We start from the raw sequence: 922,746 nt of genomic DNA on the forward strand, positions 1-922,746 counted from the left end.
CTCGGCGGTGACCTTCAAGGGCACGCAGCCGATGATGTCGATCTCGGTCGCGCATTCCGGCTTCAACGCCGGCGTGACCGTGGCCGACATCGATCTCGATTTTCTCGAAGACTTCATGACCGAGGCGCAGGTCGGCAAGGTCGGCATCGCCTATGTTGTCGATCCGCGCGGCCAGGTGCTCGCGAGCTCGGCGAAGGGGCCCGGTGTCGGCCAGGATCTCGCCAAGCTGCCGCAGGTCGCCGCGGTGATCGCCCCCGACGGCCAGCCGCTGGCATCCGGCACCGACGGCGAGGGCCACGCCGTGCTGTCGGCTGCCGCGACCTTGCCCAAGCTCGGCTGGGCCGTGTTCTTCGAGCAGTCCACGGCGCACGCTTTGGCGCCGATCCGCGACCAGCTGTTGCGCGGCGCGCTGCTGATCGCGCTTGGTCTTGCCGTCGCGACGCTTGCCGGATCGTTGCTGGCGCGCCGCATGCTCGTGCCGATCACGGCGTTGCGCGCCGGCGCGCACCGGCTCGGTGCCGGTGATTTCGGTCAGCGGATCGAGGTGAAGACGCATGACGAGCTGGAAGAGCTGGCCGATCAGTTCAACAGCATGGCGGGCCAGCTCGCGCAGTCCTATGCCGTGCTGGAGGCGAAGGTCGAGGAGCGGACGCGGGATCTGGCGCAGTCGATCAACGAGCTGAAGGTGCTGGAGGAGGTCGGACGTGCGGTGGCGTCCTCGCTCGATCTCAACGCGGTGCTGCCGACGGTGGCGGCGCGCGCGCTCGAGATTACGCATGCCGATGCGGTGCTGATCTATTCCTACGATGCGGCCGAACGTCGCTTCAGGCTGGTGGAAGCCAAGGGCGTCGAGGCGACGCAAGACGGCGCCCACACCATGCTCGACGAGCAGACGAGCCTGCTGTCCGACTCCGTGCGCAGCGGCGAGCCGATCGCGATCGCCGAGCTCGAAAGCGCGCCGGATCATCCGCTGCGTGACGTCGCGGTTGCAGCCGGCTTCCATGCCGTGCTGTTCACGCCGCTGGTGGATCAGCAGGGCGTGCTCGGCGCGCTCGTGGTGCTCAGGCGGTCAGCCGGTGCGTTCTCGCCGAACCTGATCGGTTTGATGCGCACCTTTGCCCACCAGGCCGTGCTCGCCATGCGCAATGCGCGGCTGTTCACCGAGGTCGACCAGAAGGGGCGGGAGCTCGCATTGACCCACGCGACGGTGCAGCAGCAGGCCGCCAAGCTCACCGAGCAGACCGAGCAGCTGCGCGAGTGGAACAAGTCGCTCGAGGATCGGGTCGAGAAGCAGCTCGGCGAGATCGAGCGGATCAGGCGGCTGGAGCGCTTTCTCGCGCCGCAGGTGGCGCAGATCATCGCCTCCTCGGACGGTCACGATGCGCTGCTGGAGAGCCACCGCCGCGAGGTCACGGTCGTGTTCTGCGATCTGCGCGGCTTCACGTCGTTCACCGAGACGACAGAGCCCGAAGAGGCCATGAACGTGCTGCGCGAATATCACGCGGCGCTCGGCAAGCTGATCTTCAAATACGAAGGCACGCTCGACCGTTATGCCGGCGACGGCGTGATGATCCTGTTCAACGCGCCGATCCCGTTCGAGGACCACGCCATGCGGGCGGTCAAGATGGCGCTGGAAATGCGCGAGGAGATCGGCCTCCTGACTGAGCGCTGGAAAAATCGCGGCCACAGTCTGGGGTTCGGCGTCGGCATCGCGCTCGGCTACGCCACGCTCGGCCAGGTCGGCTTCGAGCATCGGCTGGAATACGCCGCGATCGGCAGCGTCACCAACCTCGCCTCGCGGCTGTGCGACGAGGCCAAGGCGGGACAGGTGATCGTATCCCGCCGTGTCTTCGGCGTGGTCGAGCAGTCTGTCGATGCGAGACCGATCGACGATTTGCATCTGAAGGGCTTCAATCACCCGGTGCTGGCGATGGAGATTTTGCGCTGGCGTGGCGAGAGCGCCGAGGTGGTCGAAGTCGAAGAGCGGCGGCGTTCGTCGGCAACTAACAAGTAGGGTGGGCAAAGGCGCCCGGGTGGTGCCCGTTGCCGGCCGCAGTCTCGCGCGCCGTGCCCACCGCCGCAGTTTGGCGAAGAACGGTGGGCACGCGCCGCCGTCGGCGGCGCTTTGCCCACCCTACGCAGCCCGGCTCAATACGCCTGCTTCGCGTCCGCCTCCTCGCTGGTCTGGATCAGGTCGAGGCTCGCTTCGATCTTGCCGATCAGGCGATCGAAGGTCTTGCGCTCCTCGGTGGACAAACACGCCATGATGTCGCGCTCGCGTTGCTGCAGACGCGGGATCAGTTCCTCGTACAGCGTCTTGCCCTTGCGCGTCAGCCGCAGCCGAAACTCACGTCGGTCCTCGGCATTCTCTACGCGCTCGATCAACCGCCGCTCCAGCAGCGACGTCACGGCGCGGCTGATGGTCGATTTGTGGGTGCGGGTGCACGCCGCGACATACTGCGCGCTGCAGGCCTCGCGGCGGAAGCCGAGCGTCGCCAGCACGCGCCATTCCGGAATGTCGAGGCCATAGCGCTCGCGATATTCGCTGGCGAGCGCCGCGCTGACCTCGGCGGCCAGGCGATTCAGCCGGAACGGCGCGAACTTGAACAGATCGAGCCGCGCGGCGTCGTGCTGCGTTGCGGCATCGTCCGTGCGTTCGCCGGGCTTAGCCTGCTTCCTGTGTTCGCCGGCTGACGGGTTCGCCACCACGCGCTCCAATTTTTTTGAGTTGACGCGGCCGAGGCCGTGATGTGTAAGATAGTTGCAGGTGAGACTATCTTGCAAGCTCTCATGCGATCGAGCAGCGACAGGTTCTCACCGCGGGAAACGCCGGCAACAAGCAAGACGCAACAAGCAAGACATTCGTCAACGAGCAGGGCAACGAGCCATGGCGCAGGCCGATCCGGGGCAGAGCACGACCCAGGCGAAGGTTCAGTTCGGCTATCGTCGCAACGGCGATCAGGATCGAGCCACCCCGGCCGAACACCCGGTCGTCGTCGTGGGCGCCGGCCCGGTAGGCCTGTCCTTTGCGATCGATCTCGCCCAGCGCGGCCACGCCGTCGTGGTGCTCGATGACGCCGATCGTATCGGCGAGGGCTCGCGCGCGATCTGCTTCTCGAAGCGCTCGCTGGAATATTGGGACCGGCTCGGCGTTGGCGACCGCATGGTCGACAAGGGCGTCGTCTGGAACGTCGGCCGCATCTTCCACGGTCCGTCCGAACTCTATCAGTTCAATCTGCTGCCGGAGCCGGGGCACAAGCGGCCGGCCTTCATCAACCTGCAGCAGTTCTATGCGGAAGCCTATCTGGTCGATCGCGTCAACGCGCTGCCGGGGATCTCGCTGCGCTGGCGCAACAAGGTCGCCGCGCTCGAACAGCGCAATGATCATGTCGTGCTGACGATCGAAACGCCTGATGGACCCTATCGGCTGTCGGCGCAGTACGTGATCGCCTGCGACGGCGCGCGCTCGTCGCTGCGCCAGATGGTCGGTGCGGGCTTCTCCGGCAAGGTGTTCGAGGATCAGTTCCTGATCGCCGACGTCAGGATGACGGCCGAATTCCCGACCGAGCGCTGGTTCTGGTTCGATCCGCCGTTCCATGCCGGGCGTTCGGCGCTGTTGCACCGGCAGCCGGACAATGTCTGGCGCATCGACCTGCAGCTCAGCCGCTACGCCGATCCCACCGTCGAGAAGCAGCCGGAGAATGTGCGGCCGCGGATTGCGCGCATGCTCGGCCACGATCAGTTCGAATTCGAATGGATCTCGCTCTACAAATTCCAGTGCCGGCGCATGGAGCGCTTCATCCATGGCCGCGTGATCTTTGCCGGCGACTCCGCCCATCAGGTCTCGCCGTTCGGCGCGCGCGGGGCCAATTCGGGACTGGAGGATGCAGAGAATCTGGCCTGGAAGCTCGATCGCGTGCTGCACGGATCCTCGCCCGCGACGCTGCTCGAAACCTATCACCTGGAGCGCAGCGCGGCGGCCGACGAAAACATTCGCGAGTCCACGCGGGCGACGGATTTCATGGCGCCGAATTCGCACCAGGAGGCGCGGCTGCGCAAGGTGGTACTCGCGCTCGCCAGGGAGACCGAGTTCGGCAAGCGCATGGTCAATGGCGGTCGGCTGTCGGTGCCTTCGGTCTACGAGACGCCGCTGTCGACCGAAGACGACGAGGCCTGGCACAGTGGTCCTCGTCCGGGGACGTCGATGCCGGATGCGCCGCTGGAGGCCGCGGACGGACGGCAGCTTCATCTCACCGACGCGTTCAATGCCCAGGGCCGGCGCTTCACGCTGCTGTCCTTCGCCAATGGCGAGGCGATCGATGCACCCGACGACGTCGGTGTTGTCCGTATCGGCGGTCCGGATGGACTTGCCGATGGTGAGGGCTTCGCCGGCAAACGTTACGGCGCCGAGCCCGGCACATCCTATCTGCTGCGCCCGGACGGCTATGTCGCTGCGCGCTTCCGGCACCCGAGCCGTGCCGCGATCGCGGCGGCGGTCGCGCGTGCCTCCGGCCTGAACTGAGGACGCCGCAACGATGACGCTCTCGACCGCTTCACATTTTGCCAAGCCCGACGATGCCTTTCGCGCCATCGTCGAGGCGCATCGAGGCCTCTCGGACCTCGAAAGCGCCGATCTCGATGCGGCATTGGTCCTCATCCTCGCCAATCACATCGGCGACATCGGTGTGCTGCACGAGGCGATCAAGCTCGCGAAACGCAGCATGGCCAATACCAGTCAACAGCAACAACAGCAGCAATAGGCTGCTGCGCACACAGGGAATGAACTGATGGCGAAGGGTTTCGCATCCACCACCGACATGGCCGAGAAGAAGGTCACCTTCTCCGAGATCGGCCCGGATCTCTATGCGTTCACTGCAGAGGGCGATCCGAACTCGGCGGTGATCGTCGGCGACGATGGCTGCATCGTGTTCGATGCGCAGGCGACGCCGGCAATGGCCAACAAGGTGATCGAGCGCGTCAAGACCGTCACCGACAAGCCGATCAAATATGTCGTGCTGTCGCACTATCACGCCGTGCGCGTGCTCGGCGCCTCGGCCTATCACGCGCAGGGCATCGTCGCCTCGCAGGAAACCCATCGCCTGATCGTCGAGCGTGGCCAGCAGGACTGGGACTCCGAATATGGCCGATTCCCGCGGTTGTTCCAGGACGCCGAGAGCATTCCCGGCCTGACCTGGCCGACGCTGACCTTCGAAGGCGAGATGACGATCCATCTCGGCAAGCGCGAGGTGCAGCTGATCCAGATCGGCGCCGGGCATACTTCGGGCGACATCGTCGCCTGGGTGCCGGATGCCGAGGTGATGTTCTCCGGCGATCTCATCGAATATCACTCGGCCTGCTATTGCGGCGACGCGTATTTGCGCGAATGGCCGTCGACGCTCAACGAGATCCGCGACTTCAATCCCAAGGCGATCGCGCCGGGCCGCGGCGATGCGCTGAAGGGCGAGGCCACCGTGCGCGAGGCGATCGCGATGACGCGCGACTTCGTCTCTTCGCTGTATGGCGCCGCCGAGATGTCGGTGGCCAAGGGACGCAGCCTCAAGGAGTCGATGGCGGCGACGCGCGAGGTCATGGACCCGAAATTCGCGAGCTTCGCCATCTACGAGCATTGCCTGCCGTTCAACGTGTCGCGCGCCTATGACGAGGCCGGCGGCATCGACGATCCCGTGATCTGGACCGCCGAGCGCGACCGCGAGATGTGGGCCCGCCTGCAAGGAGAAGGATGATGAACGTCAACACATCGCCTGACCAGCTTCACCGTGCGTCGGGGCAGGTCACGCCAGACTACATGTCTGGCTTCGGCAATTCGTTCGAGACCGAGGCGCTGCCCGGCGCGCTGCCGATCGGCCGTAACTCACCGCAGCGCTGCGCCTATGGGCTTTACGCCGAGCAGTTGTCCGGCTCGCCGTTCACGGCGCCGCGCGGCTCCAACGAGCGCTCCTGGCTGTACCGCATCCGTCCCTCGGTGAAACACTCCGGGCGTTTCACGAAGGTCGATGCGGGCCTGTGGCGCACCGCGCCCTGCCACGAGCAGGAGATCACGGTGCAGCAGCTGCGCTGGGATCCGATGCCGATGCCGTCGGGTGAGGTGACGTTCCTGCAGGGCGTGCACACCATGACGACGGCCGGCGATGCCGCGACGCAGGCCGGCATGGCGACGCATGTCTACGTCATCACCAAATCCATGGTCGACCAGCATTTCTACGATGCCGACGGCGAGCTGATGTTCGTGCTGCAGCAGGGGCGGCTCAAGTTCGTCACCGAGTTCGGCCGCATCGATGCCGAGCCCGGCGAGATCGTCGTGATCCCCCGCGGCGTCAAGTTTCGGGTGGAGATTCCGGCTGGACCCGCGCGCGGCTATCTCTGTGAAAATTACGGTGGCGCCTTCACCTTGCCGGAGCGCGGCCCGATCGGCGCCAACTGCCTTGCCAATGCGCGCGACTTCCTGACGCCGGTGGCGTCATATGAGGACAAGGACACGCCCACCGAGCTCTACGTGAAGTGGGGCGGCGCGCTGTTCAAGACCGAGCTTGCGCATTCGCCGATCGACGTCGTCGCCTGGCACGGCAACTACGCGCCGTACAAATACGACCTGCGCACCTTCTCGCCGGTCGGCGCCATCGGCTTCGATCATCCCGATCCGTCGATCTTCACGGTGCTGACCTCGCCGTCGGAGACCGCCGGCACCGCCAATATCGACTTCGTCATCTTCCCCGAGCGCTGGATGGTCGCCGACAACACCTTCCGACCGCCGTGGTATCACATGAACATCATGTCGGAGTTCATGGGCCTGATCTACGGCGTCTACGACGCCAAACCGCAGGGCTTCGTGCCGGGCGGCATGTCCTTGCACAATTGCATGCTGCCGCACGGCCCGGATCGCGAGGCGTTCGATCACGCCAGCAATGGCGAGTTGAAGCCAGTCAAGCTCACGGGCACCATGGCCTTCATGTTCGAGACGCGCTTCCCGCAGCGGATCACGAAGCACGCGGCGGAGTCCGGCACATTGCAGCCGGACTACGCGGATTGCTGGAACGGGCTGGAGAAGCGCTTCGATCCGAACCGGCCATAGCAACGACTCTCGCCGTCATTCCGGGGCGCCGCGAAGCGGCGAGCCCGGAATCCATAGTCACGAGAGGTCGTGTGGATGGAAAGCCGAGCCACAGACAACTCGCCTCACACATCTTCCTGTGGCTATGGATTCCGGGCTCGCGCTTTGCCCGCCCCGAATGACGCGCGGAGAGAGTGTTCGAAACCCAGGAATACACTGTGACCCACTCCAACGCCCCCTCACTCCGCTCCTTCATTCAGATCGATCCGGCCTCGGACTTCCCGATCCAGAACCTGCCCTACGGCGTGTTCTCGGCCGCTGATTCGCCGAAGCCGCGGGTCGGCGTCGCCATCGGCGACTTCGTGCTCGATCTCGCGGTGCTCGAAGACGAAGGCTTGCTCGACCTGTCGCCGGCCTACGAGGTGTTCGCGCAACCTTCGCTCAACCCCTTCATGGCGCTTGGCCCCGTCGTGTGGTCGAAGGTCCGAGCGGCGATCAGCGCGCTCTTGCGCGACGACAATCCGCGGCTGCGCGACGACAAGCCGCTGCGCAGCCGCGCGCTGCGGCCGCGCAACGAGGTCACGCTGCATCTGCCGTTCCACGTCGCCGGCTACACGGACTTTTATTCATCCAAGGAGCACGCCACCAATGTCGGCGTCATGTTCCGCGGCAAGGACAATGCGCTGCAGCCGAACTGGCTGCACATGCCGATCGGCTACAATGGCCGCGCCTCGACCGTGGTCGTGTCGGGCACGAGGGTGCGCCGGCCGCGCGGTCAGCTGAAGCCGCCGAGCGCTGACGTGCCGAGCTTCGGGCCGTGCAAGCGGCTGGATTTCGAGCTCGAGATGGGCGTCGTCATCGGCCAGCCCTCGTCGCTCGGTGAGATGCTGACCGAGACGCAGGCGGAGGCGATGATCTTCGGCTTCGTGCTGCTCAACGACTGGAGCGCGCGTGACATCCAGCAATGGGAATATGTCCCGCTGGGGCCGTTCCAGTCCAAGGCGTTCGCGACCTCGATCAGCCCATGGGTGGTGACGCGGGAGGCGCTGGAGCCATTCCGTGTTGCCGGGCCAGCGCAGGATCCGACGCCGCTGCCCTATCTGCAGCAGGTGTCCGCGCAGAACTACGATCTCGCGCTGGACGTGGCCCTGCAAGCAGCCGGCAGTAACGCAGTGCAGAACATCTCGCAGACCAATTTCAAATACATGTACTGGTCGAGCGTGCAGCAGCTGATGCACCATGCCTCTTCCGGCTGCGCCATGAGCGTCGGTGACCTCCTGGGAAGCGGCACCATCTCCGGTCCCGAGAAGCATCAGCGCGGCAGCTTGCTGGAGATCAGCTGGAACGGCACCGAGCCTGTCGAGCTTGCTGGTGGCGTGAAGCGTACGTTCCTGGAAGACGGCGATTCCCTCGTCATGCGCGGCTGGTGCCAGGGCAACGGCTACCGTGTCGGCTTCGGCGAGGTCGAAGGCACGATCGTCGCGGCCGATTAGTCGCCCCATCCACCGTCGTCATTCCGGGCTCGCGCTACGCGCGCCCCGGAATGACGCGGGGAGAGCTCAGCGCTCCGCTGGCGGCACGTCCCTGACGCCCGCTACGAAGGCCGTGACATCCTCGGCCGCATATTTCAGATGAACGCGCTTGTCCGACGGCACTTGTTTCACCGTGCAGACGCCCGGCCGCCATTCGTGTCCGGGCCGGATCGGCCGCGGCGCGAAGCCGCCGCCACAGTTCGGGCAGACGTTGAACAGCCTGGTCGCGACGCAGTCGGCGCAGAAGGTGCATTCATAGGAGCAGATGCGCGCGTCCTGCGCTGATGGCGGCAGGTCCTTGTCGCAATATTCGCAGTTGGGCCGAAGCTGCAGCGCCATGGTCGTCTCGCAAGGTCAGGGAATATCGTAACTGTCGCAAAAGTGCTGGTGATATTGAAGGGCGCATTTCCCTCGATTTGCGCCGCGTGAGCTCATCCAGTCGACAACGAACCCAGCGGCAGCTTGGCGCTCTCCTTGAGGCGGTCGAGCACGATCGAGGAGCGGACATGCGCCACGCTCTGGTGCGGCATCAGCACGTTGTTGACGATGTCGGACAGGCTCTTGAGATCGCGCAGCACGACCTTGAGCAGATAGTCGGAATCCCCCGTCAGCGCGTACGCCTCCTGGATGTCGTCGACGCGGTTGACCAGCGCGCGAAACTTCTGCGCGTTGTCGGGCGAATGCGTCGCCAGGGTGATCTGGATGAAGGCGATCAGCTCGAAGCCCAGCGCCTGGCTGGCGAGCTGCGCCCGATAGCCCGCGATGACGCCGTCCTCCTCCAGCCGCATCCGCCGCCGCGAGCATTGCGACGCCGAGAGGCCGGCGAGATCGGCCAGCTCCTGGTTGGTGAGCCGGCCGTCGTCCTGCAGCGCGGCCAGGATGCGGAGATCGAAGCTGTCGACAGAAGTCATGCGTCATTACCTTAAATCGTGCACAGATCATGCATGATCCAGGGAAATTGACAATGGTTTGCATACTCCGTGCGCGGATTTCGGGAGATCATGGGCCAAGCCTGCCAAAGGAGCTGCCGCCATGGGTCCGTTTCCGCACGATGCGCCGCCTGCCACCGTCTCCGCCGACAACCCGATGGGCACCGACGGCTTCGAGTTCGTCGAATATGCCCACCCCGACGCGCATGAACTGCATGCCCTGTTCAAGCTGATGGGTTTCGCCGTGGTGGCGCGCCACAAGACCAAGGCGATCACGCTGTATCGCCAGGGCGACATCAACTATCTCGTCAACGAGGAGCCCGGCACTCACGGGCACGACTTCGTCGCCGCGCACGGCCCCTGCGCGCCGTCGATGGCGTTCCGTGTCGTCGATGCAAAGGTGGCCTATGCGCGGGCGATTGCGCTCGGCGCCGAACCAGCCGACCTGCCGGCATCGCAGAAGACGCTGGACGTGCCTGTCATCAAGGGCATCGGCGGCAGCCTGCTGTATCTCGTCGATCGCTATGGCGCCAAGGGCTCGGCCTACGATCTCGAATTCGAGTGGACCGGCGAGCGCAATCCGCGCCCAACCGGCTCCGGCCTCTATTACATCGATCACCTGACCCACAACGTGCATCGCGGCCGCATGGACGTCTGGACCGGCTTCTACGAAAAACTGTTCAACTTCCGCCAGATCCGCTTCTTCGATATCGAAGGCCGCGCCTCCGGCCTGTTCTCGCGCGCGCTGACCAGCCCCGACGGCAAGATCCGCATTCCCATCAATGAGGATGCCGGCGATTCCGGGCAGATCGAGGAGTATCTCAAGATTTATCGCGGCGAGGGCATCCAGCACATCGCCTGCGGCGCCCGCGACATCTACTTGACCGTCGAAGGCCTGCGCAGCGCCGGCCTGCCGTTCATGCCGTCGCCGCCGGACACCTATTTCGAGCGCATCGATGGAAGGCTGCCCAAGCATGGCGAGGACCTCGACCGCCTGAAGAGAAACGGCATCCTGATCGATGGCGAAGGAGTCGTCGCGGGCGGCCACACCAAGGTGCTGCTGCAGATCTTCTCGGCCAATGCGATCGGCCCGATCTTCTTCGAATTCATCCAGCGCAAGGGCGATGACGGTTTTGGCGAGGGCAACTTCAAGGCGCTGTTCGAATCGATCGAAGAGGACCAGATCCGCCGTGGCGTGCTGAAGGTGGAAGCGGCTGAGTAGGGCTCGTCACTGCGAGGAGCGCAGCGACAAAGCAATCCAGATTCCCGTCGGCATCCTGGATCGCGTCGCTTCGCTCGCGATGACGGCTTGATTGGAGGCAGGAATTCGCCAAACAACCAGTGTCGTCCCGGGCAAGCCCGGCGACGCGCCAGCGGCGTCGGGCGCCGACCCGGGACCCATACCGCGTGATGCATCGATGAGGCACGGCGGCAGATAGTCTTCGTCTCAGGACGGCTGGTGGTTATGGGTCCCCGCGTTCGCGGGGACGACACTGAGATTGAGGCGACGGCGTAGCCAACTCATTGAAATCGCAACAGTCGAGCAGCGCTCGATCGGCGCGGCTGCAGCGATCGAGCTTTACCGCCCTACCTGCCACGCACTCACGACAGCCCCAATCTCCACCACCTCCGGCTCCCGTATCGTCGACGGCGTGCGCGAAAACCGTGGTGCAGGCGCCGGTTGCGTCACGCCGTGACGCTCGACGAACACGCCGCGCGCGGCCATGTGGGCGTGCTGCGGGGCTTCGGACATGGTCAGCACCGGCGCGAAGCAGATGTCGGTGCCTTCCATGATCGCGCACCATTCCTCGCGCGTCTTGCTCTTGAACACGCTGACCAGCTTCTCCCTCAGCGCCGGCCATGCGCGCGGGTCCATCTGCGCGTCGAAGGCGGGATCGGAGAGGTCGGCGTGCTGGCGCAGCAGCGCGTAGAACTGCGGCTCGATCGAGCCGATCGAGATGAAGTTGCCGCAGGCACATTCGTAGACGCCATAGAAATGCGCGCCGCCGTCGAGGAAGTTGCGCTCGCGTCCCTCGGTCCAGCGGCCCATCGCCGTGAGGTCGAAGAACATCGCAAGCAGCGAGGCCGCGCCGTCGCACATCGCGGTGTCCACCACCTGGCCCTTGCCCGACTTCGACGCTTCGAGCAGCGCGGCGAGCACGCCGACGACGAGATAGAGCGCGCCGCCGCCGAAATCGCCGACCAGATTGAGCGGCGGCACCGGGCGCTCCTTCGGCCCGATCGCGGCCAGCGCGCCGGTGATCGAGATGTAGTTGATGTCGTGGCCGGCCGCCTGCGCCAGCGGTCCCTCCTGGCCCCAGCCGGTCATGCGGCCATAGACCAGTCTTGGATTGCGTGCGAGCACGACATCAGGGCCGAGGCCGAGCCGCTCCATCACGCCGGGACGGAAACCTTCGATCAGCGCGTCGGCGCCAGCGAGCAACTCAAGAACCTCAGCGATGACCTTCTTGTCCTTGAGATCGAGCTCGATGACCTTGCGGCCGCGGCCGGCGACCGATTTCATCGTCTTGCGTGCACCGACGCGATCGAGCGTGACGACCTCCGCGCCCATGTCCGCCAGCAGCATGCAGGCGAACGGTCCCGGTCCGATGCCGGCGAACTCGACGATGCGGAAGCCGGCGAGCGGTCCGGTGGCGCGGGTCTGAGTGTCTGGTGCGGGCTTGTCGAGCACGTCGTCATGTCCTTGATTCACGCGTCTTGTCGTATCGGCGTTTCCTGATGCGTGCGATTGTCCCGCTTGCATCAGGCCAACGCAAGCGCGCCGTATGCCGCAAAGCAAAACGGCGCGCATCGCTGCGCGCCGTTTGGAATTTGTTGTGCCGCTCCGCGGAATGATCCGCGTCGTGCACGCTAGCCGGCGGCTGCGACCGCGCGCTGCGCCATCACCTTCACCAGGTTGGCGCGGTAATCGGCAGAGCCGTGAATGTCGCTCAGCAGGCCGCTCGCGGAGACGCTGACGCCGTCGATCGCCGAGGCTGACCAGTTCGCCTTCAGTGCCGCTTCGATGGCCGAGACACGCATCACGCCGCTCTGCGACGCGCCGGTGGCGGCGACGCGGACATCGCCGCCCTTGGTCTTGGTGACGAACACGCCGGTCAGCGCGAAGCGCGACGCCGGGTGGCGCATCTTGGCGTAGCCGGCCTTATCGGGAACCGGGAACGCCACCTCGGTGATGATCTCGCCGTCCTCGAGCGCCGTCGTGAACAGGCCCTTGAAGAAATCATCGGCTGCAATCGACCGCTTGTTGGTCTTCACGGTGGCGCCGAGCGAGATCAGCGCCGCCGGGAAATCCGCGGCCGGATCGTTATTGGCGATCGAGCCGCCGATGGTGCCGCGGTGACGCACGGCAGGATCGCCGAGCACCGAGGTGAGATAGGAGATCGCGGGGATCGCCTTCTTCACGTCGGCATTGGTCATGATGTCGTAATAGGTCGTCGCCGCCTTGATCACGAGCGTATCGCCCGAAAGCTGCACGCCGATCAGGTCCTTGATCTTGCCGATGTCGATGACGTCAGACGGGCTGGCGAGGCGCTGCTTCATGACCGGAAGCAAGGTGTGGCCGCCGGCGAGGAACTTGGCTTCGCTGCCTTTGGCGAACAGCGCCGCCGCTTCGTCGACCGAGGAGGCGCGATGGTAGGTCGTCTCGTACATGAGAATCTCCCTGAATTTTTTATCGAGATCATTCCGGGGCCGCGCTCGCGCGCGCCCCGGAGCGATGATCAACCGTGGATCGCATGCCAGACGCGGTCAGGCGTCGCCGGCATTTCGAGCTTGTTGTTGCCGATCGCATCCGTGATCGCGTTGATCACGGCGGCGGATGCGCCGATCGCGCCGGCCTCGCCGCAGCCCTTCACGCCGAGCGGATTGCCCGGGCACAGGGTCGTGGTGTGGCTGAGCTTGAACGACGGCACGTCGTCGGCGCGCGGCATCGCGTAGTCCATGAAGGACGCGGTGATCGGCTGGCCGTTGCTGTCGTACATCGCGTGCTCGAGCAGCGCCTGGCCGATGCCCTGGACCAGACCGCCATGGACCTGGCCTTCGACGATCATCGGGTTGATCAGCCGGCCGAAATCGTCCGCCGCGACGAAGTTGACGAACGACGTCTTGCCGGTGGCCTCATCGACCTCGAGCTCGCAGATATAGGTGCCGGCCGGGAAGGTGAAGTTGGTCGGATCGTAGAAGGCGGTCTCCTTCAATCCGGGCTCCATGCCGTCCGGCAGGTTGTGCGCGGTGTAGGCGGCGAGCGCGACCATCGGCAGCGCGATCGACTTGTCGGTGCCGGTCACCTTGAACTCGCCGTTCTCGATGACGATGTCGCCTTCGGAGGCCTCGAGCGCATGGGCCGCGATCTTCTTGGCCTTGGCCTCGACCTTCTCCATCGCCTTCAGGATCGCGGTGAGACCGACGGCGGCCGAGCGCGAGCCGTAGGTGCCCATGCCGAACTGCACCTTGTCGGTGTCGCCATGGACGATCGAGACCTGGCTGATCGGCACGCCGAGGCGTTCGGCGATCAGCTGGCAGAAGGTGGTCTCGTGGCCCTGGCCGTGGCTGTGCGAACCCGTGAGCACCTCGATGGTGCCGACCGGATTGACGCGGATCTCAGCCGATTCCCACAGGCCGACGCCGGCCCCTAAGCTGCCCACCGCCTTCGACGGCGCGATGCCGCAGGCTTCGATGTAGCAGGAGAGGCCGAGGCCGCGCAGCTTGCCCTGCGCCTTGGCGGCCGCCTTGCGCGCCGGGAAGCCGGCATAGTCGATCGCCTTCATCGCCGAATCCAGCGAAGCGTTGAAGTCACCGGTGTCGTAGGCCATGATCACCGGGGTCTGGTGCGGGAACTGGGTGATGAAGTTCTTCCGCCTGAGATCGGCCGAATCCACCTTGAACTGGCGTGCCGCCGTCTCGATCAGCCGCTCGAGCAGATAGCTCGCTTCGGGTCGCCCCGCGCCTCTGTAGGCGTCGACCGGCGTGGTGTTGGTGTAGACGCCCATCACCTCGGCGTAGATCGCCGGGATATTGTACTGGCCCGACAGCAGGGTCGCGTACAGATAGGTCGGGACCGACGACGAGAACAGCGACATGTAGGCGCCGAAATTGGCGTGGGTCTTGACCCGCAGGCCAAGGATCTTGTGGTCGGCATCGAACGCCATCTCGGCCTTGGAAATGTGGTCGCGGCCGTGCGCGTCGGTCAGGAACGCCTCGGTGCGGTCGCCGGTCCATTTCACCGGACGGCCGACCTTCTTGGAGGCCCACAGCGCCACCATCTCCTCGGGATAGATGAAGATCTTGGAGCCGAAGCCGCCGCCGACGTCAGGCGCGATCACGCGCAGCTTATGCTCCGGGGCGATGTTGTAGAACGCCGACAGCACCAGGCGGGCGACGTGCGGGTTCTGCGAGGTCGTGTAGAGCGTGAAGTGCTCTTCGGCGGCGTCGTAATCGGCAACCGCCGCACGCGGCTCCATCGCGTTGGGGGCCAGCCGGTTGTTGGTGAGCTCGAGGCTCACGACATTGGCGGCCTTGGAGAAGGCGGCATTGACCGCGGCTTCGTCACCGATCGACCAGTCATAGACGACGTTGCCGGGGGCTTCCGGGTGCAGCTGTGGCGCGCCGGACTTCAGCGCGGAGGGCATGTCGGCGACCGCCGGCAACTCCTCATATTCGACCACGACCGCTTCGGCCGCGTCACGGGCGATGTTCTTGCTCTCGGCGATCACGACCGCGACGGCCTGGCCGACGAAGCGCACGGTCTCCGGCGCCATCGCCGGCCATGCGCCCATCTTCATCGGCGAGCCGTCCTTCGAGGTGATGGCCCAGCCGCAGATCAGATTGCCGACCTTGTCGTCGACGATCTGCTTGCCGGTCAAAACCGCGACCACGCCCGGCATCGCCTCGGCGGCCGAAGAGTCGATGCTCCTGACCTTGGCGTGCGCGTGCGGGCTGCGGACGAAATGGGCATGGGTCATGCCCAGCAGCTTGATGTCGTCGACGTAGCGGCCCTTGCCGGTGATGAAACGCTTGTCTTCCTTGCGGACGACGCTCGCGCCAATGCCTTCCATGCCCATGCGATCTCTCCCCTACCGGAGTTTTTGCTGTCCCGCCGCGGCCATCGCGCGTGGCGGTCTTGGTCTCGGTATGTGTTGAACTGGTAGCTGCGGCGGCCTTATTCGGCAGCCTGAGCGACCTTCATGCGTCCGGCGGCATCGAGAACGGCCTTGACGATGTTGTGATAGCCGGTGCAGCGGCAGATGTTGCCTTCCAGCTCCTCACGCACGGTGGCCTCGTCGAGCTCGCCTCCGTGGCGGTGCACAATATCGATGGCCGACATGATCATGCCCGGCGTGCAATAGCCGCATTGCAGGCCGTGATTGTCGCGAAACGCCGCCTGCATCGGGTGCAGTTCGTCGCCCTTGGCAATGCCTTCGATGGTGGTGACGTTGGCGCCGGCGGCCTGGGCGGCCAGCACGGTGCAGGATTTCACGGAGCGGCCGTCGATGTGGACGACGCAGGCGCCGCATTGGCTGGTATCACAGCCGACATGGGTGCCGGTAAGATTCAGATGATCCCGCAGGAGGTGAACGAGCAGGGTGCGATCCTCGACCTCAGCCGAGACCGCCTTGCCGTTCACCGTCAGTTTGACTGTCGACACGAGTAACCTCCCGATGAATTGTTCTTATTCTGATTAGAAACAGCGCCCCCAGGACTTTGCAACTCGAATTTTCGTCTCCGATGTCATTGCGACGTCTTGGCGAGGTCTTGCGCCGGGGCATCGGCGATTCGGTCGCATGTGGCGCCGGCGCGTGCGGGGCATGGTCGGCGTGTCGAAGTCGGACTGTATGCCGATGCTGCCCATTTACTGGCTCTTAGCCATTGTGACGTAGTTTTGATCACGCTCTGGTGCTTTGCATCCGGGCTGGACGGCTCTGGTCATATCAAGAATGGCGTGTCGGGGGTGGGAATGTCTGCGCATTTGGCGCCGCAGTCGCGGCGTGGCAATTTTCTGACCCTGCGCTTCCGCGCCAAAATCTTTCTCGGCTTTGCCGTGGTGCTGGCGATTTCCGCCGCCAGCATCGGCTTCGCCTATGTCGGTTTCGAGCAGGTGGCGGCCGCCGTCGCATCCTATCGGGTCAGCGTCGCGGAGGCCGACACGGCCCGCAATATCGACCGCGAGCTCGTCTCCTATCAGGCGCTCGCCCGCTATTTTGCGCTCACCGGAAAACCCGAGGACGAGGCGGCCGCGACGGCGGCGCAACAGTCGCTGCAGGCGGCGATCGACAAATCGCTGGCGGCGACCCGCGCGCCGGAGCGACGGGCGCAGCTCGGCAAGCTGCAGGCGCAGTTTCAGACCTTCGCCAAGATCTTTTCCGACGTCGTCGGCCTGACCCGCGACAATACGAAGCTGGCGACCGACCAGATCGGCATCATCGGCAACAAGATCCGCTACAAGTTCGACGACCTGGCCGACACGGCGGCGCTGGCGGGGCTGTCCAGCGTGCAAACCACGGCCAAGGATCTGACCGGCCAGTATCTGACCGCCTCGGCCCTGATCGGCACCTTCATTGCGAAGCCTGATCCGAAGACCGCGGACGGCGCGATTGCCAGGACGCGTTTCCTGGAGACGTCGCTGGTCACGATCTACGCCAATGACGAGAAGGTGACGCAGCGCGTCGCTGAGCTGGGCGACCTCATCAAGCAGTACCGTGCCGCCTTCATCAAGTTTTCGGACAATTCCAAGGCGCTGGCGAAGCTGGTGCAGGACATGGGCACCGCCGCGACCGAGATCCTCGGCCTGTCGAACGGGCTGAGGTCCGACCTCGCGGCGGATCAGCAGCGCATCGAAGCCTCCAGCAATGCCACCATCGCCGAGATCGAACGGCTGATCGCGATCCTCGCCGTCGGCGGCCTCGCGCTCGGTGCCGCGCTGGCGCTGATGCTCGGCAACGGTATTTCCAAGCCGATGATCACGATGTGCAAGGCGATGCGCGAGCTCGCTTCCGGCAATTTCGATGTCCGGCTGCCGGGTCTCGGGCGTGCCGATGAGATCGGCGAGATGGCGGCCGCCGTCGAGGAGTTCAAGGTGCAGGCGGTGGCCAAGGCGGAGCGCGACGCCGCGACGCAGGACGCCCAGAACAAGGCCGCCGTGGCGTCGCGCCGGGCCGAGTTGATCCGTTTCGCCGACGAGTTCGAGACCGCCGTCGGCTCGATCGTGTCCAACGTCTCGACCTCGGCCGAGCAGCTCGAGCAGGCCGCCTCGACGCTGACCCGCACCGCGGAGACCACGCAGTCACTGGCGAGCCGCGTCAGCGGCACCTCCGACCAGGCCACGAGCCGCATCCACTCGGTGGCGAGCGCGACCGACGAGCTGTCGGCCTCGGTGAACGAGATCGGCCGTCAGGTCCGCGAGTCCAACCGCATCGCCGAATCGGCTGTCGCCCAGGCCGAGGAGACCGATGGCCGCATCGGCAAGCTGTCGCGCGCGGCGCAGGAGATCGGCGACGTCGTCAAACTGATCACCGCCATCGCCGAGCAGACCAACCTGCTGGCGCTGAACGCCACCATCGAGGCGGCGCGTGCCGGCGATGCCGGCCGCGGCTTCGCGGTGGTGGCTTCCGAGGTCAAGTCGCTGGCCGAGCAGACCGCCAAGGCGACCGACGACATCTCCAACCACATCTCCGGCATGCAGGCGGCGACCCAGGAATCGGTGACCGCGATCAAGCAGATCGGCGGCACCATTGGCCAGATCTCGGCCATCGCCTCGTCGATCGCCACTGCCGTCGAGCAGCAGGGCGGCGCGACCCAGGAGATCGCCAGGAACGTGCAGAGCGTCGCCGCGGGCACGCAGGAGGCCGCTTCCGACCTCACGCAGGTCAATCGCGGCGCGACCCAGACCGGCCAGGCCTCGGAGGAGGTGCTGCGCTCGGCCAAGTCGCTGTCCTCGGAGAGCGGCCGGCTGCGCGAAGAACTCAACCGCTTCATGGCCAACATTCGCGCGGCGTAGGGTTCGCGCAGGCTCGCTGCTCACGATCTATTCTGGCCGATGTTGGGCGAGCGGCAGGGTCATACGCCACTGTCATCCCCGCGTACGCGGGGATCCATACGCCGCGGCGGTCGTGTGGCGGGCGGTAGCAATCGCGTGCCCCGATCGCGCATCACGCGGTATGGATCCCGGGTCGCGCTCGCTTGCCCGGGACGACACCCGAGATTCTGGCGCCAACCCGGGAAAACGAGCTCTCTATGCACCGGGCGTTGCGTGGCGAAGTTTCGCCGCCCCGCTGCGGGAACCCCCCGCCTGACGGGACGTTGAGTCGCAGCGGCAGGACATCGCTGCCGCATTTGCTCCAACCTTCTCGGTCTAGCATGCGGTGCGACCCGCGCCGTCGCAGTGGGATTCCATGGCACCCCGGCAGGCATCCTTTCCTCATCTCCGCGTCATCACCTCCGCGGCACATTCCGGCGAGCCGGCGCAGGAGACTGGCGACCGGGACCGCATCATCGAAACCAACATTCCCGCCCGGCTCGACGATCTCCGCTGGAGTGCCTTCCACACCCGCGTCGTGCTTGCGCTCGGCATCACCTGGGTGCTCGACGGGCTCGAGGTGACACTCGCCGGCGCCCTGTCCGGCGCGCTGAAGCAGAGCCCGGCGCTGCACTTCTCCAACCTCGACATCGGCCTTGCCAACAGCGCCTATCTCGCCGGCGCCGTGATCGGCGCGCTCGGCTTCGGCTGGCTGACCGACCGCATCGGCCGCAGAAAGCTGTTCTTCATCACGCTCGCGCTCTACCTGTCCGCCACCGCCGCGACCGCGCTGTCCTGGAACATCGCGACCTACGCGCTGTTTCGCTTTCTCACCGGCGCCGGCATCGGCGGCGAATACACCGCGATCAACTCGACGATTCAGGAGCTGGTGCCCGCGCGCTATCGCGGCTGGACCGATCTCCTGATCAACGGCAGCTTCTGGCTCGGCGCCGCACTCGGCGCCGCCGGCGCCATCGTGCTGCTCGATCCGGACGTCACCGGCCCCGATGTCGGCTGGCGGCTGGCTTACGGGATCGGCGCCTGTCTCGGCCTCGTCGTGCTGGTTATGCGGATGTGGATTCCAGAAAGTCCTCGTTGGCTGATGATTCACGGCCACCCCGAAGAGGCGCATCGGATCGTCACCGAGATCGAACGCGACGTCACCGGCCACGACCGCGCGGCGCGCGCGAAGGAGTTGCCGACTATGCGGCTACGGATGCGTAGCCACACGCCGTTACGAGAGGTCGCGCACACGCTGTTCTCGGTCTATCGCCAGCGCTCGCTCGTCGGGCTGACACTGATGACCGCGCAGGCGTTCTTCTATAACGCGATCTTCTTTACCTTCGCGCTGGTGCTGACCGATTTCTACGGCATCAAGTCCGATCATGTCGGCTGGTACATCCTGCCGTTCGCCGCCGGCAACGTGTTGGGCCCGCTGCTGCTGGGACGGCTGTTCGATACGCTCGGCCGCCGCGCGATGATCACCTTCACCTATGGCGTCTCCGGCGTGCTGCTCGCGCTGACCGGCTATCTTTTTTCGATCGGCGTGCTCAGCGTGGAGACGCAGACCGCGGCCTGGATGGTGATCTTCTTCTTCGCATCGCCGGCCGCGAGCGCGGCCTATCTCACGGTGTCGGAGAATTTTCCGCTCGAAGTGCGCGCGCTCGCGATCGCGCTGTTCTATGCTATCGGCACTGGCATCGGCGGCGTCGCCGGACCTGCGCTGTTCGGCGCGCTGCTCGACAGCGGCGCGCGCGGTGCCGTGTTCGGCGGCTATCTGTTCGGCGCGGCGCTGATGGTGGTGGCCGCGCTCGTCGCCTGGCGTTATGCCGTCGCGGCCGAGCGCAAATCGCTCGAAGACGTGGCGCGTCCGCTCGCCGTCATGGAGTAGGCTATGATGTCTGACAATTCACAACTGATAGCGACGCGCATGACCACGTCACCCGATCAGCCTCCCGAGATCGTTCCCGCGCCCGCGAGCCTGGTGCCGCATTTGCGCGAGGTCGCGATCCTGCTCGACATCGACGGCACCTTGCTCGATCTCGCGCCGACGCCGCGCGAAGTGTGGGTGCCGCCGGGGCTGGCCGAGACGTTGAATGCCCTGCTGCAACGAACCTCCGGCGCGCTGGCGCTGGTGTCCGGCCGCTCGCTCAACGACATCGACCTCATCTTCGCGCCGGAGGTCTATCCCGCCGTCGGCGGTCATGGCGCGGAGATGCGGCTTGCCGGGGGCAGCGAAGCCGATGCCATCCAGGCGCCGCCGATGGACAAGGAGCTCAAGCGCAGGCTTGCGGCGATCGCGAAGCTCAGCCCGGGTATTCTGCTCGAAGACAAAGGCTATTCGCTGGCGTTGCATTATCGCCTCGCGCCGCAGGCCGAGAAGGCGATCTACGAAGAAGTGTCGCGCATTCGCGCTGAGCTGCCTGGCGCGCCGATCGAGGTGCTGCCCGGCAAATGCGTCTGCGAGATCAAGCATGCCGGCTTCACCAAGGCGAGCGGCGTGCGCGAGCTGATGCGGCATGCGCCGTTCCAGGGACGCAAGCCGTTCTTCATCGGCGATGACGTCACGGATGAGTCGGTGTTTGCCATCATGCCCGATTTCGCCGGCCTGTCGTTCTCCGTCGGCCGCCGCGCGCTCGGTGTCGACGGGCATTTCGACGCACCAGACGACGTGCGCGCGTTCCTGGCGCGTCTCGCGGACGGCGGAACTAATTCAGCGTCGTCGCGCTGATGCTTGTCTTTCCTGTGTAGTTCCAATTGCTAGTTCCATGTGGAACGCATTCTCACCTTTCGCGCTACCTTCTCCTTAGAAATGCTCTGAGATGATCGGCGCTGTGATTACATCGCGCCGCCGCCTGAATTTGGTTTCAATTGGTTGAAAGGGTGGCCGGGAACCATATTGATGAACAGCTGTTAACTGGCATGACCAACAGGAGGGGAGCTGTGAACCTCGTCGTGGTTTCGAATCGGGTGGCACGTGGCAAGGCCAACGAGCCAATGACCGGCGGACTTGCGGCAGCTCTGCTGCCCGTTGTGGAAAATTCTGGGGCAGTTTGGGTGGGTTCCTCGGGCCGTTTGCGTGATGGCGCGCAGATGGAACCGATAGCACAGATCGAACAGATCGGCGCCGGAGCGCTGGCGCTGTTGGATTTGCCGGCCGCACATTATGCCGGCTACTATGAAGGCTTCGCCAACTCCGCGCTGTGGCCGGCGCTGCATTCGCGCAGCGACCTGATTCGCGTCTCACACGACGACTACAACTCCTATCGTGAGGTCAACGCGTTCGTCGCGCGCGCGCTGCTGCGCTTCCAGAAGCCTGATACGCTGTTCTGGGTTCAAGACTATCACTTCCTATCGCTCGGCGCGGAGCTGCGGACGCTCGGCGTGAAGAGCCCGATCGGCTTCTTCCTGCACACGCCATGGCCCGCGCGCAGCGTCATCGACAGCGTGCCGAATCATCGTGATCTCGTGAATGCGATGCTCGCCTACGATCTGATCGGCTTTCAGACCGAGGACGATCGCGAGAACTTCAGCGCCTGCATCCGCGCCGATCTCTGCCTCCAGGTGCGCGACGGCATCGTCAAATCGCGCCATGGCCGCACGCGTCTCGCGGTCTTTCCGATCGGCATCGATGCCGACAAGTTCGCAGCATCCGCGGCGAAGGCGGCATCGCATCCGGACGTGTCGCGGCTGCGCCGCAGCCTGCATGGCGAGAAGCTCGCCATCGGCGTCGACCGGCTCGATTATTCCAAGGGCCTGGTCAACCGCATCAATGCCTTCGATCGCATGTGGACGATGCATCCGACGCTGTTGCGCGCTGCGTCGCTGTTGCAGATCGCGACGCCGTCACGCGAATCGATCGAGGCCTATGGCAACCTGCAGAGCGAGGTCGCGCGTCTCGTCAGCGACGTCAATGGCCGCCATGGCGAGGCCGACTGGACGCCGATCCGCTATCTCAACAAGGGTTACGGCCAGGGCGTGTTGGCCGGTCTCTATCGCAGCGCGCAGGTCGGCGTCGTCACGCCGCTGCACGACGGCATGAACCTGGTCGCAAAGGAATATGTCGCCGCGCAGAACCCGGTCGATCCCGGCGTGCTGGTGCTGTCGAAATTCGCCGGCGCCGCCAACGAGCTCGATTCCGCGCTGATCGTCAATCCACACGACATCGACCGTATGGCACGCACCATCGCGACGGCCCTGTCGATGCCGCTGAACGAGCGTCGCATGCGCTATGAGATCATGATGGCGAAGCTGCGCCGTCATTCGATCCAGCAATGGTTCGCGGACTTTATCGAGGTGCTGCAGGACAACGAGGCTCAGGAGGCCGGCGAGAGCGAACCTCTGCCGGCGGCGCCGGCGGGATTCCACACCAGCCGTCTTGTGACATCGAGCTTCCGTTATCACTGACGCCTGTCGAGTTGCCGGAGGCGCAGCAGTTCCTCAGTGGCAGTAGGAGACGCCCTCGAGCACGGCGCAGCGCAGCTTGTTCGGTGAGCTCGGATTGTCCATCGGCACCATGCCCTTGCCCTGGCCGACGAACACGCCGGGCCCGACCACCACGGACGCCTTGTTGCCAACGATGACGGAGGGATGCGGCTTCAGGCTGGATTTGGTCCCGTCCGGCCACAGGATCGCGTCACCCTGCCAGATCCCCTTGCGGCCGTCGTCGCAGGTCACGTCGACGCCCTGCTTGGTGCATTGATCCGCCCGCGCCCCCACGGTGGCCGCAATGCTGAACACCGCCGTCAACAGCATGGCGAGACGGGCAGGGGTCAATGACGGCATGGCTGGGTCCTCCTGGGCAGCCCGGACCGGGAGGCTGCAAATCAGTGGTCGTGCCATCCGCCCAGCCGGTTCACGGCGGGCCAGCCGGGCGGCGGCGGCCCCCGATCGAGCCCGTAACCAGGGCGGATTGATGATTTTTATCAGCGATTTGGGGGAAATTTGCCGCCGAAGCCCCCGCTCGGCTTGCAAAACGCCGCCGACCCCGCCAAGAGAGGGCCTCCGGAGAGATGGCCGAGTGGCTTAAGGCGCACGCTTGGAAAGCGTGTGTGCGGGAAACCGTACCGTGGGTTCGAATCCCACTCTCTCCGCCATCCCAGCGTTCGCATCTGTTCGCTGCCGTCCGCCAACCCCCTGAAAAATCGCCGCAATTTTCGTGCTTGATGCCTTTCGGCGTCCGCGTCGGTTCGCCCCAGAACGTGGGTAAACGCGTGCAGGACGTGGGTAGCATCGTGGGTAAGGCTGCGAGGCAAAGATGGCGCATCTGGTGGGCCGCCTGACGGCACTGAAGGTGACGAAGGTCAAGAAGCCTGGCATGTACGCCGATGGCGCTGGCCTCTATCTGCAGGTCACAGGCGACGGCGAAAAAACGCCCGCCAAATCCTGGATCTTCCGCTTCACCCTTCGCGGCCGCTCCCGCGAAATGGGCCTTGGCTCCTTCTCGATCTTTGGGTTGGGCGAAGCGCGGGCGAAGGCGGCCGAGTATCGACGGCAGGTCTACGAAGGCATCGATCCGATCGAGGCGCGACGAGCGCAGCGCGCCCAAGCTGCGCTGAAGGCCGCCGCCGCGCTAACCTTCAAGGAGTGTACCAAGCAGTATCTCGCGGCTCACAGCGCGGGATGGCGCAACGCCAAGCACGCGGCGCAATGGAGCTCGACGCTGAAGACATATGCCGAGCCGGTCATTGGTTCGCTCTCGGTCCACAGCATCGACACCGCGCTGGTGATGAAAATCATCGAGCCGTTGTGGTCGAAGAAGCCGGAAACAGCTTCGCGGCTACGAGGCCGGATTGAAGCCGTGCTTGATTGGGCGACAGTGCGCGGCTTTCGGCGGGGCGAAAATCCGGCTCGTTGGCGCGGCCATCTCGACAAGCTGCTGCCCGCACGTGCCAAGGTGCGCAAGGTCAAGCACCACGCCGCCTTGCCCTACGATGAACTGCCAGCATTAATGGCGGCCTTGCGCGCGCAAGAGGGCGTCGCGGCGCGCGCGCTCGAGTTTTTGATCCTTACGGCGGCCCGTACCGGCGAGGTGATCGGTGCGCGACAGGACGAAATCAGGGACAAGGTCTGGACGGTGCCGGCGGGACGCATGAAAGCCTCCAAGGAGCATCGCGTTCCGCTGTCGGCAGCTGCGCTCGCTGTCATCGACGCGCTGCGGAAGGAGCCGGGCGGGGCATATACGTTTCCAGGGGCCAAGCACGACAAGCCGCTCAGCAATATGGCCATGCTAGCTTTGCTCGACCGTATGGGACGATCGGATCTAACGGCGCACGGCTTTCGCTCGACGTTCCGGGACTGGGCCGCCGAGTGCACTGACTATCCGAATGAAGTGGTCGAGATGGCACTCGCCCACACGATCAGTAGCAAGGTGGAAGCCGCTTACAGGCGAGGCGATCTATTCGAGAAGCGTAGAGCGCTGATGTCCGATTGGGCGACGTTCTGCGCGTCGAGCGGAGTCGCGGATCAAAAGATGTTCTCGATCCGCGCATGAACTTTCCAATCGCCTGCCTAGCTGCGCAACCTTCGTCCTCGACGACACTACCGTGGCCTAGACCAGCAGGGCGGATATCCATTTTAGCGGCCCGATGCACGGGACTCCTGGCGCGGCGCCTTTATGCGACGCGCTTAAGCTCGCCCTTAGAAGCTTCAATTAGCTCCAGTCGTAGGGGCCTGCAGCTGCCCCGATCGCATTCGCCGGCGTTAGACTATGACTATGACAATTGCCGCGCGCGTAGATTACCGGCTACGGAGCGCCTTTGATCGACCGCGAGGCGGGAGCTCGCAGACCAGTAAGGCACCCTAAGCTTCTTGAGAAATTGGCAATCGCACGCCGGCAACATTGCAGATTGCATCGATCAGGAGCCGAACTGCTCGGGCATCCCACTCCAGGTGCTCGATAGGCACATCCCAATACTCTGACACTACGTAGGCTGTATGGCGGGCCTTTATGCCTAGACCTACGATCGTCAGCGCCGGTGCAGCCATGATAGCTCGCTCAATAGGCGCCAAGCGAGCCAGGATCGCTTCGACCTTCTGCGTTCGGCTGGCCTCGTCCGAGCGGGCGTGCTCCGCGTCTCGGGGCTCCCGATTATCAACGTGCTGGGACTCTAACGCGGAGATCTCTGACAGCAGCGTGACGAAGGTCGTGTCTAACTGGACAAGGGCAAAATCGGGCTCAAGCTGTTCAGCTGGGTCCGTTGGATCTGCTGGAAGCTCACTACGTAGCTCCAACTCCTTCGCTCTCAGAGCGGCCGTTGGATCCATCAACTGCCCCGACGGTACGTTGCCCATTTGCCCTCGGTCCTGATTCAATGAAGTTGCATTTTCCCTTCACGGTGTGCGCCGGAGGCGGCGCCGCAGCCACGCAGCGCGGGAAGATCGGCACTCCCACTGAGAATGGTGAAAAGGAAATAGGGTCGAGCCCGTAGAATACCGAATTTATAGGTATCTGAAAAGTCGTTTTATGTCTCTGGCCCCCCTCGGGAGCCCGGGATGCCAAAATCGGTGACATCACCACTGCAGAAAAAGCTTGCCGCCATGCTGGTCGAGCACAGAAAGGCTGCAGGGTTGAGACAGGTCGATCTCGCTGAAAAGATGGGTGTCTATCAGTCCTGGGTGACCCACATGGAATCTGGCCAGCGTCGGATTGACGTCGTCGAGCTAATCGAGCTGGGGAAGATCCTGGGGTTCGACCCGGTTGACGTCGTCAGGAAATTGAGCCGCAAGTAGGCTCTACACGCCCAGTCGCGCTCCTGAGCGCCAAACGTTCGAATCATTCCGGGCGCGCCATTTAATTCAAGCACTTGGCCAGAATCGCCGTTGCTACCCACTTAGCCCCGATGAATTTAGGTCCGGCCCGTCGTCGAAACCCGCGCAAAGCCTTTTCACAATCGTCAGAACTTGTTGCGTTTTAATTTTCTAAATTGTAACTTGCATTGTATGCAACTCTAGAGATTGGTGGCGAAAGTGGCTATTAGCCCGCTCGAGAAACCCCTGGACTGCGATGCTATTCTCGCGACGCCGAGGGATATTACTGTTGATAATTGGAGTTGGCGAGAAACACTTGCTTGGTTGCAAACACTGGACGAGAAGAATTGGGAGGAGAGTGGCAAGAGCGGAGCTGGAACGCTCGACTTCTTAGGTGGATCGTATTCTGAGTTTGATAAGAAGCGCCGCGCTCTACTATCGACGAATAACTACAATTATGATGCAACTGCTACCAGGCAGTTGCTGATTCAGAAAACAAATCCTCAGGTGTTTGAACAGTGGGGCAACTGTGTCCAAGCACAGCTTAGCCAAGGTGGCATCATCTGCTATCTGGAAGATATTAGGGAGAAAGCCGGCACGCTTGTAGTTCAGTGGAGAACTGCTCCAGGTTTGAAAGAACTGCGAGACGTCCAGGTCATCTGTGATGGCGGCCAGATTGAACGCTCTTTCAAACAGGGCGCCTCGATTGACGGCACCAAGCGTCTGCTTATCACTCGTGAATCGTCTAAAGATCTCAGGGGTATAGTAAATGGCGTCGCCGGAAACTCAGGAGATTATTCCGCCTCCTTTTTCTTCCCCGCAGTTGATAAGACCACGACCAAGTTGATATCCGAATCGAAAGGTAAGTACTCTGATCGAGTTCACGTTAACGTAGGCCCCTACGATAAACCGTCTACAATTGCAGTTCGAGTAGATGGCCGTTCCGAGTACGAGAGTCCGGGCGATCCATGGTTTAGAGTCGACTTAATCGCACCGGGGCGTTCCATTGTCGGACCAACATATAAGTTCAAGGCACGGGAGGAAAGTTCCCAATCGCATTCCATGTTCTATTTTCTGCCGGCCGGCGCAATCGCCGAGTTTAGTGGCGAAATGCACAATGAGCACGCGGTGTCGTTAGGGATGTCAATTGAAGCAAGAGTCACCTTAACCAACTAAGCTGGACATTGTTCTTACGGCGGAATCAGTGCCGCCACGAAATTGTCCGGAGCTGTTTCGCGACGCCTGCCTGCCGCATCGATTTTTAAGGGCTCCGTCCCCAAGGAACGAATACGTCCCGATCAGCGTCGCGACGGGCTTCGAGATCCCGTATAAGGCACGCTTAATCTTCGCACTCGCGTTCGAAACGATCTACGCTTCAGGAGATGATCGTGGGCCCTCACCTGATGGCCCCAATCAAAATGGGAGCTTGCATGCGGATAACCAGAGGCCTTTTCCGTTTGTGGGTGGTCGCTTCGGTGCTGTGGATCGCTTCTGTCGCGTTCATCACGTGGCAGAGGTGGCCCATTGATGACTGGACCGTCGTGAAAGTGGAGCCGTTTGACCCTGATGAGTATCTGAAGAATACGGCTAAGCCTCGGCCTGAAAGCACGCCTATGCCTAGCTGGTCAATTGAGAGCGAAATGCCGTCTGCGAAGACGCGATTCAACTCCTCGAAGCTGTTCGGTGTTGAGAAGCAGGCGTACTCTTCCAAGGCAGCCCTTGAGGCAGAGCGGCATGACGCTCTTAGGACGGGAGCCGCAGTCGGCATCACGCCCCCGGTGGCCGTGCTCATGCTAGGAATGTCTCTGATATGAGTCATCCGAGGTTTCCGATCTGAAGCGACTTGAGGAGAACTTGACTGATCCATTCCACCCCGAGCACCCGCGAACGCCAGCGCAAGCGTCATCGGCGTTCGGGGGGGCGCGACGCACGCCTGCGGCTGCGGCAGCCTTGATCCTAATCTCATTGGTGGTTCTAGCGCAGCCTTGTACGTGCCATTGATCTCGCGTTATTAATCAATCTGGAGGGGCGTCGCCCTCTTGCACGCCGGGGTAAAGCGCCGGCAGAGCGCCGGTGCCGATGGGAGTGCGACAGCTCCCGCAATATATCCTTGTCTCCTTGGGAAGCAGGAGCCGAGGCGGTGGTTCCGCAGTCAGGACCGAAGCGGCGGAGCCGGGCGCGACAGCACCCGCCTTTTCGGTCCGAGGCCGGGCCGGTTCACTGCCATCGCAGCAAGAGGACATGCGGCCTGACGTCCTGGCCGAAGCTGGGCAATCACCGACTTCGCCAGGCTTCATCTAGCTCGCCCTTCGAAGGCCATCCGGCTGGATCTGCGATCCAGCGGTTGATGTCCGATTCATGCCAGCCGCTCCCGTTGGTGCTGATCCTGAGCTGAGCCGGAAACGTGCCCTCGGCGATCTTGCGGTAGATGGTGGAACGGGACAGCCCGGTCCTGGCGAGGACGGTTTTCAGACGGATGATACGATCTGGTTCGTGCACGGTCGCGGTGCCTCCTGCTGGCTGTTTCTGACAGCTGCTGAGCAGAGGGGCAGGCATCTGCCGGGCGTGCAATTGGGTTTTCGACTTGTCGTTGCTTGGCGTCCAAACGGCGGCAGACAGGCGGTATCAACGTTCAAGCCCTCGGTCTCTTCCAAAGCCGATACCGCGGGTGAAGGCCAACTCCTGACCGAGCCGGCGGCCTGATTCGAACGAGATACCGAGCTCCCGCTTGCGATTGGCGAGGATGGATTCTAGTTGCGGATCGCGTTCAAGGCTTTTGGCCATGTCGCCCATCGCCGAACGTGTGGCCTTGTAGCCGGACATGTCACCGGCCTGATACTGGCGCTGGCTGGTGTGATCGAGCTTCTGCCAGCGTTCCACGAAGTGATCGGCGCGGCGGCTCGGATCGGTGCTAAGTTCGGTCTCGAGCTGGAGCGCGCGGACGGCGCGGCTGACCTGGCCGCCAGCCGCTTCGCGTGCCAGTTCCGGGTTCTTCCTGTAGGCGGCTTCGGCATCACGCGGACCAAAGGGCCGCACTTCTTCGAAGGCTTGGCGAGCCGTCTGTAGTTCTTTCACTTGCGCAGGATTGGTCGCGCCGCCCTTCTCCTGCGCTGTGAGGATGGTATCCACGGCGCGGGCATGGCGGACGAGTGCTCGCGTGCGCAGGCGACGCAATTCCTCGCGCGGGTCCTTCGCCGCCTGCCTTTCCGGTGCCTCGATGTCGCGCCGGTCGGCTCCCGTACGCCCCGTTTCCCTTTCCGGCGATGCTTGCTCCGGCCTGCGTCCACTATCCGGCCCGGGGGCATCTGTAGGCGAACGCAGGCCATCAAACATCTCGCGCAGCTTCTGCGGCACGATCTTGCGCACGATCTCGGCAACGCGCTCGCGGAACGTGATCCCGCGCCGTTCGGCATAGCTCTGGACCGCATCGGATAAGTCGTACTCCGAGGCCATGTCCTTGGCGCGATCGCGCGACAGGGTACGGGCGAGCCGGTCCGCATTGGCAAAATCGTCGCGGCCATAATGCAGGTCCACCCCATCGCGGTGCCGCGACAGGGCGACATAGCTGCTGTGGGCGTCCATGCCGGGCGTCACCAGGACATGGACGCGGTCGACAGTCATACCCTGCGCCTTGTGGATTGTCGCGGCATAGCCATGGTCGATCCGGTTGTAATCCTTGAGGTCGAAACGCACGGATCGGCCATCGTCGGTCTGCACGGCCATGGATTGCGCGCTGACCTGCGCGATGGTTCCGAGCGTGCCGTTCTTGACGCCAAGACCGCGCTCGTTCTGCAGGAACATGACGCGATCTCCGCTGGCGAAGGCTCTCGCGCCGCGCTCGACCGTCACCCCCACCTCATCGCCCAGATCACCTACAGCCCGCATCCGCTCGCGTGCTACCTCGTTGAGGTCCCGAACTTGGTCGTTGGTGTGGGTGAGAATGATCCGGCTGCGATCGGGCGAGGCCTGCCGGTCGCGGTCCCAGCGCTCGATCAGATCGCCGCGCGCCCGTTCGCGGCTCGGGGCCTCGTGCACCATGCCGTGGGTGCGGTAAGCTCCGAGCGCCTGGCCCACTTTGCCGGTTGCCAGATCGCGCGTGGCCTCGCGCTGCCAGTCCTGGCGCTGGCGGCGCACCTCTCCGATTTCCGCGCCGCCGTGGCGCTCATGGATGGAGCGGAACGCCGCGCCCGCCTCGATGGCCTGTAATTGTTGCGGATCGCCGACCAGCACCACCTTCGCGCCGGCCTCGGCAGCATGCGACAGCACGCGCTCAAGCTGGCGCGTGCCGACCATGCCCGCCTCGTCGATCACCAGCACATCACTGGATCTGAGCTGATCACGGCCTTGTTCCCAGCCATGCTCCAGGCTGGCGATCGTGCGCGACGCAATGCCCGATCCGCCTCCGAGGTTTTCTGCGGCAATGCCGGACAGCGCCGCGCCCCGAACCTCGAAGCCGGCTGCCTCCCAGGCGTCCCGCGCTACCCCCAGCATCGCGCTCTTTCCCGTCCCGGCATGGCCGAGAACGACGCTGAGACCGCGTCCGTTCGTGACATGCGCCAGCGCCCCGGCCTGCTCGGACGACAGCAACAGGCCGCGCGCTTCCGCTCGCGCCAAAGCGGCCTGGCAATCCGCGTCGCGGACCTCATGGCGCTCGCGGTCCGCCATCAATTCAGCGGCACGGTGCAGGCGCCGTTCTGCCTCGACCATGCCGCGGGTGGTGAACCGATCCTCGCCGCGGGCGTCCTTGCCGAGTTCGACCAGATCTGGCGCTCCCCGCATCGCGCCCATGACCTCGTTGAACTGGTCGAGCCCGTCACTGTGCCGATGCGCGAACTTTGCCAGGTCTCGGCGCGTGAAGGTCGATTGCTGCTGGGTGATAGCGTCCAGGCCGATAGAGGGATCGGCGATGATCCGCGCGCCGTTGTTGCGCGCTATCTCGCGGTGCATCTCGGCCCGGTCGGCCTCAGCCCCTTCGCCTGCGGCGTCCCGACCCTCGATGCGTTTCGCCGGTGCGCCGATCTGGCTTTGCGGCTCGAGCGCAATACCCTGGTCTTTCAGGCTGCGATGATCGATCCGCGCGTCGATGTCGAGTTCGGCCAGACGCTCATTGGCGAGCTCCGCCCAGCGTTTGCGCCATCGCTCGACCATCTCGGTGCGATTCCAATCCCGGACCTTCTGGCCAAACCCGTTCTCGTCGACCGCGCGCATCGTCAGCATGACATGGGCATGGGGCTTGGGCATGCCGTCCTCGGTCCTGTCCCAATGCACATTGAGGTCGGCGATCATGCCGAGACCCACGAACTCGCCGCGAACGAAGTCGCGGGCCAGCTCGATCCCCTGTGTCTCGGTCAGTTCTCGCGGAAGCGCGAACTCGACCTCACGGGCCAGCTGGGCATCTTTTCGGACTTCGAATGACTCGACAGCATTCCACAGCCGCTCGCGGTCGCGCCAGGCTTCCGGCGCGTTCTCCGGCAGCATCACCTCGCAATGGACGACGCCGCGCTTGGCGGAAAAATCCTGCTCCCGGCCGAGCCGCTCGTCGCGCAGCCGCGAGCCCGAGCGGTAGGCCGCCGATGCCACCGCACTGCTCCCAGCCTTCCGGCCAATGACCTTGACGTGAAGATGATAGATCGCCATCGCGACCAGAGCATCTACACAGCGAAGCGTGCGTCGGCACGACGTATAAGCGCGCCCTCTCTCGAAAAAATCTCGTGAGGGATCGCACCGTCCCAGCCTGTCCTGATGACCCTACAGCAATGCGCCGGTAGCCAAGCTATCATTTCTCCACCAACACTCATGGAGACCACGATGCGCAAACCAAGAGACTTTGATGCGGACCTGAAGGCACTCGAAGACAAGGCCCGCGGGCTGAAAACTCGCAAGGTCTGCCAGCTCGGTGAACTGGTTGTCGCGACTGGAGCAGACGCTCTCACCGCCGAAGAACTGGCGGGCGCGCTGCTTGTCTTGGCCGAGACGAAAGAGGCCGGAAAGAGGGAGGCATGGGCCAAGCGCGGGGCCGCTTTCTTTCAAAGCCGGACGCGGCGAATTACGCCAGCAGCTGATCACAACACGGACGGCGCTCCTGCGCGACCGAGCGGCGTTCAACCGGCATCAAGCCGCAAGAGCTTGGCATGACATGCGCGCGTGGCAGGTCGAGCGCCGCAAGCGCACGCGGCATCTCATCGAACTGGGAGGCCTAATCGTCAAAGCCCGTATCGTCGAACTGACCAGCGATGATCGGGTTACGATCTACGGTGCGCTGCTCTGGATAGCTGACAAGCTCCAAAGCGATCAAGGCGGGCACGCCCGCAAGCTGTGGGCCGCGAAAGGGAAGCAAGCGTTCGAGGCGGATCCGGAAACGCATGGCCCTACAGGTCAGAAAACTTAGGCAGATCATCGGTGATGGACGACAATGGCGGCCGGCGCGAAGACTGCCTTCACGAAGGATTCGTTTAGTATGCGATGAGCCTCAAAAGCCGCGATCCGGCAAACGTGCTTTTGGCCCCGAGGATTGATCCAATAGGTGCAGAGTTTACCGAACATCAGACGTCACTCGGCCCAACTCCATGTCAATATACGAAGACCGCCTATCGATACGGGACCTCTTGCAAGGCCGTTGCGTGTATATCGTCTCTGTCCTTGTCAATCGTCTTCACAATGGTCAACGCCAGAAGCAAATGGATCGCGCTTGCGCCAGCGGTCGGTGAGAAAATCTGCGAATGCCCGGGTCTTCGTGGAAGGTAAGCGAGACGGCTGAAACACAAGGTTGAGTGGGGTCGGCGCGGGCTCGTGACTGCGAAGGATCCGTCGTAAACCTCCCTCCGCAAGATCTGCCTCAACTTGCCAGGAGGGCACTCTCACGATGCCAGCGCCCTGCTTCGCCGCGGTGACGAGCGCATCGAGACTGTTGGCCCAAATCCTCCCGGTGATGCGGATCCGGCATTCGGTTGCCTGATCTGGCCCGAAGCGCCATACCGCGGCACCAGGTGTGCTCGAGAACACCAGACATTCATGCTGCTGTAGCTCAGCTGGTGATTGCGGGGTTCCGCGACGTTCCAAGTAGGCCAATGAAGCGCATACGATCATCTGCAGATTGGCAATCTTTCGCGCGACCAATTGCGAATCAACCAAGTGTCCAACACGCAACGAGAGATGAATATCTTCCTCGACCATGTCGACGGGGCGGTCGACTAGAAGTAAGTCGACAGAAAGCGACGGGAAGCGCTGCAAGAATTCGTCCAGCAGTGGTGCGATCAGCAGTCGACCGATTAGACTGGGGACGCTGACGCGCAGACGCCCCGACGGCTGTCGATCCCGGCGCGACAGTGCCGCTTCGATCTCTTTGAACTCCGCTAGGATCGACTTCGCTCGCTCATAGAGAACTCGTCCATCTTCGGTAAGAGCCAAGCGTCGGGTGGTCCGTAACAATAGCTGTGTTCCGTAGTGTTGCTCCAACTCGGAAATTTGCCGACTCACGGAGGTGAGCGAGCTCGGGAGTGACCTCGCCGCAGCGGACAAGCTTCCCGCCTCTACCACCCGGACGAAAGTCTCCAACGCAGCGAATTGGTCCATCGCAATCCTTCCGCGCTGGGGAAGACAGCTTGCCAAAAATCACAGATACCGCCGAATTTTGAGAGGGTCTAGCCTACGCTCGGATTGAACAGCCATTAGGATGCGGAGATGTCTAGCAATATCGTCTTGAGGCCGCCTTCTCACCCCTTAGAAACCTGGGGTCTATCCGGAGCCGACGCGGTGCTGGGTTTTGCAGCTATGCTCGCGTTTTCCTTCATAGGAATGATATTGGATTTGCTCGCACTTATCGGCCTAAACGGCGGCGCATGCGCGGCGTTTTTGTCTTTTTGTTTGATTGCATTCGCGCCAGCACTTGCGGCGGTTGGCGCTTTGGGCATCGCGCGCACAAGGCCGATGTGCCGGCCTGAAGATCGACCGCAATCGTTGTAAGTGAATCCCTCGGGTGAGGACGACACCAAGCGAAGGCTCTATCAATGCTTCTGGCAATTGAGCAAGGAAACACGAACAGCCTTTTTGCGGTCCACGATGGAAGCCATTGGGTTGCCCAATGGAGATCGGCAACAGAGCCAAGTCGTACGGCAGATGAATACGCAGTTTGGCTGTCGCAGTTGATGAAAATGCACAAGCTTGAACTGGGACTCATAGATGCATGTGTGATATCAAGCGTAGTCCCGCAATCAATCTTCAACCTGCGAAATTTGTCTCGCCGTTATCTGAGCGTCGAGCCCCTGATCATTGGTGAAAATGCAAAGCCAGGCATTCCAATCCGAACGAGAACTCCCGCGGAGGTTGGATCCGATCGACTAGTCAATGCCCTCGGCGCCGCTGGTCTGTATCGGGGCCCATTGATTATCGTAGACAGCGGCACTGCTATCACCTTGGATGTGATCGGAAGTGATGGCGGCTTCGAGGGAGGCGTGATTGCGCCAGGCGTCCACCTGTCGATGGAGGCACTGCATGCCGCCGCCGCGAAGCTTCCTAGAATCGCTCTGCAAAGGCCGGGCCGGATTGTCGGCGATGACACGGTCAGCGCCATGCAGTCCGGTATATTCTGGGGGCACGTTGCGCTTATCGAAGGGATGATCGCACGTATCAAGGCGGAACGGAAACAAGCAATGACAGTCGTTGCAACCGGCGGTGTCGCATCATTGTTTCACGGTGCTACCGACGCGATAGATCACTTCGATCCAGACCTCACTATTCGCGGGCTGCTAGCTATATACCGTCTTAACTCAGGGGCTTCAAAATAGGTTCACGGCCTCCTAGGTGAGCGCACGTCTAGCGGCTCCGCTCCGAGCGTCGCTTTGGAAGGATAGGCTGCTGGTCTTATCGCAAATGGCTCGGGTGGAGACACGGTTTGACGGCAATCCGCTGAGGGTTTCGGCGCTTCCTGTGTCGAGAGAAATCGGCGCTCCAATCCCGGGTCGCGTCTATAATAGACCGCAATTGTCCGTCGGCTTTCGCTCCAATCCGCCACGATGACGAGGGTGACGCCGTGGGAATGCGGGCACAAAATTGAGCTAAATATATGCAATTTATGGACAAATTGGCCGATTTTCGCGGACACTCTCTCCGCCAGTCAGTATGCCCCGTTCCCGGGCCGAACAGCTCGCCGGATCTGCGGCGCCGTGGTGCAGCCGTGTCTGTGCAGCTGGTCTGCTGCTGCCGGTCCGTCTTAGGCGGAGACCGCGTTCCAATCGCCCGGCCAGGGACACACCCAGCTTCCATGGCCGCCGGGCCTTGATTTAACGAAAGGCGGGAATCCTTTCATTGGGCGGCGCCCCAATTAAAGGTTGGGGAACATGAGCGAAACGAGATGCGGCGTTTGGCCCGGGAGAGGGGGGCGGTCGCCGGCAAAATCGACGTCTTCCAATCGCGAAGGACGGCAATCGCGTTCGAATGTCACGCCGTTTCCGTAGGCTACGGCCTGGTTTCGTCGTGGAGATGCCTGGGGTGGTCGCGGAAAGAAAGGTCCTGACAGCGCTCGCCGTGCTGGCTGTCACGCAATTGATCGGATGGGGCACGCTCAGCCTGCCGGCCGTGCTCGGTCGCGACATGGCGGCGGATCTGGGCATGACTCTGGCCGCGGTCTTTGCCGGCAATGCGACCCTCTATATGGTGATGGGACTGTGCTCGCCGCTGCTGGCGCGATGGTTCGTGCACCATGGTGGCAGGCGAATGATGATCGCGGGCACGCTGCTCGCCGCGCCGGGTTACGGCTTGCTGTCCGCCGCGCAGGGACCGATCATCTACTATATGGCCTGGCTGCTCCTTGGCATTGCCGGCAGCGCGACGCTCTCGACGGCCGCCTACATCGTTCTGAACGAGATCGCCGGGCCGCGCGCGCGGAGCGCCATCGGTGCCCTGATGCTGGTGACCGGACTGTCGAGCAGCATCTTCTGGCCGCTCAGCTCCGTCATGGGCGCTCATATCGGCTGGCGCGGCACTTGTCTGATGTATGTCGGGCTGCTTCTGCTCATCACGCTACCTCTCCTTGTGTTCGTCCTACCGAAGCGCCCCCGGGATCATCTGGCCCTCGCCTCGGACATACAAGCAGCGAGCGTCCAATCAGCTCTCGCGCGAAGTACGTTCTATCTGCTGGTCGCAGCCATCGGCCTCAATGCCTTCGTGTCGATGGGGCTGAGCGCCATCTTCATCGAGTTGCTAAGGGTTGAAGGACTCACGAGCGCGGAAGCGGTCGGCTTCGGGTCGATGTTGGGTGTGGTCCAGATCAGTGCCCGCGCCGTTGATTTCCTGGGCGGGGGCCGTTGGGACGGCATCACCACGGCGCTCACCGCGGGGCTTGCGTTACCACTGGCGATGCTGCTGCTGATCGTGGCTGGTGGCTCCTACGCGACGGTGGCGGTCTTCATTCTGATTTATGGCCTCGGCAGCGGCGCACTGGCGGTGGCACGGGCGACCATGCCGCTCGTGTTCTACGACAAGGCGGCGTTTGCGAGAGCGTCGGCGCAGATCGCGCTGCCGCTCAATCTGTTATCTGCCGTCTCGGCGCCTGTCCTGGCTGCGCTGCTCACCGGTTATGGCAGCAACGCGTTGCTGGGGGTGACCTTCGCCTGCTCCTCCGCTGCCCTGCTCATGCTGTTGCTGCTTCGCCGGCGGCGACCGGCGCGCGTCATGGCCGGCACATAGCCCGAGCACCCTCATCCACGGTGGGGCGCAATTCCAAAACAGCGGGGCTCGTGCGGCGCGAATGCTCTAGAACCAGCATTGTGGCGCATGTCGCGCGTCCTCTCCCCTGCAATGCCCTCGCCCCGAAATGCCGCCCGTCATCGCTGATCCCTCCCTGCTGCGCGTCCTGATCGTGCTCGCCATTACCCAGCTGATTGGCTGGGGCACGCTCAGCCTGCCGGCGGTGATCGGCCGGGCCATGGCGGCGGATCTGGAGATGGACCTGACCGCGATCTTCGCCAGCACCTCGGTGCTGTACATGTCGATGGGCCTGTGCTCGCCGCTGCTGGCCCGGCCGTTCGTCAAGCATGGCGGGCGTCGGGTGATGATCGCGGGCACGCTACTGGCGGCGCCCGGCTATGCGCTGCTGGCGGCGGCGCAGGGGCCGCTGTCCTATTATGCGGCGTGGCTGCTGCTCGGCGTCGCCGGCAGCGCGACCCTGTCGACGGCGTCCTACATCGTGCTCAACGAGGTCGCCGGCTTGCGCGCGCGCAGCGCCATCGGCGCCCTGATGCTGGTCACGGGATTGTCGAGCAGCATCTTCTGGCCGCTCACCGCGGCGCTGTCGGCGCAGATCGGCTGGCGCAGCACCTGTCTGGTCTATGCCGGCCTGCTGCTGCTGGTGTCGCTGCCGCTGTTCGTGTTCCTGCTGCCGCGGCGCGTCCATGATCATTTGCCGGCGACCTCGGCCGCGGCGGCGTCCGTGCCGATGTCGGCGCCGGCCCGCAGCACCTTCTATCTGCTGGTCGGCGCCTCCGGACTCAACGCCTTCGTCGCGTTCGGGATGGGCGCCGTGCTGGTCGAGCTCCTGAAGGCCGAGGGCTTGTCGGCGGCGGAGGCCGTCGGCTTCGGGTCGATGCTGGGCGTGATCCAGATCAGCGCCCGCGCGATCGACTTTCTCGGCGGCGGCCGCTGGGACGGCATCACCACCGCGATCGTCGCCGGGCTGGCGCTGCCGGCGGCGATGCTGCTGTTGATGCTGAGCGACGGCTCGCATGCCGCGATCGCCGCCTTCATCCTGATCTATGGCCTCGGCAGCGGCGCGCTTGCCGTGGCCCGCGCCACCATGCCGCTGGTGTTCTACGACAAGGCGGCGTTCGCCAAGGCCTCCGCCCAGATCGGGCTGCCGCTCAATCTGCTGTCGGCGGTGTCGGCGCCGATCCTGGTCGAGCTGCTCACCCGCTATGGCAGCAACGCGCCGCTGGCGCTGAGCCTGGTTTGCTCCTGTGCCGCCGTCGTCATTCTGCTGCTGTTGCGGCGGCGCCGGCCGGCGCAGGCGGTGGCTGCGTCATGACGCTCGATTCGCCCGACGGGTTCTGACCGCGCGATATCTCCGCGAGCACCTGTGTTCGGACCAGCGGAAGAGTCCGAATCCGTCTGCGCCAGACCACGAAGTTTGTTCTCGGGATCAGGCACATCAGCACCGCCACGCGTCCCTGCTCACGCCGAGGCAACTCGGGCGCAAATGGCTTCCCAGCAATCGCCACCTGACCAATCCGGCCCATGCTGGCGGGCGCGGTGCCCCCCCCGCCAGCTACACCACGCAACGGGACACGATCGGCGTAGGGCTTAGACTGAACGTCGCGCGCTTCAAAATGCAGATTTACGTCTCGATTCACAGGCGAATCGTGACCATGCAGCCATCAGCTGTCGTATAAGTTGTATGATCACCAAGAGAAACAAGCGGACACAATGGCTTACTTCAGAACCCGATTCCCCGGTGCAACCAGGGGGCGTCATTTACAGAAAGACATCCGCCCATAATAGTCCTTGATCGACCGAAGCCAGACCTCAGGCGCACGAATGAACCTTGTCCTCGATTATGAAAGTTCTGCTCTTGCAGCTCCTCAGAGCTTCAGGGACGCCATGCAAGCTGCTGCCAACATTCTGGACGCAGAAATCCTCGACAACATTACAGTTACCATTCTTGTCGGGTACGGCGATTGGAACAACGGTGCGTTCAAAACCAAAGCTGGACAGGCGCTGGGCGGGTCTTTGGACAACCTTTTCGTCAATTACTCGGATTTGAGGTCCGCGCTCGCAGCCCACGAGACCTCGGTCGTCGATCAGTCGGTCGTGAACTCGTTGCCGAATACATCGATCGTCGACAATAATTATGCGTTTGGCGTAAGTTCCGCAGTCGCGAAAGCCTTGGGCCTGATGTCGCCAACGGCCTCGGTCATAGACGGAGCCGTTGGCTTTGACCCCTCAATTCCGACCAATCTTTTGGTCGGCGCCGCCCTGCACGAACTGACACATGCGATGGGACGGGAGCCCGCGTCCGGCGCATCTGGTTCTGGCGCCGCAATCGCTGCGGGCACTTTTGATTTTGTACGCTACACGAGTGCGGGCAACCACCTGTATTCTACAGGCGACACGGCGGTCCCGGCCTATTTCTCGGTTGATGGCGGAAACACGAAACTGGCCGACTTCGGCCAGACGTCGGATTCCAGCGATTTTCTAAATGGCGGCGTTCAGGGACCGAACGATCCCTTCAACGAGTTTGGCAGCCCGACAACGATCCAGTCGCTCACTGCGGTCGATAGGGAAATGCTCGATGCAATCGGCTTCAATACGACGCCTGTCATCCTTCAGACCGATGGATCAACGAGTCTTGCTCAAGGAGCAAACCACTACCTGCTGATTAATGCCAGCACCGGAGCCGAGTCCGCGCTCATGTACGGTGGCGCGCTCGTAACCGTGGGCGAGTTCGGCAGCATCAGCCCGATCGGTGCGGTTCAGGCCGGGAACGGCTACGACATCGTTTGGCAGGTTGCAGGCGCCGACCAGTTCACATTCACGACCGCCGACAGCAACGGCAACTACACGTCGAACCTTTCCGGCATGGTCTCGGGACATAGCCTGTTTGCCGAACAAATGGAGACGACTTTCGGTCAGGACTTCAACCATGACGGCACTGTCGGTGTGACGGCGTCGCTCGTGCATGCCAACGGCAACACCAGTCTGCTGCAGATTGCCGACGAGTATTTCATGTATGTGAACGGATCGGGTCCGTCGATCAAGATCGGCGGTGCTCCGCTTGTCGTCGGCCAGCTTGGCAGCACCGCGCCCATTGCCGCAATCCAGAATGGCACGGGTTTTGAGATCGCCTGGCAGGACTCGAGCTCTGGCCAATTTACTTTCACGTTCGCCGACAACAACGGCAACTACCAGTCAAACCTTTCCGGAATGGTCTCGGGAACCAGCCTGACTGCTGAATTGCAAGAGGCGGTCTTTAAGCAGGATTTCAATCATGACGGTACCGTCGGGGTGACGGCATCGCTCGTTCATTCCAACGGCAACACCAACCTGCTCCACATCGCCGATCAGTATTTCATGTATGTCAACGGCTCGGGTCCATCGATCAAGATCGGCGGCGCCCCCTTTGTCGATGGCCAGCTTGGTAATACCAATCCGATTGCAGCGATCCAGACCGCCTCGGGGTTCGACATCGCGTGGAAGGACTCGAGCACTGGCCAATTTACTTTCACGGCCGCAGACAGCAACGGCAACTACACCTCAAATCTCAGCGGATGGGCGCCAGGCACGAGTGCAACCGTCGAAAACATGGAGACGACATTTTCTCAAGATTTCAATAACGACGGTGTGATCGGGATCCCAAGTCAGGCCACAGCTGATCTGCTCGGCCATCTCTCGGGCTTTCATCTCATCTGACTCATTGCTCAGCCGATCTCGGTGCGGGGGCGGTGCTGGAGCTGCCACTGCCGGCTCAGTGCTCTCTCGTGGCCTTGCCCCTCAGGCTCAATCCGGTTTGAAGTTCGCTCTCGCCCCCCGTGAGGACCAGAGCGTGAAGCGTAGCCGCTTTACGGAAGAGCAGATCATCGGGATTTTGAAGGAGCACGGCCGCCACCATCGCCTTCCGGTTGGTCTTCGTCATGCCGGGCTTGTCCCGCCTGTGCGGTCGAAAGCCGCTTCGAGGCGGGGATGCGGTGGCCCTGTCGGTCGGAGGTGCTTTGTCGCGCCGACGAACGATCCGATGCGGACGGTCAAGTCGCGTGGTCCTGGCTTCCCGATGCTGAGGTCAAGCCGGACGGCGGTGCGGAAGCGCATCGCGCCGACGATGGGGGCAAGACAGCCGGTCCCCAGGGAGATCGCGGAGCAGCTGTGAAAACCGTCGTGCAGGGCCCGCCGGGGGCTGTCCGGCTGAGCCTGTGGTTCCTGCCCGGTGCATTCCTTTCGCACGGGGGGCGCAGGAATCAGCCGATGCCTGGTCTCCCCTGCATCCTCGATTCCCCCAGGGGCTTCGCTGCACAAAGCCCGGGCGCCGATGCGCCGCGGGGGGGGAGGCGATCGGATGGGATGCCCCTTCGAGGCCCGGTTCCATGGGAACCGGTTTGGCGGGATCCCCGCCCTCGCCAAACGGCACTTTGGTTGTTTCCCGCCAGGACTTCACGCGAACGGATGGGGTATTGACCCAAAGACTAATTAGTCGGGCCGGGATCGGTCGGCAAAGATAGCAAACCATTAATGTGAGCTTGGTATCGTGCATACAGCCCATGTACGAGAATGAGAAAAATGCGACACCTGACTGTCTATCAGCGTCTGGCGGCGATCATTGCCGTGATGTCGATCGCACTGTTCGCCGTCTCCGCCATGCAGATCCTGATGATGCGCGGAACCGTCATCGAGGAACGGCAGACCATGGTCCGCAACCTCGTGGACTCCGCCGTCAAGATCCTGAGCTCCTATGACGCCGCGGCGACGGCCGGGAAGATGCCGCCGGAGCAGGCCCGCCAGCAGGCCTTCGCGGCGATCGGCGCGATGCGCTGGGGCCAATACAACGACTATCTCGGCGTCTACGGCACCGGGATGTCCGACGCGGGCGTCACGTACGTCCACGCCAATCCGAAATACATCAACGTCAATCGCTGGGACTTCAAGGATTCCACCGGGAAGCTGCTGATCCAGGACATCGTGCGCACGGCGCGCGCCGGCGGCGGCTTCGTCGAATACAAGGTGCCGCGTGCCGGAGGGACCGCCGAGCTTCCGAAGATGTCCTATGTCGGCGCCTATGGCAGCGGCGACAAGATGCTGGCGATCCAGGCCGGCGTCTATGTCGACGACATCGATGCGGTCGTCTACCAGCGGGCGCTGTGGGCCAGCATGGGCGGCCTCGCCGGTCTCATCGTGGCGGCTCTGGTCGCCTTCTGGCTCGGTCGCGGCATCGTCGCGCCGCTCGACCGGACCTGCGCTGTGATGGACGAACTGACCAAGGGCAATCTGGCGTTCGACGTGCCCTACACCGGACGCAGGAACGAGATCGGCCGCATGGCGCGCAGTCTGCAGATCTTCAAGGAGCATCTCGCCGAGAGCGAGCGCGCCAGGGCCGAGCAGGAGCAGTCCAAGCAGCAGGCCGCGGAGGAGCGCCGTGTGGTGCTGGCGCGCATCGCCGACGAATTCGAGCGCTCGATCGGCGGCGTGATCCAGACCACGGCGAGCGCAGCGGGCGAATTGCAGTCGTCGGCGCAATCGATGTCGAGCATCGTCTCCGGCACCAGCGATCAGAGTTCGAAGGTGGCCGCGGCCGCCGAGCAGACCGCGAAGAACGTGCAGATGGTGTCGGCTTCGGCCGAGCAGCTGTCGTCGTCGATCCAGGAGATCGCCAAGCAGGTGACGCAGTCGTCCTCGATCGCCCAGAACGCGGTCGGGCAGGCGACGCGGACGGAGGCGATGGTCGACAGGCTGGTCCACGCGTCGCAGAAGATCGGCGAGGTCATGGCGTTGATCCAGACCATCGCGGGCCAGACCAATCTGCTGGCGCTGAACGCGACGATCGAATCGGCGCGGGCCGGCGAGGCCGGCAAGGGCTTCGCGGTCGTCGCCAACGAGGTCAAGGCGCTGTCGGCGCAGACCGCCAAGGCGACCGAGGAGATCACCAGCCAGATCGAGGCGATCCGCGACGCCACGACCTCGACCGTCACCGCGATCCGCGACATCGGCACCACGATCGGCCAGATGAACTCGATCACCGAGACCATCGCCGCCGCGGTCGAGGAGCAGGGCGCCGCGACCAAGGAAATCGCCCGCAGCGTGCAGCAGGCGGCACAGGGCACCCAGGGCGTCATGCAGCACATCGTCGGCGTCCGCGAGGCCTCCGGCCAGGTCGGTGCCGCGGCGGCGCAGGTGCTGAGCGCGGCGGCCCAGCTCGGCAGTCAGTCGGATCAGCTGAAGAGCCAGACCGGGCACTTCCTCGGCAGCGTCCGCGCGGCGTGAGGCGGGCCGGCGGATGGTGAAGGCTCACCCTCCGCCGATCTTCGCGAGACGATCGACCAGACGATCGAGCAGGGCGGCCTGGGCGGAATTGATCCGGCGCCGGGCCTCGGCGAGGTCGAACCATGCCGCGCGGTCCACTTCGGGAAAGCGTTGCCTGCGGCCGCTGCGCGGCGGCCATTCGAGCTCGAAATCATTGCTGACGATGGCGTCGGCATCGAGATCGGTCTCGGCGGCGAACGCCTCGACCACCTTGCCGCCGCGCTGCTTGATCTCACCGAGTGGCAGCAGCGCTGCCGTCAACGCGGTGCCGAGCTCCTCGGCGAATTCGCGCCGCGCCACCGCCTCGGCCGCTTCGCCGGCGCCGAACTCGCCCTTCGGGATCGACCAGGCGCCGAGATCCTTGTTGCGCCAGAACGGCCCGCCCGGGTGCACCAGCAGCACCTCGAGCGCGCCATCGCGATGGCGAAAGGCGAGCACGCCCGCGCTGCGCGCCGGCACGATGTCACGCCTCGCCGGTGCGCTGAATGAGATCGCGCTCCCAGCCGAACACCGATCGCCCGTCGAGATCCGGCGAAGCGGCCCGCTCGGTGGCGATGAAGGCGTCGAGCGAGGGACCAGTCGCGCTGCGTTCGAGCTGCCGGGCCTGGTCGTCGAGCCGCTTCAGCGCCGCCAGCGCCTCGTCACGGCCGAGCTTCGCATGGCCGACCGCCGATTTGAGCACGCGGATGGTCTCGTCATAGACCTTGATCGGCACCGGATAGGGATGACGATCCTTGCCGCCATGCGCCAGCGAGAACCGCGCCGGATCCGTGAACCGGTACGGCGCGCCGTGCACGACCTCGGCGACCATGGCGAGCGAGCGCACCGTGCGGGCGCCGACGCCCGGCGTCAGCAGCAGCTCGGGGAAATCGACCGGACCGCGTTCGGCGGCGGCCGCGAGTGTGCCGTGCAGACGGCGCGCGAACACGTCCTTCGGCCTGACGTCGTGATGCGCGGGCATGACCAGATGCGGCAGCATTCCCTGCGCCGGCTCCGGCGTGCTCAGCCGTTCGAATTCGGTGACGACGCGGTCGGGGCCGAGGTCGGTGAGCAGCTCGAGCTGGGCGCTGCGCGACGGTGCCGCGCGGCGATCGGTGAGGTTGACGATCTCGCCCTGCGCCGGCCCGTCGATGGCGCTGTGCGGGGCGTCGACGAAGCTCGCCAGCTGTTGCGAGTGCCAGTGATAGCGGCGGGCCTGGCGCGCCTCGCCATTCATGCCCTGCTGCACGACGGTCCATTTGCCGTCGGCGGTGACGAAGAAGCCGTGCAGATAGAGGTCGAAGCCGTCCTGCACCGCGGCGCTGTCGACCTTGGCGACCAGCCTGCTGGTGCGCACCAGGTCCTCGCCGTCGAGGCCGAGCCGGTCGCTGAGCAAACGGAGCTCGTCCGGCGTCCTGCGCGAATGCTCGCCGCGGCCGCCGCAGACATAGATTCCGAGCTCGCCGGACAGCGGCTTGAGCCCGCGCTTCAGCGCGCCGATCACGCTGGTGGTGATCCCCGAGGAATGCCAGTCCATCCCCATCACGGCGCCGAACGACTGGAACCAGAACGGATGCGACATCCGCGCGAGGAATTCGTCGCGGCCGTAATGATGCACGATCGCCTGGGTGACGATGGCGCCGAGCGAGGCCATGCGCGTGCCGAGCCAGGCCGGGACGCGCCCGGAATGGAGCGGGAGATCGGCGCTGCCGGTGCGTCGGGCCATGGAATCCTTGCGCAATGGAACTGCAACGCCAATCTAACAGACACAGCGAGGGCCACAAAGCTTGGCGGCATGCGGCGTGCAGGGACACGCCGCTCGCCATCCGGTTCCGGAGAGCTGAGCACGGGTTGAACTGCCGGAGGCCGCCGCGTGGATAAGATCTCTTCTGCCGCACCGGTCTTCTCGCCGCCTTACGCCGAGGATGATGTCGCAATCGCCGACCGCCTGCTCCGCGCTCAAAATGGCGCTGATCTGCCGGCGGTGAAGGCTACCGCGCGGCGGCTGATCGAGGGCATCCGCGCCAAGGCGCCACGATTCGGCGGCATCGACGACTTCCTGCAGGAATATTCGCTCTCGACCAATGAAGGCCTGGCCTTGATGGTCCTGGCCGAGGCGCTGCTGCGCGTGCCCGGCGACGACACCGCCGACCGGCTGATCGAGGACAAGCTCGGCCGCAGCGATTTTCTGCATCACGAGGTCAGGTCGCACACGCCGCTGGTCACGGCGTCCGCCTGGGCGCTCGGCCTCGCCGCGCGCGTGATCGCGCCGGGCGAAACGCCGGAGGGCGTGGTGGCCGGCCTCGCGCGCCGGCTCGGATTGCCGACCGTCCGCACCGCGGCGCGTCAGGCGATGAAGCTGCTCGGCAGCCATTTCGTGCTCGGTGAGACCATCGGCGCGGCGCTCGATCGCGCCAATTCGGGCAGCGGCCGGCTGTTTCGCTATTCCTTCGACATGCTCGGCGAAGGCGCCCGCACCGCCGTCGCCGCCGCGCGCTACCGGCAGTCTTATGCTGAGGCGATCGATGCGATCGGGCGCGCCGCGGGCAACGCGAGGTTGCCGGATCGTCCCGGCATTTCGGTGAAACTGTCGGCGCTGCATCCGCGCTATGAGGAGATCAGCCGCGAAGTCGTGCTGCGCGAGCTCGTCCCGGTCGTGATCGCGCTGGCGCGGCAGGCCAGGTCGTACGATCTGAACTTCACCATCGATGCGGAGGAGGCCGACCGGCTTGATCTCTCGATGGCGGTGATCGCACGCGTCGTCGCCGACCCAGCGCTCGCCGGCTGGGACGGTTTTGGCCTCGCGATCCAGGCCTATCAGAAGCGCGCCGAAAGCGTCATTTCCTTCATCGCCGATCTCGCCGAGGCGCATGCGCGTCGCTTCATGGTGCGGCTGGTCAAGGGCGCCTATTGGGACACCGAGATCAAGCGCGCGCAGGAGCGCGGTCTCGACGACTATCCGGTGTTCACGCGCAAGGTGATGACCGATCTGAACTACCTCGCCTGCGCCCGGCAGCTGCTGGCGCGGCGAGCCTGCATCTTTCCGCAATTCGCGACCCACAACGCCATGACGGTCGCACACATCGTCCACGAAGCCGGCGGCTCGGATGGCTACGAATTCCAGCGCCTGCACGGCATGGGCGAGGCGCTCTATGCATCCTTGCGCGAGCTCCACCCCGACATTGCCTGCCGGACCTATGCGCCGGTCGGCCAGCATCGCGATCTCCTCGCTTATCTCGTTCGGCGGCTGTTGGAGAACGGCGCCAATTCATCGTTCGTCTCGGTCGCAGCCGATCCGAACGTTCCGATTGAGCAACTCGTGACCAGCGAGGCCGAGATCGTAGGCCAAGCGGACGCGGCGCGCCATCCGCACATTCCGCGCCCGCGCGATCTCTACGGCACGGCACGGCCTAACTCGCGAGGCGTCGAGCTTGGTCATCACGCGTCGCTGACGGCCTTACGGACCGAAATCGCACGAGCGGGCGCCGTGTCCGCCGTGGCGGCGCCCATCATTGATGGCAAGGCCCAGGATGGCCCATCACGTCAGCTGGCAAGTCCGTCCGATCCCGGCGTTGTCGCGGGTACGGCGGTCGAGGCCGATGTCGCGACTGCCGACCGAGCGGTGGCCGCCGCTGCGGCCGGATTTGCGACGTGGTGTCTGGCATCAGCAGCACAGCGTGCCAAGGCGCTGCGGCGCGCGGCCGACCTGATCGAGGCGCGGCGCGCCCGCCTGATCCATCTCCTGGCGGTCGAGGCCGGCAAGACCATCGACGATGCGATCGCCGAGATTCGCGAGGCCGTCGATTTCTGCCGCTACTACGCGGCCGAAGGGGAAGCGCTGTTCGGTGCCGAGCTCCGCCTGCCCGGACCGACCGGCGAGTCCAACGCGCTGCGCCTGCGGCCGCGCGGCGTCTTCGTCGCGATCTCGCCGTGGAATTTTCCGCTCGCCATCTTCATCGGACAGATTGCGGCTGCATTGATGGCGGGCAATACGGTCGTTGCCAAACCGGCTGAGCAGACGCCGTTGATCGCGGCCGAGACGGTCAGGGTTCTGCACGAGTCCGGCGTTCCGGATTCGGCCCTGCAACTCGTTCCCGGTGACGGCGCGATCGGCGCACGGCTCGTCAACCATCCAGCCATTGCGAGCGTCGTCTTCACCGGCTCGTATGATACAGCGCGTGCCATCAACATTGCGCTGGCCAATCGTCCCGGAGCAATCCTGCCGCTGATCGCAGAGACCGGCGGCATCAATGCGATGCTCGCCGATTCGACGGCGCTGGCCGAGCAGGTCACCGACGACGTCGTGACCTCGGCCTTCCGTTCGGCCGGGCAACGCTGCTCGGCGCTGCGGCTGCTGTGCCTGCAGGACGACGTGGCCGACGACATCATCGCGATGATCGTCGGCGCAGCGCGGGAGCTGAGGATCGGCGACCCGCGCGACGTGTCGATCCATCTGGGCCCGGTGATCGATCACGAGGCCAAGGCGCGGCTCGATGAGCACATCGCGCGCATGAAGGCCAGCACGCGTGTGCACTACGCCGGAACTGCACCGGATGTCGGCCATTTCGTGGCGCCCCACGTGTTCGAACTGCAGCAGCCTGCGGACCTCGGCCAGGAAGTGTTCGGCCCGGTGCTGCACGTGGTGCGCTATCGCGCCGACGATCTCGACGCCACGCTGCAGGCGATCGCCGCATCCGGCTACGGACTGACGTTCGGACTGCATTCGCGCATCAGCCAGCTGGTCGACACCGTCGCTGGGCTGCCGATCGGCAATATCTACGTCAACCGCAACATGATCGGCGCCGTCGTCGGCGTGCAGCCGTTCGGCGGCTGTGGCCTGTCGGGAACGGGTCCGAAGGCCGGCGGGCCGCATTATCTGGCGCGCTTTGCCACCGAGCAGACGCTGACCATCAACACCGCAGCCGCGGGCGGCAACGCAGCGCTGGCCTCGCTCGGCGAGCGCGGATGAGATGTGGATGGTGTAGCGGCTATTCCTGCCTCGCCAGGAAACTGATCCAGTTCTTGAACAACAGGTCGGCAGCGTCACCGGCTGCAAGATCCGGCCGGAGTGTCAGCCCAGGAAGCTCGGCGGCGATCGTCGGATCGCGCTTCACCTTGGCGCGCGCCTCGAACGCGTTCAGCACCGCCTCGGTCTCCGCGCTGAAATAGGATTTTGGCAGCCGCGGATAGTCGTCGCGTTGCCCCGCCAGAAAGCGGGCGATGTCGCGCATGTATTCCCGCTGCAGCGACAGCGCGTCGTATTCCGGGTGGCCCTGGAAGAACACGAACCGGCTCGGCATCGAGCGCGCGAAGGTGTCGACCCCGACGTCGTCCGATCGCGTCAGAATCTCGTAGCCGCGCGACGCCAGCAGCGGCTCGTTGACGGCGTTGAGGCGCGAGTGCGGCACCTCGAGCGAGGAGCCGATGCCGTCCGTCAACCAGTCGTCCTGAACCTTTACGCAGCCATAGACGCCGGAACATTTGGCCGCGAGGCGCTGCCGTTCGACGCCGTCCAGATGCAGCACGGCCGCATGCGCCGCAAGACACGACCAGATCGTCGAACGCGTGTTGGTCTTCGCCCAGTCGATGATCGGGGTCAGCTCCGGCCAATAGGGTTCATCACGCAGGTCCGAGGCAATGGGTTCCGCTCCGGTTACGATCAGGCCGTCGATGCCGAGGCCGTCGAGTTCGCCGATATCGGTGTAGGCCTGGGCGACGTGGTTCTGGGCGGCTTGCGCGCGTGCGATCGAGGGCAGCGAGAAGCAGTGCAGGCGAATCCGGACATGTCGCGGCGCTGCGTTCTGCAGCAGCCGCGCCAGCTGATGGTCGGTCGCCTTCAGCGCGCTGTCCGGCATGTTGTTGACGAGGCCGATCGTGAGCTCGATCGGGCGCCGTGCGCGACCGTCGAGATCGGCGGGTGCGAGAGCAGGGCTCGCGATCCTGCGATGGCGGTCGAACAGCAGGGTCATCGGCTGACAGCTCTACTCCGCCGCATCCAGCCGACGCGAGCGCGCGCAGGCCTGTGCGAGCGCCTGGTCGAGATCCTCGATGATGTCGCTGACGTGCTCAATGCCGATCGAGAGACGGATGGTCTCGGGCAGCACGCCGGCCTTGCGCTGGTGGTCCGGCGGCATCTGACGGTGCGTCGTCGACGCCGGGTGGCAGGCCAGCGACTTGGCGTCGCCGATATTGACCAGGCGCGTGACGAGCTTCAGCGCATCGTAGAAGGCCTTCCCGGCTTCCATGCCGCCCTTGATCCCGAACGTGAACAGCGAGGACGCGTGGCCGTCGAGATATTTCTGGACCAGCGGGTAATAGGGGCTGTCGCCGAAGCCGGCATAGTTGACCCATTCCACCCGCGGATCGTTGCGGAGGAATTCGGCGACCTTGCGCGCGTTCTCGACGTGACGCTCCATGCGCAGCGCCACCGTCTCGATGCCCTGCAGCAGCAGGAACGCATTGAACGGCGACAGCACCGCGCCCATGGTCCGCTGATAGACGCTGCGGGCGCGCTGGATGTAGGCGCTACGGCCGAAATGGTCGGCATAGACCATGCCGTGATACGATGCGTCGGGCTGGGTGAAGGCTGGGAAGCGATCGGCATGATCCTTCCAAGGGAAGTTGCCGCTGTCGACCAGCATGCCGCCCAGCGTCGTGCCGTGGCCGCCGAGGAATTTGGTCAGCGAATGCACGGCGATGTCGGCGCCGTAATCGAACGGCCGCAGCAGAATGGGGGTCGCGACGGTGTTGTCGACGATCAGCGGCACGCCGTTGCGATGCGCGACCTTCGCCAGCGCCTCGATGTCGCAGACATTGCCGGCGGGGTTGCCGATCGTCTCGGCAAACACGGCCTTGGTGTTGTCGTCGATGAGGCGCTCGATGGCGTCGGGCGCGTCGCTTTCTGCGAAGCGTCCACTGATGCCCTGGCGCGGCAGGATGTGGCCGAGCAGCGTGTGCGTCGTGCCATAGAGCTGCGGCACAGAGACGATGTTGCCGCCGCCGTCGGCGATGTTGACGAACGCGAAATGGAGCGCAGCCTGGCCGGTAGCGACCGCGAGCGCGCCGACGCCGCCTTCGAGCTCGGCGACGCGTTTTTCGAGCACGGCCGTGGTGGGGTTGGAGATCCGGCTGTAGCGATAGCCCTCGGCTTCGAGGTTGAACAGTGCGGCGCCATGGTCGGCGCTGTCGAAGGCATAGGCGGCGGTCTGATAGATCGGAACGGCAACGGCCTTGGTGGTCGCCTCCGGCTCGTAGCCGGCGTGGATTGCAATCGTCTCGTTGCGCATCGGCGATCTCCACGCTCGCTTCGACTGAAGAAGCGAGCTGCACGTAATCCGCGAGTGGTGTCGTTGTAGGTGCGCAGGCGTAAAGCGGGCAATAATTCGCGACAAGAACGACGAAATAACCCTAACGAGATGTGGCTGATAAACTTCGAATTAACCCGGTGCCCGGGCTTGCAGAAGAGACCGGATCTGTTGCCCGATCAATTCAAATGCCGTCTTGGCCTGCGGCAAGATCGCGCCGAGCGCGTGAAAATTATGGATCATGCCGTCGTGACAGACATGCGTGACCGTGACGCCGGCGTCCACGAGCCGCGCCGCATAAGCATTGCCTTCGTCGCGCATTGGATCGAACTCGGCCGTATGGATGATGGCGGGCGCCAATCCTGCAAGATCAGCGCTGCAAAATGGCGATATCCGCGGATCGTCAGTGGCGATCCCCTCCGGCAGGTAGTCGGCCAGGTCGGCCTGCCACGTCGCCTTGTCGAGCAGATAACCGGTGCCGAACAGCTCGCGCGAAGGCCAGGGATGGGAAAAGTCGAGCACGGGACAGATCAGGCATTGCGCGGCAATCTTCAGATCGGTGACCGCTGCCGCGTATTGGCAAACGTAGGCCGCGAGCGTGGCGCCGGCGGAATCGCCGCCGACCACGATCTGGTCGCTGTCGATGCCGAGCGCTGCTCCGTGACTGCGGACGAATTCGACCGCCACCAGCGCATCATCGATGGCTGCGGGAAATCTGTGTTCCGGCGCGAGGCGGTAGTCGATCGACAGCAGCCGGCAGCTGGACGCCGCCGCGAGCGCCGCTGCGACCCTGTCATGGGTCTCGATGCAGCCGGCCACAAGGCCGCCGCCATGAAAGAACACGAATCCGGGAAGACGCGCGTGGGTGGTGTCCGGGTCGGTGACGGCAGGCGTATAAAGCCGATACGGCAAGGCGCCCGCATGCCCGGTAATCTGGCCGTCCTGCGCCGTCACCGCGCCGCAGTCGTTGCGCGCGAACTGCATCAGCTTCTTGAGGGACAGCCGCCGCTGCTCAGGAGTCGGACGATCCTTGTTTTCCGGCGCAGCCGCGGCCACCATCGAGAGCAGGCGCTGGGCGCGGGAGTCGAGCGGCATGGCGGTTCCAGTTAACCAAGGCGTCCGCCATTGTGCCGATCAAGCGTGAATCGATCATGAGTGGCAGGGGGGCGAGGACATCCTTAAAATATTCACGACAGAAGTGCAGAAGCGATCGATGCCGAACGGGAGCGCCGCCATGACCCACATCGTCAAGCCTGTCAGCTACTCGCAGACCTGGACGTTCTTCGACGGCGAATGGCGGGAAGGCAATGCGCCGATCATGGGCGTGCGGACGCACGCGACCTGGCTTGCCTCGACCGTGTTCGATGGCGCGCGTGCGTTCGAGGGCGTAGCGCCGGATCTCGACCGCCATTGCGCGCGGGTCAATCAGTCGGCGATCAATTTCCGGCTCAAGCCGGTGGTGGACCTCGACACCTGGATCGGGCTGGCGCGCGAGGGCATCGCGCGGTTCGGCGCGCGGGCCGAGCTCTACATTCGCCCGATGTACTGGGCGCAGCACGGCGCCGGTGGCGGCGTGCTGTTCGATCCCGAGACGACGAACTGGTGCCTGTGCATTTACGAGGCGCCGATGCCGCAGCCCACGGGGAATGCGATCACGCTGTCGCCCTTCCGCAGACCGACGGCCGAATGCGCGCCGGTCGACGCCAAGGCGGCCTGCCTCTATCCAAACAATTCCCGCGCCCTGATCGAGGCGGCGTCGCGCGGCTTCAACAACTGCCTGATGCTGGACATGCTCGGCAACGTCGCCGAATTCGGCAACGCCAACGTCTTCATGGTCAAGGACGGCGTCGTGTTCACGCCGGTGCCCAATGGCACGTTCCTCAACGGAATCACCCGTCAGCGCGTGATCGAGCTGCTGCGAGGCGACGGCGTGAGCGTCGTCGAGACGACACTCCGCTACGAGGACTTTGTGAACGCCGACGAGATATTCTCGTCAGGCAACTTCGCCAAGGTCGCCCCGGTCATCCGCATCGATGATCGGACGCTGCCGATCGGCGCGGTGTTCACCCGGGCGCGCAGGCTGTACTGGGATTATGCGCATGCCGTGAGAGCGGCTGCCTGACTCAGGGGCCGTAGAGCGGAAGCTCGGTGTCGCTGAGATTTCCGAGCCGTGCCTGCTGCGGCCCCTTTGCGTATTTCCGGCCCCGGCGGTCGGTGTAGAAGCCGACGAGTCCGGGTATCGGTCCGTTGGCATCGGTGATGACGGACACACGGCCGCGTCGAAGCAGGAAGCGGCCGATTGCACCGGCGCATGCGACATAGTCGGAGACGTCGCGGCAGTAGATCAGTTGCATTGCCGGGAGTGCGACCCGTCCTTGCCGGATGCGCACAGGCTGCAGAACCAGAGGAATCGGACGCTCTTCCGACCTGATGACGACGCTGAGGCAGCCATTGCGGGCATGGCGGATCAGCAGGTCGGCTTCATCGGATGGAATGCCCTGCACGGCTTGCGCATCCGCCGTGACGTGCTCGATCCACGCGCCCAGGCCGGCGAACGAGAGCGACGGTACGGAAACAAAGATGCCCTCGCAATAGGCCCGGAAGCCCTGCGCTTCCACGATCGGCCAGGTCTGACGCGCCGCGCTGATGTTGACGTAGGTCACCTCGGGCAATCGCTGCGCGATCTTTGTCAGCATCGTCGCATAGTTGCGAAATTCCGGTGCGACATACCAGCTCGACAGGTTGCACCAGATCTCGGGCTGCAACGTGGTGCCGCGATCGCTGTAGATCAGAAGCAGCACGCCGACCGGGTTGCCGTCGTGCTCGAGCAGATAGCCGTAACGGGGATAGCCGTGAGGGACGGCGCGCGTGGCCTGTCGGTGCAGTCCGCCCGACCAGTAGCCGCGGGATCGCCGGGGAAAGCCACGCGTGAGCAGCTCAGCGACCGCGTTCAGATCGGGGTCTCCGATCTCGCGACACCGGATCAGCGGCTTGAGCGCGGTCATGAGATTCTCTGCCGATCCCCTGTCAGCGCCTGCGCGACGTCAGCCGATGGCGCTTGCGTGCTGTTCGAATTGCAGTGCGTCGCGTACGCGCGAAGGCCAGCGTGCGAAATCAACGCCATGGGTGTGGAACAGCGCGACCGCGAGCCGGTCCATGCCGAACGCGACACAGCCGGTGTGTGCCGGCGTGCCGTCGGAATCGGTGATGCCCCAGGTCGTGCCGAAATGTTCGCGATGATAGTTGAAGCTCATGCAGGCGGTCGGCTGATCCTCCGAACGCAGCGGCACCAGCAGCTCGAACTTCAGCGCCTGCTGCTTCTGGCTGACCGCCTTCATCTGGCCGACGCGGCCGAAGAACGGGTCACTGGCGTGGTCGACCCGGAACGACAGGCCGAGATCGCATGCGATCGCCTGCGCCTTCACCATCCAGCGGTCGCGGAAGGCGGAGACGTCATCGGGCGTGCCGATGCAGACATATTCGCGCATCCGGAACGACTGCAGCCGGTCGAGATGGCGGGACGGCTCGCGACGGAAGCAATCCGCCGCAACGTCGAAGCGCAGGCCGCCGACCGGCAGCGCCCCGCGGCTCGCCGCGATCGGATAGACGGGATAGCAAGCAGCCGGCGACAGCACGAGGTCAGCTGGCGACAGCGACGTGGTCCAGTCGCCGCCCTTGTCGAAGCGCGCCACGGCCTCGTGGATGTCACGCTCGGTGCCATGCAGGCCGCACACGCAGCCGAGCAGATTGGGAAAGCTCTTGAGGTAGCCGGATTTCTCCAGCTGCGCGCGGCTCATGACCGGAGGAAAGCGCATGACTTCCGTGCCCGGCTCGCGATGCCTGGTGATGAGCGCGGCGAGCCGCTCCACCACGCCTTCATACAGCGCGGTGCGGGCGTAGACGCCATCCGCGCCCATGCGATGGAACAGGGTATCAGTCAGATGATCCAGGGCGTCGGCCGGCTGGGGAGCAATCTCGGGCGACTGCGAGAGAACGGGAATGGTCATTCGGCAAATCCTGGGTGGAGGCAATGGCGGCAATCGAACAGATCATTCGTAGAGCGAGGCGGGCACTGCGCTCATTAGATTCGCGGTGGCGATGTTGGTCAGAATGCGGTCGTTGTTGATCATGATCGGCGCCGACAGCACGTCGCGGAGGTGGCGGCTGATCGAGAACTCACCGTCGTTGCGATAGCCGGACAGGCCGCAGGCGCGCATCGCATGCATCACGGTCTCGACCGCCAACTCGGAAGCCTGCACCTTCAGCAGCGTGATCGACGATTGGAAGTCGAGCGAGGACAGCGCCCGCTCGTCATATTCGTGGGCGGCGAATGCGTCCATGTTGGTGACGATCATGGCGCGCAGCCGCGCCAGCGCCATCTTGGCCGCGGTGTAATGCGAGGCGGCCGGCGGCATCTGGCCGCCGGCGCTGCGTGCGGCTTTGCGCAGAAAGCGTTGAGTGCGCTCGACGGCTGCAGCCGCGATGCCGGCCCAGGCCGACGACCAGCACAGATGCGCGAACGGGGTCATGGTCTGGCCGTGGATGCGGTCATAGGATTCGGAGAACATCCGGTCGGACGGACAGCTCACTTCCAGCGCGAAGCCGGTCGAGCAGGTGCCGCGCATGCCGAGCGTCTCCCAGCCTTGCGTGCGGGCGATGGTGTAGTCATCCGTGGTCAGCGCCAGCAGCACCTGGTCGGAGGCCGCAGCGCCATCGGCGCGTCGTGCGATGGTCACGAGCCCGTCGGCCTCCGCGCCATAGGAGATCACGGTGGCGTCCCGCTTGAGAGTGATGTGATCACCCTCGTGGCCGACCGCTGCGGCGCTGGCGCGGATGTTGCCGCCATTCTGGCCCTCGGTGGTGGACGAAGCCATCAGCAGCTGCTCGGAGGCAATCCGGCGCATCAGCGATTCCATGTAAGCATTGCCGCGGCCGTGGCGCACCAGGCAGGCGACCTTGGTCTGGTGCATGGCGAAGATCATGGCACTCGAGGCGCAGGCGCGGCCGAGCGCGTAGCAGACGTCGGCGACGTCGTGAACCGAGGCACCGAAGCCGCCGAACTCGACCGGGATCTGCATGCCGAGCAGCTTGTGCTCGCGGGCCGCATCGATCGCAGCCGTGGGGAAGCGCCCCTCGCGATCGACCTCGTCGGCCTCCGCCGCTGCCTGTGCGGCAACGACGCTGGTGCGCTGGACAAACAGTGAGCTACGATCGAGCAGGAGGCTGTCGCCGTCATCGGACGTCGGATTGCGAAGCGCGGTTCTCTGGACAGTCATGACCGATCATTGCTCCGGATTTTGCCGTGTTGAGAGATCGGCGCGCGCGTCCCGTCGCGTTGCGCCGATACCCTGTGCCTTCCCTGGGCTGCGACGCAGGGTATGGATTTGATTCAAATGCGTCGACGAAATTCAGGGTAAACGCCGCGCATTCGACCGGTGGGGGTTAATTCCGAGTTGTTTCGACCGAGAGAATTCTCACCATCGTGTTAGTGTTAAAGCGAATTCATCGACGGAACGGGATCGGAGCGTAACCCTTTCGGCGGCGGTCCTGCGTTATGTCTTGCCGATCGATCTGCGGAAGGTCCGCAGATCCTTGTGCCGTTGCAAAGACAGAGAGTGGGCATGCCAGGTTTCGAAGCCGATCTCAGCAACCGGATCGTCACGCTCGTGCGCGACATCCTTGCGCAGAATTCGATCCCGACCGAGGTGACGACGGATGCCAAGCTGGTCGATGTCGGTCTGACCTCGATGGACATGGTCAACCTGATGCTGGCGATCGAAGCCGAGTTCGACTTCACCATCCCGCAGGAGCTGATCACGCCGGAGAACTTCCAGTCGGTCGCGACGCTGCAGCGCCTGGTCGCCGGACAACTGGCGGCGGCCAAGGCCGCCTAGCGCTGCCGTCGGCTGGTTCCTGCGTCGCTGTTTTCAATTCGTCTCAAAGCTGGCATTCTCGTCTTCCTTGGAGATGGGGACGTCATGACGAAGGCTGTGCTTGGCATTATCGGCGGCTCGGGCATCTATGATCTGCCGGGATTGGAAGATGCCCGCGAAGAGGCGATTGCGAGCCCCTGGGGAGAGCCGTCGGCGCCGTTGCGCCGCGGAACCATCGCCGGGTTGCCGATCGTGTTCCTGCCGCGCCACGACAGGGGACACCGACTGTCGCCGTCCGACATCAATTATCGCGCCAACATCGATGTGTTGAAGCGTGCCGGGGTCACCGACCTCGTGTCGCTGTCGGCCTGCGGTTCGTTCAAGGAAGAACTGCCTCCGGGCACATTCGTGCTGGTCGACCAGTTCGTCGATCGCACCTACAAGCGCGAGAGCTCGTTCTTCGGCCGAGGATGCGTCGCCCATGTCTCGATGGCGCATCCGGTGTCGCCGCGGCTGCGGATTCATCTGGCTGCGGCGGCCGAGGCCGAGGGCATCGCGATCGCGCGCGGCGGCACCTATGTCTGCATGGAAGGGCCGCAATTCTCGACCTATGCCGAAAGCATGACCTACAAGTCATCAGGCTATTCGGTCATCGGCATGACCAACATGCCGGAGGCCAAGCTCGCCCGCGAAGCCGAGATCTGCTACGCGACCGTCGCGATGGTGACCGACTTCGACTGCTGGCATCCGGATCATGACGCCGTCACGGTGCAGGACATCATCCGCGTGCTCACCACCAACGCCGACAAGGCCAAGGGGCTGGTGGCGCGGCTCGCCCGCGAGTTTCCGCGCGAGCACGAGGCGTGCCCGATCGGCTCCGATCGCGCCCTCGACACCGCATTGATCACCGCGCCCGAAGCGCGCGATCCCGAACTCCTGAAGAAGCTCGATGCGGTCGCGGGCCGCATTCTGCACAGCTGAATTGGGAGCAGGCGATGAAGGTCGACGGCAAGCATTATCGCAGCATCTGGCTCGGCTCCGACGGCTGGTCGGTCTGTGCGATTGATCAGCGGCGGTTGCCGCATGAGTTCGTGGTGGCGAAGATCACGACCTGCGAGGAGGCGGCGGATGCGATCCGAGGCATGCTGGTCCGTGGTGCGCCGCTGATCGGCGCCACGGCCGCGTTCGGCATGGCGCTCGGCATGCGTGACGACCGCTCCGATCCGGGCATCGACCGGGCCTATGAGATGCTGATTGCGACGCGGCCGACCGCGATCAACCTGAAATGGGCGCTCGACACGATGAGCACGATGCTGCGCCGGCTGGCGCCGTCCGAGCGGCGCGATGCGGCCTATGCGCGTGCGGTCGACATCGCCGGCGAGGACGTCACGATCAACCGGGGCATTGCGAGCCATGGTCTTGCGCTGATCGAGGCAGCCGCCGCGCGCAAGAAGCCGGGCGAAGCGGTGAACGTGCTCACGCATTGCAATGCCGGCTGGCTCGCCACGGTCGATTGGGGCACCGCGACGGCGCCGATCTATCTCGCGCATGACAGCGGCATTCCGATCCATGTCTGGGTCGACGAGACGCGGCCGCGCAACCAGGGCGCCTCGCTCACGGCCTGGGAGCTCGGCCATCATGGCGTGGCGCACACCGTGATCCCGGACAACACCGGCGGTCATCTGATGCAGCACGGCATGGTCGACCTCGCCATCGTCGGCACCGACCGCGTTGCCGCCAATGGCGACGTCTGCAACAAGATCGGCACCTATCTGAAGGCGCTCGCGGCGCATGACAACGGCGTGCCATTCTATGTCGCGCTGCCGTCGCCGACCATCGACTTTGCGGTTGCGGAGGGTCGGCAGATCCCGATCGAGCAGCGCAGTGCGCAGGAGGTCACGGAGATGACCGGCCGCACGTCGGATGGCCGCATTGAGACCGTGCGGATCGTGCCGCCGGGATCACCGGTGGCGAATTACGGCTTCGACGTCACGCCGGCGCGGCTGGTCACCGGGCTGATCACCGAGCGCGGCGTGCTGCAGGCCGATGGCGCGGCGCTGGCGGCGGCATTTCCGGAACGGGCGAGGCCGACGAATTATTAGTTGCTTCAGCGTCATTGCGAGCGAAGCGAAGCAACCCAGAATCATGCGAAGGATCTGGATTGCTCCGGCGCAAGAGCGCCTCGCAATGACGGTCAGCGCAAGGTTAGTCCCGTCGCAGCTTCCAGCTCCGTGATTGCCTGTGATGCGGAGACAACCTTGATCGTGGTCATGCCCATTTCGCGTGCCGGCTTCAGATTGACGCCGAGATCGTCGAGATAGACGCAGTCTAACGGATTCACGCCGAGCGTCTCGGTCATCATCTGGTAGATCCGCGGGTCGGGCTTGCGCAGGCCGATCTTGGCGGACTCGATCACATGATCGAACAGCGCCATGACCTCCGCGACGTAGAACGAGCGCCCGCCCTGGCTGCCGATCGCATTGGCCGGCAGATTGTTGGTGATGCAGCCGGTCTTGCATTCCGCCTTGATGCGCCTGAGTGCCTCGACCATGTCGGGGCGGAGGTCGCCGGCGAGCAGCGGCAGGACCTCGCGTCCGCGGACCTCGGCGCCGCCCAGCGCTCGCGATTCCTCGGCGAACAGCCGGTCGAACGTATCGACGTCGATCTCGGCGCGCTCGAATTTCGCCCAGGCGTTTTCCAGGTGATTGGCGGCGTTGGTGTTGCGGATGATGTCCACGGGATAGCCGCGCTCCGTCTCGAACCGCGCGAAGGCCTCGAAGGGAGACGTCGTCATCACGCCGCCGAAATCAAAAATCACCGCCTCGACCATGCCAGTCCCATCCTCGCTCGATCCTTGGATGATCGCTAGCATGGGACGCCGCACTTGGCGATATCGGCGCCAACCGCTATTGCTGCGGCAATGAAGCTCCTTCCTGCGATCGCTGCTGCGACGGGCCTGGTGATCTCGTCGCCGGTCTCTGCCGTCGTCGGCAATGCGCCGGCGCTGAATGATGGTGTCGGCCGCTCCGTCGTCACCATCGTCGGCTCGCGCGGCAATTTCTGCAGCGGGGCCCTGATTGCCCCGAAGCTGGTGCTGACCGCCGGACACTGTGTGCAGCCCGGGGTCGATTACCGCATCGTGGAATACGATCGCGACCACAAGCCGGTTCTGAAGCCGGTACGACGCGTGGCCGTGCATCCCAGCTTCAGCGTGCAGGCAATCCTCGCGCATCGCGCCACCGCCGATGTCGCGCTGCTGGAAATGGAGGCGCCTGCGAAGGAGCGCGTCCCAGTGGCGCTCGGCGTGCCGCAATCGCCGCTGGCCGCCGGCAACGCCTTCACGGTCGCGGGGATCGGCGTCGCCATTCCTGGCGACGGCAAGAGCGGCGGCGTGGTGCGCGCCGCGCCGCTGGTCGCGACCGGCAAGCCGGGCACATTGCAGATCCGGCTCGTCGATCCGGCGACGCAGGGCGCACGGCCCGGGCTTGGCGGCTGCACCGGCGATTCCGGCGGGCCTGCATTCGAGACGCAGGCGCAAGGGCAGGTGTTGATCGGCGTCATCTCGTGGTCGACCGGGCCGAACCTCGGCGATGGCTGCGGCGGCATGACCGGCGTCACGCCGCTCACGCTGTATCGCGATTGGGTCGTCCAGATCGCGCGGCAATGGGGCATGCCGCTCGGCGGAAATTGATGGGATCGCGTTCATGAGGCCGCGCGCCGCGATGGGTTGACCGTCGCTGTGATCAGGTTCAGCCTGTCACGCGAGGAAACAACTTCAAGATCAAAGCCCAGGGACAACAATGAACGTCATCGCGCCCATCCGGGAGGCTGCGTCTTCCCATGCCACCGAACATGTCGACGTGCTGATCGTCGGCGCCGGTATCTCCGGCATCGGCAGCGCCTATCAGTTGACGAAGCAGATGCCCGACACTCGCTTCGTGATTCTGGAGAGCCAGGACAGCTTTGGCGGCACGTGGCGCACGCATCGCTATCCCGGCATTCGCTCCGACAGCGACCTGCACACCTTCGGCTACAGCTTCAAGCCATGGGTCGGGCCGCCGATCGCGACCGCGGAAGAGATCCTCAACTACATGGGCGACGTGATCGAGGACAACGATCTAGGCCGTCACATCCGCTACAGCCACCGTATCGTGTCGGCAAGCTGGTCGAGTGCGACCGATCTCTGGACGGTCCATGCCGTCAAGGGCAAGAACGAAGAGCCGGTCGCCTTCACCGCGAATTTTCTCTGGATGTGCCAGGGCTATTACCGCCATTCCAAGGGCTACACGCCGGAGTGGCCGGATATGGCCAAGTTCAAGGGCCGCATCGTGCATCCGCAACTCTGGCCCGAGGATCTCGATCTCACCGACAAGCAGGTCGTCGTCATCGGCTCCGGTGCGACGGCCGCGACCATCCTGCCGTCGATCGCAGGCAAGTGCGCGCACGTGACCATGCTGCAGCGCTCGCCGACCTATTTCCGCATCGGCCGCAATGCAATCGAGCTGGCTGAGGAGCTGCGCCGGCTTGATGTCAAGGAAGAATGGATCCACGAGATCGTCCGGCGCAAGATCCTGTTCGAACAGGATTGGTTCACGAAGCGCTGCCTGTCGGAGCCCGACCAGGTCAAGAAGGAGCTGATCGGGCAGATCAGCGCCATTCTCGGTCCGGACTACACGGCGAAGCATTTCACGCCGAGCTATCGCCCCTGGCGGCAGCGCATCGCCTTCGTGCCCGATGCCGATCTGTTCGAGGGCATCAAGAGCGGCAAGGCGTCGGTCGTGACCGACGAGATCGAGCGCTTCACGGAAGATGGCATCCAGCTCAAATCGGGGGGCGCGCTCCAGGCCGACATCATCATCACCGCGACCGGGTTCGATCTCTGCGTGCTCGGCGACATCGCATTCTCGATCGACGGCAAGCCGCTCGACTTCGCCGACACCGTGACCTATCGCGGCATGATGTTCACGGGCGTGCCGAACATGGCCTGGGTGTTCGGCTATTTTCGCGCCAGCTGGACGTTGCGAACCGATCTCGTTGCCGATTTCGTCTGCCGGCTGCTGCAGCACATGAAGGAGAAGGGCGTCAGCAAGGTTACTCCCGCGCTCCGCCCGGAAGATCACAACATGCCGCTGCTGCCGTGGATCGATCCGGAGAACTTCAATCCCGGCTACATGATGCGCAACATGCATCTGCTGCCCAAGCGCGGCGACAAGCCGGAATGGCAGCACAGCCAGGATTATTGGGCGGAGAAGGATCAGATTCCGGCGATCAATCTGGATGATCCGGCATTCGTGTATGGGTGAGCGTTGAGCTTGCAAGGCTCGCCGGCGCTACAATCTCCGCTGTCGTCCCCGCGAAAGCGGGGACCCATAGCCACAGGCCGGAGTTGGTTGGCGAGAAGGTCAACGCGCAGCCTGCCTCAAGATGGATCACGCGGTATGGGTCCCGGGTCGGCGCCCGCTGACGCTCTGCGTCACCGGGCTTGCCCGGGACGACAGCCGAAGTTGTCGCGCGTGCAGCTTTCGCCTCAACTCTCCCGCCGCGTCACGCCGGTCGCGATCGCCGCGGCCGCGGTGCGGTTTTCGACGCCGAGCTTGGCGTAGACCTGCTCCAGGTGCTTGTCGACCGTGCGCGGGCTCAGCCCCAGGATCTGCGCGATGTCGCGATTGGTCTTGCCCTTCGACAGCCAGGATAGCACCTCGCCTTCGCGCACGGTGAGGCCGAACTCGCTGGAAAATTCCTTGGGCAATTCGCCCGACGTTTCCTTGGCCAGCCGCAGCAGGAACTCGTTCGGCCCGGCGCTTCCCATGTAGTACAGGCGCAGCTCGGGATGATCCGGGATCGCGGCGGCAGTCTTCGCGCCGCCCTTGCCGATCTGAACCTGATCGAGCCATTGCCGCAGCGCTTCCGGCAGGATCAGCTCCTCGCTCGTGCCGAGGCTGTCGGACAACAGCTTCTGCGCCTGCGGCGTCGCCCACATCAGCCGTCCCTCGCGGTTGACCGCGAGCAGGAAACGGCCGGAGACGTCGAGCGCGGCGCGCGCGCTCTGTGTCATCCTGGCGTTGGCGAGATGCACGCGAATCCGCGCCAGCATCTCCTCGACCGCGATCGGCTTGGTGACATAGTCGACGCCGCCGGCGTCGAGCCCTTGCACGATGTGCTCGGTGTCGGCGAGCCCGGTCATGAAGATGACGGGGACGTTGGAGAGCCCTGCCTCGCGCTTGAGCTTGCGGCAGGTCTCGAAGCCGTTCATGCCCGGCATGACGGCATCGAGCAGGATGATGTCGGGTGTGATCTGGTCGACGATGCGCATCGCGGCCGCGCCGTCGAGCGCGACCATCACGGTCATGCCTGCGCCGTCCAGCGCGTCGGTCAGCAGCCGGAGCGTCTCCGGCGAGTCGTCGACCACGAGCGCGACGTCACGCTTCTTGCTGTCAGTGCTCATAAGCATGCAGTGTCTTCAGAGTGGCCATGTACTGATCGAGGTCGAAGCGATCGATCAGCGTGCGCATCTGGGCGACGAAATCGGCATGTTCCGGGTGCGCGCTGCCGATCTCGTCGAGCTTGAGCTGAATGGCCCTGATGTAACCGATCTGGCCGAGGCCCATCAGCTCTTCGACATACTTCAAAGGCGGCCGCGATCCGGTGTCAGGGCGCCAGTGCGGCTCCACCATTGGTTGATCGGTCTGATAGCTCCATTCGAGTTTGAGCAATTGACGTATCGCCTCCAGCAGCCGCGGAATGTCGATCGGCTTCATCAGATAACTGTCATGGAACGGCTGCGCCAGCGGTCTTCCATGCGCTTCGAGCGCGCTCGCCGACGTCATCAGGATGCGCGCGTGATGATGGCCGCTGCCGCGCAAGGTCTCGGCCACCGTCCAGCCATCCATGCCCGGCATCGAGATGTCGAGAATGAAGAGATCCGGCTGACAATGTTGTGCGAGCGCGAGGCAGGCGGGACCGTCGGGCGCGCTCAGCAAAATGAAGCCGAGCGGCGTCAGCACCTCGCGCAGCAGGTCGCGATGCACCGGATCGTCGTCGGTAATGAGGATCGTCTTGCGCGGGCCGAGATAGCCCGCCACCGGCGCCTTCACCGGCGCGTGCCGCGTCGGGTTGGTCACTTCAGAGAGCAGGATCTTCACCTTGAACGTGCTGCCGGTGCCGACCTTGCTCTCGACCTTGATATCGCCGCCCATCACCCCGGCGAGCAGGCGGCTGATCGTCAAGCCCAGTCCCGTGCCGGTCTGCGGCTGCGCGGCGCCGAGCGCACCGCGCTCGAACGGCGCGAAGATCCGCTCGAGGTCGTCGGGCTGGATGCCGGGACCCGTGTCGATCACTTCGAACTCAGCCACCGGGCTGCGGTAGTGCACGACGAACCGGACGCTCCCTTCCTGGGTGAATTTGATCGCATTCGACAGCAGATTGATCAGGATCTGGCGCAGCCGCTTCTCGTCGGCATAGACGACGAGCGGCAGCACGGCGGGCCGCTTGAACACGAAGTCGACGCCCTTCGCGGCCGCCTGCAGCCGGAACATGCCGACGAGCTGGTCGAGGAATTCGCTCAGCCGCACCTCGTCGCGCGACAGATACAACCTTCCCGCCTCGATCTTGGAGATGTCGAGAATGCCGTCGATCAGGCCCGACAGATGGTCGGCGCTGCGGCGCACGACGCGGACCTGGTCGCGGGGCTTCGGCGGCAGGCTCGTGTCCTGCTCGAGCAACTGGGCATAGCCGGAGATCGCGTTCAGCGGCGAGCGCAGCTCGTGGCTCAGGCCGACCACGTAGCGGCTCTTGGCGAGATTGGCCGACTCCGCGACTTCCTTGGCGCGCTGCAATTCGGCATCGGTGCGCTTGTGGGCCTCGATCTCCTGGATGAGAAGGTGGGTCTGGCGCCGCGTCTCGGCCTCGGCGGCGCGGCGGCTCTGCTGGGCCAGCACGAACAGCCAGGTCACGACGCCGATGATGATGGAGAGCGCGAAGAACACCTTCCATAGCACATCGGAGATGATCCCCTTGAAGCCCGGCAGCGCTGCCGACGTCTCCAGATAGATCATCCCGAGCGTCAGCGCGACCAGCCCGGCTGATGTCAGGAACACGCCGACGTAATGCCCGAACTGCGAGTTGATCTTCGCCAGCACGGATTGCGGCAGCATGCCGCTGAGCGCCGCCGAGACCTGGGCCTGTGCCCGCGCATGCGGCTTGCACAGATCGTGGCAGCGCGCATCGAGCGAGCAGCACAGCGAGCAGATCGGGCCGGAATAAGCGGGGCAGGCAGCGGTGTCCTCGGGCTCGAAATGGTGCTCACAGATGCAGCACTGGATCTGCTCGATGTTCTGCCAGCTCCGCTTCGGCTTACGCGCCAGATAGTATTTGCCGCCGGTGAGATAGGCGATCGCCGGCGCGGTGACGAGCGCGACGCCCAACGCGACGAAGGTCGAGAGCGCCTTGCCGGTCGGTCCGAACAGGCCATAGAAGGCGCTAATCGAGACGATCGTGGCGATCGTCATGGCGCCGACGCCAACCGGGTTGATGTCGTAGAGATGGGCGCGCTTGAACTCCATCTGCGGCGGCCGCAATCCGAGCGGCTTGTTGATCACGAGGTCGGCGACCAGAGCGCCGACCCAGGAGATCGCGATGTTGGAGTACAGCGCCAGCGTCTGCTCCAGCGCCTTGTAGACGCCGATCTCCATCAAGAGCAGCGCGACGACGACGTTGAACACCAGCCAGACCACGCGGCCGGGATGGCTGTGCGTCAGGCGCGAGAAGAAGTTCGACCAGGCGATCGAGCCGGCATAGGCATTGGTGACATTGATCTTGATCTGAGACACGATCACGAAGGTGCCGGTCAGCGCGAGTGCCAGGTCCGGCCGGGCCAGTACATAGCGGAACGCCTCCAGATACATGTGTGCCGGTTCGGCGGCGTGGTCGGCCGAGACGCCGTGGCTGAGCGCGAAGAAGGCGAGGAACGAGCCGGCCAGCAGCTTCAGTGCGCCGAGCACGATCCAGCCGGGGCCGGCCGACAGCAGCGCGATCCACCACGACCGTTTCGACGTGCGCCGGTCGCGCGGCAGGAAGCGAAGGAAATCGACCTGCTCGCCGATCTGGGCCACCAGCGAGAACACCACGGCGGCAGCCGTGCCGAACAGCGCCAGATCGAGATGGCCCATGGGATCGCCATGCTCGCCGGGAAATTGCTGCCATTCCGCGAACGAGTGCGGGCTCGCATAGGCGATCGCCGCAAAGGGGAGGATGTGCAGCACCACCCAGAGCGGCTGCGTCCACAGCTGGAAGCGGCTGATCAGCGTGATGCCGTAGGTGACGAGCGGGATGATGACGACGGCGCTGATGAGGTAGCCGATCGGCCTGGGAATGCCGAAGCACATCTCCAGCGCGGACGCCAGGATGACGGCCTCGATCGCGAAGAAGATGAAGGTGAAGGACGCGTAGATCAGCGACGTCACGGTCGAGCCGATATAGCCAAAGCCCGCGCCACGCGTCAGCAGATCGATGTCGATGCCGCATTTGGCCGCGTGATAGGCGATCGGCAGGCCACAGCAGAAGATGATGACGCTGGCGACCAGGATCGCCGCGGTCGCGTTGGTCACGCCGTAGTTCAGCGTGATGGTGCCGCCGATCGCCTCCAGGGCCAGGAACGAGATCGCGCCCAGGGCCGTGTTGGCGACGCGGGCGGCCGACCAGCGCCGGGCGCTCTTGGCCGTGAAACGGAGTGCGTAGTCCTCCAACGTCTGGTTGGCGACCCACTGGTTGTATTGGCGCCTGACGCGGTCGATCCGCTGCCGCCCTGCCACTCTTCGACTCCTTACGCGCAGCGGTTCATCCGCACGCCTTGTCCTGCCCCTCGCGAGACCTGCGTAGAGCCTACGTCGCGCTTTTGCGGTGCAGTATACGCAATCTTGCGTATCCGTGCGCTGCACAAAGCGCGCCATCCTTCGTCCGAGCCAAAGCGTGTCCTCGAACCAATGAATGGGGTGCTCATGTCAGACGAAACCAAAAAAGGCCTGAAGTCGCCGCTTCGGCGGCAATTGCTGATGGGAATGGCCGCCATTCCGGCGCTCGCGATGATGCCGAGGCCGTCCTTTGGCGCCGGTCCTGCAACCTCTGCTGTCAATACGACCGGACTTGCAGTCACCGATAGCGAAGTGACGGTCGGCATTCTGCATTCGGTCACCGGCACGATGGCGATCTCGGAGACCGGCTCGGTGCAGGCCGAGAAGCTCGCGATCGAGCAGATCAACGCCTCCGGCGGCGTGCTCGGCCGCAAGATCAAATACATCCAGGAAGACGGCGCCTCCGACTGGCCGACCTTCGCCGAAAAGGCCAAGAAGCTCCTGGTCAACGACAAATGCGCCGCCGTGATGGGCTGCTGGACCTCGGCCTCGCGCAAGGCCGTGCTGCCGGTGTTCGAACAGTACAACGGCATGCTCTATTATCCGACCTTCTACGAAGGCCTCGAGCAGTCCAAGAACGTCATCTATACCGGCCAGGAAGCCACGCAGCAGATCATCGCCGGCCTCGACTGGGTCAACAAGACCAAGGGCGCGAAGACCTTCTACCTGCTCGGCTCCGACTACATCTGGCCGCGCACCTCGAACAAGATCGCGCGCAAGCACATCGAGGGCCATCTCCAGGGCGCCAAGGTCGTCGGCGAAGAGTACTTCCCGCTCGGCCACACCCAGTTCAACTCGGTGATCAACAAGATCAAGCTCACCAAGCCCGACGTGATCTACGCCATCATCGTCGGCGGCTCCAACGTCGCCTTCTACAAGCAGCTCAAGGCGGCCGGCATCGACATGTCGAAGCAGACGCTGCTGACCATCTCCGTCACCGAGGACGAGATCGACGGCATCGGCGGTGAGAACATCGCGGGCGCGTACGCCTGCATGAAGTACTTCCAGTCGCTCGACAACGCCAACAACAAGGCCTTCGTCGCCGACTTCAAGAAGATGTGGGGCGAGAAGACCGTGATCGGTGACGTCACGCAGGCTGCCTATCTCGGCCCGTGGCTGTGGAAGTTGACGGTCGAGAAGGCCGGCAGCTTCGACATCGACAAGATCGCGGCGGCCTCGCCCGGCATCGAGTTCAAGGGCGCGCCGGAGGGCTATGTGCGGATCCACGAGAACCACCACCTCTGGTCCAAGACCCGCGTCGGCCGCGCCAAGGCTGACGGTCAGTACGAGCTGATCTACGAGACCGCCGATCTGGTCGAGCCCGATCCGTTCCCGAAGGGCTATCAGTAAGCCTGGCGTCTCAATCCTCGTCGCAGTGAGCAGGCGATGCCGCTGCCGCACATGAGGTGCGCTCCCTCCCCCCTTGTGGGGGAGGGGGGTAACCCCACCCACAGCGCGGCTTGGAGGCCCCCTCCCTAGCCCTCCCCCACAAGGGGGGAGGGAACGACCTCAGCTGCGGCACTCCCTCCGCAAACCATTGCGCGTTCAGAACGAGCATCACGCACGAGAGGACGGATCATGTTCGGTGACTATTCCATCGGCGACCTCGGGGCCATCTTCGCGATGCAGGGCTTCGCGGGCCTCATCCTGTTTTCGGTCTACGTGCTGATGGCGCTGGGGCTTGCCATCATCTTCGGCCAGATGGGCGTCATCAACATGGCGCATGGCGAGTTCATGATCCTCGGCGCCTACGTCACCTGGATGACCTCGAACGCCTTCCAGCATTTTCTCCCCGCTCTGTTCCCCGGCTACTTCTTTGTCGCCATGGCGCTTGCCTTCATCGCCTCCGGCTCGCTCGGGATGCTGGTCGAATGGGCCATGATACGCCGGCTGTACAAGCGGCCTCTCGACACGCTGCTCGCCACCTGGGGACTCAGCCTGATCCTGCAGCAGGCCTATCGCTCGGTGTTCGGCGCGCGCGAGGTCGGCGTCGAGCTGCCGGACTGGATGATGGGCTCCTGGCAGGTGACCGACGCCATCCAGATCCCGATCAACGGCATGTTCGTGATGTGCCTGACCATCCTGATCACGATCGTGGTTGCCTATGTCCTCTTCCTGTCGCGCTGGGGCAAGCAGGTCCGCGCCGTCGTGCAGAACCGCGTGATGGCCGGTGCCGTTGGCATTAATACCGAGAAGGTCGACCGCTACACGTTCGGTCTCGGCTGCGGTATCGCCGGCGTCGCCGGCTCCGCTTTCACCATGATCGGCTCGACTGGTCCGACCGCCGGCCAGCTCTACATCGTCGACACCTTCCTGGTCGTTGTGTTTGGCGGCGCGGCCAGCCTGCTCGGCACCATCGCTTCGGCCTTCACCATCTCCCAGGCGCAGTCGACCATGGAGTTCTTCCTGTCCGGCTCGATGGCCAAGGTGCTCACGCTGCTTGCGATCGTCGCGATCCTGATGCTGCGCCCCCAGGGACTGTTTGCCCTCAAGGTCCGCAAGTGAGCCAGCTCCGATAGTCAAACAAGAAAGCATGGCCATGATCAACTCGCGCTTCTTCAACCGATCGGAGCTCATCGGCTTCGTCTCCTTGCTGCTCTTGCTGGTCGTCATCCTGCCGCTGGCGCTCGACATCTTCCGCCTCAACCTGGTCGCGAAGTATCTGACGTACTCCTTTGTCGCCATCGGCTTGGTGCTGTGCTGGGGTTATGGCGGCATTCTCAGCCTCGGGCAGGGCGTGTTCTTCGGCCTCGGCGGCTACTGCATGGCGATGTTCCTGAAGCTGGAAGCCTCCAGCGTTGCGAATACCAAGATCCAGTCGACGCCGGGCATTCCCGACTTCATGGATTGGAATCAGCTGACCCAGCTGCCCTTCTTCTGGAAGCCGTTCCAGAGCTTCCCGTTTGCGCTCGCCGCGATCATCCTGGTGCCCGCGGTCTTCGCCTTCATCATCGGCGCCGCGATGTTCAAGCGCCGCGTCGGCGGCGTCTATTTCGCCATCATCACCCAGGCGATCGCGGCGATCATGACCATCCTGATCGTCGGTCAGCAGGGCTACACCGGCGGCATCAACGGCATCACCGACCTGCGCACTTTGCACGGCTGGGACATCCGCACCGATCACGCCAAGTACATCCTCTATTTCGTCGAGGTGCTCTTCCTGTTCGCTGCGATCCTGGTGGCGCAGTTCATTCGCCTGACCAAGCTCGGCCGCATCCTGGTGGCGATGCGTGAGCAGGAGGACCGGGTGCGTTTCTCGGGCTACAGCGTCGCCAACTTCAAGATCTTCGCCTTCTGCGCAGCCGCGGTCTTCGCAGCTGTCGGCGGCGCGCTGTTCACGCTCGAGGTTGGCTTCATGTCGCCGTCCTTCGTCGGCATCGTGCCGTCGATCGAAATGGTGATCTACACCGCGGTCGGCGGCCGGCTCTCCATTTTCGGCGCGGTCTACGGCACGATCCTCGTCAACTTCGCCAAGACCAGCCTGTCGGAGACGTTCCCACAGCTCTGGCTGTTCGGCCTGGGGGCGCTGTTCATCGCCGTCGTGCTCGCCTTCCCGAACGGCCTTGCCGGCATCTGGGGCGACTATGTGCAGCCGCGCATCGATCGGCTGCTGGCCTCGCGTACCAAGAAACCGAGCAATGGCGGCCTGGTCGCCGACGGCGCCCCCGCAGAGTGAGGACACAGCGATGCTCATCGGTCATCAGCCCAAGGAATTCCTGCTCGCGGTCGAAGCGCTCACCGTCTCCTTCGACGGCTTCAAGGCAGTCAACGATCTCTCCTTCTACGTCGAGGAGAACGAGATCCGCGTCATCATCGGCCCCAACGGCGCCGGCAAGACCACCGTGCTCGACCTGATCTGCGGCAAGACCAAAGCGACCTCCGGCTCGATCCAGTTCCGCGGCAAGGAGCTGACCAGGCTGCGCGAGAACGAGATCGTCAAGGCGGGTGTGGGGCGCAAATTCCAGACGCCGTCGGTGTTCGAGGATCTCAGCGTTTTCGAGAATCTCGAGATCTCGTTCCCGCGCGGCCGCACCGTGTTCGGCTCGCTGACCTTCAAGCGCGACGCTGTCGTCAAGGACCGCGTCGAGGAGGTCGCCGAAATGATCTTCCTCAAGGATCGCCTCAAGACCTCGGCGGCCGAGCTCAGCCACGGCCAGAAGCAGTGGCTCGAGATCGGCATGCTGCTGATCCAGAACCCGGACCTCCTGATGCTCGACGAGCCCGTCGCCGGCATGAGCGTCAGCGAGCGCGCCAAGACCGCCGAGCTGCTCAACCGCATCATCAAGGACCGCTCGGTGCTGGTGATCGAGCACGACATGAAGTTCGTCGAGGACATCGCCCACAAGGTCACCGTGCTGCACCAGGGACAGATCCTCTCCGAAGGCACGATGGAGCGGGTCAAGAACGACCCCAAGGTCGTTGAAGTCTATCTGGGGCATTGAGCAGGAGCAGAATCGATGTTGGCAATCTCCGATCTCCATGTCGCCTATGGCCAGAGCGAGGTGCTGCATGGCCTCAACGTCAAGGTCGCGCCCAACGAGATCGTTGCGATCATGGGGCGCAACGGCATGGGCAAGACCACGCTGATGAAGTCGCTGATGGGCATCCTGCCGTCAAAGAGCGGCTCCATCGATATGAACGGCACCGAGTTGTCGGGCCTGAAGAGCTACGAGCGTGTCGCCAAGGGCCTCGCCTATGTCCCGCAGGGCCGCATGATCTTCTCGACCATGACGGTCAAGGAGAACATCGAGACCGGCCTCGTCGTCTCCGGCGAGTCCGAGGTGCCCGGCGACATCTATGAGCTGTTCCCGGTGCTGCTGGAGATGAAGGGCCGCCGCGGCGGCAACCTCTCTGGCGGCCAGCAGCAGCAGCTCGCGATCGCGCGCGCGCTTGCGACCAAGCCGAAGGTGCTGCTGCTCGACGAGCCGACCGAGGGCATTCAGCCCTCGATCATCAAGGACATGGCGCGCACGCTGAAGCGCATCCGCGACGAGAAGGGGCTGTCGATCGTCGTCTCCGAGCAGGTGCTGAGCTTTGCGCTCGACATCGCCGACCGCGTGCTGGTGATCGAGAACGGCGAGATCGTCCGCGACGATCCGCGCGATCAGGTCGATGCGGCGCAGGTGTCCAAATATCTGTCGGTCTAACCACTCCGCCCAAGCAAGGAAAAAGGGGAGCTTCTGATGCCTGACACACTGATCAAGGTCGATCTCACGAAATCGGCCTACGAGAACGACAAGGTGCACAACCGCTGGCACCCGGACATTCCGATGGTGGAGTGGGTCAATCCCGGCGATGATTTCATCATCGAGACCTATGATTGGACCGGCGGCTTCATCAAGAACAACGACTCCGCCGACGATGTGCGCGACATCGATCTGTCGATCGTGCACTTCCTGTCCGGCCCGATCGGCGTCAAGGGCGCGGAGCCCGGCGACCTGCTGGTGGTCGACCTGCTCGACGTCGGTCCGCTCAAGGAGAGCCTGTGGGGCTTCAACGGCTTCTTCTCCAAGCAGAATGGCGGCGGCTTCCTGACCGACCATTTCCCGCTGGCGCAGAAGTCGATCTGGGACATCAAGGGCCTCTACACCTCGTCGCGTCACGTTCCCGGCGTCAACTTCGCAGGCCTGATCCATCCCGGCCTGATCGGCTGTCTGCCGGATCCGAAGCTGCTCGCGACCTGGAACGAGCGCGAGACGGCGCTGATCGCGACCAACCCGACCCGCGTGCCGGGTCTCGCCAATCCGCCGTTCGCGCCGACCGCGCATGCCGGCCAGGCCAAGGGCGACGTCAAGGCCAAGATCGGCGCCGAGGGCGCCCGCACCGTGCCGCCGCGCGAGCATGGCGGCAATTGCGACATCAAGGACCTGTCGCGCGGCTCGAAGATCTACTTCCCGGTCTACGTGCCCGGCGGCGGCCTCTCGATGGGCGATCTGCACTTCAGCCAGGGCGACGGCGAGATCACCTTCTGCGGCGCCATCGAGATGGCCGGCTGGCTGCACATCAAGGTCGACATCATCAAGGACGGCGTGGCCAAATACGGCATCAAGAACCCGATCTTCAAGCCGTCGCCGATCACGCCGAACTATCGCGACTACCTGATCTTCGAGGGCATCTCGGTCGACGAGGCCGGCAAGCAGCATTATCTCGACGTCCACATCGCCTATCGCCAGGCCTGCCTCAACGCCATCGAGTATCTGAAGAAGTTCGGCTACTCCGGCGCCCAGGCCTATTCGATCCTCGGCACCGCGCCGGTGCAGGGCCACATCTCCGGCGTGGTCGACGTGCCCAATGCCTGCGCCACCTTGTGGCTGCCGACCGAGATCTTCGACTTCGACGTGATGCCGTCGTCGGCAGGCCCGATCAAGCACATCACGGGCGACATCCAGATGCCGATCTCGCCGGACAAATAACCCCTCTCCCTGCGCGACGGGATGCGGGACGGTGGCGTATCGGCCGCCCCGCATCCGCCGCGCGGACGGGAGACCATTGTTGCGCAGGAGACGACCATGCCGGTCTATGAATATCTCTGTGATGCTTGCGGTCCGTTCACTGACTTCAGGCCGATGGCCGAATGTGATGATCCGCAGGTCTGTCCGCAATGCGCTGAGATGGCGCCGCGGGTGATCCTCACCGCGCCCGCCTTCGCCTGCATGCCGGCGGAGCGGCGCACGGCGCACGCCACCAACGAGCGCAGCCGCCACGCGCCGCAGACGGTGGCCGAGTACAAGGCCAAGCATGCTGCGGGCTGCGGCTGCTGCTCGCCGAAGAAATCGCCGCGGCTGATGACCAAGAGTAAGAGCGGCGCCAAGGGCTTTCCGACGGCGCGACCGTGGATGATCAGCCACTGAACGAACGCGAGGGGGCGGTGAGCCCGCCCTCAGCGCGATGCCGGCACGCGGCGTGGTCCGGGTCCTGCCGGCGGGCCGCCGAACTTCGCGGTCATCGCATTGGCGCCGTCGCTGATGTCGACCAGCGTCTTGCGGCTGTCGTCGATCACCTTGGCGGATTTGCGCCTGAAGCTGTCGACGAGCTCGCGCATCGACTTGATCTGATCGAACAGCTGTCCGGGATTGCCGTCCGCGAATCCGGGAATGGCGCCGTCGATCTTGGTCACGAGGCTGTCGAAGCCCTTGAAGATGTCCTCGGCCTTCTCGATCGCCGCGTCGACCGCCGCCGTCTTGTCCTTCAGCGAGGCCGTCTCGGCCTCGAAGCTCTGCAGCGCGTCTTTGATCGCCGGCGCATTGCTGACGACGTATTTGTCGATGTTGTGGACCGTCTCGACCATCGTCTCCTGGTCCTTCAGGTCCGCTGTCAGCACCGGAACGCCATCGCGATCGAGCGGCACCGGCGGCGCTGTCGGTGCGCCGCCGACCAGCGAGATCGCGGCAATGCCGGTGAGGCCCTGGAACTCGATGCCGGCCGTGGTGTCCTTGCGGATCGGGGCGGAATTGTCGAGCGTGATCATGGCGACGATCTTGCGCGGACTTTCGAGATTGATCGACAGGATCTGCCCGGCCTGCACGCCGTCGAAATTGACCGGACCGCCCTTGCGCAGGCCCGCCGCCGAGCCGCCGTCGAACACCACGCGCATCGTGCTGCGCTGCTGGGCGATACGGCTTTTCTGCTTGATCAGCAGGGTACTGATCCCGGCCGCAACGGCCGCGATCGTCAGGGTTCCCACAATGAGATTGATCGCGCGCATTCGGTGTCCGCCGCTGCCTCCGCTCGAATTTAGCCGTTATGCGCCGCGGTTGAAAGGTCAGCGCGCCAGCCCTGGCCGGGACGGTGCGGCGAGGCCCGCCAGCAGCACCGCGAGAATGCCGGTCAGGAAGATACCGTCGAAGGTTCCTGCACCGCCGATCGAGGCCACGGGTGCGCCGAGGCTGCCGATCTTGTCGAGGTTCATCAGGTCGGCGCCGACCAGCGTCCCCATCGAGCCGCCGATATAGGCCAGCGGCGCGGCGTATTCGCGTGACAGCAGGAAAGCGAGAATTGCAGTGACGACGATCGGCGCGAACACCGGCACGGCGATGCCGACACCCTGCACTGGTGTCGCCATCGCGTGGATGATCACGGCAATCACCAGCACGGCGATCGCCGCGCGCAGCCACAGCTGATAGCGCAGCACGAGATAGGTCGACATGATCGTCGGGATGATCGCGCCGCCGACATTCACCGCCAGCACGGTGCCGGGCCATTGATGCACCAGCGGCACGACATATTGCATGCCGAAAAAGTCGATGATCTCGCCGGAGCGCGCGACCTGTCCGGGCAGCACCGTGATCGGAATGTTGAAATAGCTGCCGATCAGCGAGCCGAACAGCAGCAGCATCGCGGTGCCCGAGCTGACGCCGAGCTTCATGTAGGCGTAGCGCAGGATGCCGAGCTGAATCAGGACGATCAGGACGCCGAACGCCAGCACCAGGATGGCGAAGAAAACCGGCGTGATCGGCAGATATTGAACCTGGGAATGCATGTCGAAAGCGCTTCAGTGATGGACCGTGCCGCCCGCGTGGGATCATCTCACGCGGGCAACAGGGTGACAAATGGTCATTCGACGCCTGGTTCCCAAGGGCGGCCATGGTCTGCGCCTCGTTCATGGGGCGGGGATCAGCGTGGCATGCAGCACGTAGCGCTCCGGGCCCTCGGTCAGCGCATCGAACGGCCAGCAGGTCGACAGCACCAGCTCGGCGCGGTCGGTCGCGGGATCGATGCCAGAGGCATCGAAGCGGACGACCCGTGCGGCATCGGCCCGGTAGCGGAAGGCCTTGCCGTCGCGCCTGACGATGTCGATCGCATCGCCGATCCTGACGTCGCGCAGGAAGCGGAAATGCGTGTCGCGATGCGCCGAGTAGACGGCGATGCCCGGCTCGCCAGGCTCGGCGCTGCCTTCGACATGGCCTGCGCCAAAGGCGAGCGCCTGGCCGCTGGAGCCGGCCAGCGCGATGGTGGAGATGCCGAGGCGCTCCACCTCGATGCGCGCCACCGGAACGGTGTCGGCCCAGGACCATGGCTTGACCGGATGTCCCGTAGCGATGGTCTGAGAGAAGGCACGATCGAGCAGCAGCTGCGCGACCATCGCCTTGGCGTGGATCAGAGCGCCGTGTCCGAGCAGGGTGAGGCCGACCAAGGCGATCGAAAGGGGGATGGGGACGCGGGGCATTGTCTCTCCTCTCGTCATTGCGAGCGAAGCGAAGCAATCCAGAGCCGTCGTGTGGTCCCTGGATTGCTTTGTCGCTTCGCTCCTCGCAATGACTGCGTTGGTTAGTTGGCAGCCCGTCGCCTGATCGCGACGAGCCAGATCAGTTCGAGCATCAGCACGCCAAGTCCGAGCAGCATGCTGAGCTCCGCATCGGTCGCCGTCTTCGGCAAGGTGATGGTCGCGGGCGCCGCCGGCACCACCGGGCGCTTCAGCGCGGCAAGTTGCACCTCGTCGTCCGCGCCGGCGCGCCGCTCCTTCTGCACCGCCGGCAGACGGCCACGCTCGCCGAACACCTTCTCGAAGTCCCAGCCGGCGGGCAGGTTGATCGGCAGCTCGGCGAGCTTGAGCGGCTCGCCGTCGGGACGTCGCGGCGTCTTGTCGACGGCGACGAGGCTGGTCAGGCGCGTCACCAGTCGATGCTCCAGGGCCAGCTTGAGAATGGCGCCGTCGGATTCCTCCGGCGTCATCTGCCGCATTGTCTTCGCCACCTCTGCATCGCCGATCTTGCGCCGCGCCCACAGTTTTGAAAGGCCCTTGCCTTCGGCGGCGCCGGCCAGCGGCAGCGTGATGGTCCACGGCTGATCGCCGATCCGGCCCTTGAGCTGCAGCGATCCCGCGAGACGATCGAGCTTCGCCGCCAGCACCAGCGGCTCGTTGCGATAGACGTCCGGCAGCACGGCGGGCGTGAGATCCACTGAGGCTTCCGAGAAGCTCGCGCTGAGCCCGGTGACGACCGGATTTTCCAGCTTGGCGAACAGGTCGCGCATGCGCTCCTCGACCTGCTCGACCGAGCCGATATGGGTGAAGGCGCCGCGTCCGAGCTCTGAGGCGCGCGTCATCAGATAGGTGTTCGGCGCCGAGCCGATGCCGACCATGAAGATGCGCGAGCGGCCGCGCATCGCCGTGATGGTCTCGAACAGCTGCTGCTCGTTGCCGATGGCGCCGTCGGTCAGGAACACCACCTGGCGCACGCGGTCCGAGTCGCTGCCGTCATCGGTCAGCGCCGCGCGCATCGCCGGCACCATCTCGGTGCCGCCACGTGCCTCGAGCGAACTGACGAAGCTGGTCGCGCTGCCGACATGCTCGACATCGGCCGGCACCGAGGATGGAAACAGCACGGTCATGGTGTCGTCAAAGCGGATCACGTTGAAGCGGTCATTGGGCTGCAGTCGTCCCAGCGCATAGAGCAGGCTGGCCTTGGCTTGCCGGATCGAGGTGCCGCCCATCGAGCCGGAATTGTCGATCACGAAGATGACGTCGCGCGGCTGCGGCCGCTGCGCTGTCGGCGCCACCGCGGGCGGTGTGACGAAGGCGAGCAGATAGTCGGCATCGCCGACCTGCTCGTGGAACAGCCCGACCGACGGCATCGCCGCAGCCGCAGGCTTCCAGGTCAGCTCGAAATCGCGATCGGCCGGCACTACGCCTTCGGCGAGGGTCACGACGCGCGTCTTTGCGTCGGGGCTGTCGATCGTGACCTGGTGATGATGGCTCTTGACCTCGCCGAGCGCAAAGCCGGCCTGCAGCCGCACCGTGATCCTGGTCGGATTGATCGGATCAGTCTTGGCCGGATCGAGCACCTCAGGCGAGATGCGATCGCGGTCCGGTACGGGATCATTGCTCGCCGCGCCCCAGCCATTGCTGTCAGGGCGCAGATCGACGCTCTGCACGAGCGGCGCCGGATTGTAGCGCGGTGCGACCACCAGCGGCACCCGCAGCGAGAATTCGCCGGCCGCCTGGGCCACCGGCTGCTGATACTCGATCTGCACCACCACGGTCTCGCCGGGGCCGATATTGGCGAGCGAGTTGGTGAAGATGTTCGGCCGCTCCTGCTCGGTCAGCGCGGCCGTCCTGCCCTCGCGCTTGGCCTGCTCGTAGATCACCTTGGCCTGCTGGCGCGGCTTGATGTCGCCGACCACGACGCGGTCGCCGACGATCATCTTCAGCGTATCGACCGCGCTGTCCGGCGGCAGCGGATAGACATAGACCGCCTCCATCCATTGCGAGGTCGTGTTCCTGAACAGCTGCGTCACGCGCGCCCGCGCCGTCGGGCCGGAGACGACGATGTCGACATCGATGCCGAGCCGCGGCGCCTCGCTAAAGCCCGCGTCGGTCTTGAACAGCAGCGCGCCGGACCGGGCCTCGCTCGGCTTGGTCAGTGGTGCCAGCGGGCCTTCCGCCGACCAGCCCGGCGTGAGGCTGAGAAACAGCGCCGTGAAGCCGACCAGCAGCACGGCGGCGGCCTGCAGCAGCAGGAACAGCAGCATGGTCACGATCCAGGACCGGACCGGATGGGCGCTGCTGCGAATATCATAGTCGATCGTGTCGCTCATCAGGGACTCCGCAACGAAGAATTTCGGCCTGCCGAGACTGGGCGCGGTGAGCCGATGTCGCGAGCGGAATGCTCGGTCTTGTTCGGCCGCGGTCCGCCCTGGTGCGTCCGCTGGCCACCCGGCGCGGACGCTGCTGTGCGGGTTTGTGCTGATTTGTCCGTCTGCTAAAAGGACGCGGCGCCACAGGGCAGGGGACAGGATGTCGATACCTGACAACGAGCTTTCCGACGAGCAGAGCCGGCAGGTCGCGGAGACGATCCGCGAGGAGATCGCCCGGCGGCGAATGTCGCGACAGACGCTGGCGGAGCAGGCCAAGCTCAGCCTGTCGACCCTCGAAAAGGCGCTCGGCGGCCGCCGTCCGTTCACGCTCGCCACCATCGTCCGGCTGGAGCAGGCGCTCGGCATGTCCCTGCGCAAGCCGGCGGGCACCCCGGCCGCGCCGCAGGCGCCGAGCGGCGGCATCGCGCCCGACAGTCTCGGCTCCTATTCGCGGCGCGCGGTGGAGTGGATCGAGGGCACCTATGTCACCTTGCGCCCTTCGTTCGGGGACAGGGAGGCGATCTACGCCTATCGCACCGACATCGTCTGGGACGATGCCGCCTCGTCCTTGGTGTTTCGCGAGGGCGCGCGGCTCGATGCCGCGTTCACGCAGTTCGGCGAGGTCGCGGTGCCCAACCAGTCCGGCTTCGTCTACCTCGTCACCAACCGCCACGGCCAGCACCGGCTGATCACGGTGTCGCGTCCCACCATCACCGGCGAGATGTACGGCATCATCACGACGCTCCTCGCCGGCCGCGGCTCGCTGCTGACCCCGATCGCCGCACCGATCGCGCTGCTGCCGTTGCGCAATGTGGATGAGCCAAGCTTCGGGAGGCTTGGTGCGGATGATCGGCACTATGCGTCGTATCGCGAGCATCTGCGCAAGACGGTGGAGGAGCCGTTCGCCCTGTTCGCGCAAGGCGTGCCGTGACTTGTTGGACACACAACTAACCACCGTCATTGCGAGGAGCGAAGCGACGAAGCAATCCAGAGTCGCACGCTGAGCCCTGGATTGCTTCGCTTCGCTCGCAATGACGGAGTCTATGGGAGGCGGCATCGCCTCGACACCACCGCTGTCATCCCGGCGAACGCCGGGATCCATGACCACAGGGAGCAGTGCGGGGCAGGCTGATCATGAGCAGCTCGCGCCTCATGTCCGCCGCAGCGTATGGGTCCCGGATCGGCGCCGTGCCGCGCTGGCGCGCGTCGCGGCTTGTCCGGGACGACAACGGAGTCACGAATGAGCTGCGTAGGGTGGGCAAAGGCGCGCCCGTACTGCTCGCGTTGCAAGCTCCGCTCTATCGCGCGCCGTGCCCACCATTCGCTCCGAGTGCACCGAAAGACGGTGGGCACGGGACCGCCCTGCGGAGCGGCTGCTTTGCCCAAACTACGCGACGAGGCGGAGGTGAGATCGGATTCACATCTCAAACAGCATGGACGCGAAAGCGCGTTCTCGCGGCGAAACTCGCCCGAGGTCTGCGATCATCGCGTCCCTCTGAAGGTGCAGAGGGCGCAGGGAATGCCGGGTGAAGGCCTCACCCATGGCCCGCCTGCGAAAAAAATGCAGGCGGCAGGTACCACAGGTGGTGCCGATCATCCGGCATTCCCTGCGCGACGGTCTTCACGCTTATACGCAGTCTCCCTGGTGCGCCGGGCTTGTTGGCCACCATCCCCACGCGAAGCGAAGCTTCATCGTGAGTTGATACCAGCGTCGGGGTATCAGGACGCTGCGACTTCACGTCCACGGTCAAACCGTTCGTCGGCGCGCCCGAAGACACGCTGCGGCAGACCGCGGCCATCGCATCCCCACCTCGCGTGTCGTGACGATCGCGCGCTACGCCCCTCTGCGGTGAGGCGGGATGGGCGGAGATGATCATGGATTCGGAAAAATAGCAAGATAATTATTTTTATCGAAAGTCGAGCCGCGACGTCGGTCGACTCCCCTCCCCCTTGCGGCGAGGGGTCGGGGGTGGGGGTCCGCGAGTCGTGTCCGGAGTGATGGGGGTAACATCGAGAGCGTGCTAGCCTGGTCGAGATGGTCTGGCGCGCTCCACCTCGTTCGGAGTGCGGAGACCCCCACCCCCAACCCCTCCCCGCAAGGGGGAGGGGAGCCGGCTGTCGTCGTCGCGAGAGATGGAGCTTCAATGATCGGCGTGGTCACGCCGCATGCGAAGCCTGACGCGCAGCGCTATCGCCTTTCCGTCTACCCCCCGACATCAGCGCTGATGATGTCGCCGAACAGGTCCCACTTGCCGCCCTTGAACTGCATCATCTTGAGCTGCTCGATCGGGGCGAAATCATTGGGACCGGTGTTGACCTTGATGCCGGGGATCAGCGTATCAGGCGCATAGTCCTTCAGGCTGGCGGCCTGCTTCATGACGTTGTCGCGGGTCAGATTGTCGCCGCACTGGGTCAGGGTCTGCACCAAGGTCTGCGCCGCCGCATAGCCGTACGCCAGGTTGGCGTCGGAGATGTTGGCGCCCGGCATGTACTTCTCGATGAAGGCCATGAACTTCTTCATGCCCTCGTCGTCCTTCCACTGCGGATCCGACGGATCCTTGAGATAGCCGGCGGACAGCACGCCTTCGGAGGCTTCGAGTCCGGCGGGCTTCATCACGGCGCCGATCGAGATCGAGACGTCGGTCATGACGTGCATCGGCTTCCATTCCAGCTCGGCGATCTTCTTGATCGCCTGCGCGGCGAATTTCGGCGTCGAGATGTTGACGAACACGTCGGCGCCGGTGCCCTTGAGCTTCACGATGTGGGAGTCGATCGACGGCTCGGTGGTCTCGTAGCTCTCCTCGGCGACGATCATGGTCTTGGCCTTGTCGCCGAGCACCTCCTTGATGCCGAGGACGTAGTCCTTGCCGAAATCGTCGTTGGCATAGAAGATCGCGATCTTCGCGTTCGGCTTCTCTTTCAGGATGTACTTGGCGAAGATCCGCGCCTCGACGCGGTAGCTGGGCTGGAAGCCCATGGTCCACGGGAATTCCTTCGGATCGTTCCACTTGCTGGCGCCGGTGGCGAGGAACAGCTGCGGCACCCTCTTGGCGTTGTGATATTTCTGCACAGCGGTCTGGGTCGGCGTGCCCAGCGCGTTGAACACCAGGAACACTTCGTCGCTCTCGATCAGCTTGCGCACCTGCTCGACCGTCTTCGGCGGGCTGTAGCCGTCGTCATAGGAAATGAAGTTGATCCTGCGGCCGTTGATGCCGCCCTGGTCGTTGATCATCTTGAAATAGGCTTCCTCGGTCTTGCCGATGATGCCGTAGGCCGATGCCGGGCCGCTATAGGCCTCGACGTTGCCGATCCTGATCTCGGTATCGGTGGCGCCGGTGTCGTATTTCTTCTGTGCAAGCGCGCCGTGGCTCGCGAGGACGGAGAGGGCGGCGGCGGCCGCAAATGACAGCAGAGTCCTGGTCGTGATCGGCGACATTCCCTGGGCTTCCTCTGGGTTGATTTTTGTGATTGCCGTTTCTTGTCGTTGGTCTGCTTCTTGGCCTTGTGGCAGCGGCGACCTTGCACGGTCGCTCATCGGAACCGAGTGGGCAGATGTGTGCAATGCACTGTCTTGCGTCCAGGCGCTGGCCCCGGGAAGCCGCGGGGACCATCAGCCGAGCCGGCAGTTGATTTTGCTGGCCAGCCACTCGACGCAAGTTGATACCGTCGCATCCGGCGCATCTTCTCGCGCGCACGAAGCAGGATGATGCCGGCACCGCCATGACGAAAAGCCCGTTCTACACGGCCGAGCACGAGGCCTTCCGCGACGTCGTCAGGCGCTTCGTCGACAAGGAGATCGCGCCATTCGCGAGCGCGTGGGACGAAGCCGGCGAGTTTCCGCGCGCGCTCTACGTCAAGGCGGCGGAGATCGGCCTGCTGGGCTTGGGCTTCGCGGAAGAATTCGGCGGCGTGGCCGCCGACCAGTTCATGAAGATCGTGTCATCGCAGGAATTGGCGCGGGCGGGTGCCGGCGGCGTCAGCGCCAGCCTGATGAGCCATTCGATCGGAGCACCGCCGATCGCGCGCGCCGCGAAGCCGGAGGTGAGAGCGCGGGTGCTGCCGGAGATTCTGTCGGGACGGAAGATTTCGGCGCTCGCGATCACCGAGCCGAGCGGCGGCTCGGATGTCGCCAATCTCCGCACCAAGGCGATCCGCGACGGTGATCACTACGTCGTCAGCGGCGAGAAGACGTTCATCACCTCAGGCATGCGCGCCGACTACATCACCGTCGCCGTGCGCACCGGCGGACCCGGTCCGGCCGGTGTCAGCCTGCTGCTCGTGCCCGGGGATACGCCGGGACTGACCCGCACCAAGCTCGACAAGATGGGCTGGTGGGCGTCGGATACCGCGACCTTGCACTTCGACGGTTGCCGCGTTCCCGCGGAGAACCTGATCGGCGAAGAAGGGCAGGGCTTCAAGCTGATCATGCACAATTTCAACAGCGAGCGCATGGGCATGGCGGCGAGCTGCACGGCGTTCGCCCGCGTCTGCCTCGACGATGCGATTGCCTACGCGAAGGAGCGGCAGACCTTCGGCAAGCCGCTGGCGCAGCATCAGGTGATCAGGCACAAGCTGGTCGACATGGCGCAGCGCGTGGCGGCGTCGCAGGCGATGCTGGAAATGCTGGCGTGGCGGCTCGAACAGGGCGACAATCCCGTCGCCGAGATCTGCATGATGAAGAATCAGGCGACGCAGACCATGGCCCATTGCGCCTCCGAGGCCGTGCAGATCTTCGGCGGCGCCGGCTTCATGCGCGGCGTTCGCGTTGAGCGGATCTATCGCGAGGTCAAGGTCAACGCGATCGGCGGCGGCACCGAGGAGATCATGAAGGATCTGGCCAGCCGGCAGATGGGATTGTGACAGTCTTGCACCAGTCGCCTACGGAGTTAGTTGCGCCGATTGTGGCTGTCCTTCGAGACGCCCGCCTTCGGCGGGCTCCTCAGGACGAGGATGTTTTTGTAGCGAGCAGCAGACCCTCATGGTGAGGAGCGCCCCTTGGCGCGTCTCGAACCATGAGGCCCCGGATGCATCCTGAGGTCTGCCGGCCTCACTCCGGAATGACGAGAGGAATGAAATGCTCTTCACCGCCGACCACGACGAACCGCGCCGCATCCTGCAGAAGTTCATTGCTGCCGAGATCAATCCCCATGTCGACGAATGGGAGGAGGCCGGCATCTTTCCGGCGCATGAGCTGTTCAAGAAGCTCGGCAGCCTCGGCTTTCTCGGTCTCAACAAGCCGGTCGAATATGGCGGTCAGGGGCTGGATTATTCCTACGCGCTGATGATGGCCGAAGAACTCGGCGCCATCAATTGCGGCGCGATCCCGATGGCGATCGGGGTGCAGACCGACATGGCGACGCCTGCGCTGGCGCGGTTCGGCTCCGACGATGTACGCAAGGAATTCCTGGCGCCGGCGATCTCCGGCGACTACGTCGCCTGCATCGGCGTCTCCGAGCCGGGTGCTGGCTCCGACGTCGCCTCGATCAAGACCCAGGCGCGTGCCGACGGCGACGACTACGTCATCAATGGCGGCAAGATGTGGATCACCAACGGCACGCAGGCGGATTTCATCTGCCTGCTCGCCAACACCAGCGATGGCCCGGTTCATCGCAACAAGTCGCTGATCTGCGTTCCCATGAAGAGCAAAGGCGTGCAGGTCGCGCGCAAGCTCGACAAGATGGGCATGCGCTCGTCCGACACCGCGCAGATCTTCTTCGACAATGTCCGGGTGCCCAAGCGCAACCGCGTCGGCGAGGAAGGGCAGGGCTTCACCTACCAGATGATGCAGTTCCAGGAGGAGCGGCTGTGGGCCGGTGCGGCCTGCCTGAAGGCGCATGAGAGCATCATCAATGCGACCATCGAGTACACCCGCAACCGCAAGGCGTTCGGCCGCTCGATCCTCGACAACCAGGTCGTCCACTTCAAGCTCGCGGAGATGCAGACCGAGGTCGAGCTGCTGCGCGCGCTGACCTATCAGGCCGCCGAGGCGATGATCGCGGGCGAGGACGTGACGCGGCTCGCGACCATGGTGAAGCTCAAGACCGGCCGGCTCGGGCGCGAGCTGACCGATGCCTGCCTGCAATATTGGGGCGGCATGGGCTTCATGAACGAGACGCCGGTCAGCCGCGCCTATCGCGATTCGCGCCTCAGCTCGATCGGCGGCGGCGCGGATGAAGTGATGCTGACCATCCTGTGCAAGATGATGGGCACGTTGCCGGGCACCGGCAAAGCGGGGAACGCCTGATGATCACGCTGTATCATTGCGACGGTGCCCGCTCGTTCCGCCCGCTGTGGATGCTGGAGGAGCTTGGGGCTGACTACGAGTTGAAGATGCTGCCGTTCCCGCCGCGGGTGCTGGCCAAGGAGTATCTCGCGATCAATCCGCTCGGCACCATCCCGTTCATGGTCGACGGCGCGACGAAGATGACGGAGTCCTCCGGCATCTGCCACTATCTCGGCGTGAAGCACGGCCCGACGCCGCTGATGGTCGGACCTGAGGAGGCCGACTACGGTGCGTTCCTGAACTGGATGTATTTCTCCGATGCGACGCTGACGTTTCCGCAGACGCTGGTATTGCGATACACTCAGCTCGAGCCGGAGGAGCGGCGCTCGGCGCAGGTGGCGACCGACTATGCCAAATGGTTCCTGGGCCGGCTGCGTGCGGTGGAGGCAGCCACTGCCAATGCCGCGTTCTTGAGCGGCGGCCGATTCACGGCGGCGGACATTGTGATCGGCTATGCGCTGCGACTCGCCGACACGCTCGGGCTCGTCAGGGATTTCGGGCCGAATGTAGCGGCCTATTGGGCGCGATTGCAGCAGCGCGAGGGCTATCAGCGGGCGCGCACCGCCGAGCAGCGCGCCGGCGAGGAGCAGGGCATCAAGCCGCGCGTCAGGCCCTAACTGTTTGCTCCGTCGTTCCGGGGCGATGCGCAGCATCGAACTATGGTGCGCAATTGCGGATGTGAGGTCTGGTCCTTCGGACCGTTCCGGAATGACAAGCTCATCCCAATAGTATGATGATTAACCGCGACAAAAATCGGCAGTGACAGCCGATGACAGCGGCGCGAATTGCGTTATGGTTCTCCTCCAAAGAAGCGGCCGACAGAGCCGCGCCTCAGGAGGACGACCATGGATGTGACCCGCCGGGATTCCGGCCATCTCATGCTGATCACGCCCGAGCGCGTCTTCTACGCCGGGCTGCTCGGCCGACCGCGCCAGCGCTGCTCGGGTGCGTTGCATGTCTATGTCGCGCTCACCGGTGGCCTGCGGCTGATGGCCGACGGGGCCGAGGAGCGCCGCGGCGAGCTGCTGGTGGTGCCGCCCAACAAGCAGCACACCATCGAGAGCGATTATCGCACCGTCATCGTCGTGACCATCGAGCCGGAGAGCGTGCCGCTCGGCACGCTGGAGCGCTTTGCGAGCAAGGTCACGCGCGAGGCGGAGGCCTTTGCCTGCCGCATCCGCGCCGCCTATGAGGAGCTGGTGCAGCGGCCGCTCAGCGGCGATGTCACAAGCGCGATCTTCGACCGGCTTTGCTTCGGCGAGGTGCTGCCGCAGCGAACGCTGGACCCGCGCGTCGTCAAGGCGATCGGCCTGATCAACCGCTTCTCCGGCGAGCCCGCGACCGCCGAGAGCTGCGCCGCAGCAGTCGGCCTGTCGACGTCGCGTTTCCTGCATCTGTTCAAGGAGGAGACCGACATCTCCTTCCGTTCGTTTCGCGCCTGGAAGCGCGCGCGGCATCTGCTCAACTACGCCAACCAGGATCTCAACCTCGCGCATCTCGCGCAGGACATCGGCTATCCCGACTCGACCCATTTCAGCCATTCGATCCGCCGCTTCTACGGCCTGAAGCCGCGCGCGATCTTCTCCGGCTCGCGCGATCTCGCGATCTATCGCGCCGGCGAGGCGGTCTTGACCTGATCCGGCTTCGCTACGTGCCGCGTAAGGGCGGCGCGCAGCGGAAACTTCGACAGTTCGAGCACGATCAGCGTCGTGATCGCGGCGGCCGCGGTCACGCCGAGATCGTCGGCGTGCAACGGCCCGAACTTGAACAGCGCCGCGGCGGCAGGCAGGATCAGGCTGGTCGCGAGCACGGCAATGACGAAGCCGATCACCAGCAGCAGCATCCGGTTCGGCCGCAGCAGCGCCTCGCGCAACGAGCTCGAGAACGAGCGGTTGACGAAGATGAGACTGACGATCACGAACACCAATGTGAAGAACACCAGCGCGCGCAGCTCGTCGGCGGGCATGCCGTTGCGGTGCGCCAGCAGCAGCACGCCTCCGGTGGCGAGCATGGCCAGAATGCCCTGCAGTGCGCCCCACAGCACCAGCGGCCGCGGCAGCAGTGGCTCCAAGGGATCACGCGGCGGCCGCTTCATGATGTCGCTTTCCTCGGTCTCGGCCTCGAACACCAGCGAACAGACGGGGTCGATGATCATCTCGAGAAAGGCGATGTGGATCGGGCCGAGCAGCAGCGGCAGGCCGGTGACGAGCGGCAGCAAAGCGAGACCTGCGATCGGGAAGTGCACCGCGAGGATGAAGCTCATCGCCTTGCGCAGATTGTCGTAGATCCGCCGGCCCAGCCGGACCGCCTTCACGATCGAGCCGAAATCATCGTCGAGCAGCACGATCGCTGCGGCCTCGCGCGCGACGTCGGTGCCGCGGCCGCCCATCGCGATGCCGATATGCGCAGCCTTCAGCGACGGCGCATCGTTGACGCCGTCGCCGGTCATCGCGACGATCTCGCCATCGGCCTTGAGCGCCGAGACGATGCGCAGCTTCTGCTCCGGCATGATGCGCGCGAACGCGGTCGGCGTGCGCGCCGCCAGCGCCAGGGCGTCGTCGTCGAGATCTGCAAGCTCGGTGCCCGCGATGACGCGTTCGGGATCGATCCCGGCCTGACGCGCGATCGCGGCGGCTGTGGCCGGATAGTCGCCGGTGATCATGATCACCCGGATGCCGGCGGAACGGCATTCTGCGACCGCATCCTTGACCTCCGGCCGCAGCGGATCCGCGAAGCCGACCAGGCCGCGGAAGTTGTACGCGAAGCCTCGCTGCGTGTCGGGGAGTTCCTCGCCGCTCCAACTCGCCTCGGCGACGCCGAGCACGCGCAGGCCTTCGGCCGCGAGCGTTTCGATCCGCGCTTGCAGCGCCGCCAGCTCGGCATCGCCGAGGCCGCAGAGCGATGCGATCGCTTCCGGCGCGCCCTTGGCCGCGACGACGCTGGCGCCATCGCCCGACCAGACGTTGCTCATTGCGAGCAGATCGGGACGCAGGCCATAGCGCCGCTGCAACGTGGCGCCTGTGGCGGCGTCTGCGCCGAGCGCCTGCAGCGCCTTCTCCATCGGGTCGTGCGACTGTGGGTCGCAGGCCAGTACGGCTGTCGTGACGAGGTCGCGAAATGCCGGCGTCACCGCATCCGGCGTTGCCGCGGCCGGCTTCAACACCGTGCCGTCCGGCAGCACCAGCCGCGCCACCATCATGCGGTTCTGCGTCAGGGTGCCGGTCTTGTCGGTGCACAGCACGGTGGCGGCGCCGAGCGATTCGATCGCCGCGGCGCGCCGCGTCAGCACACGGGCTTGCGAGATCCGCCAGGCGCCCATCGCGAGAAACACCGTCAGCACGACCGGGAATTCCTCGGGGAGCATCGACATGCCGAGCGCGATGCCGGCAAGGATGCCCTCCAGCCAGCCGCCGCGATACAGCGCATAGAGCACGACGGTGATCGCCACGACGATGGCGCCGCCGATCGCGAACGCCATCACCAGCCGCCGCGTCTGCTGCCGCAGCCGTGGCGTCTCCGTCTCCAGCGCGGTTACCGACTGGCCGATCTTGCCGATCGCGGTGCGCGGGCCTGTCGCCATCACCTCGGCGATGCCGCCGCCGCGCACGACCAGGCTGCCGGAGAACACGAACGGCTGGTCGTCGCCGCCGGCCACGGTGGCCGCGTCCATCACCTCGCCTGCGGCCGGCCGCTTGCGCACCGGCACGGATTCCCCGGTCAGGAGGGATTCATCGGTCAGCAGATCGTCGCAGTCGCGCAGCACCGCATCGGCGGCGATACGATCACCTTCCGCCAGCACGATCAGGTCGCCGCACACCACCTCGCGCCCGGCGATGCGCACCCGCTCGCCGTCGCGGATCACCAGCGCGCGCGGGCTGGAAAGATCGCGCAGCGACTCCAGCACGCGCTCGGTGCGCGCCTCCTGCACGATCGTGATGAAGACGGACGCGGAGGCGAACACGCCGAGCAGCATCGCCTCGGCCATATCGCCCAGCGCGAGATAGATGCCGGCGCCCGCCAGCAGCAGAAGCAGCATCGGTTCCTTCAGCACGTCGGCGACGAGGCGGAGGATCGAACGTGTGCCGGTCTGCGGCAGCTCGTTGAAGCCGTCCGCCTGCAGGCGCCGCGCCGCTTCCGTTGCGCTCAAGCCATTGGAAGAGATCGGCGCCGGTTGTGTGTCTGTCGGCATTGCACGCCCTGTGAGGAAGAGGATCAGGAACCGGTTAGCGTCGATCCCCGGCCGTAGGCTTGACGCAAAGCAATAACGGCTCGTGCTGCTCGTCACCAGCGAGTCAACGCAAGCAGATTCCGGCTGGCCGCCGTCATATACGGGTGGGATCAGCCCAGCGCTGCCAGCGCCAAGCCCATCGAACGAGTGCCATGAGCGACAAAGCCGTCATTACCTGCGCGCTGAACGGCGTGCTCACCGATCCCAGGCAGCATCACGTGCCGGTCACCCCGGAGGAGATGGCGCGCGAGGCGCGGCGCGCCTACGATGCCGGTGCGGCGATCATGCACATCCATCTGCGGCAGCAGGCGCCGGGCAAGGGGCATCTGCCGTCCTGGGAGGTCGAGGTCTCGCGCGAGATCCAGCAGGCGATCCGCGAGGCCTGTCCCGGCGTCATCATCAATCACACCTCGGGCGTGTCCGGGCCGAACTATCAAGGCGCACTCGACTGCATTCGGCAGACCCGGCCGGAGATCGCGGCCTGCAATGCAGGCTCGCTGAACTATCTGAAGGTCAAGGCCGACAACAACTGGGCCTGGCCGCCGATGATGTTCGACAATTCGGTCGAGAAGATCTCGGACTATCTCGCCGCGATGAAAGACGCCGGCACGATCCCGGAGTTCGAATGCTTCGACGTCGGCATCGTGCGCTGTGTCGGCATGTATCGCCAGACCGGGATGTATAGCGGTCCGCTGGAGTATAATTTCGTGATGGGCGTCGCCTCGGGCATGCCGGCGGACCCGGAACTGCTGCCGATCCTGCTCAAGCTGAAGCTCGCGGAAGCGCACTGGCAGGTCACGGCAATCGGCCGCGCCGAGATCTGGCCGCTGCACCAGCGCTGCGCCGAGCTCGGCGGCCATCTGCGGACGGGGCTCGAGGACACGTTCTATCTCGGCGACGGCGTCAAGGTGACCTCGAACGGCCAGTTGATCGAGGCGATCGCCGCCTGCGCGCGGCGTGCGGGGCGCGAGATCGCGAGCCCGGCTGAGGCGCGGCAGATGTTTGGCACAATCAACTGACGCAACATGCACCGTCATTGCGAGGAGCGAAGCGACGAAGCAATCCAGAGTCGCGCACTCGGCCCTGGATTGCTTCGTCGCCTTCGGCTCCTCGCAATGACGCGGATGGGGAAGGAGTCAATCAATGACCAATCTCGACGCCACCGGCGGCGTATCCGGCCCCGGCCGCATCGGCAGGGTCGCCATCGGCGATCTCTTGAAGCGCGCCGCGCGGCGCTTTCCGGAGCGTGTCGCGATCACCGATGGCTCCCGCCAGGTCACCTTCATTGAGCTGGAGCGCGATGCCAACCGGTTCGCGAACACTCTCGTCGCCAAGGGGCTGAAGCCGGGCGAGAAGATCTCGACCGTCTGCAACAATTCGATCGAGTTCGTCAAAGCGCTGTTCGGTATCCACCGTGCCGGCCTGGTCTGGGTTCCGATCAACACCATGCTCGGCCCGGTCGACATGGACTACATCCTCGGCCATGCCGAGGTCCGCTTCGCCATCATCGATGACAATCTGTACGGTCAGCCCGAGCGGCGTGCGGCGCTGGAGCAGCGCGGCGTCGAGCTGATCGCGGTCGATCTCGCCGGCACGGCGAAGGCGGCGGGGCTCGCCAGCTTTAACGACCTGATCCAGGGCCAATCAGAGATCGAACCCGAGATCGAGATCAACGATCGCGATCTCGCGATGATCATCTACACCTCCGGCACCACGTCGCGGCCGAAGGGCGCGATGCATTGCCATCTCGCGGTCGTCATGGCCGTGATGAGCAACTGCATCGAGATGCAGCTGTCGCGCGACGACGGCATCACCGGGCAGTTCCCGCTGTTCCACTGCGCCGGCCACGTGCTGCTGCTCAGCTATCTCTCGGTCGGCGGTCGCATGGCGCTGATGCGCGGCTTCGATCCGGTCGCCTGCATGGCCGCGATCGTGCGCGACCGGCTCACCGTGTTCGTCGGCCTGCCGCTGATGTACCAGGCGATCCTCGATCACCCGCGCCGCAAGGAGTTCGACCTTTCCCACTTGCGCGCCTGTCTCTATACGATGGCGCCGATGGGCCGGCCGCTGCTGGAGCGGGCCATCAAGGAGCTGTGCCCGAACTTCGTGCTGACCAGCGGCCAGACCGAGATGTATCCGGCAACGACGATGTCGCGTCCCGAGGTGCAGCTGAATCGCTTTGGCAATTACTGGGGTGAGTCGCTGTTCGTCAACGAGACCGCGATCATGGACGATGCCGGCAACCTTCTGCCGCCGGGCGAGATTGGTGAGCTGGTGCATCGCGGTCCGAACGTGATGATGGGCTACTACAAGGATCCGAAGTCGACGGAGGACGCGCGAAAATTCGGCTGGCATCACACCGGCGATCTCGCGGTCATCGACAAGGGCGAGGTGCTGTTTCTCGACCGCAAGAAGGACATGATCAAGTCCGGCGGCGAGAACGTCGCCTCGGTCAAGATCGAGGAGACCCTGCTGGCGCATCCGGCGGTGCAGAACGCCGCCGTGGTCGGCCTGCCGCATCCGCAATGGGGCGAGGCGGTCTCGGCCTTCGTCAAGCTCAAGCCGGGCGCGCAGGCCAGTGAGACCGAGCTGCTCGAACATTGCCGCAAGTCGCTCGGCGGCTTCCAGGTGCCGAAGCTGGTGCGCGTGCTCGAGGAGATGCCGATGACCGCCACCGGCAAGCTGCGCAAGGTCGAGCTGCGCCAGGCCTATGGCGAGCATTTCGCGAAGAGCGCGTGAGCTGTATCAACGACTTCCGCCGTCATTCCGGGATGGCCCGAAGGGCCAGGCCCGGAATCCATAACCACCATCGGGAGTATGGATTCCGGGCTCGCGCTCCGCGCGCCCCGGAATGACGACCAAAAGAGAGAACTCGTTTCGTGGCTGTGATCGACAACACCATCTCTCCCACCGGCGCCGCCTTTCAGGCTAATCGCGACGGCATGCTCGGGCTGATCGCGCGGATGCGCGATCTCGAGGCGCGGACGCGCAATGCCTCGGCCGCTGCGAAGGACCGCTTTCATCAGCGCGGCCAGCTGCTGCCGCGCGAGCGCGTGGCGCTGGTGCTCGATCCCGGGGCGCCGTTCCTGGAGCTGTCGACGCTTGCCGGTTACATGTTCGATTCGCCGGACCCTGCGAAGAGCGTGCCGGGCGGCGGCGTGGTGGCAGGTATCGGCTTCGTCGCCGGCGTACGCTGCATGGTGTCGGCCAATGATTCCGGCATCGATGCCGGCGCGCTGCAGCCTTACGGCCTCGACAAGACCCTGCGCGTGCAGGAGCTGGCGCTGGAGAACAAGCTGCCTTACGTGCAGCTGGTCGAGAGCGCCGGCGCCAATCTCTTGCGCTACCGCGTCGAGGATTTCGTGCGCGGCGGCAACATCTTTCGCAATCTGGCGCGGCTGTCGGCGGCGGGCCTTCCTGTCGTGACGGTCACGCACGGCTCGTCGACTGCGGGCGGTGCCTATCAGACCGGCCTGTCCGACTACATCGTCATGGTGCGCGGCCGCACCCGTGCGTTCCTCGCCGGGCCGCCGCTGCTCAAGGCCGCGACCGGTGAGATCGCCACCGAGGAGGAGCTCGGGGGCGCCGAGATGCACACAGCGATCTCCGGGCTCGGTGACTATCTCGCCGAGGACGATCGCGATGCGTTGCGCATCGCGCGCGAGATCATGGGCAAGCTGAACTGGGACCGGGCGTCGCACGACGTATCACCGGCGAAGCCGCCGCGCTACGACTAGGAGGAACTGCTCGGCATCATGCCGCTCGACCACAAGCGCCCGGTCGACATGCGTCAGGTGATCGCGCGCATCGTCGACGACAGCGACTTCGTCGAGATGTCGCCGAACTATGGCCCGGCCACATTGTGCGGCCATGCCCGCATCGACGGCCAGGCGATCGGCATCGTCACCAACAATGGCCCGCTCGATCCGGCGGGCGCCAACAAGGCGACGCATTTCATCCAGGCCTGCTGCCAGACGCGGACGCCGATCCTCTATCTCAACAATACCACCGGCTACATGGTCGGCCGCGCCTATGAGGAGGCCGGCATGATCAAGCACGGCTCCAAGATGATCCAGGCGGTGACCTCGGCAACGGTGCCGCAGATCACGATCTATTGCGGCGCCTCGTTCGGCGCCGGCAATTACGGCATGTGCGGCCGCGGCTTCCATCCGCGCTTCTGCTTCTCCTGGCCCAACGCCAAGACGGCCGTCATGGGCGGCGAGCAGGCCGCCGAGACGATGGCGATCGTGACCGAGGCGGCGGCCGCGCGCCGCGGCAAGCCGGTCGAGCGCGACAAGCTTGAGGCGATGAAGGCGCAGATCATCGGCGTGTTCGACGGCCAGATGGACGTGTTCGCGACCTCGGCGCGCGTGCTCGACGACGGCGTGATCGATCCGCGCGACACCCGCGCGGTGCTGTCGGAGGTGCTGGCCATCTGCCGCGAGGCGGAGGCGCGGCAGCCGCAGCGCATGCAATTCTCGGTGGCCCGGCCATGAGCGGAGGGAGCGAGAAGATGCCGCGCAGGCCGTTCCACAAGGTGCTGATCGCCAACCGTGGCGAGATCGCGCTGCGGGTCATGCGTACCGCGCGTCGGCTCGGCCATGGCGTAGTCGCGGTCTATTCGGATGCCGATCACGATGCGCCGCATGTGCGGTTGGCCGATCAGGCCGTCCGCATCGGCGCGCCGCCGCCGGCGCAATCCTACCTGAACATCGCAGCGATCCTCGCCGCGGCAAAGGCGACCGACGCCGATGCCGTGCATCCCGGCTACGGCTTTCTCGCCGAGAACGGGGATTTCGCCGCCGCCTGCAAGGAGGCGGGACTGGTGTTCGTTGGACCATCGCCTGATGCGATCGCGGCGATGGGCAACAAGGCCGGCGCCAAGGCGATCATGCAGCGCGCCGGCGTGCCCTGCGTGCCCGGCTATCAAGGTGACGACCAAAGCGACGAGGCGATGCTGCGCGAGGCCAGGCGCATCGGCTTCCCCGTGATGATCAAGGCAGTCGCCGGTGGCGGTGGCCGCGGCATGCGGCTGGTGAGCGATGCGGACGCCTTTCCCGATCTGCTGCGCAGCGCGCGCTCGGAAGCAGCGGCGGCATTCGGCGACGGCACCGTCATCCTGGAGAAGGCGATCGCCAATCCGCGCCATATCGAGATCCAGGTGTTCGGCGATGCCTTCGGCAACGCGGTTCATCTCGGCGAGCGCGACTGCTCGGTGCAGCGGCGGCATCAGAAGCTGATCGAGGAGGCGCCGTCACCGGCGGTCGGGCCGGAGCTGCGCGCGCGCATGGGCGAGGTGGCGGTGCAGGCCGTAAAGGCGCTCGGCTATGAGGGCGCCGGCACGCTGGAGTTCCTGCTCGATGCCGACGGCCAGTTCTACTTCATGGAGATGAACACGCGGCTGCAGGTCGAGCATCCGGTCACCGAGGCGCTCACCGGTCTCGACCTCGTCGAGTGGCAATTGCGCGTGGCTGCCGGTGAGCCGCTGCCGCTCATTCAGGAGCAGATCAACTTCTCCGGCCATGCCATCGAGGTGCGGCTGTGCTCGGAGGATGCCGCGCACGACTTCATGCCGCAGTCTGGGCGGATGGCGCTGTGGCAGATGCCGGAGACGATCCGCGTCGAGCATGCGCTGGAATCCGGTGCGGAGATTCCTCCCTACTACGATTCGATGATTGCCAAGCTGATCAGCCACGGTGCGACCCGTGAGGAGGCGCGGACAAAACTGATCGCCGGACTCGAGCAGGCCGCGGCGCTGGGCGTTGCGACCAACCAGTCCTTCCTGATCTCCTGTCTGCGCCATCCGGCTTTCGCTGCGGGCAAGGCGACCACCGCTTTCATTGCGGCATATCGTGACGAGCTGCGTGCGCCGGCCGTCGATGCGGCCGACCTTGAGCTCGCCGCGTTGTTGCTCTCCGTCAGCCATCCGCACGCGCATCCCGTTCGCAGCGGCCGTTCGCTGGCGGCAGCCTTTGCGACGCCGCTCCGGTTCGAGATCGGCGGCGAGGTCCGGGAGTGCGAGCTCTGGCGCGAGCGCGACGGGCTCTACCGCGTGACGCAGGATGGCGCCGAGCATCGCTATGAGATCGTTTCGCTCGTCAATGACGCGATCCGCTTTCGTCGCGCCGACATCGTCGACGGCGCGCGCTTCGTCCGTGACGGCGATCGGCTGTTCGTGCAGCATCGCAGCCAGACGCTGGCAGTGCATGATCTGACGCTGGCGAGGCCGCAATCCTCGGCCGCTGCCGGCGGTGATGGCAAGGTACGCGCGGCGTTGAACGGCCGCGTTGTCGCGGTGCTGGTGAAGCCGGGTGATCGCGTCGAACTGGGGCAGCCGGTGGTGACGCTCGAGGCGATGAAGATGGAGCACGTTCATACGGCCGGGATTGCCGGGACGGTGGCCGCGATCGAGGTGGCCGAGGGTGATCAGGTGACGACGGGGCGGATTGTGGTGGAGATTGCGGGGTGATAGTTGGGCCGGGGAGCTGAGTTGCGGGGAGATCTGCGACGAAGCCGATGCTGCCAGGACGCCGCAGCGAGCTTCGCTGGCGTCCCTCCTCGTGGCGCGTGCGAGCTGACATCTTGCGGCTTGCTCGGTGCACCTCGCCCCGCTTGCGGGGAGAGGTCGGATTGCATCGAAGATGCAATCCGGGTGAGGGGGTACAGGTCTCACCATGCGCACTTCCCGCGGCTGCCCCTCACCCCAACCCTCTCCCCGTAAGAACGGGGAGAGGGAGTTTACCGTCCGAGCCGCGATGGCCCGCTTCTCGTCCTTGCCTGTTTCTCGTCTCTCGCCGTCTACAAACTAATTTGCCGCCTGGAACAGCGACGAGCGAGACGCGCGCTCTTATGGCCGCGCCATCACTCATGCAACTGCCGCCTCAGCGCGGCCACCAGGCGCGATGTCTGGAATGGCTTCGACAGCAGCGGGGCCCTGGCGAATTCTTCCGGGCATTGGTCGACGGAATAGCCGGTGACGGCGACGAAGGGCACCCCGGCGGCGACCAAAGCGCGTGCGATGGGCGCCGAGGTTTCCTGTCCGAGATTGACGTCGAGCACGGCAAGGTCGCAATGATGCCGCTCCAGCAGAGAGAGCGCTTTGTCCACGGTCGGGGCAACGCCAACCACCGTGAATCCGGCGGCTTCGAGTTCGACCGCAAGGTCGAAGCCGATCATCGGATCGTCCTCGACGATCAGGACATGAGTCGGTTCATCGGCGCGCATGGTGACCGCCGCGGCTGAGACGTTGCAGTGGGCAGCTCAGGTGCCAGCGCAATCCGGTCGGCAGGAACTGAACCTCGACCATTCCATCGAGGCCGGCCCGCACCATGTCCGAAATCACGCGGCTGCCGAATCCGACGTGCTCCGGCGGGGCGACCTCCGGGCCGCCGCTTTCGACCCACGTCATATCGAAGCTGCCGTCGGTGCACGTCCAGCCGACGGCGATCCGTCCACCGTCGTTCGACAGCGCACCATATTTGGCCGCGTTGGTCGCGAGCTCGTGGACGGCCATGCCGATGGACTGCGCTGCCTCAGGCGTCAGTTCGATCTGCGGGCCGTCGATCGCGATGCGGTTGCCGATCAGATCGCTGAATGCGCCAAGCTGCGAGCGGACGAGGCCGCCGAGCGGGATGAAGCGCCAGTCGTTCTGTATCAGGAGATCCTGATTGCTCGCGATCGCCTGCAGGCGCTCCAGGAAGCGGTTGAGGTCGAGTTGCCGGCCATGGCGGGTCATCTGCCGCGCGATCGCCTGCACCAGGGACAGCAGGTTCTTGCTGCGGTGGTTCACCTCGGCGAGCAAAGTGCGCAGCTGTTCCCGGGTCTGGCGCTTGTCGGTGATGTCGCGCACGATCTTGGACGCGCCGATGATGCGGCCGGCGGAATCGCGAACCGGCGAGACCGTGACCGAGACGTCGATCAGCGCGCCATCCTTGCGCAGCCGGACGGTCTCGAAATTGTCGATCATCGCGCCGGACACGACGGTGGCGAGGATACGGTCCTCCTCGGCCTGACGCTCCTGCGGGATGATCGTGCGGATCGAGCGGTTGATCATCTCGTCTTCGGTAAAGCCGAAGATGCGCTCGGCGCTCTTGTTCCAGCTGGTGATGGTGCCGTCCAGCGTCTTGCTGACGACGCCGTCGGAGGACGAGGCGACGATGGCCGCGAGCATCGCGGCGCCGCGCTCGGCCTTCTTTGTCAAGGTGACGTCGCGGATGATGGCCGAGATCGCGACGATCGCACCTTGCGGGTCGCGAACCGGTGAGAACGTGATCGAGACCTCGATCGGACGGCCCTGCTTGGTAAGCCGCATCGTTTCGAAGCTCTCGATGGATTCGCCCATGCTGACCCGGGCGCGAATGGCGCGTGCGCCTTCCGACAGATCGGGAGGAATGATGTCGTACACCGACCGCCCGATCATTTCGGCCGCGGTGAAACCCAGCATCCGTTCGCAGGCGGCATTCCAGCTGCGGATCGCACCGTCGGTGGTCGTGCTCAGGATGGCGTCGGCAGACGAGTCCACGATGGCGGCCAGATAGGCCGTATCGTCGTCGGTCGGACGTGAGGCGGGGGAGGCGCCGGGCATTCCGTGCACGTCGCAGGCTCCTTGCTAGCAGGTCGACGGAGAAGACGCCGCGCGCCCGATTACCAACTTGTTCGTGTACGAATGCAAGGGCTATCTCGTTCGCTGCTTGTTGTTGGTTTTCCGGGCAACGAGGACGGCGAGCTTTGCCGTCAGCAGACCACCTCGGGTCATGCGACGTGTTCCAGCTCACGACGGCGAATACATGGAACGCCCAATTGACAGTTTTGTTCCAGGGGATCCGGCTGAAAAGCCGGTGAGGTCTCCGCGCTGCGGGCCGCACCGCTGCAGTTCCGGCCGCCGGGACCGCCTGCCCGGTCCGCCTACACTCGGCACACCGCCGGATGCGACGGAAGACTATTTCCTGAGGCTGAGGATATAGCCTGCCAGATCGGCCGCATCGGTTGCACTGAGCGGGTTGTTGGCCATGGTCGCGTGGGGAAGCAGGAGGAACTTGACCAGCATCTCCTTGGTCACGCTCTCCCTGGATGCAATCGCGACGAAGGGCCGGGCGCGGCGAAACTTGGTTGGCTCCGTGGCGACGGCGTGGCACGCGGCGCACCAGCGCTCGGCGAGCTGGCGTCCGTGGGCGAGATCGTCCGCTGCCACCGGGGCCGAGAGCAGGATCAGCAGCGGCATCGATAGCGCGGTTGCACGGCGCACGGAGGCGCTCCTCACAGCGGCTGGTCGTCGTCGGTCGACGGCTGGTCCTGCAGCGAGACGATGTCGCCGCCGCCGAACTCGTCCTCCGGAGGCGGGTAGACCCACATGTGGTCGCGCACGTCCCTGACGCCCTCCACGCTCTTGGCCGCGGTCATCGCCGTGGTCCGCTCCTTCTCGTGGCGCACCGCGCCGGTGAGGTGCGCGATGCCGTTGCGGACAACGACGTTGAAGCGGCAATGCTTGCAGGCGGCCTGATCGAGAGCATTGAGAATGGCGCTGCGCAGCCCGTCATCGTCGGGGGTGGGGCCCGGGACGGCGGTCGCGAGATCGGCCACGGTCTGCACGAAATCGGTATGCGTCACCATGCCGGCCAGCCGGTCGCCGCTCACGACCGGCAGACGCTTGATGTTGCGCTTCTCCATCGCTTCCGCAATCTCAGCCAAGCTGGCATCGGTGCTGACGGTGACGGGAGGCCGGCTCATGATGTCGCCGACGGTGCGGCCGTGGGAATGGACGAAGTCGGCGCCGATATGGCCGCGTCCGACCAGGAGATCGAGCCAGCGGCCCTGCCTGCGTTCGGTGCCGAGTTCGGCGCGGCGCAGGAAGTCGCCGTCCGTGACGATGCCGACGAGCCGGCCGGAGGCGTCGACCACCGGCAGGCCGCCGATATGGTTGCGCAGCATGATCCGCGCCGCCTCGGCCACCGGGGTTCCCGGCGTCACCGTGATCACCGATCTCGTCATGATTTGATGAGCGCGCATGTCATCGTCTCGCAAAATCGCTGCGGCCGCAATCAACGAAGAATAGCCCCGTCGCCCAGCCTGCGCTTGATAAGGATCAACGCCTGGCCACGCTCTCGGCGCCTACACGATTCGCGAGGTCTTGTTGCCCCAATAGCGGTCGCGCAGCAGGCGCTTGTAGAGCTTGCCGGTCGGCAGCCGCGGCAGCTCCTTTTCGAAATCAATCGAGCGCGGCACCTTCTGCCGCGACAGCGATTGCCGGCAGAACGCGATCAGCTCCTCCTCCAGCGCAGGTCCCGGCATGATGCCCGGCATCGGCTGGATCACTGCTTTCACCTCCTCGCCGAGATCGGGATTGGGTACGCCGAACACGGCGGCGTCGGCGACCTTCGGGTGGGTGATCAGGAGGTTCTCGCATTCCTGTGGATAGATGTTCACGCCGCCGGAGATGATCATGAAGGTGGCGCGGTCGGTGAGGTAGAGATAGCCGTCGGCATCGACATAGCCGACGTCGCCGACCGTGCTCATCGTGCCGTCGGCCGAGCGCGCCTCCTTGGTGCGATCGGGATCGTTGAAATATTCGAACGGCGAGCCCGTCTTGAACCACACCGTGCCGGCGGTTCCGACCGGGCACGGCTGCATGGTGTCATCGAGGATGTGCAGGTCGCCGAACAGCACCTTGCCGACGGTGCCGCGATGCGCGAGCCATTGCTCGCTGTCGCAGGCAGTGAAGCCGAGACCTTCGGTGGCGCCATAATATTCGTGGATGATCGGCCCCCACCATCTGATCATGTCCTCCTTGACCTGTGCGGGGCAGGGCGCGGCGGCATGAATCGCGACCTCGAGCGAGGAGAGGTCGTAGCGGGTGCGGACCTCCTCGGGCAGCTTCAGCATGCGCGAGAACATTGTCGGCACCAGCTGGCTGTGGGTGATGCCCCATTGCTCGACGAGCTGGAGATAGCGCTCGGGATCGAAGGTCTCCATGATGATGACGGTGCCGCCGGAGCGAATGGCGAGGTTGACGGCGGCCTGCGGCGCCGAGTGATACAGCGGCGCCGGCGACAGATAGATCATGCCCTCGCGACAGCGCCACAGTCTCTCCAGGAAATCGAAGATCGGAAGCTGCTGCACCGGCGGCTGCTCCGGCAGCGGCCGCAGGATGCCCTTCGGCCGGCCCGTGGTGCCGGAGGAATACAGCATCGCGGTGCCGACGCTCTCGTCGGCGATCGGCGTCGCCGGCAGGTTGGCGGTCACCTCGGCAAGGCCGACGATCCGCTCGCTCTCGCCTGCGCCATCGGCGACGATGCACAGCTCGATATTGGGCGCCTGCTTCAGCGCCTCGCGCGCGATGTCGAGCTTGGCGACCGAGGTGATCAGCAGCCGCGACTGGCTGTTGTTGAGGATGTAGGCGAGCTCGCCGGAGGTCAGATAGGAGTTCACGCAGGTGAAATAGAGCCCGGAGCGCTCGCCGGCGCCGCACGCCTCGAGGTAGCGGCTGTTGTTCTCCATGAAGATCGAATAGTGGTCGAGCCGCTTCAAGCCGTGCCGGCGAAACAAATGGGCCAACCGGTTGCTGCGCGCCTCGAGCTCGCGATAGGTCACGGCCTCGCCGGTCGAGGCCATGATAAAGGCGGGCTGCAGCGGGCGCAGCCGGGCGTGCTTGCCGGTGTACATGGCTGGTCCAATCTCCTACGCGACCGATCGAGGGATTGCGGGAAAAACCTCGGTCCCGGCCAGCCTGGCAAGCACGCAGCCGCGTGTCGCGTCGAATACGCCACGCCCTCTTTGCACGCTTGGTCCCTCCCGGACGGACCTGGTCCGCACGATTTGGTCTGTATTTGTTTGAGGTCGAATGTAACGGAGCAAATCGGGGCCGTCATGTCCGAAATTCTCAGCCGTACGGGCGGCCGTCGCGCTTTTCTGCAGCGCAAAATCGGCGCGTCCCGCTGCGCCATTGCGCTGGCGAGGCATGACATGCGTCATCCTCTGACCTCCAGCTCCTCCCTGGCCGGATGACCGAGATGATCCGGCCGCTGCCGAATTTGCCGGCAGTCGGCACGATTGTTTGTCTGTCACAACCTCGGCATGTGTGAGATGGTAATAGCGTGCCGGTAGTCGCCATCCGCATTTGAATGATGGCACACCGATCTCACCGACTGATGTGTTCGCATGCCTGTAGCCGATCGCCGCAAATCGTGGCCTGGTGCAAAGGAGACGACCTTGAGCGTGACCGATCCCGCAGCTTCTTCACGTCTCGCTTCGGATCTCGACATCCTCCCTGCGCGCGCGATCGGGGCCCTGCTCGCGCTGGCCTTGTCCAGCTGCAGCGAGAAGCCGCAGCAGGCTGCGGCACCGGCCGCTCCGCCGGTCACGGTGGCGCAGCCGACCAGGCGCACGGTCACCGATTGGGACGAGTACACCGGGCGCTTCGAGGCGGTCGAGGAAGTCCAGGTGCGCGCCCGGGTCGGGGGCTACGTCAACAGCGTCGAGTTCCGCGACGGCGCCATGGTCAAGACGGGCGACCTGCTCTATGTCATCGATCCCCGTCCGTTCGAGGCCGTTGCGACGCAGGCCGACGGCCAGCTGGCCGATGCCCGCGCGAAGGTCGAGCTGGCCAAGCGCGAGCTCGACCGCGCGTTGACCTTGACCTTGAACCAGACCGTCACCGAAGCCGTCGTCGACCAGCGCCGCCAGGCGCTGCAGGCGGCGCATGCGGCCGAGACGCAGGCCGACGGTGCATTGAAGGCGGCTCAGCTCAATGTCGAGTTCACGCACGTGGTGGCGCCGATCACGGGCCGTGTCAGCCGTCACCTCGTGACGCCCGGCAACCTCGTGCAAGGCAGCGACGCCGGCACATCGACGCTGCTCACCACGATCGTCTCGGTCGATCCCATCTACATCTATTTCGACGTCGACGAGGCGACCTATCTCAAGAACAACAGGCTGTGGTTCGAGGGCAAGCGGCCGAGCTCGCGGGACACGCCGAACCCGGTCGAGGTGGCGCTCTCGGGCGAGACCAAGCCGTCGCATGACGGCAAGATGGACTTCCTCGACAACAGGCTTGATCTCTCCACCGGCACGCTGCGCAGCCGCGCCGTGATTCCCAACAAGGATCTGTCGATCCTGCCCGGGCAGTTCGGTCGCGTGCGCCTGATCGGCAGCGCACCGTATGAGGCCCTGCTGCTGCCGGATACGGCCGTTGCCACCGACCAATCGCGCAAGATCGTGTTCGTGGTCAAGGAGGACGACACCGTCGAGGGCAGGCCTGTCGTGCTCGGTCCTCTCGACGACGGCCTGCGCGTGATCCGCGAAGGCCTCAAGGCCGAAGACCGGGTCATCGTCGACGGGCTGCAGCGCGCCCGTGTCGGCGCCAAGGTCAGTCCGCATCCCGCTGCCGCGCCGTCGGGCGGCAAGGCCGGTGACAAGCCCGGTGACAAGCCATGAATCTCGGCCGCCTCTCCATCAATCAGCCCATCCTGGCGATGGTGCTGTCGATCGTACTGCTGATCGTGGGCGCACTCGCCTATACGACCTTGCCGGTCTCGGAATATCCGCAAGTGGTGCCGCCGACGGTCGTCGTCACCACGCAATATCCCGGCGCCTCGGCGCAGACCGTCTCCGACACGGTCGCCGCTCCCATCGAGCAGGAGATCAACGGCGTCGACGACATGCTGTATCTCTACAGCCAGGCGACGTCGAACGGCCAGTTGAACATCACGGTGACCTTCAAGCTCGGTACCGATCTCGACAAGGCCCAGGTGCTGGTGCAGAACCGCGTCGCGATCGCGCAGCCGCGCCTGCCGGAAGAGGTGCAGCGCACCGGCGTCGTCACCCGCAAGAACAGCCCCGACCTGATGATGGTCGTATTCATGCTGTCGCCGGATGACACCTTTGATCAGACCTACATCTCGAACTACGCGCTGCTGCAGGTCCGCGACCAGCTGCTGCGGCTCGACGGGGTCGGCGACATCACGATCTTCGGCGCGCGCGACTATTCGATGCGGCTGTGGCTCGATCCCGACAAGATCGCCAATCTCGGCATGACCGCGGGCGACGTGCTGGCGGCGATCCGCTCCCAGAACCTCCAGATCACCGGCGGCCAGATCGCCGCGCCGCCGATCGCCGACCGCGCCTTCCAGCCCAACCTGACCTTCACCGGCCGGCTCAAGGATCCGCAGCAGTTCGAGGACATCATCGTCAAGGCCGGCAGCGACGGCCGGACCGTGCGGCTGCGCGACGTCGCCCGGATCGAGCTCGGTGCGCTGGACTTCTCCACCAACGGCTTCCTGCTCAGGAAGTCCGCGGTTGCGCTGCTGGTGTTCCAGCGTCCCGGCTCGAACGCGCTCGCCACCGCCAAGCGCATCTCCGATACCATGGCCGGCCTCAAGGCCAATTTCCCCAAGGGGCTCGACTACAATATCGGCTACAACCCGACCGAGTTCATCGCCCAGTCCGTCAGCGAGCTGGTGAAGACGATCTACGAGGCGATGGTGCTGGTCGTCATCGTGGTGCTGGTGTTTCTGCAGGGCTGGCGTCCGGCGATCATTCCCATCATCGCGATTCCAGTCTCGCTGGTCGGCACCTTCGCGGTGATGGCCGCGCTCGGCTTCTCGATCAACAATCTCACGCTGTTCGGCCTGGTGCTCGCGGTCGGCATCGTGGTCGACGACGCCATCGTCGTGGTCGAGAATGTCGAGCGGCATCTGGAGCACGGCCTGTCGCGGCGCGACGCCGCGCTCAAGACCATGGAAGAGGTCGGCGGCGCGCTGGTCTCGATCGCGCTGGTGCTGTGCGCCGTGTTCGTGCCGACGGCGTTCCTCGGCGGCATTTCCGGACAGTTCTTCCAGCAGTTCGCCGTCACCATCGCGGTTGCGACCGCGATCTCCTGCTTCTGTTCATTGACGCTGTCGCCGGCCCTGGCGTCGCAGCTGCTGCAGCCGCATCACGAAAGGCGGCCGCCGGCACGCTGGAATCTGCTCGCACGGGGGTGGGACGCATTCACCGGCGTGTTCAACCGGGTGTTCGATCGGCTGTCGCATGGCTATGCGCGTGCGGCGGGCTTCGTGATCCACCACGCGGCGCTGATGCTGCTAGTCTACGCCGTGTTGATCGGCAGCGCCGGCTGGCTGCTCTACACCACGCCGCAAGGCTTCATTCCGGCGCAGGACCGCGGCTACGTCATCGTCGCCGTGCAGCTGCCGGGCGCGGCGTCGCTGGCACGCACCACCGAGGTCGTGCGCAAGATCGAGAACATCGCGCTGGCGACGCCCGGCGTCGTGCGCGTGCCGGCGCTGGCGGGCCTGTCAGGCGCAACGCGTACGCAGTCCAGCAATTCCGCGGCGCTGTTCCCGGTGTTCGACGAGCCTGACGTCCGCGCCAGGAAAGGGCTGACGGCCAACGCCATCACCGCGGAGTTGCGCAAGCGGCTGGCCGTCATCGAGGAGGCCTTCATCATCGTGATCCCGCCACCGGCGGTCCCGGGGATCGGCACGGGCGGCGGCTTCACGATTCGGATCCAGGATCGCCAGGGCCGCGGCAGCGGTCTGCTGGCGGCCGCCACCGATGAACTGGTGGCAGCCGCGCGCAGGGCGCCGGGACTGACCGCAGTGTTTTCGCCCTACAGCGCCAATACGCCGCAGGTGTTCGTCGATATCGATCGGGTCAAGGCGCAGAAGCTCGGCGTTCCCATCGCCAACATCACCGAGACGATCGAAACCTATTTCGGCTCGGCCTATGTCAACGACTTCAACCTGTTCGGCCGCACCTACCACGTCACGGCGCAGGCCGACCTGCCGTTCCGCAAGGAGACGGCGGATCTCGCGCGCCTGCGCACGCGCAACGCTGCCGGGGACATGGTGCAGCTCGGCAGCGTGGTCGGGTTCAAGGATATCGCCGGACCCGATCGTGTCGCGCGCTACAATCTCTATCCCGCGTCGGAATTGCAGGGCGACACCTTGCCGGGGACCAGCTCGGCGACCGCGATCGACACCATGAAGCGGCTCGCGGACGAGACATTGCCGAGCGGTTTCGCCTATGAATGGACCGACCTGTCCTATCAGCAGGTGACCGGCGGCAACTCCGGGCTGTATGTCTTCCCGATCTGCGTGCTGTTCGTGTTCCTGGTGCTATCAGCGCAATATGGCAGCTGGAGCCTGCCTTTCGCCGTTCTCCTGATCGTGCCGATGTGCCTGCTCGCCGCGACGATCGGCGTGCGTCTCATGGGGCAGGACGTCAACATCCTGACCCAGATCGGCTTCGTGGTGCTGGTCGGGCTGGCGGCCAAGAATGCGATTCTGATCGTGGAATTCGCCCGCGACATCGAACGCGAGGGGCGCACGCGGCTCGATGCCGTGATCGAGGCCTGCCGCCTGCGGCTGCGGCCGATTCTGATGACGTCGTTCGCGTTCATCCTGGGTGTGTTGCCGCTGGTGGTCTCCACCGGCTCGGGCTCCGAGATGCGGCAAGCCGTCGGTGTCGCGGTGTTCTTCGGCATGCTCGGCGTGACATTGTTCGGCCTGATCTTCACGCCGATCTTCTACGTCGTGGTCCGCAACCTCGCCGACGGATCGAGACGGAACAAGCCGGCGCCCTAGCGTAGACGAGGAGGGACGCCGCGCTTTGCTCGGACCCGGCCCCTTAGCAAACATCGGCCGTCGGGAACCCTCGCGGGAAGGGATGGGCGCGGCCGGGGTTCTGGCATAACATGACCAGGCATTCCAAACCGAATGCCCCTCAAAACGAAGAAACTCTGGGAGACATCATATGAAATCGGGCTTGCTGGCTTTTGCAGCGGTTGGTGCGCTGCTGGTGGCTGCGCCGGCGTCGGCACAGGTCAAGATCGGCATCCTCAACGACCAGTCCGGCGTCTATGCCGACTACGGCGGCAAATATTCGGTCGAAGCCGCCAAGATGGCGATCGAGGATTTCGGCGGCGAGGTGCTGGGACAGAAGGTCGAAATGGTCACCGCCGACCATCAGAACAAGCCGGATCTCGCCTCGTCGATCGCGCGGCGCTGGTACGACACCGAGGGTGTCGACATGATCACCGAGCTGACGACCTCCTCGGTCGCGCTCGCGATCCAGGATCTGTCGAAGGAAAAGAAGAAGATCGACATCGTCGTCGGCGCCGCGACCTCGCGCATATCAGGCGATGCCTGCACGCCCTATGGCTTCCACTGGGCCTATGACACCCGCGCGCTCGCGGTGGGCACCGGCGGCGCGCTGGTCGAATCCGGCGGCGACACCTGGTTCTTCATGACCGCCGACTACGCCTTCGGCTACGCGCTTGAGAAGGACACCAGCGACATCGTGACGTCCAAGGGCGGCAAGGTGCTGGGCTCGGTGCGCATTCCGCTGAATTCGTCGGACTTCTCGTCCTTCCTGCTGCAGGCGCAGAGCTCCAAGGCCAAGGTCATCGGGCTCGCCAATGCCGGTCTCGACACCACCAACTCGATCAAGCAGGCGGCCGAGTTCGGCATCGTCAAGGGCGGCCAGAAGCTCGCCGGCCTGCTGATGACGCTGTCGGAGGTTCATGGCCTCGGCCTCGAAGCCGCGCAGGGTCTGATCCTGACCGAAGGCTTCTACTGGGATCACGACGACAAGGCCCGCGCCTTCAGCGAGCGCTTCATGAAGCGCACGGGACGCATGCCCAGCATGATCCACGCCGGCACCTATTCGGCGACGTTGTCCTATCTGAAGGCGGTCAAGGCCGCTGGCAGCAAGGATTCGGATGCCGTGGCGGCCAAGCTCAAGGAGCTGCCGGTCGACGACGCCTTCGCGCAAGGCAAGGTGCTCGCCAACGGCCGCATGGTCCACGACATGTATCTGTTCGAGGTCAAGAAGCCGTCGGAATCGAAGAAGCCGTGGGACTATTACAAGCAGCTCGCCACGGTGCCCGGCGACAAGGCGTTCTTCTCCGCCAAGGACAGCGGCTGCCCGCTGACGAAGTGATCGCGCCAAGATCGCTGTCGTCCCGGCGAGCGCCGGGACGACAGCGCGGGATGACGCTGGCGGCGAGGAATAACGCTGCCGAGAAAACACTGCTGTCGTCCCGGGCAAGCCCGGTGACGCAAAGCGTCAGCGGGCGCCGACCCGGGACCCATACCGCGTGATCTGTCTTGAGGCAGGCTGCGTCTTGAACTCTCGCGCAATCAACACAGGTCGATGATTATGGGTCTCGACTCAAGCCCGGGACGACAGCGGAGGGCGGAGCGGTCTAGCCGTGCAGCATCCGCCACAGGATCGCAACCAGCGCGCCGACCAGCAGGGCGGAGGCCGCCAGCGCCTGTACGCCGAAGCCGGGCCCGCGCTTTGCCGCGGCCTGGGCGTAGGACACCATGTACATGGCGCGGCCCACGATCCAGACCAGGCCGATCAGCGCCGCAATCGCATCGCTGACATAGATCGCGAACAGCCACAGCGCGGGCAGGAAGATCGGCATCCATTCCAGCGTGTTCATCTGGACGCGGAAGATGCGCTCGAAATCGGCGTTGCCGGTGATCGCCGGCGCCTTGACGCCGAACTTGCCGCGCGCCTGCGAGACGCGCACGGCCATGTAGAAATAGAGCATCAGTGCGAGCACGGTGACCAGTGCCGTGAAGTGATACATGCGCGGTTTCCCCCTGTGAGCCCTTCTAATATCCCGTCAGCTCGAGATAGCCCACCCCCGTGTGGCTGCCCTTGAAGCTGATCGGCCCTTCCCAATAGGGCACCCGGGTGCCCATCCAGGCCCGAGGGTTGAGCGGCGCGGAGTCGATGGCGATGCCGAGCGCTGATATTTCGATATGCCAGCTGACCGGCAGCTTGCGCTCGCCGATTGCGACCGTCTCTTTCGGCGTCATCACGATGCCCTCAGGGCCGAGCGGGCGGGAAGTGCCGTCCGCCGTGATCCAGGTGCCGGACGTGTAGTTGCCGTCGCCCTGCCGCATCCGATACAGCATCAGCTTCTCGCCGCCGGAGAAATGCAGCGCGAACCAGTCCCAGCCGCTCTGGTCGGAGGCCAGCGGCTGGCTGCTCCATTCACGGTCGAGCCACGCCATCCCTGTGACCTCGACCGGCTGATCGTCGAAGCTGATGCGGCCGCGGGCGCGGTAGAATGGCTGGCTGTAGTAATACGAAGCCTGACCGCGCTCGGATTTGCGGCTGTAGCCATTGATACCCTGCAGCACCATGGGATGGTCGGCCTCGAGATGCAGCGCATAGGAGAAATCGCTTGCCGTCGCGCTCATGTCGAGCGGCGCCAGCGATTGATCGTCTGTCGCATCAGTGCCGCGCAACTGCCAGCCGTCGATCCAGGCCTGGAACGGCTTGGCCTCGACGCCGGCCTGCCCGACACCACCGCGCGCATACTTCTCGGTCGAGCGGTGGCTTTCGGCGCGCGTCACCGCGGCATGCGCCATCCAGAGCTGCTGATTGTCGAAGCCTTCGCCTTGCGGTCCCGGCCGCGCCGCCGAGCGGAACAGCGTCCATTGCAGGCCATAGGCCGTGCCGCTGCCGTCCGTGAGGTTCGCGGTGACGTACCACCATTCGATGCGGAAATCGTCGTGCGGTCCGTGATCGGCCGGGAAGCTGAACGCTTTCCCCGGCGTCACCGGCGCAAAGCCGTCGGCGTTGTCGCTCAGGCCCGCGAAACCTTGCGCGCGGGCAAGGCGCGGCAGCGCCAGCAGGCCGAGCCCGCCGACCAGGCCGCGTCGCGTGAGGGTGGCTCTAGCGCTCAATGGTGAAGGTCCTGACCAGATCGGCCGGCTGCATCCGCGCCAGCCGCAGCACCGGCAGCAGCGAGGCGATCAGCGCCGCCGCCAGCGTTACGACGAGCAGCCGGATCAGCTGCAGTGGGAATACGTCGAACGGCAGCCGCCAGCCGAACGCCTTGACGTTGACGATCGCGATCAGGCACCACGCCACCAGCAGACCCAGCGGCAGCGCCAGCAGCGCGGTGAGTCCTGCGAGCGACAGCGTCTTCAACAACTCGACCTCGGCGAGCCGCCGCCGCGTCAGTCCGATCGCCCAGAGCGGCGCGAGCTGCGGAAGGCGTGAGTTTGCCAGCGTCAGCAGGCTGGTCAGCAGCGCGATCGCGGCGACGCCGAGCGTGAAGGTGTTGAGCGCGCCGGTGACCGCGAAGGTCCGGTTGAAGATCTGCTTCGATTCCTGCTTCACCGTCGCCTGGTCGACGACATTCCGGCCGTCGAGGCCGAACTTGTCGGTGAGGGCCGTGACCAGCCCCGGCACATCGGCCGGCGCCGCGCGCACAGCCATCCGTGTGATCGGCGTCGCCGGAAAGCGGCGCGTCAGCGCGGCGATGTTGACCGTCACCTGTCCCTTCGGATTGCCGTAGTCGGCATAGATGCCGGCGATCGTGATGCGCCAATCGCCACCGGGGGCGGGGAGGTCGATGCTGTCGCCGACGGAGAGATTGAGCCGCCGCGCCAGCTGCTCGCTGACGAAGCCGGCATCGCCGCGCACCAGTTGCTTCCAGGCGTCGTCGCCGGCCTGCAGCAGCGGCCAGTGCGCGCGATAGGTGTCGTGATCGGGCAGGCCGAGAATGTCGATTGCCGCGCCCGCCAGCTGCGCCTCGGCGCGGCCCCCCGGCAGCACCGCCTGCACCTCGGGCCGCGCGCGCAGCCAGGCCTGGATGTCGCGCGCCTGCGCTTCGTCGGCGGCGCTGATATAGACGTCGGCGGTGAGCCTTCCGTCGAGCCAGACCAGGAAGGTGCGGCTGAAGGTCTCCACCATGGTCGCGACGCCGACATTGACGGCGAGCGCGAGCAGCAGCGCCATCAGCGCCAGCGACAGGCCCGAGATCTGCTGGCGGCTGTCGGCCCAGAACCATTGCGCCAGTGCCGCCCGCGCGCCGCGCTCGCCGAGCCGCAGAGCGAGCTCGAGCACGGCGGGCAGCAGCAGTGCGGCGCCGAGCATCATGGCCGCGAGCACGCCGAAGCCTGCGAGCAAGGATTGGCCGAACCACAGCAGCAGGCCGGCGCCCGCGAAGAACGTGAGCGCCACCGCGCTCTGCAGCCGCAGCCAGCGCCGCTGCGCTTCCTGCCAGGCGTAAGGCTGCGCGGTGGAGAGGATCGGCAGCCGCATCGATTTGATCAGGCTGGTGGTGGCCGCCGCGAGCGCCCCGGCGATGCTGATCACGATTCCCGCCAGCCACCATTCCGTGCGCAGGCTCAGCTCGCCCGGCACCTGCGCGCCATAGAGGCCGCGCAGCGACGCCGCGACGTTCGGCAGCAGCGCCGCGGCGATGATGTAGCCGCACACGAGCCCGACCAGACCCGCCACCAAGGCAAAGGCGATGAGCTCGCCGATCAGCACGCTGTTGAGCTGCCGCGCCGACACGCCGCAGGCGCGCAAGGTGCGCAGCACCGGCAGCCGCTGCTCGAAGGCGAGACCGATGGCGGAATTGACGATGAACAGGCCGACGACGAAGGACAGCAGACCGAACGCGGTGAGGTTGAGATGGAAGCTGTCGGTCAGCCGCTCCAGGTCGGTCTCGGCCTCGGGCTCGACCTGCTGCAGCCGGCCGCCGGCGATCTCCTGCAAGGGCTGCCGCTTGCCCGCCGCCTTGCCGACCAGCAGCCGCGAGATCTGGCCGGGCTTGTCGAGCAGCCGCTGCGCATCGCCGATGTCGACCACGAGGATGCCGGGCGCGAGCTGCTGCTGCGCCATCAGCGGCGGCAGCAGCGCGTCGTTGCTGAGCCGCGACGTCGCGCCGTCCTTCAAGCCAAGATCAGCCAGCGTGTCCGGCGAGATCAGTGTCCGATGCGGCGGCGTCAGAAACGCCTCGAGCTCGCTGCGCCCGACCGTCGGCGCATCGCCGACCTCACGGGGGATGCTGAAGGGCTCGATGCCGAGCAGCCGCATCGAATGGCCGTCGATCTGCACCCGGCCTTCGAGCACCGGCGACACCGGCCAGCCGGCGCGGCGCAGCTCGGCGAACACGCTCTGCGGCAGCATCTTGCCGTCGGTCGCGACCAGCATCGGCGTCCGCGCACCGCCGAAGATCGCGGCCGCGCGGTCATAGGAGCTGCGCGCCTGCTGGTTCAGCGCCTGCACGCCGCTCCACAGCGCGGTGGCTGAGATCAGTCCGATCAGCAGGGTCGCGAGCTGCATCGGATGCCGGCGCCAGTGGCTGAGCAGCACGGCGAGGATCCACAGCGCGCGTCTCATGCGACGCGTCCGGCATGCAGATGGACGTGGCGGTCGAGCATCGCCGCGAGCCGCGCGCTGTGCGTCACCATCAGGAAGCCGCAGCCGGTGCGCGTGACAAGGTCGCGCGTCAGCGCCATCACCTCGTCGGCGGTGTCCTCGTCGAGATTGCCGGTCGGCTCGTCCGCCAGCAGCAGGACCGGCTTGACGGCCAGCGCGCGGCCGATCGCGACGCGCTGCTGCTGGCCGCCGGATAATTGCTCGGGATAACGTTTCAACAGCGTCTTGAGTCCGAGCCGCTCGACCAACTCCGTATGCCACGCCGGATCGTGCCGTCCGGCCAGCCGCGCCTGGAAACTGAGATTGTCGGCGACCGACAGGCTCGGCACCAGATTGAACTGCTGAAACACGAGGCCGAGGCGCTCGCGCCGGACCGCAGCGCGTCCGGCATCGTCGAGCGCGCCGATCGAGGCGCCATCGAGCAGGATGTCGCCGCCGTCCGATGCGTCGAGCCCGGCAATCAGATGCAGCAGCGTGCTCTTGCCCGAGCCGGATTCACCGGTCAGCGCGACGCGCTCGCCGGAGCTGACATCGAGGTCGACGCCACGGAGCACATTGATCGGCTCGCCGCCGGATCGATAGGATTTGGTGAGTTGACGAACGCTGAGCACGAGCATGATCGAGGTTGTTGCGTCACAACATATCAGCAGCTGACGCGAACATCACCTTTCGCGTTCCTCCAAGGCAGCCCTGCGACGACGTTCGTGGTCAGGTTGCGCTGGCTTTGCCGCGCAGCCCTGGGCGGCGAATCCCCGCGTTGCAGCAATAACTTAGCGTGCGTGCTGGTTGCTTCCGGAACCGCTTCGTGGGTAGCATCGTCGAAACGCTCCGACGACAGGGGCGGATCACGCCAATGATGGGGAAGGAACATGGCCGTACCAGCGACGCAGGAGGGCTCATCCCGCGCGAGCGCGACGCCCACGCCGAAGGGTGCCTGGAAAATCACCTTCCTGCTCTTTTTGTTCATGCTCGTGAACTTTGCCGACAAGATCGTGGTCGGCCTTGCCGGCGTGCCGATCATGACCGAGCTCAACCTGAACGCGGAGCAGTTCGGCCTGCTCGGCTCGTCCTTCTTCCTGCTGTTCTCAGTGGCCGCCATCGTGGTCGGCTTCGTCGTCAACCGCGTCCCGACGCGCTGGGTGCTGCTGGTGCTGGCGCTGATCTGGGCGCTGGCGCAGTTCCCGATGGTCGGCACCATCGGTTTCACCACACTGCTGGTCTGCCGCATCATTCTCGGGGCCGGCGAAGGGCCGGCGGCGTCCGTCGCCGTCCACGCCGTCTACAAATGGTTTCCCGATGAGAAGCGGGCGATGCCGACCGCGATCCTGTCGCAGGGGTCTGCTTTCGGCGTCATCCTCGCGGTGCCCGCGCTGAACTGGGTGATCGTGAATCACGGTTGGCACTATGCATTCGGCGCGCTCGGCATTGTCGGGCTGATGTGGAGCGCGGCCTGGCTGTGGCTCGGCCGGGAAGGCCCGCTGGCGGAGGTCGAACTGGCCGCATCGCGCGAGCAGCGCGTGCCGTATCTGCAGCTCCTGACATCACGCACCTTCGTCGGCTGCGTGGCCGCGACGTTCGGCGCCTATTGGGCGCTGTCGCTCGGGCTGACCTGGTTCACGCCTTTCCTGGTGAAAGGTCTCGGCTTCTCGCAGCAGGAGGCCGGCTTCATCTCGATCCTGCCCTGGATCTTCGGTGCGTGCGTTGTGCTGACCACGGGGTTCGTGTCGCAACTGCTGATGGCTCGCGGCGTCTCGACACGAATGGCGCGCGGCGTGCTCGGCGCCACGCCGTTGATCGTCGGCGGCATCCTGATGGCAACCACGCCGCATGTCGACGGGGCCGGGGCCAAGATCGCGCTGCTCGTGGTCGGTTCGGGGCTGTGCGGATCGATCTACGTGGTCTGCCCGCCGATGATCGGCGAATTCACTCCGGTGGCGCAGCGCGGCGCTGCCATGGCGATCTACGGTGCGCTCTATACGCTGGCCGGCATCGTCGCGCCTGTGGTGATGGGCAAGATGATCCAGTCCTCCGCCAGCCTGCTCGAAGGCTACATGTCGGGCTACACCATCAATGCGGTGATCATGGTCATCTCCGGCCTGCTCGGCCTGGCGCTGCTCTGGCCCAACACCGAACGCGCGCGCCTGCGGGCGCACCAGGCCGTCGCGCCGGAATTTGCGTGAACCGAGACACTCTGATTGCTGCTTTGGGCAACGCTGGTCGCTGTCACCACGACCGTCGTCCCCCGGCTTGACTGGGGGACCCAGTATTCCAGAGGCGCTTATGCGTGAGCCGATAAGCCGGCGGACGCTCGGTCGCCTTACGAGCGTGCCAGGCCGGCCACGAGAGGCCTGCGTACCTTGCACCAATGCTGGCCTCGCCGCCGGTGTCGTCCCGGGCAAGTCCGGCAACGTGTCGCGTTGGCAGACGCCGACCCGGGATCCATACGCTGCGGCCGACGTGGCTGGGCGAGACGGGGCGGCCGTCGTGCCCCGTCCAACTTCCTGGGGTTATGGATCCCGGATCGGCGCGCGCGTGCCGCGCGCTTGTCCGGGACGACAGCGAGGCTCTCATTGGCCGCGTGGCTGCAGCCAAACGACGAACTCGCTGTCATTGCGCGCCGGCGCGCGCGCCCCGCACCAAGCGCCCCGGCCGCGCACCCGTGGCCTCGCCGTGCCGACGCGTCACCACGCCGGAGACGATGGTCGCGTCATAGCCGTCGACCTCCTGCATCAGGCGGCGGCCGCCGACAGGGAGATCGTAGTGCACCTTGGGCGGATGCAGATGCAGCCGGTCATAGTCGATCACGTTGACATCCGCCTTGTAGCCGGGTGCGATCAGCCCGCGATCGTCGAGGCCGACGGAGAGTGCGGTCTTGCGCGACTGCGCGGCGACGACGAAGGGAATCGACAGCTTGTCGCCGCGTTTGCGGTCGCGGGTCCAGTGCGTCAGCAGATAGGTCGGGAAGCTGGCATCGCAGATGATGCCGCAATGCGCGCCGCCGTCGCTGAGGCCCGGCACGCTGCGCGGGTCACGCAGCATCTCGTAGGTGGCATCGAGATTGCCGTCGGCATAATTGAGGAACGGCACGTAGAGCATGCCACGTCCGCCATCCGTGAGCATCGCGTCATAGGCCATCTCCTCGGGACGACAGCCGCGCGCACGGGCCTGGGCGCCGAGCGACTGCTCAGGCGGCTGCTCATAATCCGGCGGATCGCCGAGCAGGTACATCTTGTCGTAGTTTGGCTTGAAGAACAGCGGATCGTCGGTCGCGCTGGCCTGCTCGCCCAGGATCGCCGCACGAACCAGCGGATCGCGCATCCGGGCGACGCGCTCGGCCAGCGGCAGGTGCGCGATCGCCTGATAGCTCGGATGCGTCTGCAGCGGGTTGCGCGACAATTCGAGCCCGAGCAGCAGGCCCACCGGCCGCGCCGCGATCTGCGCCGTCACGGACAGGCCGCGCGCGGCGGCGGCGTTGATCTCGGCCATCGTCTGCCGCCAGCGTTGTGGGGCGCGGTCATTCTGCGTCACCGAGAACGAGATCGGACATTTCGTCTGGTCCGCGATGCGCAGCATCATCGGCAGGTCTTCGTGGATGGTCGAGATGTCGAGCACGAATTGCAGCACGCTGCGGCCAGCGCCGTGCATCGCGCCGGCGATCGTCGTCAGCTCGTCTTCGCCGGCCTTCAAGGTCGGGGTGTAGTCCCCGGTCGAGGTGCGATGGTTGAGCGTGCGCGAGGTGGAGAAGCCGAGCGCGCCGGCTTTGACGGCGTCGCGTGCCAGTGCCGCCATGGCACGGTTGTCATCGGCGGTGGCAGGATCGCGCCGGGCGCCGCGCTCCCCCATCACATAGACGCGCAGCGCCGCATGTGGCAATTGCGCGCCGATGTCGAGATCGAATTCACGCTTGCCCAGCCACTCCATGTAGTCCGGAAAGCTCTCCCATTCCCAGGGAATGCCGGCTTCGAGCACCGGCTCGGGAATGTCCTCGACGCCTTCCATCAGCTGGATCAGCCGCTGATGATCGGCGGGGCGGCATGGCGCGAAGCCGACGCCGCAATTGCCCATGATCGCGGTGGTGACGCCGTTCTGCGACGATGGTGAGATGTCGTGGCTCCAGGTGACCTGGCCGTCGTAATGGGTGTGAACGTCGACGAAGCCCGGCGTCACCAGCCTGCCGCGCGCGTCGATCTCCTCGCGGCCGGAGGCGCTGACCTTGCCAACCTCGATGATGCGGCCGTCAGCAATCGCGACATCCGCCTCATACAGCTCACCGCCCGAGCCATCGGCAATGGTTCCACCGCGGATCACGAGATCTGGCTGCGTCATGGCGTGTCTTCCCCGGGTGTTGTTGTTATGCGGTTATCATCGGCTGGAAGGCGATGATGTCAACACGTCGGAAAAGACAGCAGCATTGCGCCGGCGCAGCAGATGGAAACCGCAGCGACGGTGCGCTCCCTCGCCCCGCCCTAGCGAAGCTTCGCTTCGCTAGGGCGGGGCGAGGTTCACCGAGCATGCCCGCGAGATATCGGGCTTCATGCGAAAGGTTAGTCCGCAGGGTGGGCAAAGCGACGCCGCAAGGCGGCGCGTGCCCACCGTTGGCAGCTGTGGTGTCGGAGAATGGTGGGCACGCTTCGCTTTGCCCACCCTACGAAGACAGCTAGGCCTTCACCTTCTTCGGCTCGGTGAAGAACGCCAGCACGATGGTCAGCAGCATGAACACGACCGAGGCGCCGAACACCCAGCGTGGCGCGTTCATGTCCATGATCCAGCCGAACAGCAGCGGGCTGACCACGCCGGCGAAGTTGAAGCCGGTCGAGACGATGCCGAAGGCGCGGCCGGCCGCGCCCGGAGGAGCGGCATTGCGCACCAGCATGTCGCGCGACGGCGCGATCACGCCGCTCATGAAGCCGGCGACCAGCATGATCGCGGTGAGCAGCACGACCGGCAGATTGACGAAGGTGATGATCAGCACCAGCACGGCGTTGATGGCGTAGGCGACGGCGGCGACCAGGTTGTGATGGCGGATGCGGTCGGCGAGCTGGCCGCCGGCGAGCACGCCGATGGCGCTGGCGCCGAGGAACGCGGTCAGGGCGATGTTGGCGGTCGAGAACGAGATGCCATAGCCGTTCATGAAGGCGACCACGCCGAAGCTGGCGATGCCGGCGTTGGACAGGCTCAGCAGCATGAAGAACACGGTCAGCAGCATCAGCATCGGGGTCAGCAGGCTCGGCTGCTTGACTTTGCTGCCGTCGGCCGCGGTGTGATGCGGATGCGGCGGCACCTCTGGCACGTTGCCGACGAGCAGCAGCAGTGCGGCGAGCGGGCCGACCAGCCCGGCCGCGATCAGCGCGCCGGAGCCGCCGACGGTGGTGACCAGCGCCGCCATCACGGCCGGCGCGACCGCGCCGCCGAGATAGCCGGCAAAGGTGTGCACGCCGAAGGCGCGGCCCATCCGCTTCTCGTCCATGTGCGCGGCCAGCAGCGCGTAGTCCGAAGGGTGATAGACCGCGTTGGCGAGGCCGAGCAGCACCGCTGAGACCACGAGGCTGGCATAGCTCAGGTAGATGCCGAGCATCGCCAGTGACAGGCCGCCAAGCGTGAGGCCCAGCAGCAGGATGCGGCGGGCACCGGCGCGGTCGACCAGATAGCCGACCGGAGCCTGGGTCAGCGCCGACACCACTGCGAACACGGTGAGCGGAAAGCCAAGCTCGATATAGCCGACGCCGAGCTTCTCCTTCAGGTAGGGAAACAGCATCGGCAGCACCAGCATGTGCAGGTGGCTGACCCAATGCGCCAGCGAGATCAGCGCCAGCGTGCGCAGCGGGGACGCGACCCGTACCGAGGTGCCGGTCTGTTGCGGTGCGGCGAGAACGTCAGCCATGGTCGATCCGTTGGCTCCCGGCGTCAGCGATGGAAACTGGAGAGCGCGTTGCCGGCAAACCGCCGAGGCTCCCGAAATCAGGGCGCGCGACACAACGCCACACTATCGGATCGCGGTTCATTGTCCATGAACGCGGGTGCATGGCACCTGCGCGCGTGGGCCGGCATTTGCGAGAGGGCGCGGGCGGCCGGTCATCCGCCGTCATTTCGTGGGTGGAAGGCACGTCGCTTCTTCCAAGTGGAAGGCACAGCGCGTCTCCAACACAGCTGTCGTCCCGGCGAACGCCGGGATCCATAACCACCAGCGGACGTTTGTTGCGCGACTCGTGCAACGTACAGCCTGCCTCAAGACAGATCACGCGGTATGGGTCCCGGGTCTGCGCCCGTTGACGCTTCGCGTCATCGGGCTTGCCCGGGACGACAGCGGAATGTGGGGGGACGCTGAGGGCTGCCGAAAGTCAGTGAGTAACGACGGCCTGCTACTGCACCACCGGTCCGCCCGCCTTCTTCCACGCGTCCAGGCCGCCCTCGATATGCGCCGTGTTGGCCAGCCCCGCCGCTTGCGCCGTCTGCACCGCCATCGCCGACCGCTCGCCGTAGGCGCAGAAGAACACGATGCGGCGGCCGGTGGCGGCGGCGACTTCGCGCAGCATGCCGCCCGGTTCGAGATTGTCGCCGATCCCAGGATAGGGGGCGTGAAGTGCGCCGGACAGCGTGCCGTGCTTGGCGCGTTCGGAGGTCTCGCGCAAATCGACCAGCAGCACGTCGGGGCGTCCCAGGCATTCGATCGCCTCGCGTGCCGACAGCGACAAGCCCTGCTTCGCCAGCTCCTCCTGATGCAGCCCGACGCGCATGTTGGCCGGTACCGCGACATCCATCATCTTCGGATTCGGCAGCTTCAGACTGGCCATCAGCGCGACGTAGTCGTCGACCGATCCGACTTGAAGCCGCGGATTGTAGCGGCGCTCCTCGCCGATGGTGGAGACGGTGTCGCCCTTGTAGTCGTGCGCGGGATAGACCAGCGTGTCGTCCGGGAGACGCAGCAGCCTGTTGAAGATGGACTCGTACTGTTGCCGCGCGTCGCCATTCTGGAAGTCGGTGCGGCCGGTCCCCCGGATCAGCAGCGTGTCGCCGGTGAAGACGCGGTCGCCCATCAGGAAGCTGTAAGAATCGTCGGTATGGCCGGGCGTGTACATCACCTCCAGGCCGATGCCTTCGATGGCGATCTTGTCGCCCTCGCCGACCCGCATCGCCACCACGTCGGCCTTGGTCTGCTCGCCCATGATGGTGACGCAATGGGTACGGTCGCGCAGAGCGCCCAGGCCGGTGACGTGATCGGCATGCAGGTGGGTGTCGACGGCCTTCACCAGGCGCAAATCGAGCTCGCGCAGCAGCTGGCAGTAGCGGTCGACCTTCTCCAGCACGGGATCGATGATGACAGCCTCGCCGCCGCTGCGGCTGGCGAGGATGTAGCTGTAGGTGCCGGAGACGCTGTCGAACAATTGGCGGAAGATCATCGGCGCCTCCTTCCCATCCGGGATCGTCGCGGGATTAGCACGATCGGCCCGATGTCACCAATGCGGTGTTTCGCATCGCATCGCGCCATGCTCCGTCACGACTGCGACGCAAACCCGGGATTGCCGTCGACGCCCGACAGTGTGACCTTGTTAGTTCCGACCAGCACCAGCTGACCGTTGCGCAAGTGGCTGGCGACCACGTCCCACACCGGCTTGCCGTCCTGCGCGTTCATCGACGCCCAGCCGGCGACCTTGTAGTGCTTGCGGGCGTCGAGCGGGCGTCCATCGTCGAGGGTGAGATCCGAGATGCGGCTGCCGATCGCCTCCGACGGGGCGCAGCGATAGGACAGCCCGCCCGTGCGCACCATGTCGCCACCCTGCTGCAGATACGGATCGGCGTTGAACAGATTGTCGCAGACGTCCTCGAGCACGTCCTTGATCTCTGCGCCGGTCATCCGCTGCACATAGGTCTCGGGATAGGTGATGGCGGTCTGCGCCAGCACGTCCTCCATCAGGACGGACTGCCCCGCGAGCAACGTCGGACCCCAGCGGAATCCCGGCGACAGCGCGATCTCGGCGTCGAGCTCGCGGCGCAGTGCCGCGCAGATCAGGTCGTCCGTCGCGCCTTCGAAATTGCCGCGCCGGTACAGCAGCCGGTCCGACGTCGCGAGCTTCTCGCTCCAGGTCGCGACCTGCGGCTGCTGCGTCTGGTCGATCAGCGCCTGCATCGCGGGATCAGGTTTCAGCAGCTCGGAATAGACCGGCAGCAGCCGATAGCGCACATCGGCGACACGGCCCTTGCCGACGTCGAGATCGAGCACGGCGAGGAATTTGCCGTTCGAGCCCGCATTGGTGACGAGCGTCGCGCCCTTGGCGTTGCTCACCGGCACCGGCTGCGGAACCGCGTCATGGGTGTGGCCGCCGAGGATGACGTCGATGCCGGTGACACGGCTCGCCAGCTTGAGATCGACATCCATGCCGTTATGCGACAGCAGGATCACCGCGTCGGCCTTCTCAGCGCTGCGCAGGCCGTCGACCAGCTTCTGCAACTCCTCCTCGCGGATACCGAAGGTCCAGTCCGGCGTGAACCGGCGGGGATGGGCGATGGGCACGTAAGGGAAGGCCTGGCCGATCACGGCGATGCGCGCGCCGCCGATCTCCTTGATCGTGGCGGCCTTGAAGACGCGCCCCGACCCCGGATCGAACGCCTTGGCGTCGTTGAACGCGGCCTCCTCGGTCAGGAACACGTTCTGCGCCAGGAACTCGCCCTTGAAGCGCGCGAGGTTGGCGCGCAGCGCCTCCTCGCCATAGGTGAACTCCCAATGCCCGGTCATGGCGTCGATGCCGAGCAGATTGGCCGCGCTCACCATGTCGGCGCCACGCATCGCGTTGGCAAGCCCGCTGCCTTGCCACAGATCGCCGCCATCGAGCAGCAGCGAGCGGCGGTCGCCGGCGTCGGTGCGCAGCTTGTCGATCAAGGTCTTCAGATGCGCGAAGCCGCCCATCCGGCCGAAGCGGACGGCGTACTTCTCGAACTCGAACGAGGTGAAGGCATAAGCCTCGGCGCTGTCGGGGCGGATGCCGTAGCGGTCGAGGAAGGCGCGCTCGACCAGATGCGGCGGCCGTCCCCACATCTCGCCGATGCCGAGATTGACGCTGGGCTCGCGGAAATGCACCGGCCGCAACTGCGCATGCGTATCCGTCATGTGCAGGATGCGCGCATTGCCGAATTTTTCGATGTCGTAGAGGCTGACGGTATCGACGGCGGCAGCGCTGCGCAGCAACGCCGGCGCGGCGAGTGCCGCGGCACCTGATGCTTTGAGAAAATCCCGGCGCCGCATCGTCATGGCCAGCGTCCTAGATCATGATGCGATTCCGCAGAATCGCATCATGATCTATTCCCTTTGTTTGAGCATGATCTTTCGGAAAACCGGCCTCCACTTTTCCGGATCATGCTCAGCGGATCTCCAAGTCCTTCCAGCGCTGCTTCTCGCTGGTGGCCTGAGCGATCGAGGCCTTGGCGAGCGCCTCGGCCTCCTGTGCCGATGTCAGCGCAGAATCGAAATTGCCGGAATCCGCCGCCTTCTTCGCAGCAGTGAGTGCGGCCTGGGTTACGGTCCATTGGTTGCGCAGACGTCCGGCTTCCTTGTTGGCGCTCTCGGCCGCCGCGAAGGCCGCGACATAATCGGCTTCCGACGCGGCCCGCGCGGAGCCGGCGCCGACCGCTGATACCATCATGGCGAACACGATCTTTTTCATGACGTTTGTTGTCGTGACGTTTGTCATGGCCGCGCTCCCGGTCCTGAAACCGGCAGGCCGTTCGACACGTATGACAGATAATATTCGAGGTTGCGGTATTCGTCCGACTGCGGTTCCAGCGGCACGGCGCGCGTCTGGCTGTTGCAGGTGACGAAGCGGCGGCTGATCGTGCCCATGCCGCTCCATTCGGAGCGGTAGATCGGCATCGCGTTGAGGATGCCGAGCGCCGGTGCCAGGATCTCGGCGCGGATGCGCTCGCCCGGGCTTTGCACGTGGCAGCTCGCGCAGGAGAAGTTCAGCTGGCCGCGGCGGGTGTAGAAATATTCCTTGCCCTTCTCATAGGCGTCGAGCGCGCGCGGATCGTCGGGGATCTTGATGTCGAAGCGCTTGCCGCGCGAGGTGTACGCCATGTAGGCGGTCAACGAGGCCATCTCGTCCTTGACGTAGGAGTAGGGCTGCTCGCCATTCGCCTCGCGGCATCTGTTCAGCGCCAGCTCGAGGGTGACGACCTTGCCGTCCTTGTCGTCGAAATAAGGATAGGTCTGGCGGATGCCGATGCCGCCGTTCGGGAAGCAGTCGGCGTAGGTCTTGCCGTTCTTGAACGGCTTGGAAAACATCTCCTTGCCGGCCTCGAGCGCGAACTCATAAGGCGGGAACTGCTCCTTCTCCTCCCACTGCCGGCGCATGTCCTCGTTCATCGAATACGGCCCGTTGACGAAATCGTCGAACGCCACTTTCGGGAATTTGTTGACGAAGAACTTCTGGAACGCCTTGGCATCAGTGACCGGGTCGGGCTTGTCCGCCGCTGCGACGCCGGACGCGCCGAGACCGAGCGCGATGGAGAGACACAGCGCGAGGCGCAACGCGCTCATTGGATCGTCGCCGTCAGGCTGTCGGTGGCGCCCTTGTTGTCGAGCCAGCTCACCTTCAGCTCGTCGCCCTTGGCCGCACCCTTGAAGGCGAATTTGACGTAGGGGTCCTTGGAGACCGCGGTGCCCCAGTCGGCGAAGAACACGGTCTTGTCCTTGTGCGTGAAAGTGAGCTGCTGGATGTAGTGCGCCGGGATCAATTCGCCCTTGGCGTCCTTGACCAGACCCGTATCCATCGGATGCTGGATCAGGGTCTGGACCTCGGCTGTGTCGCCGTTCAGGATTGCGCGGACGCGGATGCTCGCTGCCATGATCGATCTCCTCGTTAGCCGCCGCAGCCACCGACGGTGACCTTGACCTCCTTGGTCGCGCTGTAGAGCTTGCCGCCGGATTCGACGAGCGCGATCACGTTGGAGGTCTTGGCCATCTTCAGCCGGTTCGCCACTGCGGGCACGGTGCCCTCAGGGATCTTGTAGGATGCCGCCAGCGCGTTTGGATTCTCGGCGACGATGAAGGCGATCGAGGTGACGTTCGGCAGGCTCGTGCTCACCGCGATCGGCACCACGCCGCCGTTCTCGGCGATCTCCGGCGCATCGAGCTTGATCTTGTCGGACGGCTCGTGGTCGCGGCCATACAGCGCCTTGATCGCGTCGCCGGCGTTCTTCTGCTTGAAGGCATCGTCCGGATATTTGTTGTCGTTGGTCGCGGAAAACGCGGGCGTGGCGTGCAGCACGGCGTTGCCGAGGCCGATCAGCGCGACGAGGCCGGCGCCTTTCAGGAACAGGCGGCGGTGGGCCAGCGGGCCGGACGAGGCAGTCATGGCAGGGGTCTCCAAACGAAATCAGAGGGTCTGCAGGAAATCGACGATGGCGCTGATTTCCTGCTCGGTCAGGATGCGGTTGCGGCCGAACGGCGGCATCACCGTCAGCGGGTTGCGTGCGGTCTCGTCGTTGAGGATCGCGGTCAGCCCGGCACGGTCGTATCTCGCCTTGAGATTCTCCAGCTTCGGGCCGATCGAGCCGGGAAGGTCGCCGCCCTTGATCTCGTGGCAGGTCAGGCAGTTGCCCTTGCCGCGGTCGAAGGCGAGCTTTTGGCCGTCGGCGGCGCCGGACTGGGCATGGGCAGCCGTGGACACGACGAGCGAGAGCCCCAACGCCAGGGCGGTACGCATGACTGTTGTGATCAAGGTGAAGTTCCGAAGCTCGGTGATGTCAGCAATATAGGGGCTGAAAAGCATAAAGGCCATCGGCTGACAATGCGGGTATGGTGCCCGCCGCAACGCGGTTAATGAGCGCCGTTCAGGTGACGGCCGGGAGTCTGGCAATGGCGGAGTATGTCGTTGAGTTCGGCCGGGATGGCCGGCGGGTGGAACCGGACGGGCGGCTGGATGCGGCCGCATTCCATCGGAACCACCAGCCGATCTGGGCGGTGCTGGCGCGGCTGCTCGAGGGCCAGACGGGCGACGTGCTGGAGGCCGGCAGCGGCACCGGCCAGCATGTCGTGCATTTTGCCTCCCAGCGCCCTGATCTCGTGTGGTGGCCGAGCGACCTCAACGACAACCACCTCGCGAGCATCGCGGCCTGGCGCCGGCATGCCGGCCTCTCCAACATCCGCGACGCCCAGCGCATCGACCTGTCCGATCCCGGCTGGGTCGCCGCGTTCCAGGCCGCCGGCGGTCCAAAGCGCCTCGCCGCGATCTTCTGCGCCAACGTCATCCACATCGCGCCGTGGTCGGTGGCGGAGGGATTGTTCGCCGGCGCCGGCAAGGCGCTGTCGCCGGACGGCCTGCTCGCGCTCTATGGCCCGTTCAAGCGCGACGGCAGGCACAGCGCGGTCAGCAACGCCGTGTTCGACACCTCGCTGCGCGAGGGCAATCCGGAGTGGGGCGTGCGCGACATCGCCGATCTCGAAGCGCTCGCGGCGCGCAATGGGCTTGCTCTGCGCGAGACCGTGGAGATGCCGGCCAACAACATGATCCTGGTGTTCGCGCGCCGCGCGTGAGTTGGCGACGGCGGCGCACCGACCTCCGTCATTGCGAGCGCAGCGAGGCAATCCAGGGTCGGATTGGGACTCTGGATTGCTTCGTCGCCTTCGGCTCCTCGCAATGACGGCGGAGGCAGCTGTTCACTCCATCTCCAACCCGACATGCCGCGCCAGAAACCGCGTGCCGAGGGTGATGAAGCTGGCGCGCTCGCGGTTGTCGGTGCCGTAGCCGTGGCCGCCGGCGGCGGGCTCGTAGAACCAGGTGTCGTAGCCCATCGCCTGCAGCTTGGCGGTCATCTTGCGGGCGTGGCCCGGATGCACGCGGTCGTCGCGCCGCGTGGTCGCGATCAGGATCGGCGGATAGGGCTGTCCCGGCTCGGCCGTGTGATAGGCCGAATAGGTCTGCAGCCAGCCCCAATCCTCGTCCCTGTCGGGATCGCCATATTCGGCGATCCAGCTTGCGCCGGCGAGCAGCCTGGTGTAGCGGCGCATGTCGATCAGCGGGATGGTGCAGAACAGCGCGCCGAACCGCTCGGGATAGCGCACCAGCATGTTGGTGATCAGGATGCCGCCATTCGAGCCGCCCTGGGCGGCGATGCGCTTCGGCACCGTGACGCCGCGGCGGACCAGGTCGGCCGCCACCGCGGCGAAATCATCATGCGCGAGCCGCTTGCCGGCGTAGCGGCCGGCATCGTGCCAGGCGGTGCCGAACTCGCCGCCGCCGCGGATGTTGGCCTCGACCAGGGTGCCGCCGCGCTCCAGCCACAGCTTGCCCAGCGCCGCATTGTACGCCGGCCGGATGCTGTAGCCGAAGCCGCCATACGCGCTCATGTAGACCGGCGCCTCGCCGGTGAGCTCCGATGGTCCGGTCTGGGTGTAAGGAATACGCGCGCCGTCCACCGAGATCGCCTCGTGCCGCGTGACGACGTGCCGGTCAGCGCTGAAGGTGCGCGGCGCCTGCTTCAGAATGGTCGGCGCGCCAAAGCCTTCGATCAGCTGCAGCGATGGCGGCGTCAGCGGATCCTGCACGTTGGCGAGCAGGTCGCCATTGCTCTCCGCCTCGTCGGTATCGAGCGGCCAGACGTCGACCGTCGCAATCTCGGGCAGCCCCGGCAGCTGCTGATAGCTCCAGCCCTGCAGCGACGGCGTCCACAGCTCGAACCGTGGCCGGAGCTCGTCGAGGATCGACAGCACCAGCCGGCCACCCGCCCAATACAGGCCCTGCAGCGCGCGGCGCGGGCCCGGCTCGAACAGGCGGACGAAATCCCGGCTCCCGGCAAGAAACGCCGACAGCCGGATGCCCAGCACGACATCGGCGGCATGCGTGGTCCCGCCGACGGTCCAGGGCTGGCGCAGCTTGATCGCCAGCCAGTCGCCATGCGGCGTCGCCCAGCTGTCGATCGGCAGGTCCAGCCGCGTGCGCGCACCGGTCTCGTCGCCGAGCCAGACATGATGGTTGAAGAAGTCGAGGCCCTCCGAGAACCACACCCGCGCCGGCGTCACGCTGCGATCGATACCGGACCGCACCCAGACCGACGCGCTGTTCTCGGCGGCAAAGATCACTTGCGCTTCCGCGATCGACTGGCCGCGCTGCCAGCGCCGTACCGTGCGGGCATAGCCCGACGGCGTCGCCATGCCGTCGCCATAGGCGCTCGACAGCAGCAGCGTATCGGCATCGAGCCAATCGACGCTGCCCTTGGCCTCGGCCAGCGTGAAGCCGCCGTCGACGAAGCGTTTCGTTACCAGATCGAACTCGCGCAGCACGACCGCGTCGCTGCCGCCGCGCGACAGCGACAGGATCGCGCGCTCATGCGCCGTCGGCAGCGTCGAGACCCAGTTCAGCGCCCAGTCCTCGGCTTCGTCCGCGGCGAGGCGGTCGATGTCGAGCAGGATCTCCCATTGCGGCTCCGGCTTGCGGAACTCGTCCAGTGTCGTGCGCCGCCACAGTCCTCGCGGATGCCCCGCGTCCTTCCATAGATTGTACAAGAGCCCGCCGCGCCGGCTCACGGATGGGATGTTGTCGGGCCGGTCGAAGATCGCGGCGAGCGTATCGCGGTCGCGTGCGAAGCCGGCACCGCCGAACGCGGCGAGCGTGCGCTGGTTCTGCGCCGCGACGAAGGCGAGCGCGCGCTCGTCCTCGATCTCCTCGAGCCAGAGATGGGGATCGTCATCGGGCGCGGCGACTGTCGGACGATCGTCGATTGACATGGCTCAAGCTCCGCAGCCGCCTTTGACGCGAGAATACCTTTCCGCTTGATTAGCGGTGCCGCCGAGGGCTGTCGAATCACCTTCGGCGCATGGCTCGTGTCTGTTCGCGGCCGTTGCCTCGGGCGTGCGTGTCCCGCAATAGTGCCGCCACCTCCAAGGACAAGCGGGAGCGCGATTGCGCATCCGGACATTGCGATGATCGATGTGACCGTGAGCGAAGACACCACTGACGACGCCCGCGCCCGCCGCAACGTGGCGCGGCTCGCGGCCGCGCAGGCGCTGACCGGCGCCAACTCGGCCGTGATCTTCGCGACCGGGGCCATCGTCGGTGTCACCATCGCGCCGAGCATCGGGCTCGCGACCGTGCCGATCTCGATGTACGTCGTCGGCCTCGCCGCCGGCACTTTGCCGACCGGCGCGATCTCGCGCCGCTATGGCCGCCGCGCCGCCTTCCTGATCGGCACCGGCTGCGGCGCGATCACCGGCGTGCTCGGTTGCATCGCGATTCTGCGCGGCTCGTTCGCGCTGTTCTGCCTCGCGACCTTCCTCGGCGGCCTCTATGGCGCGGTCGCACAATCCTACCGCTTCGCGGCAGCCGATGGCGCCAGCGCCGCGTTCCGGCCCAAGGCGGTGTCCTGGGTGATGGCCGGCGGCATCTTCGCCGGCCTGCTCGGTCCGCAGCTCGTGCAATGGACCATGGACGTCTGGCAGCCTTATCTGTTCGCCTTCAGCTATCTGGTGCAGGCGGCGGTCGCGTTGATCGCGATGGGCATCGTCGCCGGCGTCGATCTGCCGAAGCCCGCGGCGGCCGACCTGCATGGCGGCCGGCCGCTGTCCGAGATCGTGCGCCAGCCGCGCTTCATCGCCGCGGCGCTGTGCGGCACCATCGCCTATCCCGTCATGAACCTGGTGATGACCTCGGCGCCGCTGGCGATGCAGATGTGCGGGCTCACGGTGTCGGATTCCAATTTCGGCCTGCAATGGCACATCGTCGCGATGTACGGCCCGAGCTTCTTCACGGGCTCGCTGATCGCGCGCTTCGGCGCCCCGGCCATCGTCGCGCTCGGTCTGGGGCTCGAAGCAGTCGCGGCCGTCATCGGCCTGTCGGGCCTGACCGCGATGCACTTCTGGGCCACCCTGGTCATGCTCGGCATCGGCTGGAATTTCGGCTTCGTCGGCGCCTCCGCTTTGGTGCTGGAGACGCATACGTCCGCCGAGCGCAACAAGGTGCAGGCCTTCAACGATTTCCTGATCTTCGGTCTGATGGCGCTGGGCTCGTTCTCCTCCGGCCAGCTGCTCGCCCATTTCGGCTGGTCGGCGGTCAACCTGGTGGTGTTTCCGCCGGTGCTGCTGGGGCTGTGCGTGCTGGCCCTGGTGTGGTCGTCGAAGCGGCGGGTGGCGACGGCGGATGTGGCGGAGCGGGGTTAGAGGCGTCGAACTCGGTGCGCTCCCCTCCCCCTTGCGGGCAGGGGTCGGGGGGGGCCACGAGTCGTGCTCTCTCCGTCGACAAAGATCGGAGTCTCTCAAAAATGCCAGTCGTGGATGCTCGGCCTCCATACAATAACTGCCTAGACCAACACGAGCGCGCCTAACTTAGTTCAGCGCCCGGAGACCCACACCCCCAACCCCTCCCCGCAAGGGGGAGGGGAGTGCACCGGTGTTGCCGCGATAGCGGTGCCTGAAGATCACTGGTCACTTCAACTCCGACACCTCGCCCTCCGGCAGATCGAACTCGAACGCATTCAGCGTCATCGACACCATCGTGTAGTAGCCGCACAGGCCGATGATCTCGACCATGCCGCGCTCGCCGAGCAGCGTGATCGCATCAGCATACAGCGCGTCCGTCAGGCCGTGGCCCTCGTGCAGCGACTTGGCGACGTCGTAGATCATCTTCGCCTTGGGATCCGAAAACTCCGGCGTGCGGCGGTCGCGTATATCCTCGATGATCTTGATATCGAGGCCGCCGGCAAGCGCGAGGCGCTTGTGCGCGGACCATTCGTAATGCGCGGTCCAGTGCCGCGCCGTGACCAAAATCGCGATCTCGGACAGCGCCGCCGGAAACATCGTGTCGTAGCGCAGGACGGCGCCGAGCCGGGTGGCGTGCCGCGCCATCTCCGGGCTGTTGAGCCAGGCCATCATCGGCGGCGGCGGCGAGCCGCGCTTGCTGGCGATCGACTCGTCATAGGTCTGGCGCTGGTCGGCGCTCATTTCGCCAGGCGAAAGAAGTTTCAGGCGCATGGTCGTTTCCTCGCATTTCACGCGGCGGCATCATGACCATAGATCGCCTGTCAAGGCGAGGGCACAGCCTGATGCGGCGACATCGATGTTGAATTCCGGGAAGCGCTGAGGTTAGGTCTGTCCAACGACAGCAATCATGGAAACGCGCGAGGACTTGGCATGGCCGATCTCGATACATTCCGCCGCGAAACCAGGGCCTGGCTGGAGGCCAATTGTCCGCCGGAGATGCGCCGGCCGATGACCTCCGAGGAGGACACGTTCTGGGGCGGCCGCAACGCAAAATTCTCCTCCGAGCCGCAGCGCATCTGGTTCGAGCGCATGCGCGACAAGGGCTGGACCGTGCCGCATTGGCCCAAGGAATATGGCGGCGGCGGCCTCGACGGCGAGGAGGCCAAGATCGTGCGCCAGGAGATGGCCGCGATTGGCGCCCGCGCCCCGATCACCTCGTTCGGCATCTCGATGCTCGGGCCCGCGCTGCTGAAATACGGCACTGACGAACAGAAGCGCGAGCATCTGCCGAAGATCACCGCAGGCCTCATCCGCTGGTGCCAGGGCTATTCCGAGCCGAATGCCGGCTCCGACCTCGCCTCGCTGCAGACCCGCGCGGAAAGCGACGGCGACGACTACGTCATCAACGGCCAGAAGATCTGGACGTCCTACGCCAACTACGCCGACTGGATCTTCTGCCTGGTGCGCACCGATCCCACGGCGAAGAAGCATGACGGCATCAGCTTCATCCTGTTCGACATGACCTCGAAGGGCGTCTCGACCAAGCCGATCCTGCTGATCTCCGGCCGCTCGCCGTTCTGCGAAACCTTCTTCGACAATGTCCGCGTGCCCAAGGCCAATGTGCTGGGCACCGTCAACCGCGGCTGGGATGTCGCGAAATATCTGTTGCAGCATGAGCGGGCGATGATCTCCGGCATGGGCGAGCGCGGCGGCAGCCGCCCGCTCGGCCAGGTCGCCGCCGACTCCATCGGCAGCGACGGGCAGGGCCGTCTCGATGATGCGCTGCTGCGCGCCGACATCGCGACCTTCGATGTCGACGAGGCGGCGCTCGCCGCGGCGGCCGAACGCATGGTCGATCTCGCCAAGGCTGGCCAGGGCCATCCGGCGTTTTCGTCGGCGATGAAGTACTACGGCACCGAGCTCAACAAGCGCCGCCACGAGTTGCTGATGTCGGCTGGCGGCATCAATGCGCTGGAATGGGAAAGCGACCGCTCCGGCGAAGGCGCCCGCCCGCGCGCCTGGCTGCGCACCAAGGCCAACTCGATCGAAGGCGGCACCTCCGAGGTCATGCTCGGCATCGTCGCCAAGCGCATCCTCGATCTGCCGGGGGCGTAGTCACCCCACACACTCCGTCATTCCGGGGCGCCGCGAAGCGGCGAGCCCGGAATCCATAACCACGATCGTGAGTATGGATTCCGGGCCTGGCCCTTCGGGCCATTCCGGAATGACGGGACCCAAATTGATTGCCATCGTTGCAACGGGATTGCCCATGCCTCTCCTCCTCACCGAAGAACAATCCATGCTGCGCGACAGCGCGCGCGGTCTGATCAGTGACCACGCATCGGTTTCTCACTTGCGCCAGTTGCGCGATACGCGTGACGACACCGGCTTCTCCAGGCAGCTCTGGGCTACCTTCGCCGAGATGGGCTTTGCCGGCCTGCTGGTGCCGGAGGAGCATGGCGGCTCCGGCCTCGGCGCCGTGGAGGCCGGTGTGATCATGGAGGAGATCGGCCGCACCTTGATGCCGTCGCCGTTCCTCGCCACCGCGGTGCTGTCGGCCTCCGCACTGGCGCGCGCCGGATCGGCCGGGCAGAAGTCGGAGTACCTGCCGAAGATCGCAAGCGGTGCGCTGTTGTCGGCGCTCGCGCTCGATGAAGGCGCCAAGCACCGGCCGTTGCACACGGCGCTCCAAGCGGTGCGCTCGGGCAACGGCTTCAGGCTCAGCGGCGCCAAGGCGATGGTGGTCGACGGCCACGTCGCCGATCTCTTGCTCGTCGTCGCCCGCAGCGCCGGCACGCCGGGCGAGCGCGACGGCCTCACGCTGTTCCTGGTCGATCCCAAGGCCAAGGGCGTGGCGATCGAGCGCACCATCATGGTCGATGCCCACAACGCCGCGCGCATCCGCTTCGACGATGTCGAGGTCACGGCGGATCACGTGCTGGGCGAGGTCGACGGTGGGGCCGCCGTGCTGAGCAGCGTGCTCGACCTTGGCCGCGGCGCAGTCGCCTCCGAAATGGTGGGCCTGAGCGAAGAGGTGTTCGGCCGCACGGTTGCGTATCTCAAGGAGCGCAAGCAGTTCGGCAAGGCGATCGGTGAATTCCAGGCGCTGCAGCACCGCGCCGCGCATCTCTACATCGAGATCGAGATCACCCGCGCCGCGGTACTGAAAGCACTGCAGGCGATCGATGCCGATCCCGCCAAGGCTGCTGCAGCGGTCGCGGTCGCCAAGGCGCGCGCCGGCACGACGGCGACGCTCGCCGTCCAGGAAGGCGTGCAGATGCATGGCGGCATGGGCATGACCGACCAGTTCGACATCGGCTTCTTCATGAAGCGCGCAAGGGTGTGCGAGGAACTGCTCGGGGATGCGAACTATCACGCGGCGCAACTGGCGCAGCTGAGAGGGTATTGAGCGGTAGAGTCAGTGTTTATGCCGCGATGCATCGCCGACCTCAACTGTCATCATCCGCGAAGGCGGACGATCCAGTACGCCGAGACAGCCGTGATGGACCGAGAAGCCGCGGCGTACTGCGGTACCCCGCCTTCGCGGGGTACGACAGTCTTTGTAGATCGCGGCTTTGCGAGCCGCGACACGGAGCCCGCCATCACCGACGGCGCGCTCTCGTCGCATCAATGATGCATCGGCGCCTTGGCCGGCGGCAGCAGCACCTTGTCGATGACGTGGATGACGCCGTTCGAGGCCATGATGTCGGCCTGCACCACATGCGCGTCGTTGACCTGCACGCCGAACATGGTGCCGTCGACATCGACCTTCTGGCCCTGCGCGGTCTTCACGCTGAGCTTCTTGCCGGCGACGTCGCCGGCCTTCACCGCGCCTGGAATCACGTGATACTTCAGGATCGCGGCGAGCTTGGCCTTGTTCTTCGGCTTGAGCAGATCTTCGACCGTGCCGGGCGGCAGCGCAGCGAAGGCTGCATCGGTCGGCGCGAACACTGTGAAGGGGCCTTTGCTCTTCAGCACCGGCACGACACCGGCGGCCTTGGCGGCTGCGACCAGCGTCTTGAACTGGCCGGCGCCGACGGCGGTATCGACGATGTCGGCGGCGCGTGCCGCGGTTGCGGAGACGGAGAGCGCGCCCAGCATGATCGCGCCAGCCACGAACGAACGAAATCCCAGCGTCATTCGACTTTTCCCTGTGACAAGAACTAATGAGTTGGCCGATGCGCAAAGCGGACGTACGGCCTTGTTCGCCCCGTGCTCCAGGCGCGCATCGCCTGACCGGATTGGTCGAGCTTGGTACGCTCGGTGTGATCGGATGGATTTGAATGCGGGTTCACGAACTCGTGAGTGGGAGTTTCGGTGCCGGATGCGGCGGCGGGCATCCTCGTGAATCCGCTGAACTAATCGGCTGATAGCAGCAGGCGCCTTGCCCGTCGGGCCAATTTGTCGCAACCCGACGGGTGTTGTGTCGTCGGGCAAATCACCGGCACATTCCGCGCGTCTTGGCCCACAAGAGGGACGCTTCGCGGTCGTCACGAGTGTCGGGCTGATGATGCGATGGCCGCATCGGATCGCAGCGTGAGCTTCTTGCGCCGACGAACGATTGCGATGCGGACGTGAAAGTGCGTGGTCCTGGCGCCCCGATGCTGGCGTCAAGTCGACGGGGGATGATCCCGGAAGACGACGGTGGCTAAAAGCCGGACACCGAGGAGAGCGCGCCATAAGCGTTAAAACCATCGCGCAGGGAAGGCCGGGTTGTCCCGGCTGAGCCTGTGGTTCTGCCGCCTGCATTTTTTTCGCAGGCGGACCGCAGGTGCCAGTCGGCACCTGGCCTTCCCTGCGCCCTCGATTTCGAGAGGGCGGAGAACTTGGCAAAGCTCGGGCGCGGAGGCGTCGCGAGGACGCTATTGCACATGTTGAGATCGAGGTTTCGCCGCGGGGGCAGCGCGCTCCCTCGCCCCGTTCTTATGGGGAGAGGGTTGGGGTGAGGGGCAGCCGCACGGGAAGTGTGAATGGTGAGACCTGTACCCCCTCACTCGGATTGCATCTGTCGATGCAATCCGAGCTCTCAGCGCGAGCGAAGCTCGTCGCGCCCCCGCAAGCGGGGCGAGGTACACCGAGCCAGCCGCTTATGATGCGGAATCACGTCCATGATCTCAGAAAATGCCGTAGTCCGTCACCTGATCGGCGGTGCGTACTGGATCCCGCCGGCGTTCCACAGCTGGTTCATGCCGCGGGGGATCTTCAGCTTGGATTCGCTGCCGACGTTGCGCTCATAGACCTCGCCGTAATTGCCGACGTGACGGATGACGCGCGCCGCCCAGTCCTTCGACAGGCCGAGGTCCTGGCCGTAGCTGCCCTCGTTGCCGACCAGCCGCATCACGTCGGGCTTCTTCGACTTCAGCGCCTCGTCGATGTTCTTGGAGGTGACGCCCAGCTCCTCGGCGTTGATCATCGCATAGAGCGTCCATTTCACGATCATCATCCAGTCGTCGTCGCGCTGGCGCACCACCGGAGCCAGCGGCTCCTTGGAGATCAGGTCCGGCAGGATGTCGTGATCGCCAGGCTTCGACAGGATCAGGCGCAGCGCGTAGAGCTGCGAGACGTCGGCGGTGAAGGTGTCGCATTTGCCGCCGTCATAGGCTTTGATGACGTCGTCGAGCTTGGGGAGCTTGATCTCCTCGTACTTCATGTTGTTGGTGCGGAAGTAGTCGGACACGTTGAGCGCGTTGGTCGTCGCATCCTGCACGCAGACCTTGCTGCCGTTGAGGTCCAGCGCGGTCTCGAGCTTGCGCGCGCGCGGCACCATGAAGCCCTGACCGTCGTAATAAGCCACCGCCGGGAAATACAGGTCGTAGTTCTGCTCGCGCGCCATCGACCAGGTGGTGTTGCGCGAGAGGATGTCGACCTTGCGGCTCTGCAGCTCCTTGAAGCGCTCATTGGCGTCGAGCGGGACGAACCTCGCCTTGGTCGGATCGTCGAAGATGGCGGCGGCGACCGCGCGGCAGAAATCGACGTCGAAGCCGGTCCAGTTGCCCTTGTCGTCGGGAATCGAGAAGCCGGGCAGGCCGGCATTGACGCCGCACAGCACCTCGCCGCGGCGGACGGTCCGCTTCAAGGTACGGGTGTCGTACATCTCATAGGTGACGGCGAGCGCCGCAACGAGGACGGCGACGGCGAGCCCGATCAGCAGGCCGCCTCGGAAAGTGCGCATGGTCAATCTCTTTCGAAAAATGTCAGGACAAAGCGATGGCTGGATATCCGGCGGCCGCCGTCACAGTTCCGGCTTCTGCTTCACGACGACCTTGGTGCCGACCGGCACGCGATCGAACAGGTCGGCGACGTCGGCATTCACGAGGCGGAAGCAGCCGGAGGAAATCTTGGTGCCGATGGTCCAGGGCTGGTTGGTGCCGTGGATACGATACACGGTGGTGCCCAGATACATCGCGCGCGCGCCGAGCGGATTGCCGGGGCCGCCGGCCATGAAGCGCGGCAGATAAGGCTGGCGCTGGATCATCTCCGGTGGCGGCGTCCAGTCCGGCCACTCGGCCTTCTTGGTGATCGCGAGCAGCCCCTGCCACTGGAAGCCGTCACGGCCGACGCCGATGCCGTAGCGAATGGCGCGGCCGCCCGGCTGCACCAGATAGAGGTGGCGCTCGGAGGTGGAGACGATGATCGTGCCCGGCGGCTCGGTGGTGCGGAAATAGACCACCTGCTTGCGCCATTCGGGATCGAGCTCGTAGCCGTCATCGGCGACGAGGCCGGGCTGGTCGCCCGGGTCCTCGGACTGGGCGAAACTATGCGATGCGGACAGCACCAGCGCAATGGCGGCGCTGGTGGCGCAAAGCAGGCGACGGAAACTCGGCATTCAAAGCTCTCCTCAACGGACCCCTGCGAAGCTCGCCCGATTAAAATCACCCGCCAAATTTCAGGGGCATATTCGCCGCAAAGTCAAGGTGAGCGGAGCGGCCCGGATGTCATCCGAGCTTCATCCAGAGGCGCAGCAGAAAGGCTGTGGTGCCGACCGTCGCCACGCCGGCGAGCCACAGGCCTGCGAACCAGGCGAGGCGCTTGGCGAGCGGCGCGGGCGCAGGGGCGGGCATCAATGATAGCCCGCGTCGTGCCCGACCTTGCCGCGAAACACCCAATACGCCCAGCCGGTGTAGCCGAGGATCAGCGGCACCAGCACCAGCACGCCCGGCAGCATGAGCAATTGGCTGCGCTCGGGCGCCGCCGCCTGCCAGATCGTGACGCTCTGCGGCACGACATAGGGATAAATGCTGATGCCGAGTCCGGCATAGGACAGAAAGAACAGTGCCAGCGCGAGAACAAACGGCCAGACATCGTGCTTCTGGGCGAGGTTCTTCATCATGAGCACCGTAACGCCGACGACGGCGAGCGGCACCGGCGCTGCGAAGATCACTGTCGGCAAGCGGAACCAGCGATGCGCGTATTGATTGGTCAGCAGCGGCGTCGCCAGGCTGACGGCGGCAATGGCGAGCAGCATCGCGAACAGCAGAACCCAGCTGATGCGGTATGCCCTGTCGCGCAGATCGCCTTCGGTCTTCAGGATCAGCCAGGTCGCGCCGAGCAGCGCATAGCCGACGACGAGCGAGACGCCGGTGAGGAGGCTGAACGGCGTCAGCCAGTCCCACCAGCCGCCGGCATAGTGGCGTCCTTCGACATGCACGCCCTGCAGGATGGCGCCGAGCGCGATGCCCTGAGCCAATGCTGCGACCCAGGAGCCGCCGGTGAAGGCGATGTCCCACAGATTGCGTTGTGCGCGGGTACGCCAGCGGAATTCGAAGGCGACGCCGCGGAAGATCAGCCCGACCAGCATCGCGATCAGTGGCGCATACAGTGCGGGCATCAGGATGGAATAGGCCAGCGGGAAGGCGGCCATCAGCCCGCCGCCGCCGAGCACCAGCCAGGTTTCGTTGCCATCCCACACCGGCGCGACGGTGTTGGTGATGACGTCGCGGTCTTGCTTGCCCGGGAATAGCGGGAAGAGGATGCCGAGGCCAAGATCGAAACCGTCCATCACGACATAGATGAACACGGCGAGCGCGATGATGAAGGCCCAGAGGGTGGCGAGATCGACGGCGACGCTCATGATCCGACCGCTCCCTGCACGACGCCGGCGGCCGGCGTGATGCCGGCGGTGCGGACCGGCTGCGCGCTGCTCGGTCCCGGCTCGCCGGCATGCGGCGGCTCGGCCATCAGGCGCAGGATGTACAGCACCCCCGCGGCGAAAATGATGAAATAGACGATGATGAAGGCGAGCAGCGACGCGCCGACGGCGGGCGCAGCGAGCGGCGACACGGAATCGGCGGTGCGCAGCAGCCCGTATACGGTGAAGGGCTGGCGGCCGGTCTCGGTGGTGATCCAGCCGGCCATCACGGCGATGAAGCCGGCCGGTCCCATCGCAATCGCAAAGCGGTGCAGGCCGCGATTGATGTACAGCCGGCCGCGCCAGCGCTCCCACAGGCTGAACAGGCCGAGCGCCAGCATGAGCATGCCTAGGCCGACCATGATGCGGAACGACCAGAAGGTGATCGGCACCGGTGGCCAATCTTTCCGCGGGATGGTGTCGAGCCCGGCCATCGGCGCGTCGATCTGGTGTTTCAGGATCAGCGAGCCGAATTTGGGAATCCCGAGCGCCCATTTCAGCTTGCCCTCGGCCTGGTCTGGCCAGCCGAACAGATACAGCGGCGCGCCATCCTTGTGGCTCTCGAAATGGCCCTCCATGGCCATGATCTTCACCGGCTGGTGCTCCAGCGTGTTGAGGCCGTGCTGGTCGCCGGCCAGGATCTGGAGCGGCGCCACCAGCGCGGCCATCCACATCGCCATCGAGAACATCACGCGCGGCCCCGGCAGATGCGGATTGCGCAGCAGGTGCCAGGCGCCGACTGCGCCGACCACCAGCGAGGTGGTGAGATAGGCCGCCAGCACCATGTGCACGAGGCGGTAGGGGAAGGACGGATTGAAGATCACCTTGAGCCAGTCGACCGAGACGAACTGGCCCTCGGCGTTGACGGCATATCCGGCCGGCGTCTGCATCCAGGAATTGGCGGACAGGATCCAGAACGCCGAGATGAGCGTGCCGATCGCGACCATCAGGGTGGCCAGGAAGTGCAGCTTCGGGCCGACGCGCTTGAGGCCGAACAGCATGACGCCGAGAAAGCCGGCCTCGAGGAAGAACGCGGTCAGGACCTCATAGGCCATCAGCGGTCCGATCACCGGGCCGACCTTGTCGGAATAGACTGACCAGTTTGTGCCGAACTGGTAGGACATCACGATGCCGGAGACGACGCCCATGCCGAAGGCGATGGCGAAGATCTTGAGCCAGTAATTGAAGACGTTGAGATAGACGTCGCGTCCGGTCCACAGCCACAGCGCCTCGAGCACCGCGAGATAGGACGCGAGCCCGATCGAGAAGGCGGGGAAGATGATGTGGAAGGTGACCGTGAAGGCGAACTGCGCGCGCGCCAGCTCAACCGCATCCAAACCGAACATCCGCACCGTCCGTCGTCACTGCGGGGCGCGCGGCCCCTTCGGGCGGAAGATTGCACCTCGAACGGTGGATATCAAATGGTCAAATCGCCCTACACGGGTGCGAGCATCCCGCAAAAGACAAAGACCCGGCGGGGGGGCATCCGCCGGGTCTTCGGAGCAACAGGGAAGGTGGAGGTATCCTCGAATTTGCTCGCTCAAGACCGAGGTCAGCTGGGGGACTGAGGCTCGGTCGATGGATAACGTTCTAGCGGCCGAAATTTTCCAGGTGATTTCGCCGATCGTTTCAATTGTTTCGTTCGGCGATTTTCTTGATGTCGTCGGAACCCGCCGGGCCTCAGCCCCGACGGTGATGAATTGAGATCAGGCGGCCAGGCTATGAACGCCGGCGCCGCGCAGCAGTTCCGCGAGGTGCTTGCGGGCATAGAACATGCGCGTCTTCACCGTGGACTGCGGGATGCCGATGATCTGGCCGACCTCTTCCACCGACTTCTCATGGTAGTAGATCAGGGTGATGATCTCGCGATGGGCCGGCGACAGCTTGGCGACGCAGGCGCGCAGGATGGCGCTGGTGGTGGAGCGCTCGAGCGAGGTTTCCGGCGTGTCGGAGTCGTCGGCGATCTCGCGCACCTCGTCCTGGTCGATGTCCTCGAAGCGGCGCTGGCGCAGCGCGGTCAGCGCCTTGAAGCGGGCGATCGACAGCAGCCAGGTCGAGACCTGCGAGCGGCCCTCGAACTGCTTGGCGGTCCGCCAGACATCCAGGAACACCTGGCTGACGAGGTCCTCGGCGATCGTGGTGTCGCGGACGATGCGCAGGATGAAGCGATAGACCCGCACATTATGGCGCGCATAAAGCGTGTGCATCGCGGTGCGATCGCCATCGGAAATGCTCTCCAGGAGCATGTCGTCCGTGGTCGCCTGGGCCGCGATGATGCCCTGGCTGGCTGCGGAATTGATGGCAACGACGTTCTGCATGGCACTCTCCCGTTCCGCCGCCCCCTTGCGGCGTTTCGACGGGTCGGATTGTTACGGAGTGCCTGTTTCGGGACGTCTGCACGAAAATGGGAAAATGGTTTCGTGCGCCTGCAGAAGTGTTTCGTCGCACCGCACATCGCGAAACAGTCGTGGCGGAATTGTGCCTTATTTCAAAATGCGGAACGGAATGCAGGTGGCGCGATCGGCTTCGCCGTCGCGAGCCAGCTTCCGTCAGGCTTTCTCGCCCGCCGGCGAAAACAGATAGCCGCCACCGCGAATCGTCCGGATCACGGCCGGTTTGGTCGGATCAGGCTCGATTTTGCGCCGGATGCGCATGATTCTGAGGTCGACGGCGCGGTCGAAGGCCTCGGCATCCCGAGCATTGGCCAGCTCGAGCAGCCGTTCGCGCGACAGAACCCGCTTGGGGTTGGCGGCGAACACCTTGAGCAGGCCGAATTCGGATGCCGTCAGCGGATGCTCGTTGCCTTCGTCGTCGCGCAGCGCCTGGGCGTCGAGATCGAGCCATTTGGTGCCGAACCGCACCAGTTGCGGATCCTTGGCCTTGGCTGCCTCGGGCTCCGGAACGGCAGCCGCCGCCGCTTTGGCGGGCGCACTGCGGCGCAATACGGAGCGGATCCGGGCCATCAGCTCGCGCAATTCGCACGGCTTGGCGACGTAGTCGTCGGCGCCGAGCTCGAGACCCACCACGCGGTCGATCGGGCTGGCGGTCGCCGTCAGCATGATGACGGGGATGTTCGTCCGGCCCTTGAGGTCACGGATGATCGACAATCCGTCCTCTTCGGGCATGTTGAGGTCGAGCACGACCAGATCGGCGGGCCCGGTCTCGATGGCGCTGCGCAGGCTTTTGCCGCCGTCGCACAGCGTCACCGTGAAGCCGTGCATCTTGAGGTAATCACCCACCATCTCGCGGGCAGGGGCCTCGTCGTCGACGATGATGATGTGCTGGCTCTGACTCATGACAATTCGGCCGCAGGCAGTGTGATGGAGAAGGTTGACCCCAAGCCCGGCCCATCGCTCTTGGCCGTCACCTCCCCACCATGCATGTCGACGATGCGTTTGACAATCGACAGGCCGAGCCCGGTCGAGCTCTCGCCGGCGGTCGGTTTGGCCGACAGCCGCTGGAACCGGCCGAACAGCCGGCCGAGATCCTCCGGCGACAGCCCGGCGCCCTGGTCGGTGACGCCGATGATGGTGTTGTCGCCATCATCAGTGGCATTGACGATGATCTTGCCGCCGATCGGGCTGTACTTGATCGCGTTGCTCAGCAGGTTGTCGATCGCCTCGCGGATCCGGTCGATGTCGCACATGGTCGACAGATGCGGCGGTGCTGACACGGCAATGACCTGCTGCTTGTTGAGCGCCAGTGGCTGGTTGGCCTCGACGACCTCGTGGACGAGGGCTGCGATGTCGACCGGCTCACGGCGGATGGTGATGTCGAACGCATCGGCCATCGCGTCGGAGATCAGGTGGTCGACCATCGAGGTCAGCCGCTTGGCGGCGTCGCGGATGTGTCCCACCTGGCTGGTGACGCCATCCGCGGATGCGCCGGTCGCGATCAGCTCGGTCAGCATCTCCGTGCGGCCGAGGATGACGCCGAGCGGATTCTTCAGGTCGTGGGCGACCGTGCCCAGGATCTCGTTCTTGAAGCCGTTGGCGCGCTGCAGCCGCAGCCACTGCGCCGACAGTCGCCGGTTCGCCTGCATCAGCGCGCGGGTGCGCTGCGCGACACGGTCCTCGAGCTGGGTGTTGGCCTCGTGCAGCTGCTGATAGAGGATCACATTGTCGAAGGCGATCGACAGCCGGCTGGAGAAGATCTCGACCAGCGAGCGGTCGGTCTCGGACAGCGGCCGCTCCGCCTGCAGCAGCACCACGACCTCGCGGCCGGACCCCGTTCGGACATAGAGCACCGTGCGGTGGTCTGCGAATTCGTTGCTGCGCTGCCTGAAGGCGGCCTCGACCATGTCGCGCAGATCGGGGTCGAGCGACCGCGAGGTGGCGGAGCCGGAGAAGCGGCTGTAGCAGCCGGAGCCGGCCAGCACGGAAAAGTCTTCGGTCTGGCTGCCGTCGTCGCGCAGCACCAGGATCCCCGCGCAATCGACGTTGAGCAGGGACGCGATCTGGGTCAGCACGCCCTCGGCCAGCCGCTGCATCGACTTGAAATCGTACAGCGTCGAGGCCGCGTCGATGATGATCTCCAGGCCACGCCGGGTCTGCACCATGCGCTCGAGCTGCTGATAGCTGCGCAGCGCCGCCGTCAGCGAGGTGAACAGCTTGTCGGCGGTGAGCTCGGTCTTGGCCTTGTAGTCGTTGATGTCGTACTGGACGATGACCCGCCGCTCCGGCGCCTGGCCGGGCTGCCCGGTGCGCAGGATGATGCGGACGGTCTCGTTCTTGATCTCGTTGCGGATGTATTCGACGAGCTCGAGGCCGGCAACGTCGGTCTCCATGATGACGTCGAGCAGCACGGCCGCGATGTCGGTGTGCTCCCGCATCAGGGTGCGGCCCTCGGCTGCCGAATAGGCCGAGAGGATTTCGAGGCCCTGGCCGTTGAGGCTGTAGTCCGACAGCGCAAAGCGCGTGCCTTCATGCACGGCATGGTCGTCGTCGATGACGGCGATCTTCCATTTCCGGGCCGATTGGTCGTCCTCCGCGAATCCGGTGTCGTCGATCAGGTGGAGGACATCGTCCTGTTCGGCCATTGCGTCGTTCCGTCACCCATTGTTGTCTCGGTGCCGCCCTTGGCGACCCGGGGCATGATTATCCGAAAGGTGGTGCCTTGTCCCTCGCGGGATTCCAGCATCATGCGGCCGCCGAGCTGCTGCGTCACGAGATTGTAGACGATATGCAGCCCAAGACCTGTCCCACCTTCATTCCTGCGCGTCGTGAAGAACGGATCGAACGCCTGGCGCTGGACATCGGGCGTCATGCCGGCCCCGTTATCGGCGAAAATGATCTCGATGTCATCCGCGCCGCGGGGCCGCGCCGTGATTGAGATCGTCCCGGAGCGGCCGTCGGCAAAGGCATGGTTGACGGCGTTGAGGAACAGGTTGGTCAGGATCTGGCCGTAGAAGCCGGGATAACCGTCGATGAACAGCCCCTCCGGGACATCGACGGCGAGCGTGATCGGAGCGCGCTTGAGCACCGGCTTCAGGCTGGTAATGATCTGATCGGTCGCCTCGCTCAGGATGAAGGTCCGCCGCTCGGCATGCGAGCGGTCGACGGCCACCTGCTTGAACGACTGGATCAGCTCGCCGGCGCGCTGCAGGTTGGCGACCAGCTGCTCGGACGCATCGCGCGAGGAGCGCACGAATTCCTCCAGCTGCGACCGGCGCAGGCCGCCTTCCGGCGACCGCAGCGCCGCTTCGAACATCTCGACGCGGCGCGCGAAGCTGGAGGCCACCGTCAGGCTGATGCCGATCGGGTTGTTCACCTCATGCGCGACGCCTGCGACGAGTCCGCCGAGCGCCGCGAGCCGCTCGGCATCGATCAGGTTCCGCTGGGCGGCATTGAGCTCCAGCAACGCGCTCTCAGCCTTTTCCTTGGCGGTGCGCAGTTCGTCCTCGGTCTTGCGCTTGGCGATCGCGTTCTCCCGGAAGATCTCGACGGCACGGGCCATCGCACCGACCTCGTCGCGCGCTTCCGTGCCCTGGACCTTGCGGTCGTAGTCGCCGAGCGTGATCGCCCGCATCGAAGCCATGATCTGCCGCAGCGGCAGCCGGATCGACAAGGCGATCAGCACCCCGGCGGAGAGGATGATGCCGAGGAAGATCACAGCGATCGAGAGGACACGGCGGGAAATGTCGCGCAGCGTCTTGTCGAAGGTCGCCTGCGCCTTCTGCTCGTGCTGACGCATCTTCACCGACAGGCCGTCGATGGCGGCGATGGTCTCGGCCTGACTCGCATCGATGGTGTTGCGCAGCAGCTCGGTACGGTTGGTCAGATGCTCCGTGAGCTTGGAAAATCCCGCGCGCAGGGCCGCGGTCCGTGCCGACAGGCGCTGCAGCGCCAGTCGCTGCAGGTCATTGTCGGCAAGGCCCGACATCACCGGAATGGTCTTCTCGATCGTCTCGATGTTGCGGCGCGCGTCATCCGCGGAAGCGGGGGCGAGCGACAGATAATAGGAGTTGGCCGCCACCAGCATTGCCGTGAAGGCTTCGCGCGACTTGCCGAGCGACGGCCAGATCTGCGCATCGCGATGGCCGGTCGCGCCCTCGATCACCGAATAAAGGCCTGCGATGTCGCGGGCGGGACCGAGCACTTCCTCCTCATAGCTCTTGGAGATCGTCGCCTGCAGAGCGCGCAGCTCGCCGAAGCCGTCCAGGAAGCGGACGGTCACGCGCTCCAGCTCTTCGACCGATCCCGACAGCATCGGGTCGGTCGAGGCGCGCGTCGTCAGCGTGCCCAGCACGGCTTCACGCAGCAGCAGAATCTCGGCGAACAGCTCCGGGCTCGGCTGATTGATGTAGCGGTGGATCAGGTTCTGCAGCCGGCTGGTCTCGCTTTCGAGCAGGGCCAGCACCTTGTCGGACTCGCGGACCTGGCGGACGTCGTCCCAGGCGGTGCCCAGCACCTGCGCGCCGTTCCAGATCAATGCGGCGAGAACGATCACGACGGCCGAATTCAAGGCGGCGATGGACAGGATGCGCCAGCGGATCGGCACCGCCCGGAGCACACGGACGATCCGGGCCCGGCCCAGCACCGCCAGACCGAGCGGCCGCCTGACGGATCCCCATTGCCTGGATCGCCCCACGATCGCTACCTCGGGAACCGCTGTGCGCGGGATCGCCCGCGCGCGTTCCGGTCGGCATGTTGCGCCGCAACTAATCGCGCGGCGCCCCAGGGAAGCTGCGACAGGAGCTGCAAAAACAGCAAACGGCCCCGGGCGCCCGCCACAGTCCGCGTCAGCACCGGCGAGACGTCCACTCTCGAGATCGACGAAAGACGGGCGCGGTACACAGGCAACACTTTCCCCTTGATGATGAGGTCGGCCTGGAGACGAAAAGGTTCAATGCCTTCCCGGGCAGGTGCTATAAGGGCATTCTGACGCCAAAGCGATACGCGTCAATGGTTTGCCTAAAAGTTGTTGCAATCCTTGGTTGCTGGATCTCAAAATTGGTCTGATTGCGATTTTAGCTTGGACGAATTTATTTCATCGAATTTGGAGATGGCCTCCGGTGACGGTCTTTTTGCGTTGTCTTTCAATCGGACTCTTTCTCTGCGCGGCGTTTTGCGCTGCGACGGCCCGTGCCGCGACCGAGATCATGTGGTGGCATGCGATGTCGGGCGAGCTCGGCAAGCAGGTCGACAGGCTCGCGGCGGAGTTCAACGCGTCGCAACCCGACTATCGCATCGTGCCGAGCTACAAGGGCAGCTACACGGAGACCGTGACCGCGGCGATCTTCGCGTTCCGCTCACGCAGCCAGCCGGCGATCGTCCAGGTCAACGAGATCGCAACGGCGACGATGACCGCGGCCAAGGGAGCGATCTATCCCGTCTACGAGCTGATGCACGACCAGCGGGAAAACTTTTCGCCCGCGGCCTATCTGCCGGCCGTGACCGGCTCATACGCCGATGCGGAAGGCAATCTGCTGTCGTTTCCGTTCAATGCGTCGACGCCCATCCTCTACTACAACAAGGATCAGTTTCGCTCGGCGGGTCTCGATCCTGAGCGGCCGCCAAAGACCTGGCCGGAGCTTGGACAAGCAGCCAGGCGGCTGCGCGACAATGGTGTCGCCTGCGGCTTCACGACCTCCTGGCCTGCCTGGATCAACATCGAGAACTTCTCCGCCTTCCACAATCTGCCGATCGCCACCCGGGCCAATGGCTTTGCCGGGCTCGACGCCGTCCTGACCTTCAACAATCCGCAGGTCACGCGCCACATCACGCAGCTTGCGGAATGGCAGAAGACCAGGCTGTTCGACTATGGCGGCCGCGGGCAGGCTGCCGAGCCGCGCTTTCAGAAGGGCGAGTGCGGCATCTTCATCGGCTCGTCGGCGACGCGCGCCGACATCAAGGCGAATTCGAAGTTCGAGGTGGGTTACGGCATGATGCCGTATTGGCCTGACGTCGCGGGGGCGCCGCAGAACTCGATCATCGGCGGCGCGACGCTGTGGGTGCTGCGCGACCGGCCGGCCGCCGAGTACAGGGGGGTCGCCAGGTTCTTCGCCTATCTGTCGCGGCCGGACATCCAGGCCGCCTGGCACCAGAATACGGGCTATCTGCCGATCACGCGCGCGGCGTTTGATCTGACGCGCGCGCAGGGCTTCTACGATCGCAACCCGGGAGCGGTCATCTCGATCGAGCAGGTGACGCTGAATCCGCCGACCGAGAATTCACGGGGGCTCCGGCTTGGCTCGTTCGTGCTGATTCGTGACGCGATCGAGGATGAGATGGAGCAGGCGTTCAGCGGCCGCAAACCAGCGCGGGCAGCGCTCGATGCGGCCGTCGAACGCGGCAACCGGCTGCTGCGCCAATTCGAGCGCGCGAGCCCGGACCGCTGATGACGGCGCTGCCTCTGGTCGCGAACGGAGCGCAGCTCCGGCAACTCCGTGCCGACGAGACGCGCTGGCTGCCGGCCGCGCGCGATATCGTGCGCGCTCACGGTTACGGCGACGCGCGGCTGGTGCCGTTCGCGGCGGGGACCAATCTGGTCCTCGCGCTGAACGACGGGCTGATCCTGAAAATCTTCCCGCCGTTTTATCGCGGCAAGTTTCAGTCTGAACGGGCGACGCTGCGCGTGTTGGCCCGGCGCCTCGCTGATATCGCGACGCCCGAACTGCTGCATGAAGGAGAGCACGGCGGCTGGTCCTATCTGATCATGACGCGGCTCGACGGCATTCCTGCATCCGATGTCTGGCCGCAACTGCCCGAGCCGGACAAGGAGCGCCTGCTCCGGCAGGTCGGCCAGGTGATCGCCAGCGTGCAGCGGGTCCCTCTCGGAGAACTGCTCACGCTCGGCCCGCGCTGGTCCGACTTTCTGCGAGAACAACTCGCCGGGTGCTATGCGCGCCATCAACGGCTGGGCTTGCCGCCGGCGCTGCTCGCTCAGCTCGGCGGCTTCCTGCAGGACGCGGCTGGCATGCTGCCTGCGAATCCGCAGCCCGTGATTCTCACCGGCGAATACATCCCGGAAAACTTCCTGGTCGCACGCGACGGAGAGGGCTGGCGCGTGCGCGGGCTGTTCGACTTCGGCGACGTCATGGTCGGCTTCGATGAGTATGACCTGCTCGGGCCGAGCGCGTTCATGGCTGCCGGCCATCCCGGACGCGTGCGCGCTCTCTTCGAAGGATATGGCTTCGCTCGAGACGATATGACCTGGCAGCTGAAACGACGGCTGCTCGCCTTGATGCTGCTGCACCAGGCGAGCGATCCCGTCCGTCATATCTGCATTCCTGATTGGCCGGCCAAGGTCCGCGACTTCGATGAGCTCCAGGCGCTGATCTGGCCGGAGTGATTCGTAAATTGCCCGGCTCGCTGTTGGCTGGGTAAATCTGTCGCATGTATCCTGGTCAGCTCAAAGAATAAGCAGATCTGCAGCTTTGTATGCAATTTCTTGGGAGGGCGCGCAGCCGTTGAGGGATGTGTTTCGCTAATTCAATAACTTAGCTACCTCCCGGGATTGGCACGAAGCTTGCGATCCATGTTCCCGCCGGTTGTTGTCCTCGGGAGCATTTGATGAAGCGTCGCGATTTTCTGAAATCCGTGTCGGGTCTGGCTGCAGGCGCGGCGCTGCCGATGGCGCCGGCGGTGATCCCCTCCGCAAAGGCGGATGCCCGCTCCGAGACGCTGCTGATCGTGTCCGAGGGCGGCCCCAACAATCTCGACATTCATGGCGTCGGCACCAACGTGCCCGGCTATGAGGTCTCATGGAATTGCTACGACCGCCTGATCAGTCACGAGATGAAGAGTGGCCCCGGTGGCGTGCCGTACTACGATCGCGACAAGTTCAAGCTCGAGCTTGCCGAGGACATGACCATCGGTGACATGTCGGTCGCCTTCAAGCTGCGCAAGAACGCCAAATTCCATGATGGCGCGCCGGTGACGGCCAAGGACGTGAAATGGTCGCTCGACCGCGCCGTCAGCGTCGGCGGCTTCCCGACCTTCCAGATGAGCGCTGGCTCGCTGACCAAGCCGGAGCAGTTCGTCATCGTCGACGACCACACCGTGCGCGTCGATTTTCTCAAGAAGGACCGGCTGACGATCCCCGATCTCGCCGTCATCGTCCCGTGCGTCGTCAACTCCGAGCTGGTGAAGAAGAACGCCACCGACAAGGACCCCTGGGGCCTCGAATTCACCAAGCAGCAGACCGCGGGCTCCGGCGCCTACAAGGTGACGAAGTGGACCGCCGGCACCGAAGTGATCATGGAGCGCAACGACGATTGGGTGTGCGGGCCGCTGCCGAAGATCAAGCGCGTGATCTGGCGCATGGTCCCGCAGGCCGGCAACCGCCGCGCGCTGCTGGAGCGGGGCGATGCCGACATCTCCTATGAGCTGCCGAACAAGGACTTCCAGGAGATGAAGTCGAACGGCAAGCACACGGTGATCTCGCTGCCGATCTCGAACGGCATCCAGTATATCGGCATGAACGTGACCAAGCCGCCGTTCGATAATCCCAAGGTGCGGCAGGCGCTCGCCTATGCGATGCCGTATCAGAAGATCATCGACGCCGTGATGTTCGGGCTCGCCAATCCGATGTTCGGCGCCGCGGCCGACAAGGCGACCGAGGTGGCGTGGCCGCAGCCGACCAAATACGCAACCGACATGGACAAGGCCAAGGCGCTACTGGCCGAGGCCGGCTATGCGAACGGCTTCGAGACCACGATCTCCTTCGATCTCAATTTCGCGCAGGTCAACGAGCCCTTGTGCGTGCTGGTGCAGGAGAGCCTCGCCCAGCTCGGCATCAAGACCACGATCAACAAGGTGCCCGGCGCCAATTGGCGCACCGAGCTGAACAAGAAGGAGATGCCGCTGTTCACCAACATCTTCTCGGGCTGGCTCGATTATCCCGAATACTTCTTCTACTGGTGCTATCACGGCAACAATTCCGTGTTCAACACGATGAGCTACAAGTCGCCTGCGATGGACAAGCTCATCGATGGCGCGCGCGACGCGGCCGCGACCGGTGACAAGGCGACCTACGATGCGGACGTGAAGGGCTTCGTCGATCTCGCCTTCGCCGAGGTGCCGCGCATTCCGCTGTACCAGCCGTTCGTCAACGTCGCGATGCAGAAGAACATCTCCGGCTATCAGTACTGGTTCCACCGCCGGCTGGACTATCGCGCCCTGGTGAAGGGGTGAGCGGCGTGCACGGGCTTTGTCATGTGGGCCGAGCTCTCTCGCTCCCTCCCCCCTTGTGGGGGAGGGGCGGGGAGGGGGGTAGCCACGGACACCGCCGTCGCGGCTCACCCCTCTCCCCAGCCCTCCCTCACAAGGGGGGAGGGAGCCGATTGCGCCGTGCTGCGAAATCCTGCCTCGTTCTGACGAGGCTGTATCCATGCTGAGCCTCGTCGCCAAGCGTCTCGCCTTCGCGATCCCCTCGCTGATCGGCGTCGTGATCGTCACCTTCCTGCTCACCCGCGCGCTGCCCGGCGATCCCGCCGCTTATTTCGCAGGTCCCGCCGCCACCAAGGAAGCGGTGGAGCAGATCCGAAAGAAGCTCGGCCTCGACAAGCCGCTGGTCGAGCAGTTCTTCCGCTACACCGCCGATCTTGCCCATGGTGATCTCGGCAGCTCGCTGACGACAGGACAGCCGGTGGCGAGCGAGATCCGTAACCGCCTGCCGGCCTCCGCCGAGCTGACCTTGCTCGGCCTGCTGGTCTCGGTCGCCATCGCGCTGCCGCTCGGCGTGCTTGCGGCAACGCGGCCGGGGTCATGGATCGATCACGCCTGTCGTATCGTGACCACGGCGGGCGTGTCGCTGCCGGTGTTCTTCACCGGGCTGGTGCTGGTTTACGTGTTCTATTTCCAGCTCGGCTGGTCGCCGGCGCCGCTCGGCCGGCTCGACGTGTTCTACAGCGCCCCGCCCAACGTGACCGGCTTCTTCCTGATCGATACGCTGATCGCTGGAGATGGCGAGGCATTCCGCTCGGCGCTGAGCCAGCTGCTGCTGCCGGCCGCCACCTTGGCGATCTTCTCGCTGGCGCCGATCGCGCGCATGACGCGCGCGTCCATGCTTTCGGTGCTGTCATCGGAGTTCGTGCGAACGGCCCGCGCCTCCGGCCTGTCGCCCTCCACGGTCACCGTGACCTACGCGTTCCGCAACGCCATGCTGCCGGTGATCACGACGCTGTCGATGGTGTTCTCGTTCCTGCTCGGCGCCAATGTGCTGGTGGAGAAGGTGTTCGCCTGGCCGGGCATCGGCTCCTATGCGGTCGAGGCGCTGATCGCATCGGACTTCGCGCCAGTCCAGGGCTTCGTGCTGACGATGGCCGTCATGTACGTCGTCCTCAACCTCGTCATCGACATTCTCTATGGCGTCATCGATCCCCGTGTGAGGCTTGAAGGATGAGCACCGTCGCGCCGACCCTCGACCCCGCCGCCGGTCCGGCGAGGACGTCGGGAATATCAGCCCTGATTGGCCACACGCGTTATGTGCTGGCCGAGAACAGGGTCACGGGCTTTGCCTTCGGCCTGCTGGTCGTGATCCTGTTCGCGGCCCTGTTCGGGCCATGGATCGTGCCCTACGATCCGCTCGCCAGCGATACGGCGTCAGCGCTGAAGCCGCCGTCGGCCGCGCACTGGTTCGGCACCGATCAGCTCGGCCGCGACATCTTCAGCCGCGTCGTGGTCGCGGCCCGGCTCGATACGTTCATCGCGGTGGCCTCGGTCGTGCTGGTGTTCCTGATGGGCGGCCTCGCCGGCGTCGCCGCCGGCTTCTTTGGCGGTTGGACCGATCGCGTCGTCGGCCGCATCGCCGACACCATCATGGCGTTTCCGCTGTTCGTGCTGGCGATGGGCATCGTCGCCGCACTCGGCAACACCGTGCAGAACATCATCATCGCCACCGCGATCGTGAACTTCCCGCTCTATGCCCGCGTCGCGCGCGCCGAGGCCAATGTCCGCCGCAACGCCGGCTTCGTGCAGGCGGCGCGGCTGTCGGGCAACAGCGAGATGCGCATCCTGCTCGGCCACATCCTGCCCAACATCATGCCGATCATGATCGTGCAGATGTCGCTGACCATGGGCTACGCGATCCTCAATGCCGCCGGCCTCTCCTTCATCGGCCTCGGCGTCCGGCCGCCGACGGCCGAATGGGGCATCATGGTCGCCGAGGGCGCGTCCTTCATGGTGTCGGGCGAATGGTGGATCGCGCTGTTTCCCGGCCTCGCGCTGATGATCGCGGTGTTCTGCTTCAACCTGCTCGGCGACGGCCTGCGCGACATCGTCGACCCGCAGCGCAGGACGTAAGGCGATGAAGGCGCAACAAAGCCACGCTGTCATTGCCGGACTTGACCCGGCAATCCATCTCTTCAAGGAAGCCTTCGTTGGTATGATGGATGCGCGGGCCTTCGCCGCGCCGAAGGGGCTCCGGCCCCGCAGGCGGGTCAAGCCCGCGCATGACGATCGGAATAAGCGGAGCCATCCATGACCGCACAGCCGCTGCTCGACGTCCGCGATCTCACCGTCGAATTCTCCACCCGGCGCGGCATCGTCAAGGCGGTGCAACATGTCGACATCTCCGTCGCGAAGGGCGAGACCTTGGCGATCGTCGGCGAATCCGGCTCGGGAAAATCCGTGACGTCCTACGCGGTCATGCGCATTCTCGACCGGGCCGGGCGCATCGCCGAGGGCTCGGTGATGTTCTCCGGAGTCGACGTCAAGGCGGCAGACGAGAGCGCCATGCGTGATCTGCGCGGGCGCGAGATCTCGATGATCTTCCAGAACCCGCGCGCGGCGCTGAACCCGATCCGCAAAGTGGGCCAGCAGATCGAGGATGTGCTGAAGCAGCATGCCCAGGCGGCGGCCAGCGACCGCGCCGAGAAGGCGATCGCAGCCCTCGAACAGGTCAAGATCGCGCGCCCGCGTGAGCGCTATCACGCCTATCCGTTCGAGCTGTCGGGCGGCATGTGTCAGCGCGTCGTCATCGCGCTGGCGCTGGCCTGCAATCCGCAGCTGCTGATCGCGGACGAGCCGACGACGGGTCTCGATGTCACCACGCAGAAGGCGGTGATGGACCTCGTCGTCGAGCTGACCAAGAGCCGCGGCATGTCGACGATCCTGATCACGCATGATCTGGGTCTCGCTGCCGCGTATTGCGATCGCGTCGTGGTGATGGAGAAGGGCCGTGTGGTCGAGACCGCCAAGGCCGCCGACATCTTCGCCAATCCGCAGCATCCGTATACACGCAAGCTGATGCGCGCGACGCCGCGGCTCGGCGTGTCCTTGCGCGATCTGCTGCCGGAGGAGGAGGCATTGCCAAAACCACAGCCCGCCATCGCCGGGCTTGACCCGGCGATCCATCCCTCTTCGGAAGACTCGCTTGAGGGGATGGACCCCCGGGTCAAGCCCGGGGGTGACGAGCGGAATGAGGAGGGCGAGCGGAGCGTGAGCAGCACCAAGCCGCTCCTCCTGGTCGACAAGCTGGTCAAGGAATATCCGCGCCAGGGCGCAACCGCGACGCTGTCAAAACTGTTCGGCCGCAAGCCGGCGATCGAGCCCGAGGTGTTTCGCGCCGTCGACGGCATCAGCTTCACGGTCGGTCACGGCGAGAGCGTCGGCCTGGTCGGCGAATCCGGCTGCGGCAAGTCGACGACGTCGATGATGGTGATGCGGTTGCTCGACCAGACCTCGGGCCGCATCAGCTTCGACGGCGAGGAGATCGGCAACATCCTGCCGCAGGCGTTCGCGCGGCTGCCGCTGCGCAGCCGCATCCAGATGGTGTTCCAGGATCCGACCGACAGCCTCAATCCGCGCTTCACGGCCGTGCGCGCCATCGCCGATCCGATCCTGCAGCTCGGCGACATCAAGGGACGCAATGCCATTCGTGCGCGCTGCGAGGAGCTCGCGACCATGGTCGGCCTGCCGCTCAACCTGCTCGACCGCTTCCCGCATCAGCTCTCGGGCGGCCAGAAGGCGCGCGTCGGCATTGCGCGCGCCATTGCGCTGCACCCCAAGCTCGTCATCCTCGACGAGCCGACCGCGGCGCTCGACGTCTCCGTGCAGGCCGTCGTGCTCAATCTGCTGCAGGACCTCAAGCAGCAATTGGGCATGAGCTATCTGTTCGTCTCCCATGATTTGAATGTGGTGCGCCTGCTGTGCGATCGTGTGATCGTGATGCGGTCGGGCCGAATCGTCGAGGAAGGCACGTCGGAACGTGTGCTAGGTGATCCGCAGGATGCCTATACGCGTGAGCTGCTGACGGCGATTCCACACCCGCCGCTGCCGGCGCATTAAGCGCGAGCTTGAGGGAGAGGCTGATGGCTGAGCCATGGGACGACTACATCGATGCGGTCGGACGCGCGTTGAGCCTGCCGATCGAGGACGCCTGGCGTCCCGCGATCCGTGCCAATCTCGAGGTCTCGCTGAAGATGGCGAAACTGGTCGACGAATTCTTCCTGCCTGATGAAATCGAGCCTGCCAGTGTCTTCACCGCTTGATACGCCTGACATGACAGCCAGCGCCATCGCCGCCGCGGTGGCTGCACGCAAACTCACCGCCGTGGAGGCCACCGACGCCGCGCTCGCGCGGATTGCCGCGCGCGATGGCGTGCTCAATGCCTTCACCGATGTGACGGCGGATCGCGCACGCGCGAAGGCCCGTGCAGTCGACGCGGCCATCGCTGCCGGCCAGAGCGTCGGCCCGCTCGCCGGCGTGCCGTTCGCGGTGAAGAACCTGTTCGACGTCGAGGGCCTGCCGACCCGTGCCGGCTCCAAGATCAACCGTGATCGCCCGCCGGCTGCGCGCGATGCGACGCTGATCGCGCGCATGGAGACGGCGGGCGCCGTGCTCGTCGGCGCGCTCAACATGGGCGAATACGCCTACGACTTCACCGGCGAGAACGTTCATGACGGTCCGTCGCGCAATCCGCATGATCCGACGCGGATGAGCGGTGGCTCGTCGGGCGGTTCGGGCAGCGCGGTCGGCGGCGGCCTGGTGCCGCTCGCGCTTGGCTCCGACACCAACGGCTCGATCCGCGTGCCGTCGTCGTTCTGCGGCATCTTCGGCCTGAAGCCGACCTATGGCCGGCTGTCGCGCGCGCGCTCATTTCCGTTCGTCGCGAGCCTGGACCATCTCGGACCGTTTGCGCGCTCGGTCGAGGATCTCGCGCTCGCCTATGATGCAATGCAGGGACCCGACCCCGACGATGGCGCATGCACGACGCGTGCGCCGGAGCCGGTCTCGGGCCTGCTGTCGCAGGGGCTCGATGGACTGCGCATCGCCGTCGCCGGGGGGCACTTCCAGAAGCACCTCTTCCCTGAAGCTGCCGAAGCCGTCACTCGTGTGGCGACGGCGCTGAGGGCGACCGAGGTGGTCGAAGTGCCCGAAGCCGCGCGCGCCCGCGCCGCAGCCTATGTCATCAGCACGACCGAAGGCGCTTCGCTGCATCTTGATCGGCTGCGAACGCGTCCCAACGATTTCGATCCCGCGGTGCGCGATCGCCTGATCGCGGGTGCGATGATTCCAGCGCCCATGGTCGACCGTGCGCAGAAGTTTCGCCGCTGGTATCGCGCCCAGGTGCTCGAGCTCTTCAAGTCCGTCGACGTGCTGATCGCACCGGCGACGCCGTGCGTTGCGCCCAAGCTGGGGCAAGCCACCTTCGTGCTCGACGGTGTCGAGCTTCCGGTGCGCGCCAACATCGGCATTCACACGCAGCCGATCTCGTTCATCGGCCTCCCCGTTGTTGCGGTTCCGATTCCCCTAGCGCCGATGCCCATTGGCGTGCAGATCATCGCGGCGCCCTGGTGCGAACATGTCGCATTGCGTGTGGCCCACGCCTTGCAACAGCTTGGCGTCGCCGCTGCGCCGGCCCCGAGAGGAGTTCTGGAGAATGGAAGTCGATCTGCCTGACGTCGTCGCCGAGGTCACAGCGCAGTTCCAGCGCTATGAACAGGCGCTGGTCAGCAACGATGTCGGCGTGCTCGACGAGCTGTTCCGGAAGGATGCGCGTACCTTGCGCTACGGCATCGGCGAGAACCTCTATGGCTATGGCGAGATATCGGCGTTTCGCGCTGCACGCTCGCCAGCGGGATTGGCGCGGCGTACCGCGCGGACCGTCATCACGACCTATGGCCGCGACACTGCGGTCGCCTCGACCCTGTTCTATCGCGACACTGTGCCCGGCAAGGTCGGACGTCAGATGCAGACCTGGATCCGCTGTCCCGAGGGCTGGAGAATCGTCGCCGCCCATGTCAGCATCATCGACGAAGCAAAAGGCGGCTGAGGCATGAGCCTGGACGATCTTCCGCCGCGGACGCGCGCGCGGGTCATCCTTGAATCCGATGCGCCGCGCAGCGACCGCGCGCCCCCTGCCGTGGCCAAGATCACGCGTGCCGAGGAACTGCGGCTGCAGCTCGCCGACGACATCGTGCGCGGTGCGCTGGCGCCGGGTGCGCCGCTCGACGAGACCGAGATCGCCAAGCGTTTCAACGTGTCGCGCACGCCGGTGCGCGAGGCGCTGCGGCAGCTCGCGACCTCGGGCCTGATCGAGGCACGCGCGCATCGCGGTGCGGTGGTTGCGCGGCCGTCGGTCGACCGGCTGACCGGAATGTTCGAGGCGATGGCCGAGCTGGAAGGGTTGTGCGCCGGGCTCGCCGCGCAGCGCATGACCCCGGTGGAGCGGCAGCGGCTGGAAGCCATTCACGAGGAGTTGCGCAATCTCAGCCACGCCGGCAATCCCGAGCGCTTCCACGAGGTCAACGAGCGCTTCCACAACGCGATCTACGCCGGCGCGCACAACGCCTACATCGCCGAGATCACCTTGGCGACGCGGGTGCGCGTGCAGCCGTTCCGCCGCGCCCAGTTCCGCAATCTCGGCCGCCTCGCCAAGTCGCATGCCGAGCACGACCGCGTCGTCGTCGCCATTCTCCGCGGCGACAAGGCCGGAGCGGCGAGTGCGATGAAAGCGCATATCGAGCTGGTGCGCGGCGAGTACGAGATCTACGCGGTATCGGTGTAGATCGTCGTTTGAGCGGTAGGGTGGGCAAAGGCGCGTGGCGGACTATCCTCGTTCGTGATCGACGTGGCGCCGTGCCCACCATTCCAACTGATGAGTTCGTTGTTGGCCGGTGGGCACGCTGCCGCACCCGGCGGCCGCTTTGCTCACCCTACGGCTCCGCTCGCCATGATGACGAGCAAAACCGATCAGCTCTTCTGCGCCATGTACGCCCGCCAGCCCCCGAACTCCGAGATGTCGCGGGCGCCGTCGAGGGCGGCGGGCTCGACGAGAAAACCCTTGGCGTTGCGGCCGTCGGCGAGTCGGATCGTGCCGATCGACAATGGCGGCGGAATCAGGTTGACGAACTTGCCGAAGCTCGCCGCCGACAGGGCCCAGAGCTCGACGGCCATCGTGGTGCCTTGGCCCGGCTCGATCCGCAGCATGCCCGGCTTGGGCGGCGTGGTCGACAGCGCGTACAGCTTGTAGTCCGGCGCGGTCGCTGTCGCCTCGAGCAGCCGGCCGCCGAGACTTGTCAGCTCGTGGTTCAGCGCCATGCCCGACAGATGCGCTCCGACCACGACGATGGCGATCTCATCGCCATGCAGTGATGCGGACGGCGCGGCGAGCGGCGGCTGGGGGATCGACTTCGCCCCGAGCGGCAGTGCCGTGTCGGCATGGAACGCGCGGCCGAGGCTGGCGAGGGCCGCGTCGCGCCCGGCTGGCGCCAGCAGTGTGATGCCGAATGGAATGCCGTCGCTGCGCATCGCGGCCGGCACGGCCAGTCCGCAGAGGTCGAGCAGGTTGACGAAGTTGGTGTAGGTACCGAGCCGGCTGTTGAGCAGGATCGGATCGGCGAGCACCTCCGCGGTCGTGTAGGCGGTCGGCGCCGTCGGCAGCAGCAGCGCATCGACCGCGGCGAAGGTGCGTTCCGCCACCTTGCGCAGCGCCTGCAGGCGATACAATGCGGCGAACGTGTCGGCCGCGGTGCCGCGCGCGCCGCCGATGGTGATCTCGCGCGTCACCGGATGAATCGCGTCGGGATCGGAGGCCAGGAGATCGCGGATGACGAGGTAGCGCTCGGCGACCCACGGACCTTCATAGAGCAGCCGCGCGGTCTCGTAGAACGGCTCGAGGTCGAACTCGACGAGCTCGGCGCCGAGCTTGACGAAGCGCGCCGCTGCGGCCCCGTATGCGGCCTCTGCCGCCTTGTCGCCGAAGAAGATCAGCTGACCGGGGCGAGGAATGCCGAGCTTCACGCCCGTCGGAAAGGCCGTCACGGCCGCCAGCGGCCGGTCGCGCGAAAACGGATCGAGCGGATCGGGCGCGGCGACCACCGAGAGCGCCGTGGCGGCGTCGTCGACCGTGAGCGCGAACACCGAGATGCAGTCGAGCGTGCGACAGGCCGGCACGAGACCCGACGTCGAGATCATGCCGAGGCTGGGCTTCAGCCCGACGATGTTGTTGAGCATCGCCGGGACGCGGCCGGAGCCGGCCGTATCCGTTCCGAGCGACAGGGGCACGAGACCGGCTGAGACCGCGACCGCCGAGCCGGAGCTCGATCCGCCCGGCACGAGATCGCCGTGAACGGGATTTTTTGGAATGCCGTAGGGCGAGCGCACGCCGACGAGGCCGGTGGCAAACTGGTCGAGATTGGTCTTGCCGATGATGATGGCGCCGGCCGCTCGCAGCCGCGCCACTGCGGTGGAATCGCGCGCCGGCGTATAGGCGAAGGCCGGGCAGGCGGCCGTGGTCGGCAGGCCCGCCACGTCGATGTTGTCCTTGATCGCGACCGGCACGCCGTAGAGCGGCAGCGTCGCCGTATCCTTGGCCGCAAGGCCCTCGGCCTCGGCGACGGCATCCGCCTCGTCGCGCAGGCTGATGAAGATGGCGGGATCATTGTGGGCGCGGATGCGCGCGTAGCTCCGCGCGACGGTCTCCCTGGGCGTCATCAGGCCGGCGCGGTGGCCGGCGACGATCTCGGCAATGGTTTCGGTCACGCGACGCCCCGCGTCTCATCCGAACCCGCTCTTTGATTGGCCATGTCCTTGCGCTCCGCGTCGCCGATCCTGCTGCGAACGTAGCAAGCCATGTGCCATTGTGTACACGGCGCCGACGCCGTGATTGCGACGAAAAATCCGATATATCAGAGGGTTGGAGAAGCCGCCGACGAGTTGAGCGGCTTGGCGGCCGGCATGGTCTCAGCGTTTTGCCTAATTAAGCAGCAGCCTGAGCGCCAGACAGGGGCCGCCTACCACCCGCGCCGGCCGGCGTCACCGCTGGTGATCCGCGCAAGCCGCGCCTCGGTGGCCGAGCCCGCGCTGCGGGCGCTCCGGACCGTGGCCGACGGCGCGCGGCTCGCTCCGCCGGACGACGGTGCGTCGTCGGCGCTGCTCGGAAAGAACAAGAGCGCGACGCAGAGGCCGAGATTGATCAGCGCGCCGACCCAGGTGCCGGAATGCGCGGCCGTCGCCGCGTATTCCGGAAACCGCGTGGCAATGACGTAATCCAGGACCATGATCGCGATCCAGGCGGGGATCACGCAGACCGGATCCCAGCCGATGTCGCGGAAGCGCATCGCCTGCAGCATCAGGTTCGCCAGCAGGCACAGGCCGATCACCACCATGATCGGCACGCTGATCGCGAGCGCCGAGTTTTGCGGAGCGATGGCGGCCAGACCCACGGCGACGACGACAGCCAGAATCCCCGTGACGACGGCGAGACCGATCGAGGCCAGGAAATATTGCAGGCGGCCGAGGCGCGCATTGAATCCGAAAATGAACCCCAACATTCGCCTCTCCCCGCAGGCCGCGCCGCAAGAGGGGCGCCGTGCCGACACGGCATAGCAGGGCGAAATTGCTGCGCGCCTTCGCCGATGCCTAAAATTGGAAACATCAGCGCGGCAGCCTTTTCGCGCTGCGACAAATGGAGCGATCCAAATCTATCGTTGCCAAAGCAACTAATTCGTGGAACGATCGACTCGTTGAATGATGGAGGCGCGGGATGATCTGCGTCTCGAAGAGGGGACGGAAACGCCATGCGCAGCCTGCTCGCCGCAGGCGCGGCCGCTTGCGTGCGCGCTGATGGACCACCCCAGCGGACAGGTCAGCCGTTTAACGGCTCATATCCGACTGGCTCAGCTCGCGCCCGTGACGGCGTCGAGATTGTCGTGGATGCGGCGCAGCAGCGTGATCAGCACTTCCTGCTCATTCTTGTCGAGACAGGCCAACAGGCGCCGCTCGCGCTCCAGCGCGGCGATGATGACCTTGTCATGCGTCGCGCGCCCCTTCGCCGTCAGCGAGATCGAATGGCTGCGGCCGTCCTGCGGGTCGTTGCGGATCGCGATCAGGCCACGGCTTTTCATCAGCGCCAGGGTGCGGCTGACCGGGCCCTTGTCGAAGCCGATCACGCTGCAGATCCGCGAGGCCGGAATTCCCGGCTCGATCGCCAGCAGCGACATGATTCGCCATTCCGTGACGTTGACGCCGAAATTGCGCTGGTAGAACGCGGTGGCGCTGTTCGACAGCTTGTTGGCGATGAAGGTGATGAAGGCCGGCACATAGCGATCGAGATCGAGCGTGAGGCCTTGCCCCTCTGCCTGGCGCGGCTGCGCTTTGCGCGGCGTTCCGGATTTCTCGCTCATGACCCCCAGCGTCCATGCATTGCCACTCATAGGGACACGAAAAGCCGCATGACAAGGCCAAACTTCGGGAGGTCAGCATGAACCCAACAGGTCTTTCCGCCAGCCCAGCCGGTGCGCCGGCGATTCCGCATCTCGCCATCGATCCGTTTTCTTATGGCTTCTTCGACGATCCCTATCCGGCACATCACGAGATGCGCGAGGCCGGGCCTGTGGTCTATCTCGACACATGGAACGTCTACGGCGTTGCCCGCTATGCCGAGGTTTATGCGGTCTTCAACGATCCCCAGACCTTCTGCTCCAGCCGCGGCGTGGGCCTCAGCGATTTCACCAAGGAGAAGCCGTGGCGGCCGGCGAGCCTGATCCTGGAGGCCGATCCGCCGGCGCATACGCGCACCCGTGCGGTGCTGAGCAAGGTGCTGTCGCCGGCCGTCATGAAGCGGCTGCGCGACGGCTTCATGGCCGCGGCCGAAGCCAAGGTCGATGAGCTCGTGGCGCGCGGCGCGTTCGATGCGATCCCCGATCTCGCCGAGGCTTATCCGCTGTCGGTGTTTCCCGATGCGCTCGGGCTCCAGCCCGAGGGACGTGAGCATCTCATTCCCTATGCGAGCCTGGTGTTCAATGCGTTCGGGCCGCCGAACGAATTGCGCCAGCAGGCGATCGAGCGCTCGGCGCCGCACCAGGCCTATGTCACGGCGCAGTGTCAGCGCGACAACCTCACGCCCGGCGGCTTCGGCGCCTGCATTCATGCCTTCTCCGACACCGGCGAGATCACGCCGGCCGAGGCGCCGCTGCTGGTGCGTTCGCTGCTGTCGGCCGGGCTCGACACGACGGTCTATGGCGTCGGTGCCGCGGTATATTGCCTCGCCCGCTTTCCCGACCAGTGGGCTCGGCTGCGCGCCGATCCCTCGCTGGCGCGCAACGCGTTCGAGGAGGCCGTGCGGTTCGAGAGCCCGGTGCAGACCTTCTTCCGCACCACGACACGTGATGTCGAGCTCGGCGGCGTCGTCATTCCGGAAGGCGAAAAGGTGCTGATGTTCCTGGGCGCCGCCAACCGCGATCCGCGCCGCTGGGAGCAGCCGGACAGCTACGACATCACCCGCAAAGTTTCCGGCCATGTCGGCTTCGGCTCCGGCATCCACATGTGCGTCGGTCAGCTCGTCGCGCGGCTCGAAGGCGAGGCGGTGCTGACCGCGCTGGCGCGCAAGGTGGGAAGCATCACGATGAGCGCTGAGCCGGTGCGCCGCTACAACAACACGCTGCGCGGGCTTGCCAGCCTGCCGGTCACCTTCACTCCAGCCTGAGCGATGCCATGACGACGATCACCTTCATTCATGCCGACAACCGCAGCGAGCGCGTGGAGGCCGTGGACGGCGACAGCCTCATGATGGCGGCGCTGACCCATGGCGTCGACGGCATCGTCGCCGAATGCGGCGGCAACGCCGTCTGCGCGACGTGTCACGTCTATGTCGATGAGGCCTGGGCGTCGAAGCTGGATCCGGTGTCCGACGACGAGGACGCCCTGCTCGACGGCACCGCGGCTGAGCGGCGGCCGAACAGCCGGCTGTCCTGCCAGATCAAGGTTCAGCCGGGGCTCGCCGGGCTCGTGATCCGCATTCCGGACCGGCAGAGCTGACTCTTCTGCGTCCGGACGCGATGTCCGGATGCAGCGACAACAATCAAAACAAGCAACACACGGGGAGGGACTTTGATGAAACAGTTCAATTCTTGCGCGCTGGCGCTGGCCGCATCGGTCGGCCTTGCGGCCACGGCGTGGGCTGGAGAGATCTCGGACAATGTCGTGCGCGTCGGCGTGCTCAACGACATCTCCGGCATCTTCCAGGACACCAACGGCATGGGCTCGGTCGAGGCCGCCCGCATGGCAGCGGAGGATTTCAACGGCGGCGGCAAAGGTATCAAGGTCGAGATCGTCTATGCCGACCACCAGAACAAGGCCGATGTCGGCTCGGCGATCACGCGCAAATGGCTCGATGTCGACAAGGTCGATGCCGTCGTCGACGTGCCCAACTCGGCCGTCGGCCTCACCGTGAACGAGCTGCTGCGCAACAGCCGCATGACCTTCCTGGCCTCGTCGACCGCAAGCTCCGATCTCACCGGCAAGGCGTGCTCGCCGAACACCATCCAGTGGGTCAACGACGCCTGGGCGACGGGAAACACCACGGCAGCCGCGATGATGGGGCGCGGCGGCAAGGACTGGTACTTCATCACGGTCAACTACGCGCTTGGCCAGGGCATCGAGGCGGAAGCCACCAACTACATCGAGAAGCATGGCGGCAAGGTGCTGGGCTCGGCCAAGCATCCGCTGGGCACCACGGATTTTGCCTCGTTCCTGCTGCAGGCGCAGGGCTCGAAGGCGAAGGTGATCGGGCTTGCCAATGCCGGCGGCGACACCATCAACGCCGTCAAGCAGGCGTCCGAGTTCGGCATCCAGCAGGGCGGGCAGTCGCTGGTCGCCTTCCTGCTGTTCATCAACGACGTCCACGGCATGGGCCTGAAGGCGGCGCAGGGCCTGCAGCTGCTCGAAGCGTTCTATTGGGACATGGACGACGACACCCGCGCCTTCGCCAATCGCTTCGCCGCACGTCCGGGCATGAACGGCAAGATGCCGAGCGGCAACCAGGCCGGCGTCTATGCCTCGACGCTCGCCTATCTCAACGCGGTCGCGGCCACCGGCAGCGACGATGCCAAGGACGTGGTGCCGCAGATGAAGACGGTGAAGGGCAAGGACAAGCTGTTCGGCGACGTGACCATCCGCGCCGATGGCCGCGTGGTGCACCCGATGTATCTGTTCGAGGTCAAGAAGCCGGACGAGTCGAAATATCCTTACGACTACTATCGCCTGGTCTCGACGATCCCGGCCGAGCAGGCGTTCCGGCCGATCGCCGACGGTGGTTGCGCGCTGGTGAAGTGACGGTCGATAGGCGGGAGATGAACAGCATCGCAGCCGGCCGTGTCATGCTGACGCGGCCGGCTTTTGCTGTGCCGCAGTATCCTTAACAAGCACTATAGTTCTTGCCTTTGCCCATTTCCGGGAATTATGGTGCATGGATCGGTGGCGCGCGGCGCGAAGGCCGCGTAACGGGACGCTGCGGCGAAACGCCGCCGTTCGCCGTGCTGCTGCGTGCCGGTGACGAAACAACGATAAGAACGATCTGTTTGAGGGGAGGGAAGACCATGAAGACGAGCTTCTGGCTGGCGAGTGCTGCGGCGCTCATCGTTTCGAATGCCGCTTTTGCCGGCGACACCATCAAGATTGGCTTCGTCTCGACGTTCAGCGGTCCGACCGCCGTGATCGGCAACGACATGCGCAATTCGTTCGAGCTCGCGCTCGACCATCTCGGCCGCAAGATCGACGGCAAGCCGGTCGAGGTGATCTACGAGGACGACCAGCAGAAGCCTGACGTCGGCAAGCAGAAGACCGAGAAGCTGGTGCAGTCCGACAAGGTCGATTTCATCGTCGGCTACATCTGGTCGAACGTGCTGCTGGCATCGCTGAAGACGGCTGTGGATTCCCAGACCATCCTGATCTCGGCCAATGCCGGCCCCTCGCAGCTCGCCGGCGAATTGTGCTCGCCCTACGTATTCTCGACCTCCTGGCAGAACGACCAGACGCCTGCCGCGATGGGCCTCTACATGAACCAGAAGGGCGTCAAGTCGGTGTTCCTGATCGGACCCAACTATGCGGCCGGCAAGGACATGCTGGCGGGCCTGAAGAGCACCTTCAAGGGCCAGGTCGTCGGCGAGGAATATACGGTGTGGCCGAGCCAGCTCGACTTCTCGGCCGAGCTCTCCAAGGCCCGCGCCTCCGGCGCCGAGTCGATCTTCGTGTTCTATCCGGGCGCAGCCGGCGTGCAGTTCCTCAATCAATATTCGCAGGCCGGCCTCAAGGAGAAGATGCCGCTCTACACCGCCTTCACGGTCGATGAATTGTCGCTGCCGCTGCAGAAGGATAATGCGATCGGCGTGCCCGGCGCGCAGGAATGGGTCAACGACCTGCCGAACGAGCAGAACAAGAAGTTCGTCGAGGACTACCGCAAGAAATATACCGGCCTGCGACCGACCTATTACGGCGCCCAGGCCTATGACGCGGCGCAACTGATCAACAGCGCGGTGGTTGCGGTCAAGGGCGACACGTCCAAGAAGGACGCGATGAAGGCCGAGATGGAGAAGGCCAACTTCAAGTCGCTGCGCGGCGCGTTCAAATACGGCAACAACCACATCCCGATCCAGAGCTTCTACCTGCAGGACGTGGTGAAGGATGCCGACGGCCAGCTCTCGCTGAAGACGGTCGCCACCATCGTCGAGAACGACCAGGACCGCTTCCACGACAAGTGCCCGATGAAATGAGCGAAAAGAATCCGGGTCTGGCCCAAACAGGCCTGGAATTTGCTTGAAGCTTAAAACATCTCCGGCCTAAGATCGGGGCGGACATGGCGGCAGCGCCTGCAACGGTTCTGCCGCCGTCTTTTTGAGCGTGAAGTGAGGGGCATGCTTCTCGTCGTCGAACAATTCCTGAACGGGCTGCAGTTCGGACTGCTGCTGTTCCTGCTGGCTGCCGGTCTGACGCTGGTGTTCGGCATCATGGACCTCGTCAACCTCGCCCATGGCTCGCTCTACATGATGGGCGCCTATTTCGCGGCGACCTTCGTGGCCTGGACCGGCAGCTTCGTTCTCGGGGCCATCCTGGCGCTCGGCGCCACGCTTCTGCTCGGCATCGTGCTCGAATTTACGGCACTGCGCCATCTCTATGGGCGCGACCACCTCGATCATGTGCTGGCGACATTCGGCCTGATCCTGTTCTTCAACGAGGCCGTCCGGTTGATCTGGGGCCCGGCGGGACTGGCGCTGCCGCTGCCGTCCTGGCTCGCCTTCCCGGTCACGATCCTGCCCGGCATCCAATATCCGGCCTATCGCCTCGCCATCATCGTGGTGGCGCTGCTGGTGGCGCTGCTCCTCTATCTCGGCGTCATGCGCACGCGCATCGGCATGCTGATCCGCGCCGGCGCCTCCAACCGCGAGATGATCGGCGCGCTGGGTATCAATATCAAGCTGCTCTACACGCTGGTGTTCGGCCTCGGCGCCGCGCTCGCCGGCCTCGCCGGGCTGATGCAGGCGCCGATCCTCACGGTGCAGATCGGCATGGGCGAGAACATCCTGATCCTCGCCTTCGTCGTGATCGTGATCGGCGGCATCGGCTCGATCCGCGGCGCGTTCATCGCCGCGATCATGATCGGCCTGATCGATACGATGGGGCGCGCCTTCCTGCCCAACCTGCTGCGCCAGGTGCTGAATTCGGCAGCGGCCTCCACCGCGGCGCCGGCGCTGTCGTCGATGCTGATCTATCTCCTGATGGCGATCGTGCTGGTGGCGCGGCCTGAAGGTCTGTTTCCGGCCAACCGCAGATGAAATCGCAACTCAACGTCCAGAACGTGTTCGCCGCGCTGGTGGTCGCCGGCCTCGTGCTGCTGCCGGTCTATTCGAACCTCTCCGGCAACATCTTCATCCTCACGCTGTTCACGCGTATCGTGATCCTGGCGCTGTCGGCGGTCAGCCTGAACCTGATCATGGGCTATGGCGGCATGATGAGTTTTGGCCATGCCGCCTATCTCGGCATCGGCGGCTACGCCGTCGGCATCCTCGCGCAGGAAGGCATCGGCTCCGGCTGGGCCCAGTTCGCCGTGGCGATCGCGGTATCGGCGCTCTATGCGCTGGTGATCGGCGCGCTGTCGTTGCGCACCCGCGGCGTCTATTTCATCATGATCACGCTGGCCTTCGCGCAGATGGCCTATTACGTCGCTTCGGGCCTCGCCCGCTATGGCGGCGATGACGGGCTCACGGTCTACAAGCGCAGCGATTTCGGTGGCCTGATCAATCTCGGCAACCGCGTGCAGTTCTACTATCTGTGCCTCGGCTGCCTGCTGGCCATCGTCGTGCTGGTCTGGCGCATCGTCAATTCGCGCTTCGGCCTGGTGCTGCAGGGCCTGCGCTCCAACGAGCAGCGCATGCAGGCGATCGGCTTTCCGTCGAAACGCTACAAGCTTGCCTGCTTCGTCATCGCCGGCATGCTGTGCGGGCTATCAGGCGCGCTGCTTGCCAACAACACCGATTTCGTCAGCCCCGCCGTGATGTACTGGACCCGCTCCGGCGACCTGATGGTGATGGTGATCCTGGGCGGCATGGGCACCCTGATGGGGCCGGTCGTCGGCTCGGTCGTGTTCCTGGTGCTGGAAGAGGTGCTGTCGCAACTCACTGAGTATTGGGCGCTGATCATGGGCCCGCTGCTGCTCCTGATCGTGCTGTTCGGGCGCGGCGGCATCATGGGCATGCTCGGGAGGTTGAACCGTGGCTGAACCCCTGCTTCGCGTCGACAATCTCGTGCGCCGCTTCGGCGGCATCATCGCCACCGATCACGTCTGCCTCGACGTCGCCAAGGGCGAGATCCACGCCATCATCGGTCCGAACGGCGCCGGCAAGACCACCTTGATCAGCCAGCTCACTGGCCATCTTGCGCCGCACGGCGGACGCATCTTCCTCGGCGGGCGCGACATCTCGCATTTCCCTGCCTACAAGCGCAGCGCGCTCGGGCTGGCGCGCTCGTTCCAGATCACCTCGCTGCTGACCGACTTCACCGCGGCCGACAATGTCGCGCTGGCGGCGCAGGCCCATGACGGCAAGCATTCGTTCCGTTTCTTCGCGGCTGCCCGCAAGGACAAGCCGCTGCGCGCCGCCGCGCACGCGGCGCTGGAGCGCGTCGGTCTCGGCCATCGCGCCGACGTGCTGGTGTCCCGGCTCAGCCATGGCGAGCAGCGCGAGCTGGAGCTCGCGGTCGCGCTGGCAACCAAGCCGCAACTGCTGTTGCTCGATGAGCCCATGGCCGGTCTCGGGGTGACCGAGTCGCAGCGCATGGTGAAGCTGTTGTTGGAGCTGCGCCGCGAGGTGTCAATCGTGCTGGTCGAACACGACATGGAGGCGGTGTTCGCGCTGGCCGACCGCATTTCGGTGCTGGTCTATGGCCGCATCATTGCGTCGGGCATGCCGGATGAGATCCGGCAGAACGAAGAGGTCAAGCGCGCCTATCTCGGCGATCAGCACGTGGTGGTCGGCCATGGTTGATCACAAGACGAACGGCATGCTGCTCGAGGTCGACGGCATCGAGACCTGCTACGGCCTGAGCCAGGTCCTGTTCGGACTGTCCCTGGCCATTCGGCCCGGCGAGATGGTCTCGCTAATGGGCCGCAACGGCATGGGCAAGACCACGACCATCCGCTCGATCATGGGCCTGACTCAGGCGCGCGCGGGCACCATCCGTTTCAGCGGCCAGGAGACACGGCGGCTGCCATCCTACCGGATCGCCCAGCTTGGCATCGGCCTGGTGCCGGAGGGGCGGCAGATCTTCCCGAACCTCACCGTCACCGAAAACCTTGTCGCGGCCTCCACCAACCGGCTCGGCGCGTCCGATCCATGGACGCTCGATAAGATCCACGCGCTGTTTCCGCGGCTAGCCGAGCGCGGCGGCAACATGGGCAATCAGCTCTCCGGCGGCGAGCAGCAGATGCTGGCGATCGGCCGGGCACTGATGACCAATCCGAAGCTGCTGATCCTCGACGAGGCGACCGAAGGCCTGGCGCCGCTGATCCGCGAGGAGATCTGGAACTGCCTGTCGCTGCTGAAGTCGCGCGGGCAGTCGATCCTCGTCATCGACAAGAACGTCGGACATCTGACCCGCATCTGCGACCGCCATTACATCATCGAGCGCGGCCGCACGGTCTGGAGCGGCACCTCGGACCAGCTCATGGCCGAGCCCGACCTGCAGCATCGGTATCTCGGGATTTGAGAACGGCGCGATCCCGCCGAGACGACATGGAAGCGGATTGACTCACATCAAGATCATGTCGCGCGCGGGTGCGTAGATTTTAGCAGCCGTGCTGTCATGCGCTGATTTTTCGCATTGAGGCGCGGCTTGGACGGGGCTATTCTCTCAGGTGGTACTTTGTTTTGCCTTTTATCAAAGGTTGAGCAGATGCGTGCGCCTCATCTCCGAATGGAAGCACCGAAAAAAGCCGTGGCCGGTCTGCGCGGCTTCTGGTCGGATCACGCCGACCTTGAGACGGTGCTGTGCATCGCTTTCATGCTGATCGTCGGAATCATCGTCAAGCTGACGCCGCCAACCTAGGCGCTTGCAAGCAGCGATCTCCCGAACGGGATATACTTCTGGTACTCCTTCGGCACGCGGCTGCGGTAGCGCGAGGGCACCTTGCCGCTACGCAACGACTCCTCGACTTCCTTTCGCGTGCTGACCTTGGTCCGCTTCCTCTTCGGCGCGGCCGCATCGCTCGCAGGCTTGATGTCGCCGGCCTTGTCGGTCGATGCGGCGGGTGCAGGCTCAGGAGTCGCTGTTGCGGCGGGGGCGGGGCTTGCGGCGGGAGCGGGTTGGGCTGGCGTATCCTGGGCCGGTGCGCTCTGCGCGACGGCTGCTCCGGCGCTGACACAAAGAGCCAGCACGCTTGCGACTGCCACCCGGGACAAGTTGATCATTAACGAGACTCCAAACCAAGGCGGCTGATGTGCTGGCCTGATGAGTCGTCCGTGCGCGCCGACCGGTTCATGCTTCCTCGGTATGGCTGTCGCCCCGCCGATGAGCCTCATCGCCCAAGATCAATTCGTGGTGCCATTTTTTTGAGCACAGGCTGCAGTGCGTTGCGTTGAATCGCAAGCACTTTTCTCTGGCACGCGGATTGCTCCTCCAATTGCTTAGAGTTGGCAGCTAGGGTTCCGGTTCTCGTCGAGAGAATGCTGGTCCGAGAGCAGCCGCCAGGGGAGAGCCCTGGTGCACGGCGGGATAAAAACCCGGGAGACCTCAGTGGCCGCGCTTGGCAGGCACGAGGTTCTTCATGCCAGTCCGCAGGTCGCACAACCTATGAGGGACTGGACATGTTCAACGCGCGAAATCTGTTTGTTGCACTGCTCGCTGCATCCACGCTGGCGACCGCATCGCTGTCGCCGGCCTTGGCTGAAAAGAAGAAAGAGTTCAATATCGCCTGGACGATCTATGTCGGCTGGATGCCGTGGCCCTATGCGGCCGAGTCCGGCATCGTCAAGAAGTGGGCCGACAAATACGGCATCTCGATCAAGGTCACCCAGATCAACGACTACGTCGAGTCGATCAATCAATACACGGCCGGCAAGTTCGACGGCGTCACCGTCACCAACATGGATGCGCTGACCATCCCTGCTGCCGGCGGCGTCGACACCTCGGCCATCATCATGGGCGACTACTCCAACGGCAATGACGGCGTGGTGCTGAAGAAGGGCAAGACGCTGGCCGACATCAAGGGCCAGAAGGTCAACCTCGTCGAGCTCTCGGTGTCGCATTATCTGCTGGCGCGCGGGCTCGAAACTGCGAAGCTGTCCGAGAAGAACATCAAGACCGTCAACACATCCGACGCCGACATCGTCGCTGCCGCGAAATCGCCGGACACCACCGCAGTCGTGACCTGGAATCCGCAACTGCTGGAAGTGAAGGCCGAGCCGGGCGCGACGCTGGTGTTCGATTCCAGCAAGATCCCGGGCGAGATCGAGGATCTCCTGGTCGTCAACAGCGCGACGCTGAAGGACAATCCGGAGCTTGGCAAGGCGCTGGTCGGCATCTGGTACGAGACCATCGCGCTGATGAAGGACCAGAGCGAGAAGGGCAAGGCCGCGCGCGAGGCGATGGCCAAGCTGTCGGGCACCGATCTCGCCGGCTTCGAGACCCAGCTCAAGACCACGTTCATGTATTACGAGCCGAAAGATGCGCTCGCCTTCATGACCGGGGCGGAGTTGCCGAAGATCATGGATCACGTCCGCACCTTCTGCTTCGATCACAATCTGCTCGGCGAGAACGTGAAGTCGAAGGATGCGGTCGGCATCTCCACGCCGACGAAGGCGCTGGGCTCCACGACCAACGTGAAGCTGCGCTTCGATCCGACCTATATGAAGATGGCCGCCGACGGAAAGCTCTGAGCCGTCTGCGCAACCGGTCTCACCCCTCATCCTGAGGAGCTCGCGTCAGCGAGCGTCTCGAAGGATGAGGTCCGGACTGGGGCCTCATGGTTCGAGACGGCGCTTGCGCGCCTCCTCACCATGAGGGCGGATCGTAGCCCGGATGAGCGGAAGCCGAAGTCTGGAGGGCGAAGGTGGACGCGACATCCGGGGTCTCATCAGGTGCCACGTGCGAACCCGGATGTCGCTTCGCTCATCTGGGCTACGCTGGCCCAGCTCGGAAGCTGGCGCTGCATGCAGACCGTGAACCGCGTGTTCATGGAGAGGATTGAGGGAGTCTCCTGATGCCGCGTGCGATGAACGTCGTTCCGAACCGGGGCAGCCGGCTGCTGCTGGCCTTGCTGCCGTTCCTGCTGATCGCGTTGATCTACGTCGTCGGATCGGCGCAGCGGCGGGCCGACAATCCGGACGACAAGCTGCTGCCGCCGGTCTCGGAGATGGTCGCCACGTCGAAGCGGCTCGCAACCGAGCCGGATCGCCGCTCCGGCGACTACGTGCTGTGGGCTGACACGGCAGCGAGCCTGCAACGCCTTGCGTTCGGACTGGGCATCGCTGCCGCTGTCGGCCTCACGCTCGGCCTCGCCATTGGCCTGCTGCCGGTCGCCGGCGCCGGCTTCGGCACCCTGGTCGCTGTGCTGTCGATGATCCCGCCGATGGCGGTGCTGCCGGTGCTGTTCATCGTGTTCGGGCTCGGCGAGTTGTCCAAGGTGGTGCTGATCGTCATCGGCGTCACGCCGACGCTGGTGCGGGACTTGTCGCTGGAAGTGCAGAACATGCCGCGCGAGCAGCTGATCAAGGCGCAGACGCTTGGGGCGTCGACCTGGCAGGTCGCGATCCGCGTGGTGCTGCCGCAGATCATGCCGCGGCTGATTCAGGGCCTGCGGCTGATGATCGGGCCTGCGTTTCTGTTCCTGATCTCGGCGGAGGCGATCGCGTCCGACGTCGGGCTCGGCTACCGCATCTTCCTGGTCCGGCGTTATCTGTCGATGGATGTGATCCTGCCCTACGTCGTGTGGATCACCTTGCTCGCCTACGTGTTCGACTACGCGCTGGTCTGGTTCGGTCGGCGCGCCTTTCCCTGGGCCTATGCGCGAGCGAGCCACTGATGAGCACGCTGTCCTTTCGCAACGTCTGGGTCGAATACGGCAATCAGGTCGTGCTCGAGCGCATCAATCTCGAGATTGCCTCGGGCACGTTCCTGTCGATCGTCGGTCCCTCCGGCGCCGGCAAGAGCACCTTCCTGCGCCTGATCCTTGGCCAGGAACGGCCGACGCAAGGCTCCGTGCTGCTCGACGGCCGGCCGTTCCCGGCCGAGCCCGGTCCCGATCGCGGCATCGTGTTCCAGCGCTACTCGGTCTTTCCGCATCTGACCGTGCTCGGCAACGTGCTGCTCGGCTACGAACTTGCGAGTAGCCCGTTGACCGCGCGACTGCTCGGCACCGCGCGCAAGGCGGCGGTGGAGAAGAGCCTCGCGCTGATCGAGGCCGTCGGCTTGGCCGAGCATTGCGACAAATATCCAAGCGCGCTGTCCGGCGGCATGCAGCAGCGCCTCGCGATCGCGCAGGCGCTGGCGAAGCAGCCGCGCGTGCTGCTGCTCGATGAGCCCTTCGGCGCGCTCGATCCTGGCACAAGGGCGCAGATGCATGCGCTGATCAAGCCGCTGTGGCGCGAGCACAAGATGACCATCGTGATGGTCACCCACGACATCAAGGAGGCGTTCGGCCTCGCCACGCGGCTGATCGCGCTCGACCGGCCGCGCAAGGATCCGCAGGCGCCCGAAAGATTCGGCGCGCGCATCACCTACGACCTCGATCTCACCCGCGACAGCGCCGTGCCCGTGCTCGGATTCATCCGCGCCAGCCTGCAGGCGGCGCAATAATCAGTCCAAGAAACGTCGAAAGAAACGAAGGAGAGTCTTCATGTCATTCCCATCCATGCGCCGTTCGCGCCGCGCCGGCCTGCAGCTGCAGCGTCACGCCATGCGCCGTCACCATCCGGACTTCGACAAGATGTCCACGCAAGGCTGGCAGGCCCTCGAGGCCGAGGGCAAGCTGCCGAGCAACGGCTGGCGCAGGGAGAAGCAATGGGCGCTCGACATGGGTCTGCCCGGCGCCGACACGCTGACGGATCGCGAGATCCCGACGTTCGCGCGCGGCGAGCTGCCGCATTTCGCCGGGATCAACACCTTCATGAAGGCGCCCTATGTCGAGAACGTCCGCGACGTCGGTCGATACGATGCGGCGGTGATCGGCATCCCCTTCGATTCCGGCACCACCTATCGGCCCGGCACCCGCTTCGGGCCGCAGGGCATCCGCCGCATTTCCGCACTCTACACGCCCTACAACTACGAACTCGGCGTCGATCTGCGTGAGCAGATGACCTTGTGCGATGCCGGTGACGTCTTCACCATTCCCGCCAACCTCGAAAAGAGCTTCGACCAGATCAGCCGCGGCGTCGCGCATGTGTTCTCGTCCGGCGCACTGCCGATCATGCTCGGCGGCGACCATTCGATCGGCTTCCCCTGCGTGCGCGGCATCGCTGAATGCACCGACAAGCGCATCGGCATCATCCATTTCGACCGCCACATCGACATCCAGGAGAAGGATCTCGACGAGCGCATGCACACCACGCCCTGGTACTGGGCGACCAACCTGCCCAACGTGTCGCCGACCAACCTGGTGCAGCTCGGCATCGGCGGCTGGCAGGTGCCGCGCGAGGGCGTCGAGGTCGCGCGCAAGCGCAACACCAACGTGCTGACCATCGCCGACATCGAGAAGATCGGCCTGGAGAAGACCGCCGAGATCGCGCTGGAGCTGGCGTGGAAGGATGCCGACGCCGTCTACATCTCGTTCGACGTCGATTCCATCGATTGCGGCTTCGTGCCCGGCACCGGCTGGCCCGAGCCGGGCGGCTTCCTGCCGCGCGAGGCGCTGAAGCTGCTCGGCCTCGTCGCGGCCGAGGGCCTGTGCGGGCTCGAAGTCGTCGAGGTCTCGCCGCCCTACGACACCTCGGACATCACCGCTTTGATCGGCGTCCGCGTCGTGGTCGAAGCGCTCGGCTCCATGGTCGCGCATGGCAAGCTCGGCAGCCACAAGCACATCATCAACAAGCCGGTGAGCTATTGAGGTCCGCGATGCGCCATCATCACCACCATCACGGCTATGATCACCACGACCATGGCCATGCGCACGATCACGACCACCATCATGATCACGATCATCCGCCGCATGGTCCGGGGCACAACCATCCGCATGGCCGTTCCCCGGTGCAATGGCAGACGCCGCATCAGCCGGAGGGCGCCAAGCCCGCGCCTGTCGTCGAGCCCGATCTCGACAAGGTCGAGACCGCTTTCGTCGAGGGCTTCTTCGCCGCCGCCGATCCGACCAGCTTCCTGCGCCTTGCGCGGATCCCGTTCGAGATCGCGCAGGGCGGGAGCAGTCTCAAGCTGCTGCGCGTCGAGATCGACGCGCTGACCGATGTCGGCAGCCTGACGCCGCATCTCGGCGGCGGCACCTTCCGCTACGATCCGCTGCCGTCGAACTTCACCTCCCGCCGCCGGCGTCTGCGCTTCATCTATTTCGACGGCGCGGGCCTGACGCCATTGAGCTACGCGGAGCTGCGGGAGATCGGGTAAGCCAGCGACAACTTACGGCAGTGGCGTTCGCTTGAGCGCCGCTGCCAGCGCCTCGAAGCGGCCGACGACCTCTGGCAGCACATATGCACGCACGGTCGAGGCGGCGGCGATGCCGATCAGCAGCACGACCACATATTGAGCGGCGAGAAGGAGGGCGACGCGGCGCATCCAGCGTGAGCGGGGGCGTTCGGCCGCGCGCGTCGACCCCGGCGGCGCATCGGACACTGCTAGCAGCAGCTCCTCGTGCTCTCGTGAGACCTCCGACATGCTCAGTATTCCGAGAGCATCTGTTCGAGGCGCGCTTTGAGCCGCCTGTTGGTGCGCTCGCGTTCACGCAGGGTGCGCGCCCATTCCAGCGAAATCACCTCGCCGTCTTCGTCGAAGACGAGGCCGGCGCCCGCACCATCACGCCATACCATCCGCGCCTGTCGTGACCATCCGCGGCGCGCGATGGTGACGTCGACGCGATCTGGCAGCAGCACGCTGCCGTCGAGCTCGATCCTGACGCCGCGGTGGTTGAAGTTGCGCACGACGCAGGCGAGCGTCGAGCAGCCGGCATTGAAGGCCAGAACGCCGCCATAATAGACGCGTTGGCGAGCCTCGCGACGACGGTTGTCCATTGCAGGTCCTCCAACTACTTAACGATCTATTAAGCAATCGGAGGGGGTGTGGCCACCATCGGTGGTACTGAAATGACGTCAGTGGTTAACGCGCCGGCTTCGGCCCTTCCGCCACGATCATCGTCGCGCGAGCGATCTCACCCCCGCGCGAACATCCTGGCTTCGTTGGCGATAATCGGCTTCACCGCTTCGCCCAGCCGCACCGCTGCCGCATCCACCGACAATCCCGCGGTGTCCACCACCGCATTGGCGCGCGCGTAGAGCGGCTCGCGGCTTGCCAGGATGTTGCGCAGCTCGGCCATGGCCGAGCGGTCGTCGGCCATCGGGCGCAGATCGCCCTGGCCGCGCACGCGCGCCATGTGCTCCTCCGGCTCGGCCTTCAGCCAGATCGTGTAGAACGCGTTGAGGATCAGGTCGAAGGTCACGGGCTCGGAGACGATGCCGCCGCCGGTCGCCAGCACCATCAGTTCGTTCCGCGCGAGCAGCGCCAACAGCGCGGCCTGCTCCAAGCGGCGAAAACCTTCCTGGCCATAGAGCGCGATGATCTCGGCGACCGAGAGCCCGTTCTGCCGCTCGATCTCCTTGTTGAGCTCGACGAAGCTCCAGCCGATCCGTTCGGCGAGCATGCGGCCAAGCGTCGACTTGCCGGCACCGCGCAATCCGATCAAGGCAATGCCCGAGAACGAGCGCCGCAGCGGCGCCGATGCGCCGCTTGCGAGCAGCTCCTTGACCTCGGCGATCTGGCTCGCGCTCGCCTTCTTCAGCAGATCACGGATGACTGGCCAATCCGGCGACGGCTCGCCGCCGGGAATGATGTCGTCGAGCGGCGCGTTGATGGCATTGGCGATGCGACGCAGCAGCACGATCGAAACGTTGCCCTTGCCGCTTTCAAGCTGGGCGATGTAGCGCTCGGAAATCCCGGACACCTCGGCCAGCACCTTGCGCGACATGCCGGCGAGGCCGCGCATCCGGCGCACGCGCTGGCCCAGTCGGTCGAGGAAGTCGGTCTCGGCCGCGGATTGGCCGTCGTCGCGCGGGGCGTCGCTGTGTGGCGTCATATCCCTGAGGTACTCTTTTGAGCAGGAAACATAATGCCGGGAAGGATTGACAGCAAGCGCCGTTGGTGGCCTTCTATGCATTATAATTCAAAAATCCGGGGGAGAATGCCGTGAAGTCGTACAATGCGGTGTCGTGGTTGCTTGACCGCAATGTCGAGGCGGGACGTGGCGACAAGCTCGCCTACACGGACACGGTCTTCGAGCTGACCTATCGCGGACTGCAGCAGCAGTCCTGCCGCGTCGCCAACATGCTGCGCCGCCTCGGCGTCCGCCGCGAGGAGCGCGTGGCGATGATCATGCTCGACACGGTGGATTTTCCCGCCGTCTTTCTCGGCGCCATGCGCGCCGGCATCGTCCCGGTGCCGCTGAATACGCTGCTGACGTCTGAGCAGTACGCCTATGTGCTGGCAGACTGCCGCGCCCGCGTGCTGTTCGTCTCCGAGGCGCTGTATCCGGTCGTCAAGGATATCGTCGGGCGGATGCCTGACCTCGACTGCGTCGTCGTTTCCGGCGCCAACGCCTTCGGCCACAAGCTGCTTGCGGACGAGCTCGCGCGCGAGAGCGATCAGTTCGAAACTGTCGCGACCCATGAGGATGAGCCGGCGTTCTGGCTGTATTCGTCCGGCTCGACCGGCATGCCCAAGGGCGTGCGCCACCTGCATGGCAATCTCGCCGCGACCGCCGAGACCTATGCCAGCCAGGTGCTCGGCATTCGCGAGGACGACATCTGTCTGTCGGCTGCCAAGCTGTTCTTCGCCTACGGGCTCGGCAATGCCCTGACGTTTCCGCTGTCGGTCGGCGCCACCACGATTCTCAATTCCGAGCGGCCGACCCCGGCTTTGATGTTCAAGCTGCTCAATCGCTACAACCCGACCATCTTCTACGGCGTGCCGACCCTGTTCGCGGCCATGCTGCACGACGAGTCGCTGCGCCATGAGAAGGCCGGCAGCGCCTTGCGCATCTGTACCTCCGCCGGCGAGGCGCTTCCGGAATCGGTCGGCAATGCCTGGAAGGCGCGCTTCGGCGTCGACATTCTCGATGGCGTCGGCTCGACCGAGCTGCTGCACATTTTCCTGTCGAATGTGCCCGGCGACATCAAATACGGCTCCTCCGGCCGGCCGGTGCCGGGCTATCAGGTGCGGCTCGTCAACGAGGCCGGGCAGGATGTGCCGGACGGCGAGGTCGGCGAGATGCTGGTGCATGCGCCCTCCGCCGGCGAGGGCTACTGGAATCAGCGCCACAAGAGCCGCTCGACCTTCGAAGGCTATTGGACGCGCACAGGCGACAAATACGTTCGCGACGGCGAGGGGCGCTACACCTTCTGCGGCCGCTCCGACGACATGTTCAAGGTCTCCGGCATCTGGGTGTCGCCGTTCGAGGTCGAGAGCGCGCTGATCACGCATCCCTCGGTGCTGGAGGCGGCCGTGGTGCCGGAGGCTGATCCGGAAGGATTGCTGAAGCCGAAAGCCTACGTCGTGCTGCGTCCGAGCGTCGACCGCTCGACGCTTCACGAGGCGCTCAAGGAGCATGTCAAGCAGAAGATCGGTCCGTGGAAATATCCGCGCTGGATCGAGGTCGTGGACAGCCTGCCGAAGACCGCCACCGGCAAGATCCAGCGCTTCAAGCTGCGCGAGGGAGCGAGTCAGTAATCGGCCGCCTCTTAGTTGGTCAAACCTTTAGCCGTCGGTCCAACTCGCAGTTGTCGCCGGGCTTGACCCGGCCATCCATCACGCTGCGAGAAACAAAGACCTGGATGCCCGGGCCTTCGCCCCGCCGAAGCGGCTTCGGCCGCGCAGGCGGGTCAAGCCCGGGCATGACGAAGGAGAGAACAGCGCATGACGCTCGAAGCGAACGGCTTCCTCACCATCGACGCCGCCCAGCTCGAATACCGCCTGATCGGTCCGCAGCCCTCCGATGCTCCATGCATCGTGCTGCTGCATGAAGGTCTCGGCTCCGTCGGACTGTGGGGCGACTTTCCCGACAAGCTCCAAGCCGCCACCGGCGCCTCCGTATTCACCTATTCGCGCGCGGGCTACGGCGCCTCCAGCCCGGTGCCCCTGCCGCGGCCGCTCGACTACATGCAGCGCGAGGCGTGCGACGTCTTGCCGAAGCTGCTCGATGCGATCGGCTTCCAGCGCGGTCTGCTCGTCGGCCACTCCGACGGCGCCTCGATCGCGGCAATCTACGCCGGCAGTTGTGCCGACCACCGCCTCGACGGCATCGTGCTGATCGCGCCGCATGTCGTCGTCGAGGATGTCTCGGTCTCCTCGATTGCCGCGATCAAGACCGCCTACGAGACCACCGAGCTTCGCACCAAGCTGTCGCGCTGGCACAAGGACGTCGACAACGCGTTCCATGGCTGGAACGGCGCCTGGCTGGATCCGGCGTTTCGGAGCTGGGACATCACGGCTGACCTCGCCTACATCCGCGTTCCCGCGGCCGTGATCCAGGGCGTCGACGACCAGTACGGCACTGTCCGCCAGGTCGAGATCATCCAGGAGGAGTGCTACTGCCCGGTCGAGGTGACGATGCTCCCCCAGACCGGCCATTCCCCGCATCGCGAGGCGCCCCAGGCCACGTTGCGGGTCATTGCCGAGTTCGCCGCGGCAACCCTGCCGGTCACGGCATCACGAGCATGAAACAAAGTGCATGTTTTGGTTTTTTGCCGTAGACGCCAGCCGAAACATGAATTATTGTGCATCTCAACGATAAGCACTCCAACGTAAGGGTGACTCATGGCCGGGGAAGACCGCGTGCTCGCGGGAGGCAAGACGTTCATCGATTTTCAGACCGATCCCTCCCGCTACAAGCATTGGAAGCTCTCGATCGACGGCGACGTGGCGACGCTCGCCATGGACGTCGACGAGAATGGCGGCCTGTTCGAGGGCTACCAGCTCAAGCTCAATTCCTATGATCTCGGCGTCGACATCGAGCTGGCGGATGCCGTGCAGCGGCTGCGCTTCGAGCAGCCCGAGGTGAAGGTCGTGGTGCTGCGCTCGGCGAAGCCGCGCGTGTTCTGCGCCGGCGCCAACATCCGCATGCTCGCGGGCGCCACCCATGCCCACAAGGTGAACTTCTGCAAATTCACCAACGAGACCCGCAACGGCTTCGAGGATTCCTCCGAGAACTCGGGCCAGCGCTTCATCACCGTGGTGAACGGCACGGCTGCCGGCGGCGGCTATGAGCTTGCGCTCGCCACGGACCACATCATCCTCGCCGACGACGGCTCGTCGTCGGTGTCGCTGCCGGAGGTGCCGCTGCTCGCGGTGCTGCCGGGCACCGGCGGCCTCACGCGCGTCGTCGACAAGCGCAAGGTGCGCCGCGACCGCGCGGATGCGTTCTGCACCACGGAAGAGGGCGTCAAGGGCAAGCGCGCCGTGCAATGGCGCCTCGTCGACGAGATCGCGCCGAACTCCAAGGTCGATGCCAAGGTCGCCGAGCGCGCCAAGGAGTTCGCAGCCGCCTCGAAGCGCAACGGCAGCGGCAAGGGCGTTGCGCTCACACCGCTGAAGCGCGTGATCGATGCGTCGAGCGTGCGCTACGGCTTCGTCAATGTCGACATCGACCGAACCGCCCGCATCGCCACCATCACGATCTCGGCGCCCGAGGCCGCACCACCGGCCGATATCGACGGCATGATCGCGCAGGGCGCATCGTTCTGGCCGCTGCAGGTCGCGCGCGAGCTCGACGACGCCATCCTGCATTTGCGGATCAACGAGCTCGGCATCGCCATGCTCGTGTTCAAGTCGCATGGCGACCGTGCGCAAGTGCTCGCCCATGACGCTTTCCTCGAAGTCAACAAGGCGCATTGGCTTGCCAACGAGATCCGGCACTACTGGAAGCGCGTGCTCAAGCGCATCGACGTCACGTCACGCACCTTGGTGACGCTGGTCGAGCCCGGCTCCTGCTTTGCCGGCACCTTGGCCGAGCTCGTGTTCGCCTCCGACCGCTCCTACATGCTGATCGGCACCATCCAGGGCGACAACCGTCCGGCGCCGGCGATCGAACTGTCGGCGATGAATTTCGGTCCCTATCCGATGAGCCACGGCCTGACCCGGCTGGAATCACGCTTCCTCACTGATCCCCGCGATCTCGAGCGCGTGCGCGAGCAGGTCGGCAAGCCGCTCGAAGCAGATGAAGCCGAGGAGCTCGGCCTCGTGACCTTCGCGCTGGATGACATCGATTGGGAAGACGAGATCCGCGTCTTTCTCGAGGAGCGCGCCAGCTTCTCGCCGGACAGCCTCACCGGTCTCGAAGCCAATCTGCGCTTCGCCGGCCCGGAGACGATGGAATCGAAGATCTTCGCTCGCCTCACCGCCTGGCAGAACTGGATCTTCCAGCGCCCCAACGCGGTCGGCGAGGAGGGCGCACTCCGGCGCTACGGCACCGGCGAGCGGCCGCAATACGACATGACGCGCGTCTGAGCGAACAGAAGAGAGCCACCCGGGAGGTCTCCATGAACATGAACATCATGAACGTCGACTACTCGACCAAGATTCCGAACAACGTGAATCTCGCCGAGGACCGCCAGGTCCTGAAGGCGCTGGAAGGCTGGCATCCCGGCTACGTCGACTGGTGGAACGACATGGGCCCCGAGGGCTTCCAGCAGTCGCTGGTGTATCTGCGCACGGCCTATTCGGTCGATCCGCGCGGCTGGGCCAAATTCGACTACGTCAAGATGCCCGACTATCGCTGGGGCATCCTGCTGGCTCCGCAGGAAGAAGACCGCAAGATCCCGTTCGGCGAGCATTATGGCGAGCCCGCTTGGCAGGAGGTCCCCGGCGAATACCGCGCGCTGATGCGCCGCCTGATCGTGATCCAGGGCGATACCGAGCCGGCCTCGGTGGAGCAGCAGCGCCATCTCGGCAAGACCGCGCCGTCGCTGTACGACATGCGCAATCTGTTCCAGGTCAACGTCGAGGAAGGGCGTCACCTATGGGCGATGGTCTATCTGCTGCAGAAATATTTCGGCCGCGATGGCCGCGAGGAGGCCGACGATCTGCTGCGCCGCCGCTCGGGTGATGCGGACAGCCCACGCATGCTCGGCGCGTTCAACGAGAAGACGCCGGACTGGCTGTCGTTCTTCATGTTCACCTACTTCACGGATCGCGACGGCAAGATGCAGCTGCACTCGCTGGCGCAGTCCGGCTTCGATCCGCTGTCGCGCACCTGCCGCTTCATGCTGACCGAGGAAGCGCATCACATGTTCGTCGGCGAGACCGGCGTCGGCCGCGTCATCCAGCGCACGGTCGATGCGATGCGCGCCGCCGGCATCGATGATCCCACTGATATCGCCAAGGTGCGTGCGCTCGGCGTCATCGACCTGCCGACAATCCAGAAGAAGCTGAACCTGCACTACACGCTGTCGCTGGACCTGTTCGGCTCGGAGGTCTCGACCAACGCCGCCAACGCGTTCAATTCCGGCATCAAGGGCCGCTATCACGAGACCCAGATCCAGGACGACCACCAGCTCAAGAATTCAACCTATCCGGTGCTGAAATTGGTCGACGGCGAGATCAAGCGGGTCGACGAGCCGGCGCTGACCGCGCTCAACATGCGGCTCCGCGACGACTACTCGCAGGACTGCATCAAAGGCCTGCTGCGCTGGAACAAGATCATCACCACGGCGGGCTATGACTTCCAGCTCAAGCTGCCGCACACGGCCTTCCACCGCGCCATCGGCGAGTTCAAGGACGTCCACGCGACGCCCGACGGCATCCTGATCGACGAGGGCACGTGGGCCAAGCGCAAGGGCGACTGGCTGCCGTCGACCGACGACGGCGCCTACATCGCTTCACTGATGAAGCCCGTCACCGAGCTCGGCGAATACGCCTCCTGGATCGCGCCTCCCAAGGTCGGCATCGACAACAAGCCGGGTGACTTCGAGTACGTGAAGATCGAGACTTGAGCGCAGGCAACGGTGTAGCCCCGGCCTTGCGCCAGGACTACACCGCGTGATGTCGGCAGAACGTGTGGCACCGGCGTTGCGTCAAACTCCGCCGTCGTCCCTGCGCACGCAGGGACCCATAGCCACCGGCCTCTGTGAGGCGGCGACTGGCAGCTATGTCTTACCGATAAATTCCGCGGTATGGGTCCCTGCGTGCGCAGGGACGACACCGGTTTTGCCGTTACAGCTTGGCCTCAGCTATCCCATCCCGCGCCCGGAATGCCCGGGTTGGCGTAGACGATGCCCCCATCCACGGCGATGGTGTTGCCCACCACGTAGTCGCCCGCACGCGACGCCAAGAAGATCGCCGTCCCCGCCATGTCCTCATCGGTGCCGACGCGTCCGGCCGGCACGCGCGCGGCGACTTCGTCGGCATTGTCGCGGGCGGCCTTGTTCATGTCGGACTTGAACGGACCCGGCGCGATCGCTGTCACCACGATGTGGTCCTTGATCAGCTTGGCGGCCATCCGGCGCGTCAGGTGGATCAGACCGGATTTGCTCGCCGCATAGGAATAGGTCTCGAGCGGGTTGACGAAGATGCCGTCGATCGAGGCGATGTTGATCACCTTGGCCGGCCGATCGGTACTGGCCGCCGCGCGCAACGGAGCCGCCAGGGCCTTGGTCAGGAAGAACGGCGTCTTGAGGTTCAGATTCATCACCTTGTCCCAGCCGCTTTCCGGGAATTCGTCGAAATCCGCGCCCCAGGCGGCGCCGGCATTGTTGACGAGGATGTCGAGCTTGGGCTCGCGCTTCTTGATCTCGGTAGCCAGCATGTCGATGCCCGCCATCGTCGAGATGTCGATCGGCAGCGCGATGCATTCGCCGCCATATTCCGCGGCCAATGCCTTGGCGGTCTCCTCGCACGGTCCGGCCTTGCGCGCGGTGATGTAGACCCGCGCCGCGCCGTGGGCGAGCAGGCCGGATGCGATCATCTTGCCGATGCCGCGCGAGCCGCCGGTAACGAGCGCGATACGCCCTTCGAGTGAGAACAGGTTCCTGAGCATGGTGCCTCCCTTTATCGTTGTCGATTGCGCTTGTGAGCGGGGGGCGCCAGCCCTGTCAAGTGAGACGCAGTCGCACGGATTGGCCGTGATCGAGGTGGAGAGCGACGTCGCGGAGCCCCGGGGCTCACGCCGCATCGATGCGACGGAAGCCATTCCACATTGCGGTGGCGGCGCCCGAAGTCAGCACCGGCAGCACGCGGGCATCCTGATAGTGGCCGTTCAACGAGACGCGCGACAATGCGGTCAGGTGATCGGCGCTTTCGGCGAAGATCATGCCCGGGCGGGTCGTCACGGCGGTCTTGTAGCCGCTCGCGGCGGCCAGCACGAATTCGCGCTGCGAGGCGGCGGCGCGGTCGCCATAGGGGTAGGCCATGTGCAGCACCGGGCGCTGCAACTCGTTCTCGATCCGCGCGCGGCTTTCGGCGATCTCGATGCGCGCCGTCTCTTCGGTCTGCTTGGCGAGATTGCAATGGCTGATCGAGTGCGCGCCGATCGAGACCAGCGGCTCGGCTGACAGCTCCCGCAACTCATCCCACGACATGCACAGCTCGCGGCAGATCGACGCCTCGTCGATGCCGTGTCGGGCGCACAGCGCGGTGATCTCGCGCCGGATGTCGTGCTCGCCGGGCAGCGTGCGCAGCCAGTCGTGCAGGCGCTGAAACGCTACGCATTTGGCGGTCGGCGTCGAGGCATCGAGCCGCAGCGCGAGTCCGCCGATTTCGATATCGATCTGCTGCGCCCTGGCGACCAGGCGCTCGAGCGCGACCCACCACAGCCGCCCGTCGCCGGACGCGAAATCGCTGGTCACATAGATCGTGAACGGCGCATCGAACTCGCGCATGACCGGCAGGGCGAAATCGCGATTGTCGCGATAGCCGTCGTCGAAGGTGAAGCAGGCGAAGCGGCGCGAGAAGTCCTTTGCCACCAGTCGGCTGTGCAGCTCGTCGAGGGTGATGATCTCGATGTCATGGCCGCGCAGATGCGACAGCATTTCACGCAGGAAGTCGGGCGTGACTTCGAGATGGCAATTGGGCTGGAAATCGGCGTCGCGGTGCGGCCGCACGTGGTGCAGCGTATAGATCGCACCCACGCCCGAGAAAATTGGTCGCAGCCAGACATGTGCGCCGCTCAGATACAGCGCTTCCAGGCCGGCACGGATAAAGGTTTTGCGAAATCGCCTCATCTGAAATATGCGGCCCGGTGGGTTGTCGGGACAAGGTTACCGACGAATGATTGAAGAAAACCTTAGCCCGGACGTCGCATCGTACCGTGCGACGCGCTTCATTTCCGGTTTGACAGGCATGCAAGGGTTTGTTTTCTCTCTGCTTCCTCGATGCGACGGATGACGAATGCGCGGACTTTTCAGGTGGAGCGGCAAATGGTGGCCCGGCGTCATCCCGTTGATCGTGCTTTGGGGCTTTGCAGCCTGGACCAGCACCGTTCCGCTCGAAAATGATCTCGCCGGCCGCAGTTCGGCTGCCCTCAAGGGCGCCGTCCTCGACCGCACCAACGTCACCGTTGACGGCCGCGACGTCTCTCTGCGCGCCGATGCTTTTTCCGAGGCCGGACGCCGTGACGCCGTCGCCGCCGTCGACTCGGTCGCCGGCGTGCGTCTGGTCAACGATCAGACCCGGCTGGTGCCGGAAGCCAAACCGTTCGTGTGGTCGGCCGAGCGCGACGTCGTCCGGGTGACGCTCGGCGGCAATGCGCCGCTGCCCGCGCTCAAGGGCCGGCTGGCCGAGGCGACGCGCGCGGCGCTGCCCGGCGTCGAGGTGGCGGACCAGATGGGCCTGGCGCGCGGCGCGCCGGCGCGCTTCGAGGATGCGGCGCTGCTGCTGATCGGGCAGATCGGCAAGCTCAAGGACGGCAAGTTCACGATCTCCGACGGCGACGTCGCGCTGACCGGCATGGCGCGCGAGCTGGGTGGCCGCGAAGCCCTCGCCGCGGCACTCGCCAAGCTGCCCGACGGCTTCAAGGTTGCCAGCAACGAGGTCAAGGCGCCGCCCTACATCTTCCAGGCCTACAAGGATCCCGTGGCGGTCACCGTGACCCTGTCCGGCAATGTCCCCGACGAGAACATCCATGCCGTGGTCGTCGGCTCCTCATCGCGCAAATTCTTCAACGAGAAGGTCGTCGACAACCTCAAGAACAGTATCGGCGCGCCGACGAATTTCGTGAACGCGGTGGTGCCGGCGCTGGGCGCGTTGTCGCGGCTGTCGACCGGCACGCTGGTGGTGTCCGACCGTGACATCAAGATTTCCGGCGATGCCCTCTACGACGCCGCCGCCGCCCAGATCCGGACCGGGCTCGCCAAGGATGTCCCGCAGGGCTGGCAGGTGAAGGTCGATATCACCGTGAAGCCGGCGGCCGCCCCGGTCGATCCCACGGTGTGCCAGCAGCTGTTCTCGGACCTGCTCGGCAAGGCGAAGATCCGCTTCGAGACCGACCGCAGCGACCTCGACCGGGATTCTACCGGTCTGCTCGATCGCCTGGTCGAGATCGCCTTCCGCTGCCCCACCGCCAATGTCGAGATCATCGGCCACACCGATGCCGAGGGCGACGCGGCGGCCAATCAGGTGCTGTCTCAGAAGCGCGCCCAGGCCGTGGTCGACTATCTGGTCAAGGCCGGACTGCCGGCCGATCGCTTCAGCGCGATCGGTTATGGCAGCACCCAGCCGATCGCGTCCAACGACACCGGCGAGGGCCGGGCGCAGAACCGGCGCATTGAATTCGTGGTGAGGTGACATGGCCTATCTCGTCGCATTTCACTGGGGCTGGTTGGCCGGCGCGTTCGCCATCGGGCTCGCCATGGGCTGGGTCGCCGTGGTGCATCGGGCGCCGGGCGTGTCACGGCTGCTGACCTGGCTGCTGGCGGCGCTGGCGGTGATCCTGGTGGCGGCCGCCATCGCCTGTCTGGTCCCTGGCCGTGCCGGCTATTGGCTGGAGCTGCTGCTGCTGCTGTTCGTGCCCTACCTCGCCGGCTGCGCGCTGGGCACCTGGCTGCGGGCGCTGGTGGTGACGCGGAGCATGCGGCAGCGATCGGCGGTGTGACCCCGGCCGGGGCTGCTGCGACCTCGTCGCAATCCGGAACATGTGTTCGCGTTCCACCACAGCCCGCACGCGCGAACCTTGGACGCGCTTGCCGCGGCCGCGAGACACGAAGGTTTGACGACGCCCGAGCCTGTCAAAGCGACTTCCGACCATTATCGTCTAGCGATGCGCCACGCCCGTCCCGGTCGACCCCCTGCAATCCCGGAGGTCGCAGCTCCTCACCGAAGTTTAACCCGGGGAGGCGCAGGCTGAATCGGCCACCAGTCTGCCCCATGTGCGGCAAAACGGTGCATCGCATTTCCGCGAAGCCTGCTAAGTATATCCATGCGTACGCTTTTGTTCACACGCCCCGTGTTCCCCAATGCGTCGAAACGCGCTACGAGGGCGTTGTATGCGCACATGACGGGGCGCCCTCCAGGGCGCCCAGTCCCCGGCCGTCGTGATCGGATCACGGTGAGAGGTGTAGATGCTTGAAGCCATACGCAGAGCGGTCACGTTCCTGCGCGAGAAGCAAGTGCTGCACAAGCTTGGCGTGCTGATCAGCATCGCGGTGATCGCGATTGCCTGTTACGTCCTCTACCACATGCTGCGCGGCATCGACACCTACGAGGTGCTCGAGGCCATCAAGAGCACGGAGCCGCACCAGATCGCGCTCGCGGCGCTGTTCGTCGCGGCAGGTTATTTCACGCTGACGTTCTACGATCTGTTCGCGGTGCGCGCGATCGGGCAGGACCACGTGCCCTACCGCATCAACGCCCTGGCGGCCTTCACCAGCTACTCGATCGGCCACAATGTCGGCGCCAGCGTCTTCACCGGCGGCGCGGTGCGCTACCGCATCTATTCGGCCTATGGGCTGAGCGCGATCGACGTCGCCAAGATCTGCTTTCTCGCCGGCCTGACGTTCTGGCTCGGCAACGCCGCCGTGCTCGGGCTCGGCATCAGCTATCATCCGGAGGCGGCGGCCGCGATCGACCAGCTGCCGCCCTCGGTCAACCGCATGGCCGCGATCGCGATCCTCGTCGGGCTGATGGGCTATGTCGCCTGGGTCTGGACCAGGCCGCGCGTGGTCGGCCGCGGGCCCTGGACCGTGGTGCTGCCGGGCGGCCCGCTGACCCTGCTGCAGATCGCGATCGGCATCGTCGATCTCGGCTTCTGCGCGCTCGCGATGTACGTGCTGGTGCCGGACGAGCCCAATCTCGGCTTCGTCGTTGTCGCCGTCATCTTCGTCTCGGCCACCTTGCTCGGCTTCGCCAGCCATTCCCCCGGCGGGCTCGGCGTGTTCGATGCCGCGATGCTGGTGGGGCTCTGGCAGATGGACCGCGAGGAGCTGCTGGCCGGAATGCTGCTGTTCCGGATGCTGTATTATTTGGCGCCCTTCCTCATTTCTGTAATCTTGCTGACGTTTCGCGAGGTTATCCTCAGCGCCAGATCGAAGCGGCTGCGCCAGGCCGCGCTCAGTCTCGATCCGAGCCCCCCGCCTGAAGCGGCTTATGTGAGGAAACGCAGCGATTCCGGCGCCTGACGCGACAATGTGAGAAGAGTAGGACTCGATGGCCCTCGACGCTCCCTCCCACTCTCCTCCGACGATCTTCACCCCCTGGCCGGACCGGCTGCGCCACTCGGCAATCATCCTGCTGGCGGCCGGGCTGGCGCTGGCTGGGCTGGTGCTGCTCGACGAATTGCTGCCGTTCCGGGCGCTGGCGGTATTCTTATGCATCGCCGGGGCGGCTCTGGTGCCGTGGCGGCTGCACGGCGCCGTTGCCAAGCGCGAGGAGGAGCGCCACGCCAACCCGGTCGAGGCGCCCGCGGTCAGTGCCGTGGTCGACGGCATCCCCGATCCCGCCGTGCTGCTCGATCGCGCCGGCCGCGTCATCCACCTCAATGCGGCCGCGGCGCAGCTCGCGCCGGCGCTGCGCAAGGGCGAGCTCGCGCAATTTGCCCTGCGCTCGCCCGAGATCATCAATGCGCTGCGCGAGGCGATCGCCAGCACCGAGACGCGGCGCGCCACCTATCACGACCACGTGCCGGTGGATCGCTGGATGGAGCTGATCATCACGCCGGTCCCGGTTCCCACCGCCTTTGGCGGTGCCGACAAGTGCATGCTGATGACGTTCCACGATCTGACGCCGCTGCGCCGGGTCGAGGAGATGCGCGCCGATTTCGTCGCCAATGCCAGCCACGAGCTGCGCACGCCGCTCGCGGCGCTCTCCGGCTTCATCGATACGCTGCAGGGTCCCGCCAAGGACGATCCCAAGGCGCGCGAGCGTTTCCTCGGCATCATGCACATCCAGGCGACGCGCATGGCGCGGCTGATCGACGATCTGCTGTCGCTGTCGCGGGTCGAGCTGTCGGCGCATGTCCAGCCCCACACCATGGTCGATGTCACCGCCATCATCCGCCAGGTCACAGATGGGCTAGAGTCGCTGGCCAGGGAGCGCCAGGTGGTGATCGAAACCAGCCTGCCGGAGGCGCCGGTGACCATCGCGGGCGACCGCGAGGAGCTGCTGCGCGTGTTCGAGAACCTGATCGAGAATGCGCTGAAATACGGCGCCTCGGGCGGCCGCGTGATCGTGTCGCTGGAGCAGGCCGTCTCCGCCGACAACGCGCCGGAGATCCGGGTCAAGGTGCGCGATTTCGGTCCGGGCATCGCGCCCGAGCACCTGCCGCGCCTGACCGAGCGCTTCTATCGCGTCGATGTCGGCGACAGCCGCGCGCAAGGCGGCACCGGGCTCGGCCTGTCCCTGGTGAAGCACATCCTCAACCGCCATCGCGGCCGGCTCCTGATCGAGAGCGTGCCGCGCAACGGCGCCGCGTTCACGGCGTGCTTTCCGCAGTCGAAACCGGGGCGGGGGACGTAACCGGCGGAGCCATCGGCTGCCCGGCACGAGGCCGGGCTCATTGCCGTCACGGGTTGTTAGTTGAAGCCCGGGCCGGTTGACGCTCGAAAGCTAGGCGATGCGGACCGTCCTCATCGCCCATCGCCGCCCGGCGCTCAGCGCGGGCTCGACTTCGCCGGCTGACGGCGGCGGTCGGCCGCGGGCTGATAGGCGACGCGCGAATGCTGCGCGCAATAGGGCAGGCCCGAGAGTGCCTTGCCGCCGCAGAAGAAGAAATCCGGGCTCGAGGGATCGCCGACCGGCCAATGGCAGGTCGCCTCGTTGAGCTCCAGCAGCGACAGCCGCTGGTTCATCGGCACGACGTTGTCGAATGCAACCGGATCGGGCTCCGCCTCGACCTCGAAAACCTGTGCGAGCGCGGTGTTGCCGCGCGCGACCGGACGGGTCACCCGCATCATCGGTTGGGCCGGACGGGCCGCCTTGCGCTGGCGCGGTGCCGCGGTGGCCGGGCTCTTGGCGCGGCCGGACAGGCCCAGCCGGTGCACCTTGCCGATCACGGCGTTGCGGGTCACGTTTCCGAGTTCCGCGGCGATCTGGCTGGCCGATAGTCCGGCCTCCCAGAGTTTTTTCAGCTGCTCGACGCGATCGTCGGACCAGGTCAATACCGTCATCGAACCTTTCCCTTCGCGTTGCGCCGGCCAATTCTGGGACGGCGCTGCGATATCTGTCTCAAGAAATTCCCTGACGGCAGAATCCCTTATCCCTCGCCGGGCGCGCACGAAGCACCCGGACGTTACGCGAACAAAGAAACTCCTAGAGGGATCAGTACTGCCGCACGAGATGTCGTACTCGACGTTGAAAACGCTACAATATGGCGTGACTCTCGCGCAAGAGTCGGTGGCCACAGTCCACACATTCCGTGGTTCCATTTGGCGCGTCTCGAGACGTGTCATGCGCCCGCAATCTCACGGGCCTGTGCCTGCGCCGATCAGCTGGCGCGTAGTTGACTCCAAGCGCTGCCCGCATACAATAGGTGCACGTGCCGCCTTGAAAAGGCGGCACATTTTGTTTTCCAGGGTGGGGTCCCTGATGCGCGATGACGCCGCATGGCGCGTGTCTCGGCCAGCCCGTCAGCTCATGTGATCCGCCATGACAAGTGTTGCTGCTACGCATCTCCTCCCCGTATTCGCCCGGGTCGATCTTTCTTTCGAGCGCGGCGAAGGCGCGTGGCTGATCGCAACCAATGGCGATCGCTATCTCGACTTCACCTCCGGCGTCGCCGTCAATTCGCTCGGCCATGCCCATCCGCATCTGGTTCAGGCGCTGCAGGAGCAGGCGACCAAGCTCTGGCACATGTCGAACCTGTTCAAGAGCCCGGATGGCGAACGGCTCGCAACGCGGCTCTGCGAGCAGAGCTTCGCCGACTACGTCTTCTTCGCCAATTCCGGCGCCGAGGCGATGGAAGGCGCGATCAAGATCACGCGCAAATATCACGCCGCCAAAGGCCATCCCGAACGCTACCGTATCATTACCTTTGAAGGCGCGTTCCACGGCCGCACGCTGGCGACGCTCGCCGCGACAGGTTCCGCCAAGTATCTCGATGGCTTCGGTCCGCCGATGGACGGCTTCGACCAGGTTCCGTTCGGCGACATCGAAGCGGTGAAGAAGGCAATCGGTCCGCACACCGCCGGCATCCTGGTCGAGCCGGTGCAGGGCGAGGGCGGGGTGCGTACCGCGCCGCTGCCGTTCTACAAGGCGCTGCGCCAGCTCTGCGACGACAACGGACTCTTGCTCGTCATCGACGAGGTCCAGACCGGCATGGGCCGCACCGGCGATCTGTTCGCGCATCGCTGGCTCGGTGTGACGCCGGACGTGATGTCGCTGGCCAAGGCGCTCGGCGGCGGCTTTCCCATCGGCGCCGTGCTCGCGACGGCCGAGGCGGCGTCCGGCATGACGCCGGGCACGCACGGCTCGACCTTCGGCGGCAATCCGCTGGCGGTGGCCGCGGCCAATGCCGTGCTCGACGTGATGCTGGCGCCGGGCTTCTTCGATCACGTCCGCAAGATGTCGCTGCTGCTCAAGCAGAAGCTCGCGTCCGTCGTCGATCGTCATCCCGACATCATCTCCGAGATCCGCGGCGAGGGGCTGCTGGTCGGCATCAAGGCCGTGGTGCCGTCGGGCGATCTGGTCGCGGCGCTGCGTGACCAGAAGCTGCTGACGGTCGGCGCCGGCGACAACGTCGTGCGCTTCCTGCCGCCGCTGATCGTCAATGAATCCGAAATCGAACAATCGGTCGAGATGCTCGATCGCGCCTGTACGGCGCTGTCGGGCGGCCATGGGAAGCAGGCGGTCGCATCATGAGCAGGACCATGGGCAATACGCCGCGTCATTTCCTCGATCTCACCGAGATGCCGGTCGAGGAGCTGCGCAACGTGCTGGCGCTGTCCAGCGCGATGAAGAAGAACTTGAAGGCGCGCGAGCCAGCGAAGAAGCCGCTCGACGGCAAGGTGCTGGCGATGATCTTCGACAAGCCGTCGACGCGCACCCGCGTGTCGTTCGACGTCGGCATGCGCCAGCTCGGCGGCGAGGCGATCATGCTGACCGGCACCGAGATGCAGCTCGGCCGCGGCGAGACCATCGCCGACACCGCGCGCGTGCTGTCGCGCTATGTCGACGCCATCATGATCCGCATCCTCAGCCACGAGGCGCTGCTCGAGCTCGCCGCGCACGCCACCGTGCCCGTGATCAACGGCCTGACACGGCGCTCGCATCCCTGCCAGGTGATGGCCGACGTGATGACGTTCGAGGAGCATCGCGGCTCGATCGAGGGCCGCACCGTGGCCTGGACCGGCGACGACAACAACGTGCTGGCCTCCTGGGCGCATGCCGCCGAGCGCTTCAAGTTCCGCCTCAACGTCGCCACCCCGCCGCAGCTGTCGCCCGGCAAGCCGATGAAGGATTTCATCCGCGCCACCAGGGCCGACATCAAGCTCGGTCATGATCCGGAGGAGGCGGTGACCGGCGCCGACTGCGTCGTCACCGACACCTGGGTGTCGATGGGCGACAAGGACGGCGAGCATCGCCACAATCTGCTCAAGCCCTATCAGGTCAACGCCCAGCTGATGGCGCGCGCCAAGCCCGAGGCGCTGTTCATGCACTGCCTGCCGGCCCATCGTGGCGAGGAGGTCACCGACGAGGTGATCGACGGCCCGCAATCGGTGGTCTTCGACGAAGCCGAGAACCGCCTGCACGCCCAGAAGGGCATCCTGGCGTGGTGCTTCGGCGAGCGGGCGTAGGGTCTGATAGCGCCACACCACCGGTGTCGTCCCGGACAACCGAGCGCAGCGAGGGCAGATCCGGGATCCATACCGCTTGATCGTAGTGATTTGCACCGGTGGTCGTTGCTCTGCGTAGTTGGCGTCTTCGCCGTTCGCAGGTCAGGGCTTTGCGTCAGTCGACGGTCGGGCGAGCCAGTGGGCTTGCCGACATTCCACCGTCGTCCCGGCTTTGAGCCGGGACCTATACACCGCCGTCCCATGAGACGATCCACTCCTACCGCCGTCCCTCGATAGCATCCGCGGTATGGGTCCCGGCGTTCGCGGGGACGACAGCCGGAGAATGCCCTTCCATTCGTGCCAATAAACCCCAAATAGGCGCCATGACAGGTTCTTCCCCCGACACCAACATCAATCTCGACACCAGCCGCATGCCCTCGGCCGTGCCGGTCGATGACGCCGTGCTGCCGTTCGAGGTTGCCGCGCTCGACCTGCGCGGCCGGCTCACCCGCATGGGGCCGGCGCTCGACGACATTCTCACCAAGCACGCCTATCCCGCTCCCGTGGGCAAGCTGCTCGGCGAAGCCATCGTGCTGACGACCTTGCTAGGCACGTCCCTGAAATTCGACGGCCGCTTCATCCTGCAGACCCAGACCGACGGCCCGGTGTCGTTCCTGGTGGTCGACTTCCAGGCGCCCGACCGTCTCCGCGCCTATGCGCGCTACGACGAGGCGAGGCTGGCGGAGGCCAAAGATTCCGGCGGCCTGCTCGGCAAGGGCCATCTGGCGATGACCATCGACCAGGGCGCGGACATGAGCCGCTATCAGGGTCTCGTCGCGCTCACCGGCGGCAGCCTGGAGGAGGCCGCGCACGAATACTTCCTGCGCTCGGAGCAGATCCCGACCCGCGTGCGCCTCGCCGTCGGCGAGGAGTGGAGCGGCGGCAAGCACCGCTGGCGCGCCGGTGGTCTGCTGACGCAGTTTCTGCCGAAGGCGCCCGAGCGCCTGCGTCAGGCCGACCTGCATCCGGGCGATGCGCCCGAGGGCACCGAGCTGCATGCGGTCGAGGAGGACGAGGCCTGGGTCGAGGGGCAGTCGCTGGTCGCGACCGTCGAGGACGTCGAGCTGATCGATCCGGCGCTCTCAGGCGAGCGGTTGCTGTACCGCCTGTTCCACGAACGCGGCGTCCGCGTGTTCGATCTGGTACCGCTGCAGGCACGCTGCTCCTGCTCGCGCGACGCGGTCGCCAACATGCTGAAGAGCTTCTCGGCCCAGGACCGCGCCGACATGGTGAAGGACGACAAGGTCGTCGTCACCTGCGAGTTCTGCTCCTCGGTCTATCAGTTCACCCCACACGAAGCCGGCGTGACGGAGAACTAGGCCGTCGATTCACGATGTGTCGGCGCGGCCGGAGTGATCGGCCGGCCGGCGATGCGCCAGCAAGCGGTGCCGCAAGGCCCGATGCGCCTCAGGTGCCTTCCGCTGACGCGAGCTGTCGATGCGATAAGATGGAATCGCATCACCCACCCGTTTTCACGAACCTCGCGACGAGCGCATCCAGCAGTATGTCACTCGACCGCTTGATCTCGGCGGCCGGTACGTCCTGCAAGAACAGACTCTGAATGCCGTTCGAGGCTGCCCAGATGGTTCGTGCCGCCGTATCCACGTCAGTCGTCAAACGCCCTCGGGCTTCAAGCCGCTCGACCACCGCCCGCATGAGTCCGAAAGCCTCTTTGGACGCGCCTGGGTCCGAGCGGGTGTAGTCGATCATCATGCGGAACAGTTTTGGCCGTTCGAGTGCGAAGGCGATCCAGCCGTTCCAGCCCCGCTTCAGATCGGCCAGGGCGTCGGCGGTCTGACGGTTGGTCCGCTTCTGTGCCATGAACGTTTCGACCCCCCGCATGACCACGGCACGTAGCAATCCGCGCTTGTCGCCGAAGTGGTGATAGAGCGTTGGCGCGGTGACGCTCGCCGCTTGGCACACGGCCCGCGTCGTCACGGCTTCGGGTCCCTGTTGTTCCAGGATTTCGGAGGCAGCTGACAGAATTTGATCTTCGGTCGACATCGACATTCTCAGAAGGGGCTTGCATGAGACTATAGCGATGCTATATGCGGTATATAGCAACGCTATAGAGGTAGCATGAAAAACGTCTTTGTCACAGGCGGCTCTGGCTTCGTCGGCAAGCGCCTCATTGCGCGGTTGCGGGATATGAATGCACATGTGGTCGCGCTGGTTCGTACGGACAAGGCGGCGGCCGTCGAGGCTCTGGGCGTTTCGGCCTGTCGGGGCGATCTTCAGGACGAGACCGCGCTGACAAAGAGCATGCAGGGATGCGACACGGTCTTTCACATAGCCGGGCACTTGAGCGAGTGGGATCCTCATGCGTTGTTTCGCGAGGTCAACGTCGCCGGCACGCGCACGATGCTGGCCGCCGCCAAGGCGGCTCGCGCATCGACCTTCATCGCCGCGGGAGCTGCCGCGGTGGTGATGGGACGTCCGAAGCCGATGAGGGACGTCACGGAGGATGCGACGCTGCAAGGGCCGTCCTGGGCACCCTACATCGCGACCAAGGCGGAAGCCGACGAGATGGTGCGTCAGGCAAACACGGCGGCGTTTCGCACTATCGTGGTCCGGCCGCCGCTGATCTGGGGCGAAGGGATGCCGATGCTCGATGCCATGGTCGAGACCGCGAAGGCGGGTCATTTCGCGCTGCCCGACGGCGGCGGTCAGGTCATGTCCACCAGCCACGTGGATAATGTCGTCGCATGCCTGCTGTTGGCAGCCGAAAAAGGCCGGGGCGGGCAGGCCTACCATGTGTCCGACGGGCAGGCCGGCACGCTCCAGCAGGTCATCGCCGATCTGCTCGGCACGCGGGGCGTTCCACCGGTCCAAAGGTCCGCACCGTTCGGCATCGCCTGGCGTATGGCGGCCGTCATGGAGACCGTCTGGCGCCTGTTTCGTCTGCGCTCCAAGCCGCCGATCACGCGCCAGACACTGCGCCTGATCGGCCAGGATTTCACGCTCGATATCAGCAAGGCGCGAAACGACCTCGGTTACACCCCGGTCGTGACCTGGGCCGAAGGCATCGCACGCATGCGAGGATGATCGAGGGGCGTTGCGCTGGATGCGGCACCGTAGCCGCGATGGCGTCGCCGAGCGTATTGGACGACTCGATCGAGCGGATCGCAGAAAGTTCTGCGCTACGATGCGGCGCGACTTGTCGTTCGCCAGTGCGTAAGGTGGGCAAGGCGATGCCGTGCGCCCGCCGGACGCAGGTGATCGCGTGCCCACGAATCGCGAGCAGTGGTCGCGGGCGGTGGGCACGGCGCCGTGCACCTGTGCCTCTATCGTCGATCTTACGAGAGCCTTTGCCCGCCCTACGGTTCGGTGCTTCGTCGCTATGAGTTCATCTTGGATCGCGCCGGCCGCTTTGCCCGTCGCGCTACTCTGTCGCAGCAACAAACAGCTTGTGCCGTCGGGCAAATCACTGGCACATTTCCGCGCGTCCTGTTGCCGCATGAGGGGCGTTTCGCGACCGTCACGGACCGTTGGCAGTGGGATGCGATGGGCGTGCGTCGTTGCAGCGTGGATCAGTCTGCGCGGACGAACGGCGATGCACGTACGGTCAAGTCGCGCGGTCCTGATATCCCGACGCTGATATCAACTCACGTTGAGGCTTCGCTTCGCGTGGGGATGGTGGCCAACAAGCCCGGCGCACCAGGGAGAACGCGAAGCAGCCGTTAAAGCCGTTGCGCAGGGAGGGCCGGGTCTGTCCGGCTGAACCTGTGGTACCTGCCGCCTGCATTTTTTCGCAGGCGGGCCACGGGCCTCAGCCGAGGCCCGGCCTTCCCTGCGCCCTCTATTTGCAGAGGGCGGACGAATGGACAAAGCTCGGGCGCGGAGTGCGTCGCGAGAACGCGATGGGATGACTGCGAGTGAGAGGCTGTAGCGTCGCGCCTCGTTCCGCCGTCCTGCCCCGCGCAAGCGGGGCATCCAGTACGCCGAGGCCACTCGGTCGATCACTGCTGTCTCGGAATACTGGATCGCCCGGTCAAGCCGGGCGATGACACCGGAGGATCTGGCGAAATGGCCCACTTGGCTGATCGAACGAGACGCCGCCGCTGCTAGTTCAACACCCGCTTGCCCTCGGGGCTGTCCAGCGAGAACGCGGGCACCGCAATGTCGAACTGCTCGCCGCTGTCGCTCTCCATCTGGTAGGAGCCGGACATGAAGCCGGAGGCGGTGGTGAGCGGGACGCCGGAGGTGTATTCGAAGCGCTCGCCGGGGGCGAGCACCGGCTGCTCGCCGACCACGCCTTCGCCGCGGACCTCCTGCTGCCGGCCGACGCCGTCGGTGATGATCCAATGCCGGCTGCGCAGCCGCACGGTCTCCTCGCCGGTGTTGGTGATGACGACGGTATACGACCAGAACCAGCGGCCATCCGCGACCGACGATTTCTCGGGCAGGAAGTTCGGTTCGACGGTCACTTCGATGTGGCGAGTCACGGCGCGGTACATGGGTGCATTGTAGCGGAAACTTGTCTGCGAACCAATCGTGACGCCATCGTGCTTTCAACACAGTTCCGGATTATGGCACCAGAATCGCGGACTCCGCTCTCCGCATGCATGATCCCGCTTGGCTGCGCCGGACGGGGCCGCACGGGCGCCGACGCATGCAAGTGGTGAATGACGAGAGTTGTGCGTTACGCAATTGCCACCGGCCCTTGGACCGCTTCCCGGGGCGGCGGCGTGTTGGGACCGGCGTCGAAAAACTGGGCACCGCCCAGCTGATAAGTCCTTCATCGCTTGCGCAGAAATTGCGCAGCCCTACATTCCCTCTGCCGGGCCCCTCGGGCTGGCAGCCTTGACGTGGTGCCTGATGACGTCGATTGCCGATCGCCTTGCCGGACCGTCCGTTCCCGGAGCCGCTGCCGCGCCTGCGCAGGCCGCGGAGACTCCCGCGGCTGCGAGCACGGCTGCGCCGGCCACCACGGCTGCGCCGGCGATCACCTTTCCCGCCGTCGGCGAGCGCGAGCTGCGGCTCGATCTGTTCCGCGGGCTGGCTTTGTGGCTGATCTTCATCGATCATTTGCCGCCGAACCTGCTGACCTGGTTCACGATCCGGAATTACGGATTTTCCGACGCGACCGAAATCTTCATCTTCATCTCCGGCTACACCGCGGCGTTCGTCTATGGGCGGGCGATGCAGGACGCCGGCTTCATCGTCGCGACCGCGCGCATCCTGCGCCGGGTCTGGCAGATCTACGTCGCGCACGTCTTCCTGTTCACGATCTTCCTCGCCGAAATCTCCTACGTGGCGACCAGCTTCGAGAACCCGCTCTACACCGAAGAGATGGGGATCATGGACTTCCTGAAGCAGCCGGACGTGACCATCGTCCAGGCGCTGATCCTGCGCTTTCGGCCGGTCAACATGGACGTGCTGCCGCTCTACATCGTGCTGATGCTGTTCCTGCCGCTGATCCTGTGGCTGATGCGCTGGCGCCCCGACGTGACGCTCGCGCTGTCCGTCGTGCTCTATGCGGTCACCTGGGAATTCGATCTCTATCTGACGGCGTATCCGAACGGCTTCTGGGCGTTCAATCCGTTTGCCTGGCAGCTGTTGTTCGTATTCGGCGCCTGGTGTGCGCTCGGCGGCGCCAGGCGCATGTCGCGCATCCTCAATTCACCGATCACGCTCGGCATCTGCGTCGTCTATCTGGTCGCGGCGTTCTGCGTGACCCTGACCTGGTACATTCCGCAGCTCGGTCACCTGATGCCGCGGCGAATCGAGCAATGGATGTATCCGATCGACAAGACCGACCTTGACGTGTTGCGCTTCGCGCATTTTCTCGCACTCGCAGCACTCACCGTGCACTATCTGCCCAAGGATTGGCCGCTGCTGAAGTCGCGCTGGCTGCGTCCGCTGATTGTTTGCGGGCAACACTCGCTGGAGATCTTCTGTCTCGGCGTGTTTCTGGCGTTTGCGGGCCACTTCGTCCTTGCCGAAGTGTCCGGGGGCGCCATGATGCACGCGATGATCAGCCTTTGCGGCATCCTCGCCATGTGGGGAGTTGCCTCGCTGATTTCGTGGTACAAGCGTGAGGCCGACAAGGGTGCAGCGCGAAAGACGGTGCGCACCAACGCCGATATGGCGGGAGGGGGCTGATGAAGTCCGTCTCGTGGTTAAGGTTTGGTATCGTGGCGCTGGCGGTCTCGCTGGCAGCGTCCGCGCGCGCCGAAGATGCGCCGCCGAGCTGCGAGGTGCCGGCCTACCTGCTGACCACCGAGAGCCCGCTCCCAAGGGTTGCAGAGGCCGTCAAGAGCGGCCGTACGCTCGACATTCTGGTCGTCGGAAGCCGCTCCTCGGCGATCGTCAGTGCGTCCGATGCCAATGCCTACCCCGCCCGGTTGCAGGCAGCGCTGAAGGACAAGCTGCCTGCGGTCACCGTCAACCTCAGCGTCGAGCTGCAGCCGAAGAAGACGGCAGAGGAAATCGCCGGCAATCTCGTTAAACTGGTGGAAGGAAAACGGCCTAATTTGGTCATCTGGCAAACCGGCACGGTCGACGCCATGCGGTCCATCGATCCTGATGAGTTCCGTCAGGCGGTGAACGACGGTGTCGCCACGCTGCAGAACGCGGGGGCTGACGTCATCTTGATGAACCTGCAATACAGCCCGCGGACGGAGACCTTGATTTCCGTGCCGCCCTATATCGACAACATGCGGGTTGTGGCGCAGCAGCGCGACATTCCGCTGTTCGATCGCTTTGCCATCATGCGGCAATGGAACGAGCAGGGCGATTTCGACCTGTTCAATCCGACGCATGGGATCGAGCTGGCCAAGCAGGTTCATGACTGTCTCGGCCGGGCGCTGTCGAAGTTCATCATCGACGCAGCGCATGTCGGGCCGGCTCAGCAGAACTAGGATTTGTTGTGTTCATGACGTTCAAGTGTCGTCGCGTATCTGGGACATGGGAGAGGCTCTCGGCAGTTGCTGCAATGGCGCTCGCTCTCTCGGTGAGCCCGTACATCGTCCATGCAGAGAGCGCGATGGAGGCGGTCGCCTCCCCTCATGCCGACGCTTCGCCGATCAGTGAGCTCCGGCCGACCATCGGCCACATCGCGGTGGCCCAGGCAGGCAATCAGCAGGGGGCCGGACAGGTCGCAGCCGTGCGTTCGACGCCGACGACCACTCAGCCTTCGGCGGCGATGACGCAGGCGACGCCGACGCCTGCCGCGACCAATGCGCCGCCTGCGGCCGCGCAGTCCATCGCCGCCGCGCCTCCGCAGTCGCGGAGCATCACCGAGCGCGCGATCGACAAGGTCAAGCAGGTCGCCAAGTCCGCGTCCGACATCTTCAACCGGGTGCCGTGCCTGCCGCCGAAGGGCGTCGCGAAGAAGAACTTCATCTCGCTGCCGCATGTCGCCAACAAGCTCGCTTCCGGCCTGCCGGTCGTCATCGTCGCGTTCGGCTCGTCATCGACGCAGGGCTATGGCTCGAGCGGACCGGACTACACCTACCCGAACCGGCTCGCCGCGCAGCTGCGCCGGCAATATCCGATGGCCGACATCAGCGTCATCAATGCCGGCGTCGGCGGCGAGGACGCGCCCGAGATGATGAAGCGGCTGGAGACCGCGGTGATCGACCGTCACCCGGATCTTGTGATCTGGCAGGTCGGCACCAATGCCGTGCTGCGCGATCTCGATCCCGCCGAGACCGCCAAGCTGGTCGACGACGGCGTCGCCAAGATCCAGGCGGCGGCCTCCGACGTCGTGCTGGTCGACCTGCAATATTCGCCGCGCGTCAATGAGCGGTCGGAGAACGCCAGCCGCATGAACAAGCTGCTCGGCCACATCGCCGAGCTGCATCACGCCGGCATCTTCCCGCGCTTCGAGGTGATGCGCGACTGGCACGAACGGCAGGCGATCCCGATAAACGAGTTCGTCATCGCCGACGGCCTGCACATGAGCGATTGGGGCTACGCCTGCTTCGCCCAGCTGCTGGGCGACGACATCATCCGGTCGGTCGGCCAGGTCAAGCTCGGCATCAACGGACCGGCCGACGTGCTGACCTATCGGCCGATGTGACGAGGGCGAATGGCGAGGTGGGAATAGCGAATAGGGATGGGATCTCCTACTCGCTACTCGCTACTCGCTATTCGCCATCCGCTACGCCGCCGCCAGGGCGGCGTCGAGATCCGCGATCAGATCATCTGGATGCTCCAGGCCCGCCGAGAAGCGGATGAAGCCTTCGCTGATGCCGAGTTCGGCGCGGGCCTCCGGCGACAGCCGCTGATGCGTCGTCGTCGCGGGATGCGTGACCAGCGTCTTGGCGTCGCCGAGATTGTTGGAGATGCGCGCGAGCCTCAAACCGTTGAGCGTGCGGAACGCGCCGGCCTTGCCGCCCTTGACCTCGAAGCCGACCAGCGTCGAGCCGGCACGCATCTGCTTGCGCACGGTCGCCGCCTGCGGATGGTCCTCGCGGCCGGGATAGATCAGCCGCGAGACCTTCGGATGCGCGGCGAGGAAGTCCGCGACCTTGCCCGCCGTCTCGGTCTGCGCGCGCACCCGCACCGCCAGCGTCTCCAGGCCCTTGAGCAGGACCCAGGCGTTGAACGGCGAGATCGACGGGCCCGTCTGGCGCATGAAGTTGTGGATGTGCTCGGCGATGAACGCCTCCGACGACAGGATCACGCCGCCAAGGCAACGGCCCTGGCCGTCGATGTGCTTGGTCGCGGAATACACCACGACGTCAGCGCCGAGCGCGAGCGGACTCTGCCAGATCGGCGTCGCGAACACGTTGTCGACGATCAGCCGCGCGCCATGGGCGTGGGCAATCTCGGCGATCGCGGGAATGTCCAGCACGTCGAGCGTCGGGTTGGTCGGGCTCTCGAGGAAGAACGACTTGGTGTTCGGCCTGACGGCCTTCTGCCACTGGTCGAGATCCAGCCCGTCGATCAGCGTCGACTCGATGCCGTAGCGCGGCAACAGGTCCTCGACCACGTAGCGGCAGGAGCCGAACAGCGCCTTGGCCGCAACGACGTGATCGCCGGCCCGCAAGGGAGCCAGGATCGCGGTGGTGACGGCCGCCATGCCGGTCGCCGCCGAGCGGCAGGCCTCGGCGCCTTCGAGTTCGATCATGCGGCGCTCGAACATCGCCGTGGTCGGGTTGGAGAAGCGCGAATAGATGAAGCCGGGATCCTCGCCCTTGAACCGGGCCTCGCATTCCTCGGCGGTGGCGTAGACGAACCCTTGCGTCAGGTAGAGCGCCTCGGCGGTCTCGCCGAATTCGGAACGCAAGGTGCCGGAATGCACCAGCCGGGTTTCAGGACGGTAGTGGGCGAACGACGCCGGGGCCTTCGCGGGGGACTTCGACATGTGACCTCCATCGTGACCACCGCCTCTGGCGATGGGCACAAAAAAACCGGCCTGGGATTACTCCTCACAGCCGGGATCACATTCGTCCCCGGCCTGTTTAGCGACTTATTTAACGTGGCTGCAAGCCGGCCGGCTCAAATCACCACGGGATAAGTGGTGCTCATAGTCGCAACCGGCCTTTCCGTCAAGCCAGCCATCGGATAACCGGTCAAAAGACCCTATATAGGCTCGCATAGCCGGCATTCCGGCGCCTGCAAAGGATCAGGTCTTGCCGTTTTCGCTTCCCGCCGACGCCCATGGCATCCTGCCCGACCGCATGATCGTGGCGATGGCGGAGGCCGGCCTGATCATTCCTGCATATGATTTCGTCGAGAGCCAGATCCAGCCGGCGAGTCTCGACCTGCGGCTCGGCGACGTCGCCTACCGCGTGCGCGCGAGCTTTCTGCCGGGGCCGGGATCGACGGTCGCCGAGCGTATCGACGAATTGAAGCTGCACGAGATCGCGCTCGCCGACGGCGCGGTGCTGGAGACCAACTGCGTCTACATCGTGCCGCTGCTGGAGAGTCTGGCGCTGCCGAAGGATATCATTGCGGCCGCCAATCCGAAGAGCTCGACCGGTCGGCTCGACGTGTTTACGCGCGTGATCGCTGACGGAACGCGGCGCTTCGACATGATCGGCGCCGGCTATCATGGCCCGCTCTATGCCGAGATCAGCCCGAAGACCTTTCCGGTCCTGTTGCGCGAAGGCTCACGCCTGTCCCAGGTCCGCTTCCGCTATCGTGATGCTGTCCTGTCCGAGGACGAGCTGATCGCGCTCCACGCGGCCGAGCGGCTCGTGGATCGCGACGACGCCGATCTCGCCGGCGGTGTCGCGCTGTCGGTGGATCTGTCCGGCGCCAATGCCAACGGCTATGTCGGCTATCGCGCCAAGCGCCACACCGGCGTGGTCGATGTCGATCGCCGCGCCGGCTATCCGGTCGAGGAGTTCTGGGAGCCCATCAAGGCGCGCCCCGACGGCAGCCTCATTCTCGACCCCGGCGAGTTCTACATCCTGGCCTCCAAGGAGGCCGTGCAGGTGCCGCCGGACTACGCCGCGGAGATGGTGCCGTTCGATCCCCTGGTCGGCGAATTCCGCGTACACTATGCCGGCTTCTTCGATCCCGGCTTCGGCTATGCCGGCGCCGGCGGGCAGGGCTCGCGCGCCGTGCTCGAGGTGCGCTCGCGCGAGGTGCCGTTCATCCTCGAGCATGGCCAGATCGTCGGCCGTCTCGTCTATGAGAAGATGCTGGCCCGGCCGAACGCGATGTATGGCAGCCGCATCGGATCCAACTACCAGGCCCAGGGCCTGAAGCTCTCCAAGCACTTTCGCCTCTAGTCCGCTGCGCGTTGGAAGCGCACCCGCAATGCGCCCGCCGCACGGGGCGCCGCGTGGTGATGTGCTAGGAAGAACGGTCGAACGATGAACGAGGCCGCGACGATGAGCGCGGCCGGCGGGGGAAGCGAGCATGTCCGAGATCGGCTTGGCCGATGGTCCGGTCGATGACGGGCGATCGCTGCCGGATGTCGCGAGGCCGGTGCGCAATGCGCTGGTCGACGGACCGATCCTGCGCACTCTGCTCTCCTTGGCCTGGCCCAACATCATCGCGAACTCGGCCGGTATCTGCGTCGTGATCGCCGAGACCTCCTATATCGGCCGCCTCGGCATCGAGGCGCTGGCGGCGATGGCGCTGGTGTTCCCGCTGGTGGTCCTGACGATGACGATGTCCGGCGGCGCCATGGGCGGCGGTGTGGCTTCCGCCATTGCGCGGGCGCTGGGCGCCGGTGACACCGAGCGCGCCTCGACGCTTGCGTCGCACGCTTTGCTGATCGCGCTGCTGTTCGGCGCGACGTTCATGATCGGTATGCTCGTGTTCGGCCCGCATCTGCTCGAAACGCTCGGCGGCCGCGGCGCAGTATTGAGCCACGCGGTCGACTATGTGCAGATCTTCTTCGGCGGCGCCATCCTGCCCTGGCTGATGAACTCGATGGCCGGCATCCTGCGCGGCACCGGCAACATGAAGCTGCCGTCGTTGATGATCCTCAGCTCGGCGCTGCTGCAGATCGTGCTCGGCGGTACGCTCAGCCTGGTCCTCGGGTTCGGCATGCGCGGCGTCGCCGCCGGCGCATTGCTGGCGTTCTGCGTCAGTATCTCGGTGATGGGCTGGTACCTGTTCTCCGGCCGCGCCCGCGTGCGGCCGAAGCTGCGGGGCTTGCAGATCAGCCGTGCGATGTTCGCCGATATTCTCAAGGTCGGCGCCATCGCCTGCTTCTCGCCGCTGCAATCGGTGCTGTCGATTGCCATCTTCACCCACATGCTTGCGGGCTTCGGTACGGCCGTGCTCGCCGGCTACGGCATCGGCGCGCGGCTGGAGTTCATGATGACCACGGTCGCATTCTCGATCGGCATGGCTTCGGTGCCGATGGTCGGCATGGCGATCGGCGCCGAAAGGATTGCGCGCGCCCGCCGCATCGCCTGGGTCGCCGGCATGGTCTCATTCGTCTCGGTGGGTGCGCTCTCGACGGGGATCGCGATCTTCCCGCAGCTGTGGGTCGACATCTTCACGCAGGACGAGAGCGCACGTAGCGCGGGCCGGCACTATCTGCAGATCGCCGCGCCGATGTATGCGTTCATCGGCCTGGCGATCTCGATGTATTTCTCTTCGCAGGGAGCAGCGAGGGTGATCGGACCTGTCCTCGCGCAGACGGTGCGGCTGATCTTCATCGCCGCGGGCGGAAGCTATTTGTTGCGCCAGGCCGCGACCGAGAGCGACTTCTTCATGCTGGCGTCGTCGTCCATGGTCCTGCTCGGCGTGCTGACGCTGGCGAGCGTCATGCTCACCCGCTGGGGTACGAAGCCGGCCGCGTTGCAGCTGCGCCCGGCCGTGCTGGCGGCCGGCCGCAGCTCTGGTTCGCAGCCACCGCCGCGGGTTGGCTGAGCCGCTACGCGTGCGGCCTGCCCAGCGTGTCCTGCATCGCGCGCGCGCCGAGCTCCATCTGCTGCTCGATATAGGGCGCGATCTCGTGCGGCAGCACGTCGGTCGTCCAGATCACCCGGCAGCGTTCCTCGCCCTCGGAGACGATCTGGAACGAGGCGCTGTGCTGGGTGATACGCTCGTTCTTGATGGCATAGACGAGGCGCCGGCGTTCATCGTTGCAGTCGACCAATTGCTCGCGCACCACGCTGCCGTTGGCGAAGCTGACGATGCGGATGTCGCCATCGAGCTTGGTGTCGGTCACGAAGCCGCGCGCCACCCTGGTATGAACCGCGCCGAAATCGCGCACTGCGTCCCACACGGCAGCCGCCGGGGCCGCGATCGGAATGTCCTTCTGAATTGATGCCATGGCGCTGATCTCACGGACACACGGCTTCGACGTTGTTGCCGTCCGGATCGATCAGGAAGGCGGCGTAGTAGGTCGGGCTGTAGTCTGCGCGCGGACCGGCGCCGCCATTGTCGCTGCCGCCGGCCCTCAGTCCCTCGCTATGGAATCTGGTAACGGCGGCATGGTCGGCGGCGCGGAACGCGACATGCGCAGCGGCGCTCTTCGCTCCCTTGTTCAGATAGAGCCACAGCGCCGGCTCACCCTTGGGGCCGATCCCCGCCGAGGTCTCGTCCTTGGAGCAGAGGACATGGCCGAGCGGCGCCAGCGCCGCCGCATAGAAGCGGACGCTGGCGTCGAGATTGCCGACCTTGAGGCCGATATGATCGTACATCGATGATCTCCCATGCTTCGCGTGCGGCTGCCGCACGCGCTGGGATCATCCAATCAATGCCGGCTCAGTCGTTCTTGGAGAATCTTGCGCTCGCCGCGCGAGGCCTTGCGAAACTTCAGCGGCGACACGCCGGCGGCGCGCGTGAAGGTGCGGGTGAAATTCGACAGGTCGGCAAAGCCGGTGTCATAGGCGATGTCGGTGACCGGCGTATCCTCCTCGCTCAGTCGCCGGGCGGCGCGCCGCAACCGCGCGCGGATCAGATATTGATGCGGCGTCACGCCGATCGTGGCCGCGAACAGCCGCAGGAAGTGGAACGGGCTGGCGCCGGCCGTCTGCGCCGCAGCCGCAAGATCGATGTCGTCATGCGCATTGTCGTCGATCCACAACGCGCTTTCGACCGCGCGCCGGCGATCCCGCAGGCTCGGCTTCGCTGGCCGTTCCGGCTGGCCACTCGCGGTCGCGACGAAGCGGCCGGCCAGGAGATGACCGATCTCGTCGAGACCCAGATGATGGTCGCGTGCGGCAACGCCCTGTGCGAGCTCGCCGAGCACCATCAGCTCCGGCAGCGGCGGCATCGCGCCCGTCCGCCAGGCCTGCTTGCTGCGAGCCTGGCTGCTGCCGGCGATCTCATCGATGACGTCGTCATCGAAGAAGAACGACAGGCATTCGTCGCCGCAGACGTGGTCATGCGTGCACATGAACTCGTCGCCGGGATGTCCGACCAGCAGCGCGCCGGTGACCAGCTCGAAGAATCGGCCGCGGTGATGGCAACCGAAGCTGCCTTTGCGCACATAGGACAGCGAGTAGCCGGAAAATTGCTCGGCATAGGGCCGCTCACCCGGAGCCGCCGTGCAGCGGAACTCGGATACGGTGACGGCACGGCTCTCGAACAGGATGGTTGCACTCATCCAGTAAATCTAAGCCATTGCCGATGAAAGAGGAGGGGCTACGTGTGAGATAATCGCGCGACTTACGACGCGCGCGGCCGATCGACGGCGAGAAACGCGTCGAACAAGGTCAGGCCCGCATGCGGCCGTGCACCTTCGAGCGACAGCAGCCGACGCTTGGAGATGATGCCGCTGTTCGGCGACGGCTTGTCGAGCCCGTTGCCGATGTCGCGGACGCGATGGCAGGGGACGATCAGGACGAGCGCATTCCTGGTCAGGGCCTGCGCGATCGAGTTCAGCGCCTTGGGGACGTGCAACTCGTCCGCGATGTCGTCGGCGCTGCGCGTCTCCCCGCGCGGAATGGCGCGGACGCAGTCGTAGAGTCGCTGGTTGAAGGGCGGGACGCCGCCGAGGTCGAGCACGACGTCGGAGAAGTCGACATCCTGACCGCGCAGCATGGCGGTGATGCCTTCGATCGCCAGTTCAGTATTCGAACACGGGCGTTGCTCCCGTGCTTCAGGAAATTGCCGATACAACCGCCGCCGGGTCTCGATTTCCCGCACTTCCGGCAGCTGCACGCCGGTGATCCCGGCATCGCTCCACGCAATGCCACAACGGCCGAGGGCCGTATCAAAGATCGTATACCCCATGACGCCACCCCAACCCCACGCCAGATCATATCACTGTCACAATCGCCCGCATCAACTTTGTTTACAAAGTGTTAACAGCGCGGCGCGACCGGGGCGGGTTTGCCCTGATTTGGGTCATGGTTGTCAAGTGCGCTGATATGATCTCCTCGATCGGTATCGCGATGGTGAGACGCGACGCAGCAATCGCGTGCAAGCGGCACGAGAATGCGCCGCGCGAGCTTCATTTCAAGAAAGGCCAGACTTCGCGCCGTTCTCGCCGGCGAAATCCGGATCATGCGCAAGCCACAATTCGAGCAAGCTCAGGAACGTGACGACGATGCCGATCGCGATGCTGACATGCATCGCGGAGGTGTGAACGAAGCCGAGCAGCCACGGCGCTGCGATCAGCCACAGGCCGAGCGCAACCTTCAGCCATTCTTCCCAGTCCGCGAACGCCGCGAGGCCGGCCATCGACAACGCCATCACGGCCACACCGACGATCTCCGAATCGATCCTGCCGGCGGTGCGGGCGAAGCCGAACAGCGAGGGCGCGCAGACGAGGAATGCGCCGCATGCGAGCGTGTAGAGATCGAGGGCCGAAGGGCGCGCCATGACCAGGCGGGCCCTGGACGCGGTGGACGAGAGAGATGCGGGGCTGTGGCTCTGCATGATTTCGGCTCCTGGAGCTGGGCCGGTCGCGCTGGAGCAAGCACAGGCGCCGGCTTCAACTTGCAGAAGCGCGATCCTGCCAATCCGTTCCGACGCCGGTCGCCTGCGCCGATCACGATCGGGCGACCGGGGATCGCGGCGCCGGGGCGCCAGCGAGTGTCCCGTGGCAACAAGCCGCTTGGCGAAACGCATCGTCTCGGCTAAGCATTGGCCAGCGCGGGCGTAGTTCAATGGTAGAACGGCAGCTTCCCAAGCTGCATACGAGGGTTCGATTCCCTTCGCCCGCTCCAATGGTCCGCAGGCCACCGCTGCTTCGTCAGCTTCTGGTCATGGTCGCTGATGACGCGACTACTCCCACCCGCTTCGCATAGATCGCCTCGATCTGCTTTGCAAAAGTTCGCTCGATCGCGGGACGCTTGTTTTTCAGGGTCGGCGTGATCAGGCCTTCCTGCACGGTCCATGGCTCCAGTGTCCAATACACGGCCTTCGGTGTCGCGTAGGAGGGATAGGCCTTCACGGCGCGGGCGATGTGCCGCAACAGGGATGCCGCCTCGGCCTCGGGGCCGCGCTGGTCGTGCGTCGCGAGCCTTGCCTGCTGCTCGGCCCAGCCCTTGGCATTGAGCACGACGATCGCGGCCAGGAATGGCCGGTTCTCGCCGATCACGATCGCCTGCTCGAACAGCGGATCGGTCAGGATCGCGGTTTCCAGATCGGCGGGCGCGATCTTCTCGCCGGTCGAGGTGACGAGAATGTCCTTGATCCGTCCGGTGATGGTGATGCGCCCCTGGTCGATGCGGGCCTGGTCGCCGGTGTGCAGCCAGCCGTCGGCTTCCTTGACGCGCGCGGTCTCCTCCGGCCTGTGCCAATAGGCGAGCATCACGTTCGCGCCGCGCACCATCAGTTCGTCATTGGCGCCGATGCGGACCTCGATGCCGGGCAAGGCGCGGCCGACCGTGCGCGGGTCGTTGTCGTCGGGCGTGTTGACGCTGACCACCGGCGAGGTCTCGGTCATCCCGTAGCCCTGCAGCACTTCGAGGCCCAGCGCCAGGAACAGCCGCACCACCGGTTCGGCGATCGGCGCGCCGCCGCTGACGGCGACCTGCAGCCGTCCGCCGAACCGGTTCAGCACCTTGTCGGCGACGAGGCGCTTCAGCAGCGGCCATGCGGCGCGGTCGAGGAGCGAGAGCCGGGTGCCACGTCCATGCTGCGCATCGAAGCGACGGCCGCCGATGGCGATCGTCAGATCGAGCAGCGCGCGTTCGATCGCGTTGGCGACCGCGCGGTGATGCATCACCACCGAATAGATTCGCTCATAGATGCGCGGCACGGAAATGAGAATGGTCGGGCGCACCTCCATGAGATCGTCCGACAGCTGTTTCACCGAGCGCGCATAGGCGACGCTGGCGCCGATCGCGACCGGGTAGTAGTAGCCGGCCGTCCGCTCGAACGTGTGCGACAGCGGCAGGAACGACAGGAACACGTCGTCGCCATCAGCCACGAGCCGCTGATGGATCGCCTTGAGGTTGGATACGACATTGTCGTGGGACAGCATCACGCCTTTCGGACGTCCGGTGGTGCCCGAGGTGTAGACGATGGCCGCGAGGTCTTCAGGCGCGATGCTGATCTCGTTGCTGGGAGACGCGGCGTTGCCGGGAGCGTTCAACCACGCGTCCATCTCGACCAGCCGCGCATCACCGGCGGGCGCGCGAGCCGTTCGCATGTCGGCACAGATGATCCGCTTGAGGTCGGGGAGGGCCTGGCCGACGGCGGCGATCTCCTCCCATCGTTCGTCGGAGTCGACGAGCAGCAGCCGCGCGCCGGAATCGGCGAGGATGTAGGCGATGCTGTCGGCATTATCGACCGCATGCATCGGCACCGGGACCAGGCCGCGCGACAGCGCCGCCTGGTCCATGGCGAGATGCGCGATGCCGTTCGGCATCAGGATGGCGACCCGTTCGCCCTGGCCAAATCCCTCGGCCGCGAGCGCGCGCCGCCAGCGATCGACGACGCCGTCGATCTCGCGCCAGGAGAAGCTCGCCCATTTGGTCTCGCCTGCATCGAAGTGGCGATAGGCCTCCTTGTCCGGGCTCTGCCGGATTCGCCAGCGCCATAGCTCTGGCAGGGTCGTGATGGCGGCGAGCCGCCCGGTCGCCGCCGCGTGATCTTCAAGGGGAGTTGATTGCTGCACGCCCGTCTCCGGCGATCCTGAATTCCGTCGCGATGAGAGCGTCTTGCAGCGGCGGCTCGGAGCCGACGTTGACGTAGCGCAATCACCGGAGGGCTGCCCATGCGCCTGGGCATGGGAGCCCGGCAATCGCGGGCGGCTGGAGCATGCCGGGCAGCACAGCTTCCTGACCGGAGCGCTGCGCGTGCCGGCCGTCAGGCGCCGTCCGGGACCCGGTCGAGAAAGCCGGTGACGTGCCGGATCCGGCCGTCCGCGAGCTCCACGAAATCCGTGCCCTGGATCGGCCCGTCCGCATTCTCCGGACCGAGCTGCCAGGAAAACCGGACATAGTCGCCATGGCCGTTGGCGGCGCCGAGCAGGCGGAATTGAAAGTCGGGAAAGCGTTGCTGCACGCCGGCGACCAGGGCTTCGATGGCGTCGTGCCCTTCGCCGCGCATCAGCGGATCGACGTAAGTGGCGTCGGTCGTCCATCGACGCGCGAGCAGGGCGCGCCGCTGCGTGGCGTTCCGTTCATTCCACAGCGCGATGTAGCTCTCGGCAATCGGGGTCACGTCGGTCATCGATGCTCTCCATGTTGTGAACGATGAGAAGCCGATGATCGCGCCCGGCGCGCAGCGAATCGATTACCTCGAACGTCATCTCATTTGGCATGACCAAACTGTAAGTTGCCGGCCTCCTGCGCGACCATTATCCAGCGCGCGGAGACGGTGCGGGGGAATGCGTCGCATGTTGTCCGACACTTGGAAGTTGATCGCAGTTGCCATCTGTCTCGTGCTGTTCACGGCGGATACCGTGCTCAAGCCGCAGGACAAGCCCAATCGGATGGTCTTCTTCGAGCTGCATCGGGGCCAGAGCCCGACGATGATCGGCGTCATGCGCGACGATCTGATCAAGCTGCCGGGACGCGGTGCTGCGCGAATCCGCGATGCGCTGATGCGCGGCGAGACGTTAACGGTCTGGCAATATGAGTTAAGAAAAACTGAAGACGGCAGCTATCAGGAAGTGCCCGAGCGGCAGATCGAGCTCGTTGCCGCCGATGCGCCTCTCGTCACGTTCGGCGCGCGGGTTCGTCTGCCGGACGATTAGATCATGATGCGATTCCACGGAATCGAATCATGATCTCATTTTCTGTTCGAGGAGGATCTCTGCGCTTCGGCGTTGGTCGCGGGGGAAACCGGTTTTCACTTTTGCGGACCATGCTCTCGTCCTAACGCGTCACGATCACCATCATCCGGGGCCAGGCCGCAGGCTTTGAACCGGGAATCCCGATGTCTTGAGTCCCGACAATTTCCTGGTTCAACATCAATGCGCAGCCGCGATGGCGGCATGGACGCGGGGGCGTATTCCCGAAACGATACACTCTCCTCGATGTGGCTTTGCTCCCGCTTGGCACGCCAGCCGGAGCTGATCCTCCGCCGGACGACGCCGCGATCAGGGGACGGTGTCCAAACCGGTCGACGCCGGTGTCACGCTCAGCGAATCCCTCCGCTCGCCAGGTCGTCATTCACGAACGCGAGCGTGACGGAATGCGGCGGCCTCCATCGGAACCTCGAGACCGAGTCCCGGGATTTCACGGGGTTTTTTGCGTCGCGTGGTGCAGCGGTCACGGGCTCAGGCGAATCATGCCGAGCTGTCGCCGCGCTCGTGGCGTCACCGCCATGCTCGGAACCAAGTGAGGTGATTTTTTCGCGGCAGCAACCGGGTGGTGCAGCGAGCTTGCAACACTTGCCCTGAATTTGGTTCTCGTCGCCGCACCGTCCTAGACAAAAACACGATCTCGCAACACGCTGCACCTGCGATTTGGATTTGGCTTTCGCGTTCCGGTTCTGGGGAGGGCTCGTGATTGCCAAGGTCCGCCGCAGTCCAAGCATCACAAGAAGCGCATCACACGAAGCGCAATACAGTCGGTCAGATCGGTTTCGCCGGGTTGAACTGGGGCTCGACATGAAATTCTGGACGGGGTTGCTCGCGGTTGTTCTGTTGCTGTCCGGGGTGGGGGCGAGCCAGGCCGTGGTCCGAATCGCCGACGACCGCGGCGGCCGGATCGGCACCTATGTCGACAAATACCAGGGCCTGCGATCGTCCGGTGAGTATGTGATCATCGACGGGCTCTGCGCGTCGGCCTGCACCATCGTGCTGGGCGCCGTCCCCCACGACAAGATCTGCGTCACCTCGCACGCCAATCTCGGCTTCCACGCCGCCTGGGATTTCGGCGCCAATGGCCGGGCCGTCACCAATCCCGAGGCGACCCAGATGCTGTACTCGATGTACCCGTCGCCGATTCGCCGCTGGATCTCCCAACGTGGCGGGCTCACGCCGCGGATGATCTTCCTGAAGGGTCGGGAGCTGCAGGCGCTGTACAAGCCCTGCTACATGGACGCCCAGGCGTCGTCCCCGTCGTCGTCGCAGGTCACGCCCAACGCTCCGGCGATCTCGCCGGCCGCCGCCAAGGCCTCGGCCTCGCACTGAGGTCGTCGAAACGTCTCCGTGCCTGGGCATGACCGGCGCGGGGACGAGGGCGCCCCGCATCGCTTGTCTGGATCGTTCCGGAGGCTTATCTGAGCGGGTAGGAGGTGGGATTGGCGCCAGGCCGTCACCCGCCAATGTGAGTCCGTCATCATGCAGCCTCTTTCAGCGCCGCAAGAGATACCGTCCGTTTCCGCAGGCGGCCGCTTGGCGACCGGCCCGGCGATCGCGGTTGGAGGCGCGGCGGTCGCGCTGGTTGTCGGCGCCGTCACCCTTTGGGTGCAGTATGGGACCGCGGTGTTCTTCGAGACCATCGCTGCGGGCTTCCAAGCCTGCTTCTGAGACGAGCTGCTTCTGAGACCAAGTTCTGAGACCAAGTGAAGGAACCCGGCATGCCCGCCAATGCCACCCGCCCGCTGGTGATCATCGGAGCCTTTGCCGCCAGCTTGGTGGTCGGGCTGTCGCTGATGTTCCTCATCATGGGGGGCGGGCGCAACATCGCGGCGCCCGCCGCGATCGGCGGGCCATTCCAGTTGACTGACCAAACCGGCGCCGCGGTCACCGAGCAAAGCCTGCAGGGCCGTCCTACCCTGATTTTCTTCGGCTTCACCCATTGCCCGGACGTCTGCCCGACCTCGCTGTTCGAGATTTCCGAGGTGCTGCGCGCGATGGGCAAGGATGCCGACGCCGTGAACGCCTACTTCATCTCGGTCGATCCCGAGCGCGACAATACGGCCGCGATGAAGGACTACCTCTCCAGCTTCGATCCGCATTTGAAGGGGCTGACCGGGGACCCCGAGGTGCTGGCCAAGGTGCTCACCGAATACCGGGTCTACGCCAAGAAGGTTCCCCTGAAGGACGGCGACTACACCATGGACCATACGGCCCTGGTCTATCTCATGGACCGCAACGGCCGGTTCGTCGCGCCTTTCAACCTGAAACGGACGCCTGAGGAAGCGGCTGCGGACCTCAAGAAATACCTCTGAATGCGTTAACGCTCGGGGGCAAGCGGGCGACTGCGGACCGAATCCAGCCTCGAATTCGCGCTGGGATGGTCTATAAGGCGCGCTGACCATCGGGACCGCAGATGCCGACCGTCTTGTCATCACATGTCCAGCCCATGCGTTCGGCCCGCGCCGCCGTCGCGGCGATCGTGCTTTGTCTCGGTATCGCCGCAGCCGGCCCGGAGGCGCGGGCCCAGGCTCCGGTCAGGCCGGCCGTCGAGGCAGCCCCGCAAGCCGTCCCCGGATTCTGGGATCCGCGGCGCCGGCCCGAGCGGCCCGATCTGTCGCGCATCACCGTGATTCGCTTCCTGACCGAAACCGACTACCCGCCGTTCAATTTCACCGGGCCGGACGGCAACCCGGCCGGCTTCAACGTCGATCTTGCCAGGGCGATCTGTGACGAGATCAAGGTCACCTGCACGGTCCAGATGCGCCGCTTCGAGACGCTGCTGGACGCGCTGTCCTCCAACCGGGGCGACGCGATCATCGCGTCGATGGCGGTGACGCCGCAGATGCGGGCGCGGCTCGATTTCTCCGATCCCTACTACCGGGCGCCGGCGCGCTTCGTTTCGCGCCGCGACGCCGTCATGACCGAGATTCGCCCCGAATTTCTCGAGGGCAAGAAGATCGGCGCCGTCGCGGGGACCGCCCACGAGGCCTACCTCAAGGCGATGTTCACCGACGCCGAGATCAAGGCCTATCCGAACGACGACGCGCTGCGGCAGGCGCTGCGCCGCGCCGAGGTCGATCTGATCTTCGGTGACGGCATCTCGCTGGCGTTCTGGGTCAACGGCACCGATTCCGCCGATTGCTGCGCCTTTTCCGGTGGACCTTTCGTCGAAAGCCGCTATTTCGGCGAGGGCGTCGGGATCGGGGTGCGCAAGGGCAACGATTTGCTGCGCCAGGCGCTGAACTGGGCGCTGTTCCGGGTCTGGGAAAAAGGCCGCTACACCGACCTGTGGCTGCGCTATTTCTCGATCAGCCCGTTCTAGAGTTTCACCTGCCGGTGGACATGGCGCATCGCGCCGGACCCACCATCGCTGCGCATCCACCGTCATTGCGAGGAGCGGAGCGACGAAGCAATCCAGAGCCGCGCGTGAGACTCTGGATCGCTTCGCTTCGCTCGCGATGACGCCTTGTGTTAATTCTGCTGCTTTGAACCGGTACTGTCAGATGTCCACGATCGATCTCGTCCCGACCAGCCCGAGCGACCTGCGTGCGCTTGCCGAAAACTCCAATGCCTGGCCGTTCGAGCAGGCGAAGGCGATCGTCAACCGGCTGAAGAAGACTCCGAAGGACGAGGTGCTGTTCGAGACCGGCTACGGCCCATCCGGGCTGCCGCATATCGGCACCTTCGGCGAGGTCGCGCGCACCACGATGGTGCGCCACGCCTTCCGCGTGCTGACCGAGGACAAGATCAAGACCCGCCTCCTGGCGTTCTCCGACGACATGGACGGCCTGCGCAAGGTGCCGGACAACGTGCCGAACAAGGAGATGCTGGCGAGCCATCTCGGCAAGCCGCTGTCGCGCATCCCCGATCCGTTCTCGAACGAATATCCGTCGTTCGCCGCGCACAACAATGCGCGGTTGCGCGCCTTCCTCGACCGGTTCGGCTTCGACTACGAGTTCGCCTCCTCGACCGAGTACTACACCGCCGGGAAGTTCGACGCCGCGCTGCTGCGCATGCTGGAGCGGCTCGAGAAGGTGATGGCGATCATGCTGCCCAGCTTGCGCGAGGAGCGCGCGGCGAGCTACTCCCCGTTCCTCCCGATCTGTCCGCGCACCGGTCTCGTGCTGTACGTGCCGATCGTCGCGCACGACGCCAAGGCCGGCACGATCTCCTATGACGATCCCGAGACCAAGGAGCGCATGACCGTCCCGGTCACCGGCGGCCATTGCAAGCTGCAATGGAAGCCGGACTGGGCGATGCGCTGGCATGCGCTCGGCGTCGACTACGAAATGGCCGGCAAGGACCTGATCGACTCGGTAAAGCTGTCGGGCAAGATCTGCGCGGCGCTCGGCGGCACCCCGCCGGAGGGCTTCAACTACGAGCTGTTCCTGGACGAGCAGGGCCAGAAGATCTCGAAGTCGAAGGGCAACGGGCTCACGATCGACGAGTGGCTGCGCTACGCCTCGCCGGAATCCTTGTCGCTGTTCATGTACCGCGAGCCGAAGGCGGCGAAGCGGCTGTACTTCGACGTCATCCCGCGCAACGTCGACGACTATCAGCAATTCCTCGAGGGCTTCCCGAAGCAGGACCCGAAGCAGCAGCTCGGCAACCCGGTCTGGCACATCCACTCCGGCCGGCCGCCGAAGGCCGACATGCCGGTGACGTTCCAGCTGCTGCTGACCCTGGTGTCGTCGTCGAACGCCGAAAATGCCGAGACGCTATGGGGCTTCATCGGCCGCTACCGGCCGGGCGTGACGCCGCAGACCCATCCCAAGCTCGACGCCATGGTCGGCTACGCCATCAACTATTATCGCGACTTCGTCGCGCCGACCAAGACCTTCCGCGAGCCGACCGAGGTCGAGCGCGTGGCGCTGCAGGACCTCCGCGACGCGCTGTCGAACCTGCCTGCCGATGCTTCCGCTGAGGATATCCAGAACGTGGTCTACGAGATCGGCCGCCGCGAGCCGTTCCTCGACCACGCCAAGAAGGGCAAGGATGGCCGCCCCGGCGTGTCGCTGGACTGGTTCAACATGCTCTACCAGGTGCTGCTCGGCCAGGAGAAAGGCCCGCGCTTCGGCTCGTTCGTCGCGGTCTACGGCGTCAACAATGCGGTGGCGATGATCGACGGGGCGCTGGCGCGTAGCAGCTCAAGGAAATTGACCGTTCCATCTTCGATTGAGGAGATTATTCAGCGAGCCGATGCGATCGAAGGCTCTGTTTCAGAACTGATGATTTCGGAAGAGATAAACAAAGCTAGGATCGCGCTTAAGAGCCCAAGCGAAGCCGAAAACCTCGGTGGGTGGGCGGAAGCACTCGGCTTCGCGCTATTTCCTAGCAAGTCAAACACTAGTCCTTGGAGTACCTATTTTGGGCCGATGGCGACTTCGGTCGACGCTGAAGGCAATAGTCACTACCATCCCGATATTGGCGGCACTCCGGCAGAGGTGCTTGACCATTGGGCCATGCGCGCAACTTCTTTGAAGCATCCGGTGCTCCGTGCCCGTTATGCTGATCTCGCCTGGGACCTTGCTTACGCTATCGGAAGACGTCGGCGTGATTTAATTGCGGCGCGAACAGCAATAGATAATTATTTGGAAAGCGCCAGCGAGCGCTTTCGAAGCGAGCGGTATCATCAGTATGACGCTGTCGATCGAGCGCTCGATCTTGCAATACAAATCAAGGATGAGGGCCGGATAGACGCTGCTCGTGTGGCTTACATGACGCTACACCGACAGGACATGCAGCAGGGTGGCAATCTGTGGTGGCGCGCTGTTGATCGATTGCTGGACGAGAAGAAGGCGAATCTGACTGAGGACGAGCAAGAAGAGTTGATTAGGGATCTCGAAGCGCTTGTTAATCAAAGCAGCGACCCATCGGCGACAAAGTTCGATCCCTATGTGACCGAAAATGCCGCCCGGCGCCTGATAAAGGTCTACTCTCGCGGGCATCGGTCGGCTGATGTGAGGCGTTTACATGAGGCGGTTGCCAAGGCGTACGAACGCTTCGCTGATGCACATCCTCCGATGCTTGCTGCGGCCCTTCTGCAGACGTCTATGGACGCTTACGAGCGGGCTGGATTGACGGAAGATAGCAAGCGCGTACGCGTCGAGATGCAGAGACAAATTGGCGAATCAAAGAGTGACATGAAGCCAATTACATCTGAGATTCTCATTCAGAACGATGACCTGGAAAAATTCCTGACAGGCGTCATCGACGAAGATCTTGGCTCTACTTTTGCGAAGCTGGCGATTGAGTTTTTGCCAAAGCGGAAAATTCTTGAAGCTGACGTAAAGGAGACGGCCAAGGAGGCGCCTCTAATGGCTCATATCTCCCAAAAGATCATGTCCGATGATCGCGTAGCTGCGATTATTGGTTCGGTGAAAGATGATCTCTTCGGTCGGCTTTTCCAGCAAGCCAAATTCAGCTTCAGCTTTTCTCACATCTGGCTGCTTGCCGCATTTCAGCGGCTCGCCGAGCGCCATGACGTGCTGCCTGAGCACTTTGTAGGATGGGCCAATCGGCATGGCATCTTTGAAGACATGGGGTTGTTACTTCAGGGTGTTCGCGCTTGGTTCGAGGGTGATTATGTCAAGGCGGTTCACGTGTTGGTACCTCAAATTGAAGGCGGCGTGAGAAGCATCGCAGGCCAGCTCGGCAAGCCTGTAACCAAGGCACATCCGAAAATTAAGGGGGCCAGTGTTGCCATCAATATGGGCGACATCCTTTATTCAGACGAGATTGTGAAGAAGCTCGGCGATGATGTGGCCTTTTACCTACTCGCGCTCTATGCTGATCCACGCGGTTTAAATCTTCGAAATCAACTGGCCCATGGTCAGCTTCGTTTGACATCGATAAACGATCATACAGCGAGACTTCTTATCCACACACTCCTGGTGCTAGGTCTATGGAAGGAGTTCGCTGAGAGCTTCGCCCAAACTCAAGCTCAGAGCGTGGAGGAAAAGTTGTAAATGTATTTGGGCGTAGCGATGTGCTGCCCGATTTCCAGGGCAGCGCCTATGACTAGACGTCCAGAACGTGGTCTACGAGATCGGCCGCCGCGAGCCGTTCCTCGACCACGCCAAGAAGGGCAAGGATGGCCGCCCCGGCGTGTCGCTGGACTGGTTCAACATGCTCTACCAGGTGCTGCTCGGCCAGGAGAAAGGCCCGCGCTTCGGCTCGTTCGTGGCGGTCTACGGCGTCAACAATGCGGTGGCGATGATCGACGGGGCATTGGCGCGCAGCGCGTGAGCGCTACGCTGCTCATCACACAAATGGCGTCGTCCCGGCCTTGAGCCGGGACCCATAACCACCGGCCGTCATTTGGCGGAGGATCTCCGCCACCTTCCAAAACAATCAAGATTCCGCGGTATGGGTCCCGGCTCAAGGCCGGGACGACAGCGGAATGCTGGGCGACCGCCTCAGCTCGAAGCCGCCCGAGGCGCGAGTCCTACACCCCCTGCAGCACGAAGCGGCGGTCGAGCTTCTGCACCGGGCGGGCGTTCATCGGATAGAGCTTTGCGAATTTCGCCACGTCGGCTTCCGCGACCGAGACCGGCTCGCTCAGCAGCAGCCATTCGACCACCTCCGAGCAGGGCGGCGTCGTCAGCGAGCCGGCGTAGCGATAATAGGTGCGGCGCGCCGGCAGCATCATGTTGGGATTGATGCGCGCATCGGCCTTGACCGCGGGGCCCTCCTTGTCCGGCATCGTCGCGACGATCTGCGCGAAGGCGGGGTTGGGACGGCCGGTGGTCATGAGCACGCCGACCACGGCGAGCCCGCCCGAGGCGGCGCGGTGAACGAAATGCGCCTCCATCGGATAGTTCTTGCCGCCGATCTGATGCTCGCTCGGGCGATGGAAATGCACCTGCAGCAGCTTGTAGGTGGTGCCGTCGAGCTTCAGGGTGCTGCTGCCGTCGGCGAAGTTGAGCTGGATGGTATGGCCGTTGTTGACGATGGTGTCGGCGGTCCTGGCCCAGTTCAGCCTGAAGTCCGGCAATTGAGCCCGGGTCGGATGCTCGATGTCGACTGGCGATTGCTGAGTGCCGACGCCGCACACCTTGTTGGCCGCATCGAGGTCACCCCATTTGGCGGGGCCGGTCTCGCCCTCGTAGCTCCAATGCGGCGCACCTTCCGCGGCGAAGCCCGGATTGGCGCAGACCGGGCAGAGAGCGAGTCCCGCGAGGGCCTTCAATACGTGGCGGCGGTTCATGGAAATCTCCAAACGTAAGTTGTGATGCATGCAATCAGTGCGGCGCGCCGGCGCCGAAGCGGCGGCCGAGGCGAATCGCAGGGCTCAAGAGAAGCCCAATCCGGTTAATCCTTGCTGAGGATTCGTGGCAGCCGGGCGATGCGCGCCGACGAGGGACAATCTGTGCGGGTCGTTGTCGGCGTCCCCCGGACAATCCATGCTTGAGTTCGCCGTCCCCTGCCGATACGGTCGATCGTTCGGCGAAAACACCAGCAAACTCAAGATCAAGCCAGGACCGCGCGACGTGCCCAAAATCTACAAAATCTGCTCAGCTTCGGCCTGGCGCGAGGCGGAGCGGCTGGGTGTCTATCACGGCAGCGCCGATGATGTGCGCGACGGCTTCATCCATTTTTCGACCGCGCCCCAGGTGCCGGAGACCGCCCGGAAGCACTTTTTCGGCCAGAGCGCGTTGTTCCTGGTCGAGGTCGAGGCGGACGCGCTGGGCGAGCGGCTGCGCTGGGAGCGCTCGCGCAACGATGACCTGTTCCCGCACCTCTATGGCGAGCTCGATCTCGGCGCCGTGACCGCCGTTCACCAGATGCACAGCCGTGCCGATGGCGGCCACGACCTTCCGGGACTCGTGCCGTGATCCGCGCGTTTGACCAGCTCTCGCTGCCGCTGCTGCGCTGGCTCGATGCCGAGGACGCGCATCGGCTCGCCATCCAAGGCCTGAAGATTCTGCCGGCGATCAAGCCGCGGCCGGATGATGCCAAGCTCGCGGTGCGCGCCTTCGGCCTCAATTTCCCGAATCCGGTCGGCATGGCGGCGGGCTTCGACAAGAACGCCGAGGTGCCCGACGCGCTGCTGCGGCTCGGCTTCGGCTTCGTCGAGATCGGCTCGGTGACTCCCCGTCCGCAGAGCGGCAATCCGCGGCCGCGGCTGTTTCGCCTGGAGCGCGACGAAGCCGTCATCAACCGCATGGGCTTCAACAATGACGGCGCCGAGCAGGTGCTGCGGCGGCTCGCCGGGCGCGCCCATCTCGGCGGCATCGTCGGCGTGAATGTCGGGGCCAACAAGGATTCCGCCGATCGCGTCGCCGACTATGTCCGGCTGATCGAGACGTTCGCGCCGGTCGCGAGCTATTTCACCGTCAACATCTCCTCGCCCAACACGCCCGGCCTGCGCAACCTGCAGCAGGCGGCGCAGCTCGATGATCTCCTGGCCAAGGTGCTGGAGGCGCGCGACCGCGTGCGCCGCAAGTCCGGCGACACCCCGGTGCTGCTCAAGATCGCGCCCGATCTCAGCCTCGCCGAGCTCGACGACGCCGTCCACGTCGCGCGCTCGCGCGGCGTCGACGGCATGATCGTCTCCAATACGACCCTCGCCCGCCCGAACACATTGCGTGAGCAGATGCGCGCCAAGGAGCAGGGCGGCCTGTCCGGGCGGCCGCTGTTCCGGCTGTCGACCCGCATGGTGGCGGAGACCTTCGTGCGTGTCGAAGGCGCGTTTCCGCTGATCGGCGTCGGCGGCATCGACTCCGGCGGCGCCGCGCTGACGAAAATCCGCGCCGGCGCCAGCCTGATCCAGCTCTATTCCTCGCTGGTCTACAAGGGCCTCGGCCTGGTCGAAAGCATCAAGGCCGACCTGACCTCGACATTGCTGCGCACGGGGCGCGATTCGCTGTCGGAGATCGTCGGCGCCGATGCCGCGACCATCACCGCCGAGGACTGGCCGGTTTAGCCGCGCTGCATTGTCGACAAAGAATGCAGGGTGGGCAAAGCGGAGCGTGCCCACCATTTGCGCGGCAGCAAGGCGGTGGGCACGCTTCGCTTTGCCTGCCCTACGAACCCTCATGATGTCCCGAACGACGCCTTGAGCAGCGCCGGATAGCGCGCCGCCTGGAAGCCGCCGCGGGCGGCGTAGAAGCCGAGCAGCGCGATCCACAGTCCTGTGTTGCCGAAGCCGCGCAGCGCCAGCCAGATGCCGAGGAAGACGACCAGCGCCGCCACCATCAGGTTGCGCATGTCGCGCGCCCAGGTGGCGCCGATATAGACGCCGTCGAACGCGAAGGCGAACACCGACAGCAGCGGCGAGGCCACCACGAACGGCAGATAGGCGCGCGCGGCGCTGCGCACGTCGGCGCTCGCGCTCATCACATTGATCAGCATCGGCCCGAACAGCGCGAAGATCACGGCCACCACCAGCGCGAAGCCGAAACCCCAGGCGATCACCAGCCGCGTGGCGCCGGCGAAGGCGTCCCGGTCGCGGGCGCCAAACGCGTAGCCGCAGAGCTGCTCGGCGGCATTGGCGAGCCCGTCGAGAAAGAACGCGGCCACCAGCAGGAAATTGTTCAGTACTGCGTTGGCGGCGAGCGTGGTGTCGCCGGCGCGCGCGCCCTGCGAGGTGAAGAACAGGAACGCCACGATCATCGCCGCGGTGCGGATCATGATGTCGCGGTTCACCGCCATCATGTGCATCAGCTTGGCGCGATCGAACAGCGCGGGACGCGATATCCCGGCGCCCGGCTTGACCAGCCGGCGCGCCAGCACCAGGCCGATCGCGACGCCGACGGTCTCCGCTATCACGGCGGCGATCGCCGCACCGACGATGCCGGTCTCCAGCACCTGCACCAGCAGAATGGTCGCGGCCATGTTGATCACATTGATCGCGACCTGGATCGCCAGGGCTAATCTCGCGCGGGCAAGCCCGACCAGCCAGCCGAGCAGTACGTAGTTGGCGAGCGCCAGCGGCGCCGACCAGATCCGCACCATGAAATAGCTGCGGGCCGCATCGAGCACGGCTTCGCTGCCGCCCATGACGTCGAAGATGATGGCGGCGAGCGGCAGCTGCAGCACGATCAGCCCGATGCCGATCAGCGCCGCCAGCGCAAGGCCGCGGATCAGCACCATCAGGATCTCACTGGTCTCGCCGGCGCCGAGCGACTGCGCGGTGAAGGCGAGCGTGCTGGCGCGCAGGAACGCGAACAGCCAGAACAGGCAGTCGAAGATCACCGAGGCCATGGCGACGCCGCCGAGCATGGCCGCCTCGCCGAGCCGGCCGATCGCCGTGGTCGAGACGATGCCGATCAGCGGCGTGGTGAGGTTGGCGATCATCGCGGGACCCGCGATGTCGAACACCTGCGCCGTGGTGATGGCCGGCCTCTTGAGTCCGGGTGAATGCAACGGAATGCTCGCTCGACTTGCCGGCCCGCCATGCGCCGCGCCGGTGCGGCGGCTCTCTCAGCCGGGGTCAGGACCCAGTCTAGCCTTTGTTCCGGGTATGAGGCTAGAGATCAATCGTCATACCGTCATGCGCCGCTGCATGAGGCAGGGTCTCCAGCCGGGCCAGCATGTCGTCGCTCATATGCGTCAGCACCAGACGCTTCGGCCTGATCTCGCCGAGATGCGCCGCGAGCGTGGTCAGGCTGAGATGGTTCTTGACGGGCCTTTCAAACGTATAGGCCTCGGCGATCAACAGGTCGGCGTCACGTCCGAGCGGGACCAGGCTCTCCGTCCATTCCGTATCGGCCGTATAGGCGACCACGCGTCCTTCGGCCTCGATGCGGTAGCCGAGAAAGGGACCGCCTGAGTTGCCATGCACGACCGTGTAGGGCGTCACGCAGAGCTCGCCGAAGCGCACCTGCCGCTCCGGCTCCAATGCGATCACCGACAGCTCGAATTTGCGCGGCGTGGTCGAGGAGTGCTCGAACAGCGCCTCCATGACTTGCGTCAGACGCGTCTCAATGCCCGTCGGCCCGGCAATCACGAGCGGCCGCGTCCGCCGCGCGAACTGCGCATCGAGCAACAGGAACGGCAGGCCCGCGAAATGATCGCCATGGAAATGCGTGATCAGAATAAGGTCGACATCGTTGCAGGCGATGCCGAGCCGCTTCAGCGCCGGCAGCGACGAGGCGCCGCAATCGATCAGCAGGTTGGTGTGCGCGCCGGCCAGATGGAAGCAGGTGTTGGACCTGCCGCCCGAGCCGAACGCATCACCGCAGCCGACGAAACGGAGCTGCATCGGCTCGCGCCGCTATCTGCCGCGCGGGGCGAACAGCCGCGACAGCAACCAGAGCGGGATCACGATGACGGCGCCGAGCAGGAAATAGCGCCACAGCCAGTTGAAGGCGTCGAAGCCGAGCTCGTAGAGCCGGACGAACAACAGCCGGATGCTGTGGATGATGTTGAGCGGGTCGAATCCGATCGCCGACAGCACCACGCCGACCAGGATCGACAGCAGCACCAGCCGGAACGCCACCGACAGCGGCGAACCGCCGAGAAAGCGATACAGGCCATCCGAGCTGCGGGCGCGGGCCGGATAATCCCTGACGTCGTTCGACATGTCATCGTCTCCAGGCGGATTCGTATTCCGAGTATAGAGCACGGCAGGGCAGGTGGGGAACCCGCATCACGGCCGCAAGCTGGTTACTGCCATTTAATGTTCCGGCGCACGCGCCTACTTTCTGCTGGTGCACGCGCTCTTCATTTTCGTCATGGCCGGGCTCGACCGGCCATCCATCCCTCCTGAACCGATGGAGGCCCGGGCCTTCGCCGCGCCGAAGCGGCTTCGGCCGCGCAGGCGGGTCAAGCCCGGGCATCACGAGCCATAAATTGTTACGCCCATTTGTGTCGAGAACTGAGAGACATCCTCACCCCGCCGTCTCGCTCTTCAGCATCCGCTCCAGCGTCTCCAGCCGGTCGGCGTCGCGCGGCGGCTTGTCCCAGCGCAGCCGGCTGATGCGCGGGAAGCGCATCGCGATACCGGATTTGTGCCGCGGCGATCTTTGCAGCCCCTCGAATGCGACCTCCAGCACCAGCCCCTGCGCGGGCTCATGCACGACATGGCGCACGGGGCCGAACTTCTCGGTGGTGTTGCGGCGGACGAAGCGGTCGATCTGTAAGAGCTCCTCGTCGGTGAAGCCGAAATAGGCCTTGCCGACGGGCACGAGCTGGTCGCCGGCCTCACCTGTAGTCCAGACACCGAACGTGTAGTCCGAGTAATAGGACGAGCGCTTGCCATGGCCGCGCTGCGCATACATCAGCACGGCGTCGATGATGTGCGGATCGTGCTTCCACTTCCACCACTGTCCCTTGGGACGGCCCGGCAGATACAGCGCATCGCGCCGCTTCAGCATCACGCCTTCGACCGCCTCGGCGTCTTCTCCCGCGCCGGCCGAGGCCGGGTCGGCGCGTGCGGCTTTCAACTCGTCCCAGGTGGAGAAGGAGATCGTCGGCGACAGGTCGACCCTGGCATCGTCCAGGCGCTTGATGAACGCTTCCAGCCGCTCGCGGCGCTCGGCGAACGGCAGCTCGCGCAGATCATTGTCCTCGTCGCCGAGCAGGTCGTAGGCGCGCAGGTGGATCGGATACTCCTTCATCAGCTTCGGCGACACCGTCTTGCGGTTCAGCCGCTGCTGCAGCACGTTGAAGCTCTGCACGCGCCCCTCACGGACGACCAGCAGCTCGCCGTCGAGCGCGCCCGGCAGATGCAGTGACGGCAAAAGGTCCGGGAAGCTTCCTGTGATGTCCTCGCCGCTGCGCGAATACAGCCGCGTGACGATGTGGCCTTCGGGATCGCGGCCACTCACCGCCTGCACGCGAATGCCGTCCCACTTCCACTCGGCGACGTAGTCGGCTGCGTTCATGCTGGCGAAGTCGTCGTCCTCCACGGCATGCGCCAGCATGACGGGACGAAACGGCGCCGGGTCTCGGTTCACCGGCTTGTCGCCGCGGCCCTCCAGCCAGGCGAACAGATCGAGATAGGGCGGCGACAAACCGGGCCAGATCAGCTCGACCTCATGCGGGTCTTTGTCGCCGAGCGCAGCGGCCGCGGTCTTGGCGAGGCGTGCGGAGATGCCGATGCGCAGAGCGCCGGTGACGAGCTTCAGCAACGCCCAGCGCCCGGTCTCGTCGAGCTCGTCCAGCCATTTCGCGAGCCGTCGCGGCATCTCGGTCTTGCCGAGCGTGCGCAAGGTCGTGACGACCTCGGTGAGCGTCGGTGGCGGTGGATTGTTGTGGCCGGGCTCTCTCGTGAGACCGCCCGTGGGATACCCCCCTCCCTGACCCTCCCCCACAAGGGGGGAGGGAATGGAGAGAGCGGTGTTCGGAAGGACGAGAACACTCATCGAGCTCGCGGTCGATGTCGACTGAGGTGCCAACTCCGAGCGCAACTCGGCTCCCTCCCCCCTTGTGGGGGAGGGCTGGGGAGGGGGATACCCCACGACGCGCTGCTGCTGATGAGCACCGCCCTTCGGCCACATCAGCGCGACCGTTTCGGAGAGATCGCCGACATGATCATATGACAGCGCGAACAGCACCGGATCGGTGCGCGCGGCGATGAGGTCGCGGATCAGGGCCGGCTTGGCGTGCTTGAACGACAGCGCGCCGGTCAGCGCACCCAGCGCGTAGCCGCGATCGGGATCTTCGACCTCGCGGAAATACGCCGTCAGCAGCCGCAGCTTGTTGTTGCGGCCGGGCTCATAGGCGAGGCGGTCGAGCAGCTCGGCGAAGCGGTTCATGCCTCCGCCTCTTCCGTCGTCACCACCTCGCTCTCCTCCTCGTCGCCATAGCCGACGAGATCGAGCGGCCGCGCGGCGAGCCCGCGCTGTCGGCACCAATGCACCAGCGCGTCCTCCTGGCCATGCGTGACCCACACTTCGCCGGCGCCGGTCGCCGCGATGGTCGCGGTCAGCCCGTCCCAGTCGGCGTGATCCGAGATCACCAGCGGCAGCTCGATGCCGCGCTGCCGCGCGCGGGCACGCACCCGCATCCAGCCCGAGGCGAAGGCGGTGACCGGATCGGGGAAACGGCGCGTCCACAGATCGGAAGTCGCGCTCGGCGGCGCGAGCGTGATGGTGCCGGCGAGATCGGCCTTCTTCACGCCTTTCACCGGCCGGAGCTCGCCGAGCGCGATGCCCTTGTCCTGGTAGTAGCGCGTGATCTTGTCCATCGCACCATGCAGGTAGATCGGCTGCTCGTAGCCGGCCTCGCGGATCAGCGCGATCACGCGCTGTGCCTTGCCCAGGGAATACGCGCCGACCAGATGCGCGCGCTCGGGAAACAGCGCCACCGAGGCCAGCAGCTTGTTGACTTCAAGTGTCGCGTCGCCGTGACGGAAAACAGGCAAGCCAAACGTCGCCTCGGTGATGAAGACATCGCATTGCACCAGCTCGAACGGCGCACAGGTCGGATCGCGCGCATCCTTGTAGTCGCCGGACGCGACGATGCAGGTGCCGCCACAGGACACCTTGATCTGCGCCGAGCCCAGCACGTGCCCCGCGGGGTGAAAGCTCACGTCGACGTCGCCGAGCCTGATCTGCTCGCCATAGCCGATCGCCTGTGTGGAGCCCGCAAAATTCTCGCCATAGCGCAGCCGCATGATGTCGAGCGTCTCCTGCGTCGCGAGCACGGCGCCGTGGCCGGCGCGGGCGTGGTCGGAATGGCCGTGGGTGATCAGCGCCCGCTCGACCGGGCGCACGGGATCGATGTGGAAGCCGCCGGCCTTGCAGCACAGGCCGGAGGGAACGGGCAGCAGGATGTCTTGCGGGCGCATCTCGATCATATAGGTGTCATCAGGCGAATTTCAGCTCGTCCCACTCTCGGCCCGTCCTGGACGCCTCAGCTGGTCCCACTCTCCGTTCGTCATGCGCGGGCTTGACCCGCGCATCCATCTCCTTGATGAGAAGCCCGTATCGACGACCATGGTTCCCATGCCTCACCGCCTGTTCCTGTCCTCCGGCGACCTGATCGCCGACCGCCGCTATGAGTTCGCCCGCGACCTGCAGCTCAAGGGCGATCTCGCCGCCGCTGCCGAGGTGATGGAGCAGGCCATCGAGGTCGCGCCCGGTTTCGCCTCGGCCTGGTTCGAGCTCGGCACGATCCGCCTCGCGCTCGGCGAAACCGACCAGGCGATCGCCGCGTTCCAGAACGCCCGCGCCGCCGATCCGGATGACCGCCACGGCGCCGGCGTGCGGCTGATGCAGCTCGGCGCCGCGCCGCTGGCCGACATGCCGAAGGCCTATGTGCAGTCGCTGTTCGATCAGTACGCGCCGCGGTTCGAAGCCGAGCTGATCGAGCGGCTCAACTACCGGGCGCCGGCCATCCTGTTCAAGGCGGTGCTTGCGGTGCGCGCCAGCGAAAGGAAGCCGGCCTATTTCAATCGCGCCATCGATCTCGGCTGCGGCACGGGCCTCGGCGCGGCCGCCTTCGCCAAGAACGTCGACAGCTTCATCGGCATCGACCTGTCCGCCGGCATGATCGCGGAGGCGCGCGCGACCGGGCTCTATGCCGAACTCGAGGTCGACGACATGACGGCGGGCTTGCAGCGGCAGCCGGACGCGTCCGCGGATCTTGTCCTCGCCGCGGATGCGATCGTCTATGTCGGCGATCTCGCTCCGGTGCTGCGCGAGATCGAGCGTGTGCTCAGACCTGACGGGCTGCTGGCCTTTACCGTCGAGACACATGACGGCGACGGCGTGATCATGGGCAAGGGTCTGCGCTATGCCCATGCTGCGGAATATGTTCGCGGCATGATCGCGGCCGCCGGATTGCAATTGGCACATCTCGCGCCGGCATCGCCGCGCACCGAGGATCAGGTGCCTGTGCGCGGGCTGGCCGTGCTGGCCGGCAAACTTGAGTCTACACGCTAGGACAGCCCGGGCATCGCAATGCACTGCGCCGGTTCGTCGCAACTTGGCTCTTGCGTGGTTCCTCCGATCCCAGAAAGATGGGGGTCCAGGGAGAGACAACAAATGAAAAACAATCTGACCCGGCGCGATTTCTGCGCCACCGCGCTCGTGACCATCGGCGCTTCGACCATTGCTTCGCCTCACGTCTGGGCGGCCGACAAGAAGTACGACGCCGGCGCCAGCGACACCGAGATCAAGCTCGGTCAGACCATTCCGCATTCCGGACCCGGCTCGCTGTATGGCGTGCTCGGCCGCGTCGGCGAAGCCTATTTCCAGATGCTGAACGAGCAGGGCGGGATCAACGGCCGCAAGATCAAGTTCCTGACGATGGACGACGCCTACAGCGCGCCGAAATGCGTCGAGGCGACGCGCCGGCTGGTCGAGCAGGACGAGGTGCTGGCGTTGTACGGCTCGCTTGGCACCGCGCCGCAGACCGCCGTGCATAAATACCTCAACTCCAAGGGCGTGCCGCAGCTGCTGCTCAACACCGGCGCCTCGAAGTGGAACGATCCCAAGAACAACAAATGGACCATGGCCGGGCTGCCGCTCTATCCAACGGAAGCGCGCATCCTCGCCAAGCACGTGCTGAGCGTGAAGCCGGAAGCGAAGATCGGCATCCTCTATCAGAACGATGATTTCGGCCGCGACTTCCTGGGACCGTTCAAGAAGACGCTGGCCGACGCCGGCGGCAAGGCGCAGGTGATCATGGAGCAGACCTATGATCTCACCGAGCCGACGGTCGATTCGCAGCTGATCAACCTGTCGAAGTCGGGCGCCGACGTGTTCTACAACATCTCCACCGGCAAGGCGACGTCGCAGTCGATCCGCAAGGTCGCCGAGCTCGGCTGGAAGCCGCTGCAGCTGCTGTCGGCCGGCTCGACCGGACGTTCGATCCTCTCGGCCGCGGGTCTCGAGAACGCCAAGGACATCGTTGCTATCCGCTACTCCAAGGATGCTGGGGTGCCGCAGTGGAAAGACGATCCGGACGTCAAGGGTTTCGAGGCGCTGCGCGCCAAGTACCTGCCCAACATCGATCCCGACAACACCATCGCCTATGCCGGCTACGGCCAGGCCGTCTCGATGGGCGAGATCCTGCGCCGTTGCGGCGACACGCTGACCCGCGAGAACGTGCTCAAGCACGCCACCACGCTGGCCGGCTTCCACTCGCCCTTCTTCCTCGACGGCGTCAACTTCTCCTACACGCCGGACGACTACACGCCGATGAAGACGCTCTACATCTCGATCTTCGACGGCAAGGACTGGAACATCTCCGACAAGCCGATGACGGAGTAGGAGGGCGAGCGCTTTCGTCGTTGCGAGCGAAGCAATCCAGAGTCCCTTCGCAGACACAGCCTGGATTGCTTCGTCGCCTCGCTCCTCGCAATGACCGTGTGGCGCGGGCTGTTGCTCCAATGCCGCTGTCGTCCCTGCGAACGCAGGGACCCATACCGCGGAATCCATCGGTGAGGCACAACTGTCAGTCATCGTCCCTCTGGGGCCGGTGGTTATGGGTCCCTGCGTTCGCAGGGACGACAGTGGAGCATGGCGGGGCGCCGGTCGCCTTGAGCTGGGTGTCTTCCGAAAAAAATAAAAAGCTTGCGCTTTTTCGGAAATCATGATCTTATCTCCCCATCCCGCCCCAAGCCGAGGGGCGTTGCGCGCGATCGTCACGACACGCGGGGCGGGGAGCGGTGGCCGCGAGGATTCGCAGCAGGCTCGCGAGAGCATGCGGACGAACGAATGCTGGCGGACGTGAAGTCGCAGCGTCCTGACACCCCGATGCTGGTGTTACGTTCGCGACGGCGCTGACGCGCCGCGCGGACAATGGTGGCCAACAAGCCCGGCGCACCAGGGAGACTGCGTATAAGCGTGAAGACCATCGCGCAGGGAAGGCCGGGCGTTCTCGGCTGCACCTGTGGTACCTGCCGCCTGCATTTTTTTAGCAGGCGGGCCGCAGGCGTCAGCCGACGCCTGGCCTTCCCTGCGCCCTCTGCATTCTGGAGGGCGAGATGCTGCAGCACAACTCGGGCAAGAGATGCCGCGAGACAGCGAACCTGTGTTCTCTCCTACAAGATGTAGGTCTTGGAGTGCGAGATGTCGCCCCAACGTCATTGCGAGCGCAGCGAAGCAATCCAGAGTCTCTCCTGGGAAAGATCCTGGATTGCTTCGCTGCGCTCGCAATGACGAGGAGAGACGCTACGTTCCTCTCGAAGTTCGTTCGCCAGGATATATTCGTAGCGTCGTGCAAGACCCGCTCTCGACGCTCTGGATGCTCGCCGGACATCCGTTGTCGTCCCGGGCAAGCCGCGCGGCGCGACAGCGCCGTCGTCGCGCCGACCCGAGACCCATATTTCGTGGCGGACGTGATGTGTGAGATACAACGACACGTCTGCCTCCAACCGCGCCTTGGCGTGGTTCTCCTCATGGTGAGGAGCGCGGCAGCGCGTCTCGAACCATGAGGCCCGGATCGTGGCCTCACCCTTCGAGACGCCTGCCAAGCGGCGGGCTCCTCAAGGTGAGTGGAATGGCCTGGATCGACTGCACCATGGCAACCACTCCAACCCTCGACGAAGCGCTGATGACTGCCTACCTTCTCCCAGTGCCGCCCCGCGTCTCACCAGTCCCGCCCGACGACAGCGCCGCGCTGCCGGACCGTTTCGTCAGATGGTTCGCGGCGCGCGGCTGGGCGCCGCGTGCGCATCAGCTGGCGCTGTTGGACAAGGCGCGCGCGAACCGCTCGGCGCTGCTGATCGCCCCGACCGGCGCCGGCAAGACGCTTGCCGGGTTCCTGCCGACCTTGGTCGAGTTGGGCTCGATGAGCACGAAACCTCATGGATCTCCTGCAGCCAAGCAGCGTGCTCTCTCCACTCCCTCCCCCCTTGTTGGGGAGGGGCGGGGAGAGGGGCCTCCGGGGGAGGTGCCGGTGCCGTCCTCGCCCTCCCGACGGTCTGCCTCGGATGAACGCGGCGAATTCGCTGTCTCCCACCCCACGACTTCGCCTTCCAGTGCGACAGGAACGAGCCCGGCAGCTGCGGCGAAGGTGATCTCCACCGGGCGATCCGTCATCCGCTCCTCCGGCCTGCACACGCTCTACATCTCGCCGCTGAAGGCGCTCGCGGTCGACATCGCGCGTAATCTGGAAGCGCCGATCTCGGAAATGGGCCTGCCGATCAAGGTCGAGACCCGCACCGGCGACACGCCGGTATCGCGCCGGCAGCGGCAGCGCCGCTATCCGCCGGACATCCTGCTGACGACGCCCGAGCAGATGGCGCTGCTGCTGTCGTCCGACGACGCGCCGTTCCTGTTTTCCTCGTTGAAGCGCGTCGTGCTCGACGAGCTGCACGCGCTCGTCACCTCCAAGCGCGGCGATCTGTTGTCGCTCGCGTTGGCGCGGCTGTGGCGGCTCGCGCCCGAAATGCGCATGATCGGCCTGTCGGCGACGGTCGCAGAGCCCGAGCAGATCGCGCGCTTCCTGGTGCCGCAGCCGAGCGGCGGCATCGCTGCGGCCGATGTCGTCGTCGCCGGCGGCGCCGCGCCGCCGGTCGTCGAGATGCTGGATACCCAGGAGCGGCTGCCATGGGCGGGCCACAGCGCGCGGCATGCGCTGGCCGAGATGTACGAGCTGATCAAGCAGAACAAGACCACGCTCGTATTCGTCAACACCCGCAGCCAGGCCGAGATGCTGTTCCAGGAATTCTGGCGCATCAATGACGACAATCTCGCCATCGCCCTGCATCACGGTTCGCTCGACGTCGCGCAGCGCCGCAAGGTCGAGGATGCGATGTCGGCGGGCAGGCTGCGCGGCGTCGTCTGCACCTCCTCGCTCGATCTCGGGGTCGACTGGGGCGACGTCGATCTCGTCATCAATGTCGGCGCGCCCAAAGGCTGCTCGCGGCTGATGCAGCGGATCGGCCGCGCCAATCACCGGCTCGACGAGGCCTCACGCGCGGTGCTGGTGCCCGCCAACCGCTTCGAGGTGCTGGAATGCTCGGTCGCGATCGACGCCATCGCCGACAATGCGCAGGACACGCCGCCTTTGCGCACCGGCGCGCTCGACGTGCTGGCGCAGCACGTGCTCGGCTGCGCCTGCGCCGAGCCGTTCCTCAGTGACGAGCTCTATGCCGAGGTGATCACCGCCGCGCCCTATGCGTCGCTGTCTCCAGCCGATTTCGACGACGTCGTCGACTTCGTCGCTACCGGCGGCTATGCGCTGAAGACCTATGAGCGCTTCGCCCGCATCAAGCAGGATGCGAAGGGACGCTGGCGCGTCACCAATCCCAAGGTGCGGCAGAGCTATCGGATGAATGTCGGCACCATCGTCGAGGAGGCGATGCTGAAGGTGCGGCTGGTGCGCTCGCGCGGCGGCGGCAAGACGGGCACCACCGGCGCGATCGCGCGCGGCGGCCGGCTGCTCGGCGAGATCGAGGAGGCGTTCATCGAAGGGCTCACGCTCGGCGATACCTTCGTGTTCAGCGGCGAGATCGTGCGCTACGAGGCGCTCGCCGAGGATCAGGTCTATGTCAGCAGAGCCAACGATGCCGATCCGAAAGTGCCGTCCTACATGGGCGGCAAGTTTCCGCTGTCCACCTATCTCGCCGAGCGCGTGCGCGGCCTGCTCGACGATCGCGCGGCGTGGAGCGTGTTGCCGGAGCAGGTGCGCGACTGGCTCGCTTTGCAGAAGGATGTCTCGCGCGTGCCCGCGCGCCGCGAGCTGCTGGTCGAAACCTTCCCGCGCTCCAACAAGCATTACCTCGTCTGCTATCCGTTCGAGGGCCGGCTCGCGCACCAGACGCTCGGCATGCTGCTGACGCGCCGGCTGGAGCGCGCGCGCGTCCGGCCGCTCGGCTTCGTCGCCAACGAATACGCGCTCGCGGTGTGGGGGCTCGGCGACATGTCGCTGATGGTCAAGCAGGGCCGGCTCGATCTCGCCGCTCTGTTCGATCCGGACATGCTGGGTGACGACCTCGAAGCGTGGCTCGCCGAATCCGCGCTGATGAAGCGCACGTTCCGCTCGTGCGCGATCATCTCCGGCCTGATCGCGCGGCGCTCGACCACCGAGGAGAAAACGCGCCGCCAGGTGCTGTTCTCGACCGATCTGGTCTACGACGTGCTGCGCCGGCACCAGCCCGATCACATGCTGTTGCGCGCCGCGCGCGCCGATGCCGCCACCGGTCTGCTCGATCTGAAGCGGCTCGGTGATATGCTCAAGCGCATCGAGGGACGAATCACCCATCGGGAACTCGATCGCGTCTCGCCGCTCGCGGTGCCGGTGATGCTGGAAATCGGCCGCGAATCCGTCTATGGCGAGGCCGCCGACGAGCTCCTGGCAGAGGCCGCCGAGGAGCTGGTCAAGGAAGCGATGGGGTAGGCTCGAGCTGCGAGGCGGACGTGCGGGGGACGACATTCTCATCATCGGGCACGATGGAGATCGCCGGCCTCGCGCTGCGCGTCGATCTTTCCGGTGCGCTGGTGTGGGATGAGGAGCGCCTGCTCGTCGTCTCCGACCTGCATCTGGAGAAAGGCTCGAGCTACGCGTCGCGCGGCACCCTGCTTCCGCCATTCGATACCATGGCGACCTTGCGCCGGCTCGCCGCCGTGGTCGCGCACTATAACCCGCGCACGGTCGTCGCGCTCGGCGACAGTTTCCACGATCGTGACGCGCATACGCGCCTGTCGGGCGACGACCGCGCCTGCATCGCCAATCTGCAGGTCGGGCGCGACTGGATCTGGATCACGGGCAACCACGATCCCGCGCCGCGTGGCGTCGGCGGTGAGGTTGCGGACGAGATCACGTTGGGTGCGGTGACCTTCCGCCACGAGCCCACTGGCGCGCGCGGCGAGATCGCCGGCCATCTGCATCCCAAGGCGCGGGTGGCGACGCGGGCGCGCACTTTGGAGCGGCGCTGCTTCGTTTCCGACGGCGAGCGCGCTGTCATGCCCGCCTTCGGCGCCTATGCCGGCGGCCTCAGCGTGCGCGACGCGGCCTTTGCCAAGCTGTTCCCGAAGCGCGCCTTCATCGCCCACGTCCTCGGCGACCGCCAGCTGCACAGCATCGCCGCGGCGAGGTGTTATTAGTTCTGATAAAGGAAATTTATGAGTTGAGCGGGTCACCAGCGTTGGATGAATTCGTAGTTGGACTGATCATACCCGCGACGAGCTCCGCTGCGCCCTCTCCCCCGCTTGCGGCGGAGAGTTGGAGAGGGGGTGCCACGCGCACCGCTGCTGGAGCTGCCCCCTCCCTAACCCTCCCCCGCAAGCGGGAGAGGGAACGCACCGTCCTCGCGGCGGCAGCTACGCCGCCTTCGCCTGCACCTTCTCGCAGAACTCGGCCAGCCGATCGGCCAGGCGCAAGGTTGCCGGGCTGGCATCGGGCGAGGCGACCAGCGCGACCTCGGTGCGGTCGATCGGCGCAAAGCCCTCGCGCGCGGTGAGGACGCGGTGTTCGGCCTGGACCGACATGTCGGACAGGATGCTCAGGCCCATCCCGGCCGCGACGGCGGCCTGGATGCCGGCAAGGCTCGACGACGTGTAGGCCATGTGCCAGGCGCGCCCCTCGCTCTCCAGCGCATGGATGGCGCGGGTGCGATAGAGGCAGCCCGGCGGAAAGCCGATCAGCGGCAGCGAGCGGCCGTCGAGATTGATCGGATGGCTCTTGCTGGTGACCCAATAGACCTGCTCCGGCCAGGCCGCGATCGCCGCCCTGGTGTCGTCGACGCCGCGCTTGAGCAGCGCGAGGTCGAGATCGCCGCGCTCGATGTCGCGCTTCAGATTGAGGCTCTGGTCGGCGCGGACGTCGAGCCGCAGCGCGGGATGCGCGCGCGAGAACGCAGCCAGCAGCTTGGCGAGGCGGTAGGCGGCAAAGTCCTCTGGGATGCCGAGCCTGACCGCGCCGTCGGGTCCCGGCCGCGCCACCACGTCACGCGCCTCCTCGGCGAGCGCGAGCAGGCGGCGGGCATAGGACAACAGCCGCTCGCCGGCCTCGGTCGGCGTCACCTCGCGGCCGTCGCGGTTGAGCAGCGTCTGGCCGAGGTCCTCCTCGAGGCGGCGGATCTGCTGGCTGACGGTCGATTGCGTGCGGTGGACGCGCTCGCCGGCGCGGGTGAAGCCACCGGCCTCGACCACCGAGACGAAGCTGCGCAACAGGTCCAGATCGAGCATCGGGGACCTCCATTCGAAAATCCACTGACCTCCAGTCTATCATTTAATTTCCAAATGGAAAGGATCGCCCTTACATCGAACGGCGAAGGAGACCTGCGATGTCGTCCGTATCCTCCGTTGCCGTGACCCCCGTGAAATCCAACCTGCTGCCAGTCGAAATCGGCCTGTTCTGCCTGCTCTGGAGCTTCGCCTTCGTCGCCGGCAAGATCGGGGTGACCTATTGTCCGCCGCTGCTGCTGTTGGCAGCGCGGTTTTCGCTCGCGGGCATTCTCATCCTGATTGTTCCGATCATCAGGGGTGAGCTGCGCATGACGTGGCGCGATGGCGCGGTGTTTGCGATCATCGGCGTCGCCAACAATGCGCTTTATCTCGGCCTCGGCTACACCGGCCTGCAGACGGTCTCCGCCGGGCTGGGCGGCCTGATCGTCTCGGCCAATCCGGTGTTCACGGCGGTGTTCGCCGCGCTGCTGCTCGGCGAGCCGCTGACGCTTCGCAAGATGGCGGGCCTCGCGCTCGGCACGATCGGCGTCGCCATGATCGTCTGGCACCGCATGTCCGTGGGCACAGACCAGCTCGAAGGCATTCTCTACACGCTGGCGGCGCTGGCCTCGATGGTCACCGGCACTATCCTGTTCAAGCAGCTCGCGCCGAAGGGCAGCCTGTGGGTCGGCAACGGCATCCAGAACCTCTCCGCGGGCCTCGTGCTGTGGCCGTTCGCGCTGAGCCTCTCCAGCACAGACGCGATCGTACTGAATCCACAACTGATCGGCGCGTTCGCGTTCCTGGTGCTCGGAGGTTCGATCCTGGCCTATGTGCTCTGGTTTCATCTCCTGAAAGTGTGTGGCGCCACCGCAGCCAGCGCCTATCACTTCGTGATGCCGCCGCTGGCGATGATCTTCGCCTTCCTGGTGCTCGGCGAGCACGTCGCGCTGCAGGATCTGTTCGGCGTCGTTCCCGTCGCGATCGGGATCTATCTGGTGACGCGGGCGCCGGCCCGCACGGTGGGAGTACAATCATGAGCGTTGCGATCACCCTGATCGGCGGCCCGACCGTCTTGATCGAAATCGACGGTTTCCGCCTGCTGACCGACCCGACCTTCGACGATCCCGGCACCTATCAGCTCCCGCATGTCACCCTGGAGAAGCTCTCTCGACCGGCCCTGACGGCCGATGCGATCGGCGATGTCGATGCGGTGCTGCTCAGCCATGACCAGCATGCCGATAATCTCGATCATGGTGGACGGGCCTTCCTGAGCCGCGCTCCGCGTGTGCTGACCACCGAAATCGGCGCAACGCGACTCGGTGCGCCTACCGAAGGTCTCGCGCCCTGGCGCGCAACCGAGCTGACGAAGGAGGGCAGGTCGCTGACGATCACGGCGACGCCAGCGCGCCATGGCCCGGCCGGCATCGAGCCGTTCGCAGGCGACGTCATCGGCTTCGTGCTGCAGCCGGAAGAAGCTGCGCCGATCTATATCAGCGGCGACACCGTGTTCTACGACGGCGTCGCCGAGGTGGCGCGGCGCTTCCCTGCGAAAATCGTACTGCCGTTTGCCGGCGCCGCGCAGACCCGCGGACCGTTTCATCTGACCATGGACACCAACGACACGATCGAGACCGCGCGGATGTTTCCCGACGCGCTGATCGTCCCCGTTCATACCGATGGCTGGGCGCACTTCCGCCAGGGCGCGCAGGACCTGCGAATGACCTTCGATGCGCTCGGCTTCGGCGCGCGGCTGAAGCTGCTGGAGCCGGGGGTGCGAACGATGATCGAAGCTTGATCGCGATGACGGCGGCGCAGCTAATCCCTTCGGAATACGATGGAGGCCATCCATCCCGTCATCAGCGCCATCGCGGCGGTGACGAGGCCATAGACGAAGCCGCTCTGCCGCGCCGTGTTCGCGACGAACTGCTCGAAGCCGACCTTGACGATCTCGAACGCCGTCTCGGTCTTGGTGACGAGCGCGCCGTCGGCGAGCAGCTTGATCTCGATCTCGTAGGTGCCGATCGGCACCGCCGCGGGCAGGGGAATGCCGGTACGGAACAGCGTCGGCGTCAAAAACGTCACCGCGGACGTGTCCTCGCGGTAGAGCCCGTGCTGCGACTGCAGCCGCACGAAGGCACTGCGGAATGCGTCGTTTGGCACCACATCGGCATAGTCGGGGCCGACGCGCTGGGTCAGCAGCACGTTGGTCAGGCCGAGCTGTTGTCGCCGCTGCACCTCGGAGGAGGCCATTGCATCGAACGGGCGGTTGGCGAACAGCGCGAGATAGCCCGGAACTTTCAGGAACTGGCGCGAATCGGTGTTGATCCAGATGCCGAATCTGCGCTCCTTGCGCCGCGTCACCATGTCGGCGCGCGGCCCGCGCACGGTCACGACCAGGTCATAGGCCGCGCGGCCCGGCGGCGCCTGCGCTTCCCTTTCGACCGAGCCGAACAGCACCAGCTCCTCGCCGGAATAGTTCGGCGTCACCGTCACGCGGTGATTGGAAACGGAGACGATCAGGCGCTCCGCGCGCGCCGATGCCGCCCCTGCAAGCAGCAGCATCAGCGTCATGGCGGCGATGCGGAGCGGCGTCATTGGCTCATCTCGGTCTCGCGGATCGTGAACAGGTCGGCCGGCCGGATCACCAGCTCGACCGCGAAGCGGATGCCGACGGCAAGAATCAACAGGCCGAGCAGCAGCCGCAGCTGCTCGCCGCGGATCATCTGGCCGGCGCGGGCGCCGAACTGCGCGCCGGTGACACCGCCGACCATCAGGATGAGCGCCAGCACGGCGTCGACCAGATGGTTGCTCACCGCGTGCAGCATGGTCGCGATCATCATGGTCGCGAGCGTCAGCACCATCGAGGTTCCGATCACGGTCGAGGTCGGCACGCGCAGCAGATAGATCAGCAGCGGCACCAGGATGAAGCCGCCACCGATGCCCATGACGGCGCCCAGAAACCCGATGAGGAGTCCGATGCCGATCACCGGAATCACCGAGACGTAGATCTTCGAGCGCTTGAAGCGCATCTTCAGCGGCAGGCCGTGAATCCAGACATGGCTGCCCGGACGTCGCACGGTGGCCACCGCGCCCTGGCGCGCCCGCATCATCGCGCGCAGTCCCTCCCAGAACATCACGCCCCCGACGCTCGAAAGCAGCACGACGTAGGACAGCGCGATCATCAAATCGAGCTGTCCGAGCGAGCGCAGCAGGGTGAAGGTGGACACCCCGAGCGCGGTGCCGAGCGTGCCGCCGATCATCAGCACCAAAGCGAGCGAGGGATCGATCGCGCGCCGCCGCCAATAGGACAGCGCGCCGGAGAACGAGGACGCGGCGATGTGGCTGGAGACCGAGGCGACCGCGACCGCGGGCGTGATGCCGACGAAGATCAGCAGCGGCGTCATCAGGAAGCCGCCGCCGATGCCGAACATGCCCGAGACGAAGCCGACCGCGGCGCCCATTGCCAGCAGCAGGAAGATGTTGACCGGAAGGTCGGCGATCGGGAGGTAAATCTGCATCCGCGCGGCCCTGCGAACGTTCAACCGGAGCATTCTGCGCATGCGAGCAGGCGCTTTGGTCCCTGCATAACCGAAAACACCGACGAAGGTATCAAGGATTCCGGACCGAAGTCACGGAGATGGGAAGAAGGAGGCAAACGAGCAGCTGTGGCCCGGGATGCCGCGATCTCAAAGAGGCTTGAGCGGAGCCGTGACGAGGTTCATCGCTTCGGCCTCTCGCGGCTCCAGCCAGCGGATGTCGCGGGTCTGCGACATGGCCTCGATGATCTGCGACGAGATGCCCATGCGGGTCATGAAGCCGAGGATGGCGCCGGTCACGCGCTGGGTGTCGGCAACGGCGTCCTCGCCCTGGGCCGCCGAGGTGAACCGGTGCACGCCGAGCGCCGATCCGTCGAGGCCATAGCGGGGCTGGCCGCCCGCGAAGGCGAACACGCAGGCGCTGGCGCAGAAGCCGGCCCGAACCCGGCCGCCATTGTCGGCCACGCCGACGGCGGTGGACAGGCCCTGGGCGCGGATGATCTCGCCCATCAGCACGCCCTGCTCGAGATTGCCGCCGGGCGAGGACAACAGAACCACGTCGCCCGGCTTCAGATGCGACTCTTTGATCCGCTCGCGCAGCCAGATCGCAGCGGCGGGCCCGATGCGGCCGCTGACTGCGAGCACGGCCCGGTCGCCGCCAACAGCGGCATTTGTCACCAGTGTGGAGGACAAGCTCGGCGAGACGTACTGATCCTTCCAGAACGACCAGGCGTCCGGCGTCGACAGGTCGCGATAGGCGCGGATACCGGCGCTCAGCAGCAGTATTGTGAAGAAGACGACCGAGCCCAGCCGGCCCCATCGAAATCCCGGCCGCTGTGCGCCAACTCCTCGATGCACATGCCGAGGCGGCGGGGCAGGGGTGAAGCCTGGCTGGGGCCGGGGCGCCACCCGAGGGCCAGTCGGCGAGTGCCGGAAGCCCATGCCATCATGCTGCTCGTTCCCGCCCGACACCCGACTGCACTCCTCCGCGGCATCCGAATGACACCAGCGAGATACCTATAACGTTCAGCGGTGCCACACTATGGCGTGCGGGCGCGCGTCGTCCGGGATTTTGCGTCGATGGTTGTGGCTCGTGCCAAGAGGGTGCCACGACCGTGACGCCCTTTCTGTCGACCCTTGTCGGGCCTGAGCGGAAGGGGCGGATCAGCGCGGTGCTGTCGCAGCCGCGCGCTTCGCCAGCGCCGCCTTGGCCGCCGCGGCCTTGGCGATCGCCTGCGTGCCGTCCCAGCCGCCGGCCGGTGCCGGGACATTGATCGCGTCGTCGGGCTGCGGTTCGACCGTAAACGTCTGGATCGCGAGCTTGGCAGCCGCCAGCGACTGCGCATCGAGCCGCTTGGCCACGTCTTCGCGCTTGCGCCCGGCGTCGGCATCGCCCTGGGCGGCGGCGAGGCTGAACCATTTGTAGGATTCGGCGAGGTTCTGCTCGACGCCGATGCCGCGGGCATAGAGGATGCCGAGGTTGAATTGGCTGTCGGCCACGCCCCGCTCGGCCGCCTTGCGGAACCATTGCGAGGCGCTCTTGTAGTTGGCGCCCTTGCCGCCGCCATCCGCGTCCAGCACAGCGAGATTGTGCATCGCCTTGGCGCTGCCGCGCTCGGCGGCCACGACATAATAACGGCGCGCGATGTCGGCGTCCTTCTTCACGCCGAGACCCTTCTCGTAGAACGTGCCGAGACGGAACACGGCCGGGATAAGTCCCGCTTGTGCCGCGCGGTCATACCATTTCGCGGCTTCCTCGTAGTTGGCGGCGATGCCCTTGCCCTCGGCAAAGCGGACGCCGACCTCGTAGGCCGCGGTCGGATCGCCCCTGAGGGCGGCATTGCGCAGCGCCATCCCGCCGACGGCATCGGGCAGTTTTTCGGACGCCGGCACCTGCACGAGGCCGAGCCTCTGGCCGTTGGCAGCGGTCGGAATCGTGCCGGTGATGTCGCTTGCCGCAGCGGCGGCCGGTTTCTCCGCCTCCTGCGGGATCGCGAGCATTGCGATCGTCTCCGCCTCCGTCGGCATGGCCCTGTTGTAGGACTGACGATCGATCGGGGTGGGGGAGGTCAGGGACGGCACGCTCTGGTCCGGCGTCGCCGGTCGCGGCGACAGGCTGGGCGTCGCCGACGGCATCTGCGCGCGCGGCGCCTCGCCCTGGGTCTCCATCGGGGAGACAGGCGGTGGCGTGCTGCCGGAGTCGAGCAGCGACATGGCAAATTTGAAGGTGCCCAGCACGATCACGACGACGCTGGCGCCGACCAGAAGCGAACGGATCTTCGATCCGATGGTCGAGACCTCCTCGTCACCCTCGGCCGTGAGGGCAATCGTCGGCTTGTCCTTGGTCTTGGTCTTCGCAGGCTCCTTGGGCGCTTCCTTGAAAACCTCCTTGGGAGTTTCCCTGGCGACGTCCTTGGCCGGCTCCTTGGCCTTCTCCTTCGGCTTGTCCTTCTTCGTCTTCTTGGCGTCGACGGGCTGCGAGGCGGCCGCGGCCTGTGCGGCGCGCCGGGCGGCGGCGATGAAGCTCGAAGTGGACACCGGCTCGCGCTTGCCCGCCGGAAGCTCGCTCAGGGCATCCTCGGATGCTGCGATCCGTTCGGCAGGAGAAGCGGTCCGGCCGGGCGGGCGGGTGCCAGGTTCGAGCGAATGATCCGGTGGCAACTCAGGGACCAGCGCCGCAGGGCGCGCCGCCTGGACCGCCTGAGCCGCATGGGGCTCCAGGATGTCCGCGATGGCTTTGGGCGGGATCGGCGGCGGCACAGGGGCTGCCGGTGCCGTCGCGACGTGGAAGTCACGCGGCGCCGCGGCGAAGGCGGATGGGCTTGCGGCCGCATTGACGATGTGGGCGGCCGGCTGCGCGGCTGCAGGATTCGGCAGTTCCGGCCGGTAGGCTGGCTCGGCCTTGACTGGCTCCACATAGGCCTGTGGCGCCGGCGCGCGGGCGGCCGGCATCGGCGCTTCGATCGGGGGGGCCAGGGGCGGCAGGACAGCCGGCTGGGTGGTCGTCGCGCGCACGTTGCGCAGGTCGCCCTCGATCATGGCGAGGCGGTCGACGACATGGCCGAGCGTGTTGTGAACCGCTTCCAACGAATCCTGGGTGTTGCGGTCGGTCTCGGTCTGGCTGAAGCGGATGTCGGACAACTCGCGCTTGACCATGTCGACCAGGCCGGTGTCGTGCGACGCGTCGCGCTGCGACCGGCTCTCGGACAGAGCGGCGAACGTCGCCTGCTGCCGCTCGAGATAGCGCAGGATGTCCTGCAGGCCGTCCTCGACCCGGGACATGTTGCCGCCGCGCGGATCATTGGCGGCTTCCAGCCGCTCCAGCAGATAGCTGATCCGCTGCTCGAGATGCGTGATCGCGGACGAGCCGTCATTGCCGACCTGCAAGCGGTCGATGCGGTCGGAGAGGCCGCGCAGCGCGTCCTCGATCTGGGCGGTGTTGTCGGGCGCGTGAGCCGGCTGCTCGCGGCTCTCCAGGGTCGAGGTCAGCGCCGCGATGCGCTGCTCGAGCGCCGCGAAGGAATCGTGGAAGGCGTCGTGATTGTCGCGCGCCTGCGTGACCTGATCGACCTTCGACGACAGCTGCCGAAGATCGTCCGACAGCCGTTCCAGCGCATCGTTGGAGGCGACGTTGGCGACGATGGCGCGCAACGCGGCGATCGCGCTCTCCAACTGCTGCACCGTGCCGGGATCGTCATTGGTGCGCAGGATGAGGTCGAGCTTGGCACCGAGATTGCGGATCGCCTCGTCATAGACGGCCAGCTGCTCGGCGGGCTTGAGCGTCCCCACGACCTCGCGGATGTCGGTCAGCGCGCGTTCGATGCCGGCCAGTGCCTGGCCATCGACTCCGCTCTGGCGGTTCTCGTCGATGCGGTGCGACAGCGAGCGAATCTCGTTCTCGATCGATTCGATCGCCCGCCGCGGCATCGCCTCGGTGATCGCAAGGCGGATTTCGGCGAGTTCGGTGCGAAAGCCCGCGATCGACTGCTCGATACCGTCCTCAGGCCGGTGCAGGGCCTCGATCTGGCTCGTGATCTTGAGCAGGTGCCGTTCGAGCAGCGAGAAATCCGGGCCGGGTGCTGGCTGCGGGGCCACCTGCGGCGCGCTGATCGGTGTCATCAGCGGCGCTGCGGCGGGCGCCATGGCAGGCGCCGTCGGCGGCGCCTGATGCGGCGGCAGTGTGCGCGCATTGTCGAGCTCGCTCTGCCGGGCGCTGATCTCGGCCACGGCCACATCGAACGAACCGGCGCTGAGCGGCTGCGCGGGACGATAAAGCTGCGCGGCGGCGCGCTCGACGCCATCGGGACCACGATAGCGCTCGTCGGGAGCCGATTTGCGCATCGGCGTCGAGATCTGCGACAGCCGGGCATCGAGCCGTGAGATGGCGTCGTTGAGCTGGCGCGCTACGCCTTGCTCATCGCGTGGAGCGTCCTTGCGTGCTCCGGGGCGCGACATGTGCTCGATCTGGCGGGCAATCGAATCGAGTCGCTGATGGATGTCGGCGACCTCGCGGGTATCGCGATTGACCGGCGGCGTGCTGCGCGGCGCGGGGCTGCCGCGGAAGTCGGGCGGCGCAGTTGCGCCGAGCGTGGAGTTGATCCAGTCGTTCAGCGTCATGCCGGCGCGTTGCGCCGCAGCCTCGGCCCTTTCGCGGACGGACGGGTCGATGCCTTCATTACTCCACGGTACGCGCGAATTCATGTCTCGTCCGGTTCCGCTTCCAGCGCTCCACCAAGCGCCTCCAGCCTCCCCACGCGCCCCGGACATGAACATGAACGGGTCCGCGCAGATCGTCTGCTCCAGGTCCCGACTTTTGACTTTTACGGTAAATAACGCGTTAAGTTTACCGCTGGCGCGGTCAGAAGTTTTGCTGTCGCATGGCGCGTATCAGCCGGCATTTTCGCGCGATGATGCATCGAGCGGCCGCACGCTGCTGCTGCTACTCGTGATGGCCGACAAAGCAGTGATGGCTTCCTCGCACCATTCCGCCACCATCCGCTCGTGGCGCAGCCCGAGGCGAAGGTTGAGCAGCTTGCCGAGGTCGGCCGGCGCGGCGCTGCCGTCGGGAAAGCGCTTCTGCAGGATGCGGTCGTAGCGGTCGGCGCGATCGCGATGATGTTCGAGCCGCGCCATCAGGTCGGCACGCAGCGGCGCAATGTCGGTGGCACCCAGCGCGTAGAGGCGGACCAGGAGATCGTCCTTGGTCGAGGCCGGCACGCTGGGCCGCGCGGCCCAGTTCCGGAAGGCGGCGCGGCCTTCCGGCGTCAGGGTGTAGACGAGCTTGTTCGGCTTGCCGGTCTGTACCACCTCGCGGCCCTGGATGTAGCCGCGGTCGCGCAGCCGCGACAGCTCGCGATAGATCTGCTGGTGGTCGGTCTTCCAGAAGAACCCGATCGAGGAGTCGAACGTCTTGGCGAGCTCGTAGCCCGTCATCGGATGTTCAGTGAGGCAGGCGAGGATCGCGTCGCCAAGGGCCATGGCCGGAAAATGCTCCCGTTTTTCTGATCGTGTTCTGCCCCGCTCCACGCTTGACATTATGCACACTGGCGCATATGCGTCAATGTGCATATGGGGTGGATGTGGTGCTGGCCTGTTCCGCCCCGAGGAGACGCCCAATGACAATGACCGGCCTCGATGGATGGTACGGCTATATGAGGTCTCACGATCTCGGCGCGCTGTGGGAGCTGCTGCACCCCGACGCCGTGTTCGAAAGTCCCGTCGTGCACACGCCGCAGCGCGGCCGCGACATCACCTTCAAATATCTCGCGAGTGCTGAGAAAGTCCTAGGCGGTCCGGGATTCAAGTATGTCGGCGAATGGCGCAGCGCCACGGGCGCGGTGCTCGAATTCGAGAACGAGATCGAAGGCATCAGGCTCAACGGCGTCGATATCATCACATTCGACGACGCCGGTCGGATTACTCACTTCAAGGTGATGGTCCGCCCGCTCAAGGCGATCAATTTGCTGCACCGCCTCATGGGCGAACAACTGGCCGCGATGAGCAAGCCGTCCTGACGTGACCACCAGCCGCAATGTGACGGCTGCCGCAAACCCGCAGAAATCCGCTACAGTCCGCGGCCTGCATTGCCTGCCGCGTCCGTGAATTTCCCGTCTGAAACTTCAGCCTTCCTGCCGGAGACGCCAATGCCGATCTACAAAGCCCCCGTGGAAGATGTGACCTTCCTGCTCAACGACGTGTTCCAGATCGACCGCTACGACAATCTGCCGGGCTTCTCCGATGCCTCGGCCGACGTCCGCGAGGCGATCATTGGCGAGGCGGCCAAGCTCGCCGAAGAGGTGCTGCAGCCGCTCAATCGCGTCGGCGATCTCGAAGGCTGCAAGCGTCACGACGACAGCAGCGTGACTACGCCGAAGGGCTTCAAGGAAGCCTACAAGCAGATCGTCGAGGGCGGCTGGCTCGGCCTGTCGGCGCCGACGGAATATGGCGGGCAGGGCCTGCCGGTGACGCTCAGCCAGACCGTCAACGAATTCCAGTGCTCGGCCAACATGGCGTTCGCGATGTATGGCGGCCTCACCATGGGCGCGACCGCGGCGCTCATCGTGCATGGCAGCGAAGAGCAGAAGAAGACCTATGTGCCGAAGATGGTCGCCGGCGAGTGGACCGGCACCATGAACCTGACCGAGCCGCATTGCGGCACCGATCTAGGTCTCTTGCGCACCAAGGCGGTGCGCCAGGCCGACGGCAGCTTCAAGATCTCCGGCACCAAGATATTCATCTCGGCAGGCGAGCATGATCTGGCCCCCAACATCATCCATCTCGTGCTCGCCCGCATCGAGGGCGCGCCCGCCGGCATCAAGGGCGTGTCGCTGTTCGTCGTGCCGAAATTCATGGTCAATCCGGACGGCACCGTCGGCGCGCGCAACGGCGTCGCCTGCGGCTCGATCGAGCACAAGATGGGCATCCACGGCAACTCGACCTGTGTGATGAACTACGACAACGCCACCGGCTGGTTGATCGGCGAAGAGAACAAGGGCATGCAGGGCATGTTCGTGATGATGAACGAGGCCCGGCTCGGCGTTGCCGTGCAGGGTCTCGCGCAGTCCGAGGTCGCCTATCAGAACGCGGTCGCCTATGCGCGCGAGCGCATCCAGGGCCGCTCGCTGACCGGGCCTAAGGCGCCGGACAAGGCCGCCGATCCGATCATCGTGCATCCCGACGTGCGCCGCACCCTGCTGTCGATCCGCGCCTTCAACGAGGCGGCGCGCGCGATGGTGGTGTGGACCTCGCTGAAGAGCGACGTCGCGCACCGCTCGCAGGATCCCAAGGACCGTCAGGCCGCCGACGACCACATGGGCCTGATGACCCCGGTCATGAAAGGCTACATGACCGACATGGGCTTCGCCAACGCGGTGCAGGCGCAGCAGATGTATGGCGGCCATGGCTACATCGCCGAGTGGGGCATGGAGCAGTTCGTGCGCGATGCGCGCATCGCCATGATCTACGAGGGCGCCAACGGCATCCAGGCGTTGGACCTCGTTGGCCGCAAGCTGCCGCGCGACGGCGGCCGCGCGGTGATGGCGTTCTTCGCCGAGGTCGGCTCGTTCGCCAAGGAGCAGGGCAGCAACGACGCGATGAAGCCGTTCGTGACACCACTCTCGACCGCGCTCGGCCACCTGCAGCAGGCCACGACGTGGCTGATGCAGAACGCGATGGCCAAGCCGGACAATGCTGGCGCCGCCGCAACCGACTACATGCATCTCTTCGCGCTGGTCACCTTCGGCTACATGTGGGCGAAGATGGCCAAGGTGGCGCAGGACAAGATTGCGGCCGGTGACAGCTCGACCTATCTCACCACCAAGCTGGTGACGGGCCGCTTCTTCATGGAGCGCGTGATCCCTGAGACGGCCGCGCATCTCGCCCGCCTGCAGGCCGGCTGTGCGACCGTGATGGAGCTGCCGGCGGAAGCCTTCTGAGAACGAGACCAGAGAGCCGGTGCGCCAAGCGCGCCGGCTTTCGCCGACAACAACAACGAATCTGACCAGATGAGGAGGGCGTGATGCCTGAGGCCTTTATCTACGACCACGTGCGTACTCCCCGCGGCCGCGGCAAAGCGGACGGTTCACTGCATGAGGTGACCGCGCTCGCGCTCGCCACCGTGCCGCTGAAGGCGCTCAAGGATCGCAACAACATCCCTGCGGACGTGGTCGATGACGTCGTGCTCGGCGTCGTCGATCCCGTCGGCGAGGCCGGCTCCGACATCGCCCGCTTCGCCGCGCTGAATGCAGGTCTCGGCGAGGCCGTCCCCGGCATCCAGATCAGCCGCTTCTGCGCCTCCGGCCTCGATGCCGTGAACTTCGCGGCCGCGCAGATCATGAGCGGCCAGCACGAGCTCGTGATCGGCGGCGGCGCGGAATCGATGAGCCGCGTCGGCATCGGCGCCTCCGGCGGTGCCTGGCCGATGGATCCGTCGATGGCGGTGCCGTCCTACTTCATGCCGCAAGGCGTCTCGGCCGACCTGATCGCGACCAAATACGGCTTCTCGCGCGACGACGTCGACGCCTACGCGGTGCAGAGCCAGCAGCGCGCCGCCAAGTCCTGGGAAGAGGGCCGCTTCAACAAGTCGGTGGTGCCGGTCAAGGACATCAACGGCCTGACCATCCTCGCCAAGGACGAGCACATGCGCCCCAGCACGACGATGCAGTCGCTGGCGCAGCTGCAGCCGTCCTTCGTGCAGATGGCGCAGATGGGCGGCTTCGACGCGGTCGCGATCCAGTCGCATCCCGAGATCGAGCGCGTCAACTACGTGCATCACGCCGGCAACTCGTCGGGCATCGTCGACGGCGCCGGTGCGGTGCTGCTCGGCAGCAAGGAAGCCGGCGCGAAATACGGCATGAAGGCGCGCGCGAAAATCCGCGCCTTCGCCAATATCGGCTCGGAGCCGGCGATGATGCTGACCGGCCCGGTCGACGTCACCGAGAAGCTGTTCGAGCGCTCCGGCATGAAGAAGTCTGACATCGATCTGTTCGAGCTCAACGAGGCCTTCGCCTCGGTCGTGCTGCGCTACATGCAGGCATTCGAGATCGACAAGGACAAGATCAACGTCAATGGCGGCGCCATCGCGCTCGGCCATCCGCTCGGCGCGACCGGCGCGATGATCCTCGGCACCGTGCTCGACGAGCTCGAGCGCACCGGCAAGGCAACCGCCCTGGTCACGCTGTGCATCGGCGGCGGCATGGGCACCGCGACCATCATCGAGCGGGTTTGACGGCGGTCATTGCGAGCGAAGCGAAGCAATCCAGGGCGACACGAACAGTCTGGATTGCTTCGTCGCTTCGCTCCTCGCAATGACGAACTCATAGCAGGAATGCAGGACAACGCCGCGCCGACCGGCTGCTGGCATCGAGGGAGCACCACATGGCCTTCAAGAACTTCAAACTCGAAACTGACTCCGACGGCATTGCGCTGATCACCTGGGACATTCCGGGACGTTCGATGAACGTGCTGGACGAGACCTCGGCGATCGAGCTCGAGACCATCGTCAAGGAGACCACCGCCGACGCCGCGATCAAGGGCGTCGTCATCACCTCGGCCAAGGAGGCGTTCTGCGCCGGTGCCGACCTCTCCATGCTCGAGGGCATGAACCGCATCTATCTCGACACCCTGAAGAGCAAGGGCGAGGAAGCCGCCAACCAGATGCTGTTCGACAACAGCCGGCGCTTCTCGCAGATCTATCGATCGATGGAGACCTCGGGCAAGCCGTGGGTCGCCGCCATCAACGGGCTCGCGCTCGGCGGCGGTTTCGAGCTGACCCTGGCCTGCCATCACCGCGTGGCGGCCGAGAACCCGAAGACGCGTCTCGGCCTGCCCGAGATCAAGGTCGGCCTGTTCCCCGGCGCCGGCGGCACCCAGCGCGTGCCGCGCATCGTGCAGCCGCAGGACGCGATGAACCTGCTCTTGAAGGGCGAGGCGCTCACGCTCGACAAGGCCAAGGCCATGAAGCTGGTCGACGCCGTCGTGCCGGCCGCGGACCTGATCAAGGCCGCCAAGGACTGGATCAAGGCCGGCGGCAAGGCGGTCGCGCCCTGGGACGAGAAGGGCTTCAAGCTGCCCGGCGGCCCGGTGTTCTCGAAGAACGGCATGATGATGTTCCCGGCGGGCAACGCCATCTACCGCCGCGAGACCTACGACAACTATCCGGCCGCGCGCGCCATCATGAGCTGCGTGTATGAAGGCCTGCAGCTGCCGATCGACGCGGCGCTGCGCGTCGAATCGCGCTACTTCGCACACATCCTGCGCTCGAAGGAAGCCGCGGCCATGATCCGCAGTCTGTTCCTGTCGATGCAGGAATTGAACAAGGGCGCGCGCCGCCCCGCGAACGTGCCGGCGACCAAGCTGAAGAAGATCGCCGTGATCGGCGCCGGCTTCATGGGCGCCAGCGTCGGCTACGTGTCGGCGCGTGGCGGGCTCGAGGTCGTGCTGATCGACCGGGACCAGGAGAGCGCCGACAAGGGCCGCGCGCATGCGCAGAGCGTGATCGACGGCCTGGCCAAGAAGGGCCGCACCAAGCCGGGCGAGGCCGAGGCGATCATGGGCCGCATCACCGCGACCGCCGACTATGCCGTGCTCAAGGATTGCGACCTCGTCATCGAAGCCGTGTTCGAGGACCGCAAGGTCAAGGCCGAGACCTACGCCAAGGCGCAACCCTATCTGAAGGACGGCGCGATCTTCGCCTCCAACACCTCGACCCTGCCGATCACCTCGCTGGCCGAGGAGTTCAAGGACCAGGGCCGTTTCGTCGGCATCCACTTCTTCTCTCCGGTCGAGAAGATGATGCTGGTCGAGATCATCATGGGCAAGAACACCGGCGACGTCGCGCTCGCGACCGCGCTCGACTATGTCCGCACCATCGGCAAGACGCCGATCGTGGTCAACGACTCCCGCGGCTTCTTCGCCAACCGCTGCGTGATGCGCTACATCGCCGAGGGCAACGAGATGTTCCTCGAAGGCGTGCCGCCGGCGATGATCGAGAACGCGGCCAAGATGGCCGGCATGCCGGTCGGTCCGTTGTCGCTGTCGGACGAGGTCGCGCTCGATCTCGGCCTCAAGATCATGAAGGCCACCGAGCACGACCTCGGGCCGAACGCGATCAACCAGGACCACAAGAAGCTGATGGTCGAGCTGGTCGAGAAGCAGGGCCGCTTCGGCCGCAAGAATGCCAAGGGTTTTTACGACTATCCCGAGAAGGGCAAGGGTCAGAAGAGCCTGTGGCCGGAGCTGGCTTCGCTGCAGCCGAAGCATCTCGATCCCGATACGCTCGATGTCGAGGAGCTGAAGCAGCGCTTCCTGGTGGTGCAGGCGGTGGAAGCCGCGCGCACCGTCGAGGACCACGTCATCACCGACGTGCGCGAGGCCGATGTCGGCTCCATCCTCGGCTTCGGCTTCGCGCCGTTCACCGGCGGCACGCTGTCCTACATCGACTTCATGGGCACGAAAAAGTTCGTCGAGCTGTGCCACGAGTTCACGGCAAAGTACGGCTCGCGCTTCGCCCCGCCGAAGCTCCTGGAGGAGATGGCCGCCAAGGGCGAAACCTTCTACGGCCGCTTCCCGCCGAAGAAGGCGGCGGCTTAGCAAAGGTCGTAGGCTGTTCCTGAGGAAAGCCCGATGGCGCAGCGCTGACGGTGCGCCCCCCTCCCCCTTGCGGGGAGGGGTCGGGGGTGGGGGTGGGGGTCCCGGGAAAAGGTCTCAATGGCTCGAAGAAACCGCTCGCCTCAACGTCTGAGCCCGAGCTTAACTGATAAGGTCGCGCTCCATATCCTGCCACGGCACGGCGTCTTGTGCGCCAGTATCGAAGCTAGCCAAGCGACGGGCTAACTCGGCTTCTTGAGCCGAGGTCAATCGCACGTCTTCAGGTGCCAGGCTGTCCCACAACCGGCCAATGAGGTTGAGCCGTTCCTTCGTGGTCAGCTGAGAGATGTCGAATGGGAAGGACATCACGTCATCATAATCCCTGGCGGAATCAGGTCCATGGACTCAGCTAGAGTTATCGTGTGGACCCCCACCCCCGACCCCTCCCCGCAAGGGGGAGGGGAGCTCACCGGCTTCGTGGCGTTGCAATCGCTTCATAAGAAGCAAGCCCTCACCCCGCCTTCATCAGTCCTTCCTTGGTCAGCGCCTCCTGCACCTTCGGCCGGGCTGCGACGCGGGCCTTGTAGGCGAGCAGGTTCGGCAGCGCCGAGAGGTCGAATTTCATCCGCTCCGCCCATGACAGCATCGTGAACAAATAGCCGTCGGCGACGCTGAATGCCTTGCCGAGCAGATAGTCGCGGCCCGCCAGCTGGCCGTCGATATATTTGAACTTGCCCATCAGCCGCTCCTTGAAGAAGCCCTTGGTCTCGTCGGTGAGGGCCGGCTGGAACATCGGGCTGAAATTCTTGTGCAGCTCCGACGTGATGAAATTCAGCCACTCCAGGAGCTTGTAGCGCTCGCCGCTGTCGCGCGGCGGGGCGAGGTTCTTGTCCGCGGCCTGGTCGGCGATCATCTGCACGATCACCGGGCCCTCCGTCACGATTTCGCCGCTCGGCAGCCCTAGCGCCGGCACTTGGCCCTTCGGATTGACCTTGAGATAATCGTCGCCATTTTCCAGAGTCTTGGCACGCAGATCGACCTTGACCAGGTCATAGGGCAGCCCGGCTTCGAGCAGGGCGATGTGGGGTGAGAGCGAGCAGGCGCCGGGTGAATAATAAAGCTTCATCGGGTATTCCCTCCGTGAGACCGTGGTTGTTGGTGGAACCGATCGGGGCGTCACGCGCGGCCCTTACATGCAGATGCATGGAATAGTCAAGATTGATGCAGCTGCATCGAATGCGCTAGAACGACGATCTCAAGGATACGAGCCGGCTCATGAAACGCAAACCATCGACCGAGGCGACCGCCGCCTGGATCCGCCTGATGCGGGTCCAGAGCCGGGTGCTGGACGCGGTCGAGCAGGAGCTGAAGAAGGCCGGTTTCCCGCCGCTCGCCTGGTATGATGCGCTGCTTGAGCTGTCGCGGGCGGCCGCCGGCGAGCTGCGTCCGGTCGAGCTCGAGCGGCAGATGCTGATCCCACAATATTCTACCTCCCGGCTGATCGACCGGCTGGTCGACGAAGGTCTGGTCATCAGGCGCGAATGCAAGATGGACAAGCGCGGCCAGTTCGTGGAGATCACCGAGGCGGGGCGCGAGCTGCAGAAGCGGATGTGGTCGGCCTATTCGGCCGCCATCGAGAAGCATGTCGGCTCCAAGCTGTCGGACACCGACGCCGCCAAGCTGTGCACGCTGCTTGACCGTCTCGGCTGTTCCTGCGGTCAGGCCGCCCCATTGTCTGCCGGAGAAGGCGCTTCGCCCCGATGACCCATCCGTCTTCATTCACAGCCGCGGTCCCGCCGGGTCCGCGGACATCCCTCGCACCCTGCGCGACCATCGTAGCGCTCTTCCTCCGGACCTCCCATGGCGCGTGACCAGATCGATATGACCCCGCTGCAGTCGCGCGACGAGCTCGTGGCGTGGCTGGCGGACGGCGTGAAGCCGGCATCCGCTTTCCGCATCGGGACCGAGCACGAGAAGACGCCGTTCACGCTCGAAGGTCACCGCCCTGTGCCTTACGAAGGCGCACGCGGCATCGGCGCGCTGCTCGAAGGCATGAAGCTGCTGCTCGGCTGGGAGCCGATCATGGAGCGCGGCAACATCATCGGGCTCTATGACGTCACCGGCGGCGGCGCCATCTCGCTGGAGCCGGGCGGCCAGTTCGAATTGTCCGGTGCGCCGGTCGAGACCGTGCATCAGACGCATGCGGAGCTGATGGCGCATCTGGCGCAGGTGCGCGAAATCGCGACCCCGCTCGGGATCGGCTTTCTCGGGCTCGGCATGACGCCGTCATGGTCGCGCGAAGAAATTCCCGTGATGCCCAAGGGCCGCTACAAGATCATGACCGGCTACATGCCGAAGGTCGGCCGATACGGGCTCGACATGATGTACCGGACCTGCACGGTGCAGACCAATCTCGACTTCTCCTCGGAAGCCGACATGGTCAAGAAGCTCCGGGTCTCGGTGGCGCTGCAGCCGATCGCGACCGCTCTGTTCGCCAACTCGCCGTTCACCGAAGGCAAGCCGAACGGCTATCTCTCCTTCCGCTCAGAGATCTGGCGCGACACCGACAATCAGCGTTCGGGCATGATCCCCTGGGCGTTCGAGGACGGCATGGGCTTCGAGCGCTGGGTCGACTACGCGCTCGACGTGCCCATGTACTTCGTCAAGCGCGAGGAGACCTATATCGACGTCTCCGGCACCTCGTTCCGCGACTTCTTCGAAGGAAAAAATCCGGCGATGCCGGGCGAGCGTCCGACGCTGTCGGACTGGGCCAATCACCTCTCGACGATCTTCCCGGAGGTGCGGCTGAAGCGCTATCTCGAGATGCGCGGCGCCGACGGCGTGCCGTGGGGACGGCTGCCGGCGCTGCCGGCGTTCTGGGTCGGCCTGCTCTATGACGATGCGAGCCTCGACGCCGCCTGGGACCTGGTCAAGGACTGGACCGCGTTCGAGCGCCAGAACCTGCGCGACGACGTGCCGCGTCTTGGCTTCAAGACGCGCATCCGCAATCGCTACGTGTTCGAGGTCGCCAAGGAGTGCCTCGCTTTGGCGCATCACGGCCTGCGCCGGCGCAACCGCGTCGATCATTTCGGCCGCGACGAAAGCCGGCATCTGGAGCCGCTCGATGCCATCATCGCTTCAGGCCGCTCGCCGGCCGAGGAGATGCTGGAGAAGTTCAATGGTCCCTGGCGGGGCTCGGTCGAGCCGGCCTATGAGGAATATGCATTCTGAGCCGCAACGGCGGGCCTGAACAGGCCTGTTGGGCCGAACCTCGCTCGCGCCGGGCGGCATCTCGCTTCATCGATCCCGGCGACCGCGCCGGATCGGCTTCAATTGATTTTGTTTCCGTTTGTTTCCCTCATATTCGAGCTGCGTCGCATTCCCGCGGATATCCGGACGTGCCAAGCCCGTTCATCCGCCATACAGGTTCGTGGCGATCAAATGACCGCCCAAGAACACTGAAGAAAACTCAAGCGTTAACAATGGGTCGGATGTTTCAGCGGCGGCGCGCGGGGCGCTTCATCGGGGCATGGCTGTGGGCGCTGGCGTGCCTGATCGCGGCTGCGCGTCTGACGCCGGCCGATGCGCAGAGCTATTCGGACCGCCCGGGTGGCGACTACATGAGCGCGCCGATCGCCTCGGGCGATCCGGCCGATTGTGCCCTGCTGTGCGAGCACGACCGGCGCTGCCGCGCCTGGAGCTTCAACTATCCGACCGTCATGGAAGCCGGCGCCGTGTGCTGGCTGAAGAACAGCGTGCCGGCGCGTGTTCCCGACAATTGCTGCGTCTCCGGCGTGCGCGGCGCCGGCGTCGTCGAGATCCGCAACGACGCGGTGGAAACCTCGATCGATCGTCCCGGCGGCGACTATCGCAGCTTCGACATCAAGACCACCGACCTGAAGGCCAGCGACAAGGCCGAGAAGGCAGCCGACAAAGCCGGTGACAAGAGTGCCGACAAGGCGGCGGACAAGAACGCCGAAAAGGCCGCCGACGCCGAGGACATCTGCAAGGCTGCCTGCACCGGCGACAACAAGTGCCGCGCCTGGACCTTCGCGCGGCCCGGCTATGCCGGCAAGGAAGCGCACTGCTTCCTGAAGAAGGAAATCAAGCCGCCGCGGCGCCGCGCCGGCTTTACGTCAGGCGTCGTGCGGTAGCGCGGCCCGCACTCCGGACGCGGGAATTCTTTCTCCATGGTTGCGTAACGTTTCATCGGCCCGCTCGTATGGAGTTGTGGCGCCGGGCCGCTGTCGCGGTCGGCTGCCGGTCAGAACGCAGAGATCGGGGTTTGCCATGACGTTTTCGCGCAGATTTTTTACCGCCGCAGGGGTTGCGGCCACGTTGGCTTTCGCAGGGCTGGGAACGGCATCGGCGATCGAGACCGCAGCCTATTCGGACGCTGCCTTCAAGGCCGCGCAGGCGGCGGGGCAGCCGATCCTGATCGAGATCCATGCCGGCTGGTGCCCGACCTGCAAGGCGCAGAAGCCGATCATCGACAAGCTCGCGGCAGAACCGAAATTCAAGGATCTGAAGATCTTCCGCGTCGACTTCGACGACATGAAGCCGGTGGTCAAAGCGTTCGGCGCGCAGATGCAGTCGACCCTGATCACCTTCAAGGGCACGACCGAGACCGGCCGGTCCGTCGGTGACACCAAGGAAGCCTCGATCGCGGCGCTGCTCGACAAGAGCCTGTAACGCGCCATGGCCGCGTTGCTGCTGGCCTTCGTGGCCGGCCTGCTTTCGATCCTGTCGCCCTGCGTGTTGCCGCTGGTGCCGATCGTGCTGGGCGCGGCGGCTGCCGCGCATCCGCGCGGCGCGCTGGCGCTCGCGGCCGGGCTGGCGCTGTCGTTCGCCGGCCTCGGCCTGTTCATTGCGGTCGCAGGCAGCAGCCTCGGCCTCGATGCGAGTGCGTTCCGCTTCGTCGCGGCGGTCATCATGCTGGCGATCGGCATCGTGCTGCTGATGCCGTCCTGGCAGGCGCAGCTCGCGGTCGCCGGCGGCCCGGTGCAGCGCTGGGCCGACCGGCACTCGCAAGGCTTGGCGGCCTCGGGGGCGGGAGGTCAGTTCATGATCGGCCTGCTGCTCGGCGCTGTCTGGTCGCCCTGTGTTGGGCCGACATTGGGCGCGGCGTCGCTGCTGGCCTCGCAGGGGCGCGACCTCGCTCGCGTGACCTTGACGATGCTGGCGTTCGGGCTCGGAGCCGGCCTGCCTCTGGTCGTGCTCGGGCTGGTGTCGCGGACGACCATGATGCGGCTCCGCGAGCGGCTGCTGTCCGCCGGCAAGCTCGGCAAGATGCTGATGGGAGTGGCCTTCGTCCTCGTCGCGGTCGCGATCCTCAGCGGTGCGGACAAGCAGCTGGAGGCGTGGCTGGTCGAGCACTCGCCGGCATGGTTGACCGAGCTGACGACGTCGATCTGACGAGCGTGGCGCAATGGTCGCGCACCACACCCGGTGTCATTCCGGGGCGGGCCGCGTAGCGACACGAGCCCGGAATCCATAACCACGATCGGGAGTATGGATTCCGGGCTCGCGCTCCGCGCGCCCCGGAATGACGAGCGGAGAGAGTGTGCTTCTCGTGTTACTGCTCAGGGGCGATGACCGTGATCTCCGGCCACAGCGCTTTCCAGCGCGCCACCTTGGCCGCGTAGTTTACCGCCGAAAAATTGGCCGTGTAGTTCGGCCTCACGATCATCTGCGCGATGTCGCCGAGGCCCTTCGGCGCATAGATCTCGTGCCCATCGCCGACCGGGCGGAGGCCGACCTGCGTGTTGACAGTGAGGAAGCGATCGATGCCGTCGGTGGAACGTGTCGCAGCAGGGTAGGGGCGGCCGTGCTTGGTCGGATACCAAAGATGCACGCGCGCCTGGTTGCGTACTTCAACCTTGGCATCAACGGCATCGAGACAGGATGCGATACGCCGGATGACGGCATCCTCCGCGTCCCATGAGGTGTCGGGATCGAAGTAGAAGATGTCGTAGTCGTTGATGCCATGATCGACCGGACGTCCGGTTTGGATGTTCCAGACCGTCTGCGTCAGGCAGCCAGCGACGACCCACGCGTCAGGCAATGCTGTCGCGCGCAGCACGTCCATCAGCTCGGCGTTGACGGGATTGCGGAGCGCTGACGTGACGAAGTCATCCTCGGTCATGGCGACCGATAGCATGCCACGATGATCCGATCATGCCGATGTTGCGCGCCATGCTCAGGCAGGAGCGAGGCGCCCGGGATCAGCCGAGACCCTCGGCGGCGAGCGCCTTCTTCGACGCCAATGCCCGCCATTGCCGGCGCAGCAGCGGTTCGACATCTGCGCGCCGCGCCTGCGAGAGGCGCAGCAGCACGATCGGATAGTCGCGATAATGATCGGTGAAATAGAACAGCCGCGGCCGGGATTGGACCAGCATGTCGCGTTCGTCCGGCGGCACGCCGGGCAGAACGAGGCTGTCCCCGTCCTCTTTCAGCCGCGCCAGCATCTTCTTGCGCACCTTCAGCGCCGATGTGCCGTAGGACGTGCCGTCCTCGACCTCCGGCCATGCCAGCGCAAGCGCCCTGACATCGTCGAAGGTCACGCGACGCCCGCCTGTTCAGCGTACCGCGGTGAAGAAGCGATCGAGCCGGAAGCCCGACAGCCAGGCCCAGACCGGCTGGTTCTTGAAACCGAGATCCCACGAGCCGACCACCGCATCGGCGCGGCCGACGAGATTGTCGATCGGCAGCAAGCCCACGCCGCCATCGCGCAAGGACACGCGGCTGTCGGCGGAGTTGTCGCGGTTGTCGCCGAGCACGAACAGCTTGCCGGGCGGCACCGTCACCTCCGGCGTGTTGTCCAGCCGGCCGTTGTCGCGCATCTTGAAGATCAGATGCGACACGCCGTTCGGCAGCGTCTCGACGTAGCGATAGGCCGGTTCGTTGCGGCCGGAATCGTCCTCGGCATCGCCGACGCCGTCCGGCTTCAGCGCAGCCGCCTGGCCATTGATATAGAGCTGGCCCTGGCGCATCTGGATGCGGTCACCGGGCAGGCCGACGACGCGCTTGACCCAGGCCTGCGAGTTGTCGCCCGGCCAGCGGAACACGACCACGTCGCCGCGCTTCGGCGTCTCGCCGAACAGCCGTCCCGTCTCCGGCAGCGTGATCTGCATCGGCAGCGACGAGGTGCCGTAGCCATAGGGAAACTTCGACGCCAGCAGCGCGTCGCCGATCAGCAAGGTCGGCTCCATCGAGCCCGACGGCACGTAGAATGGCTCGGCGATCGCGCCTTTGGCGACGAACACGACCAGGACGACGGCGACGAGCTGCGCGAGCTGGCCACCCCAGGTGCTTTCCTTGCGGATGGCGCCCGTGCGCGGGGCCTTGGTGCTGGTCTTGTCCGTGGACATCTTCTCGAGGCTCATCGGCCCGTGCCTCCGACCGTAATGCGATCCATGCGCAGCGTCGGCTGACCGACGCCGACCGGCACGCCCTGGCCGTTCTTGCCGCAGGTGCCGATGCCGGTGTCGAGCGACAGATCGTTGCCGATCATGCTGATGCGGTTCAAATCCGTCGGGCCGTTGCCGATCAGCATCGCGCCCTTCACCGGCGCGCCGACCTTGCCGTTCTCGATCTTGTAGGCCTCGGTGCATTGGAAGACGTATTTGCCCGAGGTGATGTCGACCTGGCCGCCGCCGAAATTGACCGCGTAGATGCCGTTCTTGACCGAGGCGATGATCTCGGCCGGATCGCGCTCGCCGGCCAGCATGTAGGTGTTGGTCATGCGTGGCATCGGCACATGCGCATAGCCCTGCCTGCGGCCGTTGCCGGTCGGCGCCATGTTCATCAGCCGGGCGTTCTGACGGTCCTGCATGTAGCCGACCAGGATGCCGTCCTCGATCAGCACGGTGCGGCTGGTTGGCGTGCCCTCGTCGTCGATCGACAGGGAGCCGCGGCGTGAGGCCATGGTGCCGTCATCGACCACGGTGACGCCCTTGGCGGCGACCGGCTTGCCCAGCAGCCCGGCAAAGGCCGAGGTCTTCTTGCGGTTGAAGTCGCCTTCGAGGCCGTGGCCGACGGCTTCGTGCAGCATCACGCCGGGCCAGCCGGCCCCGAGCACGACGTCCATCTCGCCGGCGGGGGCGGGCACCGAGTCCAGATTGACCAGCGCCTCGCGCAGCGCGCCGTCGGCGGCCTCGCGCCAGGCCTTGGTCTCGATGAAGCGGGCATAGGCCTCGCGGCCGCCATAGCCCTTGCTGCCGCTCTCCTGGCGGTCGCCCTGACCTGCGACGACGGAGACGTTGACGCGCACCAGCGGGCGGATGTCGCGATAGCTCTCGCCATCCGGCCGCAGGATTTCCACCACCTGCCAGGTCGCGCCGAGGGACACCGTCACCTGGCGCACGCGCGGATCCTTGTCGCGCAGATAGGCGTCGATCTCGCCGAGCAGCTTGACCTTGCTCTCGAAGCCCGGTGCGTCGAGCGGATTGTCGTCGCCATAGAGCCGGACATTGGTGTGCGGCGGTGCGCTCGCGAAGGTGCCGGAATAGCCGCCCCTGACGGCGCTGACCGCATCCGCCGCGCGCATCAGGGCCGGCAGCGACACGTCCGAGGAGTGCGCATAGCCGACCGCATCGTCCTTGACGGCGCGCAGGCCAAAACCCTGGCTGGTGTCATAGGTCGCCTGCTTGAGCCGGCCGTTGTCGAAGGTCAGCGCCTCGGTCTGGCTGTATTCGAAGAACAATTCGCCGTCATCGGCGCCGGCCAGGCCCCGCCCGACCTCGCTCCGGACCGCATCACGGTCCAGATTGGCGCGCTCGAGCAGGGAAGTGGTGGGAGCAGTCATGGGTCAATCCGTTGTCGGAGCGTTCATTCCAAGATAGTTGTTTTGACGCCGGGGCGCGAGGGGCAGGATGATTACCGAACTGACATGGTTGAGATCGTTCCCATCACGTCCGCTCATATCGAGAGCTTTCACCGCACGCTCGATTACGTCGCGCGCGAACGGCGGTACCTGTCCTTCGTGCAGGCGCCGCCGCTGGAATCGACGCGCGCCTTCATTCTGAACAACATCCACGAGGGATATCCGCAATTCGTCGCTCTCTCGGCCGGGGAGGTGGTGGGCTGGTGCGATGTGACGCCCAAATCGGGGCCGATCGATGCTCGAATTGGGGTGCTTGGCATGGGTCTTTTGCCGCAGTTCCGACATCAGGGCACGGGCACGCGTCTGATGGCCGCAGCCCTCGAGGCGGCGCAGCTGGCCGGCTTCTCGCGCGTCGAGCTGACCGTCTATCGCGGCAACACCAATGCGATCAGGCTGTACCAGAAGCGGGGATTCCTGCTCAAGGCGGTGCAGCCGCGCGAGGCCGGCAATGATGGCTTCGACAAGACCCTGCTAGTGATGGCGCTGACGCTGGACGGGCCACGCTGAGCGAGCGGCGAAGCCGGCCCCGTTCACGCCAATGTGTCGAACAGTCTCGTCAATCGCTCGTGACGTCAGGGCAGCTTGTCGAAGCCATCGGCGAGGCCGTTCAGGCTGAGCGGGAAACCGATACCTTCCTCGGGCGTCTCGAAGATGATGAAGGTCGCGGTCTTCGCGGTCTTGAGCTGGCCGAGCAGCTTGTCCTCCAGCACCACTTCGGCGACGCAGCCATTGGGCAGGCAGCGCACGAAGCCGGCGCGGCCGACGTCCTGATTGTCGAGCTTCAGGCCGAGGCCTGACGGCAGGAGCACGCCGAGTGGCGCAACCACGCGCATCAGCCGGCTCTTCTGGTCGGCGGTCTTGAGCATGATCACGGTCAGTCCCGCATTGGAGCGGTCTTCCGCCACCACGCTCTGGATCAGGGCGCACTGCTCAGCCTGGGCGCCGGGCGGCGTGTCGCAGCGGATCTGCCAATCGCCATGCACCGAGCGCACCGCGCCCTGCGCCAACGCCGACTGAGGCGCGCCGATGATCGTCGCCATCGTCACCGCGAGCGCAGTCGAAATGGCGGCCAAGCGGGTGGTGAGTCGCGTGCGCACCGCGCTGAATCGGCACAAACGGCGCGAGTCATTCGCAGCTGGTGTCGGCATGTCAGCTGTCCTGTCCGTTGAAACCCTGCTCCGGGTCGGTGCCATGACAATTTCCTGTGGGTGATCTGCGCGTCTGACGCCATGATATGGCAATGATGGCGTCATGAGGACAGCGTCACCAGCGTACGGCACGAAACAATACGAAATATGGCCGCACCTCGTGTGCACGACCACTGCGCCTCGCCGAATCAGCCGCGCAAACGGCCGTGGCCCGTTGCCTACATCGCGCCGCACGCCTGTCAAGCGCCCGTTGTCCGCGAAATCGCAGCATGCGGCAATTTCCCGGAAAATACGCTGACTGCGACGAGCCGCATTGCGCGGAATATCCGGCGTAAGACTGCATTGCGATAGATCAAGAATTATGGTTTGAGAAGAAAGATTTCGTCATTCCAGTGAACTGGCCCAGGTGCTTTTCTATGCATCCGCCCGAAGGCCATTTGTCAGGAGAGCGGATCGAACGGCGCGCCGCATCATCGGGCGGTGCGTCGAGGGGGAAAGTTCTAGAGGGAGCGCGACGGCATGAAGATGTCGAGAGGCCAATTGAGCGGCTGCTTGCTGGGGTTGGCCGTAGCGGGCATGACGCTCGTGTCGGGTGAACAGGCGTTTGCTGAAACGGGGCAGCCGGCGCCATGGGAATACAAGCTGCAAGAGGCCGCCACGCCGGTGATGGAGAACATCACCTGGTTCCACGGGCTGCTGTTGACGATCATCACCATCATCACGCTGTTCGTGCTGGCGCTGCTGGTCGCCGTGGTGGTCAAGTTCAACGCGCGCGCCAATCCGGTGCCGTCGCGGACCACGCACAACACGCTGATCGAAGTGGCGTGGACGCTGATCCCGGTGCTGATCCTGGTCATGATCGCGGTGCCGTCGTTCCGGCTCTTGTTCCTCGAGCTGGACGTGCCGAACGCCGATATCACCATCAAGGCCACCGGCAAGCAGTGGTATTGGAGCTACGCCTATCCGGACAACGGCAAGTTCGAGTTCGACTCGCTGCTGGCGCAGGACAAGCAGCCGCGCCTGCTCGCCGTCGACAACGAGATGGTCGTGCCGGTCAACAAGGTGATTCGCGTCCAGACCACCGGTGCCGACGTCATCCACTCCTGGGCAATCCCGTCGTTCGGCGTCAAGATCGACGCCATTCCGGGCCGCCTCAACGAGACCTGGTTCAAGGCGACCAAGGTCGGCATGTATTACGGCCAGTGCTCCGAGCTCTGCGGCAAGGATCACGCCTACATGCCGATCGCGGTGCGCGTCGTGAGCGATCAGGAATTCACCGCCTGGGTCGAGGACGCCAAGAAGAAATACGCCAGCGCGCCCACGAGCACCTACGCGTCCGCTGCGGGCGTGTCGCAGTAAGCGCGGGGACGAACGCTAAGATTGAGGGCCGCCTCGGCGGTCCACGGGGACACTGAGGATTGGACAATGGCGACGAACGTAGCGACCCATGCAGGCCATGACGATCACGCGCACGACCATCCGACCGGATGGCGGCGCTGGATCTATTCGACCAACCACAAAGACATCGGCACGATGTATCTGATCTTCGCGGTGTGCGCCGGCATCATCGGCGCCGCCATGTCGGTCGCGATCCGCATCGAGCTGATGTATCCGGGCGTCCAGCTCTTCCACGAGAACCACACTTACAACGTGTTCGTGACCTCGCACGGCCTGATCATGATCTTCTTCATGGTCATGCCGGCGATGATCGGCGGCTTCGGCAACTGGATGGTGCCGCTGATGATCGGCGCGCCGGACATGGCGTTCCCGCGCATGAACAACATCTCGTTCTGGCTGCTGCCCGCCTCGTTCGCGCTGCTGTTGACCTCGACCTTCGTCGAGGGCGAGCCCGGCGCCAACGGCGTCGGCGCCGGCTGGACCATGTATGTGCCGCTGTCGACCTCGGGCCATCCGGGGCCCGCGGTGGATTTCGCGATCCTGTCGCTGCACCTTGCCGGTGCGTCGTCGATCCTCGGCTCGATCAACTTCATCACCACGATCTTCAACATGCGCGCGCCGGGCATGACCCTGCACAAGATGCCGCTGTTCGTGTGGTCGATCCTGGTGACGGTGTTCCTGCTGCTGCTGTCGCTGCCGGTGCTCGCTGGCGCCATCACCATGATGCTGACCGACCGCAATTTCGGCACCACCTTCTTCGATCCGGCCGGCGGCGGTGACCCGGTGCTGTTCCAGCATCTGTTCTGGTTCTTCGGTCACCCCGAAGTGTACATCCTGATCCTGCCCGGCTTCGGCATGATCAGCCAGATCGTGTCGACCTTCTCGCGCAAGCCCGTGTTCGGCTATCTCGGCATGGCCTACGCCATGGTCGCGATCGGCGGCATCGGCTTCGTGGTGTGGGCGCACCACATGTACACGGTCGGCATGTCCTCGGCGACGCAGGCCTATTTCGTCGCTGCCACCATGGTGATCGCGGTGCCCACCGGCGTGAAGATCTTCTCCTGGATCGCCACGATGTGGGGCGGCTCGATCGAATTCCGCGCGCCGATGCTGTGGGCCGTGGGCTTCATCTTCCTGTTCACGGTCGGCGGCGTCACCGGTGTGGTGCTGGCAAATGCCGGCGTCGACCGCGTGCTGCAGGACACCTACTACGTCGTCGCGCACTTCCACTATGTGCTGTCGCTCGGCGCCGTGTTCGCGATCTTCGCCGGCTGGTACTACTGGTTCCCGAAGATGTTCGGCTACATGTACTCGGAGACGATCGCGAAGGCGCATTTCTGGGTCACCTTCGTCGGCGTCAACCTGGTGTTCTTCCCGCAGCACTTCCTCGGCCTGTCGGGCATGCCGCGCCGCTACATCGACTATCCCGATGCCTATGCCGGCTGGAACCTGGTCTCCTCGATCGGCTCCTACATCTCGGCCTTCGGCGTGCTGATCTTCATCTACGGGGTGGTCGACGCCTTCATGCGCAAGCAGCAGGCGGCGAACAATCCGTGGGGACCGGGCGCAACGACCTTGGAATGGACCCTGTCGTCGCCGCCGCCGTTCCACCAGTTCGAAGTGCTGCCGAAGGTGCAGTGAGCTGATCTCGACGACGCGGCGCCGCTCCGGTGCCGCGTCGATATCTGCGGGCAGCGCGCCTGGCGGCGCGCCGCCTGGATCCTTGAAGCGAGGTTCTGACGCGAAATGCTTCAGGGCCGTTTGAATTGAAGTCTGGATTCGTCGTGTCTGTCATTGATCAGAACGCCATTGCCGTCGGCCCGCGGATTTCCGAGGCCGATGTCGGCGACTACCTCGCGCTCCTGAAGCCGCGGGTGATGTCGCTCGTGATCTTCACGGCACTGATCGGCCTCTTGATCGCCCCGGGCCATTTCCACCCGGTGCTCGCCATCACCTCCTTGCTGTGCATCGCCGTCGGCGCCGGCGCTTCCGGGGCGCTGAACATGGCGCTGGAAGGCGACATCGATTCGCTGATGTCGCGCACCGCCAACCGTCCGATCCCGCGCGGCCGCATCACCCGCCAGGAGGCGCTGGCCTTCGGCATCACGCTGTCGTTCTTCTCGGTGCTGACGCTCGGCATCCTCGTCAACTGGTTCGCCGGCGCGCTGCTCGCCTTCACCATCTTCTTCTATGTCGTGATCTACACGCTGTGGCTGAAGCGCTGGACCGCGCAGAACATCGTCATCGGCGGCGCCGCCGGTGCGCTGCCACCGGTCGTGGCCTGGGTCGCCGCCACCGGATCGATCGCGCCGGAGCCGCTCTGGCTGTTCCTGATCATCTTCTTCTGGACCCCGCCGCATTTCTGGGCGCTGGCGCTGTTCCGCAGCGACGACTATGCCCGCGCCGGCGTTCCGATGCTCCCCGTCGTCGCAGGCCCGGACGCGACGCGGCTGCAGATCCTGCTCTACACCATCGTCCTGGTGGCGATCGCATTGGCGCCGTGGCCGCTCGGCTATTTCGATGCCGTCTACGGCGTCGTGTCGCTCGCCCTCGGTGGTGGCATGCTGTGGCTCGCGATCGAGGTGTTCCGCAAGCGCGAGCGCAGCGCGTCGCTGCGCGCCAACCGCAAGCTGTTCGCGTTCTCGATCCTGTACCTGTTCGCGCTGTTCGCGACGCTCGGGCTCGAAGCCGTCGCGCGCATGATCGCGCCGCTGATCTGGTAAGGGACGTCGGGCAGAAAGCTGATGGCAACCGCGATGGTCGATCCGAACGAGCCCGAGGGCGTCGTCCTCACCGAGGCGCAATTGCGCAGCCGCCGCCGGCGTTCGATCGCGATTGCGCTCGCGCTGGGCGTGCTGGTGGTGCTGTTCTTCGCGGTGACCATGGTCAAGGGTCCCGCGGTGTTGAAGCGGCCGATGTAGTTCGAGATGCAGGACGGTGTGAAGCAGACCGCGATGGACAGACCAGACCAGACCCTTCCGGCGGGCGCACAGGCCGTGCCGGCCGCCAAGCGAGGCGGCTCCGGCCGCGATGCGCTGGTCGGCGGCATCTGCGGCGCCGTCGTGGTACTGATGGTCGGCGCGTCCTATGCGGCCGTGCCGTTCTACAACTGGTTCTGTCGCGCCACCGGCTTCAACGGCACCACCCAGGTTGCCACGGCCGCGCCGTCCTCGGCGCCGCTGGCGCGCCGGATCGCGGTGCGCTTCGACTCCAACGTCGCCGGCGGGCTGCCCTGGAAATTCGAGCCGGAGAAGACCGAGATCGAGGTCGCGATCGGCGAGGTGGTCACGGTCTACTACACCGTCACCAACCAGTCGGCGCGCACCACCATGGCGCAGGCGGCCTACAACGTGTCGCCACTGACATCGGGCGCCTACTTCCAGAAGATCAACTGCTTCTGCTTCACCGAGCAGACCATGGCGCCGGGCGAGACCCGGGAGATGCCGGTCGTGTTCTACGTCGATCCGGCGATAACGGCCGATCACGAGAACGACAGTCTGAAGACCATCACGCTGTCCTACACCTTCTATCCCGTCCGCGACGCACCGAAGCCGGTCGCTGCGGGCGAGCCGGACAAACCGCGGGGCAGCCTATGACCGCGCGGACGTCCGATATCCGGGGACCATCGCTGTTGAATGACGACGTGCCGGCGCGACCGGCATCGATCTGGGGAGAGACTTGCCATGGCTGAGGCGCACGCCAAGCATCACGACTACCATCTGGTTGATCCGAGCCCGTGGCCGTTCGTCGGCTCGGTCTCTGCCTTCATCATGGCGTTCGGCGCGATCGGCTGGATGCACAAGATGTTCGGCGCCGCGCCGATCGTGTTCGGCATCGGCACCATCGGCGTGCTCTACACCATGGCGAGCTGGTGGGGCGACGTCATCAAGGAAGCCCAGTACAAGGGCGACCACACCCGCGTGGTGCAGCTGCATCACCGCTATGGCATGATCCTGTTCATCGCCTCCGAGGTGATGTTCTTCGTCGCCTGGTTCTGGGCCTATTTCAACGCCGCGCTGTTCCCGGCCTACGAGGTGCAGGCGACGCGCGACGCGCTGTTCGGCGGCGTCTGGCCGCCCAAGGGCATCGAGACCTTCGATCCCTGGCATCTGCCGTTGCTGAACACGCTGATCCTGCTGACCTCGGGCACCACCGTCACCTGGGCCCATCACGCACTGCTCGAGGGCGACCGCAAGGGCCTGAAATACGGCCTGATCCTCACCGTTCTGCTGGGCGCCACCTTCACCTGCGTGCAGGCCTATGAGTACAGCCACGCGACGTTCTCGTTCGCCGGCCACGTCTACGGCTCGACCTTCTTCATGGCGACCGGTTTCCACGGCTTCCACGTCCTGGTCGGCACGATCTTCCTGATCGTCTGCCTGGCGCGCGCCTATGCCGGCCATTTCACGCCCAAGCAGCATCTCGGCTTCGAGTTTGCCGCCTGGTACTGGCACTTCGTCGACGTGGTGTGGCTGTTCCTGTTCATCTGCATCTACGTCTGGGGCCACGGCGCCGAGTCCATGGCTCACGGCGCGCACTGAACGCCGCGCGCACCGGTTCCGTCGAACGTGTTAAGAAGGGGCGGCCGTCGGGCCGCCCTTTCTCGTTGGCAGCGGCGCCCGGCGGTTGATCGAAATGTGATCCGCTCTCGTCGTCTCCGGTTGTATCACCAGGAGGCGTCGCCCGGCCGCCCAGGGGGCAAGACACCATGACCACCCATCCGCCCGTCACTTTGGCCCAGACCGTCCTGCGCGGGCTTGCCTGCCGCTGCCCGCGCTGCGGCCAGGGCAAGCTGTTCGACGGCTTCCTCAACCTTCGCAAGCGTTGCGAGGCCTGCGACCTCGATTACGCCTTCATCGACACCGGCGATGGTCCGGCGATCTTCATCATGATGCTGGCCGGCGCCATCGTCGTCGGCGCCGCTTTGATCGTCGAGGTGAAGTATCAGCCGCCATTCTGGGTCCACGCCGCGCTGTGGGGCCCATTGATCCTGATCACCACGCTGCTGCCGCTGCGCGCCATGAAATCGCTGCTGATCGCCCTGCAGTTCCACCACAAGGCCGCCCCCGGCCGCCTGGTGGACAAGGCGCCGAGATGAGCCGTGGCAATTGTGCCGGGCGGCCTGCTCTCGGGACAAGCTTCGCCTGCGACGACGCAATGGCCTGCGCTTGAAAGAGTTGAGAGCAGGACAGAGGTGTTCGTGGGACCGCAAGCTATCAGCGGTGCGCACGGTGCGCCCCCCTCGCCCGGTTCTTGCGGGGAGAGGGTCGGGGTGAGGGGCAGCCGCACGGGAAGTGTGTGCGGTGAGACCTGTACCCCCTCACCCGGATTGCATCTTCGATGCAATCCGACCTCTCAGCGCAAGCGAAGCTCGTCGCGCCCCCGCAAGCGGGGGCGAGGTGCACCGAGCCTGGCGCGCCATTTGTCTCTCGTCAAAACCAAATACACGGCGCGATTTGATGGGCCCAGCCGAGCGATGACCAGTTCCTTCCCGTCCACTTCATCCCGTGCCTTCGCGGCCTTCACCCTCGTCATGGTGGCGTTGTTCGTCGGCCTCGGCGTCTGGCAGTTGCAGCGCCGCGCCGCGAAGCATGCGCTGATCGCAGCGCTCACCGATCGCGTCGCGGCAGCGCCCGCTCCGCTGCCGCCGCAAGGCGAATGGCGCAGCTTGACGCCGGAGCGCGACGAATTCCGTCGCGTCAGCTTCACCGCCGCTTACGAGAAGCTGCCGGACGCGATGGTCTACAGCGCCGGCTCCGCCGTGCGCGAGGACGTCTCGGGTCCCGGCACCTGGGCATTTCTTCCGGCGCGCCTGCCCTCTGGGGAGATCGTCGTGATCGACGCCGGCTTCGTCGCCAACACGATGCAGGAGCGCCCCGTGCAGGATCGCCAGGTCGCCAAGCTCGTCACCGGCGAGCCGGTCACCCTGACCGGCTATCTGCGCTTTCCTGAAGCCGCGGGCCTGCTCACTGCGGCCGAGAACCGCGACAAGCGTCTCTGGTTCACGCGCGATCATCTCGCGATGGCCAAGACGCTGGGCTGGGGCGAGGTCGCACCATTCTACATCGACCTTGAAACACCGGTGCCGGACAACGGCATCCCAAAGCCCGGCCCGCTGTCGCCGCATCTGCGCGACGAGCACATGCAATACGCGCTGACGTGGTTCTCGCTGGCGGCGGCGCTGATCGTCGCCTTCGCGGTGTGGGCGCGGGGCCGACGCACCAATCGATAGTTCCGTCGCCCGCGAAACAGCGCTTGACTTAGAGCGCGCTCGAACCGGTAGCCTGCCCGGCGTCGTGAATGGAGAAGGGCGCGCATGAAGATCGGCGAACTGGCCAGGCAGTCGGGGCTGACGCCCCATACCATCCGCTACTACGAGCGGATCGGGCTGCTGCCCCGGGCCGACCGCGATCGTCAGCGCCAGCGGGACTACGACGCATCGATCCTGACCTGGATCGAATTCCTCGGCCGTCTCAAGGCCACGGGAATGCCGATCCGGGACATGCTGCGTTATGCCAAGCTGCGGACGCGCGGCGCGGCCACCGAGCCGGAGCGGCGCCAACTGCTGGAGCGGCATCGCGAGGCGGTCCGGGCGCGGGTCGTCACGTTGCAGGATTGCCTTCTCGTTCTCGACGGCAAGATCGCCGGCTATGCCGGCAGCAGCGAGAGGACCAACGATGATGACGCAATCAACGCCCAGCCAATCGACGACGACGAGCCCGAAGCCGGGCGGCGCGCCATCCGGCGCCAACACCGCTCAGGATCGGCTGGCGCGCGGCCGGCGCGCGCTCGATAGCATCGACGGCGAGGCCGGCCACAATGTGATCGCGGCGCTCGCCGACATCGCGCCGGATTTTGCGACCTATGTGATCGAGTTTCCGTTTGGCGACATCTATTCACGCCCCGGCCTCGATCTGCGCAGCCGCGAGATCGCGACCATCGCGGCCCTGACGGCGCTCGGCAATGCCAGCCCGCAGCTGAAGGTTCACATCCATGCGGGCCTCAACGTCGGCCTCAGCCGTACGGAGATCACCGAGGTGATCATGCAGATGGCGGTCTATGCCGGCTTCCCCGCCGCGCTCAACGGCCTGTTCGCGGCCAAGGAAGTGTTCGCCGAAGCCGATGCGAAGGCCGGTGAGGCCGTATCGGTCTGAGCGGCCGCGAGGGAGCTCGTAGCCCGCATGAGCGCAAGCGACATGCGGGACCGGTGCCGAGCCCGCATGTCGCTGTCGCTCATGCGGGCTACAGGCTACGCCTCGATCGACCGCACGCTGCCCGACACTTTCACCGGCGCGCCGACCGGCCCGTGGAGATCAACCTGCAGGCAACACGGCACGCCCATGTCTTCACCCTGGCGGATCACGATCGGTTCCTCGGCCGGCCACGCGAGCTCGCGCAGATAGCCCGCGAGCGCCGCGGCCGCGGCGCCCGTCGCCGGATCCTCGTAGACGCCGCCGAACGGAAACGGGTTGCGCGCGTGAAACAGCTGCGGCGTCTCGGCGTGAACCAGCGCGAAGGTGCAGAAGCGTTCGCGTTGCGCCAACTCCTGGCCTTGGCCGAAGTCGTAACTGATGGCGGCGAGGCGGGCGCGCTCGCGCAGCGCGATCACCGGATGATCCATGCCGGCATGCGCGACGACTGGCGGGATTCGCCCATCGAGGTCGCCGCGCGCCAGCCCGAACAGTGCGAGGATCTCGTCGAGCGCCGCAGCCGGAAGGGCGCGGGTCTGCGTCGGTGGCGATCGGAATGCCGCGCTCCACTCTGCTTCCGAACTCATTCCATCGACCGTGATCTCGGCCCTGTTGAGCCGCAACGCAAAGGTGCCCGAGCGTTCGTGCCGGGCCAGCGCGGCGCCGAGCGCAATGGTCGCATGCCCGCAGAAATCCACCTCGGCCTCCGGCGCGAAATAGCGCACCCGCCATTTGCCATCGACAGGCGCCGCGAACGCCGTCTCCGAATAGCCGATCTCCGCCGCCATCGCCTGCATCGTCGCGGCATCGGGCAGCGCCTCGCAGATGACGACACCCGCCGGGTTGCCGCCGCGTGCTCCATCGGTGAAGGCTGCGATGTGCTGGATGATCATGGGGAGCTCACGCTGAATCTCTGTCCTGTAATGCTAGGCTTCAAGCGCCCGCAAGTGAAGATGCGCAAGCGGACCAGTCGACACGCGGCTACGTTTCTGTCGTCACTTGTCGCCTCTCGATGACGATGTGGTGTGAGATGGGGCTACCCACACCGGTGTCGTCCCTGCGAACGCAGGGACCCATAACCGCCGGCTTCGTTGGGACGATGGCTAGAAGTCATGTCTCACCGAGAGATTCCGCGGTATGGGTCCCTGCGTTCGCAGGGACGACAGCAGAATGCGACGCGACGTCCTTCGGTCCACATTCGCATCGGAGGCAAGCGGGCAACGATGGTCGGCTGACTTCTTTATCCCTCGTTCGACCGCCGTCTACACGGACCTGCTCGCCCGCACATACGCCCGCTCGCCGGTCTTGGGATCGAACCACACGTCGAGCGTCTCGCCGCTGGTGGGATCGACGAAGCGCTCCTCGGTCTTGACCCAGTCCGGCCCGGGAGGTGCCGAGAGCGCATCGCGCTTGTAGCCGCCCTGGCGGAAGAAGAACCACACCAGCACGACGGCGGTGATAACTGCGAGCCAGAGCACGAGGCCGATCACGGCGCGGGTTCAATGACGGCGGCGGTGCCATAGGCGACGATCTCGCTCATGGTCTGACCGATTTCGGCGCTGTCGAAGCGCATCATCAGGATCGCGTTGGCGCCCATCGACGTCGCGTTGTGAACGAGGCGGTCGAGCGCATGGCGCCGTGCTTCCTCCAGCATCTGGGTGTATTCGTGGATCTCGCCACCGACAATCGAGCGCAGGCTCGCCACCAGATTGCCGCCGAGCCCGCGGCTGCGCACCACCACGCCAAAACACTGCCCCAGCATCCGCACCGTGCGGTGCCCGGTCACGTTTTCCGTTGTCACGACGATCATGGAACGCTCCTGTTGTGGTTCCATTTAGTCGATCGAGACCTCACGAGGTTCGAAGTGAGCAGGGCGGGCAACGGTCGGCTGGTTCTATCGGCGCTTCAATCCGCCGCGCGGATACACCTTCTATCTGGGCCAGGATTCGGATGATTGATGGGTCGTAGCCCGCATGAGCGGTGCGATATGCGGGTTCATCTCGACGATCTCGTTTGTCCCCGCATGTCGCTGCGCTCATGCGGGCTACGCACCGAGTCTCGCCACCGCGATCGTCGCGACCCTGACCCGAGTCGCCCGACGGGCCGCCGGCTGTGGGATGTGCGTGCGTCGGATCGCAACGATTCGGCTGCGTCGAAAGACTAATTTCGTGAGCAGGCTCAACGCGCTGCTGGCTGCAGCATCGACCGGCGGCAATTTTTCGCTTTCATTTTTTCCGAAATCGTGGTTGTCTGTCCCGGTCCTGCCTCAGTTAGCGAGGGGCGTACGCGTCGTCACGGACGTTGGGGTGGGATGCGATGGACGTGAAGGCTGCAACTGACGAGTGCGGCCGGCACGGACGGCGAAGTCGCGTGGTCCTGACACCCCGACGCTGGTGTCCAGCGCAATGCGCGCAAGCGCATTGTCGCGATACGGTGGCCAAAAAGCCCGGTGCACCGAGGAGAGCGCGTATAAGTCGTAAGCTATCGCGCAGGGAGGGCCGGGTCATCCGGCTGAACCTGTGGTTCCTGCCCCGTGCATTCTTGTTCGCACGGGGGCCACGGGCCTCAGTCGAGGTCCGGTCTTCCCTGCGCCCTCCGTTCATGGAGGGAGGAAATTCCGCAAAGCTCGGGCGCCGATCGCGTCGCGAGAGGGTGAAGCTGCGCGATAAGACGGTCCCGCGGACGGGCTATCCGAGAAGTCGTCGGCTCTCTCCACGTCATTGCGAGGAGCGCAGCGACGAAGCAATCCAGAGTCCCGCCCACCACCCTGGATTGCTACGCTGCGCTCGCAATGACGGAGGAACGAGTGGTGCTTTCGAAGAGCAGTCTCGAATGGGAGCCCGGCTGGTTGCGACATCCACCGTAGTCATCCCCGCGAAGGCGGCGATCCAGTACGCCGCGGCGGCGCGGTTGACCACAGCCGCCGCGGCGTACTGGATCGCCCGGTTGAACCGGGCGATGACAGCGGAGCCAGTTGGATGGACCGGTGCACCGACCGGCGCTGCCCATCCAGCGCCGTTCGCGCTAACCCCGCCGTAACCCGTCTCCTTGACCATCCATGCGGCAACAACCGGTTTCGCGGGCGGGCCAAAACCATTATGGTGCCGGACCATGTTGCCGCCAGGCAGTTTCGATTTCGAATTCAATCAACGGGTTACGGCCTGGTGACGCAGGTCTGGAGAGCGGTTTGACGCGCTATGTTTCGACCCGCGGGGAAGCCCCCGCGCTCACCTTCTGCGATGTGATGCTGACCGGGCTCGCCCGCGACGGCGGCCTTTACGTGCCCGAGACCTGGCCGCAGCTGACGCCCGAGACCATCGCCGGCTTCTTCGGCCGGCCCTACTGGGAAGTCGCCGTCGAGGTCATCAAGCCGTTCGTGGCCGGCGAAATCTCCGACGCCGAGCTCGGCCGCATGGCCAACGAGGCCTATGCGACGTTCCGCCACCCCGCGGTGGTGCCGCTCGACCAGAGCGCGCCGCACCAGTTCGTGCTGGAGCTGTTCCACGGGCCGACCTTGGCGTTCAAGGACGTCGCGATGCAGCTGATCTCGCGGCTGATGGACCACGTGCTGGCCAAGCGCGGCGAGCGCACCACGATCGTGGTCGCGACGTCGGGCGACACCGGTGGCGCCGCCGTGGACGCCTTCGCCGGCCGCGACAATGCCGATCTCATCGTGCTGTTCCCGCACGGCCGCATCTCCGAGGTGCAGCGGCGGATGATGACCACGTCGGGCGCGGCCAATGTGCATGCGCTGGCGATCGAGGGGCATTTCGACGACTGCCAGGCGCTGGTGAAGGGCCTGTTCAACCATCACGCCTTCCGCGATTCGGTGGCGCTGTCCGGCGTCAACTCGATCAACTGGGCGCGCGTCGTCGCCCAGGTCGTCTACTACTTCACGTCGGCGGTCGCAGTCGGCGCGCCGCATCGCGCGGTCGACTTCACGGTGCCGACAGGGAATTTCGGCGACATCTTCGCCGGCTATGTCGCCAAGCGCATGGGCCTGCCGGTGCGCACTCTGCGCGTCGCGACCAACGTCAACGACATCCTCGCCCGCACCCTGACCACAGGCATCTACGAGGTGCGCGAGGTGCACGCGACCGCCTCGCCGTCGATGGACATCCAGGTGTCGTCGAATTTCGAGCGGCTGCTGTTCGAAGCCGGCGGCCGGGACGCGGCCGTAGTGCGGCGGCTGATGGAGGGCCTCAAGCAGTCCGGCCGCTTCGTGCTGCCCGACGCGATGCTGGCTGCGATCCGCGCCGATTTCGATGCCGGCCGCGCCGATGAGACCGAAACCGCGGCGGCGATTCGCGCCGCTTTCCGCGAGGCCGGCGATCTCGTCGACCCGCATACGGCCGTCGCGCTCGCGGTGGCGGATCGCGACGGCACCGACACGGCGGTGCCGAACATCGTGCTGTCGACCGCGCATCCTGCCAAATTCCCCGATGCGGTCGAGGCCGCCTGCGGAATGCGGCCGCAGCTGCCGGTGTGGCTCGAAGGGCTGATGAGCAAGCGCGAGGATGTCAGGATCATGCGGAACGACCAGGCCGAGGTGGAGACATTCATCCGTTCGGTCAGCCGGGCCGCCAAGCAGGGAATTGCATGATGGGCGTGGAAGTCACCAAGCTGCCGACGGGGCTGACGGTCGTCACCGACACGATGCCGCATCTGGAGACCGCGGCGCTCGGCGTCTGGGCCGGGGTCGGCGGCCGCGACGAGAAGGCGGACGAGCACGGCATCTCGCATCTCCTTGAGCACATGGCGTTCAAGGGGACGACGACGCGCAGCGCGCGCGAGATCGTCGAGTCGATCGAGGCCGTGGGCGGTGATCTCAATGCCGGCACCTCGACCGAAACCACGGCCTATTACGCGCGCGTGCTGAAGGCCGACGTCCCGCTGGCGCTCGACGTGCTCGCCGACATCCTCGCCAATCCCTCGTTCGTGCCTGAGGAGCTGGAGCGCGAGAAGAACGTCATCGTGCAGGAGATCGGCGCGGCGCAGGACACGCCCGACGACGTCGTGTTCGAGCACCTCAACGAGCTCTGCTTTCCGGACCAGCCGATGGGCCGCTCGCTGCTCGGCACCGCCAAGACGCTCGAGGCGTTCGACCGCGACAAGCTGCACGGCTATCTCTCGACGCATTATCGCGGACCCGACATGGTCGTGGCCGCCGCCGGCGCCGTCGACCACCAGCGGGTGGTCGAGGACGTGACCAAGCGATTCGCGAGCTTCAATGGCGGGCCGGCGCCGAAGCCGCTGCCGGCTGCGTTCGGCAAGGGCGGCTCGCGGGTCGTGCATCGCGACCTCGAGCAGGCGCATCTGACCTTGGCGCTGGAAGGCGTGCCGCAGGCTGATCCGTCGCTGTTCTCGCTGCAGGTGTTCACCAACATCCTCGGCGGCGGCATGTCGTCCCGGCTGTTCCAGGAGGTGCGCGAGAACCGGGGGCTCTGCTACTCCGTCTACACGTTCCATGCACCCTACAGCGACACCGGCTTCTTCGGGCTCTACACCGGGACGGATCCGGCCGACGCGCCCGAGATGATGGAGGTCGTGGTCGACATCATCGGCAACGCCGTGGAAACACTCGGCGAGGCGGAGGTGGCGCGCGCGAGGGCGCAGATGAAGGCCGGGCTTCTGATGGCGCTGGAGAGCTGCAGCGCCCGCGCCGAGCAGCTCGCGCGTCACATCCTGGCCTATGGCCGGCCGCAGACCTTGCAGGAGATGATCGACAAGATCGAAGCCGTCAGCGTCGAGAGCACGCGCGATGCGGCGCGCGCGCTGCTGGCACGCAGCAAGCCTGCAGTGGTCGCGCTCGGCAGCGGCAGGGGTCTGGACACGGCGGTGACTTTCGCCGAAGGTCTGACCGGGCCGAAGTCGAAGGCCCAGCTGCATTGAGCACGGGTCCGGACATTCCGAGCGTCGTGCGGGTCTCCGCCGCCGGGCGGGCCGGCCCCGGTTTCGGGTGCTGAAGAGCAGGGGGGAGCATCACCGATGGCCCTGTTTCGCTTGCCGTCCAGCGGACCGGCCGCGCTCGCCCCGCGCGGCAACGGCCTGCTGCTCCGCGCGCCGCAAATGGCCGACTATGCGCAGTGGGCCAGTCTGCGCGACATCAGCCGCGACTACCTGACGCCGTGGGAGCCGATCTGGCCGTCCGACGACCTGACGCGCTCGGGATTCCGCCGGCGGCTGCGGCGCTATGCCGAGGACATTTCGGCCGACCGCTCCTATCCGTTCATCGTCTTCCGCGAGCAGGACGGCGCCATGCTCGGCGGCATCACCTTGGCCAATGTCCGCCGCGGCATCGTCCAGGCCGGCACCATCGGCTACTGGATGGGCCAGCCTCACGCTCATCACGGCTACATGACGGCGGCGCTGCGGCTGCTGCTGCCGACCTTGTTCGGCGAGCTCAATCTGCACCGGGTCGAGGCGGCCTGCATCCCGACCAATACACCGTCGATTCGCGTGCTGGAGAAGTGCGGCTTCACCCGGGAGGGGTTGGCGCGGCGCTATCTCTGCATCAACGGAGTCTGGCAGGACCATTACCTCTATGGCCTTCTGCATGAGGATTTCAGGGGCTAGGATTTGTGATCCGGCTTGGGTAAGCGGGCCCTTCGGGGCTGGTTCGGCCTGCCGAAAGGGGTATAGGACGCCGTGGCTGGGCGACCGACATGCCAGGGACATCAGACGATGCGACAGACGAATGTGATCAGGGTTGGGACCGTGGCGGCCGTGCTGCTGGCTTTGGGAGCCGCGGGCGCCGCGCCGCCGGCATCGGCGCAATCGCTCACCGACCGGTTCAAGAGCCTGTTCGGCGGCGGTTCCGACGACAAGGGGCAACAGAACCTGCCGGCCAATGGCGGTCCGCCGGTCGATCCGACCGACGGCCTGAGCTGTCCGCCGGTCAATATCCGGGCTGGCGCCTCGACCTATGCGGTGGCGGCCCCCGGCAAGCAGGCCGTCGGCAACGACGTCCGGTACCAGGCCTCGATTACCAAGACCGCGCGGGAATGTTCGCTGAACGGCGCCGAGATCACGGGGAAGATCGGCATCCAAGGCCGGGTGGTGGTTGGGCCGGCCGGCGCGCCGGCGACGATCGATATCCCCATGCGCATCGCCGTGGTCCAGGGTGGCATCGGCGAGAAGGTGATCGCGACCAAGGCGTATCGGACCACGGTGCAAATGACCGAGGAGGGCAGCGTGCCGTTCACGATCGTCGCCGAGGACATGGTCTACCCGGTGCCGGCGCCCGGCGCCAACGCCGACAATTACGTGTTCTATATCGGCTTCGATCCGCAGGCCCTGACCCCGGAACGGCCGCACGGCAAGAAGCGGAAGTGAGGCTGCGGTTCTTGGAAGACGCGGATGCTGCCGGTGCTGATCGCGTCGTCAGGCGAGCCTCGGACGAACGTTGACAAGCAAAAGGCCGGCGCGTGGCACCGGCCTTTTGGAAGATGGTGGATCGACGAAGAGCTGCGCCTCAGTTCAGCTTGCGGCCGACTTCCGCAATCCCCTTGGCGACCAGGTCTTCGCCGACGCTGCCCTTGACCGACTGCGACAGCACGGTCGCGGCGGCCTGGACGGCAGCGTCTGCCGCGGCGGCCCTGACATCGGCGAGCGCCTGGGCCTCGGCGAGGGCGATCTTGCTCTCGGCGGACTTGGTGCGACGGGAGACGAAGTCTTCCATCTTGGCCTTGGCCTCCGCCGCGATGCGCTCGGCTTCCGCCTTCGCGCTGGTGACGATCTCCTCGGCCTCGCGTTCGGCGCTGGCGCGGCGGGTCTTGTAATCGGCGAGCACCTTGGCCGCCTCTTCCTTGAGCCGCTTGGCCTCCGCCAGCTCGGATCTGATGCGCTCGCTGCGATTGTCGAGCGCCTTCAGGAGCATGCGGTGGACACCGAGATAGGCGAACAGGCCCATCAGGATCACGAAGGCAATCGCAACCCAGGTTTCCGGATCAGCGAGCAAATGCATCAGGCTGTTCCCTTCAACGATGCATCGACCGCAGCCTGGACCGTCTTGGCCGTGGGGGCCTTGCCGGTGAGCTGCTGCACGATCGCGCTGGCCGCATCCGCAGCGATGCCGCGGACATTGCTCATTGCGGTCGCCCGCGTGGTGGCGATGGACTTCTCGGCGGCGGCCAGCTTGGCCGCGAGGCTGTCTTCCAGCGCCTTGCGTTCGGCGTCCGAACTTGCCGCGAGCTTCTCGCGGGTCTCGGCCCCGATCGCCTGGGCGCGGGAGCGGGCCGTCGCCAGCTCGCTCTCATAGGCCTTCATCGCGGCTTCGGATTCATCCTTCAGCCGCTGCGCTTCAGCCAGGTCGCCGTCGATCGACTTCTGGCGGGCGTCGATGACGCCTCCGACCTTTGGCAGCGCCACACGCGAGACGATCACGTACAGCGCCACGAAGGCGATCACCAGCGAGACGATCTGGGAGGGAAAGGTTTCCTTCGAGAAGGGAGGAAACCCATGCCCGCCATCGGCCTCCGTATGGGCGCTTGCGGTGCCCTTGGCCTCGCCGCCCTTGGTTTCGCCAACCTTGGCACCACCATGACTTTCAGCCACGGGCTTCTCCTCTCCGGCTCAGGCCGTCTTAGACGGCGTACAGCAGGAGCAGCGCGATCAGCAGCGAGAAGATGCCGAGCGCTTCGGTCACGGCGAAGCCGAAAATCAGGTTGCCGAACTGGCCCTGAGCGGCGGACGGATTACGCAGAGCGGCCGACAGGTAGTTGCCGAAGATGATGCCGATGCCGGCACCCGCGCCACCCATGCCGATGCAGGCAATGCCCGCGCCAATGTACTTCGCTGCAACCGGATCCATGAGACGACTCCTTTGAGAGGTTTGGTAGAGAGGGCCGGATCAGTGGCCCGGATGGATAGCATCGTTGAGGTAGATGCAGGTGAGGATCGTGAAGACGTAGGCCTGAAGGAACGCGACCATCAGTTCGAGGCCGGTCAGGGCAACCGTGAGGCCGAGCGGCAGCAGCGCGCCGACCTTGCCGACGAAGCCGAGCGCGCCGAGCATGGTTACGAAGCTCGCGAACACCTTCAAGGTGACGTGGCCGGCCAGCATGTTGGCGAAGAGACGGACGCTGTGCGAGATCGGGCGCGAGAAGAAGGAGATGATTTCGATCACGACCACCAGCGGCAGGATCACCGCGGGGATGCCGGAAGGCACGAACAGCTTAAAGAACTTCAGGCCGTTCTTGTAGAAGCCGTAGATGATGACCGTCAGGAACACCAGGAGCGCCAGCGCGAAGGTGACGATGATGTGGCTGGAGACGGTGAAGGTGTAGGGAATGATGCCGACGATGTTCGAGACGAAGATGAACATGAACAGCGAGAACACCAGCGGAAAGAACGTCATGCCGTGCGAGCCGGCGCTGGTTCTGATGGTGTTGGCGACGAATTCGTAGGACAGCTCGACCACCGACTGGAACCGGCCCGGCACGAGCGCGCGCCCGGCGGCCATCATCATGACGGCGATGAGCACGACCGCGAGCAGCATGTACGCGGACGAGTTGGTGAAGACGATCTCCTGATTGCCGATGTGGCCGATCGTGAAGATCTTGTTGAGGTGGAATTGGTGGATCGGATCGATCATCCGCGTGGCGTCTCATGGTTGACCGGCCACGCCGGCGCTTTGCAATTCACTCGATGGCTTTCCGCGCGAGTCTCATCGGCCGGACCGGTCTGGAGCGACGCCTGCGGATCTCACCACGTTCAACACCCCGGCGACGAAGCCGAGCAGGAAAAACACGATGAAGCCAAAGGGCGATGTCGACAGCAAGCGGTCGAAGCCCCAGCCAAGCAACGCACCGACGAGGACACCGGCGATCAACTCGGAGGACAGTCGCAGTCCACGCGCCATGGCCGAAGCCCTGGCTGCAGTGTCACCGCTGCCGTTTCCAGGTTGATCAGCCCCGATCTTTCGGCCGTCACGAAATTCGGACAACCGCTGGTCGAGACTTCCGAGCCTTGCGGAAAGCGCAACCTCATCGGGCGACTTGTCGCGATCTCCGTGTCCGCCGCTGTCGTTCGTGCCGTCCGCCATGTGCCATCTGCCACGTGTGGAGACCCGACGCGTTGCCGCGAGTTACAGGAAATAGCGCCCCATCGCCCTTTAAAGCCGCGCGGACCATACTGACCGCATCCCCCCAAGTCAAGATTGCGTGTTGAACTGTTAGATGCCTGAATTCGCTCGCTTTCTCGGCTTTTTCCTCAGATCGGCCGCGCGTGTCACTGCGACGCATCAACAGCGTTTGACGCAGTTGCAATCTTGCACCCCGGCAGACCGTCTGATCCGATGTCATTGAACGCCAACCAGCCCGGGAACCCGCATGTCGCGCCAGATCGACTATTATTTCTCGCTGCAGTCGCCATGGGCCTATATCGGGCATCGCCTGTTCCACGACATCGCCGCGAGTCACGGTATCTCCGTGAACCTCAAGCCGGTGATGCTGCTCGATCTGTTCGCCGAGACCGGCGGCCTGCCGCTCGCCAAGCGCCACCCGGCGCGGCAGCGCTACCGGATCGTCGAGCTCAAGCGCTGGCGCGACAAGCGCGGTCTCGATTTCCACCTGCAGCCGCAGAACTGGCCGTTCAACGCCCGGCTGGCCGACGGCGTCGTCATTGCGGCGTTGCAGGCGGGGCTCGACCCGGAGCCGTATCTGCAGCGCGCATTCCCGGCGATCTGGGAGCAGCAGCAGAACCTTGCGGATGCCGCGGTCATCGCCGGCCTCGCCGATGCGGCGGGACTGCCGGGCGGTGATCTCGTGGCGCAGGCCGCGACCGACGTTGTTGGTGCGGTCTACGAGCAAAACCGGCAGGACGCGATCGCGGCCGACGTGTTCGGCTCGCCGGCCTATGTGCTGGATGGCGAGATCTTCTGGGGCCAGGACCGTCTCGAACTGCTGGCCGACGCGTTGAAATCGGGCCGCTCCGCCTATACGTGCGAGACATAGGTGCGCCCTGTGGCAGGGGACCGCACCAGAGGAAACGTCATGGCCGCGACACAATGTGAGCGTGCATGACGGCCGTTGCGAAGGCGCCTTGGAGAGCCAGCCATGAGTCTCACGAAGCCATACCGGCCGCCCCTCGTCGCGCTGCTGGCGTTGAGCTGCCTGGGCGGAGAGGCGTTCGCGGTCGAGGACACCGCGCCCGATAGCGACAAGGGGCGCTACACGATGTCGACGACGCCGGACGGCGTGATCCGGCTCGATACGAGGAACGGCGCCGTCTCGATGTGCAACAACAGCGGTGGCTCGGGCTTTGCCTGTTACGCCGTGCCGGATGAGCGCGCGGCGCTGGATGCTGAGATCGGCCGGCTTCAGGCGGAGAATGAAAGGCTCAAGGGCCAGCTCGCTTCGCGCGACCAGAGCATTTCCGGCAAGATCGATGAGCCGCTGCCGAAGGACCAGGCGCTGCCCAAATCCGATCAGTTGAAGAAGGCCGAGCCCAAGTCGGGTGACAAGTCCGGTGAATCCAGATCCTCCGACGGCACGCGCAAGCTCGAGATTCCGCTGCCCAGCGATCAGGACATGGACCGCATGATGGGCTTCCTCGAGCAGGCCTGGCGCCGGCTGATCGACATGGCGACGCGGGTGCAGAAGGACGTCTCGGGCAAGATCTGAGATCGGCGCGAGGAGGCTGTATCCATGCCGGCACGATCGACCTCGCGCACAGCGCCCTCGGCCGTCGCGATCAACACAGTCGTCACGTCGATCCTGACGGTGCAGACCGCGGGCCGCGGCTTCACCGATCTCACCCGCGAGGTCGACGCGTTCCTGCGCGGGGTCTCGGCCAGAGAAGGCGCGGTGACCGTCTTCATCCGCCACACCTCGGCGTCGCTGACGATCCAGGAGAATGCCGATCCGACTGTGCTGCGCGATCTCACCACGGCGCTGGCGCGGCTGGCGCCCGAGGATGCCGGCTGGGTGCACGACCCCGAGGGGCCGGACGACATGCCGGCCCACATCAAGACCATGCTGAGTGCGGTCTCGCTGCAGGTGCCGGTGCAGGACGGCCGCATGATGCTCGGCACCTGGCAGGCGATCTACCTGATCGAGCATCGCGCGCGTCCGCACGCCCGCGAGGTGGTGGTGCAGTTCGTCGGCGCGGCGTGACGCCATAAAGAGAAAACTCCTCGGCTAAAATGCGGAACGGCCGCGGAGTGATCCGCGGCCGTTCGTCGAGAGAGATGGAAGCGAGCGGGGTCGCCGCTCGCATCGTGATCAGGTCGACTGGATGTCGACGTCCTTGGTTTCCGGCAGGAACAGGAAGCCGACGATCGCGGTGATGACTGCGAACGTGATCGGGTACCACAGGCCGGCATAGATATCGCCGGTCGAGGCCACGATCGCGAAGGCGGTCGCCGGCAGCAGGCCGCCGAACCAGCCGTTGCCGATGTGGTAGGGCAGCGACATCGAGGTGTAGCGGATCTTGGTCGGGAACAGCTCGACCAGCATCGCTGCGATCGGGCCGTAGACCATGGTCACGAAGATCACCAGGATGAACAGCAGTCCGACGATCGCCGCGACCTGCGGACGGAAGATGTCGAACGGATGCGCCATCTTCACGATCGTCGGGTCGCCCGCCTTCGGATAGCCGGCCTCGCCGATCGCCGCCGTCAGCGCCGGGTTGCTGGTCTTGGCGTCGGTGTAGGGCACTTCCTTGCCGTTGAAGGTGACCTTCACGCCCGAGCCGGCCGGGCCAGGCACGGTCGAATAACGGACCGAGGACGAGGCCAGGAAGGCGCGTGCGGTGTCGCAAGGCGCGGTGAACACGCGGGTGCCGACCGGGTTGAACAGGTCGCCGCAGCCGGCGGGATCAGCCACCACTTCCACCTTCGTCGCCTCGATCGCCTTTTCCAGCGCCGGGTTGGCGTTGGTGGTGATCATCTTGAAGATCGGGAAGAAGGTCAGCGCCGCGATCAGGCAGCCGCCCAGGATGATCGGCTTGCGGCCGATCTTGTCGGAGAGGATGCCGAACACGATGAAGAAACCGGTGCCGAGCAGCAACGACCACGCGATCAGGAGGTTGGCGGTGTAGCCGTCGACCTTCAGGATCGATTGCAGGAAGAACAGCGCGTAGAACTGGCCGGTGTACCAGACCACGCCCTGGCCCATGGTGGCGCCGATCAGCGCCAGCAGCACGATCTTGCCGTTGCTCCAGTTCGCGAAAGCCTCCGTCAGCGGCGCCTTCGAGCTCTTGCCCTCGTCCTTCATCTTCTGGAACACCGGCGACTCGTTGAGGCGCAGACGGATCCAGACGGAGACGCCGAGCAGCAGCACGGATACCAGGAACGGCACGCGCCAGCCCCATTTGGCGAAGTCGGCCTCGCCGATGATGGTGCGGGTGAACAGGATCACCAGCAGCGACAGGAACAGGCCCATCGTCGCTGTCGTCTGGATGAAGGAGGTGTAGTAGCCGCGCTTGCCCATCGGGGCGTGCTCGGCGACATAGGTGGCCGCGCCGCCATACTCACCGCCGAGCGCGAGGCCCTGCAAGAGTCGCAGACCGATCAGGATCACCGGCGCCGCGAAGCCGATGGTCTCGGCGTTCGGCAGGATGCCGACGATGAAGGTCGACAGACCCATGATCAGGATCGTGACCAGGAAGGTGTATTTGCGGCCGACGATATCGCCGATGCGGCCGAACACGATGGCGCCGAACGGGCGGACCAGGAAGCCGGCGGCGAAGGCGAGCAGCGCGAAGATGTCGCGGGTGGCCGGCGGATAGGCCGAGAAGAACTGCGCGCCGATGATAGAGGCCAGGGACCCGTAGAGATAGAAGTCGTACCACTCGAAGACGGTGCCGAGCGAGGAAGCCAGAATGACGAAGCGTTCGTCCTTCGTCATGCCTCCCGATCTCGCTTGTGTGGCTACCATTGTTGACATTGGCATTCGCTCCCCAAGATCGTTGTGACGATGGTTTCGCCTCCGCATGCCGGACTTGGACGGCTGATGTCGCGGAGACCTTGGGGCCTTAAGTAACATTGCAGTGAAACTCGTCCCAATACGACTTTCGGCCCTGCCGGTCCGCGCTCGCGCGAAAGATGGGGACATTGCGGCGGATCAAGTTCGGTGAATGGCCGTCGCGCTACCGATGTTGCGTCGCACAAGGCGTCGATTAACCGCTCTCCCCGCAAGTGGAATTGTATGCTTGCATGCAACCAGTCGCCGGGCGAGTATTTCCTGAAAGCCGGGCCGCGCGCAGGTGACGCGCGTTGCCGGCGTCGCAAGGTCAAGTCAGAATTTATGGCGGCTGCCAGCACCCATCTCGTCATTGCCGATGATCATCCGCTGTTCCGCAATGCGCTGCGGCAGGCGGTTGCCAGCGTGCTCGCAGAAGCCGTCGTCGACGAGGCCGGCTCATTCGAGGACCTCACGGCGCTCTTGGAAAAGGACTCCGACGTCGATCTCGTGCTGCTCGACCTCACCATGCCCGGCATCTCCGGCTTTTCCGGCCTGATCTATCTGCGCGCGCAATACCCTGCGATCCCGGTCGTGATCGTGTCGGCGAGCGATGACGGCGCGACCATCCGCCGCTCGCTCGATTTCGGTGCCTCCGGCTTCATCCCGAAGCGGTTCGGCGTCGACACCCTGCGCGACGCCATCAAGCAGGTGATGGATGGTGACGTCTGGGTCCCGCCCGACACGGACCTGGCCGCCGGCGCCGATCCGGAAATGACCAGGCTGCGCGACCGCCTGGTGACGCTGACCCCGCAGCAGGTCCGCGTGCTGATGATGCTGTCGCAGGGCCTGCTCAACAAGCAGATCGCCTACGAGCTCGGCGTCTCCGAGGCGACCATCAAGGCGCATGTCTCGGCCATCCTGCAGAAGCTCGGCGTCGAGAGCCGGACCCAGGCGGTGATCGCTGCGGCGAAGATCGCAGGCTCGGCCTGGCGGCAGGACGCGCCGACGGGGAAGTGACGGGCCGATCTTCTCTAGGAGCACGTTGCGTATGACCAATCTGCGGTGCCGCCCTCCGCGCTAAATCCTCATGGTGAGGAGCGCCGCGCCGCACGCAGCCTGATCGAAGGCGAGACGGTCGCGGGCGCGGCGCGTCTCGAACCATGAGGCCACCGAAGGTCCGGGCCTCGCCCTTCGAGACGCGCGCCTGAGCGGCGCGCTCCTCAGGGTGAGGAGCGGCATCTTCGGCGCGTGAGCCAGGGATCGGTTCAGCGGGAAGCCCAAAGTCATTTGGTAGATCCATCGCGACACACCTTCTCAGTCTCGCGGCGCATATTGCGTCCGAGCTTTGCCATCATCGGCCCTCTTCAAGAACAGAGGGCGCAGGGAAGGCCGGGCGCTGGCCGCGCCCGTGGCCCGCCTGCAGAAAAAATGCAGGCGGCAGGTACCACAGGTCTGGCCGAACACGCCCGGCCCTCCCTGCGCGATGGTTTTGACGGCTGCTCCGAGCTCTCCCCGGGGACCGGCGTTCTTGCCCCCGTCATCCGCAACATCGTCGTCACGGACTTGGCATCAGCGTCGGGATGCCAGGACCACACGGCTTGACCGTGCGCGCCGGATCGTTCGTCCGCAGGACAAAGCCCGCTGCGACCCGACGCGCCCACCGCATCCCGCACTCCACGTTCGTGACGACCGCGAAGCGCCCCTCATGACGAGCACGGGACGACTCAACGGGTAGCACGATTTCGGGGAAAAAGAAATGGAAATTTTGAACGCTTCGGAATGTGCCGACCCTGACGCCCATCGTTTCGGCAAAAGTGTCTGAGACGCTGAGCTCGTAGTGAATCTATGGGTGGCCCCGGCTCTGGAATATCCATTGGGAAAGGGCGGGTCGTTGCGGTACGACGGCCACGGCCAATGATGGTGACCTAATTCTTGAAGATCTCGCTGCAATCGCAGATTTGACGACGGGCCCGCTGGGAGAGCTTTGCACGGGATTTGTCTCTGAGGATCTGTTCCCTCGCAAGGGACTTATCACGCCGCTGCCCGGCAACTTAAGTTGGAAGACAAAGCTGATTGCGTCATGGATGGCCACGACCGGATTTTCTCTCCGGCGCCACACAACCATTGTTGAATTGCGCCCCAATTCAACAAAGGCTCAAGTTACCACCTTAGGATGGAAAATGTACGAAGGTAGTTTGATCGTGCCAGCTTGAGGACTATTCGCGGAAGACATTCGGATCAGGTTGACGTGCCGTTTGTCCGCTCGATCTCATCGACGCAACGACGTTGATGACCGTCACTGATGCGCTGTGCCTAACCGGGCTGCACGTGTCGGCAGTTTCTTCACGGCGTCGCCAATCTCCTGCTGAGCTAGCCGCAGCTCATAGATCTTTTGCAGGTTGAGCCAGAAATCAGGGCTCGTCCCAAACCAGTGACCGAGGCGCAGCGCCGTATCGGCGGTGATGCTGCGCTGGCCGTTGATGATCGCGGTGATCCTGTTGACGGGCACGTCGAGCTGGCGCGCCAGCTCTGCCGCCGACATCCCGAGCTCATCGAGCTCTTCGGCGAGTTGAACGCCCGGGTGAATGGGACTGCGTGCCATGATGTGCCTCCTAATGATAGTCGACGATCTCGACGTTGACAGGACCGGGCGAGCCGGGCGGCCATTCGAAACAAATCCGCCACTGATCGTTGATGCGGATGCTGTACTGACCTTGTCGATTGCCCTTGAGCGCCTCTAGCCGATTTCCGGGCAGGGCGCCGAGATCCTTCAAGCTCGTTGCGGCTTCCAGTCGGTCGAGCCGAATTCCCGCCTGGCGGGCGAAACCAGAGAATTCCCTGACGACTTCGCCATTTGCAAAGCGCTCGGTTCTCCTGTCCCGGTAGCCGACGATCATGACGAGCACTTAGCACGAATTACGAGTTACGTAAAGCGTAAGGGAAGCTTCATCGGTGCCCGACTTGGCCGATTGCCGCCGATCTCCGCCCAGCGCGCGTGCGTGTGTTCGTGGACTATCTCGTCGAGTGGATGGGGGCAAGCAACGAGCCGTAAGTGCTCGCTCTCTCCGAGCCCGTCCCTGAAATCGCAGAGCAGTGAGACGGCCGGGTTTGCGCCCGGCCGCCGGTTCGACGAAGCCCGCGTGTCAGCCCACCGGCTGCAAGGCCAGCCCCACCTTCGGGAAGTCGATGTCGGTGTGCGCCGCGTTGTTGATGTAGTTGGTCAGGACGTTGATCGCGACGTTGGCGATGATCTCGACCAGCCGGCCATCGTCGAGACCGGCGGCACGCGCGGTGGCGAGGTCGGCGTCGGCGACTTGCCCCTTGGTCTCGACGACGCGACGCGCGAGGCGGGCGACGGCGGCGTCGGTAGCGTTGTCGGCAGTGCCCTCGCGGGCCTTGCGGAGGCCGTCCGGGCTGAGGCCCGCGCCCTTACCCATCAGTGAGTGCGCGGACAGGCAGTATTCGCAGCCATTGGCCTGGGCGACCGCGAGCGCGATGATCTCGCGCTGTCTGGCGCTGAGCGCGCCCTTGGCGAGCGCATCGGAGAAGGCGAGATATCCGTTCAGCGTGGCGCCCGACTGCGCCAGCGTCGAGAACAGGTTTGGCGTCATGCCGATCTTGGCCTTGACGGCGGACAGCGCGGCGACGACGCCGGCATCGGCGCGGGTGGTGTCGACGAGAGCAATGCGGGGCATGGGAAACATCCTTGGCTTGAGGTGCGGGCTTGCACTCCCCCTCTATGCAGGACTATGTGAGACGTGAGGTGCCAGAAACATTGCAGATCGTCCCATGGATCCCTTTGCAGGGCTGTTCGCTCATGTCACGCCCCGAGCCCGGACCTTCTTCTCCGGCAACCTCTGCAACACCGTGGAGTTCGGGCCGGAGGGCCATCTGCACCTGTTCAAGGCCGGCGTGCTGACCCTGGCCCAGCCGGGCGCCGATGATGTGGAGCTGCACGAGCCGACGCTGCTGTTCTTTCCCCGCGGGCGGACGCACCGCTTCATCGTCGATCCCTCCCGTGGCGCCGACCTCGTCTGCGCGACCGTCGAGCTCGGCGGTGCCGAGGGCAATCCGATCGGTGAGGGACTGCCCGAGCTGGTGGTGATGCCGATCGCCGGACATCCGACGCTCGCGCCGGTCTGCGACCTGCTGGTCGCCGAGGGTTTTGCCGATGGCGGCGGCCGGCAGGCGGCGCTCGACCGGCTGTTCGACTATCTGCTGATCCTGATCGTCCGCCACGTCGTCGCCAGCGGCGGCGTCGAGAGCGGCGTGCTCGCCGGGCTCGCCGAGCCGCGCCTCGCCAAGGCGCTGACCGCGATCCACGACGCGCCGGGCCGGCCGTGGACACTCGAGGATCTGGCCGAGCTCGCCGGGATGTCGCGCACGCGCTTCGCCGATTTGTTCCGGACGCGGGTCGGCCGGACGCCGATCGACTACCTGACGGCCTGGCGCATGACGCTGGCGCGCCAGCTTCTAGCCAGGGGCAAGTCGGTCAAGAGCGTTGCCGCCCAGGTCGGCTACGACAGCGCCGCCGCGTTCTCACGTGTGTTCAGCCGGACGTCGGGCCGCCCGCCACGCGAGGTGCGATAGCCGGGCGGCCGTGTCGACATCATCAGCGATCATAGTGGCTGTGATGATGGTGGTGATGATGGTGATGGCCCCGTCCGATGCTGACGCCGCCGACTCCGGGAATGCCGATGACCGTGCGGTGATGGTGATGGTGATGATGATGATGGTGGTAGTGCCGGTGGCCTCTCCTGATGATCACCGTTTCCGCCAGCTTGACCTCGTCCGCTTTGGTCTGGGCGCGTGCGGCGTCATCGGCCTGCAGCAGCGAGAGAGCATTTGGAATTGGCGCAAGCAATTCGGCGTAAGACGATGCCTGGGGGATGGGGGACGCGTTCGCACTCGGCAATGTATTGGCCTGTGCGCTACCGGCGGTGATCGCCGCGGCTGCGGCTCCGAGCAGTGCGGCTGTCTTCTTGTCCATATCGACGTTCTCCGGGGGACTGGATCTCGACGCCGCTTTACGACGCATGGAAGCTCGAACGCAGATCCGGCTGCCTTTGTTCCTTTGGGAGGCGCTGCGGACGAGCTCATCGTCACAAAGGCCGGTCACCGCGCCGCCGCTCGCCAGCCGCGCTAGACAAAGCGCTGCACGAACTTCAACGCCGTCTCGGCCACCTCGCGCCAGCCGCTGTCGATGGTCAGCGAGTGGCCACGCTGCGGGAATTGGGCGAACTCGGTGACGGCGTGTGGATTGCGCTTGTGCCGCTCATAGGCTGCGCGGGCGACCGAGGGCGGCACGGTGTGGTCGTGCTCTCCCGAGATGATCAGCAAAGGGCCGCGCTCAGCGGCCTCGTTGTCGACGCGGGCTTCGGTCCATGGATTGAGATTGGCGGCTGCGGCCTGGAAGATCGGCCTGCCCGGGGCCGGCGCCTGATAGGCGTCGTAGAGGTCGGCGCTCTCGGTCTCAGGCACCGCGTTGGCGAAGGCGTAGCGGAACTGGTCTGGCGTGAGACTGACGTTGCGGGTCGCGTTGGCCGGGTTGTGCAGCACCGGCCAGGCGGAGCGCAGGGCGGAGACCGGCAGCGGCAGCACGCCGCGGAACGGCGCCGGATCGATCGCAACCGTCGCGGCCGAGAGCCCTCGGCCGGCGAGGATCTGCGCGATCAGGCCGCCGAAGGAATGGCCGATGAGGGCCGGCCGCCGGTCGAGCGCCGCGGCGATGCGTGAGAAATGCGCCACGACCTCGCCGATGGTTTCAGGCGCCGCGGCGCCGCCGATCTCCGCCGGCCAGCCGGGCGCTAGCGCGGCGTAGCCGGCGGCATTGAACAGCTCGACCCACCGATCCCACGAGCTGGGCTTCAGCCACAGGCCGTGGATGAAGACGACCGCGGGCCTTTGCGACGCGTTGGCCTCTCCGGTCGCATCATCAAGTGTGTGGCTCGACATGCTCGGCGCCCTTCTGCCGCGTTGGCCCCGTGCGTGGCGGTCAGCGCGACGACGGCGTGCTGGCCGAGCTTCCATTGAGGAAGGCGTCGATCGCCGCCACCGTCGCGGCCGGCTGCTCCTCCATCAGCCAGTGGCCGGAGCCGGGGATGACCCGCTCCTGCACGTTGCTCGCGCCGGCTCGTGTCACCGCAGCCATGGTCGCGCCGAAAGATGAGCCGCCGCCGATCGCCAGCACCGGCATCGGCAGCTTGCCGTGCGCCGCGAGCCAGGCGCGGTTGTCGATGGCATCCTGGTCGAAGGCGGCGAACTGGCTGAAGCCGGCGTGCATCCGGCCTGGCCCGGCGTAGAGCTGGGCATAGTGGACGCGCGCGGCCTCGGGGAAATGCTTTGGATCGGCCGAGAACTCGTTCCAGAAGCGGTCGAGATAGATGCGCTCGCGCCCCTCGACGAGGCGCTCCATGTCGGGGCCGCCGAACCGGAAGTGCCACAGCAGCGGGTTCTTCAGGATCTCCTCCCAGGGCCCGATGCCCGGCACCGGCGCATCCATCAGCACCAGCTTGGTGACGCGGTCGGAATGCCGCGCCGCCAGCGCATAGGCGACCATGTTGCCGATGTCGTGCGCCACGACCTCGGCGGTGCGGGCGCCGAGCGCGTCCATCACGCCGGTGATGTCCTCCGCCTGGTTCGCCTTCTCGAAACCCTTGTCGGCGCGGGCGGAGAGCCCGAGCCCGCGCAGGTCGGGCACGATCACCGTGTGGTTCTCGGCAAGCTTGGCGGCGAGCGGCACCCACATGTCGCCGGTGTCGCCATAGCCATGCAGCAGCACGACGGCCGGTCCAGTGCCGCCGACGCGGACGTGGAGCGTGGTGCCGTTGGTCGGGATCTCCTGGGTGCGGAAGGTTTTTGGGAAATTCCCGGGCGCCTCGGTCGCGTCGGCCAGCGCGGCGCTGGTGAGGACAGTAAGCGCGGTGGCGGCCAGGGCGGTGTTTCGCAGCAGGCGGGACAGGGTCATGACAATCTCCTCGGTGGCCTTGTTGATGCACGCAAAGCTAGACGAGGGCCGCCCGCGGTATTAGAGGGTATCGAAGCCAAGGATTTTTGAGCTGGACGCAAAGATGGTGATGGCCAGCGCGGACCGCGCCCGGGATCTCGAGGTGTTCTGCGCCGTCGCCGACAGCGGCAGCTTCTCGGCCGCAGGCCGCGGTCTGGGTCTGACGCCGTCGGCCGTCAGCCGCACGCTCGATCGCATCGAGGCGCGGCTCGGTGCACGGCTGCTGTTGCGGTCCACGCGGGCGCTCACGCTGTCCGCCGAGGGTCAGGCCTATCTCGCCGCCGCCCGTCGCATCCTCGCCGACCTCGACGAGGCCGAGCAGGCGATCGCCGACCAGGGCGCGCCGCGCGGGCGCATCCGGGTCAGCGCCGCGCTCTCGCACGGCCGCATCTGCATCGTCCCGCTGCTCGGCGAGTTCGTGCGGCGCTATCCGAACATCCTGGTCGACATCAATCTCAGCGACAGGCTCGTCGACGTCGCGGCGGGGCAGGCGGACGTCGCGATTCGCGGCGGTCCGCTGCCGGACAGCGCGCTCACCGCGCGGCGCCTCGGCGACAATGGCCGCACCATCGTCGCCTCGCCCGACTACCTCGCCCGCTGGGGCGTGCCGGAGGCGCCGGAAGACCTCCACAACCACAATTGCCTGAACTTCAGCTTCCGTCGCGCCGAGCCGGTGTGGCCGTTCCGCCGCGACGGCGTCGACTACGCGCTGAAAGTGCGCGGCGCCATCGAAGCCAACAGCGGCGACACGCTCAGCCAGCTCGCGCTCGATGGCGTCGGCATCGCCCGCGTCGGCGATTTCAGCCTCGGCAACGCGGTCGCCGAGGGGCGGCTGGTGCCGCTGCTCGAAGCGTTCAATCCCGGCGACCGGGAAGTCTTCCACGCCGTGTTCGTCGGCGGCCCGAACATGCCGGCACGCGTGCGCGTGTTCGTGGACTATCTCGTCGAGCGGATGGCTGACAGTCCTGCAAAGGCGACGACGCGGCGGGGGTCGTGACCCGGCTGTTGCCAGAACCTACTCCGCCGCCACCATCTGCTGGATCCGCCATTGTCCCAACAACGCCCGCAGTGACGCCGGCTTCAGCGGCTTGTTGAGCACGGCGATGTTGTCGTCGCGGGCGGCGGCGCGGACGTGGGGGCTGCGGTCGGCGGTGATCAGGATCGCGGGCAGCGCCTCGTTGAAGCGGCGGCGGATGTCGCGGATGGCGGCGATGCCGTTGCCGCGGTCGAGATGATAGTCGACCAGGAGACCGGTGACGGCGCCGTCGCGCGCCGCGATGGCCTCCATTGCGGATTCCGGGTCTGATACGGCGATCACCTCGGCGTCCCACGCGGTCAGCAATGTCTTCATGCCGTCGAGAATGGCCGGGTCGTTCTCGATGCAGACGATCAGCGCGCCTGCGATCGGCGTCGTCGCCAACGGCGTGGCGCTGGTCACGGCGGCAGTGTGGTTGATCGCCTGGGCGATCGGCACGGTCACGGAGAAGGCCGAGCCGCGGCCGGGCAGGGAGTCCAGCGCGATGCCGTGGTTGAGCACGCGCGCGATGCGCTCGACGATCGAGAGCCCCAGGCCGAGGCCGCGCGCGATCCGCGCGCCCTGTTCGAGGCGGTGGAATTCCTTGAAGATCTCGCCGCGCTTCACCGGGGGAATGCCGACGCCGGTGTCGTAGACGCCGATCCGCAGCGTCTGGCCGCGGCGGCGGCAGCCGACCAGCACGCGGCCGTTGGGTGTGTATTTGATCGCGTTGGAGATGAAGTTCTGCAGCAGCCGCCGCAGCAGCAGGCGGTCGGATTCGACCGGGAGCGACGACGGCACGAAGATCAGCTCGAGACCTTTCGCGCGCGCCGCCGGCGCGAATTCGATTTCGAGCGAGCGCATCAGGTCCGCCATCTTGAAGCTCGACACCTGTGGCGTCATCGCGCCGGGAGATGTCGAGCAGGGCGCCGAGGATCTCCTCGATCGCTTCGAGCGAGTCGTCGATGTTCTCGACCAGCCGCGAGTCTTCGCCGGCCGTCTGCCGCTCGACCAGGCTGGTGACGTAGAGCCGCGCCGCATTCAAGGGCTGCAGGATGTCGTGGCTGGCCGCCGCGAGGAAGCGCGTCTTGGAGATGTTGGCATCCTCGGCGGCGCTCTTGGCCACCGCCAACTCCGAGTTCAGCCGGGTCAGCTCCTCGGTGCGGTCGCGCACGCGCTTTTCCAGCGTGGCATTGGCGCGCTCCAGCGCCTCGGCGGCCTCGAACGACGGCGTCACGTCGGTGAAGGTGATGACGAGGCCGCCATCCGGCATGCGGTTGGTGCGGACCTCGATCACCATGTGGCGGTCGGCGAGGCGTTCGAGATAGGGCTCGCCCTCTCTGGTGTAGGCGGCGAGCCGGCGCGCGAGCAGTGCCTCGCTGTCCTCGTAGGTGGGCGCGCCGATCGTGCCCATGAATTCGAGAATTTCCTTCAAGGGGCTGCCGATCTGCACCAGATGCGGCGGCAGGCCGAGCAGGTCGACGAACTGGCCGTTGGAGCAGATCAGCTGCAGATCGGTGTCGAACACCGCGATGCCCTGGCGCACATGGTTCAGCGCGGTCTGCAGGATCTCGCGGTTGAAATGCAGCGCGGCGTGTGAATCATCCAGCAGCTTCAGCGCGGCCTTGGCCGACACCGTGCGCTTGCGCAGCAACAGCGACATCACGAGGCGCGACGACGCCGCGCCGATCGACGACGCAATCAGGTGCTCGGCATGGCGCAGCAGCTCGAAATCGGCCGGCGCCGCCGGATCGAGCGGGAGGTTGCGCTGGGCGGCGAAGGTCTCGAACGAGGCGCGGGCGCGGTCGGGCCCGAGATATTGCGCCACCGTGCTCTGGATGTCCTGCACCGTCACGGTGGAGCGCCAGCGCCGGAAGCTCGGCGCGCTCGGCGTCAGCTCGGCGGGGACGAACAGATCGGCCTGCAGCAGCTCGATCGACGACGGCTGCCGCGCCAGCGACAGCACGACGTAGGTGAGCAGATTGAGCGACAGGCTCCACAGCACGCCATGCAGCAGCGGCGGCAGATCGGTGCCGAGCAGCGCCTGCGGTCTGAGCGCCTCGAGCCCGAACGGGCCGTGTTGCAGAAACAGGATGCCCGTGGTGGAGGTGTCGAGGAAGCTGGGGATGAACAGCGTGTAGAGCCAGACGCCGAAGCCGACCAGCATGCCGCCGATTGCGCCGCGGGCGGTGGCGCGCCGCCAGAACAGGCCGCCGAAGAAACTCGGTGCCAGCTGGGCGATCGCGGCAAAGGACAACAGGCCGATCGCCGCAAGCTGGGTGTTGCCGAGTGCGCGATAGTAGAAATACGCCATCACCATGATGGCGAAGATCGCGATCCGGCGGGTGCCGAGCAGGAATCCCGCAAAGTCGCGGCCGATCTCGCGCTGCTCCTGGCGCTGCAGCACCAGCGGCACGACGATGTCGTTGCAGACCATGATCGACAGCGCCACGCATTCGACGATCACCATCGCGGTCGCAGCCGACAGGCCACCGACGAAGACGAGCACCGACAGCCATTGCGAGTTCGCCTCGATCGGCAGCGCCAGCACATACATGTCGCTGTCGACGGCGCCGAATGGGAAGGTGACGAGGCCGGCGAGCGCGATCGGGATCACGAACAGGTTGATCGCGACCAGATACAGCGGGAACAGCCAGCGCGCCCGCGACACCTCGGCGTCGTCGGCATTCTCGACCACGCTGACATGGAACTGGCGCGGCAGCAGCATCGCCGCGCAGAACGACAGCAAGGTCATCGTGAGGAAGCTGCCGATGCCCGGCACATATTCCAGCGCGCGCTCGGCCTCCGGCGATTTCATCGCCCGCTCGATCAGCTCGACCGGCGAGAACATCACGAAGGTGACGAAGGCGCCGGCGGCGATGAACGCGACCAGCTTGATGATCGACTCCGTCGCGACCGCCAGCATCAGGCCATGCTGGTGCTCGGTGGCGTCGGTCTGGCGGGTGCCGAACAGCACCGCGAATATCGCCATCGCCAGCGTGACCATCAGCGCCATGTCGCCGACGATCGGGATGTGCGCGAAGGCGCGGTCGTCCACCATGATGGTTTCGAGCGACGACGCCACCGCCTTGAGCTGCAGCGCGATATAGGGCACCGAGCCGATGATCGCGATCAGCGCCACCGTCGCCGCCACCGCCTGGCTCTTGCCGTAGCGGGCGCCGATCAGGTCGGCGACGGAGGTGATGTTCTGCGACTTGGCGAGCCGGATCACCCGGCGCAGCAGCGGCGTGCAGGCGCCGACCATCAGGATCGGCCCGAGATAGATCGCAAGGAAGTCGACGCTGTTGCGCGAGGCGAAGCCGACCGAGCCGAAGAAGGTCCAGGAGGTGCAGTAGATCGCGAGCGACAGCGGGTAGATCAGCCCCGACAGCCGGCCGCTGCTCTCCGCCGGCCGCCGCTGACCAGCCCGGTTGCCCCGGCTCGCGACCAGGAACAGGAAGCCGATATAGCCAAACGCGGCGGCGATCACGCCCCAGTCATGCAGCATGGCCTTACGCGAGCTCCTCGATCGCTCCGCCCCTTGAATTGGGCTGCGAACTTAGCGCTTTGCAGGAGGCGCGGCGATAGGGATGTCGCGGGGTGGAAGCGGGAATGATGGGGCGTCGTTAAGGGCAGCGCGATCCCGCTTGCTCATCGGCCACGGTGGCGGTGTCGGACGTACGAGCAGCGGCGATGGGAGCGGATTCTCTCACGGCGCGGCCAGTAGGCTCCCCTCCCCCTTGCGGGGAGGGGTTGGGGGTGGGGGTCTCCGGGCGCTGAACTTAGCTCGAGTGCGCCTCGGGCTTATCCGAACCTGACCTTTGCAGGTGGACTCGTCGCTCCTCTGGAGAGCTCAGGCTTTCATGGAGAGCGGGACTCGTGGACCCCCACCCCCGACCCCTCCCCGCAAAAGGGGGAGGGGAGCGCATCGCGCCCTGGGCGACGGCTTCGCAAACTCAGCTGCGGGAGCGTAGCCCGGATGAGCGCAGCGATATCCGGGGTCTCACGAGCTGTTGCGGCGATCCCGGGTGTCGCTGCGCTCACCCGGGCTACGAAAGCGGCTACTCCGCCGCCAGGGGCTTCTTGTGCAGCGCCAGGCCCAGCCGTTCCCAGACCTGCAGCAGGGCTTCGGCGAGGCGGTCGATCAGGCCGTCGTCGTGATAGGGCGAGGGCGTGATGCGCAGGCGCTCGGTGCCCTTGGCGACCGTGGGATAATTGATCGGCTGGATGTAGATGCCGTGCTCCTCGAGCAGGAGGTCGCAGGCCTGCTTGCACTTCTCGGGATCGCCGACGAACAGCGGCACGATGTGGGTGTCGTTCTCCATCACCGGCAGGCCGGCGGCGGTGAGGATGGCCTTGACCCGGGCCGCGCGGTCCTGGTGGCGCTCGCGCTCCCAGCTCGATGATTTCAGGTGCTTGATCGCAGCGGTCGCAGCCGAGCAGATCGGCGGCGGCAGCGCGGTCGTGAAGATGAAGCCCGGTGCGTAGGAGCGCACGGCGTCGATGATCTCGCCTTTGCCGGCGATGTAGCCGCCGAGGCAGCCGAACGCCTTGGCCAAGGTGCCTTCGAGGATGTCGATGCGGTGCATGACGCCGTCGCGCTCGGCGATGCCGCCGCCGCGCGGGCCGTACATGCCGACCGCGTGGACCTCGTCGACATAGGTCATCGCGTTGTAGCGCTCGGCGAGATCGCAGATCGCGGCCAGCGGCGCGACGTCGCCATCCATCGAATACAGGCTCTCGCACGCGATCAGCTTGGGCCTGGAGGGGCCGGCGGCGATCAGCAGCTGCTCGAGATGGGCGAGATCGTTGTGGCGCCAGATCTGGCGCTCGGCGCCGGACTGGCGCACGCCCTCGATCATCGAATTGTGGTTCAGCGCGTCCGACAGGATCAGGCAGTCCGGGATGAGCTTGGCGAGGGTGGCGATGCCGGTCTGGTTGGAGACGTAGCCGGACGTGAACAGCAGCGCCGCCTCCTTGCCGTGGAGGTCGGCGAGCTCGGCTTCGAGCTGCACCAGGGGGTGATGGGTTCCGGCGATGTTGCGGGTGCCGCCGGCGCCGGTCCCAACGCGAGTCGCGGTCTCAACCATGGCACCGACCACCTTCGGGTGCTGGCCCATGCCGAGATAGTCGTTCGAGCACCAGATCACGACGTTGCGGGGACCGCCCGGCGAATGCCACGTCGCATGCGGGAACCGGCCCGCGATGCGTTCGAGATCGGCGAAAACGCGATAGCGGCGTTCATCATGCAGACGACCGAGGGCGGCACTGAAGTACTGGCTGTAGTCCATCACGAAACCTGACGTGGCGTGCCGCAGTGCAGCAACTGGAACGGACCCTCTAAGCAACGGGGGCTTGAGGCCTTCTTAGAGTGTTTCCAGAGCGGCTGTCGAGCCGGAATCCCGCGGCAGGAGTTGGGCGTTTTGTCCAGGGATCGCCCGATCTGGACCTATCCGTGCTCGCATTGCGGCGGACCCGCGGCAGCTTCAGGTGGTGCGATAATGCAGCACGCCGTCGATGTCCTGGCTGGTCAGGCGGCCCTCGACCAGCATGTAGTTGACGTGGGCGATCAGCTCACCGGCGGCGAAGCCCATCTGGTGCGGGTCGAGCACGTGCTTGTGGAACACCACCGGCACAAGCTGGGCCGACGTCCTGGTCTCGTCGCGGCAGGCGTCCGCGATCATGCGGCAGCGCTCCTCGTGGTGGTCGGCGAGCTGCTTGATGCGGGTCTTCAGGCCATAGAAAGGAACACCATGGCCGGGCAGCACCAGCACGTCATAGGGCAGGGTGGTGGTCAGGCTCGCCAGCGAGGCCAGATATTCGCCGAGCGAGTTCTGGTCGGGCTCGACCGCCCAGACGCTGACATTGGGCGAGATCTTGCTCAGCACCTGGTCGGCGGACAGGAACAGCTTGTCGGCAGCGCAATACAGCATCACCTGATCGAGCGCGTGGCCGCCGCCGGTGATGACCTTGAAGCGCCGGCTGCCGATCTGGATCTCGTCGCCATGAGAGATGCGGCGGTAGGACGCCGGCAGCACCGAGACGCGCTGCAGGTATTCCTGGCCGCGGCCGAGCAGCTTGTCGGTCAGGGTCTCGTCCATGCCGTGGCGGCGGAAGAACAGCCGCTGCGCATTGCGCCGCTCCTCGGTGCCGCGGTTCTGGTGATACACCGACTGCAGGTATTCGACCTGCGACATCACCAGCGGGCAGTCGAAGCGCTCGACGATCCAGCCGGCGAGGCCGACATGGTCGGGATGCGAATGCGTCACGATCAGCCGGCTGATCTTCACATGCTTGAGCGGGCCGTCGAGCAGTCGTGTCCAGGCGGCGATCGATTCCTCGTTGCCGAAGCCGGAATCGATCGCGGCCCAGCCATCGCCGTCGGCGAGCAGATAGATGTTCACATGGTTGAGCCGGAACGGCAGCTTCAGGCGCAGCCACAGCACGCCGGGCGCGACCTCGACGACCTGGTCCTCGCCGGGATGCTGCTCCCAGGGATATCGCAGGGCTTCGGCGGAGGACGTGGCGGTGTCTGTCTTGGTCATGGCCTCATCGATTAACGGCCGCCGCGCGCGAGCGCCAGCCGAAAAAGACAGCGAACGCGGCATGGCTGCCTGTCATTCCGGGGTGCGGCAGGCAGGGCCTCATGGTTCTCAAGGCGATGCAAGAGCATCGCCTGAACGCGCCGCAAGGGCGGCGCTCCTCACCATGAGGGTCAGGCGACGGAGCGACCGCTGCACACGGGACCATGAACACGCTGACGGCGTGTTCATGGAGAAGGGCGAGAGTTTGCGCTTCGATCCATAGCTCTGTTGGCCGCAGGGCGACCTTTACCTCCTCACCCTGAGGGCCCGCCTTGGGCGGGCGTCTCGAACGGCGAGGCCGGGAAAAGGCAACTACGCCGCCCTGATGTTGGTCAGGAACGCATCGACCTCGGCGCGCAGCGTCTCGGCTTCGCGGCGAAGCGCCTCCGAGGCGCTCAGCACCTCGTTGGCGGAGGTGCCGGCCTGGGCCGAGGCGCTGGAGACACCGGTGATGTTGTTGGAGACCTCGGTGGTGCCGGAGGCCGCCTGCTGGATGTTGCGGGCGATCTCGTGCGTCGCGGTGCCCTGCTGCTCGACGGCGGCGGCGATCGCGGTGGTGACGTTGTCGATCTCCGCGATAGTCCCGCCGATATTGCGGATCGCCGACACGGCCGTGGATGCGACCTGCTGCATCCCGGCGATCTGGGTGCGAATCTCGTCGGTGGCCTTGGCGGTCTGGCTGGCGAGGCTCTTCACCTCCTGAGCCACCACCGCGAAGCCGCGGCCGGCTTCGCCCGCGCGCGCCGCCTCGATGGTGGCATTGAGGGCCAGCAGGTTGGTCTGCGAGGCGATTGCCTGGATCAGGTCGACGACGACGCTGACGCGGCTCGCATTGTCGGCGAGGCCCTGCATGGTGGCGTCGGTGGCTCCGGCTTCCTCGACCGCCTTCTTGGCGATCTGCGCCGAGGTCACGACCTGGCGGCCGATCTCCGCGATCGACGACGACAGCTGCTCGGTGCCGGCCGACACGGTCTGGACGTTGACCGAGGTCTCTTCGGCCGCGGCAGCAACGGCGTTGACCAGCGAGTTGGACTGATCGGCGGTTTGCGACATGCTCTGGGCCGTCGTCTGCATGGCGGTGGCGGAGCTCTGCAGAGTGGCGAGCGCGCTGCCCACCGTCGCCTCGAACTCGGCGATCCGGGCCTCCATGCGCGAGGCGCGCTCGGCCTTGGCGGCATTCTCGCGATCCTGTTCGGCGGCCAAGGTGCGGGCGTGGACCATGTTGTCGCGGAACACCTGCAAGGTGTCGACCATCGCGCCGATCTCGTCGCGCTGCTTCGACGCCGCAATCTCGGTGTCGAGATCGCCGCTCGACAGCGTCTGCATCGCCTGCTGCAGCCGCTTGATCCGGCGCAGGATGTTGCCGCCGACATAGAGCCAGACGAACAGCACCGAGCCGAGCAGGGTCGCTGCGCCGGCACCGATCATGCCGAGCGTCGCCAGCTCGATGTCGCGCCCGGCCGTGCTGGTGGCGCCTTCGGTGGACTTGCGCACGCCCTCGACCAGCTGCTGCACGCTGATGTCGAGGCCGACATTGAGCTTGCGCGTTTCCTCCAGCACCGTCTGTCCGTAATCGTTGGCGTCGAGCTCTTTCTCGCGGGTCTTGAACACGCGGGCCTTGCCCTCGCCGAGCGCGGCGAGCTTCAGCGCGGCGTCGTGGATCCCCTTGGTGCTGCGGCCGCTCGGCAGCAATTCGAGATTGGATTTCAGCTGCGCCAGCGCGTCCTTGAACTGCCGCTCGATCGTATCGAGCGTATCGCTGTCATTGGCCGAGAGCGCTGCGGCCATCTGCGCCACCAGCAGGTTGCCCGACGCGATCACGTTGCCGAGTTGCTCGACGAAGCGCGCCGCCGCCGTGGCGTCATCCGCCGAGACTTCGGCGGCACCGAGCACGGCGTTGAGCTGGGTCTGCGCGTCCAGCATCGGCTCGTTTGCCGCGGTGGTGAACTCCGCCTGCGCCTTGCGCAGCGCATCATACTGCTGGTTGTGCGTGGCCGCGACGGTCAGGCGCTCGCGCGCCGCCGACACCAGGCTCTGATTGGCTTCATTGATGTTCTTGATGGTCTCGGCGAGCGGCGCGACCACGCTCTTCTCGGCGCCGAGCGCGCTGATTTCGGCCAGCCGCTGCTGGGTGACCTTCTGGATCTCCTGCATTTTCTTGAGGCGATCGTTGAGCCCATCCTCGCTCTGCGAGCCGAGCAGCGCCGGACCGAGGCTGGCGAGGCTCGAGCTCTGCGCCAGCAGTTGCAGGCTGGAGGTCAGGCGCGGGATGTCGCGGCCGGAGAGCTCGACCATGGTGCCGCCGATATGACGCAGCATCAGGCCCGCAGCGACGCTGATCGCGATCGCCATGCAGGCGATCACCGCGAAGGCTGCAAACAGACTGCCGCGGACGCCCCATCTGGGCCGCAGGACTCCGAGCACCCTGCTGAAGCTGAACCGAATCGCCATCCTTGTTCCCCCGAACGCACGCTACTTAGAGCTGAAGCTTGCGGGCAGTATCGCGGGAGGCGGTTAACAAATGCGGGGAATTACCTGGTCGGTGTCGAATTTTCGCGCATTTCCGCATTTCATGCTGCGGGAATTAACGAAGCCGTGACGATTGTCGATTCCGCACCGTGAAACGCTGCAAACAAAAAGGCCGGCATTGCTGCCGGCCTTTCCGTCGTTTGTTGTTATTTGACGCCTGCGGATCAGTAGCGGGCCGCGACCGGCGCGCCCCAGTTGAAGCGATAGTTCACGCCAGCCTTGAACGTATGGTCGTCGGTGGTGAAGCTGCCGGTCGGCACCAGCGCGGCAGGTGCCGTGAAGGTGGCGTTGCCGAAATTGTAGTACTGATATTCGGCCTTGGCCGACCAGCTCGGCGCAAACATGTATTCGAGGCCCGCACCGACGGTCCAGCCGTTGCGGTGATCGCCATTGGTGCCGAAGCCGACCGGCGTGCCGGCCAGCGTCACCTTCTCGTTGTTGTCGGAATAGGCGTAGCCGCCCTTCACGTAGAGCAGGCCCGGACCCCAGGTGTAGCCGAAGCGGCCGGTGATCGAGCCGAGGCCGCGCTGGCTGTTGGTGTAGGCGTAGCCGCCGGGGAATGCTGCTCCGACGCTGCCGCTCAGCCAGCTGTACTGGCCTTCCGCGCCGATCACCCAGGTGGGGGCGAACTGCCAGTCGGCGCCGACCTGCAAGCCGCCGAGGAAGCGGCCGTTGGAATTGTTGCCGGTGCCGAGGCCGGAGAAGTTGTTGTTGCTGGAGAACGCGCCGCCGAGATGCGCACCGAGGTAGAAGCCGGTCCAGTTGTAGATCGGGGCGGCGTAGACCGGCGCCTTGGTGGCGTAGGGATAGGTGCGGGCGCCGAGATCGGCGGCAAGAGCGGACTGGGCCGAGGCAAGGGCGACGATTGCAGCGGTTGCGAACAGGATCTTCTTCATGGCGGGTCTCCAACACTAACTAACAAGGCTCGCGCATCGCGCGCCGTCGATGGATTGGAGATAGATCGCTTTCGAATAAAATGCTGTCACTCCGGCAGCACAGTGGTCTCGAACCCAACCTGTTCGAGGGCAAACGTTTTCGCGTAGTTAGCAGAGCCCTAACGAAGCTTGAAGCAGGAGTTAATCGACGGTTCCGCTGTGCCGCGGCGGTACAACTGGTTAATGCGCGTTAAGAGCCTGGTGCAGCTCGGCGACGGCGTCGCGCAGCTGCTCGCGATGAGCGATGTCGTCGTCCGGAATCGAGGCGATGCTGGCGGCGATCTCGTGAAGGATTGCGGCGAGCAGCCCAAAGTTCAGATGCATGTGGATCGACTTGCGGACGTCCTCGGGCCCGGGCCGCTCCAGGGTCAACGACAACCCGGACGGTTCGAGGTGGGCTTCGAAGCGCGAGGAATGCGCAAACGTGCCGGCATAGAACTTGTCGGGATATTCGAGCGCGATCTCGGCCTTGTCCGGAATGGGTTTCGACATGGTAGTTCCTGAGCTGTGGCCCCTGAGGTGACGACGCGCGGATGTTCGCAGATCCGCTCTATTGCCGCCTTGCGCCAAGTCAGACTTGCGCCAAGTCAGGCCTGCGCCAAGTCAGAGGGCGCGGAGCGTCGGGATCTCCGAAGGACCGCTCCGGACCGCATTTCTACGGATGCCGAAATTTACCTTCCTTGAGAAAAGGTTGTGCACGTTAATCAAATTAGCAGATCGATGCCGGGCGTTCCGGACGGACCACCTCCAAACAAGCGAGTGGAGATGGCTCCAGCGGAGCGACGGCGGGTGCAGTCCACCCTCCAACGAATGTGCCGTCCGATATGAAGATGCGCCTCTCCATTTCCGCGTTCATTGCAGCCTTTGGGCTTCTGCTCGCACTTGGCTTCGCTGCAGTCGTGTTGACCAGCGCTTACGCGCTGCGCGAACTGAAGGTTGGCGGGCCGCTCTATGACAAGATCAAGCTCGGCAATGACCTGGTCGCCGACATCCTGCCACCGCCGGAATATGTCCTCGAAGCCTATCTCGAGGCGACGCTGGCGCTGCGCGATGCCAGGAACGTGGATGCGCATGTCCAGAAGCTGGCGCAGCTGAAGAAAGATTACGAGGATCGCAAGACGTTCTGGATCGGCTCGGCGCTGCAGCCCGACCTGAAATCGCTCTTGGTCGAGCGGTCGGACGGCGAGGTCGGCAAATTCTGGCAGGCCCTGGAAGCTGAGTTGATCCCGGCGCTGCGCGCAGGCGAACAGGCGAAGGCCGATGCCGCCTACGCCCGGGTGAGCGAGGCCTATGTCGCCCACCGCGCGGTGATCGATGCGCTCGTCGAAAAGGCAAACAAGCTGAATTCGGACATGGAGGCCACGGCGGCGGCCCAGGACCGCAGCATCTCTGCAGTCGTCTGGACCGTCACCGGCATCGTTCTGGCCATGGTCGTCGCCGGTCTTCTCGGGCTCGTGATGGGCGTGGTTCGTCCGCTGACGCGCATGACCGGCGTGATGCGCCTGATCGCGCAGGGTGAGCTTTCCGCCGACATCCCATATTCCGGGCGCGGCGACGAGATCGGAGCGATGGCGGGCGCGCTCGGCATCTTCAAGACCAATGCGTTGGAGAACAACAATCTGCGCGACAGGCAGGACCGCGATCGCACCGAGGCCGAACACACGAAGAAGCGCGCCATGCTCAACATGGCCGACGTGATCGAGCGCGAGACCGGCACGTCGGTAGAGGCTGCGGCGAGCGCGTCGCGTCAGGTGGAAGCCGTCGCGAGTAGTCTGTCCGACCTGGCCCACGAACTGTCTGCGGATGCGCAATCCGTGGCGGCCGCCTCTGAGCAGTCGCTCGCCAACGCCCAGACGGTTTCGGCGGCGGCGGAGCAGTTGAGCTCGGCGATCCGCGAGATCTCGAGCCAGGTCGCACGCGCCAGCACCATCACCAAGTCGGCGGTGACCGGGCGCGAGAAGGCCAAGGGCACCATGCTGTCGCTGGCGAAGGCCGTGGACAAGATCGCCGAGGTCTCCAACCTGATCGGCGGCATCGCCGAGCAGACCAATCTGCTGGCGCTCAATGCCACGATCGAGGCCGCGCGCGCCGGCGATGCCGGTCGCGGCTTCGCCGTGGTCGCAGCGGAGGTCAAGTCGCTGTCGGACCAGACCGCCAAGTCGACCGAAGAGATCTCGCGCCTGATCGGCGAGGTGCAGGCCACGACGCAGGCGACCGTCGACGTTGTCGAAGGCATCGGCAGCCAGATCTCCGAAATTGACGAGGTGGCGGGCTCGATCGCCGCAGCAATGGAGGAGCAGCACGCGGCGACCCAGGAGATCAGCCGCTCCGTGCAGTCGTCGGCGAGTGCCGCCCGCGACGTCTCGGCCAAGATCGTCAATGTTGGCAAGGATGCCGGCATGGTCAACGATCGCGCCGCCGAGGTGCGCAGCGCCATCGGCAGCGTGGCATCCAGCCTGACGGCGCTGCGGGTGACGCTGGTGAAGGTGGTCAGGACCACGACCATCGAGGCGGACCGCCGTCAATCGCCCCGGCTCAAATCAAACCTGCCGATCAAGGTCATCGACGACGGCAAGGGAGCCGTGAAGGCCGAGCTGCTGGATATCTCCGAGGGCGGCGCCTGGTTTCGTTTCGATCCCGAGCCCGGCATCGGCGATCGCGGCAAGATGGAGTTCAGCGGCTTCGACGGCAGCGTCGCCTACCGTGTGCGCGCACGGGACAGGGACGCCCTGCATGTCGAGTTCGATTCAGGCAAGAACCGCGAGGCGTTCCTGGCGTGGTTCAAGCGGAGCTTCGCGCGGCAGGCGGCGTAATCCTCTCGTTAGCTCCGGCCCGTCTGAAACCGGACGCCAAGTCAAGTCGCTCAGGATGTCGTCTCCGCGTCGCACTGCGTCGGGGCGGCTTCGCCTTCCGCGGCGCAGAAGCGCGAGATGGCACGGCCTCGATGATAGAGCGTGCCGATGTAGAGGTGGCCGAGAATTGAACCGACGAAGACGAACGGCTCGTCCTGCTGCCGCAGGGTCATGCCCGCGCCATCCCGCGTCCACTGTCCCGAGAGCGTGAGCTGGACTGCCACTCCGGTCACGGCGTTGCGGCCGTCCTCGCGATAGGAGCCGTCCGCCAGCAGATGCCAGACATAGACATTTCGGGGGAAGGCGTCTGGAATGATCGCGGTCCAGACTGCGCCCTCCTGAGGGACTTCGGCGCCTGCCGCCGGCGAGGTCGACAGTCCGGGCCAGAGAAGGACGCACCCGAAGAGGATGAACGAGATCGCGCGTCGCATCGAGCACCGGTGTAGGCCGCCAACACATGTTGGTTGGCAGCATACACCGATGACCCTCGTTGTCGAAACGCCCGATCAGCTCTGGGAGCGGCCGACGAGGTCGCTGATCCGCACCGGAAACCGCCTGATGCGGACGCCCGTCGCATGCGCCACCGCATTGGCGACTGCGCCCGCCGAGCCGGTGATGCCGATCTCGCCGACGCCCTTGATGCCGAGCGGATTGACGAACGGATCGTGCTCCTCGACCGTGAACGCCTCGATCGCGGGGACGTCGGCATTCACCGGCACATGATACTCGCCGAGATTGGCGTTCATGATGCGGCCGCTGCGGCGATCGGTGATCGCCTCCTCGTGCAGTGCCAGCGAGATGCCCCAGATCATGCCGCCGATGAGCTGGCTCTTCACCAGCTTCGGATTGATGATCCGCCCGGCCGCGAACGCGCCGATCATCCGCGTCACGCGCACCTGGCCGAGATCTGGATCGACCTTCACCTCCGCAAACACAGCGCCATGCGAGCTCATCGCGTACTGCTCGTTGGCGGCGGGATCGGGCATGCCTGCGCCTGAGCCCTCGACCTCGGTAAGACCTGCACGGGCGAGGATGTCGGCATAGCTCTCGCCGCGGCCCTCGTCGTCGCGCCGCAGCAGCCGTCCGTTGCGGGCGATCACGCCGGCATTGCCGGCGCCGAACAGCGGCGAGCGCTGATCGGTCGTCGCAAGCTCGGCAAGCTTGGCGATGACCGCGGCTCCCGCATTGTGGATCGCGGTGCCGACGGTCGCCGTGTGCGCCGAGCCGCCGGCGATGCCGGCATCCGGCAGGTCCGAGGTGCCGGCCTTGAACGTGACCCGGTCGAGCTCGAGCGCCAGCGAATCGGCCGCGATCTGCGCGAACGCAGTCCACGCGCCCTGGCCCATGTCGTGGGCGCCGCTCTCCACCACGCCGCTGCCATCGCGCCGGATCACCGCGCGCGCCTGCCCCGCAAACATCAGCGCATGGAACGTCGCCGTGCCCATGCCCCAGCCGACCAGGAAGCCATCCTTGTCGCGCATCGTGCGCGGCTTCAGCGGCCGCTCCCACCAGCCGAAGCGCTCGGCGCCCTGCGTGTAGCACTCGCGCAGCGCCTTGGATGAGAACGGCTTGCCGGTCGCCGGCTCGACCTCGGCGTAGTTCTTGACGCGGAAGGCGAGCGGATCGAGGCCACAGGCCTCGGCCATCTCGTCGACGGCGCTTTCCAGCGCGATCGAACCCGGCGCGATGCCGGGCGCGCGCACGAACAGCGGCGTGCCGCTGTCCATGCGCACCGCGTCGTAGGTGGTCGCGATCGCCGGCGCGGCATACAGCGTGTGCGTCACATGCGCCGCCGCCTCGTAGAAATCCTCGAAGCTCGAGGTCGCGATGCGGGCGTGATGATGGATCGCCGACAATTGCCCCGCAGCACTCGCACCGAGCTGCAGCGTCTGCCGTGTCGGCGAGCGATGGCCGAACGGACCATAGAGCTGCTCGCGGCGCACCACGAGCTTCACCGGACGTCCGACCAGCTTGGCGGCGAGGATGCCGAGGATCTGCGGCCCGGCGATCAAGCCCTTGCCGCCGAAGCCGCCGCCGAGATAGGGGCTGCGGATCAGGATGTTCTCAGGCGCAATGCCGAACAGCTCGGCCAGGCGCCCGCGCATCATCACGAGTCCCTGGGTCGGCGTGTCGATGACGAGCTTGTCGCCGTGCCATTCGGCGACGATCGCGTGCGGCTCCATCGCGTTGTGATAGTGCGCCGGGGTCTCGTAGGTCGCGGTGATCTGCCTGTCGCTGCCTGCCAGCGCGGCCTCGACGTCGCCGTGGTAGCTCTCGGCGGGAAAGCCCATGCCGACCACAGGCGGCACGTAGGCGTCACCGGCGTCGAGCCCGATGCGGGCGGGCTCGGCTTCGTAGCGCGGCGACAGCAGCGCGGCGCCTTCGGTCGCGGCTTCCAGGCTCTCGGCGACGACGAGTGCGATCGGCTGGTTGGCGTAGCGCACGCGGTCGTTCTGCAGCGCCTCGAACCGGAACGCGAAGGGATTGGGCTTGCCGTCGGGGTCACCGGCCAGAGGCGGCCGGTTCGCCGATGTCATGACCTCGACGACGCCCGGATGCGCCTTGGCAGCGTCGACGTCGAGAGAGACGACGCGACCACGCGCGATGCTGCTCACGGCCAGCACGGCATAGAGCAGGCCGGGCGGATTGTTGTCGGCGGCATAGCGCGCGCGGCCTGTGACCTTGGCGAGACCGTCCACGCGCGACAGCGGCTGGCCGATGTTCGAGCCGTGGCGGAGATGGGCGGGATCGCGGGAGAGATTGAGCTCAGGCGTCATGGAGTGCTCCTGGAACGGAGGAGAAGGGAGAGGCCGGCAGCGCCGGCATGCGCGACGGCGTGCCCTCGGCTGCGGCGGCAAGCGCGCGCACGATCAGACCGCGCGCGAGCGGGATCTTGTAGGCGTTGTCGCCGGAGGGCTTTGCCGTGTTGAGCGCAACGTCGGCGGCCTGCTGGAATGCACTGGTCTGCGCCTTCTGGCCCGCAAGCAGCGCCTCGGCATCAACGGCACGCCATGGCTTGGCGGCAACACCGCCGAGCGCGAGGCGTGCGCTGCTGATCGTGCCGTTGTCGATGACGAGACCGGCTGCGGCGGAGACGACGGCGAACGCGTAGGAATTGCGCTCGCGGACCTTCAAATAGCGCGCATGCCTTGCGAAGGCGCGCGCGGCTGCCGGCAGCCGGATCGCGACGATCATTTCGCCGGGGGCGAGCACGGTCTCGCGCTCCGGCGTGCTGGCGGGCAACAGATGCAGTGCCTCCAGCGCGACCTCGCGCCGGCCCGCTGCGCCCTCGATCTCCACCACCGCATCGAACGCCGCCAGCGGCACGCAGAAGTCGGAGGGGTTGGTGGCGATGCAGGCCTCGCTCCAGCCGAGCACGGCGTGCTGGTGGTTGTCGCCGCCACGGGCGTTGCAGCCGGCGCCGGGCTTGCGCTTGTTGCAGGCGGAGGCCGGATCGTAGAAATAGGCGCACCGCGTCCGCTGTAGCAGATTGCCGCCGACGGTGGCGGCATTGCGCAGCTGCGCCGAAGCGCCGGACAGCAGCGCTTCCGCTACCGCCGGGAAATCGCGCGCGAAGCTTGTGTCATGGGCGAGATCGGCGTTGCGCACCAAAGCGCCAATTCTGACGTCGCCATTGCCTGAAGTCTCGATGCGCGTCAGTTCGGCGAGCTGCGAGATGTCGACCAGCCGCGATGGCCTGACGACGTTGCCCTTCATCAGGTCGAGCAGATTGGTGCCGGAGGCCAGATAGGCGGCGCCGGGCGCGCTGGCGGCGGCGATCGCGTCCGCGACCGTCGACGGCTTCACGTAGTCGAACTGGTTCATGCCGCGCGCTCCGTCTTGTCGGTAAGCGTCGCCTGCGCGTCGAGCACCGCCTCGACGATCCCCACATAGGCGCTGCAGCGGCACAGATTGCCGCTCATGCCTTCGCGCACGCGCTCGGGATCAGCGCCGGCCTGGCCTTCATTGATCAGGCCGACCGCGCTCATGATCTGGCCCGGCGTGCAGAAGCCGCATTGCAGGGCGTCGTGGGCGATGAACGCCTCCTGCACCGGGTGCAGCTGGTCGCCCTGGGCAAGTCCTTCGATGGTGGTGACCGCAGCGCCGTCCAGGCTTACGGCAAGCGTCAGGCAGGAGTTGATGCGGCGGCCGTCGACGAGCACGGTGCAGGCGCCGCACTGGCCGCGATCGCAGCCTTTCTTGGTGCCGGTGAGGTGGAGGCGCTCGCGCAGCAGGTCGAGCAGGGTGACCCTGGGGTCGTCGAGCGCAAGCGTTCGCGGCTCACCGTTGATGGTGAGTCTGACAGTCCAATTCATGCGTTGTTCCGATCGAAGCGATGGCCTAATCGGATCGCAGCGGGCACCGCCTTACGGGCGATGGTCCGTCCAGATCCAGCGACCGCGGGATGCGACAGGAAAAGTTGGCAGTCCCGGGGTGGCAGGTCTATTTATACGGAGGACTCCTCCGTTTAGCAAGAGGACGTGGCGAGCCCGTCATCAAGAGCTGGTGAGATGGAGACGAAACCACAAGAGCGGCTGCGCAAGCCGCGCGCCGATGCGCAGCGAAACCGCGAGCGCGTGCTGGAGGCGGCCAAGGCGGTGTTCAGCGTCGGCGGCGCCGAAGCGAGCCTGGAAGCGGTCGCCCGACAGGCGGGCGTCGGCATCGGCACGCTCTATCGCCATTTCCCGACCCGCGAGGATCTGTTCGAGGCGGTGTATCGCCGCGAGGTCGAGCAGCTCGCCGAGCTGGCCGAGGAGCTGAAGAGCGAGCCGTCCCCGGTCGAGGCGCTCCGGCGCTGGCTGCGCTCGACGGTGCAGTTCGTCGCGACCAAGAAGGGCATGATGGCCGCGCTCGCGATCGTCATGACCGCGAACTCCGAGCTTGCGGCGTATTCGCACGGCCATCTCACCCGCTCCATCGGCGCGCTGCTCGCCCGCGCCGTCGAGGCCGGCGAGATCCGCAACGACATCAGCGCCGACGACGTCCTGCGCGCGCTGATCGGCATGTGCTACATGCACGACCAGACCGGCTGGCAGCAGAGCGTGCTGCGGCTGCTGGATGTGTTCGTCGATGGGTTGAGGGTGGGGAAGGGGCGGGAGTGAGATTGTTTCGCGCGGCGTGAGCTGCGTAGTGGCTTGTCTGAGCTACCCGCTTTCGACGGCGCTCTCGTCTGGGTGCTGCGTCAATCCGGCTGCTCCCTCCATCGTCATTCCGGGGCGCGCGAAGCGCGAGCCCGGAATCCATAAGCACGATACTCGCTGGGGTTCGCGGTGCCTGCACACGGCGCTCTCGCTCCGAAATTGCGGCCTGTGAGTATGGATTCCGGGCTCATTCGCTGCGCGAATGCCCCGGAATGACGAAGGTGGGCGTACGGTAATGCTTAGGCTACCGGCGTCCCGCACGCAGCGCAGAGCTTCGCGCGCGGTGTTCTCAACGGCTTCCCACACGATGTGCAGGACGGACCGAAGTCGCTTCGTCGATGGTGCCAGATCGCAAGGGCGTTCGTCTCGTCAAAGCCGGTCAGTTCACGGTAGCGCTGCAGCGCGCCTGTTTTGCTATCGACCGCGGCGGTGGGCTTGCCCGAGTGTGCATTCGTTCGCCCGCCGATACCCTTCGATGTCGTCCATTCGTTTCCTAAGAAGAGGCTCGATCTCGGCCCACTCCTGCTCGTCGAGCATTGGCACTTCGATGCCACAACGCCAGCAATAGACTGTGATGGCCATCTCACCCCCTGAGCCACTCCATCATGGCCTGCGCCGTTTCCTCCGGCTGCTCGGGCTGCGGCAGGTGGCCGCAATTCTCCAGCACGACCAGCCAGCTGCCGTCGATGCCGTCGGCCATCTCCTTGGACAGGGTGTTCGGAATGGTGTTGTCCGTGTCGCCGGTCAGCACCAGGGTCGGGCAGCGGATCGCGGTCAGCGTCGGCCGCGAGTCCGGGCGCGACATGATCGCCGTCAGCTGCCGGATGAAGCCGATGACGCCGACCTCCTCGGCCATGTCGTGGACCAGCTGGAGCAGCCGCGGATCATCCTGGCGCGACGGATGGACGAAGCCCGAGAACAGCTCGTCGACCACGCCGTGATAGTCGCCGTCCTTCGCGCGCGTGATCATGGTGCGGCGCCGCGCGCTCGCCTCTGGCGTATCGGCCCGCGCCTGGGTGTTGATCAGCGCCAGCCGCGCCACCCGCTCCGGCGCCTGTCGCATGATCTCGAAGGCGATGTAGCCGCCCATCGAATGTCCCGCGAGCGCGAAGCGCGGCGGCGCCTCGGAGAGGATCCGGCGTGCGATCGCTGCCATGCTGTCGTCGCGGACATGGTTGGCGACCATCACGGGTCCGAGCCGCCACAGTGCGGGGATCACGGGCGCATAGATGCGGGGCGACGAGATCAGTCCGGGCACCAGCACGAGCGGCAGCGCATCAGTCATGGCTTTCCCCCTGGAACGGCTTTCCGCTGTAGGATCGGTGTTCTCCGCCCGCCCACCATTTACCTGCGAGACGCCGCCGATGTCCAACGAAGTCCTCGCGTTCGAGTTGTGCCGGCAGAGCGAGGGCCTCGTCTATCGCTTTGCCCGCATGACCCGTCCGGACGGCAGCGTCGGCTTCAAGCGCGCCGACGGGGATTATTGGATCGTGTGGAAGCCGGATTGGGCCGGGTGACCTGGGACGAGCTCTCGCAATCCTGCATGGGCCGGCCTTGGAGCGTGCCTTGGAACGTGCTGCCCGGGGATCAAGGCGCGGCGCCGCCGCAGGGCGAATGGGTGAGCCGAAAGGGCATGAAGTCCTACGGCTACAGCCTGGTCCATCTCCGCTGAGGACGCGGCCTGTCGGCCTGCGCTCCCACGTCGTGCGCTCCGGCAGATGCTCTCAATGATTGAGCATGATCGTCGATCCCGCGCAATTGCCGATGGCTGTAGCGGCACTCGCGGCTTTGTCGTGGCATCGAGGATGTTCGCGTGAGAGAGTGCGCATCCGACTACTCCCGATGCGCACGCACTCCCGGCGCGAGCAGCGCGATGTTACCAGCCGATCACGGTCAATCATGGCGGTGGGGACCTGGCGTCACGACAATATCACGTCCGTGGCACGCGTCGCCGGAGACGGCAGATGCAGCTCGGAGTTTATTAGTTGTGGCCATCGGATGGCCGTCGCCAGAATTCGACCACGTGTCTCTCTGCAACTAATAGATAGCGCGTGATGGGCCGAGCTACTTCAAGCTTTGCGGCGTAGGTGATCCCGCTGTGCATGATCTTACCGCCACATGCAGTTCGCTCGATGGTGCAGGCCGCGATCCCGCTCTTGCAATGGTGTGCATGCGGCACGTCCGGCGCAGGTGCCGCCTCGCAGCAAGCGAAGGGATGAGAGGTGTCGCTGCACCACGACGAGGTGCCTCTCTGACGCGCTCGGGGGCAGACGTCGACGGGGGACCGATGCATCGCCGATCCCGTCCGTCGTCATGCGCGCAGAAGAGTTACAGTGCCAGTGATGGCTTCTTCGGATGTGATCGCCGTCCCATGCTCGTGCGCATGAGTTCGGGCGCGCCACATCGGCTCGATGCTGCGCGGCTTCATGCGAGCCGGCGCCTGTCGATGGGGTCACACCAGAAGCGGCTGGACCGTAGCTGCCAGCTTCTGCAGCAGCGGCAGGAAGCGCTCCTTCATCTCGTCGACCCCGATGCGATCGACATGGCCGCCGATATTGGCGGCGGCGACGATGCCGCCATCGTAGCGGCGGATCGGCACGGAGATCGAGCGGAAGCCGTGCTCGGCTTCGCCGTCGACCAGCGAATATCCGTCACTGCGCGCCGCGATGATCGTTTCGAGCAGTGCCTGCTTGTCCGTCACCGTAGTCGACGTCATCGCGGTCACGGACATGCGCGCGATGGCCTCGCCCAGCTGATCGTCAGGCATCCGGCTCAGCAGTGCCCGCCCGACGGAGGTGCAGAACGCCGGCAGCCGGTAGCCGATCTCGAGCCCGGTGGAGAACATCCGCGTCGGCGTGGCCCGCGCGATGAAGACGACCTCGTCGCCGTCCAGGACCGCCAGTGAGCAGACCTCGCGGGCCTCGGTGGCCGTCGCGTCCATCAGGGGCTGCATCACGCTGTTGATCTGGTTCGAGGCCAGGTAGCTGGAAGCGAGCAGCAGGACGCGCGGCGTCAGCGAGAACAGCCGGTCGTCGCCGTGGACCAGGCCGGACGCTTTCAGCGTCAGCAGGATGCGGCGCACGGTGGCGCGGGCAAGGCCGGTGAGTTCGGCGGCCTTGCTCAGCGTCATTGGCCGACCCTCGCGGCTGAAGGCTTGTATCACCCTCAAGCCGCGATCGAGCGCTTCGACGAACTCAGGACCGTCGCCCCGAGCCTGCTTCTTCTCCTCATCAGTCCGCTTTAGTTTCGGCATCGGCCTGACACGTTCCATTGTTGTTGTTTTCGGCCGCAGTGAAGCTGCTGTCCGTTTGCCCCTGGGCTTCGGTTGTAGCTTTTTCACTTGCGCTTCTCCCCACTTAAAGCGAATCTAATCTTGTCGAACATGTGTTCGGCTAGCGAACATTATTGGATGATCACGTGACGCTCAACGCCCGACTTGCGACGGAACAGGAGAGACGGCCATCATGATGAGCCAGGAGCAGAATGACCTGATCACGCGCATCGGACCCACCGCACCTGCCGGTAAACTAATGAGGATGTACTGGCAGCCGGCGGCGCTGGCCGATGAGCTCGTGGGCGAACGGCCGGTTCGCGCGGTCAAGCTGCTTGGCCAGCACTTCGTTCTCTTCAAGGATGAGCAGGGGCGCTACGGACTACTTGACCGCGACTGTCCGCATCGCGGCGCCGATCTCGCCTTCGGGCGCCTCGAACAGGGAGGTCTGCGCTGCTCGTTTCATGGGTGGCTGTTCGATGTCGAGGGACAGTGCCTCGAGACACCGGCCGAGCCGCCGGGCTCTCCGCTCTGCAAGAACATCCGGCAGCGCTCTTATCCCGTGGTCGAGAAGGGTGGCATCCTCTGGGCCTGGCTCGGCGACGGCGCAGCGCCGGCGTTCCCGGATCTCGACTGCTTCACCGCGCCCGACACCTACACCTTCGCCTTCAAGGGCCTGATCGAGTGCAACTGGCTGCAGGCGCTGGAGGTCGGCATCGATCCCGCGCATGCCTCGTTCCTGCATCGCTTCTTCGAGGACGAGGACACGTCGACGGCCTATGGCAAGCAGTTCCGCGGCGCTTCCGCCGACAGCGAGCTTCCGATGACCAAGGTGCTGCGCGAATATGATCGCCCGATCATCAATGTCGAGCGCACCGAATACGGCCTGCGCATCATCGCGCTACGCGAGATCGATGCCGAGCGCACCCATGTGCGCGTCACCAATCAGCTATTCCCGCACGCCTTCGTGATCCCGATGAGCACGGAGATGACGATCACGCAGTGGCACGTGCCCGTCGATGACGAGACCTGCTACTGGTACGCGATCTTCACCAGCTACGGCGCGCCCGTCGACCGGGCCAAGATGCGGGAGCAGCGGCTCGAGCTCTATGAACTGCCCGAATATCGCTCGCGCAAGAACAAGAGCAACGATTACGGCTTCGATCCGCGGGAGCAGGCGACGGCGACCTACACCGGCATGGGCAACGACATCAACGTGCACGACCAGTGGGCGGTGGAATCGATGGGCCGGATCCAGGACCGCACCCGCGAACATCTCGGGCAATCGGACAAGGCCATCATCCAATATCGCCGGCTGCTGCGCGAGCAGATCGAGAAGGTCGCAGGCGGCGAGCCGCCGATGCTGTTCCTCGATCCGGCCGAGGCGCGCAGCGTGCAGGGCCCGGCGACGATGGACGGCATCGGCCCGACGCGCGGCTGGGAGACCTATTGGATGGAAGTCGACGTCCGCCGCCGTCGCAACGCCCCCTGGGCAGCACCGGTGCCAGCAGATATCGTGCGCCTGGCGCCGCATCTGAGCGCTGCGGAGTGAAGGTGGGCGTGAGCGCGCATTTGTCCTTTGGTGTAGTTGGCGAGCTCTTGCCCCGAGCGCCGTGTGCCCCCTCTCCCCCTTCTTCACGGGGAGAGGGTCGGGGTGAGGGGCAGCCGCGCGGGAAGTGCGAACGGTCAGACCTGTACCCTCTCACCCGGGTCGCATCTTCGATGCAATCCGACCTCTCAGTGCGAGCGAAGCTCGTGCCCCCGCGAGCGGGGAGAGGCGAGGACCGAGCCCGCCGCACGGCCGCGGACTCGATCGCGCGATCAGCCATCCTACCCGGGAGCAATCGTTGAGTTTCGTCGACAAGCATCAGCTGTGGACCGCCGAACAGGCCGAGGCCGCAGTCCGCATGCGCCGCCTTGCCGAGGAGCACGGCCTCACCACCATCCGCTTTTCGTTTCCGGACCAGCACGGCATCCTGCGCGGCAAGACGCTGACCGTCGACGCCGCCTTGTCGTCGCTGGAGGACGGCTGCTCGATCACGACGACCTTGCTCGCCAAGGATACCTCGCACCGCACCGTGTTTCCGGTGTTCACCGCGGGTGGCGGCTTCGGCATGGCCGAGATGCAGGGCGGCAGCGATGCGCTGATGGTCGCCGATCCCACCACGTTTCGCGTGCTGCCATGGGCGCCAGGCACCGGCTGGGTGCTGTGCGATCTGTATTTCGCCAACGGCGTGCCGGTCCCATTCGCCACGCGCAATCTCTACCGCTCGGCATTGGCGACGCTCGATCAGCGCGGCTATCAGTTCATGGCCGGCCTCGAAGTCGAATGCCACATCTTCAAGGTCGAGGATCCCAGGCTCGCGCCTGGTGACGCCGGCATGCCCGGGCAGCCCGGCGTGCCGCCCACGGTCAGCCTGCTGACCCAGGGCTATCAGTATCTCACCGAGCAGCGCTTCGATCAGATGGAGCCGGCGCTCGAGATCATCAGGGCGAACCTCGTCGCGCTGGGTCTGCCGCTGCGCTCGATCGAGCTCGAATATGGGCCGAGCCAGTGCGAGTTCGTGCTGCAGCCGGCGCTCGGGCTGGCGCCCGCCGATACGATGGTGCTGTTTCGCAGCGCCGTGAAGCAGATCGCGCAGCGGCACGGTTATCATGCCACCTTCATGTGCCGCCCACGCATCCCGAACGCGATGTCGTCCGGCTGGCATCTGCATCAGTCGCTGGTCGCGCGCGACGGCAGTAACGCCTTCATGACGGACGACGCCGAAGGTCTGTCAGCGCTCGGCCGCCACTACATGGCGGGCCTGCTCGCGCATGCGCGCGCCGCCGCGGTGTTCTCGACCCCGACCATCAACGGCTACCGGCGCTACCGCGCCTACTCGCTGGCGCCGGACCGCGCGATCTGGGGCCGCGACAACCGCGGCGTCATGATCCGCGTGCTCGGCGGTCCCGGCGATCGCGCCACGCGTTTGGAGAACCGCATCGGCGAGCCCGCCGCCAATCCCTATCTCTACATGGCCTCGCAGATCGCAGCCGGCCTCGACGGCGTCGACCGCAAGCTCGATCCCGGCCCGTCGGCCGACGTGCCCTATGAGACCAAGGCGAGTCTGCTGCCGAAATCGCTCAGCGAGGCGGTCGATGCGCTGAAGCAGGACGCGTTCTTCCGCGAAGCCTTCGGCGCCACCTTCATCGACTACTACACCTTCCTCAAGACAGCCGAGATCGAACGCTTCCAGGCGGAAGTCTCCGACTGGGAGCAGCGCGAATATTTCGAGATGTTTTGAGTTGGATGCTATCGCAGAATCGTAGCCCGGATGAGCGGAAGCCGAAGCCCGAAGGGCGGAGGCGTCAGCGACATCCGGGTTCTCACGAGGTGCCGCCGGTGAACCCGGATGTCGCTAACGCCTCCGCCGAAGAGGCGTCGGCTGGCGCTCATCCGGGCTACAACAAGCGCCGCGCCTCACACGCTCCGCGTCAGCCCGCCGTCCACGCGGATGTTCTGGCCGGTGATGTAGGCTGCGCCGTCGGAGGCGAGGAAGGCGATGGTGGCGGCGATCTCCTCGGACTTGCCGTAGCGGCCCATCGGCACCGTGCTGCGGCGCTCCTCGGTCGCCGGCAGGCTGTCGATCCAGCCCGGCAGCACGTTGTTCATGCGGATGTTGTCGGCCGCGTAGGTGTCGGCGAAGATCTTGGTAAAGGACGCGAGCCCGGCGCGGAACACCGCCGAGGTCGGAAACATTGCCGTCGGCTCGAAGGTCCAGGCCGTGGAGATGTTGATGATCGTGCCGCTCTTCTGTGCCTGCATCACCGGCGCGACGAGGCGTGTCGGGCGGATGACGTTGAGCAGATAGGTGTCGAGCCCGGTGTGCCACTGCTCGTCGGTCAGTTCCAGGATCGGCGCGCGCGGGCCATGGCCGGCGCTGTTGACGAGCACGTCGATGCGGCCCCAGCGGCTGACCGCGCCGTCGACGAGGCGCTTGAGATCGTCGTTGGACTTGTTCGATCCGGTGACGCCGAGGCCGCCGAGCTCAGCGGCTAGCGCTTCGCCCTTGCCCGACGACGACAGGATCGCGACCTGGAATCCGTCCGCGGCGAGGCGCCGCGCCGCCGCCGCGCCCATGCCGCTGCCGCCGGCGGTGACCAGCGCGACCTTTTGTCCTGTCATGACGACGACTCCTGCTCAGTTTCGAATGACCGAAGCGAGGATGTAGCGCGTTTCCGCCCGCAGCGTCGAGCGCTGGCGGACCTTTGCACTCAGCTCGGTCTCTCCCGGCACAGCGTACCCGAATATCCTCGACATTCGTTCCACCCCGGTCCGTCGCATTGTCGTGAGCAGTTCGTGACTCCCTCTCACGCAAAGGCTGCCTACGGGAACCCGATCACACCGAGCGGCATATCGAAGGGGCGCTGCACCGGCGAGCGCCGGGCGCCGGCGGGACCGTGCGTGTCACGGAGATGGAAAGGCGGAGCAGGGGAGCATGTCAGAACACAAGCCGCAGCGCGATCGCGCGGTCGTCGACAGCGGCGATGCGTCCGATCTGTCGTCGGAGCACCACGACATCTTCTTTGCCGCGGTCGAGACGACGCGGATGCCGATGATCGTCACCGATCCGCGCCAGAACGACAATCCGATTCTGTTTGCCAACCGCGCATTCATCGAGATGACCGGCTATGACCTGGCCGAGATCGTCGGGACCAATTGCCGCTTCCTGCAGGGGCCCGATACCGACCGCGAGACCGTCGCCGCGATCCGCAGCGCGATCGCCAATCGCCAGGACGTCGCGGTCGAGATCCTCAATTATCGCAAGAATGGCGCTGCGTTCTGGAATGCGCTGTTCATCAGCCCGGTCTACAATCGCGACGGCGAGCTCGTCTACTTCTTCGCCTCGCAACTCGACGTGTCGCGCCGGCGCGACGCTGAGAGCGCGCTGATCCAGTCGCAGAAGATGGAGGCGATCGGCCAGCTCACCGGTGGCATCGCCCACGACTTCAACAATATTCTTCAGGTGATCATCGGCTACACCGAGACGCTGCAAGGCGCCGTCAGCGAGCTCGCCCCGCGGCACCGCCGCGCCGTCGACAACATCCGCGCAGCCGCCAATCGGGCCGCGACCTTGACGCAGCAGCTGCTGTCGTTCGCGCGCAAGCAGCGGCTCGACAGCCGGCCGATCAACCTCAACAACATGATCGAGACCATGGTGCAGATGGCGCGCCACACGCTCGGCGAAAGCGTGCGCATCGTCGTCAAGGCACAGCCGGGCCTCTGGAACAGCCGCGTCGACCAGACCCAGGCGGAGGTCGCGCTGCTCAATCTGTTCGTCAATGCGCGCGATGCGATGCCGCATGGCGGCACGCTGACCATCCGCACCGAGAACAAGGAGATCGCGGACGAGGACGTCGTGCAGTTCGGCGTGCCCAAGGGCGGGCGCTATGTTGCGCTGAAAGTGTCCGACGACGGCGTCGGCATTCCGCACCACATCCTCGCCCGGGTCGCCGAGCCGTTCTTCACCACCAAGGACGAGGGCAAGGGCACCGGTCTTGGTCTCGCAATGGTCTATGGCTTCACCCGGCAGTCCGGCGGCAGCACCTACCTCTACAGCGAGGTCGGCCTCGGCACGACGGTGCAGCTGTTGTTTCCGGCCACCGCGCAGGCGATCGCCGCGCCGTCGGTGCGCCCGCAGATGGTGATGGACCGCACCGGCAGCGAGCGCATCCTGATCGTCGAGGATCGCCAGGAGGTGGCCGAGCTGGCGCGCTCGATCCTGGAGGATTTCGGCTATCGCACCGAGGTCGCCGCCAACGCGCATGCCGCGCTGGAGCTGCTGGATTCCTCCGTGCGCTTCGATCTCCTGTTCACCGATCTCGTGATGCCCGGCGGCATGAACGGCACCGTGCTGGCGCGCGAGGCGCGCAAGCGCCAGCCAAAGTTGAAAGTGCTGCTGACGACCGGCTATTCCGACGCCGCGGTCGAGCGCGCCGATGCCAATATCGGCGAGTTCGAGATCATCAACAAGCCGTACCGGCGCACCGATCTTGTCCGCCGCGTTCGGCAGCTGCTCGACGGCCCGACCGGCGTCACCTGATGCGGCGCTTGACCAGGAGAGTCCTCGCGCGGAAAGTCGGTCCGCAGAGCGGAGAGTCCACCATGCGTCAGGTGACGATGCAGACAGCGGCCGATGCGCCGGCCCTTCAGCCTCGCAGTGAGCCGCGCGAGCCCGGCGTGGTCGCGGCCGGCGTCTACGCCAATGGCCGCCGCGTCGCCGACATTCCGATCGAGGACGCCGGTGCCTGGAGCAAGCGGCCGGACCACGTGGTGTGGCTCGGGCTGCACGAGCCGGATGCGGCGCTGTTGCGGCGCGTCGCCGATCAGTTCGGCCTGCACGAGCTCGCGATCGAGGACGCGTCGAAGGCGCATCAGCAGCCCAAGGTCGAGCGTTATGGCGATGCGCTGTTCGTCGTGGCCCGCACCGCACAGCTCGTCGACGGACACATCGTGTTCGGCGAGACGCATATCTTCGTCGGCCCGGGCTTCGTCGTCTCGGTGCGCCACGGCGCCTCGACGTCCTATGGCGCGGTGCGCGAGCGCTGCGAGAGTTGCCCGGGCTCGCTCGCCAAGGGCGAGGACTACATCCTCTATGCGATCCTCGATTTCATCGTCGACAATTATCGCCCGGTGACCGAGAGCATCATGGCCGAGGTCGAGACGCTGGAGGAGGTCGTGCTGCAGCGTCCGCTGGCGCGCCACGAGGTCGACCGGCTGTATCGCCTCAGGCGCGACCTGCTGCGGCTGCGCCGCGCCGTCGGTCCGGTGGTCGACGTCTGCAAGCGGCTCGAACATGTCGACAATGTCGCCATCGATGCCGAGATGGCGCCGTTGTTCCGCGACGTGCTCGACCACGCCAAGCGCGCCGAGGAGGACGCGGATTCGCTGCGCGAGATCCTGGCCTTCGTGTTCGAGGCCAGCATGATGGCCGGCCAGGCGCAACAGACCGAGATCGCCCGCCGCCTGGCAGCGTGGGCCGCCATCCTCGCGGTGCCCACTGCCGTCGCCGGCATCTACGGCATGAACTTCGAGCACATGCCGGAGCTGAAATGGCAATACGGCTACTATGTCGTGCTGGGCTTCATCGTCACCGTCTGCACGGTCCTCTATACGCAGTTCCGGCGACGTGGGTGGCTGTGAACCCTTTGCCTCTTCCGCTTGCGCGGTCTGCCTTACCTCTCCCCGCCTGCGGGGAGAGGTCGGATCGCATCGCCAGATGCGATCCGGGTGAGAGGGTACAGGTCTCTCCACGACAATCCCCGTGCGTCTGCCCTCACCCCGACCCTCTCAGCGCGAGCGAAGCTCGTCGCGGCCCCGTAAGAACGGGGAGACGGAGCGCAGCCAGTCCGCGGCGGCGGATCCGACTCCATCAACGAACACCTACCCCTTCGCGAACTGCCGATAATCCGGCTCGCGGTGAAACCAGAACTCATAGCCGCTGACAGCCTTCTGCATTGCGACGTCATGGATCGGCTGGTTGAGCGGCACCACCGGGACCTCGCGCATGCACAGCGCGATGAACGCCTTCACCGTCGCCTCGTATTCCGCCGCATCCTCGGTGAAGCGGGCCTTGTCGATCAGCGCGTCCATCTCCCTGCTCTGGTAGGACGAGATGTTGAAGATCGAGTTGCGGCCGTGGAAATTCCAATAGAAGTAGTATTCGGGATAATCGAGCCAGCCGCTGAATCGGTTCAGCGCCATCGGCAGCTCCTTCTTGTTCAGCGTGGTGCGCCAGTTGGCGCCGGGGATCTTGTCGATGCCGGCCTTGATGCCGATCCTGGCGAGGTTCTCCTGGATCAGGATCGCGGTGGGCTCGCCGACCGTCGCGGTGCCGGCATCGAGCGACAAGGTCGTCTCGAAGCCCTGCGCGAAGCCAGCCTCCTTCATCAGCGCCTTGGCCTTATCGAGATCAGTCACGTAAGGGAACGGCTGCGGCCACACCGGCTTGGTCACTTCGCTCGCGCCGCCATGCATCGGCACCGCGCGGCCGAAGAACGCGCTCGACTGGATCTGCTCATAGGGCATCGCCCAGGCAATCGCCTGGCGCAGCTTCACATTGTCGAACGGCGGCTTTGCCGTATTCAGCGCGAGATACCACAGCGCGTTTGGAATCGGCACGCCCGTGACCTTCACCTTGTCCTCCTTGATCAACTGATCGAAATCGCGCGGCGCGAAGCCGCTGGAGAGATCGGCATCGCCGCGCTCGAGCATGGCGCGGCGGGTGCCGGCGGAGGGAATGTCGCGCGCGATCACGCGCTTGATCTTCGGCAGCGGCCCGCATGTCCAGTTGTCGAACCGGCTCAACACGGTCTCGGTGCCCGGCTTCCAGCTCACGACCTTGTAGGCGCCGCCGCCAGCCTCGTTGGCCTTCAGCCAGGCCAGTGCCCATGGGTCCTCGGCCGTCGCATTCTTCCTGGCGAGCTCCGAATTGATGATGAACGGCACGACCACTGCGACATTGAACAGCAGCATCTTGTCCTTGCGGATGTAGTCGATGCGGAAGGTGTGGTCGTCGACGGCCGTGAACTGCTCCGGCTTCTCCAGCGATCCCGCCGACATCTGGAAGGTGGGAAAGCCGCCGACGGAGACCGCGCGGTCGAACGACCATTTGACGTCCTTCGCCGTCACCGGCGTGCCGTCGTGGAAGGTCGCATCCTTGCGCAGCTTGAAGGTGCACGACATCCCGTCGGCGGCGACCTCCCAGCTCTCGGCCAGCTCCGGCGCCAGCGCCGCGCGATCATAGGAGGTCGTCCCGTCCGGCAAGGTCTTCGCTGCGTAGCCGAGCAACCGGTCGTAGCAATTCCAGGCGAGCCCGTTGACGGTCTGGTTCGAGCCCACGCCCTGCATGTCCAGCGAGTTCGGCCCGAGCTCCTGCACCACCAGCAGCGTCTCGGCACGGCCTTGCGACCACGCGACACGAGGCGCCAGCGCGCTGAGCCCGGCGGCGCCGAGACCGCCGAGAACGACGCGGCGGCGCGTGACATCGAAATGCGAGCTGCTCATTGGGACCCCCCTGCGGCATCGTGCGATTGCCGTTGACGAGGCAAGGCGCGTGCCATGACGCGGGGGTCACGCCGCGGCGGATCGCCCCTGATGTGCCGACCACCAGCCCGCGATGGCGTCCGTCAGCTCGTCCCAGATCGCGGTCGGCAGGTCGGGCACGGCGACACGCACGCTGTAGCGGTCCGTGGTGGCGTCGTGGAACCATTCGGTCGCCGCGAAATCGAAGCCGAAGCTGCCGGCATGGCGGATCGGCAGGCCGGCGCGCCGGAGATCGTCGCTCATCGCCGTTGCGGCCTGCCGCGCGGTGACCTCGTCCAGCGGCGCGTGGCTCGCGAGCGTGACATAGAGGCCGTGCGCGAAGTCGAGCTCCGCCGTCAGGCCGCGCAGCGTCGTTGCAAACAGCCGCCGCGCGCGACGGCTGTTGCGCAGGATGGCGGCGACACGCCGCGCGGTCAGTGCGCGATAGGCTGATATTCCGACGTAAGGCGGGAAATGCGCCGGCAGCGCCGCGCCGCCGAGCAGCCGGACGGCGTTGCGCGTTTCCTCCGGCAGCGCCGCGAGCGCAAGCCGCTTTGTGGAGCTGGCGGTCGCCCAATCGACGTACGCCACCGATCCGAGCCGGCCATATTCCGCGCCGAGCGAATCGAGCTTGGTGTGGCTGCGCACCATCACCACCGGCACGTCCCAGCGCCGCGCCCAGGCCAGCACGCGGCGGATGCGGCCGGAGCCGTTGGCAAAGCAGGTGGTGTCGAAGATCAGGAGATCGATCGCCGGGCGATCGCAACTCAGCACGGCTTCGAAGCGCGACGTGGTCGCGCTGGAATCGATCAGCAGCAGCCGCGGCGCGGGCGAGGGCTGCGCCAGCGCATTGGCAAGATCGCGGGTCAACGTCACCGGGTGCAGATGACGGGCGTGCGCCGCGATGAGCTCCTGCGTTTCGCCATAGGATCCCGGCAGCATCAGCAGGTCGGCGGTGCCGAGAGCGGGCCGCATCGCCAGCAGCAGCGCCGCGATCGCCGCCATGCCGGAGATGGTGTAGACGGTGTCATGACGGCTCCCGCCGGCCGCATAGAACGACGGCCCGCGCACGTCGAGATCGGCGCGCTGATAGTCGTAGCTGAAGGCAAACGGGCCGGCGCGATGATCGTCGGCATCCGCCCAGGCCGTCTCCGTCGCGGTCCAGTCGTTGAGCGCGTGCTCGGCCTTCAGCGCGGCCGTGAACTGAAACTTGTGCCGGACGACCTCCATCACCGAGCGCGGCGCCGGCACCGCATGCGGCCTCCGCAGGCAGGCGTTCAGCAGCTGCAACTCCTGATGCTTGCGGGCGAGATAGGCTTCGATCGTCTCCATCGGGCTCTTCATTGCGTGCGACGAGGATGCAACGCGCCGGCATTGCGATGGGTCCAACGAGGTGCAGCAGCGCTGCGCGAATTGCGCTAGGCTGCGCTCCCGGGAGGAAAGCGTGATGACCAGGGAACTCGAAGGCAAGGTGGCGGCGGTCACCGGCGCGGCGTCGGGCATCGGCCTCGCCAGCAGCGCGGCAATGCTGGCCGCCGGCGCGCGGGTCGTGATGATCGATCGCGATGCTTCGGCGCTGGCGGGCCTGCGCGGGCAGTATGGCGACGCCGTGAGTCCCGTGGTGATCGACCTGCTCGATCCCACTGATTGTGCCACCCTGCTGCCGCGCGTGCTGGACGCGGCCGGCCGGCTCGACATCCTCCACGCCAATGCCGGCAGCTATCTCGGCGGCGACCTCGTCGACGCCAGGACCGACGCGATCGACCGCATGCTGAACCTGAACGTCAACGTCGTCATGAAGAACGTGCGCGACGTGCTGCCGCACATGATCGAACGCGGCGCGGGCGACATCATCGTCACCAGCTCGCTGGCCGCGCATTACCCGACGCCGTGGGAGCCGGTCTACGCGTCGTCGAAATGGGCGATCGATTGCTTCGTGCAGACGGTGCGCCGCCAGGTCTTCAAGCACGGCATCCGCGTCGGCGCGATCTCGCCGGGCCCGGTCGTCACCGCGCTGATCGCGGACTGGCCGGCCGAGAAGCTGAAGGAGGCGCGCGAGTCCGGCAGCCTGCTGGAGCCGGCGGAAGTGGCCGACGTCATCATGTTCATGCTGACCCGCCCGCGCGGCATGACGATCCGCGACGTCGTGATGCTGCCGACGAACTTCGATCTGTAGAGCAGACGGAAGGCGGATGCTGAAGCTCGACCACCTCACGGTCATCGCCCCGAACCTTGCCGAGGGCGTCGCGCATGTGCGCGACTGCCTTGGTCTCGATGTCCCGTTCGGGCAACGCCATGACTATATGGGCACCCACAATCATCTGCTGCAGCTCGGTGATAGCGTCTATCTGGAGATCGTCGCGCTCGATCCCAAGGCGACGCCGCCCGATCACCCGCGATGGTTCGGCCTGGATGATGAGGACGGCGTGAGGGCCGATTGGGATGAGGGGCAGCGTTTGCGCGGCTGGGTCGCGCGCACGGATGCGATCGATACGGTCTTGGCCGGGCATCCAAACCTGTTCGGCGCGAAGGTGGCGCTGCCACCGGTCAATCCGTCCTTCGACTTCGCCATTCCGGCGAATGGAGCGTTGCCGCTCGATGGCGCCGCCCCCTCGATCATCGACAGGCGCGGCAGACCACGGGCGATGGCGGCCATTGCCGATCTCGGTGCGCGCTTGAGGTCCTTCACACTCGAACATCCCGACCCCGCCGCGTTGCAGGCGCGCTACCGTACGTTAAGGGTGGACCGTCCTCCCGAAATCCGGCACGGGCAGAAGCTGCGCTATCGTGCATTGATCGAAACGCCAGCGGGGCCGAAGGAGCTGACGTGATTTCGGCGTCGCGAACGCCACCGCCGTGCCCCGACGATGCCGATCGAAGTGGTAGCTCGCATGAGCGCAAGCGACATGCCGGGCCAACTCCGGCGATCCCCGGTGTTGCTGACGCTCACCCGCGGCTACGGGATCCTCATCGCGGTGAGCGCTGGCCCCGCCGATGGGCAGCGAAGGCGACGCGCCGATCGGGCTGCGCCGCCTTTTCAATCCGGCACAGGCACGTCGAAGGTGTTGAGGGTAACCGACACCATGCAATAGACGCCGATCAGATAGGACAGCTCGGCGGCGCCATGCGCGCCGAACTGCGCGACAGCGGCCTTGTAGGTCAGCTCCGGCAGCACCCCGCCATTGACCAGCGCCGAGGCAAAATCATAGGCGACGGCTTCCTGCCGGGTGAGATCGGCCGGCCGCTGGCCGGCGACGATGGTGGCGAGCTTCTCGTCGGACAGGCCGCGCTGCTCGGCGACCAGCACATGCGCATACAGCTCATAGGCGGAGCGGAAGTGCGCGCCGGTGACCAGGATCGCGACCTCGCGCACGGTCGGCGGCAGCGACGGCTTGTCGACCATCGCCTTCACCAGCTCCCACACCGGCTTGCCGAATTTCGGCTCGCGCAGCCACGGATTCCACGGCCCCAGCAGCGCGCCATCATCACGGATGTTGATGAAACCCTTGAAGCTCGCCTGAATGCCCTGCTTCATGTCGGCGTAGAGCGGCTTCTGCTCGTCGCTCAACGCGTCCGGGCTGACGATGGGGAGGCGCATGATGATCTCCTGTTGTGACGCCCCAGGCTATTGCAGTGGCGCAGCGGAGCAAGTGACGTTCGGGTGACGATCCGGTGTCATGGCGACCGTCCTGATGAAGATGCAGGCAGAGCAGGCTTGGCGCGCTCGTTTGCACGTCACGGCAGCGAGAGAGCCGGCATCGTGCGAGAGGACTGTTGCCGATGAAGGGCCGTTACCTACGCGATCCGGCCCTGAGGCCAGCTCTCGCTTCCGTCATGGCCGGGCTTGACCCGGCCATCCACGAAGCCGCGCGAATGAAAGACGTGGATGGCCTGGTCTTCGCCGCGCCGAAGCGGCTTCAGCGGCGCAGGCGGGACAAGCCCAGCCATGACGGAGGAGAGGAGCCGCCGCCGTTGCATTCGGAGCGCAATTCGAGCTTCAGCGCGCTGAGCTTTCGTCCGCTTCGGAATTGCGCTGCTCGGCGATCGCCCTGATCGCGCGCAGCGTACGCCGGCGAATGAGCCCGCTGGCGGGACGGATCAGCAGCCAGTAGGGCAGGAACATCAAGTAGGACATGCGGTCGGGACAATAGACCCGCGTCTCGGTGACGAGCCGCGTCAGCTCGCCCTCGGACTCGGCCATGAAGCCGAGCACGAGCTTCGGCGTGCGCGGGGCGTTGAAGGCGATGAACGCCTCCGGACTCGCAATGTGGACGAGGCCGAAATCGTTGCGCCAGAACTGCCCGATCAGCCCGCCGACCATGGCGCGGTCGCCGTCGCGGCCGAGCGGCGTGAAGCTCTTCAGGCTGAACGGCTGCGGCGCACGATGGCGTTCCGGCGACAGCCTGTGCATCAGCCGCGCCGGCGTCTGGCGCAGGGTCATCGCGAATTCGGTGAAGCGATCGCGCGGTGGCTCCCAGCCCTGGATGAGGTCGAGCAGCGCGCCGGGCGGGCAGCGCACCAGCGTCGCATGACGCTCAGAGAATTGGTAGTCCGGCAGGAATCGGTCGATCAGGGACATGGATTTGACTTACAGCGCGTCGCGCGCATGATCGCAAGCGATATGCGGGGTCGGCAATCTCGGTTGCCGCTGACGCTTGCCCGAGGCTACATGGTTAGTTTCGGCTATGATCGTTTCAGGACCGAAGAACGTCCAGACCGGCCCTTTCTTGCGCGTACTCACCGGGCGTCCTATTCATAGCGTCAAATCAGTGGGAGATGAACTGATGCCTCGCCTCTGGATTGTTCGAGCTGGGAAGCGCGGCGAGCGCGAGCTTGCAGCGATAGAACAGAATGCACTTCTGCCGGGGTTTCTTGAAGTCGGCGACCTTGCCGACCGGCGAGGTCGCGACGCAATCCTCGTCCATCTGCAGGAGGTTCTTCCCGGCTTTGCTCAGAACACGCTCAAGAACTTCGCCGCACAGCTCAATCAATTCGCGCATACGATCCAGATTGGCGATCTCGCTGTGATGCCGCGGAAGGTGACGAACGGCGTCGCTATTGGCAGAGTTACGGGCAAGTACGCCTACGACGCCGATAACCCATATCGCCATTCTCGCTCGGTGGAATGGCTAAAGCCTGCCGTCCCGCGGGATACGTTCAAGCAAGACTTACGTCATTCCTTCGGCGCGTTCATGACAATCTGTGAAATCAAACGCAACGGCGCATTTGAACGGGTGCGTGCTGTACTCGAGAGCGGTGTGGATCCGGGGGCGTTGCTCGGCAGCCAGGGGATGGTCCCAGTGCGGATATCCGAGGACGAACCCGACGCGGCAGACTACGCGACCGATATCGAGGAGATCGCCAATCAGCAAATCATATCTATAATAAAGTCAGAGTTCGCAGGCCATGCGCTGGCCCATCTGGTGGCAGAAATCCTGCGCGTTGAGGGTTACACCACGAGAGTGTCTCCGCCCGGCCCCGACGGTGGTGTCGACATCCTCGCAGCAGGCGGCACATTCGGCCTTGGCCAAGACCGAATGTGCGTTCAGGTGAAGTCGGGGGATGGGGCGGCAAATCATGATGTGGTGCTGCGCCTGATTGGTTCTATGTCGAATGTCCAGGCCAGCACTGGACTGTTGGTTAGCATCGGTGGTGTAAACGTCCCGGCACAGAGGGAGCTCGACCACCATTTCTTCAAGCTCCGCCTTTGGCAGATGCCTGACTTGCTGAAGGCGCTTTTTCGAGCCTATGAGGATCTTTCGGACGAGACGAAAGCCAAGTTACCATTAAAGCAAATCTGGGCGCCGATAGCGGGGGATGAGGCGTAATTAGTCCAATTCGTCGGCGCCGCGATCTTATGATGGGCCTTCGCATGCCCGCCATGCTCAAACTGCCCGTCGTGCCAGTTTGCCGCAACAATTCAGCTTGCGCCGTCGGGCAAATCACCTGCACATTTCCGCCCGTCCCGCGCTCATCGAAGAGGGGCGCTTCGCGAGTCGTCACGAGCGTTGTGTGTGGGATGCGATGGCCGGATCGGAGTTGCAGCGCGCATTCGCGGGCGGACGAACGATTTCGATGCGGACGGCGAAATCGTGTGGTCCTGGCCTCCCGACGCTGAGGCCAAGCTCGCTGGTGTGCTTCACGCGCATCGCGGGTGATGGGGGCAAGAAAGCCCGGTCCCCAGGGAGAGCGCGTATAAGTCGTAAATCCATCGCGCAGGGAGGGCCGGGATGTCCCAGCCGAACCTGTGGTACCTGCCGCCTGCATTTTCTTTCTGCAGGCGGGCCATGGGGGCGGCAGGCTCCCGGCCTTCCCTGCGCCCTCTATCGAAGAGGGCGGTGGAGCCGCAAAGCTCGGACGCAAAGCGCGCCGCGAGGCCGCCGGCTCATGACCTCAGCCTTTCGTGCACCCTGATCCGAGGCCTCTGCGCGATCGCGTGGGAACCTTCGGCGGCGCGGGATTTTGATTCGGTCGCGACCACCCGGCGCGGGTAACAACGTATCAAAGCCTCATCCGATACGTTCCCGGCGCCTCCTAACGTCAAAGGATCATCCGCTCATGGCCACCATTGCAGACCAGATCGTCGAGACGCTCGAGGTTGCCGGCGTCAAGCGCATCTACGGCGTCGTCGGCGACAGCCTCAACGGGCTGACCGAGTCGCTGCGCGTCCGCAAGACGATCGACTGGGTGCATGTCCGCCATGAGGAGGTCGCGGCCTTCGCGGCCTCCGGCGAAGCGCAGATCACCGGCGGGCTCGCGGTCTGCGCCGGCTCGTGCGGTCCGGGCAATCTGCATCTCATCAACGGTCTCTACGACGCGCAGCGCAGCCGCACGCCGGTGCTGGCGATCGCGGCACACATCCCGTCGAGCGAGATCGGCGGCGGCTACTTCCAGGAGACCCATCCACAGAACCTGTTCCGCGAATGCAGCGTCTATTGCGAGCTGATCTCCGATCCCTCGCAGATGCCGTTCGTGCTCGACAATGCGATCCGCGCCGCGCTCGGCGAGCGCGGCGTCGCCGTGATCGTCATCCCCGGCGACGTCGCGCTGAAGCCGGCGCCGAAGCGCACGCTGCCGCCGGCGATCGGCTTGGTGCCGCCGAAGCCCGTGATGCGGCCGGCCGAGCCCGAGCTCGACGCGCTGGCCGCGCTGCTCAACGGTGCGGAGCGCGTGACGCTGTTCTGCGGCCGCGGCTGTGCGGGCGCCCAGGCCGAGCTGATGCAGCTCGCGGCGACCTTGCAGAGCCCGATCGTGCATGCGCTCGGCGGCAAGGAGCATGTCGAATACGACAACCCGTTCGACGTCGGGCTGACCGGCTTCATCGGCTTCTCCTCCGGCTATCACGCGATGCACAGCTGCGACACGCTGGTGATGCTCGGCACTGATTTTCCGTACAAGCAGTTCATTCCCTCCGACGTCAAAATCGCGCAGGTCGACATCCGGCCGGGCCAGCTCGGCCGCCGTGCGCGGCTCGATGTCGGCGTGGTCGGCGACGTCGGCGAGACTCTCCGCGCGCTGCTGCCGAAGCTCGATGCGAAGTCCGATCGCAGCCATCTCGACGACAGTCTGAAGCGCTATGCCGCGGCGCGCAAAGGGCTTGATGATCTCGCGGTGGGCACGCCGGGCCGCCTCCCGATCCATCCGCAATATCTGACGCGGCTCATCAGCGAGCAGGCCTCCGGCGATGCGGTCTTCACCTTCGACGTCGGCACGCCGACGATCTGGGCCGCGCGCTACATCGCCATGAACGGCCGCCGCCGGCTGGTCGGCTCGCTGGTGCACGGCTCGATGGCCAATGCGATGTCGCAGGCGATCGGCATCCAGGCTGCGCAGGCCGGGCGGCAGGTGATCTCGCTGTCGGGCGATGGCGGCTTCGCGATGCTGATGGGCGATCTCATCACGCTCAAGCAGATGAAGCTGCCGGTAAAGGTCGTGATCTACAACAACGGCACGCTCGGCTTCGTCGCGCTGGAGATGAAGGCGTCGGGCTTCGTCGAGCACGGCACCGACCTGGAGAATCCGGATTTCGGCGCCATGGCGCGTGCGATGGGCATTCACGGCCGCCGTGTCGAGGATCCCGGCGAGCTGCCCGGCGCGGTCGCCGACTGGCTCGCGCATGATGGTCCCGCGGTGCTCGACGTCGTCACGGCCAAGCAGGAGCTGTCGATGCCGCCGACCATCGGTCTCGAACAGGTCAAGGGCTTCAGCGTCTGGCTGGTCCGCGCCGTCATGAGCGGTCGCGGCGACGAGGTGATCGATCTGGCGAAGGAGAATTTGCTGCCGCGATGAGGTGCGCGCGGGTGGCAATGCTGCTCGTATCCCATCCTTCGAGACACCCGCCTTCGGCGGGTTCCTCAAGATGAGGGCGGATTCGTGGTGAGTTCTTCGACTTGTGCCGTCGCCCCTCGTGGTGAGGAGCGCCGCGCCCGAGTCGAGGCGGCTGTTCGCGGTGTCAAACGCGGCGCGTCTCGAACCATGAGGCCAAGACGATGCGGCGAGGAAGCGGGGGAAACGAAATGGTGCTGCCGGACAGGATTGAACTGTCGACCTCTCCCTTACCAAGGGAGTGCTCTACCACTGAGCTACGGCAGCAACGGGACTCGCGGTTACAGGCCCGAAGGCCGCGACCAAGCGCGGGCGGTTCTTGCCACAAGGTCCCCGCCTGCGCAAGCGCGGCTCGCCCGGTTTTCGGGGAAAGACGTCGGCCCGCCCGGCAGGAATGGCAGAAAAAGTCTCCGAATCGGGTCGGAATCGGCCGACTGGACGGGCAATTGTCGCACAATGCCGCCGTCAGCGCTGGAACGACCGCGACGATCGCTCCAACTCCCCATCCGGGCAGGCGACGTCCGGGGAGGCGGAACCTACCGTCTGCGTCGCCTTGCCCCTTGGCATTCGCGTCCGCGGCATCAATTGTGCTCATGGTAAGGGGTGACCGGGGGCGGAGATGACGGATCAGACCGGCAAGGGAGCGGGCAGGCCAGGGCCAAAGAAGGGATCGCGCGACGAGCGGCTGAAGCAGGCGCTGCGTGAGAACCTGAAACGGCGCAAGGCGCAGAGCCGCGAGCGCAGTCAGGCGACGGTGGCCGAGGATGGCGACGTGGACGCGGCCGCCCGCGGCGGCCCTGACGATGTGACGCGTTGAACAGATTGGAAGCGGGGACGGTGATGACGGCAGATGATGGGATCGGCACGGATGCGACGGCACAACGGGCGGAGCTCGCGAAGACGCTGCCGCGCTTCGACCAGACTTTTCCGGAGCTGACGCCGCCGGAGATTGCGCGCCTGCGCGGCTTCGGCGAGATCCAGACCTATCGCGACGGCGAGCGGCTGTTCGAGACCGGCAAGCCCGGTCCCGGCATGTTCGTGATTCTCAAAGGCCATGTCGCGATCACCCAGCGCGACGGCCTCGGCCACGTCACGCCGGTCATCGATCAGGGGCCGGGCCAGTTCCTGGCCGAGATCGCGCAGCTCTCGGGCCGCGTCGCGCTGGTCGATGGCCACGCCGAGGGCGATGTCGAGGTCATCCTGATTCGTCCCGAAAAGCTGCGGGCGCTCTTGATTGCCGAGGCCGAGCTTGGCGAGCGCATCATGCGGGCGCTGATCCTGCGCCGGGTCAATCTGATCCAGGGCGGCGCCGGTGGCCCTGTCATGATCGGCCCGCCGCAATCGGCAGCGATCGCGCGGCTGCAGAGTTTTCTCACCCGCAACGGCTTCCCGCACCACCTGCTCGATCCCGCCGTGGATCACGACGCGGCCGAGCTGATTGCGCGCTACTCGCCGACGCCGGCCGAACTGCCGCTGGTCGTCGTGTCCGACGGCAGCGTGCTGCGCAATCCCAGCGAGACCGAGCTGGCGCGTGCCGTCGGCATGATCGGCGGGCCGCGCGGCGAGAAGATCTACGACGTCGCCGTCGTCGGCTGCGGACCGGCCGGTCTTGCGACGGCAGTGTATGGCGCGTCCGAGGGACTGTCCGTCGCCGTGCTGGATTCGCGCGCCTTCGGCGGCCAGGCCGGCGCCAGCGCCCGCATCGAGAACTACTTTGGCTTTCCGACCGGCATCACCGGGCTGGCGCTGACTGCGCGTGCCTTCAACCAGGCGCAGAAATTCGGTGCCGAGATCATGATCCCGGTGTCGGTCAATGCACTCGACTGCGAGCGCAAGAACGGTGCCTTCGTGCTGGCGCTGGAGGGCGGCGACGAGGTGCGGGCGCGCGCGATCGTGGTCGCGAGCGGCGCGCGCTATCGGCGTCCCGGTCTCGACCGGCTCAAGGAGTTCGAGGGCCGCGGCGTCTGGTACTGGGCCTCGCCGATCGAGGCGCGGCTGTGCGCCGGGCAGGAGGTCGCCCTCGTCGGCGGCGGCAATTCCGCCGGCCAGGCCGCGGTGTTCTTGTCCGGCCACGTCAAGAAGGTGCGGATGATCATCCGCGGCGGCGGGCTCGCCGCCTCGATGTCGCGCTATCTGATCGAGCGCATCGAGGCGACGCCGAACATCGAGCTGTTGTTCAACACCGAGGTGGTTGCGCTCGACGGCGGAGCCGATACCGGGCTCGAACGCATCACCTTGAAGAGCCGGCTGTCGGGCGAGCAGGCGCCTGCCGAGATCCGCAATCTGTTTCTGTTCGTCGGCGCCGATCCGGCCACCGGCTGGCTCGGCGATTGCGGCGTCACACTCGACCGTGCCGGCTTCGTCGTCACCGGCGCGCAGTCGGAGCAGAATGCCGGGCGGATGGTGTCGCCGCTGGAGACCTCGGTGCCCGGCGTCTTCGCGGTCGGCGACGTGCGTTCCGGCTCGGTCAAGCGCGTCGGCGGCGCGATCGGCGAGGGCGCCCAGGTGGTCGCCGCGCTGCATGGGTTTCTCGCCGATGCGCTGGTGCCGCCGGTCTGATTCGTCGCGGTGGCCGCAGCGCCGGGGGATGAATTCCCCGGAGGATGCGACCTGCCGTTGCGGTCTCATCAAATCGCCGTAATGTCGGTCCTGTTGCGCCGACCTTAGCCCCATTTCCCGGCCAGCCCAGCAGGACCAGCATGGATCGCATTCGCATCGTCGGCGGCAACCCGCTTCACGGCACCATCCCGATTTCGGGCGCGAAGAACGCCGCGCTGCCGCTGATGATCGCGGGCCTCCTGACGCCGGAGACGCTGATCCTGGACAACGTCCCTCGCCTCGCCGACGTCGCGCAGCTGCAGCGCATTCTCGGCAATCATGGCGTGGACATCATGTCGGTCGGGAAGCGTCCCGGCGACGGCCAGTACCAGGGCCAGACCCTGCAGATCTCCGCGGCCGACATCATCGACACGACCGCCCCCTATGAGCTGGTGTCGCGGATGCGGGCGAGCTTCTGGGTGATCGCGCCGCTGCTCGCGCGCATGCACGAGGCGCGGGTGTCCTTGCCCGGCGGCTGCGCCATCGGCACGCGGCCGGTCGATCTGCTAATCATGGCGCTGGAGAAGCTCGGCGCCAGCATCGACATCGACGCCGGCTATGTCGTCGCCAAGGCGCCGGGTGGCCTGCGCGGCGGCACGATCGATTTCCCCAAGGTCACCGTCGGCGGCACCCATGTCGCGGTCATGGCGGCGGCGCTCGCCAAGGGCACGACCGTGATCACCAATGCCGCCTGCGAGCCGGAGATCTCCGATCTCGCCGACTGTCTCAACAAGATGGGCGCGCGCATCTCCGGCGCCGGCACGCCCCGCATCGAGATCGAGGGCGTGGCGTCGCTGCATGGCGCGCGGCATACCGTGCTGCCCGATCGCATCGAGGCCGGCACCTATGCGATCGCGACCGCCATGACCGGCGGCGATGTCCGCCTCGCCGGCGCGCGGCCGGAGCTGTTGCAATCGGCGCTCGACGTGCTGACCGAGGCGGGCGCTGAAATCAGCAGCGATGCCGAGGGCATCCGCGTCGTCAGAAACGGCCATGGCATCCGCCCGGTGCAGGTGACGACCGCGCCGTTCCCCGGTTTTCCGACCGACCTGCAGGCACAGCTGATGGCGCTGATGGTGCGCGCGCAGGGCGCTTCGGCGATCACCGAGACCATCTTCGAGAACCGTTTCATGCATGTCCAGGAACTGGCGCGGTTCGGCGCGCGTATCAGTCTCGACGGCGAGACCGCGCGGATCGAGGGCACGTCGAACCTGCGCGGCGCGCCGGTGATGGCGACCGATCTGCGCGCCTCGGTGTCGCTGGTCATTGCCGGGCTTGCTGCGGAAGGCGAAACCATGATCAATCGCGTCTACCATCTCGATCGCGGCTTCGAGCGGCTGGAGGACAAGCTCAAGGCCTGCGGCGCCACGATCGAGCGCATTCGCGAGTGAGAGCCGCGCCGCCAAGGGGATGATGCCGTGACCGACCGGCTCAAACTGATCGCGCTCGACGCCGACGATCTCGCCGTGATCTCCGCCCATGTGCAGGACGCGCGGGTGCAGGCGGCCGACATCATCTGGCGCCAGGCCGAGAAGCGGCTGGTGATCGGCATGAACCGGCTCGACTGGGACCAGGCGCTGCATGGCGAGGCCGAGCCGCGCCGTCTGCTGGCCGCGCTGCGCTTCGACCGGGTGCTGGCCTGCAAGTCGCGCCGCATCGATCTTGCCGCGCCCGAGGCCGCGTTGGAGCTGATCGGCATCGAATTCCATGCTGGCGCTGAGCCGCCGGCCGGCAGCGCGCTGCTGCTGTTTTCCCATGGCGGCGCATTGCGGCTGGATGTCGAATGCCTGGAATGCGAGCTGACTGATCTCGGCCAGGATGACCTCGGCGTCGGCGACCTCGACGACGTCCCGCCGCTGACGGGGTGAGGGCCGGTTCAAAGGGTTGACGGCCCCGCGCTGCCGCGCCATTGAGCAGGAGGTCGGGGGCAGCCACCCCTTCGGAAAGTGCCAGAGATGCCCATTCGCCTGTCCCGCGCCAGCACCGATTTCGACACCCAGTTTCGGCAGTTTCTCGCCGCCAAGCGCGAGACCTCCGCCGACGTCGAAGCCGCCGCCCGCGCCATCGTCGACGATGTCGCCAAACGCGGTGATGCGGCGCTGCTCGAGGCGACGCGCAAGTTCGACCGGCTGGAGCTGACTGCGTCGTCGCTGCGCGTCACGCCCGCCGAGATCGAGGCCGCCGTGAAGGTCTGCGACGCCGCAACGGTCGATGCGCTGAAATTCGCCCGCGACCGCATCGAGGCGTTTCATCTCAGGCAGCTGCCGCAGGACCAGCGCTTCACCGACGAAGCCGGCGTCGAGCTCGGTTGGCGCTGGAGCGCGATCGAGTCGGCCGGCCTCTATGTGCCCGGCGGCACCGCGGCCTATCCGTCGTCGGTGCTGATGAATGCCATCCCCGCCAAGGTCGCGGGCGTCGGGCGTCTGGTGATGGTGGTGCCGTCGCCGGACGGCAGGCTCAACCCGCTGGTGCTGGCCGCCGCCCATCTCGGCGGCGTCTCCGAGATCTACCGCGTCGGCGGCGCCCAGGCCGTAGCGGCGCTGGCGCATGGCACCGCGACGATCGCGCCGGTCGCCAAGATCGTCGGGCCCGGAAATGCCTATGTCGCCGCCGCCAAGCGGCTGGTGTTCGGCAAGGTCGGCATCGACATGATCGCCGGCCCCTCCGAGGTGCTGGTCATCGCCGACGACAGCGGCAATGCCGACTGGATCGCGGCCGACCTCCTGGCCCAGGCCGAGCATGACGCCAGCGCCCAGTCGATCCTGATCACCGACAGCCGCCGCCTGGCGGACGACGTCGCCCGCGCCGTCGAGGGCCAGCTCAAGACCTTGCCGCGCGCCGGGATCGCCGGCGCCTCCTGGGCCGATTTCGGCGCCATCATCGAAGTCGACCGCCTCGACCAGGCCGTGCCGCTGGCGGACGCCATCGCGGCCGAGCATCTGGAGATCATGACTGCCGATCCCGACGCGTTCGCGGCCCGGGTGCGCAATGCGGGCGCCATCTTCCTGGGCGCGCACACGCCGGAGGCGATCGGCGACTATGTCGGCGGCTCCAATCACGTGCTGCCGACCGCGCGCTCGGCGCGGTTCTCCTCGGGGCTCGGCGTGCTCGACTTCATGAAGCGCACGTCGCTGTTGAAATGCGGTCCGGACCAGTTGCGCGCGCTGGGTCCAGCGGCGATGACTCTGGGGCGGGCCGAGGGCCTCGAGGCCCATTCGCGCTCCGTGGGAATACGCCTCAACCTGCCATGACCCAGCACCCGCCAGGCGACGACCGGACCAATCGCATCGTGGCGGTGACGCTCGACGAGGAGTCGATCGGCCGCTCCGGTCCGGACATCGAGCATGAGCGGGCGATCGCGATCTACGACCTCGTCGAGGAGAATCTGTTCGCGCCCGAAGGCGCCGACGGCGCCGGTCCCTTCACTTTGCATCTCGGCATCACCGCCAACCGGCTGATGTTCGACATCCGCCGCGAGGACGGCACCCCGGTCGTGACGCATCTGCTGTCGCTGTCGCCGTTCCGGCGGATCGTGAAGGACTATTTCATGATCTGCGACAGCTACTACCAGGCGATCCGCACCGCCACGCCGGACAAGATCGAGGCCATCGACATGGGCCGCCGCGGCATCCATGACGAGGGCTCGCGCACCCTGCAGGAGCGGCTCAAGGGCAAGGTGCGGGTCGATTTCGAGACCTCGCGCCGGCTGTTCACCTTGATCACGGTGCTGCACTGGAAGGGCGAGGGCCAGTGATGCCGCCGGCTGCCAACAGCACGTCCAAGCTTTCGACCGAGGGCGCGTAGGCGCATGGCCGAGGGGCCGCCGCGCGCGCGCCAGCCGCAGGCGGTGCTGTTCGCCTGTGGCCAGAACAGCGTCCGCTCGCCGATGGCCGAGAGCCTGCTGCGGCAGATGTTTCCGAAAGGCCTGTATGTCCGCTCCGCCGGCGTCAAGAAGGGTGAGCTCGATCCGTTCGCCGTGTCCGTGATGGCCGAGCTCGGCCAGGACATCTCGCAGCACAAGCCGACCACCTTCGAGGAGCTCGAGGACTGGGAGGGGCTGAACTTCGACCTCATCATCACCCTCTCTCCGGAAGCGCATCACAAGGCCCTCGAGCTGACCCGCACCGTCGCCGCCGACGTCGAATACTGGCCGACGCCCGATCCGACCGGCACCGACGGCAATCGCGAGCAGAAGCTTGCAGCGTATCGCGAGGTCTGCGACGGCCTGTTCACGCGGATCCGCAAGCGCTTCGCCAAGCCGGGCCCTGCGGGCTTGTGAGTTCCGGAGGCCGGTTCCCGAGCCGGTGTCATCGAACCGAAATACCAACGTCGTCCGCCGCTCAAACTGAGCCCGTAGAGCAGGCCTGTCGCAGCCTTGTCGCAGCGTTGTAGCGCCTTGGCGGGTTGTGGAATGACAGCCCTTCCGATAGGTTCCGCGCGCCCGCCCCACAGCTTTCGAATCCCCTAGCGAAATCAGCATGCTCGGCCGTCCCAAAATCGTTCTCGCATCCGGTTCGCCGAGGCGTCTGGCGCTGCTCAATCAGGCCGGCATCGAGCCCGATGCGCTGCGCCCCGCCGATGTCGACGAGACGCCGAAGCGCGGCGAGCTGCCGCGCGCCTGCGCCAATCGTCTGGCCCGCGCCAAGGCCGACGCGGCGCTGAAATCGGTCCAGCTCGACGACGAGCTGCGCGGCGCCTTCATCATCTCCGCCGACACCGTGGTCGCGGTCGGCCGCCGCATCCTCCCGAAGGCCAACCTGGTCGACGAGGCCTCGCAGTGCCTGCGCCTGCTCTCCGGCCGCAACCACCGCGTCTACACCGCGATCACCCTGGTGACGCCGAAGGAGGCGTTCCGCCAACGCCTGGTCGAGACCCGCGTCCGCTTCAAGCGGCTCAGCGAGGACGACATCCAGGCCTATATCGGCTCCGGCGAATGGCGGGGGAAGGCCGGCGGCTACGCGGTGCAGGGCATCGCCGGCTCGTTCGTGGTCAAGATGGTTGGCTCCTACACCAATGTCGTCGGCCTGCCGCTGTACGAGACCACGACCCTGCTCGCCGGCGAGGGCTTTCCGATCCGCTTCGGCTGGCTCAACACGGTCGGTGTCTGAGGCATCTCTTGTTTGAGCATGATCTTTTCGGAAAACCGGTGCCCACTTTTCCGGATCATGCTCGCGGGGGTGCATCGATCCGTCCGGCCTCCTAAATAGCGACCGATGACAGACGAATCGCCCAAGCCCGCCACCGCCCCATCCGCCAGGCCCGCCGGCCGCTGCCCGATCTGCCGCCGGCCCTCGACCGAGGCGGTGCGCCCGTTCTGCTCGCCACGCTGCCGCGACGTCGACCTGCATCGCTGGCTCAGCGGCTCCTATGTCATCCCGGCCGTCGAAGGCGACGAGGACGACGTCGAATAAGGCCGTGGTTTCATGGCCTTGCACCGGCGGCGCCGGCCGTCCCGGGGCCTTCCGTGCAACGGCGAAAGGAATGTGAAAACTTCCCCTCTCGGCGGTAGACAGCACCGTCCGGTCCCACTATAACCCGCCGGCTCGCCGGGCTTTTTTGCCCCTCACGAGACCTGCCCAGGTAGCTCAGTTGGTAGAGCATGCGACTGAAAATCGCAGTGTCGGTGGTTCGATCCCGCCCCTGGGCACCATCCCCCTTTCCGGCCTCGTCCTTTTTCGTCCCCGCTGGTTCGCGACACGACGAAAACCGTCATAAAATCAGGCTTTTCGTGCTATAATACCGCTTGAAACGGTTCGCGACCGTTCGGGAGCATCCGGCGTTTTCGGGTACACTGTGGGTACACTGGGAAGGCCGGGTACACTGGCGTGTCGCTCGATCGCGGAGGGCCTTCCCATGGATGAGCTGAGCGACACGAAGATCCGCAATGCCGCGCCCGCGGCCAAGGAATACGCGCTTGCTGACGGCCAGGGTCTCAGCCTCGTTGTCCGGCCCAACGGAACCAAGCTCTGGCTCTACCGCTACCGCTTCGCAGGTAAGCGCAAGAACCTGTCGTTCGGGACCTTTCCCGGCGTCGGCCTAAAGGCTGCGCGCGACAAGCGCCATGACGCCGAAAAGCTGCTCGACCAGGGGCAGGATCCTGTCGTCGTGCGCGAGGCCAAGCGGCGGGAAGACGAAAAGCTCAGGCACACGTTCCGAGCCGTCGGCGAAGAGTGGGTAACCACGAAGCTCGAGAAGGAGAACAAGGCCGAGGCTACGATCAAGCGCGAGCGATGGAATCTCGATCAGCTCTATCGCGAGATCGGGGACCGGCCGCTCTGTGAGATTGCCCCGCCGGAGTTGCTGACGGCATTGCGCCGCGTCGAGGCGCGGGGTCGGTTCTACACCGTTGGGCGGTTGCGATCGACAGCCTCACGGGTCTTTCAGTTTGGCGTCGGTGCCGCCTATTGCGACAGCGATCCTACCCGCGACTTGAAGCATGCCTTGACGAGGGCGCCCAAAGGCAGCCCGCGCCCAGCGCTGACCGACCCAGACGATGTCGGCGATCTGATGCGACGGATTGAGGTCTACGACGCCAAGAACGGCGGATTGGTGCGTTACGCGCTCAAGCTGATCGCCTTGACCATGGTTCGGCCTGGAGAGCTAAGGCTGGCGGAATGGAGCGAGTTCAACGAGGCGAACTGCATATGGCTCATCCCGGCTGCGAAAATGAAGATGCGGGATGATCATGAGGTGCCGCTCTCCCGACAGGCGCTCGCCGTGCTCGCCGAGCTGCGGCCCTTGACCGGCCGCGGCCGCTATCTGTTCTCGCATGACGATAATGTGCCGATGTCGGACAACACGATCAACAAGGCGTTGCGGATCATGGGCTATGACACCGGCCCCGGTGGCGACCACTGCGCGCATGGCTTTCGCTCGAGCGCCTCGACCCTGCTCAATGAAGAAGGTGTGTTCGACGGTGACGTGGTGGAAGCCCAGCTTGCCCACGAAACGGAGGAGAAGAAAAGACGGCGCCGGGACGAGGTGGTGCGGCGTCAGCTTGCTAAGGGAGATAAGAACAAGATCCGCGGCATCTATAATCGGGCGGCCTATTGGAACGAACGAGTCCGGCTTATGCAGCATTGGGCCGATCGTCTCGATCGTCTCCGCGAGCGACAGGGCGAGCCGCTGCGCAAATCTGCTTAGATTGCAGCGCGGGATTCGACCCGCGGCAGAGAGGCGTGATAGTCATCGATGCTATCGAGATCGATGAGCGTCTTTCCTCCCATTTTGTAGGCCCTGATTCGCTGCCGCGCGATCAGCTCGTATGCTTTCGTTTTGCCGAATTTTCCGTAGCGGCAACCGTCCTTGAACTCGACGAGACGGCGCTGCTTGACGTTATTGCTATCAGTTTTGCCCATTGAGGTGTCTTGATCGAATGGGTTCGGCACTTGAACAGGAAAATTGGTGTTGACCACGTTGCAAATACTCCACTGATCAAAAGGCTTTGCGCGATATCAATGTGAGTTGTCCGACACGCGCGGCTCAGGCAGGGGCGAGCAAATTCGTGAGTTCTTGGAGTTCACAGCGCCTTCAGCCTTGCCGAATATAGTCAATTTGCCGCAGTTCGAAGTTGGAAGGGCGCCAATGCTTCGGTGTGTGTTTCGGATATAGTGGCGTAGAAATAGGCCGGTGGGCCTTTTGCAACCATCTCGACTACAAGCAAGCTGGCGAGTTGACTTGCAGGGCGCGTCCGGACACGATGGTGTTTCATTATTGCGTTGCTAGGGCGCGCGTGAAAAGCAGAAGCGGTCAGCCTAATGAGCGGTACGGCGTCGCTCGCCGGAGGCCCTCGCGATAGGGGCTGCCGCTTCGCGACATCGCTATCGCTGCCCCCAACGCGGGGGCCTTGTTAACCGGTCTCGTGACTGCACTCGGTCCCGGGTCCCGCAGCTGGTGCAGCGGCCGCTATGCTGACCCTCCTACGGGTGCCTTCTCTGCCTTCACCTCCGCTCCGGCTGATACTTAGAGCGATGCGTCCGATCCTCGATCCTGACCTGCTGCAGATCCTCAGGAGCTTGGCTGTGGACGCTTGGCCCGAAGAACACCGCACAAGAGCTCATCACTTTGTCGGATTCCGACAAAGTGAAGGGTCGAGGAAGGGGTTGCCCTCGCGGACATAGGGCCGCTTGGCTCCTGCATGATCCGCAGCTATCGCTCGCCGTCGGGGTCCCATCGGCAGCAAGGGGTACGGTCGCGACCGGCCGTCAAGTTTCCGCCGCTGGCAGAATTGCGCTGGGACGCACGGTTGAAGTCCGGCTCTGGCCCATTTCGAAGTTTCCGATCCGGGCTGAGGACGTCCGCTTGCGGAGCGGAACTGGAGGAGGATCGGCCATGGTTGTTGCGATGCAGAGCGCTTGGACATAAAACTATCGCGGCAAGCTCGTATGCAGCGCCAACGGCGGCACGCTCTTCCCCAGCATCCGGTACCTGCCGCATGACCAAAGCGCGCGCCGTCCCCATGCCCAGCAACAGCGTGCTTGCGCCGCTCTACGCGGGCGCGGACCTTTTGGACGCCTTTGCAATCCAACTGCCGCCGGCGGCCAGCGATGATCTCGAGGTGCTGGCACGCGCCGCGCTCGAGCGACAGGCATGGTGGATTCGCGCGCTCACTCGTATCCGTGATGTGGTGATGGCAACAGTCGGCATCAAATCGTCGCACGCTGTTGGTCTTGCCGCAGCGGCGCGTGGGCCGGTCATCGGCTTCTTCCCGGTACTGTCAAAGAGCGCGACGGAGTTGGTCGTGGGCGCGGATGACCGGCATCTCGACTTCCGCGTCACCATCCAACTTCTCGCCGGCGCGGCGAATGGGCGCGAGCTGGTCGCGGGTACCGTGGTACATTGCCACAACCCGCTGGGGCGCATCTATCTTACAGCGATAGCACCGTTTCATCGTGTGATTGTGCGGGCCAGTCTAGAACAGGCGGCAAGAGCAACGAAGATTTAAGCGCCCTTTGCTGGTCGCGACTGGCCTTACCTGGCGACGAACGAGTCCGCTTCTGACCCGCAGCGGACAGTCCGCCCGCCTAGACCGACCGCACGACCCCCTGACGTAATTTGCACGTCAAGATCAAGAGTGCGGCAAAACGGCGCAATCCTGGGTAGACATTTTGACGCAGGTACGGTAATCCGTTAAGAAATCGACATTCTGATACCGACTTAATGCATTGAGGAATGCTTAGTGATTGACCGGCGGGATGAGTTGGAAGCTCTGCTGAAGCATGAGCGCCTCCAAAAGGTCCAAAATTATACTGCTCGAGGAAGACGGTTCCAGCTTTTGCCCGACACCGATTTGGTGAACTTCTGGGTGCTGACGATGAACCTTTGGGCGAATGGTTCAGGTGAATTCAAGTCGCAAGACCTGGATGATTGCCAATCTGAGATGATGCTGAGACGGATCGACCCACCTTTCGATCGCGTGAGCCATGTATGGGAACGTGTCGCTCAGAGAGCTGAGTTCCATCTCAACCTAATTGATAATGATCCGAAAGCTCGGGCTGTTGCGGAAGCATTGTTGGAAGAACAGCTGAAGAGTCTCCGCCAGCAAGTTGGCCGCCCAAAGCATTAGCGAGCGGAACGCCTGTTGCCGCGCTTCTTCGTACTGCGGGAAAACACTCTTACGGCGACGTCGCTTGTTGGCCCATGGCTGCCGACCCTCTATGTCCGCGCTGACGGTCGCAACCAGAGGTAACCCGGACATAGTGATCCAGCTCTATTCGATCGTGAATACCAGCAGCCCTCCACGTCCGTAATGGGCCACAAGCTGACCTCGCCTAGTCAGCTCAAGAGCTGGCTTTTGGTCAGAAGGAGGCACTTGAGGTGTCAGACCGGCCGGAAAATGCTAGATGCTTGTGAGCAATAATTTGAGGCGAATCCGGATCAACGGCGATGACATCGAACCGTGAGGACCTAATTTCAAAGTTAGGGGTCGGAGATATGTTTCATGCATCGTTTCCAAACGAAGCAAAGCGAATATGTATCGTGACATCGTTGAGCCATAGGACGTTGAGCGCAAGAGCGATCACGACCCAGGAGAATTTTGATTTCGATCGAATTTCGGGGCAAGCCAAGTCACTAGAGGGGGCAATTTGCACAATAGACTCGGTTTATTGCCTTTCTGCGGAGACGCAAGGTGTTTTACTAGAGATTGATCGACGCTATGGCGGGGAGCAAGGCTCCGACGGCATTCCGCTTAGCAGTATCGAGCGACGAGCGCTAATCGATGCGGGCGCAGCGTTTTCGTCGAATCCGTTACCTTCATAAACAACTCCACCGGCCTTCCCGCCCGGAAGAAAGCGGCAACTTGTAAAGGCACCATTGCGATGTTGGCTTGGAGTCTTGGCTGTGTGAAAACGCCAAGACGCTTGGGTGCAATAGAACAAGTGGTCCGTCCAGGGCCGATCTACGGCTCATGCACGCAAGCGATTTCAACTTAGACGGCCAACTGAAGAACGCGATTCTACCCGTCGTTCGTCTCCTCGCGTTCTTACACAGCCAGGGTCAAAAGCAGCCATTCGGTCCCGTCGTGGGTTACTTCCGGTTGATCCCCGGGAGCGGACATCGCCCACGCGACCGGAAGGTCCGAGATGGTCTTTTCACACGGCCTTGGTCAAAAAGCAGCCGTTTGGGCCTCGAACGACCGCTTCCGGTTGAGGTCCGCAAGCGGACATCTCGGCGCCCATCGGAATGTCCGGAACGGGCCAATAGGAGACATCGCGCGCCTGCGCCGATATAAGCGCGCTCCTCGGAACCACATGTCAGATCCGGTCAGCACGATCTTCGAGAAGGCCTCGGTCAAGCAGGGAACTGAAATGACAGAAGCGATTTTGAGCATAGATGCGTTCATAGAAGGCAACAATCAACGGGCGCCTCTGCAGATCATAGTATTTGCTCCCGAGCGGACAGATCAGTCAGAATACGCCTGCCTGGTTCGTGCACCGTCACTCCTTGGGCCAGACAAATTGATTTACGGGATCGATCAAGAACAGGCCAAGTCTCTGGCTATCGGGTTCGTGAAGCGCTTACTGAAGGACAAGCGGCTTGTTGATGGCAGCGGAAAAGCCCTGAAATTCTGACAGCCCAAGGCTATTTCGAAACCAAAAGTAAACGCAAGGCTTAGGGCCGCTGTGGGTCAAAATGCGAAAATCCGACCTGAGCAATTCTGGCCCGTTGACCACCCCAGAGCGGACCTCGACGCGACCGCTCGCCACTTCGCTGATGGGGAAGAAGCAGCCGTCGATGCACCCCACCCGGAAGGTCGGCTATGGGCGAATTGCGGACGTGGCGGGGTCGCCCAACCGTGCCGTGAATGGGCCTGGAGCCTGCCGACTTGCGGCGCTGCATCAAGTCGGCAACTATCGCAGGTACACCGGCCGTGACGCTAGCTCGTTCGGGAAAGCAGCTCGTGACCCAGAGCGGACCTCCACCAAGCGCCAGCCGCCCGCTCTTTGGGCGTCAAGGCGTGGGCTTGGTCGCGGATCGCTTTCGGCACAGTAGGTCTACTCGATGGCCCATATTTGCGGCGACAGCAGCTCGGCCGGCGGCTTGATCTCGTCGATCGTGATGGGATGCCGCGTAATGTGGATCGCGGTCCACTCCGAGGTAAGGGAGTTGTCGCAGAAATGCCTCTCCTTTAGCGCGATGCCATCTTTCGTAAGGCATGAAGAGGTACGGCCACCAGCCATTGCGGGCATCAAGTCAAACCAGCGACAGTTCTCGCCGAGCACTGTATCGGTCCGGTCCGGGATCAGTGGTCGAGGAAGCGCTGCCCAAAAATGTGCGTCAATTCTTTCCTGCTCGGCGGGGGTGCGCACCCTTATGTCTATCCACAGACTCTGTCGCGCGCCGGAGTCATCAGTCTCATAGGTGGACCTTACTTGCCCGAAATCGTGTATGACATGGATCGTTCGCAGCTTGCCGGTGGTTTCCTCGGTGAACTCCCACGGGCCATGTCGGCGCACGGTGCGAATGACCTCTCTCCCGGGCGGCGACATGGTCTGCTCCATGACGAGTTCGTAGTCCGACTTTTCCGGCGCGATTAGCGGCAGCGTATCGCGGTCGTCGGGCCAATTCAGTGCAAAGACAGATCTCGGTGGACGTGCGTCTTCCGTCGACACCGGCCGTCGCTCGATCTGCGTCGCCTCGGCTGATGAAGTAACTTCGCGCGTGCTCGACTTCAGCGACTTCTGCCAAAGCTCGATGCCGTCGTCGCTGACGCAGCTCAAATGTACGGGTATGTCCCCCGTGGTCCGCGATACCTCCCAGACCGTGCAGCTTTCGCCGAGATGGATCTGTCGTTCGCCGGTGTTACGCGGCGCATATTCGGTGTCGGACGAGCGATACGGCCCACGCAAGAACGATCGGCCGTAAGCGTCGACCAATATCGTTCCAACGTTGGTCAAGTAATATGCCACTGCCCCATACGACCAGTTCGCCGATAAATCCGCGGTCACGGCAGCCCGGGTCCAGTCGCCGTGATGGAGTATGATCTTGCTGCCCTTGCGGTACGATTCATGGGTCGCCATCGTCATAGCGTAGTCGGGGGGATCACGCCGGGTGGCGTGAACGGCCCTTGAGCGGCAGCTGTGGTGGCGAGGAGGCAGAAGATTGCTGGCAACAGTAACCGCAAGGCGTGCTCCCTCATGCATTGTAGCTACTCTACTTGTAGCGCGAATCGGCTTCGTAGCCGCAATGAAATCTTGGTTTGTCAGCGTTTCATTACAGTACAGTTCACTGAACTGCTGGTGTTCGTGTTAATGCTTTCCCGGCCGGAGCGTTGAGTCCCGCTGCCCCCAAGCATAAATCGGCTCGGCCGAAGCGGCTGACTCTACTTTCCGTTGACGGTTGCGGCTTCAGGCCAGTCTTCGCAGCAAGTAGAGCTTTGCGCCTTTCCTCGACGTATCGGGTGGCCGCTTTTGGCCCATGGCTGCCGACTTGCGGCACTGCGGCAAGTCGGCAGTTATCTGGGATACACCGACCGTGGCGCCGACCCGTTTCGGAAGGACAACCCATGGCCCGGCAGAGAGAGCCGTCAGGGCCGTGCCATGTCGGTTATTCGAGGTTGTGCAGAAGAACTTTGCTCGGCATGAGATTTTCAGTCTTTGACCCATTGCTGACCTTGAGAAGTCTTGGCATCGTGTCGCGATTACTACCGATCAGGGTGCGAATATGCGTACATTGAAGATCACGGGACTCGGCGCGCTTTACTTGATTGCTGGTTGTCTTTTATTCGACCGGGCAGAGGCCTGCGCGGTGGCGGGCGCACAGACTGGCGTGCTCTTTGACCATATTCCTGAGGAAGTCGATGCGCCCGTCAGCGTAGAGGTGACGATCGTCGGCATTGAGGCCGATATCAGTTCTCAGAAATACGGCCGGTTGGCTGTGATGGATGCTCGGGTCGAAAGGGTTGTCAAGGGAACACTCGATCTTCACGCGTTGAAGGTTGTTACGTCCATCAGCACCTGTACCCGAATTGGCGTCGGACACGGTTTCGTTGCCGGTGCGATTGATCACGATGCCCGGATCGGCCTTGAGCTGATTGCAATACAGCGACCCTCTCAAACCCTACTGCAAAGGCGATGAACTCGACCCGGCTTATCAAAATGTGCTTCGGTGAGGTAGAGCGGGCCGCAGGTTGCAATGCGCAATGTCAGCAATTGGCCCGATGGCGAAGTCCGGGTTGGCTCAGATATGGTCAGTGATCGGGGCACACCGGAAGTGACAGGGCGCCTTTCAAACCGGCGCTTCTGACCCGCAACGGGCATCAATGGCCTTGACCCGGTGCGGCATACCTTTGGTTTGATAGTGTTCTCTCAGGGGCGCGTCGTTTGCGTCCAGCAACGACCTCGGGCGGTCGATCCGGCGCGAGGCTGAAATGGTGACGGTCCTATTGGAACTCCCCCCTTCGTGATAGGCAAGGCATCAGGCAACAAAGGAGAGGACCGAGCCGTATGATCAGCCTAATAAATGTCTTCACGGTAGATCCAGCCAACCAGAACCGGCTCCTCGATTTGCTTGCGCGCGCGACCGATGAATTCGTTAGCCGGGCACCTGGCTTTGTTTCCTCGACCCTTCATCGGAGCCTCGACGGCACGAAGGTGACCATGTATGCGCAGTGGCGCAGCGTGGAAGACTATGAGTCCATGCGCCAGGATCCTGGACCGCTACCCTTTCTCGAAGAGGCGCTCACGATCGCGAAATTTGAGCCGGGCATGTACGAGGTCGTGCGCACATTCTCGCCCATTGATAGGTAGGCCTCGCCCCCGCGCGCGAATCGAACTTCCGCTGTTGGCCCATCTCGGACCTTCCGGTCAGCGCGGGTGGTGTCCGATCCCGAGGTCAAATGGCGGGGTAAGCATTAGCGGGGACGAAAGGCCGCTTTTGACACGAAGCCGAAGAGCGACGCGTCCGCTTCTAGCTCAACATTCCTGCTCACCAGCAGAAAAGTGGTGAAACGGATCGTCTTTTTTTGAGCCAAGATGGACAGGTTGTCAGTGAATGTCCAATCAGCGGAAAATTGCCAGCCTGACGCACTGCAGATCCTGAGGACATTGGCTGTAGACGCTCGGCCTAAAGAGTGAACACCTCACGTTACGCGATGATGCCGCCCGGTGACACATCCAACCTCGAGTTTGATGCCGCAATGCTAATCCAGATCTTGGGGTGCCCTTGATCGAACGAATCCGCTAGTCGTCGTCAGATGCGCCGGCTTTCCTCCCGGCGGCCTCAATAACACGCGAGCCGATATCTTTGCCCTCTGCCCTTCGTACGTCCCGCAGCTCGGTGCAGCGGAAAGCGACTTCACCAAAGCAATCTGCCGCACCAAAGAAGCTGGCTCCGCGCAAGAAGATGTTGGGCGCGCCTAAGAAGGCAGCGGTCGCGAGGTTTGCCGTGTCCTCCGCATCGCCTCTAGGACTCTTGGCGCTGCATCTCGTGGTGCAGTGGCAAGAATCCGGTCGAGGCGGTCTCGTGTTTCTCGCCGAGAATGAGCGTAGGGCCGAGCGCTTGGCCTCCATCATTCAGGCTCTCAAGCCGACTTGCGATGTGCTCGTCTATCCTCGACTGAACACCCTGCCATTCGATGTGCTCGAGCCGTCACGTGACATTGCTGGCAGGCGGAGTTCCGCGTTGAGGCGCCTTGCGGTTGCGAAGAAGTCGATTCTGCTCATCACCACGGCAGAAGCGATGATGGAACGGTTGCCCCTCACGGCTCATTGGCCGCGTGTTGGCATGTTGCTTAGGATCGGCGACGCCTATTCCGAACAGCATCTTGAGGCTCGCTTTGAGAGCCTTGGTTACGACCTGGACGACAGCCCAGACTATCCGGGCGGGGCGCTGTTTCACGGCAACACCTTCGAGATCTTTCCGGCCGGTGCGCTTGCTCCGTATAGGGTCGAGCACGCCGGAGCCAGGATACGGCGGATCGCAAGCTTCAAACCCCAGGATCAGGAAGTGATCTCCGAGGTGAAGGAGCTTCAGATTGATCCTATGTCCGAGCGGCTTGCGTTAAAGGAACGGGCTCGGAACAGGTCCGATCTTTTTGAGTACTGCGCGCGGGCGAAGTGGATCGCAGATGCCGACGTGCCCAAGCATGCGGACACATGGCTGAGCACGATCGAGGATGCGGCTCCCCGCGCCGAGCGTGATCGTGCGTATGTGAGCCGTCGCGAATGGGACCAGGCGGCGAAGCGGATCGCTCTGCTGTCGCCGACGGCGCCATACCGGTCGACGCCGGAGTTCTTCAAGGAGGCCACGCCGCGAAAGGCGCTGCGCGCCTTCATCGAGGAAGCCCGGCGCGGTGATGCGCGCCTCGTGTTTGCCGCAGCGGTCGAGTCGGATCTGCGGCTCATGGCCGCAATGAGCGGTGTCAAAGCCGAACCTGCCGACGATTGGGCGCAGGCAATCGCGAGAGGAAGGCGGGACGCCGCCTTGCTGGCCGGCTTCGACGCCGGCTTCGTCATTCCCGGACGGAAGCCAATTGTTGTCATCACCGCGTCCGACGTTCTCGGCAGCAGGGCACATCAGCCGCAGCCGGCGAACTGGGCCTGGTCGCCGGGCTTCGATGCCGTCGATCTTCCCGAGCTTGGATCGGTGGTCGTTCATCTGCAGCGTGGATTGGCCCGGCTTGGCGGATTGCGGTCAATGGGCACAGCCGGTGTCTCCGCGCGGGAAATGGTTCGGCTGGTGTTCGCCGGCAATGACGCGGTCCTCGTGCCTCTTGCGGAATTGGCCCTGACCTGGCCGTACGCGGCTGAACTCGGCGACACCTCGCTCGACAAGGCCGATGGCAGCTCATGGCGGCCACGGCGGGCCGCCGCCGAGACCGAGATCCATGTCGTCGCCAAGGAGCTCGCCAAGCAGAGGAGCCAGCGCCGGCGGCGGCCGGCCCCGAAGCTCGTGCCGCGGCCGGCGAGCTACGAGCAATTCGTCGCGCGCTTTCCGTATTTCACCACCCCGGACCAGGCGCAGGCCATCCGTGAGGTTCTGGACGATCTTGCATCTGGGCACCCGATGGACCGCATCGTCTGCGGTGACGTCGGCTTCGGCAAGACCGAGGTGGCGTTGCGCGCCGCCGCGGCCACTGTTCTGGCGGGAAAGCAGGTCGCGATCGTCGTCCCGACGACGGTGCTGGCACGACAGCATGTCGAGACGTTCCGCAAGCGCTTTGCGGCGCTCGGCATCGAGGTCGGAAATCTGTCGCGGGTCGCGTCGACGGCCGAGGCGCGCAAGGTGCGAGACGGCTTGAAGAGCGGGGAGCTCAAGGTCGTCGTTGGGACGCTTTCGCTGGCATCGAAGGAGATCAAGTTTGCCGATCTGGGGCTCGTCATCGTCGACGAAGAGCAGCATTTCGGGGCAGCTGACAAAACCATGCTGTCGGGCCTCAACAAGAACGGTCATCGGCTCTGGATGAGTGCGACGCCGATTCCGCGTACCCTTGCGGCCGGCTTGACGGGCTTGCGGGATCTCAGCGTCATTGCAACGCCTCCGGTTCATCGTGTTCCGGTCGTGACAAAAGTGGCGCCGCTGTCGGACATCGCGATTGCGGCTGCCCTGGTCCGCGAGCACCGACGAAATGGCCAGAGCTTTGTAGTCTGCCCGAGGATTCAGGATCTGGATCCCATGCTCACTCGAATTCACACGCAGGCGCCTGAACTGCGGATCATTTCGCTTCACGGCAAGCTGTCCGCCGAGGAGATCGACGAAAGGCTGATGGCCTTCGTCGAAGGCGAAGCGGACGTCTTGCTCGCGACCAACATCGTGGAAAGCGGTCTCGACATCCCGCGAGCCAACACCATCGTCGTGTGCTGGCCGGAAAGATTTGGCCTCGCGCAATTGCATCAGCTCCGCGGCCGGGTTGGGCGTGGCGGCATTCGTGCATTTGCGCATTTTTTGACGGACGGCAGCTCCGGCCGGTCGGAAAAGCGCCTGTCTGTTCTGGAGGAGCTGAACCGTCCCGGCGCAGGCTTTGCGATCAGCGCCCGCGATCTCGATCTCCGCGGCGGCGGAGACATGCTCTCGGATCGTCAGTCCGGTCATGTTCAGGTGTTCGGCCCGACTCTCTACGGCCATCTTTTGACCCTGGCTCTCGAGGGCGATCGAGACGGGATGTCCGCTCTCTGGATTCCGGAGCTGAACCTGCCGATCTCGGAGCTTCTTCCCTCGGATTACGTGCAGTCCGAGGCAGTCAGGCTTGAGATCTACGCTCGCGCCGCTCGATGCCGGACCGGTGATGAGCTGGAGGAGCTGGAGGACGAAACGCAGCGCCGCTTCGGTACGCTGCCGCCGGCGGCCAGCAACTTTTTCGCAATTGCCAAGCTCAGGACGAGTTCCAGGGAGCGCGGGATCATGCGTCTCGACGTGGGGCCGGAAGCGATTGCGGCAATGCTGCTGCCGGGACGGATCCGGAGGTCGTGCTCACGGTTGTTGCAGCGCGATGGTAATCGCGTCACCTATGCCGAGCGGAGCAGCGCGCCTGCCTTGCAAAGAATCGAACAGTTTTTGGATCTGTTGGACCAATAGCGGGTGGCACTAGGGCAACTTTCTGATGTTCGGCATTGAAGCAAAACGTGCCCGACGCTCGTCTCGTCACCAGACGGAACCATGCCGGGCGAACACCGCCGCAAGCGCTGTTCCGAGCACTGAAAGAAACCCCCACCAGCGAACAGGGCGCTGACCGGCGACGTCGATAGAACGAAGATAAAGATACGCCCCGAGCAGCGGTCCGTAGTTTCGCCGGAAGTCGCCGTTCAGTTTCGAAATATGAACAAGGTCGGACTTCGGACCTGTGCGTTCAGCCATTGCTGTCTCCCTGAGTTGAGTCAGCACCCTATGAACCACTGATTTGCCCGACGGCGCAAGACAAAATTCGGCTTTTTCGAAATCGACCCGGCGCGGGCAGAGGGGTAGGGGCGCCGTTTCAGGCAGGAGGGACGGGCCTTGGTATGGAGGTCGTCAGCTATGTCCGATACGCGAGATTGGAGAAATCGTCCCCGTGCGGGCGCTCTTGCGTGGCAGTGGTCTTAGTTCGAGACCGGGCGGGAGTGGGATGGCTCGGCTCTCATCGCTTGGGCAGAATGAGAATGACGCCAGCGCTTGCGCTATGGCTTGGCTTCTCTGGCGGGCTTTTTTGTTCTGCCGTCGCCACGAGGTGCGGCGTATCGTATGCATGACGGACCGCGATCAAAGGGGGGCTCGCTATGGACGGGCCCGCAGAGCAGCGCGGATTGTCGGAAACCTCCGGTAACATGATGACATGAACGGTAACCTCAGATAATTTGGTATCTGGGGGTGGTTCATGCGTCAGGTGTTGTCTCGCGTAACGATCGCGGTCGCGTTGGGTTGCTGTGCAGCGTTTCCGGCTTTGGCGACAGATCTTTGGCAGTTCGATTTTACGTCCTCGCGCGGCGGCGGACAATTTCTGGTCAATCCGGCCAATTTCGTCATTCCGGTATCCGCTCGCTCGCCGTCCACGTTCAACGTGGTCGGGGCGAATATCACGATCAATGCCGGAGGCGTGCTAGGTACCGCCCAGTACACCTTGGGGAGCCTGTCTGGGACGAACTGTACGCCGGCGGAATGCCGGGTGAATTTTTCCGTTCCGGACGTGGTTCCCGGGTTTGGCACTTACGACGTGTTGTTGCAGCTCAACTTCGAGCGGATTTGGGTGAATTGGTCGACGCCCAGTCAGCAACAGGTTTAGATGTGGCTGAGCACCAATCCTACGGCATCGTTCAACTGGAATGATGTCGCTACGGCCACTCGGACGGTGGTTTCCGTCGCGCCCGGATGGCTTGCCACGCCGACTAACTCCGATTTGAACACGGCAGCGAATTGGACTGTCGGATCGGTACCCCTTGCGACAGAAGTCGCCCGGTTCGGCGCCTCGACCGCGACCGCCATCGACATCACGCAGTCAACGCAGGTGGCCGGCTTGAGCTTTCTGAGCGGCGCGCCGGGTTACATATTCAATGTGACCGCTAACTCCGGCGGTGCCGCTTCGCTGGTGATCAGTGGTACGGGAATTGACGATCAGTCCGGCAATCGCCCGAGCTTCATGGTGTCCGGTGTCACCGGCAATCTCGGTACGCTCCAGTTTGCCAACTCGGCGACGGCGGGTGACGCGGTCATCACCACGGGCGCCTTTGGAGTCACGCGCTTTACCGACACCAGCAGTGGCGGCACCGCTCAGCTCGTGACCAATCTCGGCGGCTCTGTCGACATCTCTGGGCTGACATCCAGCGGGATAAGTGTTGGATCGATTGCTGGCGCCGGCAACTTTGTTCTCGGCTCGAAAACCCTCACCGCCGGACTGTCGAATACCGACACCGAGGTTTCGGGTGTCATATCGGGGGCCGGTGGCAGTCTGACGAAGGTTGGAAGCGGCGCGCTGATCCTGTCGGGCAACAACACCTATTCAGGAGGGACCCAGCTGAACGCCGGCTCTTTGGTCATTGCCAACAACAACGCCTTGGGCAGCGGCACGCTCAATATGGCGAACGGAACGAGCCTCTCTTTCGCGAACGCGGCCGACTTTGCAATCGGCAATGCGATTCAGCTCACAGGGAGCGGACATTTTGCGGCGCCGGCAGGCACGACGCAGACCATCCAGGGGGCGATCTCGGATGGAGGTTCTGCTGGAACGGTGGTGTTCGACGGCGTCGGAACGATGGTGCTGGCTGCTGCCAACGCCTACACCGGGGGAACGGTTGTCAACGCGGGGACCTTGCGGCTTTCGGGCAGCGGTACGCTCGGTGCGGCTAGTGGATCAACGACGGTCGCAGGCGGAATCCTCGACCTTGGCGGAACCACTCAGACGCAAAATGGAGGTGTCTTCCTGACGGGTGGGGCGGTCAGAAATGGTGTGATCGCATCCAATACAGACTTTGTTGTTCAATCCGGCATTGCAAACCTCGATCTCAGCGGTGCCGGCGGTCTCACGAAAACGGGCTCGGGTACGTTCGTCCTCGCAGGGACGGCCGGCTACACCGGAGCAACGAATATCAACGGCGGCGTTTTCCAGGTGGACGGCGCGCTCACCGGGACGTCGGCAGTCAACCTGAATTCCGGGATGATAACCGGCACCGGGACAATTGATCCCCTGACGGTCAGCATCAATAGTGGCACCGTCCTCGCGCCCGGAAACGGTACAGCCGGGAGTTCGATGGCGATCGCGGGGAATCTCGCATTTCAATCTGGCGCGATCTATCTCATTCAGCTCAATCCGACAGCCTCGAGTTTCGCCAGTATCAGCGGCACGATGACGGCGGTCGAGGCAATCTTTGCTGCGGGCAGCTACGTCGCCAAGCGCTATACGATCTTGACCGCCGGTGGCGGCGTCAGCGGGACGTTTGCCTCCTTGGCGAATACCAATCTCCCGGCTGGTTTCAAATCCGCCCTCAGCTATGACGCAAATGCTGCTTATCTCGACCTATCGCTTGATTTCGTTCCGGCAAGCGCGCCGAACTACGGTGGCGGCCTGTCCGCGAACCAGCGGAATGTTGCCAACGCACTGACGCGGTTCTTCGATACGACCGGCAGTATTCCGCTCGTGTTTGGCACACTTTCGCCTTCGGGACTGACCCAAGTATCGGGAGAGCTCGCGTCAGCTCCGCAGCAGGCGACGTTCAATGCGATGGGGCAGTTTGTCAGCCTGCTCGGGGATCACGGTCAGGCCGGGCGCGACGGCGTTGGCGAAGTTGCCCCGCTGGCCTATGCCGAGGCTGGCAGGACACCGAGCCGGCCGGCGGGGAACGCGTTTGCGTCGATGAGCAGGCAGCCAGAATCGCTCGAGCCGCGCTGGAGTGTTTGGATTGACGGATTTGGCGGGTCGCAGTCGACGGATGGAAGCGCCGGAGCCGGTTCAACTCACTCCACCAGCCGCATCTACGGCACTGCGGTCGGGGCAGACTATTTGTTGACGCCGGCCACGGTCGCGGGATTTGCTCTCGCGGGTGGCGGCACAGGTTTTAGTGTCAACGCTCTCGGAACAGGGAGATCTGATCTGTTTCAGGCGGGCGCCTATGTTCGACACGTCCAAGGGCCGGCCTATCTGAGCGCAGCCTTGGCTTACGGTTGGCAGGATGTAACGACAGATCGCACCATAGCCGGTGTCGATCGGTTGAAGGCGTCGTTCAAAGCGAACGCCTATTCCGGACGCGTTGAAGCCGACTATCGCCTGTCGGTGCCCTTGATCCGCAATTTCAGTCTGACGCCCTATGCAGCAGGCCAGGCCGCCCATCTTGATCTGCCCGAATACGCAGAGCAGTCGGTCGCTGGCGCCTCGGTATTCGCCCTGAGCTATTCCGCCAAGAGGGTGACAGATTATCGGGCCGAAATAGGACTTCGGACCGGCTTGTCCTTGGGGGACAAGGATGGCGTGCTCAACTGGCGAGGCCGTATCGCGTGGGCTCATGATTTCAACTCGGACCACAGCATCGCTGCAACTTTCCAATCTCTGCCAGGGGCAAGCTTTACCGTCAGCGGCGCGCAGCCGGCGCCGGACGCTGCGTTGACCACTCTGAGTCTCGAACGACATTGGAGCGATGGCTGGTCCGCGGCTGCCACCCTCGATGGAGAGTTTTCGAGCACCACACGTTCCTATTCCGGTAGAGCCTCCATGCGCTATGTCTGGTGACCGCGATATCGCAAGAATCGATGAGAATCATCACGAGCGGCGAGATCATCGGGAACGAGTGGGACAGATTTATAGTCCCTGCGGAAGCTCACGATCCTTCGATAGAGGTGGTGTATGGCTCGCCTCGGGATGAAGATCCGGCGCGCCTTGAAACCATTCCAACGCAGACCCGCAATGAGTCCAGCGATCAGGAGGAAGGCTCATTGGCGATGACGCCGAATGGCTCAAGCGGGCACTCACTTGACAAATCGGGGTAGAAAAGAACAAAAATAGAACGGGGTGGCGGTAACGTCAAGAGAGCCCAATGCTCCACCTTCGGAAAGAAGGCTCAAGGGCCGCACCTCGCTACGCTGCGCAACAGAAGGCATGAAAAGAGCGCCCCGGATGAAGCCGCAAGTCCTTCCTGTCTATTACTATCTCGATCATTTCACGGAGATGCTCAGCTTCGTGAAGAAGACTTACGGTGCTGTCCTGACCCCGGAGCACCATGTCTTCATCGAGCAATTTGATGGTCTTCCCAGGGATGCACAATGCCTTCTTGTCCGCATGGTCAATCGGCGGGGAGCGATCTTCAATCGCACGCTCTTCAAATATCCAGAGATTGCAGATGTTGAAGCCGCGGCTCAGCATCTGCTTGCGAGCGCCCATGCTCGTGTTCTGCAGGTCGACGATTACGCCGCTTTCGTAACATGCTTGCCCAAAGACACCCTTGTGACGGCGGCGCATGCATCTGGAAGGTCCGATATTCGTAAATCCTGGTCGAAGCCCAAGCTCGTCGAATACTTCCTCGCCAATGTTCCTTTCGAGGTTGCCGTCCAGCATTGTGGCGGGAAAAACTTCATCGCGCTTCGCAACACGCGGCCCATCGAATTTCTGCTCTATCTCTATTTTGGCAAGACCGAACGGGACCTTAAGACGTTTGCGCTGCGCGATCTCGGCATCATGCGCACCAACAATGAGACCTCTTTCAGTGCGCGCTTTGCGGATCGCGATGAAGCCCTTGCCTGTTTTCACTATAGTAGTCTGCTCGACCGACTCGAAGCCAAGGCTGAGGGGATCTATCGCCAGGGGTTGGTCGACCTGCTCGGGGGACCGCCAGGCCCGACAGATTACGCTCAGAACCTGAGAAGCCGCGCGGCCTTCAAGCTCGGCCAGTTCTTCGAGAAGGCAGCGGGTGATACTGCGCTCGCACTTCAACTTTATCGCGCCGGTTCGTCCCCCGAATGCCGCGAGCGCCTCGTGCGCCTTCAGTACGGCCTCGGCGCGATAGGTGAATCTGAAGTGCTCCTGCGCCAGATCATTGATGATCCCGCAAGCGACGAAGAGCATCTTTTTGCGGTTGACTTCTATGCGCGCAAGTTTGGCGGTCAACGAACGGGGCTTTGCACCGAACTCCTGCGCTCGGGGCGCGTCGTCGCGGTCGACGACACGCATCGGGGCAATCCAGAAGCCGGTGTCGCTGGGGTCATGCGCCGTCAAGGCGCTCAGGTGTACTTTGCCGAGAACACGTTGTGGCACACCCTGTTCGGCCTTCTGTTCTGGGATGAGCTGTTCGAATCCAGCCAAATGCACAGCGGCTTCGACTGGGTTCCGCAATGTCTCAAGGATCGCACGTTCATCCGGATGTTCAAGGCCCAGGTTGACGTGAAGCTCAAGGCCGTCCGATCGGGTGATGCCCTTCCGCTGATCTTGCGTGCACTTGCTGCGCGCTGGGGGCGGCCCAATGGCATCTTCGCCTGGGATCGCTTTCAGATCGAGGCTGTCCGTACACTTCTCGAATACGCCAGCCTTCAGGGCATTGCCGCGATCTTGCACGCGATGTGCGAGGATTTTCGCGCGATGCGCGACGGATTCCCTGATCTCATGCTGCTTCGCGATGGTGTGGTCTCATTCATGGAGATCAAGGCTGAGGGTGACGTCATCCGGCGCAACCAGCTCACACGCCTGCGGCAACTGCAAGCAGCCGGGCTCCAGGCCGGGATCTGCAGGGTCGAGTTTTGCTTCGACCCGGGGCAGGATTACATCGTTGTCGATATCGAGACGACCGGGAGCTGGGCTTCCCGCGACCGCATTACAGAGATCGGCGCGGTCAAGATCCGCAATCATCAGGTCGTCGACGAGTGGCACTCGCTGCTCAATCCGCAACGTCCAATTCCGGCAAATATCATGCGGCTCACAGGCATCACGAACGAGATGGTTCGCGACGCGCCGGTTTTCGCGTCTGTTGCAGACAGCTTTCTCGAATTCATGGGTGACGGCATTTTCGTCGCCCACAACGTCAATTTCGACTACGGCTTCATCGGTTACGAGTTCAGTCGCCTCGACCGAAAGTTCCGCTACCCGAAGCTTTGCACCTGCGCCGGAATGCGGCGGCGCTATCCCGGCCATAAGTCGTATGGGCTCGGAAATCTGTGCCAGATCTATAACATCGAACTCGAGAGCCATCATCGCGCACTCTGCGATGCGAAGGCTGCCGGCCAGCTGCTCAATCTGATCAACAGGAAGCGAGAAAGTGAGGGCCCGCTGGCGGAGGAAGAGGCCGCTTGAGAAGCGGTGTTATCCGCGACGGAGCAGTACACGCGTACGGCTCATCATTCGGGTAGACCTCAAGCGGCGGCGTCCTCTCCGGAACAGCTTCGGAGCGAGTTCATGAGCCGTACGCTCCGGACGGGCGTGAAGCTCGTTGAGAGCAAGAGTGCAGGCCTGTTCGGCCGTGACGGGTTGAAAGCGGTGAGAGAGTTCCGCCGCACCCGCCGCGGAGATGCGCGATGCAGAGGCGGAGAGATGGTGCGCGCGCCGGCGATGGCCGGGCGAGCCTCTATGAGGAGATCACGAGCAGAATCATTGGAGAGCTGGAGGCCGGCCGCGTGCCTTGGGTTCAGCCATGGGGGACGCAAGCGGCGAAAGCTCAGCTCGCCTTACCTTGGAATGCAGCAACCAGGCGGCCGTATTCCGGGATCAACGTCCTCATCCTCTGGGACGCCGTGATCGAGCGGAGTTTTGCCGGCCAGGCTTGGTTGACATTCCGGCAGGCGCTGTCGCTTGGCGGCCATGTGCGCAAGGGTGAGCGCGGCACTACGGTCGTGTACGCCGATCGCTTCGTGCCATCGGATGAGTGGCAGCGAGCGCGCGAGACAGACGATGAGGCGCAGGCGATTCCGTTCTTGAAGCGGTTTACCGTTTTCAACACGGACCAGTGCGATGGCTTGCCGGAGGACGTCGCGACACCGGCGCCAGCGCCGGCCAGGGATGCCGTTGAACCCGTCGTCGACGCTCTGATTGCGGCCAGTGGTGTCGACTTCAGGGTCGGCGGTGACCGGGCGTTCTATGCTCCGGTAGAGGACTTCGTGCAGGTGCCGCCTCCTGCGGCCTTCTTCGAGCCGATCAACTGGCACCGCACGGCCTTGCACGAGCTCGCCCATGCGAGTGGTCATCCGTCGCGGCTGAACCGCGATCTCTCAGGTCGGTTCGGGAGCCGCAAATACGCATTCGAGGAGCTGATCGCAGAGGTCGCATCCGCCTTCAGCTGCGCCGCGCTCCGCATCGCGCCAACCGTGCGCCACGCAGACTATATCGGCTTGTGGCTCGATGTCCTGCGCGAGGACAGTCGCGCCATCGTCCGGGCGGCGAGCCAGGCAAGCCGCGTGGCGGACTACCTCTTCGGCTTTGCGCCGGACGTTGTTGGTGTTGCCCGGCCGACCGCGCCGGGTCGCGCCGCCGCCCCAGCACAATGTGCTCAAGCAAACAGAGGAGAGGAAGAGGGCGAGAGGTGCTCTGCGATGGGGTGAAGGCCTGAGAGAGAGGCTCCGGGCCGCCCGTCGTGGAGAAGCAAGGCATGACCAAGTCCGGCCAGAAGATCACGCTGTCGCCGTCACGCGACATTCCCTTCAACAAGCTGGTGCTCAGCCAGTCGAACGTACGCCGCGTCAAGGGCGGCGTTTCGATCGAGCAACTGGCGGAGAGCATCGCTGAACGCACGCTGTTGCAGAGCCTGAACGTTCGGGCAGTCCTCGATCTCGAGGGCAGGGAGACCGGAATGTTCGAGGTGCCGGCGGGCGGCAGGCGCTACCGGGCGCTCGAGCTCCTGGTGAAGCAGAAGCGGATGGCGAAGACGCAACCTGTGCCTTGCGTGGTGCGCGATTCCGGTTCTGCTCTGGACGATTCGCTCGCCGAGAACGACCAGCGTGTTGGCCTGCATCCTCTGGATCAATTCCGGGCCTTCCAGGCCCTGCGCGACAGCGGCATGGGTGAAGAGGAGATCGCGGCACGGCATTTCGTGGCAGTCGCGATCGTCAAGCAGCGGCTGCGGCTTGCCACGGTCTCGGAGGCGCTGCTCGATATCTACGCAAGCGACGGCATGACGCTCGAGCAGCTGATGGCGTTTACGGTCGTGACGGATCACGCACGCCAACAGGAGCTCTGGGACAAGGTCAGCCGCTCCGGCTGCGATGCGCCTTACCAGATCCGCCGGCAGCTCACCGAGCAGACGGTGCGCGCGTTCGATCGCAGGGCTCGGTTCGTCGGTCTCGCCTCCTATGAGGCAGCAGGCGGCGTCGTGCTGCGTGATCTGTTCGAGCCCGATGACGGCGGTTGGCTGCAGGATGTTGCGCTGCTCGACCGCCTCGTCACTGAGAGGCTGAAAGCCGAAGCGCAACGGGTCGGCGCCGAGGGCTGGAAGTGGATCGCAGCCGCCGTCGACTTCCCGTTCGGGCATACCCATGGCTTGCGCGAGCTTCCCGGAGAGCCGGCAGAGTTCACCGCCGACGAGCAGGCGGCTATCGAAGCGCTGCGGGCCGAGCAGGGCAGGCTCGAGGCCGAATGCAGTCAAGCCGATGAACTGCCGGACGATATCGATCAGCGCCTCGGTGAGATTGAGGCGGCGCTGCAGTCCTTTGACGAACGGCCGATGATCTTCGACGCAGCCGAGATGGCGCGCGCCGGCGCCTTCGTTTGCATCGACTCGGAAGGCCGGCTTCGTGTCGCCCGCGGCTTCGTCCGCCCCGAGGATGAGGTCGCGGTGACCAGCGACGAGCAGGATATCGAAGCCGGTCACGACGGCGATCATGGGCCCGGCATTCCGGATATGGAAGGCAGGGTACCAGCGCCGAAGATCATCATCGGTTACCGCGAGCAGGAAGGGCCCGATGAAGATGGCGAGGATGTCGAGCGGCCGCTGCCCGACCGGTTGATCAGCGAGCTCTCTGCCTATCGTACGCTTGCCCTGAGCGATGCGCTCGGCCGAGAGCCGTCCATCGCCTTCCAGGCGGTGCTGCACAGCTTCGTTCTGGCGACCTTCTATCCGTTTGGCTCAACGCTCACCTGCCTGGAGATCTCGCTGCGCGCACCGAGCTTCCCGGCGCAGCCACCCGGCCTGCAGGACAGCATTCCGGCAAAGGCCATCGCCGCCCGTCATGCATCCTGGAAGGCGAAACTGCCGGTCAGCGACAAGGATCTCTGGGCGACGTTGACGGCGATGGACGGGACAGCGCAGGCGGAGCTGTTCGCGCATTGCGCCGCGCAGGCGGTGAACGCGATCTTCGAACCGGCCAACCGGGTGCATCAAGGTCGCCTGTCAGCACAGGGCGTTCGCGGCCGCCTCGAACAGGCTGACCGTCTGTCGCGTGCCATCGGGCTCGATGTGGTCAACGCCGGCTGGAAGCCCACCTGCGACAACTATCTCGGTCGCGTCACCAAGCACCGCATCTTGCAGGCGGTGCGCGAAGCGAAGGGTGAAGCCTCAGTTCAGCTCATCGAGCATCTGAAGAAGCCGGATATGGCGCGCGAAGCCGAGCGGCTGCTCGAAGGCAGCGGCTGGTTGCCGGAGCCGCTGCGTGGCGCGGAGACCGAGGTGACGCAGGGAGCCGAGGGCATCGATGCCGAGAGCCTGCCGGCCTTCCTCAGCGAGGATGAGGAGGCGACGGAAGGCCCCGATGAAGTCGAGGAGATCGTTGCCGCGGAATGAACCGCAGTCCCGCGCGGCTGATCGTCCGAGCCTGAAGAGACTGATGATGGAAGCCCGGCCAGATCGGCCGGGCTCTTTCTCATTGAGGCCACCGTCTCCTTGAGCGGCTCGAGAGTGAGAGAGGCGGAGCAGTGCGGGTGAGGCCGCTCGACCAGAGAGAGCGTCGGCGGTGCTCTTCCGCTTTCCGCTCTCCTTGAAGGTTCTTCAACATGAACACCGAGACGAGCTGCTCCATGGCCTCCTTTGCGCTGCTTGCGCGCGCCAAGGCCATCCGTCGTGCAGCTGAGCTGTTGCTGCCAAGCCTTACCCGTGGCGAGCGCGTCGATGCCAGGTGCCTCCGCCTGATCATGCAGGGCGTCTTTGGCGCCAGTGACGCCGATGGCTGCTGGGATTGGAAGATGGCGTACGAGGCCTGTGAGATCGCCACCGTCCTGTTCCTCGCCAAGTATGGTCCAGCAATGATCAAGGCCAGCAACGGCATGCCATCTGCCATGTTGCCGATGGTCGCAAAGATCGCAGCGCTTCTGCCGAGCCATACCAGGCGGTCGCTGCAGAGCCAGAGCTTTCAGCAATTCTCGACGCCGCTGCCTTTGGCGTTCGCCGCGGCTGCCGCGGCGCAGGTGACGCCGGCCGATCTTGTGCTTGAGCCATCGGCAGGGACAGGGAGTCTGGCCGTCTTTGCGGAGCTTGCCGGCGGCTCGCTGCTGCTCAATGAGCTCGCTGCAAGCCGCGTCGCCCTGCTCGATCTGGTGTTCGGGGGCTTGACCGTGACCCGCTTCGACGCCGCGCAGATCGACGATCATCTCGGTGCGGCCTGCGTCCCGAGCGTGGTCCTGATGAATCCACCTTTCTCGGCGGCCGCGAATGTGGATCGCCCGCTGGCCGATACGACCTTGCGCCATGTGACGTCAGCTCTCGCACGGCTCGCAGATGGGGGGCGCTTGGTCGCAATCACAGCCGCCGGCTTTGCGCCGGACAATCCGATCTGGACCGACGCCTTCGTGCAGATGCAGGAGCGAGGCCGTCTCGTGTTCTCTGCTGCGATCGATGGCGCGGTCTACGCACGGCAGGGGACGACGACCGCGACACGGATGCTCGTCATGGATAAAAGCCCAGCGCCGGAACCTCGTGTGTTTCCGCAGCCGGCCGGGACGGCACCTGACGTCAGGACCTTGCTCGGGTGGATCACGGCGCACGTGCCGCCGCGGCTGGCAGTTGCTGAACGGTTTGTGGCTCAGCTGCCCGAGCGGGCCAATTCTCGAGCGAGAGAACGGCGCGCAGTCGCGTCTGCTTGCGCCGCTCCCTTGCCGACGTCGCGCGAACCTGTGAGCCGCGAGCTGGACTATGAGCATGTTGACGATGTGTCTGAGAAGGGGTCTCGTCCGACTGAGGCTCTTTATGAGACGTATCAGTTGCAATCGATCCGGATTCCGGGCGCGCAGCCTCATCCGACGAAGCTCGTACAATCGGCCGCGATGGCCTCTGTCGTCCCGCCCAAGCCGGTCTATCGACCACATCTCCCGAGCAGGATCGTCTCCGACGGCACCCTGTCTGACGTGCAACTGGAGAGCATCGTTTACGCCGGTGAGGCCCATGGTGGATTTCTGGCTGGCTTTTGGATCGTCGATGAGACCTTTGATCAGGTTCGCGCGGTCAGTGAGGGCGCAGAGGGGGCGGTACGCTTCCGACGCGGCTGGTTCCTGGGAGATGGCACCGGCGCGGGCAAGGGCCGCCAGGTCGCGGGGATCCTGCTCGACAATTGGCTGAAAGGTCGCCGCCGGGCGATCTGGGTCAGCAAATCCGACAAGCTGATAGAGGATGCCCAGCGCGACTGGGCGGCACTCGGCATGGAGCGGCTGCAGGTCACGCCGTTGTCGCGCTTCCGCCAGGGCACGTCGATCCGGCTCGGTGAAGCCATCCTCTTTACGACCTATGCCACGCTACGGACCGACGAGAAGGGCGCGAAGCTTTCGCGCGTGAGCCAGATCGTCGACTGGGTGGGGCGGGATTTCGACGGCATCATCATCTTCGACGAGAGCCATGCGATGCAGAACGCCGCTGGCAACAAAGGCGATCGGGGCGAGCAGGCCGCCTCGCAGCAGGGCCGCGCCGGATTGAGGCTGCAGCACGCGCTGCCCAATGCTCGCATCGTCTATGTCTCGGCGACAGGAGCGACCACAGTCCACAATCTCGCTTATGCTCAGAGGCTCGGACTGTGGGGCAGCGCGGACTTCCCGTTTGCGACGCGGGCGGATTTCGTGGCGGCGATCGAGGAAGGCGGCGTCGCGGCCATGGAGGTGATGGCCAGGGATCTCAAGGCTCTCGGTCTCTATGCGGCGCGGTCCCTGTCCTTCGAGGGCGTCGAATACGAGCCTATCGAGCACCGGCTCACGGACGAGCAGGTCAGGATCTACGACGCCTATGCCGGGGCATTCGCGGTCATTCACAATAATCTCGAGGCCGCGATGCGGGCGGCCAACATCACCGGCGCAACCGGCACGTTGAACGCCCAGGCCAAGTCGGCGGCGCGCTCGGCGTTCGAATCCGCCAAGCAGCGCTTCTTCGGGCACCTGTTGACCTCGATGAAGACACCGACACTGATCGATGCGATCAAGCGCGATCTCGACGCCGGCCATGCGGCGGTCATTCAGATCGTCTCCACAGGCGAAGCCCTGATGGAGCGCCGGCTGGCCGAGATCCCGACCGAGGATTGGGGCGACGTCCAGGTCGATATCACGCCGCGCGAATACGTCCTCGACTATCTCACCCATTCCTTCCCGGTCCAGCTCCATGAGCCGTTCACTGACGGCGAGGGCAATCTGCTGTCCCGTCCGGTTTATCGCGACGGTCAGCCGGTCGAAAGCCGCGAGGCGGTTGCGCGCCGAGATCGGATGATCGAGCATCTCGCTGCTCTCTCGCCGGTGCCGGGTGCACTCGACCAGATCGTTCAGCGCTTCGGCACGGACATGGTCGCCGAGGTCACCGGCCGGTCGAGACGGATCGTTCGTATCCGTGATCGGATGGCGGTCGAGACCAGGGCGGCTTCTGTCAACCTCACTGAGGTCGCGGCCTTCATGGATGACCAGAAGCGCATCCTGGTGTTCTCGGACGCCGGTGGCACCGGCCGCAGCTACCACGCCGAGCTCGCGGCCAAGAACAAGCGGCTGCGCGTGCACTATCTGCTGGAGCCGGGCTGGAAGGCGGATGCTGCGATCCAGGGGCTCGGGCGGACCAACCGCACGAACCAGGCGCAGCCACCGCTGTTTCGCCCGATCGCTTCGGACGTGAAAGCCGAGAAGCGCTTCCTGTCGACCATTGCGCGCCGGCTCGACACGTTGGGCGCGATCACCCGTGGTCAGCGCCAGACCGGCGGGCAGGGGCTGTTTCGTCCCGAGGACAATCTCGAGAGCCCGCACGCCCGTGATGCCCTGCGTCAGCTCTATGGGCTTCTGGTTCGCGGCCAGGTCGGGAGCTGCTCGCTGCAGCGGTTCGAGCAGGCGACGGCATTGAAGCTCACCGACGAGAATGGTCTGCGCGACGAGCTGCCGCCGATCACGACGTTCCTCAACCGGCTGCTCGCGCTGACGATCGAGCTGCAGAACATCCTGTTCACGGTGTTCGAGCAGTTGCTCGCCGCGCGCATCGAGGGCGCAATCGCATCCGGGACCTATGATGCCGGTCTGGAGACGCTGCGTGCAGAAAGCTTCGTGGTCAAGGAGCGACGCACCATCTATACCCATCCGGCGACGGGCGCCGAGACGCATCTCGTCACGATCACCCAGCGTGACCGTAACCGGCCGATGCCGCTGGACGAGGCCTTGGAGCGGCTCCTGCAGCGCCGCGCCGTTCCCCTGCGCAATGTCCACTCGGGGCGGGCGGCGATCCAGGTACCGGCGCCGAGCTGGCTGCTCGACGATGGCGAGGTCGAGCTACGCGTCCATCTGATCGGACCAATGGGGCGCCAAACGCTACCGCTCTCCAAGCTAGCCGAGCTGGATTGGATCGAAGCAGATCGGGAGCAGCTCAAGATCGCCTGGAGCGCCGAGTTCGCTTCCGTCCCCGAATTCGCGACCAGCACGGTCTACCTCGTCACAGGCCTCCTGTTGCCGATCTGGAAGCGCATGCCTCGCGAGTCCACGCGGGTGTACCGGCTTCAGACCGATGCGGGCGAGCGCATCATCGGCCGGAAGGTCCCGCTCAGTTGGGCGACCGCAGTGTCGACGGAGGGGCCGGCGCTTGCTCCCGAGGATGCGTTCACGGCCCTGCTACGCGACGGTGACGTGCTCGAACTCAATGAGGGTCTGCAACTGCGGAGGGTGCGCGTCATGGGCGCCAGTCGGATCGAGCTGTCGGGCTTCTCTGACGAACTGAGAGACTGTCTCAGGGCCTATGGGCTGTTCGGCGAGATCATCTCGTGGAAGCTGCGGATGTTCGTGCCGTCCGATGCACGCGGCGCAGCGATCCTGGCGAAGGTTCTGGAGCGGTTTCCGATTGCTGAGGTCCGCGGGCGGGAGCGGCCGTGATGAGAGGCGAAGCATCCGAGCTGGCGCGCCGCCTCGCGCGTGAGGCCGAGGCGGTCTGCCGTCATTATCTCTCCAGCGGCCGGCGCGAGGGACGCTACTGGCTGGTTGGCGATGTCAACAACACGCCCGGCCGCTCACTGTTCGTGCGGTTGCACGCGTCATCGAGGGGACCGGCCGGCAAATGGACGGATGCTGCGACCGGCGAGCATGGCGATTTGCTCGACGTCATCGGGCGCACGTGTCGACTGCGCAGCTTCCGCGAGATTGCCGAGGAAGCACGGCGCTTCCTGAACCTGCCGGATTGGGTGCGTGAGCTTCCGGTCGCCTCTGTGGCCGTGCGGCATCCCCGCAACTCCACCAGAGCGGCTCGCCGGCTGTTTGCGATGGCGCAGACACTGTCTGGTACGCTCGGCGAATCCTATCTTGCCAATCGAGATATCGATCCGCGCGTGGGCAGTGACGCTCTGCGCTTTCATCCGAACTGCTTCTATCGGCCCGATCATGCCGCGGCTGTCGAGACATGGCCCGCTCTGATTGCGGCTGTGACGGACCTGAACGCTCGCATCACTGGCGTCCATCGCACTTGGCTGGATCCTGACGGCTTTGACGATCGCCGGCTTGGCAAGGCGCCGATCGACACGCCGCGGCGGGCGATGGGCGATCTGCTCGGGAATGCCGTTCGTTTCGGGATTGCTGACGACGTGCTGGCAGCCGGGGAAGGTATCGAGACCATGCTGTCGCTGCGCACTGTGCTGCCGACCTTGCCGGTCGCCGCTGCGCTTTCGGCCAACCATCTCGCGACGCTGCTCTGGCCAGCCACGCTGCGCCGGCTCTATGTCGCTGTCGACGCTGATGCTGCCGGCGTCAATGCGGCGGGAGCGTTGACCACACGCGCGCTGGACGCTGGCATCGAGGCGATCGTACTGTGTCCTCGCCTGGAGGACTTCAACGAAGACCTGCGCGCCTTCGGATGGGCCAAGCTTCGGGACATGCTGCGCGATCAATTGCTGCCCGAAGACGTCGCGCTTTTCATCGGCGCGATCGCGGCCTAGACGTCAGACCTCCGCTGGAAGGGGGCTCTGCACTCGCGACGCATGGGCCAGCCCGGAAGATCTCATCTTGTGCTTTCGAGCGCCGCGCCGAGGCCTTCTGAGAGGCGATCGGACGTCAGCCGGTCCGGTCCGGCAATGGCGGAGCGCGGCTATTTTCCGCCGGCCCGCACGCGGGCCTTTGCATCGCGAGGCAAAATAGCCGCGCATCGCCATCCTCCGCTGTCGCTCTGGCCCGCTGCTTGAAGGAAGCCGCGGGTTCTGGTCCGGGCCGCCCGCCGTCTGGGAGATCGCTATGGAAGGCCGCGATGGCGCGGTCAGTAATCACAGACGAAGGTCCCCATGTCCGACCAGCACGACGAGATGCGTGAGCCCCGCGGCGACCAATCGGCGACCGACGACGCCCTGACCGAACTCCAGCTGTACGGCTATCGCGCCTTCGACGACGAGCCTGATCCGCGGCCACTGCCCGAGGGCAAGGTGATCGCCGGCGCTGTCGCCGACATTTTCGATGCCCTGGTGGCGACGCTTTCAGACACGCGCCTCGAGCCGGAGCTGAAGGATCTGCTCTGGTCGACGGTCAACCTGTTTCACCGCGCTACGACGCGCATCGAGCGCGAACTCGACGACAACGAGCAGGCGCAGCGCTCCAGCCAGCGGGAGCAGAACGGCTCGGAAGTCCGCTCCGTCGAGTTGGAGCGCCTGATTTCGGAAGGGCTGTCGCTGGTCGAGCGCCGCAACGCTCTGGAGATGTTCCGCGACCTCGCCGCCGAGGCATTCGAGCTCGATACGAAATCAGCGTGGCGGCCGCGCTCGGGATCGCAGGTCAACCATCGCACGCTGACGGCGGCCATGATCGACTCCCGCGATTTCCTCGCGGCCAAGCGCCGCGCCGAGGCTGCGGTGATGCTCCCGCAGGGTCCGAAAATTGCACTCACCGGCGGACCGGACTTCAACGACGTGGCACTGATCTGGGATCGGCTCGACCGGGTTTACGCCAAGCATCCAGACATGGTTCTCCTGCATGGTGGCTCACCGAAAGGCGCCGAGTTGATCGCTTCGAAGTGGGCGGCCAACCGCAAGGTGCCGCAGATCGCATTCAAGCCGGATTGGACCAGGCACAACAAGGCTGCGCCCTTCAAGCGCAACGACGCCATGCTGGAGACGCTCCCGATCGGCGTCATGGTCTTTCCCGGCTCTGGGATCCAAGGCAACCTCGCCGACAAGGCCCGCAGGCTTGGCATACCTGTGTGGACTTTTGGGCAAGGCGGCGCGTGAGCGCCGTCGACCCTTGACTGGTGAAGCGGCCCGCGCCGCCGCTTTAGGCGAATCTCTGCACCCGTCATCCAGATGCATGTCTGCTTGGACCAGGTTGTATCTGGTGGTGCAGGACGACGTCGTAGTCGTTTTGCGCTCTGACGGCCACGGAGATGCCTGCCATCGGCAACGATCCCTTCTCGGCCTGGTCGGAAACTGCTGGTCAGTACGCCGCCTTGTACCGGCTGCTCGTCCATGAACTGTCCCGCCAGTCTCGCTCCAAGCGTGATCACGATCAGCCTTTCCGTTCAGCGCAGCCGCGACCCGAGCAACATATCGCCTTCGCTGCCTTCATCATTGAACAGGTGGTGGAGTAGATCGGGCGGTTGAACGAGGCTCGTCGAACTTGTGCGAGAGACAGCCGCGCTCCTCCTCGAACCGGCGGGACCGGACGGCTCTGATCTCGACGGCCCCAGCATTCAGCCGGGGGTGACGACGGTGGCAGGGCGAGGGTACGACATCGGCGCACGCTTTTCTTCTCGGCGGCCTCTGATCCTACGCCTGGTCATCCTGATCTCTTGTGCAGCCTCGGTGCACCATGTCTCTCCTGTGAGCTGATCAGGCGGTGACGCACCTTGCCTCGTGATGGCTTGATCTGACCGAAGGTCGGCTTCGCCTCGATCGCCTATGCGCAACGCCGCCTGCCAACTTTCTTCCCCTGGGCTTCGCCCATTCCTCGCGGGACAACAAAGTCGGCCGGCGGCGTCTTCCACTATCGCTGCAGCCCTCGCGGGTGCGCCGTCGCTCGCCTTCCGTCGAGATGTGCCATCGAGGCCGCGGTGGTCGCGGCCCGAACAGCCAAGGAGAGACAACATGGCTTCCATCGGTTCCTTCAAGAAGGTCGGCGACGATTTCCAGGGCGAGATCATTACCCTGAACCTCAAAGCGAAAGGCGTGCGCATCGTCCCCGAGGTCAATCGCTCCAGCGAGAACGCTCCCAGCCACCGGGTCTACACTGGTCGCGTCGAAATCGGAGCCGCCTGGGCCCGCCGGTCCGAGGAAGGGCGCGACTATCTCTCGCTCAAGCTCGACGATCCCTCCTTCAACGCCCCGATCTACGCCAACCTGTTCGAAGACGAGGGCGGCGAGGGCTACACGCTCCTCTGGTCGCGGCCACGGAAGGTGGCAGAGTGAGGAGCTGATCATCCCCCGCCCGAATCAATCGGGCGGGGCTCGCTCCACCGGGGCAGGGGATGAGAGTAACTTCCGCAGGTCTCATCTCGATCCGAGCCGCGTCAGCCGTCAGGACGCCCCCGGATGACGGCCATCTCACATTCTGCCCGACGAGACGGTCCACGACGAGAAGGTCGATCTCATCACCCATCAGGGTTATTTCCTGTCGGGCACCATCGGGCTCACCATCGATCCTCGACGGGACTGCGATGCATGCCAACGCCCCTGGCTGCGTCGGCTGCCGATGACGCCTCACGCGCTGACGCGCGCCGCAAAGTCCGTTGCGTCGGCAGCGCTATCTCTCGACCGGAATGTCTTCGAACGGCTTTCCGGTGTAGAGATGGTCCACTACCTGGAGGCTGATCAGCGTCTGCTCGTTGCGCTGGCCCGATGTGCCTAGCTTTGGCAGCACAACTGCTCGAAGGTCGAGCTGTCGAGCCAGTGGCTCGATGTATGATGGTGGTCTGGGCGGCGAGGACGTGCCGGAGCTCGGCGGAGTGCCTCATGAGCCGCTCGGCCGGTGAGCATCGGACTATCGTCGGCGTAGCTCGGAGGGGCTATGCCCGAACTTCCGCCGGAACACGGTGCTGAAGTGTGACGAGCTGCTGAATCCCAGCTGGTAGGCGACCTCAGTCACCGACAACGCGCGCTGCTCAAGTCGTGTCAGCATATCGTAGGACCGTTGCAGGCGCCGGTCGAGAATCCACTCGGACACCGACATGTCCGTGAGTCGAAAAAGATAGTGCAGGTGTCTGAGCGAGACCCCGTTGTTCCGTGCGATCTTCTCGAGCGAAAGGTCGTGGTCGGTGAGATGCTCCTCGACCCAGGCTTTGACAGAGCGCAGGCGGGCTTTCTGAGCCGTGGCGTCCTCGGAAAATTGGTCCTTGTCGCCCATGTCCAGGGCGAGAGCCAAAACATCCATCAGCTCGTCGCCGAGCCGAGACCTCGCCGCTTCATCGACCGACGATGCTTCCGATGCCAACGTCGAGCAGAATTCGGCGGCGATCCGGCCAAGACCGCGTCCGGTCGCAATAGTCATCGCAACCGGAATCCGGTTCTCGCTGAACCGCGACGAGAATTCCTTGCGCGGAATCTCGAGGTAGAGGGATCTAACCTTCCCGACGCACTCCAGATCGTAGGCTTCGGCCGCGGAGAAGATTGCACCTACGTGGGGATTCGTATTCAGCGTCTGGCCTGCCTGCAGGACGTTGATCTTGCCCTGTTGAACGAATTCGACGTAGTAGCAATCCTTGTCGAGCCTGGCGATGTGCCGCTCCCGTCGTGATATCCGCTGCTCCGACAGCAATACGTCGGTCATCGTCAGCACGCCAAATCGTGCTTCCCGGATGAAGCCCTGATAGTCGGACCGTTGCTCGGCCTCGACGTCGACATGGACATAGACGTCGCAAATGGCGCCTTGCCAGGCAGCGTAGCGCTTGGAAGGCTCAAGGCTTTCCGTTGTGAACACGAGCTCCATCGGTCATCCATCGCGAGCAGCCCAAGCTGCATTTTGCATCGCACAAGGACCGTTCCGCAATTCTAGTTGCCCAGCGGCTCTACGCAAGCCAACTTTGCGCGGCCATGCAAAAGCTTTGCGCTCCGAGGCAAGCGTCACTCGGGGCGGCAAGCTAAGAGAACAAAAACGGGAGGAAGCAGTCGCGGATGCCGATGCGGGCGTGCGTGATTTGCCGTGCCAGGGACTGCAGCAATGGGGGGAGGCCTGCCTTCACCGATGACGACGAGGTTCACGCGCCCTGTCGGCTCCATTGCTGACATCGTGGCGCTGGAGCGGCTGCCATATGACGCCCTCGTACCTGCGCGAAATCTGTATCACCTGTTCGAGGCGACCGCCCGATTGCATCCGGGTCGGCAGGCACTGACCGTTCTGACACCTCGCGAATCCCGCGAAATCAGCCTCACTCACCGTCAATTGCTTGCCGACATATCCCGCGCGGCGAACTTGTTCAGGGCGTCCGGCATCAGACCGGATGGACCGACCGTTGCATTCCTCTGCCCGAGCCTGCCGCAGGTCTTTCCGGCCTTGCTCGGCGCCCAGGTCGCCGGCGTCGCGAGCTCGATCAACTATCTGCTGAACGAGGACGCAATCGTCGATCTCCTCGAGGCGCAGAATGCAGCGTTGCTTGTGATCCCATCGGAGGCCGACGATCCGGCGCTCTGGCACAAGGCGAACAAGGTCGCCGCACGGGTCGGATCTCTGCAGAGGATCCTCGTTCTAGGCGAGAGCCGCGACGCGAACCGCCGAATGGCCGTCTTTGACGAAGCCGCTTCGCCGCACCGAGATGCGCTCGATTTCGAACCGTCAAATGATCGGCGGTCGGTGTGCGCGCTCTTCCACACGGGAGGGACGACCGGACGTCCAAAGCTCGTCCGCCTGACACATGGCAACCAGATCCACGCCGCATGGGGTTTCGCCCAGGTTCACGGGCTCGACGAGCTGGACATCGCGCTGAACGGGTTTCCGCTGTTTCATGTCGGCGGCACCATGACTGCAGGTCTGTCGATTCTCGCCGCTGGCGGCCACGTGATCATTCCGTCACCCTACGGTCTGCGAGTCCCGGAGGTCATCCGCGACTATTGGTACACCGTCGAACGACATCGCGTGACGATCGTGAGCGGCGTGCCGACCTCCATTGCGGCTTTGGCGGAGGTGCCGATCGGGTCCTGCGATATCAGCTCGGTCCGGATGGCGCTGACTGGAGGTGCGGTGCTTCCAAAGGCGGTTGGTGACCGTTTCCAGGCCAGGACGGGAGTGAGGTTGTTCGAGACTTACGGGATGACGGAGACCGCGGCGGCGATCGCGTTCAACCCGGGTCGCGGCGAGCCGCTTCAGGGCAGCGTCGGATTCAGGGCGCCGTTCTCGCGAACGAAGATCGTGGCACTGGGCGACCCGGAGCTGAGGAAGGAGTGTCCTCCGCTCACGAGCGGGCTGGTGCTCGCCAAGGGCCTGCAGGTATTCCCCGGATACGTCGATCCCACGCACAATGTCGGCGTCCTGACCGACGATGATTGGATCGTGACCGGCGATATCGGCTACCTCACCGCAGACGAGCGGCTGGTTCTCACAGGTCGGGAGAAGGACCTCATTGTTCGCAGCGGCCACAACATCGATCCCGCCGCCATCGAAGATGTCGCCAATGCATATCCTGGCGTGCAAATGAGCTCTGCCGTCGGCATGCCGGACGCCTACGCTGGCGAGGTGCCGATTCTCTTCGTTGTGCCGTCGCCTCAGCAGACGATCGAGCTCGCGCGGCTCTGCGACTACCTCGAGCAGAATGTCCACGAGCCCCCCGCGCGCCCGAAGCGCGTGGTGGTGCTTGACGCGCTTCCGGTCACCGCCGTGGGCAAGATCTTCAAGCCGACGCTTCGCGATCTCGCCGTTCGAGAGAAGGTCAGGACGGAAGTCGATCGGATATTCGGTCCTGAAACCGCGGCAGACATCCAGGTCAACAAGGACGACAAGCTCAACACGGTCGTCTGCATTTCGGTCGAAACGATCGACGAGGTCGCGCTGGGTCGGCTTGCAGAGAGCCTGTCGGCGTTGCCGCAGACCTATCGCGTTGAAGCGACATCGCCACGCGGGCGGGCGTAGTTGGGAATTGGTGAGAGCAAACGATGAAGCACTTTCGGCTTGGTCAACAGGAGATCGTGTTCGCCGTCTTCGCGGCGCTCTTCCTGGCCTTCTCGATCTTCCTCAAAGGTTTCCTCACCGCCGACAACATGCTGACCCTGCTGCAGAACGTCGCCGTTCTCGGCATTCTCGGCCTGGCGATGGCCGTTGTCGTCATCGGGCGCGGCATCGATCTGTCCCTGATCGCAGCCCTCGCGGTCCCCGGCGGGCTCGTCCTGCAGATGGTGCAGAACGGTCATTCGTTGCCGGCCTCCTTGCTCGCCGCCGGCCTCCTGGCCGTCGCCATCGGTCTCGTCAATGGCTGGCTGATCGCCTATGCGGAGGTGCCGCCGCTGTTTGCAACGCTCGCGACCGGGCTGTTTGTTGCAGGACTTGGGCAAGCGGCGCTGTTCCAGCTCGACGTCGTCCAATGGAGCGACGGCATGGCGGGATTCGAGCGGCTCGGGCAGGGCAGCATCCTTGGCATCCCGACGTCGATCGTGATGTTTGCGATCGCCGCAATCGCGGTGTTCGTTCTGCTGCGTCAGACCCGGTGGGGGGCCTTTATCTATGCGGTTGGTGACAATCCATTCGCCGCACGGGTGACCGGCATTCCCTCGCGCCCGATTGTCGTGCTGCAATATGTGCTTGCGGCGGTGATCGGCTGCTTTGCCGGTCTCGTGATGGCGGCATCCGTCAACTCGATGCCCACCCGGATCTTCAACTCGACCATGATCTATGACGTGATCCTCGTCGTCGTGCTCGGGGGCATCGGATTGTCCGGCGGCCGCGGCGGCGTCGTGAACGTCATCATCGGCACGCTGCTGATCGGGACCATGCTGAACGGTATGACGATTCTGGATATTCCCTATGCCGGACAGAACCTGATCAAGGGTGTCGTCCTGCTGATCGCGGTGATCACCGATACGATCTTGAATCCGCGAAATGAAGAAACAGCCCAGCAAGGCGACATCTAGCTCAGTCCGAAAAATGAAAACATCAAACGGGAGAAAAAGACGATGCGCACGCATAGCTTAGCACTTGGAAGTCTGGTGGCGGTGACGCTCGCGGCGGCTGCGGCGCCGGCGCTCGCGCAGCAGGGGCTTGACGAGCCCTTTCAGAAGACCTTTCGCGAGGCGCTTGCCGGCAAGACGGTCGCCTACGTGCCGGTCGCCATGAATTTCGATCTGACGGAGGGCTGGTACGCGGGCCTGAAGAAGGAGCTCGAACCCTACGGCGTCAAGTTCGAGATTCGCGATCCCAACTGGAACACCAACGCGGGGGCGCAGGCTGTCACCTCGCTGATCTCTGAGAAGCCGGCGGTCATGGTGATCCACAATCCCGACGTCCAGACCTATGCCAAGCTGTTGCAGCGCGCCGAAAACGAAGGGATCTACGTCATCCAGATCAACATGGGATCAGCCTATCGCAGCTCCGCGTTCGTCGGCGCGAACTGGATCGAGATCGGCGAACGCCAGACCGAGGGGGTGGTGAAGGCCTGCCAGGGCAAGTCGAACAAGATCGCGATCATTCAGGGGGCGCTGTCCGCGGCCGCCAGTGCCTACACACTCAAGGGCGTCGAGAACGTTCTCGCCAAGCATCCTGAAATCAAGGTGGTGTCGAGCCAGGCGGCCGATTGGGATGCGGCGAAAGCCAAGGCCATCACGCAGACCGTCCTGAAGCAGAATCCCGACCTGTGCGGCATCGTGGGCTTCTGGGATGGCATGGATATCGGCACTGCCGCTGCGATCAAGGAGGCCGGGCTCACCGGCAAGGTCTTCCTGGCAACATCGGGCGGTGGAGAGCGCAAGGGCGCCTGCGAACTCGTGAAGAACGGCTCGTTCGATCTGAACATGAGCTACGACGTGCCGACGCAGGCGGCGCAGATGGCCGGAACGATCAAGTGGCTGCTGTCCTCGGGGGTGAAGGCGGGCTCGGTCAAGGGCTTCGAATACAGCACGCTCATTCCGATCACCAAGGAGAACGCAGACTCCCAGACGTCGTGCTGGAACCTCTCCGATCTCAAGAAGTGACGACACTCCGCGGCGCGCGTTCCGGCTCGGCCGGGACGCGCATCAAGACGATTGCATAGGCAGTACCCATGGAAGGCAGATGCGCGAGACATTGACTCGGCTGCGATATCGCTACTGGCCCGACCATCTCCTCGGCGAGATCTTGTCCAAGAGGTGGACCGAAACCGCCGTTCCTGTGCTTCTGCTCCTGATCGTCGGCTTCGCATTGAGCCGGGTCCTGGAGCACTTTCTGTCCCCCGCGAGTCTCGCCGACACTGCGCGCCAGGCCGGAGAGATCGGTTTCATCGGTCTCGGAATGGGGCTTGTGGTCATCGTCGGCGGCATCGACCTGTCGGTCGGGTCGATGTTTGCCCTGACGGATTTCTGCGCGCTCTATCTCCTGGACGTTCTCAATTGGCCCGTTCCGGCAGTGGTCGTCGCGACCATGGTCGTCGGCGGGCTGCTTGGCGCCGTGAACGGGGTCTTGATCGGATATCTGAGACTTCGCGCCTTCATCGCCACGCTGATCACACTGATCATCTATCGCTCGGCGTTCGATCTGCTGATTCAACGCTATTCGAATGCCATCGCGTCATCGCTTCCAGATATCCCCTCGTGGGATTTCATTGGCGGCGGGGATGTTCTGGGAATCCCGAGCGTCGCGCTGCTCTATGTCATCGTCGCCATCGTCGGCCATGTCTTTCTGACGCGGCTGCGGCCCGGCTGGCACATCACGGCGATCGGCGGATCGCGCCGCTCGGCCTACAATTCCGGCATTCCGGTGCGGCGGACCATCGCGCTCTGCTACGTCGCGAGCGGTGTTCTGACCAGCATCGGTGCGTTGTTCTTTGCCGCCCGCCTCGGAACCGTGGGCGGCGACATCGGCGTCGGCCTCGAGGTGATCGTCCTGACTGCGACCGTCCTCGGCGGGATCACGCTCGGCGGTGGCAAGGGTTCGGTCGTCAAGTCGCTGGTCGGTGTGCTCATCGTCCTCCTGATGACCAACGGCTTGACCGCGATGAACGCGCGCGGCGGCGTCAACCGCATGGCACTCGCGACAATCCTCCTGGCGGCCGCCATGGTCGATATCCGCTGGCAGAAGAACCGCAACCGGATCATCAGCAAGGTCTACGTTGCCCCGACCTATCATGCGCTGCCGCCGCCACCCCCGACCGAGATCGGCAAGGGCGGCCCGTTCGAGCAGAACGACAAGCTTCGCGATGTGTCTCTCATCGGGCTCGGACGGATCGAGGCGCCGGAGGATGTCATTCTCGACCGCAACGACGTGCTCTATGCCGGCTCCCGTCACGGTGACATCATCCGGTTCTTTCCGCCGGACTATGAGCGGATGGAGGTGTTCGCCCATATCGGCGGCCAGCCGCTCGGAATGGCGTTCGACCGCCAGGACAATCTGTATGTCTGCATCGGCGGCATGGGTCTCTACCGCATCACGCCCGATGGAACCGTGGAGAAGGCCACCGACGAGACCAACCGCAGCCTGTATTCGGTGAATGACGACAGCCGTCTGCGGCTCGCCGACGACCTCGACATCACCGATGACGGACTGATCTTCTTCTCCGAGGCGACCGTTCGCTACGAGATGGATGAGTGGCCGGTCGACGGGCTGGAGGCCCGCGGCAACGGTCGCATCATCTGCTACGACACGAAGAGCGGAACGACCCACACCGTGCTGCGCGGACTTAAGTTTCCGAACGGCGTCGCTGTTGCCAGCGACGGTCAGTCGATCTTGTTCGCGGAGACCTTCGGCTGCTCGATCAAGCGATACTGGTTCGCTGGTCCGAAGAAAGGCGCGGTCGAGACCGTCATGGACAACCTGCCGGGCTATCCCGACAACATCAATCTGGCGTCGGATGGCAACTATTGGCTGGCGCTGGTCGGCATGCGCAGCCCATCGCTCGACTTGGCGTGGCAGATGCCGGGCTTCCGGCGGCGCATGGCCAAGCGGGTGCCGATCGACGAATGGCTGTTTCCGAACATCAACACCGGATGCGTCGTCAAGTTCAACGAGCAGGGCCAGATCCTGGAATCCCTCTGGGACCTCAAGGGCGTCAATCACCCGATGATTACCTCGATGCGGGAACACCGCGGTTATCTCTATCTCGGCGGCATCGCCAACAACAGGATCGGGCGCTTCAAGCTGGAGAACGCCGATCCCGACTTCGTACACTACGATACGCGCTGGAGGAGGCATTCGTGATCGCCGCCATCCGTGAATTCGCAAACCGCTTGCTCGGCCGCGGCGATGCGACCATCACCGTTCCGTCGTTCGACGGGGCGCTGAAGGCCAATCAAGTGCTGGAGGCAGCCGAAACGCTCCTCGAATGTGAAGCACCGGAGGATATTGCGTCCGACGGCCGTTCCCTTCTCATCGCCGATGGCGCGCGACTCCTGCGTTGGGCTGGATCGTCGCCTACGGAGATCCGCAGGTTCGCGCGGCCGATCTCTGCGTTGGCGATGCTTCCGTCCGGCGGTCTGGCCGTTGCCATTGGCGGCACTGAGGTTCATATCTATGATACCATCACCACCAAGACGCCGGTCTCGACATTTACCGGTGAGTTGCGCGCCGTCAACGCGCTTGCGCCTGCAGGCGACGGCGCCCTGATCGCAACCGATGGTTCGTCATCGTATGAGGTCGGCGATTGGGCGCGCGACCTGATGGAGCTCGGTGAGACCGGCCGTGTCTTCAGGCTCGATCCGCGGACGCAGACGATGCAGCAGCTTGCGGGCGGGCTTCGCTACGCCTTCGGTGCCGTCGCAAACGGCAACGACGTGCTCGTCAGTGAAAGCTGGCGGCACCGTCTGATTTCGATTGCACCCGGCGGCACGCGCACGGTCGCGCTCGGTCACCTGCCGGTCTATCCCTCCCGGCTTGCACCGGCGCATGGCGGCGGCTTCTGGCTGACCGCCTTTGTCGCCCGCACGCAATTGGTCGAGTTCGTGCTTCGCGAACCGGCCTACCGGCGCCGCATGATTGCTGAGATTGAGCCTGACTATTGGGTGGCGCCACGGCTCAGGTCCGGCCAGTCCTTCAAGGAGCCGCTGCAGGGAGCGCACATCAAGACCATGGGGGTCATGAAGCCGTGGGCTCCCCCAAGGTCGTACGGACTCGTCATCCGGCTCGGTGCCGACGGACTGCCGCGTTATTCGCTTCATAGCCGCGCTGATGGCGTCAATCACGGCATCGTCGCCGCCGTCGAGTTCGGCGGCGACCTCGTCATGATCGCAAAGGGGCCGGGCAGGGTGCTCAGGCTGCCGCTTGCAACCCTTGGCCAGGAGGTCCTTCCATGAGCGAGGTCATCCTGTCCCTGTCGAAGGCAACCAAGCTCTATGCCGGCGTGCCGGCGATCGAGGGCGTCGATTTCGAGCTGCGGCGGGGCGAGATCCACGCGTTGGTCGGCGAAAACGGCGCAGGCAAGTCGACGCTGACCAAGGTCATGGCTGGCGTCGTGGCCTTGACGTCGGGCGCCATGACGGTTGATGGCGTCGCGGTGTCTCCCAGAACGCCGCTGGAGGCGCGGCATCTTGGCATCGCAATGGTGTTTCAGGAAAACAGTCTGGTGCCGACGATGACCGTGGCGCAAAACCTGTTTCTCGGTCAGGAGAGATTTTACAATCGGCTGCGCGGCATCTACATCGCGGCTCAGCAGTTCCTCCAATCTCTCAATTTCGACGTCGCGCCGACGGCGACCGTCGGCGGCCTGGGCGCGGCCAAGAAGCAGATGGTCGAAATCGCCCGCGCCGTGCTGCACAAGGCGAAAGTCATCATCTTTGACGAACCCACGGCGACGCTTACGCCGGAGGAGAAGAAGTATTTCTTCGATTTGGTGCGGGATTTGAAGAGGCGCGGTGTTTCGATTGTCTTCATCTCGCACGCGCTCGAAGAAGCCTTGCTGTTGGCCGATCGCATTACTGTCCTGCGGGACGGCAAGCACGTCGTCACCGACGACGCCTCGGGATTCGATCGAGCGCGCATCGTTCAGGCCATGGTCGGACGAAACCTCTCAAATACGCTCTACGGTGTGCGGAAGGACAAAGTGCGCCCGGCCGGCAGGCGCGTGTTGACAATACAGAATCTCAAAATGGCGCCGATGGTCAGGAACAACTCATTGTCGGTGTTCGCGGGCCAGATCACGGGCGTGTTCGGACTGGTCGGCTCGGGCCGAACCGAGACTTTCAAGATCGTCTCGGGTATTCTGAAGCGTGATTTCTTTCACGGTGGAGAAATTCTGCTCAACGACAAGCCTGTGCGATATCGCGTGCCCGCGCCGGCCGTGAAAGCCGGAATCGCCTACGTCACCGAAGACCGCAAAGTGGAGGGCTTTTTCGAGACGGCCTCGATCGCGCGCAACATCTATTTGGGTCTGCTTGCCAAGTTTCCGGAAGGGCGAGCCTGGTTGTCACGTCGTGAAAGAAATGAGGTCGGCAAGACCTGGATCGAACGTCTCAAGGTTCGCGCAATCGGCGACGAAGTCAAGGTTGTCGAACTTTCCGGCGGAAATCAGCAGAAGGTCGTCATCGCCAAATCCCTGATTCAAGATCCGGAGCTGATCATCTTCGACGAGCCGACGCGCGGGGTCGACGTCGGGGCCATCGTCGAAATTCACGAGTTGATCAACAGGCTCGCCGATGAAGGCAGAGCTGTGGTCGTGATATCATCCTATCTGCCGGAAATTATAGCGCTATCCGATCGGATCTTGGTATCAAGGCAAGGCAAGGTCGTCGAAGAATTCTCGGCGATCGAAGCGACCGAAGAGAAGATCATGTATGCCGCCATCCACTGAACTGCGCGCGGCCTCCAATCGATCAGATCCCTTCAAGCGCACCGACGCCATACCGGAGACACTCCCGATCGGTGTCACGGTTTTCTCCCGGCTCTGGGGATCCGGGGCAACCTCGCCGACAAGGCGCGCAGGCTTGGCATTCCGGTGTGGGCTCCTGGCCAAGGCGGCGCGTGAGCGCCGTCAACTCTGCAGGTCCTTTGCCTTGCTAAAGCGGCCCGCGCCTATATCCCAGGCGACTCTCTGCACTCGTCATCGAGACGCATGCCTGCTTGAATCACGTTGCACGCGGTGGCGCCGGAGCGGTCGTGATCGTCTGAAGCGCTAACCGCGTGACGATACCTGCAATCGGCAACAATTGCTTCTCGTCACGGCCTCTTGAACTGGTCTTGCTTGTCGGCCTTTAGGGCGTGGTGCGAGCGCGCCTGGTCGGAACATCCCTGGTTCGTGCTGCCGCTTTGCACCGGCTTCTCGTCTGCGAACCGTCCCGCCAGTCTCGCTGCAAGACGTGACCGCCGCCATTGAAGGAATGTCAGCGGCTCAAGCTGCTATGTCATATGTCTTGGGCCGGAGCCAGGTGTCGGCCTGCATCTTTGGAACGACAAGGCTGGCCAACCTCCGCGAGATCGCAGCAGCACCCGACAGGCCGCTGTCCGGAGAGCACGCAAATTTGGTACATTCGGCGTTCCTGAAGCAGGAAGCTTCTAAGAGCGCCAAATCCGGCATATCAGGCTTCCTTGAGCGAAGGACCTGACGGGTTGATGGCCACCGCTGAACCGCGTGCGGATGCTGATCGGGTGGGCGACGATGCTGGAGAGGAGACATGTCCTGCCGTCTTGCGCTTGATCACGGTCCCGCGATCCGGCAGCGCAGCCAAGGCCTGCCGCACAGCATGGCGGTTCACACCGAAGGCGGCGGCCAGTTCATCTCTGACGGCAATCGCTTGTTGGATGCGTCACGGACGATCTGCTCGAACAACGTTTTTTCGATCCGCTGAGCTCCCAATGCGAACGTGACAGAACTTGAAAAATGCTTCCAGATGGGCATTCCTTCCTGCTCGCAAGCTAGACAATCCAGAGTCTCTTCGTTCGCTCCGAATGGCCTTTGGTGGTCTCGCCCTTGCCGATGATGCCGAACTACTGCGTCGCCGCTTCGCGCAGAAATGCCTGATAGGCGAGCCCGACTCCCACTTCCAGGGGAGTCGTCGCGCGCCAGCCAAGCTCCATCAGGCGGGAGACGTCGAGGAGCTTGCGTGGTGTGCCATCCGGCCGTGACCGGTCAAAGCTGATGCTGCCCTTGAAGCCTACTACGGCGGCAACCACCCGGGCGAAGTCGGCAATGGTGATATCCTCGCCAGTGCCGATGTTGACCAGCGCGGTGTCCGAATAGGTCTTCATCAGGTGCACGCAGGCATCCGCCATGTCGTCGACATAGAGGAACTCGCGCCGCGGCGTGCCGGTGCCCCAGACCACGACCTCCGGCGCATCTGCGAGCTTGGCCTCATGGAAGCGGCGGATCAGCGCCGCGACGACGTGGCTGTATTCGGGATGATAGTTATCGCCCGGACCATAGAGATTGGTCGGCATGACGTTGATGAAGTCGGCGCCATATTGGCTGCGATAGGCCTCGACCATCTTGATGCCGGCGATCTTGGCGATCGCATAAGGCTCGTTGGTCTGCTCCAGTGGCCCTGTCAGCATCGCGTTCTCGCGCAGCGGCTGAGGAGCAAGCTTTGGATAGATGCAGGATGAGCCCAGAAACATCAGCTTCTCGGCGCCGTTCACGTGGGCAGCGTGAATGACATTGATGGCGATGGCGATGTTGTCGTAGATGAACTCCGCACGCAGCGTGTTGTTGGCGACGATGCCGCCGACCTTGGCGGCCGCCAGGACCACGACTTGGGGCTTCGCGCGTGCGAACCATGCGAACACCGCGGCTTGATCGCGCAGATCGAGTTCTCGGTGCGCCACCGTCAGAAGCTCGACGCCCTCGGACGACAAGCGGCGTATCAATGCGCTGCCAGCCATGCCGCGGTGACCTGCGACAAAAACGCGTTTTCCAGAAAGATGAAAGCGGTAGGACACGAGTTACCCTCTGACATGCAGCATCAAAATCGTCTTCGGTCTGATTTTATGGCATAGCAGCACCGGCGATCCAGGTCGATGACGGTGACCGCCCACACATTCCCATTGTGCGGAGCCTGCCTTCGCGTTGCCATGTCTCCAGGCTCGGGCAGGGCGTTCTGCTGCACGGGTCCAACAGCGTGGCCAGACTCCGGCTGACGATTTCCGGACTCCGGGTTGTGTTCGAATGGTGGTTCGGAGCACATGGCGCAACGATGCTGCCCGACGAGCCTCGCCGCCGCGTCCGGCGCCCGGCTAACGGAACCGAAGCCGTCAACTACGGAGCGCTGATCTCCGAGGCAGTAATGCAGCACGAGATTGCGGCACGCATGACGAACTCTGTGAAGCGTTTTTGCCTGCATGATCGGCCAAATGGGCGAAGTTGAGAAGTATGCCGGTAGCAAGCAGCGATCTGAATTCTCCGCTCCTCTGAATTCTCGGCTCCAACGGGTTGCAACGACGGCGCTGTCGTCACGAACCGTCAGACGCCATTGGCGTTTGGGGGGCACGACAACCCCCGCGACGCAATCTTCGAGCAGCCGGTGACATTGCGACAATCCGCATCCCAACCCTCTTCTCGCGCGAAGATCGCTTGATCGTCAACGGCTGAATCCGCGTCACTAGATGGTCCGGATCAAGATCGTGGTAGCAGATCTATCGCAAGGCTGCCGGCATCGATGATGTGGGTGAGACACTGTTCCAACGCAATCGATATCGGCTCACGGAGCTCTCTCGCTCCGTCCGACCGGGCGCCTTGTCCCGACATGGGCAGGGCCGTGTGGACGGCCAGCAACGTTGCGGTTGGCCAGTTGGCAGTTCTTGCGGGGCCGGGTTCAACAGCTGAAGCTGTCTCCGCCATTCGGCCGGCGGGTTTAGAACGCGACCGTTGCGGGGTGATACACGTTGATCGAGACCCTTCAGTCCATTCCGATGATCGAGTTCGTCGAGGCGGCGGCTCGAACAGGCGTTGGCGAGAATCCGCCTTAGCGAGGACGAGAAGGCTAGCTACCAGTAGGAAGTCGGATCCCATCTCAGGCCGAGCTTGTGGAAGCCCAAAACCAGAACAATGTCGATCAGGACTCACCCAAGCTGAGAACCGCAGGGATGATCGGAGCCGTGACTCCAAGCTTGGAGGCTGCATGCACCGAGAAGTTGCAGCGCCCCAATCTGCGAGCCGATTTGGCCTGAGACAGGTTAAGTGTCCTGCTGTACTTGATCGGAGGTGCCATTTCCCGGAGGGGATAAATTTGCACCGCTCTCAACGATGCTATAGCCACACTCACTGAGCCAATCGAGTACCCGGTCGGCCGTATTGTAGTCCCAACCAGGGTACGACCTCGCGATGATGTCTCTCGGAGAAAGTCGGCGGAGGGCCAACGACGGTTTCGTAGAGTTTCCGACCATTACAAACACCATACTAAATTTGTCTCATCATTACGCAATTCGTGCATTTCTTAACTAGTGAAAAAAATCAACAGTTGAGTCGAAACTGGCATCGGCTCAGGGCTGCTCCCTCGAAATGCTGGAGGTACAAGTCCGAGCGTCGCGCTGCGTTGCCCGCAAAAGTTGTTTGCAGTTTGTGTGCTCTGGTGTTGACCTCACGAACTTGTTCAAGCGCGTCGACCATGAAGGTGACAAAGTTCGTCCTGCGGGTGCGGAGGCGAGGGGATGCATGGCCTTGCTGCGCAAGCGGATTGGCCCGGTGCGTGCGTTGATCAGGCTGGAGGCCGCCCATTGGGGCATTCTGAGCCCAACTGTTCGCTGCCGAGGCGGCGCAGGACCAATATCCGCCATGAGACCTTCAAGGTTCGGCGGCCGGAGCACGTACCTGTCGACATCGAGGTGGTTGAATGGATGACTTCCAGTGTGGAATTGCGTCAGATCGGAGAGTTGTGGCCGCGCAGTCAAAAGCATCGAAATGCAGCAGGTCGCTGATCGAGCAACGCTGCTGCTTCCAGCGTCAGCGCAAAGGTCAAAGCAATTTGGGCCCGTGCCGCCACCAAAGGATCAACGTTCGGACTCTTCATCCACCTCTGCACGAGGATCCATACCCTGCCTTTCGGGATTTCTAGCTGGCGTCCCGATCATCAGTGGGGGCGAGAGTCAAACGACTGCTCAGGAGCCGGACGCCCCTTGCAAATCTGTCGCGAGATGATCACTGCGATCGGCCTGATCGCGCCAGAAGCCGTTAGCTCCCCTGTCTTCGCCAGATGCACAGCTCATTCCCGCGCGCTCCGCTGGGGGAGAGAGCTGCTCTTTCAAGTCATACAGATCTTTCGAGTCATAATAAGCGTCGCTATCAAGCAGTCGTACGGCGTACAACAGAATCGAAATCCCGACTATCGCCGCCAAAGCAACAAGCGCCCATACCATTCCGGCCCAACCATAAACCGATGAAATATGGCGAAATAATACCCGTTCACGTATGCGAAATCAATCCCAGCGTGAGGATTAAACGTAAGTCTACCAGACCGATTCCGAGGCAAGCAGAAGAAATACAACCACAGGTCAACCGTGGGCGCGCAATCTTGCGCAGCAGCAGCCCGGCACAAAACGGAGTCCCGATGCCCGGCTCGCCCTTCGCGCGTGATCTGCGCATCGAACCACTCCCGATCCGCGTCCCATTGAGTGGTTTCGCTGGCATGGCGAGGCGCCGGGCTGATCAGCCTGCCACACCATGGGATCATCGCTTAAAGGCGCGATGGTTCCATCGTCATGTAAGGGACGCGCTGGACGGCCCACGCGTCGTTCTGCTCGAGCAGGATCTCGCCGACGAGACGAACGATGGCGTCCTCGCTTGGGAAGATGCCCACGACCTCGGTGTGCGCTTGATCTCGCCGTTGACCCTCTCGATTGGATTGGGAGAGTGCAGCTTGGCGCGGTGCTGCGCCGAGCGGCTCATACAGGCGAGCCCCGCCTCATCCATGACGGTTGCGAGCTTGGGCACCTTGGGATTGAGCTGATCGGCGACCTTGCGCCATTGCGCGCTGGCCATCGGGCCACTATCCGGCCCGATATGATGGACTGTTGAAAGTCCGAAAGAACGAAAATTTCAAATGTGACAGGGCGAGCCTCATCGTCCGGGGTCAAGACGTTTTATCCAGAAACTACTTGGTAAGCTCAGCAAAGGTGTTGAGGTCGACTTGGTGTGCTCGGGTATCGCGGCCTTGAAGCTCGGCATGGTCGGAAATACCGTAAGTGAAAAAGCTTACCTTTCTAAATCCGATGTGCTCAGCGACAAGTCGGAGCTCTTCCTTTGCATAGAAGTGAATTTGGTCCCAAAACGCATAGGCCTCGAACTCACCTTCGCGAATCCTCGTCTCGGTCGCTGGCGAGTAGTGGCGGTGTAGAACTCCCTCCAGCCCAGGAAAGCTGAAGCGCATCACGCCTCCAGGCTTTAGTGTCCGATAGATCTCAGCTACTACGAAGATCGAGGCGGCTTGGGGGAGGTGCTCAAGCATATCCTCCGAATAGCCGAATCGAACAGTGTTGTCGGCAAACGGGTGTTTGTCCAGCAAGTTGACCTGATAGTAGGCTGGGTGGTCGTGCTCAAACAGGTCAATGTTGATCCAGTCGTCGAGGATCGTGCTGCCGCAACCGTAGTTCACCTTCAGATCGCTTCCCTCGATTATCTTCCGGGGGGCAGCGCGAGATCCCGCCTTGGTCCAGGCTCCGGAGTCCGGCTCATAAGTATACTGTTTGTAGGTCCGGATCTTGTCTTCCCAATAAGGAATTTGCGACAGCCGGTCCAGAAGACCCTGTTGCGAAACGATCGCTGATTCAGCTACCGGCTTGCGGCTCCGTGCTGCAACGTTGACGAGTCTCGGCGCGATGAGGCGCTTCAGGTATCGTGTCGCGCGTCTTAGCATTGGTTCCTCTTGAGCCGCACCGAGACGGATGGACGTAGGAATCGTGATAGCCAAGTAACGAGGGAACGGCGTTCAATCGAATGACATATTTACAACTGCGGCGCAACGATCGGCTCGGCCCGAGCGCCAAGCGATACTCCGACGTGGGTAAGCACTCCCGCAACCTAGTCTTACGGCGATCCTCGCACGCGCAACTGTCCCTGGATGTCAGCCAACAGTAGCGTTCCGAGGGCAATCTGAGCATCGAAATGACCGCCGATGATCATGTCCAGGAGTTCTGACGGACTTGCCAGCAGCGTCTCGACGCCTCGCTCCGGCGCGAATCCTGGGGTCCGGGCGTCGGTCTCAATAAAGAAGGAGTGTACGCGATTGCTGAGACGACCTGCATCGGTTTTGTTCACTCCGAGCAAATGGACGGCCCTGCTCGGAAATCCAGTTTCCCTCAAGCAGTTCTCGAACCGCTGAGCTCGCAGCTTGCTCCAGGATCGATCAGGCCCGCTGGAAGCTCCAGAGTGAAGGCCTCAACCGCCGGCCGGAATTGCCGAACCAGCGGCACCAGACCCTCGGGGGATATGGCGAGAACGACAACGTAGTCGAACGTTTCGACTGAATGGTACGTTTCGCTCGCAGTTCCTGGAGAAAACTCGACTTCGCGAGCCGTCAAAGTCACCCATGGCGAGATCCTGCTCTTGGATGTGCGTGTTATTCTTGGCCACGACTCAGGACGGTTCATTGTCGCTCCTTGCAACGGCGAGGCATCAATGAATCTGGATGCCAAGACGGGTCGAGAAAGTCTGGGAGCCTCGATGGAGGTGTTAGCCCGTAGCTGTTGAAGTGACGCGGCATATCGGTAGCTCGCCTGCAATATGGGGGTGGCTGCCGGCGTCAGATCACCCAGCCTCGCTCGTCGTCTCGCGCCCCATCACCGTCACCATTCCTACTTCAACATGTCGAGCGACAGTCGAGGCGACGGTCGCGCTCGCCTCCGCAAAGGTCTCGTAGCCGTTCAATAATTCAACGATTGCCTGGGCGATTGCAGGCGGGGATGGAGTTGCTTCGAGCGCGTTGCATCCCACGTTCCAGCCGGAAAGCGAACTGCCACTCAGGAACACGAAGGGCTTCGAGCTCGAAATCGCGTCACAAACGATGCCCGACCCTCGTATCGCATAGACAGCAGGATCATGCAGCAGAAGTGCTGCGTGGGCTTGCTTCCAGCTCAATACGTATTCGTCCGGATCCAGATGGAGTGGCAATGCTTCTATTCGAACCTTTCCCGCCCTGCCGCTTGGATGGCCCTGAACACGCAGGACGACGTCTGGGTCGTGCGCCTTGAGCTTTGCTGCGAGCGCCTGCGCCGTCGCGTTCAATAGTCTAGCTCCCTTGTCCGAGCGAGCGTGACCCGCCATGTAGAGAATGAACCTGCCATTCACTGCGGGAGGTTGCTGGGCCGGCAGGTCAGTGGGGTGAGGGAGCAACTCGACAGACTTAGGCCAGATTTCGCGTATGGCGCGTGCGAAGGCGGGCGTCTCTGCGAGTAGATCCACGTGCTCAACGGCCCCCGGGGACTCCTGGAGACGCTTTAAGGCTGATCGCCACGTCGGATCGCTTGGATGGCATCCCACATCATCATACATCAGCCGCACGACAAAACGAGCCTGACCGCGATGCGCCTCAAATTGCTCGGCGGTTGCGATAAGAAGCTCAGCGTCGGCAGACGGCAAGAATACGGTGTCTTGGAGCTTGGGCTCAAAGTTACGGAGAAACTCGCCAAGCTCAAGTCCAATGATGGAGCGGAGTTTGCTCGCATCTGCGCTCGCGACGGTCGAAGCAGGCGTTTCAGTAGCATGAGCGCGTACGCGACCCCTGATGAAGGTTGCTATGGGCATGATCGCGCCTGCGCCGAGCGAAAACGCGGTCGTGACCGTGGGCCCGTAACGGCGAGATCGTGATACGGTATCGCGATTATGTTTGAATACTCGCAAGATATCGCCGCCGCCGAGATGCTGCGATCCGTTCCATCCCTTCCCAGCGGCTATCAGCGGGCGTGTGTCGCCCATGAGGGTTGCAAACCTGGACGTGGCAAACGCGTGGTGACCACGTTCGTTGATCAAGTTTGGTTCGATTATGATGATCCGTCCTGTCACGGTCCCTAATCTCCCGGCAATATCGAGACCTCACGCCCAAGCGGCGCTACGGCTGCTCTTCCGTTTTGCCGCTCCCCTGCAACCAGGGTGTATTCAACGCATTTTTGCAGGAAGCGGGCCATGGAGCGGTCCGCTCTCGTGGCCTCGATCCTGCGACAGATTGCATCAAAGAGGTTCGGATCGAGCACGATACGCTTGATAGCATCAGACAGCGCAGCAGCGTCGACGCGCGCCGCGAGTATGCCGTTAACGCCATCTTGTATCTGCTCGATCAGTCCGCCGACCGGCGTCGCGATGACGGGGATCCCGGCCCCCAAGCTGGTGGCGGCGACACCGGATTGGCTGGCTTCGATGTGGGAAAGAACAACGGCGTGATAACGCGACAATATCGCTGCGATTTCCTGCTCTGTAAGCCAGCGGTTTATCACTTCAGCGCCGAGCGCAGCGAGACGCCGCCTGTTGTCACCAAGTGCGCCCTCGCCGAAAACGCCTAGTTCGACCTGAAAGCCTTCTCTGCGTAAGGCCTCGACGGAATCGAGAAGCAGGGTTAGCCCTTTGTAGGGCATGATGCGACCTAGGAAGGCAAGCCTGATCGGCTTGCCTTCGGTGAGACTGATCGTCCTCCGCCGCGCGCCATAGTCGAGATCTGGATGAAACAGCGTGAACAATTTGTGCTCAGGTACCCGTCGGGCCGTCAGGAGCCTCTTCGCTACTGCGTCGCTCAGGGTGAGGACTGCATCAGCTTGCGCAATCGTCCGATCGAGTAGAAGGCCTATGAGCGCCGACCTGTAGTCGCCCGGGTGGATTTCCGCATCGTGAATGATTGAAGAATAGAGGACTCCATGCGGCTTCAAAACGGAGAATACGACGGACGACCAGACGTGCGGCATGAATTCAATCACGGCCTCAATCTTCCGATTGACAATCTCGCGCGTGATGCGGCTCCGCAGCATCGGAATGCGCCAGGCTTGGCCGATAGCGCCAAGATCATTGGAAAAGGTGTCCACGGCGACCAGCCGGTCTTCAAACTCCGAAAAAGCCGCAAAGCTCTCATTTTGGCGAGATACGGATATCGTGGCCTCGATTGAAGGACATGAGGTCGCTACGGTCGCCGCTTCCTGCACGAAGCGGGATAATCCGCGCCGCCCCCAATAGACCAGCATGATGCGAGCTCTATCAGACCTCTCCAACATGGCTAGCTGTCGCCTTGAGAACGTGACCGAGGCCCACGTGATGCGTGTTGAGCGCCGGGCCCACCAGAGCTCGGAGAGCAGCCTGTGGCTTTGACCGGATCCAGCCACGTCATGCGAGAGCACCGCGTGCCCATAGTTCGGCAAGTGTGAGCTTGTATTGAAAGTCGATAGGGAAGCTTCGTTCCTCTCGGCGCAAACGATCACCATCAATGGCGCCGTGCGACACGAGCATGCTTTCGTTTCTCCAAAGCGGTCCGTGTCGTTCGATCAGCTTCATCATCCATTGTTGGACTGGAGGTGTGAAGCCCTGCTTGGGTCGCTGGCTTACTTCATCTGGCAGCAGATGACCAAAGGATGACAGCAAGAGCCATTTGTGCGGCTTCTCGAAATCCTCAAGGCCGCCATGACGCATAGCGGATACCGCGTTGATGAGGTCGATGTCCAGGAACGGCACGCGCATTTCGATGGAGTGGGCCATGCTCATACGGTCGAGCAGCGTGAGGCAGTTGCAGAGGAGCCAGGTCCTCGAAAGCGCCTCCGTCACGGCTGGACCGCTGGGATATCCTTCAATCGGCCGAGTGCGTGCGAGCCAATGATTGGGTTCGACCGAAGCAGGATCGGCGAGAAGTGAGCGTGATAGCGCGGCTGACCGGCCGATTTCCTTCAATGGAGCCAGAATGGAGGTTTCCCGAGGGACGCCATGTCCGAACGTCCGGCGTGCCCATGCTTTGATTCCTCCATTGTCGCCCTTCTTACGATGCTCCACAGCTGCATTGCGGACCCACTCGTACCCCCAAAAAAACTCGTCTCCGCCCATGCCCGAAAGCAGAACCGGCACCTTTGCGGCTCGGGCTGCGCGGCAGACCTCGAAGTACCCATATGCTGCTATGTCGGCGATCGGGGTGTCCATCGCTTGCACCAGCTGCGGGAATTGCTCGACCATTTGGTCGACATCAATTTCCACTTCCGTGAATTCGATGCCGAGAGAGCGCGCGAAGCGCTGAGCGATCAGCCGTTCGTCCGTGGGCGGTCGTCCCCTATAGCCGATCGTGAAAGCATGAATCTGGCCGGGATAGTGTTTCGCCGAAATGGCGGCGACCAGGGACGAGTCGATCCCACCCGAAAGTGCAACGCCTACCGGAACATCGGCGCTCCCCATCCGCCGGCATGCCGCATCCAGCAGGTCTCTCACCTGCGCAACGGGATCTGGACAGTGAATAGCCTCGACGTCGAGCATACTCCAATAGCGGCGCGGTTCCGCAGAGAGCTGCTTTGGCGAAAGGGTTATCAGATGACCTGGTGGCAACTGATGAATTCCCTCTATCAGGGAGTTCGGCTCCAAGCAGTACTGAAAGGTCAGAAACTCGTGCAGTGCCACTGGGGAGATGCGCCGTTGCGCTGCTGGCACGAGCCGTAGCAGCGGCTTCAGCTCGCTGCACCACCAGACTCGCTCGGCACCGTCGTCTCGCCGGTCTCGCAACATGTAGAGCGGCTTTTCGCCTAGGCGGTCGCGCCCGAGCACGAGCCGCCCCTTGCGATCATCCCAGATGGCAAAAGCAAACATACCCCGCAAATCTGCGATGCAGTCCTCACCTTTGTCCTCGTAGCCGTGAACAATCGTTTCCACGTCTGAGTGGGTTCTCAGATCGTGGCCGCGAGCCTGAAGCGCGCCGCGTAACTCGTGGTGATTGTAGATTTCGCCGTTGCAAACCATCGCAACCGACCGGTCCTCGTTATAAAGCGGCTGTCCTCCTCCTGCCAGATCAATAATCGACAGGCGTCGCATGGCCATCGCCACGTGGGTCGATGCGAACAGTCCATCGGAGTCCGGGCCGCGATGATACAGGGCTCCATTGATCTCGCTTAGTAGAGCGAGCTCGCTTTGCCGAAGTGGAGCACTGCAGATCACGCCGCTGATGCCGCACATGAGTTTAGTCCCCCATTTCCGCCGTCCGAGGATCGTTCGCTTCAGACGTGGTTGTCTCGCCAGCGCTCCGCGCGGCCAGTAAAAAGTTCACGCAGTGATCGCGGGCTTGCCGCGTGTCACGCCGGCCTTCCCTTCGATCGCAACAGCTCGTTCGACAAGGTCCACAAAGGATCGTGCAGCAGAGAGCCGCTGCCGGAGGTTTCGCTCCTGAGCACGTCGTTCCGAAGCAGGATCGGGACCGTCCGGGAGTTCGCGCCAGGCGCTCGAAAGCGTTTCCGCCAGAATTGCGTCGTCGTCAGGTGGAAAGAACCTGACCGGCAGACCCTGCTCGCTCTCGAGCTGCTCACGGTGCACGGGAATATCAGAAGCGATGATTGGTCGTCCCAGCGTCTTTGCATCTTCAACGACAGTACTCCAGCCCTCGAAGAGGGATGGTTGAAGAACCAGGGTAGCGTGGCGGAAAATCTCGATCTGGTCAGCTCGAGGAACCAGTCCCAATCGCAGTATCCTGTCTTGAAGCTCGGATTTGGCGATGAACTCGAGTAATTCAGGTACATATTCCTTGTCGCGATAGTCGTCTTCCCGGCCCGTGCAGACGAGTACCAGATCCGGGTGCGTTGCCTTCAAGCGACGCAGCGCCTCGAATGCAACTCGGTGGTTCTTGTGGGCCCAGAATTGATTTGCGATGTAGGCGTAGCGCCGGGGCAGGCCGTATTGCATGTGTGGATTGCGACCGCCCCGCTCATGATCCGTGATGACAGAGCAGAAGCGCCAGACATGTGGCTCGACCTCAGGATTCGGGCAGAGATTGAGAAAGTCCCTCTTGGCCACTTCACTGCTCAGGACCAGGACGCCAGGCTCGGAGGCGATCAAAGCGATGCCACGGTCGCGCGCATCGCGCTCATCCTCAGTAAAGAAATGAGGCAGCTGCACATGTTGAAAATCAGGTATCCATCGGATCGCCGGAACGCCCTGCACCTTGCCGCCAATTGTAGGATAGGTGGCATCCAGCTTCTGCCAAGCCGGATCTGGAGGAATGTAGGTTTGCAGAAACTTCCTATGGACACGGCGCCAGAAATGGGCGATCGCGCCATGCCTGCGCGGGCGCCGGTTCCGGTCGACGAACGGAAAAGAGCGCAGTTCAACGGCGAGCGGCATCGCATCGTCCGGTACGCCGAGCAGCCTGACCTCCGGTCTCTCCGCTTCTGGCAGGCTTTCAAGACAGTAGACGAGATTGCGAATATAGATAATGCCGCCCATCCACTTGGGATCGGTGATCACGTCGAGCCCGATCACCCGGGTGGGGCGCTTGCCGCTGCTTTGGCCAATCATTCAATTCCTCGGTGCGGTAATGGGCAATTACTTTGATCGCCGGGCAACGCGCCACCGTCGTATCCCGCCGAGCCAGCTCCCGCCAGCGGAAGGCGAGGAAACCACCTGGCTTGGCCCAAGAAATTCCGAGTAGACCTTTTCACGTGTCGCAATCTGTTCCGGCGTCCCTTCATGCTGTCCCTCCGTGCAAGTCGCGCACGGCGAAAGCTTGGGACCATAGCGAAGCAGTTCCTTTCGCCATTCCGCCATCGCCTGGCTGGCATAAGCCGCAAAAATCGTTGGAAAATCTGTCAATTTTCCAATTGCATAGCGTTGGGTATGCTCTGCAAAGTCGACGAACATCTGGCAGCAAGGGAATAGCGTGCCGTCGTAGGAAACCGTAAAGTCATTGAAGGGACGGGAGCACGGCGCGGACCGGCTGAACGCGCCGGAGCTCAGTCCGACGGATTCCGCCCGGTTCGATCCCAGCGTGTAGTAGTTCGTAGCAAAGACATGGATCGGCAACTTTTCGATATTGACATGACCCTGCATCGTCTCTCCGGGACGGAGGATGTCGATCTTTATGGCCTTCTGCAAACGTCGGGAAAGGTCGTTGAAGCGCGTCGCTGCATAGGCGTCGTCGTACGGCTTGCCGGCCGGGGCATGGATGGAAATGTAAAGTTCGGACAGGCCGGCTGAGATCAGTTCGCGAACATAGTCGCGATCCAAATAGTCTCCGTTGCTACTGAAGTATATGCGGGCCGCCGGCAACAGCTCTCGAGCGCGCCTGATGCGATTGAGCAGCAGCGACTTGTCTGAAGTTGGCTCGTTATACAGGTTTAAGCACAAGCCCTCGTCATAGGAGATTTCTGCGAGGTCGCGCAGGATAAGTTCATAGGTATCGTGAGGCAGCAGTTTGTTGGTCGAGGCACGATCGACCTTCGACACGGGGCAGTAGGAGCATGCCCGATTGCAATGTGATGAAATCTCGACAACGACGTTGCGTACTGACCTTCGAAACAGCTCTCGCGCCGCTTCAGCGCTCGTCGGTGCGAAAAAGTGGTCCCGCGCGAAATGGTCCAACGCTTCGTTCATGAGCTGACCTGGTCAAGATGAAAATCTGCATCGAAGTGAACGACGGCATTCGGGTCCGAGTAGAGGAACTTGTCGCTTGGATTGAGGACGACGACGTTTCCACACTTGAGCGCGAGAAAGAGATGAAGTCCTGCATGGCGCGTGATCGCGGCGATGTTCAAATCGTAACTTCCCGGCCGCAGATTTTGCGCTGGAACGGAAATCCTCAGACTATAGCGACCTGGCATCACGCGTCCGACCAGAAGACCTTGCTCGTGACTGTCGATAGTGCAGATATTTCTATAATGTGCCGCATCGAGCACGGCGCGGATGACGAGGTCATCGATAGCTGAATGAACCGTCACATCCATGACGATGTCGAACGGCTCCTTGAAGTGCAGCTCCTTCTTGGCCGCATTGCCGTCCTTTGCGACGATCTTGATATTGTCGCAGACAACGTCGCCGGTGCCGGAGATCAGCTCGCTCGCGCCACCCGGACCAGGAAGCGCACTCTCCCGAGTACGGGCGGCGTTGCGAGCGTTCTGATCGTCATAGGCGCGGATCACCCTCTCGATTTCGCCGAGGACCTTCACCTCGCCCTTGTCCATGAACAGTCCGCGATCGCAAACCGCCCAAATCGCTCCAATGGAATGCGAAACCAGGACGATCGACGTGCCCTTGCGCTTCAATCCAAAGAGGTAATCATAGCACTTCTTCTGGAAGTTCAAGTCACCCACAGCGAGCACTTCATCGACCAGCAGCACCTCCGGCTCGCTCACGGCAGCCACCGCGAAACCGAGGCGCACCTGCATGCCGCTCGAATAATGCTTGACGGGCATGTCGATGAATTGTTCGAGCTCAGAGAATGCAACGATCTCATCCATGTGGGAGCGGATCTCCCGCGGAGAGAGTCCGAGGAGGGCGGCGTTTATGTAGATGTTTTCGCGGCCGGTGAGCATCGGTGAGAAGCCAGCGCCGGCCGCAATCAATGCGCCAACACGTCCGCGCAGCATGACGCGACCGGCATCCGGCTTGTAGATGCCAGTCAGGATGCGCAGAAGGGTCGTCTTTCCACAGCCGTTGACCCCCATGATGCCAAGGCTCTGGCCGCGTTCGAGGGTGAAGCTGATGTCCTTGACGGCCCAGAACTCCCCGTCACGCAACAGGCTCGAATCGCTGCCGGCGCCAACAAGCCGACCGAGGCCGTCACGAAGGCCGTGTGCCATCGATCGGCGCAGCGACAGGCCGAACTTCTTGGAGACGCTCTCGGCGCGAACTGTCCAGTCCTTATCGCTCACAACTGTCTGCTAACCTTTGGTGGTAAGGATGCGGGTGTACACTGCCGGAGGGAGGCATAAAAGCGAAATGCAAAAAGGGCAGCCGGCCGACCGGTCTGCGGAGCCGACCAGTTCGGCAGCCCCTCACTTGATGTTCGCGCCTTTGTTGCCCGTCCGCCACCATGCGGCATAGGCGGCAAGCCCATCTCTCAAGCTCCAACGATGCTCGAAGCCCAGGCTTCTTGACCGTGTGGCCGAGGCCTGCAGGTGGTTCGGATCGCCAACGCGCGAATTTCCATTGAATCGGATCCGACAATCGACTCCCAATGCGCGGGCAAGCTCACTGGCAATGGATTCAACACTGGATGCGACGCCAGTTCCGCCATTGACGATGAGGCACTGCGACGTTGCGTGCTGGGCCGCGATGAACCCGAGTTCGGCTGCGTCCTCCACGTACAGCATGTCCCTGGTCTCAGCCCCCGTCCCAAAGAGGGTAATTTCGTCGGACGCCTGCGAGAGTTTTCCTGCGACGTCCCATAGCAGCTGCTTCTGCAAGCCGGGACCGTACAGAGAGAAATAGCGAATCACGGCCGTTTTCAAGCCGAATGAGTGTGACGCCGATCGACATAGCCATTCGGCACAGAGCTTGTGTGCGCCATAGGGCGATACAGGAGCCAGCGAAGCGTCTTCGGCGATCGGTCCCGGCGCGGCGCTGCCATACACGGCCGCGCTGGAGGGAAGCACGAACACCGCTTCCGGCGCTGACCTGCGCAACGTATCAAGCAGCAGCGCGGTGCTGTCTACCGAGAGACGGAAGTCTCGGTAAGGGTCCGCAAGCGATGCGCCGATTGCGCCGCTGCCTGCGGCATGGAATACGACGTCGGGGGGGCCGACAAGCTTCAGGAGCTCCTTGATCGCTTCGTTGTCGATGATCTTCTCGATCCAAGCAGCCCTGCCTGAGACTTTGGCGAGAGGGAGTGTCGCGATATCGACATCGGCAGCGCCGCCAAGCCCAATGCCAGCAATATCCCAGCCCCCCGCCGCAAAACGCGCGGCCACATGTCGGCCCAGGAAGCCACGGGCGCCGGTTATCCAAACGAGTGCCATACGTCAGAATTGCTCTTAGAGGTTCCGAAAAGGGATCGTCTCTATCGAATTGATCGCCACGGTTAAGACGAGAGGGCGCGCGCCCCTGGGCGCAGGGTCAGCTCGGACGCTTGTGTGACGGCGAAACCCGTGGACGCGGAGGGCATTTTCTACTTTCACGTGTGGATGCGCCAACTTGCAAACATGCCGGTCGTGGAGGTATACACCGTCTGAGGATTGTTTCCAACGATATCCATGCCTTCAGGCCGATTGCGGAGGAGGACAGCTGGTGAGTTCCTTCAAGGTGCCTGTGAGCGGGGTAGTGGAGCGCTTGATCGGATCTGAAGATGCGTGCGGCGGCACTGACAATCCGGTTTCGATCGATCATGCAACCAAAGGGTGCGTTCATGTCGTTATTCCCGTCTTTAATCGTTGGCAGTTCACGCAGCAGTGCGTCGAAGATCTGCGCCGTCAGACCTATCGACATTTGACGATCAACGTATCGGACGGCGGATCGACCGACGGCACGCGAGACAAGCTCGCTCGACTCTATCCGGACGTGGAGGTGATCTACGATGGGAAGGAGCGTTGGTGGGCCGGCTCTTGTGCGCTGGCCATTGAGCGGATACTGGCCAAAGCTGCGACGGATGACTTCGTTCTTTTGCTGAACAATGACACGAGAGTCCCTGAAAACTACATCGAAACGCTGGTTGCCTGGTCGCGGACCCATGACGCGGCCGTTGGCGCAAAGGTCGTTGACAGTCGCGATCCGACGAGGGTCCTCGATGCCGGCGAGATGATTGATTGGGAGCGCTACGATTTCCCCATCAAAACAGAGATCGCCTCAGGCGAGCGGCATTGTGAAGACGTCGACACGCTTCCGGGCCGAGGTACCTTGATTCCGATCAAGATGATAAGAGCGGTCGGCAACATCGACGATCGGACCTTTCCACATTATATTTCAGATTACGACTTCTTTTGCCGGATCAAGTCTGCTGGTTTCAAGCTGCTTGTGTGTTACGACACGATGATTCTGGCTCATATCGAGGAGACCGGTATCGTACCGCAAGCCCAGTTGACCTTGCGGCAAGCCTGGCGCGAAATCTTCGACCGCAGGTCGATGACCAATCTCGGCGATCATTGGCGCTTCGTCTCCCGACATGCGCCCGCGCCGCTGCGCCCGCGGTTGCATCGCCTTTTGGTGGCGCAGGCGGCCGCAAAATTGCTTTTGCGCACGGAACTCGGCATTTTTTTTCTACCGCCGTATAAGGGCGCGCGTCTCGTCAGGAGAGTCATACGAGCCGTTGTACGCTTGATTAACGAGCCGGATGCTGCGCTCGAGTTCGCGCACTGGCCGCATGCGGTGAAGCTCGTTGCGCTGATGACGTTTGCTCCACGCCCCTTCCAAAGCGATGAGGCCGCCGCCAAAGGGTTGGATGTGTCGCGGCTTGTGCGCGATGGCGTATTGATCCTGCGGTTGCCGCCTGACTGGTATTGCTTCGGCACGCTGCAATGGGCAGGCCGGTCAGATGCTGCGCAACTGAACGATCTGCTGCGCGCGTGCCGAGGGCCGAGCCTGTTGCAATATAGGGCCCTTGTTTCCTACAAGAGGGCACGCCAAGCGCATATACGGCTGGGTGATGATAGCGCGGCAGACCCAGGGCAAGCATCATGCAATCATTGAAACAGTACATCAAAGGGCGCCTCAAGGCGCCGCTCGCGGAATCAAATTACAAACGATTTCTCGCGGACGGAAACCCACCTTGGAAGCCGGGTTACGATACGCATAAGATCAAGTCGGTAACCGCCGCAATCAACGATCCCGCCTACGATCCCTACAAACTCCCGGACGGTTTTGGTTGGCGCCTCGATGAACGTATCGTCGAGTATCCATGGTTCATGGCGCGCCTTCCAGCCGGAAAGGGGCGGTTGCTCGACGCGGGGTCTACCCTCAACCACGCGCATGTGCTCGGTCATCCGAAGCTGCGCGAAAAGACCTGCACCGTCTCGACTTTGGCGCCGGAGCAGTGGTCGGCGTGGCAGTGGGGCGTGTCCTACGTTTACGAAGATCTTCGCGAAAGCTGTTTTCGGGACGCGTATTTCGATTGGATTGCCTGCATCTCGACGATCGAGCACGTTGGCCTGGACAACACGATGCTCTACACGAGCGACGGCACAAAGAACGAGACGGATACCGATGGCTACGTCTCTTGTCTGATGGAATTGCGCCGAATGTTGAAGCCAGGTGGGGTGCTCTTTCTGAGCATGCCATTCGGCCGACGAGCCAACCACGGTTGGTTCCAGATTTTTGACGCCGAGATGGTCGACCGGCTCGTCGAGCGATTCGCGCCGCAATCGGGCATCGAGACCATCTATCGTTACAAGGCGGAAGGATGGACCGTTGGCGACCGGGAGAGCGCAAAGGACGCAACGTATTTCGACATACATAAGCAAAACACTTATGATGATGATTACGCGGCGGCCTCCCGGGCTGTCGTGTGTCTTGAGCTGACGAAGTAGCGCCTTCCGTGACGCGCCGTGTTCGTGCATTTGCCGAAGGACTACTTGCTCGGCTCGTTCGGCCGCGGCATTTGCCGTCGGCGGACGGAAGGATTGATCGCGCTCTGGCAGATATCGACCAGACCGCCGTTTTCTATCCGACGGCCAGTCTGCATACGCACGGGCACCCGCCAGAGGCGCTGCGGATTGGCGCTCACACGCACGTCCGTGGCGAGTTGTTGTTGTTCGGACACGGCGGACGTATTCGCCTTGGCGAGTATTGTTATGTTGGCGAGCAGACCAGAATCTGGTCCGCGAGCGAGATCAGCATCGGCAACCGCGTTCTGATCTCGCATATGTGCACAATTATGGATAATCTGACCCACCCGTTGGATGCGAGCGAGCGGCATCAGCAGTTCCGCGATATCATTACCGCTGGTCATCCACGCAAAATCGACCTAGACGAGCAACCTGTCATCATTGAGGACGATGCGTTGATCAGTTGCCATTGCGTGGTGCTGCGAGGCGTGCGAATCGGCCGGGGCGCCGTCATTGGAGCGGGCAGCGTCGTCACCAAGAACGTTCCGCCGATGGTGATTGCGGCGGGCAATCCGGCCAAGGTCATTCGCGAACTCGATATGGAAGCAGTAAAATGACCGATGGCGCGATGAGCTGGGAGCAGGCGGTCTCCTGGTTGCGCAACCAGCCTGACCAGGCCAGTCTTGTGAAGGCGTGTTTCTTCGATGACCCGCTGTTGGCGGCTGCGCAGCGATTTCACGCCAGCTCCGAGTGGATTGCGACGCGATCATTGCTGACGAGCCCACCAGGGCGCGCCTTGGATGTCGGGGCGGGCAGGGGCATCGCGAGCTACGCGCTCGCGGCTGATGGCTGGCAAGTGACGGCGTTGGAGCCTGACCCGAGCGCGCTGGTGGGGGGCGGGGCGATCCGGGCGCTCGCGGGCGAGAGTGGATTGCCGATCGACGTTGTGCAGGAGTGGGGTGAGACCCTGCCATTCGATAGCAGTAGCTTCGATGTCGTACTCTGCCGTCAGGTGCTGCACCATGCGCGTGACCTGGGGCAGCTCTGTGCCGAGATTAGTCGAGTTCTGAAGCCGGGTGGAATTTTACTTGCCACGCGCGAGCACGTGATCTCACGACGAGAGGATCTGCCGGCATTCTTGGCGTCGCATCCGCTTCACAAGCATTATGGCGGTGAGCACGCCTATTTGCTTGCGGATTATCACGCCGCGATTACCGAGGCAGGCCTTGCTCTCGAGCAATCGTTGAATCCACTTCAGTCGGATATCAATCTGTTTCCAATGACCTTGAGTGACCACCGGAAACTTGTCGCCAAGCGGCTCAGATTGCCATCGGTGCTTGTTCGTCCTTGGCTGATGTCATGGTACGGTAACCAGCTTGACGATCCAGGGCGTCTTTACACATTCAGAGCGCGCAAGCCTGCAAGCTGATGCCAGGGCATGAATTGTGAAGAGATCATTGTCGAACATTTGCAGAAAGCTCTCTCCGCAACGGATACGGAGAGTCGCGGGCGTGGATGATTCAACCAGCCTATTCCGGGTCTGCCCGTCGCGCAGCAGGTCGTGGTGTCGTGATCGCGAGGTCCTCTCGTGACTGACCGCGTGCCGCTTGCCCTTTTCACGTACAACCGCCCGCTGCACACGCGACGCGCGCTCGATGCGCTGCTTCGGAATGCGCGCTTAGAGGACGTCAAGATCATCATCTATTCGGACGCCCCGAAGCGGCCTGAGCACGCCGATGCGGTCGAGGCGACGCGTCGGTTAGTTGCAGACTGGGCCGTGACGAACGGCGCCGAGATCGTCGTGCGCCCAGAGAACTTCGGTCTTGCTCGCTCGATAGCCGGTGCGGTCGACGAGCTCACGCGCGCTTACGGCCGGGTGATTGTCCTTGAGGACGACCTCGTTGCAGCTCCCGATTTTGTCCGCTTCATGCTCGAAGGGCTGGACCGTTATGCTGATGCCTCCGGTGTTGCGCAGATCTCCGGTTGCCACCTCAAAGGTACGGCCCAAGTAGCCGGAGATGCCTTCTTCATGCCGCTGACGACGACTTGGGGGTGGGCGACATGGGCGCGGGCATGGTCGCTATTTGATTGGCAGACGGACGGTATGCTCGATGAACTTGCCCGCGATGCCGGGTTCCGCAGCCGCTTCAGCCTCAATGGTGCAGCGGATTATGAAGCGATGCTGTCCGATCGCATTGCCGGCAAAAATGACTCTTGGGGCATTCTGTGGTGGTATGCCGTCGCCAAGGCGGGCGCGCAGGTTCTCTACCCGCGTACGAGCCTGATATGGAACGGCGGATTCGATAATTCCGGCGTTCATTGTGCGGGTAACCTCCCCTTCCAGCTCGAGGCTCCAGCTCAATTCAGTCGGGCCATCTTGCCGGCGACGCTGCGAATGCCCGATCGGGTTGAGCCGGACATGGCAGCATTCAACGAGGTCTGTCTTTGGCTGCGGGCAGGTGTCTCTCCAGCCGTTGATCGTGGCGGCCTCGCAACGCGACTGCGAGGGGCTTTGAAGCGTTGGGCCGGCCGCCGCTGATCAGGAGAAATCTGCGCCTGCGCGAGCCAGGATGACCGAATTGAAGAGCCGAAACCGAACTTCGTAATTCCTAGCGAGAAGATATCTGAGAGCGGGATCCTGGTGCATTTCGGCGAACGGTGTCGACAGCGCTTCGATGATGATCACGGCGGGCGCGTAAACGTCCCAATTGCCCGAACGCAAGACGGCCAGTTCTGCGCCCTCCACATCGACGCTGAGGAGATCGACGTTGATTCCGGGAGGCACGAACTCGTCCATGATACTTGCGAGCGTCTTCGGGCGAAGCTCGATTTCGCCAGTCTTGTCCCATCCAGCCGCGACGTAGCTGTCGGCGAGCTCTGCGTTGGTCGTGTTGAGGGCGCCCTCGCGAAAGAGGTGCATCCGCAGGGGGTCTGTTTGGTCCGACACCGCGAGTTCGAGGTTGACGTCTCGGGGCCGGAGCAGGCCGAACGAGCTCATGCTCCCGGGTGTTGCGTCGACATTGATGCCGCGCCATCCACGACGGTAGAGCGCAAACGTATTGGAGAACCTGGTGGCGTGATGAGCGCCGATGTCGACATAGAAGCCGGAGCGACGATCACCGAACAGCCGCTTGAGCAGGATATCCTCTCCCTCCTGGCTATAGTGGTGGCTGCTTCCGCCGAGTGCAGAGAAATGCTCGAGCAGAGCGTCAGGAATGTCGGCCGGGTCCAGGCCCGCACAGGCCCGCGTCAATAATTGCTTCCTCAAATCGAGCGGCAAGTGGTCGGCATCAGCAGCAGAAAAAGCCGCCGAAAGCAGCCGCCCGAGCTGGCTCGCATCAAGCTTCTGTTCGCTGAGTGCTTTTTCGAGGATTTGTAAGCAGGAGTCGATATCCATATGAGCGCCGATCCTGGCGAGCTGGACCGCCAATCTGGCGCGGTGCTCGGGGGCTATTCGGCGTCCGACGAACTGAATCAGCGATCGCGCGATGCTCGACAATCGAAAGCTAAGCGCCGTCACCAGTTGCTGCCCCTGCATGCTTCAATGCCTCCGACTGGTCGCGGATGATTGAGCCGGCCGTTGAGAATACTATCCGATCGCACCAGCAGCGATGTTGTCCAGCAATAGATGTTGATTGGGCCAAATCCGCTGAAATCCACCTGAAGGAAACCTTCACCACGAAAGAACTCTGCTACGTCGGTGTACCAGTCTGAATTGTCGAGCACGATGCAGCCGCCCGCACCCAGGTGAGGCAAGGCTGCCCGCGCGCATTGATTGCGCCAGACCCCGTCGATGATGATGACATCAAATTCTCCTCCGATTTCGGATATGGCCCCAGCATATTCCGTGACCCCCTCCCGGAGAATGAGCTTTTCCAGTCGACTTGACCGATGCAGCATCTTCTCAAACCAGGCCGGATCATGCTCGACGGCGGTCACCTTGGCTCCCTTATTCGCCCAAAACAGGGACGAGTGGCCGCAACCAAACTCGAAGATTCGTAATCCTCTGGCGTCGAGCTGCTCGAAGTATTCCAGTGCGGGATATGTGTACCAGGGAACAGGTTTCCCATCCACGGCGACCGGCAGTTTCAGCTCGAGCGTTCGTCCATAGCCGTACTTGTTCACGAGGATGTCGAGAGCAGGCTCGAATGCCTTCGGCTCAGGCTTGGGGGTGGCATGCGCCAATGCGTTCGCGACCGTCCTCTGGACATAGGCGTTGATCCGATCTTTGAGCCATCTCATCTCGAGCATACTCCTGCGAGCTGGCCGGCGTCCGCCAAGCGAGTTGCTCGGTGGATGGGCTCGCACGTGAATTGGGACTCGGGCCGCAACATTGCCTAACGGGAGGTCTTGTTCTGTTCAATTTGCTGTCGCTGCCTGTCGTCGGCTCAGCTACAGCCGCTCCGCTACGAGGTCCTCGAGCAGGTAGAAGATCTTCAGCCCAACGATGACCAGAATCACGGTCGCGACGATCACGACCAAAAACACCGGAATGTCGTTGGCTTGGTCGAGGCAGATCAGCGCACGAGGAACATCGATGAGGTATGTCAACGGATTGCACTTGATCAGAAACTGTATGGTTGGGCTCTCGATGCTCGAGTGCAAGTATACTGCAGGCGTCAAGTACATCAGCAGAGAGAGCCCTTGCGTGGCGAGCGGCGTAAGGTCGCGCGCAATTGTGCCGAGCACTGCGAGCATCAAGCCAATAGCCGTCCCGAGCAGTACCATGGGCAGAACCAGCAATGGATAGGCGAGTATCCAGAGGCTGGGCCACCGACCCATGATCAAGAATACCGCCATCATCGTGATCATGCTGATGGCGATGGAATAGAAAACGCCTGCCAGCGAGCTCATGGCCAGTGCCAGCTTTGGAATCTTGGTTCGCAGAATGAGATCAGCCTGCGACTGTAGCCCACTGCTGACCGCTCCCATTGCGCCCGGTAGACATGCCCAGATGGTGGTGCCGACGAGAACATAAAGAGGGTATGGGATCTCTCCTTGGCCTGGCTTGAGAACGCCAATGGAATAAAGAAACAGGAAGCTGACGATCCCCAGGATCGGATTGAGAAGAGCCCAGAAATACCCGAGAATTTTCTGTCGGAATTGAGCGATGAAGTCGCGCCAGAAAAGGCGAGTTATCACGTGGCGAGAGTTCGATAGATCGAAGTAGGCTTGGCGCAGGCTCGACGTTAGTCCACCGCTCCGCTGTGTTGCCTCATAAATTGTAATTATGTCCTGGCGGTCAGACTTGATCATCGCCACCTCGCGGGCTTCTCTCGTGTGGTCAAATTGTGATTCGCTGGCTGCCTCGTCGTCGATTTACGAGAGGCGGAATTCGCTGAGATCCCGCGCTATCGATCGAGGCTTCCTGTGCATGCGGGTGTAAAGCCGGACGTGCCTTCTGAAACGCTGTCCTCCACGTCAGTGGATCTTTGAAGGTTTTCTCGACATCGCGACAATTGCCCCACCACCGCGATAGCCAGCCGACGGCGCTGAGCGCCGCACCTTTGGGTCCGTGTCACACACGAGGACGCTTTGAGCAAGTGGAATTCGCAATCACTCCCTGAGGCACGGCCGGGTCGATGCAGCAGCAGCCCGGTGCGCTATCGGGCCCTTTGAGGCGGGCTTCGCGTCTCCAGCCTTTATGGGGCGTCGCCGCGCCTGGAGATACCCCATGGGCCAACGGGCGAGCGGTTTGCGGCGAGATTGGCTGGACGCCGCCGTTGGATACATGAATGACGTCTGGTGCAGCGCAGCCCGAGGGCAACAGCTTCGGGTCGTACGGTCGACCTTATCGAAATACCGGCTAGAACGCTAGGTCGTCCATCCCGCATTTGCAATTGGAGATTTTGATTTCCCGGAGAGTAAGCTCTTGATTGAGGGGGGCTGCGGCGGCACCACGAAGCGCTAGTCACGTACACCACCTTAGCGCCGCGCAGAACGCTCCCGCTCTTCCAGTTACCGCTGGCATGGTGGTGATTCCGACTGGTTGCATTGTCGTAAACGGGCAAATTGCTGCGATCTACCATGGACCTCGGCGCACGGAGCCGACCGATCCGGGCGGCATGACGGTGCGACATGGTGAGTTGATCCTTCGCCTGCCGAGTTGGTTCGAGCAGCCGAGAGTCTGCGAGGAGCAGACCAGGGGTGAATGCGGCATGGCAGGGGGCGGCGGCTTGGTGACATGCCCAGTCCCTGCAGAAATTGATTTCAGCTGGTCGCAGAGCAAGCGGGAGCGTCAAGTGGCCGGCAGCGCCGCGCAGAGGGTGTTCAGACCTTCGTCTCCCGGCAGGCGGCCATTAACCTGCAGGAAACGCTGATGACTGATAGCTAGATTCGCGGTTTCGGGGCTGCTCGAGCTTGGAATCGTGCGCTGGGATTTGAATGGCTGGGAGCTTAGCCAATGGCCGGATCGCCCAATTTGCAAGGCTCCGACGTAGTCCAGGCCTCCGGCCCGGCAATCGATCCGCCTCCGTCAGACCCGGTCGAGCTCCCAGACGAGGCGGTGGAAGCTCAGCTCGCGCAAGGCGATTTCGGCGGGGTTGGTGCGGTGACGGCCGTGAGCGCCGGTGGGCTCACCATCAACCTTCTGTTCGATGCGGCCGCAATGGCCGCTCCAGCCAGCTTCCGGACCGGGATTCAGCAGGCCGCCGCGATCCTGACCTCCATGATCTCCGACCGAATCACGGTCAACATCAAGATCGACTACAGCGGAACCGGCGGAGGCGCTGCTGCAGGTCCTGATGGTGGCCAGTGGATGACCTACTCGAGCGTTCGGTCCAACCTCGTTGGGAACGCTAGCCCCGGCGACACGACCTTCAACGCGTTACCGGCTGTATCGAGCATCCAAGGGCAATCCTATGTTGCCGTCTGGAATTCGCAGCTGAAGCTCTGGGGAGGACTTGGCGCCAACGATACCACGACCGACGATGGCAGCGCGACGTTCGCGACCGACATCAATTCAGGCCTGCTCGTCGGGGTGGCCCTTCATGAGCTTACGCACGCATTCGGCCGCGTGCCCTACGGCCCGCAGCCTGACGTGTTCGATCTCTTCCGGTTCTCAACCCCAGGCGTCCGTCTCATGACGGGCGGCGCGACGGCGTCGACAGCCTACTTCTCAATTGATGGGGGGCAAACGAAGCTTGCCGACTACGGCCAGTCCTCCGATCCGAGCGACTTCCTGAACAGTGGCGTTCAGGGCGCCAACGATCCGTTTAACGAATTCTACACTTTCAACACACTTCAGACGCTGACGTCCGTCGACCTCAAGCAAATGGATGCTCTCGGCTTTCATCTCGTCTCCGCAACGCCTGTAACTATAGAGGCGTTGGGAACGACCAGCCTGGTGCAGCTGGGATCAAGCTATTTCCTCAATCCAGCTGGTGGGGGATTTGGCCCCCAACTCAAGCTAAACGGCGCCACGGTTCAGCCTGGGCAAATTGGTGGCTGGACGCCAATCGGTGCAGAAGCCGTGGGCGCGGGTTATGAGCTTGCCTGGAAGTTGGCCGGATCCGACCTTTACGCAGTGTGGACCCTCGACAGCAGCGGAAATTACGCAAGTAGCGCGATCGGAGGTGTCTCTGGACGGTCAGCCTCGTTCGAAACATTCGAGAATGTTTTTCATCAGGATCTCAACGGCGACGGTACGATCGGTATTCCGACCATAGTCATCGAGGGGCTGGGATCGACCAGTCTGGTCCAGGCCGGCGATGGATATCTTTTGAATCCAGTCGGTGGCGGCACGGGCCCGCAAGTGAAGCTTGGCGGTGCCAACCTCGTCGCCGGTCAACTCGGCAGCTGGATGCCGATTGGCGCAGAAGCCGTGGGTAGCGGCTATGAGATCGCCTGGAAGGTGGCTGGAGCCGATCTTTACGCGGTGTGGGATCTCGACAGCAACGGAAACTATACGAGCAGCGCGGTCGGAGGTGTCTCTGGAAGCTCGGTCTCGCTGGAAGCGTTCGAGAGCGTGTTTCACCAGGATCTCAATGGTGACGGCATGATCGGCATTCCGGCGACGGTCATCGAGGCACTGGGATCAACCAGTCTCGTTCAGGCCGGCAACGGATATATCCTGAATCCAGTTGGTGGCGGCACGGGCCCGCAAGTGAAGCTTGGCGGTGCCAACCTCGTGGCCGGCCAACTCGGCAGCTGGATGCCGATTGGCGCAGAAGCCGTGGGCGGTGGCTATGAGATCGCCTGGAAGGTGGCGGGAGCCGATCTTTACGCAGTGTGGAATCTTGACAGCAACGGAAACTACACGAGCATTGCGATCGGAGGTGTTTCTGGGAGCTCCGCTTCGTTCGAGGCAATCGAGACCATCTTTCACCAAGATCTCAATGGTGACGGTACGATCGGGATTCCCACGATAGTCATCGAGGGGCTAGGATCGACGAGTCTCACCCAGGTCGGCAATGGATATTTTATGAATCCGGTCGGCGGCGGCGCGGGTCCGCAAGTGAAGCTTGGCGGCGCCAATGTTGTGGTCGGACAACTCGGCAGCTGGATGCCAATCGGCGCAGAAGCCGTGGGTAGCGGCTACGAGGTCGCCTGGAAGGTCGCGGGAGCTGATGTTTATGCAGTTTGGAGCCTGGACAGCGGCGGCAACTACACAGGCAGCGCGATTGGAGGTGTTTCGGGAATCTCGGCCTCATTCGAGGCGTTCGAAACCACTTTCCATCAAGACCTCAACGGAGACGGTACGATCGGTGTAACCGCCCAAGTTTCAGCGGGCTACCCGCAAGGCAATCTCAGCGTCGCAAATGGTGTCCTCTCTTCGGGAAAAACCGCACATCAAGCAGCGACTTACCCCTCCGACCTGTTCAGCCAGGACGGATTCCATTTCGCTGAAGGCGCCCAAGGACAGATGATCATCTCCAGTCCCCAGCCATTGCTTGGTGGCCCACAGCAGACGCCATTGTGGGCACCGCATGACGTTTTCGCATTCAACCAAGAGCTTGGGCAGAGTATCGCCGCCAACTTCGCATCGGAGGCAGACATGGTTTGGCTCAGTCACAATCGCGCTGCCACGCAAGCGGCGATCTTCTCGGCAAGTCACGACAATACGCCTGGAAACATTGTTGTTTCTGATTCAGCACAGGACGTGCTTACGACACATCAATCCATCACGGAGGCAGTTCTGAGCCATCTTGCCGGCTTTCATCTTGTCTAGTTCAATGCTCCGACCGGATTGGCAGAATCTTGGATGCGGGCGGGCTAGTGCATCGCGTCGCACTTTCAACGTCACCTCTCTGCACGGTACGGAGATCGACGGAGATGATTGCTGGGGCCGCCAACAATCGTGGCGGCATCGGCGAACTCCGGCATCGAAACCTCCGCGCTAATCCTTGAGCGATGTCGAGGCCCTTCTGGGTGTCGAATGCGACATGCTCCTTCCGCTTGGGCCGAAGACTGTATCCGAGTCCACGAGCGCTGCTCGTGGATGACGTTGCGGTTTGCTGGCAGCAGTTGATTTTGCCGCAAGACCGATGATCTACTAGCTGGAAAGGTAGATCGTCGCCTGACCGCCTTTAAAGCCGTGGCCCCGAACTTGCTCCCGTCCAGATCCGGGCATGCAGAAAAGCAAGCGCATCAAAGCCGCTGATCTTGCATTCAATCTGGGGGGCGACTGAGTGGTCGACCGTCAAGGTGACCGTGGCATGCAGGATGTCCTCCTCGCGCAGTTGTCCCTTCGCCTGAGAAGGGCAGCCGGTGTGAAAGAGCTAAACGTTACCGGTCGAGCTGCTGCCGGATTTCGCGCGACGATTTTGTCAGAGTTCCGTCCCGAAGCGGCTCGTGCCGGTTCTCTTGCGAATGGACACCCTGGCGTCCCCCCTTAAGTGTCAGCGGAGTTTGGATCGGTCAGGTTGGCGTCCATAGGGCCGGCCATTAGACTTTAGCGATCGCAAATGGTATCGCGTAGCGCAAGCTGGAATGGCTGTGCACGTGTATGACCAGAACACGAGGACAATTGTCATCCAGGGCGGGGTTTCTGGACTCCCCTTAATCGTTGAAAAATTGCCGAGCGCCCACGGTTGCGGCGGTGTCGAGTGGAGAAAATGGTGGATCAAGATCGTAAACGACGTGTGGCGCTCATTACTGGTGTGACTGGCCAGGACGGTGCCTACCTGGCTGAGTATCTGCTCGGACTCGGCTACACGGTCCATGGAATCAAACGGCGTTCGTCCTCCTTCAACACTGCTCGTGTGGATCATCTCTACCAGGATCCTCACGTCGGAGACGTCCCGTTCCTGATGCACTATGGCGACATGACGGACTCGACCAATCTTATCCGTTTGGTCCAGCAGATCAGGCCCACCGAGATATACAACCTCGCAGCTCAAAGTCATGTCGCCGTGAGCTTTGAGAGCCCGGAATACACCGCCAATGCGGACGCAGTAGGGGTCTTGCGGCTGTTGGAGGCTATTCGCATTCTCGGCTTGGAGAAGGACACGCGATTTTATCAGGCTTCGACCTCGGAGCTGTACGGTTTGGTGCAGGAGGTTCCGCAACGGGAGACGACGCCGTTCTATCCGCGGTCTCCATATGCAGTCGCAAAGCTATATGGCTATTGGATCACGGTAAACTACCGTGAGGCATATGGCATGTTTGCTTCCAATGGCATCTTGTTCAACCATGAAAGCCCCATACGCGGAGAGACTTTCGTAACTCGCAAGATTACGCGGGGGGTTGCAAGAATAGAAGTCGGTCTGGAGGACGCGATCTATCTTGGTAACCTCGAAGCAAAGCGCGATTGGGGGCACGCGCGGGACTACGTCAGGGGAATGCACGCAATCCTGCAGGCGGACAAACCGGATGATTTTGTGCTTGCAACGGGAGAGACGCGCTCGGTGCGCGAATTCGTTGAGCTTGCCTTTGGTGAAGTTGGTCGTCGCGTCGAGTGGCAAGGCGAGGGCGTCGACGAGGTGGGGCGCGATGTGGCTTCGGGCAAGATCGTCGTGCGCATCGACCCGGCCTATTTCCGCCCGACCGAGGTCGATCTCCTGATCGGAGATGCGACAAAGGCACGGCAGAAGCTCGGTTGGACGGCGCAAACGAGCTTTCGGGATCTGGTGAAGGAAATGGTCGCCAGCGATCTGGCTGATGCTCGTCGTGATGTGAGCGGCAGCAGGGGCGTTTAGCGGCTGTAACCTTGATAAACATCGACCGCGGCAGAATTCACCAACACTGAGGAGAACGTCATCGAGGCGTGCGGACTCTGAAGCCGCAACCGAATCTTGGTGGGCGGGTGAGTTTGCTTCCAAACGTCACCCCTGCCGACGGTTGATGAGGGGGGCAATCTCAGGTTGGTGGCGGGAGCTTCCGTGTACGTGTCGGAATCTGGCAGATGAGATATCGGCCAGGACATGGGTTCGAGCTCAGCCAGCTGGCCAGACGACGACCAACCCGACAGCGTCCACTCGTGAGGGGATAGCACCTGGATGCGTTGCATGGTCAGCTCTTGGCCGAAAACCAGGCGCGATCCCTGGATGGGGACGAGCTTGAGGCCTCGGCCGGATGGGGCTCTGGCAATGCTCCACATGTGATCCATTAGGGGGACGGGACTCTCTCATCTGTGAAATCTGAAGCGCTGTGGCCAGGAGCCACGGGCGTGGAGGTCGTGTGCAAAGCCAATCACTCCAGCGAGACGCTCAATCGTCCATGCTCGACCTTGGGCAGGCGTCGCCGTGCTGCGAGATTGGCAGTTGCAAACCAGGGGTAGGCAAATTGAGCCGCGTGCATTAACAGAACAGCATGACCGTCTGTCAGAGGGCCGAGAGTTGAGTGGTCGCGATATTTCAGCACCCGAGAGCAAGAACATTCCTCACGTCCCTGCGCTCGACGAGCTGCGGGGGATTGCTGCCCTGATGGTGCTGTTCGCGCATCTCACCCATAATTTGACGAGAGGTGTCGACCCGAGCATTGGTGCATGGCTATACCCCTCCAATCCGTTCTTTGCCGTGCTTGCCGAAGGGCATGCGGGCGTATCGCTGTTCCTTGTTCTGAGTGGCTTTCTGTTTTCTTACGGCGCGCATAACCGCCAAGTTTCGTATCGAGGCTTTGTTCGCAATAGAATCCTGCGTATTTTTCCTATGTACGTGCTACTGCTGTTTCTGGAAGCCTATACATATCCAGCTCAGTTCTCATTTAGCGCATTCGCGTCCAGCTTGTTCTTGATGGGGAATACTCCCGCCGGTCTCGCGGGGGGAGCGTTCACAATCCTGTTGTGGACCATATGTGTCGAATTTCAATTCTATCTGGTCTTCCCTTTTCTGAATTCTTTCAAACTGAAATACGGGGTTAAGTACCTGGTTCACCTGCTGGGGCTTGCAATCCTGCTTCGCATTCTTTGTGTTGGTCTGGGTGCCTCTCCTCGCAACCTTTCTTACTTTACAATTGTAGGGCGCATCGATCAGTTTCTCATCGGGATGATTGCTGCTCATCTTTACCGAGAGGGTGTGTTGGCAACCAGGAGATCCGGAATTCTCCTCGTCGGCGTATCCTGCCTCATTGTGTTGTCGCTTTTTGCGTTCAACAGGCTTGGCGGGTGGGAGCGAGACGCCAACTGGAAGGCTCTGTGGCACACCTATGAAGGCTTCCTGTTCGCTTCTTTGATCGTGATATATGTTCAAGCGCACGGATCGTTTCATGATTACTATACGACCTTGCTCAGGAAAATCGGACTGGTGAGCTATTCACTTTACCTGATCCATATGCCCATCCTTCTCATGTTTCAAAAGCACAATTGGTATTTGACGTTGACCGGAAGCCCGTATGTCAATGCGCTACTATCGGGAGTCTATCTCGTTCCTGTTGCGGTCTTGGTGGCTACAGCCACTTATTGGCTTATTGAGCGGCCATTCATCGATCTTAGGGGGGAGTACCTTAAGCCAGTTTCAGCTCCTGCTCGGTTGGCCAAAGCGGAATAGAGGCATGAAGTGGTTACTGAGAGCGATATTGGCTTCGAACCTTGTGAGTTTGTGCTCCAATCAAGCAAGCGCGTTTGATTGGGATTACAAGGACGCCAGGTTTGACCTGAGCGCCTCGGCGATCTTGGGAGATCGAGCTGCTTTCGAGTCCTGGAGAAATGAGCCCCTCAATTACATCAAGGAGCAATTCGAGGGTGCAATCAACGTCGCGCCGGAGGTGGTCGGTGTTCATGATCCGATAAAGAAGGCTGGTTTTGCGATCGAGCAGATCGATCTGCTGTTCTCCCATGTGGCTCAAGACGGAGCTGATCTTCGATATACCGTTGCCGTGGCGCGACCGGACAAGCCAAATCCTGATCTGCCGACGATCGTGGCAATCAATGGTCACGGCGAGGTGGGGGGCGAAGGGAGCGGTCAGGCGCCCACAACGTTGTTCGACGATGATGGACATGGCGCGTATTTGGCTAGAGGCGGGTTTACGGTGGTTGCCTTTCCGAACACGATCCATGCGCCGTTTGCGGACCTTTCGAGGCGCGTGGACTATTCGATCATCTGGGCGAGGCTTGCGGATCTAGCGCTGACGCGGATAAAGCCTTTGCTGAATTCGAATCCCGACTACATTGGGCTGGGAAACGCGGCTGGCGGACTAACGAGCCTTATGTTGGCGATCGTTCGGCCGGATATCAAGGCAATGGCTGCGAATGGCGCGTTCTTCTCGCTTGAGCATACGCGGCGGGAGTATCGGATCTTCACGCATCCATTTTGCCATGACTTTCGTGCGTTCTTTTCGTATTCCGCTCTCTATGCATTGCTCGCGCCGAAACCGCTACTGATCGAAGAAGGTCGGCGCGATGGTCTTTGGTTGGGTTATGGAGCGTCGCACCCTGAGTCCTGGTTTAGTGGCACGAAGCGGGGCGCAATTAGTGATGAGACGATCGGAGCGTACCTCGAGCTGAAACAGATCTGGGTGAAGTTTGGCTCGCTTATCGAGCTGGATATTCACGATAAGGGGCACGAAGATGTGGATACGTCAGCATTCGTTGGTTTTGTGCAACGAGTTCGTGCGGCGCCGCCTTAAAGACAGTCGGACGATCGATGCTTAGAAGTCTGATCTACTGTCTCTTCGTAGCCGTTGCGGCCGCAGCTTGCAGTATTGGAGTGCTCTATTCTGCGGGATGGCGTTCTCGCTCGCAGATCTCGGACGTGACTGCGAAGGCGCAGGCGGAGAGTCTTGTTCCATACTGCTTGGAGTCCGCCAAGGCTGATCCGTGGCGCTATTACTATCTTGGGAAGATGAAGAGCGCCTCGGTGGAAATTAGGATCCAGGTAGTCAGGGCGGCCGGCTGGGCTACACCTCTCGGGCAGGATCAGCCGAATGGCTGGCTCGCCGAAGCATGTTTGCGCGAGCTTGATGTCAGATAGTACCTTTGCGACGGCAGCGGCTTGACTTCGGGCTGGTTCAGCAGCTTCGCTACTAACTTGGCGAACCTTGCCGTTCTCCAGCTGGGTATGGTTCTTCGTGAATGTCGTCGGGTCCCATACCGAATCGTCGGGCGCCGACCCCGCGAACCAGCGGTAGAGCAGATTGTCGTCAAACTGCTCCATGAGCTGACGTTAGGGGGATGCCATAGAATGCCTCGAGCAGCAGACGCTCAGGAACTGCTCGGGGTGACCTCCCTTCGAGCAGCCCGACACGCCCACCGCAACCCGCCTCAAAGTCCGTGACGACGCCCACGCCCCTCTCGCGAGGCGGGACGGGCCTAGACAATCGTGTTTTGTATCGCGCCGGCGAGGGCCGCCTTGTTGAGCTTGGGCGTGGGCTTCAGGATCGTAAGCGTAGTGCTACGGCCCTCCTGATCGACGCTTGACGTCTACTTGAGCCGCGTGACGCGACGCCGCGGCTTCCAGCTTTCGGACAAGGCGTTGACAGCTGCCTCGAGCGCCTTCCGGTCGATGGTGTTGGGATCGAACGGCTCGGGGCCCCAAAGGCGCATGTGTTCGTGCTCCGGATGGGACGAGTCGCCGATGGCATCGAGGTATTCGGCATAGCCTGGCGGGCCGCCGACGTCTTCCGGCGGACAACGACCGGCGGCTTCGAGCAGGAGAGGAAGTCCCTCGGTCGATGTATCGTCGAACCATTTTTCGAGCTTGATCACATGGTCCCCAGCCGTCGCCGAAGTCATAGAGATAGTGGATCGTCTTGGTGCCTGTCTCACGAATGATATCGACGAGCCGCGCCTTGCGGGCATCGATGGGCTGGGGACCAAAATCGCCATCGGGATCAGGGATGCCCCAGCGCCCTTCGCCAGCCAGGAACTCGAAGAGGTGACTGTTCGTCCAGCCAAACGCCGTTTGAAGCGTCAGATGCAGCCGATCGAGGCGCAGGGCGACAGGGACGACGAGACGACGCATTGCCTCCGGCCTGACCGCCTTGAGGGTCACCTTGATCCGGACGGCGGTCGTGTTCAGGCTCATGCCGCCAGCCTCGGATCCTGGGCCCCCATCGTGTAGGTCGACGCCCATGGCAGCAGTTCGTCCAGTCGCGCCGCCGGCCAGCCATTGACGAGCTTGGCGAGGACGTCGGCAAGCCAAGACTCGGCACTGACGCCGTTGAGCTTGCACGTCTCGATGAGCGAAGCCAGCAAGGCCCAATTCTCGGCACCTTCGTCGCACCCGGCGAACAGGGCGTTCTTGGCATTCAGCTTGATCGGCCGCATCGCACGCTCGACCGCGTTGGTGTTCATCTCGATGCGCCCGTCATCGAGGTAGAGCGTCAGGCTGTCCCAATGGCGCAGCGCATAGCGCAAAGCCTTTGCCGTCACACTCTTCTGCGCGAGGTGACCGAGCTTTGCCTCGAACCACTGCTTCACGGCTGCGGCCAGCGGCTGGGCATGCGCCTGCCGGCCTGCACGGCGCTCGGAATCAGATCGGCCGCGGAAGGCTTTCTCGATCGCGTACAGCTGAGCAATACGCTCGAGGGCCTCGCGGGCAACCGGAGCCGGTGCCGGCGAATCCTCGTGGTCGATCTTCACAAATTGACGCCGCAGATGCGACCAGCAGAAGGCGAGCGTGCCGGACAGCGCGTCCGCACGCGTCTCCCGGGTCATGGTCTTGTAGGTCTCAAAACCATCGCAGTGGATGGTGCCGCGATAGCCTCCGAGCAGTCTCAAGCCATGAACCGCGCCGCGGCCCGGTGCATAGGCATAAACCACCCGGGGCGGATCAGGTCCGGCCCAAGGCTGTAGCCCGTCTTGGTCCGGCCGCGCCCGGAAGGTGATCGAGACGGTGCGGGAAGAAGTTCTCCTGCCGAGATTGCGAGAAGATCAGCCAGGCGCTGGCGCCGTTCCACGCCGTGGCGCGCGGATGGGCCGGCCCGAGCCTGCTGGCGATGATCATGTTCGAGAAGTTCGGCCAGCATCAGCCGCTGAACCGCCAGGCCGAACGTTACGCCCTGGAGGGCATGCCGATCGTGCTCTCGACCACGGCGGATGCCGTGGGTTCGGTCTGTGCGTCGCTGGAACCGCTGCTGCGTCTGGTCGAGGCGCACGTCATGGCGGCCGAGCCGCTTCTTGCCGCTGATACGACCGTGCTGGTGTTGGCCAAGGGGAAGACCGATACGGGGCGGTTCTGGATCTATGTCCGGGACGACCGGCCGTTTTCTGACTTCTCCTGGATCGTCGGGTCGATGAACAAGAAAGGCCAAGCAGGTAGCGATTATTCCATATAAACAAGTCGATACACGCGCAGCGCGCATTTCCTGTCCCCACTAGCACTCCAAATCGGATGCCACGGAGTAGAAGTAGATGCCATAACCAGCAACCTGAGGTAGTGTTGCGAAATTCCGACGTAGTGTGGCCGGCGCGCTGTGTGCGGTGGATATGGAGAAAAGCGTCGTCTGTCTGAGCTCTCCAGCGCGAGATGTTCTGTCGACGTACAAACCATCGCCCAGTGGCGGCTGGTCAGAGGCATCGCGGTGAAAGAATCGTGACACGGCCTCCGCGTGAGCCTCTGTCCGGTGTGGACGCTCTGCGATTGAGTGGCCTGTTCGTGCAGTATGCGGACAATCTCTGCTCGCGACCATGGAAGTTTGTTCCGAATAAACATATGGGTTGTATTTGTAGTCCACCGCCGCTTGCATGTTGTGAATAAGTTCCAATGCTCGTTGATCGTCAGATGCGAATGACGTCTGTTGTGTGTCGGAATTGTACAGATACTGCGGGGGCAGGGGTGTCGGAAAATTTGGCGTTCAGCGCTCAGCGTCGTCTTGCGCGGAGGACACTGAACATCGCGCTCGGGTGCGCGGTGAGTTTTTTTTGTATCACAAATTCAACTTTAAGTCGTTCAGAGACTATGTCTCTACCTGGGAAGATTTCGGTCGGCCAGAGTGGATCGGCAAACTATTCGATACCGCTCGCGCTGCCACCGGGATCGGCGGGCGTCGCTCCGTCCCTGTCGCTCGACTACAACAGTCACGGCGGGAATGGAATTCTCGGAGTCGGCTGGTCTCTCGGCGGCTTGCCCTCCATCGGCCGCTGTGGCCGTACGGTTGCTCAGGATGGTGCAATGGGGGGCGTCAATTTCGACGTCAATGATCGGTTCTGTCTCGACGGACAGCGGCTGATTGCGGTGAACGGCGCCTATGGCGGCGACGGCACGGAGTATAGGACCGAGGTCGACTCCTTCTCTAAAGTGGTCTCGCACGGCGTCGCTGGCACCGGCCCGGCGTGGTTCGAGGTGCGCACGAAAGCCGGTCAGATCATGGAATTCGGCCATACCGCCGATTCGCAGATCCTGGCCGTCGGCAAAGCCACCGCGAGAGCCTGGGCGCTCAACAAGCTGAGCGACACCAAGACGAATTATTTATCAGTTACTTACGTCAACGACGCAACGACGGGTCAGTCGGTCCCGAGCTGGATCGTCTATGCCGGCAATACGACCGCGGGGACCGCTCCGTACAACTCGGTGGGTTTCGTCTATGCGTCCCGACCGGACGCCATTCGGCAATATCAGGCTGGGTCGCCGGTCAACACGTCCGTTCGTCTGACCAATGTGAAGACGTATGAAGGTGCAAATCTCGTTTCGGACTACCGGCTATCCTACCAGCAGAGCAGCACGAGTAACAACTCCGAGCTAACCTCAGTCACGGCCTGTGGCGCGTCAGGCAACTGTCTTCCGGCGACGACGTTCCAGTGGGCCAACGGTGGCGGCAACTCGTTCTCGCCCTATGTCGCGACGAATCCGAACAACCTCGTGGCATCGTCTTACGTGCGAATGCAGTACTGGACGCCGGTGCTGATGGACCTGAATGGCGACGGAAAGACGGACTTCGTCCTGGCGAAGAACAGCTCGATCTACTCATATTTGAGCAACGGCGACGGCACGTTTACGACAGTGAACTCAACTCAGAACGTGCATGATTTTGGCGGCTATCCGGCTGGGCTCTATGTGACGTTCGTTGGCGACTTCGATGGCGACGGCAAGAGTGACTTCGCTTTCGTCAACTCTTCGCAAATATATCCGTTTTTGGGCAATGGTGATGGCACCTTCCGGGTTGGCGTCATTCAGACGCCGATCAACTGGCCTTTATTGGATCAGGGCTCATTCGCTCCGATCGCCGGCGACTTCAACGGTGACGGAAAGACCGACTTCCTCCTGGTCAGCCAGGATTATCTTTACGAGTGCATGAGCGCGGGGGGCGGTGCGTTCAGCTGCACCTCGATCTGGATCAACAATGGATGGAATTTCGGCAACCCGAACGCCCGGTACGTGCCGATCACCGGTGACTTCAACGGTGATGGCAAGGTTGACTTCATCATGCTGGGAGGGACAACCCTCTACGAGGCGTTCGGCAATGGTGATGGCACCTTCAGCTATCGTCAGGTGGATCTCACCAACGGCTGGAGATTTGGCTGGCCCGACGACGGAATACCTCCGTCCGACTACATGCCTGTGGTGGGTGACTTCAATGGCGACGGGAAGACCGACTGGCTGATGCTGAAGGGGTCGACGATCTACCTGTTCCAGAGCAGGGGTAATGGCGATTTCGACTACGTGCAGATTTCAATCCCTAGTCCAACCCCCGGATGGAATTTTGGCACGCCGCCGACCACTTCTTTCGACGTCGTCGCCGGCGACTTCAACCTCGATGGCCGGTCGGATTTCGTCCTGATCGGAGGCAATGGGCCGTATATCTACCAATTTCTCAGCAGGGGTGACGGAACGTTCGCCTACAATACGCTTCCGATGCCCAACAATTGGAATTTCGGGGCGCCGCCCGACGCCAACTACTTCGTGTTCGGCGGTGACTTCAACGGCGACGGACGGTCCGATTTCGCGCTCATGGACAACGGCTATATCTACACCGTGGCGGCGAATGGCGGTTCGGGCGACCTCGTCAGCCAGGTGACCAGCGGGCTCGGCGTAACTGCGACGATCACCTACGCGCCGTTGACCAGCGGATCGGTCTATTCCAGGGACGCGAATGCCAGCTATCCGATCCAGGACATGCAGATGGCATTGTACGTGACGTCGAGGCTCGACCTGTCGAATGGCGTCGGTGGGACGTATAGCTCGAGCTACAACTACGCAGGCGCCAAGCTCGATACGAGTGGTCGCGGGTTCCTGGGATTCCGTCAGATGACCGTAAGGGACCTCGCGACCGGCATTGCCGACACGACGACCTTTCGCCAGGACTTTCCGTTCGTCGGAATGGTGTCCTCGGCGACCCGTACGCTTGGTGCGCAGACGCTCGGACAATCGGCCAACAGCTACCTCTGTCTGAATGCGAGTGGCGGAACCGGCATCAGCCAGTCCAGTGCGCCGTATCGCGTGTTTCTGACTCAGAACACGTCGAGCGGTACGGATCTGGATGGCTCGGTGCTGCCGACGGTTACGACGACAAATCAGTACGATGATTTCGGCAATGCGACGCAGGTCGTCGTGGCGACGCCCGACGGGAACAGCAAGACCACGGTCAACGTCTACGCCAATGATACGTCCAACTGGTATCTCGGCAGATTGACGCGGGCGACTGTCACGAGTCGCAGACCGCAATAGCACCCCAAAATCCCATTCATATCGATATCGAGCTCACGCAGGCCGTTGCAGGCTGAGGAATTGACCATGTTCAAGGCCGTGTCATTTCGTGTGTCGCGTTCAAGTCGTTTCGCTGGTTTGAGGGGGCTGGCGCTCGCTCTGTTGATGGGCTCCGCCGTCCCGTCGGGCGCCGGCGCTGCGCAGATTTTCCTCACCAGCGGATCGACCTGGACGGTCCCGAGTGATTGGAACAGCGCGAACAACACCATCGAGGTCATTGGCGGCGGCGCGGGTGGTGCGGGTTCGAACGCGTCGACCGAAGGTGCCGGTGGCGGCGGCGGTGGCGGCTATTCGAAGATATCGAATCTGCCGCTGCAGCCGGGCGCCTCGATCACCTACCGGGTGGGGGCCGGCGGTGCGGGCGGCGGCGCAGCGAGTGCCGGTGCCGGTGGTGGTGACACCTACTTCAACGGGTCTGGAACGACCTGCCAGGCGCAGTCGGTCTGTGCCAAGGGCGGCAGCGCGGGCCTGAACAGCAGCGGGTTGAATGCCGCGGCCGGCGGACAAGGCGGCGCGTTGGCCAACGGCATCGGTTCTGTCAGATATTCAGGCGGCGCGGGTGGCAACTCGGGCGCCAGCAGCAACGGCGGCGGCGGCGGCGGCGGCGCCGCAGGTCCGTTGGGTCATGGCGGCAATGGCGGCTCCTCCGGCCAGAACGGCTCGGGCGGCGGCGGCGGCGGCAATGGCGGCGGCACGAGCGGTGTCGGCGCCGGCGCCGGCGGCAACAACAACTCCGGCGTCGGTGGAGGATCTGCAGGCTCCGCCGGCGTTCCGGGAGGCAATGGCAATCGCGGTGGTGGCGGCGGCGCCGGCTACTGGAACGCCAGCGCCTGGGTCAACAATGCCGGCGGCAGCGGCAGCACCGGAACGGAGTGGGACGCCTCCCATGGCTCCGGAGGCGGTGGCGGCAGTGGGGCGGGTGGCGGCGGTGGCGCCGGTGCCGCGAACGGCGCAGCCGCGCTTTATGGCGCGGGCGGCCCCGGCGGCTCGGGCAACAACACCGCCGGCATGCCCGGTGCGTCCGGCATCATCGTCATCAACTACACGCCCGTCCCGCCGCCGCCCTCGTCGGCAACGCGGATCTATCTGACTAGTGGCTCGACCTGGACGGTTCCGAGCGACTGGAATAGTTCGAGCAACACAGTCGAGGTGATCGGCGGTGGCGGCGGTGGCGCTGGCTCGAATTCCTCGACGGAAGGTGCCGGCGGCGGTGGCGGCGGCGGCTATTCGAAGACCGTCAACCTGTCGCTGCAACCTGGCTCGAGCGTCAGCTATCGGATCGGACTTGGTGGCGGTGGCGGTGGCGCGGCCAATGCGGGCGCGGGCGGTGGTGACACGTATTTCAATGGCACCGGCACCACATGTCTGTGGCAGTCGGTCTGTGCCAAGGGCGGCAGCTCCGGGCAGGGCAGCAGCGGCCTCAACGCTGCCGGTGGCGGTGCCGGCGGCACCGCAGGCAGCGGCGTCGGCACGGTCAGATATTCGGGCGGTGCTGGCGGCAACTCCGGTGCGAACAGCAATGGCGGCGGCGGCGGCGGTGGCGCTGCCGGACCGAACGGCAATGGCGGCAATGGCGGCACCAGCGGACAGAACGGCTCCGGCGCAGGCGGTGGCGGACATGGCGGAGGGACGAACGGCGCCGGCGCGGGCGTGGGCGGCAACAACTACGTGGGAACGGGAGGCGGCAGTGCGGGCGTGGCCGGAGTTCCCGGCGGCGTCGGCAGCAATGGCGGTGGCGGTGGCGCCGGTTATTGGAGTGGTGTCAACAACGCAGGTGGTAGCGGCAGCACGGGCTCCGAGTGGGATGCGACCCATGGCTCCGGTGGTGGCGGCGGCAGCGGCGCCGGTGGCGGTGGCGGACCAGGCGCGGCGAACGGGGCCGCAGGTCTCTACGGCGCCGGCGGTCCGGGCGGCTCCGGCAATAGCATGGCCGGAACGGCGGGCGCGCAGGGCATCATCGTCATCACCTACACGCCGGCGACCGGTTCAGGCTCGGGGTCGACGCCGGTCGCCGACATCTACACGATCACGCGCACGTCGTCGTTCTCCTACGACGCTGCCTCGGGATTGCTGACCCAGGAAGTCGTTGAGCCGGATACCCCGGCGGCGCGGCTGCAGACCGACTATGTCTACGACGCCTTCGGCCACAAGCAGTCGGTGACGGTCGGCGGCGCCGACATCGTCAGCCGCTCCAGCACGAGCACCTACGACGCGCGCGGACAGTTCGGGACCTCGAACACCAATGCGCTCGGGCAGAGCGAAAGCTTCCAATATGATTTGCGCTTTGGCCAGCCGACCAGCCAGACCGGGCCGAACGGGCTGACCACGACGTTCAGCTATGACGAGTTCGGTCGCAAGATCCAGGTGGTGTCGCCGGACGGCACCCAGACCCGCTGGTCCTACCAGTTCTGCAGCGGCGTCAATGGCGGCACCGCGAGTTGCATGTCCGGCGCGAGCTATCTGGTGCAGCAGACGTCCTTTGCGGTCGATGGGTCGACGGTGATCGCACCGCCGGCGACCGTGTTCTTCGACGCGCTGGAGCGCGAGATCGGCCGGCAGACCCAGGGCTTCGACGGTAGCATCGTCCAGGCCACCAAGAGTTATGATGCGCTGGGGCGGGTGACGCAGACCAGCCGGCCTTACTTCCAGAACGGCGGCACGCCGCGTTACACCACCCTCACCTACGACACGCTCGGGCGCGTGGTCACCACGACGCAACCGGACGGCAGCATCTCGCAGGCCGCCTATCATGGCCTCACGACCACCGAGACCAACGCGCTCAACCAGACGCGCACGACGGTCAAGAACAGCCAGGGCCAGGTGGTCTCCGTCACCGACGCGCTCGGCCAGACGCTGACCGCCGCCTATGACGCGGTCGGCAACATGGTGCAGACCACGGATCCGGTCGGCAATGTCGTCACTGCGAGCTACGACATCAGGGGCCGCAAGATATCGAGCTCCGATCCGGATCTCGGTATCTGGAGCTACACCTACAATACGCTCGGGCAACTGACGACGCAGACCGACGCCAAGGGGCAGGTCGTCAGCGTGAGCTACGACAAGCTGGGCCGAACGGTGCAGCGGGTCGAGCCGGACATGACCTCGGTGTGGGTCTACGACACCGCGGCCAACGGTATCGGCAAGCTGGCCTCGACCGGCATCACCTCGGGCTCCGGCAACGGCTTTGCCCGCAGCGTCAGCTATGACAGCCTCGGCCGTCCGCTGCAGGTTGCGACCACCGTCGATGGCGCAACCTATACGATGGGCGCGACCTATGACGCCAACAGCCGGCTGACCAAGGTCAGCTATCCCTCCGGCTTCACCGCGCGCTACGGCTACAACAGCCTCGGCTTCGCCAACCAGCTCCAGGACGACGCCACCAGCCAGTCCTATTGGACGGCCTACGCGATGGACGCCGAAGGGCACATCACCCAGCAGGCTGCCGGCAACGGCCTCGTCACGACCCGCGGCTTCGATCCGCTGACCGGGTCGCTGCTCAGCGTCGTCACCGGCGTCAACAATGCGGTTCAGAACCAGACCTTCGGCTATGACCGGCTTGGCAATCTGACTTCGCGCGGCGACGGCAATACCAATGTCAGCGAGAGCTTCGCCTATGACGCGCTGAGCCGGCTGACGACGTCGACCACCAATGTCAACACCGCGCCGCTGGTCAAGACGTTCGCCTACAGCCCGATCGGCAATATCCTGTCGAAGTCGGATGTCGGCACCTACACCTATCCCGCCGCCGGGCAGCCGCGGCCGCATGCGGTCACGGCCGTCTCGGGCGGCACGATCAGCGCCACCTTCATTTATGACGCCAACGGCAACCAGACCTCCGGTCTCGGCCGCAGCATCGTCTACACCTCCTACAACAAGCCGGCGAGCATCACGCAGGGGACGCGGACGATCTCCTTCGTCGACGACACCGACCACCAGCGCTTCAAACAGGTGACGCCGGAGGGCACGACGCTCTACATCGCCGCGTTCGGGGTGGCCGCCGAGGTGCAGAACCCCGGCACGGTGACGCAGAAATGGACCGATTATCTTCTGGTCGGCAACGCCCGGGTCGGCATGCGGGTGGCGCAGACATCGGGTGGCAGCACGACCATCACGACGCGCTACTTCCACACTGATCATCTCGGCTCGATCTCGGCGATCTCCGACCAGAACGGCCTTCTGGTCGAGCGTCTCAGCTACGACGCCTGGGGCAAGCGCCGCAACGCCGACGGCAGCGACGACACCACCGGCAGCATCACCAGCCAGACCACCCGCGGCTTCACCGACCACGAACAGCTGTCGGTCGGCGGCCTCATCCATATGAATGGGCGTGTCTACGATCCGCTGCTGGCGCGCTTCACCAGCGCCGACACCATGACGGAAAGCCCGTTCAGCACCCAGGGCTGGAACCGCTATTCCTATGTCGGTAATGATCCGCTCACGTTCACCGATCCGTCCGGCCACTGCTTCCTCGGCTGCTTCTGGAACGCTATCGGCAAGGCGTTCAGCAGCGCGTGGCGAGCGGTCACGCACTTTTTCCAGACCAATGCAATTGCACGGTCGATCCTGCAGATCGCGCTGACGATCGGCATGGGAGGAAGTCCGATCGCGGCCGGTCTGGCGGCCGCGATCGTGACGGGACTGTCCGGGGGCAGTCTGGGCGATGTCATAAAATCCGGGCTCATAGCCGGCTTCAGCGCCTTTGCGTTCAGTCAGATCCCGGTGATGTCGCTAGCGCAGATTGCGGCTGCCCCGATGCGCTTCGTGGGAGCTGTCGCTGCCAACGCGGTCGTTGGCTGCGCCTCCTCGGCCATCTCCGGCGGCTCATGCCAATCTGGAGCAGCATCTGCAGCCGCGGGTGCGCTGTTGTCGCCTATCACCGGGGAATTGTTCCCTGACGCGAAGACTAATATCGCTCAGCGTATTGGCGGCACGATTGTGCAGGCTACCGCAGGTGGTATCGCCTCCGTAGCTGGCGGCGGAAAGTTCGCCAACGGTGCAGTCAGCGGCGCGCTCCAATACCTCGCGAGCTTTAGTCCTGAAAATGGTGCAACGGATGGTGCAACGGGAGGAGGAGGAGCGCCAGCTTGGCGGTTTACCCGTGATCAAAACGGCAACCTTGTTTATGTCGAAAACAACTGGGCGTTTAGCACATGTGACGAGTGCCTATACATGACGGATGCGTACGGGGCTCCAAGGGGCAACGGAACTCTACACCCAGGCTTAGATTTTTCTACACGTGGTTTGACCGGCATCGATGCCTTAAGCATCGTGGATGGAAAGGTCATACAGATCGGATCGAACGGTTTTGGCCCGTATTCCGTCACGATCCAGGCTAATGACGGACTATTTTACACGTACGGTCATCTGAACAATAACTACGTTAAAGAGGGGCAGCGTGTGGAATGGGGAACGCCTCTTGGTGAGATCGGAAATCTAGGCTTTTCCACCGGAATCCATCTACATATACAAGCCTCGGCTGTGGCACCTTTTGGCGTCACTAGTCGTATGATTGGGATCAAGTGTTCTCAAAGCCTAATTCGCGGGTGCTAGAATGAAATGTCCTTCAAAAAAATGGAGTCTAGTCGTCTGCAGCTTCCTGATGCTGGTGAACGCCGCTCGTTCCGCGCAGGCAAATTCAAGCGACGAGGACAAAATGTTGGGAGATGCTCGCGTTGCTAGTGAGGAATCCTCATCAAGTTTGAGGGTAATGGAGCCTAGAGCGCTCGCAAAAGGTGAAGCGCAGCGAATAGGAGGTCGGCTGATCGTTACCCTGCGCTCGGGTAAAACGAAAGTATATTCAGACCGTCTTGCATGCAGTAGACCTGCGGAGGAAACAAAATGCATTCGATATAGCTTGGTTGTTCATGCCAAGACGCGCTCTTCGTATATAATAGCGAAGCAGTACTACGAGGGACTAGAGGCGATTGTAGTGAATGAAGTGTCTGGCGTGGAGACGATAGTAAGAGGAATTCCAAGCTATTCCTCCGACGGCAGGTCGTTAGTTGTCTTTCTGGAAAATGATCCAGAAGTAGGGTTTGCAGTTGAGGTTTGGCAAAAAAATGGAGATCGGTTCGCTAAGGTCTGGACAGGATCTCCGAACTCAGATGGGATTTACGTCTCATATCGGCTCATCCGATGGATATCCGAAGATGCGTTTCTGATTGAGACTAAGACGAAATATGGAGGAAAAAAACCGGACGCGTTGCAGGAGGTATTAATAGTGCGTGATGCAAGCGGATGGAAGATAGCTCCGCGATAGAGTCGCCGGGGGTTACCGGGGGTTACCGGGGGTTATGGTGACAGTGCATATAATTAGCCAGTGAGCTTCAAGCTCAGGTGCCCCGCATGAGGTGAACCTCGCGAGCGTCCCGTGTCGTGCGGAAGCGACGGGCGGAGTCGAAATGCCGGAAACTACGGCGGCGCGGCGCAAGACGGTTGCATCGTTGTGGACATCGCTCCCGATCCGGCTGGCTGCTTCACAGGAAGCTTCGTTGAGGTTCAGAAAATTCATGACGAGACCCACCTTCCGATAGTTCGGTGCGGTGCACGTAAAAATTGTAGATTGTCCGCTGTCGCCAAGTGTTGCATCAAAGGGTGTGTATGACTCGTCGGGACGTTGCGCAATCAATATCTCTCGCGGTCAAAACCTCCTAAACTGCAGTTGTTAGTTGTTCTGCAGCTCAACTGCGTGGGGTCGGGGTGATTGCGTTGCGCGACGGGGGTCGCAGAATTTGGTTGATGGCGCTTCCCGTGGCGCTGGCGCTGGCGTTGTCGGCGTGCCAGACCATGGAGGAGGGCACGTCGTCGTTCGCTTGGAGCGCAAGCAGTCCAGAGGCCGGATCAGCTGTTCAGGCGCAGGCGGCGATGCGGTCGTCGGCGGGGAGCGTGCGTGCGGGCAAGTTGTCTGGCTCGCCATTGCTCGACGACAACAAAGGCGGGCCGGTGACCATGGTGGAAGGCACCGGGCGCTTCGTCGGCGAGCCGCCAACCGGGGCGGTGTCGCGCGCATCCGAGGATGCCGCCGACGGCGTCACCATCAATCTCGTCGGCGTGCCGGCGCCGCAGGCGGCGAAGACCGTGCTGGGGGATATTCTCGGGGTCAAGTACACGGTTGATCCGGGGATCGAGGGGCGGATCACAATCCAGACGCCGAAGCCGGTGGCGCGGTCGGCTGTGATTGATCTGTTCCAGGCGGCGCTGCGGGCCAACAATGCGGCTGTCGTCAACAATCGTGGCATCTATCGCATCGTGGCGGCGGACCAGACGGCGGTGTCGTCGGCGTATCGCACGGACGACGTGGCTGATGGCGGCGAGATGGTCGGCAACGGGCTGCAGGTGGTGCAGCTGAAATATGTCTCGGCCTCCGAGATCCGGCGCGTCGTCGAGCCGATCGCGCCGCGGGGCGGGGTGGTGCGGGTCGATGATGCGCGCAATTTGATCACGCTGTCCGGCAATCGCCAGGAGATCGCGGCGATGATGGATGCGATCGCGCTGTTCGACGTCGACACCATGAAGGGCATGTCGTTCGCGCTGATCCCGGTCAAGACCTCGGCGCCCGACGCGATCGCAACCGAACTGAAAAGCGTGTTCGCCTCCGATCGCGACGGGCCGATGGCCGGCATGGTGCAGTTCGTCCCCAACAAGCGGCTGCGCTCGATCCTGGTGATCTCGCCGCAGGTCCAGTATCTGCGCCGCGCGGAGAGCTGGATCCGCAAGCTCGACGCGCAGGCGCAAGGGTCCGAGAAGCAGCTCTTCACCTACGCCGTGCAGAACCGGCGCGCCCAGGAACTGGTCGACGTGCTGCAGTCGATGTTCCCGACGGACACCCAGACAGCGACATCCGGGCGGCGCACGGTGGCGCCGAACTATCAGGAGGCGGCGGTGCAGTCGCAGCCGGCATCGTCGGGCGGCGGGTTCTCCGGGTCATCGTCATCGGGATTCACCGGAGGCCTCGGCTCCTCCGGCGGCGGCATGGGGGGAATGCGGACCCCGGCGCCGACCACGTCCGCGCCCAGCGTCACGCCGGCGGCGGCAGCGCCCGCGCCCTCCGGCCGCGAGGGCGATGCCGACGGGCCGCGGCTCCGGATCGTCGCCGACGAGGCCAAGAACGCGATCCTGATCGAGGCAGCCAACGCCGACTACAAGCGCGTGCTGCAGGTGATCGAGCGGCTCGACCAGATGCCGAACCAGGTGCTGATCGAGGCGACCATCGCCGAGGTCACGTTGAACGACGATCTGCGTTTCGGCGTGCAATGGTACATGCAGAAGCACAGCTCGAAATTCACCCTGACGGAAGCCGCCTCCGGCGCCGTCAGCTCGGTCTTTCCCGGCTTCTCCTATGCGTTGACCGCGGCCAATATCGCCGCCACGATCGACACGCTGAACCAGATCACCAACGTCAACATCGTCTCCTCGCCGTCGCTGGCGGTCATGGACAACAAGGCGGCGGTGCTGCAGATCGGCGACCAGGTTCCGATCACGACACAGTCGGCGACCTCGACCCTGACCACGGGCGCGCCGATCGTCAATTCGGTGAGCTACAAGGACACCGGCGTGATCCTGTCGATCACGCCGCGCATCAACGAGAGCGGACGCGTGCTGCTCGACATCGAGCAGGAGGTGTCGAGCGTGGCGCCGACCACGTCCTCGAACATCGATTCGCCGACCATCCGGCAGCGCAAGATCAGGACCTCGGTGGTCGTCAACGACAGCGATGCGCTGGTGCTGGGCGGGCTGATCCAGGAGGGCCGCACCACCGGCCGCAGCCAGCTGCCGATCATTGGCGACATCCCATTTATCGGCAATTTCGCCGGTAGTCGCGACAACGTCATCGGCAAGACCGAGCTGATCATCCTGATCCGGCCGCACGTGATGCGCAGCCTCGACGAGGCGCGCAGCGTGACCGAGGAGTACCGCCACTTCATGGCGATCGAGGGTCCGCATCGCCGGCAGCCGGCGCGGCGGCGGGTCGAGGACACCGGACGCAGGATTCTCGACTGATGCCGCGCTTCCGCTACCGCGCCTACGGCACCGACGGCTCCTTCGCGGAGGGGACGATCGAGGCTGCGTCCGCGGATGCGGCGAGCGCGACTCTGTGGGCGCAGGGGTTGTCGCCGTTCCAGATGCAGGCCGCCGATAGCGCCGGCACGGCATGGTGGAACCGCGAGATAACGCTCGGCAACGGCGCGGCGCGCGCGGACCTTTTGGCCTTCACGCGCGAGTTCGCCACGCTCTGCGCGGCCGACATTCCAATGGACGACGCCTTGCGCATCGTGCAGACACAGGCCTCGGCAGCACGGCTGCGCGCCCTGGTCGAGGCACTGCTCGCCGATGTCCTCAATGGCCGCCCGTTGTCGGAGGCGATGCAGGCGCAGCCGCGCATCTTCCCGGCCGACTATGTCGCTGTCGTGCGCGCCGGCGAGAGCGGCGGGCGGCTGGCGCAGGTGCTGACCGAGCTTGCCGAGCTCCTGGAGCGGCGGGCGGAGATCCGTGCGCGCATCCAGTCGGCGCTGATCTATCCCGCGATGCTGATCGTGCTGAGCCTCGCAACGCTCGCGATCATCGTTGGCGGCGTGATCCCGTCGATGGCCCCGATCTTCACCCAGAGCGGCAAGCCGCTGCCATTGACCATCCAGCTGATGCTGGCCTTGAAGGCGCATTGGCTCGAGATCGTGGTCGGCGGCGTTGCCACCATCGTGGCTGGGGGGACGGTCGTCGCATTCGTGCTGGCCGATCCCGGCCGCCGCCGGCGTCTCGACCGGCTCGCGCTGCGGCTGCCGCTGCTCGGCGGCTTCCTTCTGCAGCAGGACACCGCGCGCTTCGCCCGCACGCTCGGTACGATGCTGATGGCCGGCGTGCCGTTGATCGCGGCGACGAAATCGGCGAGCGACGTCGTCGACAACCGTCATCTCCGCGCCGGCATGGAACAGGCGATCGAGCGGATCCAGCAGGGCACAGCGTTGCACCGCGCGCTACGCAACGAGGTCGCCTTGCCGGCCGTGGCGCTGCAGATGATCGCGGTCGGCGAGGAGGCTGGCAAGCTCGACCGCATGCTGCTGCGCGTGGCGCAGATGCTGGAGAAGCAGCTGCAGACCAGCGTCGATCGCTTCATGGCGGCGTTGACGCCGGCGATGACAGTCGGCATCGCATTGATCATCGGTGCGCTGATCATGCCGGTGATGAACGCCGTCCTCAGCATCAATGATCTGGTGGGGCGATGAGCGCGCGGGCGGCAGTGGGGCGGGACGAGGCGAGCGCCGGCTTCACGCTGGTCGAGATGCTTGCCGTGCTCGTCATCCTGGCGCTGACGGTATCCGCCGCTGTCCCTTTGCTATCCCGCGGCGCCGGCACGGTGAGCCTCGATGCGGCGACAGGCGAGATTGCGTCGGCGCTGCGCGCGACGCGCTCGGCTGCGATCGTACAGAACCGCGTGATGACCTTGACCATCGACGTCGACCGCCGGACCTTCAGCTCGGACGTCGTCCGGCCGCGCACCTTCGCGCCGGACATCCAGGCGAAGCTGACCTATGCCGCCGCGACGCGCGTGGGCGCTGCCGTGGGCGGTTTCCGGTTCTTTCCGGACGGCTCGTCGACCGGCGGCGATCTGAGCCTGGAGTTGAACGGGCATCATGTCAGGCTCTGTGTCGAATGGCTGACAGGGACGGTGCGGACCGCCGCGACGTGTTGAGGGGAGGGGACGATCATGCTGGGATGGATGGAATGTCTTGATGTCGTGAAGCTGCGCGTGGCCGCGTGGCGCGGGCAATTCCGGCTTCGTTTACGCAGAGGCCGCGATGGCGAGGCAGGCTTCACCTTGGTCGAGATGCTGGTCGTCATCACCATCATCGGCCTGATCATGGGTCTCGTCGGCCCGCGCGTGCTGAGCTATCTCTCCGACTCCAAGCTCAAGACGGCGCGGATCCAGATCCGCAGCCTGTCCTCGGCGCTCGACCTCTATCACCTTGACAACGGCCGCTACCCGACCGCAGCCGAAGGGCTCGGTGCGCTGGTGCAGAAGCCGGCCACCGCGACCACCTGGAACGGACCCTATCTCAGCGGCACCCTGGTCCCGAACGATCCGTGGGGACGGCCTTATGTCTACAGATTCCCGGGGCAGCACGGCACCTACGACATCGTCTCGCTCGGGCCCGAGGGACGTGAGGACGAGACCTCGGCCACGGCCAATGTGACGAGCTGGCAGCCGTGACTCCCGCCACGGCAGAGGTGAAGCACGCGGACGGCGACGACGCCGGCTTCACGCTGGTGGAGATCCTCGTCGCACTGGCCATGCTGTCGGTCGGCCTCGCTTTGGTGATGAGCCTGTTCTCGACCGGACTGTCACGAACGGGCATGGCCGAACGCGTGGCTGGTGCCGTTGCGCTGGCGCAGTCGCTCATGGCCCAGGTCGGCAATTCGATTCCGCTGCGCACCGAGACGCGCGATGGTGCCGAGGCGAACGGCTATCGGTGGCGCCTTGCGATGCAGCCCTATCGGCCGGCGCCAAACAGCGATGCACGCCCGGTCGAGCTGTATCAGATCTCGGTCCAGGTCGGCTGGCTGGAAGGGCAGGACCCGCGCTCCTATGCGCTCTCGACGCTTCGCCTCGGGCCCAGAGTCTCCAAGTCGCAGTGAGCCAGACCGATGACGTCGCCGAAAGCAAGCGGGATGGATGATCGCGACGCAGGCTTCACCCTGGTCGAGGTTCTCGTTGCGCTGGCGTTGTTCAGCCTGCTCGCCGTTCTGCTGTTCGACAATCTCAAATTCGGCGTGCAGGCCTGGCGCAGCGGCAGCGCCCGCGCGGAGTCGTTCCAGCGCGAGCTCGCGGCGCAGGACGTACTGCGGCGGCTGATCGGCAATCTCTATCCGATGATGCTGGGCGAAGGCGCGGCGCAGCGGCGCATCGATATCGACGGCCAGTCCGAGAGCCTCGAGTTCCTCAGCGACGCGCCGGCCGTGTCCGGTGGGGCCGGCCGCTTCCGCTTCAAGCTGTTCGCCGACCGCAGGCGTGACGGGGTCGATCTCGTTCTGCAGTCCCGACCCGAACTGGCGGCGAAGCAGGACACCGAGCGGACGCTGCTGGTGTCCGACATCGATCGGATCGAGCTCAGCTATGCGGCAAGAGCAACGGGAGACGCCAATGCGGCCTGGAGCACAAGCTGGAAGGATCAGAGCGAGGCTCCCGGCCTGATCCGGCTGCGGGTCCTGATGCGTCCCGACGATGCCCGTCACTGGCCGGAGCTCGTAATCGCGCCGCGGGTGCAGGCCGATGTGGCCTGCGTCTACGACGCGCTCACGATGCGCTGTCGCGGGCGATAGGGGGCGACATGCCGGTGCTGTCGGTTCTCTGGGGGGTGGCGCTACTGACGGCGATTGCACTGTCGCTGTCATGGTCGAGCAGCGTGTCCTATGGCCTTGCCCGTAACGGCGTCGATCAGGCCGCTCTCGGTGCGCTCGTCGAGGCCGGCGTGAACGCCGCCATCGACGGTCTGCTCGATGCCAGGGCGGACCGCCGCTGGCGCGCCGACGGCCGTCTCTACACGCTCGATTTCAACGGGACGCGGATCGGCATCAGGATTCAGGACGAGCTCGGACGGGTCGACCTCAACCAGACCGATGAGGCAATGCTGAACAGCCTGCTGCTATCAGCAGGGCTGGACGCGCGGGCCGCCGCTGACCTGACCGACAAGATCGTGGATTGGCGAACCGCAACGTCCCTGAAGCACCTGAACGGCGCCAAGGACCGGGACTACACGTCGCGCAACGCCGCCTATCATCCGCGTAACGGTCCGTTCCAGAGCGTCGATGAGCTGCTCCTGGTCATGGACATGACACCTTCGATCTTTGCCCGGATCGCGCCGGCGCTCACGGTCCATTCGGGCCGGCAGTTCGTCGATCCGCAACTGGCGCCGCGCGAGGTGCTGCGCGCGCTGCCCGGCGTGACCGCGCAGAGTGCCGAAGCGACGGTGGCCGCGCGCGACGGCGCCAGATCTGGCCTCGCCGAAGGCAACCCGATGACGGTGCTGCGTGGCCGCGCCTTCACGATCCGGACCGAGTTTGCCTACGCGTCACGCGTGGTCGCAGGCGAGGTCGCGGTGCGCCTGACGGAGAATCCGCAGCAGCCCTATTGGGTGCTGAGCTGGGGGACGCGATGACGGGACACGCAATTCCTGCAATGCAGCGGGACGAGGCCTTCGTCGCAGACATCGAGCAGCCGCGCGCGCTGCCGCACCGGTCCATGCAAGACATGGACAGGACCGCGCTGTTGCAGAGTTTTGGCGACTTCCTGCGCGAGGAAGGCATTGTCGATCGTATGAGCCTCGACCGTGCCGGACGCGCGGCGCAAACCACCGGAGACAGGCTCGACACCGTGCTGACCAAGCTCGGTCTGGTGTCGGAGGCCGGTCTGGTCGCGGCGTTGGCGAAATTCCTGGCACTCGATCTGGTGCGTCCGGATCAGATTCCGATCGACCCTGTGTTGCCCGAACTGGTCGAAGCGGAGTTCGTGCGTCACAATCATGTGCTGCCGCTCGGCTGCAGCGATGGCCGGCTTGCCGTCGGCGTGACCGATCCGTTCAACCACGATCCGATCCGGGCCCTTGCATTCCTCACGGGTCTTTCGGTCGACATGCGGCTGTTCACGGCGGCGGATTTCGACAAGGCCTGCGCGGGGCTCTATCCCGCCATGTCGCGCAGCGACGAGACCCGCGCCACCGGCGGCGCCGAGGCCAACGAAGCCGACGTGCAGCGGCTGCGCGATCTTGCGAGCGAGGCGCCGATCATCCGCCTCGTCAACCAGATCATTACCAGTGCCGTCGAGGCGAGGGCGTCGGACATCCATATCGAGCCCAATGTGGACCAGGTGCTCGTCCGCTATCGCATCGACGGCGCCTTGCGCTCGGTCCAGGTGCTCGCGGCGGACCTGCGTGCCGCGATCACCTCCCGCGTGAAGATCATGTCGAAGCTCGACATTGCGGAGCGGCGCCTGCCGCAGGACGGGCGCATCAAGATCGCGGTCCGCGGCATCGACATCGACTTCCGCGTCTCCACGATCCCCACGGCCTTCGGCGAAAGCGTCGTGCTGCGCGTGCTCGACCGCAATCGCATCAGCCTCGATTTTGTCGAGCTCGGATTTTCCAGTGAGCATATCGCGATGCTCCAGGCCCTGCTGCAGCAGCCCAATGGGATCATCCTGGTCACAGGACCGACCGGCAGCGGCAAGACCACGACGCTGTATACGGCGCTGAAGACGCTCAACAGCACCGAGCGCAAGATCTTCTCGGTGGAGGACCCGATCGAATATCAGATGCCGGGGATCAATCAGGTGCAGGTCCAGTCGGAGATCGGGCTGACGTTTCCTCACGCGCTGCGCTCGATGCTCCGGCAGGATCCGGATATCATCATGATCGGTGAAATCCGCGATCTCGAGACGGCGCGCATCGCCATCCAGGCCTCGCTGACCGGTCACCTCGTGCTCTCGACGCTCCACACCAACGATGCGGCGTCTGCGATCACGCGGCTGATCGACATCGGCGTCGAGAACTATCTGCTGGCCTCGACGCTGAAGGGCGTGATTGCGCAGCGTTTGGTACGCAGGCTCTGTTCCCGTTGTTCCCATGGTCATCCGCAGGCGAGCTATTGGGCGGAGAGCTTCGAGCGGTCCGTGACCGGACTCCGTGCGTTGGGGCAGCCAGACATTCGCCAGCCGCAAGGCTGCTCCGATTGCGGCAATGCCGGCTTCTCCGGACGTTCGACCATCGCGGAGATGCTGGTCGTCGACGAGGCATGTCAGAGTCTGATCCTGGCCAAGGCGTCGGACACTGCGATCGAGCGCGCCGCCCGCGAGCAGGGCATGCAGAGCATGTACGAGACCGGAGTCCGGAAGGTCTGGCGCGGCGAGACCACGATCGACGAAGTTCTGCGCGCGACGCGCATGGGATAGGGCGGCGGGACGGGCGATGCATGAGAGCAAGGATAGAGGCGCGTTGCTGGCCACGGTTCGTGCGGCGCGTCCGCGCGACTGGGCGCAATCGGCGGCCGCCTGGTGGTGCAGGGAAGCGGTCGATCTGCTGCCGCAACGGTTCGTGGCCGCGCTGGCGCCGGCCGGCCGGCCGAGACTTCTGGTCGATCGCGACGACACGGGGATCCGGCTTCAGTTGAACGATCCCCGATCGGGAGTGCAGGCTGGTGAAACGACCCATGCAGGTGAGGTGACGGCGGCGATCGCATCCATCCTGCAGCGTCATGGTCTGGATCGGCGCGACGTGGATCTGGGCTTGCGTCTGCCGGAAGAGAGTGTTTTTCGCCGCGAGCTCATGCTTCCACCCGAGGCGAAGGGCGCGATCGATACGATCGTGCCGCAGAACCTGTTGCGCCGGACGCCGTTCAAGGCGGAGGACATCTATTGCGACCACTTGACCGCCACATCGCCTGACGGTCGGATCGCGGTTCGGCAATGGGTCACGCGGCGCCATCACGTGCAGCAGGCCGCAGATCAGCTCGGGCTTGCCGTCGCGCACATCGACTTTGTCGTGTTCGGCGACGATCAAACCTCGCCGTCGATCCGACTGGCGCGTCCTGCGGCTGCCCGCAAGACCTCCACCGTTGCGATCGCAGTGCTCGGCGCGCTCGCCGTGCTTCTTGGGTCCAGCATCGCGGTCCTGACCTTCGCCCGGCAACAGGCCACGCTCGCTCGGCTCGATGCCGAGATCGTTGTGGCCCGCAAGGGCGCCGAGCGCGTTCGCGTCCTGGTGGATCAATTGCGGGAGCGGCGGACGGCGCTGTCGCGCCTTCGTCTGCAGCGCAGCGAAGTGCCGGGATTGATCGACGTCTGGGATGAAGCCTCGCGCATTCTGCCGAAGCATTCCTGGCTGACCGAATTGCGGCTCGTGGAGGGAGCGAACCCGCGGAGCGCAACGGTCACGATGACCGGATTCTCGGCCGCGGCGCCGAGCCTGATCAACACGCTCGGTGGCTCGAGACTGTTCGTGGACGCTGCCCTGACGTCGCCGGTCGCGATGGATACGATCGAGAACCGGGAACGCTTTTCATTGCAGGCCAGGATTCGTGTGCCCGATGCCATCAAGGAGGTGGCGCCATGAGCGAATGGACGAAGCGCAGGGATGCGCTCGGACGCCGCGGCCTTTTCATCGTCGTCAACCTCGCGCTTCTTGCGCTGCTGTTCTGGGGCTTCGTGGCGCCGATCGCGGCGATGTTCGCCGAGCGGGAGGCACGGATCCAGCAACAGCAGGCGCTGCTGGCACGGTTGAGCGCGATCGCAGCCCAGGCATCGCCCATCGAGGGCCTTGCCTCCGAAACCGAGTCGCAGCTCCAGAACGGGGAGTTTCTGACGGGTGCGAATGAGAACGTGATCGCCGCCGACCTACAGACGAAGCTGAAGACGATCATGGGCAATGCCGGCGCCCAGTCCCGCGCGATTCAATCGCTGCCGGGCCGGACCGTCGATCAGATCAAGTACAGCGGCGCGCGGATCGATCTGTCCGGGCCGTTGTCCGCCGTCATGCGTGCGGTCCACGCGGTCGAAAGCGCGAGGCCATATTTGTTCATTGCCAATGCGGTGCTGAAGAGCGCGCCTGCGATGCGCCCGGGAACGGCCGAGGAGCCAGTGCTTCAGGCGCAGCTCGACATCTACGGTGCGGTGCAATGAGGAGCCTCGTGCGATGGCGGGTGACGCCGCTTGCCGGAGTTCTGGCGCTCCTGGCGGGTCTTGATCTAGTGCTCGGCGCCTGGCTCGCGACGTCGGTCGGAGGCGGAGAAGCGCCCGGCGCCCGCCGCGCGGCTTGGGAAGCGCCGGTGCCCCGGACCATGGCGGGCGTGGCTGGACGGCAGCCGCTGCAGACATATGCCGAGATCCTGGCCCATCCGGTGTTCCAGAAGTCGCGCGAGCCGTTCGTTCCGCCCCCACCCGCGCCGCCACCGCCGATGCCGGTGGCCGCTCCGCCCCCGGTGGCCACTGACCCGGGCCTCCTGGTCGGCGGTGTCATGATCAACGGCGGCACGAGCAAGGCCTATCTGCTCAGCAAGGTTGGCGGGGGCGCAGGCTCCTGGATCAACGAAAACGAGACCTTTCAGGGCTGGCGGGTGACGTCGATCGACGCGTCAGGTGTTCGGATCGAGCAGGCGGGGCGCGCGATCGAATTGCAGCTCTACCCCAAGAATTGAAGAATACAGGCCGCGCTGCGGCCCCTTGAGCCGGAGTAGAATAGCCTTGTTCGCACAGACGAAAGATCAAGGGCCAATCCGCAGACAGCCGCTCGTAGAGGAGGAGCGCGAATTGTTCGTTCCTGCTTGGCTCGGCTTCTCGGTGCTCTCATATGAGCTAGGTCTCTTACATGTCTTCTCGAAACCGTCGTCCGCCGAGCGATCTTCGGACCATGGCAGTCCCAGAGATCAGAAATGCCAGTCATAGCGGTCCTGTGGATCCGAGGATTATTGACAACGTTGTCACTGTCGCTGCTCTGGGGCAGCGAGGTGTCGTACCGCCTCGCCCGCAACGATTGTGAACTTGCGATTCTGAGTGCGACTGCAGACGGGGCGCTGGACTACGCCGTGTCGGGATTGTTTGATCAAAAATCTGACCGCCTCTTGCGGCCAGGTGTAGGCGAGATTCACCTGCTCCACTTTGGCGAAGCCGAGATCCGGATCGTGATCCAGGACGAGCTCGGCAAGATCGACATCAACCAGGCCGACCCTGCCTTGCTTGCCAGTTTGCTGCGGTCGGTGGGGCTAAACGCCGATGCGGCAAGTGGGCTTGCAGACAAGATCGTGGACTGGCGAACCGCGAGCGAATTGAAGCATCTTAATGACGCCAAGGAGTTCAACTATCGCGCGGCGAATAGTCCCCACCTGCCGCGCAACGGTCCGTTTCAGAGCGTCGACGAGCTTCTTCTCGTAATGGACATGACGCCTGCTCTCTTCCAGCGGATCGAACCAGCCGTGACCGTGTATTCCGGAAGCCAGTTCGTTGACCCACGACGTGCCGCACCTGAAGCTCTGGCGGCGATGCCCGAGATGATCAGTAAGCAGGGGACAGCCTCGGATCGCCCGCCTCCATTCCCGATCGGCGCAAACGAAGAGCCAACGTCATCCTTGCGCGGTCGCGCCTTCATGATCCGTATCGAAGTCGCAAAGTCAGGCCAGGTTTCTCGATATCGAGCTGTTATTCGAATGACGGACAATCCGGTACATCCCTATTTTCTTCTCAGCTGGAAGATGACGTAAGCTCGCGACCAGCGCTCTGTCAGAGACGTAGAGTCTGTGGAACACCCTCCTGGCGGCGAGCTTGGCGAGGACGTCAACTGTCGACCGGAAGACGCTCGACGCAGCTGTCAACGCCTTGTGCGAAAGCGGGACGCCGCGGCGTCGTACCCCGCGGACCAAATAGGCGTCAAGCGCCAGTCAGTAGGGCCGCAGAGCCGCGCTTACATTTGAGCGACGAAGACGAGGCCCGCAAATGTCACGGAGACATCGGGCGGCTCAGTCCGCGTGGTGGCAAGGTGCTACGTATTGTTGCCGCAGCAAATGTTCGATTAGGACCGGCTATCGAGAGATGCGGCTGGCAACCGGGAGGCTAGCTAGCCACGGTGGCGCAGGCACTTCACGGATAGGCCACGCTTTCTCGTGAAGTGCGCCGCGTCTTGTCGCAGAACGGGGTGCTCGCCGTTATCAAAAACAACCGTCGGACGGAGGAGTGTGAGGCTCTCATGGCAGCCGAGCACTTCATCGAGGCCGAGAATCCGGATTATTCGCGGCACTATTGGGGTCTTGACATCGTTGCTGAGATCGAGGCTTACGGCAGCTTCAACGAGATCCAGCGCCGAATGGCCTTTGGTGGTCTCGCCTTGCCAATAGTGACTAACGACTGCGTCGTCGCTTCGCGCAGAATGCCTGATAGGCGAGCCCGACTCCTACTTCCAGGGAAGTCGTCGCGCGCCAGCCAAGCTCCGTCAGGCGGGAGACTTCGAGAAGCTTGCGTGGTGTGCCATCCGGCCGTGACCGCTCAAAGCTGATGCTACCCTTGAAGCCTACTACGGTGGCAACCACGCGGGCGAAGTCGGCAATGGTGATATCCTCGCCAGTGCCGATGTTGACCAGCGCGGTGTCCGAATAGGTCTTCATTAGGTGCACGCAGGCATCCGCCATGTCGTCGGCATAGAGGAACTCGCGCCGCGGCGTGCCGGTGCCCCAGACCACGACCTCCGGCGCATCCGCGAGCTTGGCCTCATGGAAGCGGCGGGTCAGCGCCGCGTTTGCGCCGATGGATGGGGTCGGCTAAATCCCATGATCTGCGATCGCCGTAAATCTCGGCTGGAAGCTCCCGGGCGTTGTCAGGGACATTAGATCGATGGCGCTGCTCGACACGTACGAGGCGAAGCGCCTACGGACGTCGCTCAACACCGACCATCCTTGACGCTCTACGGATTTGCTCGGCCTTTTCGCTGCGATGCTCAAGACCAAAGACGCAACGGGGGAGCTGGCGACGAGTCTCGTCGTGTTGCCGACGGCCGTCTCGACCTTTACGCGTGCGTCTAGTTCAACTTTGCCGGTATCGGGTAACCCACTGTTGGTTCGCCAGCCTTCGTCTCGGATTGCACAACCTTGCCGCCCGATGCTTTGACGGCGTTCGCTCTGCCGCGTACTTTGTGTAGATCTCTAGGCGGTCTCACACTGATCCGTCCTGATTAGATCCTGCGGCATCGCCAAAGGTGCTCGGCTCGCTGGACGGCGCGTTGATGCAGGCATTGGACCATGGTCGCGGCTAGCCTCCCACGCATCTTACGTGCGGACCACAAGTTCCACTGACGAACACCTCCTCGATTTCGGGCATCAAGGTCACTGCCTCATCGACAGTCGCTTCGATATCCGCCTCCGTTGGCGCCGAACCCAACCACCTCCGCGCATCGAACCAGTGCCGGAAGAATGGGCGGCGATACACCTGGAAGTATTGTTCGAGATACTGGACCCATACGTCCTCCGCAGGAATGCGTCCTGACGCATGGACAATCCCCTCTTGAGGGACGACGCCAAGGTTGAGGCGAAACGCGGGGCGGCCGCGCTTGTCGAGCTGAATTTCGACGATCTGAAATCCTCGCATGCCTTCGCGCCGGAGTCTCCCAAATGGGAATGCGGAACGAATCTCCCGGCTCCGCGCATCACTGCCCGTAAGCGGGATCGTCCGGAATCCTCGCTGCTCAAACGCTGAGACTAGTCTCAATTGAATGACCCGTCTCAGCGCACGTCTAGCATTCTCCGTCATGAGCTATCGATCTAGCCGCTAAGCAGTATCAACATCATCGGCATGAGCAGGTTCCTCCGTTGGCCTGCATCCCAGCAGCGCTGCCGGCTAAGCCGCCAGGATAGGCTCCCATCCGTTCAAAAAATCCATAGTCCCACCGTTCGACCCGGTAAGCATCTCCAAGCGCCCGCGCTGCGGTCCGGTGAGACCAGAGGTTCCAAATTTCGATTCGACATAGTAGCGTCTGCCGAAAAACGAGTCCCACGTGCTATCGACAACCGTTGTAAGATTTTGGCGCCCGGCGATTCTAGACTGGGTATCCACGAGTCTGCTTCCACGAAGCCGGTTCTCGATAACTGATAACGTCTCCCCTATATCACGCTTTGTACTGTTCGACAGACTCCGGAGGTAAGAAGTCAGGCCGCGGCCCCCGAGTCCGCCACCGAGTGCGCCAAGAGCTGTAGAAGCCAATAGTTGTGTCTTGTCGATGCAACGGAGGTTGAACCCATTGGTTGAGAGCTGCATTGCCAAATCGAAGCTAAAGCCGATCGCCGCGCCGATGCACCACGGGCACTCGCCTGTCGGGTTTGTGTATCCGACCGGATTTCCGCCTGCGTAAACATAGAGGCTCGGCCCGGCGACGAGCCCAAGCGGATCTGCCTGCGACCAAAGCGCCATGCAGCAAGCACTCCACTGCTCCAGTGGCGGGCGCACGATCGACCTTCAGCTCTATTCCCGAAACTGACGACGATCTAAGCTTGATCGTCCAAACGCCCTGGATGGCAGAATTCTGCCGCGGGCTGCCCGGATGTATACAACTCAAACGAGCCATCCACTTTCCTGCGCAGCAAGGCTGACGAGCAGCCCAAAAGCTAGAAATGGTCCAAACGGGAGCGCGCTCCCCGTGTGACGGAGTAGCCAGCCGCATGTAGGGTGGCGACTACCGCAAGCCCCGATAGTGAGGCGGGCACAACTGGAGCGGGATTCCGTCCATACCAATCCAAAAAGTCGACGCTGTCAGTAGCTTCACATCGCCTGGTCCCAGGCCCTGCTGCCTTCGGATGACGAAATAGAGCCCGCGTAGGAGCCAGACGGCAGTAGCGACGATCACTGCCTGGAGAAGTGTTTCGACGACGGCAGGCAATCCGCCCAGGGCAGCTGCCCGTAGCGCCCCAATCAGGGCGATCATAGCAATCAGCGCGTTGAGTATTGTTCTGCGCCTGAAATCGATCCAAGCCAGCAAAAATCAAAAAGGCCTGGTGGCAAGAGCAGACAAGCCGTAGCTACCCCAAGTCTAGTCATCGCGTACTGATGAGCTGCGCGCGGGGATAGTGCTGGATGCGGTCGAATCCGAATCCCCACAGTGCACATTTGATTTCGAAAAGCGCCGTCTCGCCCCGCGCATGAGACAAGCGATTGATATTGCCAACAAAATCTCCGCGTTCGAGTGCTCTATAACCCTGAGTAAACACTCAAGCTATTACCTCATTTCAAGTGTCAATGCGGGAAGTCACGACTTCGCTTCTGGCCGATGTTTTGGTCGTGTTCTCCGCCAGAGTCGGGAGGCAGGCCAGCGGCTTGCCGAACATCGCCCCTACCTCGGCTCGCGTGATTCGCGGCGAGACCCCGCCCTACTCGCGGCGGTAATCGTCTTCGATGCGGATGATGTCGTCCTCGCCGAGATAGGACCCGGTCTGGACCTCGATCAGTTCCAAGAGGATCTTGCCCGGGTTCTCCAGCCGGTGCACCGCACCCATCGGAATGTAGATCGATTCGTTCTCGTGCACGGTCTGGACCGTCTCGTTCACCGTGACGCGCGCCGCGCCGCGCACCACGATCCAGTGCTCGGAGCGGTGATAGTGCTTCTGCAGCGACAGCCGCTGGCCGGGCTTGACGATGATGCGCTTGACCTGGTGACGCTCGCCGTTGTCGACCGACTGATAGCTGCCCCAGGGCCGATGCACCTTGATGTGCGCCTCGGTCACTTCGGGCGCGACGATCTTGAGCTTGGCGACCAGCCGCTTCAAGCCGTTGGCATCGCGCTGACGCGAGACCAGCACGGCATCCTGCGCCGCCACCACGACGAGATCCTCGACGCCTTCGAGCGCGACCAGCGCCTTGTCGGTGACTACATTGCAGTTGCGGGAGTCCTCGAACACGGCGGTGCCGCGCGCGGCATTGCCCTGCCCGTCCTTGTCGGACAATTCCCAGACCGCATGCCAGGAGCCGACGTCGGACCAGCCGCACGACACTGGGGCCACGGCCGCCCGCTCGGTCTTCTCCATCACGGCATAGTCGATCGAGATCGGCTTTGCCGCGGCGAAGGCATCGGAGTCCAGGATGATGAAGCCGAGGTCGCGGCCGGCCTTGGAGACAGCGTCGATCACCGTCTGTACGCTGCCCGCATCGAACTTGCGGTATTCATCGAGCAGGACCGACGCGCGGAACATGAAGTTGCCGCTGTTCCAGAGATAGCCGTCGCGAATGTAGCGCTCGGCGGTCGGCTGATCCGGCTTCTCGACGAATTTGGCGACGCCCCGGACCTCCCCGGAGACCTGCACGCCAGGGTTGATATAGCCGTACTCTGTCGCCGCACGCTCCGGATTGACGCCGAAGGTGACGATGCGGCCGGCCTCCGCGGCGGCGAGCCCGGCCCGGCACGCCGCGAGAAAGGCCGCGGTCTCACGCACGACGTGGTCGGCCGCGAGCGCCAGCACGACGGCGTCGGTATCGCGCGACTGGGCGAAGGCGGCTCCGGCGGCGATGGCCGGGCCTGAATCACGCCGCATGGGCTCCAGCAGGACGTCAGCCTCGATGCCGATCTCGGCCAGTTGCTCCTGCACCATGAAGCGATAGGCCAGATTGGTGATGATGATCGGCCGCTCGAAGAGATCGGCATCGGAGACGCGCAGCAGCGTGTCCTGGAACGTGGAACGGGCGCCGAACAGCGGCAGGAACTGCTTCGGCCTGACCTCGCGCGAGGCTGGCCAGAGCCGAGTCCCGGTGCCGCCGCACATGATGAGGGGAATGATGCGTCCGGTCATGAAATCAACCCGTCAAATCCGATGGTAGTCGCGGTACCATTTTGCAAAATGTCCTTTGTCGTCGGCGATCGAGGTCGCCGGCCGGAAGCCGATGTCGCGCTCGAGATCGCTGACATCAGCATAGTTCGTCTCGTCTCCGGCTGCATCGGCAACATCTTCATGATGGGCGGACGGCCGAACTCCTTCTCAAGCACCTTCCCGAGGGTACGCGTGGCCGGGAGCATCGAGCCCAGATCGGCTTGGTGGGCACTGTCGATCGGAACGGTGACGAAGACGCCGCGGCCGTCTCGCTCGGATCGCTGGTGAAGTGCAAGTCCGGCCGATTCAGAGTGGCCGACGGGAACTCATAGCTGCTGTCCCTGCCGTCTTCTAGCTTTGCCATTTGGACGACCTCGATGTCAAATCCGATCGCCGGATGGCCGGCTTGCACGAACGCTGCCGCGACCGGCAAGCCGGCATAAGCACCGTCCATCGCTGCGATCATCAGTCCATGGGACATAAACTGGTGTTCCGGTTGTTTGCGAGGCCATTGACGCCCACCCCGCGGCTGTTTAGCCACTGGGGTGTCAGTACCGCAAGGGGGCGGTCTCCGCCTCGGCATCGCCTAAAGTCCGGCCCGCTAGGAGGGGAGTTGCGCGTCGCGCACTCGACTTCGGAACCTTAAGAGCCAAAGTCGCCCTCGTATAAGTGCATTTTGACTCCCCTCTTTGGGTCGTGGCTCGCTCGCGTCCTTTTGGGCCAATGAGCTCGAATTCGCAGGACGCATCATGACCAGCGCCGAGAACATTCTCTCGGCGCGCACTGGCAGGCGCCTTCATCGATCAGCCAGCGGAGATTTTCCATGTAGCTCAGGCCAGAGCGGGGGGGGGGAAACTGCGGCGGAGGAGAGATGATCGTCGGGTACACTGGCAGGTACATGATGCCCGCAGCATCAACCGCGCACGAAGATACGTGACTCAGCCCTAAGTCCCGCGCTTGATCGGCATCACCTTCTTGGGATCGAGCCAGTGGTCGATACGATCAGCCCAATGCTGCATCAGCTTCGCGCGCGAGCCGATCAGCGCGAGCGGTCCGTGCTTTTTGTAGAGCCCTTCCACGGTCGAACTATCGAGATGCGCGAGCTGCAGCTCGACGACATCGCCATCCCACGCCTTGGCCTCCTTGATCTCTTCGTGGTGAGACAGGGTCGAGAAGGTGGTCCGGAATCCGTGGGCGCAATGATCAGTCTTGGTGTCAATGCCAAGCAGCCGCAAGCGCTTGTTGAGCGTGTTGTGGTGCTGGCGCCATTCGTCGAAATCTTGCTGTGACCGATTCGATAGGAAGACGTTCCATGCTGTCTGGAACGCGTCGCGCGCCTGCTCATAGGTGTTGGCGCGGCCGAGCTGTTGCTCGCCCGGATGACTGCCTGGATAGAAGCCGCAGAACCACTGCCAGACGGGCGAACCGGAGGGGCCTTCGGGGCGCTCTGCAATCGTTCCTGCCTCGACGTCTCCGAAGTAAATGCGCCAGGTCTCGTTTGGCGAGTGCGGATCGCGGCGACGGGTGAGTGTAGGCATGCCGCATTGATTCCAGTCCCGCGGCTGAAAGTGAAGCCGCTACGCCTTGGGTGCAACTACATCGCCGTCCTCAATCTCTGGGCCGGGCGGGTTCGGGAACCTGAACGGGAGCGCTTGGTCTTGAGCTCGATTGAGAGCTGGATTGCACAGCGCTGTGCGCTCCTGTTTAGCGGCGAGAGGTCGGGGCCACTCTGCCGCTCCCGGAACTCCATTTGGATGGACGGTTCTCAGATACCGATCGCTAGCCCTTCCCCCCGCGCGGGAATTCCGAGCGGTCGCCCGCGCTTTGGCAACATCGGCCGTGAGTATTATTCTCAAGATGAAATGTGGACGTGCGTCGGCTACACGAACGCAGGCTACGAGCCAAGCGTGAGCGAGCGCTTGCAGCAAAACGCCTTGGATTAGACGCAAGCGCTTCATGGTGGCGGCAAAGACGCGTCGAATTGTCTTCTCAAAACAGCTCCGGCTTTGCTGGCATTTCAACACGGACATCTTTCTCACACGCGGGAGCGACAGCTGAAGACGTTTGGAAGGCGGTCTCGTGCCCTGGAGCTCGACGGGGTCCGTGCTGCTTTTTCAGATCGACAGGTTGTGTTCGCTCCGAACAGGTTCTGACCAATGCCCATTCCGCCGCTCGATCCCGCTGTCGCCGACCTCGCGCCGACTGATTCCGTTCTGACAGCCTATGATGAAGAACATGCTGTGACCTATCTCCGCCTTCTGGATGCAGCATCCGAGGGCGCGGATTGGGAGGAGGTTGCCCGGCTCGTCTTGCACATCGATCCGATCAACGAACCCCAGCGTGCCCGCCGCGCCTTCGATAGCCATCTGGCGCGGGCGAGGTGGATGTCTGAGAAGGGTTATCATCAGTTGCTACGCGGATCGGATCAGACGTAGCTCTGAGCTCCTGAGGCTGCGGCAGGCCCGCTTGGATTGGAAAACAAGCCGCGGTCCGTCGCGAGCATGGATTGAACGGGCTCGCGAGATCATACGCAGGCAACCGAACTCAAGTTGCGGTAGAAGCGATCGAACGCATGCGGCGCAGCTTCAGCCAGCTTCGAAGCCGCCTTGCGGCATGAGCCGCGATCCACGGTCTTGGCCGGCACTCAGATCCTTCTCCAGGCGACTGAGGGCGTGGACAAGAAATCAGGGCGGAAGCCGCACGCGGAGCGTCCCTGGGTCGCGCCTGAGGCATCATCTGGCTGCCGCTCGCGCTTGATCCTGCCGGTGGGTCTGCGAACTCACCCAATGACAGCGGGCGGGCGATCGCTATCCGAGGATTTTCGGAACTGCCCTTGAGCGCGGCATTCAGCATGCCACTGATCGGCCTCCTATGCTCAGCCGCACCGGTCACTGGTGAAAAGACGGCTCGTGGCCGATAGGGGCTGTCACCAAGGCTGTGCCCGCCGCGGCAAAGACGAGTCGCTTCCTTGAGGCGAGGGGGGTGCCGAAACCGCGCCCCTCGATCTCCGGCATCCCCCCTCGCTGCCCTGCGCGTCGATCATGTCCGTCGACGCGCCGGACGACCCGTGAGGGCGCGAACCTGTCCCGGAGGATGCTCGATGCCCGATCAGATAGCCGGTCCCCCGCCGCGCTTTCTTCGTACACCCGAAGCTGCGCGCTATCTTGGTCTGTCCGGCCGCACCCTGGAAAAGCACCGCACCTACGGCACCGGCCCCTTATATCGCAAGATCGGCGGCCGCGTCGTGTATGCGCTCGACGATCTGAAAGCCTGGGCCGATCGCGGCACCAAGACGTCGACGGCTGATCCCGGCCAGGGCACCGTTCTGCCGGCGAAGCGACATCCAGGTCTCATTCCCTATGCAGGGCAGGAGCGTCGTGCGTCGCGGGCTGGGCGGGCTTGAACGTGCGAGGTTTGCGCAAATCCGAGCGCGATCAGCTCGATCTGTTTCACGCGCTGCCTGGCGATCTCGCGCCGCGCGATGCGCAGGATCTGATGGCCTATCCGTTCTTCTCGCTGGCCAAGAGCAAGCGCGTCGTGCCGATCGACTTCCGCGCGGGGCCTGTCGCCATTCGGGTCGAGGCCGTCCCCGAACATGGCATGGCGACGATCTGGGATGCGGATGTTCTGATCTGGGCGGCGTCACAGATCGTCGAGGCTCGCGACGCCGGACTGAAGACGTCGCGCCTGATGGCCGCCACGCCGTATGAGATCCTGACGTTTGTCGGCCGCGGCACCGGCGTGCGTGACTACGACCGTCTGAAGGCAGGACTTGACCGGCTGCAGTCGACGACCGTGCTCACCTCGATTCGTCAGCCGGCCGAGCGGCGGCGGCACCGGTTCTCCTGGATCAACGAGTGGAAGGAGACGGCGGATGCTAATGGCAGGCCGTCCGGATTGCAGCTGATCCTGCCGGACTGGTTCTATTCGGGCGTCATCGATGACGCGCTCGTGCTGACCATTGATCGGGCCTATTTCGCGCTGACGGGCGGGCTGGAGCGCTGGCTTTATCGTCTCGTGCGCAAGCATGGCGGCCGTCAGGATGGCGGCTGGAGCTTCGATCTCGGCTATCTGCATGCCAAGTCCGGCAGCCTCTCGCCGCTGAAGCATTTCGCCTACGATCTTCGCGAGATCGTCCGCCGTCAGCGCCTGCCGGGCTACCAGCTCGTCCTGACCCGCGATCCAAACGGCACCGAACGGCTGAACTTCGCCGCTGCGGTCACGGACCCGGTCGCACGGCGTTTCGCCAGGCATCGTTCCTCGGGCGCGGCGGGGGACAAGCTGTGAATCGTCTCGTGCTATCGGGGACCGGAGGACTCGTGCCATCGAGGACCGGATCATCGTGCCATCGGGGACCAAAATCGGGCTTAAGCCTTTGGTCCGGCGCGTGCTTCCCGCCGTCTAACTTACCTAACCGCAAAATCCTTCGGATTTTGTCTAACGGGCCCGCGCTTTCGGGCGCCGATGCACGCTGGTGTCTTCTGTTGCCAAGGGCGGAGGCCGCTCGAGAAGCCAGGGCCGTTCTCATTGCCGGCCCGCAGCGCCGTCCAGATGTCATCAACCTCAGAGTTTGCGAATGAGCGAGCTGACGCACGTCCAATTGCTATGGCTGCAGGGAAAGATCGAAAACCGCATACGTTTCGGTCGAACCGTGCAGGAGCTCCGTCTCGACCACTATCGCCGCGAGGTTGCGTTCGCGCCGGGCAGCGTCTTCGCATTCGTGCGCTGGTCGTCGAACGATTACGGCACGGTGCTGTCCCGGATCAGCGTTCTGCAAGCCGTTGGCCCCGGCGAGGCCTGTGCGACCGTGCCCTTCGTCGCTCCAGGCGCAGCGATCCTGCTGCAGGTGGTTGGTTGGCCGAAGGTCGAGCGGGTGCTGCAGCAGATCGACGCGATCGAGGCGCTCGGCATCGATCCGGCGGATGTCGCACCGGATCATTGGTGGCACGTTCAGAACCGCATGGCCGCTGGCCAACGGCCGCGCCCCTACACGATTCTTCGGCATCGGGCCTGGCTGCATCGCCGGAGTGTCATGCCATGAGGAGGGGCCCGTGCATTGTCGTCGCGATGCTCGCCGTCGCGTCGCTGTTGATGGAGGCTGGACTACCGGCGCGACACCCGGTGCTGATCTGGAATGCCTCCGACAGCGTTCCAATCGGCTTGTATCTGGTTCAGCCGGTCCAGCGATGGGTGACCAGCGAGATCGTCGTTGTCCTTCCCCAAGGCGTGCTGGCTGGATGGCTCGCGGACGCCGGCTACCTGCCCAACGGCGTGCCGATGCTGAAGCGCATTCTTGCTCTTCCCGGCCAATCCGTTTGTCGTCGCGAGCACGTCATCCTGATCGATGGGGTCGAAGCCGGCGTCGCGCAAGAGAGCGACAGACACGGCCGTCCGCTCCCGGATTGGCAGGGCTGTCGCACCATCGGCGATGACGAGCTCTTTCTGATGAACCGGCAGTCGGACAGCTCGCTGGATGGAAGATATTTCGGTCTGACCGCGACATCGGAGGTCATCGGGCGTGCCATTCCCGTGTGGACGAGGGATCCGTCATGATGCCTGCGATCCGCGCTCGGGCTGCGAATGTCCTGCCCTCCTCGATGCACAAAGGCCGTGGCCGGAGACGATCGCCATCAAAGCTGGGACGAGAGGCTTTGACCTGCGGATGCTTCAGCAGCGGAATGCCTCTTATCGGTTCGGCACGGTGTGGTGCTTCAACTTCGATGTTACCTGTCCGTCGACCGCGTCACGGCCGGCGAAGCTTCGCGGTGGTGTCCGACGGGCCGGCGCGGGCCATCAGCCTGAGAGCTGGGGCAGGGGGCGACATCCAATCAAAATTTGCCGACGTAGGCATCCGGCCGCTGCACATGGCCTCAGGTCTTGACATGATCAGCCAGCTTCCAGGTCCACGGCAGCAACTCGTCGGGGCGGTTGACGGGATCGGGCTGCATGTCGGGTGGTGGTCAAACACGCTGATCTATAGAAGAATCGCAACTCAGTTCAGCAATCGGTATCGCGAGTTGAGCTGGTGCGAGTGCGATCGAACCGTCATAGCCCGCCATCACTGGCCACACGAAGCCACCCTGGTCGATGCGTTTGGTGTTTCCGTCCCAGAACAGGACCTTCAGGATCGATGCCTTCTTGCGGCGGAACGCAAAGAGGTGGCCGGAGCACGGGTCCATCTTCAGCGCCTCCTGGACCAGCATTGCAAGGCCGTCCATGTTCTTGCGCATGTCGGTGTAGCCGAGCGCCAGGTGCGCCTTCACGCCTGCAGGAACGAACATCATTGCGCTGCATCTCCGCTCTCGCTCTGCGCTCGCACCGCATCCGGATCGCTGTCGGCGGGAGCGAAGACAGGCCGTGCATCATGGAGCTCGACGGCCAGCATGGCCTCCGGGGGACGTCCGAGATCGCGCAGGGCGCGCGCAACGGGCATGTCGTCGGGCAGCACGATGCGGGCGGGCTTGGAGCGCTTCCCTTGCGCGATGCCGAACTGCGCGCGCCAGCGGAACAGCAGCCCGGTGACGATCCCGTGCTTGCGCGCGACGGCAGAGACCTTGGCGCCTGGTAGCTCGGTTTGCCTGGAAATCGCGAGCCTCTCTTTGTCACTGAAGAAGCGGCGAGCCGGCGTTTTGGCCGCGGCCGGATCGCCGATTTCGGCGGCTGTCAAGCGGCGTTCGGGCTGTGAGTTTCTAGCACTAGTGCTAACGGGCGGACGGGCTGAGGGATGAAGATGGGCGCGCCAGTCGATCGTGACCTCGCCGGCGGCCAGTCGGTCGCGCCATTTGCGCAGCGAATGCGGCGACAGCTGCATCGCCGCAGCGTAGGCACGGAGCTCCATTCCGCTCCAGCTCAGCGCCTCGACATGCATCGCCCAGAACGCCTGCGAGGGCCGATTGCGCACATCCGAAGTGACCGTGAACCTACGCTGCTTCTGCTTTCGAAGCGCCTTTTCCCGCTCTTCCCGGGCGCGCTCGCGGCGCAATTCCGCCTGATATTTCTTAAGCTTAAGCGCAGTCTCATTGTGGGCCGGCCGCCTCAGCCAACGCCGCAGAGTGTTCTCGGTCAGACGTTGTTGCTGGCAGAATTTGCGGATTCGGAGACCGCTCCGACGCCACGCTTCGATGTGCAGCGGCCACCATTCGCGGCGCGCTCTGTTCTCGAACTGTCTGGATCCCACAGGAGATACTCCACGGCAGCAGAGAACCCGAAATGGAACGACAACACACGAGGGGGAAGGTGTGCAGAGACCGGACGGTTACGGGGCGACGTTTTAGGGCAAGATAAAAGCGGCTCGCCGGTTGATCAGCAAGCCATTGACATGGCTCGCGTTCAACCGTGCCGGCCGGTCGGAGCGCGAGCCGCGCGCATTGTCTTCGTCAGCAGGATCAATGCTGTTTCCGGCACTTCAGCGTCAGCCTGTGCTGCGAGGCGCCGCACATGAGCAGCGGCGAGCGCGAATTCCGCATCCGCCCGGGCCGCATCCGTCATGGACGTGAGCGGAAGGCCAAGAGCTTCATCAATCGAGTCCTGCGCGCCGCGAACGCCGCAGGCCACGTCAGCCCGCTGACGGCGATCGATGGACGCCGGACGGTTCGCGCCCATTCGACCTTCGGCCGCGGCCGTCTCAGCTTCAGTCGCGAGCGCCTCTTTGTCCCGGTTCGCCGTGTCATGGTGAAGGCCCGCATCGCAAGGCACAAGGGCCGCGCGTTTCGGTCAGCGCCGCTGTCGATGCATCTGACCTATCTCAAACGGGAGGGGGTCACCCGTGATGGCGATCCGGCAAGGATGTTCGACGCGCAAGGTGATCACTCCGACGAGGCTGCCTTCGAGGAGCGGAGCAGCAACGACCGGCATCATTTCCGGTTCATCGTCTCGCCGGAGGACGCGGCCGACATGGTGGACCTCAGAGCCTTCACCCGAGATCTGATGCGGCAGATGGAGGCCGATCTGTCGACGCGTCTTGAGTGGATCGCGGTTGATCATTGGAACACGGATCATCCGCACGTTCATGTGCTCGTCCGCGGCGTCGATGAGACGGACGCAGATCTGGTGATTGCCCGCGACTATATCGGCAGGGGCCTGCGCTCCCGGGCCGAGGAGCTGGTCGCGCTCGAGCTCGGTCCGAAGCCGGAGCATGATATCCGCAACGCCCTCGAACGAGAGATCACGGCAGATCGCTGGACGCGGCTCGATCGCGAAATCCGCATGGCGTCCGATGAGCTGGGTGCCATCGATCTCCGTCAGCACGTGGCAGGTCGTCCAGATCCCGAGGTTCTCCGCCTGATGCGAGGGCGCCTGCAATATCTGGAGCGTATGGGGCTGGCCGCGGCAGCCGGGCCCAACGAGTGGATGGTTGAGCTCGGTGCAGAGCGGCAGCTCCGCGAGCTCGGCACGCGCGATGACATCATCAGGACGATGCATCAGGCATTCGCCCGCGGCGGCGAGGAGCGGAGCGCCGCGGACTACGTCATCAATGGCGTCGATACCTCATCCCCCATCGTGGGCCGGTTGGTCGATCGTGGACTGCATGACGAGCTGACCGGCGAAGCCTATGCGGTGGTCGACGGCATCGACGGCCGCGCCCATCACGTCCGCTTCCGCGGGATCGAGGCGTTTGCGCAGGCGCCTCAGCTTGGCGGCATCGTCGAGATCAGGCGCTTTGGCGCGCCGGACGAGGCGCGGCCGACCCTGGTCCTGGCGACGCGCTCGGATCTTGCCCTGGCTGATCAGATCAAGGCCGAGGGTGCGACCTGGCTCGATCATCGGCTGGTCGAGCGCGAGCCCGTCTCTGTCGCCTCCAGTGGATTTGGCGCGGAGGTGAGGGGCGCGCTGCGCAGCCGGGCAGAGCAGCTCGTCGAACGGGGACTGGCGCAGAGACACGGCCAGCAGATCGTCCCGCAACGGGATCTTCTGAAGACGCTGCGCCGGCAGGAGCTCGAATCCGTAGGCGCGCGGCTGTCGGTGACCAACAGCTTGCCGCAGCTGCCGGTGGCTGCTGGCGAACAGATCTCGGGAATCTATCGCCAGCGACTTGTCCTCGCCTCCGGCCGCTTCGCCCTGATCGACAATGGTCTCGGCTTCTACCTCGTGCCGTGGTCCCGCGACATCGATCACCGGCTCGGTCAGAAGGTCACAGGCCTTGCCAAGACCGGCGGCATCGAATGGCAGCTTGGCCGCAAGCGCAATCTCAGTCTTTAGCAGTCGGGAGACACCACATGCCTGCGACCCGAATCCAATGGGCACAGTTGCTCACCGTCTTGCTGATCAACCTGCTTGCGATCTGGACGGCGACCGAGTGGACGGCCTGGCGGCTTGCCTTCCAACCGCGATTGGGGGCGCCGTGGTTCATCCTGGCCAGCTGGCCTGTCTATTTCCCTCCGACCTTCTTCTGGTGGTGGTTCATCTACGATGCCTATGCGCCCTCCATCTTTACCGAAGGTGCGGCTATCGCGGTCAGTGGCAGTCTTGCGTCGATTGCGGTTGCGATCGGCATGTCGCTCTGGCGGTCACGGGAGGCGAAAGCCGCAGCCACCTACGGGTCGGCGCGTTGGGCCGAACCGGGCGAGGTGCGCAAGGCGGGACTGCTCGGTGAAGACGGCGTGGTCCTGGGACGGTTGGGAGCGCGCTACCTGCGCCATGATGGACCGGAGCATGTGCTCTGTTTTGCACCGACGCGGTCTGGCAAGGGCGTTGGTCTCGTGGTGCCGTCTCTTCTGACGTGGCCGGGATCGGCGATCGTTCACGATATCAAGGGCGAGAATTGGCAGCTGACGGCAGGATTTCGCGCGCGGCACGGCCAGGTATTCCTGTTCGACCCGACCAATCCGAATGCCTCAGCCTACAATCCACTTCTCGAGGTCAGGCGAGGGCCCTCCGAGGTGCGTGACGTGCAGAATGTTGCCGACGTGCTGGTGGATCCCGAGGGATCTCTCGACAAGCGCAATCATTGGGAAAAGACCAGCCATTCGCTTCTGGTCGGTGCCATCCTGCACGTTCTCTATGCCGAGCCCGACAAGACCTTGGCCGGTGTTGCCGCGTTCCTCTCCGACCCCCGGCGCACGATCGAGGCGACGTTGATGGCGATGATGGCGACGCATCATCTGGGCGCAGCCGGGCCGCACCCGGTGGTGGCATCGACAGCGCGCGAGCTTCTGAACAAATCGGAGAATGAGCGCTCGGGCGTCCTTTCAACGGCGATGTCATTCCTCGGTCTTTACCGGGATCCGGTGGTGGCTGCTGTCACGGGGAGATGTGATTGGCACATTTCTGATCTGGTTGCAGGGGAGGAGCCCGCGACGCTGTATCTCGTCGTGCCGCCATCCGACATCTCACGCACCAAGCCGCTCATTCGTCTGGTTCTGAACCAGATCGGCCGGCGTTTGACCGAGGATCTCAAGGCAAAGCAGAGCCGTCATCGCGTCCTGATGATGCTGGACGAGTTTCCGGCATTGGGCCGGCTCGACTTCTTCGAATCCGCTCTCGCCTTCATGGCTGGGTACGGCATCAAGAGCTTCCTGATTGCGCAATCGCTCAATCAGATCGAGAAGGCCTATGGGCAGAACAATGCCATTCTGGACAACTGCCATGTCCGCGTCAGCTTCGCGACCAATGACGAGCGAACCGCCAAGCGCGTCTCGGACGCGCTCGGCACCGCAACCGAAATGCGGGCCGTGAAGAATTATGCCGGGCATCGCCTGGCGCCATGGTTGGGTCACCTGATGGTGTCGCGCCAGGAGACGCCGCGTCCGCTCCTGACGCCGGGCGAGGTGATGCAGTTGCCGGCGGCCGATGAGATCGTGATGGTCGCCGGCGCTCCACCGATCCGCGCCAGGAAGGTGCGCTATTTCGAGGACCACAGACTGGTCTTGCGTATCCTGCCGCCGCCGGACGTCGCCAGGACCAGAGTGTCTGCGGGTGCGGATGACTGGTCATCGCTTGCGCCCCTCACGCCCGTGCTCGACGGATCAAAGCGGACAGTGCCCACCGAGACAAGGGACGAGGACGCCAATGGCGGCTTGCGGCGCGAGCCGGAGCTGTCGCAGCACGAAGCGATCGCGATCGAAGCAAAAAGCCCAGATCCGGCGGACGAGTTTTCTGTCGTGTTCGATGACGATGATGGGATGACGCAGCAGGGCCGCTCGCGCGATGTGAGCACGACGCGAATTGCGCGTCAGGCCGCGCTCGACCCGCGTGATGACATGGGCTTGTGAGGACGAAACGATGCGGGACCGAATGAACGTCTACTTCCCGCCGGAACTGCTGCGGCAGATCGTAGAGCTCGCCGATCGCAGGAAGCTTTCGCGCTCGGCGATCGTCGAGGCGGCGGTTCAGTCGTTCCTGTCGCCCGATGCGGCTGATCGGCGCGAGGCGGCGCTCACACGCCGGCTCGACCGGCTGTCGCGGCAGATGCAGCGGCTCGAGCGCGATGTCGGCATCCTCGCCGAGACGCACGCGCTGTTCGTTCGTTTCTGGCTGACCGTGACGCCCCCGCTGCCGTCCGAAGCGCAGGCCGCAGCGCAGATCAAGGGACGCGAGCGGTTCGAAGGCTTTGTCGAGGCGCTGGGTCGCCGGCTGCAGAAAGGACAGAGCTTCCTGCGCGAAATCCCTGAGGATTTCGTCAGACCGCCGTCGAGCGAGCCCGGCTCCTGAAGCAGAGGAAGCGTCGATCGAGACCGTCCAGCGCCCGGGGGGGAGCTTGGAATCTACGCCAGAGTTTCTTTTCGCGCGCTGCGCTGCGAACGATCGAACCTTGCGCGTGCCAGGCCAGGGAAGCTGACCTAATCGACGGACCAGATGAGGTCCGAACGATGAAGAACAAAGTCACTTTCCAGCTCTCCAGCGAAATTCTCGCCCGCCTCGCCGGCGCAGCCGAGGAAAGATGTGTGAACCGCGCGATCGTCGTGGAAAAGGCGCTCGAACGGTTTCTAGCCCAGCCGCTGGACGGACCAATCCCTGCGCATGATCGCCTGCAGAATCTGGAGCAGCAGCTGCAGGCCATCCAGCGCGATATCGAGGTCCTCAATGAGACGGTCGCCCTTCATGCACGCTACCATTTGGCGGTGACGTCGCTGGCGGATCAGGAGAGCGCGGGCGCGGCAGGAGACGGCGATCGTGATTTCGACCAGGCGATGCGGATTGGCGCGATCCAGCAGCTGCAGCGTCACTTGTCGGAAAGGCCGCGAGAGACGCGGCCCGATGGCGGTGCGCGAGCCAGTCAGGTGAGCCCGCCATTTCCGGCTCAACTTCGCCGTGCCGAGCCTTCGATTGCCCAGGTGTCCTGGGGCGTGCCCGCCGCCGGGGAGGGCGGCGAGGATCCCTTTCGCCTCCCGCCTCAAGCAAGCCGTTGAGCGATCTTACGACCACGCAGATCACGGCACTCCGTTGTCGGCCTACACCTTCGGCCGCAAGGGCATCGAAGCCGGAGACCAAGGCCAGCGCGAGATCACGGGCTGGCGGCTCGCCGCCCTGGTGTTTCTGCCCTTCGCGATGGGCTACTTCCTGTCCTATCTGTTTCGCACCATCAATGGACTCGTCTCTGCCAGTCTTGCCTCAGAGCTCGGGTTGAACGCGGCCGATCTTGGTCTGATCACGGCGGCCTACTTCCTGGTCCTTGCGGCTGCCCAGATCCCGGTCGGCATGATGCTCGATCGCTATGGCCCGCGGCGGGTTCAGAGCGCGCTTCTTGTCGTCGCGGCCTTGGGCGCGGAAGCCTTCGCAAGGTCGTCGGGGCCGCTCTCGCTGCTCCTCTCACGCGCCCTGATCGGGCTCGGGGTCGCTGCGGCTCTGACCGCGGGCCTGAAAGCCATCGTTCTATGGTTTCCGCGCGAGCGGGTGGCGTTGGTCAATGGGTACATGGTCATGCTCGGAGCGCTTGGCGCCGTCAGCGCGACGGTCCCTGCGGAAGCCATCCTGGTGAAGACGGGATGGCGCGGCCTGTTTGACATCCTGGCGGTCGCGACAGCTGCAGCGGCGATCCTGATCTATTGCCTGGTGCCGGAGCGCGAAACGCAGGCGTCGTCCGCGTCGGAAGCAGGTGGCTTGCGGAGCATTCTTCGCGACGTCCGGTTCTGGAGGGTCGCGCCGCTATCCGGAGCCTGCATCGGATCGGCGTGGTCGCTCCAGGGCTTATGGGCCTCCGCGTGGCTGGCCGACGTGGAGGGCATGACCCGCGCCCAGGTCGTGACGGCGCTGTGCGTGACGGCCCTCATGCTCAGCCTCGGCGCGTGGATGCTCGGCGCGCTCGCCAACTGGACGCGTCGCAGGGGAGTAGGCCCAGAGCGCTTGCTGGCCTTGATCGCAGTGGTCTTCATGGCGGCTCAGCTGGCGCTGGTGTGGCGGTTGCCATTGCCGGCGATCGCGCCATGGCTGATCATCGCGGTCGTCGGCGCCGCTACCGTACTCAGCTTTGCGATCATATCGGACTATTTCCCGAAGGAGATGGCCGGCCGCGCCAACGGGGCGTTGAACGTGGTGCATTTCGGGTGGGGGTTTCTTGCTCAGTACGGGATCGGTGTATTGCTGACGCAATGGCCGCAATCCAATGGGCACTATCCTGTCATTGCCTATCAGGTTGCCTTCGGGGTGAACCTGGCGCTGCAGGCAGCAGCACTGATCTGGTTTGCCGCTCCGCGAGAACAGAGACCGCGGTCGGCGCAGGCGAGCAGCGGGACCGAGATTGTCATGACTGACCTCGTCGCGGCCTCGGGCGAGCGTCGGGCTCTCGCTCGCGAGTCGGTCAGGCGTGCCAGCTGGTGAGCCCACGCTGCAGCGCGGGTCCTCATCATGAGCCGCGATATAACAACGACCTCCTTTCCGTGGCTGTGAGATGAGCGCCTTCAGCGGCCTTTGATCGGAGCGGAGAAAGCTGCGTGCTCATCCATCGGTTCGCTCGTGTCCCCAGCCGATGCAATCGTGTGGCGTCTACGCTTTCCTTCGCCGCGCTACGCGCGAGACGCTGTTGGTCTTGCCCCTGCAACAGGTCTGCATCTTTGATCACCCCAGGCGACGCAGATGATCGCGCAATGATCGGAGGTGAGAGTGACCGGCTTCATCCAGACACAGCGCATCGCTCGTAGCGCCCGCATGCTGCGGACGGCATTGGGGCCTGCCATCGCGCGTCATCTCGACGATCAATCCGTCGTGGAGATCATGCTCAATCCGGATGGCCGGCTCTGGATCGATCGGCTCGCGTCTGGCTTGGCCGATACCGGTGAGAGCCTCGCTGCCGGTGATGGCGAGCGCGTCGTCCGGCTGGTCGCGCACCACGTCGGACTCGAGGTCCATGCCGGCTCTCCGCGCGTGTCGGCGGAGCTGCCGACGACGGGCGAACGTTTTGAAGGCCTGCTGCCGCCGCTCGTTGCAGCTCCGACATTCGCCATCCGCAAGCCCGCGATCGCCGTCTTCGCGCTCGACGACTACGTGGCTTGCGGGATTGCGACCGCAGACCAGGCCGGCGCGTTGCGGCGGGCGGTTGCCAACCGCTGCAACATTCTGGTGGCCGGCGGCACCTCGACCGGCAAGACCACGCTGGTCAATGCCTTGTTGGCTGAGGTGGCGATGACCGGCGATCGCATCGTGCTGATCGAGGATACGCTCGAGCTGCAATGCTCGGCGCCTAACCTCGTGACGCTTCGAACCAAGCAGGGTGTGGCGTCGCTTTCGGATCTGGTGCGCGCCGCGCTTCGGCTGCGCCCGGATCGCATTCCGATCGGCGAGGTCCGCGGGCCCGAGGCGCTCGATCTCGTCAAGGCCTGGGGCACCGGCCATCCCGGCGGCATCGGCACCATTCATGCCGGGTCCGCGCTCGGCACCCTCCGGCGGCTGGAGCAGCTGATTCAGGAGGCCGTCGTGACCGTCCCACGTGCTCTGATTGCCGAGACGATCAACGTGATTGCCGTTCTCGCCGGGCGCGGCTCGCAGCGGCGGCTCGGCGAGCTCGTGCGTGTCGAGGGGCTCTCACCTTGCGGAGACTACATCCTCGTTCCTTTGGGAGATCAGCGATGAGGGCGCGACTGTCCTGCTGGTCCATCGCCACGATGGCGATTGCTGCTGCCGCAGTGCTCGTGGCGGTGGCGCCGGTGCATGCGGCGGGCTCGAACATGCCTTGGGAGCAGCCGCTCAACAAGATCCTGCTTTCGGTCGAGGGACCGGTCGCCAAGATCATCGCCGTGATCATCATCATCACGACAGGTCTGTCGCTGGGTTTTGGCGAAACCTCCGGTGGCTTCCGGCGGCTCATCCAGATCGTCTTCGGTCTCTCCATCGCCTTTGCCGCCTCGAGCTTCTTCCTGTCGTTCTTCTCCTTCGGCGGCGGCGTGGTGTTCTGATGGATGATGAGATCAAGGGCTTCAGCGCGCCAGTGCATCGCTCGTTGACCGAGCCCATTCTGCTCGGGGGCGCGCCGCGATCGGTCGCGATTGTCAACGGCACCGTGTCGGCGGCGCTGGGCCTCGGTTTGCGGCTCTGGTTCTTCGGCCTGCTGCTCTGGTTCGTCTGCCACATGGTCGCGGTCTGGGCGACACGGCGCGATCCATCCTTTGTCGAGGTCGTGCGCCGCCACCTGCGGATTCCCAATCATCTCAGCCAGTGAGGCTCTCATGTTCAATTTGGCCGAATACCGCCGCACCAACATCCGGCTTGCGGACTTCCTGCCCTGGGCGGCGCTGGTGGACGAGGGCGTCGTCCTCAACAAGGACGGCTCGCTGCAGCGCACGGCGCGTTTTCGCGGGCCCGACCTGGAGAGCTCGGTCGCATCCGAACTTGTCGTCGTCGCTTCCCGTCTCAACAATGCTTTGCGGCGCTTAGGCTCGGGCTGGGCGATCTTCGTCGAGGCGCAGCGGCATTCGGCCGGAGCCTACCCAACTTGCGTGTTTCCGGATGCCGCGTCCGCCCTGGTCGATGCCGAGAGAAAGGCCCAGTTCGAGGAGCAGGCGGCGCACTACGAGTCGAGCTACTATCTGACGTTTCTGTACCTGCCGCCGCGAGAAGACGTCGCCCGTTCCGAACGCGTGCTCTATGAAGGCGCGCCGCAGCCGGAGGGCTCGCGCGGCCGCGACATCCTGCGCAGCTTCGTCGATCGCACCGACCGCATCCTGCAGCTCGTGGGCGGCTTCATGCCGGAATGCGGCTGGCTCGGCGACGACGCCGTGCTGAGCTATCTGCACTCGACCGTCTCCACCAAGCGCCAGCGGGTCCGTATCCCTGAAGTTCCCATGCATCTGGATGGGCTGCTCGCCGACCAGCCGCTGACCTGCGGCCTCGCGCCGATGCTGGGGGCGGTCAATCTCCGCGTGCTCACCATCATCGGCTTTCCCTCTGCAACCACGCCAGGACTGCTGGACGAATTGAACGGGCTTGCCTTCGCCTACCGCTGGTCGACCCGCGCCATCATGCTCGACAAGCAGGATGCCGTGAAGCTCGTGACACGAATCCGCCGGCAGTGGTTCGCCAAGCGCAAATCTCTGGCGGCGATCCTCAAGGAGGTCGTGACCAACGAGGCGGCAAGCCTCGTTGACAGCGACGCCCACAACAAGACCGCTGACGCCGATGCGGCGCTGCAGGATCTCGGCTCCGATGAGATCGGCCAGGCCTATGTCACCGCGACCGTGACGGTGTGGGATCCTGATCCGGCGAGAGCTGACGAGAAGCTGCGCCTGGTGGAGAAGGTGATCCAAGGGCGCGATTTCACCTGCATGACCGAGACTGTGAATGCGGTCGAGGCCTGGCTCGGCAGCCTTCCGGGGCACGTCTATGCCAATGTGCGCCAGCCGCCGCTGTCGACGCTGAACCTTGCGCATCTCGTTCCGCTCTCGGCGGTCTGGGCAGGTGAGGTGCGTGACCATCATTTGAGGGCGCCTGCGCTGCTGTTCGGCCGCACCGAGGGCGCGACGCCATTCCGGTTCTCGCTTCATGTCGGCGATGTCGGTCACACGCTGGTGGTCGGACCGACTGGTGCCGGCAAATCGGTGCTGCTGGCGCTGATGGCTCTTCAGTTCCGCCGCTATCCCAATGCGCAGATCCTTGCGTTCGATTTCGGCGGCTCCCTGCGGGCCGCCGCGCTCGCCATGGCAGGTGACTGGCATGATCTCGGTGGGACGCTGCCGGCCGATAGCGAGACCTCGATCGCGCTGCAGCCGCTGGCAGGCGTCGATGATGTGATGGAGCGCGCCTGGGCGGCGGAGTGGATCGCCGGCCTGCTGGCCCGCGAGAAGATCGTGGTGACGCCGGAAGCCAAGGAGCATCTGTGGTCGGCGCTGACCTCGCTGGCTTCCGCGCCACCTTCTGAGCGGACCCTGACCGGCCTGTCGGTGTTGTTGCAGTCGAACAGCCTGAAGCGGGCCCTCAAGCCGTATTGCCTCGATGGTGCTCACGGACGACTGCTGGATGCCGATCATGAGCTCGTGGGCGACCGGCCGGTCCAGGTGTTTGAGACCGAGGGGCTGATCGGAGCCGCCGCAGCTCCTGCTGTCCTGGCGTATCTGTTCCACAGGATCGCGCGGCAGCTCGACGGCCGCCCGACACTTCTGATCATCGATGAAGGGTGGCTGGCGCTGGACGACGCAGAGTTCGCGGGCCAGCTCAGGGAGTGGCTGAAGACCCTGCGCAAGAAGAACGCCTCCGTCGTTTTCGCGACCCAGTCGCTGTCCGACATCGACGGCTCACCGATCGCGCCCGCCATCATTGAGAGCTGCCCAACCCGAATCCTGCTGCCCAATGAGCGCGCGCTCGAGCCGCAGATCAGGGGGATCTATCGTCGCTTCGGCCTCAATGATCGTCAGCTTGAGCTCGTCAGCCGCGCGGTGCCCAAGCGCGACTATTACTGCCAGTCGCGGCGGGGCAACCGCATGTTCGAGCTCGGTCTTGGCGAGGTCGCGCTCGCCTTTGCCGCGGTGTCGTCCAAGGCCGATCAGGCCGCGATCTCGGAAGTTCTCAAATCCGCCGGCAGGCCCGGCTTTGCGGCGGCGTGGTTGCGGCACCTCAAGCTTGGCTGGGCAGCCGACCTCATCCCGCGCCTCGAAAATCTGGAGACGCCGCGATGATCTCTGGCAAGCGATGGGCAGCGTCGTTGGCGCTGCTGGTTCTGAGCTCGGCGGGACCGGTGCGGGCCCAGCTCGTCGTCTTCGACCCCAACAACTATGCTCAGAACGTGCTGACCGCGGCGCGTGAGCTGCAGCAGATCAACAATCAGATCCTGGCCCTGCAGAACCAGGCCCAGATGCTGATCAATCAGTCACGCAACCTCGTCAATCTGCCGTATTCGTCGCTCTTGCAGCTGCAGCAATCGATCCAGCGGACCCAGGATCTGCTCAAGCAGGCTCAGCGCCTGGCCTACGACGTGCAGCAGATCGAGCAGGCGTTCAAGACGATCTACGCGCCGGCAGCCGCCGGCACCAGCGCGGCCGACCTCGCAGACAATGCGCGCTCACGCTGGCAGACGTCGGTGGCCGCGCTGCAGGATGCGCTCAAGCTTCAGGCAGGCGTGGTCGGCAATCTCGACGCGATCAAGAGCCAGTCCGCAGCGCTGGTTGCCGCGAGCCAAGGTGCCGCCGGCGCCTTGGCTGTTACGCAAGCGGGCAACCAGATCCTGGCGATGCAGGCGCAACAGCTCGCGGATCTGACGGCGGTCGTGGCCGCCCAGGGACGGGCGCAGAGCCTCACCATGGCCGAGCGCGCGGCGGCAAAGGACCAGGCACGCGAACAGCTCCGCCGCTTCCTGACACAGGGGCAGGGCGACCAGTCCTCCAACGTACGAATGTTTCACTGATGATGACGAGCGTTGTGGACCAAACCGGCGGATCCTTCGCTGCGGCTGCGCGGCAGCTCATCGTTGAGATGGCCCGATGACAGGAACGGGGATCATCGATCAGTTCCTGGAGACCTTTACCCGGACCATCGACAGCGGCTTCGGTCTCTTGGGCGGTGAGGTCGGATATCTCGCAACCACGCTCGTCGCCATAGATGTCACGCTGGCTGCGCTGTTCTGGGCGTTCGGCGGCGAGGACGATGTCATCGCCCGGCTCGTGAGGAAGACCTTGTTTGTCGGCGTGTTCGCCTATCTGATCGGCAATTGGAACAGCCTCGCCCGCGTCGTCTTCGAGAGCTTCGCAGCACTTGGCCTCAAGGCCGCCGGCTCGGCGCTGTCGGCGGCGGACTTCCTGCGCCCGGGCAGGATCGCGCAAGTCGGTCTCGATACCGGGCGGCCGCTGCTTCAGGCGATCTCGGGTCTCCTCGGCTATGTGAGCTTCTTCGAAAACTTTCTGCAGATTGCGGTCCTGTTGTTTGCGTGGCTGGTCGTGCTGCTCGCCTTCTTCATTCTGGCTATCCAGCTCTTCGTCACCCTGATCGAGTTCAAGCTCACGACGCTTGCCGGATTTGTTCTCATTCCGTTTGGTCTGTTCGGCAAGACCGCGTTCGCAGCCGAACGTGTGCTCGGCAATGTCATCTCCTCCGGTGTGAAGGTTCTGCTGCTTGCCCTGATCTCAGGGACCGGCTCGACCCTGTTCGGTCAGTTGACCCTGGTGACGGGCAGCGATCCTCCAACGGTGGAGAGTGCCATGGCCCTGGTCCTGGCGTCCCTGTCGCTGCTCAGCCTTGGATTGTTCGGGCCCGGGATCGCCAATGGTCTTGTCGGTGGCGGACCGCAGCTCGGAGCAGGGAGCGCGGTCGGGGCGTCGCTTGCAGCGGGAGGTCTCGTCGTAGCCGGCGCCGGCATGGCCGCTGGTGCAGCGGGGCTCGCAGGCGGCGCGATCTCTGGTGCAAGCCGTGCTGTCGCGCCGCTTGGTGCGGCGGCGTCCGGCGGAGGGCGCGTCAGCGGCGTTGCCGCCGAGGCGGCAGGAGCGAACGCGAGTCCTCTGCGCCAGATGGCGAATGTCGAGGCCGGCGGCTCGCATCAGCCGGGTCAGGCCGACGGCTCGGGCTCGCCGATGTGGGCGCAGCGCATGAAGGCAGTGCGCGCCGTGCATCAGGGCGCATCTACCACGGCGCAGGCCGTTCGCCATGCCGAGCACGGCGGTCAGGGAAGCGCGGTCGATCTCTCCGAGGGGAAATCCTGACATGTTCAAGCGATCATTCGTTCATTACGGCCATACGCCCGAGCCGGTGACGCCCTATCAGAAGGCAGCCCAGATCTGGGACGAGCGCATCGGCTCTGCGCGCGTGCAGGCCAAGAACTGGCGGCTGATGGCGTTCGGCTGCCTCAGCCTCGCCGCAGGCTTCGCGTCCGCCCTGATCTGGCAGTCGACCCGCGGCACGGTGACGCCCTGGGTGGTCGAGATTGGCCATCTCGGCGAGGTCCAGCGAGTGGCGCCCGCGGTGGCTGACTACATGCCGACCGATCCGCAGGTCGCCTTCCATCTCGCCCGCTTCATCGAGGATGTGAGAGGTCTGCCGGCCGACGGCATCGTGCTGCGCCAGAACTGGCTGCGCGCCTACGAGTTCACGACCGATCGCGGCGCGGCTGCCCTGAATGATTATGCCCGCTCCAATGACCCCTTTACCAAGCTCGGGAGGATCCAGGTCTCGATCGAGGTCTCCAGTGTGATCCGCGCCTCGCCGGACAGCTTCCGGATCGCCTGGGTCGAGCGTCGCTACGAGAACGGCGCGTCGGTTGCGACCGAGCGCTGGAGCGCGATACTCACCATCGTGCTTGCCATGCCAGACGATGCTGACCGCCTGCGCAAGAACCCGCTCGGCGTCTACGTCCAAGCCATCAATTGGTCGAAGGAGCTGTCGCAATGAGCAAGTCAATGGTCCGGATATCTGGAGGGACAATGATGACGGGGGCCGCCGTTCTGGTTCTGCTCTGCAGCTGCACGACGACCAGTCCGCCGAAGATCAGCTATGATAGCGAAGCGCCATCATTGCCGGCACCGCCTGCCGTCCTTGATGGGAAGGCTCAGCCGCTTCGTCTTCCGCCGCCCTGGAAAGTGTCCCTTGGCGGCAAGGCGGGAGCCCAGGAAGAAGCGGAGCCGCTCGACCGCGTCGAGACGGCCAATAGCGCGGCGCGGGTCGAACCGCGCAAGAAGGGCTACTTCAACGCGACGCAGATCTATGCCTATAGTCCCGGCGCGCTCTATCAGGTCTATGCGGCGCCCGGGCAGATCACCGACATCATGCTCGAGGAAGGTGAACAGCTGGCAGCGTCGGGGCCCGTGTCGGCCGGCGACACCGTGCGCTGGGTCATCGGCGATACCGAGAGCGGGGCGGGCGAACGCCGCCGCGTCCACATCCTGGTCAAGCCCACGCGTGCCGCGATCGAAACCAATCTCGTCGTGAACACCGACCGGCGGACCTATCTGCTCGAGCTTCGCGCTCGCGACAAGCCGTATATGCCCGCCGTGGCCTGGTACTATCCGCAGAATGCCGAGACGAGAGCGCGCCAGCTCGTCTTGAGGCCGGAGCTGCCCAATCCGGCGCTGCGGCGCTTCCGCTATCGCATCGAGGGTGATGATCCGCCATGGAGGCCGGTCTATGCCTATGACGATGGCCGCAAGGTCTATATCGAGTTCGCCCCCGGCATTGTGCAGGGTGAATTGCCGCCCTTGTTCATTATCGGGAGCGATGGTGCACCCGAGATCGTCAATTACCGTGCCTTCCGCAACACAATGATCGTCGATCGGCTGTTTGCCGCAGCCGAGTTGCGCCTTGGTGGCGATCAGCAGCGCACGGTCAGGATCGTCAGAACCGACGGAGCCTCGCTGTGACAAGCGAGGAGGTCGAACCCTCACTGTCGCAGGCGGCATTTGCAGCCGACAAGGCCGAACGACGCACCAGGATCTTGCGCCTGAACGGAGATCTTCCACCGGTTACACGGCTGTCGCGCAATGTCCTGGCCGGCGGCAGTGCCGTGGCGCTGCTGGTGATGGGAGGCGCCGTCGTCTGGACATTGCAGAGCAACAAGCCCGGCAAATCGGCCGCGGCCGAGCTCTACAGCACTGATCATCACGACCTCGCCGATGGGCTTTCGGCCCTGCCGCGTGACTACGCCAATCTTCCCAAGAATCTCCCGGCAGACGTCCCAGCGATCGGACCGCCGCTGCCCGGGGATCTCGGCAAGGCGATTGTCGCCGCGCAAGGCCAGGCACTTGCGGCAACGCCCGATCAGGAGCAGCTCCGCCATGAGCAGGAGCGGGACGCCGCTCGCTCGAGCCGCCTTTTTGCGACGGTCAATGTTCGTGGCACCGAGGCAGCGGCGAGTGCGGCTCAGACCAGCGACCGCCCGGGCGCGATGTCCAGTCCCGATGACGCGTTCGCCCAGAATGGCCAGGACCGCAAGCTCGCCTTCGTCAATGCTTCGGTCGATCGCCGGACCACGAGTCCCGACCGTGTCAGCCAGCCGGCGTCCCCCTATGTGGTTCAGGCCGGGACCGTCATTGCGGGAGCCCTGATCACGGGCATTCGCTCCGACCTGCCGGGGCAGATCACCGCACAAGTTACGGAGAACGTGTTCGATTCCCCGTCAGGCCGTTTCCTGCTTGTGCCGCAGGGGGCACGGTTGATCGGCACATACGATAGCCAGGTGACGGCGGGGCAATCGCGCGTGCTCCTGGTCTGGACCAGGCTGATCATGCCCAATGGCCGTTCGATCGTTCTGGAACGGCAGCCGGGCGCCGACGCTGCCGGCTATTCGGGTCTGTCAGACGAGGTCGACAACCATTTCAGGCAACTGGTTGGCGCAGCTTTGCTCTCGACGCTGCTCTCGATGGGGAGCGAGGTCAACGCGGGCACGAACCAGAATACGAACAACGCCGCGATCATCCAGGCGCTCCGCCAGGGCTTCGGCAACGCCATGAGCCGCACAGGTCAGCAGCTCGTCGGCCAACAGATGAACATCCAGCCGACTCTGACAGTGAGGCCGGGCTTTCCGGTCCGCGTGATCGTCAATCGCGATCTCGTGCTCGAGCCGTATCAGGGGTAGCAGTCATGGCGAAGCTGAAGATCTCGGAACTTCCCGACGAGAAGCCCGTCAAGATCACGGTCGAACTGCCAGCGAACGTGTTTCGCGATCTGCAGACCTATGCCGAAGCTGTTGGCCGCCATTCTGACCGGCCGGCCAATGATCTCGGTCGCCTGGCTTCGGCAATGGTGGCACGTTTCATGGCGACTGATCGGGCGTTTGCCAAGTCGAAGCGGACACCAGCCCTCAAGGCCAAATAGACCCGGAGCCGCGCCTCGCGTTGGCTTGCTCCGCAAAGCATACAAACTGGGACAGCCCGGCGCTCAACCTCGGAATTAGCCTTTTGGCCGTTGAGGAACGGCAAGGTTCAGCCCGGAGCTGTGTCGGGCGCGATAAAGTCCGGGAAAAAGGCCTCCGCAGTTGGCGGTTGAACCATGTGCACGTGATTGCGGCATGGGACAGGCTCAACAGGAGCGAGCGGGGTGCTCTCATGCAGCGCCTTCGGTGCCTGTATGCCGGCGAACCGATTTCAGGATCGCTGATGCGAGACCGAATTCCTGACAGGCCTGGATGAGCTGCCCGATCACTCGGCGCCGTCCGCCGGCGCTCAGTGCGCGATCGCAGCCGAAGCGCGATGCTTCCCAGACTGCATCCGAATGCGGCAGCAAGCCTTCAACCAGGTCAGGCCACAAGGACTTGACCATGTAGGGGCGTGTGGTCGGAATCAGCCGTGCAGTTCCCGGGGCCCGATCGTGCTCGTCGACGACCAGAATGTAGGTAGCTGCCGGCGTGTCGAACTCATCATATTCCAGGCCCTGATAATGAGGCACGGACCACCCCTGGCGCTCGACGAACATCCGGTACCGCAACCGATGATGCGAGATCCACGCCTCGCCATATCGATGGACGGTTTCCCACCTGATTGAAAGGGTACGCATGAGCATCTTCCAATGTGCCGCGTGAAGGAAGGTGCAGACTAATCGGCGCAGCGTCAGCGAGGGAGCTACCCAGTCGAGTAGCTCGCGGGCCTGTCGAGCGGCCGCCGTCTCATTGGCTGCTCAGAGGACGGCAGCAGTCAGGCCTCGCCCCAATATCACCTATAATTAGACGCAATTCTGAGTTGTGTTGTGGTGGGGTTCTTGGCTTTTGCAAGGCTGTTGTGGCAGGTGCGAACGGGTTCAGCGTGGGAGAGCCATGAGGCCTGACTTGCGGGTGCGGCGTGCCGGGATGAATGCCTCTCGCGCCCATGATCCGCTCGAAAGCTTATACCAGCAAGATAGTGCATGCTGACAGAAGTGCCGAAGAGAGCCTATCCAGCAGGCACTTTGCTGCGCGATGTCGTCGACCGAGTTGGCAAGATCGTCTCGGCTGCCGACTCCGGAGGCGGGCAATGGTGATGCCATCGAGGCTTCCGAATGATTAAGCGAATGTGATCGTCAATTGCACGACGTGGCGTATCATGGTACAGTCTACCTGAGGTTGGGTTGAAGTTTTGACAGGCAAGTGCCCGCTTCTCGCCTTAGTCGAGGCGCACGAGGGGGCAAGAACGAACCGTTGGCGGTCGGGGCGCTGAGACGGATTCGCTTTCACGATCACATCTGGGCGGAAGTCTGCGCAGCTTTGTCTGCCGTGAGGTGGCAATGGACCTCTTCAGCTTCATAGATTGTGCAAACCGCACGCAGTCGTTGTCCGACCTCTTCGATCTTCTCGTCGGTTCTGCAGCCGATGAGGGTTTCGGTCAGGTAGCCTATGGCGCGTTGAACTACGAAGAGACGGTACGGCTGCCAGATCATCCGATGCCGGCCATCGCTCTCAACTTTCCGCTCGATTGGCGGAAGCACTATTTCGAGCGCAAGTATCACGAGATCGATCCGGTCGTCAGGAGAACGGCGTTTCACAGCAGGCCATTCCTGTGGGATCAGCTGCTCGAGCGGCGGCAGCTGCAGGACGGCGAGCGATTGGTCCTTCATGAGGGCCGCGAAGCCGGTCTCAAGCACGGGGTGAGCGTGCCGCTGTTTGGCCCGTCGGGACGTATCTCCGTTCTATCCTTTGCATCCCGCTTCGAGGATGCGGACCCGGTCCGGCATCTCAAGCATCTTCACGCTATGGCGTGTCAGTTCCATGTCGCTTTTGGCGAGCTTGCCCGGCCAGCGGCGGGCAAGAAGGCGATCGAGCTTTCGCAGCGCGAACGCGAATGTCTGAAGTGGACCGCGGAGGGCAAATCCTCCTGGGACATCGGAATAATCCTCAAGATCAGTGAAAACACGATCAACTTCCACATCAAGAAGGCGATGAGAAAGCTTGGCACGAACAGCCGGACGGTCGCGGTCGTGAGGGCGATAAGGCTTGGTCTGATCGAGATTCCTGGACTAGCCGGCCGATCCATGTCGGCGTGGATCGACACACCACCGACTGAAACCGACGCCACCTAACCGTTGCCGCGCTGACATTCGCCTCCACCCTTTCCGGGTTGAGCAGCCACATTGCCGGACCGTGGTGACGACCTCGCCCGCCGCCATGGTTTGACGCGCCGCATGGCCGAGCAGCTCACGGCATCCAGAGCGATGACTGTTGCGAATAGCCTGTCGTGCGCGCAGTATCGTGGCCGCACCCGGTTTCGCGGGCTGTCTGTGGCGGAGTGCTGGAAGAAAGGCTGTTCGCGAGCCCAAATGACGCGCCGTCAATCGAGCGGTTTGAGGTCGCCTCATAGGCCGCGAGAGGCAAGAGACGGCGGCGAAAAATGCGTTCTGCCAACGTACCACTGCGTAGACTGTATTGTCCCATCCGATGAGCACGGCGAAAACCGGCGATCGGGCTCAAGCGGGTCCGTTCTGAAGTGTTCAACCGTGCTGCGACCATGAGATCTCACCGGGCCGTTTGCAAAGGGCCTCGTCAACTCACCGGCCGCGGCATTCCTGACCGGTGCAACACTCGATTTCACCGAGGGTGAATTTGCCGCTTGACGTGACGATCACGTCGCGGGCTCGACCAGCTCCGGCCGGTCGAGAGTGCCATCGTAGAGGGACAGTGGCGGGTGCGCATCAGCTGCGCAGATCACGTCGATCAACCAGGGTCGCCGCGCTGTGAGTGCGGTGCCGAGCGCAGCTGCGAGCTCGCCGGGGGCGGTGACCTGAATTGCGGCGCACCCGCAGGCCTGCGCGATCTCAGCATGCGAGACTGGGCCAAGGCGGCAAGCGGTGGTGAACCGGCCGAACTTCGCGGTCTCGGCATCCTTTTGATAGCCAAGGACGCTGTTGTTCAGGACGATGACGACCACTGCGATGTCGCTACGAACCATTGTCTCGAGTTCGGCCCAGCTATGCGCAAATCCGCCGTCGCCTACCACTGCGACGACAGGATGGTGAGGCTTGGCAAGTTTGGCGCCGATCGCCAGAGGCAGCCCCCAGCCCAGTCCGGCAAGACCACGCGGCGTGATGAAGCGCATCCCCGCCCGTAAGCCACGCAATTGGCCGAGGATCCACATGGAGGCATAGCTTGCGTCTGCGACGACGACGGTCTCGGACGTCAGATGGCTCTGGAGCTCCTTCATGATCCGCTCGGGACGGATGGGCGACATGTTCGCTTCCCTGACCGAGCAACGGTCGATTTCGAACTGATGCCATGCTGCCGCGATGCGGCTCTCGAGTTCGCCCCGTTGTCGCCGCCGCATGCGGAGATCGCGGACTTGTACCGCCGAGCACAGCAGGTCTAGCGTTGTTTCGGCATCGCCTACCAGACGAAGCGCCTGGTAGTTGCGCCCGATCTCCTGCGGATCGATGTCGATATGAATGAGCATGGCGCTCGGGGGGATCAGTCGCCAGCTGTCGGTTCCGTTCTGGTTAGTGCGGGAGCCCACCAGGAGCACGGTGTCGGCCTCGCCGAGCAGCCGGCGCGTATGCCGTCCCAGCGAGCCTGGCCCGTTCAAGGCACCCAGAACTCCGCACGACAACGGGTGGTGCTCGTCGACGCTACCTTTGCCCATGTTGGTCGTGAAGATAGGCAGATGAGCGAGGTCCTGCAGCCGGGCCAAGGCTCCGGCTGCACCTTTGGATGTGGCGCCGCCACCTGCGATGACCGCAGGCGCACGCGCTGAGGCGATCAGGTCGGCTGCTGCTTCAATGAGGTCTCTCGACGGGCAGGTGCGGTCGATCGGCCAATGGCCGTAGCTGGCACTCCGCTGCAGTCGCGGTGTGATGGCGCGTTCGCGCAGGAGATCGGCGGGAAGGAGCAGAACGGCCGGTCCCGGACGTCCGCTTCCTGCGGCAACAAAGGCTGCATCGACATAATCGTCGACGCGATCTGCGGTAAGCATGCGACGCACCGATTTGGCGCAGGCGGAGAACAACGCCATATGGTCGAGCTCCTGAAAGGCGTTGCGATCGATCTGCGGACGTTCCACCTCCTGAACCAGGGCCACCAGCGGAATACTGGCCTTGTAAGCTTCGGCCAGCGGTGGCACGAGTAGCGTCGCCGCGGGGCCATTTTGCGCCGCCACGACGGCGATGCGGCCGGACACACGGGCATGTCCATCCGCCATGGCGCCTCCCATGTTTTCCTGGCGGTAGGTGACCTGCCTGATGCCGATCGCTTCCGCGGCAAGAATGACGGCGGATGGCAGGCTTTGCGCAAAGATGAGCTCCGTGCCGTGCCGTTTCAGTGCCAGCGCAATTCGTTCGGCGACCGTTATGTTCTCATCCTGCTTCACGGTTGACCCCATTCCATGCGCTGTGCGCGATCCGACAGAAAATGCTCGAAGACCTGCACGATGAGATCGATTTCAGTCTCTCCCATCGGCGTCGAAAGACAAGCGGCCGCGCCATTCGGAAGAACGATGCCTTCTGCTGTGAAGAAGCGGGTGAGTTCTGTCATGACAGCGGCTTCGCTCTTCGACCAGAAGGCCTCGCGGAAGTCCCGCGGCGGGAGCCGCTTTGGATGAATGCGAAACAGTGATGCCGCACCGGTGACGGAGAAGGCGACCTGACGGCGTTCGATCGCATGCATGAGCCGGCTCCTGAGCAGATCTCCGATCTGCTCCAGCCGGGCGAAGGCCGCTTCGTCCAAGTGCTGCATGGCCACCAGCCCCGCCGTCATGGACATTGGATTGGCCGAAAACGTGCCCCCTTGCGGGACCGCAGGCCTGGTCTGACCGGCGTCGAATGCGGCCATCACGGATGCTCGGCCGCCGATCGCGCCGATAGGCAGCCCTCCGCCGATGATCTTTCCGAGTGTGTAGAGGTCGGGCTCCAGGCCGAACCGTGCAGCCGCTCCGGCATACCCCTGGCGAAAATTCAACACCTCGTCGCTGATGATGAGAATGCCGTGACGGCGAGCCGCCGCCTGGATCGCGCTGACGAACTCCGGATCCGGAGCGATCAATCCGGCTCTGCTCGGCATGGGATCGATCACGATGGCGGCAAGAAGATCCGCAGACCGCCCGATCAGCTCGGTCGCCCGTTGCGGGTCGTTGAAGCGCAACGGCACCACGTCAAACAAGACCGAGTCGGGCATGCCCCTATAGAAGGTCACCGCGTTGGGGTCGTCGCGCGATCCCCAGTTCGCGGGGGTGCTAGACTGGCTGACTTCCACCCAGTCATATGCGCCGTGATAGGCGCCCTCGATCTTGGCGATGCCCGGCCGTCCGGTCCACGCGCGCGCCGCCTTGATGGCGAACATCACCGCTTCCGTGCCGGTGTTGCAGAAGCGGATTCGCTCGATGGCAGGGACCCTCTCACAGATCAGAGCCGCCAGGTCGATCTCCTTCTCGGTGGGATTCGCAAAGCAGGTGCCATCACGCAGTTGTTGTTCCAGCGCGCTTACAACAGGCGCGAAAGCATGCCCATGGATCAGCGTGGTGAAGTTGGCGTTCAGATCTAGAAACCGGCGGCCGTCGGCATCGAAAACATACGCACCGGCGCCGTGGCTGACATAACGGGGGGTTGGATCTCGCTCGATCGTGACCCGGGTTGTGCCGTCGGGGAACACATCTCTCGCACGGCGGAACGCCTCGCTGGAGCGCGGCCCCACCCGGGCCCCACTGGTTTTCTCGATCGCTGAGCAAGGCAGAGCTGATTGACCCGTCATTCTGGAATCTCATTTAACCGTCCGATTAGCGAGAGCATTAAGCCAGTTTGATATTTGATGCAACAAATATCAGGGTTGATACTCATGACACCTCTCGAAGGGCATCGAACCGTAGGCCAGGCAATCGTTGGAGCATCCGATCATCGCGGCGCGGCCAGCAAGATTGAGTCGAGAGGATCGTTCCAAACAGCCGGCCACGAAGGACGCAGAAAAGCGAGATCGTCGTTTCAGAACTTCAGGGTTTGCGGAATCCTGGGCCTGGTTGAACCGGGCGCGCTTATTGGCTTCCGAACCGCGTTGCACCGATGCAGGGCTTGCCGTTCTGCTGATAGTTCTCAGCATATGTATATTTGCGATGGCAGATGCGCGCGTCGGAACCGCGCGCCTTCTTAAGACCAGCAGCAGCCGTGGTCGTCGTCGGCTGACGACGAGCGGCGCGCTGTAAATCGGCGTGTCAGCTGGCTCGTGTCGAAGTCTGCGCGTCCGGCTGAATCTGGAAAGCTGATCCTACCATGAATATTGCGACGCTGGCCGGTGTGGTCTCCACAGTCAGTGCGGTGTGCCCATTCTCACTTCAGCATCCAGGCATTCCAGGCCTCGAGTATTCTGGCTTGATTGTCGTTGATCCAAGCAGGATCGTGTTTGATGATCTTCTTGAACGCTTCGGATGAGGTTGGAATCTTTGCCCGTCCTTCGTCGCTCATCAGCTTGATTGCGTCTTGGCTGACCGGGGTCACGCCGAACTTCTCCGCGAATTTAGCCTGCACCGCCGGCGTCTCCAGATAGAACTTCAACAGCGCTTGTGCGCCCTCCCCATTTGGCGAGTTCTTGAGGATCTGCATCGTGTCCGCAAGCATGAAGGCTTGGTCATATGACTGCTGTACCGGCTGGCCTTCTGCTTTCAATGCGCTGACGCGGGTGCCCCAGATCATTCCCATGACATAGTCACCGCCACGAAATCCCTGCTGGCTTTGATCGCCGGTCTTCCACCAGAGCGACACCTGCGGCTTGATCTGGTCAAGTTTCTTGAAGGCCCGGTCGAGATCAAGCGGAAACAGCTGGTCCGTGGCAACGCCGTCGGCGAGGAGCGCGGCAGCCAGCACGCGCCAGGGATCGCCGAAGTTCGGCAGCGCTCGTGGTCCAGGAAAGTCTTTGACGTTCCAGAAGTCAGCCCAGGTCTGCGGGGGGAGGCCTTTGAACTTGTCGGCGTTGAAGGCCAGCAGCGTCGCGTTATAGGTGATCTTCACGCCGCTGGCGTTGCAGGTGTCGTTCGCCAGGTCCCTGCGTTCAGCGAACTGCTTGCAGAACTCCGTCAGATCCTCGGTGAAAGCGCGGTTCTGGGCGGACGCGGCCAGAATATCCACATTGTTGATCATATCCCACGCGACATCCTTCGCTTCGAACATCGCCTGAGCTTTGCTGCGCATTTGCGCGTCCGTTGCGACAACGGTCTTGACCTTGATGCCAGTCTGTTTGGTGAACGGCTCGAACCAGATTTCGGAGATGGCTTGGTTGAAGACGCCACCGGTGGTCGCGACCACCACCTCCTTCTGTTCCGCGAAGGCTGCACCTGCGGTGAGGCCGCAGAACGTTGCGACGAGGAGAAGCCGCTTCATTGCCGAGTATCCAGTTTTTGCGCCTGTCTCGTTCAAGTGTTGCCGTGACATATAAACTTTCCTTCTGACCGGCTGACTGCCTCGCCGACAGGTGGTCGATGGGAGGGCGTCACAAAAGTAGTTGAAAGTTTTTGTTGCATCAAGTATCAAATCGGGAAGCGGCGTAAAGTTTGAGGGTGCATACCGGTCGTGAGAAAAGCCATCGCACTGCAACCGGCGGATCATACGATGAGAGTTGCGCCTGGCCGGCGCGGGCCACCCAGCTTCGGTCAGGAAGTCGAAATCCGTGGAGTGTCGAAATTCTACGGCGATATGCGAGCAGTGGACGCTGTGTCGCTCAAAGTCGCTCCCGGCGAGTTTCTATCACTCTTGGGTCCTTCCGGGTCCGGCAAGACGAGCTTGCTGATGATGATCGCGGGGTTCGAGACGGCGGACCAAGGCACGATCAGCGTTGGAACGCGCGATCTGACCTATGTCGCGCCCAACGAGCGCGGGATCGGCATGGTGTTTCAGAAATATGCTCTCTTCCCTCACATGACGGTGGCCCAAAACATTGCCTTTCCGTTGAAGATGCGAAAGTTTCCAGCCGACGACATCAGGCGAAAGGTTCAGGAGACGCTGGCATTGGTGCGGCTCGAGGATTACGGCGAGCGCATGCCAAGCCAATTGTCCGGCGGCCAGCAGCAGCGGATCGCCGTTGCGAGGGCCATCGTCTTCGAGCCGCCAGTCCTGTTGATGGATGAGCCGCTCGGCGCGCTTGATAAGAAGCTGCGCGAGCAATTGCAGATCGAGATCAAGCAGTTGCAGCAGCGTCTCGGCATCACGGTGATCTACGTGACGCACGATCAGGAAGAGGCGCTGACGATGTCGGATCGAGTCGCGGTGATGTGCCATGGTCGACTCGAACAAATCGGCACGCCGGTAGAACTCTATGAGCGCCCCGGCAGCGCCCTCGTTGCCGATTTCATCGGCAAGATGAACTTCATCGACGGCGAGTGGGTCGGATTGGGCGGTGCCGCCGGCATCGTTCGGGTCAAAAATTGCGGTTCGCTTGCGGCGCACGGCAATCCCCGCGGTTCCGATGCGGTGCTGGCTGCGCGCCAGCCAGTTCGCATGGCGATCCGTCCCGAACAATGGAGGATCTCAAAGCAGGGGCAGGGGGGCGAGTACGTACTCGACGGCGTAATTCAGAACGCCATCTTCGTCGGATCCTATCGTGTATTCCTCGTGCGTCTAGCGGACGAAGGCGTCGTCCAGGTCCAATTGCCCGCGGGCCAGGCGTCGCAGCATCTGGCTGAAGGCGAAAGTGTCGAGCTTAGTTGTGAGCCCGAGGCAATTCATCTGTTCCCTGCGCGGATCGCTGGATGAGCGCAATGATCAAGCCAAAAGGGCATATGCGACTTTTCGCGACGACATCGGTCCGACAATATTCTCCAAGTTTCTCTCTGGCGTTGATCGCGCCGCTGATCTTGCTGTTAGTCTTCAGCTTCGTCTATCCGGTTGGTCGCCTGCTATGGACGAGCGTGGCGACACCTAACGGTGTCACAGCCGAGCACTATCTGCGAATCTGGTATCAACCGCTCTATCTCACTATTCTAGGGCGAACGATCCAGCTTGCCTTCGTTGTAACGGTCACGGCATTCCTATTGGCGTTTCCCGTTGCCTACGCGATGACGCTCGTCAAAAAGCGCTGGGTCGCAGTGATGACGATTTGCGTCCTGATCCCGCTATGGACTTCTGTGCTGGTGCGGTCCTACTCGTGGATCGTGTTGCTGCAGCGAAACGGCATCGTCAACAATCTTCTGCGTGAGATCGGCGTCGTCACTGATCCTCTTCGCATGATCTACACCGAAGGCTCGGTGATGGTTGCGATGACGCATGGCCTGCTGCCATTCATGATCTTGCCGATTTATTCTGCGCTCGACACCATTCCGCCGGAACTGGCCAAGGCGGCACGAAATCTCGGCGCAGGTCCCGTTCAGGCCTTCTTACGGATTACGCTGCCCCTTAGCCTTCCCGGCATCTATGCCGGATCGCTCATGACTTTCATCTTGGCGCTAGGGTTCTACATTACCCCGGCGCTGGTTGGTGGGCCGCAGACATTGATGATGGCGACGCTGATCGGCCAGCAAACAACGGATCTTTTGAATTGGCCGTTTGCCGCCGCTCTGTCGGGAGTCCTTCTCGCGGCGACATTGCTGCTGGTCGCCGTCTTCCGGAAAGCTCTCGCGCTCAACAAAGGGGGCCAGTTTGGCTAGTCTTCCCTTGGCAGCCTTGCTCTCCCGTCGACGCTCGAGATCGTTCTCCGTTGAATCGACACTCGGGCCGCTGCTGTTTGCCGGCGTGGTCGGACTGGTCCTGTTCTTCCTCGTACTGCCAACTCTCATCGTTGTTCCAATGTCGGTCGGCACGGCGTCTTACATCGAATTTCCTCCGCGTGGTCTGACGCTCAAATGGTATGCCGATTATTTCGCGGACCCTGATTGGAGGGCCGCGACTTGGTTCAGCCTGAAGATTGCTTTCGCCACCACCATCACGTCGACGGTTATTGGCACTCTGGCCTCGATTGCCCTTGTGCGCGGCAAGTTGCCAGGCAAAGCACTCATTCAAGCTCTGACCCTGAGCCCTATGGTTGTGCCGCACATCGTCATTGCCGTAGCGATCTATCTTGTGTTCGCGCCAATTGGCCTGACAGGAAACTTCACAGGCTTTCTGATCGCGCATACCATGTTATCAGTGCCCTACATCATCATCACCGTGAGCGCGGTACTTCAGCGCTTTGACGTGACGCTCGAGCTTGCCGCATTGAACTGCGGGGCCAGCCGCTCCCAGGCTTTCTGGCACATCGTATTGCCCAATATCATGCCCGGTGTCGCGGCTGGTGCCGTGTTCGCTTTTCTCGCTTCGTTCGACGAAGCAACGGTTGCCTTCTTCATTTCCGGCATTCATGGGACAACGATCACGCGCAAGATGTTCGAGGATATCGACTTCAACCTCACACCCATTATCGCGGCAGTATCGACCGTCCTTGTGGTTTTCACCTTGCTGCTGATGGGGGGAGTGCAACTGCTGCAATCCAGTAGGAGGAGCTGACCGGAGCAGGGGTTGTGAACTTCAGAATACAGCGATCCCCCTTTTTCTAGTCTGCCCGCGTGACAAGCCGTCGGTACCCGTCCCTGATATCCTTCTCGATTGCGGCCTGAACCCGCGCCTGATCGGCCGATTCCAGCCCCGCAATGGCCTCCATGTGATTGCTGACGCCGACTCGAGAGGTAGCAAACTCGGGATAGAGGTCATTGAGCGAGGGGCCAATGCGTACCCACAGCGACTCGATCATGGCGGTGAGCCGGGGCATCTGCGCGGTATCATAGATCGCGAAATGGAACGCCTTGTTTGCCTTTAGGACCGCTGAATAGTTGCGGTTATCCAGCTCCGCGTTGATCTGCATCTGCAGCGCCTTGAGTTGTTCCACCAGTTGCCTTGGCGCCTTTTCTGCCGCGATCCGGGCAGCCAATCCCTCCAGAACCAGCCGGATCGAAGTGACTTCGTCGAGAGCTGCCTTGGTGAGGGGTGGAACGATGACTGTCTTGGGACCAGCATTCACCAGCGCACCTTCGCCGATGAGGCGCATGATGGCATCGCGCGCCGGCGTCGTGCTGACCTCAAGCGCCTGGGCGACCGCGCGCACTGTCAGCTTCTGTCCGGCCGAAAATTCACCCCGCACGATCGCCTCTTTCAACGAGGTGTAAGCAAGCTCGCCAAGGCTCGTCTGGCGATCGATCGGGGCCAGCGGCATCTCGGCCAGCGATTTGAGGGCGGGTTCGGTGGGCTCTGACAACATGGGCGCACTCTGAGTTCCGAAGCGACAGATTTCAAGCATCTGCAGCCGTTTGGTGCATCATTTTTGAAGTGAACGGGAATTCTCCCCAGTTTCACGCCTGCGACGCCAGGTAGCAGGATATTGACAAACGATATTTGATGTCTGATACATCAAAAGGAGGTGGAAAATGGACCAGGATCTGCAGGGCACGTTCCGCATCGGAGTCGATATCGGCGGAACTTTTACCGACGTGAGCATCGTCGAACAAGCCGGTCATGTGCATGCAATCAAGTCGCCGACCATGCCGTCTGATCCGGCCAAAAGTGTAGTTGCAGCGCTCGAGCGTGCGGCCTCCGAGCTTGGCATGACGCTTCAGCTGTTATTGTCCCGGACCAACCTATTCGTTCACGGTTCGACAATCGCGACCAATACCTTGCTCGAGAGAACGGGAGCGATCGTCGGTCTCCTCGGCACCGAGGGGTTTCGCGACACGATCGAGATCAGGAGGGGCTGGCGAGACAATCCCTGGGACCATCGTTCTCCCTGGCCAGATCCCATTGTGCCGCGGCACCGGAGATTGTCCGTGGTCGGGCGGATGGACGCGGAAGGGGGGACGGTCATTCCTCTGGATCCGGCGTCCGTCCGCCGCGCGCTCGACCGCATGCTCTCGTTCGGTGTCGAGTCTGTCGCCGTCTGCCTGCTCCACAGCTATCGCAATTCCGACCATGAGCAGCGTTGCCGTGACATCATTGCCGAGCATGCCCCCGAGCTGTGGGTGACGCTGTCCAGCGAGCTGGCGCCGGTTGTCGGTGAGTACGAGCGGGCATCAACGTCTGTCATCAATGCCTATGTGGCGCCGCGCGTCGTGCCTTATCTCAACGGCCTCGAACGTGATCTCCGAGCGATGGGCCTGCGCGCACTGTTGGTCGTTCAAAGTAATGGCGGCGTTGTCTCGGTGGCTCAGATTGCCAGGCATCCGGTGGCCATGCTGCTGTCAGGTCCCGCTGCAGCCGCCGGCGCCCTCACGCAATTTCAGACCGAGGCCGGCACCGATCATCTGATCTCGCTCGAAGTCGGGGGGACGAGCTGCGACGTGATGATGGTCAATGCAGGCGAGATTGGCATGACCGATCTTCTCGATATCGAACGTTTGCGCGTCGCGGTGCCGTCGGTCGAAATTACGACCGTGAGTGCCGGCGGTGGCTCGATCGCCAGCGTGGACGAAGGAGGGCTGCTCTGCGTCGGCCCGCGCGGAGCGGGATCCAATCCGGGGCCGGCCTGCTACGAGCGTGGCGGCATGCATCCGACCCTGACCGATGCTCAGTTGCTGCTCGGCAGGTTACGGCCTGGACCGCAGGGCGGCGGCGCGATCATTCTCAATCGGTGGCTTGCGGAGGAGGCGATCCGGACGCAGATTGCCGAGCCGCTCGGTCTTCAGCCCTTTGAGGCGGCCGTTGGCATCATTCGGCTGGCCGAGCAGACGATGCTGCATGCCGTCGAGAACGTCAGCATCGAGAAGGGTCTGGATCCGCGCCGCTTTACTCTTGTTGCTGGAGGCGGAGCAGGCGCGCTGCATGCGAGCAGCATTGCGCGTCTGGCGCGCTGCCACAACGTCTTTGTGCCTCGTCTGGCGGGAATATTGTGTGCGTTCGGAATGTGCAACACCGACCTGCGCTGCGATCTGCAGCGGAGTATTCCGATCGCCCTTGAGCAGCAATATCGTGGCATCATCGACCGGCTGACGGCGACTCTGATCGGGCAGGCAATAGCTCTCCTGGAGGCGGAAGGCTTCCCACCGGAGCGCCGGCGATTCCTTACGCAGTGGTACCTGCGTTATTTCGGTCAGCAGTCAACGATCCCAATCACCCTTCAGGACAACGAGCCGATTGCCGCGATCATCGAGCGGTTTGAAACCGAACACCTGCGCATGTTCGGTCATACTCAGCCGGATGGTCGCCATCAGGTCGTCTCCGTCAAGGTCAGCGGCTTCGGCCTTCTGTCGCGGCCGCAGAACTCAGGATTAAAGTTCGCTGGAAGGCGTGTGGCGGGTCCTGATGAGCGACGCAAAATCTGGGTCGATGCCGAGCATGAATGGCAAGAGGTCCCGGTCTTAAAAGGGAGTGCGCTAGCGCCCCACAGGCTGGTCGATGGCCCTGCCATTGTCGAGGAAAGCACCACCACAATTCTCGTAGGCGCGCGTGATCGGCTCCGTGTGACCTCCGGCGGTAACTACATCATCGAGCTCCAATAGGGGAACACCATGGATCCCGTCTTGCTCGCCCTGACGCAGAAACAGCTCGATCATATCACCCGGCAGATGGGATGGGTGATGATGAAGACCGCGCGCAGTCCCATCTTCTCGCAGTCTCACGACTTTTCCTGCTTCATAGGGGACGCGGATGGGGCCGTGGTGGCGCAGGCTGACGGCATCCCCATTCATACCGGGAGCGGCGGCTTCGCGCTACGCGCTCTGAAGCAGGCCTTTGGCGGAGATATCGCCGACGGCGATGTCTTCCTGTCCAATGATCCTTATTTGGCGGGCAACAATCATCTGGCGGACTGGACGATGATGCGGCCCGTCTTCGTCGAAGGTATGTTGTTTGGTTTTTCGTGCAATCGCGCACATCAGTCTGACATCGGGGGAGGTGTCGCGGGTACCTACAACGCGGCCGCGCGAGAGATCTTCCATGAAGGCGTTCGCATCCCGCCATTGCGGATCGCCCAAAAGGAAGTCGTCCGCGAGGATATTCTGCGGCTGCTGCTCGCCAACACGCGCTGTCCCGACCTGCTCGTCGGCGATCTGCACGCCATGCTTGGATCGACTCGGATCGGTGCCGAAAGGCTCGCGTCGCTGGCCCGCGATCTCGGCAGCAAACAAGCGCAAAGGCTGTTTCCAAACCTGCTCGACTATGCAGAGCGTCGGATGCAGTTTGAGATCGAGCAGTTGCGGCCTGGTCGATACAGCGGCGTCGACGTCAGCGATCATGATTGCTTTGCGGCGGCCAACATCCGGATCGAGGTCTCCCTGACTGTCGAGCGCGAACGGCTGGTGTTCGACTTTTCCGGTTGTTCGCCGCAGATTGCGGGCTTCAAGAACAGTCCCTTGGCCAACACCTCATCGGCCGTCTATCTCGCGGTAGCGACCTTTCTGGACCAGTCACTGCCCCGGAACGAGGGCGCCTACCGGGCGATCCAGATCATCGCTCCTGAAGGCACCATCGTGAACGCAAGGTCGCCGGCGCCCGTCGGGTTTACGACCACGCATCCGGCGCACGAGATCATTACCGCCTGCTGGCAGGCCTTGTCGGGCGCCGCGCCCGATCGCAGCTGCGCAGGGTGGGGCAAGTCGCTACACCCCGTATCGGCCGGTTCGACGCGACAGGGCAATATCTTCGTTCTCTATCATTGGCTGGGCTATCCCGCCGCCGGTGCGGTCGCAGAACGCGATGGCTTCAACGTGCTCGGCACGGTCAACACCCTCGGTGGGCTCGTGTTGCCGAATGTCGAGGACCTCGAGCTGGCCTACCCGGTCGAGATCCGCCGCCAGGAGTTCCGAACCGATGGAGGAGGTCCTGGCCGGATGCGTGGCGGGACCGGAATTCACTACGAGGCCCGGCAGCTGGTGCCCACCGAGACCACGTTTCGTGACGAGGCGAGCAGGCGGCCCTCCGGGTCCGGGGTGATGGGCGGACAGGCCGGAGCCGTTGCTTCGATCCGCTGCTGCGCCGCAGACGGCACCCTCGTTCAAACACCGGCCTACGGCACGTTGCGCTGTGGGCCCATGGACATTTCGATCGAGTCGGCGGGCGGTGGCGGATGGGGCGATCCGGGCGAGCGGAATCCGGAAGCGGTGCGCCGCGATGTCATCGACGAGCTCGTCAGCATGGATGCCGCCCGGACCATCTATCAGGTCGTGCTGTCATCGGACATGTCGAATGTCGACTATGAGGCGACGCATCGCGAGCGGAGCAAGAGACGTTTCACCACGACCACCCTTGAGGAGATCGCCCAATGGGAGCTTTCACGGCAAGAGCCTACGCCTGCAAACGACGAGCGATCCTCGTGGCGGCCGTCGCCGTTCAGGTCGCATTAGGTTTTTCACCGGTCTGGGGCCAGAGCCGTAACGAAACCGCGCGAGTGGTCTGGCCGTTCGAGACCTCTTCGCTGGATCCTGCGGGCGCCGGCGTGCAGCGATCGACCTGGGGCGTGTCCTGGCACGTCTACGATCGGCTGGTCACGTTCGCGCTGGATCAACCGCGTGACAATGTCCAGCAATACAGGCTGGATGAACCGCGCGGCGACATCGCTGAACGCTGGGACATCTCCGAGGACGGCAAGGTCTACAGATTTCATCTTCGCAGCTCCGCAGTCTTCCATGACGGATCGCAAGTGACCGCCGAGGACGTCAAATGGTCGCTGCGACGTGCGATCAGCCTGCCGACCACGCGTTTCGTCCTCAATCTGGGAGGTCTTGCCAGCGAAGACCAGATCAAGGCGATCGACGCAAAGACCGTGGAGATTGCGCTCGCCAAGCCAAATCGCTATCTGCTGCTTTCGCTCAGCACTCCGTTCGCACCCATTATCAATGCGAACCAGGTCAAGGCTCATGTCACCCCCAACGATCCCTGGGGCACCGAGTGGCTGAAGGCCAACGAGGCGGGGAGCGGCGCCTATCAGGTTATGACCTTCCGGCCCGATCAGGTCGTCCTGCAGCGTAACGACAAATGGTATGGCACGCCGCAACCGGCCATGCGGTGGGCCGTGTTCCAAACCGTGCCCGAAGATACGACACGCGTGGCGCTGGTCGAGCGGCGTGCGGCCGATGTCGCCGTCGGTCTGACGCCGAATGCCATCGAAGGCGTCGAACGGCGCGCACAGGCCAGGCTGTTACTGATTCCCATGCCGAACCAGTTCGAGTTTCTGGTCATGAACACGCAGACCAAGCCATTCGACGATGTACGAGTCCGTCAGGCGATCGCCCACGCCATCCCGCAAGAGGATATCTTCCGGAGTGTGTTCCTCGATCGGGGCAAACGACTGTTCGGCCCGCCTGAGCAGGCGCAAGGTGCCAGCTTTCCACAACCACAGTCGTTCGCCTATGATCCGGAGTTGGCGCGCAAGCTGTTGGCGGAGGCAGGATACCCGAACGGCTTTGATACCACCTTGTCGCTATGCACCTGCAAGGCCGAATACTTCGAAAATCTCGCGGTGGCACTCAAGGATCATCTCGCCCGGGCTGGCATCCGTGTGACGATCGAGAAGCTGCCGGGGGCGCGTTTCGGCGAGCTGCAGACAGCAAAGCAAATGCCGGTCTATCTGGAAAACCAGGTGGCGTGGCTCAATCTTCCCGACTACTGGATCCGGATCTTCTATCGCGGAAATACACGTTCGAATTTCTCTGGCTACAACAATCCCGCGCTTGATGGGCTGCTGGCAAAGGCGGACGACGCCGGCAGCGACGCCGATTATGATGCGGCGATGCGTGAGATGATCGCGATCGTGAACCGCGATGTTCCGCTCCTGATGTTTCGTCAGGCGGCTCTGGAGGTCGTCATAGGCAAGGACATTGGCAATTACGCGTACTGGTTTCATACGCTTCCAGATGTGCGGTCGATGATCAGGAACTGACACCCGCCAAGCGGCTCCTCGTCACCCTCGACGAGGACCGGATGCTTCGCCATCCTACGCCGTCTGCGGGTCCCGCGGTCGCCTTTGATTGTTCTCGCCGAAGAGCGTTGTTGAAGAGCTTGGAGTCCCGCGATGCTGACCTTCTTCGTGCGCCGCCTGCTTGCGGCGGTGCCCGCGATCTGCACCCTGGTCGTGGCGACGTTCCTCATCATGCGCGTTCTCCCCGGCGATCCGGCGGCTTTCTTCGCCTCGGGTCCCGTACCGACCGCGGATGAGATGGCCTATGTCCGACAAAAGCTCGGCCTCGATCGGTCCGTCCCCGAGCAGCTCCTGATCTATGTGAAGGATATCGGCCGAGCTGATCTCGGCATGTCATTCACAACCGGGCGTCCGGTCCTGACGGAACTGCGCGAGCGCCTGCCAGCCTCACTTGAGCTGGCGGTCGTGGCGCTGCTGCTGGCGCTTGCCATATCCATTCCTCTAGGCGTCATGGCAGCGATATGGCGCGGCTCGCCGGTGGATCACGTAGCGCGCGTCATCAGCAGTATCGGCGTGTCGATGCCGACCTTCGTCACGGGCCTGCTCCTGACCTACGTGTTCTTTCTCTGGCTTGGCATCGCGCCGGAACCCGTCGATCGAATCGACATGTTTATCGCCGCGCCGCCGCGTCTGACAGGCTTTCTCCTGATCGACAGCAGCGTCAGCGGGCGCTGGGATGCGCTGCAGTCAGCTGCTGGCAGGCTTGTGCTGCCGAGCATCACAATGGCGATCTTCGTGCTGTCGCCGCTGACGCGCATGACGCGATCCGCCATGCTGGGGGTGCTGAGTTCCGATTTCGTGCGTACGGCGCGCGCGATGGGGCTCAGCGACGTCACCGTCTACATCCGCTACGCGCTGCGCAACGCGCTGCTGCCAGTGTTGACGACGATGGGGATCGTTTTCTCGACGATGCTTGGTTCTAATGTTCTGGTCGAACGGGTCTTCGGCTGGCCCGGCATCGGCAGCTTCGCGCTCAATGCGCTGCTCGCATCCGACTATGCGCCCGTGCAGGGGTTCGTTCTGTTGATGGGATTGCTTCTCGTTACCGTCAATCTGGCAATCGATCTCGCCTATGGCCTTGCTGATCCGCGCGCACGCAGGGGGGTATGATGCAGTCTTCATCTTCGATCGTCTCACATGCGGCGCGGATCGTCACGCTGAACTGGTTGTCGGTTGCGGCCGTCGCGACCGTCACAATCATGCTGCTCTTGGCTTTGTTCGGACCGATGCTGGCACCGTTCGATCCCTATGCGACCGATCTCGGCCATGTGCTTCTGCCGCCAGGCCCGACGCATTGGTTCGGCACCGACCAGCTTGGGCGGGACGTTTTGAGCAGAGTGATTGTGTCGGCACGCCTTGATCTATTCATCGCGGTCTGCGCGGTGACGGCGTCCTTCACCATAGGCGTCAGCATCGGCGGACTATCTGGCTATCTGGGCGGTGCCTTCGATCTCTGGACCAGCCGCATCGCCGAGATGCTCCAGGTCTTTCCGCTGTTCGTCCTGGCCATGGCGCTGGTTGCCGCTCTTGGCAACGATCTGCGTAACGTGATCCTTGCGACCGCGATCGTGAATCTCCCGTTCTATGTGCGGCTGGCGCGCGTGGAGATTGGCGTGTTGAGCAGCCAGCTGTTTGTCGAGGCAGCGCGCGTCGCCGGCAATGGCGACGGGCGGATCATAGCGCGCGTTCTGCTCCCGAATGTGATGCCCAACCTTATGATTCAGTTGTCCGTAAATCTCGGCTGGGCGATCCTCAATGCCGCAAGCCTGTCCTTCATCGGCCTCGGCATTCGGCCGCCGACGGCGGAATGGGGGATCATGGTCGCTGATGGCGCCGCTCAGGCGATGGCTGGCAATTGGTGGCTTGTCGTCTTTCCAGGCGCAGCGCTCGCCTTGGCAGTGTTCGCCTTCAATCTGCTGGGTGATGCCTTGAGGGACATCCTCGACGTTCGTAGCCGATAGAAGTCCTGGTGAGCAGGTCATGTTGAAGAGATCCGATCCCCCGCTGCTGAGCATTGATGGCTTGGCTGTCGAGTTCGATACCCCGCATGGACGCGTGCGGGCGCTCGATCACGTGTCGTTCGACATCGAAGCGGGCGAGATCGTTGGCATCGTCGGAGAAAGCGGGTCCGGGAAATCTGTCACGGCCTACTCGATCCTGGGGCTGCTTCCGCGCCAGGCTCGGGTTCAGTCGGGTTCGATCTCCTATCTCGGCCGGTCATTGCTCGGCCTGCGGGAGTCGGAGCTGAAGGCCATTCGCGGAAGTGAGATATCGATGGTGTTTCAGAGCCCGCAAACGGCTCTCAATCCGATCCGGCCGGTCGGAGCACAGATCAGCGACGTGCTGAGGGCGCACAGCTCGCTGAGGGGCAGTGACGCTGACAAGAGGGCTATCGAAGCCCTCCATGCGGTTCACATTCAAGCCCCGGAGCGTCGTGTCCACGCCTATCCGTTCGAGATGTCGGGCGGAATGTGTCAGCGCAGCGTGATTGCCATGGCGCTTGCGTGTACGCCACGGCTGCTGCTGGCTGACGAGCCGACCACCGGCTTGGACGTCACCACCCAGAAGGCCATTATGGAACTGCTGGTGGAGTTGAATCGCTCTCGCGGCATGTCCACCATGTTCATCACCCATGATCTCGGTCTGGCGGCGCAATATTGTAACCGCGTCATCATCATGGAGCGGGGACGGGTCGTCGAGCACGGTCCGACCGCGCAGATCTTCAGTCGTCCGCAACACATCTACACGCGGAAGCTGATGAGCGCGACACCGCAGGGTCATGACAAGCTGACGGACCTGATACCTGCCTCCGAGCCGCAGGTCTTCGGGCCGATCCGGCAGCTCTCGGAGGCGGCTCATACGCCAGATATTGCGAAGGAGCCCGTTCTCAGCGTCCAAGGCCTGACGCACGACTACGTGCTGCAGAATTCACCGCGCATCTTCTCGAAGTTCAAGGCGCCTTGGCGCAGCCGCCCCGAGGCCGCGCCATCGTCATTTCGGGCGGTCGATGATCTCAGCTTCGAGGTGTACCAGGGCGAATGTGTCGGACTCGTCGGCGAGTCGGGGTCGGGCAAGACGACGACGTCGCGGCTGATTGCCAAGCTGGTCAAGCCCTCGGCGGGATCGATCAGGCTTCATGGTGAAGAGATCGCCGATGCCGACCCGCGGTCCTTTGCAAGGTCGGCCAAGCGGCGGCTGATTCAGATCGTGTTTCAGGATCCCGCCTCCAGCCTGGATCCGCGGCGGACTGCATTCGAGGCGGTTGCCGATCCGCTGCTTCGCCTCGAACGGCTGAAAAGATCGGATGACCTCGAACGGCGCATCCACAGCATCTGCGATCTTGTCGAGTTTCCGAAGGCGCTGCTCAGCAGGTACCCACATCAACTCTCGGGCGGTCAAAAGGCCCGCGTCGGCATTGGCCGGGCGATTTCGGTCAACCCGGCGTTGGTCGTGCTCGATGAGCCTACCTCGGCCTTGGACGTCTCCGTGCAGGCCGTCGTGCTCAACCAGCTGGACAAGCTGAAGCGAGCGCTCGGCCTGTCCTATTTGTTCGTCAGTCATGATCTCAACATCGTCAGGCTGATGTGCGATCGCGTCATGGTCATGAGGGGCGGGCGCATTGTCGAGCAGGCCACGGTCGCAGACCTGTTCAGCAGACCGCAGCACGCATATACCAAGGCGCTTCTCGACGCGATCCCCCGAATCGAATTCGGCGGCGAGTCAGCACCAATCTCCGGGATTGAGAGAAGCCGCTTGAGTGTGGGCGCGGTCCCTCGAAGCTGAAGCCATGGCCGCCATGCGTCACGCCCGGCTCTCGGCGGACGGTTCGGCCCGGTAGACGAAGTAGATCCCCGGCAAGGATGAGGCCGGTTCCAGTGGGGAGTTGAGGCGACACGGTCTCAGCCAACGGATCGCGCCGGCGGCGGCCGCCGAGATCGGTGCCGTTCTGATGAAAATCGCAATCCTGGCCGCCGAAGCGTCACAGACGTTGAACAGTGCCAACAACACGGTTGCGACCGGATCACCACGATGGATGGTCACTGGCGTGCCCGCAACGAGCTGCCCGGGCAATCCGACGGCAACTCCAATAGGCCCGCAGCAACAGCCCGCGAGCCGGCGTGAGGAGCATTTTTCCTGTCCGAGCAAGGCGGCGAATGTCAGGGTCAGCAGAGGGCTGGTGCAGATCACAAGCGCTCCCGGCGAGGCGGCGGTGTTTTGCATGGCAATTGTCAGACGCCACGGGCAAAGCCTGCGGCCACACTACCAAGAGCGAGAGTGGCCGCACAATCCGGGCCGGCGGACATTGCGGTCGCCCGAGAAGCGGTGCAAGGCACGCAGCCGCAATCGCGCAGCGAAGAAAAGGTAACGGTTAGCGAACCATGCTGCCAAACGATCAGGCCCGTCGTGGCGAGTTGAGCGCCGTTGGCGCGGATCGCGACCGTGGCGACAACTGATACGACTGCGGATGTGGTACGAAGGTTCAGCCTCCAGAGGTCCGTTCGTCCGAGATGATCTTGCATCCGCAATCTCCTGGTTCCGCACCTCAAGCGGCGTGCCGAAGCGCGTGACGTGCGGGGCTGTGACAAGTGCGGGGTGTTGCGAGCTACAATCTGGCGTCAGCCGACCAGCAGACGGACGGGCTCCGCCGCCATAGGACCTCTGCTCAGCCGACTGGCATGTCACTCGGAACAGCGGGGGGCCGATCAGCTTTCGTTGCCATGCGGAGCCGATGGTCATCCTAATATGAAGATCACGATGAGGCTCAGCTATCCGGAAAGGTAGCGGTTTTGGACCCAGTCGCATGTCTGTCACGATCACGGGAAATTCTTCCGCTCGGCTGGAACGCTACGGACGCCACGAGATGCGTTTGTCAAACGTGCGTGAGCACCATTCGAGAGAGTTCGCGCGAGCATTGAGCGGAAGCAACCGTGACATGGTCGCGCGACTGGCAGCAGCGCGGCCGCATCGTAGCTACCGAGAATCGAGCGATTTGAATGAAACCGAACGTCCCTGAAATACTCAAAATCCACTGTGTTGCGCTCGATCGGTGTCAACTGCGTAGATTGATAGCCCCCGTGCCGGATCCCTCGTTGCTAGCCTCCGCAACCGTTGGTGAGCGAGCTGCAATGGCAGGGACGAGTGTGGAATGAGTGAGTTCAACTGGCGGTCGTCCGAGTCTTACAAGAAGCTAGAGACAGCCGATGCGGCCGACTTTGCCTGGGAATGTCTACGTCGCAATCCAGACTATCGGCGAGACTACAGCGATCTGCTTGCGCAAGACAAAGACGGCCCGACCGATCCTGAATTTAGGCGGCGATGGGGGCTTTCTTTTCGCGGCTGACCCAATGCGGCGGTTTGATGCTCAGGCCATATTCTGGGCACCGGAAGTGCTGCCGACTGTGCTTCGGGTTGTTCCGACCTCGCAAGGCTCGCTTGCGCCATTCTCTCATCTCGACCTTCGCGGATCGCCCGACGCCGAGCTGAGACGGGCGTCCGATGGCTGGTACGCGGTGCTGCAGCTGGGCGGCGCCACGCACCGGCTGATGCTCTCCCGGCTTCCGGCGAAGAGGATGGCCGTGGCCGTCGAACTGCCGCTCGACCGAGATTTCGATTTGCAGACCCGCGCGGCCTATCGGCTTTGGACGGCGCTGAGACGAGGTCTGATCACGCTTTCGGCTCACCCCGGGCCTGTTCAGCAGCGCCGGCGCCTCGTTCTGGCGCTGCGCGCCTTGGATGGCCGTGTCGAGGGCCAGAACTATCGGGCGATCGCCACGGTTCTGTTCGGGTCCGAGCGAGTTGAAGATCGGGGATGGAAAACGCACGACCTGCGCAGCCGGACCATCCGGCTGGTTCAAACAGGTCAGACGCTGATCCGAGGCGGCTATCGAAATCTGCTGCGTAGCCAACGGCGATCAGCATGATCGGCCCGCCGGCCCGCCTCGCAGCCGCCGCGGAAGCCGACCATCGGCGCAAGGACCGGCTGAGCACGCCGGGCGCTAAAACTCAGTCATCCGGCTTGGCTGATGTCCTTGAGCGCACTACTCGTCGTCGCGCGAGCTGAGAAGCTCGGCCATCTGCAGTACCTTTCGGCGAAGCCGCTCGTCGGATATACCGAAATAGAGCTCGAGCAGTTGGCGGGATTCGCGTTTGGTCACAAGCTCACTGAACTCCGCCGTCTGCTCATGGGACGCCTTTGGCGCAGCGGCGCGCGGCTTGGCGTCAATCTCGTCAAAGAACCACGTGATCGGAACAGCCAGCTGGTTTGCGATTTCGTAGAGCCTTGATGCGCTGATCCGGGTCTCGCCAGCTTCATACTTCTGAATGAGTTGAGCTGTGAGGCCGAGCCGTCTTGCCAGGTCATCCTGGCTGAGATCGAGCAGGTTCCGTCGCAGGCGCAACCGCATTCCCACATGTTGATCGACATGATTGGGCTTCTTGGATGACCTCCTGAGCCGCTTGCCTGGGTTTCGGGACGCAGCGGGGCGGCCGTCAGGGAGCTGTTTGGAAATAGCCACTCCGATTACCTCATGCCCTGTCGAAGATGTTTGCCCATGAAGCATCAATCTAAGCTTGAAACAATCAACCAGAATTATGTCATTCGCGCTACAACTCCAGAGGATAGATAAAATGCGATCGTCGCCAGCCACGGTTTGATGTCCGCGACGTAGCAAAGGACAAGGAATGTCGATCCAGGATTGCTGTCCTCAATCTGGCCGCGTGCCTTCCAATCTGAGGATCGATCATGGTCCGGTCAGCCTCCTGGGACGCTTCTTCCTCGCCGCTGACACAGCCGCCCAAGGGCGCGGCATAAGCATATATTTCGGGAGCCTACAGGATTTGCTCGACATCAACAGCGCAAATTCCGACAGCTGGCGGCCGTTGGTTCCGATTTTCCAGCCCGATCTCGGTGGCGCGACGGCTGAGAACACCTTCGTCATGGTCGGGAAGGACAAGGACGGAGAGGTCGTCGCGACACAGGCGGGTCGGTACTACGACTGGACAGACACGACGCTGCGCGAGGAAGCCATCTCGCTTCGAATGTTCTACGCAGATCCGGCAGCCGCGTTGGCGCGCGGAGACGGTTGCACGATTGCGACCCCGGTGGGGTCGACGATTTCGGGCAGGGTCGTGTTTTCCGGCGCCGGCTGGTACCGGCGCGATTTCCGCGGCAGAGGGTTGGCGCGAATCCTGCCCCGGATTTCGCGTGCCTATGCTCATGCGCGCTGGAATACGGATTTCACGATCAGCATGATGGCCGACGCGGTGATTGCCGGCGGAATGGCGGACCGCACCGGCTACACCCGGATCGAGCGGTCGAGCGTCGAACTGGTCGTATCTCCGCTCGGATCGATGCGCTGTGGTCTTGTCTGGATGCCGGTGCAGGAGATGCTGGCCGATCTGGAGGTCGCCATGGGCGTGAGCTGGAGCGAGGAATCGGATCCGCGCGCAGCGGCAGTGTAAGCGGAGCCGGCTCTCAATGGTGGGGGGGAGCATGCAGGGACCGTTGGATGATCGGGATGCCGAAGCATATGTCCGACACCTGTTCGCGTGTATCGACGCTCACGACTGGGCTGGCTTGTCCAGCCTGCTGGACGACGGTGCCGTCTATGAGCGTCCAGGATATGAGCCCTTTATCGGCAAATTGGCCATCATGCAGTTCTATCGCCACGAGCGCATCGTGGCCTCGGGAGAGCACCTGCTTGAGCAGGTGCTGAGCAATGGCGAACAGATCGCCTGCTGGGGCAGCTTTACGGGCCAGGACAAGAATGGACGTCCCTTGAAGGTCAGATTTGCCGATGTCTATCATCTCAGCAGTGGTCGCATCGGCCTGCGGCGGACATTCTTCGACAGCCCGGCGCTCTGATCAGCGCAGCGGCCACGTTCTCTCGGCACCGGTGAACAGACAGCTCTCCCAAGGGGGCGTCGACAGGGTGCTGCGGCGCAGCCGGCAGGTAGCAGGCATCGGCCGGAGCAGATGCGACGATCATTGCCGGTGCTTGATGGTGTTGGCCCAAAATGGTTTGGGCCAATGCGCAGCGCGGGCGTCAGGCCGTCATGGCGCGCGGCTCAGAACGCCAGGCTGCCGCCTGCAAGGCCTCGCCGTCCATTCCTGTGCAGGCCAGCCCGAGATGGGACAGCACCGTCGGCGCGATGTCGATGACGCGCGCGGGCGACTTGCGGATCCGACCCGGACTGAAGCCTTGGCCGCATGCCATCAGGAACGGAGCCTGCTCGTAGGTCCCGAGCCCTCCATGCTGTCCGCATCCGAGTCGGTCGGGCTTGCCAAGGGCAGGCTTGGCCGCGAGGCTCGAACCGCGGATTCCGAAGCGGTTGGGGACGTCGCTGGACCGCATGGAAACAGCAAAAGCGAGGCCGCCGGTGTGAGCTTGTCCAACGCGGTCGAGCTCGTCCGGCCCGAAGACCTGCCCGGCCCAATCACTGCGTTCCAGAAACGATCGCACGCTTTGCAGCGGGGGGCCGCGCTGGGAGTCGACATAGATCAAGGCCGAGGTCCCGTTCGAGATGGCCAGAATCTCGTCGGACAAATGATCGGCTTTGAGACCGGCGGTGATCAGCGCCGCATCGATGTCAACGATGTCCTCGACCGTTTGATGGCCGTGATCCGATCCGATCAGAAGGAGGATGTCATCGCCCCGGTCGCGCTGTCTTGCCACGGCTGCAATCACCTCCGCCGCCCGACGATCCGCCTCCGCCAGAACGGCAAGATGGTCCGGAGAACCGAGCGGCGCGTTGTGTTGTATATGGTCCGGTTCGCCCAGCCACAAAACGCCCACCGCGGGGCGACGTTGGACCAGAACGTCGTCGATGAAGCGCGCCGTCATTCTGGCGTCCCCACGGCTGTCCAGCGTGACGTCCAATCGCTCGCCGGCCGCGACTTCGATGCGGCCAGGTCCGAACGAGCCGGCCCGGTGATAGACAAATCCGTGCCCGTCGGGATCATGGGCATAGGCAGCCCCCGGGGACACATTGCTGAAGACGATCTGGCCACCCACCGTCTTGACGCGTTCCGCCAGGGTCGGCACTTGCAGTGATGATCCAGTGACCCGGCGCTTGTGTTGCAGAAACTGCGGATCTCCGGCGTCGCGCAGCACCAACCTGCCGGATTCGATCAGGGCAACGGAGTTGCCTTGCAGTCCATGCCTTGCTGGAATGCATCCGGTTGCAACACTCGCCGACACGACGCGTGTGCACGAAGGAAAGACCGTCCGGTAGTCCTCGAACCATTCCGCGCGCGCGGCGAAATCTGCGAGATGGGGCGTAGTCGCAGGCGAAACCAGGTCCCGTCGAAGTCCGTCGAGGATCATGATGACAACACGCTTCATGGTCAAAGGTCCACCTCATTGAGCGCGACACTGAAAATATCGAAATTGCGTAAAGTGCGCTCGTCGGGCGCGCCCTGGCTCGCGCGAAGCCGATGAGACAGGATAAAGGGGACGCGCTGCTCGGCGAGGCCGCCATGCGAGCGCAGCCTTGCGCCCGCCAGGTTGGAGAGCTCGTGGTCGCACGCTCGGGCGCCCAGGGCGATTCCCTTTGCTGCGATCACGCAGACGTCGCCCTCGCGGTCGGGCGGCAGCTCGAAGCGGGCGGCCGCGTCATCTCCGGTCAAGGCGAGACCGACGCCGGGAAGCCCGGCGAGAAACGAAACGACGTCTGACGCCAGCAACACTGGATCCAGGAGGTGAACCCGGACGAAGCCGCCGAGCGCGCCGTGATGGCGGACGAACGGATCGGTGATGGGGCAGATCACCCGCGTTCGCCCGAGGCCGAAGACCGCGTCGAGCTGATCGCCGAGATACAAGACATTGGGCGAACCATCGGCGTGCGCCATATCACTCATACCGTGATCGGCGACGATCCCGACAAGCGTGCCCTCGGCAAGCAGTGCGCCGAGCCTCTGATCCACCTCGGCCATGAACGCCAGGGCTTCCGGCTCGTGCGGCGCGTAGGCGTGCTGGACATAGTCGGACAGCGACAAATAGATCAGATCAGGACGATAATCCGCCAACAGCTTGAGACCGGCGTCCAGGACGAACAGTGACAGGTCCGCCGAATACTGATGAGGAACGGAGCGGCCGATCCGCGCGGGCACGTCTGCAATGCCATTCTCGGCTTCGCTGCAGCAATCCGCCTTCTCGGCAGAGAACACGATTCCCTTGAGGTCCTTGCCAAGCGCCTTGCGGAGCTTGTCCTTGGCCGTCACGGCTGCCACCTTGGCTCCCGCACGGGAGAAGGCGGAAAGGATCGTCGGTGCTCGCACCGGCGATGCGTCCACCATCATCACCTCCTGTCCGCTCGTCCGGTCGATGTAGAAGTTGCCCGACACACCGTGGTGCGCGGGTGCGACCCCGGTGACGATCGAAACGTTGTTTGGATTGGTGAAGGTCGGCATCGCCGCGAGCGCCGTGGTCGCAAAGCCGTCGCGTCTCATGCGATCGAGGGCAGGGACGATGCCCGCGCTGCTCGCCGCTGCGATATAGTCGGGGTCGCAGCCGTCGAAGCAGATGATGACAGTGGGAACGCGCGGCCAATTGTAGACCCGTCCGTTGACTTCGATCTGCGCGTCGGAACCCGTTGTCGGCTGGGTGACGGAGGAATATTGCATCAATGGTCAACCCGTGTTGGCAGGCGGCAGGTGTGAGCAACCCAGGCGGCGTTCTGAAGCAGCTCACGGTCAGAGCCATGGCGTCCAATGAGCTGGAGACCGATCGGCAAGCCGTGGGCGCCGCAGAGCAGCGGCAGTGAGACGACAGGCAGACCGCACAGGCTCCAGGGCATGGCGAGACTCCCCGAGCCGGGACCTTCATCGAGCCTTGTCGCCTCGCCCGGCGCCGAAAGGGTCACAAGCACATCGTGCCGCGCGAACAGCTGCGACGTCAGTCTGATCAAGCGATCGGCCAACGCGTTCAACTCGATGTAACGTTTCGCGCTGAGCGCAATGCCGGCGGCAATTCCATCCTGCAGCGGTGGACACAGCTTGGCAGACAGATGCCGGGGCAGATCGCCGAAGCGAGCCGCCAGATGCGCGTTCAAGAGGCCAAGAGCCACCTCGATCGCATGGCCGAACTCGCTCGGAAGATCCAGTTCGTCGGCTGCTACCGGCAACGCACCGATGCAGGCCGTCAAAGCCTCGTCCACCTCCGGAGCGACCTGCTCGAATCCCGGTCCGCGCACCACGGCGAGCCTCGGGGGGCGGCCGATCCGATCGGCGGCGCCGTCGACAACAGGATCAAATGCGCCGGCAAACAAGCAGAGATCCTGGACGGATCTCGCGAGATAGCCGATCTGCGCAAGCCGCGGCACCAGGATGTTGGAGCCTTCCATGCTTGCAAACCCGAACGACGGCTTGAAGGCATACGCTCCGCAGAATGATGCCGGCAGCACCGTCGAGGCGGTGTGCTGAGTCCCGAGTGCAAGAGGCACCATTCGGTCGACCACGGCTGCGGCTGAACCGGCCGAAGACACACCAGGTGATCGCCCAAGATCATTGGGATTGCGGGCAGCGCTCGGGTGATACATGCCGAACTCCGACGTCGTCGTCTTGCCGATGATGATGGCGCCGGCCCGCCTGAGGATCGCGACCGCCGCGGCGTCCGCTGCCGGGCGACGGTCGCGCAGCAGGCTGCTGCCATATTCCGATGGCATGTCGATCGTGTCGAAGACGTCCTTGACGCCGATGGGCAGGCCGTGGAGCGGTCCGGCGAGCCGGCCTTCCGATTGCGCCTTGTCGGCGAGGAACGCCTGCTCCCGCCCCGTGTCCACCGCGAGATGACTGAAGGCGTGGACCTCGCCGTCGCGTGCCGCGATGCGAGCGAGGCAGGCCTCGAGCAGTGCGGTCGCGGACAGGCGCAGTTCGCGTATGGCCGAAGCTGCAGCCGTGGCTGTCAGCTGCGAAGGATCGCCATCCATCTGGCAAAGCTGATGCCGACTGTGTGGGATCGCGCTGGTCATGATCGGCCCGTCTCCTCGAAGGTCTCGGCAGGTGCGAATGAGGTGGCGCTGGCCCCGCGCAGCCGTGAAGGCCAGGCGAACGCGTGTCGAGGCATCATCCCGTCACGAAAGGTCAGGACGCATGTTGCGAAGACGACGCCCTGGATCACCTGCACCCAGGCACCATAGGGAGCGAGAAAGTGCTGCATCGTGACCAGGACCGCAGCGCCGGCCAAGGGTCCGCCCAATGTGCCGAGGCCGCCTATGAGGCACATCAGAACAGCCTCTCCGGAGAGGTGCCAGTGTGCGCCGGACAAGGTCGCGAGCTGAAAGGCAACTGCACTCAGTGACCCCGCGAGGCCGGCGCAGCCGGCGGCGATCGCAAAGGCGAACAGCTTCAGGCCCCAGGCGTTCTGACCAAGGGACAGGGCGCGCCGCTCGTCGTCGCGGACTGCGACAAGCATCATCCCAAGCTGAGACGACAGCAGCCGCTTGATGCCGAAATGGACGGAGCAGAAGGCGATGACCGCAAGCGCATAGACGGCGAGGTCGTTGCGCAGATCGATCAGACCGAACAGGACACCGCGCGGCACCGCCTGGAGCCCGTCTTCGCCATGCGTGAAGCTCGACTGGACGAACACGAAATAGACCATCTGGGCAACGGCGAGCGTGATCATGGCTTGATAGATGCCACGCCGCCGGATCGCCAGCGCTCCCATGACGACGCCGAGCAGGATAGCGGCAGTGATTCCGGCCAGCATCGCGAGCTCTGGGGACATCGCCCATTCCTTCATGGCATGCGCCGTCACATAGGCGGCTGTCCCGTAGAGAGCCGCCTGGCCGAACGACATGACGCCGGCAAAACCGAGCAGGAAGTTGAATGACGCGGCAAGGATCGCAAAGCAGAAGATCTTGACCAGGAATATCGGATAGAGCAGGGCCGGCAGCAGAGCGAGCACGGCGGCGGCCATCGCCATGATCAGGATGCGTTCGAAATTCTGGCTTGGCAGTGAATCGCGTGTGGCGGTGACCGGCGGCGGGATTCCCGCAAAGGAATGCTGTCGCAACACCTCGATGCCGAACAGCCCCTGCGGCCGGACCGACAGGACGATGCACATGAAAGCGAAGATCATGACATTGGCCGCTTGCGGGAACACCGCCAGTGTCGCGCTCTCGAGCAATGCCAGGCAGTAGGCCGCCAGGATTGTTCCTCCGAGGGAGCCCATCCCACCGATCACGATGATGGCGAAGACAACAAGCAGGACGTCCGCCCCCATCAGCGGGCTGACCTGATAGATCGGCGCCGCAAGAGCGCCGGCGAGGCCCGCAAGAGCCGCGCCCAGCCCGAAGGTGGCCGTCATCACCGCAGGAATCGGAACGCCCAGCGCTTCGGCCATCATGGCATTCTCGGAAGCCGCCCGTAGCGTCGCTCCAGCCTTGGTTCGTGCGATCGCGATCCACACCCCGAGGCAAACGGCAAGGGCAACCATGACGACCCACAGCCGGTAGACGGGGAACACCGCATAGCCGAGATCGACCACGTCCGACAGCCAGGCGGGCGTCGAAAAAGGCAGTCCCGTGGAGCCGAAGATGACCTGAAATCCGCCCTGGATCGCGGTTGCGAGCCCGAAGCTCAGCATGAACCCATAGAGCGGATCGAGATTGTAGGTCCGCCGCAGCAAGAGCCGCTCCAGCACCATCCCGGCCGATCCAACCAGAACGGCAGCCGCACACAGGCCCGCGAGGTAGGGAAGACCAAGGCGTGCAACGGCCGCCCAGGCGGCAAATGCGCCCATCATGTAGAGCGCGCCGTGAGCCATGTTGAGGATGTTCAGGAGCCCGAAGATCAATGCGAGGCCGAGGCAGAGCAGGGCATAGAACGATCCATTGACCAGACCGATCGTGAGATAGGAGAGAACGAGGTTTGACATACGGATTCACACGGCAATGTATTTGGAGAGGCGCGCTTCGATGCGCTCGGCCTCGCTGGTCGGGCAATTGTCGACAACCAATCCGTTCTCGATTGCAACAACCCGGTCAGCGACGCCCAGCACGAAAGCAAGGTTCTGTTCGACGAGCAGGATGGTGTAGCCGCGCTGCTTGAGCGCCGTGATCGCCTGTTCGATCTGGCGGATGATGATGGGTGCGAGCCCCTCCGTCGGCTCGTCCAGCAGCAGAGTTCGGGCACCGGATCGCAGAATCCGCCCGATCGCCAGCATCTGTTGCTCGCCGCCGCTCAGCTGCCCGCCGAGATGGCGGGTCCGCGACCGCAGGTTCGGAAACAGTTCGAAGATCTCATCATCGCTCATGCCGGAGCCGCCCAACCTGGGCGACAGCGCCATGTTCTCGGCCACGGTGAGGCTGGCGAAGATCCCTCGCTCCTCCGGACAGTAACCGAGGCCAAGATGCGCGCGCTCAGATGGACGCAGCGAACGCACCTCTCTCCCCTGTAGCAGCACTTGCCCCGACTGCCGCTGCAACAGGCCCATGATGACGCGCAGGATGGTGCTCTTGCCCGCGCCGTTGCGGCCCAGCAACACGACGACCTCGCCTTCCGACACGGTGAAGTCGATCCCGAACAGCGCCTGGACCTCGCCATACCAGGCCTTGAGGTTGGATATCGCAAGGGGGAGGCTTGCTTGTCTTCGTTCCGGATCAAGCATCAGCGGCTGCACCGAGATAGGCGGCGCGGACGCGGTGGTCGCGCGCGACGTCTTGATAGGATCCGTCGCTCAGAACGGCTCCGTTCGCCAGGACGGTGACGTGGTCCGCGAGCCGTTCGACGACCTTGAGGTTGTGTTCCACCAGCAGGACGCAGCAATCCTGCGCTGCGTCCGCAATCATCTCGACGACTGGACCGATGTCTTCCCGGCCGAGCCCCGACGTCGGCTCGTCGAGAAGCAGGAGGCGAGGTTTGAGGGCGAGGGTGGTAGCAATTTCGAGCAGGCGCCGCCGCCCATAGGAGAGTTCACGCGCCTGCCTGCGTCGGTCGGAGGTCAGGCCAACTCGTGCCAGTAGAGTCTCGTTATGGGGGGCGAGATCGCCGCTGAGGCGACGGCGCAGCAGCCGGAGTGGCGGGCTGGCATGGGCCTGCGCCACCAGCATGTTCTCCTCGACCGACAATTCGGGAAATATGGCGCAGATCTGGAACGATCGTGCCAGCCCGAGCCTGGCCAGCCGATTGGCAGGCCAGGCAGTGACGTCGCGTCCAAACAATTCGATCTGGCCGCGCGTCGGCTTGACGAAGCCGCTGATCGCGTTGAACAGGGTCGACTTGCCTGCTCCATTGGGGCCGATCACCGCGTGAATGCAGCCATCCCGAAGGTCGAGCGACACCTCGTTCAAGGCGACGAAATCCTTGAACTGAACCGTCAGAGCACGAACCTTCAGCACGGGATCGGTCAGCAGCGGGGCAGAGACAGCCCTCGGATGTTCGAAAGCCTGGAGCGAGGCGCGGGCTACCATGTCTATTGCGCCTTGGCCGCCTGCGAGCTGCAGCCGGAGGCCGATGCGGGACGGAACGCCGCGCTCGGAGGAACCGTGGCTGTGCGGACGTAGAAGTCCCAGGGTTCTTTGCTCTCGGCAGGCGCTTTCACACGATAGACGCCGATCTCATAGGTTACCCGTCCATTCGCCTGAATGTGCGCTTCGCTGCCGAAGCGGTCGACCGGCAGCTGCCGCATCTGGTCGTTGACAGAAGCGGCATCGTCGCTGTGCGCGGCCCGCGCGGCCTTCAAATAGTGCAGCACGCTGACATAGACGCCGGCCTGTTCACGTGTTGGCATCCGTCCGTGGGTGGCAAAGAACCGCCGGGCGAATGTGCGCGTCGCATCATTGTCGTTCCAGTAGAAGCCGGTGCTGATGATCAGGTTCTGCGCCGTCTCCGGGCCGATACTGTTGATATCCGTCACGAAGGCATGCAGCGCGGCCAGCTTCTGCCCGCCCCGCGCGATCCCGAACTGGCCGGCTTGCTTGATGGCGTTGACCGTGTCGGCCCCGGCGCTGGCAAGCGCGATCACCTCGGCGGAGGAGCTGCGTGCCCTCACCAGGAGTGTGGAGAAGTCGGCGGTGCCGAGCGGATGGCGAGCGCTGCCGATGACCCTGCCGCCGCGCTCGTCCACGACCTGTTGGGCAACTCCCTCCAGATCGTGGCCGAAGGAATAATCCGCGGTGAGGAAGAACCAGGACTTCAGGCCCTGGTCGAGCAGCGACGCCGCCGTGCCGCGCGCCAGCGCATAGGTATCGTCGGTCCAGTGCGTGACATAGGGCGAGCAATAGCGGCCTGTGATGTCGGTGGAAGCTGCGCCGGATATCAGGAGCGAGCGCTTTTTGTCGGTCGCGAGCGGGATCAATCCGAAAACCACACCCGAATGCGGCAGATCGACGATCGCGTCGACGCCGCGCCGGTCAAACCATTCGCGCGCGATGCTGGAGGCGATGTCCGGCTTGTTCTGATGATCTGCCGTGACGATCTCGATCGGCGTGCCATCGACGGTTCCCCCGAAATCGGCAACGGCCATCCGGGCCGCGAGGATCGAGCCAGGACCACCAACGTCGGCGACCACGCCGCTCTGATCCCCCATGACACCGATCACGACCTTGCCGTCCGAGAATTCCGCCAGTGCGGCGTTCATCGAGACGGATAGAAATGCAACCGACAGCAGAATGCTTCGCATGGTCAGCCCCCTATCATTATTGGCAGGGGGGGCTTAGCCGGCTTCGCTGACACATTTGTGACGGATTGGGTACAATTGAGCCATCCGGGATGGTAGTTGTCGTGGCGACCGCCACGGGGCACAGATGGGTCCTCACTCAAACCGACTCAGGCTGTGACGTGACCACCTCAAACCTGAAACTGCGCGACGGCGAGGCCGACAACGCCGATACGATCCTGGAAGATCGAGTCCTGGTTGCCAGAATATGCTGGTACTACTTCAAGGAAGGGCAGACGCAGGAAGCGATATCGCAGCGGCTGAACATGACGCGGAAGCGCGTCAACCGAATCCTCGGGCTCGCGCGGGAAAGCGGCTTCGTTCAGATCACGATCACCGATCCCGCCGGTCAGCGAACGAAACTCGAGGCGGAGCTCGCTGCCCGATACGGCCTGATGCAAGCTATCGTGGTCCCGACCCCCATGAGTGATCCGGACGTAAGGTCCTTCCTCGGAGCGGCAGCTGCCAACTACGTCGCTGAACAGCTTCCCGCGGACGGCTCGATTGGGATCACCTGGGGAGGGACGATCAACGCAGCCGCCCAGAACCTGAGGCCGCGTCAGGGGCAGAACACCAAGGTTGTCCTGCTCTGCGGCGGATTGGCGGAAAGCGCGCCGATCAATCCTTACGACAACGCTGCGATGATCGCACGCGCACTCGGAGCCCGCTGTTATTATCTCACCGCGCCCATGTTCGTCGACGACGCGGCCTTTCGAGACCTCATCGTGGACAGCGAGCCGGTTCGCTCCGTGTTGGCCATGGTGCCAAGTCTGGACATGGCGCTCTTGAGCGCGATCGACCTTTCCGAGCAGTCAAAGGTGCTCGAATACAACGTCATCTCACGCAAGACCTGGACGTCGCTGCGAACGGCGGGCGCGGTCGGAGACATTTGCGGCCACTACCTCGATCGCAACGGCAAGCGGGTGGATCATCCGCTGTCGCGGCGGACCATCAACCCGCCTTGGGACCACATTCATCGGATCAAGCACCGGGTTCTGGCAGCCGGGGGACTGCAGAAGGTCGCGATCATTCGCGCCGCGCTGCTGGCCGGGCTATGTCATGTTCTGGTGACTGACGAAGCTGCGGCGGAGAAGCTGCTGATCGACTAGGTGCGTATTACCAGCGCAGCCGCCGCTCGTGGCGCGGCGGCTCGATCGCTGGTGATTTGGCGCTCCGTGGCCAACCGGCGATGCAGGTCGCGGGCCCTAGACCGGCCACGGCAGAGAGTAGGTCTTCACCTGCGTGAAGCTGCGCATCGCCTCCAGTATCCCCTCCTTGTGACCCAGCCCGGATTGCTTGATGCCGCCGAATGGAGTGAGCTCGGTGCGATAACCGGGAACTTCCCAGACGTTGACGGAGCCGACCGCGAGCCCCTCGATCAGTCTCGTGACGTGATCCAGGCGGTTGGAGCAGATGGCGGCGGAAAGTCCAAACTTGGTCGCGTTCGCCATCATGACGATCTCGTCGACATCGTTGTTGCACCGGATGATCGGCAGAACAGGGCCGAACGTCTCCTCGGCAACGAGCTCACAAGCGGGCGAGACATGATCGAGCAGGGTTGGAGGACAAAACGCGCCGCGAGGCTCACCGCCGAGCAGAAGCCTGGCACCTGCCGCGACCGCGCCGGCAACGCGTCTGGCAATCAGCTGGGCTGCGTCTTCGCTGATGACGGTGCCGAGATCAACGGAAGGGTCGCTGGGGTCGCCCGTTGAGAGCTGCCGCATGTGGTGCAGGGCCCGCTCGGCGAAATGATCCGCAAGCTCCTCCACGACCAGCGCCCGCTTCACGGCCGTACAGCGTTGACCGGAATGTCTGACCGCACCCTGCACGGCCAAGTGCGCGGCCCGATCGACGTCGGCATCCGCGAGGACGATGAAGGGATCGTTCCCACCGAGTTCGAGGACGAGCCGCCGGTAACCCGCCCGTTCCGCGATCTGGTGCCCGACGCGAACCGACCCCGTGAATGTCACGAGCTCGGCGTCCTCATCGGTGAATACGCAATCTCCAAGATCGTGCGGCGTTCCGGTCACGATCGAGAGCATGCCCTCTGGCAAGCCTTGTTCGCGGAGGATCCGGCCCAGAGCAAGTGCCGTCAGGGGCGTCTGCTCCGATGGCTTGAGCACCACGCGGTTGTTGGTCGCAATTGCCGGCGCCAGCTTGTGGCTGACCAGATTCAGCGGATGATTGAAGGGGGTGATGGCCGCGATGACCCCGGCGAGCGGCGTGCGCATTGAAAAAATGCGCCGCTGATGAGGGTTTCCGCCGATGTCTCCAGGGTAAATCTCGCCATCATTCTGAATCAGCGCATGGGCGGCAAACGACCAGACGTCACAGGCGCGCCGGGTTTCATGCAGGGAGTCCCTCAGGCAGAGACCGGTCTCGGCAGTTATGAGCTGTGCGAGCCGGTCTTGATCGCTTGCGATCGCACGCGCAGTCCCGAGCAGGATATCCGACCTTTCGCGGCGGCTCAGCTTCGGGCGGAAGCGTGCGGCTGCTTTGAATGCCGCCCGTATTTGACGTGGCTCTGCCTGGGGTACCGTCCCGACGAGCGCGCCGGAGAACGGATTCCTGACTTCGATGACGCGATCTGCGTCGGCTGGTGCTCCAGCCAGAAGCATCGGCTGGTAGATTGGCTCAAGTGCGCGCATGTGTCGGCCTCAACTCAAAGCCCGCTTCGGTTGACGCTTGGCTCGAGGCTCGTGAGCCTCGTCGATTTGGCTGAATGACGCACTGACCGCTCTGTTGCGCAAAGGTTGCTCTTCGCGTTGCCAGATCACGATCGTGACGCCCATGATGATCAGCAGGCAGGCAAGCACCGTCTGCAGCGCGAGCTCCTCACCTTGCAGGATGAGAGCTGACATCAGTGCCACGACCGGAATGAGAACGAGGCTCTGAGATGCGATCCGCGCTGGAATTGAGGCCAGCGCATAGTACCAGGCAACGAATGCGAGGCCGGTCGCGACGATACAGTTAAACGCGATCGGGAAGGCGAGAGCTGAAAGATGCTTGACGTCGAAGTGCGGCTCGAGGACGGCTGAGGCCATCATGACTGCCGTCCCCGACGTGGCGAGCTGGAATGTAGTCCGGCTCCAGACGTCGATATCGCTGCGAGTTCGGTCGGCGAGCCAGGTTCCCAAGGCCCAGCAGATGGCAGCAATCAGCAGCAGCGCAACCCCTTCGGCGTTGTTGAAAGTCATCGGCGCAGCCGTCGGCCCGAGACCATCGGCGCTCAGCAACATGATGCCGCCAAGCCCGCTACCGATCGCCGCAAGTTCGAAGCCGGTCTGGCGCCTGCCGTCAAAGACCCATTCAATGATCGCAAGCCAGAGCGGCATTGTATAGAAAATGAGCGCACTTCGACCGATGTCGAGATATTGCAGCCCAATCAGGCTCAGGCCCAGCCCGCAGGCCATCTGCAGCAAGCCGACGGCAAACAGGTTCAGCCGTCCGCGATCGCCGAGGCGGAGCTGATGCCCCAAGGCAAGGCGCGCCACGGCGATCGCCACCGCCCCGCCAAGAAGCCGCAGTCCTGTAAAGAACAGCGGCGGTGCGACGCGCAGCGCATCCTTTATGACGAGCCAGTTCATACCCCAGATCAGGATCACGAAGGTCAGGCAGAGGGCTGCCGAGGTCGACGTCTTGCGGACTATCACATCATTCCCCTTTTAGCCGACAGCTGAGGGTTCAAGAACATTGCGCTCCATGGCGTCCTGGAATCGACGCTTGTTCCCGACCGGCGTATGGCGGGTGGTCACGCGCGGAAGCGTTGCGGGATGGAAGCGATTGATCTTGCACAGCAGGAAATGCGGGCCCGGGGTGCTGGCACAGTGCTTCATGGCTGTCATGATGTGCTCGGCTTCGACGCAGCGCACCGACGAGCGATAGCCGCAGGCGGATGCCACAAGGTCCAGGGATGAGCTTCGTGACGTCGACGCCTGTCCACCGGTGGACGCATAACTTTCGTTGTCGAGCACGACATGGATGAGGTTCTGCGGCTTGGCGTGGCCAATGGTGGACATGACGCCCATGTGCATCAGCGCGCCGCCATCGCCATCCAGTGCGAGGACTGGTCGCTCAGGCCTGGCGATGGCGAGACCTGCCGCCAATGCGCTGCAGTGGCCGAGCGAGCCCTGCATGTAGAAATTCTCGGCACGATCGTTGACCCGGAACAGCTCTCTCGTGATGAATCCTGTCGTCGAGACGATCGGCGTGGCCGGATCGAGCCGCTGGCAGATCAGTTCGATCGCCTCTCCCGCGCTGAGCGGGTAATCGAGCGGTGCGTCAGGGGCAGGCCCTGCGGGACTCTGCGTCAACTGGCCCTTTCGCAACAGCACAGCAAAAGGTGCCTCCTGCCGATGCGCTTCAGCCGCGCGGATGAGAAGCTGATCCAGTCCGCCCGTCGTTCCATCGAACTCGTACCAGTCGATGGCGAGCTGATCGAGGATCGCCTTGGTCGCGGCGCCCATGAAGATGTGCTGCGGCTCATCTGCGCTCTCGTCGGGATGCCCTCGCACCGAGATCAGCAAGAAAACCGGGATCCTGTTGACCATCAACAACGATGTGAGTGGATTGACGACGTGACCAAGACCGGAGTTTTGCAGCGCGACAACGGCTCGCTGGCCAGACAGCGCGGCGCCGGCGGCGAGCGCCACCGCGCTGCCCTCGTTGGCCGCGGGCACGTCGATCAACGCGCTTTCGGCCGCCCTCTCAAAGAGGTCAGCGAAGTGCGAGCAGGGAACGCCTGAAAAGAAGGTGTAGCCTGCTGCACTCAATCTGGATAGGAGAACGCTCGTCGGCACGGACATGGCTCTGCTCCCTGCACAAGACATCGGGAACGGCTGAATCCGTTCCCGATGGGATCGACGTCACGTGACCTCAGCTGGGCTTCTTCGCCACGATGAGGCTGCGATTGCAGAGTGATTTGTGGTACTCGACATCACCAAAGCCGGCCTGTTCGAGCATTTCTCGCATGTCTTCGAAGCTGTAGCAGCAGCCTTCGTAGCCCGTGGTCAGGAGCACCGAATATTCTGCTTCGGCGGCTGGAGCCGGGACCCCGCCCCGATCGTCGGGATGGCAGCTGTAGACAGCGATGCGGCCGCCCGGCTGAAGGCTGCCGTGGGACTTGCGCATCAGCAGGCGGACCTTGTCAGGTCCCCAATTGTGAAGTACGTGGGAATACAGATGAAGGCTTGCATCGCGTGGCAGCGGGTCAACAAACATGTCGCCAGCGACGATACGGACGCGGTCGGGATAGAGACCGCGCGTGAGCAGACAGGATCGCGCAAGCTCGTCGACAGGGGGGCGCTCAAAGATGATTGCGGACAGCCCAGGATAGCGCATCAGCAGATGCGCGGAATAGACGCCGGAGCCGCCGCCGATGTCGAGCACGGTCGTGTCACCGCTGCAATCGAGCAGGGTAGCGAGATGCGGGGCAAAGATCCGGCCGCGCTCCTCCATGCCGCGTGTGTTGAGGTCCGCGAACTCATCGGTCTGCATCAGATCGTCCCAGCTGGTCGTGTCGCCGCGCGCGACATGCCAGGTGTCGGAGCCGTCGTTCCGCAGCACGTCGTACAGCTCGCGAACGGACGACTTGTACTTCATCGTGGCGATGTAGGAGGCGACGTTCTCGTCGGATCGGCTGCTGAGATATCGGACCGCTTCGATGGTGGCGTGAAGTTTTCCGCCCTTGCGGGCAATCAGGCCCCAGGATTCGAAGAGCCTGATCATTGTACGTGTCGGCCGGTCACGAAGCGAGAAATGCTCTCGCAATTCGTCTTCCGAGACGGGATGATCGTCCAGATAGGTGAACAGGTCGAGCCAGGACACCGCTGCAATGTAGAGGTCGGCGGCGTATGAGCTGTCCCGCCACTTGATGATCTGGGCAATGTCGGGGCGGTCGACGTATGAGGCATCGGTCAGCGTGTCGATGCGAGATGCGAGTGCAGTCGGGGTCATGGGTCTGATCCTTTCAGAGAACGGCGTGAGTTGTTCGGTTACTCTGCCTGGCCTGGCGCGGCATTCGCGGGCAGGTATCTTGCCTCGGCAAGCGCCAGCTCGTCGTAGTGAAACAGCGAGAAAACATCCTCGAGAGTCGCGACCTCAGCCTCGATTCCGGCGATGCCCTGCTCGGTGATGATGCGCTCGCAGACATTGCGCATCGCGCTTGTCGCGGCGCGCATCGAATGATTGGCCCAGATCACGGTCGAGATGCCGGCAGCACGAAAGGCGGACGCCGGCGTCCGGTAGTATTTGGTCGGAACGATCACGACAGGCAGGCGGTTCTGCCAGCCATTGGTGAAGGCGAAGATCTCGTCCGCCGTGCTCTTCCGGGAATGAATGAGAATGGCGTCAGCGCCGGCATCCGCATAGGCGTGAGCGCGGTGAAGAGCCTCGTCGAGGCCATGGCCGGCGATCAGGGCCTCGATGCGGGCGACGAGGACGAGTTCGTCTCCGACGGCATCCTTTACGGCACGCAGACGACCGGAGAATTCATTGGCATCGGCCAGCGGATGACGATCGCCGACGAACGAATTCATCTTCGGAAACTGCTTGTCTTCCAAGGCCACACCGGCGGCGCCCCTCTGACGTAGCTTATGGGCCAGAATGCGCGCGTTGTTGAAATTGCCGAAGCCGCTGTCGCCGTCGACGAGAACCGGCAGATCAGTCGAATCGACCATGCGTTCGACCACGTCGATGAGCTGGGTCCAGGAGGCCTCGCTTGCATCGCGATAGCCGAGAGAGCACGCGATCGATAGACCGGATGCCCATAGGCCCTTGAAGCCGGCGCGCTCAGCGACGGCGCTTGAGAGCCCATCATGGGCCTCCATCAGAAAGCTCAGATCTCGATTGCTGCAGATCTGCTCGCGGAGCGCTGCGGCGCGAGTGGCGAGTTCCGGACGATGATCTGCTGCATGACGGATCGATTGCGGTCGCGTGAGCATGCAAGTTCTCCCTTCCCAGTGCGGGCCTGTTATCAACTAGCAGTTGACAGTTTTGCGATACCGGGATCAATTACTAACTCTGGTAGTCACACCAGCGCATAGGGTCTTGCGGGTGAGGCGAGGGGAGGCGATCCCGCCGCGGGCGAGCACTGCGGGCGAGCAGGCCTGGTTCGTGCAGGCAAGGGACCGCGGCCCTGCCGCCGCTTGCGGCGCCGGATGAAGTGGTGTGCCCTGGAGGGAGGATGATGGCAGACGGCTACCAAAGCTTGTAGTAGCGGCGCCGATCGACATGCGTTCAACTGCTTGCTTCGTTCGGCATCCGGGTCAGCCGCTTGGCGGATCTGATCCGATGATCGATACATCAATGGGCGCTAGGGACGCTGGCGCACTGCCGCGTTCGTATTCGAGATGGCGTGGATCCGAATGACAACCATCCTTCTGGACGATCATGGGCGGGCTTGGGATGCTCATTCGCCTGTTTTGCGGAGATTCCTGCAATGCCCGGCGTCAGATTTTGATTTCCCGTCCTACGTGGTCGACAACCTGGGATTTGTCGCTGTCACCATGATCGACAGCCGGTCGGCCCGGATCCGGCTCAGGCCGAGGACCGCCTGCGGGATCAGCATCGCTTCGGCGCTATACTTCATCGCCGATAGGGCCGTGGAGCGGATCATCGTCGTGAAAGCAGGAGATGAAGTTGTCGAGCGGATGTTCTCGAGGGTCAGCCAGGCGATGGCCTATATCGGGGATGAGGTCGCGCGGGCCCGCCTGCAACTGTCGCCGGTGTTCAGAAGCCGTGAGTTGCCCATCACTGCGATTGCCAAAGAGGCAGAGCCTCTTGCGGTCCTATTCACGCGATGGCTGGAATGTGATCAAGGCCGCGACAATACCGAACTGAAGGGCCTCCTCGATCTACACTCGCTGCAGCGCTTCGTCATCATCGAGCCTGTCGACGGCCGGCTTATCTTCGCAGACATCGGTTCAGGGTTTGAAAGCTTCGGCAGAACCTGGCAACAGCAGGCGCCGGGATTGCCGCTCGAGGAGCAGCCGGACTATCATTACGGCCAATGGGTCCGTGGCGTTTACGACCATGTGCTTCGTACAGGCCAGCCGCTCTTCGACGACGTTGATGCAGTCATCCGGCGCCCGCATCGAAATGACAGGTTGCGGGTGCACTATAGGCGCCTCATCCTTCCCTGCGGTTCGATCGGATCCAAGCCAGCCCGGCTTGTCGGTGCGTCGCTCGTCGATAACGTTGCATCGACCCCCTGATAGCTGCGCGATGCAGCGCAAGGATGGTTGATAGAACCCTCAAGGCGATTGGTTGAGTGCCATCTTGCGAGCTGTCCGGGGGGGGAGCCGGCTTGCAATGCGTCAATTGCCTCGCAACTGGCAATTCGTTGCTTTGGTCCGCGGCAACGCGGCACGGCCTCCTTGCTACCACCATTGCGCAATTCAGGCGCGACATGTTGCAGCCGCCGGCTCAGCCGGAGCCTTTGATTGCGCCGTGCCATGATATGGCGCTGATGAGACGGGACGGACGGCGCACAGCGCCCCCGAATGACCAATCTGACACCGGCACGAATGAAAGATTGGCCGTTCGCGCCGCAGCGTGCATTCTGACGCGCGGGCGTCGAGACTGACGTTGGGTGGGCTCGCGAGACATCTCGACCCATGATCTGGTGATTGGGTGGGATCGAGGTTCACTCCGGAGGGCGGACCGATTGAATCCCTGTATCGGCTTCCAGGCGTGCGTTCGGGTCAAGACGGAGGCGTCGAGTGCTGTGCCAAAGCGAGGCGAACAGGCGGCGCTACTCGCGTAAGACGGGTAGTGATGACGATGCCATGCGGCAATAGACCGCGCTGCGGACGCCGGACGAGCTTTCTAGCCAGTGACTCCGCCGCCAGTGTAGGACCACCAACTTCGGTAGCTCGCCAAGCTCAAGCTTGCGTGGCATGGTCAAGCTGGCCGAGCAAAACGTCTTTCGTCTCGGCACATCGCGTGAAATGAGTCGGCGTCAAAGACGACGCCGTTTCCTGCGTCGCCATGTGAGCTCTCCGCGTTGAGACGTGACGAGACTCTGTCAGTATGGGACCTATTGATTACGGCCTGAAACAGATATTGTATTGATGTTGATACGACTGGGCGATATCGTCTCACATCGAGAAGGAGAGGCGACGGGCCTGCTGGGTGCACGTCGATTGCCTGCAACCGACCGGCTGTCGGCGACCTTCCACCGACCGTTTTCGGCCTGGAGTTCGGTGATGTCTCTTGATGAAACCTTGCGGATTTTGGCGACCGTCGAGCCAGGTGGTCTGACCCTCGATGAGCAAGTGATCGAAAACAATCCCGACGCCGTGCTGGTTGCCCTCGGCCGCAGCTTTGAAGCGCTTTCCGCAGAACTCGCAACTCTCCAGCAGCAGGATGCGCAATCAGCTGCCGCCGCCTGCGATGCAAAATCGCAGGTGGCCGCCGTGGTGGCGCCATGCGTAGAGCGCCTCGAAGCGGTCTTGAGCTCGCTTGACCCGATCGAGCGCGCCATCATGGCCATTCCAGCCAGAACGGTCGTCGGTCTGGGCGTAAAGGCGCGACATGCTGCACATGTGCTCTCAAATTACTGGACGGACGTTCCCGAGAGGCTCGACTGGGATGCCCGGACAGTACGGCATCTCATCGAATCCGCTTGTTCAGTTGCTGGTGTGGAGTTGAGCTAGAGTGTTTGCTGCGGGCCGTGTTCGTCATGGAGCGGTGCGATGACCTTTGGCGGCTGGCGTGTGCCGGCGCTCTCACCCCCTGTTGGGCAGCCAAGTAGATCGATTTGGCAGCGAAGCTTGTGAGTGTCAGCGGCGTTGCGCAATGAGGACTTGCGATTCAATGACCTCTACGACGCCACCGGCGGTTGCGAATGGCGACATCTCCATCGTCAATTCCTGCGCGAGCTGATCCGAGAGTGCCCCCAGCTGTTCAGGCGAGGAGGTCGACATCGATAGTGCCCGATCGATCAGTCGAACGACAGGTACGTGACGCTGCTCAATGATACCAATTCTGGTGAGCTGACTGAAGCGCGACGCCAGCAGGATCGTTTCGTGACGTAGGCGCTCCGGTGCAAAGCCGACACTCCTGTTGGTGAAGCGATCGACGACCTCCGCGTAACGCTTGTACCAGGCGTTCTGCGGGACATCGGGACGTCCGTCATTGAACAGCATGACTGCGCCGTCCTCCTCGATCAATGGGTCGAGCTTTCGCAGCGTATCGGCACGATCCATCCAATGAAAGGCGCGTCCAATCGCCACGGCGCGGAAGCGGCCGAGCTGCGGACCGAGGTCGAACGAGCTGCCTTGGATCAGTTCGATCTCAACGGCCGCCGCGTTGGCGATCGCCTGAGCAGCCTCTAGCATGGCAGGCTCCGGATCTATTCCGATGACCTCACCGACGAGCGGCGCAAATGCGATGCCGAGCCACCCTGGTCCACAGCCAAGATCCATCAATCGGTGGTCCTTGGTCAGACGAAGGTGTTCCGCCACGGCTTGGATGAGCGCGGGTGCGTAATTCGGTCGCCCCGCCACGTAGTGAGGGACCGTCGATTGAAAGCGAGGGAATGAAGGAGAAACTTGTTCGGACGTCATCTGTGTCGTTCGGCCGCCGTGCAGAGGCTGGTTCTTGTGACGTGTCCCGGTGCGGGCCGGTCCGCCCACGGCGGGGGCCCCATGAGATCGAGAGCGTTTCTCCTTCGCGCACCGAAATGTCGGTTTGGACGGGATGTGCTTGGGAGTTGGCGCGCTTGCAGGCAGGCTAGAAGTCTTTCAATGGCATACGAAGCTCGTAGGTTGCAGGTGGAGCCAGCAGCTCGAAGTGCTGAATCGGACGGCCGCCGCTGTCGAAATGGATGCGCACCACCTTCAAGAGCGGTGCGCCTATCGCGACATTGAGGCGTGCTGCGACAATGGGGTCGGCTGCAGCCGCCGTCACAACCTGCTCGCCAGAGGCGAATGTGATGCCGAAGCGCTGCAGAATCGCATAGAGCGATCCCCCTTCGAGGTCTTCAGGACCAAATTGCCGTCCGATCGCTTCCGGAATGTAGGTCGTAACCTGCATGATTGGCCAGTCATTCATGTAACGGATGCGAACTGTTCGCTGGAAAAGGTCGTCTGGCTGGGCTTGGAAGTGCTCGCGAACGTGACGAGGGGCCACCTTGAACTCGAACTCGACCACGTGAGCTCGCGTCGTGCGCACAATCTCCCTGTTTCGGGCAGCGAGGTCCATCATCGGCACGGTGAGAGGCTCTGGCTTCGAGAGCTCCCGCACGAACGTGCCGATGCCCTGGCGGCGTTCAATCAGTCCGAGCTCATCGAGAGTGTCCAAAGCTGCCCGGATCGTCACGCGCGAGACGCCGAAGAGCCCAGCCAGAACCGCCTCCGCCGGCAATACTTCTCCTGGTGCATAGCGGCGTTCTGCAATTTCATCCTGCAGAACCAAGAACACCTGATGATGAAGCGGGATGTCGCGCCGACGTCTTGCAAGGATCGCGGGCCGTCTTTTAGGGCGCTTGGGCTCATCTGTCGGACGCGTTTTCCGCGCCGTCTTCTTGACGACAGAAGCAGAAGCGTCCGAATGCTGCGGAACTCGGGGCGCCACCACCTAGCCTCGATCCCTCAGTGCCGCGGGCGTGTTCATCGACTTGAGCTCTCCGCGGTGCTATTTCGATGCTAGCGTCTGGAGAGCCTTTTCGACGAATCTGTTCGTAAATGTCTCGGCGAGATCGACCTTCACGCCACGCAATTGTGGGTCGACGGTCGACAACACCTGAAATGCAATGCCCGCGCCCTCGGCGCTGAACCGGCCATCGGGGGAAAACATGTCTCGTGTGCCCCGGATGGAGGCAAGAAATATGTTTCGATCGGGCTTGGCCCATTCCTCCGGGAGCGCATCAGCAATCTCATCGACGGATGCGCGATCAATCCACTGAAGGGTGCGCACCATCGCGAGAGCAAAAGCCTGGAGTGTATCGGGATTGCGTTCGATGAAGTCCGACCGTGCGTAAATCGTCCCTGACGGATAGAGGCCACCGAAAATGCCGATTGTGCCTTCGTTGGTGCGAGTGTCGGCGACCAGTTTGACGTCACCTGTGGCTGTCAGTGTCGTCAGCGCCGGCTCTCCCGTCACGACGGCATCAACGGCGCCGTTGCGGATCGCTGCCACGGCGCCTGTTCCACCTCCAACACTGACGAAGGAAATGTCGGTTGGGGAGACGCCGGCTCGCAAAGCCATGTACTCCACCATGAACTGTGTTTGGGATCCCAACGCCGTGACCCCAATCTTCATGCCTCTCAGGCTGCTTGGGTCGCGATATTCCGCAGCCCTCTCCTTTCGCAGAGCCAATGCGAATGTCGGATGCCTGCCAAACAGCACAACCCCAACGATCTTTTGTCCTTTTGCATGCATCTGAATCGTGTGGTCGAAAGCGCCGGCGGTGAGTTCAGCGCTTCCCGCCACGAGAGCCTGGAGCGCCTTGGATCCGCCGCTCACGTCAAGAAGCTCCGGGTCGAGGCCCGCGTCCTTGAAAAAGCCAAGGCGCTCGGCAAGGGTCACCGGTGCGTATTGTAGGAAAGCCTTGCCGCCGATCGTCACTCTGACTCTGGACGTCTCGACGGAGTTGCCGGCCCAGGCCAAGTTTGCCGAGCCACACAACGCCAATAGCGGAAGCCCGAGAAAACTACGTCGCTGTAACACTGGCCGGTTCTCGCGAGCGTTGCTAAGGGAGGTGTGCCGGTAGTGAACTTTTCTCACGATCCGATCACATTGGAATCATACGAACGATCATCCGCACGAGCAAGGCAAAAGCTCGTCGAGGTTGCACAAGTCGAGTGCACGCAAGGCAATAATCATTTTAAACTGCGACTAAAAATAGTCGGAGTAGTTGATGAGCATCAATTGTTGCGGGCGGGGTCGGCCGCGGGATTATTCTGAATCAGTTCGACGCGCTGAGAATGAGCTGGCAACGCTCGCGACTTGCAAAGCACACGTGTCAAATATGCAATCCGCGCAGATGCGCAGTTGCGCGGAGCGAAGCACGGAGGGAGTGTCAGCAGACAACGCGGGCGCTGCGACAATCGAAGGGGCATTTCTGGAAGATCCCGGTCGGGTCTCCGCGGTGCATTCACGACCACGAGCCCTGCGGCCACCGCTCGACGATCAACCCACGATTGAATTGCAGGCTCGTGTTCGCGGACCGCAAACGGAGGAGGCGTGGAGCCGTCCTGAAACAACGCCGTTGAAATCGCCGTGTATGGATCTCTTCACAGGGAAATTTGAGGAGCGTTGCCCGCAATGCAGGACCATACGCGAAAGTTTGACGGTCTCGCCGACCTATACGACGCCAGCCGGCCGACTTATCCGCCTGACGTTCTCACGGCCGTCGCCCAAGCTGTCGCAGCAGGCGATGCTCCGGCGCGCTGTCTCGATGTCGGCGCAGGTACCGGAATTTCGACGCGAGCACTCATAGATGCTCTTCCGGACTGGACCGTGCAGGCCGTCGAGCCCAACCTCGACATGGCTGCACGTGCGGGTGCAGCGGGACTCGAAGTCATAATCGCGCCCGCTGAGGCTCTGCCGATCGAGCCAGACTCCCGAGGCCTGGTCACGGTGGCGCAGGCATTTCACTGGTTCGACAGGCCGCGCTTTCTCCGTGAAGCACGCCGCGTCTTGTCGCAGCACGGGGTGCTCGCCGTCATCAACAACAACCGGCGGACAGAGGAGTTCGAGGCGCTCTTGGCAGTCGAGGACTTTATCGAGGCCGAGAACCCGGACTATTCGCGACACTACCGGGATCTTGATATCGCCGCTGAGATCGAAGCTTCCGGCAGTTTCGGCGAGATCCAGCGCTTCGGCTTCCCCTGGGCGCTACCGGCAACCTCCGAAAGCTTGGCTCGGTATTTCCTGTCGCGCTCGTCTTCCACTCCGATCGTAGCCCGGCTCGGGAAGGCGATGGTCATGAGACGGATTGTCGCGGTCATCGACCGGCACGTAGCTACGCCGACCTTCGACGTCCCCATGATGTGCGATCTGGTTCTGGCGCGTTGCCGGTGACGTCGTGGCCGCCTGGTCAGAAGTCGCCGAGAGTGAATTGGACACGCTCACCCGAGAAGCGGTTCACATGGAACGTTATCGGCCGGCCACGCAAATCGCTATCGATGCTCTCGATAGCAAGGACCGGCGAGTGCCGCCCTTGTTGCAGCATCCGTGAGTCAAGATCCGTGGGTAGCACGGCCATCACCCTTGTCAGGGCGCGCCGGTAATCGTTCACTTTGAAACGTCCAAAGGCCTTCGTCATCGAAAGCTCTTCACGGTAGACCTCCAGGAAACCAGGAAAGCGCTCGAAGGGGATGTAGTGCTGGCCAACGCAAATAGGGATGCCGTCGGCCTCACCGATGGTGGTCATCGAGCTGACGGGATCGCCAGGCGCCAGTCCGAGAGCAAGAGCAACATGCTGCTCGGCCGCCACGACCTCGGGGTCGACGAGCTTGTGGCCAGGTTGGCGGTGCTGCAGCAAGAGATTGGCGCTGAACCGCGTGCGGGCTCCGATCGCGTAGTCTATGAGTCCGGAGACGAGATATGTCCCGCCGCCCTTGCGTTTGATGACCACCCCACGATCCACGAGCGCGGCCAGGGCTTGGCGCACCGTGTGGCGATTCACGTCGAAAATCGCTGCCAGTTCATGCTCGGAAGGCAATCTGTCGCGCCCGCGGAACGCGCCGCGCACGATCTGGTCGAGCAATGCCTGCTCGACCTGCTGCCAGCGTGGCCCGGCGGCATCCCGCATCGGTTTTCGCCCCTGCTGAGCATTCATCTGCTGCCTCTGCCAGCTTCGCAACAACCAGCCAAGCGAAGCATGTCATCGCTCGGTCACTGAATCTGTCTAGACAGGTTGCATGAGTGTGGCTAGCACGCAAGGCGAACAACATGCGAGTGATCAGCCGTCGAACTGCGCTCCTCGGATCGCTGGCTGCAACGCTTCCGGCTCCGGCTGTTCGTGCTCGCGAGGATCTCACCCTTGATGTGATGTTCCCGTTTCCAGTGGGCAACAACCGGGAAATCCATTCCGGGCTGGCAGAGCGCTTCATGCGCGCCAATCCGGATATGAAGATCAAGTTCCGCAACCCCGCGCAGAACTACGAAGAGATGTCCCAGCAGATCCTGCGGGCGGCATTGATCGGTCAGCTGCCAGATCTGAGCTTTCACGGATTGAATTTGCTGCGCCTGCTGGTCGAGCGAGACCTCGCTCAACCCCTGGCGGGACGAATCTCGGCAGCTGGCGGCGCCGACTTGCTGGGTTATGCCCCTGCGGTGCTCGACATCGTTCGCCAGCGCGGCGACATCTACGGCATTCCGTTTTTCATCTCGACTCCCGTTCTCTACGTCAACGAGACTCTGGTGCACGATGTGGGTGGGGACCCCTCGCTGCTGCCGGTTGACTGGCCGGGCCTCGTCGCGCTCGGCCAGAAGATCAATGCGACCAGCGCCACTCGCACCGGCTTCTACTTTCAATGGGATGTCACGGGAAACTGGATGTGGCAGGCCCTGCTCTTCAGCCGTGGCGGTCGCATCCTGTCCGATGACGAGAAGACGGCTGCCTTCGACAGTCCTGAAGGGCTCTGGGCACTGGAGCAGCTCGAGGCCTTCGCCCGGAGCGGCATGCCGAACCTCAAATCCGCACAGGCCCGGCCGGCACTTGCTGCGGGAACCATCGGCATCTTGGCCGATTCAAGTTCGAACATCGCCTATGCCGAGCAGCAGATCGCCGGCAGATTTCCTTTGCGTGTCGCGACGTTTCCGCTCGCGAGCCCGAACGGCAAGGTCCCTGCCGGCGGCGCGCTCGGCGTGATTCATGCGCAGGATCCGCGCCGAGCGGACGCTGCCTGGAAGTATCTCCAGTTCTGCACCAGTCCGGAAAGCCAGGCGTTCATGGCCCGTCTCACCGGTTACATGCCGAGCAACAGCAAGTCGATCACGGACCCATCTCTGCTTGGCGCCTACTACCAGGAGGCGCGCAATCAGAAGGTCAGCGTCGACCAGCTTCCGGTCATGACCAACTGGTATGCATTCCCAGGCGCCAACGCCGTGCGCATCATCGACACCATCCGCAATCACCTCGAATCCGTCGTGACGGGACGCCAGGGCGCCAGCCAGACGCTGAAGCAGATGGCAGCCGACGTGAACCGTCTGATCGGGGCTGCATGATGGATGCCGCCGCGGGCAACGACAAGGGCGAGCGAGCCTTCACGCTCATTCAGATTTCGGACCTGCATCTGAGCAAGAGTCGTCCCTTCTTCCAGCACAACTTCGAAGCCCTCTGCGGTGTCCTCGCGGCGAGTGCCGCCGACTGTATTCTGTGCACCGGGGACATGTCACTCGACGGGGCCCAGCATCCGGACGAGCTATCGTTTGCACGGCGGCAGCTCGAACGCATCGGTCGAGAGATCCTGTTTGTGCCCGGCAATCATGACATCGGAAACAGCCTGCCGGATGTGCGCGGCGGCGAGATCACGATCTCGGCCGAACGCGCCTCCGCATTTCGCGCCCAGTTCGGTTCCGATTATTGGATGAAGGACATCGGCGCTATCAGGCTGCTGGGGCTCAATTCCATGCTGCCGGGGAGCAGGCTGCACGAGGAAGCGGAACAAGAGGCTCTGCTGGCGCACGCGATCGATACACTTGGACAGCGTCGATTGATCGTCGCGGCACACAAGCCGCTCTATCTGGCCGCGCCCGAAGAGACCGATCGGACGCAGAGCGCGATGTTTCCCGAGCATCGGCATAGCTGGGCCGAACGGTTCCATGCGGTGCGCGGGGTGACCTACCTCTCCGGCCATTTGCACGAATTGAAAGAGCTGCAATGGCGCGATCTGCGCCAGGTGTGGGCGCCGTCGACCGCCTTCGTCATGGACGCCGCCAATCGCTTCGCTCGTAACGACCGGCCCAATCGAGAGCCGGGTATCAAACGGCCCGGATTTTTGAGGCATACGTTCAGGGAGGTCGAGCACGTCGTCGAGTTCGTCGAGCCAACCGCATTTCTCATCATCGATCTCGGAAATTGGTACACGGATCCCCGCGGCTTTCATGCGCGCTATGCGGACGAGCCCTGGCGCGGGGTCTCTTCGGGGCAGCTGGCGTGAGCATGGGGGCTGCAACCGAATGGCCTGCCTCTACGGCATCTAACCTTGAGCCGAACTAAAGGGCGACGCAATGGCCTCACTCGCTCTCGACAATATCAGCAAGTCCTTCGGTGCAACCGATATCCTCAAGCACATCTCGCTCGAGATCCGCGACGGGGAGTTCCTGACACTCGTCGGCCCCTCAGGCTGTGGAAAATCGACGCTGCTGCGCATTATCGCCGGCCTTGAGCTGCAGGACGAAGGGACGGTGCGTATCGGAGCGCGCGCCGTCGATGCTCTGCCGCCAAAGGCGCGGAACATCGCCATGGTGTTCCAGTCCTATGCGCTATACCCACATATGACAGTCGAGCGTAACATGGCCGTACCGCTCGTCATGAGCAGGTTGAGCGCCACACAGCGGCTGCCTCTGCTCGGACATTTCGTTCCAGGAACCAAGACTAAGCGCGCCGGCATTGCCGCAGAGGTGCGCAATGTTGCTGCCGCTCTCGGGATCGAACAGCTGCTCGCGCGCAAGCCCGGCCAGCTTTCGGGAGGACAGCGCCAGCGTGTCGCCCTCGGCCGCGCCATGGTCCGGCAGCCTTCGGTGTTCTTGATGGATGAACCACTGTCGAACCTGGACGCGAAGCTGCGCGTCACCATGCGAGCCGAGATCAAGGAATTGCACGCCCGGCTCGGCGTCACCTTCGTCTATGTCACGCATGATCAGGCGGAAGCCATGACCATGTCGGACAGGGTCGCCTTGATGATGGGTGGCGAACTGATCCAGATTGCTCCACCCCAGGTCCTTTACGACGACCCCAACAATGTCGGCGTTGCGGCATTCGTCGGCTCGCCGTCAATCAATCTTGTCCCCGCCGATGCATTGGGCGAGCGCATCGAAGCCGTGGTCCGGTGTCACGTCGATGGTGGAAGTCTTGATGGCATTACCGTCGGACTCCGTCCCGAGGCTCTTTCCGCCCGCGCCGAATGGACCCCCGGTGCGATCGCGGGCCGCGTGAGGTTTGTCGAGCATCTCGGCGCTGATCTGTACGTCCACGTCGACATCGCCAGCGCCCAACGTCCTCTTATCATCCGGGCGCACCCCAAAGACGGGCCCAATCTGGCGCCGGGCGCGAGCGTCGCACTGCAGGCAGAGCTCAAGGATCTGCTTGTCTTCGATGGCGCCGGGCGAAGGTTACGTAGGCGACCGCCCGATGTGGTCGAACTGGTAAGCGCGAGGAGCGGTGCATGACGATCGCGCTGCCCGGACGCTCTCCAGCTCACGATGCCGCTGCGATCAGACAGAGGCGAGTCCAGGAGTGGCGGACGGCCGCATTGCTGGCGGCACCGGGCTTTCTGCTCCTCTTGATCCTATTCATTCTGCCTGCGATCGCCGTGTTTGCCATGGCAGCAACCGATTGGCAGCTCGGGGCGCAAAGCTTCAATTTTGTCGGCCCAAGGAATTTTCGAGTTCTTTGGAATGATGTCGATTTCTGGCATTCGCTGCTCAATACGCTCACCTTCGTATCAATCTGCGTTCCCATGACGGTCGGCCTCGGGCTTGCGGTGGCGTTGCTGATCGAGGCTGGCACGAGTCTTCGGGCTCTCTATCGTGCAGTGCATTTTCTTCCTTTCATGGCGACGATGGCTGCAGCCGCACTCGCATGGGAGTCTCTGCTTCACCCCACGATAGGCCTCCTGAACCAGGTCCTGAGATCGTTCGGGATTCACGGTGCTAACTGGTTGCGTGATGAGAGCACAGTGCTTCCGGTCCTGGGCGCGATTTTCGTGTGGAAGAACATCGGCTACGCGATGCTGCTGTTCCTTGCGGGGTTGAAAACGATTCCTTCTGACCTCTATGACGCGGCCGACGTCGATGGCGCCGACGGCCCTTGGTCACGTCTTTCGACCGTCACCCTGCCTTTGCTCGGTCCAACCGCAATGTTTGCACTTGTCGTGGTTGCATTGAGAGCGTTCGAAGTCTTTGATATCATCAAGGTTCTCACCCAAGGCGGCCCGGGTAAGACGTCGGAGATGCTGCTCTACACTCTGTATGTGGAGAGCTTCGAGTACCTTCGCACTGGCTATGGGGCGGCGGTGTCCGTCGTGTTCCTGTCGATCGTCATGTGTCTGACGATGCTCCAGGTGTTCGTGCTCGACAAGCGGGTTCACTATCAATGAGAGCGGGGCGTCCACCATGGCCGGCGGTCGTCGCCCGGCATGTGCTGCTCATCAGCACCGCTGCGCTGTTGCTCGCGCCCGTGGTGTGGATGGTATCGCTCTCCCTAAAGCCCCCGGGCGAGATTTTTCGTGCCTCGTTCACTCTGTTGCCCGAGCATTGGTATGCCATTGAGAACTATACGAGGGCGCTCACGACGGCACCATTGCCGCGCTTCCTGGTCAACGGGATTGTCGTGTGCTTGACAATATTGCTATGCCAGATCGTGGTCTGTGCGCCGATCGCCTATACATTGGCGAAGCTGCGCTTCTGGGGACGAGATGCGACCTTTTGGCTCGTTCTCGCAGGCCTCTTGTTGCCGCATCAGGTCCTGGCTTTGCCGCTGTTCATCCTGTGCTGGAAGGTCGGTATCCTGGATAGTTACGTCGCGCTGATCTTGCCCTTCGTCGTATCACCGTTCGGTATTTTTCTCTTCCGGCAGTTCTTCAAATCGATATCTGATGATCTGATTCATGCGGCGCGGCTGGACGGCTATTCGGAGCTCGGCATTGTCTTCCACATCATGCTTCCGCTAGCCCGGCCGGCGGTGATAGCCTTCAGCATTCTGTCTATCAGTAGCCATTGGAACGATCTGTTCTGGCCCTTGATCGCGGTTCGCACGGAAGAGCTGATGCCGCCAGCTCTCGGCGTGATCACCTTCCGCAACGAGGAGGCGGGGTCTGACTATGGGCCTCTCATGGCCGGCGCGGCAATCATCATCGCACCGCTCATTATCGCCTTTCTTGTCGCCCAGCGTTGGTTCGTCGATGGGCTGATGCTGGGCAGCATGAAATAGGGCGTAACCACTGTGCGCATTGAGTTTGCCAGAAAGTCCGAGGCCTGAGCCGCTCCCACGGTTGCCGACGGGGGCGCGACGCTCGCGTCGAACAATTAGTACGGTCGGTCTCCAGCTTGGCGATCTGGTCTTCGTGGGCTTCGCCTTCGATTTCGCACCCGCAACCCATCTCGTCAGTATCGTCAAGAGTTTTTCGGCGTACGAAGTTTGGACGTCATAGCCGAACGAGGAACGGCGCAGACACGCGCCAATGGCCGCACCGCTCGAAACTGGCACTACGTCGACCTGTCGAGGAAAGCCGACGTCCGTTTGTCCCCGTTCAGTTCGCCGGTTTAACCGGCGGCATTCTTGCATTTTGGCGCACCGCCGCAAGGATGAAACCCCGAACGATTAAATTTAGGCCTGTCGTTCAGGAAAGCGCAAACCCTTACGTCAGTCTACTGCCTCCGGGATCGCGGGTTCTGCTAACGTCCGTGCAAACGGTGGATGGAGCAGGCGAATGGCATCGGGAAAGCACGCCGTCGCCCCGGCAGACTGTCGAGCAGCCGCGCAATATCTTCGCGTCTCAACTGAATCGCAGAAGTACTCGATCGAGAACCAAGCGGCGGCGATCGCAGCCTATGCCGCGCGCCGAGGCATTGAAATTGTCGAAACCTATGCCGACCGCGGCCGCAGCGGTGTTAGCGTAGCAGGTCGGGATGCACTGAAGCGGCTCATCGCCGAGGTAGAGCTGGGCCGTTCGGATTATCAATGCATTCTCGTCTACGATGTCAGTCGCTGGGGGCGATTTCAGGATGTCGACGAGAGTGCCTACTACGAGTTCATCTGCAAGCGTGCTGGGATCAAAATCCAATACTGCGCCGATGAATTCGAAAATGATGGAAGCATGGCGTCCGCCGTTCTCAAGAACATCAAGCGGCTTGCAGCGGCTGACTACAGCCGCCAACTGTCAAAAAAGGTCTTTCTCGGACACAGCCGGATCGCCAGTCAGGGCTATTGGCGCGGAGGCCCCGCCCCCTACGGATTGCGACGACAGTTGGTTGACGAGCGGGGCCGCTCCAAGGGTATCCTCCAGAGCGGTGATCGCAAGAGTCTCAAAACCGACCGGACGCTGCTAGTGCCGGGTCCTAAGCGGGAGATTAGGATAGTCGAGCGCGTCTTCGAGTTATTTGTCAACGGCAACAGAAGTCGAACGGAGATTGCAGCCGATCTGAATGCGAAGGGTGTTCGCAATGCCCGGGGTAGGCGTTGGAGCATGCTGACGATCAACAACGTCCTTAACAACGAGGCCTATCTCGGCCATATCGTATTCAACCGCCGGTCCGCCAAGCTCGGTGAACGAGCGGTCCACAACCCTCCCGAGATGTGGATCAGGCACAAGGATGCCCTAGCACCGATTATCAGGCCACACCTGTTCGAGCGAGCGAAGAAGAAGCTCCGAGAGCTCGAGTGCGGCCGGACGCGTACCGACAAGGAGTTGCTTGATATTCTGAAGGATCTCCTGCGGCGCGAAGGCCGCCTCACCATGAAGTGTATCATAATGGCGAAGGGGGTGCCGAATTGCTCGGTCTACGCTCGGCGTTTCGGCTCCCTGGACGAGGCCTACCGACGGATCGGCTATCGACCCCATGTCCGGTATAGGTTCAAGGAGGTACAGGCACATATCCAGAATATCATTCACACGCTGGCCGAGCAGATCAGTGCGGATCTTGAGGGGCGGGGGCGGCGGGTCGCCTTCATGCCAGAATTATGTCTATTGACGCTGAATGGTGATGTCACTGTCAGTCTGGCGGTTGCGCGCGCCGTGAAGGACGGCAGTAACGGCGCACGGGCGGCACGTCGGTGGGAGCTGCGTAAGATGCACTTCACGAGGTCTAATTTTACGATCGTGGCGCGTATGGATGCCCGCAATACGGCGGTAGTGGATTATTTTCTTCTTCCCACCGCCAATTTGCCGGTAAGCAAGAAGGATCATCGAACTCGAATATCAGAGCGCTTCTTCGGCGAGTTTCGCTGCGCAGACCTTCAGGAATTGATGGTTCGTCTTGTGAGCCGTATCCCGAAAGTAGCGGATCATCGGGTGTCTGCAGGTCGCAGGAGGAGTTCGGGGTCTCCGGCCTGATCGGCATGCCTTGCAAGCCTGCGATCCTACGTCAATGAACGATCATTTGAACCCGCCTGACGGGTGCGAAGGATGCCGATTGGTCTGTGCAACACGACTGGATGGGGCCGCAGCGTGTAAGGCGCGACGGCTGGTACTTGGAAGCGATATTGCCAGCCGAACGTCGATCTCGGTTGTCCAAGACTGGACAGAGCGTCGGCGGGGCATTGATCTCTGGTTCGGCGACGCGGCAGCTCCCACCGGTTTCAATTGCGATGCGCGGTCCGTAAGGATGGTAGCGAGCTCAGGCGGTCCCTATTTGCGGTCGAAGTGATTCAGAGTTCGACGTATGCGCTTGGGTATTCGGCGTTCAAGCAGGCTCTGACTGGGCCCCTCTCACTCCTGGTTGGGTTCTCTCATTCATGCCTTCTAGATGACTGTGCTGACCACATCGCGCAATAGCGGCCACCTAGCGCGAGCAAAGAGGTGTGCGTTCCTCTTTCGATAATTCGCCCGTGATCGAGTACGAGAATTTCATCGGCATGACACACGCTCGAAAGTCGGTGTGCGATGATCAAGGTGCTTGCTCCCGCAGAAACGTCCGACAAACTCTTCTCGACCGCCTTTTCGGTCTCGGAGTCAAGCGACGACGTCGCCTCGTCGAAGACAAAAAGTCTCGGCCGCCGCAAGACCGCTCGCGCTATGGCTACGCGCTGTCTCTCGCCACCCGAAAGTCGGATGCCTCGCTCTCCCACTTTGGTGTCCCAGCCGTTTGGTAGCCGTGCGATAAGCGGCTCAAGTCCGGCGAGCGTGCCCGCCTCCGCAACTTCAATGGTCGAAGACAGAGGAGAGGCCACGAGTATATTGTTTGCAATAGTATCGTTGTAGAGGAAGCAGTCCTGCGGCACTACCGCAACGGCACTCCTGAGAGCGGTCAGATCCATTTGATCCGAGGGAATGCCGCCGATCAATATTCGGCCCGCATGTGGATCAAACAAGCGACAGATGAGGCGCCAGATCGTCGATTTTCCCGAGCCGCTGAGGCCGACGATTGCAATCGTCTCTCCGGGCCTAATCTCGAAACTCAAGTCGTGGACGACCTGGCGCCGGGGTTCGTAGCCGAATGAAACCTTTTCGAGTTGAACCGTGAAGTGGTTGTCCTTGAGTGAAAGGTCCCGATTATCGATCGAAAGTGCCTCTTTTTCGTGATCCAGCAGTTCTGCCAACCTCGTGAGATTGCCTATCCCCTGGATTAAATCACGGGAAGCGAAGCTCAGGCGTTCAATCGGGCTGACGATTTGCAAGATGTATGCATGTGCCAGAACGAAGTCGCCGGTCGTAAGTGCGCCGGTAGACACTCGATAGGCGACCAACAAAAGGTAAAGGCCCGTTGTTGCAGCGAAAAGAAACACCAGTTGCTGATGATTGGTGTGCTGAGAGCGAAAGAAGGCCAGCCAGCTCTTTTCGCCTTTTGCAAGGACATCATCGACTTTTTTGCCGATCAGGTCGCTGGTCCCAAACAGTCGCGAAATCTCCTGGCCTATGAGGGCGTCTGTCACAATGCCGACAGCTTCTGCGTCAGCCTCCACGGCCTTACGTTGAATGGCGACCCGGCTCTCTAGCCCTCGACGGAAAAGCAGGCCATAGCTAATTCCGAAAACAAGCAGAAGTAGGAGCAGGTCGAGCCGCTCCAAGACAATAAGGACGACCAGGATGGAGAGTCCTTGGAGGACGGCAGGAGCGATTCCGAACGTGAGGGCCCCCAGAACTGAGCGCAAGCCGTTCAGTCCTTCCGAAACAGTTTGTATCGTTTCTCCGGTCTTATGCGAAAGATAGAACCGAGACGGCAGGTTCAGCAGGTGGTCATATGTCTCGTTCGCGATGCTCCGTCGCAAGGCGCGCCAAAGCTGACCGAAATTCAGAGTCTGCGCGGCGGTCGCACCGCGGCTCAGCTCCACCGCGCATACGTATAGCCCGATCGCCCATGCAGCAGTCGTAAAGTCCTTTGTTACGAGCTCATTCACCGCTTCTCTAATGGCAAGCGGGCTGATTGCAGGAACAACCGAGGCGAGAATGATCCAGGTCGCGCCCTGTAGCAATCCATTGCGTAGCTGAGCTGATTCAAGTTTGCGCAATGATCTCCAGGTCAGTTTTAGCTCTTTCGCATGGCGCATCTGCTATAGCGTTCTTGCTTTGGCGAATTGAGGTCGTATGGCATCAACATTGGCTGTGGAGCACAAGTTTCTGCAGTGAAGCTCGTCAAAGTGACAGCTGGTACAGGAGCGTCGACCCGGATCAATGTCTTTGGAGTAGCCAACGACTATTCGGCCCGAAGCTTCGTCGCGAGTATCTTTCCGATCTGGGCCATTGGTGCTGGATCTGTCATTCGGCCATGAACACAGGCGATTTCGTGCGTTTCGATCTCGCCGCTGACGTATGGTCGCCAAACATCCGGGGATGGAAGCGACGGTGTCTCAGCGGCAACAAACAGCATGAGGCTCCCGTCGAGTTTGGAGGGAACGTATTTCTTCTGCAGTGCGACATTGTATCTCGTGACCTCCAGCAGACGAGTGACGTCTGGGGCGGTGAGTGTGGATAGGGCGGTTTCACGGCTTGGAGACGGCTGCGGGCGGTCGGTTGGTTGATCGGAGTACGCGGCGCGTTCTTGCCGATGCAAGGCTTGTTGGGAGATGGCCGCACTCGCCGGATAGGTATCCAGCAAAGAGAGTGTGGCGACACTGCCGCTTTGAGCGGCGACAAGTTGCGCAATTTCATAGGCGACATAGCCTCCAAATGACCATCCGAGGAGATGGTAGGGGCCGGTCGGGCAGACCCTGCGGATTTGCTCGAAGTAGTCGGACGCCATCTCCTCAATGGAACGCGGCATGCGTGTCAGATCGGAAAAGCCGCGCGCCTGAAGGCCGTATATCGGGTGGCGCTTGTCGATGTGCCTGATCAGAGCGGAATAACCCCAGCTTAGTCCACCTCCCGGGTGAATACAAAACAATGGCGCTGATGTTCCGGTCGGACGAATAGGGATCAGGGTTTCGAAGGAGTCGGCTTGCAAGCCGAGATCCAACCGGTCCGCGAGTTCGGCCACGGTCGGGGCCTCGAACAGGGTGCGGATGGCGAGCTCGACGCCGAGGGTGGAGCGGATGCGGCTTATCAGCCTGGTGGCGAGCAACGAGTGTCCGCCGAGATCGAAGAAGTTGTCGTCGATGCCGATTTTAGCGAGGCCGAGGATCTCGGCAAAGAGCTCGACGAGGATTGCTTCGCGTGGCGTCCGCGGAGCGCGAGTGTGTTGTGGTGCGAATTCTGGCGGGGGAAGCGCTTTGCGGTTGAGCTTGCCATTAGGTGTGAGTGGCAAGGTGTCCAGCAGAACGATTGCTGCCGGTATCATATGTTCGGGCAGTTGCTCGGCCAGCGCGCGTCGCAGCGCCACGGGAGCGACGGCTTGTCCGGACTGGGTCACGACATAGCCGACGAGCTGCCTGTGGCCTGCCTGGTCCTCGCGGGCGATGACGGCGGCCTGGGCGACGCCGGGCAGCCTGGTGAGGGCGGCCTCGATCTCGCCGGGCTCGATGCGGAAGCCGCGGATCTTGACCTGCTGGTCGACGCGGCCGAGGAAGTCGAGGACGCCGTCGGCGCGCCAGCGCGCCAGGTCGCCGGTGCGGTACATGCGGCTGCCGGCGGGCCCGAACGGATTGGCGACGAAGCGCTCGGCCGTGAGGCCGGGCCGGTTGAGATAGCCACGCGCAAGGCCAGTGCCGGCGAGGTAGAGCTCGCCGGCAACGCCGACCGGAACAGGGCGCAGTGAGCGGTCAAGAACATAGGTTTGGGTGTTCCAAATCGGACGGCCGATCGGAACCGCTGTCCCTACCTCCTGAGCGGAGCAGGACCAGGCTGTTACATCGATTGCCGCTTCGGTGGGGCCGTACAGATTGTTGAGCCCCGCAGGGAGCTTGCCAAAGAATTGCCTGACGGTTTCAATCTGCAAGGCTTCGCCGCTGCAGATAACGTCCCTGAGCGGTGTGCTCTGGCCGTCGGGCATTTGATGAAGAAAGGCCTGCAACATCGAAGGAACAAAATGAGCGATCGTTACACGCTGTTCCCGAATGGTGGCGATGAGATATTCAGGATCCTTGTGTCCCTCCGGTCGCGCAACGACCAGAGCTGAGCCAACGATCAGCGGCCAAAAGAACTCCCAAACCGAGACGTCAAAACTCGATGGTGTTTTTTGTAGAACGCGATCTTCGCTCGTCGAGTTGTAGGCCGACTGCATCCACTCCAGTCGATTGACTATGGCATTTTGAGCGATCATCACGCCCTTCGGCCTGCCGGTGGAGCCTGATGTGTAGATGACGTAGGCGGGGTTGTGGGGCGAGAGCGGCGCGCGGCGGTCGTGGTCATCCGGATCGGTGTCGGGACAGCCGGCGAGCGCGGCGGCGAGATCGGGATCGTCGAGGCAGAGCAGCGGCAGGGTGCCGGGCAGCTGGGCCGCGGTCGGGGTGTCCGTGAGCATGCAGACGGGACCGGCGTCGTCGAGCATGAAGGCGATGCGGTCGCGGGGATAGTCGACGTCGAGCGGCAGGTAGGCGGCGCCGGCCTTGAGGATGGCGAGCAGGCCGACCAGCATCTCGATCGAGCGCGGCAAAGCGAGAGCGACGATGCGCTCGGGTCCGACGCCGCGGCGGATCAGATGATGAGCGAGGCGGTTGGCGCGGGCGTTGAGTTCGGCATAGCTGAGTGCGGTGTCCTCGAAGATCAGCGCCGTGGCACCGGGCGAGCGTGCGACCTGCTGCTCGAACAGCTCGGGCAGGGTGGCCTCGGCCACCGGACGGAAGGTGTCGTTCCAGTCGTGCAGGAGCTGTTGGCGCTCACCAGCATCGAGGATCTCGATCTGCCCGATCGGCTGTGAGGGATCGGCCGCGACCGTGCTCAGCAATTGCTTCAAACGGCTGACGATCTGCTCGACAGTCGCGCGGTCGAACAGGTCGGTTGCGAACTCGACGTGCCCGGTCAGGCCATCGGGCTTGCCGTCGGCCGTACGCCGCTCCCAAAGGTGCAGGGAGAGATCGAGCTTTGCGGACTGGGTGCCGACAGGCTGCGATGCGACCTCCAGCCCGGACAGCCTGAAGCTGGCTCTGGCAATATTCTGGACTGCGAGTTCGACCTGGAACAGCGGATGGCGCCCCATGGAGCGGGCGGGATTGAGCACCTCGACGAGGCGCTCGAACGGCAGGTCCTGATGAGCGTAGGCGGCGAGGCAGGCGTTGCGGACGCGGCCGAGCAGATCGCGGAAGGAGGGATTGCCGGAGGTGTCGGTGCGCAGCACCAGGGTGTTGACGAAGAAGCCGACGAGGTCGTCGAGGGCATCGTCGGTGCGTCCGGCGATCGGGCTGCCGAGCGCGATGTCGGTGCCGGCGCCGAGCCGTGTGAGCAGGGTGGCGAGGGCAGCCTGCAGCACCATGAACAGGCTGGCCTGGTGATCGCGGGCCAGGGCCTGGAGCTTGTGGTGCAGCTCGGGATCGAGCTGGAAGGCGATGCTGTCGCCGCGATAGCTGGCGACCGCGGGCCGCGGACGGTCGGCCGGCAGCTCGAGCTGCTCGGGCAGGTCGGCGAGGGTCTGCTTCCAATAGGCGAGCTGTCGTGCGATGGCGCTGCCGGGATCGGTCTCGTCGCCGAGCAGCTGATGCTGCCAGAGCGTGTAGTCGGCATACTGCACCGGCAGCGGGGCCCAGCCGGGAGCCTCGCCGTGGCAACGGGCGGCGTAGGCGGCCGCCAGATCGCGGGCGAGCGGCGCGATGGACCAGCCGTCGGCTGCGATGTGATGGCACAGCAGCAGCAGCACGTGGCGGTCGTCGGCGAGCCGGAACAGGGCGGCGCGGAACGGGATCTCGCGCTCGAGGTGGAAGCCGTGTCCTGCGGCCTCGGTGAGCTGCCGTGGCAGGGTGTCGTCGGTTGCCTGTTCGATCTGCAGGATGGGTCTTGCGGTCTCCGGCTCGAGGATCAGCTGCCGGGGATCGCCGTCCTGCGGATCGGGGAAGATGGTGCGCAGGCTCTCATGGCGGGCCACCAGATCGAACAGCGCGAGCTGCAGCGCCTCGCTGTCGAGCCTGCCGTGCAGGCGCAGGCCGAGCGGGATGTTGTAGGTCGGGCTGGGCCCGTCCATCCGGTACAGGAACCAGAGCCGGCGCTGCGCAAAGGACAGCGGGATGGCGCCTTGGCCGGGATCTTGGTGGAGGTCCTGGCGCAGTGCAGGCCGCAAGGTGGGACGTGCCTTGGCGGCGCTGTCCAGCTGTGCGGCGAGCTGGGCGACGGTCGGAGCTTCGAACAGGGTGCGGATGGCGAGCTCGACGCCGAGGGTGGAGCGGATGCGGCTGATCAGCTTGGTGGCGAGCAAAGAGTGTCCGCCGAGATCGAAGAAGTTGTCGTCGATGCCGAGCTGGGCGAGGCCGAGGATCTCGGCAAAGAGAGTGACGAGGATCTCTTCCTGCGGCGTGCGCGGCGGGCGGATGCTGACCGGGCTGAAGTTCGGCGCCGGCAAGGCCTTGCGGTCGAGCTTGCCGCTCGGGGTCAGCGGCAACGCTTCGACCGGGACGATGGCGGCCGGGACCATATAGTCGGGGAGCTGGTCGGCGAGCGCGCGTCGCAGCGCCACGGGAGCGACGGCCTGTCCGGACTGGGTGACGACATAGCCGACGAGCTGCCTGTGGCCGGGCTGGTCCTCGCGGGCGATGACGGCGGCCTGGGCGACGCCGGGCAACCTGGTGAGGGCGGCCTCGATCTCGCCGGGCTCGATGCGGAAGCCGCGGATCTTGACCTGCTGGTCGACGCGGCCGAGGAAGTCGAGGACGCCGTCGGCGCGCCAGCGCGCCAGGTCGCCGGTGCGGTACATGCGGCTGCCGGCGGGCCCGAACGGATTGGCGACGAAGCGCTCGGCCGTGAGCCCGGGGCGGTTGAGATAGCCGCGCGCAAGGCCCGCGCCGGCGATGTAGAGCTCGCCCGCAACGCCGACCGGAACAGGGCGCAGCGAAGCATCGAGAACATAGATCTGCGTGTTCGAGATCGGCCGGCCGATCGGAGGAGCCTCAAGATCACAATCGTGGATCTCAGCGGTGACCGACCAGATCGTCGTCTCAGTTGGTCCGTAGAGGTTTGTGCACGATCGTTTACTGGAAACCAGATCCTGCCCGAGAGCCGTTGTGAGAGCCTCGCCGCCGACAAGAATCCGGAGGCGTTCGGGAAGGTGAGCCGTCGAGACGAGATTAGCCCAGAGTGTAGGCGTGGCCTGCATGAGGGTTGCTTGCGAGGCAAACAAAAGCGCCTCGAGCAGTGACGGTGTCTGGACGGTCGTCTTAGGTGCGACAACCACGCGGCTTCCGGAGATGAGGGGGAGAAGAAGCTCAAGGATGGAGATGTCGAAGCTGATGGTCGTGACTGCGAGCAGGCAATCCTCTGCCGTCAGAGAGAGTCCTGCTCGCATCGCAAGCATGAAGTTCGACAGGTTGGAAAGTGTGACGACGACGCCCTTCGGCCTGCCGGTGGAGCCTGATGTGTAGATGACGTAGGCGGGGTTGTGGGGCGAGAGCGGTGCGCGGCGGTCGTGGTCATCCGGATCGGTGTCGGGACAGCCGGCGAGCGCGGCGGCGAGATCGGGATCGTCGAGGCGGAGCAGCGGCAGGGTGCCGGGCAGCTGGGCCGCGGTCGGGGTGTCCGTGAGCATGCAGACGGGACCGGCGTCGTCGAGCATGAAGGCGATGCGGTCGCGGGGATAGTCGACGTCGAGCGGCAGGTAGGCGGCGCCGGCCTTGAGGATGGCGAGCAGGCCGACCAGCATCTCGATCGAGCGCGGCAAAGCGAGAGCGACGATGCGCTCGGGTCCGACGCCGCGGCGGATCAGATGATGAGCGAGGCGGTTGGCACGGGCGTTGAGTTCGGCATAGCTGAGTGCGGTGTCCTCGAAGATCAGCGCCGTGGCACCGGGCGAGCGTGCGACCTGCTGCTCGAACAGCTCGGGCAGGGTGGCCTCGGCCACCGGACGGAAGGTGTCGTTCCAGTCGTGCAGGAGCTGCCGGCGCTCGCCAGCGTCGAGGATCTCGATCTGCCCGATCGGCTGTGAGGGATCGGCCGCGACCGTGCTCAGCAATTGCTTCAAACGGCTGACGATCTGCTCGACCGTGGTTTTGTCGAACAGGTCGGCCGCGAACTCGACCCGGCCGACAATGCCTTCCGCGGAGCCATCGCTGCCGCGCAGTTCCAAGCAATTGAAGGACAGGTCGAACTTCGAGGACTGGGTGCCGACGGGCTGAGATGCGACCTCCAGCCCGGACAGCCTGAAGCTGGCTCTGGCAATATTCTGGACTGCGAGTTCGACCTGGAACAGCGGATGGCGCCCCATGGAGCGGGCGGGATTGAGCACCTCGACGAGGCGCTCGAACGGCAGGTCCTGATGGGCGTAGGCGGCGAGGCAGGTGTTGCGGACGCGGCCGAGCAGATCGCGGAAGGAGGGATTGCCGGAGGTGTCGGTGCGCAGCACCAGGGTGTTGACGAAGAAGCCGACGAGGTCGTCGAGGGCATCGTCGGTGCGTCCGGCGATCGGGCTGCCGAGCGCGATGTCGGTGCCGGCGCCGAGCCGTGTGAGCAGGGTGGCGAGGGCAGCCTGCAGCACCATGAACAGGCTGGCCTGGTGATCGCGGGCCAGCGCCTGGAGCTTGTGGTGCAGCTCGGGATCGAGCTGGAAGGCGATGCTGTCGCCGCGATAGCTGGCGACCGCGGGCCGCGGACGGTCGGCCGGCAGCTCGAGCTGCTCGGGCAGGTCGGCGAGGGTCTGCTTCCAATAGGCGAGCTGTCGTGCGATGGCGCTGCCGGGATCGGTCTCGTCGCCGAGCAGCTGATGCTGCCAGAGCGTGTAGTCGGCATACTGCACCGGCAGCGGGGCCCAGCCGGGAGCCTCGCCGTGGCAACGGGCGGCGTAGGCGGCCGCCAGATCGCGGGCGAGCGGCGCGATGGACCAGCCGTCGGCTGCGATGTGATGGCACAGCAGCAGCAGCACGTGGCGGTCGTCGGCGAGCTGGAACAGGGCGGCGCGGAACGGGATCTCGCGCTCGAGGTGGAAGCCGTGTCCGGCGGCGTCGGTGAGCTGCCGTGGCAGGGTGTCGTCGGTGGCCTGTTCGATCTGCAGGATGGGTCTTGCGGTCTCCGGCTCGAGGATCAGCTGCCGGGGATCGCCGTCCTGCGGATCGGGGAAGATGGTGCGCAGGCTCTCATGGCGGGCCACCAGATCGAACAGCGCGAGCTGCAGCGCCTCGCTGTCGAGCCTGCCGTGCAGGCGCAGGCCGAGCGGGATGTTGTAGGTCGGGCTGGGTCCGTCCATCCGGTACAGGAACCAGAGCCGGCGCTGGGCAAAGGACAGCGGGAGCCGCTCGGGCCGCGCCGCCGGGTGCAAGGCGAGGCGGATGGTTTGAGCACCGTTGAGCCTCTTGGCGAGTTCAGCCACGGTGGGGGCCTCGAACAGGGTGCGGATGGCGAGCTCGACGCCGAGGGTGGAACGGATGCGGCTGATCAGCCTGGTGGCGAGCAAAGAGTGTCCACCGAGATCGAAGAAGTTGTCGTCGATGCCGAGCTGGGCGAGGCCGAGGATCTCGGCAAAGAGACCGGTTAGGACCTCCTCTTGAGGCGTACGCGGCGAGCGGATGCTGACCGGGCTGAAGTTCGGCGCCGGCAGTGCCTTACGGTCGAGCTTGCCATTTGGCGTGAGTGGCAAGGCGTCCAGCAGAACTAATGCTGCCGGCACCATGTAGTCGGGCAGTTGCTCGGTCAACGCGCGACGCAGCGCCACGGGAGCGACGGCTTGTCCGGACTGGGTCACGACATAGCCGACGAGCTGCCTGTGGCCGGGCTGGTCCTCGCGGGCGATGACGGCGGCCTGGGCGACGCCGGGCAGCCTGGTGAGGGCGGCCTCGATCTCGCCGGGCTCGATGCGGAAGCCGCGGATCTTGACCTGCTGGTCGACGCGGCCGAGGAAGTCGAGGACGCCGTCGGCGCGCCAGCGCGCCAGGTCGCCGGTGCGGTACATGCGGCTGCCGGCGGGCCCGAACGGATTGGCGACGAAGCGCTCGGCCGTGAGCCCGGGGCGGTAGAGATAGCCGCGCGCAAGGCCCGCGCCGGCGATGTAGAGCTCGCCCGCAACGCCCACCGGAACAGGACGCAAGAGATCATCGAGCACGTAGACTTGCGTGTTGTCGATCGGCCGGCCGATCGCAACATCGTCGTCGGTACACCTGGCAAAGAGGCTGTCGCCGGCGGCTTCCGACGAGCCGTAGAAGTTCAACAGCTCGGCCTGCGGGAAGGCGTCTGCGAAGCGGGCGGACTGCTCCCGGGTGAAGGCTTCACCGCTGACGATCCAGAGCCTGCAGGAGCTCGCGCTGTGATGCTGCGGATGCTCGACCAGGCTGTCGAGCAGGCTCGGCACCAGCGTCATGCGGTGGATGCTGTGCTGCTCGATCAGGGCAAGCAGGGCGTCCGGGCTCTTGGCCGCCTGGGCGCTGGCCATGACGACGGGGGCTCCGAACAGCAGCGCTCCGAGCGCCTCCGTCGAGCCGTCCAAAAAGGCAATCGAGCTCTTGGCGATTACCGGCCGGTCGTGCCGACAGGGATGGAGCTGGTTGAGCCAGCGCAAGCGGTTGACGACGCCCGCATGCGGCCCGCTGACGCCCTTCGGCCTGCCGGTGGAGCCTGATGTGTAGATGACGTAGGCGGGGTTGTGGGGCGAGAGCGGCGCGCGGCGGTCGTGGTCATCCGGATCGGTGTCGGGACAGCCGGCGAGCGCGGCGGCGAGATCGGGATCGTCGAGGCAGAGCAGCGGCAGGGTGCCGGGCAGCCGGGCCGCGGTCGGGGTGTCCGTGAGCATGCAGACGGGACCGGCGTCGTCGAGCATGAAGGCGATGCGGTCGCGGGGATAGTCGACGTCGAGCGGCAGGTAGGCGGCGCCGGCCTTGAGGATGGCGAGCAGGCCGACCAGCATCTCGATCGAGCGCGGCAAAGCGAGAGCGACGATGCGCTCGGGTCCGACGCCGCGGCGGATCAGATGATGAGCGAGGCGGTTGGCGCGGGCGTTGAGTTCGGCATAGCTGAGTGCGGTGTCCTCGAAGATCAGCGCCGTGGCACCGGGCGAGCGTGCGACCTGCTGCTCGAACAGCTCGGGCAGGGTGGCCTCGGCCACCGGACGGAAGGTGTCGTTCCAGTCGTGCAGGAGCTGTTGGCGCTCACCAGCATCGAGGATCTCGATCTGCCCGATCGGCTGTGAGGGATCGGCCGCGACCGTGCTCAGCAATTGCTTCAAACGGCTGACGATCTGCTCGACAGTCGCGCGGTCGAACAGGTCGGTTGCGAACTCGACGTGCCCGGTCAGGCCATCGGGCTTGCCGTCGGCCGTACGCCGCTCCCAAAGGTGCAGGGAGAGATCGAGCTTTGCGGACTGGGTGCCGACAGGCTGCGATGCGACCTCCAGCCCGGACAGCCTGAAGCTGGCTCTGGCAATATTCTGGACTGCGAGTTCGACCTGGAACAGCGGATGGCGCCCCATGGAGCGGGCGGGATTGAGCACCTCGACGAGGCGCTCGAACGGCAGGTCCTGATGAGCGTAGGCGGCGAGGCAGGCGTTGCGGACGCGGCCGAGCAGATCGCGGAAGGAGGGATTGCCGGAGGTGTCGGTGCGCAGCACCAGGGTGTTGACGAAGAAGCCGACGAGGTCGTCGAGGGCATCGTCGGTGCGTCCGGCGATCGGGCTGCCGAGCGCGATGTCGGTGCCGGCGCCGAGCCGTGTGAGCAGGGTGGCGAGGGCAGCCTGCAGCACCATGAACAGGCTGGCCTGGTGATCGCGGGCCAGGGCCTGGAGCTTGTGGTGCAGCTCGGGATCGAGCTGGAAGGCGATGCTGTCGCCGCGATAGCTGGCGACCGCGGGCCGCGGACGGTCGGCCGGCAGCTCGAGCTGCTCGGGCAGGTCGGCGAGGGTCTGCTTCCAATAGGCGAGCTGTCGTGCGATGGCGCTGCCGGGATCGGTCTCGTCGCCGAGCAGCTGATGCTGCCAGAGCGTGTAGTCGGCATACTGCACCGGCAGCGGGGCCCAGCCGGGAGCCTCGCCGTGGCAACGGGCGGCGTAGGCGGCCGCCAGATCGCGGGCGAGCGGCGCGATGGACCAGCCGTCGGCTGCGATGTGATGGCACAGCAGCAGCAGCACGTGGCGGTCGTCGGCGAGCCGGAACAGGGCGGCGCGGAACGGGATCTCGCGCTCGAGGTGGAAGCCGTGTCCTGCGGCCTCGGTGAGCTGCCGTGGCAGGGTGTCGTCGGTTGCCTGTTCGATCTGCAGGATGGGTCTTGCGGTCTCCGGCTCGAGGATCAGCTGCCGGGGATCGCCGTCCTGCGGATCGGGGAAGATGGTGCGCAGGCTCTCATGGCGGGCCACCAGATCGAACAGCGCGAGCTGCAGCGCCTCGCTGTCGAGCCTGCCGTGCAGGCGCAGGCCGAGCGGGATGTTGTAGGTCGGGCTGGGCCCGTCCATCCGGTACAGGAACCAGAGCCGGCGCTGCGCAAAGGACAGCGGGATGGCGCCTTGGCCGGGATCTTGGTGGAGGTCCTGGCGCAGTGCAGGCCGCAAGGTGGGACGTGCCTTGGCGGCGCTGTCCAGCTGTGCGGCGAGCTGGGCGACGGTCGGAGCTTCGAACAGGGTGCGGATGGCGAGCTCGACGCCGAGGGTGGAGCGGATGCGGCTGATCAGCTTGGTGGCGAGCAAAGAGTGTCCGCCGAGATCGAAGAAGTTGTCGTCGATGCCGAGCTGGGCGAGGCCGAGGATCTCGGCAAAGAGAGTGACGAGGATCTCTTCCTGCGGCGTGCGCGGCGGGCGGATGCTGACCGGGCTGAAGTTCGGCGCCGGCAAGGCCTTGCGGTCGAGCTTGCCGCTCGGGGTCAGCGGCAACGCTTCGACCGGGACGATGGCGGCCGGGACCATATAGTCGGGGAGCTGGTCGGCGAGCGCGCGTCGCAGCGCCACGGGAGCGACGGCCTGTCCGGACTGGGTGACGACATAGCCGACGAGCTGCCTGTGGCCGGGCTGGTCCTCGCGGGCGATGACGGCGGCCTGGGCGACGCCGGGCAACCTGGTGAGGGCGGCCTCGATCTCGCCGGGCTCGATGCGGAAGCCGCGGATCTTGACCTGCTGGTCGACGCGGCCGAGGAAGTCGAGGACGCCGTCGGCGCGCCAGCGCGCCAGGTCGCCGGTGCGGTACATGCGGCTGCCGGCGGGCCCGAACGGATTGGCGACGAAGCGCTCGGCCGTGAGCCCGGGGCGGTTGAGATAGCCGCGCGCAAGGCCCGCGCCGGCGATGTAGAGCTCGCCCGCAACGCCGACCGGAACAGGGCGCAGCGAAGCATCGAGAACATAGATCTGCGTGTTCGAGATCGGCCGGCCGATCGGAGGAGCCTCAAGATCACAATCGTGGATCTCAGCGGTGACCGACCAGATCGTCGTCTCAGTTGGTCCGTAGAGGTTTGTGCACGATCGTTTACTGGAAACCAGATCCTGCCCGAGAGCCGTTGTGAGAGCCTCGCCGCCGACAAGAATCCGGAGGCGTTCGGGAAGGTGAGCCGTCGAGACGAGATTAGCCCAGAGTGTAGGCGTGGCCTGCATGAGGGTTGCTTGCGAGGCAAACAAAAGCGCCTCGAGCAGTGACGGTGTCTGGACGGTCGTCTTAGGTGCGACAACCACGCGGCTTCCGGAGATGAGGGGGAGAAGAAGCTCAAGGATGGAGATGTCGAAGCTGATGGTCGTGACTGCGAGCAGGCAATCCTCTGCCGTCAGAGAGAGTCCTGCTCGCATCGCAAGCATGAAGTTCGACAGGTTGGAAAGTGTGACGACGACGCCCTTCGGCCTGCCGGTGGAGCCTGATGTGTAGATGACGTAGGCGGGGTTGTGGGGCGAGAGCGGTGCGCGGCGGTCGTGGTCGTCCGGATCGGTGTCGGGACAGCCGGCGAGCGCGGCGGCGAGATCGGGATCGTCGAGGCGGAGCAGCGGCAGGGTGCCGGGCAGCTGGGCCGCGGTCGGGGTGTCCGTGAGCATGCAGACGGGACCGGCGTCGTCGAGCATGAAGGCGATGCGGTCGCGGGGATAGTCGACGTCGAGCGGCAGGTAGGCGGCGCCGGCCTTGAGGATGGCGAGCAGGCCGACCAGCATCTCGATCGAGCGCGGCAAAGCGAGAGCGACGATGCGCTCGGGTCCGACGCCGCGGCGGATCAGATGATGAGCGAGGCGGTTGGCGCGGGCGTTGAGTTCGGCATAGCTGAGTGCGGTGTCCTCGAAGATCAGCGCCGTGGCACCGGGCGAGCGTGCGACCTGCTGCTCGAACAGCTCGGGCAGGGTGGCCTCGGCCACCGGACGGAAGGTGTCGTTCCAGTCGTGCAGGAGCTGCCGGCGCTCGCCAGCGTCGAGGATCTCGATCTGCCCGATCGGCTGTGAGGGATCGGCCGCGACCGTGCTCAGCAATTGCTTCAAACGGCTGACGATCTGCTCGACAGTCGCGCGGTCGAACAGGTCGGTTGCGAACTCGACCCGGCCGGTCAGGCCATCGGGCTTGCCGTCGGCCGTACGCCGCTCCCAAAGGTGCAGGGAGAGATCGAGCTTTGCGGACTGGGTGCTGACAGGATGTGGTGCGACCTCCAGCCCGGACAGCCTGAAGCTGGCGCGGGTGTTGTTCTGCAGGATCAGGGAGACCTGGAACAGCGGATGGCTCGCCATGGAGCGGGCGGGATTGAGCACCTCGACGAGGCGCTCGAACGGCAGATCCTGATGAGCGTAGGCGGCGAGGCAGGTGTTGCGGACGCGGCCGAGCAGATCGCGGAAGGAGGGATTGCCGGAGGTGTCGGTGCGCAGCACCAGGGTGTTGACGAAGAAGCCGACGAGGTCGTCGAGGGCATCGTCGGTGCGTCCGGCGATCGGGCTGCCGAGCGCGATGTCGGTGCCGGCGCCGAGCCGTGTGAGCAGGGTGGCGAGGGCAGCCTGCAGCACCATGAACAGGCTGGCCTGGTGATCGCGGGCCAGCGCCTGGAGCTTGTGGTGCAGCTCGGGATCGAGCTGGAAGGCGATGCTGTCGCCGCGATAGCTGGCGACCGCGGGCCGCGGACGGTCGGCCGGCAGCTCGAGCTGCTCGGGCAGGTCGGCGAGGGTCTGCTTCCAATAGGCGAGCTGTCGTGCGATGGCGCTGCCGGGATCGGTCTCGTCGCCGAGCAGCTGATGCTGCCAGAGCGTGTAGTCGGCATACTGCACCGGCAGCGGGGCCCAGCCGGGAGCCTCGCCGTGGCAACGGGCGGCGTAGGCGGCCGCCAGATCGCGGGCGAGCGGCGCGATGGACCAGCCGTCGGCTGCGATGTGATGGCACAGCAGCAGCAGCACGTGGCGGTCGTCGGCGAGCCGGAACAGGGCGGCGCGGAACGGGATCTCGCGCTCGAGGTGGAAGCCGTGTCCTGCGGCCTCGGTGAGCTGCCGTGGCAGGGTGTCGTCGGTTGCCTGTTCGATCTGCAGGATGGGTCTTGCGGTCTCCGGCTCGAGGATCAGCTGCCGGGGATCGCCGTCCTGCGGATCGGGGAAGATGGTGCGCAGGCTCTCATGGCGGGCCACCAGATCGAACAGCGCGAGCTGCAGCGCCTCGCTGTCGAGCCTGCCGTGCAGGCGCAGGCCGAGCGGGATGTTGTAGGTCGGGCTGGGCCCGTCCATCCGGTACAGGAACCAGAGCCGGCGCTGCGCAAAGGACAGCGGGATGGCGCCTTGGCCGGGATCTTGGTGGAGGTCCTGGCGCAGTGCAGGCCGCAAGGTGGGACGTGCCTTGGCGGCGCTGTCCAGCTGTGCGGCGAGCTGGGCGACGGTCGGAGCTTCGAACAGGGTGCGGATGGCGAGCTCGACGCCGAGGGTGGAGCGGATGCGGCTGATCAGCTTGGTGGCGAGCAAAGAGTGTCCGCCGAGATCGAAGAAGTTGTCGTCGATGCCGAGCTGGGCGAGGCCGAGGATCTCGGCAAAGAGAGTGACGAGGATCTCTTCCTGCGGCGTGCGCGGCGGGCGGATGCTGACCGGGCTGAAGTTCGGCGCCGGCAAGGCCTTGCGGTCGAGCTTGCCGCTCGGGGTCAGCGGCAACGCTTCGACCGGGACGATGGCGGCCGGGACCATATAGTCGGGGAGCTGGTCGGCGAGCGCGCGTCGCAGCGCCACGGGAGCGACGGCCTGTCCGGACTGGGTGACGACATAGCCGACGAGCTGCTTGTGGCCGGGCTGGTCCTCGCGGGCGATGACGGCGGCCTGGGCGACGCCGGGCAACCTGGTGAGGGCGGCCTCGATCTCGCCGGGCTCGATGCGGAAGCCGCGGATCTTGACCTGCTGGTCGACGCGGCCGAGGAAGTCGAGGACGCCGTCGGCGCGCCAGCGCGCCAGGTCGCCGGTGCGGTACATGCGGCTGCCGGCGGGCCCGAACGGATTGGCGACGAAGCGCTCGGCCGTGAGCCCGGGGCGGTTGAGATAGCCGCGCGCAAGGCCCGCGCCGGCGATGTAGAGCTCGCCCGCAACGCCGACCGGGACAGGGCGCAGCGAAGCATCGAGCACGTAGACCTGCGTGTTCGAGATCGGCCGGCCGATCGGAGGAGCCTCAAGATCACAATCGTGGATCTCAGCGGTGACCGACCAGATCGTCGTCTCAGTTGGTCCGTAGAGGTTTGTGCACGATCGTTTACTGGAAACCAGATCCTGCCCGAGAGCCGTTGTGAGAGCCTCGCCGCCGACAAGAATCCGGAGGCGTTCGGGAAGGTGAGCCGTCGAGACGAGATTAGCCCAGAGTGTAGGCGTGGCCTGCATGAGGGTTGCTTGCGAGGCAAACAAAAGCGCCTCGAGCAGTGACGGTGTCTGGACGGTCGTCTTAGGTGCGACAACCACGCGGCTTCCGGAGATGAGGGGGAGAAGAAGCTCAAGGATGGAGATGTCGAAGCTGATGGTCGTGACTGCGAGCAGGCAATCCTCTGCCGTCAGAGAGAGTCCTGCTCGCATCGCAAGCATGAAGTTCGACAGGTTGGAAAGTGTGACGACGACGCCCTTCGGCCTGCCGGTGGAGCCTGATGTGTAGATGACGTAGGCGGGGTTGTGGGGCGAGAGCGGTGCGCGGCGGTCGTGGTCATCCGGATCGGTGTCGGGACAGCCGGCGAGCGCGGCGGCGAGATCGGGATCGTCGAGGCGGAGCAGCGGCAGGGTGCCGGGCAGCTGGGCCGCGGTCGGGGTGTCCGTGAGCATGCAGACGGGACCGGCGTCGTCGAGCATGAAGGCGATGCGGTCGCGGGGATAGTCGACGTCGAGCGGCAGGTAGGCGGCGCCGGCCTTGAGGATGGCGAGCAGGCCGACCAGCATCTCGATCGAGCGCGGCAAAGCGAGAGCGACGATGCGCTCGGGTCCGACGCCGCGGCGGATCAGATGATGAGCGAGGCGGTTGGCGCGGGCGTTGAGTTCGGCATAGCTGAGTGCGGTGTCCTCGAAGATCAGCGCCGTGGCACCGGGCGAGCGTGCGACCTGCTGCTCGAACAGCTCGGGCAGGGTGGCCTCGGCCACCGGACGGAAGGTGTCGTTCCAGTCGTGCAGGAGCTGCCGGCGCTCGCCAGCGTCGAGGATCTCGATCTGCCCGATCGGCTGTGAGGGATCGGCCGCGACCGTGCTCAGCAATTGCTTCAAACGGCTGACGATCTGCTCGACAGTCGCGCGGTCGAACAGGTCGGTTGCGAACTCGACCCGGCCGGTCAGGCCATCGGGCTTGCCGTCGGCCGTACGCCGCTCCCAAAGGTGCAGGGAGAGATCGAGCTTTGCGGACTGGGTGCTGACAGGATGTGGTGCGACCTCCAGCCCGGACAGCCTGAAGCTGGCGCGGGTGTTGTTCTGCAGGATCAGGGAGACCTGGAACAGCGGATGGCGCCCCATGGAGCGGGCGGGATTGAGCACCTCGACGAGGCGCTCGAACGGCAGGTCCTGATGAGCGTAGGCGGCGAGGCAGGTGTTGCGGACGCGGCCGAGCAGATCGCGGAAGGAGGGATTGCCGGAGGTGTCGGTGCGCAGCACCAGGGTGTTGACGAAGAAGCCGACGAGGTCGTCGAGGGCATCGTCGGTGCGTCCGGCGATCGGGCTGCCGAGCGCGATGTCGGTGCCGGCGCCGAGCCGTGTGAGCAGGGTGGCGAGGGCAGCCTGCAGCACCATGAACAGGCTGGCCTGGTGATCGCGGGCCAGCGCCTGGAGCTTGTGGTGCAGCTCGGGATCGAGCTGGAAGGCGATGCTGTCGCCGCGATAGCTGGCGACCGCGGGCCGCGGACGGTCGGCCGGCAGCTCGAGCTGCTCGGGCAGGTCGGCGAGGGTCTGCTTCCAATAGGCGAGCTGTTGTGCGATGGCGCTGCCGGGATCGGTCTCGTCGCCGAGCAGCTGATGCTGCCAGAGCGTGTAGTCGGCATACTGCACCGGCAGCGGGGCCCAGCCGGGAGCCTCGCCGTGGCAACGGGCGGCGTAGGCGGCCGCCAGATCGCGGGCGAGCGGCGCGATGGACCAGCCGTCGGCTGCGATGTGATGGCACAGCAGCAGCAGCACGTGGTGGTCGTCGGCGAGCCGGAACAGGGCGGTGCGGAACGGGATCTCGCGCTCGAGGTGGAAGCCGTGTCCGGCGGCCTCGGTGAGCTGCCGTGGCAGGGTGTCGTCGGTGGCCTGTTCGATCTGCAGGATGGGTCTTGCGGTCTCCGGCTCGAGGATCAGCTGCCGGGGATCGCCGTCCTGCGGATCGGGGAAGATGGTGCGCAGGCTCTCATGGCGGGCCACCAGATCGAACAGCGCGAGCTGCAGCGCCTCGCTGTCGAGCCTGCCGTGCAGGCGCAGGCCGAGCGGGATGTTGTAGGTCGGGCTGGGTCCGTCCATCCGGTACAGGAACCAGAGCCGGCGCTGGGCAAAGGACAGCGGGATGGCGCCTTGGCCGGGATCTTGGTGGAGGTCCTGGCGCAGTGCAGGCCGCAAGGTGGGACGTGCCTTGGCGGCGCTGTCCAGCTGTGCGGCGAGCTGGGCGACGGTCGGGGCTTCGAACAGGGTGCGGATGGCGAGCTCGACGCCGAGGGTGGAGCGGATGCGGCTGATCAGCTTGGTGGCGAGCAAAGAGTGTCCGCCGAGATCGAAGAAGTTGTCGTCGATGCCGAGCTGGGCAAGGCCGAGGATCTCGGCGAACAGGTCGACGAGGATCTCTTCCTGCGGCGTGCGAGGCGCGCTGATACTGAGCGGCGTGAAGTCGGGAGCGGGCAGTGCCTTGCGGTCAAGCTTGCCGTTTGGCGTCAGAGGAAGCGCATCCAGCACGACAATCGCGGCCGGGACCATGTAGTCGGGGAGCTGGTCGGCTAGCGAACGTCGCAGGGCCGCAGTAGAGAATCCAGTTTTGAGTCTCGGTTGGTTGACATAGAGAGAGGGCGATGCACCCGTTAAGTTGCCGAACGGCATGTACACATCTGTCGATGAAAGCCCCCTCAACACATTCCAGTCAACAAAGACGATGTCCAGACAAGTGCTATCTTTGCCGGCCCACGTTATGAGGGTCTTGTACCCAAGTACTTCGCCAAGTGAATAGAACGCCTCGGGGTCTACTTGAATTGGCGCGTCGTTAAGCTCGGACGGTTCTGTCTCAAGCAGGCTGACTGACTTGATAGCCAATGCAAGCCGTCGATTGGGGACAGCGCTAACGCGAACGCTGGTGGGCCGCTCGGCCCTGATGTATTCAGAAAGCGAGTCTATACTCTGGATCTCTGTGCCCCAGTAAAGGATTGGAGAATGGGCGCACGAGAATGCGCTCCTGGGCGTTTTGTGAACAGTGGCGTCGTAGCGGTAGCCGGAAAGTTCGTTGTCGTATCGGCTGCGTTTGATTTGTATGTCGATCCCTGAAAGATCAGGCCAGGAGATCTGGAGTGTGGCAAAGAATCTCGGATCGACCAGAAGCTCCTGCTCGAGCATCATGTCGCGCTCGATCCGGCTCTTCAAAGCTAGGGCGCCGGTCGATCCATGTGACCGTCTCGATTGAACGTCGGCATAGAAGTGTCGAAGAAGACTCAGATTCCTGATGTCTCCTACAAATAATGATCCGTTCGGCGCCAAAAGCTCGACGGCATTTCGCAATGTTTGAACGAGATAATCGACATTGGGGAAATACTGAACGACCGAGTTGATGATGATAGTATCGAAGAAGCCACGAGGCAAATTGCTCACGTCATTGGCCGCCTGATGGCGGAGCTCGATCCGCCTTGCGAGGTCTGGACGAGAGGCAAGTTGCCTTTTGAGTTCTTGAATGGTCGTCTGGGAAAAGTCCGTTCCATAATAACTAGTGCAGTGTTTCGCCAATTTTGCGAGCAGTAATCCGCTGCCAACCCCGATCTCCAACACGTTCGATGGCTTCAGCGATAGGATGCGCTTGACGGTCTCGTCTCGCCACTCCCTCATTTGCTCTAGCGGAATGGGAAGATCATCATAGCTGCTGTTCCAACCAAAAAAGTTCTCACCAAACTCGTGTGCTTGGGGTGCGGTCTGATACAAGCTATCGAAAACTGTCTTCCATTCAGAAAGTTGTTGATTTTCGTTTATCTCCTCAAATTCCCGTCGTGCCACGACGTAGCCGACGAGCTGCTTGTGGCCCGGCTGATCCTCGCGGGCGATGACGGCGGCCTGGGCGACGCCGGGCAGCCTGGTGAGGGCGGCCTCGATCTCGCCGGGCTCGATGCGGAAGCCGCGGATCTTGACCTGCTGGTCGACGCGGCCGAGGAAGTCGAGGACACCGTCGGCGCGCCAGCGCGCCAGGTCGCCGGTGCGGTACATCCGGCTGCCGGCGGGCCCGAACGGATTGGCGACGAAGCGCTCGGCCGTGAGCCCGGGCCGGTTGAGATAGCCGCGTGCCAGTCCGGCGCCGGCAATGTAGAGCTCGCCCGCAACGCCAACAGGAACCGGCTGCAGCTGTCCGTCAAGGACGTAGACTTTCAGATCCGGTATTCCGCGGCCGATGAGGCTGTTGGCTTCTGTTTGGGCAAGTTGGCTTGTGAGTGCGATGAAGCTGACATGGACGGTCGTTTCGGTGATGCCGTACATGTTGACGAGACGCGGCGCGTCGTCAGCATGTCTGTCGTACCAATCTTGCAGCCGTCTTAGCTCTAATGCCTCGCCGCCAAATATGATGCATCGAAGAGATAGATTAGAGACTGGGCCGGGCTGTTCACGGTCTGCCTGAATGAGTTGATAAAAGGCAGAAGGGGTCTGGTTGAGGATGGTCACCTTCTCGCGTGCAAGCAGGTCCAGAAACTCCGAAGGTGACCGGCTGAGCAATGTTGGGATGACGACAAGACGTCCGCCACGGAGAAGTGCGCCCCAAATCTCCCATACCGAGAAGTCGAACGCATGCGAATGGAACATCGTCCAAACATCGTCCGAACTGAAGTTGAACCAGTGTTCGGTATTCACCAAGAGGCGGTTGACGTTGTGATGAGCGACGACGACGCCCTTGGGCGTGCCGGTCGAGCCCGAGGTGTAGATGACGTAGGCCGGGTTGTGGGGCGAGAGCGGTGCGAGGCGGTCGTGGTCGTCCGGGTTGGTGTCGGGACAGCCGGCGAGCGCGGCGGCGAGATCGGGATCGTCGAGGCGGAGCAGCGGCAAGGTGCCGGGCAGCTGGGCCGCGGTCGGGACGTCCGTGATCATGCAGACGGGGCCGGCGTCGTCGAGCATGAAGGCGATGCGGTCCTTGGGATAGTCGACGTCGAGCGGCAGATAGGCGGCGCCGGCCTTGAGGATGGCGAGCAGGCCGACCAGCATCTCGATCGAGCGCGGCAGCGCGAGGGCGACGATGCGCTCGGGTCCGACGCCGCGGCGGATCAGATGATGGGCGAGGCGGTTGGCGCGGGCGTTGAGTTCGGCATAGCCGAGTGCGGTGTCCTCGAAGATCAGCGCCGTGGCATCGGGCGAGCGTGCGACCTGCTGCTCGAACAGCTCAGGCAGGGTGGCCTCGGCCACCGGACGGAAGGTGTCGTTCCAGTCGTGCAGGATCTGCCGGCGCTCACCAGCATCGAGGATCTCGATCTGACCGATCCGACGCGACGGATCCTCCGCAACTGCGGTCAGTACCAGCTCAAGCCGCCGGATGATACGTTCCACCGTTGTCCGGTCGAATAGCTCAGTGGCGTATTCGACCGCCCCGGCGATGCCCTGCGGTGAACCATCCGTGGCGCGCTGTTCCCAGAGATGGAAGGACAGGTCGAACTTGGCCGTTTGTGTTCCGACCGGCTGCGGCGCCATCTCCAGTCCAGCAAGCGTGACGGCGCTGCGGGTATTGTTCTGCAGGGCAAGCAAGACCTGGAACAGCGGTTGATGGGCCATCGAGCGAACGGGGTTGAGCACCTCGACGAGGCGTTCGAACGGCAGGTCCTGATGGGCGTAGGCGGCGAGGCAGGTGTTGCGGACGCGGCCGAGCAGGTCGCGGAAGGAGGGATTGCCGGAGGTGTCGGTGCGCAGCACCAGGGTGTTGACGAAGAAGCCGACGAGGTCGTCGAGGGCATCGTCGGTGCGGCCGGCGATCGGGCTGCCGAGCGCGATGTCGGTGCCGGCGCCGAGCCGTGTGAGCAGGGTGGCGAGAGCGGCCTGCAGCACCATGAACAGGCTGGCCTGATGATCGCGAGCCAAGGTCTGAAGCTTTTGGTGCAGGCCGGGGGTGAACTGGAAGACGATGGTCTCGCCGTGATGACTGGCGACAGCCGGCCGCGGCCGATCGGTCGGCAGCTCGAGCTGCTCGGGCAGATCGGCAAGGGTCTGCTTCCAGTAGGCGAGCTGTTGTGCGATGGCGCTGTCGGGATCGGCCTCGTCGCCGAGCACTTGGCGCTGCCAAAGCGTGTAGTCGGCATACTGCACCGGCAGTGGAGCCCAGTGGGGGGCGTGGCCCTGGCACCGGGCGGCATAGGCTAACGAGAGGTCGCGGGCCAGCGGCGCCTTTGACCAGCCGTCGGCTGCGATGTGATGGCATAGCAGCAGCAGCACGTGGCGCTCTTGATCGAGCTGGAACAGCCAGGCGCGGAACGGGATCTCGTTCTCCAATCGGAAGCAATGAGTTGCTGAACGGGCGAGCCGCTCGGCCAGCGTGGCTTCGCTCACGTCTTCCACTCGCAGGATGAGCCCGGCCGTCTCCGGCTCGAGGATTAGCTGCTGGGGGAAACCATCCTTCGGATCAGGGAAGATCGTGCGCAGACTCTCGTGGCGCGCCACTAGATCGGCCAATGCAAGATCAAGTGCTTCGCGATCGAGCTCGCCTTGCATTCGCAAAGCCAGCGGGATGTTATAGATCGGACTTGGTCCATCCAACCGGTACAGGAACCAGAGCCGCCGCTGTGCAAAGGAAAGCGGGATCGCCGCTTGGCGGAGCGTTGCTCGCAGGGCCGGGCGCGCCGCGACGCTGTCACTCAGATGCCCAGCGAGCTGGGCGACGGTGGGGGCTTCGAACAGGGTGCGGATGGCGAGCTCGACGCCGAGGGTGGAGCGGATGCGGCTGATCAGCTTGGTGGCGAGCAAAGAGTGTCCGCCGAGATCGAAGAAATTGTCGTCGATGCCGAGCTCGGCCAAACCGAGGATCTCGGCGAAGAGGCCGGTCAGGACCTCCTCCTGGGGTGTACGCGGCGCGCGCGTGCTGACCGGGGTAAAGTTCGGGACCGGCAGTGCCTTGCGGTCGAGCTTGCCGTTGATTGTCAGCGGCAGTGCATCAAGTGCGAGGATCGCCGCGGGCACCATGTAGTCGGGCAAATGGCTGGCCAACGCGCGCCGCAACGCCGAAGGATCGGTGGTCCCTCCAGATTGTGCCACAACATAGCCGACGAGCTGCTTGTGGCCGGGCTGGTCCTCGCGGGCGATGACGGCGGCCTGGGCGACGCCGGGCAGCCTGGTGAGGGCGGCCTCGATCTCGCCGGGCTCGACGCGGAAGCCGCGGATCTTGACCTGCTGATCGGCACGGGCGAGGAAGACGAGCGTGCCGTCGGCGCGCCAGCGCGCCAGGTCGCCGGTGCGGTACATGCGGCTGCCGGCGGGCCCGAACGGATTGGCGACGAAGCGCTCGGCCGTAAGCCCGGGCCGGTTGAGATAATCACGGGCAATATACTCGCTACAAATCGCGACCTCTCCAAACAAGTCGGTCGGTTCGCCGTCCGGGTTGAGCAGAACCACCTGAGTTGCCTCGACCGGATAGCCTATCGGCAGTCGCGCGCCGCTCACAAGGCTCTTGGAATCCGCAAAAAACTGCGTCGCGATAGTTGATTCCGTCGGCCCATAGCCATTCACGAGCAGACATTCCGGATCGAAATTCTTTCGGAGGAGATCCAGATCCGCCGGCGAAGCTTCTTCGCCGCCGAGGACGACCATGCGGACCGGCCCGGTCCCGGATCTATCGAGACCGGAAGCTGCGAGCCGAAACACCGTCGGAGTAGAATGCCAGATCGTCACGGATTGCTTGATCAGCCACTCATGCAAATCTGATAGTGAGGACCGTTTAAGGTCGAAGACGTGTAGAGAAGCTCCATTCAAGAGGGCTCCGTAGATGTCCATGACGGACGCATCAAAACCATAGGAACTGAAGAGCGTCAGCCGATCTTCCGAGTTCAGGTGCAATGCGTTGGTATATACAGATATAAAATGGAGAACATTGCGATCGGTCTGGACGACGCCCTTTGGCTGGCCCGTCGTGCCCGAAGTGTAAAGAACATACGTGTCTGCACTTTTGTGCCGGGTTGTTGGAAAGTCGTCGCAGGGCGCAATGGCGGAATGATCTAAGATGGGAATACACAGGTCAGCGCAGGCCGCAGTTGCGAGTGGCATCAGATGCTGATCACATATGATCGCATCTGCATTCGCATCGCCGATGATGAACTTCAGTCGCTCCACCGGTTGAAGGGGGTCGAGTGGCACGTAGGCCTTCGATGCCTTTATGACTCCAAGCATTGCCGCGATCATGTCGGCACCATGATCGAAAAGAAGCGCAACGCGTCGAGAGTTGACGCCAAGAATACGACCGAGTTGCTTGGCGACGCCATTTGCCCGACGGTCTAGATCTTCATAGCTCCAGCATATGTCTCCGCAGGTGACGGCTGGCGACGTCGAGTGGCGTTTTGCCTGTGCTTCAAAGCGCGCAGCAAGGGACTGCTCGATCTCTTCCCGGTCGAAGCTTGCAAACGTGTTCGTCGGTCCCACGTGGCTTCGGCTTCTGGCAGTCGAACTCGCATCTACCGTTAGGCGGATTTGATCGATGCGCATTTCCGGGGTGGTGACAATGCCTTTGAGTAAGGCCTCGAAGAGTCTGAGCACCCATTCTATGGTTGCGCGGTCGAACAGATCGGTTGCAAACTCGACGTGGCCGATGAGCCCGCCAGGTTTGCTGTCAGCGGTCATCTGCTCCCAAAGATGCATTGAGAGATCAAACTTGGCGGTGCCGGTGACGACCGGAAGACGCGCTGTGGTCAGACCGGCCATATCGAAGCCGGCTCTGGCATTGTTCTGTATTGCCAGTTCGACCTGGAACAGCGGATGGCTCGCCATGGAGCGGGCGGGATTGAGCACCTCGACGAGGCGCTCGAACGGCAGATCCTGATGAGCGTAGGCGGCGAGGCAGGTGTTGCGGACGCGGCCGAGCAGATCGCGGAAGGAGGGATTGCCGGAGGTGTCGGTGCGCAGCACCAGGGTGTTGACGAAGAAGCCGACGAGGTCGTCGAGGGCATCGTCGGTGCGTCCGGCGATCGGGCTGCCGAGCGCGATGTCGGTGCCGGCGCCGAGCCGTGTGAGCAGGGTGGCGAGGGCAGCCTGCAGCACCATGAACAGGCTGGCCTGGTGATCGCGGGCCAGCGCCTGGAGCTTGTGGTGCAGCTCGGGATCGAGCTGGAAGGCGATGCTGTCGCCGCGATAGCTGGCGACCGCGGGCCGCGGACGGTCGGCCGGCAGCTCGAGCTGCTCGGGCAGGTCGGCGAGGGTCTGCTTCCAATAGGCGAGCTGTCGTGCGATGGCGCTGCCGGGATCGGTCTCGTCGCCGAGCAGCTGATGCTGCCAGAGCGTGTAGTCGGCATACTGCACCGGCAGCGGGGCCCAGCCGGGAGCCTCGCCGTGGCAACGGGCGGCGTAGGCGGCCGCCAGATCGCGGGCGAGCGGCGCGATGGACCAGCCGTCGGCTGCGATGTGATGGCACAGCAGCAGCAGCACGTGGCGGTCGTCGGCGAGCTGGAACAGGGCGGCGCGGAACGGGATCTCGCGCTCGAGGTGGAAGCCGTGTCCGGCGGCCTCGGTGAGCTGCCGTGGCAGGGTGTCGTCGGTGGCCTGTTCGATCTGCAGGATGGGTCTTGCGGTCTCCGGCTCGAGGATCAGCTGCCGGGGATCGCCGTCCTGCGGATCGGGGAAGATGGTGCGCAGGCTCTCATGGCGGGCCACCAGATCGAACAGCGCGAGCTGCAGCTCCTCGCTGTCGAGCCTGCCGTGCAGGCGCAGGCCGAGCGGGATGTTGTAGGTCGGGCTGGGTCCGTCCATCCGGTACAGGAACCAGAGCCGGCGCTGGGCAAAGGACAGCGGGATGGCGCCTTGGCCGGGATCTTGGTGGAGGTCCTGGCGCAGTGCAGGCCGCAAGGTGGGACGTGCCTTGGCGGCGCTGTCGAGCTGGGCTGCGAGCTGGGCGACGGTCGGAGCTTCGAACAGGGTGCGGATGGCGAGCTCGACGCCGAGGGTGGAGCGGATGCGGCTGATCAGCCTGGTGGCGAGCAACGAGTGTCCGCCGAGATCGAAGAAGTTGTCGTCGATGCCGAGCTGGGCGAGGCCGAGGATCTCGGCGAAGAGAGTGACGAGGATCTCTTCCTGCGGCGTGCGCGGCGGGCGGATGCTGACCGGGCTGAAGTTCGGCGCCGGCAAGGCCTTGCGGTCGAGCTTGCCGCTCGGGGTCAGCGGCAATGCTTCGACCGGGACGATGGCGGCCGGGACCATGTAGTCGGGGAGCTGGTCGGCGAGCGAGCGTCGCAGCGCCACGGGAGCGACGGCCTGTCCGGACTGGGTCACGACATAGCCGACGAGCTGCTTGTGGCCTGACTGGTCCTCGCGGGCGATGACGGCGGCCTGGGCGACGCCGGGCAGCCTGGTGAGGGCGGCCTCGATCTCGCCGGGCTCGATGCGGAAGCCGCGGATCTTGACCTGCTGGTCGACGCGGCCGAGGAAGTCGAGGACGCCGTCGGCGCGCCAGCGCGCCAGGTCGCCGGTGCGGTACATGCGGCTGCCGGCGGGCCCGAACGGATTGGCGACGAAGCGCTCGGCCGTGAGCCCGGGGCGGTAGAGATAGCCGCGCGCAAGGCCCGCGCCGGCGATGTAGAGCTCGCCCGCAACGCCGACCGGGACAGGGCGCAGCGAAGCATCGAGAACATAGATCTTTGTATTGGCGATCGGCCGTCCGATTGGCACGACACCCGCGACAAAATCTGCAGGGCGGCGCCATGCCGTGGCACAGACCGTCGCCTCCGTTGGACCATAGGCGTTTAAGACGGTGACGTGGTGCGGCAGTGCCTCCATCAGCTCTGCCCGCGGTAGTTCGCCGGCAAGCACGAGCACCTCAAGCTCGGCAAGGCGCGCCAGATCCGTACGCCCCTGCAGCAGCGCTGGCGGGAGCGTCGCATGCGTCACGTGGTGATCTGTGAAATAGTCCAGAAGCGCCGTAGCGTCGCGGTGTTCGCCGTTGCCGAGCAGATGCAATTCCGCTCCCGAGCACAACGTCATGACGATCTCCGACGCGCTGGCATCGAAACTCAGCGAAGCGAATTGTACGATTCGGCTGTGCTGGTGGGTCTCGAACACGTCGATCTGGGCACGCGTAAGATTCACAAACCCGCGATGCTCGATCATCACGCCCTTCGGCCTGCCGGTGGAGCCTGATGTGTAGATGACGTAGGCGGGGTTGTGGGGCGAGAGCGGTGCGCGGCGGTCGTGGTCGTCCGGATTGGTGTCGGGACAGCCGGCGAGCGCGGCGGCGAGATCGGGATCGTCGAGGCGGAGCAGCGGCAGGGTGCCGGGCAGCTGGGCCGCGGTCGGGGTGTCCGTGAGCATGCAGACGGGACCGGCGTCGTCGAGCATGAAGGCGATGCGGTCGCGGGGATAGTCGACGTCGAGCGGCAGGTAGGCGGCGCCGGCCTTGAGGATGGCGAGCAGGCCGACCAGCATCTCGATCGAGCGCGGCAAAGCGAGAGCGACGATGCGCTCGGGTCCGACGCCGCGGCGGATCAGATGATGAGCGAGGCGGTTGGCACGGGCGTTGAGTTCGGCATAGCTGAGTGCGGTGTCCTCGAAGATCAGCGCCGTGGCACCGGGCGAGCGTGCGACCTGCTGCTCGAACAGCTCGGGCAGGGTGGCCTCGGCCACCGGACGGAAGGTGTCGTTCCAGTCGTGCAGGAGCTGCCGGCGCTCGCCAGCGTCGAGGATCTCGATCTGCCCGATCGGCTGTGAGGGATCGGCCGCGACCGTGCTCAGCAATTGCTTCAAACGGCTGACGATCTGCTCGACAGTCGCGCGGTCGAACAGGTCGGTTGCGAACTCGACGTGCCCGGTCAGGCCATCGGGCTTGCCGTCGGCCGCACGCCGCTCCCATAGATGGAAGGTGAGATCGAGCTTGGCGCTGCTGGTGCCAACGGGATGTGGTGCGACCTCCAGGTTGGAGAGCCTGAAGCTGGCGCGGGTGTTGTTCTGCAGGATCAGGGAGACCTGGAACAGCGGATGGCTCGCCATGGAGCGGGCGGGATTGAGCACCTCGACGAGGCGCTCGAACGGCAGATCCTGATGAGCGTAGGCGGCGAGGCAGGTGTTGCGGACGCGGCCGAGCAGATCGCGGAAGGAGGGATTGCCGGAGGTGTCGGTGCGCAGCACCAGGGTGTTGACGAAGAAGCCGACGAGGTCGTCGAGGGCATCGTCGGTGCGTCCGGCGATCGGGCTGCCGAGCGCGATGTCGGTGCCGGCGCCGAGCCGTGTGAGCAGGGTGGCGAGGGCAGCCTGCAGCACCATGAACAGGCTGGCCTGGTGATCGCGGGCCAGCGCCTGGAGCTTGTGGTGCAGCTCGGGATCGAGCTGGAAGGCGATGCTGTCGCCGCGATAGCTGGCGACCGCGGGCCGCGGACGGTCGGCCGGCAGCTCGAGCTGCTCGGGCAGGTCGGCGAGGGTCTGCTTCCAATAGGCGAGCTGTTGTGCGATGGCGCTGCCGGGATCGGTCTCGTCGCCGAGCAGCTGATGCTGCCAGAGCGTGTAGTCGGCATACTGCACCGGCAGCGGGGCCCAGCCGGGAGCCTCGCCGTGGCAACGGGCGGCGTAGGCGGCCGCCAGATCGCGGGCGAGCGGCGCGATGGACCAGCCGTCGGCTGCGATGTGATGGCACAGCAGCAGCAGCACGTGGCGGTCGTCGGCGAGCTGGAACAGGGCGGCGCGGAACGGGATCTCGCGCTCGAGGTGGAAGCCGTGTCCGGCGGCCTCGGTGAGCTGCCGTGGCAGGGTGTCGTCGGTGGCCTGTTCGATCTGCAGGATGGGTCTTGCGGTCTCCGGCTCGAGGATCAGCTGCCGGGGATCGCCGTCCTGCGGATCGGGGAAGATGGTGCGCAGGCTCTCATGGCGGGCCACCAGATCGAACAGCGCGAGCTGCAGCTCCTCGCTGTCGAGCCTGCCGTGCAGGCGCAGGCCGAGCGGGATGTTGTAGGTCGGGCTGGGTCCGTCCATCCGGTACAGGAACCAGAGCCGGCGCTGGGCAAAGGACAGCGGGATGGCGCCTTGGCCGGGATCTTGGTGGAGGTCCTGGCGCAGTGCAGGCCGCAAGGTGGGACGTGCCTTGGCGGCGCTGTCGAGCTGGGCTGCGAGCTGGGCGACGGTCGGAGCTTCGAACAGGGTGCGGATGGCGAGCTCGACGCCGAGGGTGGAGCGGATGCGGCTGATCAGCTTGGTGGCGAGCAAAGAGTGTCCGCCGAGATCAAAGAAGTTGTCGTCGATGCCGAGCTGGGCGAGGCCGAGGATCTCGGCGAAGAGAGTGACGAGGATCTCTTCCTGCGGCGTGCGCGGCGGGCGGATGCTGACCGGGCTGAAGTTCGGCGCCGGCAAGGCCTTGCGGTCGAGCTTGCCGCTCGGGGTCAGCGGCAATGCTTCGACCGGGACGATGGCGGCCGGGACCATGTAGTCGGGGAGCTGGTCGGCGAGCGAGCGTCGCAGCGCCACGGGAGCGACGGCCTGTCCGGACTGGGTCACGACATAGCCGACGAGCTGCTTGTGGCCTGACTGGTCCTCGCGGGCGATGACGGCGGCCTGGGCGACGCCGGGCAACCTGGTGAGGGCGGCCTCGATCTCGCCGGGCTCGATGCGGAAGCCGCGGATCTTGACCTGCTGGTCGACGCGGCCGAGGAAGTCGAGGACGCCGTCGGCGCGCCAGCGCGCCAGGTCGCCGGTGCGGTACATGCGGCTGCCGGCGGGCCCGAACGGATTGGCGACGAAGCGCTCGGCCGTGAGCCCGGGGCGGTAGAGATAGCCGCGCGCAAGGCCCGCGCCGGCGATGTAGAGCTCGCCCGCAACGCCCACCGGAACAGGACGCAAGAGATCATCGAGCACGTAGACTTGCGTGTTGTCGATCGGCCGGCCGATCGCAACATCGTCGTCGGTACACCTGGCAAAGAGGCTGTCGCCGGCGGCTTCCGACGAGCCGTAGAAGTTCAACAGCTCGGCCTGCGGGAAGGCGTCTGCGAAGCGGGCGGACTGCTCCCGGGTGAAGGCTTCACCGCTGACGATCCAGAGCCTGCAGGAGCTCGCGCTGTGATGCTGCGGATGCTCGACCAGGCTGTCGAGCAGGCTCGGCACCAGCGTCATGCGGTGGATGCTGTGCTGCTCGATCAGGGCAAGCAGGGCGTCCGGGCTCTTGGCCGCCTGGGCGCTGGCCATGACGACGGGGGCTCCGAACAGCAGCGCTCCGAGCGCCTCCGTCGAGCCGTCCAAAAAGGCAATCGAGCTCTTGGCGATTACCGGCCGGTCGTGCCGACAGGGATGGAGCTGGTTGAGCCAGCGCAAGCGGTTGACGACGCCCGCATGCGGCCCGCTGACGCCCTTCGGCCTGCCGGTGGAGCCTGATGTGTAGATGACGTAGGCGGGGTTGTGGGGCGAGAGCGGTGCGCGGCGGTCGTGGTCGTCCGGATTGGTGTCGGGACAGCCGGCGAGCGCGGCGGCGAGATCGGGATCGTCGAGGCGGAGCAGCGGCAGGGTGCCGGGCAGCTGGGCCGCGGTCGGGGTGTCCGTGATCATGCAGACGGGACCGGCGTCGTCGAGCATGAAGGCGATGCGGTCGCGGGGATAGTCGACGTCGAGCGGCAGGTAGGCGGCGCCGGCCTTGAGGATGGCGAGCAGGCCGACCAGCATCTCGATCGAGCGCGGCAAAGCGAGAGCGACGATGCGCTCGGGTCCGACGCCGCGGCGGATCAGATGATGAGCGAGGCGGTTGGCACGGGCGTTGAGTTCGGCATAGCTGAGTGCGGTGTCCTCGAAGATCAGCGCCGTGGCACCGGGCGAGCGTGCGACCTGCTGCTCGAACAGCTCGGGCAGGGTGGCCTCGGCCACCGGACGGAAGGTGTCGTTCCAGTCGTGCAGGAGCTGCCGGCGCTCGCCAGCGTCGAGGATCTCGATCTGCCCGATCGGCTGTGAGGGATCGGCCGCGACCGTGCTCAGCAATTGCTTCAAACGGCTGACGATCTGCTCGACAGTCGCGCGGTCGAACAGGTCGGTTGCGAACTCGACGTGCCCGGTCAGGCCATCGGGCTTGCCGTCGGCCGCACGCCGCTCCCATAGATGGAAGGTGAGATCGAGCTTGGCGCTGCTGGTGCCAACGGGATGTGGTGCGACCTCCAGGTTGGAGAGCCTGAAGCTGGCGCGGGTGTTGTTCTGCAGGATCAGGGAGACCTGGAACAGCGGATGGCTCGCCATGGAGCGGGCGGGATTGAGCACCTCGACGAGGCGCTCGAACGGCAGATCCTGATGAGCGTAGGCGGCGAGGCAGGTGTTGCGGACGCGGCCGAGCAGATCGCGGAAGGAGGGATTGCCGGAGGTGTCGGTGCGCAGCACCAGGGTGTTGACGAAGAAGCCGACGAGGTCGTCGAGGGCATCGTCGGTGCGTCCGGCGATCGGGCTGCCGAGCGCGATGTCGGTGCCGGCGCCGAGCCGTGTGAGCAGGGTGGCGAGGGCAGCCTGCAGCACCATGAACAGGCTGGCCTGGTGATCGCGGGCCAGCGCCTGGAGCTTGTGGTGCAGCTCGGGATCGAGCTGGAAGGCGATGCTGTCGCCGCGATAGCTGGCGACCGCGGGCCGCGGACGGTCGGCCGGCAGCTCGAGCTGCTCGGGCAGGTCGGCGAGGGTCTGCTTCCAATAGGCGAGCTGTTGTGCGATGGCGCTGCCGGGATCGGTCTCGTCGCCGAGCAGCTGATGCTGCCAGAGCGTGTAGTCGGCATACTGCACCGGCAGCGGGGCCCAGCCGGGAGCCTCGCCGTGGCAACGGGCGGCGTAGGCGGCCGCCAGATCGCGGGCGAGCGGCGCGATGGACCAGCCGTCGGCTGCGATGTGATGGCACAGCAGCAGCAGCACGTGGCGGTCGTCGGCGAGCTGGAACAGGGCGGCGCGGAACGGGATCTCGCGCTCGAGGTGGAAGCCGTGTCCGGCGGCCTCGGTGAGCTGCCGTGGCAGGGTGTCGTCGGTGGCCTGTTCGATCTGCAGGATGGGTCTTGCGGTCTCCGGCTCGAGGATCAGCTGCCGGGGATCGCCGTCCTGCGGATCGGGGAAGATGGTGCGCAGGCTCTCATGGCGGGCCACCAGATCGAACAGCGCGAGCTGCAGCTCCTCGCTGTCGAGCCTGCCGTGCAGGCGCAGGCCGAGCGGGATGTTGTAGGTCGGGCTGGGTCCGTCCATCCGGTACAGGAACCAGAGCCGGCGCTGGGCAAAGGACAGCGGGATGGCGCCTTGGCCGGGATCTTGGTGGAGGTCCTGGCGCAGTGCAGGCCGCAAGGTGGGACGTGCCTTGGCGGCGCTGTCGAGCTGGGCTGCGAGCTGGGCGACGGTCGGAGCTTCGAACAGGGTGCGGATGGCGAGCTCGACGCCGAGGGTGGAGCGGATGCGGCTGATCAGCTTGGTGGCGAGCAAAGAGTGTCCGCCGAGATCAAAGAAGTTGTCGTCGATGCCGAGCTGGGCGAGGCCGAGGATCTCGGCGAAGAGAGTGACGAGGATCTCTTCCTGCGGCGTGCGCGGCGGGCGGATGCTGACCGGGCTGAAGTTCGGCGCCGGCAAGGCCTTGCGGTCGAGCTTGCCGCTCGGGGTCAGCGGCAATGCTTCGACCGGGACGATGGCGGCCGGGACCATGTAGTCGGGGAGCTGGTCGGCGAGCGAGCGTCGCAGCGCCACGGGAGCGACGGCCTGTCCGGACTGGGTCACGACATAGCCGACGAGCTGCTTGTGGCCTGACTGGTCCTCGCGGGCGATGACGGCGGCCTGGGCGACGCCGGGCAACCTGGTGAGGGCGGCCTCGATCTCGCCGGGCTCGATGCGGAAGCCGCGGATCTTGACCTGCTGGTCGACGCGGCCGAGGAAGTCGAGGACGCCGTCGGCGCGCCAGCGCGCCAGGTCGCCGGTGCGGTACATGCGGCTGCCGGCGGGCCCGAACGGATTGGCGACGAAGCGCTCGGCCGTGAGCCCGGGGCGGTAGAGATAGCCGCGCGCAAGGCCCGCGCCGGCGATGTAGAGCTCGCCCGCAACGCCCACCGGAACAGGACGCAAGAGATCATCGAGCACGTAGACTTGCGTGTTGTCGATCGGCCGGCCGATCGCAACATCGTCGTCGGTACACCTGGCAAAGAGGCTGTCGCCGGCGGCTTCCGACGAGCCGTAGAAGTTCAACAGCTCGGCCTGCGGGAAGGCGTCTGCGAAGCGGGCGGACTGCTCCCGGGTGAAGGCTTCACCGCTGACGATCCAGAGCCTGCAGGAGCTCGCGCTGTGATGCTGCGGATGCTCGACCAGGCTGTCGAGCAGGCTCGGCACCAGCGTCATGCGGTGGATGCTGTGCTGCTCGATCAGGGCAAGCAGGGCGTCCGGGCTCTTGGCCGCCTGGGCGCTGGCCATGACGACGGGGGCTCCGAACAGCAGCGCTCCGAGCGCCTCCGTCGAGCCGTCCAAAAAGGCAATCGAGCTCTTGGCGATTACCGGCCGGTCGTGCCGACAGGGATGGAGCTGGTTGAGCCAGCGCAAGCGGTTGACGACGCCCGCATGCGGCCCGCTGACGCCCTTCGGCCTGCCGGTGGAGCCTGATGTGTAGATGACGTAGGCGGGGTTGTGGGGCGAGAGCGGTGCGCGGCGGTCGTGGTCATCCGGATCGGTGTCGGGACAGCCGGCGAGCGCGGCGGCGAGATCGGGATCGTCGAGGCGGAGCAGCGGCAGGGTGCCGGGCAGCTGGGCCGCGGTCGGGGTGTCCGTGAGCATGCAGACGGGACCGGCGTCGTCGAGCATGAAGGCGATGCGGTCGCGGGGATAGTCGACGTCGAGCGGCAGGTAGGCGGCGCCGGCCTTGAGGATGGCGAGCAGGCCGACCAGCATCTCGATCGAGCGCGGCAAAGCGAGAGCGACGATGCGCTCGGGTCCGACGCCGCGGCGGATCAGATGATGAGCGAGGCGGTTGGCGCGGGCGTTGAGCCCGGCATAGCTGAGTGCGGTGTCCTCGAAGATCAGCGCCGTGGCACCGGGCGAGCGTGCGACCTGCTGCTCGAACAGCTCGGGCAGGGTGGCCTCGGCCACCGGACGGAAGGTGTCGTTCCAGTCGTGCAGGAGCTGCCGGCGCTCGCCAGCGTCGAGGATCTCGATCTGCCCGATCGGCTGTGAGGGATCGGCCGCGACCGTGCTCAGCAATTGCTTCAAACGGCTGACGATCTGCTCGACAGTCGCGCGGTCGAACAGGTCGGTTGCGAACTCGACGTGCCCGGTCAGGCCATCGGGCTTGCCGTCGGCCGCACGCCGCTCCCATAGATGGAAGGTGAGATCGAGCTTGGCGCTGCTGGTGCCAACGGGATGTGGTGCGACCTCCAGGTTGGAGAGCCTGAAGCTGGCGCGGGTGTTGTTCTGCAGGATCAGGGAGACCTGGAACAGCGGATGGCTCGCCATGGAGCGGGCGGGATTGAGCACCTCGACGAGGCGCTCGAACGGCAGATCCTGATGAGCGTAGGCGGCGAGGCAGGTGTTGCGGACGCGGCCGAGCAGATCGCGGAAGGAGGGATTGCCGGAGGTGTCGGTGCGCAGCACCAGGGTGTTGACGAAGAAGCCGACGAGGTCGTCGAGGGCATCGTCGGTGCGTCCGGCGATCGGGCTGCCGAGCGCGATGTCGGTGCCGGCGCCGAGCCGTGTGAGCAGGGTGGCGAGGGCAGCCTGCAGCACCATGAACAGGCTGGCCTGGTGATCGCGGGCCAGCGCCTGGAGCTTGTGGTGCAGCTCGGGATCGAGCTGGAAGGCGATGCTGTCGCCGCGATAGCTGGCGACCGCGGGCCGCGGACGGTCGGCCGGCAGCTCGAGCTGCTCGGGCAGGTCGGCGAGGGTCTGCTTCCAATAGGCGAGCTGTTGTGCGATGGCGCTGCCGGGATCGGTCTCGTCGCCGAGCAGCTGATGCTGCCAGAGCGTGTAGTCGGCATACTGCACCGGCAGCGGGGCCCAGCCGGGAGCCTCGCCGTGGCAACGGGCGGCGTAGGCGGCCGCCAGATCGCGGGCGAGCGGCGCGATGGACCAGCCGTCGGCTGCGATGTGATGGCACAGCAGCAGCAGCACGTGGCGGTCGTCGGCGAGCCGGAACAGGGCGGCGCGGAACGGGATCTCGCGCTCGAGGTGGAAGCCGTGTCCGGCGGCCTCGGTGAGCTGCCGTGGCAGGGTGTCGTCGGTGGCCTGTTCGATCTGCAGGATGGGTCTTGCGGTCTCCGGCTCGAGGATCAGCTGCCGGGGATCGCCGTCCTGCGGATCGGGGAAGATGGTGCGCAGGCTCTCATGGCGGGCCACCAGATCGAACAGCGCGAGCTGCAGCTCCTCGCTGTCGAGCCTGCCGTGCAGGCGCAGGCCGAGCGGGATGTTGTAGGTCGGGCTGGGTCCGTCCATCCGGTACAGGAACCAGAGCCGGCGCTGGGCAAAGGACAGCGGGATGGCGCCTTGGCCGGGATCTTGGTGGAGGTCCTGGCGCAGTGCAGGCCGCAAGGTGGGACGTGCCTTGGCGGCGCTGTCGAGCTGGGCTGCGAACTGGGCGACGGTCGGAGCTTCGAACAGGGTGCGGATGGCGAGCTCGACGCCGAGGGTGGAGCGGATGCGGCTGATCAGCTTGGTGGCGAGCAAAGAGTGTCCGCCGAGATCGAAGAAGTTGTCGTCGATGCCGAGCTGGGCGAGGCCGAGGATCTCGGCGAAGAGAGTGACGAGGATCTCTTCCTGCGGCGTGCGCGGCGGGCGGATGCTGACCGGGCTGAAGTTCGGCGCCGGCAAGGCCTTGCGGTCGAGCTTGCCGCTCGGGGTCAGCGGCAATGCTTCGACCGGGACGATGGCGGCCGGGACCATGTAGTCGGGGAGCTGGTCGGCGAGCGAGCGTCGCAGCGCCACGGGAGCGACGGCCTGTCCGGACTGGGTCACGACATAGCCGACGAGCTGCTTGTGGCCTGACTGGTCCTCGCGGGCGATGACGGCGGCCTGGGCGACGCCGGGCAACCTGGTGAGGGCGGCCTCGATCTCGCCGGGCTCGATGCGGAAGCCGCGGATCTTGACCTGCTGGTCGACGCGGCCGAGGAAGTCGAGGACGCCGTCGGCGCGCCAGCGCGCCAGGTCGCCGGTGCGGTACATGCGGCTGCCGGCGGGCCCGAACGGATTGGCGACGAAGCGCTCGGCCGTGAGCCCGGGGCGGTAGAGATAGCCGCGCGCAAGGCCCGCGCCGGCGATGTAGAGCTCGCCCGCAACGCCCACCGGAACAGGACGCAAGAGATCATCGAGCACGTAGACTTGCGTGTTGTCGATCGGCCGGCCGATCGCAACATCGTCGTCGGTACACCTGGCAAAGAGGCTGTCGCCGGCGGCTTCCGACGAGCCGTAGAAGTTCAACAGCTCGGCCTGCGGGAAGGCGTCTGCGAAGCGGGCGGACTGCTCCCGGGTGAAGGCTTCACCGCTGACGATCCAGAGCCTGCAGGAGCTCGCGCTGTGATGCTGCGGATGCTCGACCAGGCTGTCGAGCAGGCTCGGCACCAGCGTCATGCGGTGGATGCTGTGCTGCTCGATCAGGGCAAGCAGGGCGTCCGGGCTCTTGGCCGCCTGGGCGCTGGCCATGACGACGGGGGCTCCGAACAGCAGCGCTCCGAGCGCCTCCGTCGAGCCGTCCAAAAAGGCAATCGAGCTCTTGGCGATTACCGGCCGGTCGTGCCGACAGGGATGGAGCTGGTTGAGCCAGCGCAAGCGGTTGACGACGCCCGCATGCGGCCCGCTGACGCCCTTCGGCCTGCCGGTGGAGCCTGATGTGTAGATGACGTAGGCGGGGTTGTGGGGCGAGAGCGGTGCGCGGCGGTCGTGGTCGTCCGGATTGGTGTCGGGACAGCCGGCGAGCGCGGCGGCGAGATCGGGATCGTCGAGGCGGAGCAGCGGCAGGGTGCCGGGCAGCTGGGCCGCGGTCGGGGTGTCCGTGATCATGCAGACGGGACCGGCGTCGTCGAGCATGAAGGCGATGCGGTCGCGGGGATAGTCGACGTCGAGCGGCAGGTAGGCGGCGCCGGCCTTGAGGATGGCGAGCAGGCCGACCAGCATCTCGATCGAGCGCGGCAAAGCGAGAGCGACGATGCGCTCGGGTCCGACGCCGCGGCGGATCAGATGATGAGCGAGGCGGTTGGCGCGGGCGTTGAGCCCGGCATAGCTGAGTGCGGTGTCCTCGAAGATCAGCGCCGTGGCACCGGGCGAGCGTGCGACCTGCTGCTCGAACAGCTCGGGCAGGGTGGCCTCGGCCACCGGACGGAAGGTGTCGTTCCAGTCGTGCAGGAGCTGCCGGCGCTCGCCAGCGTCGAGGATCTCGATCTGCCCGATCGGCTGTGAGGGATCGGCGCTGACAGCAGTCAGAACACGTTGGAGAAACTGTTGATGACGCTCGACAGCTTCAAGACTGTGCATCTTGGGATTTGCTGCCAGATGAACATGAAGGCCATCTTCGTTGCCGCTATAGATCGTGAATGAAATATCCCGAACCGTTCGGGTCGACACATTATAGGGAACGGCTCTATGGCCGGCGAATGCGAGTTCCTGCTTGAACGGCATCACATTGATGATCGGGCCGAAATCATCCCCGAACGCCCTGATCCTCTTCATGTCGCGCAGAAGAGCCGGAATAGGATAACGCCGGTGAGGCAAAACCTTTTTCAGTTCGTTATCGATCCGTGCGGCGACGTCCTGCAACGACATGGCAGGATTGATTGCCAATCGAATTGGCAACACATTTGCCGTCATGCCCGGCGCAGTTCTCGAGCGAGCCGAGACCGACAAACTGAAAGTCAACTCATACTGACCCGAAAACCGACAAAGATATGCTGCTACCGCGGCAACGATCGTTCGCGAAAGCGTCGTCCCTGACTGGTTTGCAACGTCAGAAAGAGAATGAACGATGTCTCCTGGTAAGGAGCTCGAATTCCGGAGGGGTAGAGGTGTGTAATCTGAAGTGGCGTTTCCCAAGCGCGGCGGATCGGGAATAGAAGACAAATATTCAAGCCAGAAAGCTCTATCTATCTGAAAATCATTCGACGCCAGGTACGCACCGTCTCCATCGAGAATGTCATCTATAGATCCGAACTTCGGACCGCCGGGAGGCGCGCCGGAGATTGCAGCTGAATATAGATCGCTCAATCTTTGAGCGATCAAAGAGTATCCGAAGCCATCAATAATAACGTGGTGATAGCGATGGTGCCAAACGAAGTGATCATCCGCCAGTTTGATCAGCGAAAAAGAGAAGAGCTTCTGATCCCGGAGGTCTATTATGTCCTCCATTGCGCGCTCGACGATGCTCAGCATCGAGCGCCATGGGTCGGGCGCGAGGCTTACGTCGACGATCGCTAGGTCGACCAGCGAACTTGCCGGGAAAGATTGCCGCGGTTCAGCATCCGTCTCCGAAAAGACCGTTCTGAGAGCATCCGTTTCTGCAACTATCTGCCTCAACGCCTCCCGGAATGCGGGTACGCTCACCGGCCCGCATATTTCAACCATCTCCCCAATATTTTCGCACGGCTGCGGGTCCGAGAGCGTACTCTCAAACCAGATCCCCAATTGCATGGATGAAAGAGGCCGAAAGTCCACGCGTGACTTCGTCATTGCCGAGCTTCTTATTGCTTGATCGAAGGGACGACACTGCCTCGACGGCGACGGTCAAGTCGACGAAGGCTTTATATCGGTAGCGGCTGCGTGCGTCGTTATCGCGCGTCAGCTATCTGGGATGAGGCGAGGCTCTGTGGCCTCATATCCTTCCAGTGCGCCTCGATATATTCGAGGCAGTCTGCTCTGATCGAGGGTCCAAAAGCGATCTTCCAGCCGGGTGGAACTTCAATCGAAGTTGGCCAAATTGAATACTGCCCCTCATCATTCCTCAAAGCGCAGTAGTGGGCCGTTCCATCCTCAAACGGATTCGACATTGCATATCCTCGAACAACCAAAAGCTGCGCCAGACTTTGTCGTGACTACGACATTACCTTAGGTTGAACGAACTACCAGCGAAAATCAAGCGCAACATTCAAGACCTATTTGCTTTCCATTATCTCGCGAATGGATGTGCGCTGCAAACAAGATGCGCGTCACGCGCATGCACAGTAGATGAAGAGGCTCGCGTGTCATGGGGGATCCAAGAAACCAACGCATTACAACGATGTGATCTGCCCGATAAAAAGAGCGTGGCTACGACGCCAGGGCGCCGACCGCGTCGATGTTTGGGCGAACGACGGTCAGTTCAACTGTTGAGTTTTGCTGAGCACGACTGGCACATCGAATGCCTGTGTATAGAGCGATGGGGTCGTGCTAGTCGGCGAGAGCAGGCGATCTGCCCAGCGATTGAGTAATCTCATAAATACAACCCATCTATCGAAGGTTGCAAAGTACCGCAAAATGAGCTATTAGGTTTAACGTTGAAGCTAAGGCGCACTCGGTGGTGGGAATGTTGGTAGGATCTACGCCCAACATGGGCGAACGCTTTGGGACGCAGCTCCGGCGTGATCATCGCCCGCAGCGTGAGTGGTTCAATTCGATCGCCCGCGGCCGCCAGGGCCGCAGAGGAAACGGGTAGCCTCCGACTCGAAGGGCTTCATCTAGCGAGCGTGTGTAGGGCGTGGTCGTCGGCGAGACGTCGTCTCAGATCGGCTGATCTGCCGTTGATCATCGCTTGTTAGTGTGAGTCGATCTCGTGAAGGGTGGAATTGCACGGTGCCGACCGGCCGTCGCCGGCGATCGATGTCGTTTGAATGTATCAGGATATCTAATGATGCGGGATGCGGATTTGGTCGATGCGGCGCTGCCCGCAGCGGCCGTGGCCTTGTGAATGTCTCCGATCGAGTAGCAAGTTTAGGATAGGGGCAAGAGATGTCTGATCTAGAACTTCGCGCGCTTGAACGGCAACACGTCGTTTACGGCTGGCAGCCCCAGAGGCTGGCCGCGCCATTGTTGGTGACGCGGGCGGAGGGAGTAAATTTCTGGGATAGCTGCGGAAATCAATATCTCGATCTTTGTTCCGGGCAGATCAACGTCAATGTTGGCTATGGCCATCAAGCCATCATTCAGGCCATGAAGCGACAGCTGGATTGCCTCACCTACATTGCGCCGGGCTTCGCAACCGAGCCTCGCGTGAGGCTTTCTTCGATGGTAGCGAAGAGATGTCCCGGTGATCTTCAATATGTATTCTTTAGTAACAGCGGGTCGGAGGCCATCGAGAACGCAATTAAGATTGCCCGCGCAGCTACCGGGCGGCTGAAAATCTACTCGGCATGGCAAAGCTATCATGGCGCAACGGCTGGAGCTTCGGCCATTTCAGGAGATCCTCGGCGCCTGTTCGCGGAGCCGGTGGTGCCTGGAGTTGCAAAATTTCACTACGCGGCGTGCTATCGCTGCCCATTCGGACAAAGTGCCCCACCGGATTGCGGGTTCTCGTGCTTGGCGAGCCTCGAACGCCAGATCGATCATGACGGTCCAGAGACGATCGCGGCAATCGTGCTTGAGCCGATCGTGGGGACCAGTGGGCTTTATGTCCCTCCGGTCGACTTCATAAAGGGCATTCGCAAGCTGTGCGACGAGCATGGCGTTCTGTTGATATTCGACGAAACGATGACCGGGTGGGGACGCACAGGCAGATGGTTTGCGTGTGAGCACTTTGATGTCGTGCCTGACATCCTAGTGACTGCCAAAGGGATCACCTCGGGCTATGTGCCGCTCGGAGTTACTGTATTCACCCCAGCAATTCGCGAGAAGTTCCTGGACACCGCGTTTGTCGGAGGGCTGACAAACGAAGGGCACACTCTCGCTTGCGCCGCGGGCATCGCGAATATCGAGGTGTATGAGCAAGAGGGGCTTATCGAACGATCTGCCGCCTTAGGCGAATATCTCAACAAGAGCCTGCTCGAGTTGCAGGCGATGCACCCGAGTGTCGGTAGCGTTCGAGGAAAAGGCTTGTTCGCTTGTCTCGAGCTTTCGTCTGATCGTGAACGACGGATCGGAATTGCTGGATATCGAAACGCGCGATGCACTATTGCCGGAGAGATCACGAGCAGAATGCTGCAGATGGGTGTCTTCGTCGTTGCCAAGTGGGACTTCATATTTGTTGCACCACCGCTGATCATATCGAGGACGGCGCTCACAGAAGCAATCGAAAAGCTCGATAAGGTGCTTGCCTACACAGATGAACTGGTCCGCTGCTGATTGAGGTGGGTGTGCCTCCCACGAGGGCCGGCACGGCTGCCGGCCGAAGAGAGTATAGACCAACCACATAGTCCGCCGGAGACTCCGATGCATACGCTATCTGCGAGCGCCAACGAAGTGACGTTTATAGTCCAGCGCGCTCGCATTGCGCAAAAGTGCTTCGAGGGGGCGCAGCAACGCGAGATCGATCTGGCTGTTGCCGCTGCTGGATGGCGTTGTTATCGGGACGAGACGGCTCAAGAACTAAGTTCACTGGCCATTGAGGAGACGGAGCTCGGAAACGCCGTTGATTCCTATCAGCGTTTGCGCAAGCGCATCCTTGGGACATTGAGGGACTTGGCTGATGCGGTCACTGTGGGTCTTGTTCACGAGGATGTCGCCAGGGGTGTTCGAAAATTTGCGAAGCCGGTTGGGGTAATCGCAGGAATTACGCCCGCGACTGCGCCGGCGGCCGCCGCAATCGTGAACTCGTTGTCCTCTTTGAAAACCAGAAATGCCATCATATTTTGTCCAAATCCGCGGGCGCACCGTACCGTAGGCAGAGTCGTGGAACTGGTTCGTGATGCGCTCCGGGAGGTTGGTGCGCCGGTCGACCTTGTGCAGTGTGTGGGCGTGCCGACGCGCTCAATCTCTGAGGAATTGATGGCGACGGCGGACCTGACCATCGCGTCAGGGGGAGCAAGCACGGTCCGGCGCGCGTATCGCAGCGGAAAGCCCGCGCTGGGCGCGGGTGTTGGCAACGCGGTCGTAGTTGTTGACGATACTGCAGACCTCGACGCCGCAGCTTCCATGATTATCGCTGGAAAATCCTTCGACTATGGAACGTCGTGTTCGTCCGAAAGCTGCATTCTCGTTGATGAGTCGGTTTCGGATCAGCTGATCGGAAAACTGGTCGAAAACGGTGCATATATGTGCAGCGGCCCAGAGATGGCCAGTTTACGCAGGACAGCGTGGCCGGATGGCGAGCTGGCGCGAGAGATTGTCGGCAAGAGCGCCAAGCAGATCGCCGATCGAGCATGTATCGAGGTTCCGCAAAAGACACGCGTCTTGCTGACCCTGCCAGAAACGACTCATGCAGAGCCACTGGGCGGCGAAAAATTGTCTCCCATCCTTGCCCTCTGGAAGTTTGCGCAATTCGATCATGCCGTTGGTCTCGTGCAGCGCCTTGTTGCAGCCAGTGGAGCTGGCCACAGCTGCGCGATTCACACGAACGTCAGAGAGCGTGCTGAAATTCTGGCGCGTACGATTAATGTGAGCCGCGTTCTTGTAAATCAGTCGACCGGCATGGGAAATTCCGGAAGCTTTGACAACGGCCTGCCATTCTCGGTGACGCTTTCTTGCGGAACCTGGGGAGGGGGATCGACCACGGACAACGTGAATTGGCGGCACTTCCTCAACTATACGTGGCTGTCCGAAACGATTCCGAAGAATGAGCCGCGGCCGGAAGACCTCTTTTCCGAGTACTGGAGCGTCTACCATCCCACAGCGTCTTACGTAGGGCAGTTAGGCGGGATGTAGATCTTGTCGGGCACGGCTGTGAACGCATTTCGGGCCGATCTGCAAAGGCAAGCGATCGAGGCAGATCGCGCAAGGAGGGATTGCCGGCTTTCGCCGATCGAACGCCGAGGCCCTTGCTCGCTAAGTCTTCGTCGTCATGTCCGGCTGTGCGTTGGAGCGCACGTTGGCGATAGCTGGAGCGTCTTGGTGGATGAGTACGGGAGCGCCAGCGCTTGTTCGGTCGCTCCGACACTTGATCTCGGTGAACAGCGCGGTCGTTCCCTCGGCCTCCGCTCGTCCGAGGTCTGGAAGTGCGAAGCTAACGGTCACCGAGCTGCAAAATCTGGACGCCAGCTGTCCGGAATAAGACCGTCAAACGTGAGCACGGTAGAGCGGAAAGGTGCATGATGGCGGTAGTGGGAGATATCGCTCGATCCCTTCGCCTTTCGGGTAGAGGATCGTTTGTCTTGAAAGCGCTGATCGGCAGCGGACTGGTCGGGGTCGCCGCTTCTGCGACTGTGTTTGGCTTCCGGCTTCAAGGTGGCGGGTGGCCGGCGGTGTACGGCGAAGAGTTGCCTGACGTCATCAGTTACAACACGGACGTTCGGCCGATCCTCTCGCAGAATTGCTTCCGTTGCCATGGCCCGGATGCTGCTGCCCGCAAGGCGGGCTTGCGCCTAGATGTACCGGAATCGGCCTATGCCGAGTTGCCGAAACATCACGGGGCATATCCGATCGTTCCAGGGAAACCCAGAAACAGCGAGCTGCTTCGGCGCCTGGCGGCATCCGATCCCGACGAGCGAATGCCGCCCCCGGATACTCACTTGTCGGTGTCGAAGCGTGAAGTTGCGCTCTTGGAGCGATGGGTCCAACAAGGAGCCCGCTACGAGCGGCATTGGGCCTTTATTCCACCGAGCAAGAGCGTTCTGCCTCGGACGCCGTGGGACACCCGGGCAAATAATGAGATTGATCGATACGTGTACGGTAAACTGGCACAGCACAATCTGGTGCCATCGGCTGAAGCGGACAAGGAGACCCTGATCAATCGCGTTGCGATGGATCTGACAGGATTGCCGCCAACGTTGCAGGAAGTTGACTCATTTCTTGCAGATAACGATGCCAACGCCTACGAGAAGGTCGTCGAACGGCTTTTGGGCTCCCGAGCTTATGCGGAGCGGCAGGCGAATATCTGGCTCGATGTCGCGCGCTATGCTGATAGTGACGGCTTCACGATTGATGCGCTTGGACGGTTTCAGTACCCCTATCGCGACTGGGTGATCAGCGCCTTTGATAGGAATATGCCGTATGACAAGTTTGTAACTTGGCAGATTGCGGGCGACAAACTGCCAAACGCCACACCCGAGCAAGTGCTTGCGACCGCGTTTGCCAGAGCTGGAAAGAAGAGTGCCGAGCTGGGCATTACCGATGAGGAATATCGCGTCGAATATGCCAGCGAGCGAACTGATCTAATTGGGAAGGCAGTCCTAGGCTTGACCGTCGGCTGCGCAAAGTGTCACGATCACAAGTATGACGAGATATCGCAGGCCGAATACTACTCACTTATGGGGTTCTTCAACTCGGTAGATGAGCGTGGTATTGCTGACTATGCTGGGTGGGGGCCGACTCTGGCCTGGCCGAGCCCACAACAGTCAGCACAACTTGCGATCTTGCATAATGAGGTCGAGCGTCGTTTTGAGGAGTTCAAGGCAATTTTCGCTGCCGCCAAGGCCAGCGCCGAGTCAACCGCGCCGCGCGAGGTGGGCGACACGGGAGAGCTGATCCAATCTCTCGTCACGGAAGCCCAGCAGGCCTACTACCCGTTTGAAAATAGCTACAAAGCCTCATTTGAGCCGCTAACCATTGGGAAGTACCCCGCGAGGATTCCAAACAGTCCGGTTTTCGGGGTGGCTCCCGGTCAGGATCACGGCGGAGGCCGGGCAGCAGAAGAGCTCGACGCTGCCGCTGTCAAAGCGGCCAACGGCAATCGGCCGCCTGAGGTTATGCAGAAGGCCCTCCTGATCGGCCTGGATGAACAGAAGCTAGCTTATTCGGCAGATGGGGTCGATCCGAGTGCGCCTGGGGCAATCAATGGCGCTCACGTCGTCGATGGCCCGCCCGGCAAAGGGAAGGCGATCATGATCGACGATACCATCGCTTTCGCCAACAAGAAGGTTGGACAGTTCGAGCGAACAGATCCCTTTACTCTCGATGTTTGGCTGAAGTTGAGGGCAGACAAGACATACTCGGAAGTGCCCGTGCTCTACAATTCCGATATACGAAGTGGTGGCTATGAGCTGAGGCTGGACGAGAATGTGCTGAGCTTCAATCTCCGGCACACGGCCCCGTACGACATGATCGAAGTTGCGATGACATCTCCGCTGCCGACGGGGCAGTGGACTCATGTCACAGCGACGTATGATGGAAGTAGCAGCGCTGCTGGGGTGCATCTTTATGTTGATGGCGAGAAGGTTCGGACAGAGGTCCTTCATGACCGGCTAACCCGTTCGATCCTTCCGAATCCAAGGAAAGGGATTTATGGGTGGTTCATGGGTTTGTCCTTCGGACGAACGTTCGGAGCGCCGGAATTCAATGGAGGTTCTATCGACGAGTTGCGCGTCTTTACTCGGGCATTGACGCCTGTTGAAGTTTCATATCTCCACGACCCGTCGTCTGTAATAGGATTGCCGCACGAAACCGTCCAAGGCCAGTTGTCGGATGCGCTTGCGGAGCGCGATGTCAAAGTCAAGATTGCTCGCGCGAACCTCAGGGAGGCGGTGCTCGCAGAGCAGACCGAATATACGAAGGTGCCACAGATCGACGTGCTGATGGATCGCCCGAAAGAGCGACCAACCTATTTGCTCGAGCGCGGTAGCTTCGATCGTCGTCTTCAGCAGGTGCCAGTTCAGGCGCTTGGCCGCATCTTCCCCTGGAAGAGTGAATTACCCCGAAATCGTTTAGGTTTGGCGGAGTGGCTATTTGATCCGCAAAATCCGCTCACGGCCCGTGTGTACGTCAACCGCATTTGGCGAGACCATTTCGGGACCGGAATTGTCGAAACCGTCGAAGACTATGGTACTCAGGGATCGAATCCCAGCAATCCAGAGCTGCTTGACTATCTTGCGACTGAACTCGTGCGCTCTGGTTGGGACATCAAGCATATTCATAGGCTGATCGTTATGTCGGCGACGTATCGACAGTCTTCGGTGATGACGGCGGAAACTAGCAAAAAGGATCCGCGGAATGTCTACCTGGCACGTGGACCGCGATATCGCCTATCAGCTGAAGCCATTCGCGACAATGCGCTAGCAGCCTCGGGCCTCCTGGTTGACCGAGTCGGCGGCGACAGCGTGTTCCCTTACCAACCAGGCGGTCTCTGGTTTATGACGGGAGCAGCGAACCAAGTCTACCCAGACCGGTCACTGATTCCGGCGGATGAGCTGCATCGACGGTCGATGTACACTTTCATCAAGCGAAATTCTCCACCACCTGCCATGTCGGTGTTCGACCTCGCGGACAGAAACGTATCCTCAGTATCGCGGTCTCTGTCAAATACGCCCTTACAGGCTCTGGTGCTGCTGAACGACCCACAATTTGTGGAGGCGTACCGGAAGTTGGCGGAGCGTGGGATCCGAAGCTCATCGGACGGCGACCAGCAAATTGTCACTGTGTTCCGTCTCGTCACCCGTCGGCATCCGTCGAACCAGGAACTCGAGACGCTTCGCAAATACAGAGCTTCGCAAGTTGAAGGGTTGAGTGCGTCACCGCAAGACGCTGCGGCGATCCTGAGTGTGGGCAACCCGGCTTCAGATCTCGGCGCCAATCCCGCTACGCTTGCCGCAATGACGCTGGTCACCGCGGCGATCATGAATACACCCGACGCCTATTCTTTACGCTAATTCGGAGATAGACGCGTGAGCAAGCTGAATAGCGAGGCGATGCGCCTTGGTGCAAATGCAACCCGGAGGGCAATCTTGCGTTCGGGCGTGGGGCTCGGCGCTGTTGCGCTTGCCGACTGCCTGTGGGGAGGCGCATTGAGCGCTTCAGGGCCGTCAACGCAAGTTGGCGGTAATCCTCATATGGCAGATCTCGGCACTTTGGGAACAGGTCAGTTCTCACCAAGAGCAAAGCGGGTCGTATTTATCCACATGGTTGGGGCCATGAGCCAAGTGGATACGTTCGACTTCAAGCCCGAGCTGATCAAGCGTCATGGAGAACAGATCCCGCCATCTGTCAAGGACAACGGGCAGCGGATATCGGCGATGAGCAATGGTCAGACGTTCTTTCCTCTCCTAAAGCCGCTCTGGCCCTACAAGAGATACGGCCAAAGCGGAACGTGGGCGTCCGATATCGTGCGAAACATGGCGGCAATCTCGGATGATCTCACCTTCATTCACTCGATGTACACTCCGCACGTCAATCACGATCCGGCGGCGTTGTTCCTGCAAACCGGGTTTCAACTGGCCGGCCGACCGTCGGCGGGGGCTTGGGTGCACTACGCACTGGGAACGGACAATGCGAATCTGCCTGCCTATGTAGTTCTGAAGAGCCAGGGGACGAACACCACGACGGTGAATCCGGCAATGTGGGGGGCGGGCTTTCTGCCATCGGACTACCAAGGTGTGGAATTTCGTCCCGCGGCGCAACCCGTTTTATATGTTGATAGTCCTCGAGGGGTGAGCAGAGAGCGGCGGCGAGAACAGGTCGATGTGATCAACGAGCTTGCTCGCGAACAATACGATCAGACCGGCGATCCGGAGATCATGGCGAAGATCAGTCAGTACGAAATGTCGTATCGGATGCAGCAATCGGTGCCGGAGGTGGCGGATATCTCGGGCGAGCCGGAATATGTGCTTTCGATGTACGGCCCCCGCGTGCACAAGCCCACGTTCGCGCGGAATGCGCTGCTAACACGGCGCCTGCTCGAGCGCGGCGTAAAGTTCGTCGAACTGATTCATGTGGGGTGGGACCATCATCGTGGCATATTCCAGAATCATCCGATCGATTGCCAAGCAGTCGACCAACCGGTTGCCGCACTGGTAAGCGACCTGAAACAACGTGGCTTGCTGGAAGACACGCTCGTCATTTTCGGTGGTGAGTTCGGGCGGACCGCATATGGCCAAGGTGATGGCATCAACGACAAGACGGGTCGAGATCACCATGGTGCGTGCTTCACGTTCTGGCTTGCCGGGGGTGGTGTTAAGGCTGGCTATCACCATGGGCAGACAGATGAATTTAGCTACAATGTAGTCAAAGATCCGGTTAGCGTTCATGATTTACACGCGACGATGCTGTATTTGATGGGTATAGATCACAAGAAGCTCGTTCATACATATCAGGGGCGGGATTTTCGACTAACGGATGTGTCCGGGCAGGTAGTCAAGGAAGTGATTGCCTAGCCCAGTGACTGGCGGATTCGTCTCAAGGAGCTGAGACGTCGAGTGGTCGAGAAAAAGCGGCTGTTTATGGTGCGAGAATCCAGCGTCCCGGTCTGCAATGCTCCGTCGGCACGCGTATCGTCGGGCCCGCGCGATAGATATTCCACGGTCGCCGTCTTACTGCACTGGGGGATTGCCGCCATATTGTCGGTCCAGATCTTCCTGGGTTGGCGTTTGGAGGGCGAGGAGCGCTTTGTCAGTTCTGGCTTTCTGAAAGTCCACAAAACGATCGGAATCCTGATACTGGCGCTCACACTCGCGCGTGTGCTTTGGAGAGTGTGGAAAAGACCGCCAGCTCGAGACAATCCTCTCAAACCAATCGAGCAGGTGCTGGCTGGGTCGGTGCACGCTTGCTTCTATGTCCTGCTTTTGGTGCTGCCCCTTTCTGGCTGGGCCATCGCTTCGATGCGATCCATGGGCTCGGTTCAGCTTCTAGGCTTCATGTCCTTGCCTCAGTTTCCGCTTATTTCGCTGTTGTCTGATGAGAGGCGAGACAATCTTTCTGTAGGCCTTAGTGATGCTCACGCGTTGATGACGTGGCTCATGATTGGACTCGTTGCAATACACGTCGCCGGCGCTCTTAAGCATCATCTAGTGGCAAGAGACGGAACGGTCGGTCGAATGCTTCCGGGCGTTCCATCCGTGGCCGTCGGGTATTTTCTTCTGGCGAGCCCATTCTGTGTCGCTCTTCTTGGGGCACTTGTTTATTCGGCGGAGCTGCCAGGTCCTGCTCTTCGGCCCAAGCCGGCCGGTCTGCGGGAAGCAGATCTCTTTCTGGATGTGATCAAGCCCGCCCTCGAGCAGCGGTGTGGTTCCTGTCATAACGAGGACAATCGGCGTGGGGGGCTATCTGTCACGAATCTCGAGGCACTGATGCAGGGCGGACGGGGTGGGCCGTCCGTAGTTGCGGGGCAGCCGCTCGCAAGCGAACTCCTTCGTCGCATTTCGCTGGCTCCAGAGGATCCGAAGTTCATGCCGAGGAGTGGGCGCCGCCCCCTTAGCTCTTCACAGATATCGGCGATTCGACTTTGGATCGAGGCGGGTGCGTTGATGCCCGAGCCTGTCGCAGCTTTGCATTTGTCGGAGGAGCAAAGCGGCATGCTCGTACGCTTATTGGGCGAAAGTGGCGCTCCAGACCAGCCGGGTCCTGCATCCGAACCGCTTCCGGTCGTTGCCAAGGCGGATCCTGAGGCGGTTACGCAGCTTTTTGAGCAGGGCTTCGTTGTCAGAAGAGTATCGTTGACTAGCGAATTGCTCGCGGTCGACTTCACCGGTCGCGGACCGCTATCCGAGGCAGCTTGGTCTGCATTGGCCAAAATCGCGATACAGACCCGCAGCCTGAATCTTCGTAGTGCTGGCGTGACCGACGAGAACTTGAGCAGGCTCGGAGATTTCGGGAACCTTACGCAGCTGAGGCTCGAATCTAATGCTATCGGCGATGACGGTGCTGCGCATCTGACATCATTGCGGGCACTGGTTAGTCTAAACGTCGTGAACACGCGAGTGGGCGACTTGGGAGTGAGGAAGCTCGCGGCCCTTCCCATGCTGCGGCGCATTTACGTCTGGCGGAGCATGGTTTCCCCAACGTTGGTCGCAGACTTGCGCCAAGCCCAGCCGGGTCTGGTGCTGATTACAGGTGTTGGGCCTGACATTGTTGGGGTGAACTCAAAGCCCTCCGATATGCCGAATTGAGCTTCTGACATCCGCCCGCCGCGGATCCGGAGGGAGTCTCTCACGCAACCGTCAGGACCGCAAGACGAGCTCTTGTAAGAAGCCCAATCATGCAGGCCGAGATCCCGATCTTTCCGGCGCAGGGCGAGCGGGGCGCTGGGTACACTGGCGGGTACGCTGGCATAGGTATGCGACGAAAATTCTAATTATTTCAATCATATGAGAGAGCAAGTGATTCCGCCCCTGGGCACCACGCTTCGCCCTACGGGCTACGCGTGGCGCAGCCGCGCCGTAGCCCGTAGGGCGAAGCGTGCCCGGCGAAGCCTCTTGGCGAAGCCGGGCGTTTGAGCCCCCCAAGTCTTATTTGGCAAGTCTCGCTTGAGCCGCGCTCTCTGATCCCAATCAACCCTGTCAAACAGCCCGCCGCGCGTGGCAGCCGTAGCTCGCGCCCATGCCGCCGCAACCTCGCGGCCGGACCGGCCCGAGCTCTGCTGCAGTTGGCGTCCTCTTCAATTGAGAGGGCGCAGGGAAGGCCGAGTGCCGACTGGCACCCATGGCCCCCGTGCGAAAGAAGTGCACGGGGCAGGAACCACAGGCTCAGCCGGAAACAACCCGGCCTTCCCTGCGCAATGGTTTGAACGGCTGCTCCGTGCTCTCCCTGGGGACCGGGCTTGTTTGCCCCCGTCATCGGCATCGTCGCCAACCAAGACACCGGCATCGGGGTGTCGGGACCACACGGCTTGACCGTCCGCGGCACGACGTTCGTCCGCACCCCAAAAGAAATGCTGCGTCGCCCCGCGGCCACCGCTCCCCGCCGCAACGTCCCGTGACGATCGCGATACGCCCCTCTTAGTGCAGGCGGGATGGCGGGAATAAAACCACTGATTTGGGGACCGTGTCAATAAATTTTCTGGTATTCAGAATAAGCTGCTTCGCAGGGGGCTGCGACCGAACGAAGACAAAAATCCACTTTAGCCGGGCGAATTGTTCCCGCTAAAGTGGAGGTCTTCCCTGGGCACATCGGGGATTTCGCGTTCTTTGACGGATATATCGTTAAACCGCCGGCCGGGCGAGGCCATTGCTGAGCATGAAATTGGAGACTTGATCATGAAGGACGCGCAAAAGCCTGATCACATCAGCCTTAACACGCTGATAGGTCGGCTCCGGGAAGGCCGTTACGTGATCCCGGATTTTCAGCGTGAGTTCGAATGGCGCCCCTGGGATATCCGGGATCTGATGCGCTCGATCTTCCTTGATTACTACATCGGCAGCCTGCTGCTGTGGAAAGGGACGAAGAAGAATTTCGACGCGCTCTCCTGCGAGAAGATCTACGGCTACAGCGGCAGCGGTAGCCCGGAGTACATCGTCCTTGACGGTCAGCAGCGGCTGACCGCGATGCACTATGCCTTTTTGTCCCCGGACAGGCCGCTGCCCAACCGCGCCAACCGCTTCGTCTACTTCATCCACATAGACAAGTTCGCGGAGGAGATGTTCGACGAAGCCTTCGGCTATGACTCGCTCTCCAAGCGTTGGTCGAAACTGCTCAAGAACCGTGAGGCGCAGTTCGCCGATCATATCTTCCCGCTTTCGGTGATGGGCGCAGGTAGCTGGGACCTGCCGAACTGGATGCAGGGCTACGAGCAGTACTGGAAGGACAAGGCCGAGCAGGCGAGAGCCGCCGGCAAGGCGGACGACGCGCAGGCCGCGAAAGCACACGGGGTGAACGCACGGGAATTCGGCGAGCACCTGAAGGGGATCACCGAGCAGTACCAGATTTCCTATATCGAGCTTGACCGCGACCTTGAGGTGGACAAGGTCTGTGACATCTTCACGCAAATCAACAGCAAGGGCGTCCGGCTCGATGTTTTCGACCTGATCAACGCGCTCCTCAAGCCCAAGGGGCTGCCGCTCAAGCATCTGTGGCGCGAGGCGGCGCCGCGGCTTGAGTTCGTGGATACCGAGAAGATGAACGTCTACATCCTACAGGTGATGTCCATCCTGCGGCAGAGCTACTGCTCGCCAAAATACCTGTATTTCCTGCTGCCCGGACAGGAGAAGCCGGTGCGCGATCCGGATGGCACGCGGCGCAAGGAAATCCTGGTTGCGAACATTGACGAGTTCCGGACGCGGTGGACCGCTTCCGTCGCCGCACTTGAAAAGGCCATCACCGTCCTGCGGCATCCGCAGGAGTTCGGGGCGATCTCGTCCAACTATCTGCCCTATGTCTCCATCCTTCCCGTGTTCGCGGCGCTTCAGGCGCATGTCGATGCGGTGCCTGCGCACCGGCAGCTGACAGCGCAGCGGAAGATTCGGCACTGGTACTGGGCCTCGGTCTTCATCAACCGCTATTCGGGCTCGGTCGAATCCACGAGCGCGCGCGATTTCCTGGATATGAAGGCGTGGATCGAGGACGACGCGGCAGAACCGGCGCTGATCGCGGATTTTGCGTCCCGCTTCCGCACGCTTGACCTGCGCGGTGAAACCAAGCGCGGTACGTCGGTCTATAACGGCATCTTCAACCTGTTGGTGCTGCAGGGGGCGCGCGACTGGATGAAGGGCAGCGTGCCGCAATACGGCGATCTCGACGACCATCACATTGTGCCGGCGTCCTGGGGCGCGAAAAACATCAAGGGCGGGCTCATTCATTCGATCCTCAACCGCACGCCGCTCACCGCCGATACGAACCGGCGCGTCATCAACGAGGATTTGCCGAACAAATACCTGCCGGTGCTGATCCGGGAGAACGGCGAGCCGACGGTGCGGGCGATTCTGGAGACGCATTTCATTTCAGCAAAGGCCTTCGCCACCCTGCTGCGCGATCCGTTCGGTCCGGAGGACTTCGAAGCCTTCATCGCCGAGCGGCAGAAGACGATTCAGGAAGCGATCGAGAACCTCCTGATCAAGGGACGCATTGACCTGCCGGTTCAGCTACGCGAGACGGATGAGCAGATCGAGCAGATCGAGCTGGGCCTGCGGGCCGAAGTGGTCGCAGCGCTTGCGGGCGATGCTAGGCTGCTGCCGCCCGGCCTTGCGCAGAAAGTGGATGAGAGGATCGGGCAGGCGCTCAAGAAGAACGCGGCGCTCGATCCGGAGCAGTTCAGGCCGCTTGAGCGAAGGCTTGAATATTTCGACCTGCGCGACGTGCAGGAAGTGATGACGGGGAAGGCGCTCTGGCCCCGCTTTGAAGCGCGCTTTGCCAACAAGGACGTGGTGACGGGCAAATTCAATCAGCTCGCGGAGCTTCGCAACTCACTGCGCCACAGCCGCAGCGTGGATGAGATCACCCGCAAGGAAGGCGAGGCGGCAGTGCTGTGGTTCAGCCAAGTTTTGAGCAAACCCAAACCCGTAGCGGGAGCATCCGCCTAATGACACGGGGGTATTACCAGGGGGGACGGTAACAGTGCACAGAACTCCGCGGGGGCATGGCGCGAGTGGACTTGATAGCGACAGCGGGCAGGTCCCAGAGGTTTAATGCACTGTCACCGTAGTGCTCGACATCTTTGAGGTTCGGGATCGCCTTGCCGCCGGGCTCGGCGGTGCTCCGCCAAGTTCATTATCGGCGGTGTCGGGATGCGGGGATGCGTGTGCAGTCCCCCTGCGGCCGAGCGTCCGGTTTCCGCCTGGATGCCAACGCGAACTGTCGACCGAAGGCGGTCCTTAGGATCGCCAAACAGGTCAAAGGTGCAGGACAAGCATTAGACGGAGTAATCCACAACCCTTAAATCGGTGTCGCCACTTTCCCAGATGTTTTGGCGGGTAGCACGCGACATGACGATGCAGCCGTGAGACGCGGCACCGGTCCGCCTCGGAGGCTCAGTGCGCTTATAATCGCCATGAATATAGAAATTTTTCCTTGGCGGATTGCACACATCGGTACCTGGCTTTGGAATGAGCGGAAGTGCATAATCAGTAGGTCCAACTACAGGTGCGCCGATTACGTAGTCGCCACGCGGAATTGGTCCGGTGTCTTCTAGACACTGCATATCAGGATTGTTGAGTCCGGCTCCGCCTCCCGCATATCCAGCCTCCATCGCGGTCGGCTTATCTCCGACAACGGACTGCCTGTAGATCGTGCCGAGAGCCTGAGAGTAGATCCACATCGCTACCGACCTTTTTTCGCTAAGTTAAAGCGCAGGCAATGAGGCCTTGCGACGACAGGTTGGTTTTGATCGTGCACCGCTAACTCACTGTGGAGCTACTAGCGAACGAACCAACGCTTTTGTCTCTAGGGCATCCAATTGCTGCGGCATAAATACTGAGATCATCGGTTTCGGCGGTTCTTTTGGTTCTAAAAAGCATCCATCGTCTCCGTCGCCGGGGCCGCCGACCTGGCAAAATTTGAGGTCGATTTGCGGCCTTATGACCCCAGCGTCAGGGCCAGTGCTGGGCACAGCACCTGCCTCCTGATAATCAAATGGAGTCGGTCCTTGCGCGGCTCCGCCTTGAACGGGGCCGTTTTGTCCAGGCTTAACAGTGAACCAACCGTTCCCACCTACCCGAACTCCGACAGTTCCAGAATATATGGTGAGAACGTTAGCGTTGCGAGGCATCCCCGAACATTGCCGAGTGAACAGATCGCCAGGAACCGTTATTCTGCGGGTCACGAATTCGCACTTTGTGCAAACGCATTGCCCATTTATTCTCGCACGAGCCTTACAACCGTCGTTGGTCGCTTCGTCGGCAGAAATTGCACATTTCTGAAGCATCCGTATCGCCGGAAGTTTTTCTATCGTGGCGTCTGCCAGAAGAGGACATCCAGTGGCGGCTTTAATGGATTTCACGCAATTCTTCGCCAATGACTGCAGTACTGATACGCGACCTGCGATGCGATCATTGTATGCTTTTAAAACAGCTGGCTTATTGATGTCTGCGCCTTCAAAAAGCTCAGGATTTGAGATCGCCGACGTAATAACGTCAAAATTGCTGCGCGCTTTCTCATACGTACTGACAATAAGCTCTAAATTATCTAATCCCGGATCAAAATTAAGCAACTTGTCGCGCTTATATTTCTGGAATAAGATTATTGCTTGTGGCAATTGCGAGAACGATAGCCAATATGCCCTAAATGGACGAGCTTGAATGTCGCTTGGCTTGTCTTTATCGGTGCAGGGTCCACCAGGTACACTAGTGGCCGGTTCCGGCAGCGTTCCTAGTCCCCCGCAAAGCAGCATCCTCGAGAACCTTCGAGCATGATCTATCAGCGCAAGAGGGTCTTGGAACGGCGGCAAGGGAACTGTCGCGAGCCCTATTTGTTGCGTGGTTATGTCGAGCTCACTAAAGAGTTTCTTATCCAACATTTCGCGCAATTTTTTTGCATCCGCCTCCGCTCCTTGATAGGCGGCACTCGCTTCCAGCCGCACGTTTTCTGCGACTTCGTTGGATATCGCTTTATGCTTCACTACAGCTTGAAGCCCCGCTCCATCCTCAATTTCATGTATAAATGCGTCACCACAAGCTTTAGTAAATAGACTTCCAGTTGGGTCAATCTCGATAAGTTTTTCAGCCGCAGACGTAAGGGATACTTTCGTTAAATCGATCTTGCGCTTTATTCCTGTAACTCGAACGTCCATGAACAACTGCGAAATGTCGGTATTCAGCGAATTGTCCAAAAATTCGGATGCAGATATCGAGAGCTTACTTCCGAATCCAAAGTAAGCGGCATATCCACTAATTTCTTGAAGTTTCCGAACTTGATTAACTGAAGCCGAGTAAGTAATCAGCGTGTCTTGACGCGCTCCGCGCACCTCTGGCGGCATAGTGGCGCCAGCTAAGTTTAGACAGGGTGCACCTTCTTCCCCTGTCGCTGTTATTATGCCCTTGCCCAGTTCCCACTGCGGACCTTGTTCTTGGATTAACGTACTATTTTGCGCACATGCGAACGTAGATAGTGAGGAGAACACGATTGCCAAAGCATATGTAAGCCATCGCATCGGCGGCTCCATCCATGAGAACGCTCTTTAAAAATCTTGACGTTTTTTGATTAGTTTGTATCGGTTTCACGACCCTGGCAAGCGACAAAATCCACCATCGCGAACATCAAGCTGCGTTCTGCTCCGATAGGTGGTCGCACAGGTAGGCCGAAAGCGGAGACGGCCCGGGGGCGATTGGGACGACTAGTTCTCGAACAGAGCAGCGTGTTGGGGTTAGACGGCGGATTCTAGTTTGAAGTGCAGCACCCCGTACATATATCGAGGGTGAGCATGGGACGCCACTACAGTCAATTGAGCGCGACAGCACGTAGGGCGGATTAGTTAGCGGAGCGTAATCCGCCATGCGGGATCATTCGATGTCGGCTTTGGACCGTCGACCGCAAGCTCGATGGGCAACCACTAGCGGATCAAGCTGGTTCACGGCAGGAACGAGCTTCCTCCAGGAATGAGCGCCGACGGTTGTTGGCAAGCAGCGTAAGCTGGCGGATTGCGCTGCGCTCATCCGCCCTACGAACTACGCTGACGATTGCGGACTCGAAGTTGCAGGCATCCCACGCTAGTCACGAATCCACCTTTGACTCCAAGTTGCCGAAGTGATCATCTTCTCCATTGACGGGAGAGGCAGGCTCCAGCCAATCACACGCATCCAGGGAGGCGATGATGAACGGCAACAACAACAAGCTCGTGGCGGAGGCGATCGGGACGTTCTGGCTGACGTTCGGCGGTTGCGGCAGTGCGGTGATCGCGGCCGGGGTGCCGGATGTCGGGATCGGGATGCTCGGCGTGGCGCTGGCGTTCGGGCTTACCGTGGTGACGATGGCCTATGCGATCGGGCACATCTCGGGCTGTCATCTCAATCCGGCTGTCACGGTGGGGCTGGCGTGCGGCGGGCGGTTTCCGACCAGCCTGATCGTGCCCTACATCATCGCGCAGGTGGTCGGCGCCATCGTCGGCGCGGCCGTGCTGTATGCGATCGCCAGCGGCGCGCCGGACTTCAGCATGGCCGGCGGCTTTGCCGCCAATGGCTATGCGGAGCATTCGCCCGGCAAGTATGGGCTCGGGGCCTGCCTGCTCAGCGAGTTCGTGCTGACGATGATGTTCCTGTTCGTCATCATGGGATCGACCCATGGCAGGGCGCCGGCCGGCTTTGCTCCGCTCGCGATCGGGCTGGCGCTGACGCTCATTCATCTCATCAGCATCCACGTCACCAACACCTCGGTGAACCCGGCGCGCAGCACCGGGCCGGCGCTGTTCGTCGGCGGCTGGGCGCTGGCGCAGCTCTGGCTGTTCTGGGTGGCGCCGCTGCTCGGCGGCGCGGCCGGCGGCTTCGTCTATCGCTGGCTGAGCCCGGAGCCGGCCGGCGTGGTGACCGGCGAGCGGACGGGGCAAAGCGCGGTCGCGAAGAGCGCATAGGCGACATCTCCTCACGGGGGCGGATCGGGCCGTATCACGGCATGGCGCGATTGCGCGGTCGCACCGCTCTTGATCTCCAGCGGCTCTGCTGGATCATGCGCCCACGACCCTCTCCATCGTCGCGCGCACGGTCCAGGCTCGCGCGGTGGAGCGGACCATCCGGCGCAGCTAGCCTGGTGCCATGAGCAGACAAGGAGACCGCGGATGTTCATCGATGCACCCGCCCATTGGCCTGATGATCCCAAGCCGGAGCCGCCGAAGCGGCGGCTGTCGCCGCGAGGCGAGAAGCTGCTGCTGGTGCTGCTCGGCTTCAACATGATCCTGCTCGTGGTCGCGCCGATCGGCGGCGTCAGCTTGCTGCATTGGCTGGTTGCCGTGCTCGGGCGCTGAGGCGCGCCCCGCGACCATCGCGGCGGACGGGCGCGCGCCCTTGCGTTGCAGCACAACGCCAAGTGGACATCGCGTTTGAGTTGTGAGACGTTTGTCGGGTTCACGCGCTTCCAATCGCTAACTACACGATCCATTTGAAAATGGTGACGGCGAATTCGGCCTGGCTGTTTCAGGCAGGACTCGACGTGTGACCATGGTGAGGTCAGTGCATGACCACTTTTACCGGGCCGCCAGCGGACGCTGTTCGTAACAAGCCGATCTCGGACGAGTTGAAGCGCGTGCTCGAAGCCGCGGCCGAGGCGGCAGCGATCGATACGATCCGGATCACATCGGGCGGGCAGGATGCGCTCGGCGAAGGCACGCGCCGTACCGGGTCGACGCGTCATGATCGCGGGCGCGCGGCGGACCTGCAATGCGTCGTCGGCGGCACGACGCTGACCTTCACGGATCAATCGGCCCCGCCCGGCATCCTCCGTTTCGTGACCGCGGCTGCCGCGGCGGGCGCGAACGGAATCGGCGCCGGCGTCGGCTACATGGGAAACCGGACCATCCACGTCGGATTCGGCACCTCCGTGAGCGACCATGCGGAGCTGACATGGGGCGCGGGCGGCCGGTCCGCGACCGCGCCGCAATGGCTGCGGGACGCCGCGGCCGCGGGTTGGGCGACGCCAGCGCCGCCGACGATCGCGCCTGCTGCCGCTGGCGCCGCCGCTGCGCGAGGCCGTTACGCCGTGATCGCGCGCAACGGCTTGAAGCTGCGCGGCGGCCCGGGCACGAATTTCGGCTCCGAGATCACGCTGCATGCCGGGACCGAACTCGAGGTCGTCGAGAGGTCCAGCGTGGACCCCGCATGGGTCCGCGTCGACGTGCAGGGCGATGGCCTGCTCGACGGCTACGTGTTCGCGGCCTTCCTGGCGCCGGTGGCCTCAGGGCCGAACAGTGAAGATGCGGCAGAGCCGGGCGGCATGAGTTGAGCGGACTAGCAAGGCCATTTTTCATCGTACGTTGCGACGGAGCGTTTTCATGGTGACAGCCGACGATATCGGATGGTTCAAGCGGCAGTTTCGCACCCAGGTCGAGGCGGCCCTTCCGGGAACGCCGTTCGATCTCGACATGATCGTCGCCATCGCCTGTCAGGAGACGGGCTACATCTGGGCCGTGCTCCGCAAGAAGGAGCTTCCGCTCGATCGCGTCCTGGCGCTGTGCGTCGGCGACACGATCGACTTCAAGGGGCCGGGCAAAGGCCGGCAGGCCTTCCCGCGCAACAAGGACGCCCTGGTCGCCGAGCCGAACGGGCAGGCGATGTTCGACATCGCCCGCAAGGCGCTGGAGGACATGGCGGCCTTCATTCCCGGCTACCGGGACGCGGTCGCCAACCCGAAGAAGTTCTGCCACGGTTTTGGGGTGTTCCAGCGCGACCTGCAGTTCTTCAAGGACGACCCCGACTACTTTCTCCAGCGGCGCTACGAGACTTTCTCCAACACCCTCGCGCAATGCCTCGGTGAGTTGCGGCGCGGGCTGAAGAAGCTCGGCTTCGAGTCCCGGACCAGTCTCACCGACATCGAGTTCGCGAGGGTCGCGATCGCCTACAACACCGGCGGCTACAACGCCGCCAAGGGATTGAAGCAGGGATTTTTCGACGGCGAAAAGTTCTATGGCGAGCGGATTTTCGATTTCGTGGAATTGTCGCGCAGCGTCGAGGTCGGCAGGGCGGTTGCGGCCGGACGCTACGTGGTGGTGGCGCGCGGCGGCCTCAAGCTGCGGGGCGGGCCGGGAACGAATTTCGCATCCGAAAAGACGCTTGCTGCCGGCACCGAATTGACCGTGGTCGAGAGCGACAGCCAGGATCCGTCATGGGTCCGGGTGGATCTGGAAGGCGACGGTCTGCTCGACGGCTACGTCTTTGCGAGCTTTCTCGCGCCCGCCGAACTGCATGCCGCCAGCCGCGAGGATGCGCCGGAGCCGGGTTGACGGATGATGTGACGTTCTGCCGTGGCCCACTCGCCCGGCGGGGACGACGTCTACACCTTCATGTCGATCACGGTGCGGCTCATCTCGTCGCTCACCTTCAGCACGCGCGCGTTGGCGGCGAAGCTGTATTTGGCGACGAGCTGGCTGATCATCTCCTGCGCGAGATCGACATTGGGCGACGCGACGAGGCCGTCCTTGTTGGCGAACGGCGCGGTGGGATCGTAGCTCGCCGATGTTCCGGAGCTTGAGCGGGTGATGGTCGTCTGGGTGCCGCCGCCTGCGGCGTCGGTCTGCACCAGGTCGAGCGGCTGATAGGCCTTCGGGGCACCTGCCGGCAGCGTGCCGTCGGCATTGGGCAGCGCGCCCGTGCTCCTGGCATTGGCAACGTTCGAGGCGGAGACCTCGAGCCGGCGCGATGCCGCATTCATGCCGGAGACTGCGATGGTGGCGGTGGGGCTCATGGGGCGCTTGCTGGTGACGTGACACGTCAGCTAAGCCCGGGGTCTGCGAAGCAAGCGTCAAGACCGCTGACGGCATTCGAACGACACGGGCAAGGATTCGTTCACCATCGGCCGGCTCCGGTCACATCTGAGCGGCCCGCTCCGTGCAGCCGACCGGCCGCCGCATCTTCACGGTGGATTGCGTAGGGCGCTGCTTATGAACGGCGGCCTTTCGCGGTAAATGGGCCGAGCAAGGAGATTTCCGATGGCCAAATCAGGCGCGAAGCCCGCCGGTCTCGACGACCATGCCAAAAAGCTGGCGGTGAGGCTTGCCAAGGGACGGCTGCCTCAGCCGACGCCGGAGCTCGAGCGCTTTCTGCTGACCCATCCCACCGAGATCTTCGCGGCGGCCGAGGGTGTCCGCCGCAACATGCCGCCGGCCGGGGACGACGAAGCGCTCGGCATCGGCTATCTGTTTCTGCTGCAGATGCTGCTCGCGAGCCTGAACGAGCGGGAGAAGCGCGGCGCCAAGGATGCCGCCGAGCTGATCGCGCGCTTCCAGTCCGACCTGGCGGCGCAGGCCGAGGCCGGGGAAATCGACGGCACCTTGCTCGCTTATCTCGGTGGCGCACTGCAGCAGGCCGGGATCGCCGCGTCTCCCGAGCTCACCGCCGCTTCGGTCGAGCTCGGCAACGAGGATGAAGACGACGTGCTGCCGGATGACATCGTCTCGGTGCTCGAAGACATTCTCGAGGCCTGCGACGGCGATCCGTTCCAGATGGTGTCCGCCTTCGCCGAGGGCGCGCATCTGATGCCCGACGATGCCAAGATCGCGCTGGCCATCCATCTGGCGCAGAACGAGCAGCCGGATGCGCGTGCAGCCGCGGTGCTGTTCCTGCAGAACGGCAGCGCGGCGGTGCGCAACGCCACGGCAGCGGCGCTGGTGGAGCAGGCTGCGCGGCTGTCGCCCGTCGACCTCCGGCGGGTGATCGCGATACGCAACTGGCGGCCGGAACGCGAGCGCGCCGGGGTCGACGCGATCATCCAGAAGGCCCGGGCGGCCGGCGTAGCCTGCGCGCCCTGGGCGAAGGGGACGGTCGACAAGCTCAGATCCAGTGCGACCGACGGCTCCGGCACGCAGCTGTTGGTGGCGGTGTCGCCGGTCGACCGCAAGACGCAGCGGATCGCGACGATCTTCACTCGCGATGGAATCTCCGAGGCGATGGCCAGCCAGCCGCAGCCGCTCCAGGCGGTCAAGGAGATCCTGGCCGGTCTGGCCGCGCAGGGGCGGCTGCTGGACGTCAGCCGTGCGTTTATCGACCGCATGATCGGTCATCATCTCGGGCTCACTGTCAGACGCGGTGAGGTGCCGCCGGCGGGGCTGTTGCAGGTCGCTGAGACCATCGGCGGCGCCGACTGGCAGCCGGCTCCGATCGCCCATCGCGAGCTCCTGAACGAGCTGATCGCCGATCTGCCGGACGATCTGCGCGTTCCCGAAGAGGTCACGATGGCCCTGGCCGACAGCGGCGACATCCCCGAACTCGACGGTGTCGAGGATTCCTGGTTCGAGGACGATGCCGCGCTGGAGGAGAAGGTGAAGAGCGCCGGCCGCCGCGCCCGCGAAAAGCTCCCCGCCAAGCTGCTGCAGAACGACGGCGCGATCGGCGCGCAGCGTGCGCGCTGGGCCGAGCTGTTCGTGCTGACGGCGCTGTGGATGCGCGAAGGTCCGCGCGACGAATGGTCCGCCTGGGCCGATCTCGCGGTCGTCGCGCGCGCGGTGCTCGACGGCCATGATCTCAATCAGATCGGGTTGATGCGCAACATCGCCGAGCGGACGGTCGCATGCCTGGCCCGGGAGGACGACGGCGATTTTCAGGACGATTTGTTCTGATCATCGCGCAGCAGCGCCAAGGCGCCCGGGATGTCCTGGGTGTCGGAGACGAGCACGTACTCGCCGCGCTGGGCGCGGACGCCGCCGGTGACGACGACCGCCCGCTTCGGGCAGAGGCCGAAGCAGCTCGTCATGACGATGCGTGCGGGCTTCTCGCGCGGGCCGCTGCCCCGGTCGTCCTCGGGTCTCAGCGCGTGCTTGATCGCCTTCCTGAAGGCTTTGGGGTCATCGCTGCGCTTGAGGCATTTGCGGCAGACGAGCACTGGGGCAGCGCGGCGGGGGCGGACGATCGAGGGGAGAGCCATGGGATCGAGCTAAGCGCCCGCCCGAGGCGCCGCATCCCTCATGGACGCGCAGCCGCCGTGCGATCGGCGGGGTTCCGGGGGCTGTTGCGCCCGTCGCCGCGCCGCGACCCGGCGCCGTTGGGCTATTGCCCATGGGTGGAGCATATGATCTGGTTCGCGCGAGCCGTCTCGTCCGCCCCTTGGGGATGGCTGCGCGGGTCGGTTCCCGGCGCCGTGGCGGCCATGGCATAGTGCGGACCGGTCCGCGCCGAGCCCGTGCTCGGGTGAGGACGAGGGTGTTCGAAGGAGATCAATCCGGCGTCATGGCGGGCGACAGCGACAAATCACGGCTCGACGACGCCGCCCGTGCCGGCTGGCTGTATTTCATCGCCGGCCACACCCAGGACGAGATCGCCCGGATGCTGCAGGTGTCGCGCGCCTCGGCGCAGCGGCTGGTCTCGCTGTGCCTCGCCGAGCGGCTGATCACGTTCCGGCTCGAGCACCCGATCGCCTCCTGCATGGCGCTCGCCGCGCAGCTGAAAGAGCGCTTCGCGCTGGTGCATTGCGAGGTGGTGCCGACCGATCCGGCCGCGCCCACGGGGTCTGCCGGGATCGCCGAGCGCTGCGCCAACCTGCTGGAGACGACGTTGCGGGCCGAGACCCCCGTCATCATCGCGCTCGGAACGGGGCGGGCGGTGCGGGCCGCGGTCGAGCGCGTGTCGCCTGTCGACCGTCCCGAGCACCAGATCGTCTCGCTGGTCGGAAACATCCTCGCGGACGGCTCCGCCAGCTTCTTCGACACTGTGGGCCGGCTCGCCGACCGCACCGGCGCGCGGCATTATCCGATGCCGCTGCCGTTCCTGATGGGCAGCGAAGACGAGCGCGACCGCATGGTGCGGCTCGATGCCATCGCCAAGGTCAAGGGCGTTGCCGACAAGGCCGATCTCAAGCTGATCGGCATCGGCCAGATGGACCAGAAGGCGCAGATGCATGTCGACGGCTTCGTCACCCGCGACGAGCTCACCGAGATGATGCGGTTAGGGGCCATCGGCGAGATCACCGGCTGGGCCTATGACGCCAGCGGCAAGGTGATCGAAGGCGGCACCAATCGCAGGCTCACCAGCATTCCGCCCGACGTGCCGGCCCGCGCCATGACCATTGCCGCGGCGCTGGGGCCGGCGAAGATCCCGGCTATCCGTGCGGCGCTGACCGGCCGGCTGATCAACGGCCTGATCACGGACGAGGCCACGGCGCGCGCCATCCTGGCGTAAACGCCTGCGGCGCTGCTCCTCACTATTCAATCACAGGACTGATTCCTGTCGCGCCGCACAACCTGTGGGCGCCGGCGCATGCTTGACAAAGCCCGATCAGTGTTGTGAACATAAGCCCAGCCCGTGAGCATATATTCAAGAACCGCGGGAATGGGAGGAGACCGTGAAGATCATCTTCACTCGGACGAGCATGCTTGCCGCCCTGATGGGTGCCGCCGCGCTGCTGACCAACGCGCCCGCGATGGCGGAGACGAGCCTGACCATCGCCACCGTCAACAACGGTGACATGATCCGGATGCAGGGCCTCACCAGCGAATTCACCAAAGCCAATCCCGACATCTCCGTGAAGTGGGTGACCCTGGAAGAGAACGTGCTGCGCCAGCGCGTCACCACCGACATCGCCACCAAGGGTGGCCAGTTCGACGTCCTCACCATCGGCACCTACGAGGTGCCGATCTGGGCCAAGAAGGGCTGGCTGGTGCCGCTCGACAAGCTCGGCGCCGACTATGACGCAGGCGATATCCTGCCGAAGATCAAGGATGCGGTGTCGGTCGACGGCAAGCTCTACGCCGCGCCGTTCTACGGCGAGAGCTCGATGGTGATGTACCGCACCGATTTGTTCGACAAGGCCGGGCTGAAGATGCCGGAGAGCCCGACCTGGGACTTCGTCATCGACGCCGCCAAGAAGCTCACCGACAAGCAGGCCGGCACGTTCGGCATCTGCCTGCGCGGCAAGGCCGGCTGGGGCGAGAACATGGCGTTCCTGACCGCGATGTCGAATTCGTTCGGCGCGCGCTGGTTCGACGAGAAGTGGCAGCCGCAGTTCAACACGCCGGAATGGAAGAAGACGCTGACGACCTACGTCGATCTGATGAAGGAGGCGGGACCTCCCGGCGCCAGCTCGAACGGCTTCAACGAGAATCTCGCGCTGTTCAATTCCGGCAAATGCGCGATGTGGATCGATGCGACGGTGGCGGCGTCGTTCGTGACCAATCCGAAGGAGTCGAAAGTCGCCGACAAGGTCGGCTTCGCGCTGGCGCCCAACACCGGGCTCGGCAAGAACGCCAACTGGCTGTGGGCGTGGAGCCTCGCGGTCCCCGCCGGCTCGCAGAAGGTCGAGGCGGCCGAGAAGTTCATCGCCTGGGCGACCAGCAAGGACTACCTCAAGCTCGTCGCCTCGAAGGACGGCTGGGCCAACGTGCCGCCGGGCACCCGCACCTCGCTGTACAAGAACGAGGAGTATCTGAAGGTCGCGCCGTTCGCCAAGCTGACCCTGGCCTCGATCGATGCCGCCGATCCGAACAAGCCGACGGTCAAGCCGGTGCCTTACGTCGGCGTACAATACGCCGCGATTCCTGAATTCCAGGGCATCGGCACCGCGGTGGGGCAGCAGTTCTCGGCCGCACTCGCCGGCTCGATGACGGTGGATGCGGCACTCAGCGCGGCGCAATCGGCCACCGAACGCGAGATGAAGCGCGCCGGCTACATCAAATAGTCGCGCCAAAAATAGGCGCGCCAAGTCTATCAGCTCGACATGAAACTCCTCCCGAGCTGATCACTGGCGGCCATCCCTCCCTACAGGGATGGCCGCATTTTCTCTCCGCTGTCGACGCCTACGGGACCCGTAGGGTGGGCAAAGCGCAGCGTGCCCACCGTCCCGCGCGAACGTGAAGCTGGTGGGCACGGCGCTGCGCGCCTTTGCCCACCCTACGCAAGCCATCAGTTCGTCATTGCGAGGAGCGAAGCGACGAAGCAATCCAGAGCCCCGCTCACGACGCTGGATTGCTTCGCTTCGCTCGCAATGACGGCGGTGTTCACCGACCAAGCAGTGTTCATCGAGCAAAACGGATAGCGACATGGCCACCAGACAGACGCAACTGCTCGCCCGTGCGCTGCTGTCGCCGGCGGTGATCCTGCTGTTCATCTGGATGATCGTGCCGCTGGCGCTGACGGTCTACTTCTCCACCTTGCATTACAGCCTGCTCGATCCGGGCTCGGAGAGCTTCGTCGGTCTGGAGAATTTCGAATACTTCCTCACCGATCCCGCCTTCCTGGCCTCGCTGCAGAACACGCTGGTCCTGGTCGGCTCGGTGCTGCTGCTGACGATCGGTCTTGGCATCCCCCTGGCGATCCTGCTCGACCAGCCGGTGATCGGCCGCAACATCATCCGCCTGATGGTGATCGCGCCGTTCTTCGTCATGCCGACGGTCAGCGCGCTGGTGTGGAAGAACCTGCTGATGCATCCGGTGTCCGGCCTGTTCGCCTGGATCGCGACCTCGCTGGGTCTGACCCCGATCGACTGGTTCACCGATGCGCCGCTGCTCGCGGTGATCTTCATCGTCGCCTGGCAGTGGCTGCCGTTCGCGACCTTGATCCTGCTGACCGCGCTGCAGTCGCTCGACGAGGAGCAGAAAGAGGCGGCCGAGATGGACGGCGCCAGCGCGCTGTCGCGCTTCATCTACCTGACCGTGCCGCATCTGGCGCGCCCGATCACCGTGGTGATCCTGATCGAGACGATCTTCCTGCTCACCGTGTTCGCCGAGATCTTCGTCACCACCGGCGGCGGGCCGGGACTGCAGACCACCAACATCGCCTTCCTGGTTTATTCGCAGGCGCTGATCCAGTTCGACGTCGGTACCGCCTCGGCCGGCGGCCTGGTCGCGGTCGTCATCGCCAATATCGTCGCCTTCTTCCTGGTCCGCATCGTCGGCCGTAACCTCGAGGCGTAACAGCATGGCGCGCAAGGTCACCGGACGTCATGTCGCAATCTCCACGGTCGCCGCCTGGCTGGCAGGCTTCGTGATCTTCTTCCCCATCCTGTGGATGGTGCTGGCGAGCTTCAAGACCGAGCTGGAGGCGTTCGCGACGCCGCCCTCGTTCCTGTTCTTCCACTGGACCACCGAGAACTACGCCATCGTGCAGGAGCGCAGCGATTATCTGCACCACGCGCTGAACTCGCTCATCGTCGCCGGCGGCTCGACCTTGATCGCGATGCTGATCGCTATACCCGCGGCCTGGTCGATGGCGTTCTCGCCGACCAAGCGCACCAAGGACATCCTGCTCTGGATGTTGTCGACCAAGATGATGCCGCCGGTCGGCGTGCTCGTGCCGATCTATCTGATCTACAAGAACATGGGGTTGCTCGACACGCGCACCGGACTGGTCTTCATCCTCTGCCTCGGCAATCTGCCGATCGTGATCTGGATGCTGTTCACCTACTTCAAGGAGATCCCGAAGGACATCCTCGAAGCGGCGCGGATGGACGGCGCCACGATCGGGCGCGAGCTGATCTATGTGCTGACGCCGATGGCGATCCCAGGCCTCGCCTCGACCCTGCTGCTCAATTTGATCCTGGCCTGGAACGAGGCGTTCTGGACCTTGAACCTGTCGACCCTGAATGCGGCGCCGCTCACGACCTTCATCGCCTCCTATTCGAGTCCGGAAGGCCTGTTCTGGGCGCGGCTGTCGGCGGCCTCCACGCTCGCGATCGCGCCGATCCTGGTCATCGGCTGGTTCAGCCAGAAGCAGCTCGTGCGCGGGCTGACCTTCGGCGCAGTGAAATAACGAAAGGCTGGGATCATGGGACGGATCACGCTTGAAGGTGTGCAGAAATCATTCGGGCCGGTCCACATCATCAAGGGCGCCGATCTCGATATTCCCGACGGCGCGTTCGTGGTGTTCGTCGGCCCCTCGGGCTGCGGCAAGACCACGCTGCTGCGGCTGATTGCGGGGCTGGAGGACGTCTCCGGCGGGCGCATCCTGATCGACGGCAACAACGTCGTCGACGTGCCGCCGGCCAAGCGCGGCCTGTCGATGGTGTTCCAGTCCTACGCGCTCTATCCGCATATGAGCGTGCGCGGCAACATCGCCTTCGGCCTGAAGATGGCCGGGCTGCCGAAGGCCGAGATCAACCAGAAGGTCGAGGCGGCCGCGGCGACCTTGAACCTCACGCCCTATCTCGACCGCAAGCCGCGCGAGCTCTCCGGCGGCCAGCGCCAGCGCGTCGCGATCGGCCGCGCCATCGTGCGCGAGCCCAAGGCGTTTCTGTTCGACGAGCCCTTGTCCAATCTCGACGCCGCGCTGCGCGTGCAGATGCGGCTCGAGGTGACGCGGCTGCAGAAGCAGCTCGGAACGACGGCGATCTACGTGACCCACGACCAGGTCGAGGCCATGACCATGGCCGACAAGATCGTGGTGCTGAACGCCGGCCGGATCGAGCAATATGGCTCGCCGATCGAGCTCTATCAGAAGCCCGCCAATCTGTTCGTTGCGGGCTTCATCGGCTCGCCGAAGATGAACTTGATCACCGGCGACGAGGCGACGCAGCGTGGCGCGGCCACGATCGGCGTGCGGCCCGAGCACGTCGCCGTCGTCGATGACGGACAGGGCTGGCCGGGCAAGGTCGTGATCGCCGAGCATCTCGGCAGCGACACGTTCCTCTATGTCGATGCGGGGACGCTTGGCACGCTGACGGTGCGTTGTGTCGGCGAAAAGCACCTGAGCGCCGGCGATGCCGTCACGCTGCGCCCCGAGCCGAACCGCATCTACCGCTTCGACAGCAACGGCCAATCGATCTTCGCATGAGAGGTGACGTCCCCTCCGGACGTCAACGACAACAACGGACCACGACGATGTACCTGGAAAAATTCAAGCTGAACGGCAAGACCGCCCTGATCACCGGCGGCGGGCAGGGCATCGGCCTCGCCTGTGTCGAGGCGCTGGCGGAGGCGGGCGCCCGCGTCGTGATCGCCGATCGCGATGCCAAGGCGGCGGCGGCCGGGCAGGCGGCGATGAAGGCAAGGGGATTCGACACCGAGACCGCGCTGATGGACGTCACCAATTCGGCCGAGGTCACCGAGATTGCCGACGATCTGGTCGCGCGCTACGGCAAGGTCGACATCCTGGTCAACAATGCGGGCATCGCGCGCAGCGAGACGCCGGCCGAGACCGTCACCGATGAGCACTGGCTCAACGTGCTCGACGTCAATCTCAACGGCACCTTCTGGTGCTGCCGCGCCTTCGGCAAGCACATGCTGGCGGCCAAGAGCGGCGCCATCGTCAACATCGGCTCGATGTCCGGCTTCATCGTCAACAAGCCGCAGGAGCAGTGCTTCTACAACGCCTCCAAGGCCGCGGTGCATCATCTGACCAAGTCGCTGGCGGCCGAGTGGGGCGCGCGCGGCATCCGCGTCAACGCGGTCGCGCCGACCTATATCGAGACGCCGCTCAATGCCTTCGTGAAGAGCAATCCGCGCATGTACGACGCCTGGATCGGCGGAACCCCGATGGGGCGCATGGGGCAGGTCGAGGAGATCGCCTCGGTGGTGCTGTTCCTGGCCTCCGAGGCGGCAAGTTTGATGACCGGCAGCGTCGTCGTTGTCGATGGCGGCTACACTTGCTGGTAAGCTCTCGTCAAAATTGACGGGAGCGGAACATGCAGGCCTTTATCGGTGTCGATGTCGGCACAACCAGCACGCGCGCCGGGATTTTCGACCATAACGGCCGCCTGCTCGGCGCGGCGCGGCATCCGATCCAGAGCTGGCATGAGGCCGGTGACGTCGTCGAGCAGTCCTCCGACGACATCTGGCGCGCCTGCTGCGCCTCCGTCAAAGCCGCGCTAACGGAAGCGGCGATCGCGCCGGAGCTGATCAAGGGCATCGGCTTCGATGCCACCTGCTCGCTGGTGGTGCTCGATCGCCAGGGCGCGCCGCTGACCGTCAGCGGCTCCGGCGACGCCAGCCGCAACGTCGTCGTCTGGATGGATCATCGCGCGCTGACGGAGGCGCGCGACATCAATGCGACCGCGGATGAGGTGCTGCGCTATGTCGGCGGCTCGATCTCGCCGGAAATGGAGATGCCCAAGCTGCTGTGGCTGAAGCGGCACCTGCGCACGAGTTTCGATCGGGCCGGGCATTTCTTCGACCTCGCCGACTTCCTGACCTGGCGTGCGTCAGGCTCGCTGGCGCGCTCGATGTGCACCGTCACCTGCAAATGGAATTATCTCGCGCATGAGACGCGATGGAGCGCGGCCTATTTCCGGCGCATCGGGCTGGAGGATTTCGTCGCAGAAGACTACGCGCGGATCGGCACCGAGATCGTCGCCCCCGGCACGCCGCTCGGCCGCGGGCTGTCGCGCGCCGCAGCCGACGAGCTTGGGCTGGCCGCGGGCACGCCGGTCGGCGCGGCGCTGATCGACGCCCATGCCGGCGGCATCGGCGCGATCGGCGGCCGCGCGGCCGATGGCGGCGAGGTCGATGTCTGCGACCGCCTCGCCTATATCATGGGGACCTCGGCCTGCATCATGGCGACGACGCGGGCGCCGTCCTTCGTGCCCGGCGTATGGGGACCGTACTATCAGGGCATGGTGCCTGGATTCTGGCTCAACGAGGGCGGCCAGTCCGCCGCGGGGGCGGCGATCGATCATCTGCTGCGCTCGCACCCGGCCTCTGCCGAGGCGAGCGCTGCGGCGCGCACGGAAGGGCTCGACCTGATCAGCCTGCTCGAAAAGCGGATCATGGCGCGGGTGCCGAATGCCGGCAGCGCGGCGCTGCTGGCATGTGATATCCACATTCTCCCGGAATTTCTCGGCAACCGCTCGCCCTATGCCGATCCGGATTCGCGCGCCGTCATCGCCGGCCTCGATCTCGATGCCGATATCTCGGCAATGGAGCGGCTGTTCGTGGCGGGGCTGTGCGGGCTCGCCTATGGCCTCGCCGACGTGATCGATGCCTTTGCCGCCAACGGCGTCGCCAGCCGAACCCTGGTCATGGCGGGGGGCGCGTCGCGCAGCCCGCTGGTGCGGCAGATCATGGCTGACACGACCGGGCTCACGGTGGCCTTGCCCGGCACGCAGGAGCCGGTGCTGCTCGGCGCGGCCATGCTGGGCGCGGTCGCCAGCGGCGCCTTCCGCTCGATCGGCGACACGATGGCCTCGATGTCCACGCTCGGCCGCCTCAGCGATCCGACCGACCCAGGCGTCGCCGCCTTCCATCGCCGCAAGCGGTGCATCCATGGCATGCTGCGGGCGCTTGATCGCGACAGCCGTTCCGTGATGCATGGTGCTGATGGGGAGGCACGCTGATGATCCTGAGCTGCGGCGACGCGTTGATCGATTTCGTGCCCGCCCGACTGGCCGACGGACGTGACGCCTTGAGACCGGTGGTCGGCGGCTCATGCCTGAACGTCGCCGTCGGCGTCGCCCGGCTCGGCGCGCCCACGGGATTCGTCGGCGGCATCTCGACCGACCTGTTCGGCAGCATGATCGCGTCACACGCGCAAGGCTCGGACGTCGATCTCGGCTATGCCACGCGCAGCCCGGACCAGACCACGCTGGCGTTCGTGCGCCATGTCGGAGGCGAAGCGCAGTATGCCTTCTACGATGCCGAGACCGCGGCCCGGAAATGGACCTTCCGGCCCGGCAGCATCCCGTTCGGGACGATCGAGGCGATTCATATCGGCTCGACCACCCTCATCCATGAGCTCGGTGCGGCAGAGACCCGCGCCTTGATCGCCGCCACGCAAGGCGCGGTGACGATCTCCTTCGACCCGAACTGCCGGCCGAACCTGGTGCAGGACAAGGCCGCCTATTGCGCGCAGATGGACCGCTTCGCCGGTGCGGCCGACCTCATCAAGATGTCGGATGTGGATTTCGACTATCTGCATGGCCATCAGGACTACGCCGCGCGGGCGGCGGCGCTGTTGGCGCGCGGCACCAAGGTCGTGGTCGTCACCCGCGGGCCGAAGGGGGCGCTGGGGTGGCATGCCGCGGGCGGCGCGGTCGAGGTCGCGGCGCCGGCCATTGAAATCGTCGACACGATCGGTGCCGGCGACAGCTTCCAGGCTGCGCTGCTGTTCGCGCTACGCAAGCTCGGCAGGCTCGGCAAGGACGCGCTGAGCGCACTCGACCACGCCGAACTGCGCCGTGCACTCGCTTTCGCCGTGTCCTGCGCAGCCGTGACGTGCACCCGGCAGGGTGCCGACCCGCCGGGTTGGACCGAGATGACCGCGACATGGAATGACCTGGGCTGAAGCACCCCATTGCACTCCGCATTGGGAACTGGTTGGCTGTTTCCCCGTCATATGAACGTACCGGTAGCGCATCCGGGCCTTCGAGGCCGGCGCGCCCGGACCCGACGAACTCATGACGCGACAACGAGTTGCAGGGAGGAGAACTATGGCACCCGCCGCCAGGACCGAGCCGCTGTCCCGTCATGCGCTGGCCTTCGTGTTGGCAGGCGGCCGCGGCAGCCGCCTGCTCGAACTCACCGACCGGCGCGCCAAGCCGGCCGTCTATTTCGGCGGCAAATCGCGCATCATCGATTTCGCGCTGTCGAACGCCGTCAATTCCGGCATCCGCCGTATCGCGGTCGCCACGCAATACAAGGCGCACAGCCTGATCCGGCATCTGCAGAACGGCTGGAACTTCTTCCGTCCCGAGCGCAACGAGAGCTTCGACATCCTGCCCGCCAGCCAGCGCGTCTCGGAGACGATGTGGTACGTCGGGACGGCGGACGCCGTGTATCAGAACATCGACATCCTGGAGACGTACAACACCAAGTACATCGTCGTGCTGGCCGGCGACCACATCTACAAGATGGACTACGAGCTGATGCTGCAGCAGCACGTCGACCAGCGCGCCGACGTCACGGTCGGCTGCCTGGAGACGCCGCGTGCGGAATCCTCGGGTTTCGGCATCATCCACATCAACGAGGACGAGACGATCCGGGACTTCATCGAGAAGCCCGCAGATCCGCCGCCGATCCCCGGCAAGCCCGACATGTCGCTCGCCAGCATGGGCATCTACGTGTTCGATGCCAAATTCCTGTTCGAGGAGCTGAAGCGCGACGCTGCAGACCCGAAGTCGAACCATGATTTCGGCCGCGACATCATCCCCCATATCGTCAAGAACGGCCGCGCCGTGGCGCATCAGTTCACGCGTTCCTGCGTCCGCGCCGGCGACGATCCGCGCAGCTACTGGCGCGACGTCGGGACGGTCGACGCCTATTGGGCCGCCAATCTCGACCTGACGGACGTCGTGCCCGAGCTCGATCTCTACGACCGCTCGTGGCCGATCTGGACCTATTCGGAAATCACACCGCCGGCGAAGTTCGTTCATGTCGACGAGGGCCGCCGCGGCGAGGCGACCTGCTCGCTGGTCTCAGGCGGCTGCATCGTCTCAGGTGCGTCGGTGCAGCGCTCGCTGCTGTTCACCGGGGCTCACCTGCATTCCTATGCCAAGGTGCAGAACGCGGTGCTGCTGCCCTATGTCAACGTCGCCCGCCACGCGCGGCTGACCAACGTGGTGGTCGACCGCGGCGTGCAGATTCCGGAAGGGCTGGTGGTCGGCGAGGATCCGGAATTCGACGCCAAGCGGTTCAGGACCACCGAGAACGGCGTGACCTTGATTACCCAGCCGATGATCGATGGGCTCAATTCATGACGCCATTGCGCGTTCTGTCGGTTGCCTCCGAGGTCTATCCCATCATCAAGACGGGCGGCCTCGCCGATGTGGTCGGCGCGCTCCCCTGGGCGCTGTTGGCCGAGGACGTCGAGGTCCGCACGCTGATCCCCGGCTATCCCGCCGTCATGAAGGCGCTGGAGCAGGCCAGCGAGATCAGCTCGTTGCCGAATTTCTTTGGCGGCAATGCCCGGCTGCTCGGCGGCAGCCATGGCGCGCTCGATTTGTTCGTGCTCGATGCGCCGCATCTCTATGACCGCGAGGGCAATCCTTATCTCGGCCCCGATGGCAAGGATTGGCCGGACAATGCGTTTCGCTTCGCGGCGCTGGCGCGCGCGGCGTCCTATATCGGCCTGGGCGCCGTGCCGAGCTTCGTGCCCGATATCGTCCACGGTCACGACTGGCAGGCCGGCCTCGTGCCGGCCTATCTGCTCTACAGCCACCGGCCGCATCCAGGCACGGTCATGACCGTGCACAATCTGGCGTTCCAGGGCCGCTTTCCGCGGCACCTGCTGATGCCGCTCGGCCTGCCGCCGGAAGCGTTCTCGATCTACGGCCTCGAATATTACGGCGACATCAGCTTCCTCAAGGCGGGACTGCAGTTTGCCGACAAGATCACGACGGTGTCGCCGACCTATGCGCGCGAGATCCAGGGCGACGAGCACGGCATGGGCCTCGGCGGCCTGCTGCGGCAACGTGCGTCCGATCTGGTCGGTATCCTCAACGGCATCGATACAGCGGTATGGGATCCCGGCAGCGATCCGGCCATCGCCTCGCATTTCGGCATCGAGCGGATCGAGGCGCGGGCGCCCAACAAGGCGGCGCTGCAGACCCGCATGGGCCTGCAGGTGTCGCCGGAGACGTTCCTGCTCGGCGTCGTCAGCCGACTGACCTCGCAGAAAGGGCTTGATCTGCTGCTGTCGTGCCTGCCGACTCTGACCGGCAGCGGCATCCAGCTGGCGCTGCTCGGCGACGGCGAGGCCGAGCTGCGCGACGCGTTCCGCGTCGCGGCCGCGCACCATCCCGGACAGATCGGCGTCGTCATCGGCTATGACGAGAGCCTCGCGCATCTCATCCAGGCCGGCTGCGACGCGCTGGTCGTGCCGTCTCGCTTCGAGCCGTGTGGCCTGACCCAGCTGTGCGCGCTACGCTATGGCGCGCTGCCGATCGTCACCGCGGTGGGCGGGCTTGCCGACACCGTGATCGACGAGACCGAGGCCGGCGTCGCCGCCACCGGCTTCAAGTTCGCGCCGGTCACGGCGGAGGCGCTCGACCATACGCTGCGCCGTGCCGCGGCCGCGTTCTACGCCGCGCGCAGCAACGCCTCGAACTGGACGCGCATGCAGCTCAACGCGATGCTGACCGACGTGTCGTGGCGGCACCGCGCCGGCCGCTATGCCGAGCTGTACCGGCAGATCGTCGCGCAGCGCGGAGGGTGAGACGGCGTTGCCGTGGCCTGCGCGCACGCCACTCCCTTTTAGGCCTCGATGAGAACCTTCAGCGCATGCGTCTTGGCCGCGGCGCCGAAGGTCTCATAGGCATCGAGGATCTGATCCAGCTTGAAGCGGTGAGTGATCAGCCGCTTCGGCTCGAGCTTCTTGGACTGCACGGTCTTGAGCAGCATCGGCGTCGTCACGGTGTCGACCAGCCGTGTCGTGATCGCGATGTTGCGGTCCCAGAGCTTCTCCAGATGCAGGTCGGCCTTGACGCCGTGCACGCCGACATTGGCGATGACGCCGCCGGGGGCGATGATGTCCTCGCAGGTGACGAACGTTGCGGGCACGCCGACTGCTTCGATCGCCGTGTCGACGCCGCGGCCGTTCGTCAGGGCCATGACCTTGTCGACCGCCTTGCCATCCGCGTTGTTGACGACCTTGGTGGCACCGAAGCGGGTGGCGACCTCGAGCCGGTTATCGTCGAGGTCGATCATGATGATCTCGGCCGGTGAATAGAATTGTGCGGTCAAGAGCGCCGCCAATCCGATCGGACCGGCGCCGACGATCGCCACCGTCGAACCCGGCTCGACCTTGCCGTTGAGCACGCCGCATTCGAAACCGGTCGGGAGGATGTCGCTCAACATCACCAGCGCGTCCTCCTCGGTGCCGGCGGGCACGTGGTAGAGGCTGGTGTCGGCGTGAGGCGTGCGCACGTACTCCGCCTGGGTGCCGTCGATCTTGTGACCGAGGATCCAGCCGCCGTGGCGGCAGTGCGAATACATGCCGCGGCGGCAATAGTCGCAGGTTCCGCAGGCCGAGATGCAGGAGACGATGACATGGTCTCCCGGCTTGAACGCGCGCACGGCGCTGCCGACCGCATCGACCACACCGACACCCTCATGACCGAGGATGCGGCCGGGTGTGCAGGTCGGCACGTCGCCCTTGAGGATGTGGAGGTCGGTCCCGCAGATCGTGGTCTTCAGGATTTTGACCACGGCATCGCCGGGCTCGAGGATCGTCGGCTTGGGGCGCTCATCGAGGGATTTCTGGCCGGGGCCATGATAGACCAGGGCTTTCATGATGGTCCTCCGCAAAGGTTGCTGTGCGAAGGATGCGACAAGAGAGGTTGCGGGCGGTTGAGGCGTATCAATCCACGGCGGCGACCCGCATCACTATCATGTGTTCTATTTGGTGGGAGTGCTGCGGTCGCCAAGCATTGCAGCCTCTCACGGTGCGCTCGATGCACCTCGCCCAACTCGTGGCGCCGTGGCTCGAAGAGCGAAGCTCGTCGCGACCCCGAAAGAACGGGGAGAGGGAGCGCAGCCGCAAAGTGCGGGCTCAAACATATCGGCAGTGCAGCCAAGCGTGCGCGCCATGCCGATCGCGCTGGACGCACCAATATGTCCGGCGGATAGTCTCGCTAGCTTTGATCCATTTTGCGCGAGACCCTATGACCGACAGCCAGCCTTCGCCCGAGCCCTTCGACCTCATCATCCGCGGCGGCACCGTCGTCGACGGCACGCGGGCGCCGCGCTTCGCGGCCGATGTCGGCATCGAGGATGGCCGCATCGTCGCCATCGGCGAACTCGGAGGCAAAGAGGCGCGGCGCGAGATCGACGCCACCGGCCGGATCGTCGCGCCGGGCTTCATCGATTCCCACACCCATGACGACAGCGCCGTGCTGGTCGATCCCCAGATGACCTGCAAGGTCTCGCAAGGCGTGACCACGGTGGTGACCGGCAATTGCGGCGTCAGCATCGCGCCGCTGAAGCCGGGTTCGCCGCGGCCGATGCCGCTCGGCCTGCTGTCGCCCGGCGAGGGGCGGGTGGTCGAGTATGCGGCGTTCGCGGACTACGTCGCCGCGTTGCGTGCGGCGCCTGCTGCGGTCAACGTCGCGCCGATGGTCGGCCACACCGCGCTGCGCGCCTCGATCATGAGCGATCTCGGCCGCGCCGCGACCGACGCCGAGATCGCCGAGATGCGGGCGCATGTGCAGGAGGCGCTCGATGCCGGCGCCATCGGCGTCTCCACCGGGACGTTCTATCCGCCGGCGGAAGCGGCGCCGACCGAGGAGATCATCGAGGTCTGCCGTCCGCTCACCGGCAGCGGCGGCGTCTATGCGACGCATATGCGCAATGAGGCGAACGAGGTGATCCAGTCGCTGGAGGAGAGCTTTGCGATCGGCAAGGCGCTCGACGTCCAGGTCGTGATCTCGCATCACAAGGTGGTGGGACCTGCCAATTTCGGCCGCACCAGGGAGACCTTGCCGCTGATCACGAAGGCGATGAGCTGCCAGTGCGTCGCGCTCGACTGCTATCCCTACAACGCCTCCTCGACCATGCTGCACACCGATCCGGCCAAGCTGCAGGTCAAGGTCGTCGTCGCGGCCTCGGGTCCGCATCCGGAAGTCGCGGGCCGCGATCTCGCCGACATCGCCGCCGACTGGGGCGTCGACCGGCTGGAAGCTGCGAAGCGGCTGCAGCCGGCGTCGGCGATCTACTTCGCGATGGATGAAGCCGACGTGCAGACCATCCTGAAGTTCGAGCCGACCATGATCGGCTCCGATGGGCTGCCGTTCGGCGAGCGTCCGCATCCACGCCTGTGGGGCACGTTCCCGCGCGTGCTCGGCTATTACTGCCGCGAGCTCGAGCTGTTCCCTCTGGAGACCGCGGTGTGGAAGATGAGCGGGCTGACCGCGCAGAATTTCGGCATCAAGGGGCGCGGCACCATCGCGGTCGGCAACCATGCCGACATCACGATCTTCGATGCGTCGACCGTACGCGACAGCGCGACCTATGATGACCCGTGCGTGCCGGCCGCCGGAATCGAGGCCGTCATCGTCAACGGCGCGGTGACGTGGTGGCAGGGCCGGCATCAGGACGCGCGTGCCGGACAGGTGATCGCGCGCGCCTCGTTGCAGTGATCACGACCGGGGCGGCGCCGTCGAGCCGCGCACGATCAGCGTCGGCGGCAGCACGAGGTGTTCGCGCGTGCCCGCGGGATCGGTGATGCGGTCGAGCAGCAGGCGTGCCGCCGCTTCGCCCATGTCGTGTTGCGCGATTCGCACCGTGGTGAGCGGCGGCGACACCATGTCGACGAAGGGCATGTCGTTGTGGCCGACCACCGACACGTCGTCCGGGCAGGCGAGGCCGCGCGCGGCGAGCGCATCATAGACGCCGAGCGCAAGCAGATCGTTGGCGGCAACGATCGCGGTCGGCCTGGGCTTGCGGCCGAGCAGACGCAGGGCAGCCTCGCGTCCGGCCGCGCGCGTATAGGTCGGGGCCGTTTCGACCGGCATATTGCGACTGGCGAGTCCGGCGTCCCCGAGACTTGCCTCGAAGCCGGCCCGGCGCCGCGCGCCGGTCGATATCTCCTGCGGTCCGGCGACGTGGCCGATGCGCTTGTGACCGAGCGCAACCAGGTGCTCGACGGCGAGCCGCATGCCGCCCTCATCATCGCCCGCCACCGAAGGCAGCCGCGCGCCGCGGTCGAGCCGGTTCACCAGCACGACCGGCAGCGCGCTGTCCAGGCAATGGGTCACGATTGCGTCATCCAGCATCACCGTCGCAAGGACGAGGCCATCGATGCCATGGGCGATCAGCCGGTCGACGAGATCCTGCTCCGAGCCCTCCGTCCCGACATCGGCGACGATCGTCGCATAACCCTGCGCATGGAGATGATCGGCGATGCCGGACAGCACCGGCGGAAAGCCGGGGTCGGCGATATCGGGCGCGAGCACGCCGATCAGGCCGCTGCGCCCGGTGCGCAGGCCCTTGGCCGCCCTGTTGAGCCGATAGCCCAACGCGTTGGCGGCCGCCTGAATCCGGTTCGCGACGTCGGCCGCGACGAGATGCTTCATCGCCGGGCTGAGCGCCCGCGAGACGGTGGAAGGATGTACGCCGCAGCGCGCGGCGACGTCCTTGATGGTCGGCCGTGGCGCCGTCGCCGTGCGCATCTCCGCCGATCGCAATGCCGTCCGCTTCATCCCGCCTCCGTCATGCCGCGGCGCAGCGACGTTTCGCGCACGCCTTGCCTTGACACTACTACCACAATGGCAATAAATCTCGGTCTGCAATCGATTGCAATAATCGGGAAGGAAACGTCCACATGACAGCCAGCGCGCTGAAGCCGCATCTGGTCAGCCCGGAGCATCTCGATCCGCATTGGCGCTGGGGCCGGGCGATCCCGTCTCATGGCCACGTCTCCGTCGACTTCGAGCGCCGGGTCGATTTCGACCGTCTCAGGCGTTACCGCCTGGCGCGGGCCCGTACGGCGCTGAAAAACTCCGGCTGCGGTGCGCTGCTGCTGTTCGATGTCAACAACATCCGCTACGTCTCCGGCACCAAGATCGGCGAGTGGGAGCGCGACAAGCTCTGCCGGTTTGCGCTGCTGGCCGGCGACGGCGAGCCGATCGTGTGGGATTTCGGCTCGGCCGCCGTGCACCATCGGCTGTTCTGCGACTGGCTTGCGCCCGACAACTGCCGCGCCGGCATGCTCGGGATGCGCGGCACCGTGCCGCCGGCGGTCGGCCTGATGAAGGCGCACGCCGAGGAGGTGATGAGCCTGCTGCGCGCCGCCGGCGTCGCCGACATGCCTGTCGGCGTCGACCTTGCGGAAACCGCGATGTTCTTCGAGCTGCAGAAGGCCGGCATGAAGGTGGTCGACGGCCAGCAGGTCATGCTGGATGCGCGCGAGATCAAGAACATCGACGAGATCATGCTCTTGAATCAGGCCGCGGCCATGGTCGATGGCGTCTACCACTCGATCTACGAGAATCTGAAGCCGGGCATTCGCGAGAACGACATCGTCGCGCTCGCCAACAAGATGCTCTACGAGATGGGCTCTGACGACGTCGAGGCGATCAACGCCATCTCCGGTGAGCGCTGCAATCCGCATCCGCATAATTTCACCGACCGCATCCTGCGTCCGGGCGATCAGGCGTTCTTCGACATCCTGCAGTCCTATCAGGGCTACCGGACCTGCTACTACCGCACCTTCAATGTCGGCCGCGCCACGCCGGCCCAGCACGATGCCTACAAGCAGTGCCGCGAGTGGCTCGACAGCGCCATCGCGCTGATCAAGCCGGGCGTCTCGACCGACACCGTCGCCAAGGTCTGGCCGGCTGCTGAGGAGTTCGGCTTTCCCTCGGAGATGGCGGCATTCGGCCTGCAGTTCGGCCACGGGCTTGGGCTGGCGCTGCACGAGCGTCCCATCATCTCGCGGCTGGTCTCGCTGGAGAATCCGATGGAGATCAAGACCGGCATGGTGTTCGCCCTTGAGACCTACTGTCCCGCGACCGACGGCTTCTCGGCCGCGCGTATCGAGGAGGAGGTCGTGGTTACAGACAAGGGCTGCCAGGTGATCACGCTATTCCCGGCGGAAGAGCTGCCGATCGCCAACCGCTACTGAGCGAATGGACAGTGCGACCAGTAGAGTGGTCTTCGTGTTTTCGTCATTGCGAGCGAAGCGAAGCAATCCAGAGCGGCAACCGTGACTCTGGATTGCTTCGTCGCGGAGCCTGTCATCGGGCCGCGCTTTGCGCGGACCCGTTGGCTCCTCGCAATGACGGCATCCATGATGAGTAGGACGAGGAGACGACAATGACCACGACGCATTCGCTCGGCTGGATCGGCATGGGGCGCATGGGCTATCCGATGGCGGAGCGCCTGCTCAAGGCCGGCCACAAGGTGTCGATCTTCAATCGCACCCGTGCCAAGGCCGAGCCGCTCGCCGCCAAGGGTGGCGTGATCGTCGATCATCCGAGTGATCTCGCCGCGTGCGAGATCGTGTTCACGATGGTGTCGACCGGCAAGGATCTCGAGCAGGTCTATTTCGGCGACAACGGCCTCGTCGCCTCGAGCTCGGGCCCGCGTCCCAAATTCCTCGTCGACTGCTCATCGATCGGCATCGAGCAATCGGAGGCGATCGCCGCCAGGCTGAAGCAGCTCGGCTGCGAGTTCGTGCGCGCGCCGGTGTCGGGCAACGGCAAATGCGTCAAGGCCGGCAAGCTGTCGTCGGTCGTGTCCGGCTCCAAGGCGGCATTTGACGTCATCGCTCCGTATCTGGCCAAGATCGCCGTCTCCGGCGTGTCCTATGTCGGCGAGGGCGAGCTCGCGCGCATCTGCAAGATCGCTCACAACGTGTTCCTCGGCGTCGTGATCCAGAACCTCGCCGAGATCACGATCCTGGCGCAGAAGGCCGGCGTGCCACGCCACGCCTTTCTCAATTTCATGAACGCGAGCGTGATGGGCTCGACGTTCACGAAGTACAAGAGCAACGCGCTGGTCAATCTCGACTGGACCACGACCTTCACGCCACCGTTGCTGCGCAAGGATCTCGATCTCGGCCTGTCGGCAGCGCGCCAGCTCGACGTCGCGATGCCGGTGACGGCCGCGACCCGCGAGGCGCTGCAGTCCCACGTCGGCGCCGCCTCGCTGCAATCCGATCCCGCAGGCTATCTGGAGAAGGATTTTGCCGCGCTGCTGGAGACGGTGGCGCTTGCGGCCGGGCTCAAGCTGCAGCCCGAGAACGTGCCGATGCCGACCGGGCTGGAGACCGAGGGGTAGACGCTCAGCTGTCGGTGAGAGCCCGCCACCGCGCATCGCGCGCGGAGGGGCGGCGGTGCAGGCGGGCATCGAGCAGGTCGCGCGCCTGGGGCAGCGCGCCGCTGCGGATCAGCGCCAGGATGTAGGTGTCCTCGATCACCTCGCGTTGGGCATGGCTGCCGCCGATGCGGGCGAGATCGCGGATCACAGGTGCGAGCTCGCGGGCGCAGCCGCGCCAATTGCCGTCGGCGAACGCGCGCAAGGCGCGCAGCATGTGCGGCACGATGCGACCCGCCGGGAGCTCGCCCTCGGCCAGCCGCCGCTCCACCGCAGCGAGGCGTCCCTTGAGCGCGGCCTGGTCGTGCGTCGCTGCTGCGATCATCACCAGATGCATCTCGACGAAGGCCAGGCTCGAAGCCGTGAAGCGGTGGTTCGCATAGTCCGATAGGTCGGTCCAGGCGTCGGGCGGCACGGTCTGCTGTTCGGCCGTCAGTCGCCACAGCAGCGAGGCGCAGTCCGACAGCGTGTTGAGCGGTGGCGCCGAGTCCATCGTCGGCACCAGCACGTCGGTGTAGACCGCCAGCGCCTTGGCCACATCGCCCCGGTCCAACGCGCCCAGCGCCTGGTGCCAACAGATGTGACCGTGCAGCATCCCGGTGCGGTCATAGTCGCCGATCCACCCCTCCACCAGCGCATCGGCCTCATCCACCGCGCCGTCCTCGAACATCGCATGCAGCAGCGCATGCACGGCATAGGCATTGTGCCGGCGCAGCGCGAAGCTGCGCTCGGTGATGGCCCGGCCCTTCGCAACCTCGCCGGCCTCCGTCAGCGCCCAGCCGTGATTGGACATGAACCACCAGTCCTCGCCGTAGTCGGCGGCAAAGCGGTCGCAGAGGTCGCGGCGGGCGGCATCGTGATCGGCGCGGCCGGAGAACGCCAGCAGGCCGAAGGCGCCGAGCGGCAACGCCATCACCATCGCGTCGCGCGGCCAGCTCGCAAGATGCGCCAGCGTCGAAGTCAGCGCTTCCGCGCCGCGGCCTTCGATGGCGAGCGATAGCGCCGCGACGTGGCCCCGCTCGCGCTCGGTGCCGCCTGTCGCGACCAGCTTGCGCGCGCGACCGATCGTCTGCAGGGCAGGCTCGCGCTGCTGATAGATCGCATGGATGCGGGCGCGGGCCGCATGCGCCAGCGCGAAATCCGGATCGAGCATGATCGCCCGCTCGAACGCATCCGTCGCGCCGGGCCAGAAGGCAAGCAGCAGATCCATGCCCTCGCGATAGGCGGCAGCCGCATCAGTGGAGGCGGTCGACAGCGGCAGGCCGTAGCGATCCTCTTCCATGTCAGCCCACCCGCGGCCGGCGGCCTTCGATCGGGTAGGCCGGATCGTTGTAGCCGGGCGTCGAGGCGTGGCCGGTCACGACCATCAGATCGATCAGCGCCTCGTCGTCGGCGGCAAAGGGATAGTCGAGCGCGCGGATGTAGTCGTCCCATTGCGCCTCGGTGCGCGGGCCCGCGATGACCGAACTGATGAAGGCGGAGTTCAGCACCCACGCCACGGCAAACTGGCCGGGCGCAAAACCCTTGGCTTCGGCGTGGTGCTTGATGTCCTGCGCGAGCTTCAAGGACTCCGGCCGCCACTCGGTCTGCATCATGCGGGTGTCGTTGCGGCCGGCGCGGCTGTCCTTGTCCGGCGCCGCATCGGGGCTGTACTTGCCGGTCAGCACGCCGCGCGCCAGCGGGCTGTAGGGCACGACGCCGAGGCCGTAATAGCCGCAGGCCGGCAGGTGCTCGACCTCGGGCATCCGGTTCATCGCGTTGTAGTAGGGCTGGCTGACCACGGGGCGGTCGATGCCGATGGCGTCGCAGAGATTGCAGATCTCAGCGAGGCGCCAGGCGCGATAGTTCGACACGCCGAAATAGCGGATCTTGCCGGCGCGCATGAGGTCGCCGATTGCCCGGACCGTCTCCTCCAGTGGCGTCGCATGATCCTCCTTGTGCAAATAGTAGATGTCGATGTGACCGGTGCCGAGCCGCCTCAGGCTCTCGTCCGCGGCCTGCAGCACCCACCGCCGCGACAGGCCGGCGCGATTGGGATCATCGCCCATCGGGTTGGCGAGCTTGGTCGCGACGATCCAGCGGTCGCGTTCGCCTGCGATGGCGCGGCCGACCACCTCTTCCGACGCGCCCTTGTTGTAGGCATCCGCGGTGTCGATGAAGTTGATGCCGGCGTCGCGGGCCTTGGCGATGATGCGTCCTGATGTTGCTTCGTCGGTCGGGCCCCCGAACATCATCGTTCCCAGGCAGATCGGCGATACTTTCAGGCCGGAGCGGCCGAGCTGGCGATATTTCATGGAGGCCTCATTCATGCCACAACCGCGCACGGATATTCGAAAGAAGATAGCTCCCTCAGCCCGTCATTGCGAGCGCAGCGAAGCAATCCAGAACTGCTTCCACGGCGGGATTCTGGATTGCTTCGCTGCGCTCGCAATGACGGGGGGAGAGCAGGGCTCACTCGCTTTTCAGGATCTTGAACACGCCCGAGGCCATCGCGATCACGCGATGGCCAGCCGTGACCTCGGTCGTGATGAACACGAGGCTGCGGGTGATCCGCACTACATGCGGCCGTGACACCAGGGTCTCGCCGATCTTGCCCGACTCGACGAAATGCGTGTCGAACTGGACCGTCGCCATCTGCTCCTTGCCGGCGGCATAGCGGGCCGTCATGCCACAGCTGCGATCGGCCAGCGTCATGATCACGCCACCCTGGACCAGGCCGCGGCGGTTGTGGTGCTTGTCCTCGGTCACGAGGGCGTATTCATGGCTGCCCTCGACGACGCGCTGCCACAACGGGCCGATCAGATGCAGGAAGCCGGAGGTATCGACGATCTCCCAGCCATCGGATGTCATCCTGGCCGCGGCTGATTTCGTCATCTCTCGACACCTTCCCTGTCAGCCAATCCGGCTTGCAAGTCGTTTCATTGCATGCTGTTTCATCCGTCGCTTGCCTGGTGTAGTCAAGCCGCATGCCCCTGCCGTTCGACGATGCCACAAGGCGGAAAATCGCAAGCCGTTGTGCTGATTTCGTGCGCCTGGACGCGACTGACCCGCCGACATCGCTCAAGCGCGCGGCGGTGGTGGTCGCGCTGGCCCCTGATCACGAGACCGACGCTACGGCCCTGCTGCTGACCCTGCGTGCCGCAGGGCTGCGCAGCCATGGTGGGCAGTGGGCGCTGCCGGGCGGTCGCTGCGACGCCGGCGAGACACCGGTCGAGGCCGCCCTGCGCGAACTCGCAGAGGAGCTCGGGCTCAGCCTGGCGCCGGATGCCGTGCTGGGCCTGCTCGACGACTATCCGACGCGATCCGGCTATCTGATTACCCCCGTGATCGTCTGGGCGGCCAATGGCCGCACGCTTCGGCCGAATCCAGACGAGGTCGCCTCGGTGCATCGGATCGGCCTGGAGGCCATCATGGCCAATGATGCGTTCGATTTCACCGCGATCCCCGAGAGCAGGCGCCGTGTGATCCGGTTTCACGCCCGCGAGGGCCTGATTCATGCGCCCACCGCCGCATTGATCTATCAGTTCCGCGAGGTGCTGGCCGGCCGCGACACCCGTGTCAACGAGCTGGAACAGCCGGTCTTTGCCTGGAAGTAGCCGCCGTTTCGGCTACAAGGTCGGCATGCTCCATCAGCCGATTCGCAAGCTTGCCCTGATTCTCGCCTGCGCCGTCTCGGGCGCATCGCCATTGCTCGCCGCGGAACCTGGCTTGGCCACAGCGCCGCGTGACGCACTGGCCCAGATGGCCTCGCCCGATGCGATCGCGGAGTACCGGCGCCGACTCGCCGAATACCAGCAGGCGCGCGCGGAATTCGAGCAGGACGCGGGCGCCTATTGGAAGGCGATCTCCGATAAGCGCCGTGTCCGCAATGCCAAGCGCCGCGACCGCCAGCCGATCGGGCTCGACGACTACGTGCTGGAGCAGCCGCCGGTCTACACCGGGCCGAAGCGGCCGGTGAACCCCGAGCCGGAGCCCGAAGGCGAGCCGCGCGAGCGCAAATACATTCCCGTGGTCGCCGATCTCCTGAAGGCTGCGCAGGAGCATTTCCAATGGTCGCCGCAGCGGCCGACCACCGACACCGATTTCAAGCGCGCTTATGCCCGCTTTGCCGCCGCCGCCGGGCTGACGCGTGAGCAGGCGGTGCGCGTCTATGCCTTCGAGACCGGCGGCAACGGCAAGCACGATTCGCAATCGGGATTCAAAGGCAACCGCGCGATCTCGACGGCCATCGGCTACAATCAACTGCTCACGACCAACAGCGTCGAGCTGCTGGCCGAGCAGGGCCCGCTGTTCATCCGCCTGCTCGGCGAACGCGTGGCGCAGACATCCGGCCCGGGACGCGGCGCGATGGAGCACAAGCTCACGGTGCTGAAGAAGATGGTCGCGATCGCGCGCTCCGTGCCCGACGACTGGTCGGCGCATGAGAAGATCGGCAACACGCCGCAGGGCTGGGCGATGCATGCGATGGTGCTCGACATCGATGTCGGGCCGATGCTGCAGACCCACAAGCTCTTGACCTCGGTGCTGTTCGCGCGCGCCAAGGGCTACACGCGGCCGCTCTCGGCCGCCGAGCTCGAGATGATGAACCTCACCGGCGACGGCACCGGCTTCGACATGGTGACGATGCCGCTCGAGATGCGCGACCAGGTCCCGACCGCGAACTTCTTCCAGCGCGGCGGCTACGAGCGCAATCCGGTTGCCGTGCGCCACAACACGGTGGCGAAGCTGCTTGCGGTCACCGACGCCAGGATGGATTCGCTCAGCAGCCTGCCCGGCGCGAAGGAGCTGGCGGCGGCGTTCTGAGGCGTTGCGCAGGCCATCCCGCTCCCACATTCCGCTGTCGTCCCGGGCAAGCCTTGGCGTCGCATCGCGACGCCGAGGCGCCGACCCGGGACCCATAGCCACCGGCCGTCGTGATTGCGAAGAACGTAGCTCCAGCGTGCTCAACAACCGGGGGGCGTCGGTTATGGCTCCTGGCTTCGCCAGAGCGACACCATCGATCGGGCGTGCTCACTCATCGGCGCCGAACGAGAAGCTGCCGTCGCCTTCGAGATAGGGCGCCGTCCGCATGTAGAGCTGGCCGTTCTGGCCGAGGAAGAACAGCGTGCCCTTCGGTACCTTCTTGGCGCCCTTCAACAACATGTCGGCGTTCTTGGTGCCCATCTTGTAGGCGAGCGTCTTGCCGTCCTTGCCGTAGGCGTAGCCCATGCTGGGCTGCAGCTCCCACGGCTCCGGCGGTGCGGCGCGGCTCATGCTGGTCAACGCGCACAGCGCACCGAGAGCGATCAGGGCTTTCAGAACCAGGCTCTTCATGTCCTCCTCCAATCGATTTCGTTTTCGAACAAATCGCGAACATTGTTGCGGTGTCACATGATTGCGGTGTCAATGTCGTCCCGTCGCAGCGCATGCGATCGTTTCCGCATTTCCACTCGCTCATCTCGCGATTATCCTGCAGCGTGGTTTAGAAACATAGGGCAAGAAATCACTTTGGGGATGATTCGGATGAGCCTCGTCACGAAGATCGGTTGGGTTGCGGCATTGTCGCTGGTGACGTTGGCCTCCGTCGCCCGGGCCGACGACTTCAAGCTGTCCAACAACCAGCGCATCGCCTGCAGCCGCGGCCTCTCTGCGGGCAAGCTCAATACGGCCATCTGCAAATCCTACGCCTACCTCTTCAACGTCAAGACCTCCGAATATTTCCGCTGCCAGGTCTCGCTGTCGCTGACCCGGGACAACAAGGAGGTCATCAACGTCCAGACCGATGGCGGCTGCACCAAGAAGCCGCGGGTGTTCGACACCGATTCGAAATACGAATTCGACGCCACCGAGACCGAGCCGGCGAACACCAACTCCTTCTTCGGCAATGGCGGCTACGCGATCTGGGTGGCGGACACGACCCAGCAGAAGGTGCGCGGCTGCATCACGATCTCGTCCGGGCTCGGCTCCGACATCTCCAAATGCCTCGACATGACGTTCCAATGAGGGCGCAGCCCGATTGAAGCATCCGCCCCTGGGGACGCGCTGGCCGAACCTCGCGGCGAGGAGCGAGGCACCGTCAATGCAAGGTTGATCGGCGCGGCCGCGTTGTTCCAGACAATGCGGCGGGCGCTCGGCAGATGGCGGCCCGCCAGCCATTCGGATGGGTTGACCGCGCGCCTGCATCCGTCCAATTTGCCGGCAAAATCAATGGGAGGACCAATGCGTTTTTCGAAATCCTTTGGCACTGCAACCGGTCTCATTCTGGCCGCGGCCTGCGTGCTGGCAGCCCCCGCGGCGCGGGCGCAGAGCTTCATCAACGTCCTGACCGGGGGCACCTCCGGCGTCTATTATCCGCTCGGCGTCGCGATCGGAAAGATCTACGGCGACAAGATCCCCAATGTGAAGACCCAGGTGCAGGCGACCAAGGCCTCGGTCGAGAACCTGATCCTGCTGCAGCAGGGCCGCGGCGAGATCGCTTTTGCGCTCGGCGATTCCCTGAAGGCTGCCTGGAACGGCGAGGAGGAGGCCGGCTTCAAGACCAAGCTCGACAAGCTGCGCACGATCGGCGCGATCTATCCGAACTACATCCAGATCGTCGCGACCGCCGAGTCCGGCATCAAGACGCTGGCTGATCTCAAGGGCAAGAGCCTGTCGGTCGGCGCGCCGAAGTCCGGCACGGAGCTGAACTCGCGCGCGATCCTGGCGGCCGCTGGCATGAGCTACAAGGACCTCGGAAAGGTGGAGTATCTGCCCTTCGCCGAATCCGTTGACCTGATGAAGAACCGACAGCTGGGCGCCACGCTGCAATCGGCCGGCCTCGGCGTCGCCTCGTTGAAGGATCTGTCGACCTCGTCGCCGATCACCGTGGTGTCGGTGCCGAAGGAGGTCGTCGACAAGATCGGCGCGCCGTTCGTTGCGGCGATCATCCCGGCCAACACCTATACCGGCCAGGACAAGGACGTGCCCACGGCCGCGGTGATCAACTATCTCGTCACCAGCTCGGCGGTGTCGGACGATCTCGCCTATCAGATGACCAAGCTGATCTTCGAATCGCTGCCGGAGCTCGCCAATGCGCATGCGGCCGGCAAGGAGATCAAGCTGGAGACGGCGGCGCAGGACAGTCCGGTGCCGCTGCATCCGGGAGCGATCCGCTACTACAAGGAAAAGGGCATCCTCAAGTAAGGGGGCTGCTCGTCTCGTTTGCGATCGACTGCGCGGGAGACCCTTCCGCGCAGTCTTGTCATTCAAAGTGGTTGCGGCCGTGGTCGGCAATGCCTGACGACGCGTTGGGGGGATCATGACGATTGAAGCCGTGAACATGGAAACGCCTGTGAAGGTCGAGTTCGACAATTTCGAGCACGGCTTTCCGGAGGGCTTCGGTCCGGGCCGCTGGGGCTACCTCGCCTATGGCATCGGGCTCGCCTTCGCGCTGTTCCAGCTCTACGTCGCCGCCTTCAACTATCTGCCGAGCCAGGTCGTGCGCGGCGTCCATGTCGGCTTCCTGCTCCTCTTGACCTTCGGCCTGATCGGCAACTTCACCGCCAAGACCGATGCGGGGCGCATCGCCGGCTGGACCATCGGCGCCATCGGCTTTCTTTGCGGGCTCTATCAGTGGATCTTCTATGCCGACCTGATCGCGCGCGATGGCGATCCGACTCGCGTCGATCTCGTCGTCGGAACCTTGCTGGCCGTGCTGATCTTCGAGGGCACGCGGCGGCTGATGGGGTTGGCGCTGCCGCTGATGTGCGGCGCCTGCCTGCTGTACTGGTTCTTCGGCCAGTATCTGCCGGCGCCGCTCAACCATCGCGGCTATGATTTCGATCAGATCGTCACCCATCTGTCGTTCGGCACCGAGGGCTTCTACGGCGTGCCGATCTACGTCTCGGCGACCTACATCTTCCTGTTCATCTTGTTCGGCTCGTTCCTCGAACATGCCGGCATGATCCAGCTGTTCACCGACGTCTCGCTCGGCCTGTTCGGCCGAACCCGCGGCGGCCCGGCCAAGGTCGCCGTGTTCGCTTCGGGCATGATGGGCACGATCTCCGGCTCCGGCGTCGCCAACGTCGTCACCGTCGGCCAGTTCACCATCCCCTTGATGATCAGGTTCGGCTATCGCCGCGCCTTCGCGGCCGGCGTCGAGGCCACCGCGTCGATGGGCGGCCAGATCATGCCGCCGGTGATGGGCGCGGTCGCCTTCATCATGGCCGAGACCTTGGGTGTCGACTACTCGGTGATCGTCAAGGCCGCGGTGATTCCGGCCATCCTGTATTTCGCCTCCGCGTTCTGGATGGTGCACCTCGAGGCCGGCAAGCACGGCCTGACCGGGATGAAGCCGTCTGAAATTCCGAGCGCCTGGAAGGCGCTGGTCGAGCGCTGGTACCTCGTGCTGCCGCTGGCCGCGCTGGTCTACATGCTGTTCGAGGGTTTCACGCCGCTTTATGCGGGCTCGATGGGCCTCGCGCTCACGGTGGCGCTGATCCTGGGCACCTCGATCACGATGGGCTTCTCCAACCAGGTGCTGCGCTACGTATTCTGGATCGGGCTCGCGCTCGTGGTCGGCGCGCTCTCGCGCAACGGCCTGCAGATCGTGCCCGTTGCGGCCGTCGTCGTCGCGCTCGTCGTCCTCACCAGCTTCGTGCGCGGCGGCATGGGCACCTTGCACGCCTGCCGCGACTCGCTGGCCGAGAGCGCGAAGTCGGCGCTGACCGTCGGCATGGCCTGCGCCATCGTCGGCGTCATCATCGGCATGATGACCCAGACCGGCGTCGGCTCGATCTTCGGCGGCTGGGTGATCGGCCTCGGCAAGACCAGCCTGTTCGCGGCGCTGATCATGACCATGCTGCTGTCGATCCTGCTCGGCACGGGCATTCCGACCATTCCGACCTACATCATCACGGCGGCGCTGGCAGCACCCGCGCTCGCCAAGCTCGGCGTGCCCTTGATCGCGAGCCACATGTTCGCGTTCTACTACGGCATCATGGCCGACCTCTCGCCGCCGGTGGCGCTGGCAGCGCTCGCGGCAGCGCCGATCGCCAAGGAGAACCCGGACAAGATCGGCTGGGAGGCGATGCGGATCGCGCTGGCCGGCTACGTCATCCCCTTCATCTTCGTCTACTCGCCGGCGCTGATGCTGCAGGCCGGTGACCCGATGGAGGCGCAACTCGGTTTCCTCGGCGCGGTCGCCTATGCGAGCGTCAAGGCGCTGATCTCGATCGCGCTGTTCGGCATGGTCGCGATCGGCTTCCTGTATGTACGCATGACCGTGATCGAGCGGCTGCTGGCGTTTGGCGCATCGGTCTGCCTGCTCGGCGAATTCCCGTACAGCGACCTCTTGGGTTTCGCGCTGGCCGTCGCGATCGTGGGATGGCAGTGGCGACAGCGGCCGCCGTCCGCCGTGGTGGCCTCCGCTTGAGCCTCTGTCTCGCGTCATCAGGTGTGGTCAAGGCGCTGGCGCTCGTCGGCTTCACTCTGGCCTGGACCCATTCGGTCGAGAAGACCGCGTGGCAGGAGGACTGGCGCGTCACGCCTGAGGGGCTCGAACTGCTGCAGGCGCGGGTCAAGGGCTCCGGGGCCGGCATGGAGCCGCCACCGGAGGCGCGGCTGGTCGACGGCTGGTTCCAGTGGCAGCCACAGCGCGGCCCGCTGTCGCGGATCGTGCTCGCCAATTCCGGCGTGGCCGGGGAATGGCGGGTTTGCGCCGAGGGACAATGCCGGACGGTCTCCGAGATCTTCGGCCATGATATCGGCGCCGCCACGATCACGATGAGCGCCTGTAACGAATAACGAACAGCGACGGGAGAACGCGATGCATCGTCTCGAGGGCAAGGTGGCGCTGGTGGTCGGCGCCGGATCGATCGGGCCGGGCTGGGGCAATGGCAAGGCCACCGCCGTGACCTTCGCGCGGCAGGGCGCAAAAGTGTTCTGCGTCGACCGCAACAAGGACGCCGCGGCCGAGACCGCCTCGATCATTGCGGGCGAGGGCGGCCAGGCCGCGGCGTTCACCGCCGATGTGTCGAAAGCGGCCGAGGTCGAGGCCATGGTGAAGGCCTGCCTTGCGGCCTATGGCCGCATCGACGTGCTCGACAACAATGTCGGCATCGCCGAGATGGGCAGCGTCGTCGACGTCGAGGAAGCCGAGTGGGACCGCGTGTTCGCGGTCAACCTCAAGAGCGCGTATCTGGCGATGAAGCACGTCATTCCCGTGATGATCGGGCAGGGCGGCGGCTCGATCATCAACATCTCCTCGGTCGCCTCGATCCGCCAGGTCGGCATCTCCTATGTCAGCTACGGCGCCAGCAAGGCGGCGATGAACCAGATGACGCGCACGACCGCGGTCGAGTTCGCGGCCAGGCATGTCCGCGTCAATGCGATCCTGCCCGGCCTGATGAAGACGCCGATGGTCGAGCACTCCGCGGGATTGGCTGCGAGCTACGCCAAGGGCGATGTCGAGGAGATGTGGAAGAAGCGCGATGCGCAGGTGCCGATGGGGCACATGGGCGACGCCTTCGATGTCGCCAACGCCGCCCTGTTCCTCGCCTCCGACGAATCGAAATACGTCACCGGGATCACGCTGTTGGTCGATGGCGGGCTGACCTGCCGCAGCTAGGCCGAGCCGATTGCATCGCGCCGCCGCCTGCGTCATACCCTTACAGGGGCGATTTCATCGGGACGTGACGATGCAGCCATGCCGCTTTGGAGCGGTCATCCTGGTCTTGTTGTCTGCGTGGCACGTCCTGCTCGCGGCGGAGGCGCATGCCATCGGCGCGTCCGAGCCGGGCAAGGAGCCGGTGGTGGACGCCGGGCCCTGCCTGTCCGCGTCTGAAGCCCGTGACGCCGACAAGGTGCTCACCGAATGCGGCGCGCTGATCGACAACACCAAGGTCGCCAAGAGTGACCGCATCAATGCGCTGATCGCGCGCGCTTCGATCTTCATCACCAGGGGCGAGCCCGATCGCGCGATCGCCGACTACGACGTCGCCCTGCAGCTCGATCCTTCGCTCGCCAACATCCTGAACGCGCGCGGCGAACTGTATCGCAAGAAGGGTGACCGTCCGAAGGCGCTGGCCGATTTCGCCGCGGCGCTGCGGCTCAATCCGGATCACGCGAGCGCGCGCAGCAACTATCACACGCTCGCCGTCGAGCTCGAGCGTCTCGGCGCCCAGATGGCGGTCGCCGGCCGGCCGAGCTTCAATTGCGCCACGGCGCGGCGGCCCGTCGAGAAGGCGATCTGTGCCGATCCCGAGCTCGCCAATCTCGATCGCGAGATCGACGGCTCGCAGGCCCGGGTCGTTCGCGAGGCTGCCGGGCCGGCCGCCGCGCGTGCCCTGCAGCGCGAGCAGGATGCCTTCATAGCGCAACGTAATGCCGAATTCGGCCGCGCCGGCTACGATCTCAAGAAGGCGATGCAGGACCGCCTGCGACGGCTGAACGGCGCCGACGGCTATTGACCACCGGCCTGGCGGCTTGAACCGGGTTTCGGCCGGAGACGACAACGGGAGAGACCAGAATCTCTCAGCCCGTCCCGATCGAAGATCCAAGCCGAGCCCACGCCGATGCATGCTCTCGTTCATTCGATTTCGCCCCGCTCATCTTACCGTGCGCTCCGGCTTGCGGCCGGCCTCGTCGTTGCCCTCGGTACTGTGCCCGCGTTTGCCGCGGACACCGAATGTGCCCTGGGCAGCAAGGCGGCGCCGGCGGAGCTGATCAGCGCCTGCACCGCCGCCATCGAGCAGGCATCGCGTTCGCCGAGGGATCAATCCGCCGCCCTGGTCGCGCGCGCCGACGCCCATGCTCGTATCTCCGGCGGCCTGACCCAGGCCCTGAAGGACCTCGACCGCGCCATTGCGCTCGACGGTAAGAATGCGCGCGCCTACCGGCTGCGCGGCGACCTCATGCGCGAGGCCGGCGGCGATGCCGGCAAGGCGACGGCCGATCTCAGCATGGCGATCTCGCTCGACCCCAATGATGCCGAAGCCTATGAGCTGCGCGGCGTCGTTTATACCGGCCAGCGCCGGCTCGATCGCGCCTTGGCCGACTATGACCAGGCGATTCGCCTGAAGCCGGATTATGCCCAGGCCTATGCCGATCGCGGCGTCGCGTTCTATCTGCGCGGTGACAACGAGAAAGCGGTGCGCGACTACGATGAGGCGATCCGCCTCGATCCCGATCGGCCGCGCACCTTCACCAATCGCGGCGCGGCCTACAAGAAGCTCGGCGAGATGGACAAGGCGCTCGCCGACGACAGCGAGGCGATCCGGCGCGATCCGAAAGTGCCGGAATATTACGACAATCGCGGTCTCACCCACGCTGCCATGAAGGACTACGACAAGGCGATCGCCGATTACGACCAGGCGATCAGGCTGCAGCCGAAGCCGAACTTCCTCACCAACCGCGGCGATGCCTATCAGTTCAAGAACGAGCTCGGCTCGGCGCTCAACGACTACGACGCGGCGTTGCGTCTCGATCCCGGTTTTGCGCTGACCTACAACAACCGCGCCGTGCTGTTCAAGAAGATGGGCGAGCGGGCCAAGGCGCTGGCCGACTACGAGGCGGCACTGCGGCTCGATCCCGGCAACGAGAACGCGGCCAGTGGCCGCCGCGTCATGATGGCCGAGATCAAGACGTTCGGTGCCGAACCGCAGCGTCCCTTGAATGCGCCGTCGGAGCGCAGCGGCCCGTCGTTCGATTGCGCCACCGCCGCGCGCGAGGTCGAGAAGGTCATCTGTGCGGACCCCCAGCTGTCGGTGTTGGATCTCGGCATTTCCGAAAGCTACGCCCGCCTGCTCAAGTCCTCCCGTGGCCGCGCCGCGGCCGAGCTGCGCAGCACGCAGCGCGACTTCCTCGCCCAGCGCAATGCCCGGTTCGGCAAGCCCGGCTACGACCTTCGTCTAGCCCTGCAGCGGCGTCTGGACACGCTGCGCGACGCAGCGCATTGATCCGCCCGGGAAAATGACCGGAGCCCAGGTTACGCCTGATCTGGATCAATTCATGACGGCTTGAACTGTCGCTTTGTCCCGTGACAATAGTCGGGAATAAACACAGCTGGGGAAACGTCATGAGCGCTGCGAGCCGCTATCACGAGGTCCATGCCCGATCGCTGCAGGATCCGGAGGGGTTCTGGGCCGAGGCTGCGCGTGCGATCGACTGGATCGAACCCGCGAAAAAGATCTTCGATCCCGCGATGGGCGCCTATGGCCGCTGGTTTGCCGGCGCCGTCGTCAACACCTGCTACAACGCGCTCGATCGCCATGTCGCCGCCGGCCGCGGCGAGCAGCTGGCGCTGATTCATGATTCGCCGCTCACCAATTCGGTTACGCGGCTGACCTATGCCGAGATGCTGAAGGAGGTGCAGACTCTCGCCGCCATCATGCAGGATTTCGGCGTCGTCAAGGGCGACCGCGTCATCCTCTATATGCCGATGGTGCCGGAGGCGATGGTCGCGATGCTCGCCTGCGCGCGCATCGGCGCGGTGCATTCGGTGGTGTTCGGCGGCTTCGCCGCCAAGGAGCTCGCCACCCGCATCGACGATGCGACGCCGAAGCTGGTGCTGTCGGCGAGCTGCGGCATCGAGCCCGGCCGCATCGTGCAGTACAAGCCGCTGCTCGACCAGGCGATCGAACTCGCGGACAACAGGCCACAGGCCTGCATCATCCTGCAGCGGCCCGAGCATGTCTGCGAGCTGAAGCCCGGCCGTGATTACGATTGGGCCGCCTTGCGCAAATCCGCGCTCGTCAACGGCAAGCTCGCGCCGTGCGTGCCGGTGCTGGCGACCGATCCACTCTACATCCTCTATACGTCAGGTACGACCGGCAAGCCGAAGGGCGTGGTGCGCGACAATGGCGGGCACCTGGTCGCGTTGAAATGGTCGATGGAGTACCTCTACGGCATCAAGCCTGGCGAGGTGTGGTGGTGCGGCTCCGACATCGGCTGGGTGGTCGGCCACAGCTACATCATCTACGGCCCGCTGATCCATGGCGCGACCTCGGTGATGTACGAGGGCAAGCCGGTCGGCACGCCCGACGCCGGCGCGTTCTGGCGCGTGATCGCCGAGCACAAGGCCGTGGCGTTGTTCACCGCGCCGACTGCGTTCCGCGCCATCCGCAAGGAGGATCCGGAAGGCACGCTGCTGCGCCAATACGACCTGTCGCAGTTCCGCACGCTGTTCCTGGCCGGCGAGCGCGCCGATCCGCCGACGGTGGAATGGGCCGAGCAGCAGCTCAAGGTGCCGGTGGTCGACCATTGGTGGCAGACCGAGACCGGCTGGTGCATCGCCGGCAATCCGGTTGGCCTCGGGCTGCTGCCGGTCAAGCACGGCTCGCCGACGGTCCCGATGCCTGGCTATCAGGTCGACATCGTCGACGAGGCATCGAAGCCCGTGCCGGCCAACACCATGGGCTCGATCGTGATCAAGCTGCCGATGCCGCCCGGCTGCCTGCCGACCTTGTGGCAGCAGGAGGACCGCTTCAAGGAATCCTATCTCAGCGAATTCCCTGGCTACTACAAGACCTCGGATGCCGGCTTCAAGGACGAGGACGGCTACGTCTTCGTGATGGGCCGTACCGACGACATCATCAATGTCGCCGGCCACAGGCTGTCGACCGGGGGCATGGAGGAGATCCTCGCTTCGCATCCGGATGTCGCCGAATGCGCGGTGCTCGGCATCAAGGATGCGATCAAGGGCGAGGTGCCTTGCGGCTTCCTCGTGCTCAAGGCCGGCGTGTCGCGCAGCCCCTCCGTGATCGAGAAGGAGATCGTGGCGCTGGTGCGCGACAAGCTGGGTCCCGTCGCCGCGTTCAAGCTCGCCATCACGGTCGGCCGCCTGCCAAAGACGCGGTCGGGCAAGATCCTGCGCGGCACGATCAAGAAGATCGCCGACGGCGAGCAATGGAGCATGCCGGCCACGATCGAGGATCCCAAGGTGCTCGACGAGATCGGCGAGGCACTGAAGAGCCGCGTCTAGCTGGCGTGGGCGTGATCGCGCCCGGGGTTGACCCGGGCGCACATTGTCGTCAAGCAACGGCCGAGGACAGCCTGATTGACGAATGGAACGCTCGATGCGACAGACCTCCGCCCGCCTGGCCCTGGTGCTGATGGCCGTGCTTTCGCTTAACGCGTGCGCCTCGCGCAACCAGGGTCCCGCGGTCGCTCTCGGCAATGATGACGACGACGCGGTCTGTCAGGCCGGCGGCAAGGTCGCGCCGGGCTCGCCGGACTATGTGGCCTGCCGCAAGGATCGGGACGTGCAGCGGCAGCGGGCCGAGGCGCGCGCCGATCGCCGGCAGCGCGATCTCGGCGAATACATGATGAACCATCCCGACCGGCCCTGATTACGGTTGCAATCGCCTCTCATGGCGCGTGACATTGGTGCAACAGTCGCGTGACTTCGGCACTGCAACCGTACCGATTGATCGAGATCAAATCCAAGCGAACGGCGTCCCTGCCACACCTGTGACCGCAAGAGCGCGGCTGTGCCCGCGCAAATGTAGCTCAAGTGTGGCTATGGGGACATCGATGAACACAATATTGAAACTCTCGTCGTCGCTGCTGGTGCTGGCAGCGGTCTGCGGAGCCATGAGCTCCGCGCAAGCCGCCGACCTGCAGGCGGCGCCGGTCTATACCAAGGCGCCGGTGGTCGAAGCCTGGAATCCCTGGATGATCCGCGTCCGCGCGCTCGGCGTGCTGCCGGATGCCGGCGGCTCCACCGTGAACGTGACCGGGGTGCCGGCGCTGTCGTCGCCGAATTCCGGCCTGTCGATCTCCAACTCGGTCGTGCCCGAGCTCGACATCAGCTACTTCTTCACCAAGAACATCGCGGCTGAGCTGATCCTCGGCGTCACCCGGCATTCGATCAGCGGCACCGGCACGCTGAACGGCCTCAACATCGGCAAGTCGTGGCTGCTGCCGCCGACCCTCACTTTGCAATATCACTTCACCGATTTCGGCGCCTTCAAGCCCTATGTCGGCGCGGGCGTGAACTACACGGTGTTCTACAATCAGAACGCCGCCAATCAGGTGTCGAACGGCCTCGCCGTCACCAACCTGCATATCTCCAACCAGTGGGGCGCGGCGGTCCAGTTCGGCTTCGACTACATGCTCGACCGGCATTGGGGCCTGAACGTCGACGTCAAGAAGCTGTGGCTGCAGCCGAACTACTCGGCGACCGTCAACGGCGCGATTCCGGTGTCCGGCCGGGCCAACATCGATCCGTGGCTGGTCGGCGCCGGCGTTACCTACAAGTTCTGATTTTTGGAATTCCTCCCAAGACTGCCATGGCGCCGGCATCCCCGGCGCCATTTTTTTTGGGAAGACGTCCGTTTGTTGCGATTTGAGTGAGACAGGAGCCTCGCGTCTCCCCACCGCTGTCGTCCCGGCCTTGAGCCGGGACCCATACCGCGTGATGTCCGAAAAGGGCAGGCGGCCCGTTCCGCGGATTTCATTGAATTTGGTGCTATGGTCCCGGATCTGCGCCCACCGCCGCTGCGCGTCGGTGGGCTTGTCCGGGACGACACCGGAGATTGTTCCCGCGCATCGGCGCCGGGATCGAGAGAAGATAGAGCCGCGGACGACGCGCGTCCTACTCCTCGTCCTCGTCGTGCTTCTTGCCGCCGATGGTCTTGAGCTTGGCAAACACGGCGTCGACGTTGAGGTCGTCGGAATCGCGGCCCGCCGGCTCGTACTCGTCCTTGCGGGTGGTCTCGGAGGCCGGCAGCAGGGTGGCGCCGCTGTAATTGGCGTCGAGCGGCTTCTCCTTGGCGGCGCGCTGCACCTCGAAGTCGAGTTCGATCTGGGAACACAGGCCGAGCGTCACCGGGTCCATCGGCGTCAGCGTCTGCGCGTTCCAATGGGTGCGGTCGCGCACGCTGGCGATCGTGGTCTTGGTGGTGCCGACCAGGCGCATGATCGAGGCGTCCTTGAGCTCGGGATGGTTCCGCACCAGCCAGAGGATGGCGCTCGGGCGCTCATGGCGGCGCGACACGGGGGTGTAGCGGGGTCCCTTGCGCTTCGGCTGAGGCGGCAGCACGACCTTGCTCTCCTGCAGCCGCAGGCGGTAATTCGGGTCGCGCTCGGCCTTCTCGATCTCCTCACGGGTGAGCTGCCCGGTCGAGATCGGATCCATCCCCTTGATGCCCTGGGCCGCGTCGCCGTCGGCAATGGCGCGCACCTCGAGCGGGTGCATCTTGGTAAAATCGGCGACCTGGTCGAAGGTCAGGGCGGTATTGTCGACCAGCCACACGGCAGTTGCCTTCGGCATCAGCGGGGCGTTGCTCATGGCAAATCTCCTTTGTGCTCCGCCCCGGCCCTGGGGCGAAACCTGTGGTCATCGGCGATGACGGGAATTGGCCCTATATAAGCCGTCCCGGGGGCGGGGCGCAATGGCCTCGCGAGAACGGCCTTGACAGCGCTCGAAAGCAGTCCCAAGTCCTACCCAAACGAGCTCTAGCTCGAAGCCGTGACGTCTCGACCGCCCCGAACGCCGGCCCGGGATTTTTCGGTCGCCGCAACAAGCCGCACAGATCAGGCCAATAGATCAGCCCATGGCAGCCAAACCAGACCTCAAAATCGTGCTTTGCTCGCCGCGCGGCTTCTGCGCCGGCGTGGTGCGCGCCATCGACACCGTGGAACGGGCGCTCGCCATCTATGGCGCCCCGGTCTATGTCCGCCACGAGATCGTGCACAATAAATACGTCGTCGACAGCCTGAAGACCAAGGGCGCGATCTTCGTCGAGGAACTGGCCGAGATCCCCGACAGTACCAACGCACCGGTGGTATTTTCGGCCCATGGTGTGCCGAAATCGGTCCCGGCCGAGGCCCAGTCGCGCAATTTCTTCTCCCTGGACGCGACCTGCCCGCTGGTCACCAAGGTCCACCGCGAGGCGGCGATCCACTTCAAGCGGGGACGCGAGATCCTGCTGATCGGCCATTCGCACCACCCGGAGGTGGTTGGCACCGTCGGCCAGCTGCCCCCCGGCGCGGTGACCCTGATCGAGACCGCCGAGGATGCGGCGACCTTCACCCCGAAGGACCCGAACAACCTGGCCTTCGTCACCCAGACCACGCTGTCGATCGACGACACCAAGGACATCGTCGCGATCCTCAAGGGCCGTTTCCCGAACATCTCGGGCCCGCACAAGGAAGACATCTGCTACGCCACCACCAACCGCCAGCTGGCGGTGAAGAAGGTGGCACCGGTGGTCGACGCCCTGATCGTGGTCGGCGCGCCGAATTCGTCGAATTCGCAGCGCCTGCGCGAGGTCGCCGAGCGCGAAGGCTGTCCGATTGCGGTTTTGGCGCAGCGTGCCAGCGACATCGACTGGGCGCGCTTCGAGGGCATCACGAGCCTCGGCATCACCGCCGGCGCCTCGGCGCCCGAGGTGATCGTCGAGGAGATCATGGGCGCCTTTGCCGAGCGCTATGTGCTCCACGTCGAGACGGTCTCGGCGGCCGAGGAGAACGAGTTTTTCCCGCTGCCGCGGTCGTTGCGGCCGGAAGCCGCTGCCGAGTAACGGCCCGCGCCGCGGCCGTTGTTTTCGGCTCAGAGGCGGCGCATCGGTCTTGAACGATGCGCCTGCATGCGCGATGAAGGGCGCAAGGAGCCTCCCTGGCGACGAAGTTCGCGTCGGGGGAGGCGGGGCCAAGCGAACTTCGAGAACCAGGATAGCGCATGGCGGTCTACACTGACGTCGCCGCCGACGAGCTTGCGGATTTCCTCAAGACCTACGACATCGGCGAGTTGCTCTCCTACAAGGGCATCGCCGAGGGCGTCGAGAACTCCAACTTCCTGCTCCACACCACCAAGGGCTCGTTCATCCTCACGCTCTACGAGAAGCGCGTGGCGGTGGACGATCTGCCGTATTTTCTGGGGCTGATGGCCCACCTGGCCGAGCGCGGCGTCAACTGTCCGCAGCCGGCGCGCAACCGGGACGGTGCAGTGTATTCGAGCCTGTCCGGCCGTCCCGCGGCGATCATCAACTTCCTGGAAGGCCTATGGCCGCGCAAGCCGAACGTCGCGCATTGCGCCGGCGTCGGCGAAGCACTGGCGCGGATGCATCTGGCCGGGCGCGACTTCCCGCTGGTGCGCAAGAATCCGCTCTCGGTCGCGGGCTGGCGGTCGTTGTTCGCCCAGGCGGCCGATCGCGCCGATACGGTGCAGGCCGGCCTGTCTGCGCTGCTGTCGACGGAGCTCGATCTGCTCGAACGCGCCTGGCCGACGCATCTGCCGGAAGGCGTCATCCATGCCGACCTGTTTCCGGACAACGTGTTCTTCCTCGGCGACAAGCTCTCGGGACTGATCGACTTCCCGTTTTCCTGCAACGACATCCTGGCCTACGACGTCGCCATCTGCCTCAATGCCTGGTGCTTCGAGGTCGATCATTCGCTGAACGTCACCAAGGCGCGCGCCTTCTTCAACGCCTATGGCCGCGCGCGGCCGCTGTCGGACGCCGAGCTGGAGGCCCTGCCATTGCTGGCGCGCGGCGCCGCGATCCGCTTTTTGCTGACGCGGCTGGTGGACTGGCTCAACGTGCCGGCGGGCGCGCTGGTGAAGCCGAAGGACCCGCTCGAATATGTCCGCAAGCTGCGCTTCCATCAGAACGTCGCCAGTGTGCGCGATTATGGCATCGGCGGAGCCGGGGCGTGAGTGAGCATCCGGTCGTCAGCATCTACACCGACGGCGCCTGCTCGGGGAATCCCGGTCCGGGCGGCTGGGGCGCGATCCTCCGCTTCGGCGACAAGGAAAAAGAGCTCAAGGGCGGCGAGCCGCACACGACCAACAACCGCATGGAGTTGATGGCCGCGATCTCGGCGCTGGAAGCGCTGAAGAAGTCGTGCCAGGTCGAGCTCTACACCGACAGCCAGTATGTGCGGCAGGGCATCACCAGCTGGATCCACGGCTGGAAGCGCAATGGCTGGAAGACCGCGGACAAGAAGCCGGTCAAGAATGCCGAGCTGTGGCAGCGGCTCGACGCGGCGCTGAAGCCGCACAAGGTCAACTGGCACTGGGTCAAGGGCCATGCGGGGCACGCCGAGAACGAGCGTGCCGACCAGCTCGCGCGTGATGGCGTCGCCATGGCGCGGATGCAGAAGAACGTGCGGCAGTAGCGCACACCTCGCCGGCTCTCGCGGCTGGGATTCAGGCCGTCTGTATGAAGTCGATGTGACGCGCCGTGCTGCACGGCTCTTGGGGAGCCCGCCGGGAATCTCGGGTGTTGCAATTCTCGCTTGTTCTCGGCGGTGCAAGACGGCGACGCCGGCGACCCGTTTTTCCTCAGCATCGACTACAGCACCAACCGATCGCCGCAGCGGTATCTCGGTCCCGTCCGCCATGCGGCAGGTCGGCTGTTTGTCTCGCTTGATGGCAATGTGAGATAGTTGTATTTTCTTTTTTATACAATCTTATTAGTCGGCAGATTTCATCAATTCAGAGCACCAAGCCATGAAATTGTATCTGTTCGATATGGGCTCGAAGATTTACGGCGATTGCCTGCTGGCCGTAGAGAATGACCGCACGATCCTGATTGATGGAGCTCATCCCGGGGATTGGAAGAGCAGCGGCGCGACGCCGTCGATCCCGGAGCAGCTCGGCAAGGTCTTGGGCAGCCCGCCCTTCAACATCGATCTGCTGGTCGTCACTCATTGTCATTCCGATCACATCGGTTGTCTCCCGAAATTGGTCGAAGATGAAACCGTCACCTTCAAGCGTGCGCTGGTGGCAGACGAGTCGCTTGGTTTTCCGACCGACGGCGAGGATGCCGCGATGGATGCGACCACCGCAAAGGTCGTCGCGGCGATCGTCGAAGAGCCGCAGCCGCATCTTCAGGGCGCTGCACTCGACGAGTTCCTCGCCGACGCGGTGAAGCTTCCCGATGCCTATGCGAAGATGCTTGCGAAGCTCGAGGACGACGGCACCAAGATCGTTCGCTATCGCGGGCCCGGCGCCAAGACCAGGCAATTGGAAAAGGAGTTCGAGGATTTCGGTCTCAAGATCATTGGTCCGACCGCCGAGCATCTGAAGATCTGCCGGGACGCCCTGATGGGTGTGAAGCGCGCGGCCCGGCGCGCGACGGACAGTCTGCGGCGAAAGGATGCTGCGGTCGATGCCGGCACGATCTATCGGACGTTGCTGGAGGGGTCAGACCGCGGGGCCGACGCGGCGGCGGACGAACTGGCAGAATTCCTGGACCGCGCGGGCCGCGGTGCCGCGCTGAACGACCAGAGCATCGTGCTGGCGCTCGGCTCCCAGGCAGAACGGTGCCTGCTCACCGGGGACATGCAGCTTGCCGTCCCGGAGGTTGCGGGCCTCGACGTGCCGATGCACCAGCTGCTCGAGGCGATCGAAGCCGGCGGCCCCTATCGCTTTGCCAAGCTGCCGCATCATGCGTCGTACAACGGCTTCGACGAAATTGTTCTCGACGCGCTGAAGGCGACCGAGGCCTTCGGAATTTCGACCGGCAGGGGCGATCCCAACCATCCCGATGGCGACGTCCTGAAGCTTCTGAAGCAGGTCTCCGATCGATATCACTGGGCCAGGACCGACCTGAACGGACGCATCCAGATCTCCTTCAGCGACGCCGGCATCGCGATCGGGGCGGACAGGGGACAGCTCAACGACGCCGCTCCGAACAGTGCCGATGTGGTGCCGGAGGAGAATCCGGAGGGTGCTGCGCCCGCGGCGCCGCCGCAGCTTCCACAGCTGGCGCCTCAACGTCCCCTGCCTCCGGGGGCGGGTGCCGGTGCTGCAGGCGAGCCGCCGCCTGGCGGCGTGGAGAAGCTGATCCGGCGGTCGACGTCTGATATCGTCGAGGTGATCGCTCGAATTCCGCACGCGAAGACGAAGGTCACGATCACCATCGAAGTCGATCCGGCAGTGGTCGAGGCTGCGCCGCCGCGCGTGGAGCCTCGCGACACGCCGGCACCGCAGCTCAGGCAACTTCCGTCACTCCTCATGGTCACCCATTCGGAGCGCCTGGCGTTCAATATCGGAAAGAGTGAGGCAGCCGACATTCTGGCTGCGCTGAAGGGACAGCAGGTCATCGTCGATCTTGCGCGCGAGCGATCCGCCTACGAGGCCATTCGGCGTGAAGCGCGCAATGCCTCATTTGCCGGCGTCGTGATCATCGGCGGCTACGACGTCGTTCCCTCCGAGCGCTACGATACGCTGCCGCCGTCGCTGCGGACGAGCATCGGAGCCAGTGCACAGAACGATCCCGACAATTTCATCGTCTGGAGCGATCAGGGCTATGGTGACCTCGACGGCGACGGCTTGGCCGACGTTCCGGTCTCGCGGATTCCCGACGGCCGCACGGCGCGCCTGGTGCAGACCGCGCTGCGCTCAAGCCCGCCGACGCCGACCGCTGACCGGTTCGGATTGCGGAATTTCGCTCGTCCATTCGCCGACGGCATCTACTCGGCCCTGGCGGGGCAGGAAGCGATGCTGACCTCACAGGCGATCAGTTCGGCCGATGTCGCGGCCCAGCGGCTTTCAGCGCGGCTGATCTATCTCATGCTGCATGGATCGGACACCGACGGCTCGTGCTTCTGGGGCGAGACGCAGGGCGGCATGCTCGAGGCGATGACCGTCAAGAATGTCCCGGAGCAGTGTGGCGCGGTGGTGTTTTCCGGATGCTGCTGGGGAGCGCTGACGGTTCGAACCCGGGCTTCAGTCTATCGCACGGGCGATCCGGTCCAGGTCGTCACCCCGGAACAGTCGATCGCGCTGTCGTTCCTGGCCGCCGGCGCATCCGCCTTTGTCGGCTGCACCGGCGCGCACTACTCGCCGATCGAGGGCGACCTGAACTATTTCGGCGCCCCGATGCACTCCGCATTCTGGAAGCACATCGCCGCCGGAAGAAAGCCTGCGGAGGCGCTGTTCCAGGCCAAGATCGACTACATCAAGGGGATGCCGCACGGCAGGAGCAAAATCGAGGAAGTCGCCATCGAAAACAAGATTCTGAGACAATTCACCTGCCTTGGATTAGGATGGTGACGGCTTATATGCTCGAAAGTCCTGATTTGATGCCCCGAGCGGGAGATCGCCATGGCCAAGAAATCTGACGTTTTCGGCGGTGCGCTGGAGGGCTGGGAACCGATCGATTCTCCGCCTCGTACACTGGATTCGACCACGCTTTCCCAGCAGACCGACCGGGTAGCCCAGGAGTTCGTGAACGTCGCGCGCAAATACGCGCGAGATGAGGCGCCGGCGCCGGAGCAGGCCTCCGAACATTCGAGCCTGGTGCGAGCAAAGAAGAAGGGCTCGCTGGACAATGATGTCAGCGCCAAGACCTTCGTGGTGTCAGGCAACAAGATCGTGGGTTCGCAAGGCTGATACCGGTATCCTGGAACGCCAGGGGTGGAGACCCCCCGGCTTCCTCGCCGTGGCTGCTTTTCCCGGCGCAGTGCGACGAGCGGCCTGGGTAAAGGCACGTATCCTCTCATCACCCAGCTACGCGACGTCTGGTCCGGCCACCCTGCGTGCTGTCAATAGCCGTAGCGCCATTTGAGCGTTCGACGAATCAGCAGGGCCGCGACGATCAATGTGAGTTCACCGACCCAGAACCAGCGTCCGACGCCGGTGAAGCCCATGTGGTCGTGTGCCATGTACATCGCCAAACCGAGCACAGTCAGCGCCATGGTACTGCCGACCCAATAAAGCGGGTCTCGGGCCAATCCGCTCGCCACATGCTCCGCTGCATCTTCCGCGGCGCGGCGCATGCGCCACAGCAAAAATGCACACCAGGCGCCGACGATCAGGATCGTTATCATGCGAAGTCTCAGCCTGCTGCGTCCCTTGCTCTTTAGCGAGAGGATGTTGCAGAGACTCTTTCTCGGTCTGCTAAAAATGCAGCGAAGCCCAAAAGAGAAAGGCCCGCGGGTCAGCGCGGGCCTCCGATCTCGGATCAGGCGGCGGGTTCAAAGCTGCCCGAGCAGCGTGTCGCCGCCGGAGACCTCGACCTTGCCCGGTGCGGCTTCGAGGTTCAGCTTCGTCACCACGCCGTCCTCGACCAGCATCGAATAGCGCTTGGAGCGGATGCCGAGGCCGGCACCGGAGGCGTCGAGCTCCATGCCGATCGCCTTGGTGAATTCGGCATTGCCGTCGGCCAGGAACACTGCCTCGTCGCGCTGGTCGGTGTCGCGCTTCCAGGCGTTCATCACGAAGGCGTCGTTGACCGAGACGATACCGATGGTGTCGATGCCCTTGTCCTTCAGCGCATAGGCGTTGAGGAAGATGCTGGGCAGATGCATCTTGTGGCAGGTGCCGGTGTAGGCGCCGGGCACCGCGAACAGCGCGACCTTCTTGCCCTTGAAGACGTCGTCGGTGGTTTTGACCTGCGGGCCTTCGCCGGTCATGACGCGGAATTGGGCTTGCGGCAGCTTGTCGCCAATCTTGATTGTCATATCGAAAACTCCTTCCCCTGGATGTGTTTTGCGCGGTGCGCGCTACACTATTCGGCGCGCCAGAAACAGCAACGGCCCGCCGCGTTCACGTGTCCGTCATCGCACGCCAGCACCGACCGGGCCAGCCGGCTCAGGCGGCAGCTGCCGGCTTCTTCTTCTCGTCGCGCAGCTCCCGGCGCAGGATCTTGCCGACATTGGTCTTCGGCAATTCGGTCCTGAACTCGATCTGCTTCGGCACCTTGTAGTTCGTCAGCTGCTCGTGGCAGTGCTTGATGATGTCCTCGGGCGTGAGGTTGGGATCCTTTCTCACCACGAAGGCCTTGACCACCTCGCCGGTCTTCTCGTCCGGCAGCCCGATCACGGCGGTCTCCAGCACGCCTGGATGCATCGCGATCACTTCCTCGACCTCGTTCGGATAGACGTTGAAGCCGGAGACCAGGATCATGTCCTTCTTGCGGTCCACGATCTTGACCGCGCCGTCCGCGGCCATGACGCCGATGTCGCCGGTGCGGAAGAAGCCGTCCGCCGTCATCACCTTGGCAGTCTCGTCCGGCCTGTTCCAGTAGCCCGCCATCACCTGCGGGCCCTTGGCGCAGATCTCGCCGGCCTGGCCGAGCGGCACCTCGTTGCCGTCGTCGTCCCGGATCGACAGCCAGGTCGAGGGCAGCGGCAAGCCGATGGTGCCGGTGAACTCGGTCGCGGTCGGCAGGTTGCAGGTCAGGACCGGCGCGGTCTCCGACAGGCCGTAGCCCTCGGCGATGCTGCAGCCGGTCACCTGCTTCCACTGCTCGGCCACCGGACGCTGCACGGCCATGCCGCCGCCGTTGGAGACCTTCAGCTTGGAGAAGTCGAGCTTGCGGAAATCAGGATGGTGCAACAGGCCGTTGTAGAGTGTGTTGACGGCGGGGAAGTTGTTGACCTGATACTTCATCAGCTCCTTGATGAAGCCGGCGATGTCGCGCGGATTGGGAATCAGCAGATTGGCGCCGCCGGCGCGCACCGCGAGCAGGAAGCAGCAGGTCAGTGCGAAGATATGGTAGAGCGGCAGCGCGCAGACGATCAGCAGCTGATCGACATGCGGCGGCCGCTCCATGACCGGCTGCAGCCAGGCATCGTTCTGCAGCACGTTGGCGACGACGTTGCGGTGAAGCAGCGTGGCGCCCTTGGAGACGCCGGTGGTGCCGCCGGTATATTGCAGGAAGGCGACGTCATCGGGACCGATTACGGGCTTCTGGAAGCGCTTGCCGCGGCCGGCGGCGAGCGCATCATTGAACGGCACGGCGCCCGGCAGCGAGAACGCCGGCACCATCTTCTTCAGGCGGCGAACGACGAGATTGACGATCACGCCCTTGAAGCCGAGCAGGTCGCCCATGCTGGCGATGACGACGTGCTTGACCTGGGTGTGGCCGACCACCTGCTGCACCGTGTGGGCGAAGTTCTCCAGCACGATGATCACCTCCGCGCCGGAGTCCTTCAGCTGATGCTCGAGCTCGCGCGGCGTGTACAGCGGGTTGACGTTGACCACGGCGTAGCCGGCCCGCAGCACCGCCGAGATCGCGATCGGATATTGCAGCACGTTCGGCATCATCAGCGCGACGCGCGCGCCCTTCGCGAGCCCCAGGCCCTGCAGATAGGCGCCCATCGCGACCGACATCTCGTCGAGCTCGCGATAGCTGATCGCCTTGTCCATGCAGATGAAGGCCTTGCGGTCGGAGAATTTCTTGAAGCTCTCTTCCAGCAGCTCGACCAGCGACGGATATTTGCCGGAATCGATGTCGGCGGGAACGCCGGCCGGATAGTGCTTGAGCCAGATGCGCTCCATGAACCTTCCCTCTCTGATCGTCTTTTATGGTCGCTTGACGTGTCTTGCGGCGCCGGTCATTTCCGGGCGGCATGCGGCGGCCAATATCGAATCTCCGGCCGTGCAAGGCAAGCGGCCGGGGCGAGACAATAGAGGGAAGATGTAGGCTGCGGGGCCGGCGGAGAAGGGTCGACGGCCCCCTGTGCGCCGCGAGATCAGCCGTCCTTCGGCGCCGGCTTGCCGGCGGTCTTCGGCTTGGCGGCCGCCTTGGGTTTGGGCTTGGTGGCGGCGTCGGAGCTGGCTTTTTCGGTCGATTTTGCGCCGGCGTCGGGTTTGGCGGCCGCGTGCCGAGCCGCGGCCGGCTTGGATTCGGCTGCCTTGGCGCCCGGCTTGGTTTCCGCGTCGCTCTTGGCGGCTGTCCGGGTCGCCGGCTTGGCATCCTTCCGGGCCGCGACATGCGCCTTCTTGCCGCGGTGCCTGGGCGGGGTCTGCGCATCGGCATCCGCAGCGACGGCCGCGATCAGGGCGGCGCCGGTGCGCGTCGGGCCGGTATAGACCACAACGGGCTCGGACGGCGCGGCGGCCGCAGCGAGGATCTCCGAGGGCTTCTGCGCGGGCGCCTGCAATCCGGCCAGCAGGGTGCCGCCGGTGGTCTCGCCCTCGGCGCCGGCGATCGTCTCCTCGTCATCATCGCTCGCCGGCCGGTGCCGCCTGCCGCTGCACATGTCGTCGCGCAGATTCGGCGGAGTGGCGTCGATCGGCACCAGCTGCTCGACATTGCCGAGCGGCGCCTTCAGCCAGGTCAGCTGGTTCGTGTTGAATCCGCGGTCCAGCATCTGGATCGCGCGCACGGCGCGCATCTGGCCCGAGGAGGCGCCGAGCACCACCGCGATCAGGCGCTTGCCGTTGCGGGTCGCGGACGCCACCAGATTGTAGCCGGAGGCGCAGATGAATCCGGTCTTGAAGCCGTCGGCGCCGGGATAGCGTCCGATCAGCCGGTTGAAATTCTGCACGACGCGGCGGCCGTAGCGGATCGACGGGATGTGGACGAAATATTCGTATTCCGGCAGGTCGCGGATGATGGCCCGCGCCAGGATCGCGAGATCGCGTGCCGAGGTGATCTGGCCGTCGGCGGGCAGGCCGTTCGGATTGACGTAGCTGGTCTGCGTCATGCCGAGCTTCTGCGCGGTCTCGTTCATCATGATCGAGAAGCCGTCGATCGAGCCGCCGATGCCCTCCGCCAGCACCACCGCCATGTCGTTGGCGGACTTCACCAGCATCATCTTCAGCGCGTTGTCGATGGTGAGCTGCGTGCCCGGCCGGTAGCCCATCTTCGACGGCGATTGCGACGCTGCGGTGGGCGACACCGTCACCAGCGTGTCGAGCGAGACCTTGCCGTCCTTGACCGCCTTCAGCGTCACGTAGGCCGTCATCAGCTTGGTGACGGAGGCCGGGTACCAGGGATAGGTCGCGTTCTGCGCCTCCAGCACCTTGCCGCTGTCGGCTTCGACGAGCAGCAGCGCCTCGGCGTTGGCCCAGCGGGGCGCAAGGGCGAGAGCGGCAGCGAGAACGAGGATCTTGATCGGGGTATTGCGGAACAACAGGCGAAGCGTCTGCACTGGTCTGGTCCGGTCCTTTGAGACCCGCCTCGCGATCCGCGAGATGGGCAAACGGGCTTTCGGGTTTCAAGCGTGTCCGGCGCCGCTTCGGTTGCGGCAGGCCGCGAACCTATACCGGCTCGGCGCTGGCGAACAGAGGCCAGCCATTCAATTCCACGATGAAAGCGTCCCGCTATCAGGCCTTGACGGTGGTGCCGTCGCTCTCCGGCGCAGCGACGGCCGCGCGTGCATTCGTCTGGACCATGAACTGGGCCTTCGCGAGTTCCGCGAAGTGGCCGCCTTTCGCCACGAGTTCATCGAACGTTCCGCTTTCGATCACGCGTCCGTTCTCGAACACGAGAATCCGCGTCGCGTTGCGGATGGTCGAGAGCCGGTGCGCGATCACGAAGGTCGTGCGTCCCTTCATCACCTCGTCGAGCGCGGCGTTGAGCTTGGCCTCGGTGACGGCATCGAGCGCCGATGTCGCCTCGTCGAGAATCAGGATCGGCGGATCCTTCAACAGCGCGCGCGCGATCGAGAGCCGCTGGCGCTCGCCGCCGGACAGCATGCGACCGCGCTCGCCGGCATTGGTGTCGAACCCCTGTTCGGCGCGGTCGATGAAGTCGAGCGCCTGGGCGCGGGCGGCGGCGGTGCGCACTTCCTCGTCGGTCGCATCGGGCTTGCCGACCAGCAGGTTCTCGCGAATCGAGCGGTTGAACAGCAGCGCTTCCTGGAACACGACACCGATGTTCCGCCTGAGCGACGCGAGCTTCAAGCCGCGCACGTCCATGCCGTCGATCTTGATGAAGCCGGACTGCGGATCGAACGCGCGGTGCAGGAGCGCGATCGCGGTCGATTTGCCGGCGCCGGTGGGGCCGACCAGCGCAATGGTCTGGCCGGGCAGCGCGGTGAAGGTGAGATCCTCCACCGCCGGGCGCTTGCCGTCATAGGAGAACGACACGTCGTTGAATTCGACCAGGCCGGAGAGCCGGCCGATCTCGATCGCATCGGGGCGGTCGCGCACCGCCGGCACCGCATCGAGCACGGTGAAGAATTCCGCCAGTCGCGGCGCTTCCATGAACACGTTGTTGATGAAGGACACGACCTGCTCGAGCTTCTGGATCAGCATGGTCGCGAACGACACGAACATCACGATCTCGCCGACCGATGTCAGCCCCGCCTGATGCAGCGCGATGCCGAGCGTGAAGATCGCGAGCACGGTGATGGTGGTGGAGGCGCGCGTGATCACCGTCACCAGCGCCCACCAGCCGAGCACCGGCATCTGCACCGACAGCAATTGTCCGGCGACGGTGCGCAGGCCCTGCACCTCGGCATCGATGCGCACGAAGCTCTGCACCAGCGCGACATTGCCGAGCGCGTCGGAGGCGCGCGCCGAGAGGTCGCTGTAATGCTCCTCGACCTCGCTCTGCATGCCGTAGGTCTTGCGCACGACCAGCGTCGTCAGCACCGTGAACACGACGCAGAGCACGAACAAGAGGATCGCGAGCCGCCAGTTCAGGTACAGCGACAGCGGCAGCAGCACCAGTACGGACATGATCGCCGCGAAATGCTCGCGGAAGAACGACAGCCACAGCTTCCACAGCGCGTCGGTGCCGTTGATCATCACCTTCATCAGCCGGCCGGAATGGGTGCCGGAATGGAAGGTCAGCGGCAGCTGCAGGATGTGCTCGAAATAGCTCGTCAGCACGGCGTGGCGCTGGCGATGCGCCAGACGGTCGGCCTGCAGCGCGACCCAGGCGCTGGCGAGAATCGTGAACAGTCCGAACCCCGCCCAGGCCGCGAGCAGCGGCCATGCGGTGCTGGTCGACGCGTTGCCGGACAGCGAATCGACAATGCGTCCGAACAGCACCGGCTCGGCGAACTGCGCCACCGCAAGCGCCAGGTTGGCGATGGCAAGCAGCCAGCCCAGCCGGGCCTCCTTTCCGAGCAGTTGGAGCACGCGGGCATAGATGCGGAGCAGGGACATGGGCGAAGCGCTTTGTGCAGGCGACGGTGGAATCGGCGCCGGACGGCGCGCCACGCATGTTAGCAAGGGAACAGCGGTCGCGGCGAGCGCTCAGTTGACGAGGCGGCTGTCGGCCGGGGGCAGGAAGCTGTCGTCGAAAATGTCGGCCGGCTGCGGGCGCTTGTGGTGGAATTTGAAGTCGTCGCCGATCTGGTCGAGAGCCCGCTCGAACCGCGCGGGATCGATGCCGCCGATGCCATCGCGGCGGACGTCTGATGTCAGCACGTTGTCGGCCAGCACCGTCTGCAGCCGCTCCAGCTCGAGCTCGCGCGAGCCATCCTCCATCCGGCTCACGACGTCGGGGATGGCTGCGGCCGGGTCCTTGATCGCCAGTTGCAGCCCGGAGGTGAGCGCGCGCAGGAATCCCCTTACGGCAGCCGGCTGCTTTGCTGCAAAGCCGGGATTGACGATTACGGCGTGGCCGTAGGCCTCGCAGCCGAAATCGGCAAAGCGCAGCACCGCGAGATCTGCGGCCGGCACGCCGCGGTCGCGCAGATTGATGGCCGAGAGGTAGGAGAATCCGCTGACCGCGTCGACCTGGCCGGCCGACAGGATCGGCTCGCGCACCGCCGCGCCCACTCGCGCGAGCTTGATGGTCTCGGGCTTGAGATGGTTGTACCGCGCGATCGCGGGCCACAGCCGGATCGAGAGATCGCCCTCGGCGACGCCGAGCGTCTTGCCGTCGACGTCGGCAAGCCCGTGGATGCCGCGGCTCTTGCGCGCGATGATGGCGTAGGGCGCCTTGTTGAACAGCACGAACACGGCCTTGACCGGCTGGCTGCCCCCGCTGTCACGGTATCGGATCAGCTCGTTGATGTCGGCGAGCGCGATGTCGCTCTCGCCCGAGGCCACGCGCGCGATCGCGTCGGGCGAGCCCTTGGCGGTGGTGATGGTGACGGTCACGCCCTCGGCGCCGAACAGCCCATGGCCGGCTGCAAGCGCCACCGGCGCCATGCTGCCGTCGAGCGGGCGATCCAGCGTGAACATCACGGCGACCGGGCGCTTGAGCTCCTCCGCTGCGGCAGTCCGCTGCGACAGCCATCCGGGCACGACGAGGGCCGCCAGAAGCGCCAGAGCAAGCAGGGTGACGGGTGGTCGCATACGCATCAGGGCACGCCGGTATTCGCGAAGCATACCGGTATTCTTACGCCGGTATTCTAATCAGTTCACCGGCTCCCGCGCGATCGATGTGTCAATTCCGTGACAGGCCGCTCGGAGCCGGCGTCGCCTCATCATGTCCCAACGAATCTGAACGGTCCATGAGCAAGGCCTGCGGCGATTTGCGGCTTCGACTCAGGGTTTCGCGGGGGGAACTGTGGGCCTGGTTCGTGAGTTGGTGCACCAGATTTGATCGCATGGAGAATCCACATGATCGCACAGCGCGGAAGTTTTTCACGCTTTGGCCGTGCTACCGTCCTGGCGACGGTGGCTGCGGTGAGTTTGACTGCAGTGCAGCCCACGCTCGCCTTCGCCGGTTCTGCACCGGCTGAGAAGGGCGTCGTGGCCAGCACCGCCAAGGAGGGCGGCCTGACCGACGTCAGCGCGCGCCGCCGCTACTATCGCGGCAATGGCGGCGCGGCCGCCGCAGCGGCGTTCGCCGGCATTGTCGGCACCGGCCTCGCCATCGCTGCCGCCCAGAACCGCCGTTCCTACTACGAGGACAACTACTATTACGGCCGGCCGGCCTATTACGGTTACGAGCCGGGCTATCAGTCTTATGGCGGCGGCCCCTATTACGGCGGCTACCACCATGGTCCCCGCTGGTGATATCCGATCATCTGATGCGATCCGCCGGCCTCGCGCCGGCGGATTTTTTCATGTCTTCCGCAAACGTTTAACACCCGTGCCATTGATTTTAACTAGTGTGGCGCGATGACCGATTCGATCGAGCGGCTGTATCGCGCTGTTCTGGCGGCCAGGGATCTGGATCCCGCGCGCTCGCGCACGGCCAAGCTGATGCAACAGGGCTCTGGCAAGATGGCCAAGAAGCTCGCGGAGGAGGCGATCGAGGTCGCGATCGATGCCGTCAGCGGCGACGCGCAGGCGGTGGTGCGGGAAAGCGCCGACCTGATCTACAATCTGGCGGTGCTGTGGGCAGAACTCGACATCCGGCCCGAGGACGTCTGGCGCGAGATGGAGCGCCGCGAGCTGCTGCTCGGCATCGCCGAGAAGCTCCCGAAATCGCCGGTCAAGGTCGCCAAAGCCGGTCCCGGAGGCGTGCAGGGGCGACCGATCGTCGCGGCCGACAACCGGACGATCCGCAAGCGACATTAGCGCGGCGGTCCGGTCTCGGACCGGCAGATGAGCCATGGACAAAACCTGCCCGGTTTGCTTCATCCCGGACCATGCTCAGACGGATCTACGACTGGTGTATCGACGCCGCACATAAGCCGCATGCCATGTGGATCATGGCCGCGGTTGCCTTCGCTGAAAGCTCGTTCTTTCCGGTCCCGCCGGATGTGATGCTGATTCCGATGTCGCTGGCGAAGCCGCAGCGCGCTTGGCTGTTCGCCGGCGTCTGCACGGCAGCTTCGGTGGCCGGCGGCCTCGTCGGCTACGCGATCGGCGCGCTGCTCTACGACTCGCTCGGCCATTGGCTGATCCAGCTCTATGGTCTCGGCGACAAGGTCGAGGCGTTCCGTGCATCCTATGCCGAGTGGGGCGCGGTCATCATCCTGCTCAAGGGGCTGACGCCGATCCCCTACAAGCTCGTCACGATCACCTCGGGCTTCGCCGGCTATAACCTGTTCCTGTTCATCGTCTGCTCGATCATCGCGCGCGGCGGCCGGTTCTTCATCGCCGCGATCCTGCTCAATCGCTATGGCGAATGGATCAGGGTGCAGATCGAAAAGCGTCTCGGCCTGTGGGTGGCGCTCGGCGCGGCCGTGCTGGTCGCGGGCTTCGTCATCGCCGTGAAGCTGATCTGATGATGCCGCGGCGCCCATGGCTGGTCGCAGGCTCGGCGCTTCTCGTCGTCGTTCTCTCGGCTGCCGCAGCCTGGGCCCAGTCGGCGCCATCGCTGGGGCTGCGCGAGGCGGCGCCACAGCCGCAGGCCGCGCCCGCCGCGCCGGCGCCGCCGCCCTCCAATCCAGGTCTGGTGGAAGAGCTCGGCAAGCTGTTCGAGAAGATGTCGATCATTCCGCTGAAGCCGTCCGGCGAAGCGCGCATCGAGCCGCCAGCCGCCGGCAACGCTCCGGCCGGCGCTCCCGGTGTTCAGGCTGCGCCGCCGCCGGCGCAGCCAGGCGCGCCGGTTGCTCCGAGCGGCGACAACGCGACCAGTGTCTTGAAGGAGACCGGCGACACGCTCTCGCGGCTCGCCACGCCGTCCAGCATGATCACCGGCCGCTCCCTCTGTCCGATCGCCGCCAACGGCACGCCGGATTGCAAGCTCGGTGCCGACCGGCTGTGCCAGGGCAAGGGCCACAAGGAAGGCAAGAGCCTCAACACCGATTCCGCTGAGACCTGCTCGGCCAGGGTGTTGATCCCGGGCCGGCAGCGCAAGCCGGGCGACTGCCGCACCGACACGTTCGTCACCTCGGCGCTGTGCCAATAGGCCTGAAGCCCGGCTGTGCCTTGGGTCAGCGCCTCAACGCAAGACCCTCCACGGGCTTTTCCGGTCCCTCTGCGGGCGAATTGCCATCACGGCATGATGTCGGGCATGCTCGCGATCACGAGTGTCTTTCGCATTTCACAACGAGGAATTCTCATCCATGTCCATGCCTGCCTTGTTCAAGGGGCGCCTGTCGATCCCCGTGATCGGTTCGCCTCTGTTCATCATTTCCGTGCCCGATCTGGTGATCGCGCAATGCAAGGCCGGCATCGTGGGCTCGTTTCCCGCGCTCAACGCGCGGCCGGCCGCGCTGCTCGACGAATGGCTGGCGCGCATCACCGAGGAGCTCGCGGCCCATGATCGTGCGCATCCGGAGCGGCTGTCGGCGCCGTTCGCGGTCAACCAGATCGTGCACCGCTCCAACAACCGGCTCGAGCAGGACCTGGCGCTGTGCGAGAAGTACAAGGTGCCGATGATGATCACCTCGCTCGGCGCGCGCGAGGAGCTGAACCAGGCGGCGCACCGCTGGGGCGGCATCGTCTTCCACGACGTCATCAATCAGAAATTCGCTCACAAGGCGATCGAGAAGGGCGCCGATGGCCTGATCCTGGTCGCAGCCGGCGCCGGCGGCCATGCCGGCACGATCTCGCCGTTTGCCTTCGTCGCGGAGACGCGGAGCTGGTTCGACGGACCAATCGCGCTGTCGGGTGCGATCGCGAATGGCCGCGCCATCCGCGCCGCGCGCGTGCTCGGTGCCGACTTCGCCTATATCGGCTCGGCCTTCATCGCCACCAAGGAGGCGAATGCGGTCGAGGGCTACAAGGACATGATCACCAAGTCGGGCGCCGACGACATCATCTATTCGAACCTGTTTACCGGCGTGCATGGCAACTACCTGAAACACTCGGTGGTCGCCGCCGGGCTCGATCCCGACAACCTGCCGACCTCCGATCCGTCGAAGATGAGCTTTGGCACCGACGCCTCGGGCGAGCGCGCCAAGCCGAAGGCCTGGAAGGAGATCTGGGGCTCCGGGCAGGGCATCGGCGCCATCAAGGACGTCGTCCCGGCGGCCGAGCTGATCGCGCGCTTCAAGAAGGAATATGACGAGGCGATCGATCCGCCGCTGTGAGCCGGCTCCGAAATGGCCACAAAGAAAAGCGCGGCAGCCAGGGCTGCCGCGCTTTTTTTGTCGAGGCCGCAACGAGCGGCCGAGCTATTCCAGCTCGATCGCCTGGTACTTGCCGCGCTCGTCGAGCGCGGTGCCCCAGATCTTGTGCGAGGCCTGGTGCTCGGCGCGGCCGAAGCCGAGCTTGGCGCCGAGGCCGAGGTCGATGTCGCGCATGTTCTCGAGCGTGTCGATGACTGCCTCGGTGTCGACCTGGTTGCCGACCCGGCGCAGCGCCTGGACCAGGACGTTGGCTGCGATATAGCCCTCGAACGACACGTAGGACGGCGCTTCACCCGGGAAATACTTCTCCATCGCGCCCTTGTATTCGAGCACTGCGCTCGAATAGCCGCCGACCGCCGGCACCACCTGGGTGACGATCACGCCGCTGGCATAGCGCGGACCGAGCAGCATCAGCTCGTCCGAGAGCTCGGTCGAGCCGACGAACGACACGTTGGTGTAGAGCATGCTCGGATAGAGATCGCGCGTCTTCTCGATGAACTTCGCCGCCGCCCGGTAGGTCGCGACCATGACGATCGCCTTGGGCGGGTTCTTCATCGCCCGCAGCTGGTTGACCGCCTCGTCGACGTCGACCGTGTTGCGCTTGTAGTTGAAGCGGACGATGGAGGTGTCGGCGAGGCCGAGCGAGCGGAACGCCTTGGCCACGCCGGAGAAGCCGGCATCACCGTAGGCGTCCTGCTGGGCGAACACCGCGATGTCGCGCGGCTGCAGACGACGCAGCTTCACGAGGTAGCGCACGACGGTGTCGGTCTCTTCGGCGTAGCTGGCGCGATAGTTGAATACGTAGCGATCCGGCGGATCGTTGCGCAGGATGTTGGCGCCGGTGAATGCGCCGTAGAACAGCGTGCGGCGCTGCAGGGCGAACGGCATGGCAACGGCGGAGGTCGGGGTGCCGACATTGCCGATGAAGCCGAACACCTTGTCCTTTTCGTAGAGCTGCTTCATCGCATCCAGCGTGCGCGCCGGCTCGTAGCCGTCATCGGCCGAAAACAGGCGCAGAGAACGCCCGCCGATGCCGCCGCCGTCGTTGGCGCGATTGAAGGCGGCCTCGATGCCCATCTTCATCTGCCGGCCGAGTTCCTTCGACGCCCCCGAGAACGGAGCGGCGATGCCGAAGCGGATCTCGTTGGCGGTGACGCCCTGGACGTTGCTGGTGGCCGGAGGCGGCAACGTTGCCGTCGGTGCCGTGGCAGCAACGGCCGCGGATGGGGCGATCACCCCAGCGAGGCTCGTGGCCGTCTGGCTCGGCGCGCTCTGTCCGAGCGACCGCTCCAGCTCCGCCAATTGGCGGCCAGCAGCGTTACAGTCGGTCTGGGCCGCACCCACCCGGTTGCGTCCGTCGGCAACGTAGCCGTTGAAGACGCGGGTGAGCTCATCGCGATCCGAGCCGCCCGTGGAGGCCTCCCGGATCACCTCTCGAAACTTGTCGACAATGGCCTGAACGCGGCCCTGGTCGATCGCCTGACAGGCGGATGCTGCTCCCACGATCGGCCCAACCCGGCTCGCAAGATTACGCACCACATCCGCATTGGTGCCCGCCGCGCTGGCGGGCGTTGCGAGCAATGCCGCAACCAAGAACACGCTAGAACGAAAGTTCATTGCCACTATCCCACTATGGACCCCAATCCAGGTCTTCCGCCTGGTGAAATGACGCCTTGTCTGCGACGGAGAAGACATAAGACCGTCACCATGCACAGACCAGCTTTTCCTAAGAGCATGACCATTTCGGTAACCCGACACGCGATTTTCCGATCATGCTTTAGGACCTGCTAACGAAGCGTCTTCACCAGTTCTTCCCCTTCGAAGCTAATTCTACTCAAGTTCGATTGCCTGATACGTGCCGGTTTCGTCCAGTGCGGTGCCCCAGATCTTGTGCGAGGCCTGGTGCTCTGCGCGTCCAAATGCGAGCGTCGTGCCGAGGCCGAGATCGACGCTGCGCATCGATTCGAGCGTGTCGACCAATCGTTCGGTGTCGAGCGGGTTGGTCTGCTTCAGCGCCTGGATCAGGATCGTCGCCGCAATGTAGCCTTCAAGAGACGTGTAGTCCGGCGCCTCGCCGGGAGAATATTTGGCCAGGGCATTCTTGTAGTCGAGCACCAGGCTCGAATAGCCCGAAACAGCGGGCACGCCCTGCGTCACGATGACGCCATTGGTGAAGCGCGGACCGAGCAGTTTCAGCTCGGTCGCGAGCGAGGTCGAGCCGACGGCGGATACGTTGGCGTAGATCAGGCCCGGCACCGCATCGCGCGTCTTCTCGATGAACTTCGCGGCCGCGCGATCGGTCGCCACGATGATGACGGCCTTGAGCCCCGGCTTGTGCGCCTTGACCTGGTTGACGCCCTCTTCCACGTCCATCGTCGCGCGCGGATAGGTGAACCGCACCACGGGATCGTTGATGTTCAGCTGCCGATAGGCCTTGGCGACGCCCGCAAAACCGTCGTCGCCGAAGGCGTCCTGCTGGGTGAACACGGCGATCTGCTTGGGCGAGATGCGCTTCATCTTGACCAGATAGCGCACGATCGCGGCCGTCTCCTCGGCGTAGCTCGCCCGATAGTTGAAGACGTAGCGATCCGGCGGGTCGCGCCTGACAACGGCGGCCCCGGTGTTCGGCGCGAAGTACAGCGCGCGGCGCTCCAGCGCATAGGGGATGGCGACCTGGGAGTTGGCGGTGCCGACATTGCCGATGAAGCCGAACACCTGCTCCTTGTCGTAGAGCTGGGTCATCGCGGCCAGCGTGCGGTTCGGATCGTAGCCGTCGTCGGCCGCGACGAGGCGCAGCGTGCGCCCATTGACGCCGCCGGCATCGTTGGCGCGTGCGAACGCGGCCTCGATGCCCTGCCGCATCTGACGTCCGGTCTCCTTGCGGATGCCGGAGAACGGCAGGACCATGCCGAAGCGGATCTCGCGATCGGTGATGCCGCGGACCGGCCCACTGGTGACGGCGCCGGTCGTCGCTTCGGCCTTGGAGGCTGGGCTCGATGCGGCGGCGGGCTGGCTGAGCGAGCGCTCGAGGTCCGCCAGCTGCTGCTCGGCGGCCGCGCAGTTCGCCGGCGAGGCCCCCGTGCGGCTACGGCCTTCGGCGATATAGCCGTTGAAACTACGGGTCAGCTGATCGCGCTCGCTATCATTGCTGGAGGACTGGCGGATGGCTTCGCGGAACTTGTCGACGATGGTCTGAACGCGTCCTTGCGCGACGTCCGGGCAGGCCGAGGCCTGTCCCACGATCGGGCCCACGCGGCCGGCCAGATCCCTGACGACGTCGGGAGCTGCCGCAAAAGCGGGGCTGAAGGGAGCTCCAAACAGGCTCCCGATGATCAACGCGGACCAACGGACGGTCATCAATTATCCACTTGCTCTGTTAGCTTCCAACCCTCATCGCTCTGCTATTCGTGGCATTTCGAATTAATGTCGGGTTTCTCTGTCGCGTTTTTATCCGTCGTAGCGGGTGCCGGCTCCCTTCCAGCGGTATCCTAGTCAAGCTCGATGGGCTGATAGTTGCCGGTTTCGTCCAGCGCGGTGCCCCAGATCTTGTGCGAGGCCTGGTGTTCGGCGCGGCCGAAGCCGAGCTGAACGCCAAGTCCCAGGTCGACATTGCGCATGGTCTCGAGCGTATCGACCACCTGCTCGGTGTCGAAGCTGCGGCCGGCGCGCTTCAATCCCTCGATCAGGATGCTCGCCGAGATGTAGCCCTCGAGCGACATGTAGTCCGCGGGCTCGCCCGGGAAGTACTTCGCCAGCGCGTTCTTGTACTCCAGCACCAGGCTCGAATAGCCGGAGACGCCCGGCACCGTCTGGGTGACGATGACCCCCTCGGCATAGCGCGGGCCGAGCAGCATCAGCTCGCTCGCGAGCGCCGAGCCGTCGACTGCCGAGATGTTGGCGAAGACCGCGCCCGGGAACACGTCGCGCGCCTTCTCGATGAACTTGGCGGCCGCGCGCGAGGTGGCGAGCATGATTACGGCCCGGACCGGCGTCTTCAGCAGCCTGAGCTGGGTGATGGCGTCGTCGACGTCGACGCTGTTGCGCGGATAGTTGACCCGCACGATCGCGTTCTCGTTGGCGCCGAGGGTGCGGAAGGCCTTGGATACACCGGCGAAGCCCGCGTCGCCGAAGGCGTCGTTCTGGGCGAAGACGACGATCTGGCGCGGCTGCAGCTTGCGCATCTTCACGAGATAGCGGACGAGCGCGTCGGTCTCCTCGGCGTAGCTCGGCCGGTAGTTGAAGACGTAGCGGTCCGGCGGATCGTGACGCCCGACATTGGCGCCGGTGTAGGGCGCGAAGAACAGTGCGCGCCGCTCCAGTGCGTAGGGAATCGCGACCGCCGCGGTGGCCGAACCGAAATTGCCGATGAAGCCGAACACCTGGTCCTTCTCATACAGCTGCTTCATCGCATCGAGCGTGCGCGACGGGTCGTAGCCGTCGTCGGCGGTGACGAGCTTGAGCACGCGGCCATTGACGCCGCCGGCCTCGTTGATGCGGTTGAAGGCGGCCTCGACCCCGATCTTCAGCTGCCGTCCGCTCTCCTTCACGGCGCCGCCGTAAGGGATCACCATGCCGAACTTGATGTCGTTCTGGGTGACGCCACGGGTCTCGACCACGGGCGGCAGAAGCTGCGCCGGCGCGGTCGCGGCGTGCGCGCTCGACGGTGCGATCGTCACGCCCGGCAGGTTTGATCGCACCGCTGCGGGTGCGGCGATGGACTGTTCGAGATCGGCGAGCTGGCGGTCGGCGCTGCGGCAATCCATCCGGCCTGTCGTGATCAGGCTGCGACCTTCCGCCACATAGCGATCGAGCAGGCGGGTCAACTCGTCACGATCGGCCTCATCAGCGGCCGCTTCGCGGATGACGAGCTGGAATTTCTCGATGATAGCCTGAATGCGCGGCCGGGCGATATCGCGGCAGGCGAGCGCCGAACCAATGATCGGCCCGACGCGGCTGCCGAGCTGGCGCGCCACGCTCACATTCTCGCCGGGCGCGGCTAGGGCTCCGCTGGCCACGATGGTCCCGAGCAGGATCGCTGCGATACGGGCGTGAGCTAACGGACCGCGTGCTGCCGCTTTCTGCGGTAGGACGTCGATCATGATCGCCTTGTGCGAGGTGCTTGAATCCGGCTCAGAAACAGCGAGTTTAGCGAACCCGCTCCATCTGGCCGGTCTTCTGGTTCCACTGCATGAACTGCTGCAGCATGGGCTTCTCGGGAGTCTCGGCTTCCGCCGCCGGTGCCTGGGCATCCGAGGCGAGCAGGGACTTGAACTGCGACAAGGCCGGCGCCGGGGCTTCCGCGCGCTCCGGGAGCGAGCTGGTCTGGTCCGCCTTGGCGTCCTGCACATCGGCCGCGACCGGCGGCAACGTCTTCATCGACTGCACGGCAGCGACGAAGGACGAGCTCGCATCGGGCTGGCGCCACACCGGAACGATGTTGACGAAGAACAGCGCGACCACGGCGGCGACACCGGTTGCGGCGGCGAAACGGCCGGCGATCTTGAACACGACCGAGCGGCGGTCGCGCTCACGCTCGAGATCCGGCGGCTCGCGCATGACTTGCGGATTCAACGACTGGCGAAGGGATTCGAACACGGCGGTCTCCAAGCGAGCATCGAGCGGTCCTTGTTGCTGTCCCGAAGCGGGACGCTCGGCCGCCTCCGCTGCCTTGGCGTTGTCGCCGACGAGAGATAGACGCGCTGCCTCCGGGCGTTCGCGCAACCAGCGCGGCGCATAGTGCAGCGGATCCTGCGGGTTCATCGGATTCTGTTCACTCAACGAACTCATACGCTACTCCTCTGACGCTCGATTCCGGTAAACTGATACGCTTCTGCCACGGTCGTATGAGATGAATTTCAAACGAAGAGCGGGAGCGGTCTGCCACTTCAGTTGACACGAAATCACTCGCAGAATCAGACGTTTTGCGTCGATCACCGATCGCACGCCAGCGGTCTCTTCCTGCAAGGCGCCCTGGCACGTTTGCCGTGCCTTCAGCGCCTCTATCGATCCCATGCCCCGCCCCCTGACGAGTGTCAATTGATCGGAACCGTCTAAAGCCGTCGGTTCCGCATTATATGTACGTTAAAGTTATCATCATGATGTGATTAAAATGAGGCGTGACAGGTCTTGACGCAGATGTTCGGAAATTGCGTCTCATTCGTGCCAAGATTGCGCCTTGATTCGATCATCATCGAACTATGTCGGGCAGGCCGCTGTCGATTTTCGAGCGGCTTAGCGTCGATTTAACCATCTGTTAACCATCTGGCGCCGACAGTTAACCAATCACTAAGAAGGGTTGGGTCGGATGGTCATGAGTGCCAGCGCTGAAACGGTGCGTCCTGTTATTCGTCTGCGCGGGCGCTCCTACGTCGCCTTCGTGTTCTCGCCGGTCGTGCCGATTGCCGATTGGCTCAGCGAGCTCGATGCGACGCTCAAAGGCTCGCCCGGCTTCTTCGTCGGCAAGCCGATCGTGCTCGATCTCTCCGCGGTCGATCTCAGTCCGCTCGCCATCACCCACCTCATCAAGAGCATCGAGTCGCGCAACATCCGCGTGCTCGGTCTCGAAGGCGTCGAGCAGGCGCGGCTGTCGCTCGGCATGCCGCCTCTGTTGTCGGGCGGCCGTCACTGCGCCGTGCAGGAGATCGAGCCGGAGAAGCCACAGCTGCAGCAGCCGACTTCGCTGCTGCTCGATCAGCCGGTGCGCTCCGGCCAGTCGATCGTGTTTCCCGATGGCGACGTCACGGTGCTCGGCGCGGTGTCGTCCGGCGCCGAGATCGTCGCCGGCGGCTCGATCCATGTCTACGGCGCGCTGCGTGGCCGCGCCATGGCCGGCATCAACGGCAATTCGGCGGCGCGCATCTACTGCCAGAAGATCGAGGCCGAGCTGGTCGCGATCGACGGCTACTACCAGACCGCGGAGCAGATCGACGCCGCATTGCGCGGCCGGGCCGCGCAGGCCCGGCTCGAAGGTCATTCCATGAAGATCGTTGCATTGAACTGAGTAGCAGGAGGATTGGAGAGATGGCGAAAGTACTTGTTGTGACGTCGGGCAAGGGTGGCGTCGGAAAGACCACCACGACGGCGGCGATGGGCGCGGCGCTGGCGCAGGCCGGCGAGAAGGTCGTCGTGGTCGATTTCGACGTCGGGCTGCGCAATCTCGATCTCGTCCTCGGCGCCGAGCGCCGCGTGGTGTTCGACCTCATCAACGTCGTGCACGGCGTCGCCAAGCTGCCGCAGGCGCTGATCCGCGACAAGCGGCTGGAGAATCTGTGGCTGCTGCCGGCCTCGCAGACCAAGGACAAGGACGCGCTGACCGAGGACGGCGTCGGCCGCGTCATCACCGAGCTGCGCAAGACGTTCGACTGGGTGGTGTGCGACAGCCCCGCCGGCATCGAGCGCGGCGCGATGCTGGCGATGCGCTATGCGGACGAGGCGATCATCGTCACCAATCCCGAGGTGTCGTCGGTGCGCGATTCCGACCGCATCATCGGCATGCTCGATTCGAAGACGGTGCGCGCCGAGAACGGCGAGCGCGTCGAGAAGCACATCCTCATCACGCGCTACGATCCCGGCCGCGCCGCGCGCGGCGAGATGCTGTCGATCGACGACGTGCTGGAGATCCTGGCGACGCCGCTGCTCGGCATCGTGCCGGAGAGCCAGGACGTGCTGCGCGCCTCGAACGTCGGCTGTCCGGTGACGCTCAACAGCCCCGCCAGCGCGCCCGCCCGCGCCTATCACGACGCGATGCGCCGCCTGCTCGGCGAGGAGGTCGAGATGCAGATCCCGAGCGAGCGCAAGGGCCTGATGAACCTGCTGCTGGGACGGAGGGCTGCATGAGCGTATTGCGGCTCTTTGCCGGACGTGCGGCCTCTGCGCCGGTCGCGCGGGAGCGGCTGCAAATCCTGCTGGCGCACGAGCGCAGCCTGCGCGGCCAGCCTGATCTCCTGATGCAGCTGCGCGAGGAAATCCTCGCCGTGGTTTCGCGCCATGTGGTACTCGATCCCGACAAGGTCATCGTTCGCATGGACCGGGGAAAACATGTCTCGACGCTCGAGGTCGACATCGAACTGCCGAATGGCGCCGACCGCGCCTTTGCCAGCGCAGGGTGACGCGTGGCGAGGCGCGCGCTGATGCAGCCGATCTTCCGCGTCGCAAACGATCACGTCATCGTCAGTCCCGATGCCGCGGGGCCGTGGGACCCGAGCATGCAGCATGGGTCCGCGCCCTCGGCGCTGGCCGTGTGGGCGGCCGAACGCATTCCGACAAAGTCGCCGATGCGCATCGCCCGCGTCACCATCGATCTGATGCGGCCTGTGCCGCTTACCGAACTCAGCGTCGAGACCGAGGTGCTGCGCGAGGGCCGCAAGATCCAGCTCTCGGCGGTGCGCCTGCGCGCCGGCGATACCGTAGTGGTGACGGCGACGGTGCTGAAGATCAGGCAGGATGCCGTGCCGCTGCCGGATGACGTCCGCGAGCTGCCGGTCGATCTGCCCGGCCCTGATGATGCCACGCCCGAGCCCGCCGATTTCTCCACCAGCCCGTTCGTGCGCGGCATGACCCTGCGCGCCGCGCGCGGCCGGTTCGGCGTCAGGGGACCGGGCGCGATCTGGTACCGCGTCGACTGGCCGCTGGTGGAAGGCCATGCCGTATCGCAGGCGATGCGCGCTGTCATCGCGAGCGATTTCTGCAACGGCACCTCGGCCGCGCTCGACTTCCACAGCTACACTTTCCTCAACGCCGATCTCACCGTCAACATGGCGCGCGAGCCGGTCGGCGACTGGATCCTGCTCGATGCCGAAAGCTGGATCGGCCCGGACGGGGCGGGCCTCGCGATGGCGCGGCTCGGTGATGCCAGGGGCTATTTCGGCCGCGTGGTGCAGAGCCTGGTGATCGAGAAGCGGTGAGGGGAATGAACTAATCAGTCGCTCCTGGATGCGGGTGAGGTTTCGCCAGGCAGAGAGATGTGGAGCACAGGCCTCGCGGTCCGCGCAGTTCACCTCGCCCCGCCAGGGCGAAGCGAAGCTTCGCTAGGGCGGGGAGAGGTCGGATTGCATCGTAGATGCAATCCGGGTGAGGGGGTACAGGTCTGACCGCGCGCACCGCCCGTGCGGTTGCCCCTCATCCCAACCCTCTCCCCGTGAAGAACGGGGAGAGGGAGCCGACCGTCCGTGTCGCAGATGGATACGCTCGACAATTCTTGTTCCCAAGTTCTCTCACATGGCGGCGATCACTACGCCGCCCGCACCGTGCTGAGAAAGCGTCCGACCTCCAGCTTCAGCCGGTTGCTGTCCTGCGACAGCGACTGCGCGGCCGACAGCACCTGGGACGACGCGGAGCCGGTCTCGCTGGCGCCGCGCTGCACGTCGGAGATGTTGGCGGATACGTCATGCGTCCCCTGCGCGGCCTGCTGCACGTTGCGTGAGATCTCCTGCGTCGCGGCGCCCTGTTCCTCCACCGCCGCGGCGATGGTCGAGGCAATCTCCGACAGCTTTTCGATGGTGCCGCTGATCTCCTTGATGGCGCCGACCGAGTCCTGGGTCGCCGCCTGGATGCCGGAAATCTGCTGGCCGATCTCGCCGGTCGCCTTCGCGGTCTGCTCGGCCAGCGCCTTGACCTCCGAGGCCACCACCGCGAAGCCGCGGCCGGCGTCGCCGGCCCGCGCAGCTTCGATGGTCGCGTTCAGGGCGAGCAGGTTGGTCTGCCCGGCGATGGTGTTGATCAGCTCGACGACGTCGCCGATGCGCGCGGCCGCTTTCGACAGCTCGCTGACCCGATCGTTGGTCTTGCGCGCCTGATCGACGGCCTCGTTGGCCATCCGCGCGGAGTCCTGCACCTGGCGGCTGATTTCGTTGACCGAGGAGCTCAGCTCCTCCGTGGCCGACGCGACCGATTGGACGTTGGTGGAGGCCTCTTCGGACGCCGCGGCGACGGCGGTGGTGCGCTGCTGCGTGCGTTCGGCGGTCGATGTCAGCGTCGACGCCGACGCCTCGAGCTCGGTCGAGGCGGAGGAGACGGTCTCGATGATCTGTCCGACCGCGCCCTCAAAACTATTGGCAAGCTCGTGCATGTCGCGCTTGCGCCGCTCGGCCGCAAGCTTCTCCGCCTCCGCCTGCTCGGCGCGCAGCTTCTCGGTCTCGATGGCGTTGTTCTTGAACACCAGCACGGCGCTCGCCATGTTGCCGATTTCGTCCTTGCGCTCGGCGCCGGGAATGTGAGCCGACATGTCGCCGCCGGCGAGCCGGCGCATCACCTCCGTCATGGCGGTGATCGGGCGTGCCACGCCCGACACGATGAGATACCCCATGGCGATGCAGAGCAAGGCAGCCAGCGCGATCACAGCCAGGATCCAGCTGCGCGCGGACTGATACACGGCGGCGCCCCGGTCGGCCTCCGCCTTGCCCTGCTCGACGTTCCACGCCAGGTCCTTTTCGAGCGCCTTGCGTGCTTCGTTGAAATCGTCCCGCAGCTTGCCGACGTACAGCGCCGTCGCGGCCTCGATCTGGTTCTTGCGCGCCAACTCCATCAGCTGCTTGCCGCCTTCGACATAGGAGGTCCACGGCCTCTTGAACGCGGCCACCAGCGCCTTCTCCTCCGACGTCGTGACAGTCGGCTCATAAAGACGCCAGGTCTGGTCGAACAGCTGCAGGCTTTCCTTGAGCAGCTGCTCCTGGCGATCCTTCTCGGCGGCGGGCGCCAGCAGCAGCGCGCCCTCGCGCGCGCGATATTGTTCCACGGCCTTGGAGATGGTGCCGAGCCAGCCGGTCGCCGGCAGCCAGTTGTCGCGAACCTCGGCGGCCGAGCCGTTGACGTTGCCCAGCCGATCGATCGAGAAGCCGCCGAGCCCCATGGCCGTGATCAGCACGATGCCAAAGGCCAGCAGCACCTTGTTGCGAATGGACAGGTTGGAAAAGGACGGCATCTGCAACTCCAGCTTCGATCGTTTCAGGGATTGAGTGCAGCCTGCTCGCGGGGGGGGGCGTTGCTGCAAATGGGGGCACCGAGCGCTCAACGTTGAGGCGTCGTGGTATACCCGTGCGGCTGATTAGGCCTTCGAGTTATAAAGATTGCTCTAAACTTGAGCAGTCGAGGCGAGCCGTATAAATACGGCGCACTGCGAACTACACGCAGGTGGAACTACAAGCAGGTGGGGAACAAGCGTCATGGCGAAATCAATGAAAGCGACGAATGTCGATGAGGGGAGCCAGTCTCCGTCGGAGCTGATCGACGCCCGGATCAGGGACCTCGGCGATTGGCGCGGCGCGATGCTGGCGCGCGTCCGCAGCCTGATCAAACAAGCGGACCCGGACGTCGTGGAAGAATGGAAGTGGCGTGGCGTCCCCGTATGGTCGCATGCCGGCATCATCTGCACCGGCGAGACCTACAAGGCGGCGGTGAAGCTCACCTTCCTCAGGGGCGCCGCGCTGCCGGACCCGAAAGGCCTCTTCAACGCCAGCCTCGACGGCAACACCCGCCGCGCCATCGACATTCACGAAGGCGACGAGATCGATGAGAAGGCATTCAAGGCGCTGATAGGCGTGGCGGTGAAACTGAACATGATGAAGGGGAAGAAGTAGGCGCCGTGGCTCTGGCGGGCCATGGCCCGCGGACGATCGCCCCCGCTCATCATGACGTTCATGGGTAACCTTGGCGCGTCGCCCGGTGTTTTGAAATAGAATGATCGCCCGCAACCGCTCGCGGCTGTGGAGCGCGGCGGAGAATGGAATTGCCGGCGGAGCAAGCGAGCCCGCCAGGCCTGCGCCTCATGCTACCCCACCATCCGCCCACGCCCTTCCCAATACCGCGCGCGCAGCACCTTCTTGTCGATCTTGCCGACGCCGGTCACCGGCAGCTCCTTCACGAACTCGATCCGCTTCGGCGCGTGTGCGGAGCCCTTGCGTGCCTTCACCAGCTCGATCAGCTCGCTCGCGTCGATCTGCGCGCCGGCGCGCGGCACCACGATCGCGGTGACGGCCTCGCCCCATTTGTCGTCGGGCACGCCGACGACAGCGCACATCGCAACATCGGCATGCTGCGTCAGCACGTCTTCGATTTCGCGCGGAAAAATGTTGAAGCCGCCGGAGACGATCATGTCCTTCTTGCGGTCGAGGATGTAGATGTAGCCGCGCTCGTCGCGGCGGGCGATGTCGCCGGTGTGCAGCCAGCCGTTCTTCAGGGTTTCGGCGGTGATGTCCGGCCGCTTCCAGTATTCCGTCATCACGTGCGGCGCGCGCACGCAGATCTCGCCGGCTTGGCCCTGCGCCACCTCCTGGTCGTCGTCATCGAGGATCTTGACCTCGCAGGCGGCGATCGGGAAGCCGCACGACAAAAACAGCTCCGGCTGCTTCGGATCATGGTCGGCCTTGCGCAGCACCGAGACCGGATAGCATTCGGTCTGGCCGTAGAGCTGCGAGAACACCGCTCCGATGCGCTCGATGCCTTCGACCAGCCGCGTCGGCGACATCGCCGAGGCGCCGTACAGCACGAGCTCCAGCGACGACAGGTCAGTCTTTGCCAGCGCGGGATGATCGAGCAGCACGTAGATCATGGTCGGCACGAACAGCGTGAAATTGATGCGCTCGCGCGTGATGGTCGCCAGCACCGCCTCCGGATCGAAGCTCTTGAGCATGTGCACCGTGCCGCCGCGCATCAGCGTCGGCAGCACCTTGGTGCCGGCGACATGGCTGATCGGCGCCACCGTCAGATAACGTGCGCGGTCGGGAATCTCGAAATCGGCCAGGATCGCGGTGGCGAAGCCGCCATATTCACGGTGAGAGCGCAGCGCGCCTTTCGACTTTCCGGTGGTGCCGCCGGTGTAGTTCAGGGTCGCGATGTCCGCAGGGACGGCGAAGTTGCGCGCGCTGGCGTGGCCAGCCTGCTCGATGGCGGCCAGCAGATCGGCGCCGTAGTCCGCCGGCCCCAGCGTGAACACGTGCTGCAATCCGTCGGCGCGCGACGCCAGCTCGCCGCCGCGCTCGCGGAACGCGGCGGCATCGAGCACCAGCACCTGAGACTCCGAATCCGCCAGCTGGAACAGCTGATCCTCCAGCGATCCCAGTGGATGCAGCCAGGTGATGGCCAGCCGCGACAGCTGCGCCGCCATGCCGGCGCACCAGCTGTCGGCGCGGTTCGCGGTGAGGAACGCGACGCGCGTTCCCGGCGGCAGGCCGAGGCGCATGAACACGTTCTGCAAGCGTCCGATCAGGTCGACGGCGCCTTGATAGGACAAGGATCCGCCTGGCCAGCTGAAGGCGGTGCGCGATGGGTAGCGCGACAATGTAAGCAGGGTCTGCTCGCAGACCACGGGAAATGAATGGAGCTGATCGCTCATGGAACGTCCTCCCGAATTGCCCCCATCGTGTTCCATCGCAGGGCTTACAGCGAAGGCTATCAGAATGTCGGTTGTGCTCAAGCGAGGTCGCGGTGCCGGTCGGAACATCGCTGCGCGCACCGCGTTGCCCGCCCGAACAACAAGGAGCAAGGCCATGCGCAGCTCGACAGCTTTCTTTGCAGGAGTCGGAACGGTCGCCATCGCCGTCGCGGCTGGGCTCGGGGGTGGGCTGATGATTGCGGAGGGCATGCATCCGAAGTCGCGCGCGCCGGAATCGGCCAGGCTCGAGCGCTCCGTGCCGGAGTCGCCATCGCCGAGCCCAACCGCAACCTCCTATCTCGCCGCCACCCAGGCAGCGGCGACGGCGCCGATCAAGGTGGCGCCGGCGGCGGCAGAGCCGGCCGCCACGACCCCGGCGTCGACCAATGCGCAGCCCCAAGCCGCTTCTGTCGATACGACGGCTGCGGCTGCTGCAGTTCCTCCGCCGCCCGCCAATACGCAGGCCGGTTCGTCCGAGGGCGCACAGGCGAAGGTGCAAGAGAAGGTGCAAGACAAGATTCAAGACAAGGCCGCGGACAAGGTTCAGGACGCGGATCTGAGGTCGCGCGACGTCGAGCGCCAGCGCGTCGCGGAGCAGCGCCGCGCGGAGCGGCATCGGCAGGTCGCCGAGCGCCGCCGCCAGCGCCGCGATCAGGATCTGCGCGCTGTCGAGCAGGCCGTGCGCGAGGATTCGACGCCGCGCGCCTATGCGGCGCAGCCGGTCGGCATGGAGGCGCCGCGCTTCAGCTTCTTCGGCGACGATTGATCGTCCGCGCCCGCGTCGTTATCCCTGAGTCAGGCAAAGGATCAGGGAGGCATGCGGTGCAGACGAGTTCATTGGCCGGCCTGCGGGCGCGGCTGCGCCTGCCGCTGATCGCGGCGCCGATGTTCCTGGTGTCGGGCATCGAACTGGTGAGCGCGGCCTGCGCCAGTGGCGTGATCGGTGCGTTCCCGACCGTCAATTGCCGCACGCCGGACGAGCTCGACAGTTGGCTGCACGAGATCGCAGGCCGGCTCGCACGGAGCAGCGATGCCAGCGGCGAAGCGACGGCGCCGGTCTGCCCAAACCTGATCGTGCATCGCTCGAATACGCGGCTGCATGACGATCTCGCGGTGCTGTTGCGGCATCGGCCGGAACTCGTGATCACCTCGGTCGGCTCGCCGGCGCAGGTCGTCGCGCCGCTGCATGATGCCGGCGCGCTGGTGTTTGCCGACGTCGTCTCGATCCGGCATGCCGAGCGGGCCGCGGCGGCCGGTGCCGATGGCCTGGTGCTGCTGACGGCCGGTGCCGGCGGCCAGACCGGGTGGCTCAATCCCTTCGCCTTCGTGCGCGCGGTCAGGAGCTTCTTCGCCGGTCCGATCGTGCTCGCCGGCGGCATCAGCGACGGCGTGGCGCTGCGCGCGGCCGAAGTGCTGGGCTGCGATCTTGCTTATATGGGCACCCGGTTCATCGCCACCCGCGAGAGCACGGCGGACGAGCGCTACAAGGCGATGCTGGTCGAAAGCTCCGCCGACGACGTGCTGCTGACCTCGGCCTTCACCGGTCTGCCGACCAGCATGTTGCGGCCCTCGATCGTCGCGGCCGGGCTCGATCCCGATGCCCTGCCGGTGCGCGGCGCGATCGAGATCGGCAGCGATATCGACATTGGCGCGCGCGAAGCACGGCCGAAGCGCTGGCGCGACGTCTGGAGCGCGGGGCACGCCACGTCGGGCGTCACCGACATTCCCACGGTGGCCGCGCTGGTGGCGCGCACGGCTGATGAGTATGGCCGCGCCAGGGAGGGGTCCTGATGCGGAGGCACACGGTCTTTCTCCTTAAGCGTGCATTAACCATCCGGTCCCACAATCCGCCACGGCCGAACTCGGCTGAATTTGGCGGACGTGCGCGATGGGCATCGACATGGGGCAGGGCAAGGAGCGCGCGACGCTCGAGGAGATCCGGATCCGGGTCGGGCATGCCCTGCAACGGCACCCGCTGTGCCGCAGCGTCCAGTTCGAGATCATGAGCGTTCCGCGCACCGCGCGTGGCGGGAACTGGACCATCAGCCTGCATTCGGTGGAACCGGCGGCGTTGTGGGAGGCCTCCGACATCATCGCCGACATCCAGGCTGCTTATGACTTGCAGATGCCGGCGGAGCTCGTTTCCGCGGCATAAAAAATATCGGCCATGTTCACAGGGCAGAATGGTGGCCTCTGTGTTTCTGTGGCATCGTAAAGCCTTAATTAACTCCCAGTTTTCGGCATAGTGCGGTCTTTCCGCCGGGATACGGAGATTTGCGTGACGAAGTCGATCGCTTTTGTCGCTTTGCTGGGCGTGCTGATCGCAGGCGCGGCCGTGACGAGCGTCCTGATGCGGGACAGCGTGCCGTCAGCCGGTGCGATGATGCCGCCAGTGGTGGCGAAGAGCCCGATCTCCAATCGTGACGCCAAGGGTGACCGGCTCGCCATGGTCACACTGGCGCCTGCCGAGGCGTCGCAGCCGACTGCCGCGACGAAGACCACGCTGCGTCAGGCCTATGCCTATGCGCCGGCCGAGCCTGAGATGGCCAAGGCTGCCGCGGTCGCCGCCGCCGAGCCGGTCGTGCCGAAGTCGAAGATCCTCGCCAAGAGCGAGCCTGCGCCGGCGCCGCTCAAGCCGGAGGTGCAGAAGGCCTATTCGCTGCTGTCGGACACCCAGATCGCCGGCATCAAGGACCGGCTGCGGCTGTCGTCGAGCCAGGAATATTACTGGCCGGCGGTCGAGACCGCGCTGCGCGCCGTCGCCCGCAAAATCCACACCGCGCGCCAGGGCGCGGTCAAGCCGGGCGCCGTCGCGATCGATCCGGATTCGGACGAGGTGCAGCAACTGAAGTCCGCCGCGATGCCGCTGCTGTGGCAGCTGCGCGATGACCAGAAGGACGAGGTCCGCCGGCTCGCCCGCACCATCGGCCTCGACAAGGTCGCCGCCGCGATCTGAATGAGCGCCCTCTCGGACTGCAAAAAGGCCGCGCACCGCGCGGCCTTCGTACTTTCTGAGCAGGCTCGTCTCATCTCGCCGGCGGATTGGCCTCCGGATGGCCGCCACTTTCAGGGCCGGCCCCGCTCGGTGACGACGCCGGCGCGGTGCGCAGGTCGGGATCGGGCCGCGATGGCTGGGTCATGGTCGGCGCTTGCGGCGGGGTGATTGCCGCGCCGGCGCCCACCGTGGTGCCGCGGTCGGTATTGCTCGGGGCCGTCGGCACCGGTGTCGGCTTGTCGCCGCCGGCGAAGCGCGTCGCACCGCCGCTCTGATAGCCGGCGACCAGGAGGCCACCGACGATCAGCGCGAGCACGAACACGCCACCGAGTTCGGGCAGCGCGCCTGACGGCGCCATGCCGCGGCCGCGGCCGTCGCCTTCGAGCGCGACCGCCGCGATCTCGCGATTGTGCCGCGAGCGAAGGAACGCCAGGAAAGCCCCGGCGGCGATGATGATCGCCGCCGCGAGCGTGAAGAACATCAGCCAGTTGATGGGTTGATCGCCTTGCATGTCGAACATCCTTTGATCCGTGAGGACTGCGCGACGTCTCGTCGCGTCAGGCCTGCATGACAATCTCTGTTCGAGGCAATCGCCCGTAGCGGGAAAGGTTTCGTGTTTGCGCGCCAAAATCTCGGCGTTCAGCGTCCTTCGCCGTCGGCCCACAGCGCGTTCAGTCCGGCGCGGTAGGTCGGATAGGCAAAGACGAGGCCGAGATCGCGCTTGGAGTTGATGTTCCGGATGCGCCGGTTGCTGGCGTAGAAGCTCCTCGCCATCGGCGACAGCTCGGCGCTGTCGAATGGCAGCTCCGGCGGCGGCGTGATCCCCATCAGGCCGGCGGCATAGGCGATGACGTCCTGGGGCGGGGCCGGCTCGTCGTCGACAATGTTCCAGGCGCCGCCGCTGTCGCGCCGGATCGCGCCGATGATCGCGCCGGCGGCGTCATCGACATGGATACGGTTGAATACCTGCCCGGGCTTCACGATCCGCCGCGCCCGGCCCGCACGCAGCTCGACCAGCGCATTGCGCCCGGGCCCATAGATGCCGCCGAGCCGGAGCACCGCGAGCCGGTCGCCGATCCGCGCCCGCCATTCCTCCTCGACGCGCACGCGCGCCTGGACGCGGTCATGCTCCGGCGCGAGCGGCGTGTCCTCGTCGATCCAGGCGCCCTTGTGATCGCCATAGACGCCGACCGTGGAGAGATAGACCACGCGCCGCGCGCGGCCCGTCGTGATGGCGTCACCAAACGCCGTCAGGGACGGATCGTCGCCGGGTCCGGGCGGCACCGAAATCAGCACGACGTCCGCCTCAGCGGCCTTCGCCAGCGTCGTAGTCGCGGGCGGCGTGCCGTCGAACAGGTCGATGTCGTAGGGCGCCAGTTGCGCGCGCTTGTCGACGCTGCGCACCGTCCCGGAGATGCGCGCGAACGCGCCGCCGTGCCGTGCGACGAAGCGCTGGGCGGTGTAGCCGAAGCCGATGACGAAGAGGTTCATGCCGCGCTGTGATCCCTGATGATGAGCAGGCCTGGACCGAATGCCGTGCCGTGGTCAATTCGGCGCGGCAAAGGCGTCATAGACCAGTTTCGTGAACGCAGGGGTAATGCGCCCGCGCTCGTTCTGAGTCTGCTCCATCAGGATGCAGAGCATGTCGATCTTGGGATCGACGAGGAAATAGGTGCCGCTTCCCGAATCCCATTTCAGCTCGCCGATCGAGCCGGGGGGCGGCGGCCTGGCCTCGCCCGGCTCGACGCGCACCGCAAGTCCATAGCCATAGCCGAAGCCGTCGCCCGGAAAATAGAAAAAGTCGCGCTCGACGCCTGAGCCGTCACCGATATGGTCCGCCGTCATGTCCTTGAAGGCCGCGGGGCTGAGATAGCGCGTGCCGTCGAGCTCGCCGCCGTTGAGCAGCATCTGGGCGAAGCGCGCATAGTCGGTGATGTCGGAGACCAGCCCGCCGCCGCCGGACTCCCATTCCGGGTGGGAGCGCCGGGCGCGTTCGGCCGCAACCAGGATCGGGTCGCTCGGCAGCGGCTCGGCCATGCGCGCCTGCTCCTCGGGCGTCGTCAGCAGGAATTTGGTGCTGGTCATCCCCAGGGGATCGAGGATCTGCTGCTTCTCGAACTGATAGAGCGTCTGCCCCGACACGATTTCGATGACGCGCCCGAGCACGTCGGTCGAATGGCCGTAGCGCCACAGCGTTCCCGGCTGGCGCGCCAAAGGCAGTGCGGCGATCCGATCGGCGAACTCGGCATTGTCGAAGCGGCCGCCGAACAGATGCGCCGCCATGTAGGCGTGTTCGATCAGCGCGCCGCCGATATATTCATAGGTGATGCCGGAGGTGTGGCGCAGCAGGTCCATGATCGTCACCGGCCGCGCCGGCGGCGCCAGCTTGAGCACCCGCGAGCCGTCCATTCCGGTGGCCTCGACGCCGACCTTCTCGTCGGCGAACGCCGGAATGTACTTCGCGACGGGATCGCTGAGCGACATCCTGCCCTGGTCGATCAGCATCATTGCGGCCAGGCTCGTGATCGGCTTGGTCATCGAATGCAGCGCGAAGATCGTATCGGGCGTCATCGGCACGCCGCTTCTGACGTCGCGCACGCCAAAACTCTTCAGGTAGACCGGCCGGCCGTGCTGCTGGATCAGCACGACCGCGCCCGGCAGCCGGCCGGCTGCGACCTCGTCGTCGAAGAATCGGGTGATGCGTGCCAGCCCGTCCGGCGATGGCGAGGGCACATCCGCCGCAAGGGCGGGGACGGCTAAGAGGACGGCCAAGGCCAAGCCGGCCCCAAGCAGCGCGGCGCGTGCCGCGTCGGCGCAGAAGGATGCTCTGGCAGTCAACGCGCTTTCCCCCGCCCTGACGGTCGCTTGTCTTTGCTCCTGGTATATTTGGCGCGTGCGGGCGGCAAATCACATATGCGATCGACGGCTGCATACAGGGGCCAGCCCTGCGTACAGTGCGGCGTCCTTGTTATGGCTCCCGTCATGGTCCATGTCGTATGATCGGGCGACAGGAGATGGACCGACCCGATGAACTTCCATTCGATCTACCGGCACGGCTTTGCCCGCGTCGCCGCCTGCGTCACGGCCTCCAGCGTCGCCAACCCGACCGCCAATGCGGCGGCGATCCTGGCGGCGGCGCGCGCCTGCCACGACCATGGGACGGCGGTCGCGGTTTTTCCGGAGCTCTGCCTGTCCGGCTACGCGATCGAGGACTTGGTCAAGCAGGATGCGCTGCTCGACGCCGTCCAGCGCGGGCTGCTGACGCTGGTCGAAGCCTCGCATGACCTGATGCCGGTCGTGATCGTCGGCGCGCCGCTGCGCTTCGCCCATCGCATCTACAATTGCGCCGTCGTGATCCATCGCGGCGAGGTGCTCGGCGTGGTGCCGAAGATCTATCTGCCGACCTATCGAGAGTTCTACGAAGGCCGCCATTTCGCCTCCGGCGCCGGCATCCGCGGCGAGATGATCGAGGTCGCCGAGACCATGGCGCCGTTCGGCACGGATCTGTTGTTCGCCGCAGCCGACGTCGCCGGCCTCGTGATCGGCGTCGAGATCTGCGAGGACATGTGGATCCCGGTGACGCCGGCCTCCGAGCTTGCGCTCGCCGGCGCCACCGTGCTCGCCAATCTCTCGGGCAGCCCGATCACGGTCGGCCGCGCGGAATCCCGCTCGCTGCTGTGTCGTTCGACCTCGGCGCGCTGCCTCGCGGCCTACATCTATGCCGCGGCCGGCGTCGGCGAATCCACCACCGATCTCGCCTGGGACGGCCAGACCTCGATCTTCGAGAACGGCGTGCTGCTCGCCGAGAGCGAGCGCTTCCGCCAGACCGGTCAGACCATCTTCGCCGATATCGATCTCGACCTGCTGCGCCAGGAGCGGGCGCTGATGGGGACGTTCGACGACAATGCGCGCGCGCAAGACGCCGGCGTGCATTATCGCCGCATCGGCTTCGAGCTGCAGCCGGCCGAGGGCGACATCGGTTTCAGGCGCAAGGTCGAGCGCTTTCCCTTCGTGCCGAGCGATCCGGCGCGGCTCGATCAGGACTGCTACGAGGCCTACAACATCCAGGTCGCGGGCCTGACGCAGCGGCTGCGCGCCACCGGCACCAAGCACATCGTGATCGGCGTCTCCGGCGGCCTCGACTCGACGCATGCGCTGATTGTCGCTGCCAAGGCGATGGACCTGCTCGGCCTGCCCAGAACCAACATCCTGGCCTACACGATGCCCGGTTTCGCCACGGGCGCGCAGAGCAAGTCCTACGCGCATGCGCTGATGGCCTCGCTCCAGGTCAACGCCGCCGAACTCGACATCCGACCGGCGGCGACGCAGATGCTGAAGGACATCGGCCATCCGTTTGGACGCGGCGAACAGGTCTACGACGTCACCTTCGAGAATGTGCAGGCGGGGCTGCGCACCGACTATCTGTTCCGCCTCGCCAACGACCGCGGCGGTCTGGTGCTCGGCACCGGCGATCTTTCCGAGCTTGCGCTGGGATGGTGCACCTATGGCGTCGGCGATCAGATGGCGCATTACAACGTCAATGCCGGCGTGCCGAAGACCTTGATCCAGCATCTGATCCGTTGGGTGATCGCCTCGCATCAGTTCTCGACCGATGTCGATCGCACCCTGGAGGCGGTGCTGTCGGCGGAGATCTCGCCGGAGCTGGTGCCGGTGAAGGAGGGCGAGACGCCGCAGAGCACGCAGGCCGCGATCGGCCCCTACGAGCTGCAGGACTTCAATCTGTTCTACACGCTGCGCTACGGCATGCGCCCGTCGAAGATCGCCTTCATGGCGCATCACGCCTGGAAGGATGTCGGCGACGGCGCCTGGCCGCCGCATTTCCCGGCCGACAAGCGCCACGCCTATACGCTCGCCGACATCAGGAAATGGCTCGAGGTGTTCCTCAAGCGCTTCTTCGCCTTCAGCCAGTTCAAGCGCTCGGCGATGCCGAACGGGCCGAAGGTCGTCGCCGGCGGCTCGCTGTCCCCGCGCGGCGACTGGCGCGCGCCGTCGGACGGCAATGCCACGGCCTGGCTCGAGGATCTCGATCGCAACGTGCCGAAGTGAGGGGTGCTTGCTCGGCTGCCCCGCGTGCAATATCCGGAGAGACGATCGGCGCCGCCCGTTGTGCAGCGCCCGCGGAAACCTCGCTGAACGGAGCCACCCATGAGCGTATTCGCCGCCGGCATTTCCTCGATGGCGACGAGGCAGATCCTGTCCGAGCTTGCCGCCGCCTATGAGGAGGCGACCGGCGAGGTGATCACGATCGAATCCGTCGGCGGCGTCGATGCGGCCAAGCGCATCCGTGCCGGCGAGCCGTTCGACTTCGCGGTGCTCGCCTCCGATGCGCTGCAGAAGCTCGAGGCCGACGGCCACCTCGTGCCCGGCAGCATCATCGAGATCGCGGAATCGCCGATGGCGATGGCGGTGCGTGCAGGGGCTGCGAAGCCCGATCCGCTCGACGAAGCCGCCGTGCGCAAGGCGATGGAGAGCGCCAAGGCGATCGGCATCTCCACCGGCCCGAGCGGCACCCACGTGCAGGCGCTCGCGCGCGGCTGGGGCCTGGAGGGCGAGGGCGCCTCGCGCCTGGTCCAGGCCAAGCCCGGCATTCCCGTCGCAAAGCTGCTTGCCGACGGCGAGGTCGAAATCGGCTTCCAGCAGCTCAGCGAGATGCTCGGCGCGCCCGGCATCGACATCGTCGGCCTGCTGCCGGAATCCCTGCAGCCGGGCACGGTGTTCGCCGCCGCTTTGTGCAAGACTGGCGCGCACACCGAAGCCGCGCGCGCGTTCATCGAATATCTCGTCTCCGACGAGACCGCCGAGACCAAGCGCCAGCACGGCATGATTCCGGTGTGAGCCGGCGCCACGGCAGCGGAGTTCCGCAAGGCCCTTCGCTAAAAACATTTCGGCGGGTGTCGTCCCGGAGATCGCCCGCTCGTCTTGCAGATGAAATCTGCAGGAGACGCAAGATGAACACATCGAATTATCGCTGGGTGATCGTGGCGGCCGGAGGCGTGCTCGGCTGCGTCGCCGTCGGCGGCCTGTTCTCGCTGCCGGTGTTCCTCAAGCCGATGGCCGCCGCCACCGGCTGGTCCGTCGCCGGCATTTCCAGTGCGCTGACGATCGCCTTCCTGGCGATGGCCTGCACCAGCATGGCCTGGGGCACGCTGTCCGACCGCATCGGCCCGCGTCCCGTGCTGCTGATCGGCTCGATCCTGCTCGCCTTGAGCCTACTGCTGGCCAGCCTGACATCGTCGCTGCTGGCGTTCCAGCTGCTGTTCGGCCTGATCGCAGGCATCGCGACAGCGGCGATCTTTCCGCCGGTCATGGCGACCGTCACCGGCTGGTTCGACACCCATCGCAGCCTCGCGGTCTCGCTGGTCTCGGCCGGCATGGGCGTGGCGCCGATGACGATGTCGCCGCTCGCGGCCTGGCTGGTCTCCAGCTACGACTGGCGCACCGCGATGCAGTGCATCGCCGCGATCGTTGCCGCCATCATGATTCCCACGTCGTTGCTCGTGGGCCGCCCGCCATCGTCAGCGCCCGGCGACGCCGTCGCGTCCGGTCCCACCGCCGGGCCGCCCGAGATGACGCGATCCGTGGCGCTGCGCTCGCCGCAATTCATGATCCTGCTCGCCACCAACTTCTTCTGCTGCGCTACGCATTCGGGCCCGATCATCCACACCGTCAGCTACGCCGTCACCTGCGGCATTCCGTTGATGGCGGCGGTGACGATCTACAGCGTCGAGGGGCTCGCAGGCCTCGGCGGCCGCATCGCCTTCGGCCTGCTCGGCGACCGCTTCGGCGCCAAGCGCGTGCTCGTGCTGGGCCTGCTGGCGCAGGCGTTCGGCGCGCTGGCCTACGTGTTCGTGCGCGACCTCGCCGCGTTCTATGCGGTCGCAGCGACCTTCGGCTTCCTCTATGCCGGCACGATGCCGCTCTACGCCGCGATCGCGCGCGACAACTTTCCGCAAAGCATCATGGGCACGGTGATCGGCGGCACGGCGATGGCCGGCAGCCTCGGCATGGCGACGGGTCCGCTGGCCGGCGGCCTGATCTACGACAGCTTCGCCAGCTACACGTGGCTCTATGTCGGCTCCTGGCTGATGGGCCTCGGCGCTGTCATGATGATGCTGACGTTCCGGCCGTTTCCGCGGACGCGGCCTGCGGAGGCCGCGCGCGTGCCGGCCTCGGCCTAGGGCCAGCTGAACCGCGGCTGAACGAGCGCGGCCGCGGCGTCACAACAATCGTTGATCCCGCCTTCTCGGAACTCCGATGTCGTCGAGCGGTTGGGCGTGCGTGAAGTTCAACCTGATGGAGATCAATCCATGAAGACGACCCAACTCGCGATGGCCGCCATCGTCGCCGCCAGCCTCGCCGCCGTGCCGCTCGCCGCACAGGCGAAGCACCACAAGAAGCACAACGCCGCGGCCCCGGCGACCTCGTCGCAGACCACCGGCAGCAACATGAAGTCCGGCCGCGATTCCACCTCGTCGAGCCAGGGCAATGTCGGCCCGGGCACCAACCAGGCGGGCAGCCTGCCGAAGTAACGGCATCTGTCGATGTCGTTCAGGATCAGGAAAGCCCATGCGCGGGCTTTCCTGACACGGTTTGCAAACGTGACGTCCATCTCGAGCTTCAGAGGCCGAACGAGTTGCGTCACCGTCGTTGGACGCTACTTCAGCGGCAGAAACAGCTCCGCCACCGTCTCGTGCTCCGGCACCTCCGGAAAGAAGCTCAGCCGCTGGCAATAGATCGGGAAGTCGCGTGCCTCCTCGCCGCTGGCTGGAAGCCAGTCGCGGTAGAGGTAGAGCGCGGCGGGCTCCAGATTGTGCGTATGGCCGACGACGCGGAGCACCGCGCAGCGTCCGCCGGGGATTTCGCCCGCCTTGACCTCCTCGCCATTGGCGTCGGTCGGCTTGTCGATCCCGACGCAAAGATCCACGCTGTAGTCCGCAGGCGAGGCAGGACGCCGCTCCGAACGCCAGACATTGAAGGTCGGATGCGTCATGGGATGCAGGCCGGCGGCCTTGCGCCAGGCGATGAACCGCTGGATGGTGGCGCCGAGCGTCGCCGGGTCGCCCCGATGCTCCATGATTGCCACCGGCGTCGCCGGCACATCGCGAATGGTCACGTCGTCGGCGGTGTAGATCGTCTGCATCAGCTTGCTCCTGGCATTGTCGAGAGGTTCGAAGGCCGCAAGCCACGGCTCCCAGTCGGGAGATTTCCGGAACGACGACGGCGATTGCCCGAACCGCTGCCGAAAGGCGCGGGCGAAGGCGTCCGGTGCGTCATAGCCGGCATCCATCGCGATGGCGGTGACGCTCTGGGCATCCGCATAAGCGAGCCGGTACGACGCGCGCTTCATCCGGGCGAGCTGGACGTAGCGATGCACGGACAGTCCGAAGGTCGCGGTGAACTGCCGGTGGAAGTGATATTTCGAGTAGGCCGCGATGCCGCTCAGCGCGTCCAGATCCAGATCGTCATCGAGGTGGCGGTCGATGTGATCCAGCACCCGCTGCATCCGGGCATGGTAGTTGCGAAGCGCCGCCGTCATCGTCCCGTTCTCCGTGGCATCCCCAGTCAAGCGCATGCGGACCTGGCGCGCTCGACCGATCTTGCGGTTGTCGGCGGCCGGCGACATCCGTGGATCGCGATCACGAGCGGCCCGGCCACGTGCCGGCGCGATCACCGCGGTCTCGTCGCCGATGGCTTCATCAGCGCCATGTCGGCACGCCAATCAAGCCAGACGATGCGGCCCGGCAGGGACGCGACGGCCACGTCGTTGCCGACCCTGCGCACGGCGTTATGATGCGGCAAAGAAGGGGAGTTGACGATGGAAGCCAGGTGCCAGTGCGGGCAACTCTCGGCGCGCTTGCCGGGCCCGAGCGCGGTGGTCATCGCCTGTCATTGCAGCGATTGCCAGCGGCGAAGCGGGGCACCGTTCGGCGTGTTGGCCTACTACCCGGAGGATCGCGTCGGGATCACCGGCGAGGCGACCCGCTATGTCCGGCCGACGGCAACGGGCGGCACGTTCGAGACCTTCTTCTGCCCGCGCTGCGGCTCCACCGTCTACGCCCGCGCCGGCAAGCACCCCACGTCGATCGGGATCGCCGTCGGGGCGATCTGCGACCCGACATACCCGGCGCCCGTTCGATCGGTCTGGGAGCAGAGCAGGCACGATTGGGTCGTGATCCCCGAGCCCGCCCAGCACTTTCCGCAAGGAAGATCGTGATCGCAGGACGCCTCGCATTCCGGACCTCGGCCGCGCCACGCGCTGTGGCAGCTTCGCTGCCGTTTCCTCCCCGGTCCCACGCCGGGTTGCGGCCGTGCGCGCTTGCGCCGACGGCATGGTCGGCGCAACAGATCAGCCGGCCGAACCGGCTGAGCGGGTCACGATCGCAGTGCGGTGAACCATGAAGCGCAGCCGCTTCGGATCGCTCAGCGTCACTTCGACGCTTGCTTGATCTTGTGCTCCAGATGCCCGGTGCCGTGATCCCTGCGCAACTGGCTCAGCGACGTCTCGTTGAGCTGATGCAGCACCTCGCTGAGTACGGTCGTCTCCGGATAGCCCGCCGCGAACGGCTTTCCATAGATCTTGCGCAACGTGCCGACCAGCGTGTTGCCATGCTTCCTGCTGATCTCGCCATCCTTGTCGCGATGGCGCCCGTCGAGTCCCGGCTCTTTCATGCGCGTCTCCCCTGGTGCGGTTTAGGCCTTTTGGGAGAGCCTGCGCTCAATTCAGTCGATTGGCAACGCTGCGGTGCAATGCAACCAAGGCCTAAGAATTCTCGTATGCGGGCATGCCGACTAGCGCGATGCTCGCGCAACAAAGCCCGGTCCCCAACGAGAGCACGGACGACCCTTTGAGCCATTCGCTCAGGGAGGGCCGGGCCGATCGGCTGACGCGGGCGGAGAGGCGCAGCCTCGCTACGAGTAGCCCGCGGGAAGAAGCGTGGTGCCACGGGCAAATCGGCAGTGAACGATAGCTCGTTGTGCTAGGCCGAAGCTCCGGATCACGTCCGTGATCGCGGTCGTTCGAAGGAGGGCAACGTCGATGATCGCGAGGGGACAGGACTACTATCTCGCGCTGAGGCTCCGTTATGAGCCCAGCGTCGCCAAGCTTGTCATCGTCGCGGAATCGCCGCCGTCTTCTGGAAAATATTTCTATGATCCGACCGGCTCGATCAAGGAGCCGTTGTTCGCTGCCTTAATGCGCCAATTGAAGGCCACCCCTGCGACCAAAGAAGTGGGTCTCAGAGACTTTCAGAGTAAGGGTTGGGTTCTGGTCGACGCGACCTACCATCAAGTCGATAAGCTCCCGCGAGATGCGGATAGGGATCGAGACGCGCTGATCGAAGGCGATTACCCGCTCCTCGTCGAGGACCTGTCCAGCCTATTGTCTGATCGCGGCGTGCCGCTGATACTGATTAAGGCGAACGTCTGCCGGATTCTGGAACCCCGGCTGACAAAGGATGGCTTCAACGTGATCAACACCGGGCGCCTTGTCTATTTTCCAAGTACTGGACAGCAGAAAAGATTCGAGCAGCAGTTTGCCGTCGTCTTGAACTCGCCTGGCCGAGGTGCGGGCGCGTCTAGCGTGTCGTAGTTGTTAGCCAGCCCTCCGTTTCTCGTGATGCGCTTCTATTCTATGCAACTTCGGTGACGGATCTGTCGCGGAACTGTCTGTGTCTCACTTGAGGGGGCAGTCGTTTTTCATTCTCGTCGGATTTGTGTTTGGAGCGCTGTTCTCCCTGGTCAGAAAATTTTTCCGGCGGTTCGTATTCAGTACGGTGCTGTTCCTGATTGTATATAAGGCGCTGGTAAGCAGCTCTGGACACGCCGGGCTGCAATGGGACTATCAACTCACCGGCTGTGGAATGCTCGGCGTTCTTCTTGGCTGCCTGATGCGTCCTGGCCTCGGGCGACTCATTGGTAGATTTCGTCAGGGAGGCATTGCTTCCGGGAAGGATGCATCTTCATCGATCGAAGCATTGGAAGGCGAGCCTCGACCTCGCGATCGGTTGCGAACTGGCCCCGCTTTGCCTGGCGAGCCCTTCAAGAGCCGACGGTAGATGCGCCGCGATGGTATTGTGTAATGCGTGGTGATTTCCGATTGAATTCCAATCGTTTGCTCTCTTTCAAGCCCTGTACGCAAAAATATTCAACTTCACTTTTTCCGAAAGATATGGTTCACTCCCTGCATCCCGCTTCGTGCAGAGGGCGTACGCGTCGTCACGATACGTGAGGTGGGCTGCGATGGACGTGGATGCTGCGCCAGACGAGCGTATGCGTCGCGGACGGCGAAGTCGTGTGGTCCCGGCCTCCCGATGCTGAGGTCAAGCCTGCTGCTGATGCGCAAGCGTCAGCGCGGGTGATGGGGGCAAGAAAGCCCGGTCCCCAAGGAGAGCACGAAGGACACCGTAACACTATCGCGCAGGGAGGGCCGGATCGTCCGGCTGGACCTGTGGTACCTGCCGCCTGCATTTTTTTCTGCAGGCGGGCCACGGGCCTCAGTCGAGGTCCGGCTCTCCCTGCGCCTCTCGCATTTCAGGGGCGCGCGACCACCGCATCCCTCGGGCCCATTGGCCGCGAGATCGCGTGCGCACGTATCGAGACGCATGTCTCAAGCGAGGGCAAGTGGCCGTTTGACAATCGTGAGGATGAGAGGAAGATGAGAGATGAGATTTGGCAGGCGCGGCCTGCGCGTAGCTCTCACGGCCTGACCGTCGGGCTGCAGTTGATGCTCCCTCCGCCGCCTCGGCACGGCGCGTGAGCTCCTGGCAGCCCCGTCACCAAGGCCGCGAGCGCGCTTATCGACGCGTTCGCAGCATAGTCATTCAATCGCGAAGCTCTGTGTCGCAGTTGTCTCCGCGACCGGGCGTGCCCATCTGGACTGCGACGATGGTGCTGCTTGGTGACACCGTTGCGCTCGAGGAGGGCACGGTGATCGACACTCCGAAGTTTGGATCCCTCGAAGCCACCGAATCCGCTAAAGCTCACCAAAGATTCGCAGGCTTGCCTCGCACAGGCTTGCCTCGCATTCGTCAATTCAACACGAGACTTCAGTGACCACTGCTCTTCGTACCTCCCGTAGCGCAACGCTGCGCAAGACCACATCGGCGAATCAATCCGCGTCGTCAAAGGCCGCCCCGCGGAAGAAGAAGACGGCTGTTGCGCCAAAGAGGAAGGCTCCGGTTCGGACCGGCATTTCGTCCGCGTCGCCGCTCGGCATGTTGGCGCTGTATCTCGCGGAGCAATGGCGCGCTTCCGGCCGAAACGGCCTCGTGTTCCTCGCCGAGAATGAGAGCCGAGCCGAGCGGTTGGGGTCGATCGTCCCGATTATCGAGCCGGCTTGTGATGTGCTGGTCTATCCCCGCTTGAACACGCTTCCGTTCGATCAGCTGCAGCCGTCGCGTGATATCGCGGGCAGGCGGAGCTCCGCCTTGAGACGCCTTGCCACGGCAAGGAAGCCGATGCTGCTGATCACGACAGCGGAGGCGATCATGGAGCTGCTGCCGTTGCCTGCAAACTGGTCCCGTATCGGGTTTCCACTTCGAACCGGGGCCGCCTATTCCGAGCAGGACTTCGAGGCGCGTCTGCAGGCTCTCGGCTACGATCTCGACGACAGTCCGGATTATCCCGGTGGAGTTCTGTTTCACGGCAACACCTTTGAAATATTCCCGGCCGGCGCTCCCGGACCATTGAGGATAGAGCACTCGGGAGGGAGGATCCGGCGCATTGCGGCTTTCGATCCGACGGATCAGGAGGTGATTTCCGAAACGAGGGAGCTCCTGATCGACCCGATGTCCGAGCAGCTGGCGTTCGGAAAACGAACCAGAACAAAGTCCAGCATCTTCGACTACTGCGCGCGCGCCAAATGGATCGCCGACAGCACCGTGCCCAAGCATGCCGACACGTGGCTGGGCACGATCGAGGATGCGGCCGCCCGCGGCGAGCGTGATCGTACTTATCTCAGCCGAAGCGAATGGCAGCTGGCGGCGAAGAAGATCACCGTGTTGCCGCCGACCACCCCGTATCGTGCGACCCCGGAGTTCTACAAGACCGCGTCTCCGCGCAAGGCCCTGCGTGGGTTCGTCGAGGAAGCCCAGCGCAGTGACGCGCGTGTGCTCTTCGTCGCCGCGGTGGAAACGGATCTGCGTCTCATGGGTCGGATGAGCGGCGTCAAGGCCGAATGCGTCGGTGATTGGGCGCAGGCGACCTCGAAAGGGAGGCGACAGAGCGCCTTGCTGGCTGGCTTCGACGCCGGCTTCGTCGTTCCCGGGAAAAAGCCGCTCGTGGTCATCACGGCTGCCGACGTGCTCGGCAGCAGGGCGCACCAGCCGCACCCGCCGAACCGGGCGTGGACACCCGGCTTCGATGCGGTGGACCTGCCCGAGCAGGGAGGCGTGGTCGTTCATCTGCAACGAGGACTGGCACGCCTTGGCGGCTTGAGGTCGATGGGCACAGGCGATGTTTCGGCGCGCGAGATGGTCCGGCTGGTCTTCGCAGGAAATGACGCCGTTCTCGTCCCCATCGCCGAACTGGCCGTGATCTGGCCGTATGCCGCTGAACTCGGGGACACCTCGCTGGACAAGGCCGACGGCAGCTCGTGGCGGCCGCGGCGAACTGCGGCCGAGACGGAGGTTCAGGTGGTCGCAAAGGAGCTTGCCAAGCAGATGCGCCAGCGCCGGCGTCGCCTGGCTCCGAAGCTCGTGCCGCGCCCTGCCGTCTATGAGAAGTTCGTTGCGCGGTTTCCCTATTTCACCACCCCCGATCAGGCCAAGGCCATTCGCGACGTGCTGGATGATCTTGCATCGGGGCATCCGATGGACCGGATCGTCTGTGGAGACGTCGGCTTCGGCAAAACCGAGGTTGCGCTGCGCGCCGCGGCAGCCGCCGTGCTGGCAGGAAAGCAGGTCGCCATCGTCGTGCCGACGACGGTGCTGGCACAACAGCATGTCGAAACGTTCCGCAGGCGCTTTGCGCCTCTTGGCATCGAAGTCGGAAACCTGTCGCGGGTCGCCTCGGCCACAGAAGCGCGAAAGGTGAGGGAGCGCCTCAAGAGCGGAGACCTCAAGGTCGTCGTCGGAACCCTCTCGCTCGCATCCAAGGAGGTGAGGTTTGCCGAACTCGGCCTGATCATCATCGATGAGGAGCAGCATTTCGGCGCCGCCGAGAAAGCCATGCTGTCGGGCCTCAACAAGAACGGCCACAGGCTCTGGATGAGCGCGACACCGATCCCCCGCACCCTTGCGGCCGGCTTGACGGGTTTGCGGGATCTCAGCGTGATCGCAACCCCGCCGGTCCATCGTGTCCCGGTCGCCACCAAGGTGGCACCGCTGTCGGACATCGCGATCGCCGCTGCCCTGAGTCGCGAGCACAGGCGTAACGGTCAGAGTTTCGTCGTTTGTCCCCGGATCCAGGATCTGGATCCCATGCTGGCCAGGATCCACGCGCTGGCGCCAGAACTCCGTATCATCACCATTCATGGCAAGTTGCCGACGGACGAGATCGACGAGCGATTGATGGCCTTCGTCGAAGGCCGTGCCGATGTATTGCTTGCAACCAACATCGTGGAAAGCGGCCTCGACATTCCACGTGCGAACACCATCGTGGTGTGCTGGCCGGAGAAATTCGGCCTGGCGCAACTGCATCAGCTCAGGGGGCGAGTCGGGCGCGGCGGCATCCGGGCGTTCGCACACTTCCTGACGGAAGGCGGCTCCGATCGCTCGGAAAAGCGGCTTTCCGTTCTGGAGGAATTGAACCGGCCGGGCGCTGGTTTTGCAATCAGCGCTCGCGACCTCGACCTCCGCGGCGGCGGCGACCTGCGCTCCGATCGACAGTCCGGCCACATGCAGGTGTTCGGGCCGACGCTCTACGGCCACCTTCTGACGCTCGCCCTGGAGGGCGATCGCGACGGAATGTCCGCACTCTGGATTCCCGAGCTGAACTTGCCCATCCCTGAGCTGCTTCCTTCGAGCTATGTGCAGTCGGATGCGGTCAGGCTCGAAATCTACGCGCGCGCCGCTCGGTGCCGAAGTGATGACGAGCTTTGTGAGCTCGAGGATGAAACGCAGCGCCGGTTCGGCAAGTTGCCGCCTGCGGCCAGCAATTTCTTTGCTGTCGCCAAGCTCAGGGTCACCTGCAGGCAAAGGGGAATCATGCGTCTCGATGTTGGGCCCGAGGCGATTGCCGCAACGATGCTGCCGGGTCGGATCAGGAAGTCATGCTCCCGGTTGCTGCAGCGCGACGGCCATCGCGTCGTCTATCCCGGTCGCAGCGATGAACCGGCTCTACGAAGGGTCGAACAGTTCCTGGATATATTGGACGAATGAACAGTGATGCGCCGCTCGGATGTAACCGGCTCATCTCTTCGAGAGGGTGCACGGGTCGATCCGTGGGGCGGCGCGTCCGCGACGAAAGTGGAGGCGTGCACCGGGCGGATAGGCTCGGGCCAGCTGATTGTGCTCGATCCGATGTTGCATCATGTCCCGCCGGGTCTGGCGCTCGTCGAGCATGAGAACCAGATCAGAGCACGGCTTGGTCGAACACAAGAGAAGAAAGCCGGCTTCGGCATCTTCGGGATAGACCGTCAGCGCATCGGAGCGGTCGACCTTGCCTGAGACCAGGCGGGCCGCGCAGGCGAGGCACCAGCCCTGCTCGCAGATGTAGGGGGTGTCGATGCCGGCATCGATCATGCTGTAGAGCAGATATTCGTCGGAGGCGGCGTCGAACGTGAACGTCCCGTCCGGACGTTCCAGCCGGACGCGAAACCGCCTGGCGTCGCCTTCATCGGTGCTGGTCGAGAGATCCGTCATCGCTCACCACCTGCTATCAGGCAACGCGACCTCGCCGATGCGGCCGGTCGCGTAGCAATGGGCCGCATTCATGATGCGTCGGCAAATCGCCAGCTCATCGTCGTCGCGCGGCGCGTAGATGACGAGGCTCTGCGGCGGCACGGCGCCGGCCATGTAGCGTGCGAACGGATGGACCGTGCCCCAGCCCTTGGCCACCACCTTCTGCGCCCATTCCGGCCGCAGACTCAGATGCAACGATCCGTCGGGGCGAACGATGAGCCAGATCGGCGCGAATATGAAGGCCTCCGGCTGGCCCATCGCATGGGCGTCATCGAGCGCGAACGCGCGTCCTATGGCATTCAGCGGCGCGGGGACCTCCGCGACACCCGTCAGCGCGCCTGCGGACGAGGCGAGCTGCGCCGCATATCCGGCCGGCGAGGTGTCGTCGAGCTGGCGGCAGGGCCATGTCGGCGCCAGCCGCGGCGCGCTGCCGGAACGCGCGGCGAGGCGGCGCAGTCCCGGCGCCATGCCCCAGACGGGTGGGCTCCCGCGCAGGCCTGGCCTAGCCGAAAGCGTCATAATGAACCTGCGTGATCGGGACGTCGGCGCCGCGCAGCAGCGACTTGACCGCGTTGACCATGACGGGAGGACCGGCGACGTAGAACTCGGCCGCAGCCGGATCGGGGATCGTCGTTCTGATCGCATCGGTGACGAAGCCCGACGCATGCGGCCAGTCCGACGGCGCGGCTTCGACCACGGGCAGATATCGCGCCTGGGCAACCCGCGCGATCGCCGCTTCCAGCATGTCACCCGCGGCGAGATCGGCCGGTGCGCGAGCGCCGTAGATGACGTCGACGGGCGCTCCGAAATCCAGCCCCGCATCCGCGGCTTCGCGCAGCATCGCCAGGATGGGCGCGACGCCGGTGCCGCCCGCAACGAACACCTTGCGGCCCGGCTGGCGCCGCAGGGTGCAGGCCCCGAATGGAGCCTCGATGGTGATGCCCGCGTCCAGAGCCAAGGCGGCGAGCGTGTTGCTGCCTCTGCCGCCCTCGTAGCGCTTGGCGATGAACTGCAGGATGTTGGTGCCCGGCAGGTTGCACATCGAGTAGCAGCGCCGCAGGCCATCGCCGAGATGCAGGATCGCATATTGGCCCGGGCGGAAGTCGATCGGCTCGGCGGTCTCGAAGCTGAACTGGCGAATCTCCGGCGCGAGATCGGCGATGCCGCGCAGGATCGCCTGTTGCTCGACGCATCGCGGCGTCGGCGCGGACCATTCGCCGGGACCGCGCGCGATAGTGACGTCCGAGATCGCGCGGGATTGACAGGCCAGGATGCGGTTGCGCCGCGCGTCGCGTGGATTGACGGCCGGCGCGCCGGGATACATCAGTTCGACCTGCCCCTCGACGAGTGTCACCTTGCAGGCGCCGCAACTGCCCCAGCCGCATTCGTAAGCCAGCACGACGCCCCCGCGTCGCGCCGCCTGAAGGATGGTGTCATGCGCGACGGCATCGATCGCGACACCGTCGGGCTCGATGCGGAGTTGCCGGGTCATCAACGCCATCCCTTTTCGGCCGGCCGGCGCAACACGCCGGCCGCGCCTGCCAGACTACAAGCCACAATCCGCGATCAGCCGCGCGTGGGCCGTCATGGTTCGTTCCAGGATCACCTGCGCGCTGTGGGCGCCGGGGGCGGCGGACAGCGCCTCGCTGAGGCCGCGCGCGGCGCGTTCGCCGAGCGGCATCCATTTCGCGATCCACTCCCGCAGCAGAACGGCATGCTCGGGGACCTTGCCGGTGGCGTAGCGCACCAGCGCCTTGGTGGTCTCGACCGCATAGGATTCGTCGTAGCTGCGGAAGTCGTCGTGCAACAGCGCCAGCAGATCATCGTCGTTCGTCCGAGCCAGATCGGCAATCTCGCGATTGAAGATGTGATCGAAGATCGGCCGCAGCACCAGATTGCGCGTGACGAACGCCTCGCCCCAGTCATAGGCGATGAGCTGCTTCTCGATCAATTCGCGCAAGCCCTGCCATTGCGGCGCCTGCGTCCAGACCGTCCGCGCAATGGTGCTGTCGGCGAGCTCGGGGCGGCCGGTATCGAGCGCGAGCACCTTGGCCAGATAGGCCTGGCGCTGCACCCGGCGCATCTCATTGCCCATCTGGAAGTAGAAGGTGTTGGTCACGAATGCCGACGGCGCCATCTGCGCGACATAGGCCGCGCTCATCTGCATCGCGTGTCCGGGGAAGCGCACCGGCAGATAGGATTGGCCGAGGAAGTCGAGCCACGCCGCCGAAAGCTTGCGATAGCTGTCCTGGCGCTCGAACTCGTCGATCAGGTTGTCGCAATAGACCTCGCGATCCTTCTGGTCGCCGACATAGCGCCGATAGGTGTAGGTGAGGGGATCGCGATAGCCCTCCCAATCGTCCAGGTTCAGTTTCGAGCCTTCGCGATTCCTGAGATAGAACTGGTTGATCGACCAGTTTTCCGACAGCTCGAACGGCGCCGGCGTGCGCCGGAAATGGCTGTGGAACTTGTAGGTGACGGCCTCGTACTCCGAAGGCAGCCGGCGCTCGGTCCACAGGCTCCAGGTCTTCTTCTGCTTGCGCGCAGCCGGCTTCGCGGTCATTGCGGTCATGACGTATCCTCCCGGGGATTTATGCTGTGTGGATGGTCCAGACCCACTCGTCGTCCATCGATTCGAGCCGTCCGCCGAACGACACCAGGCTCGGCTCGATCTCGGCGAGCCGGAACGGCCGCCCCAGCGCCGCCTGCATGCTCTTCTGCGTCAGGCGGAAGTTCCGGTCGGCCTGGACGCGGACGTAGCCGCCGCGATCCTCGATGACGATCTCGACGTCCGGATTGTCCTGCTCGCTCGCCGCAATGACGGCGTCGATGATGTCCTCGTCGACGCCTCGGATGACGGGGCCGACCAGTTTCGGGGCTGCTGTCGCGGTCATGAGCTTGTCCTATGCGTCCTGTTCGGTCTTGTGGCGCAGGCGGCGCAGCCGGCCATCATTGGGCACGCCGACCAGAATGGCTTCGCCATCCTTCTTCACCTCGTAGCGGAAGAGCCGGCAGTCGCGTGGGTTGAGGCCGCGGCCGTCGTCCATGCTGAATTCCCACTCGTGGGCCGAGCAGGTGATGGTGCCGGCTTCGAAATCGACCTTTCCGTCGGCCAGCAGGATCTCCTGGTGCGGGCACATGCCCTGGAAGCAGCGCAGCTCGCCGCCCTGCAGATGGACGACGATCACCTCCTCGCCGTCGACCTCGACGCCGAGGAAGTCGCCTTCCCACAACTCGTCCAAGGTCGCGACCTGCGTCCACGTCACGTCAGGATCATTCGGCATAGGCCACCTCGATCCAATCCATCGGCGCGATGCCGGATTGCGCCACCGTCATCGCGGACGGCAATTCGCGGCCGTCGTAGTAGACGCATTTCGCCGCGCTCTTCTCCGCGACGCGCAGTCCGACCGCGTGCTGCGCGACCTTGTCGGCCACGATGCTCATGCTGTCGCCGTCATCGACGGGAACCAGCATGACGACGAAGTCGCCGCGGAAATTGGCTTGGAGCGGGAACAGGGCCACGCTTGCCTCCCAGATGTGTTGTTATGTCTGTGGTGGTGTCGGTCAGGTGCGCCGCTCGTGAGCGGCGCCTCTCGCCATGCCGGCCGTACGTCGCGGCCGGGTCACTCCGCCGCGAGGCGGGATGCGCCGTTCCAGGCGTAGGCCTGGGCGTCGTTGCCGGCGACATCGGGCGTGATGCCCATATATTGCAGCGCGCCTTCCAGTGTCGGCGGCTGGATGTGGCCAGCCAGGAAGCGGTCGACGATAGACAGATGGGTATCGTAGCGTTCGGGCTGGCTCTTCCACACCCACTCACAGACCTCGCAGCAGAAGTTCAGCTTGCGGCCGTTATGCGTGGTGATGCGCGGCGCCTTGCCGATGCTCGGGCTGCAGATCGGGATGTGGCAGCAGTTGCAGACGATCGGCAAGGTCGCCGGATAGGTCTTCTCGATCTGGCCGGTGCGCACGTTGTCGCCGATCACGTCCCATTTTTTGCCGAAGCGGTCGTTCCAGCCGGGATATTTCTGCTCGAGCCAGTCGCGCTCGGCGGCGGACACGCCGGCGTCCGGATTCCACCATACCGTCGGCCGCCAGAACCAGACGCCCATGTGATAGGCGTGATGGACCCAGTCAAGCTCCGGCAGGAAGTGCTCCTCCCAGTACCACGGCACGTTCATGCCGAGGTCCTTGAACTGATCCATGAACTGCCGGCAGATCCAGTCCTGCATGAACTCCTTGAACGACATCGTCCGGCTTTCCAGCGGCGTGTAGTAGTCCATGGAGATGCCGGTCAGCAGCGCGAACAGCTTCCACGAGCGCCAGAACATCTGGTCGACCATCTTCTGCGCTTCGGCCTTCCTGCCGTTGTTGATCATGATCTTCAAGGTCGGCTCGCCCTGCTGCGAATGGCTTGCCTCGTCGGTCTGGATCGAGGAGATCAGCGCGCCGAACTCGATGTCGCCGACATGCAGCGCGTCGGACGCCATTCCGAGGAACTGCAGATTGGTGAAGCCGGTCTCGAACGTGAAGGTGAGCTGGATCGCCGTCGACACCGCGTCGTTGGCGGTGAACATGTCGTCGAACAGGCTGCGCGCCGCGATCACGCCCCACTCGTTGGTGTGCATCGCCTTGTGGGCCCAGTCGAATTGCGGGTCCTTTCCGAGCAGGCAATAAGGGAAGTAGATCTGCGCCTGGCCGTGGCGGCATTCGTCCAGCGTGCCGAACGCGGCCATGTTGCGCCAGGCGGCGGCGCGGCCGAACCGCGCCATGCGCGCCTCGCCGATCGAGGCAAAATATTCCGGGACGGGAATGGCGCCATAATGCGCCTTGATCGCCGACTTCCAGCCGGCGTCGAGATTGTCGTACAGATTGGAGCGCGCGATCGTCGAGCGGATCGAGTAGATGCCGTCGTCCTTGCCGGCCTGGTTGTGGACGTATTCGCGGTAGGTCAGCTTGTAGGGCTCGTCCCAGCCCCACCACTGCTCGCCGTGGATGCCGAAGCTCTTCGAAAGCTCCTCGGGGAAGACCTCGTCTTCGCTGACATAGGAGAAGGCCCAGTTCATGTCGCGGGCCGTGTCGTAATAATCCCGCCGCTGCAGCTTCGGCATGCGTTGCTCCTCCCGAGCTCTATGACCGCGTTCGTTCTTCTTGTTGCGTTCCGCTTTGCCGCCCTTGAACAGGCGGACTGTTTGCGGCTGATATCGATGACGTACGATCGAGATGATGCGTCTGACCGTCGCTCGATGTTCTGCGATCCAGTGTATGGCGCCTCCTTTGGTTTTTCTTTAGTCGTGGTCGCGTGCGAGAATCGATGGTGCGCGCGCGGCATCGCGGCGTATGCTTGCTGCTGCGCAAGGGCCGACATCACTATGTAATGTGAAGGCAGGATTGGCCGCGTCGAAAGGACGACGGCTTGGCGTCGGCGATACGGGCGCGATCCGTTCAGTGGAAGAGCTCGATGCCCGGCATGTCCACAAGCTCGGACGCCTCGCGGGCGACGCTTCTGTCGCGCGACGACAATGTAAGGGGCGGGATGCGCGATCGGGGCGGCTTTTTCCGCCGATTAGCGGCTGCGGCCAGCAACGTGCAGCACGAGGCCGTCCAGCGCCTCGGTGATCTGGATCTGGCACGCCAGGCGACTCTCCGGGCGCACGTCCGCGGCTTCGAACTCCAGCAGGTCGGCCTCGATGTCGCCGGCCGGACCGACACGGTCGAGCCAGGCCTCGTCGACGTGGCAATGGCAGGTGGCGCAGATGCAGGAGCCGCCGCATTCGCCGATGATGCCATCGACGCCGTTGCGCTTCGCAGCCTGCATGGCGCTCTCGTGGGGCTCGGCATCCACGAGGCGGACGGTGCCGTCGGGCTCGATGAAGGTGATCCTTGGCATGAGTCTGTGCGTCCCTAGATGAACTGCCGGCCACCGTCGACGATCAGGGTCTGCCCGGTGATGAAGGCTGCGGCGGGCGAGGCAAAGAACAGTGCGCCGCCGACCATGTCGTCGACATCGGCAGCGCGCTTCAGCGCGCCGCGGGACACGCCGTATTCTGCGGCGTTCTCCATCAGGCCAAGGCTGGCCTCGGTGAGCGTGAAGCCGGGGGCGATGACGTTGACCGTGATCCTGTCGTCGCCGAGCTCGCGCGCCAGCGCACGCGTCATCGCGATGACGGCGCCTTTCGACGACACGTAGTGAAGCCACATCGGCGAGCCACTCATGACGGTCGCGGACGAGACGTTGACGATCGCGCCACCGCCGGCGCGCCGCATGAGCGGAGCAGCCGCCTTGCTCATCATCCAGACGCCTTTGACGTTGACGCGCATGACGCGGTCCCATTCGGCTTCGGCGATCGCCTCGAAGCCACGGCGCTCCAGCCCGGCATAGATCGCGGCATTGTTGACCAGCACGTCGACGCCGCTCATGCGGGCGAGCGCGAACTCCGCCAATGCCGCGGTGGAGGCCTCGCTGGCGACGTCGACCTCGGCGGCATGCGCCTTGCCGCCGCGGTCGCGGATCAGCCCTGCGGTGTCCTCGGCTCCGCCGAGACGGATGTCGGCGGCGACGACCTCGGCGCCTGAGGCCGCGAAGGCGACGGCGAAACCGCGGCCGAGGCCGCCGGCGGCGCCGGTGACGATGACGCGTTTGCCGTGCAGTTGGATCGTACTCATGGCGAAACCTCGATGTGCAGCAGATCCGCCATGAACGCGGATGCTGTGCCCTCGGCGATCAGCGCCTGGGCCATGGCGGTGCCGGCGTCGGTCAGCATCGACGGCAGCACGAAGCTCTCGAGCATCGCGAGCGTCTCCTTCGGCGGCGTATCGAACCAGCCGCCGATCGTGGTGACGCCGTGGCCGGTGAAGCGCCACAGCTTGTCGGCGTCCTTCATCAGCGCATCCTCGTGCGAGATTGCTTTCTTGCGGGTGTCGTGGCCGTCGATGATCGCCAGGATGGCCTCGGTCTGCAGCCCCGGGATCGCGAGCCGTGCAAACGCCTCGGCCGCGATCTTCACGCCCTCTATCTCGTGGGCGCGCTGCAACTCGGGATATCTCGGATTGGGACCCACGGCGGCAGCGAGCTGCTCGGGCGGAAACTTCTTCCAGCCGACGTCGTGCATGAGGATCGCGGGCAGCACCACGGAAGCGTCCGCTTCGGGATGGATCCGAAGCAGCGCCTGGCCGAGACGATAGGAGATCAGCGTATGCTCGTCGTTGGAGCGGACGTCCAGCCACGGCCGCGCTGCGAGCCAGATCTGTACATCCTGGTCGCGCAGAAAATGCGTCATCGCAGCTCCGCGTCGTAGGTGAGGTAGATGGTCTTGTATTCGAGATAGTCCTCGACGCCGTAGCGGCCCTTCTCGCGGCCGATGCCGCTCTGCTTCATGCCGCCGAACGGGGCGCGCTGATTCGACCGTTGGATGTCGTTGACCCAGACCGAGCCGGCTTCGAGGCGCTCGGCCAATGTCAGTCCAGTCGCGAGGTTGCGCGAGAACACGAAGGCGGCGAGGCCATAGACCGTCGCATTTGCGAGCCTCAACGCCTCCTTGCGATCGTCGAACGCAGCGACGCCAAGCACCGGCCCGAACGTTTCCTCGGTCATCACGAGCGAGGCGGGATCGGCATCGGCGATGATTGTCGGCGGCAGGAACCAGCCGTTGTCGTAGAGGCCCCCCATGAGCCGGGTGCCGCCGCTCAGGACGCGTGCGCCGCGGGCGCGCGCATCGGCGATCTGCCGCTCGCTGTTGCGGTAGATCTTCTCGTTGACGAGGGGGCCGAGCGCGCAGTTCGACGTCAAGCCGTTGCCGATGTCGAGCTGCGAGACCTTGTCGGCGAGCGCATCGAGGAACGCGGCGTAGGCTGGACGTTCGACGTAGACGCGATTGACGCGGTAGCAGAATTGGCCGGAATTGGCGAAGGCGTGACGCGCGATCGCAGCAGCGGCCGCGCCGATATCGGCGTCGGCGCAGACGATTGCCGGGCACTGGCCACCGAGCTCGAGCGTGACGCGCTTCATCGTTCCGGCCGCAGCCGCGGCGATCGCCTTGCCGGCCCGGGTGCCGCCGGTGAAGGCAATCTTGCGCGGCGTCGGATGCTCGATCATCTGCATGCCGACATCAGGGCCGCGGCCCGTGACGACATTGAAGCAGCCAGTTGGATAGCCCGCCGTTTGGAACAGTTCGGCGAGCCGCAAGGTGGACAGCGGCGTGTCCTCGGCAGGCTTGGCGACAACAGTGCAACCAGCCATCAGCGCCGCGCCGAGCTTGAAGCAGAGCAGGGTCACAGGATAATTGAACGGCGTGATCGCGATCACGACGCCGACCGGCTCGCGGGTGATGATGATCTTCTCGCCGGCAACGCCCGTCAGCGGCATCTCGGCGTGCAGGCGCAGGCCTTCCTCGGCGTAGACGTCGAGCAATTCGGCCGAGCGCTGGATCTCAGTGATGGCACCGGCGAGTGGGCGGCCGAGCTCCCGCGTCAACAGACGGCCGAGCTCGTTGGCGTTCTCGCGCATCAGCCGCGCCGCGGCCTTCTGCAGCCGTGCGCGCTCGGCGACCGGTGTTGCCTTCCAGGACTGGAAGGTCGTCTCGGCCGACCGGATGGCGGCGTCGACATCGGCGCTTCCGGCGTCCGGAACGCAATCGATCGTCTCGCCGGTGGCCGGATCGAGAACATCGAAGGTTGCACCGCTCTGGGCTGAGACCCAGCGGCCGTCGATGAACATGTTCATCTCAGCGGCTCCGGAGTCAGATCAGGTCGAGCATCAGCGCTACCTGGGTCTTAGCCAGCGCTTCCTCGGCCATCTTTCGTCCGGCTTCGGTCTCGAGTAACGCGAGCTGTGTCGTCAGCCGCGCCGCATATTGGTGCGGAGTCATCTTGAACCAGTCGCAGGCGACCGCGACGCCCGTGGTGGTGAAGCGCCACAGCTTGTCGGCGTCGCGCACGATCCGGTCGTTGAGCGAGCGGGGGTAGGGACGGGTGTCGTGTCCGTCGATGATCTCGCCGACCGCGACGATGACCGTCTCCGGCCAGTCGGCCTGCTCCAGCACCTCGCGCGACATGCGCACGCCTTCGCTCTCGTGCAGAAAGCGCACGTCTGACTGCATCATGTTGGGGCCAAAACCCTTCTCGATGATGTCCTTCATGTCGATCGCGTACCAGCCGATGTCGTGCAGGATGATCGCGAGCGAGACGATGTCCTCGTCCGCGTCCGGGTGATGTGCCAGCAGCTTGCGGGCATAGGCATAGGACAACGGAATATGAACGTCGTTCTTGCGCGCGCGCATGTACGGCTCGCTGATGCGCCATACCTGATCATAGCGGCTGCCGATGTCGGGCCTGTCGAGCATTGCAATGTCCAATCTTGCGGAGAAGGCCGGCATTGCCGGCCTTCCGTTGGTTCGGGGTCAGGACAGAACGGTGACTTCGCCGGTCGAGCCGTTGACGCGCAGCATCTGGCCATTCTTGATCGAGGAGCTCGCGCGCCCCGTGCCGGTGACGGCGGGCAGGCCGTATTCGCGGCAGACGATCGCGGCATGGGACATCATGCCGCCGATGTCGGTGACGATCGCGTTGATCTTGCCGAAGATCGGCGCCCAGCTCGGTGCCGTCACCGGCGCGACCAGGATCTCGCCCTGTTCGATCTGGCCGAGCTCGTCGGCCGAGCGCACCACGCGCGCGCGGCCTTCGACGATGCCGGGCGAGGCGGCCATGCCGGACAGCTTGGTCGTGTTCGCCGCACCGTCGAGCCAGCGGCCGATGCTTTCCGTGGTGATGCCCCAGAGCATGATCGTGAACGGCTCGGTGATGACATCGGGCGGATTGTTGAGCGCGGGCTGCGGTGGTGTCGTCGCCAGTGCGGCGAGGATCTTCCTGCGCCGCTCGATCTCCGGCGGCCAGTAGGTTGGGCCGATTGCCGGCGCGCCGACCGCCCAGCCGTTGCCGTAGTCGAACAGCGCGTCGCGCACTTCCTGACGGTTGAGATAGAACAGGTCGTCGGCTTCCTTCCAGAAGCCGGCATCGCGGAAGATGGCGCCGAGCTCGCGCATCTTGCGCCAGAACACGCTCATCGACCAATGCTCGATGTAGAAATTGTGGTTCTCGACATAGGGGAACACGGTCCGGGCGAGGCCGAGCTTGCCCTCGAAGGCAGCACGGGCATCGGCGTCGAGCATCTCGGCATATTCGGAGGTGATGCGGTCGCGCTCCCTGGCGATGGCTTCCGTCGGCCGATCGATCTGCTCGCCGCGCTGCACGCGAACGATGTAGTCCTTGATGTAGCCGAGCGGGATGTCGAGATGCTCGATCCAGTATTTGTCGGTCGAGTAGAAGCCGTTGCCCGAGGTGAAGTTGAACCAGGGATCCTGCGCCTCCTTCCAGGCCGTCAGCCATTCGGCGCCGTTCGGTGCACGGCCGACCGAGGCGAGCGCCTCGTCGACCGATCCGCTCTTCAGCGCTTCGGTGATGCCGAGCTTCACGGCGAGCTTGGCGAGCTTCTTCAGTTCGTCGTCGGGACGGAACAGGTCGACCTCCACGCCCTGCACCATCTTGGCGATCGCCTGGTCGGGAATGGTCGGGAATTGCCCTTTCATGAAGCTGAAGAAGTCGAGATACGCGGCGTAACCGAGATTGAGGAATTCGAAATGATATTGCCAGGTCTTGTAGAGCAGCTGGATCGCCCGGTCATAGGTCTCCATCAGCGCATAGGTGTTGTCGAGGCCGACGCCGCCGGTGATCCAGTCGAGCGGCACGGCTTCGGGCAGCGGCTCGAAGCTGAGCGCCTCAAGATCGGCGATGTTGGCGCGGACCTTCTTGTCCCAGTTGGCCAGCAGGCGATCCCAGTTCTGGAAGTAGTAGCCGGCGCGCTCCATGAAATGCGGCACGCGGCCGCCGATCAGCTCGGGCGCGACCGCGACCGGGCTCATGTAGCAATAGCCGTTGTGGATGCGGTACTCGACGCCGTTGGCCGGCGGGATCAGATAGTGCCGCGTGTTGTATTGGCCGAGGCACTTGACGGCGAACTCGACGGTGACGGCGTCGAACGGCTTGAACGGGCTCGGCCAGTGCTGCGAGTCGCAGAACCAGAACTTGCCGTCCTCCTTGTCACGCAGGCTGTTCTGGAACTGCAGATAATAGGGATAGAGCTTCTCCCAGCCTTCAGCGCCCGCAGGCGTCTTCAAATCGTAGGGACTCGGGAATTTCGCGTGCGCCGTCATGGTCGTTTCCCCTCGTTGTCTTTGTTGTTCGTTGGCGTGATGCTCACCGCTTGGCCTGGACCGGGGCGAGCAAGGTCCCCAGCACGCCGGCGATGCCGGTCTCGTAGACCGCCGTCGTCTGCTTCTTCTTCTGGCTCCAGACCGTCTCGGGCCGGCTCTGCAGCGCGACCAGGTTCTCGTCCTCGGGAAGATCGGCATCGATCGCCCATTCGACGTCCTGCGGGCAGCCCATGCTGCGCTCGAGCGACTTGGCAAGCCTCGCGACGGCGAGCACCTGGGCATTGGTCAGGGAGGGCAGCGTGCGACGCTCCGGCGCGATCACGCGCTCGACGGTGCGGCGTGCTGCGCGATCGGCGACGAGCTCGAAATCCTTCTCGGAGATGCGCTGCTTGATCACCTGCAGCAGCACCTTCTCGACGACGAAATTGTCCGGCGTGATCTCGCCGGAGACTACGGGTTCACCGAGTCCGAAGGCGGAATCGATCACGATCTTGGTGCGGTCGCCGTTGATCGGATCGAGCGTCATGGCCACGCCTGCGGCGGACGCATTGACCATCTTCTGGACGCCGACCGACATCAGCACGTCGATCTGGCCGAGCCCGTTCTCGGCGCGATAGGAGATGGCGCGCGCATTGAAGAGGCTGGCCCAACACGCCTTGACCTTCTCGACGACGGCGTCCTCACCGACCACCCAGAGATAGGTGTCCTGCTGGCCGGCAAAGCTGGCATCGGGCAAATCCTCGGCGGTCGCCGAGGAGCGCACCGCGACCGGCAGCTGGCCGTCCGGCGACATCCGGCGGTAGGCGTCGCGGATCGACTGCTCGACTGCAGCCGGCATCGGCTGGATCACGATCGCATCGCGGATCTCGTGCGAGAGCTTTTCCTCGTCATCGACATCGTCGAGCACGATCCGCGACAGGCGGTCGCGGATCGTGGCTTCGAGCCCGTTGCTTCGCAGATGCAGGGCATAGGCGTCGGTCGCGACCGCAAATCCCGCGGGCACGCGCACGCCTTGCGCGATCATGCGCGCAAGGCTTGCGCATTTGCCGCCGATGCGCGGGAAGTCGTCCTCGCATGCGGCTTCGAACGGCACGATGAAGGATGCGGCTGCGTCGGCGCCCATGCGTCTGTCCCCACCTTGTGGTCCGGATCGGCTCCGGACTTGTTATTGCTTGTGAAACGCGTGCCAGTGACGGACGCGTCGTATCAGGCCATGTCCCATTCGATCCGAAGTGCCGTCGGCACGCGAAACGAGATGTTGTGAACGAAATCGATGCTCTGGTCCGCGGCCAGCCGCAGGCCCGGGAGCCTGCGGGTCAGCTCGCCCAGCGCGATGGCGAACTCGATGCGCGCCAACTGCTGGCCCACACAGGTGTGAATGCCATAGCCGAACGCCAGATGGCTTCTTGCGTCACTGCGCCGGACGTCGAAGCGGGCCGGCGCGGAGAACACGGTCTCGTCGCGATTGGCGGAGCCGATGAGCAGGAGGATGTTGGAGTCTTTCGGCACCGGCATGCCACCGATCCGGGCGTCCTTCAGCGCGCGCCGGCGCCAGGCCACGATCGACGGGCTGAAGCGCAGCGATTCCTCGACCGCGGTCGGAATGAGCCGCGGCTCTGCGATGATGGCTTCCCAGTTCTCGCGACGCTGCAGCAGCTCGCGCATGCCGTTGGCCATCAGCGTCGTCGTGGTCTCGTGACCGGCGAACAGAACGCTATAGAGAACGCCGGCGATCTCCTCGTCGCTGATCTCGGCGCCGTCCTTCTGCAGCCGTACCAGGTCGCCGGGCAGATCGTCGGTCGGGTCATCGTGGCGCTGACGCACGAGCTCCCGGCAGTAGTTCCAGTACTCGACCATGTTGTGCGCATGCACGATCTGCTCGTCATCGCTGAGGTCGCCCCAGGTCAGCAGCGCGCGGCTGACCGCCCAGGATTTCACGCGTGGCACGTCCATGTTGGGAACACCGACCAGCTTGAACAGCACCAGCGCCGGCACGTCATAGGCAAATTCGCGGAAGAAGTCGGCATGGCCGCGATCTGCAAAGCCATCGATCGCCTGATTCACGATCGCCTTGATCTCCGGCTCGATCGCCCTGAATCGACGTGGTCCGAAGCAGCCCTGGACCAGCTTGCGGATGCGGGTGTGATCGGGCGGTACGCGGGCGGACAGGCCGGAATAGGCGGTGAAGCCGCCCTCGCGCATGATGCGCTTGCCCTCCTCGCACATCGGGCGAAGCGGGGCCTGGGCGTTCTCCGACGAGAATGTACGCCAATCGTCGAACACAGCCTTGATGTCGGCGTGGCGCGCGACCACGAAATATTTCAGTTCGTCGGAAAAGAAGACCGGCGCCTCGGCGCGGGCCCATTCATAGAACGGGAACGGATCGCGCATCTCGAAGGGATCGAAGTCTTTTGCGGCGTCGCTATAGGGGCACCGCGCCAGCTGAGCTGCCGAACCTGGCATGTCGTCCTCCCATTCGTCGCCCTCGATGGCGACCTTTGTTCCTTTTGTTATAGGCTCACTCTAAGCGGCGGCCTTTGGGTTTTCTTTAGCCCGTAACTCGATGGAAAATCGAGATAAATCCACGCGCTTTCGCCGGCCATGAGACCTGGCTTGGCCGGAGCCCCGGCTTCAGGCCATCAGCTTCGCCGACGGCGAAAAATGCGCCGGTCACGCCGTGAGCTTGCGATGCAGCTCCTGAAGCGAAGCGCTCTTTGGCCGGTTGTCGAAATGCTTGAGCGAGTCGAGGTAGAGCTTGAACTGACGGTCGATCGCCTCGCGTCGTCCTTGCGCCTTGAACACCTGCATCGCCTCGGCATGCGCCATCTCGCACAAGGGATCGATCGCCAGCGCCTTCTGGCAATGCGCGAGTGCGGCCGAGTAATCGTTGCGTTCGAGATAGATCCGCGCCGCGTCGCGTTGCACCTTGAAGAACATGTCGCGCAGCCAGTAGCGCTTGCTCCAGCACCAGTCGCGCTCGCCATCGTCGGCGTACTCGACCGGAATGTCCTCGAACAGGTCCCCGGTGTAGAGGCGGTCCGCCGCCTGCAGGCAGATCAGCGCCTCGTCGCTGGAGCCGGCCTTGATGTGACCCTGGGACTGACGGCAGAGCTGTTCGAAGGTCGAGATGTCGAGCCAGCTGCGCTCCGGCGGCACCAGCACGTAGCGCGATCCCTCGCGTCGAACATAGTTGCGCGTCTCGTCGCGTTCGTTGGGCTGGCCGAGCGCCAGCCGCAAATAGCGCACGGTGTGATAGAGGCGGTTGCGCGCGGCCTCGATGTCCTTGGCGTCGGGCCAGAGCAGATCCGCAAGCTCGTCGGTGGCTGCGCCATGGCCGCCCTTCTGCAGCAGATAGGCGAACAGGGTCTTGGTCTTGCGGGTCGCTCCGCCGGGCGGGTCCCAGTTCACCTGGCTGCCGTCGTTGCGGTAGATCCGCAAGCGTCCGAAGCAGCGGATCTTCCAGCGGTCGCGGCTGTCGAGATGAATCGTACTGGGCTCTTCCGCCGAGCGGCGCAACAGCCACATGGGGTCGGCGCCTTCGGCTGCGTGCAGCGCGGCGGCCGATGTCCCGATCCGTAGCTCCGGCGCGATGGCGCCGAGCCAGAAATCGACCTGCTCGCGCAGCGCGCCGCGCGTCTGCAGCCGCGACGGTAGCCAATGCGGATTGTCCACCGGTCCCTTGCTGGTGAGAATCTGCGGATGGCCGCGTAGCGCGACGAGCAACTGCTCGTCGATCAGCACCCGGCGGTTATACAGAGAGGCAATCGAGACCTCGGACTGCTGGGTGAGCGCTTCCGCAAGTGCAGGCCAGCCCTCGAAATTGGCCGTCGCCGAGTTGGTCTCGAGGCCCCAGCTCATGTCGACGACGAGCAGGGCAGGGCCTTGTTTGCGGGTTGGCGAGATCCACCTCTCGATTCGGCTCGCGACATCTCGAAACGAGATCGGCACCTGCAGCAGCGCCATCTCGGCAAAGCTCTTGCCCTCGGCGAATCCGACGTTCTTGATGCGCTTTACGAGCTTCTCGACCCGCGCGACTGCGTTGGCATCCGCCGCGATCACAAAGATCCGGCAGGGTTTTGCAGCAGTCTGGTAAAGCTTGAAGAAGTCCGCAAAAAGAAGCTTTTGCTGCGTCGCGAACAGCGCGAGGTTGACACAACTATTCTTGGTCATGGGTACTCACCCGCGACAACCCCATTGCGGTCAGCTGAGGTAGTCTAAGAGCGGCCGCCGGATAGTTGCAAGGCCTTGCGGCGTCTCTGGGTGATGGGTGAGCATGCCAGCCGCTCGCGCGAATCGGGCAGCGAGCCGGTCCGATGGACAACGCGCGAGCGCGAATTCCTGGAAGCCAGGGAGACGGACCGGCTTGCTGATCGTCTGGTCTGACGGCTAACCAACGACCGAACATCGCTTGACTCAACCGTCGATGTGAAACACGGGACGGAAGGCGCGTCGCCGTATCGTGACGACGCATACAGCAGCATGACTCGAACCCGGCGAGGCACGCCGCCGGAGAACGACGGCCGCCAGACCAACGGGACGGCGAAGCGACAGCTCGCAGGGCGGACCGCATTCCTTGGGCGTATGACCGGGGGAAACATTCCTGTTTTCGCCGCTTCGTACGAGCGCATGGATTGATCGAGCGGCGCGTCCAGACTCGGATTACTTCTATTAAAAACTGGACTTTGATCATAACGCGCCTTTGGGATGCAAAAGCCTCCACTTTCATCCTGCCGAAACCTCGGCACTGTCCCTATCGGACTGTCGGGCAGGCGTACTGATCTGAGCCCCCCAGGATGCGACCCATCTCGATAGCCAACGCAGGTTCCGCCAAGGCAGTCGCGCGGACCATCATCCGATCCGGCTCATATCCTGCGGCCGAAGACGCATTTGGTCTCTGTCATTCTCGACCCGGCCGTCGTCGGCCCGTTGGCAGAAAGGCTGGTGCCGCTCTGCCGCAGCGTGTGATCACGCACTGCCGAAACGGGTGCGCGTGCGTACCCGTTCGCCTGCATTGAGGGACGCGCGACGGAGGAGCAAAGGGGTCATGGAAGAAGGGATTACCAAGGCGTGTCTGGTCCCGGGGGAACTGCCCGACAGCGAGCATCGCCTGCTGTGGCGTCAAAGCATCGCGCCATACTTTGATGCCGAGCCGGTCGAAAGGCCTGTCGCAGGCCGCAAGCTGCCCGACATCCACCAGTACCATCTGGGCCTTGCGGTTCTGGCCGATTCGAGCTTTCCGGCGCAGCGCTTCAAGCGCGACCGCCGGTGGATGGCCCGGTTCGAGGGCTGCGACCATGTCCTGTTTCAGCTCATGCTTCAGGGCCACAACAGGGTGGTGAACGGCAACGCCGAGTTCACGCAACAGCCACGCAACGTATACGCGGTCAACCTGGCCCATCAGCTCGATGCGCAATCCGTCGACGGCCGTGCGATTACGCTGGTGCTCCCGCGCGCCCTGCTGCGCGAGCATCTTCCTTATCTGAGCGATGCCCGCGGCGCCTTTCTGCCCGAGGGGTCCACCGCCGCCCGCATCTTTGTCGACTACCTCGTTTCGCTCTACCGCAATCTGGCGACAGCAAGGGCCGACGAGGCGGACAGCCTCATTCGCACGACGATGGGATTGATGGACTCGCTGGCGATGTCCGGCGACATCGAGTCGTCGGCTGCGAAAGATGCGTCCTTCGCGGCGATCTGTCGATACATCGAGGAGCATCTCGGCGATTTCGATCTGGGAACGGACCGGATCTGCAGGCGCTTTCGCTGCTCGCGGTCGACGGTCTATCGGCTCTTCAAACCTCAGGGAGGGCTGTGGCACCATATCCAGCGTCGCCGGCTGATCCGCTGCCTGCTGACGATCACGCACCCGAAGATGCGCCATCGCCGCATCTTCGACATCGCCGTCGATTTCGGCTTCGAATCCGCCAGTCAGTTCAGCCGCTTATTCCACGATCATTTCGGCCTGACACCGAGCCAGGCCCGCGAGGCGGGCTTGGCCCGTCAGCCTGGTCCAATCATGCCGCCGCTCGTGGGGTCGAACGCGGTCAGCACCGCCGATCTCATGGCGCGGTGGGCGACCTCCCTGACCCGGCCATTGCGTAGCGGAGCCTGACCGCGAGAGATGAGTCTCGGCACTATCCCGGAATGACATGGACGCGTCGCGATCCGTTGCCGCCCGACGTGAGACGATGTGCGTCTGCGCCACGACGGCAGCAGACCGATCCAAGCGACTGTCGCAATCACAAGCAAAGCGACGGCGCGGCACGCTCCTTCCTACCATCCGTACCAGGAGAGACGCTCCACTTGGCCCCAAGCAGGGCCCCGCCCGATCAGGTGGATGGTAGCGGCAGCCGTCGGATCGGCGTCCAGACCCGTCCGGCAGGCGTCAAGATCCGTCTCTCCCCGCACCAACCGCACCAACCGCACGCAGATCTCATTTGGCACGGATTGAACAACAATCTGAGACGCCCGCGCAAACGCTGGCAGACAAGCTCTGTAACCTGTCGGCACGGTCCTTAACCGTTAAGTCCGGATCGGAACGCCGACATATCGACACACTCACAACTCAGCCCGAGGAGGCATCACATGACAAACGTTACTGGTAGCACGGTTTGGGGGGTCGTCGGGGCGAAGGCCACGATCCAGCCAGGCTCGTCGAAAAACTTCAGCGTTGCGAGCTCCGAACCCGGCACCTACATACTCACGTTCAATCCGCCATTCGCAGAACCGCCGGCGATCGTCGGGACGCAGTGTCAGTTCAACGAGCCCGGCCCGCCGATCACCGAGAGCACCCAGGACGGCCTGGTATTCCCGCAAGTGACGCCTAGCTCGGCCATCGTTCTGACAGGCAACAGCGTCGGTACCAGGACCCCGCGGGCCTTCTCGTTCGTCGCGATGGGAATAAGGGCATCGTAGGACATAACGGGCCGCATTCGCATTTCTTTACAAACATGATCTTAGTCGAGTTCACCCCTCCACACGTTCGCTGTCATGACGAAGGTGACGATTCGAACCCGTGCAGCCAACGGCCGCTCGAACCGTCACCTATCGATCTCCAGGAAGATGATTTTTCAGCCACGATCAACACGAACGATCTCGTACCAACATGAGCTTCCCTCCACGATTTCAGGCAGCTCGGAGCTCGCTGTAGTCTTCGCCATGTCGTCCACGTATGACGAATGCGGGAAGGCTGGCGTCCGGGCAAGCCTGTCGAGTCGCATGCACGGCGCGGATGGTCGTCGCCAACGAAGCCGGCAGCATCGTGCAGCAGGCAATGACACCGCTACGGCGGTGGCCTCGACCCTGGACGGCCATGTTGCCGCAATTCAACTTTCCTTCGTGCTGATGGGCGTGCGGGTTCTTGTGGCCATCATCTATTTTCTCGGCGATGTCCCGGCGCCGTTCTGATGGTGGCAATCATCGACCGTGTCGCATGAGCCACAACCTGCAACCCGCCGCATCAGGACACATTGTCAAACCGTCGGCGATGTGATTACTAGCCGCCGGCGTCGAGCATTCCGCTCCGCCGATTGGAGAAAGACGATGACTGCGATCATCCGTTGCTCCGCCAGGAGCCGCCGGGCCTGATCCTCGCGTGAGGCGAGGTGTGGTGCGGCATGCGTGCGTTGTCGCGCGTTGTTAGTCCCTGACCAAATCTCCCTGTCTGTCTCTAAGGTACTCACATGGGCAATTCCCATCGCGTGGGCGGCCGTGCGCCGGTCCACGGCTATTACTCGTCCAGCTCCTGGATCGAGGGCGCCGCCGTGCGCCAGCTCGAAGCGGTTGCTGCTATCTCCGGCGTGCGTGCCGTCGCCGGCATGCCGGACCTCCATCCCGGAAAGTTCGGCCCGGTCGGCTGCGCCATTCTCGCCGACCACATTCACCCGGCCTTCGTCGGCTCCGATGCCGGCTGCGGCATGGCGCTGTTCGCGCTCGACATCGCCGCGCGCCGTATTCGGATCGACAAGGCGGCCGACCGGCTGCGCGACGTCGCCAAGCCCGGTGATTGCGACCTCGCAAGCGAGCTCGCAACGCGCGGACTTGCTACGTCGGACTTCGATGCCGCGCTCGGCACGATCGGCGGCGGCAATCATTTCTGCGAGTTGCAGGCGGTCGAGGAGGTGTTCGATCCGTCCTGGGGCCTCGATCGCGACCGCGCGCATCTGCTGGTGCATTCGGGCTCGCGCGGCCTCGGCCATCAGCTGCTCGAACGGCAGGCCGCGGACGGCTTGCGGCCGCTCACGCCCGACAGCGAGGCCGGACAGGCCTATCTGGCGGCGCACGACCACGCGCTGCGCTGGGCCTCGCTGAACCGGCGGATCATCGCACGGCGCGCCGCGACGGCGTTGCGCTGCGAGGCCGACCCCGTCTGCGAATGCTCGCACAATTGCGTCGAGCATCGCGCCGACGGCGTGCTGCATCGGAAGGGCGCGGCACCAGCCGACCAGGGTCTCGTCGTCGTGCCGGGCTCGCGCGGCGCGCTGTCCTATCTGGTCGCGCCGCTGGCCACGGCGCCACAGGAGGCGCTCTCTTCCATCGCGCATGGTGCCGGCCGCAAGTTCGATCGGGGCTCGATGATGGGCCGCGTCGGCGCCACCAAATCGGATCGCGAGCGGCTGGCGCGCAATCCGTTCGGCGGCCGGGTGATCTGCGAGGATCGCGCGCTGCTGGTCGAGGAGGCGCCCGAGGCCTACAAGCCGATCGGCGGCGTCATCGCCGACCTCGAAGCGTTCGGGCTGGCGCGCGTCGTCGCCAGCTTCCGCCCGCTGGTGACGGTGAAGAAGATCGCCGTTGCACGGCCGCGCAAGGAGGACCGGCGATGAGACGCCTGCTCCTCACGGCGGGACGCGGGCCCGCCGAATGCCGGCTTGCGGTCAAGCATGCGCTTCAGCGGATCGCTGACGAGGCCGAGCTTGCCGATTGCGATTGCGCGATCGCGCGTGGCGGCGCTGACCGTCACGGGCCGGCCAGCGCCATCGTCGTGCTCGACGGGCCGGCGGCGGACGATATCGCGCGGCGCTGGACGCAGGGCTCACTGCTGTGGGCGTGCCGCAGCCCGTTGCGACCGCATCACCAGCGCAAGAACTGGTTCATCGGCGTCGTCGACCTGCCGCTGTCTGCGCAGACGGCGACCCTGGCCGCGACCGACGTCCGGTTCGAGAGCTTTCGCGCCGGCGGCCCCGGCGGCCAGCACCAGAACAAGACCGAGAGCGCGGTGCGCGCCGTGCACGTGCCGAGCGGGCTGACGGCGATCGCACGCGACGGCCGCTCCCAGCATCGCAACAAGGCGCTGGCGCTCGCGCGCCTCGCAGCCTTGTTGGATGGTCGCGCGCGCCTTGCTGAAGCCCACCATATCAGCCTGATCCAAGCCGCGCATGATCGCGTCGAACGCGGCGCAGCCGGCCTGCGCTTCGAGGGTCCGGCTTTCAGGCCGATCGGATGATCGACGAGCGGCCAGGGAAATGAACGCTCCTGGCTGCTCATCCTCGCCCTGTGAGGACCGGCCCCGCTTGCATGCGACGCGGTCTTCCGGCGCCGCGCCGAAGGCTGCGGGAGCGATCAGGACGCCCGGCAGATCTCGGCAAAAGTCTGCTGCTGCGCGCGCGGCCTGAAAGCAACAACGGGTTTCCCGTCAGGGTCGATGCATCCCCAGGTCCCGCCTTCGTACCAGCTATGCCCACCTTCCGAGACGAGCGAACAACCGAGACAAACGACGGCGACGCCCTTCTCGAACGGATAGGCGCCATCATAGGTCGGCGGGATCACGAGCCTCAACGATCGATCGATGTATCCGATCTTCGCTCCCACCGGCGAACGAGCACGACCATCGGTAAACTCTTCTGCGCCGTTGTCGTAGGCCATGACTGCGGCCATCGCGCCATCGCGTTTCACGTAGAACCAGCGGCCTGCTTCGCCTTTCGACCTCCCGAGCACAAGGACAACGGCCAGTCCATTGCGATCAAATTGCAGGCTCGCTCTGAAGGACGGAGTCACGCGGAACTGCCCATCATCCCCCGCCACCGCGCAACCCTTGACGGTCGAGCTCGGCTCCCAGCAATCATGGGACGTCACCTCGCCATGATCCGGGCGGTCCGCTGCGACTGCCGGAAACGCGCCGGCCCCCAACGCGGCTGCGAATGTCAGGAGGACAGCCAAGGCCCGCGTCGCCAGCGGCGCGTTGCGCTGCGCGGCGGAACAGCCATGCACCATGTGACGATTCCTCATGCCGGTCATGCCTCACTTTCGCACATGACATTGCAGTGCGAAACGGCTATGCGGACCGCCCCCCGGACTGAAACGAGACGAGCATGGCGGCAGCGGCCCATTGTGGCATCGACTTCGGCACTTCGAACACCACCGTCGGCCTCAGCAATGCCTCATCTGCAGAGCTCATCCCGCTGGAGGGCGAGCAGCGGACCTTGCCGAGCGCGATGTTCTTCGATTTCGAGGAGCACGGCGTGCAGTTCGGACGCAGCGCCATCGAACGCTATCTGACCGGCCATGACGGCCGCTTCATGCGCGCGCTGAAGAGCATCCTCGGCACCGCGCTGATCCACGAGAAGACCTATATCAGGCAGAAGGCGGTGCCGTTCGCCGGCATTCTCGGCTTCTTCTTCGCGCATCTGAAGACGCAGATCGAGACGCGGCTGGGCCACGAGGTCACGCAGGTGGTGCTTGGCCGTCCCGTGCGCTTCGTCGACAAGGACGATGCGGCCGACGCGGAGGCGCAGAGCGCGCTGGAGGCCATCGCGCGCGACCAGGGCTTCAAGCACATCGCGTTCCAGTACGAGCCGATCGCGGCCGCGCTCGACTACGAGCAGCAGGTCATCAGCGAGGAACTGGTGCTGATCGTCGACATCGGCGGCGGCACCTCCGACTTCTCGATCGTGCGCGTTTCGCCGGAGCGGCGCGGCAAGACCCGGCGCGACGACGACATCCTCGCCAATGGCGGCATCCATATCGGCGGCACCGATTTCGACCGGCTCCTGAGCCTGCGATGCGTGATGCCGCATCTCGGCTATGGCAGCCTGACCGCCGACGGCAAGCGCAATCTGCCGACCCTGTACTATCATGAGCTCGCGACCTGGCACCGCATCAACCAGCTGTACAAGAAGGGCGTGATCAACGAGCTGCGCCAGATCCGCTACGAGGCCGAGCGGCGCGACCTCGTCGACCGCTTCATCAAGGTGGTGGAGGACCATCGCGGCCATACGCTCGCCATCGGCGTCGAGCAGGCCAAGATCGCGCTGACGGCCGCGAAGTCGCTGACCTCGGTGCTGTCAGAGAAGGACGAATGGGCGCGCATCAAGTTCACCCGCAAGGATTTCGACCGCGCCATCGCCGACCAGGTGGAGCGGGTGGTCCGGACCGTCGGGACGCTGCTCGACGATGCCGGCGTCGAGGCCACGGCCATCAACACGATCTTCCTCACCGGCGGCTCGAGCATGGTGCCGGCGCTGCGGGATGCGATCCTGGCGCTGTTTCCCGAGGCGCGCGTGGCCGAGACCGATCTGCTCGGCAGCGTCGGGATCGGGCTCGCGCTCGACGCGCGGCGCAAGTTCGGCTGAAGGCAAGCTCGGCTCAAGGCAAGTTCAGCTCACGCAATGCCTCATTCGGATGAGCCGGTCGCGGCCGCCCGCACCGGCTTCTTTGGTGCGCTCTGAAGCTGGGATCGCGTCACCGGATGCGGCGTGGCCGATGCTGGCACGCCGGCACGGACGATGGCGGGCTTCGCGCGAGCTGGTCGAGCATCAGTCGCTCCGGTCCGCCCTGCGTCGCCGGCACGTATGATGCCCCAGGCCGAATCGGCCTGACGCGGCGGCGAAACCTCCGGGACCGTTCGGCTCGCACGCCGCGCCCGAGGCAGCTCGACGCGCACCGGCGGTGCCACGGCCTGGCCGACCTCAGGAGGAACGACCGCAAGGGGCACGACGTCGGTTGGAGCGATCTCGGCTTTCGCATCCGCGACGGGCGCCGAGTCGCGCTCCGCAGCAGGCTCCGCCGGCGCAGGCGCTTCAGCTTCCGGCGGAGCTGCGTCCACGACCTGCCTTTCAAGCGAGACCGCAGGAGCGGGAGTTGGATCCGGCACCGCCTCGCGCGAGACAACGCCGGTCGTATCGTCGGCCAGTCCGTGAAAAACATGGCTCGGCAGCAGAAACCCCGCCGCCGTCAAGGCGATGGCCACGCTTCGGCCAAGCACGACCGTTGTGGATGGGGGGACAGACATCGCGCCACCGGCCCGCCAAGCCATATCGACGACGGCCGCCGCAATGAACGCTGCAAGACCGAGGCTGCCGCCGACCAGAGGCAGAACCGTTGAAGCCTGGACCAGAACCACCGTGAGGGTCAGCGCGGCCACGATCGGCTGCAGGAGCCCGGACAGCCGCTGCGGCGAAGACATCCCGAGAAAACATCCGGCATAATAGGCATCCACGAGACAGCGTTCGTCGGACCAGAGCGCCTGCATGATCGCCATTCCGGCAAACGCCAGGGTGGCCGAGACGAAGGTGCGGGCTGCCCGCCCCGCGTCTGCAATCTGCGGAAGCCGTTGCATGAAGATGGTCAGGAATGTCCCGGCGAGACAGGCCGCAAGAATCGCGAGCGAGCCGCCAAGCTCCCGGTCGAACTGATTCAGATGCCCCAGACGGAGCGAGTCGCCTTGTCCGGCGAGCCAAGGCCCGAGGGTGACGAACAGCAGCGATCCGATCGCAGCCAAAACGCCCAGTCGACCGCCATAGCCCTGCAACAGCACGACGCGCCGCTGGCTTTCGATCGCAGTGAAGATGCAGAACAGCAGGCCACAGAAAATCGACAGCAGATAAAGTGATGCCTCCTGAGGCAATCCCGTACGAGCGACGCTTTCGCTGAGCAGTCCGATCGGAGTCATGCCGCTGAAGCTGCCGCCGTAGACCGAGGATGAGAATGTGGTCGCTTCGAGATTGTCGGGAGACGCGATGACCAGACCAGCGCACAGCACGACCGTGACCGCCGCCGAGGCGAGCGCGGGTGACAGGCCCAGCGCGTTCAGTTGCAGCGTGGCGAGGCAACCGAGAAAGGCGCCGGCAAAGGACACGAGAAGCGCAACAGGGAGATCAAAACGCCGCTGCCGAGGACGCGGCTGGAAGGGGACCGGCAGGCCCGTCCGGTATGGCGCGCAATCAAAGGCCTGTTGCATCTGCTAACCGCCCCCATGTGGATCGGCTTGGCCCTATCTCATCCCGATCGCCGGACGACAGCCACGATACGGGCGAAGATCCCACATCGTCTTTGGCGTCCCGCACGCACGTACAGGAGACATGAGCCGGACGGGCTCGCATCACCTGCTGAGCACCGCGTGGTGCACGATGAAGTGAAAACATGGCGAAACGCGTGCGGGCGTGTGGCCAAGTCGGGTTCTGGCCGCAAAAATGCTCGCCGTCCGCCGTCAGGGGCCCGCCAATGTCGAAGGGTCAGGCTGCCACTCCGGCGCAGGCTGCAGCTCGTGGCGGGCAACGACACGCGGCCGCGGCGTCGCATGCGGCACGACCCGGACCTGGTTGCGCTTCAAGGGCGGGGTCTGGACACCTGCTGTTTGACCATAACGGATGATCCGTCTGGACGGCTCCGCAGAGTTCGGAAAGGCAACATCCGGGTTGGGCTCACTCGGGCGCCGCGCGGCGAGCGGATTGGCGGCCCCCGGATCCAGGATCTGAAGCGGCAGATCCGGCGCCGTGGCAACGGCCGCGGCCGGCTGGCCGAGTGCCAAGCCATCGCGCCGATCGTAGTCACGCAAGGGCAGCGTGGTCCGCACCGGCGCGAGGGCCCCGTCCGCGTCCACGAACGGCCCGCTGGGCTCCGCCGCCGGCCGCTGGAACATCAACTCGCTGGAGAGCAGCGCCCCGAAAATGGCGAGTGCGGCGACGAGTCCCCGCGTCCAGGCGAGGACGGTCTGCCACGGCGATTCTCCTGCCTCGACGAACAGACGGACCGCGGCATCCACGAAGATGACCGAGACGAAGGCGATGTATCCGAGGCTGCCGCCGACACTCGGCAGGATGGGACCGGTGAGGATCAGCAGCGCCGTCAGCAGGACCGCCGCGGCCATCGCCTGCAGCAGGCTGCGCAGCCGCCGCTGCGACGACATGCCGATGAAGCAGCCGGCATAATAGGCATCGAGATCGGAGGCGTCGCTCGGCACGAATTGCTGCAGCATCACGAGGCCGGCGAAGGCCACGGCCGCGGCGACGAAGATGCGTACCGCACGCCGCGACCCGGCAACCGGCGCCCAGCGCAACGCGGCCATGGTTGCCAACATGCCCGCCGTGCACACCACGAACGTCATCGCGGCTCCGCCGATCCCCTGCTCCAGCACGCCGCGGCGTGCAATCGGAAACAGCTCGCCATCGGCGCCGAGCAACGGCGCGAGGCCGATGAACAGGAACGATGCGACGGCAGCCAGCGCCCCCAAGCGTCCGCCATAGCCGCGGGCCAGTCCGCCACGCAGCCACATGTCGAGCGCACAGCCGAGACAGAACACCAGTCCGCAGAACAGCGACAGCAGGACGAAGGCGGCATCGAGCGGCAGGCCGGCGCGGATGACGCTCGCGTTCAGGAGCACCACCGGGGTCATGCCGACGAAGCTGCCGCCATAGGCCGACGAGAAGAACGTGCTCGGCACGAGCTCCGCCGTCCGCGTCAGGATCAGCGACGAGCTCAGCAGCAGCGCGGCCGTTGCCGAGGCGATCAGCGGAGACAGCCCCGCTGCGCTCAGATGCAGGGTCATCAGGCAGCCGAGGAAGGCGGCGATGAAGGAGGCCAGCGGCGGGCAGCCTAGCTGGAACAGCTCCGAGCCATAGAACGGCTCGGCGCGGCCGAGCTGCCGCTCGCGCCATGTGCGCGGATCGAAGCGCTGCTCCGCCTGCAGACGACGCAACTGAGGATTGGCCGGTCGGCGCTTCATGTCCACGACACCCCGAATCGAGTCGACCCAAGAGCTGGGTTCGGATCTCGCTGCAGGCGATCGCGGACGTTCGGGCGCAACACTGAGCCCGAGCCGTCGCAGGTCACCTGCGGCGGTTGTACACACGCAGCATGATTGCAAATGCGTGTATTCAACTAATGCACTACGGTCCGGCAGGGTGGAAGTACCAGGTTCCGTCCGCCCAACGAAAGCTTCTGGCAACCTTAACGGCGGCCCGGCGCGTTAACGATCGTTGGGGATGCGTGGCGCGCAACGGCTTGAAGCCAGCGTCGGCTGACGACAACATCGCAGGCATGCTCACGCCCACGCTGCATACCGCGCGTTTGATCCTGCGGCCGCTGGCGCTCAACGACGCGCCGGCGATCCAGCGTCATTTCAACAACTGGAACGTCATCCGCAACCTCGCGGCCGTCGTGCCGTGGCCCTATCCGGACGACGGCGCCGAGACGTTCGTCAGGTTGCAGCTCGACAGGATCACCGCAGGCGAGGAGATCTATCAATGGGTCCTCGTGCTGCGCGAGGGCGACGGCGAGGCCATCGGCAACATCCACTTCCGTCCGCGCGTGGAGTCAGTGAAGGGCCATCGCGGCTTCTGGCTCGCCGAGCCCTACTGGAATCGCGGCCTCATGAGCGAGGCCATCGCCGCCGTGAACGACTACGCGTTCGGCCCGCTCGGCCTCGATCAGTTCACCGTCTGCAACGTCGCGACCAATGTCGCCTCACGGCGGGTCAAGCAGAAGACCGGCGCCGAGTTCATCGGCTTCATCGATGTCGCCCACCACAATGGCGAGACCCGATCCGAGAAATGGATCGTGCGGCGGGAGACGTGGCTGCGCAGCAGACAGCCGGCAAGTCCGCCCGCCTGACACCGGCCTGTACTACGCGCCGGCCATCACGTCGACGATGGCCTGCGCAAACGCCTGCGGCGCCTCCTGGGGCAGATTGTGGCCGATGCCGCCGGTGATCAGGCGGTGCTCGTAGCGGCCGGTGAACTTCTTGGCATAGGCCTCGGGCGCGGGATGTGGCGCGCCGTTGGCATCGCCTTCCATCGTGATGGTCGGCACCGTGATCTCCGGGAATGTCGCGAGCTTGGCCTCCAGCGCGTCGTATTTCGACTCGCCCGGCACGAGGCCGAGGCGCCAGCGGTAATTGTGCACGACGATGTCGACGTGATCGGGATTGTCGAACGCTGTCGCGCTGCGGGCGAAGGTCGCGTCATCGAACGCCCATTTCGGCGAGGCCGTCTGCCAGATCAGCCTGGCAAAGTCGCGCCGGTTCTTGTCATAGCCTTCGCGGCCGCGCTCGGTCGCGAAGTAGAACTGATACCACCATTGCAGCTCGGCCGCCGGGGGCAGCGGCATGCGGCCGGCCTGCTGGCTGCCGATCAGATAGCCGCTGACCGAGACCATCGCCTTGCAACGCTCCGGCCACAGCGCGGCGATGATGTTGGCGGTGCGCGCGCCCCAATCATAGCCGGCGAGCGTCGCCGTCCTGACGCCGAGCACATCCATCAGCGCGACGATGTCGGCGGCGACCGCGACCGGCTGTCCGCTGCGCGAGGCGGCCGGCGACAGCAGCCGCGTCGAGCCGTAGCCGCGCAGATGAGGAATGATCACGCGATGACCGGCAGCGGCCAGCGCCGGCGCGACGTCGGCGAAGCTGTGAATGTCATACGGCCAGCCGTGCAGCAGGACGATCACGGGGCCCTCGGCGGGACCCAGCTCGGCATAGCCGATGCTGAGCTCACCCGCCGTGACCTGCTTGATCGCGGCAAAGGAGGTCACCGCTCCCGGCTTGATCGCGGGCAGCGGCGATGCAGGTTTGAATCCCTCGGCCCGTGCCGCATTGGGACCGAGCTGAGCGGCAGCAATGGCCGTTCCGGCCAGGGTGAGGAAACGGCGGCGGCTGTGGCAAAGAACGTCTCGCATGGCAGGCTCCTGGTTGGGCGCTGCGTCCGTTGTGCCAAAGCCCGAGCTGCCACGCTTGCAGGCCACCTTGATTTTTCCTGCAGGCCGGCTTGATTTGCGATGTGCGCAAGGTGAATGCGTGCGCAGTTCCTCCGACGGCCGTGGCGGCGCATGCTGTATCGCTTCGATGATTTCGTGCTGGACCCCGGCCGCCGCGAGCTGCGCCGTGGCAGCGACCTGGTTGCGATGGAACCACAGGTGTTCGACCTGCTGGCGTTCCTGATCAGGACGCGTGACCGCGTCGTCAGCCGCGACGACGTCCTGGCCGAGGTGTGGGGCGGCCGCATCGTCTCGGAGGCGACGCTGGCGAGCCGGATCAGCGCGGCGCGGAGCGCGATCGGCGACAGCGGCGAGGCGCAGCGCCTGATCCGCACCATCCCGCGCAAGGGCATCCGCTTCGTCGGTGACGTTCGCGAGCAGGACGACCCGGCCAAGACTCCGACAGCGGTCACGTCGGCGCCGGCCCTCGACAGCCCCGCCATTGCCGTGCTGCCCTTCACCAACATGAGCGGTGATCCCGAGCAGGACTATTTCGCCGACGGCATGGTCGAGGATATCATCACGGCGCTGTCCCGCTGCAGCGGCCTTGCCGTCATCGCGCGCAACTCCTCCTTCATCTACAAGGGCCGTGCGGTCGACATTCGCGAGGTCGGGCGCGAGCTCGGCGTCGGCTATGTGCTGGAAGGCAGCGTGCGGCGCGCAGGGGCGCGCCTGCGCATCAGCGGGCAGCTGATCGATGCCGTCTCCGGCGCGCATCTGTGGGCCGACCGCTTCGACGGCGATCTGACCGACCTGTTCGCGCTGCAGGACCGCATCACCGAAAGCGTGGTGGCGGCGATCGAGCCGACCCTGGAGCTAGCCGAAGGCGAGCGCCGCCGCGCGGCGCCGCGGCCGCATCCGGACGCCTATGACCTGCTGCTGCGCGCCGCCAGCCTGCGCGACGCCTTCACACCGGACAGCCTCGCCGCCGCCCTCGTTTGCCTCGATCAGGCGCTGGCGATCGATCCCATCTGTGCGCCCGCGATGGCCGCGAGCGCCTACTGCCAGGCGCTCCGCCACTTCCAGGGCTGGAGCGCGGCCGGCGAAGACTATCGCGCCGATGCCGTGGCGCTGGCCTGGCAGGCGAGCGAGCGCGCCCCCAACGACGCACAGGTGCTGTGGATGGCGGCGTTCGCGATCTGGAACATGGCCGACGACATCGCCCCGGCGCGCGAGCTGTTTCGGCGCTCGCTCGCCATCAATCCCAATTCGGCGATGGCGCTCACCTTGAGCGGCTGGATCGAGATCATGTCCGGACATCCCGCCGAAGGCCGGGCGATGATCGAACGCGCCCAGCGGCTGAACCCGCGCGATCCCCGCGGCTGGTTCGCGGCCGGCGCAATGGCGATCTGCGCTGTCGCGGAGAGCGATTTCGATGGCGGGATAAAGTGGGCCGAGGCTGCGCTGGCGCAGAATCGACGCTTTGCGGTCGCGCTCCGGGTCCTGATCGTGGCGCTGGTGGGCAGCGGCGACGTGGCGCGTGCCAACGAGGTCGCACGTCGGCTCCTGATGGTGGAACCCGATCTCACGGTGTCGGGATTCCTGAGCCGGATCCCATTTCCCGTCCGCGCCATGGCCACAACCTATGCGGAAGCCCTGCGGGCCGCAGGCGTGCCGGCCTGAGCCAGATTGCGTGCACTGGAACCGGCTGCAACTGGGATTTCCGCCGGATGATGGCAGGTCGGGAAATTTGGTGCACCGCCGTTCATACTACCTTAGGTTCCATTCCGTAGTTTCGCGGGCGCCGTCTGACGAGAGCAACGGAGGATCGGCGGAGGGGATCAATGAAGAAATTGCTTCTCAAATTTTACGAGGATGAATCGGGCGCGACTGCAATCGAGTACGGCCTGATCGCTGCGGGGATTGCACTTGCGATCATCACCATACTCAACAAGCTGGGCCTGACACTTTTAGGTATCTTCACCACGCTGTTGACGAAGCTCAACGGAGGCTGATCGACTGGTCTGGATGGCGTTCTCAGGGCCGGAGCAATCCGGTCGCCATGGTCGGACGGGCCGGGCCTTTGGGTCCGGCCTTCGCTTTTCTGGCGCCCCGCACGGTCTGCTGACGGTGCCTCGCCTCAATGCGCAGCGCCTCTTCACAGGCGCGCATGCAGCGTCGGCAGGCTTCGGCACGGCACGTCCATGTCTGCCCACAGGAGTAACGGTCATCGATGCAGCAACGAGCGCATCATCGACCAGCCTGCTCATATCCGAATGGTTTGATCATCTGTCGAGCGTCCATGGGAAGCCCCACGAGTTGCTCCCTCGCGCGTCGTTCGCAGAACTGCCATCCGGAACCCGGCGACCTCCGCATATGGACGGCTCGGCTCGGTTGAGGCACAACACCTCTCGTCAGTGATGTCTGCGGCGCGAGCTGCCGACCAATAATGCGGCGCCGGTGCAAGGCGCCTGACGAAATGGAGGAACCGATGCTGATCCCGATGGCGGATGTGCCGCGCTGGTATGCCGAGCGCAAGCCGAAAGACAGCATCGCGGTTCAGCACGGAACGGATGCACTGACCTGGGAGCAGCTCGAACGCCGCGCCAATGCCCGCGCCCGGGCCTTTGCCGCCAAGGGCGTCAAGCCCGGCGACTTCGTCGCCATCGGCCTGCCCAACGGCAATGCGTTGTTCGAGACCAGCTTCGCGGTGTGGAAATGCGGCGCGACGCCGACATCGTTGTCATGGCGATTGCCGCGCGGCGAAGCGGCTGCCGTGCTCGAGATCCTCAAGCCATCGCTGGTCGTCGGCGGCGAGGCGGACTGGAATGCACCGAACGCGCTGCCGGCTGATTTCACGCCTCAGGGTTTCTCGGACGAGCCGTTCACCGCGCCGGTCGCGCGCTATTGGAAAGCGATGACGTCAGGCGGCTCGACCGGACGGCCGAAGGTGATCCTCGACCATCAGCCTGCGGTGACCGACACGGCGGCCGAGCCACCGCTCGGAATTCCAAAAGGAGCATCGCTGCTCAATCCCGGCCCGCTGTATCACAACGCGCCGTTCATCGTGTCGCACTACGCGCTGTTCGCCGGCGGCACCTTGACCGGGATGGTGAAGTTCGATGCCGAGGAGACGCTGCGACTGATCCAGGCGCAGCGCATCCAATGGGTCAATTTCGTGCCGACCATGATGCACCGGATCTGGGCGCTGCCGGAGACGGTGCGCAACGCCTACGATGTCTCCAGCCTGAAGATGGTATTCCACATGGCGGCGCCGATGCCGCCATGGCTGAAGGAGAAATGGATCGAATGGCTCGGGCCGGAGCGCGTCTATGAGCTCTACGGCGGCACCGAGCGCCAGGGCCGCACCATCATCTCCGGCACCGAATGGCTGCAGCACAAGGGCTCAGTGGGCAAGATCGACGAGAGCTGCGGCCTGCGCATTCTCGATCCCCAAGGCAACGACGTCGCGCCCGGCGAGAGCGGCGAGATCTATTTCCTGCCGGCCGATGGCGCCGGCAGCACCTATCACTATCTCGGCGCCGAGCCGAAGCGGCGGGCCGACGGCTGGGAGTCGCTCGGCGACATCGGCCGGCTCGATGCTGACGGCTATCTCTATCTCGGCGATCGCCTGGCCGACATGATCCTGCGCGGCGGCGCCAACATCTATCCGGCCGAGGTCGAGGCGGCGCTGATGGCGCATCCCGACATCCGCTCCTGCGTGGTCGTCGGCCTGCCTGATCCGGAGCTCGGGCAGCGCGTGCATGCCATCGTCGAGATTGACCGAGCCAAGGATGCGCAGGCCGTCGTCGACGGCATGGGCGCGTTTCTGGCCGATCGCCTCAGCCGCTACAAGCATCCGGAAAGTTATGAGTTGGTGAACGTGATGCTGCGCGACGATTCCGGCAAGGTACGCCGGACCCTGCTGCGCGACGAGCGCGCGGCCTGGATGACGGACGGCCGCGACTTTCGCATCATGCCGCTGCGGGCGCGATCGGCGGCCGACTGACGGCGGAGATGGTCTGCAAACGTTTACGATGATAGCGTAGACTCGAGCCCGGCTGGGAGAGAGCCCGCGCGATGATATCGAGACGACGGTTTCTGCGCACCGCGAGCGCCGCTGCGGCCCTGCCACTCGCCCGGCTTTCGAAGGCCCGCGCCGAGCTGCGCACGATCCTCAACGATGCCAGCCGGCTCAACCCGACGCCGGTGGCCAAGCATGTCGTGATCTCGAAGCCGGCCACCGACGATTTGATCGCGCGCCTGCGTGCCGAGCTGAAGGAGGCTGCGGCCGCGAAGCGTCCGGTGACCGCGGCGGTGGCCCGGCATTCGATGGGCGGCCAGAGCCTGCCGCGCGACGGCACCGCCGTGACGCTCGACGGCGGCCCGATCGAGCTCGACACGGCGGCGCGCACGTATCGCACCTCGGCCGGCAACCGCTGGTGGGATGTCATTGCCGCCCTCGACCCCAGGGGCTTCTCGCCCGCCGTGATGCAGTCCAACAGCGATTTCGGCGTCGGCAGCACGTTCTGCGTCAATGCCCATGGCTGGCCGGTGCCCTACGGCCCGTTCGGCTCCACGGTGAAATCGATCCGCATGCTGCTCGCCGACGGCACCCTGGTGCAATGCTCGCGCAGCGAGAATGCCGAACTGTTCGGCCTTGCGATGGGCGGCTACGGCCTGTTCGGAATCATCGTCGACCTCGAGGTCGAGATGACGCCGAACGTCCTGCTTGAACCGCGCTTCGAGCGGATGGCGCCGGAGCAGTTCGCAGAAAAATTCACGCGCAGCATCGACGGCGATGCCAATGTGAAGATGGCCTATGGCCGGATGTCGGTGTCGCGCAAGGCGTTCTTCGACGACGCGCTGCTGGTCACCTTCCGCCCGGCGTCCAATGCGCCCGCGGCCCTGCCGCCGGTCGCGAGCTCGGGCAAGCTGACGGGCGTCGCCAACACGATCTACCGCGCACAGACCGGCTGGGAGGTCGCCAAGGGCCTGCGCTGGTTCATGGAGACGCGGCTCGGCCCCGCCATCTCCGACAACCACTATACCCGCAACTCGCTGATGGCCGAGCCGGTCGCCAACCTGGCGCAGAAGGACATGCACCGGACCGACATCCTGCATGAATATTTCGTCGCGCCCGAGCGCTTCGGCGACTTCCTCGCCGCCTGTCGCGACATCATTCCCAAGGCGCGTGCGGAATTCCTCAACGTCACCTTGCGCTACGTCGCCGAGGACAAGACGCCGGCGCTCACCATCGCCCCGGTGCGCCGGATCGCGGCCGTGATGTCGTTCTCGCAATTGGCGACGCCGGAAGGCGAGATCGACATGCTGCGCACGACCGAGGCACTGATCGATCGCATCACCGCGATCGGCGGCGCGTTCTATCTGCCCTATCGTCTGCATGCCCGCCGCGACCAGGTCGAGAAGGCCTATCCGGCGGCAGCGAGCTTCGTCGCGGCCAAGCGGCGCTATGATCCCAACCTCCTGTTCCGCAATGCGATGTGGGACGCTTACTTCGCATGACGACATCAGCTGCAATTGGTTTCTCGCTGGACCGCTATCGCATCGCCGCGCTCGCGCTCGCCGTGGCGCTGCTGTTTGCCGCAGCGACCGACTACATCCCCGCCTTCATCGATGCGCAGGGACGGGTGTTCGGCCTGTTCCAGCTCGACATCTACAAGGACGCGCTGCATGTCGCTTCCGGCCTATGGGCGCTCGCGTCGATGCTGTCGCGGCGGAGCGCAGTCTTCTTCCTGCGGGTGTTCGGCACGCTCTATTTCCTGGATGGTGTGATGGGCGTGTTCACCGGCTCGGGCTATCTCGACCTTTCGATCTTCATCGATGGCATCCGCGACACGTCGTGGCTGGTGAAATTTCTTTCCAGCCTGCCGCATCTCGCACTCGGCGCGATCGGCATCACGGTCGGCTGGTCGCCTTGGGGCGCGAGACCCGCATCAGCATGAGCCTGCGTCGCAAAATCCTCTATCTGGCCGGCGCGATCGTGGTCGCCGCCGCGATCGGCATCACGACGACGGTGATCAGCGTCGAGACCGTCTGCACCGCCGACGTGCCGACGCCGGTGGTGACGTCGAACTTCGGCATCACCGATCCCGGCTATGCAAGGTCCCAGGGCGACAGTTTCCTGACCTTTCCGGAGTGGTACATCGTCCACGCCTATAGCGATCTCGCCGGGGTAACCGGGCAGACATCCGAGTCCGACTTCCACTATCTGACGAGCATCGCCGGTTTCTGGCGCAGCCTGTGCCGCGCCACGCGGCAGGCTGCGGGATCCGGCCCGGCGACGTCGGACCAGAAGCTGACGAACTACATCATCGGATTCAGCTTCACCGCCGAGATGGCGCTGCAAGGCGGCTACGAGAAGAGCATCGGCGCCCTCAGCGAAGGCGCGAGCGACGGCGTCAAGACCGCCGAGGACGCGTTCAACCTCGCTCTGCTGAAGGACTACGCCGCGTTCCTCTATCAGACGCCATGGTATCGCTACCCCTTCGCTGCCAAGCTCGAGCAGTTCTGGCGCGAGACCCCGTTCGTGCCGTCGGTGCGTGCGGTGGAGCGGCGCTTCTCGCTCACTCTGCAATATGCCGGCCGCGCCGCCTATGCGGCGGTCATCGGCTATGCGGCCGGCTATGATCCCGCGGTCCTGACCCTTCAGAGCGTGGTGACAGGCCTTTCAGCCGGGGAGCTCGCAGCCATGCCGGGCGTGAAAGTCATACGCGACGTGACGGACGCCAAGGGCGCGAAGGGCGTGCTGGTGCAGACCGAGCGCTACGCCAAATTCGACGCCTTCGCGAAGGAGCTCGCTCGCCATGTGGGGGCTGCGCTCGGGGAAGTGGCCGGCAACCACCGCATCCTGGTCACGATCGTCGTTCCTCCGGGCGACGGACGGCTGGCAGCCTTCGATGGACTGCCTATATTCAGTGTCCCGATCCAGTCCCGTCCCGGCACGCGCCGCATTGGCGTCGACGTGCCGGTGCGGTCCCTGGTTCAGGACATCACCCGTTTCGAGGCCGCAGGCTATACGTTCGAGCATGCCTACGACTACTGATACGATCCCCTTGTCGCGCGCCGTGCCCTTGCAGGGGCTGTTGGCGGTCGTCTTCGCATGGTTCGCGGGCATGGCTGCCCTGGCGCTGGTGATCAGGCCGGACGCCGTGGTCGTGTTCGGCCCGACGGAGCGCATGATCCCCGCGATCATCGCATCAGATGGAGCCTTGCTCGAGGCTGGGCGTTTCCACGTCGCGGCGAGAACGGGCGCGGGGACGGTCGGCAGCCTCTATGCCGCCGGCGCCTGGCTGGTCTGGCCCATCATGAGCAAGGGCTGCGGTCGCGGGTAGTCTGCCGCGCGGAAGCGTCCTTACCCCTCCGAGCGGTTGCGGAGCCCTCGGAACTGGCGCCGACGCCCAAAGATGTTAAGCTCGCGTCGACGCTGTGGCCAAGACGCGAAACGAAGACGCGAAATCACGCGACACGAAGCAAGAGCTTGGTCGACACCCCCCGGGGTATCGACAGAGCAGGAGAAAGAAATGCCTTCTTTGACCGAATGGAAAGTGCCGTTCGCCTTCCAGCCTCGCGCCGAAGACTACCAATATGATCTCGATCAAGCGCTGTCCTCGATCGTGGGCCTGCATGCCATCATTCCGCCCGATGCGTTCAGCGCGGAAACGCTCGGCACCGAGCGCGCCGGCAATGCCGTGGTGATCGACGAAGGCTTGGTGCTCACGATCGGCTATTTGATCACCGAGGCCGAATCCGTCTGGCTGCACCTCAATGACGGGCGGGTGGTCGAAGGGCATGTGCTCGGGTTCGATTTCGCCACCGGCTTCGGCCTGGTGCAGGCGCTCGGCCAGCTCGACCTGCCCCCGTTGCCGCTCGGCTCGTCGGCGGCGACCAAGATCGGCGATCAGGTCGTGCTCGGCGGCGCCGGCGGCCGGACGCGATCCGTCGCGAGCCAGATCATCGCCAAGCAGGAATTCGCCGGCTATTGGGAGTATCTGCTGGACGAGGCGATCTTCACCCATCCCGCGCATCCGAATTGGGGCGGAACCGGCCTGCTGTCGGCCAAGGGCGAGCTGATCGGCATCGGATCGCTGCAGTTGGAACGCGAGCGTGACAGCAAGGCCGAGCACGTCAACATGATCGTGCCGATCGATCTGTTGAAGCCGATCATCGACGATCTCCGCCGGTTCGGCCGCGTCAACAAGCCCGCGCGTCCCTGGCTCGGCATGTTTGCGACCGAGGTCGACGACCGCGTCGTGGTGATCGGCGTTTCCAACAATGGCCCGGCCGCGCGCGCCGAGTTGAAGGCGGGCGATGTCATCCTCGGAATCAACGGCGACAAGGTGACGACCCAGAGCGAATTCTATCGCAAGCTCTGGGCGCTCGGTGACGCCGGCGTCGACGTGCCGCTGACGGTGCATCACGAGGGCGTCACGTTCGATGTCACGGTGACGTCGACCGACCGCGCAAAACTGCTGAAGGCGCCGCGGCTGCACTGAGGCAGACCGCGGACTTTTGCCTCATGCAATGACATGCCAGGCCGCCGCGACCTGATCGTGCAGATGCGCATCGGTCGGCAGCTGCGAAGCCATCGTCGGATCGAATCCCGGATGCGCCTGAGCGTAGGTCGCCATCGCCTGCACCAGCTGCGACACCTGGGTGTCGAGCTCCAGACCGCCGGCCTTGATCTCCTGCAACTGATAGGAGCCGCCGAGGTACCAGTCGGCCACCGTCACCTGCTGATGAGTTCCGAGAATGTCGATCTCGAGGTCGTTGCCGGATTTGACGAACCAGAAATTGTCGGCCGTGTAGGCATTGCCGAAGTCGAGTGTTCCGGTCGGCTTCGCCAGCGAGGCGACGCCGTTGATGATGACGTCGTTGCCGTCGCCGGGCGCGTAGACATAGGTCGCGCCGACGCCGCCGACCAGGATGTTGTCGCCGGCACCGGCCTTGAGCACGTCGCTGCCATTGCCGCCGATCAGCAGGTCGTCATTGGCGGTCCCCAGCAGCGTGTCGTTGCCGCCGCCCGCGATCAGGAGAGCGCCGTCGGTTGCCGCAATGATCGCACCCGACACGGGATCGATCGCAACCGTGGTCGATGCATCGCTCAGCGCCGCACTGAGCCAGTCGAGATTGTCCGTCTTGCCGCCCCAGAGCACGCTGATGGCCGTGTCGATGAGCGCCGCGTCGTCGCCATCGAAGCTCGCGACGGCATCAATCAATGCGACCTTGCCGATGATGTCGACCGCCGATCCGGTGTCGGCATGCGACCACAGATCGGATGACAGATCCGCGACCAGGAGGTTCTTGGCCGTGTCCTGATAGATGATGCCGTGCTCGTGACCGATCACGCCGGAGGTCGCGGTCGTCACCTCGTCGTGGTTTTGCGCCAGCAGCGCCGAATACTCGACCACGATCTCGGCCAGCGCCTTCTCGACACCGCCGTTCTTCAGGTAGCCCGCGGCGCTTGCCGCACTCACGCTGTTGCCGAGCACGTCGCCGCCGTTGAACAGCGCCTGCACGGCGCTGTTGCCGTAACCGCTCGCGTCCGTCACTGTCGAGTAGGCGATCATGTCCTTCATCTTGTCGGCCGGCGCGCCCTCGCCGCTCGCGGCACTGGCCGCGGGGATGCCGACCGCCGACGCAATCGAATTGTCCTCGAGCGGCGCCAGCAGCACGGCCGCCGCCTTCTTCCAGTCCTGCGCGCCATTGTCGCTCGCCCACTGCATCATCGTGAGCAGCGCGATCGAGTGCAGGCTGACCGGATCCAGCCCGAGATCGGTGCCCGAGGCCAGCACGGTCTTCTGCTCGGACGAGATGCCGATCGCCGCATCGGCGATCGCGAGCGCGCCTGCGATCGGTCCGAGCTGCAGCAGCGCCAGCGGAGCTTCCAGAATGGGTGCCGCGGCCCGGACATATTGCAGGACCTCACCGGAGACCGAGATCATGTGAATGTCGGAATAGCGATCGACCGGGTGGGACGTGAGCGCGCCCCAGAAACCGTGCAGCTGATCGTAGCGGACTTCGGCGGCGAACTCGAACGGCATCGCGTCGTAGGAGTAAGCCACCTTGTCGTTCAGCGCCGCGATGTAGCCGGCAAGGCCGCCGCCCAGCGAGTGGCCGGTCAGCGACACGTTGGAGGTCGTCGCCCATTTCTTGTAGTAGGCCTCGGCGTCCGGAAACTGCGTCGGCCAGCCGGCGAGCCCCGCGCCGCCGAGCCAGCCGGGAACGTCGGCGATGCTGTCGGTGCCGCGATAGGAGATGATCCGCGTCGACGGGTCGCCGGCGAGCTGATAAGTCGCAGCCTCGAAATTGTCGGCCGCCGAGGTGACGCTGCCCGCCACCAGCTCATAGCTGCCGATGCGATTGAAATTGACCACGAGCGTCGGGTTGACGCCCCTGTTGTAGACGTCCATGGCGAGCACCGCGTTGATCAACGCGGCCGACGGCGAACTGGTCATGATGCGCATCCCCCTTGTGGGCCGGTCGGCAATTTTGTCCCCCAGCAAGGCAGCTCCATTCGGAACTCCACGCTGCGCCGTCGGCTTTCATGAAGTGCGACATCGCGCCCGATTTTTGTCAATCGCGATTCGTCCACACGTGTATTCGCTGATTATACGCCTCTCGCGCGCGATCGAATCATGATGAGTACGGCCCTGCCGTATTGACTCGAACGTGATGCGCCCAAACATGCTCTGCGCAGATCGAACGTCCGTTCGGAAAATGATCATTGCCCGTACGGCCGATTTTGCGTTGCATGAGAGCGCTCGCCGGCCTGCGGGTGACACAATTCGGCCCCCGCTGCACGAAGGAGACCTGCATGACAGACGCCGTGGTAGACGATATTCTCATCGTGTTGCCGCCGCTGCTGCAGACGCTCGAAGCGCTGTCCTACGTCGCGCGCTACCTGAACCCGCCGGATTTCGATCGCGTGATGGCCGACATCGGTGATCCCGAGCAGGCCCTGCACACGGCGCGGGCCCATCTCACATCCTGGCCGTCGGACTTCGCCCATATCCGCCTTGCCTTCGACACCGCTTCCGACGCCGCGCTGGTGTCGTGCGCCGGGCTTCGCGCGGTCCAGCGCGGCGAAGGCGACCTGGTCGACGTCTTCCGCGCGTTGCGCCAGCTGCCGCGGGCGCTCGAGGCGCTGTTTCCACTGGCGGCGACATTGCCGCCGCTGAGCGAATTCTTTCTGGATCCGGCGGTCGAAAACGATGCCCCGCTGCGTCAAACGCTGGCGGCGTCAGCCGGCAAGGACGCGGTGTTTCACGACCACAACGAGATCGGCAACCGCGGCGGCTTCTCGCTCTACGTGCCGGAATACTACACCGCCGATCGCGCTTGGCCGCTGGTGATGGCGTTGCATGGCGGCAGCGGCAATGGGCGCGACTTTCTGTGGAGCTGGCTGCGCGCCGCCCGCAGCCTCGGCGCCATCCTGGTTGCACCGACCGCGACAGGACCGACCTGGGCGCTGATGGGCGAGGATGCCGACACGCCGAATCTCGTGCGCATCCTCGATCTCGTCCGCAGCCGCGTCGCCATCGATCCCGCGCGGATGCTGCTGACGGGAATGAGCGATGGCGGCACCTTCTGCTACGTCAGCGGGCTGGAGCGCAGCTCGCCCTTCACGCACCTCGCACCGGTCGCGGCGACGTTCCATCCCTTGATGGCCCAGATCGCCGACCGCGACCGCCTGCGCGGACTGCCGATCCAGATCGTGCACGGCCAGTTGGACTGGATGTTCCCGGTCGAGATCGCACGCCACACCAAGGACGCGCTGGCAAAGTCCGGCGCCCGCGTCGTCTATCGTGAGATCGACGATCTCAGCCATTGCTATCCGCGCGAAGCGAACGTGGAGCTGCTGCGCTGGCTGATGAGCTGACGCCGCCGTCCCGCATCCCGAGGGACATGACCGTTTGGTAAGTTCAACGACATAATCTCGGCGGATTTTCTCCGCATTGGTAATCGCTTGGCCAAACAGCGGGGGCGCTGCACATGGCGGATGCGATGCCGCCGAAGGACCGCTCGATGCCCTCGCCGTCCGCGCCCGCCGCGCACCCTTCCTCTGCCCGTCCGACCTCCGTCCTGCTTGCAAATGGCGTGGCCCGTCTCGAGGTCACGCTCAAGCTGACGACCGCGATCCTGGCGCTCGCCGCCGGCGTCTACACCTATCTCGGTGTACGCGAGCTTCTCAACGGCTCCCCGACCACGGTGTTCTTCGCCGCCGTCATCTATTCCGTCGCGGTCTCGGTCGGCATCTACGCCTTCTGGGTGTTCATGATGCAGTTCATGCCGCATGTGACCAGCGGCATCGGGCGTTTGATGATGGCCGGCTGCATGCTGCTGGGCTCGCTGATGATCGTCGCCATGTCGTCGTGGCTGAATGCCTCGGCGCTCGCCGGCGCGGCGGCCATCCAGCAGCATCTCGCCATCACGGTGCAGAACTACACGCGCGACCTCGACCGGGCCAACAGCCAGGCGATCGCCGCGCAAAGCCTGCTGCCCGACATCCAGCTCGCCTCCTCGCGCTTCGCCAAGCTTGCGGAAGCCGAACGCGCCGGCTCCCTCACCGGCACCTCCGGCTCGGGCACGGTCGTCCAGCTCCTCAGTCAGATGTCGACGCAACTCGATGGGCTGGGACAGCAGGTGCAGGAGTCCGGCAAGCGCGTCTCCGCACTGTACGAGCAGGGCAGCAAGAGCCTCGCCAAGATGCGCGAGCTGATCTCCGACCGTGGCCCGATCGCCACGCGCAGCGATGCATTTGCCACGGAATCCCTGACCCTGATGGGCGTGATCGCCAATCTGCAGCAGACCTCGGTCGCGCCGGCCGTGCGGCGCGCTGCGACCTCGCTGTCGTCGGGCTTCATCGCGCCCGCTGCGGGCGGACGCAGCGGCGACCTTGCCGAACGCCAGACCGCCGTGGTCGGCAAGGTCGAAGGCGCGATCGCGACCCAGGCCGCCTTGCTCGCCGATGCCGCCGACAAGATCCTGGCGCTGCCGCGCATCGAGCCGACCCGGTATCAGACGCTGTCGCCGGCGGAAGCCGTGCTGCGCTATGCCGGTGATTTCATCCCGAGTTGGGCGGGCGCGATCTCGATCGACCTGATGCCGGCGGTGCTGGTGCTGATCCTCTGCGTCGTGCATGCCGCCATCCGCCGCGAGGGCCTGCCGGCGGCGAGCGCGTCGAGCCTGACGGCCGCCGATCTCGTCACCGCAATGCAGGTCGCCAGGGAGGTCGAGGACGCAAGGCGCGCCGCCGAAGCGCGGCCTGCGGTCGCGCCTGCCGAAGCACCTCCCGCACCGACGATCGAGCCGCAACCGGCTCCCGCCGCTGCGGCCGATGAGAACGTCACCTCGCTCTCCTCGGCCAGAGTTGGGAAGTAGTCCATGGCCTCGGCGCTGAACCGACGCGTCCATGCGTGGCTTGCCGACAATCCCGACGAGAGCATCCTGCGCTGGGTCTTTCGCACGATCATCGTCGTCACCTTCGGGGTGGTTGCGGCCGATCTCGTCGAGCTGAATGGTCCGCATGCTTCATCAGACACGGCCCCACCTCAGTTCGACGTTCAGCGCCAGCAGCCGGATGTCGAGGCCGAGCCGCCCTCGGTTCTGGCGCCGCTGCTGAAGCGGTTGATGCCGCTGCCGCAGGGCGACCGCGCCTTGCAGCAACCAATTCAGTTCGAGTTGCGCGGCGGCGGCCGGCTCTACGCGACCGGCACGATCACGCCGGGCAGCGCGCGGGCGTTCACCGACGAGGTCGAGCGGCACGGCGAATACGTCAAGGCCATCGTGCTGAACTCGCCGGGCGGCTCCGTCGCCGACGCGCTCGCGATGGGCCGCCTGATCCGGACGCGAAAATTCGCGACCGAAATCGAGGCCGGCAAATATTGCGCTTCGTCGTGTCCACTCGTGTTCGCCGGCGGCATCGAGCGGCGCGCCGGCGAGCGGGCCATCATCGGCGTGCATCAGATTGCCGCAGTCCCGACCGGCGCTGCGACAGTGAGGGCAACCGACGACATGAGCCTCGCCCAGAACATCTCGGCGCGCTGCCAGCGCTACCTTGCGGACATGGGCATCGATCTGAAGGTCTGGGTGCATGCGATGGAAACGCCGCATGACCAGCTGTTCACCTTCAAGCCCGACGAGCTCAAATCACTCAATATCGTCACCTCGGCGCCGGAATCGCGTCCCGAAAAACCGCGTACTTAGTTTGTCAGGTCCTGCTTGAACCTTCCGCAACGGTTGCGGAACCAAGCTTCGACGGCGGCGTTGTCGGCCGTCACACTGGAGAACATGATCATGCGGACATTGGTGGGAATGATCCTGGGTGCGCTCATTCTGGGGTTGGGCGTCTACATCCATGATTCGATGCAGACGTCGGAGGTCGCCAATGGGCCGACCGCGCAGACGCACCGGACGATCGTCAACTGGGACGTCGCGGCGGACAGCTGGAATTCGCTCAAGACCCGCGCGCATGACGACTGGGTACGCATCTCGTCGAAGTAATCAGCGCGACGCTGTTGTTTTTGAAGGCGCCTCGGCCCAGGTCGAGGCGCCTTTTGCATGGCTCACGCATGCGCCGCTTATTTGGCCGTCTCTATTTGGCCGTTTTGGCCTTGCGCGCGTCCGCGATCACCTGCTCGAACTGCGCCATGGTGAGCACGCCGGGCACCCTGAACTTCCCGACGATGAAGGACGGCGTGCCACGGAATCGCAGGCCACGCGCCTGGCTGTCGTTGCGCGCCAGCATCTTGTCGATGGCCTTGGCATTGGTCGCAAGATCGCGCCTGGCGCGATCGACATCGACGCCGGCCTCGGCGAGCAGCTCATCGATGCGCGGCTCGGTGAGCTTCGAGCTGGTGCCGATCAGCGCGTCGTGCGCCTTCGCGTATCTGTCCTGATATTTGCAGGCCAGCGCCATGCGCGCCGCCACCACCGACACCGGTCCGAGGATCGGCCATTCCTTGAGCACCCAGCGCACCTTGCCGTCGTCGTGCACGACCTGCTGCAGCTCGGGATCGAGCTTGCGGCAATAGGGACAATTGTAGTCGAACCATTCGACGATCGCGATGTCGCCGGCCGCATTGCCCAGCACCGGCGCATCGGGATCGCGCAGCACTGAGGCCTCGTCGGGCTCATCGCCGTCCTGGGCGCGGCTGGCGCGGGGCCACAAAGACAGCGCGGCGCCGGCGCCAAAAAGCCCAAGAACCTCACGCCGGTTTGTCGGTGCCGCGGTCGCGTCCGATGTGCTGCGTTTCATCACGATCAGCTCCAGATATGCAGCAGGCTGCGCGTCAGCATGTACAGCGCCACCGCCGCAATGACGACCGAAAACACCACGTTCAATGCGCCGCGCCGTTCCGACAGATGGCGCGCCAGGCGCGTGCCGGCAAGCCCTCCGGCGATCCCGCCTGCGATGAACAGCCCGGCGAGGTCCCAGGCCACCAGCCCCGACCAAGCATAGCTCGACGCCGTGGTGAGCCCGAACGTGGTCACCGCCACCAGCGACGAGCTCACCGCATTCATGATCGGCATGCCGGTGGCAGCCATCAGCGCCGGCACGATCAGGAAGCCGCCACCAATGCCGAAGAAGCCGGACAGCGTGCCGGTCGCAAGGCCAAAGCCGACGACGGCGGGGAGATTGGCCATGCTCATCTTGACGTCGGGAATGCCCACACGCGCGCGCGTCTTCAGCATCAGCATCGCGATGACCATCATCACCAGCGCGAACAGCGCCAGCAGCTTCTGGCCGTCGACCATCTTGCCGAGCAGCGAGCCCACGAAGGCGCCGAGGATGCCGGCCGCCGCGAACAGCGCCGCCACCGGCCAGATCACGGTGCCGCCGCGCGCATGGTTGACGAGGTTGAGAGCGGCATTGGTGGCGACCGCGATCGCGCTCGACCCGATCGCGATGTGCGGCTCGGGCACGCCGACGACATAGACCATCAGCGGCACTGCCAGCACCGAGCCGCCGCCGCCGACGAGGCCGAGCGAGAACCCGACGAGGCCGCCACTGAGCACGCCGAGAATGCCTTGAGTCGCAGAAATCATGGCGGCAGCAGGTTCACTTCCCGCCGGCGAAGGCAAGTCCGAAATTCACCGGACCATTGACTGCAATGGAGGTGAGGGACGGATCGGCACGCAGCGACACACGACGCCCGCGGCGCCATCGCACCGGACGTGACGACGGCCGGACGCGCGAGGCATCCGGCCGCCGGATCAAAGTGTGGCCGCGCGTCTGGCTCAGGCGGCGCCCTTCAGCTTCTTGGTGCACTCGCTGTAGTAGCCGCCGCCCTTCTCGATCCACTTCATGCCGCCATTGGCGTTGGTCGCCTTGTTGGCATTGTACTGGTCGACGCAGGTGTGCATCCGCGCCTTGCCGGCCGTCTCCTTGGCGTATTTCGGATCGACCGCAGTCGGGTAGACCGCAGGGCCGCTCGGGGCGGCCGCCGGCGCGGCCTCCTTGGCTGCGGACTTCGTGTCCTTTGCCGGCTTCGCTTCGGCAGCGGGCGCCGCCGGAGCCGCGGGCGCTGCAGGCGCCGCCGCGGCGGGGGTGGCGTCGCTGCCGCACTGGGCCTTGCGGAAGTCGTTCCACTTCTGGCCGCCCAGCGTGCCGGCCTCCTTCGCCTGCTTGTACTTGGCGCTGCATTCCTGCGAGGTCAGCGCCTGGGCCGGTGCGGCGGCGAACGTCGCGAGGCTGGCGACGGCCAACGCAGCGAGTGATGAAGCAACCAATGATTTTGCGTGAAAACTCATTCTCGATCTCCCTGTGGAGCATGATGGAATGGGGCCACAATTCTAGCGGGCGGCCGGTCGCCGACAAAGCGGGTCGGCCGGCAGCTACGCGAAAATATAATTTGCCTCGCCTGCCGATCCGGCTCATTGCATTCACACCGGGTTCAGCATGGCCGGACTTGGTGTCGCGGCTTTCGTTCGAGGAATTCAGCATGGTTTTCACTGCCCGCGCCGCTGCTGCGGCTGCCGTCATCGTCGCCCTGACGGCCGCGGGCCCGGCCTCGTCCCAGCCCTCACTGACCTTGCCGGCGCGCCCCGACGCGGCCACCGACAAGTTCGCGACCATGGACAAGCCGGCCCGCCGGGCGATCTCCGTGGCCTGCTCCAAGGAGGCCGACGACCAGGGGCTGAAGGGCAAGCCGCGCGGCAAATTCCGCTCCGCCTGCAAGCGCGACAAGGCGGCGGCAGCCGCGAGCACGGCGGTGCCCGACAAGCCGAAATGACGGGCACAGGCCGGCGCAGCGGCGCATGGCCCCTGCGCAGCCGCGGGAATTGTTCGCAAGTCACGCATTTGGCATAAGGCGCCGTGCGCCAGATCATCTCCTCCCTCCCGTTCGACCTGCCGAGCCGCGCCAAGACCCTGGGCGCGCTCGAGACGCTCGCCCTCGGCACTGCCGGCGGCCTGATCTTCCTCGTCGCCCATCTGCCGGGCGGCCTGATCTCCGGCGCGATGATCGCGACCGCGATCGCCGCGATTGCCGGCCGCCCCCTGGCGATGCCGCCGATCCTGACCCAGACCGTGCTGCTGCTGCTCGGCATCTCGATCGGGGCGGTGGTGTCGCGCGAGCTGATCAACCATGTCAGCGCCTATCCGCTGACGATCGCGCTGCTGGCGCTGGCGACCTTCTGCTCGACCTTCGGCTCCAGCCTCTATCTGCAGCGCATCCACGGCTGGGACCGCACCTCGGCGCTGCTCGCCGGCAGCCCCGGCGCGCTGTCGCAGATCACGATGCTGGCGGTCGAGCGCGGCGCCGACCTGCCGGCGATCGCCGTGGTGCAGACCCTGCGCGTGATCATCCTGACCGCGGCACTGCCGCTGGTGCTGGCGATCGCCGGCGTCGCGCCCGCCGCGCCGATCTCACTTGGCCAGAGCGTCGCCTCGCCGCTCGGGCTGCTCGCGCTGCTGGTCGCCTCGCTGGGGGCGGCGATGCTGATGCAGCTGATCAAGTTTCCGGCGAGCTGGCTGTTCGGCGCCATGGTCGCGAGCGGCGTGCTGCACGGCACCGGCCTGATCGAGGGCGGCCTGCCGGAATGGATGCGCGGCGTGGCGCTGGTTGGCATCGGCGCGCTGATCGGCAGCCGTTTCGCGCGGATGCGGGTGAAGACCCTGGTCGGCCACATCAGGGCCGCGCTCGGCTCGTTCGCGATCGCGGTGGCGATCTCGGCCGCGTTCGTCACCGTGATCGTGCTGACGACGCATGTGCGCTTCTCGGACACCATCGTCGCGTTCGCGCCGGGCGCGATGGACGCGATGATGGCGCTGGCGCTGACCCTGCACATCGACCCGATCTTCGTCGGCGCCCATCACCTCTCGCGCTTCGTCTTCGTCACCATCGCCACCCCCGGCATCGTCCATCTGTTCGGACGGCCCCAGGACGACGTCGACGATTAGGTGCGCGTCCGAGTCATGCCCCAGCTGGCGACGGCGGCGATGAACAGCGAGATCAGCACGCTGTAGCCGGCGAGCGACAGGCCGAGGAAGCGAAACTGCACCTCGTCGCAGCGCACGACCTTCACGCTGTCGAGCCGATCCAGGAGAGTGCCGGCGCTGCCGAGATTGCCGACCGGCCCGGTGCATTCGGTGGGGCCCTGCCAGAAGCCCCATTCGACGCCGGAGTGATAGACGCCGAGCCCGGCATTGCCGAGCGCCGCCAGCGCGACCAGGCCGAGGCCGCACCAGACCAGCCCGCGCGGCGCACCGCCCCTCGCGGCGAGCGCGATCAAGAGCCCGAGCGGCACGATCGCATAATACGCCCAGCGCTGCTTGAGGCAGAGCTCGCAGGGCTGCAGGCCCCAGACCAGCTGCATGTACCAGGCGCCCGCCAGGGTCGCCGCCGCGATGCCGGCCGCCAGCAAGGCCGCCGTCACCGCCGGGCTCATGACTCCCGCCGCCGGGCGCGCCATCACAGACGTATTGGTCATCGATCCCTCCGCAACGGACAAGCCTTCGGCGGCACGCCGGGCCGTTCCGGCTCCTACTCCCGCCAGCGAAACCTGTCGAGACACCAGTCCATCACGTCCGTGCGGGTTGACCCTGCCCGGCCGCCCGCTATAGTCCGCCCCGCTTCGCTGGTTCCTGCACAGGGTCCGATGCGAATGCCCCTGTGGCGGAACTGGTAGACGCGCTCGACTCAAAATCGAGTTCCGCAAGGAGTGCTGGTTCGATTCCGGCCAGGGGCACCATTTTGGCGCTCACCCTGATTCGCCGAAATCCGTTTCTCCCTCAATTCAGAGTTGACCGCCGTTTGCCGTGAGCCGACGTTCGCCCTGTTTTGTTGGTGTCCGCCCCTCTGCTGGTCTCCTTGATGGTAGTCCGCTGGGTGATGGCATCGCGCTTTTGGATGGAATCGGACCACGCCGGCCATCCGGCACCTGAAGCCGGCAGAAAAAGACCACAAGCGCTCCGATGAAAGCGGGCTGTTCACGCTCGTCACCGCGACCGGATCGAAGCTGTGGCGCTTCGCCGATCGTTACGACCGCAAGCAGAAGCTGCTCGCGATCGGCACGCACCAAACGGGAGCACGCATCCCTCTAGCCGCAAGCAAGGCGCCGCCGTCAGCGTGCTCGCGAGAATAGCGCCGACGCGCCTCGTCGCCAACGTCGTCATGGCGATGCGCTACGACATCAAACACATTTGTATCGATTTTATTCCCGCCGCGAGTGGCTTTGCGCCACGGCGGGATGCGGTAACGCACACGATCTATGACGACGTCTTGCCCGACCGAGCCGAAAGATGCGCAGCCGATGGAATAGAAGGCCATGCGAAGCGTCTTTACTGGCGCGTTCAACAACTCGCTCAGGAGATGACATGTTCAAGACCAGCATTCGCACGCTGCTCGCCGCTGCTACGATGTCGACGCTGACGATAGGCATCGCGCTCGCCGCACCGACCCAGACCGGCGCCACCTCCAAGGGGCCGGCACTGACCGACGACAAAGGCATGACGCTCTATACGTTCGACAAGGATAGCGACGGGAAATCCGCCTGCAACGGCCCGTGCGTCGGTAACTGGCCGGTTCTGAAAGCCGAAAGCAGTGACAAGCCGGCTGACGGCTACACGATCGTCACGCGCGACGACGGCTCCAAGCAGTGGGCCTACAAGGGCCGGCCGCTCTACACCTTCGTCAAGGATCAGAAGCCAGGCGACGTGAACGGCGACGGCTTCCTCAACGGAGCCTGGCACATCGCCAAGCCGTGATGGGGGGCCCGGCGCCGGTCGGCGGTCAGCCGGCGCCGGACAGCAGCGAACATCCACAGCGCCACGAAGCGGGCGATCGTCTCGGCGCTGGATGTCGTGTAGAGCGGCGCGAAGTCAGCCCCGGCGGCTGTCCCTGATCATGCAGGAGGCGAGACCGTTCCAGGCCGCGTCTCTTGTCGGCGGACTCGAAGTCGCGCGCGGCAGGCTCGATCGGTACTGCGCGGTCGCGGTCGCGCTTCATGCCCGTCGGCCAATCGGTCGGATGAGGCGACCTCATCGAGCTTACTTTGTCCAGCCGCTTCGCTAAAAATATTCGTGTTCCGCTTTTTCGGAATTCACGCCCATCTCCCGATCCGCATTCGCAGGCGCTGCAGCTACGCGCTGCGCGGCAGAGGCTCGGCCGCTGTTGCCACAGCGTGGCGACGCTGCGCGAGCCAGGCGATCGCGTCGTCCTCCCTCATCGGCCGGCCATAGAGCCAGCCCTGCCCGTAGGAGCAGCCGAGCATGCGAAGGCACTCCGCATCCTCTTCGTTCTCGACGCCCTCGGCGATGAGGCGGTGGCCGAGCGGCAGCGCCACGGCGGTGATGGCGGCGACGAGCTGCTGATCCCTGCGATTCCTGGCGATGCCGTGGATGAAGGAGCGGTCGATCTTGATCGTGTCGATCTCGACCGCCATCAGGTTCGCGATGGAGGAGTGGCCGACGCCGAAATCGTCGATCGCCAGGCCAAAGCCGTATTGGTCGATCAGCTTCAATTCGTCGGCGCAGCGCTTGGGATCGAACATCGCCTCCTCGGTGACCTCGATCTCGATCCGCTTGGGGTCGACGCCGTAACGTTCCGAGACGGTCTTGAGGGTCTGTGCCGGCGAGTGGATCGGAAACTCGCGCGGCGAGACGTTGATCGACACCCCGACCGTCGGCGCTTTCTTGCGGTCGAGCGCGCGCAGGAAGGCGCAGACGCGCTCGCCGACGAACTCGGTGAGCTGGCCGGACAGGCGCAGCCGGATCGCCGCGGAGACGATGTCCGGCGGCGGGATCAAGCCGGCGCTCGGATGCTTCCAGCGCAGCAGCGCCTCGAAGCCGATGACGTCCTGGGTCGCCATCGCGACCTGGGGCTGGAATTCGACGTGCAGCTCGCGGCGCGCCAGTGCCGCCGGCAGCTCCGCATCGAGTCGGCGCTGCAGCGTGAGTGCGGACTGCATCTCGGCATCGAACACCCGCATGCAGGCGCGGCCGTCATCCTTGGCGCGATAGAGCGCGACATCGGCCCGCGCGGAGAGCTCCTCGATGTCGATATTGCCGCCCGCGTCCGCGGCGATGCCGATCGAGCAACTGACGGGCAACATCTGGCCCGCGATCACCAGCGGCTGCGTGAGGGTGGCCATCAGCCATTCGGCAAAGGCGACGGACCGGCTGGTGACATCGTCGCCTTGCATCACGACGACGAACTCGTCACCTCCCAGGCGAACCGGCAGATCGTCCGCGTGGCAGGCAGACCGCAGCAGCGCGGCGATGGCCTGAATGACGCGGTCGCCGGCATCGTGGCCCCGGGCATCGTTGATGGTCTTGAAGTTGTCGACGTCGATCAGGAGGAATGCGACCCCACGCCCGGAACGGCACGCCGCGGCGGCCACGGTGCGGAAGTGGCCGCGGTTGGCGAGCCCGGTCAGCGAGTCCGTGCGGACCAGCCGCTCCAGGGCGTGGTTGGCCTCGGCCACGGACTCCGCCAGCACCGTCGCTTCGATGGCGGTATTCTGGCTCGCGATGAAATTGCGCTCGCCGAGCCGCGATGCGCGGAACAGCATCAAGGTCAGGAAGGCGACGTCGGCTGCGACGATGTAGTCGACGTCGCTGCCGGACATCAGCATCCGCAACACGGTCGAGCCCATCAGCGGCGCGCCAAAGGCGATCGCCATCGGCGAATAAGCGAGACTCTGGATGATGGCGCCGGTGGTGGTGCCGGCCATGATGAAGACGACGTCGTTGACGTTGTGGGCCTGCGAGAATGCCGGCAGTCCGAGCGGCACGACGGACCACAGCACTCCGCTTGCGAAGGCCATGATCGTGAGAAGGCGCAGCACCCGCTGCGGATCGCGCTCGATCCGTCCCGAGGACTTCAGGTGGGAGACCCATCCGGCGCGCAGCGAGGCGAACGAGATGGCGGCTGCCAGCCACCAGAAGATCAGCGTCCCGCCTTCCCTGACGTAGAGCAGCAGCGCCAGCGAGACCGCAATCGCCACGTTCGAGAACAGCGTCAGAAAGATGTTCTGCAGCGAGCTCGCGGCCTGGGCCTTCGCGAGCGCCGCTGCTTTGCACTCGGTGGGTGCGGTCTGCATGCGCGAAACGGATGGCCCTGCTCGAACGGTGACGAAAGCGGGCAGCCATGGCGGCCCACGCGGCAACGCGCGAGCATGCTGAACAGGGGCCTAAGGTGGGGTTAATCCAGTCCAATATACCGCCAGGCGACCGAGCCATCGGCGAGCGGATCGGGGCGGTCAAGCGGACGTACGGCGCCGGTCCGAGATCACAACGGCGCGCGAAAATCCCCGACCGAGCCGATCCGCTACGGATCGAGCTCGGTGTCCCAATAGAGATAGTCGAGCCAGCTGTCGTGCAGGTAGTTCGGCGGGAACAGCCGGCCGTTGCGGTGGAGCTGGTGGACGGTCGGCGCGTAGGGCGCCTGCTTGGGAAACATCTTGGCCTGCTGCGGCGTCAGATTGCCCTTGCGCAGATTGCAGGGCGAGCAGGCGGCGACGACGTTCTCCCAGGTGGTCTGGCCACCCTTGCTGCGCGGGATGACGTGATCGAAGGTCAGGTCGTCGCCGGAATGGCAGTACTGGCAGGCAAAGCGGTCGCGCAGGAACACGTTGAAGCGGGTGAAAGCCGGATGCGTCGACGGCTTCACGAAGGATTTCAGCGAAACCACGCTGGGCAGCTGGATTTCGAACGACGGACTTCGAATCGCGCGGTCGTAATACTCGACGATGTTGACGCGATCGAGGAACACCGCCTTGATCGCGTCTTGCCACGACCAGAGAGACAGCGGGTAGTAACTCAGCGGCCGGAAGTCCGCGTTCAGCACCAACACCGGCCAACCGCCTTGCGAGACATGTGCGTTCAAGTAACGCTCCTGGCCTCCATAACGGCTGCGAAGCAGCATGCTCCCACATACTACATGCAGCGTGACGGGATTGTGAAGCCCCAAGAATGGCTTGACACGGCTTCTCCCGTCGTTCGAGGGCGCACCCGAAAGGCGTCGAAACGGCGGCCGGACGGCCCGCCGCTGCACTGCAAATCAGTTGCAGATCCGCGGTCGCCGCCCTGGCCAGCCGGCGGGCCGCGGTCAGGCCGAAACCCGCTCCAGCTTCTGCAGGCAGAGGCGGATCATGACCTCGTCGGGCATCGGCCGGTCAGGGAAGCTCGTGCTCCAATTGGTGACGCCGACCTCGCCGACATAGATGTCGCCGCGGCTGTCGATCGCGAGGCCGTGCGGCGCCAGGAAACGCCCGGTTTCCAGGCCCGGGCCGTGCTCGCCGCCCAGCCGCGCCAGTCGCTTGCCGCCCGCATCCGCGATGGTGAGGCGAGGGCCGAGATTGGGAACGTTGAGGTTGACGGGCATGCCCGGACCGAGCTCGCCGATGATGAAGGTCTTGCGCCGAGCGCCGCAGGCACACAGCGCACATGGCCGGTGCAGATTGTTCCACTGCGTCTCGTAGCGGCCATCGCCGTCGAAAATCTGGATGCGGTGGTTCTCGCGGTCGGCGACATAGACGAAGCCGTCTTCGTCGGTCGCAATGTTGTGAACGATGTTGAACTGGCCGGGATCGGAGCCCGGCTCGCCCCAACTGCGGATCAGCCGGCCGTCGGGCCTGTATTTGTGGACCCGCGCATTGCCGTAGCCGTCGGAGACGTAGATCTCGCCTGACGGCGACAGCGCGGTGTGGGTGCAGCGGTTGAACGGCTCGCCGCTCATGAACGGGGTCGGACGCTCCGGCAGGCCGATGGTCAGCAGCACCTTGCCCTCGGGGGTGCATTTGCGCACGGTGTGATCACCATCGTCGGTGCAATAGAGATTGTCGTCGGCGTCGATCGACAGGCCGTGGGCGCGGCTGAACAGCCCCTCGCCAAAACTCCTGATGAAATTGCCGTCGCGGTCGAACACGATCATCGGATGGGCGCCGCGATTGAAGGCGTAGACGCGGTCCTTGCTGTCGACGGCCACCGAGGCGACGTCGGTCAGCGCCCAGCCGTCTGGCAGCTTGGCCCAGTTCTTGACGACGCGGTAGCTGTGCTCGCCAGAGCCGAGGATGGGGGACATGAAGTAGCCTCCGAGAATTCGCACAATCCGAGTTGGCGCAAGGCTACACGCGACCGGCACCCTGCGGAAAGCGCCTCATTCTGCCATCGTCAGCATGTGCCCCTGGTCCGGCGGAATGCGTCCTTGCAGCGTATCGAGATAGACGCGCTGCACCGCGTCGGGACCGTGTCCGTCCACGACCGTCAGCCAGCCATCGAGCCGCGGGGCGAAGTCCTGCCACGCCGCGCCGAGCCGCCTTTCGATGCCGCCGGCCCCCCATTCCCTGGCGCGCTTCCTGATCTGGTCGGGTGCGAAGAACCAGGCCGGCTTAGCGCCGGGAAGCGCCTCTGCGTCGTCGATGCCGTCCTGATGCGTCAGCCCGACGCGGCCGGAATAGACGAGGTTGTCGCCGTAGTGCCGATGCAGCGCGGCGCGCAGGCCGGCGTTGCCGGCCATGTCGACGAACGCTGCACGCGACCTCGCGTCGAGCTTGTCGACCGCGTCGTAGGTCACGACGTCGTCGTAGCAGCCGAGCGAGCGGACGAAGGCTGCATTCGATGGCGAGGTCAGCCCGATCACGCCGATGCCTCGGCGCTGCGTATGCAACAGATGGGCGAGCCCGAACGCGGTTTTGCTCGAGGCGGAGGACAGGATCACGGTCGTGGCGCCGAAATGCGCCTGTTCGGCGAGAAAGTCGTCGACCAGGAACGACAGCATGAACAGCGGGCGCAGCAGCGCCTGATAGTCGCCTTGCCGTCCGGCGAAGGCCGGATCGCCGCCGACCCGCGCATAGGCGTTGTAGACCGGCGCGACGTCCTGCCGGTGCGCGGCCGCATCGCGCAGGCCGCGCTTGCTCACATCGGCGGCCTCGATGACGAGATGCGTCGCCATCGGGAAGTAGCCGAACAGCCGCTCGCCTTCGGCGACGGCAGGATGGCGCGACGCGATCACGTCGCCGAACCCCCACACCGGAATGATGCCGAAGCCGCCGGGCGCAGGAAACAGCCGCCAATATTTCAACTGCTCGCCGAGCAGGGCATAGGTGATGTTGTTGGCGGTGAAGGCGAAGCGGTCGACCTTCACCAGCAGCGCCTCGGCAGGAAGCGCGTCGCCATCGGGAAGCTCGGTGACGATCGTCTTGCATTGTGCCAGATCGTTGCGCGCGACGATGAAGTCGGACGATTGCATGATGAAGACCTCCGCCGTTCGATGATGTGGGCCGTGGTGCGATCCTGGCCGACATCGATGACCGTTTTGCAACCCCAACTTTGTTTGAAACGGCGTTCGCCGGAGCTGTTAGTTCGCCGGCGTGATGACGCCCTCGCGTTTCTTCAGCACGCGGTAATAGCTCCACCACAGATGCGCCGCCGCGCCGCGCAGCGGCCGCCACGTTTCGGCCAGCGGCATCATCTGCTTGGCCGTCGGCCGCGTCGCAAGGCCGAGCCCGACCTTGACGGCCTCCTGCACGGCGAGGTCGCCGGCCGGCCACGCATCGCCATGACCGAGGCAGAACAGCAGATAGACGTCCGCGGTCCACGGTCCGATGCCGGGCAGGGCCGTCAACGTCGCGTGCGCGGCATCGGCGTCCTCATTGGCCAGCACATCGAGATTGAGGGTTTCGGCGGCCAGCTCGCGCGCAATGTGCTTCAGCGTCTTGATCTTGGCGGCGGAAAGCCCAAGCCGACCCAACCGGTCGGCACGGGCGCGGCGGATTGCGTCGTGATCGAACGGATCGAACGCCGCCTGCAGCCGGCCCCAGATCGCTGCCGCACTCGCGGTCGACAATTGCTGGCCGCAGACGATGTGCGCGATGCCGGCAAAGCCCGGCTCCCGCCGCCGCAACGCCGGCATGCCGGTGGCGGCGAGGATCGGCGCCAGCCGCTTGTCCTGCTTCACCAGGTCGCGGATCGCGTCCTCGAGAAGGTCCTGGCTGTCGAGATGGAGGGTCATGGGGCTGCTGGACGCAATGCGACGCGGTGGGTCACCCGGTGGACTGCATCGAGGCCTGAGGCTAAGGCAACATCAGTCAAGGCTGGAACTCTCCATGAGCTTGCGTAGCATCCCATCCGACATGGACCGCGGCAAGGTGGCCGGGGTCGACTCCCTGCTGGATCGTGTCGTTCGCGAGCACGGCGTGTTTCTGCCGCTCGCGATCGAGAGCGGCAGCCGCGCCTGGGGCTTTGCCTCGCCCGACAGCGACTATGATTGCAGGTTCGTCTATGTGCGGCGCGCGGGCGATCATATCAAGCCATGGCCGGTGCGCGACGTCATCGAGTTTCCGCTGGCGGATGATTTCGATGCCAATGGCTGGGATCTCGCCAAGGCGCTGCGCCTGCTGCTGAAGGGCAACGCCGTCATCATCGAGTGGCTGCGGTCGCCGGTCGTGTATCGCGGGATCGCGTGGTTTCGCGACGACTTGCTCGCCTTCGCGAGAAGCGTGGCGAACCGCGATGCCATCGCCCGGCATTACCTGCACCTCGGCGAGCGGCAGCGACGGGTGTATTTCGGCGACGGCGCCAGCATCGCACAGAAGAAGATCTTCTATGCGCTGCGGCCGGCCGCGACGCTGCGCTGGTTGCGCCTGCATTCGACCGAGGCGGTGGCGCCGATGCATTTCCCCACCTTGATGGCAGAGTGCGACCCGCCGGCTGCCTTGAAAGAGGAAGTCGTGGATCTCATGCGTCGGAAAGCGTTGACACATGAACTCGGCAGCGCCGCCCTGCCGCCGGCCGTGGCCGATTTCATCGATGCAGAATTCGCGCTGGCCCGATCGGCTTTCGGGGATGGTCGCGGCAGCGCGGGCGAGGGGATACAGCAAGCAGAGCAATTTTACCGGACCGTCGTCGAGCGCCTGGAACGCGAAGCACAGGCAGAGCAGGGGCGGCGATCTGTTTCCCCGATTCCATCATGATGCCACCCGTTTTCCGATTCGCCCCGAGCCCGAACGGCTATCTGCATCTCGGCCACGCTTATTCGGCGCTGTTGAACTTCCGATGCGCGCAGCAGAGCGGCGGTCGCTTGCTGCTGCGGATCGAGGACATCGACCCGACCCGCTGCCGCCCCGCGTTCGAGCAGGCGATCCTTGAGGACCTCGCCTGGCTCGGCATCAGCTGGGAGCAGCCGGTGCGGCGGCAATCGGAGCACTTGGCCGAATACCGTGCTGCGCTGGAGCGGCTGCAGGGGATGGGGCTGGTCTATCCGAGCTTCGAGAGCCGGGCCGAGATCGCCCGGCTGGTCGCGCAGCGGGACGCGGATGGGGCCTGGCCGCGCGACCCTGATGGGGCGCCGCTCTATCCGGGAGCCGGAACGGCGCTCTCTGAAGCGCGGCGTCAAGAGCTGATGGCCAGCGGCGCACCCTATGCCCTGCGGCTCGACATGGAAGCGGCGGTCGCGCGCGCCGGCAGGCTGGCCTGGGACGAGCACGGCGCCGGGCCTTCGGGCGAGACCGGTACGGTCGAAGCAAGGCCGGGCGCCTGGGGGGATGTCATCCTGGCGCGCAAGGAGACGCCGACCAGCTATCACCTCTCCGTCGTGATCGACGACGCCCTGCAGGGGGTGACGGAGGTGGTCCGCGGACAGGATCTTTTCCACGCCACCAGCGTCCACCGGCTGCTGCAGGCGCTGCTCGGCCTGTCCCCGCCGGTCTATCGGCACCACCAACTGATTCGCGACGTCCAGGGCCAAAAGCTGTCGAAATCCACTCAGGCGACGGGATTGCGCACATTGCGCGCCGAAGGCGTCTCGCCGACGGAAATCCGACACAGGATCGGCGTGGTCTAGCCGTGTCCTGCCGCAAGCCGCGATATCTCCGAATGTTTCCGGCGGGGACAACCTCTGGGGCATCGTGACACCCGGGAACGACCGTGCCATGCTGCTCGGTGGCGCGGGTAATCGGGAGCTTCAATCGAAAGCGGCACGACGAGACATGACAGTAAAAGTGCCCCTTCGTTTTTCGGAGTTCATGTCACAGGGGCCATGATGAAGCGCGTTCGGAAGATGAGTACGGGGCGTCGGGCCCGACCGGCCAAGCCGGCTGCGCCCAGGCCCGCAGGCGCGTCCAGGTCGCCCGGTGGAAAGATGCCCTCTGGGAGGGCGTCCTCGAAGGCTTCCTCCAAAGCACGGAAGCCGAAGACGCCAGCCGCTGAGGCGGCGCCGGCCAAGGAGCGCGCGAAGGCGCGACCGCTCCAGAAGCACGTTCCTCAGGTCACGGCGATGGCGGGGAGCCGGCGGAACGCGGCCAAGCCTGGATCAGCCAAGCCTGGATCAACCAAGTCCGGATCAACCAAGTCCGGATCAGCCAAGTCCGTATCGAGCAAGTCCGTATCGGCGAAGGCATCGGTGTCCAGGACTGGCGGTATGGGAGCGCCTGGGGCGGGCGTCGTAGAAGCGGCCTTGGCGGTGTTCGCCCACGAGGTGCGCACGCCCCTGACTGGCATTCTCGCCATCAGCGACCTGCTCGCCACGTCCGAGCTCGGCGAGCGCGAGCGGCGCTGGGTCGATACGATCAAGGCGGGGGCGGAGCACCTGTCGAGCCTGGCCACCCTGTTCGTCGATGCCGCGAAGGACGAGTCGGCGGGAGCGTTGCCGCGCGAGGATCTGTTCGACTTGCGGGTCCTGGCGCGTGCCGCCGGCGACTCGCTGTCGGGCCGAGCTGCGGCAAAGGGACTGGAGGCCAAGGTCGAGGTCTCTGACGAATTGCCGGGGCTCGTGATCGGCGATCCCGTGCGGCTGCGCGCCGCGCTCGAAAACCTGATCGACAATGCGGTGAAGTTCACCGAGCAGGGCGGCGTTGCGCTGGAGATTGCGCTGGCTGGCAGGGCCGGCCGCGGCAGGCCGGCGAAGCGCGCCGCCAAGGGCAAGGTTGCGATCGCCTTCAAGGTCTCGGATTCGGGAATCGGCCTGACCTTGCAGGAAATCAAGCGGCTGTTCCGTCCGTTCACCCAGGCCAATGTCTCGATCGCCTCGCGTTTCGGCGGCGCCGGCCTCGGCCTGTCGTCGGTGCGGCAATTGGCCCGCGCGATGGGCGGCGATGTCGCCGTGGCGCCGCACCCTGGCGGCGGCACGACCTTCACGCTGACGGTCACGCTGACAGTCGCAACGGCGCCGCACACGACGGCGGGGGACGGCGAGGACGGTGTGACCCTGGCGCCGACCCGCCCGCTACGAATTCTGGGAGTCGAGGACAATCCGTTCGGCCGCGTGGTGCTCAACACGATCCTCAACGAGCTCGGCCACCAGGCCGAGTTCATCGGCCGCGGCGAGGCCGCACCCGAGCGGATCGCGGCCGGCAGCTACGATGCGGTGCTGATGGACATGGTGCTGCCCGGCATCAACGGCGTGGAGGCCATCGCGCGGGTACGCAGTCTGGAGGGCCCTCAAGGGGCCATCCCGATCATCGGTGTATCCGGGCGTGGCGAGGACGAGGCGGCGTCGCGCGCTGCCGGTGCGGACGCGTTCCTGCTCAAGCCCGTCTCGCCGCGGGCTCTAGCGACTGCGCTTCTTGCAGCGACACACCGCGCGGCAGCCGCGACTTGATGATCGATGCGTTCAGTTCGCCGCCATAGACGAAGATCGCGGCGATGAAATACAGGAACACCAGCGCGATGATCACCGATGCGAGACCTGCATACATGGTCACGTAGTTGTAGGCGAAGCGCGCCAGATACTGGCCGAACACGATGCCCGACACCAGCGACGCGATGAAGGTGAAGACGATGCCGGGCATGATCTGCATGAAGCTGCGCCGCCCGGCCGGCAGCCAGGCGTGCAGGATGAACAGCGCGACGATCAGGGCGCTGATGGTGATGCCGTAGCGCGACAGGTTGACGAAGCGCTCGTTGGCTTCGACCGCCAGCGGCAGATAGCGCCGGGCGGTGGCCAGCATCAGCGGCCCGAGCACGATCAGGAACGACATCGCCAGCGCCGTGATCGCGGCCACCAGGGTATAGCCGATCGATTCCAGCCGCAGCCAGTACCAGCGGCGCTGCTCGATCACGCCATAGGCGCGGTTGAGCGCCACCCGCAGCGCCTCGACGCCGTTGGAGGCGAAGTAGACCGCGAGCACGGCGCCGATGGTCAGCGCATCGGTCCGGGTCGTGGTCAGCACGTCGTGGATCTCTCCGGTCAGCGCGTCCGCCACCTGGGCCGGCCAAGTCTCGAGCATCAGGGTGGCGGCCTGGTCGGCCAGGTCCTTGGAGCCGAGAAAGCCGGCAAGCGAGGTCAGCACGATCAGGAACGGGAACAGCGCCATCAGGGTCGACAGCGCGATATGGCTGGCGATCGCCCAGCCGTCATCGGCGAGGAATGTGTAGAACGCGTCCATGACGACGTGGAAGATGTAGCGAAGCGCCTTCACCTGTTCCTGCACTCCGCGAAACAACGTCCTTGTACATTCTGATATTACGAGCCCAAAAGCCAGAAGTTGCAGCGTCGGGTGCCCCGATCCGCCATGGCGCTCCTGCTTCGGCGGTGTTATCTAGCCCAAATGGCCTCACTTCTCGGTAAATTCATCCTTCCGATCGCGGTCGGCGCTGTCGCCCTGGTGCTGTTTCTCGGCCTCGTCAACATGACGCGCGGCGGTTCGCCGAACCTGTCGCAGAAGCTGATGCGCTGGCGGGTGATCCTGCAGTTCGTGGCGGTCGTCATTGCCATGGCGGCCATCTGGGCCATGGGGCGCTGAGAAATGCGGCGCTGAGAAGCGCGACGCTGAGCAAACTGAGACGTTGAGAAAACAGCATGGTGGTCCTCAATCGCATCTACACGCGGACCGGTGACGACGGCACGACCGCGCTCGGCAATGGCGAGCGCCGTCCCAAATACGATCTGCGCGTCTGTGCCTATGGAACCGTCGATGAGACCAACGCTGCGATCGGCGTGGTGCGGCTGCATCTCGCCGACGCGCTTGAGATCGACGCCATGCTCGGCCGGATCCAGAACGACCTGTTCGACCTCGGCGCTGATCTCGCGGTGCCGCAGCGCGAGGGAAAGGCGGAGCGGCTGCGGGTCGTGTCCAGCCAGGTCGATCGCCTCGAGCGCGACATCGATACGCTGAACGAACGGCTATCGCCGCTGACCTCGTTCGTGCTGCCCGGTGGAACCCCGGCCGCGGCGCATCTGCACGTCGCGCGCACCATTTGCCGCAGGGCGGAACGGATCATGGCGGAACTCGCAGGCCGGCCCGACGAGCCGGTGAGCGAGGCCGCCATTCGTTATATGAACCGGCTGTCGGATTTCCTGTTCGTGGCCAGCAGGGCCGCGAACGGGAACGGCGCCGGCGATGTGTTGTGGGTGCCCGGGCAAAACCGTTAACCCGGAGGCGTGCGGGCTAGCGATTTTTCGCCCGTCGCGCGTTGACCGGGGGGTACGGGGGCTTTAGGTTCCGCGCCCGAAAGGTCAACCCCGGACAATTTATAGCGAAAGAGGATCGATGAAGGTTCTGGTGCCGGTCAAGCGGGTGGTCGACTACAACGTCAAGGTCCGCGTCAAGAGCGACGGATCGGGCGTTGAGCTCGCCAACGTCAAGATGTCGATGAATCCGTTCGACGAGATCGCCGTCGAGGAAGCGCTGCGGCTGAAGGAAGCCGGCAAGGCGACCGAGGTGGTGGTGGTCTCGATCGGGCCTGCGCAGGCCTCGGAGACGATCCGCACCGCGCTCGCGATGGGAGCCGACCGCGGCATCCTGGTCAAGGCCGAGGGCAATGTGGAACCGCTGGGGGTCGCCAAGATCCTCATGGCCATCGCCCAGGACGAGCAGCCGGGGCTGATCATCCTCGGCAAGCAGGCGATCGACGACGATTCCAACCAGACCGGCCAGATGCTGGCCGCGCTGCTCGGCTGGGCGCAGGCGACGTTCGCCTCCAAGCTCGAGGTCGAAGGCTCCGACTTCAAGGTCACGCGCGAGGTCGATGGCGGCCTGCAGACCGTCAAGCTCAAGGGGCCGGCGATCGTCACCACCGACCTCCGCCTCAACGAGCCGCGCTACGCGTCGCTGCCGAATATCATGAAGGCGAAGAAGAAGCCGATCGCCGAGAAGACCGCGGCCGATACCGGCGTTGATCTCACGCCGCGTCTCGAGGTCGTCAAGACCACCGAGCCGGCGGGCCGCAAGGCCGGCGTCAAGGTCAAGGACGTCGCCGAGCTCGTCAACAAACTCAAGACCGAGGCGGGGGTGCTCTGATGGCCACGCTGCTGATTGCCGAACACGACAACACCGCGATCAAGGACGCGACCAACAAGGCGCTGACGGCGGCTGCCGCGCTCGGCGCCGATGTCGACGTGCTGGTCGCAGGCCAAGGCGCCAAGGGCGCCGCCGACGCGGCTGCCAAGCTCGCCGGCGTCAAGAAAGTGCTGCTGGCCGACGATGCGGCCTATGCGCATGATCTCGCCGAACCGCTCGCCGACCTCGTCGTCAAGCTCGCTGCCAATTACGACGCGATCGTCGCGCCGGCGACCTCGCGCTTCAAGAACGTGATGCCGCGGATCGCAGCCCTGCTCGACGTGATGCAGGTGTCGGAGATCATCAAGGTCGTGGCGCCCGACACGTTCGAGCGGCCGATCTATGCCGGCAATGCGATCCAGACCGTGAAGTCGAAGGACGCGAAGAAGGTCATCACCGTGCGCACCTCGACCTTTGCCGCGGCAGGCGAGGGTGGCAGCGCGTCGGTCGAGACCGTGGCCGCCGCCGGTGACCCGGCGCTGTCGAGCTTCGTCGGCGAGGAGGTCGCCAAGAGCGACCGTCCCGAGCTGACCTCGGCCAAGATCATCGTCTCCGGCGGCCGTGCGATGCAGAGCCGCGAGAACTTCGCCAAGTACATCGAGCCGCTCGCCGACAAGCTCGGCGCCGGCGTCGGCGCCTCGCGCGCCGCGGTCGATGCCGGCTACGCGCCGAACGACTGGCAGGTCGGGCAGACCGGCAAGGTCGTCGCCCCGGAGCTCTACGTGGCGGTCGGCATTTCAGGCGCCATTCAGCATCTGGCCGGTATGAAGGACTCCAAGGTGATCGTCGCGATCAACAAGGACGAGGACGCGCCGATCTTCCAGGTCGCCGATTACGGTCTGGTGGCGGACCTCTACCAGGCCGTTCCCGAATTGACGGACGCGCTCGGCAAGCTCGGCAAGTAACGCTGACGACACCGGCCGCGTGGGACCGCGGCGGCCGGTGTTCTCACTTCCAAGGGCATGGACGGGCGCAGATGGCGTGCCGTTCCGGTGGATGACAACATGGCTAAGATCAACAAGCTCGGTGTGATCGGCGCAGGACAGATGGGCAGCGGCATCGCGCATGTCGCCGCGCTGGCCGGGCTCGACGTGGTGCTCAACGACGTCACCGCCGACCGGTTGAAATCGGGCATGGCGACCATCAACGGCAATCTGACCCGTCAGGTCGCCAAGAAGGTCATTTCCGAAGACGCCCGCAGCGAGGCGCTGAAGCATATCTCGCTGGCCGACAGCCTCGACGGGCTCGCCGATTGCGATCTCGTCATCGAGACCGCGATCGAGAAGGAGGACGTCAAGCGCAAGATCTTCCACGATCTCTGCGCCGTCCTGAAGCCGGAAGCGATCATCGCCTCCAACACCTCGTCGATCTCGATCACGCGGCTCGCCGCCTGCACCGACCGCCCCGAGCGCTTCATCGGCATCCATTTCATGAACCCGGTTCCGTTGATGGAGCTGGTGGAGCTGATCCGCGGCATCGCTACCGACGACACGACCTTCGAGGCCGCCAAGGAATTCGTCGGACGGCTCGGCAAGCTGGTCGCGGTGTCCGAGGATTTCCCGGCCTTCATCGTCAACCGCATCCTGCTGCCGATGATCAACGAGGCGATCTACACGCTGTATGAAGGCGTCGGCAACGTCGAGGCGATCGATGCGGCGATGAAGCTCGGCGCCCATCACCCGATGGGCCCGCTGGAGCTCGCCGATTTCATCGGCCTGGATACCTGTCTGTCGATCATGCAGGTGCTGCACGAGGGCCTCGCCGATTCCAAATACCGGCCGTGTCCGCTGCTGGTGAAATATGTCGAGGCCGGCTGGCTCGGCCGCAAGACGCAGCGCGGCTTCTACGACTATCGCGGTCCCAAGCCGGTGCCGACGCGCTAAAATCATACCGCTGCTGCGCAGCCGGAGCCTGCATCGATACGCTTCGTTAAGGCTCCTGGGCTAGCGTGCTCTCCAGCGAGGTAAGTGCGTATGGATATGAGCTTGGTGGCTGCGGTCATGGCGCAGCAGGCGAGTGCGACCCAGCAGCAGGTCGCGACGTCGGTCCTGAAGCAGAACCTGAACGCCCAGAAGGATGCGGTCATGACGCTGCTGGGTGGCGCGCAGCAGACGCTGTCGCTCGCCAATGCCGGCCCCGGCGTCGGCGGCAACCTCAACATCGCCGCCTGATATTTCTACTTAAAGCCCCGCCGCGGCCTTCGACGTCGCCGCCTGGATCAGCTTGACGGCGTCGTCGCTGTTCCACTCGGCGGGACCGGCGATGGTCGCGATCTCGCAGCCCTGGCCGTCGACCAGCACCGAGGTCGGCATGCCCAAGGCGCGGCCGACCGCCTTCAGGTCCTGGAACACCTTTGCCTTCTGGTCGCTGAAATAGGCCAGCTTCGTCAGCTTGGCGTCATTCAGGAACGCCTTGGGCTTGTCCGGATCGCGGGTGTCGATGTTGACCGCGACCACCTGGAAATCGTCGCTGCCGAGCTTGGCCTGCAGCCCGTCCAGCGCCGGCATTTCCTTGCGGCAGGGCACGCACCAGGTCGCCCACAGGTTCAATAGCACCGTCTTGCCGCGAAAATCCGACAGTTTCGCAGGCCGGCCGCTGGCATCGTCGAACGCCAGATCCGGCAGCCGCAGCGGCGTCGTCGCAGCCGTCAGCGCCGCCACCTCGCCCTTGATCAGCGGCGCGATCCGCGCGGCGGTGGCCACCGCCGCCTGGCAGGCCTGGTCGCCTGCCGGGCGGCCCTTCAGCAGGCCGCCGAAGGCTACGGCGGCGATGCCGCCGGCCACGGCGACCACCAGGATCGTGCCGGCCGCGAGCACGGTCCGGCGCGGGACAGCGGGACGGGCAGGGGACTGGTCAGGCTTATCGTTTGTCATCTCGGGTCGGTTGCGGCTATCAGAGGCGCGAATTTCGCAGGTGCGGACGGTGTGTCCCATCCCGTGGCGATCAGCAAGGTTTTCAGAAGCGGTTCAGGCATGAGCAACACGATGTGGGGCGGACGGTTCTCGGAGCGTCCCGACGAGATCATGGAGGACATCAACGTCTCGATCGACGTCGATCGCCATCTCTATGCGCAGGATATCGCCGCTTCCAAGGCGCACGCCGCCATGCTCGCCGCCCAGGGCATCATCACCACGGGTGATGCGAAAAATATCGGCAAGGGTCTAGACACGATTCTGTCAGAGATCACCAAGGGTTCCTTCGAGTTCAAGCGGGCCCTGGAAGACATCCATATGAACGTCGAGAGCCGCCTCAGCGAGCTGATCGGCCCCGCCGCCGGCCGCCTGCACACCGCGCGCTCCCGCAACGACCAGGTCGCGACCGATTTCCGCCTGTTCGTGCGCGACGAGATCGACGCCATCGACGCCGCGCTCGCAGCCTATCAGCACGCGCTGGCGACCCGCGCACTCGACTACGCCGGCACGGTCATGCCCGGCTTCACCCATCTGCAGACCGCCCAGCCCGTTACGTTCGGCCACCATCTGCTCGCCTATGTCGAGATGGCCAGTCGCGACCGCGGCCGTTTCCTCGATGCCCGCAAGCGCCTCAACGAATCGCCGCTGGGCGCGGCCGCGCTCGCCGGCACCTCGTTCCCGATCGACCGCCACGCCACCGCCGAGGCGCTCGGCTTCGACCGCCCGATGGCCAATTCGCTCGACGCCGTGTCGGACCGCGACTTCGTGCTGGAGACGCTCTCCGCCGCCTCGATCTGCGCGGTGCACCTGTCGCGCTTCGCCGAGGAGATCGTGATCTGGACCTCGCCGCTGGTCGGCCTGATCAAGCTGTCGGACAAGTTCACCACCGGCTCCTCGATCATGCCGCAGAAGCGCAATCCTGATGCCGCCGAGCTGGTGCGCGCCAAGACCGGCCGCGTCATCGGCGCGCTCAACGGCCTCCTGATCGTGATGAAGGGCCTGCCGCTCGCCTACCAGAAGGACATGCAGGAGGATAAGCAGGGCGCGATGGAGGCGTTTGCGGCGCTGTCGCTCGCCGTGCGCGCCATGACCGGCATGGCGCTCGACCTCGTGCCCGACGAGGCCCGCATGAAGGCCGCCGCCGGCGAGGGCTACGCCACCGCCACCGACCTCGCCGACTGGCTGGTGCGCACCCTGAAGATGCCGTTCCGCGAGGCCCATCACGTGACGGGACGCATCGTCGCGCTCGCCGCCAAGCAAGGCGTGGCGCTGCACGAGCTGCCGCTGCAGGCGATGCAGGAGGTCGAGCCGAAGATCACGGCCGAGGTGCTCGGCGTGCTCTCGGTCGAAGCGTCCGTGAAGAGCCGCACCAGCTATGGCGGCACCGCGCCGAAGAACGTGGCGTCGCAAGCCAAGGCCTGGCTGAAGCGGCTGGAAAAACAGCGAAAGTAGGGCTGCTGTCCGAAATTTGACCGGTCCGGCGTGGCACTCCGGCACTCGTCAGGCGGGGGCAATCTCTGTATGGTGCCGCCCGCATGGGGATCTCACACGTGAATCGCAGCCGTCGTCCAACCTCCGCCGCCCGGGCCGTCCTCGTCCTCGGCGCCACAGCTCTTCTGCTGGCCGCCTGCGGCCGCAAGGGCCCGTTGGACCTGCCGGCGAACTCCCCGCCCGCTCCGCAGATGTCCGCCGCCCCAGCCGACACCGCCACCGACACTGCCAACAAACCCGGCCTGTTCAACTCCGGCTACGGCGCCGACGCCGCCCCCGCCGCCACCCGCGGCCAGAAGAAACCCTTCTTCCTGGATCCGCTGCTCGACAGCAAATAGGGTACGAACTCAGCTCGCTGAGCGGTTGGTGCCACCCTCCCCTGGAGGGGGAGGGTCGCCTCACGTTGAGCGAAGCGAAACGCGAGGCGGGGTGGGGTGATCTCTCCACGCACACCGCCGTCGCGGAGACATCACCCCACCCCGCTCGCCCGCTTCGCGTGCGATCGACCCTCCTCCTCCAGGGGAGGGTGGCAGCGTGAATTGACATTCCCGCTGGTTTCCCGGCAATTCGCCGCCACAATCCCCTCTCGCAGCCCCGCGCGCGGACCTGACCCATGAACCATTTCGACTACCGCGACGGCGTGCTGCACGCCGAGGCCGTCAATCTCACCTCACTCGCGGCCACCGTCGGGACCCCGTTCTACTGCTACTCCACCGCCACGCTTGAGCGGCACTACCGCGTGTTCGCGGACGCCTTCGCCGGCCAGGACGTCTTGATCTGCTACGCGATGAAGGCCAATTCCAACCAGTCGGTGCTGCGCACGCTCGCCAAGCTGGGCGCCGGCGCCGACGTCGTCTCCGGCGGCGAGCTGAAGCGCGCGCTGGCGGCCGGCATCCCCGCACGGAAGATCGTGTTCTCAGGCGTCGGCAAGACAGAGGCCGAGCTGCGCGCCGCGCTCGCGGCCGACATCCACTGCCTCAACATCGAGTCCGAGCCCGAGCTCGATCTGCTGGCGCGGCTCGCCCAGGAGACCGGCCACACCGCCCGCATCTCGGTGCGCGTCAACCCGGACGTCGATGCCGGCACGCACGCCAAGATCTCGACCGGCAAGTCGGAGAACAAGTTCGGCATTCCCTTGGAGCACGCCCGCAAGGTCTACGCCCGCGCGGCCAAGATGAAGGGCATCGCCGTCACCGGCGTCGACGTCCACATCGGCAGCCAGATCACCGATCTCGGCCCCATGGAGACCGCGTTCCGCATCCTCACCGAGTTCGTGCAGACCCTGCGCGCCGATGGCCACACCATCAGCCACGTCGATTTCGGCGGCGGCCTCGGCATCCCCTATCACCTCGACGGTGCGGTGCCGCCGGAGCCCGCCGCCTATGCCGCGATGGTCAAGCGCATCTCGCACAATCTCGGCTGCACCCTGATGTTCGAGCCCGGCCGCATGATCGTCGGCAATGCCGGCATCCTCGTCGCCAAGGTGATCTATGTGAAGCACGGCGAGGCCAAGAACTTCGTCATCATCGACGCCGCGATGAACGACCTGATCCGCCCGACGCTCTACGAGGCCCATCACGACATCCTGCCCGTGAAGCAGCCCGCGCCGAACGCGCCGGCGTTCGTGGCCGATGTCGTCGGGCCGGTCTGCGAAAGCGGCGACTACCTCGCCCTCGACCGCGCGCTGCCCGAACCTGCGCCCGGCGACCTCCTCGCCATCATGACCGCAGGCGCCTACGGCGCCGTGCAGGCCTGCACCTACAACACCCGCGCGCTGGTGCCCGAGGTGCTGGTGAAGGGGGATCAGGCCGCGGTGATCCGGCCGCGGATCGAGGTCGAGCAGCTGATCGCGATGGATACGCCGGCGCCGTGGTTGTGAGGGGATGCGTCGTAAGTTGGACAATCCGGATCGAACAATCCCGGTCTGATCTGACGTGAATGATGCTGGATGGCGCAAGCCTTCGCTTGATGCGCGCGTCAAGTCGCCACAGAGTACGACACGACCGTTTCCGATGTCCGCGTCGCATTGAATATGGACATGTAAGCCCCACTGTCATCGTCCGCGAAAGCGGACGATCCAGTACGCCGTGACGTCTCGGTTCAATATCCACTGCCGCGGAGTACTGGATGCCCCGCTTTCGCGGAGCATGACAGCGGTGGAGGCGGCGAGAGCGCGACCCACAAGCTTCCCGGCGGCCGCGCTGACCCCGCTGGCGCCGCTGCTCGCCGACCGGCCGATCGCGCCCGAGAACATCGTGATCGACGCCAAGACCGGCATCTCCGGCGCCGGCCGTGGCGGCGGCAGTGGCTTCGGCTACGCCGAGAGCAACGAGAACCTGATCCCCTACGGCCTGCTCAGGCACGTCCACATGCCCGAGATCGAAAGCACGATCGCGCGTATCAGCGGCGGCAGCGCCGCCGGGCTGGTATTCACGCCGCATCTGGTGCCGATGACCCGCGGCATCCTCGCCACCATCTACGCCCGCGGCCGCGCCACCACCGAGCAGTGTCTGAACGCCGCCCGCCGCTTCTACGAAGGCCGCGCCTTCGTCCGCGTCACCGACAAGCCGCCGCAGACCAAATGGGCCACCGGCTCCAACCTCGCCTTCGTCAGCTACGCCGCCGACCCCGAGCGCAACCTGGTAATCGCGATGGGCGTCGTCGACAATCTCGGCAAGGGCGCGGCGGGGCAGGCGGTGCAGAACGCGAATTTGATGTGCGGGCTGCCGGAGACTGCGGGGCTGGATGGGGCGCCGGTTTGGCCGTGAGGGTTTTGCCGAGTCTATCCTAGTCGTCACGGTGACGGATGTAGAGCATGGCAACGCCAAGAACTTCGTGAGCATCGATGTCGTGGCTGTGAGGGGCAGGGCTGTTCGCGGGCCGGCATCTCGTGAATTAATCACTCCCCAACCAAAGGCAGCGTCGTCTAAAACCAGCACTCCTGATAGACGCGGCAATAGGCTCCTGTGAACCTGTTCCGATGATTAAATCCATCGGTCTGTTCAAACCGCAGCATCCACGCGCCAACCAACGTCGCGAAAACGATCGCTCCTGCCAAAATTATCCGGCTGTCCATTTTGCACTCAGAGCAGTTGGGGACGTTATCAGATCCAGGGTAAAATACGGATAGCGTCTACGTTATTGAGTGCTGTCCCACTAGGACGCTCACCAACGGAATTTAGGGCACTCGCGCATAGGGCAGATACTCTGGCCTTCAGTCCAGACGAGCAATGATAGGCACTGCTGTTCGCAAAAGAACGTTCATTAAGGCGCCATCCTGGTCTTGGACTGGCCCTTGGACTCTAGAAAACGCGCTATGCAAAGTATATACTATAGATTAGTCGCCGGCTGGGCGCTCCCGGCTTGGTGACTTGGATCGCCATGGCTGCAACCACGGCGATCCAATCGCATACGATGCTTGAGGGAGCCGGATTCGGACCGACATCTCCAAGCCTTTAGGGGCGGGTGTCCTACCATTGGACGAGCCCCGAAAACTGAGCCGATTGAGGGCCACTACCTTTCCTCGTGAGGGAGCCGGGTAGTGGCCCTTTCCTATGTGGTCCTCGCCTCGCGCGCCGGTCGACAGTTAACGCCGAGGCTCCAGTCCTATCAGCATGTCACCCTCCGCAAACCATGAGTCGCATAATACACAGCGCGGCTCAACGGTCAATATCTTGTCAGAAGATATCTTCATCAAGACAGACTGACTAGCATCTTATCTCTACCAGACTTCCTATCTTGCCTCAGTTTGACTGGCTGTTATAAGAGGCGCTGAAAACCGAGGAGCGGCGAATGACGAACAGTGAGGACTTTGAAGACCGCGCGCGAAAGGAACGTAGCCCATCTTACCCGTTTATCTCTCTGCCTAAGGCCCTTGAGCGCGCTAAGGCGTTTGACGAGGCTCACCGCCGCAGCGCTGCGCGCTTGGCGACAGTCGCCGGAACGTGGGGGTATTCACCATCGAGTAGCGGGTTGCTTCAAACGGCCTCCGCTCTGAAAGCTTACGGCCTTTTGGAAGATAGTGGAAGGGGCGACGACCGGAAAGTGCAGCTTTCCGATCTTGCGCAGAGGATCCTTCACGATGCCCGCCCGGGGGCTCGCGAAGCGGCCATCAGGGAAGCCGCAATGCGCCCTCGATTATTCTCAGAATATGGGGAAAAATGGCTTCCTCAGCGTCCTAGCGACAGTCACTGCCTAAGCGAATTGCGGTTGGACAGAGGCTTTACCGAAGCTGCCGCGAGCTTGTTCTTGCGATCGTTTGACGAGACTGTCGCCTTCTCGGGTCTTAAAGAGATTGATAAGTCATCAAATGATCTTGACCAGGATGGGCAAGCAGTAGCGGTAAATCTGGGCCGATCGGCTCCCATGAGTACTCAACTATCTTCAGCGTCTGGCGTTGGATTGCGCGGTGCGAGAATGGGGACCTATCCCCATCAGACTGGATCAGGTGCGCAGGCCCAGGAGGCCGGGATTGCAATGCAGCCGCCGCGAGCCACGTTGCCTCTTCCTGAAGGAATGGCCGCGCTGGAAATTCCGCAGCGATTGTCCCGGAAGAGCTGGGAGGCGCTTAGGGCTTGGACCGACCTGATGGTCTCCTTGTCTGAGCCCATGCCAGATCACCTGCGTAGTCAAGCTGGCGATAGTTCAGGAGATCGGCATTCAGGGGGCGATGATGAGGATCGTGATTCTCGGGATTAGGATAAGCCCTCTCTTGGGAGCATTCCCCGGGCCAGTGCACTTCATGACGGCCAAGGCGGCGAGGCGGAGGACTTCAGTGCGCTGTCATGATGCGTGCGAATGATAGATCGCATGTTCATCGTGAATTTTGGCCGTTGTCACCGAAGGAGGCGCGTATACCTGCGCTGCTCGTACGGCTTATGCAGGGGGCGATCTGCATGAGCGAGTCGACTCCGACCCGTAATTGCAGGGGCACATCTAGGGTGATCATTTCGGGCGTTAGAGGTCTGAGATCGTCATGCCAGCCCAAGCTCTGCATAGAACTACGCTGGTGTTCCCAGCCGGACGAAAGATGGCCGGTTGCAGTTGCGTGACTCAGACATCTTAGGTATGGCTTCCATTAAGCGCCCCCTCGCATACCGCGCTGTCGTAACTGCGGCGTCTGACTCAACGGTTGATAATATGATCCGCGGCCCGAATCCTATGGGAACGGGCGAGAAGGAGGGGGCGCCCTTTCACCATGCCTATGTTACCCAAAGCACTCGGGTCGGCTAACGACTTCTATGCGTATCTCGGTGTAGGGGCAGGCGAGCGAAAATTCTTAGAAAATCACGCTTTTCATCGATACACGCAAATACAGGTTCCGAAGCGGCGCGGCGGAAATCGACTTTTGATGGTGCCGGAGCGAAGGCTAAAGTTTCTACAGCGCAAAACGCACCAACTCCTGCTTCAGCTTTACACTCCCCGTGCACCCGTGCATGGTTTCGTTAAACAAAGGGGCGCGATCACTAATGCCGGTGAACATCAGAGGCGACCGTACCTCCTCAATATTGACGTTCGCAACTTCTTCGGAGTGATCTCTCGGCGCCGAGTGCGCGGAATGCTAGCAAGCATGGGGCTTCCGGACGAGACTGCAGAAGCAATATGCTCGATCTGCGTCACAGCAAACCAACTCCCGCAGGGTGCTCCGACCTCTCCGATCCTTTCAAACTTAGTGGCCTATCGTCTCGACCGAGATCTTATGACGTTCGCGAAAGCGTATCGATTGAGATACACACGTTATGCGGACGACATCTCATTCTCAAGCTATGCACCTCCGCTGGCGCTCTTTAACGCCGGGTTACCTATCCCCGGCAGGGTGAAGCCAGATCAACTTTCGGTCGCACTTGCTGCAGCGTTTTCCTCCAACGGTTTCGAAGTTGCTGCTGACAAGGTGTGGTATGCCGGTCCAAAAACACGGAAGGAGGTTACGGGCCTCGTCGTAAACGAATTCACGAATGTAAGGCGCACGTTCATCCGCAACCTTCGCGCGGCTCTTTATAAGACAGAGAAATTGGGGCTTGCGGCGGCGCAATCCGATTATCAGAAGAAATACAAGACGCAATCGACCTTGGAGCAGATCCTTCGTGGACGACTGGAATGGGTCGCGCAAGTTCGAGGGCGTAGCTTCGGCCCCTATCGAACTCTCGCCAAGCGGTTCAATCAGCTGTTTCCTAATTCCCCAATTCCGATCTCTCCGACTTATGATGAAGTTGCAGAGCGTTCAGTTTGGGTGGTCGAGTTTTGGATCGACGAAGCAAGTAACGGGCAAGGAACTGCTTTCTTCCTTGAGAGTGTTGGATTAGTGACGGCTCATCACGTCCTAGAAAGTTTGCCTTCGGGTGCGACGGCGGACCTCTTTAGGCCAAGTAACGGCGGCAAGAAATTCAAAGCTTGGCCATCGAGCCGCAAATGTCCCTATCGCGACTTAATGATACTAGAACATGACGTGCCACCAAGCGAATACCTTAGTTTACCTGTGGTAACGTCCCCTGAACGACCGCATGATCATATCGCGGCGCTTGGGTTCCCTGCTTACGCTCCGGGAGATCAGCTTAGCAAGAGATCAGGTCAGATCCATGGAAGCGTCACGAGACATGCTGTGAAATTCGTGGAGGTCTCCGCAGTGCTGTCCGATGGTCTTAGCGGAGGGCCGATCGTAAATGATCTACATCAAGTGGTCGGTATTGCGCACAAGGGTGGAGGTTCGGAGCATAAGCAATTGGCTGTTGACGTTTCCGAGCTTCTCAAGCTCGCAACCGAATGACTATCGGTCTTGATGATTACACGGACTCAGCTCTTGTGATGCGTTCGCCGGGATGGCGCTGGCTAAGCTTTCCGTTTACGGTGATCTGCGTCGTGAATAGCTGAATTCACGGGAGCCTTCCGCGCGCTTACCCTATTCAGGCGCCATTCCAAAACTCCTCTTGCGCTTTATCCGAAATCATGCTCTATTCCCCGCATCCCGTCCCGCTGAGGGGGCGCTTCGCGGTCGTCACGGACGTCGGGTGCGGGATGCGGTGGGCGCATTGGGGCGCAGCGTGGGCTTGCTCGCGCGGACGAACGATCCCGATGCGACGATGAAGTCGCGTGGTTCTGGCATCGCGGTGCTGATGCCAAGTTGGCGGTGACGAATCGCCGGCGACGGGGGCAAGACAGCCGTTCCCCGGGAAGAGCGCGTATAAATCGTAACACCATCGCGCAGGGAAGGCCGGGTGATCTCGGCTGAGCCTGTGGTTCTGCCGCGTGCTTTTTGTTGCACGCGGACCATGGGCGCCGGCCGGCGCCCGGTCTTCCCTGCGCCCTCTGTTTTCGAGGGTGAGATGTTGGGCATCACTCGGGCGCTGATGGCGTCGCGGGAGCGATGGGGCTCGTCTTGCGCATGATGTCTCCGCGGAGTGTCTGATAATGTGCATCGTGATGTTCGCCACGGCGTCATTGCGAGCGGAGCGAAGCAATCCAGAGTCCCGCCCGCAGCCCTGGATTGCTTCGCTGCGCTCGCAATGACGGAGTTTGGGGCGGGCGGCGTGCGTCAGGCACCGCTGTCGTTGGGAAGACCCGCAGCTATTGTCATCCGGCTCCCCGTAGCTTTTCGGGAACCGGGCGGTCACACTCCCGTGTGAACCAGCCCGGACGGCGGGAAAGAACCTTGGGAACGGGTGCCTCACTGCAGCCTTTGTGCTAGGGTGAACATCCGGGCAACCTGGAGGGATTGTTGAGCGGTGTCACCCCCGAGCCGGCCGGGCCGGCAAGCACTCCCGATGGCGTTGCGCGGCTGAAGCTGGCGCAGGCGCTGAAGCGGGCGCGTTTCGCCATTGCCTGGGAGCGCGGCTGGCCGCATCTCGCGCGGCTGCTCACGGTCATCGGTCTGTTCCTGATTGTGTCCTGGGCCGGGCTCTGGTTGGGCCTGCCGTTCGCCGCGCGCATGATCGGGGTCGGGCTGTTTCTGCTGCTTCTGCTCGGCGCCGCCGTGCCGATGCTTCGATATCGCTGGCCGAGCCGCGAGGAAGGCCTGGCGCGGCTCGATCGGGGGTCGGGCATCGCCCATCGCCCCGCCACTGCGCTCACCGATACACTCTCCACCCAGGATCCGCTGGCGCGCGCGCTGTGGCAGGCGCAGCGCGAGCGCACTTTGGCCTCGATCAAGCGCATCCGCGCCGGCACGCCGCGACCGCGGCTGTCGCTGCATGACCCCTGGGCGGTGCGCGCGCTGGTCGTCGTGCTGCTGGTTGCGACCTACGTCGCAGCCGGTGACGAGCGGCCGATGCGGGTGGCCTCGGCGTTCGACTGGAACGGCGTGCTGACGCCGGTCACGGTCCGGGTCGACGCCTGGGTCAAGCCGCCGCTCTACACCGCGAAGCCGCCGATCATCCTCTCCGCCGCCAACAAGGAAGGCGCGGTGCCGGCGAGCGGCCCGATCGTGGTGCCCGCGGGCTCGACGCTGATCGTGCGCTCCAGCGGCGGCAATCTCGACGTCGTCACGTCAGGCGGCGTCGGCGAGGCGGCGCCGAGCGAGGTTGCGGCCGGCGACGCGGCGCCGAAGGGCACCACCGAGAAGCACTACACGATCAAGACCGACGGCACCGTCCACGTGCGCGCGCCATCGGGGCAGCCGCAATGGGTTTTCGCGGCGACGCCGGACAAGCCGCCAATCATCAGCATGGCCAAAGACCCCGAGCGGCAGGCGCGCGGCTCGCTGAAACTGTCCTACAAGCTCGAGGATGACTACGGCGTCACCGAAGCCCGCGCCAAGGTCGCCGCGCGCGCTGCGGAGACCAAGGCGGAGGACGCGCCGGTCGCGCGGCCGCTGTTCCAGCCGCCGGAGTTTGCGCTGGTGCTGCCGAACGCACGCACCCGCAACGGCGTCGGCCAGACCGTCAAGGATCTGAGCGAAGACCCCTACGCCGGCGCCGACGTGACGCTCACGCTGACGGCGAAGGACGAAGCCGGCAATGAAGGCACCAGCGAGCCGTTCGAGACCAGGCTGCCGGAGCGGCTGTTCACCAAGCCCTTGGCGCGGGCGCTGATCGAGCAGCGCCGCCTGCTGGCGCTCGACGGCAACCGCAATGCCGACGTGTTCACGGCGCTCGACGCGCTGGCGATCGCGCCGGAGCTGTTCACGCCGGAGCCCGGCCAGTATCTCGGCCTGCATGCGGTGACGCGGCAGCTCGAGATGGCGCGCACCGACGACGCGCTGCGCGAGGTCGTCGCCAGCCTGTGGGCGCTCGCGGTCACCATCGAGGACGGCAACATCTCCGACGTCGACAAGGCGCTGCGCGCGGCGCAGGACGCGCTCAAGCAGGCGCTGGAGCGCGGCGCGACCGACGAGGAGATCAAGAAGCTCGCCGAGGATCTGCGCAAGGCGATGGACAACTACATGCGCCAGCTCGCCGAGCAGCTGCGCAACAACCCGCAGATGGCGCAGCGGCCGCTCGACCAGAACACCAAGATCCTGCGCCAGCAGGACCTGCAGAACATGATCGACCGCATGGAGCGGCTGTCGCGCCAGGGCGACAAGGAGGGCGCGCGCGAGCTGCTCGAACAGCTGCAGCAGATGCTGGAGAACCTGCAGATGGCGCAGCCCAACCAGGGCGGCGACCAGGACATGGAGCAGGCGCTCAACGAGCTCGGCGACATGATCCGCAAGCAGCAGCAGCTCCGCGACAAGACCTTCAAGCAGGGCCAGGACTCGCGGCGCGACCGCAATCGCGGCAAGCAGGGGCAGCAGGGCGACCAGGACCAGAGCATGGGCGACCTGCAGCAGGATCAGCAGGCGCTGCGCGACCGGCTCAAGCAGCTGCAGGATCAGCTCGCCAAGCGCGGCATGGGCCAGAAGGGCGAAAAGGGACAGAAGGGTCAGAAAGGCCAGAAGGGTCAGCAAGGCGAGCAGGGGGACCAAGGCGACCAGGGCGATTCCGGCGACGGTCTCGACGAGGCCGATGGCGCGATGGGCGATGCCGGCAGCCAGCTCGGCGACAACAATGCCGAGGGCGCGGTGGAGTCGCAGGGCAAGGCGCTGGATGCGCTGCGCAAGGGCGCGCAGAGTCTTGCGGACGCGATGCAGCAGGGCGATGGCGACCAGCCGGGCGATGGTCCCGGCCAGCGCGCCGGCCGCCAGCAGGGCGCCCAGCAGACCGATCCGCTCGGACGTCCGATGCATCCCGGCCGCGACATCGACGATTTCTCGCAGAAGATCCCCGGTGAGATCGACGTGCAGCGCGTCCGCCGCATCCTCGAGGAGCTGCGCCGCCGCCTCGGCGATCAGTCGCGGCCGCAGGTCGAGCTCGACTACATCGAGCGGCTGTTGAAGGACTACTGAGGACGGTCAGTAGCGCTTCTCGGACAGGATGCGCGCCGCGTGCTGCAGCTTCTCGACCGAGCGCTCGGTGTCGGTGAGCGCGCAGCAGCTGACGAGCGTGTCGATGATCGCCAGCTGCGCGACGCGGCTGCTCATCGCCTCCGGCCGGTAGCGCGTCTCGTTCGCGACCGTGTACAGCAGCACCTCGCAATGCGCCGCGAGCGGCGACTTGCCGAGCCGGGTGATGCCGATGGTGCGCGCGCCGGCCGCCTGCGCCAGCCGCGTCGCCAGCACCGTCTCGACCGTGCTGCCCGAATGCGACACGGTGACGGTCGCGACCTCGGGCCCGGTCATGCCGGCGCTGACCGCCTGCACATGCGAGTCCACGATCGCATTGGCCGCAAGCCCCAGCTGCAGCAGCCGGTACGACAGGTCCTGCGCCACCGGCGCCGAACTGCCGATGCCGTAGATCTCGACCCGCCGCGCCTCGCGCAGCAGCTTCCCCGCCTGCGCCAGCGCGTCCATCGACAACAGCCGCCGCGTCTCCTGCAGCGAGGCGGCATGCGCCGCGAAGATGTGGTCGGTGACCGTCGCCGGGTCATCACCCCGATGCAGGTCCTCCTGGATCAGCCTGACAGGCTCGATCAGGTCCCGCGCCAGCATGATCTTGAGCTCCTGGAAGCCGCGCACGCCCACCCGCCGACAGAACGACACGATCGTCCCCTCGCTGACCCCGCAGGCCTCCGCGACCTCGGTGATCGACATGTGGATGAACGGCTCCGGCCGCGCGACCACCAGCTCCGCAATCTGCCGCGCCTTTGGCGGCAGCTCGTTCTGCAACTCGCGCACGCGGGCCAGGATGCCGTTCACGGCCGGTCCAGAACTCAAGGTCGATCCCGTCACGCTGCACCCCCCGCCGGGTACTGAGAAAATCTCATTCAGACTCATTTCATAAATAAAAAATTCACAGCGACGTCAAGTCGCGCTGCTACCCCAGGGACGTTCGGAGGAGCAGGTCGGGCTCGCCCCGCCAACCCTGAATCCGTTCTCTGGGATTTCAAAAGGTCGTATCAGCATGACAACACGTCGCGATTTTCTGGCAGGCGCCACGGCGGCGACTGCCTTTGCCAGCATCCGCCAGGCACTGGCCATTCCGGCGCGACGCCGGACCGGCACCATTCAGGACGTCAAGCACATCGTCATCCTGATGCAGGAGAACCGCTCGTTCGATCATTATTTCGGCACGCTGCGCGGCGTCCGCGGCTTCGGCGACCGCTTCCCGATCCCGCTCGAAAGCGGCAAGCCGGTCTGGTTCCAGTCCGACGGCACCCGCGAGATCCCGCCCTATCACCGGGACTCCACGACTTCGAACGCGCTGGTCGGCTACGGCACGCCGCATTCGTTCGGCGACAGCCAGGCGGCCTGGAATCAGGGCAAGATGGGCTATTGGGCGAAGTACAAGACACCCTATGCGATGGGCTATTTCGGCCGCGACGACATCCCGTTCCAGTTCGCCCTCGCCGAGGCGTTCACGCTGTGCGACGCCTACCACGCCTCGATTACGACGGGTACAGATCCGAACCGGATCGTGTTCTGGTCCGGCTCCAACTTCAATCCCGCGCTGCGCGCGCAGGGCATCAACTCGACGACCAACGATTCCGAGCCCAACAATTTGCGCTGCTGGCCGAACCCGCACAATTGGGTGGCCGGTCAGCCCCAGCCCCAGGCCAACTACAAATATGTCGGCAGTGACTTCAACTGGGACACGCTGCCTGATCTCCTGAACAAGGCCGGCGTCAGCTGGCACATCTATCAGGACATGAACGACAACTGGACCGGCGCGATGCACGGCTGTCTGGCATTCTCCAGCTTCCGTCACGCGCAGCCCGGCGATGCGAACTACGTGCACGGCCTGACCGGCGGCCCGGACTATCTCGACCGGCTGAAGGCCGACGTGATGGCCGGCACCTTGCCGCAGGTGTCGTGGATCCTGCCGACCCAGGCCAACTCCGAGCATCCCGGCGGCGGCAGTCCGACCCGCGCCGGCAATTTCACCGATCAGGTGCTGGAAGCGCTGACCGCCAATCCGGAGGTCTGGAGTCAGACTGTCTTCTTCCTGACCTTCGACGAGAATGACGGCTTCTTCGATCATCTGCCGGCGCCAGCCGTGCCGTCCTACGACGCCAACGGCAAGCTGATGGGCAAGGCGACCTTGCCGCTCGACGGCGAGTATTTCTCCAACACCGTCGGCAATGTGCTCACCGCTGCGGATACGATCAGCGGCAATGTCCGCCCGTGGGGCCTGTCCGCGCGCGTACCGATGTACGTCGTTTCGCCGTGGAGCAAGGGCGGCTGGATCAACTCGCAGGTGTTCGATCACACCTCGATCGGCCGCTTCCTCGAAAAGCGTTTCGCCATCAAGGTCGATGCCATCAGCCCCTGGCACCGCGCCGTGTCCGGCGATCTCACCTCGGCATTCGACTTCGCCAGCCCGAACGATCCGCGTTTCCCGGAACTGCCCGACCAGAGCAACTGGCAGGCGTCCGACGCGCATCAGAAGACGCTGCCCGCGCCGGTCGCGCCCGCGACGCCGCAGCCGCTGTTCCAGGAAACCGGCGCGCGCTATTCGCGCCCGCTGCCCTATATCCTGCACGCCACCGCGAAGGTCGACGCTACCGCGGGCAAGGTGAAGCTGCTGTTCGCCAACACCGGCTTTGCCGGGGCCGTGTTCCACGTCTACGACAAGCTGCACCTCGATCTCATTCCGCGCCGCTACACCGTCGAGGCCGGCAAGATGATCGACGACGAATGGAGCGTCGGCACTGACGGCCTCTATGATCTCTGGGTGCTCGGCCCGAACGGTTTCCACCGCCACTTCAAGGGTGACCTCGACAAGATCAGGACGCCGAATGCCGCCAACCCCGAGATCTTCGTCGGCTACAATATCTTCGAGGGCGGCCTGCACATGCAGCTGCGCAATGACGGCCATGCCCGCGTGACCTTCACGGTGAAGTCCAACGAGATCTATGGGCCGCTGCAGGCCGTCACCGCCTCGGTCTCGGCCGCGCTGGAGCCGCAGTGCCCCGGCTTCGGTCCGCTGCCCGGCTTCCATCACGTGGGCTTCGGCGCGGTGCCGGGCTTCCGGTCGGCTCCCGACTTCGACGCTCCGGGCTTCGGCTTCGGCGCGCCGAGCTTCTTTCCCGGACCGAGTCATGGCGGTCCCTCGACGTCATGGACCGTCAAGGTGTCGTCGCCCGGCCGTCACGGGGAGCTCTATTGGCAGCTGCGCAAGTCGGGCCTTTGGTACGACTTCGTCGTCACCAGCGACACCGACGACAGCTTCTACCGGCGCGTCGCCGGCCACGTCGAGACCGGCCGTCCCTCGTTCAGCGATCCCGGCATGGCGCTGGCCGACCGCTTCTGATCATTGCATCTCATACGAGGTTCGCGGAGGGCGCCCATGGGCGCCCTTTCGCTTTGCGTCAGCCGCTGCCGAGATCGTGGATCACCGGCGACAGGGTCCCTGAGGAGATGTCGAGCGTCGCCAGCGTGATCGGCAGCTTGAAACGCCGTGGCCCGGCGCTGCCCGGATTCAGGTAGAGCACGCCGTCGACCGTTTCGACCCGCGCCCGATGCGAGTGGCCCGAGATCACGACGTCGATGCCAGCCTTTGCAGGATCGATTGTCAGGTCGTGGACATCGTGCACGAGGAAGAACGTCCGGCCCTCGAGATGCACGGTGTCGGTCTCGGGATAGGCCTTCGCCCAGTCCGCCGTGTCGATGTTGCCGCGGATCGCGGTGATCGGAGCGATCAAGCGAAGCTGCTCCACGATCTCAGGCCGGCCGATATCGCCGGCGTGAAGGATGTGATCGACGCCGGTCAGAGACCTCACCGCCTCGGGTCGCAGCAGGCCGTGCGTATCGGAAATGATTCCAAGTCTGAGCATCGTTCCTTGCCGGCGTGCGACCTCAGGCGATCTTGAGAATCTCCAGCTCCTGGCCGGACGCCTCCACGACGTCGCCGGCCGACTTGCCCAGCAGCAGGCGAGCGACCGGTGAGACGTAGGAGATCATGCCCTGCTTGGGATCGGCCTGGTCCTCGCCGACGATGGTGTAGGTCTGGACGCGGCCGTCGCCGCGCTTGAATGTCACCGTGCTGCCGAACGCGATCTGGTCGGTCGATGCCGGCGCCGGCATCACCTGTGCGGTCCGCACCCGCGCTGCATAGTAGCGCGCGTCGCGCAGCGGCAGCGCCGATTCCCGCCTGCGCTCGTTGACGTCCTCGATGGTCTGCGCCGCTTCATAAGCTGCCTGCGCCTCGTGCAGCAGCTCTTCGAGCGCCTTGAGTCCGGTCGCGGTCACGAGATTCGGATGCGGCGAGACCGGCCGGTCTGGCAGCTGCGTCTCGGCCGCCGTTTCGGCGCTCTCTTCCTTGGTGAATGCGACGCTCACGCGGGACTCCTGCAAAGGGCCGCGAGATGTCGCGGCCCTCAGAGAGAGATCATGCTGGCTGCGCGGATTTCAAGCCGCGGGCGCTTGGCGCATGAGCGCGCTTGACAGCGGCGACTCCGCGCGTTCTAATATACGAACTATAGTTCGCAATCCGAACCTTAGCAAATCAAAATGCCCGCCGTCAACACGGGCGCCAAGCAGGAAACGTCGGAGCTCCCTAGTGGACGAGGACAGCAAGGCTGGCAAAAGCGTCGTGCAGTCGCTAGCCAAAGGCTTTCAGGTGCTGAATGCCTTCACCAGCGAAGAGCCGGAGCTGGTGCTCGCCGACGTCGCGCGCCGCGCCGCGCTCGACAAGGGCACCACCTTCAGGCTGCTCAACACGCTGCTGATGCTCGGCTACGTCGAGAAGGTCGGCGACACTAGGCGCTTTCGCCTCACACTCAAATGCCTCGACCTCGGCTTCAACGCGATCGCGCGCTCCGAGCTGCGCACCCAGGCGCGCCCGATCCTGCGCAGCCTTGTCGGCGAGATGAACGAGGCCGCCTCGCTCGCCGTGCTCGACGGCAGCGACATCGTCTATGTCGAGCGCATCCAGGCCGGCCTCGTCCGGCTCGGCGTCGACGTCCGCATCGGCAGCCGCGCGCCGGTCTATTCCACCGCCGTCGGCCAGGCGCTGCTCGCGCTGCTTCCGGTCGAGACGCAGATCGAGGTGCTCGAAGCGCAGCCGCGCATCAAGCGCACGGAGACCACGATCACCGATCTCGACGCGCTGTTGCAGCGCCTGCGCCAGGTGAAGGCCGCCGGCTACGCGCTGTCCAATCAGGAGAATGCGCCGGGGCTGTGCGTGCTCGCCGCGCCAGTGGTCGATCGCGACGGCGTGCCGCTCGCGGCCATCAGCGTTGCCGCGCCGACCATGCGCATCTCGGCCGAAGCGTTCGAGCGCATGGGCGTGGCCCCACTGCTCCGAGCCGCGGCGCAATTGTCGCGTGCGCTCGAAGCCATGGGCGGCGCCACCGCCACCGTTTCCAACCGATGACATCCGAACTCACCAGGAGCCCGACATGAGCGTCATGACCAACTTCAAGGGGATCATCCCGGCGATCGCCGTCCCCTTCAATGCCGACCACTCGATCGACGAGGCCGAGCTGTCGCGCTATGCGGCCTGGCTCGGCAAGCGCCGCGGCATCGTCGGCATCATGACCAACGGCCACACGGGCGAAGTGTTCAGCCTCACGGCGAAGGAGCGCGCGGAAGTGACGCGCATCGTCGCCAAGGCGCTCAGCGGCATCTGCCCGACCATCTCCTCGGTGGTCTGCGAGGGCATCAAGGACGGCATCGAGCACGCGCTGATGGCCAAGGAGGCCGGCGCCACCGCGCTCGACATCATGCCGCCGCATCACTGGCTGCGCTTCGGCTTCAAGCGCGAGCACTGCCTGGACTATTTCAGCGCTATCGGTGAAGCCACGAAGCTGCCGCTGATCGTGCACGTCTATCCGGCCTGGACCCGCGCCTCGTTCTCGTCCGAGCTGCTCGCAGAGCTCGCCCGTCTCGATCACGTCCAGGCGTTCAAGATCGGCACCCGCGAGATGAACAAGTACGCCCGCGACATCAAGGCGATCCGCGCGGCGGCGCCGCACAAGGCGCTGTTGACCTGCCACGACGAATATCTGCTGGCATCGATGGTGCAGGGCGTCGATGGCGCGCTGGTCGGCTTCGCTTCGCTGATCCCGGACCTGATCCACGACCTGTTCGCAGCGGTCACCGCCGGCGATCTCAAGCTTGCGATGAAGCTGCAAAGCATGATCGATCCGCTCAAGGACGCCGTGTACGGCGGCGGCGAGCCGACCGGCGAGGCGCATGGCCGCATGAAGGCGGCGATGCAGGTCGCCGGCGTGATCCGCGATGCCACCGTGCGGCCGCCGACGCATGCGCCGAGTGCCGAGGAGATGGCCGCGATCCGTGCCGCGGTCGCCGCGGCCGGATTGACGGTGCAGGCCGCGGCCTGAGCTTTCAACAAACAGACGGCCGGGCCTGGCCCGGCCGTCACCGGCAACAACCAATAATATTCCGGGTGGACGCTCATGCTGATGATGGATGTCGACAATGCACCCCGGCGCGCCACGGCTGCGCCGGACGGCGTGCTGATTGCGATCGACCAGCTGTCCAAGACCTATGTCTCGGCCTCGGGCGCTGCGGTGCATGCGCTGAGCCGGATTTCGCTCGACATCAAGCCGGGCGAGTTCGTCTGCGTCGTCGGTCCCTCCGGCTGCGGCAAGAGCACCCTGCTGCGTCTGCTCGCGGGCCTCGACGGCTACAGCGACGGCCGCCTGCTGCTCGACGGCGAGAAGGTCGAAGGTCCCTCGCGCAAGGTCGGCGTCGTGTTCCAGGCAGCCAACCTGCTGCCGTGGATGACGGTGCGCGACAATGTCGGGCTGCCGCTGCGCGTCGGCGGCAAGCACGCGCCGGCAGGTGACCGCATCGACCGCCTGCTCGCCGTCACCGGCCTTGCCGATTTCGGCGACAAATATCCCTACGAGTTGTCCGGCGGCATGCAGCAGCGTGCCGGCATCTGCCGTGCGCTGGCGCGCGATCCCGAGATCCTTTTGATGGACGAGCCGTTCGGCGCGCTCGACGCGCTGACGCGCGAGCGCCTGAATCTCGAGCTGCAGCGGATCTGGCAGGAGAACCGCAAGACCATCCTGCTGATCACCCACTCGATCTCCGAAGCTATCTTCCTCGCCGACCGCGTCATCGTGATGTCGGCGCGTCCCGGGCGCATTCTCGCTGATCTCCACGTGCCGATCCCGCGGCCGCGGACCTTCGACGACATCGTGCTGCATCCGGACTACGCGCGGCTCGCCAAGGAAGTCCGCGGGCTGCTGAATGCCCAGGAGCACGGCCATGACTGATCTCGCCAACGTCGCCGTTTCAGCCATGTCTCAGAAGCCGGCAAGTCCGCGCCGCCGCGTCAGCCTGGGATCGCCGATCGCCTGGATCGGTCTCGCCGTGCTGATCCTGAGCTGGATCGCCGCAGTCAACCTGCTGAACATTCCATCCTACATCCTGCCCAAGCCCGAAGCCGTGGTTCGCGCGCTGTGGTCGGGGCTCGCGGTCAGTCCGGCCAGCCCGCTCGGCTACTACCTGCCGCTGTGGAGCACGCTCAGCAATGCCGCCGTCGGCTGCGCCATTGGTGTTGGCCTCGGCCTCGTCATCGGCTCGCTGATGGCCGAGGTGGAAGCCATCGAGCGTCTCGTGATGCCGTATGCGTTCGCGCTGCAGAGCCTGCCGAAGGTGGCGATCGCACCGCTGATCGTGATCTGGTTCGGCTTCGGCGACGGCTCCAAGATCGCGATCTCGGCGCTGCTGTCGTTCTTCCCGGTGCTCATCAACAGCTTCACGGGCTTGCGCGCCGTGGAGCCGGAGCGCATCGACCTGATGCGCTCGCTGTCGGCGTCGCGGCTCGAGACCTATCGCATCGTCAAGCTGCCCAACGCGGCGCCCTTCATCTTCGCCGGCCTTGATATGGCGGTGGTGTACGCGCTGCTGGGCGCCATCGTCGCCGAATTCCTCGGCGCGCAGCGCGGCATGGGCGTCGTCATCACCCAGGCCCAGGCCGTCTCCGATGTCGCCGGGGTGTTCGCCGCGCTGATCATTCTCGGCGTGCTCGGCATCGTGCTGCACGGGATCGTGCGCTGGTGCGAGGCCAAGGTCGTGCACTGGGGCGCCAACCGCAAGAAATAAGACAACAGGGAGGAATGGGAGATGGTTTCGCGCAGGTCATTCCTGAAGGGCAGCGCCGGCGCGGCGCTGCTGATGAGCGCCGCGCCGGCCAGGCTGATGGCGGCGGAGGCGCGCAAGATCCGCTTCGGCGTCGGGCTCAAGGCGCTCAACGCCACCGTCATCAATTGCGTGATCGGCGAGGCGCTCGGCTACAACGCGCAGGAAGGTTTTTCGCTCGACGTCCAGGCGCTCGGCACCAACGCCAACGTCCAGGTCGCGACCGATCGCGGCTCGGTGGCGATCGGCGTCGGCGTGCCCTCGACGGCGCTGCCGCTGCTCGCCAAGGGCGAATGGGGCGGCGCCAAAATGTTCTATCAGTACACCTACCCGTACAAGTGGGACATCGCCGTCCCGCCCGGCTCCGCGCTCAAGAGCTACACCGATCTGAAGGGCAAGAAGATCGGGGTCTCCGATTTCGGCGCCACAGAGTACCCGGTCACCAAGAACGTGCTGAAGGCGCTCGGCCTCGATCCGGACAAGGACGTGAGCTGGGTCGCGGTCGGCAACGGCACGCCGGCCGGCGTCGCTCTGCAGCGCGGCGTGATCGATGCGCTCGCCTATTTCGATACGGGCTTTGGCCAGATCGAGGCTGCCGGCATCGAGCTGAGCTATCTGCCGCGGCCGACCACGATCCCGATGGTCGGCGGCCAGTTCCTGATGGCGATGCCGGCGACGTTCGAGAAGGACAGGGATCTCCTGATCGGATTCGGCCGCTCGGTGTGCAAGGCCTCGCAGTTCCTGCTCGCCAATCCTGCTGCCGGTGCCAAGGCCTTCCTCAAGCTCTATCCAGAGACCGCGCCGCGCGGCGCCAGCGAGGACGAGGCGGTCAAGGCTGTCCTGCAATCGATCAGTCGCCGTATCAAGCTGTATGCGCCGCCTTATGCCAATACGAAGATGGGCGCGATCAACGAGCAGGAGTTTCGCACCGAGGCCGCGATGAACGGGCTGGACCTCAAGGACTATGCTGCGCTCTACACCAACGAGCTGATCGACAAGATCAACAACTTCGATGCGGTGAAGGTCAAGGCCGAGGCGGCTGCGTACAAGGGATGAGCAACCAGGATCACGACAGCAGATCCGGTCTCCGCCACGCGGTGGTGACCGGAACGAGCTCGGGCATCGGCCACGCCATCGCCGATCGCCTGCTGGCTGGCGGCTGGCACGTGACCGGTATCGACCGAGCGCCGTCGGCGTTGACCCATGCGGGCTTCGAGGGTCTGCAGGCCGATCTGTCTGAACCGCATGCGCTGGTCGCACGCCTGGCAGAGATCGAGCGTGTGACGGCGCTCGTCCACGCCGCCGGCTACATGCGCGTCGGCCGGCTCGGCGAGCTCGCGCCCGACAATGGCGAGGGCATGTGGCGCGTCCATGTCGGCGCCGCCGAAGCGCTCGCCAATGCGCTGGCGCCTGATATGACCGAGGGCGGGCGCATCGTCCTGATCGGCAGCCGCACCGCCAATGGCGCGGCCGGCCGCAGCCAATATGCAGCGACGAAGGCCGCGCTCACCGGACTAGCGCGGTCCTGGGCGATCGAGCTGGCGCCGCGCCGCATCACCGTCAACGTCATTGCGCCGGCCGCCACCGACACGCCGTTCCTGCGCGATCCGAGCCGCGCCGACACCGCGCCGGTGCTGCCGCCGATGGGCCGCTTCGTCGATCCCACTGAAGTCGCCGCGCTCACCGCCTTCCTGCTGTCGCCCGAGGCGGCCGCCATCACCGGACAGACCATCACCATCTGCGCAGGCGCCTCGCTCTGAAGCGGCGCGTGCGACCACGACCAGGAGAACACCAATGACCGTCCGTATCGTCGACGTCCGCGAGGTGACGAAGCCGATCTCGTCGCCGATCCGCAACGCCTATATCGACTTCACCAAGATGACGTCGAGCCTCGTCGCGGTCATCACCAATGTCGAGCGCCAGGGGCGTCCCGTCGTCGGCTACGGCTTCAACTCCAACGGCCGCTACGGCCAGGGCGGGCTGATCCGCGAGCGCTTTCGCGCACGCCTGCTCGAGGCAGACCCGGCGTCGCTGCTGGATGCCACCAAGGACAACATCGATCCCGACAAGGCCTGGGCGGCGATGATGAGCAACGAGAAGCCGGGCGGCCACGGCGAGCGCTCGGTCGCGGTCGGCACGCTCGACATGGCGATCTGGGACGCGGTCGCGAAGATTGCCGACAAGCCGTTGTTTCGCCTGCTCGCCGAGCGCCACGACCGCAAGGCCGATCCGCGCGTGTTCGTCTACGCCGCCGGCGGCTACTACTATCCCGGCAAGGATCTCTCGGCGCTGCGCCGGGAGATGCGCGGCTATCTCGAGCGCGGCTACAATGTCGTCAAGATGAAGATCGGCGGCGCGCCGGTCGACGAGGATCGCCAGCGCATCGAAGCGGTGCTCGCCGAGATCGGCCCGAACAACCAGCTCGCCGTCGACGCCAATGGCCGTTTCGACCTGGAGACCGCGATCGCCTACGCCAAGATGCTGCGCGACTATCCGCTGTTCTGGTACGAGGAAGCCGGCGATCCGCTCGACTATCACCTGCAGGCAACGCTCGCCGACTACTATCCCGGCCCGATGGCCACCGGCGAGAACCTGTTCAGCCATCAGGACGCCCGCAACCTGATCCGCTACGGCGGCATGCGCCCGGACCGCGACTGGCTGCAGTTCGACTGCGCGCTGTCCTACGGCCTGTGCGAGTATCTGCGCACGCTCGATGTGCTGAAGACCTACGGCTGGTCGCCGTCCCGCTGCATCCCGCATGGCGGCCACCAGATGTCGCTTAACATCGCCGCCGGCCTTGGCCTCGGCGGCAATGAGAGCTACCCCGATCTGTTCCAGCCCTATGGCGGCTTTCCCGATGGCGTCAAGGTCATCGACGGCCACATCACCATGCCCGATCTTCCCGGCATCGGCTTCGAAGGCAAGTCGGATCTTTATGCGGAGATGCGTGCGCTGAGCGCGTGAGCGCGCATCAAAGGGCCGAACTGCAAATTGTTTCACCGTCATGCCCGGGCTTGTCCCGCCTGCGCGGCTGAAGCCGCTTCGGCGCGGCGAAGGCCCGGGCATCCACGTGGCTCTCGAAATGCCGAACGACGTGGATGGCCGGGACAAGCCCGGCCATGACGGCATCACCAAGGGCGATCGCGCAGGTCCGAGGAGCCGCTCGTCAATCCTCCAGCAAATTCTCCCGCAACGTCGCGCCCGTATACTGCGTCCTGAACCTGCCGCGGCGCTGCAGCTCGGGGACGACGAGATCGGCGAACTCCTCGAAACAGCCCGGTGTGTAGGTCGCAGCGAGCATGAAGCCGTCGGCACCGCCGTCGTCCATGTAGTGCTCCATCTGGTCGGCGATGTCCTTGGCGGTGCCGACCGCGACCGGCATGCCCATGCCCTGCGCGTAGATCATCGCGGCCTCCTTCACCGTGACCGGCGCGCCGCCCTTGGCATAGATGATCGATTCGAACAGGCCCTGGATACCCGGCACCTCGATGTTCTGCACGATCGCATCGCCATCGAATTTGGAGAAGTCGAGCCCGAAATGGCCGGACATCCAGGCCAGCGCGCCCTCCGGCGGAATGCATTCCTTGATCCGCGCATATTTCTCCTGCGCTTCGGCGCGCGTCTCGGCGACCACGGTCTGCAGGCCATAGATCAGTTTCACCGAGCCCGGCTTGCGGTCGAACTTGCCGGCGAGCCGCTCGTTCAGATCGCTGGCATATTGCTTCATGCGGTCGACGTTGGGATGCACGGCAAAGATCGCCTCGGCATGCTTGGCGGCGAAGTCGCGGCCCTGGTTGGACGAGCCGGCCTGCCACAGCACCGGGCGTCCCTGCGGCGACGGCGCGCAGAAGTGCCGGCCGTGGCACTTGTAGTATTTGCCCTCGTGATGGACGACCTTGATCTTGGCGGGATCGGCATAGATGCCCGAAACCTTGTCGGCGATGATCGCGTCCGGCTCCCAGGAATCCCACAGCTGATAGCAGACCTCCATGTACTCCTCGAGCCGGTCGTAGCGGCCGCTGCGCTCGGTCATGGTGTGGCCATAAGCGTCCCACTCGCTCTTGGAGTAGGACGACACGATGTTCCAGGCGACGCGTCCGCCCGAGAGATGATCGAGGCTCGAGAGCCTGCGACACATCGAATAGGGATGCTCGAACGCCGTCGACAGGGTGACGCCGACGCCGAGATGCCTGGTGGCGGCGGTGATGATCGGCACGATGGTCGAGGGCTCGTGGGTCGGGCACTGCACCGCCCATTTCACGATCGCGTCGGAGCTGTCCTCATGGGTGTTGTAGGGCGCGAGCTCGTCGGCGATGAACATGGCGTCGAACATCCCGCGTTCCATGGTGCGCGCCATGTGCTGCCAGTATTCCGGCCGGGCGAAATCCCAGCCGATCTTGTCCTTGACGTGGCGCCACATGCCGGTGGCGTGGCTGTTGACGCCGTGCTGGATGAATCCCAGAAGATGCGCCTTCTTCTTCGTGGTGGTCGTCATGCAATGCTCTCCTTGCGTCCGGAACTCATCCAGTCGGTCATGAACTTCGGTCTTAGTGATCAGGCGCCCTTCTGCTCGACGAAGAACGCGAGTCCGCATCCCGCCGCCGTCACCAGCGCGAGCAGCGGGCCGGCATAGATCATCGCCGGGCTGAAGCCGGCGCCGGCGATGATGACCGCCGAGGCGATCACCGACAGCGCAGCGAGGCTGCCGTATTGGTAGTCGGGAACATCGGTCGGCTCCGGCGCACCGCTGCGATATTCGGCGATGGCGTTCTGCAGGCCGCGCCAGAATCCGGCGAGGAAGAACAGGGTGACGAGAATGCCGACGATGGTGATCAGGACGTACATGGCTGGCTCCTTTGGGATATCGAGGGGGAGGGCGCGCCGAGGATTCGGCGCGTCCCGCGTAACTATTCGGCCGGCGCCGAGACTTCGTCACCGACGCGCCGCAGGCCGGCGAGGTCGAAGTCCTTGCCGCCGATCAGGCCCGCGATGACGACGGTGAGGCCGCTGATGGCCAGGATCGACAGCGTCCCTATCAGCTCGCCCGCCGTCGCATAGATCGGCATGCCCACGGCGATGGCCAGCGCAATGCCGCCGACGAAGCCGACCATGTTGGTCTTCGGCCACAGGATAGACAGCACCAGCGGCAGCAGGATCGAGGTCTTCAGCGCATAGGTCGTCAGCACCAAGGTCGTGAAGTCGAGGCCCGACAGCACGATCAGCGTGGCCACGATGCCGCCGAGCAGCACCGAGAGCTTGGTGATCACGAACAGGTTGCTCTCGGAGGTCTGCGGGAAGTATCGCTTGACGATGTCGACGGCGACGACGGAGGACAGTGCAGCGCTGGCGCCGTCGATGGTCGAGTAGCAGGCGGCGAGGATGACGAGCACGTAGAGCAGGACAAGCGTCAGTCCGAGGCCGATATGCGACACGATGTAGGGGCCGACGGCGACGATGTCGCCGCCGAAATCCGCGGGTTTCAGGCCGTAGGCAATGCCGACCAGGCCGAGCATGCCCAGGCAGATCGGAATGGGATAGAACAGCGCGCCCGACCACAGGAACACGCGGCCCACGTCACGGCTCTTGATCGCCCACACCTTCTGCCAGAAGGTCTGGTCCGAGACCGTGGCGGCGAGCAGGCCGAACGCCAGCGTGATGCCGAAACCTGCGGCCGCGTCCGGACGCAGGACCGAGAGGTTGCGGGCATCGGCGGCGCCCGCTGCTGTGAAGACGGCTTCCGATCCGCCCGGGATCACGGCATACACCGCCGCCACCACGATCGCGGCCGGCACCGTGATCATCAGCGTGTTGAGCGTTCCCGTCATCACGCTGGTCCACAATCCTCCGAAATAGGAATAGGCGAGCACGCAGATGATGCCGACGACGGTCGCGACCTTCCAGTCGATTCCGAACACCGTCGAGATGACGACGGACGTGCCCTTCAGATTGATCAGGATCTCCAGGATGATGCCGAAGATCATCGTCACGGTCACGATCGCGGTCGCGGCTTTCGACCTGCTGAACCGATACTCGATGAACTCGGAGATCGTGTAGCCCTCCGGCATGTTCTTGCGCAGGATGCGGGCGAACGGGATCATCGCCATCACGGCGAAGCCGTTGGGCACCACGAACCAGAACAGGCCGGACAGGCCCCATTGATAGGTCATTGCGGAGCTCATCATCACCGCCATGGCCCAGGTCCAGACGGCGATCACCGAGCCGACGCCGAAGCCGAAGCCGACGCGGCGGTCGGCGATGATGAAGTCGTGGGTGTTTCGAACGAGCAGGGTCTTCACGGCATAGGACAGGGCGAGTGAGAACAGGCCCAGTCCGATCATCGACGCAAACCCGAGGGTCGGCGTCAGACTTGGCATCGCGGCAAAGATAGACTTGTCCATTGCGATAACTCCGGGGTTCAGGAACTCTGGTGAATCGTGTGATAGTTGCGGGCGTGGTAGAGCAGCGGCGTGCCGCCGCCGGCGGCCTGCGCCGAGTGGATGTCGCAGAGCACGATGGCATGGTCGCCGGATGGGATCAGGTCGACGATATCCGCGCTGAGATGTCCGAGAGCCCCGGCGATCAGCGGCGCACGATGAGTCCCGCCGATAAGTTCCACATCGTCGTAGGACCCCGGCGCGAGCTTGCTCGCGAACCTGTCGGACAGCTCCCGCTGTCCGGAGGTGAGGATCGATATGCCTACGCTCATGCCGGTGCTGAGCGAGGCGTAGCTCCGGCTGCTTTGAGCGACGCAGAACAGCACGCGAGGCGGCACCAACGAAACGGACGTCACCGATGTGGCGGTGAAGCCATGGAGGTTGCCGCCGCGCCAGAACGTCACGACCGAAACGCCGGATGCGAGCTGACTGAACACGTCCCTGAAGGCGCGTTTGAGTTCGTCCGCAGACGTGGGAACAGAAGCCTCTCCTTCGACGACGCTCATGACATCCAACCTTCAGCAAGCTGAATCATTCGATCCGAGATCGCAACGGACTGCGCGAAATAAGAATGTTCTGTGCGATCGCGCGAGGCTCGCGGAAAAATCACCCACCGCACCCGCAGGCAGCGAAAGTCGCGTGCCACGATCGGTGTAGTCCATCGAACCTGCGTGATGCTCACTTCGGTGAGGCTCATGACATCTGACCTTCGAAGGCGAGTAGTCGATTGTCCCGCAGCGGCCTGATCACCTGCTTCATGAAAGGCCCGGCATCCCGCATCGGGTCGTCGAACTGGCAGACGATGCGATCGAGGCCCATCGCCTGCAGCCTGGGGATGCGATTGCGGATGTCCTCGAAGGAACCGATCAGGCCGAGTTCGAAGCCGGCATTGGAATCGACCATCTGCTCCTCGCCGAGCGCGGCCCAGGCGGCGGCGCCGGAGCTGCCGATGACCTTGCGGAAAAAGTCGATCGTCTGAGCGTTGCGACGTCCGACCACCGTCTTCCAGCGCTGCTGCGCCTGCTCGGTCGTCTCCGTGGCGATGACATAGGCATTGGCTGCGACCAGGAGCGTCCGGCCCCAGCTGTTGGCTTCCTGCCGCACCGCCTCGATGCGCCGCTTCAGCTCCTCATCGCCCATGCCGTTGAGGAACAGGCAATGGCCCCATTCCGCCGCCATCTGCATGGCACGGTCGGAGTGGCCCGCGATCCAGACCTCGGGCAGAGCATTCTGGTCCAGGCCGTAGGTGGGCGGCTGCTTGATCTCGATTGACTGCGCCTCTCCCGGCAGAGCGTCGGTTTCGACGATCTCGGCGGGCGGCTGGAACAGGCCATAGAGCGTGCGCAGGAATTCGCCCGCGCGATCGTAGCGCCCGTTGTGATCCAGCCAGTCGACGCCGGACAGATCGAACTCCTCCTTCCACCAGCCGCACACGATGTTCATGCCGAGCCTGCGCTCCGCGATCTTCGACAATGTGTCGAGCATGCGCGCGACGAGGAAGGGCGAGCGGAAGCCGGGCTTGATGGCGCCGCAAAGCCCGACCTTGCTGGTGACGGCGGCGATCGCTGCCAGAATGCTCCAGGCGTCGGCGACGCTCTCGCTCGGACCATGGATGCAGTTGAGCAGGTTCTCCGAGGCGTAGAGGAAGTCGAACCCGAGCGCCTCGGCCTGCTGGGCGATGGCGAGACAGGCGGCGACGTCAGGCCCGGTCGGTGCGTCCAGCGAACGCAGCCAGCCGCCATAGACCGGGAGCCAGATGCCGAACTCCATCAGGCGACCTCGCGTGCTGTGTAGGAGGCTCGCGGAGCACGATCGTGGATCGATGCGTCGTCGGCCGGTGTCGCAGAAGTAGCAGGCGGCATGTCCTTGCTGTCCTCGCTCGAAAACCTCGTGCGAAGTAATTAGCAAGCGTCCTGCCAAGACGGGCCGCGCGCAGGCGCTCGGCGCTTGTGCTGAAAATAACAGCGTAATTGATCGATAATGCGTCCTGAAATGCCTGCCGTGAAAGCAGTTCAGAACTACTTATTCATTCAGTTTATGCGCACTGAAGTGTATGAATGATACGGCGCCGCTTTTGATGTTGGTCCCTGCAAGGATGAAACGAATTCATCGAAAGCCATGGGAGTGACTGGTTTGACGGCATCCCGGCTCGGGAACTGGTTCGAATTTGTCCGTGGGAGCGCATTCGGCGGCGAGCCGGATGTCGCCGAGGCCCAGGAGAGTCCATGACCTTCGAGCAAATGAGGATCTTCCTCGAAGCCGCTCATTTCGGCAGCTTCACCCATGCGGCGGAGCGGCTCGGTCTCACCCAATCGGCGGTCAGCGTCTCCATCAAGAAGCTCGAGGAGAAGCTCGACGTTCCCTTGTTCGACCGCTCGGGTCGCAGGCTTTTGCTGACCGAAGCGGGGCAGGTTCTGCTGAACGAGGCCGAACGGATCCTCCGTGACGTCGAACTGACGATGCGCCGCGTCGAAGGCCGCCGTCCCCTCTCGCCCTCCGCGCTCGTTGCTTGCACCGCGAACGCCTACGACTTCTGGATGCCGCAAATGCTGGCGCGGGAGAATGGCTCCGGCGCGCATGGTGTGGACCTCATCCGGGGAGGCGTCAACGAGGTCGCCGCCTATGTCATGCGCGGAACGGCCGACGCCGGAGTGACCAGCGCGATGCCGAGCCATCCTCAGTTCCAGCAGGTCGCGGTGTTCGCGGACCGGCTGGTGCTCTGCGGTCACCCGGAGCGTGCGCGAGAGGTGCCTGATGATCTCGGTTGGAAGGCGCTCGCTGAGCAGGCGCCTTTGCTGTGGGAGCACGGCGAACTGACGCCGACGCTGGTCGCGGCTCTCGCCTCCCACCGCGTCGAGGCCGATCGCGTGGCGCATCCCGTGCTGAGGCTGTCATCGAGCACGGCCGTGATCTCGGCGCTGCTCGGCGGCCGTTACATCGGCTTCGTCTCAGACCGCGCCGCACAGCCGTGGCTGTCGTCGGGACGGCTCGTCCGCATCGGCGCGCTGGAAATTCCGGTTCGCTATTGGCTGTTCGGTCTGCGCGAGCACAATATCGACCGCTTCGTGTCCCTGTTCGGCGGGCGCGTAGAGTAAGCGATCGGAAGCGTCGGCTGAGTGTGGGATGTCGCGCACGACGGGCAATCCAATCATGACAGCTCTGCGCAAACTGCCCGTCGAGCCAGTTTGTCGCAGCGTGAGCCCTTGTGTCGTCGGGCAAATCAGGACGATGTTTCCGCGCATCCCGCCTCACTCGGAGGGGCGTTGCGCGCGATCGTCACGACACGCGAGGCGGGGAGGCGATGGCCGCGAGGTGCCGCAGCGTAGCTTGCTACGCGGACGAACGGCAGCTTGCGGACGTGAAGTCGTGTGGTCCTGATCTCCCGGTGCCGAGGTCAAGTCGACGCCAGCGCTTGATGCGCTGCGTTGACGACGGGGGCAATCAAGCCGGTCCCCGGGGAGAGCGCGAAGTAAGCGTTAAGACTGTCGCGCAGGGAATGCCGGATGATCGGCAGCACCTGTGGTACCTGCCGCCTGCATTTTTTCGCAGGCGGGCCATGGGTGAGGCCTTCACCCGGCATTCCCTGCGCCCTCCGACCTGAGGAGGGCGACAACGACCGGCAAAGCTCGGGCAAGATCTGCCGCGGGAATGCGAACGCGTGCAACCGCGTGAATTAGGAGACGAGATGCCCGCCCCGCAATGACGGATGAGAGAGGGTTCATCTCCTCTCGACGAACATTCGCGAGGCGCAAAGCGAGAGTGGAATCCTCGCACTCGCGACACACTCCAATGTCGTCCCGGGCAAGCCGTCAGCGCGCGTAAGCGCGGTGGCGGCGCCGACCCGGGATCCACAGGGAGGTGGGATTGAGCACGATGGAGGACCAGCAACGCGTCTCAAGGACCGCCGGTGGTTATGGGTCCCGGCGTTCGCCGGGACGAGAGCGGAAAGTGGAGCGCCATCGAGGATCACTGCGAACAGTCCACGCAGCCGGTGATGCGACACGCTGGCGGTGCCGCACGATCCGCACGACCTAAGTCTTCGCCGCCTTCGACGCCAGCGCGTCGGCGACGGCGGTCCGGATGTCGGCGATCGAGAACGGCTTGGTGATGACGTCATGAGCGATGGCGCTGAGATTCGATGCCCGCTCGCGCTGATGGGCAAAGCCGGTCATCAGCAGGATGGTGAGGTCAGGAAAATCACGCGCGGCCGACAGTGCCAGGGCAATGCCATCCATGATCGGCATCTGGATGTCGGTCAGCAGCAGGTCGAAGGCGCCATTCTCGCGGGTGAGGATGTCGAGGGCCTCGGCGCCATCCTGCGCCGTCACGGTGTCATGACCGTCCATCGCAATGGCGCGCGCGACCAGCGTCCGCATCGATTCTTCGTCGTCGGCGATCAGGACGCGCGACATGCCGTTTCGTCTCCGTCTCGTGGGCCCCGCGGGCGACCCACGAGACCACAATCATCATGCACTGCCGGCGGCCAGATCGCGCCGGTTGAAGAACCGTATATCGATATTGCGGCCTTCGGGAGGGGGCGAGGCCAGACGCGACTTGAACACGGTGCGCTCGCCCGGCTTCAGCATGGTCTGTTCGAGCAGCGCGTTCCAGGCGTAGATCTCGGTGCCCTGCGCGTCACGGACGCTGAAGCGGAGCCGGGGCAGGTCGACCGGTTTCTTCGTCAGGCTGACGATCGTCCCTTCGATCACCAGCACCGGCTTGCCGTCGACGGTTTCGGTCGCCACCTTCAGGTCCTTGAAGGAGAGGCCGCGCAGGTTCACCTCGAGCCCGACCAGCTTGTAGAACGAGGCCGTCTGGGGCATCAGCCTGACCACGTCGGCACGCCATACCACCAGCGCAATCGTGAGCACCGCCATGGCAGCCGTCAGCACCGGCAGGTTCAACACCCTCTTGCCTGGGAAATCCGGCAAAGCCGGGCGCCTGAGGAGCCTGCCGAGACCGGCGAGACGCGAGGCCCTGCTCTCTGCCGGCTGCTCGGCCGCTTCGGTGTCGTCGTCGGACTCCGCGAGCGCGTCCTCGGGCCAGCCGGCGGCCAGGGGCGGACTATCCACCTCGGGCGGCCGTTCGTCGTCATCGCCCTCTCGGGCGAGGGCTTCCCACTCGTCGGCTGCGTCGCGCGGCGCGGATATCGCCCCGGCCCCGGCCTCGGCCATGGCCGGCAGCGGTGCCGGAGCCTCGACCGCGTCCTCGGGATGCGCCAGCCAGACCTCCTTGCAACGGGAGCAGCGTACGCTGCGGCCAGCCATACCAAGGGTTGCCAGATCGATGGCATAAGATGTCGCACAATGGGGGCAAACGATGAACATCGCGCCTGTTCTCCAACGGCCATTGCCGCTTTGTTTCCGACAGTTCGTGCTACAAGGACCGCCATGTCGACGAACTTCGGAACTCAATCGTGCCATTGGTACATGGCAACCGTTAACGAACCGGAAACCATAACGGGCGCTCAATCGGGCCATCGTACCGCCGGACTTCTTACGGGCGGATGGGCCATGCACGCCGTCGAACGGAGCTGAGGCTTTGGTTCGGTTCGAAAATGTCGGACTGCGCTATGGACTGGGGCCGGAGATCCTCCGCGACCTCAGTTTCCAGATTCCGGCCCATTCCTTCCAGTTTCTCACCGGCCCGTCGGGCGCCGGCAAGACCTCGCTGCTGAAACTCCTGTTCCTGTCGCTGCGGCCGACCCGGGGGCTGGTCAATCTGTTCGGCTACGACATCTCGCTCCTGAGCAAGGAGGAGATCGCCGATTTACGCAAGCGCATCGGCATCGTGCTGCAGGATTTCCGGCTGCTCGACCACATGACGACCTATGAAAACGTGGCGCTGCCGTTTCGCGTGATGGGGCGGGACGAGTCGAGCTACCGCAAGGAGGTGATCGACCTCCTGAAATGGGTCGGCCTCGGCGAGCGCATGGATGCGCTGCCGCCGATCCTGTCGGGCGGTGAGAAGCAGCGCGCGGCGATTGCGCGCGCCGTGATCTCGCGGCCGCAACTGCTGCTTGCGGACGAGCCGACCGGCAACGTCGATCCGACACTGGGCCGCCGCCTTCTGCGGCTATTCATCGAACTGAACCGCTCGGGTACGGCGGTGATCATCGCAACCCATGACATCACGCTGATGGACCAGTACGAGGCCCGCCGGCTGGTGCTGCATCAGGGACGATTGCACATCTATGAGTAGCGTCGACGATCGCGGCCTCCTGGTCGATCTGGGCGACGACCGCCCGCAACTGCCGGCTCAGGCCCGCATCGTGTCACCCATCGTGCCGCGCGCATCGATCGCGGGCCGCGCGCTCGTCGCCGTGGTCGCGATCATGACCTTCCTGGCCTCGATCACGACCGGCGGCGTGCTGCTGGTCAGCGAGTCCGCGGCCGAGTGGCAGTCGGAGGTGGCGAGCGAGATCACGGTGCAGGTTCGCCCCAAGACTGGCCGCGATCTCGAGCGCGACATTGCCCTGGTGACGGAGGCGATGCGGGCGCAGTCCGGGATCGTCGAGGTCCGGCCGTTCACGAAGGACGAATCCAGCAAGCTGCTGGAGCCTTGGCTCGGCAGCGGCCTGTCGTTCGAGGAGCTTCCGGTGCCCCGCGTCATCATCGCGCGCGTGCAGCCCGGGACCAGCTTCGATCTCAACGCGCTGCGCAACCGCGTGACCCAGGTGGCGCCGACCGCCAGCGTGGACGATCACCGCGCCTGGATCGAGCGCATGCGCTCGATGACCGGCGCGACGCTGTTTGCAGGATTTGGCATTCTGGTGCTGGTGATCGCGGCCACCATCATCTCGGTGTCGTTCGCGACCCGCGGCGCCATGGCCGCGAACCGGCCGATCGTCGAGGTGCTGCATTTCGTCGGCGCCGGCGACCGCTACATCGCCAATCACTTCCTGCGCCACTTTCTGCAGCTCGGACTCGAGGGCGGCGTGATCGGCGGCGGGATGGCGATGCTCGGCTTCGGGTTCTCGGAGTCGATTGCCAACTGGTTCTCCGGCACGCCGGTCGGCGATCAGTTCGCGGCGCTGCTCGGCACGTTCTCGCTGCGTCCCCTCGGTTATGTCGCGATCGCGCTGCAGGCGGTCGTAATCGCCGCGGTGACCGGCTGGGCGGCACGCCGGACCCTGTTCGCGACCCTGGCGAGCATCGACTGATGGCAGCTTCTGTCCCCAGCCGTCTCAGTGTGGATTTCACTTGGCCCGAAAACCGCCTAAAATCGTTTGCGTCGGGGTGAGGCACGGCGGGGTGAGCTGGGTCACGAACACGCAGGACGTCGCGCGCCAGGATCGGCGGCAACGGAACGTGATCGGGATGGCGGCGAAACCTGCCTGCACTCCCGGACTTGAACGACGGGATCGCGCGACGGCATGGCGCCGCGCGCAGGCAGGCAAGGGATCGCCAGGCGTTGCATGGGGCCAAGGACCGACAATAGCCGGCGCAAGCTGTCGCTCATCGTGGTGGTGGGCCGGGCGCTCGCGGGCCTCGTCGCCACGCTCGCGGTCGGCTTCTTCGTCGCGGGGGTCGGTTTCGTGGGTTTCCTGTCGCAATTGCGCGGCGCGGAGATCAAGCCCGAGCGCAAGGCCGACGGCATCGTGGTTCTGACCGGCGGCTCGTCACGGGTGTCGGACGCGGTGGAACTGCTGGCGGGCGGCTATGGCAGGAGGCTGTTGATTTCCGGCGTGCACCCGACCAACGAGGCCAGCGACATCACCCGGTCGCTGCCCGAGGCGCGGTCGTTCATCAATTGTTGCGTCGATCTGGATTACTCGGCGATCAACACCCGCAGCAATGCAGCCCAGACGCGGCGATGGGCCGCCGAGCGCGGCTTCAGGTCGCTGATCGTGGTGACGTCGAACTATCACATGCCGCGCGCGATCGTCGAACTCTCGCATGCAATGCCGAGCATCGACCTCATTCCCTATGCGGTGGTCGGCGAGAAGTGGCGCGACGAGCCGTGGTGGACCAGCGGGCCGACGCTTCGGCTTCTGCTGTCCGAATATGCCAAATATGTCGCAGCCGAAGCGCGGCTGCGGCTCGCCGATCTCGGCCTCGATCTCGCGCCCGAGGCCGAGCAGCCGACCGGCTCGGTGTCGCGCCGTCCGGCGACGGCGCAAGCCAATTAACTGGGTTTCTGATGGTCTCGATCTTCCTGCGTTCGCTGCTGTTCAACATCCTGTTTTACCCGAACTTCGTGTTCTGGCTGCTGGTCGCGCTGCCGACGCTTCTGATGCCGCGCCGGGCGGTGCTGCGGGTCGCGAACTGGTGGGCGCAGAGCAACATCGTGTTGATGCGCATCATCTGCAACATCCGCGTCGAGTATCGCGGCGTCGAGAAGATCCCGAAGGGACCGTTGATCATCGCCGCCAAGCACCAGTCGATGTGGGAAACCATCTCGCTGCTGCAGTTCTTCGATCAGCCGTTTTTCGTGCTGAAGCGTGAGCTGCTGCGCATTCCCTTGTTCGGGCAATATCTGGTCAAGGCGAACATGGTCGCGATCGATCGCAGCTCCGGCGCCCGCGCCTTGAAGAAGGTGATGCGGCGGGCGGCGGAAGAGGTGAAGCATGGCCGCCAGTTCCTGATCTTTCCGGAGGGGACGCGGCGTCCACCGGGCGCTCCGCCGCAGTACAAGGCCGGCGTCGCCTTGATCTACGTCGATTGCGGCGTGCCGTGTCTGCCGGTGGCGCTCAATTCCGGGCTGTTCTGGCCGCGCCGGACCTTCCTGCGCTATCCCGGCACGCTGGTGATGGAGTTTCTCGATCCGCTTCCGCCGGGGCTGCCGCGGGACGAATTCATGACCCGCATCGAGACCGTGATCGAGGATGCGACCAATCGTCTCGTCGACGCGGGGCAGGCAGAGCAGGCGAAGCTGTTCGGCCGCGTGCCAGCGACGGTGAAACCCTGAAAGGGTCTATGTCGCATCTTTCGGCGTCGGATGCAGCGAATGGCCGCCGTCGTGCAGCATCATTGCCAGCCGGTGCAACTGCGTGTCGCGAAAGCCCTGCGCCTCGATCGCCTTCACGGTCGAGAGCACGTAGTCGCGGTTGGCGCCCGACTGGCCGTGGCCCTGGCGCACATGGCGCAACTGCTCCTGCGGCGACAGCCGGCCGGCATATTGGATGTGACCGCGGTCGACCACGTAGACCAGCGCGCTCACCCGCTCGCGGGCGTCGTTCTCCAGCCACACCGCACGCGTCACTTCGCGATACACCGAGGTCACCTGCTCACGCGCGCGCAAATACGCGATCGTCTCGTCGCGTTTGTCTGCTGCCACCCGAAACGCAATGCCGCGACACGCGCCGCCGCGATCGAGGCCGAGCACGAGGCCGGGCTTCTCCGGCGTGCCGCGATGGACGAAGGAATACACGCACAGCGCACGATGCTCGCCGATCAGCCGTGCCGGCACCTGCTCGAGAAACGCGAACCCGGGGCGCCACATCAGCGAGCCGTAGCCAAAGACCCAGAGGTCGCCGTGGGGAAGGTCGCGGTCGGACAGGGTCATTGCGGACATCACTGCGGAAGCCTAAGTGTGTGATCGCGAATTGTTAACTTAAGTACACAATCCGTGATCGCGGAATCGCCTAATTTGCTGCCCAAAGGGTGTCCTGCATGTCTCGTTTGTCGCAACCGCCGCGCAGGCGCTCTCGCTGGGGGCTTTTCATAGCTCCCGTCCTGCTCCTGATCGCCGCCGTTGCGTGGAGCGCATTCTGGTTCTTCGCCGCTTCGCAAGTGGATGTCCAGGCCGATGCCTGGCGCGCGCGCGAAGCGAAAGCGGGCCGCGTCTATGATTGCGCGAACCGCTCGGTCGCCGGCTTTCCGTTCCGGCTCGAGGTCCGCTGTGCGGATCCGAGCGTAGCCCTGTTTTCGCAGGCCGCCGGCACGCCGTTGATGAATGCCAAGCTCGACGAGATCCTCGTCGTCGCGCAGGTGTGGGACCCGAAGCGGGTCATCGCAGAATTCAAGGGACCGGCTGTTATCGCCGACGGCCGCGGTCCGGCCTCGTTCAATGTCAACTGGCGCGTCGGCGAAGCCAGCGTTCGTGGCCTCCCGGGGCCGCCGCAGCGCGCCGATCTCGTGTTCGAGCAGCCGACCATCGACCGCATCGAGGGTGGGGCTGCCGTGCCGGCGGCGCGGGCCGATCACGCCGAATTGCACGGGCGTCTGGCCGAGGGCACGCCGTCGGATCATCCGGTGCTGGAGACGGCGCTGCAGATCGCGAGCGGCAGCATCCAGGGCAGCCATCCGCTGCTTGCTGAACCCTTCAACACCGACATCCAGGCGCGCGTCACGGGGCTCAGAGACTTCCGTCCAAAACCCTGGCCGGAGCGGTTTCGCGAGATCCAGGCGGCCGGCGGTCATGTCGAGATCGTCGAGTCGCGCATCCAGCAGGGCGAATTGCTGGCCATCGCCTCGGGCACGCTGACGCTGACCGCCAATGGCGGGATCGACGGCGAGGTACAGATGACGGTGGCCGGGATCGAAAAGGTCATTCCGGCGCTCGGCCTCGACAAGATGCTCGAAAACGGCGTGCCGCAGGGAACGCTCGATCGCGTCGCGCCGGGCGTGAAATCGCAGGACGTCAACAACCTGTTAGGCGCGCTCGACCGCGCCATTCCCGGCCTCGGCAAGGTCGTCAAGCAGAACGCCAATGTCGGCGTCGCGCTCGGCATCAACGCGCTCGGCAAGGAGACCACGCTCGAGGGCCGCAAGGCGCGGACGTTCCCGTTGCGCTTCGCCGATGGCGTCGTCGTGCTCGGTCCGTTCAAGGTCGCCCGCGTCCCTCCGCTGTTCTGATCTCAGGACTTCTTGATCTGTGGCAGCGGACGGCCGAAATCCGCCGCTGCCGAATCCTGCCCGATATCGACGATGCCGCGGCGGATCGCGCGGGTGCGGGTGAAGTGGTCGAACAGCGCCTCGCCGTCGCCGCGCCGGATCGCCCGCGTCAGCTTCGACAGGTCTTCGGTGAAGGTGCCGAGCATGTCGAGCACCGCGTCCTTGTTGCTCAGGAAAATGTCGCGCCACATCGTCGGGTCGGAGGCTGCGATGCGGGTGAAGTCGCGGAAGCCGCCGGCCGAAAACTTGATGACTTCGGACTCCGTGACCTGCGCCAGTTCGTCGGCAGTGCCGACGATGGTGTAGGCGATCAGATGCGGCAAATGGCTGGTGATCGCGAGCACGCGGTCGTGATGATCCGGCGTCATGATCTCGACCTTGGCGCCGAGCGCGGCCCAGAACGCACGGAGACGATCGATCGCGTCGGCGTCGACGCCGTCCGGCGGCGTCAGGATGCACCAGCGGTTGATGAACAACTCGGCGAAGCCGGAGTCCGGACCCGAGTTCTCGGTGCCGGCCACCGGATGCGCCGGCACGAAGTGGACGTTGGCCGGCAGATGCGGAGCCATGTCGCGGACGATAGCACCCTTGACCGAGCCGACATCCGAGATGATCGCGCCCGGCTTCAGATGCGGCGCGATCTCCTCCGCGACCGGCCCACAGGCGCCGACGGGAATGCAGAGGATGACGAGGTCGGCATCCTTCACGGCTTCGGCGTTGCTCGCCAGCACGCGATCGACGATGCCGAGCTCGGCGACGCGGGCACGTGTCTTCTCGGAGCGCGCCGTGGTGACGATCTCGCCGGCCACGCCCTGGAGGCGCGCCGCGCGCGCGATCGAGCCGCCGATCAGGCCGAAGCCGATCAGCGCGATGCGTTCGAATCTTCCCGCGACTGTCACTTCGGCCCCATGAATTCGCTGAGCGCGTCGACCACCAGACGGTTGGCCTCTTCGGTGCCGATCGTCATGCGCAAGGCGTTCGGCAGCTTGTAGTTGGCGAGCGCGCGCAGCACGAGGCCGCGCCGGGTCAGGAATGCGTCAGCCTCGGCCGCGGTCCTGCCCTTGTCGCTCGGGAAGTGGATCAGGATGAAATTGGTAACGCTCGGCGTCACCTTCAGCCCGAGCTTGCCGATTTCCTCGGTCAGCCAGTTGCGCCACGTCTCGGTGTGCGTCTTCGACATCTGCTGATGCGCGGTGTCCTCGATCGCGGCCACCGCCGCCAGCATCGCCGGCGTCGACACGTTGAACGGCCCGCGGATGCGATTGACGGCATCGACGATGTGGGCGGGACCGAACATCCAGCCGACGCGCAGTGCAGCGAGGCCGTGGATCTTGGAAAACGTGTGCGTGACCACAGTGTTTTCGGTGGTCGCCACCAGCTCGATGCCGAACTCGTAGTCGTTGCGCGAGACGTAGTCCGCATAGGCTGCATCGAGCACCAGCACGACATGCGAGGGCAGGCCGGCGCGCAGTCGCTTGACCTCGTCGAACGGGATGTAGGTGCCGGTCGGGTTGTTCGGGTTGGCGAGCCAGACCAGCTTGGTGCGCTGCGTCACCGCAGCGAGGATCGCGTCGACGTCGGTGCGATATTCGGTCTCGGCGGCAACCACGTTCCTGGCGCCGCAGCCCATGGTCGCGATCGGATAGACCAGGAAGCCGTGCGCGGTCGAGATCGCCTCGTCACCCTGGCTGAGGAACGTATGCGCGAGCAGATTGAGAATCTCGTCGGAGCCGGCGCCGCAGACGATGCGGTCGGGGTCGAGCCCATAGGTGCGGCCGATCGCCTCGCGCAGGATCCGCGAGGTGCCTTCCGGATAATCCTCCAGATGCGTGGCCGCGCTCTTGAACGCTTCGATCGCCTTCGGCGAGGGACCGAACGGCGTCTCGTTGGCGGAGAGCTTGAACACCTTGCGGCCCGGCTCGGGCGTCGGGCTCTTGCCCGGCGTGTAGGGCGCAATGTCAAGGATGCCGGGATTCGGCACGGGGCGGGACATCATCAACTCCGGAAAATCATCACTGGCGCAGGGCGTCTCAGCTCGGAACCGTATAACGTTTTGCATGGCCGCCGACGAGAGCCGTCGAGCGCACCGAGGCACCCGCGGCGATCAGGGCTGCCTTGATGCTGTCGAGGTGCGACGGCGCCTCGATCGACACCAGCAATGCGGCGCCATCGAAGGCGGTATCGGGCACCGCAATCACGTCGGCGAGCGGCGACAGCGCGCGCGAGACCTGCGCATTCCAGCCGGAGACGCGGATGCTCCAGGTCTCAACCTCCAGCACCAGCGCATCATCAGCGACGCGTGACACTGCGAACACCGGCAGCGCGGCCGGATGGTCGGCGCGCTGGATGAAAGGCATTCGCGCAATGATCTTCGGCGCACCCGCGGGCTCCAGCGTGATCCACCACGGTGTATGGCCCGACGTCGTCGACACCAAGGCTAGATCGCCCTTCGAGCGCGCTACCGCTTCCACCGCGGCCTGGGCGCTGAAATGCGCGACATAGGGCACGACGAATCCGAAATGGAACCGGGCGGAGTCGCGCATCGCGGATTCACCGACCGACACGTCGGCGTGAACCGAGAACGGCGCCTGCACATAAGTGAAGGTCGAGACGATCACGCGCCAGATGCCCTCGACCGTGTCGAGCGGCAGGATGCCGCGATGGCGCTGCACCAGGCGGCGCATCATGTCGGCCTCGCGTGCGGGCCTGAACGCCGAGCCGACCTCCTGGGTCTTCTTGACCTTGATCAGCCGGTCGATGATGTCGGCCCGGTTCATCAGAAGCTGATGAACCTGCTCGTCGATGGCGTCGATTTCCTTGCGCAGATCGGCGAGCGAGGGCGGGGCGGGCGGCGGGTTCGACATGGTCCGTGTCACTCTTCGGCAGGCCACGGGAAACGCGCGGCCACAAGGAACGGCTGCCGTTCTCTCCGATGCGGGGGACCTGCGCAACAGCAAGTTTACCCTGTGCGGCCGAGGCTTGGCTGACCTGCAGCCCCGGGGTGCCGGATCGATCAACCCCAGCTTGCCTTGACGAGGAGCGCCCGCGGGACTAGTTTCTGCCTGTTCCGTGGTCATTTGAGCCGGCCGGCTTGCAGCCACGTTAAAAAACTCGCTAAACAGGCCGGGGACGTTTTCGATCCCGGCCGAACCCCAGTTCAGGCCGGGTTTTTGTTGGCCTGATATGTCAAATGGTTCGGGAGCTCTGGCCGGAGGGCCGGGGTGAAAGACATGACAGGCCTGACGCCCAAGTCGAAATCTGCGACGTCCAAATCTGCGACGTCCGCATCCGCGCTGCGCCCGGTCGCGCCGGACGAGCGTTCGCACGAGGTCGATCATCCGAGCTCGCTGGTCGCGCGGTTCGATGCGACCAAGCCGCTCAGGCTCGATTGCGGCGTCGATCTCGCGCCGTTCCAGATCGCCTATCAGACCTATGGCGAGCTCAACGCCGACAAGTCGAACGCGGTCCTGATCTGCCACGCGCTGACCGGCGATCAGCACGTCGCCAACCGCCATCCGGTGACCGGCAAGCCGGGTTGGTGGGAGACACTCGTCGGCCCCGGCCGCCCGCTCGATCCCGCGCGCTACTTCATCATCTGCTCCAACGTGATCGGCGGCTGCATGGGCTCCACCGGGCCGGCCTCGCTGAACCCGGCCACCGGCAAGGTGTGGGGGCTGGATTTTCCAATCATCACCATCCCCGACATGGTGCGCGCGCAGGCGATGCTGATCGATCATCTCGGCATCGACACGCTGTTCGCCGTGGTCGGTGGCTCCATGGGCGGCATGCAGGCACTGCAATGGACGGTGGCCTATCCTGCCCGCGTGTTTGCGACGCTCGCGATCGCCTGCGCGACGCGGCACTCGGCGCAGAACATCGCGTTCCACGAGCTCGGCCGCCAGGCCGTGATGGCCGATCCCGACTGGGATCACGGCGGCTATGCCGCCAAGGGCATTCATCCGCATCGCGGGCTCGCGGTGGCGCGGATGGCCGCGCACATCACGTATCTGTCCGACGCCGCGCTGCATCGCAAGTTCGGCCGCCGCATGCAGGACCGCGAGCTGCCGACGTTCTCGTTCGATGCCGACTTCCAGGTGGAGAGCTATCTGCGCTACCAGGGCTCGTCCTTTGTCGAGCGTTTCGATGCCAATTCCTATCTCTATCTGACGCGGGCGATGGACTATTTCGACATCGCCGCGGATCATGACGGCGTGCTGGCGGCGGCGTTCCGCGGCATCAAGACCCGCTTCTGCGTGGTGTCGTTCACCAGCGACTGGCTGTTTCCGACCGCGGAGTCGCGCGCGCTGGTGCATGCGCTCAACGCCTCCAGCGCGCGGGTGTCGTTCGCCGAGATTGAGACCGACAGGGGGCACGACGCGTTCCTGCTCGACGTCCCCGAGTTCTTCGAGATCGCCAGCGCCTTTCTCGATTCCGCCGGCAAGGCGCGCGGCCTCAAGGTCGCGACGGGAGGCTGAGACATGAGCATGCAGCAGGGCGTTCTGCCGCTGAACGGTTTTTCCGGCGGCGAGGTGCTGGCCTATCGGCCCGATCATCTGCTGGTCGCCGGCATGGTCGAGCGCGGCTCCAAGGTGCTCGACATCGGCAGCGGCGATGGTGATCTGTTGCAACTGCTGGAGAGCCGCGGCATCGACGGCCGCGGCATCGAGCTGTCGCGCGAGGGGGTCAACCACTGCGTCGCCAAGGGTCTGGCGGTGGTGCAGGGCGACGCCGACACCGATCTGGTCGACTATCCCGACGACGCCTTCGACTACGTGATCCTGTCGCAGACGCTGCAGGCGACGCGTCAGCCCAAGGTCGTGCTGGAGAATCTGCTGCGCATCGGCCGACGTGCCATCGTCACCTTCCCGAATTTCGGCTTCTGGCGATTGCGGCTGCAGTTGCTTGTCGGCGGCCACATGCCGCGCACCGACAATCTGCCGTTCACCTGGTACGACACGCCCAACATCCATTTCTGCACCATCAAGGATTTCGTCCAGCTCTGCGACGAGATCGGCGTCAAGATGGAGCGCGCCGTCGCGCTCGACAGCTACGGCCGCCCGCTGCGCTTCGCCATGCCCTGGTGGTTCTGGAACATGTTCGGCGAGCAGGGCGTGTTTCTGCTGAGCCGGGCGGAGAAGGCGCGGTAGGGGCGCGCATGGGGGCCGGTGGCACGTGGGCCACCAAAGGCGCGTCATCCTCCGATGTCGTCCCGGCGAACGCCGGGACCCATACCGCGGAATCCATCGGTGAGGCGCAACTACCAGTCATCGTCTCAGCCCGACCGGTGGCTATGGATCCCGGCGTTCGCCGGGACGACAGCGCGGGTTGGGCGTCCTCACTCCATCCACCGTCCTTGCGAGGAGCCCTTGCGCCGAAGCAATCCAGGCTGTCGCCGAGAAATTCTGGAGTGCTTCGCTTCGTTCGCAATGACAATTGTGGCCGCATTCGTTGTTTGCAACTACAGGATCATTTGCAACTGATCACTCCGCCGTCATAGCCCGGTCGGAGTCATGCGATGACGGCTGTGTTTGTGGAAGGCGCTGTCCAACGCATTGACGACGCACCTCATACGGCTTCGTCCTCGCGGCGCCTGTTTGCGTCCGAGTTTTGCCAGTTGAACGCCTCGAATAACGAGGGGCGCAGGGAAGGCCGGGTGCGGGCTGCACCCATGGCCCGCCTGCAGAAAAAATGCAGGCGGCAGGTACCACAGGCTCAGCCGGACACTCCGGCCTTCCCTGCGCGATGGCTCTACGGTTGCTCCGTGGTCTCCCCGGTGCGCCGGGCTTTTGGTCACCGTTGCCCACGCAGCGCGTTGGCGCTGTCGCAAGCGTGGCATCAGCATCGGGATGCCAGGACCCCACGGCTTGGCCGTGCGCCTCGAGACTGTCCGTCGACATGATCGCTCACGCCGCAGCCCAAAGCGCCCACCGCATCTCGCACCCGACGTCCGTGACGGTCGCGAACTGTCCCTCGTGTGGGACGGGATGCGGAGAGATAAGCGTGGTTTCTGAAAAAAAGAAATAGAAATATTTTTCGCGCGGGGACTGGACAGGGCAAATCAGGTTGAGGGGACTGATGAATTTGGTTTTTCGGAGCAGGCGCCGAATAGTCCCACGAGGCGTGCTTCTCCAATGAGACCCCCGACCAAACGAGCGTGGCGTCAGTTTGATTTGCCCGTCGGCTTAAGGATTCCTATCGTTATCCCGTGGCACTGTCATTGCGAGCGAAGCGAAGCAATCCAGTCTTTTCCACTTTGCTGCGCTCGCAATGACGGTGCGGCAACAGCGCTGATCAGTCTTGATTTACTTGCCCGCCGTGCGAGCTTTTCAAGGAGCCTCCGTTGGATTTCGACCAGGCATATTGTCGTTTGATCGAGGCCGAACCATCTCGGGCGCGAAAGGTTTTGAGAGTAATTTCCGACGAGTTCGGAGAGTCGCTCCTGACCTTCGCGCCAATGTCGGACGGACATGTCGATTTCGTCTGTCGTATCCTGTCCGATCCGACCCTGGCCAAGCGGCCGGGGCTGGAATGGCTGCTGATGGAGTTCTATCTCGAACGCGAGAAATTGTCGGAACCTCAGCTGGAGCGCTTCTTTGCATGCCTCGACGCCAGCTTTGGGCATCTGTCAGACGAGAAAGTCGCTTTCGCCGTGGGTGACTTCATTGCGCGTGTCGCACCGGCAATACGTGCGCTGACGCTGTTGAGTGAAATGGCCATGAAGGTCAATTCGCGCGATGCGCTCGCTGGCGTTTACTTGGGGTTGGACATCTTACGCAAACATCGCGCGACGAACGGCCTCTCGCTTGCTAAGATCGAGGCGGTGGACCGAACTGCGGATGCGCGCGCGGCGGCGCTCAAGCCACTCTAGACCGCGCGCACTCTCGGGACACACGGAAGGTCCCGGATGTCGCCGAGCTCATCCGGCTACGCGCTCCGCCCTCACGCCCTTGACGGCGCCAGGCGGAATTCGACGACGTCTTCGGCGCCCGACAGGTCGCGCGCCATCTGGGCGGTCTCGAAATGGCCGGCGGCTTGCAGCACCAGCTCGAAATGGAATTGCCGTTTCGCCTCGCTGTACTCGTAGCACCAGTCCAGCACGTCGAACCCATAGGCCCGCATGCATTCGCGCAATTCGGTCTCGCTCGGCTGCAGGCCGTGGCGGTAGACGATCGACAGCGCCAGCGTGGTCTGATGCGGCAGCCATTGCTCGACCGCGCCGAGCAGGGTCATCGCGGCCAGCGACAATGCGGTGGCACACAGCGCGGTGCCGTAGAAGCCGATGCCGATGATGACGCCGATGGCCGACGTCATCCAGATCGAGGCGGCGGTCGACACGCCGCGGATGGTGAAGCCGTCCTTGATGATGACGCCGGCGCCGAGGAAGCCGATGCCGGTCATCAGGCCCTGGATCACGCGCGTCGGGTCGGACACGGTCGGCGACACCGCCATGCCGCCATACCAGCTGCCGGGAAAGCCGTTGATCGCCGTCAGCAAGGTCGATGCGACGCAGACCAGCGCGTAGGTTCGCATGCCGGCGGCGCGTCCGTGATAGGTGCGCTCATAACCCAGCAGCAGGCCGACGGCCGCTGCACCCATCAGGTGCAGCAGCAGAATCCCGTTCGTCTCCAGCTCCGCCCTCGACCAATAGGCCGCCAGATGCTCCATCATGCGCCTCGACAGCGTTACGCGCGTGCCGGGAACTGTGCGGACCAAGTGCTAATTTCTGCTTGCCGATACGGCGGCGGCGCCGTCGGCAAGCTGCCGTCGAAGAGCAAACCAGCGGCGCTTCTCCGTAGTTTTTCGGGCAGGATAAGCTCGTCGTCTGTTGCCTTGCCGCCTACAGCGCGCCCGAGGTGACGAGGCCGAATTTGAGCCAGGCTGCGGGCGGCACCTCGGTCGGGCGTTTGCGGTCGGCCCAGTTGCGGTCGACGATGTCGACCAGGCCGGGGTCGATGCCCATCTCGCGCAGATAGTGCCGGACTTGCTCGCCGTAATAGGTGGTCAGGCCGGCGCGATGCTCGGCGGAGACGTTGGGCGCGAGCCGGTTGCGGATCTCCATGCCGACGAGCTCGACCTTCGTCTGCGGCGGCAGGCTGCGATGCACGCCGCCGGCCAGCATCAGCACGCAGGAGGTCTCGCACACGATCGGCTGACCATCGAGCTTCGCATCCAATGGGCCGCCCGATCGCTTCAGTGTCATGCAATCGGCTTGCGGCTTGTCGCGGCAGGCGTCGACCAGCGTGCGTCCGGGGCTGGCATCGAGGCCGCGGTCGCGCAGGATGCGGCCCATGCTGACGGCGACATTGAGGTTGGCCTCGCCGCGGCTGTTGATGATGACCGGCAGCTTGCGGCCGGACTGGCGGTCGAGGATCGCGATCAGGCGCTTGAAGGTGTCGAACTGGATGGTGCCTTCGGCGGCGATCCAGTCGGCACAGCCGGGACCGCAGGCGTCGGGCGCGCCATGGGCGACGTAGAAGATCATGGCGTCGGGCAGCGTGCCGAATTCGGCGATCGGCGGTGCCGTGGCCGGCTGCGCCGATGCAGTGGCTGCCGTCATGATGGTGATCAGCGCGCCTGCCACCCGCGCGCGAATCCGTCTTGCAGCCAGCGTTGTCGTCATCGTCACCGCCCCCGCGAACGACGCCGCATTGTCACGGTCACGGTCGAATTGTGCAAGGGGGCACCGGCGATCTCCACGTGCGTGTTGGCGGGCGTTTGCAGATGAGGGAACGACCATCGGAGACGGGCGCAGCTGAAGCCGCTCACACCTGCGTGCGCCGATTCATTGCCCCCGCACAGTCCCACTTCGGACGTAAAGGCTACCGATAACGATTTGCAGCTAGAGGATGTTGGGGGAGGCGGGTGATGGCGTTCACTGGGCTGAGGTCAGTCGTCCTGTGTCTCGGCCTGCTTGCTCTGCCCGCCCTCGCAGCCGACAGGTCGACGGCGTCCTACCTCCCTGCAGCTGCAAAGAAGCCGACATTGCTGCAGATCCTGGCGGCTGCGGCAAAGCCGAAGCCTGCGCACATTGCCATTGCGCCGGTCCGGAAGCACAGGGTCCGGCACGCCAGCGTTGCGGCCAGGAAGCGCAAGGCGCTGCACGCCGCGATGGCGCGGAAGCCCAAGCCGATGCAGTCCGAGCCGATGCCGTCCAAGACGGCGCAGCCCACGACGGTGCCCGTCACGCCGGTGGCCGCGGAGAATCCGTTGGCGCCGCCCACCACGGTTGGCGCGGCGGTGACGCCGCCGGCGCAGCTCTCCGAGGCGGAGCTCGCCGCCAAGGGGCTTGAGCTGTTCAACGACGCGAGCCTGTCGGGCGGCAACAAGGCCTCCTGCGCCACCTGCCACTTCTCGACCGGGCATACCAACAACAAGACCTATGTCGGCCTCGACGTCGTCGCCGACGGCGATCCCAACGGCCGCAATACGCCGACCCTGTGGGGCGTCGGCGAGCGCGCGGTGTTCGGCTGGGCCGGCCAGGCGGCGACGCTGGAGGACAGCATCCGCGGCATCATCGTCAACCGCATGAAGGGGGCGGAGCCGTCGAAGGAATCGTTGGCGGCGCTGGTCGCCTATGTGCGTACGCTGAACTATCCGAAGAACTGGCAGGTCAAGGATGACGGCACGCCGTCGGCGGATGCGAGCGCGGCGGTGAAGCGCGGCTACGATCTCTACGTCGGCGACGGCGGCTGCGGCACCTGCCACCAGTTGCCGAGCTTCGACAAGAAGAGCAAGGACGACATCGGCACCGGCGGCAAGTTCAAGGTGCCGACCCTGCACGCGGCCGCGTCGACCGCGCCGTATTTCCATGACGGCCGCACGGCGTCGCTGCGCGACGCGGTCAAGCTGATGTGGGAGTTCTATGCCAAGAAGATGGAGTCACGGCTGCCGACCGAGGCCGAGCTCGACGATCTCACCGCCTATGTCGGCGCGCTGTAGCGCAGGTCTGACAAGAAGCTGGCGGTCTCGCGTCTTCATCGTCATTCCGGGTTCAAGGCCTGCGGCCTTGCCCCGGAATGACTGTTGCATGACTACGCAATCAGATGTTGGCGCCGAGATCGGCGATGTCGTCGAACAGCACGCCGGTCCGCAACAGCAGGGCCTCGAGCTCGTCGGTGGCGTCAGCGATGCCGCGTGTGGCGGTGTCGATCACGAGCTCCGCGTCGAGCGGCGGCTCGTAGTCGGTGCCGATGCCGGTGAAGTTCTGCAAATTTCCGGCGCGGGCCTTGGCGTAGTGCCCCTTGGGATCGCGGCTCTCGCAGATCTCGGCCGCGGTCGCGACATGGATCTCTCGGAACAGATCGCCGGCGACGCGGCGCGCCGCGGCGCGGTCGTCGCGTGCCGGTGACACCGCGGCGACGATCGCGATGTGGCCGTTGCGGGCGAGATGGGTCGCGACCTCGGCGAGGCGGCGGATGTTCTCGGCGCGATCCTCCGGCGTGAAGCCGAGATCCTTGTTAAGGCCGGCGCGCACGGTGTCGCCGTCGAGCAGCACGGGCGCGCCGCCGCGGCTGAACAGCCGCCGTTCCAGCGCGCGGGCGAGCGTGGACTTGCCGGCGCCGGGCAGGCCGGTCATCCAGACCACCGCGCCCTTGTGGCGATAGCGGTCGGCACGCTCCTGCGGCTGCAGCGCCGATTCCACCGGCATGATGTCGACCGGCTGAGCGCGCTTGCCGGCGTCGACCGTCAGCACCAGACCACCGCCGGCGATGCGGCCCTGAACCTCGATGACGAGGCGGCCGGTGCGCGCATTCTCGGTGTAGGGATCGACGGCGACCGGCTGGGTCAGCGCGATCTCGATCTCACCGACATGATTGCGCGCGATGGCACGGTTTTCCTCGTTGGACAGCGAGCCGGGATCGACGGCCTTCTCGATCGCAACCACGCTGCCGCGGGCCTCGCGGGTGCCGAGCCGCACCAGGATGCTGTCGCCTTTCGACAGCGGCTGGTCGTGCAGCCAGAAGATGCGGGCATGCAGCCGGCGCGCCGCCTGCGGCTCGCGGCCGACATGGGCGATGACGTCGCCGCGCTCGATGAACAGCTCGCGGTCGAGCGTGATGCCGACCGAGCGGCCCGCGCCTTGCGGCGTGGTGACTGGCGTCTGCGGCCAGCCCTCGACGGTCTTGATCTTGGCGATCTTGCCGGCCGGCATGATCACGATCTCATCGCCGGTGCGCAGTTCGCCTGCCTCGACGCGGCCGGCGACGATGCGGCGGTCGTCGAACTTGTAGATCGCCTGCACCGGCAGCCGCAGCGGCAGGCTCGACAGCGGCTTTGCCGGCTCCAGGCCATCGAGCGCCTCGACCACGGTCGGGCCGCGATACCAGCCGATGCGCGACGTCAGCTCGGCGACGCCATCGCCGTCGCGCGCTGAGATCGGAATGACGGCGACCGGCTTGACGCCGAGACCTTCGAGATGCGCCGAAATCTCGGCCTTGATCTCGTCGAAGCGGGCCTGGCCGAAGTCGACGCGGTCCATCTTGTTGACGACGACCGCCACCTGCTTCACGCCGAGCAGATGCAGGAGATAGCCGTGGCGGCGGGTCTGGTCGCGCACGCCTTCGAGCGCGTCGATGATCAGCACCGCGCCGTCGGCCTGCGAGGCGCCGGTGATCATGTTGCGCAGGAATTCGGCGTGGCCGGGCGCGTCGATCAGCACGACCTCGCGCGCATTGGTGCGGAAGCGGATCTGCGTGGTGTCGATGGTGATGCCCTGGTCGCGCTCGGTCTGCAGCGCGTCGAGCAGGAACGACCATTCGAACGGCATGCCGCGGCGGGCCGAGACGGCCTGTAGCATCTCGAGCTTGCCGTCGGGCAGGCTGCCGGTCTCATGCAGCAGGCGGCCGACCAGGGTCGACTTGCCATGATCGACATGGCCGACGATGACGATGCTGACCTGCGGACGGGTGGTGCCGTTCGGCGTGGCGGGGGCTGCGGACGAAACTCTCATGTTCATCGCCTTAAGCTCCGCTCACAGATAGCCGGCGACGCGAAGCCGCTCGAACGCGTCCTCGGTCTCGTGGTCGAGGGCGCGGCCGGCGCGCTCCGGCACCTTGGTGCTTTCGAGCTCGGCGAGAATCTCGGGGATATTGGAGGCGTTGGATGCCACGGGGTTGGTGATGTCCTGGTCGCCGAGCGAGCGATAGCGCTTGCCGTTCTTGGACAGATACAGCGGGATGATCGGGATGTTCTCGCGTGCCGTGTAGGCCCAGATGTCGGCCTCGGTCCAATGCAGGATCGGATGGATGCGCAGGTGTGCGCCCTGCGGCGGCGAGGCGTTGAAGTGATCCCAAAACTCCGGCGGCTGGTCGCGGACGTCCCAGTTGCCTTCGGCGCCCCGCGGCGAGAACACGCGCTCCTTGGCGCGCGTCGCCTCCTCGTCGCGGCGGATGCCGGCGATCAGGCCGTCGAAGCCGTACTTGGCGAGCGCCATCTTGAGGCCCTCGGTCTTGCGCGCAGCCGAGCGTGCTGCGGGCGGCAAAGTGGGATCGACGGCATCGATCGGCGGGCACGGCTCGATCTTCAGGTCGAGGCCCCATTCCTTCGCGTAGGTGTCGCGGAAGGCGTACATCTCGGGAAACTTCTTGGCGGTGTCGACATGCATGGCCGGAAACGGCACGCGGCCGAAGAACGCCTTGCGCGCCAGCCAGATCATCACGTTGGAATCTTTTCCGAGCGACCACAGCAGCGCAAGCTTCTTCAGCCGTGCAAAGGCCTCGCGGAGAATGTAAATGCTCTGCGCCTCCAACTGGTCGAGATGGTCCATCGTCGGCGCGGCGCTCAGGACGCGCGGCATGGAAGATGCTTGCTCGAACTCGGTCGAGGGCAACCGATCTCTGGAAACGTCGTTTGTGAGAATGTGCATGCTAACAGCCATCGCCTGCTTGGGAGAAAATTCTATGGCGAAGCCAAGGAATATTTTTCTCTTTGCGTTCTGATGGGGACACTTATATAGAAAATAATTCCAGTCAACCCCGAAGAGTCAAAACCGAAGAACGCAATGCAATATCTGCCGGTGTTTCTCGATCTGAAGACCGGACCCGTGCTGCTGATCGGCGCGGGCGAGCTGGTGCGCGCCAAGCTTCGGGTGTTGCTGTCAGCGGGCGCGCGCATTCGCTGGTTTGCGACCGATGGTGACTTCGATCTCGCAGGTCTGCGCGATGAGCACGGCCAGATCGAGCGCGCCGACGGCGATCCGCTGAGTGCCGATCTCAGCGGTGTCATCGCTGTGTTGTGCGCCGGCGCCGGCGATCTTGGCGTGGCGATGTCGGCGCGGGCGCGATCGGCGGGTCTTCCCGTCAACGTGATGGATGACCTCGCGCATTCCAGCTTCATCTTTCCGGCGATCGTCGATCGTGGCGACGTCGTGGTCGCGATCGGCACCGGCGGCTCGTCGCCTGTCGTGGCGCGGCGCGTGCGCGAGCGCATCGAGGCGCTGCTGCCGGCGCGGATCGGCGAGCTCGCGAGCTTCATCGGCGACTTCCGCAAGACCATCAATCCTGTCATCACCGAGATGCCGCTGCGCCGCCGCTTCTGGGAGCGCATCGTCGACGGCCCGATCGGCGCGCTGGTGCTCGCGGGGCGCAAGCAGGAAGCCGAGGCGGCGCTGCACGGCATCGCCGATCCCACGGCCTATGCGGGCGCGGACCATGCCGGCCGCAGCGAAGGCCATGTGACGCTGGTGGGCGCCGGTCCCGGCGATCCCGATCTGCTGACGATCAAGGCGCTACGCGCGCTGCAGGATGCCGACGTCGTGTACTACGACGAGCTGGTGACATCAGAGATTCTCGACCGCATCCGCCGCGACGCCTCGCGCGTGCCGGTCGGCCGCCGGGTCGGCAAGCCCGGGATCGGCCAGGACGCCGTCAACAAGCTCCTGATCGACGCCGCGCGCGAGGGCAAGCGCGCGGTGCGCCTGAAGGGCGGCGATTGCTTCGTGTTCGGCCGCGGCGGCGAAGAGGTCGATGCGCTGCGCAAGGCCGGCGTGTCCTACACCATCGTCCCCGGCATCACGGCCGGCCTCGGCGCCGCAGCTCAGTTCGAGGTACCGCTGACGTTCCGCAGCAAGGCGCTGCGCATCACCTTCCTCACCGCGCACAAGGAGCGTGACGCCGAGGCGGTCGACTGGTCGGTCCTGACAGATACGAAGATGACCGTCGTCGTCTACATGGGCATGACCGCCGCGCCGGCCGTGCGCACCGGTCTCCTCGCCGCCGGTCGTTCGCCGCAGACGCCGGTCGGCGTGTTCGCCAAGGTGACGCGGGCCGATGCGCAGGCGGCGGTCGGCACGCTCGATCAGTTGCCGGATCTCGTCGGCAGGATCGATGGCGGCCCGGCCATTCTCATCATCGGTGATGTCGTGGCGCATTCGGCGCCATGGCGTCAGCAGAATCTCAGTGGCGTGATTGCAAAACTCCTGGAACCCGTCTGAATGACCTCCCCGCTGCAACAGAAGATCAAGATCACCGGTCCCTCGATCATCACCGCGAACCGGACCTGGGACGGCGCGGTGATCTACCGCACCGGCGCCAACAGCTGGTCGGATGAGTTGCGCGATGCTGCCATCGTGCGCACCGCCGATGAAGCCCGTGCGCTGCTGACGGAAGCCGTGGCCGATGATCTCGGCGCCATTGGTCCCTATATCGCCCCCGTCGAGGTCGCTGCGGACGGCGCGGTCAAGCCCGGCAATATGCGTGAACACATCCGGCTCACGGGCGCCACGATCGCGCTCCCGGCTCAAGCCTGAAGGCCCTGTCATGTACGCTTATGATGAAATCGACCGCACCCTGGTCAACGAGCGCGTCGCCGAATTCCGCGACCAGGTGAAGCGGCGGCTGTCGGGCGAATTGTCCGAGGACGAGTTCAAGATGCTGCGGCTGCAGAACGGCGTCTATCTGCAGCTGCACGCCTACATGTACCGCATCGCCATTCCCTACGGCACGCTGTCCTCCGAGCAGCTGCGCCGGCTCGCGCATGTCGCGCGCCGCTACGATCGCGGCTACGGTCACTTCACGACCCGGCAGAACATCCAGTTCAACTGGATCAAGCTCGCCGAGTTGCCGGATGCGATGGCTGACCTGGCCGAGGTCGGCATCCAGTCGATGCAGACCTCCGGCAACAATATGCGCAACGTCACATCGGACCAGTGGGCCGGCGTCGCGCCTGGTGAGATCGAGGATCCGCGCATCTGGGCCGAGCTGCTGCGCCAGTTCACGACCTTGCATCCGGAATTCTCGTTCCTGCCGCGCAAGTTCAAGATCGCGATCACGGCCTCCGAGCACGACCGCGCCGCCATCAAGATCCACGACATCGGCCTGCGTCTTCTGAAGAACGAGCAGGGCCAGACCGGCTTCGAGGTGCTGGTCGGCGGCGGCCTCGGGCGCTCGCCCTTCATCGCCAAGACCATCAAGCCGTTCGTCCACGGCCACGACATCCTCAGCTACGTCGAGGCGATCCTGCGCGTCTACAACCAGTACGGCCGCCGCGACAACATCTACAAAGCGCGCATCAAGATCCTGGTGCACGAGCTCGGCATCGAGAAGTTCGCGGCCGAGGTCGAGGAGGAGTGGCAGCAGATCCGCGACGGCGTGCTCAAGCTCGACGACGGGATCATCGAGGACATCCGCTCGCGCTTCTTCTACCCGGCCTACGAGACGCTGCCGCACATGCCGGACGAGCTCAAGCAGGCCGCCCACGATGCGAAATTCGAGGCCTGGCGCAAGAACTCGGTGTCTGCCCACAAGGTGCAGGGCTACGCCATCGTCACCGTGTCGCTGAAGCCGGTCGGCAAGCCGCCGGGTGACGCGACCGCGGACCAGATGGATGCGCTCGCTGATATCGCCGACAAGTACTCGTTCGGCGAGATCCGCGTCGGCCATGAGCAGAACCTGGCGCTGCCGCATGTCCGCAAGCGCGATCTGCCGGCGGTTTGGAAGGCGCTCGAGGCGATCGGCCTTGCAATCCCCAACGTCAACCTGGTCTCCGACATCATCGCCTGCCCGGGCCTGGACTACTGCTCGCTGGCGAACGCGCGCTCGATTCCGATCGCGCAGGAGATCACGCGCCGCTTCGCCAATCACGACACGGCGAATTTGATCGGCCGGCTGCACGTCAACATCTCCGGCTGCATCAATGCCTGCGGCCACCACCATGTCGGCCATATCGGCATTCTCGGCGTCGAGAAGAACAACGAGGAATTCTATCAGATCACGATCGGCGGCCGCGCCGACGAGGGCGCCGAGCTCGGCACCCTGATCGGACCCGCGGTGCCCTATGCCGAAGTCGCCGACGTCGTCGAGGACATCGTCGAAGCCTATCTTGCGCTGCGCGCGCGTCCCGAAGAGCTGTTCGTCGACACGGTGAAGCGGCTCGGGGTCGAACCATTCAGGGAGCGGGTTTATGCCACTCGTTAAGGGCGGACACATCATCGCGGACGAATTCGTCCGCATCACCGACGATGCCGAACTGCCGGCGCAGGGCGCGATCCTGGTGTCGGAAACGCGCTTGCTCGCGGATCCGCAGGCGCTGCTCGGCCGCACCGGTGGCAAGTGTGGGGTGATCTGGCCGAACAACCGCGACGTCGACGACCTCGTGCCACATCTCGACCGCCTCGCGCTGGTGGGGCTGGTGTTTCCGAGCTTCCGCGACGGCCGCGCCTATACCCAGGCGCGCCTGTTGCGTGAGCGCTACGGCTATCGCGGCGAGCTGCGCGCGACGGGGCAGGTGCTGCGCGACCAGTTCGTGTTCATGCTGCGCGCCGGCTTCGACGCCTTCGAGGTCAAGAAGCAGGCGGATGCCGAGGCCTTCACAGAAACCGTGAAGCGCTATTCGGTGTTCTACCAGCCGGCCGGCGATGGCCGGATCTCGGCGCTGCATCAGCGCCTGCAACTGCGCCATTCGGAGAGTGCCGGGCTGTGAGCACGCTTGCCGCATCACCTCTCGTCGTAGAGACGCCGGTCGCGGCGCTCGACGCTGCGCTGCGCATGGCTGCGCCGCGTGAGGTCATCGCCGCTGCGCTGCAGGCGATCGGTCGCGAGCGGCTCGCCGTGGTGTCGTCGTTCGGCACGGAGTCGGCGGCACTTCTGAAAGTGACGGCCGATGTCGATCCGGCGATCCCCGTGATCTTCCTCGACACCGGACACATGTTCGCCGAGACGCTCGCCTATCGCGACCAGTTGATCGAAATCCTCGGCCTGCAGGACGTGCGCTCGATGAAGCCCGACGCGGCGGCGCTGGCGCGCGAGGACGCCGACAACGAGCTGTGGTTCTCCGATCCCGACGCCTGCTGCCGGATCCGCAAAGTCGAGCCGCTGGCACGTGCGCTGGCGCCCTTCACCGCCTGGATCAACGGCCGCAAGCGCTTCCAGGGCGGCCTGCGTGCCGCGATCCCGGTCGTCGAGCAGGACGGCGCACGTGTCAAGTTCAACCCGTTCGCGAACGTGACGCGAGAGGACATCGCCGAGATCTATCGCGCCGCCAACCTGCCGCAGCATCCGCTGGTGGCCTCCGGCTTCCGCTCGATCGGCTGCATGCCCTGCACCAGCCGATCGGAGTCCGCTGAAGACGAGCGCGCCGGACGCTGGCGCGGCCGCGGCAAGACGGAGTGCGGCATCCACACGGTGGTGACGTCCCCGGTTTAGTGAGGCGTTATCGGCCGGCTTTCCGGGACGCCATGACGACATTGCGCCGCGGCAGAACAACCATCCCAATGCCGAGCGCTTCGTAGCAGAATGCCTATGTCCGATCGGAAACAAGAAAATCCGCTTTCGTTGACTCTGACGTGCACATCCGGCGATCTGGCGTGCGCGCCTGCAACATCGCGGGCCTGGGAATGGAGAGCTTGGATGATGCGGCGTCTTCTGGCGGTTGTCGCGGGGCTGGCATGGGCGGGATCGGCCTATGCGGCTGATATCAACCTGCTCAACGTCTCCTACGACCCGACCCGCGAGCTCTATGTCGAGTTCAACAAGGCATTTTCGGCCGCCTATCAGAAGGAGACCGGCAAGAGCGTCGAGGTCAAGCAGTCGCATGGCGGCTCCGGTGCGCAGGCCCGCAGCGTGATCGATGGCCTGCAGGCCGACGTCGTGACTCTGGCGCTCGCCTATGACATCGACGCGATCGCGGGCAAGGGGCTGCTCGACAAGGAGTGGCAGAAGCGGTTGCCGCAGAATGCATCGCCCTACACGTCGACCATCGTTTTCCTGGTCCGCAAGGGCAACCCCAAGGGCATCAAGGACTGGGACGACCTGCTCAAGAAGGGCGTCGAGGTGATCACGCCCAATCCCAAGACGTCCGGTGGCGCCCGCTGGAACTATCTCGCCGCCTGGGGCTATGCGCTGAAGAAGCTCGGGTCGGCCGACAAGGCCAAGCAGTTCGTCGGCGATCTCTATCAGCACGTTCCCGTGCTCGACACCGGCGCACGCGGCGCCACGGTGACGTTCGTGGAGCGCGGTGTCGGCGATGTCCTGCTCGCCTGGGAGAACGAGGCCTATCTGGCGCTGCGCGAATTCGGCAAGGACAAGTTCGAGATCGTGGCGCCGCAGCTGTCTATTCTGGCCGAACCGCCAGTTGCGGTGGTCGATACGGTGGCTGACAAGAAGGGCACGCGGAGTGTGGCCGAAGCCTACCTGAAATACTGGTATACAAAGGAAGGTCAGGAAATTGCCGCACGCAACTCCTACCGTCCGCGGGATCCCGAGGTCGCCAAGACATACGAGGCTGCCTTCGCCAAGGTCGAGCTGTTCACCATCGACGAAGTGTTTGGCGGCTGGACCAAGGCTCAGAAGGAGCATTTTGCGGAAGGCGGGATCTTCGATCAAATCTATAAGAATTGATCGAATCACGAGGAAGGAGTTGGTGACCGCCGGTCTGGTACGGCTTCGAACCCACAAGGTCAGAAGCCGGCGTTGCGGCGATCTGCGACACTGCGCGTGAGACGCTGTCCCCGGTCTCGGCCGACGAGGCAAGGGGGCGGCGGGCGGACACCGATCATCGATATCTCTCATCAATGGACCAGGCCTTTTTTTGAACGTACTTGCACCACGTCGCAGCACCTTGCCGGGCTTTGGTCTCACCATGGGACTGACGCTGACCTGGCTGTCTCTGATCGTCCTGATTCCGCTCGCGGGGCTGTTCGTCCGCTCGACTGATCTCAGCCTCGACCAGTTCTGGGGCATCGTCACCAGCCGGCGCACCCTGAGTGCGCTCAAGATCTCGTTCGGGCTCGCCTTCGCCGCCGCCTGCGTGAATCTCGTGATGGGCACCATCGTCGTGTGGGCGCTGGTGCGCTACCGCTTTCCCGGGCGCCGCCTGTTCGACGCCATCGTCGACGTTCCGTTCGCGCTGCCGACGGCGGTGGCGGGCGTGGCCCTGACGGCGCTGTTCACCCAGAAGGGCTGGCTCGGCGCGCCGCTCGCCGCAATGGGGATCAAGGTGGCGTTCACGCCGCTTGGCATCTTCGTCGCCATGATCTTCATCGGCATTCCCTTCGTGGTCCGCACCGTGCAGCCGGTGCTGATCGACCTCGATCCCGAGATCGAGGAGGCGGCGGCGAGCCTCGGCGCCGGGCGCTGGCAGATCGTCACGCGCGTGATCCTGCCGAGCCTGACGCCGGCGCTGCTGACCGGCTTTGCGCTCGCCTTTGCACGCGCCGTCGGTGAGTATGGATCGGTGATCTTCATCGCCGGCAACCTGCCGAACGTCTCCGAGATCGCGCCGCTGCTGATCGTGATCCGGTTGTCCGAATTCCGCTACGCCGATGCCACCGCGATCGCGGTGGTGATGCTGGTCGTGGCGTTCCTGATCATCTTTGCCGTGAACCGGCTGCAGCGCTGGGCGCAGAGCCGGGCGCCGTTGAATTAGGACGTGAGATGAGCGTGGAGATGACCCTGCAGGCGCCCTCCGTGGCGTCATCAGCGACGAGGCAGCGCGTGGCCCAGGCCGGCCGGCCGGACCCGCGCACCGAGCCGCGCCTGGTCCGGATCGTCATCACGACACTCGCATTGGCATTCCTGTCGGTGTTTGTCGTGCTGCCGCTGATCGTCGTGTTCGTCGAGGCCTTCGGCAAGGGTATTGCGGCCTATTTCACCGCGCTCGCCGACGCCGAGGCGTGGGACGCGATCAGGCTGACCTTGCTGGTGGCGCTGGTTTCGGTCGGCACCAATCTCGTATTCGGCCTGTGCGCCGCCTGGGCGATCGCCAAGTTCGACTTTCCCGGCAAGACGTTCCTGATCACCCTGATCGATCTGCCGTTCTCGGTGAGCCCGGTGATCTCAGGCCTCGTCTTCGTGCTGCTGTTCGGCGCGCAGGGCTTCTTCGGCCCGTGGCTGCAGAGCCATGGCCTGCAGATCCTGTTCGCGTTTCCGGGCATCGCGCTTGCGACCGTGTTCGTGACATTCCCGTTCGTTGCGAGGGCGCTGATTCCGCTGATGCAGGAGCAGGGCACGCAGGAGGAGGAAGCGGCGGTCTCGCTCGGCGCGTCCGGCCTGCAGACCTTCTTCCGCGTCACCTTGCCGAACATCAAATGGGGCGTGCTGTACGGCGTGCTTCTCTGCAACGCGCGTGCGATGGGCGAGTTCGGCGCCGTCTCCGTGGTGTCCGGCCACATCCGCGGCGAGACCAACACGATGCCGCTGCTGGTCGAGATCCTCTACAACGAATACCAGATGGTCGCCTCGTTCGCGATCGCCTCGCTGCTGGCGATGCTCGCGCTGATCACGCTGGTCGTCAAAACCGTCCTCGAACGGCAACTCGATGAGGGAGGTCCGCGTGACCATTGAAGTCAGGGGTGTCGTCAAGACGTTCGGCACGTTCAAGGCGCTCGACGGCGTCGATCTCAAGGTCGCCGACGGCGAATTGCTGGCGCTGCTGGGTCCGTCCGGGTCGGGCAAGACGACGTTGCTGCGGATCATCGCCGGGCTGGAATGGCCCGACTCCGGCGAGATCCTGTTCGACGGCGAGAGCGCGCTCGATCGCGGCGCCCGCGAGCGTCACGTCGGCTTCGTGTTTCAGCACTATGCGCTGTTTCGCCACATGAACGTATTCGAGAACGTCGCCTTCGGCCTGCGCGTGCAGCCGCGCCGTATCCGCAAGAGCGAGGCCGAGATCCGCGCGCGGGTGAAGGAGCTGCTCGATCTCGTGCAACTCGATTGGCTCGCCGACCGCTATCCGAGCCAGCTCTCCGGCGGCCAACGCCAGCGCATCGCACTGGCGCGCGCGCTCGCCATCCAGCCGCGCATCCTGCTGCTCGACGAGCCGTTCGGCGCGCTCGACGCGAAGGTGCGCAAGGAGCTGCGGCAATGGCTGCGCACCTTGCATCACTCCATCAACGTCACGTCGATCTTCGTCACCCACGACCAGGAAGAGGCGCTCGAGGTCGCGCACCGCGTCGTCGTGATGGACAAGGGCCGCATCGAGCAGGTCGGCTCGCCGAGCGACGTCTATGACGCTCCCGCGACCGCCTTCGTCCACGGCTTCATCGGCGAATCGATCATGCTGCCGGTCGAGATCTCCGGCGGCGCCGTGCATCTCAAGGGGCGCCCGCTGGATCTCGCCGCCGAGGGCGCGGCCGTCGGCGCTTCGACCTTGTTCGTGCGCCGCCACGACATGGTGATCGGCCCGGCCGGCAGCGGCACGCTGGACGGCGCCATCACCCATGTCCGCAGCTTCGGCCCGGTGCAGCGCGCCGAGATCGCGCTGACTGAGGGCATGGCGACGATCGAGATCGACGCCCCGCGCGACCGCGAACTCAGGGTCGGCGATCGCGTCGGATTGAAGCCGCGGCACTATCGGATTTTTGCGGGCGGGTGAGGACCCGCTGAGCTCAGCCTCCGATTAGATGTCGTTGGTCCAAGACAGCCGGCCAAACATTCGGTGTCGTCGCGGACAAAGCCCGGCAACGTCCTAGCTCAGCTGCGCGCCACAACCTCCGCTGTCGTCCCGGCGAACGCCGGGACCCATACCGCGTGATGTCGCGGTGAGAAACGGCTGGTCGTCCCGCCTGCCTCGAACCATTCCCTGGGGTGATGGGTCCCGGCGCGGAGGCCGGGACGACACCCGGTTTTGGGGCGCCTTGCTCGGCACACGATTGGCAGGGCTCCAGAGGTTTGGTCCACCTTGCAGGCTTGACCGCGCCGTTGACATGGTTGACGAACCGTTGCCGGCCAAAACGGCAGCAATTGTCGGAATGGAACTTACCTCCGATTCACCTTTCAGCCACGGTTGATGTGCAACAACCCGCCTCTCGCGTCGGCATAGGGACTGGTTCATTGAAGCATCTGGCACTCGCACTCTCCGTTGCATTCCTGCTCGCCGGCTGCGCAGCTGAGGCGCCGGTCGTGCAGGCACCGACCATGTATGCCGACATGGCGGTGGCCGGAGCGAAGCTCGATGCTGTCGCTGCGGCGACGATGATATCGCAATACCGCCAGAACAACGGGCTCGGCATGGTCGAGGTCGATCCGGAGCTGATGCGGCTGGCGGAATCGCAGTCGCAGGCGATGGCCGACAAGAACAAGCTCGATCATGACGTGCGCGCGCCGCTGGCCAAGCGGCTGAACGGCGCCGGCTACGATGCAACCGTTGCGGTCGAGAACGTGTCGGCCGGCTATCACACGCTGGCAGAAGCGTTTTCCGGCTGGCGCGACTCGCCGCCGCATCGCGCCAACATGCTGAAGACCGGTGTCACAAAAATAGGCATCGCGGCGAGCTATGCTCCGAATACCAAGTACAAGGTGTTCTGGACCATGATCCTGGCCGCGCCGGACGGCAAGAAGCCGTCCTGACAGGCAGGCCTGACGCCGGGTTGCGCAGCGGATTGCACGGTCGGCGGTCACGCGTTCGGGCCGATGGCCCCGTCCCCGACCTCCCTTGGCGTGGATTCTTGGCGTGGATTGACGTCACCGCGAAGTGACGCCACGGTGGCGCCTTGCTTTGCTAATGACCGCGGTAATGACGCAACATCCATTTCCCCCTCTGCCTGCAACTCCCACCCAGTCCCGACGCGTACTCGTCCTGCAGGGCGGCGGCGCGCTCGGCTCCTACCAGGCCGGCGCCTATCAGGCGTTGTGCCATTTCGACTTCGAGCCGGAATGGGTCGCCGGTATCTCGATCGGCGCCATCAACGCCGCGATCATCGCCGGCAACGACCGCGACAAGCGCATCGGCCGTCTCAAGGAATTCTGGGAGATGGTATCGTCGCCGGTGCCGTGGAAGCCGTTGCTCAACGGCGACCATCACCGCTCGGCCTTCAACGAAGTCAGCGCCGGGCTGATCGCAGCGTTCGGCGTGCCCGGCTTCTTCACGCCGCGCTTTCCCCCGGCGCCGCTATGGCCATCCGGCAGCCTGCAATCGGTCAGTTATTACGACACCGCGCCGCTGAAGCGGACCCTGGAGCGGCTGGTCGACTTCGATCGCATCAACGATCTCAAGACGCGGCTCTCCGTCGGCGCCGTCGGCGTCACCTCCGGCAACTTCACCTATTTCGACAATGTCGAATTCAGCAAGCAGGGCAAGCGCATCGGGCCCGAGCATATCATGGCCTCGGGCGCGCTGCCGCCGGGCTTCCCGCCGGTCGAGATCGACGGCGAGCATTATTGGGACGGCGGCATCGCCTCCAATACGCCGCTCGACTACGTGCTCGATACCGAGACCGATCGCGACCTCCTGATCTTTCAGGTCGATCTGTTCTCCGCGCGCGGCGATCTGCCGCGGACGCTGCTGGAGGCGGCCGAACGCGAGAAGGACATCCGCTATTCCAGCCGCACGCGGATGAACACCGACAAGAACCGGATGATCCACAACACGCGCAAGGCGTTCCGCGAGCTCTATGCCAAGCTGCCGGAGGAGCTGCGCAACGATCCGTCACTGGAGATCCTGTGCAAGGCGGCGCAGGAGAACACCGTGACGGTGGTGCACCTGATCTACCGCAGCAAGAACTACGAGACGTCCTCGAAGGACTACGATTTCTCCCATGTCGCGATGGTCGAGCATTGGGAGGCGGGCGTGCGCGACGTCCACCAATCGATGACTCACAAGGACTGGCTGGAGCGGCCGCAGTCCGGCGAGACCATGGTCACCTACGATCTCACGCAGGACGGCAGCCTCGCTGCCGCCAAGAAGGAGTGAAGCACATGACGACGAATTTGAAGGGCAAGACCGCGGTCGTGACCGGCTCGACCAGCGGCATCGGGCTCGCTTATGCGCGCGCCTTCGCCTCGGCCGGCGCCAACATCGTGCTCAACGGCTTCGGCGCGCCTGCCGATATCGAAAAGGAGCGCGCGGCGATCGAGAGCGACTACAAGGTCAAGGCCGTGCATTCGCCGGCCGACATGAGCAAGCCGGCCGAGATCGCCGGCATGATCGCGCTCGGCGAAACCACGTTCGGCTCGGTCGACATCCTCGTCAACAACGCTGGCATCCAGTTCGTCTCGCCGGTCGAGGACTTCCCGCCGGAGAAGTGGGAGCAGATCATCGCGATCAATCTGTCGTCCGCCTTCTACGGCATCCGCGCCGCCGTGCCCGGCATGAAGAAGCGCGGCTGGGGCCGCATCATCAACACGGCTTCCGCGCACTCGCTGGTCGCCTCGCCGTTCAAGTCGGCCTATGTCTCGGCGAAGCACGGCATCGCCGGCCTGACCAAGACCGTGGCGCTGGAGCTTGCGACCTTCAAGGTCACCTGCAACTGCATCTCGCCGGGTTATGTCTGGACGCCGCTGGTCGAGAAGCAGATCCCGGACACCATGAAGGCGCGCAACATGACCAAGGAGCAGGTCATCAACGACGTGCTGCTGGATGCCCAGCCGACCAAGCAGTTCGTCACCGTGGAGCAGGTCGCCGCACTGGCGCTGTTCCTGTGCGGCGACGATGCCGCGCAGATCACCGGCACCAATTTGTCGATCGACGGCGGCTGGACGGCGGAGTAGCGTCGTCTGGCTACGGCCGGGCCTGCCACACCCCTCACTGTCATCGTCCGCGTAGGCGGACGATCCAGTATTCCAGAGACGCCAGTGAGCGATCGAGAGGCCGCCGCGTACTGGATTGCCCGCCTTCGCGGGCAATGACACGCGGGTGTGGTGGGGCTGCGCACCTCGAGCAAATGATCAGTTTCGCGCCGAGGCGGGTTTCGCTTCGGCGCGGCTCATTCTACAAGCGTGCGTCCACGACCAGCGCACGGATCCAAATCTTGCTGACCACGATCATCGGCCTCGGCGCCGCCACCTGCACCACGTGTTCGTTCCTGCCGCAGGTCATCAAGGCCTGGCGCTCGCGCTCGACCCATGACATCTCGATGGGCATGTTCGTGCTGCAGACCACCGGCAACTCGATGTGGCTGCTCTACGGCGCGCTGATCAGCGATTTGCCGCTGGTCGTCGCCAACGCCATCACGCTGGGTCTGGTCGCGGCGATCCTCAGCCTGAAGCTGCGCTACGGCTAGGACGAAGACGATGGCCCTCGATCCGGTCCGCTTGAGCAAGTTTCTGAGCCTGGTGCTGCGGCATCAGCCGGAGACGATCGGCCTGGTGCTGGATGCGCAGGGCTGGGTGGCCATCGATGATCTGATCGCGCGTGCGGCTGCCGCGGGGACGGCCTTGAGCCGGGCCGATCTGGAGCAGGTGGTTGCGACCAGCGACAAGAAGCGCTTCACCATCTCGGAGGACGGGCAGCGCATTCGTGCTGCGCAGGGCCATTCGGTGAACGTGGAGCTTGGACTGACGCCGCGCGAGCCGCCTGCCGTGCTCTATCACGGAACGGCGACGCGGTTCGTCGAGCCGATCATGGCACAGGGTCTGAAGCCGCAGTCACGCCAGCAGGTGCATCTGTCGCTGGACGAGGCCACAGCCGTGAATGTCGGGCGCAGGCATGGCAAGCCCGTCGTCGTGCAGGTCGATGCCGCAGCGATGCATCGCGCCGGTCTGAAATTCTACGTTGCCGACAACGGCGTCTGGTTGACCGACCACGTGCCGCCAGAATTTCTCAGCGTGCCCGCGCCGCTTTGAGTTTAGCGGCTTGGTCGCCGCGCGACGGAGCGCGTCGATCAGCTGCGGCGCGCGAACACGTTTGCGGTGGTGGAGGCGACGCTCTGGCCCGGCGGCAGCACGACCACCGTCGAGCCCATCTGAACGCGGCCGTAGAGATCGGCGACGTCGGTGTTGGTCATGCGGATGCAGCCGGACGAAATGGCCTGGCCGATATATTCGGGCTGATTGGTGCCGTGAATCCGGTACAGCGAATCCTTGTTGCCCTCGTAGAGATAGATCGCGCGCGCGCCGAGCGGATTGGCCGGGCCGCCGGCGACGCGCTTCGGATACGGGCCGAGGCGCGCCTGGATGTCGGCGGTGGGAACCCAGTCCGGCCATTCGGCGAGCTTGCCGACCGTGGCGACGCCGGAGAAAGCCATCGCCTCTTCGCCCACGGCGACGCCGTAACGGATCGCCTTGCGGTCGGGAAGGACGTAGTACAGGAAGCGCGCATCGGTATCGACCACGATCGTGCCCGGCTGTTCCTGCCGGGTGTACTCGACGATGTGGCGCTGGAACTGTTCGGGGATCTGGGCTTCGGCATAGGGCGCGCGGGACAGGAGCTGCCTGTCGCGCGGCGTCAGGGCCGCATCGGATGTCGGCGACAGCGTCGCTTCCATGCAGCCGGCCAGCATCAACGTTCCGGCCAACGATAGTGCGAGCCCCAGTCTCGACATCTCAATCTCCCCCGCGCGATCAAACCATGTGCCCGGAGGATCGCGCCAATATCAAGGCGCTGCACCAAACGCTTGCGTGATCGCTGTGCGATCGGCGACGGCAGTGCGTGCGGTCCCAGGTTCCGTCAAATCGAGGCCAAGATGACGCACCAGATGCGTCGACAACGGTTCCTCAAGACGCCTTGCCGAAGGCGAGAACGTGCAGCCCGAGCCGCTGCTTGACGATGCGGAACAGCAGCACCGTCTCGAACGCGAGCGACAGCGAGGTGGCGGCTGCGGCGCCATGGCCGCCGAAGCGCGGAACCAGCACGATGCACAGCACGAGGTTCATGGCGAACGCCGCCGCATAGGCGGAGGCGCAGGCGCGCTGCTGGCCCAGCATGTTCAAGAGACGCTCGACCGGCCCGATCGCCGAGCGGACGACGAGCCCGATCGCAGCAATGAACATGATGTCGTAGCCGGCGGTGAACTGCGCGCCGAACAGAAACAGCAGCGGCTTGCCGAGCGCCAGCAGCACCAGGGTCGCCGCTAGCGACGGCCAGAACGTCCATTTGATGGCATGCGCGACATAGGCCGACAGCCGCGCTTTGTCGCCGAGCGCGTGATACTCGGCGAAGCGATGCGCCGTCGTCGCCGACATCGCGTAGTGGATGAACGACACCAGCGCGAGCGTCTTGACGACCGCGAAATAGATGCCGACCTCTTCGGAGGAGCGGAATTGCTGCAGCACCAGCACGTCGGTGTAGGACAGCAGCAGATAGAAGCTCTCGACCAGCAGGATCGGCAGCGAGATCGCGAGCCAGCCTCTGAGATCGTACTGTTTCGGTCCCGCTTCGATATGGCGGCCGAGTCGCCGGTTCAGCACCAGCATCTGGCCGAGCATCGCAATCCAAACGGCGGCGGCGCTGGCGGCCATCGCAGCCGTTGCGCCGAGGCCGAAGCCGAGCACGAAGGCGCCCGCGGTGAAGCCGATGATCAGCGTCTGGCGGATGATGAATTGCGGCATCAGCCCGAGCGTCATCCAGTCGTGCGAGCGCGCGATGCCGTCCTGGGTGTTGGCGACCACGAAAGCGGGCAAGGTCAGGCAGCCGATATAGAGCGGCAGGCGCTCGCCGGCGTCGATCCAAGGCGACAGCAGCGCGATCAGTCCGGCGAGCAGCAGCGCAGCGATGCTGGACGTTGCCAGCGTGAGCCAGCGGCCGCCGGAGAGAAAGCCGCGCAGCAGCGCCTGCTCGCCCGAGGTGCGGTAGTCCGGAATGATCTTCTGCGCCGAGGAGGCGATGCCGAAATCGAGCATGCTGCCGAGCAGCAGCACCCAGGTCCAGACATAGACGTAGGTGCCGTAATCCGAGCCGCCCATCCAGCGCGCCAGCAGGATCTGGCTGAGATAGGCAAGGCCGGCACTGAGCACGCGGATGAGGAAGATGGTGCCGGCGAGCCGCCGCGTCAGCGAAGCTTCGCCGCTGCCGCCGAATGCCGCCAGCCGCGCCTTCAGCCGGGCTGCGAGGCCTGTCGATGCGGGGGCGTTGCGGGCGTCCGTCACGGCCACGGCGGGGGCTCCACGGCCGCGCTGATGGCGGCGAAGCCTCTCTCCTATCAACGCATCGTTAAGAATGGGTTGGATCGGGGAGGCTCAACCGTAGCGGCCGCGCCGTCATGGCAGGTTGACGTTGAACTCGTACGCCTTGTCCGGGCCGACCAGCGTGAACTTCAGCGCCGCGCCGTCGGGCTTGACGCCGGGCGGAACGCCGTCGAGCTCGAAGGCGAAGCGCTTGATGCCCGGCGTGCCGCTGTCGCGCGCGGTCGGGATCGGCAGTGCCCAGTCCGGTGTCGGTCCCTCGACATAGAGGTGGACGTCGTGTGGATCGGCCACGGCGACATCGACGATGACGTCCTTCTTGCCGTCGCGCCTGACGTCACGGATCGTCAGCGCGTTGGGATCACCGATATTGGCCGGCTTCGGCACGGTGTCGAGCGCCGCCGACAGCGCCGTGTCCTCGGTGCTGGCGACGCTGGTGAAGGCGAGTTCGGCCTTGGCCTCCACCGGAATGCAGATCTTCTCGCACACCGCGTAGCTGATGTCGGCGCGCAGGGTCATCGGCTTGTCGGCGTTCTTGGCGACGATGCGCAGCGGCAGCACGATCTGATCGTGATAGCCCAGCGAATGGCCGCCGGCGCCGTCATCGAACTTGGTGGGCGATGGCCACAGAACCGTCACGGCTTCGACGTTGTCCGACTTGGAAAAGTCGAATCGCGGCGGCACGCCGGAATCGCCGGGCATGCGCCAATAGGTCTTCCATCCCGGTTGCAGCTGAACGGCGATGCCGCCGAGCATGACCGGGCCGCTGCGCGACCCCGCGAGCAAACGCACCGCGGAGTGGCTGTCGCGCTGCCACGGCGAGGCGTCCTGCGCCTGTGCGCTGAACGCAAGGCCGGACGACATGAGGGTTGCGACGAGCAGTGTGGCGGAGGTGTGAGGAACCAAGGCGGACATGAGACGTCTTTAGAGTGCGGTTCAGGCATAAACCATTGAATTGCTTGTGAGCGGATTTCGTCGCCGGGCTCTGAACCTTGATTGACAGATGCGCATCCCAATATCAGGATATCAACGATCACGAGAGTCCTTGCGGATGAATCCTGAGACAAAAAGGCTGGGCGACATTCGCCGCAAAGTAACGGGGATCGGGGATCACACCTCTCACGGTGGTTACCTGGACGGCCAGCTGCTGGTCGCCATGCCCGTGATGGGCGATTCCCGTTTCGAGCGCTCGGTGATCTATCTCTGCGCGCACTCGGCCGAGGGCGCCATGGGTATCATGGTGAACCGTCCGGCCGGCAGCATCGACTTTCCGCAGCTGTTGATGCAACTGAATATCATCGACAAGAACGATCAGATCAGTCTGCCCGACAGTGCCGAGACGATGAAGGTGTTGAGCGGCGGTCCGGTCGACACCGGCCGCGGCTTCGTGCTGCATTCGAGCGACTACTTCATCGCCAACGCGACCTTGAAGATCAATGACGGCGTCTGCCTGACGACGACGATCGACATCCTCAAGGCGATCGCCAAGGGCAATGGGCCGGAGCACGCCATCCTCGCGCTCGGCTATGCCGGCTGGCGCGCCGGCCAGCTCGAGGAAGAGATCCAGGACAATGGCTGGCTGCATTGCGATGCCGATCCCGAGCTGATCTTCGGCGACAATGTCGAGGACAAATACGATATGGCGCTGCGCAAGATCGGTATCGACCCCGGCATGCTGTCCAACGCCGCCGGGCACGCGTAGAGACGATCATCCTGCTGACGTCCAAGCGCTCGCGGAATACGAGCCATCTGTTGATGCGCTTTGTGTCTCTCCATCGTCATTGCGAGCGAAGCGAAGCAATCCAGGGCTGCGCGCATAGCCCTGGATTGCTTCGTCGCTTCGCTCCTCGCAATGACGGCATATTTGGTAGCAGTCCCTGAACTCACAGCTACTCCGCCGCCTGCTGCGCGACCGTCGGCTCGGTGCCGGCGACCGTGGCGCGGCGCATGTCGCGCGGTTGCGACTGGTCGTAGCGGCGAACGCGGTGCATCGTCTGGCGATTGTCCCACATGATCAGGTCGTGCAGCGTCCATCGGTGGACGTAGACGAACTCCGGCTGCGTGGCGTGCTCGGTGAGGTCGCGCAGCAGCAGCCGTCCTTCCGGCATGCTCATGCCGACGACGGCACCGGCATGCGATGACAGATAGAGCGACTTGCGGCCGTGCGCGGGATGCGTGCGCACCAACCGCTGCCGCACCGGCTTGAACATCTCCTTCTCCTCGTCGCTGTAGTCGAGAAAACCGAGCGAGCCGCGCGAATACATCAGCGAATGTTCGCAGACGAGATCTTCGATCTCGGCCTTGGTCTCGGGGTCGAGCCCGTCATAGGCCGCGCGCATGTCGGCGAACTCGGTGTTGCCTCCCTTAGGGTTCACGATGCGCGCCGACAGGATCGAGTACTTCGCCGGGATTGGCCGGAACGAGCTGTCGGAATGCCACAGGCAATTGCCGAGATTGAACAGATGGGTGCGGTGGTCTCGCGGCAGCGGCTGCCCGTCCTTGCCGAGATTGGAGACGTCGTTGAGCCCGGTCGAGAGGCGGTAGTCTTCCTTCCTGGTGACCGTGCCGCCGCGTGCCTGCTCGCGTTCGCCGAAATTGAGCGCGAAGGCGAGCTGCTGTTCGTCGGTGATGTCCTGCTCTTGAAACACCAGTACCGCGTAGTGATCGATGGCAGCCTGCAGCTGCGCAACCTCGTCCGGTGTCAGCGCCTTGCGCAGATCGACGCCCGTCACTTCGCCGACGAAATGCCGATGCAGCTGCCGGATGGCGAGCGCCATGGCCTCCTCCTTGCGTGTCCTCTGATGGCGGCCTCGTGTCCGCTTCGGTCCCGAAGGCTACGCCGGAGCGATGCGAAGTCAACGCAGGCGCGGACCACGGTTGCGCACGGCTGTCATGCCGGCACGTCAGGCGTCACGCGTCGCGGCGTTTGACGTCGGTCGCCTTCTGCTTGGTTGACGACGGGCGGGCCGTTCGATCGGCGCAGGTGCAGCAGCGCGCGGATGACGCGCGGCTGCAAATTTGCTGCTCACGGAAAAATGCTCTTCGCCTGCTCATAGCCGGGGTATCACCAATCGGACCCATTCGATAGGCACCGATCGTGACCGGCCGCATTCACGCTGCATGCGACGATGATCAACAACCGGAGTCACCATGGCGCTGCACAAGACATTCATGACGTTGGCGCTGGTCGCGGCGGGCCTCATTGCCGCACCGCTAGCTCGGGCCGAGAGCATCAATGCCGGCGGCCGCAGGGCGAGCCCCGTGCAGCCGTTCGATGCGCAGAGCGTGGCGGAGTTCGACACGCCCTGGGCGATTGCATTCCTGCCGGATGGACGGATGCTGATCACCGAAAAGCCCGGCCGGATCTTCGTCGTCACCCAGAGCGGGCAGAAGACCGAGATCGGCAACGTTCCCGCCGTTGCGGCTCGCGGACAGAACGGCCTGTTGGACATCGCGGTCGCGCCGACATTCGCCACGACGTCGCAGGTCTATTTCAGCTACACCGAGCCCAGTGCCGAAGGCAGCCGTCTCGTTCTGACCCGAGCCGTTCTGTCGCTTGCGAACGATCGCGCCACGCTGACCGATCCTGCGGTGATCTGGCGACAGACGCCGGCGGGCGGCGGCGGTCAGCCCGGCGGCATCATCGCGTTCGATCCGTCGGGAACGCATTTGTTCCTCAGCGTGGGCGACCGCATGCAGCCGAACAGCGCCCAGGATCAGCGCCAGGCGCGCGGCAAGGTGCTCAGGCTCAATCTCGATGGTTCGACACCCTCAGACAATCCGATGGCTGAAGACAAGGGCGTGCCGGCGCAGACATGGACCACGGGTCACCGCAATCCCTACGGTCTCGCCTTCGCCGTGGACGGGCGCCTCTGGCTGCACGAGATGGGGCCGCGTGGCGGCGACGAACTCAACCTGATCGAGCCGGGCCGCAACTACGGTTGGCCGCTGGTCTCGAACGGCGACAATTATGACGGCACGCCGATCCCGCGTCATAAGACGCGGCCGGAGCTTGCTGCGCCGTTGCTCTACTGGGATCCGGTGATCGCGCCGGCCGGCCTCGCCTTCTACGATGGCGCGATGTTCCCGCAGTGGAAGGGATCGGCGCTGATCGGGGGCTTGCGGGCTCACGCGCTGGTGCGCGTGGCGTTCCAAGCCGACGGCCAACCCGATGAGGTCGAGCGTTGGGACATGGGCGAGCGCATCCGCGACGTCGCGGTCGCGCCGGATGGTGCGGTCTGGATCATCGAGGACAATTCCCCCGGCCGGTTGCGGCGGCTCACGCCAAGGAAGTGAACCAGAGTCACCAAGCGGCGATGGCCTGAGCGGCGTTGACAGTCGCCGCATGCTGCTCACAGACGACAACATCAACAACAATGATGGAGCAGGGGAGATGAACGCACTCGATTTCTCTGGACGCTCGGTGCTCGTGATCGGCGGCTCCAGCGGCATCGGCAATGGCATCGCACAGGCGTTTCGCGCGCAGGGCGCCGATGTCGCGGTCTGCGGCACGCGCGCCAGTGCGGCCGACTATTCTGCCGCCGACGGCAGTGATCTCGAAGGCCTGGACTATCAGCAGCTCGACGTCAGCAACGCCGCAGCGGTCGACGCGTTTGCGCCGGGCTTCGACCGGCTCGACGTGCTGGTGCTGGCCCAGGGCGCGGTGCTGTACCGCCGCGGCGAATTTGCCATGGACGGCTTCCGCAAGGTCGTCGAGGTCAACCTCATCAGCCTGATGGCCTGTGCGACCAAGTTTCACCCCCTGCTGCGCGATGCGAAGGGAGCACTGATCATCGTCTCCTCGACGGCAGCCTATCACTCGACCATGGGCAATCCGGCCTACAATGCCTCCAAGACCGGCGCGGTCGGGCTGACGCGCACGCTGGCTGAAGCCTGGGCTGCGGACGGCATCCGGGTCAATGGCATCGCGCCGGGCCTCGTCGACACCAAGATGACGAAGGTGACGACCGCCAATCCGCAGCGTCTCGAAGGCGCCCTGCAGCGCATCCCGCTGAAGCGGCTGGGCACGCCGCAGGACATGGCCGGTGCAGCGCTGTTCCTCGCTTCGCCGTTGTCGTCCTACATCATCGGGCAGACCATCGTCGTCGATGGCGGGCTGATTTTGTAGTCGGTCGGAACCGTCGCCGCCTCAGCCGGTTAGCAGAGCGGAAAGCCCGCAAACGCAGACACTGCAGACAAGGAGAGCGGCGATGGATACGGATCGGTTGACCGGAACGGCGAAGGATGTCGCAGGCAAGGTCGAGGGCGGAATCGGCCAAATGACCGGCGACAAGAGCACGCAGGCGTCGGGACGCGCCCGCGAGGCTTCGGGCGCGGTGCAGAACCTCTACGGCCAGGCCAAGGATGCCGCCCGCGACGCCAGCGATGCCGCGATGGATTACGCCAAGGATACGTTCGGCAATAGCACCGAGGCGCTGCGTGACGGCACTCAGGCTCTCACCAAGCGGGTGCACGACAATCCGATGGGCGCGCTTCTCGTTGCCGGCGGCATCGGTTTTCTGCTGGCGATGTTGATGCGTCCGTCGAGCCGGCCGCAGCCGCAGCGCTGGCGTTACTGAGCTCAAGTGATCGACTAAATGAAACGGCCCGCATTCGAGATCGAATGCGGGCCGTTTTTCATGCGTCTCGTTCCAGGTCGGGCGATCGCTCTGTACCTGCTAACCTCAGCCCGGGATCATCGCGCAGGGGCTTCGACCGCCGCCGAGCGGCCCACGGCTCCTGGCGGCCGTGGCGGGGCGTTGGGATTGCGCGCGGCTGGCGGCTTCGATGGCTGCGCCTGGGGCTGCTGAGGCGCGCCGAAGCCGAAGAACTCGCGCACGCCCTGACCGCCCTGGTTCGGCTGTTGCGCCTGGGCGGGCGGTGTCTGGCCCGGCGCTCCAGGGGTCGTCAGCCGTCTTGGCCTCTGCTGGGCCGGAAGCTGATTCGGGGCAGCCGGCACGGCCTCGTTCGGTGACGTCGCCGCCATCGGCGTATCGGGCTTGGCGAGCTCCTTCGGCGGCTCCTTGGCCTGTTCGCGCCCGATCTCGCGGCGCGGCCAGATGTAATCGTCGGCGCGACCGGCGGGCGGGCTCAGCGCCTCGCCCTTGACCAGCGTCCGGGCCGCCAGGGCATCGACCGCCGCCGGGCGGGAGCCGGGGCCGCCGAGCAGCTGATCGGTGCCGACCGACGAGGCAACCAGCGGCAGGATCGGACCTGCGACCGGGCGCGGCGCCGGCTGGCCCGGTACGGCGTTGGCGTCCGGCGTCGCCGGCTCGTTCGGCAGTTCGAGCGGGGCTGAACGGGCTGCGAGCAGGCGGTTGATCTCGCGCTCGGCATAGTGCGCGAGCTTGCGCGCGCCGGGCTTGGTGAAATAGACGCCGTCGTAGGAGCGCAGCTGGCGGATCTGGCCTTCGAAATCCGGGCCTTTCTGCAGGAAACGGCCGGCTTCGTCGACGAACCCGTCCCAGACGTCGACATAGGTGATGCCGGCCTTGCCGGCGACGTCGCGAAAAAGCGAATCCAGGAAAAGCGCGTCGGCCGTGCCCTTGGGGCCGCGGACCGCAGGCAGCCCCACCCAGAGCACGGGCACGCCCTTGCTCTTGGCGACCGCGATCATCTCCTCGATCTTCTTGGTATAGAGCTCGACCCAGCGGTCGTCGCGGAATTCGTAGAGGCCGTTGGGTGAGCGGGCAGCCTTTTCCGGTGCCGCCACTGCAGGCGTATCGTTATCGGCTTCGTCCTGCGGCAGATCGCTGTCCGCTTTATCGTCAGGCTTGGCGGCCGTGTCGGTCTTCGGATCGGACTTGGCATCCGGCTTGGCCTCTCCGGCTTTGGCGTCACCGGGCTTCGTGTCGCCGGGCTTGGCCTCACCGGGCTTGGCCTTGGCGTCCTTCTTGGTCTTGTCCGCCTTCTTGTCGTCCGGCTTGTCGGTCTTCTCGACAACCGGCTCGCGCAGCGAGAGACGGTCATTGAGCCCGAGCATGATCACGATCGCATCGGCACGCTCGGTGGCCAGGATGCCCTTGGCGGCTGCAGCCCAGTCGGCCGGCTCGCCCTTGGGCTGGTACTTGATGAGGCCCGAATTCGTCTTGATTCGGCGGGTGATCCCCATGTCGGGCTGCTCGGAGTAGGCGTCTTCCAGGCCATAGGCGAGCCAGTCGGCCATGCCGTCGCCGAGCACCAGCACGTAGCGCTCCGGGGCATTGTCGCGCTTCTCCGGCGGCGGCGCCTTGGAATAGTCCTGTGTCACCTTTCTCGGCTGCTGTGGCTGGAACGGCGTGAAGAAGTCGTTGCCGAACCAGCCCCCGCCGCCGCCGCGCGGCGCCGGCCGCGGCGAGGAGAACGGGTTGAAGTTGAAGAACTGGGCCGAGGCCGGGCCGGTGATCCCGACCAGCATGGCGATGACGACCGCCAGCACGACCAGGGGGCCGGGCTCGTTCAACAGCTTGAGAATGGACTTCAGCTTTGACATGCGCACCCGTCCGCGCCGCCGCGCGGCGAAATCGTGACAACCCATATAATAGGAGCCGAATCAGGCCGCAAACGGGCATTCACCGGATGGTGTTGATGTCCGCCGCAATCGCCCCAAAAGGTTACCGGCGCGGCGGATTGGGCCGGGATCACCGCGCCCGCAGTCGTTCCAGCACGTCGGAGGTGGCAAAACCGTCCGCTGGCGCCCCGATCGAGGCCTGGAAGTTCCGCAGCGCCTCACGGGTCTGACCGCCGAACTGGCCGTCGGGCGTGCCGCGGTAAAAGCCGCGTTCCGCCAGCAGCTGCTGCAGCTCGAGCCGTTCGGCCCGCGACAACGTCCGTTCCTCACGCGGCCAAGCCTGAACGAAGGGTGGACCGCCGCGCAGGCGGTCGGCGAAATGGCCGATCGCCAGCGCATAGGCCTCGGCCGGATTGTATTTCATGATGACGCGGAAGTTCTGCAGCATCAGGAACCCCGGCCCTTGCGCGCCGGCTGGCGCCAGCAGATAGGCCTTCTCGGCCGAGGCCGGGAACGGCTGGCCGTTGGGGCGCCGCAAGCCGAGCTGCTCCCATTGTCCGAAGCTCATGGTCTTGGCGCGGTCGGCCAGCATGAAGTTGAAGCCCTGCGGCAGCACGACCTCGTAGCCCCAGCTCTGGCCGCTCTGCCAGCCGTCTTTCTTCAGGTTGTTGGCGGTCGAGGCGATCAGGTCGGCCGGATTGTCGACCACGTCGCGGCGGCCGTCGCCATCGGCGTCGACGGCGAAGCGCTTGAAGGCGGTCGGCATGAACTGGGTCGGGCCGAACGCGCCCGCCCACGAGCCCCGCAGCTGCTCGGGTCGCAGATCGCCGCGGTTGAGGATCTCCAGCGCCGATAGGAACTCATCCTTGAAATAGGCCTGGCGACGGCCGATGCAGGCGAGCGTCGCGGTCGACTGCAGCACGCTGCGATCGCCGATCTGGGTCGAGTAGTTGGATTCGATGCCCCAGATCGCCGCGACGATGTAGCGGTCGACGCCGTAGGCACGCTCGGTGGCATCGAACTGCGCCTTGTACTTCGCGAGCACTTCGCGGCCTTTGGCCATGCGGGCGTCGCTCACCAGGATGTCGAGATAGTCCCAGATCGACTTGGTGAATTCGGGCTGCGCGTCGAGCAGATCCATGATGCGCAGGTCAGGCGACAGGCCTGCCGTGAAGCGCTGGAAATTGTCCTGCGTGATGTTGCGGCGTGCGGCATCTGGCCACATGCCGGCGACGCAAGCGTCGAAATTGCCCGCGGCCTCGCGGATCGCTGCCGCCGTCATCAGCGGATGGCCGGAGGCGCCGTCCTCGCCGCTCCACGGCTGCGGCCCACCGGTCGAGGGTGTCTGCGCCGGCGTGGAGGCGCCCGGGTCACCCTTGGTCAGGGTGCCCGTGAACAGGCCGTCGAGGAAGTTCAACGGCCCGCCGCCGGACTGGGCCGATGCGGAACCGGACACCGCTGCCAGCGCGGTCGTCACAAGCGCTGTCCGGGCTCCGGCCTTCAGCGCCGCCAGGAATTCGTTCCGTCGCACCATGTCTCGATCCAGATCGCGTGAAGACCGGGCTCAACGAGGCCCGTACCTGCTTAACAGGAGATTAACAGGGTTGATGATTTCCGCAGCGAAATTTCGCCCTTCGGACTGCGTCCGACGGAACACTCGACCAACATCCGCCTTTGTTCTCGGCTGCAAACGAGCTACCAAGATGCGATCGTTTTCGCATTCATATCGTCACAAGGTTTAGTCATCCCCCATGAAGATCCGCAAAGCCGTATTTCCGGTCGCCGGTCTCGGCACCCGCGTCCTTCCCGCCACCAAGGCGATGCCGAAGGAAATGCTGACGATCGTCGACAGACCGCTCATCCAATATGTCTTCGACGAAGCGAGAGAAGCGGGCATCGAACATTTCGCATTCGTGACCGGCCGCAACAAGACCGCGATCGAGGATCATTTCGATCGCATGTACGAGCTCGACGCGACGCTGGCGGCGCGCGGCAAGAAGACCGAGATGGAGATCCTGGCGCGCGATCAGCCGGAGGCGGGCGCCGTCAGCTTCACCCGCCAGCAGGCGCCGCTGGGCCTCGGCCACGCGGTATGGTGCGCGCGCGACATCGTCGGCGATGAGCCCTTCGCGGTGGTGCTGCCCGATGAGCTGGTGCTGAACGCGCCAGGATGCCTGGCACAGATGATCGCGGCCGCCAACGACTTGCCCGAGAAGAGCAACGTGCTCGCGGTGCAGGAAGTGCCGGCCGATCAGACGCATCAATATGGCATCTGCGGCGTCGGCAAGCGCGACGGCAAGATCTTCGAGGTCGACGGCATGGTCGAGAAGCCGGCCAAGGGCACGGCGCCCTCGAACTACTCGATCACCGGGCGCTACATCCTGCAGCCGGAGATCTTCAAGATCCTGGCGACGCAGGAGCGCGGCGCCGGCGGCGAGATCCAGCTCACCGACGCGATGATCGGCCTGTCGAAGACGCAGAAATTCTACGGCGTGGACTTCGACGGCGAGCGGCATGATTGCGGCTCGAAGTCGGGCTTCCTCAGGGCCAACATCGCCTTCGGCATGGCACGCGCCGATCTGCGCGACGGGCTCCGCGACGACATGAAGCGCTATCTCGGCAGCAAGGGCTGAGATCAACGCCGGCGCGACGGGTCACGATCCGAAGCGGCCGGCGGCATCATGCCGCCAGCGCCGCGGCCGCCGACGGCTTCGGCACGGCAACGCTGACGCAGCGATTGCGGCCCGCCGCCTTGGCTGCGTACAGCGCCTTGTCGGCGGCGCTGAGCAGGCTGCTCCAGTCGGTATCGCGCGGCGGCGTGACGCTGGCGACCCCGATGCTGATCGAGGTGTTGGACGTCTCTCCCGCCCAGATCGCAACCTTGCCGCGGATCGTCTCGGCGACATGCAGCGCGGCTGTGTCCGAACTCTCCGGCAGCAGCACGGCGAACTCTTCGCCGCCATAGCGCGCCGCGCAATCGCCGGCGCGCCGCACGGAGTCTGAAATGCACACGGCGATGCCGACCAGCACCTGGTCGCCTGCCTGGTGACCGTGGGTGTCGTTGTAGCTCTTGAAATGATCGGCATCGATCATCAGAAGCCCCAGCGGCGCCTGCGTCCGCTGCGCCCGCCGCCACTCGCTCTCGATGGTCTCGTCGAACTTGCGCCGGTTCTTCAGGCCGGTCAGCGGGTCGGTGGTTGCGAGCTGTTCGAGCCGGGATTCGACCTTGGTGCGCAGCTGGATCTCGCGCGCGGCGACCTGGGTCGCGGCCAGCACGAACACGATGAGCGCCAGCATCATCGCGCCGATCTGGGCGGCCTCGCTGCGCCAGACGGCATAGACGCTGTCCCATGTCTTGCTGGCGACGACCACCAGCGGCTCGGTGCCGTTGCGCCAGACCAGGAGCCGCGGCAGGTCGTCGAGCGCGCCATAGCTGCTCGCCCAGCCGGTCGGCTCGGTCAGCGCGCGGGTCACGGCCGGCGCCCGCGCCAGGTTGCGCCCGATTGCGGTGGGATCGAACGGCGCGCTGACGATGACGGTGCCGTCGCGCCGGAACACGGTGAGGCTGTCGCCGGGGCCGAGCGTGAGCCGGCCGAACAGGTCGCGGAAATAGCTCAGGCGGATCGAGCCGGCGACGACGCCGGCGAAGTGCCCGTCGGGCGTCGAAATGCGGCGGCTGAGCACGATCGAGGCATGGCCACGATGCTGGGCGGGGCGGCCGACATAGAGCCCGCCGTCCGGGCGGTCGCGATGGACCTGGAAGAAGTCGGCATCGCTGCGGTCCTCGGGCGAGGGATCAAGCGTGGTCGAATCGATGGCGAGGCGGCCCTTGGCGTCGAAGACCTGAATGGCGCCGAAATTCCTCGCGGTGGACGCGCGATCGAACAGGATGAGATGGCGGACCGGCTTGCTGACCTCCTTGATTTCGGGCAGCAACATGTTGCCGGCAACCGCGCGCAGGGAGAGATCGTAGAGCTCGATGTTGCGGCTGATGTCGGCGCCGATGCCGGCGGCGAGATTTTCCAGCGACTGCCGGGCCCGCACCTCCTCGCCGCGGCGAAGGTCGATCATGACGCTGGCACAGATGGCGGAGAAGCCGATGATGGTCGAGATGGAGCAGGTGACCAGGGTGCGGGCCGAGAGCCGCCAAGGCGGCTGTGCCCGGCCTGTGCGGCTTTGCGGTCGCATCGTCCCATCCCCGTGGAGTCCCGCCCGTAAAGTGACGGATCACCGGAAGTAACGCATGTTAGGTTAACGAGTCGTTGCGTTCGCAGCGCCTGTCGTCAAGGCTGCCGCACACTCGCTTGGTACGATGGAGTCGAGACTTGCCGGACTATGATGCCCTGCGCGATTACCTCAAGCGGCAGACCCGCCCCGAACTGATGCTCAGCCTCGACGAAATCGAGGAGCTGATCGGCGACAGTCTGCCGCGCGCGTCGCACCGCGCGTCGTGGTGGGACAGCCTGAGGAGCCCGCAGGAGAAGATGCCACAGCGCGAAGCCTGCCTGGCGGCCGGCTATGTCGCGACCCGCATGCCGGACGGCAAGGGCGTTCGTTTCCGCAGGCTTAAGCCTGAGCGCTGAGCCTAGGCCGCCGCTGTCACGGCACTTGGCCCGGATGCTGCTTTTGGCTCCGCAGACGATGCCGTGGTCGGACTGAGCTTTCAGGGCGCGCTCGGCGCCCGCCGACATTGCTGACGATTTGGAGACACTGGAATGAATGAACAGGACCTGCGCCGCGACATCGCGGCCGTCAAGGACGGGTGGCTGTCGCGCCGCGATTTCGTGCAGCGGATGCTCGCCGTCGGGCTGACCGCCCCGCTGGCGGGCATGATGCTGGCGCATTCCGGCGTCGCCATGGCCGCGCAGGCGTTTCCCTACAAGCCGACCAAGGCGGGCGGCGGCGGACCGCTGAGGCTGCTGTTCTGGCAGGCGCCGACGCTGCTCAATCCGCATTTCGCGATCGGCCTCAAGGATCAGGAGGCGGCCCGCGCCTTCTACGAGCCGTTGGCGGGATGGGATGCCGACGGCAATCTCGTGCCGGTGCTCGCAACCGAGATTCCGAGCGTGGCCAACGGCAGCCTCGCCGCCGACGGCACCTCGGTCGTCTGGAAGCTCAAGCAGGGCGTGAAGTGGCACGACGGTCAGCCGTTCACGGCCGACGACGTCATCTTCAACTGGCAATATGCCACCAATCCCGAGACGTCAGCGGTCACCATCGGCGACTACAAGGACATCAAGTCCATCGAGAAGATCGACGACCACACCGTCCGCCTCGTGTTCGGCCGGCCGACGCCGCTGTGGTTCACGCCGTTCGTCGGCGGGCGCGGCGCGATCATTCCAAAGCATCTGTTCGCCGACTACATCGGCGCCAAGTCGCGCGAGGCGCCGAACAATCTGACGCCGGTCGGCACCGGCGCCTATCTGTTCGTCGATTTCAAGCCGGGCGACACGCTGACGGCAAAGCTCAATCCCGACTATCACGTGCCGAACCGGCCGCATTTCGACACGCTGGAAATCAAGGGCGGCGGCGACGCGGTGTCGGCGGCGCGCGCGGTGCTGCAGACCGGCGAATTCGACTACGCCTGGAATCTGCAGGTCGAGGACGAGATCCTGGTCAAGCTGGAAACCGGCGGCACCGGCGTCGCCGAGATCGTGCCGACCGGCAATCTCGAATTCATCCTGCTCAACGCCACTGACCCCAATGTCGAGGTCGACGGCGAGCGTGCGAGCCTGAAGACCAAGCATCCGCTGTTCTCTGATCCGGCGGTGCGCGAGGCGATCAATCTGCTGATCGACCGCGCCTCGATCCAGAAGTTCATCTACGGCCGTGGCGGCATCGCCACCGCGAATGCCGTCAACAATCCCGAGCGCTATCGCTCGAAGAACACGAGCTTCGAGTTCAACATCGAGAAGGCCAACCAGATCCTGGAGGATGCCGGCTGGAAGAAGGGCGCGAGCGGCGTGCGCGAGAAGGACGGCAAGCCGCTCAGGATCGTGTTCCAGACCTCGACCAACGGCCCACGGCAGAAGAACCAGGCGATCATCAAGCAGGCCTGCCAGAAGGCGGGCATCGAGATGGAGCTGAAGTCAGTCGTGGGCTCGGTGTTCTTCTCCAGCGACGTCGCCAATCCCGACACCTACACGCACTTCTATTGCGACATGGAGATGCTCATGATCTCGATGGCATCGCCCGAGCCGCAAGCCTTCATGACCCAGTACGTGTCATGGGAAGCGGCCAGCAAGGCCAACAAATGGCAGGGCCGCAACATCTCGCGCTGGCAGAGCAAGGCGTATGACGATCTCTACAACGAACTGACGCGCGAACTCGATCCCGTGAAGCGCGCCGCGCTGTACATCAAGCTCAACGACACCGTCTGCGCTGGCCGCTACGTGCTGCCCGAGCTGAACAGGCCGCGCGTCTCCGGTATCCGCAAGGGACTTCAGACGCATTCGTCGGGCTGGGACAATGATCTGTGGCAGCTGCCCAGCTGGTATCGCGAGAGCTGAGGCGCAATCTCCGCGATTGTCTTTCTGTGAGGCATCCTGATAGCGAAGCCACGGCGGTCGCGCCGTGGTTCCATTTTTCGGGATGCCCTGCAGCAATTCGTCCTGCAGATGCGAAGTGCGACAATCAATCCCTTTCATAGTACGAAATTGGCCCGGATTCTGCTTTGACAGTCGCTTCGAAGGCTGATCCAATTTTGTGCAGCTCCCGCGGATGCATGGCGTGGCGCTATTATTTTGGCATTCAGCATCACCGTGGAGTCGATTGAATGAACGAGCGTGACCTCCGTAACCAGATCGCTGATGTCAAAGCCGGGCGCCTGTCACGGCGCGAATTTGTGCAGCGGATGATTGCCGTGGGGCTGACCGCGCCGATGGCCGGCACGATGCTCGCCCATTCCGGCGTCGCCTTTGCAGCCGACGCGATGGACTACAAGCCGACCAAGGCCGGCGGCGGCGGTCCGCTCAAGCTGCTGTTCTGGCAGGCGCCGACCTTGCTGAACCCGCATTTCGCCAACGGCACCAAGGACCAGGAGGCATGCCGGCTGTTCTACGAGCCGCTCGCCGGCTGGGATGCCGATGGCAACCTGGTGCCGATTCTCGCCGCCGAGATTCCCAGCAAGGAAAACGGCAGCCTGGCTGCCGACGGTCTGTCCGTGACCTGGAAGCTCAAGCAGGGCGTGAAATGGCATGACGGCAAGCCGTTCACGGCCGACGACGTCATCTTCAACTGGGAATACTCGGTCAATCCCGATACCGCCGCGGTCTCGGTCGGCAGCTATCGCGGCATCAAGTCGGCGGAGAAGATCGACGACCATACGGTGAAGCTGACGTTCAAGCAGCCGACGCCGTTCTGGGCCGATCCGTTCGTCGCTGCCTATGGTCTCGTCATTCCGAAGCATCTGTTCGCCGACTATATCGGCGGCAAGTCGCGCGAGGCGCCGGCCAATCTGAAGCCGGTCGGCACCGGCCCCTACACCTACGTCGACTTCAAGCCCGGCGATTCCATCGCCGCAAAGCGCAACCCCGACTATCACCAGGCGAACCGGCCGTATTTCGACACGGTCGAGGTCAAGGGCGGTGGTGACGCGGTGTCGGCGGCACGCGCGGTGCTGCAGACCGGCGAATACGATTACGCGTATAATCTGCAGGTCGAGGACGAGATCCTGACCAAGCTGGAAGCCGGCGGGCAGGGCAAGGCGCAGCTCACGGTCACCGGTCACATCGAGTACATCGCCCTCAACGTCACCGACCCCTGGACCGAGGTCGACGGCGAGCGCGCCAGCGTCAAGACCAAGCATCCGTTCTTCACCGATCCGGCCGTGCGCAAGGCCATCAATCTCCTGATCGACCGTGCCTCGGTGCAGAAGTTCATCTATGGCCGCGCCGGCGTGGCGACCGCGAACTTCCTCAACAACCCGGAGCGCTTCCGCTCGCCGAACAACAAGTTCGAGTTCTCGATCGAGAAGGCCAACCAGATCCTGGAGGAGGCCGGCTGGAAGAAGAATTCGTCCGGCGTTCGCGAGAAGGACGGCAAGCCGATCAAGCTGGTGTTCCAGACCTCGATCAATGCGCCGCGCCAGAAGAACCAGGCGATCATCAAGCAGGCGTTCCAGAAGGCCGGCATCGAGGTCGAGCTGAAGTCGGTGGTGGCGTCGGTGTTCTTCTCCTCGGACCCCGCCAACCCCGACACCTATCCGCACTTCTATTGCGACATGGAGATGTACCAGACCACCATGCCGCAGGCCGATCCGCAGTTCTTCATGAACCAGTTCACGTCGTGGGAGATCGCCTCCAAGGACAACAAGTGGCAGGGCCGCAACATATCGCGCTGGCAGAACAAGGAATATGACGAGACCTACAAGCAGGCCTCGAGCGAGCTCGATCCGGTCAAGCGCGCAGGCTTGTTCGTCAAGCTCAACGACCTCGTCGTTCAGGACAACTACATCCTGCCCGAGATCAATCGCCGCAACTGCATCGGCCTGAAGAACGGGATGGTCGCAAACAAGAGCGGCTGGGACAACGACCTCTGGCAGATCGCCAACTGGTATCGCGAGACCTGATCGCAACCAGCATGACCAGCCAGACATCGTAGAGGTGGAGCGATGGGAAACTACCTTCTCAGGCGCCTCATCGTCGCCGTGCCGAGCCTGCTCGGCATCAGCCTCATTTTGTTCGTGCTGCTGGCGCTCGCGCCGGGCGATCCGTTCGGCGAGCTCGCGAGCAACCCGAACATTCCCCCGGAAGTCCGCGAGATGCTGCGCATCAAGTTCGGGATGGATGACCCGATCATGGTGCGCTACTTCCGCTGGCTGGTCGCCATGCTGCATGGCGATTGGGGCTTCTCCTTTGCCAGCCGCGTCAATGTCGACACCCTGATCCTGCAGCGGATTCCGGCCACGCTCTACGTGGTCGGCACCGCGCAGCTTCTGGCGCTGATCGTGGCGATCCCGGTCGGCGTGCTGGCGGCGCGGCGGCCCTATTCGATCTTCGACCAGATCGCCAACACCTTCGCCTTCATCGGCTTCTCGCTGCCGACCTTCTTCACCGGCCTGCTGTTGATCCTGATCTTCAGCGTCAATCTCGGTTGGCTGCCGTTCGTCTATCGCGCCGACATCCAGGCCGTGGGATGGATGTGGTGGTGGGAGAACTTCAAGCAGGCCGTGATGCCGGTCACCGTGCTCGGCCTCTATCAGGCCGCCTCCTATACGCGCTATGTGCGCTCGGCCGTGCTCGACGTCATCAAGCTCGATTACGTCACGACCGCACGCTCCAAGGGGCTCGACGAGAGCAAGGTCATCGTCAAGCACGTGGTGCGCAACGCGCTGATCCCGGTGGTCACGCTGGTGGCGCTGCAGATGCCGACCGTGTTCGGCGGCGCCATCGTCACCGAGCAGATCTTCCGCATCCCCGGTATCGGCTCGCTCCTCATCAGCGCGATCCTTGCGAACGATACGCCCGTCATCATGGCAGTGACCTTCGTGTTCGCCTGCCTCGTCGTCCTCTTCAACCTGATCGCCGATATCCTGTATGGCTGGCTTGACCCACGCATCTCCTTCCGTTGAAGCGGCGGTCGCGCCGGCTTCACCAAAACGCCGCTTCTCGCCCGGACGAGATGCGGTCAGGCGCTTCCTGCGCCATCGCCTTGCTGCCGTCAGCGTCGTCGTGCTGGCGCTGCTGGCGCTGTCGATCGTCGTCGGACCGTGGATCTGGCGGGTGCCGATCAACGAGATCGACTTCACCGCGCGGCTCGCGCCGCCGTCGTGGGATCATCCGTTCGGCACCGACGATCTCGGCCAGGACTTGATGGCACGGATGATCTATGGCGGCCGGATCTCGCTTGCGGTCGGCTTTGCGGCGATGGCCGTCGGCCTGTTCGTCGGCGTCGTCATCGGTGCCATCGCCGGCGCCTCCAAGGGACCGGTCGACGCCGCGCTGATGTGGCTGACGGATCTGTTCCTGTCGCTGCCGCAACTGCCGCTGCTGCTGCTCGTGATCTACCTGTTCCGCGACCTCCTCAAGGGGCTCGTCGGCCCCGAGGGCGGCACCTTCATCCTGATCGTGCTTGTGATCGGCGGCTTCCGCTGGATGCCGGTGGCGCGCCTGGTGCGTGCGCAGTTCCTGTCGCTGCGTGAGAAGGAGTTCGTCGAGGCCGCGCGCGCGCTCGGCGCCTCCAACTTCCGCCTCGTCGTCCGCCACATCCTGCCGAACGCGCTGGGACCGGTGATCGTCGCCGGCACCATCGACGTCGCCGCCGCCATCATCGCGGAATCGACGCTGTCGTTCCTCGGCCTCGGCTTTCCGCCTGACATTCCGACCTGGGGCCGGCTGCTGTTCGACGCCAAGGATTATCTCGACATCGCGCCGCATTGGGCGCTGTTCGCCGGCGGGGCGATCTTCCTCACCGTCATCGCGATCAACTTCATCGGCGATGGCCTGCGCGATGCGCTCGATCCGCGGAAGGTGATGTGATGGACGCGCGCGTGACCCCGCTGCTCGAGATCAAGGGGCTGAAGACCTATTTCAACAGCGACGACGGCCAGGTCCAGGCGGTCGACGGTGTCGACATCTCGATCGGCAGCGGCGAGACCTTGTGTGTGGTCGGCGAGTCCGGCTCCGGCAAGACCGTCACCGCGATGTCGGTGCTGAAGCTGATCGCGATGCCGCCCGGCCGCATCGCCGGCGGCCAGATCCTGTGGCAGGGCCGCGACCTCGTGCCGCTCGGCTCGTCCGAGATGAACAAGATCCGCGCCAGCGAGATCGCGATCGTGTTCCAGGAACCGATGACCTCGCTCAATCCGGTCTACACCGTCGGCGACCAGATCGCCGAGGTGATCCAGCTGCACCAGGGTTTGTCCAAGAAGGCGGCGATGGATCGGGCGGCAGAGATGCTGGCGCTGGTGCAGCTTCCCAACCCGAAAGCCCGCATTCATGACTATCCGCATCATTTCTCCGGCGGCCAGCGCCAGCGGGTCATGATCGCGATGGCGCTGTCGTGCAATCCCAAGCTCCTGATCGCCGACGAGCCGACCACCGCGCTCGACGTCACGATCCAGGCGCAGATCCTCGATCTGCTGCTCGACATGAAGGAGCGGCTCGGCATGTCGATCATGCTGATCACGCACGCCATGGGCGTCGTGGCCGAGGTCGCGCAGCGCGTCGTCGTGATGTATGCGGGCAGGGTGGCCGAGGAGGCGCCGGTCGATCGCCTGTTCGCCAATCCGCGCCACCCCTACACCCAGGGGCTGATCCGCTCGATCCCGCGCATCGATCTCGCGGCCGTCAAGAAGAGCCGGCTGGAAAGCATCCCGGGCAGCGTTCCCAAGCTGATCAATCCGCCCGAGGGCTGTCGCTTCGCCTCGCGCTGCCGCTTCGCCATTCCCGATTGCCGGCGGGCCCAGCCGGTGCTGCGCGAGATCGAGCCGGGCCACAAGGTGGCGTGCATCCGCGCCGAAGAGACGTTGCTGTGATGACCGAAGCTGCCATTGCTCCCGCCGCTGCGCCCGCACCCTTGCTCAGCGTGGGCAACCTGACCAAGGCGTTTCCGATCCGGGGCGGACTGATGAAGCGCCAGATCGGCAGCGTGCGCGCCGTCGACGGCGTCAACTTCGACATCGAGCCGAGCGAGACCTTCGGCCTCGTCGGCGAGTCCGGCTGCGGCAAGTCGACCACCGGCCGCTGCGTGCTCAGGTTGATCGAGCCGAGCTCGGGCGAGCTGCGCTTCGAGGGCAAGGACGTCATTGCCCTGTCCGGCGAGGGCTTGCGCGCGCTCCGCCGCGACATCCAGATCATCTTCCAGGACCCTTACGCCTCGCTCAATCCGCGCATGACGATCGGCGCCATCATCGGCGAAGCGCTGACGATCCACGGCCTCGCGGCCTCGCGCCAGCAATACGAGGCGCGCATCGTCCATCTGCTCGAAACAGTCGGCCTGCAGGCCGATCACATGACGCGCTATCCGCACGAATTCTCCGGCGGCCAGCGCCAGCGCATCGGCATTGCCCGGGCAATCGCGGTCGAGCCCAAGCTGATCATCTGCGACGAGCCGGTGTCGGCGCTCGACGTCTCGATCCAGGCCCAGGTCATCAATCTGCTCGAAGACCTGCAGCAGAAGTTCGGCATCGCCTATCTGTTCGTGGCCCACGATCTCTCGGTGGTCGAGCACATCAGCCGCCGCGTCGCGGTGATGTATCTCGGCCGCATCGTCGAGACGGCGTCGTCACGCCAGCTGTATTCGTCGCCCAAGCATCCCTACACCGAGGCGCTGCTGTCGGCGGTGCCGATCCCCGATCCGAGCGTCAAGCGCAAGCGCGTCCGCCTCAAGGGCGAGGTGCCGAGCCCGATCAATCCGCCAACCGGCTGTCACTTCCACACCCGCTGCCCGATCGCGAAGGACGTCTGCAGCAAGGAGGTGCCGCCGCTGAAGGCAAGCGCCGAGGGACATCTCGTCGCCTGTCATTTCCGGTGAGGTGAGGTCGCGCGCTCAAGCCGCCTGTCGGTCCGAGACCAGGGCCGTCAAGCGTGCCGCTTGCTCGGGGTTGAGCGCGAACTGAACCAGGGCGGTGCGGTCGCCGACGCGGGTCACGGTGCCCGGCAGATCCGAAATCATGCCGGTGATCGCGAGCGTCACCGATGTGTTGACCGAGAGCTGGACCGGGATCGCCTCGAGCAGGGCGCCGCCGAGCGAGAGGTTGCGCACGCTGATGGCGACCGGTTCGCCGTTCACCTGCAGGGTACCCGGACGATTGATGTTGAGCCGGGTCGCGAGCCGGCGGTCGACATCGGCGGTCGAGGTTCGGATCACCCGGACCAGCTCGGTCCGTAGCTTCTGGACCTTCTCGGCCACGGTCGTCGAGCCGTCGCGGATGTCGGTCGAGCGCCGGCCGGCCTCGCTCGCCTCACGCGACACGGAAGAGATCTGGCTTGCCACCTCCCGCGCAGCCGCGGACGTCTCTTCCACGGTGCGCGAAATCTCGATGGTCACGCTGTTCTGGGCCTGGATCGCGTCGGCGATTCCCGACGACACTGCTTCGACGTTGCGGATGACTTCGCCGATGGCGCCGATCGAGGTCACCGATGCGCGCGTGGAATCCTGAATCTCCGCGATCTGCTGTGCGATCTCGCTGGTGGCCTTTGCGGTCTGCTCGGCGAGCGACTTGACCTCCGAGGCGACGACGGCAAAGCCGCGGCCGGCGTCGCCGGCGCGCGCCGCCTCGATGGTCGCGTTCAGCGCGAGCAGGTTGGTCTGGCCGGCGATCTCGCTGATCAGGCTGGTCACGGCACCGACCTTGTCGGCGGCTTCTGACAGTTTGGCGATCGTCGACTGGGCCTCGGACGAGGCGGCCACGGCCTTGCGCGTCAGCTCACGCGACGAGCTGACCTGGCTGGAAATCTGAGAGATCGACGCGGCGAGCTGGGAGGACGCCTTGGCGACGGTCTGGGTCGTGGCCAGCGCCTGCTCGGCGGCCGCGGCAACGCTGCTCGAATTCCGCTCCAAGGTCAGCGCGCTCTCGGTCATCGATTTCGCGTTGTCGGCCATCTGGCCGGTGCCCTGCGCGACCTCGCCGACCGCCATGCTGGCGGCCTGCTCCACGGCCTCGGCCATCTCCTTCAGCGCCTTGCTCTTGATGCGCTCGGCGACCTGGCGCTGCTCGTCTTCGAGCATCGCGGTCTGCCGTGCCTTTTCTTCGATCTTCTGCCTGAACTGCTCGATGGAGCGGGCCATGTCGCCGAGCTCGTCGCTGCGGGTCAGGCCCGGCAGCTCGATCTCGAAATTGCCGTTGCTGAGCTGGGTCAGCGCGCCGCTCATCGACGCCAGCGCCGACGACATTCGACGCGCGATCAGCAGCGTGATGGCGCCGAGCACGAGGATCACCAGCGTGGCGGCGATGAACACCGCACGCTTGCTCTCCCACATCTGCGCCTCGAGATCGTCGACATAGACACCGGTGCCGATGATCCAGCCCCAGGGCTCGAAGCCGGCGACATAGGACATCTTCGGCTGCGGCGCGTCCTTGCCGGGCTTGGGCCACATGTAGTCGACCACGCCCGCGCCCTGGCGCTTGACGACATCGACCATCTCCACGAACAGGCGCTTGCCGTTCGGATCCTTGTTGTCGGCGAGATTCTGGCCATTCAGTTCCGGCTTGACCGGATGCATGACCATCGTCGGGCCCATGTCGTTGATCCAGAAGTAGTCGCCGCTGCCGTAGCGCAGCTTCCCGATCCGCTCAGCCGCCTTCTTCTGTGCGGCTTCGGGCGCCACCTTGTCGCGCGCGATCGTGTCGTATTCCTCGCGTGCGATGCTCAGCGCGGTCTGGGCCAGATGGCTGAGCTCGCTCTGCCGTTGTTCCTTCAGGGCAGTCCCGAGATTCTGGCTCTGCGTCGCCGCGAGCCCGACGAGTCCGCAGAACGACAGCCCGATGATCGCGTAGATGCGAAAGGCGAGAGAGAAACGTGGCTTAGCCATGGGGAACCCGGCGCAAGGAGCTGAAGTTGCGAGCAACTCTAAATATTTGCAGTTGATGCTGGGTTAAGTTTCCCTCGGTAGTATATTGCCGTGCAGTTGAGTAGTCGCACGTAGTTGTACGGATGTCGTTGTGAAGCGAGTTGGCGCGTTTCGGCTGGTCGGCGGCGACGCCGGCTGTGTTCTGAACAAGCCAGAGTTCGCTGCGTTGCGTTCAGTCGCCTGCGCCGGGCCTGATCAGGTCGGGTGCTGCATCGTCCTGCAGCCTTGCGACCAGGTCGGCACGCCGGGTCAGCACCGCGCGCTGATTGATGTAGCCCTTGTCGGTGATCTCGCCGGCATCGAGCACGGGCGGCTCTGCCATCAAGAGCGCGCGGGTCGCATAGCGCGACGAGCCGACCGCTTCGGTGCGCAGTTTTGCCAGTCCCTGCGCGATCGCAGCGCGGACCGATGGATGCGCCAACACCTCGCCGATGGTGGCCGTCTCGGTCAGGCCCGCGATGCCGCGGCAGGCGACGATGTTGGGCACGATGAGAAAGTGCACCTCGTCGGTGCCATGGCCTGCGATCACGATGTCCTGCGCCAGCGGCGCCAGCGCCGCGATGCCGGCGACGCGCAGCGCGCCGACATTGACCCATGTGCCGGAGCTGAGCTTGAAATCCTCGGTGATGCGGCCGTCGAAGAACAGGCCGCGCTCCGGACGATCCGGATCGGCGAACGTCACGGCATCGCCGATCCTGTAGAAGCCTTCCTCGTCGAACGCGGCGGCGGTGAGCTCCGGCGCCTTCCAATAGCCGGGCATGACGTTGGGTCCGCGCACGCGAACCTCGAGCTTCTCGCCGGTCGGCACCAGCTTGAGCTCGGCGCCGGGAATCGGCACGCCGATATTGCCGGCGCGCTCGGCGAAGAAATGGCAGTCGGTCGCGAGCGGCGAGGTCTCGGTCGCGCCCCACGCCGAGACCAGCGGCGCCGGCCGGCCGATCGTGGCCATGCTCATCTCGTTGAGCGCATCCCACAGGTTCTGCGGCAGCGCCGCGGCTGCATAGAGGATGCATTTCACGCCGGTGAAGAACTTCTGCCGCAGATCGTCGTCCGCCCTGAGTGCTGCGACCAGCATGTCGAAGCCGCGCGGCACGTTGAAATAGATCGTCGGCACCTGGCTGCGCAGGTTCGCGAGCGAGGTCTCGAACAGGCCGGGTGCAGGCTTGCCGCCGTCGATATAGATCGCACCGCCTTGGGCGAGCACCAGGTTGAAATTGTGGTTGGCGCCGAAGGTGTGGCTCCACGGCAGCCAGTCGACGATCACAGGACCGCCTTCGACCTCGCGCAAAAACGTCCATAGCTGCGCCTTGGCCTGCTGGCTGGTCGTCATCATCCGCTGCGTGTTGATGACCGCCTTGGGCTGCCCGGTCGAGCCCGAGGTGAACAGCAGTTTTGCAATCGTGTCGGGCGTCACTGCGGCGAAGGCACGGTCGACTTCGGAGCCTGGCTTGGTCGTGATCAAGGTCTGCAACGGGACCGTGCTCGTTCCGTCGCCGTCGCCGGCGATGATCGTCGCGCGGTGCAGGCCGTCGATCGCCGCGAGCGCGCGGGCGAAGGCGCCGTGCTGGGCGACGAAGATGGCGCCGGGATCGAGCAGCCGGATCATCGCGCGCAGCTTCTCGTGATCGGCCGACATCAGCGAGTAGGCCGGCGAGATCGCGCAGACGGGGATGCCGACATGCTGCGCGGCGAGCGCCAGCACCGCATGCGCGATGCTGTTGTCGGACAGGATCGCGAGCGGACGGTCGGGACCAAGCCCTTGCGCCAGCATCCAGGCCGCGGTGGCGCGGACCTGCGTCAATGTTTCGCCGTAGGTCAGGCGAGCCCAGCCGTCACCGCGGCGCTCGGACAGGAAGATGCGGTCCGGAGCGTTGCGCGCCCAGTGCTCCAGCCATTCGCCGCTACAGCGCGCGGCAGGCAGCAGCTTCATGCGCGATCGCAGGATGATGGCGCCATCGTCGCGCCTGATGGCCTCGATCGATGGCGCTGCGAACATTGAAGTTTCGGACGACGGGCGGCGTTCAGCGTTCGCCATGGGAGGCCTCGGCGGAGCGGGAGACGACGTCGACAGAAGCCGTGTGTGTAGATCCGCGACGAGAGACCACGGCGCGCCGAGAGGCGCGATCCGCTGCATTGCACCGCCGCATGACTGTCGCAATGCAGTCAGCAGCAGCCATCCAGGACGACATGGCTCCCTCCCACCTTGTATTCGTTGCCGATCAGACTAACAGAATAGTTGTACTTTGCAATTATTGTGGACGTGACCAATTGCGGCGGCTTGTCCTCGCGATGGCGTCGGTCTAGGCAGGGACTTCTCATGCCAGCGAGCCCCTGATGTCCAAGAGCGCGAGCGCCGGAGCGCAGCGAGATGCCGCCAAGCAGGAATCGGAGATCGGCCTCGGTGAGCTCGAGAACCATCTCGGCTATTTCCTCCGCCGCCTGCAGCACTGGGTCTTCCGTGACGCCAACGCGGCGCTTGCGGCCGTCGATCTCGACGTCATCCTCTATTCGATCCTGGAGACGATCGCGGCCAATCCGGGTACGACGCAGATTGCCGTCGCCGGGGCGCTGGGCATCGAGCGCGCGCGCATGGTCGCCCTGCTCGACGGGCTTCAAGACGCAGGGCTGATCGTGCGCGCACGCTCCGAGCAGGACCGCCGCGCGCATGCGCTCGGCCTGACGCCGCGCGGCCGCATCATCCTGAAGAAGGCCAATGCGCTGGTGGCTGCCCACGAGAAGCGGGTGGCGCGCCGGCTCGGCGTCGACAATTATCGCCGCGCCCTGGCGGCGCTGTCGCAGTTCGAGACCGGCTAGACTCGTCGTTGGCGGCACTGACGCGAGCCTCCTGCCGCACCAGTGCGCATCGGGAATACGCATCCAGCACGCGAAACGCGATACTGCGATAAATCTACCTCAAGCCGTAGAAATTAAAAGATACATCCTTGGGGTGTTAGGCGGCCGAAGCGTGCCGGGATGTCCGAGGCGGCTCGTGGCCGGGCGTCCGGACGCAGAGGCCTTGCCTCAGCTCGCCGCTTCCAGCCGCTCTTCCGTCAAGAGCCGCATCGCTGCGTCTGCGTCCATGGGCTCGCCGAAGGCGTAGCCCTGCGCGTATTCGCAGCCGAGCTGATAGAGCTCGACGGCATCCGAATCCGACTCCGCGCCTTCCGCCACCACGTCCATGCCGAGATCGTGCGCCAGCGCGATGATCGATTTGAGGATCACCGGCCGGGTGCCGCGCGCGGTGGTGCGCACGAACGACTGGTCGATCTTCAAGGTGTCGAACGGGAACCGCTGCAGGTAGGCGAGCGAGGAATGGCCGGTGCCGAAATCGTCGATCGACAGGCCGACGCCGAGCTCGCGGATGCGCGTCAGCATCTGCGCGGCGTGCTCGGGGTTCTCCATGACCAGCGATTCCGTCAGCTCGATCTTGAGCGAGCCGCGCGCCACCGAGGAGCGCGCCAGCACCGAGCGGATGTCGTGGATCAGGTCGTGACGCAGCAGCTGCCGCGAGGAGACGTTGACGCTGGCGAAGATCGGCTCGCGCAGCCGCGTCGCGCGCTGCCACACCGAGAGTTGCCGCGCGGTCTGGTCGAGCACGAAGGTGCCGAGATCGACGATCAGGCCGATCTCCTCGGCGATGGTGATGAACTCGATCGGCGACATCCGCCCGAGCTTCGGATGGTCCCAGCGCGCCAGCGCCTCGAAGCCGGCGATCGAGCGATCCTCCAGCCGCACGATCGGCTGGTACAGGATCGTGATCTCCTGGCGCTCGATCGAGCGGCGCAGCTCGCTCTCCAATGTCAGGCGGTCGTTCTTGCGCGCGCGCATCGCCGGCTTGTAGACGTCGATGCGGTCGCCGCCGATGCGCTTGGAATGATACATCGCAAGCTCGGCATCCTTGATGATGTCTTCCGACAGCTGCGTCTGCGGGTCGGATAGAGCGAGTCCGATCGACGCCGTCAGGAAGATCTCGCGCTCGTTGAAGGCGATCGGCGCGCGGATGGTCTTGCGGATGGTCTCGGCGAAGGCGGTGATGCGGGCGGGGTCCTGCTCGGACAAGAGGATCAGGCCGAACTGGTCGCCGGCCAGCCGCGCCAGCGTGTCCTGGGGTTTCAGGATGCGCGACAGCCGCCGCGCCAGGGTCAGCAGGATGGAATCGCCGACCGCGATGCCGACGGAGTCATTGACCTGCTTGAAGCGGTCGAGATCGATCACCATCAGGGTCGGCCGCATCGCCGGCATCGACTTGGCGAAGTTGGCGACGGCGGCGAGACGGTCGATGAACAGCTTGCGGTTGGGCAGGCCGGTCAGGTTGTCATGTACGGAATCGTGGAGCAGGCGCTCCTCGGCATTCTTGAACTCGGTCACGTCGGTGAGCGTGCCGACCACGCGCGAAACCTCGCCGTCGGAGCCGACCACGGGGCGGGCCTTCAGCGCGAACCACATGAAATGACCGTCGGGCGTGCGCAGCCGGAAATCCTGCACCAGGCGGCCGCGACGCTGGTCGAGCACGCTGTCGAGCGCGGCGCGGAAGCGGTCCTGGTCGAGCGGGTGCAGCACCTCGAGCCATTTCGCGGCGGGTCCTTCGAGCGTACCGCGCTTCAGGCCGAGCAGGCTCTCGGTCTCGGGGCTGGTGAACACCTTGTCGGCGGAGACGTCCCAGTCCCAGATCAGGTCGCCGGAGCCGGCCAACGCCAGCGCGCGGCGCTCGACGTCGGAGACGATGCCGGTGGTGGCGCCGCCGCCAGCGAAGGCGTGCTGCATCACCGTGAAGCCGATCAGCATCACGATCAGCACCAAGCCGCCGAGCAGAGCGGGGCCGACGATGTCGTTGGTCACTTGGCCCGCCACCGTCATGCCGGCCGCGCCCACCCATACGGTGAGCAGGAACCAGGTCGGGATCAGCAGCACCGCACGGTCGAAGCCGTGGCTCGAGAGATAGACGATCAGCGTGAAGCCGGCGACCGCGATCAGCAGCAGCGACATGCGGGCGATGCCGGAGGCGACCGCGGGATCGAACAGCGCCACCGCGACCAGCGACCCCAGGAAGAACAGCCAGCCCAGCGTGATGTGCGAATAGCGCACATGCCAGCGCGACAGATTGAGATAGGCGAACAGGAACACCAGCAGGGTCGCCGCCAGGATCGCCTCGCCCGAGGCGCGCCAGACCCGCTCGGCATTGTTCGACATGTCCAGGACCTTGCCCCAGAAGCCGAAATCGACGCCGATATAGACCAGCACCGCCCAGGCCAGCGCGGCGGCGGCCGGAAACATGATGCTGCCCTTGACCACGAACAGGATGGTGAGGACGAGAGCAAGAAGACCGGAGATGCCGATCACGATGCCCTGGTACAGCGTGAACGAGTTGACCTTGTCCTTGTAGGCCTCAGGCTCCCACAGATAGAGCTGCGGCAGCTTGTCGGTGCGCAATTCGGCGACGAAGGTGACGACCGAGCCGGGATCGAGCGTGACGCGAAACACGTCGGCGGTCGGGCTTTCCTGCCGCTCGGGCAGGTCGCCGATCGAGGGCGTGATGGTGGCGATGCGCGACAGGCCGAGATCGGGCCACAGCACGCCGGAGCCGACCACGCGGTAATGCGGCGCGACGATAAGGCGGTCGAGCTGGTCGTCGGTGTTGTTGGCCAGCGCGAACACGATCCAGTGCTGGCCGCCCTCGCGGGCCCGCACCTCGATGCGGCGAACGATGCCGTCGGTGCCGGGCGCGGTGGAGACCTGGATGCGGTCGTTGTCGCTGCGCTGATGATCGAGGATGCCGGTCAGGTCGATGGCAGGCGCGTCGCTGCGAACGCTGACGGCGTCAACGGCCTGAGCGGGGGCAGCGGCACCACACATCACGAGGCCCAGCGCCGCCAACGACGCAAGGCACCTGATCAGACGCAATGTCAAATCTCCGCGTTCGACGCCAAACCCAAGCGAAACAGATCAAACTTAAAGCCGCGTTCGCAAAAGGAATTGGAGCCGTTCCAGGCACGGTTCAGATGTGCGCGATCATTGGCACGAAAGCGAGGAGAATCAAAGAGTTTCCAAACACACTCTGTTTAGATAGAGCCTAGATCTCCAACACAATTTTGCCAATATGTTGGCTGGTCTCCATGCGTGCATGCGCCTTCGCTGCATCGTTCAGTGGAAACGTCGAGTCCATCAATGGCTTGATGCGGCCCTCGCGCAGCAACGGCATCACCTTGGCCTCGATCGCCGCCACCATCGCCGCCTTGTCGGCGTTGCTGCGCGGGCGCAGGGTCGAGCCGGTGTGGGTCAGGCGCTTCACCATCAGCTTGACGAAATTGACCGTGGCCTTGGGGTTGCCCAGGAAGGCGATCTGCACGATTCGGCCATCGGTGGCCGCAGCGTCGTAATTGCGCTCGATATACTCGCCGCCGACCATGTCGAGGATGACGTTGGCGCCCTTGCCGCCGGTCGCCTCCTTGACCACGGCGACGAAGTCTTCCGCCTTGTAGTTGATGGCGCGGTCCGCCCCGAGCTTCACACAGGCGTCCGCCTTGTCCTGCGAGCCGACGGTGACCAGCACCTTGGCGCCGAATGCCTTGGCGAGCTGGATCGCCATGGTGCCGATTCCCGAGGATCCGCCATGGACCAGCAGCGTCTCGCCCTCCTTCAGCCCGCCGCGCTCGAACACATTGTGCCAGACCGTCATCAGGGTTTCGGGCAGGGCGCCGGCCTCCAGAATGGAGAGCGCGGATGGCACCGTCATCGCCTGCGCGTCCTGTGCAATGCAATATTGGGCATAGCCGCCGCCGGCGACCAGCGACATCACGGTATCTCCGAGCTTGTGCCGGACGGCGCCCTCGCCGAGCGCCACGACTTCGCCGGCGACCTCGAGCCCCGGGAGATCGCTGGCGCCGGGCGGCGGCGGATAGCTGCCGGAGCGCTGGGCAACGTCCGGACGGTTAACGCCGGCGGCTTTCACCTTGATCAGGATCTCGCCGGGACCGGGCTTCGGAACGGGCCGTGTCTCGGGCTGCAGCACCTCGGGTCCGCCCGGCTTGCTGATGGCGACCACGGTCATTTGCGCGGGCAGCTGTTCCATGAGATGTCCTTCGGCAGAAATTGGCGTGCTGCGGTGTGCTTAAGCCAGTCGGGGCTCGAGTGGCAACCGGGAGGAGGGCGAGATGGCCAGAGAGGATGACGATCGGCCGCAAAAAGCCGTTTCGCACGAGGTCGGACAGGATCTCTCGATGCTGTCGGTCGAGGAACTGACCGGTCGAATTGGCCTCCTGCGCGCCGAAATCGAGCGGATCGAGCAGGCGGTGGCAAAGAAGCGCGCCTCGCGCGACGCCGCCGCCAGCATCTTCAAGTCCTGAGACGTCAGACCGTAGAAACACGGTCGGCCAGTGGCCGACATGGCTAACGAAGTTTGAAAAATTTCCGCCATTTACGGTTGATTAAGCTTTCGCGTTTACAACCGGACTGTCCTCGTTTGGACACCGAGTGGCTCCTGTCCACTCTGTTTGACGCCTCCCTGTTATCAACTTTAAAGCCGCCGGAAACGGCGGCTCTTTTTTTGCGTTGACCTTTGCGCGCGGCGCGAGCGGTATCAACGGCGCTCGCCCCACATCGTGGAAACCATAAAAGGCGTTGCTGCTGGACTCTGAAATGCCGTCGCGCAATGATTTGTTCATCATACCGGCGCAGTTGCCGGATTGCGTAAACAGTCGCGTATAAGAGGCGTTAACCATGTCGGACCGTTTGCTGGGCGATGGCGCTCTTGTTCAGTTCAATGAGCGGCTCACCAATTCTGCTGCATTCGGCACGCTGTTCCGGGAAGGCATGGATCTGGTCGAAGAGACCGCTGCCTATCTCGACGGCGACGGCCGCAACGAGGCCAAGGCGCTGGACCGTGCCGTCAGCCTGACCTACGCGACGGAGAGCATGCGGCTCACCACGCGGCTGATGCAGCTGGCGTCCTGGCTGCTCCTGCACCGTGCGGTGAAGGAAGGCGAGATGACCCTGGGCCAGGCCAATCGCGAGAAGACCAAGGTCAAGCTCACCGCCGCCGACCCCGGACCGACCGATCTCCTGGAGAAGCTGCCGCAGCAGTTGCAGGACCTGATCTCGCGCTCGATGAACCTGCAGGCACGGGTGCGCCGCCTCGACCAGACCATCCATTCCCCGCCGCCGGACCAGAGCGCGATTGGCAATCCCCTGGTTCCGCATCTCAACCGGCTGAAGGCCGCGTTCGAGCAGTAAGCCCTCATGTCTGGGCGGCTCGGCCTCGGCCGGGCCCGCGCCCCCGACGAAGGGTCCAGGCAAACAAAAGGCCGCAAACAAAAACGCCCCCGTTTCCGGGGGCGTTTTGCTGAGCTGTCCAATTTCTGGGCTGTCCAGGGGCGGGCCGGACGGCCGGCGCCCCGGGCGAAGGCATCAATCCTTCTTGAGAAAGCCCTGGAACTTCTTCTGGAAGCGCGACACGCGGCCGCCGCGATCCATCAGCTGCTGGGTGCCGCCGGTCCAGGCCGGGTGCGACTTGGGGTCGATGTCGAGGTTGAGCTTGTCGCCCTCTTTGCCCCAGGTCGAGCGGGTCTGGTACTCGGTGCCATCGGTCATCACGACGGTAATCGTATGATAATTCGGGTGAATGTCGGCTTTCATGACTGATCCTACGGCGCGATGCGAAGACATGACGCGGCGCGGTCGCGCCTGATCCTGTCGTCACTGAAGGGGGACAATTGGCGCGCTCTATATCCCAAGGTGCCGCCCAAAACAAGCCAAGGTCGCGAAACAAGGCAGGGCGGGCTGGCCACCTTGGTATATTTCCGGATTTGCCAAGCTTGGTGCGGCAGGCCTATCACGACGACAGATTGGATGAATTCTCAGGTGGCCCCATGAGTGCAGTGGAACGGCTTGACGAGCGGCAGAGCGCCGCCCCCTTGGCGCAGGAGGCGGTCGAGGACGCCGTTGCGGCGGTCGAGGCGCTGACCGAGCCGGCCGTCCCGGTCCGCCGCTCCAAGCTGCGCCCGCTGCTCGCGCTGACGCCGTATATCGTCCGCTACCGCGGCCGCGCCGTCCTGGCGCTGATCTCGCTCACGGTCGCCGCCCTGACGACGCTGCTGGTGCCGATCGCGGTCCGGCGCATGATCGATTTCGGCTTCACGCCGAAGGGCATCGAGCTGATCAACAGCTATTTCAGCGTCATGATCGCGGTGGTGGCCGTGCTCGCGCTGGCGAGCGCCGCCCGCTACTACCTCGTCATGACGATCGGCGAGCGCATCGTCGCCGACCTCCGCCGCGACGTATTCGCGCATCTGGTGTCGCTGTCGCCGTCGTTCTTCGATTCCGCGCGCTCGGGCGAGCTGGTGTCGCGGCTCACCGCCGATACCACGCAGATCAAGGCGGCCGCGGGGGCCTCGGTGTCGATCGCGCTGCGCAACCTGCTGCTGTTTTTCGGCGCCACGGCGATGATGGTGTTCACCAGCCCCAAGCTGTCGCTGTTCGTGCTGCTGGCTATCCCGCTGATCGTGCTGCCGCTGGTGGCGTTCGGGCGCTGGGTCCGACGGCTGTCGCGCAATGCCCAGGACACGCTGGCAGACGCCTCCGCCTATGCCTCGGAGCTGGTCGGCGCCATCCGGACCGTGCAGGCCTATACCAGCGAGAAGCTCGCCGCAGCGCGCTTCGGCGGCGAGGTCGAGCAGGCCTACGAGGCGGCGCGGGTGTCGACCAAGGCGCGCGGCGTCCTCACCGCAATCATCATCTTCATCGTGTTCTCGAGCGTGGTCGCGATCCTCTGGGTCGGCTCGCATGACGTACTGACCGGCAACATCAGCGCCGGGCGGCTCGGTCAGTTCGTGCTCTATGCAGCCTTCGCCGCGGCCGGCCTCGGCCAGCTCTCCGAGGTGTGGGGTGAAGTGTCGGCGGCCTCCGGCGCCGCGGAGCGGTTGTTCGAGCTGCTGCACGTGCAGCCGGAAATCCAGGCACCGGCGCAGCCGCGCCCGTTGCCCGAACCGGCGCGCGGCGACATCGCTTTCGACCGCGTCAGCTTCGCCTATCCGACCCGCCCCGACGTTCGCGTCCTCGAGGACGTATCGTTTTCGATCCGCGCCGGCGAGAAGGTCGCGATCGTCGGCCCCTCCGGCGCCGGCAAGAGCACGCTGTTTCATCTGCTGCTGCGCTTCTACGATCCGGCATCGGGCTCGATCGCCGTCGACGGCGTTGCGGTGCGCGCGGCCGATCCCCGCAAGGTCCGCGAGCGCATGGCGCTGGTGCCGCAGGAGTCGGTCGTGTTCGCCGCGAGCGCGCGCGAGAACATCCGCTTCGGCCGGCCCGAGGCCACCGATGCCGAAGTCGAGCGCGCGGCCGACCTCGCCCATGCCAGCGAGTTCATCCGTCGTCTGCCGGAAGGCTTCGACGCGCCGCTCGGCGAGCGCGGCGTGACGCTGTCCGGCGGCCAGCGCCAGCGCATCGCGATCGCGCGCGCCATCCTGCGCGACGCACCGCTGCTGCTGCTCGACGAGGCAACCTCGGCACTCGATGCCGAGAGCGAGACCTTGGTGCAGACCGCGCTCGAAGGGCTGATGCAGGACCGCACCACGCTGGTGATCGCCCATCGCCTGGCGACCGTGCTGTCGTGCGATCGTATCCTGGTCATGGAGCGCGGCCGTATCGTCGAGCAGGGCACGCATTCATCGCTCGTCGCAGCCAATGGGCTGTACGCGCGCTTGGCGCGGCTGCAATTCGAGGGCGTGTAGTTCCTGCAACACCGTGGACGACCGGCAACACCGGCGAATTCTTGTTCCCGACCCTGCAACCTTTCTCGGGCTTTGTACGTTCCCTGCGCGAAACTTAACGGCGCCGCTCATGCTGCGGCGCCTGTCACACAGGATGAACGACCATGCCCTATCGTCGTGGCAGTTTTGCCCTCACGCCCCCTTCATTCGTGATCTTCGCCATCGCGCTGGTGCTCGCTTTGGTCGCGATGCTCGCGCATTACATGCACGCCTCAGTGCCGCTGCTCTCGGCCGCTCACGCCTTCGACGCGCTGGCGATCGCCTTCGTGGTGCTGACCATCGGCGTGCTGTTTCGCGGCGTGTAGTTGCTGATCGTAGCACCCTCGGAGTCGCCCCTGCGAACGCAGGGGCCCATAGCCACAGGCTGATGTGTGGTGCGCAATGCCCGCCACATCCTTCTTCGCAAAGCTTCTGCTGCGGAGTATGGATCCCGGATCGGCCCTCGCTGCGCTCGGTTGTCCGGGACGACAGCAGTGGCTGTGGCCGCTACGGTGGCATGTATCGGCGCCTAAGGCGTCCACGCCATGCGCAGCACCGGGCGGCCGGAGGTCGGATTGACGTCCTCGCCGGCGTCGACGAAGCCGCTGCGCTTGTAGAAGCCGATCGCGCGGGCGTTGTCCTTGTTGACCAGCAGCGTGATGCCGCCAGGGGATCGCTGCTTGGCGGCATCGACTAACTGCGTCGCCAGCAGCGATCCCCAATGCGCGGGCTCGACGACGAGCTGGTCGAGATAGCCCGACGCATCGATGGTGACGAAGCCGGCAAGTATGCCGTCAGCCTCTGCGACGATGACATCGGCGTTCGGCACCAGCTCGCTGCGCCAGCGCTCGCGCCACCATGGCACTCGGGCCGCGAAATCGATCGCCGGATAGGCGAGCTGCCACGTCTCTTGCCACAGCGCGATCGCGGCGTCCTCGTCCTCAGCGCGATAGCGACGCAAGGTGAAGGTCGAAGTCACCGCTCCGTCAGCTTCAATTCGATGCGGCGGTTGCGGCGGAAGGCGTCCTCGGTGTTTGCGGCATCCAGCGGCTGGAATTCGGCAAAGCCTGCGGCGACCAGACGCTGCGCAGGCACGCCGAGCGAGATCAGATACTGCACCACCGAGATGGCGCGTGCCGACGACAATTCCCAGTTCGATTTGAATACCGGGCTGTTGATCGGCCTGACATCGGTGTGGCCGTCGACGCGGAGCACCCAGGAGATCTCGGCGGGAATCTGCTTGTCGAGGTCGACCAGCGCCGTCGCCACCGAGTTCAGCTCCTGCTGGCCTTCGGGCAGCAGGGTGGCCTGTCCGGTGTCGAAGAACACCTCGGACTGGAATACGAAGCGGTCGCCGACGACGCGGATGTCGGGACGGTTGCCGAGAATCGCGCGCAAGCGGCCGAAGAACTCCGAGCGGTAGCGCGTCAGCTCCTGGACGCGCTGCGCGAGCGCGACGTTGAGCCGCGAGCCGAGATCGGCGATGCGGCCCTGCGATTCCTTGTCGCGCTTCTCGGAGGCGTCGAGAGCATCCTCGAGGGCGGCGAGCTGGCGCCGCAGCGCGCTGATCTGCTGGTTGAGCACCTCGATCTGGGCCAGCGCGCGCCCGGTGACCTGCTTCTCCGACTCGAGCGCCCGGTTGAGCTCGTTGGCGCGGCCGGCCGCATTGCTGCCGGCGTTGGCGAGCCCATCATAGAGGCCCTTGACGCGGTCGCGTTCGGTTTCGGCGTTGGACAGGCCGGCGCGCAGTTGCGCGACCGTATCGTCCAGCGAGAGCTTGCCGAGCTTCTCCAGCGACAGCATCTCGTTGAGCTGCGCGATCTTGGCGTTGAGCTGCTCCAGCGCCTTGTCCTTGCCGGTGACCTCCTGCGACAGGAAGAACTGCACCACCAGGAACACGGTCAGCAGGAACACGATCGACAGCACCAGCGTCGACAGCGCATCGACGAAGCCGGGCCAGTAGTTGAGGCCGGAATCTCCCCGGCGGGTACGGGCAAGCGCCATTCAGCGTCTCCTCAGATATCTATCCGCGTGCCGATGGAGCTGCTCAACTCTTCTCCGTCTGCCGCGCGAGCCGCTCCAGGAGCCGTTTGATCTCGCGGTTCTGCTCGCCCTGGCCGTCAGCCCATTCGCGGATCATCTGCTGCTCCGTGCGCATGTGCCCGACCAGCCCCTGGATCGCCTCGGCGAGGTTGGCCATCGCCGCGGTCGCGCCGCGGCCCGAGCCTTCCTCCATGGCCGTCCGCAGCCGCTCGACGGCGATGGAGAGGTCGCCGCCTGCATCGCCGCTGCCGCCAAATTCGCGCACCGTGCCGGCGAGCCAATCCTCCAGATCGGTATAGAACCGGTTCTGCGCCTGGCTCGACTGCAGATCGAGGAAGCCGAGGATCAGCGACCCGGCGAGGCCGAACAGCGAGGACGAGAACGAGATGCCCATGCCGCTGAGCGGCGCCGCAAGCCCGCCCTTCAGGGTATCGAACAGGGCGCCGGCGTCGCCGCCGACCTTGAGCCCGTCGATGACCTTGCCGACCGAGCCGACGGTTTCGATCAAGCCCCAGAAGGTGCCGAGCAGGCCGAGGAAGACCAGCAGGCCGGTCATGTAGCGTGAAATATCGCGGGCCTCGTCCAGCCGGGTGGCGATCGAGTCCAGCAGATGCCGCATGGTCTGTTGCGAGATCGACATCCGTCCGGTGCGCTCGCGGCCGAGGATCGCGGCCATCGGCGCCAGCAGCACCGGGTGGCGGGGCACTGCCAGGCCGGGATCGGCGATGCGGAAATTGTTGACCCATGAGACTTCCGGATACAGCCGGACGACCTGGCGGAACGACAGGATCACGCCGATCAGCAGCACCGCCCCGATCAGCGCGTTGAGGCCGGGGTTGGCGAAGAACGCCATGATGATCTGCTTGTAGAGCACGACGCCGACCAGCGCGCACAGCACCAGGAAGACCAGCATCCGCACCAGGAAAATCCTGGGCGAGGACAATTTGGTCATTTCGGCGTCCATCGCGGAGCGAGAAGGGGAGCCTTGAGGCATTGTCGATGACATCCGTTGCGGGGACCGGGCCCGAAAATCCACTATGGCACAGCAGCGGCGGGAGAAAAGCCGCGATCGGCGCAATCCCCGTCCTCTGCGCGGAACTGGAGCTGAAACCGGCGGACATGCGCGGCGTAGTTAGTCCCGTGGCTTATATTTAGCGGGAACGCCCGGGCTTTGTCATGACCATCGTTGAATATCTGCAGGCGCTGCTCGCGCTGGGGCTGGCGCTCTCCCTGCTCATGACCATGGCCTGGCTGGTGCAGCAGCGTACCGGGAATTCCGGCTGGGTCGACACGATCTGGACATTTTCGGTCGGGCTGGTCGGGGCCGCCGGCGCGATCTGGCCGGTCGGAGGCTCGGCCCCCAGCACACGCCAATGGCTGGTCGCCGTGCTAGTGGCCGTGTGGTCGCTGCGGCTGGGGAGCCACGTCGCGATGCGCAGCCGCGGCATTGCCGACGATCCACGCTACGCCGAATTCGCCAAACAGTGGGGCGCGGCCGCACCGCGGCGCATGTTCCTGTTCCTGCAGCAGCAGGCCTGGGGCTCGGTCCCGCTGGTCTTTGCGATGTTCGTCGCCGCCCACGCCCCCGCGCCCGAGCTGCGCCTGCAGGACTATCTCGGTGTCCTCGTGCTGTTGCTCGGCATCGCGGGCGAGGGGCTCGCCGATGCCCAGCTGAAGGCCTTCCGCGCCGATCCGGCCAACAAGGGCAAGGTCTGCGATCACGGGCTGTGGCGCTGGTCGCGTCATCCGAACTACTTCTTCGAGTGGGTATGCTGGCTATCCTATCCCGTCATCGCGCTGTCATTTGACAACCCCTGGGGCCTCGCCAGCCTGCTCGCGCCATTGCTGATGTACTGGTTTCTGGTGCACGTCACCGGCATTCCGCCGCTGGAGCAGCAGATGCTGCGCTCGCGCGGCGACCGCTACCGGGCCTATCAGGCCCGCACCAGCGCGTTCTTTCCGCTGCCGCCGCGCGATGGAGCCACAGCATGAGCTTCATCCCGTCCATCATCGGTGCCGTGGGCGCGTGCTCGTCCGCAGTCGTCGCACCCGGCTCCTAACTGTTCGACTGCAACGATCGCGAGGACCGGCATCTGCGGCCCGCGAACTAATTTGTTCGCCGCGGCGGGATGCCGCAGGATTCGGCACCGCACGCGCGTTTCGCAGTGCGGAACCAGTGGAACTTCCTTCGCCACAAAGCGCTCACAATTGAGTGAGTCGCCAAAAGCTGAGATCGATCAGGCGTGTAGCTCGTGTGACATCAAGCCGCCCGGCGCGCGCGTTGCGCCGCAGCACCAGCTTTCTATGTTGCAGACAACGTTCGCCAGAATGGCGCCATGGCCGGACCATCCGGTCGACTGCTTTTCATCATCATCGAGGGGGCTCCTCCACCCATGTCTCGTTTTCGCGCGTCGCTGGTCAGCAGTGCATTGTTGCTCGCGGCCGCCGCGCCTTTGCTGGCCGGCTGTAATGAAGCAACCCAGGCTCAGGCGTCTGCCAATGAGCAGGTCGCCGTTCCCGACGTGGGGATCGTGACCGTCGAGCAGAAGTCCCGGGCGATCGTCCGCGAGCTGCCAGGACGCATCGCACCGACCCGCGTCTCAGACGTCAGGCCGCGGGTGTCCGGCATCATCGTCGGGCGGCTGTTCCGCCAGGGCAGCGAGGTCAAGGCCGGCGATCCGCTCTACCGGATCGATCCGAAGCCGTTCGAGGTCGAGATCATGTCGAGCCGGGCCGCGCTCGCCAAGGCAGAGGCCGTGCACGAGCGCGCCGTGCAGCAGGCGCAGCGCATCGCGCAACTGTTCAAGGAGCGCGCTGCGCCGGCCGTCGAGAACGAGAAGGCGATCTCGGCAGAGCGCGAGGCTGCGGCCGACATCGAGGCCCGCAAGGCCGATCTGGCGCGTGCCCAGCTCAATCTCGACTACGCGACCGTGCGTGCGCCGATCGACGGCATCGTCGGTGCGGCCCAGGTCAGCGAGGGCGCCATCGCGGTCCAGAACGAAACGTCGCTGGTGACGATCCAGCAGCTCGACCCGATCTATGCCGACTTCACCCAGTCGGTGAGCGAGCTCAACCGCCTGCGCCGCGCGTTCGAGTCCGGCGACCTCGACCAGATCGCGCCGGATGCGATCAAGGTCCGCCTCGTGCTCGACGACGGCACGCCGTATTCGATCCCGGGCAAGCTGCTGTTCTCCGACGCCAAGGTCGATGCCGCCACCGGGCAGGTGACGCTGCGCGGTGAGTTCGCCAATCCCAAGCGCGAGCTGTTGCCGGGCATGTATGTGCGCGTCCGCCTCGAGCAGGGGATCGACAGCGACTCCGTCGCGGTGCCGCAGCAGGCGGTCCAGCGCACCGCGGCTGGAGGCTCCGAGGTCTATGTCATCCGCGACGACAATCGCGCGATCTCCAGGCCGATCCGCACCGGCCCGATCCAGGATGGTCTCGTGCTGATCACCGACGGCCTGCGCGCCGGCGACAAGGTCGTGGTCGACGGCTTCCAGAAATTCGCTGCCGGCGACAAGGTCGCGCCGCAGGCCTGGACCGAGGTCAGCGCAGCCGCCCAGATCGAACCCAGATCCGCGTCCCGGTAACGCCAGATGCCGAGCTTCTTCATCGACAGGCCGATCTTCGCCTGGGTCGTCGCGCTGTTCATCTGTCTGATCGGCGCGATCTCGATTCCCCTGCTGGCGGTGGCGCAATATCCGATCATCGCGCCACCCTCGATCTCGATCTCCACCAGCTATCCCGGCGCGTCGCCGGAGAACCTCTACAACAGCGTGACGCGGCTGATCGAGGAGGAGCTCAACGGCGCCTCCGGCATCCTCAACTTCGAATCGACCAGCGACTCGCTCGGCCAGGTCGAGATCACCGCGAACTTCGTGCCCGGCACGTCGACCAACGATGCCTCGGTCGAGGTGCAGAACCGCCTCAAGCGCGTCGAGGCGCGGCTGCCGCGGGCGGTGATCCAGCAGGGCATCCTGGTCGAGGAAGCTTCCGCCGCGGTGCTGCAGATCATCACCCTGCAATCGACCGATGGCAGCCTCGACGAGATCGGCCTCGGCGACTTCATGATCCGCAACGTGCTCGGCGAGATCCGGCGTATCCCCGGCGTCGGCCGCGCCACCTTGTATTCGACCGAGCGCTCGCTGCGCGTCTGGCTCGACCCGGACAAGCTGATCGGCTACGGCCTCACCGCCGATGACGTCACCAAGGCGATCGGCGCGCAGAACGCGCAGGTCGCTTCGGGCAGCATCGGCGCCGAGCCCGCGACGACCTCGCAGCGCACCTCGGCGCTGGTGCTGGTCAAGGGCCAGCTCGACTCTCCGGATGAGTTCGGCTCGATCATCCTGCGCGCCAATGCGGATGGCTCGACGGTGCGGCTTCACGACGTCGCCCGCATCGAGATCGGCGGCTTGAGCTATCAGTTCAATACCCGTCTCAACGGCAAGCCGACGGCGGGCCTCTCCGTGCTGCTGTCGCCGACCGGCAATGCATTGGCGACCGCGGGCGCGGTCGAAGCCAAGATGAAGGAGCTGTCGCGCTTCTTCCCGTCCAACATCACCTACGAGATTCCCTACGACATCACCCCGGTGGTGAAGGCCTCGATCAAGCGCGTGCTGATGACGCTGGTCGAAGCCGTCGTGCTGGTGTTCGTGGTGATGTTCCTGTTCCTGCAGAACATCCGCTACACCATCATCCCGACCATCGTCGTTCCCGTCGCGCTGCTCGGCACCTGCGCGACCTTGATGCTGGTCGGCTACTCCATCAACATGCTGACGATGTTCGGCATGGTGCTCGCGGTCGGCATCCTCGTCGACGACGCCATCGTCGTGGTCGAGAACGTCGAGCGCATCATGGCGGAGGAGGGACTGTCGCCGAAGCAGGCCACCCGCAAGGCGATGAGCCAGATCACCGGCGCCATCATCGGCATCACCCTGGTGCTGATGGCGGTGTTCGTGCCGATGGCGTTCTTCCCCGGCTCGGTCGGCATCATCTACCGGCAGTTCTCGGTCACCATGGTCGCCGCGATCGGCTTCTCGGCGCTGCTGGCGCTGTCGTTGACGCCGGCGCTATGCGCCACGCTCTTGAAGCCGGTCGAGGCCGGCCACGGCCACGCCAAGACGGGCGTGTTCGGCTGGTTCAACCGCTTCATGGATGGCAGCCGCAACCGCTATGTCGGCATGGTGCGCGGCGGTCTGCGGCGCACCGGCCGGCTGATGCTGATCTACGCGATCTTGCTGGGCGGACTGGGCTTCGCCTTCGTCCAGTTGCCCGGCGGCTTCCTGCCGGTCGACGACCAGGGCTTCATCACCACCGACGTCCAGACCCCGGCTGATTCCTCCTACGCGCGGACCCAAGCCGCGGTGGAGGCGGTCGAGAAATATCTCGCGAAGCGCGCTGGGATCGAGGACGTCACCTTCCTCACCGGCTTCAGCTATGCCGGCCAGGGCGTCAACACCGCGCAGGCCTTCATCTCGCTGAAGGACTGGTCGGAGCGCGGCAAGAAGGACAGCGCGGCGGCGCTGGTCGCCGACATCAATCGCGACCTCGCCGGCCTGCGCGATGCCAAGATCACCGCGCTGCAGCCGCCGCCGATCGACAATCTCGGCAACTCCTCGGGCTTCAGCTTCCGCCTGCAGGACCGCGGCCAGAAGGGCTATGCCGCGCTGACCGCCGCCGCTGATCAGCTGATCGCGGAGGCCAATGCCAGCCCCGTGCTGCAGAAGGTCTATATCGAAGGCCTGCCGCAGGGACCGCAGGTCAATCTGATGATCGACCGCGAGAAGGCCGGCGCCTTCGGCGTCACCTTCGAGGACATCAACAATACGATCTCGACCAATCTCGGCTCGATCTACGTCAACGACTTCCCGAACCGCGGCCGCATGCAGCGCGTCGTGGTGCAGGCCGACCGCATCAGCCGCATGAACGCGGACGACATCCTCAACTACAGCGTCAAGAACGCGAGGGGGCAGCTGGTGCCGTTCTCGTCGTTCGCGACCATCCAGTGGGCCAAGGGACCGACCCAGATCGCCGGCTTCAACTACTATCCGGCGATCCGCATCTCGGGCGAAGCCAAGCCGGGCTACACCTCGGGCGATGCGCTCAAGGAGATGGAGCGCCTGGCCGGCAAGCTGCCGCGCGGCTTCGGCTATGAATGGACGGGACAGTCGCTGCAGGAGAAGCTGTCGGGCTCGCAGGCACCGCTGCTGCTCGGGCTGTCGGCGCTGGTCGTGTTCCTGTGTCTCGCCGCGCTGTATGAGAGCTGGACCATCCCGCTCGCGGTGCTGCTGACGGTGCCGCTCGGCATCCTCGGCGCCGTGGTCGCGGCCAATCTGCGCGGACTGTCGAACGACGTCTACTTCACGGTCGCGCTGATCACCATCATTGGCCTCGCCGCCAAGGACGCGATCCTGATCATCGAGTTCGCCAAGGATCTGCGCGCCCATGGCAAGCCGCTGGTCGAGGCGACGATCGAGGCCTGCTCGCTGCGCTTCCGGCCGATCATCATGACCGGCCTCGCCTTCGTCTGCGGCGTGCTGCCGATGTCGATGGCCACGGGCGCCGGCGGAGCCAGCCAGCAGGCGCTCGGCACTAACGTGATGGGCGGCATGATCGCGGTCGTGATCCTGGCGCTCTTGATGGTGCCGGTGTTCTTCGTCTCGGTGCAGCGCGTGCTCGCGGGAGATCGGGAGAAGGCGGAGCCCGCGGCCGAGCATAAGGCGTACGGACCTCCGGCGCCGGTGAAGCTGTGATGTTTTTTGCTGGGCACCGTCGAGCCGCGAACGCGGTGCTCACCTCTCCCCGCTTGCGGGGGCGCGACGAGCTTCGCTCGCGCTGAGAGGTCGGATTGCATCGTCAGATGCAATCCGGGTGAGGGAGGACTGGTCTCTCCACAAACATTCCCCGCGCGGTTGCCCCTCACCCCAACCCTCTCCCCGTGAAGAACGGGGAGAGGGAGCACACCGGTTGCCTTGCGACATCTCGAGTCACAACGACCTGTCGCTGCTTCGTTCGTTCTACGACCGTGCGGTCCGCCTCTGGAGTTCCAAGCCCTGCGCGTGTATGCTCCGCCACCACGTGACGGTAACCGCATGTCGATGTTTTCCCGCAAATCTGCTCTCGCGTTCGTGCTTGTCGCACTCTGCCTCGGCGCTCCCGCAGCCCACGCCCAATCGGGCCCCGTCAAATATTGGCTTCCGGGCTGGCCGGTCGGCTTCAGCGATTCCGGCAGCCTCGACTCCTACGGCAACTTTCCGAGTTTCACCGGCAACGGCAGCGACAGCGGCTTCTTTGCGCGGCGCTACAGCGTGGCGAACAACTGGTCGAGCCTTTCCGGAGTCGGCCTGAGCCAGAATATCGTCAACCGCTACGGCTCGCTCGGCACCTACACCACCGAAGGCGCGCAATACGGCTACACCTTCAAGAGCGGCGTCAGCTTCTACGGCGGCTTCGACACGCTGAAATACAATCCCGGTCTCGGCGGTCCGTTCGCGACGTTCGACGGGCGCTCGACCTCGACGCCCGCTTACGCGATCAATGGCGGCGTCGAGTTCAAGCCATCCTCCAACGTCAGCCTGTCGCTCGGCTTCAGCTACGCCGGCCAGTCGTCGGACCGTGTCGACAGCGACATCAATTCCCCGGCCCTGCCGGGCGCAACGCCGCAGGCGTTCACCAGCGGGCGCCGGTAGCTTGCAGGCGGGTTGATAAGGACGGCGCTGCCAAACTCCATCCCCGCTGTCGTCCCGGACAAGCGCGCGTACGCGCGCGCAGATCCGGGACCCAGGGAGATGTTTGAAGCACGCTGGCCGTCGATCTCGCTAGCCACATGCGCCGGTGGCTATGGGTCCCGGCTCAAGGCCGGGACGACACCGAATTTGAGGCGAGTGTCGCGGCCACGTCGTTCTGCTAAGGCAAACTGCGACGTCAATGATCGAATTACGACGCCGCTTTGAGCACCTTCACCAGCTCGCGGTGGATGACCTCGTTGCCGCAGATGACGTGGCCCGTGGTCAGCGCGTCTTCCTTGCCGTCGATGCCGGAGACGGTGCCGCCGGCCTCGCGCACCATGATCAGGCCGGCTGCGATGTCCCACGGCTGCAGATCGCGCTCCCAATAGGCGTCGAAGCGGCCGGCGGCGACGAAGGCGAGATCGAGCGAGGCGGCGCCGAAGCGGCGCAGACCCGCGACCTTGACCTGCAGCGAGGTCATCTCGCGCAGGAACAGCTGGTGATCGCCGCGGCCGATATGCGGCAGGCCGCAGGCGATGACGCATTCGTGGAGCTGACGGCGCGCGGCGACGCGCAGCCGCTGGTCGTTGAGGAACGCGCCCTTGCCGCGCTCGGCGATGTAGAGCTCGTCATTCGCCGGGTTGTAGATGACGCCGGCGATGATCGTGTCCTCGCGCTGGAGCGCGATCGAGATCGCGAATTGCGGGATGCCGTGCAGGAAATTGGTAGTGCCGTCGAGCGGGTCGACGATCCAGGTGTGCGACTTGTCGCTGCCTTCGCGCTTGCCGCCTTCCTCGCCGATGAAGCCATAGCCGGGGCGGGCCTTGGAGAGATCCTCGTAGAGCATCTCCTCCGCCTTCTTGTCGGCGCGCGAGACGAAGTTCGCAGGTCCCTTCAGCGACACCTGAAGGTGCTCGATCTCGCCGAGATCGCGCTTGAGGTTGCGGCCGGCGCGGCGCGCGGCCTTGACCATGACGTTGATGAGGGCGGAATGGATCATGAGCTCGATGCGCTGGGCTGACCGCACCTTGCGGTGCGCGCCTTGCCCATACGGGGCGAGGCGATTGAAAATGGCTGGCTGTGGGTGCCCTGCCGGGGCCGCCGCGTCAAGGGCGGATCAGCCGCCGGTCGCTTGGCGGGGACTTGCAGGTCGCTTGCAAGGTCACTTGATGGTGCCGAGCCAGCGCTTGGCCGCCTGCTCGCCCTTGGCGCGGTCCTCCGGCGGCATGTCGGCGAACTTCTCGTCCAGCTTGGGGTCACCCTTGCCCGCGGTCTTGGCGACCAGGTGCCATTTGTAGCCCTCGACTTTGTCGATCGGCGCGCCGGCACCGTAATACAGCAGCCAGGCGAGCCGGTTCTGCGCGATCGGGCTGTTCTGCCGAGCCGCCCGGCGCAGCAGGGACACCGCCGCGGGCTTGTTCTCGGGCGTGCCGATGCCGTTGTAGAGTGCGATCGCGTATTCGACCTCGGCATCGACATTGTCGGCGAGCGCCGCCGCCTGCAGCAGCCGGACGGCCTTTTCCGGATCCTTCGGAACGCCGGTTCCTTCCTTGTAGAAGGTCGCCAGCGCATATTGCGCTTCCGGATTGCCGGCATCCGCCGCCATGCGCAGCAGCTCGGCCGAGCGCTTCAGGTCCTGCGGCAGGGTCTGGCCGTCGAGATAGAGCAGCGCCAGATTATAGGCGGCCTTGGGTTCGCCGAGCTTCGCGGCGGAGGCGAGCAGCTTCACCGCCTCCGGCTTGTCGACCGGGCCGCCGCGTCCCGCCAGCCGCATCATCGCCAAAGCGAACATCGCCTCGCGGTCGCCGGCCTCGGAGGCGCGCTTGTACCAGATCGCGGCCTTGTCGTAGTCGCGGCGGATGCCCATGGCGTTCTCGTAGAGCTGGCCGAGCATCGCCATCGCCTTGGGGTCGCCGGCCTGCGCCCGCGGCGAGGCCAGGTCGAAGGCGGTCTTGTACTGGCCGCGCTGATAGGCGCCGTAGACCAGGTCCGCATTGGGATCGTTGGCCGCCGGCGGGGGCGGGGGGGCTGAGGGGGCCGACGGCGGCGCTTTGGCCGGCGCCGGCTTCTTGGCGGCAACCGGCGGCGCCGGCGGCTTCGGCTTCTCGGCCGGTTTCTCCGGCGCCCTCTCGGCAGGTTTGGGCTTGTCGGCCGGCGGCTGTTGCAAGGCCGGGGGCGTCAGCGAGATCTGCGCGCGCGCGCCCGTCGCCAGCACGGCGAGCGCAGCCAGAAAACATGTGAGGCGCAGGATCGTCATCGTCCGCCGTTCAGCTCTGGACAGGCGCAGTGACTGACGCTGTCGCATGGGCGGCCTGGATTGCCGCGCCGATCTCTGCGAGCGCCGCGGCCGGCCCGCGCGCGTCGTTCCAGACGAGATCGTCGACGAGCACGAAATCGGCTCCGGCTGCGACGAAATCGGCCGCTTCCTTCAGCGAGATGGCATAGCCGATGCAGGGCGGCTCGAACAGTTCGGCCCACCAGGCCAGGCGCTCGTTGACGGCGTCCGGCGACGGCCGCCGGCCCTGCGCATCGCGCTCGCCGAACAACACGTAATCGGCGCCGAGCTCGCCCGCGCGCATCGAATCATGGCGCGTCGACAGCCCGCCGCTGCCGGCGATGCGGTCCGGCTTCAGCCCGGCCATGGCCTCCTCAAGCGCGGCGACCCCGGTCAGGTGTGCTCCGTCGGCGCCCGCGCGGGCAACGATGTCGGGGTGTCCGTCGATCAGCAGCGCCGCGCCGGTACCTTGGATCGCCGGTGCCAGCGCCTTGACCGTCGTGATCATGCTGCGCGGATCGCTGTCCTTGAGCCGCACCAGCACCGCGGCGACGTCGGCGCCGGCGAGGATCGCGGGCAGGCTGGCTGCGAGCGCCGCCGGATCGGTGACGACGGGCGTTGCCAGATAGAGGCGCGGCGCAGGCCGCGCGGATGCCGTCTTGTTCGACACTTAGGCCGCCTCTTTCTCGAGCGCTGCTGTCCACTCGCCGCGGCTCGCAAGCGCATTCATGCGGGCGCGGTGGCTGAAGGCGCGCTGGCCGGCCGGCGTGTTCGCCGCCTTGCCCGCCCACGCCTGTTGCGGCGCTGCCTGCAGGGCGCGGCCATAGGAAAACGTCAGCTTCCACGGCAGCGGCCCGAGCCTGTTCATCGCATCCAGATGCGCGGTCGCGTCCTCGTCGGACTGGCCGCCGGACAGGAAGGCGATGCCGGGCACCGCCGCGGGCACGCATTCCCTGAGCATCTGCACGGTCCTCTCGGCCACCTCCGCGACAGCGGCCTGCTCGGGACATGATTTGCCGGAGACCACCATGTTCGGCTTCAGGATCATGCCATCCAGCGCGACGCGCTGGATCCGCAATTCGTGAAAGACCTCATCGAGCACGCGGCGCGTCACCTCGAAACAGCGCTCGATATCGTGATCGCCATCCATCAGCACCTCCGGTTCGACAATCGGCACAATGTTCGCAGCCTGGCACAGCGCGGCGTAGCGGCCGAGCGCATGCGCATTGACATGAACGGCGGTCATCGAAGGGATGTTGTCCTTGTCGATAGCGATCACGGCCCGCCATTTGGCGAAGCGCGCACCTAGCGCGTAGTACGTCGTCAGCCGATCCGCAAGCCGGTCGAGGCCGATCGTGACCGTCTCGCCGGGACAGGAGGGCAGGGGCCGGGTGCCCTCGTCAACCTTGATGCCGGGGATGCAGCCGGCCCGTTCGATCAGCTTGACCAGCGGCGTGCCGTCGGCGGCGTTCTGCCTGATGGTCTCATCATAGAGGATGACGCCGGAGATATATTTCATGCCGTCGCTGCGAAACAGCATCTCGCGATAATCGCGGCGGTTCTGCTCGGTCGATTCGACCTTGATGGCATCGAAGCGCTTCTTGATCGTGCCGGTGGATTCGTCGGCGGCGAGAATGCCCTTGCCGGGTGTGACCATGGCAAGGGCCGTCGTGTTCAGTGCGGAGAGATTCATGCTTGGCTCCAGACGCACCTGCCCTGCCCATCAAAATAGACGGTTCTCGGGCGGTTGCCGAGCAAACATTGGCCGCGGGTAAGGCAGGCTCTCGGAGAGGTGAAGGAGGTCTTTCGGTGAGCACAAGGTTCGCTGATTGGAGGCAATTAGTCACCTCAGCGACGGTGCGCTCCCCTCCCCCTTGCGGGGAGGGGTCGGAGGTGGGGGTCTCCGGGCACCGACTTTGGTTTGTGCGCCTTCGACGTTCCAAACGAATTTCGATATACGCCGAGCAAAATAGTCGATCGCCTCGACTGCGGCAAAATACTTGCTCGACTGCGGTCGCTCGAAGCGCCGACCGCCGACGTGCCGTATCGAACGTGGAGTCATCACATAGAGGATGACTCGTGGACCCCCACCCCCGACCCCTCCCCGCAAGGGGGAGGGGAGCTCACTGCGGCCGCGGTCAGCTTGTCTTACGCCACCTTCGGGGCGAGCTCGCCCTTGGCGTAGCGCTTGGCCATCTCGGCTGTCGTCAGCACGCGTTTGATCTTGGACGCTTGGCCCGCGGTGTTGAACTCCTGCAGGCGCTGTTTGCACAGCTTGGCCATCGCCTCCATCGCCGGCTTCAGGTACTTGCGCGGATCGAACTCTTCCGGGTGCTCCGACAGAACTTTTCGGATCTGACCGGTCATCGCCATGCGGTTGTCGGTGTCGATGTTGATCTTGCGCACGCCGTTCTTGATGCCGCGCTGAATCTCGCTGACCGGCACGCCCCAGGTCGGCTTCATCTTGCCGCCGTAGGAATTGATGATCTCCTGCAGATCCTGCGGCACCGACGACGAGCCGTGCATCACGAGATGCGTGTTCGGCAGCTTGCGGTGGATCTCCTCGATCACGTTCATGGCGAGGATGTCGCCGTCCGGCTTGCGTGTGAATTTGTAGGCACCGTGAGACGTCCCCATTGCGATCGCGAGCGCATCGACCTGGGTCTCACGCACGAACTTCACGGCCTCGTCCGGATTGGTCAGCAGCTGATCGTGCGACAGCTTGCCCTCGGCGCCGTGGCCGTCTTCCTTGTCGCCCATGCCGGTCTCGAGCGAGCCGAGCACGCCGAGTTCGCCCTCGACCGAGATGCCGCCGAGATGCGCCATGGAGGTGACGGTCTTGGTGACCCCGACATTGTAGTCCCAATCGGCCGGGCTCTTGCCGTCGGCCTTGAGCGAGCCGTCCATCATCACCGAGGTGAAGCCGGCCTGGATCGCGGTCATGCAGGTGTCGGGTCCGTTGCCGTGGTCCAGATGCACGCACACCGGAATGTGCGGATAGATCTCGGTGACCGCATCCATCATGTGCTTGAGCATGATGTCGTTGGCGTAGGACCTGGCGCCGCGCGAGGCCTGGATGATGACCGGGGCGTCGACGGTATTCGCCGCCTCCATGATCGCCAGCGCCTGCTCCATGTTGTTGATGTTGAAGGCCGGGACGCCGTAGTCATTTTCCGCCGCGTGGTCGAGCAATTGACGCAACGTGATACGAGCCATGGCTGGAACTCCCTGGATAAGGACTGAGGACCGCGCGATTGATGACGCACGCGTCGAAACTTGCTGCACCGTGCATAACGCGCCGGTGGGCAGATTCCAAGGGTGGCGGCAACGCAGGCGAGGGGGCGGTCAGGCGATGTCGAGGGTTAGCGCGCCAGAGCTGGCTCATTTGGGCGGCGGCGCGACGACTGCAGGATCAGCTCTTCCGGGCTTCGAGAGCCGCGATCCGCTCCTCAACCTCGCTGACGCGTTCATCGAAATCGCTGGCGGCCGCACGCATCATGACCAGCATGCCTGCGGAATCGCGCCGCTGCTTGCGAATGAGGTTTTCGACGCCCTCAAACCGCGCGTCGACAGATTGCCTGAACTGTCCCATCTCCGATCGGAACGTAGCAATGCTCTCCTGAATCTTGATCAGGATCGAATGGACAGCGTCGGTCGGGTTGTCAGCCATAAATGGAACATAACAGAAACATCCATGGCCGACAAGCGCCGAAACATCAGACCTTCAGCACCTCGACACCCGGCAGCGGCTTGCCTTCCATCCATTCCAGGAAAGCGCCGCCGGCGGTCGAGACATAGGTGAAGTCCGTGGCCACGCCGGCCTGGTTGAGCGCTGCCACCGTGTCGCCGCCGCCGGCCACCGAGATCAGCTTCTTGGCCTTGGTGCGTTCGGCCGCGTGCTTGGCCGCGACCATGGTGCCGCGGTCGAACGGAGCCAGCTCGAAGGCGCCGACCGGGCCGTTCCAGACCAGCGTCGCGGCGTCGTCGATTGCGGCATGGATGCGCGCGGTCGATTGCGGGCCGACGTCGAGGATCATGCTGTCAGGTGGAATGGCGTCGAGCCCATAGGCGAACGACGGCGAATTGGCTGCGAAGTGATAGGACACGGTGGCATCGACGGGGAGGATGATGGCGCAGTTCGAGGCTTCCGCCTTCTCCATGATCCGCAGCGCCGTGGTGGCGAGGTCCTTCTCCGCCAGGGACTTGCCGATCTGCACGCCCTGCGCATGCAAAAAGGTGTTGGCCATGCCGCCGCCGATCACCAGTGCATCGACCTTGGTGACGAGGTTTTCGAGCAGATCGATCTTGGTCGAGACCTTGGCGCCGCCGACGATCGCGATCACCGGCTTGGCCGGCTTTCCGAGCGCCTTGTCGAGCGCGTCGAGCTCGGCCTGCATGGTGCGCCCGGCATAGGCCGGCAGCTTATGGCCGAGCCCCTCGGTCGAGGCATGGGCGCGGTGCGCGGCGGAGAAGGCGTCGTTGACCCAGATGTCACCGAGCTTGGCGAGCTCGGCGACGAAGGCCGGATCGTTCTTCTCTTCCTCCTTGTGGAAGCGCGTATTCTCCAGGCACAGCACGTCGCCATCCTTCATTGCGGCGATGGCGGTGGCGGCGGGCTCACCGATGCAGTCATCGGCGAAGGCGACCGGGCGCTTGATCACTTGCGACAGCGCGGCCGCGACCGGCTTCAGCGACTCCTTCGGATCGCGGCCCTTCGGCCGGCCGAAATGGGCGAGCAGAATGACCTTGCCGCCTTTGCTGGCGATTTCATTGATAGTCGGCGCGACGCGCTCCAGGCGCGTGGCATCGCTGACGTGACCGTTGTCCATGGGGACGTTGAGGTCGACGCGCAGCAGCACGCGTTTGCCCTTGGGATCGACGTCGTCGAGGGTGCGGAATTGTTTCATTGAAGCCACCGTAAAACGAGGGACTAATCAGTGGTGATTATATCCGTCGGTGTTTTCCGGCGGATCGCCTTCCTGCTTCTTGGTCACCTTCATGCCCTGGCGGAAGCCGTACACGATCAGGCTGATCAGCACGATTGCGCCGGGGATTCCGAGCCAGTTGGGAAGGGGCATGTCGCTTCCTCAGCCGTCATTCCGGGGCGGTGCGAAGCATCGAACGACGGTGCGCAATTGCGCACCGGAGAATCTCGAGATTCCGGGTTTGCCTTTGCGAGGCGCCCCCGGAATGACTGGGAGGTAGTTACAGCAGCTTGCCGATCGCGACGGCCGTGTCGGCCATGCGGTTTGAGAAGCCCCACTCGTTGTCGTACCAGGACATCACGCGCACGAGGTTGCCGTTCATGACCTTGGTCTGGTCCATGTGGAACGTCGAGGAGTGCGGATCGTGGTTGAAGTCGATCGAGACGTTCGGCGCATTGGTGTAGCCGAGCACGCCCTTGAGCTCCTGCTCGGCGGCGCGCTTCATCGCCTCGTTGATCTCCTTCGGATCGGTGTTGCGTTTGGCGACGATCTTGAGGTCGATGCACGACACGTTCGGCGTCGGCACGCGGATCGCGACGCCGTCGAGCTTGCCCTTCAGCTCGGGCAGCACCAGACCGATCGCCTTGGCGGCACCGGTCGAGGTCGGGATCATCGACATCGCCGCCGCGCGGCCGCGGTAGAGATCCTTGTGCATCGTGTCCAGCGTTGGCTGGTCGCCGGTGTAGGCGTGGATCGTGGTCATGAAGCCGGTCTCGATGCCGACCGTGTCGTTCAGCACCTTGGCGACCGGCGCCAGGCAGTTGGTCGTGCAGGAGCCGTTGGAGACGACCAGGTGATCCCTGGTCAGCGAGGTGTGGTTGACGCCGTAGACGATGGTCGCGTCGGCGCCGTCGGCCGGCGCGGACACCAGCACGCGCTTGGCGCCGGCGGTCAGATGCGCGGAGGCTTTGTCCTTGGAGGTGAAGATGCCGGTGCATTCCAGCGCGATGTCGACGCCGAGATCCTTCCAGGGCAGCTTCGACGGATCGCGCTCGGCGGTGACCTTGATCTTGCCGTGGCCGATGTCGATGCTGTCGCCGTCGACGGTCACGGTGTGGGGAAAGCGGCCATGGACGCTGTCGAAGCGCAGCAGATGGGCATTGGTCTCGACCGGACCGAGATCGTTGATGCCGACCACCTCGATGTCCTTGCGACCCGATTCCGCGATCGCGCGCAGAACATTGCGGCCGATGCGGCCAAACCCGTTGATCCCGACCCGGACTGCCATCTTCGTCTCCTTCAATGACGTTTCTCGTCCCCGTCGGCGGCCTTCCTAGAGGGCGCCACGAGGGTTTTGGAACTATGCCACCCGGTTCTGCCGGGCGAGAGCGGACGATATGGACCTTTTGGTAGACCTTTTTCCTGTCGATCTCAACCGTCTGGTGGCGATCCTGATCCAGAAGGCCTCGCTGCCGCGATCAGCGCCAGCAGCTCATCGCCGTAATGTTCGAGCTTCTTGTCGCCAATCCCTGGTATGCCACGGAGCTGTCCTGACGTAGTCGGACGCGCGGCCGCGATGCCGTCGATGGTGGCGTCGTGCAGCACCACATAAGCGGGCACGCCGCGCTTGCGCGCGATCTCCGCGCGCCACGCGCGCAGGCTGGCGAGCAGGGTGGCGTCATCAGCCGGGCCCGGCCGCGGTACCAGCTCGCCGCGCCGCGACTTGCTGCGGATGGCTCGCGCGGCGTGCGCCGTCTCCTCGCGCAGCATGACCGGGGTCTCGCCCTTCAGGACGCCGCGCGACGTTTCGGTGAACTTCAGCGCGCCATAGGCCTCGCTGTCGGGAGCAAGATGGCCCATCGCCACCAGCTGGCGCAGCGCCGCGCGCCACTGCTTCTCATTGAGCTCACGCCCGATACCGAACACTGACAATTGATCATGTCCGAACTGCTTAACGCGCTCGGTCGCGCGTCCCACCAGCACGTCGATCAGGTGCATGGCGCCGAACCGCTGCCCGGTGCGATAGGCGCAGGACAACAGCTTCTGCGCGATCACCTTGCCGTCGCGCATCTTCGGCGGTGACACGCAGTTGTCGCAATTGCCGCAATTGTCGCCCGCTGGACTCTCGCCGAAATAGCTCAAGAGCAGTTTGCGCCGGCAGCCGGCGGTCTCGGCCAGCGCCACCAGCGCGTCGAGCTTGCGGATCGACACCCGCTTGAACGCCTCCGCGCCGGTGGACTCGTCGATCATGCGGCGTTGCTGCACGATGTCCGACAGGCCATAGGCCATCCAGGCGGTCGAGGGCTTGCCGTCGCGCCCCGCGCGCCCGGTCTCCTGGTAGTAGGCCTCAATGCTCTTCGGCAGATCGAGATGGGCGACGAAGCGCACGTCCGGCTTGTCGATGCCCATGCCGAACGCGACCGTGGCTACGACTACCACGCCGTCCTCGTTGATGAAGCGGTCCTGGTTCCGGGCGCGAACGCCTGCGTCGAGCCCGGCGTGATAGGGGATCGCGGTGATGCCGGCCTCGGTCAGCGCGGCCGCGGTGTCCTCGACCTTGGCGCGCGACAGGCAGTAGACGACCCCGGCATCGCCCGGGTGGCGCTCCTTGATGAAGGCCTTGAGCTGGGCCGGTCCGTTGTTCTTGTCGACGATCTCGTAGCGGATGTTGGGACGATCGAAGCTCGCCACGAATTGCGGCGCATCAGTGAGGCTGAGCCGCTCGGCGATTTCCTTGCGGGTCAGTTCGTCGGCGGTCGCGGTCAGCGCGATACGCGGCACGTCGGGAAAGCGCTCGGCAATGACGGAGAGGCCGATATATTCAGGGCGGAAGTCGTGCCCCCATTGCGACACGCAATGCGCCTCGTCGATCGCAAACAGTGCGATATCAGCGCGCTCCAGCAGCGACAGGCAGCGCGGCGTCACCAGCCGCTCGGGCGCGACATAGAGCAAATCGAGATCGCCTGATATCAGCCGCCGCTCGACCTCGTCGGCTTCCTCGCGCGACAGCGTCGAGTTCAGGACTGCGGCGTTGACGCCGGCCTCGAGCAGGCCCGCGACCTGGTCGCGCATCAGCGCGATCAGCGGCGACACCACGATGCCGCAGCCTCTGCGCAGCAAGGCCGGCAATTGATAGCACAGCGACTTGCCGCCGCCGGTCGGCATCAGCACCAGGCAATTGCCGCCCTCGGCGACATGCCGGACCACCTTCTCCTGCGCGCCACGAAAGCCGGGCAGACCGAACACCGAATGCAGCACGGCCAGCGCGCGATCGGCCCTATCGGTCGGGGCGTTGGGAGTTGAGGGCATGGGTGTGCGGGAGCTTCCGAAAGGTCAGGCGAACGAGCGCATCAACAATCTGCGCCTGTTCTCGTATTGTCCTCTTTTTGGCGCGTCATAGTCAATGCCGCCCCTCACCCTGAGGAGCCCGCCGGAGGCGGGCGTCTCGAAGGGGGAAGGCCCGAACCCTGGCCTCATGGTTCGAGACGGCGCTTCGCGCCTCCTCACCATGAGGGTGAGATCCGAGACTGGCGATGTGGCCGCTGACCGCAGGACGATCAGCCCAGCCGCTTGACGGCCGCGTCCACCGCGGCCTCGGCGGTGATGCCGAAATGCTTGTACAGCTCCTTGGCCGGGCCGCTCTCGCCGAACGAATGCATGCCGACGAAGATGCCGTCCTGGCCGATCACGGCGTCCCAGCCCCAGCGCACCGCGGCCTCGATGGCGATCTTGACCGGCGCGTTGCCGATGATCTTGGCCTTGGTCTCGGCCGGCTGCTCCAGCAGCAGCTCCAGCGACGGCACCGAGACGACGCGCGCGGCAATGCCGCGCTCGGCGAGCTGCTTCTGCGCGGCCACCGCGATCTCGACCTCGGAGCCGGTGGCGAACAGCGACACCTTGGCCTCGCCCTGCGCTGCGACCAGCTCATAGCCGCCATGGCTGCAGGGATTGTCGGCGGGCGCGTTGGTGCGCAGTTGCGGCAGGTTCTGCCGCGTCAGCGCCAGCACGGTCGGGCCGTTGGTGCGGTTGAGCGCCAGCTCCCAGCATTCGGCGGTCTCGACCGCGTCGCACGGCCGGAACACGCGCATGTTCGGGATCGCGCGCAGCGCGGCGAGATGTTCGACCGGCTGATGCGTCGGGCCGTCCTCGCCGAGGCCGATGGAGTCGTGTGTCAGCACGTAGACGACGCCGGCGCCCATCAGCGCCGACAGGCGCATGGCGCCGCGGGCATAGTCGGAGAACACCAGGAAGGTGGCGCCGTTCGGTGCGAAGCCGCCATGCAGGAAGATGCCGTTCATCGCCGCCGCCATGCCGTGCTCGCGGATGCCGTAATGGATGAAGCGGCCCTTCGGCGTCTTGGCCGAGAACGAAGTGGCCGACTTCGCCTTGTTGTTGTTGGAGCCGGTGAGGTCGGCGGAGCCTGCGACGAACTCGAACGGCATCGCCGCGGCAATCACCTCGATCGCGGCCTCCGACGATTTGCGGGTGGCGACGTTGAGCGGGCTCTCCAGCAGCGCCTTCTTGTGGTCCTTCAGTGCCTTTGCCAGCGCCGGCGGGCGCTCGTGGCGCAGCCGGCGCTCGAAATCCGCACGCTTGCGCGGGCCCATCTCGCCGAGCCGCGTCTCCCATTCGGTCCGCGCCGGGGCGCCGCGGCGGCCGGCCTCGCGCCAGGCTGCGAGCACGTCGTCGGGCACCGAGAAGGCTTCCTGCGAAATGCCGAGCTTCTCCTTGGCGCCCTTCAATTCCTCGGCCCCGAGCGCCTCGCCATGCACCTTCGAGGTGCCGGCCTTGGTCGGCGCACCATAGCCGATCGTGGTCTTGCAGGCGATCAGGCTCGGCTTGGAGGATTTCTGCGCTCGGGTGATCGCCGCCGCAATCGCCTCGGGGTCATGGCCGTCGATCAGCTCGGCCGCCCAGCCGCACGCCTTGAAGCGCTTCACCTGGTCGACCGAATCGGCGATCGACAGCGGGCCGTCGATCGAGATGCCGTTGTCGTCCCACAGCACGATCAGCTTGTTGAGCTTCCAGTGCCCGGCCATCGCGATCGCTTCCTGGGAGATGCCCTCCATCAGGTCGCCGTCCGAGGCCAGCACGTAGGTGTGATGATCGACGGTCTTCTTGCCGTATTCGGCCTGCAGCATCTTTTCGGCGAGCGCCATGCCAACCGCGGTCGAGATGCCCTGGCCGAGCGGGCCGGTCGTGGTCTCGATTCCCTTGGTACGGAAATTTTCCGGATGCCCCGGGGTCAGCGAATCGACCTGGCGGAAGCGCTTGATCTGGTCGAGCGTCATCACCTCGTTGCCGGTCAGATACAGCAGCGCGTAGAGCAGCATCGAGCCGTGTCCCGCCGACAGCACGAAGCGGTCGCGGTCCGGCCAGGCGGGCGCTGCAGCATCATATTTCAGGAAGCGGGTGAACAGCACGGTGGCGACGTCGGCGGCGCCCATCGGCAGGCCGGGATGGCCCGATTTGGCCTTCTCGACGGCATCCATTGCGAGCGCGCGGATGGCATTGGCCATGCGGGAATGATCGACCTGCGTCATGCTGGAATCCGTCCAAACGTGAAATGCTGATGACAGGGGAGCCGCCGGTATTGCTGGCGGGCCGGGATTTTGCGGGCTGATTAGCACCTCGGTTCCGGGAATCAAAGGCAATGCAACGCCCTTTGCGTCCCAAAAGTTGCTTAGTAGTGCATAGTTTCGGCCGAGCGTTGCGCTTGGCTCGCCCAGCACGTAAGATTTTGCCTGTAAACGCTTGCCGGACAGCGGCTTTTGTCGCTATCCCCGCGGTCCAAAGGCCTCGCATCCGTGCCATGAACGATCACCCTGCCAATCTTGCCGGCCAGGTGGAACCCGGCGCCGCCGATCTGGAGGCGGCGACGCGGCGACTCATGACGGCATTGGACGCGCTGGAGAGCGCCGTCGAACGGCGGCGCGAGGCCGATCGCGACGAGGACGAGCTGGCGACGCGCATCCAGGCGCTCGGTGCCGACCGTTCGCGGCTCGCCGACGAGCTCGACGGCTCGCTGATGAAATCGCGCCGGCTCGAGCGCACCAATCGCGAGATCGCCGAACGCCTGGACAGCGCGATCGGCACCATCCGCGCGGTGCTCAATGGCGGCGACGCGCCAGCCGATGCGCATGGCGATGAGCAAGACGACGAGGATGACGAATGAGCCACATCAACGTCACCATCAACGGCCGCCAATATCGCATGGCGTGCGAGGAAGGGCAGGAGCTTCGGCTGCTGAAGCTCGCCGAGAGCCTGGAGACGCGCATCACCAATCTGCGCGGCAAGTTCGGCGAGATCGGCGACGCAAGGCTCACCGTGATGGCCGCGCTCACCGTCTGTGACGAACTGATCGACGCCAATCAGCGCGTCCAGGCGCTGGAGCAGGAGCTCGAAGGCCTGCGCAACGTGCGCAACCAGTCCACCGACCGCGCCCGCGCCACGCAGGTCGCGGTCGCCAAAGCCCTCAACGCCGCCGCCGAACGCATCGAGCGCACGACGCAGGTGCTGAACCGCACGATCGGTGGTGGCGTCGCGATCGGGTGAGGGCGTGACGCGTACTAATAGGTGCCAGGTCCGATAGCCTTGTTAGTTGCGCCGTCATTGCGAGCGCAGCGAAGCAATCCAGACTTACTTCTGTCACTCTGGATTGCTTCGCTGCGCTCGCAATGACGAATCGGCATCGCACGACCTGCCGTAGGGTGGGCAAAGGCGCGCTCGCGATGCTGCTGCGTCATATGCCGATGTCTCGCGCGACGTGCCCACCGCTCTCACGCGTGGTGCCAATGGTGGGCACGGCGCGCCGAGCAATGGTGCAAGCCGCACCAGCGCCTGCGCGCGCCTTTGCCCACCCTACGCGTTCTCGCTCACAGCTGCGCCTCGATCGCGGCCTTGTCGATCACCGACCATACCTCTGCAATCCTGCCGTCGCGGAATTCGTAGAACACGTTCTCGGTGAAGGCGACGCGCCGGCCATTGATGGCGAGCCCGAGAAACGTACCCCTGGGGCGACAGTCGAATTCCAGCCGGCTCGCGACGTAGGGCGGGTCTGACAGCAGCAGGCGGATGTCGAAGCAAAGATCGGGAATGTCGGCGAAGTTGCCCACCAGCATGTCGCGATAGCCGGAGAGCCCGAACCGTCGGCCGTTGTGGACGACATGCTCGTGCACGAAATTGCCGAGCCGCGGCCAGTCCTGCGCATTCAGGCAGGCGATGTAGGCGCGATAGATCTCGGCGAGTTCGGGTGCGGTCATGGGCGGTCGTTGTTCGAACATGGTGACCCGTACAACCGATGGCCGCGCACGATGGTTCCGAGCACATGCTCCACGGCGGCGATAGGTAAGCGTTGGCACGGCGCCCAGCGCAAATAATGAACGTGGAAATGGCGCCACGCACGGCTTTGCCCGCAATGATAGGCAGCTTGTACGACTTGAAGTCGAACGCACTCTCATCTTAAAATTGTCGCCAGTGCACAAAGGGCGTTAGCATCAGATGGCATGCCGCGGCTTGATCCTGTTGTCGCTGGTGCTGGTGCTGGTGCTGGCGCTTGCGACCGGGCGGGTCTCCGCACAGGGCGACGCCGGTACGGTGCCCTCGGTCTCGACCTGCATGAAAATCGGAGACGACTGGGCGGCAGACCGGGAAGCGGCCTGTCTGCGCGAGCTTCGCGACCGCGTCAGTCGCAAGGGGGAGCTGCTGACGATCCGGCTCGACAGCGGCAAGATAAAGACATACCAGAACGACCAGAAGGCGTGCCAAAATGACGACGCGCAGCATTGCGTCCATTTTGCCCTGATCAGCTATCATCCCGAGACGCGTGTCTACGCGATCGGGATCTCTTATTACGAAGGCAGGAGCGTGGAGCTGCTCAGCGCTCGCACCGGTGCAACCCTGAAGCTCAGCGGGGTGCCACACTTCACGCCGGATGGATCCCGCTTCGTCGCCATCGACAACGACTACGCCTATGGCGGCGAACACGATCTCGCGATCGGCTCTGCCGCGAATGGCGAGCTGTCACTGCAATGGCAATCTGCCCCGGCAAATCAGCCGCGCGAGTGGCGATTCGAGCACTGGGTCGACAACGACCACGTCGCGCTGCAGGTGTTTCCCGCCGATAGCGGGCAGAAGTGCCCCGTCGACGATTGCAACGCGTTCCTGGTCCGCTTCGGCCAAGGGTGGACCGTTCGGCCGTCGCCGCTGCCGTGGTAGCGAGGCCATCCCTCTACCAGATCCCCGAGAACAGGATATCCAGCGCCATCTCCGGCCAAAGCGCGGCCAGCGCGCCGAGGCACAGGCCGACGAAGCCGAGCACGAATGCGCCAGCGGTGCCGTAGCGGTTGAAGCCGTAGCTCACGCCGACGGCCGTGCCCAGGATGAGCATGAAACCGGCCCAGATGACCTGAATCACGATCTTGATCGTTTTCAGCATGCGGTCTCGACGCGTCCTGATGCCTGGCGCTGACGTTGCCTCTCATCCATCCGTCGTCGGGCGGTCTCATTGTGCAGCAGCGAAGTCCATCACATGATCGCGATGCGATCGTGTTGCGAGCGCTTGTCGTTCTCCATGGGCTGCCTTACTCCTGCCAGAAGCGGACTTGTCGACTCTCGCGAGACAAGCGGGATCGTCCGCGCATCAGGGAGGTGCACTTGAACAAGCTGATCCTCGCGGCTGTAGCCACAGCCTTCACCACGATCGTCACCCCGCTCACCGCCGCGCCGCTGCCCGAGGCGAAGCCCGACGAGGTCGGCTTCTCGCAAGCGGGCCTTGCGCGGATGGACGATTTCTTCGCCCGCGAGATCGCGGCCAAGCGGGTGCCCGGCGCGGTGGTCGCGATCGCGCGCGATGGCAAGCTCGTGCACTACAAGGCTTACGGCCAACTCGATCCGGTCAAGGGCACGCCGATGCCCCTCGATGCCATCTTCGCGCTGGCGTCGATGACCAAGCCGATGGCCGCGGTCGGCGCGCTCACCTTGATGGAGCAGGGCCGCCTGCCGCTGCAGGCGAAGCTCTCGGACTATTATCCGGGATTTGCCGACATGAAGGTCGGCATCACGCAGGAAGATGGAACGCTCCAGCTCGCGCCGCAGGCCCGCCCGATCCTGATTCACGATCTCTATCGCCACACTTCCGGCCTGATGTATGGCGGCCGGCCCGACAGCGCGAGCCCGGTGGCGCGGCTCTATCCGGACGGCATTGCGCCGGCGATCGAAGGCGACACGCAGGCCTTCATCGAGCGCATCACCAAGCTGCCGCTGGCGCATCAGCCGGGCACGCAGTTCGAATACGGCTTTTCCATCGACGTGCTCGGCGCCGTCGTCGAGAAGGTCAGCGAGCAGCGGCTCGGTGAGTATCTGTCGGCGAACCTGTGGAAGCCGCTGGGCATGGCGGACGCGACGTTCGCGCCGACGGAGGCGCAGCGGCCGCGGCTGGCGCGTCCGTTTCCGAACGATCCGGTCACCGGCAAGCCGCAGGCGATCCGGCTCTTGGATACCCCGACCAAGTTCGACTGCGGCGGCGCCTGCTCGTTCGCCACCATCGGTGACTACCTTCGCTTCGGCCAGATGCTGCTCAATGGCGGCGAACTCGACGGTCAGCGCATCCTGAGCCCCAAGACCGTGCACCACATGACCTCCAATCATCTCGGACCGGAGATCAAGAACACGGTTGCCATCATCGAGCCGCACCGCGCCGGCTTCGGCTTCGGGCTCAGCGTCGCCGTGCGCACCAGCGAAGGTCTGTCGGCGGTGCCCGGCAATCCCGGCGAGTTCAGCTGGAACGGCGCCTTCGGCACGCAGTTCTTCTGCGACCCCAAAGAGCGCCTCGTCGTCGTGGTCGGCACGGCCGCGCCCGGGGACTTGCGCAAATATTATCGCGAGCAGGTGCAGGACATCGTCTACGGCGCCATGGTACGATGATCCATGCTCATCGTTCATCATCTCGGCAAGTCGCAATCCGAACGCATCGTCTGGCTCTGCGAGGAGCTGGAGATTCCCTATGAGTTGAAACGCTATGCGCGCGACGCCAGCACCATGCTGGCGCCGCCGGACTACAAGGCATTGCATCCGATCGGCTCGGCGCCGGTCATCATTGACGGCGACCTCGTGCTCGCCGAATCCGGTGCGATCGTCGAGTACATCAGCGCGAAGCATGGCCATGGGCGGCTGCGCCCAGGTCCGGACGATCCTGGATTCGCCGACTTCCTGTACTGGTTGCATTTTGCCAACGGCACTTTGCAGGCCGGCATGGGCCGTATGATGCTGTTGAACCGGCTTGGTCTCGCCGAGGACAATCCTGTGCTGCTGATGATGCGAAGCCGTCTCGATCGCGCCTTCGCAGCTGTCGAGGCGCGCTGCGGCGAGGCGGACTATCTGGCCGGAAGCACGCTCACCACCGCCGACATCATGACGGTGTTCTCGCTCACCACCATGCGCTACTTCCTGCCCTACGATCTCGCACCCTTCCCCAACATCCGCGCCTATCTCGCACGGATCGGCGCCCGCCCGGCCTATCAGCGCGCCATGGCCAAGGGCGATCCGGGGATGGAATTGTTGTTGAGTTGATTTCTGGAGCGTTTGTTAGGCGATCATCCTGACGGCTCGCTCGGGTGAGGGGTACAGGTCTTTCAACGAACACTTCCCGTGCGTCTGCCCCTCACCCCAACCCTCTCAGCGCGAGCGAAGCTCGTCGCGCCCCCGTAAGAAGAAGGCGAGGGGCCGACTATCTCTGCCGCGATAGCTCATGTCTCTTGTTCGGACGCGTGTGCTCCCGCCACCATCGGTGTGGGGTCGGAAAAGAGTTCATCGCCGGCATCTCAAAACACACGAGGGTTCGCGCCCTCACTTCTGCCGCTTGCGGCTCCAGTCCAGGAATGAGCGATACAGCTCCTCCTTCTCGGCCTTCGAAGTCGGTGCCTGGGCCTTCGAGGCAAGGAACGCCTCGAAGCGCTCCTGTTGGGACAGGCTGCCGGTCGCGGCGGGCGGCAGGCCGACATCGGCTTCCTTCTTCATGCGCTCCAGAACGGCGTCGACATAGGGATAGCGCTGCCAGCCCGGCACCTGGGCTTCGAGATTGAGATCCTTCCAGCCCGGATGGAACGGCGGCTGCTGCAGCCGCGCGAGATTGGTGAACAGCGTATCGACGAAGCGGTTGACGCGGTCGGCGCGGTCGCTGCCCGGCTTCCAATTGTACACGGCCAGCACCGAGGGGACCGCGATGGTCTCGACGGCGGTATCGGGCGCCAGCAGCGCCGGATAGTTCTCGGCCTTGATGCTGGTCGGATAATAGAAGTCCGAGAACTGGTTGGTGTAGGGGATGGGCACGAAGTGAAAGCCGGGGTCGGCCTTCATGCTGCTGAACACCTCGCCGGGCTTGGATGCGACATAGACCATGGCGGCGATCTCGCGCTTGTGCAGCTTCTCCAGCGCGACGGGGCCGCCGACCGCGACGGGCTCGATGTCGATGCCGAGCCGCCGGAAGATCAGCGGTCCGGTATGCGCGGCCGCGACACCCGCGGTGCCCACCGCGATCTTCTGGCCCTTCAGATCCTGCAGCGACTTGAACTCGTCGCGGGCATAGATGTGCACGTCGGAGATGAAGAACCTGAGCACGTAGCGGATGCGGTCGTTGATGTTGGTGAGGCCGGCCTGCCTCGCATAGAAATCGAACGCATCGGCATAGGTGATCGCGACGTCGACGCCTCGGAGATAGAGCAGGTCGGCGATGTTCGAGGTCGTGCCGCGCGTGACCATCGGGATCAGGCGCATGTTGTCGCCGTCATCCATCGTCCGTGCCATCTCGCTGGCAAAGCGCACGAACCCGCCGTCGGGCAGGCCGGCGGCGAGGCCGACGGTCCACTGGTTCATGCGCGCCTTGATGGTGGCTTCGTCCGAAACGCTGCGCGGTTCGGGAGCACGGGCCTCGATGACCCGCGTTTCAGGCGCCCGTCTTTCCCTCTCCGGCGCGCGCGCCGGTCTGAGGGAGAGCGGGGCGGCGGGTTGCTCCTGAGCCCACACCGCGCTGTTGGAGGTGAACGAGTCAGCAGAGATCAATGCCAGCGCCATCAGCGCTGGACCAGCGAACGTTCGACGCATGACGGTATTCCCCCGATCGCGTCTGCTTGCGCGTCCCCGCGAACAGACTGTGATGACCGCTTCAATCCAAGGTCGTAGTTGAGTACGACTTAAACCTGGCGGATTTGCGGCGACGACTACCTAAGGTTTCAGATAGCTCCAGCCGCTCTCCTGCAGTTCCATCAGCCGCACGGCGCCGGAGGGCACCAGGCTCGCCTCGGCGACGATCGCGATCGCGTGACCCTCGCGCTTCTCCATGCCGCGCTTGGTGACGTTGCAGGCGGAAAACCTGATCTTGGAGGGAAAGCTGAGCTCGGCGATCTGTTTGAGCCGGTCCTTCACCGGCGAGGTGTCCTCGCGCAGCATGTTCAGCCCGGGCCCGTAGGTGACGAGCTCGATCTCGACCTCCTCGCCCTTTTCCTTGTAGGTCTCCATGATGTTGCTGGCGTTGTTGAGCGCCAGATTCATGATCGCGGGATCGTTCTGATCGACCTGGATCGAGACGTGGTGAATCTTGACGTCGGCGGCGAGGCTCATGCCGGCCGAGGCGATCAACAGCGCGCCGGCGGCCGTCAATGTCGTGAGAGCGATGCGCATGCCAGGACTCCAATGTACGCTACAGGGCATTGGGATGTGGCCATGATCCGCCACAACCTCAGCTGCCATTCGATGGGCCCCAATCATGGCGACACTATGCGCTGCCGACGCGGCGTGGCCGCACGGCCGCCGCGATGGCGGTGATGAGGGGCGCGGTGGGTGATGACGGTGATGGTGACAGCGAGTGAAGGGTGACGAGAGAGATGAAGGGGTGAGGGGCGTGATCGAGCACGTCGTGAGGACCACCGTCGTCGCCACGCCCACCGCTGTCGTCCCTGCGAACGCAGGGACCCATAGCCACTACTGTTTGCTGTTGCGCTCGGTCTTCGCCACCGTGCCCAACTGATAGATTCCGCGGTATGGGTCCCTGCGTTCGCACTAAGGTTTCTACACGTCTGGCGCGACAGATTGACTCGGGAAGTCATGATGTTGTGCCGTCTTTGCGGGTTGTATGATTCCATCTCCGATGCTTGATTCAAGGGAGCATCGGAGATGGAGCGAGAGCCGGATCTGTCACTGGGGGAGTTTGGCGACGTTCGCCTCGATAAAAGGGGGCAGCGTTCGTCCAGGCTATGCTTTGCACGCGCAGCGTCTGCCTGCGCCGGATGGCGCAGGGTGACTGGGCCGCGTACATGGCGTACTGGCGGTTTGTGAACAATCCGCAAGTCACGATCGATCGGCTGATTGAAGGCTGGAGCCGGCAGACGGCGACTGTGGTCGCGGGGCGGCATGTGCTGGCGATCCAGGACACCAGCGAGGTCAAGTTCCAGACGCGGAAGGGGCGGCGGCGCGGACTGGGCGAGGTCGGCAAAGGCAATGCCCGTGGCGTGCTGTTGCATGCGATGTTGGCGGTCGATGCCGACAGCGGCGCCTGCCTCGGTCTCACCGGCGGCAAGGTGTGGACGCGCCGGGGCAAGGTGAAGGTGCCTCACGACCAGCGGGAGTTGGCCGACAAGGAATCGGCGCGCTGGGTGACGACCGCCGAACAGGCCTGTGACGTTCTCGCTGCCGCACGCATGATCACCGTCGTCAATGATCGCGAAGGGGAGTTCTTTGCGCATTGGGCTTTGACGCCGGGAGACAACGTCCACCTGCTGACGCGAGCCATGCACGATCATGCGCTGGCCGATGGCAGCACACTCTACCAGGCGGTGGAGCGAGCGCGCTTCTGCGACAAGGCGATGATCGACCTGCCGCAGCGCATGGATCGCCGCGCCCGCCAAGCTCAGCTCTCGCTGCGGTTCGGAACGGCCGAGCTCAAGCGGCCGGCGCGCCCCGGCGTGAAGGGCCTGCCGGAGCGCGTCGAAGTCAGCTTCGTGGAAGTCGTCGAATTGCATCCTCCGAAAGGGGCTGAGGCCGTTCATTGGCTGCTCTTGACCACTCATTCGATCGCCAAGGCGTCCGACGCTTGGCAGATCGTCTCCTGGTACAAGCAGCGCTGGATCATCGAACAGCTCTTCCGCTCGCTGAAGACCCAAGGGTTGCAGATCGAGGACAGCCAGCTCGAAAGCGCCCAGGCCCTGATCAAGCTCGTGGCCATCGCCACCAAAGCAGCCTGCATCGTCATTCAGCTCGTTCAGGCTCGCAACGGCGGTCAACAACTGCCGATCGAATGCGCCTTCACTCCGGAAGAAATGAAGGCCCTGGCGGCCATCAACAAGACGATGAAGGGCAGGACCAAGCTTCAGGAAAACCCTCATCCTGCCCAAACACTCGCGTGGGCGGCATGGATCATCGCCAAACTCGGCGGATGGACCGGCTACGCCTCCCATCGGCCTCCCGGGCCCATCACCTTCCACAACGGAATGAGTCGCTTCCAAATCCTCGTCGCCGGCAGAGCCCTCCAAACCGTGTAGAAACCCTAGTGCGTTCGCAGGGACGACAGGGGAATGTGTGGCTGCGCGTCGTAGTCAATGAGATGCGTGACTCTCGCATCAGCAACTGCACGACGGGCAATCCGCGCATGTCTGCCATCTGCAAACTGCCCGTCGCGTTACGATGTCGCAGGCTGCGCGGCTTGTCACGTCGGGCAAATCAGGCCGATGTTTCCGCTCGTCCTGCTGCCGCATGAGGGGCGTGTCGCGACCGTCACGAGACGTTGGCAGTGGGATGCGATGGGCGTGTGTCGACGCAGCGTTGAGTCATTCGCGCGGACGAACGGCGATGCACGTACGGTCAAGTCGCGTGGTCCTGACACCCCGATGCTGGTGTCCGGCGGCAAGGCGCTTAAAGCGCGTTGTCGTCCATGGTGGCCAACAAGCCCGGCGCACCAGGGAGATCGCGAAGCAGCCGTTCAAACCGTCGCACAGGGGAGGCCGGGCGTGTCCGGCTGCACCTGTGGTACCTGCCGCCTGCATTTTGTTCGCAGGCGGGCCACGGGCGTCAGCCGACGCCCGGCCTTCCCTGTGCCCTCTGTCTTGAGGGGGCGATCGAGATCAACAGCTCGGACGCTCTGCGTCGCGAGGATGCGAAGCCATGTCCGATGCCGAGTCCATGTTGATCCGCTCTGGAGGGGTCTGCCCTGTAGCGATCTGCCCGGCCGTCGCCCACCCACACCTGTCATCGCCCGCGCAGGCGGGCGATCCAGTACGCCGCGGCCTCTCGGTTCAAACACTGCCGTCACGGCGTACTGGGTCGCCCGGTCCCGTCTTCGCCTTCGGCTTCGACGCGGCGACGGGCACGCAGGGCGCGCCGGAGCTTCAGCGAAGGCGGCAAGCCGGGCGACGACAGCGAATGAAGGCGACGGTGTCCCGCCTCAATCCACGCGCCGCCGCTGGCAAAATCACCGCGTCATGGTTACATTGCCCCAGCGAAGCTGCGACGCGCGTCCGGAACCAACATATCCCCGGGGCCTTATCGATCCTTAAGGGAACTGTCCCTGCCAGGTCCGTGGACCTGGACACATGGTGCCCACCTACTTTCGTAGGGAACTCCGGGATCGAGCGTTTCAACGGCGATTGCGGCTTCGCGCTTCTCTCTCGTCTTCCGTCTTCTTTGCCCCTCCGGTTGCCGACCTGCCGCGTTTCTGAGAACGTTCGATCGCCCGCCAGCCGCGGGTGGAGGTCAAATCGCATGCCGATGAAGGCCGCTCAGCACACCAAGCAGCAGTTGCGGACGGCCGCGCTCGCCGCGCGCGACGGATTGAGCGACGAGGCGCGGGCCGCGGCGGCGCAAGCGATTGCGGCGCGCGGGTTGCCGTTCGCGATCCAGCCGGGGGCGGTGGTTTCGGGCTATGCGCCGATCCGCAGCGAGTTCGATCCTGCGCCGCTGATGCGCGAGCTGGCAGCACAAGGTGCGCGGCTGGCGCTGCCGGTGGTCCTGGCACGCGGCCATTCGCTGTCGTTCCGGGCCTGGTCGCCGGGCGACCGGCTGACCATGGGCGCACTCGGGATTCCCGAGCCATCGCCGGTTGCGGCCGAGCTGGTGCCGGACGTGATGCTGGTGCCGCTCGCAGCCTTCGACCGCACCGGCCATCGCATCGGCTATGGCGGCGGCTACTACGACTACACCTTTTCGCACCTGCGGAAGGCGCATCACGTCATCGGCGTCGGCCTCGGCTTCGCCATCCAGGAAACCGCTGTCGTTCCGGCCCTGGCCCACGACGCGGCGCTGGATTATGTGCTAACCGAGCGCGAGACCTTGGATTTCCGGAGCAGTTGATTTGCGAATTCTCTTCGTCGGCGACGTTGTCGGCCGGGCCGGCCGCAGCGCCGTCTCGGACAACCTTCCAGGCCTGGTCCGCGACTGGGCGCTCGATCTCGTCATCGTCAACGGCGAGAACGCGGCCGGCGGATTCGGCATCACCGAGGCGATCTACCAGGAGCTGGTCGATGCCGGCGCCGACGCGGTCACGCTCGGCAATCATTCATGGGACCAGCGCGAGGCGCTGGTGTTCATCGAGCGCGCGCCGCGCCTGGTTCGGCCTGCGAACTATCCGGCGGGCACGCCCGGCCGCGGCGCTGCGCTGATCGATGCCAAGAACGGCGCCCGCGCGCTGGTGGTCAATGTGCTCGGCCGCGTTTTCATGACGCCGTTCGACGATCCGTTCGCGGCCGTCGGGCGCGAGCTCGGCGCCTGTCCGCTGCGCGAGGCGGCGGATGCTGTTGTGGTCGACGTGCATTGCGAGGCCTCGAGCGAGAAGCAGGGGCTCGGCTATTTCTGCGACGGCCGCGCCAGCCTCGTCGTCGGCACCCACACCCACGTGCCCACGGCCGACCACCAGATCCTGCCGGGCGGCACCGCCTACATGACCGATGCCGGCATGACCGGCGACTATGATTCGATCATCGGCATGCAGAAGGACGAGCCGCTGCGCCGTTTCCAGTCGGGCATCCCGTCGGCGCGGTTCGAGCCGGCGATGGGCGAGGCGACCTTGAGCGGCGTCGCGGTCGAAACCGACGATGCCTCGGGGCTCGCCGTCAAGGTCGCGCCGGTGCGCATCGGCGGCCGGCTGTCTCCAGCCAGGCCTTCGTTCTGGGGGGCGTGAGAGCTGGCGTCAGGCCTGGAGGCGAAAACCCATCCGGAACGCGCCCCAATGGCGGCCCTTGATGACGATCGGCGCCGACAGGTCCTTCATCAGCACGAACTGCCCGCCGCCCATGTCGCGGCGGTAGGTCTGCAGCAGGAACGGCTTGTTGCTGGCAGCCGCGACCTTCTTCACCGCGCGGTCCTCGAACAGCCGGCGATTGCGGCAGTTGGCGTTGTTCCAGACCGGGTCGGGCCCCTGCGGCTTGCGGTAGTTCGGATTGTGCGTCGGCAGGTAGCCGCCACGGGCCCAGGCGACGCAGAACACGATGCGCGGATCGCTGCCCTGGATCGGGTCCTGGATCGCGGGCAGGACGCGGTCGGTGAATTCGACGTAGCGCGTCATGTACTGCTTGGGATTGGTGCCGGGAATCTCACGATAGTTCTCGTCCATCAGGTCGGCGAGCGTGATCTCGCCGCGGTCGATGGCGGCCTCGAAAGTCGCCGAGATCTGACGCGCGGTCTCGACGACGGCCTTGATCAGCGGCGCGTCTGTGGTCTGAACGCCGCTCTCGGCGATCAGCCCGATCAGCGCCTCGGAATGGTCGAGCAGCCTGGCGATGCGGTTGTCGGCCTGCTTGAGCTCGACCGAGGACTGGTCGACGCCCTTGGCGAGCTCCGCGAGCTCGCTGATGACCGTGTCGCAATGCGCGAGATTGGAGGTCGCGGCCTTCGCCACGCCATCGATCTCCTGGCCGACGCTGGTGAAACCGTCCTGGACGCGGACGATGATGCCACCGATCTGCTGGGCGCCTTCGCCCGCGGTCTTGGCGCGCGACGAGGCCTGGCCGCTCTCGCCGAGCAGGCTCTTCACCTGCGAATCCAGCCCGCGCAGGGTGTCGCCGATCTGCTGCGTGGCCTGTCGCGTCGCCTCGGCGAGCGACTTCACCTCGCTCGCGACCACCGCGAAGCCGCGTCCGGCGCTGCCGGCGCGCGCGGCCTCGATGGTGGCGTTGAGCGCCAAAAGGTTGGTCTGCTTGGCGATCGCTTCGATCGCGACCGAGACCTTGGCGACCTGCGACAGCGCATCGCCGACCGAGCCGAGCCGCTGCTCGATCCGCTCGACCGAATCGACCAGCTCGGAAATGTGCCGCACCGCGGTGTCGACCACGTTGCGCGACTGCGCGATGTCGCCGACGGCGGCCGAGGTCGCGGATTGCACCGCCTGCGAGGCGGTGGCGATGTCGTGGTTCGCGGCCACCATGGTCTTGGCGGTGGCCTGCAGATGGCCGAACCGCTGCGACTGGTAGCTGACGCGGTTGGCGACCTCCTGGACGTTGCCGGCGACGTCGGCAAGCTCGACGCCGAGGCCGCCGATGCGGTCGGCGATCTCGTCGATCAGCCGCTCGGCGCCGGTGCGCGCGTCGTGACTTTCCAGGATGGCGCGTTGCGCAACGGACATTTCCAGGCTCCCGGGCTTGAAGAGTTCGACAGGATGTCGGCAGCTCTCCGCTTCAGCTCACAATTTATAGGCGGTGCGAAAGCCGCCCCAGTGCCGGCCGCGGACGCGGATCGGCACGTCGATTTCGCGCATCATGACGGTGTTGCCGTTGCCCATGTCGCGCGCGTAGCTCTGAATCAGATAGGGCCGCTGGTTGCGGCCGGCGGCGAGCCCGGCCGGATCGTTGAAGATGCGGCGGTTGCGGCTGTTGGCGGTGTTGAAGGCGACATCGCCCGGCCGCTGCGGATGCGAATAGATCCGGTTGTGCACCGGCAGATAGCCGTTGCGGTCGATCGCGACGCAGAATGCCATGCGCTGATCCTTGGCCAGGAAGGCCTCCTGGAACGACGGTAGCGTGCGGTCCGCCCAATCGAGGATTCGGCTGCGATGCTGCTGCGGATTGGTGCCCGGGATCTCGACATAGTTCGTATCGAACATGTCCTCGATCGTGATCTCGCCGCGTGCGAGAGCGCTTTCGAACATGCGGTTCAGCTCGGTGCCGGCCTCCATGGCACGGGCGACGAACTCGTTGTTCTCCTCGTGCAGCGCCCAGAGCTTGTCCTCGATCTTCTCGCGAAGATCAGCGCCCGGCGCATCGAACCGCGCCTGGGCGCCGGCCTTGGCCTGCTCGGTGACGCGCAGCCGGCAGGGACCGACATCCTCGAGCACGGCGTCGAAGCGCTCGTTCACGGGCAGCCGGCTCGCCTCGGGGCCGGTGATCAGCACGCCGTCGTTGGAGATCTCGTAGACCTGTGCCGGGATCGTGCGCGCGCCCGACTTGATCTCGAGCTTGAGATGGCAGGGCAGGCGCTCGTTGCCGCTGCGCGCCGCGCGATCGCCCTGCCGCAGCAGCACGGCGCAGCGCGCCTTCAGCTTCTGGGCATACATCGTCACGGCACGGCCGGCGCTGGTGACGCGCTCGCCATAGCTCTCGGCCTGCTGGGTGGCGCTGCCGATGTCGGCGGCGCTGTCGACCACCGAGGAGATGAAGAGCGATGCCTGCGCCGCGCTGTCCGACATCGCGCCGGTGGTCTGGTTCTGCTCGGCGACGGCGCCATTGACGTTGGCGAAGACGGGGCGGATCGCCTCGATCGCTTGCGCAATGCGGTGCACGGCGTCGGCCGAGCCGGCGGCGTCCTTCTGCAGCGCTTCGATCTTGCGGGTGATCTCCTCGGTCGCGTTCTGGGTCTGCACGGCCAGCGCCTTGACCTCGGTCGCGACCACCGCGAAGCCGCGGCCGGCCTCGCCCGCGCGGGCGGCCTCGATCGTGGAGTTGAGCGCGAGAAGCGTGGTCTGGCGTGCGATCTGGGAGATCAGGTTGACGACATTGCCGATCGCCGCCGAGGATTCCCGCAGCCGGTCGACATTGGCGCGCGCCTCCCGCGCGGCGGCGCTGGCCTGGTCGGCGAGCTGGCCGGCGTCCTGAACCTGGGACCCGATGCCGTGCGCGGACTGCGTCACCTTCTCGGCGGCCTGGGCGAAGGTTGCTGCCGTGCCCTGCGCGGCAGTGCTGCGGCTGCTCAGTGCGTCGGCGCGCTGGCGGATGTCGGTCAGCGTTCCCGCTGTCGCCTCGGCTCCACTGGCGACCGCATTGGCTGCGCGTTCGAGCTGGCGAATCATGCCGCCGAGTTCCAGCTCGAGCAGATCGAGGATGGCCTTGGCCGAATCGGTTTCGGACGCCGCCGGCAGTTCGGGCGCAGCCGCCGGCCTGGCCTCGACCACGGGGGCGGGCGCAGGGGCACGTCTTGCAAAGAAACCAAACGCCATGGGGTGGACGCCAGACCGTGTGAAAAGGTGCAGAGGCGCCGCATCCTTGCACTTGACGGTGAAGCCATGGTTAACACTTGGCTTATGGCGGAAGGCGGCCCGGTCGTCCTCCCAGGGTGGCTCCGACCCTTGAAACCACCCCAAATCTTTGATTTTGACGAAGCCTCGGCCTATAAGGCCGCGCTTCCGCAACTGACCTCAGACGAATTGCAAGAGATCCCGCATGGCCGGCCATTCCCAATTCAAGAACATCATGCATCGCAAGGGCCGGCAGGATGCGATGAAGTCCAAGCTGTTCGGCAAGCTGGCCCGCGAAATTACGGTGTCGGCCAAGCTGGGCACGCCCGATCCGGCGATGAACCCGCGGCTGCGCGCAGCCGTGGTCGCGGCCCGGGCCGAGAACATGCCGAAGGACAACATCGAGCGGGCGATCAAGAAGGCGCTCGGCGGCGAGGGCGACAACTATGACGAGATCCGCTACGAGGGCTATGGCCCGGGCGGCGTCGCCGTCATCGTCGAGGCGCTGACCGACAACCGCAACCGCGCCGCCTCCGACATCCGCTCCTACTTTACGAAGTCCGGCGGCAATCTCGGCGAAACCGGCTCGGTGTCGTTCATGTTCGACCGCGTCGGCATCATCGAATTCGACCGCAGCGTCGCCTCCGACGACGCGGTGCTGGATGCCGCGATCGAGGCCGGCGCCGACGACGTGATTTCGGGGGAGGGGGGGCATGAGGTCTATGCCTCGCCGGAGAGCCTGCGCGAGGTCGCCAAGAATCTCGAGGCCAAGTTCGGCGAGCCGCGCAAGGCGGCGCTGACCTGGAAGCCGCAGAACACCGTCGCTGTCGACGACGAGACCGCCGAGAAGCTGTTGAAGCTGATGGATCTGCTGAACGAGCACGACGACGTCCAGAACGTCTATGCCAATTTCGAGATCTCGGACGCGCTGATGGCGAAGATGGGCGGTTGACGGGCACTTAACCACACCGCTCCGGCCGTTCTGTTTATGTTTCCACCGGCGTGGCGCGAGGCTATCTCTAACTCATGAAAGCCCAGCCGATTCGCGCAGCCGTCCGCATCATCGGGATCGATCCCGGCCTCCGCCGCACCGGCTGGGGCGTGATCGAGAGCGAGGGCAACCGGCTGATCTATGTCGGCTGCGGCTCGGTCGAGCCGCCCGACGACCTGCCTTTGGCGAGCCGGCTGCTCGCGATCCATGAGGGGCTTTCGGCCGTGCTCGGCCGCTTCACCCCGATGGAGGCGGCCGTCGAGCAGACCTTCGTCAACAAGGACGGCGTTGCGACCTTGAAGCTCGGCCAGGCCCGCGGCATCGCCATGCTGGCGCCGGCAATGTTCGGAATTTCGGTCGCCGAATACGCTCCCAACCAGGTCAAGAAGACCGTCGTGGGCGCCGGCCACGCCGACAAGGGCCAGATCGCGGTGATGCTGAAGATCCTGCTGCCCAAGGCCGATCCGCCGTCGGCGGACGCCGCCGACGCACTCGCGATCGCGATTACCCATGCCCATCATCGCCAGGGCCATGCGCTGCGCCAGAAAGTGGCCGGGCTATGATCGGCAAGCTCAAGGGGCTGATCGACTCCTTCAGCGAGGACTTCGTGATCCTCGATGTCGGCGGCGTCGGTTATCAGGTGCACTGCTCGGCCCGCACGCTGCAGCACTTGCCGTCGCCGGGTGAAGCCGCCACATTGTCGATCGAGACCTATGTGCGCGAGGACCAGATCAAGCTGTTCGGTTTTCGCTCGGATGTCGAACGGGAATGGTTTCGCCTTTTGCAGACGGTGCAGGGCGTCGGCGCCAAGGTCGCCCTCGCCGTCCTCGGCACCTTGCCGCCGGCCGATCTCGCCAACGCCATCGCGCTGCGCGACAAGGCTGCGGTGGCGCGGACACCGGGCGTCGGCCCGAAGGTGGCCGAGCGCATCGTAACCGAGCTGAAGGACAAGGCACCGGCGTTTGCCAATGTCGATCCCGGCGCGGCGCGCCTGTCCGGGGCGATCGAAGAGTCGCGCGCGCCGCAGCCGATCGCGGATGCGATCTCCGCACTCATCAACCTCGGCTACGGCCAGCCGCAGGCGGCCGCCGCCATCGCTGCCGCCTCGCGCGCTGCCGGCGACCAGGCCGAGACCGCGCAACTCATCCGCCTCGGCCTCAAAGAGCTGGCGAAATAGGCTATCGTCGCCCGGCCGGGCGAACAGAAGGACATTCGTTTCCCCCATGGTGAGCAAGAAGGACAAGGAGCTGATCGAGGCGGCCGCATCGGCGGTGAAGAGCCGCTACCGCAACGACTGGCAGGAGGTCGGCGCGGCCATGCGCACCCGCGACGGCCGCATCATCACCGGCGTCAACATCGACGCCTATCTCGGCCGCAACGCCGTCTGCGCCGAGGCGATCGCGATCGGCCGCGCCATCACCGAGCATGGTGATCACGGCATCGAGACCATCGTCGCGGTGCGCCATCCCAAGCCTGGCGAGCCCGGCGAGGTCGCGGTGGTCTCGCCCTGCGGCACCTGCCGCGAGCTGATCCATGACTACGACGCGAAGGCGCGGGTCATCGTGCCGTCGAACGGCAAGGGGCCTGCGGCGGTGACCATCGGCGAACTGCTGCCGAACAAATACAGGCGTGGCAACGAATGAAGCCGCCTGCGCGCATGGTCAGTCCGGAGCGGCGCTCCGACGATGTCGGCGACACCGCGCTGCGTCCGCAGCAATTGTCGGAGTTCGTCGGCCAGCAGCAGGCGCGCGCCAATCTGTCGATCTTCATCGAGGCGGCGCGCAAGCGCGGTGAGGCGCTCGACCACGTGCTGTTCGTAGGTCCCCCCGGCCTCGGCAAGACCACGCTGGCGCAGATCGTCGCGCGCGAGCTCGGCGTCGGCTTCCGCGCCACGTCAGGGCCGGTCATTGCCAAGGCGGGCGATCTCGCGGCCCTACTCACAAATCTCGAAGAGCGCGACGTGTTGTTCATCGACGAGATCCATCGTCTCAGTCCTGCGGTCGAGGAGGTGCTCTATCCGGCGATGGAGGATTTTCAGCTCGATCTGATCATCGGCGAGGGCCCTGCGGCGCGCTCGGTCAAGATCGACCTGTCGAAATTCACCCTGGTCGGCGCCACCACGCGCGCGGGCCTGCTGACCAATCCTTTGCGTGATCGCTTCGGCATTCCGATCCGGTTGAATTTCTACACCGTCGAGGAGCTGGAAGGCATCGTGACGCGCGGCGCCCGCGTGCTCGGGGTCGGCATGACCGCCGACGGCGCCAACGAGATCGCGCGCCGCGCCCGTGGCACGCCGCGTATCGCCGGGCGCCTCCTGCGCCGCGTGCGCGACTTCGCATCCGCGGCCGATGCGACCGCGATCGACCGCGCCATCGCCGATCACGCGCTGAGCGCGCTCGAAGTCGATGCCGCGGGGCTCGATGCCATGGACCGGCGCTATCTGACGACGATCGCGCTGAACTACGGTGGTGGGCCGGTCGGCGTCGAGACCATGGCGGCAGCGCTATCGGAGCCGCGCGATGCGATCGAGGACATCATCGAGCCCTACCTGATCCAATGCGGCTATCTGCAGCGCACCCCGCGCGGCCGGCTGCTGACCTCGCACGCGTTCAAACATCTCGGCATGGCCGAGCCGAACCGCGATCCCAGCCAGTTCGGCCTGTTCGGCGATCAGGAAGAATGATGGATATGGACACGATCGAGGTCGTCGCCGCATTGATCTTCGATCGCAACGGGCAGGTGCTGCTCGTGCGCAAGCGAGGCACGGAGGCGTTCATGCAGCCCGGCGGCAAGCGCGATGCCGGCGAAGATGATGTCGCGGCCTTGTCGCGTGAAATTGAAGAAGAAATCGGTTGTCGCCTGGTTCCGACTTCCATTCGAATGCTCGGCGAATTCGATGCGGTCGCAGCCAATGAGCCCGATTGTCGCGTATGTGCGAATCTCTACGTCGCCGAAGTGATCGGCCAGATCGTGCCGAACCGCGAAATCGACGAGGTCATCTGGGTCGATCCATCAGCCGCGTCAGATCTGGTGCTTGCACCTCTGACCCGCGATCATGTGTTGCCGATCGCGTCATGCCTCTGGGACGAACAACTGATCGATAAACAAAACTGCTGACAATCTGCACAGACGCACCCGAAATCGGTTGCAATGATCGGGGAAAAAGATTGCGTGCGAGGAGTTCGTCCATGCTGTCACGCCGTCGTTTTCTCTCATTCTCCGGCGGCCTTGCCGCGACCGGTTTTTCCACCGCCACCTATGGCGTCGGGGTCGAGCCGCTGCGCCTCGGCGTCACCGACTATCACGTCCGCCCCCACAACTGGCCGGCTGGCCTGAAGCTGAAGATCGCGGCGATCGCCGATATTCACGCCTGCGATCCCTGGATGTCGCTGGCGCATATCGAGGGCATCGTCGCGCGGACCAACGCGCTGCAACCGGACCTGATCGTCCTGCTCGGCGACTACGTCGCCGGTCATCGTCATCACATTGGACGCATCGATGCGGCGGCCTGGGCGCCGGTGCTGGGTGGCCTGAAGGCGCCGCTGGGCGTCCATGCCATTCTCGGCAACCACGACTACTGGGATGATCGAACCGTGCAGCGCGACGGCCGCGGTGCGCCGGTCGCTCAGCGGGCGCTGGAGGCCGCGGGCATTCCGGTCTATGAGAACGAGGTCGTGCGCCTCAGCAAGAATGGGCATGCCTTCTGGCTCGCCGGCCTCGGTGATCAGCTGGCCTACATGCCGGCCAGACGCTTTCGATCCGTGCCGCGGATCGGCGTCGATGATCTCGCGGGCACGCTGCGCAAGGTGACAGACAGCGCGCCGGTGATCCTGCTGGCGCATGAGCCGGACGTTGCGCTGCGCGTGCCGTCGCGGGTGGCGCTGCAGCTTTCCGGGCATACGCATGGCGGGCAGGTCCGGGTGCTCGGCTGGTCGCCGGCCGTTCCCATCCGCAACGGCGTCAATCTCGCCTATGGCCACATCCGCACGCAATGCGACGTCATCGTTTCCGGCGGGCTCGGCTGCAGCATCATGCCGGTGCGGATCGGCATGCCGCCGGAGATCGTGCTGGTGAGCCTCGGTGGAGAACCCGTGGAGGTGACCTCGTAGGTCGTTCGGGCGCTTGCGCGGGCGGTCGAATTGGGCGAAACGACCATTCGGCTCGGCAATCGAGGGCATCCGGTGACCCATCAACATCTCGACGGCAAGGTCCGTGACGGCCGCCACCACATGCAGGTGCGCGTCTACTACGAAGATACGGATTTCTCCGGAATCGTCTATCACGCCAACTATCTCCGCTACATGGAGCGCGGCCGCACCAATCATCTGCGGCTGATGGGCGCAGAGCAGCACGCGCTGTTCGCGGAGGCGGCCAGCGAGGCGCCGGGCTTCGCCTTCGTCGTCCGCTCGATGACGCTCGACTTCCTGCGGCCGGCACGCATGGACGACGTGCTCGACGTCGTGACCTGGCCGATCGCGGTGAAGGGCGCCTCGATCATGCTGGCGCAGGAGGTGCGGCGTGGCGACGAGGTGCTCGTCAAGGCCGACGTCCGCGTTGCCTTCATCAGCGGCGGCAAGGCGCAGCCGATTCCAAAGCCGCTGCGTGATCTGTTGAAGGCGGACGTGGTTTAGCCCGGCTCGCGGGATCATGGCCGCATCAGCTGCGGCGTTGCCGGTCAGTCCTGAGGAGCCGCTGATGCCTCCTGCGGTTTGGTCACCAATGCTCCCTCACGACGCAGGCGCCCGGCAGAGAGAAGTTCGTCGAGACTGCCGTGAACGGCCTCGCGGAGCTGGGCGCTGGTCGATCCGAAGCCGAACAGTCGGGCCACGGCCTGGATCAGCTGATCTTCCTCGGCTCCGTAGTTCTGCTCCACCACCTGGATGATCGCCACCTTGATCTCGTCCGGCGGCAGCATCTCCGGCTTTCGCAGCGTCGTCGACTGCACGTCCTCGCGGCTGCGCACGACCGGCGCTTGTCCGGGCACCGCGTAGAACGGACCCTCCGAGAGTTTTCCCTTCGACGTTGCTGACCTCAGCGCGGCACGCACGGCATCGCGGATCCGATTGCCGGCGCGGGCCAGACCCCAGGCCGACCGGATGCGGACGATGATCTCCGACTCATGCACCGGTCCTTCGACCGTGACGATCTCGATGACGTGCCGCATCATGTCGGCCAGCGACGTCTCGTGCGGCTCGACCTCCCGGCGCACCCGCAGCTTTGCCTCCTCGTAAGGAACCACAATGGGTGCCTGTGGGACGATCTCTGCAACGCGGATCTCGGTCTCCTCCGGCCTCGGCGTTTCCGTGCGTGCCAGAGGTTCGGCAGTCGCCTGGGCGGCGCCTTCGTCGATTTCGCGCCAATGCGCCTTGGCCGCCTCGATGGCGCGGACGACCTTCTCGGTTTCTTCCTTTGGCCGCAGAAACCAATCCGTAGACCAGATGCGATGCAGCACCCAGCCATGCGCTTCCAGCACGTTCTGTCGCAGGCGGTCGCGGTCTCGCGCCGATCGGGACGCGTGATACTGGGCGCCGTCGCATTCGATGCCCAGCAGGAAGCGGCCCGGCTTGTCAGGATCGACGATGGCGAGATCGACGAAGAATCCTGCGGTGCCGATCTGCGTCTTCACCTCGTGGCCGAGCGCCCCCAGCCTGGCGGCGACCTGCTCCTCGAACACCGAATCGGGGTCGCGGCCCGTCTCGTGAGCGATGCCGAGCTGCCCGGTCTGTGCAAACGTCAGGAAGGTCTTGAGCGCCGCGATGCCGCGGCCTTTGGCGCGCGACAGATCGATGTCGTCACCGGTGATCGAGGAAAACACCTCGCAGCGCAGCTTGGCCCGAGAGATCAGCACGTTCAGCCGCCGCTCGCCGCCGTCCGAATTCAACGGGCCGAAGCTCATCGAGACGAAGCCTTCCTTGGTCCGGCCATAACCCATGGAGATGAAGATGACGTCGCGCTCGTCGCCCTGGATGTTCTCGAGGTTCTTCACGAAGAACGGCTCGCTGGTGCCGCGGACGAAGAACTCCTCGGTGCCGGGGCTTTCCTTCCGCAACAGTTCGAGCTGATCCTGGATCGCCTGCCGCTGCGCCACCGAGAAGGTCGCGACTCCGAGGCTTTTCTCAGGCGTCTCGCGGGCATGGCGCATGACGGCCTCAGCCACGATCCGCGCTTCCCTCGGATTGGTCCGGCTGTTGCCGCGCTCGTAATGCGCGTCGGGATTGTAGTTGAACTTCAATCCCATTCCCGCGACGGCGTCGTAGGGGCTCGGCACGATGAACAGCCTGTTATCGTAGAACTGCTTGTTGGAGACGGCGATCAGCGACTGGTGCTTGCTGCGATAGTGCCAGTTCAGCATCCGATGCGACAGGCCCTTGGCGAGGCAGAGATCGAGAATGCTTTCCGCGTCCTTGACCTGGAAGGTCGGCTGCTCCTCGTCATCATTGTCGTCGTCATCGTTGCCGGTGAGCTTCGCGAAGAAGCGCGTCGGCGGCAGCTGGCGCTCGTCGCCCACGACCACCATTTGCCGGCACCGCGCCACCGCGCCGAGCGCATCGACGGGCTCGATCTGTGAGGCCTCGTCGACGACGAGCAGATCGAAGGCCATCGCGCCCGGTTTCAGGAACTGGGCGACCGACAGCGGGCTCATCAGGAAGATCGGCTTGATCTGCTGCACCACCGGGCCGGCGCGTTCCAGCAACTGGCGGATCGGCAGATGATTGCGCTTCTTGGCGAGTTCGCCGTTCAGCACCCCGAGCGGCCCGATGCCGCCGGCGTTGCGCGGCAGCGCCGCCGCATGCTCATGGGCAATCTGGTCGCGGGCTAACTGCATGCGCGCGACGTCGAGCTTGCGAAAGCCGTCGACCAGCCGGTCGTGCGATTCCCCGTCGAAGCGCTTCAGCTCGGGATGGTCGGCGAAGATCACGCTGCGCATGACTTCGTAGTAGGACCTGTCGAAGGTCTGTTCCAGCGCGTCGCCGGAGAGCGAGCCGTCGAGCGTGCGATCGACCAACGCTGCGAGACCATCCGCGCGGGCGAGGCGGACCCGGTCCATGAACGCAATCCACCGGGTGAGGCGCTCGGTCGAGTTCCTCCACTCCGACAGGGTCTGCGACAGCTCGTCGAACCGAATCCGATCGCCGTCGTCGAGCGGAATGCGGGTGGGCTCCAACTGAAGAAAGTCGATGAGCTTTTGCAGGTCAGACCTCAGACCCGTGAGATCCGTGCCGAGATGTTCGATCGATTGCCGATCATCGGACGACAGCGTCAGCTGCGTCAGCCGCTGGCGCGTCTCATCGCTCGCAAACGGCTTTGGGAACGCCGACCACCAGGTCACCAATCTGGAAAGCGCGTCCCAATCCGACTGCTCCTTATTCCATGCCGTCCCGAACGCTGCGCGGCCTGCACCCTCGACCTCCTCGAACGACCGGCGCGCGGCCTGCGCGGCGACGAGACCGTCGACCAGCAGAAGCCGCTGCTCGAGCGTTTTCGGCATTGGCACCTTCAGGTAGGACGCCAGCAACGCCATCTGCGCGCGATAGCGCGAGCTCAGCATGCGTAGCCACGAGCGGCCTTTCTCCGCGATCACCTTGCGGCAATCGGCGACCGACGCGTCCCAGGCGGACTCGACGAATGCCTGCTCGAACGCGGTTCTCAGTCTGGCGTAGCGAAGTCCCTTGTCGACGATGTCGGCGACCTCGTGCGGCCGGCTCCAGATCGGATCGCGAAACGCCGCGCGGTCGCATTCCGGCATCGCGGCAGCCGCTTCCGCAAACGCAAACACGTCTGTGGCATCGGCCAGAGCGACAGGCGCCGGCAGCTCGAGCAGCGTGCCGACGCGCGCCGCGCCTGTGGTTACGCGGCCGATGAGGTTCGAAATGCCGTCCAGCGATGTCAGCAGCTCCGCCATCTCGGCTGGGTCGAGCGCATCGCGGCCGACGCCGCGCCACGGATGCAGGTGAGGCGCACCGTCTGATTCGATCCGGTCGGCCAGTTCGACGACCAGCTCGCGTCGCCGTTCAAAGTCCAACGGAGACCAGGATGGCGCGCCCTGCAAGGGCAGCGCCGGCTGCGCCGACGCCTCCCAGCAACGGATGAGATGGCCGAGCAGCCGGAAGGGCGTCAGCTCGCTCGGTCGATGCGGCTGGTGCATCATGTCGGCGTGGCGATTGAGACTGTCACGGCTGTCGGTCAGGCGCTGCACCAGCGTCGCCTCGCCGCGCGGCGCCGGGACGGCAGCAGATTTACAGCGCTTCAGCTCCTCCAGCAGGACGCGCTTGTTCGCCTTGTTGGAGTGCAGCTCGAGCGCGAGCGAGCCGAGGCCGACGCCTTTCAGCCGACGATGCACGACGTCCAGCGCCGCCATCTTCTCGGCGACGAAGAGCACGGTTTTCCCTTCCGCAGCGGCGGACGCGATGATGTTGGTGATGGTCTGCGACTTGCCGGTCCCAGGCGGGCCCTTGACGACGAGATCGCGCCCCCGGACCACTTCCTCGATCACCACGGCCTGCGACGAATCGGCGTCGACGACATGGTTCATCGCCAACGGCTGGATCACGGAATCGATCTTGCCATCGTCGGCCACGATCGGCTCCGATGCTTCGAAACCGTTCTGCAGCAGTGCTGCGATCAGTGGGTGGCGATCGAGCCCGCCATCCGCGGGCCAGTTCTCCGGATCGAGATCGCGATACATCAGGAACTTGGAGAATGAGAAGAAGCCGAGGACGATCGCGTCGGCCTTGACCTCCCATCTCTTCTTGTTCGCGACGGTCTCGGCGATGCCGGCGAGATAAGCATCGATGTCGACGTCATCCTCGTCGCCGAAGTCCTGCAGCTTCAGCCCGAATTCTCCGTCGAGCTTGGCCTGAAGCGAGAGGTTGGGCGAGGGCGGCTCCGCGCGCGAGACCAGATGAAACCGATCGGCGGCGCTGCTGCGTTCCAGCCGGACCGGCAGCAGCACCAGCGGAGCGAAGCGCTCGACGTCGGATTTGTCGTCCTCGAACCATTTCAGCAGTCCGAAGGCGAGATAGAGAATGTTGACGCCCTGCTCTTCCTCGAGCGTTCTGGCGTCGTACCAGATGTCGAGCAGCCGTTTCTGCAGTGCCTCGGACGACAAGCGGGTCTGGAGTCGCGTATCGGCTTGCCGGCGCTGCGCCTCCGAATCATCTCCGCTCTGCTTAGTCTCGGCAGGGGACGTGTCGGACTTGGGGGCAGGTTTGAGGGGAGGTGCAGCCGCAGTAGTCGTCTCGTCGGGATTCGTCGTGGTCTCCGCCTTCGATGCAAGGAAGGTGAGGCGCTTGCCTTCGCCAAGCAGCTCGAAGATCGTCGCGGAGCGTGCGCCGACGATGTCGATGGTGCGGATGGTCTTCGTCTTGAGCGGGATGTGCACGAGCCGGTTGCGCGTGCCCAAATCGAGCAACGCGCGTCGGTCAGCCAGCAATCGGTCTCTTACGGATGGGCCTGCCAAATGCAATCCTCCTGCGATTCGAGGATTGCAACCCGCACTCGCCGCGGTCAAGCGCGGCACGAGCTGTCTGGCTGTTTATGGGATCCGGTGTCTCATCTCCTCGTGTGGAGGAGATGAGACATGCCTGCAGCTAGGCCGCCGCCTTATGCCGCGCCAGTTCCGCCTTGTAGAGCTCGAACTCCTCGGCGATGGCGCGCGCGATCGACGGGCGTACGCGCAGACGTTCATAATAGGTCTTCACCTCCGGCCATTTGGCGAGCTGGATCGGCGGCGTAGCCATGGTCCAGTTGATCACGGTCACGAGATAGGCGTCGGCGACGGTGAAATGATCGAGCAGAAACTCGCGGCCGCGCAGATGGTGGTCGAGATGATCGAGGCGCGACAGGTTCTTCTTCAGGACGTGGCTCTTCATGTCGTCCGGGGCGGTCTTGTCGAGGATCGGAATGAACAGTCCCTTGTGCAATTCGGTCCCGATGAAGCAGAGCCATTGATGCAGACGGCTGCGATCGATGCCGGGGCCGGTGCCGAGCTTCGCTTCCGGAAAGCGGTCCGCGACATATTGGAGGATCGCTGCATTCTCGGTCAGCAGCTCGCCGTCATCGGTGCGCAACGTCGGCACGAGGCCGAGCGGATTGACGGCGCGGAAGTCCGATCCGTCGTTGAGCACGATCTTGGTCTTCGGATCGACCTCGAGATAATTCGTCGTGGCGCCGGCTTCATAGAGTGCGATGCGGGTGGCAAGCGAGCAGGCGAGCGGCGAGAAATACAGGTCCATGGGTGTCTCCTCGGGGCTCCTTGGCCGGAGCGTTGATTGATTTTTATACTGTCTCGCATAATATGGGGTTGGTCAAGGAATTGATTGCGAGATGGTACAAAAAAAGAAGGGGCCTTCGGAGGCTCCGGAAAAAGCTGATGAGCCCGTCGAGCCGAAGCGGCGCGGGCGGCCGCGGGCCTATGAGCCGGATGTCGCGCTCGGCAAGGCGCTCGACCTGTTCCGGACGACAGGCTTTGCCGCGACCTCGCTCGACGATCTCAGCGCCGCCACCGGCATGAACCGGCCGAGCCTCTATGGCGCGTTCGGCGACAAGCGCGAGCTCTACATCAAGAGCTATCAGCGCTATCGCGACAACGCCCGTGCGGTGATCGGCGACATCTTTCGGCACGACTGGCCGGTCCGCGAACGGCTCGAGCGGATCTATGCCGCTGCCCTCGACATCTATCTCTCCGGGGCGGACGGACCGCGCGGCTGCTTCACGGTCATGACCGCGGGCTCGGAGGCGATCGCCGATCCCGACATCCGCGCCATGGTGCAGAACGCGCTGACCGAGCTCGACAAGGCGTTCGCGCGTTGCTTCCGCCTTGCCAAGGAGAAGGGCGAGCTCCCCGAAGGCGCCGACCCCGTCGTGCTGGCACAACTGGCGTCGGCGACGATCCACTCGATCGCGATCCGCGCCCGCGCCCGGGCGCCGCGCAAGGAATTGGAGGCGATCGTCGCAGGGGCGATCGACGTCATTACCGGCGCCAGATAGCGTTTCAATACCCCCTGACGCGATCGACCAGATTGCGCAGCGCGCCGCCGGCCTCGAACGTCGCGATCTGCTCGGCGACATAGCGCGAGATCGCGTCGGCATCGGTATCGGCCGCATTGTGCGGCGTCAGCACCACCTTCGGATGGGTCCAGAACGGGCTATCGGCCGGCAGCGGCTCCCGGCCGAACACATCGAGCGACACCGCGCCGAGCGTGCCGTCGTCGAGGCAGGAGAGAATGTCCGGTTCGTTCTGCAGGCGGCCGCGTCCGGCATTGATCATGACCGGTGCGCCGAGCGGCGAGCTGCGTCGCAGCTTGGTGAACATCTTGCGGTCGAGAATGCCCGTTGTGTCCGGCGTCAGCGGCAGCAGCGACACCAGGATGTCGGTCCGCGCCAGGAACGCATCGAGCTGTGCCGCGCCGTGGAAGCTTTCGATGCCGTCGGCCTGCTTTTCGCTGCGGCTCCAGCCGGCGACCTGAAAGCCGAGACGCTTGAGCACATCGGCCGCATCGAGCCCGAGCGTGCCCAGCCCGAGAATGCCGACATTGATCGCGGCCGCCGGCCACTGATATTTCGGCGCCCAGCGCTTCACGCGCTGCGATTCGCGCAAATACAGCTCCTGCCGATGATGCATCAGCACATGGAGAACGACGTATTCGGTCATGCGCGCGGTGAGATCGTCGACCGCGACCCGGACCAGCGGCACTTGGGGCAAGGTCTTGTCGGCCATCAGCGCATCGACGCCGGCGCCGAGGTTGAAGATGACGCGCAGGTTCGGAAAGCCGGCGAGCTCGCCGGGGGCCGGCTTCCACACCGCCGCATAATGCACGTCAGCCGGATCGAGCCCGGCATCGGGCAGCAGCACGACGGGCCGGTCGCCGCAGACGTCGTCGAAACGCGCTTTCCAGCGCTGCGGCGACCAGTTGTCGGTGCCGCCATGGATCAGGAGCGCCAGCGCGCCTTTGGTCATCTAGAGGTCCTCGAGCTTAAGTGACCTGTCCCACATACCAGATCGTGCGGGCAGGCCAATCTCCGTGCCATCAACACGGAGACATCGTCATGCGCAAATTGCTTCTCGCCACCGCTTTCGTCATCGCATCCGCCTCGGCCCAGGCCCAGACCATCGATGTCGGCTCGATCCTGTCGGCCAACGGCATTTCCCTCGGCAAGGGCGGCGGTCAGCCGCAGGCCGGCCAGCAGGGCGGTGGCGCGCCCGGTATGGCGCAAGCTGCAGGCAGCCAGGGCGGCCAGACCGCGGCAGGCCAAAGCCAGGGGCAAGGTCAAGGGCAGGGCCAGGGCCAGTCGCAGCGGCAGGCCGGGCGCGCCAAGCAGCCGCGCGAGAGCGCCCAGGAGACGCGGGCGCGGAACATCGCCGCCAAATACGGCATCTCGTGGTAGTCGCGCCGGCGCGGAACCCGCGAAAAATTCTTCGCTGGCGTGTCGGCCAGAGGCATACTCCGCCGTCTTGAAGACGAATGGAGATGCCTTCCGATGCTGTACGCGCTGCTCTGCTATCATGACGAGGATGTCGTCTGCACCTGGAGCAAGGACCAGGATGCCGCGGTCATGGCCAAGCTCGCCATCGTGCAGGAGAAGCTCACCAAGCAGGGGCGGCTCGGCCCGGTGGCGCGGCTGCTGCCGACCACCGCCGCCACGACCCTGCGCAAGGACGATCCGCCGCTGGTGGTCGATGGCCCCTATGCCGAGACCAAGGAGCAACTGCTCGGCTTCTATCTGGTCGATTGCGCCAATCTCGACGAGGCGCTCGCGGTCGCGCGCGAGCTCGGCGAGGCCAATCCCGGCGGCTCCTACGAGATTCGTCCCGTCGGCACGTTCAGGCCGGGCGGAGTGCTGGCATGACCGATGCGGCCTGGATCGATGCTGCCCTGACATCAGCGCGTCCCCAGGCCGTCGGCGCGCTGCTGCGCTATTTCCGCGACCTCGACACCGCCGAGGAGGCGTTCCAGAACGCCTGCCTGCGTGCGCTGAAGAGCTGGCCGCAGAACGGGCCGCCGCGCGATCCCGCGGCGTGGCTGATCATGGTCGGGCGCAATGCCGCGATCGACGATGTCCGGCGCGTCCGCCGCGAGCAGCCGCTGCCGGACGATGAAGCCATCTCCGATCTCGACGATGCCGAGAGCGCGCTCGCCGACCGGCTCGACGGCTCGCATTATCGCGACGACATCCTGCGGCTGCTGTTCATCTGCTGCCACAAGGAGCTGCCGGCGACGCAGCAGATCGCGCTGGCGTTGCGCGTGGTCTCCGGGCTCACGGTGAAGCAGATCGCCCGCGCGTTCTTGGTCAGTGAGGCCGCGATGGAGCAGCGCATCACACGGGCCAAGGCGCGCGTCGCCCAGGCGGAGGTGCCGTTCGAGACGCCCGGCGCGGTCGAGCGCTCCGAGCGGCTGGTGGCGGTCGCCGCCATGATCTACCTGATCTATAATGAGGGCTATTCGGCCGGCGGCGAGACCGCCGAGCTGCGCAAGCCGCTGTCGGACGAGGCGATCCGGCTGGCGAGGCTGCTGCTGCGGCTGTTCCCGGGCGAGCCCGAGATCATGGGTCTCACCGCGCTGCTGCTGTTGCAGCATGCGCGCACCGCGGCGCGCTTCGACGCGGAGGGAGCGCTGATCCTGCTGGAGGATCAGGATCGCGCATTGTGGAACCAGCCGATGATCGCGGAGGGGCTGGCGCTGATCGACAAGGCGATGCGGCATCGTCGCAGCGGCCCCTACCAGATCCAGGCGGCGATCGCGGCGTTGCATTCGCGCGCCGCCCGGCCTGAAGACACCGACTGGACGCAGATCGACCTGCTCTATGGCGCGCTCGAAGTGGTGCAGCCTTCGCCGGTCGTAACGCTCAATCGCGCCGTCGCCGTCTCCAAGGTGCGTGGCGCGCAGGCCGCCCTCGATTTGATCGCGCCACTGGAGGGGCGGCTTGCCAACTACTTCTATTTCTTCGGCGTGCGTGGTGCGCTGCTGATGCAGCTCGGGCGCAACGACGAGGCGCGGACGGCCTTCGACCGCGCCATCGCGCTGGCGCACAGCTCGGCCGAGGCGGCGCATATCCGCATGCAGCTCGACCGCCTGATGCGTGACAGCGCCACGGCGCAGGCTCGGGCGAGCCAGTGAACTCCTGCTGAGGTTTGAGCCGAAATTTTTCGCCGGGCTGTCGGCGGCACGACACTCCATTCGTCCTTGGAGCAGCATCACGGAGAGGAGCTGCAGATGTCGACGATCACGTTGCAAGAGCCGGTCTCGCGCGCCGAATTGTGGAGCGGCCGGGTTCTGAGCGGGCTGGTGACGCTGTTCCTGCTGTTCGACGGCGCGATCAAGCTCATTCCCCTGCCGGTCGTCACACAGACGATGGACCAGATGGGCTATGGTGCCAGCGACGCCATGGCGCGCGCGCTCGGCCTGATCACGCTTCTCTGCACCGTGCTTTATGCGTTGCCGCCGACATCGTTCGTCGGCGCCATCCTGCTCACTGGCTATCTCGGCGGCGCCATCGCCTCGCATGTCCGTATCGGCAGCCCGCTGTTCAGCCACGTGCTGTTCGGCCTCTATCTCGGGCTGATGCTGTGGGGCGGGTTGTGGCTGCGCGACCGCCGCCTGCGCGCCCTGCTGCCGCGACTGCGCTGACACGTGACCCTTTCAACCAAGGAGGAAGCGATGATCTGTCCCTATCTCACCTTCAACGGCGACTGCGAGCAGGCCCTCAAGCATTATGGCGAGGCGCTCGGTGCCAAGATCGACATGATGATGCGCTACGGCGAGGCGCCGCCGGAGATGCCCTCTGCGCCGGAGCACAAGGACCGGATCATGCACGTCCGCTTCTCGATCGGCGGTGATGTCCTGATGGCCTCCGACTCGCCGCCCGAATATTATCAAGGCAAGCCGCACGGAATTTCGGTCTCGCTCCAGATCGCTGACGTCGCCGAGGCCGAGCGCAAGTTCAGCGCGCTGCTCGAAGGCGGCGCCGTCACCATGCCGTTCGGCAAGACGTTCTGGTCCAAGGGTTTTGGCATGGGCGTCGATCGCTTCGGCATCCCTTGGATGATCAATTGCCCGGCTGAGGGCTATTGAGCGGGGATCGGCACGCGCCGTACATCGCCTTCAACTCGCGCCCGCGCAACAGCAGAAGCCGCGACGTCAAGCCGCCGCGGCGCTCGATCCAGCCGCGCACCGGCGTGGGATAGGTCTGCAGCACCAGCTTCGAGGCCTCCGGCTCCGCATAGGTGCGGCCGCGCCGGTCGACCGAGCGCGCGGCGTGGAAGCCGAGCACGGCGCGGCGCGTCACGCAGATGCGCTCTTCAGGCACGAGGCTCAGCACGAGCGTGCACGCAGACAGGCAGGGTCCGTCGATGATCACGCGCTCGCCGGAGGCGCGGACCTTCTCGAACAGGTCGAGGAACGGTCCCACCTCGCCGCCGGGCGAGGAGATGATGCGGACGTCGGCGCGCGCCAGCATCGTCACGATCGCCCACAACACGACCGCGAGCAGCAGTGTCAGGATGATGCGGATCCGGCTCGGCATCGCCTCATGCGTTTCTGCGTTGGCCGCGCAAGGTCGGCAGTCCGATTCCCGCAGCATCGAAGCCGCCGTCCACGGCCAGCACCTGGCCGGTAATGTAGCTCGATCGCTCGGAGCTGAGGAAGAAGATGGCTTCTGCCAGCTCCTCTTCAAGGCCGTAGCGGTTGAGCGGAATGGCGTCGTGATAGTCGGCGCGGATCTCCGGCGTGTGCACGTCCTTGGCCATCGCGGTCTCGACCGGGCCCGGCGCCACTGCATTGACGCGGATGCCGGCGGAGGCGAGCTCGACCGCGAGCTGCTTGGTCAGATGCGCCAGCGCCGCTTTGCTGGTGCCGTAGGCGGACCGCAGGGTCGAGGCGCGCACGGCCGAAATCGATGTGATGTTGACGATGGCGCCGCCATATTCGCGCATCAGAGGCACCGCGGCCCGCGTGCACAGAAACGGTCCCGTCAGATTGACGTCGAGAATGCGTTGCCAGTCGGTTTCGCTCGTTTCCATGATCGGAGCGAAGCGTGCGACGCCGGCATTGTTGACCAGCGCGTCGAGACGGCCAAATCGTCCGGCGATGCGCTCCAGAGCCACAGCCACCATCGCCGCCTCCGAGACGTCGCAGTGCAAGGCAAGCGTCCGGTCGGGACAATCGAGTGCTGACGTGGCGTCGTCGAGCAGCTTCTTCTCGATGTCGAGCAGGGCGACGCGCCAGCCCTCGTGCAGAAATCTCTTGGCGGTCGCAAGCCCGATGCCGCGGGCAGCCCCGGTAACCAGGGCCACCTTGTCGCTCAGCATCGTCGATGATTCCGTCACGGCAGTCGGCTCCCTTGGCCGGCGCCCCGGCTCCTGCTGTTCTCGGTCCTAGCATGCGCAGCGCGGAACAGCTGTGAAGGCCGTCACAATTGTCAGTGTGCGTTCGATTTGCGCATGCTGCAAATTAAAACAAGGCAGCGAAGTCCCCGGGCCTTGTCAAACAGCCAAAAGTAGTAAATGGCACGTCAGTTCGCGTCTCGCGGCGCAACAGCGCCCGAGTTTTGCTTCGTCCATGTCCCTCCATTGGCCGGAGGGCGCAGGGAAGACCGGGAGCTCGCCGCCCCCATGGCCCCCGTGCGTAAAAAGTGCACGGGGCAGGAACCACAGGTTTGGCTGGGACATCCCGGCCCTCCCTGCACGATGGTTTACGGCTTATACGCGCTCTCCCCGCGGACCGGCTGTCTTGCCCCCGCTTTCTGCCATAATGCGCACATGCATCTGACACGGCATCAGCATCGGGATGCCAGGACCACACGATTTCGCCGTACGTGCCGCGTTGTTCGTCTGCGTGTCCTTCATATGAGCATGATCTTGTCGGAAAGCTGTGGCGCACTGTGCGTCAACAATCTCCCGGTTCCGAATCATGCTCCACGCTGCAACATCGGCACGTCCACCGCATCCCGCTCCCAACGTTCGTGACGACCGCGAAACGCCCCTCTCGATCGGGACCAGGACGACGCCAGGAAACGTCGGATTCCGGAAAAACGAAAGAAGAGAATTTTTACCGGAAGGACTGGACAAGGGTGATCGACTTGAAAGTCTTCGAGAAAAAATTTCCTCGGCGCAGCGACTTCGGCGCCGCGTCGAAGCCTCCGAGGGGCATTCCCTCGGGACATGCGATCGTCGCGCCGTCGGCTGATTTGCCCGACGGGTTGCGCCTTGGACGAATCCTGAACCGGTAGCGTAAAGTCAGAGTCTCGGTAGAATCGGCATGGGCGGTCAATTCATCAGCCAGCGAATCACAGTCGGTATCCGGAGCAGGGAGCAGCAGCCGTCGGCGCGTGGGCCGAACGGCCTGGGACGCACGCGCGGCGCGCTGCTGATGTCCTGCATGCTCCTTGGTCTTGCGGCGAACGGGGCCGCATGGGCGGATGGCACGGTTGCTGCGAAGCCGGCCGAGGCCGAGGCGGCCGGGCGCGAGGTCGCGCCGCCGCCGCAGTCCCCGCAGCCCCAAAAGGCAGAGCCCGAGACGGTCGGGCGACCGGCGGAGGTGCCGGCGTCGGGTCCGAAGCTCGTGGTGCCGGCAACCGACGCCACCAAGCCGAGCACGGCCGAGCGCAAGGGCGATACACGAACGGCAACGCGCGACGTCAAGGACAGCAAGAACCTGTCCGTCCCGCAGCGGGTGCTGCCGGCCGACGTGGCGCAGAAGATCGGCCGCAGGATCTGGCTCAACGAGGCCGGCGGCCGGCGCGACGCCATTACCTCCTGGAATGCGGGTGAGGAATTCGCCTCGCTCGGCATCGGGCACTTCATCTGGTACCCCGTCACCGCAAAACCGCCGTTCGAGGAAGGCTTTCCGGGGCTGGTCGCGTTTCTGCGCAAGGGCAAGACGCCGTTGCCATCATGGCTGGACAAGCCGCAGGTTCCGCCCTGTCCGTGGACCAGCCGGGCCGATTTCAAGCGGAATTTCAATTCGCCGCAGATGCGGCAGTTGCGTCAGTTCCTGCTCGACACGATGGCGGAGCAGACCCAGTTCCTGGTGGCGCGTGCGCAAGGCGCGATGGACAAGATCCTCGCGAATACCCCCGACAACGCCGAACGCGAGCGCATCGTGGCGCAGTATGCGCGCGTGGTGCGCGCTTCGGAGGATCTCTATCCCCTGATCGACTACATCAACTTCAAGGGCGAGGGCACCAACCCGTCGGAGACGGCCGTCGACAAGGAGACGGGCCAGCGCCAGGGCTGGGGTCTGAAGCAGGTGCTGCTCAAAATGAACGGCACCACCACCGAGCCGAAGGCCGTGCTCGCCGAATATTCCGACGCGGTGCAGGTCGTGCTGCAGCAGCGGGTGCGCAATCTTCCGTCCAACCGCATCTGGGAGGCGGGCTGGCTGCGCCGCGCCGAGACCTATCGCCGTCCGATCGCGCAATTGGACCAGGTCCCCGAACGGGCCCCGCGCAGATCGTCGCGCTACAGGGCCGACAACACGCAGTTCTGACCCGAAGCGGGCAGGCGGCTCAACGTCCGCCTGCCTCGGCCTTCTTGTCTGCAATGACCTTCTGATACGCCGCCTGCAGTCGCTCGCCGACGCTGGGTCCGGCCTTCTTGCGCTTTTTCAGGCCGAGATGGATCTCGCGCAATTCATCCATGAATTCGGCCCACATTTTCGGCCCGCCTTCCTTCAACAGCCTGGCGCGGATGCCGAGCTCCTCCGAGACGGGCAGATATTTGTAACCCCAGCCGGCCATCTGCGCGAGGATCGGCAAGAGCTCGATGCCCTGCTCGGTCAGGGAGTAGATCCCCTTCTGCTTGTGGCTCGGATCATCCGTACGGCTGATGATGCCGGCGGCGAGCAACGTCTTCAGCCGGTCGGCGAGAATGTTGGAGGAGATGCCTTCCTCCGATCCGCCGAGCAGCTCGCGGTAGTGCCGGCGGTTTCCAAACATCATGTCGCGGATGATCAGAAGGCTCCATTTGTCCCCCACCACTTCGAGCGTCAGGTTGATCGGGCAGCCGGAGCGCTGAATGTCGGACATCGGACTCTCATGGGGTGGTCGATCGGGCCGTCGACGCGAATAAACTGCTTGCAATATCGCACCAGTCTCGGCACTCTCCAACTGCTTGCAAAACAAAAGCAGATGGGGAGTGGCCGATGGCAAGGCTGGTGATGTGGAATCTGATGACGCTGGACGGCATGGTCGCCGGCCCGAACGGCGACATTTCCTGGCATGAGGATGTCTGGGGCCCGGAGCTGGAGCAGCTATCCGAAACACAGCTGCAGGAGGCGGGCGGACTGGTGTTCGGCCGGGTGACCTACGATCTGATGGCGGGATATTGGCCCACCGGCGCCGGCGTCATCGCCGACTTCATGAACAGCGCGCCGAAATATGTCGCCTCGCGCACGCTCTCCCGCCTGGACTGGTCGAACGCGCACCTGCTGGGTCCGCAGCTCGCGACCGAGGTCGACCGGCTGAAGAAGGACAGCGCCAAGGATCTGTTCCTGTTCGGCAGCGCGGACCTGGGTGCCACGCTCATCGCGCATGATCTGATTGATGAGTTTCGAATTGCGATCAATCCGCGCGTGCTCGGCGGCGGAGCGCCGCTGTTCAAGCCGGGGCAGGCGATGAAGCTCAAGCTGATCGACAGCCGGGCGCTCTCGAATGGCGTTGTGATCGTGCGTTATGTCCCCGCGCGGGAGACGTGAGCGCAGGCCTCGCGGCTTGCTCGGTGCACCTCGCTCGCGGGGAGAGGTCGGATTGCATCGAAGTGCAATTCGGGTGAGGGGGTACAGGTCCTTCCACGTACACTTCTCGCGCGGCTGCCCCTCACCCCAGCCCTCTCCCCGTAAGAACAGGGCGAGGGGGCGCACTGTCTCTGTCGCGCTAGTTTGGGCTCAATTGAACGCCTTCCTACTCAAATCCATCCGGAGCGAACCATGTCCCTGTCTCTCTACTATCATCCGCTGTCGTCGTTCTGCTGGAAGGTGCTGATCGCGCTGTATGAGAACGACATTCCGTTCACGCCGAAGCTGGTCAATCTCGGCAATGCCGACGAGCGTGCGGCGTTTCTGAAGCTGTGGCCGGTCGGAAAATTTCCGGTGTTGCGTGACGAGGCACGAGGGCGCACGATTCCGGAATCGAGCATCATCATCGAGTATCTCGATCTGCACCATGCGGGCACGACGCGATTCATTCCCGATGACGCCGATCTGGCGCTGCAGACGCGCCTGCGCGATCGCTTCCTCGATCTCTATCTGCACATGCCGACGCAGACCATCGTGTTCGACCGGCTGCGGCCGGCCGACGCGCGCGATCCCGCCGGCGTCACTGAGGCGCGGAACAGGCTGCGCACCTCCTACGCCATGCTCAATGCCGAGTTCGCGCCCGGCACCTGGGCGATGGGCGACAGCTTCACGCTGGCTGATTGCGCAGCCCTGCCGGCGCTGTTCTATGCCAACAAGGTCGAGCCGCTCGGCGACGGGTCCCCCGCGGTGCAGGCCTATCTCGACCGCCTCAAGGCGCGGCCGTCCGCCGCGCGGGTTCTCGCCGAGGCCGAACCCTACTTCCACATGTTCCCGCAGGAGCCGGGCTGAATCGGGAACTCCGCCAAAATAATTGTGCGGAGGTGTCGGCGGCGCCGCGACCTGATCGTCTTGCTGATGAGGGCAGGGCAGTCCTGCCGGGGCATATCAGGGGAGAGCGACCATGCGGTTCATGGTGATCGTGAAGGCGACCAGGGACACGGAGGCCGGGATCCTGCCGACCACGGAGGAGTTCGCGGCGATGGGCCGGTTCAACGAGGAACTGGTCAAGGCCGGCATGATGGAGGCCGGCGAAGGCTTGCATCCAACGGCCAAGGGCGCGCGGATCGATTTCTCGGGTGGTGAGACGCGCGTTGCGCGCGGTCCGTTCGATCTCTCGGTCGATTTGGCCGCCGGCTTCTGGATGATCAAGGCGCGCTCGCTCGACGAGGTGATCGAGCACATGAAGCGCGCGCCGTTCCCGAGCGGCCAGATCGAGATCCGGCAGGTCTATGCACCGGAGGATTTCGGCGAGACGTTCACGCCCGAGTTGCGTGAGCGGGTTGAGCGGCTGCGCGCGCAGGCCGCAAGGGGCTGAACCAGGCGACGTCGTCAGGAGAGGAGGAGACGCGATGCGATTCATGATGCTGATGATCCCGCTCGGCTATGAGAGCGCGCCACCGGACGTGCAGCTCGACCCCGAGCGGGTCGCGGCGATGATGCGCTATAACGAGGCGCTGAAGGACGCCGGCGTGCTGATCACGCTGGAGGGACTGCATCCGCCGTCGATGGGCGCGCGGGTCTCGTTCGCAGGCGGCAAGCCGGTGGTGACCGATGGCCCGTTTGCCGAGGCCAAGGAGGTGCTCGGCGGCTATTGGATGATCGAGGTGGCCTCGCGCAACGAAGCGATCGCCTGGGCCAAGCAATGTCCGGCTTCCGAGAACGAGATCATCGAGATCCGCCAGGTCCAGGAAATGGCGGACTTTTCCGAAGAGGTGCAGCAGGCCGCGGCAGGCTTTTCCGAGCTGCCGCATGCCGGGCGCGCCTGATCGATTCGTTTCACAACAGGAGGGAAGTGCAATGAGCGACAACAGCAACACCTATCTCGCCGTGTTTCTCGGCAGCAGGACCAGTTCGTCCTGGAAGGCGTGGGAAGCGCTGTCGGAAGACGAGCGCAGGGCTCGGGAGCGGGAGGGCATGGCGGCCTGGCACGCCTGGGTCGACAAATACAAGGACGCGATCGCCGCGATGGGCGGGCCGCTCGGCAAGACCAAGCGGATCGACAAGGCCGGCGTCAACGACATCGCCAACGAGATGGGCGCGTTCACCGTGGTCCGCGCCGCCTCGCACGAGGACGCGGCGAAGATGTTCGTGAACCATCCGCACTTCGCGATCTTCCCTGGCGAGCGGGTCGAGATCATGCCGGTGCTGCCGATTCCGGGCGGCGGCTAGTTTCCGGGCGCAAGGTCGCGTCGCAGAGGAGAGCCGGCATCCAGCCCTGGTGCCGGTTCTGCTCCCGCGCGCACGCCCTCACGTGGGAAAATGCTCGACATGCGTCTCGGCAGTACGGCCGAAATAGACCACGCGGCGGCCGGCAAACGACACCAGGTAGCCGGCGCAGCCGGCAGCCTTCGCCCGCTCGCAAAAGGCCACGTAGCTGTAATCGGCGGGATTGGCCTGCGCCCATCGCACCAGACGCGCGACCTCCTCCGCGTCGAAGGCAGATGCGACGCTTCCGGCTGACGGCTGCATTGCGAGCGCCGCATGGTCGCCGTCCGGCAGATAGAAGGTCTGGGTATTGCCGCGATAGTCGACCGTGTAGCCCTCGAAGCCCGCAGTGATCAGCCGGCCGACGATCTCCGGAAAGCTCAGGCTGCCGTCGTGGGCAGCATCGAGGCACGTCCTGGCAATGGTGATTCTGTCCGCGTCCATGTCGGCATCCTTCGTCGATAGGGTGAGGGGCGTTCAGTCCAAAGGGACCGTCTTGAGGCCGCGCCGTTCGGCGAGCACCTTCAGCAGGCGGTTGAGCGCGTGGTGCTCGCCTGTGCTGAGCACGCTGAAATAGGCAGCGTCATTCGCGTCGGCCAACGCGGCCAGCACCGGCACCTTGGACCGTCCGTCGGCGGTCAAGGTGAGGCGATGCGCGCGCTTGTCTTGCGGGTCCTCCGTTCGCGCAATCAGGCCTTTGGCCAGAAGCCGATCCGCAAGCTTGCTGATGGCCCCCCGCGTCAGGCCCATCCGTTCGGCCAGAACCGAGGGCGGCGTGGGGGGCTGTTCATAAAGCGCTCGCATGAACGACCATTCCGCCACCGTAACCCCTTCTGTCGCTACCTTCCGCGCAAAGTCCTGCGACACGGCGTTCGACACCATTCGCATCCAGAAGCCAGTGTGGTCAGTCAGGTCCGAGATGGAGCCCATGCGATCGCCATATGGTTGACCAGGAAACTAACTGCATTTAGTTTCCTAGTCAACTATATTTGATCGAGGTTGGAATCCAGATGGAAGCGGCCTGGGCCGCAAGCACCAGAGGAGCTCTTTCACACCGCTTCCTTGCGAGCGAAGCGAGGTGCGTGCGGCGACTATTGAGGCGTCCGAAATGTCTCTGGCTTCTTTTCACCCGGCTCATGTAAAAGCCCTTCACATGAGCTGGCGCAAGGAAGAGCGCCGCGCCGAGCGCGGCTATCATCACGGTAACCTCAAGGAGGCGCTGCTGCAGGCGGCGCTCGACCTGATCGCGCAGAAGGGCGCTGCCGGCTTCACCTTCGCCGACGCCGCCCGCATGGCCGGGGTCAGCCCCGCCGCGCCCTATCGCCATTTCCGCGATCGCGACGAACTGCTGTCGAGCATCGCGCAGCGCGGCTTCGAGCAGTTCGAGGCGCAGCTGTCCGCTGCCTGGGACGATGGCCGTCCCGACACGGTCACGGCGTTCGAGCGCGTCGGCAAGGCGTATCTGGCCTTCGCCCGCGAGGAGCCCGCGTTCTATTCGGCGATGTTCGAATCCGGCGTGGCGGCGGACTCCACCGCGGGCCTGTTGGCTGCGGGCGAGCGCGCGTTCGGCGTGATCCGCGCCGCCGCCGAGCGGCTGGCGGCGCTGGCGCCGCCCGGCGTGCCGCGCCCCCCCGCGCTGATGATGGCGCTGCACATCTGGTCGATGGCGCATGGCATCGCCTCGCTGTTCGCCCGCGGCGACGCCGCCCGCCGCAAGCTGCCGATGTCGCCGGAGGAGCTCTTGGAAGCCGAGGTGCTGATCTATCTGCGTGGGCTCGGCTTCCCCACCGACCGACGGTCCGCGTCGCCGTCGGGCGCTGAACCGCCGCCGCTGCCGGACGACGAGAAGCCGGCAGGGCCGTGGGGCCGGCCGAAATAAGGTTCAAAGACGGGCGAAAAATAATTCGGGCGACGCGTCAGGCGGTCGCCTTGACAAAATCAGGGGTTGGTCTAGCTATGTAAATGTTATTTACATTCACACGGCATGGCGCCGCGAATGGAGAGGGAGATGGCCTACACCGCAGATGTCAATCGATGGCGCGGTTCGGAGGAGGAGCAGAGGTACCGGCCCCACATGATGGAGTCGCCCTGGCACCCCGGCTGGATCGCGGTGACCGTGCTCGGCTTCATCATCTGGTGGCCGATCGGACTTGCCCTTCTCTTTTTCACACTCGGGAGCAGAAAGATGGCGTGCTGGAGCGGCGGTGATCGCTGGTCGAACAAGATGGAGCGGATGCAGTGGAAGATGGACCGCATGCGCGACAGGATGGAGCGCCGCGGCTTCGGTTTCGGCTTCTCGCAGCCCTCCACCAGCGGCAACCGCGCCTTCGACGAGTACCGCATGGAGACCTTGCGGCGCCTGGAAGAGGAGCAGCAGGAATTCCGTGATTTCCTGACCCGGCTGCGCCACGCCAAGGACAAGGAAGAGTTCGACGCGTTCATGGCCCAGCACAAGCCGCGTCCGACTCCGCCGACCGACCAGCCCCAGGGCTGATCGAGAGCTGATCGCAGCCGACCCTGACGCCGCAGGGCTTTCAGCCCCCGCCCTGACCGCACAAGACGCCCGCTTGCGGTTCCCCGCCGGCGGGCGTTTTGCGTTTCCGGATACCGCACGCCTGCGGCGGCTCGCCGCTGCCGTTCGGCGACCGAATGCCCGGTCCGATCACAAGGGGCTGATCACAAAGGCTCTATCTGGCTGTCCCGGCTGGACCTTTGACCTCCGCAAAACTCCGCGGTAACCCCGCCTTAACCCCGGACGGGGTTTGGTTAAGGGGCGCTTACGCGCGCCAAGAGCCCTTGTTTTGACACGTTGGCAGAGGAAGCAGGCCGCTTATGGCTTCGGCGGGCCTCTTAAAGCGATCAGTTCAGGGTTTTCTCGCGCAGGCGCTTTCCGCCGCGACGGCATCCGGCGTGGAACGGCGGCTGCATGGTCCCGGGGGTACCGGGATGGTTGGTTGAGAGGATATTGCGGATGTCTGGCGATAGCACCGGCCTGTCCCTGATAGATCTGTTCGGCAATGCCGGCTGGGTGGTCCGGATCATCATGCTCGGCCTGATCTCCTGCTCGATCTGGGTGTGGGCGATCGCGATCGACAAGATGTTCCTGTTTTCGCGGACGCGCCGCTCGATGGACCGGTTCGAACAGGCGTTCTGGTCCGGAGAATCGATCGAGGAGCTGTATCGGGTGCTGTCGGCGAAACCGACGCAATCCATGGCGGCGTGCTTCGTGGCGGCGATGCGGGAGTGGAAGCGTTCCTTCGAGGGCCATGCCCGCTCGTTTGCCGGCCTGCAGATGCGGATCGAGAAGGTGATGAACGTCTCGATCGCCCGCGAGATCGAGCGGCTGGAACGCCGGCTGCTGGTGCTTGCGACTGTCGGTTCCGCCGGCCCCTTCGTCGGCCTGTTCGGCACGGTGTGGGGCATCATGACCAGCTTCCAGGCGATCGCGGCGTCGAAGAACACCTCGCTGGCGGTGGTCGCGCCGGGCATCGCGGAGGCGCTGTTCGCCACGGCCATCGGCCTGATCGCGGCCATTCCGGCGACGATTTTCTACAACAAGTTCACCTCCGAGGTGAACCGGCAGGCGCAGCGGCTGGAAGGCTTCGCAGATGAATTTTCCGCCATCCTGTCCCGTCAGATCGACGAGCGGGGATGAGGGCGGGTATAATGGCGTCCGGATCGTGAGTACCAGACCATGGGCATGAGCACGGGAAGCGCCTCCGGCGGCGGCGGTCGCCGCGGTCGGCGCAAGGCGGCGGTGATGGCGGAGATCAACGTCACGCCGATGGTCGACGTCATGCTGGTGCTGCTGATCATCTTCATGGTGGCAGCACCTCTGCTCACCGTGAACATCCAGGTCGATTTGCCGCAGGCGCAGGGCGGCTCGGCCTCGACGGCCGATGCCAAGCCGCCGCTCGAAGTGACCGTGAAGAAGACCGGCGGCGGCTGCGCTTCCAAGGTCGACGTCTATCTCGGCGAGACGCCGATTGCGATCGGCGAGCTCGGCCCGAAGATCAAGGCGATGAAGGACGCCGGCGCCGGCGGTGCCGACAACGTCGTCAAGATCCGTGGCGACCGTGACGCCTGCTACTCCGACATGATGAAGGTTCTGGGGCTGGCGCGCGACGCCGGCTACCGCGCCAGCATCGTCGTGCTGCCGGAACAGGGTTCATGACGTTCAAAGACCTCATGCAGTTCGTTCGGACGCGCAAGGGCACGGCTCTGTCCGTGGCCCTGCACGTGTCCGTGCTGTGCTGGGGTCTGTTCAGCTTCTCCGCACGCTCGATGGTGGCGCCGCCGGAGGATCTGGTGCCGGTCGACGTCATCTCCGAGGACAACACCTCCAAGGCCAAGGCCGGCGCGCTGACCGGCAAGAAGGAAGCGCAGAAGCTGCTGGCCGACAAGATCGGCGAGAAGAAGCCGACCGAGGACATCGTCGGCAAGGTCGATCCCAAGCCGGTGACCGAGACCGACGCCGCGCCGACGCCGCAGCCGAAGCCGGAGAAGCCCGTCGAGAAGAAGCCTGATCCGCCGAAGCCGGTCGAGAAGAAACCCGATCCGCCAAAGCCCGTGGCCGAGACCAAGCCGGAGCCGCCCAAGCCCGCGCCCGCCGAGAAGCCGAAGCCGGAAGAGAAGAAGCCTGATCCCTTCAACCCGGATCAGATCGCCAGCGTCCTGAACAAGGATAAGGCCAAGCAGCCGCCGAAGCCGCAGCAGGCCGCCGCCGCCACGCCGGAGCCGCCAAAGCACAAGAGCGAGCGAAAGTACGATGCTGAGCGGATCGCGAGCCTCATCAATCAAAAGGATCCAACGCGACAGGCGGTGACGGGGACGGAGCTGAATGCGAATGCAGCGTTAGGATCGGCCAGGGGCATGAGCGACAGCAATCTCGCGAGCTTGCAGGGAGCCTTCATGGCTGCCGTGAAGCGTTGCTATAACTTCCCCTATAACGGTCCGGATGCCGATCAGTTTTGGGCGGACGTCGATATCTACCTCCAGCCCGACGGAACCGTCGCGTCAATGTCGACGATAAAGGTGGGCGGACCGTCGCGTTCGGTTGCCAATGCAATCGCGGAGAATGGCAAGCGGGCCACACAACAGTGTCAGGTGTACAGCTTCCTGCCAAAGCAGCAGTATAATTCTTGGAAGATGATGCCGATGAGATTTTGCATCGGCGATCGTGAGCGGTGCGGACCGCAAGATTGAAGGTAATCGTCAAGCGATGAGCATGACAAGATCAATAACTCGCCGCAAATTCATTGTCGCTGGCGCCTCGTCTATCGCTGCGATCAGCGCAGGCAGCGCTTTCGCGCAACGCCTGCAGATCAATCCGGAATCCAAGCCGATCCCGATCGCGATTCCGCCGTTTGTACCCGGCGGACCCGGTGATGCCGACGTCGCCAACGGTATCGCGCAGGTCATCACCAACAATCTGAAGCGCAGCGGATATTTTGCGCCGCTCGATCAGGCTGCATTCGCCGAGCGCATCACCAATTTCGACCAGGTGCCGCAGTTCGCGAGCTGGAAGCCGCTCAACGTGCAGGGACTGCTGACCGGCCGCGCCACCCGACAGAGCGATGGGCGGCTGAAGGCCGAGTTCAGGCTGTGGGACGTCAATTCGGGACAGCAGTCGGCAGCCCAGCAATACGTCACCGCGCCCGAATACTGGCGGCGCATCGCCCACATCATCTCTGACCAGATCTACACCACCCTGCTCGGCGAGAAAGGCTATTTCGACAGCCGCGTCGTGTTCGTCGACGAGAGCGGTCCGTCGGAGCGGCGCGTCAAGCGGCTGGCGCTGATGGATCAGGACGGCGCCAACGTCCGCTATCTCACCCGCGGCGCCGACCTCGTGCTGACGCCGCGGTTCTCGCCGTCGAGCCAGGAAATCACCTACATGGAGTTCGGGCAGGGCGACCCGAGGGTCTATCTGTTCAACATCGAGACCGGGCAGCGCGAGATCGTCGGCAACTTCCCCGGCATGTCGTTCTCGCCGCGCTTCTCGCCCGACGGCCAGCGCATCATTCTCAGCCTGCAGCAGGGCGGCAATTCCAATCTGTTCGTCATGGACCTGCGCTCGCGCACGACGACGCGGCTCACCGACACGCCGGCGATCGACACCTCACCGTGCTATTCGCCGGACGGCAGCCAGCTCTGCTTCGAGTCCGATCGTGGCGGCAAGCCGCAGATCTACGTGATGTCCGCCAGCGGCGGCAGCGCCCAGCGCATCTCGTTCGGCGAGGGCAGCTACTCGACGCCGGTGTGGTCGCCGCGCGGCGACTACATCGCCTTCACCAAGCAGGGCGGCGGCCAGTTCGCGATCGGCATCATGAAGACCGACGGCTCGGGCGAGCGCATCCTCACCGCCGGCTTCCACAATGAGGGCCCGACCTTCTCGCCCAACGGCCGCGTGCTGATGTTCTTCCGCGATCCCGGCGGCACCGCCGGTCCGTCGCTGTATTCGATCGACGTTTCCGGTCGTTTCGAGCAGAAGGTTCCGACGCCCGGCTTCGCCTCGGATCCGGCCTGGTCGCCGCTGCTGTCGTGACGGAAAGCGGGCCGGACGGGCCCGCTCACGCCGCCGCGCGCGCGCCCTTTCCTAGATCGCGCGATGCGTGTTTTTGAAAAAAATAGAACCATTCGTTGCAGGAACCGGGTAGTGTTCGCCTAGTTCTCTGAATTTTCGGCGAAATCTGCGCTGTTCGCGGCTGCGGCAACGATGCGCTAACGATGTTCCCTCAGAAAGACTTCACCTGCGAACGGTAATAGTACGCACCGAACAGGACGCGTGCGCACGAATGCAGCTTGCCAGTCAGAATGGGGAAGACGAACGTAAATTGTCGCCTGCGATCCAGGCGGCTCTCGTCGACTCTCTCTTCCAGGATCCCGGCCCGATGTTTGCCGGCGCACTCTGCGCCGCCATCGCGGCCGTCATGACCGCGATCAAGAGCGGCGACGTCAACCTGTGGCCGTGTGCCGCGATGCTGATCATCGCCGGTGCCTTCCGCTCGCTCGACATGCGCCACTACCGGGGCCTGTGCGACAGCGGCCGCCTGACGCAGACGGCGGTCGAGCGCTGGGAGATACGCTATCAGGTCGGCGCCATGATCTACGCGCTGGTGCTCGGCGTCTGGTGCGTGGTCGCCCTGGTCGACAACAGCGACCCGGTCGTGCACCTGATCGCGATCACGGTGACGCTCTGTTACATGTCGGCCGGCGCCGGCCGCACCTACGGGCGGCCCTGGATCTTCCATGTTCAGATCCTGCTCGCCTGCGGGCCGCTCGCGGTTGCCCTCGCGATTCACGGCAGCCCCTATTACCTCGGCATGGCGGCGTTCTGCGTCCTGTTCTTCATGTCGCTGAAGCACATCTCGACCAACCTGCAGCGGATATTCGTGCAGGCCTTCGTCGCGCGGGAGAGCGAGGGCGCTCTGGCCAAGCAGTTCGATACGGCGCTGAACAACATGCCGCATGGCCTTTGCATGTTCCGCCCGGACGGGCGCCTTGCCGTGATGAATCATCGTTTCGGGCAGATGATGAGCCTGCCGGATGACATCATCCAGCGTGGCGGCAACGCCGCCGACATCATCAATGCCTGCGTGATCTCGGGGGCGATCTCGGCCTCCAGCGGCAGAATGATCCTGTCGGAGATCGAGCACACCAAAACGCACAACATCATCACAAGCGATCCGGACATCATGCGTGACCGCTCGCTGTCCTGGACGTTCCAGCCGATGGCGGATGGCGGCGCCGTGGTGCTGCTCGAGGACATCACCGAGCGTCGCCATGCGGAAGCGCGGATCTCGCACCTCGCCCGCTACGACGAGCTCACGACCCTGCCCAATCGCGTCAACTTCCGTGATGAGATCGAGCGTCTGCTCAAGATCCCGCAACGGAACGGCGAGCTGTCGGCGCTGCTGTTCGTCGATCTCGACCGCTTCAAGCAGGTCAACGACACCCTCGGCCACCCCTGCGGCGACCAGCTGCTCTGCGCCGTGTCCGAGCGGCTGCGCGACATTCTGCGTCCCGAAGACTTCGTCGCGCGCTTCGGCGGCGATGAGTTCGTCGTGTTCCAGCGCAACATCCGCTCCAACGACGATGCCGCCGTTCTGGCCCGCCGCATCGTCGATCAGCTGAGCGAGCGTTACAAGATCGACAATCATCTGGTCGAGATCGGCGCCAGCGTCGGCATCGCCATGACTGCGCCAGGCATCAGCGCCGACACCCTGCTCAAGAACGCCGACATGGCGCTGTACCGCGCTAAGGCGGAGGGACGCGGAACCTTCTGCTTCTTCCGCGACGAGCTTGCCCAGACCGTCGAGGCGCGCCGCATCCTCGAGCTCGATTTGCGCAAGGCGCTGGCGAACGAAGAGTTCGAGCTGTTCTACCAGCCGCTGGTCAATCTCAAATCCGGCAAGATCTCGACCTGCGAGGCGCTGCTGCGCTGGAATCATCCGGTGCGCGGCACCGTCTCGCCCGTCGACATCATCCCCGTCGCCGAGGACATGGGCCTGATCGTCGATCTCGGCCGCTGGATCCTGCGCAAGGCCTGCTTGGAATGCATGAAGTGGCCGGACGCCGTCAGCGTCGCCGTCAACTTCTCACCGCAGCAATTCCATCAGCGCGACGTGCTGAGCGAGGTCCGCTACGCGCTCGAAGTCTCCGGTCTGCCGCCGCATCGTCTCGAGATCGAGATCACCGAATCCTCCCTGCTGCGCAACACGCAGCTGACTCACGACGTTCTCTCGCAGCTGCACATGCTCGGCGTGCGGATCTCGCTCGACGATTTCGGCACCGGCTATTCCAGCCTCAGCTATCTGCACAACTTCCCGTTGGAGAAGGTCAAGATCGATCGCTCGTTCCTCGAGGGCATCGACAGCGATCGTCCGCTGACCTTGCTGCGCGGCGTTGCCCGGCTGTCCGCCGATCTCGGCATGTCGGTCGTGGTCGAAGGCATCGAGACCAACGAGCAGCTCGAACTGGTGAGCGTGGACGGCACGGTCACCGAGGCCCAGGGCTATCTGTTCAGCCGCCCCGTGCCCGCAGTGCGCATCCGCCAGCTCCTCAACGCCTCGCATGGCCGACGCTCGGTCGACGAGGCCGCCATTGCCGTCGGCGGGACGCGATCCATCGCCTGAGCCTCGGCCTGGTCGGACTTTGCGGATTGTGTGCCTATCAGCGCCGGTCCGGGCGCGGCGTCACGGCGATGACCGCAACGCGATCTTCCGGCGAGGCGCCGCGTCCTGCTCCCCGGATCCCGGCACCGATTGCTTCGACGCTATCGATGGGTAGGCCGACCGCGACCAGAGCGTCGCGAACAGCTAGCGCCCGACGCCGTGAAAGTCTGAGATTGTAGTCCGCACGACCCGGGCTGTCGGTGAATCCACGAACGACGACATGCGAGCCTTGCGGCATTCCGGTAAGGATGCGGGACGCATAGGTGCTCAACGCGTCCTTCGTATCGCCATTCAGGGCGGCGGACCCGATGGCAAAACGGATCGTCAAGCCTGGATCGTTTGCATAAGATGCCGCGTCGCACGAGCTTCCGATTGGGCACCGCATGACCCGCTTGGCGCGCAATGACCGTAGCACGTCATCCTCGCTGCCGGCGTGAGCCGGTGCGACAACAAACTGCAAACCCATCAGAGGCATCATCGTCAGGAGGGCGCGCAACATCGGTCGTGTCCCGGTTATCTTGTCGAGGCTAACGCTGGTGCCTGGGCTGCTCTGTGACTTGAATCACATTCGATTGACGCAGGTTTTGCTAACGTTGCTTGGTTGCGCAAGGGCCGGATAGGGGGACGGGGTGGGCTTTCAAAGCAGGGACCAGATGGCGGATGCTGGCACCGGCCAGCGCATGCGGCCCGATCAACCGTGGTCCTTGAGAGTCGCAGCAAGTCTCCGCGCGCGACGCTGCTCAGATCGTCTGGGACGCGGGCCGCAGACAGCACGTTGGATCCTGGCCTGCATCGTCGCGCTGCCGATGGTGATTTCACCGGCCATTGCTGGTGCAGAAGATCCGTCGGCCATCTTCAAACGCTACCAGGCCGCGATCGAAAGCAGGGACAACGCCGCCGCCGTGCGAGAGGGCGAGCAGTACGAGATCGCGATCAGGAAGAAGTTCGGCGTAGACCACGAAGCCTATGCGGCGGCGCTACACAACCTCGGGCTTGCTCACGAGCGCTTGCGTGCCTGGAGTACTGCAGAAGGCTACTACAATCGTGCGCTCGCGATCAGGCAGGTCCGCGGCAAGAGCACTGACCTTGCATGGACCCTGTTCAATCTCTCGAATATCTATCGCGAGCAGAGGAAATTTGCCGAAGCCGACGCCAACCTTCGCCGGGCGCTCGACATTCGCGAGAAAGCTCTCGGCCCCGACAATTTGGACGTCGCGCAGACGCTGTTCAACCTCGGCGTTCTCAAGCGCCTGGAAAGCAAGCTCAGGGAATCCGAGGAGTTCAGCCAGCGCGCCGCGCTGATCAGGGAAAAGGCGCCGGGTGCAAGCGCGGCGGTGCGCATACAATCCTTGAACGAGCTGGGGCTGATTTCTTACCAGCAGAGAAAATTCATCGAGGCGGAGGCGGCCTATAAGCGCGCGCTACCGATTGGCGAGTCAGGCAACCTCAAGGCCGATCTGGCCTGGACATTGCTCAGTTTAGCCAATGTCCAAGTCGATCAGAAAAAGTACGACGATGCCGAGGCGTCGCTCGCCCGCGCCGTGGAGCTGCGGCAGCAGGTATTGGGCCGGGATCATCTCGACACCGCCCAGGCGCTGCACAATCTCGGGCGCGTCGGTCGCCTGTCCAAGAAGTTTGCGAACGCCGAAAAGAACCTCAGAGCTGCACTCGACATTCGCGAGAAGGCCGGTGCCAGCGCGCTGGCGATCGCGTATTCTTGCTATGAACTGGGTCTCAACGATTATCAGCAGCAGAAATATGCGTCGGCCGAGGCCTGGTACAAGAAGGGCCTGCCCTTGGCCGAGCAGGCGCTCAGTCCGCTGGATCTTGCGAATTACCTGTATGACTTCGCACTGACCTACCGGCCCCTGGGCGAACACGGACAGGCCGAAGCGCTGATCAGGCGCGCGCTGCCGGTGTTCGAGCAGAAGCTCGGGGCAAACAGCTCGAAGGTCCAAAACGCGCTGCTCGAGCTGGCTTTCGCCGTACGCTCCCAGGGCCGATTCGACGAGGCGCTCGATCTCGTAAAGAGGGGGTTCGCGATTCAGGAGGCCAATCTCGGATCGGATCATCCCGACGTCATCGCCGGCATCGCAAAGCTGGGCCGCCTCTATCTCGACGATCTCAAATACGCTGAGGCCGAGCAGACCTTGCTGCGCGCGCTCGCCATCAAGTCAAAGAAGCTCGGGGCGGATCATCCTGATCTGCTGCCTCAGCTCAAGGCGCTCGCCGAGACGTATCGGGCGTTGGGGCGGACCGACGACGCTGAGCAGCAATACCAGAGAATGCTGACGATCAAGGAGAAGACCCTCAAGCCCGTCGATGCTTCGTTGACGGAGACGCTGCTGGCTTTGTCGGACCTCTACAGTGATCAGGGCAAAACGTCAGAAGCCGAGGCGGTCGATCGGCGACTGCTTGCCATTCGCGACGAGGCGCTTCGTGCGAACGAAGTCGATGCCGCCAAGATGCTCGATGAGCTGGCCGGAAAATACAAGGACCGGATGTTGTTCGCCGATGCAGAAAAGCTCTATCGCGCGGCACTCGACATCCAGCAGTCGAAGTCGATTGAAGACGAGGCGACGGCAAGCATGTCGAGCGGCCTTGCATCCGTGATGAGATCGCAAGGGCGCCTCAGCGACGCGGAGGCTCTCCACAAGCGATCGCTCGCAATCAGAGAGCGTCTCCTTGGTCCGGAGGACTCCAAGGTCGCCGCCAGTCTCACCAACCTCGCCCTGGTCGTATCCGATCTCGGCAGGGACAGTGAGGCGGAGAGCCTGTACAAGCGCGCCTTGGCCATCTACGGCAGGCTCGATCAGCTCTATCCCAGCAGAATGGCCTTTGACGACAGGATCGTCACGCCGCTGAACAATCTCGCGAGCATCTATAATGACCAAGGCAGGTTTGACGAGGCGGAGACGCTTTATCAGAAAGTCGTCACGATCAGGACCCAATTGTACGGCGTCGGGGATAGCGGCGTCGCACGGACGCTCAACAATCTCGGCGCATTGAACAGGGTCCAGGGCCGGCTGGAAAAGGCCGAGGAGTTTTCCAGCCGGGCGCTACCGATCGCGGAAAAGACCGCCGGTCCGAAGAGCCCGCTCTTTGCCTACATTCTGAGAAGCCTTGCCCTCACCTACCAGATGCAGGGCAGATACGCCGAAGCAGACCAGCTCTATCAGAAAACCCTGGATATCGCGCAAAGATCTGGATTTGGACAAAGCCTGCAGAAGGCAGGCGCCCTCAATGATGCTGGATCGCTGTACCTGCTGCAGACCCGCTACCCCGAGGCCGAGGCGGCCCTGAGCGAAGCGCTCGCCATCAGGACCGACAAGCTAGGCGCACTTCACCCGGACACCGCGGAGACGCTGCAACTCCTGGCCAGGGTGAGCGAGGCGGCCGGCAAGCGCGAAGATGCACTGGACTACTCTCGCCGTGCGACGGCTGCACTGGTGACGGGTGCAGCGGGCGCCAGCGTATCGATTCAGAAGGGAGACAGCCGGGCGCGGAGGCAGACCCATGCAGATTACTTCGAGCAGCACCTGCGGTCGCTATCGTTGCTGCGGGGGTCGGCGGCGGCGCAATCCAGTCCCGAAGCCGACGAGGAGGCGTTCAAGACCGCGCAGTGGGCGACACACTCTTCTGCTGCTGTAGCGCTCCAGCAGATGGCGGCTCGGTTCGCCACAGGCTCTGGAGAGCTGCTGTCGCTGGCGCGAGAGCGTCAGGACCTGGATGCGTCGTGGCGCGAACTCGATCAACGGCTGGCTGAGGCGATGTCGAAGACCGAGACCAGCGCGACACGCGCGTCGACCGGAGAGTTGCGTGCGCAGGTCGCAGCGCTAGAAGGACGACGGCGAGAAATTGGCGCGGAGCTCGATGCCAAGTTTCCAGAATACGCAGCTCTCGTCTCTCCCAAGCCGTTGAGCATCGGACGGGCCAAGGCTCTGCTTGGCCCGGACGAAGCCTTGGTCTACTTCGTCGTGGGCGAGCGGAAGAGCTACGTGTTCGCGCTGACCCGGGAAGGCATGTCGTGGCGCGAGCTCGCGCCGGGGGCGGCCGTGCTCAGCGAGAAGGTGAAGAACCTTCGTCGCGGCTTGCATGATTTCGAAGATCAGCGTCTCGAGTTTCTGAGGAGTGGAAAACGGCTTGAGCTATTTGATCCGTCGATCGCGCATGAGCTGTATACGACGCTGTTGAGCCCGGTCGACGAACTGGTCGGAAGCAAGCAGCACGTGCTGGTCGTTCCTTCCGGACCGCTGACCACGCTGCCATTTCACCTGCTGGTCACGGCCAAGCCGCCTATTGCGAAGCCGGACCTCAAGGATATTGGCGTCTATCGAGACGTCGCATGGTTGATCAAGCGACAGGCAGTCACCGTATTGCCGTCGGTTTCCAGCCTGGAAGCACTTCGGGCATCCACGGCGCGGCAGCCGGCGGCGAAGGCCATGATCGGTTTCGGCGACCCGATCTTCGATCCGGCCGAGCGCGGCCGTGCCCTTGCGGACCAGCGTGCCGCGGGCAGGGTGGCGGCGAATACCCGAGCCTATACCGACTTTTGGAAAGGCGCCGGCCTGGACCGCGCGAACCTTGCCCGCAGCCTGCCGTCTTTGCTGGACACCGCGACGGAATTGAAAACGGTCGCCAAGAATCTCGGCGCTCCGGCAAGTGACGTTCTGCTCGACCGCGATGCCACCGAGGCCAACGTCAAGACACGACCGCTGACGGACTATCGGGTGGTGTATTTTGCCACGCATGGTCTGGTTGCGGGAGATGTGACGGGCGTCGGAGAGCCTTCACTTGCGCTGACGCTGCCAAAAGAGCCGAGCCCGCTGGATGATGGGCTGTTGACCGCAAGCGAGATTGCCCAGCTCAAACTGAACGCGGATTGGGTCGTTCTCTCGGCCTGCAACACGATGGCGGGCGACAAGCCGGGAGCGGAGGCGCTGTCCGGCCTCGCGCGAGCGTTCTTCTATGCCGGCGCGCGCGCATTGCTGGTGTCGCACTGGTCGATCGATTCCACGTCGGCCACGCGGCTCACGACCGCCACCTTCGCCAGGATTGCCGACCAGTCCACGCTTGGAAGGTCCGAGGCACTTCGGCGTGCGATGATCGACTACATGAACGACAACGCCAATCCGCTCAATGCCTACCCGGCGTTCTGGGCACCGTTTTCCGTTGTCGGAGAGGGATCGTTGCGCTGAGGCCCGCCCCGCGGCGGGGTGACATTGCCAAGGGCCCGCTTCGATACCCCTGCGTTGAGAGCATGGCGCGTATGTTGGTGCGCGCAGGACAACCGCACGTCGTATCAAGCGAGGGCAGGTGAGCGCGTATGCCAGTCGAATTCGTTTCGAATTGGCACGTAGCTGATCCAAAGCGATCAATCCTGGCGCCGCGTTTTCCCTGTAAGTCACGGTTGTGACACCGGGATTCTACGTACCGTTAACTGTGTACCGGCGAAAGCTTTGCATCCGAATTAACGCGCTGTTAATCTCGTCACCACTCGTAAGAGTTGCGTGAAAGGGGTTGCGAATGAAGTCGGCGGCTAGATTGACTGCCGTTGCTGAGCAGAGGTCGGATGCCCTCGAGGACGTGGATTACCGGCTGGCTCTGACCGCCGAGGACAAGGATGAGATCTATCGTCTGCGTTACCGCGCCTATCTGCGCGAAGGGGCCATTCTCCCGTCGGCCAGCGAGCGCGTCACCGACGAGTACGATGACCTTCCCAACAGCTTCGTCTTCGGCGTCTATGTGCGTGGCGAGCTCTACAGCTCCATCCGCATCAGCGTGCTGAATTCGCAGTGGCGCAAATCATTGTCGTCGGACATGTTCGCCGATCTGCTGCATCCCGAACTCGACCGCGGCAAGGTCATCATCGATCCCACCCGCTTCGTTGCCGACCATGAGAAGGCCCGGTCGTTTCCGGCGCTGCCCTATGTGACGGTCCGCCTCGGCTATGTCGCCTGCGCCCATTTCAATGCGGACATCGGCTTGGCCAACGTCCGGCCGGAACATCGCGCCTTCTACAAGAAGGTGTTCCTGCAGGAACCGTGGGGCGAGCCGCGCCTCTACGCCGGCCTCACCAAGCCGGTCGGCCTGGTGGCGGCGCACTATCCTTCGATCCGCGACCGCGTGTTCCAGCGGTTTCCGTTCATGCGTTCCAGCGCGTTCGAACGGCGCATGCTGTTCGATCGGCCGTCGCCCGACGCCTTCACTGATTCGTTCAGGATTCATCCGGTCGCGCACGCGGGCTGATCGTGCCTCCGGCATTGCGCCCGATCCGGCCCGCGTCGCCGTTCGATCCGTGGCTTTGGTGCAAAAATCAGCGAAAAAGCGCCTGGCTGCAGGCGCGGCGCCGCTTGCCTTCACCCTGGCGCCACATTTACAACCCATTAACCATCGCGGTCGCTTTTTCGGGTTTCGTTAGCATTTGACGGGGTTCGGCAAGACCCCATCAAGGTTGACGGAACGTTCGCTTAACCATCGCCCTGTAGACCGGATGGCAGTCTAAGAACGTGAGCGTGGAGGCTCCCGGAATGAAATATCAGATGCGTATCCTCCAGGGATTGAAGCTGGCCGCGGTGTTCGCGGTCGCGCTGTCGATGGGCGCCTGCGCCAACAAAAATCTCACCGGGGCCGATGGTGCGATGGCCAGCGCTGCGACTCCAGGCAGCCAGCAGGACTTCGTCGTGAATGTCGGCGATCGCGTCTTCTTCGAGAGTGATCAGACCGATCTCACGCCGCAGGCGATCGCGACCTTGGAAAAGCAGGCGCAGTGGCTGCAGAGCTATCCGCGCTACAGCTTCACGATCGAAGGCCATGCCGACGAGCGTGGCACCCGTGAATACAACATCGCGCTTGGCGCCCGCCGCGCGCAGTCGGTGCGCAGCTTCCTGGCCTCGCGCGGCATCGATCAGGGCCGGATGCGCACGATCTCCTACGGCAAGGAACGGCCGGTCGCCGTCTGTAACGACATCTCATGCTGGTCGCAGAACCGCCGCGCGGTCACTGTGCTGAACGCCAGTTCATAAAGCTGAACGAACGTGTTGCTGGTGAAGCCGGCGTCGCCCAGCGACGCCGGCTTCATCTTTTGGTCTTCGCTGGAACGTCATTTGTCTCTATTTCAGTTCTGACGTAGAGCCTCGCTCGCAGGGCTATTATTTCCAACGTCTCGCCGATCCAGTCGTCAGGGCAGCATGTCATTCATGTTTCTTTCCAGGAGCGCCGCCGCGGTTCTCGCAGCGTTCGTCGTTTTCTCGTGCCAGGCATTGTCGTCGCCGGCGTCGGCCCAGGCCGACGACGACGACCCTGAGATCCGGATTCAGCGGCTGGAAAACCAGCTCCGCCAGCTCACCGGCCAGAACGAGGAGTTGCAGTTCCGCAATCGCCAGCTCGAGGAGCGGCTGCGGCAACTGCAGAGCGGGGCGCAACCGCCCGCGCCGGCCGCCCAGCCGAGTGCGGCTGCGGCGTCGCCAACCCAGATCGCCCCCGCCTACGGTCAGCCAGCCCAGCCCGCCTATGGCCAGCCGCAACAGCAGGCCTATCCGCAGCAACAGCCGGGCTATGCGCAGCCGCAGGCCGCGGCAGCCGCCCCGATCGCGCAGGACCCGCCGGCCCCGGGCGTCGGCACTCGCCGGCGTGGCGATGCGTTCGACCCCAATCAGAATCCGACTGCGCCCGGCGCGCCTCAGGCGCTCGGCGGCGGCCAGTTGCCGGTCCAACCTAGCGCCCAGCCTGGCCGTCCGGCCGGCGATCAGATCACGCCCGCCAACACCACAGGCGGCCGCTATCCGCAGAGCGCCCCGGCCGCGGCTCCCGGCCCGGGCGGACTCGAGACCGCACCACCAAGGCAGACACCGCGCGACGAATACGATCTCGGCATCGGCTACATGCAGCGCCGCGACTACGCCCTGGCCGAGCAGACGATGCGCAACTTCACCCAGAAATATCCGAACGATCCGATGATCGGGGACGCGCAATATTGGCTCGGCGAAAGCTTCTTCCAGCGCCAGCAGTATCGCGACGCCGCCGAGATCTTTCTTGCGGTCACGACGAAATATGAGAAGTCGTCGAAGGCGGCGGACGCGCTGCTGCGCCTCGGCCAGTCGCTGGCGGCGCTGAAGGAGAAGGAGGCCGCCTGTGCCGCGTTCGGTGAGGTGACGCGCAAATATCCGCGCGCTTCGGCAGGCGTGAAGTCCACGGTCGACCGCGAGCAGAAGCGGGTGAAGTGCTGACGGTGCCGCGTGCGATGCAGGGCCATCTCCAACACCGGGCGGTGTGAACTCCGACGTCGGAGTTTGTTGTTCCGGCGTCTCCGGCCTAGTCTGCGCGGCCATGGCAGCCAACGAGACCGCGCAGGACAGAGCTTCAGAGCACGGCGATCCGGTCTCCGTTGCCGAGGCCGAGCGCCTGTTCGCGCCGCTCGCCGGTGCGCCCGCGCTCGTGCTGGCGATCTCGGGCGGCCCCGATTCGATGGCCCTGATGTGGCTGGCGGCGCGCTGGCGCTCGACGCTCGAAAGCGGACCGCGCCTCGTCGCGGTCACCGTCGATCACGGATTGCGCCGGGAGTCCGCGCGGGAAGCGCGCATGGTGAAGGAGGTCGCGGGCCGGCTCGGCATTCCGCATCGGACCGTGCGCTGGCGCGACGCCAAGCCGGAGGCGGGCATTCCGGAAGCGGCGCGGCTGGCGAGATATCGTTTGCTGGCGCGCGCCGCGCGGCAGGCTGGCGCCAGCCACGTCGCGACGGCTCATACCCGCGACGACCAGGCCGAAACCGTGTTGATGCGGCTGTTGCGCGGCAGCGGCATCGTCGGGCTCGCGGCGATGGCGGCGATCAGCGAGCGGGAAGGGTTGCTGCTGGCCCGGCCGCTGCTGGAGCTTCCCAAGGCCCGCCTCGTGGCGACGCTTCGATCCGCCGATGTCCCCTTTGCCGACGATCCGACCAATCGCGATCCAGCCTTCACCCGGCCGCGGCTGCGCGCGCTGATGCCGGCTCTGGCCGCCGAGGGCGGCGATAGCAGAACGCTGGCGACGCTGGCCGGCCGGCTGGGCCGGGCCAATGCCGCGATCGAATTGATGGTCGATGGCGCCGAGCGATATCTCGCGCTGCTCGCAGCCGGCCATGCGCCGGCACAGCCGAATCACGGCCAGACGTTCGAACCGCGCGCCTTTGTCGCACTCCCCGCGGAAATCAGGCTGAGGCTCCTGATGCGCGTCATCAATCGCATTGGAACCGAAGGGCCCGTGGAACTCGGCAAGGCGGAAGCGCTGCTCGATCGCCTCGACCGGACCCTTGCTGGGATCGCAGATGGTGGTACGTCTGCGCCGGGCAGGCTAAAGCAAACTCTTGCTGGTGCGCTGGTAAGCATGACGCGGGAGGCGATCCGCATCACCCCCGCGCCGCCGCGGCGGCTGCGCGGGAAATGAGGCGGCGAAGCTTTCGCCGACCCTTAACCACCTGCGTCGGCGGCGCTTTCCCGCGCCATTTTTTGAGCGGGAATCGGGCTAGGATGCGCTAAATAGTCCTGTCTGGTTCCCTTGGCATCGGTGCGAGTGGTACCTAGATTACGTGACGGTCGACCGGGGGATTCCCTCGTGGCTACCCAGGGATGAGTCCGAGGACGAACGGCCGCGATCCGCGCGACCACGAAGGAAAATCGATGAACGCCAATCTGCGCAATTTCGCCCTTTGGGTCATTATTGTCTTATTGCTGTTGGCGCTGTTCACGCTCTTTCAGAACCCGGGGCAACGCGCGTCGTCGACCGACATCAACTTCTCGCAGCTGCTGACCGAGGTCGATCAGGGCAATGTGCGCGACGTCGTGATCCAGGGGCCGGAGATTCACGGCACCTTCAAGAACGGCTCCTCCTTCCAGACCTACGCGCCGAGCGATCCGAACCTCGTGAAGCGCCTGTACGACGCCAAGGTCAACATCCAGGCCAAGCCGCCGGGCGACAACGTGCCGTGGTTCGTGTCGCTGCTGGTGTCCTGGCTGCCCTTCATCGCGCTGATCGGCGTCTGGATCTTCCTCTCGCGCCAGATGCAGGGCGGCGCCGGCAAGGCGATGGGTTTTGGCAAGTCGCGCGCCAAGATGCTGACTGAGGCGCATGGCCGCGTGACCTTCGAGGACGTCGCCGGCGTCGACGAGGCCAAGCAGGACCTGCAGGAGATCGTCGAATTCCTGCGCGACCCCGGCAAATTCCAGCGGCTCGGCGGCCGCATTCCGCGCGGCGTGCTGCTGGTCGGCCCTCCCGGCACCGGCAAGACGCTGATCGCGCGTGCGGTGGCGGGCGAAGCCAACGTGCCGTTCTTCACCATCTCCGGTTCTGACTTCGTCGAGATGTTCGTCGGCGTCGGCGCGAGCCGCGTCCGCGACATGTTCGAACAGGCCAAGAAGAACGCGCCCTGCATCATCTTCATCGACGAAATCGACGCGGTCGGCCGTCATCGCGGCGCCGGTCTCGGCGGCGGCAATGACGAGCGCGAGCAGACCCTCAACCAGCTGCTGGTCGAGATGGACGGCTTCGAGGCCAATGAGGGCGTGATCCTGATCGCCGCCACCAACCGCCCCGACGTGCTCGATCCGGCCTTGATGCGTCCCGGCCGTTTCGATCGCCAGGTGGTGGTGTCGAATCCGGACATCATGGGCCGCGAGCAGATCCTCAAGGTGCACGTCCGCAAGGTGCCGCTCGCGCCGGACGTCAACCTCAAGACCATCGCGCGCGGCACGCCGGGCTTCTCCGGTGCCGACCTGATGAACCTCGTCAACGAAGCTGCGCTGACCGCCGCCCGCCGCAACAAGCGGATGGTGACGCAGTCCGAGTTCGAGGAAGCCAAGGACAAGGTCCTGATGGGCGCCGAGCGCCGCTCGATGGTCATGACCGAGGAAGAAAAGATGCTGACCGCCTATCACGAGGCGGGCCATGCGATCGTCGGCCTCAATGTCCCGAGCCACGACCCGATCCACAAGGCCACCATCATTCCGCGCGGACGCGCGCTCGGCATGGTGCAGTCGCTGCCCGAGGCCGACCGTCACTCGCATACCCGCGAGTGGTGCGTCTCCAAGCTGGCCATGATGTTCGGCGGCCGCGAGGCCGAGGTGCAGAAGTTCGGCGCGGAGAAGGTGACCAACGGTGCCACCGGCGACATCCAGCAGGCCACCAACCTCGCGCGTGCGATGGTGATGGAATGGGGCATGTCCGACAAGCTCGGCCGTGTGCGCTACCAGAGCAATGAGCAGGAGGTGTTCCTGGGTCATTCGGTGGCGCGCTCGACCAACATCTCGGACGATACCGCCCGCCTGATCGACTCCGAAATCCGCGGCCTGATCGAAGCCGGCGAGCTCGAGGCGCGTCGCATCATCACCGAGAAGCGCGAGGATTGGGAGGCGATCGCCCAGGGACTGCTCGAATACGAGACGCTGACCGGCGAGGAGATCCTCGATCTGATCAAGGGCAAGAAGCCGAACCGCGAGTCGGCGATCGAGCCGTCGACGCCACGCGCTTCGGCCGTGCCGCCCGCCGGCAAGCCGCGGCCGCGGCCCGATCCGGATCCAGGCCTGGAGCCGCAGCCGCAGGCGTAAGGCCGATCCGGCTGGTCGGATCAGCTCTTCCGATCTGGAAACTGATGAGATCGAGACGACAGGCCCGGCTTCGCAGCCGGGCTTTTCGTTGTCTGCCGACAACGGGGCCTTTAGTGCAGAAGGCGGGTGCCGGCTACGGCTTGTCGAACCAAGCCTTCCATTGCGGTACGGCGGTCGCGAAGGTGCCGCGATGCGACGTCGGTCCGGTCGACACCGCCTCGACCTTGCCATTGCCCGCGCCGATCGCCTGTTGGTAGGTCATCGCGAGCCGGCCGAGACCGGTCGAGATCGCCTCGTCGGTCTCGCCGTAATAGTTGCGCACCGGCGTCTTGATGATCCAGCGATAGGCCTGAGTCTGGGCGACGAGGCGGCCATAGGCCGACGCCGCGAAATATTGCGCGTCGAAATAGTCCGGCTTCAGCAGCTTGTGCAGGTCGGCCGGGACATCGGCGGCGTTGAAGGGCTGCCGCTCATAGGCCTTGCGGGCGACGTCGTAATAGCTGTCGCTGATCACCGAGCGCGCCAGTCCCGGCACGGCATAGTAGTTCTCGAACGCGAATGCCGACAGGATGAACAGCGAGTTGACCCAGGTTGCATCGTTGCTGCGCGGAAAGTTGAGGAAGCCGTTGAGCGCGACGAACACGTCGACAGGTGCGCTTGCGGTCGCCGCCGCTGCGACCGGCACGCCCGCGCTTTCGAGCTTCTCGAGAAACGCCATGGTGACGAAGCCGCCCTGCGACCAGCCGGCGATGGACAGCCGGGAGGTCGCGAGGTTCATGTGGTCGAGCACGGCCCGGCTTGCGATCAGCATGTCGTAGGTCGCCTGCTGGTGGCTGGCCTTGACCATGTAGCCTTCCGGCTCGGTCGAGAGGCCCATGCCGAAGTAGTCGGCACCGATCAGGACATGGCCCTGGCCGGCGAACTGCGCGATCATCAACTGCGTTTCGGGCGACTGCTCCGGAAACGACGGCACCTGCCGTTTTCCGTACACCGTGCCATGCTGATAGGACACCATCGGCGGCATCTTGTCGTGCTCCTCGGGCACCGCGAGCAGGCCGGTTGCGGTGATCGGCTTGTTGCCGCGCTCGGGGACGACGGAGGAATAGGTGACGCGATAGAGCAGGGCGGCCGTGCGCGCCGGCGTGTAGGTGACCGGGACACCGGAGAATTTCGGCGTGTCGACCGTCAGGATCGTGTTCAACCGCGCGACGTCCCAACGCGCGAGATACTCATAGCTGACGTCGGAGGAGACGCGAACCGGGCCCTTGCCCTGGGCGCTGCCGACTGCGGGCCAAATGGTGCAGACGAGGAGCGCGATGAGAATTCGGTGGCGAAACATGGGGACTCCCGCGGTTGCTGCTGCTGGTTGTATCGGCGCCAAGCGCTACAGGCTGCGCGTAAACAATCGGTGCGACCGCGGCCGGCTGGGCTCGAGCCGCTGCGCTTAAGCCTTCTTCAAGCCTCCCCGCTTATTGCTTGACCAGAAGTGCGCCCGTGCAGGCGCGGAGCGCGAGGTCGATATGGTCGACACATCTCCAGGCGCTGCGATCCCATCGCAGCAGCGTGCCGTCCCGGCCAGCCTGTTTGCCGTGTGCTTCGTGCTCGCCTGCGTCAATGCCGCGTTCTTCCCCGCGGGCCTGTTGTCCGGCATCTGGATCTGGCGTCCGGACGGCCTCGGTATTCCCACCGACTTCGTCAACGTCTGGGCTGCCGGCAAGCTCGCCTTGCAGGGCCATCCGGCCCTGGCCTGGGATTGGGACGTGCAGCGTCAGGTCGAGCTCGACCTGCTGCAGCAGGATTTCCCTGGTTACTTCGCTTGGCACTATCCGCCGCCGTTCCTGTTCGTCGCGGCCTTTCTTGCGCAGTTTCCCTACGCGCTCGCCTTCGCCGCCTGGGCGTATGCGAGCTTCATCCCGTATGCGCTGGTCATGCGCGCCATCGTCGGCCGCGGCTTCGGCCTGTTGCTCGCCGCCGGGTTTCCGGCGCTGTTCTCGAACGTGCTGGTCGGGCAGAACGGATGTCTGACCGCGGCGCTCGTCGGCGGCACGCTGTATCTGTTGCCGGTGCGTCCGGTATTGGCAGGGATCTGTCTCGGGCTGCTGACCTACAAGCCGCAATACGGCCTGCTGTTTCCGATCGTGCTGATCGCTTCCCCGCGCTGGACGGCGTTCGTATCTGCGAGCATCACCGCTCTCGTGCTGGTGCTGACGTCGTGGCTCGCCTTCGGCATCGAGAGCTGGCACGCCTTCTTTCACTGGCTGCCGACGTTCTCGCAGGCCTTCCTCACCGAAGGCAAGGCGACCTGGTGGAAGCTGCAGAGCCTGTTCGCGCTGGTGCGCTATTTCGGCGGCTCCGAAGCGCTCGGCTGGACCTTTCAGTGGGTGCTGACCGCGGCCGTCGCTGTGGTGCTGGTGACGCTGTGGCGCAGCCCGGTGCGCTACTCGCTCAAGGCTGCAGCGCTCGCCGTCGGGCTTCTGCTGACGACGCCCTATCTGTTCATGTACGACATGACGGTGCAGGCGATCGCCGTGGCGTGGCTGGTCAGGCTCGGCCTCAACGAGGGCTTCCGCCGCTACGAGTTGCCCGCGCTCGGCTGCATCGCGGCGCTGCAGATCACGTTCATGATGACCGGCATTCCGCTCGGCCTGGCGGCCAATCTGATGGTCGGCGGGCTCGTGCTCGCCCGGGCCGGATCATGGTGGCGGCGGCAACCATCGCCTTCGGAATCCGCGCTCGCAACGGCTTGAGGGGCAGGTCCTAACGACCAAGCCATGATTCCCCTTGTCTTCTTTCCTGAACAAGTGTTCAGTTCTTCCAAGCGATTTGCGAGGACAATCCTCCAAAAACACTGAACCAGCGTTCGCCGGGGCTGCCTGGACGGGCGCGTCCGGGACGAGAAACGCCATGGTTTATCGGCGAACCCATCAGGTGGTGAAGCGGCTGGCCGCCCGCCGGAGTGCGATTCTGGCCGCCGCCCGCGACACCGCCGCCGAGGGCGGCATGTCGGCCGTCCAGATCGCGCCGGTCGCGATCCGCGCCAATGTCGCCGCCGGAACGGTCTACCGCTATTTCCCATCGAAGGCCGATCTCATCTCCGAACTGATCGCCGAGGTGTCGCGCGATGAGCTGGCCGCCGTCCGGCGTGCCGCCGACGCAGCACCCGGCCCGTCCTCGGCCCTGGCCGCCGCCGTCTCCACCGTCGCCGTCCACGTCCTGTCGCAGCGCAAGCTCGCCTGGGGCATTCTGGCCGAGCCGGTCGACGTCGACGTGACGGCATCGCGCATCGCCAGCCGCCGCGACATCGTCGGCGAGATCGCCTCGCGGATCGATGCGGCGGTGCGCGCCGGCCATCTTCCGGCACAGGATACCCAGCTGGCGGCGACCGCGCTGCTCGGCGCGCTGCACGAAGCGCTGGTGGGCCCGCTCGCGACCGACACGCTCGACGATCCCGCGAGGCTGCGGGACACGGTCCAGGCCGTCACCTTGCTGGCGCTGCGCGCGGTTGGCGTGATGGATGCGCGCGCCCGCGGTCTGGTCGTGCAGGCCGTGCTGCCGGTCAAGAGCCTGGTCGGCGCTTAGCCGGACCACGGGCTGCGGCTTAAGCAAGCCTTCACGCCGCGCGGTGATCGTGGGAGCGGCGTGCCCCCGGGGCCGCCTTTGCCCCGGTGTCCAGGTATTCCCTCGATCTATGTCCTCCGCACGCAACCATCTGGCCGCGCTGCCCGTGATCGCCGGATCGGCGTTGGCCGGCGCCATCTATGCCTACTCCGCCGGTGAAGACATCAACTGGGACTGGCAGAACTATCACGACTACGCGGGCTTCGCCCTCGTGCACGGCCGCTTCGATGTCGACGTCGCGCCCGGCGGCTTCCAGAGCTTTCTCAACCCGCTCATCTACCTGCTGCCCTATGGGATGCGCCACGGGCTCGGCGCGCAGTGGTGGGGGATTGCGCTCGGTGCGCTGCACGGGCTCAATCTCGCGCTTGTGTGGTGGGTGAGCCGGGTGCTGCTCGGGCGAGCGGCCGGCGCCGTCACGCTCAGCGCAACTCTCATCATCGCGGCGCTGAGCCCGATGGCCTTGTCCGAGGTCGGCACCAGCTTTGCCGATATCCTGACCGCGATGCCGATCCTGGCGGGTGTCGCTCTGATGTTCAGTGATGACGACGATCGCGGCCGACGATTTGTGTTGGCCGGCCTCCTGGTCGGCGCCGCCACCGGGTTGAAGCTCACCAATGCCACCTTCCTGGTCGGTGCCGGCGTCTCGCTGCTGCTGGTCGCGCGGCCGCTGCGCGCAATCCTTGGCTTTGGCACGGGCAGCGCGCTGGCTTTGATCGTCACCGCAGGGCCGTGGGCGCTGAAGATGGCGCGCGACTACGGCAGTCCGCTCTATCCGTTCTACAATACGATCTTCCGTTCACCCGAGGCGCCGCTGGTCTCGATCGCCGATACGCGCTTCATGCCGTCGGGACTGATCGATGCGCTCGCTTTTCCGTTCTATTGGGTGATCGGCGAGCATCCCTCGTCGGAATGGCCGTTCCGCGATCCGCGTTTCGCCGTCGTCATCGTGCTGCTGATCGCGCTGGTCGTCTCCGGCCTGTGGCAGAGGCGCGAGGTGCTGCCGCTGCGCGACCGGCGTCTCATCCTCTTCTTCTCGACCAGCTACATCCTGTGGCTGCTGGCCTTCTCGATCCAGCGCTATCTGATTGCGCTCGAACTGTTGTCGGCGCCGCTGATCGTGTTGTTGCTGATCCGGCTGATGGACGCTTGGCGTGGACCCACCGTGCCGTTCGGTCCACCGACGCGACGCGTGCAGGCCGTGACCATTCTCGCTGCGCTCGCGGTCGCGCTTGGGTCGCAGCCGAGCGACTGGATGCGGCGGTCGTGGTCCGATCCCTATCGGCCGCAACTCGCGCAGGCCCTGCGCGAGCCGGCGACATTCCTGCTGCTGCAGAAGCCGCTCGGCTACGTCACATCGTTGCTGCCGGCGGGCTCGCGCGTCTATCAGTTGTCCGAGCTCGTCGTTCCGATCGTGCCCGCTGGTGTGCTAGACCGCCGCATCCGCAAAGGCCTCGCCGAGCCGCTGCCCGGCGGCGTCTGGGCGCTGTATTTTGCCGATAGCCCGGCCGACAATCCGCCGCGGCTCGAAATGCTTGCCGACTACGATCTCAGAATCGATGACTCCAGCGCTTGTGAGCGCATCCCAGGCGCAGACGGCACCGACATCATGGCCTGTCCGGTGATCTCTGCATCATCAGCTGCGGCCTCGACCGCAGGCCTGACGCCTGATCGGGGCGATAACTGATCCGCGTCAGAGATGTGCCTCGGCGGATGGTCCGACATAGGCGATGCGCACCATGTTGGTCGTGCCGGGCGTGCCGAGCGGAACGCCCGCGACGACGATGACGCGCTGGCCGGCGCGCACGAAGCCGTCGCGGAATGCGATCGAGCCGGCGCGCTCGACCATGTCGTCCTGGTCGCGGGCGTCGTCGGCGACCACGCAATGCACGCCCCACACGACCGACAAGCGGCGTCCCGTCGCCAGATTCGGGGTGATGGCGACCACGGGCGGCTTCGGCCGTTCACGCGCGACGCGGATCGCGGTCGAGCCGGATGAGGTCCAGCAGATGATCGTGGGCAGATCGAGATTTTCGGCGATGCGGCGCGCCGCTTCCGCGATGGCATCGCCTGCGGTCGATTCCGGCTCGGGGCGCTGGGCCGCGATCACCGAGCGGTAGACCACGTCGCGTTCGACCTCCTCGCCGATCCGGTTCATGGTCGAGACCGCCTCGACCGGATATTTGCCGGCCGCCGACTCCGCCGATAGCATGATGGCGTCGGCGCCCTCATAGACGGCGGTGGCGACGTCGGAGACCTCGGCACGCGTCGGCACCGGCGACTGGATCATCGATTCCAGCATCTGGGTCGCGACCACAACCGGCTTGCCAGCGCGGCGCGCCATCCGCGTCATCAGCTTCTGCAGGCCCGGCACGCGCTCCAGCGGCAGCTCGACGCCGAGATCGCCGCGCGCCACCATCAGGGCGTCGGAGACGTCGATGATGTCGTTCAGCCGGTCGATCGCCTGCGGCTTCTCGATCTTGGACATCACGGCCGCGCGGCCGCGGATGATCTTCTTGGCCTCCAGCACGTCGTCGGCGCGCTGAACGAAGGACAGCGCGATCCAATCGATGCCGATGGTCAAGGCCGCTTCGAGGTCGGCGCGGTCCTTCGGCGTCATCGCCGAGACCGGCAGATCCGTGTCGGGCAGGCTGACACCCTTGCGGTCGGACATCTTGCCGCCGATCACGACCCGCGTAACGGCGCGGGTCGGCGAGGTCTCCTCGGCGATCAGGCGGACCTTGCCGTCATCGAGCAGCAATGCGTGGCCGGGCTGCAGGGCGGCCAGGATCTCGGGATGCGGCAGGTACACCCGCGTCGCGTCGCCGGGCGTCTTGTCGGAATCCAGCACGAAGCTCTGGCCGTTGTTCAACTGGACCGGACCGTCCGCGAAGGTGCCGACCCGCAGCTTCGGGCCCTGCAGATCGACGAGAATGCCGATCGGCCGGCCATAGCTCGCTTCGACGCTGCGGATCGTGGCCACCAGCTCCCGCAGCTTGTCGTGCGGGGTGTGGCTCATGTTGATCCTGAAAATGTCGGCTCCGGCTTCGAACAGCTTGCGAATCATCGCGCTGTCCGAGGAAGCGGGACCGAGCGTGGCGAGGATCTTGATGCGGCGCAGACGCCTCATGGCTTGGGCGCTTGACCGGAGGGCAGGCTTGGCGCGCCCGCGGGCGGCGCCCCCTGCGGACCATTGGGCATGCCCGGCACATTGCCGCCGGGACCGAACGTCCCGGGAATGCCAGGCACACGTTGCTGCGCCGGCTGCTCATTGGCCTCTGTCAGCTGCACCGTCCAGGCGCGCTGGTCGCCGGTGTCGACCTCGAAGAAGCCGGTGCGATCAAAGCCGCGGGCCAGGCAATTGTCGGTGCCCTTGATGGTGAATTCCTTGTCGCGCGAGCACATGAAGGCCTGCCCGGACCATTCGCCGCCGCGGTCATAGTCGAGCGCGTAAATGTAATAATAGCGTGCGACCAGCGTGCCCTTGAGCAGGGTTTCGCAGCTGCGTGACGACACGTTCCACCAGCCCTCGGTGGTCCAGCCCTCGGCATCCTTGTAGCCAAGCGCGATCCCGACCCGGCTGGAGGTGTTGTTGCAGAGCCGGAAGTCGGCCGCCGCAGGGCTGGACGACAGGCACAGCGCGGCCAGTCCAAGCAGCGAAAGCAGTCCGAAACCTGGAGGATGAGGAATGCGATGCAGGACGGAGGAGGTTTTGGCGATCATTGCGGGACGCTATATCAAACGTTGAATGATGTCGCGTGACTTGGCCGCGGCCGTCGATGGCGAGGCGATGTCGTGGCGACGGCGGGTGCGGTCGATCTCCTCGCGCCGGTGACGGTGCTGCGATATGGCCAAACCTGCGACCAAGCCGCATTATATAGCAGACATCCGTCACGCCGCGGAACAGGGAACGAAAGAGATGACGATGGACAGCACCACCCGGACCGAACTCGAAGCTGCCGCCTTCCGCAGGCTGGTCGAGCATCTGCGGACGAGAACCGACGTTCAGAACATCGACCTGATGAATCTGGCCGGGTTCTGCCGCAACTGCCTGTCCAACTGGCTGAAGGACGCAGCCGAGGCCAAGGGCGCGCCGATGACCCGGGATGAGAGCCGCGAGGCGGTCTACGGCATGCCCTACGAGGAGTGGAAGACCAGGTATCAGCGCGAGGCCAGCGCCGAGCAGCTCGAAACCATGAAGAAGGTGCACCCCGGTCACTGAGTCCGGCTAAGACGTGGCGATCGGGATGTGAGCTTCCCGGCCGCTTCTGCCGAGGCCGCTGCGGCTCCGGGGGCCTGCGAATCGGGCGCTGCGCCGGATGACGACCGGAACGCAAGCCGCGCGGTTGGCCTGCGTGCGCTTCAGGTCACGCAGGCCAACAACATGTGGGCGCTCTGTGGATGAGGGGCGATGTTGCCTTGACGCAGAGCACGCCAGATTTGAGGGTCGCGGCCAACACGCGCGCCGCCTCGGCGCCGTCATTGGACACACCAGTTCCACTCAGGAGTATCAGATGGTCCCCCCCGCAGCCGCGAAGGACGACGACTCGCCCGCGACCCGCTTTGCCGTAGATCAGCTCAAGTCGATCATCGAGCGCATCGAGCGGCTGGAGGAGGAGAAGAAGGCCATCTCCGAAGACATCAAGGACGTCTATGCCGAGAGCAAGGGCAACGGCTTCGATGTCAAGGCGCTGCGCACCATCATCCGGCTGCGCAAGCAGGACCCGAACGAGCGCCAGGAAGAGGAAAGCATCCTCGAGACCTACATGCAGGCGCTCGGAATGCTCTGAGCCGACGGCGTCTGCTTCCGATTTCTTCGAAACGTCAGATGTCCCCGAATTCAATCGACGGGGACATCTGCGTTCTGGGAGCAGGACCGGAGGGGAGGACGCCGGCGCTGGTCAGCGCAAGGCTGCCGCGCGCATCGTGAAGGATTTGGTTTCGAGCTTGATGATCGCCGGGCCGGTGAACTGGTCGTAGCTCAATCCCGGCGACGGATCGGCGGCGAAGCTCATCGCCAGTGCGATCTGCGGCTTGACGAAATAGCTGCGCATCACGGTCAGATCCGGGTCGCCCATTTTCGTGACCGACATGGATGACGAAGCACTCGGCGTCAGCATGATGGCCCGCATCCAGGTCGAATCCGGGCCTTTGGCGGCCGAGAGCCGCGTTGCCATCGTGATCAGACCATCCTGGCTCTGTCCGCTCTTGGCGGCCGGCGAGGCCGTCTCCGGGGCCGGCGCCGCGCTGCGGGCCGCTGGACGGGAATTCCGCACCGGGATCGGGGCTGTGCTGTTGGCGCGATCGATCGGCGACGAGGCCGGCGGCGCGAAGGCCATCGCCTGCATCAGGCTTGCGGTCTGCGGTTGATCGATCGACGACAGCGCGCGGCGCGCCGTGATCGCGGCGACCTGCTCGGGCGTGGCTTGCTTGGGCGTGGCGGGGTTGTCGCCCCAGAAGCCGCGCGAATTGATGATGTCGGCGACGCTCTGCGGGCCGCCGTCGCGGGACGCGCCGGCGATGGCACTCGTGGTCTCGGACTTGGCAGCCACCGGCTGCGCAACCTGCGAATCGGCCGACGCCAGCTGCAAGGCGTTGGCGATCTTGCCACGGGCGGTCGGCGGCTTGTTGTCCGCCGAGCGGTCGGCGCTGCGGCTGTCCTTGTCCGACGGCTTGTCGGCGGTCTTGTTGTCTGGAGTCTTGGCGCTGAGCGCGGCGGTCTGGATCGGCTTGGTGTCGGCCTTGCTCTCGCTTTCGCCCGCCTCGTCGTCATCCTCGCTCGGACGTCCGCGGAACAGGCGTGCAAACAGGTTGGACTGGCCAGACGAGGCGTCATCACCGGTGCCGCGCTTCTCGACCTCGGCCTTGGCCAGCTCATAGCCCTTGAGCGGCACGCCGTTGCTCGGAACATGCACGGTCTTGCCGTCCGGGAACACCCGCGCGAGCTGGTCGGCCGTCATCCGCGGCCAGTGCCGGATGTTGCCGGTGTCGAGATGCACGAAGGGCGAGCCGGATGTCGGGTAGAAGCCGACGCCGCCGCGCTGCAGGCGCAGGCCGGCATAACGGATCTGCTCGAGCGGCACATTGGGGATGTAGAAGTCCATCGCATGGCCCAGCATGTGCTGGCTGTGGCGGGCCACCCCGGTATGCGCCGAACGCCGCCGCAGCATCGAATTGGTGGCGGGGGAGCGATACGACGAGATGATCTGGATCGGCTGCTTGCCGTCGACGTCGCGATAGACTTCCCAAAGGATGTCGAACAGGCGGCGGTCCATGACCGTCTCATCCTGAGTGCGCCAGTCGCGCAGGAAATGGTTGAGCTTCTTCAGCGCGTCTTCGTCGTAGCGGCCTTCGCGCTTGAAGGTGACCGTCAGGTCTTCGCCGGAATGGGTGTGGTGGAAGGAGAGTGTGCGGTTTTCGTTCAGGGCCTCGGCGTCGCGCACCGTACCCGCTCCCAGCAGCAGGAGCAGTGATGCCAGACCGTAGCGGCATACAGCATTCCATCCCGACCTGGGCAGAGAACGCGATTGGCGCGCGAAACCAGACAGCAAGATGCAGCCCACCCCGTCGACGAGCGTTTACTCGAATACCCTCTTGCGGCCCGTCCGGCGGAAGAGAGAGGAAACGCTTACCTAAGGCGGGATGGTTAAGGGATACTGACCGGCCCGCCCCCCAATTACCCTTAACATATACTCTTGAGTGTGGCGAAAAAGTGCCATCGAATCCTGGTTGATCATTGTGGTTAACCAAAACCAAAAAACCTCGCCGAAGGTGTCACCTTCGACGAGGTCTTTGATCTCAAATCAGAATTTTAGGGCCGGGGACCAGACCGATCAGCGGGTGAAGACCCGCCGCGACGGGCGGCCGACCGGCGCCGGCGGGGTCGGCTGACCACCGCCGCCGAACAGGCGTTCGAAGAAGTTCGGGCCGGAGTTCGACGAGAAGCTGTTGTCGCTGACGTTGACCGAGCTCGGCAGCGGGCCCTTCGGACGCGCGTAGCTGGGCTGGGCGTGGGCGACGACGTTTTCGAGATCCTTGCCGCGGCCGTTCTTCAGGATCGAGATCATGGTCGCGTCGCGGCCGTAGACGTCCTTGCGGAATTGCAGCTTGCCGGCGTCGTCGACGAAGGCGGTCTGGTAGGTGATGTTGACCGGGATCGGCGTCGCGAATTTCAGGTCGATCTCGCTCGAGCCGTACATGCTGCGGATGCGCTCGGGTGAGTAGCGCTCGCCCGGCATTGCGATGTTGAGCAGCACCGACGCGTACTGATCCGGATACTGCACGCGCATGCAGCCATGGCTGAAGGCGCGCTCGTCACGGGCGAACAGGTTCTTGTCCGGCGTGTCGTGCTGATAGACCAGGAACTTGTTCGGGAAGTTGAAGCGGATGCGGCCGAGCGCATTGGCCTCGCCCGGCGGCTGCGAGATGTGGATCGAGCCGTCACGCGCGCGCTCCAGCCGCAGTCCCATGCGGTCGAGCACGGTCGGATCCTGCTGCAGGGCGGGCAGGTATTCGTTGTAGATGATCGACGGCGGCACGTTCCAGGTCGGATTGACCGTGATGAACTTCATCGTCTCGCTGAGCAGCGGCGTGGCGTGCTGGCCGGGCTTGCCGGTGACGACGCGGGTGGTCCAGACCTGGGCGCCGTGCTGCATCACCTTCAGCGTGTAGTCGGGGATGTTGAGGATCACATAGGCGTCGCCGATCGACGGCGCGCCGAGGTCGCGCGGCAGCCAGCGCCAGCGCTCCATGTTGACCAGGATCGTGTCGATCTGCTTGTCGCGCTTGGGCGTATTGAGCGCCTTGACGGTGCGGTCGTCGAGCACGCCGGTCGGCTTGAGGTCGGCGTTTTCCTGGAATTTGCGGACCGCGGCCGCGACCTTGGCGTCATAGCGGATGTCGTCGGCGTTCTCGGTGATACCGAGCTTGGCGCGCAGCTTGGGCACACGCGGATCGGACATCTGCGCCTCGGCCTCCGGCGCGTTCTTGCCGCGGGCCGGGGTGTATTTCAGCGGTTCGCCGTCGTCGATGATAACGGGCGCGCCGTCATGGCCGCCGCGCAGCTCGGCGAGCTTGGCGCGCAGCAGCTTGTACAGCTTGTGCGGCGGGTTGTAGCCTTCCAGCGCCGCGGAGGCGTCCTTGGCGCCGGTGACGTTGGCCAGCACCTCGTTCGGATCGACCGGATGCTCGGGATACTGGATGTCGGCCGACACCTGCGACCAATGCATGCGACCGCTCTGCGCCTGGCGCGCATAGTCGAGCATGCTTTCGGTCAGCTTGAGGTCGGCTTCCGCCAGCGCGTCCGGCGTGGATGCAGCAGCGGCGAAGTCCGGAACCGGATAGTCGGCAGGATTGAGACCGTCGAAGGCCGCGTCCTTCAGGCGGGCGATCACACCGTTGGCGGCCGTCGTCAGGTTGCCGCCCTGCGTCCAGATCGGTGCGTAGTCGCGACCGGCGTAGAATTTCTCGACCGCCGCGCGCTCGGCCTTGCGGTCGAAATAACGCGGGCCCTTGGTGGCCATCAGATCACGGAGACGGTCGGCGACCGGCTGGTCGGCAGCAGGGACGTTGCTCGCAGCCTTGACCGGATCCTTCGCCGGTTCCGGTGCCGTAGCGGTGGCCGCCGGAGGCGGGCTGACCACGGACTTGGCAGGATCGGCGACGGGCGCCGCGACGGACTCGACCGGCTTGCTGGTCTCGGGCGCCTTGGCCTGGTTGGGCGAAACGGTCGCGGTCGTGTCGGGCTTGAAGTCGCTCGCGGTCGGCGGCGGCACATTGGCCGGCTCAGGGAGCGGGATCGCCGCGTCGATGGCCAGTTCGGCGGCGCTGTTGCGAGGCGTGTCCCCCTGGGCCAGGGCCGAGGTCGCGGACACCGCGAGGAAGGTTGCCGCGACAGCCATCAGCACGCGGTCATATCCGCCACGGGTGGTCACACAATCTCGCATCGTCAATCCCTCGGATGATCTGTCCCGTCGGCCGGAACAGGGTCGGTAACAAGGTCGATCTCTGCCCGCCAGCTTCGGCTCGAGCACCGCTCGTGAGAATGGGTCACGCCTGTACGCAATGATTCACGCCCAAACGATACTCAAGCCCCATTTCTGCGGCCAGCGCCACACGGGACAACTCACGACAAACTGACTCTTGGGAAACCCCGGCCACACCGATCGTGCGTTTGTGCCACGCGTTATTTCCTTTGTCTGTCACCGCAAGGCAACGGTTCAGATGTTCCCTTGTTGCGCGCCCTTGCGGCGATTTTCGGACGGGAGCAGAGCGCAGCGATGTTCCCACGCTTGGCTGCATTGCTCACAGCGGCGGCGACTCCGTCGACTGGGTCTCACCATTGGCTTCGTCGAGCTTGCGATAGAGCGTCGAGCGTCCGATTTTGAGACGGCGCGCCACCTCCGACATCTGGCCGCGGTAATGGGCGATGGCGAAGCGGATGATCTCATGCTCCATCTCCTCCAGCGGACGCACGTCCCCGCCCGCGGTCAGCATCGGCAGGCTGCCATGCGAGGTCAGGGGGGCGATGGGTACTTCGCTACCCGGCACCAGGGAGGGCAGCGCAAGGTCGATGGGGCGCTCCACCATCAGCGCAGGCGCGGGCTCGACCGGCGCCACGTGAGTCGGGATCAGCGGAAAGTCCGCGACGCCGAGCTGGTCGCTCTCGCTCATGACAACCGCGCGATAGACCGCATTTTCGAGCTGGCGGATGTTGCCGGGCCAGTCGAGCCTGGTCAGATAGGCGACGGCCTCGCCGGCGATGCCCGAAACAGTCCGGTTCTCCTCGGCTGCGAAGCGCGCGAGAAAATGGCGCAGCAGATGCGGGATATCCTCGCGGCGCGCCCGCAACGGCGGAATGGTCAGCGGCAGCACGTGCAGCCGGTAGAACAGGTCCTCGCGAAAGTGACCTTCCTTGACGCGATCGAGCAGGCGGCGATTGGTCGCCGAGATGATGCGAACGTCGACCTTCACCGGCTTGCGGCCTCCGACCGCCTCGACCGCACCTTCCTGCAGCGCACGCAACAGCTTGACCTGGGCCGTGAGCGGCAGCTCGGAGACCTCGTCGAGGAACAGCGTGCCGCCATGCGCTTCGACGAACTTGCCGGTGTGGCGCTCGGTCGCGCCAGTGAATGCGCCCTTCTCGTGACCGAACAGGATCGATTCCACCAGATTGTCCGGAATCGCGCCGCAATTGACCGCGACGAACGGCTTCATCTTGCGCTCGCTGGTGCCATGGATGGCGCGGGCGAACAGCTCCTTGCCGACGCCTGATTCGCCCTCGATCAGGACGGGGATCGACGAGGCCGCCGCCTTTTCCGCGATGCGCAGGATCGGTGCCATGGCCTCCGCGCGCGTGATGATGTCGGCGAAGGTCAGCCGCCCTTCGCGGCTGTGCCGGATGCGCTGCAATTCGCCCTTCAAGGCCGAGGTATTGAGCGCATTGCGCAAGGAGACCTGCAGCCGCTCGATGCCGACCGGCTTGACGACGAAATCCTGGGCGCCGGCGCGCATCGCCGAGACCACATTGTCGATGCCGCCATGCGCGGTCTGTACGATCACGGGGATCGAGATGCCCATCTCGCGCATCTTGGACAGGACGCCCATGCCGTCGAGGCCAGGCATCACGAGATCGAGCACGATGGCGTCGATGGGGCCGGCGTCGGGATGGGTCAGCTTTTCGATGACGGCATCGCCGGTCTCGACGACGACCGCCTCGTAGCCGCATTTCTGAACCATGTTCTCCACCAGCCGGCGCTGGACCGGATCATCATCGGCAATCAAAATGCTGGCAGCCATGGCTTTCCTTGCACGCTACGACTATCTGTCTCGAATCGGGGCACTCTCGCCGACGCCGATTAACGCAACCTTAAACCTCGCTGATCGGGATACACGTTCGAACAACAGGTTACCCATCCGATGACCTCGCGCGCCTCTTCTGCCCTTCGCAAGCCGACCCGATCCGCACTCCAGACCAAAGCCGCCAAGGCCAAGCCGGCGAAGAAGCCCACGGCCAAGCCCGCAGCCAAATCGACGTCCAAGCCGAAGCCGGCAGTGGTCAGGGCTGCGCGTGGTGCAACGGCCAAATCATCTGCCAAGCCGGCAAAGAAGGCGGCCGCAGCGAAGACCGGCATCGGTGCGCTGCCCGAATGGAATCTCGGCGACCTTTATATGGGCATCGAGGCGCCGGAGATTGCTCACGATCTCGCGAAGATGGATTCTGAATGCGTCGCGTTTGAGACCGACTACAAGGGCAAGCTCGCCGAGCACGTCGCGCGCGAGGACGGCGGCGAATGGCTCGCAGGCGCGGTGCGACGCTATGAGGCGATCGACGATCTCGCCGGGCGGCTCGGCTCGTTCGCCGGGCTCGCGCATGCCGGCGACAGCGTCGATCCCGCGATCTCGAAGTTCTACGGCGACATCTCGGAGCGGCTGACGGCCGCGTCGACGCATCTGCTGTTCTTCCCGCTCGAGCTCAACCGCATCGACGACGCCGTGATCGAGCGCGCGATGGAGACGCCCGCGCTCGGCCACTATCGGCCGTGGATCGAGGATCTGCGCAAAGACAAGCCCTATCAGCTCGAGGACCGGGTGGAGCAGCTGTTCCACGAGAAATCGCAGACCGGATACTCGGCCTGGAACCGGCTGTTCGACCAGACCATCGCCGGCCTCCGCTTCCAGGTCGGGGCCAAGGAACTCGCGATCGAGCCGACGCTGAACTTCCTGCAGGACCGTGACGGCGCCAAGCGCAAGGCGGCCGCCGAGGCGCTGGCCAAGACCTTCAAGGCCAATGAGCGCACCTTCGCGCTGATCACCAACACGCTCGCCAAGGACAAGGACATCTCCGACCGCTGGCGCGGCTTCCAGGACGTCGCCGACTCCCGCCACCTCAACAACCGCGTCGAGCGCGAGGTGGTCGATGCGCT

General features: G+C 64.6%; 758 protein-coding genes, 5 tRNA genes, 1 other RNA gene, 12 pseudogenes and 3 riboswitches (2 of these 779 running past the window's edge). Of the genes and pseudogenes, 460 read left to right on the forward strand and 316 right to left on the reverse strand.

The window, feature by feature from the left end:
- On the forward strand, positions 1 to 2,014 hold the 3' portion of the coding sequence (locus tag S58_RS02595; RefSeq protein WP_015663675.1) for an adenylate/guanylate cyclase domain-containing protein. Its footprint begins 446 nt before the window's first position; the window shows 2,014 of its 2,460 coding nt (coding positions 447–2,460); its start codon lies off the left edge, out of view; its stop codon occupies positions 2,012 to 2,014.
- Positions 2,015 to 2,148: 134 nt separating this feature from the next.
- Here the strand turns inward: S58_RS02595 and S58_RS02600 are convergent, their stop codons facing one another.
- Positions 2,149 to 2,610: a MarR family winged helix-turn-helix transcriptional regulator gene (locus tag S58_RS02600; protein ID WP_377813617.1), complete on the reverse strand. Its 462-nt coding sequence runs from the start codon at positions 2,608 to 2,610 to the stop codon at positions 2,149 to 2,151.
- Between the two features lie 277 nt (positions 2,611 to 2,887).
- Here S58_RS02600 and S58_RS02605 point away from each other — a divergent pair, with 277 nt between their 5' ends.
- The 5 genes from S58_RS02605 (at position 2,888) to fahA (ending at position 8,562) form a co-directional block, all read left to right on the forward strand.
- Complete coding sequence (locus S58_RS02605) at positions 2,888 to 4,522, forward strand: FAD-dependent oxidoreductase (protein ID WP_015663677.1); 1,635 nt, start codon at positions 2,888 to 2,890, stop codon at positions 4,520 to 4,522.
- 13 nt (positions 4,523 to 4,535) lie between these two features.
- Entirely contained in the window at positions 4,536 to 4,760 is a 225-nt protein-coding gene (locus S58_RS02610; RefSeq protein ID WP_015663678.1) for a DUF2783 domain-containing protein, read from the forward strand.
- A gap of 27 nt (positions 4,761 to 4,787) precedes the next feature.
- Positions 4,788 to 5,744, forward strand: a complete 957-nt coding sequence (locus tag S58_RS02615; protein ID WP_015663679.1) for an MBL fold metallo-hydrolase — start codon at positions 4,788 to 4,790, stop codon at positions 5,742 to 5,744.
- Entirely contained in the window at positions 5,744 to 7,090 is a 1,347-nt protein-coding gene (gene hmgA / locus S58_RS02620; protein ID WP_015663680.1) for a homogentisate 1,2-dioxygenase, read from the forward strand. Before S58_RS02615 ends, hmgA begins: the two co-directional genes overlap by 1 nt.
- A gap of 197 nt (positions 7,091 to 7,287) precedes the next feature.
- Entirely contained in the window at positions 7,288 to 8,562 is a 1,275-nt protein-coding gene (gene fahA / locus S58_RS02625) for a fumarylacetoacetase (RefSeq protein ID WP_042340502.1), read from the forward strand.
- A gap of 66 nt (positions 8,563 to 8,628) precedes the next feature.
- Here the strand turns inward: fahA and S58_RS02630 are convergent, their stop codons facing one another.
- Both S58_RS02630 and S58_RS02635 read right to left on the reverse strand, forming a co-directional pair.
- The gene (locus S58_RS02630; RefSeq protein ID WP_015663682.1) at positions 8,629 to 8,940 is read right to left on the reverse strand and encodes a DUF1272 domain-containing protein; all 312 of its coding nucleotides are present in this window, start codon (positions 8,938 to 8,940) and stop codon (positions 8,629 to 8,631) included.
- 92 nt (positions 8,941 to 9,032) lie between these two features.
- Positions 9,033 to 9,512, reverse strand: a complete 480-nt coding sequence (locus S58_RS02635) for an Lrp/AsnC family transcriptional regulator (RefSeq protein ID WP_015663683.1) — start codon at positions 9,510 to 9,512, stop codon at positions 9,033 to 9,035.
- Positions 9,513 to 9,633: 121 nt separating this feature from the next.
- Between S58_RS02635 and hppD the strand changes: the two genes are divergently transcribed.
- Positions 9,634 to 10,752 (forward strand): 4-hydroxyphenylpyruvate dioxygenase, encoded by a 1,119-nt coding sequence (hppD, locus tag S58_RS02640; protein WP_015663684.1) that lies wholly within the window; start codon positions 9,634 to 9,636, stop codon positions 10,750 to 10,752.
- Between the two features lie 357 nt (positions 10,753 to 11,109).
- On the opposite strand, the gene S58_RS02645 is transcribed toward hppD, so the two are convergent.
- The 4 genes from S58_RS02645 to S58_RS02660 all read right to left on the reverse strand — a co-directional run bounded on the left by S58_RS02645 (position 11,110) and on the right by S58_RS02660 (position 16,194).
- Positions 11,110 to 12,222 carry a CaiB/BaiF CoA transferase family protein gene (locus tag S58_RS02645; RefSeq protein WP_015663685.1) on the reverse strand — a complete coding sequence of 371 codons (1,113 nt, stop codon included), beginning with the start codon at positions 12,220 to 12,222 and terminating at the stop codon, positions 11,110 to 11,112.
- 179 nt (positions 12,223 to 12,401) lie between these two features.
- On the reverse strand, positions 12,402 to 13,202 hold the full coding sequence (locus S58_RS02650) for an FAD binding domain-containing protein (protein WP_015663686.1): 801 nt from the start codon (positions 13,200 to 13,202) through the stop codon (positions 12,402 to 12,404).
- 68 nt (positions 13,203 to 13,270) lie between these two features.
- The gene (locus tag S58_RS02655) at positions 13,271 to 15,610 is read right to left on the reverse strand and encodes a xanthine dehydrogenase family protein molybdopterin-binding subunit (RefSeq protein ID WP_015663687.1); all 2,340 of its coding nucleotides are present in this window, start codon (positions 15,608 to 15,610) and stop codon (positions 13,271 to 13,273) included.
- A gap of 98 nt (positions 15,611 to 15,708) precedes the next feature.
- Positions 15,709 to 16,194 (reverse strand): (2Fe-2S)-binding protein, encoded by a 486-nt coding sequence (locus tag S58_RS02660; protein ID WP_015663688.1) that lies wholly within the window; start codon positions 16,192 to 16,194, stop codon positions 15,709 to 15,711.
- Between the two features lie 309 nt (positions 16,195 to 16,503).
- On the opposite strand from S58_RS02660, the gene S58_RS02665 reads away from it, so the two are divergent.
- The 4 genes from S58_RS02665 (at position 16,504) to S58_RS02680 (ending at position 22,968) form a co-directional block, all read left to right on the forward strand.
- Positions 16,504 to 18,543 (forward strand): methyl-accepting chemotaxis protein, encoded by a 2,040-nt coding sequence (locus tag S58_RS02665; protein WP_015663689.1) that lies wholly within the window; start codon positions 16,504 to 16,506, stop codon positions 18,541 to 18,543.
- Positions 18,544 to 18,937: 394 nt separating this feature from the next.
- Positions 18,938 to 20,452: an MFS transporter gene (locus tag S58_RS02670; RefSeq protein WP_015663690.1), complete on the forward strand. Its 1,515-nt coding sequence runs from the start codon at positions 18,938 to 18,940 to the stop codon at positions 20,450 to 20,452.
- A 6-nt stretch (positions 20,453 to 20,458) separates the two neighbouring features.
- Positions 20,459 to 21,292, forward strand: a complete 834-nt coding sequence (otsB, locus tag S58_RS02675) for a trehalose-phosphatase (protein WP_377813385.1) — start codon at positions 20,459 to 20,461, stop codon at positions 21,290 to 21,292.
- Between the two features lie 212 nt (positions 21,293 to 21,504).
- The gene (locus S58_RS02680; RefSeq protein ID WP_015663692.1) at positions 21,505 to 22,968 is read left to right on the forward strand and encodes a trehalose-6-phosphate synthase; all 1,464 of its coding nucleotides are present in this window, start codon (positions 21,505 to 21,507) and stop codon (positions 22,966 to 22,968) included.
- A gap of 33 nt (positions 22,969 to 23,001) precedes the next feature.
- Here the strand turns inward: S58_RS02680 and S58_RS02685 are convergent, their stop codons facing one another.
- Positions 23,002 to 23,346, reverse strand: a complete 345-nt coding sequence (locus tag S58_RS02685) for a hypothetical protein (protein WP_015663693.1) — start codon at positions 23,344 to 23,346, stop codon at positions 23,002 to 23,004.
- 221 nt (positions 23,347 to 23,567) lie between these two features.
- Between S58_RS02685 and S58_RS02690 the strand changes: the two genes are divergently transcribed.
- From S58_RS02690 to S58_RS37180, 4 genes are all read left to right on the forward strand, one after another.
- Positions 23,568 to 23,657, forward strand: a tRNA-Ser gene (locus S58_RS02690).
- Positions 23,658 to 23,818: 161 nt separating this feature from the next.
- Positions 23,819 to 25,054, forward strand: coding sequence for a tyrosine-type recombinase/integrase (locus tag S58_RS02695; RefSeq protein WP_015663694.1), 1,236 nt, complete (start codon positions 23,819 to 23,821; stop codon positions 25,052 to 25,054).
- Positions 25,055 to 26,055: 1,001 nt separating this feature from the next.
- A complete protein-coding gene (locus S58_RS02705) occupies positions 26,056 to 26,292 on the forward strand; it encodes a helix-turn-helix domain-containing protein (RefSeq protein ID WP_015663696.1) in 237 nt (78 codons plus the stop codon).
- Between the two features lie 228 nt (positions 26,293 to 26,520).
- On the forward strand, positions 26,521 to 27,486 hold the full coding sequence (locus S58_RS37180) for a hypothetical protein (protein WP_015663697.1): 966 nt from the start codon (positions 26,521 to 26,523) through the stop codon (positions 27,484 to 27,486).
- A 1,098-nt stretch (positions 27,487 to 28,584) separates the two neighbouring features.
- Here S58_RS37180 and S58_RS36075 read toward each other — a convergent pair.
- Positions 28,585 to 28,809, reverse strand: a complete 225-nt coding sequence (locus tag S58_RS36075) for a helix-turn-helix transcriptional regulator (RefSeq protein ID WP_015663699.1) — start codon at positions 28,807 to 28,809, stop codon at positions 28,585 to 28,587.
- A gap of 126 nt (positions 28,810 to 28,935) precedes the next feature.
- Positions 28,936 to 31,947: a Ti-type conjugative transfer relaxase TraA gene (gene traA, locus S58_RS02715; RefSeq protein ID WP_042338605.1), complete on the reverse strand. Its 3,012-nt coding sequence runs from the start codon at positions 31,945 to 31,947 to the stop codon at positions 28,936 to 28,938.
- 171 nt (positions 31,948 to 32,118) lie between these two features.
- Here traA and S58_RS02720 point away from each other — a divergent pair, with 171 nt between their 5' ends.
- Positions 32,119 to 32,445, forward strand: coding sequence for a conjugal transfer protein TraD (locus S58_RS02720; protein WP_015663701.1), 327 nt, complete (start codon positions 32,119 to 32,121; stop codon positions 32,443 to 32,445).
- Position 32,446: 1 nt separating this feature from the next.
- The gene (locus S58_RS02725; RefSeq protein ID WP_015663702.1) at positions 32,447 to 32,698 is read left to right on the forward strand and encodes a conjugal transfer protein TraD; all 252 of its coding nucleotides are present in this window, start codon (positions 32,447 to 32,449) and stop codon (positions 32,696 to 32,698) included.
- A 254-nt stretch (positions 32,699 to 32,952) separates the two neighbouring features.
- Here the strand turns inward: S58_RS02725 and S58_RS02730 are convergent, their stop codons facing one another.
- Positions 32,953 to 33,882, reverse strand: coding sequence for a LysR family transcriptional regulator (locus S58_RS02730; protein ID WP_015663703.1), 930 nt, complete (start codon positions 33,880 to 33,882; stop codon positions 32,953 to 32,955).
- Positions 33,883 to 33,990: 108 nt separating this feature from the next.
- On the opposite strand from S58_RS02730, the gene S58_RS37185 reads away from it, so the two are divergent.
- The 5 genes from S58_RS37185 (at position 33,991) to S58_RS02750 (ending at position 40,707) form a co-directional block, all read left to right on the forward strand.
- Complete coding sequence (locus tag S58_RS37185) at positions 33,991 to 34,272, forward strand: hypothetical protein (RefSeq protein WP_144058229.1); 282 nt, start codon at positions 33,991 to 33,993, stop codon at positions 34,270 to 34,272.
- A gap of 44 nt (positions 34,273 to 34,316) precedes the next feature.
- Positions 34,317 to 35,093 (forward strand): type III pantothenate kinase, encoded by a 777-nt coding sequence (locus S58_RS02735; protein ID WP_042338607.1) that lies wholly within the window; start codon positions 34,317 to 34,319, stop codon positions 35,091 to 35,093.
- Between the two features lie 694 nt (positions 35,094 to 35,787).
- Complete coding sequence (locus tag S58_RS02740) at positions 35,788 to 36,993, forward strand: MFS transporter (protein WP_042338609.1); 1,206 nt, start codon at positions 35,788 to 35,790, stop codon at positions 36,991 to 36,993.
- Positions 36,994 to 37,120: 127 nt separating this feature from the next.
- Entirely contained in the window at positions 37,121 to 38,326 is a 1,206-nt protein-coding gene (locus S58_RS02745) for an MFS transporter (protein ID WP_015663707.1), read from the forward strand.
- A gap of 509 nt (positions 38,327 to 38,835) precedes the next feature.
- Entirely contained in the window at positions 38,836 to 40,707 is a 1,872-nt protein-coding gene (locus S58_RS02750) for an NF038122 family metalloprotease (protein ID WP_144058230.1), read from the forward strand.
- Between the two features lie 55 nt (positions 40,708 to 40,762).
- Here the strand turns inward: S58_RS02750 and S58_RS38085 are convergent, their stop codons facing one another.
- Positions 40,763 to 40,930, reverse strand: coding sequence for a hypothetical protein (locus S58_RS38085; RefSeq protein WP_160167579.1), 168 nt, complete (start codon positions 40,928 to 40,930; stop codon positions 40,763 to 40,765).
- Positions 40,931 to 41,568: 638 nt separating this feature from the next.
- Here S58_RS38085 and S58_RS02755 point away from each other — a divergent pair.
- A complete protein-coding gene (locus tag S58_RS02755) occupies positions 41,569 to 43,266 on the forward strand; it encodes a methyl-accepting chemotaxis protein (protein ID WP_015663711.1) in 1,698 nt (565 codons plus the stop codon).
- A gap of 24 nt (positions 43,267 to 43,290) precedes the next feature.
- Here S58_RS02755 and S58_RS02760 read toward each other — a convergent pair whose 3' ends face one another.
- Positions 43,291 to 43,764, reverse strand: a complete 474-nt coding sequence (locus tag S58_RS02760; RefSeq protein ID WP_015663712.1) for an NUDIX domain-containing protein — start codon at positions 43,762 to 43,764, stop codon at positions 43,291 to 43,293.
- Positions 43,765 to 43,768: 4 nt separating this feature from the next.
- Positions 43,769 to 45,010: a DUF763 domain-containing protein gene (locus S58_RS02765; RefSeq protein ID WP_015663713.1), complete on the reverse strand. Its 1,242-nt coding sequence runs from the start codon at positions 45,008 to 45,010 to the stop codon at positions 43,769 to 43,771.
- 156 nt (positions 45,011 to 45,166) lie between these two features.
- On the opposite strand from S58_RS02765, the gene putA reads away from it, so the two are divergent.
- Positions 45,167 to 48,253 (forward strand): bifunctional proline dehydrogenase/L-glutamate gamma-semialdehyde dehydrogenase PutA, encoded by a 3,087-nt coding sequence (gene putA, locus S58_RS02770; RefSeq protein ID WP_042340505.1) that lies wholly within the window; start codon positions 45,167 to 45,169, stop codon positions 48,251 to 48,253.
- A 19-nt stretch (positions 48,254 to 48,272) separates the two neighbouring features.
- Here putA and metA read toward each other — a convergent pair whose 3' ends face one another.
- The 3 genes from metA to S58_RS02785 form a co-directional block, all read right to left on the reverse strand.
- A complete protein-coding gene (gene metA / locus S58_RS02775) occupies positions 48,273 to 49,253 on the reverse strand; it encodes a homoserine O-succinyltransferase MetA (RefSeq protein WP_015663715.1) in 981 nt (326 codons plus the stop codon).
- A gap of 12 nt (positions 49,254 to 49,265) precedes the next feature.
- On the reverse strand, positions 49,266 to 50,570 hold the full coding sequence (locus S58_RS02780; protein ID WP_015663716.1) for an O-acetylhomoserine aminocarboxypropyltransferase/cysteine synthase family protein: 1,305 nt from the start codon (positions 50,568 to 50,570) through the stop codon (positions 49,266 to 49,268).
- Positions 50,571 to 50,720: 150 nt separating this feature from the next.
- Positions 50,721 to 51,683 (reverse strand): alpha/beta hydrolase, encoded by a 963-nt coding sequence (locus tag S58_RS02785; protein ID WP_015663717.1) that lies wholly within the window; start codon positions 51,681 to 51,683, stop codon positions 50,721 to 50,723.
- Between the two features lie 139 nt (positions 51,684 to 51,822).
- Here S58_RS02785 and S58_RS02790 point away from each other — a divergent pair, with 139 nt between their 5' ends.
- Positions 51,823 to 52,710 (forward strand): branched-chain amino acid aminotransferase, encoded by an 888-nt coding sequence (locus S58_RS02790; RefSeq protein WP_015663718.1) that lies wholly within the window; start codon positions 51,823 to 51,825, stop codon positions 52,708 to 52,710.
- Between the two features lies 1 nt (position 52,711).
- Here the strand turns inward: S58_RS02790 and S58_RS02795 are convergent, their stop codons facing one another.
- Genes S58_RS02795 through S58_RS02805 form a run of 3 tightly spaced genes read right to left on the reverse strand, consistent with a single transcriptional unit; the run spans position 52,712 to position 55,864 of the window.
- Complete coding sequence (locus S58_RS02795; protein ID WP_015663719.1) at positions 52,712 to 53,593, reverse strand: hypothetical protein; 882 nt, start codon at positions 53,591 to 53,593, stop codon at positions 52,712 to 52,714.
- 39 nt (positions 53,594 to 53,632) lie between these two features.
- Positions 53,633 to 54,595: an amino acid--[acyl-carrier-protein] ligase gene (locus tag S58_RS02800; RefSeq protein WP_015663720.1), complete on the reverse strand. Its 963-nt coding sequence runs from the start codon at positions 54,593 to 54,595 to the stop codon at positions 53,633 to 53,635.
- 42 nt (positions 54,596 to 54,637) lie between these two features.
- On the reverse strand, positions 54,638 to 55,864 hold the full coding sequence (locus S58_RS02805) for an acyl-CoA dehydrogenase family protein (protein ID WP_015663721.1): 1,227 nt from the start codon (positions 55,862 to 55,864) through the stop codon (positions 54,638 to 54,640).
- A 345-nt stretch (positions 55,865 to 56,209) separates the two neighbouring features.
- Between S58_RS02805 and S58_RS02810 the strand changes: the two genes are divergently transcribed.
- The 3 genes from S58_RS02810 to mtnA all read left to right on the forward strand — a co-directional run bounded on the left by S58_RS02810 (position 56,210) and on the right by mtnA (position 58,563).
- Positions 56,210 to 56,482: a phosphopantetheine-binding protein gene (locus tag S58_RS02810; RefSeq protein WP_015663722.1), complete on the forward strand. Its 273-nt coding sequence runs from the start codon at positions 56,210 to 56,212 to the stop codon at positions 56,480 to 56,482.
- 84 nt (positions 56,483 to 56,566) lie between these two features.
- The gene (locus tag S58_RS02815) at positions 56,567 to 57,442 is read left to right on the forward strand and encodes an S-methyl-5'-thioadenosine phosphorylase (protein ID WP_015663723.1); all 876 of its coding nucleotides are present in this window, start codon (positions 56,567 to 56,569) and stop codon (positions 57,440 to 57,442) included.
- A 14-nt stretch (positions 57,443 to 57,456) separates the two neighbouring features.
- Complete coding sequence (mtnA, locus tag S58_RS02820) at positions 57,457 to 58,563, forward strand: S-methyl-5-thioribose-1-phosphate isomerase (protein WP_015663724.1); 1,107 nt, start codon at positions 57,457 to 57,459, stop codon at positions 58,561 to 58,563.
- Between the two features lie 92 nt (positions 58,564 to 58,655).
- Here the strand turns inward: mtnA and S58_RS02825 are convergent, their stop codons facing one another.
- Entirely contained in the window at positions 58,656 to 59,291 is a 636-nt protein-coding gene (locus tag S58_RS02825) for an HAD-IA family hydrolase (protein ID WP_015663725.1), read from the reverse strand.
- Between the two features lie 90 nt (positions 59,292 to 59,381).
- Here S58_RS02825 and S58_RS02830 point away from each other — a divergent pair, with 90 nt between their 5' ends.
- Positions 59,382 to 60,152, forward strand: coding sequence for a S1 family peptidase (locus tag S58_RS02830; protein ID WP_015663726.1), 771 nt, complete (start codon positions 59,382 to 59,384; stop codon positions 60,150 to 60,152).
- A gap of 109 nt (positions 60,153 to 60,261) precedes the next feature.
- Entirely contained in the window at positions 60,262 to 61,764 is a 1,503-nt protein-coding gene (locus tag S58_RS02835; protein WP_015663727.1) for a flavin-containing monooxygenase, read from the forward strand.
- A 224-nt stretch (positions 61,765 to 61,988) separates the two neighbouring features.
- Here the strand turns inward: S58_RS02835 and S58_RS02840 are convergent, their stop codons facing one another.
- Both S58_RS02840 and S58_RS02845 read right to left on the reverse strand, forming a co-directional pair.
- Positions 61,989 to 62,906, reverse strand: a complete 918-nt coding sequence (locus S58_RS02840) for a response regulator (RefSeq protein WP_015663728.1) — start codon at positions 62,904 to 62,906, stop codon at positions 61,989 to 61,991.
- Positions 62,896 to 66,270: a hybrid sensor histidine kinase/response regulator gene (locus S58_RS02845; RefSeq protein WP_015663729.1), complete on the reverse strand. Its 3,375-nt coding sequence runs from the start codon at positions 66,268 to 66,270 to the stop codon at positions 62,896 to 62,898. Before S58_RS02845 ends, S58_RS02840 begins: the two co-directional genes overlap by 11 nt.
- Positions 66,271 to 66,456: 186 nt before the next feature.
- Between S58_RS02845 and urtA the strand changes: the two genes are divergently transcribed.
- The 7 genes from urtA (at position 66,457) to S58_RS02880 (ending at position 73,220) form a co-directional block, all read left to right on the forward strand.
- Complete coding sequence (urtA, locus tag S58_RS02850; protein ID WP_015663730.1) at positions 66,457 to 67,719, forward strand: urea ABC transporter substrate-binding protein; 1,263 nt, start codon at positions 66,457 to 66,459, stop codon at positions 67,717 to 67,719.
- A gap of 228 nt (positions 67,720 to 67,947) precedes the next feature.
- The gene (gene urtB, locus S58_RS02855) at positions 67,948 to 68,874 is read left to right on the forward strand and encodes an urea ABC transporter permease subunit UrtB (RefSeq protein WP_015663731.1); all 927 of its coding nucleotides are present in this window, start codon (positions 67,948 to 67,950) and stop codon (positions 68,872 to 68,874) included.
- A 34-nt stretch (positions 68,875 to 68,908) separates the two neighbouring features.
- Entirely contained in the window at positions 68,909 to 70,045 is a 1,137-nt protein-coding gene (gene urtC / locus S58_RS02860; protein WP_015663732.1) for an urea ABC transporter permease subunit UrtC, read from the forward strand.
- 10 nt (positions 70,046 to 70,055) lie between these two features.
- Positions 70,056 to 70,811, forward strand: a complete 756-nt coding sequence (gene urtD / locus S58_RS02865; protein WP_015663733.1) for an urea ABC transporter ATP-binding protein UrtD — start codon at positions 70,056 to 70,058, stop codon at positions 70,809 to 70,811.
- Between the two features lie 15 nt (positions 70,812 to 70,826).
- Positions 70,827 to 71,516: an urea ABC transporter ATP-binding subunit UrtE gene (gene urtE, locus S58_RS02870; RefSeq protein WP_015663734.1), complete on the forward strand. Its 690-nt coding sequence runs from the start codon at positions 70,827 to 70,829 to the stop codon at positions 71,514 to 71,516.
- A 36-nt stretch (positions 71,517 to 71,552) separates the two neighbouring features.
- Complete coding sequence (fmdA, locus tag S58_RS02875) at positions 71,553 to 72,782, forward strand: formamidase (RefSeq protein WP_015663735.1); 1,230 nt, start codon at positions 71,553 to 71,555, stop codon at positions 72,780 to 72,782.
- Between the two features lie 96 nt (positions 72,783 to 72,878).
- The gene (locus tag S58_RS02880; protein WP_015663736.1) at positions 72,879 to 73,220 is read left to right on the forward strand and encodes an FmdB family zinc ribbon protein; all 342 of its coding nucleotides are present in this window, start codon (positions 72,879 to 72,881) and stop codon (positions 73,218 to 73,220) included.
- Between the two features lie 29 nt (positions 73,221 to 73,249).
- Here the strand turns inward: S58_RS02880 and S58_RS02885 are convergent, their stop codons facing one another.
- The 4 genes from S58_RS02885 to S58_RS02900 form a co-directional block, all read right to left on the reverse strand.
- Positions 73,250 to 74,074 (reverse strand): MlaD family protein, encoded by an 825-nt coding sequence (locus S58_RS02885; protein WP_015663737.1) that lies wholly within the window; start codon positions 74,072 to 74,074, stop codon positions 73,250 to 73,252.
- Positions 74,075 to 74,131: 57 nt separating this feature from the next.
- Positions 74,132 to 74,848, reverse strand: coding sequence for a DUF1614 domain-containing protein (locus S58_RS02890; protein ID WP_015663738.1), 717 nt, complete (start codon positions 74,846 to 74,848; stop codon positions 74,132 to 74,134).
- Between the two features lie 120 nt (positions 74,849 to 74,968).
- Positions 74,969 to 75,535, reverse strand: a complete 567-nt coding sequence (locus S58_RS02895; RefSeq protein WP_015663739.1) for a class GN sortase — start codon at positions 75,533 to 75,535, stop codon at positions 74,969 to 74,971.
- 101 nt (positions 75,536 to 75,636) lie between these two features.
- Positions 75,637 to 77,904 carry a marine proteobacterial sortase target protein gene (locus S58_RS02900; RefSeq protein WP_015663740.1) on the reverse strand — a complete coding sequence of 756 codons (2,268 nt, stop codon included), beginning with the start codon at positions 77,902 to 77,904 and terminating at the stop codon, positions 75,637 to 75,639.
- A gap of 199 nt (positions 77,905 to 78,103) precedes the next feature.
- On the opposite strand from S58_RS02900, the gene S58_RS02905 reads away from it, so the two are divergent.
- Complete coding sequence (locus S58_RS02905; protein WP_015663741.1) at positions 78,104 to 78,874, forward strand: helix-turn-helix domain-containing protein; 771 nt, start codon at positions 78,104 to 78,106, stop codon at positions 78,872 to 78,874.
- A 604-nt stretch (positions 78,875 to 79,478) separates the two neighbouring features.
- Here the strand turns inward: S58_RS02905 and S58_RS36080 are convergent.
- Positions 79,479 to 79,742 (reverse strand): hypothetical protein, encoded by a 264-nt coding sequence (locus S58_RS36080; RefSeq protein ID WP_083938460.1) that lies wholly within the window; start codon positions 79,740 to 79,742, stop codon positions 79,479 to 79,481.
- Between the two features lie 404 nt (positions 79,743 to 80,146).
- Positions 80,147 to 81,379, reverse strand: a complete 1,233-nt coding sequence (locus S58_RS02910; protein WP_015663742.1) for an ABC transporter substrate-binding protein — start codon at positions 81,377 to 81,379, stop codon at positions 80,147 to 80,149.
- A gap of 284 nt (positions 81,380 to 81,663) precedes the next feature.
- Between S58_RS02910 and S58_RS02915 the strand changes: the two genes are divergently transcribed.
- From S58_RS02915 to S58_RS02930, 4 genes are all read left to right on the forward strand, one after another.
- Positions 81,664 to 82,803, forward strand: a complete 1,140-nt coding sequence (locus S58_RS02915) for an acyl-CoA dehydrogenase family protein (RefSeq protein ID WP_015663743.1) — start codon at positions 81,664 to 81,666, stop codon at positions 82,801 to 82,803.
- Positions 82,804 to 83,017: 214 nt separating this feature from the next.
- Complete coding sequence (locus S58_RS02920; protein ID WP_015663744.1) at positions 83,018 to 84,187, forward strand: acyl-CoA dehydrogenase family protein; 1,170 nt, start codon at positions 83,018 to 83,020, stop codon at positions 84,185 to 84,187.
- The gene (locus tag S58_RS02925) at positions 84,187 to 84,843 is read left to right on the forward strand and encodes a glutathione S-transferase family protein (protein WP_015663745.1); all 657 of its coding nucleotides are present in this window, start codon (positions 84,187 to 84,189) and stop codon (positions 84,841 to 84,843) included. Before S58_RS02920 ends, S58_RS02925 begins: the two co-directional genes overlap by 1 nt.
- Before the next feature lie 228 nt (positions 84,844 to 85,071).
- Positions 85,072 to 85,863, forward strand: a complete 792-nt coding sequence (locus S58_RS02930) for a helix-turn-helix domain-containing protein (protein WP_015663746.1) — start codon at positions 85,072 to 85,074, stop codon at positions 85,861 to 85,863.
- On the opposite strand, the gene S58_RS02935 is transcribed toward S58_RS02930, so the two are convergent.
- Complete coding sequence (locus S58_RS02935) at positions 85,833 to 88,415, reverse strand: cation-translocating P-type ATPase (protein ID WP_015663747.1); 2,583 nt, start codon at positions 88,413 to 88,415, stop codon at positions 85,833 to 85,835. The genes S58_RS02930 and S58_RS02935 overlap by 31 nt on opposite strands.
- Positions 88,416 to 88,606: 191 nt before the next feature.
- On the opposite strand from S58_RS02935, the gene S58_RS02940 reads away from it, so the two are divergent.
- The 4 genes and pseudogenes from S58_RS02940 to S58_RS02955 all read left to right on the forward strand — a co-directional run bounded on the left by S58_RS02940 (position 88,607) and on the right by S58_RS02955 (position 94,923).
- The gene (locus S58_RS02940) at positions 88,607 to 89,473 is read left to right on the forward strand and encodes a BKACE family enzyme (RefSeq protein WP_015663748.1); all 867 of its coding nucleotides are present in this window, start codon (positions 88,607 to 88,609) and stop codon (positions 89,471 to 89,473) included.
- Positions 89,474 to 89,597: 124 nt separating this feature from the next.
- Complete coding sequence (locus S58_RS02945) at positions 89,598 to 91,193, forward strand: AMP-binding protein (RefSeq protein WP_015663749.1); 1,596 nt, start codon at positions 89,598 to 89,600, stop codon at positions 91,191 to 91,193.
- A 140-nt stretch (positions 91,194 to 91,333) separates the two neighbouring features.
- Positions 91,334 to 92,950 (forward strand): annotated as a pseudogene (locus S58_RS02950) (acyl-CoA carboxylase subunit beta).
- 17 nt (positions 92,951 to 92,967) lie between these two features.
- Complete coding sequence (locus S58_RS02955; protein ID WP_015663752.1) at positions 92,968 to 94,923, forward strand: acetyl/propionyl/methylcrotonyl-CoA carboxylase subunit alpha; 1,956 nt, start codon at positions 92,968 to 92,970, stop codon at positions 94,921 to 94,923.
- Positions 94,924 to 95,315: 392 nt separating this feature from the next.
- Here the strand turns inward: S58_RS02955 and S58_RS02960 are convergent, their stop codons facing one another.
- From S58_RS02960 to S58_RS02980, 5 genes are all read right to left on the reverse strand, one after another.
- Positions 95,316 to 95,678 (reverse strand): response regulator, encoded by a 363-nt coding sequence (locus S58_RS02960; protein WP_015663753.1) that lies wholly within the window; start codon positions 95,676 to 95,678, stop codon positions 95,316 to 95,318.
- Entirely contained in the window at positions 95,665 to 97,047 is a 1,383-nt protein-coding gene (locus tag S58_RS02965; protein WP_015663754.1) for a sensor histidine kinase, read from the reverse strand. Before S58_RS02965 ends, S58_RS02960 begins: the two co-directional genes overlap by 14 nt.
- Before the next feature lie 345 nt (positions 97,048 to 97,392).
- Positions 97,393 to 97,698 carry a c-type cytochrome gene (locus tag S58_RS02970; RefSeq protein ID WP_015663755.1) on the reverse strand — a complete coding sequence of 102 codons (306 nt, stop codon included), beginning with the start codon at positions 97,696 to 97,698 and terminating at the stop codon, positions 97,393 to 97,395.
- Positions 97,699 to 97,709: 11 nt separating this feature from the next.
- A complete protein-coding gene (locus S58_RS02975; RefSeq protein WP_042338617.1) occupies positions 97,710 to 98,459 on the reverse strand; it encodes a CBS domain-containing protein in 750 nt (249 codons plus the stop codon).
- Between the two features lie 102 nt (positions 98,460 to 98,561).
- Positions 98,562 to 100,112, reverse strand: coding sequence for an AMP-binding protein (locus S58_RS02980; protein WP_015663757.1), 1,551 nt, complete (start codon positions 100,110 to 100,112; stop codon positions 98,562 to 98,564).
- Positions 100,113 to 100,658: 546 nt separating this feature from the next.
- Here S58_RS02980 and S58_RS02985 point away from each other — a divergent pair.
- From S58_RS02985 to S58_RS02995, 3 genes are all read left to right on the forward strand, one after another.
- Positions 100,659 to 101,882 (forward strand): efflux RND transporter periplasmic adaptor subunit, encoded by a 1,224-nt coding sequence (locus S58_RS02985; RefSeq protein ID WP_015663758.1) that lies wholly within the window; start codon positions 100,659 to 100,661, stop codon positions 101,880 to 101,882.
- Positions 101,879 to 105,031, forward strand: a complete 3,153-nt coding sequence (locus S58_RS02990) for an efflux RND transporter permease subunit (RefSeq protein ID WP_015663759.1) — start codon at positions 101,879 to 101,881, stop codon at positions 105,029 to 105,031. The genes S58_RS02985 and S58_RS02990 overlap by 4 nt, the downstream gene beginning before the upstream one ends.
- Before the next feature lie 169 nt (positions 105,032 to 105,200).
- The gene (locus S58_RS02995) at positions 105,201 to 106,388 is read left to right on the forward strand and encodes an ABC transporter substrate-binding protein (protein ID WP_015663760.1); all 1,188 of its coding nucleotides are present in this window, start codon (positions 105,201 to 105,203) and stop codon (positions 106,386 to 106,388) included.
- A 265-nt stretch (positions 106,389 to 106,653) separates the two neighbouring features.
- Here S58_RS02995 and S58_RS03000 read toward each other — a convergent pair whose 3' ends face one another.
- From S58_RS03000 to S58_RS03015, 4 genes are read right to left on the reverse strand one after another with little or no spacing between them, the layout of a single operon-like run.
- Complete coding sequence (locus S58_RS03000; protein ID WP_015663761.1) at positions 106,654 to 107,046, reverse strand: MAPEG family protein; 393 nt, start codon at positions 107,044 to 107,046, stop codon at positions 106,654 to 106,656.
- 25 nt (positions 107,047 to 107,071) lie between these two features.
- Entirely contained in the window at positions 107,072 to 108,154 is a 1,083-nt protein-coding gene (locus tag S58_RS03005; RefSeq protein ID WP_015663762.1) for a lipocalin-like domain-containing protein, read from the reverse strand.
- The gene (locus S58_RS03010) at positions 108,144 to 110,606 is read right to left on the reverse strand and encodes an FtsX-like permease family protein (RefSeq protein WP_015663763.1); all 2,463 of its coding nucleotides are present in this window, start codon (positions 110,604 to 110,606) and stop codon (positions 108,144 to 108,146) included. Before S58_RS03010 ends, S58_RS03005 begins: the two co-directional genes overlap by 11 nt.
- Entirely contained in the window at positions 110,603 to 111,262 is a 660-nt protein-coding gene (locus S58_RS03015) for an ABC transporter ATP-binding protein (RefSeq protein ID WP_015663764.1), read from the reverse strand. The genes S58_RS03010 and S58_RS03015 overlap by 4 nt, the downstream gene beginning before the upstream one ends.
- Positions 111,263 to 111,514: 252 nt before the next feature.
- Here S58_RS03015 and S58_RS03020 point away from each other — a divergent pair, with 252 nt between their 5' ends.
- Positions 111,515 to 112,825, forward strand: a complete 1,311-nt coding sequence (locus S58_RS03020; protein ID WP_015663765.1) for an MFS transporter — start codon at positions 111,515 to 111,517, stop codon at positions 112,823 to 112,825.
- 427 nt (positions 112,826 to 113,252) lie between these two features.
- On the opposite strand, the gene S58_RS03025 is transcribed toward S58_RS03020, so the two are convergent.
- The 9 genes from S58_RS03025 to soxX form a co-directional block, all read right to left on the reverse strand.
- Positions 113,253 to 114,971 carry an N-acyl-D-amino-acid deacylase family protein gene (locus S58_RS03025; protein WP_015663766.1) on the reverse strand — a complete coding sequence of 573 codons (1,719 nt, stop codon included), beginning with the start codon at positions 114,969 to 114,971 and terminating at the stop codon, positions 113,253 to 113,255.
- A gap of 331 nt (positions 114,972 to 115,302) precedes the next feature.
- Positions 115,303 to 116,526 carry an MFS transporter gene (locus tag S58_RS03030; protein ID WP_015663767.1) on the reverse strand — a complete coding sequence of 408 codons (1,224 nt, stop codon included), beginning with the start codon at positions 116,524 to 116,526 and terminating at the stop codon, positions 115,303 to 115,305.
- Positions 116,527 to 117,004: 478 nt separating this feature from the next.
- Positions 117,005 to 118,042, reverse strand: a complete 1,038-nt coding sequence (locus S58_RS03035) for an MBL fold metallo-hydrolase (protein ID WP_015663768.1) — start codon at positions 118,040 to 118,042, stop codon at positions 117,005 to 117,007.
- 95 nt (positions 118,043 to 118,137) lie between these two features.
- A complete protein-coding gene (gene soxB / locus S58_RS03040) occupies positions 118,138 to 119,889 on the reverse strand; it encodes a thiosulfohydrolase SoxB (protein ID WP_015663769.1) in 1,752 nt (583 codons plus the stop codon).
- 109 nt (positions 119,890 to 119,998) lie between these two features.
- Entirely contained in the window at positions 119,999 to 120,301 is a 303-nt protein-coding gene (locus S58_RS03045) for a hypothetical protein (protein ID WP_042338620.1), read from the reverse strand.
- Between the two features lie 23 nt (positions 120,302 to 120,324).
- A complete protein-coding gene (soxA, locus tag S58_RS03050; protein WP_015663771.1) occupies positions 120,325 to 121,173 on the reverse strand; it encodes a sulfur oxidation c-type cytochrome SoxA in 849 nt (282 codons plus the stop codon).
- Positions 121,170 to 121,481: a thiosulfate oxidation carrier complex protein SoxZ gene (soxZ, locus tag S58_RS03055; protein ID WP_015663772.1), complete on the reverse strand. Its 312-nt coding sequence runs from the start codon at positions 121,479 to 121,481 to the stop codon at positions 121,170 to 121,172. Before soxZ ends, soxA begins: the two co-directional genes overlap by 4 nt.
- A gap of 14 nt (positions 121,482 to 121,495) precedes the next feature.
- Positions 121,496 to 121,990, reverse strand: coding sequence for a thiosulfate oxidation carrier protein SoxY (soxY, locus tag S58_RS03060; protein ID WP_015663773.1), 495 nt, complete (start codon positions 121,988 to 121,990; stop codon positions 121,496 to 121,498).
- A gap of 21 nt (positions 121,991 to 122,011) precedes the next feature.
- Positions 122,012 to 122,341 carry a sulfur oxidation c-type cytochrome SoxX gene (soxX, locus tag S58_RS03065; protein ID WP_015663774.1) on the reverse strand — a complete coding sequence of 110 codons (330 nt, stop codon included), beginning with the start codon at positions 122,339 to 122,341 and terminating at the stop codon, positions 122,012 to 122,014.
- A gap of 152 nt (positions 122,342 to 122,493) precedes the next feature.
- Here soxX and S58_RS03070 point away from each other — a divergent pair, with 152 nt between their 5' ends.
- On the forward strand, positions 122,494 to 123,171 hold the full coding sequence (locus tag S58_RS03070; protein ID WP_015663775.1) for a DUF938 domain-containing protein: 678 nt from the start codon (positions 122,494 to 122,496) through the stop codon (positions 123,169 to 123,171).
- Between the two features lie 123 nt (positions 123,172 to 123,294).
- On the opposite strand, the gene S58_RS03075 is transcribed toward S58_RS03070, so the two are convergent.
- Positions 123,295 to 125,361 carry a prolyl oligopeptidase family serine peptidase gene (locus S58_RS03075; RefSeq protein WP_015663776.1) on the reverse strand — a complete coding sequence of 689 codons (2,067 nt, stop codon included), beginning with the start codon at positions 125,359 to 125,361 and terminating at the stop codon, positions 123,295 to 123,297.
- A 195-nt stretch (positions 125,362 to 125,556) separates the two neighbouring features.
- Between S58_RS03075 and S58_RS03080 the strand changes: the two genes are divergently transcribed.
- Positions 125,557 to 126,789: an MFS transporter gene (locus tag S58_RS03080; RefSeq protein ID WP_015663777.1), complete on the forward strand. Its 1,233-nt coding sequence runs from the start codon at positions 125,557 to 125,559 to the stop codon at positions 126,787 to 126,789.
- Positions 126,790 to 127,053: 264 nt separating this feature from the next.
- On the opposite strand, the gene S58_RS03085 is transcribed toward S58_RS03080, so the two are convergent.
- Positions 127,054 to 127,599 (reverse strand): carboxymuconolactone decarboxylase family protein, encoded by a 546-nt coding sequence (locus tag S58_RS03085; protein ID WP_015663778.1) that lies wholly within the window; start codon positions 127,597 to 127,599, stop codon positions 127,054 to 127,056.
- Positions 127,600 to 127,758: 159 nt separating this feature from the next.
- Between S58_RS03085 and S58_RS03090 the strand changes: the two genes are divergently transcribed.
- Together S58_RS03090 and S58_RS03095 are read left to right on the forward strand one after the other, a co-directional pair.
- The gene (locus S58_RS03090; protein WP_015663779.1) at positions 127,759 to 128,943 is read left to right on the forward strand and encodes an acyl-CoA dehydrogenase family protein; all 1,185 of its coding nucleotides are present in this window, start codon (positions 127,759 to 127,761) and stop codon (positions 128,941 to 128,943) included.
- A gap of 154 nt (positions 128,944 to 129,097) precedes the next feature.
- Positions 129,098 to 130,237 carry an acyl-CoA dehydrogenase family protein gene (locus S58_RS03095; protein WP_042338628.1) on the forward strand — a complete coding sequence of 380 codons (1,140 nt, stop codon included), beginning with the start codon at positions 129,098 to 129,100 and terminating at the stop codon, positions 130,235 to 130,237.
- A 218-nt stretch (positions 130,238 to 130,455) separates the two neighbouring features.
- Here S58_RS03095 and S58_RS03100 read toward each other — a convergent pair whose 3' ends face one another.
- The 10 genes from S58_RS03100 to S58_RS03140 all read right to left on the reverse strand — a co-directional run bounded on the left by S58_RS03100 (position 130,456) and on the right by S58_RS03140 (position 141,955).
- Positions 130,456 to 130,968, reverse strand: a complete 513-nt coding sequence (locus S58_RS03100; RefSeq protein ID WP_015663781.1) for a fasciclin domain-containing protein — start codon at positions 130,966 to 130,968, stop codon at positions 130,456 to 130,458.
- Positions 130,969 to 131,962: 994 nt separating this feature from the next.
- Entirely contained in the window at positions 131,963 to 133,000 is a 1,038-nt protein-coding gene (locus S58_RS03105) for an amino acid ABC transporter substrate-binding protein (protein WP_015663782.1), read from the reverse strand.
- Positions 133,001 to 133,060: 60 nt separating this feature from the next.
- Positions 133,061 to 133,654 carry a L,D-transpeptidase gene (locus S58_RS03110; protein ID WP_015663783.1) on the reverse strand — a complete coding sequence of 198 codons (594 nt, stop codon included), beginning with the start codon at positions 133,652 to 133,654 and terminating at the stop codon, positions 133,061 to 133,063.
- Positions 133,655 to 133,763: 109 nt separating this feature from the next.
- On the reverse strand, positions 133,764 to 133,889 hold the full coding sequence (locus tag S58_RS37195; RefSeq protein ID WP_144058232.1) for a DUF2474 family protein: 126 nt from the start codon (positions 133,887 to 133,889) through the stop codon (positions 133,764 to 133,766).
- Positions 133,889 to 134,899 carry a cytochrome d ubiquinol oxidase subunit II gene (gene cydB, locus S58_RS03115; RefSeq protein ID WP_015663784.1) on the reverse strand — a complete coding sequence of 337 codons (1,011 nt, stop codon included), beginning with the start codon at positions 134,897 to 134,899 and terminating at the stop codon, positions 133,889 to 133,891. The genes S58_RS37195 and cydB overlap by 1 nt, the downstream gene beginning before the upstream one ends.
- Positions 134,896 to 136,302, reverse strand: coding sequence for a cytochrome ubiquinol oxidase subunit I (locus S58_RS03120; protein ID WP_015663785.1), 1,407 nt, complete (start codon positions 136,300 to 136,302; stop codon positions 134,896 to 134,898). Before S58_RS03120 ends, cydB begins: the two co-directional genes overlap by 4 nt.
- A gap of 360 nt (positions 136,303 to 136,662) precedes the next feature.
- On the reverse strand, positions 136,663 to 137,274 hold the full coding sequence (locus S58_RS03125; RefSeq protein WP_015663786.1) for a sigma-70 family RNA polymerase sigma factor: 612 nt from the start codon (positions 137,272 to 137,274) through the stop codon (positions 136,663 to 136,665).
- A gap of 231 nt (positions 137,275 to 137,505) precedes the next feature.
- Complete coding sequence (locus tag S58_RS03130) at positions 137,506 to 138,252, reverse strand: response regulator (protein ID WP_015663787.1); 747 nt, start codon at positions 138,250 to 138,252, stop codon at positions 137,506 to 137,508.
- Positions 138,249 to 139,994, reverse strand: a complete 1,746-nt coding sequence (locus S58_RS03135) for an ATP-binding response regulator (RefSeq protein WP_015663788.1) — start codon at positions 139,992 to 139,994, stop codon at positions 138,249 to 138,251. The genes S58_RS03130 and S58_RS03135 overlap by 4 nt, the downstream gene beginning before the upstream one ends.
- Positions 139,964 to 141,955 carry a sensor histidine kinase gene (locus tag S58_RS03140; protein WP_244440848.1) on the reverse strand — a complete coding sequence of 664 codons (1,992 nt, stop codon included), beginning with the start codon at positions 141,953 to 141,955 and terminating at the stop codon, positions 139,964 to 139,966. Before S58_RS03140 ends, S58_RS03135 begins: the two co-directional genes overlap by 31 nt.
- 514 nt (positions 141,956 to 142,469) lie before the next feature.
- Between S58_RS03140 and ugpB the strand changes: the two genes are divergently transcribed.
- The 10 genes from ugpB to S58_RS03190 all read left to right on the forward strand — a co-directional run bounded on the left by ugpB (position 142,470) and on the right by S58_RS03190 (position 153,409).
- Positions 142,470 to 143,795, forward strand: a complete 1,326-nt coding sequence (gene ugpB, locus S58_RS03145; protein WP_042338632.1) for a sn-glycerol-3-phosphate ABC transporter substrate-binding protein UgpB — start codon at positions 142,470 to 142,472, stop codon at positions 143,793 to 143,795.
- Positions 143,795 to 144,748: an aminoglycoside phosphotransferase family protein gene (locus S58_RS03150; RefSeq protein WP_015663791.1), complete on the forward strand. Its 954-nt coding sequence runs from the start codon at positions 143,795 to 143,797 to the stop codon at positions 144,746 to 144,748. Before ugpB ends, S58_RS03150 begins: the two co-directional genes overlap by 1 nt.
- A gap of 221 nt (positions 144,749 to 144,969) precedes the next feature.
- Positions 144,970 to 146,592, forward strand: coding sequence for an ABC transporter substrate-binding protein (locus S58_RS03155; RefSeq protein WP_015663792.1), 1,623 nt, complete (start codon positions 144,970 to 144,972; stop codon positions 146,590 to 146,592).
- A 196-nt stretch (positions 146,593 to 146,788) separates the two neighbouring features.
- Positions 146,789 to 147,802: an ABC transporter permease gene (locus S58_RS03160; protein WP_015663793.1), complete on the forward strand. Its 1,014-nt coding sequence runs from the start codon at positions 146,789 to 146,791 to the stop codon at positions 147,800 to 147,802.
- On the forward strand, positions 147,799 to 148,701 hold the full coding sequence (locus tag S58_RS03165; RefSeq protein WP_015663794.1) for an ABC transporter permease: 903 nt from the start codon (positions 147,799 to 147,801) through the stop codon (positions 148,699 to 148,701). The genes S58_RS03160 and S58_RS03165 overlap by 4 nt, the downstream gene beginning before the upstream one ends.
- Before the next feature lie 177 nt (positions 148,702 to 148,878).
- Positions 148,879 to 150,687 carry a dipeptide ABC transporter ATP-binding protein gene (locus S58_RS03170; RefSeq protein WP_015663795.1) on the forward strand — a complete coding sequence of 603 codons (1,809 nt, stop codon included), beginning with the start codon at positions 148,879 to 148,881 and terminating at the stop codon, positions 150,685 to 150,687.
- Between the two features lie 23 nt (positions 150,688 to 150,710).
- Positions 150,711 to 150,890 (forward strand): DUF4089 domain-containing protein, encoded by a 180-nt coding sequence (locus tag S58_RS03175; RefSeq protein ID WP_015663796.1) that lies wholly within the window; start codon positions 150,711 to 150,713, stop codon positions 150,888 to 150,890.
- 10 nt (positions 150,891 to 150,900) lie between these two features.
- Positions 150,901 to 152,301: an AtzE family amidohydrolase gene (locus S58_RS03180; protein ID WP_015663797.1), complete on the forward strand. Its 1,401-nt coding sequence runs from the start codon at positions 150,901 to 150,903 to the stop codon at positions 152,299 to 152,301.
- Positions 152,282 to 152,674, forward strand: a complete 393-nt coding sequence (hpxZ, locus tag S58_RS03185) for an oxalurate catabolism protein HpxZ (RefSeq protein WP_015663798.1) — start codon at positions 152,282 to 152,284, stop codon at positions 152,672 to 152,674. Before S58_RS03180 ends, hpxZ begins: the two co-directional genes overlap by 20 nt.
- A 3-nt stretch (positions 152,675 to 152,677) precedes the next feature.
- A complete protein-coding gene (locus S58_RS03190) occupies positions 152,678 to 153,409 on the forward strand; it encodes a GntR family transcriptional regulator (protein WP_015663799.1) in 732 nt (243 codons plus the stop codon).
- A gap of 185 nt (positions 153,410 to 153,594) precedes the next feature.
- Here S58_RS03190 and atzF read toward each other — a convergent pair whose 3' ends face one another.
- The 3 genes from atzF to S58_RS03205 form a co-directional block, all read right to left on the reverse strand.
- Positions 153,595 to 155,385, reverse strand: a complete 1,791-nt coding sequence (atzF, locus tag S58_RS03195; RefSeq protein ID WP_015663800.1) for an allophanate hydrolase — start codon at positions 155,383 to 155,385, stop codon at positions 153,595 to 153,597.
- 251 nt (positions 155,386 to 155,636) lie between these two features.
- A complete protein-coding gene (locus S58_RS03200; RefSeq protein WP_015663801.1) occupies positions 155,637 to 156,176 on the reverse strand; it encodes a DUF805 domain-containing protein in 540 nt (179 codons plus the stop codon).
- A 345-nt stretch (positions 156,177 to 156,521) separates the two neighbouring features.
- Complete coding sequence (locus S58_RS03205; RefSeq protein WP_015663802.1) at positions 156,522 to 157,028, reverse strand: MarR family winged helix-turn-helix transcriptional regulator; 507 nt, start codon at positions 157,026 to 157,028, stop codon at positions 156,522 to 156,524.
- A gap of 77 nt (positions 157,029 to 157,105) precedes the next feature.
- On the opposite strand from S58_RS03205, the gene S58_RS03210 reads away from it, so the two are divergent.
- The 9 genes from S58_RS03210 (at position 157,106) to S58_RS03250 (ending at position 165,219) form a co-directional block, all read left to right on the forward strand.
- On the forward strand, positions 157,106 to 158,329 hold the full coding sequence (locus tag S58_RS03210) for a cytochrome P450 (RefSeq protein ID WP_015663803.1): 1,224 nt from the start codon (positions 157,106 to 157,108) through the stop codon (positions 158,327 to 158,329).
- Between the two features lie 8 nt (positions 158,330 to 158,337).
- Complete coding sequence (locus S58_RS03215; RefSeq protein ID WP_015663804.1) at positions 158,338 to 158,661, forward strand: 2Fe-2S iron-sulfur cluster-binding protein; 324 nt, start codon at positions 158,338 to 158,340, stop codon at positions 158,659 to 158,661.
- Positions 158,662 to 158,736: 75 nt separating this feature from the next.
- Positions 158,737 to 159,957: an ABC transporter substrate-binding protein gene (locus tag S58_RS03220; RefSeq protein WP_015663805.1), complete on the forward strand. Its 1,221-nt coding sequence runs from the start codon at positions 158,737 to 158,739 to the stop codon at positions 159,955 to 159,957.
- A gap of 263 nt (positions 159,958 to 160,220) precedes the next feature.
- Positions 160,221 to 161,393, forward strand: a complete 1,173-nt coding sequence (locus tag S58_RS03225; RefSeq protein WP_015663806.1) for an ABC transporter substrate-binding protein — start codon at positions 160,221 to 160,223, stop codon at positions 161,391 to 161,393.
- A 141-nt stretch (positions 161,394 to 161,534) separates the two neighbouring features.
- Entirely contained in the window at positions 161,535 to 162,452 is a 918-nt protein-coding gene (locus tag S58_RS03230; protein WP_015663807.1) for a branched-chain amino acid ABC transporter permease, read from the forward strand.
- Positions 162,449 to 163,396: a branched-chain amino acid ABC transporter permease gene (locus S58_RS03235; RefSeq protein WP_015663808.1), complete on the forward strand. Its 948-nt coding sequence runs from the start codon at positions 162,449 to 162,451 to the stop codon at positions 163,394 to 163,396. The genes S58_RS03230 and S58_RS03235 overlap by 4 nt, the downstream gene beginning before the upstream one ends.
- Positions 163,389 to 164,159, forward strand: coding sequence for an ABC transporter ATP-binding protein (locus S58_RS03240; RefSeq protein ID WP_015663809.1), 771 nt, complete (start codon positions 163,389 to 163,391; stop codon positions 164,157 to 164,159). The genes S58_RS03235 and S58_RS03240 overlap by 8 nt, the downstream gene beginning before the upstream one ends.
- Before the next feature lie 16 nt (positions 164,160 to 164,175).
- Positions 164,176 to 164,880: an ABC transporter ATP-binding protein gene (locus S58_RS03245; protein ID WP_083938785.1), complete on the forward strand. Its 705-nt coding sequence runs from the start codon at positions 164,176 to 164,178 to the stop codon at positions 164,878 to 164,880.
- A 126-nt stretch (positions 164,881 to 165,006) separates the two neighbouring features.
- Positions 165,007 to 165,219, forward strand: a complete 213-nt coding sequence (locus S58_RS03250) for a transporter (RefSeq protein WP_244440695.1) — start codon at positions 165,007 to 165,009, stop codon at positions 165,217 to 165,219.
- Here the strand turns inward: S58_RS03250 and S58_RS03255 are convergent.
- Entirely contained in the window at positions 165,216 to 165,581 is a 366-nt protein-coding gene (locus tag S58_RS03255) for a hypothetical protein (RefSeq protein ID WP_015663811.1), read from the reverse strand. The genes S58_RS03250 and S58_RS03255 overlap by 4 nt on opposite strands.
- A 218-nt stretch (positions 165,582 to 165,799) precedes the next feature.
- Positions 165,800 to 165,902, forward strand: a riboswitch (guanidine-I (ykkC/yxkD leader).
- 75 nt (positions 165,903 to 165,977) lie between these two features.
- Here S58_RS03255 and S58_RS03260 point away from each other — a divergent pair.
- From S58_RS03260 to S58_RS03280, 5 genes are all read left to right on the forward strand, one after another.
- Positions 165,978 to 167,048, forward strand: coding sequence for a putative urea ABC transporter substrate-binding protein (locus tag S58_RS03260; RefSeq protein ID WP_015663812.1), 1,071 nt, complete (start codon positions 165,978 to 165,980; stop codon positions 167,046 to 167,048).
- A 323-nt stretch (positions 167,049 to 167,371) separates the two neighbouring features.
- Positions 167,372 to 168,193, forward strand: a complete 822-nt coding sequence (locus tag S58_RS03265) for an ABC transporter permease (RefSeq protein ID WP_015663813.1) — start codon at positions 167,372 to 167,374, stop codon at positions 168,191 to 168,193.
- The gene (locus S58_RS03270) at positions 168,193 to 168,966 is read left to right on the forward strand and encodes an ABC transporter ATP-binding protein (protein ID WP_015663814.1); all 774 of its coding nucleotides are present in this window, start codon (positions 168,193 to 168,195) and stop codon (positions 168,964 to 168,966) included. Before S58_RS03265 ends, S58_RS03270 begins: the two co-directional genes overlap by 1 nt.
- 40 nt (positions 168,967 to 169,006) lie before the next feature.
- Positions 169,007 to 170,212, forward strand: a complete 1,206-nt coding sequence (locus tag S58_RS03275; RefSeq protein ID WP_015663815.1) for an agmatinase family protein — start codon at positions 169,007 to 169,009, stop codon at positions 170,210 to 170,212.
- Positions 170,213 to 170,352: 140 nt separating this feature from the next.
- Positions 170,353 to 170,721, forward strand: coding sequence for a hypothetical protein (locus tag S58_RS03280; protein ID WP_015663816.1), 369 nt, complete (start codon positions 170,353 to 170,355; stop codon positions 170,719 to 170,721).
- Between the two features lie 12 nt (positions 170,722 to 170,733).
- Here S58_RS03280 and S58_RS03285 read toward each other — a convergent pair whose 3' ends face one another.
- The 3 genes from S58_RS03285 to S58_RS03295 all read right to left on the reverse strand — a co-directional run bounded on the left by S58_RS03285 (position 170,734) and on the right by S58_RS03295 (position 172,399).
- Entirely contained in the window at positions 170,734 to 170,988 is a 255-nt protein-coding gene (locus S58_RS03285) for a hypothetical protein (protein WP_015663817.1), read from the reverse strand.
- Positions 170,989 to 170,990: 2 nt separating this feature from the next.
- A complete protein-coding gene (locus tag S58_RS03290; protein WP_015663818.1) occupies positions 170,991 to 171,341 on the reverse strand; it encodes a PilZ domain-containing protein in 351 nt (116 codons plus the stop codon).
- Between the two features lie 137 nt (positions 171,342 to 171,478).
- Positions 171,479 to 172,399, reverse strand: coding sequence for a helix-turn-helix transcriptional regulator (locus S58_RS03295; RefSeq protein WP_015663819.1), 921 nt, complete (start codon positions 172,397 to 172,399; stop codon positions 171,479 to 171,481).
- Positions 172,400 to 172,527: 128 nt separating this feature from the next.
- Here S58_RS03295 and S58_RS03300 point away from each other — a divergent pair, with 128 nt between their 5' ends.
- From S58_RS03300 to boxB, 4 genes are all read left to right on the forward strand, one after another.
- Positions 172,528 to 174,048, forward strand: coding sequence for a benzoate-CoA ligase family protein (locus S58_RS03300; protein ID WP_173424450.1), 1,521 nt, complete (start codon positions 172,528 to 172,530; stop codon positions 174,046 to 174,048).
- Positions 174,049 to 174,234: 186 nt separating this feature from the next.
- A complete protein-coding gene (locus tag S58_RS03305) occupies positions 174,235 to 175,038 on the forward strand; it encodes an alpha/beta fold hydrolase (protein WP_015663821.1) in 804 nt (267 codons plus the stop codon).
- A 96-nt stretch (positions 175,039 to 175,134) separates the two neighbouring features.
- Entirely contained in the window at positions 175,135 to 176,823 is a 1,689-nt protein-coding gene (gene boxC / locus S58_RS03310) for a 2,3-epoxybenzoyl-CoA dihydrolase (RefSeq protein WP_015663822.1), read from the forward strand.
- A gap of 32 nt (positions 176,824 to 176,855) precedes the next feature.
- On the forward strand, positions 176,856 to 178,307 hold the full coding sequence (gene boxB / locus S58_RS03315; RefSeq protein ID WP_015663823.1) for a benzoyl-CoA 2,3-epoxidase subunit BoxB: 1,452 nt from the start codon (positions 176,856 to 176,858) through the stop codon (positions 178,305 to 178,307).
- A 233-nt stretch (positions 178,308 to 178,540) separates the two neighbouring features.
- On the opposite strand, the gene S58_RS03320 is transcribed toward boxB, so the two are convergent.
- Both S58_RS03320 and S58_RS03325 read right to left on the reverse strand, forming a co-directional pair.
- On the reverse strand, positions 178,541 to 179,350 hold the full coding sequence (locus S58_RS03320) for an SDR family oxidoreductase (RefSeq protein WP_015663824.1): 810 nt from the start codon (positions 179,348 to 179,350) through the stop codon (positions 178,541 to 178,543).
- Positions 179,351 to 179,474: 124 nt separating this feature from the next.
- Entirely contained in the window at positions 179,475 to 180,533 is a 1,059-nt protein-coding gene (locus S58_RS03325) for a polysaccharide deacetylase family protein (RefSeq protein WP_015663825.1), read from the reverse strand.
- Between the two features lie 166 nt (positions 180,534 to 180,699).
- On the opposite strand from S58_RS03325, the gene S58_RS03330 reads away from it, so the two are divergent.
- The 4 genes from S58_RS03330 (at position 180,700) to S58_RS03345 (ending at position 185,259) form a co-directional block, all read left to right on the forward strand.
- On the forward strand, positions 180,700 to 182,094 hold the full coding sequence (locus S58_RS03330; RefSeq protein WP_015663826.1) for an OmpA family protein: 1,395 nt from the start codon (positions 180,700 to 180,702) through the stop codon (positions 182,092 to 182,094).
- A gap of 1 nt (position 182,095) precedes the next feature.
- Complete coding sequence (locus S58_RS03335) at positions 182,096 to 182,401, forward strand: hypothetical protein (protein WP_015663827.1); 306 nt, start codon at positions 182,096 to 182,098, stop codon at positions 182,399 to 182,401.
- A 466-nt stretch (positions 182,402 to 182,867) separates the two neighbouring features.
- On the forward strand, positions 182,868 to 183,923 hold the full coding sequence (locus S58_RS03340; RefSeq protein WP_015663828.1) for a lysylphosphatidylglycerol synthase domain-containing protein: 1,056 nt from the start codon (positions 182,868 to 182,870) through the stop codon (positions 183,921 to 183,923).
- Between the two features lie 28 nt (positions 183,924 to 183,951).
- Positions 183,952 to 185,259, forward strand: a complete 1,308-nt coding sequence (locus S58_RS03345) for an ATP-binding protein (RefSeq protein WP_015663829.1) — start codon at positions 183,952 to 183,954, stop codon at positions 185,257 to 185,259.
- A 134-nt stretch (positions 185,260 to 185,393) separates the two neighbouring features.
- On the opposite strand, the gene S58_RS03350 is transcribed toward S58_RS03345, so the two are convergent.
- Positions 185,394 to 185,909, reverse strand: a complete 516-nt coding sequence (locus S58_RS03350; RefSeq protein WP_015663830.1) for a GcrA family cell cycle regulator — start codon at positions 185,907 to 185,909, stop codon at positions 185,394 to 185,396.
- Positions 185,910 to 186,387: 478 nt separating this feature from the next.
- On the opposite strand from S58_RS03350, the gene S58_RS03355 reads away from it, so the two are divergent.
- The 3 genes from S58_RS03355 to S58_RS03365 all read left to right on the forward strand — a co-directional run bounded on the left by S58_RS03355 (position 186,388) and on the right by S58_RS03365 (position 189,892).
- The gene (locus tag S58_RS03355) at positions 186,388 to 187,599 is read left to right on the forward strand and encodes an aspartate aminotransferase family protein (protein WP_015663831.1); all 1,212 of its coding nucleotides are present in this window, start codon (positions 186,388 to 186,390) and stop codon (positions 187,597 to 187,599) included.
- Positions 187,600 to 187,607: 8 nt separating this feature from the next.
- The gene (argF, locus tag S58_RS03360; protein ID WP_042338642.1) at positions 187,608 to 188,534 is read left to right on the forward strand and encodes an ornithine carbamoyltransferase; all 927 of its coding nucleotides are present in this window, start codon (positions 187,608 to 187,610) and stop codon (positions 188,532 to 188,534) included.
- A gap of 362 nt (positions 188,535 to 188,896) precedes the next feature.
- The gene (locus S58_RS03365; protein ID WP_015663833.1) at positions 188,897 to 189,892 is read left to right on the forward strand and encodes an Hsp33 family molecular chaperone; all 996 of its coding nucleotides are present in this window, start codon (positions 188,897 to 188,899) and stop codon (positions 189,890 to 189,892) included.
- 139 nt (positions 189,893 to 190,031) lie between these two features.
- Here S58_RS03365 and S58_RS03370 read toward each other — a convergent pair whose 3' ends face one another.
- The gene (locus S58_RS03370) at positions 190,032 to 190,577 is read right to left on the reverse strand and encodes a TetR/AcrR family transcriptional regulator (RefSeq protein WP_015663834.1); all 546 of its coding nucleotides are present in this window, start codon (positions 190,575 to 190,577) and stop codon (positions 190,032 to 190,034) included.
- A 75-nt stretch (positions 190,578 to 190,652) separates the two neighbouring features.
- Here S58_RS03370 and S58_RS03375 point away from each other — a divergent pair, with 75 nt between their 5' ends.
- Entirely contained in the window at positions 190,653 to 191,618 is a 966-nt protein-coding gene (locus S58_RS03375; protein ID WP_015663835.1) for an NAD-dependent epimerase/dehydratase family protein, read from the forward strand.
- A 1,019-nt stretch (positions 191,619 to 192,637) separates the two neighbouring features.
- On the opposite strand, the gene apaG is transcribed toward S58_RS03375, so the two are convergent.
- Positions 192,638 to 193,030 carry a Co2+/Mg2+ efflux protein ApaG gene (gene apaG / locus S58_RS03380; RefSeq protein ID WP_015663836.1) on the reverse strand — a complete coding sequence of 131 codons (393 nt, stop codon included), beginning with the start codon at positions 193,028 to 193,030 and terminating at the stop codon, positions 192,638 to 192,640.
- A gap of 361 nt (positions 193,031 to 193,391) precedes the next feature.
- On the opposite strand from apaG, the gene S58_RS03385 reads away from it, so the two are divergent.
- From S58_RS03385 to S58_RS03395, 3 genes are read left to right on the forward strand one after another with little or no spacing between them, the layout of a single operon-like run.
- A complete protein-coding gene (locus S58_RS03385) occupies positions 193,392 to 194,678 on the forward strand; it encodes an OpgC domain-containing protein (RefSeq protein ID WP_015663837.1) in 1,287 nt (428 codons plus the stop codon).
- Positions 194,678 to 195,436, forward strand: coding sequence for an SGNH/GDSL hydrolase family protein (locus tag S58_RS03390; protein ID WP_015663838.1), 759 nt, complete (start codon positions 194,678 to 194,680; stop codon positions 195,434 to 195,436). The genes S58_RS03385 and S58_RS03390 overlap by 1 nt, the downstream gene beginning before the upstream one ends.
- Before the next feature lie 14 nt (positions 195,437 to 195,450).
- Positions 195,451 to 196,599, forward strand: coding sequence for an SGNH/GDSL hydrolase family protein (locus S58_RS03395; RefSeq protein ID WP_042340512.1), 1,149 nt, complete (start codon positions 195,451 to 195,453; stop codon positions 196,597 to 196,599).
- 81 nt (positions 196,600 to 196,680) lie between these two features.
- Here S58_RS03395 and S58_RS03400 read toward each other — a convergent pair whose 3' ends face one another.
- Positions 196,681 to 197,889, reverse strand: coding sequence for an O-succinylhomoserine sulfhydrylase (locus tag S58_RS03400; RefSeq protein WP_015663840.1), 1,209 nt, complete (start codon positions 197,887 to 197,889; stop codon positions 196,681 to 196,683).
- Between the two features lie 76 nt (positions 197,890 to 197,965).
- Positions 197,966 to 198,045, reverse strand: a riboswitch (SAM riboswitch).
- A gap of 112 nt (positions 198,046 to 198,157) precedes the next feature.
- On the opposite strand from S58_RS03400, the gene S58_RS03405 reads away from it, so the two are divergent.
- The gene (locus S58_RS03405; RefSeq protein ID WP_015663841.1) at positions 198,158 to 199,264 is read left to right on the forward strand and encodes a 2'-deoxycytidine 5'-triphosphate deaminase; all 1,107 of its coding nucleotides are present in this window, start codon (positions 198,158 to 198,160) and stop codon (positions 199,262 to 199,264) included.
- Positions 199,265 to 199,394: 130 nt separating this feature from the next.
- Positions 199,395 to 200,864, forward strand: coding sequence for an MATE family efflux transporter (locus S58_RS03410; RefSeq protein WP_015663842.1), 1,470 nt, complete (start codon positions 199,395 to 199,397; stop codon positions 200,862 to 200,864).
- 4 nt (positions 200,865 to 200,868) lie between these two features.
- Here the strand turns inward: S58_RS03410 and S58_RS03415 are convergent, their stop codons facing one another.
- From S58_RS03415 to S58_RS03435, 5 genes are all read right to left on the reverse strand, one after another.
- Entirely contained in the window at positions 200,869 to 201,270 is a 402-nt protein-coding gene (locus S58_RS03415; RefSeq protein ID WP_015663843.1) for an SRPBCC family protein, read from the reverse strand.
- 10 nt (positions 201,271 to 201,280) lie between these two features.
- Positions 201,281 to 201,640 (reverse strand): VOC family protein, encoded by a 360-nt coding sequence (locus tag S58_RS03420; RefSeq protein ID WP_015663844.1) that lies wholly within the window; start codon positions 201,638 to 201,640, stop codon positions 201,281 to 201,283.
- A gap of 53 nt (positions 201,641 to 201,693) precedes the next feature.
- Complete coding sequence (locus S58_RS03425; RefSeq protein ID WP_015663845.1) at positions 201,694 to 202,548, reverse strand: helix-turn-helix transcriptional regulator; 855 nt, start codon at positions 202,546 to 202,548, stop codon at positions 201,694 to 201,696.
- 62 nt (positions 202,549 to 202,610) lie between these two features.
- Complete coding sequence (locus S58_RS03430; protein ID WP_015663846.1) at positions 202,611 to 203,177, reverse strand: methylated-DNA--[protein]-cysteine S-methyltransferase; 567 nt, start codon at positions 203,175 to 203,177, stop codon at positions 202,611 to 202,613.
- Between the two features lie 225 nt (positions 203,178 to 203,402).
- Positions 203,403 to 203,825: an SPW repeat protein gene (locus S58_RS03435; protein ID WP_015663847.1), complete on the reverse strand. Its 423-nt coding sequence runs from the start codon at positions 203,823 to 203,825 to the stop codon at positions 203,403 to 203,405.
- Between the two features lie 216 nt (positions 203,826 to 204,041).
- Here S58_RS03435 and S58_RS03445 point away from each other — a divergent pair.
- Positions 204,042 to 204,115: transfer RNA gene (locus tag S58_RS03445), tRNA-Gly, on the forward strand.
- A 26-nt stretch (positions 204,116 to 204,141) separates the two neighbouring features.
- On the opposite strand, the gene S58_RS03450 is transcribed toward S58_RS03445, so the two are convergent.
- Together S58_RS03450 and S58_RS03455 are read right to left on the reverse strand one after the other, a co-directional pair.
- The gene (locus S58_RS03450; protein WP_015663848.1) at positions 204,142 to 206,013 is read right to left on the reverse strand and encodes an AMP-dependent synthetase/ligase; all 1,872 of its coding nucleotides are present in this window, start codon (positions 206,011 to 206,013) and stop codon (positions 204,142 to 204,144) included.
- A 191-nt stretch (positions 206,014 to 206,204) separates the two neighbouring features.
- Positions 206,205 to 206,570 (reverse strand): nuclear transport factor 2 family protein, encoded by a 366-nt coding sequence (locus S58_RS03455; protein ID WP_015663849.1) that lies wholly within the window; start codon positions 206,568 to 206,570, stop codon positions 206,205 to 206,207.
- Between the two features lie 166 nt (positions 206,571 to 206,736).
- Here S58_RS03455 and S58_RS03460 point away from each other — a divergent pair, with 166 nt between their 5' ends.
- The 8 genes and pseudogenes from S58_RS03460 to lysK all read left to right on the forward strand — a co-directional run.
- Positions 206,737 to 207,096 (forward strand): hypothetical protein, encoded by a 360-nt coding sequence (locus tag S58_RS03460; protein ID WP_015663850.1) that lies wholly within the window; start codon positions 206,737 to 206,739, stop codon positions 207,094 to 207,096.
- 858 nt (positions 207,097 to 207,954) lie between these two features.
- A complete protein-coding gene (locus S58_RS03465) occupies positions 207,955 to 208,479 on the forward strand; it encodes a hypothetical protein (RefSeq protein ID WP_015663851.1) in 525 nt (174 codons plus the stop codon).
- A 204-nt stretch (positions 208,480 to 208,683) separates the two neighbouring features.
- A complete protein-coding gene (locus S58_RS39275; RefSeq protein ID WP_277996604.1) occupies positions 208,684 to 208,818 on the forward strand; it encodes a hypothetical protein in 135 nt (44 codons plus the stop codon).
- A 50-nt stretch (positions 208,819 to 208,868) separates the two neighbouring features.
- Positions 208,869 to 209,462 carry an SCO family protein gene (locus S58_RS03475; protein ID WP_015663853.1) on the forward strand — a complete coding sequence of 198 codons (594 nt, stop codon included), beginning with the start codon at positions 208,869 to 208,871 and terminating at the stop codon, positions 209,460 to 209,462.
- A gap of 134 nt (positions 209,463 to 209,596) precedes the next feature.
- Positions 209,597 to 210,472 carry a transporter substrate-binding domain-containing protein gene (locus S58_RS03480; protein WP_015663854.1) on the forward strand — a complete coding sequence of 292 codons (876 nt, stop codon included), beginning with the start codon at positions 209,597 to 209,599 and terminating at the stop codon, positions 210,470 to 210,472.
- 181 nt (positions 210,473 to 210,653) lie between these two features.
- A pseudogene (locus S58_RS38865) lies at positions 210,654 to 212,297 on the forward strand (lysine--tRNA ligase); the annotation flags it as partial.
- An 81-nt stretch (positions 212,298 to 212,378) separates the two neighbouring features.
- On the forward strand, positions 212,379 to 214,118 hold the full coding sequence (locus S58_RS39510) for a DUF4209 domain-containing protein (protein ID WP_456061861.1): 1,740 nt from the start codon (positions 212,379 to 212,381) through the stop codon (positions 214,116 to 214,118).
- A gap of 55 nt (positions 214,119 to 214,173) precedes the next feature.
- A pseudogene (gene lysK, locus S58_RS03490) lies at positions 214,174 to 214,398 on the forward strand (lysine--tRNA ligase); the annotation flags it as partial.
- Positions 214,399 to 214,597: 199 nt separating this feature from the next.
- Here the strand turns inward: lysK and S58_RS03495 are convergent.
- Positions 214,598 to 215,359, reverse strand: a complete 762-nt coding sequence (locus S58_RS03495) for a carbonic anhydrase (protein ID WP_015663857.1) — start codon at positions 215,357 to 215,359, stop codon at positions 214,598 to 214,600.
- Between the two features lie 283 nt (positions 215,360 to 215,642).
- Between S58_RS03495 and S58_RS03500 the strand changes: the two genes are divergently transcribed.
- Both S58_RS03500 and S58_RS03505 read left to right on the forward strand, forming a co-directional pair.
- On the forward strand, positions 215,643 to 215,987 hold the full coding sequence (locus tag S58_RS03500; RefSeq protein ID WP_042340515.1) for a DUF952 domain-containing protein: 345 nt from the start codon (positions 215,643 to 215,645) through the stop codon (positions 215,985 to 215,987).
- Positions 215,984 to 217,078, forward strand: coding sequence for a quinone-dependent dihydroorotate dehydrogenase (locus S58_RS03505; RefSeq protein WP_015663859.1), 1,095 nt, complete (start codon positions 215,984 to 215,986; stop codon positions 217,076 to 217,078). The genes S58_RS03500 and S58_RS03505 overlap by 4 nt, the downstream gene beginning before the upstream one ends.
- Positions 217,079 to 217,188: 110 nt before the next feature.
- Here S58_RS03505 and S58_RS03510 read toward each other — a convergent pair whose 3' ends face one another.
- From S58_RS03510 to S58_RS03530, 5 genes are all read right to left on the reverse strand, one after another.
- Positions 217,189 to 218,475, reverse strand: a complete 1,287-nt coding sequence (locus S58_RS03510) for an MATE family efflux transporter (protein ID WP_083938787.1) — start codon at positions 218,473 to 218,475, stop codon at positions 217,189 to 217,191.
- 148 nt (positions 218,476 to 218,623) lie between these two features.
- Positions 218,624 to 219,358, reverse strand: coding sequence for an MBL fold metallo-hydrolase (locus S58_RS03515; RefSeq protein WP_015663861.1), 735 nt, complete (start codon positions 219,356 to 219,358; stop codon positions 218,624 to 218,626).
- Positions 219,359 to 219,370: 12 nt separating this feature from the next.
- Entirely contained in the window at positions 219,371 to 219,679 is a 309-nt protein-coding gene (locus S58_RS03520; protein ID WP_015663862.1) for a DUF6460 domain-containing protein, read from the reverse strand.
- A gap of 307 nt (positions 219,680 to 219,986) precedes the next feature.
- Complete coding sequence (locus S58_RS03525; RefSeq protein WP_015663863.1) at positions 219,987 to 221,855, reverse strand: ATP-dependent DNA ligase; 1,869 nt, start codon at positions 221,853 to 221,855, stop codon at positions 219,987 to 219,989.
- Positions 221,852 to 222,898, reverse strand: coding sequence for a ligase-associated DNA damage response exonuclease (locus S58_RS03530; protein WP_015663864.1), 1,047 nt, complete (start codon positions 222,896 to 222,898; stop codon positions 221,852 to 221,854). Before S58_RS03530 ends, S58_RS03525 begins: the two co-directional genes overlap by 4 nt.
- A 148-nt stretch (positions 222,899 to 223,046) precedes the next feature.
- Between S58_RS03530 and S58_RS03535 the strand changes: the two genes are divergently transcribed.
- The 4 genes from S58_RS03535 (at position 223,047) to pdeM (ending at position 230,099) form a co-directional block, all read left to right on the forward strand.
- A complete protein-coding gene (locus S58_RS03535) occupies positions 223,047 to 223,985 on the forward strand; it encodes a class I SAM-dependent DNA methyltransferase (RefSeq protein WP_015663865.1) in 939 nt (312 codons plus the stop codon).
- Between the two features lie 102 nt (positions 223,986 to 224,087).
- Complete coding sequence (locus tag S58_RS03540; RefSeq protein WP_015663866.1) at positions 224,088 to 225,317, forward strand: ABC transporter substrate-binding protein; 1,230 nt, start codon at positions 224,088 to 224,090, stop codon at positions 225,315 to 225,317.
- Positions 225,318 to 226,602: 1,285 nt separating this feature from the next.
- Positions 226,603 to 229,392 (forward strand): ligase-associated DNA damage response DEXH box helicase, encoded by a 2,790-nt coding sequence (locus S58_RS03545; protein ID WP_042340517.1) that lies wholly within the window; start codon positions 226,603 to 226,605, stop codon positions 229,390 to 229,392.
- Between the two features lie 53 nt (positions 229,393 to 229,445).
- Positions 229,446 to 230,099 (forward strand): ligase-associated DNA damage response endonuclease PdeM, encoded by a 654-nt coding sequence (pdeM, locus tag S58_RS03550; RefSeq protein WP_015663868.1) that lies wholly within the window; start codon positions 229,446 to 229,448, stop codon positions 230,097 to 230,099.
- A 216-nt stretch (positions 230,100 to 230,315) separates the two neighbouring features.
- On the opposite strand, the gene S58_RS03555 is transcribed toward pdeM, so the two are convergent.
- Complete coding sequence (locus S58_RS03555) at positions 230,316 to 231,182, reverse strand: LysR family transcriptional regulator (RefSeq protein ID WP_015663869.1); 867 nt, start codon at positions 231,180 to 231,182, stop codon at positions 230,316 to 230,318.
- Positions 231,183 to 231,280: 98 nt separating this feature from the next.
- On the opposite strand from S58_RS03555, the gene S58_RS03560 reads away from it, so the two are divergent.
- Both S58_RS03560 and S58_RS03565 read left to right on the forward strand, forming a co-directional pair.
- Positions 231,281 to 232,201, forward strand: a complete 921-nt coding sequence (locus S58_RS03560) for a DMT family transporter (RefSeq protein ID WP_015663870.1) — start codon at positions 231,281 to 231,283, stop codon at positions 232,199 to 232,201.
- Positions 232,198 to 232,959 carry an MBL fold metallo-hydrolase gene (locus S58_RS03565; protein ID WP_015663871.1) on the forward strand — a complete coding sequence of 254 codons (762 nt, stop codon included), beginning with the start codon at positions 232,198 to 232,200 and terminating at the stop codon, positions 232,957 to 232,959. Before S58_RS03560 ends, S58_RS03565 begins: the two co-directional genes overlap by 4 nt.
- A 20-nt stretch (positions 232,960 to 232,979) precedes the next feature.
- Here S58_RS03565 and S58_RS03570 read toward each other — a convergent pair whose 3' ends face one another.
- The 5 genes from S58_RS03570 to S58_RS03590 form a co-directional block, all read right to left on the reverse strand.
- A complete protein-coding gene (locus S58_RS03570; protein WP_015663872.1) occupies positions 232,980 to 233,759 on the reverse strand; it encodes a TIGR02186 family protein in 780 nt (259 codons plus the stop codon).
- Positions 233,756 to 234,682 (reverse strand): sulfite exporter TauE/SafE family protein, encoded by a 927-nt coding sequence (locus tag S58_RS03575; protein ID WP_015663873.1) that lies wholly within the window; start codon positions 234,680 to 234,682, stop codon positions 233,756 to 233,758. Before S58_RS03575 ends, S58_RS03570 begins: the two co-directional genes overlap by 4 nt.
- Before the next feature lie 168 nt (positions 234,683 to 234,850).
- Positions 234,851 to 235,558: a COG3904 family protein gene (locus S58_RS03580; protein WP_015663874.1), complete on the reverse strand. Its 708-nt coding sequence runs from the start codon at positions 235,556 to 235,558 to the stop codon at positions 234,851 to 234,853.
- Between the two features lie 306 nt (positions 235,559 to 235,864).
- A complete protein-coding gene (locus S58_RS03585) occupies positions 235,865 to 239,401 on the reverse strand; it encodes a tetratricopeptide repeat protein (RefSeq protein ID WP_015663875.1) in 3,537 nt (1,178 codons plus the stop codon).
- A gap of 186 nt (positions 239,402 to 239,587) precedes the next feature.
- Positions 239,588 to 240,178: a PadR family transcriptional regulator gene (locus tag S58_RS03590; protein ID WP_015663876.1), complete on the reverse strand. Its 591-nt coding sequence runs from the start codon at positions 240,176 to 240,178 to the stop codon at positions 239,588 to 239,590.
- A 137-nt stretch (positions 240,179 to 240,315) separates the two neighbouring features.
- Between S58_RS03590 and S58_RS03595 the strand changes: the two genes are divergently transcribed.
- The 4 genes from S58_RS03595 to S58_RS03610 all read left to right on the forward strand — a co-directional run bounded on the left by S58_RS03595 (position 240,316) and on the right by S58_RS03610 (position 246,289).
- Positions 240,316 to 240,714, forward strand: coding sequence for a nuclear transport factor 2 family protein (locus S58_RS03595; RefSeq protein WP_173424413.1), 399 nt, complete (start codon positions 240,316 to 240,318; stop codon positions 240,712 to 240,714).
- 129 nt (positions 240,715 to 240,843) lie between these two features.
- On the forward strand, positions 240,844 to 242,634 hold the full coding sequence (locus tag S58_RS03600) for an acyl-CoA dehydrogenase C-terminal domain-containing protein (protein WP_015663878.1): 1,791 nt from the start codon (positions 240,844 to 240,846) through the stop codon (positions 242,632 to 242,634).
- Positions 242,635 to 242,717: 83 nt separating this feature from the next.
- Positions 242,718 to 243,926 carry an acetyl-CoA C-acetyltransferase gene (locus S58_RS03605; RefSeq protein WP_015663879.1) on the forward strand — a complete coding sequence of 403 codons (1,209 nt, stop codon included), beginning with the start codon at positions 242,718 to 242,720 and terminating at the stop codon, positions 243,924 to 243,926.
- A 149-nt stretch (positions 243,927 to 244,075) separates the two neighbouring features.
- Positions 244,076 to 246,289, forward strand: coding sequence for a 3-hydroxyacyl-CoA dehydrogenase NAD-binding domain-containing protein (locus S58_RS03610; RefSeq protein WP_015663880.1), 2,214 nt, complete (start codon positions 244,076 to 244,078; stop codon positions 246,287 to 246,289).
- 159 nt (positions 246,290 to 246,448) lie between these two features.
- On the opposite strand, the gene S58_RS03615 is transcribed toward S58_RS03610, so the two are convergent.
- Positions 246,449 to 246,652: an addiction module protein gene (locus S58_RS03615; protein WP_015663881.1), complete on the reverse strand. Its 204-nt coding sequence runs from the start codon at positions 246,650 to 246,652 to the stop codon at positions 246,449 to 246,451.
- A 145-nt stretch (positions 246,653 to 246,797) separates the two neighbouring features.
- On the reverse strand, positions 246,798 to 247,412 hold the full coding sequence (gene gstA, locus S58_RS03620; protein WP_015663882.1) for a glutathione transferase GstA: 615 nt from the start codon (positions 247,410 to 247,412) through the stop codon (positions 246,798 to 246,800).
- Between the two features lie 149 nt (positions 247,413 to 247,561).
- On the opposite strand from gstA, the gene S58_RS03625 reads away from it, so the two are divergent.
- The 5 genes from S58_RS03625 (at position 247,562) to S58_RS03645 (ending at position 251,701) form a co-directional block, all read left to right on the forward strand.
- Complete coding sequence (locus S58_RS03625; RefSeq protein ID WP_015663883.1) at positions 247,562 to 248,050, forward strand: MarR family winged helix-turn-helix transcriptional regulator; 489 nt, start codon at positions 247,562 to 247,564, stop codon at positions 248,048 to 248,050.
- Between the two features lie 96 nt (positions 248,051 to 248,146).
- A complete protein-coding gene (locus S58_RS03630) occupies positions 248,147 to 249,517 on the forward strand; it encodes a glutamate--cysteine ligase (protein ID WP_015663884.1) in 1,371 nt (456 codons plus the stop codon).
- Between the two features lie 260 nt (positions 249,518 to 249,777).
- A complete protein-coding gene (locus tag S58_RS03635; RefSeq protein ID WP_015663885.1) occupies positions 249,778 to 250,440 on the forward strand; it encodes a PAN domain-containing protein in 663 nt (220 codons plus the stop codon).
- A gap of 136 nt (positions 250,441 to 250,576) precedes the next feature.
- On the forward strand, positions 250,577 to 250,978 hold the full coding sequence (locus tag S58_RS03640) for a thioredoxin family protein (RefSeq protein WP_015663886.1): 402 nt from the start codon (positions 250,577 to 250,579) through the stop codon (positions 250,976 to 250,978).
- 6 nt (positions 250,979 to 250,984) lie between these two features.
- Entirely contained in the window at positions 250,985 to 251,701 is a 717-nt protein-coding gene (locus S58_RS03645) for a cytochrome c biogenesis CcdA family protein (protein ID WP_015663887.1), read from the forward strand.
- Between the two features lie 160 nt (positions 251,702 to 251,861).
- On the opposite strand, the gene S58_RS03650 is transcribed toward S58_RS03645, so the two are convergent.
- From S58_RS03650 to tldD, 4 genes are all read right to left on the reverse strand, one after another.
- On the reverse strand, positions 251,862 to 252,431 hold the full coding sequence (locus S58_RS03650; protein ID WP_042340518.1) for a nucleotidyltransferase family protein: 570 nt from the start codon (positions 252,429 to 252,431) through the stop codon (positions 251,862 to 251,864).
- A 79-nt stretch (positions 252,432 to 252,510) separates the two neighbouring features.
- Positions 252,511 to 252,849 carry an MmcQ/YjbR family DNA-binding protein gene (locus tag S58_RS03655; RefSeq protein ID WP_015663889.1) on the reverse strand — a complete coding sequence of 113 codons (339 nt, stop codon included), beginning with the start codon at positions 252,847 to 252,849 and terminating at the stop codon, positions 252,511 to 252,513.
- Between the two features lie 15 nt (positions 252,850 to 252,864).
- Entirely contained in the window at positions 252,865 to 253,671 is an 807-nt protein-coding gene (lepB, locus tag S58_RS03660; RefSeq protein ID WP_015663890.1) for a signal peptidase I, read from the reverse strand.
- Positions 253,668 to 255,092, reverse strand: coding sequence for a metalloprotease TldD (gene tldD / locus S58_RS03665; RefSeq protein ID WP_015663891.1), 1,425 nt, complete (start codon positions 255,090 to 255,092; stop codon positions 253,668 to 253,670). The genes lepB and tldD overlap by 4 nt, the downstream gene beginning before the upstream one ends.
- An 84-nt stretch (positions 255,093 to 255,176) precedes the next feature.
- Between tldD and S58_RS03670 the strand changes: the two genes are divergently transcribed.
- Positions 255,177 to 255,677: a GNAT family N-acetyltransferase gene (locus S58_RS03670; RefSeq protein ID WP_015663892.1), complete on the forward strand. Its 501-nt coding sequence runs from the start codon at positions 255,177 to 255,179 to the stop codon at positions 255,675 to 255,677.
- 65 nt (positions 255,678 to 255,742) lie between these two features.
- Here the strand turns inward: S58_RS03670 and S58_RS03675 are convergent, their stop codons facing one another.
- Entirely contained in the window at positions 255,743 to 256,210 is a 468-nt protein-coding gene (locus tag S58_RS03675) for an invasion associated locus B family protein (protein WP_244440696.1), read from the reverse strand.
- Here S58_RS03675 and S58_RS38875 point away from each other — a divergent pair.
- From S58_RS38875 to S58_RS03725, 11 genes are all read left to right on the forward strand, one after another.
- Positions 256,197 to 256,382, forward strand: coding sequence for a hypothetical protein (locus S58_RS38875; RefSeq protein WP_015663894.1), 186 nt, complete (start codon positions 256,197 to 256,199; stop codon positions 256,380 to 256,382). The two genes, S58_RS03675 and S58_RS38875, sit on opposite strands and share 14 nt — an antisense overlap.
- Before the next feature lie 455 nt (positions 256,383 to 256,837).
- Positions 256,838 to 257,677 (forward strand): cytochrome c oxidase subunit II, encoded by an 840-nt coding sequence (gene coxB / locus S58_RS03680; RefSeq protein WP_042338656.1) that lies wholly within the window; start codon positions 256,838 to 256,840, stop codon positions 257,675 to 257,677.
- Positions 257,678 to 257,743: 66 nt separating this feature from the next.
- Complete coding sequence (gene ctaD, locus S58_RS03685; RefSeq protein WP_015663896.1) at positions 257,744 to 259,357, forward strand: cytochrome c oxidase subunit I; 1,614 nt, start codon at positions 257,744 to 257,746, stop codon at positions 259,355 to 259,357.
- 143 nt (positions 259,358 to 259,500) lie between these two features.
- A complete protein-coding gene (locus S58_RS03690; RefSeq protein WP_042340522.1) occupies positions 259,501 to 260,439 on the forward strand; it encodes a heme o synthase in 939 nt (312 codons plus the stop codon).
- A gap of 21 nt (positions 260,440 to 260,460) precedes the next feature.
- Positions 260,461 to 260,637, forward strand: a complete 177-nt coding sequence (locus S58_RS03695; protein ID WP_015663898.1) for a hypothetical protein — start codon at positions 260,461 to 260,463, stop codon at positions 260,635 to 260,637.
- A gap of 33 nt (positions 260,638 to 260,670) precedes the next feature.
- Positions 260,671 to 261,312 carry a cytochrome c oxidase assembly protein gene (locus S58_RS03700; RefSeq protein ID WP_042340523.1) on the forward strand — a complete coding sequence of 214 codons (642 nt, stop codon included), beginning with the start codon at positions 260,671 to 260,673 and terminating at the stop codon, positions 261,310 to 261,312.
- An 87-nt stretch (positions 261,313 to 261,399) separates the two neighbouring features.
- Positions 261,400 to 262,257: a cytochrome c oxidase subunit 3 gene (locus S58_RS03705; protein ID WP_015663900.1), complete on the forward strand. Its 858-nt coding sequence runs from the start codon at positions 261,400 to 261,402 to the stop codon at positions 262,255 to 262,257.
- Positions 262,258 to 262,424: 167 nt separating this feature from the next.
- Positions 262,425 to 262,814 (forward strand): DUF983 domain-containing protein, encoded by a 390-nt coding sequence (locus S58_RS03710; protein WP_015663901.1) that lies wholly within the window; start codon positions 262,425 to 262,427, stop codon positions 262,812 to 262,814.
- A 378-nt stretch (positions 262,815 to 263,192) separates the two neighbouring features.
- Positions 263,193 to 263,948, forward strand: a complete 756-nt coding sequence (locus S58_RS03715; protein WP_042338658.1) for an SURF1 family protein — start codon at positions 263,193 to 263,195, stop codon at positions 263,946 to 263,948.
- Positions 263,949 to 264,032: 84 nt separating this feature from the next.
- Positions 264,033 to 264,512: a MerR family transcriptional regulator gene (locus S58_RS03720; RefSeq protein WP_015663903.1), complete on the forward strand. Its 480-nt coding sequence runs from the start codon at positions 264,033 to 264,035 to the stop codon at positions 264,510 to 264,512.
- On the forward strand, positions 264,397 to 264,870 hold the full coding sequence (locus S58_RS03725; RefSeq protein ID WP_015663904.1) for a carboxymuconolactone decarboxylase family protein: 474 nt from the start codon (positions 264,397 to 264,399) through the stop codon (positions 264,868 to 264,870). Before S58_RS03720 ends, S58_RS03725 begins: the two co-directional genes overlap by 116 nt.
- Before the next feature lie 95 nt (positions 264,871 to 264,965).
- Here S58_RS03725 and S58_RS03730 read toward each other — a convergent pair whose 3' ends face one another.
- The 3 genes from S58_RS03730 to S58_RS03740 form a co-directional block, all read right to left on the reverse strand.
- Positions 264,966 to 265,799, reverse strand: coding sequence for a PhzF family phenazine biosynthesis protein (locus S58_RS03730; RefSeq protein ID WP_015663905.1), 834 nt, complete (start codon positions 265,797 to 265,799; stop codon positions 264,966 to 264,968).
- Positions 265,800 to 266,168: 369 nt separating this feature from the next.
- A complete protein-coding gene (locus S58_RS03735) occupies positions 266,169 to 266,396 on the reverse strand; it encodes a hypothetical protein (protein WP_015663906.1) in 228 nt (75 codons plus the stop codon).
- Positions 266,393 to 266,716: a heavy metal-binding domain-containing protein gene (locus tag S58_RS03740; RefSeq protein WP_015663907.1), complete on the reverse strand. Its 324-nt coding sequence runs from the start codon at positions 266,714 to 266,716 to the stop codon at positions 266,393 to 266,395. The genes S58_RS03735 and S58_RS03740 overlap by 4 nt, the downstream gene beginning before the upstream one ends.
- A 1,377-nt stretch (positions 266,717 to 268,093) precedes the next feature.
- On the opposite strand from S58_RS03740, the gene thrC reads away from it, so the two are divergent.
- The 4 genes from thrC (at position 268,094) to S58_RS03765 (ending at position 272,241) form a co-directional block, all read left to right on the forward strand.
- Complete coding sequence (thrC, locus tag S58_RS03750; protein ID WP_015663909.1) at positions 268,094 to 269,509, forward strand: threonine synthase; 1,416 nt, start codon at positions 268,094 to 268,096, stop codon at positions 269,507 to 269,509.
- Complete coding sequence (locus S58_RS03755) at positions 269,509 to 270,798, forward strand: M16 family metallopeptidase (RefSeq protein WP_042338666.1); 1,290 nt, start codon at positions 269,509 to 269,511, stop codon at positions 270,796 to 270,798. The genes thrC and S58_RS03755 overlap by 1 nt, the downstream gene beginning before the upstream one ends.
- Before the next feature lie 96 nt (positions 270,799 to 270,894).
- Positions 270,895 to 271,482, forward strand: coding sequence for a GNAT family N-acetyltransferase (locus S58_RS03760; protein WP_015663911.1), 588 nt, complete (start codon positions 270,895 to 270,897; stop codon positions 271,480 to 271,482).
- Positions 271,483 to 271,623: 141 nt separating this feature from the next.
- Positions 271,624 to 272,241 carry a hypothetical protein gene (locus tag S58_RS03765; RefSeq protein WP_042340525.1) on the forward strand — a complete coding sequence of 206 codons (618 nt, stop codon included), beginning with the start codon at positions 271,624 to 271,626 and terminating at the stop codon, positions 272,239 to 272,241.
- Positions 272,242 to 272,380: 139 nt separating this feature from the next.
- On the opposite strand, the gene S58_RS03770 is transcribed toward S58_RS03765, so the two are convergent.
- From S58_RS03770 to S58_RS03790, 5 genes are all read right to left on the reverse strand, one after another.
- Complete coding sequence (locus tag S58_RS03770; RefSeq protein WP_015663913.1) at positions 272,381 to 272,872, reverse strand: F0F1 ATP synthase subunit B family protein; 492 nt, start codon at positions 272,870 to 272,872, stop codon at positions 272,381 to 272,383.
- Positions 272,872 to 273,462, reverse strand: a complete 591-nt coding sequence (locus tag S58_RS03775; protein ID WP_015663914.1) for a F0F1 ATP synthase subunit B family protein — start codon at positions 273,460 to 273,462, stop codon at positions 272,872 to 272,874. The genes S58_RS03770 and S58_RS03775 overlap by 1 nt, the downstream gene beginning before the upstream one ends.
- Before the next feature lie 28 nt (positions 273,463 to 273,490).
- Positions 273,491 to 273,718: a F0F1 ATP synthase subunit C gene (locus tag S58_RS03780; protein WP_006615622.1), complete on the reverse strand. Its 228-nt coding sequence runs from the start codon at positions 273,716 to 273,718 to the stop codon at positions 273,491 to 273,493.
- 39 nt (positions 273,719 to 273,757) lie between these two features.
- Positions 273,758 to 274,501 carry a F0F1 ATP synthase subunit A gene (locus tag S58_RS03785; protein WP_015663915.1) on the reverse strand — a complete coding sequence of 248 codons (744 nt, stop codon included), beginning with the start codon at positions 274,499 to 274,501 and terminating at the stop codon, positions 273,758 to 273,760.
- 72 nt (positions 274,502 to 274,573) lie between these two features.
- Positions 274,574 to 274,951: an AtpZ/AtpI family protein gene (locus S58_RS03790; protein WP_015663916.1), complete on the reverse strand. Its 378-nt coding sequence runs from the start codon at positions 274,949 to 274,951 to the stop codon at positions 274,574 to 274,576.
- Between the two features lie 286 nt (positions 274,952 to 275,237).
- Here S58_RS03790 and S58_RS03795 point away from each other — a divergent pair, with 286 nt between their 5' ends.
- From S58_RS03795 to S58_RS03805, 3 genes are all read left to right on the forward strand, one after another.
- Positions 275,238 to 275,861 carry a 2-hydroxychromene-2-carboxylate isomerase gene (locus S58_RS03795; RefSeq protein ID WP_015663917.1) on the forward strand — a complete coding sequence of 208 codons (624 nt, stop codon included), beginning with the start codon at positions 275,238 to 275,240 and terminating at the stop codon, positions 275,859 to 275,861.
- Positions 275,862 to 275,963: 102 nt separating this feature from the next.
- On the forward strand, positions 275,964 to 276,530 hold the full coding sequence (locus S58_RS03800) for a hypothetical protein (protein ID WP_015663918.1): 567 nt from the start codon (positions 275,964 to 275,966) through the stop codon (positions 276,528 to 276,530).
- A gap of 24 nt (positions 276,531 to 276,554) precedes the next feature.
- Positions 276,555 to 277,022: a secondary thiamine-phosphate synthase enzyme YjbQ gene (locus tag S58_RS03805; protein ID WP_015663919.1), complete on the forward strand. Its 468-nt coding sequence runs from the start codon at positions 276,555 to 276,557 to the stop codon at positions 277,020 to 277,022.
- Positions 277,023 to 277,130: 108 nt separating this feature from the next.
- Here S58_RS03805 and S58_RS03810 read toward each other — a convergent pair whose 3' ends face one another.
- On the reverse strand, positions 277,131 to 278,756 hold the full coding sequence (locus S58_RS03810) for an MFS transporter (protein ID WP_015663920.1): 1,626 nt from the start codon (positions 278,754 to 278,756) through the stop codon (positions 277,131 to 277,133).
- Between the two features lie 399 nt (positions 278,757 to 279,155).
- Between S58_RS03810 and S58_RS03815 the strand changes: the two genes are divergently transcribed.
- Positions 279,156 to 279,830 (forward strand): response regulator, encoded by a 675-nt coding sequence (locus S58_RS03815; RefSeq protein ID WP_042340526.1) that lies wholly within the window; start codon positions 279,156 to 279,158, stop codon positions 279,828 to 279,830.
- A gap of 1,279 nt (positions 279,831 to 281,109) precedes the next feature.
- On the opposite strand, the gene S58_RS03825 is transcribed toward S58_RS03815, so the two are convergent.
- The 3 genes from S58_RS03825 to S58_RS03835 all read right to left on the reverse strand — a co-directional run bounded on the left by S58_RS03825 (position 281,110) and on the right by S58_RS03835 (position 282,508).
- Positions 281,110 to 281,415, reverse strand: coding sequence for a HigA family addiction module antitoxin (locus S58_RS03825; RefSeq protein WP_015663922.1), 306 nt, complete (start codon positions 281,413 to 281,415; stop codon positions 281,110 to 281,112).
- A 10-nt stretch (positions 281,416 to 281,425) separates the two neighbouring features.
- Complete coding sequence (locus S58_RS03830) at positions 281,426 to 281,710, reverse strand: type II toxin-antitoxin system RelE/ParE family toxin (protein ID WP_042338677.1); 285 nt, start codon at positions 281,708 to 281,710, stop codon at positions 281,426 to 281,428.
- A 246-nt stretch (positions 281,711 to 281,956) separates the two neighbouring features.
- Positions 281,957 to 282,508 (reverse strand): carboxymuconolactone decarboxylase family protein, encoded by a 552-nt coding sequence (locus S58_RS03835; RefSeq protein WP_015663924.1) that lies wholly within the window; start codon positions 282,506 to 282,508, stop codon positions 281,957 to 281,959.
- Positions 282,509 to 282,602: 94 nt separating this feature from the next.
- On the opposite strand from S58_RS03835, the gene S58_RS03840 reads away from it, so the two are divergent.
- Positions 282,603 to 283,403, forward strand: a complete 801-nt coding sequence (locus S58_RS03840; RefSeq protein WP_015663925.1) for an AraC family transcriptional regulator — start codon at positions 282,603 to 282,605, stop codon at positions 283,401 to 283,403.
- A 22-nt stretch (positions 283,404 to 283,425) separates the two neighbouring features.
- On the opposite strand, the gene S58_RS03845 is transcribed toward S58_RS03840, so the two are convergent.
- The 3 genes from S58_RS03845 to S58_RS03855 all read right to left on the reverse strand — a co-directional run bounded on the left by S58_RS03845 (position 283,426) and on the right by S58_RS03855 (position 285,780).
- A complete protein-coding gene (locus S58_RS03845; RefSeq protein WP_322788237.1) occupies positions 283,426 to 283,851 on the reverse strand; it encodes a hypothetical protein in 426 nt (141 codons plus the stop codon).
- Between the two features lie 104 nt (positions 283,852 to 283,955).
- The gene (locus S58_RS03850) at positions 283,956 to 284,768 is read right to left on the reverse strand and encodes an alpha/beta hydrolase (protein ID WP_015663927.1); all 813 of its coding nucleotides are present in this window, start codon (positions 284,766 to 284,768) and stop codon (positions 283,956 to 283,958) included.
- A gap of 40 nt (positions 284,769 to 284,808) precedes the next feature.
- Positions 284,809 to 285,780: an alpha/beta fold hydrolase gene (locus tag S58_RS03855; RefSeq protein ID WP_015663928.1), complete on the reverse strand. Its 972-nt coding sequence runs from the start codon at positions 285,778 to 285,780 to the stop codon at positions 284,809 to 284,811.
- A 103-nt stretch (positions 285,781 to 285,883) separates the two neighbouring features.
- Here S58_RS03855 and S58_RS03860 point away from each other — a divergent pair, with 103 nt between their 5' ends.
- Positions 285,884 to 286,816 carry a LysR family transcriptional regulator gene (locus tag S58_RS03860; protein WP_015663929.1) on the forward strand — a complete coding sequence of 311 codons (933 nt, stop codon included), beginning with the start codon at positions 285,884 to 285,886 and terminating at the stop codon, positions 286,814 to 286,816.
- A gap of 18 nt (positions 286,817 to 286,834) precedes the next feature.
- On the opposite strand, the pseudogene S58_RS03865 reads toward S58_RS03860, so the two are convergent.
- The 6 genes and pseudogenes from S58_RS03865 to S58_RS03890 form a co-directional block, all read right to left on the reverse strand.
- A pseudogene (locus tag S58_RS03865) lies at positions 286,835 to 290,342 on the reverse strand (PAS domain-containing hybrid sensor histidine kinase/response regulator).
- A 553-nt stretch (positions 290,343 to 290,895) separates the two neighbouring features.
- Positions 290,896 to 292,125, reverse strand: a complete 1,230-nt coding sequence (hemA, locus tag S58_RS03870; RefSeq protein ID WP_015663933.1) for a 5-aminolevulinate synthase — start codon at positions 292,123 to 292,125, stop codon at positions 290,896 to 290,898.
- 195 nt (positions 292,126 to 292,320) lie between these two features.
- Positions 292,321 to 293,379: an MBL fold metallo-hydrolase gene (locus S58_RS03875; protein WP_015663934.1), complete on the reverse strand. Its 1,059-nt coding sequence runs from the start codon at positions 293,377 to 293,379 to the stop codon at positions 292,321 to 292,323.
- A 351-nt stretch (positions 293,380 to 293,730) separates the two neighbouring features.
- Positions 293,731 to 295,869, reverse strand: coding sequence for a methyl-accepting chemotaxis protein (locus S58_RS03880; protein WP_015663935.1), 2,139 nt, complete (start codon positions 295,867 to 295,869; stop codon positions 293,731 to 293,733).
- A 242-nt stretch (positions 295,870 to 296,111) separates the two neighbouring features.
- Positions 296,112 to 296,843, reverse strand: coding sequence for an outer membrane protein (locus S58_RS03885; protein WP_015663936.1), 732 nt, complete (start codon positions 296,841 to 296,843; stop codon positions 296,112 to 296,114).
- 219 nt (positions 296,844 to 297,062) lie between these two features.
- On the reverse strand, positions 297,063 to 297,374 hold the full coding sequence (locus S58_RS03890) for a hypothetical protein (protein WP_015663937.1): 312 nt from the start codon (positions 297,372 to 297,374) through the stop codon (positions 297,063 to 297,065).
- Between the two features lie 332 nt (positions 297,375 to 297,706).
- Between S58_RS03890 and S58_RS03895 the strand changes: the two genes are divergently transcribed.
- Positions 297,707 to 299,695, forward strand: coding sequence for a methyl-accepting chemotaxis protein (locus S58_RS03895; protein WP_015663938.1), 1,989 nt, complete (start codon positions 297,707 to 297,709; stop codon positions 299,693 to 299,695).
- A gap of 50 nt (positions 299,696 to 299,745) precedes the next feature.
- On the opposite strand, the gene S58_RS03900 is transcribed toward S58_RS03895, so the two are convergent.
- From S58_RS03900 to S58_RS03915, 4 genes are all read right to left on the reverse strand, one after another.
- Positions 299,746 to 300,165: a hypothetical protein gene (locus tag S58_RS03900; protein ID WP_015663939.1), complete on the reverse strand. Its 420-nt coding sequence runs from the start codon at positions 300,163 to 300,165 to the stop codon at positions 299,746 to 299,748.
- Positions 300,166 to 300,240: 75 nt separating this feature from the next.
- Positions 300,241 to 302,511 (reverse strand): xanthine dehydrogenase family protein molybdopterin-binding subunit, encoded by a 2,271-nt coding sequence (locus S58_RS03905; protein WP_015663940.1) that lies wholly within the window; start codon positions 302,509 to 302,511, stop codon positions 300,241 to 300,243.
- Complete coding sequence (locus tag S58_RS03910) at positions 302,501 to 303,559, reverse strand: FAD binding domain-containing protein (protein ID WP_015663941.1); 1,059 nt, start codon at positions 303,557 to 303,559, stop codon at positions 302,501 to 302,503. Before S58_RS03910 ends, S58_RS03905 begins: the two co-directional genes overlap by 11 nt.
- Positions 303,556 to 304,050, reverse strand: coding sequence for a (2Fe-2S)-binding protein (locus tag S58_RS03915; RefSeq protein WP_015663942.1), 495 nt, complete (start codon positions 304,048 to 304,050; stop codon positions 303,556 to 303,558). Before S58_RS03915 ends, S58_RS03910 begins: the two co-directional genes overlap by 4 nt.
- Before the next feature lie 195 nt (positions 304,051 to 304,245).
- Here S58_RS03915 and S58_RS03920 point away from each other — a divergent pair, with 195 nt between their 5' ends.
- The gene (locus tag S58_RS03920; RefSeq protein ID WP_015663943.1) at positions 304,246 to 304,836 is read left to right on the forward strand and encodes a TetR/AcrR family transcriptional regulator; all 591 of its coding nucleotides are present in this window, start codon (positions 304,246 to 304,248) and stop codon (positions 304,834 to 304,836) included.
- A 622-nt stretch (positions 304,837 to 305,458) separates the two neighbouring features.
- Here the strand turns inward: S58_RS03920 and S58_RS03925 are convergent.
- Complete coding sequence (locus S58_RS03925) at positions 305,459 to 306,160, reverse strand: alpha/beta fold hydrolase (protein ID WP_015663944.1); 702 nt, start codon at positions 306,158 to 306,160, stop codon at positions 305,459 to 305,461.
- 79 nt (positions 306,161 to 306,239) lie between these two features.
- Here S58_RS03925 and S58_RS38880 point away from each other — a divergent pair, with 79 nt between their 5' ends.
- Complete coding sequence (locus S58_RS38880) at positions 306,240 to 306,392, forward strand: hypothetical protein (protein ID WP_015663945.1); 153 nt, start codon at positions 306,240 to 306,242, stop codon at positions 306,390 to 306,392.
- A complete protein-coding gene (locus S58_RS38885) occupies positions 306,389 to 306,547 on the forward strand; it encodes a hypothetical protein (RefSeq protein WP_244440697.1) in 159 nt (52 codons plus the stop codon). The genes S58_RS38880 and S58_RS38885 overlap by 4 nt, the downstream gene beginning before the upstream one ends.
- 780 nt (positions 306,548 to 307,327) lie before the next feature.
- On the opposite strand, the gene S58_RS03935 is transcribed toward S58_RS38885, so the two are convergent.
- Positions 307,328 to 308,128, reverse strand: a complete 801-nt coding sequence (locus tag S58_RS03935; protein ID WP_042340527.1) for an IclR family transcriptional regulator domain-containing protein — start codon at positions 308,126 to 308,128, stop codon at positions 307,328 to 307,330.
- Positions 308,129 to 308,339: 211 nt separating this feature from the next.
- Between S58_RS03935 and S58_RS03940 the strand changes: the two genes are divergently transcribed.
- Entirely contained in the window at positions 308,340 to 309,698 is a 1,359-nt protein-coding gene (locus S58_RS03940; RefSeq protein ID WP_015663948.1) for an aromatic ring-hydroxylating dioxygenase subunit alpha, read from the forward strand.
- A 295-nt stretch (positions 309,699 to 309,993) separates the two neighbouring features.
- Complete coding sequence (locus S58_RS03945) at positions 309,994 to 311,433, forward strand: glutamine synthetase family protein (protein WP_015663949.1); 1,440 nt, start codon at positions 309,994 to 309,996, stop codon at positions 311,431 to 311,433.
- A 176-nt stretch (positions 311,434 to 311,609) separates the two neighbouring features.
- On the opposite strand, the gene S58_RS03950 is transcribed toward S58_RS03945, so the two are convergent.
- Positions 311,610 to 312,314, reverse strand: a complete 705-nt coding sequence (locus S58_RS03950; RefSeq protein ID WP_015663950.1) for an SDR family oxidoreductase — start codon at positions 312,312 to 312,314, stop codon at positions 311,610 to 311,612.
- Positions 312,315 to 312,627: 313 nt separating this feature from the next.
- Here S58_RS03950 and S58_RS03955 point away from each other — a divergent pair, with 313 nt between their 5' ends.
- The gene (locus tag S58_RS03955; protein ID WP_015663951.1) at positions 312,628 to 314,232 is read left to right on the forward strand and encodes a hybrid sensor histidine kinase/response regulator; all 1,605 of its coding nucleotides are present in this window, start codon (positions 312,628 to 312,630) and stop codon (positions 314,230 to 314,232) included.
- 62 nt (positions 314,233 to 314,294) lie between these two features.
- Positions 314,295 to 315,332 (forward strand): magnesium and cobalt transport protein CorA, encoded by a 1,038-nt coding sequence (locus tag S58_RS03960; protein ID WP_015663952.1) that lies wholly within the window; start codon positions 314,295 to 314,297, stop codon positions 315,330 to 315,332.
- A gap of 240 nt (positions 315,333 to 315,572) precedes the next feature.
- Here S58_RS03960 and S58_RS03965 read toward each other — a convergent pair whose 3' ends face one another.
- On the reverse strand, positions 315,573 to 317,195 hold the full coding sequence (locus S58_RS03965; protein WP_015663953.1) for an ABC transporter substrate-binding protein: 1,623 nt from the start codon (positions 317,193 to 317,195) through the stop codon (positions 315,573 to 315,575).
- Between the two features lie 66 nt (positions 317,196 to 317,261).
- Complete coding sequence (locus tag S58_RS03970; RefSeq protein ID WP_015663954.1) at positions 317,262 to 318,545, reverse strand: hypothetical protein; 1,284 nt, start codon at positions 318,543 to 318,545, stop codon at positions 317,262 to 317,264.
- 115 nt (positions 318,546 to 318,660) lie between these two features.
- On the opposite strand from S58_RS03970, the gene S58_RS03975 reads away from it, so the two are divergent.
- Positions 318,661 to 319,389, forward strand: coding sequence for an SDR family oxidoreductase (locus S58_RS03975; RefSeq protein WP_015663955.1), 729 nt, complete (start codon positions 318,661 to 318,663; stop codon positions 319,387 to 319,389).
- Positions 319,390 to 319,405: 16 nt separating this feature from the next.
- Entirely contained in the window at positions 319,406 to 320,044 is a 639-nt protein-coding gene (locus S58_RS03980; RefSeq protein WP_015663956.1) for a VOC family protein, read from the forward strand.
- A gap of 206 nt (positions 320,045 to 320,250) precedes the next feature.
- On the opposite strand, the gene S58_RS03985 is transcribed toward S58_RS03980, so the two are convergent.
- Entirely contained in the window at positions 320,251 to 320,811 is a 561-nt protein-coding gene (locus S58_RS03985; RefSeq protein WP_015663957.1) for a carboxymuconolactone decarboxylase family protein, read from the reverse strand.
- A gap of 399 nt (positions 320,812 to 321,210) precedes the next feature.
- Positions 321,211 to 321,792, reverse strand: coding sequence for a hypothetical protein (locus S58_RS03990; protein ID WP_015663958.1), 582 nt, complete (start codon positions 321,790 to 321,792; stop codon positions 321,211 to 321,213).
- 205 nt (positions 321,793 to 321,997) lie between these two features.
- Here S58_RS03990 and S58_RS03995 point away from each other — a divergent pair, with 205 nt between their 5' ends.
- Both S58_RS03995 and poxB read left to right on the forward strand, forming a co-directional pair.
- Positions 321,998 to 323,041 carry a restriction endonuclease gene (locus tag S58_RS03995; RefSeq protein ID WP_015663959.1) on the forward strand — a complete coding sequence of 348 codons (1,044 nt, stop codon included), beginning with the start codon at positions 321,998 to 322,000 and terminating at the stop codon, positions 323,039 to 323,041.
- 730 nt (positions 323,042 to 323,771) lie between these two features.
- A complete protein-coding gene (gene poxB, locus S58_RS04000) occupies positions 323,772 to 325,502 on the forward strand; it encodes a ubiquinone-dependent pyruvate dehydrogenase (protein WP_015663960.1) in 1,731 nt (576 codons plus the stop codon).
- Positions 325,503 to 325,730: 228 nt separating this feature from the next.
- Here poxB and S58_RS04005 read toward each other — a convergent pair.
- A tRNA-Thr gene (locus S58_RS04005) sits at positions 325,731 to 325,805 on the reverse strand.
- A 352-nt stretch (positions 325,806 to 326,157) separates the two neighbouring features.
- Between S58_RS04005 and S58_RS04010 the strand changes: the two genes are divergently transcribed.
- The 11 genes from S58_RS04010 (at position 326,158) to S58_RS04060 (ending at position 335,279) form a co-directional block, all read left to right on the forward strand.
- Positions 326,158 to 326,355 carry a hypothetical protein gene (locus S58_RS04010; protein ID WP_015663961.1) on the forward strand — a complete coding sequence of 66 codons (198 nt, stop codon included), beginning with the start codon at positions 326,158 to 326,160 and terminating at the stop codon, positions 326,353 to 326,355.
- A gap of 23 nt (positions 326,356 to 326,378) precedes the next feature.
- On the forward strand, positions 326,379 to 328,097 hold the full coding sequence (locus S58_RS04015) for an FAD-dependent oxidoreductase (protein WP_015663962.1): 1,719 nt from the start codon (positions 326,379 to 326,381) through the stop codon (positions 328,095 to 328,097).
- A 140-nt stretch (positions 328,098 to 328,237) separates the two neighbouring features.
- Positions 328,238 to 329,527, forward strand: coding sequence for a UDP-N-acetylglucosamine 1-carboxyvinyltransferase (murA, locus tag S58_RS04020; protein WP_015663963.1), 1,290 nt, complete (start codon positions 328,238 to 328,240; stop codon positions 329,525 to 329,527).
- A gap of 27 nt (positions 329,528 to 329,554) precedes the next feature.
- Complete coding sequence (locus tag S58_RS04025; RefSeq protein ID WP_015663964.1) at positions 329,555 to 330,004, forward strand: DUF2948 family protein; 450 nt, start codon at positions 329,555 to 329,557, stop codon at positions 330,002 to 330,004.
- Positions 330,005 to 330,091: 87 nt separating this feature from the next.
- On the forward strand, positions 330,092 to 331,387 hold the full coding sequence (gene hisD, locus S58_RS04030) for a histidinol dehydrogenase (RefSeq protein ID WP_015663965.1): 1,296 nt from the start codon (positions 330,092 to 330,094) through the stop codon (positions 331,385 to 331,387).
- Positions 331,384 to 331,890, forward strand: coding sequence for a UPF0262 family protein (locus tag S58_RS04035; RefSeq protein WP_015663966.1), 507 nt, complete (start codon positions 331,384 to 331,386; stop codon positions 331,888 to 331,890). Before hisD ends, S58_RS04035 begins: the two co-directional genes overlap by 4 nt.
- A 54-nt stretch (positions 331,891 to 331,944) precedes the next feature.
- On the forward strand, positions 331,945 to 332,415 hold the full coding sequence (locus tag S58_RS04040) for an arsenate-mycothiol transferase ArsC (RefSeq protein ID WP_015663967.1): 471 nt from the start codon (positions 331,945 to 331,947) through the stop codon (positions 332,413 to 332,415).
- Between the two features lie 199 nt (positions 332,416 to 332,614).
- On the forward strand, positions 332,615 to 333,244 hold the full coding sequence (locus S58_RS04045; protein ID WP_006613056.1) for a Maf-like protein: 630 nt from the start codon (positions 332,615 to 332,617) through the stop codon (positions 333,242 to 333,244).
- A 105-nt stretch (positions 333,245 to 333,349) separates the two neighbouring features.
- Positions 333,350 to 333,547 carry a DNA gyrase inhibitor YacG gene (gene yacG / locus S58_RS04050; RefSeq protein ID WP_015663968.1) on the forward strand — a complete coding sequence of 66 codons (198 nt, stop codon included), beginning with the start codon at positions 333,350 to 333,352 and terminating at the stop codon, positions 333,545 to 333,547.
- 163 nt (positions 333,548 to 333,710) lie between these two features.
- Positions 333,711 to 333,786: transfer RNA gene (locus tag S58_RS04055), tRNA-Phe, on the forward strand.
- 203 nt (positions 333,787 to 333,989) lie between these two features.
- Positions 333,990 to 335,279: a tyrosine-type recombinase/integrase gene (locus S58_RS04060; RefSeq protein WP_015663969.1), complete on the forward strand. Its 1,290-nt coding sequence runs from the start codon at positions 333,990 to 333,992 to the stop codon at positions 335,277 to 335,279.
- Here S58_RS04060 and S58_RS04065 read toward each other — a convergent pair.
- On the reverse strand, positions 335,276 to 335,551 hold the full coding sequence (locus tag S58_RS04065) for a MerR family transcriptional regulator (RefSeq protein WP_244440698.1): 276 nt from the start codon (positions 335,549 to 335,551) through the stop codon (positions 335,276 to 335,278). The two genes, S58_RS04060 and S58_RS04065, sit on opposite strands and share 4 nt — an antisense overlap.
- A gap of 1,019 nt (positions 335,552 to 336,570) precedes the next feature.
- Here S58_RS04065 and S58_RS04070 point away from each other — a divergent pair.
- The 3 genes from S58_RS04070 to S58_RS04080 all read left to right on the forward strand — a co-directional run bounded on the left by S58_RS04070 (position 336,571) and on the right by S58_RS04080 (position 339,208).
- Entirely contained in the window at positions 336,571 to 337,080 is a 510-nt protein-coding gene (locus tag S58_RS04070) for a DUF2867 domain-containing protein (protein WP_015663971.1), read from the forward strand.
- A 255-nt stretch (positions 337,081 to 337,335) separates the two neighbouring features.
- Positions 337,336 to 337,701 carry a hypothetical protein gene (locus tag S58_RS36115; RefSeq protein ID WP_244440699.1) on the forward strand — a complete coding sequence of 122 codons (366 nt, stop codon included), beginning with the start codon at positions 337,336 to 337,338 and terminating at the stop codon, positions 337,699 to 337,701.
- Positions 337,702 to 338,887: 1,186 nt separating this feature from the next.
- The gene (locus S58_RS04080; RefSeq protein ID WP_015663973.1) at positions 338,888 to 339,208 is read left to right on the forward strand and encodes a hypothetical protein; all 321 of its coding nucleotides are present in this window, start codon (positions 338,888 to 338,890) and stop codon (positions 339,206 to 339,208) included.
- A gap of 423 nt (positions 339,209 to 339,631) precedes the next feature.
- On the opposite strand, the gene S58_RS04085 is transcribed toward S58_RS04080, so the two are convergent.
- On the reverse strand, positions 339,632 to 340,663 hold the full coding sequence (locus S58_RS04085) for a hypothetical protein (protein WP_042338685.1): 1,032 nt from the start codon (positions 340,661 to 340,663) through the stop codon (positions 339,632 to 339,634).
- 637 nt (positions 340,664 to 341,300) lie between these two features.
- Here S58_RS04085 and S58_RS04090 point away from each other — a divergent pair.
- The 3 genes from S58_RS04090 (at position 341,301) to S58_RS04100 (ending at position 346,151) form a co-directional block, all read left to right on the forward strand.
- On the forward strand, positions 341,301 to 341,714 hold the full coding sequence (locus S58_RS04090) for a hypothetical protein (protein WP_042338686.1): 414 nt from the start codon (positions 341,301 to 341,303) through the stop codon (positions 341,712 to 341,714).
- Positions 341,715 to 342,082: 368 nt separating this feature from the next.
- Positions 342,083 to 342,385, forward strand: coding sequence for an antibiotic biosynthesis monooxygenase family protein (locus tag S58_RS04095; protein WP_015663976.1), 303 nt, complete (start codon positions 342,083 to 342,085; stop codon positions 342,383 to 342,385).
- A gap of 715 nt (positions 342,386 to 343,100) precedes the next feature.
- Positions 343,101 to 346,151 carry a DEAD/DEAH box helicase gene (locus tag S58_RS04100; RefSeq protein ID WP_015663977.1) on the forward strand — a complete coding sequence of 1,017 codons (3,051 nt, stop codon included), beginning with the start codon at positions 343,101 to 343,103 and terminating at the stop codon, positions 346,149 to 346,151.
- Positions 346,152 to 346,217: 66 nt separating this feature from the next.
- On the opposite strand, the gene S58_RS37210 is transcribed toward S58_RS04100, so the two are convergent.
- A complete protein-coding gene (locus S58_RS37210) occupies positions 346,218 to 346,430 on the reverse strand; it encodes a hypothetical protein (RefSeq protein ID WP_144058236.1) in 213 nt (70 codons plus the stop codon).
- Positions 346,431 to 346,926: 496 nt separating this feature from the next.
- On the opposite strand from S58_RS37210, the gene S58_RS04105 reads away from it, so the two are divergent.
- From S58_RS04105 to S58_RS04150, 10 genes are all read left to right on the forward strand, one after another.
- A complete protein-coding gene (locus tag S58_RS04105; protein ID WP_015663978.1) occupies positions 346,927 to 347,331 on the forward strand; it encodes a hypothetical protein in 405 nt (134 codons plus the stop codon).
- Positions 347,332 to 350,265 (forward strand): autotransporter outer membrane beta-barrel domain-containing protein, encoded by a 2,934-nt coding sequence (locus S58_RS04110; protein WP_015663979.1) that lies wholly within the window; start codon positions 347,332 to 347,334, stop codon positions 350,263 to 350,265.
- Positions 350,266 to 350,649: 384 nt separating this feature from the next.
- Positions 350,650 to 352,812, forward strand: coding sequence for an exonuclease (locus S58_RS04115; protein WP_015663980.1), 2,163 nt, complete (start codon positions 350,650 to 350,652; stop codon positions 352,810 to 352,812).
- Between the two features lie 221 nt (positions 352,813 to 353,033).
- Positions 353,034 to 354,053, forward strand: coding sequence for an ArdC family protein (locus tag S58_RS04120; RefSeq protein ID WP_015663981.1), 1,020 nt, complete (start codon positions 353,034 to 353,036; stop codon positions 354,051 to 354,053).
- Positions 354,054 to 354,100: 47 nt separating this feature from the next.
- The gene (locus S58_RS04125; RefSeq protein ID WP_015663982.1) at positions 354,101 to 356,227 is read left to right on the forward strand and encodes a ParB/RepB/Spo0J family partition protein; all 2,127 of its coding nucleotides are present in this window, start codon (positions 354,101 to 354,103) and stop codon (positions 356,225 to 356,227) included.
- 209 nt (positions 356,228 to 356,436) lie between these two features.
- Entirely contained in the window at positions 356,437 to 360,750 is a 4,314-nt protein-coding gene (locus tag S58_RS04130; RefSeq protein WP_042338688.1) for a strawberry notch family protein, read from the forward strand.
- A complete protein-coding gene (locus tag S58_RS04135; RefSeq protein ID WP_015663984.1) occupies positions 360,750 to 361,802 on the forward strand; it encodes a DUF7146 domain-containing protein in 1,053 nt (350 codons plus the stop codon). The genes S58_RS04130 and S58_RS04135 overlap by 1 nt, the downstream gene beginning before the upstream one ends.
- A gap of 339 nt (positions 361,803 to 362,141) precedes the next feature.
- Complete coding sequence (locus tag S58_RS04140) at positions 362,142 to 363,077, forward strand: DUF2493 domain-containing protein (protein WP_015663985.1); 936 nt, start codon at positions 362,142 to 362,144, stop codon at positions 363,075 to 363,077.
- A 152-nt stretch (positions 363,078 to 363,229) separates the two neighbouring features.
- Positions 363,230 to 363,433 carry a hypothetical protein gene (locus tag S58_RS04145; protein ID WP_042338690.1) on the forward strand — a complete coding sequence of 68 codons (204 nt, stop codon included), beginning with the start codon at positions 363,230 to 363,232 and terminating at the stop codon, positions 363,431 to 363,433.
- A 496-nt stretch (positions 363,434 to 363,929) separates the two neighbouring features.
- A complete protein-coding gene (locus S58_RS04150; RefSeq protein WP_015663986.1) occupies positions 363,930 to 364,250 on the forward strand; it encodes a DUF736 domain-containing protein in 321 nt (106 codons plus the stop codon).
- 571 nt (positions 364,251 to 364,821) lie between these two features.
- On the opposite strand, the gene S58_RS04155 is transcribed toward S58_RS04150, so the two are convergent.
- Positions 364,822 to 365,766 (reverse strand): AraC family transcriptional regulator, encoded by a 945-nt coding sequence (locus S58_RS04155; protein ID WP_015663987.1) that lies wholly within the window; start codon positions 365,764 to 365,766, stop codon positions 364,822 to 364,824.
- A 255-nt stretch (positions 365,767 to 366,021) separates the two neighbouring features.
- On the opposite strand from S58_RS04155, the gene S58_RS04160 reads away from it, so the two are divergent.
- The 7 genes from S58_RS04160 to S58_RS38890 all read left to right on the forward strand — a co-directional run bounded on the left by S58_RS04160 (position 366,022) and on the right by S58_RS38890 (position 375,725).
- The gene (locus tag S58_RS04160; RefSeq protein ID WP_015663988.1) at positions 366,022 to 367,899 is read left to right on the forward strand and encodes an AMP-binding protein; all 1,878 of its coding nucleotides are present in this window, start codon (positions 366,022 to 366,024) and stop codon (positions 367,897 to 367,899) included.
- Positions 367,900 to 367,922: 23 nt separating this feature from the next.
- Entirely contained in the window at positions 367,923 to 368,894 is a 972-nt protein-coding gene (locus tag S58_RS04165) for an ABC transporter permease (RefSeq protein WP_042338693.1), read from the forward strand.
- A 42-nt stretch (positions 368,895 to 368,936) separates the two neighbouring features.
- Positions 368,937 to 369,950, forward strand: a complete 1,014-nt coding sequence (locus S58_RS04170) for a sugar ABC transporter substrate-binding protein (RefSeq protein WP_015663990.1) — start codon at positions 368,937 to 368,939, stop codon at positions 369,948 to 369,950.
- Between the two features lie 79 nt (positions 369,951 to 370,029).
- Positions 370,030 to 372,147 (forward strand): ABC transporter permease, encoded by a 2,118-nt coding sequence (locus S58_RS04175; RefSeq protein ID WP_015663991.1) that lies wholly within the window; start codon positions 370,030 to 370,032, stop codon positions 372,145 to 372,147.
- Positions 372,144 to 373,238, forward strand: a complete 1,095-nt coding sequence (locus tag S58_RS04180) for an SMP-30/gluconolactonase/LRE family protein (protein WP_015663992.1) — start codon at positions 372,144 to 372,146, stop codon at positions 373,236 to 373,238. The genes S58_RS04175 and S58_RS04180 overlap by 4 nt, the downstream gene beginning before the upstream one ends.
- Positions 373,235 to 374,731 (forward strand): sugar ABC transporter ATP-binding protein, encoded by a 1,497-nt coding sequence (locus S58_RS04185; protein WP_015663993.1) that lies wholly within the window; start codon positions 373,235 to 373,237, stop codon positions 374,729 to 374,731. The genes S58_RS04180 and S58_RS04185 overlap by 4 nt, the downstream gene beginning before the upstream one ends.
- 820 nt (positions 374,732 to 375,551) lie before the next feature.
- Complete coding sequence (locus tag S58_RS38890) at positions 375,552 to 375,725, forward strand: hypothetical protein (RefSeq protein WP_244440700.1); 174 nt, start codon at positions 375,552 to 375,554, stop codon at positions 375,723 to 375,725.
- A 139-nt stretch (positions 375,726 to 375,864) separates the two neighbouring features.
- Here the strand turns inward: S58_RS38890 and S58_RS04190 are convergent, their stop codons facing one another.
- From S58_RS04190 to S58_RS04245, 11 genes and pseudogenes are all read right to left on the reverse strand, one after another.
- Complete coding sequence (locus S58_RS04190; RefSeq protein ID WP_083938480.1) at positions 375,865 to 376,812, reverse strand: GDP-L-fucose synthase family protein; 948 nt, start codon at positions 376,810 to 376,812, stop codon at positions 375,865 to 375,867.
- Between the two features lie 2,154 nt (positions 376,813 to 378,966).
- Positions 378,967 to 379,224: a hypothetical protein gene (locus S58_RS04195; protein ID WP_042338697.1), complete on the reverse strand. Its 258-nt coding sequence runs from the start codon at positions 379,222 to 379,224 to the stop codon at positions 378,967 to 378,969.
- Positions 379,225 to 379,524: 300 nt separating this feature from the next.
- A pseudogene (locus tag S58_RS04200) lies at positions 379,525 to 379,858 on the reverse strand (transposase); the annotation flags it as partial.
- A 100-nt stretch (positions 379,859 to 379,958) separates the two neighbouring features.
- Positions 379,959 to 380,720, reverse strand: a complete 762-nt coding sequence (locus S58_RS04205) for a class I SAM-dependent methyltransferase (RefSeq protein ID WP_015663995.1) — start codon at positions 380,718 to 380,720, stop codon at positions 379,959 to 379,961.
- A gap of 890 nt (positions 380,721 to 381,610) precedes the next feature.
- Positions 381,611 to 382,864 (reverse strand): hypothetical protein, encoded by a 1,254-nt coding sequence (locus S58_RS04215; RefSeq protein WP_015663997.1) that lies wholly within the window; start codon positions 382,862 to 382,864, stop codon positions 381,611 to 381,613.
- Between the two features lie 5 nt (positions 382,865 to 382,869).
- Positions 382,870 to 384,027, reverse strand: coding sequence for a glycosyltransferase family 4 protein (locus tag S58_RS35725; RefSeq protein ID WP_160167580.1), 1,158 nt, complete (start codon positions 384,025 to 384,027; stop codon positions 382,870 to 382,872).
- A 139-nt stretch (positions 384,028 to 384,166) separates the two neighbouring features.
- A complete protein-coding gene (gene asnB / locus S58_RS04225) occupies positions 384,167 to 385,984 on the reverse strand; it encodes an asparagine synthase (glutamine-hydrolyzing) (RefSeq protein WP_015663999.1) in 1,818 nt (605 codons plus the stop codon).
- Between the two features lie 87 nt (positions 385,985 to 386,071).
- Positions 386,072 to 387,316, reverse strand: a complete 1,245-nt coding sequence (locus S58_RS04230) for a glycosyltransferase family 4 protein (RefSeq protein ID WP_015664000.1) — start codon at positions 387,314 to 387,316, stop codon at positions 386,072 to 386,074.
- A gap of 27 nt (positions 387,317 to 387,343) precedes the next feature.
- Positions 387,344 to 388,390 (reverse strand): radical SAM protein, encoded by a 1,047-nt coding sequence (locus tag S58_RS04235; RefSeq protein ID WP_083938484.1) that lies wholly within the window; start codon positions 388,388 to 388,390, stop codon positions 387,344 to 387,346.
- Positions 388,387 to 389,667 (reverse strand): ABC transporter ATP-binding protein, encoded by a 1,281-nt coding sequence (locus S58_RS04240; protein WP_015664002.1) that lies wholly within the window; start codon positions 389,665 to 389,667, stop codon positions 388,387 to 388,389. Before S58_RS04240 ends, S58_RS04235 begins: the two co-directional genes overlap by 4 nt.
- A gap of 123 nt (positions 389,668 to 389,790) precedes the next feature.
- Positions 389,791 to 390,753 (reverse strand): NAD-dependent epimerase/dehydratase family protein, encoded by a 963-nt coding sequence (locus tag S58_RS04245; RefSeq protein WP_015664003.1) that lies wholly within the window; start codon positions 390,751 to 390,753, stop codon positions 389,791 to 389,793.
- 268 nt (positions 390,754 to 391,021) lie between these two features.
- On the opposite strand from S58_RS04245, the gene S58_RS04250 reads away from it, so the two are divergent.
- The 5 genes from S58_RS04250 (at position 391,022) to S58_RS04270 (ending at position 395,809) form a co-directional block, all read left to right on the forward strand.
- Entirely contained in the window at positions 391,022 to 392,416 is a 1,395-nt protein-coding gene (locus tag S58_RS04250) for a glycosyltransferase (protein WP_015664004.1), read from the forward strand.
- Positions 392,404 to 393,252: a DUF268 domain-containing protein gene (locus S58_RS04255; protein ID WP_015664005.1), complete on the forward strand. Its 849-nt coding sequence runs from the start codon at positions 392,404 to 392,406 to the stop codon at positions 393,250 to 393,252. Before S58_RS04250 ends, S58_RS04255 begins: the two co-directional genes overlap by 13 nt.
- An 8-nt stretch (positions 393,253 to 393,260) precedes the next feature.
- Complete coding sequence (locus S58_RS38775) at positions 393,261 to 393,887, forward strand: acyltransferase (RefSeq protein ID WP_015664006.1); 627 nt, start codon at positions 393,261 to 393,263, stop codon at positions 393,885 to 393,887.
- Complete coding sequence (locus S58_RS04265; RefSeq protein ID WP_015664007.1) at positions 393,884 to 394,699, forward strand: class I SAM-dependent methyltransferase; 816 nt, start codon at positions 393,884 to 393,886, stop codon at positions 394,697 to 394,699. The genes S58_RS38775 and S58_RS04265 overlap by 4 nt, the downstream gene beginning before the upstream one ends.
- A 159-nt stretch (positions 394,700 to 394,858) precedes the next feature.
- Positions 394,859 to 395,809, forward strand: coding sequence for a glycosyltransferase (locus S58_RS04270; protein ID WP_015664008.1), 951 nt, complete (start codon positions 394,859 to 394,861; stop codon positions 395,807 to 395,809).
- Here S58_RS04270 and S58_RS36135 read toward each other — a convergent pair whose 3' ends face one another.
- The 3 genes from S58_RS36135 to S58_RS04285 all read right to left on the reverse strand — a co-directional run bounded on the left by S58_RS36135 (position 395,810) and on the right by S58_RS04285 (position 398,526).
- On the reverse strand, positions 395,810 to 396,808 hold the full coding sequence (locus S58_RS36135) for an FkbM family methyltransferase (RefSeq protein WP_015664009.1): 999 nt from the start codon (positions 396,806 to 396,808) through the stop codon (positions 395,810 to 395,812).
- Complete coding sequence (locus S58_RS04280; RefSeq protein WP_015664010.1) at positions 396,787 to 397,512, reverse strand: O-methyltransferase; 726 nt, start codon at positions 397,510 to 397,512, stop codon at positions 396,787 to 396,789. The genes S58_RS36135 and S58_RS04280 overlap by 22 nt, the downstream gene beginning before the upstream one ends.
- Before the next feature lie 150 nt (positions 397,513 to 397,662).
- A complete protein-coding gene (locus tag S58_RS04285) occupies positions 397,663 to 398,526 on the reverse strand; it encodes an ABC transporter permease (RefSeq protein ID WP_042338703.1) in 864 nt (287 codons plus the stop codon).
- 1,147 nt (positions 398,527 to 399,673) lie between these two features.
- Here S58_RS04285 and S58_RS04290 point away from each other — a divergent pair.
- The 4 genes from S58_RS04290 (at position 399,674) to S58_RS04310 (ending at position 407,274) form a co-directional block, all read left to right on the forward strand.
- Positions 399,674 to 402,439: an NF038122 family metalloprotease gene (locus S58_RS04290; RefSeq protein ID WP_015664012.1), complete on the forward strand. Its 2,766-nt coding sequence runs from the start codon at positions 399,674 to 399,676 to the stop codon at positions 402,437 to 402,439.
- A gap of 886 nt (positions 402,440 to 403,325) precedes the next feature.
- Positions 403,326 to 404,408: a GDP-mannose 4,6-dehydratase gene (gene gmd / locus S58_RS04295; RefSeq protein WP_015664013.1), complete on the forward strand. Its 1,083-nt coding sequence runs from the start codon at positions 403,326 to 403,328 to the stop codon at positions 404,406 to 404,408.
- Positions 404,409 to 404,954: 546 nt separating this feature from the next.
- Entirely contained in the window at positions 404,955 to 406,196 is a 1,242-nt protein-coding gene (locus tag S58_RS04305) for an acyltransferase family protein (RefSeq protein ID WP_144058237.1), read from the forward strand.
- Positions 406,197 to 406,200: 4 nt separating this feature from the next.
- Complete coding sequence (locus tag S58_RS04310; protein ID WP_144058238.1) at positions 406,201 to 407,274, forward strand: hypothetical protein; 1,074 nt, start codon at positions 406,201 to 406,203, stop codon at positions 407,272 to 407,274.
- Here the strand turns inward: S58_RS04310 and S58_RS39435 are convergent.
- The 4 genes and pseudogenes from S58_RS39435 to tnpC all read right to left on the reverse strand — a co-directional run.
- Entirely contained in the window at positions 407,271 to 407,801 is a 531-nt protein-coding gene (locus S58_RS39435; protein WP_083938489.1) for a transposase, read from the reverse strand. The two genes, S58_RS04310 and S58_RS39435, sit on opposite strands and share 4 nt — an antisense overlap.
- 266 nt (positions 407,802 to 408,067) lie before the next feature.
- Positions 408,068 to 408,352, reverse strand: coding sequence for a plasmid pRiA4b ORF-3 family protein (locus S58_RS39280; protein WP_015664016.1), 285 nt, complete (start codon positions 408,350 to 408,352; stop codon positions 408,068 to 408,070).
- Positions 408,353 to 408,419: 67 nt separating this feature from the next.
- Positions 408,420 to 408,719: pseudogene (locus S58_RS39415) on the reverse strand (plasmid pRiA4b ORF-3 family protein); the annotation flags it as partial.
- Positions 408,668 to 409,438, reverse strand: a pseudogene (gene tnpC, locus S58_RS04325) (IS66 family transposase); the annotation flags it as partial. The pseudogenes S58_RS39415 and tnpC, both read right to left, overlap by 52 nt.
- Positions 409,439 to 409,457: 19 nt before the next feature.
- Here tnpC and S58_RS04330 point away from each other — a divergent pair.
- The 16 genes and pseudogenes from S58_RS04330 to S58_RS04410 form a co-directional block, all read left to right on the forward strand.
- A pseudogene (locus S58_RS04330) lies at positions 409,458 to 409,857 on the forward strand (IS66 family transposase); the annotation flags it as partial.
- Between the two features lie 689 nt (positions 409,858 to 410,546).
- Positions 410,547 to 413,252, forward strand: coding sequence for an FG-GAP-like repeat-containing protein (locus tag S58_RS04335; protein ID WP_083938491.1), 2,706 nt, complete (start codon positions 410,547 to 410,549; stop codon positions 413,250 to 413,252).
- 66 nt (positions 413,253 to 413,318) lie between these two features.
- The gene (locus S58_RS35735; RefSeq protein ID WP_015664021.1) at positions 413,319 to 418,841 is read left to right on the forward strand and encodes an RHS repeat-associated core domain-containing protein; all 5,523 of its coding nucleotides are present in this window, start codon (positions 413,319 to 413,321) and stop codon (positions 418,839 to 418,841) included.
- Between the two features lie 49 nt (positions 418,842 to 418,890).
- Positions 418,891 to 419,550, forward strand: a complete 660-nt coding sequence (locus S58_RS37230) for a hypothetical protein (RefSeq protein ID WP_144058240.1) — start codon at positions 418,891 to 418,893, stop codon at positions 419,548 to 419,550.
- A 479-nt stretch (positions 419,551 to 420,029) separates the two neighbouring features.
- Positions 420,030 to 422,291: a type II secretion system secretin GspD gene (gene gspD / locus S58_RS04355; RefSeq protein WP_015664023.1), complete on the forward strand. Its 2,262-nt coding sequence runs from the start codon at positions 420,030 to 420,032 to the stop codon at positions 422,289 to 422,291.
- On the forward strand, positions 422,291 to 423,511 hold the full coding sequence (locus tag S58_RS04360) for a type II secretion system F family protein (protein ID WP_015664024.1): 1,221 nt from the start codon (positions 422,291 to 422,293) through the stop codon (positions 423,509 to 423,511). Before gspD ends, S58_RS04360 begins: the two co-directional genes overlap by 1 nt.
- Entirely contained in the window at positions 423,508 to 423,978 is a 471-nt protein-coding gene (locus S58_RS04365; RefSeq protein ID WP_015664025.1) for a GspH/FimT family pseudopilin, read from the forward strand. Before S58_RS04360 ends, S58_RS04365 begins: the two co-directional genes overlap by 4 nt.
- Positions 423,979 to 423,993: 15 nt before the next feature.
- Entirely contained in the window at positions 423,994 to 424,497 is a 504-nt protein-coding gene (gene gspG, locus S58_RS04370) for a type II secretion system major pseudopilin GspG (RefSeq protein WP_015664026.1), read from the forward strand.
- Positions 424,494 to 424,922 (forward strand): type IV pilus modification PilV family protein, encoded by a 429-nt coding sequence (locus S58_RS04375; RefSeq protein ID WP_015664027.1) that lies wholly within the window; start codon positions 424,494 to 424,496, stop codon positions 424,920 to 424,922. The genes gspG and S58_RS04375 overlap by 4 nt, the downstream gene beginning before the upstream one ends.
- A 33-nt stretch (positions 424,923 to 424,955) precedes the next feature.
- Positions 424,956 to 425,606 (forward strand): prepilin-type N-terminal cleavage/methylation domain-containing protein, encoded by a 651-nt coding sequence (locus S58_RS04380; RefSeq protein WP_015664028.1) that lies wholly within the window; start codon positions 424,956 to 424,958, stop codon positions 425,604 to 425,606.
- Between the two features lie 8 nt (positions 425,607 to 425,614).
- A complete protein-coding gene (locus S58_RS04385; protein WP_015664029.1) occupies positions 425,615 to 426,442 on the forward strand; it encodes a type II secretion system minor pseudopilin in 828 nt (275 codons plus the stop codon).
- Positions 426,439 to 428,229, forward strand: coding sequence for a GspE/PulE family protein (locus tag S58_RS04390; RefSeq protein ID WP_244440701.1), 1,791 nt, complete (start codon positions 426,439 to 426,441; stop codon positions 428,227 to 428,229). Before S58_RS04385 ends, S58_RS04390 begins: the two co-directional genes overlap by 4 nt.
- 43 nt (positions 428,230 to 428,272) lie before the next feature.
- Positions 428,273 to 429,388, forward strand: coding sequence for a PilN domain-containing protein (locus tag S58_RS04395; protein ID WP_244440702.1), 1,116 nt, complete (start codon positions 428,273 to 428,275; stop codon positions 429,386 to 429,388).
- Positions 429,385 to 429,954: a type II secretion system protein GspM gene (gene gspM / locus S58_RS04400; RefSeq protein WP_015664032.1), complete on the forward strand. Its 570-nt coding sequence runs from the start codon at positions 429,385 to 429,387 to the stop codon at positions 429,952 to 429,954. Before S58_RS04395 ends, gspM begins: the two co-directional genes overlap by 4 nt.
- On the forward strand, positions 429,951 to 430,469 hold the full coding sequence (locus tag S58_RS04405) for a hypothetical protein (protein ID WP_042338718.1): 519 nt from the start codon (positions 429,951 to 429,953) through the stop codon (positions 430,467 to 430,469). Before gspM ends, S58_RS04405 begins: the two co-directional genes overlap by 4 nt.
- Positions 430,470 to 430,748: 279 nt before the next feature.
- On the forward strand, positions 430,749 to 431,528 hold the full coding sequence (locus S58_RS04410) for a type II secretion system minor pseudopilin (RefSeq protein ID WP_015664034.1): 780 nt from the start codon (positions 430,749 to 430,751) through the stop codon (positions 431,526 to 431,528).
- Between the two features lie 633 nt (positions 431,529 to 432,161).
- On the opposite strand, the pseudogene S58_RS04415 reads toward S58_RS04410, so the two are convergent.
- Positions 432,162 to 432,554: pseudogene (locus S58_RS04415) on the reverse strand (NAD-dependent epimerase/dehydratase family protein); the annotation flags it as partial.
- A 748-nt stretch (positions 432,555 to 433,302) separates the two neighbouring features.
- Between S58_RS04415 and S58_RS37235 the strand changes: the two are divergent.
- Positions 433,303 to 433,509 carry a hypothetical protein gene (locus S58_RS37235; protein ID WP_015664037.1) on the forward strand — a complete coding sequence of 69 codons (207 nt, stop codon included), beginning with the start codon at positions 433,303 to 433,305 and terminating at the stop codon, positions 433,507 to 433,509.
- Positions 433,510 to 434,482: 973 nt separating this feature from the next.
- Here S58_RS37235 and S58_RS39440 read toward each other — a convergent pair.
- The 3 genes from S58_RS39440 to S58_RS38905 all read right to left on the reverse strand — a co-directional run bounded on the left by S58_RS39440 (position 434,483) and on the right by S58_RS38905 (position 438,142).
- Positions 434,483 to 434,731 carry a prepilin peptidase gene (locus tag S58_RS39440; protein ID WP_377813549.1) on the reverse strand — a complete coding sequence of 83 codons (249 nt, stop codon included), beginning with the start codon at positions 434,729 to 434,731 and terminating at the stop codon, positions 434,483 to 434,485.
- Between the two features lie 442 nt (positions 434,732 to 435,173).
- Positions 435,174 to 436,586, reverse strand: coding sequence for a mannose-1-phosphate guanylyltransferase/mannose-6-phosphate isomerase (locus tag S58_RS04430; RefSeq protein WP_015664040.1), 1,413 nt, complete (start codon positions 436,584 to 436,586; stop codon positions 435,174 to 435,176).
- A 962-nt stretch (positions 436,587 to 437,548) separates the two neighbouring features.
- Positions 437,549 to 438,142, reverse strand: a complete 594-nt coding sequence (locus S58_RS38905) for a site-specific integrase (RefSeq protein ID WP_015664041.1) — start codon at positions 438,140 to 438,142, stop codon at positions 437,549 to 437,551.
- A 618-nt stretch (positions 438,143 to 438,760) separates the two neighbouring features.
- On the opposite strand from S58_RS38905, the gene S58_RS04445 reads away from it, so the two are divergent.
- The 5 genes from S58_RS04445 (at position 438,761) to S58_RS04465 (ending at position 442,157) form a co-directional block, all read left to right on the forward strand.
- Positions 438,761 to 439,039, forward strand: a complete 279-nt coding sequence (locus tag S58_RS04445) for a DNA -binding domain-containing protein (RefSeq protein ID WP_015664042.1) — start codon at positions 438,761 to 438,763, stop codon at positions 439,037 to 439,039.
- Between the two features lie 665 nt (positions 439,040 to 439,704).
- Positions 439,705 to 440,007 (forward strand): helix-turn-helix transcriptional regulator, encoded by a 303-nt coding sequence (locus tag S58_RS04450; RefSeq protein ID WP_015664043.1) that lies wholly within the window; start codon positions 439,705 to 439,707, stop codon positions 440,005 to 440,007.
- Between the two features lie 2 nt (positions 440,008 to 440,009).
- Positions 440,010 to 440,891 carry a replication initiator protein A gene (locus S58_RS04455; RefSeq protein WP_042338724.1) on the forward strand — a complete coding sequence of 294 codons (882 nt, stop codon included), beginning with the start codon at positions 440,010 to 440,012 and terminating at the stop codon, positions 440,889 to 440,891.
- Between the two features lie 289 nt (positions 440,892 to 441,180).
- Positions 441,181 to 441,645, forward strand: a complete 465-nt coding sequence (locus S58_RS04460; protein WP_015664045.1) for a DUF2840 domain-containing protein — start codon at positions 441,181 to 441,183, stop codon at positions 441,643 to 441,645.
- On the forward strand, positions 441,642 to 442,157 hold the full coding sequence (locus S58_RS04465) for a S26 family signal peptidase (protein ID WP_015664046.1): 516 nt from the start codon (positions 441,642 to 441,644) through the stop codon (positions 442,155 to 442,157). Before S58_RS04460 ends, S58_RS04465 begins: the two co-directional genes overlap by 4 nt.
- Before the next feature lie 407 nt (positions 442,158 to 442,564).
- Here S58_RS04465 and tnpB read toward each other — a convergent pair whose 3' ends face one another.
- From tnpB to tnpA, 3 genes and pseudogenes are all read right to left on the reverse strand, one after another.
- Positions 442,565 to 442,888 (reverse strand): IS66 family insertion sequence element accessory protein TnpB, encoded by a 324-nt coding sequence (gene tnpB / locus S58_RS04470; protein WP_015664047.1) that lies wholly within the window; start codon positions 442,886 to 442,888, stop codon positions 442,565 to 442,567.
- Positions 442,885 to 443,415, reverse strand: coding sequence for a transposase (locus S58_RS38910; protein WP_244440704.1), 531 nt, complete (start codon positions 443,413 to 443,415; stop codon positions 442,885 to 442,887). The genes tnpB and S58_RS38910 overlap by 4 nt, the downstream gene beginning before the upstream one ends.
- Before the next feature lie 210 nt (positions 443,416 to 443,625).
- Positions 443,626 to 443,781 (reverse strand): annotated as a pseudogene (tnpA, locus tag S58_RS39445) (IS66 family insertion sequence element accessory protein TnpA); the annotation flags it as partial.
- A 260-nt stretch (positions 443,782 to 444,041) separates the two neighbouring features.
- On the opposite strand from tnpA, the gene S58_RS04480 reads away from it, so the two are divergent.
- From S58_RS04480 to S58_RS04550, 15 genes are all read left to right on the forward strand, one after another.
- The gene (locus tag S58_RS04480) at positions 444,042 to 445,802 is read left to right on the forward strand and encodes a relaxase/mobilization nuclease domain-containing protein (protein ID WP_015664049.1); all 1,761 of its coding nucleotides are present in this window, start codon (positions 444,042 to 444,044) and stop codon (positions 445,800 to 445,802) included.
- Between the two features lie 17 nt (positions 445,803 to 445,819).
- Entirely contained in the window at positions 445,820 to 447,814 is a 1,995-nt protein-coding gene (locus S58_RS04485) for a conjugal transfer protein TraG (RefSeq protein ID WP_015664050.1), read from the forward strand.
- A gap of 10 nt (positions 447,815 to 447,824) precedes the next feature.
- On the forward strand, positions 447,825 to 448,253 hold the full coding sequence (locus S58_RS04490; RefSeq protein ID WP_015664051.1) for a ribbon-helix-helix domain-containing protein: 429 nt from the start codon (positions 447,825 to 447,827) through the stop codon (positions 448,251 to 448,253).
- Between the two features lie 158 nt (positions 448,254 to 448,411).
- Positions 448,412 to 448,951 (forward strand): hypothetical protein, encoded by a 540-nt coding sequence (locus tag S58_RS36150; protein WP_015664052.1) that lies wholly within the window; start codon positions 448,412 to 448,414, stop codon positions 448,949 to 448,951.
- Between the two features lie 34 nt (positions 448,952 to 448,985).
- Positions 448,986 to 450,359 carry an MFS transporter gene (locus tag S58_RS04500; protein ID WP_015664053.1) on the forward strand — a complete coding sequence of 458 codons (1,374 nt, stop codon included), beginning with the start codon at positions 448,986 to 448,988 and terminating at the stop codon, positions 450,357 to 450,359.
- Positions 450,360 to 450,641: 282 nt separating this feature from the next.
- Positions 450,642 to 451,607, forward strand: a complete 966-nt coding sequence (trbB, locus tag S58_RS04505) for a P-type conjugative transfer ATPase TrbB (RefSeq protein ID WP_015664054.1) — start codon at positions 450,642 to 450,644, stop codon at positions 451,605 to 451,607.
- A 32-nt stretch (positions 451,608 to 451,639) separates the two neighbouring features.
- Positions 451,640 to 451,930, forward strand: a complete 291-nt coding sequence (locus S58_RS04510; RefSeq protein WP_083938790.1) for a TrbC/VirB2 family protein — start codon at positions 451,640 to 451,642, stop codon at positions 451,928 to 451,930.
- Entirely contained in the window at positions 451,930 to 452,193 is a 264-nt protein-coding gene (locus S58_RS04515) for a VirB3 family type IV secretion system protein (protein ID WP_015664056.1), read from the forward strand. Before S58_RS04510 ends, S58_RS04515 begins: the two co-directional genes overlap by 1 nt.
- A 7-nt stretch (positions 452,194 to 452,200) precedes the next feature.
- A complete protein-coding gene (gene trbE, locus S58_RS04520; protein WP_015664057.1) occupies positions 452,201 to 454,642 on the forward strand; it encodes a conjugal transfer protein TrbE in 2,442 nt (813 codons plus the stop codon).
- The gene (gene trbJ, locus S58_RS04525; RefSeq protein WP_015664058.1) at positions 454,639 to 455,367 is read left to right on the forward strand and encodes a P-type conjugative transfer protein TrbJ; all 729 of its coding nucleotides are present in this window, start codon (positions 454,639 to 454,641) and stop codon (positions 455,365 to 455,367) included. The genes trbE and trbJ overlap by 4 nt, the downstream gene beginning before the upstream one ends.
- Before the next feature lie 76 nt (positions 455,368 to 455,443).
- Positions 455,444 to 456,655, forward strand: a complete 1,212-nt coding sequence (gene trbL / locus S58_RS04530) for a P-type conjugative transfer protein TrbL (protein ID WP_015664059.1) — start codon at positions 455,444 to 455,446, stop codon at positions 456,653 to 456,655.
- A gap of 1 nt (position 456,656) precedes the next feature.
- A complete protein-coding gene (trbF, locus tag S58_RS04535) occupies positions 456,657 to 457,340 on the forward strand; it encodes a conjugal transfer protein TrbF (protein ID WP_015664060.1) in 684 nt (227 codons plus the stop codon).
- Between the two features lie 35 nt (positions 457,341 to 457,375).
- The gene (gene trbG / locus S58_RS04540) at positions 457,376 to 458,305 is read left to right on the forward strand and encodes a P-type conjugative transfer protein TrbG (RefSeq protein ID WP_244440705.1); all 930 of its coding nucleotides are present in this window, start codon (positions 457,376 to 457,378) and stop codon (positions 458,303 to 458,305) included.
- Positions 458,302 to 459,519: a TrbI/VirB10 family protein gene (locus S58_RS04545; RefSeq protein WP_015664062.1), complete on the forward strand. Its 1,218-nt coding sequence runs from the start codon at positions 458,302 to 458,304 to the stop codon at positions 459,517 to 459,519. The genes trbG and S58_RS04545 overlap by 4 nt, the downstream gene beginning before the upstream one ends.
- A gap of 5 nt (positions 459,520 to 459,524) precedes the next feature.
- The gene (locus tag S58_RS04550; RefSeq protein WP_015664063.1) at positions 459,525 to 459,758 is read left to right on the forward strand and encodes a DUF2274 domain-containing protein; all 234 of its coding nucleotides are present in this window, start codon (positions 459,525 to 459,527) and stop codon (positions 459,756 to 459,758) included.
- Positions 459,759 to 459,986: 228 nt separating this feature from the next.
- On the opposite strand, the gene S58_RS04555 is transcribed toward S58_RS04550, so the two are convergent.
- Entirely contained in the window at positions 459,987 to 460,436 is a 450-nt protein-coding gene (locus tag S58_RS04555; protein ID WP_244440706.1) for an acyl-homoserine-lactone synthase, read from the reverse strand.
- Positions 460,437 to 461,138: 702 nt separating this feature from the next.
- Here S58_RS04555 and S58_RS04560 point away from each other — a divergent pair.
- The gene (locus S58_RS04560; RefSeq protein ID WP_015664065.1) at positions 461,139 to 461,930 is read left to right on the forward strand and encodes a helix-turn-helix transcriptional regulator; all 792 of its coding nucleotides are present in this window, start codon (positions 461,139 to 461,141) and stop codon (positions 461,928 to 461,930) included.
- Positions 461,931 to 462,469: 539 nt separating this feature from the next.
- Here the strand turns inward: S58_RS04560 and S58_RS04565 are convergent.
- The 3 genes from S58_RS04565 to S58_RS04575 form a co-directional block, all read right to left on the reverse strand.
- Positions 462,470 to 464,203 (reverse strand): acetolactate synthase catalytic subunit, encoded by a 1,734-nt coding sequence (locus S58_RS04565; RefSeq protein WP_015664066.1) that lies wholly within the window; start codon positions 464,201 to 464,203, stop codon positions 462,470 to 462,472.
- Entirely contained in the window at positions 464,200 to 465,579 is a 1,380-nt protein-coding gene (locus S58_RS04570) for an aspartate aminotransferase family protein (RefSeq protein WP_015664067.1), read from the reverse strand. Before S58_RS04570 ends, S58_RS04565 begins: the two co-directional genes overlap by 4 nt.
- Before the next feature lie 569 nt (positions 465,580 to 466,148).
- The gene (locus tag S58_RS04575) at positions 466,149 to 467,195 is read right to left on the reverse strand and encodes an ABC transporter substrate-binding protein (protein ID WP_015664068.1); all 1,047 of its coding nucleotides are present in this window, start codon (positions 467,193 to 467,195) and stop codon (positions 466,149 to 466,151) included.
- 228 nt (positions 467,196 to 467,423) lie between these two features.
- Between S58_RS04575 and S58_RS04580 the strand changes: the two genes are divergently transcribed.
- The 3 genes from S58_RS04580 to S58_RS04590 all read left to right on the forward strand — a co-directional run bounded on the left by S58_RS04580 (position 467,424) and on the right by S58_RS04590 (position 470,288).
- A complete protein-coding gene (locus S58_RS04580; RefSeq protein WP_042338737.1) occupies positions 467,424 to 468,563 on the forward strand; it encodes an ABC transporter ATP-binding protein in 1,140 nt (379 codons plus the stop codon).
- A 5-nt stretch (positions 468,564 to 468,568) separates the two neighbouring features.
- Positions 468,569 to 469,453, forward strand: coding sequence for an ABC transporter permease (locus S58_RS04585; RefSeq protein ID WP_015664070.1), 885 nt, complete (start codon positions 468,569 to 468,571; stop codon positions 469,451 to 469,453).
- Between the two features lie 70 nt (positions 469,454 to 469,523).
- Positions 469,524 to 470,288 carry an ABC transporter permease gene (locus S58_RS04590; RefSeq protein ID WP_244440786.1) on the forward strand — a complete coding sequence of 255 codons (765 nt, stop codon included), beginning with the start codon at positions 469,524 to 469,526 and terminating at the stop codon, positions 470,286 to 470,288.
- Positions 470,289 to 470,334: 46 nt separating this feature from the next.
- On the opposite strand, the gene S58_RS04595 is transcribed toward S58_RS04590, so the two are convergent.
- Complete coding sequence (locus S58_RS04595; RefSeq protein ID WP_015664072.1) at positions 470,335 to 471,036, reverse strand: GntR family transcriptional regulator; 702 nt, start codon at positions 471,034 to 471,036, stop codon at positions 470,335 to 470,337.
- A gap of 166 nt (positions 471,037 to 471,202) precedes the next feature.
- Between S58_RS04595 and S58_RS04600 the strand changes: the two genes are divergently transcribed.
- The 6 genes from S58_RS04600 to S58_RS04625 all read left to right on the forward strand — a co-directional run bounded on the left by S58_RS04600 (position 471,203) and on the right by S58_RS04625 (position 480,465).
- Positions 471,203 to 473,266, forward strand: a complete 2,064-nt coding sequence (locus tag S58_RS04600; RefSeq protein ID WP_015664073.1) for a hydantoinase/oxoprolinase family protein — start codon at positions 471,203 to 471,205, stop codon at positions 473,264 to 473,266.
- A gap of 9 nt (positions 473,267 to 473,275) precedes the next feature.
- Complete coding sequence (locus S58_RS04605; RefSeq protein ID WP_015664074.1) at positions 473,276 to 475,108, forward strand: hydantoinase B/oxoprolinase family protein; 1,833 nt, start codon at positions 473,276 to 473,278, stop codon at positions 475,106 to 475,108.
- On the forward strand, positions 475,078 to 476,643 hold the full coding sequence (locus S58_RS04610) for an ABC transporter substrate-binding protein (protein WP_244440707.1): 1,566 nt from the start codon (positions 475,078 to 475,080) through the stop codon (positions 476,641 to 476,643). Before S58_RS04605 ends, S58_RS04610 begins: the two co-directional genes overlap by 31 nt.
- Positions 476,644 to 476,775: 132 nt before the next feature.
- Positions 476,776 to 477,792, forward strand: coding sequence for an ABC transporter permease (locus S58_RS04615; protein ID WP_015664076.1), 1,017 nt, complete (start codon positions 476,776 to 476,778; stop codon positions 477,790 to 477,792).
- Positions 477,792 to 478,643 carry an ABC transporter permease gene (locus S58_RS04620; RefSeq protein WP_015664077.1) on the forward strand — a complete coding sequence of 284 codons (852 nt, stop codon included), beginning with the start codon at positions 477,792 to 477,794 and terminating at the stop codon, positions 478,641 to 478,643. The genes S58_RS04615 and S58_RS04620 overlap by 1 nt, the downstream gene beginning before the upstream one ends.
- Positions 478,644 to 478,662: 19 nt before the next feature.
- Positions 478,663 to 480,465: a dipeptide ABC transporter ATP-binding protein gene (locus S58_RS04625; protein ID WP_015664078.1), complete on the forward strand. Its 1,803-nt coding sequence runs from the start codon at positions 478,663 to 478,665 to the stop codon at positions 480,463 to 480,465.
- Between the two features lie 18 nt (positions 480,466 to 480,483).
- Here S58_RS04625 and S58_RS04630 read toward each other — a convergent pair whose 3' ends face one another.
- The gene (locus S58_RS04630) at positions 480,484 to 480,903 is read right to left on the reverse strand and encodes a hypothetical protein (RefSeq protein WP_042338742.1); all 420 of its coding nucleotides are present in this window, start codon (positions 480,901 to 480,903) and stop codon (positions 480,484 to 480,486) included.
- A gap of 925 nt (positions 480,904 to 481,828) precedes the next feature.
- Here S58_RS04630 and S58_RS38915 point away from each other — a divergent pair.
- Entirely contained in the window at positions 481,829 to 482,023 is a 195-nt protein-coding gene (locus S58_RS38915; protein ID WP_015664080.1) for a transcriptional regulator domain-containing protein, read from the forward strand.
- 4 nt (positions 482,024 to 482,027) lie between these two features.
- Positions 482,028 to 482,603, forward strand: a complete 576-nt coding sequence (locus S58_RS04635; protein ID WP_015664081.1) for a DUF2285 domain-containing protein — start codon at positions 482,028 to 482,030, stop codon at positions 482,601 to 482,603.
- A gap of 117 nt (positions 482,604 to 482,720) precedes the next feature.
- Here the strand turns inward: S58_RS04635 and S58_RS37245 are convergent, their stop codons facing one another.
- Complete coding sequence (locus S58_RS37245; RefSeq protein ID WP_160167582.1) at positions 482,721 to 483,197, reverse strand: helix-turn-helix domain-containing protein; 477 nt, start codon at positions 483,195 to 483,197, stop codon at positions 482,721 to 482,723.
- Between the two features lie 166 nt (positions 483,198 to 483,363).
- Here S58_RS37245 and S58_RS04645 point away from each other — a divergent pair, with 166 nt between their 5' ends.
- Complete coding sequence (locus tag S58_RS04645; RefSeq protein WP_015664083.1) at positions 483,364 to 484,143, forward strand: hypothetical protein; 780 nt, start codon at positions 483,364 to 483,366, stop codon at positions 484,141 to 484,143.
- Positions 484,144 to 484,174: 31 nt separating this feature from the next.
- Positions 484,175 to 484,546 carry a nuclear transport factor 2 family protein gene (locus S58_RS04650; RefSeq protein WP_042338744.1) on the forward strand — a complete coding sequence of 124 codons (372 nt, stop codon included), beginning with the start codon at positions 484,175 to 484,177 and terminating at the stop codon, positions 484,544 to 484,546.
- Between the two features lie 181 nt (positions 484,547 to 484,727).
- Here the strand turns inward: S58_RS04650 and S58_RS04655 are convergent, their stop codons facing one another.
- The 8 genes and pseudogenes from S58_RS04655 to S58_RS04685 all read right to left on the reverse strand — a co-directional run bounded on the left by S58_RS04655 (position 484,728) and on the right by S58_RS04685 (position 493,307).
- Complete coding sequence (locus S58_RS04655) at positions 484,728 to 486,026, reverse strand: alkaline phosphatase family protein (RefSeq protein ID WP_042338746.1); 1,299 nt, start codon at positions 486,024 to 486,026, stop codon at positions 484,728 to 484,730.
- A gap of 2 nt (positions 486,027 to 486,028) precedes the next feature.
- On the reverse strand, positions 486,029 to 487,306 hold the full coding sequence (gene phnA / locus S58_RS04660) for a phosphonoacetate hydrolase (RefSeq protein ID WP_015664086.1): 1,278 nt from the start codon (positions 487,304 to 487,306) through the stop codon (positions 486,029 to 486,031).
- Entirely contained in the window at positions 487,306 to 488,652 is a 1,347-nt protein-coding gene (locus S58_RS04665) for an amidase (protein WP_015664087.1), read from the reverse strand. The genes phnA and S58_RS04665 overlap by 1 nt, the downstream gene beginning before the upstream one ends.
- Positions 488,649 to 489,608, reverse strand: a complete 960-nt coding sequence (locus S58_RS39420; protein WP_322788245.1) for a branched-chain amino acid ABC transporter permease — start codon at positions 489,606 to 489,608, stop codon at positions 488,649 to 488,651. The genes S58_RS04665 and S58_RS39420 overlap by 4 nt, the downstream gene beginning before the upstream one ends.
- 99 nt (positions 489,609 to 489,707) lie before the next feature.
- A pseudogene (locus S58_RS39425) lies at positions 489,708 to 490,562 on the reverse strand (branched-chain amino acid ABC transporter permease); the annotation flags it as partial.
- Between the two features lie 6 nt (positions 490,563 to 490,568).
- On the reverse strand, positions 490,569 to 491,294 hold the full coding sequence (locus S58_RS04675) for an ABC transporter ATP-binding protein (RefSeq protein ID WP_042340547.1): 726 nt from the start codon (positions 491,292 to 491,294) through the stop codon (positions 490,569 to 490,571).
- Positions 491,287 to 492,096 carry an ABC transporter ATP-binding protein gene (locus tag S58_RS04680; protein WP_015664090.1) on the reverse strand — a complete coding sequence of 270 codons (810 nt, stop codon included), beginning with the start codon at positions 492,094 to 492,096 and terminating at the stop codon, positions 491,287 to 491,289. The genes S58_RS04675 and S58_RS04680 overlap by 8 nt, the downstream gene beginning before the upstream one ends.
- A 2-nt stretch (positions 492,097 to 492,098) precedes the next feature.
- Positions 492,099 to 493,307, reverse strand: a complete 1,209-nt coding sequence (locus S58_RS04685; RefSeq protein WP_015664091.1) for an ABC transporter substrate-binding protein — start codon at positions 493,305 to 493,307, stop codon at positions 492,099 to 492,101.
- A 158-nt stretch (positions 493,308 to 493,465) separates the two neighbouring features.
- Here S58_RS04685 and S58_RS04690 point away from each other — a divergent pair, with 158 nt between their 5' ends.
- Positions 493,466 to 494,452 carry a sugar-binding transcriptional regulator gene (locus tag S58_RS04690; RefSeq protein WP_244440708.1) on the forward strand — a complete coding sequence of 329 codons (987 nt, stop codon included), beginning with the start codon at positions 493,466 to 493,468 and terminating at the stop codon, positions 494,450 to 494,452.
- 96 nt (positions 494,453 to 494,548) lie between these two features.
- On the opposite strand, the gene phnY is transcribed toward S58_RS04690, so the two are convergent.
- From phnY to aepX, 5 genes are all read right to left on the reverse strand, one after another.
- Entirely contained in the window at positions 494,549 to 495,991 is a 1,443-nt protein-coding gene (gene phnY / locus S58_RS04695; RefSeq protein ID WP_015664093.1) for a phosphonoacetaldehyde dehydrogenase, read from the reverse strand.
- A 9-nt stretch (positions 495,992 to 496,000) separates the two neighbouring features.
- Complete coding sequence (locus tag S58_RS04700; RefSeq protein WP_015664094.1) at positions 496,001 to 496,996, reverse strand: DMT family transporter; 996 nt, start codon at positions 496,994 to 496,996, stop codon at positions 496,001 to 496,003.
- Positions 496,997 to 497,008: 12 nt separating this feature from the next.
- Complete coding sequence (gene aepY, locus S58_RS04705) at positions 497,009 to 498,148, reverse strand: phosphonopyruvate decarboxylase (RefSeq protein WP_042338750.1); 1,140 nt, start codon at positions 498,146 to 498,148, stop codon at positions 497,009 to 497,011.
- A gap of 70 nt (positions 498,149 to 498,218) precedes the next feature.
- A complete protein-coding gene (locus S58_RS04710; protein ID WP_015664096.1) occupies positions 498,219 to 499,298 on the reverse strand; it encodes a methyltransferase in 1,080 nt (359 codons plus the stop codon).
- Positions 499,299 to 499,336: 38 nt separating this feature from the next.
- A complete protein-coding gene (gene aepX, locus S58_RS04715) occupies positions 499,337 to 500,284 on the reverse strand; it encodes a phosphoenolpyruvate mutase (RefSeq protein ID WP_015664097.1) in 948 nt (315 codons plus the stop codon).
- 423 nt (positions 500,285 to 500,707) lie between these two features.
- On the opposite strand from aepX, the gene S58_RS04720 reads away from it, so the two are divergent.
- Together S58_RS04720 and S58_RS04725 are read left to right on the forward strand one after the other, a co-directional pair.
- Positions 500,708 to 501,556, forward strand: a complete 849-nt coding sequence (locus tag S58_RS04720) for a hypothetical protein (protein WP_042338752.1) — start codon at positions 500,708 to 500,710, stop codon at positions 501,554 to 501,556.
- An 858-nt stretch (positions 501,557 to 502,414) separates the two neighbouring features.
- Positions 502,415 to 502,999, forward strand: coding sequence for a hypothetical protein (locus tag S58_RS04725; RefSeq protein ID WP_244440709.1), 585 nt, complete (start codon positions 502,415 to 502,417; stop codon positions 502,997 to 502,999).
- Positions 503,000 to 503,125: 126 nt separating this feature from the next.
- On the opposite strand, the gene S58_RS04730 is transcribed toward S58_RS04725, so the two are convergent.
- The 3 genes from S58_RS04730 to S58_RS04740 form a co-directional block, all read right to left on the reverse strand.
- A complete protein-coding gene (locus S58_RS04730; RefSeq protein ID WP_042338754.1) occupies positions 503,126 to 503,911 on the reverse strand; it encodes a class I SAM-dependent methyltransferase in 786 nt (261 codons plus the stop codon).
- 166 nt (positions 503,912 to 504,077) lie between these two features.
- Positions 504,078 to 504,923, reverse strand: coding sequence for a GntR family transcriptional regulator (locus S58_RS04735; protein ID WP_244440710.1), 846 nt, complete (start codon positions 504,921 to 504,923; stop codon positions 504,078 to 504,080).
- A 57-nt stretch (positions 504,924 to 504,980) separates the two neighbouring features.
- On the reverse strand, positions 504,981 to 505,913 hold the full coding sequence (locus tag S58_RS04740) for an ABC transporter substrate-binding protein (RefSeq protein WP_015664102.1): 933 nt from the start codon (positions 505,911 to 505,913) through the stop codon (positions 504,981 to 504,983).
- Positions 505,914 to 506,612: 699 nt separating this feature from the next.
- Between S58_RS04740 and S58_RS04745 the strand changes: the two genes are divergently transcribed.
- A complete protein-coding gene (locus S58_RS04745; RefSeq protein WP_015664103.1) occupies positions 506,613 to 507,371 on the forward strand; it encodes a class I SAM-dependent methyltransferase in 759 nt (252 codons plus the stop codon).
- Between the two features lie 16 nt (positions 507,372 to 507,387).
- Here S58_RS04745 and phnF read toward each other — a convergent pair whose 3' ends face one another.
- Positions 507,388 to 508,131, reverse strand: a complete 744-nt coding sequence (gene phnF / locus S58_RS04750) for a phosphonate metabolism transcriptional regulator PhnF (RefSeq protein WP_042340552.1) — start codon at positions 508,129 to 508,131, stop codon at positions 507,388 to 507,390.
- A 113-nt stretch (positions 508,132 to 508,244) separates the two neighbouring features.
- Between phnF and S58_RS04755 the strand changes: the two genes are divergently transcribed.
- The 6 genes from S58_RS04755 (at position 508,245) to S58_RS04780 (ending at position 515,572) form a co-directional block, all read left to right on the forward strand.
- Positions 508,245 to 509,522 (forward strand): extracellular solute-binding protein, encoded by a 1,278-nt coding sequence (locus tag S58_RS04755; RefSeq protein ID WP_144058242.1) that lies wholly within the window; start codon positions 508,245 to 508,247, stop codon positions 509,520 to 509,522.
- Positions 509,519 to 510,457, forward strand: a complete 939-nt coding sequence (locus tag S58_RS04760) for a metallophosphoesterase family protein (RefSeq protein ID WP_083938495.1) — start codon at positions 509,519 to 509,521, stop codon at positions 510,455 to 510,457. Before S58_RS04755 ends, S58_RS04760 begins: the two co-directional genes overlap by 4 nt.
- 70 nt (positions 510,458 to 510,527) lie before the next feature.
- Positions 510,528 to 511,688 carry an ABC transporter ATP-binding protein gene (locus tag S58_RS04765; protein ID WP_015664107.1) on the forward strand — a complete coding sequence of 387 codons (1,161 nt, stop codon included), beginning with the start codon at positions 510,528 to 510,530 and terminating at the stop codon, positions 511,686 to 511,688.
- Positions 511,685 to 512,617, forward strand: coding sequence for a carbohydrate ABC transporter permease (locus S58_RS04770; RefSeq protein WP_015664108.1), 933 nt, complete (start codon positions 511,685 to 511,687; stop codon positions 512,615 to 512,617). Before S58_RS04765 ends, S58_RS04770 begins: the two co-directional genes overlap by 4 nt.
- A complete protein-coding gene (locus S58_RS04775) occupies positions 512,614 to 513,450 on the forward strand; it encodes a carbohydrate ABC transporter permease (RefSeq protein ID WP_015664109.1) in 837 nt (278 codons plus the stop codon). The genes S58_RS04770 and S58_RS04775 overlap by 4 nt, the downstream gene beginning before the upstream one ends.
- A 499-nt stretch (positions 513,451 to 513,949) precedes the next feature.
- Positions 513,950 to 515,572 carry a recombinase family protein gene (locus tag S58_RS04780; RefSeq protein WP_015664110.1) on the forward strand — a complete coding sequence of 541 codons (1,623 nt, stop codon included), beginning with the start codon at positions 513,950 to 513,952 and terminating at the stop codon, positions 515,570 to 515,572.
- A 395-nt stretch (positions 515,573 to 515,967) separates the two neighbouring features.
- Here S58_RS04780 and S58_RS04785 read toward each other — a convergent pair whose 3' ends face one another.
- The 3 genes from S58_RS04785 to S58_RS36160 all read right to left on the reverse strand — a co-directional run bounded on the left by S58_RS04785 (position 515,968) and on the right by S58_RS36160 (position 555,322).
- A complete protein-coding gene (locus S58_RS04785; protein WP_083938497.1) occupies positions 515,968 to 517,725 on the reverse strand; it encodes an ATP-binding cassette domain-containing protein in 1,758 nt (585 codons plus the stop codon).
- Between the two features lie 146 nt (positions 517,726 to 517,871).
- Complete coding sequence (locus S58_RS04790) at positions 517,872 to 555,005, reverse strand: non-ribosomal peptide synthase/polyketide synthase (RefSeq protein ID WP_042338760.1); 37,134 nt, start codon at positions 555,003 to 555,005, stop codon at positions 517,872 to 517,874.
- Between the two features lie 98 nt (positions 555,006 to 555,103).
- Positions 555,104 to 555,322 carry an MbtH family protein gene (locus S58_RS36160; protein ID WP_083938498.1) on the reverse strand — a complete coding sequence of 73 codons (219 nt, stop codon included), beginning with the start codon at positions 555,320 to 555,322 and terminating at the stop codon, positions 555,104 to 555,106.
- A 937-nt stretch (positions 555,323 to 556,259) separates the two neighbouring features.
- On the opposite strand from S58_RS36160, the gene S58_RS35960 reads away from it, so the two are divergent.
- The 6 genes from S58_RS35960 (at position 556,260) to S58_RS04820 (ending at position 569,557) form a co-directional block, all read left to right on the forward strand.
- Positions 556,260 to 557,588: an aminotransferase class III-fold pyridoxal phosphate-dependent enzyme gene (locus S58_RS35960; protein WP_042338761.1), complete on the forward strand. Its 1,329-nt coding sequence runs from the start codon at positions 556,260 to 556,262 to the stop codon at positions 557,586 to 557,588.
- Between the two features lie 87 nt (positions 557,589 to 557,675).
- Positions 557,676 to 559,106, forward strand: coding sequence for an aldehyde dehydrogenase family protein (locus tag S58_RS04800; protein WP_015664114.1), 1,431 nt, complete (start codon positions 557,676 to 557,678; stop codon positions 559,104 to 559,106).
- A gap of 446 nt (positions 559,107 to 559,552) precedes the next feature.
- Positions 559,553 to 562,981, forward strand: coding sequence for a DUF1553 domain-containing protein (locus S58_RS35745; protein ID WP_015664115.1), 3,429 nt, complete (start codon positions 559,553 to 559,555; stop codon positions 562,979 to 562,981).
- Between the two features lie 15 nt (positions 562,982 to 562,996).
- Positions 562,997 to 564,481 (forward strand): DUF1501 domain-containing protein, encoded by a 1,485-nt coding sequence (locus tag S58_RS04810; RefSeq protein ID WP_015664116.1) that lies wholly within the window; start codon positions 562,997 to 562,999, stop codon positions 564,479 to 564,481.
- 42 nt (positions 564,482 to 564,523) lie between these two features.
- Entirely contained in the window at positions 564,524 to 566,212 is a 1,689-nt protein-coding gene (locus S58_RS04815) for a cytochrome b/b6 domain-containing protein (RefSeq protein ID WP_042338763.1), read from the forward strand.
- A 1,086-nt stretch (positions 566,213 to 567,298) separates the two neighbouring features.
- On the forward strand, positions 567,299 to 569,557 hold the full coding sequence (locus tag S58_RS04820) for a GmrSD restriction endonuclease domain-containing protein (protein WP_015664119.1): 2,259 nt from the start codon (positions 567,299 to 567,301) through the stop codon (positions 569,555 to 569,557).
- Between the two features lie 329 nt (positions 569,558 to 569,886).
- Here the strand turns inward: S58_RS04820 and S58_RS39450 are convergent, their stop codons facing one another.
- Positions 569,887 to 570,291, reverse strand: coding sequence for a tlde1 domain-containing protein (locus S58_RS39450; protein ID WP_015664120.1), 405 nt, complete (start codon positions 570,289 to 570,291; stop codon positions 569,887 to 569,889).
- A gap of 84 nt (positions 570,292 to 570,375) precedes the next feature.
- Complete coding sequence (locus S58_RS37250) at positions 570,376 to 572,121, reverse strand: hypothetical protein (RefSeq protein WP_015664121.1); 1,746 nt, start codon at positions 572,119 to 572,121, stop codon at positions 570,376 to 570,378.
- A gap of 660 nt (positions 572,122 to 572,781) precedes the next feature.
- Here S58_RS37250 and aqpZ point away from each other — a divergent pair.
- From aqpZ to S58_RS04845, 4 genes are all read left to right on the forward strand, one after another.
- Positions 572,782 to 573,534 (forward strand): aquaporin Z, encoded by a 753-nt coding sequence (gene aqpZ, locus S58_RS04830; RefSeq protein WP_015664122.1) that lies wholly within the window; start codon positions 572,782 to 572,784, stop codon positions 573,532 to 573,534.
- Between the two features lie 204 nt (positions 573,535 to 573,738).
- Positions 573,739 to 573,924 carry a hypothetical protein gene (locus S58_RS04835; protein ID WP_015664123.1) on the forward strand — a complete coding sequence of 62 codons (186 nt, stop codon included), beginning with the start codon at positions 573,739 to 573,741 and terminating at the stop codon, positions 573,922 to 573,924.
- 209 nt (positions 573,925 to 574,133) lie between these two features.
- Entirely contained in the window at positions 574,134 to 574,898 is a 765-nt protein-coding gene (locus S58_RS04840; RefSeq protein ID WP_015664124.1) for an SH3 domain-containing protein, read from the forward strand.
- 49 nt (positions 574,899 to 574,947) lie between these two features.
- Positions 574,948 to 575,895 carry an SH3 domain-containing protein gene (locus S58_RS04845; protein ID WP_015664125.1) on the forward strand — a complete coding sequence of 316 codons (948 nt, stop codon included), beginning with the start codon at positions 574,948 to 574,950 and terminating at the stop codon, positions 575,893 to 575,895.
- A 50-nt stretch (positions 575,896 to 575,945) separates the two neighbouring features.
- On the opposite strand, the gene S58_RS04850 is transcribed toward S58_RS04845, so the two are convergent.
- Positions 575,946 to 576,356: a flagellar basal body rod protein FlgC gene (locus S58_RS04850; RefSeq protein ID WP_015664126.1), complete on the reverse strand. Its 411-nt coding sequence runs from the start codon at positions 576,354 to 576,356 to the stop codon at positions 575,946 to 575,948.
- 244 nt (positions 576,357 to 576,600) lie between these two features.
- Between S58_RS04850 and S58_RS04855 the strand changes: the two genes are divergently transcribed.
- Positions 576,601 to 578,226, forward strand: a complete 1,626-nt coding sequence (locus S58_RS04855) for a hypothetical protein (protein WP_015664127.1) — start codon at positions 576,601 to 576,603, stop codon at positions 578,224 to 578,226.
- Here S58_RS04855 and S58_RS04860 read toward each other — a convergent pair.
- On the reverse strand, positions 578,208 to 578,531 hold the full coding sequence (locus tag S58_RS04860) for a hypothetical protein (protein WP_015664128.1): 324 nt from the start codon (positions 578,529 to 578,531) through the stop codon (positions 578,208 to 578,210). The two genes, S58_RS04855 and S58_RS04860, sit on opposite strands and share 19 nt — an antisense overlap.
- Before the next feature lie 302 nt (positions 578,532 to 578,833).
- On the opposite strand from S58_RS04860, the gene S58_RS04865 reads away from it, so the two are divergent.
- The 10 genes from S58_RS04865 (at position 578,834) to glgA (ending at position 590,677) form a co-directional block, all read left to right on the forward strand.
- Entirely contained in the window at positions 578,834 to 579,781 is a 948-nt protein-coding gene (locus tag S58_RS04865; RefSeq protein WP_015664129.1) for a sugar-binding transcriptional regulator, read from the forward strand.
- Positions 579,782 to 579,971: 190 nt separating this feature from the next.
- Positions 579,972 to 581,276, forward strand: a complete 1,305-nt coding sequence (locus S58_RS04870) for an ABC transporter substrate-binding protein (protein ID WP_042338768.1) — start codon at positions 579,972 to 579,974, stop codon at positions 581,274 to 581,276.
- A gap of 361 nt (positions 581,277 to 581,637) precedes the next feature.
- Positions 581,638 to 582,510 carry a carbohydrate ABC transporter permease gene (locus S58_RS04875; RefSeq protein WP_015664131.1) on the forward strand — a complete coding sequence of 291 codons (873 nt, stop codon included), beginning with the start codon at positions 581,638 to 581,640 and terminating at the stop codon, positions 582,508 to 582,510.
- A 4-nt stretch (positions 582,511 to 582,514) separates the two neighbouring features.
- Entirely contained in the window at positions 582,515 to 583,345 is an 831-nt protein-coding gene (locus S58_RS04880) for a carbohydrate ABC transporter permease (protein ID WP_015664132.1), read from the forward strand.
- Between the two features lie 15 nt (positions 583,346 to 583,360).
- Complete coding sequence (locus S58_RS04885) at positions 583,361 to 584,365, forward strand: ABC transporter ATP-binding protein (protein WP_015664133.1); 1,005 nt, start codon at positions 583,361 to 583,363, stop codon at positions 584,363 to 584,365.
- Between the two features lie 47 nt (positions 584,366 to 584,412).
- Positions 584,413 to 585,186 (forward strand): SDR family NAD(P)-dependent oxidoreductase, encoded by a 774-nt coding sequence (locus S58_RS04890; protein WP_015664134.1) that lies wholly within the window; start codon positions 584,413 to 584,415, stop codon positions 585,184 to 585,186.
- A 29-nt stretch (positions 585,187 to 585,215) separates the two neighbouring features.
- Positions 585,216 to 586,862, forward strand: coding sequence for an FGGY-family carbohydrate kinase (locus S58_RS04895; RefSeq protein WP_015664135.1), 1,647 nt, complete (start codon positions 585,216 to 585,218; stop codon positions 586,860 to 586,862).
- Positions 586,862 to 587,809 (forward strand): carbohydrate kinase family protein, encoded by a 948-nt coding sequence (locus tag S58_RS04900; RefSeq protein ID WP_015664136.1) that lies wholly within the window; start codon positions 586,862 to 586,864, stop codon positions 587,807 to 587,809. The genes S58_RS04895 and S58_RS04900 overlap by 1 nt, the downstream gene beginning before the upstream one ends.
- 145 nt (positions 587,810 to 587,954) lie before the next feature.
- A complete protein-coding gene (gene glgC / locus S58_RS04905; protein WP_015664137.1) occupies positions 587,955 to 589,220 on the forward strand; it encodes a glucose-1-phosphate adenylyltransferase in 1,266 nt (421 codons plus the stop codon).
- Complete coding sequence (gene glgA / locus S58_RS04910; RefSeq protein ID WP_015664138.1) at positions 589,217 to 590,677, forward strand: glycogen synthase GlgA; 1,461 nt, start codon at positions 589,217 to 589,219, stop codon at positions 590,675 to 590,677. The genes glgC and glgA overlap by 4 nt, the downstream gene beginning before the upstream one ends.
- A gap of 38 nt (positions 590,678 to 590,715) precedes the next feature.
- On the opposite strand, the gene S58_RS04915 is transcribed toward glgA, so the two are convergent.
- Positions 590,716 to 591,753, reverse strand: a complete 1,038-nt coding sequence (locus tag S58_RS04915; protein WP_015664139.1) for a zinc-dependent alcohol dehydrogenase family protein — start codon at positions 591,751 to 591,753, stop codon at positions 590,716 to 590,718.
- A 371-nt stretch (positions 591,754 to 592,124) separates the two neighbouring features.
- Here S58_RS04915 and S58_RS04920 point away from each other — a divergent pair, with 371 nt between their 5' ends.
- Positions 592,125 to 593,597, forward strand: a complete 1,473-nt coding sequence (locus tag S58_RS04920; protein WP_042338770.1) for an N-acyl-D-amino-acid deacylase family protein — start codon at positions 592,125 to 592,127, stop codon at positions 593,595 to 593,597.
- Here the strand turns inward: S58_RS04920 and S58_RS04925 are convergent, their stop codons facing one another.
- Positions 593,598 to 594,629: a LacI family DNA-binding transcriptional regulator gene (locus S58_RS04925; RefSeq protein WP_042338772.1), complete on the reverse strand. Its 1,032-nt coding sequence runs from the start codon at positions 594,627 to 594,629 to the stop codon at positions 593,598 to 593,600.
- Positions 594,630 to 594,781: 152 nt separating this feature from the next.
- Between S58_RS04925 and S58_RS04930 the strand changes: the two genes are divergently transcribed.
- Together S58_RS04930 and S58_RS04935 are read left to right on the forward strand one after the other, a co-directional pair.
- Complete coding sequence (locus S58_RS04930) at positions 594,782 to 596,083, forward strand: M24 family metallopeptidase (RefSeq protein WP_015664142.1); 1,302 nt, start codon at positions 594,782 to 594,784, stop codon at positions 596,081 to 596,083.
- 191 nt (positions 596,084 to 596,274) lie between these two features.
- The gene (locus tag S58_RS04935) at positions 596,275 to 597,240 is read left to right on the forward strand and encodes an NAD(P)-dependent oxidoreductase (protein WP_015664143.1); all 966 of its coding nucleotides are present in this window, start codon (positions 596,275 to 596,277) and stop codon (positions 597,238 to 597,240) included.
- A gap of 4 nt (positions 597,241 to 597,244) precedes the next feature.
- On the opposite strand, the gene S58_RS04940 is transcribed toward S58_RS04935, so the two are convergent.
- The 3 genes from S58_RS04940 to S58_RS04950 all read right to left on the reverse strand — a co-directional run bounded on the left by S58_RS04940 (position 597,245) and on the right by S58_RS04950 (position 600,150).
- Positions 597,245 to 598,558 carry a tetratricopeptide repeat protein gene (locus S58_RS04940; RefSeq protein WP_015664144.1) on the reverse strand — a complete coding sequence of 438 codons (1,314 nt, stop codon included), beginning with the start codon at positions 598,556 to 598,558 and terminating at the stop codon, positions 597,245 to 597,247.
- A gap of 1 nt (position 598,559) precedes the next feature.
- Positions 598,560 to 599,570, reverse strand: coding sequence for an aldo/keto reductase (locus S58_RS04945; protein ID WP_015664145.1), 1,011 nt, complete (start codon positions 599,568 to 599,570; stop codon positions 598,560 to 598,562).
- A 157-nt stretch (positions 599,571 to 599,727) separates the two neighbouring features.
- Positions 599,728 to 600,150, reverse strand: a complete 423-nt coding sequence (locus S58_RS04950) for a PaaI family thioesterase (protein ID WP_015664146.1) — start codon at positions 600,148 to 600,150, stop codon at positions 599,728 to 599,730.
- Positions 600,151 to 600,242: 92 nt separating this feature from the next.
- On the opposite strand from S58_RS04950, the gene S58_RS04955 reads away from it, so the two are divergent.
- Entirely contained in the window at positions 600,243 to 600,872 is a 630-nt protein-coding gene (locus S58_RS04955; RefSeq protein WP_042338775.1) for an NUDIX hydrolase, read from the forward strand.
- A 25-nt stretch (positions 600,873 to 600,897) separates the two neighbouring features.
- Positions 600,898 to 602,079 (forward strand): hypothetical protein, encoded by a 1,182-nt coding sequence (locus S58_RS04960; protein WP_015664148.1) that lies wholly within the window; start codon positions 600,898 to 600,900, stop codon positions 602,077 to 602,079.
- 207 nt (positions 602,080 to 602,286) lie between these two features.
- Here S58_RS04960 and S58_RS04965 read toward each other — a convergent pair whose 3' ends face one another.
- Positions 602,287 to 602,589 carry a hypothetical protein gene (locus tag S58_RS04965; RefSeq protein WP_015664149.1) on the reverse strand — a complete coding sequence of 101 codons (303 nt, stop codon included), beginning with the start codon at positions 602,587 to 602,589 and terminating at the stop codon, positions 602,287 to 602,289.
- A 189-nt stretch (positions 602,590 to 602,778) separates the two neighbouring features.
- Between S58_RS04965 and S58_RS04970 the strand changes: the two genes are divergently transcribed.
- The 10 genes from S58_RS04970 (at position 602,779) to S58_RS05015 (ending at position 613,497) form a co-directional block, all read left to right on the forward strand.
- The gene (locus tag S58_RS04970; RefSeq protein WP_015664150.1) at positions 602,779 to 603,258 is read left to right on the forward strand and encodes a hypothetical protein; all 480 of its coding nucleotides are present in this window, start codon (positions 602,779 to 602,781) and stop codon (positions 603,256 to 603,258) included.
- A 216-nt stretch (positions 603,259 to 603,474) separates the two neighbouring features.
- The gene (locus S58_RS04975; RefSeq protein ID WP_015664152.1) at positions 603,475 to 604,437 is read left to right on the forward strand and encodes a TAXI family TRAP transporter solute-binding subunit; all 963 of its coding nucleotides are present in this window, start codon (positions 603,475 to 603,477) and stop codon (positions 604,435 to 604,437) included.
- 136 nt (positions 604,438 to 604,573) lie between these two features.
- Entirely contained in the window at positions 604,574 to 606,667 is a 2,094-nt protein-coding gene (locus tag S58_RS04980; protein ID WP_083938792.1) for a TRAP transporter permease, read from the forward strand.
- Complete coding sequence (locus S58_RS04985; RefSeq protein ID WP_015664154.1) at positions 606,664 to 607,038, forward strand: DUF1850 domain-containing protein; 375 nt, start codon at positions 606,664 to 606,666, stop codon at positions 607,036 to 607,038. Before S58_RS04980 ends, S58_RS04985 begins: the two co-directional genes overlap by 4 nt.
- Before the next feature lie 22 nt (positions 607,039 to 607,060).
- A complete protein-coding gene (locus S58_RS04990; protein ID WP_015664155.1) occupies positions 607,061 to 607,861 on the forward strand; it encodes an SDR family NAD(P)-dependent oxidoreductase in 801 nt (266 codons plus the stop codon).
- A 70-nt stretch (positions 607,862 to 607,931) separates the two neighbouring features.
- Positions 607,932 to 608,702: a tetratricopeptide repeat protein gene (locus S58_RS04995; RefSeq protein WP_015664156.1), complete on the forward strand. Its 771-nt coding sequence runs from the start codon at positions 607,932 to 607,934 to the stop codon at positions 608,700 to 608,702.
- A gap of 105 nt (positions 608,703 to 608,807) precedes the next feature.
- Complete coding sequence (locus S58_RS05000; protein WP_042338777.1) at positions 608,808 to 610,190, forward strand: tetratricopeptide repeat protein; 1,383 nt, start codon at positions 608,808 to 608,810, stop codon at positions 610,188 to 610,190.
- 119 nt (positions 610,191 to 610,309) lie between these two features.
- Positions 610,310 to 612,214, forward strand: a complete 1,905-nt coding sequence (locus S58_RS05005; RefSeq protein ID WP_015664158.1) for a propionyl-CoA synthetase — start codon at positions 610,310 to 610,312, stop codon at positions 612,212 to 612,214.
- Positions 612,215 to 612,296: 82 nt separating this feature from the next.
- The gene (locus tag S58_RS05010; protein ID WP_015664159.1) at positions 612,297 to 612,581 is read left to right on the forward strand and encodes a hypothetical protein; all 285 of its coding nucleotides are present in this window, start codon (positions 612,297 to 612,299) and stop codon (positions 612,579 to 612,581) included.
- Positions 612,582 to 612,765: 184 nt separating this feature from the next.
- The gene (locus S58_RS05015; RefSeq protein ID WP_015664160.1) at positions 612,766 to 613,497 is read left to right on the forward strand and encodes an OmpW/AlkL family protein; all 732 of its coding nucleotides are present in this window, start codon (positions 612,766 to 612,768) and stop codon (positions 613,495 to 613,497) included.
- A gap of 331 nt (positions 613,498 to 613,828) precedes the next feature.
- Here the strand turns inward: S58_RS05015 and S58_RS05020 are convergent, their stop codons facing one another.
- The gene (locus S58_RS05020) at positions 613,829 to 614,524 is read right to left on the reverse strand and encodes a DUF1013 domain-containing protein (RefSeq protein ID WP_015664161.1); all 696 of its coding nucleotides are present in this window, start codon (positions 614,522 to 614,524) and stop codon (positions 613,829 to 613,831) included.
- Between the two features lie 265 nt (positions 614,525 to 614,789).
- Here S58_RS05020 and ispH point away from each other — a divergent pair, with 265 nt between their 5' ends.
- The 5 genes from ispH to S58_RS05050 all read left to right on the forward strand — a co-directional run bounded on the left by ispH (position 614,790) and on the right by S58_RS05050 (position 620,575).
- Positions 614,790 to 615,758, forward strand: a complete 969-nt coding sequence (gene ispH, locus S58_RS05025) for a 4-hydroxy-3-methylbut-2-enyl diphosphate reductase (protein WP_015664162.1) — start codon at positions 614,790 to 614,792, stop codon at positions 615,756 to 615,758.
- A gap of 158 nt (positions 615,759 to 615,916) precedes the next feature.
- A complete protein-coding gene (locus tag S58_RS05030; protein ID WP_015664163.1) occupies positions 615,917 to 616,891 on the forward strand; it encodes a homoserine kinase in 975 nt (324 codons plus the stop codon).
- On the forward strand, positions 616,888 to 617,352 hold the full coding sequence (rnhA, locus tag S58_RS05035) for a ribonuclease HI (protein ID WP_015664164.1): 465 nt from the start codon (positions 616,888 to 616,890) through the stop codon (positions 617,350 to 617,352). Before S58_RS05030 ends, rnhA begins: the two co-directional genes overlap by 4 nt.
- A 334-nt stretch (positions 617,353 to 617,686) precedes the next feature.
- Complete coding sequence (locus S58_RS05045; protein ID WP_015664165.1) at positions 617,687 to 620,236, forward strand: MBL fold metallo-hydrolase; 2,550 nt, start codon at positions 617,687 to 617,689, stop codon at positions 620,234 to 620,236.
- 51 nt (positions 620,237 to 620,287) lie between these two features.
- Positions 620,288 to 620,575, forward strand: coding sequence for a hypothetical protein (locus tag S58_RS05050; RefSeq protein ID WP_015664166.1), 288 nt, complete (start codon positions 620,288 to 620,290; stop codon positions 620,573 to 620,575).
- A gap of 152 nt (positions 620,576 to 620,727) precedes the next feature.
- Here the strand turns inward: S58_RS05050 and S58_RS05055 are convergent, their stop codons facing one another.
- The 6 genes from S58_RS05055 to S58_RS05080 all read right to left on the reverse strand — a co-directional run bounded on the left by S58_RS05055 (position 620,728) and on the right by S58_RS05080 (position 628,177).
- Positions 620,728 to 621,012 (reverse strand): hypothetical protein, encoded by a 285-nt coding sequence (locus S58_RS05055; protein WP_015664167.1) that lies wholly within the window; start codon positions 621,010 to 621,012, stop codon positions 620,728 to 620,730.
- A 147-nt stretch (positions 621,013 to 621,159) separates the two neighbouring features.
- On the reverse strand, positions 621,160 to 621,645 hold the full coding sequence (locus S58_RS05060; RefSeq protein ID WP_015664168.1) for a peroxiredoxin: 486 nt from the start codon (positions 621,643 to 621,645) through the stop codon (positions 621,160 to 621,162).
- Positions 621,646 to 621,775: 130 nt separating this feature from the next.
- Complete coding sequence (locus tag S58_RS05065) at positions 621,776 to 623,467, reverse strand: long-chain fatty acid--CoA ligase (RefSeq protein ID WP_015664169.1); 1,692 nt, start codon at positions 623,465 to 623,467, stop codon at positions 621,776 to 621,778.
- A 194-nt stretch (positions 623,468 to 623,661) separates the two neighbouring features.
- Positions 623,662 to 625,065 carry a D-alanyl-D-alanine carboxypeptidase family protein gene (locus S58_RS05070; RefSeq protein WP_015664170.1) on the reverse strand — a complete coding sequence of 468 codons (1,404 nt, stop codon included), beginning with the start codon at positions 625,063 to 625,065 and terminating at the stop codon, positions 623,662 to 623,664.
- Positions 625,066 to 625,240: 175 nt separating this feature from the next.
- A complete protein-coding gene (locus S58_RS05075) occupies positions 625,241 to 627,031 on the reverse strand; it encodes a glucan ABC transporter ATP-binding protein/ permease (RefSeq protein ID WP_015664171.1) in 1,791 nt (596 codons plus the stop codon).
- Positions 627,032 to 627,121: 90 nt separating this feature from the next.
- Positions 627,122 to 628,177, reverse strand: coding sequence for an ABC transporter substrate-binding protein (locus tag S58_RS05080; protein ID WP_042340559.1), 1,056 nt, complete (start codon positions 628,175 to 628,177; stop codon positions 627,122 to 627,124).
- Between the two features lie 261 nt (positions 628,178 to 628,438).
- On the opposite strand from S58_RS05080, the gene S58_RS05085 reads away from it, so the two are divergent.
- The 5 genes from S58_RS05085 to S58_RS05105 all read left to right on the forward strand — a co-directional run bounded on the left by S58_RS05085 (position 628,439) and on the right by S58_RS05105 (position 631,749).
- Positions 628,439 to 628,837 (forward strand): hypothetical protein, encoded by a 399-nt coding sequence (locus S58_RS05085; protein ID WP_015664173.1) that lies wholly within the window; start codon positions 628,439 to 628,441, stop codon positions 628,835 to 628,837.
- Positions 628,838 to 628,942: 105 nt separating this feature from the next.
- The gene (gene hisE, locus S58_RS05090) at positions 628,943 to 629,344 is read left to right on the forward strand and encodes a phosphoribosyl-ATP diphosphatase (protein WP_015664174.1); all 402 of its coding nucleotides are present in this window, start codon (positions 628,943 to 628,945) and stop codon (positions 629,342 to 629,344) included.
- Between the two features lie 71 nt (positions 629,345 to 629,415).
- The gene (locus S58_RS05095; protein ID WP_015664175.1) at positions 629,416 to 629,997 is read left to right on the forward strand and encodes a YqaA family protein; all 582 of its coding nucleotides are present in this window, start codon (positions 629,416 to 629,418) and stop codon (positions 629,995 to 629,997) included.
- Positions 629,997 to 630,623 carry a hypothetical protein gene (locus S58_RS05100; protein ID WP_015664176.1) on the forward strand — a complete coding sequence of 209 codons (627 nt, stop codon included), beginning with the start codon at positions 629,997 to 629,999 and terminating at the stop codon, positions 630,621 to 630,623. The genes S58_RS05095 and S58_RS05100 overlap by 1 nt, the downstream gene beginning before the upstream one ends.
- 157 nt (positions 630,624 to 630,780) lie before the next feature.
- On the forward strand, positions 630,781 to 631,749 hold the full coding sequence (locus S58_RS05105) for an NAD(P)H-dependent flavin oxidoreductase (protein ID WP_015664177.1): 969 nt from the start codon (positions 630,781 to 630,783) through the stop codon (positions 631,747 to 631,749).
- A gap of 84 nt (positions 631,750 to 631,833) precedes the next feature.
- Here the strand turns inward: S58_RS05105 and S58_RS05110 are convergent, their stop codons facing one another.
- From S58_RS05110 to S58_RS38920, 4 genes are all read right to left on the reverse strand, one after another.
- Complete coding sequence (locus S58_RS05110; protein ID WP_015664178.1) at positions 631,834 to 633,405, reverse strand: ABC transporter substrate-binding protein; 1,572 nt, start codon at positions 633,403 to 633,405, stop codon at positions 631,834 to 631,836.
- Between the two features lie 213 nt (positions 633,406 to 633,618).
- Positions 633,619 to 635,145: an ABC transporter substrate-binding protein gene (locus S58_RS05115; RefSeq protein WP_015664179.1), complete on the reverse strand. Its 1,527-nt coding sequence runs from the start codon at positions 635,143 to 635,145 to the stop codon at positions 633,619 to 633,621.
- A gap of 131 nt (positions 635,146 to 635,276) precedes the next feature.
- On the reverse strand, positions 635,277 to 636,887 hold the full coding sequence (locus S58_RS05120) for an ABC transporter substrate-binding protein (protein WP_015664180.1): 1,611 nt from the start codon (positions 636,885 to 636,887) through the stop codon (positions 635,277 to 635,279).
- Between the two features lie 46 nt (positions 636,888 to 636,933).
- Positions 636,934 to 637,575 (reverse strand): hypothetical protein, encoded by a 642-nt coding sequence (locus S58_RS38920; protein WP_015664181.1) that lies wholly within the window; start codon positions 637,573 to 637,575, stop codon positions 636,934 to 636,936.
- 517 nt (positions 637,576 to 638,092) lie between these two features.
- Here S58_RS38920 and minC point away from each other — a divergent pair.
- The 4 genes from minC to S58_RS05145 are packed head-to-tail and all read left to right on the forward strand — an operon-like array spanning position 638,093 to position 640,691.
- A complete protein-coding gene (gene minC, locus S58_RS05130; protein ID WP_015664182.1) occupies positions 638,093 to 638,788 on the forward strand; it encodes a septum site-determining protein MinC in 696 nt (231 codons plus the stop codon).
- Between the two features lie 20 nt (positions 638,789 to 638,808).
- Positions 638,809 to 639,624 carry a septum site-determining protein MinD gene (gene minD / locus S58_RS05135; protein ID WP_015664183.1) on the forward strand — a complete coding sequence of 272 codons (816 nt, stop codon included), beginning with the start codon at positions 638,809 to 638,811 and terminating at the stop codon, positions 639,622 to 639,624.
- Complete coding sequence (gene minE / locus S58_RS05140; RefSeq protein WP_015664184.1) at positions 639,621 to 639,896, forward strand: cell division topological specificity factor MinE; 276 nt, start codon at positions 639,621 to 639,623, stop codon at positions 639,894 to 639,896. The genes minD and minE overlap by 4 nt, the downstream gene beginning before the upstream one ends.
- Before the next feature lie 21 nt (positions 639,897 to 639,917).
- The gene (locus S58_RS05145) at positions 639,918 to 640,691 is read left to right on the forward strand and encodes a thioesterase family protein (RefSeq protein WP_015664185.1); all 774 of its coding nucleotides are present in this window, start codon (positions 639,918 to 639,920) and stop codon (positions 640,689 to 640,691) included.
- Positions 640,692 to 641,017: 326 nt separating this feature from the next.
- Here S58_RS05145 and S58_RS05150 read toward each other — a convergent pair whose 3' ends face one another.
- Positions 641,018 to 642,706 carry a methyl-accepting chemotaxis protein gene (locus S58_RS05150; RefSeq protein WP_015664186.1) on the reverse strand — a complete coding sequence of 563 codons (1,689 nt, stop codon included), beginning with the start codon at positions 642,704 to 642,706 and terminating at the stop codon, positions 641,018 to 641,020.
- A 253-nt stretch (positions 642,707 to 642,959) separates the two neighbouring features.
- Between S58_RS05150 and S58_RS05155 the strand changes: the two genes are divergently transcribed.
- The gene (locus S58_RS05155) at positions 642,960 to 643,361 is read left to right on the forward strand and encodes a DUF1801 domain-containing protein (protein ID WP_144058244.1); all 402 of its coding nucleotides are present in this window, start codon (positions 642,960 to 642,962) and stop codon (positions 643,359 to 643,361) included.
- A gap of 191 nt (positions 643,362 to 643,552) precedes the next feature.
- Here the strand turns inward: S58_RS05155 and S58_RS05160 are convergent, their stop codons facing one another.
- On the reverse strand, positions 643,553 to 645,115 hold the full coding sequence (locus S58_RS05160; RefSeq protein ID WP_015664188.1) for an AMP-binding protein: 1,563 nt from the start codon (positions 645,113 to 645,115) through the stop codon (positions 643,553 to 643,555).
- Positions 645,116 to 645,269: 154 nt separating this feature from the next.
- Between S58_RS05160 and S58_RS05165 the strand changes: the two genes are divergently transcribed.
- The 4 genes from S58_RS05165 to S58_RS05180 all read left to right on the forward strand — a co-directional run bounded on the left by S58_RS05165 (position 645,270) and on the right by S58_RS05180 (position 648,110).
- Positions 645,270 to 645,920, forward strand: a complete 651-nt coding sequence (locus S58_RS05165; protein WP_015664189.1) for a hypothetical protein — start codon at positions 645,270 to 645,272, stop codon at positions 645,918 to 645,920.
- 56 nt (positions 645,921 to 645,976) lie between these two features.
- On the forward strand, positions 645,977 to 646,945 hold the full coding sequence (locus tag S58_RS05170; RefSeq protein ID WP_015664190.1) for an NAD(P)H-dependent flavin oxidoreductase: 969 nt from the start codon (positions 645,977 to 645,979) through the stop codon (positions 646,943 to 646,945).
- Positions 646,946 to 647,042: 97 nt separating this feature from the next.
- Positions 647,043 to 647,309, forward strand: coding sequence for a hypothetical protein (locus S58_RS05175; protein ID WP_015664191.1), 267 nt, complete (start codon positions 647,043 to 647,045; stop codon positions 647,307 to 647,309).
- A 180-nt stretch (positions 647,310 to 647,489) separates the two neighbouring features.
- The gene (locus S58_RS05180) at positions 647,490 to 648,110 is read left to right on the forward strand and encodes a hypothetical protein (protein WP_083938793.1); all 621 of its coding nucleotides are present in this window, start codon (positions 647,490 to 647,492) and stop codon (positions 648,108 to 648,110) included.
- Positions 648,111 to 648,180: 70 nt separating this feature from the next.
- Here S58_RS05180 and S58_RS05185 read toward each other — a convergent pair whose 3' ends face one another.
- From S58_RS05185 to S58_RS05195, 3 genes are all read right to left on the reverse strand, one after another.
- Entirely contained in the window at positions 648,181 to 648,660 is a 480-nt protein-coding gene (locus S58_RS05185; protein WP_042340562.1) for a hypothetical protein, read from the reverse strand.
- A 128-nt stretch (positions 648,661 to 648,788) separates the two neighbouring features.
- Positions 648,789 to 649,640 carry an NAD-dependent epimerase/dehydratase family protein gene (locus S58_RS05190; protein ID WP_015664194.1) on the reverse strand — a complete coding sequence of 284 codons (852 nt, stop codon included), beginning with the start codon at positions 649,638 to 649,640 and terminating at the stop codon, positions 648,789 to 648,791.
- 54 nt (positions 649,641 to 649,694) lie between these two features.
- Positions 649,695 to 650,987: a serine hydrolase domain-containing protein gene (locus S58_RS05195; protein ID WP_377813050.1), complete on the reverse strand. Its 1,293-nt coding sequence runs from the start codon at positions 650,985 to 650,987 to the stop codon at positions 649,695 to 649,697.
- Positions 650,988 to 651,176: 189 nt separating this feature from the next.
- Here S58_RS05195 and S58_RS05200 point away from each other — a divergent pair, with 189 nt between their 5' ends.
- From S58_RS05200 to S58_RS05215, 4 genes are all read left to right on the forward strand, one after another.
- Positions 651,177 to 653,216, forward strand: a complete 2,040-nt coding sequence (locus tag S58_RS05200; protein ID WP_015664196.1) for an NAD(+) synthase — start codon at positions 651,177 to 651,179, stop codon at positions 653,214 to 653,216.
- Between the two features lie 99 nt (positions 653,217 to 653,315).
- Positions 653,316 to 654,005 (forward strand): substrate-binding domain-containing protein, encoded by a 690-nt coding sequence (locus S58_RS05205; protein ID WP_015664197.1) that lies wholly within the window; start codon positions 653,316 to 653,318, stop codon positions 654,003 to 654,005.
- Positions 654,006 to 654,118: 113 nt separating this feature from the next.
- Positions 654,119 to 655,348, forward strand: coding sequence for an MFS transporter (locus S58_RS05210; protein ID WP_015664198.1), 1,230 nt, complete (start codon positions 654,119 to 654,121; stop codon positions 655,346 to 655,348).
- 129 nt (positions 655,349 to 655,477) lie between these two features.
- Entirely contained in the window at positions 655,478 to 655,699 is a 222-nt protein-coding gene (locus S58_RS05215; RefSeq protein ID WP_015664199.1) for a hypothetical protein, read from the forward strand.
- A gap of 125 nt (positions 655,700 to 655,824) precedes the next feature.
- Here S58_RS05215 and S58_RS05220 read toward each other — a convergent pair whose 3' ends face one another.
- Both S58_RS05220 and S58_RS38270 read right to left on the reverse strand, forming a co-directional pair.
- The gene (locus tag S58_RS05220) at positions 655,825 to 656,706 is read right to left on the reverse strand and encodes an AraC family transcriptional regulator (RefSeq protein ID WP_015664200.1); all 882 of its coding nucleotides are present in this window, start codon (positions 656,704 to 656,706) and stop codon (positions 655,825 to 655,827) included.
- Positions 656,707 to 656,837: 131 nt separating this feature from the next.
- Positions 656,838 to 657,050, reverse strand: a complete 213-nt coding sequence (locus S58_RS38270) for a hypothetical protein (protein ID WP_015664201.1) — start codon at positions 657,048 to 657,050, stop codon at positions 656,838 to 656,840.
- On the opposite strand from S58_RS38270, the gene S58_RS05225 reads away from it, so the two are divergent.
- On the forward strand, positions 656,986 to 657,384 hold the full coding sequence (locus tag S58_RS05225) for a GFA family protein (protein ID WP_015664202.1): 399 nt from the start codon (positions 656,986 to 656,988) through the stop codon (positions 657,382 to 657,384). The genes S58_RS38270 and S58_RS05225 overlap by 65 nt on opposite strands.
- 212 nt (positions 657,385 to 657,596) lie before the next feature.
- Here the strand turns inward: S58_RS05225 and S58_RS05230 are convergent, their stop codons facing one another.
- A complete protein-coding gene (locus S58_RS05230) occupies positions 657,597 to 657,839 on the reverse strand; it encodes a hypothetical protein (RefSeq protein WP_015664203.1) in 243 nt (80 codons plus the stop codon).
- A 334-nt stretch (positions 657,840 to 658,173) separates the two neighbouring features.
- Between S58_RS05230 and S58_RS05235 the strand changes: the two genes are divergently transcribed.
- Positions 658,174 to 658,758 carry a hypothetical protein gene (locus S58_RS05235; RefSeq protein WP_144058245.1) on the forward strand — a complete coding sequence of 195 codons (585 nt, stop codon included), beginning with the start codon at positions 658,174 to 658,176 and terminating at the stop codon, positions 658,756 to 658,758.
- Positions 658,759 to 660,382: 1,624 nt separating this feature from the next.
- Entirely contained in the window at positions 660,383 to 663,487 is a 3,105-nt protein-coding gene (locus tag S58_RS05240; protein ID WP_042338791.1) for a DEAD/DEAH box helicase, read from the forward strand.
- 30 nt (positions 663,488 to 663,517) lie between these two features.
- Here S58_RS05240 and S58_RS05245 read toward each other — a convergent pair whose 3' ends face one another.
- The 17 genes from S58_RS05245 to S58_RS05330 all read right to left on the reverse strand — a co-directional run bounded on the left by S58_RS05245 (position 663,518) and on the right by S58_RS05330 (position 679,383).
- Positions 663,518 to 663,970 (reverse strand): 2Fe-2S iron-sulfur cluster binding domain-containing protein, encoded by a 453-nt coding sequence (locus tag S58_RS05245; RefSeq protein ID WP_015664206.1) that lies wholly within the window; start codon positions 663,968 to 663,970, stop codon positions 663,518 to 663,520.
- A gap of 3 nt (positions 663,971 to 663,973) precedes the next feature.
- Positions 663,974 to 664,477: a luciferase domain-containing protein gene (locus S58_RS05250; RefSeq protein WP_042338793.1), complete on the reverse strand. Its 504-nt coding sequence runs from the start codon at positions 664,475 to 664,477 to the stop codon at positions 663,974 to 663,976.
- A 34-nt stretch (positions 664,478 to 664,511) separates the two neighbouring features.
- Complete coding sequence (locus S58_RS05255; protein ID WP_015664208.1) at positions 664,512 to 665,501, reverse strand: 2Fe-2S iron-sulfur cluster-binding protein; 990 nt, start codon at positions 665,499 to 665,501, stop codon at positions 664,512 to 664,514.
- 54 nt (positions 665,502 to 665,555) lie between these two features.
- Positions 665,556 to 666,581, reverse strand: coding sequence for an aromatic/alkene monooxygenase hydroxylase subunit beta (locus tag S58_RS05260; RefSeq protein WP_015664209.1), 1,026 nt, complete (start codon positions 666,579 to 666,581; stop codon positions 665,556 to 665,558).
- 19 nt (positions 666,582 to 666,600) lie between these two features.
- A complete protein-coding gene (locus S58_RS05265; RefSeq protein ID WP_015664210.1) occupies positions 666,601 to 666,903 on the reverse strand; it encodes an MmoB/DmpM family protein in 303 nt (100 codons plus the stop codon).
- A gap of 9 nt (positions 666,904 to 666,912) precedes the next feature.
- Positions 666,913 to 667,275, reverse strand: a complete 363-nt coding sequence (locus S58_RS05270; RefSeq protein WP_244440712.1) for a Rieske 2Fe-2S domain-containing protein — start codon at positions 667,273 to 667,275, stop codon at positions 666,913 to 666,915.
- A 7-nt stretch (positions 667,276 to 667,282) separates the two neighbouring features.
- A complete protein-coding gene (locus S58_RS05275; protein WP_015664212.1) occupies positions 667,283 to 667,531 on the reverse strand; it encodes a toluene-4-monooxygenase system B family protein in 249 nt (82 codons plus the stop codon).
- A gap of 101 nt (positions 667,532 to 667,632) precedes the next feature.
- Positions 667,633 to 669,117: an aromatic/alkene/methane monooxygenase hydroxylase/oxygenase subunit alpha gene (locus S58_RS05280; protein WP_015664213.1), complete on the reverse strand. Its 1,485-nt coding sequence runs from the start codon at positions 669,115 to 669,117 to the stop codon at positions 667,633 to 667,635.
- A 455-nt stretch (positions 669,118 to 669,572) separates the two neighbouring features.
- Positions 669,573 to 669,896 (reverse strand): 2Fe-2S iron-sulfur cluster-binding protein, encoded by a 324-nt coding sequence (locus tag S58_RS05290; RefSeq protein ID WP_015664214.1) that lies wholly within the window; start codon positions 669,894 to 669,896, stop codon positions 669,573 to 669,575.
- 14 nt (positions 669,897 to 669,910) lie between these two features.
- Entirely contained in the window at positions 669,911 to 670,672 is a 762-nt protein-coding gene (locus S58_RS05295) for an SDR family NAD(P)-dependent oxidoreductase (RefSeq protein WP_015664215.1), read from the reverse strand.
- Positions 670,669 to 671,286, reverse strand: a complete 618-nt coding sequence (locus tag S58_RS05300; protein WP_015664216.1) for an HD domain-containing protein — start codon at positions 671,284 to 671,286, stop codon at positions 670,669 to 670,671. Before S58_RS05300 ends, S58_RS05295 begins: the two co-directional genes overlap by 4 nt.
- Entirely contained in the window at positions 671,283 to 672,728 is a 1,446-nt protein-coding gene (locus S58_RS05305; protein ID WP_015664217.1) for an aldehyde dehydrogenase family protein, read from the reverse strand. The genes S58_RS05300 and S58_RS05305 overlap by 4 nt, the downstream gene beginning before the upstream one ends.
- A gap of 16 nt (positions 672,729 to 672,744) precedes the next feature.
- On the reverse strand, positions 672,745 to 673,347 hold the full coding sequence (locus S58_RS05310; RefSeq protein WP_015664218.1) for an HD domain-containing protein: 603 nt from the start codon (positions 673,345 to 673,347) through the stop codon (positions 672,745 to 672,747).
- Between the two features lie 57 nt (positions 673,348 to 673,404).
- A complete protein-coding gene (locus tag S58_RS05315; protein ID WP_015664219.1) occupies positions 673,405 to 675,213 on the reverse strand; it encodes a PEP-utilizing enzyme in 1,809 nt (602 codons plus the stop codon).
- 43 nt (positions 675,214 to 675,256) lie between these two features.
- Positions 675,257 to 676,336: a PEP/pyruvate-binding domain-containing protein gene (locus tag S58_RS05320; protein ID WP_015664220.1), complete on the reverse strand. Its 1,080-nt coding sequence runs from the start codon at positions 676,334 to 676,336 to the stop codon at positions 675,257 to 675,259.
- Positions 676,337 to 676,419: 83 nt separating this feature from the next.
- The gene (locus S58_RS05325) at positions 676,420 to 677,676 is read right to left on the reverse strand and encodes a cytochrome P450 (RefSeq protein WP_015664221.1); all 1,257 of its coding nucleotides are present in this window, start codon (positions 677,674 to 677,676) and stop codon (positions 676,420 to 676,422) included.
- A 207-nt stretch (positions 677,677 to 677,883) separates the two neighbouring features.
- Positions 677,884 to 679,383, reverse strand: a complete 1,500-nt coding sequence (locus S58_RS05330) for an AfsR/SARP family transcriptional regulator (RefSeq protein WP_015664222.1) — start codon at positions 679,381 to 679,383, stop codon at positions 677,884 to 677,886.
- An 874-nt stretch (positions 679,384 to 680,257) separates the two neighbouring features.
- Here S58_RS05330 and S58_RS05335 point away from each other — a divergent pair.
- The 5 genes from S58_RS05335 (at position 680,258) to prfH (ending at position 684,652) form a co-directional block, all read left to right on the forward strand.
- Entirely contained in the window at positions 680,258 to 681,322 is a 1,065-nt protein-coding gene (locus tag S58_RS05335) for a helix-turn-helix domain-containing protein (RefSeq protein WP_015664223.1), read from the forward strand.
- Between the two features lie 473 nt (positions 681,323 to 681,795).
- Positions 681,796 to 682,125 (forward strand): hypothetical protein, encoded by a 330-nt coding sequence (locus tag S58_RS05340; protein WP_015664224.1) that lies wholly within the window; start codon positions 681,796 to 681,798, stop codon positions 682,123 to 682,125.
- Positions 682,126 to 682,200: 75 nt separating this feature from the next.
- Positions 682,201 to 682,617, forward strand: coding sequence for a hypothetical protein (locus tag S58_RS37260; RefSeq protein WP_144058247.1), 417 nt, complete (start codon positions 682,201 to 682,203; stop codon positions 682,615 to 682,617).
- 275 nt (positions 682,618 to 682,892) lie between these two features.
- Entirely contained in the window at positions 682,893 to 684,032 is a 1,140-nt protein-coding gene (locus S58_RS05350; protein ID WP_015664225.1) for an RNA ligase RtcB family protein, read from the forward strand.
- Entirely contained in the window at positions 684,029 to 684,652 is a 624-nt protein-coding gene (gene prfH, locus S58_RS05355; protein ID WP_015664226.1) for a peptide chain release factor H, read from the forward strand. Before S58_RS05350 ends, prfH begins: the two co-directional genes overlap by 4 nt.
- A 116-nt stretch (positions 684,653 to 684,768) precedes the next feature.
- On the opposite strand, the gene S58_RS05360 is transcribed toward prfH, so the two are convergent.
- Entirely contained in the window at positions 684,769 to 685,443 is a 675-nt protein-coding gene (locus S58_RS05360) for a WG repeat-containing protein (protein WP_244440713.1), read from the reverse strand.
- A gap of 74 nt (positions 685,444 to 685,517) precedes the next feature.
- Between S58_RS05360 and S58_RS05365 the strand changes: the two genes are divergently transcribed.
- Positions 685,518 to 686,777 (forward strand): Hsp70 family protein, encoded by a 1,260-nt coding sequence (locus tag S58_RS05365; protein ID WP_015664228.1) that lies wholly within the window; start codon positions 685,518 to 685,520, stop codon positions 686,775 to 686,777.
- A 41-nt stretch (positions 686,778 to 686,818) separates the two neighbouring features.
- On the opposite strand, the gene S58_RS05370 is transcribed toward S58_RS05365, so the two are convergent.
- On the reverse strand, positions 686,819 to 688,384 hold the full coding sequence (locus S58_RS05370; protein WP_015664229.1) for a hypothetical protein: 1,566 nt from the start codon (positions 688,382 to 688,384) through the stop codon (positions 686,819 to 686,821).
- 249 nt (positions 688,385 to 688,633) lie between these two features.
- Positions 688,634 to 690,148, reverse strand: coding sequence for a hypothetical protein (locus S58_RS05375; protein ID WP_015664230.1), 1,515 nt, complete (start codon positions 690,146 to 690,148; stop codon positions 688,634 to 688,636).
- A 314-nt stretch (positions 690,149 to 690,462) separates the two neighbouring features.
- On the opposite strand from S58_RS05375, the gene S58_RS05380 reads away from it, so the two are divergent.
- Entirely contained in the window at positions 690,463 to 691,035 is a 573-nt protein-coding gene (locus tag S58_RS05380; protein ID WP_015664231.1) for a GNAT family N-acetyltransferase, read from the forward strand.
- 12 nt (positions 691,036 to 691,047) lie between these two features.
- Here S58_RS05380 and S58_RS05385 read toward each other — a convergent pair whose 3' ends face one another.
- A complete protein-coding gene (locus S58_RS05385; RefSeq protein WP_015664232.1) occupies positions 691,048 to 692,097 on the reverse strand; it encodes an alpha/beta fold hydrolase in 1,050 nt (349 codons plus the stop codon).
- Positions 692,098 to 692,247: 150 nt separating this feature from the next.
- Between S58_RS05385 and S58_RS05390 the strand changes: the two genes are divergently transcribed.
- The 8 genes from S58_RS05390 (at position 692,248) to S58_RS05425 (ending at position 700,631) form a co-directional block, all read left to right on the forward strand.
- Positions 692,248 to 693,798: a winged helix-turn-helix domain-containing protein gene (locus tag S58_RS05390; RefSeq protein ID WP_015664233.1), complete on the forward strand. Its 1,551-nt coding sequence runs from the start codon at positions 692,248 to 692,250 to the stop codon at positions 693,796 to 693,798.
- Between the two features lie 161 nt (positions 693,799 to 693,959).
- Positions 693,960 to 694,130 carry a Flp family type IVb pilin gene (locus S58_RS05395; RefSeq protein ID WP_015664234.1) on the forward strand — a complete coding sequence of 57 codons (171 nt, stop codon included), beginning with the start codon at positions 693,960 to 693,962 and terminating at the stop codon, positions 694,128 to 694,130.
- Between the two features lie 476 nt (positions 694,131 to 694,606).
- Complete coding sequence (locus S58_RS05400; protein ID WP_015664235.1) at positions 694,607 to 696,124, forward strand: AMP-binding protein; 1,518 nt, start codon at positions 694,607 to 694,609, stop codon at positions 696,122 to 696,124.
- A gap of 71 nt (positions 696,125 to 696,195) precedes the next feature.
- Entirely contained in the window at positions 696,196 to 697,641 is a 1,446-nt protein-coding gene (locus S58_RS05405; protein ID WP_015664236.1) for an FAD-binding oxidoreductase, read from the forward strand.
- A complete protein-coding gene (locus S58_RS05410; RefSeq protein ID WP_015664237.1) occupies positions 697,638 to 698,081 on the forward strand; it encodes a DUF4383 domain-containing protein in 444 nt (147 codons plus the stop codon). The genes S58_RS05405 and S58_RS05410 overlap by 4 nt, the downstream gene beginning before the upstream one ends.
- A complete protein-coding gene (locus S58_RS05415; protein ID WP_015664238.1) occupies positions 698,078 to 699,181 on the forward strand; it encodes a hypothetical protein in 1,104 nt (367 codons plus the stop codon). The genes S58_RS05410 and S58_RS05415 overlap by 4 nt, the downstream gene beginning before the upstream one ends.
- Positions 699,165 to 699,470: a hypothetical protein gene (locus S58_RS05420; protein ID WP_042338800.1), complete on the forward strand. Its 306-nt coding sequence runs from the start codon at positions 699,165 to 699,167 to the stop codon at positions 699,468 to 699,470. Before S58_RS05415 ends, S58_RS05420 begins: the two co-directional genes overlap by 17 nt.
- A gap of 189 nt (positions 699,471 to 699,659) precedes the next feature.
- Positions 699,660 to 700,631, forward strand: a complete 972-nt coding sequence (locus tag S58_RS05425) for a S1C family serine protease (protein ID WP_015664240.1) — start codon at positions 699,660 to 699,662, stop codon at positions 700,629 to 700,631.
- A 21-nt stretch (positions 700,632 to 700,652) separates the two neighbouring features.
- Here S58_RS05425 and S58_RS05430 read toward each other — a convergent pair whose 3' ends face one another.
- Entirely contained in the window at positions 700,653 to 702,593 is a 1,941-nt protein-coding gene (locus tag S58_RS05430; RefSeq protein ID WP_042340569.1) for an Mbeg1-like protein, read from the reverse strand.
- A gap of 359 nt (positions 702,594 to 702,952) precedes the next feature.
- Here S58_RS05430 and S58_RS05435 point away from each other — a divergent pair, with 359 nt between their 5' ends.
- The 4 genes from S58_RS05435 (at position 702,953) to S58_RS05450 (ending at position 706,641) form a co-directional block, all read left to right on the forward strand.
- Positions 702,953 to 704,017, forward strand: coding sequence for a hypothetical protein (locus S58_RS05435; RefSeq protein WP_015664242.1), 1,065 nt, complete (start codon positions 702,953 to 702,955; stop codon positions 704,015 to 704,017).
- A gap of 146 nt (positions 704,018 to 704,163) precedes the next feature.
- Entirely contained in the window at positions 704,164 to 705,519 is a 1,356-nt protein-coding gene (locus tag S58_RS05440; protein ID WP_042340570.1) for a hypothetical protein, read from the forward strand.
- A 3-nt stretch (positions 705,520 to 705,522) separates the two neighbouring features.
- On the forward strand, positions 705,523 to 706,344 hold the full coding sequence (locus S58_RS05445; RefSeq protein WP_015664244.1) for a COG3904 family protein: 822 nt from the start codon (positions 705,523 to 705,525) through the stop codon (positions 706,342 to 706,344).
- Positions 706,345 to 706,434: 90 nt separating this feature from the next.
- Positions 706,435 to 706,641, forward strand: a complete 207-nt coding sequence (locus S58_RS05450; protein ID WP_042338801.1) for a hypothetical protein — start codon at positions 706,435 to 706,437, stop codon at positions 706,639 to 706,641.
- Between the two features lie 91 nt (positions 706,642 to 706,732).
- Here the strand turns inward: S58_RS05450 and S58_RS05455 are convergent, their stop codons facing one another.
- The 3 genes from S58_RS05455 to S58_RS05465 form a co-directional block, all read right to left on the reverse strand.
- Positions 706,733 to 707,395 (reverse strand): DsbA family protein, encoded by a 663-nt coding sequence (locus S58_RS05455; protein WP_015664246.1) that lies wholly within the window; start codon positions 707,393 to 707,395, stop codon positions 706,733 to 706,735.
- Between the two features lie 5 nt (positions 707,396 to 707,400).
- On the reverse strand, positions 707,401 to 708,186 hold the full coding sequence (locus tag S58_RS05460) for a sulfite exporter TauE/SafE family protein (RefSeq protein WP_015664247.1): 786 nt from the start codon (positions 708,184 to 708,186) through the stop codon (positions 707,401 to 707,403).
- Positions 708,187 to 708,378: 192 nt separating this feature from the next.
- Entirely contained in the window at positions 708,379 to 708,891 is a 513-nt protein-coding gene (locus tag S58_RS05465) for a hypothetical protein (RefSeq protein WP_015664248.1), read from the reverse strand.
- Positions 708,892 to 709,082: 191 nt separating this feature from the next.
- On the opposite strand from S58_RS05465, the gene S58_RS05470 reads away from it, so the two are divergent.
- Complete coding sequence (locus tag S58_RS05470; RefSeq protein ID WP_015664249.1) at positions 709,083 to 709,373, forward strand: PsiF family protein; 291 nt, start codon at positions 709,083 to 709,085, stop codon at positions 709,371 to 709,373.
- A gap of 83 nt (positions 709,374 to 709,456) precedes the next feature.
- Positions 709,457 to 710,542 carry an AbrB family transcriptional regulator gene (locus S58_RS05475; protein ID WP_015664250.1) on the forward strand — a complete coding sequence of 362 codons (1,086 nt, stop codon included), beginning with the start codon at positions 709,457 to 709,459 and terminating at the stop codon, positions 710,540 to 710,542.
- Here S58_RS05475 and S58_RS05480 read toward each other — a convergent pair.
- Positions 710,539 to 711,072, reverse strand: coding sequence for a disulfide bond formation protein B (locus S58_RS05480; protein WP_015664251.1), 534 nt, complete (start codon positions 711,070 to 711,072; stop codon positions 710,539 to 710,541). The genes S58_RS05475 and S58_RS05480 overlap by 4 nt on opposite strands.
- A gap of 176 nt (positions 711,073 to 711,248) precedes the next feature.
- On the opposite strand from S58_RS05480, the gene S58_RS05485 reads away from it, so the two are divergent.
- Positions 711,249 to 711,333 (forward strand) — tRNA-Leu (locus tag S58_RS05485).
- A gap of 287 nt (positions 711,334 to 711,620) precedes the next feature.
- On the opposite strand, the gene S58_RS38275 is transcribed toward S58_RS05485, so the two are convergent.
- Complete coding sequence (locus tag S58_RS38275) at positions 711,621 to 711,911, reverse strand: hypothetical protein (protein WP_162472347.1); 291 nt, start codon at positions 711,909 to 711,911, stop codon at positions 711,621 to 711,623.
- 47 nt (positions 711,912 to 711,958) lie between these two features.
- Here S58_RS38275 and S58_RS05490 point away from each other — a divergent pair, with 47 nt between their 5' ends.
- On the forward strand, positions 711,959 to 712,348 hold the full coding sequence (locus S58_RS05490; protein WP_015664252.1) for a COG4315 family predicted lipoprotein: 390 nt from the start codon (positions 711,959 to 711,961) through the stop codon (positions 712,346 to 712,348).
- A gap of 374 nt (positions 712,349 to 712,722) precedes the next feature.
- Here S58_RS05490 and S58_RS05495 read toward each other — a convergent pair whose 3' ends face one another.
- From S58_RS05495 to S58_RS05515, 5 genes are all read right to left on the reverse strand, one after another.
- Positions 712,723 to 714,684 (reverse strand): putative bifunctional diguanylate cyclase/phosphodiesterase, encoded by a 1,962-nt coding sequence (locus S58_RS05495; protein WP_015664253.1) that lies wholly within the window; start codon positions 714,682 to 714,684, stop codon positions 712,723 to 712,725.
- Positions 714,685 to 714,911: 227 nt separating this feature from the next.
- A complete protein-coding gene (locus S58_RS05500) occupies positions 714,912 to 715,469 on the reverse strand; it encodes an HNH endonuclease (RefSeq protein WP_042340571.1) in 558 nt (185 codons plus the stop codon).
- Positions 715,470 to 715,691: 222 nt separating this feature from the next.
- On the reverse strand, positions 715,692 to 716,666 hold the full coding sequence (locus tag S58_RS05505; protein ID WP_015664255.1) for a peptidyl-alpha-hydroxyglycine alpha-amidating lyase family protein: 975 nt from the start codon (positions 716,664 to 716,666) through the stop codon (positions 715,692 to 715,694).
- Positions 716,667 to 716,741: 75 nt separating this feature from the next.
- On the reverse strand, positions 716,742 to 717,833 hold the full coding sequence (locus S58_RS05510; RefSeq protein ID WP_015664256.1) for a DUF2855 family protein: 1,092 nt from the start codon (positions 717,831 to 717,833) through the stop codon (positions 716,742 to 716,744).
- Positions 717,834 to 717,941: 108 nt separating this feature from the next.
- Entirely contained in the window at positions 717,942 to 718,595 is a 654-nt protein-coding gene (locus tag S58_RS05515) for a DNA-3-methyladenine glycosylase family protein (RefSeq protein WP_015664257.1), read from the reverse strand.
- A gap of 94 nt (positions 718,596 to 718,689) precedes the next feature.
- Between S58_RS05515 and S58_RS05520 the strand changes: the two genes are divergently transcribed.
- From S58_RS05520 to S58_RS05535, 3 genes are all read left to right on the forward strand, one after another.
- Positions 718,690 to 719,556 carry a nucleotidyltransferase domain-containing protein gene (locus S58_RS05520; protein ID WP_015664258.1) on the forward strand — a complete coding sequence of 289 codons (867 nt, stop codon included), beginning with the start codon at positions 718,690 to 718,692 and terminating at the stop codon, positions 719,554 to 719,556.
- Positions 719,556 to 720,425, forward strand: coding sequence for a tRNA glutamyl-Q(34) synthetase GluQRS (gluQRS, locus tag S58_RS05525; RefSeq protein WP_042340572.1), 870 nt, complete (start codon positions 719,556 to 719,558; stop codon positions 720,423 to 720,425). The genes S58_RS05520 and gluQRS overlap by 1 nt, the downstream gene beginning before the upstream one ends.
- A gap of 612 nt (positions 720,426 to 721,037) precedes the next feature.
- Complete coding sequence (locus S58_RS05535) at positions 721,038 to 722,180, forward strand: ATP-binding protein (protein ID WP_015664261.1); 1,143 nt, start codon at positions 721,038 to 721,040, stop codon at positions 722,178 to 722,180.
- Here S58_RS05535 and S58_RS05540 read toward each other — a convergent pair.
- Positions 722,107 to 723,000 carry a YihY/virulence factor BrkB family protein gene (locus S58_RS05540; RefSeq protein WP_042340573.1) on the reverse strand — a complete coding sequence of 298 codons (894 nt, stop codon included), beginning with the start codon at positions 722,998 to 723,000 and terminating at the stop codon, positions 722,107 to 722,109. The genes S58_RS05535 and S58_RS05540 overlap by 74 nt on opposite strands.
- Before the next feature lie 129 nt (positions 723,001 to 723,129).
- Between S58_RS05540 and S58_RS05545 the strand changes: the two genes are divergently transcribed.
- The 6 genes from S58_RS05545 (at position 723,130) to S58_RS05570 (ending at position 727,031) form a co-directional block, all read left to right on the forward strand.
- On the forward strand, positions 723,130 to 723,324 hold the full coding sequence (locus S58_RS05545; RefSeq protein ID WP_015664263.1) for a twin transmembrane helix small protein: 195 nt from the start codon (positions 723,130 to 723,132) through the stop codon (positions 723,322 to 723,324).
- A gap of 56 nt (positions 723,325 to 723,380) precedes the next feature.
- Positions 723,381 to 723,953, forward strand: a complete 573-nt coding sequence (locus tag S58_RS05550) for a cob(I)yrinic acid a,c-diamide adenosyltransferase (RefSeq protein ID WP_015664264.1) — start codon at positions 723,381 to 723,383, stop codon at positions 723,951 to 723,953.
- Between the two features lie 118 nt (positions 723,954 to 724,071).
- Positions 724,072 to 724,821 carry an electron transfer flavoprotein subunit beta/FixA family protein gene (locus S58_RS05555; protein ID WP_015664265.1) on the forward strand — a complete coding sequence of 250 codons (750 nt, stop codon included), beginning with the start codon at positions 724,072 to 724,074 and terminating at the stop codon, positions 724,819 to 724,821.
- Complete coding sequence (locus S58_RS05560; RefSeq protein WP_015664266.1) at positions 724,821 to 725,765, forward strand: electron transfer flavoprotein subunit alpha/FixB family protein; 945 nt, start codon at positions 724,821 to 724,823, stop codon at positions 725,763 to 725,765. Before S58_RS05555 ends, S58_RS05560 begins: the two co-directional genes overlap by 1 nt.
- Positions 725,766 to 725,864: 99 nt before the next feature.
- Positions 725,865 to 726,743, forward strand: a complete 879-nt coding sequence (locus tag S58_RS05565; RefSeq protein WP_015664267.1) for a 3-hydroxybutyryl-CoA dehydrogenase — start codon at positions 725,865 to 725,867, stop codon at positions 726,741 to 726,743.
- 90 nt (positions 726,744 to 726,833) lie between these two features.
- On the forward strand, positions 726,834 to 727,031 hold the full coding sequence (locus S58_RS05570; RefSeq protein WP_015664268.1) for a putative motility protein: 198 nt from the start codon (positions 726,834 to 726,836) through the stop codon (positions 727,029 to 727,031).
- A gap of 9 nt (positions 727,032 to 727,040) precedes the next feature.
- Here the strand turns inward: S58_RS05570 and tlpA are convergent, their stop codons facing one another.
- The gene (tlpA, locus tag S58_RS05575) at positions 727,041 to 727,733 is read right to left on the reverse strand and encodes a thiol:disulfide interchange protein TlpA (protein WP_042338817.1); all 693 of its coding nucleotides are present in this window, start codon (positions 727,731 to 727,733) and stop codon (positions 727,041 to 727,043) included.
- Between the two features lie 99 nt (positions 727,734 to 727,832).
- Between tlpA and argH the strand changes: the two genes are divergently transcribed.
- The 6 genes and pseudogenes from argH (at position 727,833) to S58_RS05600 (ending at position 739,578) form a co-directional block, all read left to right on the forward strand.
- A complete protein-coding gene (gene argH, locus S58_RS05580) occupies positions 727,833 to 729,224 on the forward strand; it encodes an argininosuccinate lyase (RefSeq protein WP_042338819.1) in 1,392 nt (463 codons plus the stop codon).
- Between the two features lie 83 nt (positions 729,225 to 729,307).
- Complete coding sequence (gene lptM / locus S58_RS05585; RefSeq protein ID WP_015664271.1) at positions 729,308 to 729,601, forward strand: LPS translocon maturation chaperone LptM; 294 nt, start codon at positions 729,308 to 729,310, stop codon at positions 729,599 to 729,601.
- A 275-nt stretch (positions 729,602 to 729,876) separates the two neighbouring features.
- Positions 729,877 to 731,142, forward strand: coding sequence for a diaminopimelate decarboxylase (lysA, locus tag S58_RS05590; protein WP_015664272.1), 1,266 nt, complete (start codon positions 729,877 to 729,879; stop codon positions 731,140 to 731,142).
- A gap of 292 nt (positions 731,143 to 731,434) precedes the next feature.
- Positions 731,435 to 732,031, forward strand: a pseudogene (locus tag S58_RS05595) (Asd/ArgC dimerization domain-containing protein); the annotation flags it as partial.
- A 2,435-nt stretch (positions 732,032 to 734,466) separates the two neighbouring features.
- Positions 734,467 to 736,026, forward strand: coding sequence for a reverse transcriptase domain-containing protein (locus S58_RS36170; RefSeq protein ID WP_277996608.1), 1,560 nt, complete (start codon positions 734,467 to 734,469; stop codon positions 736,024 to 736,026).
- Positions 736,027 to 736,974: 948 nt separating this feature from the next.
- Entirely contained in the window at positions 736,975 to 739,578 is a 2,604-nt protein-coding gene (locus tag S58_RS05600; RefSeq protein WP_015664278.1) for a TIGR02302 family protein, read from the forward strand.
- Positions 739,579 to 739,584: 6 nt separating this feature from the next.
- Here the strand turns inward: S58_RS05600 and S58_RS05605 are convergent, their stop codons facing one another.
- Complete coding sequence (locus S58_RS05605) at positions 739,585 to 740,445, reverse strand: MurR/RpiR family transcriptional regulator (RefSeq protein ID WP_244440715.1); 861 nt, start codon at positions 740,443 to 740,445, stop codon at positions 739,585 to 739,587.
- A 187-nt stretch (positions 740,446 to 740,632) separates the two neighbouring features.
- Between S58_RS05605 and S58_RS05610 the strand changes: the two genes are divergently transcribed.
- On the forward strand, positions 740,633 to 742,981 hold the full coding sequence (locus tag S58_RS05610) for a phosphocholine-specific phospholipase C (RefSeq protein ID WP_015664280.1): 2,349 nt from the start codon (positions 740,633 to 740,635) through the stop codon (positions 742,979 to 742,981).
- 58 nt (positions 742,982 to 743,039) lie between these two features.
- Here the strand turns inward: S58_RS05610 and S58_RS05615 are convergent, their stop codons facing one another.
- Both S58_RS05615 and greA read right to left on the reverse strand, forming a co-directional pair.
- Positions 743,040 to 743,504, reverse strand: coding sequence for a metallophosphoesterase family protein (locus tag S58_RS05615; protein ID WP_015664281.1), 465 nt, complete (start codon positions 743,502 to 743,504; stop codon positions 743,040 to 743,042).
- Between the two features lie 22 nt (positions 743,505 to 743,526).
- The gene (gene greA / locus S58_RS05620; protein WP_015664282.1) at positions 743,527 to 744,009 is read right to left on the reverse strand and encodes a transcription elongation factor GreA; all 483 of its coding nucleotides are present in this window, start codon (positions 744,007 to 744,009) and stop codon (positions 743,527 to 743,529) included.
- Between the two features lie 220 nt (positions 744,010 to 744,229).
- On the opposite strand from greA, the gene S58_RS05625 reads away from it, so the two are divergent.
- The 7 genes from S58_RS05625 (at position 744,230) to S58_RS05655 (ending at position 750,750) form a co-directional block, all read left to right on the forward strand.
- Positions 744,230 to 745,045, forward strand: coding sequence for an IclR family transcriptional regulator (locus S58_RS05625; RefSeq protein WP_015664283.1), 816 nt, complete (start codon positions 744,230 to 744,232; stop codon positions 745,043 to 745,045).
- 25 nt (positions 745,046 to 745,070) lie between these two features.
- Positions 745,071 to 746,015, forward strand: coding sequence for a dihydrodipicolinate synthase family protein (locus S58_RS05630; protein WP_015664284.1), 945 nt, complete (start codon positions 745,071 to 745,073; stop codon positions 746,013 to 746,015).
- Between the two features lie 75 nt (positions 746,016 to 746,090).
- The gene (locus S58_RS05635) at positions 746,091 to 746,918 is read left to right on the forward strand and encodes an ABC transporter ATP-binding protein (protein WP_015664285.1); all 828 of its coding nucleotides are present in this window, start codon (positions 746,091 to 746,093) and stop codon (positions 746,916 to 746,918) included.
- Positions 746,911 to 747,750, forward strand: a complete 840-nt coding sequence (locus tag S58_RS05640) for an ABC transporter permease (RefSeq protein ID WP_015664286.1) — start codon at positions 746,911 to 746,913, stop codon at positions 747,748 to 747,750. The genes S58_RS05635 and S58_RS05640 overlap by 8 nt, the downstream gene beginning before the upstream one ends.
- Before the next feature lie 21 nt (positions 747,751 to 747,771).
- A complete protein-coding gene (locus tag S58_RS05645; RefSeq protein ID WP_015664287.1) occupies positions 747,772 to 748,842 on the forward strand; it encodes an ABC transporter substrate-binding protein in 1,071 nt (356 codons plus the stop codon).
- Positions 748,839 to 749,546 carry an SDR family NAD(P)-dependent oxidoreductase gene (locus S58_RS05650; protein ID WP_015664288.1) on the forward strand — a complete coding sequence of 236 codons (708 nt, stop codon included), beginning with the start codon at positions 748,839 to 748,841 and terminating at the stop codon, positions 749,544 to 749,546. Before S58_RS05645 ends, S58_RS05650 begins: the two co-directional genes overlap by 4 nt.
- A 34-nt stretch (positions 749,547 to 749,580) precedes the next feature.
- Complete coding sequence (locus S58_RS05655; protein ID WP_015664289.1) at positions 749,581 to 750,750, forward strand: mandelate racemase/muconate lactonizing enzyme family protein; 1,170 nt, start codon at positions 749,581 to 749,583, stop codon at positions 750,748 to 750,750.
- A 202-nt stretch (positions 750,751 to 750,952) separates the two neighbouring features.
- On the opposite strand, the gene S58_RS05660 is transcribed toward S58_RS05655, so the two are convergent.
- From S58_RS05660 to S58_RS05680, 5 genes are all read right to left on the reverse strand, one after another.
- The gene (locus S58_RS05660) at positions 750,953 to 752,281 is read right to left on the reverse strand and encodes an LLM class flavin-dependent oxidoreductase (protein ID WP_015664290.1); all 1,329 of its coding nucleotides are present in this window, start codon (positions 752,279 to 752,281) and stop codon (positions 750,953 to 750,955) included.
- A gap of 59 nt (positions 752,282 to 752,340) precedes the next feature.
- Positions 752,341 to 752,631 (reverse strand): hypothetical protein, encoded by a 291-nt coding sequence (locus S58_RS05665; protein ID WP_015664291.1) that lies wholly within the window; start codon positions 752,629 to 752,631, stop codon positions 752,341 to 752,343.
- 62 nt (positions 752,632 to 752,693) lie between these two features.
- Positions 752,694 to 754,184 carry a sodium:solute symporter family transporter gene (locus S58_RS05670; protein WP_015664292.1) on the reverse strand — a complete coding sequence of 497 codons (1,491 nt, stop codon included), beginning with the start codon at positions 754,182 to 754,184 and terminating at the stop codon, positions 752,694 to 752,696.
- Positions 754,185 to 754,201: 17 nt separating this feature from the next.
- Complete coding sequence (locus S58_RS05675) at positions 754,202 to 754,726, reverse strand: flavin reductase family protein (protein WP_015664293.1); 525 nt, start codon at positions 754,724 to 754,726, stop codon at positions 754,202 to 754,204.
- A gap of 187 nt (positions 754,727 to 754,913) precedes the next feature.
- On the reverse strand, positions 754,914 to 755,990 hold the full coding sequence (locus S58_RS05680; RefSeq protein WP_015664294.1) for an LLM class flavin-dependent oxidoreductase: 1,077 nt from the start codon (positions 755,988 to 755,990) through the stop codon (positions 754,914 to 754,916).
- A gap of 455 nt (positions 755,991 to 756,445) precedes the next feature.
- Here S58_RS05680 and S58_RS05685 point away from each other — a divergent pair, with 455 nt between their 5' ends.
- Positions 756,446 to 757,315 (forward strand): LysR family transcriptional regulator, encoded by an 870-nt coding sequence (locus tag S58_RS05685; protein ID WP_015664295.1) that lies wholly within the window; start codon positions 756,446 to 756,448, stop codon positions 757,313 to 757,315.
- 936 nt (positions 757,316 to 758,251) lie between these two features.
- Here the strand turns inward: S58_RS05685 and S58_RS05690 are convergent.
- Both S58_RS05690 and S58_RS05695 read right to left on the reverse strand, forming a co-directional pair.
- A complete protein-coding gene (locus S58_RS05690; RefSeq protein ID WP_015664296.1) occupies positions 758,252 to 758,632 on the reverse strand; it encodes a response regulator in 381 nt (126 codons plus the stop codon).
- A gap of 54 nt (positions 758,633 to 758,686) precedes the next feature.
- Positions 758,687 to 759,547 (reverse strand): MJ0042-type zinc finger domain-containing protein, encoded by an 861-nt coding sequence (locus S58_RS05695; RefSeq protein ID WP_015664297.1) that lies wholly within the window; start codon positions 759,545 to 759,547, stop codon positions 758,687 to 758,689.
- Positions 759,548 to 759,761: 214 nt separating this feature from the next.
- Between S58_RS05695 and ftsE the strand changes: the two genes are divergently transcribed.
- From ftsE to S58_RS05715, 4 genes are all read left to right on the forward strand, one after another.
- Positions 759,762 to 760,421: a cell division ATP-binding protein FtsE gene (gene ftsE / locus S58_RS05700; protein WP_006615648.1), complete on the forward strand. Its 660-nt coding sequence runs from the start codon at positions 759,762 to 759,764 to the stop codon at positions 760,419 to 760,421.
- Positions 760,414 to 761,382, forward strand: a complete 969-nt coding sequence (locus S58_RS05705; protein ID WP_015664298.1) for a cell division protein FtsX — start codon at positions 760,414 to 760,416, stop codon at positions 761,380 to 761,382. The genes ftsE and S58_RS05705 overlap by 8 nt, the downstream gene beginning before the upstream one ends.
- Positions 761,383 to 761,685: 303 nt before the next feature.
- A complete protein-coding gene (locus S58_RS05710) occupies positions 761,686 to 762,351 on the forward strand; it encodes a YdcF family protein (RefSeq protein WP_042340576.1) in 666 nt (221 codons plus the stop codon).
- A gap of 11 nt (positions 762,352 to 762,362) precedes the next feature.
- A complete protein-coding gene (locus tag S58_RS05715; protein ID WP_015664300.1) occupies positions 762,363 to 763,130 on the forward strand; it encodes a lysophospholipid acyltransferase family protein in 768 nt (255 codons plus the stop codon).
- Between the two features lie 6 nt (positions 763,131 to 763,136).
- Here the strand turns inward: S58_RS05715 and S58_RS05720 are convergent, their stop codons facing one another.
- The gene (locus S58_RS05720) at positions 763,137 to 763,736 is read right to left on the reverse strand and encodes a gamma-glutamylcyclotransferase (RefSeq protein ID WP_042338822.1); all 600 of its coding nucleotides are present in this window, start codon (positions 763,734 to 763,736) and stop codon (positions 763,137 to 763,139) included.
- A gap of 98 nt (positions 763,737 to 763,834) precedes the next feature.
- Here S58_RS05720 and S58_RS05725 point away from each other — a divergent pair, with 98 nt between their 5' ends.
- On the forward strand, positions 763,835 to 765,019 hold the full coding sequence (locus S58_RS05725; protein WP_042338824.1) for a DUF2125 domain-containing protein: 1,185 nt from the start codon (positions 763,835 to 763,837) through the stop codon (positions 765,017 to 765,019).
- A gap of 2 nt (positions 765,020 to 765,021) precedes the next feature.
- Here S58_RS05725 and S58_RS05730 read toward each other — a convergent pair whose 3' ends face one another.
- The 3 genes from S58_RS05730 to S58_RS05740 are packed head-to-tail and all read right to left on the reverse strand — an operon-like array spanning position 765,022 to position 767,922.
- Positions 765,022 to 765,957: a prephenate/arogenate dehydrogenase family protein gene (locus S58_RS05730; RefSeq protein ID WP_015664303.1), complete on the reverse strand. Its 936-nt coding sequence runs from the start codon at positions 765,955 to 765,957 to the stop codon at positions 765,022 to 765,024.
- The gene (gene hisC, locus S58_RS05735) at positions 765,954 to 767,051 is read right to left on the reverse strand and encodes a histidinol-phosphate transaminase (RefSeq protein ID WP_015664304.1); all 1,098 of its coding nucleotides are present in this window, start codon (positions 767,049 to 767,051) and stop codon (positions 765,954 to 765,956) included. Before hisC ends, S58_RS05730 begins: the two co-directional genes overlap by 4 nt.
- 37 nt (positions 767,052 to 767,088) lie before the next feature.
- Positions 767,089 to 767,922, reverse strand: coding sequence for a chorismate mutase (locus S58_RS05740; protein WP_015664305.1), 834 nt, complete (start codon positions 767,920 to 767,922; stop codon positions 767,089 to 767,091).
- Between the two features lie 195 nt (positions 767,923 to 768,117).
- Positions 768,118 to 768,197: riboswitch (SAM riboswitch) on the forward strand.
- An 82-nt stretch (positions 768,198 to 768,279) separates the two neighbouring features.
- On the opposite strand from S58_RS05740, the gene metX reads away from it, so the two are divergent.
- The 3 genes from metX (at position 768,280) to S58_RS05755 (ending at position 771,926) form a co-directional block, all read left to right on the forward strand.
- Positions 768,280 to 769,533 (forward strand): homoserine O-acetyltransferase MetX, encoded by a 1,254-nt coding sequence (gene metX / locus S58_RS05745; protein ID WP_015664307.1) that lies wholly within the window; start codon positions 768,280 to 768,282, stop codon positions 769,531 to 769,533.
- Between the two features lie 3 nt (positions 769,534 to 769,536).
- Positions 769,537 to 770,205 carry a methionine biosynthesis protein MetW gene (gene metW / locus S58_RS05750; RefSeq protein WP_015664308.1) on the forward strand — a complete coding sequence of 223 codons (669 nt, stop codon included), beginning with the start codon at positions 769,537 to 769,539 and terminating at the stop codon, positions 770,203 to 770,205.
- Between the two features lie 1,193 nt (positions 770,206 to 771,398).
- Positions 771,399 to 771,926, forward strand: a complete 528-nt coding sequence (locus tag S58_RS05755; RefSeq protein WP_144058252.1) for a hypothetical protein — start codon at positions 771,399 to 771,401, stop codon at positions 771,924 to 771,926.
- Between the two features lie 71 nt (positions 771,927 to 771,997).
- Here S58_RS05755 and S58_RS05760 read toward each other — a convergent pair whose 3' ends face one another.
- On the reverse strand, positions 771,998 to 772,726 hold the full coding sequence (locus S58_RS05760; protein ID WP_198409257.1) for an MgtC/SapB family protein: 729 nt from the start codon (positions 772,724 to 772,726) through the stop codon (positions 771,998 to 772,000).
- A 169-nt stretch (positions 772,727 to 772,895) separates the two neighbouring features.
- On the reverse strand, positions 772,896 to 773,615 hold the full coding sequence (locus S58_RS05765; protein ID WP_377813150.1) for a hypothetical protein: 720 nt from the start codon (positions 773,613 to 773,615) through the stop codon (positions 772,896 to 772,898).
- A gap of 308 nt (positions 773,616 to 773,923) precedes the next feature.
- On the opposite strand from S58_RS05765, the gene S58_RS05770 reads away from it, so the two are divergent.
- Positions 773,924 to 774,997: a cytochrome-c peroxidase gene (locus tag S58_RS05770; protein ID WP_042338830.1), complete on the forward strand. Its 1,074-nt coding sequence runs from the start codon at positions 773,924 to 773,926 to the stop codon at positions 774,995 to 774,997.
- A 100-nt stretch (positions 774,998 to 775,097) separates the two neighbouring features.
- Here the strand turns inward: S58_RS05770 and cysC are convergent, their stop codons facing one another.
- Positions 775,098 to 777,014, reverse strand: a complete 1,917-nt coding sequence (gene cysC / locus S58_RS05775) for an adenylyl-sulfate kinase (RefSeq protein ID WP_015664314.1) — start codon at positions 777,012 to 777,014, stop codon at positions 775,098 to 775,100.
- A gap of 15 nt (positions 777,015 to 777,029) precedes the next feature.
- Positions 777,030 to 777,824, reverse strand: a complete 795-nt coding sequence (gene cysD / locus S58_RS05780) for a sulfate adenylyltransferase subunit CysD (protein ID WP_042340579.1) — start codon at positions 777,822 to 777,824, stop codon at positions 777,030 to 777,032.
- A 234-nt stretch (positions 777,825 to 778,058) separates the two neighbouring features.
- Between cysD and cysG the strand changes: the two genes are divergently transcribed.
- The 14 genes from cysG to S58_RS05850 all read left to right on the forward strand — a co-directional run bounded on the left by cysG (position 778,059) and on the right by S58_RS05850 (position 791,052).
- Positions 778,059 to 779,489 carry a siroheme synthase CysG gene (cysG, locus tag S58_RS05785; protein ID WP_015664316.1) on the forward strand — a complete coding sequence of 477 codons (1,431 nt, stop codon included), beginning with the start codon at positions 778,059 to 778,061 and terminating at the stop codon, positions 779,487 to 779,489.
- Positions 779,490 to 779,804: a DUF2849 domain-containing protein gene (locus S58_RS05790; protein ID WP_015664317.1), complete on the forward strand. Its 315-nt coding sequence runs from the start codon at positions 779,490 to 779,492 to the stop codon at positions 779,802 to 779,804.
- A 10-nt stretch (positions 779,805 to 779,814) separates the two neighbouring features.
- Positions 779,815 to 781,470, forward strand: coding sequence for a nitrite/sulfite reductase (locus S58_RS05795; protein WP_015664318.1), 1,656 nt, complete (start codon positions 779,815 to 779,817; stop codon positions 781,468 to 781,470).
- A complete protein-coding gene (locus S58_RS05800) occupies positions 781,457 to 781,975 on the forward strand; it encodes a DUF934 domain-containing protein (protein WP_015664319.1) in 519 nt (172 codons plus the stop codon). Before S58_RS05795 ends, S58_RS05800 begins: the two co-directional genes overlap by 14 nt.
- Complete coding sequence (locus S58_RS05805; RefSeq protein WP_015664320.1) at positions 781,972 to 782,697, forward strand: phosphoadenylyl-sulfate reductase; 726 nt, start codon at positions 781,972 to 781,974, stop codon at positions 782,695 to 782,697. Before S58_RS05800 ends, S58_RS05805 begins: the two co-directional genes overlap by 4 nt.
- A 204-nt stretch (positions 782,698 to 782,901) precedes the next feature.
- Positions 782,902 to 783,891 carry a sulfate ABC transporter substrate-binding protein gene (locus tag S58_RS05810; protein ID WP_015664321.1) on the forward strand — a complete coding sequence of 330 codons (990 nt, stop codon included), beginning with the start codon at positions 782,902 to 782,904 and terminating at the stop codon, positions 783,889 to 783,891.
- A gap of 190 nt (positions 783,892 to 784,081) precedes the next feature.
- Positions 784,082 to 784,918 carry a sulfate ABC transporter permease subunit CysT gene (gene cysT, locus S58_RS05815; RefSeq protein WP_083938509.1) on the forward strand — a complete coding sequence of 279 codons (837 nt, stop codon included), beginning with the start codon at positions 784,082 to 784,084 and terminating at the stop codon, positions 784,916 to 784,918.
- Positions 784,919 to 784,926: 8 nt separating this feature from the next.
- Positions 784,927 to 785,835, forward strand: coding sequence for a sulfate ABC transporter permease subunit CysW (cysW, locus tag S58_RS05820; RefSeq protein WP_015664323.1), 909 nt, complete (start codon positions 784,927 to 784,929; stop codon positions 785,833 to 785,835).
- Positions 785,825 to 786,865, forward strand: a complete 1,041-nt coding sequence (locus S58_RS05825) for a sulfate/molybdate ABC transporter ATP-binding protein (protein ID WP_015664324.1) — start codon at positions 785,825 to 785,827, stop codon at positions 786,863 to 786,865. Before cysW ends, S58_RS05825 begins: the two co-directional genes overlap by 11 nt.
- A 458-nt stretch (positions 786,866 to 787,323) precedes the next feature.
- Positions 787,324 to 787,839 (forward strand): CAP domain-containing protein, encoded by a 516-nt coding sequence (locus S58_RS05830; protein ID WP_015664325.1) that lies wholly within the window; start codon positions 787,324 to 787,326, stop codon positions 787,837 to 787,839.
- A gap of 166 nt (positions 787,840 to 788,005) precedes the next feature.
- A complete protein-coding gene (locus S58_RS05835) occupies positions 788,006 to 789,181 on the forward strand; it encodes a DUF3734 domain-containing protein (RefSeq protein ID WP_015664326.1) in 1,176 nt (391 codons plus the stop codon).
- A gap of 5 nt (positions 789,182 to 789,186) precedes the next feature.
- Positions 789,187 to 789,978: a 3-hydroxybutyrate dehydrogenase gene (locus S58_RS05840; protein WP_015664327.1), complete on the forward strand. Its 792-nt coding sequence runs from the start codon at positions 789,187 to 789,189 to the stop codon at positions 789,976 to 789,978.
- Between the two features lie 260 nt (positions 789,979 to 790,238).
- Positions 790,239 to 790,490, forward strand: a complete 252-nt coding sequence (locus S58_RS05845; RefSeq protein WP_015664328.1) for a SemiSWEET transporter — start codon at positions 790,239 to 790,241, stop codon at positions 790,488 to 790,490.
- A gap of 10 nt (positions 790,491 to 790,500) precedes the next feature.
- A complete protein-coding gene (locus S58_RS05850) occupies positions 790,501 to 791,052 on the forward strand; it encodes an RNA 2'-phosphotransferase (protein ID WP_015664329.1) in 552 nt (183 codons plus the stop codon).
- Positions 791,053 to 791,090: 38 nt separating this feature from the next.
- On the opposite strand, the gene S58_RS05855 is transcribed toward S58_RS05850, so the two are convergent.
- From S58_RS05855 to S58_RS05865, 3 genes are all read right to left on the reverse strand, one after another.
- Positions 791,091 to 791,750: a L,D-transpeptidase gene (locus S58_RS05855; protein WP_015664330.1), complete on the reverse strand. Its 660-nt coding sequence runs from the start codon at positions 791,748 to 791,750 to the stop codon at positions 791,091 to 791,093.
- Between the two features lie 172 nt (positions 791,751 to 791,922).
- The gene (locus S58_RS05860) at positions 791,923 to 793,299 is read right to left on the reverse strand and encodes a lipopolysaccharide biosynthesis protein (RefSeq protein ID WP_015664331.1); all 1,377 of its coding nucleotides are present in this window, start codon (positions 793,297 to 793,299) and stop codon (positions 791,923 to 791,925) included.
- Positions 793,300 to 793,404: 105 nt separating this feature from the next.
- Positions 793,405 to 794,244, reverse strand: a complete 840-nt coding sequence (locus tag S58_RS05865; protein WP_015664332.1) for a protein-disulfide reductase DsbD domain-containing protein — start codon at positions 794,242 to 794,244, stop codon at positions 793,405 to 793,407.
- Between the two features lie 136 nt (positions 794,245 to 794,380).
- Between S58_RS05865 and S58_RS05870 the strand changes: the two genes are divergently transcribed.
- The gene (locus S58_RS05870) at positions 794,381 to 795,031 is read left to right on the forward strand and encodes a YqgE/AlgH family protein (RefSeq protein ID WP_015664333.1); all 651 of its coding nucleotides are present in this window, start codon (positions 794,381 to 794,383) and stop codon (positions 795,029 to 795,031) included.
- 187 nt (positions 795,032 to 795,218) lie between these two features.
- Here the strand turns inward: S58_RS05870 and S58_RS05875 are convergent, their stop codons facing one another.
- A complete protein-coding gene (locus S58_RS05875; RefSeq protein ID WP_015664334.1) occupies positions 795,219 to 796,106 on the reverse strand; it encodes a TauD/TfdA dioxygenase family protein in 888 nt (295 codons plus the stop codon).
- A gap of 373 nt (positions 796,107 to 796,479) precedes the next feature.
- Here S58_RS05875 and S58_RS05880 point away from each other — a divergent pair, with 373 nt between their 5' ends.
- From S58_RS05880 to S58_RS05890, 3 genes are all read left to right on the forward strand, one after another.
- Positions 796,480 to 797,625 (forward strand): PQQ-dependent sugar dehydrogenase, encoded by a 1,146-nt coding sequence (locus S58_RS05880; protein ID WP_015664335.1) that lies wholly within the window; start codon positions 796,480 to 796,482, stop codon positions 797,623 to 797,625.
- Between the two features lie 97 nt (positions 797,626 to 797,722).
- Positions 797,723 to 798,457 carry an SDR family NAD(P)-dependent oxidoreductase gene (locus S58_RS05885; RefSeq protein ID WP_042340580.1) on the forward strand — a complete coding sequence of 245 codons (735 nt, stop codon included), beginning with the start codon at positions 797,723 to 797,725 and terminating at the stop codon, positions 798,455 to 798,457.
- An 82-nt stretch (positions 798,458 to 798,539) separates the two neighbouring features.
- A complete protein-coding gene (locus S58_RS05890) occupies positions 798,540 to 798,908 on the forward strand; it encodes a CsbD family protein (RefSeq protein WP_015664337.1) in 369 nt (122 codons plus the stop codon).
- 116 nt (positions 798,909 to 799,024) lie between these two features.
- On the opposite strand, the gene S58_RS05895 is transcribed toward S58_RS05890, so the two are convergent.
- Positions 799,025 to 800,800 carry a DUF459 domain-containing protein gene (locus S58_RS05895; protein ID WP_042338833.1) on the reverse strand — a complete coding sequence of 592 codons (1,776 nt, stop codon included), beginning with the start codon at positions 800,798 to 800,800 and terminating at the stop codon, positions 799,025 to 799,027.
- A 148-nt stretch (positions 800,801 to 800,948) separates the two neighbouring features.
- The gene (locus S58_RS05900) at positions 800,949 to 802,352 is read right to left on the reverse strand and encodes a lytic murein transglycosylase (RefSeq protein WP_015664339.1); all 1,404 of its coding nucleotides are present in this window, start codon (positions 802,350 to 802,352) and stop codon (positions 800,949 to 800,951) included.
- 217 nt (positions 802,353 to 802,569) lie between these two features.
- On the opposite strand from S58_RS05900, the gene S58_RS05905 reads away from it, so the two are divergent.
- The gene (locus tag S58_RS05905; RefSeq protein ID WP_015664340.1) at positions 802,570 to 803,451 is read left to right on the forward strand and encodes a UTP--glucose-1-phosphate uridylyltransferase; all 882 of its coding nucleotides are present in this window, start codon (positions 802,570 to 802,572) and stop codon (positions 803,449 to 803,451) included.
- A gap of 46 nt (positions 803,452 to 803,497) precedes the next feature.
- Here S58_RS05905 and S58_RS05910 read toward each other — a convergent pair whose 3' ends face one another.
- On the reverse strand, positions 803,498 to 805,006 hold the full coding sequence (locus tag S58_RS05910) for a GGDEF domain-containing protein (RefSeq protein ID WP_015664341.1): 1,509 nt from the start codon (positions 805,004 to 805,006) through the stop codon (positions 803,498 to 803,500).
- A 137-nt stretch (positions 805,007 to 805,143) separates the two neighbouring features.
- Between S58_RS05910 and S58_RS05915 the strand changes: the two genes are divergently transcribed.
- The 7 genes from S58_RS05915 (at position 805,144) to S58_RS05945 (ending at position 813,292) form a co-directional block, all read left to right on the forward strand.
- Complete coding sequence (locus S58_RS05915) at positions 805,144 to 805,401, forward strand: DUF7662 domain-containing protein (protein WP_015664342.1); 258 nt, start codon at positions 805,144 to 805,146, stop codon at positions 805,399 to 805,401.
- A 132-nt stretch (positions 805,402 to 805,533) separates the two neighbouring features.
- Positions 805,534 to 807,327, forward strand: a complete 1,794-nt coding sequence (locus S58_RS05920; RefSeq protein ID WP_015664343.1) for a peptide ABC transporter substrate-binding protein — start codon at positions 805,534 to 805,536, stop codon at positions 807,325 to 807,327.
- 266 nt (positions 807,328 to 807,593) lie between these two features.
- Entirely contained in the window at positions 807,594 to 809,387 is a 1,794-nt protein-coding gene (locus S58_RS05925; RefSeq protein WP_015664344.1) for a peptide ABC transporter substrate-binding protein, read from the forward strand.
- 42 nt (positions 809,388 to 809,429) lie between these two features.
- The gene (locus tag S58_RS05930) at positions 809,430 to 810,389 is read left to right on the forward strand and encodes an ABC transporter permease (protein ID WP_015664345.1); all 960 of its coding nucleotides are present in this window, start codon (positions 809,430 to 809,432) and stop codon (positions 810,387 to 810,389) included.
- Positions 810,355 to 811,296, forward strand: coding sequence for an ABC transporter permease (locus S58_RS05935; protein ID WP_042340581.1), 942 nt, complete (start codon positions 810,355 to 810,357; stop codon positions 811,294 to 811,296). The genes S58_RS05930 and S58_RS05935 overlap by 35 nt, the downstream gene beginning before the upstream one ends.
- The gene (locus S58_RS05940) at positions 811,296 to 812,294 is read left to right on the forward strand and encodes an ABC transporter ATP-binding protein (RefSeq protein ID WP_015664347.1); all 999 of its coding nucleotides are present in this window, start codon (positions 811,296 to 811,298) and stop codon (positions 812,292 to 812,294) included. Before S58_RS05935 ends, S58_RS05940 begins: the two co-directional genes overlap by 1 nt.
- Complete coding sequence (locus tag S58_RS05945; RefSeq protein WP_015664348.1) at positions 812,294 to 813,292, forward strand: ABC transporter ATP-binding protein; 999 nt, start codon at positions 812,294 to 812,296, stop codon at positions 813,290 to 813,292. The genes S58_RS05940 and S58_RS05945 overlap by 1 nt, the downstream gene beginning before the upstream one ends.
- A gap of 15 nt (positions 813,293 to 813,307) precedes the next feature.
- Here the strand turns inward: S58_RS05945 and S58_RS05950 are convergent, their stop codons facing one another.
- Entirely contained in the window at positions 813,308 to 815,293 is a 1,986-nt protein-coding gene (locus S58_RS05950) for a cache domain-containing protein (RefSeq protein WP_015664349.1), read from the reverse strand.
- 211 nt (positions 815,294 to 815,504) lie between these two features.
- Complete coding sequence (locus S58_RS05955; RefSeq protein ID WP_042338839.1) at positions 815,505 to 817,367, reverse strand: feruloyl-CoA synthase; 1,863 nt, start codon at positions 817,365 to 817,367, stop codon at positions 815,505 to 815,507.
- Positions 817,368 to 817,666: 299 nt separating this feature from the next.
- Here S58_RS05955 and S58_RS05960 point away from each other — a divergent pair, with 299 nt between their 5' ends.
- On the forward strand, positions 817,667 to 818,146 hold the full coding sequence (locus tag S58_RS05960; RefSeq protein ID WP_015664352.1) for a MarR family winged helix-turn-helix transcriptional regulator: 480 nt from the start codon (positions 817,667 to 817,669) through the stop codon (positions 818,144 to 818,146).
- A 207-nt stretch (positions 818,147 to 818,353) separates the two neighbouring features.
- On the opposite strand, the gene S58_RS05965 is transcribed toward S58_RS05960, so the two are convergent.
- The gene (locus S58_RS05965; RefSeq protein WP_015664353.1) at positions 818,354 to 821,233 is read right to left on the reverse strand and encodes an EAL domain-containing protein; all 2,880 of its coding nucleotides are present in this window, start codon (positions 821,231 to 821,233) and stop codon (positions 818,354 to 818,356) included.
- A gap of 169 nt (positions 821,234 to 821,402) precedes the next feature.
- Positions 821,403 to 822,401 (reverse strand): NAD(P)H-quinone oxidoreductase, encoded by a 999-nt coding sequence (locus S58_RS05970; protein ID WP_015664354.1) that lies wholly within the window; start codon positions 822,399 to 822,401, stop codon positions 821,403 to 821,405.
- Between the two features lie 82 nt (positions 822,402 to 822,483).
- Between S58_RS05970 and S58_RS05975 the strand changes: the two genes are divergently transcribed.
- The gene (locus tag S58_RS05975; RefSeq protein ID WP_015664355.1) at positions 822,484 to 822,675 is read left to right on the forward strand and encodes a DUF1192 domain-containing protein; all 192 of its coding nucleotides are present in this window, start codon (positions 822,484 to 822,486) and stop codon (positions 822,673 to 822,675) included.
- A gap of 373 nt (positions 822,676 to 823,048) precedes the next feature.
- Positions 823,049 to 823,561: a protease adaptor protein RcdA gene (gene rcdA / locus S58_RS05980; protein ID WP_015664356.1), complete on the forward strand. Its 513-nt coding sequence runs from the start codon at positions 823,049 to 823,051 to the stop codon at positions 823,559 to 823,561.
- A 174-nt stretch (positions 823,562 to 823,735) separates the two neighbouring features.
- Here the strand turns inward: rcdA and rpmE are convergent, their stop codons facing one another.
- Positions 823,736 to 823,963, reverse strand: coding sequence for a 50S ribosomal protein L31 (gene rpmE, locus S58_RS05985; protein ID WP_015664357.1), 228 nt, complete (start codon positions 823,961 to 823,963; stop codon positions 823,736 to 823,738).
- A gap of 233 nt (positions 823,964 to 824,196) precedes the next feature.
- Here rpmE and S58_RS05990 point away from each other — a divergent pair, with 233 nt between their 5' ends.
- Together S58_RS05990 and S58_RS05995 are read left to right on the forward strand one after the other, a co-directional pair.
- A complete protein-coding gene (locus S58_RS05990; protein ID WP_015664358.1) occupies positions 824,197 to 826,056 on the forward strand; it encodes an ABC transporter ATP-binding protein/permease in 1,860 nt (619 codons plus the stop codon).
- Positions 826,057 to 826,199: 143 nt separating this feature from the next.
- On the forward strand, positions 826,200 to 826,400 hold the full coding sequence (locus S58_RS05995) for a hypothetical protein (RefSeq protein ID WP_006614616.1): 201 nt from the start codon (positions 826,200 to 826,202) through the stop codon (positions 826,398 to 826,400).
- Between the two features lie 203 nt (positions 826,401 to 826,603).
- On the opposite strand, the gene S58_RS06000 is transcribed toward S58_RS05995, so the two are convergent.
- The 3 genes from S58_RS06000 to S58_RS06010 are packed head-to-tail and all read right to left on the reverse strand — an operon-like array spanning position 826,604 to position 829,111.
- Complete coding sequence (locus tag S58_RS06000; RefSeq protein ID WP_015664359.1) at positions 826,604 to 827,053, reverse strand: GNAT family N-acetyltransferase; 450 nt, start codon at positions 827,051 to 827,053, stop codon at positions 826,604 to 826,606.
- Complete coding sequence (locus S58_RS06005) at positions 827,050 to 828,078, reverse strand: peptidoglycan -binding protein (RefSeq protein WP_015664360.1); 1,029 nt, start codon at positions 828,076 to 828,078, stop codon at positions 827,050 to 827,052. The genes S58_RS06000 and S58_RS06005 overlap by 4 nt, the downstream gene beginning before the upstream one ends.
- A gap of 43 nt (positions 828,079 to 828,121) precedes the next feature.
- The gene (locus tag S58_RS06010; protein ID WP_042338845.1) at positions 828,122 to 829,111 is read right to left on the reverse strand and encodes a MotA/TolQ/ExbB proton channel family protein; all 990 of its coding nucleotides are present in this window, start codon (positions 829,109 to 829,111) and stop codon (positions 828,122 to 828,124) included.
- A gap of 182 nt (positions 829,112 to 829,293) precedes the next feature.
- On the opposite strand from S58_RS06010, the gene S58_RS06015 reads away from it, so the two are divergent.
- The 4 genes from S58_RS06015 to S58_RS06030 all read left to right on the forward strand — a co-directional run bounded on the left by S58_RS06015 (position 829,294) and on the right by S58_RS06030 (position 835,805).
- Positions 829,294 to 830,109, forward strand: coding sequence for a DUF1295 domain-containing protein (locus S58_RS06015; RefSeq protein WP_015664362.1), 816 nt, complete (start codon positions 829,294 to 829,296; stop codon positions 830,107 to 830,109).
- A gap of 401 nt (positions 830,110 to 830,510) precedes the next feature.
- Positions 830,511 to 831,707 (forward strand): efflux RND transporter periplasmic adaptor subunit, encoded by a 1,197-nt coding sequence (locus S58_RS06020; RefSeq protein WP_015664363.1) that lies wholly within the window; start codon positions 830,511 to 830,513, stop codon positions 831,705 to 831,707.
- A gap of 6 nt (positions 831,708 to 831,713) precedes the next feature.
- Positions 831,714 to 834,869 carry a multidrug efflux RND transporter permease subunit gene (locus tag S58_RS06025; RefSeq protein WP_015664364.1) on the forward strand — a complete coding sequence of 1,052 codons (3,156 nt, stop codon included), beginning with the start codon at positions 831,714 to 831,716 and terminating at the stop codon, positions 834,867 to 834,869.
- A gap of 339 nt (positions 834,870 to 835,208) precedes the next feature.
- The gene (locus S58_RS06030) at positions 835,209 to 835,805 is read left to right on the forward strand and encodes an outer membrane protein (protein WP_015664365.1); all 597 of its coding nucleotides are present in this window, start codon (positions 835,209 to 835,211) and stop codon (positions 835,803 to 835,805) included.
- A 247-nt stretch (positions 835,806 to 836,052) separates the two neighbouring features.
- Here S58_RS06030 and S58_RS06035 read toward each other — a convergent pair whose 3' ends face one another.
- From S58_RS06035 to tkt, 11 genes are all read right to left on the reverse strand, one after another.
- Complete coding sequence (locus tag S58_RS06035; RefSeq protein WP_015664366.1) at positions 836,053 to 836,844, reverse strand: inositol monophosphatase family protein; 792 nt, start codon at positions 836,842 to 836,844, stop codon at positions 836,053 to 836,055.
- Positions 836,845 to 837,006: 162 nt separating this feature from the next.
- Positions 837,007 to 838,101: a tetratricopeptide repeat protein gene (locus S58_RS06040; protein WP_015664367.1), complete on the reverse strand. Its 1,095-nt coding sequence runs from the start codon at positions 838,099 to 838,101 to the stop codon at positions 837,007 to 837,009.
- Between the two features lie 10 nt (positions 838,102 to 838,111).
- Positions 838,112 to 838,789 (reverse strand): thiamine phosphate synthase, encoded by a 678-nt coding sequence (locus S58_RS06045; RefSeq protein ID WP_015664368.1) that lies wholly within the window; start codon positions 838,787 to 838,789, stop codon positions 838,112 to 838,114.
- On the reverse strand, positions 838,790 to 839,812 hold the full coding sequence (locus tag S58_RS06050; RefSeq protein ID WP_015664369.1) for a class I fructose-bisphosphate aldolase: 1,023 nt from the start codon (positions 839,810 to 839,812) through the stop codon (positions 838,790 to 838,792).
- Positions 839,813 to 840,267: 455 nt separating this feature from the next.
- Complete coding sequence (fba, locus tag S58_RS06055; protein WP_015664370.1) at positions 840,268 to 841,335, reverse strand: class II fructose-bisphosphate aldolase; 1,068 nt, start codon at positions 841,333 to 841,335, stop codon at positions 840,268 to 840,270.
- Positions 841,336 to 841,531: 196 nt separating this feature from the next.
- Entirely contained in the window at positions 841,532 to 841,711 is a 180-nt protein-coding gene (locus S58_RS06060; protein WP_244440716.1) for a hypothetical protein, read from the reverse strand.
- 124 nt (positions 841,712 to 841,835) lie between these two features.
- Positions 841,836 to 843,026, reverse strand: a complete 1,191-nt coding sequence (locus S58_RS06065) for a phosphoglycerate kinase (protein WP_015664372.1) — start codon at positions 843,024 to 843,026, stop codon at positions 841,836 to 841,838.
- Positions 843,027 to 843,053: 27 nt separating this feature from the next.
- Positions 843,054 to 843,197 carry a hypothetical protein gene (locus tag S58_RS38360; protein WP_015664373.1) on the reverse strand — a complete coding sequence of 48 codons (144 nt, stop codon included), beginning with the start codon at positions 843,195 to 843,197 and terminating at the stop codon, positions 843,054 to 843,056.
- A gap of 127 nt (positions 843,198 to 843,324) precedes the next feature.
- Positions 843,325 to 844,332, reverse strand: coding sequence for a type I glyceraldehyde-3-phosphate dehydrogenase (gene gap, locus S58_RS06070; protein ID WP_015664374.1), 1,008 nt, complete (start codon positions 844,330 to 844,332; stop codon positions 843,325 to 843,327).
- 143 nt (positions 844,333 to 844,475) lie between these two features.
- Complete coding sequence (gene recQ, locus S58_RS06075; protein ID WP_015664375.1) at positions 844,476 to 846,353, reverse strand: DNA helicase RecQ; 1,878 nt, start codon at positions 846,351 to 846,353, stop codon at positions 844,476 to 844,478.
- A 248-nt stretch (positions 846,354 to 846,601) separates the two neighbouring features.
- Positions 846,602 to 848,587 carry a transketolase gene (gene tkt, locus S58_RS06080; RefSeq protein ID WP_015664376.1) on the reverse strand — a complete coding sequence of 662 codons (1,986 nt, stop codon included), beginning with the start codon at positions 848,585 to 848,587 and terminating at the stop codon, positions 846,602 to 846,604.
- A gap of 269 nt (positions 848,588 to 848,856) precedes the next feature.
- Between tkt and S58_RS06085 the strand changes: the two genes are divergently transcribed.
- Both S58_RS06085 and S58_RS06090 read left to right on the forward strand, forming a co-directional pair.
- Positions 848,857 to 849,219, forward strand: coding sequence for a DUF4164 domain-containing protein (locus tag S58_RS06085; RefSeq protein WP_015664377.1), 363 nt, complete (start codon positions 848,857 to 848,859; stop codon positions 849,217 to 849,219).
- Positions 849,216 to 849,599, forward strand: a complete 384-nt coding sequence (locus S58_RS06090) for a cell division protein ZapA (RefSeq protein WP_015664378.1) — start codon at positions 849,216 to 849,218, stop codon at positions 849,597 to 849,599. Before S58_RS06085 ends, S58_RS06090 begins: the two co-directional genes overlap by 4 nt.
- 320 nt (positions 849,600 to 849,919) lie before the next feature.
- Here S58_RS06090 and S58_RS06095 read toward each other — a convergent pair whose 3' ends face one another.
- Entirely contained in the window at positions 849,920 to 850,306 is a 387-nt protein-coding gene (locus S58_RS06095) for an ester cyclase (RefSeq protein ID WP_015664379.1), read from the reverse strand.
- A 253-nt stretch (positions 850,307 to 850,559) separates the two neighbouring features.
- Between S58_RS06095 and S58_RS06100 the strand changes: the two genes are divergently transcribed.
- Positions 850,560 to 851,261: a hypothetical protein gene (locus S58_RS06100; protein WP_160167584.1), complete on the forward strand. Its 702-nt coding sequence runs from the start codon at positions 850,560 to 850,562 to the stop codon at positions 851,259 to 851,261.
- A 13-nt stretch (positions 851,262 to 851,274) separates the two neighbouring features.
- Here the strand turns inward: S58_RS06100 and S58_RS06105 are convergent, their stop codons facing one another.
- A complete protein-coding gene (locus tag S58_RS06105; protein ID WP_015664381.1) occupies positions 851,275 to 851,481 on the reverse strand; it encodes a hypothetical protein in 207 nt (68 codons plus the stop codon).
- 218 nt (positions 851,482 to 851,699) lie between these two features.
- On the opposite strand from S58_RS06105, the gene S58_RS06110 reads away from it, so the two are divergent.
- Both S58_RS06110 and S58_RS06115 read left to right on the forward strand, forming a co-directional pair.
- Positions 851,700 to 852,968, forward strand: coding sequence for a serine hydrolase domain-containing protein (locus tag S58_RS06110; protein WP_015664382.1), 1,269 nt, complete (start codon positions 851,700 to 851,702; stop codon positions 852,966 to 852,968).
- 3 nt (positions 852,969 to 852,971) lie between these two features.
- Positions 852,972 to 853,613, forward strand: a complete 642-nt coding sequence (locus S58_RS06115; RefSeq protein ID WP_015664383.1) for a glutathione S-transferase family protein — start codon at positions 852,972 to 852,974, stop codon at positions 853,611 to 853,613.
- Between the two features lie 276 nt (positions 853,614 to 853,889).
- Here the strand turns inward: S58_RS06115 and S58_RS06120 are convergent, their stop codons facing one another.
- On the reverse strand, positions 853,890 to 855,143 hold the full coding sequence (locus S58_RS06120; protein ID WP_042338850.1) for a TAXI family TRAP transporter solute-binding subunit: 1,254 nt from the start codon (positions 855,141 to 855,143) through the stop codon (positions 853,890 to 853,892).
- 120 nt (positions 855,144 to 855,263) lie between these two features.
- Complete coding sequence (locus tag S58_RS06125) at positions 855,264 to 855,719, reverse strand: DsrE family protein (protein ID WP_015664385.1); 456 nt, start codon at positions 855,717 to 855,719, stop codon at positions 855,264 to 855,266.
- A gap of 605 nt (positions 855,720 to 856,324) precedes the next feature.
- On the opposite strand from S58_RS06125, the gene S58_RS06130 reads away from it, so the two are divergent.
- The 4 genes from S58_RS06130 to S58_RS06140 all read left to right on the forward strand — a co-directional run bounded on the left by S58_RS06130 (position 856,325) and on the right by S58_RS06140 (position 860,205).
- Entirely contained in the window at positions 856,325 to 857,575 is a 1,251-nt protein-coding gene (locus S58_RS06130) for an IS4 family transposase (protein WP_244440677.1), read from the forward strand.
- A gap of 953 nt (positions 857,576 to 858,528) precedes the next feature.
- A non-coding RNA gene (ssrS, locus tag S58_RS35965) (6S RNA) lies at positions 858,529 to 858,689 on the forward strand.
- 108 nt (positions 858,690 to 858,797) lie between these two features.
- Positions 858,798 to 859,379, forward strand: coding sequence for a 5-formyltetrahydrofolate cyclo-ligase (locus tag S58_RS06135; protein ID WP_042340584.1), 582 nt, complete (start codon positions 858,798 to 858,800; stop codon positions 859,377 to 859,379).
- A 1-nt stretch (position 859,380) separates the two neighbouring features.
- On the forward strand, positions 859,381 to 860,205 hold the full coding sequence (locus S58_RS06140; RefSeq protein ID WP_015664387.1) for a TIGR00282 family metallophosphoesterase: 825 nt from the start codon (positions 859,381 to 859,383) through the stop codon (positions 860,203 to 860,205).
- Positions 860,206 to 860,214: 9 nt separating this feature from the next.
- Here the strand turns inward: S58_RS06140 and S58_RS06145 are convergent, their stop codons facing one another.
- On the reverse strand, positions 860,215 to 861,645 hold the full coding sequence (locus tag S58_RS06145) for a methyl-accepting chemotaxis protein (protein WP_015664388.1): 1,431 nt from the start codon (positions 861,643 to 861,645) through the stop codon (positions 860,215 to 860,217).
- A gap of 57 nt (positions 861,646 to 861,702) precedes the next feature.
- Complete coding sequence (locus tag S58_RS06150) at positions 861,703 to 863,451, reverse strand: methyl-accepting chemotaxis protein (protein ID WP_015664389.1); 1,749 nt, start codon at positions 863,449 to 863,451, stop codon at positions 861,703 to 861,705.
- 223 nt (positions 863,452 to 863,674) lie between these two features.
- On the opposite strand from S58_RS06150, the gene S58_RS06155 reads away from it, so the two are divergent.
- From S58_RS06155 to ybgC, 8 genes are all read left to right on the forward strand, one after another.
- Entirely contained in the window at positions 863,675 to 864,421 is a 747-nt protein-coding gene (locus S58_RS06155; RefSeq protein ID WP_015664390.1) for a YebC/PmpR family DNA-binding transcriptional regulator, read from the forward strand.
- Positions 864,422 to 864,495: 74 nt separating this feature from the next.
- Complete coding sequence (gene ruvC / locus S58_RS06160) at positions 864,496 to 865,023, forward strand: crossover junction endodeoxyribonuclease RuvC (protein WP_015664391.1); 528 nt, start codon at positions 864,496 to 864,498, stop codon at positions 865,021 to 865,023.
- Entirely contained in the window at positions 865,020 to 865,637 is a 618-nt protein-coding gene (gene ruvA, locus S58_RS06165; RefSeq protein WP_015664392.1) for a Holliday junction branch migration protein RuvA, read from the forward strand. Before ruvC ends, ruvA begins: the two co-directional genes overlap by 4 nt.
- 46 nt (positions 865,638 to 865,683) lie before the next feature.
- On the forward strand, positions 865,684 to 866,103 hold the full coding sequence (locus S58_RS06170) for a cytidine deaminase (RefSeq protein WP_015664393.1): 420 nt from the start codon (positions 865,684 to 865,686) through the stop codon (positions 866,101 to 866,103).
- Positions 866,100 to 867,143 (forward strand): Holliday junction branch migration DNA helicase RuvB, encoded by a 1,044-nt coding sequence (gene ruvB / locus S58_RS06175; RefSeq protein ID WP_015664394.1) that lies wholly within the window; start codon positions 866,100 to 866,102, stop codon positions 867,141 to 867,143. The genes S58_RS06170 and ruvB overlap by 4 nt, the downstream gene beginning before the upstream one ends.
- 5 nt (positions 867,144 to 867,148) lie before the next feature.
- Positions 867,149 to 867,577 (forward strand): NUDIX hydrolase, encoded by a 429-nt coding sequence (locus tag S58_RS06180; protein ID WP_173424417.1) that lies wholly within the window; start codon positions 867,149 to 867,151, stop codon positions 867,575 to 867,577.
- 71 nt (positions 867,578 to 867,648) lie between these two features.
- On the forward strand, positions 867,649 to 868,569 hold the full coding sequence (locus S58_RS06185; RefSeq protein ID WP_015664396.1) for a metallophosphoesterase: 921 nt from the start codon (positions 867,649 to 867,651) through the stop codon (positions 868,567 to 868,569).
- 72 nt (positions 868,570 to 868,641) lie between these two features.
- A complete protein-coding gene (gene ybgC / locus S58_RS06190) occupies positions 868,642 to 869,091 on the forward strand; it encodes a tol-pal system-associated acyl-CoA thioesterase (RefSeq protein ID WP_083938798.1) in 450 nt (149 codons plus the stop codon).
- A 44-nt stretch (positions 869,092 to 869,135) separates the two neighbouring features.
- Here ybgC and S58_RS06195 read toward each other — a convergent pair whose 3' ends face one another.
- The gene (locus tag S58_RS06195; RefSeq protein ID WP_015664398.1) at positions 869,136 to 873,893 is read right to left on the reverse strand and encodes a DUF3320 domain-containing protein; all 4,758 of its coding nucleotides are present in this window, start codon (positions 873,891 to 873,893) and stop codon (positions 869,136 to 869,138) included.
- 157 nt (positions 873,894 to 874,050) lie between these two features.
- Positions 874,051 to 874,695, reverse strand: coding sequence for a glutathione binding-like protein (locus S58_RS06200; protein ID WP_015664399.1), 645 nt, complete (start codon positions 874,693 to 874,695; stop codon positions 874,051 to 874,053).
- Between the two features lie 91 nt (positions 874,696 to 874,786).
- Between S58_RS06200 and S58_RS06205 the strand changes: the two genes are divergently transcribed.
- Entirely contained in the window at positions 874,787 to 875,449 is a 663-nt protein-coding gene (locus S58_RS06205; protein WP_015664400.1) for a TetR/AcrR family transcriptional regulator, read from the forward strand.
- Positions 875,450 to 875,453: 4 nt separating this feature from the next.
- Here S58_RS06205 and S58_RS06210 read toward each other — a convergent pair whose 3' ends face one another.
- Entirely contained in the window at positions 875,454 to 876,419 is a 966-nt protein-coding gene (locus S58_RS06210; protein ID WP_015664401.1) for a 2-hydroxyacid dehydrogenase, read from the reverse strand.
- 89 nt (positions 876,420 to 876,508) lie between these two features.
- Here S58_RS06210 and S58_RS06215 point away from each other — a divergent pair, with 89 nt between their 5' ends.
- The 5 genes from S58_RS06215 (at position 876,509) to S58_RS06235 (ending at position 879,531) form a co-directional block, all read left to right on the forward strand.
- A complete protein-coding gene (locus S58_RS06215; RefSeq protein ID WP_015664402.1) occupies positions 876,509 to 876,847 on the forward strand; it encodes a hypothetical protein in 339 nt (112 codons plus the stop codon).
- Positions 876,848 to 876,940: 93 nt separating this feature from the next.
- Complete coding sequence (locus S58_RS06220) at positions 876,941 to 877,309, forward strand: YciI family protein (protein ID WP_015664403.1); 369 nt, start codon at positions 876,941 to 876,943, stop codon at positions 877,307 to 877,309.
- Positions 877,306 to 878,577, forward strand: coding sequence for an RNA polymerase sigma factor (locus S58_RS06225; RefSeq protein ID WP_015664404.1), 1,272 nt, complete (start codon positions 877,306 to 877,308; stop codon positions 878,575 to 878,577). Before S58_RS06220 ends, S58_RS06225 begins: the two co-directional genes overlap by 4 nt.
- Before the next feature lie 96 nt (positions 878,578 to 878,673).
- On the forward strand, positions 878,674 to 879,087 hold the full coding sequence (locus S58_RS06230; protein WP_015664405.1) for a DoxX family protein: 414 nt from the start codon (positions 878,674 to 878,676) through the stop codon (positions 879,085 to 879,087).
- 30 nt (positions 879,088 to 879,117) lie between these two features.
- Positions 879,118 to 879,531, forward strand: a complete 414-nt coding sequence (locus S58_RS06235; protein ID WP_015664406.1) for a VOC family protein — start codon at positions 879,118 to 879,120, stop codon at positions 879,529 to 879,531.
- Here the strand turns inward: S58_RS06235 and S58_RS06240 are convergent.
- The gene (locus S58_RS06240) at positions 879,506 to 879,982 is read right to left on the reverse strand and encodes a hypothetical protein (RefSeq protein WP_015664407.1); all 477 of its coding nucleotides are present in this window, start codon (positions 879,980 to 879,982) and stop codon (positions 879,506 to 879,508) included. The genes S58_RS06235 and S58_RS06240 overlap by 26 nt on opposite strands.
- Positions 879,983 to 879,986: 4 nt before the next feature.
- Positions 879,987 to 880,766: an SDR family NAD(P)-dependent oxidoreductase gene (locus tag S58_RS06245; RefSeq protein WP_015664408.1), complete on the reverse strand. Its 780-nt coding sequence runs from the start codon at positions 880,764 to 880,766 to the stop codon at positions 879,987 to 879,989.
- Positions 880,767 to 881,715: 949 nt separating this feature from the next.
- Here S58_RS06245 and S58_RS06250 point away from each other — a divergent pair.
- Entirely contained in the window at positions 881,716 to 882,945 is a 1,230-nt protein-coding gene (locus tag S58_RS06250; protein ID WP_015664409.1) for a hypothetical protein, read from the forward strand.
- A 19-nt stretch (positions 882,946 to 882,964) separates the two neighbouring features.
- Here S58_RS06250 and S58_RS06255 read toward each other — a convergent pair whose 3' ends face one another.
- On the reverse strand, positions 882,965 to 883,483 hold the full coding sequence (locus S58_RS06255) for a winged helix-turn-helix transcriptional regulator (protein WP_015664410.1): 519 nt from the start codon (positions 883,481 to 883,483) through the stop codon (positions 882,965 to 882,967).
- 116 nt (positions 883,484 to 883,599) lie between these two features.
- Between S58_RS06255 and S58_RS06260 the strand changes: the two genes are divergently transcribed.
- The 5 genes from S58_RS06260 to S58_RS06280 all read left to right on the forward strand — a co-directional run bounded on the left by S58_RS06260 (position 883,600) and on the right by S58_RS06280 (position 886,419).
- A complete protein-coding gene (locus tag S58_RS06260) occupies positions 883,600 to 884,151 on the forward strand; it encodes a dihydrofolate reductase family protein (RefSeq protein ID WP_015664411.1) in 552 nt (183 codons plus the stop codon).
- 231 nt (positions 884,152 to 884,382) lie between these two features.
- On the forward strand, positions 884,383 to 885,039 hold the full coding sequence (locus tag S58_RS06265) for a glutathione S-transferase family protein (protein WP_015664412.1): 657 nt from the start codon (positions 884,383 to 884,385) through the stop codon (positions 885,037 to 885,039).
- A 112-nt stretch (positions 885,040 to 885,151) separates the two neighbouring features.
- Positions 885,152 to 885,565 carry a YciI family protein gene (locus S58_RS06270; protein ID WP_015664413.1) on the forward strand — a complete coding sequence of 138 codons (414 nt, stop codon included), beginning with the start codon at positions 885,152 to 885,154 and terminating at the stop codon, positions 885,563 to 885,565.
- Between the two features lie 34 nt (positions 885,566 to 885,599).
- Positions 885,600 to 886,016 carry a YciI family protein gene (locus S58_RS06275; RefSeq protein WP_015664414.1) on the forward strand — a complete coding sequence of 139 codons (417 nt, stop codon included), beginning with the start codon at positions 885,600 to 885,602 and terminating at the stop codon, positions 886,014 to 886,016.
- 31 nt (positions 886,017 to 886,047) lie between these two features.
- Positions 886,048 to 886,419: a hypothetical protein gene (locus S58_RS06280; protein WP_015664415.1), complete on the forward strand. Its 372-nt coding sequence runs from the start codon at positions 886,048 to 886,050 to the stop codon at positions 886,417 to 886,419.
- 78 nt (positions 886,420 to 886,497) lie between these two features.
- Here S58_RS06280 and S58_RS06285 read toward each other — a convergent pair whose 3' ends face one another.
- Both S58_RS06285 and S58_RS06290 read right to left on the reverse strand, forming a co-directional pair.
- Positions 886,498 to 886,899 carry a DUF1398 domain-containing protein gene (locus S58_RS06285; protein ID WP_015664416.1) on the reverse strand — a complete coding sequence of 134 codons (402 nt, stop codon included), beginning with the start codon at positions 886,897 to 886,899 and terminating at the stop codon, positions 886,498 to 886,500.
- A 33-nt stretch (positions 886,900 to 886,932) separates the two neighbouring features.
- The gene (locus S58_RS06290; protein ID WP_015664417.1) at positions 886,933 to 887,385 is read right to left on the reverse strand and encodes a MarR family winged helix-turn-helix transcriptional regulator; all 453 of its coding nucleotides are present in this window, start codon (positions 887,383 to 887,385) and stop codon (positions 886,933 to 886,935) included.
- Positions 887,386 to 887,608: 223 nt separating this feature from the next.
- Between S58_RS06290 and S58_RS06295 the strand changes: the two genes are divergently transcribed.
- From S58_RS06295 to S58_RS06325, 7 genes are all read left to right on the forward strand, one after another.
- Positions 887,609 to 888,334 (forward strand): TetR/AcrR family transcriptional regulator, encoded by a 726-nt coding sequence (locus S58_RS06295; protein WP_015664418.1) that lies wholly within the window; start codon positions 887,609 to 887,611, stop codon positions 888,332 to 888,334.
- Between the two features lie 129 nt (positions 888,335 to 888,463).
- The gene (locus tag S58_RS06300) at positions 888,464 to 888,949 is read left to right on the forward strand and encodes a DUF2852 domain-containing protein (RefSeq protein ID WP_015664419.1); all 486 of its coding nucleotides are present in this window, start codon (positions 888,464 to 888,466) and stop codon (positions 888,947 to 888,949) included.
- Between the two features lie 477 nt (positions 888,950 to 889,426).
- On the forward strand, positions 889,427 to 890,110 hold the full coding sequence (gene tolQ / locus S58_RS06305) for a protein TolQ (protein ID WP_015664421.1): 684 nt from the start codon (positions 889,427 to 889,429) through the stop codon (positions 890,108 to 890,110).
- 39 nt (positions 890,111 to 890,149) lie between these two features.
- Entirely contained in the window at positions 890,150 to 890,629 is a 480-nt protein-coding gene (locus S58_RS06310) for an ExbD/TolR family protein (protein ID WP_042338859.1), read from the forward strand.
- A complete protein-coding gene (locus tag S58_RS06315; protein ID WP_015664423.1) occupies positions 890,626 to 891,660 on the forward strand; it encodes a hypothetical protein in 1,035 nt (344 codons plus the stop codon). Before S58_RS06310 ends, S58_RS06315 begins: the two co-directional genes overlap by 4 nt.
- A gap of 16 nt (positions 891,661 to 891,676) precedes the next feature.
- Positions 891,677 to 893,002 (forward strand): Tol-Pal system beta propeller repeat protein TolB, encoded by a 1,326-nt coding sequence (gene tolB, locus S58_RS06320; protein ID WP_015664424.1) that lies wholly within the window; start codon positions 891,677 to 891,679, stop codon positions 893,000 to 893,002.
- A 250-nt stretch (positions 893,003 to 893,252) separates the two neighbouring features.
- Positions 893,253 to 895,592, forward strand: coding sequence for a putative bifunctional diguanylate cyclase/phosphodiesterase (locus tag S58_RS06325; RefSeq protein WP_015664425.1), 2,340 nt, complete (start codon positions 893,253 to 893,255; stop codon positions 895,590 to 895,592).
- Positions 895,593 to 895,629: 37 nt separating this feature from the next.
- Here the strand turns inward: S58_RS06325 and S58_RS35755 are convergent, their stop codons facing one another.
- Positions 895,630 to 896,130 carry an OmpA family protein gene (locus tag S58_RS35755; RefSeq protein WP_052351202.1) on the reverse strand — a complete coding sequence of 167 codons (501 nt, stop codon included), beginning with the start codon at positions 896,128 to 896,130 and terminating at the stop codon, positions 895,630 to 895,632.
- Positions 896,131 to 896,284: 154 nt separating this feature from the next.
- On the opposite strand from S58_RS35755, the gene S58_RS36185 reads away from it, so the two are divergent.
- The 6 genes from S58_RS36185 (at position 896,285) to ftsH (ending at position 907,207) form a co-directional block, all read left to right on the forward strand.
- On the forward strand, positions 896,285 to 900,829 hold the full coding sequence (locus S58_RS36185) for a CHAT domain-containing protein (RefSeq protein WP_083938511.1): 4,545 nt from the start codon (positions 896,285 to 896,287) through the stop codon (positions 900,827 to 900,829).
- 328 nt (positions 900,830 to 901,157) lie between these two features.
- The gene (locus S58_RS06340; protein ID WP_015664428.1) at positions 901,158 to 901,880 is read left to right on the forward strand and encodes an N-acyl amino acid synthase FeeM domain-containing protein; all 723 of its coding nucleotides are present in this window, start codon (positions 901,158 to 901,160) and stop codon (positions 901,878 to 901,880) included.
- Positions 901,881 to 902,161: 281 nt separating this feature from the next.
- Positions 902,162 to 902,656, forward strand: coding sequence for a peptidoglycan-associated lipoprotein Pal (gene pal, locus S58_RS06345; protein WP_015664429.1), 495 nt, complete (start codon positions 902,162 to 902,164; stop codon positions 902,654 to 902,656).
- Between the two features lie 174 nt (positions 902,657 to 902,830).
- Positions 902,831 to 903,859, forward strand: coding sequence for a tol-pal system protein YbgF (gene ybgF / locus S58_RS06350; RefSeq protein ID WP_015664430.1), 1,029 nt, complete (start codon positions 902,831 to 902,833; stop codon positions 903,857 to 903,859).
- Positions 903,860 to 903,959: 100 nt separating this feature from the next.
- Positions 903,960 to 905,051 (forward strand): tRNA lysidine(34) synthetase TilS, encoded by a 1,092-nt coding sequence (tilS, locus tag S58_RS06355; RefSeq protein ID WP_015664431.1) that lies wholly within the window; start codon positions 903,960 to 903,962, stop codon positions 905,049 to 905,051.
- Positions 905,052 to 905,284: 233 nt separating this feature from the next.
- A complete protein-coding gene (ftsH, locus tag S58_RS06360) occupies positions 905,285 to 907,207 on the forward strand; it encodes an ATP-dependent zinc metalloprotease FtsH (RefSeq protein WP_015664432.1) in 1,923 nt (640 codons plus the stop codon).
- A 133-nt stretch (positions 907,208 to 907,340) separates the two neighbouring features.
- On the opposite strand, the gene S58_RS06365 is transcribed toward ftsH, so the two are convergent.
- On the reverse strand, positions 907,341 to 908,546 hold the full coding sequence (locus tag S58_RS06365; protein WP_015664433.1) for an alpha/beta hydrolase family protein: 1,206 nt from the start codon (positions 908,544 to 908,546) through the stop codon (positions 907,341 to 907,343).
- Positions 908,547 to 908,727: 181 nt separating this feature from the next.
- On the opposite strand from S58_RS06365, the gene S58_RS06370 reads away from it, so the two are divergent.
- From S58_RS06370 to S58_RS06380, 3 genes are all read left to right on the forward strand, one after another.
- A complete protein-coding gene (locus tag S58_RS06370; RefSeq protein WP_015664434.1) occupies positions 908,728 to 909,954 on the forward strand; it encodes a glycosyltransferase family 87 protein in 1,227 nt (408 codons plus the stop codon).
- Positions 909,955 to 910,111: 157 nt separating this feature from the next.
- On the forward strand, positions 910,112 to 910,786 hold the full coding sequence (locus tag S58_RS06375; RefSeq protein ID WP_015664435.1) for a TetR/AcrR family transcriptional regulator: 675 nt from the start codon (positions 910,112 to 910,114) through the stop codon (positions 910,784 to 910,786).
- A 109-nt stretch (positions 910,787 to 910,895) separates the two neighbouring features.
- The gene (locus S58_RS06380; protein ID WP_015664436.1) at positions 910,896 to 912,509 is read left to right on the forward strand and encodes a glycosyltransferase family 87 protein; all 1,614 of its coding nucleotides are present in this window, start codon (positions 910,896 to 910,898) and stop codon (positions 912,507 to 912,509) included.
- 6 nt (positions 912,510 to 912,515) lie between these two features.
- On the opposite strand, the gene pyk is transcribed toward S58_RS06380, so the two are convergent.
- Together pyk and S58_RS06390 are read right to left on the reverse strand one after the other, a co-directional pair.
- Positions 912,516 to 913,952, reverse strand: a complete 1,437-nt coding sequence (gene pyk / locus S58_RS06385) for a pyruvate kinase (protein WP_015664437.1) — start codon at positions 913,950 to 913,952, stop codon at positions 912,516 to 912,518.
- Positions 913,949 to 914,545 carry a DUF1036 domain-containing protein gene (locus S58_RS06390; protein ID WP_015664438.1) on the reverse strand — a complete coding sequence of 199 codons (597 nt, stop codon included), beginning with the start codon at positions 914,543 to 914,545 and terminating at the stop codon, positions 913,949 to 913,951. Before S58_RS06390 ends, pyk begins: the two co-directional genes overlap by 4 nt.
- A 196-nt stretch (positions 914,546 to 914,741) precedes the next feature.
- On the opposite strand from S58_RS06390, the gene S58_RS06395 reads away from it, so the two are divergent.
- Positions 914,742 to 915,044 carry a DUF1244 domain-containing protein gene (locus tag S58_RS06395; RefSeq protein WP_042338860.1) on the forward strand — a complete coding sequence of 101 codons (303 nt, stop codon included), beginning with the start codon at positions 914,742 to 914,744 and terminating at the stop codon, positions 915,042 to 915,044.
- 292 nt (positions 915,045 to 915,336) lie between these two features.
- Complete coding sequence (locus S58_RS06400; RefSeq protein WP_015664441.1) at positions 915,337 to 915,612, forward strand: DUF2312 domain-containing protein; 276 nt, start codon at positions 915,337 to 915,339, stop codon at positions 915,610 to 915,612.
- Between the two features lie 111 nt (positions 915,613 to 915,723).
- Here S58_RS06400 and S58_RS06405 read toward each other — a convergent pair whose 3' ends face one another.
- The 3 genes from S58_RS06405 to S58_RS06415 form a co-directional block, all read right to left on the reverse strand.
- Positions 915,724 to 917,373 (reverse strand): DUF882 domain-containing protein, encoded by a 1,650-nt coding sequence (locus S58_RS06405; RefSeq protein WP_042340592.1) that lies wholly within the window; start codon positions 917,371 to 917,373, stop codon positions 915,724 to 915,726.
- Positions 917,374 to 917,655: 282 nt separating this feature from the next.
- Positions 917,656 to 919,767, reverse strand: coding sequence for a L,D-transpeptidase family protein (locus tag S58_RS06410; RefSeq protein ID WP_042338863.1), 2,112 nt, complete (start codon positions 919,765 to 919,767; stop codon positions 917,656 to 917,658).
- 358 nt (positions 919,768 to 920,125) lie between these two features.
- The gene (locus S58_RS06415; protein ID WP_015664444.1) at positions 920,126 to 921,619 is read right to left on the reverse strand and encodes a sigma-54-dependent transcriptional regulator; all 1,494 of its coding nucleotides are present in this window, start codon (positions 921,617 to 921,619) and stop codon (positions 920,126 to 920,128) included.
- Between the two features lie 120 nt (positions 921,620 to 921,739).
- Between S58_RS06415 and S58_RS06420 the strand changes: the two genes are divergently transcribed.
- Positions 921,740 to 922,746, forward strand: partial view of a M3 family oligoendopeptidase gene (locus tag S58_RS06420; protein WP_015664445.1) — the 5' portion only. It continues 982 nt past the right edge of the window; only the first 1,007 of its 1,989 coding nucleotides appear in the window; it begins with the start codon at positions 921,740 to 921,742; the stop codon falls past the right edge of the window.

Source organism: Bradyrhizobium oligotrophicum S58, from assembly GCF_000344805.1.
GTDB classification, from domain to species: Bacteria; Pseudomonadota; Alphaproteobacteria; order Rhizobiales; family Xanthobacteraceae; genus Bradyrhizobium; species Bradyrhizobium oligotrophicum.

Bases quoted from the DNA above. Each gene is read 5' to 3' on its own strand.
- S58_RS02605 (WP_015663677.1), top strand. From the start codon at position 2,888: ATGGCGCAGGCCGATCCGGGGCAGAGCACGACCCAGGCGAAGGTTCAG.
- S58_RS02610 (WP_015663678.1), top strand. From the start codon at position 4,536: ATGACGCTCTCGACCGCTTCACATTTTGCCAAGCCCGACGATGCCTTT.
- S58_RS02615 (WP_015663679.1), top strand. From the start codon at position 4,788: ATGGCGAAGGGTTTCGCATCCACCACCGACATGGCCGAGAAGAAGGTC.
- hmgA (WP_015663680.1), top strand. From the start codon at position 5,744: ATGAACGTCAACACATCGCCTGACCAGCTTCACCGTGCGTCGGGGCAG.
- S58_RS02630 (WP_015663682.1), bottom strand. From the start codon at position 8,940: ATGGCGCTGCAGCTTCGGCCCAACTGCGAATATTGCGACAAGGACCTG.
- S58_RS02635 (WP_015663683.1), bottom strand. From the start codon at position 9,512: ATGACTTCTGTCGACAGCTTCGATCTCCGCATCCTGGCCGCGCTGCAG.
- hppD (WP_015663684.1), top strand. From the start codon at position 9,634: ATGGGTCCGTTTCCGCACGATGCGCCGCCTGCCACCGTCTCCGCCGAC.
- S58_RS02650 (WP_015663686.1), bottom strand. From the start codon at position 13,202: ATGTACGAGACGACCTACCATCGCGCCTCCTCGGTCGACGAAGCGGCG.
- S58_RS02655 (WP_015663687.1), bottom strand. From the start codon at position 15,610: ATGGGCATGGAAGGCATTGGCGCGAGCGTCGTCCGCAAGGAAGACAAG.
- S58_RS02665 (WP_015663689.1), top strand. From the start codon at position 16,504: ATGTCTGCGCATTTGGCGCCGCAGTCGCGGCGTGGCAATTTTCTGACC.
- S58_RS02670 (WP_015663690.1), top strand. From the start codon at position 18,938: ATGGCACCCCGGCAGGCATCCTTTCCTCATCTCCGCGTCATCACCTCC.
- otsB (WP_377813385.1), top strand. From the start codon at position 20,459: ATGTCTGACAATTCACAACTGATAGCGACGCGCATGACCACGTCACCC.
- S58_RS02685 (WP_015663693.1), bottom strand. From the start codon at position 23,346: ATGCCGTCATTGACCCCTGCCCGTCTCGCCATGCTGTTGACGGCGGTG.
- S58_RS02695 (WP_015663694.1), top strand. From the start codon at position 23,819: ATGGCGCATCTGGTGGGCCGCCTGACGGCACTGAAGGTGACGAAGGTC.
- S58_RS02705 (WP_015663696.1), top strand. From the start codon at position 26,056: ATGCCAAAATCGGTGACATCACCACTGCAGAAAAAGCTTGCCGCCATG.
- traA (WP_042338605.1), bottom strand. From the start codon at position 31,947: ATGGCGATCTATCATCTTCACGTCAAGGTCATTGGCCGGAAGGCTGGG.
- S58_RS02720 (WP_015663701.1), top strand. From the start codon at position 32,119: ATGCGCAAACCAAGAGACTTTGATGCGGACCTGAAGGCACTCGAAGAC.
- S58_RS02725 (WP_015663702.1), top strand. From the start codon at position 32,447: ATGCGCGCGTGGCAGGTCGAGCGCCGCAAGCGCACGCGGCATCTCATC.
- S58_RS02730 (WP_015663703.1), bottom strand. From the start codon at position 33,882: ATGGACCAATTCGCTGCGTTGGAGACTTTCGTCCGGGTGGTAGAGGCG.
- S58_RS37185 (WP_144058229.1), top strand. From the start codon at position 33,991: ATGTCTAGCAATATCGTCTTGAGGCCGCCTTCTCACCCCTTAGAAACC.
- S58_RS02735 (WP_042338607.1), top strand. From the start codon at position 34,317: ATGCTTCTGGCAATTGAGCAAGGAAACACGAACAGCCTTTTTGCGGTC.
- S58_RS02740 (WP_042338609.1), top strand. From the start codon at position 35,788: ATGCCTGGGGTGGTCGCGGAAAGAAAGGTCCTGACAGCGCTCGCCGTG.
- S58_RS02745 (WP_015663707.1), top strand. From the start codon at position 37,121: ATGCCGCCCGTCATCGCTGATCCCTCCCTGCTGCGCGTCCTGATCGTG.
- S58_RS02750 (WP_144058230.1), top strand. From the start codon at position 38,836: ATGAACCTTGTCCTCGATTATGAAAGTTCTGCTCTTGCAGCTCCTCAG.
- S58_RS38085 (WP_160167579.1), bottom strand. From the start codon at position 40,930: ATGACGAAGACCAACCGGAAGGCGATGGTGGCGGCCGTGCTCCTTCAA.
- S58_RS02755 (WP_015663711.1), top strand. From the start codon at position 41,569: ATGCGACACCTGACTGTCTATCAGCGTCTGGCGGCGATCATTGCCGTG.
- S58_RS02765 (WP_015663713.1), bottom strand. From the start codon at position 45,010: ATGGCCCGACGCACCGGCAGCGCCGATCTCCCGCTCCATTCCGGGCGC.
- metA (WP_015663715.1), bottom strand. From the start codon at position 49,253: ATGACCCTGCTGTTCGACCGCCATCGCAGGATCGCGAGCCCTGCTCTC.
- S58_RS02780 (WP_015663716.1), bottom strand. From the start codon at position 50,570: ATGCGCAACGAGACGATTGCAATCCACGCCGGCTACGAGCCGGAGGCG.
- S58_RS02785 (WP_015663717.1), bottom strand. From the start codon at position 51,683: ATGCCGCTCGACTCCCGCGCCCAGCGCCTGCTCTCGATGGTGGCCGCG.
- S58_RS02790 (WP_015663718.1), top strand. From the start codon at position 51,823: ATGACCCACATCGTCAAGCCTGTCAGCTACTCGCAGACCTGGACGTTC.
- S58_RS02795 (WP_015663719.1), bottom strand. From the start codon at position 53,593: ATGACCGCGCTCAAGCCGCTGATCCGGTGTCGCGAGATCGGAGACCCC.
- S58_RS02800 (WP_015663720.1), bottom strand. From the start codon at position 54,595: ATGACCATTCCCGTTCTCTCGCAGTCGCCCGAGATTGCTCCCCAGCCG.
- S58_RS02805 (WP_015663721.1), bottom strand. From the start codon at position 55,864: ATGACTGTCCAGAGAACCGCGCTTCGCAATCCGACGTCCGATGACGGC.
- S58_RS02810 (WP_015663722.1), top strand. From the start codon at position 56,210: ATGCCAGGTTTCGAAGCCGATCTCAGCAACCGGATCGTCACGCTCGTG.
- S58_RS02815 (WP_015663723.1), top strand. From the start codon at position 56,567: ATGACGAAGGCTGTGCTTGGCATTATCGGCGGCTCGGGCATCTATGAT.
- mtnA (WP_015663724.1), top strand. From the start codon at position 57,457: ATGAAGGTCGACGGCAAGCATTATCGCAGCATCTGGCTCGGCTCCGAC.
- S58_RS02825 (WP_015663725.1), bottom strand. From the start codon at position 59,291: ATGGTCGAGGCGGTGATTTTTGATTTCGGCGGCGTGATGACGACGTCT.
- S58_RS02830 (WP_015663726.1), top strand. From the start codon at position 59,382: ATGAAGCTCCTTCCTGCGATCGCTGCTGCGACGGGCCTGGTGATCTCG.
- S58_RS02835 (WP_015663727.1), top strand. From the start codon at position 60,262: ATGAACGTCATCGCGCCCATCCGGGAGGCTGCGTCTTCCCATGCCACC.
- S58_RS02840 (WP_015663728.1), bottom strand. From the start codon at position 62,906: ATGAGCACTGACAGCAAGAAGCGTGACGTCGCGCTCGTGGTCGACGAC.
- urtA (WP_015663730.1), top strand. From the start codon at position 66,457: ATGTCAGACGAAACCAAAAAAGGCCTGAAGTCGCCGCTTCGGCGGCAA.
- urtB (WP_015663731.1), top strand. From the start codon at position 67,948: ATGTTCGGTGACTATTCCATCGGCGACCTCGGGGCCATCTTCGCGATG.
- urtC (WP_015663732.1), top strand. From the start codon at position 68,909: ATGATCAACTCGCGCTTCTTCAACCGATCGGAGCTCATCGGCTTCGTC.
- urtD (WP_015663733.1), top strand. From the start codon at position 70,056: ATGCTCATCGGTCATCAGCCCAAGGAATTCCTGCTCGCGGTCGAAGCG.
- urtE (WP_015663734.1), top strand. From the start codon at position 70,827: ATGTTGGCAATCTCCGATCTCCATGTCGCCTATGGCCAGAGCGAGGTG.
- fmdA (WP_015663735.1), top strand. From the start codon at position 71,553: ATGCCTGACACACTGATCAAGGTCGATCTCACGAAATCGGCCTACGAG.
- S58_RS02880 (WP_015663736.1), top strand. From the start codon at position 72,879: ATGCCGGTCTATGAATATCTCTGTGATGCTTGCGGTCCGTTCACTGAC.
- S58_RS02885 (WP_015663737.1), bottom strand. From the start codon at position 74,074: ATGCGCGCGATCAATCTCATTGTGGGAACCCTGACGATCGCGGCCGTT.
- S58_RS02890 (WP_015663738.1), bottom strand. From the start codon at position 74,848: ATGCATTCCCAGGTTCAATATCTGCCGATCACGCCGGTTTTCTTCGCC.
- S58_RS02895 (WP_015663739.1), bottom strand. From the start codon at position 75,535: ATGCCCCGCGTCCCCATCCCCCTTTCGATCGCCTTGGTCGGCCTCACC.
- S58_RS02900 (WP_015663740.1), bottom strand. From the start codon at position 77,904: ATGAGCGACACGATCGACTATGATATTCGCAGCAGCGCCCATCCGGTC.
- S58_RS02905 (WP_015663741.1), top strand. From the start codon at position 78,104: ATGTCGATACCTGACAACGAGCTTTCCGACGAGCAGAGCCGGCAGGTC.
- S58_RS36080 (WP_083938460.1), bottom strand. From the start codon at position 79,742: ATGGCCGCGGTCTGCCGCAGCGTGTCTTCGGGCGCGCCGACGAACGGT.
- S58_RS02910 (WP_015663742.1), bottom strand. From the start codon at position 81,379: ATGTCGCCGATCACGACCAGGACTCTGCTGTCATTTGCGGCCGCCGCC.
- S58_RS02915 (WP_015663743.1), top strand. From the start codon at position 81,664: ATGACGAAAAGCCCGTTCTACACGGCCGAGCACGAGGCCTTCCGCGAC.
- S58_RS02920 (WP_015663744.1), top strand. From the start codon at position 83,018: ATGCTCTTCACCGCCGACCACGACGAACCGCGCCGCATCCTGCAGAAG.
- S58_RS02925 (WP_015663745.1), top strand. From the start codon at position 84,187: ATGATCACGCTGTATCATTGCGACGGTGCCCGCTCGTTCCGCCCGCTG.
- S58_RS02930 (WP_015663746.1), top strand. From the start codon at position 85,072: ATGGATGTGACCCGCCGGGATTCCGGCCATCTCATGCTGATCACGCCC.
- S58_RS02935 (WP_015663747.1), bottom strand. From the start codon at position 88,415: ATGCCGACAGACACACAACCGGCGCCGATCTCTTCCAATGGCTTGAGC.
- S58_RS02940 (WP_015663748.1), top strand. From the start codon at position 88,607: ATGAGCGACAAAGCCGTCATTACCTGCGCGCTGAACGGCGTGCTCACC.
- S58_RS02945 (WP_015663749.1), top strand. From the start codon at position 89,598: ATGACCAATCTCGACGCCACCGGCGGCGTATCCGGCCCCGGCCGCATC.
- S58_RS02955 (WP_015663752.1), top strand. From the start codon at position 92,968: ATGCCGCGCAGGCCGTTCCACAAGGTGCTGATCGCCAACCGTGGCGAG.
- S58_RS02960 (WP_015663753.1), bottom strand. From the start codon at position 95,678: ATGCGCGCCGATGAACCGACTCATGTCCTGATCGTCGAGGACGATCCG.
- S58_RS02975 (WP_042338617.1), bottom strand. From the start codon at position 98,459: ATGCGCGCTCATCAAATCATGACGAGATCGGTGATCACGGTGACGCCG.
- S58_RS02980 (WP_015663757.1), bottom strand. From the start codon at position 100,112: ATGTACACCGGCAAGCACGCCCGGCTGCGCCCGCTGCAGCCCGCCTTT.
- S58_RS02990 (WP_015663759.1), top strand. From the start codon at position 101,879: ATGAATCTCGGCCGCCTCTCCATCAATCAGCCCATCCTGGCGATGGTG.
- S58_RS02995 (WP_015663760.1), top strand. From the start codon at position 105,201: ATGAAATCGGGCTTGCTGGCTTTTGCAGCGGTTGGTGCGCTGCTGGTG.
- S58_RS03000 (WP_015663761.1), bottom strand. From the start codon at position 107,046: ATGTATCACTTCACGGCACTGGTCACCGTGCTCGCACTGATGCTCTAT.
- S58_RS03010 (WP_015663763.1), bottom strand. From the start codon at position 110,606: ATGAGACGCGCGCTGTGGATCCTCGCCGTGCTGCTCAGCCACTGGCGC.
- S58_RS03015 (WP_015663764.1), bottom strand. From the start codon at position 111,262: ATGCTCGTGCTCAGCGTTCGTCAACTCACCAAATCCTATCGATCCGGC.
- S58_RS03020 (WP_015663765.1), top strand. From the start codon at position 111,515: ATGGCCGTACCAGCGACGCAGGAGGGCTCATCCCGCGCGAGCGCGACG.
- S58_RS03025 (WP_015663766.1), bottom strand. From the start codon at position 114,971: ATGACGCAGCCAGATCTCGTGATCCGCGGTGGAACCATTGCCGATGGC.
- S58_RS03030 (WP_015663767.1), bottom strand. From the start codon at position 116,526: ATGGCTGACGTTCTCGCCGCACCGCAACAGACCGGCACCTCGGTACGG.
- S58_RS03035 (WP_015663768.1), bottom strand. From the start codon at position 118,042: ATGATCTTCCGCCAATTGTTCGACAGCGTCTCCGGCACCTACAGCTAC.
- soxB (WP_015663769.1), bottom strand. From the start codon at position 119,889: ATGACGATGCGGCGCCGGGATTTTCTCAAAGCATCAGGTGCCGCGGCA.
- S58_RS03045 (WP_042338620.1), bottom strand. From the start codon at position 120,301: ATGAAAAAGATCGTGTTCGCCATGATGGTATCAGCGGTCGGCGCCGGC.
- soxA (WP_015663771.1), bottom strand. From the start codon at position 121,173: ATGAGCGCGTTGCGCCTCGCGCTGTGTCTCTCCATCGCGCTCGGTCTC.
- soxZ (WP_015663772.1), bottom strand. From the start codon at position 121,481: ATGGCAGCGAGCATCCGCGTCCGCGCAATCCTGAACGGCGACACAGCC.
- soxY (WP_015663773.1), bottom strand. From the start codon at position 121,990: ATGACTGCCTCGTCCGGCCCGCTGGCCCACCGCCGCCTGTTCCTGAAA.
- soxX (WP_015663774.1), bottom strand. From the start codon at position 122,341: ATGCGTACCGCCCTGGCGTTGGGGCTCTCGCTCGTCGTGTCCACGGCT.
- S58_RS03070 (WP_015663775.1), top strand. From the start codon at position 122,494: ATGGCGGAGTATGTCGTTGAGTTCGGCCGGGATGGCCGGCGGGTGGAA.
- S58_RS03075 (WP_015663776.1), bottom strand. From the start codon at position 125,361: ATGTCAATCGACGATCGTCCGACAGTCGCCGCGCCCGATGACGATCCC.
- S58_RS03080 (WP_015663777.1), top strand. From the start codon at position 125,557: ATGATCGATGTGACCGTGAGCGAAGACACCACTGACGACGCCCGCGCC.
- S58_RS03085 (WP_015663778.1), bottom strand. From the start codon at position 127,599: ATGCGCCTGAAACTTCTTTCGCCTGGCGAAATGAGCGCCGACCAGCGC.
- S58_RS03090 (WP_015663779.1), top strand. From the start codon at position 127,759: ATGGCCGATCTCGATACATTCCGCCGCGAAACCAGGGCCTGGCTGGAG.
- S58_RS03095 (WP_042338628.1), top strand. From the start codon at position 129,098: ATGCCTCTCCTCCTCACCGAAGAACAATCCATGCTGCGCGACAGCGCG.
- S58_RS03100 (WP_015663781.1), bottom strand. From the start codon at position 130,968: ATGACGCTGGGATTTCGTTCGTTCGTGGCTGGCGCGATCATGCTGGGC.
- S58_RS03105 (WP_015663782.1), bottom strand. From the start codon at position 133,000: ATGCGCACTTTCCGAGGCGGCCTGCTGATCGGGCTCGCCGTCGCCGTC.
- S58_RS03110 (WP_015663783.1), bottom strand. From the start codon at position 133,654: ATGCCGAGTTTCCGTCGCCTGCTTTGCGCCACCAGCGCCGCCATTGCG.
- S58_RS37195 (WP_144058232.1), bottom strand. From the start codon at position 133,889: ATGCCCGCCCCTGCGCCCGCGCCGCTCGCCAAGCGCCTCGCCTGGTTC.
- cydB (WP_015663784.1), bottom strand. From the start codon at position 134,899: ATGAGCGTCGCCGTCGATCTCGCCACCCTCTGGGCCTTCATCATCGCG.
- S58_RS03120 (WP_015663785.1), bottom strand. From the start codon at position 136,302: ATGTTCGGTTTGGATGCGGTTGAGCTGGCGCGCGCGCAGTTCGCCTTC.
- S58_RS03125 (WP_015663786.1), bottom strand. From the start codon at position 137,274: ATGCAGAACGTCGTTGCCATCAATTCCGCAGCCAGCCAGGGCATCATC.
- S58_RS03130 (WP_015663787.1), bottom strand. From the start codon at position 138,252: ATGAGTCAGAGCCAGCACATCATCATCGTCGACGACGAGGCCCCTGCC.
- S58_RS03135 (WP_015663788.1), bottom strand. From the start codon at position 139,994: ATGGCCGAACAGGACGATGTCCTCCACCTGATCGACGACACCGGATTC.
- S58_RS03150 (WP_015663791.1), top strand. From the start codon at position 143,795: ATGACGGCGCTGCCTCTGGTCGCGAACGGAGCGCAGCTCCGGCAACTC.
- S58_RS03155 (WP_015663792.1), top strand. From the start codon at position 144,970: ATGAAGCGTCGCGATTTTCTGAAATCCGTGTCGGGTCTGGCTGCAGGC.
- S58_RS03160 (WP_015663793.1), top strand. From the start codon at position 146,789: ATGCTGAGCCTCGTCGCCAAGCGTCTCGCCTTCGCGATCCCCTCGCTG.
- S58_RS03165 (WP_015663794.1), top strand. From the start codon at position 147,799: ATGAGCACCGTCGCGCCGACCCTCGACCCCGCCGCCGGTCCGGCGAGG.
- S58_RS03170 (WP_015663795.1), top strand. From the start codon at position 148,879: ATGACCGCACAGCCGCTGCTCGACGTCCGCGATCTCACCGTCGAATTC.
- S58_RS03175 (WP_015663796.1), top strand. From the start codon at position 150,711: ATGGCTGAGCCATGGGACGACTACATCGATGCGGTCGGACGCGCGTTG.
- S58_RS03180 (WP_015663797.1), top strand. From the start codon at position 150,901: ATGACAGCCAGCGCCATCGCCGCCGCGGTGGCTGCACGCAAACTCACC.
- hpxZ (WP_015663798.1), top strand. From the start codon at position 152,282: ATGGAAGTCGATCTGCCTGACGTCGTCGCCGAGGTCACAGCGCAGTTC.
- S58_RS03190 (WP_015663799.1), top strand. From the start codon at position 152,678: ATGAGCCTGGACGATCTTCCGCCGCGGACGCGCGCGCGGGTCATCCTT.
- S58_RS03200 (WP_015663801.1), bottom strand. From the start codon at position 156,176: ATGTTGGGGTTCATTTTCGGATTCAATGCGCGCCTCGGCCGCCTGCAA.
- S58_RS03205 (WP_015663802.1), bottom strand. From the start codon at position 157,028: ATGAGCGAGAAATCCGGAACGCCGCGCAAAGCGCAGCCGCGCCAGGCA.
- S58_RS03210 (WP_015663803.1), top strand. From the start codon at position 157,106: ATGAACCCAACAGGTCTTTCCGCCAGCCCAGCCGGTGCGCCGGCGATT.
- S58_RS03215 (WP_015663804.1), top strand. From the start codon at position 158,338: ATGACGACGATCACCTTCATTCATGCCGACAACCGCAGCGAGCGCGTG.
- S58_RS03220 (WP_015663805.1), top strand. From the start codon at position 158,737: ATGAAACAGTTCAATTCTTGCGCGCTGGCGCTGGCCGCATCGGTCGGC.
- S58_RS03225 (WP_015663806.1), top strand. From the start codon at position 160,221: ATGAAGACGAGCTTCTGGCTGGCGAGTGCTGCGGCGCTCATCGTTTCG.
- S58_RS03230 (WP_015663807.1), top strand. From the start codon at position 161,535: ATGCTTCTCGTCGTCGAACAATTCCTGAACGGGCTGCAGTTCGGACTG.
- S58_RS03235 (WP_015663808.1), top strand. From the start codon at position 162,449: ATGAAATCGCAACTCAACGTCCAGAACGTGTTCGCCGCGCTGGTGGTC.
- S58_RS03245 (WP_083938785.1), top strand. From the start codon at position 164,176: ATGCTGCTCGAGGTCGACGGCATCGAGACCTGCTACGGCCTGAGCCAG.
- S58_RS03255 (WP_015663811.1), bottom strand. From the start codon at position 165,581: ATGATCAACTTGTCCCGGGTGGCAGTCGCAAGCGTGCTGGCTCTTTGT.
- S58_RS03260 (WP_015663812.1), top strand. From the start codon at position 165,978: ATGTTCAACGCGCGAAATCTGTTTGTTGCACTGCTCGCTGCATCCACG.
- S58_RS03265 (WP_015663813.1), top strand. From the start codon at position 167,372: ATGCCGCGTGCGATGAACGTCGTTCCGAACCGGGGCAGCCGGCTGCTG.
- S58_RS03270 (WP_015663814.1), top strand. From the start codon at position 168,193: ATGAGCACGCTGTCCTTTCGCAACGTCTGGGTCGAATACGGCAATCAG.
- S58_RS03275 (WP_015663815.1), top strand. From the start codon at position 169,007: ATGTCATTCCCATCCATGCGCCGTTCGCGCCGCGCCGGCCTGCAGCTG.
- S58_RS03285 (WP_015663817.1), bottom strand. From the start codon at position 170,988: ATGTCGGAGGTCTCACGAGAGCACGAGGAGCTGCTGCTAGCAGTGTCC.
- S58_RS03290 (WP_015663818.1), bottom strand. From the start codon at position 171,341: ATGGACAACCGTCGTCGCGAGGCTCGCCAACGCGTCTATTATGGCGGC.
- S58_RS03295 (WP_015663819.1), bottom strand. From the start codon at position 172,399: ATGACGCCACACAGCGACGCCCCGCGCGACGACGGCCAATCCGCGGCC.
- S58_RS03305 (WP_015663821.1), top strand. From the start codon at position 174,235: ATGACGCTCGAAGCGAACGGCTTCCTCACCATCGACGCCGCCCAGCTC.
- boxC (WP_015663822.1), top strand. From the start codon at position 175,135: ATGGCCGGGGAAGACCGCGTGCTCGCGGGAGGCAAGACGTTCATCGAT.
- boxB (WP_015663823.1), top strand. From the start codon at position 176,856: ATGAACATGAACATCATGAACGTCGACTACTCGACCAAGATTCCGAAC.
- S58_RS03320 (WP_015663824.1), bottom strand. From the start codon at position 179,350: ATGCTCAGGAACCTGTTCTCACTCGAAGGGCGTATCGCGCTCGTTACC.
- S58_RS03325 (WP_015663825.1), bottom strand. From the start codon at position 180,533: ATGAGGCGATTTCGCAAAACCTTTATCCGTGCCGGCCTGGAAGCGCTG.
- S58_RS03330 (WP_015663826.1), top strand. From the start codon at position 180,700: ATGCGCGGACTTTTCAGGTGGAGCGGCAAATGGTGGCCCGGCGTCATC.
- S58_RS03335 (WP_015663827.1), top strand. From the start codon at position 182,096: ATGGCCTATCTCGTCGCATTTCACTGGGGCTGGTTGGCCGGCGCGTTC.
- S58_RS03340 (WP_015663828.1), top strand. From the start codon at position 182,868: ATGCTTGAAGCCATACGCAGAGCGGTCACGTTCCTGCGCGAGAAGCAA.
- S58_RS03345 (WP_015663829.1), top strand. From the start codon at position 183,952: ATGGCCCTCGACGCTCCCTCCCACTCTCCTCCGACGATCTTCACCCCC.
- S58_RS03350 (WP_015663830.1), bottom strand. From the start codon at position 185,909: ATGACGGTATTGACCTGGTCCGACGATCGCGTCGAGCAGCTGAAAAAA.
- S58_RS03355 (WP_015663831.1), top strand. From the start codon at position 186,388: ATGACAAGTGTTGCTGCTACGCATCTCCTCCCCGTATTCGCCCGGGTC.
- argF (WP_042338642.1), top strand. From the start codon at position 187,608: ATGGGCAATACGCCGCGTCATTTCCTCGATCTCACCGAGATGCCGGTC.
- S58_RS03365 (WP_015663833.1), top strand. From the start codon at position 188,897: ATGACAGGTTCTTCCCCCGACACCAACATCAATCTCGACACCAGCCGC.
- S58_RS03370 (WP_015663834.1), bottom strand. From the start codon at position 190,577: ATGTCGACCGAAGATCAAATTCTGTCAGCTGCCTCCGAAATCCTGGAA.
- S58_RS03375 (WP_015663835.1), top strand. From the start codon at position 190,653: ATGAAAAACGTCTTTGTCACAGGCGGCTCTGGCTTCGTCGGCAAGCGC.
- apaG (WP_015663836.1), bottom strand. From the start codon at position 193,030: ATGTACCGCGCCGTGACTCGCCACATCGAAGTGACCGTCGAACCGAAC.
- S58_RS03385 (WP_015663837.1), top strand. From the start codon at position 193,392: ATGACGTCGATTGCCGATCGCCTTGCCGGACCGTCCGTTCCCGGAGCC.
- S58_RS03390 (WP_015663838.1), top strand. From the start codon at position 194,678: ATGAAGTCCGTCTCGTGGTTAAGGTTTGGTATCGTGGCGCTGGCGGTC.
- S58_RS03395 (WP_042340512.1), top strand. From the start codon at position 195,451: ATGACGTTCAAGTGTCGTCGCGTATCTGGGACATGGGAGAGGCTCTCG.
- S58_RS03400 (WP_015663840.1), bottom strand. From the start codon at position 197,889: ATGTCGAAGTCCCCCGCGAAGGCCCCGGCGTCGTTCGCCCACTACCGT.
- S58_RS03410 (WP_015663842.1), top strand. From the start codon at position 199,395: ATGTCCGAGATCGGCTTGGCCGATGGTCCGGTCGATGACGGGCGATCG.
- S58_RS03415 (WP_015663843.1), bottom strand. From the start codon at position 201,270: ATGGCATCAATTCAGAAGGACATTCCGATCGCGGCCCCGGCGGCTGCC.
- S58_RS03420 (WP_015663844.1), bottom strand. From the start codon at position 201,640: ATGTACGATCATATCGGCCTCAAGGTCGGCAATCTCGACGCCAGCGTC.
- S58_RS03425 (WP_015663845.1), bottom strand. From the start codon at position 202,548: ATGAGTGCAACCATCCTGTTCGAGAGCCGTGCCGTCACCGTATCCGAG.
- S58_RS03430 (WP_015663846.1), bottom strand. From the start codon at position 203,177: ATGGGGTATACGATCTTTGATACGGCCCTCGGCCGTTGTGGCATTGCG.
- S58_RS03435 (WP_015663847.1), bottom strand. From the start codon at position 203,825: ATGCAGAGCCACAGCCCCGCATCTCTCTCGTCCACCGCGTCCAGGGCC.
- S58_RS03455 (WP_015663849.1), bottom strand. From the start codon at position 206,570: ATGACCGACGTGACCCCGATTGCCGAGAGCTACATCGCGCTGTGGAAT.
- S58_RS03460 (WP_015663850.1), top strand. From the start codon at position 206,737: ATGTTGTCCGACACTTGGAAGTTGATCGCAGTTGCCATCTGTCTCGTG.
- S58_RS03465 (WP_015663851.1), top strand. From the start codon at position 207,955: ATGAAATTCTGGACGGGGTTGCTCGCGGTTGTTCTGTTGCTGTCCGGG.
- S58_RS03475 (WP_015663853.1), top strand. From the start codon at position 208,869: ATGCCCGCCAATGCCACCCGCCCGCTGGTGATCATCGGAGCCTTTGCC.
- S58_RS03480 (WP_015663854.1), top strand. From the start codon at position 209,597: ATGCGTTCGGCCCGCGCCGCCGTCGCGGCGATCGTGCTTTGTCTCGGT.
- S58_RS39510 (WP_456061861.1), top strand. From the start codon at position 212,379: ATGATTTCGGAAGAGATAAACAAAGCTAGGATCGCGCTTAAGAGCCCA.
- S58_RS03495 (WP_015663857.1), bottom strand. From the start codon at position 215,359: ATGAACCGCCGCCACGTATTGAAGGCCCTCGCGGGACTCGCTCTCTGC.
- S58_RS03515 (WP_015663861.1), bottom strand. From the start codon at position 219,358: ATGCAGCTCCGTTTCGTCGGCTGCGGTGATGCGTTCGGCTCGGGCGGC.
- S58_RS03520 (WP_015663862.1), bottom strand. From the start codon at position 219,679: ATGTCGAACGACGTCAGGGATTATCCGGCCCGCGCCCGCAGCTCGGAT.
- S58_RS03525 (WP_015663863.1), bottom strand. From the start codon at position 221,855: ATGAACCGCTTCGCCGAGCTGCTCGACCGCCTCGCCTATGAGCCCGGC.
- S58_RS03530 (WP_015663864.1), bottom strand. From the start codon at position 222,898: ATGATCGAGATGCGCCCGCAAGACATCCTGCTGCCCGTTCCCTCCGGC.
- S58_RS03535 (WP_015663865.1), top strand. From the start codon at position 223,047: ATGCCTCACCGCCTGTTCCTGTCCTCCGGCGACCTGATCGCCGACCGC.
- S58_RS03540 (WP_015663866.1), top strand. From the start codon at position 224,088: ATGAAAAACAATCTGACCCGGCGCGATTTCTGCGCCACCGCGCTCGTG.
- S58_RS03545 (WP_042340517.1), top strand. From the start codon at position 226,603: ATGACTGCCTACCTTCTCCCAGTGCCGCCCCGCGTCTCACCAGTCCCG.
- pdeM (WP_015663868.1), top strand. From the start codon at position 229,446: ATGGAGATCGCCGGCCTCGCGCTGCGCGTCGATCTTTCCGGTGCGCTG.
- S58_RS03555 (WP_015663869.1), bottom strand. From the start codon at position 231,182: ATGCTCGATCTGGACCTGTTGCGCAGCTTCGTCTCGGTGGTCGAGGCC.
- S58_RS03560 (WP_015663870.1), top strand. From the start codon at position 231,281: ATGTCGTCCGTATCCTCCGTTGCCGTGACCCCCGTGAAATCCAACCTG.
- S58_RS03565 (WP_015663871.1), top strand. From the start codon at position 232,198: ATGAGCGTTGCGATCACCCTGATCGGCGGCCCGACCGTCTTGATCGAA.
- S58_RS03570 (WP_015663872.1), bottom strand. From the start codon at position 233,759: ATGACGCCGCTCCGCATCGCCGCCATGACGCTGATGCTGCTGCTTGCA.
- S58_RS03575 (WP_015663873.1), bottom strand. From the start codon at position 234,682: ATGCAGATTTACCTCCCGATCGCCGACCTTCCGGTCAACATCTTCCTG.
- S58_RS03585 (WP_015663875.1), bottom strand. From the start codon at position 239,401: ATGAATTCGCGCGTACCGTGGAGTAATGAAGGCATCGACCCGTCCGTC.
- S58_RS03590 (WP_015663876.1), bottom strand. From the start codon at position 240,178: ATGGCCCTTGGCGACGCGATCCTCGCCTGCCTCACTGAACATCCGATG.
- S58_RS03595 (WP_173424413.1), top strand. From the start codon at position 240,316: ATGACAATGACCGGCCTCGATGGATGGTACGGCTATATGAGGTCTCAC.
- S58_RS03600 (WP_015663878.1), top strand. From the start codon at position 240,844: ATGCCGATCTACAAAGCCCCCGTGGAAGATGTGACCTTCCTGCTCAAC.
- S58_RS03605 (WP_015663879.1), top strand. From the start codon at position 242,718: ATGCCTGAGGCCTTTATCTACGACCACGTGCGTACTCCCCGCGGCCGC.
- S58_RS03610 (WP_015663880.1), top strand. From the start codon at position 244,076: ATGGCCTTCAAGAACTTCAAACTCGAAACTGACTCCGACGGCATTGCG.
- S58_RS03615 (WP_015663881.1), bottom strand. From the start codon at position 246,652: ATGTCCTTCCCATTCGACATCTCTCAGCTGACCACGAAGGAACGGCTC.
- gstA (WP_015663882.1), bottom strand. From the start codon at position 247,412: ATGAAGCTTTATTATTCACCCGGCGCCTGCTCGCTCTCACCCCACATC.
- S58_RS03625 (WP_015663883.1), top strand. From the start codon at position 247,562: ATGAAACGCAAACCATCGACCGAGGCGACCGCCGCCTGGATCCGCCTG.
- S58_RS03630 (WP_015663884.1), top strand. From the start codon at position 248,147: ATGGCGCGTGACCAGATCGATATGACCCCGCTGCAGTCGCGCGACGAG.
- S58_RS03635 (WP_015663885.1), top strand. From the start codon at position 249,778: ATGTTTCAGCGGCGGCGCGCGGGGCGCTTCATCGGGGCATGGCTGTGG.
- S58_RS03640 (WP_015663886.1), top strand. From the start codon at position 250,577: ATGACGTTTTCGCGCAGATTTTTTACCGCCGCAGGGGTTGCGGCCACG.
- S58_RS03645 (WP_015663887.1), top strand. From the start codon at position 250,985: ATGGCCGCGTTGCTGCTGGCCTTCGTGGCCGGCCTGCTTTCGATCCTG.
- S58_RS03650 (WP_042340518.1), bottom strand. From the start codon at position 252,431: ATGACCGAGGATGACTTCGTCACGTCAGCGCTCCGCAATCCCGTCAAC.
- lepB (WP_015663890.1), bottom strand. From the start codon at position 253,671: ATGAGCCTCGAGAAGATGTCCACGGACAAGACCAGCACCAAGGCCCCG.
- tldD (WP_015663891.1), bottom strand. From the start codon at position 255,092: ATGACTGCTCCCACCACTTCCCTGCTCGAGCGCGCCAATCTGGACCGT.
- S58_RS03670 (WP_015663892.1), top strand. From the start codon at position 255,177: ATGGTTGAGATCGTTCCCATCACGTCCGCTCATATCGAGAGCTTTCAC.
- S58_RS38875 (WP_015663894.1), top strand. From the start codon at position 256,197: ATGATCGTCGCCATCGTCACCGCGAGCGCAGTCGAAATGGCGGCCAAG.
- S58_RS03675 (WP_244440696.1), bottom strand. From the start codon at position 256,210: ATGGCGACGATCATCGGCGCGCCTCAGTCGGCGTTGGCGCAGGGCGCG.
- coxB (WP_042338656.1), top strand. From the start codon at position 256,838: ATGAAGATGTCGAGAGGCCAATTGAGCGGCTGCTTGCTGGGGTTGGCC.
- ctaD (WP_015663896.1), top strand. From the start codon at position 257,744: ATGGCGACGAACGTAGCGACCCATGCAGGCCATGACGATCACGCGCAC.
- S58_RS03695 (WP_015663898.1), top strand. From the start codon at position 260,461: ATGGCAACCGCGATGGTCGATCCGAACGAGCCCGAGGGCGTCGTCCTC.
- S58_RS03700 (WP_042340523.1), top strand. From the start codon at position 260,671: ATGGACAGACCAGACCAGACCCTTCCGGCGGGCGCACAGGCCGTGCCG.
- S58_RS03705 (WP_015663900.1), top strand. From the start codon at position 261,400: ATGGCTGAGGCGCACGCCAAGCATCACGACTACCATCTGGTTGATCCG.
- S58_RS03710 (WP_015663901.1), top strand. From the start codon at position 262,425: ATGACCACCCATCCGCCCGTCACTTTGGCCCAGACCGTCCTGCGCGGG.
- S58_RS03715 (WP_042338658.1), top strand. From the start codon at position 263,193: ATGACCAGTTCCTTCCCGTCCACTTCATCCCGTGCCTTCGCGGCCTTC.
- S58_RS03720 (WP_015663903.1), top strand. From the start codon at position 264,033: ATGAAGATCGGCGAACTGGCCAGGCAGTCGGGGCTGACGCCCCATACC.
- S58_RS03725 (WP_015663904.1), top strand. From the start codon at position 264,397: ATGACGCAATCAACGCCCAGCCAATCGACGACGACGAGCCCGAAGCCG.
- S58_RS03730 (WP_015663905.1), bottom strand. From the start codon at position 265,799: ATGATCATCCAGCACATCGCAGCCTTCACCGATGGAGCACGCGGCGGC.
- S58_RS03740 (WP_015663907.1), bottom strand. From the start codon at position 266,716: ATGATCGTCGTGACAACGGAAAACGTGACCGGGCACCGCACGGTGCGG.
- S58_RS03755 (WP_042338666.1), top strand. From the start codon at position 269,509: ATGGGCGTGGAAGTCACCAAGCTGCCGACGGGGCTGACGGTCGTCACC.
- S58_RS03760 (WP_015663911.1), top strand. From the start codon at position 270,895: ATGGCCCTGTTTCGCTTGCCGTCCAGCGGACCGGCCGCGCTCGCCCCG.
- S58_RS03770 (WP_015663913.1), bottom strand. From the start codon at position 272,872: ATGCATTTGCTCGCTGATCCGGAAACCTGGGTTGCGATTGCCTTCGTG.
- S58_RS03780 (WP_006615622.1), bottom strand. From the start codon at position 273,718: ATGGATCCGGTTGCAGCGAAGTACATTGGCGCGGGCATTGCCTGCATC.
- S58_RS03785 (WP_015663915.1), bottom strand. From the start codon at position 274,501: ATGATCGATCCGATCCACCAATTCCACCTCAACAAGATCTTCACGATC.
- S58_RS03790 (WP_015663916.1), bottom strand. From the start codon at position 274,951: ATGGCGGACGGCACGAACGACAGCGGCGGACACGGAGATCGCGACAAG.
- S58_RS03795 (WP_015663917.1), top strand. From the start codon at position 275,238: ATGTCGCGCCAGATCGACTATTATTTCTCGCTGCAGTCGCCATGGGCC.
- S58_RS03800 (WP_015663918.1), top strand. From the start codon at position 275,964: ATGAGTCTCACGAAGCCATACCGGCCGCCCCTCGTCGCGCTGCTGGCG.
- S58_RS03805 (WP_015663919.1), top strand. From the start codon at position 276,555: ATGCCGGCACGATCGACCTCGCGCACAGCGCCCTCGGCCGTCGCGATC.
- S58_RS03810 (WP_015663920.1), bottom strand. From the start codon at position 278,756: ATGACGAAGGACGAACGCTTCGTCATTCTGGCTTCCTCGCTCGGCACC.
- S58_RS03815 (WP_042340526.1), top strand. From the start codon at position 279,156: ATGGCGGCTGCCAGCACCCATCTCGTCATTGCCGATGATCATCCGCTG.
- S58_RS03825 (WP_015663922.1), bottom strand. From the start codon at position 281,415: ATGGCACGCAGTCCCATTCACCCGGGCGTTCAACTCGCCGAAGAGCTC.
- S58_RS03830 (WP_042338677.1), bottom strand. From the start codon at position 281,710: ATGATCGTCGGCTACCGGGACAGGAGAACCGAGCGCTTTGCAAATGGC.
- S58_RS03835 (WP_015663924.1), bottom strand. From the start codon at position 282,508: ATGCCCCGCATTGCTCTCGTCGACACCACCCGCGCCGATGCCGGCGTC.
- S58_RS03840 (WP_015663925.1), top strand. From the start codon at position 282,603: ATGGATCCCTTTGCAGGGCTGTTCGCTCATGTCACGCCCCGAGCCCGG.
- S58_RS03845 (WP_322788237.1), bottom strand. From the start codon at position 283,851: ATGCGTCGTAAAGCGGCGTCGAGATCCAGTCCCCCGGAGAACGTCGAT.
- S58_RS03850 (WP_015663927.1), bottom strand. From the start codon at position 284,768: ATGTCGAGCCACACACTTGATGATGCGACCGGAGAGGCCAACGCGTCG.
- S58_RS03855 (WP_015663928.1), bottom strand. From the start codon at position 285,780: ATGACCCTGTCCCGCCTGCTGCGAAACACCGCCCTGGCCGCCACCGCG.
- S58_RS03860 (WP_015663929.1), top strand. From the start codon at position 285,884: ATGGTGATGGCCAGCGCGGACCGCGCCCGGGATCTCGAGGTGTTCTGC.
- hemA (WP_015663933.1), bottom strand. From the start codon at position 292,125: ATGGACTACAGCCAGTACTTCAGTGCCGCCCTCGGTCGTCTGCATGAT.
- S58_RS03875 (WP_015663934.1), bottom strand. From the start codon at position 293,379: ATGACCAAGACAGACACCGCCACGTCCTCCGCCGAAGCCCTGCGATAT.
- S58_RS03880 (WP_015663935.1), bottom strand. From the start codon at position 295,869: ATGGCGATTCGGTTCAGCTTCAGCAGGGTGCTCGGAGTCCTGCGGCCC.
- S58_RS03885 (WP_015663936.1), bottom strand. From the start codon at position 296,843: ATGAAGAAGATCCTGTTCGCAACCGCTGCAATCGTCGCCCTTGCCTCG.
- S58_RS03890 (WP_015663937.1), bottom strand. From the start codon at position 297,374: ATGTCGAAACCCATTCCGGACAAGGCCGAGATCGCGCTCGAATATCCC.
- S58_RS03895 (WP_015663938.1), top strand. From the start codon at position 297,707: ATGAAGATGCGCCTCTCCATTTCCGCGTTCATTGCAGCCTTTGGGCTT.
- S58_RS03900 (WP_015663939.1), bottom strand. From the start codon at position 300,165: ATGCGACGCGCGATCTCGTTCATCCTCTTCGGGTGCGTCCTTCTCTGG.
- S58_RS03905 (WP_015663940.1), bottom strand. From the start codon at position 302,511: ATGACGCCTGAGCTCAATCTCTCCCGCGATCCCGCCCATCTCCGCCAC.
- S58_RS03910 (WP_015663941.1), bottom strand. From the start codon at position 303,559: ATGAACCAGTTCGACTACGTGAAGCCGTCGACGGTCGCGGACGCGATC.
- S58_RS03915 (WP_015663942.1), bottom strand. From the start codon at position 304,050: ATGAATTGGACTGTCAGACTCACCATCAACGGTGAGCCGCGAACGCTT.
- S58_RS03920 (WP_015663943.1), top strand. From the start codon at position 304,246: ATGGAGACGAAACCACAAGAGCGGCTGCGCAAGCCGCGCGCCGATGCG.
- S58_RS03925 (WP_015663944.1), bottom strand. From the start codon at position 306,160: ATGACTGATGCGCTGCCGCTCGTGCTGGTGCCCGGACTGATCTCGTCG.
- S58_RS38880 (WP_015663945.1), top strand. From the start codon at position 306,240: ATGTCCAACGAAGTCCTCGCGTTCGAGTTGTGCCGGCAGAGCGAGGGC.
- S58_RS03935 (WP_042340527.1), bottom strand. From the start codon at position 308,128: ATGCCGAAACTAAAGCGGACTGATGAGGAGAAGAAGCAGGCTCGGGGC.
- S58_RS03940 (WP_015663948.1), top strand. From the start codon at position 308,340: ATGATGAGCCAGGAGCAGAATGACCTGATCACGCGCATCGGACCCACC.
- S58_RS03950 (WP_015663950.1), bottom strand. From the start codon at position 312,314: ATGACAGGACAAAAGGTCGCGCTGGTCACCGCCGGCGGCAGCGGCATG.
- S58_RS03955 (WP_015663951.1), top strand. From the start codon at position 312,628: ATGTCAGAACACAAGCCGCAGCGCGATCGCGCGGTCGTCGACAGCGGC.
- S58_RS03960 (WP_015663952.1), top strand. From the start codon at position 314,295: ATGCGTCAGGTGACGATGCAGACAGCGGCCGATGCGCCGGCCCTTCAG.
- S58_RS03965 (WP_015663953.1), bottom strand. From the start codon at position 317,195: ATGAGCAGCTCGCATTTCGATGTCACGCGCCGCCGCGTCGTTCTCGGC.
- S58_RS03970 (WP_015663954.1), bottom strand. From the start codon at position 318,545: ATGGAGACGATCGAAGCCTATCTCGCCCGCAAGCATCAGGAGTTGCAG.
- S58_RS03975 (WP_015663955.1), top strand. From the start codon at position 318,661: ATGACCAGGGAACTCGAAGGCAAGGTGGCGGCGGTCACCGGCGCGGCG.
- S58_RS03980 (WP_015663956.1), top strand. From the start codon at position 319,406: ATGCTGAAGCTCGACCACCTCACGGTCATCGCCCCGAACCTTGCCGAG.
- S58_RS03985 (WP_015663957.1), bottom strand. From the start codon at position 320,811: ATGCGCCTCCCCATCGTCAGCCCGGACGCGTTGAGCGACGAGCAGAAG.
- S58_RS03990 (WP_015663958.1), bottom strand. From the start codon at position 321,792: ATGTCCCTGATCGACCGATTCCTGCCGGACTACCAATTCTCTGAGCGT.
- S58_RS03995 (WP_015663959.1), top strand. From the start codon at position 321,998: ATGCCTCGCCTCTGGATTGTTCGAGCTGGGAAGCGCGGCGAGCGCGAG.
- poxB (WP_015663960.1), top strand. From the start codon at position 323,772: ATGGCCACCATTGCAGACCAGATCGTCGAGACGCTCGAGGTTGCCGGC.
- S58_RS04010 (WP_015663961.1), top strand. From the start codon at position 326,158: ATGACGGATCAGACCGGCAAGGGAGCGGGCAGGCCAGGGCCAAAGAAG.
- S58_RS04015 (WP_015663962.1), top strand. From the start codon at position 326,379: ATGACGGCAGATGATGGGATCGGCACGGATGCGACGGCACAACGGGCG.
- murA (WP_015663963.1), top strand. From the start codon at position 328,238: ATGGATCGCATTCGCATCGTCGGCGGCAACCCGCTTCACGGCACCATC.
- hisD (WP_015663965.1), top strand. From the start codon at position 330,092: ATGCCCATTCGCCTGTCCCGCGCCAGCACCGATTTCGACACCCAGTTT.
- S58_RS04035 (WP_015663966.1), top strand. From the start codon at position 331,384: ATGACCCAGCACCCGCCAGGCGACGACCGGACCAATCGCATCGTGGCG.
- S58_RS04040 (WP_015663967.1), top strand. From the start codon at position 331,945: ATGGCCGAGGGGCCGCCGCGCGCGCGCCAGCCGCAGGCGGTGCTGTTC.
- S58_RS04045 (WP_006613056.1), top strand. From the start codon at position 332,615: ATGCTCGGCCGTCCCAAAATCGTTCTCGCATCCGGTTCGCCGAGGCGT.
- yacG (WP_015663968.1), top strand. From the start codon at position 333,350: ATGACAGACGAATCGCCCAAGCCCGCCACCGCCCCATCCGCCAGGCCC.
- S58_RS04060 (WP_015663969.1), top strand. From the start codon at position 333,990: ATGGATGAGCTGAGCGACACGAAGATCCGCAATGCCGCGCCCGCGGCC.
- S58_RS04070 (WP_015663971.1), top strand. From the start codon at position 336,571: ATGACCAAAGCGCGCGCCGTCCCCATGCCCAGCAACAGCGTGCTTGCG.
- S58_RS04080 (WP_015663973.1), top strand. From the start codon at position 338,888: ATGTCAGATCCGGTCAGCACGATCTTCGAGAAGGCCTCGGTCAAGCAG.
- S58_RS04085 (WP_042338685.1), bottom strand. From the start codon at position 340,663: ATGACGATGGCGACCCATGAATCGTACCGCAAGGGCAGCAAGATCATA.
- S58_RS04090 (WP_042338686.1), top strand. From the start codon at position 341,301: ATGCGTACATTGAAGATCACGGGACTCGGCGCGCTTTACTTGATTGCT.
- S58_RS04095 (WP_015663976.1), top strand. From the start codon at position 342,083: ATGATCAGCCTAATAAATGTCTTCACGGTAGATCCAGCCAACCAGAAC.
- S58_RS37210 (WP_144058236.1), bottom strand. From the start codon at position 346,430: ATGGCTGAACGCACAGGTCCGAAGTCCGACCTTGTTCATATTTCGAAA.
- S58_RS04105 (WP_015663978.1), top strand. From the start codon at position 346,927: ATGCGTCAGGTGTTGTCTCGCGTAACGATCGCGGTCGCGTTGGGTTGC.
- S58_RS04110 (WP_015663979.1), top strand. From the start codon at position 347,332: ATGTGGCTGAGCACCAATCCTACGGCATCGTTCAACTGGAATGATGTC.
- S58_RS04115 (WP_015663980.1), top strand. From the start codon at position 350,650: ATGAAGCCGCAAGTCCTTCCTGTCTATTACTATCTCGATCATTTCACG.
- S58_RS04120 (WP_015663981.1), top strand. From the start codon at position 353,034: ATGCAGAGGCGGAGAGATGGTGCGCGCGCCGGCGATGGCCGGGCGAGC.
- S58_RS04125 (WP_015663982.1), top strand. From the start codon at position 354,101: ATGACCAAGTCCGGCCAGAAGATCACGCTGTCGCCGTCACGCGACATT.
- S58_RS04130 (WP_042338688.1), top strand. From the start codon at position 356,437: ATGAACACCGAGACGAGCTGCTCCATGGCCTCCTTTGCGCTGCTTGCG.
- S58_RS04135 (WP_015663984.1), top strand. From the start codon at position 360,750: ATGAGAGGCGAAGCATCCGAGCTGGCGCGCCGCCTCGCGCGTGAGGCC.
- S58_RS04140 (WP_015663985.1), top strand. From the start codon at position 362,142: ATGTCCGACCAGCACGACGAGATGCGTGAGCCCCGCGGCGACCAATCG.
- S58_RS04145 (WP_042338690.1), top strand. From the start codon at position 363,230: ATGCCTGCCATCGGCAACGATCCCTTCTCGGCCTGGTCGGAAACTGCT.
- S58_RS04150 (WP_015663986.1), top strand. From the start codon at position 363,930: ATGGCTTCCATCGGTTCCTTCAAGAAGGTCGGCGACGATTTCCAGGGC.
- S58_RS04155 (WP_015663987.1), bottom strand. From the start codon at position 365,766: ATGGAGCTCGTGTTCACAACGGAAAGCCTTGAGCCTTCCAAGCGCTAC.
- S58_RS04160 (WP_015663988.1), top strand. From the start codon at position 366,022: ATGACGACGAGGTTCACGCGCCCTGTCGGCTCCATTGCTGACATCGTG.
- S58_RS04165 (WP_042338693.1), top strand. From the start codon at position 367,923: ATGAAGCACTTTCGGCTTGGTCAACAGGAGATCGTGTTCGCCGTCTTC.
- S58_RS04170 (WP_015663990.1), top strand. From the start codon at position 368,937: ATGCGCACGCATAGCTTAGCACTTGGAAGTCTGGTGGCGGTGACGCTC.
- S58_RS04175 (WP_015663991.1), top strand. From the start codon at position 370,030: ATGCGCGAGACATTGACTCGGCTGCGATATCGCTACTGGCCCGACCAT.
- S58_RS04185 (WP_015663993.1), top strand. From the start codon at position 373,235: ATGAGCGAGGTCATCCTGTCCCTGTCGAAGGCAACCAAGCTCTATGCC.
- S58_RS38890 (WP_244440700.1), top strand. From the start codon at position 375,552: ATGTCCTGCCGTCTTGCGCTTGATCACGGTCCCGCGATCCGGCAGCGC.
- S58_RS04195 (WP_042338697.1), bottom strand. From the start codon at position 379,224: ATGGTATGGGCGCTTGTTGCTTTGGCGGCGATAGTCGGGATTTCGATT.
- S58_RS04205 (WP_015663995.1), bottom strand. From the start codon at position 380,720: ATGCTAAGACGCGCGACACGATACCTGAAGCGCCTCATCGCGCCGAGA.
- S58_RS35725 (WP_160167580.1), bottom strand. From the start codon at position 384,027: ATGCTGGTCTATTGGGGGCGGCGCGGATTATCCCGCTTCGTGCAGGAA.
- asnB (WP_015663999.1), bottom strand. From the start codon at position 385,984: ATGTGCGGCATCAGCGGCGTGATCTGCAGTGCTCCACTTCGGCAAAGC.
- S58_RS04230 (WP_015664000.1), bottom strand. From the start codon at position 387,316: ATGATTGGCCAAAGCAGCGGCAAGCGCCCCACCCGGGTGATCGGGCTC.
- S58_RS04235 (WP_083938484.1), bottom strand. From the start codon at position 388,390: ATGAACGAAGCGTTGGACCATTTCGCGCGGGACCACTTTTTCGCACCG.
- S58_RS04245 (WP_015664003.1), bottom strand. From the start codon at position 390,753: ATGGCACTCGTTTGGATAACCGGCGCCCGTGGCTTCCTGGGCCGACAT.
- S58_RS04255 (WP_015664005.1), top strand. From the start codon at position 392,404: ATGCAATCATTGAAACAGTACATCAAAGGGCGCCTCAAGGCGCCGCTC.
- S58_RS04265 (WP_015664007.1), top strand. From the start codon at position 393,884: ATGACCGATGGCGCGATGAGCTGGGAGCAGGCGGTCTCCTGGTTGCGC.
- S58_RS36135 (WP_015664009.1), bottom strand. From the start codon at position 396,808: ATGCAGGGGCAGCAACTGGTGACGGCGCTTAGCTTTCGATTGTCGAGC.
- S58_RS04280 (WP_015664010.1), bottom strand. From the start codon at position 397,512: ATGAGATGGCTCAAAGATCGGATCAACGCCTATGTCCAGAGGACGGTC.
- S58_RS04285 (WP_042338703.1), bottom strand. From the start codon at position 398,526: ATGATCAAGTCTGACCGCCAGGACATAATTACAATTTATGAGGCAACA.
- S58_RS04290 (WP_015664012.1), top strand. From the start codon at position 399,674: ATGGCCGGATCGCCCAATTTGCAAGGCTCCGACGTAGTCCAGGCCTCC.
- gmd (WP_015664013.1), top strand. From the start codon at position 403,326: ATGGTGGATCAAGATCGTAAACGACGTGTGGCGCTCATTACTGGTGTG.
- S58_RS04310 (WP_144058238.1), top strand. From the start codon at position 406,201: ATGAAGTGGTTACTGAGAGCGATATTGGCTTCGAACCTTGTGAGTTTG.
- S58_RS39435 (WP_083938489.1), bottom strand. From the start codon at position 407,801: ATGGAGCAGTTTGACGACAATCTGCTCTACCGCTGGTTCGCGGGGTCG.
- S58_RS04335 (WP_083938491.1), top strand. From the start codon at position 410,547: ATGTCTCTACCTGGGAAGATTTCGGTCGGCCAGAGTGGATCGGCAAAC.
- S58_RS35735 (WP_015664021.1), top strand. From the start codon at position 413,319: ATGTTCAAGGCCGTGTCATTTCGTGTGTCGCGTTCAAGTCGTTTCGCT.
- S58_RS37230 (WP_144058240.1), top strand. From the start codon at position 418,891: ATGCTGGTGAACGCCGCTCGTTCCGCGCAGGCAAATTCAAGCGACGAG.
- gspD (WP_015664023.1), top strand. From the start codon at position 420,030: ATGGCGCTTCCCGTGGCGCTGGCGCTGGCGTTGTCGGCGTGCCAGACC.
- S58_RS04360 (WP_015664024.1), top strand. From the start codon at position 422,291: ATGCCGCGCTTCCGCTACCGCGCCTACGGCACCGACGGCTCCTTCGCG.
- S58_RS04365 (WP_015664025.1), top strand. From the start codon at position 423,508: ATGAGCGCGCGGGCGGCAGTGGGGCGGGACGAGGCGAGCGCCGGCTTC.
- gspG (WP_015664026.1), top strand. From the start codon at position 423,994: ATGCTGGGATGGATGGAATGTCTTGATGTCGTGAAGCTGCGCGTGGCC.
- S58_RS04380 (WP_015664028.1), top strand. From the start codon at position 424,956: ATGGATGATCGCGACGCAGGCTTCACCCTGGTCGAGGTTCTCGTTGCG.
- S58_RS04385 (WP_015664029.1), top strand. From the start codon at position 425,615: ATGCCGGTGCTGTCGGTTCTCTGGGGGGTGGCGCTACTGACGGCGATT.
- S58_RS04390 (WP_244440701.1), top strand. From the start codon at position 426,439: ATGACGGGACACGCAATTCCTGCAATGCAGCGGGACGAGGCCTTCGTC.
- gspM (WP_015664032.1), top strand. From the start codon at position 429,385: ATGAGCGAATGGACGAAGCGCAGGGATGCGCTCGGACGCCGCGGCCTT.
- S58_RS04405 (WP_042338718.1), top strand. From the start codon at position 429,951: ATGAGGAGCCTCGTGCGATGGCGGGTGACGCCGCTTGCCGGAGTTCTG.
- S58_RS37235 (WP_015664037.1), top strand. From the start codon at position 433,303: ATGGACAATCCCCTCTTGAGGGACGACGCCAAGGTTGAGGCGAAACGC.
- S58_RS39440 (WP_377813549.1), bottom strand. From the start codon at position 434,731: ATGATCGCCCTGATTGGGGCGCTACGGGCAGCTGCCCTGGGCGGATTG.
- S58_RS04430 (WP_015664040.1), bottom strand. From the start codon at position 436,586: ATGACCGGACGCATCATTCCCCTCATCATGTGCGGCGGCACCGGGACT.
- S58_RS38905 (WP_015664041.1), bottom strand. From the start codon at position 438,142: ATGCCTACACTCACCCGTCGCCGCGATCCGCACTCGCCAAACGAGACC.
- S58_RS04445 (WP_015664042.1), top strand. From the start codon at position 438,761: ATGCCCATTCCGCCGCTCGATCCCGCTGTCGCCGACCTCGCGCCGACT.
- S58_RS04450 (WP_015664043.1), top strand. From the start codon at position 439,705: ATGCCCGATCAGATAGCCGGTCCCCCGCCGCGCTTTCTTCGTACACCC.
- S58_RS04460 (WP_015664045.1), top strand. From the start codon at position 441,181: ATGAGCGAGCTGACGCACGTCCAATTGCTATGGCTGCAGGGAAAGATC.
- S58_RS04465 (WP_015664046.1), top strand. From the start codon at position 441,642: ATGAGGAGGGGCCCGTGCATTGTCGTCGCGATGCTCGCCGTCGCGTCG.
- tnpB (WP_015664047.1), bottom strand. From the start codon at position 442,888: ATGATGTTCGTTCCTGCAGGCGTGAAGGCGCACCTGGCGCTCGGCTAC.
- S58_RS38910 (WP_244440704.1), bottom strand. From the start codon at position 443,415: ATGCAGCTGTCGCCGCATTCGCTGCGCAAATGGCGCGACCGACTGGCC.
- S58_RS04480 (WP_015664049.1), top strand. From the start codon at position 444,042: ATGAGCAGCGGCGAGCGCGAATTCCGCATCCGCCCGGGCCGCATCCGT.
- S58_RS04485 (WP_015664050.1), top strand. From the start codon at position 445,820: ATGCCTGCGACCCGAATCCAATGGGCACAGTTGCTCACCGTCTTGCTG.
- S58_RS04490 (WP_015664051.1), top strand. From the start codon at position 447,825: ATGCGGGACCGAATGAACGTCTACTTCCCGCCGGAACTGCTGCGGCAG.
- S58_RS36150 (WP_015664052.1), top strand. From the start codon at position 448,412: ATGAAGAACAAAGTCACTTTCCAGCTCTCCAGCGAAATTCTCGCCCGC.
- S58_RS04510 (WP_083938790.1), top strand. From the start codon at position 451,640: ATGGCGATTGCTGCTGCCGCAGTGCTCGTGGCGGTGGCGCCGGTGCAT.
- S58_RS04515 (WP_015664056.1), top strand. From the start codon at position 451,930: ATGGATGATGAGATCAAGGGCTTCAGCGCGCCAGTGCATCGCTCGTTG.
- trbE (WP_015664057.1), top strand. From the start codon at position 452,201: ATGTTCAATTTGGCCGAATACCGCCGCACCAACATCCGGCTTGCGGAC.
- trbJ (WP_015664058.1), top strand. From the start codon at position 454,639: ATGATCTCTGGCAAGCGATGGGCAGCGTCGTTGGCGCTGCTGGTTCTG.
- trbL (WP_015664059.1), top strand. From the start codon at position 455,444: ATGACAGGAACGGGGATCATCGATCAGTTCCTGGAGACCTTTACCCGG.
- trbF (WP_015664060.1), top strand. From the start codon at position 456,657: ATGTTCAAGCGATCATTCGTTCATTACGGCCATACGCCCGAGCCGGTG.
- trbG (WP_244440705.1), top strand. From the start codon at position 457,376: ATGACGGGGGCCGCCGTTCTGGTTCTGCTCTGCAGCTGCACGACGACC.
- S58_RS04550 (WP_015664063.1), top strand. From the start codon at position 459,525: ATGGCGAAGCTGAAGATCTCGGAACTTCCCGACGAGAAGCCCGTCAAG.
- S58_RS04555 (WP_244440706.1), bottom strand. From the start codon at position 460,436: ATGCGTACCCTTTCAATCAGGTGGGAAACCGTCCATCGATATGGCGAG.
- S58_RS04560 (WP_015664065.1), top strand. From the start codon at position 461,139: ATGGACCTCTTCAGCTTCATAGATTGTGCAAACCGCACGCAGTCGTTG.
- S58_RS04570 (WP_015664067.1), bottom strand. From the start codon at position 465,579: ATGACGGGTCAATCAGCTCTGCCTTGCTCAGCGATCGAGAAAACCAGT.
- S58_RS04575 (WP_015664068.1), bottom strand. From the start codon at position 467,195: ATGAAGCGGCTTCTCCTCGTCGCAACGTTCTGCGGCCTCACCGCAGGT.
- S58_RS04580 (WP_042338737.1), top strand. From the start codon at position 467,424: ATGAGAGTTGCGCCTGGCCGGCGCGGGCCACCCAGCTTCGGTCAGGAA.
- S58_RS04585 (WP_015664070.1), top strand. From the start codon at position 468,569: ATGATCAAGCCAAAAGGGCATATGCGACTTTTCGCGACGACATCGGTC.
- S58_RS04595 (WP_015664072.1), bottom strand. From the start codon at position 471,036: ATGTTGTCAGAGCCCACCGAACCCGCCCTCAAATCGCTGGCCGAGATG.
- S58_RS04600 (WP_015664073.1), top strand. From the start codon at position 471,203: ATGGACCAGGATCTGCAGGGCACGTTCCGCATCGGAGTCGATATCGGC.
- S58_RS04605 (WP_015664074.1), top strand. From the start codon at position 473,276: ATGGATCCCGTCTTGCTCGCCCTGACGCAGAAACAGCTCGATCATATC.
- S58_RS04615 (WP_015664076.1), top strand. From the start codon at position 476,776: ATGCTGACCTTCTTCGTGCGCCGCCTGCTTGCGGCGGTGCCCGCGATC.
- S58_RS04620 (WP_015664077.1), top strand. From the start codon at position 477,792: ATGCAGTCTTCATCTTCGATCGTCTCACATGCGGCGCGGATCGTCACG.
- S58_RS04625 (WP_015664078.1), top strand. From the start codon at position 478,663: ATGTTGAAGAGATCCGATCCCCCGCTGCTGAGCATTGATGGCTTGGCT.
- S58_RS04630 (WP_042338742.1), bottom strand. From the start codon at position 480,903: ATGCAAAACACCGCCGCCTCGCCGGGAGCGCTTGTGATCTGCACCAGC.
- S58_RS38915 (WP_015664080.1), top strand. From the start codon at position 481,829: ATGAGTGAGTTCAACTGGCGGTCGTCCGAGTCTTACAAGAAGCTAGAG.
- S58_RS04635 (WP_015664081.1), top strand. From the start codon at position 482,028: ATGCGGCGGTTTGATGCTCAGGCCATATTCTGGGCACCGGAAGTGCTG.
- S58_RS04645 (WP_015664083.1), top strand. From the start codon at position 483,364: ATGTCGATCCAGGATTGCTGTCCTCAATCTGGCCGCGTGCCTTCCAAT.
- S58_RS04650 (WP_042338744.1), top strand. From the start codon at position 484,175: ATGCAGGGACCGTTGGATGATCGGGATGCCGAAGCATATGTCCGACAC.
- S58_RS04655 (WP_042338746.1), bottom strand. From the start codon at position 486,026: ATGAAGCGTGTTGTCATCATGATCCTCGACGGACTTCGACGGGACCTG.
- phnA (WP_015664086.1), bottom strand. From the start codon at position 487,306: ATGCAATATTCCTCCGTCACCCAGCCGACAACGGGTTCCGACGCGCAG.
- S58_RS04665 (WP_015664087.1), bottom strand. From the start codon at position 488,652: ATGACCAGCGCGATCCCACACAGTCGGCATCAGCTTTGCCAGATGGAT.
- S58_RS39420 (WP_322788245.1), bottom strand. From the start codon at position 489,608: ATGGCGATGGCCGCCGCCGTGCTCGCTCTGCTGCCGGCCCTGCTCTAT.
- S58_RS04675 (WP_042340547.1), bottom strand. From the start codon at position 491,294: ATGCTTGATCCGGAACGAAGACAAGCAAGCCTCCCCCTTGCGATATCC.
- S58_RS04680 (WP_015664090.1), bottom strand. From the start codon at position 492,096: ATGGTAGCCCGCGCCTCGCTCCAGGCTTTCGAACATCCGAGGGCTGTC.
- S58_RS04685 (WP_015664091.1), bottom strand. From the start codon at position 493,307: ATGCGAAGCATTCTGCTGTCGGTTGCATTTCTATCCGTCTCGATGAAC.
- phnY (WP_015664093.1), bottom strand. From the start codon at position 495,991: ATGCGCGCACTTGAGCCAATCTACCAGCCGATGCTTCTGGCTGGAGCA.
- aepY (WP_042338750.1), bottom strand. From the start codon at position 498,148: ATGTCCGTGCCGACGAGCGTTCTCCTATCCAGATTGAGTGCAGCAGGC.
- S58_RS04710 (WP_015664096.1), bottom strand. From the start codon at position 499,298: ATGACCCCGACTGCACTCGCATCTCGCATCGACACGCTGACCGATGCC.
- aepX (WP_015664097.1), bottom strand. From the start codon at position 500,284: ATGCTCACGCGACCGCAATCGATCCGTCATGCAGCAGATCATCGTCCG.
- S58_RS04720 (WP_042338752.1), top strand. From the start codon at position 500,708: ATGACAACCATCCTTCTGGACGATCATGGGCGGGCTTGGGATGCTCAT.
- S58_RS04725 (WP_244440709.1), top strand. From the start codon at position 502,415: ATGTTGATACGACTGGGCGATATCGTCTCACATCGAGAAGGAGAGGCG.
- S58_RS04730 (WP_042338754.1), bottom strand. From the start codon at position 503,911: ATGACGTCCGAACAAGTTTCTCCTTCATTCCCTCGCTTTCAATCGACG.
- S58_RS04745 (WP_015664103.1), top strand. From the start codon at position 506,613: ATGCAGGACCATACGCGAAAGTTTGACGGTCTCGCCGACCTATACGAC.
- phnF (WP_042340552.1), bottom strand. From the start codon at position 508,131: ATGAATGCTCAGCAGGGGCGAAAACCGATGCGGGATGCCGCCGGGCCA.
- S58_RS04755 (WP_144058242.1), top strand. From the start codon at position 508,245: ATGCGAGTGATCAGCCGTCGAACTGCGCTCCTCGGATCGCTGGCTGCA.
- S58_RS04760 (WP_083938495.1), top strand. From the start codon at position 509,519: ATGATGGATGCCGCCGCGGGCAACGACAAGGGCGAGCGAGCCTTCACG.
- S58_RS04765 (WP_015664107.1), top strand. From the start codon at position 510,528: ATGGCCTCACTCGCTCTCGACAATATCAGCAAGTCCTTCGGTGCAACC.
- S58_RS04770 (WP_015664108.1), top strand. From the start codon at position 511,685: ATGACGATCGCGCTGCCCGGACGCTCTCCAGCTCACGATGCCGCTGCG.
- S58_RS04775 (WP_015664109.1), top strand. From the start codon at position 512,614: ATGAGAGCGGGGCGTCCACCATGGCCGGCGGTCGTCGCCCGGCATGTG.
- S58_RS04780 (WP_015664110.1), top strand. From the start codon at position 513,950: ATGGCATCGGGAAAGCACGCCGTCGCCCCGGCAGACTGTCGAGCAGCC.
- S58_RS04785 (WP_083938497.1), bottom strand. From the start codon at position 517,725: ATGCGCCATGCGAAAGAGCTAAAACTGACCTGGAGATCATTGCGCAAA.
- S58_RS04790 (WP_042338760.1), bottom strand. From the start codon at position 555,005: ATGACGAAGTCACGCGTGGACTTTCGGCCTCTTTCATCCATGCAATTG.
- S58_RS36160 (WP_083938498.1), bottom strand. From the start codon at position 555,322: ATGTCGAATCCGTTTGAGGATGGAACGGCCCACTACTGCGCTTTGAGG.
- S58_RS35960 (WP_042338761.1), top strand. From the start codon at position 556,260: ATGTCTGATCTAGAACTTCGCGCGCTTGAACGGCAACACGTCGTTTAC.
- S58_RS04800 (WP_015664114.1), top strand. From the start codon at position 557,676: ATGCATACGCTATCTGCGAGCGCCAACGAAGTGACGTTTATAGTCCAG.
- S58_RS04820 (WP_015664119.1), top strand. From the start codon at position 567,299: ATGAAGGACGCGCAAAAGCCTGATCACATCAGCCTTAACACGCTGATA.
- S58_RS39450 (WP_015664120.1), bottom strand. From the start codon at position 570,291: ATGTGGATCTACTCTCAGGCTCTCGGCACGATCTACAGGCAGTCCGTT.
- S58_RS37250 (WP_015664121.1), bottom strand. From the start codon at position 572,121: ATGCGATGGCTTACATATGCTTTGGCAATCGTGTTCTCCTCACTATCT.
- aqpZ (WP_015664122.1), top strand. From the start codon at position 572,782: ATGAACGGCAACAACAACAAGCTCGTGGCGGAGGCGATCGGGACGTTC.
- S58_RS04835 (WP_015664123.1), top strand. From the start codon at position 573,739: ATGTTCATCGATGCACCCGCCCATTGGCCTGATGATCCCAAGCCGGAG.
- S58_RS04840 (WP_015664124.1), top strand. From the start codon at position 574,134: ATGACCACTTTTACCGGGCCGCCAGCGGACGCTGTTCGTAACAAGCCG.
- S58_RS04845 (WP_015664125.1), top strand. From the start codon at position 574,948: ATGGTGACAGCCGACGATATCGGATGGTTCAAGCGGCAGTTTCGCACC.
- S58_RS04850 (WP_015664126.1), bottom strand. From the start codon at position 576,356: ATGAGCCCCACCGCCACCATCGCAGTCTCCGGCATGAATGCGGCATCG.
- S58_RS04855 (WP_015664127.1), top strand. From the start codon at position 576,601: ATGGCCAAATCAGGCGCGAAGCCCGCCGGTCTCGACGACCATGCCAAA.
- S58_RS04860 (WP_015664128.1), bottom strand. From the start codon at position 578,531: ATGGCTCTCCCCTCGATCGTCCGCCCCCGCCGCGCTGCCCCAGTGCTC.
- S58_RS04865 (WP_015664129.1), top strand. From the start codon at position 578,834: ATGGCGGGCGACAGCGACAAATCACGGCTCGACGACGCCGCCCGTGCC.
- S58_RS04870 (WP_042338768.1), top strand. From the start codon at position 579,972: ATGCTTGCCGCCCTGATGGGTGCCGCCGCGCTGCTGACCAACGCGCCC.
- S58_RS04875 (WP_015664131.1), top strand. From the start codon at position 581,638: ATGGCCACCAGACAGACGCAACTGCTCGCCCGTGCGCTGCTGTCGCCG.
- S58_RS04880 (WP_015664132.1), top strand. From the start codon at position 582,515: ATGGCGCGCAAGGTCACCGGACGTCATGTCGCAATCTCCACGGTCGCC.
- S58_RS04885 (WP_015664133.1), top strand. From the start codon at position 583,361: ATGGGACGGATCACGCTTGAAGGTGTGCAGAAATCATTCGGGCCGGTC.
- S58_RS04890 (WP_015664134.1), top strand. From the start codon at position 584,413: ATGTACCTGGAAAAATTCAAGCTGAACGGCAAGACCGCCCTGATCACC.
- S58_RS04895 (WP_015664135.1), top strand. From the start codon at position 585,216: ATGCAGGCCTTTATCGGTGTCGATGTCGGCACAACCAGCACGCGCGCC.
- S58_RS04900 (WP_015664136.1), top strand. From the start codon at position 586,862: ATGATCCTGAGCTGCGGCGACGCGTTGATCGATTTCGTGCCCGCCCGA.
- glgC (WP_015664137.1), top strand. From the start codon at position 587,955: ATGGCACCCGCCGCCAGGACCGAGCCGCTGTCCCGTCATGCGCTGGCC.
- glgA (WP_015664138.1), top strand. From the start codon at position 589,217: ATGACGCCATTGCGCGTTCTGTCGGTTGCCTCCGAGGTCTATCCCATC.
- S58_RS04915 (WP_015664139.1), bottom strand. From the start codon at position 591,753: ATGAAAGCCCTGGTCTATCATGGCCCCGGCCAGAAATCCCTCGATGAG.
- S58_RS04920 (WP_042338770.1), top strand. From the start codon at position 592,125: ATGACCGACAGCCAGCCTTCGCCCGAGCCCTTCGACCTCATCATCCGC.
- S58_RS04925 (WP_042338772.1), bottom strand. From the start codon at position 594,629: ATGCGCACGGCGACGGCGCCACGGCCGACCATCAAGGACGTCGCCGCG.
- S58_RS04930 (WP_015664142.1), top strand. From the start codon at position 594,782: ATGACAGCCAGCGCGCTGAAGCCGCATCTGGTCAGCCCGGAGCATCTC.
- S58_RS04935 (WP_015664143.1), top strand. From the start codon at position 596,275: ATGACCACGACGCATTCGCTCGGCTGGATCGGCATGGGGCGCATGGGC.
- S58_RS04940 (WP_015664144.1), bottom strand. From the start codon at position 598,558: ATGGAAGAGGATCGCTACGGCCTGCCGCTGTCGACCGCCTCCACTGAT.
- S58_RS04945 (WP_015664145.1), bottom strand. From the start codon at position 599,570: ATGAAATATCGCCAGCTCGGCCGCTCCGGCCTGAAAGTATCGCCGATC.
- S58_RS04950 (WP_015664146.1), bottom strand. From the start codon at position 600,150: ATGACGAAATCAGCCGCGGCCAGGATGACATCCGATGGCTGGGAGATC.
- S58_RS04955 (WP_042338775.1), top strand. From the start codon at position 600,243: ATGCCCCTGCCGTTCGACGATGCCACAAGGCGGAAAATCGCAAGCCGT.
- S58_RS04960 (WP_015664148.1), top strand. From the start codon at position 600,898: ATGCTCCATCAGCCGATTCGCAAGCTTGCCCTGATTCTCGCCTGCGCC.
- S58_RS04965 (WP_015664149.1), bottom strand. From the start codon at position 602,589: ATGAAGAGCCTGGTTCTGAAAGCCCTGATCGCTCTCGGTGCGCTGTGC.
- S58_RS04970 (WP_015664150.1), top strand. From the start codon at position 602,779: ATGAGCCTCGTCACGAAGATCGGTTGGGTTGCGGCATTGTCGCTGGTG.
- S58_RS04975 (WP_015664152.1), top strand. From the start codon at position 603,475: ATGCGTTTTTCGAAATCCTTTGGCACTGCAACCGGTCTCATTCTGGCC.
- S58_RS04980 (WP_083938792.1), top strand. From the start codon at position 604,574: ATGGAAACGCCTGTGAAGGTCGAGTTCGACAATTTCGAGCACGGCTTT.
- S58_RS04990 (WP_015664155.1), top strand. From the start codon at position 607,061: ATGCATCGTCTCGAGGGCAAGGTGGCGCTGGTGGTCGGCGCCGGATCG.
- S58_RS04995 (WP_015664156.1), top strand. From the start codon at position 607,932: ATGCAGCCATGCCGCTTTGGAGCGGTCATCCTGGTCTTGTTGTCTGCG.
- S58_RS05000 (WP_042338777.1), top strand. From the start codon at position 608,808: ATGCATGCTCTCGTTCATTCGATTTCGCCCCGCTCATCTTACCGTGCG.
- S58_RS05005 (WP_015664158.1), top strand. From the start codon at position 610,310: ATGAGCGCTGCGAGCCGCTATCACGAGGTCCATGCCCGATCGCTGCAG.
- S58_RS05010 (WP_015664159.1), top strand. From the start codon at position 612,297: ATGGAACGCTCGATGCGACAGACCTCCGCCCGCCTGGCCCTGGTGCTG.
- S58_RS05015 (WP_015664160.1), top strand. From the start codon at position 612,766: ATGAACACAATATTGAAACTCTCGTCGTCGCTGCTGGTGCTGGCAGCG.
- S58_RS05020 (WP_015664161.1), bottom strand. From the start codon at position 614,524: ATGAGCAACGCCCCGCTGATGCCGAAGGCAACTGCCGTGTGGCTGGTC.
- ispH (WP_015664162.1), top strand. From the start codon at position 614,790: ATGGCAGCCAAACCAGACCTCAAAATCGTGCTTTGCTCGCCGCGCGGC.
- S58_RS05030 (WP_015664163.1), top strand. From the start codon at position 615,917: ATGGCGGTCTACACTGACGTCGCCGCCGACGAGCTTGCGGATTTCCTC.
- S58_RS05045 (WP_015664165.1), top strand. From the start codon at position 617,687: ATGAAATTGTATCTGTTCGATATGGGCTCGAAGATTTACGGCGATTGC.
- S58_RS05050 (WP_015664166.1), top strand. From the start codon at position 620,288: ATGGCCAAGAAATCTGACGTTTTCGGCGGTGCGCTGGAGGGCTGGGAA.
- S58_RS05055 (WP_015664167.1), bottom strand. From the start codon at position 621,012: ATGATAACGATCCTGATCGTCGGCGCCTGGTGTGCATTTTTGCTGTGG.
- S58_RS05060 (WP_015664168.1), bottom strand. From the start codon at position 621,645: ATGACAATCAAGATTGGCGACAAGCTGCCGCAAGCCCAATTCCGCGTC.
- S58_RS05065 (WP_015664169.1), bottom strand. From the start codon at position 623,467: ATGGAGCGCATCTGGCTCAAGCACTATCCGGCCGGCGTTCCCGCCGAC.
- S58_RS05075 (WP_015664171.1), bottom strand. From the start codon at position 627,031: ATGTCCCTGCTCCGCATCTATGCCCGCGTGCTCCAACTGCTCGGAAAG.
- S58_RS05080 (WP_042340559.1), bottom strand. From the start codon at position 628,177: ATGCGTATGCGACCACCCGTCACCCTGCTTGCTCTGGCGCTTCTGGCG.
- S58_RS05085 (WP_015664173.1), top strand. From the start codon at position 628,439: ATGATCGCACAGCGCGGAAGTTTTTCACGCTTTGGCCGTGCTACCGTC.
- hisE (WP_015664174.1), top strand. From the start codon at position 628,943: ATGACCGATTCGATCGAGCGGCTGTATCGCGCTGTTCTGGCGGCCAGG.
- S58_RS05095 (WP_015664175.1), top strand. From the start codon at position 629,416: ATGCTCAGACGGATCTACGACTGGTGTATCGACGCCGCACATAAGCCG.
- S58_RS05100 (WP_015664176.1), top strand. From the start codon at position 629,997: ATGATGCCGCGGCGCCCATGGCTGGTCGCAGGCTCGGCGCTTCTCGTC.
- S58_RS05105 (WP_015664177.1), top strand. From the start codon at position 630,781: ATGTCCATGCCTGCCTTGTTCAAGGGGCGCCTGTCGATCCCCGTGATC.
- S58_RS05110 (WP_015664178.1), bottom strand. From the start codon at position 633,405: ATGAACTTTCGTTCTAGCGTGTTCTTGGTTGCGGCATTGCTCGCAACG.
- S58_RS05115 (WP_015664179.1), bottom strand. From the start codon at position 635,145: ATGACCGTCCGTTGGTCCGCGTTGATCATCGGGAGCCTGTTTGGAGCT.
- S58_RS05120 (WP_015664180.1), bottom strand. From the start codon at position 636,887: ATGATCGACGTCCTACCGCAGAAAGCGGCAGCACGCGGTCCGTTAGCT.
- S58_RS38920 (WP_015664181.1), bottom strand. From the start codon at position 637,575: ATGAGTTCGTTGAGTGAACAGAATCCGATGAACCCGCAGGATCCGCTG.
- minC (WP_015664182.1), top strand. From the start codon at position 638,093: ATGGTCATGAGTGCCAGCGCTGAAACGGTGCGTCCTGTTATTCGTCTG.
- minD (WP_015664183.1), top strand. From the start codon at position 638,809: ATGGCGAAAGTACTTGTTGTGACGTCGGGCAAGGGTGGCGTCGGAAAG.
- minE (WP_015664184.1), top strand. From the start codon at position 639,621: ATGAGCGTATTGCGGCTCTTTGCCGGACGTGCGGCCTCTGCGCCGGTC.
- S58_RS05145 (WP_015664185.1), top strand. From the start codon at position 639,918: ATGCAGCCGATCTTCCGCGTCGCAAACGATCACGTCATCGTCAGTCCC.
- S58_RS05150 (WP_015664186.1), bottom strand. From the start codon at position 642,706: ATGCCGTCCTTTTCCAACCTGTCCATTCGCAACAAGGTGCTGCTGGCC.
- S58_RS05155 (WP_144058244.1), top strand. From the start codon at position 642,960: ATGAAAGCGACGAATGTCGATGAGGGGAGCCAGTCTCCGTCGGAGCTG.
- S58_RS05160 (WP_015664188.1), bottom strand. From the start codon at position 645,115: ATGAGCGATCAGCTCCATTCATTTCCCGTGGTCTGCGAGCAGACCCTG.
- S58_RS05165 (WP_015664189.1), top strand. From the start codon at position 645,270: ATGCGCAGCTCGACAGCTTTCTTTGCAGGAGTCGGAACGGTCGCCATC.
- S58_RS05175 (WP_015664191.1), top strand. From the start codon at position 647,043: ATGGGCATCGACATGGGGCAGGGCAAGGAGCGCGCGACGCTCGAGGAG.
- S58_RS05185 (WP_042340562.1), bottom strand. From the start codon at position 648,660: ATGCAAGGCGATCAACCCATCAACTGGCTGATGTTCTTCACGCTCGCG.
- S58_RS05190 (WP_015664194.1), bottom strand. From the start codon at position 649,640: ATGAACCTCTTCGTCATCGGCTTCGGCTACACCGCCCAGCGCTTCGTC.
- S58_RS05200 (WP_015664196.1), top strand. From the start codon at position 651,177: ATGAACTTCCATTCGATCTACCGGCACGGCTTTGCCCGCGTCGCCGCC.
- S58_RS05205 (WP_015664197.1), top strand. From the start codon at position 653,316: ATGAGCGTATTCGCCGCCGGCATTTCCTCGATGGCGACGAGGCAGATC.
- S58_RS05210 (WP_015664198.1), top strand. From the start codon at position 654,119: ATGAACACATCGAATTATCGCTGGGTGATCGTGGCGGCCGGAGGCGTG.
- S58_RS05215 (WP_015664199.1), top strand. From the start codon at position 655,478: ATGAAGACGACCCAACTCGCGATGGCCGCCATCGTCGCCGCCAGCCTC.
- S58_RS05220 (WP_015664200.1), bottom strand. From the start codon at position 656,706: ATGACGGCGGCGCTTCGCAACTACCATGCCCGGATGCAGCGGGTGCTG.
- S58_RS05225 (WP_015664202.1), top strand. From the start codon at position 656,986: ATGGAAGCCAGGTGCCAGTGCGGGCAACTCTCGGCGCGCTTGCCGGGC.
- S58_RS38270 (WP_015664201.1), bottom strand. From the start codon at position 657,050: ATGACCACCGCGCTCGGGCCCGGCAAGCGCGCCGAGAGTTGCCCGCAC.
- S58_RS05230 (WP_015664203.1), bottom strand. From the start codon at position 657,839: ATGAAAGAGCCGGGACTCGACGGGCGCCATCGCGACAAGGATGGCGAG.
- S58_RS05240 (WP_042338791.1), top strand. From the start codon at position 660,383: ATGTTGGCGCTGTATCTCGCGGAGCAATGGCGCGCTTCCGGCCGAAAC.
- S58_RS05245 (WP_015664206.1), bottom strand. From the start codon at position 663,970: ATGACGGATCTCTCGACCAGCACCGATGAAGGCGACGCCAGGCGGTTT.
- S58_RS05250 (WP_042338793.1), bottom strand. From the start codon at position 664,477: ATGGCGCCGGGACTGCGCCGCCTCGCCGCGCGTTCCGGCAGCGCGCCG.
- S58_RS05255 (WP_015664208.1), bottom strand. From the start codon at position 665,501: ATGACCCGGCAACTCCGCATCGAGCCCGACGGTGTCGCGATCGATGCC.
- S58_RS05260 (WP_015664209.1), bottom strand. From the start codon at position 666,581: ATGACCGCAATGACCGCGAAGCCGGCTGCGCGCAAGCAGAAGAAGACC.
- S58_RS05265 (WP_015664210.1), bottom strand. From the start codon at position 666,903: ATGACCGCGACAGCAGCCCCGAAACTGGTCGGCCCCGTCATCCGAGGC.
- S58_RS05280 (WP_015664213.1), bottom strand. From the start codon at position 669,117: ATGCCGAAGCTGCAGCGGCGGGATTATTACGACACGGCCCGCGACATG.
- S58_RS05290 (WP_015664214.1), bottom strand. From the start codon at position 669,896: ATGCCAAGGATCACCTTCATCGAGCCCGACGGCACCGTCCGCCTCGTG.
- S58_RS05295 (WP_015664215.1), bottom strand. From the start codon at position 670,672: ATGAGTACGATCCAACTGCACGGCAAACGCGTCATCGTCACCGGCGCC.
- S58_RS05300 (WP_015664216.1), bottom strand. From the start codon at position 671,286: ATGACGCATTTTCTGCGCGACCAGGATGTACAGATCTGGCTCGCAGCG.
- S58_RS05305 (WP_015664217.1), bottom strand. From the start codon at position 672,728: ATGAACATGTTCATCGACGGCCGCTGGGTCTCAGCCCAGAGCGGTGCA.
- S58_RS05310 (WP_015664218.1), bottom strand. From the start codon at position 673,347: ATGCTCGACAGGCCCGACATCGGCAGCCGCTATGATCAGGTATGGCGC.
- S58_RS05315 (WP_015664219.1), bottom strand. From the start codon at position 675,213: ATGACGGCGCACGCGAAATTCCCGAGTCCCTACGATTTGAAGACGCCT.
- S58_RS05320 (WP_015664220.1), bottom strand. From the start codon at position 676,336: ATGGGCGCCGACGCAGCCGCATCCTTCATCGTGCCGTTCGAAGCCGCA.
- S58_RS05325 (WP_015664221.1), bottom strand. From the start codon at position 677,676: ATGCCAGGTTCGGCAGCTCAGCTGGCGCGGTGCCCCTATAGCGACGCC.
- S58_RS05330 (WP_015664222.1), bottom strand. From the start codon at position 679,383: ATGACCAAGAATAGTTGTGTCAACCTCGCGCTGTTCGCGACGCAGCAA.
- S58_RS05335 (WP_015664223.1), top strand. From the start codon at position 680,258: ATGGAAGAAGGGATTACCAAGGCGTGTCTGGTCCCGGGGGAACTGCCC.
- S58_RS05340 (WP_015664224.1), top strand. From the start codon at position 681,796: ATGACAAACGTTACTGGTAGCACGGTTTGGGGGGTCGTCGGGGCGAAG.
- S58_RS37260 (WP_144058247.1), top strand. From the start codon at position 682,201: ATGACGAAGGTGACGATTCGAACCCGTGCAGCCAACGGCCGCTCGAAC.
- S58_RS05350 (WP_015664225.1), top strand. From the start codon at position 682,893: ATGGGCAATTCCCATCGCGTGGGCGGCCGTGCGCCGGTCCACGGCTAT.
- prfH (WP_015664226.1), top strand. From the start codon at position 684,029: ATGAGACGCCTGCTCCTCACGGCGGGACGCGGGCCCGCCGAATGCCGG.
- S58_RS05360 (WP_244440713.1), bottom strand. From the start codon at position 685,443: ATGACCGGCATGAGGAATCGTCACATGGTGCATGGCTGTTCCGCCGCG.
- S58_RS05365 (WP_015664228.1), top strand. From the start codon at position 685,518: ATGGCGGCAGCGGCCCATTGTGGCATCGACTTCGGCACTTCGAACACC.
- S58_RS05370 (WP_015664229.1), bottom strand. From the start codon at position 688,384: ATGCAACAGGCCTTTGATTGCGCGCCATACCGGACGGGCCTGCCGGTC.
- S58_RS05375 (WP_015664230.1), bottom strand. From the start codon at position 690,148: ATGAAGCGCCGACCGGCCAATCCTCAGTTGCGTCGTCTGCAGGCGGAG.
- S58_RS05380 (WP_015664231.1), top strand. From the start codon at position 690,463: ATGCTCACGCCCACGCTGCATACCGCGCGTTTGATCCTGCGGCCGCTG.
- S58_RS05385 (WP_015664232.1), bottom strand. From the start codon at position 692,097: ATGCGAGACGTTCTTTGCCACAGCCGCCGCCGTTTCCTCACCCTGGCC.
- S58_RS05390 (WP_015664233.1), top strand. From the start codon at position 692,248: ATGCTGTATCGCTTCGATGATTTCGTGCTGGACCCCGGCCGCCGCGAG.
- S58_RS05395 (WP_015664234.1), top strand. From the start codon at position 693,960: ATGAAGAAATTGCTTCTCAAATTTTACGAGGATGAATCGGGCGCGACT.
- S58_RS05400 (WP_015664235.1), top strand. From the start codon at position 694,607: ATGCTGATCCCGATGGCGGATGTGCCGCGCTGGTATGCCGAGCGCAAG.
- S58_RS05405 (WP_015664236.1), top strand. From the start codon at position 696,196: ATGATATCGAGACGACGGTTTCTGCGCACCGCGAGCGCCGCTGCGGCC.
- S58_RS05410 (WP_015664237.1), top strand. From the start codon at position 697,638: ATGACGACATCAGCTGCAATTGGTTTCTCGCTGGACCGCTATCGCATC.
- S58_RS05415 (WP_015664238.1), top strand. From the start codon at position 698,078: ATGAGCCTGCGTCGCAAAATCCTCTATCTGGCCGGCGCGATCGTGGTC.
- S58_RS05420 (WP_042338800.1), top strand. From the start codon at position 699,165: ATGCCTACGACTACTGATACGATCCCCTTGTCGCGCGCCGTGCCCTTG.
- S58_RS05425 (WP_015664240.1), top strand. From the start codon at position 699,660: ATGCCTTCTTTGACCGAATGGAAAGTGCCGTTCGCCTTCCAGCCTCGC.
- S58_RS05430 (WP_042340569.1), bottom strand. From the start codon at position 702,593: ATGACCAGTTCGCCGTCGGCCGCGTTGATCAACGCGGTGCTCGCCATG.
- S58_RS05435 (WP_015664242.1), top strand. From the start codon at position 702,953: ATGACAGACGCCGTGGTAGACGATATTCTCATCGTGTTGCCGCCGCTG.
- S58_RS05440 (WP_042340570.1), top strand. From the start codon at position 704,164: ATGCCCTCGCCGTCCGCGCCCGCCGCGCACCCTTCCTCTGCCCGTCCG.
- S58_RS05445 (WP_015664244.1), top strand. From the start codon at position 705,523: ATGGCCTCGGCGCTGAACCGACGCGTCCATGCGTGGCTTGCCGACAAT.
- S58_RS05450 (WP_042338801.1), top strand. From the start codon at position 706,435: ATGCGGACATTGGTGGGAATGATCCTGGGTGCGCTCATTCTGGGGTTG.
- S58_RS05455 (WP_015664246.1), bottom strand. From the start codon at position 707,395: ATGAAACGCAGCACATCGGACGCGACCGCGGCACCGACAAACCGGCGT.
- S58_RS05460 (WP_015664247.1), bottom strand. From the start codon at position 708,186: ATGATTTCTGCGACTCAAGGCATTCTCGGCGTGCTCAGTGGCGGCCTC.
- S58_RS05465 (WP_015664248.1), bottom strand. From the start codon at position 708,891: ATGAGTTTTCACGCAAAATCATTGGTTGCTTCATCACTCGCTGCGTTG.
- S58_RS05470 (WP_015664249.1), top strand. From the start codon at position 709,083: ATGGTTTTCACTGCCCGCGCCGCTGCTGCGGCTGCCGTCATCGTCGCC.
- S58_RS05480 (WP_015664251.1), bottom strand. From the start codon at position 711,072: ATGACCAATACGTCTGTGATGGCGCGCCCGGCGGCGGGAGTCATGAGC.
- S58_RS38275 (WP_162472347.1), bottom strand. From the start codon at position 711,911: ATGGCCTTCTATTCCATCGGCTGCGCATCTTTCGGCTCGGTCGGGCAA.
- S58_RS05490 (WP_015664252.1), top strand. From the start codon at position 711,959: ATGTTCAAGACCAGCATTCGCACGCTGCTCGCCGCTGCTACGATGTCG.
- S58_RS05495 (WP_015664253.1), bottom strand. From the start codon at position 714,684: ATGCAGACCGCACCCACCGAGTGCAAAGCAGCGGCGCTCGCGAAGGCC.
- S58_RS05505 (WP_015664255.1), bottom strand. From the start codon at position 716,666: ATGTCCCCCATCCTCGGCTCTGGCGAGCACAGCTACCGCGTCGTCAAG.
- S58_RS05510 (WP_015664256.1), bottom strand. From the start codon at position 717,833: ATGCAATCGTCCGACTTCATCGTCGCGCGCAACGATCTGGCACAATGC.
- S58_RS05515 (WP_015664257.1), bottom strand. From the start codon at position 718,595: ATGACCCTCCATCTCGACAGCCAGGACCTTCTCGAGGACGCGATCCGC.
- S58_RS05520 (WP_015664258.1), top strand. From the start codon at position 718,690: ATGAGCTTGCGTAGCATCCCATCCGACATGGACCGCGGCAAGGTGGCC.
- gluQRS (WP_042340572.1), top strand. From the start codon at position 719,556: ATGCCACCCGTTTTCCGATTCGCCCCGAGCCCGAACGGCTATCTGCAT.
- S58_RS05545 (WP_015664263.1), top strand. From the start codon at position 723,130: ATGGCCTCACTTCTCGGTAAATTCATCCTTCCGATCGCGGTCGGCGCT.
- S58_RS05550 (WP_015664264.1), top strand. From the start codon at position 723,381: ATGGTGGTCCTCAATCGCATCTACACGCGGACCGGTGACGACGGCACG.
- S58_RS05555 (WP_015664265.1), top strand. From the start codon at position 724,072: ATGAAGGTTCTGGTGCCGGTCAAGCGGGTGGTCGACTACAACGTCAAG.
- S58_RS05560 (WP_015664266.1), top strand. From the start codon at position 724,821: ATGGCCACGCTGCTGATTGCCGAACACGACAACACCGCGATCAAGGAC.
- S58_RS05565 (WP_015664267.1), top strand. From the start codon at position 725,865: ATGGCTAAGATCAACAAGCTCGGTGTGATCGGCGCAGGACAGATGGGC.
- S58_RS05570 (WP_015664268.1), top strand. From the start codon at position 726,834: ATGGATATGAGCTTGGTGGCTGCGGTCATGGCGCAGCAGGCGAGTGCG.
- tlpA (WP_042338817.1), bottom strand. From the start codon at position 727,733: ATGACAAACGATAAGCCTGACCAGTCCCCTGCCCGTCCCGCTGTCCCG.
- argH (WP_042338819.1), top strand. From the start codon at position 727,833: ATGAGCAACACGATGTGGGGCGGACGGTTCTCGGAGCGTCCCGACGAG.
- lptM (WP_015664271.1), top strand. From the start codon at position 729,308: ATGGGGATCTCACACGTGAATCGCAGCCGTCGTCCAACCTCCGCCGCC.
- lysA (WP_015664272.1), top strand. From the start codon at position 729,877: ATGAACCATTTCGACTACCGCGACGGCGTGCTGCACGCCGAGGCCGTC.
- S58_RS36170 (WP_277996608.1), top strand. From the start codon at position 734,467: ATGTTACCCAAAGCACTCGGGTCGGCTAACGACTTCTATGCGTATCTC.
- S58_RS05610 (WP_015664280.1), top strand. From the start codon at position 740,633: ATGACAACACGTCGCGATTTTCTGGCAGGCGCCACGGCGGCGACTGCC.
- S58_RS05615 (WP_015664281.1), bottom strand. From the start codon at position 743,504: ATGCTCAGACTTGGAATCATTTCCGATACGCACGGCCTGCTGCGACCC.
- S58_RS05630 (WP_015664284.1), top strand. From the start codon at position 745,071: ATGAGCGTCATGACCAACTTCAAGGGGATCATCCCGGCGATCGCCGTC.
- S58_RS05635 (WP_015664285.1), top strand. From the start codon at position 746,091: ATGCTGATGATGGATGTCGACAATGCACCCCGGCGCGCCACGGCTGCG.
- S58_RS05640 (WP_015664286.1), top strand. From the start codon at position 746,911: ATGACTGATCTCGCCAACGTCGCCGTTTCAGCCATGTCTCAGAAGCCG.
- S58_RS05645 (WP_015664287.1), top strand. From the start codon at position 747,772: ATGGTTTCGCGCAGGTCATTCCTGAAGGGCAGCGCCGGCGCGGCGCTG.
- S58_RS05650 (WP_015664288.1), top strand. From the start codon at position 748,839: ATGAGCAACCAGGATCACGACAGCAGATCCGGTCTCCGCCACGCGGTG.
- S58_RS05655 (WP_015664289.1), top strand. From the start codon at position 749,581: ATGACCGTCCGTATCGTCGACGTCCGCGAGGTGACGAAGCCGATCTCG.
- S58_RS05660 (WP_015664290.1), bottom strand. From the start codon at position 752,281: ATGACGACCACCACGAAGAAGAAGGCGCATCTTCTGGGATTCATCCAG.
- S58_RS05665 (WP_015664291.1), bottom strand. From the start codon at position 752,631: ATGTACGTCCTGATCACCATCGTCGGCATTCTCGTCACCCTGTTCTTC.
- S58_RS05670 (WP_015664292.1), bottom strand. From the start codon at position 754,184: ATGGACAAGTCTATCTTTGCCGCGATGCCAAGTCTGACGCCGACCCTC.
- S58_RS05675 (WP_015664293.1), bottom strand. From the start codon at position 754,726: ATGAGCGTCGTCGAAGGAGAGGCTTCTGTTCCCACGTCTGCGGACGAA.
- S58_RS05680 (WP_015664294.1), bottom strand. From the start codon at position 755,990: ATGGAGTTCGGCATCTGGCTCCCGGTCTATGGCGGCTGGCTGCGTTCG.
- S58_RS05685 (WP_015664295.1), top strand. From the start codon at position 756,446: ATGACCTTCGAGCAAATGAGGATCTTCCTCGAAGCCGCTCATTTCGGC.
- S58_RS05690 (WP_015664296.1), bottom strand. From the start codon at position 758,632: ATGTCGCGCGTCCTGATCGCCGACGACGAAGAATCGATGCGGACGCTG.
- S58_RS05695 (WP_015664297.1), bottom strand. From the start codon at position 759,547: ATGTTCATCGTTTGCCCCCATTGTGCGACATCTTATGCCATCGATCTG.
- S58_RS05705 (WP_015664298.1), top strand. From the start codon at position 760,414: ATGAGTAGCGTCGACGATCGCGGCCTCCTGGTCGATCTGGGCGACGAC.
- S58_RS05715 (WP_015664300.1), top strand. From the start codon at position 762,363: ATGGTCTCGATCTTCCTGCGTTCGCTGCTGTTCAACATCCTGTTTTAC.
- S58_RS05720 (WP_042338822.1), bottom strand. From the start codon at position 763,736: ATGTCCGCAATGACCCTGTCCGACCGCGACCTTCCCCACGGCGACCTC.
- S58_RS05725 (WP_042338824.1), top strand. From the start codon at position 763,835: ATGTCTCGTTTGTCGCAACCGCCGCGCAGGCGCTCTCGCTGGGGGCTT.
- hisC (WP_015664304.1), bottom strand. From the start codon at position 767,051: ATGTCCCGCCCCGTGCCGAATCCCGGCATCCTTGACATTGCGCCCTAC.
- S58_RS05740 (WP_015664305.1), bottom strand. From the start codon at position 767,922: ATGTCGAACCCGCCGCCCGCCCCGCCCTCGCTCGCCGATCTGCGCAAG.
- metW (WP_015664308.1), top strand. From the start codon at position 769,537: ATGAGCATGCAGCAGGGCGTTCTGCCGCTGAACGGTTTTTCCGGCGGC.
- S58_RS05760 (WP_198409257.1), bottom strand. From the start codon at position 772,726: ATGATGGAGCATCTGGCGGCCTATTGGTCGAGGGCGGAGCTGGAGACG.
- S58_RS05765 (WP_377813150.1), bottom strand. From the start codon at position 773,615: ATGACGGCAGCCACTGCATCGGCGCAGCCGGCCACGGCACCGCCGATC.
- S58_RS05770 (WP_042338830.1), top strand. From the start codon at position 773,924: ATGGCGTTCACTGGGCTGAGGTCAGTCGTCCTGTGTCTCGGCCTGCTT.
- cysC (WP_015664314.1), bottom strand. From the start codon at position 777,014: ATGAACATGAGAGTTTCGTCCGCAGCCCCCGCCACGCCGAACGGCACC.
- cysD (WP_042340579.1), bottom strand. From the start codon at position 777,824: ATGGACCATCTCGACCAGTTGGAGGCGCAGAGCATTTACATTCTCCGC.
- cysG (WP_015664316.1), top strand. From the start codon at position 778,059: ATGCAATATCTGCCGGTGTTTCTCGATCTGAAGACCGGACCCGTGCTG.
- S58_RS05790 (WP_015664317.1), top strand. From the start codon at position 779,490: ATGACCTCCCCGCTGCAACAGAAGATCAAGATCACCGGTCCCTCGATC.
- S58_RS05795 (WP_015664318.1), top strand. From the start codon at position 779,815: ATGTACGCTTATGATGAAATCGACCGCACCCTGGTCAACGAGCGCGTC.
- S58_RS05800 (WP_015664319.1), top strand. From the start codon at position 781,457: ATGCCACTCGTTAAGGGCGGACACATCATCGCGGACGAATTCGTCCGC.
- S58_RS05810 (WP_015664321.1), top strand. From the start codon at position 782,902: ATGATGCGGCGTCTTCTGGCGGTTGTCGCGGGGCTGGCATGGGCGGGA.
- cysW (WP_015664323.1), top strand. From the start codon at position 784,927: ATGAGCGTGGAGATGACCCTGCAGGCGCCCTCCGTGGCGTCATCAGCG.
- S58_RS05835 (WP_015664326.1), top strand. From the start codon at position 788,006: ATGACGCAACATCCATTTCCCCCTCTGCCTGCAACTCCCACCCAGTCC.
- S58_RS05840 (WP_015664327.1), top strand. From the start codon at position 789,187: ATGACGACGAATTTGAAGGGCAAGACCGCGGTCGTGACCGGCTCGACC.
- S58_RS05850 (WP_015664329.1), top strand. From the start codon at position 790,501: ATGGCCCTCGATCCGGTCCGCTTGAGCAAGTTTCTGAGCCTGGTGCTG.
- S58_RS05855 (WP_015664330.1), bottom strand. From the start codon at position 791,750: ATGTCGAGACTGGGGCTCGCACTATCGTTGGCCGGAACGTTGATGCTG.
- S58_RS05865 (WP_015664332.1), bottom strand. From the start codon at position 794,244: ATGTCCGCCTTGGTTCCTCACACCTCCGCCACACTGCTCGTCGCAACC.
- S58_RS05870 (WP_015664333.1), top strand. From the start codon at position 794,381: ATGAATCCTGAGACAAAAAGGCTGGGCGACATTCGCCGCAAAGTAACG.
- S58_RS05875 (WP_015664334.1), bottom strand. From the start codon at position 796,106: ATGGCGCTCGCCATCCGGCAGCTGCATCGGCATTTCGTCGGCGAAGTG.
- S58_RS05880 (WP_015664335.1), top strand. From the start codon at position 796,480: ATGGCGCTGCACAAGACATTCATGACGTTGGCGCTGGTCGCGGCGGGC.
- S58_RS05885 (WP_042340580.1), top strand. From the start codon at position 797,723: ATGAACGCACTCGATTTCTCTGGACGCTCGGTGCTCGTGATCGGCGGC.
- S58_RS05890 (WP_015664337.1), top strand. From the start codon at position 798,540: ATGGATACGGATCGGTTGACCGGAACGGCGAAGGATGTCGCAGGCAAG.
- S58_RS05895 (WP_042338833.1), bottom strand. From the start codon at position 800,800: ATGTCAAAGCTGAAGTCCATTCTCAAGCTGTTGAACGAGCCCGGCCCC.
- S58_RS05900 (WP_015664339.1), bottom strand. From the start codon at position 802,352: ATGGTGCGACGGAACGAATTCCTGGCGGCGCTGAAGGCCGGAGCCCGG.
- S58_RS05905 (WP_015664340.1), top strand. From the start codon at position 802,570: ATGAAGATCCGCAAAGCCGTATTTCCGGTCGCCGGTCTCGGCACCCGC.
- S58_RS05910 (WP_015664341.1), bottom strand. From the start codon at position 805,006: ATGCGACCGCAAAGCCGCACAGGCCGGGCACAGCCGCCTTGGCGGCTC.
- S58_RS05920 (WP_015664343.1), top strand. From the start codon at position 805,534: ATGAATGAACAGGACCTGCGCCGCGACATCGCGGCCGTCAAGGACGGG.
- S58_RS05925 (WP_015664344.1), top strand. From the start codon at position 807,594: ATGAACGAGCGTGACCTCCGTAACCAGATCGCTGATGTCAAAGCCGGG.
- S58_RS05930 (WP_015664345.1), top strand. From the start codon at position 809,430: ATGGGAAACTACCTTCTCAGGCGCCTCATCGTCGCCGTGCCGAGCCTG.
- S58_RS05935 (WP_042340581.1), top strand. From the start codon at position 810,355: ATGGCTGGCTTGACCCACGCATCTCCTTCCGTTGAAGCGGCGGTCGCG.
- S58_RS05940 (WP_015664347.1), top strand. From the start codon at position 811,296: ATGGACGCGCGCGTGACCCCGCTGCTCGAGATCAAGGGGCTGAAGACC.
- S58_RS05945 (WP_015664348.1), top strand. From the start codon at position 812,294: ATGACCGAAGCTGCCATTGCTCCCGCCGCTGCGCCCGCACCCTTGCTC.
- S58_RS05950 (WP_015664349.1), bottom strand. From the start codon at position 815,293: ATGGCTAAGCCACGTTTCTCTCTCGCCTTTCGCATCTACGCGATCATC.
- S58_RS05955 (WP_042338839.1), bottom strand. From the start codon at position 817,367: ATGGCGAACGCTGAACGCCGCCCGTCGTCCGAAACTTCAATGTTCGCA.
- S58_RS05960 (WP_015664352.1), top strand. From the start codon at position 817,667: ATGTCCAAGAGCGCGAGCGCCGGAGCGCAGCGAGATGCCGCCAAGCAG.
- S58_RS05970 (WP_015664354.1), bottom strand. From the start codon at position 822,401: ATGGAACAGCTGCCCGCGCAAATGACCGTGGTCGCCATCAGCAAGCCG.
- S58_RS05975 (WP_015664355.1), top strand. From the start codon at position 822,484: ATGGCCAGAGAGGATGACGATCGGCCGCAAAAAGCCGTTTCGCACGAG.
- rcdA (WP_015664356.1), top strand. From the start codon at position 823,049: ATGTCGGACCGTTTGCTGGGCGATGGCGCTCTTGTTCAGTTCAATGAG.
- rpmE (WP_015664357.1), bottom strand. From the start codon at position 823,963: ATGAAAGCCGACATTCACCCGAATTATCATACGATTACCGTCGTGATG.
- S58_RS05990 (WP_015664358.1), top strand. From the start codon at position 824,197: ATGAGTGCAGTGGAACGGCTTGACGAGCGGCAGAGCGCCGCCCCCTTG.
- S58_RS05995 (WP_006614616.1), top strand. From the start codon at position 826,200: ATGCCCTATCGTCGTGGCAGTTTTGCCCTCACGCCCCCTTCATTCGTG.
- S58_RS06005 (WP_015664360.1), bottom strand. From the start codon at position 828,078: ATGGCGCTTGCCCGTACCCGCCGGGGAGATTCCGGCCTCAACTACTGG.
- S58_RS06010 (WP_042338845.1), bottom strand. From the start codon at position 829,111: ATGCCTCAAGGCTCCCCTTCTCGCTCCGCGATGGACGCCGAAATGACC.
- S58_RS06015 (WP_015664362.1), top strand. From the start codon at position 829,294: ATGACCATCGTTGAATATCTGCAGGCGCTGCTCGCGCTGGGGCTGGCG.
- S58_RS06020 (WP_015664363.1), top strand. From the start codon at position 830,511: ATGTCTCGTTTTCGCGCGTCGCTGGTCAGCAGTGCATTGTTGCTCGCG.
- S58_RS06025 (WP_015664364.1), top strand. From the start codon at position 831,714: ATGCCGAGCTTCTTCATCGACAGGCCGATCTTCGCCTGGGTCGTCGCG.
- S58_RS06030 (WP_015664365.1), top strand. From the start codon at position 835,209: ATGTCGATGTTTTCCCGCAAATCTGCTCTCGCGTTCGTGCTTGTCGCA.
- S58_RS06035 (WP_015664366.1), bottom strand. From the start codon at position 836,844: ATGATCCATTCCGCCCTCATCAACGTCATGGTCAAGGCCGCGCGCCGC.
- S58_RS06040 (WP_015664367.1), bottom strand. From the start codon at position 838,101: ATGACGATCCTGCGCCTCACATGTTTTCTGGCTGCGCTCGCCGTGCTG.
- S58_RS06050 (WP_015664369.1), bottom strand. From the start codon at position 839,812: ATGAATCTCTCCGCACTGAACACGACGGCCCTTGCCATGGTCACACCC.
- fba (WP_015664370.1), bottom strand. From the start codon at position 841,335: ATGGCTCGTATCACGTTGCGTCAATTGCTCGACCACGCGGCGGAAAAT.
- S58_RS06060 (WP_244440716.1), bottom strand. From the start codon at position 841,711: ATGGGACAGTTCAGGCAATCTGTCGACGCGCGGTTTGAGGGCGTCGAA.
- S58_RS06065 (WP_015664372.1), bottom strand. From the start codon at position 843,026: ATGAAACAATTCCGCACCCTCGACGACGTCGATCCCAAGGGCAAACGC.
- S58_RS38360 (WP_015664373.1), bottom strand. From the start codon at position 843,197: ATGCCCCTTCCCAACTGGCTCGGAATCCCCGGCGCAATCGTGCTGATC.
- gap (WP_015664374.1), bottom strand. From the start codon at position 844,332: ATGGCAGTCCGGGTCGGGATCAACGGGTTTGGCCGCATCGGCCGCAAT.
- recQ (WP_015664375.1), bottom strand. From the start codon at position 846,353: ATGCCCTCAACTCCCAACGCCCCGACCGATAGGGCCGATCGCGCGCTG.
- tkt (WP_015664376.1), bottom strand. From the start codon at position 848,587: ATGACGCAGGTCGATCATTCCCGCATGGCCAATGCCATCCGCGCGCTC.
- S58_RS06085 (WP_015664377.1), top strand. From the start codon at position 848,857: ATGAACGATCACCCTGCCAATCTTGCCGGCCAGGTGGAACCCGGCGCC.
- S58_RS06090 (WP_015664378.1), top strand. From the start codon at position 849,216: ATGAGCCACATCAACGTCACCATCAACGGCCGCCAATATCGCATGGCG.
- S58_RS06095 (WP_015664379.1), bottom strand. From the start codon at position 850,306: ATGACCGCACCCGAACTCGCCGAGATCTATCGCGCCTACATCGCCTGC.
- S58_RS06105 (WP_015664381.1), bottom strand. From the start codon at position 851,481: ATGCTGAAAACGATCAAGATCGTGATTCAGGTCATCTGGGCCGGTTTC.
- S58_RS06115 (WP_015664383.1), top strand. From the start codon at position 852,972: ATGCTCATCGTTCATCATCTCGGCAAGTCGCAATCCGAACGCATCGTC.
- S58_RS06120 (WP_042338850.1), bottom strand. From the start codon at position 855,143: ATGCGTCGAACGTTCGCTGGTCCAGCGCTGATGGCGCTGGCATTGATC.
- S58_RS06125 (WP_015664385.1), bottom strand. From the start codon at position 855,719: ATGCGCATCGCTCTCACGACATTGACGGCCGCCGGCGCGCTGTTGATC.
- S58_RS06130 (WP_244440677.1), top strand. From the start codon at position 856,325: ATGGCGCAGGGTGACTGGGCCGCGTACATGGCGTACTGGCGGTTTGTG.
- S58_RS06135 (WP_042340584.1), top strand. From the start codon at position 858,798: ATGAAGGCCGCTCAGCACACCAAGCAGCAGTTGCGGACGGCCGCGCTC.
- S58_RS06145 (WP_015664388.1), bottom strand. From the start codon at position 861,645: ATGTCCGTTGCGCAACGCGCCATCCTGGAAAGTCACGACGCGCGCACC.
- S58_RS06150 (WP_015664389.1), bottom strand. From the start codon at position 863,451: ATGGCGTTTGGTTTCTTTGCAAGACGTGCCCCTGCGCCCGCCCCCGTG.
- S58_RS06155 (WP_015664390.1), top strand. From the start codon at position 863,675: ATGGCCGGCCATTCCCAATTCAAGAACATCATGCATCGCAAGGGCCGG.
- ruvC (WP_015664391.1), top strand. From the start codon at position 864,496: ATGAAAGCCCAGCCGATTCGCGCAGCCGTCCGCATCATCGGGATCGAT.
- ruvA (WP_015664392.1), top strand. From the start codon at position 865,020: ATGATCGGCAAGCTCAAGGGGCTGATCGACTCCTTCAGCGAGGACTTC.
- S58_RS06170 (WP_015664393.1), top strand. From the start codon at position 865,684: ATGGTGAGCAAGAAGGACAAGGAGCTGATCGAGGCGGCCGCATCGGCG.
- ruvB (WP_015664394.1), top strand. From the start codon at position 866,100: ATGAAGCCGCCTGCGCGCATGGTCAGTCCGGAGCGGCGCTCCGACGAT.
- S58_RS06180 (WP_173424417.1), top strand. From the start codon at position 867,149: ATGGACACGATCGAGGTCGTCGCCGCATTGATCTTCGATCGCAACGGG.
- S58_RS06185 (WP_015664396.1), top strand. From the start codon at position 867,649: ATGCTGTCACGCCGTCGTTTTCTCTCATTCTCCGGCGGCCTTGCCGCG.
- S58_RS06200 (WP_015664399.1), bottom strand. From the start codon at position 874,695: ATGGACCTGTATTTCTCGCCGCTCGCCTGCTCGCTTGCCACCCGCATC.
- S58_RS06205 (WP_015664400.1), top strand. From the start codon at position 874,787: ATGGTACAAAAAAAGAAGGGGCCTTCGGAGGCTCCGGAAAAAGCTGAT.
- S58_RS06210 (WP_015664401.1), bottom strand. From the start codon at position 876,419: ATGACCAAAGGCGCGCTGGCGCTCCTGATCCATGGCGGCACCGACAAC.
- S58_RS06215 (WP_015664402.1), top strand. From the start codon at position 876,509: ATGCGCAAATTGCTTCTCGCCACCGCTTTCGTCATCGCATCCGCCTCG.
- S58_RS06220 (WP_015664403.1), top strand. From the start codon at position 876,941: ATGCTGTACGCGCTGCTCTGCTATCATGACGAGGATGTCGTCTGCACC.
- S58_RS06225 (WP_015664404.1), top strand. From the start codon at position 877,306: ATGACCGATGCGGCCTGGATCGATGCTGCCCTGACATCAGCGCGTCCC.
- S58_RS06230 (WP_015664405.1), top strand. From the start codon at position 878,674: ATGTCGACGATCACGTTGCAAGAGCCGGTCTCGCGCGCCGAATTGTGG.
- S58_RS06235 (WP_015664406.1), top strand. From the start codon at position 879,118: ATGATCTGTCCCTATCTCACCTTCAACGGCGACTGCGAGCAGGCCCTC.
- S58_RS06240 (WP_015664407.1), bottom strand. From the start codon at position 879,982: ATGCCGAGCCGGATCCGCATCATCCTGACACTGCTGCTCGCGGTCGTG.
- S58_RS06245 (WP_015664408.1), bottom strand. From the start codon at position 880,766: ATGCTGAGCGACAAGGTGGCCCTGGTTACCGGGGCTGCCCGCGGCATC.
- S58_RS06250 (WP_015664409.1), top strand. From the start codon at position 881,716: ATGGGCGGTCAATTCATCAGCCAGCGAATCACAGTCGGTATCCGGAGC.
- S58_RS06255 (WP_015664410.1), bottom strand. From the start codon at position 883,483: ATGTCCGACATTCAGCGCTCCGGCTGCCCGATCAACCTGACGCTCGAA.
- S58_RS06260 (WP_015664411.1), top strand. From the start codon at position 883,600: ATGGCAAGGCTGGTGATGTGGAATCTGATGACGCTGGACGGCATGGTC.
- S58_RS06265 (WP_015664412.1), top strand. From the start codon at position 884,383: ATGTCCCTGTCTCTCTACTATCATCCGCTGTCGTCGTTCTGCTGGAAG.
- S58_RS06270 (WP_015664413.1), top strand. From the start codon at position 885,152: ATGCGGTTCATGGTGATCGTGAAGGCGACCAGGGACACGGAGGCCGGG.
- S58_RS06275 (WP_015664414.1), top strand. From the start codon at position 885,600: ATGCGATTCATGATGCTGATGATCCCGCTCGGCTATGAGAGCGCGCCA.
- S58_RS06280 (WP_015664415.1), top strand. From the start codon at position 886,048: ATGAGCGACAACAGCAACACCTATCTCGCCGTGTTTCTCGGCAGCAGG.
- S58_RS06285 (WP_015664416.1), bottom strand. From the start codon at position 886,899: ATGGACGCGGACAGAATCACCATTGCCAGGACGTGCCTCGATGCTGCC.
- S58_RS06290 (WP_015664417.1), bottom strand. From the start codon at position 887,385: ATGGGCTCCATCTCGGACCTGACTGACCACACTGGCTTCTGGATGCGA.
- S58_RS06295 (WP_015664418.1), top strand. From the start codon at position 887,609: ATGAGCTGGCGCAAGGAAGAGCGCCGCGCCGAGCGCGGCTATCATCAC.
- S58_RS06300 (WP_015664419.1), top strand. From the start codon at position 888,464: ATGGCCTACACCGCAGATGTCAATCGATGGCGCGGTTCGGAGGAGGAG.
- tolQ (WP_015664421.1), top strand. From the start codon at position 889,427: ATGTCTGGCGATAGCACCGGCCTGTCCCTGATAGATCTGTTCGGCAAT.
- S58_RS06310 (WP_042338859.1), top strand. From the start codon at position 890,150: ATGGGCATGAGCACGGGAAGCGCCTCCGGCGGCGGCGGTCGCCGCGGT.
- S58_RS06315 (WP_015664423.1), top strand. From the start codon at position 890,626: ATGACGTTCAAAGACCTCATGCAGTTCGTTCGGACGCGCAAGGGCACG.
- tolB (WP_015664424.1), top strand. From the start codon at position 891,677: ATGAGCATGACAAGATCAATAACTCGCCGCAAATTCATTGTCGCTGGC.
- S58_RS06325 (WP_015664425.1), top strand. From the start codon at position 893,253: ATGCAGCTTGCCAGTCAGAATGGGGAAGACGAACGTAAATTGTCGCCT.
- S58_RS35755 (WP_052351202.1), bottom strand. From the start codon at position 896,130: ATGTTGCGCGCCCTCCTGACGATGATGCCTCTGATGGGTTTGCAGTTT.
- S58_RS36185 (WP_083938511.1), top strand. From the start codon at position 896,285: ATGGCGGATGCTGGCACCGGCCAGCGCATGCGGCCCGATCAACCGTGG.
- S58_RS06340 (WP_015664428.1), top strand. From the start codon at position 901,158: ATGAAGTCGGCGGCTAGATTGACTGCCGTTGCTGAGCAGAGGTCGGAT.
- pal (WP_015664429.1), top strand. From the start codon at position 902,162: ATGAAATATCAGATGCGTATCCTCCAGGGATTGAAGCTGGCCGCGGTG.
- ybgF (WP_015664430.1), top strand. From the start codon at position 902,831: ATGTTTCTTTCCAGGAGCGCCGCCGCGGTTCTCGCAGCGTTCGTCGTT.
- tilS (WP_015664431.1), top strand. From the start codon at position 903,960: ATGGCAGCCAACGAGACCGCGCAGGACAGAGCTTCAGAGCACGGCGAT.
- ftsH (WP_015664432.1), top strand. From the start codon at position 905,285: ATGAACGCCAATCTGCGCAATTTCGCCCTTTGGGTCATTATTGTCTTA.
- S58_RS06365 (WP_015664433.1), bottom strand. From the start codon at position 908,546: ATGTTTCGCCACCGAATTCTCATCGCGCTCCTCGTCTGCACCATTTGG.
- S58_RS06370 (WP_015664434.1), top strand. From the start codon at position 908,728: ATGGTCGACACATCTCCAGGCGCTGCGATCCCATCGCAGCAGCGTGCC.
- S58_RS06375 (WP_015664435.1), top strand. From the start codon at position 910,112: ATGGTTTATCGGCGAACCCATCAGGTGGTGAAGCGGCTGGCCGCCCGC.
- S58_RS06380 (WP_015664436.1), top strand. From the start codon at position 910,896: ATGTCCTCCGCACGCAACCATCTGGCCGCGCTGCCCGTGATCGCCGGA.
- pyk (WP_015664437.1), bottom strand. From the start codon at position 913,952: ATGAGGCGTCTGCGCCGCATCAAGATCCTCGCCACGCTCGGTCCCGCT.
- S58_RS06390 (WP_015664438.1), bottom strand. From the start codon at position 914,545: ATGATCGCCAAAACCTCCTCCGTCCTGCATCGCATTCCTCATCCTCCA.
- S58_RS06395 (WP_042338860.1), top strand. From the start codon at position 914,742: ATGACGATGGACAGCACCACCCGGACCGAACTCGAAGCTGCCGCCTTC.
- S58_RS06400 (WP_015664441.1), top strand. From the start codon at position 915,337: ATGGTCCCCCCCGCAGCCGCGAAGGACGACGACTCGCCCGCGACCCGC.
- S58_RS06410 (WP_042338863.1), bottom strand. From the start codon at position 919,767: ATGCGAGATTGTGTGACCACCCGTGGCGGATATGACCGCGTGCTGATG.
- S58_RS06415 (WP_015664444.1), bottom strand. From the start codon at position 921,619: ATGGCTGCCAGCATTTTGATTGCCGATGATGATCCGGTCCAGCGCCGG.